The following is a 922,746-nucleotide window of genomic DNA, read 5'->3' as shown; positions in this document are numbered from 1 at the left end:
TTTAATAGCTTAGTTAGCTTAGTGTTTGGCTGTTTTAACAGAAGTGGAGGTTTTTTGCCAGTTCTGTAACGAACCTTTAATAATTCTAACTCAATTGTCACAAAAATTGTTATTTTGACAGGAAATAGCAAGAGTGTTTATTGCGGTTTAGGGGTGGTTATTGGGATTATCAACAACTAAACCTTCGTTGACTGCGGCATTATTCAATTCTTGATCAGCAGATATAAAAGTTAATGGATGCAAATTATTAGCTATGCAAAGATCGTTAACAGCTTTAGCCGCAGCTAACTGAACCGCGTCATAACCCCGCAAACCGTGTTTTTCTGCCAAGGTCATAGCTGAATTAATAATAGTATCTGTAATTTCAATTACTTGATATTCCGATTGAATATCATTTTTCAATTGGGAATATACTGTGTTAGCATCTGTGAGAGCGATATTGCCGCCCTTTGCACGTCTACTAATTGCCGCAGTAATTTCCACAGCAGTAATAGCAGCAATAAATACAGTATTTTTCAGATTAGGATTGCACAAACTCACAACCCAACTTGAACCTATTTCCGCAACATAGCGTTTAACTAAAGCACTACTATCAAAGAAATAAACTGTCATTTAGCCGCGTTCCTCAATGATAGTTTGAGAAACAGGTTTACCCTGTACTTGAATGAGAGTTCTTTCCTGTGGTTGGGGAGTGGGTTGTTTAATTTCTTTCACCAAACCAGAATTTAAAAGTGCTTGATAAAATTTTGTGGTTTGATCAGCTTGTGCTTTGTCAGTCAGGTATATTTGAATAATCCGATTAAGCTGTTGTAGTTCATCCTGTTCTAAACTATTTAGCTGGTTAATAATTTCATTCAGAAGCGTTTGTGGCATAGGTTCTTAGTTTGTCAGGTAACGGATCATGCTAGACAACGGTACAACTCAGAATTTTTCTTGAGTACATAATTTGCAGCTTCCTCAAAATCGTTTTTGGGATAATTGAGCCAATGTCCTATTGTAGCACGTAATAATTCTTCAGGCGAGATATTATTTGCTTGTGCCATTGCTTGCAGTTGTTGTAATTGTTCCTCTGGAATATTGATAGTAATTGCAGCCATAGTCATTGTTGATAAAAGCTAGTGTTTTTTATATTTTAAGCATATTTTAATATATGGTTCAAGTCATAATATACTAAATAAAGTATAATTCTGTACATAATTAAAAGAATCTTGAGGTATAAAACCGATGTCTAATAAAGAACCTTGGCTGGCAGTTAATTTATCAAAAATCTTTCCCGGAATAGGACAAATATATACCGGATATCAGATAAAAGGATATTTATTCATATTAGTAACTATTAGCTTATTTATATTGAGTCTTTGGTTAGTTCTCAGTCCCACAGTAAATATATTATTTGCAGTTGCTTGTTTATTATTAAATGTGATTTTTGGATTTTGGAATTTATTTGATGCTTACGCTAGTGCTAAAAGTAAGAATAGCCAGGAATTTGAAGAACTGAGAAAACAAAATAAAGATCCTTGGTTAGCAATGTTTCTCTCACAGCTATTTTGGGGATTAGGTCAATTTTATCTTGGTCAATGGTTATTAGGAATTGTAGCAATTATCATTATCTTGATAGTTTCCAGTTTTCTCCCTGTGCTTTTACCAGTAATTTATGCTGGTATTTCTTATTTAGCATATAGCTTATCACCAGTGCAGCGAGAAACATCAAAAAAAACAGCGTTTTTAGTTTCTTTAGGACCAATAATTTCAATTATATTGTCTTTCGCTTTGGCATTTTCTGTGAGAACATACATAGCAGAAGCAAGATGGATACCTACAGCAGCGATGGAACCTACATTACATGGCAAACTAAATCGTTGGGAAGCTGATAGCATTTTAGTTGATAAATTGATATATCATTTTGAACCTCCTCAACGTGGTGATATCATAGTGTTTTCTCCAACAGAATCACTCATCAAAGAAGGATATACAGAGGCTTTTATTAAAAGAATAATAGCCCTACCTAATGAAAAAGTGGAACTCAAAAATGGGAAAGTTTTGATTAACAATCAACCATTAGCAGAAGATAAATATTTAGCCTCAAACCAGCGTACAGAAATTGATGTTTGTATATCAACTCCCTATTTATCTAAACCTGTCACCATACCATCGGATTCATATTTAGTATTAGGGGATAATCGCATGAACAGTTTTGATGGAAGATGCTGGGGAGTTGTACCCCGGAATTTGATTATTGGTAAAGCATCTAAAATATTTTTTCCACCGGATCGGATAGGAAAGATTAATTGATAGTTGTTTATTTTTTTATTCTTCTCTTCTTCTTCCTCTTCCTTCGTGTTCTTCGTGGTTCAATCCTTCTAAACTTAGAAAATAAACCCAAAATACCCATTTAAAAAATGCTAACAGAAAAATTCACCCAAGCATTAACCTACGCACACCAACTCCACACAACCCAGATCAGAAAAGGTTCAGGAGTACCCTATATTAGCCATTTATTAGGAGTAGCCAGCATAGCCTTAGAATATGGAGCAAACGAAGATGAGGCGATCGCTGCATTATTACATGATGCCATAGAAGACCAAGGAGGAGCAGCCACCAGAGAAGAAATTCGTCGTCTTTTTGGGGATAACATCACCGCAATAGTTGACGGATGCACCGACGCAGACACCATCCCTAAACCCCCTTGGAAACAACGCAAAGAAAAATATCTCGCTCATATTTCCACCGCTTCCCCTTCCGTGTTGCTGGTTTCTTGTGCTGATAAACTTTATAATGTTAGATCAATTCTCAAAGACTATCGTTTAATAGGTGATGCAGTGTGGGAAAGATTCAAAGCTGGTAAAGAAGGAACTTTGTGGTATTATCGCGCCTTAGTGGATGCTTTTAATAAAACTAATAAAAATACTAAAATTACACAATTAACAGAAGAATTAGAACGAGTAGTAACAGAATTAGAAACTTTAGTAAAGGTTTAGCAGTGCTATAGATTTATGGGTGTTTTTAGTCATCTTTAGATGACTTCTGCTATTAGACTGGGAATTCATTCCCAGTCGGGTGATCGGTTTTACGTTAAGTTGACACCAATGAGCAGTGCTAAACCCCTACTGACTCCAGATAAAAATCATCCCCAAGGATGATTTAATCAGCAATCTAACGGAATAAGCTGCTTAATGAACTATCTTCGTGAATCCGCCAAATCGCCTCACCAAGTAAATTAGCAACTGACAGCGTGACTAACTGAGGAAAACGATTACTTTCAGGAATAGGAATAGTGTTAGTAACTATCACTTCCTCAAATAAGCCACTTGATAAGCGTTCAATCGCTGGCGGTGAAAATACTGCATGGGTAGCACAAGCATATACTTGACTAGCGCCTTCATGACGGAGTAATTTCGCCCCTTCGGTAATTGTTCCACCTGTATCAATCATGTCATCTACTAAAATTGCCGTTTTGCCTCTGACATCGCCGATGACGTTCAAAACCTCAGCGACGTTGTGAGCTTGACGGCGTTTATCAATGATTGCCAGAGGTGCATCATTCAATTTTTTGGCAAATGCTCTGGCTCTGGCAACACCGCCCACATCAGGGGAAACAACTACAACATCATGTAGTTGTTTACTCTGTATATAATCCAGTATTACGGGTGAACCGTAAACATGATCAAAAGGTATATCAAAATACCCCTGTATTTGTGCTGCGTGTAAATCCATTGCAAGAATACGACTAGCACCAGCTTGAGTAATCAGGTTAGCAACCAGTTTAGCGGTGATAGATTCTCGTCCTGCGGTTTTGCGGTCAGCGCGGGCATAACCATAATAGGGAATTACTGCGGTAATTTGCCGTGCTGATGCGCGACGACAAGCATCAATCATGATCAGTAATTCCATTAAATGGTCGTTAACTGGCTGGCAAGTTGGCTGGATTAAATAGACATCACAACCGCGAATAGATTCTTGGATTTGAACATACAGTTCTCCATCCGCAAATCTTTTACGAATCATTGGACCCAAGTCCATCCCCAGGTAACGAGCGACTTCTTGGGATAATTGTAAATTGGCAGAGCCAGAAAACAGCCGCAGACGGTGATTTTCAGTCAGTCCTGTGGTGACTGGGTGCATTGTCAAAGTTGCAGAACTCAGCACAGCAGATCCTCGATGTGCATTCATGGCGATATTATCATCAGAGATTTAGCAGATTTCACGGTCATAGATAGACTAAACAAAACATTTGTAAGTTTTGTTGAAACTTCTATACAAACTTGCAATATTTCTCCATATACTTACATTAACTAATTTTCTAGTTCTTCTGAGAAAAAACCAATGAGGAATATACTGACATCTATTTTGATCAATAGTTTCAGAGTTCCATTTTTGGAAATTGGAATGAACCACCCAAATATTTGATAATTTGCTATGGTAGATTACTTATTATACCGTTTCTTTTATCACTGAGATCAATTTATTTGCACATAAATTCAAAATTTTTTCCAATTTTGGCCAGTATTAATCGGTCCCACAGAAAATGATCAATGCTAGTTGATAATTTAAGCAGGGGACAATAGAAATTTTCTGACTGCGGAATGTTGAAAACCAACAATTTAGCTTTCAAGATGCTGGTACTTATTTTATGATACTAGCATCAAATTGAGAAACTCAGTTATTCGATCTTCTATATTGGTGACTGGGGACTGGGGAAGAAGCAGGGGAGCAGGGAGCAGGGGGAAGTCATTGGTGTTTTTCCCAATTACCAATTACCAATTACCAATTACCACGTTTATGCTTTAGTTAATTTCTAGCTCAGTTGCTATTACACTTAATCTATTGATTATGCAACCACCCATTAAAGTTGGTACTGTTCTACAAAATCGTTATCACATCATTAACATTCTTGGACAAGGGGGTTTTGGTAGAACTTATCTCGCAGAAGACGAAAGACGCTTTAACGAACTTTGTGCAATTAAAGAATTAATGCTCACGGAGACGGGTGTTTATGGTGGGAAAAAAGCCCAGGAACTGTTTGAGCGCGAAGCAGCCACTTTATATCAAATCGAGCATCCGCAAATACCTAAGTTTCGAGAAAAGTTTTCCCAAGATCAACGCTTGTTTTTGGTGCAAGATTACATTAGCGGGAAGACCTATCACACCCTCTTAAATGAACGTCGCCCTGACAGTCAAGCTTTCACTGAAGTTGAGGTATTACATCTGCTACGCTCTTTGTTGCCCGTTTTGGAGCATATTCACAACAAGAGAATTATTCACCGGGATATTTCGCCGGATAATTTGATTTTACGGGATATTGATCAAAAACCTGTATTAATTGATTTTGGGGTGGTGAAAGAACTAGCTACACGGTTATCTACCCCGGAAAAAAAGCCGGTGACAACGGTGGGGAAACCGGGCTATTCTCCTAGTGAACAAATGCAGTCTGGTAAAGCTTATCCTAATAGTGATTTGTATGCACTAGCGGTAACAGCTATAGTTTTGTTGACGGGAAAAGAACCAGCAGAGTTATTTAATGAAACCCAACTGACTTGGAACTGGCAGCAGTGGGTAGAAGTGAATCACCGATTTGCTGAAGTTTTAAATCGGATGTTAAGTTATGTACCGGGCGATCGCTATCAAAGTGCTAAGGATGTATTATCAGCTTTAGAATCTTTGGATCAACCCCATATCCCGCAGCCAGAGGTATCATATCTACCAACCGTTGCTGTTAGTCATCGTCCCGATCCTTTACCACCAACACCCAACACACCTGCTCCAGTAATTCCACCGCATCAAAGTAGCTCTATCTTAGATAATCCGTTAGCTATTGGTGCTATTGGCAGTGCTGTGGTAATTTTAGCAGGATTTGGTTCTTGGACAGTGGTTAATTCTCTTCGCAGTCAACAATCACAAACACCACCAGAACAAGCAACCACGCCCCAAAGTTTTCCTTCTCCTGTTATTCCCGGTGTGACATCTACTCCGACACCAGATTTAACATTAACACCAACACCAACACCAACACCAACACCAACACCGACTAATACTGAAGTTGTCTATACAAAACGTTTAACATTCGGAACATCTAACACAATTAAGGTAGATGGTACTATCAAGGTTGGTGAAATAATTAAATACAGTTTTACGGGTGATGTTGGGCAAAAGTTAAATGTAGCTGTTGACAAGGAAAGTGGAGTTGTGTTAACTGTGCTAACTGCTGATGGACAACCGATTGGTTATGATTCAGAGCGAGTTACTTCTTATCAAGGGTTATTAACAAATAATGGTGAATACAGTATTCAATTAACTTTGTCCACAGAAGTGGCTGAAAGTGATTATAGTTTGAATGTCGCTTTAGAAAACCCAGTTGAACCTACACCCACCGAAACCCCCACCCCCACCGAAACCCCAACCCTAACCCTACCGAAACCCCACCCCTACCGAAACCCTCACCCCCACCGAAACTCCCACCCCCACACTCACGGAAACACCTAGTACAGACTCACCAGAAAATAATCCCATCCCCGAAATTACTACCACACCAGAAATTACGCCTAGTAATTAGCGCGATTAACGCTAAATTAAAGATAGTCCAGCTATTTTCCGGCTGGGCAAAATTTTCTATTTTTACAGTAATTACTCGTAAGTAAATTGTCAAACACATTACTAATTACAGGGACTGATACTGGGGCTGGTAAAACTTTTGTGACTACAGCCCTAGCAGCCTATTGGCAAAAATATCGCCCTCAAAGCCGCTTGGGGATTATGAAACCCATTCAATCTGGGGAGGGTGACAAGGAGTTATATCAGTCACTTTTTACACTACGTCAGACTCCAGAAGAACTCACGCCTTTGTATTTTCAAGCACCTTTAGCTCCACCCATTGCTGCTGCTAAGGAAAATCGGACTATAGATTTAGGTTTGGTTTGGCAAACTTTGTTAAAGTTGCAACAGCGAAGTGATTTTTTGTTGGTGGAATCTTTGGGAGGGTTAGGTTCACCAGTTACGGATGAATTGACGGTAGCTGATTTAGCGGGTGAATGGCGTTTACCTACGGTTTTAGTTGTACCTGTGCGATTAGGTGCGATCGCTCAAGCCGTGGCTAATGTAGCATTAGCAAGACAAGCTAAGATTAATTTGCGGGGAATTGTCCTTAATTGTACACAACCCCGATTTGATGAGGAAATAGCTGACTTAACACCACCGGAGTTAATTGAATCATTTACTCACATACCCGTTTTAGGTTGTTTACCTTATTTAGAAGCACCCACTAATTTAGAACTACTGGCGGAAGTTGGATCTAATTTAGATTGGGAAAGATTATTGTAGGAGGCAGGAGGCAGGAGTCAGGAGGTAGGGGAAGTAAATAACCCAATTACCAATTACCCATTACCAATTACCCATTACCCATTACCAATTACCAATTATGATTTCTACTATCCCAAATTCTGGTACTGAAAATCTCGCTCATGTGCGGTTACAAATTCGTTCTTTACAACCACAGTTGATAGAATGGAGACGACGCATACATCAAAAACCAGAGTTAGGTTTTCAAGAAAAACTGACTGCTGAGTATATTTCCCAAAAGTTGCAAAGTTGGGGAATAGAACATCAAACAGGTATTGCGGAAACTGGCATTGTTGCTATTATCAAAGGTGAAAAATCTGGACATGGTAAAGTTTTGGGTATCCGTGCTGATATGGATGCCCTGCCAGTTAAAGAGGAAAATGAAGTACCTTATTGCTCCCAGCATAAGGGAGTGATGCACGCTTGCGGACATGATGGACATACTGCGATCGCAATGGGTACAGCATACTACCTACAACAACATCGTCAAGACTTCAGCGGTACTGTAAAAATCATCTTCCAACCCGCAGAAGAAGGTCCAGGTGGTGCAAAACCGATGATTGAAGTTGGAGTCTTGAAAAACCCAGATGTTGATGCCATGATCGGTTTACATTTGTGGAATGATTTACCTGTGGGGACTGTCGGAGTTCGTCCTGGCTCTTTTATGGCAGCTATATCCTATTTTAACTGTACAATTTTAGGCAAAGGTGGACACGGCGCACTTCCCCATCAAACCGTTGATTCAGTTATCGTTGCAGCCCAAATTGTCAACGCCTTGCAAACAATTGTAGCGCGGAACGTCAACCCCTTAGAATCAGCAGTAGTGACAATAGGTGAACTTCATGCAGGAACGAGAATGAATGTAATTGCTGATACAGCAAGGATAAGTGGATCTATCAGATATTTTAACACTGATTTAGCAGGATTTTTTGAAAAACGGATTGAACAAATTATTGCTGGAGTTTGTCAAACTCATGGCGCTAATTATGACTTAGAATATGTCAATCTTTATCCTCCAGTCATTAATGATCCAGAAATAGCAGAGTTAGTGAGAAGTGTAGCAGAAACAGTAGTAGAAACACCTGTGAATATTATCCCAGAATGTCAAATTATGGGTAGTGAAGATATGTCATTTTTCCTGCAAGAAGTTCCTGGTTGTTATTTCTTTTTAGGTTCTGCCAATGCCGAGAAAAAATTAAATTATCCCCATCATCATCCGCGCTTTGATTTTGATGAAACAGCGTTAGCTATGGGTGTAGAAATGTTTGTTAGATGTGTAGAGAAATTTTTGAACTAATCTAATCTAATGTGATAATTGTGGGATAGGCATCTTGCCTGTTCCTAATTTTAATAATTTTATAAAATTTGTATAATTTATTCATTTATGGAATATAATAATGTATTAGTCACCATTGGCACGGTAAATTTTGATCAATTGGTAAATTTCTATATTCAGTTACTAGAACAAGAACCAAAAAAGATGATACCTAATGTTTATGCTGAGTTTAACATCCTGAGTTTAACTTTAGGTATATTTAAAGCAAAGAAAAATGATGAATCAGAATTTGTAAGCAATAGCAAAAGTCCGCTAAGTTTGTGTATAGAAGTGAGTAATTTAGAAAATGCGATCGCACACCTCACATCTTTAGGTTATCCCCCACCAGGAAAGATTTCTATAGCATCCCACGGCAGAGAAATTTACGCTTATGACCCCGATGGCAATCGTTTAATATTACATCAAGGTTATTAGTTATTAGTTATTAGTTATTTTTACCCAATCACCAGTCACCAATCACCAATGTCCATCACACAAAATTACAAATTAAATTTAATTCAATGGTATCCTGGCCACATTGCCAAAGCTGAAAAAAATCTCAAAGAACAGTTAAAAAGGGTAGATGTGATATTAGAAGTGCGGGATGCACGTATTCCCTTAGCTACAAACCATCCGCAAATGAATGAATGGGTGGGGAGTAAGTCGCGGGTGTTAGTAATTAACCGTTTAGATATGATTTACCCCCAAGTGCGATCGCTGTGGGTAGACTGGTTTAAAAGCCAAGAACAGACCCCTTATTTTACTAATGCTCAACATGGTCAAGGTATCACAGCCATAGCTAAAGCAGCGCAAGCAGCAGGGGTAGAATTGAATGAACGCCGAAAACAAAGAGGAATGTTACCCCGTCCTGTCCGTGCAGTCGTCATTGGTTTTCCTAATGTGGGAAAATCAGCATTAATTAACCGTTTGTTAGGAAAGCGAGTTGTTGAAAGTGCAGCGCGTCCGGGAGTGACTCGTCAACTACGATGGGTGCGAATTTCTGAACAATTAGAATTATTAGATGCACCTGGTGTTATTCCTGCTAGATTAGATGATCAAGCAGCCGCAGTCAAATTAGCAATTTGTGATGATATTGGCGAAGCATCCTATGATAATCAATTAGTAGCTGCTGCTTTTGTAGATATTTTAAACGAACTGCAAGAAAGCCATCCTCATTTATTACCACCACACCCATTACTTTCACGCTACGAAGTTGATTCTATTATTCACACAGGAGAAGAATATTTGCACGTTCTCGCAGAACATCGTTATAAAGGAGATATCGAACGCGCTGCTAGAACTTTAGTTAGCGATTTTCGCAAAGGATTGTTAGGGAATATACCTTTAGAAATTCCACTGCAATAATTAGCTTCTAACTTTTAAATATTCTGCTCTCTTGATATCCTGACTCCTTGATCTCCTGCCTTTAATAAGAAACACCCAATTTTGATGGTAGCTGCTATTGTGAATGTGTGTAACACTAGGAAACTACCTGAAGTTAGTTTTTAACAGGAGATCAGGGAATGGCTATTGCTACCATTAATCCCGCTACGGGGGAAACTCTGAAAGTCTTTCAACCGCTGGAGGATGGGGAAATTGCGGCTAAAGTGGAATTAGCCCAGCAAAGTTTTCAGGAGTATCGTCAAACAAGTTTTGAGGACCGATCGCAATGGTTACTTCAAGCAGCGAATATTTTAGAACAGGAAAAGGCTGATTTTGCCAAAATAATGACTTTAGAAATGGGTAAAACCTTAAAATCTGCGATCGCAGAAGTGGAAAAATGCGCCCTTGTTTGTCGTTATTATGCCGAAAATGCCGCCAGTTTTTTAGCTGATGTCACCATTAGTACCGATGCTAGTCATAGCTTCATAAAATATCAACCATTGGGGATTATTCTCGCCGTTATGCCCTGGAATTTTCCTTTTTGGCAAGTTTTCCGGTTTGCAGCACCAGCATTAATGGCGGGCAATGTAGGTTTACTCAAACACGCATCTAATGTCCCCCAATGTGCCTTAGCGATAGAAGATATTATCAACCGTGCAGGTTTTCCCAAAGGAGTTTTTCAAACATTATTAATAGGTGCTACAAAAGTAGCTGATTTAATGGCAGATGATCGGATCAAAGCTGCTACATTAACTGGAAGTGAACCCGCAGGTGCTTCTTTAGCGGTTGCATCTGGTAAACAAATTAAAAAAACTGTCTTAGAATTAGGGGGAAGTGACCCTTTTATAGTCTTAGAAAGTGCTGATTTAGAATTAGCAGTAGCCACCGCAGTCACAGCACGGATGATCAATAATGGTCAATCTTGTATCGGAGCTAAACGGTTTATTGTTGCTGATCAAATTGCCGATGAGTTTGAAAAAATGCTATTAGCAAAATTTCAAACTTTGAAAATCGGTGATCCTTTTGCAGAAGATACAGATATTGGACCATTAGCAACACCCGATATTCGCCAAGATTTAGAAAATCAGGTGAAAATTGCGGTAGAAAATGGTGCTAAAGTCCTCACAGGTGGTAATGCTTTAAAAGATAAACCTGGCAATTTTTACCCACCTACTATTATCATAGATATCCCGGTAGAACATCCTATTGCTAAAGAAGAATTTTTTGGTCCAGTGGCTTTATTATTCCGAGTTGGGGATATTAATGAAGCGATCAAATTAGCTAATGATATACCCTTTGGTTTAGGTGCAAGCGCATGGACAAATAATGAACAAGAAAAAAATCGCCTCATTCAAGAAATTGAAGCCGGGGCAGTATTTATTAATGGCATGGTGAAATCAGATCCGCGTTTACCCTTTGGGGGAATTAAACGTTCTGGATATGGGCGAGAGTTGAGTATTCAAGGTATTCATGAATTTGTGAATATCAAAACGGTTTGGGTTAGGTGACAGGTGATACAATTTTGGATTTTGGATTTTGGATTTTGGATTGTTTTTGCCATCTCCAATCTAAAATCTCCAATCTAAAATCTAAAATTCCCCTGACTCCTGACTCCTGACTCCTTTAATTATTACTTTTGAGGAAATAATCATGAATACTGCTGAATTATTGGTACAGTGTTTAGAAAATGAAGGTGTACAGTACGTTTTTGGTTTACCTGGTGAAGAAAATCTCCACGTTTTAGAAGCTTTAAAAAAATCCTCCATTCAATTTATTACCACTCGTCATGAACAGGGTGCTGCATTTATGGCCGATGTTTATGGGAGGTTAACTGGTAAGGCGGGGGTTTGTCTTTCTACTCTTGGTCCTGGGGCGACAAATTTAATGACTGGTGTAGCTGATGCTAACCTGGATGGTGCGCCATTGGTAGCTATTACCGGACAGGTGGGAACAGATAGAATGCACATTGAGTCCCATCAATATTTAGATTTGGTGGCTATGTTTGCCCCAGTTACTAAGTGGAATAAACAGATAGTTAGACCGAGTATTACACCAGAAGTAGTAAGAAAAGCCTTCAAGCGATCGCAAACAGAAAAACCCGGTGCTGTTCACATTGACTTACCAGAAAATATTGCAGCCATGCCCGTAGAAGGTAAACCTTTACAAAGAGATCACACTGAAAAAACCTATGCAGCTTTTGCTAGTATTCGCGCTGCTGCTGCCATTATTTCCCAAGCAGTAAACCCGATAATTTTAGTAGGAAATGGAGCAATTCGCGCCCATGCTAGTGACGCTGTAACCCAATTTGCCACCCAATTAAATATTCCTGTTGTTAATACCTTCATGGGTAAAGGTGTCATTCCCTATACCCATCCTTTAGCCTTATGGTCTGTAGGATTACAACAAAGAGATTTTATCACCTGTGGTTTTGATCATGCTGATTTAGTCATCGCAATTGGTTATGATTTAATTGAATTTTCGCCTAAAAAATGGAATCCTGAAGGTAATATTCCCATTGTCCATATTGCAGCTACTTCCTCAGAAATTGACAGTAGTTATATTCCCAAAGTGGAAGTAGTAGGGGATATTTCTGATGCACTGAATGAAATTTTAAAAGTCGCTGATAGACAAGGTAAACCTAATCCTTATGCTATTAGTTTACGTCCAAATATTCGTGCAGATTATGAAAGATATGCCAATGATGATGGATTTCCCATTAAACCACAAAAATTAATTTATGATTTGCGGCAAGTAATGGGACCAGATGATATTGTAATTTCTGATGTCGGCGCACATAAAATGTGGATGGCCAGACATTATCATTGTCATAGTCCGAATACTTGCATTATTTCTAATGGTTTTGCAGCAATGGGAATTGCTATTCCTGGCGCTTTAGCTGCTAAATTAGTATATCCAAATCGTAAAGTTGTAGCTGTAACTGGTGACGGTGGTTTTATGATGAACTGTCAAGAATTAGAAACAGCTTTGCGGGTAGGTACTGCTTTTGTCACCTTAATTTTTAATGATGGTGGCTATGGTTTAATTGAGTGGAAACAGGAAAATCAATTTGGTAAAGGTAACGCTGCTTTTGTGCATTTTGGTAATCCTGATTTTGTTAAATTAGCCGAAAGTATGGGTTTAAAAGGTTATCGCGTTGACTCTGCAACTGATTTAATTCCTGTACTTAAAGAAGCTTTAATTCAAGATGTCCCTGCGGTGATAGATTGTAGGGTAGACTATCGAGAAAATCGCAAGTTTACGCAAAAAGCTGATGAGTTAAGTTGTGATATTTAGGTGATTGGTGATGGGTGATGGGGAAAGATATAATTATCTAATTACCCATTACCCATTTTGTCAGAATCAGGATAACCAGGATTTAAGGATTTACAGGATGTTATTTTATATTCTCAAAAATCACTCACATCTGATATAATAAGGATTCACCAAAATATCAGACATCTAAACATTACTAACTTTAATTCTTCCTCTGCGTCTCTGCGGTTCGTTAAAAAAATAATCTAACAATAATATCAAATAGGAAAACATCAAAAATAAAACGCAGATAAATGCAGATGAACACAGATAAACAATATCCTGTAAATCCTTAAATCCTGGTTATCCTGATTCTGACAAAATTCACATCCTATTAAATCAATTTATGGTATGATTGCTATAAAGTTAGGGAACAGGGAACAGGAAATAATTATTTACCAATTACCCATTACCCGTTACCAACATCTTTTAAATTGTATCAGGATCTACTCCTAATTCTCTCAATTTCTGCGCTAATAATTGAGCGCGGTTTTCAGATTCTTGAGCGCGATTTTCGGCTTCTTGGGCGCGTCTTTGTGCTTCTTCTTTTTCTAATTTCTCCCTTGCAGCACGTTCATCACCTGTAGGTATTACCATTCCTTGTTGATCACACCAACGTAACCAAATATCATGTCTTCCTTCAAATTCTCCTTCCCAAAATGTCACACCTAAATTAATATCTGATAACCATGTTTCTGAGGTTTTTGCATAATGTCTACCGACTAATTGATAAATGTGTAATTGTTCTTCTCCTAGTTCTTGATTCGGATCGTAAACTAGATAATAGTTGACTTTCATTCTTTCATAGATTTTCAGTTTTTTGGTAAGTTCTTCACCTTCTTGGTTAGAAACTATTTCCATGACTAATTCTGGTGATTTACCAAATTTCCACACCATGTAACAACGATTTTGTTTTTTCCACCATTCTTCGGGAGTTTGCACATCAAAACTGATAAAGACATCGGGTACTATTGCAGGTTCTCCATCGGTATGATAAATTCCTACATTGGCTTCTATTAAACAAGGTTGTAATTCTGAATAACTGTACAGTGAACTAACTAAAAGTCGTTGCTGTTTTGCAGATGGAAAGTTATCCACAGGTGTATCGTCTTCTGTAATCAGTAAATTAGCATCTGGAATATAGTGATCATCAACTTTGTCTAAAAGTTGTTCAGTCATGATTTTTATTCACTTATTCAATAGCGTTATTTTAATTATACCTAGCATTAAAGTTTCGCGCAAAGTAAGAAGATAATTGATAAAATTCTGATCAGAAAAATTACTTTTGTAGATTCCTGTGACAAATAAATATTCTGACTCCTCACTCCTGACTCCTCACTTCTGATAAAAAATGTAAAATTTTCCTCAGTCTGCGATAATCTTTCCAAGTATTGATGTCAATAACCACGCAAGTTGAGGATATCGCTGTGACTAAGTTTTTATTTGTAACCGATCTAGATAATACTCTTGTAGGTGATGATCAAGCTTTGCTAGAATTGAGCGATCGCCTCCAAGATCATCGTCAACAACATGGTACAAAAATAGTCTACTCCACAGGACGCTCTCCGATTCTCTACCGCGAACTGCAACAGGAAAAAAACCTCATCCAACCTGATGCACTGGTTTTATCCGTCGGTACGGAAATTTATCTCGATGGTAGCGATACTCCCGATCCCGAATGGTCAAAAATTCTTGCTCCCGGATGGCAAAGGGACACTATACTGGAGATTACCCAAAAATTCCCCGAATTGGAATTACAACCAAAATCCGAACAACGTCTTTTTAAGGTCAGTTTTTTCTTAGAAGAAAAATTTGCAAGTATTATACCACAACTTGAGGCAGAATTGCAAAAACTTCAACTTAATATAAAATTAATTTATAGTAGCGGTATAGACCTTGACATTTTGCCCCTTACCAGCGATAAAGGTCAAGCAATGCAGTTTCTACGACAAAAGTGGCAATTTGCAGCCGAGCAGACTGTTGTTTGTGGTGATTCAGGTAATGATATTGCTTTATTCGCAGTCGGTGAGGAACGGGGTATCATTGTCGGTAATGCTAGACCAGAATTACTACAATGGCACAATCAGTATCCTACTGAATATCGTTACTTAGCACAAAAGCATTGTGCGGCGGGGATTATGGAAGGATTAAAATACTTTAAGTTCCTAAAATGATAAGCTATCTCAAAGGTATTGTGGCTGGTGTGCAAACGGTTAGCGCGAATCGCACGATTCTCACGTTAGAGGTAAATGGCATTGGGTATGATTTACAAATCCCCCAACGTCTAGCTAACCAATTAAGTAATACTGGTAATGTGGTACAAATTTTTACCCATTACCAGATTCGGGAAGAAGTTCCTGTACTCTATGGGTTTTCTTCCCCTGCGGAAAGAGATTTATTTCGTCATCTGCTTTCTGTGAGTGGCATTGGTTCAGCTTTAGCGATCGCTCTTTTGGATACTTTGGAATTACCAGAGTTAGTGCAAGCGATTATTGCGGCTAATATTAATATGCTCATTCAAACACCGGGTGTAGGCAAGAAAACTGCTGAACGCTTATGTTTAGAACTCAAAAACAAACTGATTGAGTGGCGTAAGTCAGCAGGGTTTTTTGTCGCTACCGGTGGTCCAGCACCGGGTATTTTGGAAGAAGTGCAAATGACTCTTTTTGCTTTGGGTTACACTCCCCATGAAGTCAGTCATGCTTTGCACGTTGTTAGCGAAGATATCGGTTTAACTAAAGATGCCTATGTGGAGGATTGGATTAAACAAGCGATCGCTCATCTTAGCAGTAGTGAAGTAGTTCAGATGGCAGGTGACAGGTGACAGGTGACAGGTGACAGCAAATAGAAAATACCTGTAAAGTATCTGTTTATTTGTGTTAAAAAGTAGTTTGTTTTGTTTCTGAGTAATGAATAAAAATCCCTATGCTTGGATAGAAGCATCATTAACAACTATTCATCGGGCTGACTGGTATCGTTCTGTACAAACTATTAACAGTCTTCCCGGTGCTGTTGTGCTGTTATCTGGGCAAGAGGTGATTAATTTTGCTAGTAACGATTATTTAGGATTAGCAGCAGATGAAAGTTTAAAAACATCGGCAATTCAAGCTATTCAAAAATTCGGTACTGGCAGCACTGGTTCTAGATTACTCACTGGACATCGGGAATTACACAGTGAATTAGAACAGGCGATCGCATCTACCAAACAAACGGAAGACGCTGTAGTATTTAGTTCTGGTTATTTAGCGAATCTCGGTACAATTACTGCTTTAGTGGGAAAGCGAGATTTAATTTTATCAGATCAATACAACCATTCCAGTTTAAAAAATGGGGCAATTCTTAGCGGTGCAACCATCATAGAATATCCCCATTGTGATATTCTGGCGTTGACAGCTAAGTTAAAACAAGAACGTCAAAAATACCGACGTTGTTTAATTATCACCGACAGCGTTTTTAGTATGGATGGTGATTTGTGTCCTCTTCCAGAATTGTTGAATCTAGCAGAAGAGTTTAGTTGTATGCTGCTAATAGATGAAGCACACGCTACCGGAGTTATGGGAAAAACGGGGGCGGGTTGTGTGGATCATTTTGGTTGTACAGGCAGAGAGTTAATCCAAATTGGCACATTAAGCAAAGCTTTGGGAAGTTTAGGCGGTTATGTAGCCGGAAGTCATCAATTAATTGACTTTCTCCGAAACCGCGCACCGAGTTGGATATACACTACTGCCCTTTCACCAGCAGACACAGCAGCAGCTTTAGCAGCAATCAAAATAGTACAACAACAACCAGAACGCCGACAACGATTATGGGAAAATGTTGATTATTTAAAACATTTGGTTACAGAAAATTTACTTAACTTAACACTTAACTTAACACCTAACTTAAAAATCTTACCCTCCCAATCTCCGATCTTCTGTTTTCAATTACCTGATGCAGCTACAGCATTAACAGCAGGTAAAAAACTAAAGGAAGCGGGTATTTTTGCTCCTGCTATCCGTCCTCCCACAGTACCAACAAGTCGCATTAGGGTTACAATTATGGCGACCCATGAAAAAGAGCATATTAATAAGTTGGTAAATAGTCTAAAAGAATTGATAATTGATAATTGACAATTGTTTAATTCAAGGTTGCAAATATCCCCTTTACCGGCGAAAAGAAGAACAAATTTCTGATTTTTCCATCTTCTCACGAATGAGCCAGAGGTATTTGTTAATTCTCAAAAAAAGAAATCTGCTCAAATTTTTACAAGCTCTATACACCCCTTGGGATTTTACATATATCATACCAGAAAAAAAGTATCTGTCAATATCAATGGCTGAAAAAACCAAAACTCGTTAAATAGTTGAGAATTTATAGCAATAATCTTGAGAATGGCTAGGGTTTATTGCGAAAATCAGGGTGAAAAACTTTTTTGGCACATTTCGATTTTAAAAATCTTATCAAAGGTTTCCATCCCCTTGCGGGGAAAAGGTTATGAAAAACCAGAAGCTACTATTGGCAAGAAAGTGATGAAGATATTACGTTTCCATCCCCTTGCGGGGAAAAGGTTATGAAAAACCCTATACTCACGGAAACCTTGTTACATTTAGCTTTCAAAGGGCATTTGCGCCAAGCTACGGAAACAAAGATGTAACAAGCAAAGTCAGTATTCAATTTTCTTGGTACAGATTGCTGTTTCCAGCCAATAAAAATAATTTAACCGAAAAACTCCCAGATGTCAACCCAAAAAACTAACATTTTCTCAAAATCACTAAACATTACTAAATGTAAATCTTTATAGCTTCTTGCGCCAAACTTATCAAAGTTCTTAACATTCCGTTACAATCCCGCAAACGACGAAATAGTAAGGATATTAGTAGTTAAAATGCTGTATTTTCCCCAGTTCTCAAATTTACAAAACTTAACCAAGTGGGTGTGAAAAATTGTCGTTATGACAAAGCAGGAAGCAGAAGGGAAAAGCAAAGTCGAACCACTGACTCCTGACTCCTGACTCCTTGAACATCAATTAACCTTGACTAAAAATTGCTAACAACCACCGACTAATAGCACCATCATCTTCAGTTTGCGACTTTTGCAAAGCTTGTTCAACTATCTCAATTTTTAAACCTGGTAAAACTAATGATTCACGAATCACAACACTTTCAGTAGGTGATAAACAAGATGCAATCACTTGACTTTTATTCACATCAATAACCCAATATTCCTGAACACCTAAACGCTGATAAAGTGTTAATTTTCTAGTAGTATCATCCTCCAAAGAAGAAGCAGCAATTTCTACAACAAAAGTAGGTGGATCTATTTCATTTAAGTTAATGGGTGTATTATTATGTGGAGGAAATTTGAGGTTTTTCCCAATGTAAAAAGCCAGATCAGGTTGAGATTCCCGCATCCTAATTTTCCTAAAACTCGTATTTGTTAAGCCTTTAATGGGAATATTCTTAATGGTGGCATACAAAATAACTAAGGTGGAAAGTATTGTGTGATCTTGTCCATGTGCAGAACCGATAGGTAGCATTTCAATCCTCATGTAACCTTGATCATAATAAAACCGTCCATTTGCTAAAGTTGGATCATCTGCAAAAGTGAGAAAATCTTCCCAAGTTGCTTCTATCCAAGTATCAGTGGGGACAGTTGTTAAAACTAAAGGAGAGTTAACCATAATTAATCACTGTATGCTGTTCTTATTTAGTCTAACTCCAAAGATTGATAAATGTGGTGATAGTTAAAAGTGAATCTTTCCCAATCACCAATCACCAATCACCAATCACCAATCACCAATCACCAATCACCAACTTACTCTTGATACTCCTTTTCAACTTGCAAATACTCAGGAACACCCATCAAATTTTGAAAATCTTGAAAACGCATCAAACCAGATAAATTAGCTGTACTTCCCTGTTGTTTAAGATGTTGAAAACAATTACCCATCACCTCAGTAACAACCATCAGCGCAGTCAAGGGGAAAAAGACAATTTTAAAACCCAAACTTTGTAATTCTGCGGTGGTAATTTCCGGTGTTTTTCCACCTTCCACAATATTAGCAACTAAAGGAACATCAGGAAAAGAATCAGCAATGATTTTTAATTCTGCCACAGATTGGGGAGCTTCGATAAATAACACATCTGCACCCGCATTAATATAAGATTTTCCTCGTTCAATAGCTGCTTCTAAACCCAAAGGTGCGCGAGCATCAGTTCGGGCTATAATTACCAAACCACTATCACCACGAGCATCTACAGCAGCACGAATTTTTCCCGCGTGTTCCTGCATAGAAATAACTCGCTTCCCTTCAAAATGACCACATTTTTTAGGCCATTCTTGATCCTCCAAAATTATCCCCGCTAAACCAATTTGTACCGCATCTTTTACCGTCCGCATTACATTTAAAGCATTACCATAACCAGTATCACAATCAGCAATTAATGGTATATTAATTGATTGAGTGATTCTTCCCACACTGTAAAACATTTCCGTAGCAGTGAGAAAACCATAATCAGGTAAACCCAAGGTAGAAGCAGCAATACCAAAACCGCTAGTAGCAGCAACTGGAAAACCCGTTTTTTCTACCAACTTCGCACTCAGACAGTCATAGACACCGGGGATAACAATAATTTCCGAACCTGCGAGTAATTCCCGCAATTTTTGAGAAGTAGACATCACCAAAATCATACAGTTAACATCTTTAATAATACCTTAATTTCACACATCTTTACCTTTGCGCTCTTTGCGAACTTTGCGGTTCGTTTCTGTTAATATTATTGTTTGTTGAAGTTGAGCAGCTTGGGAAAATGTAATGTTAGAAAAACTCAGATTAGCAAGATGAGCTTTTATTCCCAAACTTCGCAACTCCAAGTAAATTGGTAAACCACAGAAAATATCAAAACCTCCTCCCATCCCCGCAATGAGTAAGTTTTTGCAGTTAGCGATTTGGTTAAGGATAGGTAAATTTAAGTTCATATTTGTTTATGAAACAATAGTTGTCAATATCTACTATAAAATCTAATATTATGATAACCTAAAAACATAATACCCAGATCCCAGACTTCTTGGAATAAGTCGGAGATATATCCACTTTCTAACCTACTGACCAATTACTCATTACCAAGATATGATAAATAACAATAATTTCTATTAAATAATTTACTTTCCCGTCAACGCTTTGAACGTTACGCCCAAAGTTACACCAATTCACATTTTTACCCTCCTAACACCATGCTGGATGGTAATATAGATCAAAAACATTTCATTCAAACCCAACAAACAACTATTCAACGCCTCACCAATTTAGGCATAATTTGAAGAATAAATAATTCCCTGTTCCCTGTTCCCTGTTCCTGCCAATGACAAAACCCATAGAAGTCCGCAACCCCCGCACAGGTAAATTTGATTATGTCATCATTCCCCCACCCCCGAAATTGCTTTCTCAGCAATGTCATCGACTCCGTAGGGGACAAAATACTTGGCAAGAAATCGGTATAGAAGGTAGAATTGAAGCATTAAAACAATGGAAACAAGCGATATTAACAGAACGTAAATTATTAACAGATGCCTTAGTCAATGATACAGGTAGATTAGCAACATCAATATTAGAAATAGACTCTTTTTTAAATAGCATTGATAGATGGTGTAATTTAGCTCCCCAGCTATTACAAGAAACCGCAAAAAACACATCTATTCCCTTTATTGCTTTACATCAAACTGCTGTTCCTTACCCCCTAGTTGGTGTAATTAGCCCTTGGAACTTTCCCCTTTTATTATCTACAATTGATACAATTCCCGCCTTATTAGCTGGTTGTGCGGTGATAGTAAAACCGAGTGAAATTACACCCCGGTTTGTTGCACCTTTAACGACAACATTAAACACAATTCCCCATTTAAGAGATGCCTTAAATTTTGTCGAAGGTGCAGGACAAACAGGAGCAGCTTTAATAGAAGAAGTAGATTTAATTTGTTTTACAGGTAGCGTAGAAACAGGAAGATTAGTAGCAGAAATAGCCGCCAAAAACTTCATTCCCGCCTACTTAGAATTAGGAGGAAAAGACCCGGCAATTGTCTTAGAATCAGCAGATTTAGATTTAGCAACTTCCGCAATTTTATGGAGTTCTGTTGTCAACACAGGACAGTCATGCTTATCAATCGAAAGAATTTATGTAGCTGAATCTATATATGAAGAATTTTATCATTTATTAGTCACAAAAGCCCATCGTTTGCAACTAGCTTATCCCACAGTTGAAAGTGGAGAAATAGGACCAATCATTTCTGAAAAACAAGCAGCAATTATTAACGAACATTTAAAAGATGCCGTTGACAAAGGAGCAATAATTCATTGTGGTGGTAAAGTAGAAGAAATAGGTGGTGGTTGGTGGTGTCGTCCCACAGTAATCACCAACGTTCACCATTTTATGAAAATCATGAACGAAGAAACCTTTGGTCCAATTATGCCAATAATGCCTTTTTCTAGTATTGAAGAAGCCATAGATTTAGCCAATGATTCTATTTATGGATTAAGTGCTGCTATATTTGCAGAATCAGCAGAATTAGCATTAGAAATTGGAATGCAATTAGATGTAGGAGCTATTAGTATTAATGATGCCGGTTTAACAGCTATAATGCACGAAGGAGAAAAAAACGCCTTTAAATTTTCTGGTTTAGGAGGTTCGCGCATGGGTCCTGCTGGTTTAAAACGCTTCCTTAGAAAAAAAGCCTTTTTGATTAAAATGAACACCAGTAAAGACCCTTGGTGGTTTAATGATTCAGAATAGGGGAAGGTGACAGGTTACAGGTTACAGAAAGAAATCTACCAATTACCAATTACCAATTACCAATTACCAATTACCAATTACCAACGGCTGAATACTTACAATTCTCACACCTATCAATTGTATATGAAACTGCACAGAATCACCGACTTCATTAATTCAGCCGTCCTTATCCGCGTTCATCTGCGTTCATCTGCGTTGAATAATTCTGAAAATCTCATCCTTTGCAGTTTCATCTTACAGCAGTTTTCATGTATTTAGACCACACCCTAAATTACTTTACTTCTTCCTTTGCGCCTTTGCTCCTTTGTGCCTTTGCGCGAAACCTAAATCAAGATGTGGTTCATTTACATGAAAATAGCTGTAATTTAGTATCATAACTACTTATTCACTAACAAGGTAAAAGTATGGCAAAAAGCGACAAAATCAACTTTTCCACTCCTAGCGGTTTTCCCGAATTTCTTCCCAGCGAAAAGCGTCTCGAAGTATATTTATTAGATATAATTCGTAAAGTTTTTGAAAGTTATGGTTTTACACCTATTGAAACCCCAGCAGTAGAAAGGTTAGAAGTGCTGCAAGCAAAGGGAAATCAAGGTGATAATATAATATATGGTATTGATCCAATTTTACCACCAAATCGCCAAGCAGAAAAAGATAAATCTGGGGAAACAGGTTCAGAAGCAAGAGCTTTAAAATTTGATCAAACTGTTCCTTTTGCTGCTTATATTGCCCGGCATTTAAATGAATTAACTTTTCCCTTTGCGCGTTATCAAATGGATGTAGTTTTTCGGGGAGAAAGGGCAAAAGATGGACGTTTTCGGCAGTTTCGCCAATGTGATATTGATGTTGTGGCTCGTGGTAAACTCAGCTTATTATATGATGCCCAAATGCCAGCAATTATCACCGAAATATTTGAAGCTATTAATATAGGCGATTTTGTTATTCGCATTAATAACCGGAAAATTCTCACCGGGTTCTTTCAATCTGTAGGAGTAGCTGAAAATCAAATTAAAGCTTGTATCAGCATCATTGATAACTTAGAAAAAATTGGCGAAACCAAAGTTAAACAAGAATTAGAAAAAGAAGGAATCTCTTCAGAACAAACCGAGAAAATAATTGAGTTTATCAAAATAGATGGTAGCGTTGATGATGTTTTAGATAAACTCAAATATCTAGGTTTAAACTTACCATCAGCCGAAGAATTTAATTTAGGAGTGAGTGAACTAGAAACCGTAATTAATGGAGTCAAAGATTTAGGAGTTGCTGATAAACGTTTCTGTATTGATTTATCAATTGCTCGTGGTTTAAACTATTATACAGGAACTGTTTACGAAACAACTTTAATTGGACATGAAGCTTTAGGTAGTATCTGTTCTGGTGGCAGATATGAAGAATTAGTAGGAATGTTTTTAGGGGAAAAAATGCCAGGAGTAGGCATTTCTATCGGCTTAACGCGGTTAATTAGTCGCTTGTTAAAAGCAGGGATTTTAAATACATTAGCACCCACACCAGCGCAGGTAATGGTAGTGAATATGCAGGAAGATTTAATGCCTGTTTATTTAAAGGTATCACAACAATTAAGACAAGCAGGAATTAACGTTGTTACCAATTTTGATAAAAAACAATTGGGTAAACAATTTCAAGCCGCAGATAAACAGAGAATTAGATTTTGTGTGATCATTGGTGCTGATGAAGCAGCAGCGGAAAAATCATCACTCAAAGATTTACAAACAGGTGAACAAATAGAAGTTGCTTTGGCAAATTTAGCTGAAGAAATTCAACAAAGGTTAGGTATAATTACATCACTGTAATCAGTACCTAAACCTTCGTTTATGAGCTTTTTACGTCCCACATCTCCTGAGTGGTGAAAATTGCGGTAAGGTGGTTGTTAAATTATCAACGTGGGGTGAAACACCTGATGGGTATAACACTACACCCAATATTCACAAGATCAGAAATATAATAATTGATGAATTGATTCCTTTGGCTAGGTGTCAATTAATTAGGGCGATCGCACAACCATAGTACAGTACAGCTATCACAGTACAACTATAACGGAACTGCGATCGCTTCTTTTATCAATTGATAATTGATAATTGATCACAACATAAATGAAGAATACTTCAGAAAACACTTTAAAAGTAGCTCAACAAGCATTTGAGCATTTTACACAAGGACTAGAAACTGGTGAATGGCAAGCCTTGTTAGATATGCTTACCGATGATTTTACCTTTTGGTTTCCAATGGGTAAATTTCAAGGTTTAAATACAGGTAAAGAACGAGCAAAAGAATTTTTTGAATATGTTTCTGAAGCCTTTAAACCTGGACTGAAGCTAACTTCTTTAGACAGCATTACCAGCAACCAAAAAACAGTTATTTTTGAATTTCGGGATGAAGGCAACTTATTAGGACAACCTTATAAAAATCGGGTTGCAGTTGCCTTTGATGTGCGCGGTGATAAAATTTGCAGCTACAGAGAATACTTTGGTAGTGATGGTAAATCGTATTAAAGTCATTAGTTATTAGTCATTAGTTATTAGTCATTAGTTATTATTCAAAAACTTTTCCTCCCCTACCTCCTCTCCTGACTCCTGACTCCTATTTAATATTAATTTTTCTCCGCATCTAAACCATTAATTTCTCGACATTTAACCTCAGCAGCTTGATAAGCATCCAAATATTTTTGATCACCTAACATTACATCCCCATAATATTCATAAGGTGCATCACCATAAATTGGTAAAGGATCATCTTCAGGATAATCTTCCTCTGATTCTTCAATAATTGCTTTTAGCTTTTTCACAGTCAAACTTTGGGCAGGAAAATACCAAATGTTCTCTGCTTTTCTTTTTAAATGAGGAAAAGTCGGATCAATAATCACATTTTCTAACTCAATCCAAGCGTGTTCAACAGGTTTATATGGATTACCACTAAAAACTATAAAACCTTGAACATACTTTGCACCCTCAGTTATCAAAACCGCTTTATAAGCATTATCAAAAGGCTTTTTCGCTTTACTTTTGATACTTTCGGCAACTTGTAAAGACAGTGATTCATCTAATAATTTATTCATGGTGAAAATTATCATCCTTTAATACAGTCAATTCTATTATCTCTTAATTTCTGCACTTTTGCGGAACAAGAAGCAACAGAATTGAATCAAAACTTACACCAGAATATTACACTATTTCCTCTTTTCTATGAAGATGATAGTAAAACCCCAATTTTGGCAAATTCTCACAGTAGCAACATTAACAGCATCAACTTTGATCAATACTGTTACTTTATATCCTTCTATAGCTGAAACTAAAGTCAATACTACCCAAGTTAGTCAAGCTATTCTTACTCTTTCTGGACATACCGCACCTCTTAGAATCATAGTTATTAGTCCTGATGGACAGACTTTAGCTAGTGGTAGTGATGATAAAACTATTAAACTTTGGAATCTCAAAACGGGAAAATTACTCCGCACTCTTACAGGACATAAAGAAAGAGTAACATCTTTGGTTTTTAGTCCCGATGGTAAAACTTTAGTTAGTAGCAGTCTTGACAATACTATTAAACTTTGGAATGTACAAACTGGAAAATTAAATCGTAATTTAACCGGACATTCTTCATCTGTAATTTCTATAGCTATTAGTCCCGATGGTAAAACTTTAGCTAGTAGCAGTTATGATAAAACTTTAAGATTATGGAATTTAAGTAATGGTCAATTGGTACATACTTTTAAGGTGTTCGCCACTGCTGTAGTTATGAGTCCTGATGGGAGAACTTTAATTAGTGGCAATGAAGATGGAACTATTAAACGTTGGAATCTGAGAACCAGAAAATTAATTGCTAATTTAGTACCACCAAAACCGCAAAATCCCATGTTTGAATCTCAACGTGCGTCTGCGGTGATATCTCTGGCTATAAGCGCCGATGGGCAAACATTAATTAATGGTGGTTATAACGATTTTCATCAATCAATTCAACAAACAGATGGTAAAAATGTCAAAGTTTGGAATCTGAGAACTGGGAAAATTGTTCACAATTTTACTGCTGAACTTGGCAGCATTGATGCTGTTGCTATTACTCCCGATGGAAAAAGTTTTATTACTGGTGGTTTAGGTCGGAAAATTAGTATTTTTGATTTAAAAACTGGGAAGTTAACCCGCACCATTGAAGGTCATGCAGGGAGTATTTATGCTTTAGCTGTCAGTAAAGATGGTAAAACTTTAATCAGTGGTAGTGGTGATAAATCAATTAAGCTTTGGCGATTATCATAGGTGACAGCAAACCATTGGTGTCAACTTAAACTATAAATGGCTTATTTGTTAGTTTCCACACCCAACTGGGAATGATAGCGTAGCGTGGCCTAAGGCATATTTTATGGCTAATAGTCAAAGTTTACTCAAGTAAACTATAGATTTTTGCAGATTTTTAGTCATCTTTAGATGACTTTTGCTATGAGACTGGGAATGAATTCCCAGTCGGGTGATCGGTTTTACGTTAAGTTGACACTTACTAGCAATGCTAAATACCTACCGCAAGCGATACCTACGGTAAGCTACCACTAACGTACTCCATCTATATCTATTTAGTTTAGTTGAAATTGCAATGCACTAGGAAAGCAGCTTTTCTCAGATTAATTTTCAGCAAAAATGCAAAAATAATACCTTATCTTGTTTACAAAACTTATACCTGTAATGTATAAAATACAAAATGTCATGTATAATCTGTAGATTTATAGTCTTCATTTTTTAGATTATATATGTTTGGAGCAAATAAAGCGGTAGATATAAAGTGGCGTTTTGGTCGGGCTGTAAGGAAACGAAGAAGAGAACTTGACTTATCTCAAGAAGAACTGGCTGAAAAAGCAGAACTTCATCGAACTTACATCTCAAGTATTGAATTAGGAAAATGTAATGTTTCCTTGGAGAATATAGAAAAATTAGCAAAAGCCTTAAATATATCCATACCTGACCTATTTGCAAGTTGTAGTATCAATTCAGAAAATTGAAGTATGGATGCTTATATTAAACAAAAACTCAAGGAAAATCTAAAAAATTCAATTAGAAATTTCTTTAAAGGTAAAGAAGTAAAAAATTACCAAGTATTAGATGATATTTTTCCTAATGAAAGAAGAATACGCTCTCTTATTGGTGGATTAGAAACAAGTTTAGGAACAACTTTTTGGGAGCCTATAGCTAAAACATTAGCAGAATTAAATGGATTTCAAATTGTAACTACAAAAATATTACGTCCAGAACCATTTCCCCAAATATTACAGCATGAATTAGATAAATTAGTGGATGAACGTCAAAATAAGCCTAATAACATCAGAGTTTCCACAGACGAATGTATTCAACGTCTAAAAAATGCAGCTTTCAAAACAAATCCTCAAGACATTATTCAATTTACATCCCCTGCATCTGGTACGGGAGTAGATATTCATTTTGCTAAAAATGGAATTGAATATATTTTTGATATCAAAACCACACAGCCAAATCAAGGTGATTTTAAAGGATTTAATAGACAAATTCTAGAATGGTACGCTTATAAGTTTGCTCAAGATCCTAATACTAAATTAGAAGCTCGTATTGCCATTCCTTTTAATCCTTTTAACAAATCTTGGTATGAAAAGCAAAAAAGTAAGTTATCTAGTTCTCCCTTAGATTTTGACAGAGATATATGGGTAGAAAATGAATTTTGGAATTTTTGTTCTGGGGAAGAAGATACATTTGAGCAGCTAAAAAATCTGTTTATTGAACTAGGACAAGAAAACTTTGCCTCAGAATTTCATGATATTTTCTACCCCGATTCATGATTATATATTAATAATGCTGAGTAATTCTTTAGCTACATATTCAACTACTGGTATAGGAACAGCATTACCAAAATGTTTTTTAGCTACTTCATCTTTTTGATGATATGCAAAATTAGCAGGAAATCCTTGTAATTTACAAGCGTGTTTTGCTGTAATAGGTATATATTTTTTAGGTTGATAAATTTTTTCTAGGAATAAGTTTTTATACTCTTCTGGATGACTAGCATGAATAGAGACAGTTGCTATATAGTCTTTACCACCTGTCGCAGTTAAAGTTGGTACAATATCCGCAGTAGGTAAGATAATTCTATAGATATTGTTAATACCTGTCATATTCTTGGAGTTAACAAATTCATACTTTCTTTCATCAGTCCAACGAAATATTCCCTTATCAACTAGCGTATTTAATTCGCTGATATTTATATCAGGTATTAGTTCTCGAAAATTATCAAAAGATAAAGGATTACCATCTTTATGTCCATACTTTTTACTTCTTCTATTTTTCAAAAGAGTTAAACAAATCATTTTCTCCCTATCACTTGTTTTGATAATATCCCAAGAATGAATTGTTGTATGTCCATTTCTTAAATCAGAAAAAATAAAAAAATCATTTAATTCATCATCTTTTTGAAATCTAGTTCTTGATGGGGGAATTAAACCTTTAAATAGTGTATCTGGATCTAACTTAATTTTTTCAAAAACTTGAATATTTTTAAGCTCGTCCAAAATATCTAAAACTTTTGGATGAACATTTAAACGATGTGGAAATTTATATGTTTGACATTTGTCTAGATCATTTCTAATTCCCACAATAAAAACTCTATCTCTATTTTGAGGTAAACCAAAATCATAAGCATTCAATACCTTCCACTTTACACAATAACCTATATGCTCAAATTTTTGGAGAATTAATTCCAAATTATCTTTATTTTTCGGACTGGCTAAACCACTAACGTTTTCAAAAATAAAAGCTTTTGGCTTGCTGTTACTAACTAAGCGAATCACATCAAACCATAATTTTCCTCTTGGGTCTTCAAAACCCTTTAAACAACCTGCAACTGACCAAGGTTGACAAGGAACACCACCTACCACTACATCAACACCAGAAGGAAGTTCTCTAATATTGGTAACATCTCCTAATTCAATTTCATCTTTGTTTGAGTAACTAATAAAATTTTGTTGATAAACTTTAATAGCTTGTTTATCTATTTCAGAATAGCCTAAGCATTTACCACCGAGTTTTTCTAAAGCGATCCTAAAACCGCCAATACCAGCAAATATATCAATAAATGTGAATTTTTGAGGAGAACTAACTAATGGTAAAGGTGATTCTATTTGTTGAAGTATTTCAAAATTTACAGATTTCATTTTTACGATTATAGACCCCTTATATTTTACCTACTAAATTTAGGAATGGTAGCTTCTAATTATAACATTAAAAATGTTGGATATGAACAATTAGCAAATAAAAACTCAGCCTAAATTACTAAGCTGAGGAAAATAGTTATATTTTGTAAACTCAAATAAATAGTATAATTTAACTCACCAAGTCAGGAAAAACCTCTTGTACAGCGGGATGTACTAAACAATGATTTTTCACATTCAAACCTTTACCTAAAGCGGGGTTAACTTCCAAAGCTTTCACACCCAAATTAGCCAACTGCACCACATAAGGCAAGGTACTATTATTTAAAGCTTGAGTAGAAGTCCAAGGTACAGCACCGGGCATATTAGGAACGCCATAATGTACCACACCTTCATCAATATATACTGGATTGGTGTGAGATGTGGCGTGTAATGTTTCTACACATCCACCTTGATCAACAGCCACATCCACAATTACCGAACCAGGACGCATTTGTTTCACCAATTCACGAGATACTAAAATAGGTGCTTTTTTACCTGGAATTAACACAGCACCAATGACTAAATCAGCTTCTTTAACTGCGGTTTCAATGTGGGCAGAATTGCTATACAGTAATTCTACTCTAGAACCAAACAAAGTTTCTAAATAAGATAGGCGTTCTACATTGACATCTAAAATTTGTACCCCTGCGCCCATACCCACAGCAATTTTAGCGGCTTCTGTTCCCACAACACCACCACCTAAAATCACCACTTTACCGGGTTTAACTCCAGGTACACCGCCTAAAAGTACACCTCTACCACCTTGTTGACGTTCTAGAAATCTTGCCCCAAATTGTACAGCTAACCGACCAGCAATAATGCTCATGGGGGTGAGCAAAGGTAGTCTATTTACTCCTGATTGTTCTACAGTTTCATAGGCGATCGCACAAGTTCCAGCATCAATCAAATTTTCTGTTAATTGCCGATCAGCCGCTAAATGTAAATAAGTAAATAATAACAGGTCTTCTCGCAAAAACTTATACTCTGTTTTTAAAGGTTCTTTGACCTTAACAACCATCTCCCGATGCCATGCAGCAGCAGCTTCATCGACAATTTTTGCTCCCGCACTACGGTAATCATCATCTGTAAATCCAGCACCATCACCAGCGAGAGTTTCCACAAACACAGTATGACTGCTTTCCGTGAGAACCCGCACACTAGAAGGACTCAAACCCACCCGAAATTCTTGATCTTTAGTTTCTTTAGGAACACCGATTTCCATTTATTTATAACCTCTAATTAACCTCTAATAAATTTGGTTTCACAATGATTCACTCTAGAGTGCAGTATTTGTTCCACTCCGTCCGTATTCAATTATTCAAAATTGCAAATTTAGCGATCGCTGCTCCCTTGACGAATCTCCCACAGTTCTTACAATAGATAAAGAAACATTAAAAATTGTAAAGAACAAGTTGACATTGTTCTTTCCCAGAGAGTTGCAAACTCTATCTTCATCAACATTTCAGAAAAAACCGTTAATTTCTGTTTGCCGACCACCATTATTAAGAGAGGAACTTTTGATCATGACACAACCACAACCAACCGTCACCCCCAAATTAGAAGAACCTAAATTTGGCTTCAACGAATATGCTGAACGTTTAAACGGTCGTGCAGCTATGATTGGCTTTATCTTAATGGTGGTGATTGAATATGTCACTAATCAAGGTGTACTTGCTTGGTTGGGTTTGAAATAGTTCCCACCCCAAACCAACGATTTCAACTGTAAGCTAGAAATTAGAACAGTAAAAACCAGTTGGATGATCCAACTGGTTTTAACTTTATGGAAAAGGTAGCGCAATATCTGTATATAGTATGGTGAATTACCACACATCTATTTTGAACCCAGAAAACTATAATGTGAGATGACTTGATAGCTAGAAATAATAATTGAATAGCAATTGCGCTATTGTGGAACAATTTACAAGAAAAGTTAGCGGAAAGTAAGCTGTGATGAACGCTATATTACCTCGTTTTTTGAAGTCAGCCTACCGGAAAGAACCTATCATTAGTGTATTAGTTACAATGGGTATAGTAGATGCACTGATTGGTGGTTTAGATGATAGCTGGTCATTATTCACCTTTGGTTTAGGAACAACAGGAGTAGCTTTAGCCTTGAAATTATGGCGGATGCAGCAGCAACCCCCCATGCCAGAGGAAACTGTAGTGCAACATTATTTACCACCTCAACCTTCTACTCCACCATTACCAATCATTACAGTTTCCAAAAAAAAACCACGTCAAAATAATTGAAAATTGATAATTGATAATTGATAATTATGGATTAATGCAGAAGAGAGAGATAATTGTGAGCAATGAAGCAAGCAGGGGAGGTAAGAGATTTATTTCCTCTGGACTGACCTTAGCATTTTTGGCAACTGTCGCTTTTTCACTTTCCACGTCAAAATAATTGAAAATTGATAATTGATAATTGATAATTATGGATTAATGCAGAAGAGAGAGATAATTGTGAGCAATGAAGCAAGCAGGGGAGGTAAGAGATTTATTTCCTTGTCAATTTTCCATTGTCAATTTTCCATTGTCAATTATCAATTGATAAAAAAACCCCCTGGATGGGGGACTGGAAGTCAAGTGGAGTGAATAACCACAAAATAAATACCTACAATAAATAGAGTAATCCGAACAAAATGATCCAGATTACGTCCACAAAGTGCCAGTATAATTCAGCGGCTTCTATCCCGAAATGATGTTCATTGCTATAGTGTCCGGGAGTACGCGATCGCCACAAAACCGCCAAAATCGCTAAAACTCCGATGGTAACGTGCAAACCGTGAAAACCGGTGAGAACATAAAACGCACTAGCAAAAAGATTGGTAGTTAAACCAAATTCCAGATGGGTATATTCATAAACCTGGCCTACCAAGAAAATTGTACCCATTAGCGCAGTAATAGCTAACCAAGTACGCATTCCCTTAGCATCATTTTTTTTGATGGCAGTATCAGCATTGTGCATGACAAAACTACTGGCAATCAAAATTATAGTATTCACACCAGGTAACAACAGTTCTAACTCTGGTGTACCTTCCGGTGGCCAGACAGGTAAGGTAGAACGGAAAGCTAAATAAGCTCCGAACATACCCATAAAAATCATACCTTCAGCAATCAGAAACACGACCAAACCAAACAAACGATGATCTGGATGTGCTTCATGATGGGCATCTACAGCCTCATGACGATTTTGTTCAATGATCGTAGTGTTAGCTATTTGACTTTGCATGAATTTTTTATTTGGTAATTGGTAATTGGTAATTGGTAATGGGTAATTGGGAATGGGGAATTGGGAATTGGGAATGGGTAAACATCAAATTTATTAAACAATCACCAATCACCAATCACCCATTACCGAATTTACACGCCAGACTCAATGGTGGGATAGGGTTCGTCTGGTTTAGCACTTAATACTTTACTGACATCAACATTTTTGTGTTTCACGCCGTAGTCGTAAGGACCTGTAGTTAAAACCGGCAGTTTCTCAAAATTCTCAATTGCCGGTGGTGAAGTCGTCATCCACTCTAGGGTAAGTCCGCGCCAAGGGTTATTAGGTGCTTTTTCACCATAGAACCAACTCCATACCGCATTGATAATAAAGGGTAATGTGGAAATGGCGAGAATATAAGCTCCATAGGTGCAGATTTCATTCAAAGTGGTAAATTTCGGGTCATATTGGGCAACACGGCGATTCATACCCATCATTCCTAGTTTGTGCATGGGTAAGAAAGACATATTTAAACCCACAATGGTTAAGGCAAAATGAACCTTACCCCAAAATTCGTTCATCATCCGCCCTGTCATTTTCGGAAACCAGTGATAGATAGCGGAGAAAATGCCTAACACACTACCACCGAACAGGACATAATGCAGATGGGCAACGACAAAATAGGTATCGTGAACGTGAATATCAAAGGGGACTGATGCCAACATCACACCACTGACACCACCCATGACGAAAGTACCGACAAAACCCATTGCAAATAACATGGGGGTATTGAGTTCAATTTTGCCTCCCCACATTGTTGCCAACCAGCTAAAGATTTTGATCCCTGTGGGTACAGCGATGATCATGGTAGTGATCATAAAGAACATCCGTAACCAGCCAGGAATACCACTGGTAAACATATGGTGCGCCCAGACGATTAAACCTAAAAAGCTGATAGCCAAAGAAGAATAGGCGATCGCCTTATAACCAAATATCGGTTTCCGGGAATGTACAGGGATAATCTCAGAAATTGCCCCAAAGAAAGGCAAAATCATGATATACACCGCCGGGTGAGAGTAAAACCAGAACATATGCTGGTAAACTACCGGATCACCGCCCCCAGTGGGATTAAAAAATGTAGTCCCTGCTAATAAGTCAAAAGACAGAAGAATTAAAGCCCCGGCGAGAACTGGTGTAGATAGCAATACTAAAGCCGAAGTTGCCAACATTGCCCAACAAAACAAGGGCATTTGATGGACTCCCATACTGGGAACACGCATTTTTAAGAGGGTGACAATAAAATTAATTGCCCCCAAAATTGACGATGTACCCAATAACAGGACGCTAATGATCCAGATCGCTTCACCTACTTGGCCTGTTACCAAACTCAGGGGAGGGTAAGAAGTCCAACCGGCATCTGGGGCATCACCCACAACCAAACTAGCGATCAGTAATAGACCGGCTGGGGGGATCATCCAAAAAGCCACCGCATTTAAACGGGGAAAAGCCATATCCCTAGCCCCGATCATCAGCGGGATGAGATAGTTAGCAAAACCCGCCCCTGCTGGCACGATCCATAAAAAGATCATGATCGTGGCGTGGAGTGTAAACAAGCTGTTATAAACTTCCGGGGTGACAAAATCCACCTCTGGGGTGCGTAATTCTGTCCGCACCAAATCAGCCATTACTCCGCCAATGCAGTAAAAAATAAAGGATGTAACCAGATATTGAATGCCGATTACTTTATGGTCGGTATTAAAGGTGAAAAATTCCCACCACTTTCTTACCCCTGGTTCTTCCTGGAGGTGAGAAATATTGGTAGTTTCTTGTAATTGTGCTTGGGTCATTCGATTTTGGATTTTAGATTTTAGATTTTAGATTTTGGATTTACAGAACTTACAGAAAAAACTTCTCAAAACCTCTTACCTTCGTGTCCTTAGTGGTTCATTCTTCCGTAACTTCTGCGTAAGTCTTGTTAGTGAACTTGATGTAGCATTTCCGAGTGAATACCCATTTCCTGGATATAGGGGGCGAGAAATTCATCTACTGACATATCTGCTGGGTTCATGGCCACAGCTTGATTTAAGTTGTCTTTACTGGCTACTAGCTGTTCTTGCATCCAACTATCAAAAGCTGCTTGGGACTCTACTATTACTTGAGTTTGCATTGCGCCGTGGTATGGTCCACAGAGTTCCGCACACACTACAGTATAAGTACCTTCTTTTCTGGGTGTAAAACGAACTTCTGTTTGTCTACCGGGGATCACATCTTGTTTGAGGCGAAATTCTGGCACCCAAAAAGCATGAATGACATCGTTGGCGCTCATGTTCAGTTCTACTTCTTGGCCAATGGGAACATGAAGTTCTCCCACTGTCACCTCTGTATCTGGGTAGGTGAACAACCAAGCATATTGTAAGGCAGAGACGTTAACAACTAACTGCGGCGCTTGTCCTTCTTTTTCCCGACTTGCGCCCAAGGTGGGAGCGACACTACCCACACCAGGAGCATTTTGCATTTGGGGAATTTCTGTATTACGAACTGCTGCGGTGGCTGGATCTTCCATAGCAGCGTCAAATTTTTCTTGATTCAGATTTGGTTTTGTGCTGCCAGGTGTATCGCTTAAAGTGGCTGCAATAGCAGTTCCCGCCATGGACATTGATTCTTCCATGATTGGTGCTTCATGGACTGAATGGGGATTTAATCCACCAATTTGGTTGTACACATCAAAGCTGTAAACGGAAATACCAATAACGATAATTGCTGGGATCGCTGTCCAGAGTATTTCTAAAGGTACATTACCTTCAATTGGTGGACCATCTTCGTTGTCACCTGGACGGCGACGGTATTTTAAGACAGAGTAGAGTAAAACGCCTTCAACTATGAGAAATATTCCTATAGAGACGGTCAACATCGCACTAAATAGACCATCTATCAATACGGCTTCATCTGCTGCGGCTGCGGGTAACAGCCCGTGATTTTGACCGTACCAAAGACTGACCAGGGTTAGCACGATGCCTATGATTAGTGTCCAGATCGAACTTGGAATTTTCACGGCTTAACTTAATGGAATTAACTACGTTGATTTCACAGTAACTCACTTACTAAGGTAGTGCAGGGTTGGGTATCTTGACTCTCAATGTCTGAAATTTTTATTAAATTTTTTAACTATGTCGCTAATCTTGAGTAAAGGTATCCATAGTCATGTTGTCAAGAATAAATGATAATTAAAAGCCAAATTTAAGGAAAATTTTAGAAAATTTCCAGTGAAATTTAAATAAATGTCAACAATTAATTATTGCTATCTTAAAAAATGCCTAAATCTTACAGCGAAAAGTTGTGTTGGTGATTCAAAGTATAAGGTAACGTCAATTTTTCAACCCTAGTTCATAAGTTAGGGTGGAGATAGGTGACTGGTGACTGGGGACTGGGGACTGGGGACTGAGGACTGGTGACTGGTGACTGGTGACAGAAAGTAAAAAGCAAAAAGCAAAAGTTAATATTCTCCCCCCTGCACCCTGCACCCTGCCCCCTGCTTCTTCTTCCCCTGCCTCCCCATCTCTCCACATCTCCATTTCCCAACGGTTCAACTCACGCAATTTAGGTCAACAGACTATTTTAAATAGCTTCTACCTCAAGCGGTGATAAGGTATCTTTGATGAACGAATTTGTCCTAGAACAACAAAATGAAGCGGCCGCACCACAAAACAGCCCCAAGGAAGTGATTCGTCGCTTGGTGTGGAAAATTTGCATAGCTACTTTAATTTTGATGGCTATAGGCAGTGCCACCCGCGTGATGAATGCTGGTCTTGCTTGTCCAGACTGGCCTTTGTGTTATGGGGAATTAGTGCCGGCTAAACAAATGAATCTCCAGGTTTTCTTGGAGTGGTTTCACAGATTAGATGCAGCTTTGATTGGTTTTAGCGCGATCGCCTTAGCTGGTTTATCCTGGTGGCATCGTCGGGTTTTACCTCACTGGTTGCCTTGGGCTGCAACTTTTGCTTTGTTTTTAATTGTCTTCCAAGGAATTTTAGGAGGACTTACCGTTACCGAATTGTTGCGGTTTGATATTGTGACTGCCCATTTGGGAACGGCGTTATTATTTTTCACTACCCTTTTAGTCATTGGTACGGCACTTAGCCCTTATCAAGGTACGGGAACTGTAGGAAAACTGCCTTGGGTGGGTTTGGTTGCTGCGGTTTTGGTTTATCTGCAAAGTTTACTTGGCGCTTTGGTAGGTTCTCGCTGGGCTTTGCATCAATGTTTTGTCGGGGATCAACTTTGTGGTGTGATGTATAGCCACATTTTTGGTTTAGTACCACCAACGTTAGCAATTTTAGCTGTTGTCTTAATTTCCTGGCGTACACCTGCTTTACATCCTGCTTTACGAAAATTGGCAAATATGGCAGGTGGGTTATTGATTTTACAACTGCTGTTAGGTGTTGCCACCTTCCGGTTACATCTACAAGTCGAACCTCTCACCGTAACTCACCAAGCTGTCGGTGCTACTTTGTTGGGTACTTTGGTGGTATTTACGGTTTTAGCTTTGCGTGACAGCACGGTTAGTCATGCTAATGGGTAATGGGTAATGGGGCATGGGGCATTGGGCATTGGGTTATTAATCTCCCTACCCTGCTTCCCCTACCTCTTTACTGTTACCTGTCACCTATTCCCTCAGTTATTAACAAATTTAAGCAAAGAGAGAGAGCTAACATGATTGAGACTAATGTCTCTCGTCGCCACCATGATTCATTTTTTCAGGTGATTCAAAGTTATTATCAGCTAACTAAGCCCCGGATTATTCCGTTGCTTTTGATTACAACGGCTGGTAGTATGTGGATTGCTGCTAAAGGGCAAGTTGATCCTTGGCTATTGTTAGTAACGCTGCTTGGTGGTACTTTGGCTGCTGCCAGCGCCCAAACAATTAATTGTATCTATGACCGCGATATAGATTATGACATGGAAAGGACGCGCCATCGTCCTATGCCTTCTGGTAGGGTGCAGCCTCGTGATGCGTTGATTTTTGCGATCGCTATGGCTGTGGGTTCTTTTACTCTCTTGGCTGTTTTCGCCAATCTCTTGGCTGCACTTTTAGCATTTTCTGGTATCGTTTTTTATGTCTTGGTCTATACCCATTGGCTAAAACGTCACAGTACCCAAAATATTGTGATTGGTGGTGCTGCGGGTGCGATTCCGGCTTTGGTCGGTTGGGCTGCGGTTACTGATACTTTAAGTTGGGCTGCTTGGTTAATTTTTGCTATTGTCTTTTTATGGACTCCCCCTCATTTCTGGGCTTTGGCGTTGATGATTCGGGATGATTATGCAAAGGTGGGGATTCCGATGTTACCAGTAGTTGCTGGTGATAAAGCCACGGTGCGACAAATTTGGTTTTACACGGTAATTACTGTAACTGCTACAGTATTACTGTTTTATCCTTTACACGCTAGTGGTATTGTATATGTGGTAATTGCTTTGACTTTGGGTGGGGTATTTGTCCATAAGTCTTGGCGGTTGTTACAAAACCCAGAGGATAAAACTGTTGCTAGGGAGTTGTTTTTGTATTCCATTTCTTACATGATGTTGCTGTGTTTAGGGATGGTGGTGGATAGTTTACCAATTACTCATCATCTTGTGAGTACAATTCTTAGTCAGTTGCATTTGCTTGGTTAAGAAATTTACAACAATAATGCAACGAAAAAGCGATCGCATTCCTGGGTTTTGGGGGTGCGATCGCTTTTTTTAGGTGACTGGGGACTGGGAAGATGGATAACCTAATTACCAATTACTCATTCCTAGTCTCTGACTAGAACACCGATTCATTAATCGTAAGGGCGAAGCATTCGGACAGAATATCAATGGTTTCAGCGATAGGTTATCACCCGAATGCTTCGCCCCTACAAGACGTTCTAGGAATGCTATCATAGAGTCTCTGACTCTAATTTTACTCCAGGCAGAGCCTTTAATAATTCATTCCCATACAGAGTATGGGAACGAGAAATAACGAGAAATATTTATTGTACCCAGTCACCAGTCACCAGTCACCAATCACCAATCACCAATTTTTACAAATCGTACATTAAACACTCTAGAGCATCTGGATACATTTCACAGTAACTTTCTAGGGATGTTTGACGATGTTTTGCTTGTTGTTGATGGGCTTTTTCTGCTTGCAATTCTTCGACTATATCCCAAGCTACTGCACAGTTAGGGGAATTAATACCATTTTGATCACAAACTTCTCTGGCTTCGGCAATAGCGTCTAGTATTGCTTGTTCAATGGTTTTTTGTTGATTTTTTTCGGAGTTGTTTGCAGCGTTAACTCCGTTGAAGGTTGTCATAATACTTTCACCTTTTTTGAGTGAGATAAAGATTGATATGGGGGTAATAAGGGATATCAATTAATTCTGATCCTGATGGTGATATCCTCTGAAAACTTCATCAAGCAGTATTGGCTCAACTCTGATTAATGTTAACAATTTAAATAGAATTTTTTAGTTAATTACTATACTGTTTTTGTGGTTGAGATTTAATCCCCTTGCGGGGAAGTGGTGAGAACTGAAACAACTGTTCAATCACCATACTAGAGGCGTGTTTCAATCCCCTTGCGGGGGAAAACTTAAACTCTCTAGTGTTAGATAATAATAGCCTGACTTTATATAAAAGTCAAGCCATCAGTTAGACTAATTATTGTTAATTAATTCATTACTCAAATTGAGCGAGAGTAATTTCTTCATTGGGAAAATGAGCCACTATTTTGAGATTACCACCAAGAGCTTTGATATAACGAGAAAGAGTTGAGATTTGAATATCCTCTTGGTTCTCTAATTCAGCAATAGTAGCTTCAAAATTGTTGAACTCTGCTTCTATTTCCTCTGGTTTCAGTCCTAGAGATTCTTGTAGTTCTAAGAGGGTAAGATGGAGTGACATCAGTTTGGCGCGAGTTTTATTTTTTGCTCGGCGTTCAGGTGTCATTTGTTTGCGTAATTCGCTGAAAGGTTTTGTCTTCATATTAATCCTTCATCTTCAAGCTCTTGTATGTATTCGTCATAGAGCTTGTCAGCTTTTCGTATATTCTCTACATACCAACGGTCGTTACCTGTTTTGTTACCACCTAGAAGTAGTATTGCAGTTCTACGAGGATCAAAAGCATACAAAATTCGGTATGGTTGTCCTTTATGCTGTATACGAAGTTCTCGCATATGTTGATGACGAGAACCGTTAATAGCAGAACTGTATGGAGCGCCAAGATTTGGTCCTCTTTCTTCAAGTAACTCTACTACTGCATCTATGGAGTCTTGAGTACCTTCATCCAGTTCTTCATACCATTCCCCAAACTCATTTATATACTCTACTGGGTATGTCATGTTTTTCTGTATCCTATTCTCTAAAAACGTCGTGCTGTCTGCTGGTTGAAAAGTTGATTCAGTCGCTATGCTGTGTGTTGTTTGAAAAGTTTGTTCAGTTGCTTTAGCGAATGTTGGAGGCGTTGAGCCTAGTAATATAAATTGGTTAAACTTGTACATACATTTTTACTGGATTAGTAGAATACATACACCAAAAAGCGAAATTTTGGGTATAGATTCTATGTTACAACCTTTACCCAAAATAGTGTAAAAAAAAGGATTCTCGTTTAGTAAATATCCTTTATTATCTAAATCTTTATTCTATAACTCTTTTTACTTTTCTGATACATGATCCTTGACATTTTTCAATTTTTACTGTTACTACATCACCTATAGACAGATTAACTTCTTGTTTATTCACTTCCTCATCTGGTTGACAATCAGAACCTTCAATTTGATAAGTTATTATGGTTCTTAATTTAGTCTTTTTACCAGATTGAACGTTCTGTTTATCAATTTTTATTACTGTCGCTTCTACAATTTCACCAGTTTTGAATTTATCTTCAACTATTGATTTTGCAATTTGCACAGCAGGTACTTTAATATCCCCCACGGGAATACCTGCATCTTTGTAATATCGCATTAAGCGAGATACCCAACCTAAAATTTGCAGAATAGTTTGAGCATCACTGTTATTTTTGAAATATTGACTACAGGTAATTTCTATATTGCGGTAATATCTGGGAGTTTCTTTACTATGGCTAATTTGTTTACCGTCTTTAACTAAGGTTTTGAGGTAGGTTAAAAATCGGGATGTAGCATCAGATTTATCAATTATTGTCCGCAGATATGCAAGGATTTTACCTACTTCGTTGACATCTGTATCTTCTTGGACTAAAGTTTGTGCGATCGCATGAGCAATTTCCCATTGTCCATCTGTTAAACTCATAATTAATACATTCCTTCTGGTGGTAATCTATCACTGGGATAACGTAAAATAGCTGCTAGTTCTTCTAGTTGCTGTTTTTGAATCAAGCGTGAATGTGCAATTTGAATATATTTCTGGATAAATTGCACTAATTTAGCTCCATTTAATTCGTCATCTTCACTTATTTCATAAGTTGAATAACGCTGTTTTAGATTTTGCGGTTGATTGATTTTATCTACATTTACTGTCATTGTTCCCATTCCAATAGGTTTACCACCTCCTACTTTTAAAGCAATGGGATATTTCTTGTCTTGTCCTAAAACAATTAATAATGTTCCTAATTCTTCAGGAAGTAAATTTTTAAATTGTATTTCTGTTTTAAATGTATATTCTCTTCCTGCTTGTTGTACAGAAATTCCTTCTTTTTGTCCTTTATCAATCGCTTTAGAAGTATTAAAATAAAACTTCCTTCCAGCAACTTTACCATTAATAAAGTATGCCTTACTTTGGTCTGGACGAGGACGATATAAAGAAGGCATAAATCCTGTGGAGAAATTGACTGTTTCACAGTTAGCATCATTAAATTCTATCAAACCCTGCCAATCTAATGCACCAAATACCCGACTAGCAGGACAAAGTTTTTCTTTATTTTTACAAGGTAAACGTTCTGGAGGAATTTTATCTTTATATCTAGATGTAATTACGGCTAAGGTGCTATTAGTAATTGCTTCATATACAGAACGAATGCAACCTTTTAAAGAACTACCTTGAATTGATAATTTATTATCAACTCCTTGCACCATTGTTTTAATTAGGGAAATTTTTGTCCCAATATCGCTACCCAAAACTACAGCACCAGTGGAAACATGAAGGGGTGTTTGCACTTTTAAAGTCAGGTAAAGTGTACCGTGTAACCTATTTGAATCATATTTATGATGTCCATAGGGACGCTGTAAATTAGGTCTTTCTTTGGGAAAAGATACAAAATCATAAGGTTTGGGATTTTCTGAATCAGATGCACGTTTAGAAATTGGTTTTTTCGGTGGTTGGTAAGTCATGTTTATGATTATAATGTGAGTGCTACAAAATGTACAGTTGCGGTTGTTTTATCCTGAAAATAACGTTGTTTTATTTCTAGATGTTTGGGATAATTAAAACCTTTGGGAAAGCGGGTTTCTGTAGATGGATAAAAATACGAATTTCTTTCTTCTATTTGCCATTTTTTTTCTAATGGTTTAAATTCTGAATTTGCCCCATTAATACTTAAAAGTAAAACTTCATAAGTATTATCTTTTTTGTATTTCCATCTTAGTTCAAATTGATCATTAAATATTTGTCCTTCTAACATAGGAAATTGAAATTGATCACTAATTGAGTTTTTCTCCAATTTATTAATTCCACTGACTCTATGAGTCCAACGTAGAAAATAATAGGTATGATCTGTGAGTGATTTATTGATTAATTCTAATAAATCTGAAACTGATAAAGGATGTTCTTTATATCCTACAAAAGCTGTCATTTTGCACCTACCAGATACTTGTCAAGTCATTCATTATAAAAAACCTCTCTCCAAACCTCTCTCCTGCAAGGAGAGAGGCTTTATAATCCCCATTCCCTTGTAGGGAAGGGGGGTAGGGGGGTTAGGTTTTTAAGGCTTATTTGTCTCATATAGTCTTCTGAAAATACCCGTCTAAACTAATACTTGACTCCAAGACTTAACACTGCGGGAAAATAAATCATGAACATTTCCCTCTTGCCAAGTTAATTTTACACCAAAATCTAAATCCATCAATTGTGCTGCTACTGGTGTATCTTGACTATCTTCTAATGGAAAATTATAAGATTTTGCATCATTTTCGGTTAAAAATTCACCTACACCTAATAAAAAAGTGTTTCGCCATTTTTTGTTAGTACCGAAAGCGCAGATTTCTTGTTTATCTTCTGATAAAACACAACCAGGATATTCAACAACGGCTTTATTTAGTTTGATTTTTACAGTTCCTAAACCGCGAGATTTAGCAAAACCTAAACCAAACCAACCATCGTTTAAATCACGCAATACTAAACCTATTAAACCTAATTGTGCTAAGGTGAAGTTTTTTAAATGTAATTTGGTTTTAAATTCTCCCGCAGTACAAACTTGATAATTGAATGGTCCGACAGCGACAGAACCAAATACTCTATCTATTGCTACACCGTTTCTTTCTTCTGTTTTTAATGGTTTTGATTTTTCTGGATAACCATCTTCTATTCTGATTCTACTGGCAATAGAAGTATTACCAAACATTTGATCTGTAAATGATGATTGTTTATATATTTCATGACTTGATAAGTTTTTAGGTAAATAATCACCTTTCATTGGATCACTTGCCCAAAGTTTTTGGGTATTATTATCACCTCCTACTGTTCTGACAATACGTTCAGCATGAGCGCGAATAGCACCTTTTAAACTGCTTCCCGGTAAATATATTGTACGTCCTCCAGCGTGATAGGTTTCCACAAATTCCATGTCTGGTTTTGTGGGATCTGCTCCTTCTTTACCCGATTTTATCAAAATTGGACCATTGGGAATGATGGTTAAATCTATGGTGCAGTGATTGACGAGTTTTTTGTGCATATCTTTTAAATTGATGGTAAATAGAAATTAAGCAGCAACTAAATTATTTAACTGTATTTCACATTGTTTAAAAATGAAATTTACAGCCCTAAATAATTTATCTAAATCTTGAATGGTGTAGTAAGTGCTATTTCTGGTAAATTGTTCACCTTCTAATTTTCCAAATTGCCATGTTACACCATTAGAAACAATACCAAAAATAATGATTTTATATTCACCATTTAATCTTTGAGCAGCAATCATTTCTGCTAAACATTGCGCCCAACCTGTTTCAAAGTTATCTTGTTTTGCTTCAACCAAAATAAAATAGGGTTGGTCAAAGACAACTTTACCTAAAGGTGAACGTTTAGCTAAAATATATTCAGGGAAACCTGATAATTTTTCATCATAATTTAACGATTGATGACTCCATAAAATAAAATGTTGACGGTAGATTTTCCAAACTTCTTTGATAACGGGATAAATGAGATTTTCACAGATAGCAAATTCTGAATTATCAACAACAGCATCCCGCATCATCAGTTCTAAGTCTTCACGGAAGTAGTTAGAAATATTAAAAGCAATTTCGCTGATAAAATGTGCTTCGGTATAGGTAACTTGAAAAGTTTTGAGGACTTCACCGATGGTTTTATAATTACTGAAAGCCATGTTTACCTCTTCAATAATTGGTGTGTTTTCTATCCCGCCTGAGAATGAATTCTCAGGCTAATAGCGGAAGTCGTCTAAAGACGACTATTGTTTATAGATTCAGTCTGTTTTAACGGAATTTTACTATTAACTTGTAACTTCTGTTTTGGGTGGGTAATTGGGTATATTTTCCCTTAAATGTTTGATGAGTGCTTTAGTCCAAGCATCTTTAAAATCTTTAGCGTCTTGATAACTAGGTAATTTATCTCCTATTTTACTATTAACTAATTCTGTTAAATAAGTTAATAATTTTTCGGGATTGTTGTTAACATCTAGCCACCACATTGTATCTATATTTAGTTTAACAACTCCCAAACCGCGAGAACGTCCACCACCAAGGGGAATTTGTTGGGTTTCAAATTGGTGTAACCCAATCATTAATAATCCTAATTCCCATTCTTCGGCGTTTTCAATTATAGCATGAAATTGAAATTCTGTACTTGCTGGTACTACTTGAAAATCATAGAGTTTACCATCTGCTGCGGTTTCTGTGTCTCTATCAATTGCTACTCCATCTCTTTCTTGATATTGTCCAAACCAGGTGTCAGGTACTACGTTTAAATCTCTTATTTGAAATTTACTTGCTATCCAAGGTGAACCAAAGAGACGAGAGATTAAATCTGTCTTTTCTAACAAATTTTTTGTTAATTGTAAGTCATTATCTTTGTATTTTTCTTTTAAATTTTTAACCTCATTGTTTCTATTTGTAGTTGTGAAATCTGCGGGATCTTCTGCAAAACTGGGATCTATTCCTCTGAGGAAACTTTCTAAGCGCGATCGCATTGCACCTTTGAAGCTAGAACCGGGTATTAATGGTTGTCCTAATGCGTCTTTGATGACGGGTAAATCTGTGCCGATGGGTTCGGTGGAACGTCCTGCACTTATGCGTAATGCGGTGATTGTTGTGAGTTTTCCGGTGATTTCTAGGCGGTTTTTGAATGTGTCGAACATAAATGATTATACCACTTATAATTAATTAATTGAGACGGAGACAACTAAATATATCATCAACAGATATTTGCCAATCTGCTAAGGAATTTAAAACAGGTAAAATATCTCTATTTTGTTTAATTTCTGGTAGTTGATGGGGTAAGAAAGTCATAATTAACCGTTCTTGTGGATCAATCAGCCAGCCTAATTCAGTACCATGTTTTAAGCAAAATAAAATATTGTTAATTACACGGGTTGAACTTTGTTCTGGTGATAAAATTTCAATTGTCCAATTAGGAGGAATTGTAAATTCATTTTGAATTTCTCCATTCTCATCAAGGGGAATTAATTCCCAATTAAAAATACTGATATCTGGAACAAGAGAACGACCTGCAAAGGTGCAACGCAATTCTGTAAATGCACGAGCTATTTTTTTGGGTGTGCTAATTTGATTAATAGCAGGTGCTAAATATGTTTGTATGGCGCTGTGTTTACCTTTAGGCATGGGTTTTTGGTAGATGTTACCATCAATATATTCACTCGCTGGTTTTGTTTCTGGTAGTTGCAGAAACTCTGTTAAGGAGATTAAGGTGGAGATGGGAGTGGAGGTCATAGTTTTACGGAATGTTGAATATAGTAAAGATGGTTTAATTATTTTCCGCAAATTGTTTTTGTAGATGTAAAGCTATAGTGTTTGTTTCTGCTTTATTTCTTCCTGTTGTTTCAATACATATACCTAAACCTGCATCTGTCCAAGTTAATACAAACTCTACAATTCCATTATCTGTTGTCCGTCGAATAGGGTTAGTCAGTTTGGGATTAAAAGGTAGAGAATTGATAATTTTCTTGACATAAGGAGAGTGACAAACTTTTTCGGAAAATGCTTGAAGAATATCCTTTCCATGATCATCTCTTAAATTAATAATTTTACGACTAGGATCAGTGTCATCTCGTGGAATTAGAGATAAAACGGTGGTTTCTTGTTTAGAAAATTGTAATCGAGAACGTTCATTAAATAAAACACCCATTGCTGAAAGACTAACTAAATTAGTATTTCCTTCAGGTTCTTTATCAATGAGTGAATACAGGTATTCACTATCTAGATTACCTTCTAGTTTTGATTCTTCTATAATTTGTTCATCTTCAAGTTGTGCAAACAAAAGATAATTATTCAACCAAAATGCTAAATCTAAAGCTATCGGTTGTGGTGGTAACTCAATCACTTCAGAAAATTTTTCAAACAAGTAATAAACAGGAATTTCTAATGCTTGTCCAATCATTCCTGCAAATGATATCTGTGCTTTGTAACCACCAGTTGCATTAATAGCAATAACTTCGGGAGAAAAATTTCTAACCTCTGTGCTAATTTCTTTAACTAGGTTTTTTAACCCTTGTTGTTTAAAAGCTTTGACATCATCATCACGTAATCCTTTAAGTACGCGAAAATCAACATCTTCAAATTTTAAGGGATTTCTTTGGTTATTATAATATAGTTTCAATACTTGACCTGTATTCTTACCATCTTCTGTATCTGACACTAGAAAAATTAAGCGTATTCTAGATGTAAGTAATTTACTATTGCAAATACTGGTAATAGAGTTGATTTCTGCACCACAAACACGGGCTGTATTTTCCTGTTCAAGCAATAATAATGCTAATTGATTCCAATTTTTGGTTTCAAATGCTTTCTTAATTGATTCTTCTGCATTTCTAATATTGCCAAATAGACTTGTGCCAACAGTGCAAATTAGTGTGTTTCTCATTTTTGTGTTTACCTTAAATTTACAAAAATTATTTTTTAATTAAGCTGCATTACCATCACGTTTAAACTTCAAATGACGTGCGCCATATCCCAAATAACGGCGAATTAATTCTAACCAAATAGGTTTAAAATCAGCGTCGCAACATTCACCAATTATTTGAGCCGCTTTTCTGATATTATTATCAATATCTTCAATGATTTTCTCGGCTAAAGAACCTTTTCCTCTTCCCCATTTTTTATCACGTCCAACTTGATAACAGATAAAGTTCTTAATTACTTCTGCGCTATCTGTAGTGTCAGCAACACGGAGTAAGTTACGAAATTGAGATTCTTCTAAGTCTCCATAGCTTGTTTTATCCAAGGCGTTTTTAATCCATATTACTAGATCATCTTCAGCTTGCAGAATACCTTTTTGAATTTTTAATTGCTGTTGGGTTGATAATTCTGTCATACTGCCTCTTCTCTTAATACATTATGAAACTCATTGCAAATTTGCACTTGTCCGAAACCTTCAGAAGTTCTTTCTCCAACTCCTTTCAGTTCCAATTCTGTCAATTTCTCAATCCATATTTTTTCCTTTTCTTTATCTACACTGAATAAATACACACCCCCTCTATTTGTTACTAATTCGATATCTTTCATTAAACCCCAAGCAGCATTCCAACCTGAACGATAATCATAGGTAGTATATGCTACTTCTAATTTTGCTAAACCATCCTTTTCTGTGACATTGGCAAATTCACACAACATTTTGGATGATATCACTGTCGTATGTTGCCAATTGTCTGTAAAAATAGCATCAGATTGAAGGTCTATTGTAAAATATGTTCGATTATTTAATAAATCATTTTCTGGTTTACCAAAAATAGACCACAATCGCCATCGTTCTTCTAGTTTGTCATTGAAATTATTGATTCTATCTTCAACATCTGTTAATGCTTCGCTTAGTTCAGCTTTAATTTCAACTTTTCCTAAACCTCTTGATGTAGCACTACCTAAACGAAATATACCAGAATTTTGATTAATAAAATCAGTCAGAGATTTACCTAAATCCTCATTATAAACTAAAATTGAACCTTGATAAACAACAGGATGCCAATTTTGTTTTTGGGAAGTTTCAGAAAATGACTCATTTAAAACCTCAATACTGTAAAGTATATCATCTTGAGATGTCGCTCTTTGACGATTAATTCCCACTCTTGTTAAAAATCGAGTGCTAACTGAATGACTGTGATATTTATCATCTTTTGATTTACTATAAAAACCTCCAAATGGTTCTACTCTTCCAAAATCTTGAGGACAAGTAGGATCATAAGGATAATTATAGGCTTCTGCACAAAAACGATCAATTAGAGTATCAAAAACTCCATTATTTTTATCGTTAGTTTTAAACCCTGGTTTTGTTTTTGAACTAACAGCAGTTGCAGGTAAAACCATTATTTCGTCAGTTACAACCTGAGAAAGTGATTCTGATTTTTTGGCTACTGCTGGATAAGCATTTTGAAAAATTGCAGGTTCATCACTTAAAAATATTGTAGCAAAATCTCCACCATTTTCTGTTAAATTTTGTGATGCTATATTTGGTGTTTGTTGCTTGGATATTTCTAGAATTTGAGATGCGATCGCACCACGAATTACAGAACCAGGAATATGATCTTCTACTTCACTGACAGAACCTGGTTTTTTACCTGCAATAGCTAATGGTGATAAAGCTGTGATTGTTATTTTAATTCGTTTCATATTGTTTTATTCGGTATTAATAATTTCCAACTTTCATCATCTACTTTTAAAGTGTCTAGTTCTTTCCAAGTTAACCAACCTAACCCCGCTGACTTACTCCCACCTAAAGCATGAATATGGCGTAAAGCAGATAATATTAAAGGTTTAGCATATTTTGGACAATCTGGTAATAACTGAATTTCTCCTGTAAATTCTAATTTACTATTGGGTGGAGAAGTTTCCAAAAAATACAATTTTTTCTCTTCAGAAGTTCGACGACGACGGTTAATAGTTACTCCGGGACGGATAACTTCTGGTAAATCTTCTTTGGACATCTCACAAATTAAATCATTAACAATTATCCGAGATGGAAGAATAGGATTTCCAAATATTTTGGATATAAAACAATGATATCCTTTGTGATTTTCTATTTGATATTCTTGGTGAAATTCCTCATTTACTTGTGCTTGGTTAGGACAAAGTATTTCTGCTTTTGGTGCTGGAAAAATTTGCCATCCTAATGCTGTTGCTATTTTCTCACATTCATGGCGTAATCTTCCTTTTAATTGGGAAGCAGGAATTAATAATTTTCCTTCTGCATTACGAACTATTGGTTTATCTGCTAGTGAACCATCAGAACCACCAGCACCTACACATAATGCAGTGTCAATAATTGCTGTTAGTGAAATTTTTGTAATTTGATTTTGGGGTAAATTCTGCAAAGATATCATAATTTATTATACCTGCTGTTTGGATTTTTGAACATCAGATTTTTTTGCCTTTTTCTCAAAAAAAGGATACAAATCTACTAATTCTCTCCAGATGGTTTCATAAGTAACTTTATCATCTTTTTTTTCTTGTTTATCTGATGATTTTCTATTTTTATCTTCACATTCTTCTGTGTCTTTTAAAGACATCCAAGGTGCAAGATTACCATTGTTATTTTTATCCTTGGGTAAACACCATTTATTCTCAAATTCATCTTCCAATGATTTTTGAGCTTCTTTATTATTTAACCTCACGCGAAAATAACGATAATTTAAAATTGCTGTCTGTTTACCCCGTTCTAATAAACTGCGAATTTGGTAAAGTTGCGATTTAGGAAATTCTGCATCTATTAAAGTTTGTGCGGTTTTCAATAATCCACCTAATTCATGTAATGTATAAGGTGCAGCATATAATTTTAGTTTTTGCTTTCCTTGTCCTGTTTTTGTTAAGCCATTAGTACGAAATTCACTAATGTTAGAAGAAATCATAGTGACAGATTTCATAACTAAAAAGTCAACTGTTCCTCCACAATAACCATATTTTTTCAATTCTTTTGCTTGTTTTTTGGCTGATTTAAGTAACTGGTTGGTCAATTTTTCAGCATAGTAAATAGGTGTATCTTCAGCAGTTATTAATACTCCTGTGGACATACTCAATTTACATTGTTTATTTGTTGAAATTTGTTGCTGACTGTGATAACGATGTACTACTTCAAATTTATAAGTTTGATCGGATTTATAGGTTTCTCCTTTATTTAATAAAATTCTCTCAAATTCTTCACCAATAGTTTGAGCAATAGCTAATGCTTTATCTGCGGGAACAATTAACATTACATCATCCCCACCAATGGTTAAAATTTCAAAGGGATGAATCCAACGACCATTACGTTTTTGTTTCTCTTCTTCTGTGATGTCTTTCAGTTGATGGGGGTGTAAATGTTTTGCTAATGCGTGATAAACAGATTGTTCTGTAGCTTCAAAAATATCATGACTGAATTGCTGATATTGTTGTGGAGTTTTTATTTTTTGGATGTATCCACCCATGTTATTACCATCAGCATAAATATAAGCTACAAAACCACGAGGTTTACTAGCATTAGCAACTTCTATCAAAGAACGTGCTTCTTCTGGATTTTTGCATCCATTATAGTATTTTTCTGCTAATAATTTATTTTCATCTTTATCTAAAAAATCCTCAAATTTTTGCACCCAACTGGGAATATAAATTGGATTAGGTTCCCAATTAAAACCAGCTTGATAGTACCAACCTGTAGAGATATCATCTCGTTTAGATATCTGTCCAACAATACGTTTACGTGCTAAAGTTTCTGAAAAATAAGGTTCGTTAGGAAGACCTTCTGCTTTCATCACCGCAGAACGGCGATCGCCTTCATCTCTTATTAAATAGGGATGTGTTTCAAATATAGGTGGATAACAACGACTAGCGCGATATTCACAATTGTTACCATTACGTCTTTTGTTAAATAAAGAAGCTAATCTTCCAACTAATTCATTAAAACTCTTACGTTCTTGAAAAGCTTGTATTGGATCATCTACATCAGGTTGATTGAAATACGCCTTGATTAGTTCATGTTTAAGATGACTGTTATACTGTTCTAACCAAAATGTTTTTTCAATAGAGTTATTTAGTAAGCCAAATTTAATTTCTAAAGGCTTGAATTTTGCCCCAACAGCACAGGAATTAGCTGTTAAAGTTTCATGAGTATAACGCTTTTCAATTGCATTAGCCAAATCATCTACAAATGCAGATGGACAGAAAGCTAGGATATTACCACCTGTAGAGTAAATTATTAATTCGGGAATTAATGCAGCTTCTAAACCAGGAAAGTTTTTCCCTAACCATTGAGAGATGGAAAGAGATTTATTGAATGATTTACGTATTTTTTGGGGAACATTTTGATAATCACCGAAAAATGCAGGTAAATCAATCAAATTAATTCTATCTAACAAAGCTGAAGCACCTCGCACTTCTTGAATTTTAGCTGATTCAAATACATATTGTTTAACCTTAGTCACACCACCATAAACTAAACCGATATTAGTTGTTTGATTCCATAAATCAGGATAATCATTTTTTAGCTGTTCCAAAGTATCAGGAAAATAATCTTCCTCAATTTTTTGCAAATCTTCCACTTGTTGAACAATAGTTCTTACCTGTGCTGGAACTTCTCCCCCAGTTCTCAAAGCTTCGCACATTTCCCGCAAAACAGAAATATCAAATTGCGGTTTTCTTCCATTACCCCAAGCTAAACACCAATTAATTCCTATTGTTACCGAACTTTTACCTTTCATCACCCTTTTTTCCCTTGCTTGACTACTATTTTATTCATTCTTTGCACTTCTTAAACACTGGATAATTGACAATTACCTGTTTCTCATTCCTGAAAAGCAGAAGATTTAAACCTTGACTGAAACCATTATCAATTATCAATTATCAATTAATCATATCTTGTACCCGTTCTAGTAAAATATCAGGAACAGGACGCGCTTTACCTCTAACCCAAGCACCACAAGTCATTTCTACATAAGGTTCTAATTGATGAACTATCTCCGTTTCTGAGAGAGTGCTGAAAATGACACCGACTGGTATTAAATTAGCACGAATACCACAAAAATTATGCCACCCTTCTACCGCTTCTAGTCGAGAACTAATTATTAAATAATGTGTACAAACTTCCAAAAGTGGTAACTTTTCTGGTTGCACCATCCCACCCACATCTACTATTACTAAAGATTTTTGTTTTCTTAACTGAAGAATAGCTTGCGCTTGGTAGGGAAAAAACCTCTCTGTTAAAGATCCGCGATTACGTGCTTTAAAAGCTTCGATTTCTTCATCGGTAGCTTCTGCACCCATTTCTAACACATAATTTCCCTCTCCGTCCCAATGTGCGCGTTGTAAATAAATATCAGGATTTTCTTTTAGCAATGCTTGAAATAACGCATGGGAAAAAACACTTTTACCACTGTCGGGGGGACCAACAACCATCAACGCTGGACACAATTTTTCTGGTTTTGTCAAGGGAGAATTTGCGCTATTATTTGATCTCAATTCTCCCAGTTGACGAAAATAATTAGACCATTGTTGTTCTGGTGTGGTTTCCCCGTCTTGGGTTCTACCGTTGGGGGGAATAATTTTGATCACTTGTCCAATCTGTACTAAGCGAGTGTGAGTAGCTACGATTATTGCACCGATGCGGGGATCATAACAAGCAACCCAAGCGGTAGGATGTAATTCATGGATCAGATAACCATATAACCAAATGGGTGCGCGTCCCGAAATTACCACACCACCGGTTGTATCAATTCCTGCTGGAAGTTCTAAACCGGTTAAGTCTTGGGGTTCGATAATGCGATCGCTCCTAGTTAATTCAATCAATAAAACCTGATAATGTAAAGCCTCTACCATCAGGGTTTCACTTAATAGCAAGCGTAAAGCAGGTTCAGTCATCAGCTTTTCTCCGTTCTTGGGTTGGTAAATTCAAGTTTTCTCCATCTGTAAAATTGATACTTTGGGAAACTCGATCAGCGGACATTACCTCTCTATCGTTTTCACGCAGCAATTTAAATAAAGCTTTGTCGCAAATTACCCCCACTATTAAACTACCCAAAAACACCGATAAAGTGCAAATAATTACCGCAAATAATCCCAAAGGCGCAATAATTAGCACTATCCAGGTAATTCCCCCATTGACAACCGCAACTAACCAGCTACGGTATCGTACCAATTTTTTCGCTACAGATGGAGACATGACCATAAAACTGTCTTTTCCAGTTCGATGAGTGTATTATTTCACCCTGATAGAAAAGGGGTCTTCTAACCTCAAGGCAAAATGATTACTGGTACAGGAGGAAACATTAATACTTCGTTTATACCTCCTGAATGTTGTAAGGGTTTAGCACTGCTGAACCCCTACTTTCTTAATTTGCTGTTTCCTATGACTACACTTTATTTAACCGAACCAGGAACAATCCTGCGCTATCGCAATGAATCTCTGATGATCATTAAACAAGATCAAACTCAAACCTGTCGTTTAGCAGAAGTTACCTTGGTAGTGGTTTTACCTGGTATCCAATTAACAGATGTGGTAATTGCCCAATTATTAGATCGAGGAATTGAAACCATATTCCTCAGACAAGATGGGCAATTTCGCGGCAGACTGCAAGGGTATTTTATCAGTAATACTACTATGAGAATAGCTCAATATCGCACAGTTGAAACCACCTTTGGTATGGCCTTAGCTCAAAAATTGGTTTTGGGTAAAGTCCGTAATCAAAGAGTATTATTACAAAAGCGTAACCGGGCAACTGCAAGTACAATTACGGAATTAGCAGAGGCAATAGATTTAATCAATTCCTATTCTTCCCGTCTCGTTCATGTTGCTACTCCCTTTAACCGCGATGAGTTGATGGGAATTGAAGGAATTTGCGCTCGCACCTATTACCAAGCATTACGTCATTATTTTCCCCCAGAGTGGAAGTTTAATGGCCGCAACCGCCGACCACCTCTTGATCCGATTAATGCGCTTTTGAGTTGGGGGTATGGAGTTTTATTAGCTCGTGTATTTTCTGCTACCGTTCAAGCGGGACTTGATCCTTATTTGGGTTTTTTCCATGCGACAGAACCCTATCGACCGAATTTAGTTTTAGATTTAATGGAGGAATTTCGGCCTGTGGTGGTGGACCAAGCGGTAATTTCCATTGTTGAATCTAACATTTTGGGAACTGAGGATTTTCAAGATTCTCCTGATGGGGTGGGAATATGGTTAGGACCTTTGGCGAAAAAGTTATTTTTGGGAGAGTTAGAACGACGACTGCGTACTCCTCTTTTATATCCTCCTCAAAATCGTCGTTTGACTTTAAATCAAATTCTTTTGGAACAAGCGCGGTGGTTGGGACGGTGTTTGATGCGTTCTGAGTTGGATTATGAGGCGTTTGTAATTAAGTAATGGACTGGGTAAGGCATCATTATATATTTCAAATGTGTCAAAATCAAAGTAGAGAGTTGATTGATTCCAATTATGACTATTTTGGAAACTATTATAGAGGAATTGTCCTCACAGAAGACGCGGGTTTACGGAAGTGAACCTCCTTATGAACCTCCTGATTATTTAATTTTGTAAAGTTTGATATTCCTGGTTATGGTGGTATGGAGATGGTTGAAATATCCCTCAGTTCTGGTTTTGGGCATTTGTAACGAAATGTAAAGGAATGTTTGGGTTTTGGCGCAGGAAGCTAGAAAGATTCACATTTAGTAATCTTTGGTAATTTTCAAAAAATGTTGGTTTTTTGGGTTGACATCTTGGAGTTTTTCGGTTAAATTATTTTTATTGGCTGGAAACGGCAATCTGTACCTTGAAAATTAAATACTGACTTTGCTTGTTACATTGTTGTTTCCGTAGCTTGGCGCAAACGCTCCTTGAAAGCTATTTGTAACAAGGTCTCCATGAGTGTAGGGTTTTTCATAACCAATTCCCCGCAAGGGGATGGAAATATTATCCTCTAAGCTATCTATGTCTGCACCATTCAAAAAACGTTTTTCATAACCAATTCCCCGCAAGGGGATGGAAATACTTCTGACGTTTTTAAAAGACTAGCCATGTAGTCGTAATTGTTTTTCATAACCAATTCCCCGCAAGGGGATGGAAATAAGCTTAAATATCGCCCCAGCTTCGATTTGCATCTGCTGTTTTTCTTTAATAATGTTGTAGTTTTTCATAACCAATTCCCCGCAAGGGGATGGAAATAATATGCTTGCAAACCAGCCGCATAGTTCTATTTTTTTAGACAAAGGTTTTTCATAACCAATTCCCCGCAAGGGGATGGAAATTAGATAATTAATTTTTCTGCGATCGCGTAAGTTATGGTTTTTCATAACCAATTCCCCGCAAGGGGATGGAAATTTGTCGCTAATAGTTGCCTGTCATCAAAAGCTGTTATATCACTGAGTTTTTCATAACCAATTCCCCGCAAGGGGATGGAAATTTCCATATAATTCCCCAGGCAGTATTGTTGGTTTAATTTCGTTTTTCATAACCAATTCCCCGCAAGGGGATGGAAACGCCGTAGCTCTTACCACATACATCTACTAAAATGTCAATTTGTTTTTCATAACCAATTCCCCGCAAGGGGATGGAAACTGACTACAGTAAGTGCTGGAAGACTAAGGATGGCACATTGGTTTTTCATAACCAATTCCCCGCAAGGGGATGGAAACATTTGAAAGCTTTGAAAGTGCAAACTACTGGGTAGCTGGCTTGGTTTTTCATAACCAATTCCCCGCAAGGGGATGGAAACGCCGTAGCTCTTACCACATACATCTACTAAAATGTCAATTTGTTTTTCATAACCAATTCCCCGCAAGGGGATGGAAACAAAACTTGGGGAGAAAAAAGATAGAATTACTAAAAAATGCGATCGCTTAGTTTTGATGAATATTCAATAAACTTTGATTTTCAAACACCCTCTTAAACAATTGTCAATTATCAATTATCAATTATCAATTTGAACAGCTTTTGCAGTACCAATACAAAAAAATTGAACTTTCCAAAATAGACAATAAACAATGTACAATTGAAAATTATATTGACTGCAATTAGTTCTTTTTTTTCCCCTAAAAAGAAAAAGTTTGAAACCTTAAATTAAACAATTGTCAATTATCAAATATCAATTATCAAATTGAACAGCTTCCCCTATCCACCCACACCGCAAATATTACATTGGTTAGCAGCAGGACAACTAGCCAACCGTTTGCAGCGTTCAATTAGACTATGGGTAATATTAAACAAACTGTATGGGGAAGAAAACTGGACAACGGACTTAGCAAAAAAATTTACCTACGCACAACTACGCGATCGCCTATTTTCCTACTATCACCCCAAAAGCGAAAAACTCAACGCCGAACAAATAACCACCAAATGTCAGGACCCCACCTGCATCTGTCATCAAAGCGGATGGCAAATTATCCAAACTGCAAATAGCCACATTTGCCAAACCCAATGGCAACAAGAAATACAACAACTCACTGGTATCAGTTCCCAACAACTGCACCAACAACTACAACAACCCCCCTTTGCAACCGTTCATCGTTCCCTCAGAGATGATCTCAAACAGCTAACTCATTTAGGATGGCTGCAAACAGTAGTCAAAGGAGAATATCAAACCCTAGCCAAAACCGAACTTCCAGCACCAACAATTTTTGCAACAGCACAAACCACCTTTACCCAACTCTCCCTACCCCAAACCTGGGAACTACTGCACGTCTTAGAGTCTATATCCTTTGTCCAGCCAAACCTAGATATCATCATTCAAAATTTGTGGGAACAAATAGTAGATCATACCCATACATCCCCCACCACCCAAGAACCACAACAACGGATATTTCTGCATTTAGACTATATACTCTCTCAAGAAATGCAGGATCAGGTAGACAACTATCAAGAACAGCTAGAACAACTGTGGCGTATACCTGCTGCTGGAGTAGTGCAGTTTGAATATTGGATCGCAGCTACAGCAAGCAAAGTACAAATAACCGTTTATCCCGTGTGTTTGCATTATCTCCGACGTGCCAAATATCTCAGCGCCTATGGCATAGATCCCCAAGGAAATATCAAATGGCACAACTACCGACTGGACCGCATCGCCTCAGAAAAATTGCAAATTCTTCCTTGGGGAGATCCTGGTATACCCAAAGAATTAAAAGAAATGTGGCACAGTGGCAACTTACCCACCCCAGAATATGTACAAACAGAATTAGAAAAAGCTTGGGGTTTCAACTTTTACCTGCAACGGGAATTATTGATCATTCGTTTTCCGCCAGCATTTGCCCAATGGTATGTAGATAAAACATTTCGCCATCATTCCTTCCAGCGTATTGCCTATGAACAACTAGCAAATTTAATTACAGCAGACATTCCCGAAACCCAACAGCGGCAAATATTAGATATTATCAAACACAGAAATAAACAAGATATTTATTATCAAGCTTGGATACGTACTGGGGATATTAATGTTTTGATGCGGTTACGAGACTGGCGACCAAATGGAGAGGTGATAGCACCTTTGTCTATTCGTCAACGACTCAAAGAAGAAGCGATCAAAGAATTAGCTAATTATTAATTGCCAATCATCCAATCTAAATGTTGTGGTAATAATATTCCTAAATCATAATTATTAACTATTGTCTTGCGTGCAGCGTTACGAATAGAAATCATATCTGGAGAATTATCTAAAGCTGTATTCACCTTTTCCGCAATTTGTTGGGGAGAAAAGAAATCTACCAACAGTCCATTTTTACCATCTTTAATTACTTCCTTAACTGGTGCAGTATCAGAAGCTATTAACAAACATCCTGCGGACATTGCTTCTAACATTGACCAGGATAAAACAAAAGGAAAAGTTAAATAAATATGGGCTGAGGATGCTTGTAAAACTTGCAAATATTCAGAGTAAGGTAGTAAACCTGTAAAGTGTAATCTGGTTAAATCTAAATCTAATTTTTCTAACATTAATTGTTTATAAGTTTTACCATCAGGAAGATTTTTTCCATAGGCTACTCTATCTTCTCCCACAACTACAATATGACAGTTTGGGCGTTGTTGTTGAATTAATGCTACTGCTTCCATAAACTGAGGAAAACCGCGATAAGGTTCCATTCCTCTGGCCACATAGGTAATTAATTCTGAAACATGAGAAAGATCAAGATTAATCCGGGGTAAAATTAATTTAGCATCTGGCTGAGGATTAAAATAATTAGTATCAATTCCATCGTGACAAACAGTGATTTTTTGATAATATTCTGGGGGAAATTGTTGACGTTGCCAATTAGTAGGAGAAAGTCCGCGATCGCAATGGTATAAATCTAGTAAAATTGGTGAATTTTTGACTTTAATACGACACAAATCATCTGCATTTAACGGATCACTGGGATCAAAATCTGCATCAGAACCGCAAGCATGATAAAACCATTCAAAGAAACATAATAATTCGGCTTTCGGGAAAATTTCTTTCATAAATAATGTTAGACCCCAGCCAGAATGTCCATAAATTATATCGGGAATAAAACCCTGTCTTTTAAGTTTTTCTGCCATGCGATATACAGCTTGTCCGGTGAGAATTGCATTTTCTAAATTGCGGATATAATGATGAGTTTGGGGTGCTGCTGTGCGGGAAGGTTCATAAATAGCTTTCAATACTCCTGGTATTGATCCTTCTTGACGATTTGTACCAAATACTACTTGATATTTATCATCTTTGCCTAAAGCTGTGGCCAGGTGACGAAATTGGGCGGGAAAGTTGGGATGTAAAAATAAAATACGTTTGGGATGTTGAGAAGTATTTTTCATGATAGTCAACTGTGTACAAAACCGTCAATGGAAAAATAGGGAATGGTAAAAAATTCTACCTATTCCCTCATTACTTACCCCTGATTTGATGGCTGATTGATTTGGTATAAATAGTAAGTTGCCATAGGAATGACAGTAGCTGCAATTAACAATCCTACTACCCAAGCAGTAGCATTACCTTTGTTTTTGTCGGTTTCTTCCGCATTGCTAAAAGTGCTTTCTACCTGTACAGTTTGTTTTTCTGCTGGTGGACCAGGATCAGGTTTACCAGAAAGGACTGCTACTAGGCGATCGCGCACGTCCAAAAATCCTTGATTATATTTGTTACCATCCCGCAATGCTGCCCCTAGTGTTTCTTCTGTGACACTATTAGCGATCTCATCAGTCAAGAGAGTTTTCACTTGATCCCCGCTGACAATAGTTGCACCATTAGTTAGAGTATCAACGATCAAAATCGCTTGGTTAGCTTGTGCTTCTGGTGTAGGAAACCATTTTGTAAATAGTCCTTTGGCAAAACTTTCCGGTGTTTCCCCATAGTCGAAACGGTGAATGGTAACAATTCTTACTTCATTACCAGTTTCCTGGGCTAAGTCTTTAAAAGCACCGCTGATTTGACCTTCATTAAAACGGCTAAGAACATCACCTTCATCTATAATCCAGGTATCTGCTGTGAGGTTGGGTATTTGATATACTCCAGTAGCAAAAGCAGGTGTGACAAAAACAGAAATAGCCATCATCATCACCAATACAGGTACAATGAGACGGGTAAGGTATGAATGACCACTAAATAATTGCTTGAGTAGCTGTTTCATGAAATGAATCCTACTAAAATACTCTTGCAATCAAAATACTACATAATCTAGGTCAAAAGCATCTGATTTGAGGATAATTCCTGGATGGTAAAATTACCAGGATTTATTTCAGGATTTATTTGTCAAATCAATCTAAAATCTAAAATCTCATGACAATCATCTTAACTAACGACGACGGTATCGACGCACCAGGTATTCAAGCTTTACTGAAAGCGGTAAACGACAAAAATGTAATTATTGCAGCGCCCGCTTCCCATCAGTCTGGTTGTGGACATCAAGTGACGACAACTGAAGCGATTAAACTAGAACGTCGTTCTGATTTTGAATATGCTATTGCTGGTACTCCTGCTGATTGTGTGAGAATTGCCATAACACAAATTAGTCAAGATGTCAAGTTTGTACTGTCAGGAATTAATGCTGGTGGTAATTTGGGGGTGGATGCGTACATTTCTGGGACTGTTGCTGCTGTGAGAGAAGCTGCGATGCACGGTATTCCCGGTGTGGCGATTTCTCATTATCGCAAAGCTAAACTCAATTATAATTGGGATTTAGCGGCTAAATGGACATCAGTAATATTAGCAGATTTACTGAAAAAACCTTTAGAACCTGGTAGCTTTTGGAATGTGAATTTACCCCATCTACTACCGGGAGATGCTGACCCAGAAATGGTTTTTTGTCCACCCTGTACCAAACCTTTACCTGTAAATTATCGCATAGAAGGTGATAATTTTTATTATGTTGGTGAATATGGTAAACGCGATCGCACTCCTGGTAGTGATGTAGATATATGTTTTTCTGGCAATATTGCAATTACTCAGTTAAAGGTTTGATCATGCCAATTTTGGATTTTGGATTTTGGATTTTGGATTTGAGATTTGAGATTTTGGATTGAAAAAATTGGTTTCATAAGCTACCCAAAAAGTTATCTTGCTACGGTTGTAATTTTTATCCCTATCTGCAAACATGGGTGTTTTTGAATTGTTCATGTTTCTTCATCGACACTTTGCAGCAAAAACACAATTTTATCTACAGATTTTGTGAGTTGATTGATTTCTTGTAGTGAATCTTTTTGTGTTTCAGCGAGACTTTGTACAGCATCACACAAGGCAAAAATTTGATATCCTTGCTGCTGTACTTGCTTTCCTTGTGCTTCTACTTGTACGCTCAAAGCATCTACTCTTTGAGCTAAACGTTCAATAGTATCGGTAGTAGAAAGCACAGCTTCACCAATTTGCTCAACAATAGATTCTAAGCGGTTTATTTTAGCTTCTATTCCTGCGGATATCATTTCTGGAGCGCCCCAATTTTGAGAAATCATCATAGTAATATTGTTAATATTCATCAAATAATTTCCTAATCAGCACTAAACTGTACTAAGTGAAGTTTGAGAATCAAACAAAAATGCCATCTGTAGCAATGCTATCTGATTAAGGATTGGTAAATCCTGTAATTAGCAGATGTTTAGTAGCAATATTAACCTGATTTTCGGAAGTATTTGGGATATTTAAAAAATAATACAAAATTGGGTAATTGTGCAGAATTGTGTGATTTTTTTTAACGATAATTATCACTAGATTGATAATTAAAAGTTATACAACTACCCTCAAAGTATTTGCTTGCTATTAGATTACTGCATTGGCGAAAAATACGACACCAATTGCACAAAAAGTTAACCCAACCCAACGAATTGTTTTGTGAAATATCTGCTTACTTGCTTGTTTTGTGAACATAATACCAATTTTTCTAGCAGACAAGACAATTGCTGTTTGAGTTAAGCTAACACCTATCAAATATGTGGCCATGGTTGATATTTGAGCGCCTATAATTGCTTGACTATCAGCATAACCATGAAATAACCCAGCGATAACACCGAGTATGGTACAAGCTAACCAACTGATTTGGGTAGGTAGGATGAAAATTATACCAAAGATGATAGAGAAGAAGGCGATCGCTATTTCTATACCTGGGGCTATACTTGGTAGATTTAATGAAGATAAATGTATTATTTGTCCAAATAAAGCAGCAAATACAAAAGCTAAACCGATCCAAGCACCACGTATAAATCTAGCAGAGAGTAAACCAACAGCGACAATACCAGCTAATCGATCCAAACCAATCACTGGATCAGCGATACCCCAAATAAACCCTTCCCAACAGTTATAAATGGTGTGTTCAATGGGCGATCCCCCTGATGAAGTGATCAGACTGATGAGAATTAAAGCAGCGATCGCACCCATGAGACGATACTGTTGAGAAGTAGGTACTGGATTAGTACCATCAGATACAGATAATTTAGTTTTGAACATAGTGATGATAGATCAGATTATTCTTATTGGTGGTTTATATTACCCCAATATTGAAAAAAAATGTCAGAATTTAGGAGTAGGGGCGAAGCATTCGGAAAATAGCCTTGGAGAAAAATTGATCATTAGTCGCCCGAATGGTTCGCCCGTACAGGAGTCAGGAGTCAGGAGTCAGGAGTCAGGAGTCAGGAGTCAGGAGTCAGGAGTCAGAATATTTTACTTACAGAATGCTGTACGAGAATCTTCTAATATTAGTCAGTAATTAGTGATCAGTAATTGGTTAAAATAGCGGTAGGAAATAAATTGGAGTTCCGTCCGTCTACTTGAGATTATTTCTGGATTGAATTAAGAATTAAATTGTATGTCTTCCTCTAAATCAAAATCTGACAAACGCATAATTTACCAAGAATTTGGTAATGATAATTCACCTGCTTTAGAACGTCCAGTACAAGAACTACCCCCAAACCAACAAAATGTGAGGGTACAAGCTACCCGTGCAGGAAGGAAGGGAAAAACAGTTACGGTTATTACCGGGTTTCAAACCAAAGCAGAGACTTTAAATGGGTTACTTAAACAATTAAAAACCCAATGTGGTACTGGAGGAACATTAAAAGAGAATGAAATTGAAATTCAGGGAGATCATAAACAGAAGATTTTAGAGATTTTGGTCAAGTTAGGTTACAAAGCTAAAATCAGTGGTGGTTAATGTAGGGGTTTAGCATTGCTAAACCCTGAGCTAAACCCTGACTGTAAGTTCGGTTTACCGTATATTTTCAGGAATCCTATTTACAGAAAGTGATGTTAACTGTAGAGAAGTGGAACATTAACAGGAGGCTGAAATGGATTTAGTAAGAATATTATGCGCGATTTTTCTGCCACCTCTAGGAGTATTTTTGCAAGTAGGTTTTGGTTTGGACTTTTGGATTAATATTGTGTTAACTTTATTCGGTTATATTCCTGGTATTATTCATGCAGTTTGGGTGATTGCCAAGAAATAATATCAGCATTCAGCCATCAGCTATCAGCAGTCAGCAAGACACTAAAACCATCAATAATAGGCTGTAAATTGCTCTCATTAATACTGGTGTAATTTTACAGAACCGGAACAAGATCCCTGTTATTAATTCAGTGTCTTTCTAGAGAATAGCTGATTACTGATAGCTGAATAATTACGTAAAAAATTATCACAAAAAGCCAAAATATGAAAGTAAAGTATCCTATTAATTTACACAAAGGTCTAACTTTTTTTATAGTGTTAGGACTAATGTTTTTATACCATAATTTTACCACTGGAGCTTGGGTTTATCTTGTCCTTCATGGTACTTATGGTTTTCTTTGGTTACTAAAAGATCGTATTTTTCCAGATAAACAATGGGAAGAAGAAATGCCGAATTTGATGGGAATTATTACCTTTATCATCTTAGGTTTATATTGGGTAGCACCATTTATTCTCATTAGCAGTGGTACTGTTCCACCTTTACCGTTAGTAACTGCGGCTATTTCTTTAAATATTGTGGGGGTGTTTTTGCACTTTGCTAGTGATGCTCAAAAATATTATACACTTAAATACAAAACTGGACTAATTACAGAAGGTTTCTTTGCTAGATGTCGTAATACTAATTACTTGGGAGAAGTCTTGATTTATCTAGCATTTGCTATGTTAGCACAGCATTGGTTACCTTTTCTAATTCTGAGTTTATTTATAGCCATGATATTTGTTCCCAATATGCGGAAAAAAGATCAATCTTTGTCTCGATATCCTGAGTTTGAGGAATATAAAGAAAGTTCTGGGTTGCTGTTTCCTAAACTATTTATTTCCAGGAATCTCAATAAAGAAGAAACAACAGCTTAAAGCGAAATTGATTTGCTATAGAGTGAATCCATAAATATAGACTTTTTACCTGTTTACCAGAAGGAAAGTTTTATGAATTACAAAGCAATGACATTGGCGGCAATTTTGGGGATTTCTACACCTGCAATTATAGATGTAGCAATGACTCAACCTGCGCTGGCACAAAAGTTTAATTATCCCAAGGGACATTTTGGTGATCAAGATTGGGAAGTAAGTTTATATTTTCAAAATAATGTCTATTCCTATTATGGAGAAAATCGCCGTAATCGTAATTCCAACATTAATCTATCTGGTGCTGTAACTTCAGGAACTAATGATCGGCAAGTTTATACTTGGAATAATAATGGTATGAAATATCGAGTAACTTGGCGGCCTAGTGATCCTAATTTTATTCGTGTTCAGGTGATTAATTCAAAAGGGAAGGTGATTTTAAATCGGCTACTTCAGGCTATTAACTATGATGATGTGATCTCTCCATAGATTAAGTTTAGGTTTGATGATATTGGGTAATTGGTGATAACTGATTACCTAGTTTTTTTGTAGTAAAAATTACATTTAGTAATTAAATTTTGATAGACATAAATAAATAATTGATTACTGGGTATATAATTTTTGTGATTATACGTTACAATTACTGATGCAAGTTATACTTAAATCAGTTAATAATCTAACAATATGATAGGTTTTGTGTTATGTTTATAACCAAAACAATTTCATCATTTAAAAATATTACCGTTTTGAATCTCAAGGTATTTAGGTATGAAAAAGATCAATAATTCATCTGACTTGTTTCGTCTCAACCGTCGGATGTTTTTAAATCTACTGGTTTCTAGTGTTGGAGTTTATCTGACTAAAGATGTAATTTTTCCAGAAGTTGCGAGTGCGAATAATGATAATTTTCAGGAAAAATATCATGTTTTTGTTCCCTATGATATCGCTAGAAGGGGTGGTATTCAAACAGTTACTTTGAGGTCTGGAGATACTTGTAAGGTAACAATTCCTGCGAGGATCATTGAAAATAATACAATTTCTATTCCTAAAATTGGGTTACAAGGTAATGATGTTACTTTCATTTTGCATAGTTTATATGATCCAGATGTGAGAATCGCTGATAAAATTTATCAAGAAATAGATAAAGCTGATTTTATTCGTAAAGATGCTACTAAATCCCAAGTAAAACAAATTTATGAATTAGTTGAAGATAGTGAATATATAGAAGATACGATTTCTCTGGATTTATTGCAATATTTGGTAGCTTCATCTAACTTAGATGAACAAATCCGCCAAAGGTATGAAATAGCTCATCAAAATTGTCTGTTAAATATCATTGAAAAAGCGATTGAAACAGCACTAGCTAAATCTAAAATTTCTGAAGATAAAAAGAAAAGAATTAGAGGGACATATCAATATGTGAGAGCTTCAGAACCAGTGCCTGATTTTAGTTATCTAGAAGATTTAGAAGCTATTATTGCTGGTTCAGATATTCCTATGTCCATTAAAAATATCTATTCAATTGCAAGTGCTAAATCGAGAGCTTTTACTGTAGATGTAATTATTGTTAAATTAATTCAAGATAATCAATACTTAAGTTTGCAAAATAAAGAAACCTATTTACGAACTTACAAAGAAATTCGGGCTGGTGAAAAAATATCTGATCAAAATACTTTGCAACTTCTAAATTTATTTATTTTAGGTTCTAATATTTCATATAGTAGCAAAGTAGTTTATTTAATGGCACAGAATATATTTGTGGAAAAGGATGCCGAATCTGCCAAAGAAAACTTTGGTGGAGTTAAAAATGTAGCTAATTTCGTTACTAAAGCAGGTAGCAATATTGTACCCATAGGTCAGGGTGTTCTCAATGTTTTAGGAGCAGAAACAGCGACAGGTGTAGCTATTAGTAGTTTGAGTGGAGCAGCATCTACCACAGCAACTTTAGTATACTTAGGAGGTGGTTCTGTAGCTGCTGGTGGCTTGGGAATGCTTGGAGGTTTAGCCGTAGTTACTGGGGGAGCAGCTTTAATAGGGGCGGCTGGACTATTATCTGTTGCTCTTGTGTCTCAAATGGATGGAGAAGATTATAAGAATTTAGGAATTGCTACAGCAACAGGAACTTTAACTGGTGCAGGTGCGGTTCTCATTGCTTGGACTGCTGCTTCTATGTTGGAGATAGCAGGTACATTATCAGGAGCAGCTGCTATTACTACAATTATTTCAGCTTTAGGAGGACTAAGTGTTATTACAGGAGGTGCATCTTTAATAGCATTTGGTGCAGGTTTTGTAGTGTGGTCATTTCTCAAAGGGCAAAAACATAGAGATGGAAATATACTACATCAACTGGAATCAAGATTGTACACTTTAACGGAAATTCCAGCTGATCCTGAGCTAAAAGATTTTATAGAGTTTCTTGACAAGGAATTAAATCAATATTCTCATATAGAAGGATTTTTAATTGCTCCTAATATTCCTATAGATAAGCTATCCAATGCTATATCTAGCTATGCAGATTCACTACTTGAAGCTGATGAAAAAATATTAGCAATGAAAAATACTGGTTTTTGGAATGATGGGAAGGAAGGTATTATTTTAACTAACAAAAAACTAATTTGGAAAAATGGATGGTCAGAACCTGAATTTATTGCTTTTTATGCAATATCTGAATATCGAAAATTACCACAACTTGCTACAGATGAAGAAAATACATATTTTTATCACCTCGCACAAAAAATAGGGCAAAATTACAGTGATCTTTAAAATCTAGGTTGTAAATATAAGTTTTGGCAAATTAGCAAATAAATAATTTAATGTGGGCATTTTGCCCACTTTTTAATAGATGTTGATTAGTTGTTGGTAATGATTCAACTTGCTAAGTAAACTTCCAAACTAGCATCATTTATGTTCCTGTGAGAAAATTCATCAAATAATTGAAAGAATTTATAAAAAGCTTCTTTTTCATCAATGGAATTTAAGAGAATAATACTATCCCATCCTTGACTTTCACTAATATTATATTTATTCTGTATCCATTCTTGAAATTGATCAAATTCTTGTTCTTGTGCGGTACGTGTTAATCCTAATTCCATTCTCCCTTGACTATAACCAACTAATAACATATTTAGTCTAGTAATGGAACAATGACCTCAATACATTCCTGGTCTTTGTTTAATTCTTTCTAATAAATTATAGAGGTATTCATTTTGCACATCTAGCATTTTTTTAATCTCCTAAAATTCTAATTCTGTAATTGGAAATTGCTGCCCAAAATGTAATAATCCTTGAAACCAAAGATGCCTATATGTTATAATATGTTTAACATCTAGATTAACAAAAAAATAACAATGAGTTTAGTAATTTCTGAAGATATTGTTCAAGCCAGTGGATTATCAGAAAAAGAATTAGTTTTAGAACTGATTATCCTCTTATTTCAAAGAAAAAAAATTAGTATTGGTAAAGCATCTCAACTAGCGCAAATGCCCTTACTAGAATTTCAATCTGAATTAGCAATTAGAAATATCCCTGTTCATTATGATGAAAGTGATTTGGAAGTTGATTTAAAAAACCTGGGAATTATCTAAACAAATATTTATGATCGTTGTTAGTAACACTTCACCTATTACGAATTTATCTGCTGTAGGCAAAATTCACTTATTACAGCAACTTTATGGCGAGATTATTATACCAGCAGAAGTTTTTCAAGAATTAACCCAGTGGGGAGACTCAATACCAGGAGCAAAGGAAGTAAAAACTTATGACTGGATTATTGTTAAACCTGTTAAGAATTTAAATTTAGTACAATCTTTGAGAAATAAATTAGATGCTGGAGAAGCTTCAGCAATAGCTTTAGCATTAGAATTAAATGCAGATTGGCTAATTATAGATGAACAATTAGGTAGACAAACAGCAATAGAACATAACTTGAAAATAACAGGTATTTTAGGAATTTTAATTGAGGCAAAACGTCAGCAATTAATTCCATTAGTTAAACCCATTCTCGATGATTTAATTAATATAGCTAAATTTTGGGTTAATCCCTCTCTATATAATCGTGTTTTATCCATTGTTGGAGAATGATAATAGGTAACAGGTAAAAACCCATTACCAATTACCAATTACCTATTAGCCAAATATTGATACATCTCCCAACGTGCATCAACTTCCGCTTGCGCTTGCGCTAACAATTGTTTAGCAATTTCCGGTTTACTCTTAATCAACATCTTAAACCGGTTCTCCTGATACATGGATTTTTCTACCGACTCAGAAGGTGCTTTCATATCTAATTGTAGAGGATTTTTACCCTGTTCTTGCAATGCAGGATTATAACGATATAACAACCATCTACCGGAGTCAACTAAGGCTTTTTGTTGTTGTAAACCAGTGGTCATATCAATCCCATGAGCAATACAATGACTGTAGGCAATAATTAAGGATGGACCATCAAAAGCTTCCGCTTCTAAGAATACTTTTAATGTGTGTTCATCCTTCGCACCTAAAGCGACACTGGCCACATAAACATTACCGTAAGTCATGGCCATTAAACCTAAATCTTTCTTCGCTGCGGGTTTACCACTAGCTGCAAATTTAGCCACAGCAGCAGTAGGAGTTGCTTTAGAAGATTGACCACCTGTGTTAGAATAAACTTCTGTATCCATAACCAAGATATTGACATTTTTACCACTGGCTAAAACATGATCAATTCCATGAAAGTCAATGTCATAAGCCCAACCATCACCACCTACTATCCACACACTTTTCTTGACTAAATAATCAGCGAGGGATTTTAGATTTTCAACCGCAGATAAACGCTGATTAACGCGGATATTTTTTTCTTCTATCTGCGTACATCTGTGTGCATCTGCGTTCGTAATTTCATCAAGTTTTTGTTTGAGAACTGCAACATTTTCCCGTTGTTCCCAAATATCTGCTTCAGTTTTTTGGGCATTTTTGAGGATATCATTAACTAATTTATCCCCAACTTCACTACTTAATTGTTGCAATAATTCGGCTGCAAATTCTGCTTGTTTATCAATAGATAAACGATAACCAAAACCAAATTCGGCGTTATCTTCAAATAAACTATTAGACCATGCTGGACCCCTTCCTTCTGCGTTTTGAGTCCAGGGAGTTGTGGGGAGGTTTCCACCATAAATAGAAGAACAACCTGTAGCATTAGCAATGAGTGAGCGATCGCCAAATAATTGTGTTAATAATTTAAGATATGGTGTTTCTCCACATCCTGCACAAGCACCGGAAAATTCAAACAATGGTTCTTGCAGTTGTTGTTGACGAATTTGATTTAATTTCAACTTTCTGCGATCGGGATTTGGTAAACTTAAAAAGAAATCCCAGTTTTCTCTTTCCTGTTCTCTCAGGGGTAACTGCGGACTCATGTTGATAGCTTTTTTGGTGGGTTCTGCTTTATTTTTCGCAGGACAAACATCCACACAAATACTGCAACCTGTACAGTCTTCCGGTGCAACTTGGATAGTAAATTTTTGACCTGCAAAACTTTTATCTTTTGCATTTGCTGACTTAAAACTTGCAGGTGCATTTGCTAATTTATCCGCTTCATAAACCTTAGCGCGGATAGTTGCATGAGGACAAACCATCACACATTTACCACATTGAACGCAGACATCCTCATCCCAAACCGGAATTTCTTCCGCAACGTTGCGTTTTTCCCATTTTGCGGTTGCAGTGGGGAAAGTTCCATCTGGGGGTAAAGCACTTACAGGTAAGTCGTCACCTTCCCAAACCATAATTTTACCCAAAACTTTATCTACAAATTCTGGTTTGGTAATTGGTAATTGGTAATTGGTAATTGGTGATTGCTGATTTTTCTTACTACTTGTTGTAGCAGGAATTTTGATTGCGTGGAGATTTTCTAAGGTGTTATCAACAGCTTTTAAATTCATGTTGACAACATCTGCACCTTTTTTACCATAGGTTTTTTCAATCGCTTGTTTAATTTTAGCGATCGCCTCTTTTTCTGGCAATACCCCCGCTAATTTGAAGAAACACACTTGCATAATAGTGTTAATTCTTCTTCCCATCCCGCTATTTTTCGCCACCTGACTAGCATTAATAGCATAAACTTTCAGGTCTTTATCAATAATTTGCTGTTGCACCTTTACAGGTAAATTTTTCCAAACTTCCTTCGCAGGATAGGGACTATTTAATAAAAATGTCGCTCCAGTGGCAGCATTTTTTAAGATATCAATTGTCTCCAGAAAACCCCAATGATGACAACCGATAAAATTAGCTTGGTTGATCAGATAAGTTGAGCGAATTTTCTCAGCACCAAACCGTAAATGAGAAACCGTCATTGAACCAGACTTTTTAGAATCATACACAAAATAACCTTGAGCATTATTTTCTGTACCTTCTCCAATAATTTTAATAGAGTTCTTATTTGCACCTACCGTACCATCAGAACCCAAACCATAAAACATTGCACGCACAACGCTATCTGGTTCTGTGGAAAACTCAGGATCAAAATTCAAAGAAGTAAAAGTGACATCATCATTAATCCCAATAGTAAAATGATTCTTGGGTTTTGATTTCCCAAGATTATCAAAAACCGCTTTTACCATTGTAGGGGTAAACTCTTTAGAAGATAACCCATATCTACCCCCCACAATTTTCGGGAATGTGGTTTTTTTCCATCCTTCATGGATAGCGGTGACTACTTCTAAATATAAAGGTTCACCTGCGCTTCCTGGTTCTTTAGTTCTATCCAAAACCGCAATAGACTTGACACTATTAGGTAAAGATTCAATAAATCTACCCACATCAAAAGGTTGAAAAAGTCGAACTTTAATAACTCCCACTTTTTCACCTTTATTATTCAGATAATCTACAGTTTCATGGACAGTTTCACAACCAGAACCCATGAGAATAATTACCCGATCCGCTTTGGGATGTCCATGATATTCAAATAATTTATAATATCGTCCTGTTTGTTCTCCAAACTTATCCATAATACGTTGCACAATATCAGGACAAGCATTATAAAAAGGGTTTGCACCTTCACGGGATTGAAAATAAACATCCGGGTTTTGTGCAGTTCCTCTTAACACTGGTTTATCGGGAGTTAAACAGCGTTGACGATGTGCAGAAACTAATTCTAAAGGTATTAATTCCCGTAAAACATCATCAGATAATAACTCAATTTTTTGCACTTCATGGGAAGTTCTAAACCCATCAAAAAAGTGCATAAAAGGTACTCTAGTTTCTAAAGTTGCAGCTTGAGAAATGAGCGCAAAATCATGACTTTCCTGTACAGAAGCAGAACATAAAAATGCAAAACCTGTGCTTCTAGCTGCCATCACATCACTATGATCACCGAAAATAGATAAAGCGTGGGTAGCTAAAGAACGTGCGGAAACATGAAGGACAAAACTAGTTAATTCTCCCGCAATTTTAAACAAATTGGGAATCATTAATAACAAACCTTGGGAAGCGGTGAAAGTTGTACTTAAAGCACCTGTTTGTAATGCACCATGCACCGCAGCAGCAGCACCACCTTCACTTTGCATCTGGGTGACATTAGGAATTGTACCCCATAAATTAGGTTTATTTTCTGCCATCCAAGCATCCGCCCATTCACCCATATTTGATGATGGTGTGATGGGATAAATTGCAATTACTTCATTTAATTTGTAAGCTACACGCGCAACTGCTTCATTACCATCAATTGCGGCAAATTGTTTAGCTAATTTAGCCATGATTTTTTCTTCCTGTGTCTGTTGTGGTTATTTTCAATTTACGCAGATCGTCCTAAAATATAAGATTGAAAACTTGCTAAACTCAGGAAGTAATTTTGTAATTTTTTCTACTTTTTTAAAGCTCACGCAGAGGCGCAGAGGCGCAGAGAGAGTCAGGAGAGTTTTTAATAATATAAGTTTGACTGTAATTACGAATTACGAATTATTAATTATTGTAGCAGGTGGTTAATATAATATCTATTTTTATATTAATGCTGTACTCAAGATGGGAAAGGTTTGATTTGTTAAAGTTTTCTGATTTTCAAGGGGTGGGGGTGCAGGATATTTTAAAAAAAGATATTAACAAAGAAATGATGATGACTATTAACTGGGAAGATATTTGATAAACAGGAAAATGCCTCACTTGTTCCCAGTCTCCAGACTGGGAATGTAAACCTAGAGGTTCTACCTCTGTGTTCTCTGTGACTCTGTGGTTCGTTTTCCATCCTTCCCAGTTGTCAAACGAATAATTTCAACCTAGATATTTATTGGGTATCTGGGTATGTATATATTTTTATTTTATATGCTAAAATAGTATCTATCCTAAAAAAAGAGGTGAAAACATGAACAACACATCTATTAAAGAACAAACAACCTATCAACGAATTTCTGCAATTGTGAAAAATCTGATTGCTAATAATAGTGTGTATCAAGAAAGATTAGAACGAGAACAGATGATTGAAAAAATGTTGGAAATTTTTACTAAACCAAATTCAGGAGATGACGTAGAAACCATAGCTGATGATGACTTATCACAAAGAATTAATAAAATTTTAGCACTACACGCAATGGCAGGTTTATTAGATGATCTAACACCTGAAGAAATGGCAATATTTGATGAAGCGGTGAAACGGAAATAATTCAATGGCATATCTACTAGATACCAACATTGTTACAGCAATTATCAAGCGTAATCCAAAAATAACTACCAAGCTAGAAATTGCTACTCGTCACCAGCAAAAACTTTTTATTAGTGGGATGACTTATTATGAAATTCAAAGAGGTCTTTTAGCTATAAACGCTACGAGAAAGTTAATTGATTTCGAGAAGTTATCCCATGAATACACGATATTGCTATTAGATGATATGGCAATTTTCAAAAAAGCATCAGAAATTTATGCTGACTTAAAACAAAGAGGTTTACCAATTCAAGATGCAGATATATTTATAGCCGCTACCGCAATAATTCACGATTTAACCTTAGTTTCCCATGATTCCGATTTATCAAGAATCACAGGTTTAAAATTAGAAAATTGGTTATAGAAATCAGTAATGACTCGTTCCCAGTCTCCAGACTGGGAATGCAAACCCAGAGGTTCTACCTCTGCAACTCTGTGGTTAGTTTTTTCTATTACTCCTTCCCAGTCTCCAGACTGGTAACGTAAACTCAGAGATACTACGTCAAACATAACTTATAAAAACCCCTTGGATCATACATGAAATTATTATAAACACAAAACAACAAAATAATCAATCCCCAAACCTTGAAAATTCGTGAGTTATTGACACCATTCTCAATAGTATTCTCAATAAGCCCCTGATTATTGCGAAAAAGTGCCAGTCGCAACTTTTTTCCCAAAAAATAGATTTAAAAAAATTATCATTCAGCAAAAAAACTAAATTACAGCTATTTTTTACCACATTCAAAATCAGGGAGAAACAAAAAACCGAATAAGCTAAAATACAAACAGAGTCACTCTTTCTATTGAAAATATACCCATGCTGGAGAATCTGCAAACCCAAATTTATCAAATCGAACAATTTGCCAACACCCTGGTTACTAACCAACTCACTCACCTTAGCGTTATCAGTATCGCTATTATTTTCGCTGCTGGTTTACTGACAAGTTTAACACCGTGTATGCTATCAATGCTGCCAATTACTATTGGTTATATTGGCGGTTATGAAGCAAAAAGTAGATTACAAGCTGCTGCACAATCAACCTGGTTTGCATTAGGATTAGCTACTACATTAGCAGGTTTAGGAATTATAGCAGGTTTGGTAGGAAAAGTCTACGGTCAAGTAGGAATTGGTCTACCAATTATTGTTAGCATTCTCGCTATTATTATGGGGTTGAATTTATTAGAAGCCTTACCTTTACAATTTCCATCTTTAGGTGAAACAAATTGGATATCTAATGATTTACCTCCTGGTATTCGTTCCTACTCTATTGGTTTAACATTCGGGTTAGTTGCTTCCCCGTGTAGCACACCAGTTTTAGCCAGTTTATTAGGTTGGGTTGCTAATACTCAAGATTTGCTTTTAGGTGCAGTTTTACTACTTGCTTATACTGCGGGATATGTGACACCTTTAATTTTAGCAGGTACGTTTACTGCAACAATTAAAAAACTGCTAGAATTGCGTCGTTGGTCTGGTTGGATCAACCCGGTTAGCGGTGCTTTGTTAGTGGGTTTCGGGGTGTTTTCTTTACTTTCTCGTCTTCCCCTTGGTAGTTTATAAAGTGATAAACCGCAAAGTATGCAAAGTACACAAAGAAGAGAGAAAGAATTCAGAAATCAAAAAAATTGCCTCATCTTCACCAGGAATTTATTACGTTTGTAAACCATGACTGTAGATAATTCGACATCCAAAGAATTTAATTTGTTTTCTGTTCCGGTTCGCTTTTTGAAACGGGAAATTTTACCTGTTATTACTGATTTAAGGTTAGCAATTATTTTGTTATTAATTATTGCCCTTTTTAGTATCAGTGGTACGGTAATTGAACAAGGACAAACACCCGCTTTTTACCAAGCAAATTACCCTGAACATCCCGCTTTATTTGGTTTTTTGACTTGGAAAGTTATTCAAGTTGTGGGTTTGGATCATGTTTATCGTACTTGGTGGTTTTTGGCTTTATTAGTGTTATTTGGTACGAGTTTAACTGCTTGTACTTTTACCCGTCAGTTACCAGCTTTAAAAGCTGCCCAAAAATGGCAATATTATGATGATCCGAAGAAGTTTAAAAAGTTAGCTTTGAGTGCAGAATTAAATGATGTTGCTTTAAATTCCATCACTCCAATTTTAACAAAAAACCGTTATAAAATCTTTCAATCATCAGAAAAAAATGATATTCTCTATGCTCGCAAAGGTATCATCGGACGCATTGGACCGATTATTGTACATATCGGTATTGTGATGATTTTACTGGGGGGTATTTGGGGAGCAATGACGGGTTTTATGGCTCAAGAAATGATTGCTTCTGGTGATACTTTCCAGGTAAAAAATATCATTGATGCGGGTGCTTGGTCTTCTCAAGATGTATTAAAAGATTGGTCAGTAAAAGTTAATAGATTTTGGATTGATTATACTGCAAAAGGAGGTATTGATCAATTTTATTCTGATTTATCTGTTGTGGATAATGAAGGTAAAGAAATAGATCATGAAAAGATTTATGTGAATAAACCTTTGCGTTATCATGGTGTGGTTTTTTATCAAACTGATTGGGGTATTTCCAGCGTGAGAGTTAAACTCAATAATAGTCCCATTTTCCAATTACCAATGGCGTTGTTAGATACTAAAGGTAAAGGTAGACTTTGGGGTACTTGGATACCTACAAAACCAGATTTAAGTGAAGGGGTTTCCCTGTTAGCTAAAGATTTACAAGGCATGGTTTTAATATATGATGGTCAAGGAAAACTAATTAATACCGTGCGTTCAGGAATGTCTATTCCTGTAAATGGGGTAAATTTGAAAGTTGTTGATGTGGTAGGTAGTACGGGTTTACAAATTAAATATGATCCGGGTATTCCTATTGTTTATAGTGGTTTTGCTTTGTTGATGTTGGGTGTGGTGATGAGTTATTTTTCCCATTCCCAAATTTGGGCTTTGCAAAAAGGTGATGTTTTGTATATTGGTGGTAAAACTAACCGCGCTCAAGTTACCTTTGAAAGAGAGGTTCTGGGAATTTTAGAACAACTGACTCAACCAGCTACAAAATAATTTTTTAAATTTGGGCAACAATAGCAATTAAGTGGTGTATTTTATAGGTATGATACCGCTAATTAAGGTGCGTATATCCTATGGATAAATCAAAAATACAGTCACTAATTGCTATTATCCACCAAGAACTCATTCCCAATTTCGTGATTGAAAGTGTCCATCCCCACAACCCGATAGAAGTACGCGCTATCCCCTCTCCCTGGGAGTTGTTGGGTACAGGAAACTATGCAGCGGTGGTTGTTCATCCTGAATATCCTGATGTGGTGGTGAAAATGTACGCACCTGGTCGGCCTGGGTTTGAGGAAGAATTGGAGGTCTACCAGCGTCTTGGTTCTCATCCTGCTTTTTCTGAGTGTTTTTATGCTCATGATGGTTTGTTGGTTTTGAAAAGATTATTTGGTGTTACTCTTTATGACTGTTTACATCGAGGTTTGCGTATTCCTCCCAAGGTAATTAAAGATATTGATTATGCTTTGGACTATGCTCGCACTCGCGGACTTTACCCCCATGATGTACATGGTAAAAATGTGATGATGTTTGAGGGTAGGGGTTTGGTGGTGGATATTTCTGATTTTCTGCAACAGGAAAAATGCTCAAAATGGGATGATCTCAAAAGAGCTTATTATTTGATATATTTGCCTATTTTTTACACTTTGCGGTTACGAGTTCCTTATCCTTTGTTAAATAAAGTCCGTAAAACTTACCGTTTTATTAGGTCTATTTCTGGTCATATTTTGGCATTTATTAATAGGTTAATGGGTAAGAAGTCTCTCAAAAATTAATCAGGTTAATTATGCCTAAGAAAATTAGGGAATTAAAGAAAATGCTCAAAAAAGCAGGTTTCACAGAACGTCCAGGTAAAGGAAGTCACACTAACTGGACTCATCCATTATATCCTGGAAGAATTACAATATCAGGTAAGGATAGTAAAGATGCTAAACCATATCAAGAAAGTGAAATTCTAGAAGCAATAGAAATTATTAACGCCAAAGAAAATGAACAAAATTAATGGGACAATGGATAAATTAAGATATCAAATGATCATTCAATGGTCAGAGGAAGATGATTGTTTTTTAGTTAGTTTACCTGATTTTCCTGGACAAAAATGGCGCACTCATGGAGAAACTTATGAAGAAGCTGTTGCTAATGGTAAAGAAGCTCTAGAATCTTTAATAATTTCTTATGAAGCTGATGGTGAATCTTTACCTGAACCTAATATTTATAAAATGGCTGGTTAGTGATAAAAAAATCTCCAAAACATTATGTAATGAGGACTGAAGTCCTCACTACATAACTTATTAGATAACTGGTTATTTGCGTTTTTTATGCTTTACTTCTACTACTGTATGCACATTTCCACGGGGAGTAAAATCAGCTTTTACTGTCATTTTCAAAGGATCGCAAGCTGCAACTACATCATCTAAAATTTGATTTGCTGTTTCTTCGTGGGAAATATAGCGATCGCGGTAACTGTTAATATACAGTTTTAAAGCTTTCAATTCTACTACCTTTTCATCCGGTACGTAGGAAATGTAAATAGTCGCAAAGTCAGGATAACCGGAAAAGGGACATTTACAGGTAAATTCGGGTAAAGTAATATCAATATTATATTCTCTACCTGGACGCGGATTGGGAAATGTAATTAGTTTTCCTTCTTCAATCTCACGTTCACCATATTTCATTTCTGGTTTTGCGGTGGTTACTGTTTCAGACAAGGAATTACTCATAAACTGATTTGGGAAAAAATTCTAGAAAAATGCAGAGATTCATGAATACTAATAATAATTTAACATTTACAACACCTAATTTCACGCTTAAAATTCACTGTTGCTCTTTTCCCAGTCTGGGCAATTTTCGTCATCCCAACCGTGGGGGTGCATTGCACAAACTAACAAATTACCACCATAAGCTTGACCATGATAATTGTTGCAACCTATACAAGCGGGATTTTGTTCAGCAGTTGCTTCTACCTGATATGGAAAACCTGGATCTACATCTGTCACCACGTCTTCCAGTTCCCAGTATGCTTCCATCAGCGGTTCTGCTAATTCCTGTAAATACTGGTCAATTTCCGCAGCAATGTTATTCTGTACCTCGAAGGTAATTTCTTCCGTTAGCTCAAAAAAAGCATCTACCATGTCATTAATTCCTTGGAAGAAGTTTTCGACTTCATCAGCCACAGTTTCGATGATATCAACTAAGTCTTTTTGCCACGGTTCCATAAGCTTAACTGTCTTACTGGCTACAAACAGGACGCTTCCGGTTTCTCGGTTGTCAGTGTGATCATAACTGGAATATAGTCATAAATGCACATCCAACCAGTTTTAGTTTTAGCGTCATTCCCCAAATTAACCCAAATTAAACATTTCAATCACAACTCCTGCTGAGGTTCAGGGTAGAAATTAGTTTTTACTGAGTTCTTACTGATCGCGTTTAAGCTGTTCTAACTGTTTTTTCAGGTCTAGCACTTGTTGACGCAGGTGATCCACGTTTTCTTTGGGAGTTTGTTTAACAGTCGGTTCTTCATCTTCCCCTATTATTTCGATGCGACGGGGTTCAGAAGCTTCTGTTTTTTCTGTGGTTTCACCAGATGTTTGGTGCTGTTGGGCTTGTCTCATCATATCTTCTACGAAACGACGAGCTTCTTCTGTGTTCATTTCGCCCTTGGCCACCATTTCGTCAGCCAGTTTTTGGACTTGCGATCGCAGTTCCGCTAATTTCCCCCCTGCTTTTTCGCCTGCGTAAGAAGCCAAGCCTACACCCAGGTAAAAAGCTTTTTGTACAATATCTCCAAAACCAGGCATTGCTGCAAAGCACTCCTAAAAATAGGGCGACCCGGAGACTACGCCTATCGCAAGCATCCCGTATTGCTGCTACCTTCCGGTCCTGACAAAGTTTGGGCGTTGAGATCGCATAGATCCAGGTCTGAAATCATCATAACATCAAATTTCTAAAAATGTGCATCATTCCACAACAATTTTCCATTCGTAAAGTTGATAACTCACACAACCGTTGACTACTAAGGGATCAGCAGCCACGATGGACTGCGCTTCATCCATTGAAGTTGCCTCAAACAACATCATCCCCCCTCCTTTTTGCGCCCAATATCCCGTTTTAGCTTTATGTCCTTTATCTATCAATGCTTTGACGTAAGCTGTATGGGCTGGTACATATTGATCAAAGGTGGGCTTATCCACTAAACCTGCTTCAATTTTGACAAACCAAGGCATAATAATTAGGTAGTTTAGATTTTTCTTAAATTATCATATTGGTAATTGGTAATTGGTAATTGATAATTGATAATTGATAATTGATAATTGATAATTGATAATTGATAATTGATAATTGATAATTGATAATTGATAATTGATAATTGATAATTGATAATTGATAATTGATAATTGATAATTGATAATTGATAATTGATAATTGATAATTGATAATTGATAATTGATAATTGATAATTGATAATTGGGTTATTAACTTCCTCCTGACTGCTGACTGCTGACTCCTGACTCCTAAAATTATGAATCGTTTTTTTATTGCTATTCTTCCACCCCAACATATTCAAGATTACGCTAACGAAATTAAACAACATTTTGTTAATAATTATGGTAGTCGGGGCGCTCAAAATTCCCCTCCACATATCACTCTACAGCCTCCTTTTATGTGGGAAAAAAAGGAAATATCAATTTTAGAAACCTTTATGGAAACTTTCGCCAAAAAGCAGAATTACTTACCCATTACACTTGATGGTTTTGCGGCTTTTCCTCCTCGTGTTATATACATAAATGTAGTAAAAAGTCAAGCAATTTTAAAATTACAATCAGATTTAATGAATGATATAGAAAGTAGTTTGGGAATCATCGGTAAAGATGGGAAAAATCACTCTTTTACCCCTCATCTTACCGTAGCCAGGAGAGATTTAAAAAAACATCATTTTCCTGCTGCATGGAATGACTTTAAAGAACGTCAGGTATATTTTGAATTTACAGCCTCTCATCTTACCTTGCTACTCCATGACGGCAGACAGTGGAACGTTAAATCAGAGTTTTCTTTTCAGTAATGAATCTTTAAAAATATTTAACTTTTTGTAACCATAAATATCTACCCTTTGGGGGATAATGAGGGAATAGTAAGTTGATTTTCCAACTATCTCCCAGTATAACTTTATGACAACCGAATTAATTCTCAATTCTAATGAAATTCTGAAACTAGGATCTGAAGGGGCAAAAGTTGAGCAGTTGCAACAAATATTAAAGATTCTCAACTTTAATCCTGGTACTATAGATGGTGATTTTGGGAATAAGACTTTATTAGCAATAAAACAGTTTCAAGAACAACAGGGAATTGAGGCTGATGGTATTGTGGGAACAAGTACACAAAATGCTTTAAACAATGCTTTAAATAAGACTCTGGCAAAGTTAAATTCTGGTCTTTATGGTGGTGCTTCTGGGAAACTTCCACTTCCAGGAGTAGCACTGATCAAAGATTTTGAAGGTTTATATTTAAATGCTTATCCTGATCCGTTAACTGGTGGTAAACCTATTACTATTGGTTGGGGAACGACTCGCAAAAAAGATGGTAGTGAGTGGAAATTAGGTGAAACAATTACGAAAGCAGAAGCGGAAGAATTGTTAATGATGCAATTGGAGGAAAAATATTTACCATCTTTGCAAAAAATTCCTGTATGGAATGAGTTGAATGTTAACCAACAAGGTGCTTTATTGAGTTTTGGTTATAACTTAGGTGCTAGTTTTTATGGAGGAAAGAATTTTCAAAGTATTACTAGAGTTCTGCAAAATAAACAATGGGATGAAATTGAAGAGACGTTTGTTAAATACAGAAACCCTGGTAGTCCGGTGGAAGCAGGGTTAAGAAGGAGGAGAGAAGCGGAGGCTAAATTGTTTTTAACTCCTGTACTTTAAAAAAATTAAATCATGTAGGTTGGGTTGAGGAACGAAACCCAACATTTACAAACCCAAAACTTACGGAATTTTGTTGGGTTACGCTGTCGCTTAACCCAACCTACAAAAATCCTGATAGCTGAATGCTTGCATTTATAACTTATCCAATAATGCTAAAATTCTTTGTAATTCTCCACAAGCAGCTTTGAGAGAAGAAACTGTTACTACCTTACTACAAGAAGAATACCAATTAAATGAACCATGAAGACACGAAGAACACGAAGTAAGAAGAGAAGAATATAGGTAATTTTAAACCGGGAAGAGAGTATTTTATATGAGTAGGTTAAGATAGTTAAAGAAGGGAGTCAAGAATCGTGGATAAACAAAATAATCAACAGGAAAATAGTGAAAACTTAATAGATGCTTTAGATAAAATAGATTTCAGTAATATAGATGTACTTGTAAAGTTTTATCAGAAAAAGTTATCTACTAAATCTAAACCTTTTTTACAGAACTTTGCTTTTGTAGGCTTAGTATCAATTTCCGTTCAATCCGATCCTAGCCCTCGAGAAAACCCAAAATTTAGCACTAGCTACCATCAAGAAATTAAGGAATTTAATCGCAATAGCTTTGGAGAAAAATTTTTATGGATTTTAAAAATTGACGGATTTAATATTTCCAGATCCGCTATACATACAGAAAATGAAACATTTGAATTTGGCACAGGAGGTGGAGGAATCAACATTAACTTTAATCGACCTTCTTAGTACATTTGTGGAAATATCTCTAGCTTATATTTGCATCCTTAATAGAATAAAAGCGTAGTAAGTAGTAAATTACTATATCATATAGGGTTTAATTAAAAAATAAGTATAGTTAAAATTTAGAAACAGGGTGTATTTGTACACTTTAGAGCATTGATTTTTAAGAAGTTTCAATTGGTATATAAATTCTGATATACCTAAGAATTACTATTAATGAGATCGAGTGTAGACTTTGAGAGTCAAAAAATTTTGTCAAATCTGTTGTCCATCGCATCTGGAAGCCTGATCACAGGGTAAACTGATGGAATTGACTGATCAACATTAGTGAACTTATGACTGCGTTTTTATTAGAAGTTGGTACAGAAGAACTACCCGCAAGCTTTCTGAGTGGTGCGATCGCACAATGGCGATCGCGTATTCCTCAAACTCTGGAAACTAACAGTCTCAAAGCGGAAACGGTGGAGGTTTTTGGAACTCCCCGACGGTTAGCAGTTCTCATTACCGGTTTACCATCTCAACAACCAGACAAAGAAGAAGAAATTAAAGGACCACCTGCACAAGCAGCATTTAAAGATGGTCAACCTACCAAAGCAGCAGAAGGTTTCGCTAAAAAACAAGGTGTGGAACTGTCAGGTTTAGAAGTGCGTTCTACGGATAAAGGTGATTTTGTCTTTGTGAATAAAAAGACACCAGGACGACCAGTAGCGGAGATTTTAACCGAACTTGTACCCCAGTGGGTTTGGAACTTGGAAGGAAAGCGGTTGATGCGGTGGGGAAGTGGTGACGGTAGGTTTTCCCGTCCTATTCGCTGGTTAGTTGCTTTATTAGATGGGGATGTTTTACCCTTAGAATTGCAGAACGGTGAGAAGATAGTTAAAAGCGATCGCATTTCTCCAACCCATCGCGTTTTACATCCCGAACCTGTCACCATTTCCCACGCTACAGAATATGTAAATACCTTGCGTTCTGGTTATGTGATCGTTTCCCCAGAAGAACGGGAAAAAATCATTGTTGAACAAGTAAAGAAAGCAGCAAAAGATGCTGGTGGCTCTACAGTATTTTACCCTGACTTATTAGAAGAAGTCATCAATCTTGTTGAATATCCATCCGCAGTTGTGGGCAAGTTTGAACAAGAGTTTTTGGAGTTACCTACAGAAGTAATTACAGAAGTTATGGTAACTCATCAGCGATATTTTCCTGTGTTTAAAGATGGTTATCAGCAAGAATTATTACCAAATTTCATCACTATTTCTAACGGAAACCCCGAAAAATCAGATATCATTGCTGTTGGTAATGAAAGAGTAGTTCGTGCTAGGTTAGCAGATGGTAGATTTTTCTATGAATCTGATAGAGATAAACCCTTAGAAAGCTTTTTACCCCAACTAGAAACAGTCACATTTCAAGAGGATTTAGGTTCTGTCCGCGCCAAGGTAGATCGCATTGTTAAAATTGCAGAAAAAATCAGTAATCAATTGCATTTAGAGGAAGAACAGCACCAAAAAATCCAAAGAGCAGCTTTATTGTGCAAAGCAGATTTAGTAACTCAAATGGTGTTTGAGTTCCCAGAATTACAAGGAATTATGGGTCAAAAATACGCCTTAGCTAGTGGTGAAGATGCAGAAGTTGCAAGGGCAATTATGGAACATTATTTACCAGCAGCAGCAGGTGATATTTTACCTTCTACTCTTTCAGGTCAAGTTGTAGCTTTGGCTGACAGATTAGATACATTAATTTGCATATTTGGATTAGGTTTAATACCTACAGGTTCTTCTGATCCTTTTGCATTACGTCGGGCTGCTAATGGATTAATTAACATTATCTGGGCAAGTAATTTAATTATAAATGGACAAGTTTTAAAGGGAGGATTAAAACTTAACTTATCCCAGCTATTAGAGCAAATAGCCACAGAATTTGCAACCACATTTAATAAAGATGCAAAATCTTTAATCGCCACATTACGGGAATTTTTCCTGCAACGTATCCGCACCTTATTACAAGAAGAAAAACAGATAGATTATGACTTGGTAAATGCGGTATTGGGAGAAAACGATCCAGAGTACACAGAACGCGCATTACAGGATTTATTGGATGTACGCGATCGCGCAATTTATTTACAACAAATCCGCAAAGATGGTACATTAGAAAAAATCTATGAAACCATTAACCGTTCTACTAGACTGGCTGCACAAGGTGATTTAGATTTCCAACAATTAGAACCAAAAACATTAATAAATCCTGAATTATTCCAAAAATCATCGGAATCAGCATTTTATAACGCCCTAGTAGAATTAGTACCCCAAACCCAAACCGCACAGCAAACACGCAACTATCAACTGTTAATAGCAGCACTAGAAAAAATTGCTCCCACCGTGAGTAAATTTTTTGATGGAGAAGATAGCGTTTTAGTCATGGACCCAGACCCCAATATTAAGCGAAATCGGTTAAATTTGCTGGGATTATTGCGAAATCATAGCCGTGTATTAGCTGACTTTGGCGCAATTGTGAAAAATTTGTAAAAAATTTGTAGCAAAAGTAATCAAAAACAGGTGTAATTTTTGCCAATTAACGCTAGTATAGGGTAGCTTAACCAGGGATGCTACACAGTCTATGCCAGAAGCTCTTGTGATAGGATTGGGAAAGTCCGGTGTTGCTGCGGCAAGATTGTTGAAACAGGAAGGATGGGAGGTGGAACTTTGCGATCGCAATACCTCCCCAAACCTCCTGGAACAACAACAAGAACTTGCTAAAGAACAAATTACCGTCAAATTAGGACACACCCCAGATTTTGAAAGTTTAAATTTAGCTAACAAATTACCTAAATTAATAGTAGTTAGTCCTGGTGTACCTTGGGACATTCCTATCTTGTTAAAAGCGCGAGATTTAGGAATAGAAACCATTGGGGAAATGGAACTCGCATGGAGACATTTACAAAATATTCCCTGGGTAGCAATTACTGGTACAAATGGGAAAACCACAACCACCGCTTTAACTGCGGCCATTTTTCAAGCTGCCGGTTTTAATGCTCCTGCCTGTGGTAATATTGGTTTGGCTGCTTGTGAGGTGGCTTTAAATCAAAAGCAAATTGAAGAAAACGAACCACGAAGAACACGAAGGACACGAAGGGGAAAGGGTTTAAGAGAGATTGTAAATGAGTCTTATTTGGTTGAAGAAAGAAGTAAGGAAGATACACAAGAAGCAATCCAAAATCCAAAATCTAAAATCCAAAGTTCTGTAGATTGGGTAATAGGTGAATTAAGTAGTTATCAAATAGAATCTTCCGTAACTCTTGCACCGAAAATTGGTATTTGGACAACTTTTACTCCAGATCATTTAGCCCGTCATCAAACATTAGAAAATTACTACAATATTAAAGCCAAACTGTTAAAAAATTCCCAGTTGCAAATATTTAACGGTGATGATGTTTATTTAAACAAAATTGGTTTAAATCAATGGGATAATGCTTATTGGACAAGTGTAAAAGGGGCAGATTTCTTAATAGGTGAAAAAGGCTTTTATATAGAAAATGGCTGGGTAATAGAAAAATTATCTGCAAGTTCTCAACCTCAGAAAATTGTCGAAGTTTCTGCTTTGCGAATGGTAGGAGAACATAACCAACAAAATTTATTAATGTCAGTTGGTGCAGCGAGATTAGCAGGAATAGAAATAGCAGCAATTTGTCGCGCTGTGAGTGAATTTCCTGGTGTTCCCCATCGCTTAGAACATATTTGTACATGGGAAAATATTGACTTTATTAATGATAGCAAAGCCACAAATTATGATGCGGCTGAAGTTGGTTTAGCATCGGTAAAAAGTCCTGTAATTTTAATAGCTGGTGGAGAAGCAAAAGCAGGGGATGATACAGCTTGGTTAAAGAAAATTCAAGATAAAGCTGCTGCTGTTCTACTCATTGGTAGTGCTGCAAATGCGTTTTCTCAAAGATTAAAAGAAGTGGGATATAATAACTTTGAAATTGTGGAAACAATGGATCAAGCTATTCCCAGATCCGCAGAATTAGCGAAAAAATATCAAGCGTCAGTAGTGTTATTGTCTCCTGCGTGTGCGAGTTTTGATCAATATCCTAATTTTGAAATTAGGGGTGAACATTTCCGGGAGTTGTGTTTAAATTGGGTGGATAAGATGGAGGGATAATTTAACGCAGATACACGCAGATAGACGCAGATGAAAGAAAAAATTAATTAAAATATCTGCGTTTATCCCAAAAACCCCAATTTAAAAAACATCACCGGAACAAAACGAAAAACTCTCTAAAAAAGTCTTACCTTTGCGTACTTTGCGTCCTTTGCGGTTAAAATAAAAATAAATGTACACATTTAGGATCATCCCCATTCATCTATGGATAAAAAATATAAATTAACTCTGAAGATAGATAAATTATCAAGTTCATAAATGGTTAAATTCAATAGAGTCTTTCACTTCTGTAAAACAAGGTTTGGTAAAAAAACCAAGCCTTTTTTATCAATTGATAATTGATAATTGACAATTGACAATTGTTTCATTAAAATTTTAAGTAGTCGTGCAAAATCTGAAAACTATTCGTTTACGCACTTTTATTTCTTTAATCATTATTCTCATTACAGGACTTTTATACAGTAAATACCGTTATTCTGTTTCTTGGTTAAATCAAGAGGTAGGAGGTGTTTTTTATGTGATATTTTGGTGTTTATTGGCCTTTCTATTTATTCCCACCCGTCGCGCAGTTTGGCAAATTCCATTATGGGTATTAGCAATTACTTGTTTCATAAAATTCTTGTAATTATGGCATCCCCCATTTTTAGATTATTTACCTTCATTTTGGTGGGGAAAAATGGTATTAGGAAACGTATTTAATTGGGCAGACTTTACCTATTATTTTATTGGTAGTGGTTTAGGATTGCTAGGATTAAAATTGTTAATTCAGGTAAATAAAAAGTAAAAAATGGCGGGCAAGATGCCCACCCCACAAGAATTTTCTTATTACTTCTTTCCCTTCCTTTCTTCCTTTGCGTCTTTGCGTCTTTGCGTGAGATATAAAATAAACTAACCCAAAAACAACTTATAAGCAGGATTTTGACTTTCATCCCAATAACAATAACCCAAAGAATCAAGAAACTCCTGCCATTCATTCATCTCATTAGGAGGAACTTGCATTCCTACCACAATTCGCCCATAATCTGCCCCATTATTGCGATAATGAAATAAGCTAATATTCCAATCAGGAGACATAGAACCCACAAATTTCATCAACGCCCCAGGACGTTCAGGAAATTCAAACCGATATAATAATTCATGATCAGCAAGTTGAGAATGTCCCCCTACCATGTGCCGTAAATGTAATTTTGTTAATTCATCATCTGTTAAATCAATAGTTTTTAAACCGTTATTTTCAAACTTTTCGACAATTTTCGCTGCATCGGCGCGGTTTTCAATTTGCACACCGACAAAAATATGAGCTTCTTTGGTATCGGCAATACGATAATTAAATTCTGTTAAATTGCGATCGCCTAAACATTCACAAAACTTACGCAGACTTCCTGGTTTTTCAGGAATATTCACCGCAAAAATCGCTTCTCGACGTTCTCCAAATTCTGCCCTTTCTGCCACAAACCGCAAGCGATCAAAATTCATGTTAGCACCGCAAGCTACAGCAACCAGATTTTGCCCTTGTATTTGTTCTCGTTCTGCATAAACTTTAGCCGCAGCTACAGCCAACGCTCCCGCAGGTTCTAAAATAGAACGGGTATCTTCAAATACATCTTTTATCGCTGCACAGGTAGCATCGGTATCCACCAAAATAATTTCATCCACATATTGCTGACACAAGCGGAAGGTTTCCTCTCCCACTTCCCGCACTGCTACCCCATCAGCAAACAAACCCACCTGAGATAAGCGTACACGATGACCGGCTTTAAGAGATTGAGACATTGCATCAGCGTCTACGGGTTCAACACCGATAATTTTGATTTCGGGACGCAAGCGTTTCACGTAAGCAGCGATACCAGCAATTAAACCACCGCCACCAATAGCGACGAAAATGGCGTGAATAGGTTGTTGATATTGGCGTAAAATTTCCATCCCGATAGTCCCCTGGCCAGCGATGACATCAGGATCATCAAAGGGATGTATAAAGGTTAACCCTTTTTCCGCTTCTAATTTCCGGGCGTAGGCATAAGCGTCATCATAGGTATTTCCATATAAAACCACCTCTCCCCCCCGTGCTTTGACGGCGTTAATTTTTACTTGGGGAGTGGTGACGGGCATAACAATAATAGCTTTTGTACCTAAGCGACTGGCAGATAAAGCCACACCTTGGGCGTGGTTTCCCGCAGATGCAGCAATTACACCTTGTTTGAGTAAGTCTGGGGGGAGGTTGGCCATTTTGTTATATGCACCCCGCAGTTTAAAGGAGAAGACAGACTGCATATCTTCTCGTTTGAGTAGCAGTTTGTTGTTGATGCGTTTGGAGAGGTTGGGGGCATATTCCAGTGGTGTTTCTTGGGCTACATCGTAAACGCGGGCTGTAAGGATTTGTACTAGGTAGTCGCAGAACATATCAAGGAGGGAATTGGGGTTGGATTGTTAATTTTACCGCTTGTTGGGTAGTTGGGGAGATGGGTTTGGAAAATGCACCTCTAATAGTACGTTAATATGTTATAGTCACAATCAGGTTTTCTAGAGACTACGATTAATTTACTGTCTATTTTAAGTTAAATAAAATACAATGTATTACGAAGTATATGAAATTACATTCATTAGAAATAAAAAACTTTCGTGCCATTGATGATATTTCTTTGGATTTTACAGATTTACTTGGTCGTCCTCGACCTATTAATTTAATTGTCGGTCCTAATGGTTCTGGTAAAACTTCAATTTTAGATGCTATTCATGTTGTAGTTAAAGTATTTGAAAATCCACAAAACCCATCTTTAAGAGAAGGATTAGAATACAATATACAACAATTAGTTAGAGGTAGAGGTACTATAGCTCAAATCACATTTGAGTATTCTATTGAACAAGATGAAGCAGAAGCTATTAATGATGTTTATTCATCACTTGAATTGCCACAAAACTTTAATTTATCCAAGCCAGTTCCACCTTTAGGAAATCCAGCAAAAGTTATTTGGTCTTTTCCCAATAAACCAAAAGCAAAGAGTTTATATCATTATAGTTGTACACCTAAAGATGCTATTAAAGTTCTAGGTGCAAGAGGCAGAGTTTCTGAATCAGTCGATAGAAATCTGTATACATCACAAATATTTAATAGAATTGGTGGTGTTTGTTATTTGGATCAAAGACGTACTGTAAGATTATTGAAGAGTTTTGATAAACAAAATATAGAAGATAAAAATGCACATAGTGATGTTTTATCTTGGTTAATTGAATATTACCGTAAACATTTAACATGGAATGAAGAAAAATATGGTGAATCCTATTGGAAGCGAGTACAAAGATTATTTAATAAAATTTGTTTTCCTTCAGAATTAATCGGTTTAGAGTCTGGACCGGATTCTGATACTTTGATTCTCAAAAGAAAAGGAATAGAATATGATTTATTACAAATGAGTTCAGGGGAACATCAAATTTTAAGAATCTTAATTGGGTTAGCAGCAGACACTGCTAAAAATTCTATTGTTCTTATTGACGAAGTGGAACTACATTTACATCCAGCTTGGCAAAAAAGATTAATCCAAGTTTTGCGGGGGGATGACTTCAATAATCAATATATTTTTACAACCCATTCTCCAACTGTAGCAGAAATGTTTTATGATTCGGAAATTATTAAATTGGGTGATTTGGGAGAAAAATAATGGAAATACTAGATAACTTTTTATATATTTTGATAGAAGGTGAACCAAACAGTCCCGAACGAGGATTTATTAATAGAGTTTTTGAGAAACTCAAGTATCAAGGACTGTTATCAAATATTAATTATAAAGTACAGGAAATAGGTGGTAGTGGAAATTTTAATTCTATAGCTAAATTAATCTATCAAAAAAGTAATTTACATCAAAGTATACCCGTGATTGGGATTTCTGATAGAGATTTTAGAACCCAAAATATGATTGAGAGAGAGCTTTCTAGACAGGATAATCAATTTATTATAAGCAAATCTGCTAGAATAATTTATTGGGGAAGACATGAATGGGAAAATTTTTTACTAGAAGAAACAGAAACTATAGCTAATTTATTAAATCAGATACCTACTCAAAAATTAGGTGAAAATAAACCATATAGAAAGAATACTGGACATAATTTAACTAAACCACAACTAGATGAATGGCTAATACAATATTTTCAAGACTCGATTATAAAAGAATTATTAGAATGTTTAAAGTTTCAGTTCCGAGAAAATGCTAATTTTAGAATAACTTTAGATAGGCTAGATTTCAACTTCACGACTCTGGAAGAGATTAAAAATTGGTTTACAAGTCAGATAGGTACTAAATCTGAAGAATCTAAAAACAAAATATTGACTTTAGAAAATATGTTAGAGAATATATTGTTAGGTGAGGATTTTCAGTGGCAAATTTATATTGATAATCAGGAGGAACTTGACTTTCAACAAGCTAAAATATTTCTGAGAGGTAAGGAAGCAATCAAGTATTTATGTGGAAAAGCTATTCAAGAGTTGAAAATTCAAGATTTAGATTATGAGATTTTTTGCAAAGAATTACTCTTACCAGAATTAGGAAAAAATACAAATTCTCTGATTGTTCAAGAGTTGGGTTTAATGTTACAACCTTACTTTGAACAAGCTGCTAATCTCACAGAAATAGAATAAAAGTGAGATATATTAATTGCTAGTTTATTAAATAAAAACCATCCTGTAAATCCTTAAATCCTGGACATCCTGATTCTGACAAAAAAATTAATCCTGTAAATCCTAAAATCCTGGATATCCTGATTCAGACAAAAAAATCAATCCTGTAAATCCTCATTTACCCACCTTTATACGACAAATCCAACAAATTCGCCAACTTATAAACTATCCGCGCACCTACATTACCATCCCATTCTGCATCACCAACTTCATTCACATCAAACCCAATAATTTTTCTCCCACTCTTCACAACTTCCCTAAATAAACAATAAACCTGCTCTAATTCTAACCCACCCGGAACAGGAGTTCCCGTATTGGGACAGAGTTTAGGATCTAAACCATCAACATCAAAACTAATATGCACATTCTCAGGTAAGTTCCCTACTATTTCCTGACATAAATCCATCCAAGTTTTACCAGCATATTGTTGTTGTTTGATCGCTGAATCATAATAAGCAACAACCCGATTATTTGAACCGTTAATTATTTCCACTTCGTCAATACAAATATCCCGCAAACCCACCTGCACTAACTTAGAAATTTGCGGAATTTTCAAAGCATTAAACATAATTGAAGCATGGGAAAATTCAAAACCTTCGTAAGCGTCTCTTAAATCGGCGTGTGCATCAATATGTAAAATTCCAAAATCAGGATATTGATTTCCTAAAGCTTGGAAATAACCCAAAGGTGAACTATGATCACCACCGATGACAGCAACTTTTTTACCTAAATTCATTGCTTGCTGACATTGGTTAAACAACCATTGATTTACCTGTTCACCCGCTTGATTAATTTCTGTGAGGATAGGTGTTAAATCTGGTGCGTCTGTTAATGCTTTACCTTCAGCTTGTCTGGCAATTATTTTAGCAGCTTGTTGACGATAATAATTATTTTTATCTAAAATATCTTGAGAAATTTCAACTAAATAAATTCCCTGTTTCCAACCATCAGGATGATCAAAATCAAACAAATCTATTTGATAGGAAGCATCTAAAATTCGCTGTGGTGCATTCGCTGTTCCCGCACCATAAGAAACCGTGACTTCCCAAGGAACGGCAAAGATAATTAAATTAGCAGTGTTATAATCATAAGGTAAACCTAAGAAATTACCATTAATTTCTGCTATGCTACTAGGATTGTAGTCTGGGATGTGATTACTCATAGTTTATTTTTTGGATATATAGCAACAGATAAAACACTGTTGAGAGGACATTGTTATTGTACCAGAATAGACCATGAAAATCACATAAAAATAAAATTACAACATTAAAAAAAGGTTTGGCTGTGAACCAAACCTCAAAAATTGCTGTGCTTAACAACGTACTAAATTAATTTAGTTCTTGTCTGCTTACAGATCATCTTCCTAGAGGATGTGTCCAAATATTCCAAAAACTGATAGAGCATTACTTGGTGAAAATCTTAAATATGGTTCTATTTAGCAGTATTAAATTATTTAAGTATCTATCTAAAGAATGAAAAAGGCTTGGACTCAAGCCAAGCCTTTGTATATACCAGGTGTTTACCATATATAGTTAATTTAAACTCTGTTTTCTTCTAATTCATCTCTCTATCAGATGAGTACAAAATTCATAAAACCTGCTAATAAGTACCACTGAAAATCAAACATCAATCTGCATAAAAAAATACCCTAGACTATTATCCAGGGTAAATACACGTTTTTCAGGCATTAATAGGCGAAATAATACTCTCTTTAAATCGCTATTTCTACTACCTAAAGGGTAATTAAAATAGATTTTTATATTGTGTGTGAGTAATAATTTACTTGTGGGAATAGTTGTGGGAAAATCCAAGCGTTGCTATTTATCTACCACAAAAAAGGCTTGGTTTTTCGCCAAGCCCAGATATATACCAAGTGTTTACCATATCTAGTTAATTTAAGCTTACTTAGATTTTATATCATCTACCTAGAGGATGTATACAAATATGAGTTTACCTGTTACTAGCTGAATTCAATATACCTGTCAAAAAATTATTCTTTCTTCCTAGAGTTGACATTATTCAACCTACAATAATTGAGAATAATCGAAAGTGTCAATGTCAAGAATGATGACTAAAAAAGAAAGGCTTGATCACAGAACAAGTCTTGAGTAGAAGTAGATTATATTTCTATAGATACTTTATGGGGTAAATTAATCAGTCTCTAGGAAAGATGATTTTTGAGAAAATTAATATTCTTTGCTAATTTGTCTCATCATAAAAAAAAGGTTTAGCTCGGCTAAACCTCCATAGAAAGCAGTTATTCGACACACCAAGATTAATTTAATTCTACTCCTATTTATAGTCATCTTCCTGTAGGATGTGTCCAAATAATTAGATATATGATACGGAATTACAATGTTTAAAAAAGTTAATTAATCTACTATCACAAGATAGATAAAAATCAAAATCGTTAGCTTTTTAAACAATTTCATCACTGATTAAGTTCTCAAAACATTTTAAGTATTTAGCCCTATCATTTCTTGATACCCAGATCCCCGACTTCTACGATCAATTCACAAAATCCGACTATCTTCACGCCCATGCCATGAAAAATACTCCTGATGGAACAGTGAAATTTCATACCAAATTTCCCCAGTCAGGAACTTATAAAATGTGGATGCAATTTGACCGCAATGGTAAAATCAAAACCGCAGACTTTTGGGTAAATGTAGAATAGAAAATAATTTGTAATTTAGGTTGCGTTCAGCGATAGCGCAACAAAACTAAGGTTTGTCAATGTTGGTTTACCCTACCTTAAACTGCTTTGTGTCTAAATTCCATCGCTTTGTAGCACTAACGCGAATCCCAACCTACGAATAGCAATCAACAAAAATAAAGCTGTTTAAAATGACACTTGTTGTCTATGATTATTTTTGTATATTTTCCCTAGTCATATCTTAGCCATACATGATAGATAACAATCACATCTTATTACGTAATCTTTGGTACTACGCATTACCTAGTCATCTTCTCAAACCAGGTAAAATGGTATCCCGGATTTTTTTAGGAGAACCCGTACTGCTGATGAGAAATAAAGAAGGTCAAGTTTTTGCAGTGCGTGATATTTGTCCTCATCGTGCAGTACCTTTAAGTTGTGGTAGATTCAATGGTCAAGAAGTAGAATGTTGTTATCATGGTTGGCGCTTTAATCCAGCGGGAAAATGTGTAGAAATTCCATCATTATTACCAGAACAAAACATAGATTTGAGTCGTTTTGATGTGCAATCATATCCTATTTATGAGACTCAAGGCAACATTTGGATCTACATAGCCGACAGCGAAAAATCTCAAGTCAACGCTGATCAAAAAGATGTTCCCATAGTTCCTGGTTTTCCTGAACAACAACCTCATTTAGTAGAAGTAATGCGGTTTCCTTGCTTTGTAGATCATGCGGTGACAGGTTTAATGGACCCTGCACATTCTCCCTATGTACATCGAGTTTGGTGGTGGAGAAGCGGAGAACTACATGAAGAAGTCAAACAATTTGATCCTTCACATTATGGGTTTACAGTCAGACGACATCAATTATCTGATAACATGGAAAATATGAGCCGATTATATTGGTTAGTTGGTGGAGGAATACCCGAAGTAGAAATTTCTTTTCGTTTACCAGGAGTGAGAATAGAAGAAATTACATTTGGCAAACATCGAGTTTGTAATTTAACTGCAGTCACACCAATTTCTGAAATCGAAACAGAAGTAAATTTTGTGCTTTATGGTATACCAAAATGGTTAAGAATATTCACACCTTTGATTCATATTTTAGCCAGAAAATTTTTAGATCAAGACCGCACAGTAGTAGAAAAACAGCAAATTGGACTTAAATATAATCCAGTTTTACGACTTATCAAAGATTCAGATATGCAAGCACAATGGTATTATCAATTAAAACGAGAATTTGCCCGTGCAACATCTGAAAAACGAGACTTTATCAATCCTGTAAAAAGTGTATTATTGCGATGGCGTGCTTAATATTTTAGTTCTGATTACACATTAAAAGATTACAAATTCCAACATTTTCCTTTTTGTGGGGTGGGCATCCTGCCCGCCCGAAAATCTTAAATCTGCTGTATTTAATAACTTCTGAATATGACAATTATCGTTTTTGGCAGCATAAATATAGACCTAGTAGCAACCACATCCCACTTACCTATTCCTGGGGAAACATTGCTAGGGGAAAGCTTTTTTACCACCCCTGGAGGTAAAGGTGCAAACCAAGCAGTTGCATTAGCAAAATTAGGAATACCCACGCAAATGATCGGGCGTGTAGGTGCTGATAATTTTGGTGCAGAACTCATTAAAAATTTGCAAAATTGTGGTGTTAAAACTGAAAATATCTTAATTGATGAAACCGTCAGTTCTGGGGTTGCAGTTATTACTGTAGATCAGCAAGGGGAAAATAATATCATAGTTATTCCCGGTGCAAATGGTAAAGTTAATCAAGATGATATCAATAGATTATCTAATTTATTGATAGATGCAAAATTCCTACTTTTACAACTAGAAATTCCTTTAAAAATAGTAATTTTAGCAGCCCAAAAAGCCAAAGAAGCAAATATAAAAGTTATTCTCGATCCTGCACCAGCACCACATAATTTACCAGATGAAATTTACCCATTAATTGATATTATTACACCCAATGAAATTGAAGCCAGTCAATTACTAGGTTTTACTGTAAACGAACCAGAAACAGCAGCAAAAGCCGCTAATATTTTATTGCAAAAAGGTGTAAAATGTGCAATCATTAAATTAGGTGCAAAAGGTGTTTTCTGTGCAACTAAAGAAGAGAGTTTTTATATTCCAGCATTTTCAGTTAATGCAGTAGATACCGTTGCGGCTGGTGATGCTTTTAATGGTGGTTTAGCAGCAGCATTATTTGAGGGAAAAACATTAAGAGAAGCTGTAGTTTGGGGTGCAGCAGCAGGAGCTTTAGCAACCACAAAATTAGGGGCGCAAAGTTCTTTTCCTGATAGAATTACTTTGGATAAATTCGTAATTTGTAATTCGTAATTTACTCGTTTTACTCGTTCCCATACTCTGTATGGGAATGAATTATTAAAGGCTTTGCCTTTAGTCAAATTAGAGTCAGAGACTGGGAACGAGGGAAATCCAAAATTTTGACTCCTGACTCCTGACTCCTTTAAACTCCTATATCTTCATTCCATAATTCAGGGTTTTCTGCTATAAATTGACTCATCATTTGTTCACATTCATCCAGGTTGAAATCTATAACTTCCACACCATGAGAAACCATAAATTCTTTTGCACCAGGAAAAGTTCTCGACTCTCCTGCAATTACTTTTTTAATCCCAAATTGTACTACAGCACCGGCACACAAATAACATGGCATTAATGTAGAATATAAAGTTGTACCTTTATAATTACCAATTCTCCCTGCATTTCTTAAACAATCAATTTCCGCATGGGTGACAGGATCACCATCTTGAACCCGTTTATTATGACCTCTACCAAGGATTTTCCCATCTTTGACCAAAACAGACCCAATGGGGATTCCGCCCTCATTTCTGCCTTGTTTTGCTTCGCTAATTGCAGCTTGCATAAACTCATCCATTTAACTAACTCCTGATATGAAAAAACAACTGGTATTAATGGATCATGATGGTGGTGTGGATGATTATTTAGCCACCATGTTACTGTTGACGATGGAACATATCGAACTTCTTGGTATTGTCGTCACTCCCGCAGACTGTTATATTCAATCTGCTGTCAGTGCAACTCGCAAAATAATGGACTTAATGGGATTTTCTCATATTCCGGTTGCTGAAAGTACAGTGAGAGGAATTAATCCTTTTCCCCGTCTTTATCGTCGTGATTCATTAATTATTGATCATTTACCTATTCTCAATCAACAAGAAAAAATTAACACTCCTTTACTAGAAGAAACAGGTCAAGATTTCATGGTAAAGGTGTTAAGGGAAGCACCAGAACCAGTTACTTTGATGGTAACAGGACCTTTAACAACTGTAGCGGTAGCATTAGAAAAAGCACCAGAAATTGAAAAGAAAATTGAAAAAATAGTTTGGATGGGGGGAGCGTTAAATGTTCCTGGAAATGTCGAAAAAGGAATAGAACCAATACAAGATGGTTCAGCAGAATGGAATGTTTATTGGGATGCGGTTTCTGCGGCAAAGGTTTGGAAAACGCAAATTGAAATTATTATGTGTCCTTTAGACTTAACAAATAATGTACCCGTTACATCAGATTTAGTACAGAAAATGGGTAAACAATATAATTATCCGATTTCTAATTTAGCTGGTCAATGTTACGCCTTAGTTATTCCCCAAGATTATTATTTTTGGGATGTTTTGGCAACAGCTTTTTTAGGAAAACCTGAATTTTATGAATTGCGAGAATGGGAAACAGAAGTTATTACTCAGGGTGTGAGTCAAGGTAGGACTAAGGTAGTTGCTGGAGGGAAAAAAATAAAGGCTATGGATAAAGTGGATAAGGAAGCTTTTTATAGTTATATTTTACAACAATGGAAACGGTGAATGGAGTAGGTGTTTTATAGCTGAGTTGAGATAATTTTTTTGTGTAATTAATTGAAAATACAGCAGTTCCCAGTGTTATGAGGTACAGATATTAATTGTAAAACTCTTGTATTGCAGGCATAATTCGACAAGCTCAGTACAAGTCTTGGCTGCTAAATGGGTACTCGATATCTTCGGAAACTGGTGTAAAAGTGGGGGATATCATTGCAGAAATATCCCCGATTTCTGATATCAATTTTATCATGAAAGGGATAATTAAAAATAGAAGTCGGGGATCTGGTTGTTGATTACTCTGTTAATTTACCTTTTAATCTACGAATTTCTTTCAGTTGTTCAAAGTCTTTGTTTTTTGTGCCACCATCATATTTCCAAGCATATCCTTCGGCAACCATCAGATCATTAAGACATACATCGTCAACGTATAACATGCCCAGTATTCTCCCATATTTTTCTGTGCTGTTTGGAAGTTTTGTTTTAACAAGAATTTGATGTTTATTGTCTAGTTGTTTTTTTAGCCATTCTTTAGCTTCAAGACCAAGTTTTTTTTCATCAGTATTCGTTGTTCTGCTTTCTGGGGTATCAATACCATCAAGACGAATGCGCTTAGTCAGGGAGATATCAAAACCAAGGTCAATATCAGCATCAATAGTGTCGCCATCTACGATTTTTTGAACTGATTTGATTCTATAAATGTATGGATCTCTGTCTGTCATTGCTAAGGTAATCCTAAGTTGGTTGAGGTTTCGATTAATTACAGCAGGAGTCAGCAGTCAGGAGTAGAGACATTTCCTGCAATGTCTCTACTTGCTGTATGGGTTTGAATTTAGATTCTGTATCTTATTGATCTGGAATCTACTCTATTTTTATTCCCTATGGAGGAAGCGATCGCTCTATTTTAGTCTCTTTTCCCCTCTGGTGTCTAGAGTTATTTTGTGAAGGTTAATGACAAAACTTAGGAAACTGACACAAGAGATATCTGGTGAAAATTATCTAGTGACAATTAATGAATTGTCCTGACAATAGTTTCATACAATAGTTTCAGGTTAGACAGTTAATTACCACCAGATATCTATTTACCTTACAGTATTTATATTGTTTGACCTAACTGACAATTATTATTATTTAAATTTCTTTATAAATCAAATATAGATAATATTCAGATACCGGATTTCTTCAAACAATCCGGGATCTAATTAATTAGAATCTTGTTTATTTAGTGTATTATGGTTGATAAGTATAAGTTGCTAAAATGAAAACACAAATCAAACTATTCACAGTCAACAAAAGATTCCCCTTAACAATAAGTAGAGGAACAACAGCACAAACGACAAATATCAGCGTCAAAATCATCGAAAACGACATCGAAGGATGGGGAGAAGCATCACCATTTGGTGTGGGTAATCACCGTCAAACTACCGAAATGATCACAGATGCCTTGCAAAAAATCGCCCCTGTGTTAGAATCATACAACCCTTGGCAACGTCAGGAAATTGAAGCAGTTTTAACACAGGATCAAATTCCTTCCGCAGCCAGAGCAGCAATAGATATGGCGTTGTATGATTGGATGGGGAAAAGTGTAAATTTACCATTGTGGAAAATGTGGGGACTAAATATCAAGAATATAGTACCCACATCCGTAACCATAGGTATTAACTCCCCAGAAGGTGCAGCAACCAGAACCAAAGACTGGTTAGAATATATGGATGTACAATTATTAAAAGTGAAATTAGGAGCAAAAGAGGGAATAGAAGCAGACAGAAAAATGCTCTTAGCAGTGAAAGAAACAGCACCAGAAATAGATTTATTTGTAGATGCTAACGGAGGTTGGAGTTTAGCAGATGCAATTTCTATGTCTCTGTGGTTAGCAGATTTAGGGATAAAATATATAGAACAGCCATTACCACGAGGTGAAGAAAATAAATTAGCCACCCTGAAAGAACATTCACCTTTACCCATCTTTGTGGATGAAAGTTGCTTTACCAGTGTGGATATTCCCCCATTAGCAGATTATGTAGATGGAATTAATATTAAACTCATGAAATCTGGGGGTTTAAGTGAAGCTTGGAGAATGGTAAATACAGCCAAAGCACATAATTTACAAGTGATGTTTGGCTGTTATTCTGATAGTTCATTAGCGAATACAGCAGCTTCCCAACTTGCACCATTAGCTGATTATTTAGACTTAGATAGTCATTTAAATTTAATAGATGATCCTTTTGTGGGTGCATCAGTTGAAAAAGGACGAATTTTACCTAATAATTTACCAGGTTTAGGAGTACAATACAGTGCGTCTGCCACTTAATAAAAAGATAGCAATTTTATTGCATGAAGGACTGAGTGGAACTCAGGGAAAAACCGGTTTATCAATTTTACGCTATAGTGAAGCTCCTATAGTTGCAGTGATAGATCGGGAATGTGTGGGTAAATCTTTAGCAGAGTTAACAGGGATAAAACGTGATGTTCCTGTTGTGGGTTCAGTGAGTGCAGCTTTACAGTATCAACCGGAAGTTTTAGTTATTGGTATTGCTCCCAAAGGTGGGATAATTCCTGATCATTACTGGCCGGATATCAAAGATGCGCTCAAAGGCGGTATGTCTTTGGTGAATGGGTTACACACTCCCCTGGGAAATATACCGGATTTAAACGCACTTTTAAAACCAGGTCAGTTAATTTGGGATGTGCGGAAAGAACCTGCTAACTTAGAAATAGCTTCCGGGTTAGCGCGGACTCTTCCCTGTCGTCGAGTCTTGACGGTGGGTACGGATATGGCTATCGGTAAAATGTCCACCAGTTTAGAATTACATCATTCAGCAAAATTACGGAGTTGGCGTTCTAAATTTTTAGCTACTGGTCAAACTGGGTTAATGTTGGAAGGGGATGGAGTAGCTTTAGATGCGGTGCGGGTGGACTTTGCTGCGGGTGCAGTGGAACAGTTAGTGATGCGGTTTGGTAAACATTATGATATTTTGCAGATTGAAGGACAGGGTTCTTTATTACATCCTGGTTCGACTGCAACTTTACCTTTAATTAGAGGTTCTCAACCGACACATTTAATTTTAGTGCATCGAGCCGGACAAACTCACAATCATAATAATCCTCATGTTCCGATTCCTCCTTTACCGGAGGTAATTAAAATGTATGAAATTGTTGCTAGTGGTGCGGGTGCTTTTGCTAAAGTTCCGGTAGCGGGGATAGCTTTAAATACTAGAGATTTAGATGAAGTTGCTGCTAAAAATGCGATCGCTCAAATTACAGATCAAACAGGTTTACCTTGTACAGATCCGGTGCGTTTTGGTGGTGATTTGTTGTTAGATGCAGTGATGGGAAGTTAGTTGAGAGATAATTATGAGGTGATTTAGATCCCCGACTTTTATGATCATTGATCCCTGAATAGGAAGGTATTTAAAAGAAGTCGGGGATCTGAATATTTTATTTGTCTGAATCAGGATATCCAGGATTTCAGGATTTACAGGATGAAACTTTCTCTTTCAAATTTGAACTGTTTTGGTGTACAATCTGTTGTTACTTGGGTCATACTTTATAACTGTTGAAATGCTTTCTACATATACATTTTCTCAGTTTTTGACCCTTTTTTTCTTTTTCTTTGTGAGAAATCCGGGTTAAAGAGGTGCAACTTCCTGGAAGGAAAGTTAGATGTAATAGAAAATGGTTTTTCAGTATTTGACGACTGTTCAATTATTGGATATTCACTATATATTTTTCCATTTTTAGTATTATAAACTACTATTTTTTGTGCGTTAGCTATAATGTACTTTGTTCTTGTTGTGTATGTTATATCTTCAATATTAGTATACGCTCTGTAGATGTCGGACGTAAAACGATTAACGAAATTGTCTCCAGTAAACAAGCTATGAAAGTCGCTTTTTTCGTCTACAAATGGTGGAATAAATTTACAAACTATAGCCACGCCTAAAATATTATTAGAGATAAGTTTTCTTGCTTCATTTCTACCTAATGAAAATGATAATATTTCCTCGCGCCTACTATTTATATTTCCTATTAATAACTTGTATTCTTCAGTTTAAATATTTTTAAGAATACCTCTTCCAGCTTGAAAATATTGAGTAGTAGAAGTGCTTTCAACTTCTAATGCTAAAAAATCTTGGTATTTATTACTCAGGGAAATTCCAGGTTCAATTCTTATGGTTACTATTTCTTTATCTGCATCATAGCTCACTTTGTAGCCACCGTTGCCTGTGGATTTTTTGTTAATCTTAATATTGTAAGCGTTATTTATATTAATACCTTTAGATTTTAACTGACCATAAAAACAAGTATAAGCTTGCTGTAATCTTTTATTATACTCATCGGTAGTTTCAAATTCGTCTTTTTTAACCTTTGCAACAATAGGTAAGGTCTGTGAAAACGAATTAAAAATATATTTATGATTACTCACTGAGTAATTTTGTGTTTGAACTAATTTATTGTTCAATTGAATTTCGATAGGATTTTTGGCTTGTGATATTTCCTTATTTACCAAAAAGTGTAATGCTATAAGCATAATTCCACTGGCTACGCTAATTATGTTTAGACTTGGGAACATGGTTGATTGTATTTAATAATGCAGTTATTGGTATAATACACCCAAACCCGGATTTCTCACAAAGAAAAAGAAAAAAAGGGTCAAAAACTGAGAAAATGTATCGCAATAAGCTCCCATTTTATCAGCAAGGTCTGAGGGCTATGATGCTTATCCAACAACAACCTCTTTAGCTTCTTTGTCGCCCCCTCAACTTTACAGCACATTCCATCTACATGAGGTACGCTATAAGCAGGCAAGATGCCTGCGCTACAAGGGCTTTATTATTAATATCTGTACCTCATAATAACGGAAACTGCTGTATATTTTTTATATCACTCGTTCCCAGCCTCCAGACTGGGAATGCAAACCTAGAGGTTCTACCTCTCTAAAACCTAAATTCTCAAACCATAGGAATTAAGAGAAGTTTTCTTACCGAATATCCAATCTAATTGTTTTGGTAATAATGCTGCTAAATTATAATTATTGACTATTGTTTTTCTTGCTGCTGCACGAATAACTTTCATATCTTGGGAATTATCCAAAGCTAAATTTACCTTTTCGGCAATTTGTGCAGGAGAAAAGAAATCTGCTAAAAGTCCATTTTTACCATCTTCAATGATCTCTACAACTGGGGGAGTATTGGAAGCTATGAGTAAACATCCTACAGACATTGCTTCTAACATTGACCAGGATAAAACAAAAGGACGGGTTAAGTAAATATGGGCTGAGGAAGCTTGTAAAAGTTGTAGATATTCATGGGTAGGCAGTCTACCTGTAAAATGTAATCTGGATAAATCTAAATCTAGACTTTCTAACATTAACTGTTTATAGGTTTTCCCATCAGCAAGATGTTTACTATAAAATACTTTATCTTCGCCATCAACTACAATATGACAATTTGGGCGCTGTTGTTGAATTAATGCTACTGCTTCCATAAACTGAGGAAAACCCCGATAAGGTTCTAAACCTCTTGCTGAATAGGTAACTAATTCTGTGACGTGGGAAAGATCCAAATTGATGCTAGGTAAAAATAATTTAGTATCTGGTTGAGGAATAAAGTAATTAGTATCAATACCATCGTGACAAACAGTGATTTTATGATGATATTCTTGGGGAAATTGTTGACGCTGCCAGTTAGTAGGAGAAAGTCCGCGATCGCAACTGTATAAATCGAGTAAAATTGGTGAATTTTTGACCCTAATACGACATATATCATCTGCACTTAATGGATCACAAGGATCAAAACCTGCATCTGAACCGCGACTATGATAAAACCATTCAAAGAAACATAATAATTCTGCTTGGGGAAAAACTTCTTTTATAAATAAAGTTAGTCCCCAACCAGAATGACCATAAATGATATCTGGAATAAAACCTTGATTTTTTAATCGTTCTGCTATCCGATATACTGCTTGTCCGGTGAGAACTGCGTTTTCTAAATTGCGAATATAATGATGTGTTTGACTTGCTACTGTGCGGGAAGGTTGATAAATTACTTTCTGTACACCTGGTATATTTCCTTGTTGATTATTTGTGGCAAATACCACTTGATAATTCTGATCTTGTCCTAAAGTTTTAACTAAGTGGCGAAATTGTCCGGGGAAGTTGGGATGTAAAAATAAAATACTTTTCAGATTTCCGGTAGCATTTTTCATACAATTTGAATATGCTTGTTTTAGCCATACAATTATGATTTCCAAAAATATTTTATTTTAGATTTTTTAATATGGAGTTTCTGAGGCGTTTTTTGAGGATATTTAAATCATATTTTCATAATTCGATTACAAGTTCTTTATTAACAGACAGGAAGCAGGGGAAGCATGGGTGGTAGGGGTAGCATGGGAGTCACCCATCACCCATCACCCATCACCATTTATCTAACTTCTTTCAAACTCTCAACCTGCTTAGTAAACATCTCGGTAAATAAACTCAACACACTGCGTTCCTCACGCACCTTAATATTAGCAGTAATAGACATCCCAGACTGTAAAGGAATGTTTCTACCTTGAGAATTTATCGTCTGACTATCTAAACTAACTCTCGCTGGAAATCTATAGTATTGATAAGTCTGATCAGGAGGTAAAGCATCCGATCCGATATTAATGACTTTACCTTTAATATCGCCAAACTCACTAAACGGAAAAGAATCAACTCTCACATCTACATTCATTCCTTCCCGCACAAAACCAATATCTTGATTGGTGATAAATACCTCTGCTACATATTTATCATTAGGTACAATCTGTAATAATTTCTGCGTCGGATTAGCGACAAAACCAGGATTTTTCGCTTGCAGATCAAATACTATCCCACTTACAGGAGCGCGAAGTTCTTGATATTTGACATTTAATTGTGTCTGGGAAATTCTACTATTAACATCTGCTAATCTCTGCTCATTTTCCAGAACTATCCTCATAAATTGGCTGTCAATTTCCGCAATCCGCTTTTTGTTATCAGCTATCTGATCTAAGACATTTTTATCTGTAACCGCTACAGTATTTGTTACTTCCTCCTGTCCTCTTTGAATATCAAACTCTAGGCGTTTTTCTTCTTCCCTTAATTGCTCTATTTCTGCCCTGAGAGTCTGTACTTGTTGTTGCTGATTCAGATATTGTAATTGAGAAATTCCGCCTTCTTCTGCCAGGGTTTTGACTTTATCTAAAATTTGTTGTTGAATTGCTAAACCATTTTGAGTATCTTTGAGTTTGACTTTGGTTTGCGATAGTTGCTTTCTGATTTTTTCAACTTCTAATTGTGCTGCATTAGACCGAGATTCTAATTCTTTTCTGGCAGCTAGGAGGCGTTGTTGTTCATCAATTCCACCACTTATTCCTGGTGTAGAATTTCTTAATTGAGAACGCAATAAATCATTGTCAGCGACTAATGAGGCTCGACTTTTAAGGAGAAAAGCTGTTTCTGGTGGCAAGTTACTGCTTAAAAAATTCAATTCTGATGTGATACCGTTACTTACACTCATCAAGCGACGATAAATATTGTTTTCTTTGATTAAAGCAGCGCGAATCTTGTTTAAGGAATTTAACTCAGCTAAGGTGGCCACAGATTCAAATGTTAAGAGCAAGTCTCCTGCTTTTACTTCTTGTCCATCTTTTACATAAACAGATTTGACAACACCACTAATAGGAGCTTGTACTTCTTTTACTGTTCCCTCTGGTTTTAATTGACCGGTCGCGGGAACTACTTGTTCAATTTTGGCATAATAAGCCCAACCCACTCCAAAACAAGCTACAACCATCAGAGTGATCATGATTGTACGTGACCAAACTGGTGATTGACGTAAAATTATAGATTGATCAAAACTATCTTGATAAGCTACACGAGTCAAAGAGTCTGTTCTAGCTTTCTTGGCAGGTGTCAGCAACTGTACACTACTTTGTTTTTTGCCGTTGCCGTTACCGTTACCGTTACCGTTGATATGATTGCCATTATGTTGAGTCATAACAATTTTGGATTTTGGATTTTAGATTTTAGAGTCAGGAGTTATTAATTTTGGATTTTGGATTTTGGATTTTGGATTGTTTTTCTTAACTCCAATCTAAAATCTAAAATCTAAAATTTTCTTCCCCTATTGCCACTGATAACTGACAACTGATAACTGATTACAAATTAACTTCTTGTTGTTGATATAGGTAGAAATAATGACCTTTAGCAGTCATTAATTCTTGATGATTACCTTGTTCTATCACTCTACCGCCATCCATAACAACGATGGTATCTGCATTACTAACAGTATTGAGACGGTGAGTAATAAAGAAGACTGTTTTACCTTGAAAAGCTCTAGCTAAATTCAGACATATTTGTCTTTCTGTGGGATAATCTAAGGCGCTGGTAGCTTCGTCCAAAACTAATAATTTCGGTTTTTGTAAAATGGAACGAGCGATCGCTATCCTCTGTCTTTGTCCTCCTGAAAGATTAGAACCTTTTTCCCCTACTCTGGTGTTATACCCATTGGGTAAATTCATGATAAATTCATGGGCAACTGCTATCCTGGCCGCTTCGATAATTTCTTCTGTGGTGGCTTCAGGATTAGTCAATGCAATATTTTCTTCCACAGTACCATCAAACAAAAGCGGATCTTGAGGCACAACCCCAATTTGTCGCCTTACTGAATAAAGTTCTACTTTGCTGATGTCGTAACCATCAATCAAAATTCTGCCAGACTCGACGTTATAAAGTCTCAGCAGTAATTTCATCATTGTGCTTTTACCTGAACCACTTTGTCCGACAATACCGACAAATGTACCAGAAGGAAAATCAAGACTCACATTGTTGAGTTGTAGTGGTCCACTGGGAGCAAAGCGGAAGGAAACATTTTCATATTTGACAGCACCCATGATCCCAGGTAAGGGAATATTATCTTTGTCCGTTTCTGCTTCTTGGGGTGTATCCACAATATCACTTAATCGCTCTAAAGATAAACCCGTTTCTTGGAAGTTTTGCCAAAGTTGTGCTAACCGCAAAATAGGACTAGTCACATAACTGGAGATAATTCTAAAGGCGATTAATTCCCCTAATGTTAATTCTCCTTTTAATACTAAATAAGCTCCTACCCACAAAACTAATAAGCTGCTGATTTTGTTGAGAAACTGACTGGTAGAATTAGCTAAAGTGGAGGTGATGACTGTTTTAAAACCTGCGGATACAAACCGAGCATAACGTTCTTGCCAGGAAAAACGCGATCGCAATTCTATATTTTGCGCCTTTACTGTTTGAATACCTGACATTACCTCCACTAAATAAGATTGAGTTGCTGCATTACGTTCTGCTTTGGTACGTAATTGTCGGCTCACCGTGGGAGCAGCAATTAATGTAATCACCACAAATAGGGGAATTGTTCCTAAACCCACTAAAGTTAATTGCCAACTATAAAACAGCATCACGATGATATAAACCACCGAGAATACTGCATCTAATACTACTGTTAAAGCTGTCCCTGTGAGAAACTGACGGATATTTTCTAATTCATTGATGCGAGTTGCTAGTTCACCCACAGGTCTACGTTCAAAATAACGTAAAGGTAATCTGAGTAAGTGGTCAATAATTTGTGACCCCAAACTCATATCAATGCGGTTGGTTGTATCCACAAATAAATATGTCCGCAATGTAGTTAACACTGCTTCAAATACACCCACTGCTAATAATAACACCCCTAAAATATTCAGGGTATTAATACTATTTTGAACGATGACTTTATCAATGATTAATTGAATCACCAAAGGATTAGCTAAAGCAGCCAGTTGGACAAAAAAGGAAGCGATAAAGACTTCTATTAATACCCGACGGTGACGTGATAGATAAGGTAAAAACCAACTTAACCCAAAGCGTTGTTGGGGTGTTTCTTGGGTAGCACCGATAAGTAATACCCGCATTTGTGGTTGCAATTTGGTTTCATCATTTGCTATTTCTTCCAGTAGTTTGCTTGGTTTGCAATTAATTATTCCTTTTGATGGCACAGCTAAAACTACTGTATTTTCATCTACTGCATAGATGACAGCATAGCTATCTTGATATTGAATTAGTGCTGGTGTAGGAATGCGTGTAATTGCAGTGGCGGGAATATCTACTAATTGGGATCTCAGTCCAATTAATTCTCCCACATAAGCACAAAGTTGAAGGGATATATTACCATGACGTTTAATGTTGTCATTTAAAATCCGACGTACTACTTCTTTACGCAAGGGAACTTGTAAATACTTGGCCAGCATTTGCAAACAAGCCAAGGTAGAATTTATTTCCCCCTGTCCACGAAAAAATGGGTATTGTTGGTGGTGTTTTTTCTCTGCTGGTGTTTGGCGTTGGGAAGGAATAACTTCTTCTACTGTGGCGTAGGGAATTTCTATTTCATCTATGCTTTGTTGTTGATTATATGTTAGTTCTGCCTCTACTGGTTCTGGATTGAGGAATGATAAATCTGCGGGATTAATACCTAATAAACGTGCTGGACTGCTCCCTGTTACTTCGATCATTCCTCTAGTATGACGACTAGATTCTAACGGAGAATTAGGGGGACAATTAGCTACTTTACCGCCACTAACAAACCAAATTTTATCACTTTCTAGTTGTGTAAAAGAGGATTTTCCTGGTGGTAGGTAATGAATTTTTGCCTCTGATAAAATTTCTTGACTGATGTCTTTGAGATTTAAATTGGCATTAGCTTGTGGTGCTAACAGTGGGCTGAGAATATCAAATACTTCTGAGATGTCACTACAGTTTTGACGATCATTAGCAAAGCCCTGATTTTGGCGTAGTAGACTGAAATAATCTGCTGTACTCAACGTTAAACAAATCACTTCTGTGGATGCGATCGCTGTTTCACAAGCAATCTGCCGCATCAAACTAATTTCCCCAATTATTGCTCCTGGTTCTAGGATTTTCAGGGTAATTGGTAATTGGGTTTGGGGGTGATATCCCAACAGTCTCACTTTTCCCTCGTACAGAATTGCTATTCTATCTGGTAGTTTTTCTTTACCAATGATTTTTTGTCCTATGCGATAGCGTAGAGCTTGTTGTTGTGATAGTAAATTGCGTCTTTCCTGGGCTGATAGTTGATCAAATCCCGCAATACTCTGGAGAAATTGATCAAAGGATTCGTTATTATAAGTCATATTTATTCGATTTAATAATCTGCTGTTTGTTATTTATCCGGGATTCATGGATTAGAAAAATCTCCACAAACTCTTTCTAGAATTTTTACACCTTGGATATTGTTTGTGCTAGGAGCATTCCCAAATGTGTAAGTTGGCTTTTTACTCATCCCTGACTTATATGATTAGGTATCTTTATCATGCAAATGATAGAATCAAGGACGTTTTCATCTTTCACCTATTACCTGTTGTCATTGCATATCTTCTGATAGTTTAATTTGCCAGTTTTGTGGAGCTACTTGCCCTTGCAGCCAAGTCTGAAAACGCTCATTCAGCAATCTTTGACGAATTTGCCGATCCAACTGAGCCGGTAGTAGTTTTTCTAGCCTGACAATTACTATCCATTCTCCTATTTGATTGGGTGGTGAAAGTTGCTGTGGTTGGCTTACAGACAAGACTCTCGCCAACATCGGATGAAGAGATTGTAATTCCACAGGACCGACTAAACCATCTGTTTGGGCTTCTGGACCTTGGGCATATTCTCTTGCTGCTTGAGCAAAAGATTGTTCTCCTTCTTGGATGCGGAAGTAGATTTCTTGGGCTATTCCAATATCAGAAGTAGTGATCAGGGAATATATGACTCGATCCAACTGGGGTTTGCGCTGGTAAAAGTAGGAGTCTAAATCTTGTCCCCAAGTTGCTTCTTTAAACTTTTCCAGTTTCAGTTGGCGAATAGCTATACTATTCAAATATTCGGTACTGATTCCCTGTTCTTGTTTTCCTTGATATTGTTGCGCTAACTGTTCACAGGCTTGTTTTTCTTCCTGTGGTGTACATTCAATTTCTGCGATCGCTTGATCAATGACTACCTCTTTCAGTAATGGTGGTACTAATTGGTGTTTCCCCAGTAGTTGTAGAACTTCTGGGGCTGTTAGTATGCGATCGCCAAATTGCAGAACTGGATTCATATCACTTGCCAGTAAATTTACCACCTGTCTCAATTGTTCTTACAACTACATTAAAACTAGATTATATTCCGTTGATCTCTGGTTGAAAACAATGTTCTTTTTATCACTGTTTTTTTTACTTTAGTCCTTTTTCTATAGGTTCATAGCACATATAGCCAATAAATATCCCCACAGTAAACTAATACACTTTTGTATAGCTCACTGATAGAGGTATTAGTATTTAAGGATATCGTACCAAGCTATCACAATTTTTGGAAATTGCAACCTCAAACTGGCATTTAAGTCAAAAAACTTATAAATTTTACCTGATTATGGAAAAAACAAATTGTCAATCCCAGTTTCAGGAACAGATGTAGTAATTAGGGCTGGCTGAGTAGATTTGTCTCAGCCAACCCTAATTAAACCTATAAATAATCCAATAAATAATCCAAAAACCAAAAACAGAACTTTTCACCTTCATCGTCAAAATATACCCTGATAAGTATCAAGTCCGGGTAATTACTTAGAAAATAACTGATTAGTTAATAATTGTTTTAATTGTTTTTCCAACTACCAATAACCAATTACCAACCTCAACAGATATTAAGTCAGGACTTACGTAAAAGGGAACGAAAGTAGGGGTAATTCATGAATTACCCCTACACAAGAATAAAGTTTTAAGTCACATCTTGCGTAAGTCCTATAAGTATTGAACCGGACATGATATAACTAAATATTTTACTAAATCACAAAGATATCAGTGTGACTCAAACTAGCAGAATTACTCAGAGTTGCGATCTTCACACTAGCTCCAGCACCATCACCATCGGCATCAAAGAATAAATCACCATTGGTAGTATTGAAAATAAATCTATGGGTGCTGCTAGTAGCTGAAGTCACACCTACGCCAAAAGTAAAAGCTTCTGCGCTTAATTGACCGATTGCTAAACCAGTAAAACCACTGCTATCTATTTGGATTTTATCTGTTCCAGATTCAAAATCCGTAATTGTATCAATTCCTCCATCTAAACTAGTGAAACGGAAAGCGTCCATACCAACGCCACCTACGAGAGTGTCATTACCTCCTTGTCCATAGAGAGTATCATTACCAATGCCACCATCTAAGACATTATTATCATCATTACCCAACAGCACATTATTCAGGTCGTTACCTGTAACGTTGATATTCACAAAGATATCAGAGTGACTCAAACTAGCAGAATTACTCAGAGTTGCGATCTTCACACTAGCTCCAGCACCATCACCATCGGCATCAAAGAATAAATCACCATTGGTAGTGTTGAAAATAAATCTATGGGTGCTGCTAGTAGCTGAAGTCACACCTGCGCCAAAAGTAAAAGCTTCTGCGCTTAATTGACCAATTGCTAAACCAGTAAAACCATTGCTATCTATTTGAATTTGATCTGTTCCAGATTCAAAATCGGTAATTGTATCAATTCCTCCATCTAAACTAGTGAAACGGAAAGCGTCCATACCAACGCCACCTGTGAGAGTGTCATTACCCTCACCACCTATGAGAGTGTCATTACCTCCCTGTCCAGACAGATTATCGTTACCACTGCCACCATCTAGGAAATTATTACCATCATTACCCAACATGGCATTATTCAGGTCGTTAGCTGCACCGTTGATATTGTTCTCACCTATCAAAGACAGACGTTCTAAATGATCTCCCAGGTGATAACTGATAAATGATACGACTGTATCTATGCCTTCATTAGCATTTTCAATGACTACGTCCCCTAATTCATCAACAACATAGATATCGTTACCAACTCCACCGATCAGACTATCAGCACCTGTACCACCTATGAGAGTGTCATTACCCTCACCACCTATGAGAGTGTCATTACCTGCTTGTCCATAGATAGTATCGTCACCAAGTCCACCATCTAAGACATTATTAACATCATTCCCAAAGAGTGTATTATTTAGGTTGTTACCTGTTCCGTTGAGATTGTTCTGACCTGTTAAAATGAGGGTTTCTAAATTATCTCCCAGGGTATAACTGATAGATGATATGACTGCATCTATGCCTTCATTAGCATTTTCAATGACTACGTCCCCTAAGCCATCAACAACATAAGTATCGTTACCATTTCCACCGATGAGACTATCAACACCTGTACCACCATCCAGGTAGTCATTACCCTCACCACCTATGAGAGTGTCATTACCTCCCTGTCCGTACAGACTATCGTTACCAAGTCCACCATCTAGGACATTATTAGCATCATTACCCAAGAATCCATTATTCAGTTCGTTACCTGTAGCGTTGATATTTTCGTTACCTATTAAAGCAAGGTTTTCTAAATTATTTCCGAGGGTATAACTGATAAATGATACGACTGTATCTGTGCCTTCATTAGCATTTTCAATGACTTGATCCCCTGAGTTATCAACAACATAGGTATCGTTACCATTTCCACCGATGAGACTATCAGCACCTGTACCACCTATGAGAGTGTCATTACCTTCTTGTCCGTACAGAGTATCATTGCCTCCTTGTCCGTAGATAGTATCGTTACCAGCACCACCATATAGGACATTATTGGCATCATCCCCAAAGAGTGTATTTGACATTGTCTATACCTTAATAAAATGGTAAACTGAAATTGAAACAAATTCAAATTGCAGTATTTGTCCAGCCCATTGTCATTGTGGTTAAATCTTTTGACTGTGAGCTTTTGACAAATATTGCTTTCCTGTTTCTAGTTCCTTCATTTAATCTAAAAACTTTTTATGGACAACAACTAAAATGAAACTTTTACAAGAATTTCATATTTTTCTTATCCATTTTTTATATAGTTTTTTTGAATTTTAAGCTAGTCCAAATAATAGATGCCACTAATGTAAACAAGGATTTATTGATGTTGATTAAAAATACTTTTAAACTGTTATATTAGTTGCAAATTCTCAATTTATATAGCAATTACCATAGTGGTAAGCTGCAAAATTATAGATTTTCAGGAACTATTAACAGCAAATAGGGAAAATAAAATAAAGAATCAAGGTATACTGATTTATTCTGCAAAATCAAATATTATTGTTATATATAGCAATCCTATATGATCATTGAGAGTTAATAAAGCCTCAAATCCTTATAAAACAAGGATTTTTACTACATATTTTCTCAAAAATGGGGTAGGATTACCATAGCAGAATTGAGGAATAAAACTCTATTTTACTAAGACTTTTATTATAAATTGATGTGATCATCCTGCCTACGACTATATATAATAAATTGAGATATTTTGTTTATATAACTAAATTATATTCACATTTATTTTACAAAGGTCGGAAGCTAAAATCCATTTTATTAAACGTTATTGTATACACGCTCTCAAAAAAAATGCAGTAACATTTAAGATCGTAATCGCCATTTTTATGCTCAAAAAGTGCAAACTTTTAGAGTATAGTAATTTAAGTTTCTCTGTGTCTAAATATGCAAAATTTTATGATTTTTGCATATTTAAGTGTCACTCAATAAACCTCTGGAGAAAATGAATTTAGGGACAATTCATGAATTGTCCCTAGAACGGGTTTCAAATCATGCACATTGAATTACCAACAGATGTATATAGCGTTTCCCAGTCTCATGAGGTACACCCTAATTTATTTACTTTTCCCAATTCCCAATTCCCAATTACCTAAGATAAAAAACTCTGTACCTCACTAGCTTGGTAAATGCTATAGTGATGTTGATCAACGGAATAAACGAGGATTTAAGATGGTCTGTTTTTGTGGTTGAGATGGACTACCAATTGATACTCCATTTCGTAATTGTGTAGCTGTACCACCATCTTCAGGAGCTAAAAAAGGTTTTAAATTAATGCCATTGTTTGAAGAATTAACAGTATTTTTATCTCCTAAAAGTCTACGTCCTAAATTGTACAGTTCGTTGACTCTTCCTGGATGACGATTAGTGTAGGTGTTAACGGCTACAGTTTGCTGTCCGTTGTCTGCGGTAGTTAAGTTGCTGAAGATACTACTGCGGATAGCGTAGGGGTCTTTATCTCTTGGTACTGTCAGAACAATGCGACAACCGGGTTTAGCTTCGGTGGTGACACAAATAATATTTTCGTTATTTTCTCTGGCTATTTGCAGTTCTTGTAGTCCATCTGGGCGGTATAATTCTAAGCGTTGGGCGATCGCCTGACAACGATTTTGCGGACTCCAACCACCTCCTAATGCTTGAGGTGCTGCCCAAGCAAAAAATTGACCGGGTTGGCTTTGGGGTTGATACATGACTGTATATCTACCATTGTAATATTGACAGCTAAATCTGGTGCTAGTATTAACGGGGGTAGAAGTGGGTATATTGGTGGATGAACCTGATGGTATTGTTGTGGATGAACCTGATGGTACTGTGGGAACAACAACACTATCAGTTTGAGCAAAGGCCACGGAGTTACAGATAAATAAGGATAAACTCAAACCACTTAAAAATAAATACCGCAGCGGTTGTGATGACATAACTTTACCTCTACAAATACTGATATTTTCCTTGACGAAGAATTTGATTTTTAGTTCATAATGATGGCTTAATTTTTTGATCAGTGATCAGTTATCCTGATCACTGATAACTAATAACTATTCTTAATCTTGCACGTATTCCTGACCTGTCACTAAAGCAATTTCAGCGCGAACAAATTCCCTTCCCAAATAAGCAGCATGGTCTAAAAAAGTCACAGGACAGGGTTGAGTTTCTTCAAAAATCTTCACACATAATTCTTTAGCAGTGCGGCCGCTAAATACGGTTGTGTGAGTTCTTTCCACCTTACCCCGTGCCGGAATCACCTTACCAGTTTCTGGATCTACAGCCAAACCACGTTCATCAATTATATTTGTAAAATGTTTGGCATAAATTAACCGTTCATTGCGGTCAATGTAAATAATGAAATAGCCATTGGGATCAAGATCAATATGACGTTGGGAAAGTTTATCATCAATGGCGGTTAAATCATCAAGTATTAAATCCATAGTCATGCTAAAAAAAGAAATTATTGCCAGAGTTTTTTTACATTACATTTCCAGTGTAATTCTTTAACCTGATTTTTTAACGATTATTTTGACTAAAAGGTAACTCTGCATTAATCGCCTTCATTTCCTCCTCTTCCATTTGATTCACTTCTAGAATGTAAGGACGCAGGATTTGTCCTAAACGATTATTGTAAAATCGGTGTAGACTGTGATTAGGTTTAGCTGGAAAACCGCGCCGTTTCTTATGTCTTCCCCCCGCACCGGGATCAAAAGTTTGGATACCGTGAGCGATCGCCCACTCAATCGGTGCATAATAACAAGCATCAAAATGTAAGCAATCTATTTCTTGAAAACTTCCCCAATAGCGTCCATATAGTTTATCATCCTTAAATAGACAAAAAGACATCCCCACAGGTTGACGCTGGTCTGCATCATTATAAGCAGCGAAAAATACCACCCGATGACGATAATTATGATATAAACTTTCAAAAAATCGCTTGGTCAGATACTTACTACCCCACCAACCAAACTTATCACAGGTATCTGCATAAAATTCATACATTAACGGAAACAGCGACTTAGGAATTTCTTCACCAGTGACAGCTTGCAGTCGTAAACCAGCCTTTTCTACTGCCTTACGTTCTCTTTTAATATTCCGCCTTTGATTAGCATTGAATACTTTTAAATAATCATCAAAACCGTGAAAATCAGCATTTTCCCAAATATAGCTATGGTGTAACCAAGCCGTGAAACCTTGTTTTTCCAACACAGGCCGCCATTGGGGATCAACATACAGAAAATGACAGCCAGAAATATTATTTTGGATGCAAAAAGCATCAATTTCATGTACCATCATTGCCGTAATTTCTGCTTCATCTTCACCAGGAGCAATTAAAAAGCGATAGCCTTCAGCCGGGGTAAATGGCGACATTCCCAACATTTTGGGGTAATATTCTACACCAATACGATAAGCTAAATCAGCCCATTGATGATCAAAAACAAATTCCCCCTGACTATGCCCTTTAAGATAAAGTGGAGCAGCAGCAATTAATGTTCTATCTCGCCATAAAGTCAGGTGATTTGGCAACCAACCAGCGTTAGCTGTAGCACTATGGGAGGTTTCCATATTATTCAACCAATCCCATTCTAAAAACGGAGTTTTTAGTGGCATAGCCAAAGCATCCCAGGCTGTTTGAGGAACTTCGGCAATTTTATGAGTCCAAACTACAGAATAGTTAGATTTGAGTGGTTTTACCATCGTGTGGTTGTGAATATCTATTTTGATTACAGCAGAAGGCAGGAGAATTTTAGATTTTAGATTTTAGATTTTAGATTGGATTCATGAAATACAATCCAAAATCCAAAATCCAAAATCCAAAATTGTATCACCAGTCACCAGTCACCAGTTCCCTCTCCTAACTATAAAATTTATTTTGTATAACTTACTTAATCATCCTTATGATCCTTGCTAAAAATTCGCCCCTGCTGTAGTTGTCAGTAACCAGGGTTGAACTGGTTGTGGAAAGAATTTAATATCCGGATTCAGGTTTCCAGAACTTGAAAGCACTATATGAATCGGCTGGAGAGATTTATTTTCTGTTTTTCTCTGTTGCAGCAGTGTTGGATGCGAGACAGTAAGTGTTGTACCGTAGGCACAAAGAGTACCCGCACCAAATAAAACGGCATCAGAGATGGCAATTTGTTTTTCCAGGTGTGCCTGATCAACCCTTGAGCTAAACCGAGCAGACGAGCGCACAAACTCAGCTATCTTGCTTGCCATCTGCACTCATGGACAAAACTACTGAGGAGGATGTTGCACCATGTTTGATCAATTTTACCTTGATAACAATATGCCACACCCATCTTTACTACATATACCATTTCCAAAATTTGGTATATCTAGTTTGTTTTTCCAAAATTACAATTTGATATTTTTAACAAGTTATAATCAGATTTTTATCACATTATTGAAACAATTGGGTTTAACCCCTCGCCTTTTCATGCGAAAAGTTGTTGCAGCGGGGTATAAATTCCCATGACAAAAATAGCCTTCTGTCTTCTGCCTTCTGCCTTCTGTTCCATGCCTCCTATATTCGTTCAAAAATGTCTCATTTATCCCATCTAATGACATATTTTTATTCTTGTGGTTTGCAGATACGGAGTGAGACAAGCGATGGCTAAGTACCGTCAATCTTCCTTTAGACGAATTTTAGTAACCAGGATATTGCTGGTATTTGTCCCAGTTTTATTAATTGGGGAAATGGCAGCACTCAATAAGGCACGTTCCAGCCTTTTGAACACTGCACGGCAAAACTTAACAGACAGTGCTATTAATAAAGGTGAAAAAATAACTGATGCGATCGCCACATTAAAGACAAATTTACTCAGTGCTAGTCAGACAAAAGTAATTCAGTCAGGTTCAGCTACTCAAGCTGAAAAATTCATCACCAAATTAGCCCAGCAATTACCGAATAAGATTGATTGTATTCAACTCAAACATCTGCAAAAAAACACTCGCAAAAATCAGATTATTGCTAGTAGCTGTGGTGATCAGACCATTATTGAACAGCCATTGTCATTTACAAATGATGAAATCCAAATTACATTAATTTCCCCACCGAAACCAGGAACAACTGGCAAACGTGAGCCAGAAAATCAATTACAATTGCTTTTATCAGCCCCAGTTTATAACCAACGAGGAAATTTAGCTTACGCCTTAATTATCAAAACTACATTGCACCGACAAATTGAAAATCAGCAAGGTTCTTTAATCGGTTCTTTGGTAGTTATCACTGAAGATGGGAATATTTTGGCACATCCATCACCGGAAACAATAGGAACTAATATTAAAAAATACTCAGACTCTCAACAACTACAAACTGTAATTAAAAATGCCATTAAGGGAAATAATGATTCCCTAAATTTTAATTTTAGCGACGGTAATGAATCAGTTGCAGGGTATACAGCAATTCCTAATCCTATTACACAACAGCAACAACAAAAATGGATTATTTTAGCTGTCGTTAGTGTTCAAGATGCACTGCTAGGTTTAGATGAAATCAAACTTATTCTTATTGTCTTAACAGTTGGTTTAATAGGTGCGAGTTTGTTAGCATCTTTCTATTTAGCACCCTATTTAGCAGGTCCTGTGGAAGAACTCAGAGATTACGCTTTAAATATTCATAGTCACCATGCCGTACAACCCATACCCCGTAACTTTAAAATTAAGGAATTTAATCAACTTGCTCAAGCATTAGATCAAATGGTAGAACGACTCAAAGCATGGGCGGAAGAATTAGAAATAGCTTGGAAAGAAGCCAAATCAGCTAATGTTGTTAAAAGTCAGTTTTTAGCCACAACTTCCCATGAATTGCGGAATCCATTGAATATTATTATTAACTGTGTGCGTTTAGTGAGAGATGGTTTATGTGATGATCGAGAAGAAGAATTAGAATTTCTCAAGCGAGCCGATGATACAGCTATTCATTTATTAGGTATTATTAATGATTTACTCGATATTTCTAAAATTGAAGCAGGCAAACTATCGGTAGTAATTACTCCTTTAGAATTGCGTCAATTATTATTAGAAGTAATTAATTTACAATCAGTGAATATCCAACAAAAGGGACTGCAATTAAAATGTGATATAGGTAATGAAATCATTCCAGTTAAGGCAGATGAGGTTAAACTCAAACAAGTGCTAATTAATATTATTGGTAATGCGACAAAATTCACCGATAAAGGTAGCATTATCATCAGTACCAAGATTCAGCAGCAAAGTGGTAAATCTCATGTTATTGTTGCGGTGCAAGATACAGGTATAGGTATTGATCCAGACCAACAACATAAATTATTTCATCCCTTTGTCATGGTGGATGGAACAACTACACGCAAGTTTGAAGGTACTGGACTAGGATTAGCAATTTCCCGTAACTTAATCGAACTCATGGGGGGAAAAATTACCCTTGAGAGTTTGGGTTTACACCAAGGTACAACTGTGAAAATTATCTTACCTTTGATTGACACCTCTTTATTATCTGCCTCAGAGAAAACAGAGGAGAAAAAAGAAACTGCGAAAATGGACAAATTTCTACAAACAAAATAAATTTAGAAAAGCATATATAGCTATTCCCATGCTAGTGAGGTACAAAGTTTTTGTGTTTTAGGGAACAGGGAACAGGGAATAAATTGGTGTGTACTTCATTAGACTGGGAAACGCTATATCAGCAAGTTAACGAAGGCAAGAGGCTGGAGTAAAACCCTGCTGCGCTAACAATAAATGTCCTAACTACTCTGTATACGGCTATAGTAGGGGTTTAGCAGTGCTAAACCCCTTTCCATGAAAGCCTGAGTTATTTTGGGTTTAAGCTGTGATGGGCAATATTTCCCAAAATCAACAATAGTCACACAGTAGTATTTAGTTTAATAGAATTTTTTAGGTAACTGAAGTTACTGGGGATAAAGATAATAAGGATGTATAATTAGCCCGTCTCCTCAAAAACCGTTTTTTGATAACTGGACTGCTTGATTATTTATTTTACCTTGATAAAGTGTGTATGTGGAAACAAGAGAAAAACGATAGTATAATCCTTAATCTGGCCTTATCACTGGCCTTAGCTACCACCCCACTGGCAGCAAATGTCTTGGTATCAGTGCCTGTACTAGCAGAATCAACAACTGATGTTTCTACTTTCCCATTACCGCAAACAGTAGAAAATGGCACTAAAGTGCGGATTGATGGCTCAATGAGTTTGGTAATGATCAACCAAAGTCTAAAAGATAGCTTTGAGAAACAGTTTTCTGGTACAGAGGTAGAAATTAGAGTTAATGGTACTGATGCGGCACTCAAAGCGTTGCTAGATGGTGAAATTGATATAGCAGCGATCGCTCGTGGGCTAACCCCAGAAGAAAAATCCCAAGGTTTAGAACAAATTCGCTTACACAGAGAAAAAATTGCTATTATTGTTGGTGCAAACAATCCTTTCCAGGGTGGTTTGACTATTGAAGAATTTGCCAAGATTTTTCGGGGTGAAATTACTGATTGGTCAGAACTAGGAGGCGCACCTGGTAAAATTCGGTTTATTGATCGCCCCCTAAATGGCGATATTCGTAATTCTTTTCGCAATTATCCCGTCTTTAAATCTGCTGAATTTGGGACTGGTGCTAACGCTACACAAATAGCTGAAGATAAAACTGCCCTTATTGTCAAAGAATTAGGCACTGATGGTATTAGTTATGCGAGAGCTAATCAGGTATCAAAATTACCAAATGTGCGAACTCTCAAAATCCAGGGATTTACAGCGGATGAATCTCAATATCCCTTTTCCCAGCCTTTGGTTTATGTTTACAAGCAAAATCCTAGCCCGGCAGTAGCTAGTTTTTTGGGTTTTACTACCGCATCTGTAGGAAAGAAAGCGATCGCAACAGCTAGAGATGCAGAAGCATCTGCGATCGCTGCCAGTGCATTACAAAGTTTTACTTTAGAAACTGCAACCAATTCCACACCAGCGGCTCAATCTGTAGATACTGTAGATACTACTGTATCCTCTGAAAATCCTAATGTAGTCAATTCTTTCCAAACAGAATCTTTACCTACTACAAATAATTCCGGGAATCAGCAGTTTGTCAATCCTTTGGCAAATAGAAATGCAGGATTTTTGATTGTTTTTTCTTTATTACCAATTGTTGGTTTAGGAGGCTTTTTTGCCTGGTGGTTAAAGAGAAAACAACAATCAGCAAAGAAACAAATATCTTCATTAGAAACATCAAATGGTAGTGCATCAACTACCGAAACCATACTCACAATACCTGACGAATACAGCACTACTACCCCGGTTAATCACACCACACTCACTAACGGTACATCACAATCTCATCAAAACACAAACTCAATCATCTCCCAGCCAGAAAACAATTCCACTGTCACTGAATCAGAAACCTTAACTGGTAGTTTAAACATAGTAACGGCAAAATCCACAAACACAACAACAAAGGTAACAAAACCTGTTACAGATAAAAAATTTGCTTTAGATTGTGGCGAAGTGGTATGGGATACAGAAGCACCAGTAGCTGTTGTGAATACTCCCTATCCCGCAGTTACAAATCTTCCAGAAACGGCATTTAATAATTTACAATTACCAACAGATGAGTTAACCAGTTCTCTATTGGAATTACTAGAAGAACCAGCCGAATCATCTGCTCAAGAATCCAATATTCCCCTATCAGCAGCACTGGGTGTTACCGCAAGTTCACCTGTGGAAAATTCCACCATTTCCCTATCAGAATTATTAGATGATATCACAGAATCATCTGCAAAAGAAGCCAGCATTTCTCTGTCAGAAGCACTTGGTATTACCGCAAATTCACCTGTGGAAAATTCCACCATTTCCCTATCAGAATTATTAGATGATATCACAGAATTGTCTGCTCAAGAATCCAATATTTCCCTATCAGAAGCACTGGGTGTTACCGCAAATTCAGAGGATGCTGATTCTAACACTTCCCTATTGGAATTGTCGCCTGTTTCGACAACAAATTCTGATCCAGAATCTATAACTTCTCTAACTTCTCTATCAGAATTATTAGACTTAAAACCAGAAGCAGAAGGTTCAGATTTAGTTCCAATAACAGATGAAATCAAAAAATCACTATCTGATTTATCAAATGAGTTAGAGGAAGCATTTAATACCTTAGCAAATCAGGCTGAAATCAAGGCTGATTTGGCAGAAGAAACTATTAATCATCCAGCCTTGGAGATAGATGCAGATACAGCAAACATAGCTAGTGATGAGAATATTGTAGAAGATTCCTCATCAGATTCAAAAGCGCAAACTTACACCACAGAAATTGTTAGTTTGTCAGATATAAGTGGAGAAAGTAGCATTGTCTTCACACCTCGCACTCCCCAGTGGGCTTATGTTTCTTGGTATGTTTCGGAAACTCAAAAAGAAGCAGCACGAAAAATAGGCGGTACTATTTTGGCAGTGCGACTTTATGATGCGACGGATATTGATCTCAGTTATCAATTTCCTCAACTGGTCCAGCAGTATGAATGTGAGGAAGTAATTTGTGATTGTTATGTAGCCATTCCCACAAGCAATCGTGACTATATGACTGAAATTGGTTATGTTACCAATAATAATGATTGGTTGTGCCTAGCTCGTTCTAGTAAAATTCGTATTTTCAGTCGTCCTGGTACAGACTTTTGGTTTGTAGCAGATACAGAATTAGTTATTCATGGTTCAACAGAACCAGGTGCAACTGTGACTATTGATGGTCATAAAATTCAACTCCACTCTGATGGTACTTTCCATTTGCGTGTTCCATTTTCAGATAGATTATTTAATTATCTGATGACAGCTACTACTGATGATGGAGAACACAGTATTACTATCCTCAAGAAATTTTTCCAAGAAAGTTCAGAGTCATCCTAAACGCAGGATAGCGGAGTGGAGTGAAGCATTTCAGTATGTCTTGCTGACTGCTGAATGCTGACAATTTTCCAATTCAATTTTCCAGAAGTTTTTGATAATTTTGTGGTGTATCAATATCAATTGCACCTAAAGGAAAGCGAATACTAAAAACATCATTTTTATAGATTTTAATTAGTTTTTTTGCACCCATATCCTGAGTTAAATTAGCTAATTCTGAAAAGTATTTTCTACTAAATAAAACAGGTACTCCTAATGTATCTGCATATTCACAAGCAATAATTTGTTGATTGGTAGAATGATATGATTCCACTAAATTATTAATGATTTCCGCATTTAAAAAAGGTTGATCACAAACAGTAATTACTACCGCTTCTATTGTAGGATAATTATCTAGAAGTGCAGTCATTCCCCAACAAATAGAAGAACTCATTCCTAACTGCCAATCTGGATTTTCAACTATTATAAGATTAGGTTGTTGAATTTGATCAAGTTGAGAAAGTATACTTGGTGAATTTGCTCCCAATACTAATATTACAGGATGACAAACTGAGGCGATCGCCTGTTTTATAGTTTTGTTAACTAAACTTTCTCCTTGATAGGATAACAATTGTTTTGGTGAACCCATACGAGTTGATGAGTGAGAATAATTTCATCAGCCATGCTAAAACGTTCTTTAGTTATTTCTAAAGCACGACAATCAAAAATTGTCACTTTCCAACCTAAAGATTTAGCAAACTCCGCTAATGGAATTGCATCACGGCCAGCACCAAAAATAATTAAATTTGGTGGTGGTTGAATCAACTCAATAAAAACACTCACTTCACCTGAAGAAAGTTGATATTTATGAAAAATAGAACATTGATTTTTTAATACTAATTCTGCATCTTTAACTAAAGCATTATTGATCACAGATTCAGCAATATTACTATTTACCAAACCATCAGAATTAATTGTGAAATGCGCTCCCAAAGAAACATTAATATTACCAGAAACACTAAAAACAGTAGCAATAATTCCTGTTTTTTGATTAAATAAACATTGATGAATAAAACCCAAAGGATTCAAAGGATCATCGTGATAAATACGCTCAATTAAAATATCTACCACACCATTACAACCTAAACCAAAACCCCAAATAATATCTTCTTCAGCATTGGTATCATAAGTAACGATCTTTGCTTTTTCATCTGTCATTAAGCGAGTATGTTCAATGACATCATTTTCTAAACAACCACCGCTAATAGTTCCCACTATTTTACCTGATGTTGTCATCAACATTCGCGCACCCGGTTGACGATAGGTAGAACCTTGAACATTGACAACAGTTGCGAGAAATAATTCTTCGTTATTATGTTTATTTTCTACAAATGATGTAATAATAGAATTTATCTCTTTCATATTAGTTGAGAATCCTTTGATTAAAAAAATATCATGAATAGAAGATTGATAGAAAAAGTTGCCATTATTGGTGCTGGTTTGGGATTTTCTGAAGTTGGGATATTTTGAAGATGTTGTTTGATGATATGATGATATTATTTATATGATTAGTTTACAGCATCTTGCCAATTAATTATCAATTACCCATCCTGAAAATCCTTTAATCCTGGAAATCCTGATTCAGACAAATAAAATCCGCGTTTATCTGCGTTTACTATGTCAAACATCAGGAAAATAATCACTATTTAAAATTTCTTCAGGAGTAAAGGGACATTGTTCAGGAAAAGTTGCACTGGGTAAACCTGTTTTTTGAATCGCTTGTTTTCTCGCTTTGAGATAAACGGAATCTAAACAACCCAAAAAATAATTATATAGGGTTTTAGAACGACAAGAAAATTCTAACTCATCTCGAAAATTAGCAATTTCATTTTTCCACCCCCGTTGACAAAATTCTCTTTCACTTTCCCAATAACAATACAGCAGAAGATGAATTAATAATTAACAATACAGCAGAAGATGAATTAATAATTGCTTCAGGTAACTTTCTACTTTTCGTCTTTGTTCAATTCCCAATGCTTCAATCTCTTCTGCTAAATGTTGCCAATCTAAATTTTCAATATCTTGATTTTGTATTTGTTTGAGAGTAGTTTCTATCCACAAATAATAATCTTCTTCATACAGGTTAAGTTGAATAGTTAATAATGTCTTGTTTGTCATACCTGAACCTTAAATACAATATACAGTAATTTTAACATTTTTTGTCTGAATCAGGATATCCAGGATTTGAGGATTTATAGGATGTAATTGAAAGATTGATTTTTGGGAAGTTGGAATTTTTTTGTCAGAATCAAGATGTCCAGGATTTAAGGATGTACAGGATGTTATTTAATGATGGTTTTTGAGAAGTTGAGATTTTTTTGTCTGAATCAGGATATCCAGGATTAAAGGATGTACAGGATGTTATTTAATGATGGTTTTTGAGAAGTTGGGGTTTTCAGAAGTTGGGATATTTTGAATATGTTGTTTGATGATCTGATGATATTATTTATATGATGAGTTTACAGGATCTTGCAAATTAATTATCAATTACCCATCCTCTACATCCTAAAATCCTGGATATCCTGATTCAGACAAACACAACTTTCATCACCCACAAACAACTCATCAACCACATCCTCTACATCCTAAAATCCTGGATATCCTGATTCAGACAAACACAACTTTCATCACCCACAAACAACTCATCAACCACATCCTCTACATCCTAAAATCCTGGATATCCTGATTCAGACAAACACAACTTTCATCACCCACAAACAACTCATCAACCACATCCTCTACATCCTAAAATCCTGGATATCCTGATTCAGACAAACACAACTTTCATCACCCACAAACAACTCATCAACCACATCCTCTACATCCTAAAATCCTGGATATCCTGATTCAGACAAACACAACTTTCATCACCCAAAAACAATTCATCAACCACATCCTGTACATCCTCAAATCCTGGACATCCTGATTCAGACAAAATAATCTTAATAATTAAAAACCCATTATATATGGGCGCACTCTTTTCCACCCATAACATAATCCTACAACACCATTAAAATCTTGTCAAGTCTCAACAGCAATTTTATAAAAACCTCCTCCTTCTTCCTTTGCGCCTTTGCTCCTTTGCGTGAGAAAAAAATATTTCCCACACAAACACAACTAAACCAACTTATCAGGCGTAATAGGTAACTCCCGCAACCGCTTACCCGTAGCATGATAAACAGCATTACAAATAGCCGCAGAAACACCAGTAATACCAATTTCTCCCACACCGCGCACCCCAGCCCGGTTAAAATTTAAATCCGGTTCACCCACAAAAGTCACATCAATTCTGGGAATATCTGCGTGGGTAGGATAATGATAAGTAGCCAGATCATAAACCACCGGATAACCGATATTCGGATCAAACAGACACTCCTCCATCAAAGCATGACCAATACCCATAATTACACCCCCACGGATCTGAGAAGCGGCAGTTTTAGCATTCATCACCTTTCCAATATTCATCACCGACACCCAGCGCGTCACCTGTAAGCGCCCGATCGCCTCATCCACACTCACCTCACAGAAATGAGCGCCCCAAGACTGAAAAGCCCATTTCTTAGCTTCAGAACTACCAGTAGAAGCACCAGTAGCTTCAAAAGCAACCCGTTGAGACTGACGCAGACTTGCAAACGCTTCCTGAGCATTTTTCGCCTGAGCAGTTTTCAGCACTTCCTCACAAGCAGTCATCACCGCAGGTATCAAATTTGCTGTCATCTGTGAACCACCAGCAATACCACCATTAGGAAACAACGAGTCACCTAATTCTACCTTCACCTTTTCCACCGGTAGCCCCAAAAACTCAGCCGCAGTAGCAGCCACAATAGTATATGCACCAGTACCCATATCATTACCACTGGTGAGAACATGGGCAGTACCATCAGCTAAAAGCCGCACCTTCACCGTTGCTGTACTTTGTAAACCGGGAAAAGTTGATGCAGCCATACCCCAGCCTATCAGTTTACCATCACGGTTGAGCGATCGCACCTTTTTCGGTCTATTTTGCCAACCAAACTTCTCTGCACCCACCCGCAGACATTCCGCAAAATGTTTAGCAGAGAAAGGTAAACCCCGACTTTGATGTTCCTTAGTTTCATTCCTTAACCGTAATTCTACCGGATCTATCTCCAACTCCCAAGCTAACTCATCCATTGCCGACTCTAAAGCATACATACCGGGGGTTTCTCCAGGCGCACGCATAAAAGTCGGTGTACCCACATTCAACACTCCCAGTTGTTGCTGAGTTCGCAAATTTGGAGTAGCATACATCACTGGGGTGATATTTGTACAAGGTTCAGCAAAAACATCAACCTCAGATGTAAAAGATTTTGCTGTATGTTCAATTCCCTGTAAACTCCCATCCGCATTAGCAGCTAAACTCACTGTTTGCTCAGTTTGCGAACGGTGTCCAGAATTTGCCGTCATTTGTCTTCGACTAAGAACCACTTTTAGCGGACGTTGTAATTTACGTGCTGCTGCTACACAAAGAATACCATGCGGCCAAGGAAAAGCTTTAGAACCAAAACCACCACCCAAAAAAGGCGTAATAATTCTTACCTGTTCCGGTGCTAGTCCGAAAAGTTCTGAATAGGTGCGTTGACTACCCCCTACCCACTGACTAGGTTCATAAATAGTTAGCGAGTTAGAATTTTGCCACTGTGCAATAATGGCATGAGGTTCCATTGGGGAGTGCAGTTCCGTGGAAGTTTTGTAAGTTGCTGTAACTTTAGCTGCTGCACCTGTCATCGCATCTGTAGAATTACCAGTAGCAAAGCTCCCTTTTTCAAATTTTACGTCTTCCCCAAACATGGAAGGAGCATTTTTCAAAGAGACTTTTTCCGGGTCTAAACTCGGTGTATCTTTGATATATTCAACTTTGACTAAATGGGCTGCGTCTCTAGCTCGTTCAAAGGTATCCGCTACTACCAGACCTATTATTTGCCCTGCGTAATGAATTTGCTCATCTGCTAGGGGTAGACGAGCTTCGTAAATTTTGGAATTGATAAAATTGTTACTAGGTTTAGAAATTTGCGGGGCGTTTTTATGGGTGAAAACCGCTATCACACCTTTTGCTTTTGCTGCTGCTTGGGTATCAATATTTTTGATCCGTCCTTTGGCAATACTGGCAGTGACTAAATAACCATGTACTAAATTAGGTATTTGGTGTTCTGCTGCGTAGGTTGCCACACCTGTTACCTTTGCTAGTCCATCTTTGCGGTTAATGCCAGTGCCTATAACCTTATTCATACTATACCTCCACCTTGAGCAGAAACCATGAGGGCGCGACGAATTGCCCGTTTTGTCATTTCTATTTTGTACCCGTTGTGAGCTAAAGGTTTTGCTCCTTGTAGGGCGATATTTGCAGCTTGGGTAAATGTGTTAACATCCGCAGGTTTACCAATTAAAAACTTTTCTGCTTCGTTAGCACGCCAAGGTTTATGTGCCACTCCACCCATTGCCAAGCGTACATCTTTTATTTTGTCACCGGCAACTTCTAAAGCTGCTGCCACAGATATTAAAGCAAAAGAATAAGAAGTGCGATCGCGCAGTTTTAAATAAACTCCTGATTTCGCCAAGGATAAAGGCGGTAAAATAATCGCGGTGATTAATTCCCCCGCTTCTAAATTACTATCTCTTTGGGGTGTGTTTTCTGGTAAACGGTGAAAATTAACAAAAGGTATTTGTCGTTTACCTTTGGGTCCTTCCACTTCTACCACCGCATCTAAAGCCGCCAAAGCTACACACATATCTGAAGGATGCACAGCTACACACTGTTCACTTGCACCGAGAATAGCGTGCATCCGGTTGATACCCGTTGCTGCTGGACATCCGCTTCTCGGTTCACGTTTATTACACGCAAAGGCAGTATCGTAATAATAAGGGCAGCGAGTTCTTTGTAAAAGATTACCACCCACAGTAGCCACGTTGCGAATTTGTTGCGATGCACCAGAAAGAATTGCTCTAGATAAGAAAGGATAATTGCGACGAATTTCGGGATGATCAGCTAATGCTGTATTTGTTACCAAAGCTCCTACCCGCCAACCATTAGCTATCTTTTCTATACTTTGCATCTGCAAGCGAGAAATATCTATCAGTTGGGATGGTTCATCTAGAAAGGCTTTGAGTCGATCAACCACATTTGTTCCCCCACCAATAAACAGGGAATTTTTATCACTCGTTGCTCGTTGAACGGCATCTTTTACAGAGGTAGCGCGAGTATAGGTAAAGTTATTCATGATGCTTGCACCTCCTGATATTCACTGACCATAATATGGGCGTTGGGAGAAGGGGGTTTTTGTCCTGTTACCTGTTGGACAGCGGCGACAATGCCATTATAAGCACTACACCGGCAAAGATTACCACTTAATCTTTCTTTTATTTCCGCTTCTGAAAGTTCTGCTAACTTGGGTGGATTATTTAAATCAGCAGTGACAGCACTCACACAACCGCGTTTTACTTCTTCCACAAGAGCCACAGAGGCGCAAATTTGACCAGGGGTACAGTAACCACATTGAAACCCATCATTTTCTATAAAAGCTGTTTGCATGGGATGGAGAGTATCACCCTTTGCTAGTCCTTCTATGGTGACTATTTCCTTTCCTTCCTGCATCACTGCCAAAGACAGACAAGAATAAACTCGTTGACCATCTATAAGGACTGTACAAGCTCCACATTGTCCATGATCACATCCTTTTTTGCTACCTACCAATCCCATATTTTCCCGTAGAGCATCCAGGAGGGTGACACGGGGTTCAATGGTTAAAGATTGGGGTTTACCATTGATTTTGAGTGTGATATTCATGTCACCCGTGTTGGACTGGGTAGTATTTTTGGCTACATTAGTTTGAGGTATTAAGGCTGGTGCTGCTATGACTGTACCAGCTGTAGTTAATGCCTTTCCCAAAAAACCACGTCGAGAGGTTTTTCCACGTTCATGCTGAGGTTTTTCCATAGTAATAGCGGTATACAAATTGATATACTAAAACATTTTTAACTCTGTTCCCTGGGGAGCATCCCAAATGTTTAAGTTTATTTTCAACTGGGGAAATAAAATGATCCAAGGGACTGATATGATTGAACCGCAAAGGACGCAAAGGACACAAAGGTAAGAGGTTTTAAGAGATTTTTTAGTGTTGCTGCGGTTATTTTTTCAAAATTGGGCTGTTCCCGTTCCCTATTTCCTATTCCGGTAAAGTCAGTATTTCTACTCCATCTTCTGTTACAGCAATGGTATGCTCAAATTGGGCGGAAAGTTTGCGATCGCGTGTTACAGCAGTCCAACCATCAGCCAACATTTCCGTTTCATGAGTACCTTCATTGATCATCGGTTCAATGGTAAACACCATTCCCGGTCTTAACCGTTTACCTTTACCCCTTGTGCCAAAATGGGGAATATCCGGTGCAGTGTGGAAAATATTACTAATACCATGTCCCACAAACTCCCGCACTACAGAAAAACCCTCAGCTTCAGCATACTCTTGAATAGCCGCACCAATATCACCTATTTTCGCCCCTGGTTTTACTTCCGCAATACCTAAATATAAACATTTTTCTGTTACTTCTACCAATTTCTGCGCTTTCGGTCTAGTATTACCAACGATAAATGTCTTGGATGTATCGCCATGATAACCATCAACGATAGGTGTCACATCAATATTAATAATGTCCCCTTCTTTGAGAATTTGTCTAGCATGGGGAATACCATGACAAATAACTTCATTTACACTGGTACAAATTGACTTAGGAAAACCTTTATAACCTAGAGGTGCGCTTTTAGCCCCCTGTGCTTGGGTCCATCGTTCCGCTTCATCATTGAGTTGCTGTGTACTCACCCCTGGTTTAACGAAGGGTTCTAGATGCTGTAACAGTTTTGCTGCTAAACGTCCAGCCCGACGCATTTTTTCTATTTCTCTTTGGGATAAAATAACAATTTGTTCAGTTCTCATTTATCTACGAGTCTTTTGTTAAAAATATAGTTAAACCTGTTTGGGCTGCTCTACGTGCTGCATCTGCCACTTTTAAAGTATACAAACTTTGTTCCGGAGTGACATACAAAGGCGTACCATAAAAAAGATGGTCTAATACCATTGTCGTATCTTTAGCAAATAAACCCCGACGAGTACCCATATCAATCAATGTTGTTTTTTCTGGCTGTACGAAAATTCCTGTGTTACCATCGAGGATTAAACCTCCGTTTTCACCATGAATTTCAAACTTTCGTTCTGACTGCCAGATGGTTTCACCTTTACCATAAATCACTTGTGCTAACAAACCATTACTAAAGCACAACTGCGCTACACAGATACAGCTTTGATAATAGTTTGTTTCTGTTTCCCAATATCGCTGATGACAGTTAACAGATAACACCTCACCAAACAAGTCAGTTAGACGATGTAAGCGAGATAACGCCCCCATTAAAGGAAACCCAAATTGTTCATGGTTGTAAGTCCACTTGCGGGGTGCAGGGTTTTCAGGTTTAACGGTACTTTGACGAACATAAAACAAAGAACCCAGTTGCTCTAAATGTTGTTTTAAAGCTTGATGCCAACCGCCTAAAAGTTCAATGTGTTCAACGTGCAGCAGTTTATTTTCTGCTTTTGCTAAGGCGATCAGTGCTTCTGCTTCCTTGACATCCAGAGACAGAGGATACTCAACAATGACGTGCTTATTGTGGGTTAGGGCAGCATGGGTTATTTTACCATGATCCTGATTAATCGTGGAAATGACCACTAAATCTAAATCTTCCCTGTTTACTAACTCTTGCCAACTCATCACCTCCATTTGATAGGCTTGAGCTAAAGCTGCTGTTTTTTCAGGAGTATGGCCAGCGATCGCTACCAACTGTGTCCGTGGATCTTGCTGTAATGCCTCAGCCCTCAATTTTGCTGCATACCCAGTCCCAACTAAACCCACCCGCATAATTTTATTTAAAGGTGGCTCAAAATTATACATCATTTTCATAAGTTGAATTGTCAGTTATTAATTAACATTGGTAATTGGTAATTGGTAATTGGTAATTGGTAATTGGTAATTGGTAATTGGGAAAAATAAAATTTATTACCCAGTCACCAGTCCCCAGTCACCAGTCCCCAGTCCAATGCAACCCCAAAAAATCATACCCTCAAAGATGCTGTCGCCATCTGTCTCAATGAGGATTTTACATAACTAAAACTTATTGGTAATAAGTAACTAAATTTCATTACTAATCGTGGTCAAATTTCCGTTACAAGGTTTAAATTTTCCCGTAGTATCAGAATTGAAGCAAATAAAAATCTACGGCTCATCCTTTCAGGTCAGCCGCAAATTTTGCTGAAGTATGGCTTATACTGCCGTTGTTACAAGAGAGGAATACTAAATGGCTACTTACAAAGTCACTTTAATCAACGAAGCTGAAGATACAACTATCACACTTGACGTTGACAGCGATACTTATATTCTAGATGCTGCTGAAGAAGCAGGTCTTGATCTTCCTTACTCCTGCCGTGCTGGTGCTTGCTCTACCTGTGCAGGTAAACTCGTTTCTGGTAAAATTGACCAATCTGATCAATCATTTTTAGATGATGATCAAATCGAAGCTGGATATGTTTTGACTTGTGTTGCATACCCAGCTTCTGACTGTACAATCCAAACACACAAAGAAGAAGAACTTTACTAAAAGTCGGACTTTACTTTTTTGACAGCCTCCCACCGCCCTACTGTGCCAGCAGTACTGCGGTGGATGTTTTGTATCAATTTCTTCTCTTGTGATTTCTAGCTTACCGCAATTATCTACCTGTTTTGCTATCTGAAGATGTTAAGAAAGGTTGAATTTCGTTACCAAGTATTTTAAGTTCTGTACCCGGATAATAAAACTGAAGAATTTTAGCACTTGGCCAGCCGAGTTTGGCTAAATTTTGAGCGCCTGTTTGACTTAACCCTACTCCATGTCCTAAACCTCCACCGATAAAAGCGTATCCCCAGATCCCTGGTGTACCTTTGTTAAGAGGTTGTAAATAAAATAGTGTACTGCGTGGAGCGGCAAAGGCGCTGCGAACTTCATCTTTATGCAGGGTGAAAACGCCAATATCTGTTTTTACAGCTAGTTCTAAAATTCTACCGCTGTTGCTGCGCTTGGTGACAGCCATAGCTTCAATGGTTTTGAATTTGCTATATGGACTCTTTTTTGCCCGCAAAAATTTTTGTAAGTCTTTGGTAATATCTTCTAAGCTGGTTTGTTTGCTCCAGCGGAATACATCCCATTTACTTTCATTAAATCCTTGTTGTAGGTTAATAAACTGCCGCAAATTATTTTCGTCTGCTAAATTCTTTTTTGACAAGTCCCAAATATTTGTAGCTGCATCCACAACTGGGCGTAAATAAGGACGATCTTCTCCATTCCACACATCGCTAAAGTAAGCTGTAACACCACCTGTAGTTGAAGAATAGAGGGCATCGACTAATTCGTTATTATAGGTTAATACCATGCCCCTGGTGGCAGCGATCGCTTGATCTGTGGTTTTTGCCACGCCATTTAGTCCATCATAAACCTGGCAGTGTGTATCCGCACATAATTGATAGTTATCAACTTCAAATCTGCGTACATTCCGCAGGGCATAGGTGCGGGCAATTATAGCTTGGGCTTCTAGGGATGCTTGGGGCGCTCTTGTGCCAATTTCATAAGGCAAAACTCCACGTAAGTATGTTTCTAAAGCTACTTGATTTACTAGGGAGTAGCTACCATAAGCATTGGGCTGTAAGTTCAACCGCCCTGGGAAAAGACGAGCATTTTCAGGCTTTGTGCCTGTATTCAACCGAATTAAATTTTTATCTGTGGTAATTTCTAAATAATTATTGCTGTATCGCTTCCCATTAATTTCCCAACTGACTCGCGGTACTTGTTGCAGAATTTGTGTATCTAAATATGGCAGTGTCTGTCCTGATGCTTGTATGTTCTGTAACAACAAACGCCGTAATAAAGGGCTGCTGTAAACTTCTCGTTTTGCCCATACTTGCCAGCGTTCAGGTTGAGCTATTTCCACCTCTATTCCCTGAGAACGCCAATTTCTGGCGCTGTCTTCTGCTGTTTCAAAGGTGCGATAGTTGCCTAAAACTAATACCTCCTGCACTTTGGGTTGAGGTAAGGTTTCCATGACTGTTTCCAGTTGGATGGGGTTGGCAGTTACTAAGCTTTGCTGCTGATTACCTTGTTGCCATTTTAGCTTTAGGCGATCGCCTTTGGTCGGTGTCAGTTTTAATTTAGCCGTAGGTGTAGATCCAAATCGCTGGACAATACCAATTTTCAGTTCCACATCTGGGTTATTGTTGACAGGAGTTGATGCAGCAGTCAGTCCCAGTAAACAGAATGTGGTGAGTATTTTGTAGGAAGAACGCCAGAAAAAGATTTTCATGAAAACCTGATTTTGCTACCACAGTGAGGCTTGAAGGCAAATTTTAAGGAATTTTGTAGCGATTTTGCTTTGTTGTTGATGCCATTCAATCATATCATTACCTTTTTTTTCTCAAATAGTTACAAATCGAAGTCATAATGATTATGATTTAGTTAGGATAGAAAACTCATCAGCAAAACTTCTATGGTAAAAATTCAAGAAATTCCTTTAAATCAAATTCAACGCCCATGACCGCGTGAGAACGACCCCCAGAAAGTCAAAGACTTAATGGACTCAATAGCAGAAATTGGTCAACAAGAACCGATAGACGTTCTAGAGGTGGATGGACGCTATTATGGCTTTTCTGGTTGCCATCGTTATGAAGCTTGTCAGCGTCTAGGCAAAGAAACGATTTTAGCTAGAGTCAGAAAAGCTACTCCGAGTGTGCTGAAGATGCACCTAGCATAAATAGGGGTGTAGGCTTCGAGTAGGATAGCGAAAGAACGAATCACAACCAGCACTTTAATCTAGTTATTGGGAGCAAAAAATTATGTCATCGACAACAAATGTCAAAAATCTAAATATTGGTATTGATGAGGAGAGTAGAGGCAAAATTGCTGAGGGCTTGTCTCGCTTATTAGCTGACACTTACTCACTGTATCTAAAAACTCATAATTTTCATTGGAACGTCACAGGTCCAATGTTCCAAACATTGCATTTGATGTTTGAGACCCAGTATACAGAATTAGCCTTAGCAGTTGATTTAATAGCTGAAAGAATTAGGGCGCTTGGCTATCCCGCACCAGGAACTTATAGCGAATACGCCAAACTCAGTTCCATTCCAGAAACTCCAGGAGTGCCGAAAGCCAAAGAAATGATCCAGTTATTAGTAGAAGGACAAGAAGCTGTGGTCAGAACTGCAAGATCAATCTTTCCTTTGGTAGATGAAGTTAATGACGAACCTAGTGCAGATTTGTTAACTCAAAGAATGCAAGTGCATGAAAAAACAGCTTGGATGTTAAGAAGTTTATTAGATGAATAAAGATTGAGGAAAGGGGGTATAATAAACAACAAAAATCTATACCCCTTGCCTTATGCCTGATGAAGATTTCACCCCAAAGTTGCGAAATTTAAAGAGAATCTTTTGTTCTTAAAGTTTGAGCAGCCAGATAGACTTTAGTCCATTCACCCATAACCTGATGGGTTTTGAGTTGTAAATTTTGGGCTATTGCTTCTATAGAGTGACCGGCTCTGCGTAACTGGAGAATCTGTCTGCCCAGATTGGTGACTTTTTCTTCCAACTGCTGCCATTGGTTTGGTGTTAAACCGAAATTGTGTTCTTGTAAGGAAATTGAGAGCCAGCTTTCTACCAGTTCTGATTGACCTTTGATGGCAAAAACGCGGACAGCATGGTAGCTAATTTTTTCACGCAGTCGATATACTTCCTTAATTGGCTTATTGAGTTTTTTGGCAATCTCTTCTTGAGTTTTGCCTTGGAGGTATAATTGCAGCCAATCTACTGCGGTTTGTCCCAGATTTTCCAGTAAGTATTGGGCAAATTCTTGATATACAGCTTGACGTAGTGATTGTTGCTCTTCTAATTTTTGTGCTTCTTGATATTGGGCGATCGCCTGATTATCTACCAAGTTCAGGGGGTTATCTGTATCTTCTGTCAGCACTTCATCAGAAACCAATCGAATCAAGTCGTTGGCTGGAACTTGCGTTAGCCCACCACGCTGAACCCGTCGTAGGTAGTTAACAAAACGATAAGCTAAGAGGGGTTGGTTGCGTACCGGACGCAAACAATATTCTTCGAGGCTGGCAAATAGTAAAGTATCCTGTAATCTTCTATCCGTAGTGATATCGGCAATTGCAGACATTTGTTGCTGCATATATGAATCACTTTGCAGCAGTTCTTGGAGGACTTCTTGTAATACATCGACCACACTGCGCTGGCGATCGCGACTTAAAGACACCCAAGTCTGAATTTTATTTCTCAGTGTCATCACGCTTCCCAAGCGATTGATTAGGTTGCGATAAGCACGTTCTCGTCCCATTCCCAAATATCGCTGCTGTAAAATCCGACAGCGATATTCCATTGCTTGTTTAGCTATTTCCAGTTCTTTTGGGGTGAGTAAATCAAATCTTTTGACATCTGATCCCAAAAGCCAAAGCAAAATACTGTGTCTAGCGCCCTCACTTTGTTCTGGACATTCAGCAGCGAGTCGCTTTTGCCAATATTGCGCTAAGTTGGCCGCTTCCGTTTCCATAGTGAGATTGCGCTCCTCGAAACTCCGCTTTAAAGTTTGCATCACAACCCCTATACCCACTTAAATTACTAACCAATAGCTGCCCTTGTTCTCAAAATACGCAAACTACTTCTCAAAAAATCTTGCTGATTGATTTTTGATCAGAAAGCTGAATTTTTAGTTTAGGTATTTCACTTTGTTAGTCCAAAGGTAAGTATTCAGCTATCAGTAATCAGTAATCAGCTTTCAGATGTAAATAGACTGGTTGTTAATAAAATCATAATTTTACTAGATTACCAGGCTTTGAGCAGAGAAATTCACAGGCTGATATTTGTGTTCTTTGTTACTTTTGCTGACGACTGACGGCTAACGGCTGAATGCTTACTTCCAAAGGTAAAAAAGATTAATTATGAGTCTCTGACGAAAATTAACCTGTCTAAGTTTCAGCTTTCTTTAGTTATTTTTGCGTTCACTTCTTTACAAGTCTTGATATTTATTAGACAATAAGAAAAGTCAAGTCAGAAAAGTAAAGTAGTTTTGCTGTTTACACATCTTTCATAAAAACAAAGATTATTTGGATATGCTCACAATTACAATTATTTCTCCCCAGGCAAACTATTGAGTAAAATTAATCAAAGCTTTAGATTTTTGTATCCAAATATCATTTCTTTACAAAAGTCAGGAGCTACTTTGGTAAAAGGGCAGAACAGGGCAGAACTCCTACTCAATTCAGTATTCAGAATATTACTATAAATAGCCTATAAGGGTATTGTGACTGAGATCACCGAGTTTAAGTAATTCTTTCTGGCTATGGCAGTAAGAGAACTAAAAATTTATTGCTTTTGAATACATAGCTATTAGTCCGTAGTCAATTATCGGGTGTGGGGTGTAGGGTGTAGGATTGGGGGAGAATCTTTTTCTTCCTGTCACCTGTCACCTGTCACCTGTCACCTTTTCCCTGTATTTATCTACCGCTGGATGATCTGACAATGGGATTTTCTACAGAGTCTCGATACTGCTGAACTTCATCTGTGTAAGCGATGGGTAGAACAGCTTCCACGTTTTCATGGGGACGGGGAATGATCACCCAAGATTCTAAAGTACCACCATAGACGTTTTCTGCTGCTTCCACACCAGCGGCCATAGCGGTTTTAACTTCAGAAACATCACCGCGAATATTCACTGTAAACCGGGCGCTACCTACTCGGATATAACCTACTAAGGTAACTCGTCCAGCTTTTACCATCGCGTCTGCTGCTGCTAGGACTGCGGGAAAACCCTTTGTTTCTAATGATCCAACGGCCTGTAGTGACATTATTAATCTCCTTTATGAATAAAATTATCTGCTACAAGTTATTTTGATAGCAAACTTGCCTAGAAGATGCGAAAAGGTTCAGATTTGGAAGTGAAGTGGATGGGTAAAATCGTTTCCACATTTTCCGGGGGATTGGGAACTATATAATGTGTGATCACTTGTCCACCAAAAACTTCTTCTCCAGAAGCTATTCCCGCTGCAACTGCTGTTTTAACTTCGGCCACCTGTCCCCTAACGGCGACTAACAAGCGTCCGCTTTCTGCGATACCATAATATACGATTGTGACAGCGGCAGATTTAACCATTGCGTCTGCTGCTGCTAATACGGCGGGAAAACCTAAAGTTTCGATTACGCCAACTGCCATTGGCATGGCTTAACTCTCCAGAAATCCAGAATAAGTGATATTTATTGTACGAGGCTTTTGTCCCCATTTTTTCATTTGGGGAAATTTTATTTTTGTCAGTAGTCGGTGGTGAAGATGATGTAAACTGATGTTTATGTTTCCAAGTTTTTTACCCGCTGCTGTTGACAAGCTGACAGAATCAGCTTCTATTGCCTTGGCTCAAAGCATCCAAAGTCAAGACATTGCTACCCCTTTAAGTCCTGAAGCTATTACCACTACTTACGTACATCAAGGTAGTGGCGGTACTCCGATTTTATTGGTTCATGGTTTTGATAGTTCGATTTTAGAGTATCGCCGACTTTTACCCCTGCTGGCTGAAGAAAATGAAACTTGGGCAGTAGATTTACTGGGTTTTGGTTTTACAGACAGACAACCGGATATTGCTTATAGTCCCTTAGCTATTAAAACTCATCTCTATTATTTCTGGAAAACCCTGATTAACCAACCTGTGATTTTGGTTGGTGCTTCTATGGGTGGTGCTGCGGCGATAGATTTTACCCTCACTTACCCAGAAGTGGTGCAAAAACTGATATTAATTGATAGTGCTGGGTTAAAAGGTGGTTCAGCATTAAGTAAATTAATGATTCCCCAGTTATATAATTTAGCGGCGGAGTTTTTACGGAATCCTAAAGTGCGCGATCGCATTTGTCGCAGTGCTTATAAAAACCCAGATTTAATCAATGCTGATGCTTTATGTTGTGGGGATTTACACTTAAAAATGCCTAATTGGAGTCAAGCTTTAATTGCCTTTACTAAAAGCGGTGGTTACAGTGCTTTTAAATTTCCGCAATTGGCAAAAATTCAACAGTCAACCCTAATTTTATGGGGTGACAATGATAGAATTTTAGGAACTAAGGATGCTCCCAAATTTAAAAAAGCTATTCCCCAAAGTCAGTTAATCTGGATTAAAGATTGTGGTCATATTCCCCACTTGGAAAAAGCAGAAATTACAGCACAACATATTTTAGAATTTAGGTAAGGAGTCAGGAGTCAGGAGTCAGGAGTCAGGAGAAAGAATTAGAAGCAGCTAAAAATATTTTCTTTGGGGTAAAGTATTCTGAATCCTTGCTAACGGCGGTAGGATGTGGAGCTTAAATTCTAATCATACAACCAAGTATTATTAGCAAAATCATCTTTCTTTGTATCTGGTTTAGATTTTTCTACAACAATTTCCGGTGGTTTGTAGGATTTTCTGGGATTAACAGCTAAAGATTTACCATTTTCTTTTCTAGGTTGTTTGACGATTTCTTTTACAGGTTCTTTTACTGTTTCTTTTACAGGTTCTTTCACAGGTTCTTTCACCGCTTGTTTTTTGAGTTCATTATTTTCTTCTATGAGTTGAGAATTAGATTCAGCTAATTTTAATGCTGTTTTTTTAGTTTCATAAAGTTCTTTACCTAATTTTTCTGATAAAGATTTATGTTCAGATAATGCGGTTTTTAATTCAGTGATTTCTTGTTTTAGCGTAGTTTCTTGATTTTGGTATTTTTCCAAAGATTCCTGTAAGTTCTTGATGGTAATTTCTAATTCTGCTTTAGTAGGATTTGCGCGTTTAGTGGTAGTTTCCAAGGGTGTTTTAACCGTGGTGACTTCAGATATAGCAATTTCGGTTTCTTGGGTTTCTGCTGTTTCTTCTGTTTCTAATACTTTTTCTGCTGTAACTTCAATCGCAGTTTCATCGGGAGATGGGGTAAATTTTTGAGCTTCTTCTTGTAATAATTCAGTCAGACGTTTTCTAGGCATTATTTTCTCCTATTTGATTATTGTATTATTTATTCAGGAGTCAGGAGTCAGGAGTCAGGAGTCAGCAAGTAGCTGAAGAATATCAAATTTAGGCTGTAATTTGCTTTTATTGAAACTTGTGTAAGTTAAGAAAACGCTGAATACTTACGTTATCTTAAATTACTAACTGTTCACACATCTTTTGTTCCAATACGTCTAATAAACTATCCACATCTTTACCAACTTGTTCAAAACACTTTTGTGGAGTTGGTTCGGGAGCAAATTGAATTAATTTAATTTCTCCTTTACCGATCCCAATCATCAAAACTTCTGTTTCCGGTTTATTATTATCAATAATTCCTAGAAGTTCCTGTAGTCGGTTTTCCACTCGCTCATTTAATTTTTCTACCGCTTCTTTAGGACAATAAACAAAATGCGGCTGGGGTTTTAGATCAATACCAATAGTTCCTTGAATATCGCCATTTTCTAACCACAATCCCCAAAATAAAGCAGCTAATTCTTGCTGATTTTCTTTGACAAATTTATCTAATTGTCTCCGCCATTTAGTATCCCCTGTTTCTGGTTTTGCACTGCTAAACATAATTGATTGGTAATGGGTAATTGGTAATTGGTGATTGGTAATTCATAATTCATAATGGGTAATTGGTAAATTAACCTCCCCCTGCTCCCTGCTCCCTGCTCCCCTGCTTATTCACTGTCACCTGTCACCTGTCAACTGTCACCTATCTTAACCCGGATTGTACACGCCAGAGATTGGTGTAAACGCCATCTTTCTCTAACAGTTGTTGATGAGTTCCTGATTCTACTAATTGTCCATGTTCCATGACATAAATACAATCAGCGTTGCGGATGGTAGAGAGACGGTGAGCGATCGCAATTGTTGTCCGATTTACTGTTATCCTTTCTAAAGAACGCTGAATAGCCGCTTCTGTTTCATTATCCACTGCTGATGTTGCTTCATCCAAGATCAAAATGGGTGGATTTTTCAAAACTGCACGAGCTATAGCTATTCGTTGTTTCTGTCCACCAGATAACTTTTGCCCCCTTTCTCCCACAATTGTCTCATAACCTTGGGGCAAACGCATAATAAAATCATCGGCTTCTGCTACTTTCGCCGCCATGATAATATCATCCTGGGAAGCGTCAAATGTGCCATAAGCAATATTTTCCGCTACAGTACCATGAAACAGAAACACATCCTGACTAACCAAACCAATACAACGGCGTAAATCTCGTAAATTTAAACTTTGTAAATTCACACCATCAAGAGTAATTTTACCATGTTGGGCTTCATAAAATCTCAGCAAAAGTTTAACTAATGTGCTTTTTCCTGAACCTGTTGAACCCACAACAGCAATGGTATTTCCTGCTGGAATTTCTAAAGATAAATTTTTAATGACTGGTGGTCTATCTTTATAAGCAAAAGTCACATTTTTAAATTCTACTGCACCCCGCACCAATTCCACAGGTAAATTAATATTTCCTGTATGAATTTCAATGGTAGTATCTAACAAATCCATGACTCGATTAGTAGAAGCCATTGCCCTTTGATATAAATCAAAAGTATCTCCTAACCTGGTTAAAGGCCACAATAACAATTGCACTAAAAACACTAAAGAACTATAAGCACCAACGGCTAGATTACCTGCTATGACTTGCATTCCCCCGAAAATTAATAATATTGTGAATGCTGCTAAAATAAACATTCTAATAATGGGAATATAAGCCGCAGAAAAAGCAATTGCTTGGGCATTACTAACCCGATAAGCATTACTTTCCGATTCTATCCGTGCTGCTTCATAATCTTCGGATGTAAAACTTTTGATAGTAGTAATCCCACTCAGATTATTAGATAATCTGCCATTAAGTAAACCTACCTTTTCCCGTACATTAGCATAGCGGGGAGCAAGTAATTTCTGAAAAGCTATCGAACCCGCTAGAATAAAGGGCATAGGTAAAATTGCCATCCATGCCACACCAGGCGCTAAAATAAAAAATGTGCTGCTAATAATTACAATAGTTGTAATCACTTGGATAATATCATTTGCGCCCACATCCAAAAAACGTTCTAGTTGGTTAACATCATCATTGAGGATAGACATTAAACCACCCGTACTGCGTTCTTCAAAATAAGCTAATTCTAATTCTTGTAGGTGTTTATAAGCATCTAGACGTAAATTATGCTGAATATTCTGCCCCAAGTTGCGCCAAAGTAACTTATAGCGATACTCAAAAAATGACTCTAAGATCCAAGTAACGACCGTGAGAAAAGATAAAATAGCAAACTGGCCAGAAATATTTTTAATACCTAACCCAGCAATGATAGAATCTTGTTGTTTGACAACCACATCCACCGCAATACCAATTAAAGCCGGTGGTGCTAAGTCAAAAACTTTATTGAGGACAGAAGCACCAGTAGCTAACCAAATTTGTCGTTGATATTTATGTCCATAGTCAAACAGACGTTGCAGAGGATGTACAGAATGCCTACGCCTTCTTGATGCTTTGTAAGATTTGATTCCTGTAGCCACAGCCTTTTAAAATCGCGTGCAGCCAATATTACCATAAATCAGGTAATAAATCCTGCTTCCTGAGCAAGAGTAGAATTATATTACTAGCAGTGTATTTTCAGAAACCTAATTAAAAATAGTTATTGGTCGGTTATTTTCAGGCAGATTGACATTAAAAATCTAAATAGTGGGCAAATATTAGTTTTAATTAACTTAATTTGTGTTATTTTACTCAAAAATCAGATATAAAAGGAGATATAACCTTGAAAAATCAACAACTTGGAAATTTACAAACTTCAATTATAGGAATAATAGCAGCAATATTAGTAATTTTGGGGTTAAATTCCTTTGTAATTATTAATCCTGGACAAGCGGGAGTGATCAGCATCTTGGGAAAAGCTAGAGACGGAGCTTTAACAGAAGGTATTCACCTTAAACCACCATTTATCTCAGTGATAGATGTGTATGATTTAACGGTGCAGAAATTTGAAGTTCCCGCAGAAAGTTCTACCAAAGATTTGCAAAATTTAACTGCGAGATTTGCCATTAATTTTCGTCTTGATCCGATGCAAGTAGTGGAAGTAAGAAGAAAACAAGGTACACTAGAAAATATAGTTTCTAAAATTATTGCGCCCCAAACCCAGGAAGCATTTAAAATAGCAGCAGCAAAACGTACAGTAGAAGAAGCAATTACCAAAAGAAGTGAATTAAAAGAAGATTTTGATACAGCATTAGGCGATCGCTTAGATAAATATGGGATAATCGTATTAGATACGAGCGTAGTTGACTTAACCTTTTCTCCAGAATTTGCGCGAGCAGTTGAGGAAAAACAAATTGCGGAACAGCGAGCGCAAAGAGCCGTCTATATAGCAAGAGAAGCCGAACAAGAAGCCCAAGCCGAAATTAACCGCGCTAAAGGTAAAGCCGAAGCTCAAAGACTGTTAGCAGAAACTCTCAAAGCTCAAGGAGGGCAATTGGTTTTACAAAAAGAAGCAATTGAAGCTTGGAAAACAGGAGGCGCACAAATGCCAAATGTGCTTGTTATGGGTGAAAATTCCCAAGGTAGTATTCCCTTTATTTTTAACTTGGGTAAAATCTCAAATCAATCTTGATTTGTATCAAAAATACAAGGAATCAGTCGTAGGGGCAACCCCCTGTGGTTGCCCTCTTGAGTCAGGAGTCAGGAGTGAGTAAAAAAGAAGAAAAGCATTAATAAGAGGCTGTAAATTGATATCATTAACACTGGTGTAATTTAACAAAACTGGAGCATCATTTTTATTAACTCAGCCTCACTAGAAACAAAAGCTGATTACTGATTACTGACTGCTGAATGCTTACTTACATCTATAAAATATAGAGGATGAAGATTTGATTTTTCAATTCACGAAATATACCTTAATCTTCTATAATTCTATTACCTTTTACCTTTTTCCTGTCTAGCCAAGTAAATTCACACATCCAATTGCTATATGTCAACTTCTAATCGCACCAACCTCACCATTTCTGAAGCTAAAAAAATCCTCAACAAATTTAACTGCTTAGATATAGCACCCGTCCTCAAACCATTAGAAAAAGCCTTAACCCGTGAAGCAATAATTTTGCTTATTAAGCAGTCTGACTATCAAATTTTAGGCATTTGTGCCGATACAGCGGAAGAGGGAATTTTAGCCATGAAAACCTATTCTCACGCTTTCGGTTATCAAGCACCAGATAATTTACCTCATCCAGAAGGTCCAGTTTATATCAAATTAAACGGTAAAAATGGACTGTGTTATTTAGATTCCTACGCCGGACATCATCGCGGTGTATTAGTTTCTTGTCAATCCTATTATGAAGGTGGAATAAATGAAATGTATGGACATTTACCCCTTGATTTATTTGTTGGATAGGTGACAGGTGACAGGTGACAGGTGACAGGGAAGAGGGGTAATAGTAACCAATTACCCATTACCAATTACCAATTACCAATCACTAATTACCAATTACCAATTACCAATTACCAAATTTTATGACCCTTATTACATTACAATCAGTTAAAAAAGATTTTGGTATCAAAGAAATATTAAAAGATGCCACATTTAGCATTGATGCTACTGATAAAGTTGGTTTAATTGGTACTAACGGTTCTGGCAAATCAACTTTATTAAAAATGATAGCCGGACTAGAATCAATTGATGGCGGACAAATTTTAACTAACTCTGGTGCTAAAATTATTTACTTACCTCAACAACCAGACTTAGATGAAAATCACACAGTTTTAGAACAGATATTTGCTGATAGTGGTGAGCATACAAATTTAGTCCGGGAATATGAAGAACTAACGGATAAATTAGCTCATTATCCAGAAGATTCTGGATTAATGTCTCGCTTATCTCATGTTATGCACCAAATGGACATTACTGGTGCATGGGAATTAGAAACAAATGCTAAAATCATTCTCACAAAATTAGGAATTGCTGACTTTGATGTGAAAGTTGGCACATTATCAGGAGGTTATAGAAAGCGGATAGCACTAGCAACAGCTTTGTTAGCTGAACCAGATGTATTATTGATGGATGAACCTACAAACCATCTGGATGCTTTATCTGTGGAATGGTTACAAAGTTATTTAAATCGCTTTCGTGGTGCATTATTTCTCATTACTCACGACCGCTATTTTTTGGATAAAGTTACTAATAGAATTATCGAAATTGATAGAGGTGATATTTACACCTATTCCGGTAATTATTCCTATTATTTAGAAAAGAAAGCTTTAACAGAAGAATCTGCTGTCAGTAGTCAACGTAAACATCAAGGTGTATTACGACGAGAATTAGAATGGTTAAAGAGAGGACCAAAAGCCAGAAGTACCAAACAAAAAGCCCGGATTCAACGTATTCAAGCAATGCGCGAAACTGAGTTTAAACAAGCTCAGGGTAAGGTTGATATTTCTACAGTTAGCAGACGTATTGGTAAAAAAGTTATTGAACTCAATAACATTACTAAAGCTTACAATGATAGAACCTTAATTAATGATTTTACTTATGAATTTAGTCCCGAAGATAGAATCGGGATTATTGGTGGTAACGGTGCTGGTAAATCAACTTTAATGAATATTATCACCGGACGCATTCCCCCAGATAGCGGTACTGTAGAAATTGGTAGTACAATACATATTGCTTATTTTGATCAACATTCTGAAGAATTACTATCAGCAGTAAATGAAGATCAGCGCGTAATTGATTACGTTAAGGAAGAAGGAGAATTTATCAAAATTGCTGACGGCACAAAAATTACTGCTTCCCAAATGTTAGAGAGGTTTTTATTTCCTGGAAATCAGCAATATGCACCCATTTACAAACTTTCTGGGGGAGAAAAACGGCGTTTATTTCTGTTACGATTGCTGATTAGCGCGCCCAATGTTTTAATTTTAGATGAACCGACTAATGATTTGGATGTGCAAACGTTAGCAGTTTTGGAAGAATATTTAGAAGATTTTGCTGGCTGTGTAATTGTAGTTTCCCATGATCGGTATTTTTTAGATCGCACTGTAGATACTATTTTTGCACTAGAAGAAGGTGGGAATTTACGACAGTATCCAGGGAATTATTCAGTTTATTTAGATTACAAAAAAGCCGAAGAAACTGCACAACAGGAAGCAGTTAATAGTAAAGAAAAGGCGAAAAATACCACCGAGGAAAAAACACCAACTCCAGAAACAGAAACTAAAAAACGTCGGCGTTTGTCTAACTGGGAAAAACGAGAATTTGAGCAGTTAGAAGGTAAAATTGCCCAATTAGAAACAGAAAAAGCAGAGACAGAAAAAGCGTTAGCAAATGTGCCGCCGGGAAATTATAGCCAAGTACAAAAGTTATATGAACAGGTAGAAACACTCAAGCAAGCTATAGATGTGGCCACAGAACGCTGGTTAGAGTTAGCGGAAATGGATGTTTAGAGGAGTCAGGAGTCAGCAGAATTTTAGATTTTAGATTTTAGATTTTAGATTTTAGATTGGATTCATGAAATACAATCCAAAATCCAAAATCCAAAATCCAAAATTGTATACCCAGTCCCCAGTCACCTATTTAAGAATTATTGAGATCCTCTCCAGGCCAAGGTTGATCTACACTTATTACCCAAGGAATACCATTATTGACTGGTGAACTAATACTAATTTTGGCTTTATTAGCAAAACGCTTTAACTTATCTGCTAAATAGGGAACATTAATCATGATATTTTGGTAGCTTTCGATATCATGACAAACCATAATTAACATTAAAATACCACCATTAACTTTAAAATACCAATGACAACTAGATAAGACAATGCGTACAGTATTTTCACACGCTAGGAAAAAGCGTTTTTTAGTAACTTCTTCCAGTTGACTCATTAATAATTCGCTGATTTGCGTAGTTTTATAGGTAGGCAAATCATCTGGGGAAAGATGTGATTTAGTCATATAATTTCGTCCTTTTTGAAAAGAACAAGATACTGACGTAATCTCTATTATTCTTAATAATCAGAATCTTAAATTACGTCAAATTTTGAGATATTCCTATCTGACAACCGTTCACTCCCTTATGAATGTTTATATAGTTGATATTTGCTCTCATCTAATTTTCCACATATTTTCTTTATAAATTGAACTACAAAACTTTATGAAGTTTTGTTAATATTGGCAAATCTAGATGCAGAAAAGGTTTGAGAACCCGTTGAGTTTTTAAGTTTTTTCAGAAAATTTACATAAATACAGCAGTTTCGAGGTAAATGAGGTACAAGGTTAACAGGCAGGATGCCTGTTCCACAAGGGTTTTATCATTAACATCTGCACCTCAGAATACCGAAAACTGCTGTATATACAAATATACAATAAATCTCTCAATAAAATTTAGCAGAAAAATTTGTACTTAGCAAGCAAATTCGCATGATGTGATCATTGCCACTGACTAAAATAGTAAATTTTTAGTCTTGATTAATTTCTAAAAAATCAATTATTCAAAAATTTTGGGTGTGTACTTTACTTACCCAAAATTAATTGACAATTTACCATTAAAGTTGGTAAAAGTCAACAGGAACTTTTAATACAACTGATCATTGCATCTGTGTTCACAACTGTGTGAGCGATACAAAAAAAGAGAGATAGAAAACTCTACCTCTCCCCAGGGTATGTATAAATTATTGAAACATTAAACCGAATCAGATTTTAGTATCTGCTGGGTTTGTGAACAATGAAGCTTAAAACTTGGCACTGTTTGATGTTGTCAAAACCTACAACACGGATGTAACAGTTGCTATATAGACCGCGACAAGCTTGAACTTCGCTCAATACTTCACGGGTGGTTTTAGCACCAAACAAAGGTAACTTCCACATTGTCCAGAAAAGTTCGGTAGGTTCAGAAGTTTCGTTAAACTCAACTGCTGGGATATAACCTTGACTTAAAATGTACTGAACTTGCTTTTCAATTTGCGCGTCAGACAGAGGAGGAAGATAGGAAAGGGTTTCGTAACGACGCTCTTTTGGTAAAGTTTGCATAGCTGTTGTTAGTTAAGTGGCTATTTTTTACTATTTGGTTTTTGGCACTTACGCCTATCCTAATCAGATAAATTATCTAAATCAGGATCTGAGATTTTCTGCTGTTCTGTTTTTGGGGTGGGACTTGATAAATCTAGTTGCGTGATGCGTTCGAGATGCTGGCGACGCTGTTTCATATTGGCTTCCTGAATGCCAGTACGCACCATTTCCGGTAAGAAATCGGTTACTTCCTCCGCTATGTGTTCCCGGACAGTCATTATCCGCAAAGCCAAATCTGACTTTACTAAAAACAGTTCCTCTATGTACGCTTCTCCGTCTTGAATTTTCCTGGCAGAAAAGTTTTGCAACCAATGTGCTAGAGGAGGATTAGTTTCGCCTAGCTGCGCCAAAACAGTCATAAGTGCCTGATAAGTCAGATAACTTTGGAGAGTTTTGGCTGTGTCTTTTGCAATTTGCTTGAGATTCATGCTTGACCCAGCCCCATAGATTTTAGATTTTGGATTTTGGATTTTAAATTGCTCTAATAGTCCAAAATCGCAAATCCTAAATCATCAGACGGTATCCATTGCTTCAAACTCGAACTTGATTTCTTTCCACAGTTCGCAAGCAACGGCCAACTCAGGAGACCACTTAGCAGCTTCGCGGATAATGTCGTTACCTTCACGAGCCAAGTTGCGTCCTTCGTTACGAGCTTGGATACAAGCTTCTAGTGCTACGCGGTTAGCGGTTGCACCAGGAGCGTTACCCCAGGGGTGTCCTAATGTACCACCACCAAATTGTAGTACGGAGTCATCACCAAAGATTTCTACCAATGCGGGCATATGCCATACGTGGATACCACCGGAAGCAACTGCCATTACACCAGGCATGGAAGCCCAATCTTGGGTAAAGTAGATACCGCGAGACTTGTCTTGCTCAACATAGTTTTCACGTAGCAAGTCAACGAAGCCCATTGTGATACCGCGTTCACCTTCCAATTTACCCACAACAGTACCAGTGTGGATGTGGTCACCACCGGACATACGTAAGGTTTTAGCCAATACACGGAAGTGGATACCGTGGTTCTTTTGACGGTCAATTACAGCGTGCATCGCGCGGTGGATGTGCAACAACAGACCGTTATCACGACACCAACGAGCCAAGGTTGTGTTAGCGGTGAAACCTGCGGTCAGGTAGTCGTGCATGATGATGGGCATTTCGAGCTCTTTAGCGAACTCAGCACGCTTCAACATTTCTTCGCAGGTAGGCGCGGTTACGTTTAAGTAGTGACCTTTGATTTCGCCGGTTTCTGCTTGTGCTTTTTTGATAGCTTCTGCTACAAACAAGAAGCGATCGCGCCATCTTTGGAAAGGAGCAGAGTTGATGTTTTCGTCGTCTTTGGTGAAGTCCAAACCACCACGCAAACATTCGTATACTGCACGTCCGTAGTTCTTAGCAGATAGACCTAATTTGGGCTTAATTGTACAACCCAACAAAGGACGACCATACTTGTTCAATTTGTCGCGCTCAACTTGAATACCGTGTGGAGGTCCTTGGAATGTCTTCAGGTAAGCTACGGGAATGCGTAAGTCTTCCAAACGCAATGCACGTAAAGCTTTGAAACCAAATACGTTACCTACAATAGAGGTCAACATATTGGTTACAGAACCTTCTTCAAATAAGTCTAAAGGATAAGCTACGTAAGCAATATATTGGTTATCTTCACCAGGAACTGGTTCGATATCATAACAACGACCTTTGTAACGATCTAGGTCGGTTAACAAGTCTGTCCATACTGTTGTCCAAGTACCAGTGGAGGACTCAGCCGCTACAGCCGCACCAGCTTCTTCAGGAGGAACTCCGGGTTGGGGGGTCATCCGAAATGCTGCTAAAAGGTCTGTATCTTTAGGTGTGTAATCAGGTGTGTAATAAGTAAGTCTGTAATCTTTAACCCCAGCTTGATACCCAGATTTGCTCTGAGTCGAAGTTTGCGCGTAAGACATATTTTCCTTCCAAGAAGTCACTCTTTATTACTATCAAATCACGTTATGTGCAACTTCTTATCGCCCTTTTTCTTTCTTGTTTTCTCATGAGAGTTATAAGAAAAACTTATATAAAAAAGACGGACGTGGGCGGTTATAGCGTTATTAGTGCTACAAAAAGCTGGCGGCGGTGGTAATTTACCGGACATCCTCTTTTATATGTAGGCGTACTGTGACACGCTTTTAATTTTCTTTTACCCGCACACAAAGTATTTTCTATCTCTTATGCTAACCCTACTAAACCTGATTAGTTTTAGGGAAACTTCGGAACTTTACAGGCATTCTTGGAAGTTATCCCCTCAAAATCGGAACAATGCGGGTTTTTAGGCTATGTAGCTTTTATTCCCGTTTTTCCTTTCCTGATATCTTGCCCTGACATGAGAAAAAGATATGGAGGAAACTTTGTTAACTGTGGTTTAGCTCAAGGGTGAGCGCAGGATAAAAAATTGCACACGACGCAATTTGTAACTTGTCTCACAATATATCAAGATTTGGATAAGTTATTCTTTGAAAGTTTTTAACTTTTATATTTGAATTTCTTATATAAGGAAAATTTTAACTTTTTGTTAAGATTGCTTTACAACTGTGTACATATCAGTGTATTACAAGTCATCTAAACTGCACTGCTGACAAACAGATACAATGTATTTATTGAGTATAATATTCAACTTTTATATTGAAAGCATTTAACTGTACTCAGTTATTTGATGATCTTGGGGTTCATATTTGTGATGTTTTAACAAACAATTAAGATATACAATAAATTACAGTTTATTATTTACTATCTTAATTGCGTCCCTAATAATATCATCTATTTTTTTGCCTGAACGTTTAAATCCTAATTCAGACCGTGTTTCTTTCAGAATTTCCTCATCTGTGGGCAAGTTTCCATCAGACAATATCCATTCAACGATTTTTATAATATCTTGAATATTATAGCTTTTTTCAGGAATATTTGGTTTAGGAAAACGTATTTTCGCTTTGAGATCAACAATGGAAAAAGCACGGCCTCATTTTGGTTTTGGGCGGAGTGTGAAGTAGGGAGTGGTGATTGGTGATTGGTGATTGGGAACTGGTGACTGGTGACTGGGGACTGGGGACTGGGTTAACCCTCACAAGGGTAGGTATTTTACATTGTCGTGAGGGCAAGACTTGGAGGACAAGGCAGACAAGGTGACAAGGGAGGAAATACGTAACAAGAATGTACAATTGGTAACAAAAACTGAGGCTAAACAGACCATTTTTTGTATAAAATCTTCCTTGTCTACTTTCCCTCCTTGTCTTCCAGGTCCTGCCTCAACAGATAATATTAAAAACCTACCCCTGTGAGCTACCTCCTGCCCCCTGCCTCCTGCCTCCTGAATGAACTCCTTGAACTCCTGAACTTCTGATTATGCCAATTACTACCCAGCAATTAATACAATGGAAACAGCAAGGACGGGCAATTGTCGCTTTGACTGCTTGGGATTATGCGATCGCCCAAATGTTAGATGCAACTGGTGTAGATTTAATCTTGGTGGGTGATTCTCTGGCAGTTATGCTGGGATATGAAACCACTCTGCCAGTTACGTTAGAAGAAATGATCCACCATGCTAAAGCTGTGCGTCGTGCTGTAAAACGGGCTTTGGTGGTGGTAGATTTACCATTCTTAACTTATCAAGAAAGTGTTTCCCAAGCGATGCACTCTGCTGGCAGAATACTGAAAGAAACTGGCGCACAGGCGGTAAAATTAGAAGGTGGCTATCCGGCAATGGTTGAAACTGTAGCCCGGTTGGTACAAGCTGGTATTCCTGTCATGGGTCATGTGGGTTTAACACCGCAATCAGTACATCAACTCGGTTTGCGACAACAGGGTAAAACTCAGACCGCAGGAGAGCGCATTTTAAATGAGGCGATCGCTCTTGAACAAGCTGGTGTATTCTCGATAGTATTAGAACATATCCCCGCAAATTTAGCATTAGAAATTACTCAAAAAGTACGTATTCCTACCATCGGCATCGGTGCGGGTGTTGATTGTGATGGGCAGGTGTTGGTGACTTCTGACATTCTTGGACTTTCAGAAAAACAGCCACCATTTGCTAAAGTTTATACAAACTTACGAGAACAAATTACCAACGCTGTACAAAGTTATGCCCTAGAAGTGCGCGGTGGTCAATTTCCTAATTAGTTATTGGGCATTGGGCATTGGGAATTGGGCATTGAGTTATTAACCTCCCCGGCTCCCCCTACTTCCCCTACTTGCCCCACTTCCCCTGCTTTCTTCACTGTCACCAGTCACCAGTCACCAGTCACCAATCACCTACTCAACATCTACACCCAAGGAGTGTAATTTTGCTGCTAGTTGTTGCGATCGCTCTTCTGCCAATTGAGCGCGTTTTTGTGCTTCCTTAATCTGTTCCTCTGGGGTAAGATACCGCTTGCCGTCTTGATCATACCAATAAAGCCATTCCCGGATTACCCCACCGTAATTTCCGCGTTCACAACCAATACCTAACTCAATTTTTGGTAGCCAAACGGGGTTTCCTTCCAGTAATTCATACCTACCTTTCACTAGCTTGTGAACTTCTAAACGAGGTTTGCGACGACGACGGGAAGAATAAATCACATAGTAAAGCACACCCAAGGCGGCATATTCATCCAGTTTAATGGTATACTCTTTACGGTAATTTGGGGAAACTACTTCCAGCACCAAAATCGGGACAACGTTTTCATCCCACAATACATAACTAGGGCGTAGTTCTTCATCATAACAACGTTCTACACCCAAACTCAAAAAGCCATCTGGCACTATGGGTAGTTCATCTGGGTGATAATAAATCCCCATATCTACCCCAAAAAACCAGTCCATGCGTTCTGCCCAAAGTATGAGCAGTGTCGATTTCAGCAATCCCGGTATTAATTCTTGCAGTTCGTTATCCACAGGCGTTTCATCCGAGTCGGGTAGTTCTTCAGCAGAGGGTAAGTACCTGGGCAGGTTTAAATTTAACATCACTACTTTCCCCAACACTCACAACTATTATATGAAATTTGTCATTTAAGTACATCTGAGTAATTCCATTACTATAGAGTACGTAAGGCTGCTAGTTTTTTATAAAAACCCATAATTTTTGCTGAATTGTTGCGGATAAGGACTAAACTTAAAAATCTTGTACAGCAAATTCGTAAGCAGTCAGGAGTCAGTGGTTCGACTTCGCTCACCAACCGGAGTCAGAATGTTTTATCAAACAGTAGATTATCAAATATATGATTTTGGACGTAACTGTTAAAAACTTGACTGCTGACCGCTAATAGCTAAATGCTTGCGGAAAACCTATAATTGTAAATGAAGTAATCATGTCTAAGGTTCTTGTTTCTGATCCCATTGACCAAGCTGGTATTGACATTCTTTCCCAAGTTGCTACGGTTGATGTCAAAACAAATTTAAAACCAGCAGAACTGATAGAAATTATTGGTGAGTATGACGCGCTGATGATTCGTTCAGGTACTCGCGTCACTCAAGAAATTATTGAAGCCAGTACTCAATTAAAAATTATTGGCCGTGCTGGTGTGGGTGTGGATAATGTGGATGTTCCTGCTGCTACTCGCAAAGGTATTGTAGTTGTTAATTCCCCAGAAGGAAATACCATTGCCGCAGCAGAACACGCATTAGCAATGATGTTATCTTTATCTCGTCATATCCCCGATGCTAATGCTTCTGTAAAAAGGGGAGAATGGGACAGAAAAACTTTTGTTGGTGCGGAAGTCTATAAGAAAACCCTGGGTATTGTGGGGTTAGGGAAAATTGGTTCTCATGTTGCTCATGTAGCTAAAGCAATGGGGATGAAGTTATTAGCTTATGATCCCTTTATTTCTACAGAACGGGCAGAACAAATTGGTTGTCAGTTGGTAGATTTAGATTTATTATTCCAACAAGCAGACTATATCACTTTACACATTCCCAAAACTCCAGAAACTGCCAATTTAATCAATGCTAAAACTTTGGCGAAGATGAAACCCACCACCAGAATTATTAACTGTGCTAGGGGGGGAATTATTGATGAGGCAGCATTGGCAGCGGCGATTAAAGAAGGTAAAATTGCAGGTGCAGCTTTAGATGTATTCGACTCTGAACCTTTGGGAGAATCTGAGTTGCGATCGCTGGGTAAAGATATAATTCTCACACCCCATTTAGGTGCATCTACCGCCGAAGCCCAAGTAAACGTAGCCATAGACGTGGCAGAACAAATCCGCGATGTGTTGTTAGGACTACCAGCCCGTTCTGCGGTAAATATTCCTGGACTCGGACCCGATATCCTGGAAGAACTCAAACCTTATATGCAGTTGGCGGAAACCTTGGGTAACTTGGTTGGACAACTGGCAGGTGGCAGGGTGGAAACACTGAATGTTAAACTACAAGGGGATCTGGCTACTAATAAGAGTCAGCCTTTAGTAGTAGCGGCGCTCAAAGGTCTACTTTACCAGGCATTGCGGGAACGAGTAAATTATGTCAATGCCAGCATAGAAGCTAAAGAAAGAGGTATTCGGGTAATTGAAACCAGGGATGCTTCAGCAAGAGACTATGCAGGTTCGCTACATTTGGAAGCTACTGGTACTTTGGGTACTCATTCTGTTACAGGTGCTTTGTTAGGTGATAAGGAAATTCACTTAACTGATGTGGATGGTTTCCCCATTAATGTGCCACCTAGCAAATATATGCTGTTCACCTTACACCGGGATATGCCAGGAATTATCGGTAAACTCGGTTCTTTACTGGGAAGTTTTAACGTTAACATTGCCAGTATGCAGGTAGGACGGAAAATTGTCCGTGGTGATGCGGTAATGGCTTTGAGTATTGATGATCCATTACCAGATGGCATCTTGGAGGAAATTAAACAAGTATCTGGGATTCGGGATGCTTATACAGTAACACTTTAATCAAGGAGTCAGGAGTCGTAGGGGCGAAGTAGGGGCGAAGCATTCGGAAAATAACCTTTTCATAAAATTGATAATTTATCGCCCGAATGCTTCGCCCTTACAGGAAAATAACCTTTTCATAAAATTGATAATTGGTCGCCCGAATGCTTCGCCCGTACAGGAGTCAGGAGTCAGAAGAAATTTGCCTCTAGCCTCTAGCCTCTAGCCTCTTGATTCCCTGTGAATAGTTCCCATGATTAATCTAAAATCTAAAATCTAAAATCTAAAATTTTATGGCAAACACTTGGTGGGAACTGAAAATTTTATGTGAACCAGACCTGGAAGATTCTATCTTTTGGCGACTGGAAACTTTTGGCTGTCGTGGTACTGCCGTTGAAAGTAAAGGAAATTCATCGCTGTTAAAAGCTTATTTGCCTAGCTTTCAAGCACAATTATTAGATTTATCGGCGTTATCTTTATGGTTGCGTCAAGATGCTTTATGTATCGGTTTGCCTTCTCCGCTGTTACACTGGAATTTGATTGATGAGGAAGACTGGTCCAGCAGTTGGAAGCAGTATTGGCAACCTCAAGATATTGGCGATCGCTTCTTGATCAACCCCGCATGGCTACCATTACCTGCATCAGCAGAACGATTGGTGATTCGTCTTGATCCTGGTGTAGCTTTTGGTACGGGTAATCACGCCACAACTCAACTTTGTCTAGAATCTCTAGAAATGCGCCTCAGTGAAGTTCCTGATTCTTTCATGGCTACAGAGCATAAAAAAGATTCCCTAGTAATTGCTGATATTGGCTGCGGTTCGGGTATCCTTTCTGTAGGTGCTATACTCCTGGGAGCAAAAAAAGTTTATGCAGTTGATAATGATCCCTTGGCGGTAAAATCAACTTTGAGCAATCGCACCCTTAATGATATTAATTCAGAACGCTTGATTCCAGCCTGGGGTAGTGTAGACGTTTTGACAAAAATAATTGATCAACCAGTTGATGGTATTGTTTGTAATATTTTGGCTGATGTAATTATTGAGTTAATTCCCGAAATGGCTGCTATTACTAAACCTAGTACCTGGGGTATTTTTAGTGGTATTTTATTAGAACAATCTAAAGCTGTTGCTGATGTTTTAGAACAAAATGGTTGGGTTGTGGCTACCCTGTGGAAACGCAAAGAATGGTGTTGCTTAAATGCAAGACGTTCTTAAAAACTGGTGACTGGTGACTGGGTATTGGTGACTGGTGACTGGGAAGAATAAACTCTTGCCTTTTGCCTTCTGTTCCCTGTTCCCTTCTTCCCCAATTACCAATTACCAATTACCAATCACCAAATTAAACCAGTGTTTGCAGATGTTGAATTAATTGGGGTGCTTGCAGTACACCTTCAATTCTATCTACTGGTTGACCATTCTTAAATAATACCAAGGTTGGTAAAGCAGCAATTTGATATTGACTAGCTAATTGAGTGTATTTTTCGGTGTCAATTTTAACGATTCGTAAACGGTCTTTCAATTGCACATTAACTTGTTCTAAAATTGGACCCATCATCTGACAGGGACCACACCATTCAGCGTAAAAGTCTACTAACACTGGTACATCTGAACCAGAGAGCATTTCTTCAAAGCTGTTAAACTGCTTTTTAGTTGTCATGATGGCACACACCTATTTTTATTCTTTGTTTTTTAATGGTAGTTCTTAGAAATTAGAATCGGTGGAATTTTATTTTTTCTTGAGAAATTTTGCGGTTTCTTGATATTGGTTGATGTTAGAGAGAAAATTATTAAGTATTGTTTCTAAAATCCAACATTTTTATTTTTTTGTGGTAATAAAATCAATTCTTAAATAACCAGGACTTACGCAGAAGTTACGGAAGAATGGACCACGAAGGAAAACTATGTTATCAAATCTCCCACTGCTAGGATAAATAAATCAGGGTTTAAACGGCGTAATTGAATGGTATAAATTGGATTAACATTTTCATCAATGAGATAATTAAGCACCATGATTTTGCAACAACATTTTTTCAGCTTTTAACTTACGTAATTTTTCCACAACAGGGTTAGGATTGCGACGTTGTTCTTCTCTCATTTTATCACCCCATTCTAACCAATCTTTTATATATTCATCTACTGATTGTTGATTATGCAAATAGTAAAGAATTGTCGCATAAACCTGTTCTAATGTTAGTGATGTATAGGTTTTAGCAATCTCTTCTGGACTTTTTGCATGGAAAAGATAGTCAAATAAAATGGTTTCAATTCCCACTCTTGTACCCTTGAGTCTAATATCATCGGGAGCTAGAAAATTAAAGTAGTCTTCAAGCTGCATAGTTAGTTACATCTCAATTGTTGTTACTGTATCTTAATTTTATTTTAGAATATTTTGGGTGATGTTGAGTTATAATTAGGGTTTGCTGAGAAAGTTTTTCCGTTGAGGCAGGGAATAGGGAATAGGGAATAGTTTTAGCTATCTGTCATCCCCAAATTTTTGAATTTCTTAGTCAGGTGGGAACACCCCACCCAAAACCTAAACCTCAAACCCCAAAACCCTCACCAAAAACCCCCACTTATCCGCCGCTTCCTCAATAATTTTCGCCGTCGGTTTACCCGCACCATGTCCCGCTTTCGTCTCAATTCTAATCAATACCGGCACATCCCCAACATGACATTCCTGCAAAGTTGCCGCAAACTTAAAACTATGGGCAGGAACAACCCGATCATCATGATCTGCGGTAGTAATTAAAGTAGCAGGATAAGCAGTACCAGGCTTTAAATTATGCAACGGAGAATAAGCATATAAAGTTTGAAACTCCTCCGCATTTTCCGAAGAACCATATTCAGCAACCCAAGCCCAACCAATGGTAAATTGATGGAAACGCAACATATCCATCACACCAACTGCGGGTAAAGCAGCAGCAAATAATTCTGGGCGTTGCGTCATACAAGCACCCACCAACAAACCGCCATTACTACCACCACCAATAGCTAATTTTTGGGGTTGGGTGTAATTATTACTAATTAACCATTCCGCAGCAGCAATAAAATCATCAAAAACATTTTGTTTTTTCTCTTTCATTCCTGCTTGATGCCATTCTTCTCCATATTCACCACCACCGCGCAAATTAGGTACTGCATAAACTCCCCCCATTTCCATCCATACCAACAAACTAACAGAAAAATTAGGTGTTAGTGAAACATTAAAACCACCATATCCATAGAGATAAGTGGGGTTATTTCCATCTAATTCTATACCCTTTTTATGGGTAATAAACATCGGTATTTGTGTACCGTCTTTACTTTGATAAAATACCTGTTTAATCTCATACTCATCAGGATTACAATCTACCTTTGGCTGGCGGAAAATTTCACTTTTACCTGTTTTCATATCATAGCGGTAGATAGTTCCTGGTGTGGTAAAGCTGGTAAAACTATAAAAAGTTTCCGCATCTTTCCGTTTACCACTAAAACCACCAACAGAACCAATTCCCCGTAATTCTACTTCTCTGATAAAATTACCTTGTAAGTCAAAGATTTTAATTTTGCTATAGGCATCTTGCAGATAATCAGCCACAAATTGATTATTTAAAATGCCCACATCATCTAATTTTTCTGTGGATTGGGTAATAATTTCTTTCCAATTTTCTGAAGCTGGATTTTTCGTATCAATGGCAATAACTCGACCTCTAGGGGCGTTTAAATCAGTGCGAAAATAAAATACAGCATCATCATGATCAATAAAGCTGTAATTTGCCTCAAATTGATTGATTAATTCAACTACTTCAGAATTTGGTTTAGTCAAATCTTTGTAAAAAACCAACTTTCTGGAATCAGTTCCCAACCAAACAGAAATTATCAAATATTTGCCATCTTCTGTTACATCACCACTAAAACCCCATTCTTTTTGATCAAGACGATGATAAATTAAAATGTCTTCTGATTGAGATGTACCAAGTTTATGGTAATAAAGTTTTTGATAATAATTAACATCTTCTAATTTAGTTTTTTCATTAGGTTGATCATAACGACTATAGAAAAAACCTTGATGATCATGTGTCCAAGATGCACTGGAAAATTTAATCCATTGTAGATGATCTGGTAAATCTTCACCTGTAGCAATATCTCTAACTTTCCATTCTTGCCAATCTGAACCAGAGCTAGATAAACCGTAAGCTAAAAGTTTACCATTTTCACTAATAGCAATTCCAGAAAGGGCAACTGTTCCATCTTCAGAAAGTTTATTAGGGTCTAGTAATACTCTCGGTTCTGCATCTAAACTAGGGAGAGTATAGAGAACACTTTGATTTTGTAGTCCATCATTTTTGAAATAAAAGTAGTTTTCACCTTCTTTGAAGGGAATACCATATTTTTCATAATCCCACAATTTTGTGAGACGTTGTTTAATTGTTTCTCTTGCTGGAATTTCGTTTAAATAGCTAAAAGTAACTTTGTTTTGTGCTGTCACCCAAGCTGTTGTGATTTCTGCATCTGGGTCTTCTAAGGAACGGTAAGGATCGGCAACTATAGTACCGTGATAATTATCTGTTTGGCTGCTTTTACTGATGGTGGGATAGGTAAGAGGTGATTGAGATTTTGACATAATTAAGAGTTGATTTTGAAAGTTTTTTTGTTGAGGAAAGAAACAGGGAATTGGGAATTGGGAATTGGTGATACAATTTTGGATTTTGGATTTTGGATTGTATTTCATCTCCAATCTAAAATCTAAAATCTTGTCCCAGTCACCAGTCACCAATCACCAGTCACCAATCACCAATCACCAATCACCAGTCACCACCTAAGCCGTTACTAACTTCTCACCTTTGAGCATCCGAGAAGCGGCTTCTAATAGTGCTTCTTCTAGATATGGTTTAGTAAAGTAACCACTAGCACCGAGTTGAACAGCCATTTGTTTGTGTTTGTCTGCACCTCTGGAAGTGAGCATAGCTATAGGTAGGTGATTAAGGCTACCGTCTTTTTGAATACGGGAGAGCAGTTCCAGACCGTCACAGCGGGGCATTTCAATGTCACAGAAGACGATATCGCAAGGTAAACCAGAACGCAGCTTATCCCATGCTTCTTGACCATCACGGGCTTGTTCAACACGATAACCAGCTTTGGTAAAAGTGAGAGACAGTAATTCCCGGACAGTAATAGAGTCATCGACAATTAACACTGTCGGATCAATCTTCACCTCTGGAGCGTTATCTACAGGAGAAGCCGTTTTCCGTTGCCAAGAGCCACCACCAATTTGTTTAGACATCTTACCTTGGAAGATGTCAATAATTTCTAAAACGTCGGCAATAGGCATAATGCGACCATCACCGATAACTGTAGCACCAGCAACACCACTGGGTTTAGGTGTAGGTCCTTCAAATTGCTTAATTACAATTTCCTGTTCGCTTAACACTTGGTCAATCTGGAGAGCGACCATTGTATTACCTGAGCGCAGGACGACGACAGAAATCGTGTCATCATCTCGCGTGTTGCTATAGACATTACCGCGAGCAATATGACGATTGAAAACCAAAATTTCCTGTAAAGTTCGGAAGGGTAGGACTGTTTCCCGCCACCAAATAAATGATTGTCCGTCAGCATCTTTCTGAACATCTGTAACGGGTATATCTATTGTGTCTTCCACACCATCCATTGGGAAGGCAATTCTTGACTTGTTGGAAATACAGCAGAGAGCTTTACAAATACTCAGGGTGAGTGGTAAGCGAATAGTAAAGGTAGTTCCTTTGCCTAGTACCGAATCAGTGGTGACAGTTCCCCGAATTTCGTGAATATCGTTTTGAACTACGTTCATACCCACGCCCCGGCCTTTAATATCATCAATTTCATCGGCGGTGCTGAAACTGGGCAGAAACAAAAGTTTATAAGCTTCTTGGCGAGACATGATTTTTGCTTCTTCTGGTGTAATCACACCTTTTTGCAGTGCCTTCTGTTTTACCTTTTCGTGATCAATACCGGCACCGTCATCACTGACAGCAATTACAGTTTGATTACCTTGGTGGAAAGCGCGGATCTTGATTGTTCCCACAGGTGATTTACCCGCAGCTGTGCGAACTTCTGGAGTTTCAATACCGTGAGAGATCGCATTATTGAGCATATGGGTGAGGGGGTCTGTCAGATGATCCAAAATCATCTTGTCAACTAATGTATCTGCCCCTTCTGTCATCAGTTCTACTTGTTTGCCATACTTGATGCCGTTATCCCGCACTCCTCGACGCAAGCGTTCAACAGCTTGAGCAAAAGGCACCATTCGCGCCTTGGTGATTCCTTCTTGTAGTTGGCTGGTGACTTGACGGAACTGTCGCGCTACTCGCTCGGTTTCTTCGGTAACAAAGTCAATGTCGCTGGCTGACTCCCGAACTCTCACAATGTATTCTATGGTTTCTTGAGCAAGTAAGTGAAATTCGGTAAACTCGTCCATTTCTTCCGAGGCAAAACCCCGATCATTGGAACTGTTGTCACCTTTTTCTCTGGCTCTGCGACTCTTCAATAGTGAAGCTTCCAAGAGCGATCGCTCGTATAACTCTTGCATCCTTGCGCCCACATCGGAAAGATGTTGAATTTGAATCAATAAGTTATCTAATGATTGTCGCAGACGCTCATGATCCTGTTCTAAGGTATTGCGATTAACCACCAACTCCCCAACTAAGTTACTCATTTCATCCAGTTGCTTGACTGGAATCTTCATACTTTCTTCTCGAACACGACGAGTAGCCGGACGTGGCACTTTGCTGGTGTTGGATTTTACATTTCTTCCGGTAGCGTTGATTGTTTGATCTACTTCTTTAAGTAATTCCTCCAAGTCTTTAAATTCATCAGGTATGTCTGAAGACGCAGCTATATTTTCAGCTTTTGTAGCCACAGGTTGACTCAGTTTTGGTGGCGTTTGTGGTATCTCTGCTACTGGAGCAATATCTGTACCCAGTAATGCTTCTAAAGCCGCAAAATCCGCGTCTGGAATGGAGTCTGGATTGGGTGTTTCTAATTTTTCCTCATCGAGTAATGCTTCTAACTCTGCAAATTCATCTACTGCATTTTCCGAAGTATTTGTGGCTGTGGTTTCTAATTCTGCCAGTTCATCTACTGCATTTTGTGAAGTATTGAATACTTCTAATTCTGCCAGTTCATCTACTGCATTTTCCGCTGTATTTGTGGCTGTACTTTCTAACTCTAATAGTTGAGAATTTGCTGCTTCTAGTGTTAGAGGTAGCGTTAGAGGGGGTTGATCAAAGACATCTGTTGTGATTTCTTCTTGTTCTAAACCCAATTCTGGTAAATCAATATCTAAGCAAAGATCAATGTCTATCCCCAGATTTTCACTTACATCCTGCTCTAATAGCTCTGGCTGTTTTTCCTCAATAAGATGGAAATCATTGATAGTTGTCTTTGTGGTTTCCTGGTGATCTTCAATTGACTGAATTACTGTGATCTTCTCCCAGGAAAGTGATACATCATCATTGCTATTGTCATCAAAACCAGCAAATATATCCAATTCTATATCCAATTCCAAATCAGCATTTGTCTGAGCAGATGGAACGGTAAATTCTGCTATCAAATTCATTGCTGCTGGTTGTTGAGAGAAGCTATCAATTTCCGGCAATAACACCTGATCATTATCTGCTGTGGGAGAAGTGGAATGAGAATTTGCTAAATCAGCAAATAAATCATCTCCACCTGATGTCAACCAGGAATCTCCTATCTCTTGTTGTTGGTTTTCAGTAAAATCAAAGTCTTCTAAATAAAAGTTGAGGTTAGATGAATGCTGACTATCAGCTACAGTTTGCCCAAAACCGGCAAATAAACTTTCTTCTAATTCCTTAGCCACATCCTGTTCTAATTCAGCAGCATTTAACTGTGCTGGTTCTGAATCCATTTCTGTCCAGAAGCTATTAAGATCATATTCAGGTGCAGATGGAGAACTAACCGTCAAGTCTTCAGTAATGTCAGGTAGGAATAATTCTAAATTGAAATCAATATCAGTAGTTGGCAGTTCGCTAGTTGGTGGAGTTTTAGCAGTGATGGTTTGATTTTGCAGTTCTGAATTTTCTTCTAAAAAGGTTTCGTCGAATAGTATAAAGTCTTCTGCAAGATTATTGACAGGACTTTGTATTTCTTCACTGCTGATATTATTATCCAATGACAGTAACTCAGCTAAATCGTGATCACTATCTTCAACCTGAGTATCACCAGTTCCTAATTGATTGATGGTAGTGTCTGGTATTTGTTCTTGTTCCCATGTTTCAAAATCAGGAGACTCGCCTTGAAATAAATCTTCTAGGGTATTTAACTCAGCAATGCCTACTTCTAGTCCATTTAAGTTAGTAATATCACCACTGAAGTTGAGTATTTCTTCGTCGTTTTCCGTGAACAAGGAATTGAGACTAAAAGCATTTACATCTGTGTCATCCCTAGCGATTTCTGGCAAGCTATCAAAGTCTTGAATGCTTGTATCTACCGCTATGTCAAATTCTTCTATTGGTGCAACAATTGTGCTGTTATCGAGTACATTATCTGTATGTACTTCTTGTATTTCTAGTGTATCGTTAGCATCTGTGATTGGCTGTGGTTGTTCCTCTGCCCAATTTAGTTCTAACAATTCCAGTTCTGGAATTAGCTCCAGTGCTTCTAATTCTTGACTAATGGTTATTTCTGCTTCTTTACCTTGAATAACTAATTCTTGAGCTTGTTTGATTTCGGTAATAATAATTTTGGCTAAAGTGAGATAACTATTATCAGGATTGGCGATCGCATTATTGGCAGATTGACACAATTTAGACCAATTCGGCAAATTAAATTTTTCACCAAGTTTCAATAATTGCTGACAGCATGACTGTAAATTTTCCCTAGATGAAGGTGTGCTACTTTGTTTAAAAAGTTGCAGCATTTCCCGCAGGGATTGTAGGACGTGACTTTGAAAATCTGACCAATTATTTTGGCTGGCTACTGGCGGTTTTTGGGTACTTACTGGAGGTACAACATCCTGTTTTGGTGGTGGTGTCGGTACAGATCCAACTCCTGATTGTAAAAGTTTTTCTAGATGCTGATTTAGTTCTGCAAACAGCGGTTCAGTTGCGGTCATCAAAGTATTTGCAGTTTCCTCTGACAAACCAAAGGGACTACCCAAATTATCCAACAAAGCTTTTAAAGTATCAGACACACTCAGAAACAAAGACTCTAGTTTTTGGTCAACGTCAACTCGTTGCTCTTTAAGAACTTTAAAACTATCTTCCAGCCTGTGAGACGTATGCTGAATACTACTCAATCCCAGCATAGCCGCCCCTCCTTTAATGGAGTGAGCAGCGCGGAAGACTTCGTTGATCATTTCTGGATCATTAAGGGTTTCTTGTAGGTTCAGTAACCCCTGTTCAATCGTGTTTAGGTGGTCTCTGGCTTCTTCGATGAAGTAACCCAATATCCGTTGTTGTTGTTCGGGCTGCATAAACAAGGATGAAGAATAAAGGATGAACGATTAATGAGAAGGAGTCAGAAGTCGTAGGGGCGAAGCATTCCGAAAATAGCCTTGGACGAAAATTGATCATTGATCGCCCGAATGCTTCGCCCGTACAGGAGTCAGAAGTCAGGAGTCTTATTTATTCTGTAGTTTGGATTCTGAATTCTGAGGATGAATACAGGATGAAGGCTGAATTTCAGATTTTAGATTTGGGATTTGGGATTTGGGATTTGGGATCTTGGATGAAAAAATCTCAAATCCAAAATTAAACTCTTCCTTTACCTAGATTCAATAGTTTCCACTCGGAAGCGTTCCACAGAAGCGATCAAGTCGCGGGATACTCCCACCAAGTGTTGTAATGCTCCTGAAACTCGTTGTGCTTCTTGGGAAGTTTCCTGGGCTGTGAGTTCCACTGATTGCATCACCTGAGCCACAGCCAGAGAAGTTTCCGTCTGTTCTACGGTATCAGCTGTAATTGAGCGCACCAGACTGTCGATATGACCAGCTACTTCGATAATGTCTTCTAGCGATCGCTTGGCTTCTTCTGCCAGTTTTGTCCCTTTAATTACCTGTTGTGTCCCTTCTTCCATCGCTGTCATTACAGAGCCTGTATCGCTCTGGATTTGCATGACGATTTGTTCAATTTCTTTCAACGACTTGGCGGATTTGTCTGCTAACTGCCGCACTTCATCGGCAACAATCGCAAACCCCCGTCCTGCTTCTCCGGCTCTGGCAGCCTCAATACTGGCGTTAAGTGCTAATAAATTGGTTCTAGAAGCAATCTGGGAAACCAAGGCAACGATAGAGTTAATTTCTTGTGAAGATTCCGCTAATCGTTTCACTTTTCGCGTAGTTTCTGCCACTGTTTCCCGAATTTCCAAAATCCCCGCTACGGTATTTTCTACCGCCTCTCCCCCCTTCAAGGCGATCACACTGGCATCACGGGCTACAACTTCTGCTGTTTTGGCGGACTCTGCTACCCGTTTAATAGATTCGGTCATGACCTGTACGGAATTAAGGGTGACAGCCAACTCTTCTGCTTGCCGCAAAGCATCCCCTGATAAAGCTCTAGCAAAGGTTTCTGAGTTGGTTGAGCCTTTGGTTACTTCCCTCGCAGCCAATTTCACTTGTTGCACAATATCCCGCAGGTTTTGAATTGTCAGGTTAAAGGCATCAGCTACTGCTCCCAAGACATCTGCTGTCACCTCGGCTTGAACTGTCAAATCTCCTCTTGCTGCTCCTTCCACATCGTCTAAGAGGCGAATCACTTGACGTTGCAGGTTTTCTTTGGCTTCTTCTTGTTCTACCGCTTTCCGTTGGGCTTCTTTGGTGGTCATGAAAATTACCCGTGCCATATCATTAAAGCTGGTAGCTAGATACCCTAGTTCATCTTCTGAGTAGACGGTAGCCTGAACATTGAGATTCCCTTCTCGTACAGCATCAAACTGAGCTTGCAAATCTTTGGTTGTGCGTCGAATTTGCTTGAGTGTAAGATTTCCCATGAAACCTGCGGTCATGCCCCCTGCCAGTCCTGCGGCTAAAGGCATTGCCCAGCCTGTATTTCGCACTGACTCCCGTTGGTCCGGTGGAGAAAATGTGGTAGCTCCAAAACTGACCAAAGCTGCTACTACTGCGGATGTCAAACCCACTGTACCAGCGATATACCATTGCTTTTTATCTAAAGAGGCATTTTCAAAAAATCCGAATAGACCCTGTTCAACACTGACATTGGGTTCTAGTTTAGAAACTTCTGCTTGGATAAAGACAGGAACTGCTTCTTGCACTCCTGTAATTGTGAATAGTTCTTCATCTCGGTCAACAACATCATCATCAACTGAATTAATGGAGAACTCTTTATAAAAGCTACTGTTAGTATTACTAGACCTCTCTCTTATTTCTGAAGACGCACTCATTTCTCGGTACTCAGGTTCTTCTGTGAGGTCAAAGCTGGGAATACTGCCTAAATCATCAAATTCGTCAAAATCCCCTAAAAATTCAATATTGTTTGGGGAATTTCCTCCCCGCACAACCGGATTATAGTCTTCATCAGTAGTAAAGCTTTCTGAACCAAAGGCAGACTCAAATGCCTCTAAATCGAACTGATCATCATCAAGTTCATCTGCATGATATTTTCTATCCAAATTTACACCTTGCTCATCATCGGCAAAATTGTTGTTCAAAGATGATGAAATTTGGGTATTTGTGTCAGGTTCAGGTTCAAATTCTTCTGATTTTTTTTCTATCAAATGATCTGGGCGTTTCCAAAATGTATTTGCACTACTGTCTTGCAAATCATTTTTAGTTAAATAATTATTGATTTCATGTTCGGCAATGACTACATTATTAATATCTTCCTGACTATTGTTGGCAACTTTCAAATTCTCCATTTTCATATCTTCAAAGTCTGGTGAATCTTGTTCCCTCATTAATGGCGCATTTTCCCAATTATTGTCAGTTGATAAATTAATTTCTCCCAAAAATGGTGAATTAATCTGATCTTCAATGGTTAGTGAAGTTTCCTGTTCCAAATTAGCATCCCAGTCAGTTAAATAATTATTTTCTGCTGATGCTCCAATATTGTCTTCAGATGAAATACCTTCTTGCCAAAAAGGAGGTAACTCTAAATCTTTTGATGCTTCAGCATCATTGCTGGTTGCTCCTAACTCTGAAAATGGTTGATCTAAAGTTAGTGGCAACTCCCAATTTTCTAATACTTCCGCATCATTGCTGGTTGCTTCTAACTCTGAAAATGGTTGATCCAATGCAAAAGGATCATTACTGAAATTTATTGAGTTATCCGGTAGCTCGTCAAAATTAATACTATCTAAATCACTTGTAAAAGGATTACTCAAAGATATATCTTCAAGATAGTCTTGAGATGCTTCATAGTCACCAAACGATTTCAAATCAAAGTTGGCGTTATCCAAGTCTCTCATAACTCCTAAATCTAGTAAATCTGCTTCATCCATTACCAGACCATTAGAATCTACAGAATTTCTCTGTTGATTAGACTCGACGGTGGATTCATCTTCACCAAAGGCTTCAAAGTATTGTTTAATACTTTCTAGGTAGTTAGTTGCAGAACCTAAAATTTCTTGATCATCTGTCAAATGGAACACCTGCTCATATTCTGCTTGGGCAATGTCGAACTGCTGCAAAACATAGTAAATGTGACCCCGCAACAGATGAGAATTGGGTTCATCTGGTGAACTATGCACCGCTTGGTCTATTAAAGTAGCGGCTAATTCATAATTTCCTTCTGTATAGGCTGTTAGTGCCTGCTGATATTTTGAATTACGATCATCTATATTTGCTGCCATATCCTCCCTCCCGACTTCAACCTGCCCACCTAGCACTCCGCAAAATTGCTGTTTGATCAATTAACCTTAGATACTTATTGTTTTCAGTATCTATCCATTCTCCCCGGAGAAAAGGAGCCATCGTATCTGGTACATTATTGGCTGGCATGAGATACTGTACATCAAGCCAACCCATACCACATATTTGTTCCACTCCTAAGCCTACTATTGTGTCTTGATCTTCAATAGCAATTACTGATATCTCAGACCTATCCGTGTTTAATGGAGTTGCATCTCCCAGAAATTGACCTAAATCTGCTACCCAAATTAATCGACCTCGTAAATTTAGAGTACCCAAAAGCAGTGGAGAAGCATTAGGAATCGGGGTGATCCGATCAGGACTGAGTTCGATGACTTCCCTGATCCCAGTTGCCGGTAATGCAAACTCCTGTTGTGAAGGAATATAAAATCTTAAATGTAACTCGCCTTTTGGGTCTATGGCTTGTGCCACGCCAAGGCTATCAGGACTTTCTAGTTGTAATTCTGGGCTAAATTGGTCTTGACCGCTGCCACTTAAAAAGTCTGGTTTGCTGACCATGTTGTTATCATCCTTATCCTCGCAGCAATTGTTTGACTGTTCCTACCAACTCGGTTGGTTGAAACGGTTTGGCTATATAAGCGTCTGCTCCTTGTCTCATTCCCCAGTAGCGATCAAATTCTTCTCCTTTGGAAGAACACATGACTACGGGGACATTTTGGGTTTTGGGATCGGATTTTAACCGCCGACAAAGTTCGTAACCGTTCATGCCGGGCATGACAATATCCAAAACTACTAAATCGGGAGGTGTGCTTTGAATGGCTTCTAAAGCTTCTACTCCGTCTCCCGCATGGGTGACAGTTAAGCCACTAGCTTTGAGGATATCTGTGATCATCTCCCTTTGGGCGATGCTGTCTTCGACAATCAGAACTGTACTCATAAATACCTATCTACCTCCTATGTCAGACTTTCGGTTCTGGAATGTTCTCCAATTCTCTTACCAGCTAATAATTGTATAAATTAAGTCTAATATTTAACTAATTTACAAAGTCATTTTACTGGAGTTAGCTGATTCTGTGATCACATTTTTTACCCTATCTTTGAGCCAATCCACAAGTCTTGTCTTAGGTTTATATTCCCACACTGGGATCTAAGTTGATATATTTTTCTACAAGCATAAGTAATTCCGTATCTGCAAATGGTTTTGTCAAATAATCTGTAGCTCCAACCATTCTCGCTCTGACACGATCAATAAATCCTTCTTTGCCAGTGAGCATGATAATTGGTACAAATCGAAATGCTGTGGAATGTCTGAGCATGGCGCAAATTTCGTATCCATCCAGTTCCGGCATAGCTATCTATGTCGCATAAAATTAAATTGGGTTTGAGTTGAAAAACCAGGCTGAGGGCTTCTAAAGGTTTAGTGATGGAAATTGCTTCATATCCTTGTGGTTTTAAGATTGACTCTACAGTTTCACAAATGGCGATCGCATCTGCAATACATACTATCCGTCCTTTTCCTTTATGGTTGTCTATTTTCTCCCAATTTGGTATTTGATCACCCGGCACTGAAGAAACTGAATATACTAATTGTAGCCTCCCCTGTTGTACGTAGGGATATATTGCCTTGGCAAGAGTTAAAATATCACGATTCAGATAACGAGCCAATTGGCGTATAGATGTTTTACCATCTGCCCAATGTTGTAACTTATTCACTGTAGATACTGGTAGTACCGCTTCGCGGAAGTCAAAAGTCAAAAGTCAAAAGTCAAAAATAATATGGAGTAAGCTTTTTAGCGATTTAGAATGGTTGGTTTATTTACGCCGTGTTGTAGTAGTGATTCTGTCAATTTAGCTAGATCAGCCAGCATTGGTAACTGTTCCGGCGATTGAATATTATGTGGATATAACTGTTTCCATTCTTGCATGCCATAAATAGTTTTATCTGTCTTGTGCTGCTAAACTGAGGTTAAACAAGACAAACTAACAGAATAATCTCAGGTATATACCAAAACACAGACGTAAAGTACATCAAAAGGACTAGAGGTGTGCTGTATTTAGCAGAAGTACAAAAACAAAGAGCTAGTTTACTGAGTGGCGGTGCTAAAACTGAACTCAAACTACTAGCTTGTCAACGTAGTGACCAGAATTGGAGTAATCTCTCAGAGGAAACAATTGTGGCTGAGGAAGCCAGCAAATTGAATGATGGCGCACTTGTATTGGTCGAACTGAGTCCGAATCGTCAAGTACAGCGGATTCAGCAAGCCAGTCGTCCGCTAGTAAACATTTTGCAAAGTTTTTCCCGTCAAGTGGAAAAATTTAAGCTGAAGGAAGATGAAATTGACCAGTGGAAGCAGTCACTCATGTTTCAAGTCCAAGAGCTAAATCGCCGAGAAATGGACATGGAAGCGCGGTGGGAACAACTGCAAAATCTAGAACAAGAGGTACAACGCTTAGAAAAAAACAAGCAGGAAGTTGAAAAATCCCGCGAGCAAATTGACAGGTTGCGGGCAGAAGTTGAACGCAATCGTCAGGAACTCGAAGGTGCTTGGGAGCATTTACGGGGAGAACAACGTCGTCTTGATGAAATTAAAACAGATTCTCACCAGGGGACTGTTTTCAATGAGGATCAAAGCCGACAAATTGCTGATTTATTCAATCGCTTATCTCATGGTGTTGGTTCTACGGGAATATTGCGGGAAAATCTGAATTTGGCTTTGGAACTTGTAGAAAAGCAACAAGCAACTCTCAACCCACATTGGCAACAACTAGAGTCGCAACGCCATTTGGCTCAACAACAACAAGGGGAAGTTGAACAACTCTGCCAAACTTTGAGCGATCGCCAATCTGAACTCCAACAAAGTCAAAATTATTTGCAGGAACAAATAACTCAGTTACAACTGACTAAAACACAACTGAACAGTAAACAAGATTTTCTGGCCATACTCAAAGAACAATTGTCAAATCAAGAATATTTATACCAACAAACCCAGGCTTTTTTAACAATGACTGGGAATATGGTTTTGGAAAGTCAAGTTGATGTAGAAGCTTTGCGGCATCTCCCTCTGGAAGAACTGCAAAAAATTGTACACGATTTACAAAACAAACTAGCAATAGATTCTAGTTTCGTTCAAGACCAGGAACAAGAATTAAATTACAAGGAACAAGCTATACAAGAAATAGAGAAAAAGATCCGCCACGCATCTGGAGATGAACTCAGAAATTTAGCATCAGAACTCGCTGAAGAACAAGACCTCTATCAGATGCTAAATAAAAGTTTAAAACCACAACGCCATAATTTACGAAAACAGGAGCAAATTTTTAAACAACATCAAGCTATTTTACTGCAACGACAAGGACAGTCTGTTCCCCATTCCACTGGTGATAATGCAATTAATTTAGAGTCAATTCTTGCCCAAATTGACACCCAACGACAACAACAATCCCAAGCACTGCAAAAGCTAGAAAGTGAGATTCAGCAACTGAGTGCTGATATTGAAAGCAAACAAGGGGAAATAGAACATCAAACCCATGAGTTAGAGTCTCAGCGTCAAGAAATTAAATCACTGGAAGCACAATTACTGAATTTGCAAACTACAACTGCTGAATGTTGGGGTAAGGTCAATCTTTATAAAGAAGCTTTACAACCTATTCAAGATTGTTTGGATGGTTTGCGGTATCAGTTGCAAGCTGTTTCTGAATCTTTAAATCATGTTCAAGAAAGTGGTGATTCTCAACTTCAGATTATTACTCAAATGCGTCAGACTATTACAAGTTTGATTCCTCAATTGGATTTGTTAGCGTCTTAGAAAGGATGATGATGAAAATCTCACTCATCCTTACTTCTTGATGATACATATCCACTCACCTTGTACTTGAGCGATCGCTCCACCGGGAAAAGGATCAGTTTGAGAACGGTTGGGTGCTGTAATTAAAACTGTGATTTTTTCAATGTGTTCAAAGTTGGGCGCATCAGGTAATATTTCCTGTAAGACCTGACGCATCACCCGACGTTGCAAAGCTAGGGGTTGTTTTTTTAAAAGATGACGATTAAGTTGTAAATCGCCTTTCTCACCCTTTGCTGAGGCTTCTAAGCGCAATTGACGGGCTGTTTGTTCTAGATATTCTACCTCCGCTTGTAGTAGTTCTGCTGTTTGTGCTAGGTGAGATTCTACTTGGGGGTTGAAATTTTGCTTGAGATATGGTAAGAGTTCGTTACGTATGCGATTACGGGCATATTGTAAATTTTGATTTGTGGAATCTTCCCAAATGGGCAAATTAAAATCCTGACAAAACTGCTCAGTTTGGTGGCGAGTAACTTCTAAAAGTGGACGTACTAAGGTAATGTTGTCAGTAAGTGGACGTTGCCAAGTTAAAGCTTGTAAACCGTCAGCACCAGTACCGCGCATGAGGTTGTAGAGTAAAGTTTCCGCGCGATCGCTGGCTGTATGTCCAGTAATGATATATTGATAATTATAAGTTTGGGCAATATTCGTTAAAACCTGATAACGCCAATTTCTAGCTGTAGCTTCACTATTAACAAGATTTATAGCTGTTTCTAAATAAAAAGGTAGATTCCAAGTTTGTGCTAAATTTTGTACATGATCAGCATTAGCTTGAGAGTCAGCACGCCAACGATGATCACAATGGGCTATAGCTAGATTCCATCCCCATTTAGGTTGTAAATCTAATAATAATTTAATTAAGCATAAAGAATCTTGACCACCGGAAACTGCGACTAATAGATTTTGGTGACGCTCAAATAAATGACGAGCGCGGATAGTACGATGTATTTGGGCGTGGAGAGGAGTCCATAAGCTCATTTTTCTGTTGCTGCTAGTGCTTTATTTTACTTGACAGGGATAGATTTAAAGTTTTTGTTAGACACTGTAACAAGAACTACAGTACCCAGGCGATCGCCTGAATCGTAATCAAACTTAATTTCACCATTTTCACCTTGAGCAGTAAACTCCCTACTCCCCAATACTTGCTGTAAACCCTGACGAGTTTGTTTTTGCTGCAAACCAGCAATAATAGCTTGTGTTGCATCATAAGCCATCCCTGTCCGCCAGTTAACCGGACCACCCCAAAAAGATTGCATATTTTGGGCAAAAGACGGATTTAAATCAGGATGCCAGGGAGCGACTAGCACTAAACCTTCAACCTGTCCTTGTAATATTTCTTTAGTATATAGAGTTGGTTCGCCAAATAAAACTAATCTACCATTATTGACATTCGCTAAATTAATTGCTGTGTTTAATTGATTAATTTCGGGGTCGATAAACAACCCATTTGCACCCAGATTAATCGCTTGACTTACTGCTGTCACAGCATTGAAATTAGAACTGGATAAATTGCAGTCTATTTCAATTGTTTTCCCACCTTCATTGTTGACAGATTTCCTAAAATCTACTGTAAAAGATTTACTACTAGGATCATCATGAGCATAACAAACAGCTATTGGATTTTTGTTAATAGTTTTAACTGCATATTTGGCTAAAGTTTTTGTCATCTCTCGATTAGTAAATACAGACCGAAAAATGAATTTATTATAATTAGAGAGATTATCACTTGTGCTAGTAGGTGAAACCATCACTAATTGGTCGTTATAAAAGGGTGCTGCTGCCAGTGAAGCTTTACTTGTATTATGTCCTATAACAGCAAGTATTGTAGCATCTTTAACTAATTCTTCAGCTACTTTTTTCACCACCCCTGAATCATTGTCATCATTGATAATTTCTACCAGTAATTTTCGGTTATTAATCCCGGTTTCGTTAATTTTATATTGAGCATAAGCGACTCCCCGGAGGATTTCTTGAGCAATAGGCGGTTGGTTGCCGATGGGTACACTAACGGCTATTTTGAGAGGATTTGATCCGACTTGAACATTATGCAAATAAATAATATTTTCTGGATCATTAGGAAATATATTTTTGGCTTCTGCAAATAGCTTTTTTGCTTCCTCACAATTTCCCTGGGCAAAAGCTTGAGTCCCGGCTTGCTTTTTTTTCACAGATAGTTGAATTTTTTTATTTCTATTCATATCTGTATGATCAGGAATGAGAAATTGTTCTCCAATAAGAGTTTTATTTCCTAAACTAATTCTGTTGTTCAGATCAGTATTTTTGATAATTAGTTGAGGACATGAACTAAGATTCTGTCCACGAGAATTAGTTATAACATTCTCTTGCAGCGTAATATGAGACTCCATTTCAGAAGGATTAAAAATTAAGTATATAGAAGTAGGAACAATAATTAATAATCCTAAAGCAACAACCAAAGATGTTAGTTTTTTACCAAAACTTCTGTTAATTTTTCTGATCAATCTTTTTAAGCTCATAAGTTTAATTATAATAAATATTTAATCAAAGGTAAAAAGAGAAACCCACCAATCACACAGACGACAACCAAGAAAAACACTTTCCAGCCTAGCGTTAATACATTTACCATAGCTAGTAAAGTCAAGAAAACTAGATTGAGAGCAAAACTTAAAAAAACAATTGGTACAGGAAATAAAGTTGGCTTATTATCTGCTTCAATTTCTTTGATTTCCTGCAAAATTTCTTGCGTATTTCTTGGTCTGTCTCGTGGTTGATGCTCTATTAAATCATCAATTAAATCTTTAAATTCTTCAGAAATTTCTGGAGCTTCATCTCGCCATAATAACTTTGAAGTTCTTGGATCTAGTTGCAAGTTTCCATTTCCAGGATAAATTCCAGTTAGTAAATGAACAAAAGTACGACCCAAAGAAAAAAAATCAGATTGATAAGTTACCCCTATGCCATTTTCTTGTTCTGGTGAACAATAACCAGGAGTGCCAATTTGTGGTAAATCAAGGAAAATCTGAAATTTTTGATGGTAATTTAGCATTAAATTCAACCACAAAATTCACGAAAAAACAACCCCTAAAAATTGCCATAAATGATTATTATTATGGACATCAACGAGATTTTGAAATTTGGATGCCTGGAGCGGTAATAAAAAATACTCACAATAGTTTAATGACGATAAATACAACCACCAGAACAGTCTATATGATCTTTCACAAAGACATACCTGTCGATATTTATTCTTGGAGTTCAAAAGACATTCGAGAAGTCCTACAAACTGCTCTGCGACAAAATCTTGATATCAGGGGTAAGGTTGTAAAAAGCACAAATATGGTAATTAAAGGATATCCAGGAATTGATTTATTGATCCAACATTCTGATGGTACTCAAGGACAATATCAAGGATATGTAGTCAGACGAAGACTTTATTTATTGGGAGCTAGAACTGCGTATGAATTAACTACAGAAACAACTAATTTTTTTGATTCTTTTAGAGTTTATCCTAGTCGGATTGTTCATTCTAGGTAGGGTGGTTAATACAGTTGTTTAAGTTTTGTAACCGTTTGTATAAAATCTTCCTTTCTTCCTTTGCGCCTTTGCGTCTTTGCGTGAGATTAAAAAATGTGGTTCATTTACCTGAAAATTGCTGTAAAATTTGTAGATTATTTGTCTAAATTGCCAAGTCTCTTAATTTTTCTTTGTATCTTTGCGCCTCTGCGTCTTTGCGTGAGATAAAAAAAGATTCCCCCTCTCAACAGAAAGGAGGAATTAATGATCAAAACATCAAAAGCTGAAAGCTGACTGCTGACTGCTGACAGCTAAAACTAGAAAAACCAACCGTAAGAATGTAAACCTTTACCCAAAAGATTCACACCCAAATAACAAATCCAAACTACAACAAAACCACCTGCGGCTAAAATTGCCGGTTTTCTACCTTGCCAACCGCGAGTAATTCTCGCATGAAGATAAGCAGCAAAAACTAACCAAGTAATTAAAGCCCAAGTTTCTTTTGGGTCCCAACTCCAATAAGAACCCCAAGCTTCATTAGCCCAAACTCCACCAGCAATAATACCAATTGTGAGTAGGGGAAAACCCAAACCAATCACGCGATAACTAATATTATCTAGGGTTTCTGCTAGGGTAAGACGTTGAGGAGAAAGAATTTCCGCAGTTGAAATAGGCGCAGTTTTCACCACATCTAAAACAGCAGTACCATTACCGTTGTTATTACTTTCCAACCGGGAAAAACGATTATTTTCCGATGCAGGAGTTAGGGTTTCTGTGACTAATTCTTCAGCCTTGATGAGTTTGTAACCATTGGTGCGATAACCACCATTGCCAAAAGAACTTCCTTGTAATTGAATGTTTTGGCCGCGAGTGACAATTAAAAAAGCGATCGCCAACAAAGAACCTACCATCAAAGCCGAATAACTCAACATCATCACACTGACGTGCATCATCAACCAATTCGACTTTAAAGCCGGTACTAAAGGTTCAGAAACCTGCATTTCTGAAGGTAAGGTTAAAGTAGCAAAAGCTGTAATTCCCATCGCTACAGGAGCAGTTACAACCCCCACTAACCTGCTACGACTTGTATTTTCAGCAATGAGATGGACAGCAGTAATTCCCCAAGTGAGGAAAAATAGAGACTCATAAAGATTGCTGAGAGGAAAATAACCAGCTTCAATCCATCTTGCCCCTAAAAGAGTAGCAATACACAAATTAGCGATCGCCATTCCAGCCGTCCCCAAAGCCGCAGTCACCGATAAACTCGGAAAAGCCGCCCCCACCCAATACACCAGCATAGTGCAGAACAAAACAGCAAAGGAGGCATTATCCAGCCAGTTCTGGAGTACAACCAGATTCATAAACACTTCTCTCCAGTAAATCAGTGATCAGTTCCAGTTAGAAAATCAATTTAACTCAAATACTGATACTTTTTGCTTACAGCATTCCGACTATCCTGATCCTATCTAGTTTTGGTGATAGTTGACAGTTGATAGTTGACAGTTGATTGGGAAAAATAAAATTGATTACCCAGTCCCCAGTCCCTACTTACCCTTTTTCAACTCCAGAAAAATGTCATATTGCTGACTACGATTATCTTTGACAGCAGTTGTCATCCCAACAGTGCGTATTGCTGCTAGTAATGCTTGTTGGTTGGGAGATACAGTATTGAAAGTAAAACTTTTAACCGCCCGTTCCATATCTAAGAAAAATTGTCCTTTGGGTGGATTAAGTTCAGAGGGAACTGTTTGTTGAAAAGGCAGAGTGCTGGCTAGTGTGTTGTTGGGTTTAGGAACAATTGTATCGCTGACAGGAGCGCCCAAAACGAAGAAAAGCACATCCTGATCTAACCAACCATGAGTAGCAGTCAAAGTCCCAAAAGGTGAAATCCAGTTCACAACAGGTTTACCCGCCACAGTACCAGGCTCGACTTGAAACTGATATTGATTTTTCACCACTTCATCGAGATTTTGTAAAGCAGTTTCCGCAGATTGGCGTAAATTTCCCTGAGCATCACTAGCCTTAATCATAAACACTAAACCAGCCCGAAAATTATCAGGTGCTGCATCTTTTGGCGTATTAGGAATTACAGCAACTGAAAATTCCCCTTTCATCCAACTGAGTAAATCTTTTTCTAAATCCAAATTTGTCAAAGATTTTACACTCTGTCGCAGTTTTTCCGGCTTGATAGGTGACAAAGGATTTCCTTTAGAAGTAGAAACATAGTCTGTCCACAAACGCTGTAAGTTACTGCCAGACAACATCATTAAAGTTTCGCTGGGAAGGCGATTTTGCATACTGCCGGCTTTATTTTCTACCGCCAGCACGCGCTTACTATTGGGGTTTAACCAAGAAACACCCTTTAACCTAACTCCTTGTGCTTCTAAGGTAATAGTTCCCGCCACACCTTGGTTATTTTGAAGTTGCGTCAGTACCTGAGCAGGTAAACGTCGATTAGGAGCCGCTGCTGCTATTTTGGCAGCTATTGGTACATTGATATAAAATTGAGCAAAAGGTTTATAATTGCTTGTTTTTGAGAAGTTTCTGGCAAAGCCTTCTAATGTTGCTAAAGAAGCTTGATTTTTATAGGCATCAATTGTTCTTTCTGTGGTTTTAGCATTATCTGTAATCACGACAAATTGCTGATCTATTAATGCAGCCGAAAGCTTTTGTCCAGCTTGTCCTTGGGTTTGTTTAATCGTGATGCCTTGATAAGTGCGCTCAATCCATTTGCCTTGTTTCAATGATTTAGGTTGTGCCAAAATACTTTTGGCAGTTTCGGGATTTTTGATTGGTAAAACCATCACCATTGACTGTTCATAAATCTCAGCATCCGTCGCTACTTGTTTAGATGTTTTATTCTCTAATGAAGGAGCTAAAACAGCGATAGTTACTTCATCCCCTACCCAGGGTTGAATATCTTTCTCGAAGTTATAACCATTATTAGTTAACAAGCGTTGTTGCAACTTGATTAAATTTTTATCCAGTGCTTTTTGAGTTTCTGGTGTCCCAAACTCCCTTAATTTTTTCCATTGTTGAGTATCCGTTGTTAAGGAAACTGCAAACAAAGCATCTTGAGGAATAATATTTGCACCTACTGGCAAATTTCTAGATAATGGTTGTCCTTGGGTGAAAAACCAATATACAGCACTTCCAGCACCAATTAATAACCCAGCAGTTGATAGGGTTAGGACTAAAGACGGTTTCTTTTTTTTCTTGATCACACTAGACACAATAGGTAGTCCCATTGCAATTTATACCTATAAATAATTGAGAGCAAATTACTGATTTGACGTTTTCAATCAAACAAAGTTCATTTAATCTCGCTCAGATTCCCCACTGCTTGAAGAATTAGGGAATCTTGTTGTTAACGAGAAGAAAAACAGTAAGTTATTGTTGATAGATATTTTATTTAACTTGTTTTGTCAAATTCCCAATGGAATCTTGTTGAAATTAATTTGCATCTTGAGTGAGATGTCATTCCAATACGGTGGGATAGTTATATCCTGACTACAAATCATTGGTTCTCAGTTAGTTGTTTTATCCTAATTTAATCTTCACTACCACTCAACTGTGTCTGACCTAAATATTTAGTTAAATAAGGCGAAAAAACTTCATAAATTAAGGTGAGTGGTTGTCCATGATGCCAAAACAAATAATGGCGACCCCAAAATGGTCCAGCTTGCTCAAATCCTAACTCTAAGGCTTCTGAGTAACCACAATAAATTCCGCGAATATCTCTATACAATTCTGTACGGATACGGGCTAAACTTGCCCAAATTGGTAAAGAACGATTTTGCAAAAATTCATCTACATGACTCGCTTCCCACCAAGAAGTCGCATAACCCAATCTTTTACCGGAAGCAGTCCGCAGCCATACCTGACGGCGCAATCTCGGACCTGGTACGGCTTCAATTAAGCTAGGCGCATTATCTGAGTTGATGCCAATTAAAGACATATCAATCACATCTACTTCTGTGGGTTCACAAGTCAGTAATTGTAAATGTCTGGTTGGAGAACCATCACCTAAAAGTAGTAATTGCCAAGCAGGTGCTAACTGAGTATGAGGTAAACCTTTTTGAATTTCCTCTCCTTCACCTTGCCAAATAGGTTTTAAACGATGCCAAGCGGTTGGCAGTGTAGTGGTTGTGGGCGTAACTATAGTAGTCAATTTTATTTACAAAACTTCACCTATCTCTATAAAAGCACAATCAGAGAATTATGTCAGTTGCGTAAATCCCGCTTCCAGCAGATACAATATGGAAAAAAGACTTAATTCAGTACGATATTTTATGATTAACCTAGAAAATATTCACCCACTCACAGACTTCAAACGCAACGTCAAACAGTTTATCGAACACATCAAAGCTACAAAATCTCCTCTCGTTCTCACTGTTAACGGTAAAGCAGAAATTGTCATTCAAGATGTGGCTAGTTTTCAACAAACTCAAGAACGTTTACAGCTTGCAGAGTCGGAATTGCAAAAGCTAAATTTTGAAGCATTGCAACGCGATGTATCTTTAGGTGCGGAACAGTTAAAAAATGGAGAATACAGCGAATATAACGATGAGTCTTTACCCACTTTGCTGGAAAAGATTAAAGCAAGGGGACAGGATCAGCTAGGTAAATAAAGAGTTACATGAATAGCTACAGACTTTCCCAACTAGCTGAACAAGATTTAGAAGATATATGGGTTTATATTGCCCAAAATAATCAAATCGCAGCAGATACAGAAATCGCTAAAATTCTCAATTGCTTCCCAAAGTTAGCTAAATTTCCTGGCATGGGTAGAAGCAGGGATGATTTGTTGCCAGAACTCAGAAGCTTTCCTGTTAAACCGTACATCGTATTTTACACAAAAATTGATGATGGGATTGACCCCGCAAGCTATATAATAATGATTATCATTTTAAAAAAGCAGTAATTTTAAGGTTGTATGCTGTCTGCAAATTCAAATACTGATCAGTCATTAAATTTGGTTCAACGTCCTCGTCGTTTGCGACGGACCGAAACCCTACGGAAGATGGTCAGGGAAACCATACTCACAGTAGATGACCTGATCTATCCCATGTTTGTGATGACTGGGGAAGGACAAAAAGTAGAAATTCCTTCCATGCCGGAATGTTATCGTTATTCTGTGGATCTGCTGTTAAAAGAAGTTGCCGAAGTGTCACAATTGGGAATTAAGGCGATCGCCCTGTTCCCAGTTATCCCAGAAAACCAAAAAGACGACACAGGTACAGAAAGCTGCAACCCAGCAGGTTTAGTACAAAAAACCGTCAAAGCTATCAAAAACGCCGTTCCCGACATCATCGTTATTACCGATGTCGCCCTTGATCCCTTCACCACACACGGTCATGATGGTTTAGTAGATGAAAACGGGGTTATTTTAAACGACCCCACCGTGGAAGTATTGGTAAAAATGGCACTTTCCCAAGCTCAAGCCGGTGCTGATTTTGTTGCTCCTTCTGACATGATGGATGGTAGAGTTGGGGCAATTCGTCAAGCTTTAGACGCTGAAGGTTATATCAATGTCGGTATTTTGGCATACTCGGCAAAATACGCATCAGCCTATTATGGACCATTCCGAGATGCTTTAGATTCCGCGCCGAAATTTGGCGATAAAAAAACCTATCAAATGGATGCGGGGAATAGCAAAGAAGCTTTAAAAGAAGTGGAATTAGATATTGCTGAAGGTGCAGATATCGTCATGGTTAAACCTGCCCTAGCTTATCTCGATATCATCCATCAAGTCAAAATCAATACTAATTTACCAGTTGCAGCATACAACGTTAGCGGCGAGTACGCAATGATCAAAGCCGCAGCCGCTAATGGTTGGATAGATGAGAAAAAGGTGATTTTAGAAACCTTAACCAGCATGAAACGGGCTGGTGCAGATTTAATTTTAACTTACTTCGCTAAAGAAGTGGCTTTGATGTTGATGTAACTCAGGTGACAGTTAATTATTTAGGACTTACGCAAAAACCTCTCAAACTCTTCTTTCTCTGTGTTCTCTGTGTTCTCTGTGCCTCTGTGGTTCGTTATTCCGTAACTTCTGCGTAAGTCCTAGACTAATAACCAATATCTAATAACTAATGATGAAAATAGACTTAGCAATAATCGGTGCTGGACCTCATGCACTAACTTTAGTTGCCCATCTCTTGCAAAAACGCCAATCTATTAAAAGTAAATTCGCTGTATTTGATCCTAGTGGTACATGGTTGAGTCGCTGGAAACAGCAATTTGCAGCTTTGGAAATTCCCCATTTGCGATCGCCCGCAGTGCATCATCCCCACCCTAACCCCTTCGCTTTAAGGAAATTTGCTGAATCTCGTTCTCTGGAACTTTTTCCCCCCTACGACTTACCCGGCACTCAACTATTTGCGGATTTTTGCCAGGATGTCATCACTGAACGAAAGTTACAGGATCAGGTCATTCCTGTAGCTGTAACCAGCATTAAACCCCTTTCAGATCATTTGCGTCCTCAATTTCAATTAGGGCTGTCAGATGGAAAAACCCTAACTGCACGCAGGGTAGTGTTAGCAACTGGTAGTGGTAAAATCAACATCCCTGATTGGGTCAATCAAATTAAAACAGTGTATCCTCAAGATAGACTCAGCCATTCTCACACTGTAGATTTACGGAAATATCACAGTTTAGCAGGTCAAAGAGTCTTAATTGTCGGTGGTGGTTTAACCAGTGGACATTTAGCCGTAGGTGCAATTTCTCGTGGTGCAAAAGTTCACTTAATGATGCGCCGACAATTATCAGAAAAGCTATTTGACGCTGCACCCGGTTGGTTAGGACCAAAATATCTCAAAGGATTTTTTGAGCAAAATTGGCAACAACGCTGGAAACTCATTCAAGAAGCTAGAAATGGTGGTTCTATCACACCAGCGATCGCTACCCAACTTCGTAAAGAAAAGCATCGTGGTAATATTATCATTGATGAAAACTGTCAAATAGTCAAAGCAGAATGGTTAAGTAATAACTGGCAAGTAGAATGTGATAACGGTAATATTTACAACTTTGATTATATTTGGTTAGCCACAGGTACTAAATTTGATGTCACCACAGAACCCTTACTACAGGACATTTTAGCCACCTATCCCACCCAAATAGTTAACGGTTTACCGGTTTTAGATACTTATCTGCGTTGGCCTGGTTGTGAATTATTTATCATGGGTGGTTTAGCAGCATTGCAAGTAGGACCCACAGCTAGAAACCTATCCGGTGCAAGAATGGCCTGTGAAAAAATCGTTCCGGCCATAGTTAAACCCAGTGTAGCTTTTTCAGCTAGTATTACGGAAATTAAAGCCAGCTAATATAATTTTGGATTTTAGATTTTGGATTTTGGATTGGAAGAAACTCAATATAATCCAAAATTCTGCCTCCTTACTGTATTGTCCCAAAAAATAAACGTAACATTCAGACCTTTTTGCGCTAGACTGATAACGATTCTCATTTTTTTGCTATGGTCAGTTCATTAACCCAGTCCCAAGACAGCTTAAACGAGCAAGATAGCGACAAACTTACACGCATTCGCCATACAAGCGCCCATATCATGGCAATGGCGGTACAAAAGTTATTTCCAGGAACTAAAGTAGCAATTGGACCTGTCACAGAAACAGGATTTTACTACGATTTTGATTGTCCAGTCAGCATCACTACCGATGACTTGGCAAAAATTGAAGTAGAGATGAGACGGATAATAAAAGCTAATTTACCTATTATCCGCGAAGAAGTAGAAAGAGCAGAAATTCGCGCCGAAATTACCGAATTAAACGAACCTTACAAATTAGAAATCTTAGAACGCATTCCCGCGTCAGAAATTATCACCCGTTACTTTATTGGTACTCCTGAAATTGCCAACTCAGAACCTTCATTGTTTGTCACAGATATTAAACCTGCCAATAATTATTGGTGGGACTTGTGTGCAGGACCCCACATTAACTTTACCAGTGAAATTGATGCTAATGCCTTTAAATTATTAAATGTTGCCGGTGCTTATTGGCAAGGAGATGAAACCAAACAGCAACTACAAAGAATTTATGGTACAGCTTGGACAACAAAAGTTGAACTAGAAACTTACCTACAACAAAGAGAAGAAGCACTGCGTCGAGATCATCGAAAATTAGGTCAAGAACTTAATCTATTTAGTATTCAAGAAGAAGCTGGAGGGGGCTTAGTATTTTGGCATCCTAAAGGTGCAATTATTCGCTACATCATTGAAGATTATTGGCGCAAAGCTCATCTAGAATCTGGTTATCAACTATTATATACACCTCATGTAGCCAATCTCGATTTATGGAAAACATCGGGTCATTTTGACTTCTATCAAGAGAATATGTTTGACTCGATGGATGTAGAAAATCAGGCTTATCAAATTAAGCCCATGAATTGCCCTTTTCATGTTCTGACTTACAAACATCAACTTCATTCCTATCGAGAATTACCATTAAGATGGGCAGAATTAGGAACAGTATACCGCTATGAACGCTCTGGAGCATTACATGGTTTAATGCGAGTCAGAGGCTTTACTCAAGATGATGCTCATATTTTTTGTTTACCCGAACAAATTGCCGAGGAAATTTTAGGAGTTTTAAACCTCACTGAGAAGATTTTATCAGACTTTGGCTTTAAACAATATGAAGTCAATCTTTCCACCCGTCCAGATAAATCAGTCGGCAATGATGATGTTTGGGACTTAGCAACCACAGCACTAGAACAAGCTTTAAATGCTAAAGGTTGGAATTATAGTATAGACGAAGGAGGCGGAGCTTTTTATGGACCAAAGATAGACATTAAAATTAAAGATGCGATCGGTCGTTTATGGCAATGTTCCACAATTCAGGTAGATTTTAATTTACCCCAAAGATTCGAGATGGAATATATAGCATCCGATGGTAGTCGTCAACAACCCATCATGATTCATCGGGCTATTTTTGGTTCTTTAGAACGCTTTTTTGGCATTTTAATCGAGAATTACGCAGGTGATTTTCCCCTATGGTTAGCACCTGTACAACTGCGGCTTTTACCTGTAAGTGATGATTGTCGAGAATATGCAACATCCGTAGTAAATGATTTACAAAAAAGCGGATTTAGAGTAGAAGTAGATAGCAGTGGGGAGCGTTTAGGTAAACAGATTCGCACAGCAGAACTAGAAAAAATTCCTGTTGTTGCTGTAGTTGGTAAGAAGGAAGTAGAAAACAAAACTTTGAGTGTCAGAAGTAGAAAATCGGGAGATTTAGGGGTTTTGAATTTAGCTGAACTTGTCAAGTATTTACAAAACAGCTTAAATTTGACAGGCGGTTAATTTTTTTGATTAATTTCAAACATCAACATTTTCAATTCACAAGGTTTAAATATGAATACTGTAACAGAATCAACTGTAAATACAATTCCAGCTATTCCCAAAACAGGAATGCCTGTCACTATCATTACAGGATTTTTAGGTAGTGGGAAAACTACTCTTTTAAATCAAATTCTCCAGAATAAACAAGATTTAAAAGTGGCAGTTCTCGTTAATGAATTTGGTGATATTAATATTGATAGCCAACTGCTAGTTTCTGTAGACCAAGATATGGTAGAACTCAGCAATGGTTGTATATGCTGCACCATTAATGATGGTTTAGTTGATGCAGTGTATAGAGTTTTAGAACGAGAAGAACGCATTGATTATTTGGTAATTGAAACTACTGGAGTAGCAGATCCATTACCAATTATCTTAACTTTTTTGGGAACAGAACTCAGAGATTTAACTAATCTAGATTCAATTATTACCGTCGTAGATGCAGAGACATTTGATCAACGACATTTTGAAAGTGAAGCAGCATTACAACAAATTACCTATGGTGATATTGTTCTGCTGAATAAAACAGATTTGGTGGACTTGCACAAACTGCGAGAAATAGAAGATTTTATCCATGATGTGAAACAGGGAGCGAGAATTTTACATACTCAATTTGGTAAAGTTCCTCTACCATTAATTTTAGGTGTAGGCTTAACACCAAAAGATGAGTATATTACCGATGATGTAGAAGATACTCACGAACATGAACACCATCATCATGATCATGAACATCACCACCATGATCATGAACACCATGAACATCATCATTCACACCATTTAGAAAATGATGGTTTTGTATCTATATCTTTTCAAGCAGATAGACCATTTGACGTAAATAAATTTGAGAACTTCCTAGTTGAAGAAATGCCACAGGATGTATTTAGAGCTAAAGGCATTTTATGGTTTAGTGATAGTGAGTTGCGCCATATTTTTCAACTCAGTGGACCTCGTTACAGTTTAAATGCTGATGACTGGAAAACAGCACCTAAAAATCAGGTAGTTTTTATTGGCAGAAAATTGGATAAAACCGAAATTTATACAAAACTTAACAATTGTCTGCTATGATAAATAAGTGTTAAAAAATTGCCCAAAACAGTTAATAGTGATTTCTAAGGATGATACCCAGATCCCCCACTTTTGCGATCAATTCACAATTTATTAACACGACAATAAAAGAAGTCGGGGATATTATCACTCTATTAACCAACAAATAATTTATCAAATCCAAAGCAAACAATGACTTTATCAATTAGTCCCGTTCTCAATTCTGCTGATCAAGTTGTGTCATCTTTATCCACTCAGCAACAACCCAAAGTTACAGAAGCAGAAATGATGCAAGCTGTCAGAACATTGCTGATTGGACTAGGAGAAAATCCTGACCGGGAAGGGTTGAAAGATACTCCTAAAAGAGTCGTCAAAGCTTTACAATTTCTCACCAAAGGATATCATGAATCCTTGGACGAACTGTTAAATGGAGCCGTGTTTACAGAAAGTGCGAATGAAATGGTATTAGTGCGAGATATTGACATTTTCAGTTCTTGCGAACATCACATTTTACCAGTCATTGGTCGCGCTCATGTCGCTTACATTCCTAATGGTAAAGTCATTGGTTTATCAAAAATTGCCCGTATTTGTGAAATGTATGCAAGACGTTTACAAGTTCAAGAACGTCTGACTTTACAAATAGCTGACGCACTGCAAGGTTTACTCAAACCCAAAGGAGTTGCAGTAGTGATAGAAGCAACTCATATGTGTATGGTGATGCGTGGTGTACAAAAACCCGGTTCTTGGACTGTAACCAGTGCAATGCGTGGTATATTTTCAGAAGATGCTCGCACCCGTGAAGAATTTATGAGTTTGATTCGACACAATGCTAATTTTCACTAAAGTTAGGTGACAGGTGACAGGTGCTACGCCACGGTGACAGTAGTGAAATAATCGTAGGTTGGGTTAAGCGATAGCGCAACCCAACAAAAGCATTGATAATGTTGGGTTTCCTTGCGTCAACCCAACCTACTTTTCTCTTAACTACTTAATCAATTTATTGATGATTTATTTAGATATGATTCTCCCATCTGAAATGATTAGAAACTTAAAATTTAACTCCCAAGGTTTAATTCCTGCGATCGCTCAAGATTACCGTGATGGTACTATATTAATGATGGCTTGGATGAACGCCGAATCAATTCAAAAAACCTTAGCCACAGGTGAAGCTCATTATTGGAGTCGTTCCCGTTCTGAATTATGGCATAAAGGGGCAACATCTGGACATATTCAAAAGGTAAAAGAGCTTTTTTATGACTGTGATGGTGATACAATTATCATCAAAATTGAGCAAATTGGCGATATTGCCTGTCATACTGGTGCAAGAAGTTGTTTCTTTAATGCTGTAGAAATTCTGTTTCCTCAATCATAATTTTAATTATCATTCTAATTATAATTCTAATTGCTCATGAATATACCAAGTATTACCGTTGTCGCTGGATTATCTGGAACTGGGAAAACCACCTGGATTCGTCAACAAATCAGAGAAATAAAATCTCCAGAAAAATTTGAGAAATTAATATATTTCAGTCCAGGAACAGGAAATGTATTAATTGATCATAGTTGTATAGCTGCTGAATTTTCAGGAATTAAAGTTTTTGGTGATAATCAAGAAATTGAATTTATTCATCAAATTCCAGAAGCAAATCATGTTTATATTGAATTAGGTTCTTACCTAGAATTATCAACAATATCCCAAATATTAGATAATCTCAACTATCGTGCAGTCGCTATTTTACCACCCAATTATCAAAACTCAGAATATCATACATGGACTGAAGAAATTTTCTATGGCGCACCTGTAGAAACAATCAAAATAGAAAATATTTGGCGCGTGTGTACAACTGGTCAAGTTATTGATGAAAATAGTTTAGAAGATTTTTGGTATGAAATAACTCATGGTGCTTATGGTGAAGTTGTCCGCGCTAAAGGTATTTTTGATGTCAATGATGGACGTTCTATATATTGTGATTTTGTCGCTGGTGTTCCCCAAATAGGATTTTTAGAATTAGATTTACCCAGATATTTAGAAGGTAGACCACAGCGTTTTAGTGGATTAGAAATATCAGGTAAAAATTTAGATGAACCAGCATTAAAAGCAACATTATCAGATTGTTGTTTATCTGATTATTTAATTTCCCAATATCAACAACAAGTCAAACACATTTTATTAGAGGGTCAAGCAGTATGAAAATAGCAATAATGTCATGTATTCATGGTAATAATGAAGCCTTAGATGCTGTATTATTAGATATTGAACAACAAAAAGCAGGAAAAATATTCTGTGTAGGTGATTTAGTAGGATATGGACCCTATCCCAATGAAGTTGTTAACAAAATTCGCTCTTTAGATATTCCTACCTGTGTGGGTTGTTGGGATGAAGATATAGTAGAAGGATTGAATGCTTGTGATTGTAGTTATCCTTCATTATTAGCAGAAAAAAGAGGAATCCAAGCTCATGAATGGACGAATAAAGAAATTACCCCAGAAAACCGCGAATTTTTAGCCAATTTACCCTACAGTATGCAATGGGGAAATTTAGCTTTTGTTCATGGTAGTCCTCATAGTAATCATGAATATTTATTACCGGAACTCGATGCTTTTGTCGCTTTAGAAAGGGTAATTTCTACAGGTGCGGATGTGTTATTTTGTGGACATACTCACGTCCCTTATGTGAGAACTTTGGATGCGGGTAATTTACAGGTATGGGTTGATAGAGATAGTCAGGAAAAACCACAGAAAATTAGTTTTACATCTCCTGTAAAGAGAATTATCAATGTCGGTTCAGTAGGAGAACCGCGACATGGTAGACCGAATGCAACTTATATAATTTATGATCAAGAAACTCAAGCAGTGACATTAAGGGAAGTTGCTTATGATTATCAAAAAACCTGTGCAGCAATTATTGAAAAAGGATTACCCAAAATATTTGCTTGGCGTTTAGCAAATGGTTTAGAATTTGCTGAAAGAGCAGATGATCCTACTCATGTTTGTACAAGGTGAATCAATTTTGGATTTTGGATTTTGGATTGTTTTTGTCATCTCCAATCTAAAATCTAAAATTTCCCTGACTCCTGACTCCTAAAATCTAAAATCAAATTATGTGGGTTATTTTGAGTGGAATTGAAGGTAATTTAGCAGCTTATGAAGCTGTGATTGCTGATATAAAGCGTCAACGTTATGTAGATGCTTTGTATATTTTGGGTGATTTAGTTGGACCAACTAAAGAATGTGAAAAACTTGTAGAAAGGGTAAAATCTCCCCGTCGTGGTGAGTTACAACCAATGATTTGCAAAGGTTGGTGGGAAGAACAATGTTTAAATTTACATGGTTTAGGACCTTCTGGGGATACTCCTGAGTTATTAGCAAAATATGGGGGTGATACAGTCAAAATGTTATGGGAATGTGTTTCTCGTTCAACTTTACAATGGTTGAGAAGTTTGGATTTTGGTTTTTTTGAATTAGATTGTTTATTAATTCATGGTTCATCTCTTGGTGTGAGTGATGAACTGACTCCAGAAACTCCCCCGATTCAAATGTTAGATAGACTCTCAAGAATGCAAGCAAATAATTTGTTTTGTGGTCGTTCTGGTTTAACTTTTCAATATCAGTTACAAGGGGGTTCTGTTACAAGTGAAATTACCACTCTTGACAGTCAAATTTCTCCGCAAACCGTAACAGTTTCACCCCGTCAAGTGATTGGTGTGGGAAATGTGGGACGTATTCCTGGTCAAGCAACTTATACTCTTTATCATCCTAGTTCTAATAAAGTGGAATTTCAAACTGTTTATTATGGAAATAGTAAGGGATTTCAAGGGCATGAGAGAAAATAATTTAAACTCCTATCACTCTAGTCGGTTGGGTTGATGCAACGAAGATAAATTTCAAGCTATACTGAAAACATTCCATAGTTTTTACAAAAGCATGATCCAAGAACTCGAAGGCATATTTGATGGTACAGCCCTGCAACTAGAATCACCTTTAAATCTAGCAGTAGGTACAAGGGTGCGGATTATTGTTGAAACTGTTTTACCCAACGAACAGAAACAACCTAAAACCTTTCTTCAAACTGCTAAGTCTTTACAGTTGCAAGGTGAACCAGATTGGTCAGAAAAAATTGACCAGTATTTGTATGAAGAAACGGTTTCTGTTCATGATTGAGGTTTTTTTAGATACTTCTTTTGCTATTGCTTTATCTTCTCTTACAGATCAAAATCATCTCATGGCTGTGCAAATTGCTAATCAGCTTGAGGCTAACAAAACTCGTTTAGTAACCACTCAACCAATATTACTAGAAATTGGTAATGCACTTTCTAAACAAAAATACAGAATAGCCGCGATTCAACTTTTGGAATCTCTCGAAGCTGATCCTAATATTGAAGTAGTGTTATTAACGAAGGAGTTATATACAGAGGCATTTAATTTGTTCAAACAACGAGAAGATAAAGAATGGGGTTTGGTTGATTGCATATCGTTTATTGTGATGCAGAATCGAGGAATTACTGATGCACTAACTGCTGATATCCATTTTCATCAGGCAGGGTTTCGAGCATTATTAAGAAACTAACAATTTACAATATCTTTATATCCATCAGCCTAACAAATCAATTGAAAAAATTGAAAAATCTGATCTGCACAGAAAACCTAAATGTTCACTTAAACCAACATCCCCGCAATACCAGCAGTGATAAAACCTGCAAGTAATCCCCCAATCATAGATTTAACACCCATCCGCGCTAAATCATGTTGACGGTTAGCAGCCATACCAGTCATACCACCAATAGTAATCCCAATTGAGCCGATATTGGCAAAATTACATAAAGCGTAAGTAGCAATAATTATAGAACGTTGGGAAATTTGCTGCTGCTTAATCAGTTCACTTAAATCTAAATATGCCAAAAATTCATTGAAAATCGTCTTTTTTCCCAATAAAGCCCCAATTTTACCACAATCAACCCAAGGTATACCCATTAACCAAGCAACGGGAGACATAATAAAAGATAACATCCATTCTAAGGATAATTGCGGTAAACCCACCAGCGAACCCAACCATCCTAACAACGCATTTACCACTGCCAGTAAACCCAAAAAGGCAATAATCATTACACCCACATTCACCGCTAACTTCACGCCATCAAGCGCCCCGGTGGTTGCTGCGTCAATGACATTAACAGAATTACTCTTTGTTTCCACACTGACTTTAGCAGCAGTTTCCGATACTTCTGTTTCTGGATAAATTAATTTTGATACCACCAAAGAAGTAGGAGCAGTCATAAAAAAAGCAGCTACTAAGTGTTCTGCGGGAATACCGAATGAAAGGTAAGCACCTAATACACCACCGGCAATAGTCGCAAAACCACCAGTCATGACTGCAAATAGTTCTGATTGAGTCATATTGGCTACATAAGGTTTAACCATTAACGCGGCTTCCGTCGGACCCAAAAAGATATTTCCAGCGCAGGATAAAGACTCAGAACCTGATGTTTTCATGGTTTTCATCATTACCCAAGCCAAGGTACTGACTACCCTTTGTAAAATACCATAGTGATATAAAACACCAATAAATGAAGAGAAAAAGATGATAGTTGGGAGAACTTGAAAAGCAAAAAAATGATCTTTGAAATTTTCACCAAAGACAAATTTAGCACCGATATCAGAAAAAGCTAAGAAATTACCGATAATATCCCCCAAAGATTTAAAGATTTTCAAACCCCAGGAAGTTTTAAGAATTACCAATGCTAAAATAAATTCTAAACCCAAACCCCAAGCAATTGTTCGCCAACGCACAGCATGACGGTTAACAGAAATTGCATAGGATATACCAATAAATACTAAAATACCAAGTGCCGAAATAACCCTTTCCATTTTGATTCCTAAATAAGATTCATCAAAATAGTAATCTTTTTAACGCACAGAAAAACCAATTTTAAAACATCTTGTTTCATACAGCGATAATAAGCATTCATGGGAATTAGTACAAAATAAGCACTAACAGGGATCTTATCAGGTGCTTTAGCGAAGGAGATTCTAGTTTAGTAATTACACCATTTGCCAAGACAATTCATGAATTGTCCCTACGCCTTTTCGGGAAATATTTATATATCTGAATATCTGAGCGTAACCTTAAACACCTCTCAAATTACGCTTTAACTTTTATTATCAACTTATTTAACTGTTAAAAATATTAATGCGGATGGCGAGACTCGAACTCGCAAGGCAAAGCCACACGCACCTCAAGCGTGCGCGTATACCAATTCCGCCACATCCGCACGGTTGCCTAGAATAATAATATAGCATAAAAAATCAATAAGGGAAGATATTATCCAAATTTTTTTCCAAATGTTTTAATCAGGGAATGGGTAATGGGTAATGGGTAATTAGGTGATTCATCTTCCCAGTCACCAATCCCCAATCCCCAATCCCCAGTCACCAATCCCCAGTCACCAATCCCCAGTCACCTAACAAATTTGCAAGAATTTACAGTAATGCGACAGCTTTATTTGAATGAGATGGGAGAAAATGTCAATCTACTGGTACTAATATCACAGCTAGAAAATGAAGTTTGACAAAATTTTAATTGCTAATCGGGGAGAAATAGCTCTTCGCATTCTCCGCGCTTGTGAAGAAATGGGAATTTCTACAGTTGCTATTCACTCTACCGTTGACCGGAATGCTCTGCACGTACAACTGGCTGATGAAGCGGTTTGTATTGGCGAACCAGCAAGCGGTAAAAGTTATCTGAATATTCCCAATATTATTGCGGCTGCGTTAACACGCGGTGCTACAGCGATTCATCCTGGTTATGGTTTTTTAGCAGAAAATGCCAGATTTGCGGAAATTTGTGCAGATCATCAAATTGCATTTATTGGACCAACTCCCGAAGCAATTCGCTTAATGGGGGATAAATCCACTGCTAAAGAAACCATGCAAAAAGCCGGAGTACCCACAGTACCCGGTAGTGATGGGTTAGTAGAAACAGAAGCCGAAGGATTAGCGATCGCCAAAGAAATCGGCTACCCTGTAATGATCAAAGCCACTGCCGGCGGTGGAGGGCGAGGAATGCGCCTAGTCCGTTCCCAAGATGAATTTGTTAAACTGTTCCATGCAGCCCAAGGAGAAGCCGGAGCAGCTTTTGGTAATGCCGGCGTTTATATAGAAAAATTTATCGAGCGTCCGCGCCACATAGAATTTCAAATATTAGCGGATAACTACGGTAACGTAATTCATTTAGGTGAAAGAGACTGTTCCATTCAACGCCGCAACCAGAAACTACTAGAAGAAGCACCAAGTCCCGCCCTAGATGAAGAACTCCGGGAAAAAATGGGTAAAGCTGCCATCAGAGCCGCCCAATTCATCAACTACACTGGTGCAGGAACTATAGAATTTCTCCTAGATAAATCTGGTCATTTCTACTTCATGGAAATGAACACACGTATCCAAGTTGAGCATCCAGTCACAGAAATGGTAACGGGTGTAGACCTGCTAGTAGAACAAATTCGCATTGCCCAAGGTGAAAGACTCAAATTAACCCAAGACCAAGTAATTTTACGGGGTCATGCCATAGAATGCCGCATCAACGCCGAAGATCCAGATCATGATTTTCGTCCAGCACCCGGTAAAATTAGCGGTTATCTCCCACCAGGCGGACCAGGGGTCAGAATTGATTCTCACGTTTACACAGATTACCAAATTCCCCCTTATTACGACTCCCTCATCGGTAAATTAATAGTTTGGGGTCCTGACCGAGCTACAGCCGTCAACCGCATGAAACGAGCATTAAGAGAGTGTGCAATTACCGGACTACCCACGACTATCCCCTTTCATCAAAAAATCATGGAAAACCCGCAATTTTTACAAGGTCAAGTTTATACAAGCTTTATCCAGGATATGAAATTACAGTGATTGGTGATTGGTGATTAGGGATTGGTGATTGGGAAAAAAGTGATAGTTGATGGTTAATATATTGATAGTTGATTGGGAAACATAAAACTGATTACCTAGTCACCAGTCACCAATCACCAGTCACCAGTCACCAGTCACCAGTCCCCAACACCTAACTAACACGCGCCATCATGGTTAGTAATCCTTGCTGACCCAATAAAATTTCCCTAACTAAGCTGAAAATACCCACCCAAATAATCGGAGTGATATCAACCCCACCAATAGGAGGTACTACCTTTCTTAACAGCATTAAAAATGGTTCAGTTGGCCAAGCAATCAGATTAAAAGGTAAACGGTTAAGATTTGCTTGAGGATACCAAGTGAGAATAATGCGGAAAATAAACAAAAAAATCATCACACCCAACAAGAGTCCAAGAATCCAAGTAGTTAAGTTAACACCTGTCATAGCTTTAAGTTACCGTCTTTCCAAAAATCAACAAGTGGTAGTGTAATCTAGAAAATTTTAAGCTTTGTAAAGCCTTCTCACTCTCATCTTAACTAAATGCCGGCATTTTCTGGCCTCAGAAAATAATAGCTGAAAAGTTTTCTTGGCTTCTCAAGGAACTGATACACCATTAAAATTAAAATGAATTATGTAAAAAAAAAGGTTGAGAACTATGACACCCTCTTTAGCAAATTTTCTTTGGAGTCTCCTTTGGGGTACTGTAATTGTGGTTATCCCTGCTACTGTTGGTTTAATTTTTATCAGCCAAAAAGATAAAATCCAACGCAATTAAGCAATTGGTGACTGGGAAATGGGGACTCTTGACTGGTGACTCTTGACTGGTGATTAGGGACTGGTGACTCGGGACTGGTGACTGGGTAATCAATTTGATATTTCCCAATCAACTATCAACTATCAACTATCACCTATCACCTTTTCCCCAATCACCAATCACCAATCACCAAAAATTGTAAACAGCTTTAAAGCTCATTTGCTAGATGACTAGAAGCTTAAATACATTGTCAATAGTTAAAATAGTAATTTTAATTGTTAGCAATAATTGATGGTAAAAACCCCCGGATTCATCCGTGTGGTAAATCCAAAATCCAAAATCTAAAATCCAAAATTGAATGACTCGCTAACATAGATGTGATATTGGGAAAAGAGCAATGATAAATTTTGGGCTGAACTCAGCCAGTATTTTGGCTCAGGTAAATTTTGGGGCTAACTCAGCCAGTGTTCTAGGAATTTTCCTGGCTGTGGCTGGGGCAGCACTATATTTTCTCCGCACCGTGCGCCCAGAACTGTCACGAGATCAAGATATCTTTTTTGCGGCAGTCGGCTTACTGTGTGGTTTTATTCTCATCTTCCAAGGATGGCGGCTTGACCCAATTTTACAATTTGGTCAGTTGCTATTAGTCGGTTCTACTGTATTTTTTGCTGTTGAAAGTATTCGTCTGCGAAGTATTGCTACTCAACAAGCGAAACGCAATACTCCCATTGTGGATGATGAGCGAGAAGTCAGCAGAAAATATTCTTACTCTGATCGCCGTAATTATCAAGCTGAGATGGATGCTGATTTAGAACCTTTACCTTATTACGAAGAGGAAGAAGAAGAAGAACGTCCGCCACGTCCCAGAATTCGTGGTAGCCGAGATGATCGTTCTACTCGTGATAATTACTATGAGGAACAACCGCCTCGTCGTTCAGAACGTCGTAACACCAGGGAAAAACCAGAAACAGCCGAAAGGAAACGTCGTCCGAGTTCTGGACGTTCCGTAAGTCTCAAGAGTGATAGTTTTGAACAAGAAAATTGGGGTTCTGTTTCTAGGGAAGTTGATGATTGGGAAACTCCCAAAGAGGAAATAAGAAAACCATCTCGTCGTCGTAATGACAGACCCACACGCCCAGAAAGCAGTGAGGATGATGTTACACCTAGACCTAGAAAGCGTCGTCCACCTGCTGACTCATCCACCCGCAGAGAAAGGAATGATGATGAGGCCATCCCCACTGATTATGTCCCATATAACCCCATTGAAACACCAAAGGACGGATCTGATAATGCCAACGATTTTGATGATATTACAGGTGACAGGTGACAGGTGACAGGTGACAGAGTGAAAAAGCTGTGTAGATTTTAGTTTTGTTATCTTTTGTTATCTATTTATTTCCTCAGCATCCTGGCGCTTGATATATCTAAAATATTTGGAGTGAATCAACGGTGATGGTAATTTTCAAGGCGACGGAAAGCGGTTGATGTGAAAACATTTACGTCTATATTTTGGCTCCAAAAACGTATTCATTGGAGCCTAATTTTTAGTTTGAGTGGTTTACTTGTGTCTTGTGGTGCTGGTGATATTCCGGTTGGGGTTTATTCCTTGAACAGTCGTTATACTGAGGAGCAACCTGCTTTAAGTGGAAATGGACGCTTTTTAGCCTTTGTCTCTAATCGTAATGGTAATCAGCAATTGTTGATGTACGACTTGGAAACTCAAAGTTTTATTCCCACTCCTGGTTTAAACCGACGAGAAACTGTTGCTGAAAGCCCCAGTCTCAGCTACACAGGTCGTTATATTTGTTACCTCACGAGTGATCAAGGTAGACCAGTGATAGCACTTTACGATCGCGCTATGAAACAATCACAAATCATCACTCCTACCTATCGCGGTTGGATCAGAAATCCTCATATCAGTCCTGATGGACGTTATATAGTTTTTGAATCTGCCAGTCGTGGACAATGGGATGTGGAAGTTTTAGACCGAGGACCTACTGTAGAATTAGATATCCCTAATGGTGCAACGGTGGGAAATTAAAAATTAAAAATTAAAAATTAAAAATTAAAAATTAAAAATTAAAAATATTCCCTGTTCCCTATTCCCTATTCCCTGACTAATGACTAATTACAAATTACTGTTAATTTTATTTTTAAGTTCAACTTTTTTAACTGGGTGTTTTGGTTATCCGCGTATATTAAGTTATCCATTTGACCCTGGTGGTCGCGGTTTAAACAGTTTAGCTTCGGAGTTAAATCCGCAAATTTCGGGCAGATATATTGTTTTTACTACTAATCGTCGCGGTAGCCAGGATATTTATATGTTTGATACTGTGACACGAAATTTAGTAGATTTACCAGGTTTAAATTCTTTTGATACTATTGCTGATCATGCTTCTGTGACTCAAGATGGTCGTTTTGTGGTTTTTGCTGGGAGTCGTCAGGGGCGCTCCTCTATTTTTCTCTACGACAGGGAAACACGACAATCCAGAAATTTAACTGCTAATCTGCAAGCAGAAGTCCGCAATCCTACAATTAGTGCTGATGGTAGTAGGATTGCGTTTGAGTTTAGCAATAATGGGCAATGGGATATTTTACTTTATGACAGATTTGGACAAAAATTGAATATACCCCAAGACCCAAGATAATTGATAATTGATAATTGATAATTGATAATTGATAATTTGTAGTTATAAATTACTAGCCAATCACCAATCACCAATCACCAATCACCAATCACCAATCACCAGTCACCAGTTACCGATCACTTGATTGAACTGATTCAATGAGCGATCGCACTTGTTGAGTACCTTCTGATGGTTCAAAGGAGAGGGGAAATTTACCCCTGACTAACATCCTTAAACCCAGAGGTGCAAGACTGAGTAATCCTTTTAAATCGCGGAAATAATTACCAACTACCTGGATACCAAATTGACGTTCATCAATCCAACCACCTGCTTTAACTAACTCAACCAATACTTTACGGTGACGAATGGAACGGCTATCACTGGCTTTTTTGCGGTCAAGAATTTCTTGTTTAATTTTGGTAATTTGTTCTAATGGTGCAACTTCCATTGGACAAACTGAGTCGCAATAAAAACAACGAGTACAACCCCAAACACCTTGAGTTCCTTTGTTGTAATTTTCCAAGCGATTTTCTGTGTCACTATCGCGGGAATCTGCCACCATGCGATATGCTTTAGCGAGAGCGTGGGGACCCACAAAATCGGAATTAACTTCACGGGCGTTGCATTCTGAATAACAAGCACCACACATAATACAATTACCTGTTTGATCGAGAAGCGATCGCTCTTGTGGTGTTTGCAAAAATTCTTTTTCTGGTACTTGTCGCGCTGCTGTACTGACATAAGGTGCAACTGCTTCTAAATTATCCCAAAAACTGCTCATATCCACCACCAAATCCTTAATCACAGGCATATTGCCCAAAGGAGCGATCGTGATTTCATTAATGGTATGATTATGGGTTGTCGATAATGAAGATGATGAAATTTTTTGCAATCTAGCTAGTTCGCTGCCAACATTTTCTTTACAGGCTAAAGCTGAACGTCCATTAATTCGCATAGCACAGCTACCACAAATAGTATTGCGGCAATTTTTGCGAAATGCTAAAGTTCCATCTTGTTCCCATTTGATCCGATTCAGGCAATCAAGGATTGTATTACCTGGTTCTACCTGTAAAGGATAAGTTTGGACAACAGGGTGAGAGTTTTGCTGCTGGCGAATAATCTTAAAAATAACTTCCATATATTACCAACCAAATTCTAAAAATTGCCTTACCTGCTGCCAAAATAATGAGTACAAGCAGGTTTTTGTGAAAAATTAGCCCGTTATTTAACTTCAGTGGCTAATAAGCTGACGCTGAAGGCGCTCATGATTCCAGTTCAAGGATAACCATTAAAATTTTAGTTGTAGAAGTGCAGTCTGTGAGATTTATCGAAACAATCGAGTCTCAAACCTCGCCTTTGATGGCGAAAAGTTGTGGGAGCAGGTGATAAATCCCCGTGACAAAAACCGCCTCCAGCAAAGCAACCTCCTGGTTTTGTGAACTGAGCAGTATTAGCAGGTGTTTAACATAGCGATGTGTTTACCTGAGCAAATGCAGCTTAGGCAATGATTACATTTTGATGTTTATTAAACTCGACTCAAGGCTGAAAGCTGAACCCAGGCATTTTCCACCCCGACACAGATGGAAGTTCAATTTGGAAAATATTTTTTTGCTTTTCTCTGACAAGCACTACTTCATCCTCTACACTTGAGACTTCTTTAGTTTAGTCCTGTTTGTAAAAAGTCTTCCAGTAATAGCGAAATAAAAATTTTTTAAATATATAGAAGAGTTAAAGCGGCGGACAATTATTTGGTTATGGCTATCAAGCAAGGGATAGATGTGGTAAATTGATTATTCCCCTAGACAGACGTGGAGAATAATCGGCGATATTTTGACTGCTCCTAATAAACAGGGTGAAAAATACCAGGGGCTTTTTGTCTGATCTCCATCAAGAAAACCTGGATTTAAGTCACTCACTCAAAACGGCTCGCCTAATTATATAAACTTTTATAAAAGTCTTGACTCCATACTCATGAGACCATCAGTCCAGAGTAAAATCCTTACTGCTTTTTCTCTCCCCAACTCCAGTGATTTGAAAAAAAAATAATTTGCAAATTGTTTTTTAAATTCAACAAATATTTTGCTATTATTGGTTCATGATAGTATTTAATATGAAATTACGAAGTCACAAAACCAGTACCAAAGTCCGTACAAGTGCGGCTGCTACTGCTTTGTTGATTAGTAATGTAGAGACAAGAAAATTTGTGTCTCTATCGGCAGGACAAAAGGGTGTATGTCTCTAAGACCATCAGCAAATACTATGCTGTCCTAAGCTTGAGATGACGAGTGGGTACAAACCTACAACTCAAGAGCAATAAAGGCAAGCACTGAAAGTGAAAAACCTGCAATTTATTGTATCTACAACTTTTTAGGAGTAGAACTAACCTGATTTGTAAAGGTGGCTTAAAATTACACCACTACACTAGCGCCAAAAGATTAAAATATTTTTCTTTCTCATGGCGAATGATGGTTAAAAATGCCGTACAATCAACGGAATAAAATTCTGTGACAACCATGATCTCTAATTGAATATGGAAAACCATATATAGAGATACTTGGGCTGATCATATCAGCAGGAATTCACACTTCACCCTCAAGTCTTCAGTAGCTCTGGACATTGGCTAAAAAGCCAAATGTAAAAATCAGGCTACATTGATGAACTGTTTTAAGAGATTAAGGAAATTTTGAACATAATGACTGAAACTGCAACCGCCCCATTAACTGGAAAAGCACTGCTGGCTAAAGTAAAAGAGCTTTCTAATTTACCACGCCGAGAAAGAGCGAAGCAGTGCGGCTATTACACCGTGACCAAAAATAATCAGGTGCGTGTAAATCTCACCGATTTTTATGATGCTCTGTTGTCAGCTAGAGGTATTCCTCTAAGTCCAGAATCTCCTAAAGATGGACGTGGCCGCGAACCGACATACCGGGTGAGTGTTCATCAAAATCGTCAAATTGTTATTGGTGCTACCTATACCAAAGCAATGGGTTTAAAACCTGGTGATGAGTTTGAAATTCGGTTAGGTTACAAGCATATTCACTTGATTCAACTTGGTGAAAGTGATAAAAAATTGACATCATCCGATGTGGATGCTGATGAAGCTGATTTAGAAAATGAAGAGGAGGAATAAATTTCTCTGAGAGTAGGGGTAAGTCGTAAATAAATCTTTGCTTTCTTATCCCTACAGCTACAAATAAATAGCATTTGTAGTTTAAAGCTTTGTTCACACAACAAAATAAGATTTGACGTAAGCATTCAGCCGTCAGCTATCAGCCATCAGCTATGTACCTGAAAGGTGGAAATACAAAGAATCAAAAGAAACAGATGCAGATAAAATTCCTAAAATTCAAACGTCTGAATCCTTGCTGTTGGCTGATTACTGATTAGTAATAGCTGAATACTTACTATTTGACATTTTGTAAGCATCACGAATTCTAGTAGAGTTTTGAAGGATAAGCAAGAACTCTCTTGGAGCTAGAAATATATCGTGATTTTTTCGTCTGTTTTCTTTTCACTGATAGAGCCATCAGTCAATAATACATTACTGGCGTTGCTGAAAAATGCGCCAGTAGTGTTTTTTGTCATGGCTTTTTTTCTTGTTTGGGTAGTATGTTGGTTGCCATTAGCAGCGATATCCGCCTTCATACTTAATTTGCAGCTTAATAAACCTTTACAACCAGAGCAAAAAATTCCTTTATTGGTATCTCTCTATTTATTAGTACCTTTAATTCTCTGGGGAATTAATTGGTTAGGATTTGGATCTTTTGCGGATTATGGGTTAGTAGGAAACCTGAATATTTTCGGTTCTTTGTGGCTGGGTTTGGGTTTAGGTGTGTTGGGACTGGTGATAGTGTTTACCTGTCAATTTTGGCTAGGTTGGTGCTATTTAGAAAAATCAAATATTAAATTAATTCCGGGAATTTTGCTACCAATTTCTTTGGTGGCTTTGTTTGTAGGTGGGATAGAAGAGTTGTTATTTCGGGGTTTTTTATTGACAACCCTGGAGAAAGATTATCCGATCTGGTTAGCAGCGATTATTTCTAGTTTGATTTTTGCGCTGCTACATTTAGTTTGGGAACAGCGAGAAACGATACCGCAAATACCTGGTTTATGGCTGATGGGAATGGTTTTGGTATTGGCCAGGTTAGCTGATGGTGGTAGTTTGGGGATAGCTTGGGGACTTCATGCGGGTTGGGTATGGGCGATCGCTACAATAGATACAGCAGGATTAATAACTTATACAGGAAAAGTCTCAGAATGGGTTACAGGTAAAAACAAAAAACCCCTAGCTGGTTTAGCTGGGGTTCTCTGTGTTTTGGTTACAGGAGTAATTCTTTGGTGGTTTGTTGAGCTTGTCCTAAGTTGACAATTTTATAGACAAAACTATACTTATGTTAACAAACATTGACATAAGTTAGCCAAGAAAAATCCCAACTTGATGTATAATACTAGGATATCAAGTATTGAATAAGACTATTACCGACGCGAAAACCAAGCATTAATAGTGGTAGTCTGTTTCCAAATCTTAATTTGAGAAAGTCGCGTCTGGCTAAGGCGTGTAAGTCTACTGAGGGATAACCGCTCCCATGCTCCCGTTGAAGTAGAAAGTAAAGTCTAGCTTTGTCTAGGTTTTATATAGCAGATTTAGGCATTGGATAGGAAAAAACCAATCACCAATTACCAATTACCAATTACCTAACCCCCAAAACCAGGAATTAAACGCTTGATGGCGCGACCAGCTACATCACCATATCGCAATTCACCACAAAGGATTTTACCCATAGTTTGAGCGCCAGAGGGGCGTTTAACACCAACTTTGTAGCCAATAGCAGGGAAGCGATAAAATGCACCAGCTAATTTTTGCGCCCAAGCCATTTCTGAACCCCATTGTTCATTCATAGCCTCAGTGTAGTTTTCCAAGGCGTTGATATCACCACTAAGCGCCTCATTAATGAATTGTGCAGCTAGGACACCGCTAAAGATGGAGGGACGAATACCTTCGGCGGTAAAGGGGTCAACGACACAAGCAGCTTCACCAGCTAATACAGCATTTTGAGTATGTAGTTTTTGATTGCCGTCCCAGATGCACAGGGGATGACCGTACTGCTGGCTAGTTTTGATATCTACATTAAAATATTTGGCATATTCATCCAAAATTTTTTTAAAGTCCTGGGGTTCACCACCAATAAATGTTCCGACTCCGAGAGAGTAACCGTCAGCTTTGGGAAAATTCCAGATATAACCGTTTTTGACTAAACCAAACTCAAAGTGAATTGTAGATTTATTTTCTACATTTGCCGGAATTTCTGCTTCTAATGCTCCTGCTAATCGGCGTTTACGGTTTTTAAAACCTAGCCATTTTGCCATTGGACCTTTAACACCATCCGCAGCAATTAAGTAGCGACCTGTGACTTGTCCGTTAGCTGTGTTCACTTGCCAATGATCATTTTTAAATTCAATACCTGTGACTTCTGTATTGTCTCGTAGTTCAGCCCCTTGCTTTTGGGCTTGTTGAACTAAAAAATGGTCGAATACATCTCGTCGCACCATCCAGACTGGTTCTTTAATGGCGATTTTGGCTTCTACCGGATCTTCTAGTTTCCAGGTGAAGCGCAGGGAGTCTACTTTAACGGAAATTGCGGGGCTAAAGTCAAAATCAAACCATTGAGCGATCGCTGGTGACACACCACCACCACAAGGTTTATATCTGGGCAGAGATGCTTTTTCTAAAATTAATACTGAGCGTCCCTGTTTGGCTAAATGATAAGCTGCTGATCCACCCGCAGGACCAGCACCAACAATGATGCAGTCGTACATAAATAAGGGAGGGAATGGGTAATGGGTAATGGGTAATGGGTAATAGGTAATGGGTAATAGGTAATGGGTAATGGGTAATCACTTTTATTTTTCCCAATCACCAATCACCAATCACCAATCACCAATCACCAGTCCCCAACTTATACGGTTGTAATGTCTTTTTCTTTCTCTGCCAGTAATTCGTCAATCCTGGTTGTGTATTTGTTGGTTAGTTTTTGCAGTTTGTCTTGCTGATCTCGTGATTCATCTTCGGAAATTTCCGCAGCTTTTTCTTGTTTGCGAATTGAGTCAAGAGCATCACGGCGGATATTGCGAATACCAACTCGACCTTCTTCGGCATACTTAGCAGCGAGTTTGACAAATTCTTTACGACGGTCAGATGTCAAAGGTGGGATGTTCAAACGAATTACAGAACCATCATTGCTGGGGGTTAAACCCACATCTGACAAGGAGATCGCCTTTTCTACTATATTCAAGCTGCCCTTATCATAAGGCTGAATTAATATTGTCGAGGCATCTGGTGTACTGATGTTTGCCAGTGATTTCAGGGGGGTAGGAGTCCCGTAATATTCTACTTGTACTTTATCTAGTAAGCTCGCATTGGCGCGGCCAGTGCGAATGGTGTTAAAAGCTCGTTGAGTAGCCTCAACGGTTTTTTGCATCGTACTTTCAGCTTCAGCTAATTTCACAAGAACCTCCCACAAGAGTGCCAATAGATTCTCCCATTACTGCACGGTGGATATTTCCTCGCGTTGTTAGGTCAAATACCAGAATGGGAATATTATTTTCTTTACATAAGGCAATTGCGGTACTATCCATGACTCGCAAATCTTCAGCCAAAACGTGGGCGTAAGTGAGGGTTGTGTAACGTTTGGCTTGAGGATAAATGGTGGGGTCAGCATCGTAGATTCCGTCTACTTTGGTGGCTTTAAAAATCACTTCTGCTTCTATTTCTGCTGCTCTTAATGCCGCAGTGGTATCTGTGGTAAAGAAGGGATTTCCCGAACCAGCACCAAAAATTACCACCCGTCCTTTTTCTAAATGACGGATGGCGCGACGACGAATATATGGCTCTGCTAATTCTTGCATAGCGATCGCTGTTTGTACCCGCGTCTGTATTCCTATCCTTTCTAGCGAGTCTTGTAGCGTCATGGCGTTCATTACCGTGGCAATCATTCCTATGTAGTCAGCGGTTGCTCTGTCCATTCCCGCTGATGCTGCTTTAACGCCTCTGAAAATGTTGCCGCCGCCAACTACGATAGCGACTTGAACGCCAGTGGCTACCACCTCTGCCAACTCTTCGGCTATTCCCTTGACTACTTCTGGATCAATGCCATAGCCCATGTTGCCCATCAAGGCTTCACCGCTCAGTTTAAGTAAAACCCGTCGGTAATTCGTTCCCATGAAGTTACGTTTTATCAAATAAGTTGCAATTGCCTCAAATTTAAGATAACAGTACAGTGGCAATCTGTGTCTAGTTCCAGTTTATTTTCGCCATACTAATGGCGTTCCCATCTGTGGGGTTTGTGCTGGCTGGATTTCTTGACCTTGAAATAAAGAGGCGATCGCATTTCTTAAATAATCTTCCCCAGTCACTGATGGATCTTGATGGAATTTATGCTATTTTGAACATCCACAATGTTGGTTTTTGGGTAATTTTTCTATAATAACCCTGTAAAGTATCACATATTTCTCTAATTCTCGTGTAATATGCCAAGCTCAAAATTCCAGCTTTGTCCTATGCTATATATCTAGATATGGGCAAAAATATATTTAACATTATATTTAACATTTAATTTTGAGTTGTTTAGTGATGTAGGTGAAACAGTGTTTTTTAGTGTTGTTATACCAACTTATAATCGGTTGCCAATTTTGCAGAAGTGCCTCCGCGCTTTAGAATTGCAAAACTTAAATGATACAACCCTTGTAAAAGGGTATGAGATTATTTTAGTGGATGATGGTTCTACAGACAATACTTTAGACTGGTTAGCAGAACATCAAGATCAGTTTCCTCATTTGCGGTGTTTTCAACAAGATCATGCTGGTCCTGCGGCGGCGCGAAATTTAGGGGTAGAAAAAGCTGCGGGTGATACGATTATTTTTATTGATAGTGATTTGGTAGTTTTATCTAATTTCTTGCAAGCTCATGCAGATGCTTTGCTGCAAGGAAAGGAAAAATTAGGAAACGACGCTTTTTTTACCTATGGTGCGGTAATTAATACTTGTAATTTTGAAAATCCCACTTCTGAACCTTATAAAATCACAGATTTTTCTGCGGCTTTTTTTGCTACGGGTAATGTGGCTATTCCTAAACATTGGTTAGAAAAAGCTGGTTTATTTGATACTGGTTTTCAACTTTATGGATGGGAAGATTTAGAATTAGGTGTGAGGTTAAAAAATTTGGGTTTGCAATTAATTAAATGTCCTCAAGCTGTGGGTTATCATTGGCATCCACCTTTTAGTTTACAACAAATTGATAATTTAATTGATAAGGAAATTCAACGGGGAAGGATGGGAGTTTTGTTTTATCAAAAACATCCCACTTGGGAAGTGAAAATGATGATTCAAATGACTTTGTTTCATCGTTTATTGTGGGGGATACTTTCTTTAAATGGGTTGTTTAATGAAAGAACTAGCGCCCCTTTATTGCAATGGTTGATTAATTTGGGTAAGCCGCAGTTAGCTTTGGAAATTGCGCGGATTTTTTTGAATTGGTATAATGTAAAAGGGGTTTATCAGGCTTATTCTGAGATGATGAATAAATGATTTTCTCACGCAGAGACGCAGAGATACAGAGAGGAGAAGAAGGGATATAATAGGAGAATTGTGATATTTTTCTATTCAGGGTAAAAATCCTCATCTAAAATCTGCTCTACTGAGAAGGGAGAAGTTAGAGGATATTCATTTTCTGATGGTATAGTAATTCCAAATTTAGCTAGTTTACTTTCTTTTATGGCAAGTTTACGAGCATCGGGGTAAGATTTTTCTAATGCTTCTGTTAAGTAGTTTTTGAGAGATGGGGTATCTGTGAGATTATCAATAACTCGTTGACGATGTTCAACAACGGAACTATACCAACTTGCTTTCATTGTCTCTGGTACATTATGTTGAACTTTTAATTTAAGGAGGTGAGTTAAGAGAATTTTCAGATTACTTTTGAGAGCATTTTTTTCTGATTTTCCCAATTCTATTAACTCCTCTATCAAATGCTCAATATCCAGGGATGCAAATTCATGATTTTGTAATTGTTCAATTGTTGCATCTATCCATAATTGTAAGTCTTGATCGTACAGGGTGTTAGACATCTTTCCGACCTATTTTTTTAAGATTTGTAATATTTAATATTTTAGCATACATTTTTTAAATATTCTCTCAATACGCGGGTGAGATGAAATAATTTTTCGTCGTTTTCTGATTTTTTTAATAAAAATCGTCGTGTTAATGATTGGATACTGTTGATTATTTCTAGGGATGAGAGTGATAATAGTTTTTTGATTTCTTCTCTGGATAGAGGTTGATCATTTTGACTGATTTTTAATAGTGTTTGTTTTTCAATATCGGTTAATCTCTCCCAGGTTAAGTCAAGGTTTGATTTTATATCTTCTGTTAATATTAAACTTTGTTCTTGGAGAAATTCTGCAATTTCACCTTGAAATACATCTTTAATTAAGTTGCTGATATGTTGTACATATCGAGGATGTGTTTCATATAGGTTTATGAGGTTTAACCAATGTTCCTGATTTTGTAATTTTTGATTTTTTAATATTTCTGCTGCTGCATTACCTAAACCTGATAATTCTAAGGAATGAATGGGGTAAAGTTCATCGTCTAATGATATCATTTCTTGGCTTTTTTCTTGACTAATCAAAATTATACAGCTTTGATGTTCTATTGCTGTGAGCATTTGCAGGAATGTTTGATAATTTTGATGTTCTGGTTGATATTTTCCTGCATATTGTTGAGGTGTAAATATTTCTTCTAGGTTGTCGAGAATAATTAAACAACGTTTTTGGTTGAATATTTCTAAGGATTGTTTTAATAAGTTGTTGGTATTTATATTTTGAATATTAATGTTTAGTTCGGTGATAATTTCTGTAAGGATAGAGTTTAAGGAGTTAGATAGTTTTAGATTTTTCCAGATTATTGCATCAAAGGGTAGGAGGTGAGTGTCAATAAAGTGTTTAATGAGGGTGGTTTTACCAATACCGGAAATTCCTAAGATGGAAATTAAGCGAGTGTTGGGGTTTTCTATCCATGCAGATAGGGTTGATAGTTCTTTATTTCTTCCGTAGAAATGGGTAATTTTTGGGGATTGTTTAAGATTGATATTGATATAGGTGGTTTTTTGTTGATTTTTATCTTCTTGATTAACTTCTATTTTTTGAGTATCTGGATTATGTGGACATAAACTTACATTATTTTTTATTCCTATTCCATTAAATCCATTAAATGAATTAGATAATCTTTCTATAGACCAACGAAAATTAGTTCTAGTAACTTTTTCACCTAATTCTTGAGATAATATTTTATATAAATCACGGCTGATATTGCCAATATAATTTTCACCATAATCAAATTCATCAGCAATTTCACTATAAAGTTTACCATCCCAAATGCCTTTAATCGCACTTCTTTGTAGGATGATTCACAAGAAATAGCTAGAATTAGAGCTAAACTAATCGCAGAAATAAATGCTATGGACGCTTCTGAACTAAAAATTAAAGCTAAATCACAAAAAAGTCTAAAGAAATGGATTTCTGATTTAATAATTTCTGCTGCTAAAGGTTTTGGCTATATGTTAACAAAAGCTGCTGCCGACAAGTTAATTGAAGTTATCTTCAACTGGGTAATGGGAGGTCTTTTTTAGCCAGTAGGTTGGGTTGAGGTAACGAAACCCAACTAACCAAACTTAAATCTAAATCCGAACTTCCTAATTTGTCCATTGCTAATAATTTTTATCAACCACGAAAACGCTTTATTTATAAACATCCCCACGCGCACCAATAGCCGTGATCACATATAATTGATTAACCGTATCCTCAACAAAAAAAATCCTATATTTACCCACTCTTAAACGACTTTCTTCTCTACCCTTTAATGGTTTAATATCAAGATTTTATGTTCCTGTAATTAACCCATTCAACGCACGAATAATTCTTACTTTATCTTCAACTCTTAATCGTTCAAGATATTTTTGGGCAGGTTTTAAAATAATATAATCAAGCAAAATTATCTCCTAGTAATTGACGCTTTAACTCATGAGATGAAATTCCTTTATCCTTTCCTGTAAGATAATCTTGTAATGCAGATGCACTCATATCTAACAATTCATCATCTACATCTTCATCATTATCATTAGTTTGTTGATCAGCAACATTCATTTTCTGAATAAACTCTAATACATAACTTAATTGTTCATCAGGAATGAGACTGATTTGTTTTAATATTTCTTGGCGGATGGTGCTAGAATTAGTCATTAAGTACAAATCCTATTTTTAGTAAATCATCTTATATTTTATCACATTAAATTATTTATTAATAATAATTGCCTTTGATCAATGGTGTCAACTTCACCTAAAACCGATAACCCGACTGGGAATGAATTCCCAGTCTCATAGCAAAAGTCATCTAAAGATGACTAAAAATACCAAGAAATTGATAGTAAGTAGGTTGGGTTGAGGTAACTAAACCCAACATTTTTAATACTTGAATATAATAATTATTCCATAACCTGTTCTATAATTTCTCGAACTCTAACAACACCAATATCCTCTTGATCAGACTTAGAATAAACTGTTAACAAAATAATACTGTCAGCAGTTTGTAAATAATAAATTAGCCGATATCCAGCACTTTTCCCTTTTTGAATATTGCTATTTTTAACACTTACCTTATAAACTTGATATTCTTCCCCTAACCCTACAAGGCGATCGCCAATAATTTCCCCTTGCTGCAACTGTAAAATAACGGGTTCAATATCATCACGAATTTTTCGATAACGTTTTGATAGTTTATACAGTTGTTTTTCAAACTCAGGAGAAAATTGCACTGAGATATTATTTATATCATTCACTTTCAATTCTCTCCCATAACTCAGAAATAGGTCTAGTTTCTCCTGCTTTAACTTCTTGAAAAGCTCTTGTTAAATTTTCTTCTATTTCCGCAATAGGAGTATCATCAGGATCATGATCACTTGCTTCTGGTAAGAGAATAATTACCTTTACTTCTTGAAAATCATCAATTCCTAAAGGATAATCTAAGGTTAATTTTCCTTGTTGAATTTTACCTGTAACTTCTAAGGCTTTCATATTTTTTACCTAATTGTATTCATAACTTATGATTTTCATAAATTGGTAAATTATCTTATATTCTATCACATTAAATTATTTATTCAAACTAATTTACTATCAAGTTTATTTCGTGGTGTAAGGGTTTAGCATTGATCAATGGTGTCAACTTAACCTAAAACCGATAACCCGACTGGGAATGAATTCCCAGTCTAATAGTACAAGTCATCTAAAGATGACTAAAAATACCAAGAAATTGATAGTTTACTTGAGTAAACTTTAGCTATTAGCCATGATAGCGTAGCTCGGCGTAAGCCATAATTCATTTCATGGCGGGTGTGGAAGCTAACAGATAAGGCATTTTTCGGTTAAGTTGACACCAATAAGCAATGCTAAACCCCTAAATTACCGTTTTTTGAAAAAATCTACTCCTTCACCCAAACTACAATCTGATTAACTGAACTACAAAAATTCAATATTATTGAACATATATTCAGGTTCTAAACATTCCCAAACTAAAACTAAATCACTGATCACTTTTCCAATAGACTGGCGTTTTTGGCGAGCATAAATAATACCACAATATTCAATCCCTGTAGCAGCTAAACTCAGAAAATCATCATCAAAGGTAAAAATAACTCGTTTTTGAGAAACAGCAAAAGCTAATTGTTGTTCATCAGATGCACCAATTAACCCTTCTTCTGGTGAAGTTGTCACATCAACTCCTCTCATTCTCAAACCGTTTGCTATAGCATTACCAACATTTTCATCAAGGTGAAACTTAATCTTGTTTGACATTTTCACCTTTTAATATTTTCTCAACTAAAGATGGTTTATCTCCTTGTAATTGTTTAGCAAAATTCTCGCCTTCTTCAATTTGCTGTCTAATTTCTTCTCTGTGATCATGGTAATAGGTTAAAGCTGCATAAACATCTGCTAAAGTAATACTAGGATGTTGATAAACTATCTCATCAGGTGACATTCCCATCCTTTCATGCCAAATAACAATATCTTGAACCTTGATCCGATGTCCAGCAATACGGGGTTTTCCTCCACATACTCCCGGAGTAATAACTATATGTTCTTTGCTAACAGATAGCGTAGTCATAACCTGTGATTTTCATAAATCGGTAAATCATATTATATTCTATCACATTAAATTATTTATTCAAACTAATTTATGATCAATTTTCGTGGTGTCAGGGTTTAGAAATGCTAAACCCCTACATTCTACATTCTGACATTTATTATTGTGCATTTAACCATCCCTGTAAATTAGATACTTTACTAAAATAATTAATTCCCACATTAGCTAATACCTGTTGAATATTAGTATTCCCAAAATCCTTGGTATTTTCACTAAAAAATACCTTTGACACTGATAAATTATTCTCAGCATGACCTAAAATCACCTGTAAAATAAAATCATCTCGCTTTTGATTTTTACCGGGTATTAAAGGAGAATTTAAGGTATTTACCAACATTTCAATTCTGGGTTCAATCAATTCACCATGATTTTTCAGATATTCAAGAATCTTCAAAAAACGTTTTCTAAAATCACGTAGTAATTTTCCATAGTCAATCAAACAAAGTTCTAAATAATTGACGAAAGAATCAGAATTTGCTAATTCTTTATTTCTTCCTTTGGCAATTGCCATGATGGAATTAGTTTCTAAATAAATAATTATCATAATAATTGTAGCTCCTCTGTAGTTATATCATCCAAAAGAGCAAATAAACCAATTTCTTTCATTTCTTCAATGTAAGGAGGATTTTCACTTTTCCAATGATAATCTAAATCTCTTAACCAAGATTGAAGTAAACTTATTAAAGTAGATTGATAGATAATTCCTTCGATACTATCTGCATCATAAAATCCTAAAACTTTTTTGGTATCTAATCTGGCTAATTCTGCAAAATTCGGACTTTTAAAGATTCTGATGACATCGGAGTTTACAAACATTAAAAAAGGAATATTTTGGTATTGTTCCATTTTTAATATCTCCAGTTCTGGGGAAGCATACATGGCGGAAAATCTCACATCTATCATCAAAATAGGTTGTTCATCTTTATCTTTAGCTACAATGGCAGGATCAAAATCAATTGCTGTGGGTGGTTTAATTATGCTCATGTATTTTCACCTTTTGATTGAAGATGAGTGATGTTTTTATTATAACTCAAATTCACTATATTCAAATATAAAAATATTTATTTTGTAAGAAGATTTTTGAATTTTATTGTTTGAATTTTATTCAACTAATTTTATTTACTGATTTTCGTTGTTATGAGTCAGCTTTTTCAGACTTGTGCCAAAAACAGCTATTTGATAATTAACCAATTTCTTAAAAATTCTGACTCCTGTAACTCCTGACTCCTGTACTGGCGAAGCATTCGGTTGATAAATTTTCGATTTTTACCCAATATTTTTGTCCGAATGCTTCGCCCCTACTGACTCCTGACTCCTGATATTTCAAAACATTTCTGCAAAATTGCCACAATTGTGCTACCCTAGTATAGTTGTCTAAATTCCGCACATCCGGGGATTCGGGTGTTTCCGCTGTGGAAATACGCCTGGATGGAGGTTTAACCCGAATAGGAGCTATAAAATATGCCAGTCGTTTCTTTGGCTCAGATGATGGAGTCAGGTGTTCACTTTGGGCATCAAACCCGACGTTGGAACCCTAAGATGTCTCCTTACATCTACACTGCTCGCAATGGTGTACACATCATCGACTTGGTGCAAACCGCGCAGTTGATGGATGATGCTTACAACTATATGCGGACACAAGCAGAACAAGGTAAAAAATTCTTGTTTGTGGGTACAAAGCGCCAAGCAGCGGGAATTATTGCACAAGAAGCTACCCGTTGTGGTTCTCACTACATTAACCAGCGTTGGTTGGGTGGAATGCTCACCAACTGGGCTACCATTAAAACAAGAGCAGAACGTCTAAAAGATTTAGAACGTCGGGAAGAAAACGGCGCATTAGACTTATTGCCCAAAAAAGAAGCGTCAATGCTACGTCGGGAAATGACGAAGCTACAAAAATACTTGGGCGGCATTAAAAATATGCGGAAAGTGCCTGACATTGTGGTAATTGTTGACCAACGTCGGGAATATAACGCTGTTCAAGAATGCCAAAAACTGGGTATTCCCATTGTGTCTATGTTAGATACAAACTGTGACCCAGATGTGGTAGATATTCCCATCCCAGCCAATGATGACGCAATCAGATCGATTAAACTGATTGTTGGTAAATTAGCAGATGCTATTTATGAAGGCCGTCATGGTCAGCTGGAAGTAGAAGAAGATTACGAAGATTACGAAGGCGCTGAGGAAGAGTACGACTACGATGAAAGTGAGTACACTGACTCAATGATGAGCGATGACGACGAAGAATAAGTAGGGGCGAAGCATTCGGAAAATAGCCTTGGACAAAAATTTATAATTGGTCGCCCGAATGCTTCGCCCGTACAGGAGTCAGGAGTTAGAATACAGAGTATTTGAATGTATTCTGAATTTTGTTTTCTGACTCTGGAAGACGAGGATATACAACTTCATCGCTTTTCTTTACCAGCCCTGAGTAAGATAGAAATACTCAACACCCGTTAGCGATTATAACTCTAGGTCAAGTTAGGATAGGAATTGAGGCAACATGGCGGAAATATCTGCAAAACTCGTCCAAGAGCTACGCCAAAAAACTGGTGCCGGCATGATGGACTGCAAAAAGGCGCTGAAGGAAAATGATGGCAATATCGACGCAGCTATAGACTGGCTACGTAAAAAAGGCATCGCTTCAGCGGGTAAAAAGAGCGATCGCGTGGCAGCGGAAGGTTTAGTAGACACCTACATTCAACCTGATGGTAAGGTGGGTGTACTGATAGAAGTAAACTGTCAAACTGATTTTGTTGCCCGTAACGACGCTTTTAAATCTTTAGTTAAGAATCTGGCACAACAAGCTGCTACTGCTGATAGCATTGAGTCTTTGCTGGCTCAACCCTACATTGAAAAGGCAGAAGTAACTGTAGATGAATTTATCAAAGAAAGTATTGCTACCTTGGGTGAAAATATCCAGGTGCGACGCTTTGTTAACTTCTCTCTTGGTGATACACCAGGAGTAGTAGACAGCTACATCCACACTGGTGGTAGAGTGGGTGTGTTGCTGCAAGTAAGCGCCAAAACAGACGCTGCTGCTGATAACGAAGAGTTTAAAAACTTGGCTAAAAATGCAGCAATGCAAGTTGCCGCTTGCCCCAATGTTGAGTATGTTAGTGTAGACCAAATTCCTGCCGAAACTGTCCAAAAAGAAAAGGACATTGAAATGGGTAAGGAAGACTTGGCGAATAAACCAGAGAACATCAGAGAAAAGATTGTTCAAGGACGGATTGAAAAACGCCTAAAAGAATTGACTTTGTTGGATCAACCTTATATCCGCGATCAAAGCATTTCTGTAGCAGACTTAGTGAAGCAAGTTCAGTCTAAAGTCGGTGCAGACATCACAGTACAAGGCTTTGTGCGCTATGTACTAGGTGAAGGCATTGAAAAACAAGAAAGTAACTTTGCTGAAGAAGTAGCTGCTCAAATGGGCGCTAAGTAATGGCGCTAAGTAATTTAGTTATGAGTCAGTAGTCAGTAGTTAGTTCTTAATAGTAGGTTATTAACTAAAGCTGCTGGACTAAAGATTTTTGACTAATTATTAAATCAGTACACAGTAGACAGGTCAGATAGTTTATGGTAAAATAAATGTTGATGACACTGATAACTGATAACTGATAATTGTAAAATCACAGGTCTGGCAAATTTTGCTGACCTGTATTTTATTGGCAGCCGTAGTTACGAAAAATATAGTCAAATATAGCAGGAGTCAGGAGTCAGGAGTCAGGAGTCAGGAGTCAGGATTAAAACCCTTTTGTAGTAAGAGTTTCATGATTAATTGATGTCCTAACTACTCTGTCTACGGCTATATTTCTAAATATATCAAGTTTACGCCTTAATGGGCTAACTACGAGCCGCACTATAGTCCAAACTCCAGATGTTCTGGATGATTATTTTCACTGCAAATTGTAAATTTGTATCAAAATAAAATTCAGGTGGAGAAAAAAAGGAAAATATGGCCAGATCAATTGAGCGCATAGAACAAGATATTACAGCCATAAAACAGGCGATTAGAGCGATCGCCACAGAACTCCACAGCAATTATGTCAATTATTTAACTATCCTGGGTGAAGCTTTACAAAAACAGTTAATTTTGGCAGTTTATCACCTTTGTACTCAAGGATATCCTGATAAATTTCTCAAATTGTCACTGAATCAGCGACAACAATTGCAACAAGGTATTCGTAAATTAGGACAAAAAGGCGCACAACAATTGCTTGTTTATCTTCAAGGTGGAGATACGGAAGAAACTGAAGAAACTGAGGAATTTGAAGACGCTGAAGAAACTGAAGAAATTGACGAAACTGAAGAAAGTGAAAACGATCCTCAATCGAAAATTCAAGAGCAAAAATATTTAGATCCTTCCAACCCCATAGAAGTGGCACAATGGCATCAAGATTTAGAGGAAGGAATTCAGAATACTCTGAGAAAAGTTTCCCAGGATGCTAATTCTTTAATTCAAAAAGCGGGAATTTTACCGAAAAAATTACCAGAACCGATTTTAGCAGCAGCAGCGGCCGCAGTTTCAGAAGCTTCAGGGGAAGTGATACCGGGTCCACCTAATCTATTAAACTTAGTAATTGAAATCAGTAGTGAGGAGGAATCAGAAGATTCTAGCTTGACACAACTGATGACCCTGAACTTGCGACTAGGAGACATTGAATTTGCTGATAACACACTCTTGTCAGCACGCAAACAAATTCGTAATATTTTACTGCAACTGAATAAATTAGGAAAAGAATATCAAAAGAAACACAAAGAATTGAAAATTGCGGAAGCGGAAGCTGCTTGGCGTGCAAGTTGGTTTGAGGATTAGTTTAAGGTGACAGGTGACAGGTGACAGGTGACAGGTGACAGTGAAGAGGTCTTTACTAATAACTAATAACTAATAACTAATGACTAATGACCAATGACTAACGAAATTCCCGATTGGATAAGATTACATAAAGCCTTGACTGTAGAGGCTGAATCTGGTTTTGTGGATTTAATGGGTAGACAATATCGCTTTAGTGAATTTCTCAGTTTAACCTTTGGGAAATTTCCTCAAAGTTTACCAGCAAAAGAGCGATCGCGCTGGCATCACATCGCCTTTCAATTTGCTGAATATCCAGATTTAGCAGTAGAAATTAGACAGCAGTTAGTTGCTGAAGTTAAAACCTATCTTTATCAATTACAACAACAATTAGAATCGGGTGAACAGCAACATCAAGACATAAAAAAACAAGAAATAAAAAAACAGGAAATTAAAACTCAGGAAATTAAAACTCAGGAAATTAAAACCCAGGAAAAAAATTATTCAACAAAAACAGTTAAAACCACTCCTATTGTGACTGAAACCAGTCGGAGACTAGCGCCAAAAATTGAGCAAAAACTCAGCGATTTACCAGAAATTGGCATCAAGAGAGCAGAAAATTTATCTCGTTTAGATTTATCAACAGTGAGAGATTTACTGTTTTATTATCCTCGTGATTATATTGATTATGCTCGTCAAGTTAACATTCAAGAATTACAGGGAGGTGAAACAGTAACCATCATCGCCGAAGTCAAGCGTTGTAATTGTTTTACCAGTCCTAAAAATCAAAAGTTATCAATTTTAGAACTCTTATTAAAAGATAAAACTGGACAAATAAAAGTTAGTAGATTTTATGCAGGATCGAGATTTAGTAGTCGTGGTTGGCAAGAAAGTTTAAAACGGCGCTATGCTGTGGGTAGTGTGATAGCAGCTTGTGGTTTAGTTAAGGCTAGTAAATATGGGGTGACATTAGATAATCCCGAAATAGAAGTATTAGCAAATCCTGGTGATGCAATAGAATCTTTTACTATTGGGCGGGTTGTACCGATTTATGGTTTAACTGAAGGAGTTGTTGCAAATACCGTGAGACAAGCGGTAATGGCGGTTTTACCTGCGGCAGCAAATTTAAAAGATCCTTTACCAGTTGGTTTAAGAAAAAAATATGAATTAATGGAATTAAAAGACGCAATTCCTAATATTCATTTTCCTAAAGATAGTGATACTTTAAAATATGCTCGTCGGCGTTTAGTATTTGATGAATTTTTCTATTTACAACTTGGTTTATTACAACGTCAGAAACAAGCTAAAGCAATTCAAACAAGTGCGGTTTTAGCACCAAAAGGCAAATTATTAGAACAATTTAACGAAATTTTACCTTTTAAATTTACTAACGCTCAACAAAGAGTTATTAACGATATTCTCAATGATTTACAAAAACCTACACCCATGAATCGTTTAGTGCAGGGTGATGTAGGTTCGGGTAAAACTGTGGTAGCTGTAGTTGCGATTTTAGCAGCAATTCAATCGGGTTATCAAGCAGCTTTGATGGCACCTACGGAAGTATTAGCAGAACAACATTATAGGAAGTTAGTTAGCTGGTTTAACCTCTTACATTTGCCCGTTGAATTATTAACAGGTTCGACAAAAACAGCCAAAAGGCGAGAAATTCATTCTCAGTTAGAAACAGGTGAATTACCTCTTTTAGTGGGAACTCATGCGTTAATTCAAGATAAGGTAAATTTTCAACGTTTGGGTTTAGTTGTCATTGATGAACAGCATCGTTTTGGGGTAGAACAACGAGCGAAATTACAACAAAAAGGTGAACAACCTCACGTTTTAACTATGACTGCAACTCCCATTCCTAGAACATTAGCGTTAACAGTTCATGGTGATTTAGATGTGAGTCAAATTGATGAATTACCACCAGGAAGACAAGCAATTAAAACTTCTTTGTTAACAGGTCATCAAAGACCCCAAGCTTATGATTTAATGAGAAGAGAAATAGCCCAAGGTAGACAAGTTTATGTGGTTTTACCTTTAGTGGAAGAGTCAGAAAAATTAGATTTGCGTTCAGCAATAGACGAACATCAAAAATTACAAGAAAGCGTTTTTCCTGAGTTTCAAGTGGGGTTATTGCATGGAAGAATGACTTCCGCAGAAAAGGATGAAGCTATTACTAAATTCCGGGATAATGAAACTCAGATTTTAGTTTCTACGACGGTGGTAGAGGTGGGTGTGGATGTTCCTAACGCCACAGTGATGTTAATTGAACACGCGGAAAGATTCGGGTTATCTCAGTTACACCAATTACGCGGGCGTGTGGGACGGGGTGCAGCGCAGTCCTATTGTTTATTGATGAGTAGTTCCAGAAGTCCTGATGCACAACAACGGTTAATGGTGCTGGTACAGTCTCAGGATGGGTTTTTTATTTCGGAAATGGATATGAGGTTTCGTGGTCCTGGGGAAGTGATGGGGACTAGACAATCGGGGGTAGCGGATTTTACTTTGGCTAGTTTGGTGGAAGATGAGGATGTGTTGCTGTTAGCGCGACAAGCTGCGGAGAAGGTGATTGATATGGATGCAAGTTTAGCGCGTTGGCCGTTGATGAAGGATGAGTTGCAGTATAGGTATGCGCGGTTAATGGGGGGAGCGATTTTGACATGATTTTTATATATGGACATATAGTTAATCATCTCAATTATGAATTTGGAGTTTTGATCTCAATATATGGCGGGCGGTAAACAGTCAATTAGTAAATCTCCAGTGATAGAGCGTAGTTCTTGCACGCATTCTTCAAGAATTGCTAAAGCTTTTTCTTTTTTTGTCAGCTTACCATCTGCAAAAGCTTCGGCAATATTTTGATTAAGTAAATCGGATGAAATAATTCTGCGCCGTATTTTATCAAAATCATCATTATTAATCAAGTTGATTAACAATTGCTCCAAACAAATAATTCTTTTGCAAAGTCTTGATTTAATATTAGCTAAACTAGAATTTGATATAGCTTTTAAAAATCTTTTGTCACTAGTCAATATGTAAAAATCTGGTTCATTTTTTGTGGCAGCAACAAGCAAAGCTTCCCCAGAGTCAATTCCTTCTAAACATAAGGATGGTAGTTCTGAAATATCAATTGCTTTCTGATCAATTGTTTGGCATTTATCTGCTATATCTTTAGCCCTTTGAATACTTTGCTGTTTATATTTCCTTTTTAACCTAGAAGATCCAGCAAAAAAACTTGAGGCTGTAGGTAGGACTCTAATGTTTTGCTGGGATGTATTTAAACTGGGAAGCATACCCCAAAAAAGATCGTATGATGCCAGTTCTAAAATGACATCATTATCAACTAAATAGACTAACAAGAAGAAACTCCTCACTTAGACAAAATCACACCCTGTTACAAGTCTAAGATATTCTTCGCTGTCTGTGTCTAATTCTTCCCAATCTAAATTTTTACTAAGAAACAGATTAATTTTTGCAGAGGCTTGGGCGTTAGGTTCAATAATTTTTAAAGCACCAGTTCCAATACGCCAATCAGATTTTTGCCAAGCATAGTTTAAAGCTACTACGCCAGGATCTACTCTATCTTGATTACCGAGTTCGTTTGCTGTGCGTGCTAGGTCTATTGCACTCGAAATTTGTTCCCATCTGTATCTAGTTTCTCCAAAAAGCAGCTTTTCTGCAAATTCATTAGCTTCTTTTTCTTCTTCGTCTTGAATTTCTTTGTTTATATCTTGATCAACTAATACTCCATCCTGAACATGACCACAAGCAATATGTCCAAGTTCATGAGCAATTACAAAAACTAAACGAGCAGAAAATTTCCATCCAGAACTAATTACAATTATTGGGCGACCATTTAGATGTGCTGCCATCCCATCCATTTTAGGAGTGTTTCGAGGGAAGTCAGAAAAGTGTATAACTGGAATACCGCAAGACCAGCAAAAGTTAATAAGACTATCAAGGTCTACACAAAAATTATTTTCAAGAATTATTCGCCTGATTTCTGAAGGATATCCTGAAACCCCTTGGTAAGAGGATTTACAAGCATATCCAGTCATTTCAGCAATGCGTGTCGCTAAACCTTGAGCGATTAATAGCTGCTGTTCATCAGTATTTTGTCTCTTTTTAAACTTAGGGCTATTAACTTTTTTAAATTCAATAGGAACGTTGAGATTAAAAACTGATCCTATATCCAAACCTAGACGCTTGGAAATGTAACCTGCTGCCTCCATTACAGCAACAGGATTTTTTTCTAGCTCACTGTTCCACCATTCAGGTAAAGCTTTATCTTGAATAAAGTTTTGAGGAAAACCCATTTTTGATAAACGATCATACAGCGTTGGCATTTCCAGTGTTTGATTCATAGCATTCCTCCGCTGACTATCAAATGACTCCAGCCCGTAATTTGATACAACTTTTATATAATTACATTATTGCTGCATTTATGGCAGCATTTTTAGCTAGAAATGAATTTTTTTGGTACATATATACTATATTATAGCATAATCTGTTTGCAATGCAAGAATTTTTTGGACGAGTGATCAAATCTCAGAGGTTGTTTCAAAAGTTTTTTATTGTCATCACAATACCTTCGCCAAAATCAAAAATATCTTGATTTGTAGGTTGGGTTGAGGAACGAAACCCAACAAATACGTTGAGTTTACGTTGGGTTTCACTTCGTTCAACCCAACCTACGGGAAAATGGCAAAGGTCTTGCATCAATGACACTGATTGATCCCCCCAACCCCCCTTAAAAAGGGGGGCTAAATTCTTTAAAGTCCTCCTTGAAAAGGGTGATTTAGGGGGATCTGAAAGTATTTGATACATCATGAGAGACTTTTAAAACATCCTCTTAGATTGTGTTGATAAACTCCAATCCAAAATCTAAAATCTAAAATCTTATTAACCTGTCACCTACTAACTAAACTCCATTGTCTCGATAAACTCTAAAATATTTTGTTTAATATCCTCAGCTTCATCCAAAATAGAACCCGGAATGTCACCATTGAAAAATGTCCGCTGACTGCTAACTATATACAAAAAGTCACCATTGATAAATGCTAACAAACCCCGATAGGCATCTAATCTGATGGCATTGCCGTTAGTTTCTTGTTTGGAAATTGTTGAACCTTTGGGCATATCAACTAATACATAATAATAACCTTTTAAGGTATCTTGCAAATATTCTGTATATTTGATTTCTGCACCTGGGACATTAACAAAAATGGCTTGTGGTAGATATTTCTCGACCAGAATTGAGTGAAGATATGTTTCTGATCCTTGAGATTCCATTGTTGCTAAATGTTCGGTTGGGAGAGGATAATAATCTATTCTCAGTAAAGTACCGACATCATCAGAAAAGCCAACTATTCCTTCTTGACTTTGAATTTTTCCTCCCTGTTCTGGGGTAACTGGTATGGGAACAATAAAATTACCCAAAGGTGATTGATATATTTCTTGTCCAAATTCATCTAATAATATTGTTTCCTGTTCTATGTCTACATATTCTTCTTGATATTCTGCTTCTTCTATTGCAGCTATGATTTCTTTGATCATTTCTTCTGCTTCTATATCTTCTAGTTCTAAAGCTTGTTGTAGTTGTTTGATGTACGGCTGTTTTGGTGTGGGAATAGTTAGGGTTTCGTCGTCTAAAAGCAATACTACCCCAGCAGCAAAGGCATCTAATACTATTTCATCTACAAGGCTGGCGTTGGCGGTGTTGAATAATGCCCCTAGTCCTTCATTTTCAGCGATCGCTACTAGTCTATCAACTATTTCTAGCATTTCCTCGGCTGAGTATTCATCAAAAACCTCAAATTCCCAGAGAATACTGGCTAAACTTTCTGCATCTAAGTCTTCAATGGAAGAATCAATTATTCCGGTAATTACACCTATAGCGGCTACCGCTTCTTCTGGACTTAGTGATTCTTCTGAGATTTCTTTTGACTGAAATATTTTATCATACTTGGTCATAATAGTTAGCTCCATCAATGGTCTTTTAGTAATAACCGATGTCTCAGGGTAACAATTGTTAGTTTAGCAAGGATACAAACCTTGTCTAGATTTTATTTAGTGATTTTGGTAATCTATGTAACCAGTAAAGGATACCACAAACTAGTGGCCACTTTTCCTGATTACTGTTTTTTCCCTATAGATAAGGTTTCTAAATCTGATTTTTGAGTTTCATTCATACACAAACCTATGTAACCTTATTTACTAGATTGAGTAATACGTTCCTCTATATCTTCCAAGGTGCGTAACAATAGACGTTTTGCTTGTAACTGCCAACCCCATTTTTGGATTCTAAAAGCTGCTAAAGTTCCCAGTATGGCTGCTAATAAACCGATAGGTTGATTCAGAGAAATTCCCAATAATAAACCCAAACCGCCAATACCCCAAAATGGCAAGGCTGCTGCTTGTCTTTGTTCCTCTACTATTTCAGCAATTTTACCAGATTGCATTGTAGCTAATAATTCTGATTTCATTTGCCGTTGTTGTACTAATGATAAGGATAAACTTATCTTCCTGCGTAGTTTTTCTATCTTTCTGGCATCAGTGCTGTACTCGGTTAGTTCATCTTCTGCCATTTTCAAGAATTTTTCTAATTGTGACATGGTGCATCTATCCGCTGTTTTATGTACAGTTATTATCTCTAATAATTGTTCATTTTTCTTGACTAGAGTATTATAATCACCCCGATCACCTAATGGTATTGCTGATCTTGCCTTTTCCCAAGGATCTGCGAGGTGCGATCGCCACTGCATACCAAATTCTTTGTCAAGAATACAATAGACTTCTGGTGAAAAAATTTCATGTTGATTTTCCTCATAAAATCATTGGTAACGTCTTCTAATATATTTTTGAATTAAAGGATTAAGAACCCAAAGAATTATCTCTTCTAGTATATCATCCTTGTCAATAATGCCAACTTTCCATAAATTATTTATCGCATCACTAATTTCTCCTTGAGAGGAATCAGGAAAATATTGATAAATTTGAAAAATGGTTTGCGGTTCTGTTGCTGCTGCTAATGTCTTGATAATATTTTGTTGTAAATTAGGCAAAGAATAAATCTGGTTGTCCAATAAATCCATGAATACATTATGCAGAAACAATGTACTATCCAGAACTTTCTCAATTTTACCATTATGTACACTTTTAATATTTTCACCAACTAAGATCAAAGCTAATGGATGTCCTTTATAGTTTCTAATTAATGTATCCATACCCGGATCTTGAAGTCCTAAATTGTGTAATAATATCCTCGCATCTTTATTATCTAAACCAGATAATGACAATTGCTTAAGATGATTTTGATTTCTGATTGAATCTAGGATCGCAGGTTTTTGTAAACTAGTTAACAACACACAACTTTGATGTCGCAAATTACCAATCTGGCTAAGTAATTTGTTATAATTTTCCGATGACGTTGTATTCCCCATAACTCCTTCCCATTGATCAAATACTAACAAACAACGATGGTTTTTTAAATAATCAATCAGATTTAAAATTCTGGGAAATGAACTTATTTCTGAACTACGATATCCAAAGCAACTTTCCAAATGAGTTATAAATTGTTCCCAATCAGGCGAAAATTCTAGATTTTTCCAAATAACATAATCAAAATTATCTTTAATGTTTTCTACTAACTCTCTGACTAAGGCAGTTTTACCAATTCCAGTTAGCCCAAAAATACATACTAAACGATACTCTTGCTTAATTATCCATTCATCCAACTTAGCTAGTTCTATTGTGCGTCCATAGAAATCATTAAAATCTTGTGCTTCTCGTAAATTTATATGTGATATATTTTGTCTTATTTTTTCAAATACTTGTGGTTGTTCAGATTTTAAAATTTTTTTGATGGTTGCTCTGCAATTTTTCTTGTTGATATCTAATCCTGTAAGTTGTCTCAACTTTCTCCATAATTTGGGAGCTTTTACATTACTGATATAAGATAAGTCATAATTGGGAATTTTCTCACTCATTCTACTATAAGATATACCTTCTAAAGAATATTTGAAAATTTCTTCTTCCAGAACATCTAAGTTCAAATCTATTCCTCTTTTTTGATGCAACCAATCCCGGAATTGTCTGATTATTTCTTGTTCATTCATAGTCGCACTTAATCTTGTATTTTTGGACGTATCTTAGAGGGTGTTTGAAAAGTTTTTAGTAGTCAAAATTTAGGCGAGTCGTCTAACCATAATACGGATCATGGCGAGGTAGATAAGAGGATGTTTTAAAAATCAGAGAAGGCTAAAAATTATGCCAGCCGTCGAACCATGAGACGAAGCATAGCAACATAGATGAATGTTTCGGAAGTTTCAGGTAATCGTTCATAATCCTTGTTTAAACCGTTATCTACACAGTTAAGCATATAATTTATGAGATTTGTTACAGCAGCTTCCCACTTTTAAAACATCCTCTTAAAATTGTATTATAAAATTGTGTTTATTTTATTAACTTTATTAGGTTAATACTTAAAAAAATTAGTGATGACAATCACATTAAGTTCTGCAATAAATGGGTTGTATAAACACTTTTGAAACAGAATCAAGGTGAAATATATGACTACCATACATGGCACAAATGGAAATGACTTTTTAGTGGGAACACCTGCAAATGACTTCATCTACGGCTACAATGGCAATGATACCCTCTTTGGTCTTGAAGGCAATGATTATCTAGATGGTGGTAATGACAATGATTCACTCAATGGTGGCTTAGGTAATGATACCCTGATTGGTGGCTTAGGCAATGACATTCTTGATGGTGGCTTAGGCAATGACATTCTTGATGGTGGCTTAGGCAATGATACCCTGATTGGTGGCTTAGGCAATGACATTCTTGATGGTGGCTTAGGTGCTGATCTCCTGATTGGTGGTGATGGTAGTGACACATACTATGTAGATAATGCAGGTGATGTAGTTACGGAATACTTTAACGATGCTTTGGGTGGTGTAGATACAGTATTCTCCTCTGTGAACTTCACCCTGGGATTTGGACTAGAAAACCTGACATTAACTGGTTTTGGTAATATTAATGGTACAGGGAATGGCAATAACAATGTGATCACTGGTAACAGTGCCAATAACATTCTCATTGGTGGCTTAGGTGCCGATACCCTGATTGGTGGTGATGGCAGTGACACATACTATGTAGATAATGCAGGTGATGTAGTTACGGAATACTTTAACGATGCTTTGGGTGGTGTAGATACAGTATTCTCCTCTGTGAACTTCACTTTGGGATTTGGACTAGAAAACCTGACATTAACTGGTTTTGGTAATATTAATGGTACAGGGAATGGCAATAACAATGTGATCACTGGTAACAGTGCCAATAACATTCTTAATGGTGGCTTAGGTGCTGATACCCTGATTGGTGGTGATGGTAGTGACACATACTATGTAGATAATGCAGGTGATGTAGTTACGGAATACTTTAACGATGCTTTGGGTGGTGTAGATACAGTATTCTCCTCTGTGAACTTCACTTTGGGATTTGGACTAGAAAACCTGACATTAACTGGTTTTGGTAATATTAATGGTACAGGGAATGGCAATAACAATGTGATCACTGGTAACAGTGCCAATAACATTCTCATTGGTGGCTTAGGTGCCGATACCCTGATTGGTGGTGATGGCAGTGACACATACTATGTAGATAATGCAGGTGATGTAGTTACGGAATACTTTAACGATGCTTTGGGTGGTGTAGATACAGTATTCTCCTCTGTGAACTTCACTTTGGGATTTGGACTAGAAAACCTGACATTAACTGGTTTTGGTAATATTAATGGTACAGGGAATGGCAATAACAATGTGATCACTGGTAACAGTGCCAATAACATTCTTAATGGTGGCTTAGGTGCTGATACCCTGATTGGTGGTTTAGGTGCTGATACCCTGATTGGTGGTTTAGGTGCTGATAAATTTGTATTCAACAACCAATTTCAAGGTGTTGATATCATCAAGGACTTCCAGTGGACACAGGGTGATCAAATCGTGGTCAGCCAAATTGGATTTGGTGCTACCTCCTTGAATCAGTTCAGCTATAACTCCTTAAATGGTAATTTGTCCTTCCTGGGGAATACATTTGCCGTAATTGAGAACAAACCATCAGGTTTTGTGGTTGCCTTAGATGTTGTATTGGTCTAGATTACTAAGAGATTGTTTGAAAAGTTTTTTACGGTAATGTTAGACACTTAAAGATTCCCCCTAATCCCTTAATAACAGGGATTTAGGGGGATATCAAAGTTCGGTTAAGGATTTTTGTAGGTTGGGTTTACCGTGTGGAAACCCAACAAACCCTTGTAACCCACATTCCGCACCCCCTGGTATCACAATCGGTAATTTCGTATTTTTGAATTCCTTTAAAAATCATATTTATAATCGTGGTAACAATCGTCAAAATATTTTCTTGGAGCGCAAAAATTATATTTATTTTCTCCGATTGCTCAAAGAACATCTTACAAACAATGCAGTAGATATTATTGCTTACTGTTTAATGCCTAATCATTATCATTTGTTGGTATATCTGAGAGATGAGATCCTATCTGATGCTATGAAATCTCTCTCACTTGCTTACACAAAAGCAATTAATAAAAGGTTTAATCGTTCCGGGGTATTATTTCAGGGACGATTTCAAAGTATTCATGTTTCACAAACTGAATATCTTTTCCATCTTTGCCGCTATATTCACCTCAATCCAGTCAAAGCAGGAATAGTAGATCAACCAGGAGAATGGTAATTTTCTAGTTATTTGGAATATGCAGAATTGGGACTAGGAAAAATACCCAAAATAGACTACATCAAAATGCACATTGAGGAAGAATCAGCTTACCAACAATTTTTACTAGATTATAATTTACCTAATGGTATTGGCTTTAAAAGACTGCTACTTGATGATTAGTTTGGCACTCGGCACAGATCCCTGACTTCTATGATTAATTATCTGTTTAATAGCGAAATCTTTTAAAGAAGTCGGGGATCTTAATCTTCGTTTATACATCAAAATACAATTTAAATATATATAATTTAAATATAATTGAATCATAGCCATACTTGAATTACCATAGTTTAAGGTTATGGTAAACTAACCATACCAGAAATTTACATATCTAATAGCCAATGACTAAAAAATGGTTTAGAATCTGCACAACAGCAATATTTATCCTATCATTGATCTTACGATTTTGGGGATTAGGAAGATTTAATACCCTCGTATTTGATGAGGTTTATTTTGCCCAATTTGGTAATAATTATCTTACCAACACTCCCTTTTTTAATGCCCATCCTCCCCTGAGTCAATATATCATTGGTTTAGGAATTTGGATTGGTAATCATATTCCCTTTTGGCAAAATCCTGTCAACGGTGCAACAGGTTCTTTATTATCTCCTTGGAGTTATCGGTGGGCAAATGCTTTTACAGGTTCATTAATTCCCTTAATAGTTATTTTCCTCACTTATCAATTAAGCTATCGTCGTGGTTTCGCTCTATTGGCAGGTTTATTTACAGCTTTGGATGGTTTATTTTTGGTAGAATCTCGCTATGCTTTAAGTAATATCTATATAGTGATTTTTGGATTAATCGGACACTGGTTTTTATTATTAGCTTTGGAGAAACAAAATCAACAACGTTGGTTTGCTTTATTCATAGCTGGGATTAGTTTTGGTGCTTCCATTGGTACAAAATGGAACGGTTTATGGTTTCTTACTGGTGCTTATGGAATGTGGATAGCAGCTTGGATAATTCGTTGGTTGCAATCTTTTTCACCTTCACCACGATCACCTTTATTTTCTTATTTACGCAACTCCTTTTCAGCCAATAATAATCAAATTAAAAATCAAGAAAATACCCCACAAATACCACTGCAAAAAATTACGCAAATCAATATTTTACAAATGGTATTTTTTCTCGGAATTATCCCTATATTAATGTACAGTTTAATTTGGATTCCTCATCTCCAACTAGACACAAGTTATGGATTTATAGAAGTTCACCAACAAATTTTACAGTTTCATCTTCAGTTAGGTGGTAATGATTCTAGTGTACATCCTTATTGTGCTGCATGGTATAAATGGCCATTAATGACTCGCCCAATGGCTTATTATTATCAAATTACTCAAAGTTTTCAAGATCCCCTTCCTGTATTTGGACCACCCTTACCTCCTGGTGCGGGGAAAGTGGTTTATGATGTTCATGCAATGGGTAATCCTTTTTTATGGTGGTTTGGTTTGGCAGTGATTATATTTTTAGTAGTCATGTTATTTGTAAAAATCATTTTACCTGGAATACAACAACAACGATTATTTATTCCCAAAAATCTCGGCGTTGATACTTGGATTGGTTTATATATTGTTATCAATTATGCTGCTAATTTATTACCTTGGGTGAAAGTAAATCGCTGTGTCTTTATCTACCATTATATGAGTGCAGTGGTATTTACATTTATTGCACTTGCTTGGTTTGTTGATCAATGTCTTCGCAGTTATTATAGAGGAATGCGGATATTTGGACTGACAATCACTTTTACTATTATAGTTGCTTTTGTTTTTTGGCTACCTATTTATTTAGGTTTACCTCTTTCTATGGAAGATTATCACCTACGGATGTGGTTTAGAAGTTGGATTTGATGTAAAAGTGGCAATAAATATCCCCGACTTCTTATTTTGATAATTTCCATTAAATCTGATTGATGTTCAGAAGTCAGGGATCTGGAATTTAAGATCCAAGATTTGATTTTTTCTTAATATATCTACATAAAAAGCGTTTAATTACTCACTTGTGTTTTACATTTATTATCGGTATTCAGAATAACTACCTGTTACACTGTAAGCAGTTAGGGTAAATCTACCCAATTACAAAAAAGCAAGGCAATGATATAGAGAATACCAAAAATTAACCAAGTAATCACAAAATCTAGAAAAAGCAAATTAGTAGAATTTAACATCTCATTCAGTTTTTTAGCTACATAATCATCTGCAAGTTAGTTGAACATAACATTGAAAAGTGCTAAGAGAGTTACATCTGGGTAGGTTAATAAACCTGACAAGTGAAAACATCTATCGCTAACTCTGCTCTTGATGCACCTAGATAATAGAGGGGAATCGTGATGGATATCAGCTTACAACTACAAAGCTTACAACTACAAAATGTTTCAGATATTAATATAACCAGCTTGAAAGAAGCACCAATTCATCTTTCTAGCCAAATTCAACCTTATGGTATTCTGTTAATATTAGAAGAACCAGAATTAAATGTATTACAGGTTAGTAATAATACCTTAAATGTTTTCGGCATTTCTCCCGAAAATATGGTGCAGAAAAAATTAGAAGATTTAATCGATCCATTCCAGTTTGAGAGAATTAAATCTGGGTTATTAGATCAGAATCTAGATTTTATCAATCCTACCAAACTTTGGATTAAGAGAAAAGGTGATGAATACACAGTATTTGATGCTGTATTTCACCGTAATTCTGAAGGTTTTTTAATTCTAGAATTAGAACCTGCAATTTCCCAAGAAAATATTCCCTTTTTAAGCTTTTACCACTTAGCCAGAACATCCATTAATCGGTTAGAAAACACCAAAAATCTGAGAGAATTTTGTCAAATCATTGTTCAGGAAGTGCGGAAAGTCACCGGATTTGATCGAGTCATGCTATATAAATTCGATGATGATGGACATGGTTCAGTTATTGCTGAAGAAAAAATAGGCGAGTTAGAATCTTACTTGGGTTTACATTATCCAGAATCAGATATTCCCAAACCTGCAAGAAAATTATTTATTGATAATTCTATCAGGTTAATTCCCGATGCTAATGTAGAACCTGTAATAATTTTTCCTGTTGATAATCCTGTTACAAATCGTCCAGTTGATTTAACTAACTCTATTCTCAGAAGTCCCGCACCTTGCCATATAGAATATTTACATAATATGGGGGTTGGTGCTTCTTTGACAATCTCTTTGATTAAAGATAAAAAACTTTGGGGATTGATTGCTTGTCATCATAAAACACCTAAATATGTTTCCTATGAATTGCGAAAAGCTTGCGAATTTTTAGGGAGAGTGATATTTTCTGAAATTTCCGCTAGAGAAGAAACCGAAGATTACGATTATCGCATGAATTTGACCTATATTCAATCACTTTTAGTTGAATATATGTCCCAAGAAGATAACTTTATTGATGGTTTGGTGAAAAACCAACCAAATCTTTTAGATTTAACCAGTGCCACAGGAGCAGCAGTTTGTTTTGGAGGAAATTATACTTTAATTGGGGAAACTCCCAAAGAAGAAGAACTGAATTTTTTAGTAGAATGGTTAAAGAATAATATAGAGGATGAAGTCTTTTATACGGATTCTTTGGCTAATATTTACCCAGATGCGATTAGTTTTAAAAATGTCGCTAGTGGTTTATTAGCTATTCCTATTTCCCAAAGGAATTATGTATTATGGTTTAGACCGGAGGTGATTCAAACTGTTAATTGGGGTGGAAATCCTAATCAAGCTTATGAAGTTAATCAAACTCAGGGAAATTTACATTTATGTCCCCGCAAATCATTTGAACTGTGGAAAGAAACAGTTAGATTAACATCCTTACCTTGGCAATATGTAGAAATCAAAGCAGCTTTAGAATTGCGGAAAGCAATTGTGAATATTGTATTACGTCAAGCGGATGAATTAGCACAATTAGCCCATGATTTAGAAAGATCAAATGCGGAATTGAAAAAATTTGCCTATGTTGCTTCCCATGATTTACAAGAACCATTAAATCAAGTAGCAAATTATGTGCAATTATTAGAAATGCGTTATGAAGCTGCCCTTGATGAAGATGCGAAAGAATTTATTAATTTTGCAGTCGAGGGAGTCAGCTTAATGCAAACCTTGATTGATGATGTATTAGCATATTCCAAAGTTGATACTCAAGCGATCGCATTTCAAGTTACAGAAGTAGAAACAGCCTTAGAAAAAGCATTAAGTAACCTCCGCAAACGCATTTCCGAAACCGACACAACCATTACCCATGATCCATTACCCACTGTCATGGCTGATGGTACACAAATAATGCAATTATTTTTAAACTTGATCGGTAATGCGATCAAATTTCGCTCTCACGAACCACCAAAAATTCATATAGGTGCAGAAAGATTAGAAGATGAATGGTTGTTCTCAGTACGCGATAATGGAATAGGCATAGATCCGCATTTTAGCGATCGCATTTTTGTCATCTTTCAACGTCTCCACACCAGGGATGAATACCCCGGTACTGGTATGGGTTTAGCAATTTGTAAAAAAATCATTGAATGTCATCGGGGGCGAATTTGGGTAGAGTCACAACTCGGACAAGGTGCAACCTTCTACTTTACCATTCCAGCAGGAGGACGTGATCGTGAGCGTAGAAACGGAAGAAACACACAAAATAATCTTTTTAGTTGAGGATAATAAAGCCGACATTCGCCTCATCCAAGAAGCATTAAAAACCAGTTCACTACCTCATCAGGTAGTGACAGTTAGGGATGGAATAGACGCAATGGCCTATCTGCGTCAAGAAGGTGAATATGCAAATGCAATACGCCCCGATCTGATCCTTCTCGATTTAAATTTACCCAGAAAAGATGGACGAGAAGTATTAGCAGAAATTAAATCTGATCCCAAACTCAAACGCATTCCTGTGGTAGTGTTAACAACTTCCAAAAACGAAGATGACATTTACCACAGCTACGACTTGCACGTAAACTGTTACATCACCAAATCCCGCAACCTCGCCCAATTATTTCAAATAGTCAAAGGTATTGAGGAATTTTGGTTTGCTACCGCCACTTTACCCACAGAATAATACTGGTGATTGGTGATTGGTAATTGGTGATTGGTGATTGGTGACTGGTGACTGGGTAAAAATAAATTGATAATTCATAATTCGTAATTAAAAAACTGCCCCCTGCCTCCTGAACTCCTGAACTCCTGAACTCCTGGAAAATAATGACTGCAACTTGCTTGGTAAAAATCTTGTTAATAGAAGACAACTTGGCGGAAGCTAGGTTGTTACAAGAGTTTTTGAAGCAATCCCCATCAAAAGAGTTTAGTTTAGTTCATGTCCAAAGATTACGAGATGCTTTTTATGAATTAAGTCAACAAAACTATGACGTAATTTTGTTAGATTTAACCTTACCTGATAGTCAAGGATTATCATCCCTACCCTTACTAATGAGTCAAGCACCCAGCACACCTATTGTTGTTCTTACTAATATCAATGATGAAGAATTAGCAATAGAAGCTGTGAGACAGGGAGCGCAAGATTATTTAGTCAAAAGACAAGTAAATCCAGATGTCTTAGTGCGTTCAGTTCAGTATGCGATCGCCAGAAAACAAGTTTTAGAACAATTACGCACAGTCAATCAAACATTAGAAATCACAGTTGAAGAAAGAACTGCTGAACTGGAAAAAGCCCAGGAACTATATCAGTTTAAAACTGAATTTGTTTCTATGCTTTCCCATGACATTCGTAATCCTTTAAATACGATACTCTTAGCTGCGGGATTGCTACAAAATAATGATGATAAATTAACCCAAGAAAAGAAATTAAATCATTTAAAAATGATTCGCTCCGCAATTAAAAACATGGCGCAATTATTAGATGAAGTTTCATTTATTGGTAAAGCCGATTCTGGCAAATTACAATGTCAACTTTATCCTTTAAATTTAGAAGCTTTTTGTCATCAAATATTAGAAGATACTCATTTAACTGCTTTAGAGAAACGAGTGACTATAGAATTTACCAGTTCTGGTGACTTTAGCTCAACTCTTTGGGATGAAAATTTATTACGGCATATTTTAGGAAATATCCTCAGTAATGCTATTAAATATTCCTACCCTGATAGCAAAGTCAAATTTGAATTAACCAGACAAGAAAAAACAGCAACCTTCAAAATTCAAGATTGGGGAATTGGTATTTCTACAAAAGATCAAAATCAACTCTTTATTCCCTTTCATCGTGGTGAAAATGTCAGCGGTATCTCCGGTACAGGTATGGGTTTAGCAATTGTGAAAAAATGTGTGGAAGCGCATGGTGGTGAAATTAAATTTGAGAGTCAAATTGATGTGGGAACAACTTTCACAGTTACTTTACCTGTAATTAAAATTGAAATTTAATGCTTTACAAACATTGCTCGATAAACAGGTTCACCTTTATTTTGCGTTGCTATTTCCCTTTCTGTAGGTACAGGAAGCGGATTTTCTGCTAACCATTTTTCCGTTCCCATTTTTGCAAATGCTGGATTTTCTTGGAAGCGATCGCACATTTCCACTCAAAATCTCTCTTCCCAGAGTTCAGCAAGAGCAGTATTCAGTAGATAAAATGTTATTTTTTCAATACCTTCGCCAAAATCAAAAATATCTTGATTTGTAGGTTGGGTTGAGGAACGAAACCCAACAAATACGTTGGGTTTTACTTCGTTCAACCCAACCTACGGGAAAATGGCTAAGGTATTGTTTTTATAATAAATTAATAATGGTTTAAACTATACGCATATCTGTATTTTGTTGCACAGCTAGTCTGCCACTATTTAGTAATGGCTACATCTACATCAGGTATCAGTTTCTTTACGTCTAAAATGATATACAAACTTGCAGAAGTGTTGAATGTTACAGCAGTTTCGAGGTAAATGAGGTACAAGGTTAACAGGCAGGATGCCTGTTCCACAAGGGTTTTATCATTAAAATCTGTACCTCAGAATACCGAAAACTGCTGTAAGATTTTGATGGTGATACTAAATTTGAGCAATTAATGACTCTATTCTCAATAGACAATGGATTTTACCTGGGTAAAGCGCAAAGATTGTAAAGTTTTATTGCAGGATTGAACACTTATGACAAACTTGTATTGGGTCAAAATTAGAATAAATACGGATGTTTAGCTCGTAACACTGTCAATCAGTTTTGAATGGGTGCATTATGTACAACATCAAAGTTAAACAAGCTGGCATGGGTAATTTTTTAACACCGTTCCAGCGCCAACTGCTGCAAAAAAAAATACAAGAAAATTGCTCTGAGTCCTACCGACAACGGATTGAAATCATGTTGTTGGCAGATCAAGGGAGAACTCAAACAGAAATTTGTCAAATTTTGGGATGTTCTGCTGCCACAGCAAGACATTGGATACACATAGCCCGTAGTGGGATGGCGCATCAATGGCAAGATTGTCCAATTGGCCGTCCTAAAACAGTCAACGAAGAATATTTAAAACGTTTAAAAGAATTAGTGATCAGTAATCCTCGTGATCATGGTTATCCTTTTCAGCAATGGACAACCAACTGGTTGCAGAAACATCTAGCAAAGGAATTTGGGGTTGAGGTGAGCGATCGCCATCTGAAGCGACTCCTCAAGCAGATGGGATTATCAACTCGATGCAAAACCAATAATTACCAAGCAACTATCAAAGGAAATGCTGGAAGTTCCAAAATCGTGATTTACGACCTTAAATCCGACAACATACCAGAAAATGATGGATTTCAGCCCATTCAACTTCCCAAATTAGATACAAAGTCAAAAACTTATGGTGCAAAATCTACCCGATTCATTGGTTTCTCTAGAACAGTTGAACCAAGCGTTAGGTCATTCTTTGTCCGCAGCAGAATTTCAAACTTACTACCAACAATTTAAATTCAAAAGCCCAAAAGTAGGCAAAGTTTGGCAAGGACAAGATGTAGAGCCAGGATTATACATTGCGATCGCAGGTAAAGTCAGATTAGTACATGATAACGAAGAGGTAATTACTAATGTAAAACCTGGAGAATCTTTTGCGGAATTTACCTTATTCCCAGAAGCTAACTTTCAGCCTTACGGAGCCAGAGCAAGTGTCAATGTACAACTATGCTTTATTCCGGCTACAGTTTTGTCAGCCTTGATGATTAAATATCCCCAAATCCGAAACCATTTATTTGCCAAGGCTAATGCAATTAATTCCAACCTAGTAAATTCAGAGGAATTACTGACATCTCCTCAACAGTCAATTCTTCCAACACCTGTCACAGAACCCAGAGAACCACAGCCATCAAAAAAGATTAGCAAAGCTTACCTCCCCAGTCCTACACAGCGCGTTGGACATTTACTACAACGAACCATTCGCCGTTACCCCTTTTTTGCCCAACAAAGTGCTTCTGACTGCGGTGCGGCTTGTTTAGTGATGGTATCTCGGTATTGGGGAAAACGGTTTAGTGTCAATCGTTTACGGGATATCGCTAATGTTGACCGCAATGGTGCATCCTTGCGCGGTTTATCCACAGCCGCAGAAAGTATTGGCTTTAGTACCAGACCAGTCAAAGCCACTCTCAACAAGTTAGCCGAGCAAAAATTACCAGCAATTGTTCACTGGGAAGGCAAGCATTACATTGTTGTTTATGAAATTACCCCTAAATCCGTCATTGTCGCCGACCCAGCCATTGGTCAATTAACCCTTAGCCATGCTGAATTTACAGCCAATTGGACTGGCTATACACTGCTGTTGCAACCCACAGCATTTTTAAAAGATACCCAAGAGACCATCACCCCCTTTTGGCAATTCTTTGAATTAATCAAGCCCCACAGCTTGGTTATGTTGGAAGTATTTGCTGCATCTGTGTTTATTCAGATATTTGGACTGATTACCCCATTATTTACTCAGTTAATCTTAGATAGGGTAGTAGTTCAACGTTCAGAACTCACCTTATTTGCTGTTGGTTTAGGATTACTAATTTTCAGTTTATTCCGTGTGGCGATGATGGGGTTACGGCAATATTTATTAGACCACACAGCCCATAAGTTAGATGTCGCTTTAATCGTGGCTTTTATTCGCCACACCCTGCGTTTACCCCTGAGTTTCTTTGAATCCCGTTATGTCGGTGATATCATCTCTCGTGTCCAAGAAAATACCAAGATTCAACGCTTTCTTTCCGGTGAAGCTTTATCTATTTTACTAGATGTAATCACTGTATTTATCTATGTGGGATTGATGTTTTGGTATAGTTGGAAAATGGCACTTTTAGCATTAGTAATTGTGCCACCTTTTTTCCTGTTAGCATTGATTGCTACGCCCTTTTTACGGAGAATATCTAGAGAAATTTTTAACGCCTATGCCACTGAAAGTAGTTACCTAATTGAATCTCTTTCTGGGGTGAGAACAGTTAAATCTACAGCAGTGGAGCAAACGGTACGTTGGCATTGGGAAGAATTATTAAATAAGAGAGTTAAAACCAGCTTTTCTGGGCAAGTTATCGGTAATCGCCTGCAAATTTTTAGTAATTTGATTGAGGGGGTTGTTACTACTGGGTTACTATGGTATGGGGCATATCTAGTAATTCAAAATCAGTTAACTATTGGGCAATTAGTAGCATTTAATATGCTGCTAGGAAATGTGATTACCCCATTTCAAAGATTAACTGTTTTGTGGAATGAGTTACAAGAAGTTATCATTGCCATCGAGCGGATTAATGATGTATTAGATACAGAACCAGAAGAAGATTTACAGCATCAAATCAAGCAATCTTTACCACTAATTCAGGGTCATATTCGCTTTGATAATGTCACATTTCGTTATCACCCAGAAGGTGATATTAACGTTCTAGAAAACCTCAGCTTTACCGTAAAACCAGGACAAATGGTGGCTTTAGTCGGTCGTAGTGGTTCAGGAAAGACGACTATTTCTAAGTTAGTTTTAGGCTTGTATCCACCTACGGATGGTAAAGTATTAATTGATGGACATGATATTACCAGCCTTTCCTTACGTTCTTTACGGGAACAAGTAGGGGTAGTTGACCAAGATACATTTCTATTTGGCAGCACAATTCGAGAAAATATTAGCTTAGGACAACCAGGGGCAAATTTATCAGCAATTATAGAAGCAGCACGATTAGCCGGTGCTGATGAATTTATCAGAAAGTTACCGATGGGCTACGAAACCCAAATTGGTGAAGGTGGGGGAATGTTATCTGGTGGACAACGTCAACGAATTGCTATTGCCAGGGCATTATTAGGTAATCCCTCACTGTTGATTTTAGATGAAGCAACTTCTCATTTAGATGCTGAATCAGAGCGGATTATTCAAAATAACTTAAATACCATCCTCAAAGGCAGAACCACATTAGTAATTGCTCATCGTTTATCCACTGTCCGCAATGCAGATTTAATCTTAGTCCTGGATAAAGGTGTGCTAATTGAAAGTGGTAATCACGAAGAGTTAATGGCTAAACGGGGGCATTATTTTTATCTCAATCAACAACAGTTAGATAATGCAGCTTAATCACATTCCACTTTTGACTTAATAGTTCACATTTAATACTTCATTTAATTATTGAGGGTAATCATGCCACAAACTTTAAATCACAACTTCAAAAACCAATCTTATTCAGATGAACTTGATCAAGAAGTTCTCACCGTCCAAACTCCAGCTATTACCACCGATGATTGGTCTCATACTACCAAAGACCTACTTGATAGCTTACCTCAAGTTTGGACAAGAGGATTACTATACTTCCTGATTGTGTTTGTATCTATAATTTTGCCCTGGGCGATGTTGTCGCGGGTAGATGAAACAGGTGTAGCTAGAGGAAGATTAGAACCCCAAGGTAAAACAGTCAGACTAGATGCACCTGTTGCTGGAACCGTGGCGGAAATTCAAGTCAAAGTAGGTGATGTAGTAAAAGCTGGACAGACTTTGTTGGTACTAGAATCAGAATTAGTTAAAGCTGAGTTACAACAAGGAAAAAACCGATTGGAAGGCCAATTAAATAGGTTAGCACAGTTAAAGTTATTGCAGAATCAGTTAACCCTAACTTTGGCAACTCAGCGACAACAAAATCAATCTCAAGAGTTAGAGAAACTGTCTCAAATCAACCAAGCAAAAGTAAATTTGAATGCAATTAAAAGTGCATCTAATTTACAGAAAGAGGAAAAATTATCCCAAGTCAATCAAGCAAAGCAAAGTGTTGAATACAGTAAAACGGCTTACACATTAATCGCAAGTCGTTTAGCAAGTAGCCAACGGGAAGTTAATCGGTATCATCAGTTGTGGAAACAAGGAGTTATCCCAGAAACTACCGTTGTAGAAAAGCAAGATATAGCTCAAGAACAAAAAAGATTGTATAAACAAAGTAAGTCAGAAATTCAACAAGCTAAGTTAAGGTTAGCAGAACAACAAAGTAGTTATCAACGCACTATTCGCCAATTTAATGCAGATATTCAACAGGCTCAATTACGGCTCAATGAACAAGAAAATGGTTACAAAACATTGACACATTCTGGTAAATTGGCGGTACTAAAAACCGAGGAACAACTAAAAAACATAGACACTGAAATTACTACCCTCAATGCAGAAATTGCTCAAACAAAGAACCAAATTCAGTCTTTAGAATTTCAAATTAATCAACGAGTTTTAAAAGCCAACATTAGTGGTACTTTATTTCAGTTGCCAATTGAAAAAGCAGGTTCTGTAGTCCAGCCCGGTACAATGGTTGCAGAAATCGCTCCTATAGGTTCTCCTTTAATAGTTAGAGCGCAAATGGCCACAACTGAGAGTGGTTCTTTACGCAAGGGATTACCAGTAAAACTCAAATTTGATGCCTATCCTTTCCAAGACTATGGAGTTATTTCTGGTGAATTAATAGAGATTTCTCCTACTACCACAGAAATGGATACACCTAATGGCAAAGTAGCAGCTTACAATTTAGAAATTGCCATTAATCAAGATTGTATTCCTTCTCAGAAGAAATGTATACCTTTGAATCCTGGGGATACAGCAACGGCTGAGGTAATTGTGCGTCAGCGTCGGATTATTGATTTTATACTTGATCCCTTTAAGCAGTTACAGCAGGGGGGTGTCAAGTTGTAGACATTTCATTTTTTGTTGTATTTTTCACGTTCTCAGAGGATGTTTTAAAAGTCCTCATCTGTCAAAAATCTTGAGATCCCCCCTAGCCCCCCTTAATAAGGGGGGAACTGTAATCAAAGTCCTTATTAATAAGGGAATAACTGTAATTAAACGTGAGTTCGACAAAATTGATAAAACCCCTCTCCAAACCTCTCCCCTAAAAGGAGAGAGGCTTAAAAACATAATCTTATATTGCCAATTAAGTGTTAAACTGCCCCTCTCCGCGTCGGAGAGGGGTTGGGGAGAGGTTAATTGAACTGACGTTAATTAAAGTCCTTTTTAATAAGGGGATAACTCTAATCAAAGTCCCCCTTAAAAAGGGGGATTTAGGGGTATCTCAATACGAGTTTATCTTTTACCAACATTCTCTGAAATTTCATCTAATTTAAGGAGCGCATCATGTCACAACCTATCACAATCACTAAAGAAGATATTTTTCAACAAGTCAAGCTTTCCCTGCAAATTCCTGAGCTAGTAGAGCAGATTGTCAGCCGTAAGATTATCTTAGCAGCGGCTGAGGAAGCGGGAATCAAAGTAGAAGTTGAAGAATTACAAAAAGCAGCGGATTTTTTGCGCTTAACAAATAAACTCACCAGTGCTGAGGATACTTATAAATGGTTAGAGAAGCATGGTTTATCTGTAGATGATTTTGAAGAGATTATATATACAAACTTAATTAGTGGTAAGTTAACTCAACATTTATTTGCCGATAAAATCGAGCCGTATTTCTTTGAGAACCAGCTAAATTATGCTGGTGTGGTGATGTATGAAGTGGTGTTAGAAGATGAAGATTTAGCGATAGAACTTTTTTACGCCATTAAAGAAGGGGAGATGAGTTTTTATGATGTGGCGCACCAATATATTCAGGATGTAGAATTGCGGCGGAAAGGGGGATATTTGGGTGTATTGCGTCGCCAGGATTTAAAGCCAGAAATATCTGCTGCTGTATTTGCAGCCAATCCCCCCCAGGTGATTAAACCTATTATTACAGCTAAGGGTGTGCGTTTGATTTTTGTGGAGGAGATTATAAAGCCGGAATTGAATGATGAGTTACATCTTCAAATTGGTACTGAGTTACTTGGTGAGTGGATACACAAACAGGCTGAAGTAGTAAAAATAATCCATAAATGACAATGGAAATGTCTTGATTTCTTGCTGCCATTAGTTATCGTGGCGTTGATGAAAGTTACAGCCAAGGTTGCTAGAGCTTTATTCATACTACAAACAAACATGCAACACTATTCTCGTTAATTCTCATTCCCATATTGAGTATGAATATGGGAATTAATTATCGGATCATCTAACAACTTGCCCAGCCATTTTTAACCCAGAAGCAGCTTCTGGAATATAAGTAGTTTGGGACTTTTGTACTTGATCATATAGTTTCTCGGCTTTTTTTAACTCCAGTAAACGCATCTCACTCCATTTAACCAACGCCGAATTTCTCAAATAATGGGCTAATTTATGGAGTCGCTCGACTGCTGATATAGCAAGTTCATCCATCTCTACCGAGGCTAAGTAGCAATCACAGGCAATATCTATATCACCGAGTTTCTCATGGCACTGACCAGCCATAAACCAAGCAATTGCTGTTCCTGGAGGTCCAAGTCGAGCAGCAGAACGATATATCTTGGCGGCTTCCTCAAATTTACTTTGGTTAATTAAAATTTCTCCCAATTGAAGGTGGTACTTAGAATACAATGGTTCCATTTGAACCATTTTCTGTGATCTTTCTTCAGCAAGTTCAAAATTTCCTAGCCATGATGCTTCCTTAACACGACTTTCAAATACGGTAGTCAAATTTTCATGAGCAAGCATTCGTTCTTGATCATTTGTACTTTCTTCAGTCAATTCTTCCGCAAGAGACTGACATAAATTCATCTGTTGAACAACTTCTTGTTTATCTCCTTGCAACAGGTGAACAAAAACGGCCGCACGAATATAGACACTTTGTAAGCGTTTCTGCTCAAAATTATTAAGTAAAGGTTTCAAATGATCTAGCGTCTTACTAGTTTCATTTACCCAATACTCAGTAGCTTTCAAATTTCTAAAGGTTTTAGCATATAATGCTACTAGACTATTTGCACTGCCAAATCGCTCATGACTATCTAAAGGAGCTTGCTTAGCAATTGTCTCAAATTCTTTAATATTATCTAAGTTACCAGCATCAGGCTGTATCATTAGATTTGATATAGCTCGTTGCAAAGCTAAATTAGCCAAAATATTACTGCTGGCAATATCTGACTCACATAGTTGTGGCACATATTGTAAAACCGCTTTATGAAGGCATAAACTAGATAAAAGACTAATAACTCGGCTTTGAATAATAGGAGCCAATTCTTGGTAATTAGTTAAATAATCACATAAAGTATTCCACCGTTCAGTTCTTAATTCATCAGCAAGATCAAGTGGGTTAGTAACTTGATATTTAAATAGGCGATATTCTCTAATTAATGATTCTCTAAATGAGATAGGGTGAATAAGAGTAACAGGAGCACCTATAATAGTATTTCCAACCATTTGAGAATAGGCGTAACTTATTCCATATACGTGCCAAGGAGCAGTATTAACATCTCCCATGTCTAAATATGGGCGATTTATCCAAGTAATGAAAGAATCATTGAGTGAAGGTATAAACATAGTTTTGTAATCCTTAATTCAAGCACATTAGATATAATTTTCCTTGAGAATACTCTGCTGATTTAACTTTTTTAATCTAGCGGTGATTAATTAAAGAGGAAAAACATCAAAACGAATGATAAAGAGATGCAGTTGCTAAAAAAACCATGAATTTTTGGAGACGTTCTAGATAACGTCTCCAGGGTTTAATCTTAGCGATTAATGTAGGAAGTATTCAATTAAAGTGAAATCAAAGTTCCACCAGAACATTTCCACCAACAACAACAAGCAAGACCACCACGCAGAGACTTAAAAGCAACAATGGCTTCGGGATTACCCTTTTCAGCTTCGGCTTTGAGGTATATAATTTCGGAATCAGTTTTTAGGTTAGTAATCTTAACATCAGCCATTAGAGTTGTTCCTCCATTTATTTCTTGAACAATCAAACCCAAGGTTTAAAACCTCGATTGATAGCAGTGTATGAAACTAAAACACTTATGTCTAGATATTTTCCCAAAATAAAATTGACAAAATAGTTACAGCTTTGTCACTACAATTTACGCAATTGTAACGATATATTACATAAAACAGCCGCAATTAAGGCTTGAAGTCACACAATATACAAATAAACGGACAAAATACGGAATTATAGCCCAGAAAAAAGTGACAAAATTGTTATAGTTATGTCCCGAATTTGCAATTGATAAAACCTGAACAACCTACAAAAAACCAGGATAAGGCAAAATCTTTCCCTGAGTCAATTTAAATTCCACCACCTGCCAATTAATTTTAATTTACAAATTTTGCGATCTTATTTAACGCTTTACAAACATTGCTCGATAAACTGGTTCACCTTTATTTTGTGTGGCAATTTCCCTTTCTGTAGGCACAGGAAGCGGATTTTCTGCTAACCATTTTTCCGTTCCCATTTTTGCAAATGCTGGATTTTCTTGGAAGCGATCGCACATTTCCACAGCAATAAATTCCTGATCAGATTGCAAAAATACCACCCCACCCACAGCCATATATTTAGCTAAATCTTCAACTAATTCTGGTTGTACCACCCTACGTTTAGCATGACGACTTTTAAACCAAGGATCAGGAAATTGAATTGTCACCCGTTGTAAAATCCCTGGTTGTAAAGTAGATAAAATTGGACTCAAAGAATTATTCACATTACAAAATAAATAATGTAAATTAGTTAAACCCAACTCAGAAACTATCCTATTTGCTTCTATAACTAAAGGTTCTCTAATTTCCAAACCCAAAAAATTCCAGTTTGTTTCTACCTGTGCCATCTGTAATAAAAACCTACCCCTCGCACATCCAATATCTAAATGTAAGGGTTGCTGATATTGTGCATAGATTTTTTCCCATGCTGGGGGATCAACAGGGGTTTGAAATTTTCTTGCTAATGGGTTAACGTGCTGACGAACTCGAATCACAGCCATAATAAATACTCCTGTAACCAAAATTCAAGTAAAAAATCTCAACATAAATGTATACAAATATTAAGTCTAACTGTTATCACGCAGTCAGACAAAGCAAAAGGTATACTTTAAAAAAAGAGATCATCATTCAGGTATTAATTAATGATCAAACATAAGCCACGCCATAGGTCAACAATATATATTTGATAATTCTGATTTATCAAACGTTCTCACTCCTGACTCCTGCTTTTAACATTTTTTTAAATCAATGGATATCAACTTTCGTTTTGCTATAGTTAGTGACTTACACATTGCACAACCCCATACAATTTGGGATCATCCTAACCGATTTCATTTAGTGGAAGTAAGTATTTCCGCCTTTGAAAGTGTACTAGAACATTTAACACAACTTGATTTAGACTTTCTGCTGATTCCCGGAGACTTAACCCAACACGGTGAACCAGAAAATCATGCGTGGTTAGCAAACAGACTTTCTCAACTACCTTTTCCGGTGTATGTTATTCCTGGTAATCATGATGTTCCCGTATTATCAGCAAACGAGCAATCCATAGGTTTTGCAGATTTTCCCCATTATTACCGCAAGTTTGGTTATGAAAACCCACACCAACCTTACTACAATTGTCAAATCTTGCCCAGAGTGCGGCTAATAGGTTTAAATTCTAACACCTTTGATGAGCATGGTAAACAAATCGGGCGTTTAGATCAGCAGCAGTTTCAGTGGTTAGAAACAGAACTAGCAAAAATTAACAATGAGTTAGTTTTGGTGATGGTGCATCACAACGTTGTCGAACATTTGCCAGATCAATCAAATCATCCAATGGCAAACCGTTATATGCTAGAAAATGCCCCAGAACTTTTAAAGTTACTGCGTAAACATGGAGTGAGATTAGTCTTTACCGGACATTTGCACGTTCAAGATGTAGCTTGTGGTGATGGAGTCTATGATATTACCACTGGTTCATTAGTTAGTTATCCCCATCCTTACCGTGTTTTAGAATTTGAACGAGATCATCTAGGTAAGGAATGGTTACAAATAGTTTCTCATCGTGTGGAATCAGTACCAGATTTCCCCAACTTGCAAGAATCATCAAAACAATGGATGGGCGATCGCTCTTTCCCCTTCCTGATCAAATTACTCACCCTACCCCCCCTAAATCTACCATTGGCACATGCACAACAACTAGCCCCAGATTTGCGAGATTTTTGGGCAACTATCGCCGATGGGGATGGAGTAATAGACTATCCCAACTTTCCTTTAGAAGTCCGTCGTTACATTCAAAAATACGGTGCTATTACTCACAGTGGACATCCCAGCCCAATTGATAATAACAGTAAGCTTTTGCTTGGTAATTGGTAATTGGTAATTGGTAATTGGTAATTGGTAATTGGTAATTGGTAATATTTAAAAATCTTCCCCAGTCACCAGTCACCAGTATGTAGGTTGGGTTGACGCAAGGAAACCCAACATTTACAAAATGATGAAGGTTTTTGTTGGGTTGCGCTGTCGCTTAACCTAACCTATAATTTTTATTGATTAGATTGATTTTGTCCCAACCAATTTTCCAAATCTGTAACTACAGAAAAATCTAACAAATCTTCAGCTAATGTTTCTATTTGTTCTCTAGTTAACCCTTCAATTTTTGGTAATAACTCTTGAGGAACTGCACCAAAACGACGGTTTAATAGTCGCATAACAAGGTTTCTTTCTGCATCTTCTTTCCATTCTCTAATTGCTCTAGGTTCTTCGGTTGGCATTAACATAGCTTCTATTTCCTCTCTAGTCAATTTAGTTAACTTGTAAACAATTATCTTCGTCACTAAATCTAGTATGGCTTGTTGTTCTAGATTCGCAACCTCTGTATTTTTGGCTTTGTCTATTAAAAATTTAGCCGCTTCTACCGCTTTACTTTCAGGAGTTGTAGTTAATAACATTAACCCTATTCCTAAAGGTTGGTTTTCTAAATCTCCTAACTCATCCAAATAGATTCTTTTAACTTTGTAACTGTCTACCAATACATCATGAATCTGGTAATTAGATGGTTCTAAACTCCGGGATGGAAAAATTATCACACCATACCAGTTATCATACCTCACTTTACTACGATAGAGAAATATCATTAGTTCCGTAAAGAACCGATGATACAAATCTTGATCATCTTGAAACTGCACTTCGGCGAAAAATACTATTTTCGGATTATCATGATCTGGAGGTAAAAATACTCCATCAATTCTAAATGCTGTTTCTTTGACTTCAATAGAATCAAATTGATATTCTGCTGCTGTGGGTGGTTTCTCGTCTACCAGTTCAAAAATTAAACTGGGAAATTGTTTGAATAATTGATAAAAAATTGTATCCCGTCTCATGGTAGATGCTATTTCTCCTTATTTATTAAACACTTTGAAAATATCAAACGACTTTTTCCGGTTCTTTACATCCTGTTAATATAAGATTGATAATAAACAAACTGATAAATAGGGGTTGCTGAGAAAGTCTTTCCGTGAAGACAGGGAACTCTTAACAGGGAACAGGGAACAGTTTCAGCTATCTGTCATCCCCAAATTTTTGGGTTTGCGATCCCCAAAATGCACGGTTTTTCAGGTATACCCTTCAAAACCCTTGCACTTTTTTCCTCTTTATCAACAGTTCGACAAGCTCACTGACCACCTGTAACCCTTGATATATCTGGGTTTTACATTTATTCAGCAAGCCCTAAATAACAACCACCGATAACTTTTCATAATGGCAATTTTGGGAATATTTAATCATCACTTGTAGTATACTATACTTTAGTGTAATTATTGTATAATTTTTTTGTAAATAATCGTTCCCAGTCTCTGACTGGGAACGAGACATAATCACCTGTCACCTTCTGCGGCAAATTGCAAAAACTGAAGTATAACCGTGGAGGAAAGTTCTGCCACTCACAGGACCGATTTCACCACTACAGAAACAACCACCCATAGGGATGTCATGAAAATAACTACTAAATAACTGGGAATCAAAATTGGGTTTTCCGTAAAGTCCAGTACCACGTCCCACACAACTAAACATTAACGCCCCTAAAGCAGAGGATGAATTGCTATTTTGAGCTTGATATTCTTGCAAGAGAAATTCTAATTCTTCAGCAGAAGCTTGAGCATCCCGCAGGTGAAATTGTAACCTTTGACCAGGACGAATGCGATCGCCAATAGCGATCGCTCCAGCGACTGGATCTACTCCTAGTAAGTTGCGAATGAGAAAATCACCTTGCTTTAAAGAAAGCTTAAACTCATCCATTGCCAACCCCACAAACAAAGAATGCTGCGCCAGCATTTTTTCCTCATCACTGAGGCTATCAATTAAATTCCGCAACACCGTCAAAGGAACTTGTTCATCCAACTCCAAAATAATATTGCGTTCAGCCTTAGTCACCTGTAATGGTTCACCAATAGGACGGCATCCTTGAGCGACAACACTTTCCAGCACAATATCACCACTCAAAGCCACACCCACAGTACCTTGACGATAGAGACGACCATTACAAAATAAGCCGATGCGATCGCTGCCAAAACCTCCGCCGACCTGTCCCCCCACAACCACCGAACCAGGGTAAGCAAAATCCAAGCCCTGCAACAAATCATTAGTTCCTGAAGAAAAAGCACTAGACAACAAAATAAACTGGGGTACAGATGATGGTGGCACACCCACTAAATCAATCCAAGCATTTGGTGAGCTATCCAAATCAGGCAACTGATCACCCAAAATATGAAAAGCGCGAACATCAACACCAGGAAGATGCGCCAACGTCAAACTAATCGCCGCTTCCCCTTCTATTTCCTGAATTTGGTTTTTTGATTTCGTCCCCACCACACCCGCAGCACCACAACCAATCAGCACTGGTACAGACAGCTTTTCTGCCAGCAATGGTAAAAGTCGGGAATACTCACTCGCAAAAGCAGACGAAATGAATACCAGCCCCAGATCCGCAGGTGCTGTTAAAGATGAAACAGCTTGTTCTACCACATCTGAAATAGCTGCTTCCAAAGAATGACGGGTTGATAGGGCATTTGCCCACTGCATTTGATCTGCCATGATTGCTGGACTTGTTTTTGTGTTGAAGCTAGTAGTTTGTGTTATCCAGGGAGATATTGCATCTTATCAGAATTGACAAGCTGAATGGGGCGTTTACTGGACGGAACTCCTATATTCATTTAAATATTAAATATATTGTATGCTTCTTTTTCGGTAGTTATACGCTGCCAAATCTTAAAACATTAAGAGAAATCCGGGTATAGTTGTGGTAATTTGCTGTATTAGTAAGCGATGATCAGGATCGCAGTTTAACTGAGCTAGTCAGTGGTTAGAATAGTAAGCGAACATTAAAGCAAAAACCGCAATTTTTGATTCTCTCTACTTAGTATAAACAAAACCCAGCGAGATTAACGCAATGACAAACACTCAAGAAACAACCAACACCATTGAAGAAAAAATTCAAGCTGAAGTTGAACAAGCTCGCGCTGTCTGTGATATTTCCGGCAGCAACTCCGCAGAATGCGCTGCTGCTTGGGATGCAGTCGAAGAATTGCAAGCGGAAGCTTCCCACCAGCGTCAAAATAAACCCAAAACCTCTTTAGAAAAATATTGTGATGCTAACCCAGAAGCAGATGAGTGTCGGCTTTACGAGGACTAGAGATTTAGCTAATCACTCTTAACTAAGGCAGGAGGTAGGAGGCCTTTATTGTCATGGGGTTTATACCCCCCTCCAAAAACTTTTCTCCTTAAATAGCGTTAGCGTAGCCGCACGAAGTCCGGTTTTAGACCCGATTGTTTTGATCATCTCTCAAATCACTGGTTATAAACCTGATCAGGGGACAAATCAAGTCAAAAGTCAAAAGTCAAAATTACAAAACTTCTGTCTTTTGCCTTTTGCTTGTTGCCTCCTTTAGCGAAGGTAGGAGGCAGGAAACTGATAGCTGACGGCTGAATACTTACAAAATCAACCTTAATTCTACGGTATTAACTAATAAAAACTATGCCACAAATTTGGTTTCGCCCCTATGTCTGGATGGATTATAGATTAGCATTATTATTTAGCTTAATTATTCCCCTGATTCTTCTAATTTGGGCATTTGTACAAAAAGCAGATAGTATACAACGCTTACTAATGATTTACTGGCGAGTAGCAAGTTTATTAGCCATCACAGTTTACTTAATGATTGGTGGGTTGGCAGTCAGTTTTATCTCTGGTTTAATGGCTCGTATTCTCATTCCTATTTCTCTTTGGTTTTGGGTTGATATCAACGATGAAATTGAGTATCAACCGAAAAGTCCTTTAAAGCTGACTTTCACATCTTGGCGCTGGGCAATGACGATTTATTCCCTTTTAGGTGTAATTGGTTTTGCACCTTTCTTAAGTTGTGCCTTTTCAGAAAATGCCCTCAAATCTAACTACTGTAGAGTTTGGTTAGAAGCACCATTAATGTTTAAAGACTATTTCCATTATAATAGCAAACCAGCCTTTCTTGGGTTTTTGGGCATAATTGGCTTAGTAATTTATGTAGTTTATCTCAGCTATTTTGTATTAGTGAAACTAGGTAAAAATGGCAGAAACGCCACACAGTAGTAACATATTAAATAAGGCAGAGGCAGGAAGCTTAGTTGAGGGGGATTTATACCCCGATACCAAAACTTTTCCCCTGAAAAGGCTAGGTTTTCAACCCGATTGTTTCGTATAAAGAAATAAATTCTGCCGTTTAATTGTTTATTTAATGTTAGTAATGCAAATATTCAATTAACTTGTAAAATGTTCTTTTGATGAATAATTCCATTGGTAAAAGACTAGAACAATACACCGTCAAACGACCTCAAGAAGTTCTATTAGTAACCATCAATATTGCTGATGAACAAGATAAAATTGCTGTTTTCAAGGGATTTTCTAGTTCTTTGATGCGTCCCACAGCTTTTGATCCAGATGTACCGATATTACCAGATGATGCCATAATTGTAGCTATTGACCGCATAGCCAGTCCTTATAATCCTGAATCTCCCCGTTATATTCAACAAGGTATTTCTTGGGAAGCTATGGAAGCTTTGTTATTGGAGGTAGGAGTGTAGGAGGTAGGGGAAGCAGGGGAAGCAGGGGAAGCAGGGGAGGAAAAGGAAGTTAATAACCCAATCACCAATTACCAATTATCAATTATCAATTATCAATTATCAATTATCATGTCTCGTTCTGGTTACACTCTCCCTGTTTTTGCCTGTGCTGCTGCTGTTGCGGCTTTACATTGGTTGCGTCATCATCAACCATTGAATGTAGTTAATATTGACTTAATTACACCTGCTGAAATTGTAGAAATACTGATTGAGCAAGTAGCGGGAATATCGGAAAATACAGCTTTAGCTATTACTCGCAGTGATCCGGGTGATAATCTAGACTTAACAAAAAATACACCAATTTGGGCAACAGTAGAATGGTATACGGGAGATGGTGAAAGTGTTATTATTAAAGGCGGAGAAGGAATTGGTAAACAATTAAATAATGAAAATCAAGCAGCGATTTATACTTATGCCCAAAATTTAATCAAAGAAAACCTACAGCGACTTTTAGCACCAGGGGAAAAAATCATCGTCACAATTATTTTACCAGAAGGGCGATCGCTGGCTGTGAGAACTTCTAACGCTGCTTTTGGTGTAGTTGAAGGACTTTCTTTATTAGGAACAAGCGGTATTTCCCAACCTTTAAGCACACCAGATCAACTAACAGCTTTTCGCAGTGATTTACAAAATAAAGCTAGTGAGTTTCAAAGTTTAGTTTTTTGTATTGGCGAAAATGGTTTAGACTTAGCACAAAAATGGGGAATAAACCCGCAACAACTAGTAAAAACCGCCAACTGGTTAGGACCTTTATTAGTCGAAGCAAATCTTTTAGGAGTCAAAGAAATCTTATTATTTGGTTATCACGGTAAACTAATGAAATTAGCAGGGGGAATTTTTCACACCCATCACCACCTAGCAGATGGCCGACGGGAAATTTTAGCTGCCCATTGTGCGATCGCCAGTTTACCAGCTTTAGAGATAAATAGAGTATTTCACAGTCCCACCGCAGAAGCAGCTTTAAAACATCTCCGAGACTTAGATAGCAAAACTGCTAGTAACTGGACTGCTCAAATTTATAGCAGCATTGCCGAAACCATTGATATTCGCTCTCAAGAATATATTAAAAGTCATAGTGACCGAGATATTAACACCACAGTATGCGGTTCTGTGCTTTTTGATCGCAACCGAGAAATTATCATCAAGAGTAAAACTGGTTGTGTCCTAATGGAAAAATTATGTTAACTTAATATGAATAATCTTAAATAAAGCAAATAAATAATTTTTGTATACCTACTGTAGATTGATTTTTCGCTGTTAATAATAAGCCAAATTTATCGGCTACACAGACGCGACACCTGTTGCGTCTATGTATTTAGGTACTTGAAACAGGTTTTTAACCATCAGTGACCTAAAAAAGCCAGAAATGGTAACACATCTTTTCATTGTTATTCTCAAAGACACACTTTCACCATCATGAATACAGCGGTTACTCTACCAACCGAAGCAGCACCCCAAAACCAGGAAAATATGGGGCAGTTAAATCGCCAAATGATTGTTATTCTAGACTTTGGTTCTCAATATTCAGAACTAATCGCTAGACGTATCCGCGAGACTCAAGTATATTCTGAAGTGCTATCCTATCGCACCACAGCAGAACATTTACAGAAACTCAACCCCAAAGGGATAATTTTATCTGGTGGTCCAAATTCAGTTTATAGCGAAAACGCGCCCCATTGTGATCCAGAAATTTGGAAATTAGGCATCCCCATCTTAGGCGTATGCTATGGGATGCAGTTGATGGTAAACCAACTGGGAGGAGAAGTCACCAAAGCGGATCGGGGTGAATATGGTAAAGCATCATTATATATAGATGATCCCACGGACTTGTTAACCAACGTCGAAGATGGTACAACCATGTGGATGAGTCATGGTGACTCAGTGACAAAAATGCCACCAGGGTTTGAATTATTAGCACATACAGAAAATACTCCCTGTGCGGCTATTGCTAATCATGATACAAAACTTTATGGTGTACAGTTTCATCCTGAAGTAGTACATTCCCTGGGTGGTTTAGCATTAATTCGTAACTTTGTTTACCACATCTGCGACTGTGAACCCACCTGGACGACTGCGGCTTTTGTAGAGGAAGCAATTCGAGAAATTCGCGCTAGAGTGGGAGATAAACGGGTATTATTGGCACTTTCTGGCGGTGTAGATTCTTCAACTTTAGCATTTTTGCTACATAAAGCTATAGGTGATCAATTAACCTGTGTGTTTATTGATCAAGGCTTTATGCGGAAATTAGAACCAGAAAGATTGATAAAATTGTTTGAAGAACAGTTTCATATTCACGTAGAGTATGTCAACGCCCGCGATCGCTTTATTTCTGCTATTGCAGGTATTACCGATCCTGAAGAAAAACGCCGTATTATCGGCCATGAATTTATTCGCGTTTTTGAGGAAACATCCAAACGCCTTGGTCACTTTGACTATTTAGCACAGGGTACACTTTACCCAGACGTGATTGAATCTGCTGACACTAACGTTGACCCGAAAACCGGTGAACGAGTAGCAGTGAAAATTAAGAGTCATCACAACGTTGGTGGTTTACCCAAAGACTTAAGATTTAAACTTGTTGAACCTTTGCGGAAACTGTTTAAAGATGAAGTTCGTAAAGTAGGCCGTTCCATAGGTTTACCAGAAGAAATTGTTCAAAGACAACCCTTCCCCGGACCTGGTTTAGCGATTCGGATTTTAGGCGAAGTGACAGCAGAACGGTTAAATATATTACGTGATGCTGATTTAATTGTCCGCCAAGAAATCAATCAGCGCGGCTTGTATCATGACTATTGGCAAGCCTTTGCCGTATTATTACCTATTCGTAGTGTGGGTGTAATGGGTGATAAACGTACTTATGCTTATCCCATAGTTTTACGGATAGTCACTAGTGAAGATGGGATGACAGCAGACTGGGCGCGTGTACCTTATGATGTTCTAGAAGCGATCGCTACCAGAATTGTAAATGAGGTAAAAGGTGTGAACCGTGTGGTTTATGACATTACCTCCAAACCACCTGGAACTATAGAATGGGAATAGGTGACAGGTGACAGGTGACAGGTGACAGTAGTATGGGTTTAGCAGTGCTAAACCCCTACTCTCTCCTGACTGCTAACTTCGGGAAAAAATTTATTTCTCTGTGTTCTCTTTGTCTGGAGTGGTTTGTTTTTTAAGTAGCTGGTTGCAATTAAATATAAAATGTGGGATGGGCATCTTGCCCGTCAACAGGCTAGAAGCCTGTTCCACTATCTAACAATTAATTAAGCCTACTTACTTAAATTCTGAGATAAATTATGATTCAATCTTATGAAAAACAGGGAAATATCATATTTCATGGTGATACAATCAACATATTAAAGAATCATATTTCCTCAGAAACAGTAGATTTAATAATTATTGATCCGCCTTATAATATAGGTAAAAAATTTGGTGATTTTTATGATAAATGGGAATCAGAAGCAGAATATTTAAACTGGTCATATCAATGGTTAGATGAGTGTGTTCGTATTCTCAAACCAGATGGTACAATTTATGTAATGTCTAGTACCCAAGCAATGCCTTATTTTGATATTTACTTGAGAAAAAATTAACTATTCTCAGTCGGATAATATGGCATTATGATAGTTCTGGTGTGCAAGCTAAAAAATACTTTGGTTCAATGTATGAACCCATTTTACATTGTGTGAAAGATAAAAATAACTATACTTTTAATTCAGATCAGATAAAAATTGAAGCAAAAACTGGTTCACAACGTAAATTGATTGATTACAGAAAATCTGTTCCTACTCCTTATAATACAGAAAAAGTTCCTGGGAATGTTTGGTATTTTCCCCGTGTGAGATATAGAATGGAAGAGTATGAAAATCATCCTTCACAAAAACCAGAATCATTAATAGAAAGAATGATGTTAGCAAGTAGTAACAAAGGAGATTTAATACTTGATCCCTTTGCGGGGACTTTTACAACTGCTGCTGTAGCTAAACGTTTAGGAAGAAAATATATTAGTATAGAACTGCAAGAAGAATATTTAAAAATTGGTTTAAGACGGGTTTTAGAATGGACAGAATATCAAGGAGAAAAACTTTTATCACCACATAAAAACCATCATATCAAAAATAAAAATGGTAAAAAACTAGATTGTGACTTTATTCAAGGGAGTATTTTTGATGCAAATAGTCTGGCATGAATTTACACAAACAATAATTGATATCCTGGATGAATATTTTCCGGGATATGGAGAGATTGTTTTTAAATTTTCTCACCTCTTTCTTTGTGTTCTTTGAGTCCTTTGCGGTTCGTTATATAATTTGGCGCATCTTCATACAGAATTGGTATGAATATTGATGAAACACTTTCTTTGTAAATACACAAATATAATATATATAATATACAGGAGTAGAATGACTAATAATCAATGGTTAATAGGTAAAGAATTTCGCTTTGAGGCAGCACATAAGTTACCTTACCATGACGGGAAATGCGCTCGGTTGCATGGACATAGTTGGCGTGGAGTTGTTTATATATCTGCTAATACCTTAGTGGAAGAAGGTGCTAAACAAGGGATGGTGATGGATTATTCAGATATTAAAAAATATCTCCAACCCTTACTAGATAATTATTTAGATCATTATTATTTAAATGAATCTACGGGTTTGGAATCACCAACCAGTGAAGCAATTGCAGCTTGGATATATGATAAATTAGAAGAAGCGGGATTACCAGGATTAACAGCAGTGAGAATTGATGAAACTTGTACATCTATCTGTTTGTATTCTAAAAATCGCAGATCAGGTTGGTTAAATTCTGGTGAAAGTTGGAATTTACTGTTTTCTCGTGAAAGTGATGATGATGGTGGGGTGTAAGTAGGGCTTGCTGAATAAAGGCAAAACCCAGATAAATCAAAGGTTTGGGGCTGAACAATAGGAAACAAAGTGCAAGATTTTTGAAGGTTAGACCTGAAAAACTGTGCATTTTGGGGCTAAGAAATCCAAAAATTTGGGGATGACAGATAGCTGAAACTGTTCCCTGTTCCCTGTTAAGAGTTCCCTGCCTCAACGGAAAGACTTTTTCAGCAACCCCTACTTACATGAAAATATCCTGAAAATGAAAATATCCTGAAAATGAAAATATTTTAAGTTGCTCCATTTTCAAAGGTAATACTTTCAGATTTATATGCTGGTGGCTCAACATGAATTAAAATTCTCACTGGACTAAAGCGTTGTTGTAGTTGACTTTCTACTTCTTCGGTAATACGGTGAGCAGTTTCTACATCTGGTGCATCTACTATTAAGTGCATTTCTATAAAAACTTGACGACCCAAAACACCACGAGAAGCGATATCATGGCAATTAATCACACCAGGAACAGAAATTGCGATCGCATGAATAGCTTCAGGAGCGATCGCCATCTGATCCACCAACCAAGGTAAATTCTCTTTTAAAACTGACCATCCACTCCAAAATACTAACAAAGCTACAGGAAAAGCTAACACCACATCTAACCATTGAAAATTTAACCACCAAATTCCTATTAACCCCCCCAAAACAGAAATAGTCACCCACACATCACTCATTGTATGTGTAGCATCAGCAATTAAAATTGAACTACCTACCCGCCTACCAACATTACGTTCATAAAATGCGACAAAAATATTTACTCCTAATACAATTAGCAATAACCACAACTCAGAACCCGATATTTTTACAGGTGAACCACCTTTAATAATTCTCTCAATAGCTCCTTGGAGAATTTCAAAACAAGCTATTCCTAAAAACGCCGCTATTCCTAAAGCACCCACAGCTTCAAATTTATGATGTCCGTAGGGATGCTCTCGATCTGGGCGGGGGGAAGAAAATTTACTAGCAACTAATCCTAAAACATTATTGGCGCTATCTGTAACACTATGTAATGCGTCAGCCAACAAGCTCAGAGAACCTGTTGAGTACCCCACAAATGCTTTGAGTCCCATTACGAATAAATTGAGGAGAAGGGTAATAATTAAAACCTTTTGCACTTCCGCACGGTTATCGTAAGTCATAGCAAATTGATCACATCACGATCTATAATTTCTACTTTAAGACCTAAAGCAAAAATCAACACAAATAAAATGTCTCAAAGTCTTACACTGTAACGAATATTCTTCTCTATAAACTCTCAATTTTTCACCAAATTATTGAGATTTATTTTTAAATAAAATCAGCTAAAATCCCATGCCATAATACCCATGAAAAAATTTTCAATTGTCAATTGTCAATTTTCAATTTTCAATTGATAATATATCTAATTACTAAGAAGTTTTAATCAAAAAGCCTTATGTCTTCTACCCCTTTAACATTAAATCTAGCAGATGGTTCTATATCTTTCAGCTTCTCACCCGCAGCAGCAAGAGAATTAAAAGCAGCAATAGATCAATTAATGCTCAGTCTCAAAGCTGTTGCAGCTAAACCCACAGCAGGTAGTAAAGTTACTCCCCAACCTCCTTTAGAATATCGCTACACAGGAGAGATATTTTTAGAAGTTTTTTGTAATCCCAATATCTGGCCTACCCCCTTTGCTGCAAAAGTGCTGTTAACAGTTCGTAATGTTGGTATTCGCTTAACCACAGAAACTGAACTCACTCGCATGATTGAGGATATTAACCAGTATTTAGAACAGGTGGGATAGGTGATTGGGGACTGGTGATTGGGGACTGGTGATTGGGGACTGGTGATTGGTGACTGGGGACTGGTGACTGGGGACTGGTGATTGGTGACTGGGGACTGGTGACTGGGGACTGGGGAGAAATATTTACCTTGTGACTCCTGACTCCTGACTCCTGACTCCTTGAACTCCTGACAAAAAATATACTTGTCCAAAGCCATGAACTCTGGACAAGTATAAATAAAATAATGACTACTGATTCTAAATCACGATGGGCTGGCTGAGGCCATCGCCAAAATCGCTGACTGGAAAAGTAGTATAAATTCAGACTTTAATTGTTCTGTGTTCATAGTTGAGAATAGATGATGGACAGGTAAATATTTCCTGTTAGATCCACACATCAAAAATCAACACCCGATTTAAAACCAACCTTGGATTCTAATTAGTCGTTTTCCCATTCTTCACGACCAATTAAATCCCCAATGCGATCGCGCAATAAAAAGTCACACTTCTCCAATTCATATTCAACACAAACCCACTCTCTAGCAGGAATGTATTGGCAGAGTGTATATATTGGCTGTTGACGGCTCACCATTCCCTTCTGCACCAGTTGGCGTGCTTCGTCCTGGATTACGTCGAGAGAGTAGTAATTGATAGAAGGCACCGTATTCACACTCATTGTTTTTACTCACAAATTTACATTTAGATAGTATTCCCGATTTTCATCAGGAAAGAAAATGGCAATAATTTAGACCTGTGGCTAGGTTTTGTAGTTTGCTATACGGAACTATTATCATTTTGACGCTATACACCTGTAAATTATCTAAAGAAATGTTAAGTTTGTCAAGGAAACACAACATTAAGATTAACTCCATTTACAATTGTGCATCTTAACATCCAGAATTTGGCTGATTGATAATGCCTTGCAGCTACTATTAACAGGTTCACACTTTGATATCTATATACCTATGGTTACAATTTAATCTCGTATTTTCTCATGTTATGTATCAACAAATCATGATTGAGATTCCCAATAATTACTTTTAGCCTTTGTCAAGCCTTTTCTAGCCAGACTATCATGGATTTTTACCAAAAAAATATACCTGGTATTTTGTGCCGGAAATCGTTATATTTAGTTGCTTTTTATACTTAATATTATATAAGTGCGACACATAGATTTGCAAAATTTAGATACATCAGGCTATTGCCAATCTAATATCTAAAAATTTGAAATCTTACCACAATGGCTAAGTTACACCACTAAATTTTATAGCCAGCATTTGTTAACAATTTTTTAAACATTTTTTAAAAATTTTTAAACTGTGCTGGTTTCTATTTGTGAATCTTCGTAATCAGTGATACAAAATTTAATTAACAAAAAATTCATCTTATAATTCCATTAAGTATTTTTAATTTTTTGATTTTTAATTTTTTGATTTTTAATTACATCAACATAATTAAACGTAAAATAGATGATAGATCCCCGATTTTTTCAAGAAGTCGGGGATCTGGATATTAAGTTAACTATTGGGAAAAATCTTCCTCATCTTCTGCAATACTTTCTGTTTGACGCTCCTGCTGAAGTTGGTTTAATAAACTCAGCACTTTAGTACCACGTTCAAGAGAGCGATCCTCCACAAAGATCACTTCTGGAGTACGACGCAGCCTTACTCTAGCACCTAGTTCACTACGGACATAACCAGTTGCTGATTTTAAACCCTCCATTGTTTCAGCCTTAGCTTCCTGAGTCCCATAAATACTGACGAAGATTTTAGCGTGTTGCAAGTCACCGGAAACATCTACATCGGTGACACTCACCATTCCTGTACCCACACGGTCATCTTTAATACCGTTGAGCAACATTTGGCTAACTTCCCGTTTAATTAATTCAGCAACGCGGGAAACGCGGCGATTTGTAGCCATATAAATTCCGCCTTCTCACAGAGGTTGTACGATATGATATAGATGCAAATTCAGGATAATAGCTGTAAAACTTACAGCAATTGCCCTGATGTTTAAACCCTATTCAGGTTTTAGTTTAGATTGTACTCAAACCCAGCATCGCCCGGAGAGTCAAAGTTACGAAAAAGAACCCTCCTACTAATAAACCAAGGACTGCTATTAGAGTAACTGGGCGTTTTAAAAAAGGCATCAATGGCTGAAAGGTATTCAGCAAAAGACCTAAGACGATAGTAACCAAGTACCGGGGGTAGCGAAATACGTTATCCCAAAATCCATCAAACATTTGAATATAGACTGCCTTGTTATAAACTATAGTTTGTTTTCAGGTGCTTATTTAATTTAATTGTAGTCTATAGGGTTGAAAATTGCTCAATTCATATAAAATAAATAATTGGTAATGGGTAATTGATAATTGGTAATTGGTAATTAGTAATTTTAATAGAAATATAGAAATATAAATATATATGATTAGTAAAGTTTCTCAAACAACTTACCCGCGTCCTTTTTTAAAGTGGGCGGGAGGTAAAAGCAGATTGATTTCTCAATATCAAAAATATTTTCCCACAAATTACCAGAATTATTATGAACCCTTTTTAGGTGGAGGGGCGGTTTTTTTTCATTTGCAACCACAAAACATATTTGCCCAAGCTTTTTTAACTGACATTAATACTGATTTAATTACTACTTATCGCTGTGTTAGAGATCATGTTGATGAGTTAATTGAACTTCTACAAAAACACAAGGAAAAACATACTAAATATCATGGAGATTATTATTATAAAATACGTTCTAATTCGCAAGGAACAGATTTAGAAAAAGCAGCTAGGTTTATTTATTTAAATAAAACCTGTTTTAATGGTTTATATCGAGTCAATTCTCAAGGTAAATTTAACGTACCTTTGGGTAGATATCAAAATCCTGGTATTTGTCAGGAAGATGTTTTAAGACTTGCATCAAAAGCACTTGCTACAGCAGACATTGAAAACGCAGATTTTACCACAGTTTTGAATTATGCTACTAGCAGTGATGATTTTGTGTTTTTTGATCCTCCTTATCATCCTGTGAGTGAAACCAGTAATTTTACAGCTTATAGTAAATATTTATTTGGGGAAGAACAGCAACAACAATTAAGAGATGTATTTGCAAAATTGGCTCATAAAGGTGTTAAGGTAATGTTAGCAAATTCAGATTGTGATTTTATTCGTGATCTTTATCGTGGGTTTAATATTCATACAATTTCCGCTGCCAGATTAATTAATTCTAATGCTAATAAGCGGGGTAATATTAGTGAGGTTTTAGTGACTTCTTATTAGAGGATGTCTGAATCAGGATATCCAGGATTTAAGGATTTTCAGGATGTTTTTGGATGATTATTGATTAATAGTCTAAATTTTGATTGTCTGAGAGGATGTTTTAAAAGTCGCTGATGGTGTATCAAATATTTATAGATCCCCCTAAATCCCCCTTGAAAAGGGGGACTTTGACTCTAGTTCCCCCCTTTTTAAGGGGGGTTAGGGGGGAATGGCTACGCCACGCTTCGCTATCATGAAGTGCCTAAAATCACGATCCAAAACTTTTCAAACACCCTCTGAATCAGGATATCCAGGATTTAAGAATTTTCAGGATGAAATTTTTTTAGTATTTTTAATATATTTTTGGGAAAATTATTTAAAGATTCATTTATAATGAAAATAATGATTGAGATGTTTTTGGAGTTGATAAAACTTACTTATTAACTCTTGCTAAAATAGCAAAAAATAAATTTCTTATCATTCAATATTCACAAATAATGTATCAATTACCATCCTGAAAATCCTTAAATCCTGGACATCCTGATTCAGACAAAAAAGATTTGAAAAATCAAAATATCCCCAAATTCTTGTTTGATTGATATTTTATTGACATGAATTATTTAAAAAGTTGGGGTTATACTTGTTTAGATAAATTTATTATGATTCAATATTTACAGATAATTGATCAATTAAAATCCTCTAAATCCTTAAATCCTGGACATCCTGACTCAGACAAAAAAGATTTGAAGTAAGTAGGGCTTGCTGAATAAATGTAAAACCCAGATAGAACAAAGGTTACAGGCTGATAAAGAGGAAAAAAGTGCAAGGGTTTTCAAGGGTATACCTGAAAAAGTGTGCATTTTTTTGGATTTCTAGAGATAGTAAAGAAATTTTCAAACCTCCTCCTGACTCCTGACTCCTGACTCCTAACGAAAAGACTTTTTCAGCAAACCCTAAGTATTCAGCTATAGCAATTTTTGATATCCAGATCCCAGACTTTTACGATCAATTCACAATTTATTGACAGGATAATAAAAGAATTCGGGGATCTTAATTTTTAATTTTTAATTCTTAATTTTTAATTGTGATAACTACTTCTCTAATTCTCCCGTGATGGGGGAGAAATAGAGGAGAAGGTTATTTTGTAGAAACAGGTGTATAAGTTGGCTAGGTATGCAGATAAATGTAACAATTTCACCAGAGAATGATCAGGCCTTAACTTCAACATTACCGTTGCGGATAGCCCAAGCTAATTCTAACATTTGAGTCCAGCGTTTTTGTAGCTGTTTGGGAGTGCATTGTACAGCCTTAGCGATCGCTTGATCATTTTCCTTCGCAGTTTTCAATTCAAAGATTTTCTGTTGCTGTTCAGTCAATTGATTCCAGAACACTTCCCATTGTTGAGAAGACAAACCCAACTTATGTTCTAAACCAGCACCCAACCATTGATGTACTAATTGCCAATGATGCTGTTTAGCGAACTTTTCAACATGATATTTAAATCTTTGTTGCAAATAATCACGTTGACGACTAGTTAAACCTAAAATTTGGTCAATTTCCGGTGCTGACAAATCTTGAAGTTTCAAAGACAAATAATTCATACAGTCAGCTTGGCCTTGAGACTCCAGATACTTCATCAACTCTGTAATTACGCGATCGCGTTCCGACTCCTCAGAAGGATCAAAACTAGGTTTAGCAACCATCTGGGATCTAATCTGCTGCACCGCTAAATTACGTTGATAAGACTCCGCTTCTTCAGTTTTAGCAGAATCAACCGCCATTTCAATATCAACAGTAGTTTCCTGGGGTTGACGACGAGCAAAACCTTGAGCGCGTAAAACAATTAACTGTTGATTAGCACCACCAGGTAAATTAATCCGACGTTTAGCATACTGTTCCGTAAACGCCATATACTCAGCTAATTGTAACTGAGTCCGGGGAGTATAATCTTCAGCTAATTCATTTTCCCGACGAAAAGCTTTAATCGCTTCGATATAAAAAGCTTGGAGAAAATCCTCAATCAGATTATAACGAGCTTCAAAGCCCAATTCAGAGCCAGCAAGAGTAACGTGACGATAAACAATAGCACCTAAACTACTATGTAACTCTACCCTTCCTTGCCGAGAACCCAACTGATAGTAACGCAAACACTTTTGTAAACGATGTCTTGCTAAAGTAATCTGCCAAGACCTAACTTGCCCAGAAGTTTGAATGCGGGAACTTTTATCACATATCCGTTCTACTTCTTTGGTAATGCGCTCTGATACAGATTGCACGCATCGAGATGAAGCCTTGACTTGAGACTGCATTTCCTGACAAAGAAGCTGCACTAAAGTCTCAGAATTAGTAGCTGATAAATCTTCACTTGAATCATCACTATCAAAAGCAGTTGTAGAATTTGGCAGATTGACGAAGTTAGCTTTCATGACTTTTCCTGGAGTTGGTATTGCACCTTAACTAAAACGCAGACACAGTTCTTACGTCCAGTCATCATCAGAGAATCTTGCTGACATACATCTATCAAGACTCGCCGCAGATACTGTTGACATATAAGACTGTAGGAAATTTCAGAAGTTAAGGGGCCTGTCAAGTATGTCGCTTTTTTGATCAGCAACCAGATTAAAGGTGAGATATCGGTATGGAGAAGACGCTAAAAATGATTCAAACCCTAGCAATGCTGATATTTGCCGCCATCTCATTTTCCGTGATCCCAGAGTTTTTTGGTATGACAATTTCAAAATTGGAGTCAAAATTGGAGTATATTTATCACAATTTGCGAAACAGAGGGTTGAATCTGTAAAGCTCAATTATTATACCCAAGCTGCTGCTGCTTCCCAACCTAAACCCCTCCGTGTAATTATTGGTTCTTCATCCGTCAAGTCTAAAATGGTAGACACTTGATTCGTAGGTTCTTCACCTGTATCAATAATGATGTCCACCAAGTGATCTAAACGGTCAAATAGCTCTACTCTTGACAGAATAGATTCAGAATCTACTCCTAATATTTCATCATCTGTGTCATTGTGTGGTAAATGTGCCGAAGTGGAAATAATCGGATTTCCTAACGCTTCCAGCAATGCCAAGCATACCCTATGATCTGGCACGCGGATTCCTGTTGTTTTTCGCTTAGGACTTTGCACCAGTCGCGGTACTAATTTGGTAGCAGGTAGCAAAAAAGTGTAGGGACCTGGTATCAAACGCTTCATAATCCGATAGGCTGTATCACTTACGAAGGCATAAGTAGACACATTAGAAAGTGAAGGACATAAAAAAGTCAGTGGTTTATCATTGGCTAACTGCTTAATTTGTCTCACTCTTTCCACCGCCAACTTAGCATTCAAATCACAACCAATGGCATAGACTGTATCAGTAGGGTAGAGCATGATAGCGCCACTAGAAAGCGCCAACTTTATATCCTCTATACGGCGGTTTTGAGGGTTATCAGGATGAATTTCAAAAATCTTGGCCATAGCAGGTGACAGGTGACAGGTGACAGGTGACAGGTGACAGGTGACAGGTTATAGGTTATAGGTAACAGGTTATAGGTTATGGGTTATAGGTGAATAGTATTTGCAATCACCAATCACCAATCACCCATTACCAATCACCAATTACCAATTACCCATTACCCATTACCCAAATAATTTATGAATAAAATTGCTTATTTTCAATGTCCCACGGGAATTTCCGGTGATATGTGTCTGGGTGCTTTGGTAAGTCTGGGTGTTCCCGTAGAGTATCTGATAGAAAAACTCAATGGTTTAGGAATTGAGCAGGAATACCAGTTACGGTCAGAACTTGTCCATCGGCAAACACAACAAGCAACTAAGGTTCATGTAGACCTAGTACATCACCATCACCACCATCATGATCACGAACACTCTCATCATCATGGCCGTCACCTGCCAGAAATAGAAGAGATGATTGTTAACGCCAATCTACCATCACAGGCAACAGCTTGGAGTTTAGCCGTTTTCCGCCAGTTAGCAGTGGCAGAAGGGGCAGTTCATGGCATTGAACCGGAAAAAGTTCATTTTCATGAAGTCGGTGCTGTAGACGCGATTGTAGATATTGTGGGGACTTGCTTGGGTTTAGATTGGCTGGGTATCAATACAAATAAAGAAGGATTACCTTTAATATACTGTTCACCGTTTCCCACTGGTGGGGGAACTGTTCGCGCGGCACATGGACAAATGCCAGTACCAGTACCCGCAGTGTTGAAGTTGTGGGAAATGCGGAGTTGTCCCGTTTATAGCAACGGTATTGACAAGGAACTGGTGACACCCACAGGGGCAGCGATCGCCACTACTTTAGCTAGAAGTTTTGGTTCACCACCACCAATGACCCTCAAACAAGTAGGATTGGGTGCAGGTTCTCTTGATTTACCCATACCTAATATACTACGGCTGTGGATTGGTGAAAGTTCAAATCTTCCAACCACTGTTACAGATGTTGCTCATACTCATCACCATTCAGAGCATCATTCAGAGCATCATTCAAAACACCATTCACAACACCATTCAGAATCACATTTAGAACCTATTTCAGTTTTAGAAACTCAAGTTGATGATTTAAATCCCCAAGCGATCGGTTATATATTTGATGCTTTATTTGCGGCTGGGGCGGTGGATGTCTTTACTCAAAGTATAGGGATGAAAAAATCACGTCCAGGAATTTTATTAACTGTGATTTGTCATCCAGAAAATTTAGCTATTTGTGAAGAAATTTTATTTCGTGAAACTACAACTTTAGGGATTCGTCGCACAACTCAACAACGTCGTATTTTACAACGAGAAATACAACAAGTAGAAACCCCATATGGTAAAGTCGGTGTCAAAATTGCTTGGAAAGGAGAAGCAACAGCAAAAGTCATTACCAATGTGCAGCCAGAATATGAAGATTGTGCAGACTTAGCACGAAAACATAATATTCCCTGGCGGGAAATTCAACGTTTGGCTTTACATAATTGGTATAGTCAAAATTAACTTTCAAGTAATCATTTTTTAGTTCAATAGGTCTGATAAAAGTCTGATAAAAAAATGGTGGGCATTGCCCACCCTACCAATACTTTTTTTGCATATTTTACCCAATTACCAATTACCAATTACCAGCCCAAACAGATATGATAAGTTGACCACTGGCAATGATATCAATCCGCTTCTCTTAAAGTCCTATTTATTGCTTCTCCTGTATCCTCTGCTCGACGTTGAATATTTCTCCCAACATCTTCCGTTCCACGTTGTACATTTTTAGTTAAATCTTTAAATCCTCTTTCCACATTTTCCTGTAGATTTTCCATTCCTCTTTGAGTACCCTTGGTTACTCCTTCTCTCAACTCTTCCGCTGAACTTCCCACATCTTCACCTAAGTTTTTCACCCGTTCACCAAAAGGTGTTCCTTCTCGATAATTACGAATATATTGATCAGTGCTATCAACTCCCTTGCGTTCAATATTTCTCCGAGCATTTTCTATGAGTTGATCTGCTCTATATCTGGCTGCTTTTTCAGCTTCTCTCGCTCTGGGATCTACATCACTAAAGTTATTCATTCCTCCTTGATATTTGGAAATAGGATAATCTTTTGTCGGATCATATCTTTTCGCATTTGGTGGTTGTGCCGCTGGTTGTGGTGGTTGTCCCGCTATATTAGGACGATTACAAGCTTGTGCTAAACATAGGAATGTTAACGCCAAAAATATGCTTAAAATTTTCAATGGTCGCAGATTTTGTAACCAATTAGTTAGCCTTTTCATCTTATCCTCCTTGTATTTTTTTGACTGCATACAAGCATAAAATCTGAATCACAAAAGTCTATTTACTTACTGCGTGATTTTTCTGTAATTCAGGTCTATTACTTGCTTTATATGCTTTTTATTTTAAAAATCCTGAAGCTTTTTCTACTGACTATTAGAGGATGTTTGAAAAGTTTTTAATGTATAAATAAACCCCTCTCCAAACCTCTCCCCGACGCGGGGAGAGGCTTTGAAACCCTCATTCCCTTGTAGGGAAGGGGGGTTAGGTTTCTAGAGATTATCGGTTTCATCTAATACTTTTCAAACAACCTCTTAGGTGACATTTTAGTGGTGATTAATTTTTGATTTTATCTAACTATAGAGAGATATTATTTAATATAATGATCTTGCTCCATTTAATGCTTAAATTCTACAAATAATGAAAAAAGTTGTGAAAAACGCTTTACGCTGGTTCATTTTCGGGGGAACGCTATTTTTTTTAGGGAAAGCTTTAAAGGATAATTGGCTAGAAGTGAGTTCTATCCGTATAGATGCGGCAGGATGGGCAACTTTAACAATTGCTACTGGTGTAACTTTACTGGCACATACTTGGGCTGGTTGGATCTGGACTTGGATATTAAAAGAGTTTAATCAATCTGTTTCAACTTTTGAATTTATTCAAGTTTATTTAAAAACGAATATTGCTAAGTATTTACCTGGCAATGTTTGGCATTATTACGGGCGTATCTTAGCGGCTAAAAATGCTAATATTTCTACTGTTACTGCAACTTTAAGCGTTTTATTAGAACCTTTACTCATGGCTGCTGCGGCTTTAATTACTGTTGTTTTGTTTGGTAGTCAATTGGCAGTTAATAACACTAATATTTGGGTACAAATTCTGCAATTTCTCAGTTTAATTGTGCTGCTGGGTGCGGTTCATCCTTGGGTATTAAACTCGATCATTCGTTTTTTATATCGGTTAAAAAATCAAAACAAAAATCAAAATTCTACATCAGAAAATCAGTCTATTAATGGTTTAAGTCTTGACCGCTATCCTCTGCTTCCTTTGTTGGGTGAATTGATTTTTTTAGGATTGCGGGGAACTGGTTTTATTTTAACTATGTATGCTTTATTTTCTGTAAAATTAAGCCAAATTCCTTTATTATTCGGTGCTTTTAGTTTTGCTTGGGTTTTGGGTTTGGTTGTTCCCGGTGCGCCTGGTGGTTTGGGGGTTTTTGAAGCAACTGCGATCGCTCTTTTACAACATCGTTTCCCCGCTGCTTTGGTAATTAGTGCGATCGCTCTCTATCGTCTCATCAGTATTTTGGCTGAAACCGCTGGTGCTGCTTTAGCTTCCCTGGATGAACGTTTTTATAGCTAAGTTACAGGTACTCAACAGGAAACGCAGATACACGCAGATAAACGCAGATGGAAAAATCAAGGGTTGCACATATCATGATTTGTCTTATTTGTCAATACCAGGAGCTAGAACCCTCAAATAACAGCATCGAATTTCTGGGAAAATTAGTTTTTCTGAACCTTGGTTAATTGGTTAAGTTTTGTATATTTGATTTTTTAACTTTTCGCAAAGTCTTATATAGCAATGATTTCTAGCTGATGCTGCAAAATTAATCTTGAAAATACTTACTATTTAGGCAATTTACAAATTCTTCTAAATCATACCAGAAGGCTGAAAATATTGCAATACCGTGAATAAATAAAAATAATTCTCAATTAATTGTTAAGAAATAATAAATCAAAAATTTTGAATCATATAAATTTTAAAATTGATAATGTTTTATAATCAGTTTTACCTATCTGTAATAATGAAAGGCGAGTAATTGATAGGAGTAATTAATAAAATTAAAAGAGTCAGTGTAACTGAAAATATCACACTGACTATAATTAGCTTTATTTATCAAAAGTGGGAGTGGGGGGACTTGAACCCCCACGACCGTTTAAGGTCAACGGATTTTCATTCTCTCGCAGCTTTCGCTACTGCCTTACAGGTTTTGAGAATTGGACTCTCCCTTTACCCTCGGCTTTACGTTAGGGTAGCTCCCGTCGAGTCTCTGCACCTTCCCGGAATTTTAATTTTGAAATTTTGATTTTTGGATTTAACTCCAAATTCAATTTTCAACTCTAAAGCTTCTGGGCTTGGCTCAGGATTGCCATATCTGTTCACTTAGATGACAGATTTAGGTTTCCCTGAATTTGAGAGCTTCCACTTGAAAGATTTCTCTATCAAGGCTCAGTTTTCTAAGTCCGTAGCGTCTACCATTCCGCCACACTCCCAAAGGATTTTTACTTAGGGTTTTTTGCTTTTGTATCTCAAAACACCTTTGGTAATCTTACCATTAACTGCGTTTTTTGTGCAAGTAGTTTGAAAAAATTTTTTTAACTTTTTTTTAAGTTGGATTTTTCACAAGCTACGGTGTTTGATGCACTCGCATTTAACAGGCGATCTTCATTATAACACAATCTTACCTGGTTTTGATGATTTTGCCAAGTATTTGGCAATTTTTTTTTCTTGGCTGGCTACAACTCTTGAAAATAGGCAGGTTCAGGGGAGATAGGGATATCTCACAGGGGTAGGTAGGGAGAAATTATTTGTCTTTTCTCAATCACCAATCACCAATCACCAATACTTCCCTTAGTTGACAGGTTGGGCATATCATGGGTAGTAGATGCACCAAATGGTATTCTCAAATCTAAACAAAGAATTATGGTTGTAGCACTACTGTATTTAGCTTTAGCGGGAGCTTATCTTCTGGTAGTACCAATGATTGTGATGTTTTATCTCAAGCTGCGTTGGTATTCTGCCAGTTCTGTAGAACGTGGATTCATGTACTTTTTGGTGTTTTTCTTCTTTCCGGGTCTGTTGCTGCTCTCCCCAATTGCCAATGTTCGACCCCGGCGCAGACAAATTGTTTAATTTGTTCACTTAGTATATTGGTAGGTCATAACTCTCATGCGACGTATTGATGCAATCGGTATTACTTTGGGCGTTTTTTTGGCTGGTGGACTGGCTTATGTAGGATTACAGTTAGTCGGTTTAGATGGCCAAGACGCTGGAATTTGGAGCCAAGCTTTACTGGTTGTTGGTTTAATAGGTTGGTTAGCCACATATCTTTTCCGTGCAGGGAGTAAAAAAATGACCTACCATCAACAACGGGAAGAGTATGAAAAAGCGTTCTTAGAAAAGCGACTAGATGAACTCTCTCCCGAAGAATTGGCGAAATTACAAGCTGAAATTGAATCAGGTGATTAGTGACTGGTGATTGGTGACTGGTGACTGGTGACTGGGTAAGATGAATAACCCAATTACCAATTACCAATTACCAATTACCAATTACCAATTACCAATTACCCATTCCCTGTTCCCTATTCCCTATTCCCTGACTGATGACTGCAATTTCTCGTTGTTTTGAAACTTTAAGACGGAATCACGAGTGCGCTCTGATTCCGTTTATTACTGCTGGTGATCCTGATTTAGAAACTACTGCAAAGGCTTTAAAAGTTTTAGATCGTTCTGGTGCGGATATTATTGAACTTGGTGTTCCCTATTCTGATCCCCTGGCAGATGGTCCGGTGATTCAAGCTGCTGCTACCCGCGCTTTACAAAAGGGTACTACCTTGGATCAAGTGCTGGAAATGTTACAATCTACTACTCCCAGTTTGCAAGCGCCAATTATTTTATTTACTTATTACAATCCAATTTTACACCGAGGAATTGATAAGTTTCTGGGGCAAATTAAGGCTGCTGGTGTGGCAGGTTTGGTAGTTCCTGATTTGCCCTTGGAAGAGGCAGCAGGGCTACTGAAACCAGCGAGTGAGATGGATCTTGATTTAACTTTGTTGGTAGCTCCTACCAGTTCTGCTGAGAGAATTGAAGCGATCGCCAAAGCATCCCAAGGTTTTATCTATTTGGTAAGTGTGACTGGGGTAACGGGAATGCGATCGCAAATGGAAAGTCGTGTTTCTGACTTACTCACACAAATTCGCAGTTTTACAGATAAACCCATTGGTGTTGGTTTTGGAATTTCCGATCCTGAACAAGCGCGGCAAGTGCGAGAATGGGGAGCGGATGCAGCAATTGTTGGTAGTGCGGTGGTAAAGCGTTTAGCAGAAGGAACACCAGAACAAGGACTCTCGGCGATCGCTCAATTTTGCCAAACTCTCAAGCAAACAATCACAACTCCCTCTTGATGATTTGGGAAAAGTAGATTAAAAAAGATATCAGCGTAGTTTTTTTATCATTCCCTGGTGGACAATTTGACTGATATAGTCTTGAATATTAAGAATACATACCAGGCTAAAAAAAAACTACCTGATATATTTGCTTATAGGTTGAGTCCTATGTGAATTAAAACTAGGCAATAAATTTATGATTGTGAGAGAGCTTGTCCTAAGTTGACAATTTCATAGACAAAACTATACTTATATTGACAAAAATCAATATATTTTCAGGAAAAAATCAACTACTTGATATATAATACGGTGATATCAAGTATTGAATTGAGACTATTGCCGACGCGAAAACCAAGCAATGATGGTGGTAGTCTTTTTCAGAAACTTAATTGGAACACAATCGCGTTGGGCTACAGCGTGAAAGTCTACAGAGGGATAACTGCTCCCATGCTCCCGTTGAAGTAGAAAGTAAAGTCTAGTTTTGTCTAGGTTTTATATAGCAGTATAATATTGTGTCAGTCACAAATAAATTATGGTTTGGTATTAGTTGAGGGGTAAATTTTATGAGTGAAAGTATGGCATTTATCGGCGGAGTGGCTGTAGCTGGTTTAGCGGCTCTCCTATTGCTCAAAGGAACCAATACCCCCATACAACAACCTAACTTTGCTGTGGCTCCACAAATGCCATCTGCGGTTGTAGCGCCCCAAGTGATGCAGCCTTCAATGCAATATCCCCCTAACTATGGGCAACCAGTATATCCTAATCCCCAACCCGTTGCGCCCAATTCTGACCAACGTCTGGAAATGGAAAAGCTGAATATGCAGATGGAGAAGTTGAAAACCGACAATGAACAACTAAGATTACAAAATCAGCAACTTCAAGGTCAGGTTCAAAGTTTCACTCAACATCAGTGGCAGTTAGCTCAACAGCAAAATCAGCAAAAAGTCGCTGCTGCACTACCACCTGAACAAAATCCCTGGTGGTCTTCACCTATAATTTGGGCTGTAGGTGGGGCAACTCTGACTATTGGTGGTGGTGTGGTTGTGGCTGGAGTTCTATCTTTGTTCTCTCCTAAGCAACGTCCTGCCCGTACCGTCCAAGTAATTCACCCCTATCACGGACATACACCTCCTTTAGCTACAATTAGACGGGCTGAATTTTTACCATCTTCCCGCCCAGAAACCAGAAGAGTAGAAACGGCAGAATACGACGAATTACATTAATTGGTGATTGGTGATTGGTGATTGGTGATTGGGTATTGGTAATAATAAACTATTGCCTTTTGCCTCTTGCCTCTTGCCTTCAAAACCATTACCTAATTATCACTATTTTCCTGTTCCTTGGCGGTGGGTGTTTCGGAAGTCGTTGGTTGATTTTGATTGGGTTTTTGGTTTTGGTTAGGGATAACCTGTTTAGCAGCGTTTTCTGCGGCTTGTTTAAACAATGGTTCTAGTTTATTTTGCCAATATTTAATATTAGGTAATTTTTCGGGTTGGTCTCGATAAGCTAAAACTTTATCCCATTGACCGTTATCAATAGCTTTATTAATCTCATTAGCTATTGCTTCTGCTTTCGCCCAGTCTTCCTGCCATTGGTTGATGATCTCTACTGTTTCTTTAAGACCGGATGTAGCATTTTTAGGAATTGTTTTTAGTTGAGCGATCGCCCCTTGCACATCTCCAGATTCAAATTTCTGTCTAGCTGTTTCCACAATTTTTTTCTGCTCCTCACCCGCTGGAGATTTTTCAGATTTTACTGGGTTGGAAGTAACCACAGCAGTTGGTGTTGGTTGTGGTTTAGGAACAGGTCGAGATGCAATTAAAGGCAGATCATCTACAGTTTGAATAGAAACACCTTGATCCCGCAAACAAGCAATCCATTCATTATTATTAATAATAACATCAGAGTGCGCCCAAGCCAAACGACCAGATTTAAGTTTTAATTCTATCCAACCGCGTTTTGTTCTTTTACCAGTGACATCAAACTCACTAGCATCACCAAGAGTCTTTAAAATATTATCAGAATTAATCGCACTTGGTTCAGAACGGACATTAGAATTAGGCTTGACTATAGCCAAGCAATTTGTAGCTGAAGTGCTGCTTTTCCCTGTCCAATTAGCAGCGATATTTTTCACATTTGGATATAAATTTGTTACCAAAGCTGCTGCACCACCAGCTAATAATAAACCAATGATCAAGGGTAATGGATCAGGTTTGTTATCATCTTGTTGAGGAACAGGTTTAGGAGCTATAGGATTATGGTTAGCCGGTGCAACAGCAACAGTTTGCTGTGAAAAGATTTGAGATAGTTTACTGGTAGAAGCGGGTTTGGGGGGATGGTAGCTAACTTGTTTGGGAGCTTCGGAATAAACGGAATAAACGGAAGAAGTAGAGGTCATATTCAAAAATTCTCTACAAGCTTGTAGTGCTTCCGTGGCGGTTTGATAACGGTCTTTGAAGTGATAACGCACCATTTTACTCAGAATTTCTGCCAAGCGGTAATTAACTGGGATAAAATGCTGCCAGAGAATTTCACCAGTATGAGGATCTTCTGGAAATTGGTTTGCGGGAACTCCAGTTAAAGCTTGAATAGCAATGATACCCAAGGAATAAATATCACTATTAGGACGAGGTTTACCTTGTCCTTGTTCTGTAGGCATATAGCCAGGAGTGCCTATAGCAACTGTAGCTGTTAGCTGTGCGCCAACAGACACTAAAGGCGACCTTAATTGTTTAACTGCCCCAAAGTCTACTAAAACTAATTTATAATCAGCAGCACGACGGATGATATTATCTGGTTTGATGTCACGATGAATAACACCTTGTTGATGGACAAATTCTAAAATTTCCAGCACTTCCAACAACAACTGCATCACCTGGTTTTGATTCCAAGGCTGTCCAGGTATCAGTTCTTCTGTGAGAGTATGTCCATCAATGTATTCTTGAACTAGGAAAAATTCTTGATTTTCGTCAAAATAAGCTAATAGTCTGGGTATTTGATCATGATTACCCAATTTTTCTAAAGTTTCTGCTTCGCTGTTAAATAGACGTTTAGCAGTTTCAAAGATTTTTTGGTCTGTGCTGGCAGGTTTAAGGTGTTTGACAACGCAGATGGGATTACCAGGCCGCCTGGTATCTTCAGCAATATAGGTTTGACCAAATCCTCCCGTTGCCAAAATGCGTATGACTTGGTATCTATGGTCTAGTAGTTTGCCAATCATTATTCCCTCCCCAGTTTTAACACCTAATTTTGCAAACGGTAATAAATATCTCCAAATTTTCTGTCCTGAGATCCGCTATCTTGAGAAAAGATTTAGACTAAAATTGCAGTTTTTTAATAAAAACAACAAATTGTTACTGTTTGTTTAGTATTTTTCTTAACTAACAATGCCACCTAAGATAACAAACTCTACCACATGGCAGCAAGCTGAAATTCTTATGCAACCGGCTTTTATTCGCGTTGTTGATAATATTCGTAAGCATCTGGATACATCCTCTTGGAAAGGAATTTACCATGATGTACTGATTTGGCCACCTGGTACAACTGATGAAACCAAGGCTATGGTGACACAGTTGTTGCAAGATATGGAAACTGCCACACCGGAACAGGTGGAAGATATTAAGGCCAATCTTGCTTTGTTGCCTATGCCCTATCCAGGATACCATTTGCGCTTGCAACGTCAAGAGCAGGAGGTAAATGTGGATTTGTGGGATTTGTGTTATCAAGTGTGTTTTGTCAATTACAGTCCAGAAAATACAGATGTTGATATTGATACTAATTTATTAGATGAGTCGGGGGAAGTGGATTGGCAACATTTGGAAAATAAAACCAAGCAGTTAGTTAAACGGGTATTTGACAGTTTACCAGAGGGTTAATTCCTGCGGGGTGGGGGGTTTGGGGTGTTGTGTGGGATTATACAGAATATCAGGTGACAGGTGACAGGTGACAGGTGACAGTTTTTGAGGTTCTTAATTTTCTGAAGATGGGGATGATAAAACTTGATAAGGTTGGTTATTTTGTTCCCATCCTTGAATCAATTTATATAACTGTGTATCACGGAAATAAGATTCTTCGTATGCCAATCTTAAACTTATTTCTAATACTTCTGGTTTAACATCATTACTGTTCCATGTTCCCCAGATTTTACACAATCCTATGGACAAAATACAAATTAAATCATGACCACAACAAACTTGATGCGGATCATGATCATGATCTTGTAGATTTTCTAATTTTTCTTGAATATCTTTTTCTATCAGTGCTGGTTTTTGGGAATGGTCTTTAACTGCTTTAATCAATTTGGTAATATCTACTTTTAATGTTTTCTGATCTAAGAATTTACTATAGGTGAGATTTTCAAATTTAAGTGATAGATTGAATTTTAAAGATACCCATCTTAAATAACCGATTAATTTACCATTGTCCAATAGTGTTATAATGATTGGTTGATAAAGTTTATAAAAATTATTGATTTTTTCCTCACTGCCAAATTCACGCATTAATTTATCAAGTGCAGGAGATTGAATTAACATAATTTCTAAATCATGATAATCAGTAAATAATAGATTTTGACTAGCTGGTAAAGTTCCTTCTAGTCTGGAAAAATCTGCATCAACAATAGCTAAGACACCTGCAAAATTATCTCTTTCAAGAATAGATAATGCAGCTATAGCTTGATCTTTATTGTGAGCAATTGAAAACTCACATTTTTTATTATCTAAACAGCGTTCATATACCCGCGCATCGGTAGAACCTTCAACAATTATAAAAGTCCCTGAGTAAGCACTGCGTCTCATCCGAATTTGATTAGCAATAAACTCAGGTGTGATAAATTCTCTCATCTCTGAGGACTTTTTAATTCAACAGTTAAGTCCCATCTATCATGAATTATACCAGGTGAGTGAGTTGCTAGTAAAATATCAATGTTAGCTATTTTTGTAATTTCTTGTAAATCTTTAAGAAAATTCACTTGCCATTCTACGTGCAGTGACAGTTCTGGTTCATCAATTAAAATTAATGAATTTGGTTTAACTTTAAATAATAATTCATAGAGTATTACTAATTCATGCTGTTCTCCAGAAGATAATTGTGTGGGTGACAAAGAATTGCCATTACAAGTAAATGTAAAACCTTTTTCTTTACTAATATTAATTTCTTTATAAGAAAACCGCTGGTTAATAATTCTCTTAATTAGTTCTATTTTTTGTGCTAATTCCTCAAAAATCTTGAGTTTCTTCTCTACATCTTCAACATAGACAGATAAAACTTTTTTTGTGCTTTTATCTATTGTGTCTTGTACTTGAAAATTTTGATTTTCATCATTATCCAAAAGTCCAGTATTGATTAAATGAGAACGTTTTTCTTCAAGTTCATTAAGCTTATGACGTATTTGTGTGTCTGTGATATCAGTTGAGTTGTTTTGTTGAACCACTCTGACGGGAAAAGTTCTATCAAGTGATTGAGATAAAGTCCCATATTCTGCTAGTTTAGCTTGAATATTTGCTGCTAATTCATTTGCATAACTAGCAACAGAAGGTATCATTAAAGTTCGTGACCTTTCCATGCGGAATTTAGTATTCTCTGCTAAATTTAATAATCGCTGTGATTGGATAAAATTTATTTCTATAGATTTTTTAAGCTGTTCCATCCATGTAGGTATGTTTTTTAATCTAATTTTTTCAGGCAAGAAATCACTAAACCTTTCTAAAGCTTCTTTTAAAGATAGTATTTCATTTGTAGGTACATATAACCAACGGTTAGAAGATATCCTTTCCAGTCCAGGAACGACATCATCTAGTATATCTAGTATACTGGAAATAGGAACTTCTGATATTTCTTTAACTTCTAGTCTATTGGGAGTAAATTTAAGCTCTTTGCTGCTACTATCTTGTTTAAAATAAAAGGTCAGTTGATTTTCTTCACTAGCAAGTTGGCTTTTATTTACTCTCAGATAACTTCCATTATCAATATCGACTTGAAAATCTTTGAAGGGAATACTACGAAACTCTGAAAATTGTAAATTAAAAATCCCATTTATCATTTTCAATATTGCAGTTTTACCAATACCATTTAAACCGTAAATTATAGTTATTCTATCTTCTGTATTCAAGGGAATAACATGATTGAAAATACCAAAAAGTTCTGTGACTGAAATTTGCTTAATTCTCATTTTTTCCTCATTAAAAAGTAATTGAACTGGTTGTTATCGCTGATGATGTTACAGGAACTTAATCTTATAGGTTTTCTTGCTTTTATCTTCATATTACCCGATTTTTACAACTAAACCCAGATCCCCGACTTCTTCAAGAAGTCGAGGATCTATCTCTATCTACTATCTACTGAAAAATATCTTCATTGTGTAAAGATTTCCAGTAAAGTGGCTGATAGACTTGACACCGATTAATATAGTAGTAAAATCTCTACATCTATAAAAAATCAAGGCATCTAAAATATACCCCGGTGTATAATGCTACATTAAGAAAGCATTATTGCCAGGTTGTTATCAAATCGGCCAATTCCGGGTTAGGATGATAACTTAATGATGACTTGATTAAATATCAATATTGAGTTCTTGAAATTTTATGGACAAAAGTCCACCAGATGGCAGTAGTATCCTCCCCTAAGCTGGCGAGAAAGTCTCCCAGCGAGGGGGAGACATTAGGAGGAATTTGTTATGCTGACACAAGATGTTCGCAATTCTTTGGATGTTGCTGACTTAAATCAATTGAAATGTGATTTAAATAATCTGCAACCTGTGGATGTGGGAGAATATATTTCAGAATTACCGGAAAAACACAGGGCGATCGCTTTTCGTTTACTGAACAAAAATCAAGCTATTGATGTATTTGAATATTTACCTACAGAAGTACAAGAAGAACTGATAAACTCTCTACATGATGTGCAAGTAGTACATCTGGTAGAAGAAATGAGTCCTGATGAAAGAGCATACTTGTTTGATGAACTACCAGCAGGAGTAGTTAAACGTTTATTACAACAACTTAGCCCCGAACAAAGACAAGCTACCGCAACGATTTTGGGTTATCCTGAAGGAACTGCCGGCAGGGTAATGACAACAGAATATGTACGGTTGCGACAAGGTTTGACTGTCGGTGAAGCGTTAAGTAAAATTCGTTTACAAGACGAAGATAAAGAAACAATTTACTATGCTTACGTCACCGACGATAATCGTAAATTAGTTAGTGTTGTTTCTTTGCGTCAGTTATTATTTACTTTTCCCGAAGTCTTAATTAAAGATATTGCTAGTTCTCATGTTGTGAAAGTGAAAACTGAAACCCTACAGGAAGAAGCAGCCCGCATTATGCAACGTTATGATTTAATTGCTATGCCTGTAGTAGATCGGGAAGATAGGTTAGTGGGAATTATTACCATTGATGATGTCATTGATATTTTAGAAGAAGAAGCTACCGAGGATATTCAAAAATTAGCTGCTGTGAGTGGTGATGAAGAAGCTTTATCTCCTCCTCATGTAACTATTAAAAAACGGTTGCCTTGGTTATTAGGTATCATGGCATTGTATATTGGTGCGGCTAGTGCGATCGCTCCTTTTCAACAAGTTATTGCGGCTGTACCGGTTCTAGCTGTAATTATGCCCATATTTTCTAATACCGGGGGAACTGTCGGTATTCAAGCCTTAACCGTGACTATTCGCGGTTTAGGTGTAGGAGAAGTAACCGCAGAAGATACTGGTAAAATTCTCCGCAAAGAACTTTTAGCGGGGTTAGGTACAGCTATTGCGTTAGGTGCAACAATGATCGCTCTTTCCTTAATTTGGGCAAAACCGAATGAAAGATGGGTAGCTTTAGTTGCGGGAACTGTCATGGCAACGAATACAATGGTTGCTGTTAGCTTGGGAACTTTGTTACCAATGGGATTACAAAAGCTAAAATTAGATCCAGCTTTAATGAGTGGTCCATTAGTCACCACCATGTTGGATACTATTGGTTTTGTCACCTTCCTGAGCATAGTTTCTATTGCTTTGAAAGTCTTTCATTTACCAACTTAAAATTTGGTAATAGGTAATTGGTAATGGGTAATTGGTAATTGTTCATGACTACTACTAATTACCTCAAAAATCCAAAATCTAAAATCTAAAATCTAAAATCCAAAATCTAAAATCTAAAATCTAAAATCTAAAATCTCAATGCCTACAACTACTTGGAATCGTCATCACATTCTTTCTTTATCTGACTTCACCACAGATGAATATAACGCGGTTTTACAAACTGCGGCTTCATTTAGAGAAGTTCTATCACGCAGAACAAAAAAAGTACCCACTTTGCAAGGACAGGTAGTGGCAAATTTATTTTTTGAACCTTCTACCCGCACCCGGAGTAGTTTTGAAATAGCTGCTAAAAGGTTAAGTGCAGATACTCTGAATTTTGCTGCGGCTACTTCTTCCATGACTAAAGGAGAGACAATTTTAGATACTGCTAAAACCTATTTAGCAATGGGTACAGATATTATGGTAATTCGCCATAAAGAAGCAGGAGTACCCCAGGCGATCGCCCAAGAAATGGATCGTTTAGGTGAAAAAGTCAGTGTTTTAAATGCTGGTGATGGACAACATGAGCATCCATCTCAAGCATTATTAGATTTATCTACAATTTGTAGTTTAATTAATCCAGAAAAACCCAGAATTGAATTATTAGAAGGTAAAAAAATTGCCATTGTTGGGGATATTTTACATTCTCGTGTTGCCCGTTCTAATATTTGGAGTTTAACCGCCAGTGGTGCAGAAGTGCATTTAGCAGCACCTCCCACTTTATTACCTAAATTCTTTGCTGAATATTTACAAGGTACAGCAAATGCAGAACGGTTATTGATCCATTGGCAACTAGAACCAGCTTTAGAAAATGCTGATTTTGTGATGACATTGCGTTTGCAAAAAGAACGAATGACAGCCCATTTATTACCCAGTTTAAGGGAATATCATCAATTATTTGGCATTACTAGAAATCGGTTAAAAATGTGTAAACCTCATGTCAAAGTTTTGCATCCTGGTCCAGTTAATAGAGGTGTAGAAATTAGTTCAGATTTAATGGATGATCCTGAATTTAGTTTAATTCAAGATCAGGTAACTAGCGGTGTAGCTGTGAGAATGGCTTTGTTATATTTTATTGGTGGTGGTAGGGGTTAGCAAAAGAGAGTTAAGGCGGTTAGTTAGGTGTTTTTATGGGATCTAACTTTCACCTTAATTTTTACCCACATTCCGCACTTCATCAAGTTTTCTGGTGCTTCAGATATCAATAATATGTGTATTTACATAATTTATACGTTTTGATGTATCCTATTAATGTGCTAGTTGCATCAGTCCTGCATTAATAACTATGGACTTTTTTTTGATTTAAAGTTAAAATACACTAATTTGATAGGAATAGTGTATTTATGAAAAATTTATCCGTAACCAGTCAAAACTTTGATCCCACTTTAGAAGAGAAACAAGAAACCACCTCCCACCAACCAAGTAGCAATATTTGGAAGAAATTAAGAGGAGGGTTTTTTGTTGTTTTCGGATATTTGCTTTCTCCATTATGCTGGTGGAATGATTTATTATTCAATCTACCGATAGCGTACTTTTTTGGTTATGTGTGCAGTTTTTTGTCAGAAAATTTACTTTTACCTTGCACAATTATTGGTTATTGGTTATCAAATATTATCGGTATTCTCATGATGCAATTTGGAGCAGGTGATATTTTTCAAAAACAACCCCAGGAGCGTAATCTTAAAAAAGAGATATTCAATACTTTGATTTCTTCAACTGCATATACCTTATTGATTGTGTTTTTACTTCAGTTGAAAATTATTGATATTCCTCTAGAAATTTTCAACAATTCATAAACAATAAAATCCCCAATTTTAAACAAGAGGGGATTTAAAATCAGGATTCATGATTAAAAAAATAACTGTAAGCATTCAGCTATCAGCTAAGAGAAATCAGCTTTTTAAGGGTTAGAATAAAAATCACATATTGATAATCTACTGATTTATACAATATTCTGACTCCTGACTCCTGACTCCTGAATTCTTACAAATAACTTAATTTTCACTTGCTGTAATTAACTGTTGAATATCGCCAATTTTAAAATCTTCTTTACCCACAATTAACGGTAATTTACCATTCCACTTTTCTAGTGCTTGTCTTTGTAATAATTCTGGTGTCAAAATATTTTTTAATAAACTCAAAGATTCAGCTTCACCCTTGGCTAAATTTACCTTAGCTTCCGCTTCCTTAGCTGCTTTAATCGCTAAAAATTCCGCCCGTTTTGCTTCCTGTGCAGCAACTTGTTTTGCTTCTACAGCTTCTATAAACTGATGAGAAAAGCTGATATTAACTAAAGATACATCGTCAACTACAATATCATAATTATCTAATCTTTGTTTTAGAAAATTATCTAATTTATTTTTCACATCTTCACGTTTAGTAATGGTTTCTTCTGCTGTATATTGAGCGACTATAGCTTTTACAACTTCTGCAATTGCTGGATCAATAATCATATCTATAATGTTTTTTTCATCGCCAATTTGTTGAAATACTAGATTTGTTTTTATGGGTTGAATATGCCAATTTAGCACTACTTGAGTAAAAATATTTTGTAAATCTTTAGATATAGACTCAGTAGATATAGATTGTTTTTGGATTCTAATACTTAATTTTTTCACTGTATTCACTACAGGAATAATTAGGTGTATTCCTTCAGCTAATACTGGATCTTGCACCTCTCCAAACTTCATTAATACACCACGTTCACCAGCATTAACTATGACAAAAGGAGTAACTAAAATGGTAATTAAACATATCAAAGCTGTGAGTTTAGCTGCTTTTTTGAAAGTGTGATATTGTCTCATCTCGGTCGCATTCTTTGATCATGTTGATACAATATTCTGTAATTATGTCTATCGTGCAAGATTATATCATGACTTTAGTAATGATAGACTAAATATACAAAAATACTGTAGTTAATAGTATATAGATTCCCGACTTCTTAAAGAAGTGGGGTATTCGGGTATTACAGCAAATTTCAATTTGAGTTACTGATCATTATAGTCAATTTGTATTTACCAGTGTTTACAACTATGAGAATACTGAAAAATGTATTCACTAATACTGCGTTTAAAGAGTGTTTATGAAATACTGATATAAAATTTTCTTAAATACCACTTGCATAATTTCTGATTGTTTTAATTCTAACTACCTGCTATATTCTATATGAACCAAGACCCTTATTTTCTCTCAGAAATATCTGACTTTCTTTATCCACGTAGTCCATATTATGGACAGTTTGAACCAGAATATTTATTATTTAATGCTCATCTTCAAGATTTTTCTCAAAGGGTTAACCATATTTGTAGTTTACAAACTGGTGGTAAACTTTCCCCAGAGGATGCTTATAAACAAATTCAGATCCTTTGGAAAAACTTAAAAATGACTAAGAAAAAATTGTTAATTTCCTAGTAATATCACTTCTGTAGAAGAATGTGCCAGATTTCTGAATCTCTTGCTTCCCTCTTTGTGTACTTTGTGTTCTTTGCGGTTATTTGATTCTTGAATTTGGTACACATGATTGGTATAAATATTTGATTATATCCCCGAATGACCAAAAAATTCGGGGATTTATCTACTGATTTTTTACCTATTACATATTAGATGATATATTAATAGGCACTGAGCAAACTGTAAATAAGACTTGTTAACACTAAAGAAGTAATGACTACATAAATAAATTGTCGCAGGAATAGAAAAGTTAAACAAGAAATAAAGACTCGTAAAACTGGCACAGCAATTAATATTAAAAGTCCCAATTGAATAATTGCCCGCCGACTACCTGATAAAATTGCGGTGAATACGCCAATGGGTGAGCAAAATTCAGGAGATGTACCACGAAATATATGATATGGAGCAGGTTCTGAACCGTGATTGATTAAATATAATATTCCTCCTATAAATACTATAGAACTGGCAATCAAAACACCATATCTGAGTAAATTACTGAGCAAATTTTCTAATAATTGCTCACCCGGCAATTTTTCTATTTTATGATTATTTGCAATTACACCCTGATAATTGAGATGATTGACATGATTAAAATGTTGTTTTTCTAGTTGTTGAATATCTGAATCTGGTTGTTCAGATATTAAAGCTAGAGTCATTACTTCAGTTTCTTGTTGTGTTGATGAAGTCCAACGAAAACCCGAATTTAATCTATACATAATTATAACTCCCCTATAAGACTGTTGTACACCATTTTGATAGCCATTACCACTAAAACAAGGCTAAAAATTATTCTCAATGTTTGGGTTTTAGCACCCATTAAAATTCTTGCTCCTAAAAAAGCACCTGGTAAAACTCCCAACATTACTGGCATGGATAAACCAGGATCTATATATCCACGACTTAAATAAACACCAGCAGAAGTTGCGGCTGTCACACCGATCATAAAATTGCTGGTGGTGGTGGAAACTTTAAAAGGTAGACGCATAGCTTGATCCATTGCTAATACCTTAAATGCTCCCGAACCAATTCCTAATAAACCAGAAAGCACGCCGGCAATTAACATAATGCTAAACCCAGCAGGTAAGGCATTTATTTGATAAGGTATCACACCGTTAGGAGTGGGATAAGTACCATTGAGTTGGAGATATTCCGCAATGGGATCTGGTTCGGCAATTTCTTGATTTTCTGCTCTTGTGCGTTGGGATAAATATGCTGAATAAATTAAAACAACTGCCAAAATGATTGTTAAGAATTTCACGGAAACAAAGGCAGCTAATAAAGCTCCAATCATTGCACCAATGGTAGTGGCAACTTCCAAAAACATTCCTAAGCGCAGGTTAGCAAATCCTTGTTTAATGTATGTGGAAGCTGAACCTAATGATGTGGCAATTACTGAGACTAAAGATGCACCAACAGCATAACGAATATCAACACCAAAAACTGAAGTTAATAAAGGAACTATAACGACTCCGCCTCCTAAACCTGTTAATGATCCTACTAACCCAGCACTAAATGATCCCAGCCAAACTAATAAAGAAAATGTGAGTATAGTCAAAATTTTTTCCTCTTGGTGTATTAGTTATTATTGATGATTAATCATTCATTTGTCATTAGTTGTTAGTATTTTTTAGTAATTGTTGAGCTACCAATATTTAACAGTCAGTAATAGGGAAAAAATAAAGATAAATTTCAGTTTGTAAATGTTTATTGTGGAGTTATACAAACTTTAAATTTGATGCTTAACCTAATTACTGATAACTAAATTCTGATAACTAAATGCTGATTTTGTTTTTTACTCTGTTATCTGTTAAGTACATTCAGTAGACTTAAACTATTACTGTCAATGAAGACAAAAGTACCTAATCCAATCAAAACATAGGGCATGAAACGATTACCGTATTGGGTGAAAAGATGGGCGATCGCCTGGTTATGAGTTAATTTATATGCCACATAACACAATAATCCCACCGACAAAAAAAACACAACCAAAATTAATAAAAGACTCTGCCAATTACTACTAGCAAATATCGGTACATAAATACTGATGTTGTCTGTACCATTAGCGAAAGTAATAGCAGCTACACTGTAAGTCTGCACATTAAAAAATTTAGCTAATAGTGATTCATGAAATGATTGATGAGATGTTTCTGTATTTGGATCTACATCTTCTGATGCTTCATTTTCTGAATCTAGTAAAGTTTTGATGCCGATGATGATTGGTATTAAACCAAATAAACCAATCCAAGGACGAGGTAAAATTAAACCGCCAAAAAAACCGGGTAAACTCGCCAAAACTAAAGCTGTAAAACCGACATATTGACCTAAAATTATATGCCATTTACGGAATTTCACATTTACTTGTGAAAAAAACAAAGTTAAGATGACTAAATCATCAATATTGGTGGCACTAAAAGCTGCTGCACCTGTACTAATTGCTGTGATTACACCACTCATAGGAATTTTAGATTTTAGATTTTAGATTTTGGATTTTGGATTTGAGATTTGAGATTTTGGATTTGGGAAATTACCACTTTTTAATAGTTATTTCTTTCCGCAAAACTCGCATGAATTTCATCAACTCGTTGCTGCATTCCTGCTACTAAATGGGGGGAGCGTTGTTTTTTAATTAAAAACCAACCACAACTAGCAACAAGATAGATTAAAAACAAGTAAGGAAAAAGATTATAAGGAGTTTCTGGAACAGGAAAAAGATTACTACCAGGAATACCCACACTTCCCACAATGGGAATCATCATAAAACCCACCGCCAAAATAGAAAATACTATATCTATGAGACGGAGTTTATTAATTTTGTGTAGATAAACTGGAGCAGCAACAGAAATCAAAATATAAACAGTTAAAAAACCATAACTACAAATAGCGCCCAAATATCCCATACACTCAAAGAGTTTGATGTGAAAAAAAGACATGATCGCCGGAACTAAAAATGTCAAAAATGAACACATTGTCACAGCAACATGAGGAGTTCTATTTTCTGCGTGGGCATTACCTAAAGACGCATGAAATAAACCATGACGTGCCATTAAAAAAGCTACTCTAGCAGCAGGATTAATACTTCCTAAAATGCAAGCAAAGAAACTAAATAATGCTCCTAAACCTACTAATTCTCCTAAAAAACCAACTCCTACTTGTTGAGAAAGAAAACCTAAAGGTTCTTCTGTTTGAGTAATAGATACCCCAGTACCACTAAAACCCAAAACTTCTATGTAAGTAGTAGAAACAAAAAATAAACCTGCAAGGATAACACTACCCATCACTGCTTTAGGTATTGTACGTAATGGTTTTTTGGCTTCATCTCCTAAGCTAGTGGCACTTTCAAAACCAGAGAAACCAAACATGACTAAAACTAATCCAGTTGCTAAATTACCTGGAGTCACACCAGATAAAGTTAATTGAGACATATCTACAGCAAAACCTTTGTGCGCCCAAATAATCAGGCACAAAATGATAATTAAAACTAAGGAAACTACTTCTAACCACAGCATAGCTACTGCTGAAAGTTGAATATCTTTATAAGCTGCATACCAAGAAATTCCCGCCCCAATAGCTAATAGTGTAATACTCGAAGGATGAATACCTAAATGGCTAATAAAAATCCCAGAAAAGTTAGCAAAACCACAGAGAACGGACATTCCTGTAAATAAATAAGCCAGTACCAAACTCCAACCACAAATTACACCTGCGGTTGCTCCTAAACCTTTGGTAATGTATGAGTATAAAGAACCAGGAGAAGCGGAACGACTGGCGAATTGGTTGATATTAATGCTAACTAATAATAATCCCATCAAACCTATCACAAAACTTAGCCAAGTTCCATTTCCTGAAAGTGCCACAATCAAACCTATGTTAGATGCAGGTACAGTTGTTGGTGCAATAACCGCAAAAGATTGAGCTAAAACTTCTGAGAAAAAAAGGCAATTTGGCTTTAAGCCGTGAATACTTTGAGGTGATTTGATTTCTGTATTCATTTTCAGGATTCTCTATTGTGAAATGATGTGTGAAATGACGCATACATAGATGGACAATAGGGAGATTTTGATGTTTGTCTGAGTAATACCTAATGACAAGTAATAAAAATTTCCAAAAGTTGCAATTTTTCCCTTTTACTACGAATATTTACAAGCCAATCCCACAGAAATAAATCCCTAATCTGTATTGGATTATGGCTAATTTTTAGTTATACCTTCTAGGTTATTCAGACCTGTGATTTATGTGTACAAAATTCCCTTGAATAATCTGTAGCTGCTGCTGATAGATTAACCCCATATCTATTCCTAGCAACTACTATTAGGATTTGTGTTTTCTTTGACAAATCAAATATTACATGATGCTTTGATATTATGCAAGTGGTTTATCTATTTTTTTCTGATATTTTTTGTAAAATTATTTTCTTTTGATAAATACTCAAAAGAGCATCGGATTTGGTGGGAATTAAATTTGTATAAAAAATTCTTTTCAAAGATTTAATAAAAGTATGTAAAAATACACTACTTAATCATGAGTCATTTAGGGAATTATAGAGGTAAAATCCTTGAAAATCATAGATATTGCAGGTTTTTAAATATGCGATTTAGAGATAATACTGGGTATTCTAATTAGCTAAATGATATTCTTGCCAATTTGAATTAATGATGATAATTTAAACTAGCGAATAGTTTAGTAAGTAGAAACATGATGATTTTGCCATTTCTACTTTTGCCCAAATGGATAATCTCAATATTCTCAAATCAGGAATTACTACCATGAAAAGTCTCAAGTATATATTAATGATTGCGTTATGCTGTATCAGTTTATTATTTTCTGAATCTGCGTTAGCAGATCCGCCCAGATATACGAAAAATCCTGATTACATAGCCCTGACTCAACAATTGAACCAGTTAGCAAACGCAAAAGCTACACAAACTTTACCCCCAGGCTATACACCAGAACAATTAGAGCAGAAAATCAGTGATTTAAAATTACAAAAATTAGCCTTTGAATCAGGGATTGATTGGGGGCAATGTATTAATAAAACAGGTAAAACAATAGCTATTTATGGACCAGAACCAAATTTAGAAGAAGATGATTATTCCCCAGGAGCAGCTTTATATTTTTTAGGTGATAATCAGACAACCAAAAATAAATGGAATTGTCAAGGAGTTTATATACCTTCAGATGTTAAAGCTGTAGCTGTTGGTTTAGATGGAGAAAACCAAGAATTAACAGGTGATTCAATTGTTAAAGTTACTAATGGCACTAAGTTAGTTTTGACAACTAACCCAGATACAGGTGTGATTGAGTTTAGCCAAGCAGGAACACAAATTCTCAAACCTGGTGAAATTAACTGGTTTATTCCTAATGTTTCTCAGGCTATTGTAGATGCAAGAGTGATTAACGCACCTGCTCAAAAATCTTAATTTGTGATTGGTTATTGGTTAAGCGTTCAGCTTTCAGCTATCAGTCATCAGCTATTATTTATAGTTTTCGGCTCTTGCTGAAGGCTGAATACTGAAGGCTGAATACTGACAGCTAAATAATTATGGTTTAATAATTAAATTCATAGCAATAGCCCAAGCTAAAGCAACCATCCAACCGGCAAGTATATCACTAGGAAAATGAACTCCTAAATATAGTCTTGTCCAAGCAATAATTAAGAGGTAAAAACTACCAATAATTAAAACTAACCACCGCCAAGGACGATCCCAAGTTAAAATTACTAAAATTGCTACTAATGTCATAGTTGTCATGGCATGACCACTAGGAAAAGCATAATCCAATTCTGGTGCTTTTGATATCCATAAATTAGGGCGTGTTCGCTGTATAATTTCTTTAGCTGTGTGATTAATAATTAAATTTCCTATAGCAGTAGTGATGAGATAATTAAAAGTTCTCCATCTGCGGTTACGTAATAAAATTATGGCGATCGCACTCAACACAGGAAATGCAGTCCAAAATGATCCCCACTTAGTTAACACTAATGCGATCGCATCTAGTTGAGGATTAGCTGTAGTATGAATAGCCATCAAAATCGGCACATCCCAAGAAAACCCGCCTTGATTATGCCAGATTTTCACCGTCATAATTTCCACAATCTGCAAAGGTAAATACACACCTATCAACATCAATAACAAAGAACGCCAATTAGAAACCAGCAGGTTTTTGATCACCATAAACTGTGATTTGTGTTCCTCTTTCATCATTTTTATTTTATTCATAGATTAAGTAATTAGCTATTATCATCTGAGTTTTAAGCTGATTGCTGATCCTTAAATAATTATCTCAAAATTAATATTATTAAACCACAAAGAGCGCAAAGTACACAAAGGTAAGAAATTTCTAGATATTTCTATACATTTTTTCCTGTGACTACGATGATTTTTTATTTGATTCAGATATTCAATATTTCTATGTAAGTAGCTTTATGTTAGCGTTTAATTGTTAGTATTTAATTGTTAGTGTTTAATTAATATTCATTAGTATTTAACTAGCAATACAATCTCCCATAACTGTTGTTTCTATTACACTCAATTATTGATCATTTATTAATTATTTTTCTCTATTCCTGAGCCAATAATGATTACAAAATCAGTGAAAAACAATTTCATTATCAGACCTTGACAATATACTTTTCTCAAGTGTATTATTAAAGTACGGTAAAACAATCGAGATTAAGGTGATTCACCAAAGTCAAGGATATCAGGTTAAGTCAAGTTAAAAATATTCAAATAAAAATATTCATGTAAAAACACATCCTTGATTTACAGGTAAAAACTAAAACCCACTACAAAACAGGAATATGGACTACTTACTACTACCCGTTTTCAGCTTTTTCATCGGTATTATTGTCGGTTTAACAGGAATAGGAGGCGCATCTTTAATCACTCCAATGTTGATTTTTATTTTTCAAGTACCGCCTTCTATTGCTATCAGTTCTGATGTTGTAGCAGCCACATTAATGAAAGTAGTAGGTGGAGTCAAACACTGGCAACAAAAAACCCTAGATATAGAAATAGTTAAATGGTTGGCAATGGGTAGCGTTTCTGGTTCATTATTGGGTGTAGCGGTTTTACATCAACTCAGAAACAGTAACCTCAACATAGATCATCTTTTGCTGCGGTTATTGGGAGTAATGATTTTAATTGTCACATTCACAGCATTAATTCAAATGTTGTTAGTGAAATTTTTCCCCAAAGTCAATTTACCCGAATTACCAAAATTAAATGTTAAAACTAATCAAGGGCGGTTTTTAACATTGTTAATTGGCGCACTTTTAGGTTTTTCTGTGGGTATGACTAGCGTTTCTTCCGGTTCTATGTTTGCCTTGGTTTTGATGGTTTTCTTTCGTCTTGATGCCCGTAAATTAGTAGGTACAGATATTACTCAAGCCGCAATTTTATTAATATTCACATCTTTAGGACATCTCACATTAGGAACAGTTAATTGGGGTTTAGTGATACCAATTTGGATCGGTTCAGTTCCCGGTGTAATTATTGGTGCTAAACTTTGTGAAATTACACCTCAACGCCCTTTGAGATTGATTATATACAGCATTTTAATGATGGTAAGTTGGAAGTTAGTTTTACCAGCATAACTAGGAATTAACAATTAAAGATTAAAAATTAAAAAATGAAAATTGAAAAATGAAGATTGAAATTTAAGAATAGACATCTCTAAGAAAAATGTAAGGATAATTCATGAATTGCCTATACTTTTTAATGGGTTAACCAAAATCAAATTTCTCCATTTTAATAGAGATTTAGGGGGATAAAAAATATCTGTCAACCTGAAAATGCTTTTCCAATATTTTCTTTTCAAATATCTTATAACAATGATTTGATCATTTCTAAAGTACCACGTTCATACATAATAAATAATCCCAAACCAATTAACACAAATGGAACTAAAGCCTTACCATAACGAGTTAGAATATAACCAATAGCAGCTTGACGACTTAATAAATAGGCAATACCACACCACACCCCTACCATAGATAAGAAAACAATCAGAATAATTCCTAAACTACCAAAACTCTGACCAGCAAATAGGGGAATGTAAATACTAATATTATCACCACCATTAGCCAGCGTTACAGCCGCAACTTTATAAGTATTAGGGTGAAGAATACTTAATAAAAAAGCAAATATGGGATTGGGATGTGATGACTCTAATAAATCACTATTTACTGTTTGTACTTCTGTATTTTCTTCTTCTCGATTCAATAAATATTTAATGCCAATTACTATTGGTAATAATCCTAATAATCCAATAAATTCTCGCTGAATCACTAAGCCACCAAAAAAACCTGGTAAACTAAGAATAATAATAGCTAAAAAACCAAGGTATTGACCGATAAAAATATGTCTACAGCGAAAATTACTATCTATTTGTGAAAATAAAAGTAGTAAAATAATAATATCGTCTATATTAGTGGCTGCAAAAGCGATAATACCTTGAGTAAAAGCAGTAATTAAACTATTCATGATGTTTGAAGATTAATGATGTAGAATGAATGATTTATTGATATCTATAATCACAGGAGTTGTAACTTTTATTGCTACTAATATTGATGATCTTGTGATTTTGCTGGTGTTTTTTGCCCAAGTTGATGATAATTTACAACCTTGGCAAATTGTTTTAGGTCAATATTTGGGTTTTACCATTCTTGTCATTCTCAGTTTACCTGGTTTATTGAGTGGTTTAATTATACCTACAAACTGGATTAGTTTATTAGGTTTGATTCCTTTATCTATAGGTATTAGTAGTTTAGTTAATCAAGAAAAAGATACCAATTTATCGGCTGAAATTAATACCGAAATTACACCATTTGCATCATCAAGTCAAAGTAATTTGTTAAGTTCTCAAATTTATACCATTACTCTAATTACTATTGCTAATGGCAGTGATAATATTACTGTTTATATACCTTTATTTTCTACCAATAAACTAGATAGCTTTTTAGTGATTATAGTTGTCTTTTTCCTCCTATTGTCAGTTTGGTGTTACACAGCTTATAAGTTAACCCACCAGAAGCAAATAGCAAATTTTTTAACTAATTATGGTAGTTATTTTGTACCTTTTGTACTGATGGGTTTGGGTGTTGTAATCATCTATCAAAATCAGGCATTAAGTCCGATCAAACTCCTTGGTATTTGTCTGTGTTTGTTAGTTTTGATGAAAAAGAATTAATTGATTAATTGATTAATTGATTAATTCATTAATTGCTTTTCCCATATTTATTAGCTGATGACTCACACTAAATGTAATACATGGGATCATTTTGAGTGCGAGTTTCTTTTTCTTGACATAAGTCTTGGAGTGTGTGACTACGCAACACTTCACTAGAAGCGGTGTTAGCTTTTTCCCAAATTTCACGCACTAGAGTCCTTTCTATAGTTGGATTTTCAGAATTTTCTTTCTCTTTCCGTTCTCCTTCTACCAAGGTGACTATTTCTAGTAAGGTTATTTGCCAAGGTTCACGCACTAAAAGAAAACCACCTTTTGAACCGCGCTGACTCTGCACCACACCCGCACGTCGCAGTTGAGTGAGAATTTGTTCTAAGTAACGCTCTGGGATGGGTTGCTTGGCTGCAATTTCACTTATGGTTAGAGTAACTTTTTGATCATGGTGGCTGGCTAGTTCTAGCAGTGCTAAGAGTGCGTATTCCACCTTGGCGGAAAGTTCCAGGAGACGGTAGCTTTGACTATTCAAGTCCGTATTTAAAATACTACTGTACATTGATAGATTTAAGGGTGTTTTTACGAAAGCAGTCTACTTTAAAGTGCTAAATGTGATAGCTTATCACTTGTTTTACTAAAATATCATAAATCTATCGGATTACCGTAGTTATTTAAGATAATTCCCAGAATTGCTATAGATTGACCAGAAATCAACACATTTGTAGGGTGCATCAGATGTCAAAATTACTTTATTTACTTGATTTATGCAGTCTGACTCACTCTAAAAGATATTTTTGGCGTGACTTTCTGATCCGAAATCATATATACTACGGTTAGTACATCGGAAAATAGTAATATAATATATTTATGCCTTTACATACAATTATTTCCGGGTTATCTACTGATAGCGATCGCCAAAAGTTTCATTTTTCCAGGCGATCTCTTATACCCAGTAAAAAAAATGCCCTCTGGCAAATAGAAAGCGGCTTTGTCATGACTTATACCTACTTAGAAGACGGTACAACAGTAGCTTTAGGTTTATGGGGACCTGGGGATATAGTGGGTGAAATGCTGTCAAAAATCAAACCCTATTGCATAGAATGTTTAACTAATGTAGAAGCGAATATTTTAGCAGCAGATAACTTGCAGCAATTTACAGATGCTTTACTTCAGCACATCCATCAAGCAGAAGAATTAATGTTAATACGTAGCCATAAAAAAGTAGAATCTATGCTAATTCAACTTCTAGCATGGTTATCTAACAAATTTGGCTCACAGGTAGAAACAGGGAGATTAATTAATATGCGACTGACACATGAAGACTTAGCCGCCCTTGTTTGTTCTACCCGTGTTACTATTACTAGATTATTAGGACAATTAGAAGATGAAGGAGTAATTGATCGAATGTCTTTAAATCGGATTATTGTCAAAAAAGAAAATATTTGGTATTACGAGATTTAAGTATAAGCATTCAGCCGTCAGCCAGAAATAAGAAGCTCATCAATAATAGGTTTTAAATTGGTTTCATTAAGACTGGTGTTATTTGAAAAAACGGGACTTAATATTAACCCAGTCTTTCTCTAAAGAATAACTGGATAATTAATATTGTCTGAATATTGTCTGAATCAAGATATCCAGGATTTGAGGATTTACACGATAAGTAACTAGAAAGCTGGTAAAAGATATTAAATTTTTGATCCTGATTTGATATAATATCTATGATTGGTAGTAAAATGATATAGCTATTAATTAGCTAACTATAGTTCCTAACTCTAGTTGCTCATGATCTAGTTAATCCTAATCATGGTTAATTACTGACAAATATCTGTTTTCATCCTGTAAATCCTCTAATCCTGGAAATCCTGATTCTGACAATATTGAAAAATACCTGTTTTATCCTATCACCCCATATTGACAATGACAGCCATAACCATTAACCTAAACCCTATCGTCAGATTTACCGATGATCAATTTTATCAACTATGTCGGGAAAATCCTGACGTGAAATTTGAACGCAACGCAAAAGGAGAACTATTAGTTATGTCACCCACTGGAGGAGAAACAGGAAGAAGTAATTTTGAAATGGGAATTGATTTTGGTGTTTGGAATCGTCAAAATAAACTAGGAGTTTGTTTTGATTCTTCCACCTGTTTTAAACTTCCTAATGGTGCAAATCGTTCTCCAGATGTTGCATGGATTAAAAAAGAAAGATGGGATAGTTTAACCACAGAAGAAAAAACTAAATTTCCTCCCATTGCTCCAGATTTTGTTTTAGAATTAATGTCACCTACAGATAGCTTGCAAGAAACACAAAAGAAAATGCAAGAATATATGGAAAACGGTGTAAAATTAGGTTGGTTAATAAATCCTAAGACGCAGCAAGTAGAAATTTATCGTTTAGGTAAACCAGTGGAAATATTAGCCGAACCTTTAGAATTATCAGGGGAAGATATTTTACCCGGATTTATTTTGAATATGGCAATAGTTTGGTAAATGAAACTTTAGAGAAACATACAATATGATAACAAATTTAGAAATAGACGAAAACTTAATCAAAGAAGTCTTAGAACTGAGTGGTTATAGTGATCAAAGTGCTGTAATTGCAAAAGCTTTAAAACAGCAAGAAATTATAGAACTATTTCGTATAATTGAATATGAAGATGATTATGACTAGAAACAACAGCGCAAAAGTTGTAATTATTATAATTCTCCCGCTAAAATTAAAGCTTTTTGAATTAAAGCAGGTGCTATCCGAAAATTAACAGATTCTAGTGACATAATCACTGGTTTAACTTCCGAAATCACACCTTTTTCTTTAGCACGTAGTAACATTCCTAGTGTACCTATAACTTTTAAACCCATTTGTTGAGCAATACGACGAGCATTACGTTCATCTATAATTAAAAAAACATCTCCTAATTCTATTGCTAGTGCTATAGCTTCCGCTTCTCCTGGATCAAGTTGGGTTTTTAAAGCAGCAATTAAAGCTAAATTAGCTACTGATTGAACTATTGGCCAATCTGCATTAATACCTACTTCTTGCTGTACAGCTAATGGTATGAATATAGAAGAGAAAACCTGTGGTAATATTTCTAAACGTCCTATTCTTTCTAAACCAATCAAACAGGTGCTATTAGTAACAGCAACTTCACTCACAGATTCATCTCCTGTTCTAGTTCTTCAGGTGGATAATTAATTACAGGAACTCCCATTTTTCCCAGTAACTCTATATATGTACTCTTAGAATAACCTGCTAGTTTAGCAGCTTGTCCTAAAGATAATTTACCAGATTCAAATAATTTAACTGTCAACAATAGTTGTGCTTCATCAAGAGAAATATTTGCAGGTAATTCCAGCCTAAGCTCATTCATAATTCTTCGCTGATAATAATTTGGTTAACCATATCTTGAACTTTAGCATACACAGCCAAATATCCTAAAAATTATCATAAAATTAATTATAAAATTAAAGCAAAACACAAATCCAAACACAACGACAACTAAATGCGTATCTCTTTCAATTGGTTACGGGAACTCGTAGAAATTAACCAAACTCCAGAAGAACTAGCCCACACCTTGACAATGGCAGGGTTTGAGGTTGAAGATATAGAAGATCGGCGCACTTGGGCGGATGGCGTTGTGATCGGTAAAGTGCTGCAACGGGAACAGCACCCCAACGCGGATAAACTGAGTGTCTGTACAGTAGATGTAGGTGCAGAGGAAACATTAAACATTGTTTGTGGTGCGTCTAATGTCCGCGCAGATATTTATGTACCAGTTGCAACTAAAGGTACTTACTTACCCAACATCGACTTAAAAATTAAACCCACGAAACTCAGAGGTGTACCATCTAACGGAATGATCTGTTCTTTAAAAGAACTGGGTTTACCGACTGATGTAGACGGGATTCATATTTTTACTGAAGAAAATCTCACCTTGGGTAGTGATGTGCGTCCTTTTTTGGGTTTAGATGATGTCATTTTAGATGTCACTGCAACCGCTAACCGTGCAGATGCTTTATCTATGGTAGGTATTGCGCGAGAAGTTGCAGCTTTAACCGGTGGAAAATTATCTATTCCTCAACCTCCAGCAGTTACAATTAATAATAATGCCGGAAATTTAAGCTTGAAGATTTCCGAAAATAAAGCTTGTCCTGCATACATTGGAACTGTTGTTGAACAGATCAAAATTGCCCCTTCTCCTGAGTGGTTAAAACAAAAATTACTTGCTGCGGGAGTCCGTCCCATTAATAATGTGGTAGATATCACAAATTATGTGTTATTAGAATGGGGACAACCGTTACACGCTTTTGATCAAGAAAGATTAAAATCTGTAGCTGGTGGTGAAAATTTAGAAAATTTAACCATCGGTGTGCGCTTTGCTGAAAGTGGGGAAACTCTGAAAACTTTAGATGGACAAACCCGCAATTTATCTACCCAAAATTTATTAATTACTGCTAATAACAAAGCTGTTGCTTTAGCAGGAGTTATGGGTGGTGAAGAAACTGAAGTTTACGAAGGTACAACCAGTTTAGTTTTAGAAGCAGCATTATTTGATTCGGTTGCCATTCGTCGTTCTTCTCGCGGTGTGGGTTTAAGAAGTGAAGCGTCGGGAAGATATGAAAGAGGTGTAAATCGAGCAGAATTAGAAACTGCTTGTAACCGCGCTTTATCTCTAATTCAAGAATTAGCAAATGGGGTGATTGTGCAACAGGAAATAGTTGATCATCGTCCTGATGCTGCTACCTGGACACATTCTATTGTTTTGCGGTTAAATAGAATTAATGAAGTGCTAGGTCCAATTGATTTAGGATTAGAAACCGGAGAATTAGAAGCAGCAGATGTAGAAAGAATTTTGACTGCTTTAGGATGTGAATTAACTGATAACAATGACCGCACTTGGACGGTAAAAGTACCACCCTATCGTTACCGTGATTTAGAACGGGAAATTGATTTAATTGAAGAAATTGCCCGTCTTTATGGTTATGATAATTTCGTTGATACTTTACCAGAAAAAACCGAACCAGGTTATTTACCTTTAGATCAAGAATTACTGCTAAAAATTCGCTCTTATTTACGGGGTGAAGGTTTAACAGAATTAATGCACTATTCTTTAGTTAAACCAGGGGAAGATAAACAAATTGTTTTGAGTAACCCCTTATTTGCAGAGTATTCAGCTTTGCGGACTGATTTGATTTCTGGATTGATTGATGCTTTTCAATACAATTTAGAACAAGGAAATGGGGCGTTAAATGGTTTTGAAATCGGGCGCATTTTCTGGCAAGAAGAAGAAGGGTTAGATGAAGCTGAAGCGTTAGCTGGGATTATGGGTGGTGATACTAGCATTGGTAAATGGTCCCGTGGTGGAAGAGAACAACCAATGACCTGGTTTGAAGCGAAAGGTATTTTAGAAAATGTCTTTCAACAATTTGGTTTACAGGTAGAATTTCAACCAGAAAATAGAGATTCTCGGTTACATCCAGGAAGGACTGCTTCTTTATGGTTGGGAGGTAATAGACTGGGAACTTTTGGACAAGTTCACCCCCAACTAAGACGGGATAAAGGTTTACCAGATGCGGTTTATGTGTTCCAGTTAAGTTTGGATACTTTGTTAAATGCACTGGATAATGATGATTTACTAATTCCCAAGTTTCAATCCTATTCTACCTATCCCCCAAGTGATAGAGATTTGGCATTTTTCGCACCTGTGAAAGTCACAGTTTCCGAACTGGAAAAAGTGATTAACAAAGCTGGGAAAGGGTTGTTAGAATCGGTGGAAGTCTTTGATGAATACAGGGGTGAAAATGTTCCTGCTGGTCAAAGAAGTTTAGCTTTTCGTTTAGTTTATCGTGCTGGCGATCGCACTCTCACTGATAATGAAGTTGAACCTGTACATAATAAAGTGCGAGAAGCTTTAGTAGAAAAATTCGGTGTGAGTTTGAGAAGTTAATTTATCACAGGCCGCTGATAACTATACCTTGGGCATACATAGGGCATTGGGCATGGATAAGAAAACCAATGCCCTATTTCATTGTGATCATGGGCGCTCTCATCTCCTGTGCTGTCTTCCGGGGGGAATAGGTTGAAAACCCTATTTAAGCTGTTAGGCAGCTAAATTTTATCATCCTAATCTAGTTAAGTCTTGTGGTGCGGGCATCTTGCCCGCCAGACTTATACAAATTAAATGCACAACAGCTTAATAGAAAATTGCATTTCTCAAAAACTATCAGTTTGCTAGACAAAACTCATGAAATTCTGTCTGGAAAATGGCTCTCAAAATCTTGAATTTATCAGATATAAGTTCACAATATAAGCAAGGGAATTTAAAATTTTAATTCAGTTCTATTCAAACCAGTATTTCAGGAGGTGATCCAAAAATGGGCATAAAAATTTATGAACTCCACCCTAATCATGATGCACAGTTTATTCAGGAAGCAACTCCTGGGGAAATGATAAATATCAAAGGTGGTTTTGGTAGAAGAAGAAGGAGAAATCCAAGCACAACATTAGAAAGTAGTGATATTTCCGCGCTAATGGAAGACATAAATACTAATCTCGATAGATGGAGAATGGACATTGACACCACACTTGAGGACTTGAGACAGTCAATCAATTTTTAACAGATTGGCTGGATAATTTAACCATAGTTTCCATATTCGTGTGTTTTCTGTTTAGAAATAGATAACGCACGATTTTTTATGCAATTTTCAAAATCATCACACAAGATAGGATAATTTATTTTTGTTTATCTATCCTGGACTTACTCAATCAAGATTGGACTAAAAACCTAATTCTTGGTAGGGGTAATTCATGAATTACCCTTACTATATCTGTGAAATCTTATGGTTTACTTACAGCAGTTCCAATCTGAATGTTGAATTGAAAAGTCATGTAACGCAAAAATTAATCAGCTATAAAAAAGACATAAATTCATGATTAATGTCTGATAAACCCAGTTCAAACCCTTGATTTTACAAATTTTCTTCAATAAAAATAGGAGTATCGGTTGAGCAAAGAAAAACTTAACCGCTCCCACAAATTCTCATCATTGTTCTAATCACTGAGAACAAGTCTTTTAGGAGGAAATTATGGCTAGTATCAAACTCTCTGAATTGCAAGCAACTGGTTCTGAATTATTCCAAGATTCCGAAAGCTTTCTTAACGAAATGAGCGATGTTAATTCCATTGCTGTTTATGGTGGATATAGCACCGTTAGTGATATGTCCACACTCACAAAATTAGCTGAAGCTTTTGTGAATACCTATGGTATTGGACATATTGCTTACTTAGCTAAGTCCTACAGCGACAAGGGCTACTGGTAATTTTGTAGTTCCCCATCGTGCAATTTTTAATCACTGAAAACAAGTCTTTGAGGAGGAAATTATGGCTAGTATCAAACTCTCTGAATTGCGAGTAACTGGTTCTGAATTATTCCAAGATTCCGAAAGTTTTCTCAACGAAATGAGCGATGCTAATTCTGTTTATGGTGGATATGACAGCAAAGTGAGCGATATGTCAACACTGACAAAATTAGCTGAAGCTTTTGTGAATACCTATGGCATTGGTCATATCGGTTATTTAGCTAAGTCCTACAGCGACAAGGGCTACTGGTAATTTTGTAGTTCCCCATCGTGCAATTTTTAATCACTGAAAACAAGTCTTTGAGGAGGAAATTATGGCTAGTATCAAACTCTCTGAATTGCAAGCAACTGGTTCTGAATTATTCCAAGATTCCGAAAGCTTTCTTAACGAAATGAGTGATGCTAATTCCATTTCTGTTTATGGTGGATACTCTGATAGCGATGTTAGTGATATATCCACACTCACAAAATTAGCTGAAGCCTTTGTGAATACCTATGGTATTGGACATATTGGTTACTTAGCTAAGTCCTACAGCGACAAGGGCTACTGGTAATTTTGTAGTTCCCCATAGTGCAATTTTTAATCACTGAAAACAAGTCTTTGAGGAGGAAATTATGGCTAGTATCAAACTCTCTGAATTGCAAGCAACTGGTTCTGAATTATTCCAAGATTCCGAAAGCTTTCTTAACGAAATGAGTGATGCTAATTCCATTTCTGTTTATGGTGGATACTCTGATAGCGATGTTAGTGATATATCCACACTCACAAAATTAGCTGAAGCTTTTGTGAATACCTATGGTATTGGACATATTGGTTACTTAGCTAAGTCCTACAGCGATGGCTACGGCTACGGCTACTAATAGTCTTTCTTGTAGTGAACGACTGAGTTAAATGGCTCTCCTGGGATTAACGGTAAAAGTAATTTATGTAATTAACATATATGTAATTAACATAAGTTGACTATTTTACCAATAAACCAGGAGAGCCAATAAAAAAATCAACAAAATCTAATTTTTACAGCATTAAATAAATGGCACGAATTATTATTGCTGACCTGCATCCTATGGATTCAGAAGGATTTATCAATGAAGTCAATAATCAGGATTCTCAAGCAGTATTTGGTGGTGTAGATGGTTCTAGTTCTCAAATTCTAAATTTTGGTGTTAAGACTCTTGAATTTATGCTTGTAATTGCGGCTATTGATGCTATTTCATTTTTAACGAGTTCATTCATAAACACAGATTATGAATTTAGTAGTAGAGACTTGTCATTAGAAAGTATGTACAATATTCAAGAATAAAAATAATTGTTAAATGCGAAAGCAAAAATAAGGAGATTTCTGGAAATTTATCAAATTTTATTGATTAAAAGTTTTTCATTTTCATTAAAGCTATGCCATTTCTTTTAAGTTCTCAAAACGTTTTTTCTTATCTCATTTCCCACGGACTTTGTACTCAAGCAGAACAGTCATTGAGTAAAATTGAGTTAAAATCTGCCAAAAATTTTAATTTATTAGTTAGCTTGCCCGATGGTAGTCAATTGTTAGTAAAACAAGAACGTCTTAACCGAGAAGGTAGAACTCGTGGTGAGTTTTTAGATGAATGGCAAGTTCATAATTTTTTCCAAACCTTCCCAGAAGTTATTCATCTACGCTCATCTTTATCAGAAGTAATTCATTTTGATGCTGAAAATTCCATCATTGTTTTTAATTATCTCAATAACTATCGGGATGTAGCAGAATTTTATGCTAAGGAGAATTTATTCCCGACTGAAATTGCTCGCTCAATAGGAGAAAATTTAGCTTCAATTCATCGTTTAACTTTAGACCGTCAAGAGTATCAGCAATTTTTACAAAATTCTGAAGTGATCACACAAACAAGTTCTCAGATGAATGGGGGAGTAAATAGAATTACACCAGAAGTATTTGGTCACGTTACATCTGATGGGTTGAAATTCTTTGCACTTTATCAACGTTACGATAATTTAGGAAAAGCGATCGCCAATTTGAAAGAAGCTTTTCATCCTTGTTGTTTAACTCACAACGACCTCAAACTTAACAATATTCTGCTTTCTTTAGATTGGGAAACAGCAGCAGAAAGAGAAATATCTTCAGAATTTTTCTTGCCTGATCAACATGATAAAATTATTCGTTTAATTGACTGGGAACGTGGTTCTTGGGGAGATCCAGCCAACGATTTAGGATCAATAATTGCTAGTTATCTACAAATTTGGCTATATAGTATGGTAGCTAGTAGAACCATACCCATTGAAGAATCTTTACGTTTAGCGGCAATTCCTTTACATCTAATACAGCCTTCCATAGCAGAATTAATGGCTACTTATTTAGCTAACTTTCCCGAAATTTTAGAGCGTAGTCCTGAGTTTTTACAACGAGTTGTGCAATTTACCGGTTTTTCTTTAATTACATCTATTCAAGCTAAATTGCAACATGAAAGAACCTTTGGTAATTCGGGTATCTGCATTCTTCAAGTCGCCAAAAGCTTATTGTGTCGTCCTCAAGCATCTATGACCACAATTTTTGGCATGGAAGCCTCAGAATTGATACCTACCAGTTTATCAATGACTGTCGCTTGATACGATTTTAGATTTTGGATTTTGGATTTTGGATTTTGTTCCCTGTTCTCTACACCCCTCACTAGAAACTATGCAACTATTAGATTCGGTACAATCTCAACTTGCAGAACTGCCCCAGCAATTGCAGACATCACTAGAAGATATTGTCAATAACATTAAAATTGAATCTCACCACTGTATCAAGCATCCAAAGTACAAATCTTTAGAATTGCCAGAGTCAGTAATCCCTCGCTTTGAAAAGTTACCATTGGAGATGCAGCAACAGCACTTAAAGTTACAATTGCGTAATTTTATATACAGTGCTTATTATAACGTTGCCACAAAACCTGATCAAAATCCTGATGACGAGGAAAGCAATAGTAAAGTAAACCAAAATCTTGAAAATAATAGTTTATTCGGAGTGGATTTAGAATTCTATGATCTTTTGCATACCAGGAACAAAAGTCAAGGCTACTGGAGTCATAGCTGGCAGATAGTCAGGGAAGAAACGGATGGCACTTTGGCAGTGCATAAAAATGGGTTAACACTGCACGTTGATCCTAATTTGCATCTGTTACCAACAAAGCAAAAATTAACTGTTGGTAAGTTTGTATCTATTAAAATGCCGAAGAATTTGGTGCAGAAGGGATTTTATATGGCCGTAGCAAATGCAGGTTCTCAAAATAATCATGAGATTACGCGAATTTACTTTAACTTAACACCTGAAGGGGCAGCAGCCGTAATGGAAAGTTTAACAGAAGCACTAAATAATATCGACATTTCATTTTCGTTTAAAGCACTATATAATCCTGCCGATTATCGACGTTATGACTCAGCCGTGCTTTACTTTAACAAAGGCAAATATGAGCTAGTTCACCCAATATTACCAAGAATATATGAGGAAAATAAATCCTATTTTCAAGAGCAAGTACCTTTGTTTACTAAGTTATTAGCACCGGGGTTAGCTTGCGCTGAAGAACCAGAGCAAAAATTTGGTGAGCAGGAAAGTTTTGGTACTCATCGCTGTCAAATTATTGCTAATGGTTTAATAGCAGCTTGGCAGCAAGGTGATCATAGCCCAGAAGGTCGTATGACATCTATTTTTAAGCAATTTTCTGCGATGAAAATTGACTTACAAAGTCCTTATCTTAATCCCCGTTCTCAGGATATTTACACTCCTTTGTTTTAGTTGCACTTAAGCTTTTAGCATTTAGCCCAGATGCTAAATGCTGAGGATTTTAGCATTAGTACCGTTGATAAATTTGTTTGGCTTCTCATTTTAGAGGTAATGGTATGATTCAAGAAAATTTTGAGCAGAATCAAGAATTAGATAAGATATTTAAAGACGCACAGTTTCAACAAATTATCAAAGCTATTATCCTTGGTAAATATGCCTGGGCTTGCATTTTATTTCTCCACTTTGCTGGATGCGACCCTCTAGACTATATACCCCATGAAATTTATAGTCAATTAATCCAAGATAACTATATTTTTAATGGAGATAAGCAGCATTTACAGCAGGATAGAAAATTAAAATTTTCTGGTTTAAAGGTAAATTGGGGTAAATTTACGAGCAGTAAACATAGCTCAAATTAAATTTTAGTTCCTCATAAATATATCCCCGACTTCTTTGAGAGGTTGGGGATATTAAAATGAACATTAAAGTTCAGTTAAGCCTATTTCTCGCAATTAATAAAAAGCCAGATACAAATCATAGGTTTTCAATTCTTTACTCATGGGTTGTTTTGTTATTTATAATTGCCTTAGCTGGCTTCGCTGAATATTTGTGGAGAAGATTTTTGTGGAGAAGATTGATAATTTTTATCTTCTTCTAAATTGGCTTTTATTTCTAATGTTTTCACTTGTTGTTTTAACCAATTTGTAAATAAATCGCCCATGATTTTCACCCGCATCTGTTCATTTAACTGGGGTTTAATAATTTCCTCTACCATAATGATATGCGCTCCTTGAGATGTAATGATTGGTTTGAGAATTTGGGGGGGGTTGGCTGCAAAAATAGCGGCGGCTATTTCTGGTCTAAAATCACTGCGTTGGCGCATACCTTGATATCCTCCAGCACGACGAATTTCGGGAGTTTGAATATATTGACGAGCAATTTGGTGGAAACTGATTTCACCTTCTTGCAAAGCATAAAATATTTCTAAAGCTAAATCTTCATCATCTAATATCACTTCATAAGTTACTGCGGCGGTGTAGTCGAGTTGGTGAGCATAAAAAAATGGTTCAACTTTATCTGCAAATAAATGCTCGGCTAATTTTGCAGATACTAAGTTAGTATGGGCGATTTCTTCAAAGTTATCCAAGGAAAGATAATGTTTATTTAACCATGCCCAAGTGTCTTCTGCTTTAATCAGTTTGTTGGCTAATCGTAGGCTATCGGCTGCTTGTTGTAGTTCTTCTGTTGTGATGGTAATATCTTCTTTGATAGCGGTATCTGCAATTATTTTTCTAGTGGCGATCGCTTCTAGTACATTAGGAATTTGGCAAGATATTTTAACATGGTAAAGAATATCCTCAGAAGAAACGCTTATAACGTTTGACATTATCTAATTCTCCATTATTAATAATTTAGGAGTCAGGAGTAGTTTCAATACTTTTCGGTTAAGCTCAAAATCATAAAATTTGTAGGTTGGGTTGAGGAACGAAACCCAACGTTTACAAGGTTTTGTTGGGTTTCACTTTGTTCAACCCAACCTACGAAAATCCTTAACCGAACAGTATTGGGAGTAGTTTTACTCTTGACTCCTGACTCCTGACTCCTACTATATTAAAGGTCTAAACCATTCTTTTGCAGCTTTTTGAAAGGATCTAAAATAAAGTCAATAACGCGACGTTGACGCACAATAACTTCTGCGGTTGCGGTTTGACCTGGTGTTAAAGGAATACGTTTGTTACCAGCTTGAATATAAGGTTGTTCCAAGGCAATTTCTAACTCATAAGTTTCTAAGCGAGTGGGGCTATTTTCTGGAATTTTAGCATCAGGTGAAATCCAGGTAACACGCCCTTGCGTCACACCATATTCCTGGAAAGGATAAGCATCAAACTTGATTTTTACTGGCATTCCTACCTTCACAAAACCACTTTGTTGACTGGGCATTTGTGCTTTCAAAATTAAAGTAGCACCTTTGGGGGCAATTTGCGCCAGCATCTGTCCTGTTTGCACAACAGAACCGGGTTTTTTCACAGGTAATTCAAAGATTGTGCCATCAATAGGCGATCGCACAACTCGTTGTTGTAATTGCAATTCCAATGATTTAATTTGACTCTTGGTTTGAGTAATTTCTGATGTCACTGAAGTAATTTGGGTTTGTAAATCTTTCAGTTGTTCCTGATTTTTCAACAATGTTAATTTACCTGCTTGTACAACACTTTGATAGCTACTTTCCTGTTCTTGTAAACGCAGTTTTGCTTGTTCAATATCTGACTTTGCTTGAGTTATAATTGAGTTATATCGGCTGACTTCTTCCTGAAGACGCAACTGAGATTGTTTAATATTAGCTTTAGTTTCTTCTCCCAACCTTTGACTTTCTTCTGCTGTTTTTTCTATTTCCACAAATCTAATTTGAGGAATTACACCTTGCTTTAAAAGTTGACGATATCGAGCGACTTCTAATAAATCTCGACTTAAACGACTTTTAGCTAAACTATGGGCAATTTGGGTAGAATTGATGCTCTGTTTTGCTTGTTCAATTTGAGCGAGTCTTTCCCATTGTTGCAGATTATATGCACTTTGTTTAGCATCCAAGTTTTCTCTTGCTTGATTAACTTGAGCGAGTTTTTCTAATTGTTGGGATTGGTTTTGTTGTTCTTGGATATTTATCGCCAGTAATACTTGATTTTTGAGTAATTCTAATTGAGCTTGGCGATTAACTAAACCTTCTAATTTGGCGTGGGTTTGTTGCAGTTCTGTTCGCAAAACTTCAGAATCTATTTCTACTAAAACCTGTCCAGCTTGAACTGTTGCACCTTCTTGAACATTGACAGCAATAACACTACCAGTAACTGCACTATCTAATGTTTGGGTTGCTCCTTTGGGTTCTATTCTACCACTAGCATTTCCAGTTTCATCAACTTGAGAAAACATTGTCCAAGGTAAGGCTACTGCTGTAAAACTAACTAGTAAATAGAGCATTGAGCGTGTCCAGGCTTTAGGTAAAGCATCTAATAATTCTTCCGTACCATAAAACCAATCTTTCTCTGTAGTTTCTGTCTGTTTTTCCTGTTGAATATCAGCAGAATGAGTTTGTCCTGAGACAAGAACGGCTGAGGATGAATTGTAAGTTGATTGTGGCATATTTTAATTATTTTTCAGCTTGTAAGGTAGAAAATGATTTTTTCAAGTAAGAAGTCAGGAGTCAGAAGTAGGGGCAATCCCCCCGTGGTTGCCCAACTTGAATCCTTACTTTTTTAAAGCCAAGTTATATGAAAAAGCCCTTTGATTTTTAAATAAATTTAGTTGAAAATGCAACATACATATTAGAGACGTTGTATGCAACGTCTCTTGATTTATATTGAAGATTAAGGTGATTGGTGATTGGTGACTGGTGACTGGTGACTGGGAAGAAAATCAATAATTACCTGTTCTCTGTTCCCTGTTCCCTGTTCCCTATTCCCTATTCCCTATTTACTGATTTAACCTGTAGCTGCTAGTTGTTGTTGATTGAGATAGTAATAATGTCCTCTTTTAGTAATCAATTCTTCGTGAGTACCGCTTTCAACTAAAACACCGCGATCTAAAACTAAAATCAGGTCAGCATTACGCACGGTAGAAAGACGATGGGCAATAATTAAACTTGTGCGTCCTTTGAGGATTTTTTTGAGATTGTTCTGAATAATTCTTTCAGATTCAGCATCAAGATGACTGGTAGCTTCATCTAATATTAAAAGGCGCGGATTTCCTAATAATGCACGTGCTATGGCTAGGCGTTGGCGTTGTCCTCCTGATAACATTCCTCCACCTTCTCCAATTTGGGTTTCATAACCCATTGGCATCCGTTTAATAAACTCATCTGCACCTGCTAATTGTGCTGCTTCAATAATTTCTTCTAGACTGGCTTCGGGGTGAGCAATGCTGATATTTTCCCGAATTGTACCACCAAATAAAAATGTTTCTTGGTCAACAACTCCTATTTGCGATCGCAAGGATTTTAAGGCAATACTAGTCACATCTTGATTGTCAATTAATACTCTACCATCTGTCGGCAGATATAACCCTAAAATCAATTTAGAAAGTGTGGTTTTTCCTGAGCCACTACGCCCAACTACCGCTACAGTTTGTTCAGGTTTAATTTCAAAACTTAAATTTTCTAGAATGTTAACCTCGCTGTCTGAATGATAGCGAAATGTCACATTATCAAAACAAATTCTTCCATGTAATCTTGGTAAATTTTGCCGGGGTTGTATTGCTAAATCTTCTTCTACTTCGGCTTCTAATACATCATTAATCCGCTCGGTAGAAACAATCACTTCTTGTAATTGATTCCATAACACAATTAACCTTTGAAAAGGCTGAATAATATTGCCTAATAACATATTAAAAGCCACTAATTGACCAATGGTTAATTGATTTTGAATCACTAACCATGCTCCAAACCACAATAAACCAGTAGTAGCTAGAGATTGAATTGTAGAACTAATAATTTGCAGTTGATTACCAATTATTTGAACTTGAAAATTTTTCTTGGTCAAGTTATTTAGCAATTCTTCCCAATGCCAACGCACTGTTTGTTCAATAGCCATTGAACGAATGGAAGAAATGCCAGATAAACTTTGAATTAAGTAACTATTTTCTTTAGTTACCGCACCAAAGACTTCACGGCTCATACGTCTTAAAAAAGGCGTAGCAAAAAGAGCTAAACAGACAAAAGGTGGGACAATTGCTAAAACTAATAAAGCCAAAGGTGGACTATACCAAAACATCAAACCCACATAGATAAACACGGTCAGCAAATCTAAAATAATAGATAATGCTTCGCCAGTAAGAAAGCGTTGAATTTTTTGATTTTCTTGGACGCGAGAAACAATATCACCGACGTAACGCGACTCAAAAAATGACAAAGGTAAACGAAATGTATGTTTAATAAATCCCACCAACAAAGCTACACTAATTTTATTGGCTGTGTGGTCTAATAAATATTGTCTGAGTCCATTGATGACAACACGAAATAAGCCAAAAATTAGTAAACCAAACCCCACGGTATTTAAAGTAATGGTGCTACCTTGAACAATGACTCTATCTAATAATAGTTGAGTAAATAAAGGTGTCACCAGTCCAAAAACTTGAATTAATACCGAAGCTACAAATACTTCTAGTAATACCTGAAAGTGAGGTTTAACTAACTCAAATAATTGCCAAAATGGTGTATTCGTTTCTGGGGTTTCTTTGAGTGATTTTGTCGGTTGTAATAACAACGCATAACCAGTCCAACCGGCTTTAAATTCCCCGATAGTGAGGGTGCGTTGACCAATAGCAGGATCAGCAACAATTACCTGTTTTTTGGTGATTTCATAGACAACAATGTAATGTTTTCCTTCCCAGTGGGCGATCGCTGGTAATGGTTGTTGTGCTAATTTATCTAAACTGGCTTTTACTGGACGAGTAGCAAAACCAATACTTTCAGCCGCAGTAGTTAAACTCCGCATAGATGCACCAGCACGGTTAACATTAGCAAGTTCCCGCAAGCGATTTATACTGAAATTTTTACCCCAATAACGGCTAATCATCACTAAGCAAGCTGCACCACAATCAGAAGCACTTTGTTGTTCAAAATATGGGTAGCGTTTGCTAATTTTGCGCCACCAATTACCGGCGGTGACAGTAGGACTAGGAAAGTATTTTTGGCGTTGTTTGGGGCGTTGTTTCGGTTGTGGTAGAGGTTGGTTTCTCGGTTGGGGAAATTGAATGACATTGGGATTTTTGGGTTTAACTTCGCGCTTGATCGGTTCGGTAATTGGTAGATTTTCTGCTGCAATTAATGTACTAAGTTGCGGCCAATGTTGTAGTGCTTGTTGCCAATCAGCTTGACGTAAAATGTAGACTATTGTTGGTTGCGTTGCTTGCCAATTTCCCTTTTGGGAATTTACAAAAATATTACCAGGTGTTAATTTTGTACCTTGAGGATTTTGTAATTCTCCCTGCCTTACTAACAACAGTTTAGCATCTTTAATGATTTGGGAATTGACATTACCAATATCTAAATTTTGTTTGGTAAATAAGGACAATGCTGTTAACATTTCCTCCACTGATTCATGGCGGGGTATAGCAGAGTTTTGGCTCAATAATAGCAGTGTATCCCAAAGTTCTGCCCTCAGGAATAGGCGCTCCCATACTGTCGCAATCTTATTAATTACCTCCTGGGGAAGATAACCTATTTTTAAATTCATAGAAGCTCTAGCTACATAATCGCTAAACTTCTGTTCGGGAAAAAGTGTCAACTCTCCAAAGAATGAACCAGATGTTAAAGTCGTAATTAAATTATTTTCACCATCTAATAGTCTGACTTTACCAGCCAAAACTAAATAAATTCCTGGTGCTGCAGTGGCTGATTGCCAAAATTGCTTGGCTATTGGTGGTTCAATAATTTCTAAGGCTTGAATACAATTTTCTAAGTCTTTTTTAGACAGAGAATCACCCAAAATTTGGGTAATTTGTGCGGCTAATTGTTCCTGAGAAAAAGTTGATGTCATTTTCTTACCTCCAAATTTTAGTTATTGGTCTGAATTAAATTAAATGACCAATTGAAACTAGGTTCGGAGTTAGATTGCAAATCGCAAATGGTGATATTAGCATCCTGATTTGGCAGATTTTTTTGTTGTTGGGAACTTTTGGATTTGGTAGAAAGTCCCATTTGTTTAAGCAAGCGATTAATGTGGCGATCGCTAATTTCAATTCCTAATTCATTGGCTAAATGTTTACTTAACCATTGGGCAGTCCAACATCCAAAAGCATACCCATATTCACGAGGACTATGAGTTACCAATTCTTTCAATCTTTCAATATATTGATTATTAACTGTTTTCGGTCTACCTATCCTTCTTTCATTCCATTTATGAGCCATTCCTGCTTCAGCAATACCGATCCAATATCGTGCCATCTCCTGAGAACAACCAATAATTTCACAGATATGAGATTGAGATTTACCCATATCTGCTAACAAGATAATTTCAATCCGTCTGCGATATTCTGGTTGTAAATCAGTTTGCAAGTTTTTTAACAACGTCTTCCGTTGAAAAGGTGTTAAAAACCTGCTTTCGTGTGCATCGTAAAGATCCAAAACTTGATTTTGATGAGAAGAGAATGACATAATTCTTACCAGTTGCCGAATACTGTAAAATTTGGGCAAATTTACCTCTTACATCTGTTGCTAAAATCCAGATGTAAAATTCATAAATCACTTCTAACTAACTAAATATTTATGATATTTATGACGTGCAGCTAAAGCTGGCTGAAAAAACTATATAGTAAAACACCTTTAAATCTTTATAATTGATTAATTCATAATTAGTTTTGACTAGAGATTTAGATCCCAAGCAAAACCTGGCTGCTTAGAGAATTGTTAAATTATCAGCAGTCTTTTAATTATGAATTATGAATTAGTAATTACTAATTGTTTTTCATCCTGCAATGCAGGTTCATCCAGCACCTTGCAAAGATTTAAGTTAGTTAGGTTATGATTACCCAATCAGATCAAATGTGTTCCACAAATTGCAGCCTACAAATCATTTTGTTCGGGACAGGAAGCTATTTATTTTTTAACACTAGCTTAATACTAGAATTTTCTCATCAGCAGATTTTCATAAATCTGGAATTGTTTCTCAGCCAAGTTATCAGCCAAGTTAAAAGACAATGCCAAATTTCTTCATACTTTGTCTTGAAATACTATTAGTCATGGCATAATTTCCCTACCACGAAAGTTTTATGAAAGTTTATACAACGGCAGATAGTCTTTCTTGAATCTTTCTACTAATCTTACATCAAATTTATATTTTTTGATGCAATACTTTAGTTTGATGAAATTGCCAAAAATCAAATTATCAAGCACCTTGATCTAAAATATTTAAATTCTTCATTTAAATTCTTCAATTTTGCAAAAATATAAAAAATCAATATGTTTGCCTAAAAAATAGATAAACCTCTACCTATTGAAGTAAACATATATTCTATTACCATCGGAAATATACCAAATTTTTATCTATCTGTAGTATGAGAATTTTCAATTAGATTTGTAACCTGTTAGTCATAAGTCAACTGATTTAATAAATCTAACCTGCGATAAATAATCAAACAAAAAATATAGTGTAGTAAGTAGAAAGTACACACCAATTTATTCCCTGATCCTTCCTGTTCCCTAAAACAAAAAAAACTTTGTAAGTAGGCTTAATTAATTGTTAGATAGTGGAACAGGCTTCTAGCCTGTTGACGGGCAAGACTTGTACTGAGCGGTTAGTGAGCGCAGTCGAACTATGTCGAAGTATGCCCATCCCACATTTTATATGTAATTGCAACCAGCTACTTACCTCACTAGCATGGGAATAGCTATAAAAAAAGAAGCTGTGTAATTTACCAGCTTCGATGATCGGTTAATAAATTGCCAATTGATGCAGTAGAGATAATCCTGTTTGGGAGAAATAGGATTACTATAAATGAAACAGAAGTGTGATAAATCAAGGTGCTACACTCAAGGTACTATCAGCCATAAGGAAGATTTCACCGTAACTTTTCAATTTCCCATTTTACTGTCATTGCTAAAGATGATCGTAAAAAACTAACATCTAAAATAGCCGGAGAATTTTGCTAACAATCTCAAATTTCGGGTTAGCCATTACCCAAATTTGTAATTGTTTAAACTGTCGGGAAAAAAGAACCACCAATAGTTACGCTTCATCTGTCTTGGTGTAAAAGGTAAACATTTGGTTGTGAGGAAAAAGCCTAAAGGTAGGCTATTTCCACAGCTATTTGTGTTGTTATTTATAATTTATAGGATTTTACGGATGTATATTTGCCATTCTGGCAGAATCTTACACTGGCTTTGATAATTGATAATTGATAATTGATAATTGATAATAGATCCCCGAATTGTTGAAGAAGTCGGGGATCTGGGTATGACGTTTTTTAAGGTTGAGTTACTGAGAAAATCCTGTACATCCTGATTCAGAAATCAAACTTCTGCGTAATGTTCCTGTTCTCGTTCTACAAAACTCTGGACACGGTTGCGATAGCTTCTCAAACTATCATCTACCCAATCACGATCGCTGCTGTTAACAAATAAATGCACCAACGGTTCACTAGCATCGGGTAAAACCAACACCCAACTATCATCATAAGGTTGACAAATTTTCACCCCATCAATTAATTCCAAATTTTGCGCGGGGTGAGTTTCCACCAAATAACGCATCAACGCTCCCTTAGCAGTCCAAGGACAACGAACGGTAGAAGTTCTGTGAATCACGCGGGGTAATTCAGCACGCACAGCAGCAAGCGATCGCTCTTGAATTGTCAGCATTTCAATCAACTTCGCAATGCAAAACATCGAATCAAAACCCGGATGCAAATGCGGGAAAATAAAACCAGTTTCCCCACTTCCCCCTAAAACCACATTGGGATTTTTTTGACAAGCTTCCATCAACGCTGTAGGATTCGCCTTAGTTCTAATTACCCTCCCATCATGACGACGTGCTACCTGTTCCACCGCACTAGAAGCATGAACCGGCACAACTACCGAACCTCTGGGATTAGATGTTAACATCATTTCCACCATCAACGCTGTCAACATTTCTCCCCGCACGGGATAACCAGACTCATCCACTAAAATCAACTGTTCCCCATTTGCTGACACCTGCACCCCAAAATTTGCCTTGAGTGCTTCCACCACATGACCTAACTGAGTTAACAAACCTTCCCTCGTAGTAGTCGTCATCGCAGTTTTATTCACACTGGCATTCAAAACCACCGCATCAGCACCAAACTTATCTAACATCTGCGGTAACACCGCCCCAGAAACCGCATAAACATAATCTATAACCACCTTTGCCCGACTATTACGCAAAGTTTCCACATTCAAAAGCTTTTCAAAAGCAGTGCAATAACGATCAATCACCTGACTAGGATATACCACATCACCTATTTCGTGACTTTGCGCCCTCCGCATATCTTCCTTAAAATAAGCCCCCTCAATTTTCTTCTCTTGGGCTTTAGTGATATTAATCCCCTTTCCATCCATGAACTCAATCAGGATATAATCAGGACGATCTGGGTGTACCCGCACATGAATACCACCCGCTACCCCAATTTTGGGAATCACTGTTCTGGTGATAGGAATAGCAGTCGAATCCAGATTTTGCACATCCACACCTACCGACATCAACCCAGCAATGAGAGAACGAGTTACCATTCGTGACACATTCCGCTGATCACGGGAAACACTCACCTGAGAACCGGGTTTTAAAGTCGAACCATAGGCAGCACCCAATTTGACAGCAAATTCCGGGCTAATATCAATATTAGCTAAACCTTGTACCCCACGTTGACCAAATAAATTCCTTTGGGCAGTGTTACCCCAAATCAAATTAATGTTTAAAACAGCACCTGATTCAATTTTCTTACTTGGCCAAACTCTCACCCCAGGGCTGATTTGTGCTTCTTCTCCCACCGTAGAAAGCGAACCAACCACAGCAGCTTCTAATACATGAGCGCGGCGATCAACACGAGTCCCACGGGAAATTACACAAGCTGATAATTGGGCTTCATCCCCTATAATTGCCCCATTCCAAACTATAGGACGTTTTAAATTGGCATCTGCGCCAATAGTTACATTATCACCAATAATCGTCCCATCCTCAATTTGCACTCTCGCCCCAATGCGGCAATTATCACCAATTATGGCAGGACTTTCAATTCTGGCACTGGGATCAATATAAGTATTTTGACCTACCCACACCCCAGAAGAAACTTCTGGATATGCAAACTCTAGTTTTACCTTCCTCGCTAAAGCATCATATTGCGCTTCCCGATAAGCATCTAAATGACCGACATCACACCAGTAACCTTGGGCAATATAACCATAAATCGGTTCATTTTTCGCCAATAGTAAAGGAAATAAATCTTTAGAAAAATCAGATTCAGTATGTTCTGGTAAATATTCCAAAACTTCTGGTTCTAAAATATATGTTCCTGTATTCACAGTATCAGAAAAAATTTCACTAGTGGAAGGTTTTTCTAAGAATCGGTTGATACGTCCTTCTTCATCTGTAATTACTACCCCAAATTCAATCGGGTTAGGAACACGGGTTAAAATTAAAGTTGCTTTAGATTGTTTTTGTTTGTGAAATTCAATAGCTGCCGTCAGGTCAAAATCTGTGATACTATCACCGCTAATGACTAAAAAAGTTTCATCCAAAAGTTCAGCAATATTTTTCACACAGCCAGCCGTTCCTAAAGGTTGATCTTCTTCAATAGAGTATGTCATTTGTACGCCAAAATCGCTACCATCTTGGAAGTAATCGCGGAGGACATCGGGTAAATAGTGTAATGTGGCAATTATTTCCGTAATGTTATGCCGTTTGAGAAGATTGATAATATGTTCTGCAATGGGTCGGTTTAATATTGGAACCATTGGTTTGGGTAGATCGCAAGTTAAAGGACGTAATCTTGTCCCTGAACCACCTGCCATTAGCACTGCACGCATAAATCCTCCTGTTAGCAGTTTTGACTGCATCGAGATTCGTTATAAAACATGATTCTTCTTTCTTTAGTCTCCTATGAATATTGAACTTTAAGGAACTTCCATAAGAGACATCTGAGTAAAATTAAGTATATTTGCTCATAAAAATATTCTGCTGGTATTGAGGAAATCAAGTATTATGATTACCGATGGTACAATTATCATATCTATATTTGCGCCACCTCTCACCGCAAAGTGCTGGTAATTAGTAAAAAGGAATTAGCAACCAAACTGAACTGATCCTCAGTAATTAGCAGGACTTGTTCTAAAACAGAAAAACAAGATCAATTTAAGATACTTCTATATTTTTGTGAACACAGCACTATTTCTGATGACTAGCAGCAGTGTGTAATACTAATCTAAACTAAAATTAAGAGACGTATTACCAACTGACTTAATGACTTAAAATATTTTGGATTTAGGCAATAAAGTCTCTGTAATGTGTGTAATTTTTAACTAAAATTCTCTGATTTTACCAAGGGAGTTAACAACCATGAAACTAATTATTATTGGTTTGCTAGTGGGTTATGTAGTGGGTGCTTGGAAGTTTTGGACTGGGTTCAATAAGACTCATTTTACACAAACTTTGCCTAATCGCATTGGTTTTAGTTTATTATGGCCAGTTTTGTTTATTGCTAACCCGTCCTATCGTCGCAATTTTAAAAGAGCATTGAGAGGGTAATTCGTAAACGAGGGAACAGGTGACAGGTGATACAATTTTGGATTTTGGATTTTGGATTTTGGATTGTTTTTGTCAACTCCAATCTAAAATCTAAAATCTAAAATCTAAAATCATTCTGACTCCTGACTCCTCGTGCAATTATGAATTATGAATTAAAAAGCTTGAATCCACTCTTTAATAGAATACTCTGTCCAGATACCGTTTTTCCAATAAGGATCAGCTTCCACTAACTGACGGACAGTTTCTTCGTTTTCCGCTTCATAAATACCAAAAACTTTGGTGACATCTTTTGTAGGACCCAGGGTAATTAAAATTCCTGCTTCTTTTTGTTTTGCTAGTCCTTCTAAATGTGCTGGTCGGTAGGGTTCACGTTTGGTTAGTACGTCTTCGCAGTAGCTTCCCCACATTACGTATTTTGGCATGGTGTTGTGATTTTTATAATTGGTGAAATATTTATTTTAGATGTATTGGGAATTGTAGTCAATTCTGATGAGGAGATATGAAGAAAATGATCTTGATTTTGATGAAAAAGTACAAGCAGCTATTCGTGAAAAAATAGAAAGAGATCGTCAAAATATACACTAGTAATATTCTACTATTTACCAAAAATTAGATTATAATATTAACATTGCCTCAGTATTTCAGGAGAAAACCATCATGTCTTTAACCGTGAAAGAACTAGAAGAAATACAGATAACATATCCAGATTATCGCATAGAATTAGTAGATGGGAGTATTATTATTATGAGTCCGTCGGGTTATGAACCAGAAGAAGTAGGTACTGAGTTTGCGCGAATTTTGGGAAACTGGGTTAGACCTCGTAAACTAGGCCGTGTAGTGGGTTCGAGTGCGGGTTTTAAATTACCAAATTCTGATTTACGTGCGCCCGATGTTTCTTTTGTTCGTGCTGAGAGATTGAAAATATCAACAGAAGATTATGCAGAATTAGTTCCTGATTTGGTAGTGGAAGTAAAATCTAAAACTGATTCTATAGATAAACTGAGAGAAAAGATTCAAGAATTTATTAAATTAGGTTCACAGGTGGGAATTTTAATTAATCCTAAAACTAGAACATTAGAAGTTTCTCGAAATGGTGAAACAGTGATTTTCAAAGATGGTGATATTTTAACACTTCCTGATTTATTACCTGGTTTTGAAGTGGTAATTTCAGAAATTTGGCCTCCTGTTTTTGAGTAGTTTCGATAATTAGGGGTTGCTAAATAGAATTAGTAATATCATCTTTAACTTAAAATTGAACACATCAGATATAATCAAATATAACAATACACAAAAATCAGCAGAGTATTTCCGTAGTATTTCAGGAGAAAATTATCATGTCTTTAACCGTGAAAGAACTAGAAGAAATACAGATAGCATATCCAGATTATCGCATAGAATTAGTAGATGGGAGTATCATTATTATGAGTCCGTCGGGTTATGAACCAGAAGAAGTAGGTACTGAGTTTGCATCTTTGTTAAGAAACTGGGTTAGACCTCGTAAACTAGGCCGTGTAGTGGGTTCTAGTGCGGGTTTTAAATTACCAAATTCTGATTTACGTGCGCCCGATGTTTCTTTTGTTCGTGCTGAGAGATTGAAAATATCAACAGAAGATTATGCGGAATTAGTTCCTGATTTGGTAGTGGAAGTAAAATCTAAAACTGATTCTATAGATAAACTGAGAGAAAAGATTCAAGAATTTATTAAATTAGGTTCACAGGTGGGAATTTTAATTAATCCTAAAACTAGAACATTAGAAGTTTCTCGTGATGGTGAAACAGTGATTTTAAAAGATGGTGATATTTTAACACTTCCTGATTTATTACCTGGTTTTGAAGTGGTAATTTCAGAAATTTGGCCTCCTGTTTTTGAGTAGTTTTGATAATGGAAATTGGCAATTAGTAAATAGACAACAATTACCAATTACCAATTACCAATTACCAATTACCAATTACCAAGTTTTAACTTCTCAAACTCACACCAAACAGTATTGAACTGCAAATAGGTTGATTTTTGTGTTGATTTTTGTGTTAATTTTGGTGTTTATTTCTGTGCTTGGGTTTGAGAACCGGGAATAGTAACATCTATTGGTGTCACTGTAGCTGCTAACTGAGTTAATGGTGGTTTAATAGCAGTTTCATTTCCCACTACTAGGGTGACTAAATTTTCTGGTTTGAGGTATTTTCTGGCTACTCTTTGTACATCTGCTGTTGTGGTTGCGGTGACAGCTTTTTGATAACGAAACAGAAAATCAGCGGGATAACCATAATATTCGTAGCGCATTAATCGAGATAAAGTTTGACTGGGATCTTGAAAATTGAATACAAAAGAATTGAGGGTAGATTCTTTGGCATAATTTAATTCTTTTGCTGTCACCCTTTGATTTTGCATCCGATTAATTTCTGTTTTCAATGCTTTCACAAACTGTACTGTAGCATCAGAACGAGTTTGTCCCCCAGCAATAAACATTCCTGGATAATCGAAACGGGGACTCCAGACACCATATACAGAATAAGCTAAACCTTGACGCGATCGCACTTCATTAAATAATCTTCCCCCAAATCCATTTAATACCCCATTCATGACACTTAATGCAGCATAATCAGGATTATCGAAAGTTCCGCCTAAATGTCCAATGAGAATATTACTTTGTGTGAGTTGGGGTTGATTAACAAAAAATACACCACCTAAATTAGCTGATGATACTTGCGGTAGTTGCGTTTTAGAAATATTAGGGTTAGGTTTCCAGTCACCAAACTTAGCTTGAATGAGCGATCGCATTTGTTTGGGGTTAAAATCTCCCACAATTCCCAAAATCATATTATTGGGATAATAATATTGTTGGTAGAATTTAACCACATCTTCACGGTTAATTTGATCCAGAGTTGCATATTCTACCGTGCGAGAGTATGGGCTTTCTTGACCATAGATTAATTTTCTAAACTCCCGACTAGCAATATCATCTGGATCATCATTGCGACGAGCAATACTACCCTTAACTTGAGTTTTAATCAAATCTAACTTTTCTTGAGCAAAAGCTGGTTCTCGCAACACCTCAGCAAACAGCCCAAAAACTGTTTCTAAATCTTCAGTCAAACTATCAAAACTAGCACTACCAGCAGCTTCGCTAATATCAGTTTCTACAGAAGCTGCTCGTTGTTCCAAAATCTCATTTAATTGATCTGGAGAATGTTTGAGAGTGCCACCAGTTCGCATCAGTGAACCAACAACATCCGCTAACCCAACTTTATCACCTGATTCCCAACGGCTACCAGTTTTAACCAGAGTTGTGCCACTGACTAAAGGTAACTCATGATCCTCCATTAAATAGACAACCAAACCGTTATCCAAAACAAACCGTTCATATTTCGGTAATTTAATTTCCGACAAAGGAGTAAACTGTAAATCTGAGTAATGCTTTGCTGCTGCTGTCGCTACCCAAGAAAAATTAAAAGTCAGCAGAAAAGCAATCACCAAAGCGGAAATAAACCGCCAACTCTTAGAAAACTTCAATGAAAATTTCAATTTCTTACCCTTCACATTTAACCTCTCTTCTTCCTTTGTGTACTTTGCGTACTTTGCGGTTCATAACTCTTATTTTGCAGGGAATAGGGAACAGGGAGCAGGGAGCAAGGGGGAAAATACCTCTCCCCTGTTTCTTCTGTCACCTGTCACCTGTCACCTGTCACCTGTCACCTATCTCTATCCTTATCCTTGCTTTGACAACAACTTACCCACAGTGCGATTTTCTGGGGTAAAAGTTGCCTGTGCTACCCGTTGAATATCCGCAGGTGTAACTTTAGCAATATCATCCAATTGTTTAAACAAATTCCGCCAAGAACCGGTTTTGACTTCATATTCCAATAATTGCTGCGCCATGCCCATATTAGAATCTAAACTGCGTAATAAACCCGCTCTAGCTTGAGTTTTCACCCGCTGTAATTCTGTTGCTGATACAGGTTCTGTTTTCAATTTTTCAATTTCTTTACCCAGGGCGATCGCCAATTCATCAACTGTATGTCCTGGTGCTGTCAGGGCATAAAATAACATTAAATTCCCATATTTATCACCAGGAAAACCACTCAAACCTTGAGCAGCTAAAGCTAACCGTTGTTTTTCTATCAAAGACTTATAAAGTCTGGAAGTGCGTCCATCACTTAATAAACTGGCCATGATGTCATAAACTGCATTATCAGGATCAGTAATAGCGGGACGGTGATAACCTTCAAAATACCAAGGTTGAGAAGATAGCTCTACGGTAATTTCTCTCGGTTCGGTTTGTTTTGGTTCGGGGAGAATTTTTGCTTGTGCTTTGGGTTTAGACTGATAACGTCCAAAATAAATTTTGGCTAATCTTTTCACCTCATCCGGGTTAACATCACCGACAACAGCAATGGTTAAATTACTAGGAACATAATAATTTTCAAAAAATTGTTTGACATTTGCTGGTGAGAGGTTGCGGATATCTTCGTCATAGCCTATCACTGGTCTTCTGTAGGGATGGACCTTAAAAGCGGTATCCATAAATTTTTCTACCATGAAACCGACGGGAGAATTTTCTACACGCATCCGTCGTTCTTCTAAAATTACATCTCTTTCTTTATAAAACTCCCGAAAAACAGGTTCTAAAAATCGCTCTGACTCCAAAGACATCCACAGTTCTAACTTATTAGCGGGAAAACTGTAAAAATAACGAGTAGCTTCACTAGAAGTAGTAGCATTTAAACCTACACCTCCTGCTTGCTCAACAATTTTACCCATTTCGTTTTGCTTAACCAACTTCTGAGCCTGATTTTCTAATGATTTAAACTCAGTTTGTAGCTTTGCTAAGTCTTCTGTTTTATTTTGAGCTTTGGCGGTTTTAATTTGCTGATCTAATTGTTCTAACTGGTTTAATAATGGTTTTTCGGCTAGATAGTCTGTTGTACCAATGCGTTTTGTACCTTTAAAAGCCAAATGCTCTAAAAAATGTGCTACCCCTGTTTGGCCATCAGGTTCATCTATACCACCAACATCAGCATAGGTGACAAAGGAAACTACGGGGGCTTGATGTCGTTCTAAAACTATGAATTTCAGCCCATTATCGAGGGTAAATTCTGTTAACTCCTTCACCACCCGATCTAAATAAGGTTGAATGGAAGTTTGCTGGGGTTGCAGTGCTAAAGCTGCTTGGGGAGTTAAACCGCAACCAAATATTAACAGCGCCAAAGCCACTGCTAACAGACGGCTAAGATTATTCTGAACAGGTGATTTATTAGTTTTATCCCTTAACCAATCTAAAATCCAAAATCTAAAATCCAAAATCAAATGTTTCATAGCAAAAATTAAAGTAAATTTACACTTCTTGAGAATTAGGTTAATTAGCAAGCAGAGAGTTAATCTTATATTAAGCTTTCTGCGCTTTTTGGATTTGATGTTAGACAATATTGCTACAAGTCTTGTTCCTGAGATATAGCAATAACTACTATGCGAGTTTTTAATTCTCCCCCTCCCTCAGAAGCTCAAACCCGTGATCGCATTCTTCAGGCGGCACAGCGGTTATTTGCATCTCAGGGATTTGATGGTACTACAACCCGTGATTTAGCACAGGCCGCAGGGGTAGCTGAGGGTACGCTCTTTCGTCATTTTGCCAATAAAAAAGCAATTTTGGTAGAGGTGGCGACAAATGGCTGGGTGGAAATTCTCACAGATTTGTTGACAGAATTGAGTGAAATGGCTAGTTATAAAGCTGTAGCCCAGGTAATGCGCCGCAGAATGTGGAATATGCGGAAAAATGTGGACATGATGCGAGTTTGTTTCATGGAAGTGCAGTTTCATCAAGATTTGCGCGATCGCATTCAAACCGAAGTCATTGATAAAATGACAGATGTGGCAGAAGCATTTTTTCAAACGGCAATGGATAAAGGCATCTATCGGCAGATGGATGCTAAATTAGTGGCTAAGGTGTTTTTGGGAATGTTTGCGATCGCAGGTTTTTCTGATAATACTCTCATCGAACCCAACGCATCACCCCAAGAAATGCAACAGATGGCTGAAGGTTTGGCTGATATTTTCTTAAATGGTGTGTTAATTAAAGAGTAGGTGACAGGTGACAGGTGACAGTTAAGAGGAAATAGGGAATAGGGAATAATTATTTACCAATTACCAATTACCAATTACCAATTACCAATTACCAATTACCAATTACCAATTACCAATTACCTTTGCTTGTTGACTCCATTGTTGCACCAATTCCACAGCCGGACATAAATCACGTCGTTGTAATGTTGCTACTTGCAAACGCATAATTTGTTGATGTAATTTATGGCTAGGAATTTCTGCCAATTGCATAACAGAAATGACACCCGCATGAAGCAATAAACCACAATATTGAGTACCCACACTGGGAAGACGTGCCAGATCCGCTAAAGCCACCCATTTATGAACATATTGAAGATTGATTTGTAATTTACTTGCTAATGCAAGTTTAGCTGCTGGTGTTTTCCCTTGTTTAACTAAATCCAGTGTAGTTTTAATATCACAACTTTGCAATTTTAAAAGTTCATCTGGACTTAATCCTGGTAAATTTTCAATCGGCCAGTCACAAGGTTTCAAGACACTTTTATTACTTTTAATCTTTATCTGTTTAGTAGTCATTGGGTAATTGGTAATGGGTAATGGGTAATTGGTAATGGGTAATTGGTAATTGGTAATGGGTAATTGGTAATTGGTAATTGGGGAAAAGGTGATAATTGATAATTGATAATTAATATTTGATAGTTAATAGGGAAACATCAAATTTATTACCCAGTCCCCAGTCCCCAGTCCCCAGTCACCTAATAACTCACCACGCATTACAGTTATAGCTTGTCCTGCTAAAAAAACGCGATTTTCACCAGGATAATAAACTTTTACTACTCCACCACGACGAGAAGCTTGATAAGCTAAAAACTCATCTTTTTTTAACCTTTCACGCCAAAATGGTGCTAAACAACAATGTGCAGCACCAGTTACCGGATCTTCATCAATACCTAACCCTGGAGCAAAAAACCGCGATACAAAATCATATCCTGACTCACCTATACTGGTAACAATTACATTAGCAATAGGCAACTTTTTCATCTGTTGAAAATTCGGCTGCATTTCTCGCACTAATTCCGCAGATTCAACTTCTACTAAATAACCTAGAGAATTAAGGTAAACTGATTTATAATCTATTCCTAAAACCTCACTAAGTTCTGATGGTGGTTCTATGGTTTGGGAATAATTTACAGGAAAATCTAATTCAATCCAATCATCTTTTTTCTTAGCGATTAATAAACCACTTTTTGTATAGAAATGGGCTTCTTGTTCTGGTGATAGATGACCTTCTGACCATAATACATGGGCGCTGGCTAAAGTGGCATGACCACAAAGGGGAACTTCTACCGATGGAGTAAACCAACGCAGATTAAAACCGTCATTTTGTTTGATTAAAAAAGCCGTTTCTGATAAATTCATTTCTTGGGCGACTTGTTGCATCCAGTCGTCGGGTTGGGGAGTTGCTAATACACAAACTGCGGCGGGGTTGCCTGTAAATGGTGTATGGGTGAAAGCATCAACTTGGGTTATTTTTTGGGGCATTTTTTGGGGCATTTTTTGGGGCATTTTTTGGGTGATCATGAGATTATTTGTATAATATCATTAATTGATAGTACCGCATGAGAATTAATTATTAGGCTAATAGCAAAAGTACCGCCTGAGAATTAATTATTAGGCTAATATTTGTAGCTTGGATTAATCATGGCACAACCCAACACAGTAAGTTAATAAAGAAGTTGTTTTTAGATAACCTATTGACAAAAAATAATATTTACGTAAAATAGTACGTATAACCATTTCATCTATAAATTTTAAGTCAGCGTTTCTGGAAAACGCCAGTATCATGTCAATGGCAATTTTTAGCAATGCCTTCTCAGATGAGTTAGTGACGGCCACTGAGTTAAATCGTCAACCAGGCAAGATTTTAGATAAGGCTTATGAACGCCCAATTACTATTACTAGAAATGATCAATCTTTTGCGCTGTTGCGTCGTGAAGATGTGGGTTATTTAGTGAAAGGAATAAATCAAAGCAAGGCGGTTTTTGAGGTTTTATCTTTAGCGTTTCGGTTGTTGTTAGGACAAAAAATTGGTTATGAGCATCCTTACGGATGGTTGAGCGTATTTGATGCGGATGAGTTGCAAGATTTTATTAAAGAGGTGAGTGAAGCTTTTCGCTTAACTGATACTTCTAATGAGGCTTGGGATATGATTGATGCTATTATTTATGAGTGGAAAGAAAGTTCAATAGCTATTAGTAGTCCTGAGTTAGCAGCAGCTTTTAAGGATGAGAGTGATGAAATACCTTTAACACCACCTATTAATAAAAATGGTGTGTGATTTTTTATGTCAGATCATCCTGCTGAAAATGAGTTAATGGATAATGTAGAACCACCAGAAGTAAAATTATCTGCACCTACATTATATCAAACACTTGGAACTTGGTTAGTAGTTGCTAAAAATAAAAGGGTGAATCGAGAGTGGGAAGCTCTGATGCAACGTTATCCTGAAAATTGTAGTCGTTGTTATGAAGATTTATGTAATGCACCGACAACTAGACAACCTAAGCGGGTTTTTCCTTTAAAGGGGAAAGTTTATAAAGGTGCTTGGGAGTATGAAGTTACTAGTGGTGATAGGGTATTTTATATTCCTGATGAGGATCAATTAAAGGTTGTTGTTTATTATGCTGGGAAACATCCGAAAAATGCACCTATACCATAATTTTTATCTCACGCAAAGACGCAAAGACGCAAAGGAAGAAGGCAAAGTTTTAACTTTGTGCAAAATCAGTAAATTGTCTAATATGAGGCGCTCTAAATCCTAACACTATATCCGTTTTTGGTACTCCTAATTCTAATAATTCATTAGCTATCCCTTCCTCTGTAAAGTCGCACTGAATACAGATTTTTCCATCTTTAATATCTACATGAATCATTGAACCATAAGTCCGTTTTTCACCTTCCCATCCTAGATGAATTACTAAATAATGATTTCTTTGATTATCAAATATTAATTGTAGTTCTGTTCCTTTGGGTAAATGACTTTCTGTATGTCTTGCTAATACGGTTTGGACTAATTCAGGATAATTCATTGTTTCCATAAAACAATCTCCTGTAATAAAAAATCTAAACCGATGCAAAACCTGTAAACTGTCTAATATAAGGTGATCTAAAACCTAAAACAATATCAGTTTTCGGTACACCTAATTCTACCAACTGTTGAGCAATTCCTTCTTCTGTAAAGTCTCTTTCAATCCAGATTTTATCATCTTTAATTTTAATATGAATGGGAAACCAATAAATTCTTTTTTCATCTTCCCAACCTGTAACCAATAATAAGTAAACATCTCTTTGTGTATCAAAAACTATTTCAATATTTTCTGAATCTTCTCCACATTCTTCTGCATAGTTTTGGATAAAATTTTTAACTATTTCTCGATAATTTAAGGTTTCCATAGTAATATTTCCTCCTTTTTTACATCAAACACTAATAAATTAATGTCATAAGTCTGTAAAACAGTTTGAATAAAAGTATCTAGAAAAAATCCTGTATATATGTCTTCAGATATGGCAAGATATAATTTTCTTTGAGGATCTTTGTGTGTTAATACTACCTTATAATTTAAAAACTGACCAATGGCTGTATGAAATTCAGAAATTGCTGAAAGTCCTATAAAACTTTTACCTATACCGCTATTTTTTGATTATTTTTCTCCGCAGTAATTAACTTTTCTGCACCTAAGTCTATTCTTACCTTGACGTTTTCAGTTAGTTTAAACGATAAAGGATCATCAGTAATTAACCACCCATCCTTTTCTAAGGCTATTTTAACTGTATTATGAAAAATATCTTTCGCTGACATAAAAATTTAAAGTGATATTTTATCTTAAATTATACCTGATTTTTTAAGTAATGCCTTTATGTTATGTTCGTAGGTTGGGTTAAGCAAAGCGCAACCCAACGCAATAAAATTATGAAGATGTTGGGTTACGTACCTCAACCCAACCTACATACTACATACTTGTATAAGAACAATTTAATATAATAAGCATTTGTTCTGATAGTAAATTTTTTAGTTTCGTTATAATATTAACTGAGTTGTTATATATCTTTACCAATACAACTTTACCTAATTAGTTATTGAAAGGGGTATTTCTATGATTACTATTACTATTTTGATAGGTATTATCTTAATTTTGAGTTATCTACTATTTAGAGAAAATAATCAACCGCAATTAAATATTACTACACAAGATGTTCAGAATGTGGCTAAATATAATTTAATCACTAAAGTTTTTTTAGATGTATTTTCTCAATCTCAGCAGTTGAATAAAAAAGTTGAGATATTGACTGGTGACAATGAATCTTTAAAACAAGAAATTCAAAAGCTAGAACAACAAATTAATACTTTACTTCAGGAATATCAAACAACTTTAGAGTTGAATAATAAGTTACAGATACAAAATACTATTTTTAAACAAAGAAATCAAGACTTGGAAACAAATCAAAAATCCTTTATTCAAAAGTTGGGAGGTATTGTTTATAAGGAAAACTTGGAAGATAAAACATGGGATTTGGTTTTAGACAAAGTTCAGGTGTTAATGAATGAACGTAATGAAGCTGTGATCAAAATTCAAGCTATTAATCAAGATATTGAAGTTATTAAACAGAAAAATGAACTTCTTGTTAAAGAAAAGAATACATTTGATCAATCATTGCAAGTTCTCAAGTCTATAATTGCTACAAAAGAAAATGAGATTAATTCATTAACTCCAAAGTTGAGTGGTTTAGAATTTAGATGTGAAGAGTTAGTTAAAGATTTACAATCTAGAACTGATAATAGTATTGAGTTAGAGCAAATTAAAAACGAATTAAAAAACCTGCAAGATGTTATAATTTATAAAGATGGTTTGATTCAAAGTTTGGAAATACAAAAAGGGGAGAATTTACAAAATATATCGTTATTAGAAGCAAGTGTTACTAATGAAAAATCTAATTGTGAATCACTGACACAAGAGAATATGAGTTTGCATAGTCGTGTGCAACAATTAGAAGGTGAAATTGAAGTTTTAAATAATAAACCTGTAGATAGTGATATAGAAAAGTTAGAATCTCAGATTGCTCAAAAAAATAATGAGATTAAGAATTTAGAAGATGAGAAAAATCAAAATCTTCAAAAAATCAAGGAGTTGGAAATAAAACTTACTGAAAAAGAATTAGAGTTACAAACAGCTATAGAGGATAGTAATAATCGTATTCAGGAATTAGAAGAAGACAGAGATTCTTTAAGTGCTGATTTAAGAGATGTTGAAAGAAAATTAAGAGATGTTGAATGGAAATTAAGTGCATTGACGGTTAGTGATAGTAGTGGTTTGACTGAGGAATTACAAAAACAGATTGCTCAAAAAGATGCTGTGATTAAAAAATTGGAAGCTGAAAAATCTGAAATTCTTGAAAATTTCAATATATGATCGGAAAATTTTGATGAATTAACAGAAGATTTTAATGAATTAACAGATAATTTCCATGAATTAACAAGGAATTTTAATCAGAAAGAATACCAACTAGAAGTAGTTACAAGAGAGAAAGATTATCTGGATAACCGTGTTAAAGAGTTGGAAGAAGATAACAGTTTTTTAAAGCATAGATTAGATGTAAAATCAAAAAATATTAATTCCAGTGTTTTACATGAAAATAATATTTATCGAAATAAAATACAGCAGTTGCAAAAGCAAATTGTTCAAAAAAGCGCCTATATTAGCAAGCTAGAACAGGATTTAGATAAGTATATAGAATGTTTGAATGATGTAAAAAATAGATACTATTATGATGATCAAATCATAGAACATATATATGTATGTTCTATAGATTGTGAAGAAGAAAAAGAAAAGTTACAACAGTACATAGAATATTTACAACATTATCTATAATTTAATCTTTCCATAAGACTATCAAGCTATGAAGCTATTTGATAAATTACAGGTTTATATCTTGGTTCTGGAATGGGTTTACCTGCTATTTCCGCAGCTTCTAACCAAGCAGCTTTAGCTTTGAGAACTTCTTGCAGTGCTTCTTCTTCAGTTAAACCAAAACCTGAACAATATTTTAAATCAGGAATATCAGCAATATAACCTTCATCTTCTTGACTGTAGAAAATATTAATGTGATAGTGTTTCATTGCTCATCCTCCAAAGTTAAGGAATATTTTTCAATTAATGTTAGAAATTGCTGAACCTGATAAGGAATAGCTTTACCATTGCGATTTTGTAAGTTAATAAGTTCAGGGATATTTGGATGAGTAAAAATGTGATGACTACCGTTGATACGTGATAAAGAAAAACCAAAGGCTTCAACTAAAGTCACTAAATCATCAAATTGGAGATTTCTAGATCCCGAAAGGACTTTCTCCAGTAATTTACGCTTTTTTGACATTACTTTATTTTATCATTGTTTCACATAAAATTCTATCCTACTCTCATTATTCTTTTCATTATTCTTTACCTAGACTATTCGATTATTCATGAAATTTTATCCTACTCTCATTATTCTTTACCTAGACTAAACTTCTATCTCAAGGTGGATGGAACAGGATAAAATGATGCACCCCCTTTGCGTCTTTGCTCCTTAGCGTCTTTGCGCGAAACAAAAAAAAAGGAACAAGCAAAACGCCCATCCCCAAAAAACCAACTATTAATCGTTGTGCTTCCAAACTCGCCCAGAAATGATAGCGAAGCGTGGCGTTAGCCATATTTCCGGGCTAATAGCCAAAGTAAACTAAAGTTTACTAAAAGACCTTTATTTTACCCAGTCATCTTTAGATTACTTCAGCTATGAGACAGGGAATTAATTCCCTGTCGGGATATGGGTTTTAAATGATTAAGTTCCCAACTGCCAAGAATTTATATTTTAGGGTAAATTTAATCAAGATTTAAAAAATCTCTAGGTGTAATAATCTGGTTCTGATATTCAGCTAAAATATTCAGTGATAATAAGTCTTCATCGCCAGTTATTAAAAATTCGGCGTTAGCATCTTTCACCAGTTCTAAAAATTTGTTGTCGTCTGGATCTCGACAGATGATTAATTGAGTTTGAATTATTATAAATTGACTATATTTTTCAACTACTGCTAAAAAATCTTCCCGTTCTTCATTTGAAATATATTTATCAAACTTAGGTTTATAAATTCTGGTTTTTAACTCTTCATAAGTTGCTGTACTTTGAGCGATTTTAAATTTTTTATAGGCTTTTTCTAGAGCTTTCCTTGCTGTTCCAGTTGGACTCAGTGCAGCACTAATTAAAACATTGGTGTCAATGACAATTAATTTATGATTCATCAGCTAATAGTTCTTCTAATATTTCTTCTGTAAGTCCTTTAGCTTGAGCATTTTTACCAATTCTATCAAAAACAGTTAGTAAGTCTTCCTCTCTGTTTTCAGGTGAATTTTTCTTTATTTGTTGAATTATTTCTTCTTGTTCTTGTGCAGGAAGTTGTAAAACAAGATTCAGAATTTGCTCAAAGGTTAGAGGAAGTGGGTATGTTTTTTGTGTCATGGTATTATATGTTTTGAATCAGAATCACAAAAAATGAATTAAGAATCTAAACCGATGCAAAACCAGTAAACTGTCTGACATAAGGTGATCTAAAAGCTAAAACAATATCCGTTTTCGGTACTCCTAACTCTACCAACTGATTAGCAATTCCTTCCTCTGTAAAATCTTTTTGAATCCAAATTTTCCCATCTTTGATACTAATATGAATGGGACAACCATAAATTCTATTTTCATCACGCCATCCTGCATACAACAGTAAATAAATATCCCGTTCTGTATCAAAAACAATTTCAGTATTTTCTAAATCTTCTACTGGTTGTTCATTGGCATATTTATAAATGAGATTTTTTACTATCTCCCGATAATCTAATGTTTCCATAACACTATTTCCTCCTTCTGAATATCAAAAACTAATAATTTGATATTGTATCTTTCTAAAACAGTTTGAATAAAGGTATCGGTAAAAAATTCTTGATATATATCTTTGGATATTGCTAAATATAATACTCTTTCAGAGTCTTCCTGTTCTAATGCTATCCTATAATTCAAAAATTGACCAATAGCTGTATGAAATTCAGAAATTGCTGAAAGTCCTATAAAACTTTTTACTTCCACCGCTATCTTTTGATGATCTTTTTCAGCACCAATTAGCTTTTCTGCACCTAAATCTATTCTAATTTTAACTAATGCTGTCAGTCGAAAATATAAAGGATCATCGGTAATTAACCAACCATCTTTTTCTAAAGCTAACCTAACTGCATTATGAAAAACATCTTTCGCCGACATAAAAACATAAAGCCTTATTTTCTATCTTATATTATACCTAACTTCTTAACTAATACCTTCTTCTCTTCTTCCCTTCTTCCTTCGTTTCCTTCGCTCCTTCGTGGTTCGTTAAAAAAAAGGGATAAGCAAAACCGCCTATCCCCAAAAAATCAACTAATTAAATGATTAAGTTCCAGACTGCCAAGAATTGATATACTCAACCTGATCAGCAGTCAAACTATCAATTGCAATACCCAAAGCTTGCAACTTCAAACGAGCAATTTCTTGATCAACCTCAGTAGGGATAGAATACAAACCAGGTGCTAACTTACCCTTATTCTTAACCAGGTATTCACAAGCTAACGCTTGGTTAGCAAAACTCATATCCATTACCGCGCTAGGATGTCCTTCCGCAGCAGCTAGGTTAACTAAACGACCTTCACCCAGTACAATCACAGATTTACCACTGTTGAGGATATACTGTTCTGTGAAAGGTCTTACTGTTTTGATTTCCTTAGCTTGACTTGCTAAATATTTCAAATCTAACTCAATATCAAAGTGACCAGAGTTACAAACGATCGCACCATCTTTCATTGCGTCGAAGTGTTCACCCCGGACTACGTGCTTGTTACCAGTCACGGTAATAAACAAGTCACCTTCAGAAGCAGCTTCAGACATGGGTAATACCCGGAAACCATCCATTACCGCTTCAATCGCTTTAATGGGGTCAATTTCGGTAACGATAACGTTAGCACCCAAACCACGCGCACGTAAAGCAGTACCTTTACCGCACCAGCCATAACCAGCTACTACAATGGTTTTACCAGCCAGCAATATATTTGTAGCGCGGATAATGCCGTCTAAGGTAGATTGACCAGTACCGTAGCGGTTATCAAAGAAGTGCTTGGTGTCTGCGTCGTTAACGTTCATCGCGGGGAAAGTTAACACGCCATCAGCCAACATAGCGCGTAAACGCACAATACCGGTGGTGGTTTCTTCGGTTGTACCAATTAAATCTTTAATTTGATCTTGACGGTGTTGAACCAATTCGGCTACTACATCACTACCGTCATCAATAATAATGTTAGGACGATGATCTAAAGCGATTTGCACGTGGCGGCTATAGGTTGCTGCATCTTCGCCTTTCATCGCAAATACAGGAATTTCGTAATCGGTGACTAAGCAAGCAGCTACGTCATCTTGTGTAGATAAAGGGTTACTGGCAATTAAAACAGCATCAGCACCACCGGCTTTTAAGGCGATCGCCAAATGGGCGGTTTCGGTGGTAACGTGGGCGCAAGCAACTAAGCGCAAACCAGCAAAAGGCTTTTCTTTCTCAAAGCGATCGCGAATTTGCTTTAATACTGGCATTTCCCGTCCAGCCCAGTCAATACGTTGTCTTCCCAAGGGAGCGAGGGCGAGGTCTTTAACCTCGTGCTTTAATCTGGGAGCGGTTGCGGTCATGAACAATTATCCTCTAAAAAATGAAACAGGTTGATAAACCTTTACGTACTTTAACAATATTTTCTGACAAGTAGCCATATTTTCCGGTAAATACTCATTCCCTATTGATCAGCAAAGGTAATTTTTCATTGCTAGATAGTGGAACAGGCTTCTAGTCTGTTGACGGGCAAGATGCCCATCCCACATTTTATATTGAATTATGACCAGCTACTTAGCAGTGAGTAGATTTGATTAAATCAATGAAGCCAAAGTTTGCATCAATAGCTGAGATTCCTTACCCATGTCACCTTGTAATAAAAATTGATACCATTGATATAACTGTTGCCGAGCTAAAGTATAAAGTGGATCATCAATATCTGAGTTAAAAAGTTCCATTATCGCCTGTCTTTGAGTTTTTCCACGTCCTAAAATCCTCAGCCAAAGAGTGGAAATATCTATAGGTAGTTGATTTGTGACCACAATAGTAGTAGAGAAAATTGCAGGTAAATTATAAACCCCTGGAATATTTATAGCAGATGGTTTAATTCCAAATCCTTGCCAATGGTCAGGGAAAATAGAGGGAACGATGATCAATTGGCTTTTATTATCTTCTTCTTTTGATTCTTCCTGTTCTCTATCTTTTAAAGTTTCATTGACAGGAATAATCTTACCATCCGCTTCACTTGTCCATGTTAAAAAATGACTGAGACAAGTTCGTAATTCCCAGATATTTGGTGTCCAGCGTAGAGGTGAAATAATACAGGGATTTGAAGTAAATTCTCCCAATAATCCCAAGGATGTCCTAGATTTATTGATGTCAGGTTCAAACAATACATCTACCATTTTTGCTTCTGCCACCACTTCAGGACTAACCAATATACGCGGGTTATCGTTAAAAAGTGTTTTTATGTATGTACTTTCCCAGCCTAATCGAGAAGGATGTTTATAGACTCTCAATTTAGGGTTACGGGGAATAAGTTCATTGAGGAAAACATTACCATAATTACTAAGTAGTGCAAAAAGGTAATTTTGGGCAAAAATCACAAAAGATGGTCGAGACATGGGAAATTTTTCCAAAATATTGTTTCTAATCTGTTCTACATTTAATTAGCCATATTTTATCATAAATACCTATTAGCTATTACATACTACCTATATCTTCAATATAAGTAAGATTAAGACCCGATCTAACTTTTGGTTTTTTCATCTTTCTCTGGTAATACTATAATTGCTAAATCCTTACATAGATGATGACACATCTGGTAAAAATTATCGTAGGGACAATTCATGAATTGTCCCTACAGGGGTTTCGTGGTTATACACATTTCATGACCACAAAATGTCTATTACCCAAGGAGGTATTTAAGTGCTAGGTAAATTTTTAGCGATTACGGGTTCAATGATCATATCCATTGCACCCATACCTAAAGCTACAGCCCAGACACCGAATAATCTACCAGAAATACCAGAAAGTTTACATAAAACTACATTTACTAAAACAACATTAACTCAACCACAGCAAGAAAAAGAAAATCAATTTTTAGAACAATTGGCGATCGCCTCTGGTACTACCATCGCTATGGTAATCATGAGTTGGGGAGTTCGTCGTTTCCAAAAACGTTTAAGTAATAATTTCCTCAAAGTCTCTGACTCTGATTCCTCAGAAGATCAACCCATCACTACATTACTAAATAAACAGCAAGAGCGACATCTTCAAGAAGTTAAAACCCGACTATTTCAACTTGCACAAGCTGGAATTTGGGTCAGTGGTAGTTTAATTATTTTAGGACTATTTCCTGCTACCCAAGCCCTACAAATTGGGATTCTCACCATTGCCAAAATTCCCATTAAATTAATAGTTGTTGGTGTGGGAACATATCTAACAGTAAGGTTTACCTATGCCATTATAGATCATTTTACCTCTACTATCATCAGTGGTGGAGCATTACTAACTCCAGAAACTTCCGAACGTTTGCAATTGAGAATATCCACATTTTCTGGGGTTACTAAAAGTATCACTATCATTATTTGGGTAGGTGCAGGAATCCTAATGTCCTTAATTGCTTTGGGAATAAATATTGTTCCTCTTTTAGCTGGTGCTGGTTTAATTGGTGTGGCTGTATCTTTGGCTTCTCAGAACTTAATTAAAGATGCCATTAATGGCTTTTTGATTATTCTTGAAGATCAATATGCTTTGGGTGATGTGATTACTGTGGGAAATGTGGGTGGTTTAGTGGAAAATCTCAATTTGCGAATGACTCAAATACGGGATTCAGAAGGAAGATTAATTACAATTCCTAACAGCGAAATTAAAGTTGTAGCTAATCTTTCTAGTCGCTGGTCCCGTGCTGATTTAACTATTCCAGTTTCTTACCAAACTGATATTGATGAGGCTTTGAAATTAATTGAAAATGTCGCTATCCAGATGAATCAAGAACCTCAATGGAAACGACAAATTATTGAAACCCCCAGTATTTTGGGAATTGATAATTTTGGCGATCGCGGGATGATGATTCGTGTTTGGATCAAAACCCAACCCCTCAAACAATGGGATGTAGCGCGAGAATATCGTCGTCGTCTAAAAATTGCTTTTGATGAAGTTGGAATTCATATTCCCGTACCTCAACAGTCAATCTGGGTTAATGATTCTCAGTATTTAACTTCTGCAAATAATGGTTCATCCTTTTTAGGAATCAATCATCAAGATCAAAACCAATAATTCTGGGTTAGCATTCTCTAATTTTGCCTAAATCCGTTTTTAATCAGTAAAACAAACTTCAATCCCTCCTTTTTTGTAGGGAAACCATTCGCTGGCGGGGGTTATCCCCGTTATGCGAACTGGTTTGGGTTGTATCGGAGCTTGAACTCTTGACAGAATAGTATAATTGTACTATAATAAATTCATCGTGTCCGACCTGTAAACAACATCTGGAAGATGGATTCAAAGATATTACAAGGATATTACTATGATGAAACACTATATTCTCAATCTTAATCCAACTGCCAAGCATGAATGGGATCGTTGTATTTTACGTGATCCTCTGACTGCAAAACGTCCAGACATAGCAAAATTAATTGCTGAAGCTGTAGGTGCAGATACAGGTAGTTATTTAGTCAGTGTTAATATTGAAGTCAAGGTATTAGAAGAAGCAGCAGCACCCCCAGGAGAACAACTTTCTCTTCCTTTTCCTGAAGTTAATATAACCTCACCAATGCGGGAAGCAGCGTAGTTAGATGTAGGTTGGGTTGACGTAAGGAAACCCAACATTGATGATTAGCAGTCTTTGATTATATTATATTGAGAGCGGATTTTTTGGAACAAACCGCAGAGACGCAGAGAACGCAGAGAAAAGCCAAAAATTCTGATTTTGGTTGTGATTATGTTGTTAATAGTTCTTGAATTTTTTGATGAATTTTTTGATGAATTTGCTGATTAATAATATTCACATCAAAACGTTGACTAGCACTAATTCTAGCATCATTAGCGATATTTTGCATCAAGTCTTTTTCCTGAACACAATTATTAATTACCTGTGCTAATTCCTGGGGGTTATTTGGTGTAACTAAAAAACCATTGATCCCATCTTCAACTAATTCTATTGCACCCCCAGCTTTAGCAGCAACCACAGGTTTACCGCACAGCATTGCTTCAACAATAACTCTCCCAAAAGGTTCAGGTGCAATTGATGTATGTGCCACTAAATCACAAGCTGACATTAATTGCGGAATATCATCACGAAAACCTAAAAATTTAACTCGGTTTTCTAAATTTAAAGCTTGTACTTTTTGGTGTAATTCTTGTACATATTCATCCTCACCAAATAAAGCATCACCGACTAAAATAACATGAACATTTTCTGGACATTCTGCCAAAGCATCAATTAAAATATGCTGTCCTTTCCAGGGAGAAATACGGCTAAAATGTCCCACGACAAATTTATCCTCTAATCCCAAATTTAGCCTTAATTGTTGAGGTTCATTTTCAGAAACTTGATAATTTTTAATAGTAAAACCATTATAGACAACTTCTACAAAATCAGCTTTTCCCCCAGCTTGGATAAATGCAGTTTTACTAGCTTGAGAATTAGCAATTACTAAAGATGCAAAACGATTAATTAAAGTAATAGCAACCCAGAGATTAGTGTTACTAAAATGTTCTAAAGATAGAATATCATGTAAATGATAAACCAAAGGACGACGTGCTAAAAAACTCGCTATTGCACCGACAACTAAAGCTTTTTGAGTATTAGCGTAAATTAAATCATATTCCCTAGCGCGTTGAACTACTTTATTAATTAAAGGTGTGAGTTGTCCTAAACTAGCTAATGCTGTAAATAAACTACTTTGCTTTTTAACATTAATAGCTTGAGTTGCTAAAACTTCCACAGGAATATGATTAATTTCCAGTAACTTTCTAAAATCACCATCTGCAAATAAACCAACTAAACAAGTATCAGCAAAGGGTTTAGCAATATCTAACAAACATAACTCAGCACCACCAGGTTTACCACTTTGATCTAAAAATAAAACCTTCATTATCATTTCCCCTCATCTGCGTTTATCTGCGTTTAATTTATCAATTTTTATCAGCTAAAATAACTTGTCTTACTTGTTGAGAAATATGATTCCAATCATAATTTTGTACTGCATAATTACGACAGTCTTCTCTAGAAGGTGAAATGATTTTTCTTAACATTGCTTGTTCTAATTTATCAGCAATACTATCAACAGTGATTGAATCAGTAATTAAAGCTGGTGCAAAACCCTGTAAAATTTCTGGCATTCCCCCTACCGGTGTACATAAAACCGGAGTACCACAGGCTAAAGATTCCACAATTGCTAAACCAAAACCTTCAAAAGATTGACTAGGCATTACTGTTAAATTAGCAGCTTGGTAAGCAATTGGTAACTGTTCATCTGGCAAAAAACCTAAGAATTTAACATTGTTTTCTAGTCCTAGTTCTATCACCTGTTGTTGTAGTAAATTTTGAATATGTCCACGTCCAGCAATAGCTAACCAAATATCAGGAATTGTGGGTTTAATTATGGCTATTGCTTGTAATAACTTATCAATTCCCATGCGATAAACTAGACGACGAGAGGTAAATAATATTGGTCGATCCGTTGGCCACCCTAGTTGTTTTCTAGCTGCGAGACGAGATAGATTATATTGGAAGTGATTGATGTCTACTCCACCGGGGATAATATGAATTTTATCCCAGGGAACTTGATATTGTTGATGTAAAATATTACCAAAAGCTTGGCTGAGAACAATAAAGCGATCGCACCGATTATAAGTATTTTTTTCTATCAACTGCTTCTTCATCCAAATACTGAGGTTTTTATTTACTTCTTCTTCCTTACTTTCTGAAGCCCAAGGACCATGAAAATTAAAAGTAATTGGTACTTCTTTCGGTAAAAGATCCAAAATCGGAAAGCTATATAATGCGAAATGTAAATTAATTGCATCAGGTTGATATAACCTAGTTTTTTGGAAGTTAGTCCGAATAGACCATAATCTTTTCCAAATTTGACTATCTGGAGATGCTAAATTATTTAACTTAATATTTGACTTAATGAGTGTATTTTTGTCATCTGGTAAACCTACTCCACATAATTCTATGCGGTCTTTATTTATAGCTAATTTTTGAGTTAGTTCATAAATATACCTTTCTAATCCTCCTGGTGTTTTGGGAAACCAACCTGTTCCCAAGGTGAGGATAGACGCAGAAGCTAATTCCTGAGTTGTTGTCATACCTTCCACCTAATTATCTCCTTAACTTCCTCACAAAATGAAACCTATTTAATAGGTAAGTCTGAAACGATACAATTAATGCTCACAATCATCAATTAACAAACCTTTAGTTTAATCCGGTTAAAAATTTGTAAATCAGGTAGTTTTTGAATAAATTATTTTTATATATCGAGTTTCCTGAATACAGGAAGTCTTGGGATTTTGTACTTAGTAAAATTATTACTGTGATTATTAATATCATTAATATATATTAAATCCGCACCTTTGATAATTAAATATTTTTTCAAGCTTTGTATCTATCTACAGAATTAGGTTTTGATGAATCCTGTATTATAATTAACAAGTTCCGAAAGGAAGATAAATTATTTTTCAGAAAAATCAGAATATTGGCAGATGAGAAAATATCAAAAATATATTTTTTTGATAAAGTTCTGATGAAATTACCTAAAATGCAACATTTATTTGTTAGTTTATTGATATTTAGTACCAATGATGTTTCTGTGTCTTTTCTCCGCTACGGTTTTTAGAAAAGGAACAAGATATCAAAAAGCAAAAGCATAATTTAGCAACTCATTTTTGCCAATATGCAGCCATAGCAATTTTATGAAAAACAGATTCACTTCACAAATTCAAAAAATTCAACAACAGCTAATTCAAGTTATTAATAATGTAGTTAGGAGTAGGTACTGGCGACAAAATATAGCTGTCAAAATTTTACTGTGTTTCACTTGTAGCTTAATTGTCATCTTTGCGGGAATGACAATGGAAAAAGCCACAACTCAAACAGCCACAGCACCAGTATTTACTTATCAAACATCTTGGCTTGGTAATACTATTGGTAAGGGAGAACTAAGGGTACAAAACTATATAGAGGCGATGTATGTTACAGGAAATGGACTGGTTTACACTAACAGTATTTGGGATGAAGCTGGCATGGAAGCAGCTATTTATAAAGATGGTAAAGTCATAGGTTTCCTGGAAGATTTGCATGGTTGGTATCGTCTTGGTGGGAAAGCGGTTACAGCCAATAACAAATATATTTATGTTGCTATGAGACAGGGAGGAATGAGTAGTAAAAAAGAAGGTTATCCTTCTGAGGGTAAAACTTGGTACTGTGTGAGACGCTATGATTTAACGGGAAAACCTGCACCTTTTCCTGGGGGAAATGGTTGGGATAAAAGTATGTTAATTATCAGTGACAAAAGCGAAGTTACTGGTTTAGCAATGGTAGATAATAAGTTATTTGTGAGTAATGCTGATGCCAACATTGTGCATATTTTAAATACAGAAACAATGCAAGAAATGGGTAAATTTAGCGTTACCAATCCGGGAGGAATAGCCGTTGATCCACGAGGAAATTTATGGATTATTCAAAATAAAAAAGGTAACACAGCAGCTAAAATAGTTAATTATGATCAAAGTGGTAAAAAATTACCCCAACAAATTGTAGATGTGGTTGATCCTAGAGCGATCGCCATTTCTAAACCAATAAACAAACAAGAGAGATTATTAGTAGCAGAAAATGGCATCCGGCAACAGGTACTCATTTACAACATCAAAAACCAACCTGTCCAGGTAGGAACTTTCGGAACTAAAAATGGAATTTATAGTGGTGTTCCTGGAGAAGTTCAAGACTTAAAACTTTATGGTATTACAGGCGTAGGTGCAGACAGCGCCGGCAATTTCTATATCAACAATAATGGCTTTAATAATTCAGGAACAGATTTAAGAAAATTCTCCCCATCGGGAAAACTGCAATGGCAATTACTTGGTTTGATCTTTGTTGATAATGCCGATACTGATCCTAAAAGTGATGGTGTTAATCTTTTCACCAAACAAGAAGAATATTGGATGGATTACAGTAAACCAGCAGGTAAACAGTGGACATATAAAGCTTATACTTTAAATCCTTTCAAATATCCTCAAGATCCGCGTCTACATACATCTCCAGATGCTCCTATTTTCCGTCGTATTCAAGGAAAGCCTTTTTTATTCCTGACAGATATGTATAGCAGTTTTCTACAAATTTATCGGTTTCAACCAAATACAGATGGTGAAATTGCAATTCCTGCCGCAATGTTTGTTAAAACTAATGTGGATAGTCCAGGAATAAAAGGAATAAAAGCTAATTGGCCACCATATCAACCAGCCAAAGGAGAATGGATTTGGCGAGATAAAAATGGTAATGGTGCATTTGATCAAAATGAATATGATAGGAGTGAAGATTATCCCTATTTAGGAGGTTGGTGGGTAGATACAAAAGGCGATGTTTGGAAAGCTTTGCGAACGGAAGATGGTATTCGCCATTATCCTTTACAGGGATTAGATAGTAAAGGAAATCCGATTTATAACTATCGTTCCATGCAAAAGGAAAAGACTCCTAGCTTCTTTAAAGATTTGCGAAGAATTGAATATTTTCCCGAAACAGATACGATGTATTTGTCAGGTTTTACTGCTGAACATCCTTCCATTGGTGATGAAGCTAAAGTTGTCGGCTCAGAAATTGCCAGATTTGATAATTGGAGTAAAGGAAATCGCACTCCTAAATGGCGAACTGTCATTCCTTATGACACCACTGGTAAACGAGAAATTGCTACCGCCGCTATGAGTGTAGCAGGAGATTATGTATTTACAGTGACATCTAAAACTGCGGAGGTTAATATCTATAATGCCACTACAGGCAAACTTGTCAAAAAATTTAGTCCAGGTCCAGAAGTTGGTGGAGAAAGTGGTTGGGTGGATATTCCCCACGGTATCCGCGCTTTTCGTCGTCGTAATGGTGAATATTTAGTGTTTGTGGAAGAAAATTGGAAAGGAAAAGTGATTATTTATCGTTTACCAATTTCCTAAAAATTAGGTTATCCAACTTATTGGATTAAGTGTAAAAATCTAGCATTTAGGATTAAGTATGGGTTTAGCAATGCTAAACCCGTACATGAGTCAGAATATTTGATTATTGACAATCAAATAATGATTGTTAATGTGAACAAATAAAATTTTTTGGTGTGCTGATTCATGGACATTTTAATCTTCATAATTAGAGAACAAATTTACAAAATCAATAAATCTAGCTGATTTTATTTAAATATGATGATAATTAAGGTTTTGTCCTTTGACATGATTTTCAATGCTTGAGACTCTGTTAAGAGAATAAACGAAAATAAAAGTAGAGGAAGTAAAAAAATATGGTAAAAACAACCTTGATGGAATTACAAAAATTAATTCCCAGCAATTTATTAAATACAGTCCAATATATTCATGCTAGTTTACTTGCAAAATTTATTTTAGGTTGGGGAAGTGAACAGTTTCAATTTAGTGAAGCTTCTGCAATGGTTTTTTCTCCCCATCAAGATGATGAAACTTTAGGTTGTGGTGGGATGATCGCTCGCAAACGGGAACAAGGAATAAAAGTAGCCGTCACTTTTTTAACCGATGGACGGGGTTCACATGGTGCAGATACAAATATTCAAAATCAAATCATTCAAATTCGTAAACAAGAGTCTTTAGAAGCATTAGATATTTTGGGTGTTTCTCCTTCAGAAATTCACTTTTTGGATAAAAAAGATGGCAGTTTACCAGATTTAAATACTGAAGAAAAACAACAAACCATTGCACAGATTTCCGAACTGTTAAAAAGTTATCAACCAGGAGAAGTTTATGTTCCACACCGTAAAGATTGTCATAGAGATCATGAAGCTACATATTACTTAGTTAAAGAGGCGATCGCCCAAAGTGGAATTAAAGTCCAACTCCTACAGTATCCTATTTGGGCATTTTGGAGAGCGCCCTTATTTATCCTCTTAAAATTCAATGATATTAAGTCAGCATATCGCTTATCAATTACCTCAGTCCAAGAAAAGAAAAAAAGAGCGATCGCAGCCTATCCTTCCCAAATGCAAACCCTACCACCCGGCTTTATAAAACGATTTTTATCTTCAGAGGAAATTTTCTTTCATAGTTAATTTTCATGTATTGAATCAAAAGCTAAAAGCTAAAATTTCAACATTTTTTGCATGATGAAATTTTTATTAAAAAATTGCCGTGGAGAAAAATAAATGCGAATACTACACATTACGAACCATATCCAAAAAATCGGTAACGGAATTGTCAATGTCGCAGTAGACTTAGCTTGTTTACAATCAAAACAAGGTTTTAAAGTTGCTGTCGCCTCAGCAGGTGGAGAATACGAAAAATTATTAGCAAATCATGGAATTGAGCATTTTCAACTCAATCAATCACGTACACCATTAAACATCATTAAAGCCGCCTGGCGTTATCGAGAAATTATCAAAGAATTTCAACCAGATATTGTTCATGCCCACATGATGACAGGAGTTGTACTGGCAGGAATTTTGAGAAATAATCATGAATATAGTTTAGTTTCCACTGTACATAATGAATTTCAACGTAGTGCAGTATTAATGGGATTAGCAGATCGGGTAATTGCAGTTAGTCATGCAGTAGCTGATTCTATGATTCGTCGTGGTATTCCCGCCGAAAAATTAAGAGTAGTTGCTAACGGTACTTTAGGCAGTCCTCGACATAGAAAAATCCAAGATTATCAACCTAAAAAATTACATCATCCAGCGATTACTACAGTCGCAGGAATGTATACTAGAAAAGGTATTGGTGAGTTAATTGCAGCCTTCCAACTTATTGCTCAAGATTTTCCTCAAGCCCATCTTTATTTAGTAGGAGAAGGTCCTGATCGTGCGATATTTGAGAGCATGGTTAAAAACTGCGGTAAACTACGCAAACAAATTCATTTTGAAGGTTTCCAACCAGAACCCCAACGATATATGTTATCCACAGATATCTTTGTTCTCGCCTCACATTGTGAATCATTTGGTTTAGTTTTAACAGAAGCACGAGAAGCCGGTTGTGCCATTGTCGCTAGTGATGTAGATGGCATTCCTGAAACGTTAGATCATCGTCAAGCTGGTATTCTTATTCCACCCAAAGATAGCCAAACATTGGCTAATACCTTAGCACAATTACTCAAAGATCCTCAACAATTACAAAGCTGGAAATTACGCGCCCAGCAAAATCTAGAAAGATTTAGTGCCATGCGAGTAAGTGAGGAAACATTGGCTGTATACCGTGAGTTAACTAGACAATATGCCGTCATCAACCCAATACAAATTAAAGAATTAGTAGTAGGTAAATAGGTAAGCATTCAGCCATCGGTTTCCGTCAGCTATGTACCTGGAATATCCATTCATCTACCTTACCTATTCCCTATTTATTGCTATATATTAATAACTTCCTTTTGACTAAAATACATAGCAATTCCTTTCTCATAATAAGCAGCTTCATTGATAAAGAGAGGATACACAATAGACTCTCCCTCATAGAAAATTGCTTCACCTTCAAAAGTGAGGAAAATTGGATCACCGGGATGAAGAGGTTGATAATCTCTAAATTGAAGTTGGGGGTGAATCATAGCTTTAATTTCCCCATCTTCATTTCTAGGATAATCAACCGCACAAATAGATTGATAAATTGTCAGGGTGTGACTATTTTGTGGAATTTTACCTTGGTTACATTGTTCAAAATAGTCCAACACAGCATAAATTAGTTGCTCTGTTTGTTGAAACAATTCCGCATTTAAAATACCTTGAGCTACAGCACCAACTTCTATAGCTAAACCTAATTCACTTAAAGAACGGAGAAAACCACTGTTTTTAGGTTGCTGATGAATATAGACTTTTACTAAAGGATTAATTGCACTCAGATGAGCCGCCAAATGCAATAACAGGGGGTGCATATTACCTAAAATAATACATAATCCCATGTTGGCTGTAGTCGTATGTAAATCAATAATTGCATTCACACAATCTTGGTTTTGTGGTTGCAAAATTGCTTGAATTTCCTTAGCCCTTAATTCTTCATAAATAGAAATTTTGTCATCAGGTAAATTGTCTCCAGTAAAGCAACGATTTAAATCTTTATCAATGTATCTGCTCCCACTGGCAATAGCTTTAGGATTACCGAATAATGACAAAGTTTCAAAACTTGATCTCTGAATTAAACCTGGATATTTATGGAACTTTTTGATTAAATAAACTCCAATTAATTCATTACCGTGACTGCCTCCAACAATTGCCACACGATTGATTTGATTCATAATTACCTCATACATACAAAAGATGAAATTACCAAAAAGCAGCTAGATTATAATTAATTCAGCAAAAAATAAATTAGTTAAAAATCAGCATTTTTTAATAAAACATAAAAATGATTATATAGCATGACGCGATTAAATTCCCGACTTCTCTAAGAAATCGGGAATTTTGCTTGCTATTTACACGAGAAACTTTGTGTTGTCTCCTTTGCTTACTGTTCAAGTTCTCAATCCTAATCAAATTAACTACATCCTCATTCCTTGCTGCTGATAGTATTTATGTGCTGCCATAGCCATAGCCAAAAAACCCCACATAATCATACCTCCTATACTTAACATCCCACTATAGATAATTAACTGAGCGCAGGAACTGATACTAATAGCACGAGCAGCACTAACAAAACTATCAAACTTTCCTTCAGTATAGTTACTAACACTAAAAAGCATTAATAACAACCCACCAAGATAAGGTATAGCACCGAACCAACCCAAAGTAAAAAACATATCTAAAATGCCGCTGTCAATCACAATAACTTCAATTTGTCCAGTTTTTTCATTAACTTTCCAGATATTTCCTAAACCATTACCAAGAGCAGTAGAAAGGGCTAAATTGAGATTTCGATCATAAGATTTTGATCTATCCTGAAAACTAGTATCTTTTTCCAGATTAGAAAAACTTTCCAAGCGAGTAGTAACAACTTCAGAGATAGGTTCAATAGTCAGCAATGGTACAACACACATAGCCATTACTAAAATGATCATAATTAAACGCATTTGAATCCGGGCTTTTACCGAACCCAAAATTATAATTATCCCTAACAACCAGCCACCCCAATTAGTACGTACTTGAGAAAGTAAAAATGACAAATACCCAACTGCTGAGGCAGGAAAAATTAACGGACCCGAACTGGTAAATAATAACAACAAACCAGCTTGCATAACTGAGCCAAATGGACCAGTTGAGTGCAGCGTACTCCAAACCCGCATTCCGAAAGGTTCAGGATTACCAGAACTGGTAAACATTTTTGATTCTATGAGCCACAATTTATCCCACTCAGGAGCAACTACAAATTGATATATTCCATAAGCTCCTGTGATTAAAACACACCATAAAAATACCCGCTGAATGTGTTGACGATAACTGGGATAATCTCGCCAATTTATAAATAAATGAAATGCAAAAATAATGGGACTTAACCAGTCTAAAAGTCCGCGGATAACTGGAACTGGTTGATTAAAAATTAATCCCACTAAAAAACCGTAGATAACCCCGATAAAACCTAAAACAAAAGGTAAACCTCCTTGACGAACAGCACCAGGTAAATATTTGATAAAAGTGACAATAGTAACAAGTACCACTAAATAAGGTGCAAGCATCATTTGCCGGGTGGGGTCCCAACCAATTCGATAGTCAACTAACCGAGTTAGGAAGGGTGTGAGAAACCAAATCCACCAAGTAAAACCAATGTAAAGAATGGGATGACGCAAGTATAAAAATACAGCAACTACGAAGGAAGATGCGGGAAAAACTAAGCGTAATAAATTAGCAGCACCTCCAAAATAGCAAGTTGCTGTGAGCAAGATAAAGCCAGCAATGACTATCCAAGCTTGTGCTGATCTTTTTTCTGGGGAATAATTAGTTTGTAAAAAACTATTGAAAAGGATCTGTTTGGAAATCACTTTTTTGGTAATGGGTAATTGGTGATTGGGAAAAATTACGAGTTATCAATTAATTATCAATTATCAATTATCAATTATCAATTATCAATTATCAATTTATTACTTTGCCATGCTTGCCAACGTCCCCGCAAAGAGGCTTGTAATTTTTTAGTGGCAATTATGCCTTGACTGGGTAAAAATCTCAGCCATTGCACTATTCCTAAACTATCCCTAGTGCCGATGAAGATTGCCCAAAATAAAAAGACAATTCGGCGTAAAGGTGATAAATGTTCTAATAAAACAAGGGTTTCATTATGAACTAAGTTAGTAAAGGCAATTTCATTAAAGTTTTCCCGCTGATCTTCATCAAAACGTTGGGCAGGATAGTGATCTACGGCAACGCTAGGATCATAAATAATTTTCCAACCTGCACGTTTGAGAGCTAGGGTAAATGCCATTTCAAAATGTACCTGTGCGCCAGTTCCTCGCATCCGTTGATCAAATCTTAATTTCCCCATTGCTTGGGTGCGAAAACTCATATTCACACCTTTAAGGACATCAACTTCACGGGGTTTTCCTACTCCTAAATGATGGTTGCCAATTACTCGCCCAAACCACTGTACACGCCCTACTTTTGCACAAGAACCGGTTTCTATTTTCTGGCCTTGGTGTATCCAGTCACGTCCACCTACTGCACCGATGCAACCATCGCTTTCAAAGTGGGCAGTGATTTTTTCTAGCCAGTCAGGATGGGGAGCAGCATCATCATCAGTAATGGAAACTATGTCTCCGTTTACTGCTGTAAGTCCGGTGTTGAGAGCAGCTACTACTCCTGGTTTTGTGACTGTGACAATTTGCAATGGTAGGTTGTGGGGCGGAAATTCGCCCAGGAATTGCCAAGTTTCTGTATCTGTATCCCGGACTACCACAATTACCTGATCCACTGGCTTAGTTTGGGCTTGCAGTGCGGTAAGGCAGCGTGATAAGTCCTGGGGACGGCGATAGGTGGGGATGAGAACTGTATTCCTCATTTTGCATTAACTCTGTAAATAAGTCTAAATAGGTTTGTGCCATTATTGACCAGCTATGTTGTTCGGCAATGTTGCGAGCCGCTTTACCCATTTGTTGACGCAGTATATTATCTGTTAATAACAATAAGGCGGCAGATAAAGCATTTATATCATCTGTATCCGGTAAAATAATTCCTGCCTCTGGTGTGACTAATTCTGCACCTCCTGTAGCTGTGGCAGTGATCACAGGTAAACCGGAAGCCATTGCTTCTAATAAAACCAGACTGCAAGCTTCATATCGGGAAGGAAAAACAAAGAAATCTACAGCCCGCATAATTTCGGCTACATCCCTTCGATATCCTAAAAAATGCACTCGTTCACTGATGCCTAAACTATTTGCTAATTCTGGAAAGGGACTACCTTCTGTTTTTCCTACAACTGCTAAATGTAAATTGGGGACTTTTACTAAGGCTTGCAGAATTGAATCTAAGTTTTTTCTAGTTGTGCGAATGTCTCCAGCAAATAAGGCTAAATTGACATTTTCTGGTAAACCCAATTTTTGCCTATGAGAAATACCGGGAGCAAATTCTTGTAAGTCTACACCATTAACAATCACCCGAATTTTCTCACGGGGTACACCAATGTTTACTAATTCATCAGCCACTTTTCCAGATACAGCAATTACAACTTTACTTTCTCGAAATGCCTGTTTTTCAGCATAGGCATTAATGGCAGTGTAAAACCATTGATATAAACCATATAAATCTTGACGATGACGAGAAATATGTACAGGCGATCGCCACCAAGAACTATGGACAAAATGTACGGCATTTACATCACTCGCACTTTTAGTAATTGCACCATTGACTTTAATTAAATCTACTTCATGGCGATGTTTACGTAACCAAGCACCACTTTTTTGAGCAAAGATAAAATTGCGAATAAATTCACTAGGATATCCGTTGACAGGAATTTTTATCCAATTTACTCGGCTATTTTCTGCTAGTTCTGGTGAGATTTCACTGGCTAATAATGTCAGGTGATAGCCACGATTTATGGCTTCTTTAGCCACCTCATAGTTAACTCTTCCTTGACCATCACCTTTTTGAATTTTATGGGTAACAATGCAAAGTTTCACTAATAACCTCTCTAGTTAATTAAATGTTTATTAAACACCCAGTAATTTATGTGTGAATTTGGGAGGTGTAAAACTGAGAGTCAGGGCTATTAAAGTTCGCAAATTAAATTTTTGTCTCTGTAATGCTTGCCAAAAATAAGAACGTGCTGCTGTGGTTTGTTGATCTAGCATCAAGCCAATTCCTAAAGTTGTATGTGCTTCTAACCATAGGTTTCTAAAATGTGAATGAAACTGTTGTAAACGCTTATCTTCCATAAAGGTTTGGTAACAGAAAATTTCACTTTTAGCTTTGCGGATTTTTGCCTGGATATTCCGTCTACCACTCAGCATGGTATCAGTTTGTTCATGTTCTCGATAATATGTTAATTTTTCGGGATAATAGTAAACCCCATATCCTGAAATACAACATAAGTAAGTTATATATAAATCCCACATTCCCCCAACTTCTGAAGGAATACTATCCCAATCAATTAAAGCATTACGAATTACACAAGCTGCTGCTGTAGGTATACTTTTATCAACTAAACCAATTTGTTGGAAATTTTCATGAATTCCATAAGCAATTTTATCACGCTTATAACTGCGGGAATTTTCTTCAGTTGCTGCCGGAATAATTTGACCTTGACCATCAATAATATATTGGTCACAGAAAGCTAAAATCAAATTAGGATTAGTTTCTAGATGTGGTACAAGTTTAGCTAAAAAATCCTGATGCCACATATCATCATCATGGAGACTAGCGACATATTTACCTTGTGCAATTTTAAAGGCATTCATTTGATTATTGAGCATTCCCACATTTTCTGGATGTCGCCAAAATCTGATCCGTGGGTCACAAAAAGATGCAACTAAATTTTCAGGATTTTCAGGACTACAATTATCAGAAACAATAATTTCAATGTTTTGATAAGTTTGGTTAACTGCGCTAGTGATTGCTTGTTTGAGGTATTCTGGTCGGTTATAAGTAGGGATAATCACGCTAATCAGAGGTTCGGATATTTGAATATTTATAGTCATAATTCAGGTTAGTTATTTTTTCATTTATGCTAGTTTTTAAGCTAAAATCAGCGATAGTTTTGGCGTAAATTGTTTCTAATCTCTGAATGTGAATATCCAGAGTAAATTCTTGTTGAAACCAAGCTTGTCCTTGTTCGCCCATGGCTCGACTTTGATGGTAATTTGTAGCTAGTTGGTTGATGGCATCTGCTAATTTTTGTATATGATTAGCTGGTACGAGGATTCCGGTTTTACCATCTTGCACATATTCAGGAATTCCACCAACACCACTAGCAATGATCGGACGATAATGGGCATAAGCTTCTAAAGTGACTAAGCCGGCAGGTTCAGGCCACAGACTAGGAAAAACCACAGCTAAACACTGCTCATAAAGTGTTTTTAGTTTTTCTTTATTACACCAACCATGCCAAGTAATACGATTAGTTAAACCCATTTTTTGGGCTAATTTTTCCATCTTACTTTTTATCCAACCTTCACCTGCAATATCAAGATGAATTTGCGAATTAGTTTTGGCTAAAGCTTTCAGTAACCATTCAATTCCCTTGTCGGGGACAATGCGACCCACAAACAAAATGCGCTGATTTTGATGAATTTCTGGAGTTAAAGATGCTGTGGGATATATAGGTTGTTGGACACCGCAGTGAAGTGTAATTACTTGGTCGGGTGATAAACCATTATTAATAATTTGCTCTCGTACATAATTACTATTAGCAATTACAGGAATGTTGACTTTTTTGGCAGTGCTGAGAAAATTATAGGTATTCCGCAAATTGTCAAACATTTTTTGTGGTCTGCGACTACCACAACCATCTACCAAATGTCCCCAAGCACAACCTAATGGGTGCATATTGCGATCGCATTGTTTTTGGCGATCGGCTAAATATTTTGTACCACTGGGACAGTAGGTACAATGATTATGCAGTGTAAATACTGCTGGACATTCCCCAGTTAATTCTAATAAAAATTCTGGATCATGAAGGTGGAGTAACTTACATTGACTTTGGTCTAAATCCTTAACAGAATTACTATGGTTCTTGATCACTCCATGCATGGGAAAATTGATCAAGGAAGATATGTAAGTTTCCATCCCTCCGTTTCCTCGGATATCAACACCAGAACAGTGATATATTTTTTCCTGATCAGTTATGTTTTCATGTATGGTTAACATGAGTTGTTCTTTTTTCATTGAAATTTTTAGTTGAAAATTGGTGTAATTAAATCTTTTTCTAAAAATATTTCCTTTAATTGATGTTGATAAAGTGCCTGATTATATTGTTGTGAATGTATTCTCGCAACTTTTCCCATTTCTCTTCTGATGGATTCATTTTCTGCTAAAAATCTCAATTGATTAGCCATAGTTTGTACATCTCTAGGAGGAGAAATAAAGCCATTTATGCCATGATTTACCACATCCGCTGCACCACAATTAGAAGTTACAATTGCAGGTAATCCACAAGCCATTGCTTCTAGTGCAACCAAACCAAAACCATCTTCTACAGAAGGTAAAACCAGAACCGAAGATTTACCAAAAACTTCAGTAGGATCATCTTGACTAAAATTCCAAAATTCTTGTTTAATATTGCTATGTTTGTTTAATACTTCTGTCATAAATTGTCTTAATCCACGAGTAGAAGCACCACCAACAATCAATAATTCTGAGTTGGGGATATCAGCTTGTAAAAAAGCCTGAACTAAATAAGGCAATCCTTTTCTGGGTTCAATAGTTCCTACATAAAGCACTCGAAAAACTTGATCATTTTTCACAGTTTGATGAAATCTTTGAGTGTCAACAAAAGGAGTGAGAACCTTAATTTTTTCTGGTGCGAATCCGGCTTGAATAAATGTTTGTTTAGCAACTTCAGATAAAACGATAATTAAATCTGCTTGCTGACATTCTTCAGCAAATCTCTTGAGCATTTGAGGATTCATGGTTGCTACAGTAGGATCAGATAAAAAATCTAATTCTTGCTGAATTTGCTGCTGCATAAAAGGCAGATAATTATTTAAACAATATAACCAAGCTTTTGCACCTTGAGCTTTAGCTGCTTTAAATGCTAAGTTAGTTTGTCCAGCTACTCCCATAATTAAATCACAGGGGTATGATTTTAATTTTTTACTTACCTGTTGATCAAAATATAAGTCACTTAGCAATACAGCCCAATCATTACGACGACGCAAAATGGGGGTACTTAATAATCTTTTACTCCAAGGAGAATTACCTACAGGATATACAGTGAAATCGGTTTTTGGCACTGTTAAGCCACTACAAAATATAGTTAAATCTCCTAGTTTATTTAAACCTAATGCAGCATTCTCTAAACAAACACCTTGTCCACCAGTGCCTAAACTTGTATTACAAGTAAGTGTGATTTTCATAATGGATAATTAAAAGTTGAGGTTGAGCAAACAGCATTGAAAATTTTTAAGTAGTCTTGCACTAGGTTTTGATAACTTAATTCTTTGTGTCAATGAATGAATAGAAAAAAAGATCAAATTTGCTAAATTTTCTCACTAGCAGCCATTTGATACTGCATTTGGTGATATTGCCAAAGCTTACCTTTTTGTTCTAAAAGTTCCTGATATTGACCTTGTTCAACAATTCTTCCCTGTTCTAAAACTACAACTTTATCGGCTTTAGCAATAGTAGAAAGACGGTGAGCGATCGCAATTACAGTTCTACCCACAGAAAGCTTTTCTAATGAATCCTGAATTAATCTTTCAGATACAGAATCTAAAGCACTTGTAGCTTCATCCAAAATCAAAATTTCTGGATTACGTAACAATGCACGAGCAATAGCAAGTCGCTGTCTTTGTCCACCAGATAACCGTACACCTCTATCTCCCAATTCTGTATCAAACCCTTCTGGCATTTCTAAAATAAATTCTTCTGCATTTGCCAGTCGCGCAGCTTCTCGAATTTTTGTCTCTGTTGCTTCTGGTGTACCGTAAGCAATATTATTCCACACAGAAGTATTGAAAATAAAAGTATCCTGGCTAACAACAGCTATCTTGCGACGTAGAGAGTTAATTTCAAATTGCCGCACATCAATTTCATCAACGTAAATATAGCCATCGGTAGGATCATAAAAGCGAGGAATTAAATCGGCAACTGTGGTTTTACCAGCACCAGAAGCACCCACTAACGCTGTCATTTTACCTTTTTCAATTGTTAAGGTAATATCATGCAGCACTTGTTGATTTTGACTATAGCCAAAATTTACAGATACTAAATCAATTGATCTTTTCAAACCTGTAAATTGAATTGTCCCGTTTTCAAAGTAGGTTTTATCCTCTCGTTTCAACAAGTTTTTAATATTGTCGGCCGAACCTTGGAGAGTGCTAAGAAAAGCTCTTGTGCCATTAATATCTTGAATGAACGGTACAAGACGAAACAGTACAAAGAAAAATGTCAACAAAGAACTAACTTGTAAAGTTCCATTCACCACAAAGCTACTAAAAGCCAAAATAATCATACCTATCAGCACAGTGGTAGCTGCACTTTCGGCAATGGGTTTTACTAATGTCCAAATCAGAATAACTTTAGTTGAACTGCTGACTATTTGATTACTAGCTTTGTAGTAACGCTGACGCTCTAATTCCTGAGTACCAGAAGCATGAACCGTGCGAATACCATTAATAAATTCTATGGCTATTGATGTAAAATTACCATTCGCAACTGAAGTACCAAAACTGGATTCTCGCACTCTAGCATTGAGATTTGATAACCCAACAGCTAACAGAGTAAATAATAATATGGCAATTAGGGTTAGCTGCCATGAAAGTAAAAGCATTGTAATGAAGTAGACAACAACTGTCAAACCTCTAGTAAATAAAAATGCTCCACCACTAAAACCCTGTTTAATCTTCTCAATTTCTGTGGTAATGGTGTTCACTATTTCCCCAGAACGAGTGGTACTAAAGTAACTCAGAGACAAAGATTGCAACTGTTCAAAAATTTGTTTTCTTAACCTGTCTCCAAGATATAATTGACAAAATTCAGTGTATATTTGAGAGAAATAGTTAAAAGCAGCACGCATCCACGTACTCAACAAAATCAGACAAGATACACGATATAATCTGCTAATTGCTGAGGTATTAACTCCTAAGATCCACTGGTCAAACCAATCTATTCCTATTTGAATGGGTGCAGCATTAGGATTAGTTAAATTTTGCAAAAATGAGAGTAAGAAGCCAATACTTATACCTTCAAAAGTTGCTGCTAAAAATGTAAAGACTAAGGCAAGTATAGTCACCTTACGAAAGTGTTTAAACTCTCGTAAAATTAAATGATTTTCCTGCCAGAATTTAGTAGTTTTCAGAAAATACCGAAGCGGATTAAAAAAATGAGATTTCATTGATATTATCTAGCAGTATTGCTCTTAATTTACCTGTCTCCGATAAGTACGATGCAACCAATTTTGACTCTAGCTTCAGTGCGGTAATTTCAATCAAAATCTACCGCACTCACAGCTAATAATTATGTCCCTGAAACTGCAAATCCTATAGGCAAATCACAGTGTTTCCACATCCAAATTCACAGGAATATAGTCTTGATTATGTACTCAGCATCTATTAGTAATGACTGATAGCTGATTTAGTTGTTCTGCATTTTCTAAACTCAGGTGGACTGCATCTGTTAAAGCCCAGCAACGAGAGCCAATCAAACTCATATCCCCACGCAGTACATTGAATAACTTAGGTAAATTATCCAGACCATATTTACGCATTAAAACCCCTAAAAACGAGATGTTCTGTTTTCCCCTTGTACAAAACTTGAGCGATTGAAATAGTTTACCCCGCTCACCAATCTGCCACTCATAAGAAAAAATAAATTCTGGGGATTGTAACCACAACAGTATAGTTAATCCCAGCATTAAAGGACTAACCAATAGCAACAAAATTAACGCCAAAAGCCAATCAGTTATTCTTTGGATTACCCTGAATAATTGATAACTTTGTTTTGTGAATTGGTTCATAGATGATGGGCTTATATATATTGGTTTTTGAGCTTTTTTACAAGCATTTGCCCAAAATTTTAATGCAGCATTACCTAGTTGTGGATCTATGGTTACTAAATTAACAGGAGAATGTTTTAAACACTCTACTAATAATTGTTCGTTATCTAGAGCAGGTAAATATGGTTGTTGTAAATTCACAGAAGACTTCACCAATAGCTGACCCATACGCCACTGAAGTGTGCAGTATTGTAATTGATAATTTTTTGGGGACGACTGTGATATGGTGCTGTGTTCTTGTAAACTAGGAACAATTGAAGTTATCATAGGTATTTGCGTTTGTACAGTAGCCAATTACTGACCTGAAAATATGAGTTAACCTTTGTGCAATTCTGTAGATATGAAGATGTACAAAAAGGTAATAATTCAGAAGTTCAGGAGTTCAGGAGTTCAGAAGTTCAGAAGTTCAGGAGTTCAGAATGAAGGATGAAGGACATTTTTCTTTTATCTTCCCTGTTCCTTGTTCCCTGAATCCTTACACAGAAAGCAATAAAAACAGTTAAGCAACAGCAATTAAGATAAATGGAGATTTAGGAAACTTGGGATTTCCTCTAGGTATATGTAGAGTGGAATTACCTTGAATAACGCTCGCTAAATTAATTTAGTTGAAGCTACTTAATAATGTTGTAGCTATCACAGGAATCCTCTAATTTTAGCCTTGTGAATTGTTGTCCTCAATTTCTAGAATATAATAAAAAAAAGAATCAACTAATGATTAAATCAATTCTTTATTGACTCTTTAAATAGATAGGTTTTTTCGCACATAATGTTAAGCTATGATGAATCAAAAATTTTTCGTGTTAAACATCATACATAAATTTTGTAATTTTAAATCTTCCTAATTGGATTAGAAATATAATTACAAGTAGCTCAAACGAAAATAAACTCAGATTCAGATCCCCGACTTCTTAAAGAAGTCGGGGATCTATACACTTTTTATTTGACGATAATTACAAAATTATTTTTGGTATTTTGGGAAAAACCCTCAACTCTCAATTCTTGTCTTTTCATGATAAAAAAAAGGAAAGGGTAAAAGGATTAATTTCCTTACCCATAACCTTTTTCATATTTACCAAGCCAAATTTTGAGTCGAATATTCACAAAGGTAAGCATTCAGCCGTCAGCTATCAGCTATCAGCAAAACTCACAAAAACACAAATTTCAGCCTGTGAATTTATCTACTCAAAGCCTGGTAATCTAGTAAAATTATGATTTTATTAACAACCACTCTACTTACATCTGAAAGCTGTTAGCGTAGCGTGGCATAGCCATTTACTGATTACTGATAGCTGAATACTTACTCACAAAGAAAGTATTGTTGCCACAAAATGGAACCGTGGAAATCATTGAGCTATTTTTCCACAAATTCTTTTAGCACTAATTGTTGTTGTTTGACATAAGGAACATAAGTGCTATCAGAATTAGATACTCCATTAGCCACAACCCCAATCAGATTTAACTTGCTCAACATTGCTGTAGCTTGGGCTAAATGGTTGCGTGTCACTCTACCAATGCTGGCTACCATAACCACACTCCGACAAGATGAGGCTGTGATAATCGCATCTACCATACCGATAACTGAAGGAGCATCTATGAGTACCAAATCATAGTTTTCTTCAAATGCAGCCATCAGTTCCATCATGCGTGGAGAACTTAAAAGATGAGCCGGATCTACAGGTATAGGACCAGCAGTTAAAATGTCGATATAAGATGAACCTGAGTATGAAATTCCGATGTTATGGGGAAGGGGAACATCACTGGCTAATAAAGTTGACAACCCTTGTTCATTAGGAAGATTCAACTGTTTGTGCAAGCTAGGATCTCGTAAGTTAGCATCAATTAAAAGCACCTTTTTGTGTAACCTAGCCGCACTCATAGCTAAACCTAAAGTGAAAGCTGACTTACCTTCATCTGGCAATGCTGATGTCACCATCAAAGATTTTAATTCAGAGACATTGTGGAGAAGTTCGATATTTTTATAAATCAAGTCTAGTGATTCCCAACGTGGTGGAGATTGTAAGACTTGAATTGTCCAAGGGGCAAGAACTTCAGGTTTACCAAAAGGCAATTTGATAATAGATTCTTTCGGTTTAGCTGGTGGCAATTTGGGAGTTGTTCCCAATAAAGGTAGAGCAACTTGTTTTTCTAATTCAGCAGTAGTGTGTACAGAATCATCCGATGCTTCTCGAATAAAGGCTGCAACACCCCCTAAAATAAATCCCACTACTGCGCCCAACAAAAGATTTTGTTTGAGATTTGGTCCTAATTGTATGCCTCTTTGTGGTTCTTCCACCACTTCCCAATTAAAGCCACCTTTGGCAAGTTCTTGGCGCAATTGTTGTTCTGCCCTCAACAATTGTTCCATTCTTTCCCGACTAAATTCTAATTGGGGAAGTATGCGATTGTAATAAGCTAAGAGAGAAGGAAACCTTTTTAGTTGCGCTCTTAGTTCTTTCTCTTTTTCTGCCAAAGTTTGATCACGGGCGCTTAAAGAAACTATATTGGTTTGAGTTTCTACTAATTCACCTGTGAGGTTAAGGTCAATTTCTCCCAGTTGGCCTTGTTCTAGCAGATTGTCTCCAAAACTGAATGCACTGCTAGACTGTCTACCTAAAGTTCTACTAACTTCTTTTTGCAAAAGTTCTTTTTGACTGTTCAATTGTTCTTGGAGCTTCTGCACACCGGGAGTATCATCGGTAAAACGTAAGCGTTCCTGTGCTAAAGCTAGTTCTGTTTTTTGGATTTCGTTGAGTAAGCCTTGATAACGTGTAGACTGACTGAGACGGGAGGAAACCAAGGCATTCTGAGGAGAACGATTCAACTGTTCCTGCAAAGACCTCTGCTTGGCCACAGCTTCTTCATATTGAGAACGAGTTATTTGTCGCTCTTTCTGAATATTATTTAAGGATTCTTCAATTGCTTTGGCCTGCAATTCTGGATTAATTAAATTCTGGTTTCTCCGAAATCGTTGCAAATTGGCTTCCGATGCGTTCACCTCATCATTAGCTTTTCGCAACTGCTCTCTAATAACTTGCAGACCTCTTTTTAAACGTATATCCTGCTGTTGTTTGTTATATTCAACATAAACTTGCCGAATGGCAGTTAGCACTTTTTGCGTTTTTTCTGGATCACCATCACTATAGTCAACTTGAAAAATTTTAGTAGCGATATTATCTTCTGGAGTTTTGATTTGAGTTAAGACTAAGGATTTTTTAACTTCCTCTACTGTGATATTTGGATATTCAGACTTGAGTTTATCAACTGCTTTTTGGATTAGTCCAGAACTCCGCATCAAATTCAATTGTGTCGCAGTATCAACCACAACGTTAGTATCTGTAAACTGACGTTCTACTGGGTCTACTCCTTCTTTTTTGCCTTGATAGTTAGGTTCTACTAACAGTTGCATTGTGCTTTGGAAGGTGGGCTTGGTCTTTAAAGTTATGATTCCTGCCAGTGCCGTAGAACTCAGAAATACTAACACAACCCAGGGCATTCTCCTGAGCAAAACAGCAAACATTTGTCCATAACCTGGTTCTTGATCTGCTACTGGAGTGATCTGGGGATTTAGACTAGTTTGAACCACTTTTATTATCCTTCTGTGGGAGACGCTATGCTTAGTTTGCTACCCTTTATCAATTGATAATTGATAATTGACAATTGACAGTTTTTTCATTTGCTCCAGAGGTAATTGTCAATTGTCTATTGTTAATTTTCCATTGTTTAAGGGTGAAGCTAACCAGTTAAATAAATGAGTGATGCACACCAGCAAATTGAACAAGAATATCCTCAACTTTAGAGAAGAATGCTTGTTCTGAAAAATTGTTTACGGCATGATTACGAATATTTTCGTAATTCCAAGATATGCCTCTAGCTTCTAATAATGCGGCTTGTAGAGAATCAGGTGTTTGTCTCTTAAAAAAAACTCCAGTTTTACCAGGTATCTGAGTATCTAATACCCCACCGGCTCCATAGGCAATCACTGGAGTTCCACTAGCATTTGCTTCTACTGGAACTAATCCATAGTCTTCTAAAGCTGCAACAATAATCGACTTAGCACTAGAAAATAAGTCTTTACGTTTGCTATCAGTAACGTGACCTAAAAATTCAATATTGCCTAATGCTTTCGATTTTAACCTTTCTAGTTCGGGTCCGTCACCTGATATTAATAAATTCCACCCTAACCAATTAAAAGCCTCGACTATTATATCAAGACGTTTATAACTTATCATCCGCGCCGATGCCAAGTAGTATTCATCCTTAGTATTAGAAAAAACAAACTGATTTGTATCAATTGGATAGTTAATCACAATTGCTTGTTTGCCGTAAATTTTCTGAATGCGACGGGCAACAACGCTGGAATTAGCAATGTAGAGGTCTGGTTCTTGAGAATATTTCAAGTCTACATTTCTCATCATTGCAAATATTTTTTCAATTAAGGGGGCAAAATAGCGATAGTCTCCATACTCCCTTAAATAAGTTTCTGTATCCCATAGGAAACGAGTGACATTATGACAGAAACAAATGTGCTTTGCCTGTGGTTTTTTACGCACTGCTTTGGCAAAACTTGTACTACTACTGATAATTAAATCGTAGTCTTCTAAATTTAAGGCTCGAAAGGCAGGAAAGTAAAGAGGAGCCATCACACGAAAATACTTGGCAGCACCGGGAATATTTTGTAAGAAAGTTGTTTTAACTAAACGTTCACCCAGATCAATTGTTTTTTGAGGATCATACAAGGATGTGAAAATGTCGGCTTCGGGGTAGCGTTTACAAAGCAATTCAAACACTCGCTCTGCCCCACCGCGCTGGGTTAAGTAATCATGGACTAGAGCTATTTTCATGGATGATGCCTTATACGAAAGTGTTGACTATTTGACTAAATTATTGGATGTTGCATCAGGGTGTACAGATGTTAATAATCTCTATGTTTATAGCAGTATTATGTCTGTACTAAACCCGTCCTTAGGTAGTTACAAGCTGCAACGTCAGTGTAGCAAGTGTCTGATAGCTTTGGTTAGTCTAGCTATCGCACTGCTAATTTGATGAATGGCAAAACCCACAAGGTTTGTACATTCAATTACATTACTTAATCAGGCATTTATAGTGTTAGTAATTAGTACAACCAAAGGGATTTGACAATACCATTGGCAAACCACGAAAAATCTACTCTATAGATATGTTGATATTTCGCCTTTGGTGTTTTTTAACTAGGTAGATACTTGTTAATAAAAATTTTAATTTTTCCGATCAAACTGGAAGTTGTAACAGAATACCAGGTCAAGTCTCGTTGATTTGCTCGTTTTGAACAAAAAGATCAATTTGTTCAAATCTCAGTGATAAAAAATTTTCAGCCCCCAACACAAGGGGGCTAAATTTCAGTTTTGATCTAAGTATTCAGCTATCAGTAATCAGTTGTTATTGATGATTTTCTTCTTTCTCACTGACTGCTGAATGCTTACGTTTTGTGGTTAATTTTTTACTTTATTTGACACCTGCTAAAGTTTTCGCAGGACCAAAATAAGCTGTTTGTTCAGCACGTAATCTGTCACAAAGTCTACCTTCTGGAAGTTCTACATCATCATAAGTGAGGACTTGATCTTTCTCAATATCACGCTTTAAGCGACATCCTTCTGCTATCCCCATTGGTAGTAAATTTTCTCGCTGCACAATTTCTGAATTTTCACATTGTCCATAGGTCATATAATAACCAATGCCATCTAATGTTTCTCCAGCTTTTAAATCAATTTTGGCAGTAGCAACAACATCTACTACTGGACCTGCTATGGGAGCTAATACAGCATCATGAAATAATACTGCACGGGCGACAGAAAGGGGTACTTCAAAATGGCAAAGGTGATAGGGAGTATAGAAACTATAAAGGGGTCCTTCACCTAATTTATAAAGATTGAGATAATGTCTTTGTTTGGGGTCTTCATGGGTAGCAAAAACAAATACTCCAGGACTGGGTTTTGTTCCTACTACATAGTCAACAATACCGCCTAATTCTTTGAGTTTATCTATGTCATACATTTTGGTCATTTCATCAACATGACCTGTGTATTCATAGCCTAACATTCCCCGTTTTGCGACTTTCATTCCTGTGCCGTTAGCAACAATTGCTTGTTCAAAGGAAATTTTTGTACCGTCTGCAAAACTTGTCACCATTGCGGGATTTTGTCCCCAACGTTGAGCAAAACCGGCTTGAGTTGTAGGGTTACGATAGGGGTCTTGTAAACCTTTAATATTGCCACACAATAAGGGTGTTAAACCGATGCTTTTCACAAAGCGGTAGAGGTTCATTTCTACCCCTGGTTGATCACCATCACAAGCTGTTAAAATCACTCCAGCGCGGTCAGCATGAACTTTGAGAATTAGTCCAATTGTTCCATCTAATTCTGCATTCATTAAAATGATATGCTTTTGATGGGCGATCGCTCTCATGACTAAATGAGCAGCATATTCAATTGTTCCTGTAACTTCAATAATTGCATCTATTCCTTCTGCTGCACACAGTAACATTGCATCTTCTGTTACTGCATATCCACCTTGAGCGATCGCCTCTTCTAAATCTACTACACTAGAAACAGTTTGAAAATTCTCAATTCCTGCTTCTAAATAAGCTCTTTTTGCTGTCTCAATGTGTCGGTTTGCAATCGCAACTAATTCCATTCCGGGAACGGAATTAATAATTTGATTGGCAATTCCCCGACCCATAAAACCAGCACCAATCATTGCTACTTTTACAGGGTTTCCTAATTCAGCACGAGCTTGTAAAGCTTTATCAACAATAATCATTTTAAACTCCTATTAAAATAGATTCTAGTAAAGACCAATTGCGATCTTTTTCAGATATTTCAGTGACAGCCAAAGGCCAAGAAATTCCTAAAAGTGGATCATCAAAAAGCAAACCACGCTCATAACCAGGGGTGTAAAATTCACCCACTTGATAAACAACTTCAGCCCCATCTGTTAAAGCTTGATAGCCATGAGCAAACATTTCTGGTACATATAAAGCGCGGCGATTTTCTGCACTCAGTTCCACACCAATATGCGACAGATATGTTGGAGATTCAGGACGCATATCCACAATTACATCATAAATTGCCCCCTGAGTACAACGAATTAATTTTGTTTCAGTTGCGGGTGCAATTTGATAGTGCATTCCTCGCAATGTGCCTTTTTTATGATTAAAAGAAAGATTACATTGGGCAACAGTTGGCTTTAAACCATGTTCAGCAAATTCTTGAGCGCAGAAAGTCCGAGCAAAAAAACCACGATGATCTGGTTTTTCTTCTAAGTCAATAATGAATGCTCCAGGAAGATTTGTTTCTGTAAAAATCATAGTTTTTCAAAAAGGTAATGGGTAATTGGTAATGGGTAATTGGTAATGGGTAATTGGTAATGGGTAATTGGAAAACATAAAATTGATTACCCAATCACCAATCACCAATATAATTTACTAACCTTTTTCCACAGCTTCAGGGATAAATTGCTTATTGGGTTTGATGAAAGTATCATCATGGTATTGATTACAAAGTTCTGGATGTTTTGGTGGGTTAGCAGTGTATACAAAAAACACCGTTGAACGTTCCTCGCTTCTGACAGTACCATGATGTAAAACATTTCTGGGATCTACAAAAATCACAGTTCCCGCTTTCCCTGTACAATATTTCCATTCTTTTTTAGGAATAATATTCATCATTTGTTGATCATTAATTCCTAAAAAATTAGACTTCCAAAGGTCGTAATCAACACGATAATAATTGAAAAATTCTCTAGGATTTTTGGGCATGGGTATATATTCAAAAGCACCATGTTTTTCAGTCACATCATGTAAATAGATAATGACTTTCATCATCCGGCGATCTTCTGAATCTTTATGCCACAGTAATGTTTGTGATTGCTCTTCATTGGGAAAATCTTTTCTGACATGAACACCATGAAAAGCTATAGGTAAACCTATATAGTTTTCGATGATATTTTGCAACCGTTTTTCAATGCCCCAGGTAAAAAATTCTGGTAAGTCTGTAACTGTATAAATTTGGGGTAAACTATACCCTGATTGTACACTTCTAGGACTTTTTATGGTTGCTGCATAATAGTTAGCACTCTCTAACATTTGTGCAGTTGATGGTAATCCTAAATCCTCCAAAGACGTAATATAAACACCTTCTCTTTTTAGGGTTTGGGCAATTAATTGATCCCCAGAAGATAACACAGATAAATTGTGCTTATGTTTAGCTAATGCTACTCGATAATTTAACTCAGAGGTGAGCGTATTTATTTTGTTTTTAAGAGTTTCTAGTATCTTCATTTTCCTGATTTATTCTTTATTGCGGCGCACAATTTGACTTGATGTTTGATGATGACATTCAGCAATTTTTGCTTCAGGAGCAGCCATAACTTCTACAGCAGAAATACTGACTACAGCTAAAAAAGGAACAACTGTTTGAATAGCAGAAATTGGCCATCTTCTCAAAGCACCCAAGAAGACTTTTAAATTAACTTGTTGAAAGTTCTGTACCATCATTTGGGCATAGAATCGTTTAGAATATCCATTTTCGTGTAGCTTGAAAACCACTTCGGGAATATGTTTATACTGCATTAACAGCGCAGATTTTGGTTCTTTTTGCCAATAACTGACACCAACAATACATTCTAAATAAGTCTCTTTACTAACTATTACTTTGCCATTAGCAGCACAATAACCAGCTAAATATGCTAAAGATATCCAATTATTAATAGCATTTGGCCAAATTTGCAGAGCGCGTTTTACTAAGTCAGTTCTGTAAATTGAGGATGACAAAAAAATAACTGCTCCTACACTTTTAGTAAAACAATATTCAAATATCGTTTTACCATCTCCTGTACCATCTTCATTATCAACATCAAACCAACGATTACCAACTATTGTCGGTGGATGTACTGCTTCACCAGTAATTTTATTTCTGCCAGAAAAATTGAGAAATAATAATGATAATTCTTGATGTTTTTTGAGTTTATCTAGCACATAACCAATTGCTCTATCTTGAATTGGATCATCATCGCCAATTGTCCAAACATATTTAGTTGTTGCAGAACTGAGGCAATACATGATATTTTTCATTACGCCCAAATTCTCAATATGTCTATTAGATTTAAAATTAACATTTTTGATATTTTCTTGCCATTTTTGGATAATTTCCTGAGTGTGATCACTAGAACAATTATCAGAAACAAATATCTCACACTCAGATTCATAACCTTTAATAGCTTGAGATAACCACTCTAGTTGCTTATCTAGTAAATCTGCACGATTATAAGTGGGAATAGCAATAGTCAGTAATTTGTTCATGGTGGAATATTTATCCTAAAATCCCAGTTTATTATTGATAGCACAGATGGTAAATGCTTATAAAATTCCGAACCAAAAATATTGATTCGGAAATTTAAGTTGATTCTTAATAAATGCCTAGTTTATTTAGTAGTCCAGAAAAAATCATGATCAATTTGTTGAGTACGAATTAAATACTCTAATTGCTTTAATCTGGTAAACCCTCTAAACAAAAAAGTATCTTCAGTCATGTCTATTTGCCGGAATAAATCAAATAACTGTTGAGCGCCTTTTTGAGCATTCCAATCACATTTAAATCCTGGTAAAATTGTGTTTATCTTTTCAAAAGATACGCGATAACTACGGTTATCTGAACCATTTTGACCAAAGGTTAATTTACAACCAGGGAAAGTTTCGGCAATAATTTCGGCAATTTCTTTCACCCGATAATTATTTTGTGTATCTCCCACATTAAAAACTTGATTGTGAACAATATCTCTGGGTGCTTCTAAGGCACAAACAATGGCTTTACAAATATCTAAAGCATGAACTAATGGCCGCCAAGGTGTACCATCGCTGGTCATTTTAATTTCTTTTGTTGTCCAAGCTAAACCAGACAAATTATTTAAAACAATATCAAATCGCATTCTGGGAGAAGCACCAAAAGCGGTAGCATTTCGCATGAAGGTAGGAGAGAAATCATCATCGGCTAATGGTTTAATATCTCTTTCTACTAATGTTTTACATTCAGCGTAAGCTGTTTGAGGATTTACAGGTGATTCTTCGGTTACATCTCCTTCACTAGCTACACCGTAAACGCTGCAAGAAGACATATAAACAAAGCGACGCACTCCCATTGTTTTCGCTAAGTTAGCTAATCTTACAGAACCTAAATGATTAATTTCATAAGTAATATGAGGTGCTAATTGTCCGGTGGGATCGTTAGAAAGTTCCGCCATATGAACAATTGCTTCTACACCTTCTAAATCTTCAGGTGCAATATTACGAATATCTTTGTTGAGGGTTTTAGCTGTGATTTCAGTTCCGTTATATAGCCAACCTACTTTATAAAAACCTGTGTCTACTCCGATAACTTCATGACCTTTTGCTGTTAATAAGGGAGGTAATAAAGAACCTAAATATCCTTCTGTTCCTGTGACTAATATTTTCATGGCTTTTAAATTTTTCCAGGTGTGAAATTATGTTTTTTCTGCTGAATTTAGAGCATGAATAATTAACCGCAATTTAATCTAGAAGCTAATCTAGAAGTTAATCTAGAAGTTAATCTAAAATGCGGGTTAATTGAGATGATTTTTCCAAAAATCCTGATCTGGATTTTAAGCAACTAAGCTTTTTAAATGAGCTTGTTCTGGAATTTGGTTAACTACTGCTTTACCAATTTCTAAAGAAGATGTAGCTGCGGGTGAGGGAGCGTTGCAAACATGAACAGAGTTTTCACCTTGAATGATTAAAAAATCATCAACTAAAGAACCATTGTTCATTAATGCTTGAGCGCGAACTCCTGCATGGGTAGGGACTAAATCTTCTGCTTGCACTTCGGGAATGAGTTTTTGTAAACTTCTCACAAAAGCAGCTTTACTAAAGGAGCGAATTATTTCTTTAATTCCTTCATCTGCGTGTTTTGCTGCTAGTTTCCAAAAACCAGGATAGGTGATTACTTCTGCAAAGTCTTTTAAGTCAAAATCGGTTTTTTTGTAACCTTCTCTTTTTAAACTTAAAACTGCATTGGGACCAGCATGAACACTGTTATCAATCATGCGGGTAAAATGCACACCTAAAAAGGGAAATTCTGGGTTAGGAACTGGATAAATGAGAGTTTTGACCAAATAGCGTTTTTCGGGGGTGAGTTCGTAATATTCGCCCCGGAAGGGAACGATTTTAGCTTCAGGGTTAGCTTTACCTAATTTTGCAATGCGATCGCTATGTAATCCGGCACAATTAATCACAAATTTTGTTTCAAAACTCCCCTGATTAGTTTCTAATATATGATTTGTACCACTCCGGGAGATTTCCATAACTTTGGTATTGAGGCGTAAATCTCCCCCTTGATTGTTTATCAGTTCAGCGTATTTTAAACAAACTTGTTTGTAATTAACAATTCCTGTAGAAAATACTCTAATTGCACCTACACAACTGACATGAGGTTCAATTTCTCTGACTTCTTCAGGACTAATCCTTTTGACTTCTATACCGTTTTCTAAACCTCTTTGGTAAAGTTTTTCCAGACCCGGTAATTCTGTATCATCAGTGGCAACAATTACCTTACCACAAATGTCATGATCAATATTATGTTTTTGACAAAATTCTACCATTGAGCGACTACCGTCACGGCAAAATTTCGCTTTAAAACTACCTGGTTTGTAGTAAACTCCTGAATGGATTACACCGCTATTATTACCGGTTTGGTGAAATGCCCATTGGCTTTCTTTTTCTAATACTAAAATCCGGGCATCAGGATAGCGTGAACCTAAAGCCATCGCTGTAGATAGTCCCACTATTCCACCGCCAATAATGGCAAAATCATACATAATGAATTGTTCCTCAATCTAAAATCCAAAATCCAAAATCCAAAATCTAAAATCCCAACTTACTATTCCCAAACTTTCCAAGGAGCTTTACCACTTTTCCATAGCTCCTCTAAATATTGTTTATCTCTTAAAGTATCCATTGGTTGCCAAAAGCCATCATGTTTGAAAGCTGATAATTGTTCCATTTCTGCTAACTTTTCTAATGGTTCTTTCTCCCAAACTGTGGAGTCATCAGCAATAAAATTAATTACTTCTGGTTCAAGAACAAAATAACCACCGTTTATCCAAGCGCCATCACCTTCTGGTTTTTCTTTAAAACTGGTAATTTTAGTTTGTTCTTGTCCTAAAGAAATTGCTCCAAAACGTCCTGCTGGTTGGACTGCACTCAGTGTAGCTAAACTTTTTTGTTCTTTATGAAATTTGATTAATTCGGTGATATTTATATCACTGACACCATCACCATAGGTAAAGCAAAAAGTGTCATTACCAATGTGTTCTCTCACTTTTCTTAAACGTCCACCAGTCATGGTATTATCACCTGTATTGACCAAGGTAACACGCCAAGGTTCAGCATATCCAGAATGAATACTCATCTGGTTAAATCTCATGTCAAAAGTTACATCGGACATATGTAAGAAATAGTTAGCAAAATATTCCTTGATGATGTAACCTTTGTATCCGCAACAAATGATAAAGTCATTAATACCATGAGCCGAATATATCTTCATGATATGCCAAAGAATCGGCTTACCTCCAATCTCAACCATTGGCTTAGGTCTGATACTGGTTTCTTCACTGAGGCGTGTACCAAGACCCCCAGCCAAAATTACTGCTTTCATGCAATTTACCTCAAAAATTTGCCAATAGGTGATGATTTGATTTCGGGATGAAGAGGATGCACAGGAAATAGAGAAACAATGAACTTCTGTAAGAATTCAAGATTCATGATTTTGAGCGTATTAGCCGCAACACATCTACAATTCTGGTTCTGGAATTTGAATCCTTACGAATTTTTATATTTTTTCCCTAGAAAGAATCTAGAATTAATTTAACTGTAAAATGCTGAATAATTATGAAGAAAAAGTAAATTTAAAACAATTTATATGTAAAAAAATCATGAATTACAGTAAGAAAATTTTAGTTTTATACAATCACAAAAATCAACTAATATAAAATAACTAGCATCAAACATTGCCTACCTCCAGAAGTATGATTTCTTCTGAAGAAACAAAAAAATGCTAGTATCACAAAAGTCAGGAGTCTGTAGGGGTTTAGCAGTGCTAAGTAGGTAGGAGGGAAGAAGATTTGAAGCTTATTAATCTTTGTTTACATAATTTGGTGTTTTTCTGATTAGCTACTTAAACCCCTACAGGAGTTAGGAGTCAGGAGTAAAAATCTCTTATTTTGGAAGAAAATTTTAGCGATCAATTGGGTCAAAAATAATTGAGCTTTGGAATAAAGCATCACATTTTTTAGCTACCATTACGCAAATGTTACTCAGGGCTTGCTGATAGTTATCCATGTCCTCTTGTTCCAGGTAAATTTGAGCAGATTTTTCTAAATCTTCAATGGCTTGTGCATGATTTTCTTCAACTTGACTTTCCCCGTATTGAGCTAATTCATAATAAACCATTCCCCGTTTGAGGTAAACTTTAGCCATCTGGGGATTAATATTTAATGCTTGATTAAAATCTGCGATCGCCTGATTGTATTCTTGATCATAATTACTGCTATATTGGGCAAATTGATAACGAGCCAGACCTCTCTGAAAATAAGCTTCTGCTTGGGAAGCATTCAGTTGAATTGCCTCTGTAAAATCAGCAATTGATTTTTGATATTCTTGTTGAAAATCATTGCTATATTTAGCTATTTGAGAACGAACAATACCCCGTCTAATATAAGCTTCCGTGTCACGTTCATTAATATTGATAGCTTGATTAAAGTTTTGGATAGCTTTCTGATACTCTTGGTCAGGATCATTACTATACTCGGCCAGCATATAGTAGACATTGCCACGATTTACAAATGCTTTGACTTCCTGGGGATTAATTTTTATAGCTTGGTTATAGTCTGCCAATGCTCCTTCATAATCATTCAGATTGTAGCGAGAATTACCCCTATTGATATATAATTTAGAAAAATTAGGATTTTTTTTGATAGCTTGAGTAAAATTTTCAATTGCTTGCTCATAGTTTTGTTTTTGATAAGCAGCATTACCACGTTCATAGTAATCTAAATAAGAAAGATTTTCCTCTTGAGGACGATGATTATCTTGGCGAGAAATCAAGCTTTGTTGAGTGTAAGGATTTTGGGAAACAAAAGGACGAGTAAATTTAATCATTAAGTCCAAATACCCCAATAAACCCAAACCTAACAGGCTAAACATAATGGTATAAAACCTTGACTTTTGAGTAGTCTTGAGAAGTTGATAACTAGAAAAGTTTTGGCTAAATAATGGTTGCCAAGGATGTAGCGGTGATGCGGAAATAACTGGTCTGCGTACACGATTATTTTGTGTATGGCGCTTTCTAGATTGGCGGCGGGGTTGAAGATGTTCTTTAGAAGCGATCGCCTCCAGTGATGGAAAAGGATCACGTCCACCTAAACGCGCCGCACGTTCACACCAAGGACACTTGTCAAGATGATTATGGTAGCGATGCTGAAGGTTAGCAGTACAAGTGACAAGACTCTCTTCCGCGGAGGTTAAAACTGACAACCAGGTTTGAGCAGTAGGACGCAAGTGAGGGTTGTGATGCCCATCCTCAAAACAACGCACAAACAAATCCCGTAAACCGGGAGCGAGCATTTCCCAAGCAGGTGCTATGGGGGTAGGCAAATAGGGAACTTGTTGGTTTTGACTATAAGTAAAATGACCAGCAACGATTCGGACTTCGTAAGTTGGTGGATCAAACTGACCTTGAAAAATCCCTGAAAATGGGTGAGTACCTTCCATTAATAATTGAAATATCAGCACCCCTAACCCAAATAAATCATGGTAAATTTCCCGATCATAGTCAGCAAAAGTTTTATTCTGTAGCTCTGGGGGGGTATACTCTGGTTTACCGACTGCACAACGATAAACAATATTTTGCGCTGGATCACGAACTTGAAATGAGTCTGTATCTACCAAAGTCACTAAGGCAGTATCACTAACTAAAATATTTGACTCATTAACATCACCAATGCAATACTGACTCGCGTGTAAAGCTGCAAAAGCTGCGGCCAAATTACGAGCAGTCCTAAGTAAATACTGATAATTAAATAAAGGACAATTTAGGCGACGGGTTCCCGGATGATAAAAGTCCATGATCGGACGCATCCCCCGAATCCGGGGCATTAAAAAGCCGACGATACTACCACTACCATCCTCAGCTTCTAACAACTCCTGTGGCCAAGCAATAGAAATATGCCCCAAATTAGCTGTTGGATTTTCTGGGGGGTTGGCAATCATGGCCTGAAGTTTGTGAGCATGGGTCAGAATGGGCTTGTGATAAATTTTGGCCACTAAATTTTCATCTGATGGCACGGCGTAGACACAAGCTTCACCCCCACGTCCCAAATTGACCGTGAGATTGAGAATTTCTTGCTGCCCAAGAGAACGAAGTACCTGCATAGTGAAATGACTGTTAACAGTGGTTATGGAAAGCGACTGGGGATTGAAGTACAGACGACCTAATCGGTCGTCAATACGGAATGAGGAATTTAAAAAACGCTGAACCTGAAACTGACAGTCTGGACTATCAACCCTACCCAATAAACATTGTTTATGAATTGCTTAGTGCTGCGATGATCAGAGTCAAATCATCATCTGTGCGATTAGTAATTCTTTCAGAACATAAAAATTTAACTAGTTGCTCTTTGGCAACAACCTTATCTTCAGCATTGGCTACAAAGTCAAACAAAGGAAAAAAGAATGGTTTGTGGGGTTCACCAACAAGCATATTCAAAGCCAGCATTTGTAGTCCATCAGTGAGAACGCCGATATTAACTATGTGCTGACGCAAAATTTTTATCTGGGTTGTAGTTAAGGCATCAGGTGAAGTCAAAAATGTGGTTTCGTTAATGTATTCACCCCTGTTAGGGATTGTCAGCGCCTGTAAGTTACCTGTACTATCCTTGGCTACAGCTAAACCATCACCGATTTGGGCTACTGCTGCAACTTTTGGTGTGGCGATCGCAATAATTAAGGTAGTTGCTAAATCTGATGACTGATGTTTGCAGGCCACTGCCTCATCTTCTACTGCTTTTTTAGCAGCTAACATGGCATCAGTTAACAAATTACGCAAAAGAGTATCCTCAGTAAAGGTGCTGTGAGTAATTTCGCAATTTGAGATATGTTCTATTGCTGTTTCTACAGCAATCATCGCTCCCACTTTTCCCAAAATTGCTGAACCAGCCCCATCTGCTGCTGCTGTCACTAAGACATTATTTGGCAATATCTGCCAATGGTGAGCATCCTGACATAACTGCTGGTTTTTAATGTGGCTAGTCCCACATACCGAAGCGGCTACTATCCGCCATTGAGGAATCTGTTTTGGTGTGTTCATAAATTTTTTCTCACAGCTATAGCAGGTGACAGGTGATAGGTGACAGGTGACAGGTGACAGGTGACAGAGTGGAAAGTCTGCTTGTATATTAGTTTTGTCAATGGCTTACGCCATGCTGCGCTATCAGTTCGTGAACTACCACCTGAGTTGTTGCTATAACTGCTAACTGATAACTGATAACTATTAAACAGACCCCCAACCGATTGGTGGTAGTGCTACTTGCTCGTCTACTTTGGAATGGGAAACCGCTGACATACTTGCTGACAGCCAAACAAACATTTCAATAAAGTTTAAGCCTTTAAGCTTCAAGGGAGTACGCACAGCTATTTGACTCAAACGGTTCATGTTAGCATTTTCTACTCCTACAGTAAAAAAGGCAACTCGTTTATTCGCTTCATCTCCTTGCAGCCTCTGTACTGCTTGTTCTATAACATCATCTAGCTCACCTTGTGGCTCACCATCTGTAATCATAAATACCCAAGGACGGTAGTAAGCAATGCCATTGGCACGATACTGAGATTTGCGTTCTTGAATTATTTCTAACGATTTATTAATTCCCGCCCCCATTGTCGTTAGTCCTTGGGCTGTTAGAATAGGTGGGTTGAATTGATCTGCGGTTACAAAGTCCTGCACGATATTAACATGACTATCAAAAGTAACAATTGCTACTTCTACCCTTCTAGCTGCTAATGAATTTTTTACTAGCTCATCCTTAAAACTCAGTAGACCTTGATTTAAAGCCTCAATCCTTTCTCCTTGCATAGATCCAGATGTGTCTAGCAATAGCACGCACGGACAACGTGGTTCTGGGTTTTCTGCAAATTCTACAATTTCATCTAGTTTTAATGTATCCAGCATAACCTTTTGTGTTATGTTATAGTCCAAAGCGTTACTTTCCTTTCCTCAAAGTATATAGTCTCCCAGACTAGTACGACTACAAGTATGGTATTTGGCGGTAGATCCATGAAATTCATCTATGCAAATTATTCTGATAAAATTCTTTATTTCAGGAAATTTGAATCACCATATACTTTAGTTAAAGCCAATTAATCAGGGTGACAAACGTTATTTTTGGGTAGATATCCTATCTATCATTTATATCCAAATCATTAAGAATATAATATTCACTATATACATTTCTAAGAAATAAAAATTTAAAGATTTTATGTAGAAAATTTGCTAATTATCAACTCATCAGAAAACATAGTTACTACCGCAATGGAAAAATGTGTACCCTGTAATAATGAGAACAAAAAGTTTTACTCTTCTGGACAATAGGAAAATATTTGACAGTCTAGTATTATTATGTAACTCACGGAGGAGTAATTGATATAGCTGGAGGTAGATTTATGATGTTTCATCATCAATTAGTTGGTTGATAGAGAAATATGAAAAAAATTTCCGGGAGAAAACCCTTTAGCTTTGACCCAAATCAACTTACTAATTCCCATTCCTTAACCGAGCAGTATTGAGACATATTTCACTTAATCCAGAAATTCATTATTGCTCCAGACTCAATCAATAGTAAAGCAATTTTTCTTTAAAAACTGTAAAAATATGAATAATACTGGCACATTTACGAAACTATCTCCTGAACGTTTATTAAGACAGTTAAGCAATTCTTCTGACACTACTTGTTTACAAGTTTTAAACAATTCAGTGTTATGGTCAATCTACTTAGATCAGGGCAAAATTATCTATGCCACTAATTCAGTAGAACCCTTTGATAGACTGGAACGGCATATACGTCGTCTAAGTCAGCAAAATCCTCTACTGACTAATGATATTCGTGTGCAATTACGCATGACGTTTGAACCTGATTGGCAAACTCAGTTCCATGAAATTGGTAATAATTATCACCACCAACCGCCAGAATATCAAGCTATTTATTGGTTGGTGAATGAAAAACATTTGCTCTCTCACCAAGCTGTATTACTGATTCAAGAGTTAGTAAAAGAGGTAATCGAATCATTTTTGCTGATTAGAGAAGGCACGTTTGAATTAACAGCAACAGTTAATAGCCTACCGAAAATTTGCAAACTTGATGTTGATAGTATTATGGAACGCTGCAAAAATCGGTTGCAAAATTTGCAGTCTTTCGCTCCTCAAATCTCTTCTCCCTATCAGCGTCCATACCTGTTGATTAACAGTAAATTTTATGACAAACAATTACCAGAATTACAGCAAAATATCACTACCTGGATGAAGGGTTTTAGCCTACGTCATTTGGCAGTAATTATGAATCTCGATGAAGTGGAACTGGCTCGAACTTTATACCCGCATATCCTTCAGGGTTCGATTATTTTACATGAACCAGACCCTCCATTTGATAAATTGCCTAAAATCTTGGAAGATTTTTCATTCGCTCCTAAATACAGCACACTCAGAATTAATGGAAAATCATTTCAGGTAGAAGCATCACCATATATTATTCCTGATACTATTTCACCTGATACTATTTCAGGAGCAGGATCTTTAGTTCAAGTTTCTGCTCTACCAAAAGAAAAACTTGGACTATCAACCATATCCAATAACATACCAACTGATGGGGAAAATGTAACCGCTGCTACCATAACCGCTAAAAAGCCTTACAAAATTATTTCTGTAGATGATAGTCCCACCATTCTCAAAGAAATCAGCCGTTGTTTGCAAGACGAAAATGTTGCTGTAGTGACAATTAACGATCCCATTAAAGCAGTGATGTCTATTATTAGACATAAACCTGATTTGATTTTATTGGATCTGAATATGGCGGGAATTGACGGTTATGAGTTATGCCGAATTATTCGCAATAATTCCATGTTTAAGGAAATTCCCATTATTTTTGTGACCGGTAGTAAGGGAATTGTTGATAAGGTGAAAGCAAGAATGGTAGGAGCTTCTGGTTATTTAACTAAACCTTTTACTCGTGCTGAGTTGTTAAAAATGATTTTTATGCACTTGGCGTAAAGGTGATTGGGGACTGGGGACTGGTGACGAAAATTTTAGATTTTAGATTTTAGATTGGAATTGACAAAAACAATCCAAAATCCAAAATCCAAAATCCAAAATCCAAAATTGTATTACCAATTACCAATTACCAATTACCCATTACCAATTACCCATTACCAATTACCTGAGAACTGTGGCACAAGTTGTATTAGAAAACGTTTATAAAAGTTTCCCTCCCCGGAAGGGGGAAAGTGTGACGACACAACAGTCATCACCAGAAAAAGAAGGTGCAGATAATAGTATTAATGTCCTGCGACGCATTAATTTAACCATCGCTGATGGTGAGTTTATGGTGCTGGTGGGACCTTCTGGTTGTGGTAAAAGTACCTTGCTGCGGTTAATAGCAGGGTTAGAGGTGATGACTGGGGGTAATATTTGGGTGGCCGATCGCTTAGTTAATGATTTACCCCCGAAAGCGCGAGACATTGCAATGGTGTTTCAAAATTACGCCCTCTATCCCCACATGAGTGTTTATGACAACATCGCTTTTGGGTTACGTCGTCGTTTGGGAAATGGTGAAACAATTTCTACCCCTGATTTTCGTACATGGGGAGAAAATTTATTGGTGGGAGTGACTAAAAAACTACCTAAAGGACTGCGTTATCTTTCTCCAAAAGAAAGAAATATAGAACAACAAGTTTTAAATGTTGCCCAATTATTACAAATTGAAAATTTATTAAATCGCCTACCTAAACAGTTATCTGGAGGACAAAGACAAAGGGTAGCATTAGGAAGAGCGATCGCTCGGAATCCTCAAGTATTTTTAATGGATGAACCATTATCTAACTTAGATGCTAAATTACGGGCAGAAACTCGCGCCCAAATTGTTAAATTACAGCGTCAGTTGGGAACAACAACGATTTATGTAACCCATGATCAAACTGAAGCTATGACAATGGGCGATCGCATTGCCATCATGTCTGGTGGACAAATTCAACAAGTTGCCCCTCCTTTAGAACTATATAATTATCCTGCTAACCGCTTTGTAGCTGAATTTATTGGTTCACCACCAATGAATTTTATTCCGGTAGAATTTCATGCACCTTTATTAATTACCCATGCTAATTTTCGCTTTACCCTCCCAGATGTATGGGGAAAAGCATTACAAAAATACGATGGACAAACTGTAATTTTAGGTATTCGTCCAGAACACTTAATGTTAAGTGTACCAGCTACCAAAAATTTACCAGTTAAAGTAGATTTAGTAGAGAATTTAGGAAACGATAGTTTTCTTGCTGTAAGAATATATGACCCTGATTTACCAAATACAGATGGTCAAACTTTACAAGTACGAGTTCCTCCAGATAGATTTATCAGTTTTGGTGAGCAACTTTGGTTATCATTAGTTTCTGAAAAACTCCACTTTTTTGATCCAGAAACCGATTTAGCCATATTTCCCAACAACAGGTAATAGGGGACTGGGGAGAAAAATTTTAGATTTTAGATTTTAGATTTTAGATTTTAGATTGGAGTTGACAAAAACAATCCAAAATCCAAAATCCAAAATCCAAAATAAATAGCTCCTGACTCCTTGAACTTTGGTTATGAAGTTATCAACTATCATGATTGTTGGTTATGCCGGTTTCTTCTCCCTGTGGCTATTACGGACTTCTGCTTTTTGCTTACCCCCAACTTCTAAATAAGCTAAATCTTTAATTTTTTTGCTCAAGCTGCTAGGTGTTAAATGACTCTCTGACCTTTTCTCTGTTGGTGATGGAGCAATTTTCAAATTTTCATTCTGTTGAGGGTTTGAGCGACTATTGCGAGAGTTTTCTTTGAGTAGTCGGTTATAAGTACGGTAAGGAATGTAATGCAAAGGATTGTAACCAACAAACCGCAACATTAACACACAAGCCCAAGAATACTTACCAGCGAGAATTGCTTCTATTACTTGGTCAAACTGTTCGGGATTGATTTTTTTGTCAGGGAGTCCACTATTTCCAGAAATGTCTTGATTCATAGTACGTTTGAGTTTTATTTCAATGAGGTAAATTGTCGAGTTTCTTCGTGTTTTATTGTCAAGTGCTATTTACAACTGCAATACACAAACTGCAATACACAAACTGCAATATCAGTTCACCACACCAACATTTACCAGTTGATCGCAGGAAGTGATATTCTTCCCTATGCGTACCTTCACCCAGTAATTTTGGTTTGGTTGATGACTATTTGTGAAACAGTTGTTGAATTAATTACAGGAATATATTGGTAATAGACCAGTAGCAAATGTTGAAAAATATAGATTCACCTTTTCCACAGGCACATCCAGAAATTTTACAACTTCTCAGCAGTTCCCGTAATTAAGAGCAAAAAAGCTATTCCTAAAACTGCTCTGTTGTGTTCGCTGCATCCAGATACTGTGAAGCAAAGTTTTAGTTTTGGCAATTTTTACTGCTAACTGGTTGGTTGTCTGTAGGTTTGGGAGCAACTTCCATAAACTAACTTTCAAAACTAAGCTGCTTGGGGTTGCTTGTTCTGATCTAGCTTTCATCTTCCCCAATGTCTTAGTTATTAAAGTTGTGATTTGCGTTGTGATTTGCTTTCCTGGGATGTTACTGACTTGTGCTATCTTGCCTATACACTCCCACACCACAACTCTGGGTAAAAAATCTAATTTCTTCTCCCAAACTACATCAACAAAGGCTGAAAGTGCTTTATTCTCCCAAGATGTTGACTTGTTGCTTTTATTTTTAATTAATACGTCACTACTTTGGGGTAGGACTGATAAATTTACCGTTGGTGAAAGTACGAGACTTTCCCCGGATGCCTGACGAAAATGTAAATCAGAGCGTTGTATCCCTAAATTACGTCGTGGGCTTAGTGTTTCGACTGCATTTGACCTGATGATTTGTTTCATGACCTGACCTGTGATTGAAAACCTGACTGTTTTTAATCAAGTCTGTTTGCTGCTTTGCTGTATTGACCCTGTTGTACAGTTTTGTAACCTCGTCGCTTTGGTTGCTGGTGAAAGCAACTGCTATTGGTTACTTGTGTTCTGTGATTTTTGCTGACTCGTGAAAGAAAGAATAAAATTTACCATCTTTCTGTAATTCAGCGGGTTTAGTAGATGCAGTTGTGTCTTCTAAAAATTCCACAAGCTGTAATTCAATAGATGTTCCCTGAATATTATTGTATAACTAGCCGCCGAAAATTATTAAGTCTTTTCAGTAAAGTTTCATAATTTTCTAGTCAGCCAAGAAGATCATTCATATTGCCTTCTTAAAAGCTACATTCGTATTTATACTATTTTTTTTCGCTAATGTCATCTGCCACTTTGGCAGTCTTATAAGTTAAATTTACTGAATATCTCAGAATGTTCATTTAGGCAATGTGCAACTTTCACTTTTGTCCCATTTTTGTCCAAAAAATGGGGGGTAACACCCCTCATTTTATGAGGTTATCAAAGTTGATTATCTTGAATTTTCTGCCAATTATTACTATTAACTAAATTCAAAAACCTTTATGAATAAAGCATTCTAGAGAATTTTCTCAAAAACAAATACCTGATTTTTCATAAATTTCACTCTAGAAGTTTAGTGATTATATATTGTTATATGTTTTTCTTTTAGGTCTGATGGGAGAATCATTAGGGCTACACTTATTCTTAATTGCGGCTGGTAAATACATAGTAATAATTGTATATCAATAAGTCCGATCTTCTAAAAATTAAGTTGTTATTGATACTATTTTATGATATACTATATTTAATGTCTTTATCACACAAAGTTACACATAAAAAAACACCCATAAGCGGGTGTGTTAAGAGAAAAAGTAATAGATTAAACCTGCATTTAATCATATAATTAAACCGCTCAATATAAATTAAGCGTCACAAGAGAATTGTGAATTTATTGCCAGAAAATTTTGAGTTTTTGTGAAGTCAAGTAACTAAGTTGCTAGGGAGAAAAATTATCATGTCAATTTTATTATGTGTAAATGTAAATCGTTAATTATGATGAGTTTGTGTTTTAGAGATTCTGAAAAATTGATACTTATGTAATTCAGTAGGTGAATTTGGTGATATACAAATTTTGAGATTTGGGCAGTAATTCACATTGGTTTTTACTTGCCAATCAGAAACTAAAGAGCTATAATATAAATCCCTAGCACTGGAACTCTTTTCTATGAGTAACGGTGCTGTTGGTTGTGAACCTGAAACAATCAAAATCGTTGCTGCTGCTTTTGCTGACCCTACATAGACCTAGATTTTGTTTTGTACTAAATTTTGTACTATCTGGCTGGTTTTCAGTCAACGTTAAACAACACAATTAACCGCAAAACCTCATTGCATCTGACATTGGAGTAACTTTTATATTCTGGATGTCAACTAATTCTATCAGGGTGAGGTAGGTTTTACGGTTTTTATATTGAATGTTCATTTTTTCCATGTTCCTGGAGATAAGTTTTAAGTGGTTTTTGGATGCTTCAAAGTTAATTTTGAAGTATTCGTATTTATATATTCTTTTGTACAAAAATGCCCGCATTCTGATAACAAATTGTATCATTTATAGGCTTTCTTTGATGAAACAGGTGTTCAGGGCGTATTTTCAAACATGGGTATAGGGGTTGAGAACTTTCAACTATTACTATTACTGTTTTTTTCTCAGCATTCCGGAAATAACCAGAAAATAAAATCACATTTCTGCTGATACATTTTTTAACTATAAAAGATGTTTATTTACGACAAATCTTAAAAAAATCTAAAATTTTTACGTAAAGTTCTGAATAAGTGCTTGAGCGAAATGTTACCAAAGGATATGGGGAGGTGGGGTGATGGGGAGGGAAATAAATTCTTCCTTCTTCTTTCTCAATTCCTATGATCTTCTTACTGTCACCTGTCACCTATTCCCAATTCCCTCTTATACATTATTTAAAACAAAGATACACTGCCCAGATAGCCATTGGACGCAGATATGTACTAGCGCGAAAAGTACCTGCTGCGGTAATAGCTTCCGGGGTGCGGAACTGTAAACCGTTTTCATAAACTTGTTTAACCACCGCTTCAGTTATACGCAAACCTTCATTTTTCATTCCCATCTGTAGCAAAAATGCAGCTAAACCAAAATTAATACCTGTCCAAACTTCTAGGGGATGGGTAGCGTTGGGGTTTTCCGGTGAACCATCGGGAAGAACACCGTTTGCAGCGCCAAATTTTCCATTTTGGAACTTTAAAAAACAAGCATTATATATAGTTGTGAGAGAAGAAAGGGCGTTATCAGTGGGTACAATATCTGGTAAATTGAGTAAACGAGCGTAGAATTGCCCACATAACTGATCAGCCATCACCACATTAGAACCACTTTCACTATCCAAACGGTAATATTTACCATTCCAAAGCTTTTCTTGATAAATTGGTTTTGATTGATTTAACCAAGTTTGATAGATTGATTTTTGCGAAATTGTGTTTTTATGATCTTTGAGAATATCACAAATGGCGATCGCACTTTCCAAAGCTGCTAACCACAAACCACCACAATAAGCACTAACACCATTTAACCGCCAATCATCAAAAGTTTGATCAGGAGCGCCAGAATTTTCTGGTATACCATCTCCATCTAAATCAAATTTTTTCACATAATCGAGAGTTTGCACAATTGCATCCCAACATTCTGCTAAAAACTCAATATCATCCCCACCTGTAAACAAAAAATCGCGGTATACTTGCAATACAAAATCACAACCCAAATCTTTCCACAAATTGCAATCTTGATAAGCAGTATAATTAGTTTTTTCCCATACCCACTCATTGGGTGCGCCTAAGTCGTGAGGTGTAGCACCTGCTACCTTACGTATAGCTTGGGGACTTTCAGCGTTGATAGTGAGATAATAACCGATAATTCTAGTTCTATCATCACTTTGGGGAATTGCTCTAGCAAAGGCACGTATTACGGCTTTTTCTAGTTCGGGGAATAACATTAATAACCCGAAAGAACCGTATAACCGCACGTCTAAACTTTCATACCAACGGTAATCTAAACATTCTAACACCGCAAATTGGCCGATGGGGTCTTTTTCCGTTGCTGCACTCCAGAGAGTACCCCCACTGGTTAAGTCGTAGAGTTCGTTAAATAGGGACATTTTCAACCAGTCGGGTAAGTCTTCTCGGTCTAAAATTGGTTGTTGCCAGGTTTGGATTTGCGATCGCCAGTCATGATATTCTTTCAGTGCATGGGTGGCAATTTGCCAAGCGTTATCACCACTACAACCAAAGAAGTCTGTATATCTGCGATAATAGTTTACACCTTCTGCAAACTCTGTAACTGGAAAATCCCAACTTAACACAAAAGGAACTTCTAAAGTTTCCCCTGGTTGCAAAGTGAAACGCACCGCAACAGCAGCACCTAAACGAGTGTTTTCATCTGCGGGAGTTTCATCTAAATAATTAGTTAAAGAACCATCTTTACTAAAAGTCTGCCAAACTTCCTCACCATTACCGACAGTGTTAAAACGGGAATGATAAAATAATTCAACTTTGGAGTTTTTTACGGTAGCAATACACCAAGTTCCATCACCTTCTTGGGGAGTTTCGTTATTAGTAACTCGACCTAAAACACAACCTAAATATTTATCATCTTCTGCTAACCAATTATAGTTGTTTTTACTTTCTCCCCATTTTGGTTGATATTCATAAACGGGACTACCATCGTCTCTAATTTTCACTTCGGGAGATTTTGCAGCATTGGTAAACCAACCGGTCATATTTTCCCAAGTTAGCATAATGCTAACAGTAATTGGTTGGTTAGTTGGGTTGTGTGCTTTCCATAAAAAAACCGCTACTGGATAACTGGTTTCTTGATAATTATTAGCCCAAATTGGTGAAAATTGTTCACAGGTTAATTGTACTGGAAAAACGTTTTCATATACAAACCAACTGCGGGGATAAAGTGCATGATAAGTTCCTGTTGTTTGGGTTGTGGTTGATGTTGGGTAAAATTGCCAAGTTTGTAATGTGTTATCTTCTGGGGGTTGGGTGGATAATGCGTAGGTTTGGCCTGATGTAAAGATGCTAAATTGACAAGCGGGGACATTTTTAAATGTATGTTCTCCACCGTCAATGTGCCATAAATTGAAATCTCCGCGAGAGGAACGGCCGATACAACCTGCACCAAAACCACCTAATGGCATTCCGTGAAATGGTCCATCGTCGAGGTTGCTAGGATAGCGGACGGTGTAGGGTTTTTCCCATCCTAAACCGACGGGGCGTTTCCAGGTGTAGGGGGGTATTTTTGGGGTGTTCATGGTTTTGGGGATGATATTTTTGATGCTAATGCAGGGTAGCTGTTTATGTGGTTTTTTTCAAGTAGTTATGAGGTAGTTTTTTTCTCACGCAGAGGCGCAGAGGCGCAGAGAGGAAGAGAGGTTTTTAAGTGTATTATTTATTTTATTTCGCGCAAAGGCGCTAAGGGGCAAAGGCGCAAAGGTTGATTTATAATTTTTATGTTAGGTTATGGATGGTAATTTTATTTATTACATATTTAATATGTGATAATATGAATGTTATTACAAGAGATCAAATAAGTCTATGATTACTCAAGTGATGATTCAACCCTCATCCTGGGTAGAGTCGGGAATTGAAATCAAAAAAGTTAGAGATTTGAATTTGTTTAAGTTTAGCTCAGAATTGCAATCTCGACTGGAAGAACTTTCTGAGAGAAAGAAGGCGGAAATGCTAACTGCAAGTGAAGAGGCTGAGTTAGCAGAAATATTAGAACTGGATAGGATTTTTACTTTCTTGAATGCGAAAATAATTGCTGAATCATGACAGTTAACGATAGAATAAAAATAGTGATACAATGATCAATAAACTGAGTTTGTGAGGTTAATACAAAGATGACACAGGAATTAATAGACCTCAGAAGTTGTATCTTAGAACAACGTTATACCGATGCTTTAGCTATTGTGGATGAGTTGGAGGGGATGAGTAAAAAAGCAATTATACAACAAATAAAGTCTTTTTTAAATATTTTACTAATACATCTAATTAAAAATCAAATTGAACAACGGCTAACTAATTCTTGGGCAGCTTCTATTAGAAATGCAGTGGTAGGAATTCAAGATATCAACTTGAAGGAAAATAAAAAATCATATTATATTAATGTTGATGAGTGGGAAGATTTAATTTTAGAGGAAGTTATAGAAAAAGCTATTGCTGATGCTAGTGATGAGGTTTTAAATGGTGCATATAATCAATTTCAATTAGAGGAAATGATTGATAAAACGGAGTTGATAGCAAAATGTTGTCAATTTTTAAGTTTGACTTATGAATATTCTGCAAAAAGTTTACCGAAAGTTATAGCGGAAGTTTTAATAGAGTTACCAGGTGGGGAGAGTTGGTTTTATCGTAAGTAGTAAAACCGATAACCCGACTGGGAATTAATTCCCAGTCTAATAGCAAAAGTCATCTAAAGATGACTAAAAAATTGATAGTTTACTTTAGTAAACTTTAGCTATTAGCCATGATAGCGTAGCGTGGCGTAAGCCATAATTCATTTCATGGCGGGTGTGGAAGCTAACAGATAAGGCATTTTTTGTTTAAGTTGATACCAATGAGTAATGCTAAACCCCTACGAATTATAATTTTTTACTTGGTGAATAATCTTAATTTATCAAAGAAGTTTATGTATTGTGTTTTTGGAGTTTGATTATATTGTATCATAAAGAAAATAAGGAATGTAAGGGTTTAGCGATTTGCAAATATTGGGTAAAATTGATAGCTTAACCAGCCTAAAAATAATCCTAATGAAGATATAGCCGCCAAAATTATAAAATGATGCAATTTGCGGAAAGATGTCTTTAGCTTTTTAGATGCAAAACCATAAACTACGAATAACATAACAGTAAAAATAATAAACCCAATAGTAGAAGTAGTAACACCAAGAAATACAGCAAAAGCAAAAGACCCAGCCCCAGCAAAAGTCCAAACCCAAGCCACAACTAAACCCCAAACCCCAGTCCTAGCCCAAGCCCAAACCCAAACCGCACCCAAAGCCCAACCCCAAGCCCAACCCAAAGCCCAACCCAAAGCCGAAGATGCTGTAAAAAAGCCTATGACTGAATAATAGAAAGCAATATATCCTAGTTCCAGCCAAGGAAATTTACTCATCCTCTCTAATTCATTTTGAACTGGCTTTTGATATCTTTTGGGAATAGGATGAGTACGATAATTTTTCTCTGGTTTAGTTTCTTGTTCAATTTTTATTGTAGAAACATGATTATTAATAACTACTCTGGCATTATTTGGAGATTTATTACTAAAATCAGGAAGTAAATTTAACCATTCTCTCATAGACTGCGGACGATATTCCGGCTCTAAATTCATACCTTTAAGTATTGCCAAATTCAACTCATCACTAATACTAACAACAAATTTATTAGGAGAAATTAACGGTTTATTATATAATTTTCTATCTAGCGAACTTTCAGGACGTTTACCTGTAACGGCATAATATAAAGAAGCAGCAAGAGTATAAACATCTATGGTTACTTGTCTATTACCTCCCATTTGTTCATAAGGTGCAAAAGCAATATTAGCAGGATGATGAGAAGTAAAATATCCATCTTGGGGCATTATTTCCCCAGCAATTCCAAAGTCAATTAATACAGCTTTGCCATTTTTTTGTACCATAATATTACCAGGGTGTGCATCCCGATGTACTAAACCCTGTTGATGAACAAAAATTAAAGACTCTCCAATTTGTTTGATATATTCTACTGCTTTTATTTCTGGTAATGCTCCCTGTTTTTGGACTAAATTAAATAAACTTTCACCGGGTACAAAGTCCATGACTAAACAATATGTTTTACCTTCTTCAAATAATTCAGTTACACGGACAATATTCGGGTGTGGTTGTTGAGAAAGTCTTGCTAATTTCCGTCCTTCTTGAATAAATCTTTTCACATAATTGGGGTATTCAGAATCATTTTTTAGGCTTTCATTGGGGGTTTTAATTACTACCCACTGTTTTAAAAGTGTATGTTGTGCTTGATATGTAATCCCGAAACCACCTTCTCCCAGGACTTTTTCTATCACGTATCTTCCACCCTGTAATTTATACCCCTTTTGCCAAACCATCGGTTACAAATGCCCAACAACAGTTATGTACATTTTCGCACAGTCGGGTATGATTTAGGTAGATATGCTAATTTTTCAATTTTCCCACAATATCTAGAATTAACAATTCCTGGTAAAGTAATTATTGCGTATATGATGATTAAAGTTAAATTTTGTGGAAAAAATACCAGATGAAGCCTTAGTAGTACGAGGAGGCCGCAACCGTCCAGAAGATATCCAAATGGGAATAGGTACTCATCCCAGTGGAATAACTGGAATTTCCGTACAATGTGAGGTAGGATTATCAATAGAGGAATTAGTAAAATTTATCCCTCATGGGCAAATAGGTGTTACAACAGTAGGAGATGTTCGCAACGCAGGTGGTGATGTAATCAGAACTTCTGGAAGAGGTTATCACGCAACATTAACTGGTTTAACTCCAGAACAAATTAGTAATCTGCTCACACCTACAATTCCTAAACCAAAGCCATAATATTTATAGAGATTACCAATGAACATACCAGCTAATTCTTTCAACTCTCAAGACAATAATAACCAACAAATTCTGAATAAACAATTGAGAGTTTTTGCAGACTTTAATAATGCTGACGAAGAAGGTCATCTGCGGTTAAATTGTATTGGCACAATTGAGGATTTAGCACGGCAAAAAATTGAATTAAAAGATGGTCAAATACTAACTTTTTATAGCGAAGATTTAGAAGTTGAAGGAAGAGTTAAACATTCTCCAGAAGAGAATATTTGGGTTGCGGTGATTGATTGGGATAATATTAGAGAAATAGAAGATTTACCTAAATTGATAGATGTACCTAAATTGATGGAAAAATTGCGTGCAGATAATCTCAGTAGAAGACCCAAAAGAAGAAGAACAGTAATAGTTAAAAAAACTAAAAAAATACAAAATTCTACTGTGGAAGCAGCTAAGGGATTAAAAGCATTAAAAGAAATATTTGAAGAGGGAATTATTACAGAAGAAGAATATCAAAGCAAACGTCAATCTTTAGTTAATAAACTTTAGAGAAATTGTGTTAATTATTTTTGTTAATAAATATCCCCGACTTCTGAATTTTATCTTTTATAAATGAAGTCAGGGATCTGAGTTTTAATCTATCTCAGGTTCAACACCTAAAGCACGCAGTTGGGCAATTAATTTTTCTTTTTTCTGCTTTTCCTGTTCCGCACGTTGTTTTTCATGATCTGCACGCTGTCTTTCCTGATCTGCACGTTGTTTTTCCTGTTCCGCTTTTTCTCTTTCCTGTTCTGCGGGAGTTAACACCCAATTACCATTTTGATCATACCATCGTAACCAAGGCATTTGCACATTTTTATAGCTACCTTCCCAAATTCCTAAACCTAATTCTAACCCAGGAATCCAAAAACGAGAATTAGCGTCTGAAGGTGTAGATCGCAAAGTTTCAATATAGCGATCGCCCCTTAATTCAAACATCCTAAATTCTGATTGATAACGATCAAAAATTGCATAATAAGGTATTCTTAAAATCTTTTCGTAAACTTCCCATTTACCAGGTGGTTTTTCCACATCTCGCAACATTTGACCTAAATCTTCTTTTTCTGTTCCCGGTGATAATAACTCGATCACAATATAAGGATTAACAGATTCTTGCCAAACTACATAACTTAACCGCAAATCTCTTTTTTCATACAAATAGGGAACACCCACAACTGCAAACCAATCGGGGCGTTTATACCACAATGTATGACGAGAATCAAAATACAGATTTATGTCACTTCCTGTAAATATTTCCTCTTGTTTATAATTAGGAGGAAGAAATGTATCTGCTAATAATTGTGGTTGCAATAAATGAAATTGATCCGGCAAACCTTTCTCCTCTGGATCTTCGCTAGGCAGATCATACATTGTCGGTAATGTTTCTTTTGCCGCTAAAGGCGGATCTGTTTGATACATTTTTGAATATCCTGAATATCAAACTTTTATATTTTAATTATACTCTGTATTTGATGTTTTTACTATTTGGTGTAGTCTGATTTTATAAAATCTAAATATTCATAGACAATTTATCAATAACCATCCTGTAAATCCTCAAATCCTAGACATCCTGATTCTGATAAACTAATTACGAATTAAGAATTATCCTGTAAATCCTCAAATCCTGGATCTCCTGATTCTGACATTTATTTAATATTTTCTACTTGTGTTTTTATCCAACTTCTAAAATTCCTAATCATTGTCACTTCACCCACTTCTAAACTAGCAGCTAAAAATTTAGGAATTTCTGTATTTAAAGGTAAATTAGCAAAAGTAGGTGAACCATTACAAGGAATATATTTACCATCAGATAAACTATAAATTTGCATTACAGGTTCATCATAACGCCACACTTCAGGAACACCTAAAGCTAAATAAATCGGTAATTTATCAATAGAAGAACTAGCATAATCAACTTCTATCACTAAATCTGGTGGGGGATCTTGAGTTAAATCTAAAGTTTTTTTATTTCTCATAATTGGTTCGTTTTGAATATAGAAACTAGAATCAGGTTCTACACCTCTAGCTAAATCTTCCCGTTTACAAGTTAATGAACCAGTGCTTTTAACGTTGAGATTTAATTCTTCAACTAAAGTATCAATGATCTTTTCTAGTAAGCGTTTATTATGTTCATGGGGCATTAATGGAGTCATAATTTCTAAGATTCCCTGATTATAAGTAAACCTGTTATTGCGAGTATCACCTGTTTCTAATAAAATCCTTTCAAAAGTATTCCAAGAAATATTATTGAGGATGATGCTATTGGTGTGAGTGTCGCTGTGAGTAGGTGCTAGAGTTACCATAGAAATTCACCTCGCAGTTTTAATTATCCTATTATATCACTTCAGATAATAGGAAATAGCAGATAATAGGAAATAGGAAATAAGGAATCAAAGCAAATTCTAGCTATCTATCAATACCAAATTCTTTTAATTGTTCCTCCAGTGATTGAGTTGTATCCAATATTTTAATGTAGGGTTGTTCTTTGTCTGTGAATGATTCAGCTTGGTTGAGTTGAGATACCAATAAATCAGCGGTAGCATCAGCAATATCACCAGTACGGTTAACCAGTCGTTCTTGTAATATTTCTAGTGGTGCAGTACAATGGATAATCTGTAAAGGTAATTGATGTTGAGTAGCTTGATTAATCGCTTGTTGGCGTAAGTGTTGACGGTCATACTTGGCATCTAAAATCACACGCCAACCTTGATTAGCCAGTGTAATTCCTAATGTTAACAATCTGTCATAAGTCTTTTGAGTCATTTCGGGTGTGTATATTTCATTTCCACCACGTTCTAATAAAGGAATACCTGCTAAATGTTTCCGCACTGCATCAGAACGCAAATGAACTGCTCCTAGTTTACGAGCTAAATACCTAGCAGTGGTACTTTTACCAGAACCTGATAACCCGGACATTAAAATTAATTGTCCTTGTTTGGGTTTAGTATACTCCCAAGCTTGACGATAATATGCAGATGCTGTTTTTGCGGCTTCTTCTTTCACATCTGCGGGTACACTAGGATCATCTAATAAAAATGATGTCACCTTTGCCCGCACATAAGCTTGACGACTTAAATATAAAGGTAATACCTGTAACCCTGCCCAGTCTCCAGTTTGTTCAACATAAGCATTTAAAAAAGCATTTGCTAAATCTTTCCGCCCTTTTGCTTCAATATCCATTACCGTAAATGCCACATCATACATGACATCTACAAAGCGAAACGGCTCATTAAATTCTATACAATCGAATAACATGATTTTATCATGCCAAAGAGCAATATTTCGCAGGTGTAAATCCCCGTGACATTCACGGATGTAGTTATTGGTAATTCTGCTAGTAAATAATTCTGGATTTTGGTTAAAAAAGTTATCTGTATATGCTTTTGTTTCTGTAAATTGTTGCTGATTTTGAGGTCTGCCAATATACTTTAAAGTTTGGTTATAATTATCATCAACAGCCAAACGCACTTGTGAGACTTGCCCAAAACTGCGAATGTAATCATTTGTCTGGGATTTTGCATGGTATTCAGCTACTACCCGTCCTAATTCCTGCAAGTGCATTTCATTTAACTTACCCTGGGTAAAAAGTTCACTAAATAAAGCATCTTGGGGAAATTGGCGCATTTTTAGCGCATATTCTACAACCTCTCCTGTTTCCTCTAAATTTCCCGCTAAATGGTATTGTTCTCCTGTGCAGGTAATAGGTAATACTTGCAAATACAATTCACCCGCGCCCCGCTGATTTAAACGTAACTCTTCCTGGCAACAATGTAACCGCTTTTCTAATGTGGAATAATCTAAAAAGCCAAAATTTATAGGTTTTTTCAGTTTATAGACATATTCTCCAGTTAGTAGCACATAAGAAGCATGAGTTTGAATCAGTTGAATTGGTTCTGTCACCCCATGAGGATAAAATCCTGGTTGTAACATTTGTTCAATTAAAGCTGGAAGATTAGCTTGTGTCATAATATTTATACCAGTGTTGGATGTTGGAAGTTGGATTTTTGGATGTGGGATTTTTGGATGTGGGATTTTTAGCCGCAGATAAACACAGGTCAACCCATACAAGTAAGAAGTGGATAGATCCCCGACTTCTTTAAGGAGTCGGGGATATGGGTATTACGTTTTTAAGGTTGAGTTACTTATCAGCGGAAATAATTGTAGCTCAGATATAGCAGTTGCCACAGTAATTAGAACAGTCCTAAATTCTGTAACCCCCATCAGACAAGAGTTTTGTTTAAAAGCTGACTGCTGATAGCTGACTGCTATATTAACCTTGATAGCTTAACAAAAAAAACCAGGGTTCAACCCTGGTTCATTCAGCAATTATGACAAAATTTAAGTGCTATTGAAGATAAAATTCACACCATCTTTTAGGCTTTAGCAGCAAAAAAACTGAGATGGTAAGGTGTACCTTTAGCTGGGTGAATCTGAACTTCACGGATCACGGTTTTACCGGTCCACTCAAGTTCAGGAATATTGAGTTCAATTTCGGTTTTGTTGGGAGCAGCTTGTTTGAGCAAGCGTTCAACGGTTTTGGCCTCAACTACCAAAGAAATTGATTCCGCACCGTTGTGTCCGTACAAATTAGCGGGGATTAAACCAGAACGGCGTAAAGCTTTAGGTTTGCTACCTTCTGGACGTTGTTTAGATTCTACTGCGATCGCCATACTACTCTTAATGTTTTAGTGGGTGGTTGTTAGTTGTCAATTGTCAATTGTCAATTGTCAATTATTAAACTGGTGTACCATCTGCGTGCAACAGTGCGCGTTTGGGTCCGTGAATTGGATCTTCCACAATGATAGTTTGATCACGACTTGCTCCCAAGGAGACGATCGCAATCGGGACTTCCATCAATTCTGCTAAGAATTTCAGATAGTCCAATGCTTGCTTTGGCAAGTCTTCCAAGCGACGGCATTCAGTGGTTGGTACTTGCCATCCTGGTAAGGTTTTATAAATCGGACGACAACGGGCAAACTGACGGGCGCTGGTGGGGAAGTGATCACAGCGTTGGCCATCTATTTCATAAGCCACGCAAACTTTGATTTCCTCTAACTCATCTAGCACATCTAACTTAGTTAGTGCCATACAATCCATACCATTAATACGGACTGCATAACGCCCAATCACGGCATCAAACCAACCACAACGGCGTTTTCTGCCTGTGGTTGTGCCAAATTCTGCACCGCGATCGCCCAATAAATCACCAATTTCCCCATCTAATTCTGTGGGGAATGGTCCTTCACCTACTCTAGTGGTATATGCTTTGGATACCCCTATTACCCGATCTATCATTGTCGGTCCTAGACCAGTACCCACGCAAGCACCCCCAGCTACAGGATTAGAAGAGGTGACATAAGGATAAGTCCCATGATCTAAATCCAGTAGAGTTCCTTGTGCGCCTTCAAACAAAATGTTACGTCGTTTTTGCACCGCATCATATATTTTTATTGATGTGTCCACCACAAAAGGACGTAATCTTTCCGCATAACCTAAATACTCCTCAATTACTTCTTGGGGGTCTAGAGGAGGAATATCATACAATTTTTCTAAAATTGTGTTTTTATAATTTATTGTCCATTCTAACTGCTCACGTAATCCAGCCGGGTCCATCAAGTCTAACATCCTGATGCCTGTCCGTTCTGATTTATCCGCGTAGGTCGGACCGATACCTCTACCAGTCGTGCCGATTTTATGAGTTCCCCGATGTTCTTCTGATGCCTTATCAATTAACCTATGGTAAGGCATAGTGACGTGAGCCGTCTCCGATATCCGCAGATTAGCAGTAGAAATATTTAATTCTTCAAGTTGTTCGAGTTCTTTTATCAAAACCTGTGGATCAATAACTGTCCCACAGCCGATAATACACTCGGTATCTGGATACAATATACCAGAGGGAATTAAGTGCAGTTTAAATGTCTGACCTTGGACTACTATTGTGTGTCCAGCGTTAACTCCTCCCTGGTAACGTACCACCACATCTGCGGAGCGGCTGAGTAAGTCAGTTATTTTGCCTTTTCCTTCATCGCCCCATTGAGCGCCTATGACAATGACGTTAGCCAAGAGATTATATTAAAGGGTAAAGTTTCCACAAATATTCATTATTAGCAGATTTTCTAAACTTTGTCAATAAATTCCCTCATGGCTAAAATTCTTAGCCTTTCCCTAGAAAGATTTTGTCATCCCATCCTCTCTTGATCCTCTAAATTTTCCAATCCTGGACATCCTCTTGTTAAAGTTTGTTAAAATTAGTTAAATTTTTATCTAAAAGTTACCATTATGGCCTTATACGCTGAGTTACATAGACACCTGGGGGGTTCTGTTGTCCCCCGTGTGTTGTGGCGGTATTTTCAGCGCCATGCTACAGATTTAATTTCTCGGTTTGCTGAATATTCTGAATTTGAGGATTTTTACACCCGTCCCCGCAATACTTTAGATGAGTATTTAGAGTTGCATACTTTGGTGGAAAGTGTGCAAACTGTGGAAACTTTGCCTTACTTTATCTATCGCTTGTTGCGTGGTGCTTATATCTTTGAAAATTTGGCTTATTTAGAATTGCGTTATACTCCCTATTTACGCACTCCTGAACATCTAAATCAAAACGCCAGAATTGATAAGATGGGGGAAATTGTGGAAATTGTGGGTAAAGCTAGTCGTTCTTTAGAATATCCCATTGTTAATAGTCAAATTCTCTGTATGCACTCTCGTTTACCGTTTGAGGTAAATAAGGCTATTGTGGATTTAGCAGCGCAAAATCGAGAATATGTTTGTGCGGTGGATGTGGCAGGGGGCGATCGCATTTATGGGGAAAGAATGCCAGAATGGATTAGTTTATATAACTATGCCCGTTCTTTGGGTTTAAATACCACCGGACATCTTTACGAAACCAAAGATGGTTGTTATCCCGAACTTTTACCTTATTTAATGCGAATTGGTCACGGTATCCAAATTCCTTTACTTTTCCCGGAATTACTACCAGAATTAGCCAGAAGAGGACAATGTTTAGAAGTTTGTCCTACGACTTACTTAAAAACAGGAACTTTGCAGGATATTCGGCAGTTAAAATTGGTTTTTGATCGATGTTTTGAAGCAGGTGTTGATATTGCCATCTGTACCGATAACGCAGGTTTACATAATGTCCGTTTACCTTTTGAATATGAAAATCTGCTGACTTACGACATTATTAATTTCCAACAACTTCAAGCCTGTCAAGATGCTGCATTTCGCCATGCTTTCGCTTGGCCTCATGCTCAACATCCTGCATCTTTGTTAAGTGGTTTATTGAAACCTGAACCAGCTAAGATTTTGATGTAGACAGGAATTACGCAAAACAGAACAAAAGTAGGGGTAATTCATGAATTACCCCTACGCAATAATGAGGTTTTGAGTCCAATCTTGCGTCACTTCTCATAGACAATATTGAGGCAATACTGTTCGGTTAAGGATTTTTGTAGGTTGGGTTTACCGTGTGGAAACCCAACAAACCCTTGTAAATGTTGGGTTTCGTTCCTCAACCCAACCTACGTTATTTCGTTGTTATTAGTTTGACGAAAAGTATTGAATATTGAGGAAGAAGCAAAGGCAGAGAACACAAGATAAAATTGATAAAATTGATAAAAGTTGATAAAAATTAATCAACTTTTGCCTGTTGCCTTTTGCCTGTTGCCTTCATTAACTGTTAAACGCCTTCTGTAGCACCTCCTACTGTTTTCCAAGCGTCTAAGCCACCTTGAATAACACAGACATCTCTAAAACCGGCAGCGCCTAAAATACTAACTGCCAGATTAGCATGGGTATCATGGTCGCCATAAACGTAGATTTGGCGTTGTTTATGCAAGCTGGTTTTTGCACGGTCGGCTAAGTCGTTGAGGGGAATGGAAATAGCACCTGTGATATGGCCGTGGTTGTAGGTAAGGCGATCGCGTACATCAATAATTGTAAAGGCGGGTTGACCCCATTCTAGACGCGATATCAATTCATTAACATCAGCAACTAAATTACTCATGGGATTTTTTAGTTTAAGACTTTACCAGCAATCTACCAAAAATACTTTGAAAATTCGGTTTTTTTTACAATTTATCTAAGATTCTTTAGAGATGTTAACTAAAATTATAATTACAATTTATGCGGCTAAATTAAGTCTAAATATTGTAAACTAATTATCTGCACATTCCGGCAATTTTTAATTTTTAATTTCTAATTTTTAATTCTTGATCATGGCATCTACAATACAAGCTTTACCTACAGAAGTCGTATATCTGATTACAGCAGGAGAAGTAATAGATAGTTTTGCTTCTGTGGTTCGGGAATTAGTAGAAAATTCCTTAGATGCTGGTGCAACGCGCATTGTAATTTCTTTATGGCCGCAGCAATGGCGAGTGCGTGTAGCTGATAATGGTTGTGGCATGAATTTAGATGATTTACAACAAGCGGCAACAGCACATACTACCAGTAAAATTCATTCTTCAGATGATTTGTGGAAAATTAAAAGTTTGGGTTTTCGTGGAGAAGCGTTACATAGTTTAGCAACTTTAGCAGATTTAGAAATTTTTAGCCGTCCTGTGGGGGGAAATGAAGGATGGCGGGTTGTTTATGGAAATGATGGGGAAGTTATTAAAACGGAAGTGGCGGCGATCGCAACTGGTACTGTAGTTACTGTTGATAATTTATTTGCTAATTATCCTGCACGTCGTCAAGGTTTACCGAACGCCACACAGCAAATGAAAGCTGTACAAACAATCATTCAACAAATTGCTTTATGTCATCCTCATATTACTTATCAAGTTTGGCAAAATGATCGGGAATGGTTCACCATTTGTCAGACTGCGAGTGCAGGTAAATTAATTCCGCAAATTCTCACCCAAATTAAACCAGGTGATTTAAAAGAATTAAAGATAGAAATACCCAATCCGCAATCTACAATTAACTTAGTAATTGGTTTACCAGATAGATGTCACCGTCATAAACCTGACTGGGTAAAAGTAGCCATTAATGGCAGAATGATTAAATCACCAGAATTAGAACAAACAATTTTTGCAGCATTTCATAAAACCTTACCACGCGATCGCTATCCGGTTTGTTTTTTACATCTTACCATTTCCCCTGACCAAATTAACTGGAATCGCCACCCTGCCAAAACAGAAATTTATTTAAATGAAATTAATGCTTGGCAAGAAAAAATTAGCGAAACAATTAATCAAGCATTCTATATTTCTGAAGCTAATTTAAAAGATTCAGTTCACACAACTAGAGTAAGTAACTTACTTAAAGTTGCAGAAAAAAAAGGTAGTTATAACTTTAGTTCTAAAAATGCAGATACAAAAACACAGAATTACTTAAAAGCCGTTGCCCAAGTGAGCAATATGTATATTGTTGCCGAACATCCAGGAGGAATGTGGTTAGTAGAACAACACATTGCCCATGAAAGAGTTTTATATGAAAAAATCTGTGATGAATGGGAAATAGTACCTGTAGAAACACCAATTATTCTTTATCAATTATTACCTTCTCAGGTTGCCCAATTACAAAGAATTAACTTAGATATTGAAACTTTTGGAGAAAAACTTTGGGCTGTACGTACAGTTCCCGCAATGTTAAAAACACGGGAAGATTGCGCCGAAGCATTATTAGAATTAAGTTTAGGAGGAGACTTACAAACCGCCCAGGTTGCGGTTGCTTGTCGCAGTGCTATCCGCAATGGTACACCAATGACTTTACCAGAAATGCAGCAATTATTAGATGATTGGCAACGTACCCGCAACCCCCAGACCTGTCCACATGGTAGACCAATTTATTTATCTTTGGAAGAGTCTGCACTTTCTCGGTTTTTCCGTCGTCATTGGGTAGTTGGTAAAAGTCATGGTATTTAATTAAAAATTAAAAATTAAAAATTAAAAATTATCTCGTTCCCAGTTTCTAACTGGGAATGCCATCACAGAGGCTCTGACTCTGATATTCTCAAGACAGAGCCTTGAAAATTCATTCCCATACTCTGTATGGGAACGAGGAAAAACGAGGAAAAAAATAACTACTTAAAATCAGAATTTTACTAGATTACACGGACTTTGAGCAGATAAATTCACAGGCTGATATTTGTGCTTTTTGTGAGTTTTCCTGATAGCTAATAGCTGACGGCTGAATGCTTACTTAATTACGAAATAATTATGAATTTTCCATGATGATTTTGTATAACTGTCTTGTCTACACAAAAAAGTATGGAAAAATTGAAGCAAGGCTATTTTACAAAAGGCCTCTGAGAAATAAATAAACAGCTAATACTTAGAGGATGTTTTAAAAGTCTCTCATGATGTATCAAACATTTTCAGATCCCCCTATATCCCCCTTAAAAAGGGGGACTTTGACTCTAGTTCCCCCCTTATTAAGCTCACAAGGGTAGGTATTTTACATTGTCGTGAGGGCAAGACTTGGAGGACAAGGAAGGACAGTGGACAAGGGCAGAAATCCGTACAAATAATGTACAATTGGTAACAAAAAGCGCCGCTCAACAGACCATTTTTGGTATAAAATCTTCCTTGTCTACGTTCCCTCCTTGTCTTCCTTGTCCTGCCTTAACAGATAATATTAAAAACCTACCCCTGTGAGCCCTTATTAAGGGGGGTTAGGGGGGATCTGCAAGTGTCTAAAGTCACCATCTAAAACTTTTCAAACAACCTCTTAGACCTCCAACTTAATTTGAGAGTTTGGGGTTTTGTGTCTTAGTGTTTTTTTTATCTCAAAAACTTGGGTCAATTATAATCAAATTCCTGAACTTAGATGACTGTAATTACCGATCTTGCCAATCAGTATTATCTCTATATCCGCAAAGATCAAAAACCTGTTGCTTGGGATATATACGATCCTAAACCACCCATTGACTTTGCTTTAACTACTTATTTCGGTAAAGTATTTCAAGCAATAGAAAAAAGTTCTCTTATCAGTGGTTTAGTCTTTTATGTCACTTGGAATGAAATTGATGAACTACCATCTTATGGGGAAAATGTGGTAGTTTTTGTATTGGGTGATGAATGGTATCGTATACCCAAATATGCTCACAAAGTAAGGGCGGTATTTAAGTGTGTAGGCACAAATTCCATTCTCGGATGTAACCCTATTGTACAACCTTCATTGTTAAACTTACTGACATTAATTCAGTTTTTAAGAATTTTATTAGTTGGTGTACCAGGCCGGGTTAATTATTATTGGCATAAATTCAAAAGTTTGGTATTAGGTAAAGGTCAAATTCCTCCTATTTATGATATTCCTTTGGGATACTATAACTCTCAGGATTTACCAATCAAAAATATCGCAGATCGGCTTTATGATACTTATTTTTCTGGAAGTGTCATCCACAGACAATATCCTATCTGGTCTTTTAAATCTTGGTTAGGAACTCCTAAAGCATTATCTAGAAAATTGATGTTATCAACTTTAAAAAGTTTCCAAGAAAAACATCCTGAATTTAACATTGAATTATCAATTACTGGTGGTTATCACAATAGAACTCAAGCAGATGAACGCAGCTATAGTGAAATCATGATGGATACAAAAATATGTTTAGTTCCCAGGGGTACATCGTTTGAAACCACTCGGTTATTTGAGGGGATGAAATATGGTTGTGTTTTAGTCACAGAAGCTTTACCTTCTCGATGGTATTTAGAAGGTGCGCCAGTGATTAAAATTAAGAATTGGCAAGAATTACCAGAGGTGTTAAAAAACTTGCTGGAAAATAAAGAACTGATGGAAGAAATGCACTATAAATCATTAATTTTTTGGCGTAATAAATGTTCAGAAGCTGTTGTTGCAGAGTACGTAATTGAAAAATTGAACAAAGAATTTACGGGAAATTCGGGGGTTAATTTAGATCCACCCTAGTTTGATTTTAAATCCCCCCAACCCACAAGAACAGGGGGGATAATAAGAATAAATTTATAGCAAATTACAGATCAGCGAGATACAGCATTTAAGTTTAAAGCCAGTCACTAAGCCAGTTTTCCTCCTGCTGTAATTAACCCAGAATATTATATAATATGATCTAAAGAATTTGTTGGAGAAGCAAATGTTATTAAATTATAATCCTCGACATTGCTTACCTTCTGCGGAAGATTTACCAGACTCAGACGACACACCAGTGGATAATCAATTACAACATTTAATACCAGGACTTTTAGAAGCTATTCTCGCATTAATTTGGTCAGAAAAAATGGATTGGTTTTTTGGGGTAGATATGGGAATTTATTATGATCCCTATCAACCTGCAATTGTTCCTGATGGTTTTCTGAGTATCGGAGTTCCGAGAATTATTGACTCAGATTTGCGGTTATCTTATGTTTTATGGGAAGAACAAAAATTACCAATTATGGTATTAGAAATAGTTTCCCAAACTAGGAGAGGAGAATATACACAAAAGAAACAAGAATATGCTGAATTAGGAATTTTGTATTATATAATATATAATCCTTTAAGGAAAAGAAAACCCCGGTTAGAAGTTTATAAACTGGAAAATGGAGAATATCAGTTATTAAAAGGTGAACCAGTTTGGTTATCAGAACTGAATTTAGGAATAGGGAGAGAAGAGGGAAAATATCAAGGAATTACCAGAGAGTGGTTATATTGGTTTGATGAAACAGGGAAGAGATATTTAACCCCAGAGGAGAGAATTTTAGCAACACAAAAAGAGTTTGAAGAACAATTAGAACAGGAACGTCAACGCAACCGACGTTTAGAACAATTATTGAGAGATGCGGGAATAGATCCAAATCAGCATTTTTAGTATTATATCCTCGATTTCTTGAAGACTTGAAGAAGTCGGGGATCTGAATAGTAAAATTCTATAAATTATTCAGGTAACAAGTCTTGATTTAAACATTCATCGGTATTAAAAGGTGATTCTAAAGGAAAAATATCTAAGTCTAAACCAGTTTCTATAGATGCTTGTTGACGTGCATCTTGATAACATTCTGCAAATGTTTCCAAAAAATATTTTTTGAGACTAGGACTATCTTGGAATTGTTTATTTAATCTCCGACGATGTTCAAAGATAGTCGAAATCCAACTTCTAGAACGTTTTTCTGGCTGATATTTATATTTTAACAGGTGCATTAAAAGAACTACTAAATTACTTTCTAATGCTCTTTTTTCACTTCTTCCCATGCTTTCGATTTCTTCAATCAGATTTTCTAAATCAATTTCTGCAAAATTCCCTGCTTTCAATTGTTTGGCTGTTATTTCTATCCACAAGTAAAAATCTTGTTCGTAAAGATTAGAGTTTGTGGTTAGTGCTAGTTGAGGTGCTGTCATATATTTTTAACCTCCTCTGGTTGCTTACCAATATTATATCTTTAAAGATTCCATGTTAACTTGTTTATCATGCAACTTCAAAAGATTGACCAACGGGAATTAAATCTTGAGTTTCTTGTCTTTCTAATTTCAGTTTAATATTTTCAAATCTTCTGATTGTATCTGCATGATAAAAACGTTCTCCACAATTTTGACAAACTAAAGCATTAACTTGTAAGGTTGCGGTATTACCACCACCTTTGATAATTTCTGTTACTTTAGTTTCTAATAAGTTGCCATTACAAATCACACATTTATCAATGGGAAGCATAATTATTAACTCCTAATATCTTGTAACTGTTAGTAGATAAGACTTATACAGTCCTATCTAGGGTGCTAATTTAGTTTAATTTAGATTCTCAGTCTGTTTTTTTAATACGCCAATTAATCCATTCATTGGGATCTGGACTATAGACAGTAATTAGCACTGCATACCCTGTATCTTGATTATATGCCCACACACTATGAATAGGATCACCTTTCTCATTATTTCCATAAATCAAACAACTAGGATAGGGTTTATCATTGGGATAATCTTTTATTATTTCTCCTTTAAGGACAGAAAAACAAATCTCGTCTATGAATAAGTTACGCTCCTCAGCCCTTTCTCTTGCATGACGACTAACAACTACTTGATTCAAGTTAATTGCAGTAATAATATTATTAATCATAAATTAGGGTTAGTTAATATAAAATAATGGATAATATAGTTTGAATTATAACACGCTTTCTCAGATTTGTGGATAAATAAAGGATGTGTTATTTTTTCAATTAGATGGGGAGTGATCGCTATTGACACCCTACAGTTAAAAAGCGATCACTCTCATAACCAAATAAACAAAAAGCGATTAATCTTAAAAATCTTCGACAAGTCTCGGATCAGGAATACCCCAAACTGCTTCTGCATAATCTGAGAGATTCTCAAACTGATATCGATCTACTGATATAGTCTTGCAGGGATTTCATATTACAATTATCTTTTACTACAAGTGTAACATATTATGGTTACTTATGGTTGAAGCTCTCATTTAATTATTCAATACAACCATTCAAAACTTCATCTAAAGTAAAAGGTGATTGTTAATGATAAGATCCCCGACTTCTTGTTTTATTTTATCAATAAATTCTGAATTGATGTCAGAAGTCGGGGATCTAGGTGTGGCAATATTCAGACATCAAATAGGATCAAAGAAGTAATTTATTGCTGTTGCAACCACCCTTCCAAATCTGCCACAGTAGTAAAATCTAAAAGTACATCACATAAATCCTCAATCTGTGCTAAAGATAAACCCTGAACCTGCAATAAGAAATCATCAGGAATATTACCCAAACGACGATTTAATAAACGTAGAGCAATGGATAAAGCTTCTTGTTTTCGTCCCTGTTCTAAACCTTCTTCTTGCGCTTCCCGTATAGCTTTTGGTTCTTCTAAATCTAATCCCAACATGGTGATAATCTCCTTGCGACTTAGTTTAGTAAACTTGTAAACAATAATCGTCGTGATTAAATCTATTATCTCTGTTTCCGACTGTTTCCGCGCCTCAGCTAACAAAAACTTTGCTGTTTCTATTGCTTCGGTGTCTTCCTTAATAGTCAGCAACATCAAACCTAACCCCAACGGTTGCTGCTGTACATCCCCCAATTCATCTAAATATACTCGACGAATTTGATCACCTGCTAATAAAGACCGATGAATCTTTAAATTTGATGGTTCTAAACTACGCGAACCAAAAATGATCACCCCATACCAATCATCATAACGAATAGAATGGCGATGGAGAAACAGCGATAATTCCGAAAAGAAGCGAAAATATAAATTTTCATCTTTCTGAAATTGCACCTCAGCAAAAAACACCACTTGAGAAACTGCATTAGCTGGAGGTAAAAACACCCCATCCATTCGGAAAGCTGTTTCTTTGACTTCCACCGATTCAAATACATAACTATCTGCTTCTGGGGGTGGTTCGTCTACTAATTCAAACAATAAACTAGGAAATTGTTTGAACAATTTATAAAAAATTGTATCCCGTCGCATTATTAATGAAAATTACCCTGTTTTTAATCATCACCTCTACATAATAAATGATTAATGGTTGTTTTTTCTCGGATGTTTAATAAACTACATATCACACAAAACTCTCATCAAATATTCCGTCAAAGTAAAAGCATCAACCCCTAATTCTGTCCTTTCTTTTACTGCTAAAATACCCCCTTGAGAATGCCACCAAGACGCAGCAGCTACCACATCTTCAATATTCACTTGTTTATTAACAACCCGCGCCAAAATTCCCCCCATTAAACCAGTCAAAACATCACCACTACCACCACGGGCTAAAGCTGGCGTACTTTCAGAATTGATCCAAACGACACCTTGAGGGTTAGAAATAGCCGTTCTTGCCCCTTTTAACAGCACTACAGCCCCCGTTTGTGATGCTGCTGTTTGTACTGCTTTCACCCGATCTTTAACCTCAATATCAGGAAATAAACGATGAAATTCCCCTGTATGGGGTGTGAGAATTGTTGGTTTTTTGCGTTTTCTTAAAGTAGGAACAGTCCCTAATTGTGCTAAAATATTTAAACCATCCGCATCCAAAATTAAAGGAATTTCACTATTAATTACCTGTTCCACAATTGGAGTAGCATCAGTTGTTAAACCTGGTCCGCAAGCAATAGCATTAAATGAACTTAAATCAGTTTTCGGAGGTAATTGTAAATGAGAAATTGCCCCGGTTTCGGTTTCAGGACATCCAATAATTAAAGCTTCTGGTAAATGGGAAACTAAAAGCGGTTTAATACTTTCAGGTACAGCAATTGATAACATTCCTACCCCGGAAGCACGCGCACCTAAACCTGTTAAAATTGCTCCCCCTGCATAACGTTTTGAACCACAAATTAATAGCAAATGTCCAGATTTATATTTATGGGTTGTGGGGGGAAGAGGTAAAGATAAGGTATCAAATACTGTGGTTTTAGTAATGCGTTTGATTTTGGGAAATTCACCTAAAATTGCATGAATATCAGCTAAGGGAATATCAAAATCAATTAATTCCGCTTTACCAATATATTCTAATGCTTGTTCTTGCAATAAACCCTGTTTCCATAAACCTAAACAAAAGGTATAATTTGCTTTGATTGCAGTTCCTAAAACTTCACCTGTATCTGTGTGTAAACCGGAAGGAATATCAATACTAAAAATCGGTTTATTCCAATCATTAAAATGATTAATTGCTTCGGCAATATTTCCGGTAATTTCTCTTTCTAAACCAAAGCCAAATAACCCATCAATTAAAAAATCACAACTGGGTAATTCTGCTAGTTCTTGAAAACAAGGAATACCCAAACTTTGGGCATATTGTAAATGTTGAGAAGTTAATTCTTTGAGTTTAGTAAAAGGTTGATAAATCCAAACTTGATAACCTTGAAAATGTAACTCTCTCGCTACAACTAAAGCATCACCTCCATTGTGTCCTGGACCCACTAAAATTCCTACATTAGATCCCCCCAACCCCCCTTGAAAAGGGGGGCGAAGAGGTATGATAGATTGCAAGCAAACGCTAATTAATCTCCCTACTTTTTCCATCAAAGCAGCAACCGGCATTCCCGCAGCAAATATCCGTCCTTCAATGTCACGCATTTGAGCAGCAGTGACTACAAATTGTGTGGTTTTTAAATGCAGCATATTTGTAAACAGGATTTTTCAACATTTTCTACTAGCCATTATTTTAATCAGGATAATAGGGAATTACCGAGATGGGTCAAACCCTACACAACTTATGCTAGGATATAAAAGTATTTGCCTTGTGCGGAAATCAAAAACCTCTATTAAAAATAATCAGTCGCAAACACTGTTAAAAGTGTAAATTATGAAAAAAGTTGTCGTTGGTCTTTCCGGTGGTGTTGACAGTTCTGTAGCTGCCGCTATTTTACACAATCAGGGCTATGATGTAATAGGTTTGACCCTTTGGTTAATGAAAGGTAAGGGTCAATGTTGCTCTGAAGGAATGATTGACGCTGCTAGTATTTGTGAACAATTAGGCGTTACTCACGAAATTGTTGATATTCGGGATGTCTTTCAAGCAAATATTGTTGATTATTTAGTCTCTGGTTACAGTGTGGGAATTACTCCCCTGCCATGTTCTCAATGTAACAAAACAGTGAAGTTTGGACCAATGGTGGAATATGCACGGGAAAAATTAGGAAGTAATCATATAGCTACCGGTCATTATGCGCGAATTACTTACGATGAAACCACTGGACGTTATCAATTATTACGCGCTGTAGACCGCAACAAGGATCAATCATATTTCTTGTATGATTTGTCTCAAGATTTACTTGGGGCTTCTATCTTTCCTTTGGGAGAATTGAATAAAAGCGATACCCGCAAAATAGCCGCCGAATATGGTTTAAAAACCGCCGATAAACCAGAAAGTCAGGATTTATGCTTGGTGGAAAGTAATGGTTCAATGCGGGCATTTTTAGATAAATATTTAGCACAAAAACCCGGTGATATTGTGGATACTACTGGTAAGGTTTTGGGTCAACATGATGGTGTCCATCATTACACCATAGGTCAGCGAAAAGGCTTAGGAATTGCTGCGGCTGAACCTTTGTATGTGATTGAATTAGATGCTGTTAATAATCGTGTGGTTGTAGGCGATCGCACCAAAGGAACACAAGGAGAATGTACAGTCAACCGGGTAAACTGGGTATCCATTGCTGCACCCGCAACGCCCATCCGTGCAGAAGTGCAAATTCGTTATCGTTCCCAACCTGTACCCGTGACAGTGATACCTTTAGAAAATGACCGAGTGCGCTTAGTATTTGATGAACCTCAGTTCAGCATCACCCCAGGACAAGCTGCGGTTTGGTATGAAGGGGAGAAGGTATTAGGTGGGGGAATAATTGAACAGTTTAGTTAATTATTAACTCAAGTTGCTAGTTATTTAGTTCAGGCTAGTAATTGGTAATAGGTAATTGCTAATGAAAATACTCTTATTATCCTGTTAATCCTTAAATCCTGGATATCCTGATTCTGACATTTTCCTTAACTAGCAACTTACGTTATTAACATTTACCTAATATGGGGAAAAATAATTATGGTACAATCACCCCCAAAACTGATCACAGTTAATGAATTTATCACTCAGTACGGTGATAATAATAATTACGAACTCATTGATGGGGAATTAATCGAAATGGAACCAACAGGACCCCATGAACAGGTATCATCATTTATTGGGCGAAAACTGAATGTAGAAATTGATCGTAAAGATTTACCATATTTTATTCCCCATCGCTGTTTAATTAAACTATTTGGAACAGAAACAGCTTTTCGTCCTGATGTCATTGTCTTAGATCAAACCCAACTAATTAATGAACCATTATGGCAACATGAACCTGTAATTACATCAGGAAAATCAATTAAACTAATTGCAGAAGTCGTAAGTACAAATTGGCAAAACGACTACGCCCGCAAAGTGGAAGATTACGCTTTATTGGGTATACCTGAATATTGGATTGTAGATTATTTAGGTATTGGTGGAAGAGAATATATTGGTAAACCCAAACAACCAACTATTACCATTTGTACGTTAGTAGGAGATGAGTATGAAAAGCAGTTGTTTCAAAATCATGATCAACTTGTTTCTTCTATTTTTCCTGATTTAAAATTAACAGCTAAACAAGTATTTGTAGTATAATTATTAGATTAAAAATTGACTATCTGCAAACAGTAATTAACCATGATCGTAAAGAGTAAAATTTCTATCTAACCAAATAACATAAAATATAGCGCCATCTCTATAGCCTACCATTGCTTTTATACCAGAAAAGCGAAAAGCAATAAAATTTACATCTTCTGTAATGAACTTGGGAATCGGTGCTTTAATAGCATTCCTAGAAATTTTCTCATAACCAAGTTGGTGTCTACCTTGTGAGTGTATTTCATTCCAAGTTAATTTACTCAGTCTATGCAATTTTAAAGCAAATGCAACCTGATCATCTTTCTCACACTTAGTTAAACAATATTCACCCTCTAGGTAACGGAGAGAAAATACAGGTGGAGCTTTTTCTGGAAAAATTTCTTGTTGATCATTTGGAGTTGTTAGTTTATTACCCCTATCTTTTTGGGGTTGTTTAATTTTTTTCTTACTCATCTTCATCTAAAAGCTGAGTTTTAAAATATTTTTTCAGAGATTCATGACTAATAACACCACTTACATCTGTGTCTTTCCAGGGTTCTTCATTATGAGTCATATTCCGCAATTTCCAAGCTGAAAATTGACCATATACGCTATAAACTTCATCTAGTAAATCTACAGTTTCTTTATCGTATATCGAAAAATCAATATCTTCAGGAATGGGAATTGCACTAGAACCAAAGTTTTTATACTCATGATAAACTTCCGGTACAACTGGTCCATGAATCCAAGCCTCAACAGACTCAGGAAACAAAGGTTCGTTATACAGTGCTAAATGAAAACCTTGTGCGTAGTAAAGTAATTTTTGTAGTTTCAGATTAGAAATTAAATCCCCAGCATCTTCATCTGCTTGAGATAGAAAATACTTTGCAACATCATGACAACTGAGCATACTTGTTTCCTTCCATTTTGATAATTCCAGCAACTATTCTTAGTAATAAAAATTATCTTAAATCTCTTCCTTCGAGCAAGCAATATTTATATCTTTGGAATGCTATTGTACTACATAAGATTGATTAAAGCAACCGTTCAGGCAAGTAAACTAAAACACATCAAATCTGAATATAGTAACTACATGAAAATTGGGAAGCTAATATACTCCTTCCCATTATACAAGTTTAAATATTAAAGGAAAGATTTTTCCCAGTCCCCAGTCCCTCACAAGGGTAGGTATTTTACATTGTCGTGAGGGCAAGACTTGGGGGACAAGGAAGAACAGTGGACAAGGGAGGAAACCCGTGCAAATAATGTACAATTGGTCACAAAAACCGACGCTCAACAGACCATTTTTTGTATAAAATCTTCCTTGTCTACAATACCTCCTTGTCTTCCAGGTCCTGCCTTAACAGATAATATTAAAAACCTACCCCTGTGAGGTCCCCAGTTACCAATCAACAATCACACCCTTTCCGACCGGCAATATAAAATTTTTTTGTGAAGTTGTAACACAAAGTACCCACAATTTGATAACTTAGTACATAGATTGCAACAATAACAATATTTATAAATTACGGAAGGAATCACGTTGAGTTACCAACCAGATGCGATCGCCCCCCACGGCGGAGAGTTAATTAACAGAATTGCTTCATCAGAACAAAAAGAATTATTTCTCTCTAAAGCTGAATTTTTACCACGAGTAACCCTTGATGAGCGAGCCATTTCCGATCTAGAAATGATTGCGATCGGTGGTTTTAGTCCGCTGACTGGTTTCATGAACCAAGCTGACTATAATCGCGTAGTAGCAGAGATGCGATTGGCTAACGGTGTGGTGTGGTCCATACCCATTACATTATCTGTCACAGAAGAAGTTGCCGCCCCTCTCCAAGTAGGTGGTTTGGTACGTTTGGATAACCCCAATGGCGAGTACATTGGGGTTTTAGAACTAAGCGAAAAATACACTTACGACAAAAAACGCGAAGCTGTAAATGTATATCGCACAGATGAAGCCAAACACCCTGGAGTGCAGGTAGTATATAACCAAGGTTCTGTGAATCTGGCTGGGGATATCTGGTTATTGCAACGTGATCCTCATCCCCAGTTTCCCGCCTACCAAATAGATCCCGCTGCTTCCCGGCAAATGTTTAGAGAAAAAGGCTGGAAAACTATCGTTGGTTTCCAAACTCGTAACCCCATCCACCGCGCCCATGAGTACATTCAAAAATGTGCCTTGGAAACAGTAGATGGTCTATTTTTACACCCATTAGTCGGCGCAACCAAAGAAGATGACATCGCTGCTGATGTAAGGATGCGTTGTTATGAAATATTAATGGATCATTATTACCCCTTAGATAGAGTAATTCTAGCAATTAACCCAGCGGCAATGCGTTATGCAGGACCAAGGGAAGCGATTTTCCATGCTCTAGTGCGTAAAAATTACGGCTGTACACATTTTATAGTTGGGCGAGATCATGCGGGAGTAGGTGACTACTACGGCACTTATGACGCTCAATATATATTTGATGAATTTGCGCCTGAAGAATTGGGCATTGTGCCAATGAAGTTTGAACACGCTTTCTACTGCACCCGCACCAAACAAATGGCCACAACTAAAACCAGTCCCAGTAAACCAGAAGAACGGGTTCACCTATCAGGAACAAAAGTTAGAGAAATGTTGCGTCGTGGTGAGTTACCCCCACCAGAATTTTCTCGTCCTGAAGTAGCAGCCGAGTTAGCACGGGCCATGTCTATCCAACAACCAGCTTTGGTTTAAAGAGACTGAAAAAGTAGCAAAAAGTCTAATTTCAAACTTTACTCTTTAGCCCTCAGCCCTTTAAGCTGTACTTTATCGACTGAGGGTTAACAGCTAATTTATGAAACGGCGTGCGTTTTTAGAAAGAATTGGCTCGATACTGGCACTATTGGGTTTAACTGAAGTTGAGTGGTTGACTTTGGGAAATCGCTATTATCAAGCTTTAGCAGCACCCAATAGCCGCAAGTTGGCATTGCTAATAGGTATAAATCAATATCCACAAAGTCCCGCCCTTGCTGGTTGTCTGACGGATGTGGAATTACAAACAGAACTTTTGATTCATCGTTTTGGCTTTGCAACTTCAGATATTCTCACCTTAACTGAAGAACAAGCCAGTAGAGAATTTATTGAGGCAGCTATTTTAGATCACTTGGGCAAGCAAGCAAAAGCCGATGATCTGGTGATTTTCCACTTTAGCGGCTATGGTAGTCGTGTCAAAGTGGGTACTTTCCCAGAAACTGTGCAGAATGCCCTGATCCCAGTTGACGAAGATACACAAAATATTAATTTTGTCAACTATTTATTAGAAGAAAATCTTTTAGGATTATTGCGATCGCTCCCCACCAACCGAGTAACAGCAGTATTAGATACTAGCTACTATGCTAAAAGTACATCACAGCCCTCTGGTTTGCGATTTCGCGCCCGTCCAGAACCATCAACAGCAAAGTTAGCACTTAAAGAACTGGATCTGTTCAACCACCTGCAAACACAGAACGCTGTCCCTAACAATGTCATGGTGTTAAAAGCCACTTCACAACCAGAGCAGCCAGCAGGAGAATCTTTTTTTTCTGGGTTCAGTGCGGGTTTATTTACCTACGCTTTAACCCAATATCTATGGGAAGCAACTCCAGCTACAAGAATACAAATTCTTCTCTCTCATGCTAGTAGTTCCATGTACAAACTGGGCAGTGAACAGCAACCAGGGTTACTCAGTGAGAAGAAAAATCCTCAAAGTGTTTTAATTGCTGAAAATTTTCCCATAGAAAGCACTACAGCCGAAGGAGTAGTGAAAGCTAAAGATGAGGATGGTAAAACAGTACAATTATGGTTAGGAGGAATACCCCCGCACGTTTGGCAATACTATGGTGTTAATTCGAGATTGACTTTGCCGACTGGAGAACAGTTAATATTCAAGTCGCGCACTGGGTTAACTGCAAAAGCACAGATATCTAGTCAAGAAAATAGCAAATCTCTACAAGTTGGGCAACTGGTACAAGAAGCGGTGCGCGTCTTACCCCGCAATATTAATTTAACAGTGGCCTTAGATTCGGGACTAGAAAGAATTGAGCGTGTAGACGCTACCAGTGCCTTTGCAGCCATTACCCGCATGATAAATATTGCCTCAGCAGATCAGGGCGCTGATTACGTATTTGGTAAAGTGCAAAATGTTCCTAGTCGTTATGGCCTTTTTTCTCTCAGTGGTGAGTTAATAAATAATACTTCTGGAGAAATTGGAGAAGCAGTTAAAGTTGCAGTACAAAGATTAACACCCAAATTTTCCACCTTGTTAGCTGCCAAGTTATGGCGACTGACAGAAAATGAAGGTTCTTCTCGTTTACCGGTGAAAGCGAGTTTGGAGATGATGAACAAAATCTCGCCTCGTGTAGTTATGCAGCGACAAACATGGCGCAATCTGAGTGGGGAAACTACAACTAACAAAGCATTTACCACCCCAGGAACAGTTGTTCCTACAGTTCCTGTGGGTAGTAGGATGCAGTACCGGGTAGAAAATTTGAGCGATCGCCCCATTTATGTAATGCTGGTGGGGTTAAATAATACTAGAAGTGCCATAGCTTTTTATCCTTGGCAGATGTCCCCAGAAGCAAGTGTTTCTGACACCAAACCCGAACTGCAAGAAATAGTCATTCCCCCAGGACAAACCCTGAAATTCCCCCAAAATGATCCTAACTTTGGCTGGTTGCTACCTACACGAGCCTTGTTTTGTGAACATCAACTAATTTTTAGTACATCTCCTTTTACGAAAACTTTAGCGGCCTTGGCAACCGCTAGGTATCCCACCGCTGATCAACAGCCCATTAGTCAGTTGCTTAATGCTTTAGAAGTTGCCCAAGCTTTACTGCAAGATTTACATAATGCTAGTAAAGCTAAAGCTGACATGAATGGAACTACTACTGATTCTTATGTATTAGATGTGAATAATTGGGCAAGTCTGAATTTTAGTTTTCAGGTAGTGTGAGGTGACTGGGGACTGGTGACTGGGGACTGGGGACTGGGGATACAATGAAAGAAAGGATTTTGGATTTTGGATTGTTTCTGTCAACTCCAATCTAAAATCTAAAATCTAAAATCTAAAATTATTCTGACTCCTGACTCCTGACTCCTGGCTTTTGCCTTTTGCCTTCTGTTCCCTGTTCCCTATTCCCTTATTACTGTCACCTGTCACCTGTCACCTGTCACCTGTTGTACTTCTCCAACAACAAACTTAACTTCTCCTTAGTTGCGGCTGGTGCATTTGCTAAATTTGTCAAAATCGCATATTTCAAAGCATAATGGGCATCACTAGCAGGAGGGTTTTCACTGAGCCGCTTTACAGTTTCTTGAATTACTTTTTGGGCATTTACCCCATTGCGTTGTAAATTACCAATCACCATCTCTACTGTGACATTATCATGATCTGGATGCCAACAATCATAATCTGTAACTAAAGCCAAAGTTGCATAAGCAATTTCCGCTTCTCTGGCTAACTTTGCTTCTGGTAAATTTGTCATCCCAATAATTGTTGCACCCCAACTGCGATAAAGATTAGATTCAGCTTTGGTGGAAAATGCAGGACCTTCCATACAGACATAAGTACCTTCACGGTGAAGAGTGACATCAGGTAAATTTAGAGAAGCGATCGCATCAGCTAAAACAGCCGCCAAATTTTTACAAATTGGATCACCAAATGCAATATGCGCTACAATTCCTTCACCAAAAAACGTCGAAATACGGTTTTTAGTTCTGTCAATAAACTGATCTGGAACTACCATATCTAATGGTTTTACCTCTGCTTTCAACGAACCAACTGCACTAGCAGAAATTAAGTATTTTACTCCTAATTGCTTCATAGCATAGATATTTGCACGGAAGGGCAATTCAGAAGGTAATAACGTATGATTACGACCATGACGAGCCAAAAAGGCAACTTTAGTTCCATCCAGAGTCCCTAGAATTATTGCGTCTGATGGTGAGCCAAAAGGTGTATTTACCTCTAATTCTTCCACATCTTTCAGGGCTTCCATTTTGTATAAACCACTGCCACCAATAATTCCAATTTCTGCTACTGCCATATTTTTTAAGCTGGGTTAAACCTGTGAACTTTGCAAACTCTCAGTTATTCTACCGAAAAAATGAATAACCTAAAGCTACAAATTTGCAATTAGATTAAATTTTGTGCGTTTCCGTAGGGCTACGAATGTAAACTTGATCAAAAGTTGATATTTTAGAATAAATTAGCATCGAAAATCAATAAAAGGTGGAAATATGCAATTTATAGATAATTCAGATCCCAGCAATTTAGAATCAATCTTGCAACGCATATTTACCAATCGCCGAATTACACGCCAAGATCAACATATCATGATGTCTAATCTTCTTGCCCAAGAAGGATTGAGTGACGCACATATTATGCAAATCAATCAAGTATTTGATGGTTTAAAAAAAGGCTTAATTAGAGTCGTAGATTAAGAAATTTGAAATTTTAGATTTTAGATTTTGGATTAACTCTATAAATCTCAGGTATTTTATTATCAACGTCACTGGTCAGCAGGTATCCCTATTTGTTAATATTTGTGATGCAAAAACCTGAAAATAGGGCAAGTCTTGATTACTATGCCAAAATCTGTAGTTGACAGTAAAGATGCAACAGTTATTCATGCAGCACAGGAAAGGGTAGCTGTGTGCGATCGCTCTCATTGGGGGCGCATCCGTGTTTCTGATGATGACCGTCTGCGGTTTTTACACAACCAAAGCACCAATGATTTTCAACGCCTCAAACCAGGTGAAGGTTGTGATACTGTAATGGTGACATCTACAGCTAGAACTATAGATTTAGTAACTGGTTATGTTCTCGATGATGCAGTGTTACTTTTAGTTTCACCCCATCGGCGAGAATTTTTGATGTCATGGTTAGATCGTTACATATTTTTTGCAGACAAGGTAACATTAACCGATATCACTGATGAAACTGCAACTTTTAGCCTCATCGGACCCCAAAGCGATGCTATTGTAGAAAAATTGGGTGCTGGTTCACTGATTGGTAAACCCAACAATAGTCACATTGTGGTTGATAATATAATTTTTGCCGTGGGTAGTGGGTTAGCTATCCCTGGATATACTCTCATTTTCCCTGTAGCGGAAAAACAAAAACTGTGGGAGAAAATATTAGAATATGATGCAGTAGAATTGAGTGATCGCCATTGGGAAACTTTGCGAATATTACAAGGTCGTCCTGTACCCGATGCAGAACTCACTGATGATTATAATCCCTTGGAGGTCGGTTTATGGCAAACTGTATCTTTCAATAAAGGTTGTTACATCGGTCAAGAAACCATTGCTAGATTAAACACCTATAAAGGTGTAAAACAATATTTATGGGGAATTAGTCTCAATAGTCCCGCAGAACCAGGAAGCATAATTACTATAGGAGATGAAAAAGTCGGTACACTCACCAGTTACACAGAAACCCCCGATGGTCATTTTGGACTAGGTTACATTCGTGCTAAAGCTGGTGGTGTAGGGTTAAAAGTGCAAGTAGGAAACAGTGAAGGTGAAGTTGTTTCCGTTCCCTTTATTTCTCACGAATATCCATAACTGGGGACTGGGGACTGGGGACTGGGGACTGGGAAGAATAAACTCTTGCCTTTTGCCTCTTGCCTTTTTACTGTCACCTGTCACCTGTCACCTGTCACCTGTCACCTATTCACCCCTGGACAAAATTCATCCATCCAAGCGGGTAAACTGCGGGCGTTAGTTGTTGAGGAAATGTAGGAAATTTCCTTAACGGGAAGACCTGTAAATTGATATTTAATAGGAATTGGTTCGGTGATATTTGGTAATCGCCCAATTCCCAATTTATCAGTTTTCTGAGATATTTCTTCCCTAGCTACGGTAGAATGATGATTTACAGGTTTACTTATTGTCACCACAGAAATAGATTGCTGTTTTTGTTCAACACTGGGAACAATTCTTAACAATACCTGTTTTTTTTTCTGTTCAACCCTAGAATGAGAATCTTGTTTTATCTGTGGATCTACATGAGAACAAGTCAAAGAATTTTTGTCAACAATTTGGTTTTGATCTAGAGATTTTTCTAATTCTAATAAACGTAACTCCTCATCAGGATTAAAATTCAAACCTAAAGAAGCGACTATTTGATCAGGATTATTATTTAACTCCAGAATAAAAGGAAGTATGTGCTGTAAACGCGGTTCTAAAACCGAGAGAGTAGCCAAAATATGACCAGATAAAGGTCTTCTCACCCCATCGTAAGACCGCCAAATTTGCATTTTTACTAACCAAGAACGGTTTTCTTGATAGTAAGTTAACCACTTTAATTTTAAAACTTGGCGTAGCTGCTTAATGTCCATCAGTTTTCTCGCTTCCGTGAACAAGATGCTGTTTTCGGATATTTTTTCATCAGCATTATCTCTGAGGATGAAAACGATGATATAGCATTCTGTGGACTCTTTGACCACCTATTAAATGTTTTTCTACCAGTGTTTGTACTTCCAGAGGTAAAACGCGAGAATACCACACCATCTCAGGTAACACTAGCACCATAGGACCACTACCGCACTGACCCAAGCAACCACTAGCTGTAACTGTCACATTGGGAACGGGTAAAGCTTGAAAAGCTGCTAATACTTCTTTTGCACCTTGTTTGATACAGCTACGATGTTGACACACCTGCACACATTTAGTAGATTCTACTTGATCTTCTGTTGGTAGATTTAACATTACTAATAACCTAAATTTTGAATTATCTTGATAAAACAATTATCAATTGTCAATTTTCAATTATCAATTGATAGAAATGATAGAGGTTGACTCATGTTAGCAGCAAAACCTAAAATTCCTGGATCTCGATGTTCATAAAGTAATTCACCTTGATTATTAAATAAAAATGTTCCACCACGCTGAGTTAAATAAGCAGATGATGGTACATAAGTTGACCAATTTGTTAATACTTCTACCATATTTTTCAGTCGCAAAGTAGCTAATTCAAAAGGTCTTTGAAAACCACTACCTCCAGCTAATTTAAAAAACGCACCTTTAAAAGCTGGTAAAGGAGTACCTTGAATCATCTCATCATCTGCTATAAGTTGGGGTGCTTGTTTATCTCCTTTATATCCTCTAAAAACTTCTTTTAATGTTCCAGGACTACCAATACCTGCACACATTAACATTAAATTTAACCAAGATTTCTGACCTAGAGAAAGTCCAGGAACAGAAACTTTTAAACCTGGATAAAGATTCAGTTTTTGATGTAATTCGGCATTTTCATCAACAAATAAATTTTCTTGGGGAAATCCTGTATATTCACAGAATTTTCTTCCAGAAGTGAGATTACCAATACCTACTGCACGAATAGCAATTTTTTGATTTGCTAAATTTTGCGCTTCTCGCTGTAACCACCAGGCATATTCTAGACTATCAAAATCTCCCAGTTGTGGCAATACTAAAACCAGGATTTTTGCAGCACTTTCGCAATTTTCTAACAATGGTTTGATAGTGCCATCACTCACACATTGAAGTTGGGTTTGAGAAAAAACAGAGTAGGGATTCATAGGACTTTAGATTTTAGATTTTAGATTTTGGATTTTTGGTAAGCATTCAGCTATCAGTAATCAGCTTATAACGGAAAAAACAAAGATTTAGCAGCATTAATTGAGGAAGTTTACACTCTGTGCATTTGTGATCATTGTTTGTATTTTAGGGAGCATCCCAATTTTGAGAAAATAACCGCAGCAACACCAAAAACTCTCTTAAACTCTCTTCCCTTTGTGTCCTTTGCGTTCTTTGCGGTTCATTCATATTAGGACTTTGTAGCAATTCAAAGATTACCAAAAAATCAAATTACACATTTGGGATGCTCCCGTATTTTAGCCTCGAAATCTGATAGCTGAGGGCTGAATACTTACCTAACAGACAACCCTTTACTAGCTAACCATTCTTTGTTAAATATCCGTGATTGATAGCGAGATCCGCTGTCACAAAGAATAGTCACAATAGTATGTCCGGGTCCCAATTGTTTCGCTAAAGCCACCGCAGCACCAACATTAATTCCTGTTGAACCACCCATTAATAAACCATCTTTTCTTAATAGTTGATAAACCACTCGTAAAGCTTCTTGATCATCAATTTGAATGGCATCATCAATGGGTGCGCCTTCCATATTCGCGGTAATTCTACTATTACCAATACCTTCAGTAATAGAACTACCTTCGATTTTGATTTCGCCGGTTTTCACATAGCTATATAAACCGCTACCCATCGGATCTGCAACCACACATTTAACATTTGGGTTTTTTTCTTTTAAACACATTGCTACCCCGGCAAAAGTGCCACCTGTACCGGTTGCAGCTACCCAACCATCTATTTTACCCTCTGTTTGTCGCCAAATTTCCTCACCGGTGGTTTCGTAATGGGCTTGACGGTTTGCTAAATTATCAAATTGATTAGCCCAAATGGCGTTTTCCATCTCTGCGGCAATTCTACCAGATAACTTAACGTAATTATTAGGGTCTTTGTAGGGTACAGCCGGAACAGGACGAACTTCCGCTCCCAAGGTAGTCAGCGCATCTATTTTTTCTTGAGATTGGGTATTGGGAATAATAATCAGACATTTATAACCTTTAGCATTACAGATATGCGCTAATCCGATTCCCGTATTACCCGCAGTTCCTTCCACTACTGTACCACCGGGTTTGAGTAAACCTTTTTTTTCTGCATCTTCGATAATATAAAGCGCAGCACGATCTTTCACAGAACCTCCAGGATTGAGAAATTCTGCTTTGGCTAAAATTTCGCAACCTGTTTCTTCACTAAAACTGTTTAAGCGAATTAGTGGCGTGTTGCCAATAGTACCTACAAATCCTTGTTTTATATCCATATTCAAATCTATCTGAGTTCTACCCTTTCAAATTTTGCCTTTATTTGCATCTATTCACAATCTTTTACACTTCCCCAGGTGAAAAATTTGTGCATCATTTCCTGGAAGTAGCTCAAAAAGCGTAGGTTATAATACAGGGTAATTGACTACAGAGATAAAAGCAATATGACATCGCCAAATGAATACAATAGAGAAATGTAACGCCGAGTAGATAAGCGACTGAGGGAAATAGATAATCTCATAAATTCTCATGAAGCACCTTTTGATTAAACACAAAAACATCAGCCAGAAAATTCTCAAAAACCAGAAAAGAGAACAGTAATTTTTGCGGCTAAACTTTTGGGAGTTGCGGTTGCTGCTGTGGTTGTTGTGCAGATATCTTTATTTATAGCGAGAATTGTTGTGATTGCTGCTTTGGCTTTTTTTGTTTATAAACTATTTCTAGAATCAAAATTCCAGAAGATGAAATAGAGGTTGATTAATATTGCACTTAATAGTAACAACTACCAAATTTTAGCCATATTTAAAACAAACCCTGGTAAAATAGGATCACAATTTACGGTTTCAGGATTTTCTAAACATTCCTCTGTTTGTCCAGGAAGATAAATATAAACTCGGCGATGTTTACGATCAATTAATAATCCTAATTGTATTCCTGGTTCTTCCATATATTCAATCATTTTCTCTTTCAATGGTTGTAAATTATCGGAAGGAGAACGCAATTCAATCACAAAATCAGGACAAATAGGAGCAAACTTTTTCTGTTGTTCTGGTGTTAAACTATTCCATCTTTCTAGTTTTATCCAGGAAGCATCGGGAGAACGATCCGCACCTGTGGAAAGTTTAAAACCTGTACTGGAAGAAAAACCAATTCCTGTACCATCTTTTTCAGCCCAAACTCCTAGCTGTACAGCAATATTAAATTCTCTGTTTCCGGTTTCTGATCCTGCTGGTGGCATAATTGATATTTCTCCAAATTTATTCCTTTCAATGCGTAAGTCACGATTTACTTGACAGAAATCAAAAAATTGTTCATCTGTCATTTTAACTGATGATGGTAGCTGAAAAACTATAGGTGATGACAGCATTATCTTTAATCCTAATTTGCTGATCTAACTTCTTTTATTATATATAAAAAACGGTGGGTTAACGACTGTGTAACCCACCCTACGCATAGAAATATTGATGTTACTGAAAATTATTTGTTAGGTTGGGGAGTCATGCGTAAATAAGGTTTGATTTCTTGATAACCTTTGGGGAATTTCTCTTTGAGAACTTCGGGATCTTTCAAGGATGGAACAATTACACAGTCTTCACCATCTTTCCAGTCTGCTGGTGTAGCAACACTGTAGTTATCTGTTAATTGTAAAGAGTCAATTACCCGCAATAATTCATCAAAATTGCGTCCAGTGCTGGGGGGATAGGTGAAAGAAAGACGTAATTTTTTGTTAGGGTCAATAATGAATACAGAACGCACTGTGATGTTTGCAGCTGCGTTAGGGTGAATCATATCATAAAGGTCAGAAACCTTTTTGTCTGCATCTGCCAAAATTGGGTAGTTGAGGGTGGTATTTTGGGTTTCTTCGATATCACCTACCCAACCGTTATGAGATTCTACATCATCAACGCTGAGAGCGATCGCTTTAACGTTGCGTTTGTCAAATTCGGGTTTTAATTTCGCAACAGTACCTAATTCTGTGGTGCAAACAGGTGTATAGTCAGCAGGGTGAGAAAATAATACTACCCAGCTATCACCCGCCCATTCATAAAAGTTGATGTCGCCATGTGTAGACGCTTGTGTAAAGTTAGGTACTGTATCACCAAGACGGAGAGCCATGCTAGATTCCCTGTAATTAGAAAAGATAATTATTTCACTGTGACAGTATGACATAAATCAATTATTATCCTATGGACATTTCGCAGATTGCAACAAAATTTTAAGTTTCTTAACTCTGAGGATATCAATCCCATTAATTCTTGATTCTGACTCCTGACTCCTGACTCCTGCTATTATTTCTTGATATGCTTGAATTACTTGTTGTGCGATCGCATCCCAGCTAAAATTATTTAACGCATATTCTTTAGCATTTAACCCCCGTCGTTGACATTCTTGGGGATTGGATAAAGCTGTTTTTAATAACTCAAAAATTGATTCAACTTGGTTTTTTTCTTGGTTTTGAACATACAGCAGATTTCATTATTATGAGGTACAAATCATAATTATGAAACTCTTGTGGGGTGGGCATCTTGCCCGCCAATCGTGTACCTCATTACAAAGGAAAGTGCTGTAACTGTTTAGGTGACAGTTGACAGGTGACAATTGAAAGGGAACAGGGTGTAGGGTATGGGGGAAGAAAAATTAGTTCTTTATTCTTCTTTCTCCTGATAGCATCTATCTGGTGTGCTATGAGCATCAGCTATACTGTCACCTGTCACCTGTCACCTGTCACCTATTTACGCTATATGTTCCTGTACTTGTGAAACTAATTCCTTTGTCCAATAATTTACCAATTCCGTATCCGCAGCTTCTACCATAACTCTAATCACTGGTTCTGTGCCAGATGCACGGACTAATATGCGTCCATTATCGCCCATTGCGGCTTCGGCTTTGGCGATCGCTCTCTGTACTGGTTCGCATTTTTCCCAACCTAAGCGTTTTTCTCTGTCTTCTACTCTCACGTTTTGTAATAGTTGCGGATAGGTTTGAAAACTTTGATCTACCATTTCTGCTAAGGAAACTCCTGCTGCTTTCACCACTGCGGCTAAATGTAATCCTGTTAATAAACCATCTCCAGTCATGCCATAATGACGACAGAGGATATGTCCTGATTGTTCTCCCCCTAACATTCCCCCAGTTTTTAACATTTCTGCTTGTACATACTGATCCCCGACTGCGGTCCGAATTAATTTACCACCCTGTTTTTCCCAAGCTTTCTCAAATCCCAGGTTAGCCATGACGGTGGAAATAATCAAGTTATCTGGTAATTTTTGTTGCTCTTGCAAATGACGACCCCAAAGGTAAAGAATGTAATCACCGTTAACTTGTCTACCAGTGTTATCCACAGCTAATACTCGATCTGCATCGCCATCAAAGGCAAACCCCATATCGGCTTTATACTCTTTCACCGCGTCCGCTAAAATATCTAAATGGGTAGAACCGCAGTTAACGTTAATGCGATCGCCATCCGCTTGGTTATGTAAACAAATTACATCCGCGCCCATCTGGGTAAATACGGTCGGTGCTAACCCCACAGCCGCACCCCAAGCCACATCTAAGACAATTTTCATCCCTTGCAGATTTACTTGTGGATGTAATGGTTGTTGCAGTGCCTGTCCGTAATCTCCTATTAATTCTGTCCGTGAATAATGCCTTCCACAGTTATTGACACTGGTATTTGTGGCAATTTTACCCCGCAAACCTGCCTCAATTTCCCCTTGTAATTCTTTTGACAGCTTTGTACCATTTGCCCCAAAGATTTTAATTCCATTATCCTCTGGTGGGTTATGGCTGGCAGATATCATCACACCCCCAATAGCTTCTGTGATGCTGGTAAGATAAGCAACGCAAGGAGTAGGACATAAACCCAAATACCAAACTTCTAACCCTGCTGCTGTTAAACCTGCACTTAACGCCATCGCCAGCATATCACTAGAATTTCTAGAGTCTTGACCTAAAATTATTGGTCCATTTTTTGCTAAACCATTATTTGCAGCATGATCACGTAAAACAATACCCGCCCAAAAACCCACCTGTAAAGCCAAAGGAGCATTCAACAATTCTCCCACTTTTCCCCGAATGCCATCTGTACCGAATAACGGCGTTTTTGGCAAGGATAGCAAACTAGGAACAAAATTACTTTCAAGACTAGCCACATAACCATCAGATATACTGCTTTGAGTCCGAGTTATAGAAGAAACCATATTTTTCAACACTCCACACCATTAAACATTTTGGAGAATAACACTTTAACCCCTGTTCAACAATTCTGAGGAATTATTAACAAACAGTACACCTGTAATCTTTTTCTGAATGACTATGAACTTTAACGATTTTATGTTAAGTAACATTACAGGTGCTTATTAATTGTTGACTCTAAAAAACCTTCATTGTTAGTAGAATCTAGCAACTAGCCTTATATTTAGTAGCTAAATTCTAATCTAAAGTATCAAACAATACCTGATTTGTGTAACTTAATGAATTTTAATATAAATTCTCATCAAATAGTTCTAATGTAACGTTTTAGTGGCATTTTTTCGCCATTTGTGAAAAATCCCAAAAGTTGACTTTTTAAAGTAGAGAAATTTAGCATGAGCAGTAATTTAGCCTCCAAGTTACGAGTAGGTACAAAAAAAGCGCATACAATGGCAGAAAACGTTGGTTTTGTCAAGTGCTTTTTAAAAGGAGTGGTAGAAAAAAATTCATACCGGAAACTGGTTGCTAACTTTTATTTCATCTACTCAGCAATGGAAGAGGAGATGGAAAAGCACAAAAATCACCCCGTTGTGGGTAAAATTTATTTTCCTGAACTAAACCGCAAGCATTCTTTAGAGCAAGATTTAGCTTACTACTATGGTTATAACTGGCGGGAGCAGATCAAATTATCCTCTGCTGGTGAGACTTATGTAAACCGCATTCGGGAAATTTCCGCTACAGCACCCGAATTGTTGGTTGCACATTCGTATACTCGTTATTTGGGTGACTTGTCTGGAGGACAAATTCTCAAAAACATTGCTGTAACTGCGATGAACCTGGGAGAAGGTGAAGGTACAGCTTTTTATGAATTTGCAGATATTAGCGATGAGAAGGGATTTAAAGCTAAATATCGGCAAAATTTGGATGAAATGCCCATTGATGATGCTACAGGCGATCGCATTGTCGAAGAAGCTAACGATGCTTTTGGTGTGAACATGAAGATGTTCCAAGAGTTAGAAGGTAATTTGATCAAGGCGATCGGGATCATGGTTTATAATACCTTGACACGGAAGCGGACAAAAGGTAGCACAGAATTGGCTACTGCTGAGTAATGAGGTGACAGGTGACAGGTGACAGGTGACAGTATAAGAAACTTTTTATTGTCACAGCTATATTAACGACTGTCGAATTAGGGGTAATTTCCCTGTGATTGTTTTCTGTGAATGAAAGCAACCGGAGGGAGATTACCCCTAAATTTTCAAATCATCTAAATTAGGAATTACGCACTAGAGAGATTTTCTGTGAGTCCTGTAAAATAAAGTCAGTTCAATTAACCTCACTTTTACTCCTGACTCCTGACTACTGCTGTAATGAGGTAACTATGGAAAAAACAATTACTATTACTTTCACACCAGAAGGAAATTTAGAACTTCCTCCAGAAATTAGAGAACAATTTGTTAATGGTGAAAAATATGCAGTTAGCATCACAGAAGATGGTATTTTCTTTAAAAAAGCTCCTAAAATAGATTGGCAGGAATTAAGGAAGAGAAGAGAAGCAGTAAATGATCCTCATCCTTTGACAACAGAAGAAATTTGTGAAGTTGTGCGAGAAGTTCGCAGGGGAAATAATCAATAATGAAGGTAGTTTTAGATACGAATATTTGGGTATCTGCGATTATTTGGGGTGGTCTTCCTGATCAGATTTTACTTCTCCGTGAACAAAACAAACTAACAATTGCTATGTCTCCAGAATTGTTAGATGAATTAGAATGTACATTTAATAAAAGAAAAATTGCATCAAAATTACAGGCATTAAATTTAACAGTTGCTACAATTATTAATCTGATTCGAGAGTCAGTGATTGTTTATTCTATTGAGGAATTAAATGTTCCTGAACTTAGAGATGTAGATGATAATATTATTTTAGCTACTGCTATTGCTGCTGAAGCTGATATGATTATTACAGGTGATCAAGATTTGCTTGTTTTGGTAGAATATCAAGGAATTGAAATTAGGACAGCAAAAGATTTTTTGGACGAATATCAAATTTAGTAAATTAATCTCATAATTCTTGATAAGTCTTAATAGCGTATTGAATACCTGTATTTATATCTTTGGCCAGAAAAACTGTGGCTGTCCCGCCTCCACCAATTTTTTTGATAATTTGGTATTTAGTGCCTATTTTGTCATTATTTGGCATTATTTGAACCTGTATAGTTTTTCGCATGGGAATAATACTGATTATAAATATAAAAAATTATATTTCAACCAAATATTAACGATTTTTGTATAAAAAAAACTTATCACTGTAGGTTGCTACAAAAAATTTATTAGTTGGGATATATTAAATTTAACCCAACCTATGATTAATTTATATTCAAATAGACGCAATATCACTGAGATTTACAAAATTTCCGCTGTCCATCAAGTTCTGGATGTTGCCAAGAATAGGCAAAATGACTAACTGCATTTATTTGTGGTGCAAATCTCCTTAAAGCTGCTATTTGTTGTTCTAAAGGTGGACGGCCAGTTATTGGTTCTCCCCATTTACCAGCTAAAGCGGGAATGACTTTTGTACCTGGTTGCGCCATACTTAAAACTCGTTGCACTTGATCCATGATACAATTAGCATTTCCACAAGTGGCATAAGACATAGGATGCCATTCTAAAGTATTAGGAAATTTATCCCAAGGTTGCAAACGGGAATCATATCCTTTACCTACAGTTTGATTACCTTCTGGGAAAAATACCACCCCAGCAGGAATATTATTTTGTGTAGCTGGATAACTAGCTAAGGCAACAAAATCTAATATACCTTGCATGGCGTGAGCAACTGCCAAAAGCCATAAATCTGATTGCAAAATTGGTTGTTTATCGTTTGCTGTGAGTAATGATTTGTCTGCAACTGGAGGAATACGACCTTCCCACATTGGTTCATCTTCTTGGGGATAAAGTTGATCAACTTCTCCTATATCTCCTGCTGTGATGTATCCTTTACTTAAAAACCTGCGAATTAATTCTAGTCCTTTATTATTTTTGGCACGACGCAATAAAGCTTCTTGAGTTGCGGGAGTAAATAACCATAAATCAGATACTTTTGTAGCTATGGAATCACTTCCTGCTTGTCGGGGATAGCGTACATAGTCTAATAATAAGCCATCAGGACGACGACGCATTATTTCTTGTACCATGCGATAATAATCGGTTTTTGCTTGGGTGTTGTAGGGGTCTACAAATACTTGGGAACGGTTATCTACAACTTCTATACTATTTTGACCTTTTCCATTACGGGCGATCGCATCTTTTCTATTCTCAATTTGACCATAAGTATAGCCAAAATTAATTGTAAACATCCAAGCATAAACTTTTAAACCTCTTGCTTGTCCTTTTTTAATTCCTTCTGCTAATAAATCAACTTTTTCTTTTCCCGGAGTACGAACTACAGCAGGCCAAACTGTGGGATTAGTTGCTGCTGGTAACAATACCTGACCATCATAAAATGCTTCTAAATAAACTTGGTTATAGCCACTATTGACTATATGATCCATTATCTGATCAATTGCTCCTGGCTGAGAGTCACAGGGATACAAACGTAACCAGATAGCTTGAGTTTGTGGCCAATTTTGACGGCGACAATTTTGTAATTCTTCTGCGTGTTCTTTGAGGATTTTTTGATAACGACTTTGTGCGTCTCTATTGCCTTTAAGGGCTGATAAACGTAGTTCTTCTTTCTCTTTCACTGCTTTTGGTGATAGTTGACAAAACTCCATTACCTGCGCTGCTGCTGGCTGAGTGCTAAAGTTAGGAATTAACATACTACTGCTAAACAAAACAGCAAACAGACTGCGACGCAATAATCTTGGTGTGGAAAAGTTGAAAGGAAGTTTGTACATATTGCTTAATTAACCTTAATTGATCTATCTTTTGCTAAATTTCTTAATTAATATATGACAACAGGAAAAATTTATTTAAGGAGTCAGGAGTCAGGAGAAATATTCATGAATCTAGAGAAATCTTTGATTCAATAATTGACAATTGACAATTACCTCTCCCTTGAAGGGAGAGGATTGAAAAAAGCGGATTTTTTATTTTTCCCCTTGAAAGGGAGGTTTTAAACCGTTCGGCACTTCGACACTTCGGCAAGCTAAGTGACCGCAATCTCAGTGACCACTGACGCTCACGGCGGAAGCCTTTAATGAAACAATTGTCAATTTTCAATTTTCAATTTTCAATTGATAAAAAGCAGGCCAAGCCTGCTATTAAGAATCTTTGAAAATTATCAACTTTTCCCTAATAATTAACCACCACGGTTAACCACTGCTTCAACACGAGCAAATTCTTTTTCTAGGCGATTTTTCAACTTTTCAGGTATGGGACGGTTAGGGTAAGAACTGTAATGTCCAGCTAAAGCGTTCAGGGCGGTTCGCATGGTTGTAAAGGAACTCAAGCCAGAAACGGCATTGGATCTTTGATAACGTGCAGAAAAGTCATTGATTTTTTGACGTGCTTCTGCTTGTATTGCTGCTTTATTAGGATCATCCGGTGATACTTCTACGGCTTGTTTTAAGACTTTGACTACGGACAAAGTGTCTTGACGATAATCTCCGGTTAAGCCGTCTGGACTGCCAGAACAACCCATTAAACCGATGGTGACTACTAAAAGTAGTGCCAGCAGACGCGACCAATAATGCTTCATATCCATTAATTAAATACGTAAATCACAGTCCATCGTATCAGGGAACAGGGAATAGGGAATAGGGAATAGGGAATAGGGAATAGGGAATAGTGGAGGTTAATAACTCTATAACTCTATTACCCATTACCCATTACCCATTACCCATTACCTATTACCCATCACCTCATACAAAGTATTTCTTTGCTGGTAAGGTCTGTTGAGGGAGGCGATCGCATTTTGCAGGGTTTCTACTTCCATGCACGTACCACCGATAGCCCCGGCCATTGTGGTAATGTGTTCTTCCATCAAAGTACCGCCAATATCATTACAACCCCAAGTTAAGGCTTCTGTTGCACCAGCTAACCCTAATTTTACCCAACTCGGTTGATGGTTAGGTATGCAGTTTCCTAAGAATATCCGCGCTACCGCAGTTAGTAACAGCGCATCTGCTAATACTGGTTGATCTCTTCCTACTCGACGACGTAAGGATTTAGGTGCTTCTTGACCCACAAAGGGTAAGATAATAAATTCTGTAATTTTGGCTGGGTATCCTTTTTCTAAGGCTGTTTGTTGCAGCGATCGCAATTTTTCTAAATGTCCTATTTGCTGTTCCGGTGTTTCAATATGCCCCGATAACATGGTACTCGTAGTTGGTACACCTAATTTGTGTGCTGTACTGACAATTTCTAACCAAGTCTCAGTATCAATCTTTTCAGGACATAATACTTTTCTCACTTCATTATCTAACACCTCGGCTGCTGTTCCTGGCATCGAACCCAAACCCGCATCCCGCAAAGCTTCAATTACCTCAGTGTAGGAAATTTCGTCAACTCTAGCAATAAACTGTATTTCCTGGGGCGAAAAGGCGTGTAAATGTAGCTGGGGAAACTCTTGTTTAATGGTTTCTACCAATTTAATGTAATAAGGTAAGGATTTACCGTTAATTTGCGCTTGTGGGTTTAATCCCCCTTGCATACAGATTTCTGTCGCTCCTCTACTTACAGCATCTGTAGATTTTTCCAAAATCTGCGCCCAATCTAACCAGTAAGCATCCGTATCACCATCATCTCGGCGGAATGCACAAAAACTACAATGTTGTTCACAAATGTTAGTAAAATTAATATTACGGTTGATTACGTAAGTTACAGTCTCACCAGCTTGTTTTTGTCGCAGTTTGTCTGCTGTTTCCCGAATAATATTTACAGTTTCCGGGTCAGTTTGTTTTAATAAAACTACTGCTTCAGATGGTGATATATTAAACCCAAGTAAGGAACGCTCAAGAATCGTATCTAATGTTATATTAGTCACAGCTAGTAAAAATTTTATTAATGTATGAATGAATTAAAAGCCAACTTACTATTTTAATGCTTTGGCTATATGTTAAATATATGTTAAATTCGTTTTTAAGAGGTTTTCTAAAAAGTTGATGGCTAACGCCACGCTACGCTCTAGGCGAATATAAATCGCTACCACACAAACAAAATTCACCAGTGGACTAAGGAAAGTGGACTAAGGAAAAATTGGGGTTTCAAACCTGTATAGGCAACTTTGGCAGTGTAGATGTAATTTCTCATCACCCAAGTTAGACTTTTTAAACATCCTCCAAACCTCTATTTTATTGTGCATGAGTACCTTTTGTCTACCTAAATAAATAATTTCAGATATCAACCCGGATTCCTATAGTTTTTGCCAATAAAATAAATAACATAATTAATTTTTTAGAATAAAATATTTGAAATTTTAATTTATGGACTTCGATGCCTCTAATGCCCTATTAAACGTTCCCACTGGTCCATTACAGATTGCAGAATCTCCACCTAGTGATGTTGTAGCTAGAAACAATGATATTCTCCTATCTCTGGTAATTCCTACTTACAAAGAGCGTGATAATATCGAGAATATTGTTAATATCCTCACTGGTTTACTAGATGCAGCGATACCTAATAATTATGAATTAATTGTAGTTGATGATGATAGCCAGGATTTGACTTGGCAAGTAGCGCAATCTTTGATACCTGATTATCCGCAATTACGGGTGATGCGAAGACAAGAAGAACGAGGACTTTCTTCGGCGGTGATTCGAGGTTGGCAAGCTGCTACAGGTCGCGTTTTGGGTGTGATTGATGGTGATTTACAACACCCCCCAGAAGTATTATTACAATTGTTGGAGAAGATAGAAGCAGGTGCAGATTTAGCTTTAGCTAGTCGTCATGTAGACGGTGGTGGTGTCAGTAGTTGGAGTGTGGTGCGGCGGTTTTTATCTCGTGGGGCGCAGGTTTTAGGGTTGATTATTTTACCAGGTGTTTTAGGCAGAGTTACTGATCCGATGAGTGGTTATTTTATGGTGCGTCGGAGTGCGATCGCTGGTGCTACTATGAATCCTGTGGGGTATAAAATTCTTTTAGAGGTGATTGGTAGAGGTAACGTTAGAGAAATTGCTGAAGTTGGTTATGTCTTCCGCGAACGCACAGAAGGAGAAAGCAAGGTAACGTGGAAGCAGTATATAGAGTATATTCAACATTTAATTCGTTTACGGGTATCTACTGGCAGGTTAGGTAAAATTAGTCGCAGAATAGATTTCCCCATTGGCAAATTTATCCGCTTTGGTTTAGTGGGTTTGAGTGGGGTGTTTGTAGATATGGCAGTGCTTTATTTACTCAGTGATGCTTCTACTTTGGCTTTACCTTTAACTCGCAGTAAAATTATTGCCGGCGAAGTTGCCATTTTCAATAATTTTTTGTGGAATGATGCTTGGACATTTGCAGATGTTTCCATGCAGCAAAAAGGATGGAAACAACGCATTAAGAGGTTTTTCAAATTTAATGTGGTTTGTTTAGCAGGATTGGTAATTAATGTTTTGGTTTTGAATATTGTTTATAATTTCTTGATTCGTAATCAGTATATTGCTAACTTGATTGCGATCGCAGTAGCAACAATTTGGAATTTCTGGGTTAACCTCAAATTAAGTTGGCGGGTGACAGATGTAAAATAATTAATTTGATTGGTGATTGTTGATTGGTGATTGGGAAGAAATTATTTAACTATTCCCTATTTCCTATAAATGGTTTTAACCAAGTTAGAGAAATAGCAAGATCGAGAAAAGTAACTGCTAAGGCAAACCAGAAAATACTCTCTGCGGCTAAAATTAAAAAAGGCAAAATTGCATTATTAAAACTCCAACCAAATTCTATTTGAGTTAATCCGCGTACTAAACCAAAAGCAAATACCGCACCAGATTTGAGGTGACTATTTTTATCTACTCTGATGATATAGCGATAGGTGACACCAAATAGAAAACCGGAAAAACCTGCAATTACAGCACTAAGTATAAATTGTAAATTAATTTGTGAATTAATTATTTGTGATATTTGTGAAATTTGTAAATTAATTATTTGTAAATCAATTGACGAACCTTGATTAATATTCAGTATAGGAAAATACTGCTTTAGCAACAACCCATTAACAACTGTCGTGACTAAGAAAGCAGAACCAACGGATAAACTACCAATGACACCTGCTTTGACAGATTCTAACCTTTCTTGCATGAGTTCCATAAACCTGGCCAGCCTTCTGTAAACACCAATGAACAATCTACCGCCTTTTCCCGGTATGATAAACATTAGAAACCTTTTGCAATTATTTGAAAAGTAGAACTATGATTTTGACACTAGGTTGGGTATCACTTTTGGTTGTGTTCACTTGGTCGATTTCTATGGTAGTCTGGGGACGCAACGGACTCTAGAGGCATCGTGGAAAGTCCATTACTGAGTATTTTGGCTATAGTTGCCCTAGTGCTGCTAGTAGGAGTTACAGGTGGTGTAGTTTATTTAACCTTGGCAGATTGGCGCGATCGCCGTCGTCGAGAAGACGAAACCCGTGAACTTAAACGCAGCACTGCCAAACGGCGCTGATTTTACAGCCCATACAAACACATACAAAGCTTTATGTGGGGACATGATTAAATTCGTGTCTCCACATATTTTATGACAACAGGAGACTGGACTTTTTTATTTTGGATTTTGGATTTTGGATTTTGGATTGTTTTTGTCAATTCCAATCTAAAATCTTCTTCCCTATTCCCTTCTTGCTGTCACCTGTCACCTGTCACCTGTCACCTGCTATATCTACTTCCCCTGGTAGATCCAAAGCGATTAATAAAGCCTGTGCTAGATGTGCCATTACTGCGTCAGAAAGTACACCTCGTAATCGCAAAAAGCGCGTTTTAGATAATACCCGCACCTGATCTGCCATTGCGATCGAGTCTTTTCTGAGTCCGCCATCTGGTGCTAAAATTAAAACTTGAGTGGGGTAAACCCGCTTGCCGGTTTGATAAGTCGTGCAAGGTACTGCCAAAACAACTGGGCTAGATAAATTAATTACGTCACGACTGACAATAATTACGGGGCGAGTTCCTCCTTGTTCTGAACCTTCAGTCATTTCTAGACGCGCATCGTACACTTCACCCCTTCTCATCGTGGAGATTCCCCTAGCTGCAACGCCTCCCATTGAGCCGTAGCAAATTCCGCCTCCATTCTTAAAACTTCCGCTTGATAATCTGGATCTCTCGTCATTTCCGCTAAAGCGGCATCTATTTCGGCTCGTCTTTGTGCTGCTAGTTCCCGCTTCAAAGCTTGCACCACAAACTCATTCCTACTTTTGGCTTTCCCCTCTAACACAGCTTTATCAGTCGCTTCTAACAATTCTTTCGGGATCGTTAACGTCGTGCGAATAGTTTCTACTTTCATGGCGCGTTCAGTCTGTGATGTCTGAAGTGATGCCTTATATGATATCGTTTTCAGCATCCATTAGGAACTGTAAATTTGTCATTGGTAATTGGTGATTGGTGATTGGTAATTGGTAATTGGTAATTGGTAATTGGTAATTGGTAATTGGTGGGTTATTATTCTCCCCTACACCCCCAAACAAATTTAAACCCCCCAAACGGAAAATGTCAGGGGGGTTAGCACTTGGAAAAAACAGACTCTATATCCATAAATTAATTAATTCACTTGGGAAAAATAACCTTGGGGCAATATACGATCATCGGTACTGGAATACTCTTGTTTGATTTTAACTCAAGACTTACCGCGTTTAAGCGAACCATCAGCATATAGTTCTAAGGGTACTAATTCAGTTTTGCCATTAACTTTTACTTGGGAGTAAACTACTTTGAGCAAAGGAGCGTGGTTTTCATTGTAACGTAAACACATAACATATCCTCTCTTGTCTGTTACAAATTTTTCTGGTCTTCAAGGCAGTTGATGTATATAATAGAAAGATGTTTTTGAAGTTGGTTGTGGTTTCGATTGCCTTGAGTGAGTGTTTTTTCTCTTTTCTTTATAATAACAAAGAAAAGCTTAAATTTCAGAAAAATAGCTGGAAATATCATGAAGATTTGAACAATGTGGCAAATAATTTTGTCATTGGAAATTATTAGATATACTTACTGAAAGCACAATTTAGTTACCCATACAATAATATATAAATCATATATAAATCATATATAAATAACAACTGGTTATGATCTGTAATTTCCTCATGATTTCCCAGTTAATTTATTGCTTGAAAAGATAAGTTTACGTCACAGTTACAGAGTATAATTGATTTATAACTTTACTGACAAACTATGAAAACACCCACAGAATTGCCAACTCGCTTAGATTACTACTACCAACAAATCAAAACCATTATTCTCGCTCGTCAAAATCCTATCACGGGTTTGTTACCTGCGAGTACCGCAATTACCGCTCATGGTGATTATACTGATGCGTGGGTGCGAGACAATGTTTATAGCATTTTGGCAGTTTGGGGTTTAGCCCTAGCATACCGAAAAATAGATAATGATCAAGGACGTACTTACGAACTTGAATATAGTGTTGTTAAATTAATGCGTGGTTTGCTCTTCGCTATGATGCGACAGGCGCATAAAGTTGAAAAATTTAAACATACCCAATCTTTGTTAGATGGACTGCACGCCAAATACAACACTGCTACTGGTGATATTGTTGTTGGTGATGATGAATGGGGACATTTACAACTAGATGCCACATCTATATATTTGCTGATGTTAGCAGAAATGACAGCAGCAGGTTTATCAATTATTTTTACCTTGGATGAAGTTAACTTTGTCCAAAATTTAGTTTATTACATTGGTAGAGCTTACCGCACACCAGATTATGGGATTTGGGAGCGAGGTAATAAAATTAATCATGGTAAGGCAGAATTAAACGCTAGTTCTCTAGGAATGGCAAAAGCTGCACTAGAAGCTATCAATGGACTGAATTTATTTGGTGTGCATGGTAGTCAAGCATCAGTAATTCATGTTTTACCAGATGAAATTTCTAGAGCGAGAATTACTTTAGAATCTTTATTACCAAGAGAGTCTGCATCTAAAGAAGTTGATGCTGCATTATTGAGTATTATTAGTTATCCTGCTTTTGCTGTTGAAGATGCACAATTGAGGGAACGCACATATAAGGAAATTATTAATAAATTAGCTGGTAAATATGGCTGTAAACGCTTTCTCAGAGATGGACATCAAACAGTTTTAGAAGATACTCATCGGTTACATTATGAACCTTGGGAACTGAAACAATTTGAGGATATTGAATGTGAATGGCCGCTATTTTTCACTTATTTAGTGCTTGATGGTATTTTTCGTCAAGACCAGGAACAAGTGCAAAAATATCAAGAATTGTTAGCAGCATTACTGGTAGAAAGAGATGGTTTTCAGTTATTACCAGAATTGTATTATGTACCAGAGGAAAATATAGAAGCCGAAAAATTAAATCCCCATTCACAAACAAGATTACCTAATGAAAATATCCCCTTGGTTTGGGCGCAAAGTTTATATTTTCTGGGGCAAATGTTGAGTGAAGGTTTAATCGCAGTAGGTGATATTGACCCCTTGGGTAGACATTTGTGCGTGGGTAAAAAACGGGAAGCAATGATACAAATTGCTTTATTGGCAGAAAATGAAGAAGTACAAGCACAATTAGAAGTATATGGCATTGAAAGTCAAACACCCAACCAAGTAGAACCTATTCAAGTGAGACAAGCTGGGGAATTATCAGAAATTTATACGCAAATTGGGCGCAATGATCAATTAGGTTTAACAGGTCGTCCGGTGCGAAGGTTGCGGAGTTTGACAACTTCCAGAATATTTAAAATTCAAAATCAAACTGTTGTATTTTTACCTGCTTTCTTAGATGCACAGCAGTTTTATTTAACGCTAGATTATCATTTTCTGCTGGATCAAATTCGGGGAGAATTGGCTTATATCCAAAAATATTGGAGTGATTTAGGTCGTCCTATTTTGACATTGATGATTACTCGCACGATGCTAGAAACAGGTTCAGATGCATTATTAGCATTAATCCAAGAACTGAAAAATGGTGTTTGCGGTGGTGTGACAGTAAAGTTAGGAAAATTAAATCAATTAATGTTGACTGCGGCAATTCAAAGAATTGATTTTATTACAGATATAGAATTATTCTGTCCTCCAGTTAAAAATGCGAGATTACGTTGTTATTACTTGGTTTCTCAGCCTGAGAAAAATTGGCGCTTGGGACATACTCAAGAATTTCAAATGGAATGCGAAACTAACTTAGATTTGTTACTAAGTTATTTACGTTCCTCAGAAAATATCTATGAACAAATTGAATTACTGCAAACTTTAAATCGGTTAAAGGGTTTGGATTTTGATACTGGTTATGGTGAAGATGGTTATAGTGTGACAGTGGGTGATTTATTGGATGAAGTTTACACTAAAGCAGGTTATTTAGGTTTGTGGGCGGTGGTGCGTCGTGCTGCTGGTTTACGGCAAATGGTGGATATTGGTTTATCGGATGCGGTGACAAGTATTTTGGTAAGAGGTAAACAAATTGCTGTAGGTAGGGCTTATAGTGAAGCTTCGTTAATAATTGTACCAAAATCACATCATGAAATTGCCGAGAAAATTAATAATTTCTGTCGGGAAGATATCAGAGACAGGGTTTTAACTCAAGAAATTCTCATTTATTTAGGGGTGTTAATTAAATCAGATCCTGATTTATTTAAAGGACTTTTAACACTGAGGGTTGGTTATTTAATTCTGTTAATTACTAGCGAATTAGCGCAAGAATTAGGTGTTACCCAAGACGAAGCTTATGATCACCTGATGCAGCTTTCACCTTATGAAGTGAAACTGCGTTTGGAAAAAGTTTTAACAAGTTATAGTGGGGTGAGTGGTTTATTACGTCAACAAGAATCACTGCATATCAAGCAAAAAGAAAGTGATATTGCTTGGGTAGTGCAACCTGTAATTAGTGAAGAAGAAATTGCCGTGACTCCAGAAAATTGGCGGAGATTTCGTCAAGCGGAAGGGGCAATAAATCGAGTTCCCAAGGACTTTTTTAAACAAGTTTGGTTGTTAATGCACCATTGTAAAGGTTTGGTGATTGGCGATAAATTAGAAAGACGGAATCGTTTAGAAAGTGAGGTGATGATTTCGGAAATGACTGCGGGTGAAAGAAATTTTGCCTTGAGAATTGAACATTTACTCAATAAAATTGAAGCGCCAGAATATCGCCAAGTGAATGTGGAAGCGTTGATGGAGTTAGGAGCTATAGCTGCAAATAACCCTAATTTACAAATTCAAGATTATATCGTGTTAGATGTGTTAATTGGTCACGCAGTACGGTTAGCGTGGTTAGAAAAAAATCCTGAACGGGGCGATCGCTATGATGAAGATAAAGGTTTAGCATGGCCTCAATTTTACAACACTTCACCCAGAGATTGCGCGAGTTATATTTTGAAAGCCTTGAAGTTCTTGACAGAATTTGCGAGGGATTTTTAAACTCGAAATAGAAGAATTCAGGAGTCAGGAGGCAGAAGGCAGGAGAAATGAAAATGTAATTTTTGCCTCTTCCTGTTCCCTGTTCCCTGTTCCCTGTTCCCTATTATTACAAGGAGTGTAAAAAATCCGTGCATATTCATACCCTTGAACAATGGCAGCATTCTCACGATTTTTCTGTAGATCAAAATCAGGCAGAAAAAAATACTAAAATTGTGATGCTATTCACTGCATTAACAATGGTTGCGGAAATTGCCGCAGGAACGTTTTTTGGTTCGATGGCTTTGCTTGCTGATGGTTGGCACATGGCCACCCATGTTGCAGCTTTTGGAATTACAATTTTTGCTTATCAATATGCACGAAATAATGCCAATAATCCCAAGTATACTTTTGGTACAGGAAAAGTTAGTGTTTTGGGTGGTTTCGCTAGTGCTGTAGCACTTGCAGTTATCGCTTTTGTGATGGGAATGGAATCACTGGGGCGCTTGTTTGAACCGCAAAATATTCACTTTAATGAAGCAATTGGTGTGGCTATTATTGGTTTGGTTGTGAATATAGCTAGTGCTTTTTTATTGCAAGATCATCATCACCATGATCATGCAGATGATCATCATCATGAACATCATGATCACCATCATCATGAACATCATGAACATCATGAACATCAAGATCATAACTTGCGTGCAGCTTATATTCATGTTTTGGCAGATGCACTAACTTCTGTGTTTGCGATTATTGCTTTATTTGCTGGTAAATTTTTGGGTTGGGTGTGGATGGATGCAGCAATGGGATTTGTTGGTGCTGCGGTAATTGCTAAATGGTCCTATGGTTTGATAAGTGACACGGGTTTAATTTTATTAGATGGATCAGGTGATAAACAAATCAAGTTAGCTATTGTTAATGCTATAGAAGAAAATGCTGATAATAGGGTTACAGATTTGCATATTTGGTATGTGGGTCAGCATCATTTAGCTGCTACAATTTCTTTAGTTACCCATTATCCGCAAACACCGGAATATTATAAAAATCTCCTCAAAGATATTCCGTCTCTTGGTCATGTTTCTGTGGAAGTTAATCATTGTCAAGGAGAACCTTGTGTAGATATACACAGGGACTAAAATGCTGATTATTGCTGTAAGTTATAATGGTTTCAGTTCTAATTATTCAGGAGGTGAGATGATGGTTATTGCTAATACCAACCCGCCGATTATTACCCCAGAGATCACAAAAACTCACTTTACTCCAGATGAGTATAGAGAGATGGAGGAAACCGCCGAAGAACGCCACGAATACAGCGATGGGGAGATTATTGTTATGCCTGGAGGTTCAGAAATTCATAGTGCGATCGCTAGTAATATTTTAATTTATTTGGGATTTTTACTAAGGGATACTGATTTCCGTTTTTATGGTGGTGATTTGCGGGTTTGGATTCCTAATTTTAATCATGGAACTTATGCAGATGTGCTGGTGATTAATGGTGAACCAGAGTTTAATAATAATCGCACGGATGAAATTCTCAATCCTCTCCTAATTATTGAAGTTCTTTCACCTTCAACAGAAGGTTATGATAGAGGGAATAAATTCAGAAAATATCGTTCTCTTCCTAGTTTTTGTGAATATATGCTAGTTAGTCAAGCTGAAGCTTATATTGAGCAGTATTATAAACAGGAAGAAGAAAATAACCATCTTTGGCAATTGAAAGCTTATGATCATATTGATCAGTCAGTTTTTCTGCACAGTTTAAATATAGAACTTCCCATGAAAGAAATTTATCGGCGGATTAAATTTTAAATTAAATTTAAGAGCGATATTTCCACACACAACATCTGATAATATCACTCATATAGTAGAGTGCGTTAAGAACATTTAACGCACCATGTATTTCATGTTTATAAATTGCTCACAGCTTCGGCAATTTTTCCTGAAACAAAAGGTAAAATTTCCCGACTTTTAGCTTGTGCTTTCCCTTCTGTAAATACTACTAACAAATAAGGACGCTGATCTGGTAATTCAATATAAGCCGCATCATGGCGGACAGAACTTGTCCAACCGGCTTTTGACCAGATTTGACTATTTTGGGGTAAACCACCGCCTAAAAAGCCTGTAACTTGGTCTTCTTCCACATCTTGGGGTAAGTCATCAGGGTTAAGACTGCGTTTGAGTAAAGACATCATTTGTTGCGATCGCCCACTGGAAACCGCCACACCTCCCACAATACTATGTAATAACCTGGCAGTGGCATTAGTTGTTAACATATTTCTATTTTCAAACATTTCCCCATAAAACGCCCTTTCCCTCCCAAAAGGACCATCACCCCAAGTTTTTTGACAAACATTAATATTTGTCATTTCTTCCCAACCCAAGGATTGATAATAACGGTTAATAATTTGGCGTTGATATTTCCAAGTTTCAAAAGGTCCTATAGGTAATTCTGGTCCAGAAGTCGTACCGCTGAGAATATCAACTATTAAACTCGTAGCATCATTGCTGGATTCAATAATCATATCACTTAACGCCCGTTCTAATTCCTTAGAAGTGTTAGTCATGCCTTTTTCTAACCATTCATGAACCGCAACTAAATAAAATAATTTGACAACACTTGCAGGATAAATACGTTCTCCACCACGATAATTAAAACCTCTCACACCATGACCCCAAAAAGCGTCAGGAGTCAAAGCACCACCAGTATTTACAGGGATAGGAGGATCATAAACAACCCAAGTTAAAGCAATTTGATCCCGGTTTAAATTAGGAAAATTAGAAAAAGTAGCTTCTAAGATTTCATTACCGAGATTTTCTAGTTGTTCGTTTTGATTGAAGAAAACCATTTGCGAATAATTCCTTGAAAATATCAAAATGTTAATTTCTCTATTTATTATAACATTAATTGTATAATAATATTATGTGCAACAAATTATAATTCATGCGGCGTGATTCCATTTTTTATAAACTCTTTCAACAATATCCATCGCTGTTATTTCAGCTTTTGGAAAATCCACCTGCAAATGCAGATGATTATAGATTTGATTCTGTAGCAGTCAAAGAACCGAAATTTGAGATTGATGGTGTATTTTTACCACCGGAAAACGAAGATCCAGGAGTTGTTTATTTCTGTGAAGTGCAGTTTCAAAAAGATGAAAAACTCTATGAAAGAGTATTTGCCGAATCTGCATTATATTTCTATCGTAACCGTGATAGATTTAGTGATTGGCAAGCAGTAATAATTTACCCATCTCGTAACACAGAACAAAGCGATATTTACCCTCATCGTACACTATTGAATGGTGAACAAGTTCATCGTATATATTTAGATGAATTGGGAGATATTCAGCAATTACCTGTATGGGTAGGATTGATGGTACTGACAACCCTAAAAGAAGGTGAAGCACCAGCAGCAGCAAGGTATTTGTTAACAAGAACTCAACAAGAAATACCAACACCATCAAATCAAGTCATAATAGAAATGATCACCACGATCATCTCGTACAAATTTGAAAACTTAACCCGCAGCGAGGCTGAAGCTATGTTAGGAATAACCCTCAAAGAAACAAGACTGTATCGAGACATAAAAGAAGAAGGAAGAGAAGAAGGTGTAGAAGAAGCAACAGTTAATTTAGTGATCCGACTTTTGACTAAGCGTTTTGGAGAATTATCAGCAGAAAGACGCGCAGAAATTTCTGATTTACCGTTATCTGTACTTGAAGATTTGAGCGAAGCATTGTTAGATTTTACCAGTTTAGCTGATTTAGAAAGTTGGTTAACAGAGGTGAAAAACTAAAGTCTAAATTCTGGGTAAAGGTTACAAGCTTACCTTTGCCCTTTTTTTCGCTAAAAACCATCAATTATCTATCTATAAAAATCAAAGCCATGAATTTTATAATTGAAGTTGAAAATTATTTACAATCCCTACAAAAAAACTTACACCGTGGTAGTGAACGCACCCATTACCCTGCTTTAAAATACTTACTTGATCAACCATCAGCACAAATTGAAGCCACCATAGAAGAAAAAGGTAATAAAGCAGGTATTCCTGATTTTACGATTAGAAAACGAGATTTATTAATAGGTTATGTAGAAGCAAAAGATGTAGGTGTAGATTTAGAAAAAATTGAAAAAACAGAACAATTAGAACGATATCGAGAATCCCATATTGGGGCAAATTTAATCTTAACAAATTACCTGGAATTTCGCTGGTATGTTGACGGTAAAATGCGGTTAAAAACTATTTTAGCAGCACAGTTACATCAGAAAATTCAACTACTAGATATTGAAAAAACTGAGCAATTGATTCAAGGGTTTCTCAACTATCAAGGGGAAATTATTAATCACCCAGAAGACTTAGCTAAACAAATGGCAAGGTTAACTAAAGCCATCCGTTATGCAGTCACAGAAACATTAAAAATGGAAACAAAAAATCAAGAATTGCATCAACTAAAAAAGGGATTTCAAGAAATATTATTACCTGATTTAGATGAATCTACCTTTGCTGATATGTATGCCCAAACCGTCGCTTATGGTTTATTTACAGCTAGGGTAAGTCATGCCCAAAATCCCCAAACATACCCTTTTGAACGACGTACCGCAGGTTTATATATTCCCGATACTAACCCATTTTTAAAACGGTTATTTAATACTGTAGTTGATACCGATGCTATTTCTCAAATAAATTGGGCAGTTGATGATTTAGTACAACTTTTAGCCCAAGTAAATATGATCAATATTTTAGATAATTTTGGTAAAAATACCAGACAACAAGATCCTGTAGTTCATTTTTATGAAACATTTCTTGCTGCTTATGATGCAGCTATGCGAAAAAGTCGCGGTGTTTATTACACACCTGAACCTGTGGTGAATTTTATGGTGCGTTCAGTAGATTTAATTCTCAAAACTCGTTTTAATTTACCATTAGGTTTAGCTGATTATAGCGAAGATGAAAGTACCAAACAACCGAGAGTACAAATTCTTGATCCGGCAACTGGTACGGGAACTTTTTTGTATGCAGTTATCAATCAAATTTACCAAAATTTAGCATCAATGGGTTTAGCAAGTGTATGGAATGATTATGTTAAAGAACATTTATTTAATCGGTTATATGGGTTTGAATTGTTAATAGCTCCCTATGCGATCGCTCATTTAAAAATTGGCTTACAATTACAAAATTATGGCTATCAATTTACCAGTAAACAACGATTAGGAATTTATTTAACCAATACCCTAGATGAAGCGGTGAAAAAATCAGAAATTTTATTTGGGCAATATGTCGCCCAAGAAGCCAATGAAGCCGCAGCTATCAAACGAGATTTTCCCGTGATGATAGTATTAGGAAATCCTCCCTATTCTGGACATTCTGCTAATAAAAGTGAATGGATATCAGGATTAGTCAAAGACTATTATTATGTAGATGGATTACCATTAAAAGAACGCAACCCCAAATGGTTACAAGATGATTATGTGAAATTTATCAGATTTGGACAATGGCGCATAGAAAAAACAGGTTCAGGAATTTTAGCATTTATTACCAATCATGGTTATTTAGATAATCCCACATTTCGAGGAATGCGACAAAGTTTAGCAAAAACCTTTGATGAAATATATATAATGGATTTACATGGTAATAGTAAGAAAAAAGAAGTCACTCCCGATGGTTTACCAGATAAAAATGTATTTGATATTCAGCAGGGAGTCGCTATTTGTTTTATGATTAAATATCCCCAGGAGGAAAAAATATGAAATGGCGTGTTATTTTAGAACCCGATCCTGAAACCGGAGATTGGGCGGTTTGGTGTCCAGAATTACCAGGTTGTGTTTCCGCAGGTGAAACAGAAGCAGAAGCTTTAGAAAATATTCGTGAAGCGATCGCACTTTATCTAGAACCTGACACAATTACATTACAACCAGGATCAGTCATGCGAGAGGTTTTAGTAACATGACTCGTATCCGCAGAATGAATGCAGATGAAGTTGAAACTATCTTAAAAAATTACGGGTTTGAATTAGTTTCACAGAAAGGTAGTCATCGCAAGTGGCGAAATTTAGAGCGCCAACTGCAAACTATTGTACCCTATCATAAGGGGTGTAATTTACCTGTTGGTACATTACGCAATATTATGATCAACGCTGACATTCCAGAAACAGAATGGAAAACTGAGTAAAATCCTCTAATCTCAAACAAATTATGACCAAGTTTTATCATATTGATCTTTGGGGTTCAAGGGAAGATAAATATAGTTTTCTTGATGAAAATGATTTTACTACCATTGAGTGGCAAGAATTTTTTTCTAACTCACCATTTTATCTTTTCACCCCTCAAAATCAAGATTTATTAACCGAATATAACCAAGGTTGGAAAATTACAGATATAATGCCTGTAAATTCTGTAGGAATAGTCACAGCGCGAGATTCACTAACTATCAAATGGTCTAAACAAGAAGTAAAAGAAACAGTCAAAGACTTTGTTTCACTTCCTGTAGAAGCAGCAAGGGAAAAATATGATTTAGGAAAAGATGCGCGAGATTGGCAAGTTGCACTAGCTCAAAATGATTTAAAGAAAAATGGTATTGAAGATAATAATATTGTTCCTATTTTATATCGTCCGTTTGACACAAGATACACTTATTATACAGGACAAACACGAGGTTTTATTTGTATGCCTCGGTTGGAAGTCATGCGGAATATGTTATCAGATAATCTGGCAATTATTTCTGCTAGAAGCAATAAATCTCAAGACTGCGATCACTTTTATTGTTCTCGGTTTATGACTGAAACAAAATGTGGAGAGTCTACAACTCAATCTTGTATTTTCCCCCTTTACCTTTACCCAGACACGGAAAACGCCCAAGGAACATTATTTATAGAACGCACACCCAACCTATCACAAAAATTCCTCAACGCTATCCAAGAAAAATTAGGATATATCCCCGCACCAGAAACCATATTTTATTATATATACGCCATTTTTCATAGTCCTACCTATCGTCAAAGATATGCAGGATTTTTGAAAATAGACTTTCCCCATTTACCCCTCACATCCAATGAAAAACTATGGAAAAATCTAGCCATCAAAGGTGAAGAATTAGTCCAATTACATTTAATGGAATCAGCAAAACTCAATCATTTAATTACCCAATATCAAGGAGAAGGAGAAAACAGCGTTACAGAAGTCACCTATAAACCACAACAGCAAAGAGTTTACATCAATAAAACCCGATATTTTCAAGGAATAACCCCAGAAATATGGCAATTCAAAATTGGCGGATATCAAGTTTTAGATAAATGGTTAAAAGACCGCAAAAAAGCAAATAGAAGTTTATCCTTTGATGATATTCTGCATTATCAAAAAATAGTAGTTGCTTTAACAGAAACATTAAAGATTATGACAGAAATTGATCAGATTATTCCTGAATGGCCAATTACATAAATTGGGAGCATACCCAATGTGTAAGTTGATTGTTACTAAAAATATAAAATTATCCCAAGCTTAATTTTACTGAACCGCAAAGGACGCAAAGTACACAAAGGAAAGAGAGTTTCAGAGGGTTTTTGATGTGACTGCGTTTATTTCTTCAAAATTGGGATGCTTACGATAAATTCGCTGAAATTATCGTAATTTTGGGTTGATTGAATTACTCTAATCTACAAATAGGAGACTCTTTTTTTACCAACCATGATATAATCTTGCAAATCCTTAAATCCTGGACATCCTGATTCTGACAAAAATTAACTATATCATCCTGTAAATCCTTAAATCCTGTAAATCCTGATTCTGACAAAAATATGTCTTTAAATTTAAATTTACTAATTCCCCATTCCCCAACCAACGAATATCAATGTCTAGCTGACCTCAATTTATATGATGCTCCTGAATGCGTCAGTTTAGCAACTCAAGCTGCTGCTGGACGCAATTTACGCATCACATCAAATCATCAAGATACAGCAATTCAAGTTTGTTTATGTGAAGATGATTATCCAGGGTGGGTTGCTGTTAATGATTTGTCCTTATTACAACCTGCTACCACACCCTACGAACCTGCATTTTTTACTGAATCGGAAATCAAAAAACTACTACCAGAGGTAATTGAATTTACCCAACAAGCAATGCAGCAAACTAATTATTATTTGTGGGGTGGAACAGTAGGACCAAATTATGATTGTTCTGGTTTAATGCAAGCTGCTTTTGTATCTGTGGGTGTGTGTTTGCCAAGAGATGCTTATCAACAAGAAGCTTTTACCCAACCAATTAATATTCATGATATCGAACCAGGGGATTTAATCTTTTTTGGAACTCCGCAAAAAGCAACTCATGTAGGTTTATATTTAGGTGATGGTTATTATATTCACAGTTCAGGAAAAGAACAAGGACGCAACGGTATAGGTATTGATCAACTTTCGGAACAAGGTGATAAAGTTAGTCAGTCGTACTATAAACAATTACGGGGTGCTGGTAGAGTTGTGAAAAGCTATGTTGGTCAATTGATAATTGATAATTGATAATTGATAATTATTTTATTAAAGGTTTAAATTCTCTCATTTGCAGGAGAAAAAAACAGAAAAAATTTCCTATTTCCAATCCTCTCACTTCCAGGTACAGGTAATTGTTTTCTAGATCCCCGACTTCTTAAAGAATTAGGGGATCTATACCACGAACAACATCAAGCCAAATTTTTGGTAAAATCAACCATCAGCGATCGCCTATCAGCAATGACCAATTACCAATTACCAGATGTATCCGTAGTTGTACCGATTAAAGATGAAGTAGAAAGTCTACCTTTATTACTAGAAGCCATTTCTACCACTCTGACAGCCAGTGAGTTAAGTTATGAAATTATCTGTGTAGATGATGGTTCTACTGATGGTTCACCGGAATTTCTTAAAGAACAAGCGCAACTCCGCAATGATTTAAAAGCGGTGATTTTACGCCGCAACTACGGACAAACTGCGGCCATGTCTGCGGGTTTTAATTATGCCACAGGCAAAGCAATTGTTACCTTAGATGCTGATTTACAAAATGATCCGGCTGATATCCCCATGTTATTGGCAAAATTAGATGAAGGTTACGATTTGGTCAGTGGTTGGCGCAAAAATCGCCAAGATGGGGCAATAAATCGGTTACTTCCTTCAAAAATTGCTAATTGGTTAATTCGTCGTACCACTAGCGTCTATATTCACGACTATGGTTGTTCTCTCAAAGCCTATCGTGCAGAATTAGTTGCAGATATGAACCTTTACGGAGAACTACACCGCTTCTTGCCAGCTTTAGCTTATATCGAAGGGGCAAGAATCACCGAAATGCCTGTGCGTCATCATGCACGACGCTTCGGTAAAAGTAAATATGGCATTTCTCGGACTTTTCGGGTATTGATGGATTTATTAACAATTCTATTTATGAAAAAGTTCCTCACCCGTCCCATGCACGTCTTTGGGTTGTTTGGCTTGTTGTCAATGGTTACAGGTGGCGGACTAGGAATTTATTTAACTTTCCTGAAACTGGCTTTTGGTGCAGATATTGGTAATCGTCCTTTATTAATTTTAGCTGTGTTATTGCTGCTAACTGGTATTCAGTTATTTTGCTTTGGTTTGTTAGCAGAATTATTAATGCGTACTTACCACGAATCTCAAGGAAGGCCAATATATCGAGTGCGGGAAGTAGTGGCGAAAAATGTTAAGTAACGTAACAATAGGAATACAAAATTACTGTAAATTAAAATAACATCTGCCGTGAAAAATTTTGATACTATTGACGCTAATTTGCGGCGCAACCTACTAATATTATTTGCAGCAGGTTTATTATTCTGGTCGGCTTTAGCTTCTTTGTTGCCAACATTACCTTTATATATAGAATCTCTAGGGGCAACAAAACAACAAATTGGCATTGTTATGGGTAGCTTTGCCATCGGGATGTTAGTATTTCGTCCCCAAGTGGGGATTTTAGCAGACAGTCAGGGTAGAAAAATTGTGTTACTGATTGGGTTGGCAGTAGCAGCGATCGCACCATTGGGTTATTTAGCAGTAAAATCACTACCACTACTAATGGTAATTCGTGCCTTTCATGGTATCAGTATTGCCGCCTTTGGTACTGGTTTCATTGCCTTGGTGGGAGACTTAGCACCAGAACACCGTCGGGGTGAAATCATAGGTTATATGAGTTTAGTTAATCCCATCGGTGTAGCACTCGGTCCAGCTTTAGGGGGATATTTACAAGCCACAGTAGGCTACACACCTTTATTTATCGCATCTACAACTTTAGGTTTTTTGGGCTTACTTTGTCTTTTACCCGTTGTTAACCCACCGATTATTGAAAAACCCAAAGACGTTACTGATGATAAATTTTGGCAACTCATCACCAGTCCCCGTGTCCGTGTACCCGCTATTGTGTTGTTACTAATTGGCTTATCGTTAGGGACAGTACATACCTTTATTGCCTTGTACATTAAATCAACAGGAGTAGATTTAAATGCGGGGTTGTTTTTTACCGCCGCCGCTATTGCTAGTTTCAGTATTAGATTAGTTGCTGGTAAGGCTTCTGATAAATACGGTAGAGGTTTATTTGTCACCTTCAGCCTGACTGCTTACACCTTGGCAATGGTATTAATTTGGCAAGCAAACAGCCCCTTAACATTTTTAATAGGTGCAGTTGTTGAAGGTGCGGCTTCTGGAACTGCTATTCCCATGATTTCTGCAATGATGACAGATAGAGCCTTACCCTATGAAAGAGGGCGAATTTTTGGCGTGTCTTTAATGGGATTTGATGTAGGACTAGCTATAGCCGGTCCAGTTGTCGGTTCTATTGCCCAACAAATGGGATATCGCAGTATGTTTGGTTTTGCTACGGGCTTAACTTTACTGGCTGTGCTGATTTTTATTACACAGTCGAGTAAAAATATCTCCCAGTCGTTCCGCTTTGCCCTTGGCCGTGGTGAAGATGCCTATGCTTTAAAAAGCAAGGTGTAGTTATCAATTGACAATTGACAATTGATAATTGTTTCATTCAAGGTTTAAAACCTCCTCTTTCATGGGGAAAAAGCCCAAAATTCCGCTTGTGAAATCCTCTTCCTGGAACGGAGAAGTAATTGTCAATTGTTCATTGTTAATTGTCCATTATTGAAACCTATTCCCCAGTCACCAATCACTAGTCACCTAAAAAAATTGCACAAACCCAATTACCGAGTTTGTGCGATTATTGTTATTTAACGGGCGAGGAGGGATTCGAACCCCCGACACCGTGGTCCGTAGCCACGTGCTCTAGTCCACTGAGCTACACGCCCTTAACCAACGAATCTTATAGTAACACACACTTCCCAAATGACGCAAGAGGTTTTTTCAAATTCTTCCCATATTTCTCAAAATATTTCTCAACTTTCTCATCTCACCCCCCAGGGAGAGGCGCAAATGGTTGATGTGTCTGGGAAAGTTGCCACTGTGCGGGAAGCTGTGGCTACTGCTAAAGTGCGAATGCTCCCAGAAACGTTAGCAGCTATTGAAGCGGGGAATGCTCCTAAAGGGGATGTTTTGGCAACTGCTAGGTTAGCGGGTATTATGGCCGCTAAACAAACAGCTAATTTAATTCCCCTTTGTCATCCCTTACCTTTGCAAAAGATTACTGTTGATATCAAACCAGATGCACAACTACCCGGTTATCAAATTTATGCCACAGTCAAAACCAAGGCGGAAACAGGTGTAGAAATGGAAGCTTTAACAGCGGTTTCTGTTGCTGCTCTTACCTTATATGATATGGCTAAAGCTCTGGAAAAGTCGATTCAAATTGAAGCCATTAGTTTGGTTAGTAAGACAGGTGGAAAATCTGGAGATTATCAGCAATTTTAGATTTTGGATTTTAGATTTTAGATTGGGTAATTGGTAATTGGTAATTGGTAATTGGGAAAAATAAAATTGATTACCCAGTCACCAGTCACCAGTACCCAATCACCAATCACCAGTCACCAGTCACCAATAATAACGAGAATGTGTTAACATCTGTAACAAATTCACAAATTCACAAATATTAATTATTTATGCCTCCTCGCTGGCCACGCAAACCAGATCGTAAAGATCCAGAGTTCCGTAAGTTAGATGATCGGATGAATTTTGCTTTTCATGTAGCTGTTGCTGCTACTGTTAATTCTGGGTTGTGGTTTTTCCACATCTTGAAATCTACATCCTGGGAATGGTTGACACCATTAACTCTAGGTTGGGTAGGGGTAATATTGCTGCATTTCATTTATATTAGTGCGATCGCTAATTACTCAGAAACTCCACCCTCATCAACCTGAAGACTGACTGCTAATGCTGGGGCGTTGTCACCGTTGGTAGTAGATACAGTCTAGCTAATTGCGCCATAATATGAAATAAGCTGAAATAAACTAAAAATCCGCGCCCTTGTTTTGTAATGAGGTTATTTTATGGCTACAACTCCTACCACAGAAATACTAGAAGCCCTAGCAGCAGAAATAGGCGAAAATGTCTATATAGACATTGCTAAATGGCATCTTTACCTATCTGATGCCAAACTTCATACCGTCGTTGCTGAAAAATTATATCCTTTAATTGTTGATAAAAATGTCAATGAAGACAGAGTTTTAGAATTATTAGCATCCATCCCTGTAAAAATTGGTGGTGGGAGAAAAGAACTACCTTTGATTGATTTATTGCCTCTACAATGTCAAGTAAGCTTGGTTGACATACTAGAAAAATATCAACGGGAAATTTAAGTTATTCAGGAGTTAGGAGTTAGGAGTCAGGAGTCAGGAATAAAATTGACTTGATTTACCTGTTAATCGACGTTATTCTCAGTTGAAAATTCACACATCCTTGAGTATTGAATCACATAATTAAAGGAGGATTTTTGATATGTTTTTACAAATCAAAAATAGTCGGGATTTAGTCAAAATTGTTGATTTTCAAGAATTAATTGATCCTAATAGTGAAATTGTACACGCTAAAGATCAAGAAGGACAAGAAGAACAGGAAACAGACACCTATCAAAAGGAAGATTTGGTTTTTCCATCAGGGGAAAAATTACCACGTTGTTGGTTAGATGCTAATTACCAAACAGCGCACGCTGCATAATTGTAAGCATTCAGCTATCAGTAATCAGTAATCAGTAATCAGTAATCAGTAATCAGCTTTTTTCTAGAGAGAGACTGAGATTAACTACACCAGTTTTAATGAATAGTTTTCTTCTTTTTTGCTGACTACTGACTACTGAATGCTGACAATTTAATTAACAGCAGCTTTTTCTTCTACTGTCACACCTTCACCTTCAGAAGTTTTGGAAAATGCTTTAAAAATCCAAGCTGTGAAAATATGAGAAAGTACACCCATTGGACCTGCAAATAAACACAAAGCTAAAGAATGAATTGTCCAAACTCCGGTTTTTTGACCTTCCCAATATATCCATCTTCCCACAAATAAATCCATCACTAGAAAATGAATCCAACCTGTAGCAGCGGCCGTTTCATCACCAAAAAATTTAGCTATATCTGCTAACTGAGGATTTGATAAAGCAGCAGCATTTTCTGGGGTAATACTGCTGACAAATAAATACACATAAGCAGCAGCTAAAACCACAAAAGGAAGATATAATTCCATTACCTTGCGGGTGACTTTCCAGTTAGGTAACAAAATCATTAAAGCCCAAAAGGGTAAAACAAACAAATTGGCAATGTTGAATAAATCGGTGATATTCATATTAGGTGACAGGTGACAGGTGACAGGTGACAGGTGACAGTAGGGGTTTAGCAATGCTAAACCCTTACCGATTCATAATATATTACAATGCTACTAATTCAGATTCTATTTCTGAAGATTCTAAATCACGACCGATAAAAACTAAACGGGTTTGTTTTGCTTCTTCTGGTTTCCAAGGTCGGTCATAAAATTTTTCAAATCTTGTCCCTACACCTTGCATAACTAACCGCATGGGTTTATTCGCAACTGCAACAAATCCTTTGATTCGGTAAATTTCTTTTTGTTCTGCAAGTTTCTTTAACGTTTCTTGCAGTTTTTCTGGGTCAAAGGTACGATCTAAAATGACGTGAGTTGAATTTATTTCATCATCGTGATCGTGATCTTCTTCTGTGTCGTGATGACTAGGACGATCATCTAAATTATCTTCAACTGCTGCTTGATATCCTAATAATATAGAAGGGTCAAGTTTACCATAATCACTAGAGACTATTTTCACTTCTCTGGGTAATTCGTTTTTGACTATTTCTACAACTTCTGATTTTTGCTGATCATCAACTAAATCAGTTTTATTCAAAATCACTAAATCTGCACAAGCAAGCTGATCTTCAAACAATTCTTGTAACGGTGTTTCATGTTCTAGACTATCATCTTCTTGTCTTTGGGCGGCGATCGCTTCTAAATCACTTGCAAATGTTCCCGCAGCAACCGCAGCGCAATCTACAACAGTAATTACTGCATCTACTGTAGCAGCATTGCGGATTTCTTGCCAACGAAAGGCTTTAACTAAGGGTTTTGGTAATGCTAAACCAGAGGTTTCAATTACAATACAATCAATGCTATCACGGCGTTTAATTAATTCCTGCATTGTGGGGTAAAATTCCTCTTGCACAGTGCAGCATAAACAGCCGTTTGTTAGTTCAAATATATTAGTATTTTCTGGATTTTCTTGTATTTCATCTTCGGGGCAAATTTGGCAGGATTTTAATAATTCTCCATCTATTCCAAGTTCGCCAAATTCGTTAACTAATACTGCTATGCGTCGTCCTTGGTTGTTTTGCAGTAGGTGACGGATGAGGCTGGTTTTACCGCTTCCTAAAAAGCCGGTGATGACTGTGACGGGGATTTTTGTGGCCATGTTTTGTGTGTAGTTTTGAGATCAATTTTACCATATATTGTCACCCTAGATACCCAAATTATTCAAGAAGTAAAGGATCTAGTGAGAGATAAACTGTACCCAGTTTAAAGATAATTTAATTTTAAAACTATTATATAAACTTCAATGAATTGATTAATTCCTCACATCTTTCTTCTCTCATTTCTGAGATAATATTAGTAATTGTATCTTGTAAAGATTGATTGTTGAGTCTTTGGTTAAGTATTTCTCCTCTGTGAATGATGCTTTTTTGGATAATACTCCAATCAGGTTTAATTTGTAATTCTGTTTCTAATAGTTGTTTCTCTTCTGGTGATAAACAATGAATGATTTCGACTAATTTTTTGACTAATTCCCTGTTCATGGTTGTGGTTATTGGTAAGGAATAATTGTTGATATTTATTTGATTATAACGTAATTTGCTGTATTTAACCTAATACTTATCAGTTAATATCAATTTACATTGAAGTTGCATATAATAGAGATATGAGGGTTAAGTGAGACAAGACAAAAATGGCACGTCAGCTAAAAATAGAAAGGGAGCAATGCGATTTTGTGGGATGACCCCACCGGGAGAGCGATCGCTAATGAAGCAATGGTCGTACTGAGTCTTGTAATTAACAAAAAGAGAAAAATCAGCAACTACAATTTATCTTCTTGAGATATCCCAAAAAGACTACACAGCAATGATTTGAGATTGATAGAAATAAAAAGTCTACGTCAAGATAATGACGAAAAGTATTGATTATGACAATACAAACCTCAAACTAGAAAAAAATGTATAAAAATTACCCAACAGTTTGAGGACGAATAAAAGATGTGAAGATAGAATCGCAAAAATTATCCCAACTATGAGCCATCCATTGACATCGAAGATGTAACATAATTTCTGCATTATTTTTCAACCAAAATTTACTGTTACCTTTGATTCTTAAATTAACGACTTGTCGAATTAAACAATCAAAAAGCCCCACTACCAATTGGCAATTTTTGGGCGGAAACCTGAGCATATTTTAACCGCCCTTCACTATATCCACGCAACAAATAGTTTCTTTGTGTAACCATAGTTTTGCAACGTTCTCCGGTGGCTTTGACAATAAATTCATCCATCTGTCTGATGACAGTAAGAGCATGAGATTTTTTTAAAGTTTTACGTGCTTGTTTAAACCATTTTTTTCGTTCGCTTTCATCACTAAATGCCACATCAGCGAACTTTTGTAACCGTTCAGTAACATGATAAAAATCCAATAATTGATAAGTTTCTTTGGGAGAATTCAACTTTTCCAATAGTGGGGGAATATGTTTCCAAATCCATTCCGCCGCGTCAGCAATTAAAAGAACTTGTTTGGCTTGACTAATTCCCAATCTAACTAGGTGCATTTCTAAGATTGGTAAAAATCCCTTATAATCTTCATACGTACCATCGTTGGTAATAGGAATATCCTGAGTTTTTACTTTTTTTCCCTGTTCATCAACTACATAAATTGTTAATAATTTTGGCTCTACCCATTCACCAATAAAGCCATGTCGGTTGGTTTTTGGATTCTTTCTCCCTTTTTTATTCAGCCGAATCTTACTCCTACCACCGTCTACAGCAATTACAACTCTTTGATTCTGAAGAATATTACTATTAGGTAAATTCCCCTGTTGTAGGTTATTTATTTGAGATTGACGTAAGTCAATACCAATTTTACCGAATTTATATGTGAGTCGTTCAATTCGTTTGAGACTCATATCAATTCCCCAATCTGATAAGATTGTTTGTGCCGCTTCAAATGAACTAGCTATTGCGCCATATTTGGCAATATTTGACCACACTAATGGGGTTAAACCTTCTGACATTCCTAACCATTTCAACCAGGGACAGAATCCTTGGTTTTTCAACTTATTTTTCTCAGGATTTTTTTCTTTTCTGTTGACGACATAAGGTAATTTGAGCGTTACTAAAACATTACCTATTGTTAATATTTCTCTCTTTCTACAACCGTGTCTTTTTGTTTTGGGATGCCAATAACCTTTGGTTTGATTTATTGCTGTTTGATGAGCCAATTCTGATTGAGAAAGCTTATGCAATAATATTGCAATACATTGACCTGCTAACACTAAGGCCGCTTCTCTAATTTTTTCTTCTCTTTCTTTTACTGTTCGTCCATCCCATTCTTCGATTTTTGTCAAATCTAAAAGTTTCTTCACCTCATCTTGAAATTCTGATATGGAATCTGTTAAACTTAGATTTGCATATATATTTTTTTCTATCAAGGTAGATTCTTCCTTTTTCAATATTATTCCTAAAAGGAAATTCTACCTTTTTTTGCTCACCACAATCGACTACCAGCTTATTTCTTGTCGGAGTCTTTCTCAGTAATTTCTCTATATACTTTGTACTAAATGCTAACTTCTTACTGAAGTGTTAATTAGCGATCGCTCTCCCGGTGGGGTCATCCCACAAAATCGCATTGCTCCCGATCACTACTTTGTTTCCATCCAATTATCACCCGCACGCACATCAACAACCAAAGGAACACTTAAACTCACCGCATTTTCCATCACTGACTTAATTTCTATTTGCAATTCTTCCCATTCTTGGGGAGGAACTTCAAACACTAATTCATCATGAACTTGCAATAACAACCGCGCTTTATATCTCCTTAAAACCTCATGTATTCTAACCATTGCAATTTTAATAATATCCGCACTCGAACCTTGAATTGGTGCATTTGCAGCAGAACGCAATAACCCCGCATCATAAGCACCCAAATTTTTTAACTTGCTCAAATCAATATCTTCTAAATTTCTACCCCTTAACTCTTTCAAGCTTTTAGTAGTAAAATCAAAATAACGTCTTCTACCCAAAATTGTTTCTACATAACCTTGAGCAATAGCTTGTTTTTTCACACTTTCCAAATATTTAAACACTTGGGGATATCGTTCATTAAATCGCTTGATAAATTCATTTGCAGTATTCTTATCCACACCTGTAGAACGAGAAAACTTTAACGAACCCATCCCATAAATCACACCAAAATTAATTGTTTTCGCAAAACGTCTTTCTTCTGATGTCACCTCATCTTTTTCAAACACCAATTTAGCTGTTACTGTATGAATATCCTCATTATTTTGATAAGCTTGAATTAATACAGGTTCTTGACTCAAATGTGCCAAAATTCTTAACTCAATTTGTGAATAATCAGCAGCAACCATTAACCAACCAGATTGGGGTAAAAACGCTTTTCTAATTTGTCTACTAAAAGCGGTACGAATGGGAATATTTTGTAAATTAGGATTAGAAGAAGATAACCTACCTGTTGCAGTTACAGTTTGATTAAAATCAGTATGTAACCGTTGACTTTTCGGATGTACCAACGTTGGTAAAGCATCTACATAGGTAGATTTTAATTTTGATAAAGTTCGATATTCAATAATCGCATCAACAAAACCAGTATCATCAATTTCTTGGAGTTTTTCTAAAGTTGCAGCATCGGTAGAATAACCAGTTTGAATTTTGCGGGAATATTTGGTACTTAAAGCAAGTTTATCAAACAAAATATAACTCAATTGTTTAGGAGAACCTAAATTAAATGTTTCTCCCGCAATTTCTGTTGCTTTTGTTTCTAAAACTGCTAAATCTGATTCTAACAACTGAGACAATTCTTGTAAATAACCAGAATTAATTTTTACCCCTGTATATTCCATTTCCGCTAAAACGGTTTCCAGGGGTTGTTCCACTTCTACCAATAATTTCTCTAATGCTGGTATTTGATGTAATTCATTTCGCAATTTTTCAACTAATTGAAATGTGGCATAAACTTGAGTTCCACAATAATATGCTACTGTATTTATGCCAATGTCAGCAATAGTTTTTTGTGGTTCTTTTTTCCCAGTTTTGGGTACAATATCATTATATTCTGTGAGTTGTAATCCCAAATATCTTAAAGATAAATCACTTAAATTGTGGGTATTATCTGGATTGAGCAAATAACTTGCTAACATGGGATCAAATACCACCCCTGTTAAATTAATTCCCTGACACTTGAAAATTAATCTATCAAATTTGGCATTTTGAAATGTTTTTGGATAATCTGCATTTTCTAAAATTGGACGTAGTTTTGATAATACTACATCTAATTTTAAATTATTGCCAATATTACCTATTTTATGACCAACGGGAATATAAGCAACTTCATTTTCTCCTGTTCCCCAACAACAACCAATTCCTACTAAATTTGCATCTCTTGGTTCTAAATCAGTTGTTTCTGTATCCCAAGCAACGGGTTTTTCTGGGTTAGTGCATTTCTCTAAAATGCTCACTAACTCCTCTAATTTTTCTGTTGTATCAATAATGCGAATTTGAATTTTTCCATGATTTGATTTTTCAGCATTCGCTGTATCTTCCGCAGTAAAAAACCATAGTTCATCATCTTCTTCAGATGCAATATTAATCTGGTTATTTTTGATAGTTTTGGTTTGGGTTTCTGGAACTTCTCCCCCGAATTTTGCTTGTAGTTCGTTGATTTGTTCTAAAAATTTCTTAAATTCTAACTTCTCTAAAATGGGAATTAAATTAGCAGTATCAAAACCCGTTAATTGACAATCTTCTAAATTAACTTCTAAAGGTACATCTACAACTATTTTGGCTAAATATTGAGAATGTAAAGCATTTTCCTTACCTGCAATTAATTTTTTTTGATTTGCACCTGTAATTTTATCTATGTTGGCGTAAATTTCCTCTAAAGAATTATAAGTATTTAATAATTTTACTGCTGTTTTTTCCCCAATTCCTTTAACTCCAGGAATATTATCAGATGTATCTCCACAAAGGGCTTTAAAATCTACAATTTGGGTAGGTAAAACGCCTAATTTTTCTTTAACTTGTTCTGCTTGAAATTCTGTGATACTATTGGCAGAACGTTTTAACGCTTCAGGACTAAAATTTAAAACTGTAATCCCTTTTTTTTCATCAATTAGTTGAAATAAATCCCTATCTCCTGATAAAATCTTCACTCGATAACCAGCCGCAGATGCTTTTTGTGATAAAGTTCCTAAAACATCATCCGCTTCATAACCTGGTTGTGTAATAATCGGTATATTTAAAGCTGTTAATAAATCATTCAGGTTTTCTACATCGGGAATAAAATCTTCTGGTGTTTCTGCCCTATTCGCTTTATAGTTATCATCAGCTTCATGCCGAAATGTAGGTGCTGCTAAATCAAATGCTACTGCTATTGCTTGTGGTTGTTCGCTTTTTAATACTTCTAATAAACATTTAATAAATCCAAAACAAACACTTGTAGGAATACCTGCTTTTGTACGTAGTCCGCCATCTCTACCTTTAGCAAAAGCGAAATAGGAACGAAAAGCTAGAGAATGTCCATCTACAAGGATAATAGTAGGATTGGTTGTAGTTGCAGAATCTGAAATCACTGAATTAGTCGAGTTTGGGAACATAGCCTATTTTAACTATTGCTGATCGCCTGTTAATCTCTTACTGGGACGATTATTAAATAATGTATCTGCTCATCTTATGACATCTATCAACAATCAGGCTGAAAATAAAAAAGATATTAAGCTACTGGTACTAGATATAGATGGTACGATCGCTGGCCATGACAACCAAGTCAGTGAAACTGTACAGCAAGCTATTAAAGCAGTCCAAGCTAAAGGTATTCAAGTAGCTATAGCTACAGGTAGAATGTATTGTTCAGCTTTGCGCTTTCATCAAGATGTAAGGTCTAATTTACCATTAGTAGCTTATCAGGGTGCTTGGATTCAAGACCCTAATACTGGTAAACTTCACCGTCATTTAACTGTAACTAAGGAAATTGCCCATCAATTACTAGATTACTTTGAACAGCCACATTTGCGATCGCTCCTTTCAGTCCATTTTTATATTAATGATCAACTTTACGTGCGAGAAATCACTACAGATACCGCAGACTATTCTCAACGTTGTGGTGTTACTCCTCTTCCTGTGGGTGATTTGCGTCAAGCATTAACCGATAATATCCCCACTAAGGTTTTAGCCTTGTGTAATGAAGTAGACTTGATTAGAAAAATGATGGGTGATTTACGTTTACAATACACACCCGCAGAATTATACATGACAACTTCTGTCGCCACCTTCCTAGAAGTAGCAAATCCTTTTGTTAACAAAGGTACTGCTGTCCGTTACCTTGCAGAAGAAATTTTAGGAATAGAAAGCAGTCAAGTAATGACTATTGGGGATAACTTTAATGATGTAGAAATGTTGGAATATGCAGGAATAGGTGTAGCAATGGGAAGCGCACCAGAACCAGTAAAAGCGATAGCAACGTGGGTGACACCCAGTGTAGAAAATGATGGAGTAGCGATCGCCCTAGAAAAATTCTTACTTTAACAGGTGACTGGGGGTTCTATTTTGGATTTTGGATTTTGGATTTTGGATTATTTTTCTTAATTTCAATCTAAAATCTAAAATCTAAAATCTAAAATCTAAAATTTCCCTGACTCCTGACTTCTACCCAAACATCAGAAAGAACACCGACGACTGGCCGTGTTTCGTCTCGGTGTCCTTGCTGGTTCGCTCCTCACACACCAGCTAATATATCCCAGGAGTCAGATCACGTCAATAGCTACAGTCAAATTTTTTCAATTGCAGTCTCAGGAGGCAGGAAGGAGTCAGGAGTCAGGAGATCAAGGAGTAATATCTTATTCTCCCCAGTCACCAGTCACCAATCACCAATCACCAGTCACCAGTCACCAATCACAACTCCACAGGCGCAAAAACTGCCAATTTACTTTCTAATACAGACCTTAAAACCAAATGGGTAACAATCAGCAATCCTAACCTAGCCTGAGCTAACTCCAATGAATTAATTTTCACTTCCCCCCAGATGCGACAATTACACCAGAAACTTTCAAAAGCTTCGCTCAATTTCAGTGCAGTTGTCATCCAGTTAACTGAAGTGTTAGAATCAGGGAATACCAAATCATCCACCATTTTTACCAACAGGTGCATCAGACGCACCTCATCCCCTTGATAAAGACGCAATTTTTGATCACAGTCTAGCCAAGGTATCGGTTGGGTAGACAGCAAACCTAGCACTTCTGTACTATTATCTATCAGTTGAATCAATCCCTCCCGATCAGCTAATCTCAATAATGAACAGCAGCGTGCATGGGCATATTGAATTTTAAACAATTTATTGTTGTAATTCTCACCATCTGGCCATCTTCCCGTCTCCCCATCTCCCCCACCTCCAATTCCTTCTAAGCTAGTTTCACCGACTGTTAGATTATGTAACCAAACTGCCAAAGTAGAATCAATCAGTTCTATATGAATCAAAGCAGGAGGAACAATTTTCACGTCAAAAATCTCGCCATAAGTTGCTAAATAAGCAGCGATTGACTTGACAATATGTTTCGCTTTTGAATTATCAGATGGAGAAAGTTGCAAAGCTACACTAGAAATATATAAAATTTTTTTACCATCTGTACCTTGATATAGAGGCAGTTTTCCCTTTTTGATCCATAGAATTTTCTCATCCTTAGTATAAACACTGAGGAAATTTATTAAATGGATATGGACTATTTGTTTAATTGAGGTATACTTCTTAAAGAGTAGCCAATGTTGCACGTAGTTATTTAGCAAACTTTTACGGTTATCACGATTTTATCCTGTTCCATCCACCTTGAGATAGAAGTTTAGTCTAAGTAAAGAAAAATGAGAGTAGGATAAAATTTCATGAATAATCGATGAATGATTAGTAAACTTTACTACTCTCATTGTACAGTAAGAAGTATAACAAAAGAGTAGAGGGCAAAATTCGCTTTCTACACTTTGGATGGCTGACGCTGTTGGGTGTTCAGCCTACCCTGTTAACACAAAGACACTCCTTGCACCTTTTTATTTAGTCTTTGTTTTTAGCCGAACGCTCTTTGTTAACTATGCAATCTCAATCCTCTTTTTCCGAGGCATCACGGCCTTTCTTAACTTGGCAACGAATTCTTGACTGGGCGCAAGAACACTACCGCTGTCGCACCTTCAGCAAAGATGAGCGCATTCCCGCCAGACCCGGATTGCTGTATTTAGTGCAGAGAGGTGCAATCCGCATGGTAGGAACAGCCCAAGTAAGTGCTACTGCCAGCCAGCTAACATCTCGACGCATTAACAGAACCCCTGAAGAAGCCTTTTTGGGTTTTGTGGGCGCAGGACAACCATTTGAAATCGTGGCTCAGTCCCCCTTTACACTCCAAGCTTACGCCCACGTTGACCAAACTGCGGTGCTGTGGATGTACTGGCATGATTTGGATAACTGGCCTCACTTCCGTCGTGAAGTCATGGATGCCTTTAGATATCAACATCAGCGCAAGCTATTGTGGCTAAGTGCTTTAGGACAACGACGTACAATTGACCGACTGCTAGGTTTCCTCACCTTATTGATTGAGGAATATGGAGAACCGGCAATGAGCGAAACCGATCCCGATGTCATTCGCGGCTATTGCCTACCTTTCCCTCTCACCCATGCCCAAATTGGTAGCGCCATTGGTTCTACCCGCGTCACAGTTACTCGCTTGATGGGTAAATTGCGTCAACGTGGACTCATCCTCACCCAAGGGGATAATCTGATTTGCTTGCCAGCAGAGTCAATTAACAGAGCCAACTAAAACACATTCACAAAGCCAAGTGAAGTGTCTAAGCTGGTTCTGGGAATTTTAGAAGCTATGACTAGCAGGTGTCAGCGGATTTTAACAAACCCAGTTTGGGTAATTAGTTCCTGTCCCTGCTCTGTTAGCAGTAAGTTAGCATAAGCAACGCCGACTTGCTCCTCAGTTTGACCATTCTGTTTAACCACCACAAACAGATTCCGGGTAATCGGGTATTTTCCTGATTGAAAAGCCTGAATGTTCAATTGATTCCGTTTTTCAGGACATTGATTAGGGAGAATCAATGGTTCTTGATAGGGAGCAATGTATTCCCCAGCCGTGCGTCCCAAAGGTAAGGGTTTAATCAAACATTGAGGAACAACCTCTGGAGCAGAAGCGTAATAGATGCCACCAGGACTATCAGCCACCTTTTTTAAGGCTTGGGTGGTCGTAGAAACAAACTCTACTTGGGAACTGAATGCTTGACCACCCAAAATGTCTTGGACAAAAAGTTCAACTGTGCCACCATCACTAATTCGGCGTGTAAATGCCTTAATAGGTAGATTGGGTCCACCCACTTGATTCCAATTATTAATCTTGCCTGTGTATATGGATTTTAGTGGGTTAAAGATATACCAAGAACCAATGGTTCATTTTTTTGAGACATAGTAAATTACCATTTTTGGTGGATATAGAAATATTTAGGGTTGATAAGTATTAATTTTTTTTGCAAACATTCTCATAAAAGGAGGCAGGAGGTAGCAACACCGAAAACTCTCTTGAAACCTCTTAACTTTGTGTTCTTTGCGTTTTTTGCGGTTCATTCATATCAAGCTTTGTATCAATTGCAAAATTCCAAAAAAATAAACTTACACATTTGGGATGCTCCCAAATATTCTGACTCCTGACTCCTAACTCCTGAACTTCTTGCTTAATTTTCAATTTTCAATTGCTTGGTGATATTGGCTCAAAATCATACCCAGCACGAGAACGATTACCAGGAACAATTTTTACAAGTTGGACTGAGGCGTTTCTATCTCCTGATGGTAAAAAGCGAATTTCACCAGCAGCGCCTGTAGCAGAAAATCCAGGAGATACAAGAGTTTTTTGAATACCAGAACGGGTGGGATCTTTTCCTAAGGCAGCAATCAAGGCTTTTGTGGCATCATAGGCTAGGGCAGTACGCCAACTCACATCAGCACCCCATAATTTTCGGGATGTTTTGGGAAATTCCGATTTGGGATTACCTTGAATATGCCAGGGAACTGCTAATACCATTCCTACTGCTTGTTCTCTGCCAATTTCTAAGGTTTTTAGTGTATATACATCATCTCCTCCTAGTAATGTCAGACGCTTTTGATTTACTTGAACTACTTGCAATGCTTTATCTAAAGTTCCCGTGTCAGCAGCTAACATTAATACTTGCGCCCCTTGTTCAGTTGCTTGTTTCACACTGGAAGCAGCACTAAAATCGGCTTTGGATAAATCAAATTCTTGAGATACTTCTCCACCTTCCAATAACATAGAGGAAACAAACTCTGATTTCAGAGACTGACTATAGCCACTTTGAGAATTAAAGAAAACTGCTGCTTTTTTCTGATTGAGATTTTTCACCATGTAATTTGCTAAGGTTCTAGCAGCTATAAAATCACTGGGAACTGTTCTAAAAATGTAGGGGCTAAAGTTGGTAATTTTGACAGAAGTGCTAGTAGGAGAAATAGCAACAAGTTTTCCAGAATTATAAAGTGTACCTGCTGTTAATGTGGCATCGCTGGTATTACAGCAGACGACACCTAATACTTCTGGATTTTTGACGAGGTTAGCAGCGATTTGTTTGGATATTTCTGGCTTATCATCATCGTTAGCTATACCTACCTTTAAATAAGCTCCGTTAATTTTTCCATTGGTATTAATTTCATTTTGGGCTTGAGCGATACCTCGTAAAATTTCTAATCCAGCATTGGGGTCTGTTCCTAGTGGGGCTGATGCCACAATTGTATAGTTTTTTGTAGAGTTTTTGCTAGATCCAATCCTGGCGTTATTCAGATATATTAGTGCTTCGGGATCGTTGGGTTTGAGTTTTAGAGATGCTGTAAATTTGGCGATCGCTTGTAGATAATCTTTATTACCTATTGCTTTAGCACCATCTTCTTTAAGTTGAGAAGCTTCACCAGGGCTAAATATTTTTTCCCCAAAACTAATCCTTTCTGTAACTGATGTTTCTGATTGATTATTGTTATTTGTTTTCTGATTAGTTAGCGGTAAAAATAACCATATACCAATTCCCAGTACAGCACTTGTCAGCAATAAGGATAATAGTAATACTTTAACTTCTTTTTGCAACATAATTGAGTCCTTAAATTTACTTTTTAAATGACTTTTGAAAAAAAACAAAATATCTAAATTATTGAATATATTAATTTATAAATCAAACGAAATATTGATGTTACAGCAATAGCTATTAAAGCTGAAGCCAATGCTAAAATAACCACGTTCTGAATAACAATACCACGGTGTAAGAAGGGGAGAAAAAATATAATTGCCAAAGTAATGGCAGGGATAATTAATAAGTCAAATTTTTCCAACCAGCGTTTAGTTTGAGCAAAGATTAAACCACTCAAAATTACCACTGAAATAGCCAAGGTGATGATGGGGTTGTTGAGTAAGCTGAAAAGGGCGATCGCTATTAATGCTCCTTCAAACCCGCTAAAAGCTGCCCCAGCTAATAATTCCCAAGTAGCAAATTTTGGTTGTAGTGGGATTGGTTTTAGTGGTGGTGGTATTGGTGTTGGAGGTTGGGTTGATGGATGTGGTTGTATTTTTTGTCCCTGTGGTACTGATGGAGGTGTTTGTATTTGTGGAGGTGAAGCTGTAGGAATTACACTAGGAGCAGGTGGAGAAAGAGCTTGTAAAACTTCTGCTGCTGACTCAAAGCGTTGATTAGCAGCAGGGAGCAGCATTTTGTCTAAAATATCAGCTAGTCTGTCATTAACAGTAACTTGTGTCCGCCATTTCCACTCATTAGTATAGGAATCAAAAAGTTTACTAGCTTCCTGTCCTGTTAATAAAGTAATCACAGTCACAGCTAAAGCGTATAAATCCGTAGAGGGAAATACTTGATTTCCTGACATTTGTTCTGGTGGTGCAAAACCCATAGAATAGATGCCCGTAGAAGCAGTAGAAGCACCAGGAACATTAGCAACTTGTTTTACAGCACCAAAATCTAACAGAAATAATTTACCATCCCGACGACGCATAATGTTAGAGGGTTTAATATCTCTGTGAATAATGCCTTTTTCGTGGATAAAAGTGAGAACTGGGAGAATTTCCGTGAGTATTTGTGTAACTCCGATTTCTGAAAATTTACCTTCTTGGAGTAATTCTTCTTCTAGATTTTGTCCATCAATATATTCTTGAACGAGGTAAAAAAACTGCTCTTGTTTTCCTGGTGGTAAACTGGAGACAGAGACAGGGAAGAAAGCAAATAAGTCAGGAATTTGCTCATGTTCATTGCCTATTTGCGCTAAAACTTCTGCTTCTCGTTCAAAGAGTTGTTGTGCTAGTTGTAGTTGAGTAGGTGTTAAATTCCCAGCAGGTTGGAATTGCTTAACCACACAGGAGCGCATTCCCGGAATACGGCGATCGCGTGCTAAAAAAGCAGCACCAAAACCTCCCTTACCCAGTAACTGAGTAGGTACATAACGACCATCTAAAAGTAGTGGCATACCACAACTGATGCAGTATTTTTGCTGAGTAGTTTTTAAAGTTGTAACATCATCTAAATCCGCGAAATGGTTGATTGGCCTGGGGCAGTTGGTACGAGTGCAGTAAACTTCCATGTTAGTTGTGAGTCATGAGTCACCAGTCATGAGTCATTAGTCATTAGCTATCTACACCTTTGACTACTGACTACTGACTAATGACAAAAAATTTACTCTGGATCAGATGAAATAGACGTTGATGTATCTATTTCTAATGTACTTAACATCAGATTTTTTTGTGATAATTTTAACGCATCTCCATCCCATCCAGGGGTAGCAAACTGGGGTAAAATTTCCTGACTAAAGGCTTCTGCGGCTTTAGAGCGATAGCGATTAGGATTAACAATCAGCCAAAGAGTGCGTTTGACAACCACACCTTCAATGGGGGTACAGTGTAGCACACCCATTTGTAATTCTTTAGCGATCGCCGAAGTAGAAACAAAAGCCGCCCCCAAACCTGATTGCACAGCATTTTTAATTGCTTCAATGGAATTTAGTTCCATTTCAAATTTAAAACGTCTGGTATCAATATCACAGCGTGCCAGTACCTGATCAATGACTTTGCGGATCGTAGATTGGGAGTCAAGAGCAATGAATTGTAATTTATATAGGTCTTCTTTTTGAATGGTATCGAGTTTAGCAAAGGGATGGAATGTAGGTAAAATCAGCGCCAGTTCATCTTCAGCGTAGGGAACAATTTCCAAAGATTCAGCCAGTTCACCGGGAATCTCGCCACCGATGATAGCTAAATCAACTTGTCCATTAGCCACACTCCAAGCTGTACGACGGGTAGAGTGGACGTGAAGTTGTACAGCCACATCAGGATATTTTTGACGAAACATCCCAATCATCCGCGGTAACAAGTAAGTACCAGTAGTTTGAGAAGCACCGACAATTAAAGTACCACCTTGAAGATTTTGTAAATCCTCAATAGCGCGACAAGTTTCTTGACACAGACTGAGAATTTTTTCACCGTAACTGAGGAGTAGATGTCCAGCTTCGGTTAACTGAGCGCGTCTTCCACCCCGATCAAATAAGGGGACATCCAGTTGGCGTTCCAGATTTTGCACCTGTAAACTCACTGCTGGTTGAGAGACGTAAAGACTATCAGCGGCGCGTTTGAAGCTCCCTTCTTGTGCGATCGCTTTGAGAATGCGTAACTGATCTAAAGTGAAAGGAAGGTCAGACATAAGGCTTAACCCACAAACTTGGGAAGGAGCAGCTTTAAAAATAAATCAAGGTCTATAGCTTTTGGGCTAGGCATGATTTATGGCATTGTAATAGCTGTCAGCAGTCAGTAGTCAGTAGTCAGCTTTGGAAAACTCTTGTTTGACAAAGATTCCAAAATATACACTGCTCCTAATGATCTTGAAAACTGCTATGACATTTAAATATGACATTTAAAAACGTGATCTGAAAAAGAAATTAACACAACATCTTGCAAAAAATCCTCTTGTGTATAAACTGTTAAGGGTGCAATCAACTGTCTTGGCTTTTACCATCTAGTGATTATTAGTCAAGATAATTACCAATATTAGCTGCTTTTATTTTCAATTTTGAATTTTTCATCGGAAATTGAGTTGTGTCTATGATGTCTAGTCCTTGGTTCACCACCAGTCATTTTGTGATACTGGGGTTACAGTTAGTTTTTGCGATCGCCCACAGCGGAGGTGCTGCTTTGCGTCCTTGGGCTGAAAAATACATCGGACCAAGGTTGTATCGCATTTTGTTTGCATTAGTTAGTTTACCCTTAGCAGTGATCTTAATTACTTACTTTTTTAATCACCGTTATGATGGTTGGCAACTGTGGCAAGTGCAGGATATACCAGGTGTGAAACCAGTAGTTTGGGTACTATCAGCAATTTCCTTTTTATTTTTATATCCTGCTACCTTCAATCTACTAGAAATTGCGGCTATTCAAAAGCCCCAAGTCCATCTTTATGAAACAGGTATCATTCGTATTACCCGTCATCCGCAAATGGTGGGTCAAATTATTTGGTGTGTTGCCCATACGCTATGGTTGGGTACAACCTTCACTGTTGTTACATCTTTGGGTTTAGTGCTACATCACTTGTTTGGAGTTTGGCATGGCGATCGCCGTTTGAGCAACCGCTATGGAGAAGCTTTTGAAGTAGTCAAACAACGCACTTCAATTATTCCCTTTCAAGCAGTTTTTGATGGTCGTCAATCTCTGAAATGGCAAGAATTTATTCGTCCTGCTTATTTGGGAGTTGCCATTTTTGTGGGTTTGTTCTGGTGGTTACACCCCCTATTGATCGTAGCCACCAGTAGGATATCATGGTAGTTTTTAGTGATCCCCAAGATAAACATAAAATACTAATTTCATCAAAATTCCCGCTTATCAAATACCACTAAATCAATGTAAGATGAATTAAACCAACTGTCAGTGTGGGTTTCCTCAGTCGGTTTGAGATTGAATATTGGGATTTGCTGGTCGCTTGACTTTCCTGGGGAGGAAACGGCAATCAGACGTTGAACATCAAAAAAGCTACCGTGAATTTGATCGCGCTGGCTTTTTTGTCAGCAACTCCTAATGATACTGACTTGCCAACTCACATCAGTGGTAGTTACTTTGATATAAAAACCTTATAAATCAAGAGGCGTCATGGTGTTGTCGGTCAGTGAGCGGACATTTACTCAAGAAGTTTTAGAATCTCCAATTCCTGTGTTAGTTAATTTCGAGGCTCCTTGGTGTGGCTTGTGTCGCATCATTCACCCATTGTTGCTGCAATTTCAAGCTCAGTGCGATAACGGAATTAAACTTGTAGCGGTTAACGCTGATCAAAATTTCAAGCTATCTACCACCTATCGTCTCAAATCACTACCAACTTTACTACTAATTGAAAAAGGTGTGATCAGACAACGCCTTGAGGGTTTCCGCAGTAGAGATGATTTACGTCTAGCACTGGAAGAAATTCAACTCAGTTGCATGACCAACCATAACACCTTGAGTATAACAACCATGCCTGATTTAGAGTGCCGCTCTGTTTAATTGGTGATTGGTGATTGGTGATTGGTGATTGGTGATTGGTAAAAATCTTTTCTTCCCCTGCTCCCCGCTCCCCGCTCCCCTGCTTCTTCTTCCACTGTCTTCTAATTTGTCACAACGACAATTTTTAACCCCAACCTAACGCCAACCTACCTATATCAACATTCCTCTTCACCCAATTTTTTCCATGATTCAAATATAAAATCAACCTTAAAAAACTTATTACCCTTCTCAGAAATGCTCAGAAGGGTTTTTATATTTTTGGGAACAATAGCAAAAATCAATATATTGGTTTGTGGTAATCAAATTTCAAGTATTGGCGTTATCTTACAATTATTAGGAGTTCTGACCTGGACAAGTTAGCCTAAGAAGAATATTCTTACAGCATTGTCCTTAATTTGTCAATAATTTTCAAAGTAGGCGTGAGTGATGGAAGTAATCTATCAATATGCCTGGATTATTCCAGTATTACCCCTATTAGGAGCAATGCTGGTAGGTCTAGGATTAATCTCGTTAAATCAGGTAACAAACCGCCTGCGACAGCTAAACGCTGTGGTTATTATCTCCCTGATGGGCGCGGCTATGGGGCTGTCTATGGCTCTGCTGTGGAGTCAATACCAAGGCCATGAACCTTATCTGCGTACCTTTGAATGGGCAGCAGCAGGTAATTTTCACTTGACGATGGGCTACACAATAGACAATCTCACAGCTATGATGCTGGTAGTTGTGACAACTGTAGCCTTCTTGGTGATGATTTACACCGATGGCTACATGGCGCATGACCCTGGTTATGTCCGGTTTTACGCCTATCTCAGTTTATTCGGCTCTTCCATGTTAGGGTTGGTGGTTAGTCCCAACTTAGTACAAATTTATATTTTCTGGGAATTGGTGGGGATGTGTTCCTACCTCCTAGTCGGTTTTTGGTACGATCGCAAAGCCGCCGCAGATGCTTGTCAAAAGGCTTTTGTAACCAACCGTGTCGGTGACTTTGGTTTATTACTGGGTATTCTGGGGCTATTTTGGTCTACAGGTAGCTTTGATTTTACAATCATGGGCGATCGCCTGGGTGAATTGGTAGAAACCGGTTCTATTAGCAATTTCCTGGCTATCCTCTTCGCCATTTTGGTCTTCCTCGGTCCAGTGGCCAAGTCTGCCCAGTTCCCCCTCCATGTCTGGCTACCAGACGCAATGGAAGGTCCCACACCTATTTCCGCCCTCATCCACGCAGCAACAATGGTGGCGGCTGGTGTATTCCTCATTGCCCGGATGTACCCAGTATTTGAACACGTCCCCGCAGCAATGAACGTGATCGCTTTCACTGGGGCATTTACAGCATTTTTGGGCGCGACGATCGCTATTACCCAAAACGACATCAAAAAAGGACTCGCTTACTCCACCATCTCCCAACTTGGTTACATGGTGATGGCAATGGGTGTAGGCGCTTACAGTGCGGGTATATTCCACCTGATGACCCATGCTTACTTTAAAGCGATGCTGTTCTTGGGTTCAGGTTCAGTTATTCACGGTATGGAAGCAGTGGTTGGCCATGACCCTGTTTTAGCTCAGGATATGCGCTTAATGGGTGGACTGCGGAAATATATGCCCGCTACTGGTTTCACCTTTTTAATTGGTTGTTTAGCAATTTCCGGTATTCCTCCCTTTGCTGGTTTCTGGTCAAAAGATGAAATTCTCGGCGCGGCTTTTGCAGCTAACCCCCTGTTATGGTTTATTGGTTGGGTGACTGCCGGTATTACCGCTTTTTATATGTTTAGAATGTATTTCTCGACATTTGAAGGCAAATTCCGGGGTAATGATGAGAAAATCAAAACCATGCTCAAAGATGCTGCTGCTGCTAAGTTAGGTTTGGAATTACAGCCTAATTTTGGACCAGGGGCAATGAAAAAAGGTGAGTTAGATCATTCCCATGACTCTCACGGACACCACAGCAGTTCACCTCATGAGTCTCCTTGGACAATGACTCTACCTCTGTTGGTGTTGGCTATTCCTTCCATGTTGATCGGTTTGGTGGGTACTCCCTACGCTAATTATTTTGAGCAGTTTATCTACTCTCCTAATGAAACTTTAGCTGAAGTAATGGAAAAAGCTGCGGAATTTGACCCCCATGAGTTTTATGTGATGGCGGGTAGTTCTGTGGCTATTTCTGTGGTGGGTATTACTTTAGCAGTGCTGATGTATTTAGCTCGGAAAATTGACCCCAGTGCGATCGCTTCTAAGATCAAATCTCTGTATGAGTTATCGTTGAATAAGTGGTATTTTGACGATATTTATCATCAGGTATTTGTCCTTGGTTTGCGTCGTGTTGCTCGACAAGTGATGGAAGTTGATTTCCGCGTTGTTGATGGTGCGGTTAATTTGACTGGGTTCTTTACTCTTGTTAGTGGTGAAGGTTTGAAATACCTGGAAAATGGTCGGGTTCAGTTCTATGCCTTAATTGTTTTTGGGGCTGTTCTGGGCTTGGTGATCGTTTTTGGTGTGACTTAATTTTTATGGGGGTGGGTTTTTCTGCCCCCTAGTTTTTTTTGCACGCAGAGGCGCAGAGGACGCAGAGAAAGGTTTTGTTTCGCGCAAAGGCGCAAAGTTATTGAACCACGAAGACGCGAAGGACGCGAAGGAAGAAGGGGAAGGAAGAGGGGAAGATAGAGTATATTAAGTTATAATCAAAACAAAATTACTATAAAAATATATGACTACTCAAATTAATGCTCCTCCTACTGTTGATTATGCACCTCTGGAATTACAAGGGGAATTAATCGCTATGCAAGAATTAACGATTGAGGAATTATTAAATATTGCCCAAAGTCAAATTCCAGAAAGTCAGCAAGAATTACATTTTCAACTGTTAGAAAAAAATCAAAATAATCAATTAAGTGAATCTGATAAGTTATTGTTGAAATCGCTGCGCGTGAGTTCTGATTATTTAATGTTAAAAAAAACTTATGCCTATGCACTTTTAAAGTGGAAAGGTTTTGCTATTCCAGATTTTGAGCAATTAGTATAAAAAGGTAAAATTATGAATATCCAAATTAAACCGGAATTAGAGCAAATTATTCAAGCGCAAATTGCCACAGGTAGATATACAAATCCTGAAGATGTAATTAGTAAGGCGTTAAAATTGCTTTTGGAGTGGGATAAGGGTTATCAGAATTGGGTGGAAGAAACACGGGAAAAGGTGGATGTTGCTATTGAACAATTAGATAGAGGTGAAGGTATTAATGGGGAAGTTGTGATTTCACAATTGCGGGATAAGTTGCGTCAAGCAAGAGAGATATAAGGATGAAAATACATATTATTTCTCCAGAAGCTAGTCGTGATTTATCAGAAATTATTGATTATTTTGTTACTAGAAATATTGATGCTGGAGATCGTTTTGTTGATGAGTTTGAAAAGAAGTGTCAGTATTTAGCTAATTTCCCTAATATGGGGCGTAGCTATGAAAATATTAGGGTTGATTTGCGGGGTGTTCCTTTGGATGGTTATATAATTCTTTATCGAGTTATTAATAATGGGGTTGAAATTGTGCGTGTAGTTAGTGGTTATCGAGATTTGGAATCTTTGTTTCAATGAATAATTGAGAAGCCCTAGCGATTAGAAATCGCGGAACCATACAAACGAAGTCCGCCTTCGTGGACTAATAACAAGATTTTTAAACCCACGAAGGCGGGTTTTGTCTGTGTAGACGCGAATTATATTCGCTGGGTACTTTAGCTCACTCTAATTTGATTTTTATAAGGTTCGCTAACTTCGTCTAGGACTTCAATAGGGTAACTATTAACTTTCCCATGACGCTCATCTGGAACTTTTCCAATAGGATAACCTTTCAGGCGACAAATTTTTGCAGCTTGACGGCCTAAGCTGTTTGCATCTCGTTCAGAAACTTTAATCCGATTCAGATTACAGTAACCACGAACAGTGCTGTAATCAGATGCTCCACTTAAAGCATCAAATTTTATTTCTAATACCTCTGTACGTTGTTTCTGTTCACTCACATCAGACATTACAGAATGTAGTTGCATTCCATATTGCTGATGAATAGCCGTTAATTGCATGAGATTGTTAGTCAGTAGGTTGATGACTTGTGAAGTCATCATTTTGTCCTGTGAGTTCATAATTTTCTTTTGAATTTTTATTTAGGTCTGAATTTCACAAGAAAACTAGCCACTCACCCAAGCTCATGATAGAATGGAGTTAATACATTAAAAAAGTGGCTCGATAGCCTTAGCAGCAAAGCTGCTTGGGTTGTCGGGCTAGTTTCTTTTGTGTTTCTTTTATGAACAAAAAGCGTCTGAATGACCCTCTTTCTCAGATTATAGATCACTAACCCTAGATTTGGCTACTAGGGGCTAAGAATTTTTTTAAGGAAATAAGCTTTGAAATCATAATTTATTAAAGTTAACCCTTGTCAGGCGAAAATCAAAAGCTTGACAAGGGTTAATTTTCGGCAATTACATCAGATGTATGGCATTGCTGTTAAAATTTTTGAATTGGTGCAAGTAATAACTTTAAGTTAATTAACATTAAGATATATCTTTAAATAATAACAAGACTGTGGCATGAAGTGCGTGGGTCATTGTATGATGGGAATATCTAGGCGTAGTATTTTATGATATGACAACTAAAAACGAGACTATTGAACAACCAAAATCTTCTGCAATATCAAACTCTTTTCCATCTTCAGTGGCATTTATCCACAACGTATTGGATGAATATGGATTAGATCCTTATGAATTTCGCTTGTATGCTCATATAGTGCGTAGAACAGGAGGTAAGACTCAAGGAGTATGTTTTGCAAGTCTTCGCAAAACAGCAGAGATTTGCAAAATGAGTATGCGTAAGGCTCAACAAGCGATAAAAGTTCTTATCCAGGCTAATTTGGTAACACAGACGAAACGGACAGGACGCACAGATGAATATAGAGTTACTCCTGTTAGTGATTGGGTTTCCAACGACCAGCTAGATAAAATCCGCAAGACTATTAAAACTACTAAGGATTCATCCACTGATTCAGACATTGATACTGAGATAGCAGTAGAAAACGAGTAGTTTATATTCCATCAACAAAAAAAGGGATAAGCAAAAGCCTATCCCAAAAAAATCAAGTTATTGTCAAAATCTAAACTTCTCCCGTCATGCTATCTAACAAATTTTTTACCGTCGCATTAATGAAAAAGTATCATAAAATATATATAGGATAAATAGCAGAATAAATCATGAATGCTTACAAAACTTATATCACCATTGAAGACCCCAAGCAGGTAGTTTTATCTGACTTACCTTTTCAGGTTGGACAGCGTGTGGAGATTATTGTTTTAGCTGAAGATAACCCCCAGGATACAATTAGTAATAAATTGCGGAATTTATTTGATAAAACTCAGGCTATTCCCGGTGTGGAAGATATCACAGATGAGGAAATAGCAGCAGAAATTGAAGCTTATCGGCGTGGGGAATGAAGGTTATTATTGATACTAATGTTTTAGTTTCTGCTGTTCTCAAGGGGAGAGAACCAAGAGATGTTATTCAATTTGTTGTGGATAGTCCTCATTGTGATTGGATTGTTTCTGAAGATATTTTAGCAGAGTATCAGGATGTATTAAGTCGGAAGAAGTTTAAATTGACTGATGAAGTCAGAAAAGAATGGTTAGAAATTATAAATTTGGTGACTACATTAGTTGATGTTCAAGTAACAGTAGATTTTGCTAGAGATAGAAAGGATGAAAAGTTTTTAGCTTGTGCTGTTGCAGCAGAGGCTGATTTTTTAATTACTGGAGATTCTGATTTTAACCAAGCACAGAATTTAGTTAATACTACTATTGTTTCTGTGTCTACGTTTAAGCAGTTGATTGGTGATTTTAGGGGATAATCAGGCTATTTACTAACATTATCTACTGTCAGAATCAAAACCTTGAAAATGTTACCTATTGACATCTAAAAAAGGATTACGTAAAATAATACGTAATATCATTATTTAGATTAAATCAGCGTTTCTGGAAAACGCGAGTATCATGTCAATTCCAATTTTTACCAATGCTTTCTCAGATGAGTTAATTACAGCTACAGAGTTAAATCGTCAACCGGGAAAAGTATTAGATAAAGCATATCAACACCCAATTACTATTACTAGAAACGACCAATCTTTTGCACTATTGCGTCGGGAAGATGTGGCTTATTTAGTAAAAGGAGTAACACAAAGTAAAGCTGTTTTTGAAGTTTTATCTGTAGCATTTCGGTTATTATTAGGACAACAAATAGGTTATGAACATCCCTATGGATGGTTGAGCGTATTTGATGCTGATGAATTGCAAGATTTTATTAAAGAAGTAAGTGATGCTTTTCGCTTAACTGATATTTCTCCTGATGCTTGGGATATGCTTGATGCAATTATTTATGAATGGAAAGAAAGTTCAATAGCTATTAATAGTCCTGAGTTAGCAGCAGCTTTTAATGATGAAACTGATGAAATACCTTTAACACCACCTATTACTAAAAGTGGTGGTTGAATTAATTTATGTCAGATCATCCTACTGAAAATGAGTTAATAGATAATGTAGAACCACCAGAAGTAAAATTATCTCACCCTGCATTATCTCAAACAATTGGAATTTGGTTAGTAGTTGCTAAAAATAAAAGAGTTAATCGAGATTGGGAAGCATTAATACAACGTTATCCAGAAAATTGTATTCGTTGTTATGAAGATTTATGTAATGCACCAACAACTAGACAACCAAAGCGGGTTTTTCCTTTAAAGGGTAAAGTTTATCAAGGTGCTTGGGAGTATGAAGTTACAAGTGGTGATAGGGTATTTTATATTCCTGATGAGGAGCAATTAAAGGTTGTTGTCTATTATGCAGGGAAACATCCTAAAAAAGCTCCTGTACCATAATTTATATCTCAGAAAAAGGCGCAAAACCCATTAATTTATCCTCTATCATCTGCGTCTATCTGCGTTTATCTGCGTTCAATAATTATTGATATATCAACCATCCTGTAAATCCTGTAATCCTGGATATCCTGATTCAGACTATGAAAAGAAATTTTCATAATCGTCATGACTACCAATCCAAAACCATGTGATTGTATCACCATCCAAAACCCCAATCGCTCGATAATTACGAGTTATCCTCACAGACCAAATATTTTCTTGGTTATTGATACATTTGAAACGCAAAGACGGATGAAAAGGATTTTCTTTCCATAAGCGGTAAGCTTTCCTTGCATTTTGTCTAACTTGCTTGTCAAGAGACTGATATTCATTCCAAAAAGAAGGAAGGGTTGCAGACTTCATAACTTATCATAGTCCATTGGTGTTGCCAGTCCTTCCGCAATTTCTTTTTTAGCACGTTGAGCAGATGCAATCAATTTATTTTGACTTTTCTTAAATGAATTATCCCATTTCATTTCATCTTGCAAATCCGCTAAATATTCTTTCAAATGTTCTGCAACTTGTTCTTGAACATCTTCTGACAAAGATTCCATCATTTTAATTACAGTGGTAATGGCTGGAGATGACATAATATAATTTTCCTCTTACACCTGACGGGGCGACAAACAAGGCTGAAAACAAGACGGTATAAAGAACGTAACGATTTATGGTAAAAAAAGATAGGTCAGCTATTGTCAATAAGACCAATAAGAATGAAAATGTTACCCTTATTCTATCAAAAGCACTTAAAAAGTCAATTGAGTTTAGCAGAATATCTGTTCCTCAAAATTTTGGTGAACATCTTACAGTCAATTAAAAATGTGAATTTAGAAAGGTTAGCGAATGGCGTACCGTTACCAATTAAATTTGAAAGTAGAAGAAAAAGAATACAAAGATTTTTATCATTACCAAATCTAACAATTGAAAAAATTTGGTTTCCCATTATTCAGGAATGGTTATCAATATACTTTACCAAGGAAAAAATAATTTATGTAGCAATTGATAGAACCAATTGGAATCGAATAAATTTATTTATGGTGAGTGTAATTTGGGATAAAAGAGCATTTCCCATATATTTTAAATTATTGCCAAAATTAGGGAACAGTAACATATCTGAGCAACAACAGTTATTAGCGAAAGTAATGCCACTTTTTCAAAACTATAAGGTATGTGTATTAGGTGATAGAGAATTTTGTTCAGTAAAACTCGCTAAGTACCTTCAGAGCTTGGGTGTATACTTTTGCCTGCGATTAAAAAAGAACGAATTTGTAGAATTTGAAAAAGATATTTTTTATGAGCTAAATAGTCTTGGTTTAGCACCGGGCGTATCGTTTTTTATTAAAGGCGTGAAGGTAACAAAGACTCGTGGTTTCATCAGTTTTAATGTGGCGTGTAAATGGAAGCGTAAAATCAACGGAGTATCACCCAAAGAAGGGTGGTTTATCTTAACCAATTTTGATAGTCTGGAATTAGCTATTGCTGCATACAAAAGGAGATTTGATATAGAAGAAATGTTTAGAGATTTCAAAAAAGGAGGCTACAATTTAGAAGAGACTAATGTAACTGGTGAACGCTTTATTTCTCTGGTTTTATTAATAGCAATTGCTTACTCTTCCGCAACAATTCAAGGTCAACAAATCAAACGTAAAGGAATACAGAAATATGTTTCCCGCATCAAAGAATATGGTCGAACAGAACGGAGACATAGTAGTTTTTATATTGGATTATATGGTCAAACTTGGGTTAATTTCAAGGAAATTTGTATGGATATGGTCATGGAATTAATGAGATTAAATCGCAATAAACGTAAGAATTATCAACAAGGTCTAAGAGCTATGAGGCTTATAGAGTCTGTCTTGTAGCTTATTTCGTCTCCCCTTCAGACATAAACCATAAGGTCTGAGTTTTGAAGATGTTGGGGAAACAGGTTTTATTTCTGCTATTGGTTTACCAGATTGGATGATAATTATGCTTTCTCCTGCTGCTACTTGGTGAAGATAGCTGGTGAGGTTTTTTTGAATATCATCAATGTTTACTGTTAGCATGATTTAGCATGATATGATTTTACAAGAATGTTGATATTATAGCAATTTTTAAGATTTTTTTATTTCAAGCAATTTTTAAGATTTTTTTATTTTAATATAATTCTCCTCTGAAAATTGATAAACTTATTTTACTAAAAAACTTCATTAACAGATCATCCTGTAAATCCTTTAATCCTGGATATCCTGATTCAGACAAAAAACCTCCAAGCATTAACACAGATAAACTTAAAAAAATAAAAATTGCAATAAAAATAAAAATAAAATTTTGTAAATTCTCTCATCTTGTCAATACCCATTGATAAATTTGAGAATTGTAAAGAATTTGGACTTTTTGAGAAAATTGCCATTTAATGTAAAACAGATGCCATCATAGCTCAATCAAAGCCAATTGGCGGGCAATTTACCTACCAGATACAACCCAGTTGGTAAATATCCTCTACCGGGGCATCTGGAAACATGGAAAATTGCCAATTTAATTAAATCAACCTAACAATAACAGGAAATTTGGTAAAAAGCTGTTAGTTAATAACTAGGACTTTTGCCAAAGATGATTTTAATCCTAGACAAATTGTGATGAATATAACTAATTTCCCGTGGTTGACGACGATTATTCTTTTACCAATAGCCGCGTCACTACTTATCCCTATCATCCCTGACAAAGACGGTAAAACCATCCGTTGGTATGCCTTAATTGTGGGTTTGATTGATTTTGCCCTCATTGTTGCCGCTTTCTACTTGGGTTATGATTTCTCTAACCCTGACTTACAATTGGTAGAAAGTTATTCTTGGATACCACAAATAGATTTGAAGTGGTCTGTGGGGGCTGATGGTTTATCCATGCCTCTAATTATTTTGACGGGTTTTATTACCACTTTGGCGGCTTTGGCAGCATGGCCTGTTACCTTTAAACCCAGACTATTTTACTTTTTACTTTTAGCCATGTATGGTGGCCAAATTGCCGTGTTTGCAGTCCAGGATATGCTGTTATTCTTCCTGGTGTGGGAATTGGAGTTAATTCCGGTTTACCTACTGCTGGCTATTTGGGGTGGTAAAAAACGCCATTACGCAGCGACAAAGTTTATTCTCTACACTGCCGGCGGTTCGCTGTTTATTCTGCTTGGCTCTTTGACGATGGCTTTCTATGGTGATAATGTCACCTTTGATATGCAGTCACTCGCCCTCAAAGATTACGCCCTTAATCTGCAACTGTTACTATACGCTGGTTTCTTAATTGCCTATGCTGTTAAGTTACCTATTATCCCTCTGCATACTTGGCTACCAGATGCCCACGGTGAAGCTACCGCACCTGTGCATATGTTACTAGCAGGTATTCTGCTGAAAATGGGCGGTTATGCCTTAATTCGCATGAATGCCCAAATGTTGCCCGATGCTCACGCTTATTTTGCCCCGGTTTTGGTAATTTTGGGGGTAGTTAATATCATCTATGCGGCTTTAACGTCTTTTGCCCAACGCAACCTCAAACGCAAAATTGCCTACTCTTCAATATCCCACATGGGCTTTGTTACCATTGGTATTGCCTCTTTTACCGATTTAGGTTTAAGCGGTGCAGTTTTACAAATGGTATCTCACGGGTTAATTGGTGCTAGTTTGTTCTTCTTGGTTGGTGCAACTTATGACCGCACACACACCCTGATGTTAGATGAAATGGGTGGTGTTGGTAAACGGATGAAGAAGATTTTTGCGATGTTTACTACTTGTTCAATGGCTTCTTTAGCATTGCCAGGAATGAGTGGTTTTGTAGCAGAATTAATGGTGTTTGTGGGTTTTGCAACTAGCGATGCTTATAACCCCACATTTAAAGTCATCGTTATTTTCTTGATGGCAATTGGTGTGATTTTAACGCCGATTTATTTGCTGTCAATGTTGCGAGAAATATTCTACGGACAGGAAAACGAAGAGTTAGTTTCTCACCAAGCTTTAATTGATGCTGAACCCCGTGAGGTGTTTATCATTGCTTGTTTGTTAATTCCCATTATTGGGATTGGTTTTTATCCCAAGTTATTAACTCAAATGTACGATTCTACTACTGTACAATTGACGGAAAGATTACGGGATTCTGTTCCTACTTTGGCTGCTAAAAAAGCGGTGGAACAGGTTTCTTTAAGTGCGCCTGTAATTGGTGAATAGTTGTTAGTTATAATTGCTAATTAGGGTGGGTTTGATACCTGCCCTTTTTTTTAACTTTCTATTCTGGTAGCCAGTCTTCATCTAGAACTAACTCTAATTCATAAAGACATTCTTCGGGAAATGTGGAAATTATCAATCCTGTTTGTTTGGCTGCTTGACGACGTGCTTGTTCATAGCTTTCTGTTAATTGTTCTTGAGGATAATTTTTAAGACTGGGACTATCTTTTATAGTTAATTCAATTTGAGTGCGTGCATCTGTGATAGAATCTAACCAACTATCGGAACGTCGTTGGGGTTGATATTGCCATTTAAGTAGGTGTAAAAGTAGGCGAATTAATTGACTAGAAATGGATCTTTTTTCACTTTTACCCAAGTCGGAAATCTCCTCAATTAAATGTTCTTTGTCTATTTCTTGCCAGCGATTTTCTAGTAATAGTTTTGCGGTTTCTTCTAGCCACATATTGAAATCTGTCTGATAAGTTACAGTCATTTTTAGTTTACCTCATTAAAGGTTTTCTGGATCTAATTCTAAAGTTTTACCTGCTTGATCTTCTGCTAAATGATTTTATCTGAATTGCAATATAATTTAATACAATGAGATGCTACGTTACATCGAAGCCGCATATTGTAAAGAAAAAGATGTAATATCAATTTTATCTTCTTCTGTCCAAGTCTCACTTTCATCAATAGCAGATAACCCTTTCTCAACTAAATTAGTTTCTAAAGCATTAAGAAGAAATCTAGCAATCATATCTTGTTCATTTTCAGGAAGTTGTCTTATTTGTTCAATTGCTTGTTCAAGTAACTTAGTCATCATTTTTCACCATGAATTATCATTTATTATACTATAGATGAGCCAGGGAATAAGTTCCCTGGCTAAAAACAAAAGTCGGTTTAAACCGACTATTCTTGTTTTTTATTATCACTCTATTTCATCAGGATTCACACCTAAAGCCTTTAATTTTTCAGCTAAAAGTTGCGTTTTTCTCCTTTCTGCGGCTAAAGCGGTTTCTGCTTGTTCAGCACGTTGTTTTTCCTGTTCCAGAAGTTGAGAAATTTCCAGATATGAAGAAAACTTATTCCCATCGGGACGATAAATTTGTAATTCTTCCCCTGATAAATCAAACTTAATTCCTAACCTGGGACTAACCCAATTTTCCATTTCCGAAATGACATCTAAACCATCTTCCGTTCTTAACCATCCTCTCAAATGATTATTTTGAGGATTGTAAATATAATATTCTTCTACTCCATATCTTTCATAAAATATCAATTTCCTCTCCATTTCGGTTTGCGAATTACTAGGAGAAAGAATTTCAAAAACTACCTGGGGTGCAATATTATTTTCTTGCCATTGTAAATAAGAACCGCGTTTACCCTTTGGTCGTCCAAATACAACCATAACATCTGGTGCATTGACTATATAATTTTTCCCTTCAATGGGATACCAAAATAAATCACCAGCCACAAAAACATCAGGGTTATCTGCAAATAACCAATCTAAATTTTGTTGAATAACTAATATCCAACGAAACTGTTCTGTATTATTAGCCATTGGTTGTCCATCACTGTCTGGGTAGATGACCTCTGATATATTTACAGGTAGAGGTTGAGTAACCATAACTTTAAATTAGTTAGTTGTTTACTTTAGCAATATTTTATCACTAAACAATAGATACCCTAATTCTTAATAATATCCAGGGAATAAATTCCCTGTCTAAAAGCAAAAGTCGGTGAAAACCGACTAACAAAAAATCTCTCTTCCTCCTCTCTGCGCCTCTGCGCCTCTGCGTGAGAAAACCCCTAAAAATCCTCATCATCAATAAAAAATTCCGCCTCATCATCAACCCTAGATTTCGACTCACCCAAACCCCAAAGAGACTGCAAAACCACCCCACCAACCAAACCCACAGCCACCCAAAAAGCCAACATCAAACCAAAAGGAACTTGTATAGATTGAAAAACCAAAAACCTTAAAGATACAGGAGTAGCATTCTGCACAGAAATGAGAGCGATCGCCAACACCCAACCAGCTATAACTATAGATATAAATAAATTCACAAACATTTTCATAATTTTATATATAAAAAAAGGGTAGGGGCAACCCCCTGTGGTTGCCCTCTTGAGTCAGGAGTCAGAAGTTCAATAATATATTTCCAGTCGGTTAAAACCGACTTTTGCTTTTAGACAGGGAATTTATTCCCTGGCTATCTATTATTCTGTCACCTGTCACCTATCGCTTATCCTAACTTAGCAATTTCCGCTTCCATTGTTGCTGCAATTTGACCCAGTTTATCCGGTGAGTTAGTTTCCATGTACACTCTCACCAAAGGTTCTGTACCCGAAGGCCGCAATAACACCCAGCTACCTTCTTCTAAATACAGTTTGATCCCATCCTTTCTGCCCACTTCCTTGACTTTAATTCCCGCTACTTCAGAAGGGGGATTTTTGGTATAGGCATCAATCACAGCGTTTTTGTGAGATTCGGTCAGGTGTAAATCCAAGCGGTTGTTATACAAAGGACCATCAGCTTCAGCAATAGCTTCCTGAACTAACACACTTAAAGGTTTACCCTCATAGGCGATCGCCTCAGCCACCAGCATATCAGCCAAAACCCCATCCTTTTCAGGAATATGGCCAATAATACTCAAACCACCTGATTCTTCCCCACCAATCAAAACAGCGGTTTCCCGCATTTTCTCACCAATGTATTTAAAACCAACCGCAGTTTCATAAATTTGCAGTCCATTTTTAGCCGCAAAATTATCTAACAAATGAGTAGTCGCAACCGTTCTCACAATTGCGCCTGTTTTACCCTTATTTTTGATTAAATGTCTTGCTAAAACCAACAGCACCGTGTTGGGAGTCAGAACATTTCCCAGTTCATCCACGATCCCAAAGCGATCGCTATCTCCATCCGTTGCTAAACCCAAGTCAGCTTTATCAGCTTTTACAGCTTCCACCAACTCAACCAACTGTTCACCCTTGGGTTCTGGCATCCCACCGCCAAAAAGTACATCTCTCCAAGTGTGGAAACTTTCCAACTGAGTACCGCAATGTTGCAGCACCTCATCTAAATAGCCACGAGATGTAGAATAGAGAGCATCGTACTTAACTTTTAAATTTGCACCCTTAATTTTTTCCACATCCAGCAATGTGTAGATAAAATGCAAATAATCAGGTTTCGGATCAAAAGTAGAAATCGTCCCCGATGGGTTACTTCCTGGTAACTCATCCGATGCCGTTTCTATATTGGCCACAATAGTATCAGTAATTTCTGGAGTGGCAGGACCAGCATAGTCTGGTATATATTTAATCCCACAATAAGGTGCAGGATTATGACTAGCAGTAAACATCAAAGCCCCTGCGGAATTAAGGTGTTTCGCATTGTAGGCAATCACAGGTGTCGGGCAATCCCGATCCGTAATTTTCACATTCCACCCTAAATCTGCCAAAACCGCAGCAGATGTCCGTGCAAACTCATCAGCCAAAAATCTTGTATCGTAGGCAATTAAAACTGGTCTGTCTTTACTATAGGCAGTTTCCAGATAACTAGCGATCGCCCTAGTTACTTTCCGTACATTAGGAAAAGTAAAATCATCGGCAATAATGCCACGCCAGCCATCAGTACCGAATTTTATTTTACCAGAATTGTTAGGGTTACTCATTTTGCTACTCTCTCCCGTGCATCATCACTACTATGAGGAAGCATCCCGCAAAGCTTGTGGAACAACCACCATCCTGCAAGTATCCCCAAGGTAATTTCTCTCACTGTACCTGAGCAATGTCAATCCCTGCTAGACCCTTTGTAAGTTACCACCTTTGGTCCCTAGTTTCCCCCAAAAGAGGCCAAGAACATTGGCATTGTCAAATGAGAAGGGGATTCATTAAAGCACGACAACATGAACCAGAGGTAAAAGCTTTATTATCCCAAGCTACACCACCACAGCGGATTGGTATCCTTGCCCAAAAGGGTATCTATGAATTTCATCATCATCTCCATTGGTTAACTCAATCGGATGGTGTGGAAAAAGTAGCCCAGTTGTTAAAATTAAGCAATTTTACTTTTCAAGTCAAGCAACGGGTACTGCACATTTTACAAAAATATCAAAAATCGCCTTTGCTGTTAAATAAACGCATTCTGCAATTAACTCCTGGTGATGAAGGTTTTCCTAAACCAATTTTCATTGAAAAAGCCAATTATTGTTTTCGATTATATGCTGCTATGGACTGTGTTTTTATTGAGTCTGATAGCACTTTACATATTTTAGATTTTAAAACTGGTAAGTCAGATTTTGATCAAAGACAAGCTTTAGTTTATTTATTAGCAGCACGTTATCTTTATCCTGGTAAAACTGCCGTAGCATCATTTTATAATTTGGAAATTGGTAAAGAATCTGATGTGATTACTATTAATAATCATGAGTTAGCATCTTTGGAATTTGAGTTGGCTAATGTAGCGAATAAACACCAACTTGATTTACAAAACTATGCAGCTAGAAGCAATAACTTTAGTAAAATCTTTCCACCTAACCCTGGTTATCATTGTAGATTTTGTCCGTTTAACTCAATCTGTGAATTTTCTCAATTTAACCCGGAAAAATCACATTCAACGCCAATAATTCGTAATTCGTAATTTCGTAATTTAAAACATCCTGCCTTTTTACTGTCACCTGTCACCGTGGCATAGCACCTGTCACCTACTAACAAAATCTCTTAAAAAACGATAAATCAATATTACCAAAATGAATACTCATGGCAATATTTAATTGCTCTAAAGTTGCTACTAACCAATCAATAACATCTGTAGTTGCATTTTCATAATGATTAAATAAAATTGCAAATCTTTTTTCTAAATATGGTTTCACTTTACTACAAATTAACACCACTTTTAGCAACAACCCAATGGTTGCTAAAGAACCTTGATTACTAATTAAATCTAAAAAAGTTGAGTGTTGTGGTGATGCTTGGCTATTAACAACTAAAAAGTTTAATAACTGACTACAAGTTCTCACCACCAAAAAATCATTGATCTTTTGATCATCAGCATCCGGTAATATATTTTGTAAATGATTTGACAAACGTTGATTAAATTGGCGTTGACTATATTTACTATCAATGGAAGATATTAGATACTCATGTAAATCTTTCTTAAAATTATGGAAATTATTGCCCCTGTGATTCATATATTGTAAGAACTGCTGCGCTCTCTCGTGATAAGTATAGTTACTATCTGTTTTACCAATAAATTGTTTTACCGTACTGTAGAGATCCCTATCACTCAATAATGTAGGATTATCAACAGGGCGTAATATCCGATTAGCTTCCGCTGGGGAAACGTTTCTTAAAACCTGAATCCGACGCACTTTATAAGTTATATATTGTGATAAATCTACTTCAAATTTTTTTTGTACCTCTGCTTGAAAATGTCTCACTGTTTCTTGTTGTTCAAAAGTAGAATTTTCACTAATTAAACAATGTTCATATAAATAGGGATAGCGCCGAATTAAATTACTTAAAGGCTGGTGTTCTTCAAGACTATTTACTCTAGGAGTTTGATTCACTAATTGCAAAAATCGCCGTAAGATTACATACTGCTCACTATTAATAAAAATCTGTATCAGTTCCCGCAAACGCCTAATTTCTCGTATCCGTAAAGAATTAATTCCCAACCTATTAGATGGTGAATCAAACAAATTGATTAAATCCACAATTGCATAATGCAAATTTGGTTGTATGTACCAACGATTAATTAAAATATGACAACAGCGATTAATAAAAAGTTTAAACTCATCTTGTGCTTGCTTGGATGCGGTAATTTTGTCTAAAATTGTAATGATTTCTGGTTCTGGATAATTTGCACGTTCAACAAAAAGAGCGCGAAAACGTCCAATCATTTGGTCTGGAGATTCCATTTGTACCAAATGCAGCAAATGTTGATATATCAACTGTTCTTCTTGATAACAGTCGTGGTACTTGTGCAGGTATTCTTGTTTACCACCATGCACTTTTCCTGATGGTGTTTGTTCCACAGTTTTTTCAGATTCAGAACTTGTCCAATTTTTCACCTTTTATTACCGTTTACAAATTGCTTGATCCGTTATTTTCATACTTCAATAGGTGCGTGTGAACTTGACTTATACAGTTTTCACAAACAATGGTTGAATAAAGTTTATTTTCCATCTTTCCTGATGAGCAGTTTATATCACCATTTTACAGCTTAAACCGAAAAATTACTGATATTTTCATTAAAGGCTAAATAAAAATTTTTTACCTAAACCTTAAACTTTTGATTAACTTAGGCAGATCAGCCGTATCCAGGGGCGTTAGGAGCTAATTCTGCTCCTACCTGATACCCCATTACTAAATACAATTTGTCAATTTTGAAGTCCCAAATTAAATCGGTGGTAATTCTTTAAGAATTGTAAACCGAATATGGTTAATCGCCAAATTGCCAATGGATATTTCTTCTTTGGTTAGCCTTTCACCATTACTGGTAAGAGTTTCAAAGGAAACACCTTTACCAATTTCGATATGATACCAGCATAATCCCATAAAAAAGCGTGTAGGATATGGACCATAATCACCTATATCATCGGGATTAGATTCCATTGGTAGCCAACCAAAACCAGGGATGTAAAACTCTAGCCAAACATGATTAAAGTCAGGTTGCAGAGGGACTCCCTGTAGTTCAGGATATGGAGGACATTTATACCTGCCGACAGTGCGACAAGGAATACCATTTAAACGACACAAAGCCAGCAATACGCCTACATATTCCCCACAAGAACCAACGCCCCGTTCTAAAACTATGTCTGGTGTATCTATGTGGGGTTTAATACCATAGGATAACTCATCATAGACATAGTTGCGGATATTGTACATTTTTCGTAACATATTGGTTTCCGAACCAACAGCATCACGAGCAGCACGGCGGACAATGGTTGTATCCATTGCTAAATCATCATCATCCACCAAATAGCGAGTTTGTAATTCTGGTGTGAGTTCAGGGAGGTCTTCTACATCTTTGGGTGTAATGCGATACTTAATACCGCGAACTTCTAAAAGTGCCTTCCAGCCAAATATATGACGTTCACCGGGAACGAGAGTATCAAAATTAAATACAGCTACCCGTTGTCCTTCAATAATTTCTTCTGTGAAGGGTAAACCGATAGGTTCAACTTGTTTCACCTTTTGGCGTTCTGTTTCTGATGGTAGAGCAATACGCCATTCAACATTGGGTAAATAAACTTCTTCTAAAGGTGAAATTTCTTCCACATAAGACATTTCCACCAAATAACCATTAGATAAGGCGTAGCGTTTATCTAGGTTGTAGTGATAATACAAGGGATGAATAAAAGTGATATCCCGATAAGTTAGCTCATGATTAGGATCAGCATTGGGATTATCACGAATATAAGGCTCTTCTGTAGAGTAAGCAACATAGAGCAGATCCTTACCTGTGGTTTGCTCCTGACTGTTGATAGCAATACCTGTAGGAGAAGCAAAAGGAGTGAGGACACTAAAACGAACTTCTCCAGTTGCCCGGTCCATAGAGTAAACTGTTTGTTCTGTGCGATCGCAAACCCAGAGAGTTTCTTCGCTGACTGCCAAATTTTCTCTCCCCACCCCAGGGGCATAAAATCTAGTAATTTCTTTGCGTGTATCTTTGTCAAAAATCAGAATATAACCTAGTCTTTGGCAGCTAACATAGACAGTAGATTCCCAAACCGCAACACCATCAGCCGCATAAGGTAAAGTAACAAAATGCTCCAAACCCCAAGAACCCAACTTACACAAATAAACGCTATTACCACGGCTGACCCAGAGTGTATTTTCCCACACAGCTAAACCAGTAACATCTGTAAATTCCTTAACTTGGTGGGGATTAAGAATTTTACTGTTATCAGAGATAGGGTCAATCTCTAGCAGATGTCCCTTGATAGAGTCAATAGCAATGAGTTTATCTTTAATGAAAGCAATACCATAGAGGGTAGCAGCAGTAAACGGTCGAATAGTTTTTTGCCCAAACATCTGGCTAACATTCAAACTAGGGAGTGTCAAACTCATATTATTAGTCATTAGTCATTAGTTATTAGTCATGGTAGGGAATAGGGAACAGGGAACAGAAGGCAAAAGGCAAAAGGCAAAAGGCAAAAGGCAAGAGGCAAAAGTTAATATTCTTCCCCAATCACCAATCACCAATCACCAATCACCAATCACCAATCACCAGTCCCCAGTCCCCAGTCCCCGATTCCTAATACATGATTGATGGAAATCCTGCCATCACTAAATTATGATCGAATTTTGTAACCATTTCCTGTAACCTACACGATGTCTGCTCATTCTTTACCTGAAAGTGCCGCAGTTTGGCATGGTTTGGAGGTTGATAAAGCTTTAGAACTGCTTGATAGCAATGCAGACAGCGGCTTAACACCCCAAGAAGTTGAACAACGTTTGCAAAAATACGGTCCCAACGAACTAGAAGAACAGGGTGGCCGTAGCCCTTGGGAGATTCTCCTAGATCAGTTCACTAACATCATGTTATTGATGCTGATCTTTGTGGCTTTCGTTTCTGGTGGTTTAGATTTTTTGGCGTTGCAACAAGGTACTTTAAAAGCTGGTGAAGTGCCATTTAAAGACACAATTGCGATTATGGCAATTGTAATCCTGAATGGTATTCTCGGTTATGTCCAGGAAAGCCGTGCAGAAAAAGCTCTGGCGGCCTTGAAAAAACTCTCTTCGCCCTCAGTGCGCGTGATCCGTAATGGTAAACTGACGGATGTAGCGGGGAAGGATCTTGTACCTGGGGATGTGATGCTACTGGAAGCGGGGGTACAGGTTTCTGCTGATGGACGCTTAATCGAACAGTCTAATTTGCAAGTGCGAGAGTCAGCATTAACTGGTGAAGCTGAAGCTGTCAATAAGCAAGCCATACTTACATTACCAGAAGATACGTCACTCGGCGATCGCATTAATTTAGTTTTTCAAGGTACGGAAGTTGTCCAAGGCCGTGCTAAGGTGCTTGTCACCAATACTGGCATGACAACGGAACTAGGCAAAATTGCCACCATGTTACAGTCGGTGGACAGTGAACCTACTCCCCTGCAACAACGCATGACTCAACTCGGTAATGTGTTGGTATCTGGTTCTTTGGTGCTGGTTGCTCTGGTTGTCGGTGGTGGTCTAATCCATGATTTAGTTAAGGGAATAGGCTGGAAAAATTTACAAGAGTTGGTAGAAGTTTCTCTCAGTATGGCGGTGGCGGTAGTTCCTGAAGGTTTACCTGCGGTGATTACTGTAACTCTGGCTTTGGGAACTCAGCGCATGGTGCGCCATAATGCTTTAATTCGTAAACTTCCAGCCGTAGAAACTCTCGGTTCTGTAACTACTATCTGTTCTGATAAAACCGGGACTTTAACTCAAAATAAAATGGTGGTGCAGTCAGTCTACACCAATCAAAAAACTTTTAGGGTGACAGGGGAAGGTTATGCTCCTGTTGGTGATTTTCAGTTAGATGGGCAAAAAGCTGATTTAGAAGAACATCCAGAAATATCTGCTTTATTAGTTGCTTGTGCTGTGTGTAATGACTCGGTACTGCAAAAAGAAGCGGGAGAATGGGCAATTTTAGGCGATCCCACTGAAGGCGCTTTGATGACTTTGGCGGGTAAAGCTGGTATTGAAAAAGATCAATGGAATAGTAAGTTACCCCGTGTGTCTGAGTTTCCCTTTTCTTCTGAAAGAAAACGCATGAGTGTTATTTCTCAGGTGGAAGCAGTGGCCACAGGTGATCCAGGGATGACTGGGGTTGATCCGGTAATAGCGGGTTTTGTGGACTCGGAACAGTATTTAATGTTTACTAAGGGTTCACCAGAATTAACTTTAGCTCGTTGTACTCATATTTATTTAGGCGATCGCTCTGTTCCCATAGACGAAGAACAACACGCTCAAATTCTCGCAGCTAATGACCAAATGGCTTCCCAAGGTTTGCGGGTGTTGGGTTTTGCTTATAAACCTTTAACGGAAATACCCCCCGAAGCTTCAGAAGATACTTCTGAAAATGATTTGGTGTGGTTGGGTTTGGTGGGAATGTTGGATGCTCCACGCCCTGAAGTGCGGGCGGCTGTGGCAGAATGTCGTCAAGCGGGTATTCGCCCGATTATGATTACTGGTGATCATCAGTTGACTGCTAGGGCGATCGCTCTTGACTTGGGTATCGCTGATGCAGATGCTAGAGTTCTCACTGGTCAAGAATTACAGCGCATGAGTGATCCTGAACTAGAACAACAAGTTGATTTAGTCAGTATTTATGCTAGGGTTTCTCCAGAACACAAACTGCGAATTGTTCAAGCTTTACAGCGTCGTGGTAGATTTGTGGCCATGACTGGGGATGGTGTTAATGATGCACCCGCCCTGAAACAAGCTGATATTGGTATCGCTATGGGTATTACCGGTACAGATGTCAGTAAAGAAGCCAGCGATATGGTGCTGTTAGATGATAACTTTGCTACCATTGTCGCGGCTACTAAGGAAGGTAGGGTTGTTTATACCAATATTCGACGGTTTATCAAATACATCTTGGGTAGTAATATCGGCGAAGTTCTCACCATTGCTTCAGCACCCCTTTTAGGTTTGGGTGGTGTTCCCCTCTCACCTTTGCAAATTCTCTGGATGAACTTGGTGACAGATGGTTTACCTGCTTTAGCTTTAGCTGTCGAACCCCCAGAACCAGATGTCATGCAACGTCCACCTTTTAGTCCCCGTGAAAGTATTTTTGCTAGGGGTTTGGGTGCTTACATGGTACGAATTGGGATTGTATTTGCGATTATTACAATTATTCTCATGCAATGGGCTTATTCTCACGTCCAAATAGCCACCGGAGAAAATCTAAATCCCGAACGCTGGAAGACAATGGTATTTACTACTTTATGTCTTGCCCAAATGGGTCATGCGATCGCTATTCGTTCTAACAATCAGCTAACAATTGAAATGAATCCTCTTTCTAATAAATTCGTATTGGGCGCTGTTGTTGCCACTACGATTTTACAGTTGATGTTAATATATGTTCCACCTCTGCGAGCCTTTTTTGGTACTCATTATCTGCCTTTTAATGAGTTACTAATTTGTATTGGTTTCAGTGCCTTGATGTTCGTTTGGATTGAAGGAGAAAAGATTTTCTTCCGCGTCATGGGCAAGAAGAATGTTTGATAGGTAATTGGTAATAGGTAATAGGTAATTGGTAATAATCAATCAATATTACCTATTACTAAGTTGAAATGAATAAAATAGTTTGATGAACAAATTTTTTAGGAATTTGTAAATAAGAGAATATAGTAAATAGTCAAAATTTGATTATTTTTCTCCTGACTCCTGACTCCTGAATGCTTAAATATGTATCTTAAAAATCTACACCTCAGAAATTTTCGTAATTATCAAGAGCAGAAAATTAATTTTACTGCCCCTAAAACAATTTTAGTTGGTAATAATGCCCAAGGAAAATCTAATTTATTGGAGTCTGTAGAGTTGTTAGCTACATTGCGATCGCACCGCATGGGTAAAGATCGTGATTTTATTAAAGATGGGGAAGATATCGCGCAAATTAATGCTACCCTAGAAAGAAGCGCAGGAATAAGTGATTTAACATTAACTTTACGCCGACATGGCCGCCGCAGTGTAGCTATAAATAGTGAAATAGTCCGCCGTCAAATGGATTTTCTCGGTGTTTTAAATGCTGTAGAATTTTCTAGTTTAGATTTAGAATTGGTGCGTGGTAGTCCTGAAGTTCGTCGTAATTGGTTAGATACTCTTTTGATTCAACTCGAACCAGTTTATGCTCACATTTTACATCAATATAACCAAGTATTACGCCAACGTAATGCTTTTTTGAAAAGGAGTCAGCAGTCAGGAGATAATATTCAAAATTCGGAATTAGCTATTTGGGATGCACAGTTAGTTAACGCCGGCACAAAGGTAATTAGAAGACGCAACAGAGCTATTCAAAGATTAACACCTATTGCTGCCAAATGGCACGCTAGTATTAGTGGTAGTACAGAAATTTTGGAAATTAATTATGCTCCTAATGTGCCTATAGGAAAAGATGATAATGAAGATATTACACAATCTTTTTTCGGGAAAATTCAACAACGTTCTGTTATTGAATTACACCGAGGTACTACTCTTGTTGGACCCCACAGGGATGAGGTAGAATTAATTATTAATCAAACACCTGCTCGTCAATATGGTTCTCAAGGTCAACAACGTACTTTAGTTTTAGCTTTAAAATTAGCAGAATTACAATTAATTGAAGAAGTTGTTCATGAAGCTCCGTTACTTTTATTAGATGATGTTTTAGCAGAATTAGACCTCTCCCGTCAAAATCAATTACTTAATGCGATTCAAGACCGTTTTCAGACTTTAATTACTACTACTCATTTAGGTGCTTTTGACTCTCAATGGTTAAAATCTTCTCAGATTCTCTTTGTAAAAGCAGGAGAAATATTAACGTAGAAATATTAACGTGATTGGTGACTGGTGACTGGGAAAAATAAATCATTTTCCTATTCCCTATTCCCTATTCCCTATTCCCTTAAAAAATATGAAATTACAACAAAATAACATGATATTAGATAAAAATGAAATTGCATCATTAGGTGCATCATTGAGGGCTATTGAGCCAAGAATACTGAAACCATGTGATCATGCAGATACAGTGAGAATTTGGTTACAAGGAGGAGAACCTTATTTTGATATTTTTTTGGAATTAAAAAAGGAGGAAATTATCTGGTTTCAATTTACTTTACGCGGAAAATCTCTTTCTTGGTGCAGTAATAATACTGAATTTCAAACCGGCATTACTAATGAATTAATGATTGATGATGTAAGTTTTTATGCTGCTAGTAAAATTATAAATAATGATGATATATATGATTGGGAATTTATTAATCTAGTAAAATCTATTTTAGAAACAAGGGCAGATGAGGAAATTTTTGCGAAAGTCTTAAAATTGTTTAATTTTCCCGAATTATAGCAGGAGTCAGGAGTCAGGAGTCAGGAGTCAGGAGTCAGGAGGAAGTTAATAACCCAATTACCAATTACCAATTACCAATTACCAATTACCAATTACCAATTATAGTTGTTTAACTTAAAAATGAGACAAAAAGTGATAGGTTCTGTAGATAATGATTTTAGGATAACCAAGGTAGTCCAATTGTTTGGAAGATTAAATTTCCGTGGTTATTGTTTAGCTTAATGTCTCAATCTAAAGTTAAATGACTATACCAATTACCAATTACCAATTACCAATTACCAATTACCAATTACCAATTACCAATTACCAATTACCAATTACCAATTATCAAACTAATGCAATTTTTCTAATTTTTTAAATAAATAAAGAACTATAACTGTCAACAGAGCAGCAATTAATCCTAGTTGCCACAAACCACATCCAGCAGCTGCTCCTAAAGCAGCGGCCACCCAAATAGCTGCGGCCGAAGTTAGTCCATGAACTTCTGCTGATTTTGATTTTTGAGAAGATTCGCGCAAAATTTCGCCACCACCGAGAAAACCAACTCCAGCAGCAATTCCTTGAATCACGCGAGATAAAGCATCGGCACTAATTTCTTGTCCACCAATTTGTATTGCTGTGATAGTAAACACGGCTGAACCCAAACTGACTAACATATGAGTTCTTAAACCAGCCGGTTTATGCTTGATTTGCCGTTCTAAGCCGATTATAGAACCAATTAGCAATGCTAGACAGAGGCGAAAGCAGATATTCAGCCAATCATTGCTGGCAATGTAGTAAGGATTTGTCAATAAATGTGTATTAACGAAAAAGTTATTATATTTTACCTTAATTAGTAATGCAATGGCAAAAAGTCAATGTTCAATAATATTTATTTATATTTCTAGTGTTCTGATTTGATTTGTAAATTTTCCGTGGAGACAGGGAATAGGGAATAGGGAATAGGGAATAGGGTTTTAGATAATTTGGGTGTACGGAGTTGTTTCAAAAATCAAATAGGAGTCCTATAGAAGATTTATATTGTGGATTGAGGACATAATCAAAAAATGTAACAATTATATTTTACCATAAGAATAGTAGGTCGATAACTGACAAATGATACGTAAAACTTGCACAAATGACACCTAAAGAATTGAGTGGACAAACTCTACTGGCTAGACAACATTAAACCACAAGACCGCGCCCAAGTTGGGGATAAGGCGTTTTACTTGAGTAAAATTATGCAAAGGGGCTATCCAGTAGTACCTGGTTTTGTAGTCTCTGCAAATGTGTGGCGAGAATTTCTAGAAACTCTCAATAGTTCAGAGTCATTAGTTGCGGACTTACCCTATTCTTCTCTACATTTAGATGTGGGTAATTGGCAACAACTTCAACAGGTAGCTGGCCGTTTGCGTCAGGAAATTATTGCTGGTAGTTTACCACAGTATTGGGTGAGTGAGATTTTCCAAGTTGCTAAAACCTGGGAAGGGAAATGTTTAATTTTGCGTCCGAGTTTAAGTATATCATCTGGTAATCAGTTGATGGGAAATATTTCTGGGTTGCTGGAATCGGTGTTTTGTGTTTGTAATGAGGAAGCTATCGCTGAAGGTTTAAAACAAACTTGGAGTCAGTTATTTCGTGCTAAAAGTTTACTATATTGGCAAAGTGTCGGCATTAATTTACAACACATTAATTTTGCGGTGTTAGTGCAACCGGTAGAAAATGCGATCGCCTCTGGTTCATTCCAATCTGATACATCAGGAGCAGAAATAGAAGCAACTTATGGATTAGGAATAGCTATTAAGAAGGGTGAAGTATTACCAGATGTTTATTACATTGAAGAAAACACTGGAGTTATTCAAGAACAACAATTAGGAAATAAAATTATCGCCTATTCTGTTCATAATCCTATATCTGTGACTGCTGAAGAATACCCATCTAAATTAATCACAGATCAAAATTGTTTATTTTCCTATCTCATCAGTGAGGAAAAACAAAAACAGTATGCAATTCCAGAAGAATTTCTCCAACAAATCATTATTTTAGGCAATCAATTATTTAGTGAAATAGGGACAAAATTAACAATAAAATGGACAATTACAATCAATATTCCTACCCCAAAACTTTACATTACTCAAGTTAATGTTCCACCGTCTTTAATTCCTAATTTACTCCTCAAAGGAATAGGGGCGGCTAGAGGGCGGATAACTGCTACTGCGTATGTCATTCTTGCTTCACAACCCAAACCTTCACAAATACCCAAGGGAGTAATTTTAATCGCTCCGTCCATTACTCCTGATTGGTTGCCTTTACTACATCAAGTCAGTGGTATTATTACAGAAGGAGGAGGATTAACCAGTCATGCTGCCATTTTATCTAGGGAATTGGGTATTCCTGCTATAGTCAGTGCGAAAAATGCGACTAATTTAATTCAAACTGGTGAAAGACTATTGCTTGATGGTGATAGGGGAGAAGTTTATCGTGGTTCAAAAGAGGGTAATATCTTGAAAGATGGAGAGAAAATTTCATTAACCGAGAATAAAAAAGAACAATTTGATCATCATGCAAATCAGTCTCATTATGGGTTGAGTAATGCTAAAATATTACCGATGATTGCCACCCAATTATTAGTTAATCTTAGTCAAGTAAATTTGATTGAAACAGTACAAAGTTTACCTGTGGATGGGGTGGGTTTGTTACGTTCAGAATTGATGATTTTGAATATTTTGCAGGGACAAAATCCTCATGCTTGGTTGTTGGATGGTAGACAAACTGAATTATTAGAAACTTTATCTGAGGAAATTAAAAAATTTGCCATTGGTTTTGCACCTCGACCTATTTTATATCGTTCTTTAGATTGGCGAATACAGGATTTTCCGTCTTTTAATTATGGTGGAGAATCTGCAACAAGTTCAATTTTAGGTGAACATGGTACTTGGAGTTATGTGAAAAATGCGGCTGTTTTTGAATTAGAATTGAAGGCTTTAGCAAGGTTGCAAAAAAATGGTTATAGTAATATTCATTTGATGTTGCCTTTTGTGCGGACTGTGGAGGAGTTTGTATTTTGTCGTCGTCAAGTTGAAGAAGTTGGTTTAACGGAAAATCCCCATTTTCAATTATGGATCATGGCAGAAGTTCCGAGTATATTATTTTTATTACCAGAATATATTAAAGCTGGGGCAGCAGGGATTTCTATTGGTACTAATGATTTGACACAATTAATTTTAGGGGTGGATCGAGAACAAGGAGAATTAGCAAGTATATTTGATGAACGTCATCCAGCGGTGATGGGTGCAATTTTTCAATTAATTAAAATGGCTAAAGATGGGGGTATTTTTTGTTCTATTTGTGGTCAAGCACCTGCTTTATATCCAGAAATTATTGATAAATTGGTGGAATGGGGTATTAGTTCTATTTCTGTAGAACCGGAAGCGGTGGAAAGGACTTATCAAGCGATCGCTCGTGCTGAACAACGTTTGATTTTAGCAGCAGCTAGGAAACTTTTGGGGAATTGAAAATTGAAAATTGAAAATTGAAAATTACAGTAATTTTTAGGTGATGGGACTAAATTTTTATATCTCACGCAAAGGCGCAAAGGAAGAAAGGAATTTCAATAATGGACAATTAACAATGAACAATTGACAATTACCTCTCCCTTAAAGTCTGAGGATTGAAAAGTGTGAATTTTTGGCTTTTTTCCCCTGGTAAGGGGAGGTTTTAAAGCTTAAATTAAACAATTGTCAATTGTCAATTATCAATTGATAAATATGCTGTCATAGCAGGTGGATAAGATTGTTAAAAATTGTATGGCAAAATGAGAAATTTTGGGATAAGTTATATAATTAAAATATCATTGCAGATGAAGATAAAATTATCTGAATATGGATCAATATCAATCTTCTTCTTTGTATCATCAAGATTTCTATTGTTGGACACAACAACAAGCTAAAGCTTTAGAAGAAAGGCTGGTTTTAGAATTAGACTGGCAACATTTACAAGAGGAAATTCAAGCTTTGGGAAGGCAGGAATATCGAGAATTAGCAAGTCGTTTGGGTGTATTATTAGGTCATCTCTTAAAGTGGGAATATCAACCGGAAAACCGTTCTCGCAGTTGGTTTTTAACAATTAGAGAACAACGTCGCGCTATTCTGCGACATCTACGACACAACCCTAGTTTAAAATCTCGCATAGAAGAAGCTATGTTAGATGGTTTTGAAGCAGGAGTTGATTTAGCTTTACGGGAAACTAATTTACCATTAAGAACTTTTCCCGAAAATTGTCCTTATTTATTTGATGATATTATTGCTGATGATTTTTTGTGTGATACCAGTCTTGACTGGGAAGGATAATTATTGAAGATGCAGAGTTATAAGTCACATCAGTAAGAGTATTTATCAAGCGATCGCTCTTGTTTAACAAGGTTTGATTTTAGTAGCAGCTAGGAGAAATAATCTTGCAATTCCATTGTTTAACTATCTATTAAATTGTTATTGCTTTGAATATGTTGTTGAGCATTTGTCCACATTTCATAAAATACACTCCATTCAAAAAAATCTATTTCATCTCCTAATTTACCTGCTTGAAATTCTTGATAAAATTTACTAGAAGACATTTGATATTTTGTTTCAAAAATTTTTAATTTTTGTGCTAAATCTGAAATATCTTGTTGTGTTGAATCGGCTAACGATAAACATGAGTTGACATGATTAATTTTGCTTTCTAAAAGCTGCCTTTCTTCTGGAGATAAAGAGAGGATGATTTGAGCGATAGATTCAACTAATTGTGTATTCATAATCTGATTTTTAGTATTCAGTAGTTTCTCTCCTTATTATATCTAATTTTGCACTAATTATTGCATTGCAGTAAATTTAGTCCTGCAAAACCTCTATCCATTTACGCAGTAAATTTATAAACGGGAATTTGCTGCAAAATAATTTGCTGTAACTGTTCAACAGTGTCAGGAGAAAAGAATTGCTCACCCGTTTCTAAATTGACTCTAGCTGGTACATTTTCGACTATCAAAAATTGACCATCTTTTTCTAATGAGTAAGTAACTCTTTGCTCTACAAAGTTTTCATTAAAGTTAAAATTGTTATTATTCATCAAAGTCCTTCCCTCAAACCCATTGCAATTTTACTGTGTTTTTCAATTTGTCCCATCACCTGTTTTGCTCGTTGAATAACCACCGCAGGTAAACCAGCTAACCTTCCCGCTTCTATTCCATAAGACTTATCAGCACCACCGGGTTGAACTTGATGTAAAAAGATAATTTGATCAGGTAATTCTTTCACAGTAACTTGATAATTTGCCACATTATTAATAATACTCGCTAACTCATTTAACTCATGATAATGAGTTGCAAAAATAGTCCGAGCTTTAATTTCCACTGCTAAATATTCTGCCACAGCCCAAGCAATAGATAAACCATCAAAAGTTGCAGTACCCCTACCAATTTCATCTAACAAAACCAAAGATTTCGCTGTTGCATGATTTAAAATATTAGCAGTTTCATTCATTTCTACCATAAAAGTAGATTGACCAGTTGCCAGATCATCAACCGCACCCACACGGGTAAAAATGCGATCGCAAATTCCCAACCTAGCAGACTTAGCGGGTACAAAACTTCCAATTTGCGCCATTAACTGAATTAAACCCACCTGCCGTAAATAACAACTTTTACCACTAGCATTAGGACCCGTCAAAATCACCAAATCAGGATAAGATGTATCATTCTTTCTTCTCTTCTCTTCTTCCTTCGTGTCCTTCGTGTCTACCCTTCGGGAACTGCTTCGCAGAACGTGGTTCGTTTCTCCGTAATTCTTCTCACCCAACCAAGTAGAATTAGGAACAAAAAACCCAGAAGGTAAAGACTGTTCAACCACAGGATGACGGCCATCAATAACCTCAACCTCCCGGCCTTCCACCATTTCCGGCCGACAATAACCTTGATGTACCGCCAACTCAGCTAACCCACATAATACATCAGCAGCAGCCACCGCACGGGAAATATTACGAATAGTATCCGCGTGTTCAGCCACTTCATCCCGTAAAGCGGCAAAAATCTCATATTCTAGCTGATTTAAGTCATCTCGCGCCGTCAATATCCGTGCTTCTCGTTCTTTCAACTCAGGAGTAATATAACGTTCCTCATTCGTCAATGTTTGTTTACGGATATAATTCTCAGGAACTTGATCGGATTTAGAACGTGAAATACTAATATAATACCCAAAAGTCTTATTAAAGCCGACTTTTAAATTAGCAATACCTGTTCTCGCCCTTTCATCAACTTCTAAAGTTGCAATCCATTGTTGATCTGCTTCTACTGTAGCTTTTCTTTCATCTAACTGCGGGTTTATACTAGGACGAATTAAACCGCCTTCTTTTAAATGATTGGGTGGTGATTCTACTATGTGTAATTGTATTTTTTTTGCTAATTCTTCAAGTACAGGGGGGACTTTTTGCAAGGCTTTTAAAAAAGGCGATCGCGCTTCCGAAGCTAGGTAAGCTAATTCCGGTAAAAGAGAGATAGAATCAGCTAGAGCGACTAAATCCCGTGCATTTGCTCTACCTGAACCTGCACGACCTGCTAACCGTTCTAAATCGTAGATTTTCCTTAATAATGCTCGTAAATCCTGCCGTAAAGGGGTATTATCTACCAGTTCTTGAATACTATCTTGTCTAGCTTTAATCCCTTTAATATCCAGTAGCGGTTGTAACAACCATCTTCTTAAAGCCCGACTACCCATAGCGGTGCTGGTTCTGTTTAAAGCCCATAATAAAGAACCGTGAAAAGTACCATCCCGCACGGTTTGGGTAATTTCTAGGTTGCGACGGGTTTGATGGTCTACGATCAGATAATCGGTTAAGGTATAGGTGCGTAATAATTGCAGAGATACGGGGTTTTGTTTTTGGGTATCTTCCAGATATTCCAACAGTCCACCAGCAGCGCGGACAGCAAGGGGGAGATGTTCACAACCGATACCTTCAAGCGATCGCAATTTGAATTTCTGTAATATTTTACTCCTGGCTTCGGCTTGAGAAAAGGGAAGTTGCGATCGCAAACTATAACAAAATGTGGGTGGTAAACACTGGGGAAGGGAAGGGGAAGTTTCCCCCGGTCGTAGTAAAGCACCTAAATCCGGGGCATTGGTGGGAAAAAGCACTTCAGAAGGTTGTAACCTCATTAACTCTTGAGTGAGGTGTTCTAAATCACTACCTTGAGTTGTGAGAAATTCCCCAGTTGATATATCAGCATAGGCTAAACCCCAATGATTCACCGCAATTACCACAGCCGCTAAGTAATTATTGCGACTAGCTTTGAGCATTCCTTCTTCTAATAATGTTCCCGGTGTGAGAATGCGGGTAACTTCCCGTTTAACTAAACCTACTGCTTCTGATGCGTCTTCTACTTGGTCACAAATAACTACAGCATAACCTTTTTCTACTAACATGGTTGTGTAGCGTTCCCATGCGTGATGAGGTACACCAGTCATAGCCACACGACCCACATCACCCCCGTGTTTACTGGTGAGGACTAATTCTAATTCTCTGGAGATGGTTACAGCGTCTTGAAAGAAGGTTTCAAAGAAGTCACCAACACGATACAGCAGCAACGCATGGGGGTATTTATCTTTCATTTCTACGTAGTGCTGATACATTTTACTCAGCTTGCTGCGGTCTTCTACCAGTTTTGTATCGCTGAGGGGTGTGTTTGGTTGCTGGGGTTCTGGTGTGGTCATGTGTAGATGCTGAAATGTTTGGCACTATTTTGGCACTATTTTTGATGATAGCGTGGGGTTGGGGGGATGGGGGTGGTTGTTTAAGGTTTTTTAATTTTTAGCGAGCTTCCAAAAATTCCTCAACTGTTAAATTGATATCACTAGCAATTTTGCGTAACAAAGTCGGTGCAATATCACGTCCTTTGTGAAAGGGAACGGTTGTTCCTCTACCATCTGCATGACGGAACTGTTTGTGAGAACCAGTTTGACGCACTTCTACAAATCCAAGATTTTCTAAAATACGCACTACTTCTTGAGGTTTAAGAACAGGAATATTGCTCATGCTGACTGAAGTGTAATTTGTTGTATACCAATAAATTCCGTCTCAAATTCTGGTTCTTTGTCTTCGAGTAGCATTTCAATTACTTCACGTAAATTTTGCTGTAATTCGTCTAATGTTTCTCCTTGAGAATGCGCTCCTGGAAAACCTGGAACATAACCTACATAAAGTTTTGTTTGTGCGTCTCTTTCAATAATTGCGGTAAAAGTTTTCATAGATTTTTAGTTTAGATTATTTGGTTAAATTTTACATGATTTGATAGTAACTGGACGTTGAGTAAAGAGGGCGATCGCTTCTTACCTAAAGAGAAAGCAAAGGTTAATTTTAGCTCTGTAATTTATGTTACTGGATTTCTCCTTCTTGTTTTGCTCTGGCTACATCTTGTTTAATTAGTTGTTCAATATAGTTACTCAAGGATCTACCCTGGCGATCGGCTACTTTTTCGGCTTCTTCTTTCAGGGTTTGTTGTATATAGGTTGATACTCTGATTTTGTCGGTTGCCACGGTGATTGCTGATGCTACTTTATTATTTTACTGTTCTACTTTCGTGAAATATACATCTACTATAGGTCTTTTTTGGGGTGATGTGGGTTTATGGTAGTGATACTATGGGTTTGGTTGGGGCGATCGCTTTAAGTTGTTTAATTTTTTTCTCACGCAGAGGCGCAGAGAGAGACACAAAGAGAGATTATCAGTTATTATAGATGGTTAAAAAAGTATGAAGAAGCGATCGTATCTTATGATAAAGCGATTGCCATTAAACCTGACTACCATGAAGCTTGGTATAATCGAGGAGTTGCTTTAGATAAGTTAAAAAAGTATGAAGAAGCGATCGTATCTTATGATAAAGCGATTGCCATTAAACCTGACTACCATGAAGCTTGGTATAACCGAGGAATTATCCTAGACGATTTACAAAGATACTGATAAGAAATAAAATGTTATGAGAAAGCAATTAGTATCAAGGTTCAGATAAATAAATGATATGGGTAATAACAAAGTCTGTTTAGCTTTACGATAATCTAATTAAAAAAAGATGGAATTTGAGTTTGACCCTAATAAAAGTGCAAGCAATAAAACTAAACATAAAATTGATTTTATTGAAGCACAAAAACTGTGGACAGATACAAACCGTATAGAAATACCCGCACGCACAACCGATGAACCCAGATTTTTAATAATTGGTAAAATACGTCATAAACATTGGTCAGCAGTCATTACCTATCGAAGTGATAAAATAAGGATTATTTCTGTTCGTCGTTCTCGTACTGAAGAGGTAAATATTTATGAAAGCGGAAGAATTTGATACTAAATTTGACAATGATGAAGATATCACTGAGTTTTTAGACTTATCTCAAGCACGTCGTCCCGGTTATGAACAAAAAAGAGTGAATATTGATTTTCCTGTGTGGATGATAGAAGCATTGGAAAAAGAAGGAAGACGTTTAGGTATCACTCGTGATTCTATTATAAAGTTATGGCTGAGTGAACATCTTAAGAAGAAACTAAGCAAGAGTGACAGAATATATAGACGCAAAAGACGTAGAAAAGACAAAGAAAGAAGAATTACAACCTAAACAAGTTGAAAAAATCCTCAAAGGAGGAAATCATACTGTTATTATCCAAATAGAAGCAGAAGTTTGTTTAAACTGTGGAGAAAGATTATATAAACCCGAAATCGTTAGAAAATTTGCCCAAATTCGGACTAAACTAAAAAATCAACAAACCGAAGATTTTCAAGTTATTGGTCAATCTTTTCGTATTCCTGTTTAATTGCTTGAGCAAATATCACAAGTAAATTATGATCAAATGTTAGAAGAATATGATTTCAGTAAAGGAGTCAGAGGTAAATATTATCAACAATATCAAAATAATAACTTACCTCAATTACCAGGTATTCAATTTTTAACAGACCAACAAAATAAAAGAACAGGAGTATTTATAGACTTACAACCCCATCAAACACTTTGGGAAACAGTCATTAACCAATATCCTGAACTGGAAAATATTCAGTTTTTAACTGATAGTCAAGGTCAAAAAATCGCTGTCATTCTCAATTTTAAACAACATTTAACCCTGTGGCAAGATATTTACGATCGCCTAATTGCTGATTTAATGGATGAGTAATAATATGCACATTATCAGCAAAAAAAGAATAAAAGAATTTTCTCAACAGCATCCCAAAGCTGAATCAAATTTAGAAACATGGTATAAAATTGTTAGTAAAGCTAAATGGGAAAATTTTGTTCAATTACGTCAAGTATTTCCATCTGCTGATTTAGTTGGTAATTTGACTGTTTTTAATATTAGTGGTAATAATTACCGACTAATTGCATTAGTAGACTATCAATATCAAGAAGTGTATATTCGCCATATCCTTACCCATGCAGAATATGATAAACAAAACTGGAAACAAGACCCTTGGTACACCTAAAACATACTTAGAATTAATTACTTCTTTTCCACCCAGAAAAATCACATCTGAGGAAGAATTAACCAGAACTCAAAATATCATTGATGAATTATTAGATCAAGGAAATTTAACTCCTGATGAACGAGATTATCTACATTTATTAGGATTAGTGGTATCTGAATATGAGGATCAAAATTATCCCATTCGTGATATTTATGGGGTAGAATTATTTAAAGTATTAATAGAAGAATTGAATTTACAATTTACAGATTTAATATCAATTTTTGAAGATGAAACTATATTGTCTGATGTTATAGCGGGAAAACAAACCCTCACCATTGAACACATCGAGAAACTTAGTGATTTCTTTCATATTGATCCATCTGTATTTTTAAGAAATGTTTAAAATTTATGTATTAAGTAAACTTCAATTTTTCTCTATTCTGCTTCTGTATTAAGTCTTATCATATTCTGCGACTACTGCGACGGGTGGGTGTGGTTGGTGGTGGAGGTTCTTGAGATTTTAAACCACTATCATCTGTGAGAAATTCTACATGAAAACCTTTATGATGATAATACCAACCCAAGACTACTATACTAGCATCACCCATTGAAGTGTTTTGTACAGCTTGGTTGGGAAATGTAGCAGCTAAATTTTTCAATCCTTCTGCTTCCCATAATACAATTTGTTCACGAAAAGCAGCCCAAGGACTTGTTTCATCAGCAGCAAAAATCATAATTTTTGTAAATTGTTCAGCAGATGTCCATTTATCGCCGGTTTTCGCTTGTGCAATATGATTTCCTGTTTCGATAACTGTAGCTAAAGGAAGTACCAAGGTTGTTCCTTTTTCTATTTCTAATTTGATTTTATCATTAACACTTTCAAAATCCCATTTATTATTACCCGCAGTTTCTTTACCTGGAACTTTTAACCAGACACACAATAAAGATGTATCTATCAATAAAACTTTTCTCATTTTTTTAAATTACTCCCCCAATTATACGCCATGAGAAAGACTGCGTTCAATTGCTCCTTTTGTTGTCATTTGTCCCAAGGAATAGGAAGCAAATAATTTAGGGAAGTTTTCAATATCTTCTAATAAGGTAAGTTTACTTTCTCCAGTTTCTAAATCTCGATGTGCAACAACTACAAAGGGAACTATTTCTGAACCAAAAGCATCAAGTAAAGCGGGGTTATGGGTGGTTAATAAAATATCAATATTGCGTTTACTACCAATTTCTTTTAATATTTTTACTAATAATGCTGCACGGGAAGGATGTAAACCGTTATCTATTTCTTCTATAACAATTTGACTACCTTCGGGACGGGTTAATAATGCTGTGAGAATTGCTAGAAATCGCAATGTTCCATCTGACATAATTCTAGCATCAATTTCTGTTATTTCTCCTGGTTTCCATTCTTCTTGACAGTACAGCATTGCATCTGTTTTCAGTCTTCCTACTGGTTCAGCCAATACTTTTTTAATATCACCTTCTGGTAAATATTTGATATATTCAGATAGGGTATTTTCAACTTCTGCTTTTTTGTCATCTGGTAATGCTGCTAAAACTCCAGCAATATTTGAACCGTCGCTTTCTAGGTTTTCAGATAGTCGGGAATAATCACGCATTGTAGATGGAATTGGATTAAGAGTTAACATATTTTCTAAATTAGATACTACAAACTCTTGAACTTTCTTTTTTGCGGGTAAGAATATATCTTTAACCTCTTTACTAAAAACCATGTTACCACCTTCAGTAGTGTTATATAGAATGTTGTTTTCAAATAAATCGCTCAAACTAAAACTATTACCTGTATTGTTGAGATTACTTCTATTGTTGTGTCCTGTTTTTAAAGTAAACTTTTTTAAGTAAATCCCTTGTTCGTGATAATATAAATCACTTTTAATATCTTCTTGTAGTATTTGACAATCAGGCAATGTTTGTATTTTCACATTATATAAATAATCATCATCGTCACTTCCAATTAACACCTTTAAACTAAACTCTTTTTCACCATGTCTTGCAGCACATTGAACACCACCACGAATAGAAGAAAGTGTTTTATCACCTGCTAAAGCTGTTTCAATATTTTCACCATTAGCTATTCTTTGTAAAAATTCCAAAGCTTCAACAACATTAGACTTACCACTTGCATTAGTTCCAATAAGTACAGTTAAAGGATCAAGGGGAAGTTCAGCATAACGGAAACTTTTCCAATTTTCGAGAATCAGTTTTTTCAGCATAATTAACACCAAATATATTTTAGTGATTTAATAATTGTAATATAAATCTAGTTGCTGTTATTCTATGTCAGTTTTACTGGTGTCTAGTGTTATGTTTAACATTTAAGTATATATTTACTTGATAGGACTTTTATTTATTATAGCAAATATTTACATAACAAAACTCATTTAAAAACATAGTTTATGATTTTATGGGGTAATGGGGGCGATCGCTTTAAGTTGTTTAATTTTTTTCTCACGCAGAGGCGCAGAGAGAGACACAAAGGGGGATTATCAGTTATTATAGACAAAAACAGGGTTATAAAGATAACATCTTATGATTGGTAAGATTCTCCGTCAACGTTACCAGATTATCCAAGAACTAGAACTAGAAAAAGGTGGTTTTGGGGAAACTTACCTTGCAGAAGATTTAGATATCCCTATTACTCCTAAACCTATTCATGTAGTTAAACGGTTAAAACCTACAGAAATTGACCGAGATACTATCCGTTTATTTAAACAAGAAGCACAGATTTTACATAAATTAGGACAAAATCACGATCAAATTCCTAAATTGTATGCCTATTTTCAGGAAGATGAAAACTTTTATTTAATTCAAGAATTTATTGAAGGTAAAGATTTAACTAATGAAATCAGTCCTGGTAAAAAGTTAAGTGAAGCTGAAGTAATTCAACTTTTACGAGATGTTTTAGAAATATTGGTTTATGTCCATGACAATAGAGTTATTCATAGGGATCTTAAACCTGCCAATATTATGCGACGTAAAGATGGGAAGTTAGTATTAATTGATTTTGGTGCAATCAAACAAATTAATACTACTATTGCCATGAAATCAGGTTCTACTACCCGAACTATTCGTATTGGTACGCCCGGATATACGCCTTTAGAACAGGCTATGGGTAAACCTAAATTTAGTAGTGATATTTATGCTTTAGGTATGACAGCAATTCAGGCATTAATTGATTTGTCTCCTCGGTTATTACCAGAAGATGATAATGGCGAAATTATTTGGATTGATCAAGTAGAAGTAAGTTATAAACTAAGAACATTTATCACTAAAATGGTGCGATATGATTGGCGACAACGTTATAGAAATGCTAAGGAAGCGTTGGATGTATTAAATCAGGTTTTTTCCATTGTTGAATCACAGAATACAAAGCCAGTAACACAGTCAGTTGTTAAACAACAGAATACACAACCATTAACAGAGCAAATATCAAATAAATCAAATCAAGGCGGGGTTGAACAAGGTAATCAACTATTTAATTTACAAAGATACCAAGAAGCGATCGCATCTTACGATAAATCTATTGCTATTAAACCTAACTATCATGAAGGTTGGTATAAACGGGGTGTTTCCCTAAGAAAATTACAAAAATACCAAGCAGCGATCGCATCTTATGATCAAGCTATTGCTATTAAACCTGACTATCATCAAGCTTGGTGTGGACGGGGTGTTTCCTTATGGTATTTACAAAGGTATGAAGAAGCATTAAAATGTTATGAAAAAGCAATTAGTATTAAACCAGATGAACAACTTTATATCAACAATCGCAATGATTTATTAAAACAATTAGGCCGTTCCAGTTAGTAAATTACAGTAAGAAAATTATGTTAAATTATACCATCAGTTCCGGCAACATCTTTCAAGACTTAGCATTTAATAATGCAGAAGAAAAACTAGCTAAGAACATGATAGTTTTAAACAAGCTATAGTTATGGAATTTGAATTTGATCCTAACAAAAGTGCAACAAATAAAACTAAACATAAAATCAATTTTATTGAAGCACAAAAACTGTGGAATGATACAAACCGTATAGAAATACCTGCACGCACAACCGATGAACCCAGATTTCTAGTTATTGGTAAAATAGGTGATAAACATTGGTCAGCAGTCATTACCTATCGTAGTGATAAAATAAGGATTATTTCTGTTCGTCGTTCTCGTACTGAAGAGGTAAATATTTATGAAAGCTGAAGAATTTGATACTAAATTTGATAATGATGAAGATATCACTGAGTTTTTAGACTTATCTCAAGCACGTCGTCCCGGTTATGAACAAAAAAGAGTGAATATTGATTTTCCTGTGTGGATGATAGAAGCATTAGAAAAAGAAGCAAAACGGTTAGGTGTAACTTCTGATTCTATAATTAAATTATGGCTTGCTGAACGTCTTGAGAAAAAGGTAATTACTGGTTAGTTAAATTAATTATGAAACCTAAAAAATGCCCCACTTGTCAAGGTGAATTACAAACTAAACAAGTAGAAAAAATCCTCAAAGGCGGAAATCATACTGCTATTATCCAAGTAGAAGCAGAAGTTTGTTTAAACTGTGGAGAACGATTATATCCGTAAATTACAATATATGTTAACATTAATTATATTTTCCAATTTCCTTTAAAAATAGTAGGTTTTAACCTACTTGAGCTATTAGCAAGGAAATTTATTTCCTTGCGGGTGTAGCGCATCACCTCACTTCTAAACCTTCCTTAATTTCCCCAACACTACCATCAACCTCATCCAATTTCCTCAACTCACCCGCCCTCCAACTATCCGCAATATCCTTAATAAAACTAGCGATAGGAATCGCTACCAACAAACCCAAAACACCACCCAATTTAGCACCAATTAATAAAGAAATTACCACCCAAACCGGATTTAAACCAGTTAAATTTCCTAACAATCTCGGTGCAACAATATTAGAATTAATTTGATCAATTGTCACCGCAATAGCAGCAACTTCCACCCCTTCCCAAAAGTTCTCTAAAGCTACCAACAAACTGACAATACCAATACCAATTCCCGTACCAAAAGGGAAAAGAGAGAAAAACCCAATCGCAATACCAAATAATAACGCTAAAGGAATCCTTAAAGCCACAAATGCTAAAGTAACTGTTACTGCTAAAATTGCTCCTAAAGTTGCTTGGCCAATAAAATAATTTTGAAAATCCTCTTTAAGTAATGCTCTCACCTTTATACTAATATAACTGGGAAACCATTGATAAAGTCCATCCCACAATTTTTCACCATTTAAAATTAGGTAAATTGTTAAAACAATGGCTAACAATAAATTAACTAAGAATCCAATAGTATCAAAAGCAAAACCCAAAATTTTACCAGTAAAAGATTGAAATTGACTAGAGATTTTTTCTAACAACTGCGTAGCTAAACCACTAATATTAACAGGTAAATCTTGTTGTGTTGCTGCCCAATTCAAAAAAGCTTGTAATTGTTGAGTTCCCGAATCTATCCAAACAGGAAGAATATTCACTAATTCGTTCAGTTGTTGAAAAATCAAAGGTACTAAAATTACACCAACTGCTCCTAAAATTAATATGGCTAAAAGCAGCACTCCTGCAATAGCTAAATTACGTGGTACTCCCTTTTGATTGAAAAATTTGATGGGATAGTCTAAAACAAAAGATAATAAAACAGCTACAGAAACAACGCTTACCAAAGGTTGAAAATATTGCACAACCTGAATTAATAACCAACCATTGAGAATGATTAGAGGAAAAGCTAAACCGAAAGTTAACCAGCGTGGAAATTTATTTTTTATTTGCATAGATTTGATCAATTAAATTAGTTGCCGATGGTTAAAGAATTGTATTGTGATGATTAAACTATTTAGAAAATAGTCAAACTATAAACCCACAAAAATACTCGCAATTCTGTCACCTGTCACCTGTCACCTGTCACCTGTCACCTGTTATAAAATCAAGCATAATTTTTTGATGGGTACTTCCTAAAGGTCTAAATTCTCCAGCAATAAGAGAATAACAACTACCCCTTTCAATATCTTCCCTTGTTAATAATCCCATATCCCAGCCTTCATTTAAAACCAGTTGCTCTAATCCTACTAATAATGGTGCTTGAAAAACATAACGAATAACTCTCTCATCGGAATAGATCCCAAATTTAACAAAAGAAGGTAACTCATAACTGATTTCTTCTTTTACTTCCCGCACCAGTGCTATTTCTGGGGTTTCATCAGCTTCTAAATGTCCACCAAATAAACCCCAACAACCAGCAGCAGCTATAGTGGGGATATTGTCCCGTAGCTGCATGAGGTATTTCTGCTTTTGGTGTAGAATGACTATTGCAACTTGGGGTATTTGATGATTCATATATTATTCCTCCTCTAAGTAAACTTCCCCAAACTCTTGCCCAGCCAAGGGAATACTTTTGTATCTTACCTTACCCTTTAATACTACCTCTTGTCCCACATTTAAATTACTTTGATTAGTCACAACCCAAATTTTACCGCTGGCATCAGCAATTTGATATGCTTGCTGCTTGAGCAAAGGAGCGTGTTTTTCTATCTTTCCTTGGATGTAAACAGTAGCTTGATTATCCTGTGCTGGTTTAATTTCCCGAATCGGTGTAACATTTGCGCCAATCCTCAAATTTTGTAAATTTATTTCACCAGGTTTACCGTTAGCACAACTACACAGTCCCACTACCAAAAAAAAGGCTAATCCTTGATGAAAAGATTTCCAAGAAGTACGTTGTATTTGTTGTTGAACAGTACGCAATTGAGAGAATTTTTGCATTAATCCTTACCTTGTTACCAGTTTACTCAAGTTTTTATTCATACTATCTGTCCTTTATCCTTTAATTGACGCAGTTAATCTGAGAAAATAACGGAGTAGGTGACAGGTGACAGGTGACAGTAAAAAGGCAAAAGGCAAAAGGCAAAAGGCAAGAGAAGAAATTTTATCCCACTCCCCAGTCCCCAGTCCCCAGTCCCTCACAGGGGTAGGTTTTTAATATTATCTGTTAAGGCAGGACCTGGAAGACAAGGAGGGAACGTAGACAAGGAAGATTTTATACAAAAAATGGTCTGTTGAGCGTTGCTTGTTGTTACCAATTGTACATTATTTGTACGTATTTCCTTCCTTGTCCTCCAAGTCTTGCCCTCACGACAATGTAAAATACCTACCCTTGTGAGGTCCCCAGTCCCCAGTCCCTAATAACTAATGACTAATGACAATGGAAACAAAAACAGCGAAAATCCTTGATGGTAAAGCATTAGCCGCTAAAATTCAGAAAGAATTAGGTGCTACCATCGCAGAAGTACAACCGAAAATTGGCCGACCTCCTGGTTTAGCAGTGTTGATGGTTGGAGATAACCCCGCCTCAGCAGCTTATGTCAGCAACAAAGAAAAAGCCTGTGCTAAAGTGGGGATTGCTTCCTTTGGTAAACACTTTCCCACCCAAACCAGCCAAACTGAACTAGAAGAAGTCATTGCAGAACTTAACGAAGATGAACGGGTAGATGGAATTTTAGTACAGTTACCCCTACCCAATCATTTGGATGCTATAAGTCTTTTACATAAAATTGCCCCAGATAAAGACGCTGATGGACTCCACCCAGTAAACTTAGGGCGTTTGGTGCGAACTGAGGCAGGTTTACGCAGTTGCACCCCTGCCGGAGTAATGCGACTACTAGAAGAATATAAAATTCCCCTGGTGGGAAAACAAGCAGTAGTAGTAGGACGTAGTATCTTAGTGGGTAAGCCAATGGCGTTAATGCTGTTAGATGCTGATGCTACAGTTACCATTGCCCACTCCCGCACCCAAAACCTAAAAACCATCACCCAAAACGCTGATATTCTTGTTGCAGCAGCAGGTATTCCCGGATTCATCACTGCTGACATGGTAAAACTAGGCGCTGTTGTGGTAGATGTGGGAATAAATCGCGTCACCGATAGCAGTGGTAAAAGTCGTTTAGTGGGCGATATTGATTTTGCGGCAACTGCTAATGTGGCAGAATATATTACCCCCGTTCCTGGTGGTATTGGTCCGATGACAGTTGCCATGTTACTGCAAAATACAGTCTCTAGCTATTTACGGACAAACAGTAACTAAGCAAATTTCAGATTTATGGAATCAATCTAAAATCCAAAATCCAAAATCCAAAATCGAGAAGTGAGTGTTTCTGCTCCTCTACACCGTAAAATTGTCACACATATCACCATAAACCGAAAATTTTAGGAATTGAAGCATGGTAGTAACAGATAACTTGCAAAAGACATCAGAACCAGCCGGGTTTAACCTCGCTGCCTATCTCAAAGAACGACAAAGGCTTTGTGATACTGCTTTGGATCAATCAATTCCTGTCGTTTATCCAGAGAAGATTTACGATGCTATGCGCTACTCCCTCTTAGCAGGAGGTAAGCGTGTACGCCCCATTCTTTGCCTTGCTACCTGTGAAATGATTGGTGGCACTATTGAAATGGCCATGCCAACAGCTTGTGCTGTGGAAATGATCCACACCATGTCTCTAATTCATGATGACTTACCCGCAATGGATAATGATGATTACCGTCGTGGTAAGTTGACAAATCATAAAGTCTACGGCGAAGATATCGCCATTTTAGCCGGGGATGGCTTGTTAGCATTGGCTTTTGAGTTCGTAGCCTCCCAAACCCCCGAAAATGTCCCTACACAAAGAACTTTACAAGTAATTGCCCGTCTCGGTAAGGCTTTAGGTGCTGCCGGTTTAGTTGGTGGTCAGGTGGTAGATTTAGAATCAGAAGGAAAATCAGATATTTCCCTAGAAACTTTGAATTTTATTCATAACCACAAAACAGCCGCCCTCTTAGAAGCTTGTGTAGTATGTGGGGGAATAATCGCCGGCGCATCCCCAGAAGATATACAAAAATTAACTCGTTATTCTCAAAATATTGGTCTAGCCTTCCAAATCATTGATGATATTCTGGATATCACCGCTACTCAAGAACAACTAGGTAAAACCGCAGGTAAAGACATCACAGCACAAAAAGTCACCTATCCCAGCTTGTGGGGAATTGAAGAATCTCGCGCTAAAGCACAACAGCTAGTTGAAGAAGCTTGTGCAGAACTAGAAAGTTTTGGTGAAAAAGCAGTACCCCTACAAGCGATCGCTCACTTTATTATCAATCGCAATCACTAGGGATAATTTTGGATTTTGGATTTTGGATTTTGGATTTTGGATTTTGGATTGCACAATCTCAAATTTAAAATCACAACCACAAAATTGCCAAATTTTAGTTACAAAATCATCCACCACAATCATGTTATAGCGACAGTCAAGGTTGTACTTCATGAACAGATGATAAAACTTAAACACATACAGACTTTAAACTCTGTCACCTGTCACCTGTCACCTGTCACCTGTTATACTGCTGAAGGCTGAAAGCTGAAGACTGAAAGCTGACGGCTAACTGCTAAAAAACTGTTCCTCAACACACAACTGCTGCTCTTAATTCAATCACCTAACCAAAAAACCATGCAGGACATAGGCGACATTTTCAACAACCGGGTGCTACTGGTTGCACTTGTGGCTTGTTTTGTTGCTCAAGGATTAAAACTGATCGTTGAAGTCATAAAACATCAAAAAGTGGATCTGCGTGTCTTAGTGACTACCGGAGGTATGCCTAGCGCCCATTCAGCTTTAGTCACAGCTTTAGCTGCTGGAGTTGGGCAAACCATAGGTTGGTCATCTCCAGATTTTGCTGTAGCTGCGGTATTTGCCATCATTGTTATGTACGACGCAGCCGGAGTGCGCCAAGCAGCAGGTAAGCAAGCTCGCATACTCAATCAGATGATTGATGAATTATTTCATGAAAAACCAGACTTTTTCCAAGACCGTCTCAAAGAACTACTTGGACATACACCAGTTCAAGTCATAGCTGGTTCAATTTTAGGTGTCACCATTTCTTGGTTAGCTAGAGCCGCTTATTAGTAAGGTGACAGTTGACAGGTGACAGGTGACAGGTGACAGGTGACAGTAAGAAGGGAAGAGAGAATAGGTAATTCATAATTCATAATTCATAATAGGTAATAGGTAATGGGTAATGGGTAATAGGTAATTAATTATATTTGTCCCAATCACCAATCACCAATCACCAATCACCAATCACCAATCACCTCACTGTAACAACTGAACGCAATAACATTACTTTTCTACCATCTGCTAACAGGGCAAAAAAGCCATTCTCCGTCAGTTTTTGCAATGTCCTGTATGCCTCTGTTTGGTTGGTAGTATAAACAGCAAGTAGATAGGGGCGTTGTCCATAGGAAACTAAACCAACATTACCTCCTACCGTTCTTTGTACATTGTTGGCTAGTTCCGGGCGGTTGAAATAATCTACCAACACAGCAAAACCTTCTCCCAAGACTCTGGGATTATAACTAACTGTCTGATTTGGTACATTTGCTGATGGGATTATTGCTGGTGTTACCGTTGCTGCTGTTGGTGCTGTTGCTGCTGTTGGTCGAGTCGTAATAATAGCAGACAAGCCAACAACGTTGTTAACATATCTTGCCCAGCGGTTTGCATCATCAATTTTGTTGAAACCACCAACCCGCGTTACTGTTTCATTCAGATATTTACAAGTAACAGTTTTCAATTCAGACGGTAAGGCACTACGTAACTGCTGTTGATTATTAGCTGTGGGACTGACAACTAACAACAGATACTCCCCTACACTCGGAGGTTGACAGGCAGGAATTGTTGTTTGAGATAAAACAGGACTAATACCTGCAATTATAGGAGCTACTGCTAATAATAAAGCACTTGGTAAATAATGAACTTTTGGTAAAAACATTTGGTGTATACCTAATCTCGTATAATTTATAACTTAGTTTCAGGGAATAGGGAATAGGGAATAGGGATCAGGGATCAGGGAACAAGGGGGAAAATACCTCTCCCCTGCAACCCTCCCCCCGCCCCCCTGCTTCTTCTGCCTCCTGCCTCCTGCCTCCTGCCCCCTGCCTTCATTAAGACACAGTTGTTAAAGATGCCAAAGGATTAGGAATTGTTGCCGAAGGAGCTTGAAATTCTCCAGTGATGACATACTCTAAGCGTAATTTTAACCAAGTAATAAATTGAGAATTGGTAGAAATAATTGCTACCGGAGGTTTAGGACACTTAGCTTTATTTGCTGCCATTTCCGGTGCTTCCAGGAAAGCTGGGTTTTTCACTAACCAAAAATCTATCTCTTTTTCTTGTTCGTGGTAGTTACGGGTACGTTCTTTGAGAACTTCCTCTAGAGGTTCTTCTTCTAGTAAAAAGTGTTGACTAGCTAAAACGTAATAGTATGTTGTCATTTTCATCCTTGAGTCACTATCTAATATTTATAGGGTACAGCAGCAGCACTGTACCCTAATAAATTAACTTTTCTTCAATCCCTTAAACCAAGAACCAAAGGGACAACCACTAGCCTTATTTTCAGTGTTTCCAGCATTTTCCATTTTGCCACCTGCTGTCAGTTTCTCTAAAAACAGGTTGTTGTCAAAATAGTGTTCCAAAGAGATAATCTTCAAATCATCGGTAACACGAGCTACACTCATACCGACAATTTCTACTGTTTCCCCTGTGGGTGCAAAGTCTTTATATTGACCGCGAAAATGTCCCCAGTGTCTCCACTTAAATGTAACCACTGGTGGACCTGAGTAAACTTCTAGCAGTTCCCAAGGAAAACCTTGCGGAAAGGTACTATGAAAAAGTTTCGCTGATGATTCAAAAGTTTCTTCTGAAGCTTTGTAATGTTCAGAATCAGCCATAAATGTGTTATAAGTACCCTGGGTGTATACATCTGTGGCTGTAAACTCTTGTCCCCCATTTGTACTGACGCGAAACTTATCCTGCACAACAGCTAACCACTGTTTAGGGTTACTCTTAAAAGATACCTCCATTTCAAAGGTTCTCACTAAATTCTGTACAATAGCTTCTAGTGAACCTTCTGCGTGATTACAGGTACTTTCTTTGGCTAGATTTTCTTTAGAACGGGTATAATCTGGGGGTGTCTGATAGCGCCATTCGGCTTGTTTACTGTACTCAATTACAGTATCTCTATTTTGTACCCAAAGAGGTAGGTTGTTAGGCTGTGTGGAAGTCATAAAAGTTTTACGTTACCAATGTGACTCTAATTTTTCAGAATTACGCAGCTACAACCCCTCTGAGGAGGCAGGAGGCAGGAGGCAGGAGGCAGGAGGCAGGAGGCAGGAGGCAGGAGGCAGGAGGCAAAAATTTTACTTACCCATTACCCATTACCCATTACCCATTACCCATTACCCATTACCCATCATTGCTTGTTTCATCTCTCGGACTGCTCTTTCCATTCCTACCAAGGCAGCCCGACTGATGATAGTATGGCCAATATTCAGTTCTTCCATACCTGGAAGCGCCGCTACTGGGTAAACGTTCCAATATGTAAGTCCATGACCGGCATTGACTCGTAAACCCGCTTTAATAGCTTGTTCACATCCCTGTGCTAATAAAGCTAATTCATGCTGGCGAGTTGTTTCATCTTTAGCTTCAGCATATTTTCCGGTATGCAGTTCAATAAACTTCGCTTGCACCTTGACAGAAGCTTCGATTTGTGCTGGTTCGGCATCAATAAACAAACTCACGGGAATGCCAGCATTTTGCAATTTATCAACTATATCCCCTATTCTAGCAATTTGTCCGACAATATCTAAACCCCCTTCTGTGGTGATTTCTTCCCTTTTTTCGGGAACTAATGTTACATAATCAGGTTTGATATCTAGGGCGATCGCTAACATTTCATCAGTGGCAGCCATTTCTAAGTTTAAATGGGTTCTTACTGTTTGCCGCAACAACCGCACATCTCTATCTTGAATATGTCTTCTATCTTCCCGCAAATGGGCGGTAATGCCGTCTGCACCAGCTAATTCTGCTAATACTGCTGCGGCGATGGGATCGGGTTCTACTGTCCTTCTGGCTTGACGAATAGTGGCTATATGGTCAATATTTACACCGAGTGTAGGCACGCCTGGGTTTCTCCTGGTTCACTGTGTTTTAGATTTTGATTTTAACTAATTTAGGAGATGTGAGCAGGTTGGTGTTAAAAATTTTGGTTATGATTAGGTAAGGAGCAAGAGGATAAAATAAATAATTACCAATTACCAATTACCAATTACCAATTACCAATTACCAATTACCAATCACCAATTATCAATTATCAATTATCAATTATCAACTATCAATTATTAAAGAGGTAATATGTTGTTAGAATTGCAACAAATTATTGTTCATCCAGGCCAACAAATGTTACTCAAAGATATTAGTTGGCAGCAACTAGAAAATATTTTAGAAGAAATGGGGGAAAAGCGTGCTGCGCGTATTTCCTATAGTAATGGATGGTTAGAAATTATGGTGCCTTTACCTGAACATGAAAAAGATAAAGAAATTGTTGGTGATTTGGTGAAAATCTTGTTAGAAATACTGAATGTTGATTTTGAACCCTTTGGTTCTACAACTCTGAAAAATGAGAGAATGCGGCAAGCCGTAGAACCAGATACCAGTTTTTATATTCAAAATCAAGAGGCTGTAATTGGTAAAAATCGAATTGATTTAAATATAGATCCACCACCAGATTTAGCTATTGAAATTGATATTACTTCTCGGAGTCAATTTGAAAATTATCAAATTTTAGGAGTTCCTGAACTTTGGCGATATAAAAAACAAGGTTTAGAAATTTTCTTGTTACAGGATGGGAAATATGTAAAATCTCCATCTAGTCCTAATTTTCCTAATATTCCCATTGTGGAAATAGTTAATGAGTATGTGCAGCAGTGTTTAACTATTGGCAGAAGTCAGGCAATACGGAATTTTAGGAGTTGGGTACAGAAGAATTTACAGTAAAAGGTTGCGTAAATATAGCAACCCCTGAACAGTTACTTTGATTTTGCCCCAATGAGCGATCGCCAGCATTGCCTACATAATTTTTTTAAAAAATAGTATGAATCAATACAAAATATTGCCAGAATTTTTAATCAAGATCGGAGAATACCGTGATGACTATTAACATAAATTAGGAGATAATCTTCTGCACAAGGTAAGAATTCAAAAGTCAAAAGTCAGAATTTTTGATTAATTGCTTGATGAGCAAATAAGTATTTTTGGCGTAATTGTTAAAAAGCTGACTGCTGATGTTTGAATACTTACTGCACAAGTAACTGGCAATATCAACTTACCTATCTCAACTGCATGGATTCTTTATCTATCAATTCTTTACTGGAAGACTTGAAAAATCCTGATGCTTTAGTTCGTGAGCAAGCAACTCGCAAAATTTGGCGCTTCTGGTTTCAGCAAAAGGGTATATATGGGCTAGAAAAGATTGATTATAGTCAAAAACTAATGGATGCTGGGGAAACAGCCAAAGCTGAAGCAGTTTTAACAGAACTTATTAAAACACAACCAGATTTTGCTGAAGCTTGGAATAGACGCGCTTTTTTATATTACAGCATAGGCAATTATCAAAAATCTCTAGCTGACTGTCAAATGGTTGTGCAGCTAAATCCAGTACACTTTGGCGCACTTCATGGTATGGGTTTGTGTTACGCAGCAATAGGAAAGTATGGTGAAGCTATTGAAGCTTTTCAAAAAGCGTTGAAAATTCAACCTTATTCCTTGGTTAACCAGAAATTGATTCTTGAATGTACTCTTAAACTCAGTTGAACATGAAATTTCCAGGAGTCAGGAGTCAGGAGTAAAACCATCTTGTAGTGGTAGTTTTATTATCCATTGATTTACTAAGCAGCCTGTCACAATTTATAACAACATATAAAAACATAAAATAACACTTTTCCCTATTTACTGTTCCCTGTTCCCTGTTCTCTGTTCTCTGTTCCCTTATTCAAAGACCTTCTAAATAACTTAAAAGGTCTGCCATTTCTTGGGCGCTGGGCTGGAATTTGGGCATGGGAGGAGTTTCACCGCTAATAACTTGATGAATCAATCCATATTGAGATTTGCGTTTGGAGACAGCTTGCAAGCTCGGTCCAACGAGTCCATGAGCTTCCCAACCATGACACCCAGCGCAGTTGGTTTGAAAGATAGCCTTTCCCTGTACTGGGTTGCCTGTCAGTGATAAAACATTTTTGACGTAAGGATCAGAGGTTTGAACTATCTGAACACCAAAAATAGTTACGGGTATGGCTATGAGTATGGCCAAAACCGACAAAGTGATCCACTGACTCCAAGTTTCAGTTTTGATAAGCTGGTTATTCAAGAGTTTGCTTTTACAGTCTAGGTGTACGAAAAACTGTAAGCATTCAGCTATCAGTGTTCAGCAGTCAGCTTTTTAACGGTTAAACTAATAATCACTATTTGAGTAACCGCTAGATGAGCAAATCTTCTGACTCCTGAATCCTGACTTCTGAATTCTTACAAAAAAATATTTCATCTTCTACACATAGCTTAAAATTTCTTGATTCTACCTGCAACCACAGATGAAAATTTTTAGATAGTATTTATAATCCAAAAACGGCTTAGGGCGCTGGATTGATGCGGGATTTGGTAAGATTAAAAACGGGAAACGAAACTTGAAAATTTGTAAAGAGGAGATTTACAGTGGTTGAACCCCTACTCTCAGGTATTGTTCTGGGTCTGATTTTCGTCACTCTTAGCGGACTATTTTACGCTGCCTATAAGCAATACAAGCGTCCTACCGAGTTGGGCGGCTAAGGGTTAACAGCTAGTTCTCGTAGGGGTTTAGCAATGCTAAACCCCTAGTCACATATAGGCGTGTGTGTTTGTATATTAATTTTAATATGTCCGCCCAATCACTTACGATATAGCTGTTTAATTAGTAATTGTCCCCAATTACCAATTACCAATTACCAATGACAAGTCTCAACATATATGATAAGTATTCAACCGTAGATGATATCACTCGCTTTCCGATACTTCCATTGTTCTGTAAAAAGTTAGTGCTGTGTTGCCATAAACTTTTTGGCGGCTGATTTCCCAAGTTGGGATGATTGGTGGTGTAAAATTAGGACTATGTTCTACTGCTATTTCCCCTTGAGGATCTAAAAGTTGATAGTGAGCGATCGCTTCTAAAACAGGCTCATATAAACCACTGGCATAAGGTGGATCAAAATATATTTTGTCAAATTTTTGACCTGATAATTTTTTTAATTGTTGCAGGACATTTCCCCGCAATAATTGAAATTTTTGTTCATTATTCGCTATCTGCTGCCAATTTTGTTGAATAATGGCACAGGCTCGACTTGACTGTTCAATTCCTACTACTAAACAGGCTCCCCTACATAAAGCCTCTGCACCCATTGAACCACTACCGGCACATAAATCTAACCAGCGACAATGATCAATTTCTCCCTGCCAAATATTAAAAACGGCCTCCCGTACTCGCGCACTGGTGGGTCTAGTCTCTTGCCCTGGTAAAGTTTTTAACAGACGATTCCCGTAAATTCTTAAACTCATTAATTAGTCATTGATCATTAGTTATTAGTCATTAGTCATTAGTCATTAGACAACTGACGACTAACAAAGAAAGCAAATTTTTATTAAGCAGGGATTTTTTCACGGACTTGAGCCACAAAATTAGATAAAACTTGCAATCCAATATTAGAGGATTTTTCGGGGTGGAATTGAACCGCCATGAGATTTTCATGAGCGATCGCTGCTGTCACAGTTTGACTACCATGAGTCACTGTTGCTGCTCTAATTTGCGGTTCAGTTGGTTCAACATAGTAGGAATGGACAAAATAAACCCAAGGTTGATGGGGTAAATGTTCCCACAAAATGCTTCTTGGTTGAGTCAGTTGCAGTTGATTCCAACCCATGTGGGGAATAGCTATTCCTGGTTCTGGACGAAATCGGCGTACTTTTCCCCGCACTATTCCTAGTCCTGGTTGAGTTCCTTCGGCGCTAGATTCAAATAAAATTTGCAGTCCTAGACAAATACCTAAGAACGGTTTACCAGATGCGATCACATCTTTTATTGGTTGTTCCAAACCACGGGAACGTAAATGTTGCATGGCAGGATCAAAAGCTCCCACCCCTGGCAAAACTATCGCATCTGCTTGTTCTAACTCCTTGGCAGAATAAGTTACTTTAGGAATTGCACCAGCTTTTTCTAAACCTTTACAGACTGAGTGCAAATTTCCCATATCATAATCTACGACCGCAATGACTGGCATTTACTTGCTCCTTGTAAATTTATTAGGGAAGCATTTATATTCTAATTCTAAATAATATTCTAAATAATATTTATTATGCACAAAAAAATATTATTAACTTCTTTTGACACTTGGCTGAGTGAACAACAGTCAAATTCTTCTGATGACTTGTTACTCGAACTAGCCAAAATGGCTGATATCTCTCATGACTTAACTTTTTTGCGACTACTTCCTGTAGATGTTGTCCTTGCCAGTTCTCGCGTCATTGCCAAAATCAATGAACTCAAACCAAATTATGTTATCTGTTGTGGTATGGCTGCTAGTCGGCAAAATTTAAGTGTGGAAGTTGTTGCTAGTAGCGAGTCTATACAGACTACTGATATTTCATTTAGAGATGGTGGGGAAAATTTTGGGATAACAACTTTGCAAACAATTGTTAATGTTGAACAATTAATAGCTGAGACAGCGGCAGTTGAGATTAGTTACGACTGTGGTAAATTTGTGTGCGAAGGTCTTTATTATTCAGTGTTGGACTACTTGAATCAATCTCAACTACCCATTCCTTGTATTTTTGTCCATGTTCCGATTTTGCATCAAGAAAATTTGCTAGACATTCTTGCTGATTTTGTTTTAATCATGAATAATTTGGTTATTTTTGAATCAAGGGAATAGGGAATAGGGAATAGGGAATAGGGAATAGGGAATGGGGAACAGTAAATCATAAACTCCACTCACTAATAACTGTTAACAGTTAACTGTTAACAGTTAACTGTTAACTGTTAACTGTCACCTGTCACCTGTCACCTGTCACCTGTCCCCAGTCACTTATAAATTTTGAATTTTAAATTTCCTATGTTGTCAGCATTACTCGGTTTGACTCTCGCTCAAGCAACTCCAACCGCACCACCACCGGAAGAAGTGGTAATACCTCAAGAGGTGCGAGCTTTACCTGGAAGGTTGGATACTGTTCCAGTATTTAATAGTAATAGTCCAGAATTGGTATTAAAGGAAGGTATTTTACTTTCTACTTTTCCTTCAGAGGATAAAAAAGTACCCACTGCACATTTAAACTTTCCTTTTCAGGGGCGGTTTGATGTTTTTTCCCATCATATTGCTAGAGCAGAACCACCAGAAGATTTACGTTCTCTTTACCACGGGATAATTTTGCATAACCCTGGTAATACACCGGTAACTGTGAATATTTTGCAAGGTGCAAGTTATTTAAGTCAACCAGATGCACCTTTTTTACCATTAGATTCTTTTATTCCTAATGATGCGGGAAATGTGTTTTCTGGACCAGGTAGTAGGGTGATGTCTGATATTTTGAGAGGGAGAAGACAAAATATTTTCCCAGCGCAAATAGTCCTTCCTCCTGGGGAAAGTCAGATGTTATTAAATTTACCTATTCCCGTGCGAGAATTGACACCACCTTTAAATGGTCGTTCTACTTATATGCGTTTGCGGAGTAATGGGACGGTGTATGCTGCTAGTTTAGCGATGTTTGCAAAAACTAATGCTGATGGTAGTGAACGAGCGCCAACTTTAGCAGAATGGGAAGATTTATTAAATAATGGTGATTTATCAACACCGAGAGATAAAACCCCGACTCCCATAGAGGGAACTGGTAAACCTGCTATTTATGGAAGGGTTGCAGGTGTGTCCCGTGGGTCACAATGGCGATCGCTTTTAACAGATAATTCTAACAGCAGGTATTTAACTATTCCTGAACCCGGTCAAGCTTTTTCCTATCCTTTAAGTACACTGCACGGAGGAACTTTTGGCACAGGTCAAATTCAAACAGCACCGATGTTAGTGCGTTATCCTGATACAGCTTATTTTGCACATGGTAATTATGGTGTTCAATATAGTTTAAAATTGCCTTTATTGAATAATTCTCAAAGTGCAAAAAATGTCACTGTATCTCTGCAAACTCCCATCAAAGAGGAGCAGTTAACAAAGTCTGGTTTAAGGTTTTTTACCACACCTGCGCGTCAGGTTTTCTTTAGGGGTACTGTGCGGGTACGTTATCGGGATGAACAAGGTAAACCGGCGACTAGGTTTGTACATTTGGTGCAAAAAAGAGGTGAACCTGGTCAACCTTTAGTTTCTTTAAAGATGAAACCGGGGGATAATTCTTGGGTAGAAGTTGATTTTCTTTATCCTCCTGATGCTTCTCCTCCGCAGGTTTTGACTGTTGCGACGCAGGAGTAAGTTAGGTGACAGGTGACAGGTGACAGGTGACAGTAAATTCATTACCTATTACCTATCACCTAATTTGTCTGAATCAGGATTTACAGGATTTCAGGATTTACAGGATGAAAGGATTTTTGGTTTTTTGATTTAGAAGATTCTGGTAATATTCTGATTGAGACAAACATCAATCAATAATACTCAAAAATCACAGCTAACGATTGTCTTATATGCCTAGAGGTAATGATAATTGAACTCCAGCCGCAAGTCGTCGTCTTTCAGCTTCCGCTTTTAGTCTTTTGTCTGCCTTTTTTATATTTTCAATGACTGGTATTGGCTCAGGTTTATGATTTGGCATATATAAATCTAAGGCTTTATGTACTGCCTTTACTGGATGAATATTATGATAGCGAATTTGATTTGCTGCTAGTTTAATCAAGGCTGAATAGTTCATTAATGGACGAGTATCATAATAATCTCTAATAGCAGCACTTTTAGAGAGGTTATTTTGTTCCTTTATTTCTCTTGCGTTTATTCCTTGTAAACATTTATTGAGAGCCTCATTGGTATCTGAATAAATTTTTCTAGATAAACGTAAACTATTTTTGTTAAGCCAATATTTTACAGCGGACATTAGTTCTGGGTGATCTTCCAGTTTTACTATCTGTCTGACAGCATATCTTCCTTTATGTATCTCAAATTCCTTCTCAAAGTCATCATGTATAGGATAGTCATACTGAGGTTTCCAACCTGTTTTCTGATGAATAAAAACTCGCATTCCTAAATGTTCAATTAATTGGAGAGCTTGTTGTGCTTTAACATTACCTCCTGGTTTTCTAGGGTTAGAGTATTGGGCGTAATATTTAACTATGGCTGCACAAAATCCATCTTCAATTATATCTCTACCTTGATTATCAACATATCCGGGAAGTGTTAAACTACATCCAGCAAAAACTTTCAAACAAGGAGGTAAATCATTATTCTGAGGATCAGATTTTCTAACATTATTAATCCATGTACTCACACTTGCTTGACTTTTACCTACAAATCTAGCTAAACCTCTGTGAGACATTCCTGATTGTCCCGTCTTTTTCACTGTAAAATATTCTGCTCCGTCGTTATCAAATCCGCGTAGTAAGTCTTTAGAAAAGTCTTGTTCATTACCTGACTTCTTTAAAAGTTGTGCCATAAAATAATACTCCAAGCTAGAAAAGTTTAAGAATTAACTAAAGAATTTGTTCCGTTAAATTGGAACTTTGAGTGATTGAGGATATCAATTGATTTTTGAGATAACTCTGTATTATTTGTTTCCGAGAACTGTGGAGGTAGCAAGAAATAGTCTGAGTCACCCATTTTTGTGAGTCTTCCTTCCTTAACACCTCTATTTAATTCTGCCAACAAAGAATTTCTTGCTCTTGCCAATTCATCTGGTGAGGAAGTCTCAAAAATCATGTCTGTCAATTGATCAATATGTAATCCTCCTGGATAATTAGATAAAATTTGTGTAGTTATTTTAACGTATCCTTTGGTTCTTTTGTACTGAATACGTTTCATATCTTTGGGAAGGCGAAAATTTTTGATTGTCTGCTCTTGGTTTGAATATGTATCACCAAGAGAAGATTCTGTACCAGACAAACCTTGAATAGTTTCCTGATAATCTTGGTGACTCATTTCCTTTCCATGAGTAGCAATTAAGCTGTCAATAGTAGACTGTATTTTCTGGGCTAAAGCCTCCATAATAGATGCTTCTATTTGAGCCTTAGCAGCAACTTCCCTTAGTCTAGAGGCTTCTTGCTCTGTTTCAGCAAGTTTATTTTGTAACAATGAGAGCAGTAGATTGTTATCCATAACAACCATTATACACGATCTTGAAAATCTTGCAAGATTTTTTAAAATTAGCATTTTACCTGGATTAGCAGGTTTTTCTTGGTTATCTTGGAGGTAAATGTGATTATTGTTCAATTCTTGCAAGGTATTTGCAGTTTTGGGAAGGTCTTGTAAAAGAATTATCAGACTTACCAAAATAGCGATCGCCTAAATTATCCTACATTTATGCTATAATTAGCTTAAACCAATGTTGACAAATTAACATCCTGTAAATCCTTAAATCCTGGACATCCTGATTCTGACAAAATATAACATCCTGTAAATCCTAAAATCCTGGATATCCTGATTCAGACAAAATGCAAATATGTTACAATATCAATAAATCTCATCAGCAAAATAACTATGAACAACTTAACATTAGAAAATTTCTTCAAACAAGTAGATACTTTAACCAGAGAAGAAAAAATAGAATTAATCAATTATTTAACTAGACAAATAGAAAATCAGCCAAACAAAGCTAAATCTAAAAACCTAATAGAAGTATTACAAAATTCTCCTTTAGTGGGAGTAGATTTAGACTTAGAACGTGACCAAGATTTTGATAACTGCACAATAGAGTTATGAAATATATTTTAGATACTTCCAACTTGACGATTTAAAAAATTTATTCAATAATTTTATGAAAGGTAGTGAATTTATTAGGAAAGTTAAAAAATTAGCTAAGGAGCGTAATATTATAGCTTATGTTGATCAAAAACGTGGTAAAGGAAGTCATGTAACATTATACTTTGGTGATAAATTTACCATAGTTCGTAACCCCAAAGATGAGCTAAAAACAGGAACTTTCAAAGCAATGTTAAATCAACTAGGAATAGAAGAAAATGAAATTTAATAGGGGTATAATTATGAACAAATTTGTATATCCAGCATCATTAACTGAAGACGAAGATGGCGGTTTTGTCGTTACATTCCCAGATTTACCAGAAGCAATTACTCAAGGAGATACAATAGAACAAGCATTAAATGAAGCTGCTGATTGTTTAGAAGAAGCGATCGCTTTACGCATTGATGATCAATTAGATATTCCCCAACCATCATTATCTAACACTGGAGAGTATTTAGTACCTGTTCCTATTCAAACAGCATTGAAAGCAGCATTATATTTAGCAATGCGCGAACATAAAATGACTCAATTACAACTTGCTTCTATTCTGAATATTGGTGAACAAGAAGTAAAAGATATGCTTGATCCTCACTATGATACCAAACTATCTATTATCGAAAAAACTTTAACAGCATTAGGAAAAAGAATAGAGTTACAAATTACAGCATCATAGATTATTTGTGATTCTTTTGATAATTCCTAAAATTTGATGAGTGGGAAAACAGCGATCGCCTAAATTATCCTACAATTAGCTTAACCCCATCCTCACAAATCAACATCCTGTAAATCCTTAAATCCTGGACATCCTGATTCAGACAAAATATAACATCCTGTAAATCCTTAAATCCTGAAAATCCTGATTCTGACAAACAAATTTACCAAATAACTGACTCGTAAAATCCGATGATTATTTTATCTCCCGTCACTAAACCTGCATGATATTTTTTAGCTAAAGCAACAATAACCCTATCTGCTGGATCTTTATGACTCCATTCTAAAGCAACACTTTCCAACCATAAATTTTCATCAATAGGAATTATGGTAATTACATCAGATTTTTGTAAGGTTTCCAAATATCCAAATAAGTGGTTAAGGGTACTCCTAAATCTAACTTTTGGTTTTTAATTTTAATAGCAATTTCCCACAGCGAAATAGAAGCGACTAAACCATTTTTTTCTACTTCCATTTTTTCACAAGCTAATTTAGCTGGTAAAGAAAGTTGATCTGGATCAAGACTCCACCAGATTAAAGCGCAAGTATCTAAAACAATAGTCACATTTCACCCCATTCTTCCGTTGTGGGTGTGGTGATATCTTCAAAATATTTGATTTTACCTCGTAAGGGAGCAAATAATTCTTCTGTGGAACTTTTGATGGTTATATTTTCTGAAGTTGGAGTTTCTATAAAAGTTATTAAAACTGGACTTTCTATTATATCGGCTGGAATTTCAGTTAACTCGATTTTACCATTCCGGTAGATTCCTTGAACAGTTTTTAGCATATTTCATTATCTCCAATATTAATCCTTAAATCGTGGAAATCCTGATTCAGACAAACATCATCATTTGGCTTTTTATGGGTCGCCCGGGATTCGAACCCGGAACTAATCGGTTAAAAGCCGAGTACTCTACCGTTGAGTTAGCGACCCTTTTGTGTTTCGCAACTTTTTTAATATAGCAAACTCTCTCTAGGTTGTCAACTGTTTTTTAGAAAAAATCCGCAGTTAATTTCACAGAGGAAGTTTTGCTTGCTCCTGGCTCTAACACAGTTAGATTTTCACCAGTATTGAGCGAGTTGCGTCCAGCCGTCCAAGGTTCAAGACAATAAAAATCCTTGCCCTTCAACGTCCAGAAAACCAGCATAGCATAGATATCATCATAGTCAAGAGTCAACTTCAACTTGCGGCTATGATCTGTCACCGCAGCAGACTGACTCCGCAAATGACCAAAAGCAAAATCTATCTCATCCCGTGCAAAATCGAAATTACCGTTAAACGGGTGCATTTCCTTAGTTTTCTGGTCTAGATACTGTCCAGAGGGAATTTCAAACTCTAACTGCGACTTATCACCACACAGAAAATAGGGATGAAACCCAGCCGAAAACGGCATCTGCACACTAGACAGATTTTGATAAACCTGCTCAATGATCAAAGAGTTACTCTGTAGCGTATAGGTAAAAGTTAGCTGAAAATCAAAAGGATAAACAGCGCGTGTTACCTCATTACTATTGAGAACTACGCTTAAACTCACCTTGCCTTCAGTAACTTGGTTTGTCACTTCCCAAGGTAAATCTCGCCCAAAGCCATGCTGTTTAAGAGTATATTGTTTACCGTTGTAGGTGTAAGTATTATCAGGCAAATTCCCACAGATAGGAAACAAAATAGGTACACCACCGCGAATACTTAACTCTGGGTTAGCGAACCTTTCCGTATCTAAATAGAGAATTTCCTGACCTTTCAACCGCCAACGGGTAATAATACCCCCTCTTTCTGGTACTACTTCCAAATTAGAACCAGCAGTAGTATCCGCGAGGATGTAGGTTTTGTATTGTTGTTGTTGTTCAGTAATAGTCAACATAAGTGGTGATTTGTAATTAATAATTGTAGGCAGGAGGCAGGAGGCAGAAGTTCAGCAGAAAAATTTTTACACCAGTTTTGACGTATTTAGACCACACCCCCAATTAACTTTCTTCCTTTGCGCCTTTGCTCCTTTGTGCCTTTGCGCGAAACCTTAATCAAGATGTGGTTTATTTACCTGAAAATAGCTGTAACTTTTGTCACTATTACCTATTCTCTGCTTACTGTCACCTGTCACCTGTCACCTGTCACCTGTCACCTGTCACCTGTCACCTGTCACCTGTTACACATCTTCTGCAAAGATAAAGCGATATAATTCGCTGGCATCTGGTTCGGGACTGCCTTCAGCGAATTTCACCGCATCGTCAATCACACCCTGAATTTTCTTTTCAATGTCTTTGAGTTCTGCTTCTGTGGCTAGGTTGTGTTCTAACAAATAAGCACCTAGCTTTTTAATCGGATCACGAGAGAACCAAAAATCTTTTTCTTCTTTGCTGCGGAGTTCGTCGGGATCTGCTAAAGAGTGACCACGGAAGCGATAGGTGAGGGCTTCAATGAGGGTTGGTCCTTCCCCTGCACGGGCGCGGGCTACTGCTTCTTGGGCGACTTGGCGCACTGCTAAAATATCCATCCCGTCTACTTCTACGCCTACCATGTTAAACACACTAGCTTTTTTGTAGATTTCTGGGTCAGATGTCGCCCGTTCGTGAGCCATGCCGATCGCCCACTTATTATTTTCTACCACAAAAATAATTGGCAGTTTCCAAAGTGCTGCCATATTTAATGTCTCGAAAAATTGACCATTGTTAGCAGCACCGTCACCAAAGAAACAAGCTGTTACTTGGTCTGCTGTTTTGTCTCCCAAGACTTCCCGACGGTATTTACTTTGAAAAGCTGCCCCAGATGCAACAGGAATACCTTCAGCTACGAAAGCATAACCACCTAATAAACGATGTTCAGCAGAAAACATATGCATGGAACCACCGCGCCCTTTGCTGCATCCTGTGGCCTTACCAAATAATTCTGCCATTACCTCTCTAGCTGGTACTCCCGCACTCAAAGCGTGAACGTGGTCACGGTAGGTACTGGAAACGAAGTCTTCACCAGGTCGCATTGCTCCCCGAATAATACCACTGGAAACGGCTTCTTGTCCGTTGTACAGGTGGACAAAACCAAACATTTTTCCCCGGTAGTACATTTCGGCGCATTTGTCTTCAAAAAAGCGCCCTAAAGTCATGTCTTCGTATAATTCCAGCCCTTCTGCTTTGGTAATCTGGACTGTAGAAGTATCAAATTTGGGTAACGTGCGTTCTTGAACCATTATTGTGAAGTATCCCTGTCGTAAAAGTTAAAGCTACGGTTTTAAAGTTATAGCAGGAGTCAGGAGTCGTAGGGGCGAAGTAGGGGCGAAGTAGGGGCGAAGCATTCGGAAAATAACCTGTGACAAAAATTGATCATTTATCGCCTGAATGCTTCGCCCTTACAGGAGTCAAGAGTAAAACGGCCTTAGTGTCTGACCTTGAACTTAGATTCTCCATCGGCTGACGCTCACGGCGAAGCCTCATTTCTCTGTAATCTGCTGTAAGCAAGTCTTAATAATGTTAGCTGGAAATAGGACAGCGTTGGTAAAAGTCAACCATCCAACTATAAAATCTTCATTTGTGACTTAAAATTGGTATGGAATATTTAAGGTGTAATTTTGCCATTTTTTAATGTTTATTGCCTATTTTTGGTCTTTGGTGTCGTAACTGTGGCTTTTTATGTTCGTTCTTTAAGTTAGCAATCAGAATAGTCGTTTTTCTGCATAGCCATTAACAATTTTCTGATCTTAATATCAGGTCTGCCTCAAAAATGTTCTTCCCTACTCTTTCTTGGTGTTGCCATAGTCATTGGAATTTTTTGTGTAAAAATTTACCTTTTATTAAGTAATGGTCATTAAAAATTTATCGTGCTATATTGTGTTTTCCAGTTATAGCGTTTCCCAGTCTAATGAAGTACACACCAATTTATTTTATTCCCTGTTCCCTGTTCCCTAAAACACAAAAACATTGCATCAGGTAATCTACTCAATGTAATACGGATTCTGGGCTAAATTTAAAACCTGCAATTAGTTTTTAGGATATATTTAGGATATATAGGATATAACTTAAGTGTTAACAAGAAACAAACAAAAATGTTATAATATACACTTAAATTGTATATTATACACGGTATTATTAAAGCTATAATTATGGCACGGTTTTACAAGCCTGGAATGCTCTAGGTTAATTATGTCCGTCTCTGGGAGATGCTACGTAAACACAGTGCAGGGGAAGTAGGCTGTGCAAATTCCGCTTGATTATTACCGAATTTTAGGATTACCGTTGGCGGCAAGTGAGGAACAATTGCGGCAAGCTTATAGCGATCGCATTGTTCAATTGCCAAGACGGGAATATTCCATTGCAGCTATATCCTCTCGTAAACAACTCATAGAAGAAGCTTACGTGGTTTTATCAAATCCCAAAGAACGCAGTAATTATGATCAGCTTTATCTCGCCCACGCCTACAACCAAGATCGGCTTGGGGAGACATACCTATTAGAAAACAGCACCGAAACCATTAACCGTATCCACGATGTTCAAAGTCTCAGCATCGAAATTGCCCCAGACGAATTGGTTGGTGCTTTATTGCTGCTTCAAGAGTTGGGAGAATACGAACTGGTGCTGAAGCTAGGCCGTCCACACCTGGTAAATAGAAATAAATCCGTAGGGGTGAAAGTAGGATCTCATCTTAACAGTGAGGAATTTTTTGCCAGTCCTGAACTGCCAGATATTATTCTCACCGTGGCGTTAGCTTGTCTGGAACTGGGACGGGAACAATGGCAGCAAGGTAACCATGAAAATGCTGCTATATCTTTGGAAACAGGGGAAGAATTGCTAGTGCGTGAAGGTCTGTTTCCTAATGTGCAAGCGGAAATTGCCGCAGACCTGTGCAAGTTACGCCCCTATAGAATTCTGGAGTTGTTAGCACTACCTCTAGAGAAGACCAAAGAACGCCGTCAAGGTTTAGAATTATTACACAGTATTTTAGAAGAGCGGGGTGGAATTGATGGTAGTGGTAATGATCAAACAGGCTTAAATATAGATGATTTTCTGCGATTTATTCAACAGTTACGCAACCATTTGACAGTTGCAGAACAGCATAAATTATTTGAAGCTGAAAGTAAGCGTACCTCTGCTGTGTCTACATATTTAGCGGTTTATGCCCTGATAGCCAGGGGTTTTGCCCAACGTCAACCAGCTTTAATTCGTCAGGCAAAGCAAATGTTAATTCGTCTTGGTAAACGCCAAGATGTGCATTTAGAACAGTCTCTCTGTGCTTTGTTACTTGGGCAAACGGAAGAAGCAACTCGTGTTTTGGAACTAAGTCAGGAATATGAAGCTTTAGCTATTATTCGGGAAAAATCTCAAGATTCCCCAGATTTGTTACCAGGATTGTGTTTGTACTGTGAACAGTGGTTACAACAAGAGGTATTTCCGCATTTTCGAGATTTAGTCAAAAAACAAGCTTCTTTAAAAGAATACTTTGCTGATAAACAGGTACAAGCTTATTTAGAAGCTTTACCAACAGATACACAAACAACTGATGAATGGACTACAATTAATAAACAGTCTTTTCCCTCACCACAAATCAATAGTCCCCGTTATCGCAGCTATCATAATGTTAGTAATGGGATTAATCATGGGGTTAGTAATGGGACAGTAAATCACAGCTATGCACATGATCCTGAGTTTTACACCTCAGCACCCAGCGAAGTAACCGAATCTGCTAACTATTCTCCACCAGAATGGCATTCTAGGAGATACAGCAACAGTCACACCCCAGAAATGCCAAAACAGTCGGCGACAGCAGAAGAGGCAGGAACTGAATATGACCATCAGATGAATGTTGGTAATCATATAGATGCAACGAGTCACACTAAGCAGCGTAGACGACGCAAGCAAACTTTAGTGAACAGTCGAGAGCGGGTTTGGGAACCAGGAAATTCTCATTCTCGCAGAAGACGCACTTTTGTTAACTCCTTAGACACAAAAACTCGCTTAGTTTGGCTCATGTTTTTGTCTATGGGAGGGTTGCTAGTTTTTTGGTTGTTAGTTTCCACAGTCTGGGGATGGTTGAACAATCTGTTTTTCCCTCAACCAACTGTGCAGGGAACTCCCTTGGCTATAGAATTGAATCAACCACCAGTCACCATTCCTGAACCCAATAGCAGCAAACCAGAAGTACCTGAAGGTCAACTGACACCAGTGATCGCCCAGGAAGTGATTGAAAAGTGGTTATCTATCAAAGCATCTGCTTTAGGACCAGATCATGAAATTGAACGTCTAGATGAAATTTTAACTGGTTCAGTAATTTCAAAATGGCGGTCAATTGCCAAGCAAGATATGGCAGAAAAACGCTATCGTAAATATGAACATGATGTCAAAGTAGAATTTGTTAATCAAAAAGATCCTACTGCTGATAATGCTGTTGTAGAAGCTACAGTTAAGGAAGTTACCCATTTCTATGAACAGGGTCAAAGTAAAAGACCTTCTCAAGATAACTTACGTGTTCGTTATGATTTAGTTCGTAAGCAAGGTTCTTGGAGGATTCAAGGAATGACAGTTGTTAAAACACTGAACAGTTAAAATAATTCGTAATTCGTAATTCGTAATTCGTAATTAACTGTTGTCAGGTTAAAATAATCAAGCATTTGGCAATATAACAATTTCTAGCAGCCGATCGCACCTTTAATACAGATCAGAACAAATAAGATTTGAACATGAAAGCCACACAAGAACAACTAAAAATTAAACTACAACAAGCTTTAGCGGCTGCATTTGGGGCAGATTATACTCAAGTAGATCCCATTTTAGTACCTGCAAGTAATCCTAAATTTGGTGATTTTCAAGCCAATGTTGCTTTATCCCTGAGTAAAAAATTAGGAATGCAGCCAAGAGCGATCGCCACTGCTATAGTAGAAAAATTAGACGTATCTGATATTTGTGAACCACCAGAAATTGCAGGACCTGGTTTTATTAATTTAAAATTACAAACATCCTATCTCGAAGCACAACTCAACGCTATTAAAACAGATCCCCGTTTAGGAGTTCCCAAAGTACAAAATCCCCAAAAGGAAATTGTTGATTTTTCCAGTCCTAACATTGCCAAAGAAATGCACGTAGGACATTTACGTTCTACAATTATCGGTGATTGTATTGCTAGGATTTTAGAATTTAGAGGACATGAAGTATTAAGATTAAATCATGTCGGTGATTGGGGTACACAATTTGGGATGTTAATTGCTTATTTGCGGGAAGTTTACCCCGAAGCACTTACCACCGCTAACGCTTTAGATATAGGAGATTTGGTTAGTTTTTATCGCCAAGCAAAACAAAGATTTGATGCAGATGAAACTTTCCAAGAAACAGCACGTCAAGAAGTAGTAAGATTACAAGCAGGAGCAGAAGATACACTTCATGCTTGGAAATTATTATGTGAACAATCACGGCGAGAATTTCAAGTAATTTATGATTTACTCGATATCAAATTAATTGAAAGAGGAGAATCATTTTATAATCCATTATTAACCAAAGTAGTAGAAGACTTAGAAACAGTAGGATTAGTAGAAGAAAACCAAGGAGCAAAATGTGTTTTCTTAGAAGGTTTTACTAACAGAGAAGGAGATCCTTTACCATTAATTGTCCAAAAATCAGATGGCGGTTATAACTATGCAACCACAGACTTAGCAGCATTACGTTATAGAATTGAAAAAGATCAAGCAAAACGGATAATTTACGTTACCGATGCAGGACAAGCAAACCACTTTGCTCAATTTTTCCAAGTTGCAAACAAAGCAGGATGGATACCTGAAAACGTTGAATTAGTTCACGTTCCCTTTGGATTAGTATTAGGTGAAGATGGCAAAAAATTCAAAACTCGTTCTGGTGATACAGTCCGGTTAAAAGACTTATTAGATGAAGCAATATCTCGCTCTCGAACAGATTTAGAAGCAAGATTAAAAGAAGAAAGTCGAGAAGAAACAGAACAGTTTATTAAAAATGTTGCTGACGTAGTTGGTATTAGTGCTGTGAAATATGCAGACCTTAGCCAAAATCGCACTAGCAATTATGTTTTTAGTTATGATAAAATGCTTTCTTTAAAAGGCAACACAGCGCCTTATATGCTATATGCTTATGTAAGGACTCAAGGCATTAGTCGAGAAGGCAATATTGACTTCGCAAATTTAGGAAGAGATGCCAAAATAATCCTCAAAGAAGATACAGAATTAACCCTAGCCAAACACATATTACAACTAGATGAAATAATTGCCGAAGTAGAACAGGATTTATTACCAAATCGCCTCTGTGATTATTTATATAATCTCAGCGAAAAATTTAATAAATTCTATGATAAATGTCCGGTTTTAAAATCAGAAGAACCCATCAAAACATCAAGGTTGATGTTATGTTACTTAACAGCAAGAACACTAAAACTAGGATTTGATTTGCTGGGAATTAAAGTTTTAGAAAGGATGTAGTAAGTAAAAGCTATTGATAGCGAAAAGACGCAGAGAGAAATTATCTTTTTTTGCGTCTTGTTCAATTTCAGGAACTTATATGATTTAACTACGTCTCGGAAGGTGTGAGAGATTTACAGCATTTTTCATATATTTGTATTGTACAATCCCTTGTTTTTCTCGTCCTTCCTTTCTTTGCATCTTTGCGTGAGATATAAAAATGAAACCAATATTTACGATCAAAACACTCATCACATCCCTGGGTTTATTAGTATTATTAAACCCCAGTCAAGCATCAGCACAAATAGTCCCTCAACCTTGGGTTTCTGTCGGTGAAAAAGATGGAGATGTTACTTATGCTGTCGGTGCAAAAGCTTTAGGTTTAGGTGTAGAAGTGGGAACAGGTGAAGACGGTGCTACAGGTGCAGATGTCTTAAAATTCATCAATTTATATCATGTCCGGGTAATGACTTACGATTAAGCGCCAGTTTGCAACCACCAATGAAAACCCGTCAAACCACGAATTAAATCAGGCTGTTGGAGTAAAGATTGACACCGATGAAATAAGACATCCTCTAAATCATCGAGTGTCTCAAAAGATTGATTAGCAATTGGTTCGTCCACCAAAGTCCAAAGCCTTTCTGCGGGTTGTAATTCAGGTGAGTGAGATGGTAATAATGTTAAATGCAGCCCTTCGGGAATCTGTAAACTCTTACTGGTATGCCATCCGGCTTGATCAACGGCTAAAAGAATACGTTTATTAGCACCTAAGCCAAATTCTTGAGCAAAATCGGCTAAAACCTGATTGAATAGCTCTGTGTTCACATAAGGAAGAATCCACCAATAGGTTTCTCCAGTTTTAGGATGTACAAAAGCATACAACCATAGCCATTTAAACCGCCAATTCACATCAGCAATTGGTTGTTCTCCTTCTGGTACATAAACTCGTCGTAAAACTGGTTTAAGTCCCAAGCGATGTTCATCTTCGCACCACAACTGAATTTCCATAAATGTGCCTGCTGGATATCATCTACTAGCGGCTGTGTACCTTGGTTTAACTGTCTACGATCGCCTAATCCTTCGATCCCTAACTCGTTGTATCTTTTTACCAATGCGTACATCCATGTTCTGCTGTAGCCAGTGATTTCCTCGATTTCTTCCGTTTTTTTGCCTTGCGCTACTAACCAAATAATCTGGTACTGACGGCTTTCTATCCCGTCTTTAGCTTGACGGTAACGTTTTTCTAACTCTTCAATACTCAGATGTGTGGCTACACTAATTCGTTTCGGCATTGGTCATCTTTGCACTCACCTCTTTTATCGTAAGCGATTAGCCGGACATGATATGACTACTTGTCACATCACAGTAAAAAAGTACAAATTATCATATTGTAATTAGATGGTTACAAAAAACAAACACCCTCATTATACAAATGAAGGTGTTTGTAAAATATTAGCCCTGGGCATCGAGCTATTGTGACAGAGGGCAACCCCTCAACTATCGTCGCCGCAACAGCGTTTCACCTCTGAGTTCGGGAAGGGATCAGTGTGGTTCCACCGCGCCATAGACACCAGGAAAGATTTTTGGGTGTACAAAACCCTGAAGACTGCAAGTAACGCGAATTATGCCAATGATGTTTGAGGTCAAGCCCTCGGTCTATTAGTACCCCTCTGCTACATACATTACTGTACTTCCACATAGAGCCTATAAACGGGTGTTCTGCCCGTGACCTTACCTACTTAAAGTAGTGAGAACACTCATCTTGAGGTGGGCTTCCCACTTAGATGCTTTCAGCGGTTATCCGCTCCGAACGTGGCTACCCAGCGTCTACTGTTGGTACAATAACTGGTACACCAGCGGTTCGTTCCTCCCGGTCCTCTCGTACTAAGGAGGACTCCTCTCAATGTTCTTACGCCTGCACCGGATATGGACCGAACTGTCTCACGACGTTCTGAACCCAGCTCACGTACCGCTTTAATGGGCGAACAGCCCAACCCTTGGGACGTACTTCCGCCCCAGGTTGCGATGAGCCGACATCGAGGTGCCAAACCTCCCCGTCGATGTGGACTCTTGGGGGAGATCAGCCTGTTATCCCTAGAGTAACTTTTATCCGTTGAGCGACGGCCATTCCATGCTGCGCCGTCGGATCACTAAGGCCTACTTTCGTACCTGCTCGACTTGTCGGTCTTGCAGTCAAGCTCTCTTAATGCCTTTACACTCGCCGCACGGTTTCCAAGCGTGCTGAGAGAACCTTTGCGCGCCTCCGTTACCTTTTAGGAGGCGACCGCCCCAGTCAAACTGCCCACCTGAAACTGTCCTCTCTCCGGCTCACGGAGATGAGTTAGAATTCTAGCTTCGCCAGAGTGGTATCTCACCGTTAGCTCCCTTCCCCCCACAAGGAGAAGTTCATCGCTTCCCACCTATCCTGCGCAAGCGAAGCCCGAACACAATTCCAGGCTACAGTAAAGCTTCATAGGGTCTTTCTGTCCAGGTGCAGGCAGTCCGTATCTTCACAGACATTCCTATTTCGCCGGGTCTCTCTCTGAGACACCATCCAGATCGTTACGCCTTTCGTGCGGGTCGGAACTTACCCGACAAGGAATTTCGCTACCTTAGGACCGTTATAGTTACGGCCGCCGTTCACCGGGGCTTCGGTCGTCAGCTTCATGTTACCACTGACCAACTTCCTTAACCTTCCGGCACTGGGCAGGCGTCAGCCCCCATACGTCCTCTTTCGAGTTAGCGGAGACCTGTGTTTTTGGTAAACAGTCGCCTGGATCTCTTCACTGCGACCCACTCTCGTGGGCACCCCTTCTTCCGAAGTTACGGGGCCATTTTGCCGAGTTCCTTAGAGAGAGTTATCTCGCGCCCCTTGGTATTCTCAACCTCCCTACCTGTGTCGGTTTCGGGTACGGGTAACATATGTTCATCACATTACTAGCTTTTCTTGGCACTAACATTCACCACGCAACGGTCGTAACCGTCTCCCAAACCAATCAGGGTGTGGCTATCTTTCATGCGTCCCTAGCAATGCTCCCATATCTTAGTCAGGGATTGTTGACCCTGTGTCCATCGACTACGCCTTTCGACCTCGCCTTAGGTCCCGACTAACCCAGAGTGGACGAACCTGGCTCTGGCACCCTTAGGGTTTCGGGGCATTGGATTCTCACCAATGTTTGCGCTACTCAAGCCGACATTCTCACTTCCGTTTCGTCCACAGCTGCTCGCCGCTACTGCTTCTACCTACGACGGAACGCTCCCCTACCGATTAATGTTTAGTTAATCCCACAGCTTCGGTACATCACTTAGCCCCGTTCATTTTCGGCGCAGGATCGCTTGACTAGTGAGCTATTACGCACTCTTTCAAGGGTGGCTGCTTCTAGGCAAACCTCCTAGTTGTCTCTGCAATCCCACCTCCTTTATCACTTAGTGATGATTTGGGGACCTTAGCTGGTGGTCTGGGCTGTTTCCCTCTTGACGATGAAGCTTATCCCCCACCGTCTCACTGGCAATGTGTTCATCGGGTATTCTGAGTTTGTCTCGATTTGGTACCGGTCTCCCAGCCCGCACCGAAACAGTGCTTTACCCCCCGACTTTAATCATTACCGCTGCGCCTCAACACATTTCGGGGAGAACCAGCTAGCTCCTGGTTCGATTGGCATTTCACCCCTAACCACACCTCATCCGCCGATTTTTCAACATCGGTCGGTTCGGACCTCCACTTGGTGTTACCCAAGCTTCATCCTGGACATGGTTAGATCACCAGGGTTCGGGTCTATAAATACTGATTATCGCCCTCTTCAGACTCGGTTTCCCTTTGGCTCCAGCATTCTCGCTTTAACCTACCAGTACCTATAAGTCGCCGGCTCATTCTTCAACAGGCACGCGGTCATCCGTTTAATCGGACTCCCACTGCTTGTAAGCTAATGGTTTCATGTTCTATTTCACTCCCCTTCCGGGGTTCTTTTCACCTTTCCCTCGCGGTACTTGTTCGCTATCGGTCACACAGTAGTATTTAGCCTTACGAGATGGTCCTCGCTGATTCATACGGAATTTCACGTGCTCCGTACTACTCGGGATGCAGCTACTATCCTTTAACTTTTGACTACAGGACTTTCACCTCCTCTGGTGCAGTATTTAGCTGCTTCGTCTAGTCTCTGGATTCGATATCGCTGTCCCACGACCCCAAAAGGTAAACCTCTTGGTTTAGGCTTTTCCCCTTTCGCTCACCACTACTAGGGGAATCTCTAGTTGATTTCTTTTCCTCTGGCTACTAAGATGTTTCAATTCGCCAGGTTGGCTCTTTCCTGTCTATATATTCAACAGGTAGTACATAGGGTTGCCCCATTCGGATATTTCCGGCTCACCGTTTGCTTCCAACTCCCCGGAACATTTCGTCGGTAACCACGTCCTTCTTCGCCTCTGTGTGCCTAGGTATCCACCATTAGCCCTTATTAGCTTGACCACAACATTACATTGGTTTTTTTGCTTTCAGTTTATCTGTTGCTTTCGCACTAGATTACTGAACTGCCTCGCGTTACTATGCAGTTTTCAAGGTTCTGACTGGACTTTCATCCAGCATTCTGCACTATTCTCATAGTTTCAGGTGCTGAATTTTTCCAATGTGGAGGTTAGCGGACTCGAACCGCTGACATCCTGCTTGCAAAGCAGGCGCTCTACCAACTGAGCTAAACCCCCATCCACAATTTTGGATTTTGGATTTCGGATTTTGGATTGTTTTTTTAATCTAAAATCTAAAATCTAAAATTCTTTCAGGTGGGCCATCCTGGACTCGAACCAGGGACCTCACCCTTATCAGGGGTGCGCTCTAACCACCTGAGCTAATAGCCCTTAAATGAACCCAATCATAGTTTGAAAGACGACACTCTTCAAGTCTGCGACCGACCTAGAGTAGACCAGTTTAGTATCTAATTACTGATTGTGTTCGATATCTAAATGGGTAGGTCTCCCTAAAAAGGAGGTGATCCAGCCACACCTTCCGGTACGGCTACCTTGTTACGACTTCACCCCAGTCACCAGTCCTACCTTAGGCATCCCCCTCCAAACGGTTGGGGTAATGACTTCGGGCGTGACCAACTTCCATGGTGTGACGGGCGGTGTGTACAAGGCCCGGGAACGAATTCACTGCAGTATGCTGACCTGCAATTACTAGCGATTCCTCCTTCACGAAGGCGAGTTGCAGCCTTCGATCTGAACTGAGCTACGGTTTTTTGGATTTGCATCACATCGCTGTGTAGCTGCCCTTTGTCCGTAGCATTGTAGTACGTGTGTAGCCCAAGACGTAAGGGGCATGCTGACTTGACGTCATCCTCACCTTCCTCCGGTTTGTCACCGGCAGTCTCTCTAGAGTGCCCATCTTAATGCTGGCAACTAAAAACGAGGGTTGCGCTCGTTGCGGGACTTAACCCAACATCTCACGACACGAGCTGACGACAGCCATGCACCACCTGTGTCTCGCGCTCCCGAAGGCACTCCGAGCTTTCACCGGGATTCGCGAGGATGTCAAGTCCTGGTAAGGTTCTTCGCGTTGCATCGAATTAAACCACATACTCCACCGCTTGTGCGGGCCCCCGTCAATTCCTTTGAGTTTCACGCTTGCGCGCGTACTCCCCAGGCGGGATACTTAACGCGTTAGCTCCGGCACGGCTCGGGTCGATACAAGCCACGCCTAGTATCCATCGTTTACGGCTAGGACTACTGGGGTATCTAATCCCATTCGCTCCCCTAGCTTTCGTCCCTCAGTGTCAGTCTGCGGCCTAGCAGAGCGCTTTCGCCACCGGTGTTCTTCCCGATCTCTACGCATTTCACCGCTACACCGGGAATTCCCTCTGCCCCTACCGCACTCTAGCTCTGTCAGTTTCCACGGCCTTTTACGAGGTTGAGCCTCGACTCTTTGACCGCAGACTTGCAGTGCCACCTGCGGACGCTTTACGCCCAATCATTCCGGATAACGCTTGCATCCTCCGTATTACCGCGGCTGCTGGCACGGAGTTAGCCGATGCTGATTCCTGAAGTACCGTCATTGTATTCTTCCTTGAGAAAAGAGGTTTACGACCCAAGAGCCTTCCTCCCTCACGCGGTATTGCTCCGTCAGGCTTTCGCCCATTGCGGAAAATTCCCCACTGCTGCCTCCCGTAGGAGTCTGGGCCGTGTCTCAGTCCCAGTGTGGCTGATCGTCCTCTCAGACCAGCTACCGATCGTCGCCTTGGTAGTCGCTCTTACCACCACCAACTAGCTAATCGGACGCGAGCTCATCTCCAGGCGATAAATCTTTCACCTTGCGGCACATCCGGTATTAGCAGTCGTTTCCAACTGTTGTCCCCGACCTGAGAGCCAGATTCTCACGCGTTACTCACCCGTCCGCCACTCAATCCGAAGATTTCGTTCGACTTGCATGTGTTAAGCATACCGCCAGCGTTCATCCTGAGCCAGGATCAAACTCTCCGTTTTGTTAAGTTTGTTTAGCTCTTTTTTGACTGTCTTTTAATACCTCAGTCCGGTACCATTTTCTTTACTTGACGCAGGACTTGTTGTATACTGTCTTTCAAACTATAATATTTTCAAGGTTCGGTGTCCCTCCGAGTCCCGCTCTCTCGCGGCTCTCTCTCAGGCACTTATTCAATATAGCGAACCTCTTTTGGAATGTCAACTACTTTTTCAAAAAAAATTGAAAAAAATTTTTTAATGGCTGGAAGCTGCTCAGAATACTGGGTTTAGGCAACAATGGTGTAGGCGTTGTTGACTCATAGGAAGAGTAGATAGTGAATTTTCAATCAGTAATAGCGGTTTTACATCAGTTTTGGGGTGAGCGTGGTTGCTTGATTGCTCAACCTTATGACATGGAAAAGGGAGCAGGAACTAAGAATCCCCATACTTTTTTAAGGGCTTTGGGTCCAGAACCTTGGGCGGTGGCTTATGTTGAACCTTGTCGTCGTCCCACAGATGGGCGCTACGGCGAAAACCCGAATCGGTTTCAACATTATTATCAGTATCAAGTTCTGATTAAACCTTCACCAGATAATATCCAGGAAATTTATCTTGATTCTTTGAGGGCTTTGGGTATTCGTCCAGAGGATCATGATGTGCGGTTTGTGGAGGATAACTGGGAAGATGCAACTGTGGGGGCTTGGGGTACTGGTTGGGAAGTATGGTTAGATGGGATGGAAATTACCCAGTTTACTTATTTCCAACAGTGCGGGGGTATTGATTGCCGTCCGGTGTCCATTGAGATTACTTATGGTTTAGAAAGATTGGCTATGTATCTCCAGGAAGTGGAGGCTATTACTAAGATTCAATGGACGGACAATATTACCTATGGTGATGTTCATCTTCAGGGTGAGATTGAGCAGTGTACCTATAACTTTGAAGCTTCTAATCCTGAGATGTTGTTAAATCTGTTCAATATATATGAGCAGGAAGCATCCCAACTCACAGAAAGGGGACTGGTGCTACCTAGCATGGATTATGTAATTAAGTGTTCCCATACATTTAATTTGCTGGATGCACGGGGTGTAATTTCGGTGACGGAACGAACTCGCTATATTGCTAGGATTCGACATTTGGCGAGGAAAGTAGCTCATTTATATGTTGAGCAAAGGGAAAAGTTGGGTTTCCCGTTGTTGAAAAATTCACAAACTGCTGCTTAATCTCTGTTTCAGAAGATGCAGAGCATCTAGATATTCGTTACCAGGCAGAGCCTAGTAACGAGATCACAGGACTTACGGACAATCTCTCTCAAACCCTCTTTTCTTCGTGTCCTTCGTGTCTTCGTGGTTCATTTTTCTTTTGCTGCTGCTTAATCTCTGTTTCAGAAGATGCAGAGCATCTAGATATTCGTTACCAGAGAGAGCCTAATAACGAGATAGAATAAGCAAAGTGTAAATTTTTGTAACTCCTCCGTTTTTGGGGGAGTTGCTGTTCGTGGCAATAATAATGGTGTGTGTCAGATGATGAATATTAGTGAAGCGTTAGAACCTATTGCAGCTTGGTTTCGTTCTTTGGGTATTCCTGAACCTGTTACACATTGGGGACATCCCGTGATGATGGGGATTGTGATTTTTGTGGTGGGTAGTTTTGTAGGTGTGTCTGGTTGGCGGGGTAAACTGCTGCAAGATACCGATAAGGATGCTGCTGTTAAAAGTCGAAGCGCCCATCGTCAGTTAGCACCTTGGTTATTTATCTTTTTGGCAGGTGGTTATACAGGTGGTGTGTTGTCTTTGGTGATGCAGCATCAACCACTGTTTGAAAGTCCTCATTTCTGGACTGGTTCTCTTGTACTGTTGCTGTTGTTGGTTAATGGTGCAATTTCTCTGAGTGGGTTTTTTGGTGATAAAGCAGGTTTGCGTGCTGTTCATGCTTATTTAGGAAGTACAGCACTGTTAATTTTGTTTGTTCATGCTTTCTTGGGGTTGAATTTGGGTCTATCTCTCTAAAATAGGTCTTTTCTCAGTTCTCTATTTTGTTGGGTTGTGCTGTCGCTTAACCCAACCTACAATAATTATTTTTAACTCAGTTGATTTATTTATATAATTGCCTTTTTATATTAATTTTACTCACTAAGTGCTTTTGGCAATTAAATTTTTATGATCCAGAGTAATGGCGTTATTATTTGTCTTGCCTATATTTTAGGGTTGCTGTTTACAGCAGTTCCTTGGGGTGGTATATGGATTTTAGCAATGGGGATATTGGCGGCAGTTTTTTTTCGGGCAATTTTTATTAATTTACGGAAAATTAACTATAAACAGGAAAATTATCTCACTAAAGCTAAGACAGGGGTTAATACTCCGCTGACTACTCCTCATCCTAGAGTATGGTTAATTGCTGGTTTGGTGGGTTTGTTGGCAACTTTTTATTTTCAAGTGCGGACACCCCAACCAGGAGCAAAAGATATTAGTCAGTTTGTTTCTAATGAAAATAATAGTAATCAAGAACAGTTAGTAATTGTCCGTGGGGATGTGATAGGTACTCCCCGTTTAACTCGCAGTCAAAAGGGACAATTTTGGCTGAATGCGACGCAACTTGATGAGGTGAAAAATGACCAGGGTCCGGCAAGTGTGCCAAAAGGGGTAACGGGTAAATTATATGTGACTGTGCCTATTCTTCAAGCTACTGGTTTATATCCTGGTCAACAAATTGCTGTAACTGGGATGTTGTATAAACCTAAAGCGGCTCAAAATCCTGGTGCTTTTGATTTTCAGAAGTATCTCAAACAAGAAGGTGCTTTTGCAGGTTTAGTTGGTAAACAGATTAATATTATTGATGAAGATCGTAAATGGGGATGGTGGAAAATTCGGGAACAAATTGTGCGATCGCAAGTTCGTTGGTTAGGTGTTCCTGAAGGTCCTTTAGTTAGTGCGATGGTTTTAGGTAGTAAGGCGGTAGATTTACCTTATGATATTCGTGATTTATTTGTGAATGTGGGTTTAGCTCATGCTTTGGCTGCTTCTGGTTTTCAAACTTCTTTAATTTTGGGAATAATTTTACAATTAACTAGAAAAGCTAACAAGGGTATTCAGTTTTTATGCGGTAGTTTGGGACTACTTGCTTTCTTATGTTTAGCTGGCGTTCAAGCATCAATTCTGAGAGCAGTAATTATGGGTTTTGCTGCATTAATTGGTTTGGTTTTAGAAAGGAAAGTTCAACAATTAGGATCTTTATTATTAGCTGCTACTTTATTACTTTTATTTAATCCTCTTTGGATTTGGGATTTAGGTTTTCAACTCAGTTTTTTGGCGACTTTGGGGTTAATTGTCACAGCTACACCAATCACGAAACGTTTTGATTGGCTGCCTTCTGCTATCGCTTCGTTAATTTCTGTTCCTATCGCTGCTACAATTTGGACTCTACCTTTACTTTTACATATTTTTAGTGTAGTTGCTGTTTACAGTGTGCTATTGAATATTATCACTACTCCATTGATTTCTGTGATTAGTCTTGGAGGTATGATTAGTGGTTTGGTAAGTTTAATTGTACCAGATTTAGGTAGCACGTTAGCCAGTTTTTTATATTATCCAACTCATTGGTTAATTCAAGTAGCTGAATTTTTTGCTAATCTGCCTGGAAGCTCGGTTGCTGTAGGTAGTATATCCACTTGGCAAATGTTTGTAGTTTATGGATTAATTATATCTACTTGTTTAATCCGTTGGTGGCAAAAAAGATGGTGGTTTGCTGGTTTAATGGCTGTGGTTTTAGTGATTGTTCCTGCTTGGCATTCTACAAGTAATTTATTGAGAATTACCTTATTAGCAACTGACAATGAGCCAGTTTTGGTAGTTCAAGATCAAGGAAAAGTCACTTTGGTTAATAGCGGTGATGAAGGTACAGGACGTTTCACTATTTTACCATTTTTACAACAACAAGGAATCAATAAAATTGATTGGGCGATTTCTAGTAAATTTTTGGCAAATGAAAATGATGCTTGGTTAGAAATTATGGATAGTTTGCCTATTAAAAATTTTTATGCTTATTCTTCTCAACAAGAAAATAATCTGGAAACTCAAGCTATTCAAAAACAATTACAACAGCAGCAAGGTATTTATCAGCCTTTAGGATTAGGTCAAACTATCAATACAGGTGCTATTATTGCCCAATTCACTAATGAAAAATTACCAATTTTAAAATTGCAGATTTTTGGACAAAATTGGTTATTGGTAGGTAGTATCAAGTCTCAACAAATAACACAGTTAATTAAAACCGGTGATTTGTCTTCTCCCCAGGTGCTTTGGTGTCCATCAGAATCTTTACAGGATTTGATCACAGCACTGCAACCACAGGTGGCGATCGCATCTACTAATAACCTTAGCAGTAAAACCTTAGATGCTATCAAAGGTAAAACCAAACTCTTCTTCACAGGTATAGATGGTGCGATTAAATGGACTCCTGATGGTGACTTTGAAGCTTTTATCCAAGTCTCAGAAAACAAATCTTCAAATTTGTAACAGGTTGGTGAAAACTATGGTATAATGGGGGATGATATAAATTAGTATCACCCCTATTCACGGAATTAAGTGAATAAAGATTTGGAGAGGTGGCAGAGTGGTTGAATGCGGCACACTCGAAATGTGTTTTGGGGCAACTCAACGGGGGTTCGAATCCCCCCCTCTCCGTTGCTAGAGATTTTGTCAGTCTGGAAGTTACGTTTCAAATTTTTATGTTTCACGCAAAGGCGCAAAGAAGCAAAGATACAAAGATGTAAGCAATAGAAAAGCTGGAATGTGATACAAATAGATGAAAACTGTTGTTAGGTTTCTGCAAAGCTGCAAAAGCAGGACAAATTTACAGTTTTTGGGTAATTATAAATGTTGATAGAGTTACCGATAATTTAGTGTCAGGTACTTTATGAATAATTAATTTGCAAAGGAAAAAACGATGCGACTATCACAAATGTTATTTGTTACACTGAGAGATGATCCAGCAGATGCGGAAATTCCCAGTCATAAACTCTTACTTCGCGCTGGTTATATCCGTCGCATCGGTAGCGGTATCTATGCTTATCTGCCTTTGATGTGGCGAGTTTTACAAAAAGTTTCCCAAATTGTGCGGGAAGAAATGAACGCCACCGGCGCACAAGAATGTTTGTTACCTCAATTACAACCTTCTGAGTTATGGAAGGAGTCGGGAAGATGGGATACTTATACTAAAGCTGAAGGTATCATGTTTTCTCTCATTGATAGAAGGGAACAACAATTAGGTTTAGGTCCCACTCATGAGGAAGTAATTACCACAGTTGCCCGTGATATGATTCGCTCATATCGGCAATTACCGCTACATTTATATCAAATTCAAACGAAATTTCGTGATGAAATTCGCCCTCGTTTTGGTTTAATGCGGGGTAGGGAATTTATCATGAAAGATGGTTATTCTTTTCATGTGGATGAGGAAAGTTTGAAGAAAACCTACCAGGATATGTACCAAGCATACAGTAATATGTTGCGCCGTTCTGGTTTAGCTTTTCGTGCTGTGGAAGCTGACTCTGGTGCTATTGGTGGTTCTGGTTCGACAGAATTTATGGTGTTAGCTGATGCAGGTGAAGATGAAGTTCTCTATACTGAAGATGGGAAATATGCAGCGAATGTAGAGAAAGCGGTTTCTTTACCTGCGGATGCGGAAACTTCGGCTTTTACTACTTTTGAAAAACGGGAAACTCCAGGAACTGACACAATAGAAAAAGTTTGTGATTTCTTAAAATGTTCTCCTACCCAAGTTGTCAAAAATGTTTTATATCAAACTGTTTATGATAATGGTTTGACTGTTTTGGTGTTGGTGAATATTCGCGGTGATCAAGAAGTTAATGAAGTCAAATTACAAAATGAATTGACTAAATTAGCTGAGAAATTTGGTGCTAAAACTGTTCTTTCTTTGAGTGTACCAACTAATGAAATAATTGCAACTTGGGCTGCAAAATCTTTACCTTTGGGTTATATTGCTCCCGATTTAGGTGATGATTATATTGCGGGAAGTAAGCAGGTAAATTCTAAATTTGTGCGGTTAGTTGATAAAACCGCTGTGGAGTTAAAGAATTTTGTCACTGGTGCAAATGAAAGCAATTTTCATGTTGTGGGTGCAAATTGGGGTGAGCAGTTTAAGTTACCTGATTTAGTAGTAGATATTCGGAAAGCTAGACCTGGCGATCGCTCACTACACGACTCCAACCAAACCCTACAAACAGCTAGAGGAATTGAAGTTGGTCACATTTTCCAACTCGGTACAAAATATTCCCAAGCTATGAATGCAACTTATACCAGTGAACAAGGGGAAGAAAAACCTTTAGTCATGGGTTGTTATGGTGTAGGAGTTTCCCGGTTAGCACAGTCAGCAGTTGAGCAATCCTATGATAAAGATGGGATAATTTGGCCAGTAGCGATCGCACCTTATCACGCTATTATTTCCATTCCCAATGTTAACGACACCCAACAAGTAGAAATTGCCGAAAAACTCTACACAGAACTAAATAAAGCAGGTGTCGAAACCTTACTTGATGATCGTAATGAGCGAGCAGGTGTAAAATTCAAAGATGCTGATTTAATCGGTATTCCTTTTAGAATTGTTACAGGTCGTGCCATTGCTAATGGTAAAGTTGAAGTAGTAAAACGGGCAAACCGTGAATCTCAAGAAATAGCCATTGAGGAAGTTGTAAATATATTACAACAATGGATTAAAGAAGCAATAGCAGCGTAAAATTAGAGTAACATTAAACTCTTGTGGTGCGGGCATCTTGCCCGCATTTGATGGATAAGATGATAAAATGATAAAATGGCTAAAGATAAATTTCATGATGCTGTCAAAAATGCCTTAATTAAAGAAGGTTGGATAATTACGAATGATCCCTTATTTTTGCAATTTGGAGGAGTAGATTTATATGTTAACTTGGGTGCAGAAAAAATGCTGGCTGCCCAAAAAGATAATCAAAAAATAGCTGTAGAAATTAAAAGTTTTCTTGGTGATTCTACAATTACTGAATTTCATCAAGCTCTTGGACAATTATTGAATTATCGTTTAATTTTAAAAAGACAAGAACCAGATAGAATTTTATATTTAGCAGTTCCCCTGGATATTTATGAAAGTTTTTTCAAATTGGAATTTACTCAATTAGCTATTGCAGATTATCAGTTAAAAATTATAGTTTACGATATTGCTCAAGAGGTAATATATCAATGGATAAATTAGAAAAATACAGAAACTATATTGAAAGTATACTTAATGAATATAGTCAATACAAACCCTCTTATGGAGATGTAGAAATACAGTTGCTAATTGACAGAGAACGAGATCATTATCAAATAATGACTGTGGGATGGAATGGAGAAAAACGCATTCACGGAATCATGCTACATATTGATATTAAAGATGGTAAAATTTGGATACAACATAATGGTACTGAAAGGGGAATTACTCAAGATTTTTTACAATTAGGAGTACCGAAACAAGATATAGTTTTAGCATTTCATTCACCCACCAGAAGAAAATATACAGAATTTGCAGTTAGCTGAAAACGAAAAATAGGACAGATAAAGATATGAATACAAATCAAGTATTATCAACCACAAATCCTGAGTATCAAAAACTAGAGACATTATTAAAATCAGGTAACTGGAAAGAAGCAGACTATGAAACAGCAAGACTAATACTGAAAATTGCCAATAGAGAAAAAGAAGGAGTTTTAAAATTAGCAAACATTCAAAACTTCCCCATTGAACAATTACATATTATAGATAAAATGTGGGTAAAATACAGTAATAGTCATTTTGGTTTTTCCATCCAAAAACAAATTTATCAAAATTTAATTACAGAAAAAGACCCACAAAAAAACTATCAACAAAATTGGTCAGATTTCTGTGAGAAAATAGGATGGAAACAAGCCAAAAAATGGTTAAATTACAAAGATAGTGATTGTAACTTAACAGCACCAACAGCCCATCTTCCTTGTCGTGGGTGGGGATGTCTAGTAGCATGGTGGTGGGTAGTAGACTGGAAAGAAGCGATATTAGCAAGAATTTATCTTCTCTCGCATCCTGATTTATAAATTTATCAAAAATATATAATATAGCGATGGAAGACTGGGAAATTTAAATATTTTCACGAAAATTGAAGTTGTGTAAATATGTACCCACAAATTTCAGAAAACTGCCATTGAGAAATTGATTAATCTTAGGACTTACGCATTGACAGGATCAACCAAATATGAGGTATGGATTTCGGGCATTTTCACGTGATTGTTTGATAATTTTTGAGCGATCGCTATTGATCGGAAGTTAATCACCAAAAGCCTGAAACAACCAAATATCGTTCATACACATGATGGGTAATTTGTACAGTGCGTAAGTCCTAAATATATTAAAGATATTAAATAACAGATTCAAGGAGCAAGCAAAAATACAGACAAGTAAGTAGTCGGTTACAATTAAATATAAAATGTGGGATGGGGATCTTGCCCGTCAACAGGCTAGAAGCCTGTTCCACTATCTAAGAATTAATTAAACCTACTTACTTATAGTTACTGTACACTGACTTATGGAAATATAATTTTACCTATCTATCCTGTAAGCGTGCGTATTTCAAGAATTGTTGAGATTGACATTAAAGTTGATGTGACGGTCTAGAAATGTGAACCTAAAATTAAAGATGAGATAAAGTTGGGTGCAGGATGATAAATTGCGGAAACGGGAAAAATACAAAGTCAGCAGAATTTTCAAATAATTAAGGCATCTCTAAATTTTTAAGAAACCCCCCAGCATCCGTATCGTCTTTAACCAGGCTGCTCCTCTCGTCGATAACACTATTTCAGCCCTTTGTCAAGTAGGTTTTATATATGAATGAACAACAAAGAACTAATCGTAATATTTCTTCCGGTGTCATAGCGGCCGTCTCAGCGGCGGTGGTAGCGGTAAGTGGTGGGGTAGCTTGGTTGACTTCCCAAACTCCTCAAACTCCCATACCAGGAAACCCCTCTCAAAGCATTAAACAACCACAACAGCCATTAACTACCCAGCCGGGGAAAGAAGAAACTGCTAATATATATTGGCTCAAACCAACGGAAACAAGCTTTGAATTAGTTCCTCAGCCGATAAAAATTGCTGCTGCACAACCTAACCAAGCTTTAGAAGCTGCTTTTGAAACTTTGTTAGCAGGTCCAACAGAAGGAACAGACTCAACAACCATTCCTCAAGGTACTAAACTGCTAGGTTTGACAACTGACAATAATGAAGTCCACGTTAATTTATCAGAAGATTTTACCAGTGGTGGGGGTAGTGCTTCAATGGTTGGCCGTGTAGGGCAGGTTGTCTATACTGCTACTTCTTTAAATCCTAACGCCAAAGTTTACATTGAAGTTGATGGTAAGCCCTTGGAAGTTTTAGGTGGTGAAGGTGTGGAAATAGAACAACCACTCACCCGTAAAAGCTTTAATGAAAATTATCCTCTTTAGTCAGTAGTCAGTAGTCAGTAGTCAGTAGTTAATGATTTTTCCAGAACAAAAACAACTGACAAAGGACAACTGACTAATTTTGATCAACTTGTTTTCCAGTTGTAGCGCAGCGATCGCAAATAGTCGTTAACATAACAATGAACAGGATGATGAGGACATCAATTGATAATCAAACTCCGACTACAACAGGTTTTTCCTGCTGACTCCTGGAACTGCTGACTGCTGACTGCTGACTGCTGCTATAATTAATCTGGATTAATTCGCATTAAAGGTTGACCATATTCAACAGGTTCGCCATTTTGAACGAGAATTTCCATCACTTGTCCAGAGACTTCAGCTTCAATTTCGTTCATCAGTTTCATAGCTTCAATGATGCAAACTGATTGACCTACTTTAACGCGATCGCCCACTTCCACAAATGGCGCTTCACCTGGTGCGGGTGCGCGATAAAAGGTCCCCACCATCGGAGACTGGACTTCGACAAATCGAGAGGCTGCGGTATTAACAGCTAAAGGTGATTGTGCTGTAGCCGAATTATCACGACTTGGAGCTATTTCTGGTAGTTGTATGGGTGCTGTTTGAGTTGCGGGTGCAGGTGTCAATCCTGGAGCAACCATAGCACCTAACTGAGCTTGACTTACCGACAGTACAGAATTATTTCCACCTTTACGCACTGTTAGCTCAAAGTCATCGCTTTTCAGTGATACTTCGGTAATATCAGTTTGTGCAATAGTAGCTAATAGTTGGCGGATTTCATTAAAATCTAATGGCACAGTATTTTTTACCTCGACCTAACCGTAAATCAGAATCTTATTCTCCCATTCAGGAGGTAATACCAAGAAATTTGGTGTGATTTCCGGGTATTACGGGAGATTGTTCATTTCTCCTACCTCGCTGGATGATAAGGGCTAGAAATTGAGCGAGCAATCTGGGAGATCCACAAAAAAGCGGCTTATTCCCTGCCTAAATATTTATCTTCTCTGGTATCTATCTTGATCCGTTCACCTTGAGAAATAAACAGGGGAACCATTACCTGTGCGCCAGTTTCTACTATTGCTGGTTTAGTACCACCTGTAGCAGTATCACCTTTAACACCAGGATCAGTTTGCACAACTTCTAGAACTACAGAATTAGGTAGTTCAACTTCTAGCACTTGTTCGCCCCAGCGAATAACGTTAACTTCCATACCTTCTTTGAGGTACTTAACGCGATCGCCAATTTGTGCAGCACTTAATCTACCTTCTTCATAAGTTTCCATATCCATAAAGATGAATTCTTCACCTTCTTTATAGGTATGTTGCATCGTGCTTTTTTCTAAGGTGGCTTGGGGTACAGTTTCCCCAGCCCGGAAGGTTTTTTCTACCACGTTGCCATTTTGGACGTTTTTTAATTTAGTTCTTACGAAAGCAGAACCTTTACCGGGTTTAACGTGGAGGAATTCTACTACTCGCCATACAGACCCGTCTAGGACGATAGAAACACCGGGTCGAAAGTCATTACTAGAGATCATGAAACTTGCAAATTTTGGAAGATAGTCGGCATTTATTGTACCTGTAATTAGGGAACAGGCAACAGGGAACAGGTAACAGGGAATAGGGAATAGGGAATAGGGAATAGGGAAGGTAAATAACCCAATTACCCATTACCAATTACCCATTACCCATTACCAATCCGCAATATGGGAAGATGAATGATGGGTTACTTCCCAGTTCATACAGTTAACAATTTGATGCTGCATTTGAGAAATTCCATGTTTAACTTCATAAAATCCTGGCTGAAATACAGCCTCAAGACCATGCTGCTGGTAACAATACTTGTAGGCATCAGCACTGCTGGGTGGACTTCCTTTAGTTATGCAGCCCTGCCATCTGGTAACGCTATCACTGACGGTAAAGCTTTGTTACGGTATGCACTGCCCATTGATAATCAACCAGTACGCAAACTGCAAGCTAGTTTAGAAGATATTTCTAATCAACTACGTGCCAATAAGCGATGGGCTGCGGTTTCCAGAGACCTCAGCCAAGCTTCGCGGATTCTCGATAAACCTTCCCAAATCTTAACAAGCGTTCCCGCAGAACGCCAACCCCAAGCCGAAGCTTGGATTGCTGAGTTAAAATCTGGCATTGGAGAATTGCAAGAAGTAGTTAACAACAAACAAAAGGACCCTATTCTTGAAGGCAGAGCGAAATTACTCAATCTTGTGACTTTGCTGGAAGAGTCAATGGTGACAGAATTTCCTTTTGAAGTTCCTGCTAAGTTTAGTAATTTACCTCAACTTAAAGGCCGCGCTACTATTGCCATAAAAACCAATAAAGGGGATCTGACTGTAGTTGTAGATGGTTATAGCGCCCCGGTGACTGCTGGTAATTTTGTCGACTTGGTGCAACGGGGTTTTTATAACGGTTTAGAATTTACCCGTTCTGAAGAATCTTATGTATTACAAACAGGAGATCCTGAAGGTAAAGAAGTCGGTTTTATTGATCCTGCAACTGGTAAATATCGGGCTATTCCTTTAGAAATTTTGGTAGAAGGCGACAAAGAACCAACTTATGGTATTACTTTGGAAGATGCTGGACGTTATCTTGATATGCCAGTATTACCTTTTTCTTCTTTTGGTGCTTTAGCAATGGCACGTCCTGAAGGTAATGTAGATGGTGGTTCTTCTCAAGTTTTCTTCTTTTTATTTGAACCAGAATTAACTCCTGCTGGACGTAATCTTTTAGATGGTCGCTATTCTGTTTTTGGTTATCTGACTGAAGGTAAGGAGATTTTAGATAAGCTTAAAGCAGGTGACAAAATTGAATCTGCTACTGTTGTTCAAGGAATTGAAAATTTAGTTCAGCCACAAGCAGCTTAATTAATTTTGGATTTTAGATTTTGGATTTTGGATTAATTTCTGAAATCTAAAATCTATCTGGTTTGTTGTTGTTTGTTGTTTATTATAGCAATTACCATTCAAGTGAGGTACAAGATTTAATAATTAAACGCAGATGGACGCAGATAAACGCAGATGATTTTTGAGAGAAAACCGATACCTAATAAATATAATGATATAGTTAGGAAAAATCACAAAAATTTATATCCTGCTGTTGTTAGTTTATCCTTGATTTTGGGAAACCTGTAAATACAGGTAAAAGACAGTGAGGCTAAGATTTATGACTAATTCAAATTCAGAACTAAGTTTAGCAGCTTTAGCAGAGCGAATTTCTCAGGTTGAACGGGAACAGGAACTAAGACGAAAAAATATTGCTTGGTTAAAACAGTATTTTGATGAATTGAAACAGGAATTTAATAATAGACCTGAATTATTACAAGTTCAAAATTTGCAACAAGAGATAGTTAATTTAACTGCTCAAGTTGCTGATTTACAACAGCGTCTAAATGAGTCATCTAATGGAAGTGAAAATTTACAGGATGGTGAAAATTCAACTGAGGTGAAAATTTTAGATGATGCAGAAATAGTAAAACAGTTTTTTGAAAGGGTAGATAAACAACAAAATCAAGGTGAGTTGATAGAAAAAGCAGGTGAAGTTGAATATATTGATGTTGGTGAGAGTGAGGAAGAAAAGGAAGTTGATATAGTTGTTGAGGAAACGGAAGATAGCAGAAATTTCAATGATTTAGAATTTAAGATTGAAAGGGTGATGTGGTTAGTTAATAGGATCTATGCAGATGAGGAAGATTATCAGGATATTCCTGTTAATGCAGAGGAGTTTTGGCAAAGGTATCAAGCTGGAGAACGGGATTTTACAGGAATTAATTTAGCTGGTGTAGATTTGAGTGAAGAAACTCTAGCAAATGAAGTTAACCTCAGTCAAGCTAATTTTACAAATGCAATTTTAAACAATGTCAACTGGATCAATGTAAATTTGAGTGGTGCAAATCTGAGAGGAGCAAATTTAACTAATGCTGATTTATCTAGCGTAAATTTAAGTCAAGCTAATTTAAGTGGTGCTAATTTAAGTAAAGCTGACTTGCGTTATGCAAATTTAACTCATGCAAATCTTAGAGAAGCTGATATCAGAGAAGCTCACTTATATAATGCAAAATTGACAGAAGCTAACCTAGAGAATGCCTATCTTTACAAAGCAAATCTCAGTTCAGTAAAACTAGATAAAGCAAATCTGAAAAAAGCTAATTTACGTGAAACTGATTTGACTGGAGCATCTTTACGCGAGGGTAATTTGAGTGAAGCTAATCTCAGTAAAGCCATTTTAGATTATGACGTAAATCTCAGTTTAGCTAATCTGAGTGGAGCAAATTTAAGTGGTGTAAATTTGCGGAGAGCAAAGTTGATAAGAGCAAATTTAAGTAATGCAATTTTGAGTCATACTAATCTTTTGGAAGCAAATCTTGAGGGTGCAAATCTTCAGGAAACAAATTTGCAATACAGCTATTATGATAGATCAACCATCTTTCCCACAGGTTTTAATCCGACTACATCAGGAGCTTATGTTATTGCTCCAGGTGTATCGCTACAAAATGCTAATCTTGCGGGTGCAAACTTGAATAATGTCAATTTATCATCTGCAAAATTAAATGGAGCTAATTTAAGTCAAGCAACCCTTGAAGACGCAAATCTCACTGCGGCGAATTTGATAGGAGCAAACTTAAATCAGGTAAATTTATCAGACACTAATTTAAGTGCTGCTCAATTAAGTCAAGCAAATTTAACTGAAGCAACTTTACAAAATACAAATCTTGCAGGTGCTGATTTAAATCGTGTCAATTTCATAGGTGCAACTATTGAATATGTGACATTTAATGGTGCAAATTTGAGTCAAGCAAATCTTTGTGGTGCTGCTTTAGCTAACGAAGATTTAAGTGGGGTAAATCTAAGTTCTGCTGACTTGCGTGGTGCAGATTTGAGTGATGCTAATCTAGAGAATGCTAACTTAAAAGATGCCAATATTAGCGGTGCAAATTTAGAAGATGCAAATCTTACTGGTGCAATAATGCCAGATGGAACAACCCATGATTAGAAAATAAAGAGATTGATAAAAAGAGCGATCGCTAATCATCAAATTTAATCATCAAAATAAGTGCGATCGCCTACTAAAAAAATACCAAACAAAAATCTCACATTTTTATTTTAACTCGCTGGTGATGAATCTTCATCATTATTTGTCTCTTCTATTTCCTCAGTTTCATTAATATCAGAAGATTCAGCAATCATGACTAATTGATTTTCTACATGATGATTATGATGATTATGTTTCCACTCATCCAAGACATCTTTAACTAAGACTTCTTGTACCCAAATTTTAGCAACAACGGTTAAAGGTAATGCCAAAAATAATCCTAAAAAGCCAAAAAAGGTCACAAAAAACAACTGAGAAATTAAAGTTACTGCTGGTAGTAAAGACACCTGATGCGCCATAACTATAGGTGTGATAAAATTACTCTCAGCTTGTTGAATAAAAAAGTAAAGAATTAAGACAAAAACAGGTTTCCAAGGATTATCTAAAAGAGCGATCGCCATTGCTGGAACTACACTCATTGTTGGACCCAAATTGGGAATTAAATTCATAAAACCCGCCAAAACTCCCAAAGCTAAAGCAGCTTTAACACCCAACATTGACAAGCCGATCAAGCTCATCAATCCTACTACACAAACAGCAATAAAAGCGCCCGATACCCATCTTTCTAAGGAAATCTCACATTGATTTAAAATTCCCTCTACCCGTCGTCGATAAAATGAAGGAAATAGCCTCACAAATACTTTCCGATAAGCACTAGGATTAGCTAAAAACATCCCCGTTAAAACTAGAACTAATAAAATATTAAGGACAATTACCAAAGAACCAGAAACAAAAGCAAAAGAATTTCCTAATACTCGATTAATTAAAGGTTGTGCTTCAGCAACTAAACTGTTTATATCAGGAATAAAAACTTCTAATTGTTCAGGAATGTGAGTTCTCTGTTCATCAATCCAAGTATTAAGACGTTCAAAACCTTGGGGAACTCGCAATGTTAATTCTTGAAATTGTTGAGCAAAAGGTGGCACAATTAACCAGAAAAAACCTATTACACCCGCTAAAAAAAACATCACTGACAAAAAAACCGCAAACCCGCGTTTTATTCCTAAATTTTGGAAAGTTCGTGCTAACCGATTTAAGGTAGTTGCTAACACAACAGCAGCAAATATCAGTAATAGCACTTCCCGCAGTTGCCACAATATATATAAGGATAAAATTAAGGCGATTAAACCTATCCATTGACCCAGTTTCACAGATTAACTCCCAAACCTTGGTGAGATGAAATTTTAGTAGTAATTTAAAAGTCAGTAGGGGTTTAACACTGCTAAACCCGTACAGGAGTCAGAATATTTGATGAATTGGTAGATGATCAAATATTACGTTTGCAGTTGTGCTTTCAAAAGCTATACGGGCGAAGCATTCGGATGAGCAATTATAGATTTTTGTTCAAGGCTATTTTCCGAATGCTTCGCCCCTACTTTGTTTTTGTGCTGGCATTCGCCAAAGCAAGAGAGCTATCATAATTACTGTAGGCAACAAAACTAAAATGAGCGCGTTTAATGATGTGGCTGGTACTAACAACATTGGTCCTGCATACTTAATCAAAAACGAGATGACAGTTGACAAAAGAAGTAGTTTCAGCAAAAAGAATAGTTGATTTTTCATAAAAGTGCGGGAATACACATTTTTTTGGTAGGGTATACACGAATTTAGACTGGAAAATTGATTCTCTACATTCTCTACAATAGAAATCAGATACAAAACTTTACTTGTTCATCTTCCTACCGTAGTAGCTCTGAATGTAGTTGGTAGATTAATACCTATAGCTTTAGCATTATACCAATTTTCTCTGGGAAATGCTCTAGTAATTCTGCTAGTTACGGCTATTTTTAGATTGGTAAGTTAGTTTGCAGCAAGATTAGGATCAAAATTGATAATTGACAATTGATAATTGTTTCATTCAAGGGTTAAAACCTCCCCTTTCAAGGGTAAAAAGCCAAAGATTCCGCTTTTTCAAGACTCTGACTTTAAAGGATCGGTAATTGTTAATTGTCCATTATTGAAGCATTACCAATGAGCAAATTTTATAGAGGTAAATTATCATGCCTGTAGAAACAAATAATAATAATCAGAACAAAATGAAAACGCCAAAAATTCGGCAGTTTGGTGGGAGCTTCTTAATTTTACTAACTTTGTTATTGCTGCTGAATTTGATAGTTCCCAGTATTTTTGGACCACGATTACCCCAAGTTCCTTATAGTGATTTTATTGCTCAGGTAAAAGCAGGGAAAGTCGATAAAGCAATAGTGGGGAGCGATCGCATTGAATACGCAATCAAAACCGAAAATCCTGAAGGTAAAACAGTAGAACAAGTATATAGAACCACACCTGTTGCTATTGATTTAGATTTACCCAAAATTCTGCGAGAAAATAATGTAGAATTTGCCGCACCACCACCAAATGAAAATGCTTGGATTGGTACTATATTAAGTTGGGTTGCTCCCCCCTTAGTTTTCTTTGGAATTTGGGCATTTTTAATGAGTCGTCAAGGTGGAGGACCTGCTGCATTAACAGTTGGTAAAAGCAAAGCGCGGATTTATTCTGAAGGTAGCACTGGGGTAAAATTCCCAGATGTTGCAGGTGTGGATGAAGCAAAAGCAGAATTAGAAGAAATAGTTGATTTCTTAAAAAATGCCAGCAAATACACAAATTTAGGAGCAAAAATTCCCAAAGGTGTCTTATTAGTTGGACCCCCAGGAACTGGTAAAACATTATTAGCAAAAGCTATTGCTGGTGAAGCAGGTGTTCCTTTCTTTAGTATTTCCGGTTCTGAATTTATTGAATTATTTGTAGGAGTTGGTGCTGCAAGAGTTAGAGATTTATTTGAACAAGCAAAACAACAAGCACCTTGTATTGTTTTCATTGATGAGTTAGATGCTTTAGGTAAATCTCGCGGTGGTGCTGGTGGTTTTGTTGGTGGTAATGATGAAAGAGAACAAACATTAAACCAATTATTAACAGAAATGGATGGTTTTGATGCTAACACCGGTGTCATTATCATCGCTGCTACTAACCGTCCTGAAGTTCTTGATCCTGCGTTGCGTCGTCCTGGTCGTTTTGACCGGCAAATTGTGGTAGATAGACCTGATAAAATTGGTAGGGAAGCTATTCTTAAAGTCCACGCGAGAAATGTCAAATTAGCAGAAGATGTTGATTTAGGAATTATCGCCACTCGTACCCCTGGTTTTGCTGGTGCTGATTTAGCAAATTTAGTTAATGAAGCTGCATTATTAGCAGCAAGAAATAACCGTCAAGCTGTCTTAATGGCAGATTTTAATGAAGCTATTGAAAGATTAATCGCCGGTTTAGAAAAACGTTCTCGTGTGTTAAATGAAATCGAGAAAAAGACTGTTGCTTATCATGAAGTTGGTCATGCTATAGTTGGTGCATTAATGCCGGGAGCAGGTAAAGTAGAAAAAATTTCTGTTGTTCCTCGCGGTGTTGGTGCTTTGGGTTATACAATTCAAATGCCAGAAGAAGACAGATTTTTAATGGTGGAAGATGAAATAAGAGGACGTATTGCTACTTTATTAGGTGGACGTTCTTCGGAAGAAATTGTCTTTGGGAAAGTTTCTACTGGTGCATCTGATGATATCCAAAAAGCCACAGATTTAGCGGAAAGATATGTGACTTTGTACGGTATGAGCGATAAACTTGGACCTGTAGCTTTTGAGAAAATTCAACAACAATTTTTAGAAGGTTATGGAAATCCTCGACGTTCTATTAGTCCTCAAGTTGCAGAGGAAATTGACAGGGAAGTGAAGGAAATTGTGGATAATTCTCATCACATTGCTTTGAGTATTCTGCAAAATAACCGCGATTTGTTAGAGGAAATTGCTCAGGAATTATTAGAGAAGGAAATTCTCGAAGGTGGTTATTTACGAGAAAAGCTTTCTCAAGCTCAAGCACCTGATGAAATGGATGAATGGTTGAGAAATGGTAAGTTAAATGCGGATAAACCTTTGTTGCAAACTCTGTTGGTTTAGTGTATGATAAATGTAGGGGTTTAGCAATGCTAAATCCTTATTTTTTGGGTTTTAATTAATGGGAATTGTCAGAATCAGGATGAAATTCATAACTGGTGATATTTTCAGCCTTTGTAATACCAAAAAAATCACCCTAATTCCCACATTAAACAGTTTCAAGATCCCAGTTTATAACTTACATAACGATTCAAACTGACATTTTCTTCTGCTGCTTCTATCGCTAGTTTACGATGAAGTTCTGGAGTAATACGAACTTGAAATTTACCACTGTAGGTTTTTTCTGCAATAGGTTCGGGAATTTCTTCACCATTAGCTTCCATATCTAATACTATATCTTTGACCAAATTCGTAATCCCTTCTAAAGCCAAATTACGATTTTCATGAAGATAAGATAAGCTAGGAAATTCAGCACATAATCCTACAAATTCTTGATCTTCACTTGACCAGGTAATTTTATATGTGTAGTGGTCGTAGTTAACCATTTTCCATTCCCTCAATTTTTTCAATGGCTGCTAAAACCTGTTTGACTTGATAAAATTTTGCTTTTCCATTCTTTTCTTGAATGTTAACTCTTGGATCTCCAAACCAAGGTGTTTGATAGACACAATGACTTGTTCCTTGCTGTCTAGGTTCTCCGAAATAATGATTACAAAGTTTTACTAAATCAGTAAATTTGACATCTTTAGGATTATTTTTAATTTCGGCTAAAAGTTTTTCAATTTGTGCCATAGAAAAAGTATAGTACCACTATTGATACTATGTCAAGGAATATCCTAGAAATCCTAATTCCTTAATATTTATTGATAATTAACTAAAACTCAACCAACTAAAAACTTCTTTTACCGTCAATTCTAAATTAATACCTTCAATTATTTGTAACTTATCATCACCGTCATATAAATCAATTTTTTGCCCAGGAAACACAGCTAAAACACTTTCTTCTTCTGGGTTCATTAACCATCCTAATTCTGTACCATTGCGGGAACAATGTAATAATTTAGTTAATACCTTTTTTTGTTGTTGTTCAGGAGAAAGTATTTCTATTACCCAGTCAGGATGAATTTCAAAACGGTTGCTAATTTTCCCTGATGCGGTTTTGGGTATTCTATCCCAACGAAATACAGCTACATCCGGTACAATAGTATCACCACCAAAAGTACAGCGCAGTTCTGGGAAAGCATAGGCAATTTTTTGAGTTCCAGCTTTGGCATTAATAACTTCAATTAATTTAGCCTGAAGTAAGCTATGTTCACCCTGTGGCATTGGTTTTTGTATAATTTCCCCGTTAATAAATTCTGATGCTGGTTTAGTTTCTGGTAATTTCAGAAACTCATCTAGAGTAATTTGGCGTTCTCTGGCTATAGTCATAGTTATTAATGAAAGATAATCTTCATTATATCATTGATAACATAAACGTCATCACCAATTACCAATTACCAATTACCAATTACCAATTAATTTTCACTCCGTTGCCAAATTTTAATAGTTTTATCTAAACTTCCACTAACCAACATTTCACCAGAAGCAGTAAAAGTTAAAGCTGTAACTGTGTTACCATGACCGGAAAAAGTTCCTAATAATTCTCCAGTTTCTAAATGCCATAATTTAATCGTTTTATCAGCACTACCACTAGCAATAATTTGTTCATTAGGACTCAAAGTAACTGTATAAACTCCTTCCCGATGACTTTTCAAGGTATGAATTAATTCCCCAGTAACTAAATTCCAAACTCTCAGAGTTTTATCTTGACTACCACTAATTAAATATTTACCATTAGCACTCATAGCCAAAGAATTAACAATGTGAGAATGACCCATTAAGGTATGTACAGGTTTAATTTCTTGCTGATTTCTATTATTAAATGAAGATGTTAAACGCCAAACTTTGATTTTGCGATAACTACCTGTAACCAATATTTTACCATCTTCACTTAATACCATTGAATGGGCAGCAGTATCATCTAAACATAAAGTATTTTCAACTTGGCGATCGCGCAAATTCCAAAACAAGATTTTTCTATCATCTCCACCAGTTGCTAAACTTTTTCCATCAGGAGTAAAAGCAACACAACGCACATTACCTTGATGTTTATGGAGAATATCAATTAAATCTAATGCTCCAGTATGCCAAATTTTAATAGTAGAATCAGCACCTACACTAACTAAAGTTTGTCCATCGGTACTAAAAGCTAAAGAATTAACTTCATCTACTACACCAGAAATAGACCAAGGATGTTCTGCTAAAGTCTCTATTAATTCTCCTTTAGATAAATCCCATAATTTGGTTTCACCACGACTACCACTAGCTAAAATCGGGATAGTTTTCACATTATGACCACCCAAATCTTTCACTGTCAAAGCTTTGATAGAATAAGCTAAACAGTTAATTCCTCTGGTGTGTCCTTTTAATGTTTGCCAACATTCCCAATCACCAATGATGTGCTTTTGCGGATGTTCTGATGGCAAGGTTTGAATGACTTCAACCATCATTGGATAATCATTTATATGTGAATCATATTTTTTACTATCTAGGGACTGTAAATACCAATTTAAACCACCCGCATACAATAAGCTACTTGGATGAATATACAATTTTGGTTCAGAAAATTGAAGTTGATTTGTGGGTAAAAAACCAGTGATCACTGTTTGTTTTTGATATCCTAACTTTGTATGTCCTGGATAAAACAAACACAAAAAAATTAATACTTGATGGTTTCTCACATCTTCCTGTGTTACCGTCCAGCGAATTTTATCTTTTTTAATACCGTTAAAACTTTCTCCATCTGCAACGTGAACTTGTAAACTAATCTGGTGATTATTACACAAAACATAAGTAAACTTACTTTCACCGCGCAAATTTCCCTCATCATCCAAAAGCATATTTTCTAAAGTGTCCTGTGACACTTTTTTCACCAATTTACCCAAGCGTTCTTTGATTACTCGATCTACAATTTGTTCACGCACAAGATAATCTTCTGCTTGACTCTGAAAATATTTAGGAAAGGGAATTGTCCAATCCGGTGGTTCAGGATATTCTGGAGGCATGGGTGGTGGATTTTTGGCGAGAATTTCCGCTTGTTTACGGGAACATTCCAGAATTTTTGCCAAAGAATCGCCCCAAAATACCATAATTTCACTGTGACAACCTTTGACTTGACCTTCTAGGAGATAAAGATCAATTGTCTTGGGTTTTTTCACCCTTTGTAGGAAGTCCGTTTGTTGCGCTTTGAGTAAACTAATCCAATCCATCTGCATGATAGTGACACACTATTGCATACCTAATGTAACTTATACCAAGAAATTTAACCGATTTTATAACCTTTAGTTAAATAAAGATTAAGCAAATTTAACAATCTGAAAAATAGGAACTGATATTTACAGCAGATTTTCAGGAAATGAGGTACAAACAAATTTAAATGATTTCCATAAATTCTAACTAACTCTGAAAACATCTTACTGTTTCTAGAGCAACATTTATAGTCACTAATAAGGTTTATGTCAGTAAATCAAAATCTTGGCTGATACAATCTTATAGCAGGAATTTCCCAAATTGAGCAAACCAGGATATATTAATTATTTGTGTAACCAAAACATCTATCTGAGAAAATAACTATGTCAACTACATCTTACATTTTTGTCGCTGGAGCTAGTCGTGGTGTTGGTCAAGAAATCGCTAAATATTTGACAGGACACAACATAAAGGTAAAAGCACTCTTGAGAACAGAAGTAGCCGCTAAGGAATTAGAAGCTATTGGTGTTCATCCAGTATTAGGAGATGCTTTAAAAGTGGATGATGTAGAAAAAGCAATTTTGGGAAATGAACCTATCCAAGCTGTAATTAGTACCCTTGGTGGTTTACCTACAGATGGTGTCAAACCAGATTTTATTGGTAATAAAAATTTAATTGATGCCGCAGTCAAAGCTAAAGTACAAAAGTTTATTTTAGTCACATCTATTGGTTGTGGTGATAGTGTAGGTGCGCTTCCTCCTCAAGCTTTAGAAGCACTCAAACCAGTATTAATTGAAAAGGAAAAAGCAGAACAACACCTGATAAACAGCGGACTCAACTATACAATTATTCGCCCCGGTGGTTTAAAATCAGAACCAGCTACAGGCAATGGTATTTTAACCGCAGATCCCCGAATTGTTGGTAGTATTCACCGTGCCGATGTTGCCGAGTTAGTTTGTCGTTGTTTAAATTCTACTAATGCTAATAATCAAATTTTATCTGCATTAGATAAAAATATGATTTATCCAGGTTTACCAGAATTTGTAGAGTTTGATTTAGGTAATGGATAATTGGTAATTGGTAATTGGTAATTGGGAAAAATAAAATTGATTACCCAGTCACCAGTCACCAGTCACCAGTCACCAGTCACCAGTCACCTATTCCCCATAAATTTGTAAAAATACTGTTCTTTTTCGCGCCCCATCTAATTCAAAAAATAACACAGATTGCCATATTCCTAATCCTAATTTACCATCAACAATAGGAATTACTTCACTGGTGGTTAACATCATTGACATTAAGTGAGAATGGGCGTTTATGGGTTCATCTTTGGGAACATCTCTTAAATGTAAGTCGTTATGTAAATATTTATCAGTTTCTGGGGCTAATTTTTGTAAAAAAACCTTGACATCTTCTAAAAGTCTCACTTCATTTTCGTTGATAGCTAAGGCGGTTGTGGTGTGCCGAGAAAATACTAATACTTGACCATTTTTGATGTTTGTTGAATCAATAAATTCTTGAATTTGTGGGGTTATATTATGAATATTTATTCCTGGTTGGGTGGTAATTTCTAGTGTTTTGTTAATAATTGGCATGGCTTGAGTTTGTAACTTGAGTTTGTAACTTGAGTTTGTAACTTGAGTTTGTAAGTTTATATGTGAAAACGCAGATGAACACAGATGATCTGGATGTGCATCTTCATCCATCTGTGGTTATGATAAAATAATTTGTAATCCTTTTACTAATCTTTCTATTCCTGCTTTTGCTGTTTCTTGTTTTAATGCACCATAAGCAACGCGCAAATAACAACCGTCTTCTATCCCGAAGGTTGTACCCGGTATGACTGCTACTTTATGTTCTTGAATTAATCTTTTTACTAATTCTAAGGCATCTATTTGAGTATGTACTTTTAAGAAAAAGTAGAAAGCCCCATTTGCAGGTGTGATGGTACATAAACCTTGTAATTCATTAAGTGCATTAATTACTATTTCCCGTGTTTGGGCAATTGTTTGAATATGATCTTTTAAATAATCTTCTTTTGCTTGTAATGCCCCTAATGCTGCATACTGGGAAACGACGGGAGGACAAATTAAAATTGTATCTTGGACTTTTTTGACTGCATTTAATAGATGTTGGGGAATTACCATATAGCCAATACGCCAACTTGCAAAACCATAAGCTTTGGAAAGGCTATAAAGGGAAATTGTATATTCATTACTTCCCGCAAATGCACCAGGGGAAATATGTTTTATTCCCTCATAGGTAAAATATTCATAGGCTTCATCACTAATATGATAAATACCCCGTTCCCGACAAATTTGATTAACTTGTTTTAATGCTGCTTCTGAATATACTACACCTGTGGGATTATTAGGGGAAATTGTGACAATGGCGCGGGTTTTGGGTGTAATTGCTTTGGCTATATTTTCAGGAATTAATTGATAATTTTCGTCTGTTGCCACTAAAATTGGATGACAACCCGCCATTGTAATTGCCATTTCATGATTGAAATAATAAGGTGTATTTAAGATAATTTCGTCACCTGGGGAAGTAATGGCTAAAATGGCGTTCATAAAGCCCATATTACTACCGGCTGTGACAACAATACAATTTTGATTGTTAATTTCAATGCCGTTAAATGTTGATAATTTGGTTGTTAATGCTGTAATTAATTCGGGTATTCCTGTAACGGCTTTGTAGAGATGATTTGTGGCATCGTTGAGGAATTTTGGTAAGAGTTCTATTGCTTCTGGTGGTGGACTATAGTAAACTACACCCTGTCCTAAAGAAATTGTACCGGGAGAATTTTTGATTAATTCACCAACTACGGGAATAATTGGTGATTGTACCGCATTCATGCGAGAGAATTGATCATTCATAATTAATAATCTGAGTTGCTAGTTAGAAATAGGAGTCAGGAGGCATAAGTCAGGAGGCATAAGGCATAAGGTAAATATTTCTCCCCATTTCCTCATCTCCCCCTGTTCCTTATTCCGTGTTCCCTAAAAACTAAGGAAACTTAACATTAGTATTGACTAAATTAGCTATTAGTTTTACACTAAATTCTTGTTCAAAAACTCCTTTTTTGTAATCTAAATTCCACAATTCTAAAGCACAATTATCACCTAAGTCAGAGGGAAATATTAACATTTTCAGTTGATTTGCATGAGGCAAATATTCACACTGTACATGAGATACTGCGCCGATTTGTCTTCTATCTAAAGCCACTGCTAATCTTAAAATTGCACTCAGTTGACATATCATTTGTTTATGTTCTTTATGCAATAAATTCCGGTAATTTTCGTGCTTTTTCTTGGGTGGTGATTTGCGGTGATAACGGGCTAAATTAGCAATGATTTCGATATCGGTTTCGTTATAACCAAGTAATTCACCATTTCTAATTAGGTAGTATGAATGTTTGTGGTGTGCAGAATGGCTGATGTAGTGACCACAATTGTGTAAAATTGCAGCAGCCCAAAGTAATTGTCTTTCGTCTTTACCCCAAGGATGTAGTTTTCCCTGAGTTTGATCAAATAAACTTAATGCAAATTTAGCAACGCGATCGCTATGTTCTAGGTTAACTTGGTATTTTTTGGCAATTTTCAGAACATTGCGTTCTCGAACTGAACCTTGATAGCGCAGTTTATCTGCTATTAAACCATGTGTCAGCATCCAATCTACTATCACACCTTCCCGCAGGGAACGTTCACACAGTGTCACTGAGTCTACACCCAACAGCGTCATGGCTTCCTGTAATATTACTGCCCCAGAAAGTATTACTTCTGACCGTCTTTCTGGCATTCCTGAAATGGCTGCCCGTTCTACGCTATTCATGCGTCGCAAGCGCGTTACCCAAGTCCGCAAGTCCTCAAAGCTAAATTGATAACCGTTGAGGGTAGAAGGTATTACACCCATCTTTTCCCTAGCATTAATCATGGCTATAGTTTCAATTGTGCCGGATGTTCCTACTAACTTGGGAATTTCACCAGGTTGGAGTTTAGAAAGTACGTCTTCTACAGAACGTTCTAACATTCCCCGTGCGTATGCTTGCAAATATTGAAACTCAGTATCATTGATGGGATCAGTGGTGATAAACTCCCCAGTGAGTCGCACTGCACCAACTTTTGTACTGGTGAGACTGTGGGGTTCTTCCGAGTCGCCTAAAATGATTTCTGTAGAACCACCACCAATATCAATAATTATATGTGGTTGGTGATTAAATTCCATGCCAGAAAGCACACCTAAATAAATGCGTCGCGCTTCTTCCTGACCAGAAATTAAGTCTACACTTAAACCTAATTCGGTTTCTACTTGGTGTAGAAATTCTCTACCATTAGGTGCTTCACGGACGGCGCTAGTAGCAACGGCAATAATGCTTTCTGCTTCGAGACTTTTGGCTAGTGCTTGGAAACGTCCTAAACAAGCGATCGCTTTTTTGATCACTTCTGGTTTTAATTCTCCCGTTTCTAAATTGCGATCGCCTAATCTCACTGTTTCTTTTTCTTTGGCAATCATTGTAAAAGCTGGTAGTGTCGGTTCAATCCTGACTATTACCATGTGCAAAGAATTAGTGCCGATATCAATGGCCGCAATCATCCGGTTTTGCTTCACTGGTGGAGTTGCCATATTCTCCCAGTTCGCAGAAACTACATTCACCATTTAAGTTTCTCTGATTCATTTACGCTGAACATTTCTGAGCATTGATTGACAAAGCTCGAACTGTAACGATAGCAATACCATCATTACTGACAGTAAAGGAGGAATCCCTCAAAGCACGCAACATAATATTACGTGCGCCGTTAGCATCTCTTGGTGTTTGCGCTCCACAATTCGGGCATTGATGCACCTTAGAGCCGCCTAATTTAGAGTGCTGATGTCCACATACACCACAAGTTTTAGATGTATGGGCTTCACTAACATCAAGTATTACGCAACCACGCTTTAATGCTTGATGTTTAATAATTAACTTGAATCTATAGTGCGCCCAGGTCAACATACTTCTCACTGTTTTAGATTTAATTTTTCTCCTAGTTTTGGCTACCATTTGGGATGTCTCAAATCTAGGTAAAAAGATTAATCTGTAATTACTGGTGAGATAGTTAGCTGATTTTTTCTGGACTTCATCAATCAAGTTTTGGATTCGTTCTCGCATCCGATTTGCCGCTTTTCTCATCCCACGGCGACGTTGAGCATTTACCTGAGTACAATGACTTATCAAATTATCTAAGTGATGACATAAACGAGTAATTCTCCCCATGTCACCACCACCAATCTCCTGTGTATGATGGAATATCATATCTTGGCTGTCCTGATGGTGTCCTAATTGCTTGTATTTGTTTACTCTTTTCCCATCGTCTTCAAGTATGGAGACTGACACCAAAATGTTCTGCCGTTTCTTTTGGTGATGTGTATTTAGGCATCCGTTTTACTTAATTGATTCCTAAGTATTATATCATTCATTATTCAGATATGTTCTATGTTGCTTAAGTATTTTTCTTTCAGGATGTAACTCTTAACAATGGAGGTTCAAAGCTGGTGTGCCGATTTAATCTGCACTAAATACTTGTTACTGACAACACGGCAGGAGTCAGGAGTCAGAAGTAAAACTCTGTTTCTGTCTAGGTTTCAAATTAGATTCTGTACCTGATTGATCTGCTATCTACTGTATTGTAAATATATAGAGTTTTCAGGTTAATTGTTTGGTGAAATTACACACAATTAAAGTAATGAATTTGTATCCCAAGCTGTAACCTTAGTAAATGTGTCAGGATCATCAAAAAATAAATCGCACAGACGCAAAGTAAAGAGAATAAAGTCAAGAGAATTAAATCATGTTTTGACATCAATGCTGTGTTTTTCCCAAATTTGGATGCTCCCTGTCTTTATAGTTATCAAATAACGATATTCTATAGATGTGAAAATATGTAAATTGAAAGAATATGCTAACAACACCAGAAAGCAACCAAGAACCATTATGGCTAGTCATTATTCGGCTGTTACGGTGGCATAAACCAGAAGGTAGGTTAATTTTGATGATTCCTGCATTATGGGCTGTGTTTTTGGCAGCTGCTGGTAAACCACCTTTACCCCTGGTAGGAGTAATTATATTAGGTACTTTGGCCACCAGCGCCGCAGGTTGTGTAGTCAATGATTTATGGGATCGAGACATAGATCCGCAAGTCGAGAGAACACGCGATCGCCCTTTGGCTTCCCGCGCCCTATCCATCAAAGTGGGTATAGCTGTAGGGATAGTTGCCCTGGCTTGTGCCGCAGTTCTCGCTTTCTATCTTAACCCTTTAAGCTTCTGGTTGTCTGTAGCAACAGTACCCGTAATTTTACTTTATCCTGGTGCAAAACGAGTATTTCCTGTACCTCAGTTAGTGCTTTCTATCGCTTGGGGTTTTGCAGTTTTGATTAGTTGGAGTGCAGTTACACAAAACATTTCTGCACCTACTTGGTTACTTTGGGGTGCAACTGTGCTTTGGACATTGGGATTTGATACCATTTATGCCATGAGCGATCGCCAAGATGATCAGCGCATTGGTGTTAATTCCAGCGCCCTCTTTTTTGGTAAATATGCTCCTACTGCTATTGGTATTTTCTTCGCTGGTACGATCATTCTCTTAGCTGGAGAGGGTTTCTTGGTTAACCTGAATGGATTTTTCTGGATCAGCTTAATCATTGCATCTGGTGGTTGGGTTTGGCAATTTATCCGTTTAAGAAACCCCGAACTACCTAACCCTGCTTATGGAGAAATGTTCCGTCAAAATGTCTGGATTGGATTTTTGATTTTAGTAGGAATAATGGTTGGTTCATTTTAAAAAGGGATAGGGAATAGGAAGAATTTAGTTTTTACCTATTACCCAGTCCCCAGTCCCCATTACCCATTTTAAATAGGAGTCCTAAATGACTAATAACTCCTGACTTCTGACTGCTGACAATTAATATTTCTGGTGATAGATTAAAAATTATCATGACGGTTGTTTGATGAGTTGGGATATTAATCTACCAGCTAAATTCACTCAACTAAATGCAGCAATCTTTATTAGTCAAAATCGCTACAATAGGTTTATTATCTGTGGGTAGTTATAGTGTAATTGCGGGAAGTTTTCTCTTCACAAAAACTGTCAACAATACGGCAACAGCACAGATAATTACTGATGTATCACGCTATTCAGAAATTCGCAATCACAAATGGTCTGATATTAACCAAATCAAACATTTCCCCATAGAGATTGCTCCTAGTGATCAGTTCATATCCCTAGCTTACTCTCCAGGCTGGAAGCAAGGAAGTAATTTTTTTCAAATCCGTTTAAAACGACCTCCTGAACAAATTCAAAAATCACTTTCCCACTACAGTAAAATTGCAGGGCATAAATATTGGGGGGGTGATACAAACGACCATATCAGACAATATCAAGGTGTACCCACAACATTTTTTTATACTGGTAAATCTGATAATTTAGCCTTTCCCAGTACATATCAAATCTTGGTATTCAAGGCACAAGACCAAGGTAAACCAGGGTTTAAATGGAATCATGGTCATAGTTATGGAGTCGCTATTGATAGTTCAGCCTCAGAAATTATCTATTGGGTAGAGAAATGGTAATAGGTGATACAATTTTGGATTTTGGATTTTGGATTGTATTTCATGAACTCTAATCTAAAATCTAAAATCTAAAATCTTGTCCCAGTCCCCAGTCCCCAATACCTAACTATTACAGTTCGTTGCAAATCAATAAGCTAAGTAAAACAAATATGATATTTTGATCATGTGATCAAGTCATACAACCGCACAACATTGATAAAGGAGAACACAGTGGCAATGGAATCAAATGTATTAACGGGCGCAGTTGTAGAAAACCAAGATATCAGTGAATATGTGGCACATCTACAGTTGCACATGACACTCCAAGCTCGCAACTTGGTTCCATCACTAAAACACACACAAGAAGATAGTCGCCAGCAGCTACTTCATCAAACTCAAGCTTACTTTGAAAAGCTGGCCTCTAGACAAGGTTTATAAAACCTGAGCATTATAGAGAATTTTCAGAAAAACTTATACAATAGAAGCAGATATGATTGTGTCTACGCCAACGGTGTAATCACAATTTCTGCTTTTTATTCTTTTTTCGGTATTTAGTTAATAAAATCACTCTTTTGGAACAATAACTTCAGAGTGAAAAGCCGTTAAGATTATTATTGCAGCAGTACCTGACCCATCGCAATTAGTAAAGGCTAAATGGCGGCTTGAATCAAAATGAATTCACTACTTCCTCGAAATCTCAGCCTCGTAATTCGTCCTGTTCAATATCGGGATCTAGACGGTATTGAACGTCTAACACAAGATTCCTTTACAGACCTTTCTCCCAAGGGCAGCTTTTTCACTATGCAATGGCTGCGTCACTGGTTTGGGTTACTCAAGTTTTTGAGTTGGTTTCCAAACCCGTTACAGTATCGCTTCTGCGGATTTGTAGCAGAGCAAGGACGGATGCTGCTGGGGATGATTCAAGTGTCACCATTTAACCGTACCCGCAGCACTTGGCGAATTGACAGGGTAATGTTAGACCGTACTGCTGACAAGCTGGGTGTAGGTTCACAACTGCTACGGCATTGCTTTGAGTCAATTTTAGAAGCTCGTACCTGGCTACTAGAAATTAATGTCAATGACGTTGATGCTCTAGCACTATATCGACAAAATGGATTTCAGCGGTTGGCAGAAATGACTTACTGGGAAATTAGCCCAGAGTTACTGCGAGAATTAGCACAAACAGAACCTGACTTACCCAACCTCTTACCCGTGAGTAATGCTGATGCACCATTGCTATATCAATTAGATACAGCATCTATGCCGCCTTTGGTACGTCAGGTTTTTGATCGCCATACCCATGATTTTAAAACCAGTTTATTTGGTGTTCTCTCAGATGCAGTGAAGCAATGGGTGACAAAAACAGAAGTTGTCAGCGGTTATGTGTTTGAACCCCAACGCAAAGCAGCCATTGGCTATTTTCAGGTACAACTTGACCGGAAAGGCGAAAATCCTCATGTAGCGAGTTTGACGGTTCACCCGGCTTATACTTGGTTGTATCCAGAATTATTGTCTCAATTAGCTCGCATTGCTCAAGATTTTCCCCAACAAGGTTTACAACTAGCTTCATCTGATTATCAGCCAGAACGAGAAGAATATTTAGAAAGAATTGGTGCTAAACGCATTGAACATACTTTGATTATGTCGCGTTCAGTTTGGCATAAAATCCGCGAATCCAAATTCGTTTCTTTGGAAGGGATTCAGTGGACAGAAGTGCTGCAAGGACTACAACCAGCACGTAAACCCATACCCGGCGGTATGTCATGGGTTCCTAAACCACAACCTGCCTCAGAGCGAACAGCAGCAAATAAGTCAGAAACTGTTGCTTTTGGTAGTCAACAATTTCATAATATGGATACATCTCGCCAATCTGAATCATCAGAGGCACACCAGGAGAACAATTAGAGTGATATTTGAGCAGCAATCAAAATCTTTTATATCCGCCTTGGGGCTGGATGTCGGTAGCAAACGCATCGGTTTAGCAGGATGCGATGGTACTGGTTTGATTGCCACAGGTATCACTACGATTGAGCGCCGATCCTTTCAAGATGATGTGGAGCAAATACAACAGATATTGAATGATCGCCAAGTACAAGTTCTGGTAGTTGGTTTACCTTATTCAATGGATGGCTCTTTGGGGTTTCAAGCTCGACAAGTCCAGAAATTTGCTAAGAGGTTGGCTAAAGCTGTGCAACTACCTGTGGAATATGTGGATGAGCGATTAACTTCTTTTCAAGCGGAACAAATGCTGATTGCAGAAAATCGCTCACCATCACGTCATAAGGGTTTGATTGACCGGAAAGCCGCAGCTTTAATTTTACAACAGTGGCTGGATGCTAGACGCAGTAACTCCAACAGATCGGCAGCATTTGTTGATGATTAATACCTTTGAACATGATATTCTGAAAAATATTACTCAACTGTATATTCAGCTTTTTGGTTGACATTGACTGTCATAAAACAGTTAAATGAATTTCATAGTTTTGAGTATTGATAAATTTAGATAATGTGAGTATGTATTCATCTGAATTTTCTGAAGAAAATGATCGTGCTGATGCTGCTGCTATCACTTTGACAGACGAAAACGGGCGATCGCTCGAATGTTATGTTGAGCATTCCCTGTCAGTAGATGGACAAGAATATGTTTTACTTCTACCTGTTGACTCACCCATAGAAATTTTTGCTTGGCAAGGTGATGGTGAAGAAGAAGAAGCAATTTTAGTAGAAGATGACGATTTAATTGATGAGATTTTTAGTACCGCTCAAGCAGTTCTCTCTGAGCAAAATCTGACTATTAAAAATACTGCTTATGCTTTGACTGTAGTGGGTGAATTACCACCAGTAGAAGAATCAGAAATCTTCACCTTAGAAATCGAAGATGAAGGAACAGATTTAGAACCGGAACAACTACAGCTACTGGCTAGTTTCTATCATCAAGATCAGGAGTATGCTGTTTATACGCCCCTTGATCCCCTGCTATTTTTTGCCCGCATCACCAAGTCAGGTAAGCCAGAATTACTATCTCCTGAAGAATTTCGTAAAGTTCAACCGCTTTTAGAAGAACATCTATTTGATCAGGTTGAATAATTGACAACTGAAATTTAATGTTTCCATTGCTAGTCTAATTTTGATTGGCAATGGAATTTTATTACAGGAGTCAGGAGTTCAGGAGGCAGAAGAAGCAGGGGACAGGGTGCAGGGGAGAAGAATTTCCCCCTTGCTCCCTGTTCCCTTATTACTGTCACCTGTCACCTGTTCCCTTATTACTGTCACCTGTCACCTGTTCCCTTATTACTGTCACCTGTCACCTCATGTATGAATTACGAATTATGAAGACTTGGAACAATATTTTACAACCAGATTTGATTTTAGAAGGTTCAGTTTTGCAACTCACGCCAGATATCATCCAACAATATGGACTCAAAGGGCTGGTTTTGGATGTTGATGATACTCTAGTACCCATTACTGCCAGCGCCGCTTCCCCGGAACTAGAACAATGGGTAGCAGAAATGCGTGATTATGTGGCTCTTTGGTTAGTGAGCAATAATCTCAGTGAATCCCGAATTGGTAGTATTGCCCGTTCTCTGAATATACCCTATTACCTGGGTGCGGCTAAACCCTCACGTCGTAAAATTAGAGCCGCATTACAAGGAATGAATTTACCTGTACATCAAGTAGGTATGGTAGGCGATCGCCTATTTACTGATGTCATAGCAGGTAATCGCTTAGGAATGTTTACGATTTTAGTTGAACCTATTGTTCACGCTGATACTGTTCTCCGTTCCCATCCCATTCGCAACTTTGAAGTTTGGGTATCAGAAATACTTGGCGCTTCTATTTCTCCCAAATACACAAAAATTAACAAAGATTGATAAATCAATAAAAAAGTAAATCTAAAGAAATACTAAAGAAATCCTTAATTTTCCAAAAAATCGGAGATTATAGGTATTAATAACATGGGGTCAAGCAAATAAAGACCCTAGCCGATTACAAATAACTTTAAATTCTTACAGCGTCAGCCTTCACGATAGAGGGATTGGCGCTGTACAATTTTTTATGTGTTGATAGTTGATAGTTGATAGTTGATAGTGGAAAAATAAATGACTAATGCCCCATGCCTAAAACAATTGTTGTTAAAATCGGTACTTCTAGCCTGACACAACCAGAAACAGGACAGTTAGCACTTTCCACCATTGCCACCTTAACGGAAACCCTGTGTAATTTAAGACAGCAGGGGCATAATGTGATTTTAGTGTCCTCTGGTGCGGTAGGTGTTGGTTGTGCGCGTCTGGGTTTAACAGAACGTCCCAAGGCGATCGCCCTCAAACAAGCAGTAGCAGCAGTTGGGCAAGGTCGCTTAATGCGTATTTATGACGATTTGTTTACTACATTACAACAACCAATAGCCCAAGTATTATTAACGAGAGCAGACTTAGTACAACGTAGCCGCTATCTTAACGTTTATAATACTTTTCAGGAATTGCTAGGACTGGGAGTAATTCCCATAGTCAATGAAAATGATACCGTAGCCATAGAAGAATTAAAATTTGGTGATAATGACACCCTTTCGGCCTTAGTAGCCAGCTTAGTTGAGGCAGATTGGTTATTTTTACTGACAGACGTTGATAGATTATATTCAGCAGATCCCCGGACAGTCCCCGAGGCTAAACCCATTTCTTTAATTAGTAATATGAAGGAATTGGCAGAATTACAGATAAAAACTGGGGGACAGGGTTCACAGTGGGGAACTGGGGGAATGGTAACAAAAATATCAGCAGCGAGAATTGCGATCGCTGCGGGAGTGCGAACCGTCATCACTCAAGGACGTTTTCCCCACAACATTGAAAAAATCATCAACGGGGAACTCATCGGAACACACTTTGCACCCCAACCAGAACCCACATCAGCGAGAAAACGCTGGATAGCTTACGGTTTAGTACCCGCAGGTAAATTATATTTAGATGATGGTGCAATTACAGCTATTTTGCAAGCAGGAAAATCTTTATTAGCAGCAGGAATTAAAACCGTAGAAGGAGAATTTGATCATCAAGAAGCAGTGCAGATATGTGATATTAACGGTAATGAAATTGCTAGGGGTTTAGTGAATTATAACAGCGAAGAATTACAAAAAATTCGTGGTTGTCATTCACGGGATATTGAAGGAATTTTAGGTTATGCAGGTGCAGAAACCGTCATTCATCGAGATAATTTGGTTTTAACTTAATAACAATATTAGCCCCCCTTTCCTCGTTCCCAGGTTCTACCTGGGAATGCAATTAAGAAGTCTCTGACTTCTGCTAATATTAAAAGAGAGTAGGAGAATCAAAAAACGTATTTCCTGTCAGAGACAGGGAACAAGAAAAGGCTGTCACTTGCCATAGCGTAAATGCTATAGCTTAAATATTCTCAACATTTTCTACTTGAGATTTAGCCAACCTAATTAATAATCTTAACGCCTCATTGACTGCTTCTGCTGTGGGGAAAGCTTGAGCAACATCAGGTGCTAATAAAACTAAATTAGTTCCTTGTTTATAACGTTCCACATATTTACCTCTGACACCTCCCTCTAGTTGAGTAAAGTCATATTCTGGACGCAGTTCATCATTTTCTGGTTTATTCTCCTGATTCATAAAACCTCCTTTCTCTGCGTGTTGCTTCTCTTGCACTAATAATTCTAATACTGTTTCCTTTATCTGTATGAGAAATTATCAGCAATTTTCCGCTACTGGATAAACCAATTGTAATATAACGACTTTCATTAATTGAGTGATCTGGATCAAGAAATGTTGTGGATAAAGGATCGCCAAAAACTGTAGTTGCTTCAGCAAAAGATACTCCATGTTTTTTTATATTAGCAGATGCTTTATTTGTATCCCATTCAAAATCCATACTCTTAACAAATATCAAATCTTAAATTTCTCGTTTCTCGTTCCCAGTTCCCAACTGGGAATGCAATCAAGAACGCTCTGCCTTCTGCTAGTATTAATATGAGTCAGAGACTCATTAAATGTATTCCCTGTCAGAGACAGGGAACAAGTAGTTAACAAGTAGTTAAACTTCAGCTTTTGACTGATTCAAATTCACAACTTCTTGCAACCTAGAAATTACAAAAGACTTCTCTAAATAAGAGAACAAACCACCAGCTTTTGGACCACGTTCTTTATTTAAAAACGCCAAATATAAAGCTTTAAAAGCATTCGCTGGGGGAATTTGTAATTCCTTAGTAGTTGTAAAAATCACAGTTTGCAATGCTTCCGCTTCCCAGTTAGCAGCATTTTCTAAATTCTCCGCTAACTTCTGTACATAACTAACCTGTTCTTCAGTTAAAGTATTAGCTTTTTCGGGAACTTGTTCCAAATACAAAACTAACTTTTCTTCCTCATCCGCGTAGTCTTGCAACCACTTTTGAGCAGAATTAATTCTTTGATTGACAATAAATTGATCATATTCAGTTAAAGGATTTGCAGTTCTTTGTACAACCTCATCCTGAATATTTAAACGGGGAACTTGCAGCAGGGAAATTAAGGTACTGTAATCAAAAGGTTGGAAAGGTTTAATTTCCTCACCCAACTGGGCATAAAATAAAGACATTAATTCTTCAGTCAATTCAGAATTATCTTGATACTTACTAATTAAAGTATCATAATCCCTAAATAACCGAGTAACTGTTTCATAGTTGGGAGAGAAATTAATTACAGTTTTTGGCTGAGTTCTTAACATTAAAAACCGTAATAACTCAGGTGGTAATAAATCAGCAATTTCCCGCGCACTTGAACCCACACCTTTAGATGAACTCATTTTTGTACCATTCACAAGAATAAATTCATAAGGTGAATGAAAAGGCGGTTGTTTATCTAAAACTTTGCGAGAAATTGCATTCGCTACATCCCTAGAACCACCTTTTTGCGAGTGGTCTTTTCCTGCCATTTCAATGGTTACACCTAAAACATCCCATTTTGCAACCCATTCTACTTTCCAAGGTAATTTCCCATTACCATTAAAAGGAGAAACCCAACCAGAATGACCACAACCTTTTACATAATTAGTTGCATCTTCTTTACAAGTGTAAAAAACTTCTGAACCGTTATAATCTGTAGTTACAGTTGTGGCGATTTTCCCGCAATTTTCACAAATAACTTGAAAAGGATACCAGTTATTTGGGCGATCGCCTTTACTCACTTCTTTATATGCTTCTCTTACCAAGTGAGCATTTTTTAAGAAAGTGTCAATGTGGGAATTAAGTTTACCAGAACGATATAAATCACGTAAAAAATAAGTTTCTGGTTTAATTCCTAAATACTCGAAAATTTCAAAAAATTCGCCAATGAAATATTTAGCATAATCACTCGCACCCTCACCAGGAGAAGGTACATTACACAGAGGAAAACCCAAATAAGGCTTAAATTTTGCCTTGTCTAAATATTTGGGAACGGTATCTAGTGCATCGTAGTCATCCACACCGTACATGAATTTTACGGGCTTACCTGCGTGTTTCAAGGCACGGTAAATAACATCATGGATAACCACACCCCGCAATGATCCGACGTGGACCCGTCCTGAAGGAGTTTTAGAATCATTAACTACCTGGAAACCTTGTGCATCAGCAGCGATTTTATCAGCCCAAAACATTTGATTTTCTATATTTTGACAATTTCCCTATTTTAACTCTATGGGTTGGTTATGGATGATTTTTTGGTGATGTTGTTGGTATTTTTGCGCTGAAGCGCAATTACGAGCATGATTAAGGATTTGGTAAGAAGTCATTGTCTAAGACTTCTTCAGAAGTAAAAGGACATTTCTCTGGGAAAATATCCGGTGATAATCCTGTTTCTTCTATTGCCCAATCTACCGCAGGATAGTAACTTTCTCCAAAAATATTATCATAGTAATTTTTTAAACTGGGATGTTTTTGTATAGATTTATTAACTCTGCGGCGATGTTCTTTGATACTTCCTCGCCAACTTCCAGAACGTTTTTCCGGTTGATATTTCCATTTTAAAAGATGGGCTAAAATCACAATGAGATTATTTTCTAAAGCATCTTTTAAACTGCCACCCATTTCTTCAATTTCTTCTATTAATAAATCAATATCTAAGTTATCAAAATCACGATGTTTTAAATTTTCAATGGTTGCATCTAACCACAATTGATAATTACTGTTCATTTTTTGTCAACTCCTGTACAGCATTTTTAGTAATTTCTTGAATAGTTATTAACTCCAGTGCTGATGTTTCACTTTCCATTCCTAACCATAACAAATATTCAATATTTCCCGCAGGTCCAGTAATGGGAGAAAAAGTCAAACCCTGATATTGCCATCCTAATTCTAACGCTGTTTTTAAAACTTGGAATATTGCATCTGCATGATCTTTAGAATCACGGACTACTCCTTTTTTACCCACACGATTTTTACCAACTTCAAACTGTGGTTTAACTAATAAAACTGCTTCCCTTGGTGCTTGGGTTAAACGCCAAATTGCTGGTAAAACTTTGGTTAAAGAAATAAAGGAAACATCTACAACTGCTAAATCTGGAAATGGGGCATTATCTATATATAATTGTTCTGGTTGTAATTCCCGTAAATTGGTACGTTCTTTTAAAATTACTCGTTCATCATTTCTAATTTTCCAGTCAACTTGTCCATATCCTACATCAATTCCATAAACCTTTTCTGCACCATTTTGTAATAAACAATCTGTAAAACCACCAGTGGAAATTCCCCCATCTAAACAGATTCTTTGATTTGCAGAAATACCAAATATTTTTAATGCTTTTGCAAGTTTTTCACCACCGCGAGAAACAAAAGGTGGACGTTCTTTAACTTGAATTTCTGCGGTTGTATCTACTTCTGTTCCTGGTTTATCAATTACTGTTTGATTTACCATAACTTCGCCGGCTTGAATTAGTCTTTGTGCTTGTTGACGGGAAGGAGATAAACCCAAATCTACTAATAGTGTATCTAGTCTTTGTTTCATTATCAATTACTAAAAATTTAGGAATTTTATTTGTCAGAATCAGGATAACCAGGATTTAAGGATTTACAGGATGATATTCAGATCCCTGATTTGTAAGATAATGTTGGTAGTAAATGAAAAGGGTAATAAAAGTAGTTGGGGATATTTAATGAGTTTTCACCTTTGTGTACTGTCATCCTACTCTACCGCGCCCAATGCTTTCAAAGTTAATATTTCCGCCCGGCTTAACCCCTTCACCCCCTTGATTTTCAACCCTGCATATAACCTATGGTCAAAGGTAGCGATACATTTCCCAGACTGGACATCCCACAGTTTCACCGTATTATCAACACTACCACTAGCCAAGGTCAGACCATCTCCACTCCAGGCTACTGACCACACCCAACTGCTATGACCTTGTAAAGTCAGCATACAGTTCCCAGACTGCACATCCCACAGTTTCACGGTATTATCAGCACTACTGGTAGCTAAGGTTTGACCATTTGGACTCCAGACCACTGACCTTACCCAACTGCTATGACCCTGTAAGGTCTGCACACATTCCCCAGACTGTACATCCCACAGTTTCACCATTTGATCATCACTACCACTAGCCAAGGTTTTTCCATCTGGACTCCAAGCTACTGACCAAACCCAACTGTTATGACCCTGTAAAGTCCGCACACATTCCCCAGACTGCACATCCCACAGTTTTACCGTTTGATCCTGACTAGCACTAGCCAAGGTTTTTCCATCTGGACTCCAAGCTACTGACCTCACCCAACTGCTATGACCCTGTAAAGTCCGCACACAGTCCCCAGACTGCACATCCCACAGTTTTACCGTTTGATCTTCACTACCACTGGCTAAAGTTTGACCATCTGCACTCCAGACTACTGAACTAACAGAATAGCTATGACCTTGTAAAGTCCGCATACAGTCTCCAGACTGCACATCCCACAGTTTCAGCGTTTGATCATGACTAGCACTAGCCAAGGTTTTTCCATCTGGACTCCAAGCTACTGACCTCACCCAACTGCTATGACCCTGTAAAGTCCGCACACAGTCTCCAGACTGCACATCCCACAGTTTCAGCGTTTGATCATGACTAGCACTAGCCAAGGTTTTTCCATCTGGACTCCAAGCTACTGACCTCACCCAACTGCTATGACCCTGTAAAGTCCGCACACAGTCCCCAGACTGCACATCCCACAGTTTTACCGTTTGATCTTCACTACCACTGGCTAAAGTTTGACCATCTGCACTCCAGACTACTGACCAAACCCAACTGCTATGACCCTGTAAAGTCCGCACACAGTCTCCTGTCTGCACATCCCACAGTTTTACCGTTTTATCAGCACTACCACTAGCCAAGGTTTTTCCATCTCTACTCCAGACCACTGAACTAACAGAATAGCTATGACCCTGTAAAGTCCGCACACAGTCCCCAGACTGCACATCCCATAGTTTCACCGTTTGATCATGACTACCACTAGCCAAGGTTTTTCCATCTGGACTCCAAGCTACTGACCTCACCCAACTGCTGTGACCCTGTAAAGTCCGCACACAGTCCCCAGACTGCACATCCCACAATTTCACCGTTTGATCTTCACTACCACTAACCAAGGTTTTTCCATCTGCACTCCAGACAACTGTTCTAATAATATTGCTATGACCCTGTAAAATCCGTACACAGTCTCCAGACTGCACATCCCACAGTTTCAGCGTTTGATCATGACTAGCACTAGCCAAGGTTTTTCCATCTGCACTCCAAGCTACTGACCAAACCCAACTATTATGACCCTGTAAAGTCCGCACACAGTTCCCAGACTGCACATCCCACAGTTTTACCGTTTGATCATCACTACCACTAGCCAAGGTTTTTCCATCTGCACTCCAGACAACTGTTCTAATAATATTGCTATGACCAAAAAGTAATAATAGTTCCTGTCCTGTTAAAGGATTCCAAATTTGGACTCTACCATCAACATCTCCAGTAACAAGGTATTTTCCATCTGAACTGAAAGCAACAGAATAAACTGATCCTAATGCCTTTGCAAAACAAGCATCTCTTAAATTTGTACCAGTTATATCAACCTTATACAAACTAGCTAAACTAAAATTCACACCATGTATAACTGTTTCACTCAAATCTTGTTTTGCTAATGCAAACCTATCACCTTTAATTAGTAATTGCACTCCATTACTGCCCAAATAACCAACTTCTTCCTCGGTTTTACCTTTCGTAGATTTAACCACTTCTAATAAACGTTGATTAGCAGAATCCGATAACATAGGAGACATCAAATCTAACACGGCTTTAGATAAGAGAGTTTTACCAAAAGTTTGTGTTAAATCAGTTGTTCCCTGATCATAAGGCAGAAATTCTACCAATCCCTGAAAATCATCTGCTAAAATTCCTAATTCTCGTCCCAATTTATAAGCAACAAAAAACTCTAATAATGACCGATGGGCAGGATAATAGTCACCATCAGCATTTCTAATTAACATGGTTTGCCCCATCATGTCATAATGCCAATGATCTAAATCTTTTTGTTCTTGGACTTTTTCGCCAAAATAATTCCGAATTAAATCGGGAAATTCTTTATAATTCAGAGTCATTTTATCATTTGACAGCATTTCCCAAGATAATTCACACAGGAAATATAATTTATCTGCCATTGAGGTAAAAGTGCGGTCAGCTTTAATATCCCGTGCCATTTTCTGACGCACCGCATAAAGATAAACACGGGAAATATCCACAGGTTTACCAGCTTCAATATCCGGTAATGCTTCCATAATTAAATCAATCATCACCGGACGACGTGCCAAGTCTAATAATTTTTCATTATTAATTACAGCTTCAACGGTTTCTGGTTGAGCTTTAAAACTAAGAACTTGTTGAATTTGTTCATCATCAAATTTTTCTAATTCTAAAACTTCAAATTGGGGTGTTTCTCCAGTTAATTTTTTAGTAGATGCTTGTAATTCCGCGCTTAAAAGTCTCCTTCCTTCCAATGCTTCTGGGAAATATTCAGTACGACAAGTTAAAATTGCTTTTGTCCCTTCTGTTCCTACAACTTGTGCTAATTCCCAGAAATTATTAATCATTGCTTGACGATCTACCCTTGCGGCCATTTCATCAAAACCATCAAATATTAATAATAATTTCCCCATCCGGTTTAGCTGTTCAAATGCAGAATATCCCGCTAAACCAATTTCATGTTTACGGAAAAAGAACTCAGAAAAAAGAGATTCAATACTTACTGCTTTAGCATAATCTCTTAAAGGAATTAATAAAGGAATCCGGGGAATAGTTGCACCTTCTTGTTTTGCTTGGCGATATTTTTGTAATGCTACCCAAGCATAATGGAAAGCAAACCAAGTTTTACCTGTGCCAAATTCCCCTAAAATTGATAAATGTTGTTTAGCAGGATCAGATAACCATTCATTAATATAACGTTCAATCCATCCATCTTCTTTACCATAGTGACTCACACCTATTCGCTGTTTATTTCTAGGGTTAATTTCTTCTTTTCTACAAGCTAAGGGAACATAATATTTATCAATTCCTCTGCTTTTCACTTCATTCTCTAACCAATCGAAATAACCACTAAAATCCGCATCAGCTTCGATTAATTCATCAAAGGTATAACAGAAAATTTGTTGATTTTCTTTAACTTCATTTCTGGCTAATTTACTAACTCTGCGCGGTGCAACAACCCAACCTTCATCTGTTTTGTGAGTTTCTACAGCTTCTTTAATTGCATTGACATCATGAATACTTGCTTCTGCTTCCACTCCGCGAATAAAAATTCTGTCATATCCTCGCCGTTTGGGAATATTAATAATCAATTCAAAATGTTCTGGTTCTAAAACTTCGTGTTTTTCAAATTTGTACCCCAGTGTTTCAAACCAGGTTTTTAATTGTTTACATAATTCTGTTTCTCTTATTGTTTCTGCTGGTGGTAAAAGTTGTTGATAACTTTGTGTAAGTTTTTGAATTTGATCTTGAATTGCTGGTAAACTGAGTTGGTTTACTTGTTCCCGAATTTGATTTAAACTACGTTGTAAATTATCGAATTTATGATCTTGTAAAATTTCTGTCGCTGTTCTGGCACGTTTGGCAATTTCAATAAATAATCTAGCGAATTCTGCTATTTCTCGCTGATAATCAATATTTTTTTGTTTAATTTGATCACCAATAGCAAAACTATCAATATAATCATCTAATTTTTGGAAATTAAAACTTTTATTTTGACTAAATGCTGTTTGAAATTCTTGTTTAATTTCTGCTTCTTTCAATAACTGTAAAATAACCTTTGGTTTACCTACTCCATATTCAATCAAGGTGTAAACATAAACACCATCAAAGTCATTGGGGGGGACATCCTGTTTTAAGCCAAATTTATTTAAGAGTTTTAATCTGGTTTCACTGTGATCTAATTTCTCTAATGCTTTTCCTACTGCTTCTTCAACTAACGCCCCAATAACATCATCAATGATAAACATAGATAATTTTGTGTAAAATGTATAAAACTATTTGTGTGTTATTACTTTTATACCACCAAGTATATTGGTTTGTCAATTTACTATCTGTTACATAGGAAAGTTCAAAATCCTGTAAATCCTCAAATCCTGGACATCCTGATTCAGACAGAAGTTAAAAAACGCACCTGGACAAAATTGCCAAAGTGCGATCGCCATCACCATAAACATCAAAATCCTGAAAATCCTGAAAATCCTGATTCAGACAAATTCCATCAATTAACTATCACCTATCACCTTGACATTTTCTCGATAATGTTCTTCACTTCCTCAATACTTAAATTCAAAACTTGAGCAATTTGTTCTTGACTCAAACCTAATCCTACCAACCCAGGAACAGCTTCTAATTTAGCTTTGAGTTCTCCTTCTTCTTTAGCTTCTTGATAAAATCTAGTTTGTTTTAAATCACTTAGTCCAAACATTGATTCTATTTCCTCCCTCTTCATTCTTGGAAATTTGTAAATTAAAATTGTCTCGATGATTTCTAATATTTGTTGTTGTTTGGGTTGAGACTTAACCTCTTGTTTGGTACGATTAATTAATTCCCTAGCTTGAGTGACGGCTTGTGTTTCATTGGTAATGATTAATTTAATTGTAGCAATCCCAATGGGTAATGATGTTGTTTCTTCAATTTCATCTAAATAAATCACCCTCACTCGTTGACTCAGGAAAAATTCTTCATAGTCCTGAATATTACCTTCATCTACAGCACGACTAGGATATATTACTACTCCTTTCCATCCACATTTGGGTTTATTTTGGCGTAAATATAAGAATATTTCCGAAAATAGTCTGCTATAAAGGTCTTCATCTGGCTGAAATTGCACTTCTAGGAAATAGATGGGATTTTCTGTAGTTTCTTGAGGTAAGAAGACTCCATCTATTCTAAAAGCTGTTTGTTTGACTTCAATGGAGGAAAACTCATAATTTTCGGCTAGTTCGGGAGATTCACCTATGAGTTCAAAAAAAATACTTGGTATTTCTTGAAATAAGCGGTAAAATATGGTATCTGTTTTCATTAATTTGATATTAATATTTTTGGGCGGTATTTTACCGCCCTTTTCTCATTTTATCATGACTAACTATACTGAATAAACATCCTGTAAATCCTCAAATCCTGGACATCCTGATTCAGACAATAAAAAACGCACCTGGACAAAATTGCCAAAGTGCGATCGCCATCACCAGAAAAATCAACATCCTGTAAATCCTCAAATCCTGGACATCCTGATTCAGACAGAAGTTAAAAAACGCACCTGGACAAAATTGCCAAAGTGCGATCGCCATAATCATCTGCCTTCCTCAGATTAAGTTACAGTAATTACCACACCCACACTTTCATTACCCAACCTATCCACCGCACACACCGCATAAGTTCCCGGTGGTACAGTAGCAAAAGTAGTACCAGCAGACAAAATGCGCTGAATTATCCAATTATCTCCACTTTGACGGTAAAGAGTCCAAGAACGCACGGGTTTATCATCACCTCTTTGCCAATTTAATCTACCATTTTCAAATTTAATTTCTTTGGGAGGAGAAGGAGGATTTTGACTTTGCCATGACATAGTAGGAATTATGGACGGACGAGAATAATAAACCTGTTTAAATTGATCAGCAATACCTTGGAGATTTTCTTTGATAGCATTCATACTAAAAAATATATTTCCCAAGGACAAATTTTTAGCTAAGTTCCGAGAAATGAGAATTTGTTTTTCAATTTCTGAATTTTTCCAAGCTTTACCATCTAGTTTGGAAATGTTGTTTCCGGCGTAAATATGTCGCTGTTTGGTATTAGCTTCAGTCCACCATTTCAACAAGACTTCATAACTTTGTTGTGTTTGATCAGTCCGCCAATAAAGTTGCGGTGCTAAATAATCTATCCAACCTTCTTGCAACCATTTTCTAGAGTCAGCATAAAGAGCATTATAGGGATCTAAACCCACAATTCCTGCTGGTTGTCCAGGGCGATAAATCCCAAAAGGACTAATCCCAAATTTAACATGAGATTTAGTTTTTTTAATTCCTTCTGATAAACGCAATACCATTTGATTAACGTTTTCCCGTCGCCAATCTTCTAAGCTCAGTTTACCCCCATTTGCTTGATAAGCTGCATAAGTTTTATTATCAGGGAAAGATTGACCAGATATAGGATAGGGGTAAAAATAATCATCAAGATGAATCCCATCTACATCGTAACGGTTGAGAACATCAATAATGACATTGTAAGCTCGATCTTGAACAATTTTTGAGCCGGGGTCCATCCATAATTGATTACCCCATTGATAGACAACTTCAGGATTAGTTATAGCTATATGGGGACGGACATTAGCACCACTTTTAGTAGTGGTTTTGGCACGGTAAGGATTGAACCAAGCATGAACTTCAATATTGCGTTTATGACATTCAGCGATCGCAAATTCTAAAGGATCATAAAATGGTTCTGGTGCTTTTCCCTGAGTTCCCGTAATCCAAGCACTCCAAGGTTCTAAACTAGAAGCATATAAAGCATCACCTTCTGGACGCACCTGTAAAATTAAGGCGTTAAAATTTAAAGATTGTAATTGTTGAATAATTTGCAGTAATTCCGTTTTCTGCTGTTCAACACTCAACCCTGGTTTAGAAGGCCAATCACTATTCCACACAGTTGTGATCCAAGCACCCCGAAACTCCCGGTTATGACTTACCCTCACAGTCCTGGGTTGGTTTCCAGACAATGGTACTACTACTATATATTCAGAAGCAATTTTTTCTGCCCTTCCCAGATATACCAAAGCCTGATATACCATCACAGCCACATCAGCACGAGTCGCAGCCATCCTGGGATTGAGTAATTTGATATTTGGATAACTCACTACCCAACCAACACTAGAGGCGATCGCCACCTGATTGATAGCATAGTTAGGAATTGTTGCCGCATCTTGATAGATTTGTCCTAATTTACTCACCAAATCAGGTTGGACTTGACTAGCAATTCCCAAACCATTCACCATCGCAACTAAAACATCACCCCTGGAAATACTATCATTAGGGCGAAAAGTCTGATCAGGGTAGCCAACCAAAAATCCAGTTTCGTAAACTTTTCTAATTGCACTATTAGCCCAAAGTGTAACAGGTACATCTCCAAAAGGTACATAATCCCGTTTTTTGGTTGTTGTCAGTACAGAAGCTATAATCGCCGCAAACTCAGCACGAGTAACAGGGCTATTAGGGCGAAAACTACCATCACGATAGCCATTTAAAATTCGCCGTTGGGCTAAAGCCTGAATAAATAACCGCGCCCAATGATTTTGAATATCGGGAAATGATGCAGTATTAGATATCATTGTTGATTTTTTGTAGATAACATCCACTGTTAATTTAGCAACAGAAGGCAGGAGTCAGGGGGCAGGAGTTCAGGAGTTCAGGAGTTCAGGAGTATGGCTTCGCCACGCTTCGCTATCAGGAGTTCAGGAGTCAGGGGGTTAACACTATTCCCTATTCCCTATTCAATACTTGTCGGTTAAGCTGAAAAAATAAAATCAGGTAGGTTGGGTTGAGGAACGAAACCCAACGTTTATAAGCTTTTGTTGGGTTGCGCTATCGCTTAACCCAACCTACAAAAACTATTCCCTATTCCCTATTCCCTATTCCCTATTCCCTGTTCTCACACTCAAACAAATGTAACCCCAAGCGTTGAGACAGTTCCTCACACACCTTCACCCCCCGCACGCTGTTAGCACGCCCATCTAGGAGAGGTGAAAACACTCCAATTCCCATCTGCCCAGGAACAACGGCGAGAATTCCCCCAGAAACGCCGCTTTTCGCCGGGATTCCTACTTTATACGCCCATTCACCTGCAAAGTTATACATCCCACAGGTATACATCACACTCAATATATCTTTGATGTAACAACTATCTACTGCTTTTTCTTTAGTAATCGGGTTAATTCCTTTATTAGCGAGAGTAGCAGCCATCACAGCTAAATCCCGACAATTTACCATCACAGAACATTGTTGAAAATATAAATCTAGTGCTTCTTCAATATTTTGGTCAATCATGCCAAAATTTAGCATAAGATGGGCAGTAGCGCGGTTGCGGTGTCCTGTACTGCGTTCGGAAGTAAATACCGAAATATCTACAAATACATCTCGTCCAATATAACGCCTATACATTTCTAATAAGCGATTAAGGCGTTCTGTCGCTCCATTACCTTTAATTAAACTGGTAGTGGCTATAGCTCCTGCGTTTACCATCGGGTTGTAGGGTCGCTTTGATTGTTCATCAAGAATAATCGCGTTAAATGCGTCTCCAGTCGGTTCTACTCCCACCCTAGTTAACACATAATCCCGTCCATGATCTTCTAAAGCTTGTCCATAAACAAATACTTTGGAAATCGACTGGATAGTAAATAGCTGTTGATAATCACCAACTTCATAAATCTGGCCATCTACAGTAGCAATACAGATACTAAATAAGTTGGGGTTTACTTTTGCTAGTTCGGGAATGTAGTTTGCGACTGTACCCTCTTGTAGAGATTGGTACAGGTAATGCAAATCTTTGAGAACTTCTAAAAATAGTGATGAACCAGTTTCTCGATCTTGTGAGTTTGCCATAAGGCTGATAACTTGCAAATAAATATGATAGTTGATGGATTAGTTGTGGTTATCAGCAAAAAGTAATTTTTAATACCTAAAAAACTCTACTTTACAACCTGACAACTTTTTCTCTATTTTCCCATCATTACTTTTTTTTGATGAAACCAATGCTTAAATCATAAAAAAGAATATTTGTCAACTGTAAAATTATTGAACAATAAATTTTAAATAAATAAAAATAAATAATATTTTGGTGAAGGTGTTTGCAGTAGCTTTTGTAGCATATTATATTAACTTCTGAAAATTACAAAAGTTATATTGTAACTCTTTTTATCAAACTTTTTAGCAAAAAAAACATTAATTATTGATGATTTTTCTGTTAATGCTTCAAAACGAACAAATACAATTTTTCGGTAAAAACATTTATAAGTAAGGCTAGTAAGTTATAATAAAGACTAAAATTATTGAATTTTTTGAGTTATATATATTACTATGATTAAATAGCTGGGATCAAATAATCACGGTATTAACATCTTCAGCTAAAATCAGCTTCATATTTCATGTTCATAAAAAATTATTCAGATCCCGAAAAAAAATGTTACAAATCCAAAAACCTGATTTGCAAAAGGTTTTGACCGATAAAACCCAAGAAAAATTGGGAGAACCAGAGCAAAACTTACGCTAAAACCCTGATCCCCAAGCCCAAAAGTTCATGTTACTCTGTTGCAGTTATAAACAAAAAGTGAAAGCGGAACGAGTTCGAGTTGCAGGTTAGTTCACCAACACAGGTGAAAAACCCACGAATTAAAAAACTTAAGTTCTAGAGTCGCTTTAAATCGGAAGCATGAATCAAAGACATTTGTGGACTACTGTCGCTGTGTTTCTGTCTGTTTTGGGTGTACCCGCAGTGGGTCGTACTCAAACCAGCAAGGGAAACGCTCCAACTACCCAAGCATCTGCTGTAGATGCAGTGAAAGTGGGAGAGTATCAATCCCCGAAACAGGAACCCTCCTTAGATGCTGTGAACACACAGATTCATCCTCACAGCATTGAAGGCCGTCAAGCGGCAACCCTTTACATCCGAAACATTCCCGTTCTGACCTTTGTGAGTTCTGCGCCAGTCGCCAGTACAGAAACAAAAGTGGGAACAATAGGAAAAGCAGAAGGCGTTAGCACTGATGCCCAGACCGGTGGTAAATCAGCTAAGGTAGCCAGTGTAGGAAGTGTGATGGATGTGAGTAAATCTCCTAACACGATTATTGCCGATGACCCAGTACAGAGAGCCAGCTTAGTAGCCGCTCAAATCAACCAGTTGATGCGGGAGAATGCAGACGCAAGCAAAATTACCGTTAGCTGGAAAACAGGGGAAAAATCTCCAGTCAATAATAACAAAGCCCAAGACAAAGGCTCGTCTGTTCAACAGCAACCTGATCGCTACACCATCAAAATCAACGGTAAAGAATTGGTGGAAATCAATGAAGCCACCCAACTAGCAGATACTACAAATAATCTAGCACAAGATGCCTTACAAGCAACCAATCGCCTGCGGAGACTCATAGGTAATGCTTCTCCTATCAGCCAAATTGCCAACTTACCAAAAAATCAAATATCACTGCCAAACCTACCGCAACAAGTAGCAGGTCGCATCAAACTCAACTTCAAGGGTATAGCTTCTTGGTACGGTTATGATTGGGCTGGTAGAAAAACCGCCAATGGTGAAAGATTTAATCCCGAAGCCATGACAGCAGCCCATCGTAGCTTACCTATGGGTACAAAAGTTCGTGTAACTAACACCCGGAATGGTAAATCTGTGGTTGTGCGAATTAATGATCGTGGTCCATATATCGGAGGTCGAATTATTGACCTTTCCCTGGGAGCAGCCCGGATGATAGGAATGATGAGCAGTGGTGTTGCTCCAGTCCGTATTGAGGTTTTGGGAAGATAACCTCCTTCCTCGCACAAACTCCTTTTCGCTCTTCACTATTGTTTAATTCCCCTGGTTCACTCATCCCTAACCCCGATTTTAGATATAAACTAACGGGGGAGAGGATAGAGAAGAACTAGGGGTATTTTGTGCGCTTGCTGACAACAGTTGCAGCTTTACGCTGTTATTTAAATCAACGTCGCTGGGAAACCAATCTCCAGCTTTCAGACGAGCTATTATTTGATGATCAGACTACTTGGTATCCTACAAAAATTGGTTTAGTCCCCACTATGGGCGGACTGCATCCAGGTCATTTAAGCCTAATGCAACGAGCTAGGCAAGAAAATTCTACTGTGATTGTTAGTATTTTTGTCAATCCCCTACAATTTGGACCAAATGAGGATTATCAACGCTATCCTCGGACTTTAGAGCAAGATCGAAAATTGTGTGAACAAGCGGGAGTTGATGCGATTTTTGTCCCTACTCCGGAAGAAATGGGAATTGCTCAGAAGAATATACAAGAAAATCAAGTGACACAAGTAATCCCTCCATCTGGTATGATAAGTAGCTTGTGTGGTAGATATCGGCCGGGTCATTTTCAAGGTGTGGCGACAATTGTCACCAAGCTTTTCAATTTGGTACAGCCTGACCGAGCTTACTTTGGTCAAAAAGATGGCCAGCAACTAGCAGTTATTAAACGTCTGGTGGCTGATTTAAATTTGCCAGTAGAGATTGTTGCTTGTCCAACAGTGCGGGAAGCGTCTGGCTTGGCTTTGAGTTCTCGTAATCAATATTTGACTGCAACAGAAAAAGAGCAAGCAACAGTGTTATTTAAAGGCTTGCAGCAAGCTGAAGCGGCGTTTCGTGCTGGCGTTCGCAACAGCAGCCGGCTGATAGCATTGGTGTGGGAAGAAGTGGCAAAAGTCAGCACTATCTATGTGGAATATATTGAATTGGTTGAACCGACTACATTGATGTTTTTAGGAAAAATTGAGGAGGAAGGAATGCTGGCGATCGCAACCCGTCTAGGTTCTACTCGTTTGATTGATAATACCATCTTGCGCGATGTTTACAACGGGCTACGCCAACCGATTATCGCCATTGATGGTCCTGCTGGTGCGGGTAAGTCTACCGTGGCTCGCCAAGTGGCAACACAGTTAGGGTTAGTCTATTTAGATACTGGTGCAATGTACCGTGCTATCACTTGGCTAGTGCTGCAAGAAGGCATTGCTATTGATGATGAATGTGCGATCGCTGAATTAGCGAACCAGTGTAAAATTGAACTTACTCCTAGTCAAAATCTACAATTTCCCGTACAAGTATGGATTAATGGTATTGATGTCACTCAAGAAATTCGGAGTATTGAGGTGACATCACAAGTATCGGCGATCGCCGCGCAAAATGCAGTCCGCAAAGCCCTGGTTCAACAACAGCAAAACTGGGGTCAAAGGGGTGGTTTAGTAGCTGAAGGCCGAGACATTGGTACTCATGTTTTCCCAGATGCAGAAGTGAAAATCTTCTTAACGGCTTCAGTGGGTGAACGCGCCCGTCGTCGTCAGCAAGACTTTACAAAACAAGGTCAACCAGAAGTTAGTGTAGAACAACTGGAACGGGATATTGCTGAACGAGATTATAAAGATAGCACTCGCAAAATTTCCCCATTGCGAAAAGCCGCCGATGCAGTGGAAGTGCAAACCGATGGACTTACCCCTAGTGAGGTAGCAGCGCAGATTGTTAATTATTACCAAGATCGTTTGTCTCAAAGGTAATTATAGCAGGTAATCTGGGTTATGACTAAAGTGCAGTGGTTTAAGGTTCACTTTGGTAGTAGAATAGCCATGTTAAGTTTTGTGTCCCAATATCAAGGATATAAAACTAAATCAATACAAAACCTGTAATTTTCTGGTTTTTGGCAATAGCTTTAACCGGAAAACAATAAAGAGAGGACTTGAAAACATGGCATTTACACAGCTTTCCCTACCCTACGACTTTAATGCTCTAGAGCAATATGGCATGAAAGGTGAAACCTTTGAGTATCACTATGGTAAGCATCACAAAGCTTATGTAGACAACCTCAACAAGCTCACCGATGGTACAGAACTTGCTGATAAGTCCCTCGAAGAAGTAATCCAAATTTCCTTCAAAGATCCTGCTAAAGCTGGCATTTTTAACAACGCGGCTCAAGTTTGGAACCACACCTTCTTTTGGAACTCACTCAAACCCGCAGGTGGTGGCGCTCCCACAGGTGAACTAGCTGAGAGAATTAATAAAGATTTTGGTAGCTTCGACAAATTCAAAGAAGAATTTTCTACTGCGGCTGCAACCCAGTTTGGTAGCGGTTGGGCTTGGTTAGTTGATGACGGTGGTACACTCAAAGTCATGAAAACACCCAACGCAGAAAACCCCCTCGCACATGGTAAAAAGGCACTGCTCACCCTGGACGTTTGGGAACACGCCTATTACATCGACTTCAGAAATGCGCGTCCAGCATTCATCAAGAATTTCTTGGATAACTTGGTTAACTGGGAATTTGCAGCAGCAAATTTATCTGCTTAATCAAGCGTTGATATAAAGATTTGAGGTACAATCCCCATGCTTAAACAGCAGGGGATTTTTAATTTAATTTGTTTATAGCTGCTCCTCGTGTTCCTGATCTCTAACTATTGGTGCAAGCAGAACCAAGACAACTACCAGAACGAGAAAGGCTACGGGGACAAGGAGGAACGAACATAAGAGGGTAAAAAAATTCCTCTTTTGCTGCTGCTGTAGCTGTTTTATCATTTCCAATTCCTATTCCTAATCCTTTCAAATGATTCTCTGGATGTTGCTAGAAAACTGGAAGCCGTGTTGAGAAACTGTCCACATTTGGGCATTGGGCATTGGGCATTGGGTTATTAACTTCCCCCTGTTCCCTGTTCCCTTTCACCTGCCATAACTACAACTTTAGGAATGTTAAACTTATTGAACATCAGCTTTGTGATATAGATGATCGCTGCTATATAAAACCTAGACAAAGCTAGACTTTACTTTCTACTTCAACAGGAGCATGGGAGCAGTTATCCCTCGGTAGACTTTCACGCTTTAGCCAAACGCGATAAATTAATTGCAGCATTCAGATCCCTATCCATCTCAAAACTACAGTTCTCGCAGTGATAAATTCTTTCAGATAAAGAAAGACTATCTTTTCTATGTCCACAGTGAGAACAGGTTTTACTTGATGGATAAAATCTATCAGCAATTATAATTTCACAACCAAACTTTTTAGCTTTATATTCTAGCTGACGCTTAAACTCATGAAACCCACAATCAGCTATTGCTTGGGCTAATTTATGGTTTGATAACATCCCTGAAACATTCAAATCTTCTACTACTATCTTGGCGTGGTTTTTGCATAAGTAAGTAGTAAGTTTATGAAGAGTATCTTTTCTCAGGTTTGCTATTCTTGCATGATGTCTAGCCAGTTTAATTTTAGCTTTATGCTTATTGTTTGAACCTTTAGCTTTTCTACAATAGACTTTGGATAATCTTTGTAGTTTAGCTAGATTCTGTTTATCCCACATTCCGCACTTCAAAATGTAGTACATATACAAGTATCATAAGCAGCATAGAGTGTTAAATATAAATACGCAATCAAGAAAGTAAAAATATAGACTTTAATTCCCATTTGACTACTAAAGAGAAACTCATAAGGCATTGAGAATAAATTCAGGAAAAAATGAGAGAATGAGACTGAAGTACCTAAAAATGCCTTCATAATATGAATTACCAAACAGAAGAAATTGAGAGTAAAAACATAGATCACTTAGGAATAATCGCAGGAATAATAGATGAAATAGGAATAGTAGAAAAAATCAACGAGATATTTTCAATAGATATCAGAGAGAAAGTAAACACAGGAGAAGTAGTCAAAGCAATCATTCTCAATGGACTAGGCTTTGTATCAAGACCACTATATTTGTTCCCAGATTTCTTTAAAGACAAAGCCGTAGAACATCTAATAGGAACAGGAATAAAAGCAGAAGATTTAAACGACGATAAAATAGGTAGAGTCATGGATAAACTCTATAAATATGGATTAACTAAACTATTCTTAATCATTGCCTTAGAAGTAGTAAAGAAATATGGAATAGACACAAAATATTCCCATTTAGACTCAAGCTCATTACATTTACACGGGGAATATAAGAATTGCGTAAATAATCTAGAGAAAGAACTAGGAATAAATCGAGAACATCCAATAATGATTACACAAGGATATTCTCGTGACCATCGCCCAGACCTAAAACAATGTATATTAGATTTAATAGTAAGTAGTGATGGGGATATACCATTATTTTTTAGAGGGGCATCAGGAAACGAATCAGATAAAGCAGTATTTGCTCATATCTTAGTAGAATATTCTAAACAAATAGATTTTGAAAGTATCATGGTGGCTGACAGTGCATTATATAGCGAAAGTAATTTAAAATTAATGTCAAACATGAAATGGATAAGTCGAGTACCATTATCCATTAAAAAAGCAAAAAATTTAGTGAAAGCCTCCATAAATAATGAAATGAAAGCCTGTAAAATCAAAGGTTATAGCTATATCGAAGAGAAAGTATCTTATGGAGGAATAGAGCAAAGATGGTTATTAGTAGAAAGCGTAGAGAGAAAAAAAGCAGACTTAAATAAACTAGACAAAAAAATCCAAGAAGAGTTATTAAAAGCTAACAAACAAGTAGATAAATTAGAACAGGAAGAATTTGCTGATAAATCTTTAGCCGAGTTGAAAATCAAAGAAATAACAGCTAAATTAAAATATCATCAAATATCAGACTATCGAATTACCGAGACATTAAATCAAGGGAAAACAGCAGTTTATAGAGTGAAATGTAAATTAAGAGAAAATCAGGAGTTAATTACACAACAGCAAAACTCTTGTGGCAGATTTATTTTAGCCACCAATATTTTGGATGCTCAGGAGTTAGAGTCAGAAGAAATCCTCAAAATATATAAAGAACAACAATCTACAGAAAGAGGATTTAGATTTATCAAAGACCCGTTATTTTTCGCGGATAGTCTGTTTGTGAAAAATCCCCAAAGAGTAGAGACAATGATGATGTTAATGGCATTATGTCTTTTGGTTTATAATTTAGGACAAAGACAATTAAGAATGTCATTGAAGGCACAAAAAGCCACAGTTAAAAACCAACTGAATAAACCTACAGAATCTCCCACATTAAGATGGATATTTCAGTGCTTTCAAGGTATTCATCTTTTGATGGCACAAGGATTTCAACGAATTCTTAATTTAACGGAGTCGCATTGTCATATCTTGCAATTCCTACCTACTACTTGTCAAAAATATTATTTATTATCTTAGTTTTCTCTCTATTTTTACTATTTCATCGGTTATCTTTTTGATAACTGATTCCACACCTTGAATTAAATATTGTTATTGCAATAGCTTTTAAACACCTTCTAAAGCTCAACTTTGTGTGTCCATAATTTTGTTTTACATTGATACGTAATTGTTCAAACCATAAGTTTTAATTTACCGTCAATGTAGTTTGTTTATGCTACTTTTTGAAGTGCGGAATGTGGGGTTTATAGTGTTTAGGATTAGGAAATATAACACCAGTGCTTAGTGTAGCTAGTTCCTTGACTCCTAAATCAACACCAACAACAGCATGGTTTTTGATAGTTGGTTGACATTCTTGTTCATAAGAAAAGGCTATATACCAACTATCAGCAGTCCTGGAAATAATAATACTTTTACAGGTGCTGTGAGGTAATCCTTCATAAGTTTTTACCCATCCAATTGTCGGTAGTTTTATTGATGTACCACCTACAGGAATTGGTTTACCACCTGCATCAATTGTAAAACTATCATTTTTTCCTTTCTTTTTGAAGTTAGGATATTGAGACTGTCCTTTAAAGAATCTTTGAAAAGCTTCACCTAAACTATCAAAAGCGTATTGAGTGATTTTCTGGCAAATACCCTTTTCTTTAATCCATGCCAATTCAGGTTTTACATGATTATTAAAGAATTTCTTGAGGATGTATTTGTTTGGCTTTAATCCATCTTTATACAAATCCTGCCAAGTAGCTAAACCCCAATTATAGGTAAACCTTGCTATACCAGCGTGTTTAGCCATTAATATTTCCTGGGTTTTATTTAACTTGAGTTTTGTTTTGATGGATAAAAGCATTTGCTGATAGCTTGCGTGGCGATAGCCATTTTCAACACTATACTTTATTATTTAATTCTGACACATTTTGCTTAATTTTTTAGTCAACTTATTCCATGTATACTTCAAATACTTGTAGTTTTGTATGTACTTGTATAGGTTTGTCTAGTAAATTGTCAACTTAGGACAAGCTCATATTCCCAGATCCAAAACACTGGGAATATAGCGATTTGCAAAACTGACCTAAAAGGTGGGCGGTTAATGTAGCATTACTAAATGATTGTGTCAGCCACGCGATGATTGAATTTCCAAGATGGTACAGACTCAATACTTTTCGGTTAAGCTCAAAAAAATCAATGATGTAGGTTGGGTTGACGCTAGGAAACCCAAAATTGATAAGAGTTTGTTGGGTTTACCGTGTAGAAACCCAACAAACCCTTGTAAATGTTGGGTTTCGTTCCTCAACCCAACCTACGTTAAGCTGTTGTGCATTTACAGCAGTTTTCATGTATTTGTACCACATCCTTCTTGTTATCTTCCTTTCTTCCTTTGCGCCTTTGCGTCTTTGCGTGAGATTAAAAAATGTGGTTAATTTACCTGAAAATCGCTGTAATTTGTATAAATGAAACAGGCAAGATGCCTGTGCCACAAGAGTTCAAGAATTTATGATTATACAATTTAGCTGCATAACAGCTTATTTCGTTGTTTTGGGCTTAACCGAAAAGTATTGATCCTAGAGTGGTGAAGAAGGCAAATAGCTAGTTAATCATTTGCTAACTTTTGCTAACTAATGCTATGCTTTCCTCATGGCATGGTAATGATTGAGAGAAAATTGAGAGAATATGACACTAACTAGGTTGAGTGAATATCACGAAAGTTAGACAGGGTAAGGATTGTAGAATGTGTATAGTATTATTTCTGAATTAGTAGAGATTTTTCAAGGTAAATATATCGTCCGAGTAAGTCTACAAATTGAAGGTGTCACCCGTGCTACTGCTATGGCAGGAGCAGACACTGTGGAAGCTGCTGAAGACCAAGCTAGAAATCGGGCGCTGATGGTTTTGGGAATCACAAATACAACCAGGGAAAATGTTGCTGTTTCTGTTTCCCGAGAACCTGTTTCCCCTGTAACCGTGAATCCTCCCCCAAAAACTACCACAGTTTTCAATGAGTCTGTCCCTAGCACTGGTGATGTTGCCAGGAGTCAATGGTCACTGGACAACAACACTAAACATGATACCTATAGCCAAACTTTAGATCCAAGTTTTTCTGGAACTACTTCCACAGAAGAAAAAGTTGATACCTCAGCGCCCAACCTGAATCTAGTATCTAATCCAGAACCTGAACTTCAACTTTTACCAGAAATTCCTCCTAGTAATGTCACCCCATTTACTCCACGTAGTTATTCTTCTGTTGAAGATACTGGTTTGCTCTCAGGGATAGGCAAAACCAGGAGAAAAAGCGAACCAGTTAATTTATCTGATGTCATTGCTCAAACTGATGTCCAAATAGAACGTTTGGGCTGGACAAAAGAACAGGGAAGAGAACATCTCAAGAAAACTTACGGTAAACTGGGGCGTTCTTTACTGAGTGAGGAAGAATTACTCGATTTTCTCAACTACCTCAAAGCTCAACCTGATCCCATAGCTGGATTTTAAGATAAGGGAACAGGGAACAGGGAACAGGGAACAGGGAACAGAAGGCAAAAGGCAAGAGGCAAGAGGTAACAGTTAATATTCTCTCCTTGCCTCCCCTGCTTCCCTTGCTTACTGTCACCTGTCACCTGTCACCTGTCACCTGTCACCTGTCACCTGTCACCTGTCACCTACACTACAACCATTGGACGACTACCTGCTGAGTGACGGTCAATCACTTGGTCGATTAAACCGTATTCTTTGGCTTCTTCTGGAGACATGAAAAAGTCGCGTTCTGTATCTTCGGCAATACGCTCAAAAGGCTGACCAGTGTGTTCGGCTAAATACTCATTCAGCTTGCGCTTGTGGTATAAAATTTCCCGTGCCTGAATTTCAATATCGGTAGCTTGTCCTTGAGCGCCGCCTAAAGGTTGGTGAATCATAATCCGTGAATGAGGTAAACTCATCCTTTTACCTTTAGTACCTGCACTTAATAGGAAAGCGCCCATACTCGCCGCTAGTCCGGTACAGATGGTACAAACATCGGGGCGAATATTTTTCATGGTGTCAAAAATGCCCATCCCCGCCGTCACTGAACCACCAGGAGAGTTGATATACATATAAATGTCTTTCTCCGGGTCTTCAGAATCTAAAAACAACAATTGGGCAACTATCAGGTTAGCTAGACTGCTGTCCACCTGTTGTCCTAAAAAAATGATCCGCTCACGTAACAGTCGTGAGTAGATATCAAAGGCGCGTTCGCCTCGACCCGATTGTTCAATAACGATAGGAATCATTGAGGGTATTTGTATCTATTTGTTATTTATTCTATCTATGAGAAAGGCTGATTGTGTTGATTGTCAAATTTGGATATTTCGACAATAACAGATAAATTTCTGATCTCCTCATCATCTGCTCTGAGCAAACAGATTTTTCAACAGCAATAGTCTAGAATCAAATATCTCATAGCAAAAAATTTTTTTTAACAGGCACTTTTAGCGGCTGATAGCAGTCTAAGTAATTGTGGCGATGTCAAAAGCGGGAGAATTTAAAAGTTCATCATCAACAGATGATTAACTTACATTCTGCCCTTGGCTGTCTGTGTGTCTATTTATTGACCTATAACTTTAGCTTGCCTTGTGTTGGCGAATCTATATTATTTGGTCGAAATTCTTTTTCAGGTATTAGTAACTTTTTTCACAATTTTTAACCTGAACCTGGTTAATTTTCCGGACATATTTTGCAAATCCGGTAAATCGGGACTATGTGGTGTATTTAGATTAACCAATCTAAATTTAAATGCTATTTTTCAAGAGAGGAGTGCTATGCTGGAAAGACTTATGCAAGCTGCTTTAATTACCTTTTTACTGCACCTGATCGCAGCACTAAACCCTAGTACCCAAATTCCCCGCAAGTCTGTATCACCTGTATCGGAAATAACAGCACCAGTTCTAGGTTCAACTATTCGCGTTTCTAAATAAATGGTGATTGGTGATTGGGGAAGAGGTGATTGGTGATTGGTGACTGGTGATTGGTGACTTGGTAAAAATAAATAATGACTAATGACTAATAACTAATAACTAATGACTAATGACTAATGACTAATGACTAATGACTAATGACTAATGACTAATGACTAATGACTAATGACTAATAACTAATGACTAATAACTAATGACTAATAACTAATAACTTTAAAAACGCTAGACTGGTCAGAAAATGGTGGAAAACTTTTATTATGACGAATCGCCTAGCTGACACAAAAAGCCTTTATCTCCGCAAACACGCTGAAAACCCGATTGACTGGTGGCCTTGGTGTGATGAAGCATTGGAAACTGCAAGGGCGCAAAATAAACCGATTTTTCTTTCTATTGGTTACTCTAGTTGTCACTGGTGTACGGTGATGGAAGGTGAGGCGTTTTCTGATTTGGCGATCGCCCAATATATGAACGCCAATTTTCTCCCCATCAAGGTAGACCGAGAAGAAAGACCTGACCTTGATAGCATCTATATGCAAAGTCTACAAATGATGACTGGTCAAGGGGGTTGGCCTCTTAATGCTTTTCTCTCTCCTGATGATTTAGTCCCTTTTTATGCGGGTACTTATTTTCCTGTTGATCCCCGTTATGGTCGTCCGGGTTTTTTGCAGGTTTTACAAGCTTTACGCAATTACTACGATACTGAAAAAGAGGAGTTACGTCAAAGAAAAGCTGTAATTCTCGAAGCTTTGCTGACATCAGCGGTGTTACAAAATGATGGCAGTCAGGAAGTAGCTGATCAAGAATTATTACAAAAAGGTTGGGAAGTTTGCACGGGGATCATGACTCCTAAGCAGGTTGGTAATAGTTTTCCGATGATCCCCTATGGTGAGTTGGTTTTGCGGGGTTCTCGGTTTAATTATCAATCTCGGTATGATGGATTACAAGTTTCTGCTCAACGCGGTTTAGATTTAGCTTTGGGTGGTATTTATGATCATGTTGCTGGTGGTTTTCATCGCTACACTGTTGATCCGACTTGGACTGTCCCCCATTTTGAAAAGATGCTTTACGATAATGGTCAGATTGTAGAATATCTGGCTAATTTGTGGAGTTCGGGAATACAAGAACCAGCTTTTAAACGGGCAGTGGCTGGAACTGTAAAATGGTTACAACGGGAAATGACAGCACCTAATGGTTATTTTTATGCTGCTCAAGATGCGGATAGCTTTACTAATCCCGCAGATCCAGAACCGGAGGAGGGTGCTTTTTATGTCTGGGGTTATCAGGAATTACAACAACTTTTAACACCTGAAGAATTAACAGAATTACAACAACAGTTTACTGTTACTACTGATGGGAATTTTGAAGGGAAAAATGTTTTACAAAGATTGCATCCTGGTGAACTAAGTGAAACTTTAGAAACTGCTTTGAGTAAGTTGTTTACTTTGCGTTATGGTGCAACTCCTGATGCACTAGCGACTTTTCCCCCAGCACGGGATAATCAGGAAGCGAAAATCACTAACTGGCCTGGTCGCATTCCGGCGGTGACTGATACTAAGATGATTGTAGCTTGGAATAGTTTGATGATCTCCGGTTTAGCTAGAGCTTCTGAAGTTTTCCAAGAACCTAGTTATTTGGAGTTAGCAACTCAAGCGGCTAAGTTTATTTTAGATCATCAATTTGTGGATGGACGTTTTCACCGACTTAATTATGAAGGTGAGGCGACGGTTTTAGCTCAATCGGAAGATTATGCTTTTTTTATTAAAGCATTGTTGGATTTACACCAAGCTGATTTAGAAAATAATGATTGGTTGGAAAAAGCGATCGCTCTCCAAGATGAGTTTAATGATTTTCTTTGGAGTTTTGAATTAGGAGGATATTTTAACACATCTAGCGATAATAGTCAAGATTTAATTATCAGGGAGCGGAGTTTTGCGGATAATGCTACACCTGCGGCTAATGGGGTGGCGATCGCCAATTTAGTCAGGTTATCTTTACTTACTGATAACTTACATTATCTTGATTTGGCTGAATCAGGATTACACGCCTTTAAAGGTGTAATGAATGAATCTCCTCAAGGTTGTCCTAGTTTATTTACTGCTTTAGATTGGTATCGGAATTCTACTTTGATTCGTAGTACCACTGAGCCGATTAAGTCATTAATGCCTAAATATCTACCAACTACGGTTTTTGAAGCGGTATCAGATTTACCAGAGGGAAGCGTGGGTTTAGTTTGTCAAGGGTTGAAATGTCTTCCCGCACCAGGGAGTTTAGAGGAGTTGTTGTCACAGGTGCAGAGGAGTCAGAATAGAGGGTGACAGGTGACAGGTGACAGGTGACAGTAAGAAGGGAATAGGGAATAGGGATAAATATTTACCTCCTGAACTCCTGACTCCTGACTCCTGCTATATTTACCTTTTTCCTATTTTCCAATCTTCACCACCGGGTAACTGAGTTAAAGTTTCTGCGACAATAGCAGGTAATTCTTTAGGTGAATAGGAATAAGTTAAATTGAGGAATTTTAAAGCAGTTGTAATTAACTGTTTTCTATCTATAATTTCGCCTAGTTGAAATTGGTTATAAATACCATTCATGACTTCTAGACTAGCATCAGCGATCGCATCTTCAATCACTTCTTCCTCAATCAAATTTTCCCATTCATCTTGATTGATGTAATAGGATTTCTTATTATCTTTAAGATTCGCTTCTTTAATTTCGCGGATAGCATTACGAATAGACGAAATCCAAGAATTTGTTAATCTCTGTTCTACTTGATTTTTGATAATATGAATCAATAAAATCCTTAAAAAAGATTTAATTTGTCTAATGATTGCTTGTTTACTCATTCCTTCTAATTCGTCCACAATTGCCAAAGCATCTGCGTAACGTCCTTGTAAAATACTATTTCTGAGGTCTATTAATTCTTGAGTCATAGTTGTTAAACTCTACTCTGAGCTAGATAATATAATTATACTCTAAAAGAGATAAAAAAGTAAGTGCTGTATCAGCAATATGTTTAAAAACAACTAAATATAAATCGCAGTCTGCAAATGTCTCTTGTGGAATTAGGCAAACTTTTTATTTGTTGATAAAAATATCTGATTTTTATAGATTATAATAGATAGATTAAAGCTGAATACTGAATACTGAATACTGAATGCTTATATAAAAAATAATATCCCTGACTCACTTGATAAATCAGGGATAATAAATATACGAAAATATACGAAATATGGATATTAACGCAACTGTGATAATAAAGCTTTCATCGCAGGAGTAGATAGAAATTTCTGAGCATCAGTAATCATACTTTGACCCCAAAAATGCTTTTTCATCCAGTGAAAATCAGCAAATTTTATATCTAACTTTAATGCTGTTTCTGCTAACTGATAAGCCTGATGTTGTTCTTCTTTAGTATATAAAGCTACAGCTAAAGCTAAAATAGGTTCAGCAGATTGATTGTTAATTTTAATCGCTTCTCGCCATTTTTGAATCGCTGTTTCTTTGTCTCCTTGTTCATATTTAATGAACCCAATATTATTGATAGCTGCTAAGTGGTTAATATCTGTAGCAACTGTGAGATTATTAAGCATAATGATGATATTGTTGTTTGGTTGATGATAAATAATACATTGCCTGATGTAATAATCCGCAAAATATTGCAATTTTTTGATACTTAATAAGATAAACATTGGGGTTTTACGGTTCTGCAACAATTTTTACACGATTTAAAAAACAAATTTTTTGTCATATTGTGTGATAATGTATATTTAATTAAAAACAAAAAAATTGAAACTTTTTTAAATTGCATGACTACATTAAGCGTCATAGTTCTTGCAGGTGGTAAAAGTTCCAGGATGGGAAAGGATAAAGCTTTGATTCCTATTCAGGGAATACCCTTATTACAAAAAGTTGGCAATGTCGCTAAAAGTTGTACGGATACTATATATATAGTTACACCTTGTCCAGAAAAATATCAACACTTACAGTTACCAGGATGTGAATTTATACAAGAAAACCCCCATAACACACAAGGACCTTTAGTGGGTTTTGTACAAGGTTTAGAGAAAGTAAACACAGAATGGGTATTATTATTAGCTTGCGATTTACCAAATTTGCAAGTTGAAGTGTTGCAAGAGTGGGTGAAAAGATTAGATAATATAAAAGGAGAAAATATTGCTTGTTTGGTAAAAAATACCCAAGGTTGGGAACCACTTTGTGGTTTTTATCGTAGTTCTTGTTTACCCCTAATTTTAGATTTTATCAATCAAGGGGGGCGATCTTTTCAACAGTTTCTCAAATTACATCCTGTAGAAATTTTACCTTTTTCAAAATCGGATATGTTGTTTAACTGCAATACTCCTGAAGATTTAGATGAGGTTACAGGTAATAGGTGACAGAGGTAAAAACCTTGTTTGTTGCTAGAAGTTGCTATAATTGGAAAAAATAAAATTGCCGATTCCCAAAAAATCAGAAATGATAAATAAAAACAACATTATGCGTCATAAATCATTTTTAGTATCAATTTTTTTAAGTTTGTTTTTGTTGTCTTGTGCTACAGAAACAAGCCAAATACAAGCAGTAAAACCAGAAATTACACCAGATATTACTATTGCACAAACATCACCTAACACATCTGTGAAAAGAGTGGTTGCGCTTTCTTCGCTCTCTGCTGATATTATTGCTGAACTAGATAAAACAAAATTGGTGGGTGTTGTTGGTAGTAAGTTATTACAAGATGATCCTCGATTTAAAGATATTCCTCAAGTTAGTCAAGGACAAAATGCACCAAATCTAGAAAAGATTGTAGCATTAAAACCAGATTTAGTAATTGGTGTAGCAGGTTTTTCTGATGTACCATTACAAAAACTGCAACAACTAGGAATAAAAACTTTATCCACAAAAGTCTATAGTTGGGAATCTTTGGAAGACTTAACTAAAAATCTTGCTGAAAAAATAGGTGCAGATCCCCAACTTTTATTAAATAGATATGAAACTTTTTTACCTGAAAAGAAAAATCAAAAAAATCAGAATCTTTCGACGTTGGTTTTAGTAAGTCGTCAACCAATTTTAGCACCAAATAAAAACAGTTGGGCGGGTGATATAGTTTCTCGGTTTGGAGCGAAAAATGTCGCCGCAGAATTACAAGGTAATGGACCCATTGGTGGTTATGTCACCCTTTCAGCAGAAAAGGTTTTAGAAGCAAATCCTGATGTTTTAATAGTAGTTAATGCTGAAACGACTTTGTTAGATTCTTTGAAAAAAGAGCCGTTTTGGCAGAAATTAAAAGCTACTCAAAATAATCAAGTTTATGTTTTTGATTATTACGGAATGGTTAATCCTGGTAGTATAGCTGCAATTGAAAAATCTGCTCAGGAATTAAAGAAAATCTTTTGAGTTGTATTTAAGAAGTCAGGATTCAGAATAAGCTGTTGTGTATTTAACTTGTATAAGGTTAACAGGCAGGATGCCTGTTCCACAAGAGCTAAGAATATTGAGATTATACAGTTTAGCTGCGTAACATCTTATTTGTTTATGAAATAGATACCCGACTTCTTAAAGAAGTCGCGGATCTAGGTTTATATAAAATGCTATTTTTCAGCGACAGGAATATTTTTTTGTTTTTGATTATTTCCACCCATGATACTGCGAAAATACAAGCCACCAATACTAATTAAAAACACTAAATATCCTATTGCTTGCATTATATAAAGTTTATCTCTGTAGCCAAATAAGGATTTGAGAATAATACCAGGAAACTTGCTATCAGGTAAAATGTGAGCAGTATTCCAAACCATTGGACCTAAAATACAAGAGTGAATTTTAGTAAAGTGTTCATAGTAAAAACAAAGATTTTCTGAGGCGCGGTTGCTGAGTGCTAAACTAGCGATCGCATCATCAAAATGTTTTAAAGCCGAAATTACTAAACCAGCGACAATTAAAACTAATAAAACGCCCATAACTTGAAAAAATTGGCGAATATTAATTTTCACACCCCATTTAAATAATAAAACCCCAATTCCTGCTGCTGTTGCTAAACCACCAAGTGCGCCTAAAGTCGGTAATAAACCTTGTTGAAAATTGGCAGCTACAAAGAGAACTGTTTCAAAACCTTCCCGCACTACAGCTACTAAAATTAAACTAAAAACTCCCCATCCAGCATTGTTATTTTGTGTTAATGCTTCGTTAACTGCACCTTCAACTTGAGATTTCATAAATCTGGCTTGTTTTGTCATCCAGATCAGCATCCAACTAAGCATGATTATTGCTAAAATGCTAAATACACCTTCTAAAGTTGGTTCAACTACTGAGGTGTATTGAGGATTAATAGAACCTAAAAATTTAATTACACCAGTGAATAAAACACCGATTAAAGCACTAACAATAATACCAACTCCAACACCTGCATATACCCAAGAGTTGAGATGAGATTGTTTGGCTTTTTTCAATAAAGCGAGGACAATTCCTACAACTAGGGCAGCTTCTACACCTTCTCGGAGAGTAATAACAAAAGTAGGTAATGCAATACTAAAATTCATTGTTATTAGTGGTTATGAACGCTTGATCACTATTTTTGATTGTGTAAAAAATTGAGAACTATCAAATTTCTTTTTTCTTTGCTCGTCTCTACACATAAGTATAGAAACGAACGAAAGAAAAGAAACTAAAAAGCTGACTCCTGACTCCTGACTACTCGAAATATTAGCTGAAATCGCGTAACATTTTCTTGAGTTCTAAATTATGTAACTCTTCTTGTCCGATCATGCCACGGGCAAATTCTTCCAGATAAATACTAGCATCTTCAACAGTTTCTAGCAGAGTTTTGTACATATCCAATGCTTTCTTTTCATGGGATAAACTTTCTTCCAAAATGTCTTTGACTGTATGTTTGAAAGTTTCTTCCATTTGGGCAATTCTCAAGGTAGGATGTCCATCTAAACCGGTGAGAATTTCTCCTACTTGTTGGGCATGAAGTAATGATTCACTAGCTTGGGCTTTGAAAAAAGCGACAATAGGTAAGCGGTTTGGTCCTGTTACCATCAAGGAATAATGGGTGTAGCGAACTACCCCAGCTAGTTCAAATTCCATAATGGCGTTGAGGATGTCAATGGTTTTTTGGTTGTCTAGTTCTCGCATCAGTTGTTAAGATGAGCAAAATTAAATTTGGTGAGGATTTTAGTGAGAAATTATACACTTTTTATCTTTGTTCAATGTAGATAATTTTTTAGTGTTTCACTGTTCACTGTTTCCTCTATTTTCACTTATTTTAAGCTGTTTTTTGTTTAGATCCAATGGTGTGCAAATACTAACTTTGTGCTTTGTTGTTAGTTTGAGATAGCACTTTTTGGGTGTTTTCCTCTATGGTTTTTACCATTTTGGTAACATCTTCAGGGGTTTTGACTGCTTGTGCGGGTGGAATAACAGCAGGCCAAACTTTTAATAGTTCTGTTAAAGCTGTATCTATGGCTTTGTGTGCTTCTGGGTTTGCTTGAGCCATTTGTCCAGAAATTCCTTGATATAGTTCATGGGAATAGACAACAAAACCACGAGAGTCTTGATATTCTATTGGTGCGGTAATTTTACCTTTTGCGACTGCTGCGCCATATTCGGCGTTAGCTGCGTCTAATAAGCCATTAATTACTTTTAATACAAATTCTGGTTTTGAGCGTTCTTCACTTGGTAAGGCGGCGATCGCACTATCCACAGATGCCATAGAATTGGTAAAATTATCTTTGATTTTAGCATCTTGAGGATTAGATTTTACCAAGTTAGTCAAACTGACTAAATTAGTTTTAAATTCTTTAACTTTGCGTTCATTAAGTTGTTCTTCTACATCAACATAAATTTCCTCAACTGGATGTCCTATATGGGGTTCGGCTTGTTTGGGTTGATTTTGTGCTAACAATTCTTGTGCTACTAAAAGATGTCCTTTCATTAATGCCAATTTTGTCATGTAGTCCACATCTTTTGCTTCTCCTGTGAGTACAACTTCTTCAACTGTCACCATGTTTTTAATTTGCTCAAACTGTTCTTGAGTAATTACTTTTTTGGTGACTAAATCTTCTGGAGAACTGTAAGGACGACTGGCTTGTATTTTATTAGATAAAGCGGGTACACCGAGTTGAGCTTCAAATTTGTCTAACTCGGACAAAATAGCATCATTAATATTAATTTTGGCTTTCCCACTATGACTACTGTGGGCGCTTGCTTGTGTAACTGCTGGGGTTGAAGAAGTTTCTGCGGTGGGGGTATTCCCTGCACAAGAACCAAGGGTAACGATCACACAAGCCGCTATTGATAATAATATGTAATGTGATTTAATCATTTTTACTCCGGGATAGGTAATTGGCTAAAAGTTTTTTGGCTGTACAGTCAAAAATTTATAAACTTGACAAGTATTTTTATTAGAAAATTATATCTGTTTAGCATAACTGCAAGTATTTATCAACTATTTTGGTTAGTATTGGGTATAATTTAATCTTTTTTTAAACTAAATTGCGTAAATCCCAAACATGAAAACTTATAATGCAATGAGGTACTCATTCCCAGGTAAGCATCTGGAAATGAGAAACCAAAAACAAGAAAACAAGAAAAACTAATTAGACTCCATTGCAGCTATTCATATCAAAGCGGCATGGGGTCTTTACTTTACAGACTCTGAGTAAGATTTCCCTTCAATCGGTAAAGATTTAACATGAAAACCTTTGAACTTTTCCATCTGACTGACGCGCATCATTGCAGTCGGATAAGTAGCAGCAATCAGAGTAAATATTCCCAGCAAAACAAAGACATATTTGTGCAAAGCTTGACTGGAAATTCTTTCTTGACCGACAGTGGTTTTGATTTGTGTCTGCATAACTTAACTCCTGATTTGATTTAATAACTGATTAGGCCAAAGGTAAATAGGGGAATAAAGGATGCCAACTCATAGCCGTAGCAGCAACAATTAAAGCAAACATCCAAAAAAATATGGTGCTGGATTTAATCTTTTTGTTCTTCCACAGAACCGAAAGAATAGCCCAACTCACCAACCAGCCTATGAGTAACATTGTTTCTTTGCCTGTATAACTGCCAATGTTACCCCAAAGTTTGCTAGGGCTATGGCTTCCTGGTATCCAACTACCAAGCCCCCAAACCATTTTTTCTATGTTTTTATGGGTATCGGATATATGATGAGTAACCATCATTGTGAAACAGCCAATTCCGGTACTAACTAAAGCAGCAGCTGCTGGACCTGAAACAGTTGGGGGATTTTTTGAACCTTGAGATAAGAATTGAGGAAATACTTTTAACTTTTTCCAAAATCGACCATATAAAGGTTCAGATTCATGAGTAAATTCAGAAAAATTAGGTTGTCTATTCATGCAATTATCCTCAAATATTTAATTACAAATTAATTACAAAGCATGGATTTTAGCCACACCAAGTCCAGTAACTAATCCGCCCATTGCAAAGAACATCATTGCTATCAAAGCCACACAAGTAGCTGTGAGAACTGGACGATTTTCCTTTTCTAGAATTGAGTCACCGTATTTCCATAAAATCCAGGTACAAGCTACGGCTAATGGCAAGGTAAACAATACTGTAAATTCGTGATATTCCATTAGCACATATTGGACTAAAGGTGAGTTTTCTTTTAACCAAGCTCTTGCACCACCAAATTCTATGCCTGCTCGGTAACGCATATAAGCTAAATTGCCTGTAGCGATACCCAGAAAACAAAGCAGACTTGACCAAAATGATAGGGTACGCATCTGCGGCAGAATTTTACTAGAACCGCGCAGTAATGGAAAAGCTAAATGCCCTGTGTACACTGCCACAACTGTTGCTAATACAGATCCAAAACCATGAATTGTTCCCATCCAACGCTGCCAAGGACTAGGATGTAAAAGGTTAACAAATGGCAAAAATAGGAACATCCCTGCTGATAAAATGCTAAGTCCATAAATAGCTATTTCAGCAATATCTAGCTGTTTAGGAAACTTTTTATCACTTGAATTCATCCTTGTATTTAACACTCTTCATACTCCTTTTTTACTGACTAATCAGCATGAAAAATTTGCTGATTGCTGCTAATTCTCAAATCAGTCTAATCTCGATTTATATTGATGTCCAGCAAAAATTACCTAGGATCTATTTTAAATTGCTGCGTTTTATTGAATTTAGCAACTGTTAGACTAGGAAAAATAAAGGTAATTTATGAATATTTTTTGATGCTGAACATCGTTTAAGTTGCCGGATAATCTTGCCTGGGAATACAGATAAATTTTGAAACTATAATCATTGTTTTACCTGTTAAATACAGAGAATATATTTTTTTGAATAAAAAGTAAATACAAAGTAAAGATAAAGTTTTTATCTGAAAAGATAATGGTGATAATATTTTTTTATATTTAATCAATCAAAAGTTTTTGTTGTTTTATAAATCGAATTAATCATATCTAACATTTTAGATATGATTAGCAATATACCTTAACAATCCTCTAGTGATATTCAAGACGAGTCACACACAGTTGTTGTTTGCACTCTCGTCTATGTGTAAAATTATTAATGATATTTCTAACTTGATCAATGCCAAGATTTTCTTGTTTACTCACTTGCTCAACGCTAGAAGTATTAACTTGGTAGTAAACACTTTGTTCATATCTTTTTGTGTACTTCCTGCGCCAATTGATAAATTCCAATTGCTCTGTGATATAACGTTGACAATATCGACAATAAAATTGACGACGGGGCAAATTTAAATAGACTTGTTTACCAAAAGCTGGTAAATCTCTAACTATAATTGGTCGAACCTGATGTAATTCTTCTGTGTATTGCCAACAATGTTGACAGTTAATACCTATAGCAAAAATATTCAGATTAAAATAAACTGAATTTTCAACACAATGACAGCTTTGTACTGCTACTCCTGGTAAATTGAGTAAATTGCTTAAATTGCTTAAATGTTCTTCCATCTTTACGTTTTCCCTGTAGATTAACACCCGAAATAAGTTTGTATAAATAAATACGTTTTTATTTTTCTAACAAATGCAAGATATTATCAAAAACTAAAAAATAATATCGGTAGTAACGTAACTCAAAACTCAGGTTAGCTATGGTTTACAGGAGTTTTAGCGTCTTGCTCCGCTATAACTTCAAACTGTCCCATACATCCATTTTCAGCGATCGCATCTTGATGAGGATGAAACATATACTTACCCGGATAACGAAACGCAAATTCTAAAATGTGTCTTTCTGCTACACCCATTGTTAAAACATCCGTCTTTTCACTGGGAGTCATCGTCATCCCTGAACGATAAACATCAAAAAAGTTAGCGTGTAAATGGAAGGTGACAGCAGGATCAAACTCAATAATATTCAAAACATAAGCTCTAATTAATTGATTTTGATAAATTTGAATAGGATGGTGCATATAATGATGAGGCAAACCATTAAATGCGTAATACTCATTTTTGTTATCATCATTTATGTCATATCCAGACATAATTAAAACTATCTCGTCCGCAGCATGACGGAGTTGAGGCGGATCAATAATAAACATTCCATATAAACCCTTAGCAATGTGACGGGTTACAGGTGCAATATGACAGTGATATAAATGCACTCCATAGGGTTCTGCATCAAATTCATAGATAGTTGCTTTACCATTACTTACAGGTTTTACACCATCCATTTCTGCGGGATGCACTCCATGAAAATGCAGAGAATGGGAATGTCCAGCCTTATTGAGAAATAATACTCTTATCCGTTCACCCGCTTTTGCTCTTAACGTCGGTCCAGGAATACGCCCATTTAAATCCCAAATATTGTAAGATACCGCATTATTTAGCTGAATTGTGGAATTACCTGCTATTAACTCAAATTCTCGAATATTTCGTCCATTTTCCTGCTTCAGAGTTCCATAATCAAAATTTCTCAGCACCTGCATGGGTTGAGTAGCACTGTTAGCAGCATTATTGGATGCTTCCATTTCCATTGGTGGAACTTTAACACTGGCATTATTTTTTACATTTATAGTCTGTAAAATTGCAGTTGCACCAATCACACCACCGCCAAATAGACTCATTTTCAGCAGTTGACGGCGATTAAAGAGTATATTTTTACTCCAACTAAAGTTGTCAGACATGAGGTGATGAGGAGGGAACAGGGAGGGAATAGAAACAGGAAGTTGCAAATAATTTGCAATTACTATTAGGTATAGTATAGGAATCAGGAATTATTGTCAATAATTATGTAAACTATCGAGAAATACAAGGGAGAGATGACAGTAAACAGGAATGTACCTGTTTTGAGATGTCTGAACTTTGAAAATTCCCCTATATGAAGTTTGTAATTTATTATTATACCTCTCCGAAAAAGATGTAGAGACAATTCCTGAATTGTCCCTACCAAGGGTTTCAGGTTAAGCATATTTAATTTTCGTAGATATCTATTGTGAAGAAAAATATCGTCTAAGGATTTATATGCAACAACTTGTTCTTCTACAGTATTCCTGAGCTTTCTTTGAGCAATTATTTGATGATCAAGATGATCAATATGTTTATGATAACATAATTACCGTGAAAAATGGCAATATTTCACCAGCCAAAATTCACACAATTTGTCAACCTTATTATCAAGCTTCTCTGATTGATCTTTTGGTTCATCAGTTAGTTTCTAGATAGTTAACCACAAACACTGCAAATTCCTGACTGATTAAATCAATCAGGAATTAATATTTACAAAAATAAACAATAAATATACAAATATTCATAATTTAATAAATAAATACAAATTTGGATGTATTTTTTATTATAAAAATTCTCTAAATACCTGCCAAAAAATCCTCCAATGGGGCATTGTAAATATAGGGGAAATTTAGTTTCCTATAAATTTAGAATTGTCATGCTATCTTTTGCAGTTGTAATTCTATTGCTGAAATTAGTGTAAAGAAAAGCGAAAAACAAGGATTTTCATGCATATACCAGATGGATTTATTTCTGTTCCAGTAGCAGCAGCTACGAGTTTAGCCAGTGGAGCAGCTTTATTTGTGTCCTTTGGGCGATCGCAAACAGCTTTTGGTGTGCGTCGCGCTCCCGTATTAGGATTAACCACCGCCTTTATTTTTGCCGCCCAAATGATTAATTTTCCGGTAGCAGGAGGTACTAGCGGACACCTGTGCGGCGGTGCTTTAGCGGCGATTATTTTGGGTAGTCCTTGGGCGGGAATGTTATGTATAGCAACAGTTTTAATCATTCAAGCAGTGCTATTTGCTGATGGTGGTATTACTGCCTTGGGTGCAAATATTTTCAACTTGGGAGTAATAAGTGTTTGGGTAGCCTGGTTCTTAACCCAGACCTTACAGCGACTACTGGGTGGTTCTAAAGGGCGTTTACCCCTAGCCGCAGGTATAGCAGCAGGTGTTAGTGTCGTTGCAGCAGCCATAGCTTGTGCTATTCAGTTAGCCCTTTCTGGGACAGCACCAGCGAATATAGTTTTACCTGCAATGACAGGTGTACATATTTTGATTGGCGTGGGAGAAGGTTTAATTACTGGGGGTGTGATAGCCTATTTAGCCGCAGCACGTCCAGATTTGTTACCAGGTGAAGAAGAGAAATTTGGAGGCTGGTTGATACCCGTGGTGAGTATTTTCCTCGTTGCAGGTGTTTTATCTCTCTTTGCTTCCGGTTGGCCAGATGGGTTGGAAAGAGTAGCAGAAAACTTGGATTTTATCAATTTAGCCGAAGAAGTCAGAGTTGTAGTACCAACACCCTTAGCTGATTATGAAATTCAAAGTTTAGGACAAATCGGTACAAGTATTACTGGTTTGGTAGGTGCGACAGCTTGCTTTGCTGTGGCTTTTGGTATTGCTAAAGTAATGAAACCTAAAAATGCTTAAATAATCCTTAAATAATGCTGGAGATTTCTTTATCATTACGCTTGCAATTATCCCTGATCATTGTCATTGGGGCAGCTTTTTTAAAGCCTCATAGTTGGTCAAATTTGCTGGTGTATGGAGCGATCGCACTTTTGTGGGTATTTATATTCCGGGTTGACCTACGCAGATTAGGGGGTTTACTCGGTGCTGAATTGATTTTTCTGTCATTGGTAGCGTTACCTTTGGGGTGGGAAAAAGCGAGTTTTTTACTGGTGCGATCGCTCATTTGTTTAATAGTCATGAATAGCTTTTTACTCACCTTACCCCCCCACAGTTTTGGCATCGCCCTCAAAGGTTTACCCCTACCCGCACCATTAAAGGAAAATTTGCTCCTAGCTGGGCAATATCTAGAAATTTTACTCTCAGAATTAGCCAGAATGCAGCGTAGCGCCCAATTACGAGGTTTAAATGGTGCTGGAGGATGGTTACGTTATGCCAGTGCAGCTATGATCGGCTCTTTGTATCTGCGTACTTTAGACCGAGCAGAGCGAGTTTATGGCGCAATGATCACTCGTGGTTACAATGGTCAACTACCTATAGACTCTACCCTTAACCCAAAAGAACGTTTTACACTAATAACAATCGGCATAACTGCTACTTGTATCACCTTGAGTTCATATTTTTAATACACCAGGAAACAGGCAACAGGTTTGAATTTTACCAATTACCAATTACCAATTACCAATTACCAATTACCTATATTTGAGTTGTGAATCTTGACATCCTTAACTTCTCATCCCCAAACTTCTATCTTTCATCCTCATACCTCTGTCGTTGAGGTGAAAAATCTGGTGTATACCTACTCACACCAGCAACCCGTATTAAAAGATATTTCCTTTACCTTAAATGCAGGCGATCGCGTCGCTTTGATGGGTGCAACAGGTTCAGGAAAAAGCACTCTTTTAGAAAATCTCATTGGTTTAAAACACCCCCAAAGTGGCACTATTTCTATTAACGGCATTCCCGTAGAACCAAATACCTTACCCCAAATACGTCGGCAAATTGGCTTTACTTTTCAAGATGCCAATGATCAATTATTTATGCCGACAATTTTGGAAGATGTCACCTTTGGACCGCGCAACTATGGTGTTTCACCAGCAGTAGCAACTGACAAAGCACGACAACTATTAGCTGATTTTGGTTTAGAAGAATATGCTCACCGTTCCGCACACGAACTTTCTGGAGGACAAAGACGTTTAGCCGCCCTAGCATCAATATTAGCTCTAGACCCAGCAATTCTGATTTTAGATGAACCAACCAACGGACTTGATCCCGCATGGCGACGACATTTAGCCCAAGTATTATTAAAGTTGCCTGTGCAGGTAATGTTAATTGCTTCCCATGACTTACAGTGGTTAGGGAAAGTGACCCAACGTGCTTTAGTCCTTTCAGGTGGTCAAATTCATATAGACAGCCAGATCCATCCGCTATTACAAGATGGCAAAACCTTAGATCAGTTGGGTTTACCAGTAGACTGGTGATGAAGATAAATTTCTGGATACAAGTGGCAATAAATGTTATTGTCTTTTAGTGAAAGTAGTCCCGACAGCTTTGAGTCTAGGGATAGTGGGCGTTGTAGTTTGCCCCGTTGGGGTTATTCCCGCCAAACAAATAGCATGAGATATTTGTCTATGCTTTTTGGAACTATGAAATTAACATAAGTTTACTTTTTACTAAGAATTGTCGTATATTTTTAATATTTGACAGAAAAGGAGTTACTAATGCTTACGTCGGAGGCACAAAAGCCGCTGACAATCCCGCCCAAAGAACTTTTAGCACCTCCTGGGGATTTTAATCCCACAATGCTGCTATTTTTTGCAGTAGTGACAATGTTGGTATTTTCCAACTTTGGTTACTGGGTATGGGAATGGCCGCATTGGCTATGTTTTAGCATTAACACTCTGGCTTTACACTGTTCTGGGACGATTATTCATGATGCTTGTCATCAGTCCGCCCATCGTAACCGGGTGATTAATGCGATGTTAGGGCATGGTAGCGCCCTGATTTTGGCTTTTGCTTTTCCAGTATTTACACGAGTACATCTTCAGCATCATGGTAACGTCAATCACCCCAAAGACGACCCAGATCATTATGTTTCTACAGGTGGTCCATTGTGGTTGATAGCAGTGCGGTTTTTGTACCATGAAGTATTTTTCTTTCAACGGCGATTGTGGCGCAAATATGAGCTACTAGAATGGTTTATTAGCCGTTTGATTGTAGTTTCTATTGTTTATATTTCCGTCCAATATAACTTTTTGGGCTATATTCTCAATTTTTGGTTTATTCCAGCGTTTATAGTGGGAATAGCACTAGGGTTATTTTTTGATTATTTACCCCATCGTCCCTTTGTTGAGCGCGATCGCTGGAAAAATGCCCGCGTATATCCTGGTAAAATTCTCAACATCCTGATTTTAGGACAGAATTACCACCTCATTCATCATTTGTGGCCTTCAATTCCTTGGTATAATTACCAACCCACTTACTATTTGATGAAACCGCTGTTAGATGAAAAAGGTAGTCCTCAGACTTCAGGGTTATTGCAGAAAAAGGACTTCTTTGAGTTTGTCTATGATATTTTCATAGGTATTCGCTTTCATCACCACAAAGAATAGGTAAATATTTACGGTGGGTTAACGACTGTTTAACCCACTATTAAAAATGAATTTTATTAATAGTTAATTTCTAAGTCAAAATCTGAGGTTCAAAATGTCACAGTATATAAGAAAAATAGAACAATCAGAACAATATTGTAATGATACACTGGCTACGGCTTTTAACTATCTACGTTCTAAGGGACAAAATGAGCTTTGTATAATACTTGTACTTTCAGAATTACAAATTTGGGAACATTGGGATGTCTATAAAGAATACGATGATCAGGAAATTCCCGATTTTGAAACTCCATCTTTAGATTATATTCATGACAAGCAAAAATATATGTGGAGATGTAGTGTTATTTTATATATTGAATCTTCACTACTACATAAGATTGATAAGGATGTAACAATTTTATTAAAAGAAGCAATTGAACTTTCTATGCAACCAAGTAAAGATGGTGCCATACCTTATATATATACATTTGATTTAATGGCTCAACGGATTACAGCAACGGAAACCTGGAGACAGGATTTTTTAAATATTTTAAAGTCTGGAGAATCACTAAATCAGGGTAAATTTATTCGTGAAGAAAAATTAGTTTCTTGGAATAATATGCGTTTTGCTTCAATGGAAGAGATGCTGTTAGCTCAAGCTTTAGAAAAAGTAAAAAAAACCAGGGATAATCTAAAATTGGTTTATTTCCCAAATTGTCTTGCCCGTGTTTTAGTTGATGGTACAAATGTTAATATGTATCCCGATTTTCTCATTTGTATTAATGGTAAATGGGGAATTTTAGAAGTAAATGGAAAACAACATAATTTACCAGAACAAGCAGAATTAGATAATAATAAGCGTAACCGTCTGGCTAAAGCCAAAATTCAAATGTATTTTTATTCTGCTGAATCAATCAGACAAGATGCTGAACGAATTGTTTGTGAATTCATAGAGCAAATTAATGGTGAGCGTAATTAGCTGTTAAACCGCTTGTGATAACGCAATTGTATCTTTCATGCTACAAGCTTTTCTGGCTTTATTCTTAATCCCCATATTCTCATCAAAATAAAAATATTCTAGTCGGCTGAAGCCGACTTTCGCTATTAGACTGGGAATTCATTCCCAGCTATGCAGTTTGTTTAGATTCAGTTTCTACCTTCTGGCCAATTTTGGGTTCTGTACCTGCAAGCAACCTTTCAATATTACTGCGATGACGAATAATTACATATAAACCCCCAGCAATACTAAACAAAACATAAGCTAAAGGTTGCTGGAAAACCACCATCAAAATAGAAACAGCAACCGCACCAGAAATAGAACTTAAAGAAACGATCTTAGATATAGCAATAACTATACCAAAAACACCCAAAGTAGCCAAACCAACTTGCCAATTCATGGCTAATAAAATACCCAAACTGGTAGCGACAGACTTACCACCAGTAAAACCTAAAAAGATTGATTTACTATGTCCTAAAATTGCCCCTAAACCAACCAAAGTTACTAACCAAGGTTGCCATAATTGCACATCTAAATTTGCAGGTATGACATTATAACCAAGAGCAAAATTGAATAAAGCATAAACCAGATTTATTGCCAAAACTCCCTTCAAACAATCAACCAATAACACAAAAGCCCCCGGACCTTTACCCAAAGTTCTCAGGACATTTGTTGCACCAGTTGAACCAGAACCAACTTCCCGAATATCAATACCTTTTAATAACTTACCTGCAAGATATCCAGTGGGAAAAGAACCCAATAGGTAAGCTAAGAAAACCACTAACCCACACAAAGTCAACCAAATAGTCATAATTTTATTAGAAGTTCAGAAGTTCAGAAGTTCAGAAGTTCAGAAGTTCAGAAGTTCAGAAGTATGGCTAACGCCACGCTTCGCTATCAGGAGTCAGGAGTCAGGAGTCAGGAGTTATTTATTTTGGATTTTGGATTTTGGATTTTGGATTTTGGATTGTTTTTGTTAACTTCAATCTAAAATCTAAAATCTAAAATCTAAAATTTTTTTCCCCAGTCACCAGTCACCAGTCCCTATTCCCTATTCCCTATAATTAAAAATCATCATCAAAATCTCGATCGCGCATCATTTTCGGATCTGGTGCAAAAGCTAACCACAAAGGAAATTGTAATAAGCCTAAACTAATTTGCTCCTCAGAATCATCAATGATAATTAACGGCATTTGATTAGATTTAACTAATCTGTCCGCTTTTTGGGCTAAAGCGTTAGGTGATTCAAATAATACCACACCTCTGTCTGGTCCAAAATCAGGACGACCGATACCTAAACAATCTTGTAAACCCCGTCGCCATTCGCCCAAACGCTCTGGACTATTAGCTAAAATCAGAGTACGTAGGCGATCGCCATATAATTTATGTAAAATCGAAATTGCCGCCGAAGCAATTAAAATATTCTGTAACCTGCTACCCATCGTCCGCAGCGCACCCCGTCCCCCCAAAGTAAAAAACCAGTTAGAGACTCTTTCCGCGTGAACAGGTTCAAAAGTGCGCCTTAGCTGCCATGCAGGACCATAATAATCAGGCTGGTTGCGATATTGGTCAATTAAACGGCGAATTTGTTTTGTTGTATCTTGAAATTGTTGTTGGGCAAATTGCAAAGTCTGAGACTGTTCTTCAACAGGTTTGGCTTCTTTTTTCGCTTCTTTTACGGCTGGTTTTTCTGTTTCTTTTTCCCTCACAGCCGACACAAGTTGCAATTGTTCTGCTGCGGCTGCCAAATCTTGTAAACTACCTGTGAGATAATCTTTAAAACCCTGTACCCGAATAGCCAAATCTTGAGACGTACCTGCAAAAGTCGTTCGCATTTCATTTCTAATGCGTTCTTGTCTTCGCTCCAGTTGTTCTACAGAAATTTGCAATGCCTGTTTACGTTGTTCTAACAAAGAAAGGGACTCTTGCACCATTTTCGAGAGTGCTGTTTGAGTTTCGCTCACTTGTCCCTGAAGGGTTTTGTAAGTAATTTGCAGTTGAGATATTTCTGCTTTCAGTGCTGCTTCAGTTTCCTGTAACTCGGCTACTCGTTGCGCGGCTACTGCATATAGTGAGTTAATTTCTGATTCTGATTCCAGGAATTTATTATCTATTTCTTCTGTTTGTGTTTCTATGTTCATCATTGTAGACTCTACATCAACTTCCGCTGCTGATGGTTGTGCTGGAGTTGATGTTTCTGTCTCTAATGGTGAATCATCCGATAAATTTGCTGATATTTCCCCCTGTTTTTCATCTGTGGAAATTTCATTCGGCGTTTCTTCCCACCAGTCATCTATCGGTTTTGGAGTTTGGGATTCCTCTGGGTTCATAAACAATATTGTAATTATTAACGCGACTAAATTATAGCCATAGACAGAGTAGTTAGGGCTAGGAGTCAGGAGTCAGGAGTCAGGAGTCAGGAGGAGAGTTAAAAATATTTTTTCATCTCTGGCTGCCCAAAAAAGTGCCTGGCTTCGCCGTGAGCGTCAGTGGTCACTGAGCTTGTCGAAGTGCCGAACGGTTTTTCAGACTCAAGACGCTATAGCCTTGCACCTGCCCTCTTGTTGATGAGCCTCAAACCTTTGATTTATTAGGTTTTTGGGTTTATTCAGCAAGCCCCAATTAATCATGAAACTCTTACTACAAAAGGGTTTTACTCCTGACTCCTTGACGGGTAAAGCACAAGCTAAACCCCTACTGACTACTGACTACTGACTCCTGACTCTTGACTCCTGACTCCTGCTATAGTTTTCAGTTATCAGTTATCAGTCTACCAACCTTTGACTGTTGACTGTTCATATTCTGGGACAACGTTCTTCTAAGCAAGATTTTAAGGTCTTGGGGTCAAATAAAATCGGTAAAAAGTGAATGCTGTTGATTTCTTTAAAGTAAAACAAAATGGGAACTCTGTCCCAGAAAATCCGCCAGTTTTGCCATTCTCGGTAAGGAAAACGCCGAATTAACTTTTCACCCCGGTAAAGATCAAAATCAGTAGCAGTAAATTGAAACCGCAAGGTTACAGCTTGCAACATTAAAAATAATCCTAGCAGAGCGATCGCTCCTCCAATCCAAGGTTGCAACAGCAGTAGGGGAATAGAACCAAGCACTAACACAATAGGGATGTTGTAACTTGGCTTGAGTTCAACTGTAGATAGGGCGTTGGGTATGGATGAAGTAGTCATAATTTTAGGGAATAGGGAATAGGGGAGAAAATTTTAGATTTTAGATTTTAGATTTTAGATTTTAGATTGGATCTGAAAAAACAATCGGGAGCAATGGGATTTTGTGGGATGACCCTACCGGGAGAGCGATGCCTACGGCGGGCTACGCCTACGCTAATTAAAACTTCAGTACAAATATAGTATTTAATACAAGCTAAATAGATATATTACTGAAAAAGACTCCGACAAGAAATAAGCTGGTGGTCGATTGTGGTCAGGGCTTGTACCAAATGTTTTTAATCTAAAATCTAAAATCTAAAATTCCCGGTCAAATATTGCCAAATATGGCGCAATAGCTAGTTCATTTGAAACTGCACAAACAATATTATCAGATTGGGGAATTGATATGAGTAAAATTATTAACAATATATGTAGTTGATGAACAGGGGAAAAAAGTCCCACAAAATCCCATTGCTCCCGTAAATAAGGAGGCAGGAGGCAGGAGGCAGGGGTAAAAAGATTTATACCAGTCCCTCACAGGGGTAGGTTTTTAATATTATATGTTAAGGCAGGACAAGGAAGATTTTATACAAAAAATGGTCTGTTGAGCGGCGCTTGTTGTTACCAATTGTACATTATTTGTACGGATTTCCGCCCTTGTCCACTGTCCTTCCTTGTCCTCCAAGTCTTGCCCTCACGACAATGTAAAATACCTACCCTTGTGAGGTCCCCAGTCCCCAGTCCCCAGTCACCTGCTGTAAAATAAAGCTGTTCAACGCTACCAACATTATGACTACTGCTATCAAAACCACTCCTGATCTACCTTCCCGCTTAGTCAATGGCATCCTTTCAGTTAAGCCTTTATTTAACCTGGCTAAACACCAAGCCAGACAAATGATGATTAAACGGGCTGAGAAAATAGGTGTAAATTGGTTTCAAGAAGTTGAAAAATTACAAGCACGAGATTGGGCAAATGATTTAACTCAAGTCCAAAATCCTCAACTCACCTACCCAGACTATTACGTTACTTCATTCCACGCTTACGAAACCGGAAATCTAAGTTGGCAAGCTGCTTTTGAAGTTGAATCTGCTGCTTATGCGGTACACGCTAAAATTTGGCAAGATTTCCAAGCTCAAGGTGATGCTAAACTACGGGAAAGTTATCACAACATCCTCAAAAGTTCTATTTCCCAACCACCAAAAGATATTTTAGATTTAGGTTGTAGTGTGGGTATGAGTACCTTTGCTTTACAAGAAATTTACCCCCAAGCCAAAATCACAGGTTTAGATTTATCTCCCTATTTTTTAGCAGTCGCTAACTATCGTTCTCAACAACGTCAAACAAACATTAACTGGGTTCATGCTCAAGCTGAATCTACAGGATTAGTAGATAATTCTTTTGATTTAGTTTCTATTTTTTTAATGTGTCATGAATTGCCCCAGTCAGCAACTAAAAAGATTTTTGCAGAAGCGAGACGGGTTTTGCGTCCAGGTGGACATTTAACAATTATGGACATGAACCCAAAATCAGAAATTTACAAAAAAATGCCTACTTATGTTTTCACATTGCTCAAAAGTACAGAACCTTATTTAGATGAATATTTCACTTTAGATATTGAGAAAGCATTAATTGAGGCTGGGTTTAAAACTCCCAGTATCACTAGCAATAGTCCTCGTCATCGCACTGTAATTGCTCAGGTAAGTGAGTAATTTATTTTTATTAATGTGGGCAGTAATTCCGCCATTACTATTTTTATGGTTTTACTATCGGCGAATTTCTGCCCCTCCTTTTCCCCTACAACTATTATGTTTTTTTGTAGTTGGTGCAATATCTGGTTTTGTTGCACTGGGAATAGAATGGGGAATAGAAATTGCTGCTAATTCTGTTATCAACTGGGCAAAAATACAACGTTCTTTTGTAGGTTTTTCCCTGCGGCAGTTGGTGGTTATTGGTCCAGTTGAAGAAGGTTGTAAGTTTGCTGCTGTAATTTTTCCTATTTTTTATTTACAGCGCAGTTATAGGTTACGCGCTAGTACGGTTTTTCTGTTTACGATAGCTGCTGCTTTGGGGTTTACTGCTGAGGAAAATTGGGTTTATTGGTTTCATGGTACTGCACCAATTTTAGAACGAATTATTAGCACTCCTGTACATTCTATGTTTGTTGCTCCTTGGGGGTATGCGTTAGGAAGATATATTTTTTCTGAAAGGCGTTTAAATAAAGATAGAAGTTTGATTTTTACTGCTTGGTTAAATTCAGTTTTATTTCATGCTTTGGTAAATATTTTATCTAGAAGTTGGGTTTATCCCCGTCCTATTAGTTTGCTTGGTTATTGTTTATTTCCTTTTTTGTTATGGTTGTTTTGGCGGTTAGAACAATTTCTGCGAAAAGTGCAAGGTAAACGTCCTTTGATTTTAATTTCTGGTAATACTTCTAAGCAGCGTTTTTGGCAAAGATGTTTAATTTTGTTGATATTAATTTTCGGTGGTAATGCTATTTTGGGCGTTTTTATTTTGGTGAGAAAAGTTAGTCCTTTACCAATAATACGAATTTTTGATACTGAGATTTTATTGTTGATATTTAGGGAAATTTTTATTAATTTTTGTTTAGGTTTTGTGGCCTGGTTAATTTATCGTTATTTACGAAATTTAGCCCATCGTCGATATTTTTTTAAATGATGAAAAGTGAGAAGTCAAGAAAAGGATGCAGTATAAATATTCTGACTCCTTTACGGGCGAAGCATTCGAGTGACTAATTATCAATTTTTGTCCAAGGCTATTTTGCGAATGCTTCGCCCCTACTTAACTTAAACTGCTGCTAATTCTAGTTGTTTTATTCCTACATCTACAGAAGTTTGATCTAAGTCAGCAGCATAAATTTCACAGGAGTTATTGGGACTTTCAATGAGTTTAATTTTGTGCAGTGTTGCCCCTAGTTTTTGAATGGGCGATCGCAAAATATCACTAATATAAAATGCGATGTTTTCTGCTGTGGGTACAACTTCACCAAAAAAGGAAACGTCTTTATTTAAGAAACCATGATCCATTGGTTCAATTACAGAATTTTTAATGATTTGATTTAAACCACCTAAATCAACTCCCATTCCTGTGATTGGATCAATTTCCCCTTTGACGGTGACTTCTAAATGATAATTATGTCCATGTCCATTAATGCGAGCGCATTTACCGTAAATTTGTTTATTTTTCTCTAAACTCAAATCAGGATGAGCTAATCTGTGCGCTGCACTAAAATCAGTAGCTACATTGAAAAATGTTTCTGATCCATTACCTTTGTATTCTACCCACAGTTGATCACTTTCAAATAATTTCACCTGGGATAATTTTACTCCTAATTCTTGAATTGGAGATTGCAGTAAATCACTAATGTAACGAGAGATATTTTCTGTGGTGGGAACTATTTGTGATTCAGCAAAATAAGGGATATCTTCATTAATGCAGGAGTGATCAAATAATTCCAAAATATGATATTCAATCACTTTATTTAAAGCGCGAACATCTACGATCATTCCTGTACGTGAGTCCATTTCCCCTTCTACAGTCACTTCTAAATGATAGTTGTGTCCGTGGGTGCGGGTACATTTACCATATTTTTCTACACTCAGGTTAGGTGCTAAACGATGGGCGGCGCTAAAGTGACTTCTGACAGTTAAAGAAGCTGTTTTTCCTTCTCCTTGATATTCTGCCCACATCTGCGGATGTTCTAACAACTGCACCTTAACGATGGGTAAATGAGGTGCTAACCGTTCCCAGATGACTTTAGCAATATTTTCTGTGGTGGGGAGAGTTTCTTTAAATTCTGGCCACACATCATTCAGGTAAGAAAAATCTAGTTGACCGGTAGCTTCATTTTTGATGGTGTGTTTCACATCAGAGAGGTTTAACACCATTCCATACTCATCCAGTTCACCAGACATGGATATAAATAATACATAGTTATGACCTTGACCGGGGAATTTCGAGAAAGGACCAAACTTTTCTAGGTTCTCGGTTTCACTCAATTCTGGCAACCAATACCGATGAGTAGCTGAAAACTGAGCGCGGCGATTTATGATACATTCCATGACTGCACTGGTAAAAATTTAATATTTCTTAATCTTTCACTGTTTCCAGTGTAAACCAATTTGTGCTTCTGTGGTCAGTTGTCAGTGGTCAGTGGTCAGTTGTTTTTTTAACTGGTAACTATTTAATAGGTACTGGGATATGCGATCCAATACTTGTCGGTTAAGCTGAAAAAATAGAATTAAGTAGGTTGGGTTGAGGAACGAAACCCAACATTTATAAGCTTTTGTTGGGTTGCGCTATTGCTTAACCCAACCTACAAAAACTCTTAACCTAACAGTATTGATATGCGATCGCTACCTACGGATCAGACGTTGTATAATACAGTATATTTCATCTTAGTGAGATACAAACTCACATCATCAAGCCCTTGTGGAACAGGCATCTTGCCTGTTAACCTTGTACTTCATAACTTAGGAAACTGCTGTATCATTATTAATTTTGTTACCCAATGAAAAATAACAGAAAACTAAATTAACAACTAAATTAATGTTTATGTTCATATAATATTTTTTGTAAATTTTTTGTAACATCATTATATACTTATTGATTTCAGTGTTATATTTATGATGTTGAAATAATATTGAAATTTGTGCTGAAAGGATGTTAAAAAATGATCGGATGGTTGTTTGGGGGTGTAGTTAAAAAATTTGAACGTGCAGCAAAAGACGTGATTAAAGAAAGTAGTCAAGAAATATCCAACTTATTTGATCATAAACTCAAACCTCTAGCTGATCAATTTGACTATGTATCACAACAACGTCTTCAAGAAATAGAAGATTTAGAAACTCAAACAAAAGTAGATATTGAAAACTTGCTGAATCATGCTAACGATAAAGTCAAGGCTAATTTAGAAGAAATTAATCAATTAAGAGAACAAGTAATCAAAGACTCACAACAAACAATTAGTCAAACCAACTTTTATTTAGAAAATCGTATTAATCAACTTTCATTAGCAGTGATGGAAGCTATTGCAGGTGTAGATAGTAGTTTGCAAAGAGTCGAAAATTTAGAAAATCAATTATTCGCAGATGCAAGTCAACTGATAGATAAAATAGATGAAGCAATAGATGGTAAATTAGAATTTATCCGTAATGAATTAAAAAGACATTTACACCATGCTTTACCCAACCCCTTAGATAAATGTAGACAACAATTAGGAATTGGCTGGAAATTTGGTGGTAGTATTTCCGATATGCAGCTTTATAAATTAAATCAATGTTATGAATTGAGTAAATTAAATGAAAACACACCTATTGATCAAGTGTTAGAAACCTATGGACAATTACAACATAATGCAGCAATGATGGCCGCTTTAGTCAGAAAATCTCCAGAATTAAGACGGAGAGCAATTGAAGACTGGATGAAATATGGTTTATTATGTGAATTTTGGCGTAGTACAATAGCTGATTATGGTCAACAAGAGCAATTGAAATTACAGGGTAGTTATTCACAAAAAATATTAAAAGGTAATTAAAAGGTAATTAATCAATATCAGGTAAAAAGAGGGTGAATTTTATGATGACATCTGATAACAACTGGAAAACACCTTTAGGAGTTTACGAAAAAGCAATAGAAGAATTGAGAAACGCGAGAACCGAACTAAAAGAAACTCAAAATAGTTTACTGGTTACTGTTCAAACTTTACAAACAGAAATACAAACATTAAAATCTCAACTTCGTGAAACACAAGAGAACCTAGAAACCAGTGAACAAATAACCACAGAAACCAAGAATAATTTAAGTCAAGCTACAGAAGAAATAGAGAAGTTAAAAGCAATGTTAAATGAACCACAAGCAAATACCCAAATTATCCAAGAATTAGCAGAGATAAAAGCACAAATATCACAATTACAAACTCACATTCAACAACCAGAACAACCAACTATTTTACAAGCTTTATCACATTTACAATTACAATTATCCCAATTAACAGATGAATTAACTTTAGTATCTCATGCTTCGGGAATGGATTATAGAAAATTACAGCAATTATTATCTGCACAAAAGTGGAAAGATGCTGATAAAGAAACCTATTCTCTAATGTTGAAAATATCTGAACGTGAAGATAAAGGTTGGTTAGATGATGGAGAAATTGAAAAATTTCCTCGCTATGATTTACATATAATTAATCAACTTTGGGTTAAATATAGTGATGGTAGGTTTGGGTTTAGTATTCAAAAACAAATTTTTCAATATCATCAACAGTTTATAATTGGATGCGGTTGGATAGAAAATATTGCTAAGAATGAATGGGTAAAATACGAAGATTATAATTTTACTTTAGAGGCAAATATAGGACATCTTCCCTCAACACCGCGAATAGTCGGGTTAGGTTTAAAAAATAGTAAGGAAATTACCCACCGATTAAATATTTTTTACTCAAGATATTAATTTGTGGAGAAAACCCCTCACACGGAAAATAAAAAATGTTTAAGAAAATGGTTTTCTCAGTCTATGTCCTTCTGGTTCTATAACAACAAATGCTCCTACTAATTCTGCTTCAGAGTATGATTGTAAAACTCTAGTAAATTCACTGTGAACAGCATTGACATTGCTAGGTAAAATACGCAGGTAGATAACTCCAGTTCCAAGTGATCTGACAAAAACAAGATTTCCATAGTCTCTGTCTCTTGTCACAACAATTCTGTTTTGTTCCTGTGCTGTTTTCAGTATTTCTTCATCTCTTGCTTGGGAAAGACCAATTTCAGCTACAAGCACAACATCATGTCCACCATCAGCAAGGAATCTAGCGGTAACTGCATATACATCTTGATCCAGTAAAAATTTCATGGTTAAGCTGATATTAGATGAATGTCCTCAGCAGCTACCAAAGCGATCGCATATCGCAAACAAGCACGAATATCTTCAACTTCCAAGTCTGGATAATACTCTTGAATAATTGTCTCAAAGGAAAGTCCTTCTTTCACAAGTTCAAGAATACTTTGGACTGTAATTCTTGTACCTGATATACATGGTTTACCAAAGTGAATTTGTGGGTTAACAGAAATTCTTTCCATAATATTCCAACCTATATAAATTTTATTATAACATAAATCTCAATGCGTTAAATATTTGATGTATAAAAATTTCTGACTCCTTACCATTTTTCACCCCACTGATTCTTGCGCTTCACAATGTAACCGCGTCGCTATTCTAAACATTTCTTGACCAGTATGTAAATAACGATCATCATAATTTAAAGGAAAATAGCCCAACTCTTCCAAACCATCACCCACCTGATTTAAACTATAATAAAGATGCGCCGCCGCCCTAGCTAAACTAGGAGGATTTGGTAAAGAACGAAAAGTATTTTGAGCCTTTTTAAAATCCTCCCGACAAGTATCTAAATATTCTTGAAATTTATCTATTAACTCATCATCAAAAGGATCAGCAGCTAATTCTTCAATCTGTAATTCTAAAGAATTAAGAATCCGACAAAGCAAACGGTTAACCGGTTGATACACTAGACGCAACCACTCTTCTACCTTTTCATCTGCATCTTTTCCAGATTGTTTTTTAGCCTTATGTCGTTTTTGAGCAGATGCGGTTCTTTCTTGACGGTGAACATTTGATGTTTGGGCATCTTTTCTGATTTGTTCATCATATTGCAGACGACTTTGAACATCACTCAAAACTTCATAAGCAGCATTAATTCTAATAATTTCCTCATGATTAGCTGTTTCCTGATTACTGTCAGGATGAAACATTTTTACCAAGCGGCGATATGCTTGTTTAATCTCCGCTTGGCTGGCATTATTTTTAACTTTTAGTGTTTCGTAATGGTTAGAATCTTCCATGATTCAATTATCAGTTATCAGTCATCAGTAATTAGTTATCAATAAATTTTATTATTAATCTGTTCACTGTTCACTGACTCCTGACTCCTATGTGGGTTTAGCATTGCTAAACCCCTACTGACTGTCACCTGTCACCTGTCACCTGTCACCTGTCACCTGTCACCTGTCACCTGTCACCTAAACGCTTAGTTGACCGTCTTAGCTTCTAAATCTTGAAACAAAGGTGTACTCAAATATCTTTCGCCAAAACTAGGTTGAATCATGACTATTAAACGTCCTGCATTTTCTGAACGTTGGGCGACACGCACAGCAGCACATAAAGCAGCACCACTAGAAATCCCCGATAATAGTCCTTCTTCTCTTGCTAATCTACGACTGAAAGCGATCGCCTCTTCATCAGTGACACCAATCACTTCATCAATCAATTTTACATTCAAAACTTGGGGAACAAAACCCGCCCCAATACCCTGAATTTTATGGGGTCCTGGTTTACCACCAGATAACACAGGACTATTAGCAGGTTCAACAGCGATCGCCTGAAAACTAGGTTTCTTCGCCTTCAAAACTTCCGCCACACCAGTAATAGTACCACCAGTACCCACACCCGCCACAATCATGTCAACCTGGCCATCCGTATCTTCCCAAATTTCCAAGGCTGTAGTTTCTCGATGTATTTTAGGATTAGCAGGATTACGGAACTGTTGCAACATATACGAGTGTGGTGTAGTCTCCACAATTTCCTGCGCTCTGCGAATCGCCCCACTCATCCCCTCAATACCCGGTGTTAATTCCAACTCTGCCCCATAGGCACGCAGCATCGCCCGACGTTCAGCACTCATGGTTTCCGGCATAGTCAAAATTAATTTATACCCCTTAGCCGCCGCTGTCATTGCCAAAGCAATACCCGTATTTCCCGATGTTGGTTCTACCAACACCGTCTTACTAGGAGTGATTAAACCTTCCCGTTCAGCATCATTAATCATACTCACACCGATGCGGTCTTTTACCGATGCCGATGGGTTCATGCTTTCCAGTTTCAGCAAAATCCGTGCTACACAACCTTCCTCTTGGGGAATACGGTTTAACTGCACTAAGGGAGTCCGTCCAACCAATTCTGTAATATTCCGAGCAACCCGCATAATAACTTTTGATTCCTTTAGATGTAGTACATGATATCTAACTGCCTCCGTGAATCTCGCTGTTCACAAAGATCCTGAAGCGAATATTTTTGTAAGACCGCATTTGCAGCTTGACGCGCTTCTTGCCAAATTTCTTCTACAATGGCACTATCTAAACTTTTGGGGTTAGTATCGTCTTCACCAGTCTTAATATCAAACCCTTCTAAACATTCCAAAATATCAAAAACGCTAATTTTCCAAGGTTCTCGCGCTAACAGATAGCCACCTTTTGAACCGCGTTGACTTTTCACTATACCCCCACGCCTCAAAGTAGCAAGTAGCTGTTCTAAATAGCGATCTGGTATATCTTGTTGGGCGGCGATTTGTCGAATTTGCATCGGTTCGCCGCTTTCGTAATGAGTTGCCATTTCTAATAACGCCAGAATTGCGTATTCAGATTTACAGGATAGTTCCACAAGCAGCAGTTAAGGATAAAGGATCATTAATTATTCATAATTCATAACTTTTTCTAGTATACTCCGGTTTTCCACTGGGGTTTGTACTTTTTTTGAGTATTCAGCTATCAGCCATCATCAATCAGCTATAGCAGGTGACAGTGCTAAAAGCCTTTAACATGATTCTGCGAAAGTCCCTACCCTCAGCGTAGCGGGCAGGGAACAGGGAACAGGGAACAGGAAACAGGGAACAGATAAGGTTTACAGAGATTTTTGTTTGTTCCAAAAATGTTCAATTAATTTTGCCCAGGTACTGACTCCTGACTCAAGAGGGCAACCACAGGGGGTTGCCCCTACGACTGACTCCTGACCGTTCTAAGTTTTTTCTGCCCAAAACAAAAAACCCGCCTCATGGCGGGCAAAAAAGATTAAAAGATTGTTAGCAGACTACCAACGTTCTTCATCTAGAAAGTAAACGTTGTTCTGAGAGTTCCAATAAAGGCATCCTGGCTATTGCTGTTCTGTCCAACAGCAGGTAACCAAATCACACCAGGGGTGACAGAGATGTTATCAGAAACGCGATACTTGTAGAAACCTTCAACTTGGTAAGGTATATCACCAGTGTTAGGACCACCAGTATTATTAAAGGTATAGGGTTGAACGCCACCGAAAATACCTAATACGTTCCCTCTCTTACCAAAGTCAGGTAACGCTACCCCAACTCCATAACTCCAAGCTTCATAATCATCATTTGCAGCAAAGCCTGTAATATCGTGGTAAGAAACGAAACCACTGATAGATAGTCTTTGGCTGGGTTTGAACGCTGCGGAAACACCGTAGGAGTTACTGGAAGAGCCGCTTGGTGAACTCAGATTATTAGCTAGTGTTGTACCGACAACAGCACCTCCATCACGTCCTGCATCAAACAAGGTACTACCAGCACCATGATAACCATGAACATAGGTAGCAGCTAAAGCAAGGCGATTACCAACATTGAAGTTTAACTGACCTAAAGCCGCATAGTTACCATCAAACAAACCTGCACCATTAGCAGGGTTTTCAGCCCCAGAAGTTGTGTTTCCAGAAGCCAAGTAACCTAAAGTTAATGAACTTGGTTTGAGAATACCGCCGCCTTGTCCAAAGGGTACATTAACAGCAATACCTGAACCACCACCTATTCTATAGATGGGATTTTCCGAACTAAAGGTACTTAAAGCACCATTACCGCCATCTGTTTTATCGAAGAAGTAAGGGTTGTTAACTGCTGCATAATGGCTATGCTGACCACCAGTAGCTGCTATGTAGACCTGTGCCGGACCAATAGGAGCTTCATAAGTCAGTTTGTCAATCTCAACATTGTTATTACCAGTGCTACCAACTTCAAAGGTTTGGTTAGTTTCATCTGTGGTTCCAAAACCTTGGGCATTACCCGCAGTCAAACGAGTATTCAACATATCTCTACCTGTGAAGCTGCTTTGCAGGTTCAAACGAACTCTATTTTGCAAAACAGTTTGTCCAGGAGGAGTAGCGCCCAAAGAATCAGTGACAGCAAAAATTGCTTCACCTTGTAATTTGGTGGTAGTAGAGAATTGATTCGCTTCTAACTCGGCAGTACGGGCTTCCAAAGTATCTACACGACCCCGTAAAGTTGCCAGTTCCGCAGAAAATTCTTCTTGCAGACGCTGTAAAGTCGCTAAATCCTGTTTTGTCACCAAATCAGCTGTAGCTGTGGCGATCAATTCGTTAACACGATCTAAACAAGCATTTAAACCAGCAGCAAATTCATAACGGGTTAATGCCCGGTTGCCGCGATATGTACCATTGGGATAACCCGCAATACAGCCATATCTTTCTACCAAAGATTGCAATGCTTGGAACGCCCAATCGGTAGGCTGAACATCAGAAAACTGAGATACTGATGTAACTTGCGACTGTAAATTTTGACCTTCGTGGCTGTAGCTTTGAACCTGTGCTAAAACCTGCGTTTCTGAAGCGACTGGAGCTAAAACTTCAGGCTGTTGGGAAACTTCTGTAGCGGCTTGAGTTTCCAGTGTTGATACTTCAGTGGTGGCATTTGCAGCGGCAACAGCTGTTCCTGAAACTAATAACGCTGCTCCTAAAACCGCTGGGCTAACCACCAGAGACTTCCACAAGAGATTAGACATCTTTCTTTTACTCCTCACACCGTTTATAGATGACTGTTTTTGTAGTACCTACTTATCCGAAATGCGACATCTTTCTGCGACCTGTGGATGAGGCATAGCTGCCAACACTACGATTTTAGTTTTTACAAAGTTAAAAAATGATTAACGAAACGTTAAAAAATCATGCAATTAACTTATGTAAAAGCATCTAAATCATAGTTTTATATTATAAAATATCTCAGCCTAATGATCAAGATAAAATTTATCAATTAAATACCGCGCAAATAAGCTGGTATCATATTCTCAATCACAACCAAGCAATTAACTATTTTCCACTCACACCACACATATACAGGACAAAAACATAAAAGCAGCTTTTGCCAAAAGTGTTATAAATATTCATAGTTTTTATCATCAAAGATGGTAAAATATACATAAATCTCCAAGAGCTAATGACTATCAAATCGAGGGGTGAAAGTCCAGCTACTACAAGCTTCCTGCGTATATCGCTAAAAAAGGAGTCAAGCCTAGGTGCAAGAGCAAGAAAACGCGGTTGATACGAGGCAATCAAAACAATTAGGAGAAGTGCAAAAGTAGTCCCAGCGGCTTTTAGCTGAGGGATATGGGGTATTGCAGTTTGCCCATTCCGGATAACACCGGTCAAAGTAGTTTGAAGACATTTGTCCATAAAATTACTAACTGTTGGTAAATGATTTAAAAAATCACATCTGTTAGATTAAATTTCTTTGCTGTTGCAATTGGACAATTTCCTCTATTAGCAAAAACCTCTCTCTATTTTGAGGATGTCCTGCTAAGTCTGAATGTTCCATGAAGCGCAGCTAAATTCTTTTAAATAAGCCATAGCCAGTTGTTTGACTTGGGAACAATATAATAGATATGTTAGTGAAGAGCTTGTCCTAAGTTGACCATTTTATAGACAAAAATATACTTATGTTGACAAAAATTGACATAAGTTAGCTCAGAAAAATGCCAACTTGATATATAATCCTCAGATATCAAGTATTGAATCAGACTATTACCGACGCGAAAACCAAGCATTGATAGTGATAGTCTGTTTCCAAATCTTAACCTGAGAAAGTCGCGTTGGGCTACAGCGTGCAAGTCTACTGAGGGATAACCGCTCCCATGCTCCCGTTGAAGTAGAAAGTAAAGTCTAGCTTTGTCTAGGTTTTATATAGCAGATTTCAAAAACAAATAGAATAATTGCAGCATTAAAAAATAATACACCCATAAAAGACTATCCGCCCTAAATTAAATCTGATGATCTAACTTAGGGCGGTCTAGCGGGTCTTCAGGTTGCAACCAGACTGCCGGAAGGAACTCCGACTTTTAGCCTAGCTACTTGAGCTAACTTAGTATCTCAGGATAACTAAGGCTAACTTTTAGAGAACAGCCCCGGCGCACAGCCGGCTAACTGCAACCTGATGACCCATGCTTTTACTACTTTCTATCATGGGCATCACCTCCTTGTTGCCTAATCGGTCTTAGTTTCAAAAAGGCAGAGCGCAAAACTCTGGGTTTTTAACCTGAAATTATCATAACACAAAAAATTATTTTGGCAATAGTCAGGAGGTGATTGGTGATTGGTGATTGGTGATTGGTGATTGGGTAAAAATCAATAATGACGGCTAATGACTAATGACTATTAAAAAACCCCAGACTATAAGCCTGGGGGTAAATTAAAAAGGATGAATACTAAAGGATTTGATTAATTCATCATCAAATTAGAGAGCGTTACCACGTGGTAATACTTCTTCAGGGAATACAAATTGTTCGTGGGGTTGGTCTTGAGGAGCCATCCAAGCGCGGATACCCTCGTTCAACAAAATGTTTTTGGTATAGAAGGTTTCAAATTCTGGGTCTTCTGCTGCCCGTAATTCTTGGGAAACGAAGTCATAAGCCCGCAGGTTTAATGCTAAACCAACGATACCTACTGAACTCATCCACAACCCGGTTACGGGTACAAACAACATGAAGAAGTGTAACCAGCGTTTGTTGGAGAAAGCGATACCGAAAATCTGTGACCAGAAACGGTTTGCTGTCACCATTGAATAGGTTTCTTCTGCTTGGGTAGGATTGAATGCGGGGAATGTGTTTGAACCTTCGCCGTCTTCAAATAAGGTGTTTTCTACGGTTGCACCGTGGATCGCACACAGTAATGCACCACCGAGAATACCTGCTACTCCCATCATGTGGAAGGGGTTGAGTGTCCAGTTGTGGAAACCTTGCAGGAATAATAAGAAACGGAAGATTGCTGCTACTCCAAAGCTGGGTGCAAAGAACCAGCTAGATTGTCCCAAGGGGTACATCAAGAATACGCTGACGAATACGGCAATGGGACCGGAAAATGCGAGAGCGTTGTAAGGACGAATGCCTACAAGTCTGGCAATTTCAAATTGGCGTAACATGAAGCCAATCAAACCGAATGCTCCGTGCAGTGCTACGAATGGCCATAAACCACCGAGTTGACACCAACGGGTGAAATCACCTTGTGCTTCTGGTCCCCACAGGAACAACAGGGAATGTCCCATGCTGTCTGCGGGTGTGGATACTGCTACTGTCAGGAAGTTTGCACCTTCTAAGTAGGAGGATGCTAATCCGTGGGTGTACCAGGAGGTAACGAAGGTTGTACCGGTTAACCAACCGCCTAATGCGAGGAAGGCACAGGGGAATAATAAAACACCTGACCAACCTACGAATACGAAGCGATCGCGCTTTAACCAGTCGTCTAGTACGTCAAACCACCCTCTTGACGGGGCGCGTCCAACTGCAATGGTCATGAGAAAAATCTCCGAATATTATAAGTACGGATTTTACCTGCTTATATTTGGTTATCATACAACCGCCTGTAAGCAGATATTTAACCAGATTGTTAATCTAGTTTACAATTTTTTACTGTCTCTAATCATAATAAGTGCTTTTCTCTAATTTTTCCAGTGTTCTTGGAGATAAATTTTAATCTTGGTAATGGGTAATGGGTAATGGGTAATTGGTAATTGGTAATTGGTAATGGGTTAACCAATGCCCAATGCCCAATGCCCAATGCCCAATAACTAATAACTAATAACTAATGACTAATAACGCTAGAATTATTCCTACAGTCAGTGAAATGTGATTACTTGTAAATGTTTACCATCGACTTAAGCATCAGAAATACTGCTTTCCCAATCTCAGTACAACGTAAGTCTGCTGAAGATGCTGAAGCTGTTTATCAGCTTATTTTAGCAGCAATGCGTACTGGCAACCCCGATATTGTTGAACTCAAGTGCGAAGGCAAAACTGAGAAAAAAATTGCTGTCCGTGCTAGTGAAATTTCGGGAGTCCAAATTTCGCAGAAAGATGGTGCAGCTAGTAGCAGTGGTAAACCTCCGGGCTTTGCTGCTTTCACTATGGCTGAATAAACCAAGGTATAAAAATGACAGCGGTAGGCATTGAAGTTAATAATTTGAACTTCTTTTGGCCTAGTGGGGAGCAAGTAATTAAATCTTGCTCTCTCAAAGTCCCTAAAGGTGAATTTTGGATGCTTTTGGGTACTAATGGCAGTGGGAAGTCAACTCTTTTAAGATTAATCGCCGGTTTATTAGCTCCGCAGTCTGGGGAAATTGGTATTTCTCCTCCTGTGGGTTTTGTGTTCCAAAATCCTGATCATCAATTAGTTATGCCCACTGTTGGCGCTGATGTGGCTTTTGGGTTGGTGGAGGAAAAGTTGCCACCTGCTATGGTCAAAGCTAGGGTAGAGGAGGCTTTAGGCGCAGTCAATTTACTATCTTTACAACGCAGGCCTATTTATGCACTTTCTGGTGGACAAAAACAGCGTGTGGCAATTGCTGGGGCGATCGCTCGTCACTGTGAAGTTTTATTATTAGATGAACCCACGGCTTTATTAGATCCAGATAGTCAATTAGATTTAGTAGCTAGTGTGCGTCGTTTGGTAAAAAATCGCGGTATTACGGCTTTGTGGGTAACACACCGTTTGGATGAATTAAATTATTGTGATGGCGCGTTTTTATTAGAAAGAGGTGTTTTAGTTGATGCGGGTGAAGCTGAACGTCTCAAACAGCGACTAATGACAATAGATGGGGAATCTTTGTGAAATAGGTGACAGGTGACAGGTGACAGGTGACAGGTGACAGGTGACAGTTGATAGACAAGAGATATGAAGAAATTTCTTGTCTTTTGCCTTCTGTTCCCTGTTCCCTGTTCCCTTAAATATAAGAATTATTTATTTTTAGATAAAAAACTTTTATAACTCGGATTTTTAGTTGCTTTTCCCAAGTATTGCCCTCTGTCAGAGAGTGTATTTTCATTATGGGAGGCATTTTTTATTTTCTGTAGCATGATGTTACAAGCTATACTTCAATTACTATAAGTCTTATGAATGATTTTTGTTAACTCTAGATAATTGTGATTAAAAACCATGCCCCGTTCTATCATCCCATCCATTTTGTTAGTGGATGGCTACAACATTATAGGCGCTTGGCCTTGCTTGAAAAAAACTCGTGATGATGCTGGACTAGAGGCAGCACGAGGTGAATTAGTGGAAGCTATAACTAATTATAGCGCGTTTCAAGGATATGAAACTCAAATTATCTTTGATGCCCAATATCAAAACGCTGCTGGTAGTCGAGAAATGATTACAGAATTTCTCACAGTGCATTACACAGACTTTGGACAGACCGCAGATACTTACATTGAAAAAGCTTGTGCGGGTTTACGTCACCAAATCGCCCAGTGTTTAATTTCTCGCGTCATTGTTGCCACATCAGACCGAGCGCAGCAGTTGATGGTTCAGGGGTATGGGGCCCAATGGTTATCAGCACATCAATTATGCGGTGAAGTGGAAGCTACGGTTTGTCGGATGCGTCATAGATATCAACCCAAGAAACAACCCAAAAGCAGATTTTTAGCTAATGCTATTGATGATCAGGCTAGACAGAAGTTAGCACAATTAAGAATGGGACTTTAATTTACGATTCGCAAAAATATCTGAACTCCTTACCGGGAGTGGCTTTAGCCTGGAATCAATTATATTATATAGCAGGAGTCAGGAGTGAAACCCTTTTGTAATCAGAGTTTCACTATTTATTGATGTCCTAAATACTCTGTGTACGGCTATATGTACCAGCAGTATAAAAACAATATCGAAAATTAAATCAAAAAATAAATAAAAAAATTTTTGCCAAAGTAGTTGACATCATCTGTTTTTCAGTCTAATATAGTAATCATTGCGAGCGTTCCTCAGTAGCTCAGCGGTAGAGCGATCGACTGTTAATCGATTGGTCGCTGGTTCGAATCCGGCCTGGGGAGTTCAATAAATAAAAGGATAAAGCATGAAGAAAGAAACAGAAAATTTCAAACTTCATGCTTTTGATTTTGAGAAGTTCTGGTCACTTGATCCAGAGGTGATATTTCTCAATCATGGGTCTTTTGGTGCTTGTCCAAAAGCGGTTTTGGAGGTTCAGCAAAGATTACGTCAACAGCTAGAAGCTGAACCTGTGAGGTTTTTTGGCCGAGATTGGGAAATATTGATAGATAATGCTAGAAGCAAATTAGCAAAGTTTATTGGTAGTGATTTTGAAGATTTGGTATTTGTGCCGAATGCGACGACAGGGGTGAATGCTGTACTGCGATCGCTGAATTTTTCACCAGCAGACGAAATTCTCACAACTAACCATGAATATAACGCTTGCAGAAATGCCTTAGATTTTATTGCGAGTCGCACAGGTGCGCGGGTGGTGGTGGCTAAAATTCCTTTTCCTATTGCTTCACCGCAGGAAGTAGTGACAGCAGTGATGGAACAGGTTTCACCAAAAACAAAGTTAGCACTGTTAGATCATGTTACTAGCCAAACGGCGTTAATTTTCCCTATTCAAGAGTTAGTTAAGCAGTTGCAAGCACAGGGAGTAGATACCCTGGTTGATGGTTCTCATGCACCGGGGATGATTCCTTTAAATTTAGTGGAAATTGGCGCGAATTATTATGTAGGTAATTGTCATAAATGGTTATGTGCGCCCAAGGGTGCAGGTTTTTTATATGTGCAAAGGGATCAACAAACAAAAATCCGCCCTTTAACAATTAGTCATGGTGCAAATTCTCCCCGAACTGATAAAAGTCGCTTTCAATTAGAATTTGACTGGATGGGTACGGATGATCCGACTGCTTATATGTGCGTACCAAAAGCAATTGATTTTATGGATTCCCTGTTACCTGGTGGGTGGATAGAATTAATGCAGCGTAATCACCAGATGGTTTTAGCAGCGAGAAACTTACTTTGTGAAGTGTTGGAAGTTGCGCCGGTTTGTCCAGAAGAAATGATTGGTTCAATGGCAGTTTTACCAATTTATAGAAAGTTAGCAGATTGGGATTTTATGTTTTTCCATGATCAGTTATTGGATAGATTTGGAATTGAAGTGCCTGTGATACCTTGGGAGGGAAATCCGCGTTTGTTGATCCGGATTTCGGCACAGATTTATAATCAACTTGAGCATTATGAGTATTTGGGTAAAGTCTTAACCCAAGTTGCTAGTGAGGAATAAACTGAAAAACCTTTAATTTGCACAGTTAAGGCGGGCAAGATGCCCAACCCACAAGAGTTTTAATGTTGATCAGGTATGGAAAATCACCGTTACCAAAGGCAGAAATGCTAATAGAAAAATATGCCAAGATTGGAATGGCATTTCTGAAGTTGGTTCTGTTGGTGTTAATAAAGCGTCTATTCTTTGTTCCAACCGATCAACAGCAGAAGAACCTAAAGCTGCACAACAAACTTCTGATGTTAGGGTTTGGTTACTCACCACTAACAATAAAGATTCCGCTAAAATTAGGGGATCTACTTGGGAAGCTGCATAACTATCAGCCCTTAATTCTCGCAACATTAATAATTCTTGCCAAAGTGCTTCTGTATTTGGCAACCAGGAGGTACAAGAACGCACCCAGCCGAGCCAAAAAAACCAGAATGTATCCCTATATTGGTAATGTCCTTGTTCGTGTGCGAGAACGCTTTCTAGGTGTTCTGGGGAGAGATTTTCTACCAATCCTTGACTGACTACTAATTCTGGTTGCCAAAATCCCATTTGACCGGCAAATAAAGCCTTGGTTTCTAGGAGTCTGACTGATTTACCTGCTAGATTGATTTGTGGACATTCACGGGCAGATTTTACAGATTTCCAACCTTGAAAAGCCTGTTTAATGCCTAAAATGTTGAAAATAGCGAGAAAAATTAAGGACAGGAGATAGCTAAAAGAACCTGTAGACATTCCTCCCATTTTCCCCTGTGTACCCATGCAAAACACAGCGGTGACAGTCATGAAGATGAGTAAGGGAGGAAAGAGGAATAAAAATAGAGTTTTTCGCCATCTTAAATGCCAATTTCCTGCGGGGATGTGGGCATAATGTCGTAAACTGTAGGCGATCGCCCCAGCAATAAAAATCATGAGTAGGTGCATAATGTGATTTGTCTCCTATTTTTCTCCCCTGGCTTGACGTGCAGCTTGAATGCGTTTGGCGATCGCTTCTATTTGTTCACTAGCTGTTTCATCTAAACTATCAGCAAAGGCGGCAACTACATCAGGATTACCTACTGCTAAAAATCGCTGTAGTTGTTCGTGGGCTTTTATCATCTCTGCTTGTTGTTTGGTGAGCAATGGCCGCCAATAAAAGGCTTTTCCCTGTTTATCGCAAGCTAACCAACCTTTTTCTGTGAGACGACGTAAAACAGTGGTGACAGATGTATAAGCTAGTTCGCGGTTAGGATCGGAAAGAATGCGATCGTGTACATCTTTGACTGTAGCTGAACCAAGTTCCCAGACAATGCTGAGAATTTCTGCTTCTAAAGGACCAACGGATAATTGTTTAGGACGGTAATCTGGTAATGGAGCCATGTTGATGGTTTGAGCGATGAGGTTGTTTATATTTCCAGGTTACAGTTTGATTGTCGGTTTGCCACTCTTAAAAATATCAACTTAAACATTCTCAACTGGCTTTAACTTAAACTTGAGTTAGGTCACGTCAGGTAAATAAAGCAATGACACAGACACAAGTTGCAGTATCTTTATATGAGGAAGACTATTTACTGTGGATTGAAGATACAGTCAATAAGTTACGGAGTAGGGATATTGAGGAGTTAGATTTTGATAATCTGATTGAGGAGATAGAGAGTTTGGGGCGATCAGATAAACGAGAACTGGAAAGTAGACTCAGGGAGCTTTTGGAACATATCCTCAAGCGAAAATACGTAAATATGCCAGATTGTTATCGCGGGTGGGTAGAATCAATCATTAAACAAAGAATTGGCATTAGAGATTTATTAAAAGATTCACCTAGCCTCAAACCATATTTTGCAAAAGTGTTTGATGAAGCTTATGCAGATGCTCTCAAAGTTGTTTACAAGAGTTATCCGCAGTGTGAGTTTCCTGATACATGGCTTTTTAGCCGTGATATTGAGGCGATGTTGAATGTGGATTTTTGGGAATAGTTAAATAGTTAAAAATATTTATTTACACTTGAATGAGGATATCAAGCAATGACACAGACACAAGTTGCAGTATCTTTATATGAGCAAGATTATTTACTGTGGATTGAAGATACAGTCAATAAGTTACGGAGTAGGGATATTGAGGGGTTAGATTTTGATAATCTGATTGAGGAGATAGAGAGTTTGGGGCGATCGGACAAACGAGAACTAGAAAATCGGCTAGAAGAGCTTTTGGAGCATATCCTCAAGCGAAAATACGTAAATATGCCTGATTGTTATCGTGGGTGGGTAGAATCAATCATTAAACAAAGGAATGGACTCAGAAAGTTACTCAAAAATTCACCCAGTCTCAAGCCTTATTTTAGCCAAGTGTTTGATGAAGCTTACGCAGAAGCTCTGAAAATTGTCCGCAATGGTTATCCGCAGTGTGAGTTTCCTGATAAATGGCTTTTTAGCCGTGATATTGAGGCGATGCTGAATGTGGATTTTTGGGAATAGTTAAATAGTTAAAAATATTTATTTACACTTGAATGAGGATATCAAGCAATGACACAGACACAAGTTGCAGTATCTTTATATGAGCAAGATTATTTACTGTGGATTGAAGATACAGTCAATAAGTTACGGAGTAGGGATATTGAGGAGTTAGATTTTGATAATCTGATTGAGGAGATAGAGAGTTTGGGGCGATCGCAAAAACACGAACTTGAAAACCGGCTAGGAGAACTTCTTGAACATCTTCTCAAGCGGACTTATGTAAATATGCCTGATTGTTATCGTGGGTGGGTAGAATCCATTGACAAGCAAAGGGTATCTCTGAAGCGATTACTCAAACAAGCACCGAGTTTAAAGCCCTATTTTAACGAAGTTTTTGATGAAGTTTACGAAGATACTCTCAAAATTGTGCGTCGGGGTTATCCGCAGTGCGAGTTTCCTGATACATGGCCATTTAGTCGTGATCTTGAAGCGATGCTGAATGTTGATTTTTGGGAAGATTAAAAATGGGAAATCCTGCTATATAAAACCTAGACAAAACTAGACTTTACTTTCTACTTCAACGGGAGCATGGGAGCAGTTATCCCTCGGTAGACTTTCACGCTTTAGCCAAACGCGATAAATTAATTGCAGCATTCAGATCCCTATCCATCTCAAAACTACAGTTCTCGCAGTGATAAATTCTTTCAGATAAAGAAAGACTATCTTTTCTATGTCCACAGTGAGAACAGGTTTTACTTGATGGATAAAATCTATCAGCAATTATAATTTCACAACCAAACTTTTTAGCTTTATATTCTAGCTGACGCTTAAACTCATGAAACCCACAATCAGCTATTGCTTGGGCTAATTTATGGTTTGATAACATCCCTGAAACATTCAAATCTTCTACTACTATCTTGGCGTGGTTTTTGCATAAGTAAGTAGTAAGTTTATGAAGAGTATCTTTTCTCAGGTTTGCTATTCTTGCATGATGTCTAGCCAGTTTAATTTTAGCTTTATGCTTATTGTTTGAACCTTTAGCTTTTCTACAATAGACTTTGGATAATCTTTGTAGTTTAGCTAGATTCTGTTTATAGTGTTTAGGATTAGGAAATATAACACCAGTGCTTAGTGTAGCTAGTTCCTTGACTCCTAAATCAACACCAACAACAGCATGGTTTTTGATAGTTGGTTGACATTCTTGTTCATAAGAAAAGGCTATATACCAACTATCAGCAGTCCTGGAAATAATAATACTTTTACAGGTGGTGTGAGGTAATCCTTCATAAGTTTTTACCCATCCAATTGTCGGTAGTTTTATTGATGTACCACCTACAGGAATTGGTTTACCACCTGCATCAATTGTAAAACTATCATTTTTTCCTTTCTTTTTGAAGTTAGGATATTGAGACTGTCCTTTAAAGAATCTTTGAAAAGCTTCACCTAAACTATCAAAGGCGTATTGAGTGATTTTCTGGCAAATACCTTTTTCTTTAATCCATGCCAATTCAGGTTTTACATGATTATTAAAGAATTTCTTGAGGATGTATTTGTTTGGCTTTAATCCATCTTTGTACAAATCCTGCCAAGTAGCTAAACCCCAATTATAGGTAAACCTTGCTATACCAGCGTGTTTAGCCATGAATATTTCCTGGGTTTTGTTTAACTTGAGTTTTGTTTTGATAGATAAAAGCATTGCTCGACCTCAACACTGTATTTCTTTGCTGTCTAAATCTGACATATCTTGTACAGGGTTGTCAATAGCATTTTTGAGATGATCCTTGATTTCTTTGGAGTAATTCCTCAATCCGTACAATCGACAAGAAAAGCAGTGGATAATTGCCATTAGGTCTTCCACTAATTCTTGTTGAGGTGATAAAGATTCCTGATTTGCAACTATGATCTGACACCTCACGGAACTTGCTAATTCCATAATAAAGTCAAAAGCAAACCGACACATTCTGTCTTTGTGCGCCACAACAATTGTCGATATTTCGCCTTTAAGCATTGATAACATAATTGATAAAAACTTTTTTCTTTTAAAGTTTAATCCGCTTCCAATCTCTGAAACCCAATCATCAACAGCTAACCCACGACTCAAACAAAATGTTTCCATCGCGGATACTTGGTTTCTGAGTTCGGGTTTTTGGCTACTCGAAGAAACTCTACAATAAACAACTACTTTTCGTTTTGAGTCTACAGGTTTTAATCCCTGGGTAATCAGTAAATCATCTTCAGTATAAAAACGATGCCCCGACAATGTTCTTTTGGCTGGAAGTCTTCCTTCAACATCCCATCTTTGCAAGGTCTTGACTGAAACTCCGATTTTTTTAGCAAATTCATGAGGTTTAAACATAAAGTCACTCATAGGTTTGTCTATGAGTGTACAGGTTTGTCTATTAAATTGTCAACTTAGGACAAGCTCATGTATACAATCTGCTATATAAAACCTAGACAAAGCTAGACTTTACTTTCTACTTCAACGGGAGCATGGGAGCGGTTATCCCTCAGTAGACTTGCACGCTGTAGCCCAACGCGACTTTCTCAGGTTAAGATTTGGAAACAGACTATCACTATCAATGCTTGGTTTTCGCGTCGGTAATAGTCTGATTCAATACTTGATATCTGAGGATTATATATCAAGTTGGCATTTTTCTGAGCTAACTTATGTCCATTTTTGTCAACATAAGTATATTTTTGTCTATAAAATGGTCAACTTAGGACAAGCTCTAGTTTTTTCTATCTTTGACATTAGAAGATGTAATACCCAGCCTTCAAGCTGAAAACCTTGATAAATGGGCTTGATAGACCTTCCTAGTAGTTATGTATTAATAAAGATCGAAATTTGAAAATAGCCAGTGAGTGACATGAAGTGGGTAGAATATAACCGCAGTAGTATAGAGCAGGTATATCTAGCCCGTGAAGATATTTGTATATCATACTCCAGAATTAACCCCAACTGAGGAAACGCCAGAATGCGCGATCGCTGTTGATGTCTTGCGAGCCACTAGCACAATGGCGACAGTGTTAGCGGCTGGAGGCGAGGCAGTACAAGTTTTTAGTGATTTAGATCAACTCATGGCAGTGAGTGAACAATGGCCTGCCGAAAAACGATTACGGGCTGGAGAAAGAGGCGGCGCAAAAGTGGCTGGCTTTGAGTTGGGTAACTCTCCCCTAGATTGCACCGCAGAATTAGTACAAGGGCGACGCTTGTTTATCAGTACCACTAATGGTACTCGTGCCTTACAACGCATTCAACAAGCTCCTATTGTTCTGGCAGCAGCTTTAATTAATCGGTCTGCGGTGGTGAAATTTCTCCTGGAAAAACAACCAGAAACCATTTGGATCGTTGGTTCAGGTTGGGAAGGTAGTTTTTCTTTAGAGGATACTGTTTGTGCAGGTGCGATCGCTCATAGTATTTGGCAACAAACCGATTCTTCCCTGGAGGAAATAGCTGGGAATGATGAAGTTACCAGTGCGATCGCTCTTTATTCACAATGGCAAAATGACTTACTGGGATTATTCCATCAAGCTAGTCACGGTAAGCGATTATTACGCCTGGAATGTTTAGAAGATTTAAAATATTGCTCCCAAACCGATATTTTAGATGTTTTACCAATGCAACACGAAGCAGGTGTTTTAAAAAGTCAGAATAAATAAGGAGTCAGGAGTTATGTATTTTGGATTTTGGATTTTGGATTTTGGATTGTTTTTGTAGTCTCCAATCTAAAATCTAAAATCTAAAATCTAAAATCTAAAATTTATCTCCCTATCTCCCTTACTTAATAGTTGATAATGGCACACCCAACCAACCTAAAAAGTTCTCTTGCTGAGTAGTATCAGGATTGTCCACTGGACGTAATTGATATTTATGAGGATGTTGTGGTGCTAAGGTGATGGAATAGTTACGCAGTTCGTCTTGGTGGAAAACAGTGATGTTGATAGTATCGTTGGGTTGGTAATCTTTTAACCGTTCACTTAACTGATTTGTTCCTACCTTAATACCATCAATTGCTAATAATTCATCACCTGCATTAATTCCTGCTGTGTATGCAGGAGAACCCATCTCCACAAATTTAATTATCTCTCGACAATGTTCAGTTTTGATTCTCACACCTAAATATGGTTCTGTCTCTAATTCTTCTACCAATTTTAAACCAAAAGGTTCTAAATATTGATTGAATGGTAACTCATCCAATCCATGAATATAGCGATCAAAGAAATCCGTTAAATCTGTGCCGGCGACAGTTTCAATTACCTCCTTTAATTGTTCTGGAGTATAACCGATTTCTTCTTTACCAAATTGCTGCCACATTTTCCGCATCACATCATCAAAAGACAATTGATTATGATGAAGAGAGCGAATTAACAAATCCAGCAATAGTGATACCATTTCCCCTTTTAAATAATAGGAAATTTGCGAATTACCACTATTAGCATCTTGCCGATATAGCTTAATCCAAGCATCAAAACTAGATTCAGCAAGTGGTTGTACTTTCCTTCCTGGCGTTTTCAGATATTTGGTAATTTCTTCATTGACATGATGAAAGTATGATTTAATATCATAAATTCCTGCCCGGAAAGGAATTACTAAATCATAGTAACTTGTAGTACCTTCACAAAACCAAAGAGAGGGGGTATAGTTTTCTTGATCGTAATCAAATACTTCTAATCCTTTGGGGCGAATGCGCTTCACATTCCACAGGTGAAAAAATTCGTGGGCTACTAATTGGATAAACCGTTCATATTTATCTTGAATATGAAATCCAAAGCGATGATAAATTAATGAGCAAGAGTTTTTATGCTCTAAACCTCCATAAGCTTGGTTAAACAAATGCAGTATAAACACATATTTTTGATATGGCAAATCCCCCAATATTTTTGCTTCCAATTCAACGACTTTATGGAAATCTTTTAGCAGTTTTTGCGGTTTGTAGTTTCCTTTTCCCCAAATTGCTAACTCATGAGGTTTTCCTAATACATGAAAGTGAAACAAATCATGATTACCAATTTCAAATGGAGTATCAACAAGAGTATCAAAATCTGCTGCTAGGAAGGTATTGGCTTCTTCTGTAACTGCTGGTAAACCTGTGGTTACTTGCCATTGGGGTTTTGCTGGTACAATGGTTATATGAATTGGTTGCTGTTCCCAACCGGGGATTCTCAAAAACAGCGCCGCACCGTTAAAATAAGCATGACTAGCATCTAAATGATTTGTGCGTACTGATAGTTCATTTGCAAAAACGCTATAACGCAGGATGACTTCAGCCGCATCACCTTTTTCTATCTGCCAGTGATTTTTACTGATTTTTCGCCAGGATAAGGGTTCTGAGCCGGCAAAGGCAGCAAAATATTGTAAATTCTTAGCGTATTCTCGCACTAAGTATGAACCTGGTGTCCATACTGGCATTTTCAAATCAAGAATTGGCAATGGGTAGTTTACAAGGTGTAATGTCACCTCAAACAGATGATTTTCTGGTTGGGGCATTGCTACCCAATAGTGAATTAATACATTAGTATGGGTTAATTGATTGTTACCAAGAATTTCTTTTGAATTATTCATTTGCTACCCTGACAAAGTTTGTAACTGCTTAAATACAAAAAAAAAAGCCCTGATTAATCTACTTTTAAGCTTGATTTAACCATCTTAAAGTAGCAAATCCTGTTAAGAAAACTGTCTTGCAAATAGATTATAAATGATCTAATTCTTTTCTTAGGACAGTTCAGGAACTGTCACTAACTATTCTTTACAATTTATCTGATCTATATACTAATATAACTAGGACTTGCTAAATAAACATGAAAAGATTACAGGTAAAGGGTCTTAGCCTGCTGGAAGTTAAAAAAGTGCAAGCTTTTACGGGGTGGAAACTTAAAAACCTTGCACTTAATTCCTACTTAAAGAAAAAATCGTTCCTATCCAACTCTTGAAACTGTCACCGTGGCGTAGCACCGTGGCGTAGCACCTGTCACTGGTCCTTCACAGATAACTTTTTCAGCAAACCCTATCTATATTTTTTTTACACTTACCATTAATTCAGTAATAATTAAAACTTATTAGCTAAAATCTCTAGCTGTTTGAGGTTAATAAAATAAATGGAGTTTTTAGCAGCGTCAATTTTGATCCATCCTTTTTCATGGAGTTTTTCCAGAATTTTGGTAGTTTCTTCAATGGTGATTTCTGTCACTTCCGCCAAATCTTTTAAGGGAATGTAAAAAATTTCCTTACCTTGGGCTGAATTCTGACCATAGTTATCACATAAACTGACTAAAGTATGAGCCAGTTTGACTGCTGGTGGTGAAGTTCTCATTTGTAAACGCATATTAATTTGACGAACTCGGCGCACCATCAGTTGCAGCATTCGGTGATGTAACTGTGGATCTTTAAACAGGATTTGGATAAAGCGTTCTTGAGAGACAGACAACAATTTAACAGGTGAAAGGGCAATCACATCGGTTGAGCGTGGAGATTCATCTAAAACCGCCATTTCTCCAAAGAAGTCACCCCGCCCTAAAATTGCTATTGCTACAGAATCATCGCCATTGGTGCGTCGGACTTTCACCCAACCAGAAACCAATAGATAGACTGCATTACCCCAAGCATCTTCCATCAAAACTGCTCGGCCAGCGGGGTATTCGTGTTCAACGGCAATGTTGAGTAACCATTCCAAAGTTTGGGGATTGGCTGTACTCAACAAGGGGAAAAGATCGCTAAAAGCCTCGATTTGCATGAAATATTCACAAGGAATTAATTCAATAGTGGAAAACTTTGTTTTTGATATTTTCACCACTGTCAAAGTGCGGTGATTACTAAAGCTAAGGATTTAGGTTATTGTTGATAATCGTTTTTAATATACCTAAAAATCTGTAATGGTAGGCTTTTTCTATAGGAATGACTGCAACTACACTTACAGTCTACTATATATTCTTTCGTAAAGTCATCCTGGTATGACGGGATGTGAGAGCCAATTTTTTAATAAATCCAAGAATGCGGGTGCATGAAAAAACACCTTGGATGTTGAGAAGTTTACTGGTGGAATCAAGATTAAGGAAATGGAGTATAATATGAAACTAAAACCTATATCCTATGCCTTATGCCGGATCAAGATTTCACCTCAAAGTTGCGAAATTTAATGCAGCGTGTAGGTATCTCTAGTTTTAAATCTTTGAGTGACGCTGCTGGTGTTTCCGAGTGGCAAATCTTGTGTTTAAGAAGGGGAAGGTTGGAGCAAATGCGGGTAGAGGTTCTGCTGAAGCTATCAACAATCCTACAGATATCACTCGGTGAAATAGTAGCAGCGTTTTCAACTGCAAGTTCTGATTTCCAAGTTGTAGGTTTTGCAGTCACAACTCACAAGTTAAGTACGGATAAACAATTGTTACAAGAAAATTCTGATCTCAAAAGAGAGTATGAACGAATCGTGCTGATGCTAGAACAACAACGAGAGGTGTTACAGCAGGAGTTTCAGCAGTCGAGTTTACAAATTTTGGAATCTTTATTGTTGTTTTGGCCTACAGCAGCACAGAAAGCTAAGGATAATCCCCAGCTAGAAGCGGTTAAAATACTACCTGTGGTGCAAAAGCCTCTGGAAAAATTATTGCAAGCTTGGGGTGTGGAAGCGATCGCCTCTGTGGGAGCCGAAATACCTTATGATCCCCAATGGCATGAATTATTGCAGGGAACAGCCCAACTAGGCGAAAAAGTCAAAGTGTGTTATGTTGGATACCGTCAAGGTGATAAGCTGCTTTATCGAGCTAAGGTAAATCCTGTGTAATGATTGATTCTTTTACTCAAAAGTAATTGAGTCAGTGTCATTCATTAATCAAATGGCAAAATATGTTATGTTAACTATTGATTTTTCGGGAATAAATTTCTAGCTAAAATCCAATGTCTATCAGTTCAAATTTGAACATTTTATATTAATTTTTAAGTAGAAAATTATATTTTTTTTATGAAGAATTTGATATTTAATAAGCTATTTAAAGTAGGTAAATATTTCTGGTGTTCTGATGATTATTTGAGGAAAATTGACTATATTGGTATATACTAGCTACAAGAGAACACCATTGATATCAATCAGAGTAACCTAATTATGAGTCAGCAGGTGAAAGTTCTTACACTTAAAAAAAATTTAAATGCTGAAACTGCATCAGAATTTCAGCAAGATATTGCCCAAATTCTAGCAAGTGGTGTAAAGGGTGTAAAGATTGTTTTAGTTGATTGTCAAAATATTACATTTCTGGATAGTTCTGGTTTAGGCTCTCTAGTATTAGCATTTAAAACCCTACGAGATGCTGGCATTAAAATGGTTCTCTGTTCGGTAAATGATCAAGTGAGGATGATATTTGAATTAACCAGTATCAATAAAGTCTTGGAAATTTTTCCTAGCCAAGATGCTTTTAATCAGATATTACTAGCTACAAGTTAATCAAATTTAATTTGCAGAATAGATAAATCATCATCAAAGGATTCTTTGGAGTTTAAATTGATTAAATATTTCAGTATATAATCAAGTTGGTAATCAACAGAATGTTGTAAGCTAACTAGCAACTGAACAAATCCATCCAGACTCCAAAGATTACCATCTGATTTAGTAATTTCATAAGCGCCATCGCTAAAAATGTAAAGACTACTGCATTTTTCAATTTGGTAAGTTTCATCCACATATTTTGCTTCAGGAAACATCCCAACTGGCATTCCTGGTGTTTTTAGGAGTTTTATTTCTGTGGTACTGGGAGATTTTCCAGATACTAATACTGCGGGTGGATGTCCAGCACTTGCATAAATTAGCTGACGATTTATGCGGTTGTATACACCATACCAAATAGTAAAATATTTATCATTTTGATAATTGATTTGGAAAGTATCATTTAAAGCTTTTAACACCTGACTAGGCTGATAATAATTAAGTTCTTTGAGCGCCCGTGAGCGCAGTAGATTAAGTACAGAAACAGAGGGAAGAGTTGCTCTGAGTCCATGTCCAGCAGTATCTAATAAATAAATTGCCAAATGATCGGCATCTAACCAATAATAATCAAAGCAATCTCCTCCTAGTTGTCGTGAGGGAATGAATCGAGAACTAATAGTCAGAGGTGTAGACATGGGTAAGGGTAAAAGGGATTTGACATATTCTGCTGCTTCTGCTAGTTCTGTTTCTAATAATAGCTTTTGAGTTTGTAAATCCCGATTTAACTGATGTAGACGTAATCCTGCTCTGACTCTGGCTTGCAGTTCATTTTGTTCGATAGGTTTGGAAATAAAATCATCAGCACCAGCATCTAGTCCTTTGACGCGATCTGCAACTGAATCTAAAGATGTTAATAAAATAAAAAATGTGGAGGATAATTTAGGGTCTTTCTTGATGCGATCGCAGACTTCCAAACCAGATAAACCTGGCATGATCCAATCACAAATAATCATCGCTGGAGGACAAGCCAGAGCCTGTAAAATTCCTTCCTCGCCATTACTAGAGGTGATGACTTGATAACCTTGTTTTTCCAACATCCTTTTGAGCAGGATGTGTATGGAATAATCATCATCAATTACTAAAATTTGAAACATAATAAATCGTTTATACAATCAATATTATACCCAGGAATACAAATTAAAATACAAGATGAAAGTTATGAACAAATGGTTAGTAGTATGATGTCTCAAAACTACTAACTTTGGTTTTAAAAAATCATTTTTAATGATCCATTTACTTACTAAGATTTTGATATCATCACATACAGCATATTTCAGTTAATAGCAGTACAGAATTGAAATCAAAGTAAGTATTAATCAGTGTGTATTCCTGACTCCTGGGGTATTATGAAGATGCAAGAGGATTAAGCCATAAAAGCATGACTTTTTTAAGCTGGTGTAAATCACGATATACCTCTTGCTTAAACCATTGTCCTAAAGCATCAAGAGGAGTAAAAGAATTTCCAGCTTGCCAATTAATATCTTGACCTAATGGTGTGGTATGATTACCAGGTAAGGTTTGTACTGTCACCATTTCTGGAAAACGTTTTTGTAATATTTTTGTTAAAATTGCTGATTGATCAAGATTATCATTGCTAAATTTGATTAAAAAATTACGACGAATTTGATAACGTTCTTCTACAAGTTGGTTAGTTTCTAAGGGTGTGGGAGTAAACTCAATCGCCAAAGTAGAATTTAATTGTTCTACGAGGGGAATGGCATCTTTAGCAGTATAATTGTTAAAGGAGATAAGAATATTACCCGCCCGTTCTACGGGAAACACGCTACCAATCAGTAAATGCAATTTGCAACCCATACTGTGTCCAATACCATAAATTGGTAGGTACAGCTTGCGTAATTCACCGGAATAGTGTAGGCGTTCTAGAGTGCGTTCAAAGTTCAGCAATACAGATTCAGCGATCGCCTGATGATCTAAGGTGTTGACAAAAGGTGTAGCAATAACCACATAACCTTTAGCCGCCAACTGTTCTAATAACCAGCGGTAAGTTAGGTGGGGTGCGGTAGCGACAAATGCACCCCCCAAAAAATGGATGATCCCGATGGGATGACGGGGAATAATTACCCAGTTGCCTCTAATTTCTTTCCAGTCCATATCAATGTGCAATACCTACGCTAAATCCACGCTACCGCGTGCCTTATATTATTTAATGTTACTCCTTTCCTGCCAGAGAAGATTAACAAAATTTTTGCAAGGGAGTAATCTGCTGGAAATTTCAATAATGGACAATTAACAATTCAAAATTGACAATGACCTCTCCCTTAAAGGGAGAGGATTGAAAAAGCGGATTTTTTTGGGTTTTTTCCCCTTGAAAGGGGAGGTTTTAAACCGTATGGCTAACGCCACGCTACGCTATCGGCTGACGCTCACGGCGGAAGCCTTGAATGAAACAATTATCAATTGTCAATTGTCAATTATCAATTGATAAATAAGTACCCAGGCAAAATTAATTTAACATATTGATTGAAAACAAAAATCTCTGTATTCCTGATCTGTTCCCTCTTCTAACTATAAAATTTATTTTGCCCAACTACTTATTTTTTGATTTGGAAGTTTTTTAACCATGTTCCTGTAACCTTCGCATTTCATATTGCACATCTAAAGCAATCTGCAATGCTTCATTTAATAATCGTCCATGTTCCGTTGCTTGTTCAGTCACTTGGATAGCAGTTAAAGCAGCTAAATTACTAGCAAATAAATCAGCATTACTCAGGATGAAATTCTTATTTTCTCGCAAAATTCTTTCTGTCTTCAAAGCACGTACTAAATCTAATTTAGTTAAGTTCAAAGCTTGAATAACTCGTTCTCTGTGCGTGATACCTACCTCTGGATTACCTGCTTCTTCTATTTGATCATTAATATATATAGCTTTAATCACTGCATTATATCTTTCCACATCATTGAGTAAATTTTGTAAAGAATTAGTCATATTTTTTTTCAGTAATTTGCTTTTACTCCTCCAAAGAAAATATAAGATAGTTTGGATTAAACCCCCACTCCAGACACTAACTAAAATTAGTAATATCCAAGAGGGAATAGTAATCCAACTGGCAAATATTTTAATAATAACATCAAATACCAGATATGAAAAAACAAAAGTTGAACAACCGATAAAAATTACCGTAGCTCCTTCAGAACCTTTGATTTTTGCGATTAATCTTTTTCGCAAATGATTGAGATAATTAGTAATGATAAACAACTCATTATGAACAGGTAAATTAGTCAATTGTTCCAACTCTTGATGACTAATTTCCAAACCTCTTAAATCATCACGCACAGTTTCCCAAACCTCACAAAAATAGTAGTTCACTCTAATATAGCAATGAAATTTCCGAAATGGTAAGTGACATGATATGGCAGGAAACAGGATAAGCATTCAGCCGTCAGCTATCAGCTATCAGCAAAACTCACAAAAAATACAAAGGGAGCATCCCAAATGTGTAAGTTTATTTTTTGTGCGAGGTAAAGACGTGAAATGAACGAACCACGAAGGAAAGAAGGAAGAAGAGAGTTTTTGGTGTTGCTGCGGTTATTTTTTCAAAATTGGGATGCTCCCAAAAATACAAATAGCGGCCTGTGAATTTTGCCGAATCATGATTTCTGAATAAGAGTGAATAAATAAAAACCAGATAAAATAAAAATAAATATAATAGTAGCAGCATAAACTATGACATCTTTGAGAATAAATAATATCCAATCTTTCCTCAGTTCTTGTTTAAATTTCAGTTCCCTTAACTTGCGTTCAAGTTCCACATCTTCTTTAGTAGATAAATTCATCAAACTACTGGTATCTACATCATTAAGTATTTGTGCTGAAAAGCTTGTTTCTGTTGGAGTCGCAAAAGTTTCCAAAAAATTGTCTAATTGCTGATTTACCTCAGTTGTCACAATTGGTAAACTATGCTGATTGAGCTTCCTGAGTTCTTTTTTGAGCAGCTTTTTCACAATTTTAACTATTAATGCTTCTAAAGCTTCTAAATTTTTATCTGCCATCTGATTTCAAATCAAATATGTTCTAGTATCACCTTTAAAGTGTAGTTTAACTGAATGTCAAACAACTGAAGTTAGGGCTACAGTGAGAGCAAAAAGGTAAAAGTAATAGTATTTGAGCGTGCCAAAGGTAAAAATAGTGATTATGGTTATTATAGTTGTCCTGATTAATATCATGATCTCAATAATGCTGCTTTACATAGCTGGGCTGGTATGGCAACTTAAACACAAGTTGAGAATCATAGCAGACAGGTTAAACAGCTATGAACACGCTCTCCATACCGTATTATATACAGCACCAGAAAATATTTATACAGGACAACAGCAAATTTATGAATTACGGCAAAAACACCAAAACCTGAAATTGCAAATTCAACAGGTGCAACAAATTCTTAACCTCGTATTACTAGGGAAAAACATTTGGCAGAAGTATAAAAAGTATAAATTATAAACTTCACCGTGAGTTTCGACAGCTTCAACTACCGCTTGCTCCATGACTCCCTATTGCCAGAACATCAAACCAGCATAAAATGAGTGTAATGAATATAAAAGATTAACCATAAAAATGTCTAATAATCGTTCGGGAATATTTATAGGCGGTATGATGCTAGGAGCTACCATTGGTGCTGTAGCCGGCTTACTCGCTGCACCCCGCCCAGGGAGAGAAACGCGGAAACTTTTGAAAAAATCAGCAGATGCCTTACCAGAGTTAGCAGAAGATATATCAACCAGCGTACAGATTCAAGCTGATCGACTTTCTGCCACCGCATTGCAAAACTGGGATGATACCCTAGAGAGACTGCGGGAAGCGATCGCAGCCGGAGTAGAAGCCACCCAACGCGAAAGCCAAGCCCTAAACAGGCCAAACCCTGCTGAACCTAAAAACACTGATTCTCTCAACCAGAATCTATAACGCTCACAAATAGCATAACCGTGATTGACCCTCTCTTTTGGCTGGGACTGTCTATACTCTTAGTCGCTGCTAGTCTCACCGCTGTTTTAGTAGCGGCCATACCCGCTGTGCAGGAATTAGCACGCGCCGCCCGTAGTGCCGAAAAATTTTTTGATACCCTCTCAAGAGAGTTACCCCCCACCCTCAAAGCCATTCGTAATACCAGTTTAGAAATCACAGACTTAACCGATGATGTGAGTGAAGGTGTCAAAAGTGCCGGTCAAGTCGTTAAACAAGTAGATCAAAGTTTGAATAGTGCCAAAAAACAAGCTCAAAATATTCAAGTCAGCACACGCAGCCTAGTAGTTGGTGTTAAAGCAGCCTGGAAAACCTTCACACGCCAACAACCTGCCAGACGCAACCCCGAACGCTTATCCATGAATAACAAACCAGATTTAACCTTGCCAGATCGAGAATTGCTAAGTTCGGAAAATAGAAGAATAGTTGATAGGTGACTGATGACTGGTGACTGGGGAGAAAAATTTTAGATTTTAGATTTTAGATTTTAGATTGGAGTTGACAAAAACATTCCAAAATCCAAAATCCAAAATCCAAAATAAAAAAATCCTGCCTCCTGCCTCCTGCCTCCTGCCTCCTGCCTCCTGACAACTGACCTTAAATTAGAGTAAAGTAAACAAGTGTAAAGAAGTATCACTTTTCTCGTAATCTTTAAAAAGCACTTGTTTACCTTTGCCCTTAATATTTGTATAAAAAATTCCATGCAGCGTTGTTTTTGGCGAAAAATCTTAGTATCCATTGCAGTATTTTGCTTTGCTGGGTCAATTTGGGCGATTCATTCACCATCAGCCTTAGCTTATGAAAATCCTGACTTACTACCGGACACATTTACCCCAGTTGTCGATTTAGCAAAGACTCTCCCAGACCCCCAGGAAGAAAAACTTGTCAAAGACTTAGAACAATTTGAAACGGATACTGGCTGGAAATTGCGAGTATTAACCCAGTATGACCGCACCCCAGGCAGGGCAGTGATCAAATATTGGGGTTTGGATGACAAAAGCATTCTTTTAGTTGCAGATGCTCGCGGTGGTAATATTCTCAGTTTTAGTGTGGGTGATGCGGTTTATGAACTTTTACCCCGCACATTTTGGATTGAACTACAAACCCGGTTTGGTAACTTGTACTTTGTCAGGGAAAACGGCGAAGATCAAGCAATTCTACAGGCTTTAGATTCAGTAAAAGGTTGTTTACTCAAAGGTGGTTGTAACGTCGTTCCTGGACTACCAAGAGAACAATGGATACTCACCCTGATTACATCAGCTATTGGTGGTGTGATTTGTGGCTTTGCGGCACAACCCCGCGATGAAAAACAAGTCTTTGCTTGGCAGTGGGCGTTAATTTTCTCACCTTTGTGGGGAATTTTGTTTATTGCCTTCGGTATTGCCCCAGTTATTACCCGTACCAGCGATTGGATTCCTCTAGTTCGTAATATTTCCGCTTTTTTAATAGGTCTGTTAGTCGCCTATCTCTCTCCTGTTTTCAGTCGTCCTTCTTCCAGTGCTGAATCTTGAGTGACTGGTGACTGGTGACTGGTGACTGGTGACTGGTGACTGGGTAATCAATTTTATTTTTACCAATTACCAATTACCAATTACCAATTACCAATTACTAATTCCCTCCCTTGTGATGATAAGCTGAAAGCTGATCTGTGAGAAGCTTAACGGCGATGGAATGGCACGTAACTGATGCTCAAAGCTTGGCAATTATTGATAGTGAAATTGGCGATCATGTCTTTTCACCAGCAGAGTATGAAATAGTCCGGCGAGTAATATACGCCACCTCTGATTTTGAGTACAAGTCTTTGATTCGTTTTTCGGAACACGCTTTACAATCAGGAGCAACCGCACTGGCAGCACGTACTACTATTGTGGTAGATGTGCCAATGGTACAGGTGGGTATTGCCTACGATATTCAAAACACCTTTGCTAATCCTGTGTATTGTAGTATGGAGGCTTTAACCCGTCCCCAAAAAGAAAGAACTCGTTCTGCTTGGGGGATTGAAACTCTGGCCAGACGCTATCCAGAGGGAATTTTTGTAGTTGGTCAAGCTCAAACTGCCCTCACTACATTGGTAGATTTAATTGAAGCGGAAGAAATTCGACCGGCTTTGATTATTGCTACTCCAGCTGGTTTTATTAATGTAACTGCTGATAAAGAACGTTTACAGGATTCTTTAGTACCTTATATTACTATTGACAGTCGTAAGGGTAATGCGGTGGTAGCATCTGCTATTGTTGATGGTTTGGTTGATTTAGCTTGGCAAGCTTATGGTCAAGATAGAAGTGGGGTAAGTTAAATCATTTATCAATTGATAATTGACAATTGACAATTGACAATTGTTTCATTCACGGTTTGATACCTCCCCTTTGAAGGTGAAAAAATCAAAAAATTCTGATCTTTCAATCCTCTCCTTTCAAGGTATAGGTAATGGTCAATTGTTCATTGTTAATTGTCCATTATTGAAATTTTTAATAGTCATCCTCTCCATATCTTTGTGGTTCTGGACGACGACGGCGACGGGGTTTTTCTTGTTGGTTTTCTCGTAGGCGAACACTAACTTCATTAAAAAAATCTTCTCGCACGTAGGGATAGTCACTCACCCATAAATTACGACTGGGAATGTAGATATTACTAAATTCCTCGATTATGCTTAAATCTGGGCTATTTGACATGACTACCATTTCTGCGATTTGACCACGAGCGATCGCTTTGTGTGCAGGACGTAATGGGGCATCAAATTCGATACTAAATCCTGTATCATCGCCCACTTCTAAGTTTATTCTTTTTTCGCGGTTTTCAATAATTACTAACTCACCTTTATTATTGACTGTTTCTTGTTTGCCAATTAATTTTTCTGTAATCCACCAATCTATTACCCGCCCTCGGAAAAAGCCGCTATACTTGTAACGTCGGCATTTTGCATTGCGAATACTGGCTTGAAATACGGGATACCATAACCAAAAAAATGCCCCAAATACTCCAAAGACAAAAATCAAACCAAAATCTAGTTTCAAAAAGATCCTCACCAGGAAAATCACAACTACTGTAACTACAGAAATTAATAGCCGTTGTAAAAAGTTGTTGAATTTTCCCCAGTAGTATTTGTACTGTGAACCACTGGCAATAAGAGGAATAATTTGTTCAAATTTTTGGCGAGTCAGTGGAACAAGCATATTAATTAATTGATAATTGACAATTGACAATTGATAATTGTTTGATTCCAGTTCTAAAACATCCCCTTTTAGATTTTGGATTTTAGATTTTAGATTTTAGATTTTGGCTTTTCACAAAAATAGGACTACACAGGGTGATCAGGATATCAATATATTTCTGGAAATGAGACTAAACAGTAATTTCACTCCTGACTCCTGACTCCTGACTCCTGACTCCTTTTTTACAGAATCTTTTCTAATCCATATACTAATGATTTTAACTGGTTAATTTTGCGAATTGCTAATAAAACTCCAGGCATATAACAGGAGCGATCGCTTGTATCATGGCGGAGGGTGTAAATTTGCCCTGCTGCACCGAAAATTACTTCTTGATGGGCAATGAGTCCAGGTAGGCGTACACTATGAATTCTAATCCCTTCATCAACTAAAGATCCTCTTGCTCCTGGTATTTTTTCTGTTTCCTCTACTTGAGGAGGGTTAAAAGCTTTACCCATTTCTGCTAATAACTGGGCTGTTTGAATGGCTGTACCGCTTGGTGCGTCGGCTTTTTGGTTGTGATGCAGTTCGATAATTTCTACATGATCAAAGTATTGGGATGCGGTAACTGCGGCTTGTTGCAACAGTACCATACCGATGGAAAAGTTAGGAATAATTAAACAACCTGTACTGGCTTTTTCGGCAAAGTCGGCTAAGTCTTTCAGTTGTTCGGGACTTAAACCAGTTGTACCGACTACAGGACGAATACCATAGGCGATCGCACTGCGAACGTTATCATAAACTGCATCTGGATGGGTAAAGTCTACCATCACCCCTGGTTGTAGCTGTCTTTCTCCTGCTACATAGCCTAACATTGGCTCTAATTGATTGGTTATTGGCACTTCTAAGGGTTCGCTTAAACCTGCCAACTCTCCTGCGTCTTTTCCCTGATGTTCCGGTGAGGTATCCAAAGCACCCATTAATATCATATCCGGTGCTTGGGCTACTGCTTTGATTACTTCACGTCCCATTTTGCCAGCAGCACCGTTGACAATGACTGGGATAGTAGATTGATTGGTCATGTTTCTAGAAATACGTTTTTAGTTATTTTACCTATAGAGCAGGGAACAGGGAACAGGAAACAGAAGGCAAAAGGCAGAGGGCAAGAGGCAAAAGTTAATATTCTACCCCTGCTTCCCTGCTTTCTTCACTGTCACCTGTCACCTGTCACCTGACTCCTGCCTCCTGCCACTACGACACTTTCAATAAATAGGTCATACAGTGTCCCATTAAGAAATAAACTACTAACATCGCTGCCGCTGCTACAGCAACCAATGTACCCGCCAACATGAGGGAAAATTCTTTGTTTTCGTAGGCTTTCTCCATCAGGTGCAGTGACCAAGCAACCAGCGCCACATCAAAAAGTAAAATAGGAATCAACATATTTCTTAATATTTCTTAATACTAGTAAACTAATATTAACATTGTTTTCGGTAACTGTGTCTAGCCGGAGAGAGATGGAATTGGTTGCTGGGGCTGGGATCAACAAGGCAAGCGGACTGGAACAGATCGTTCCTGCAAATAATTTTTAATTTGGGCTACGCTTAATTGCCCATAATGTAAAAGAGATGCTAATAAAGCGGCTTCTGCTTGACCTGCTGTTAAAGCGTCATGGATATGTTGACAATTTCCTGCACCACCAGAGGCAATAACGGGAATTTGCACAGATTCGGCGATCGCTCGCGTTAACTCTAAGTCATATCCGGCTTGAGTGCCATCTGCATCCATACTTGTCACCAACAATTCACCAGCCCCCCTTTTTTCCACTTCCTGCGCCCACAGTAAGGCATCTATTCCAGTATTTTCCCTACCACCACGCACGTAAACATCCCAACCAGGGTTATTGGGGGCTACTCTTTTGCGAGCATCAATAGCCACAACTATGCACTGATTACCAAAGCGATCGCTCGCCTCATTGATCAAATTTGGGTTGCGGACGGCCGCAGAATTAATACTAACCTTATCAGCCCCGGCTCGTAACAAACCTTTAACATTTTCTAAGGTTTGAATTCCTCCCCCCACAGTCAGCGGAATAAAGACCTGTTCAGCAGTCCGGTAAACGACATCAATAATCGTATCCCGGTCTTCATGAGTGGCTGTAATATCCAGAAACACTAACTCATCTGCACCGGCTTCGTTATAAACTTTGGCTAGTTCTACTGGATCACCCGCGTCCTTGAGGTCTACAAAGTTAACTCCTTTAACAACTCGTCCCGCCTTGACATCTAAACAAGGTAAAATTCTTTTAGATAACATAGTGATTTCTCTATCTTTGGTAATTGTTCGGAATTTAAATTGTAAAGGTAATTGGGGAATTAGGTGACAGTGAAGAGGTGACAGGTGACAGAAGGCAAAAGGCAAGAGGCAAGAGGCAAAAGTTAATATCTGTCCCTCCTACGCATCCGACGCTGCTTCCCCTGCTTCCCCTGCTTCCCCTGCTTTCCCTGCTTCCCCTGCTTCCCCAGTCCCCAATCCCCAATCCCCAATCCCTAAGTTAAGATAGCTGAATTATGGCCATAATCTCCTCAAAAAAACAGCCTCCAGAACCCAACGGACAGCCACAACAGCGCCGAGAGTCGCCTAAAGCTTCTACCCAAAAAGCGCCTCCCCAGGAAAATATACTGCAACCGGAAGCGACGATTGAAGAAGAAGGTAAACAGGAAGAGAGTATTCGCCCCCAACGTTTTGCAGATTACATCGGGCAGAAAGATTTAAAGGATGTATTAGATATTGCCATTAAAGCAGCTAAATCTAGGGGTGAAGTGATGGATCACCTGTTGCTGTATGGTCCACCCGGTTTGGGTAAAACCACAATGGCGATGATTTTAGCTGCGGAAATGGGGGTAAATTATAAAATTACTAGCGCCCCTGCTTTGGAAAGACCAAGGGATATAGTCGGTATATTGGTAAATCTCAAACCGGGTGATGTGCTGTTTATTGATGAAATCCATCGGCTTTCCCGGATGACGGAAGAAATTTTGTATCCAGCAATGGAAGATTATCGTTTAGATATTACTGTGGGTAAAGGTTCGAGTGCCAGAATCAGAAGTATACCCTTATCTAAATTTACCTTGGTGGGAGCGACAACCCGCGTCGGTGCGTTAACTTCACCGTTGCGCGATCGCTTTGGTTTAATCCAAAAATTGCGATTTTACGAAGTTGACGAACTCAGTAAAATTGTCCTTCGCAGTGCAGAATTATTACAAACTCCTGTTAACGCTGAAGGCGCTACAGAAATCGCTAAACGTTCACGGGGAACACCAAGAATTGCCAATAGATTACTAAAACGAGTCCGTGATTACGCGGAAGTAAAATCATTTACAGAAATTGACCAACCGATTGCCGCAGAAGCATTACAACTATTCCAAGTTGATCCTTGTGGGTTAGATTGGACAGATAGAAAAATGTTAAGTGTGATCATTGAAAACTTTAATGGTGGTCCAGTGGGGATAGAGACTTTAGCCGCAGCGACAGGAGAAGACACCCAAACCATAGAAGAAGTGTATGAACCCTATTTAATGCAAATTGGTTATTTAAGCCGGACTCCTCGCGGTAGAGTAGCCACAAAAGCTGCATATCAACACATGGGCTTTAAACCACCTAATAATGAGCAGTTATCTTTGCTTTGAAATCGGTTAATGATTGACCATATTCTGATTTGGTGGAAAAAAGATCCGCGAAATCCCCCTTACCTCTATAGGCGGAGATTGATAGCGAACTTAGTTGTAAAGTCTAAGTTGCGGCACTCCCCTGGGAGAACATCGATCAGGTATACTGGCTGAACTAGTCAGTAAATTTCACCCCAAGGCTTGAAAATCGGACATGGATATCAAAAATCTGTTTATAGCAGGTGGTGTGGTGATGTGGCCACTACTACTTTCTTCAGTTGTAGCTGTAGGGCTAATTATTGAAAGAGTCAGGTTTTGGATCAAAATTAGCAACCGTCAGCACCGAGTAGTCAGAGAAGTATTGAGTCTGTATCGTCAAAACAATGTGGTTAGTACCATTGATACATTGAGGAAGAATGTAGATTTACCGATTTCCCGGATCTTTTTGACAGCTTTGGAACTAGAAGAAGCAAACCCAGAAGAGTTTCGTTTGGCTTTGGAAAGTGAAGCTCAGGCAGAAATACCTTTACTGAAAAGATTTAACACGGTTTTTGATACTATTATTGCCCTTGCACCCCTGTTAGGATTACTGGGAACTGTACTGGGTTTAATTACTTCTTTTGCATCTTTGAATATCGGCAATGTGGGAGGATCACAAACTACAAACGTGACTGGTGGTATTAGTGAGGCATTGGTTTCTACTGCTACAGGTTTAATTGTGGCAATTTTTACACTTTTGTTTTCTAACACATTCCGGGGACTTTATCAACGGCAAATAGCTTTGATTCAAGAATATGGTGGAGAGTTAGAACTGTTATATCGTCGTCGCTACGAAAGAGGAGAAAAAACCTATGCGCCTACAAGATGATCCAGATATCCCTGCACAGATTAATATTGTGCCAATGATTGATGTGATATTTGCGATTTTGACATTTTTTATCATGTCAACTTTGTATCTTACTCGCTCCGAAGGTTTACCAGTAAATTTACCACAAGCAACAACAGCAAAGAATGATCGCCCTGCTCAGGTGACAGTGACAATCAATAAAACTGGAGAGATTTTTTTGAATAAAGAAGCTGTTAGTTTAGAGCAGTTAGCAAACCAAGTGAGAGCAAAAGCAGAACCATCACAACCTTTGATGGTAATACTTAATGCAGATGAAGCTGTGAATCACGGACAAGTTGTAGCGGTAATGGATAAAGTGCGACAGGTAGAAGGTGTGAAATTAGGTATTGCGACACGCAAATAATCAATTTTAGATTTTGGATTTTAGATTTTGGATTTTGGATTGCTTTAAGCCAAAAAGTGAAAATTTAGTTGATTAAAAACTAAAACAATCTTAAAACACCAGTCTAAAACCTCAAATTTCTGTGGTAAAGGTGAATCAATTAATATTTTCATCAACCCTAACAAATGTTGATTGAGGAATAAATCATCTAGCCACATTATCCACAGAAGAAATATTGAATCGAGTAAAAAGTTATCAAAAGTATGAATCTAAATTAGCAAGAATGTAATATTTGAACAGTCATAAACAAAGAGGTTCAAATATCTACGGAAAAGCACAAATCTCAATAGCGAGATTACACCAATGCGCCCTTTGCGGTTCAAGCATATCAAGCCCTTCCTTAACAGGATTTTTGTGAATTGATATTAGTTGTTATCTGCTATATCATTAATTTTGTTGCACACAACAGAGAGTTAAATGATTAAATTAATCTGCATTTTTCTGAGTTTATTACTGACCTTTGGTTTTTGTACACCAGCGATCGCACAAACCCAAACTATTACCGCAGAAGAGCTACAATTAGGGGATGAGTTAGCAAATAAAGCCTTTGCAGCTACAAATCAAGGTGATTTTGCGACAGCGGAAAAATATTGGACAGAAATTCTGGAAAAATTCCCTACTAATCCTGCAATATGGAGTAATCGCGGTAATTCGCGGGTAAGTCAGAATAAATTACAGGCTGCATTAGAAGATTATAACAAAGCCATTGAATTAGCACCTAATGTCACAGATCCTTATTTAAATCGCGGTGCAGCATTAGAAGGTTTGCGTAGATGGGAAGAAGCGATCGCCGACTATAATCACGTTTTAGAATTAGATCCAAACGATGCAATGGCCTATAATAACCGTGGTAATGCCACAGCAGGTTTAGGGAAATGGGAAGAGGCGATCGCTGACTATCAAAAAGCCACAGAAATAGCTCCCAATTTTGCTTTTGCTCGTGCTAATTATGCCCTAGCTTTGTATGAAACAGGTGAAATAAATACAGCTATCCGAGAAATGCGGAATATAGTCCGTAAATATCCTAAATTTGCAGATATGCGTGCTGCTTTAACCGCTGCTTATTGGGTAGGTGGTAACAAAGGAGAAGCAGAAAGCAACTGGGTAGCAGCTTATGGACTAGATACACGGTATAAAGATATTAATTGGGTAACAAATATTCGCCGTTGGCCTCCTAGTTTAATAGCAGCGTTAGATAAGTTTTTGCACTTACAGTAATCATCATGGCGATAGCTGAAGATGAAAGCGATCGCCCCAAAAATTACCTAAAATTAACATCTTTCAATTTCCACAAATTTAAACCTAAAACCATTTTCCTGTAATTTTTCTTCTTTGGTTAATTTGCCAAAGTGGCTAAATTCAGGAAAATATATATCACCCTCAAAACTACCTTCCACAATTGTCAAATATAGCTTATTAGCAAATTCCATAGCCTGAGTATAAATTTGTTCTCCACCAGCAATAAATATCTCTTCTGTTTCACTCATCTTACTCCATTGAATTGCCTGATACAGAGAATGGAAAACCAAACATCCAGGAGCTTGATAATCAATATTTCTAGTCACAATAATATTAGTACGATTTGGCAATGGGTGATTAAAAGTCGCATAGGTTTTACGACCCATAATTACAGGATGTCGCCAAGTAATTTCTTTAAAATAACGTATATCACTAGGAATATCCCAAGGAATACCCCCGCGAATGTGTTCTTTTTTGGAATCAGCTAAAATACGATCTTCGGAAATAGCAGCTATGAGACTAATAAGAGCCATAATTCATAAATATCCTTATTCTTGAACAGGCAATAATTATTTTTAATATAGTGATGTTTTTGCTCATTAAACATAAGTTTTATAAAGTTTTCAAATTAGTAACAGGATTTTTTATAGAAAATAGCTATATTTTTGACTTGTGGTGCTGTTTTCTGGTATAAAACATTGTAATTTACCAAAAGGCTATAACATGACTCATTACGGCTTAATTTGCCCGGCATCCACTGGTCATTGGAACACCATGTTACCATTAGGCAAAGAATTACAACAACGTGGCCACCGTGTTACCCTGATAGGTGTTCCTGATGCACAACCCAAAGCACAAGCAGCAGGTTTAGAATTTCAAGTCATGGGTGAAACAGAATGTCCCCCAGGTTCAACAGCAGAAGATTTGGCTAAATTAGGTGAATTAAGTGGACAGGAAGCCTTAAAATACACAATCAAACTCTTTACAGAACAAATCAACATCAAACTCAGAGACATCCCCAAAATTGTCAAAGATGCAGGTATAGAAGCACTATTAATAGATCAGACTTTTGCAGAAGGTGGTACTATCGCTGAAATTTGTGGGATGCCTTTTATTACTATTTGTAGTGCAGTAGTTTTAAATCGAGAACCCGGTGTTCCACCATTTATGACAAATTGGAATTATAACCCAGCTTGGTGGGGAATACTTCGTAATAAATTAGGTTATAAATTATTAAATAAAGCAACTCAACCGATTACAGAATTAATAGATAGCTATCGTCAAGAAAACAATTTACCTGCATATTCTCAAGTTAATAATCGTTATTCTCCATTAGCGCAAATTAGTCAACAACCTGCTGAATTAGAATTTCCCAGAAAAGAGTTACCTCAGTGGTTTCATTTTACAGGACCATATCATAATTCTACAGGTCGGGAAGTTGTTGATTTTCCCTTTGATAAATTAACCGGACAACCATTAATTTATGCCTCATTGGGAACTTTGCAAAATCGTTTATTACCAGTTTTTCAAACTATTGCCGAAGCTTGCAAGGATTTAGATGCACAATTAGTTATTTCTTTAGGTGGTTCAGCCGATCCTCAAGTTCTCCAAGGACTACCAGGAAATCCTTTAGTAGTGCGTTATGCACCCCAGTTACAACTATTAGAAAAAGCCAATCTCACCATTACCCATGCAGGACTAAATACTACATTGGAATGTTTAACAAATGGTGTGCCAATGGTAGCAATTCCCATTGCTAATGATCAACCAGGAGTAGCTTCCCGGATAGTTTGGTCAGGATGTGGGGAAGCTATTCCTGTGAAGAAAGTGAATGTGAATAATTTGCGGAAAGCAATTACAAAAGTCCTCACGGAAGAATCATATAAAAAGAATGCTTTGAGGTTGCAAGCTGCAATTCAAAAAGCGGGAGGAGTAAAGCGAGCGGTTGATATTATAGAACAGGCTATTTCTACAGGGAAGCCTGTTTTGAAATAGAAAATTTAATTTATCATAGTGCTTGTTGAACAACAAAAAAATCAAGTCAAATAATTTATGAAATCAATCTCTAGAAAACTGGGTTTAGTTGAAAAGTGGATGGAACTAGGCCACGAGTTAGGGAGTGGACTAATTGTAAATATTGCGGAAATAGAAGGAGATGTAAAGCCTGAGATTGTTCAACAAGCACTTAAATTAGTTCAAAAACGTCATCCCATGCTGCAAGTTTATATTGTGGAAACTGAAGATGGGATGTATTTTCAATCTGAGGGAATAACAGAAATTCCCCTACAAGTGATTTATCAAAAACATGAAAACGAAGGATGGAAAATAGCAGAGAAAGAACTACATACAAAATTTCCTCCAGGTAAAATTCCTCTTTGTCGTCTAACTCTGTTGTATTCCCCAGAAAATCAAACTACCTGTCAAATGATTATCACATTCCATCATGGTATTGTTGATGGGATATCCTGTATGCAGTTTATTAATGACTTACTGCTTTATTGTCAAAAAATTGTAGCTGGTGAAAATATACCACAGGTAGAATCACTGGAATTAATGCCAGCTATAGAAAACCTAGTTAATTATGACCTTATCCCAGAAGCAGAAATTACAAAAACTTCAGTTAATGAACAAATTAACCTCGAACCACAATTAATTATTGAAGGTAAAGCATCTGCAAATGAACGGTTTAGTAAAATCTTGCCACGAAACCTGAGTCAAGATATGACTAAGATGCTAATTACCAAATGTAAACAAGAGGAAACCACTGTTCATGGTGCTATTTGTGCAGCAATGTTATTTGCTTTTAGAAAATTACTCAATGCAAAAGAACAGATCAATTTATCTTACGGGTTGCCTGTAAATTTAAGAAAATCTTGTCAACCTGAGATTAATACCCAAAATTTAGGTTGTTTTATCTCTGTGCTTGGCTTTAATCAGCTAGTTGGTAAAAATACATCTTTTTGGGATTTAGCCAGAAAATGTAAATCAAAAATACATAATTCTTTGATTAGTGGTATACCATTAAATTTGCTAAAACAGAACAGATTTCGCAGTCCTGATAGAGAGTTGATGGCTAAATCTGTAATTAGCAAAGAGGACAAAATGGGAAGAAACAATGCTTTTGCAATTTCCAATAGAGGTAAATTCCAATTTGAATATAAACAAGAGCAAATAAAAATCAAAGACTTATATTTTGCTACAGGTCAACATCTTGGTGGTGATTGTTTTTGGTTGGGAGTTGTTACATTAAATGATCAGATATTTTTCAGCTTTGTTTATGTAGATCCTGTCATAAGTGATCAAACAGCAAATAAATTTGCTGATTATGTTATTCATATCTTACATAATTCATGCACCAAATAATTTTTAACTTTTGAAAATTCAAATAAGTAATTTTAATTAATTAAATGTACGAGAATCTAAATCAGATTTTAGGTTTTAATATACAATCATATTAATGTCATTTGAGCAACAGATAAACAATATGGATTGGGACAATAACTCAATAGTAATTTATTCCAATTTTCCCTTTCATCTAGAAGATTGGTCTCCTATTTCAATTAATCAAGGTATAGGAGGAAGTGAAGAAGCGATAATTTATTTAAGTCAAGAATTAACAAAGTTAGGCTATCAAGTCACAGTATTTAACAGATGCGGTGACATGGAAGGAGAATATAACGGAGTAGTTTATAATTCTGTTGATAAATTCAACCCAGAAGATAATTTTAATGTCTTCATTTGTCATCGTGCATGGACTCAACCGATGCAAATGAAAATCAAGGCTAAAAAAACTGCAATTTGGATGCACGATAACCCGAAATTATTTCCAGAGATTGCAGAATCCCAACGTGCAGAATTTCTCAGAAGTTTTGATAAGCTGTTTATGCTATCCAACTTCCATAAAGCGATGTTACCAGATTGGATACCAGAAGATAAGATATTTTTAACAACCAATGGTATTAATTTAGATGATTTTAACTTAACAGGAATTAAGAGAAATCCTAAAAGATTAATTTATATCAGTGATTATACAAGGGGTATTGAACATTTACTCAATCAATGGGATCTAGTATTAACAGAAGTTCTTGATGCTGAACTTCATCTTTTCTATGGTTGGCAAGTTGTTGATGCTTTAATTAATTCACTATTAATTCATAAGCTTCCAAATTTACCTGCACAAAAGCAAAAATTATTGTCACTTTTCCAGAAAAAAAATGTTTATGAACATGGCAGAATTGGACATAAACAACTAATCAAGGAATTATTTCAATCGGGTATTTGGGTTTATCCTTGTCATACACCGGAAACCTTTTGTATAAGTGCTTGGAAAGCGCAAGCTGCCGGTTGTGTTCCTGTAGTGACAACTTTTGCTGGTTTAAATGAAACTGTGAAATCAGGAATTAGAATACCTGGACCTGCGGGAGATGAGGAAACTAATAATACTTTTGTGGCAGCAGTCATAGACTTATTAAAAAATCCCGAAAAACAGGAAACTCTCAGACAAGAAGCGTTATCTTTGAGAGATTCCTTTGGTTGGGATAAAGTCGCTAAACAATGGCATGAAGATTTTATCTTAGCTTAAAAAATTTAGCCTAAAAAAAGTGTGTGCATAAGCTATGCTAACGCACCTAAAAACCCTATTTCACAACTACTTTGCAAATATTTCCCACCCCAAAATTTCCTCCGGTGTCAATTCCTGCACATTACTAAATACTACCTTTGCACCTGCATTAATCAAAGTCTCAGTATAAGCATCCCGACGTTCACCAGTAGTTTGAACATGAGGTGGTAAAACTCCCACACCCACCCAAGTACGATAATTATCTAAACTTCTAGCTTTTTCTACCGTGTGCATATCTGCAACCGTATCACCCACATAAATCACAGTTTGTTTTTTCTCACCACCATTTTCTAATAAATCAATAGTTGCAAATAATCCTGTCGGATCTGGTTTACCTGGTGCATCTTCCATCGCAATTAAAACCGGAGATTTTAAACCCAAACGTCGTTCTAAAATATAACTTGCAGAACCGCGAGTAGCACCACTAAAAAATCCCCAACCAATACCCACTTGTGTTAGTGTTTCTAAATAACTAGCTTGTAATAATAAAGGTTCATTACAAATATAACCATTCCAATTTACCGGATCTGTTCCGCGATAACGAGATTGAAAATAGACAACTATATCTTCATAATTTAATGCTAATTCTTCTCTATTTTTTCCCTGACTAACAAAGTAACGGTAAATTAATTCTTGAGAACCTTCCCAATCATTATTCCAAATTCCCTCAGATTTGAGATGATCAATATCTACATCTGTGGGACGATAAGCTTGATGAGTAAAATGCTCTACAGTATCTGCTAAAGCGCGACGATAAGAACCGCTAACATCACGAATTACACCATCAATATCGAAAACGATCATTATATTGGTTTGTTTAGTCATAGTCACAGGTAATAGGTGTTTTTTAGAGTTTAGACCCAATTCACCATAGATTTTAATAGATTCAGAGGTATGAGACAAAAAAAATTTTGCCTTTGAAGTCTGCAACTGGAGAAGATATCAGTGGGGAGCATTGCTGTCTGTATCAGGACTTTCACCCACAAATTTCAGATTAGCTATAGGATGGTATGAGTGGGGATCACCAAGGTTTATCCTCCTGTAGCTAGAGAAAAGGTTAAAACTTTATGCCGTAAATTCCAGCAGTCTAAGTACAACAAAATCTGTATTCTTGTCAGAACTAGACATAGGGGGTACAAGCCCTGGTATCATAGTTAAACAGGAATAAAAATTACACAATTACGGAGGTGCATCTCTATGCTTAGAGGTAACACGAAAAAACAATTAACCTATTCTCCTCAAAGTCAATTAGCCTATTTTCATAGGAAAAAATTTAGCTATTACCCGGAAAAAAAATACACCTATTACCCTCAAAAAAAAGTCAGCTATTACCCGGAAAAAAAATACACCTATTACCATTTAATTGCTGTATTTATAACCGGTTTGATAGGAGGATGGACAATCAATAATCTTGATCACAATTATCATTACCAAAGTTTACTTGATTCACCAGCTTTAGAGTCTGCAAAACTAAAAACACCAGCCGTTGTCAAAGTTCCTGCTTTCATGATCAAAATAGACAAACAAACAGCCTTCAATTCTGTCTGGAATCTGCCACAAGTACAACGCAAAGCCAAAGAGATTGAAAGTCTTTCTCAAGGCAGTATTCGTGTGTCCGCACTTGTTGAAAGTTCTCCTACTACCGATAGACCTTTTTATATAGTGAGAGTGTTTGAAAATCATCCAGATAAAACTACCAGTCCGGTTTATTGGTTTAAAGTTTCCAGTTTTAGCGGTGTTATTGAACCTTTGGATTTAGTGGAGAACGAATACATAGCTTTGGAAAAATGGAATCCTGATGGACGGTAATAGTTTAAGCTTGGTCATGTCTTAAATAACGAATCGGTAATCTTTTTGATTTTTCTCTAGTCTCTACTCCTGGCATTTTGTTTTTTTTAACTATTTTAATCAAACAAACTTTGACCAGAAAAATATCTTAAATAGGACTTTGAACTTGTTGCTGATTTAAGTCAATGGAGAAAGGTGAAGGGCAAAATTGTCTTAACGAAGGCAGAAGGCAAGAAGCAGTATCTTATTCTCCCCAATCACCAATCACCTTTTCCCCAATCACCAATCCTATTTTTTCACAACTTTGAGACGCTGAGTAATCATTGTCATGCCATCATTACGCAGAATGACCGCAGAAATCCATTGTTGTCCAGGGGTAGATGGTGCAGTTCCGGTTTTAAATAGTCCTCCAGCAGAGAGTAACTCTAAATTTACTGGTGTGGGGTTGAGATATTTGCTGGGTTGGATGGTTTCTTCCATAGCACTTCCCAATAGGAAATCATTACCTAATGGTTCTTGGACAATAGCATCAAAGCTATATTTCTGACCAACTTTTACCTGTTGTGGTAATTTAATTTCTACTTGGGGTGGTTTGTTGCCGGAGGTAAGCTGGGTGCGTTCGGATAAAATCTCTTGGTGCAGAATTTTTGTACCTGCAATGCGCTGACGGGATGTAATGGTAGCATTGAGAGCTAGATTATTACTGTTAGAAGATGGTAAACCTGTGATTGTGGTGACTGTTTCTGCAATGATGGTGTTACCTTCTTTTTTCCAAGATTGTAGCCTTGTACTGTATCGTAGTTGAGGATATCGCTGCCAGAAAGATTTTAAAGCTTGTTCCATTGTTTGGCGGTTTAATCCATCGCCATGAGTGAATTTGGGGCTGTAAAATTGCATTACGCCTTTAATATCACCCCGACTAGAGGCTGTGTCAATTTGTGTGAGGAGGTTTTTTAGTGCTGGGGGTACATTTTCCGGTTGAGCAGCTTGAGCAATTTGCCCATTACTGGTTAAATTCAGTGTCAGTAGGCAGGACAACAGGGAAATACTGCCAGTTAATGTTTTGTTGTGGTTCATTAATAAAGCAATAATATTAGTCATTGATTATAGTTTACTGATTTACTCACAGAAGGTCAGGAATTTACAGCAGGAGTCAGGAGTCGTAGGGGCGAAGTAGGGGCGAAGTAGGGGCGAAGCATTCGGAAAATAGCCTGGTCAGAAAATTGATAATTTGTTGCCCGAATGCTTCGCCCTTACAGGAAGATAACCTTTTCCTAAAATTGATAATTTGTTGCCCGAATGCTGATGCTTCCAGCACGCTTCGCGAACGCCCTTACAGGAGTCAGGAGTCAGGAGTCAGGAGTAAAACTCTATTTATGTCTAGGTTGCAAATGAGATTCTGTACTTCATTGATATGTAATCTGCTGTATTTATCAACAACCGCATGAAGTAGAATGTTTGGCGCTACCTTGATTGTAATGGATATGTTAAAAGTAAGGCGGTTTCATTGTTAAATGGTTGTCAGTAGTGGTGACAGCTATCACTATGCTAATCAAGGTTTTTGCAGTTTTGTTAATTCGGATGACTCCGGGTAAATTAATTGCATAACTATGATATATTTCGATGGTTTTAGGAAATATAGGTTTCAATGCCAAACGCACGGTTAAAATTACTCATAGCTGCTAGTGGGACTGGTGGACATTTGTTTCCGGCGATCGCATTAGCTGATAAATTACAAGAATATGAAATTGAATGGCTTGGTGTCCCCAATAGACTGGAAACTCAGCTTGTACCTAGCCAATATCCTTTGCATACCATCGCTGTGGAAGGGTTTCAACGGGGTTTAAGTCTTGCCTCTGTGGGTATCTTGTTTAAACTCATTGGTGGAATTTTACAGGTGAGACGCATTCTTAAACAAGGGAATTTCCACGGATTATTTACTACTGGCGGTTATATTGCTGGTCCTGCGGTGATTGCGGCTCGTTCTTTGGGTTTACCTGTGATTTTTCATGAATCTAATGCTTTACCTGGTAAGGTGACACGATTTTTTGGACCTTGGTGCAGTGCTGTGGCTGTGGGTTTTGATGTGGCTGCTAAGTATTTACCTGGTGCTAAAACTGTCTGTGTGGGTACTCCTGTGCGATCGCAATTTTTGGCTGAGGAAATTGCAGAAAGTTTAGATTTACCTATCCCTGATGGTGCGCCTTTAATTGTGGTTTTTGGCGGTAGTCAAGGTGCGGTAGCGGTGAATCAATTAGTGCGCCAGTCTGCTCCGGCTTGGTTTGAAGCTGGTGCTTATATTGTACATTTAACAGGCGATCGAGATCCAGCGGCGGATAGTCTGCAACATTCCCAGTATATATCATTACCATTTTACGATAATATGGCGGCTTTGTTACGACGGGCTAATTTAGCTATTAGTCGTTCTGGTGCGGGGAGTTTAACCGAGTTGGCGGTGTGTGGTACTCCAGCAATTTTAATTCCTTATCCTTTTGCAGCGGAAAATCATCAATCTTTTAATGCAGCGGTGTTTACTGAGGTTGGTGCGGCGTTGAGTTTTCAGCAGTCTGAGTTGACAGCGGAAATTTTGCAAAAGCAGGTTTTAGATTTGTTGCAATCTCCAGCAGATTTAACAAAGATGGGAGAGAAAGCAAAAGCGATCGCAACTCCTGATAGTGCTGATAAGTTGGCTGCTTTGGTGCGGGAAATGTTGTTTAATAATTGACAATTGACAATTGAGAATTGTCAATTATCAATTGATAAAAAGTTGATTAAATTTAACGGGAGCATCCCAAATGTGTAAGTTTATTTTTTTGATTGAACCGCAAAGGACACAAAGTACACAAAGGTAAGAGGGTTTGAGAGAGTTTTTGGTGTAGCGGCGGTTATTTTTTCTTGCATTGGGATGCTGCCAATTTAACCAGCTATGACATTGACATCCAGGAAATTTTCAATCAAAGCATAAACATCACTACGGCTGAGTTTTTCTTTACCATTGGCTAACGCCTCCAGTGTACCGTGAGCTAAGGCCAAAGGAATTTGACAGAATTGCAAAGCAGGTCCTGTCGGTAGAGAGTTAGTATAAATATCAGCCAAAGCCAGATTACGACGTGCGTATTTTTGCAAATGCTCATGATGCCAACCCTGGGGAAAAAAGTCTACACCACGGGTTAAATCTTCAGCGTTATTACGTAAAATATTTACAGCTTGTAAACCTCTACCAAAAGCGATCGCCTGAGTGCGGTTAGTTTCTGTGCCATCGTACCATGACCATAAATCTGAGAGTAACAAGCCCACCGCACCTGCCACCCCAAATGTGTAACGATCTAAATCAGATTCGGTTTCTATTTTCCAATTTCTTTCTGCCCAATATGCCATCCTATCAGCCATTGCTGCTGTTGCATCCCAAATGCGAGGGGCAATACTCTCAGGTGCTAGTATTGACCATTCTCTCACCCGTAGACTCACTTCTGCTAAAGAATTTTCGTAACCTTTCAATCCTACAGCAAAAGCATCCACCGCAAAACCATCAACCCCAGCTTGCAATGTTTGACTAATGTTGCGTAACAGATGCGCTTTTGTAGCATTATCTAATTCTGGATGATCTTCAATTTCATCAATGGCACGCATACACAGATAGGCTGATGCTACAGCTTCTTGCAACCCTGACGGTAAAATACTGATGGGTATATAAAAAGTTCGACTGGTTTCTTTGAGGATTTGCAAGGCATCTTGGCGTAAATCCATTATTTCACTCCTCTGTTGATTTTCACACCATACCGGAATTTTGGATTTTTTGATGATACTGGATTTAGTTTCTACTCCCAAATCTGAAAAACTATCTCGTATTTATCTAAAAATTAGTAATTTATGGTATCGCAATTAACAAAAATCTCAAATCTAGCAAATTCTAGTTTAGTATATCGGGTTTTGGGAATAAACACCTGATGTTTTCCTGGGTAATTTATGTTTATTTCAGTAATAAAAATTACTAAATTTCATAATTAATATTTAAGTCAGCAATCAAAAACCATACAAATTGTATTTAAACATACATTTTTCCTCACTGGAGATATGTCAAGATTTACCAACTTAGATGGTAAAAATTTGGTAACATTGCCAATACTCCACGGAGTGTCAATTATTATGAAAGAAAATTTCTCAAAAACACTTTTTTCCGTGAAAAGAAGACAATTAATGATATTAATTACTACAGCATTAACCACAATGCTGATAGCAATTGGTATACCAACCCTGACTTCCGCCCCTGTAGTAGCACAGTCTAATACCAACTTACTGGTATCTGCGGCTGCAAGCATGAAAGATGTATTGGCAGAAATTAAACCTCTATACCAACAAAGTCAGCCAAACGTTAGCATTACTTATAACTTTGGTGCTTCTGGTGCGTTGCAACGACAAATAGAACAAGGTGCGCCAGTGGATGTTTTTATATCTGCGGCCAAAAAACAAGTAGATGCTTTAGAACAGAAAAATCTTTTAGTTTCTGGTAGTCGTACCGTCATTGCTAAAAATCGTTTGGTTTTGGTTGTACCAGGTAATGTTTCTGGTATTAGTAGTTTTTACAATCTCAAAGATGCAAGAGTCAAAAAGATTGCTATTGGTGAACCGAGAAGTGTACCCGCAGGGCAATATGCACAACAAGTATTACAACAATTAAAAATTTGGGATCAGATAAAATCAAAACTGGTTTTTGCTAATAACGTGCGTCAAGTTTTAGCATCTGTAGAAAGTGGAAATGCGGAAGCGGGTTTAGTGTATTCTACCGATGCCAAAATATCTAATAAAGTCAAAGTTGTAGTTGCGGCTGACGAAAAATATCATTCTCCAATTATTTATCCCTTAGCCATACTCAAACGCAGTAAAAACATTGATGCAGCTAAAAATTTCTCTCAGTTTTTAGCTAGTGATAAAGCTAAAGCTGTATTCAAAAAATATGGGTTTATTCTGCCTTAACTATCTTTGTAAGCATTCAGCTAAAACTCCTTTTCAGGCTAATTTTTCAGGATTCTGAGGGGAGACTGATACCAAAAATCAATTTATAGTTCATCGCTGAAAATGCTTATAAATCCCAGATAATAGCTGATTACTGACGGATGAATACTTACCTATCGCTGAAATTAAATTCCTGTATTTCTCAATCAAATCCTGTGGGGTGGGCATCTTGCCCGCCCTAATTATTTGAAGTACATAAAATCTTTAATCTTCACTCATTTTTTCACTAATTTTGACGTTTCCCAATAACTTATTTATCCAAGGACTAGCAATGAAAATTCCCGCTAGTACCAACAAAAATACAGAAATTCCAAAAATTTGGTCACGGGGAATTTCTAAAACACCACGTAAAATTATTTCCCTTAATGCAGAAACAATAGTAATTTCTACCGCAGCACCTACAGAAATACTATGTTCTTGCAAATAATCAACCAAAAGCCTAAATAATTCCACAAGTATCAAGATAAACAAAATATCAGATGTTACTTCCCGCAAATCTAATGGATGCAAAAAGGAGATGAACATATCTCCTAATCGAATTAGCATCACACAAAATAAACCTACGCAAAGAGAAATAACAATAACGTCTTGGAAAAGTTCTAAATTACGGACAATTCTATCACGTTTAAACCAACTATTTACTTCTACAAGTATGCGTTTTGGCATAGTCGCTACAGTATATTTATTTTTATGGGTGGTAAAAAGTAATCTTAAATTAAAATCCAAATTTACAATGTTTATCGAGAGCATTAATAAACTTTTATGAATTATTTCCGCCCAACTCAATCAGCAGACAATAACAGAAAATAGCTACGAAAGAGATTATAGCTTAGAAGCTTTTTACAGAACTAGCAAAATTGATAAATACTGGAGCGAATCATGAAAATTACTTATGACTCAGAAATTGACGTTTTAAGAATTATCTTTAAGTAATCTCATATCTTGCACCTCTCCGTACAAACCTATATGACTTAAAAAGATACGCCATAAGACTACCTTATTTTTATTGGTTTTAAACGGTAAATCAAGGTTTTTGGAATTATACGGTGTAATAAAATTACATCAAATTTTGTTGGTGCAAGATGTCAGTAATGCAGAAATTGAAGAAAGTGATGAAGAAAAACCAGGAATCATTTTAGACTATGACAAAGTTGGAAATATTATAGGAATTGAAATCATAGTTTACACATCAGATAGGATTGCTATATGCTTATAATTGGTAAGTATCAAAAACCTATCCTGTAGCAGTGCATGAGTTACTGTATCAATCCTAACTGTCCCAAACCGCAAAACCCCAAACAACCCTTATTTTGTCACGCTTGTGGTTCTGAGTTACTTTTAGAGGGGTGTTATCGAGTCATTCGTCCTTTGGGTGGTGGTGGTTTCGGTAAAACCTATGAAGTGGAAGACTCTGGTACAAAGAAAGTTCTCAAGGTTCTGTTTAATACAGTTCCTAAAGCAGTGGAACTATTTCAGCAAGAAGCAGAAGTTTTAAAACGACTCAACCATCCCGGTATTCCGAAAGTTGAATCAGATGGTTACTTTATTTATTCTCCTAGAGATAGTAAAGAACCCCTGCATTGTTTGGTGATGGAAAAAATTGAGGGAATGAACTTAGAAGAATACATGATTCAACGTAACCATCAACCCATCGGTGAACGTGCTGCTGTAAGATGGTTGAAACAGATAGTTGAAATTTTACAACAAGTCCATCAACAAAATTATTTTCATCGAGATATTAAGCCACCTAATATTATGTTACGCCCAGATGGGCAGTTAGTATTAATTGATTTTGGGACAGCGCGGGAAGTTACACAAACTTTCATGCAAAAAGTAGCAGGACAGCAAGTTACAGGAATTATTTCTGCGGGTTATACACCATCGGAACAAGTAAATGGTAAAGCTGTTCCGCAATCAGATTTTTTTGCTTTGGGGCGAACTTTTGTTTATTTGTTAACAGGTAAGTCTCTTGATAAATTTAATGAAGATGCACGAAATGGAAAGTTAAATTGGCGAGATGATGTTACAGGTATTTCCCAAAAGTTGTTAGATTTAATTGATGATTTAATATCTCCATTTCCGGGAAATCGCCCTAAAGATACACAGGAGATTTTGCATAAATTATCGGAGTTTGAAACTTCTTCACCGACATTTCAAACCTCTAATTCTTCTAGTCAATCTTCTAATTCTGTTGCTAATGCTCAAACAGTAGCATCTACATCTGGAGCAGTTAATCAAGTAGCAACTTCTTATACATATCCATTTTGGAGGCGCATTATATCTTCTGTCATTGATTTAGTAATTTCTATTTTGATTGGTTTTATTCTATACCAATTAGCATATATTATAGGTCACACCTGTGGATACTATGATATTTGTTTAAAACTTGCAGCAACTATATTTTTGGGTGGTTCTATCATCTTTAATTGGCTTTATTTTGTATTATTTGAAAGCTCTGGTAAACAATCAACTTTTGGAAAAAGAATATTTCAAATAGTTGTTACTAATACAAAGGGTAGTCAGATTTCTTTTTGGCGTGCTACTTGGAGATTTATAGTTAAACTCTTGTTGACTTTATTTACTTTTGGTTTACTAGATTTAATTTTTGTCCTCTTTAATAAAAATAATCGTTCTTTACATGATATCTTAGCTGGTACTATGGTGATTAAAAAACCATCTCCATAATTGCAAAATATTTATTTTTAGTGCGTTACCCTATCCCTAATAAACCCTACTAAAGTCTTTATTGTTGTAAAATATAAGAGGAGGTAATGATTATGCCAAATCTGACATTAAGCGATCAACAACTAATTGAATTAGTCAAGCAACTACCATCAGAAAAGCAAGCGGAGTTGTGTGAATATTTGTTGTTAAATAAGTGGGGTGGGTTAGATAAGTTTACCAAGGATGGTGAACATCATCTTCGTCTTGCAGCATGGAAAAGGGGTAAAAATTGGGATGGAATGGATGAAGAAGAACGCAGCGATTTTATAGACGACATTGTACATGAAGATAGACTATGCTGCCAATAGTTGTTTTTGATACTAACATCCTCATCTCTACTGTTTTGTCGCGTCGAGGTACTCCTTCTCGTTGTCTTCAACTTGCGAAAGAAGCTAAGATCATTTCCGTGACTTGTCAAGAAATACTTGATGAGTTAGAAGAAAAACTTCAGAACAAATTTGCTTATTCTTTAGCAGGTTCTCAAGATGAAATTCAAGAAGTGTTAAAATATTCGCAACTGGTAAGAATCAGCAATACTTTAAATGTCATCACTAATGATCCTGACGATAATATGGTTTTAGAATGTGCTGTTTTGGGGAATGCAACTCATATTGTTACAGGTGATAAAAAACATTTGTTACCTTTAGGTAATTATCAAGGTATTGCTATTGTTACAGCAGCAGATTTTCTCAATTTGATATCTACCTAAATTCTTGGTTATTTCCTATCTTTTAAATTTCATAACTCATAATATAATCATCCATCACAAACCCACCGCCAAAATCTATTACCTTACTCTCCATAATCTTAAACCCAAATCGAGTATAAGCTTTAATTCCTTTTTCATTCCTTTTATTAACATTGAGTATAATTTGCTGCAAATTCATTTCTTTAGCTTTTTGACAAACATGAGATAACATTATTTGTCCATAACCAAACCCATGCAGTGCAGGTAATAAATAACATTTATGTAATTTAAAATAATTAATATTATTAATATTATCCTTGACTTCCGCACAATAAGATAAATAACCAACTATTTGATTATCTTTAACGACTTTATCGTAAAATATTCCTAACTGATAAACTTCTTTTTCAATTATTTCAAGAGCATACATTTTATCTAACATATACTCTATTTGTTCAATACTGATAACACCGGGATAGTGACTACACCAAATTTCTCGACTAACTTTGATCAGTTCTTCAAAATCAGTATCTAATAATTTCTCAATTTTGATTGTTAAATTATTCATATATGGAAAGTTACAGGAAACAGGTGACAGGTGAGAGAATTTTGGATTTTGGATTTTGGATTTTGGATTGTTTTGTCATCTCCAATCGTCAGGATTCAGGATACAGAATACAGGATTGAGAACGAATTAGGGTTTTTGAGTCATTGGTTGTTGATGAAAAAACTTCCTTCTGTGGATTCCTGCTACACACAATTATTCTGACTCCTGAAGTCTTACCTCCAATCTAAAATCTAAAATCTAAAATCTAAAATTCTTCTGACTCCTGACTCCTAAATTCTGCTATATTTTAAACTTTAGTTTCTACCGATTGCTGAGAAGTTTGTAAAGTTTGCGGTAAACCCCAGTCAGGGCGCAACTTAGCCGCTTGACGCAAATAAATATGGTGGACAGGTGCGGAAGTTGGCAAATAGGCATGAATTAAAAAGCGAATACAACGCTGTAAACTGCCTTCGACGTGCATTTGTTGGACATCCAACATAGCTACACTATCCCATAAAGGACGACGGCGGGCGATCGCTGCTGGAAAAATAGCATCTAAGTCACGGGTGACAGAAAAAGTAACACTCAAAATCTCTGTTGGTTCTAGTTTATTCCGTCGTTCCAGTTCATTAATTAATTCTGTCACCGCTTCTGTAATTGCTTCTACGCTATTTTCGGCAACGGTTGTTGCACCACGAATTGCCCGCATTTGCCATTCCACTTCCAAAGTCCTCCTGAATTAGTCATGAGTTATTAGTCACTAGTCATTAGTCATCAGTACACAGACTGGTAACTAGTGACTATTGACAATTAATCTACGGTCTATATAACCACAAGGGTAAACCACTTGTAGACATTTCAAATTCCAGCCAATCAATTCCAGCCGCAATTTGTGATTTCGACTGACTACTACCTGGTAGAACTCGACTCAATAATGGTTTACGTTCTTCTAGCGTATAACAAGGAGTTTTTTCTGGATCAAGTCCGACTAATTCCGCTGTCCACCGTCGTGCATCTTCTTCTGTTCCCAAACGGTCTACAACCCCTAATTCTAAGGCTTGTTCTCCGGTGAAAATGCGCCCATCAGCGAAATTTTTAACTGTTTCTACCTCCAAGGAACGAGCTTCAGCTACTGTTTTGACAAACTGGTGATAGCTGACATCTATCAATTCTTGCAGGATGTTTTCTTCTGGTTCTGTCAGTTCCCTGTCAAAAGATAAAATATCTTTATAAGGTCCAGACTTGATCACCTTAAAGGAAACACCTACTTTTTCTAACAGACGTTCTAAGTTATTTCCCCGCAAAATCACGCCAATACTACCTGTAATTGTGCCTGGGTTAGCCATAATGTGTTCCGCTCCCATGCCAATATAAACGCCTCCAGAAGCCGATATATTGCCAAAACTAGCCACAATTTTGGTTTTTTTGCTCAATTGCTTCAGGGCGCTGTATATTTCTTGGGAATCTCCTACAGTACCGCCAGGACTGTCAATACGTAACAGTAAAGCGGGAAATTTCTTCTCTTCTACTGTTTTTAGGGCTTCTAATACCCGTTTGCGGGTAGCACTGGCGATCGCACCAGTTATTTCAATCCGAGCAATTTGTTTACGAAACTTGGGTTTAAACGGCCAGATCATGAGTAATCTAATCAGTTATTAATAAATTTAATATATAGCAGTCGTTAGGGTAATTAGGACAATCTTAAATTCTGGGATCTTTGCAAGACAAGAGTTTTCAAAAGCTGACTGCTAACTACCTCCTACTAACTCCTATGTCAAGAACTTCCATCTAGCAAGTATGAAGCTATTTAAATTTTAAGGAAATTTTTAGATTTGGTTTATAGTGTTGTTTGCTATATTTCTTAATAAAGGAATATTTCTTTAAATGTCCAATTCTCAACCACATTCTGTACTGGTTTGTTGAGTGATTGTCAAAAATCACCATTTCCAAAACAAAATCCAAGTGGGTAAAGGTACACCAATTATACAGTCGCTAATATACACATATTTTTTTACAGCACAATTTAACAGCACAAACCAGAGTCATTAATCAACTGTTAGCTAATGACCAGCACAGACTTACTTACAAAAAATCACAGCAATAATTGAGCTATGCCAAAAAATAGTTAAAGTCAGGGATAGCAGCAGATTTCTTGAGAAGAAAGTTAATTTAGTCGTAAATTGTCATTACATGAAAGAGAGGCGTTATCAATGTTTATGACTTAATTATGAATCAATACGCAGCATTTGATACCGATAATAAGCATAGATATCAAAAAGCCCACCTACAAAACCGAAAGTAAGACTGATAACAAATAAGCCATTGATAGGACTACCAGTACCAAAAGTAGCCAGAAAATGCAAAATCTGAGTGGGGATGTTTTCAGTTAGCCCTTGTAAACCAGGAACAAATCCAAAAATTCCTAAGCAGATTAATATACCACCAACTAGGAACATAGGAGCGATGAAACTGAAAACAGTAGTAAGCAAGAAAGATCGGAGAAAGTTGGTAAAAAGACTCATAATTAGGCAATCTCCAAGAGTAAGGTGAATGATAGCCAAGAAGCAGTACGTTAATTTCTACAATACGTGCGATCGCTCCTGAAAAGTTAATTTGTCAAAAATCTTAAGTTTTCATTAAAAGAAAAGTTAATATAACCCTCAAGTGATGAGGCTATTTTGATGGCTTCCAAAGGGTAAAATACCTGATATATCAAGATTTTTGGCGTTTAATAACGTCGTAACATATTTAATCAAGCAAAATAAGCAGCTTAATTTTCTGAGAGAATCTTTAAACTAAGTTAATGTTTGGTGACTGGGGATTGGGGATTGGGAAAAATAACTAATGACTAATGACTAATGACTAATAACTAATGACTAATGACTAATGACCAATGACCAATGACAAAAAACCAATAACTTTCGCTATTCTTAAAGCATTCACTGAGTTAGATAGAAAACATTGAGCCAGACTATATCCAAATCCGGTTTAGGTGCATGGACCCAGCGATTACTAGCAGCGATTTTTTTAGGTGGACAAGTAATAGTTCACCTGATGAAAGGCAAAATCCATCGCCGTAACACCTTAGAACAACTAGCCGCCGTCGGTCCTGATTCCTTGTTTATCGCCTTATTGACAGCCGTTTTTGTGGGTGCAGTATTTACAATCCAGGTAGCACGGGAGTTTATCAACTTTGGTGCAGGAAACTTAGTTGGAGGAGTATTAGCAGTAGCCTTAACCAGAGAACTGACACCAGTGCTAACAGCAGTGATTTTAGCAGGGCGCGTTGGTTCTGCGTTTGCCGCTGAAATTGGCACAATGCGGGTTACAGAACAAATAGATGCCCTGTTAATGTTAAAAACAGACCCCATTGATTATTTAGTTATTCCCCGCATCCTGGCTTGTTTATTAATGCTGCCTATCTTGACCTTGTTATCCTTAGTTACCGGAATGGGTGGAGGACTAATAGTTGCTATCAATATTTACAACCTCTCAGATACAGTATTTTTAGACTCAGCCCGTAACTTCTTGGATATTTGGGACATCGTTAGCGCCATGATTAAAGCAGGCTGCTTTGGCGTTTTAATCGCTATCATTGGTTGCAGTTGGGGTTTAACCACCACAGGAGGAGCAAAAGGTGTGGGACAATCAACTACAACAGCTGTTGTTACCGCCCTGCTGATTATCTTTATTAGCAACTTTTTTCTATCATGGTTAATGTTTCAAGGAACAGGTGGAGGATTCAATCCTGGACTGTGATTCAATTTTGGATTTTGGATTTTGGATTTTGGATTTTGGATTTTGGATTGTTTTGTGATGCTAGAAACTCTTCGATGATGCAAAAGTGCAGAATCTCAGATGAACTCAAGACATGGAAACTTGGGAGAAAAACTTGGGAGAAAAATGAGAAAATTGATTTCATTCATTACATCCCAGAGAAAATCCTGATCAAATTACTGTTTTGATTAGGGAAAGGCATCTACAGATTGCTATTTTTATACAAGTTTCAGGATTACAAGGTCAGTAATAAGCAATGTCGAATTTTTATTTTGATACAGAGAAAGCAAGACACACATCTTTTGAGTTACCAGGAGCGAAACCACATTACAATCCTGATAAACCAGGACAGGTGGAGCATATTTTTCTGAATCTCAGTTTGGATATTCCTCACCAAAGTTACAATGGTAATTGTAGCATTCGCCTATTGCCAATCCGTAATCATATTGATAGGTTGACCTTGGACGCTGTAAATTTAAATATCCAATCTGTACAGGTTGACGAGGTTGAACAAAAGTTTGACTATGACGGAGAAAAACTGTGTATTCAATTATCTCAACCTACGCAAATTGGTAAGAGGTTGTTGATAGCGATCGCCTATTCTGTGGAAAAACCCCAAAGAGGTCTTTATTTTATCCAACCAGATAAGCACTACCCCCACAAACCAACCCAAGTCTGGACTCAAGGAGAAGACGAAGATTCCCGTTATTGGTTTCCCTGTTTTGACTATCCAGGACAGTTATCAACTTCAGAAATTCGGGTGCGAGTTCCTAAACCACTGATAGCAATTTCTAATGGTGAACTAATTGATACAGTGGAAGAAGGAGATCATAAAATTTACCATTGGTCACAACAACAAATTCATCCTACCTATTTAATGACTTTAGCAGTAGGTGATTTTGCAGAAATAAAGGATGAATGGCAAGGTAAACCTGTTACATATTACGTAGAAAAATCCAGAGAAGCAGACGCTAACCGCAGCATGGGTAAAACTCCCCGCATGATCGCATTTTTGAGTGAAAAGTATGGTTATTTATACCCTTTTCCCAAATATGCTCAAGTTTGCGTGGATGACTTCATTTTTGGGGGGATGGAAAATACCTCTACCACGCTGTTAACTGATCGATGTTTATTAGATGAACGAGCATTATTAGACAACCGCAACACAGAAAGTTTAGTAGTGCATGAATTAGCACATCAGTGGTTTGGTGATTTGTTAGTAATTAAACATTGGTCCCATGCTTGGATTAAGGAAGGAATGGCTTCCTATTCTGAGGTAATGTGGACTGAACATGAGTATGGTGCGGATGATGCTGCTTATTATCGCTTGTCGGAAGCTCGCAGTTATTTAAGTGAAGATAGCAGTCGCTACCGTCGGCCAATGGTAACTCATGTTTACCGTGAAGCGATTGAACTTTACGATCGCCATATTTATGAAAAAGGTTCTTGTGTTTATCACATGATCCGGGCAGAATTGGGAGAGGAATTATTCTGGAAAGCTGTCCAAACCTTTGTTAATGATTATGCTCATCAAACTGTAGAAACCATAGATTTATTAAGATCAATTGAAAAAGCAACAGGTAGAAATTTAGCTTTCTTATTTGATCAATATGTTTATCGTGGTGGCCATCCTGATTTTAAAGTTGCTTATTCTTGGGATGGTGATGCTAACTTAGCTAAGGTGACAGTTACCCAAACCCAAGCTAGTGATGATCAGGATTTATTTGATCTGAAAATTCCCATTGGTTTTGGATATAAACAGCAAAATACTGATTTAAAGATTTTTACTGTCCGCATTAATGAACGGGAACAAAGTTTTTATTTCCCATTAACAGAAAAGCCCGATTTTGTTAGTTTTGATGTGGGTAATAATTATCTAAAAACTGTAGTTTTAGAATATCCCATACCAGAATTAAAAGCGCAGTTAGAATTTGATCCAAATCCTATTTCTCGTATTTATGCAGCAGAAGCATTAGCGAAAAAAGGCGGTTTGGAAGTTGTAAAAGCTTTATCCGCAGCTTTGAAAAATGATCCGTTTTGGGGTGTGCGGGTAGAAGTTGCTAAACAATTAACAGAGATTAAATTAGATCAAGTATTTGATGGTTTAGTTTCTGGGTTACATGATGATAATCCTTTTGTCCGTCGTTCTGTAGTAGAGTCTTTATCTCAAATCAAAACTCATGCGAGTTATAAAAATGTCAAAGAATTGGTACAGCATGGGGACAAAAGCTATTATGTAGAAGCTGCTGCTTGTCAGAGTTTGGGAAGAATTGCTGCTGCTAATTTAGATGATAAACCCCACGAAGAAAAAGTGATCAAACTACTCAAATCTGTTTTAGAAGAAAGAGCAGGTTGGAATGAGGTAGTTAGAAGTGGTGCTGTTTCTGGGTTAGCAGAATTTAAAACTTCGGAAAATGCTTTAAATGTCTTGTTGGAATACACTAAATTAGGTGTTTCTCAAGCATTACGTTTATCTGCGATTCGCGCTTTAGGTAAAATTTCTGTAGGTCAAACTCCTGCTAATATAGAAAGAATTTTAGACAGATTAGCAGAAATAGCGAAAGAGACATTCTTTTTAACTCAAGTAGCGGTGGTGACAGCTTTAGGACAAATGGAAACTCCCAAAGCGATTGGGATTTTACAAAGTTTAGCCGATCAAACTCCTGATGGTAGGGTGCGACGTTACGCTGAGGAAGAAATTCCCAGAGTACAAAGAAATATTGGGACTGAAAAAAGTTTGAAACAAATGCGGGAAGAATTAGATCAACTCAAAAAACAAAATCAAGAGTTAAAAAGTCGGTTAGAAAATTTGGAGGCTAAGTCAAAGTAGGTGACAGGTGACAGGTGACAGGTGACAGGTGACAGGTGACAGGTGACAGATGACAGTGCTAAAAGCCTTTTAGTATTTAGGTTTTAGTTTTGGTTTTGGGCGATCGCTTATTTGATGATAAATGGCGATCGCTTTTCTTGCACTAATTATAATTAATTGATTATTGTCACAGGGTACTGCGAAAAAATAGAATCAGCAGAAATGAGAGGAATATTTTCAGCGTTAACGAACCAAATAATTATTTGGGTATCCAATAATAAATTAATTCCATATGAATTAAAGGAAGTGGGATAAGGCGAAATCAAAAGTGGCGAAAAAGCTAGAATTATCCCTACTTTCCTCCTGTTTTGCCTAAGTCCTGTATTCCTAAAACTTCCTCAATCTAAGTAAGTATTAAACCAAGATAAAAATGTATTTTTTTTTGCATAAAATTAGTATAATTACTGTTTGTACTTATACTGAAATTGATGCAATATATATAATCAAGGCTAAATAAAAAACCAAAGAAAGATAAATCACTATTGAATGCTAAGACATATTCTGAGTCATATTTGCCAAGTTAGACACTGAACTTTTAATTTATCTAGATTTAGATAATTTTATACTGCGGTAAAAGTTTTGATAAATCAACCTTTACCGAAAATAGGTTACAGCAGCTTTTTGATCACAAAAAATAGAGGTTTGATACATGATAGAAGTACCAGCAAGTTTATTTTATGTGGCGATCGCCATAGTTTTTATACTAGGATTCATTTGGGAAATAATTACAGTAATAAAATATTGTCAAGAATCTAATTTTATTAAGAAGATAATCAAAGAATTAGAAAGAGATACTTATGTTGAAAGAAAATGGATTAACGAGCATTTAGAAACAGAAAATAATTATCATAGAAATCCGCTAAAAACCAATGATAAATACATCCTCAAACAATATCCAGATATATTTCATCAATCAACACGCAGTAATTTAAGATTTATTAGTACAATTTGTACATCCATTGGAGTCTTAGGAACATTTTATGGTATTCAATCAGGAATAGCAGATATTCCATTAGATAGCTTAAACCAAACAGATGCTTTAATGAAAGGAGTAGGAACATTATTAGCAGGAATGCAAACAGCATTTTCTACTTCATTAGTGGGGTTAGGACTAGGAAGTGTATTTACTATTATTATATTTTTCACAGACTTCATTAGACAATCACGACATGACAACCTAAGACAAAAATTACATAAAATTACCGTTCCTAAAAAAGATAATCGAGAAGATGCAATCAACAGTTTAAAAGAAATCGCTGCAAATTTTAGAAACTTTGATTTTAACGCCAGTTTCAGAGCAATCCAAGCATTACAACAAGTAGCTGAAAAACTGGATGCAGAAACTATTGGTATAGAAGTAGGAAAAGCTGTTAGTATTCAATTAGATCAAACCATAGAAACCAGATTAACGCCCGCATTTAATCATATTGCCGATTCCCAAAAAACCCTAACCCAAATTACCACAACTCAAAAAAATGTACTCGAAAACTTAATTAGTGAAATGAAAAATCAACTAATTATTCCAGTGGTAGAAAGACTAGAACAAAGTGCAACATTAACTCAAAAAGCATCAGCAGCAGTCACGAAATTAAATAATGAATTAGGGGGCATATCAGAAAAATTAGCTAGTTCAATTGTCACAATTCAAGAGTTTCAACAACAAACATTAGGAGAATTAAATAGTTTTGCCAATAGCTTAAAATCTACCTTACATGATTTCCAAACAGACACAACCAACGTCTTACAAGAAACAGGAATTGCTATTACTAGAGCAGTAGAAACAAGTATCACAGGAATGGAATCTCAACGGGAAGCATTTCAACAAAGTGCAACACAAGCAGCGGAGACATTTAGCGGAATTACATCAGAATTAGAACAATCTTTAACAATTCAATCTGAACAACAAAATCAAATGTTAAGAATGGTTTATTCTGAATTTTCCAAAATTATAACTGAAACCAATGAAAGTTTTAAAACTCAAACTATAACATTAGAAACCGTAGGTAGAGAAGCATCACAATTAATGAATAGTGCAAAGGAGAATTTAGAACAAACATTATCAAATATTGATGAAACCTTGCAAAATACCCGTGTTACAGTACAAGAGGAATTACAAACCTTTAGAATTGAATATCAAAATAGTTTAAATCAATTCTTTAATGATCAAAATCAACTCTTAGAAAGTACATTAGGAACACAAAGAAACGCTTTACAGGAAGTAGTGAATGATTTACGGAATGCTTTCCAAGAAGAAACCCAACGCAGAACATCATTAATGAATGATTTAACTCATACAATAAATGAAGTTACCAGAGGTATGAATGATATTACCACCGCAACTAATAATATGCACAACAGAGTACAAGTCATACAAGAACTAACAGAAGCAATGGGTTTCAACTCAGGAGAAAGAATAGCTCAACTGCAAGAATTATCTCGTAATATTGGTACAGTAACTAAAGATTTTAATGATCTTCTAAATAATTGGCAAAATCATCTTAATCAATACATTGATAAATCAACACAATGGCAAACTAAATTTTTTGATGAAGCTGATGATTCTATGAAAAAATTATGTGCCAATATCTTAGAAAATGCAAATAACGCATTAGTGATAATCGAAAAAGAACGTCGCTTAAATTAATGTAGGTTGGGTTAAACGAAGTGAAACCCAACAAGTAAACCAAATATTGAGTTTCCTTATAAACGAAATGTTGAGTTTCCTGATAAATAAAATGTTGGGTTTCCTTACGTCAACCCAACCTACAGTAAAAATAACAATCAACAGGTAAATTATCTCATGTTTAATAATTTAAACTTTCTCAAAAATCAAGATGATCAAGAAGAAGATCCCGCAATTTATCTTTCTATTGGTGATTTAATGTCAGGTTTATTAATGTTTTTTGCACTGCTTTTTATCTCCGCATTAATTCAGCTTAATCAAGCACAAAAAGACATTACCAGAATCTTAATAGGTGAGTTAGAAGGACAATTAAAAGCTAATAATATTGAAGCAAAAGTTGATCCAAATACCGGAGATATCAGCTTGAGAGATAGCATCTTATTTGAAACCAACAGTGCAAAATTAAATCCTCAAGGTGAAAAAACCCTACAAAAATTAATCCCCATTTATAGCAAAGTAATTTTTGAAACTCCCAGAGTTAAAGATCAAATTGAAAGAGTAGTTATTGAAGGCCATACCAGCAGTGAAGGTAAAGCTGATTTTAACATGGAATTAAGTTTAAACAGAGCTTGGCAGGTTGCCAAATATACATTATATCAAATGCCATTTCCTAACAAAACTCATAAATCACAATTAGAGAAAAAAATCATGGTAGTAGGGAGAGGTGAAAATGATGCAAAACCAGGAGATTTACCAACAGATAGAAAAGTAGTATTTCGGATTCAGTTTAAAGGACAAGATTTGAGTAGTTTAAATAAAATAGATAAGTAAAAATAGATAAGTAGAAAATTATGTTTAACCAAAACTTCAACCTCCAAGAATTTAGTGTACCAGATCATCAACCCCATAGATTAATTGAACTCGCTGCAAAACAAAAATCAAGTAATATTAATCTCTCAATATCAGCATTGAAGGAAAAAATTGATCAGAATATAATTCAAGATATTAGTTTAATAGAATGGATATGGTGTATTGATAATGAGCGAATTTGGGAAGAAATACCAGAAGGAGAAAGAAAGCAATTATCTTTAAAAATTTGGCATATATCCCAATCAAATCAATGGTTATATTTTACCTTAATTCGTCGTTTAGCTTGGTTTTATCATGGTCAAAAAAATGTAATTACATCACACTTAGTTAATGGTTTTCTTTTGTGGAGTAATTCAATTTACGTCAAGGATAATCTAGTTATTAAAATTTTGGTTGCTTTGGGAGCAAATGAGCCGAAAAAAGCAATGGTAAAAATTATTTGTGAGCAGAATTTAACTCATAATGAAATATTACCAAAAATCAATCATATTCTCCCGAATCTTACCATATTTAAAGATTATGTTTTGGAAATAGCACCTTATTTTACAAAGCAGCTACATCCAGTTACTTTAGATAAAGTCAATTGGTTATTACGTTGTTTTGAACAAATGGAGGAAACCGAGCGAACTACATCTGTATGCTTTAGCTTGGCAATGGTCTTGTGAACAATTATTAAGAACAGATTATCAAATTTTACCAAATACAGGTACTAAATATTTTACTGGATTAAAACCACAACATGGTAAATATGATGTTACATTGGGTTTACCACAACCAGATTATAATAAATTAATGGAACGTCAAAATCAAGTACAACAATGGAAACGGATAATCAATAAACTAGAATTAGAAGCAAAACAATCACCATATTAACCAGGATTTACAAAAACAAAAAATTCCTAAAATCCTATTTCTCTGTGAACTCTGCGTCTCTGCGGTTCGATGAAAAAACCTAACTCAATAAATCACCATGAAAGATATATTTCAACAACCATCAATAGAAACATTAGTAAAAGAAATTGTCGCATTAAATCATGCTTGGAAAGCAGCAGGAGAAATATTTGGAGAAGAAAGCGAACTAGCTAAAAGTGCAAGAGATTTAAAAGGATGTTTACAAACAAGATTATTACGTACCTATCCAAATCAAGTTTATTTGAAAATAGATCAAAAAAGTTCACAAGAAGCAGGAGAAGAAGTATATAGTTTGCGTTTAGTAAATCCAATTAATAACCGTGATAATGCAGAACATTTACCTGTTAGAGTTGTCAAAAAATTACTTTCCGAGGAAGAAATTAATCAATTGGAAAAATTTAATAATTAGGGAATCGGATAATATTTATATATTAATCTATTTCTGATAGTTTCAACTGCAATATTTTAATAAATATCAAAATTCTCTAAACAGCAATATATCTCATCTTTATATACCTAAAAACCCTGTCTGAGATTTTCACCACCATCCTACAAAACCTGAAGATTGACAAATAACCATCAACTAACCTGTATAGGATCGGATTTTCAAGATATTTAATGTCATTTTTAATACTAAGGTAAACTGCGTTAAACATTAAGAAATAATAAAATACTCTCGCCATGAGACAAAAGTTTGTACTTTTATAAAGTATAATTAAGAAAAAGATAAACTAATCTCAACAGTCAAGATAGATTGAGTTTATCTATAATTTCCATCAAAAACTACCAACAAACCTGACAACTATCTTGTTAGATAGGTAGTAAACATACAAAATTCCCAAATTCCCAGTTGTAGAGGCAAAAAAAGACGTGGGTGAGTATCAACCTGCTGAACTAAAGCAGTATAATCCAGAAGCGATCGCTCGTTACTATCGTTACCGTCCCTGGTTAGCTTGGGGCAGACTACTGAGAATCATACTCTCCTTTGCAGGCTTTCTATTCAGCCTCAAGTGGGATGAATGGCAAAACCAAGTTGAGCAGAATAAGGGTAAACGAGCTACCCAATTACGACAACTGCTCACAAACCTCGGTCCGACATTTATTAAAGTGGGTCAAGCCCTTTCGACTCGGCCAGACTTGATCCGTAAAGACTTTTTAGAAGAACTGGTAAAACTACAAGACCAGTTACCACCCTTTGACCATGACCTAGCGCAACACATTATTGAAACTGAACTTAACCGTTCCATTGACGAGATATTTAGCGAATTTTCCCCGAAACCAGTGGCTGCGGCTAGTTTAGGTCAAGTATATCGGGGTCGTCTCATCACTGGTGAGGAAGTAGCAGTCAAGGTACAACGTCCGCACCTGCGTCCAGTAATTACAAAAGACTTATATCTAATGCGTTGGGCAGCTACTTGGCTGAGTCCTTGGTTGCCCCTCAATCTTGGCCATGACCTCACATTAATCGTAGACGAGTTTGGCACGAAGTTATTTGAAGAAATAGACTACATGAACGAAGGTCGGAACGCGGAAAAATTTGCCACCAACTTCCGCGATGACCTCCAAGTAAAAGTACCAACTATTTACTGGCGTTATAGTAGTACCCATGTTTTAACCCTGGAATGGATCAACGGCTTTAAACTCACAGATATCCAAAGCATCAAACAAGCAGGGTTAGATCCAGAAACCATCATTCAAATCGGTGTTACTTCTGGTTTGCAACAATTATTAGAACATGGTTTTTTCCATGCTGACCCCCATCCTGGTAATTTATTTGCTGTTCCCGATGGTCGCATGGCTTACATTGACTTTGGCATGATGGATCAGTTGGAAGAAACCACAAAGGAAACCTTAGTAGATGCCTTAGTACATCTGGTCAACAAAGATTACACCGACTTAGCCGAAGACTTTGTAAAACTGGGCTTTCTTGCTCCAGAAACAAATATTGCTCCCATTGTTCCAGCATTAGAAGCAGTTCTGGGAAATGCCATTGGTAAAAATGTAGGCGATTTTAACTTTAAAACCATTACCGATGAATTTTCGGAATTGATGTATGAATATCCTTTCCGAGTTCCCGCTAAGTTTGCTTTAATTATTCGTTCTTTGGTGACACAGGAAGGTATTGCTTTAAGCCTCAACCCTAACTTTAAAATTGTCGAAGTAGGTTATCCCTACATAGCGCGACGGTTATTAACTGGTGAATCTCCCGCATTAAGACGACGGTTATTGAATGTACTATTTAAAGATGGTAAATTCCAATGGCAGCGTTTAGAAAATTTGATTTCCATTGCGCGGACTGATCAGCAATTTGATGTTGTGCCAACAGCCAGAATGGGTTTACAGTATTTACTATCGGAAGAAGGTAAATTTTTACGTCGTCAGTTAGTTTTAGCATTAACTGAAGATGATCGTTTACACACTGATGAAGTACAAAGATTGTGGGATTTAGTCAAAGATGACTTACCACCAAATCGGTTATTAAATGTAGCTGTCGGCATTTTAACCGAGTTATCGAGAGAAAGTGTAGCAGCTATTTTGCCAAAAGCAACATCTCTGATTTCGTTTACTGAAAAACAGTAAAAACGTTTAAATTATTTGCATAAAAATCAGGAGTCTTCATGTATTATTATCCTCTTCAACCTCCTTATATCTTGCTTTTGGTTGGTTTCCTCATGGCTTTAACTTCTGGTTTTGCCTTATCGGGAACATTAAAAGTAATTGTCCAAAAATGGCCAAATAACAATCAAGAACCTATTAAATCTAGTGCTTCTTTAAAGCAATTGTTAGTACCATTTATTGGTATTACGGGAGGCGTTTGTTTATTTATGTCTTCTGGTTTAGAAATATTTGGTTTTCCCTCTCCCCTAGCTTTAGGTATTGGTTTACCTTTAAGTTTGGGAACTTGTGTGTTTGTTTGGTTTCAGTTAGGTAGTTTGCTGGAATTTGTCAGCAGTCGAGGAATGCAATCTTTAGATTTGGATTCTTGGTCTTAATAACAATAATTCAGGAGTCAGGAGTTATTTATTTTGGATTTTGGATTTTGGATTGTTTTGTAAAATCTAATCTAAAATCTAAAATTTTCTTCCCCATCTCCCTATTTCCTTTACTAACGAAAAACTTTTTGCTGCCACCTTTATTTACAGCGATTTTCAGGTAAATGAACCACATTTTTTAATCTCACGCAAAGACGCAAAGGCGCAAAGGAAGAAAGGAAGATAACAAGAAGGATGTGGTACAAATATATGAAAACTGCTGTAAACTGGTTATTAGTATCAAGATTGGGGTTGCAATTGACGTAATTGATTTTTTACATGATCAAGTCCAATTACTTGTGCATTTGCCTGATCTTGAAAATCTGCTTTTTCACGAATTTTAATTAGGTTTTTAATCCGTTCATAAGCTGTCGTGAATTTAATTTATATAAGGTTAACAGGCAAGACTTGTACTGAGCGCAGTCGAAGTATGCCTGTTCCACAAGACCTAAGAATATTAAGATTATACAGTTTAACTGCATAACAGCTTATTCTGCTATATAAAACCTAGACAAAGCTAGACTTTACTTTCTACTTCAACGGGAGCATGGGAGCGGTTATCCCTCTGTAGACCTTCACGCTGTAGCCCAACGCGATTGTGTTCCAATTAAGTTTCTGAAAAAGACTACCACCATCATTGCTTGGTTTTCGCGTCGGCAATAGTCTCAATTCAATACTTGATATCACCGTATTATATATCAAGTAGTTGATTTTTTCCGGAAAATATATTGATTTTTGTCAATATAAGTATAGTTTTGTCTATGAAATTGTCAACTTAGGACAAGCTCTTGTCTCATTAGTAATTGACTTGACTAACCTGATTCAATTCAAAACTTCTAAAATGATCAATATCAAGCATCCATGTGTGTGGGAGGTAAAGAAAGCAATGCAGGTAATCCGACTATCAGCACTTTCTGACAACTATATATTTATGCTATACGATTTACAGCACAATATTGCGGCTGTTGTTGATCCAGCGGAGTCTAAACCAGTTTTACAGGAACTTGCACAACTCAAATGCAATTTAGTAGCAATTTTTAACACACACCATCATCATGATCATGTGGGTGCTAATCTGGAGTTAATCGAAAAATTCCCCCAATTGACAGTATATGCTGGAATTGAGGATCGGGGAAGGATTCCTGGACAACAGGTATTTTTACAAGAAGGCGATCGCGTACAATTTGCCGATCGCACAGCAGAAGTATTTTTTGTACCCGGCCATACCCGCGCTCATATCGCTTACTATTTTCCACCAGTAACACCAGATGAGACAGGGGAATTATTCTGTGGTGATACTTTATTTGCAGGTGGTTGTGGTCGTTTGTTTGAAGGTACACCAGCACAAATGGTAAACTCATTAAGCAAACTGCGGTCTTTACCTGATAATACCCGTGTTTGGTGCGCCCATGAATACACTTTGAGTAATTTGCGCTTTGCATTAACTGTGGATAGTGAAAACACAGAGTTGCAAAAGCGATTTGCAGAAGTAACACATATGCGTCAGCGTCAAGAAGCTACAGTACCTTCTCTGCTGGGGATTGAAAAGCAGACAAATCCGTTTTTACGTTGGGATCAATCTTCATTACAATTAGCTGTAAACAGTAAAGATCCTGTACAAACTTTTGCTAAAATTCGCGGAATGAAAGATAAATTTTAAGTAAGTATTCAGCAGTCAGCTATCAGCAGTCAGCTTTGAAGACTGAAATAGGGGGGAGCATCCCAATTTTCAAAAGTAACCGCAGCAACACTAAAAAATCTCTTAAAATCTCTTTCCTTTGTGTCCTTTGCGTCCTTTGCGGTTCAATCATATAAGGCATTGGAGCGTTTACTTCGTAAGATAAACATAAATTTACACATTTGGGATGCTCCGAACTAGGGTTTGCTGAATAAACCCAAAACCCAGAAAAATCAAAGGTTTGAAGTTGATAAACAGCAAAGAAAGTGAATGCTTAAAAAGCATTACTAAACCTTCTTAAATATTCCTTTCTCCATTGAGCATCTCTTTTTCTATTCGTCCTAATTTCCAAAACCCGTATTCTCTGACTTGGTAACAGTTTTAACCTTTCTTTTAACTGTTTCCAAGAATTTATTAACTCATATTCTACATTGTATGTAGCACATAACTGAGCAAAATTAATATCCTGGGGAGTGGCAAAAAATTCTTCAAAAGGTGGATCAAAATTAGCAATAGGTAACATTTCAAAAATTCCTCCACCATTATTATTTATTAATACAATCGTTAAGTGTCCAATGAACTTATTTTTTATTAAAAAACCATTGGTATCATGTAATAGTGCTAAATCTCCTGTCAACATCACACTACTTTGTTGATGATGTGCTATTCCTAAAGCAGTGGAAAGAGTACCATCAATACCATTTGCACCACGATTAAAATATGATTTGATCCCTAAATTATTCGGTTTGGAGAAAAATTCTACATCCCGCACCGGCATACTATTAGCAATAAAAAATGGTGTTTGTGGAGGCAGAATTTGTGAAATTAACCAAGCAGCTTTACTTTCAATTAAATCCTCCATATTTTCAAAAGTCTCATCAATAGTTTTTCTGATTTGCACTTCAATTTCACACCACTTTTGTAAATAAAACCCCCATTTTTCATTCTCCATTCCCCATTCCCCAACCTCTATATTTTCTACAGATATCCTTAAATGTGTTGTTTTTCCATGTAAAGGATCTAAATTTTCAGCACTATTATCAATTAACCAACATTGAGGATTAACATTAATTAACCAATTACGTAATTCTTTACTGGTCGGTATTTCCCCGATTTGAATTACCATTTCTGGTGTTAATTGTTGGGCAATTTTTTGATTACGTAAAATGATGTCGTAGGTAGAAACTAAATAGGGGATCAAGTCTGCATAATTTCTAACAGGAGAAAGTCCTTCAGCTAAAACAGGCCATTGCAGAGTTTGGGAAAGACGAGCGATCGCTTTACAATACTCTTCAGGTTCTTTGGGTTGTGCTACCCCAGCAATGATAATACCCCGTTGACATTGTTGCCATTCTTTAGGTAATTGGTAATGGGTAATTGGTAATTGAGTTGGAACTATCCCAGCAAAGAACTCTTCACAATCTAATGTAAAATTAGTACCATCAGAAATTGGTGCAAGAGGATCACGAAAAGGTATATTTAAATGTACAATTCCCCCGCTAGGAAATTGGCAACGTTCCCAAGCATGAATTACCGTTTGTCGCAAATAACGTAACATTCCTATATCTGCAACAGGTGTAGCTAACTCCGTTTGCCAGTTAGGATAATTACCGTATAATTTTACTTGGTCTATAGTTTGTCCAGAATGACAATCTCGTAATTCAGCAGGTCTATCTGTAGTTAATATTAATAAAGGTACACGACTTTCTTTGGCTTCAATTACCGCAGGGTAAAAATTCGCTCCTGCTGTCCCTGAAGTACAAACCAAAACCACAGGTTTTCCTGTTGCTTTTGCTCTTCCTAACGCAAAAAAAGCCGCAGAACGTTCATCTAAAATGGGAATAGCTTCAATATCAGGTGCTTGTTTGCTAAAAGCGACCGTTAAGGGAGTAGAACGAGAACCAGGACATAAAACAGCACAACTTAAACCCAAGCGTTTGAGGGTTTCTGTTAAAACATAAGACCAAAGTTGATTAAGATTATTAAAATTTAGCTGCATTTAATTAATATGGGAGATAAGACAATTTTTTAATTTTAAGTTGTTTATCGGGCTTTTTAATTTAATTTTTAATTTAATTTTTAATTTAATTTTTAATTTAATTTTCGTGTAAGATTTAAAATGGGGACGATGTAAAACTACTACTATAATGTTTCTTACTATGGACTGTATTCATTTAACAGGAATTAGCTGCTATGGCTATATTGGGTATTTACCAGAAGAGAAGGTTTTAGGACAATGGTTTGAGGTAGATTTGAAATTATGGCTGGATCTTTCTCAAGCTGCTGAGAGTGACGCTATTGAAGATACTGTAGACTATCGCAATGTTATTAATTTAGTGCAGAATTTAGTGAAAACATCTAAATTTGATTTGTTGGAAAGATTAGCAGGTGCGATCGCAGATGCTATTCTTCAGCAGAATGATATGGTTTCTCAAATACAAGTTATGGTTATCAAACCTGCTGCACCCATCCCCGACTTCAAAGGCAAAATTAGCATTGAAATTACCAGATATAAGTAGGAGTGTGTGTCAATTTCATGGAACAATACGGACCCAATCCTAAAAATCCCTATCCCATAGCAGAACATCATCGGGTCTGCTTTATTAAAAACTGCATCAAATCACTCAATATTATTATTGGTGACTACACTTATTATGATGATCCAGAAAATCCAGAAAACTTTGAAAAAAACGTTCTTTATAACTATGGTGGTGATTCATTAATTATAGGTAAATTTTGTGCGATCGCTACCCATGTAAAATTCATAATGAACGGTGCAAATCACAAACTTGATGGAATTTCTATTTCTACATACCCATTTCCCATTTTTGGTCATGGTTGGGAAGCAGCAATGAATGATTTAATGAATTTACCCAGTAAAGGGGATATCGTCATCGGTAATGATGTTTGGATAGGTTATGATTCTTTAATTATGCCAGGAGTGAAAATAGGTGATGGTGCGATAATTGCAGCACGTTCTGTAGTAGTTAAAGATATTCCACCCTACACCATAGCAGGTGGTAATCCCGCAGTTCCTATTAAGCAGCGTTTTAGTAATGAAGAGATAGAAATATTGCTTTCTATTCGTTGGTGGGATTGGGAAATTGAGAAAATCACCCGTAACATTGATGTAATTATGAATGGTGATGTTGAAAGGTTGAAAAGTTTAGTGTAAACCTATGAGGATGTTTTAAAAGTTTTGGATGCTGTTTATTCACAAATTATTTGAATATTCTTGCTATATTATTACAGAATGATTAAAAGATTTAAAAAACTCCAGATAGCGTGATTGATCTAAATCAAGAATAAAAAGATTACGACGACATCTAGTAATTGCTGTATATATTAGTTCATCTGTAGTAAAGGTATTGTCATCAAATTCTTTTTCAATTATTAAAAATAAAGAATCAACTTCCCATCCTTTAAAACTATGTATTGTAGAAAATTTGATGTTTCCACTATTCATCCAAAAATTCCATTTTTTATTTTTTCTAATCTTTTCAAGTTCGCTTCTCAATCTATTCATAATTGCCTGATTGCGAGATACCTGTTTTAAAATAGGCATTATTTGAGAAACCCATCTATCATATTCAGTTCTTGTAATATTTTTCGTTCTTAGATATTCTGTCAATTTTTGCTCTATAACTGGATGGTTAATATGGAAGCTATAGCATAATGCTTTAACTATTGCCTGATTTATATTGTCATTATTAGTATTATTAATAAAAATATTTTTGAGTTCTTTAATCTTCCACTTATATTGTTTAATTTCATTAGCAATGTTATTGTGTTCTTCTGAATCTTGATTTTCGATGTTAAAGTTTTCTATTATTTGTAATAAAATTAAGTAATAAGTTTCTAAATTTTCAAAAGTTGTTGTTGTTTTAATTTGCTGTGACTGCATTGCATAGAAATTAATATTTCTCAATATCTCTATTGTAGAAGATTGAATACAGATATCATTCGGATGAATCATATATTTAATTGCCCGTTCATTACACATATTGTAAATATCTTCAGGTGAGGAATTCGTGACTGGAATATACTCAATAATTTGCTCTTGTGAATTAAAATTTAATTTCAATAAATTTTCAGTATTAATTTTTTCAATTTCATATTTTTGCTCAAAAAAGTTAGTTTGAAAAGCTGTTGCTAAACTAGATAGATGAGTAGATAAACGAAGAGTATCTTCTAATTTCTTCCATGCTCCTCTAATACCAGTATATGGTTTTTTATCCTGATCCATACTGCGTTGATATACATTTTGTTTTTCATCCCCAAAAACAATAAATTCACCTCCATTCTCTAAAAAACATTCACGAATAATTTTTACCCATTCTTTTTGATAATCTTGTATTTCATCTATAAAAATAGCTTTATAAGTATAAATATGCTCCTTCTGATTACGAAATAGCGATATATTACTATAATATTCATCTTCAAAATACTGACTCTTCTGTTCACTATTCCAATCATCAAAATCTTGAGGAATTTCTATTTCTATTCCTAAATTATTTAATTCTTGATTGATGAAATCATGATAATTTTTTATATAAAAACAACTCCGAGAAAAATCTTCACGCACTTGACTAATTTTGTCATGTATATAATTTTTAAGTGTTATATTATATGTTAATATCAAAATATCAGGATGATTCTCTGAACTTGATGAAACAGAACTAGATATTCTTTTTAAAGCATTTACAGCCCTTTTTGCTAAAATGCAAGTTTTTCCTGAACCTGCTACACCTTTTATTTTTCGTTGTTTTAGTGGACTATTAATTAGTTCTTCTTGTTTAGAGGTATATACTATAGGTTTTCCTTCCTCTCTTGAATGATATGGAGGTTGTAAATGACGTTTAAAGCTTTTGTAAAGAGTATCGTTAAAAAATCTTGACTGTCTATGTAGATAATGTTTACGTAAAAATTGATTTAATGAATTTCTATTGAGTGAATCTTTACCTAAAATAACTAAATGACTAAGAAATTTTCGATATTTTTCGCTTTGATTGTCTTGAAATTTACCAGTTAAGAAATTGTCAACATCATGATAATTTTCACAATGAAAATAGATAGCACAACTTACCACTCCCCAAGTTTTAGGATTTTTTATTTTTGTTTCCAATAAATTTTCAATATGCAAATCATAAAGATTTTGCTTATAGCTGAGAACTTGATCAATAGGAGATTTTATTCTTGACCATTTTTTGCCATCTTGAGTAACAATCCAATGTTTTTTCTCATTGATGTCATAATTGCCTAAATTCCAGTCTTTTACTTCAAAAATCATTACTCCTGCATCGGGACGCATAAGAATGATATCTGGACGATCTCCATTCAGAAAAGGTTGAAAATATATTTCATAATTATTATCCAAATTTTCCGATAAAAATTTGAGTAGATGCAACTCACCCTCAGTAGGTTTCGGGCGTAATTGATGAATTTGTTCTAATGAAGGAAAAACTTGTGCTATAAAATTAGTAGGTTTTCTTTCCTCTCTTGAATGATATGGAGGTTGTAAATGACGTTTAAAGCTTTTGTAAAGATTATCGTTAAAAAATTTTGACTGTTTATATAGATAATGTTTACGTAAAAATTGATTTAATGAATTTATATTGAGTGAATCTTTACCTAAAATAACTAAATGACTAAGAAATTTTCGATATTTTTCGTTTTGATTGTCTTGAAATTTACCAGTTAAGAAATTGTAAACATCATCATAATTTTCACAATGAAAATAGATAGCACAACTTACCACTCCCCAAGTTTTAGGATTTTTTATTTTTGTTTCCAATAAATTTTCAGTATGCAAATCATAAAGATTTTGCTTATAGCTGAGAACTTGATCAATAGGAGATTTTATTTTTGACCATTTTTCGCCATCTTGAGTAACAAGCCAATCTTTTTGTTCATTGATGTCATAATTGCCCAAATTCCATTCTTTTACTTCAAAAATCATTACTCCCGCATCGGGACGCATAAGAATGATATCTGGACGATCTCCATTCAGAAAAGGTTGAAAATATATTTCATAATTATTATCCAAATTTTCCGATAAAAATTTGAGTAGATGCAACTCACCCTCAGTAGGTTTCGGGCGTAATTGATGAATTTGTTCTAATGAAGGAAAAACTTGTGCCATAAAAAACTATAGTGATAGTTGTAGCAACTATATCATATCATATCTAGATAAAAACAAACCCCCTCATCAGTAATCTAATGAAGGGGAATGTAAAATATTAAACCTGGCATCGAGCTATTGTGACAGAGGGCAACCCCTCAACTATCGTCGCCGCAACAGCGTTTCACCTCTGAGTTCGGGAAGGGATCAGTGTGGTTCCACCGCGCCATAGACACCAGGAAAGATTTTTGGGTGTACAAAACCCTGAAGACTGCAAGTAACGCGAATTATGCCAATGATGTTTGAGGTCAAGCCCTCGGTCTATTAGTACCCCTCTGCTACATACATTACTGTACTTCCACATAGAGCCTATAAACGGGTGTTCTGCCCGTGACCTTACCTACTTAAAGTAGTGAGAACACTCATCTTGAGGTGGGCTTCCCACTTAGATGCTTTCAGCGGTTATCCGCTCCGAACGTGGCTACCCAGCGTCTACTGTTGGTACAATAACTGGTACACCAGCGGTTCGTTCCTCCCGGTCCTCTCGTACTAAGGAGGACTCCTCTCAATGTTCTTACGCCTGCACCGGATATGGACCGAACTGTCTCACGACGTTCTGAACCCAGCTCACGTACCGCTTTAATGGGCGAACAGCCCAACCCTTGGGACGTACTTCCGCCCCAGGTTGCGATGAGCCGACATCGAGGTGCCAAACCTCCCCGTCGATGTGGACTCTTGGGGGAGATCAGCCTGTTATCCCTAGAGTAACTTTTATCCGTTGAGCGACGGCCATTCCATGCTGCGCCGTCGGATCACTAAGGCCTACTTTCGTACCTGCTCGACTTGTCGGTCTTGCAGTCAAGCTCTCTTAATGCCTTTACACTCGCCGCACGGTTTCCAAGCGTGCTGAGAGAACCTTTGCGCGCCTCCGTTACCTTTTAGGAGGCGACCGCCCCAGTCAAACTGCCCACCTGAAACTGTCCTCTCTCCGGCTCACGGAGATGAGTTAGAATTCTAGCTTCGCCAGAGTGGTATCTCACCGTTAGCTCCCTTCCCCCCACAAGGAGAAGTTCATCGCTTCCCACCTATCCTGCGCAAGCGAAGCCCGAACACAATTCCAGGCTACAGTAAAGCTTCATAGGGTCTTTCTGTCCAGGTGCAGGCAGTCCGTATCTTCACAGACATTCCTATTTCGCCGAGTCTCTCTCTGAGACACCATCCAGATCGTTACGCCTTTCGTGCGGGTCGGAACTTACCCGACAAGGAATTTCGCTACCTTAGGACCGTTATAGTTACGGCCGCCGTTCACCGGGGCTTCGGTCGTCAGCTTCATGTTACCACTGACCAACTTCCTTAACCTTCCGGCACTGGGCAGGCGTCAGCCCCCATACGTCCTCTTTCGAGTTAGCGGAGACCTGTGTTTTTGGTAAACAGTCGCCTGGATCTCTTCACTGCGACCCACTCTCGTGGGCACCCCTTCTTCCGAAGTTACGGGGCCATTTTGCCGAGTTCCTTAGAGAGAGTTATCTCGCGCCCCTTGGTATTCTCAACCTCCCTACCTGTGTCGGTTTCGGGTACGGGTAACATATGTTCATCACATTACTAGCTTTTCTTGGCACTAACATTCACCACGCAACGGTCGTAACCGTCTCCCAAACCAATCAGGGTGTGGCTATCTTTCATGCGTCCCTAGCAATGCTCCCATATCTTAGTCAGGGATTGTTGACCCTGTGTCCATCGACTACGCCTTTCGACCTCGCCTTAGGTCCCGACTAACCCAGAGTGGACGAACCTGGCTCTGGAACCCTTAGGGTTTCGGGGCATTGGATTCTCACCAATGTTTGCGCTACTCAAGCCGACATTCTCACTTCCGTTTCGTCCACAGCTGCTCGCCGCTACTGCTTCTACCTACGACGGAACGCTCCCCTACCGATTAATGTTTAGTTAATCCCACAGCTTCGGTACATCACTTAGCCCCGTTCATTTTCGGCGCAGGATCGCTTGACTAGTGAGCTATTACGCACTCTTTCAAGGGTGGCTGCTTCTAGGCAAACCTCCTAGTTGTCTCTGCAATCCCACCTCCTTTATCACTTAGTGATGATTTGGGGACCTTAGCTGGTGGTCTGGGCTGTTTCCCTCTTGACGATGAAGCTTATCCCCCACCGTCTCACTGGCAATGTGTTCATCGGGTATTCTGAGTTTGTCTCGATTTGGTACCGGTCTCCCAGCCCGCACCGAAACAGTGCTTTACCCCCCGACTTTAATCATTACCGCTGCGCCTCAACACATTTCGGGGAGAACCAGCTAGCTCCTGGTTCGATTGGCATTTCACCCCTAACCACACCTCATCCGCCGATTTTTCAACATCGGTCGGTTCGGACCTCCACTTGGTGTTACCCAAGCTTCATCCTGGACATGGTTAGATCACCAGGGTTCGGGTCTATAAATACTGATTATCGCCCTCTTCAGACTCGGTTTCCCTTTGGCTCCAGCATTCTCGCTTTAACCTACCAGTACCTATAAGTCGCCGGCTCATTCTTCAACAGGCACGCGGTCATCCGTTTAATCGGACTCCCACTGCTTGTAAGCTAATGGTTTCATGTTCTATTTCACTCCCCTTCCGGGGTTCTTTTCACCTTTCCCTCGCGGTACTTGTTCGCTATCGGTCACACAGTAGTATTTAGCCTTACGAGATGGTCCTCGCTGATTCATACGGAATTTCACGTGCTCCGTACTACTCGGGATGCAGCTACTATCCTTTAACTTTTGACTACAGGACTTTCACCTCCTCTGGTGCAGTATTTAGCTGCTTCGTCTAGTCTCTAGATTCGATATTGCTGTCCCACTACCCCAAAAGGTAAACCTCTTGGTTTAGGCTTTTCCCCTTTCGCTCACCACTACTAGGGGAATCTCTAGTTGATTTCTTTTCCTCTGGCTACTAAGATGTTTCAATTCGCCAGGTTGGCTCTTTCCTGTCTATATATTCAACAGGTAGTACATAGGGTTGCCCCATTCGGATATTTCCGGCTCACCGTTTGCTTCCAACTCCCCGGAACATTTCGTCGGTAACCACGTCCTTCTTCGCCTCTGTGTGCCTAGGTATCCACCATTAGCCCTTATTAGCTTGACCACAACATTACATTGGTTTTTTTGCTTTCAGTTTATCTGTTGCTTTCGCACTAGATTACTGAACTGCCTCGCGTTACTATGCAGTTTTCAAGGTTCTGACTGGACTTTCATCCAGCAGTCTGGGTTTTTCCCAGGTGCTGAATTTGACCAGAGCTTTAATAATACTTTGAAAGAGACTTCCGATTCTCGACCGACCTAGAGTAGACCAGTTTAGTATCTAATTACTGATTGTGTTCGATATCTAAATGGGTAGGTCTCCCTAAAAAGGAGGTGATCCAGCCACACCTTCCGGTACGGCTACCTTGTTACGACTTCACCCCAGTCACCAGTCCTACCTTAGGCATCCCCCTCCAAACGGTTGGGGTAATGACTTCGGGCGTGACCAACTTCCATGGTGTGACGGGCGGTGTGTACAAGGCCCGGGAACGAATTCACTGCAGTATGCTGACCTGCAATTACTAGCGATTCCTCCTTCACGAAGGCGAGTTGCAGCCTTCGATCTGAACTGAGCTACGGTTTTTTGGATTTGCATCACATCGCTGTGTAGCTGCCCTTTGTCCGTAGCATTGTAGTACGTGTGTAGCCCAAGACGTAAGGGGCATGCTGACTTGACGTCATCCTCACCTTCCTCCGGTTTGTCACCGGCAGTCTCTCTAGAGTGCCCATCTTAATGCTGGCAACTAAAAACGAGGGTTGCGCTCGTTGCGGGACTTAACCCAACATCTCACGACACGAGCTGACGACAGCCATGCACCACCTGTCTCTGCGCTCCCTAAGGCACTCCCAGCTTTCACCGGGATTCGCAGGATGTCAAGTCTTGGTAAGGTTCTTCGCGTTGCATCGAATTAAACCACATACTCCACCGCTTGTGCGGGCCCCCGTCAATTCCTTTGAGTTTCACACTTGCGTGCGTACTCCCCAGGCGGGATACTTAACGCGTTAGCTCCGGCACGGCTCGGGTCGATACAAGCCACGCCTAGTATCCATCGTTTACGGCTAGGACTACTGGGGTATCTAATCCCATTCGCTCCCCTAGCTTTCGTCCCTCAGTGTCAGTTGCGGTCTAGCAAAACGCTTTCGCCACCGGTGTTCTTCCTGATATCTACGCATTTCACCGCTACACCAGGAATTCCTTTTGCCCCTACCGCACTCTAGTTCTGTAGTTTCCACTGCTTTTACAAGGTTGAGCCTTGCTCTTTAACAGCAGACTTTCAGTACCACCTACAGACCCTTTACGCCCAATCATTCCGGATAACGCTTGCATCCTCCGTATTACCGCGGCTGCTGGCACGGAGTTAGCCGATGCTTATTCCTCAAGTACCGTCATTTTTTTCTTCCTTGAGAAAAGAGGTTTACGACCCAAGAGCCTTCCTCCCTCACGCGGTATTGCTCCGTCAGGCTTTCGCCCATTGCGGAAAATTCCCCACTGCTGCCTCCCGTAGGAGTCTGGGCCGTGTCTCAGTCCCAGTGTGGCTGATCATCCTCTCAGACCAGCTACTGATCGTCGCCTTGGTAGTCCCTTACACCACCAACTAGCTAATCAGACGCGAGCTTATCTTCAGGCGATAAATCTTTCACCTTCCGGCACATCCGGTATTAGCAGTCGTTTCCAACTGTTGTCCCCGACCTGAAGCCAAATTCTCACGCGTTACTCACCCGTCCGCCACTCAATCCGAAGATTTCGTTCGACTTGCATGTGTTAAGCATACCGCCAGCGTTCATCCTGAGCCAGGATCAAACTCTCCGTTTTGTTAAGTTTGTTTAGCTCTGTTATTTTTGTTTTACTTCCGAATTCCTTTTCTATCGCCAGAACTCGTTAGTTGAATTTCTTTGACGAGGAATGGTCGTCTTTTTTCTTTCAAAGTATTATCTTGTCTCGGTTCAGTGTGTGGGCTTCGTTTGCCTCACCTCATTTAATATAGCCGACCTCTCTGGGAATGTCAACTACTTTTTCCAAAAAATTTTGATGTTTTTGGGAGAATGGTTTGAAACCCTTGCAGGAAAAGGATTTGGTGATGTTGGGACTACCATTATTTGTGCAGAGGGGAGGAGAAAGGTTTGGGATTTTGTGATCTATTTGGGTTTTGGAGGTGGTGAGGTTAATTTGCTGATGTGGTCAAATTTGCCAAAATATATCTGTAAGCTAGGATCAGTGGGCATTCAGGATGGTCTTTTGGGGTTCAGGATGGAAGGTCTGCTGGTTATATATCAAATAAATAGGAAGGATGTATGGATAGCAATAACTGGTTGGAACAGTTAATGATGTTAGGTTTAGGTACTACATCTTTGGTTGCTGATAAGCTTAAACAGGTTAGTGATGAACTGGTGAAGGATGGGAAGTTGAATCCTGAGCAAGCTAAGGTGGTGATGGATGATATTGTGCAGCAGTTAAAGTCGGAGCAGGGTAATTGGGAAGTGCAGATGCAACGACAGATGCGGAATATGATGCAAGATTTAGGGGTTGCTCGTCAGTCTGAGGTGGATGAACTGCGGGGAAGAATTGATCGTTTGGAACGTCAGGTGCGGGATTTGGAAAATAAGCTGTGGCGTTAGAGTGCGGATTGTGTTTTAAACTGGTTTCTGTCCTGTTGGTAATCTGTTTACCAAGCTACCTAATATAGGGAGGGCTGATTTTGAAAGGAATTTTTTTGAGCGTGGTATTCATGCTGGTGTGTGTTGTGGCTTTGGTATTAGCGCAAATGGGTGGTAATCAGGATACTGCTGTTGCTGCTAAGTTAAGTCAAAATCCACCAGCGTCCACTGCTGTAATTGAAGAAAAAACTACTCTAGTAGCGAGCAATATTATGTCTGATGCGAATGTCGTCACTACTGCCTCTGGACTACAGTATATTGAATTAGCAAAGGGGGATGGTGAAGCTACTCCTCAAAGGGGACAAACAGTTGTAGTTCACTATACTGGTACTTTGGAAAATGGGAAGAAGTTTGATAGTTCACGCGATCGCGGTCAACCTTTCAGTTTTAAAATTGGTATTGGACAAGTAATTAAAGGTTGGGATGAAGGACTGAGTACCATGAAGGTGGGCGATCGCCGTAAGTTAATTATCCCTCCTGAGTTGGGTTATGGTGCGCGTGGTGCTGGTGGTGTGATTCCACCGAATGCTACTTTGATTTTTGATGTGGAATTGTTGGATATTAAGTAAAACTTAGTAAAACTTGGTAATGGGTAATGGGTAATGGGTAAAGCAATTACCAATTATCAATTACCTGTTATTTTTAATAGTTGTTTGGTCTGGCTAGGTTTTTGAATTTGGTAAATTGAGGATCAAATAATAGTTTGACTGTTCCTGTTGGTCCGTTACGGTGTTTGGCTATGATGACTTCTGCTATTCCGCGATCTGGTGTATCGGGTGAATAATATTCGTCGCGGTAAAGCATGATGACTAAATCTGCGTCTTGTTCGATTGAGTTATGAACAATGATATTATTGGCTACAAAGTTATGTAAATTGGGAACTGTTAAGTCAAATACTTCTTCTTTTCCATCTGGTATGATTGCGACAATTTTATCCCAATCAGTCATGGTTTGTTTACCCGAAATAGATAGATGTCTTGGTAAACATATATGTTGTTGAGGACTTAACTCATCTAGTCTTTTCCAACCATGAATTGTGAGGAATTTGTGATTAGCAGTTGCTCTAATTTTTCTTCCTAGTAGAGTTTTTAAGGTAAATACAGGTTTGATACCTGTAGAAAACGCATTACTAACAATAGCTTTTTCTAGCTTCATTGTTTTTTCATTTAATGCCCAAACGGCAAAACCAGATTTACCTACTAATTCTTTAATTGGTACTTGTAATCCAGTATTTGCTAATGTGATGAGGCTATCACCTGTTAAACAACCAGATTCTCTTAAATCTGATAACATGGGACGTTTATTAGTTCTTGCTTCTACTCCCCGACTTAACTGAGATAAGGCAATTACTGGTACTGATAATTCTCTGGCTAACCCTTTTAAAGAACGAGTAATTTTTGATAATTCTTGTACGCGATTATCTCCTGCTCCTTCCATTAATTGCAGGTAATCTATTACTATTAATCCTAGTTCTGTGTTTTGTTGTGCTTGGAGTTTTCGCGCTTGACTCCGCATTTGTGTAACTGTAATATTGGGAGTGTCGTCAATAAAAATGGGCATTTCTGAAAGCATACCAATTGCACGACCTAAAGAGTCCCATTGGGTTTGACTAATACGTCCACTGCGTAAATAACCGCTTTCAATTTGGGCTTCACTGGCTAATAGTCGTTGTACTAGCTGTTCTTTTGACATTTCCAAGCTGAAAACGGCGACTGGTAATTTATAACCTGCGGCGATGTTGTGAGCTAAGTTTAAGCAAAATGCGGTATTGTGAACACAAATATCATTAGCAATAAAGTTGTGTGTTTCGGGAATTGTCAAATCATAAACTTGTTGGTTACCAACTGATTCAATAGAAATTATTTCATCCCAATAAACATCACTATTTGCTAAATTCTGAAGTGGTAAATTATCTAAAGCAGTAGCTAAAATCCACAATCTTTCTCTTTTTAAAGCTCTTTTACCAACGTGGATATTTGTATAATTTTTAATACCTGCACGTTGAGCTAAACTACTCCAGGATTCATTTCCTTTAGCTGCGGCTATTTGTTCCCAAATTTCTACAGGTATCAAGTCACGATTGGTTTGATATCTTTTTTCAGATATTGCTGCTGTAACCTTTGCTAATGCTGCTTCTTTGCCAAATATACCAATTTCTGAAATGAAATTCTTGATAGATAAGGCATCAGTAATATCTAATTGCCATGCTGGTCTACGAGTATTTTGATATTTAACAGAGCGTTTTTTCAAGGTAGCAATGATGCCAAATCTTAATAATAGATGTTGAATTTGTCTGGCTAGTTTTTCGCTAACTGTGGCATAACCTAATTGTGATTGACCACTATTAAGTAATGTAGCCCAACCATCTGTAGCAAATAGCCGATTCAGAAATAATGATATTTGCGATCGCTCTAATTTAAAAATGATTGATGGTACGGTTTTTGCATGAGCATCTTTACCCCATAAACCTAATTCTTCTAACCAATTTGTTAGTGAATTTTTACTGGATTTATTTGTACTCGATCTAACTGTTAGACCTCCAAATTCAGCAACAGCTTGAGAAAAATCAGCTTGTAATAATGAGTTACTGTTTGTAAATCTGGGGGTACTGTTGGTTAAATTTCCATCACCGATTAAATAAGCTAATAGTTTAACTTCACATTCGCGGATAGTTTCTTTACCAAATACATCTATTTTGCGAGGAACAGCAATTTTATCACCGATTTTGAGATTTTCTAGCCTTTGCCAACCATTAATAGTTAAATAGGGATGAGTAATGGTGGTTTCAATGGATCGCCCTAAACGAGTTGTAACCCGGAAAACTGGTTTTATTCCGTCGTTGACAAATGCAGACGGTTGGGTAAAAGTAAATTTCCAATTGCTGTTTAAAGTTAATAAATTACATTGACGTTGGTTATACAATTCTTCAATGGTGGCAATTTGCCCATCTGCTAGGACAATTTCTGAATCGTAACTTAAACATTTTCCCATTGATGGTCTGCCAGCGACGATGATTAAATCAGAACGCTGAAAACCGCTAGTCATGGCATCTAAATCATAAAAACCGCAGGGAATACCAGGTAAAGCGATACCTTCATGTCTTTTTTCAACGTCTTGGAAGGCGTTAATTAATGTATCTGCTATGTGAACTAAACCTGATTCGGGTTTTTCTTGAGTAATACTAAATACTTTCTGTTCTGCTTGATCGAGAACTATGGGTAATTCTGTTTGTGTCTCGAAACCTAGTTGTACTATTTCGTTACCTGCTTTGATGAGTTGCCGTCGCAGGTATTTTTCCATGACTAATTCTGCTAGGGCATCTATGTTAACTGCTGAAACTGTACGATCTACTAAGGTGGCTAGTTTATTTCTACCACCAATGCGGGTTAGTTTATCGTTGTCTGTTAACCAACTGGTGAGGGAAAGTAAGTCTGTGGGTTTACTTTGGGCGTGAAGAGTGAGGGCGGCTTGATAGATGTCTCTGTGGGCATTAATATAAAAGGCTTCGGGAACAAGGCGATCGCGTACTCGTCCTATGGCTTCTGGATCTAGAAGAATACCCCCCAAAATCGCTTCTTCTGCTTCGATGTTTTGGGGTGGTAAGCGATCGCTGCCATCACCTTGAAAACTCAGTTCTTCAGCCATAAGCGATTTGGGATTTATCAGCAGGATTTAAATATTAGCTTAAATATTAGCTCAAATATTAGCTCAAATATTAGCTTGGTAGTTTGCAGGTAAAAGGCAAAAGGCAAAAGGCAATACTTAATTTTCTTCATTACCCTATAACCTTCTTACCTGTCACCTGTCACCTGTCACCTATCTTAGCTGGCAACAACTTCGATATCAATTTGGGCTGTTACTTCAGAGTGCAGCTTGATTTCGGCTTTGTATGTACCCAGGTGGTTAATATCAGGAATGGTGATACCACGTTTGTCAATTTCTTGACTGGTTGCTGCTTGAATTGCGTCTGCAACATCTTGGGTGGTGACAGTACCGAAGATGGCTTCGTTTTCGCCGACTTGCTTGGCAATTGTTAATTTAGCAACTTTTTCTAGGGCTGCTTTTTGTTCTTGTGCTTGTTGTTTGAGTTCTAGTTGACGTTGACGTTCTTGTTCACGACGGCGCTCTACTTGTCTCAAGATACCGGGGGTAACGTGAGTAGCTAGACTTTGGGGAATGAGATAATTACGAGCATAACCGGGAGCTACATCCACTAAGTCGCCGGATTTTCCCAGCTTGCTCACATCTTTTGTTAATACTAACTGCACTCGTTTGGCCATTGTTGTTTCTTTTTTCCTGTAAAATCTCGTTAAATTGGGTGTCAGCAGGATAGGTTACAAAAGTGTAGCTTGACGAGAAGCGACTTTGTTTATATCCCAAAGACTAGATATTTTAGCGAATTATGGGGGGCGATCGCAACACTCAATCCCCAAAAACTTTGCCCAATATTGGCTCAATATATTTTAGGATTTACGCAAGATTGGACTAAAAATCTGATTATTTCTGGGGGGTAATTCATGACTTACTCCTACTTTGCTTCTGTTTTGCATCAGTCCTGATATTTATAAGTCAAGTAAATTCTCTGTTGCTTTTTGTGTAGAAATTTTGCGCTATTTATCGGCAATATTGAGAAAATAAACAATTTTTGGGTTGTGGTGACATAAAAATTACAATCATTATTATAATAGTTGCAGTTATTTAACACACATCACCATGAGTTCAAAGACTAAGGATTTACAGGTAAGTTACGCTAAAACTCGCTTGCTGCTTGCGTTGTGGGATTTGGGAGGAAGTCAGCATAAGGTTGCTAAGGGTAAATTGACGAAGCGGATAGATTCCAAAGGTAAAAATAAGGCGGACTATCAGTGTATTTTAGAGGATTTGGAAGCACAGGGAGCGATCGCTGTCTCTAAAAAAGGTTCTGCTATTAGTTATACTCTCACGTCACCAACGGGTTTAGAAGTGTTGGGTGCGGGTTTGCGTAGTGATGAGTTTGAGTTTAGTACAAATATTGGCGCTTGGGTTGCTAATTCGTTATTGCGGTGGTTGCGTCAGGATAATGTGGTTGTACCTACGGCCGTTGTGTCAGATAATGGGGTTAAGGGTGGGGTTATTGGTTCTTATGAGGAGTTTAAAACTGAAATTCTTAACTTATTTGAAAAACTAGATAAAACTCATAACCATGCTGGTTTAGTTCCTATTTGGCAAATAAGAAAAGAGTTAGGAAATCGTGTAGAACGTGATCAATTTAATGATTGGATGATGAATACACAAGCTGAACAACTATTATACCTCCAAAGTGGAGAAGCGCGTGGTGCTACAGAAGATCAAAAAAGAGATTCTATCAATAGTGAAGTTAGAGGTCTTTTATTTTTTGCTAGTAAACCTGAATAAAGTTAAAGTGGAGAGAAATCATGTCAAATATAGATAAATATTCCTTGTTTGAAGAAGCACGTCAAAATTCTGTAAATCCTTTTAGTTTAATTCCAGTAGTAAGTGCTACTGAGGTATGGGGTGAAGTTATAACTAATTTACCTGGACTCAATCAACATATTGATGAGAGAATTTTTGACGCAATTACCGAAGTTCGTAAAAAGTATTCTCCCAAAATTGGAATTGCGATTAAAGGTGATAGAGGTACTGGTAAAAGTCATATTATCCATAGAGTTTGGAAAAAAATAACGCAAGACGGAGGTTCTGTTTTTGCCTATATTGGTCCATGTACTAATCCCAAACGAATTAATTCTCATGTACGGTTTTACTTAGCTGATAGTTTTACTCATCAAGATAGTCAAGGCATTACCCAATGGCAAAAACTAGCAGCAGCAGCAATTAATAAGTTAAAAGGAACAGAGTTTGAGGATAAATATCGTCCATATATTGAAAAATGTCATTCACCTAATGAACTAAAAAAATACATTTTAGAAAATCAAAATAAGAGTAAACTGTTGGATTTTTTTGATGAATTAGTTGAAGCAATATTAGAAAATCAAATTGGAATTGATTTTAACTTTTTGAAAGCAATCTTATTTTTACTTTTGAAAAGTGCAAAAAATGCTCAAATTTCATTAGATTGGATTAAGGGAGTGGATAATTCAGAGATTAAAACAATAGGATTACCAGAGTTTTTATTTGAAGAACAAGAAGGCAAATCTATTTGGATGATCAAGCAGATTTGTAAATTAGCTGAAATATCATCATTACCAGTGATAGTTTGTTTTGATCAACTTGATAGTGCTGCTAGTGATAATGATTCTGGAGATAGTCCTGCTCAAATACTAGCAAAATGTATAGATCAAATTTACTTTCAATGCAGTAATATAATTATTATTTGCTGTGTCATTAGTGACACATGGAAAGAAATTGAACAAATGGGAAGTGGTATTCCAGATCGAGTTGGACAAAGATCAGTCAAAGCAAAACCACCTAATACTGAACAGACAATAGAATTAGTTAAGCTTAGACTGGATTGGTTCTACAAAGAAAATAATCTTAATCCTCAAGATTATCCTTATTTATATCCTTTTGATGAAAGTAAAATCAAACAGATTGCTAGTGAATCTGCTAGTGTGCGTTCTCTGATGACATGGTGTGTTGAGGAGTTTAAAAAAGTCGTAATTCCACCACCACAACCAGGAAAAAGTATAGATCCACTACTACTACCAGATCCATTAGACCAACAAAAGAAAAAATTTGTAGATGAATACGAAGATTTATGTCAAAAAATTTCTATACCTATCAAAGATGATGATAGATTAGCAGCAATAATTAACTGTACAATAAACATGATTCCTGGTGGTGGCACTGCAAACGTAGTAATTAAAGAAGTCAAAAAAATTGCTGATGCAAACCATGATTTACATTTTATTGTCTCTGCTGATGACTGTTTACAAAACTATGAAGTAAAAATTGGTGTTAGAATATGTGAAACAACAAATGGTAACACATTCAATGCCGTAATTAAGAGGTTATTAAATTACGATAAATACGGAATTACTCGCGGTTGTTTAGTACGTTCTTCAGATGTTCCACGAAGTTGGAGAACAGGATATCAATTGAAAGAAAAATTAGAGAACGACAAAGGTGGTAAGGTAGTAGTTTTGAAAAAAAATGAAATAAAACCTTTAGCAGCAATTCATACTATTTATGAACAAGCAGAAGATTATGGATTTACTAAAGAAGAGGTAACAGAATTAGTTAAAGAGTTAAGACTAGCTGCTGATAACTTATTAATTTGTGAAATTTTGAGTGCGCCAGTATGAATAATATGAGTATTCAGATAATTAATGGCATCCAATTACCAGCTTTTGATGTAGAAATGCTTGGTTTAGGGAAACTATTTTTAGTGCCTTTTAAGCAGTTTTTACACCAAGGTAAATCTTTTTGGCTATATCCATCTGTAACAATTCCCAATAATTTGACTTTACAGGAGTATTACCAACCTCAATATGTTGAAAAAGCTAAGACTTCTGTAAGTAAATATTCAACTTATCCTGTAAATATAAAATTTTGGGGACGTTGTGAATATTATTGGCGTATTAATCCTGATCAACAGGATATTTTACCAAAAATCGCACAATCTACTATTTGGAATCTGAGTGCTTTAGAAAAGATATTTGAGCAGCATCGAGTTCTGAAATTGGCAATATTAAGAGTTTATCATCTTTCAAAACCTTGTATAATTAATATACCAGTAGATTCTGGTTCGTTTTATTGGACAAAAACTGAAGATTTGATTAATAATGCAAGTGAAAATGATATTTGTGTAATTTCTGATGATAGTTTCACCAAACGTAAAAATATCATTCTGTCTGGTGAATCTTATCTATATACAAATATAGAAAATTTACAATGGCAATGTGAGAATTTATTAGAGAATAACCCAAACTTTGACACATTAAATCATGAGATTAAGCAATTTTTAGGATGGAATAACCAACCTGTAAAAAATACACTAGATCCTGATTTATATTGGATTAAAAATATTGCTAATGTAGGTAATTCTAGTGATGGTAATGAATTTGAAAAATTGGTGAGAAAAAGTTTAATTAAACTAGGTTTTTCAAGTTCTAATACGAATACTAAAGCTAATTTAGATTCTGATAAATTAGGTGGTGCTGGAGGTCTAGATTTTTACTGTGAGTATCCTTATCCAGTTATAGGAGAATGTAAGGCAACTAAAACAGAAAAAGTTGTTGATAGTACAGTAGCACAACTTGTAAAACTAGGATTAAAACATTTACAAGAAGAATATAATAGTTGTATCAAAATTATTATGGCTGCTGGTAAATTAGCAACAGATACTGAAAAAACTGCACAAGGAAATAAAATGAACGTTATTCGTCCAGAAACTTTACAAAAATTAGTCACTTTAAAAGCAAAACACCCTGGTTCAATAGATTTATTAAATTTGAAGCAAGACCTAGAAAAAAAACCATTTGGAGAAGAAGCTGATGATAAAATTAACAAATATATAGAAAAAGTAGAACAAGAAATAAAATTGCGATCGCACATTATCCAACTCGTTAAAAACTATCTACAAAATGCAGGAATAGAATCTACAGGAGTTGATACTTTACATGGTGCATATTTCGGATCACATCCACCACAACCATTAAAACCTGAAGAAATGCACGAAATATTAATAGAACTTTCATCACCCCTAACAGGTTACTTAGGAAGAGAAAAAGGAAACGACTGGAAAAACGATAAATTCTACTATTTACGCGACTTAGCAATATAAAAATAACTCTTCTTTTTTCTTCTCTTATCTTCGCACTCTTGGTGTCTTAGTGGTTTGTTTCCTCAACCTATCCCAAAGTTAAAATACCTGCTGGAAAATTCACCATCAAAGGTAAAAACTCCAACCACTCTGAACCCAACAAAATCTCCGTCAACTCATCACCAGCATAAACAGGAATTTCATACTCTTGGTTATCTAAAATTACCTTACCTAAATAAATATCAAATCTAGACTCTCCTTGTGCAGTGCGTAGCTTTTCCTTAGATATAAATGACCAATTTAGACCTTGTAAATCTTGTTTATTAATCGCCATAAAGCCTGTGAAACCTGTATCAAACAAAGCATCCACAGGCAAATTTAAACCATCATTTGTAATTAATTCAATCTCAAAAAATAACCGCCCCTTATCCCCAAAATAACCCTGTATCATATTCTCCCAGTTACTCCAGTTTCATTGATGCCAAATACAAAGTGTATCACATTAGGGTGTTTATCCCTGGCTTTTTTACTAGCAGCTTCCTTATTTTCATCAATAAAATAATCACCGCTATCTGGTTCGATAGCAACATACCAACCATCATGTTTTTTCATCAAATCAGGAAGTAATTGTTCAAAAATTGCCCAGCAACGTTGATAAAATAATTCATCTTCAGCTTTACGTTTTGCTAACTCTTCAGAGGATAAAGTCAATTCTGGAAAAATTCTGCCTCTTCTTCTTGGTGGCTTGGGTGTTAGTTGTGTCATGGTTTTAAACTCCTTTTTTAACTATATTAATTGTAGCAAAAAATCACCCTAAAGTTAAAACACCTGCTGGAAAATTCACCACCAAAGGTAAAAACTCCAACCACTCTGAACCTAATAAAATCTCCGTCAACTCATCCCCTGCATAAACAGGAATTTCATACTCTTGATTATCAAAAATCACCTTACCTAAATAAAGATCAAAAGCTTTTTGTCCTTGCGCTGTTATCAATTCTTGTTCACGTAAAAATTGCCAATCTAAAGCTGATAAATCTTGTTTATTAATAGCAAGAAAGCCTGTAAAACCAGTATCGAACATAGCATCTACAGGCAGATTTAAACCATCAGTAGTGATTAATTCAATTTCAAAAAATAATTGACCTCCATCACCAAAATAACCCTGGATCATATTCTGCCAACTGCCCCAATTTCATTTAACCTAAACATACAATGTACCGCATGAGGGTGTTTATCCCTTGCTTGTTGACTAGCAACTTCTATATCTTGATCGATGAAGTAATCACCGCTATCTGGTTCTACGGCAATATACCAGTTATAATGTTCTTTCATTAAATCAGGACAGACACGCTCAAAAATTGCCCGACAACGTTTATGAAATGCTTCTTTTTCTGCTTTACGTTTTGCTAATTCTTCAGGGGATAAAGTCAATTCTGGGAAAATTCTTCCTCTTCTTCTTGGTGGTTTGGGTGTTAGTTGTGTCATAGTTTTAAACTCCTTTTTTAACTATAATTGATTATATCAAATATATCAAAAAATCACCCTAAAGTTAAAACACTCTCTGGAAAATTCACCACCAAAGGTAAAAACTCCAACCACTCTGAACCTAATAAAATCTCAGTGAATTGATCTCCAGCATAAATAGGAATTTCATACTCTTGATTATCCAAAATCACCTTACCGGAATAAATATCAAATACTTTGATTCCTTGTGCAGTTCGCATTCTTTGTTCACTAATAAATTGCCAATTCAAAGCATCTAAATCTTGTTTATTAATAGCCATAAAGCCTGTAAAACCCGTATCTAATAAAGCATCAACAGGCAGGTTTAAGCCATCATTTGTAATTAATTTAATCTCAAAAAATAACTGCCCCTCATCACCAAAATAACCCTGTATCATATTCTACCTGTTACCCCAGTTTCATGAATGCGAAATAGAAAATGTATCACGTTAGGATGTTGCTCCCGCGCTTTTTTACTAGCAATTTCCATATCCTGATCAATGAAATAATCACCGCTATCTGGTTCTACAGCAATATACCAGTTATAATGTTCTTTCATTAATTCTGGACGGACACGCTCAAAAATTGCCCAACAACGCTGATGAAAGGCTTCTCTTTCTGCTTCACGTTTTGCTAATTCTTCAGGGGATAAAGTCAGTTCTGGGAAAATTCTTCCTCTTCTTCTTGGTGGTTGGGGTGTTAGTTGTGTCATGGTTGAAAACTCAAATTTTAAATTATAGTAATTATATTTTAGTATATAAAAATTGATACTTTCCGTCAATATTATTGAGTATAGATTTAACGAACTACAGAGACACAAAGTACACAGAGAAAAAGCTGTAATTTTCAGTTAATCAATAAATCAGATCCCCGACTTCTTGAAGAAATCGAGGATTGTCAAAACAGAATATTTTAACAGGAGAATTTATGGTATTTAATCCAAAGAAACTGTTAAATTTCCTGGTTTACTTAAATCACCTGTTAACACCACACCGCGATTATTAGCATGAAGATGACGCAGAATTTTATAAATTGCTTCAACTTGTTCAGCAGCGCCAGCTTTATCTGCAATTTCAGAAATAGAAAGTGCTTTCTTTTCTGTTTGCAATACTTTGATTACTTTTTGTTGTAAATCAAGAATTGCAGCGGCAGCTTTTTTACCAGCTTCTACACCAGGTTGGTGATAAGCATTAATATTAACTAAGCTGGCATAAAATCCTACAGCCCGTTCATATAATGCAATTAACGCTCCCACTGTGCGAGCATTAACTTGAGGAATTGTCACTGTAATAGAATCGCGGTTATTCTCATACAATGCTTGACGAGTTCCTAATAAGAAACCTGATAAATAATCACCGGATGTGACACCAGGATCAATTTCAGGAGATGCACCTTGACGATCTTCTAAAACTTCAATTAAAGTTGCAAAGAAATTGGGTACACCTTCCCGTAATTGTTGTACATAGGCGTGTTGGTCTGTAGAACCTTTGTTACCATAAACGGCAATACCTTGATATACAGTTTTACCGTCTAAATCTTGTTCTTTACCCAAAGATTCCATTACCAATTGTTGTAAATAACGGCTAAATAATAACAAGCTGTCTTTGTAAGGTAAGACAACCATATCTTTTTCGCCTTTGCCGTTACCGGAGAAGTACCAAGATAATGCTAATAATGCTGCGGGGTTATTTTTGATGTTAGCAACACGGGTGGCATCATCCATTTCTTTTGCACCATCTAACATGGCACGGATATCAATACCCTGTAATGCTGCGGGTAATAATCCTACGGAAGACATTTCTGAAGTACGCCCACCTACCCAGTCATACATGGGGACAGTTGTTAACCAACCTTCAGATTGAGCCACTTTATCTAAGTTACTATCTGTGCTGGTGATGGCAACTGCATATTTAGCAAAGTCTAAATTTTTGGCAGCGTAGGCTTTTTTCACCTCGATCATGCCGTTACGGGGTTCGGGTGTACCACCAGATTTAGAAATGACTAATACTAGGGTAGTAGCCAGTTTATCACCGATAGAGGAGAGAACCCGATCAATACCAGCAGGATCCGTATTGTCGATAAAGTGAATGTTGAGGGGAGGAAAATCGGGTGCAAGTGCTTCAGCAACAAACTGAGGACCTAAAGCAGAACCACCAATACCGATGGAAATAATGTCAGTAAAGCGGCTTTCTTTGGGGGGATGAACTGCCCCTGTGTGTACTTGATCTGCAAAAGCTTCGATTTGTTCTAAGGTTTGAACAATTTCTTGTTTTAGTTCTGGAGAGGGTGCTAAGTCTGGGTTACGCAACCAGTAGTGTCCTACCATGCGGTTTTCATCAGGATTGGCGATCGCTCCCTTTTCCAAAGCGTCCATATCCGCAAATGCTTTATCAAATTTCGACTGCAACGACTCCACGAAAGCGTTATCAAACCGCATCCGGCTGATATCTAGATACAGTCCTAATCCCTCGTGGTAATATAACCATTCTTGGTATCGTTGCCAAAGTGCCTTAGCATCCATAATGAGGGAATTCTCACATATACTTGATCAAACTCCAGTTTAATCTATGGTTTTGGCGATCCCTGCTCTGTCTTATACAGTTTGTAATCATTAGGAGTCAGGAGGCAGGAGGTAGGGGAAGCAAGGGTAGCAGGGGAAGTTGATAACCTGGTGACTGATGACTGGTGACTGGGAGGATGAATAACCTAATTAATTACCCATTACCCATTACCTATTACCTATTACCCATTACCCATTACCCATTACTCATTACCCATTATCAAATTATGATTGAATATCTCATTTTTCTGGCTATTTCTACCGCTACTTTTGCTTTGTTCGCACTGGGACTGAATTTACAGTGGGGTTTTACAGGTTTGATTAATTTTGGTCATATTGCTTTTATGACCTTGGGTGCATATACTACAGTTCTATTAAGTTTAAAAGGTGTACCTATATTATTTTCAGCTATTGCTGGGGCAATTGTCGCTGCTTTGTTGGGTTTGGTGATTGGTTTTGCAACTTTACGCCTCCGGGAAGATTATCTAGGTATCGTTACCATTGGTACAGGAGAATTAATTCGTTTGGTGGTGAATAACCAAGATTTACCAGTAGGTGATGCTTGGGTATCTGGGGCGTTTGGTGTCCAAAGTTATGCGATTCCTCTATCAACTACACCCAATTTATTTTTACGATTTTTGATGATTGGTGTACTTACCTTGCTTGCAATTGTTACTTTATTTTCTTTGTGGCGTTGGGTGAAAACTGCTCAAAAATCTGCCGATGTTTCTACTAAAAAAGAATTTTCTTCCCGTTTAGTCGTAGGTATTATTTTAGGTTTATTGTCAGTAGCAATTTATGTTGCTGGTGTGGTAGGATTGTATAACTATAACCCCAAAGCGGGCTTAATGTTATTGGCTTTGTTAGTATTAGCTTTTGTTTTTTGGCGCTTAGAATTTTTAGTCAAATCTCCTTGGGGTCGAGTTCTCAAAGCTATCCGTGAAGATGAAGAAGTACCCAAAGCATTAGGTAAAAATGTCTTTTCTTATAAGTTACAATCTTTGATGTTAGGTGGTGCGATCGCTGGTATTGCTGGTGCTTTCTTCGCTTGGCAACTGAGCGCCATTTATCCTGATAATTTTCAACCACAACTCACTTTTGACGCTTGGATTATGGTAATTTTAGGCGGTTCTGGTAATAATATTGGTACAATTTTAGGGGCAGTAATTTATTTCGCTTACGATGCTCTCACACGGGAATTTTTACCAAAAATTGTTCCTTTAGATGTAGAACGTATCGGTGCTTTTAGAATTATGTTTATTGGTCTAATTCTTATGGTACTGATGATTTGGCGACCTCAAGGTATTCTAGGTAAAAAAGAGGAACTTACTCTTGGGAAATAGGTGATTGGTGATTGGTGATTGGTAATTGGTGATTGGTGACTGGGTTCCCTGTTACCTGTGATAGCAATTTTCAGGAGGTGATAGTCATGGCTTATAGTGATTTTAAACTACAGGAAGTTGTGAAGAAATTCAATTTAAAAATTAATGAGAAGGTAGATTTATTTGCTGATACACTGGAAAAAGAATGCAGTAATATTTTAAATACAATCCTCAAAACTAATGTTCCTTTAGCATTAGCAATCAACACAGAAAAAGCGAGATCAGAAATGATTATAGCCCCTGTGTTAATTGAAATTAAAAATCAATTGACCGAAGAAATTAGTTTATTTTCCGGTGTAGATTTTAATGTAGAACCAGAACAAGGGTTAAATGGAGTTTGTGACTTTATAATTAGCAAATCACCAGAACAACTCTTTATTACTTCTCCAGTTGTCACTATCGTAGAAGCGAAAAATGAAAACATTAAACTAGGTTTAGGACAATGTGTAGCAGAAATGATCGCTGCACAATTATTTAATCACAAGGAAGGTAATGATATAGATACAATTTACGGAGTTGTTACCACAGGTAATATGTGGAAATTTCTGAAATTACAAAATCAAGAAATTTACATTGATATCAGTGAATATTATATTAAAGATATCAAAACAATTTTAGGTATTTTGACCCAAATAATTCATAGCAGTCACTAACAAAAAATAACCAACAAATCATCATGGTAAATAATATTGAAACTCCCCAACTCCCCCTATTAGCTGCTACCGGACTTTGTAAAAATTTTGGTGGTATTCAAGCGGTTAAAGATGCTAACATCGAAGTTAATCAAGGTAGTATCACTGGTTTAATTGGTCCTAATGGTGCGGGTAAAACGACTTTATTTAATTTACTGTCCAATTTCATCCACCCAGATAAAGGAAGAGTGATTTTTGATGGTGAACAAATTCATAATTTACAACCATTTGAAATTGCTCAACAAGGTTTAATTCGTACCTTTCAAGTTCCCAAAACTTTATCACGTTTATCTGTGTTAGAAAATATGCTGTTAGCAGCACAAAAACAAACTGGTGAGAATTTTTGGCAAGTGCAATTTCAATCTCATATTGTTGCTAGAGAAGAAAAACAAAATAAAGAAAGGGCAATGTTTTTGTTAGAATCTGTAGGATTAGAAAAAAAAGCAACTGACTATGCTGGTGGTTTGTCAGGTGGACAGCGTAAACTATTAGAAATGGGACGCGCTTTGATGACAAATCCTAAGTTAATATTATTAGATGAACCTGCTGCGGGGGTGAATCCTAGATTAATAGATGATATTTGCGATCGCATCCTCAAATGGAACAGAGAAGACGGTTTAACTTTTTTAATTATTGAACATAATATGGATGTAATTATGTCTTTGTGTGACAGAGTTTGGGTTTTAGCAGAAGGACAAAATTTAGCTGTCGGTACTCCTACGGAAATTCAAAGAAATGCCAAAGTTTTAGAAGCGTATTTGGGACAATAAAATCATCAGCATTCAGCTATCAGTAATCAGCTTAAAGCTTTCAATAATTGACAATGAACAATGAACAATTGACAATTAAATCTCCCTTGAAGGGAGAGGATTGAAAAAGCGGATTTTTTATTTTTCCCCTTGAAAGGGGAGGTTTTAAACCTTGAATGAAACAATTGTCAATTTTCAATTGTCAATTATCAAATGCTGACATCTATTTTTCCCAAAAGCGAAAATTGAAACTTCCAGAAGCGCGACGATAACGACGAGTAGATATTCTTTTTCTGCTTCTGGTACTTTTCTCATTGGGTTCTGGGATTTCTGCTTCTGCTAAAATGTCATCTGATAATTGAGTTTGAGTTGCTTCCTTACTTCTCCACCAAGCAATAATCCAACCACCACCTAAAGCTGCTATTCCTCCAAATAAAATACTTATTGGTGCAGAATATCCGAGAAACACAAAGCTGAACATGAAAAATAACCAGTATTTCAGTGCTGCATCAATGCCATCATTAGAAGCTACATCTGGTATTTGGGGGTTATTTTCGTTGACGTTTGTAAACCACCCTAAAGCAACACCACCCATAATCCCCACAAATAAACTGAGAATTAATGAAGCTCCTGCAAAATTGGAAATAATAGCTAACAGAAACCCAAATACAAGTTGAGAAAAAAAGTTGGGTGAAGAAGATAATATTTCACTGAGGATATTTTTATTAGATGCCATATTTTCAGAAATTCAAAATTAGGTAATTGGTAATTGGTAATTGGTAATTGGTAATTGGTAATTGGTAATAAAGAATAATCTTAGTTATCCTTGTAAATATAATAACCGTAAATTTAGAAACTTAACATGAAAAAATGAGGATATGCCTCAACATATCCCCATTTTCTTGGAATTTGGATATTAAGAAATGTCTTGTAACTCAGCAGTACGCACAGAAAGCACCTGAATTTGATTTCCTCTTTGTACTTTCACCTGCAACGCTTCACCTAAACGACTATCTTCTACAACTCTTTGCAATTGATCAGCAGTGGTAATTGGTTGAATGTCAATTTGTAAAATCACATCACCGCGTCTAATACCCGCAGCAGCAGCAGGAGAGTTAGGTACAACTCGGATCACTAACACACCATTCACTTCTGGTATTTGAATTGCAGAGTTAGGATCAGAATTGTTTTGTCTCGCTAACCGGGGTGTTAATGTCACCATCTGTACCCCTAAATAGGGGTGAGCAACTTTACCGTTTTTTTGCAATTGTGCAGCGATCGCCTTAGCTTTATCAATCGGAATGGCAAACCCTATCCCCATCGCATCTGCACGAATAGCGGTATTAATGCCAATTACTTCACCTTCTGCATTTAACAACGGACCACCAGAGTTACCAGGATTAATTGCAGCATCAGTTTGAATGAAATCTAAACGTTTATCACTAATTCCCACCTGGGCGCTAGAACGTTTTAAAGTGCTGACAATACCCAAAGTTACAGTATTATCAAATCCTAACGGATTACCCACAGCGATCGCCCAATCTCCCACCTGTACACTGCTAGAAGATCCCAAAGGTGCGATCGGTAAATCACTACCAGCATTAATCTTGACTACTGCCAAATCCGTAACTTCATCAATGCCTTTTACCTTACCTTCATAAGTACGGCCATCTTTCAAGCGTACAGTTACTTTATCAGCTTGATCCACAACATGAGCATTAGTCAAAATTATGCCACTTTTATCCAAAATAAAACCAGAACCTAAACCCCTTAACTGTTCAGTCGGTGACATTTGGGGGAAAGCATCACCAAAAAACCGCCGTAAAAAAGGATCTTCCAAAATGGGATCAACAGGACGAGTAATAGTTTTCTCAGTATCAATCCTTACCACAGCAGAACCCACACGATTTACCGCCGCAGTGACAAAGCTACTTTTACCAATAGCACCAACAGCAACAGATGGTTTTTGGGCAACCACTTGATCCGGTGCTTTTTCTGCGTGGGAAGGTAAAACTGACACACAAGAAACCGTTAACACCACTCCTAGAAAAATCGCTAAAACATGGGTACTGAGTTTGCGTATAAACTGAGGTAGTTGAAAAATTTGCATAATCACAACCTAATCTAGAAGCCTAGTTTTTGCTATCTATTTACAAATCTAGCTACAATTATTTTTATAGCTGGTTTATAAATCTGTGTTCATTGAAGTTTTTACCCAACTTGTGATCTAACAACTTCTGTCATCAAGTTAATAGAACATACACCAACCAAGCTATTATGGAAATTTGCCCCTTACCCAGTACGGTTTTTCCGCCAATTTCAAATCTTTCTAGGCTAGGATCTGATTAATACCAAACCCCACAGGACTCATGACAGCATCAAACGGATTAGCTGAAGCATCCTTGCCTTCATCACAGCCAGCAGAACACACACACCATCATCATCACGAGCATACAAATCATACTTCAGAAACAGTCAACTCGGCTCATCCTCATGTTCACAGTGAAGAATCTTTACGGCGAATTGTTAACCGACTATCACGAATAGAAGGACACATTCGCGGTATTAAAACAATGGTGCAGCAAAACAGCCCTTGTCCTGATGTATTATTACAAATTGCGGCTGTTAGAGGTGCATTAGACAAAGTAGCACGGATTGTTTTAGATGAGCATTTAACCGAGTGCATTGCTAGAGCTTCAGAAAATGGTAATATTGATGTAGAAATTGAACAACTCAAAGCAGCTTTAGATCGGTTTTTGCCATAGAGTTGATTATCTATGGTTTGGTAATTGATAATTGATAATTAATAATAGGACTTACGCACTGTACAAATTTACCATGATGTGCATGAACGAAAATCCGTCGTTTCAGGCTTTTGGCGATTAACTTCCGATCAATAGCGAACTGATTGCAGCAGCGCTTCGCTATCGCTCAAAAATCATCAAAAAATCACGTTAAAATGCCTGAAACCCATACCTCATATTTGGTTGATCCTAGCGTAAGTCCTAGATAATTGCTTTTTTTCCCTCATTTTCCTGATCTCCCACGGAGTATATTAGGGTAATTTTTTAAAGCTTCTTAGTTACAGATGCTTCTAAAACTGGTTGTTGTTGATTAGTGTTTTCATTGATGGTAGCTTTTTGATTTTGTCTACCTAAATTGTCTCTTTGGTTGATTAAATAAATACTGATTAAAGTCAGCATCACTCCTAGCCATTGAATGGGGGTGAGAACTTCTGCAAGAAAAAGATGACCAAATACTAAAGCAAAAACTGGGGTGAGAAAAGTAAGAGAACTTAAACTGGTGAGATTTCCACTGGAAGCAAAATAAAAGAATAAACCATAGGCGATCGCACTACCAAAGATAGTTGCATAACCCAAATTGAGCCAATCGGATAATACCAGATTTTGCCACTGTTGGTTTTCTACAACCGCAGATATTCCCCACAAAGGCAACCCCCCCAAAATTATATGCCATCCTGTAGCTATTACCGGATCAGCATATCTACAGACAAAGCGAATTAATACCGTACCTACAGCCATTGATAAAGCCGCTAGTAACATCAACCATTCACCACTGTTAAATAATTGCTGCCAATTATCGGTAGTAATTTTTACCCCTGAGTCGAGAAGGTGAAAAATCCATTCTTCTGGTAGGCCAATTAAACTAATACCAGTAACTCCCAATCCTAACCCTAACCATCCCCAAAGGCCAATATGTTCTTGAAATAACCACAGAGACAATAAAGCTACTGCTAAAGGTTGGGAGTCAATCATGACAGAACCTAAACCCGCACTAGTTCTGACTAACCCTTCTGCTAAAAAACCTTGAAACAGGGTAGCGTCAACGAAAGCAAAGATGATGATCCATAACCATGCTAACCATCCTTTGGGTTGGGGTCTACCCATGAAAGCAGCAGCGATGAGAATTAATACCCCCGCAGGTAGTAAACGTACTCCTGCCATAAATAATGGTGTGGTATGAGGTATTACCCCTTTCATTGCTACCATTGCTGTACCCCAGAGGAAAAAGGGAGCAATTAATAATAGGGAAGCTAAGGTAGATTTTACTCCTCTCAGTTGCAGTTGCATCAGTGATCTTGGATTTTTGCTAAATTAAGTGTAAATATTACTTTACCTAATTTTACGGCAGTGTCTGGGAATGGTGTTTGGATGATTATGTTGATAACTATAATAATGCCCCTACAGATGGTAGTGCTGTGACAATTTAAAGTAGTGAAAATATCTTGCGTGGCGGTTCTTAGTCTAAACTTGCCGCTTACTGTCGTTATGCGCTTCGCCTTAGTTATTCGCGTGGCAACCGGATCGACGGCTGTGGTTTTCAGGTCGTGTTCTGATCCAGGACTCATTAACCTAAGGCAATCAAATTTTTTTGTCAGAATCAGGATATCCAGGATTTAAGGATGTACAGGATAGTATTTTTTGTTTGGTGTTACAGAATGAAGAGATGATTGTGATTTTAAGATATCACAGACGTAGTAGAGATATCAAGAGATGACAGAATCAGGATTTTCAGGCTTAGAACGCAGATAGACGCAGATAGACGCAGATGGTGAGAATCTGGACAACTAACATTTATGGATGTAAAGGATGCAAATAGAAAATCTCTCTGAAACCTCTTACCTTCGTGTCCTTCGTGCCTTCGTGGTTCATTCCTTCATATCTTGTAAATAACCAACCATCATCAAATAACATCCTGTAAATCCTATAATCCTGGTTATCCTGATTCAGACAAAAAAGCCTTCAAGAATAACCAACCATCATTAAATAATATACTGTAAATCCTTAACTCCTCTAAATCGTGATTCAGATAATCTGCGTTTATCCGCGTTTATCTGCGTTCTTATCCTGAAAATCCTCAAATCTTGGATATCTTGATTCAGATAATAGCAATCCCTTGGATTATTCTAAAACCTATCATAACACAACCCTGTCAGAAGTCAAGACCCTTGAAAATACGTTGAGTCATTCGCAAGTATTCTCAATAATTTTGGGAGTTAAAAAGGGTGTGAAAACTTTTTTGGGATTTTTGGGGGAAAATTACAATAAGATTTGTAAAGAGTAAGGTTAGAGGTAGAACCTCTAGGATGACATTCCCAGACTGGAGACTGGGAACGAGGTAAAATAGGGTTTTACTCCTGAATCCTGACTCCTGAATCCTGAATCCTGACTTCTGACTCCTGCTATAAAAGTGTTTTCCGTACTCTGTTAACTAGGGATTGAAGTTATTTATAAATAAATATAGATAATTTCGTTAGGAAAATGACTTATGAAGGTTAACTTGCAACCTCATCTCAATGATGCTTGTGTAGACGCGAATCAAACCAGTAGTCAACGTCAGTTAGCGGTTTCGATTTCGGCGATTGGGGAAACTTTAGATCGCAGTGTGCCATTAAATCTATGTTTAATTTTAGATCATAGTGGTTCGATGCGGGGGCGATCGCTGGATAATGTGAAAAAGGCGGCTTGTTTGTTGGTTGACCGTCTTAGTTCCCAGGATAGACTGAGTATCGTGGTTTTTGACCATCGTGCCAAGGTTTTAGTGCCTAATCAGGTGATTGAGGAGCGAGATTACATCAAACAGCAAATTAATCGTCTTTCCGCTGATGGGGGTACTGCTATTGATGAAGGGTTACGTTTGGGAATAGAAGAGTTAGCCAAGGGTAAAAAAGATACTATTTCCCAAGCGTTTTTACTGACAGATGGGGAAAATGAACATGGTGATAATAATCGCTGTTTGAAATTTGCTCAATTAGCGTCTGACTATAATTTAACCTTAAATACGTTAGGGTTTGGAGACAATTGGAATCAGGATATTTTAGAGAAAATTGCGGATGCAGCGTTAGGAAGTTTATCACATATTGAACGCCCTGAACAAGCGGTGGATAAGTTTAATAGTTTGTTTACTCGGATGCAAACAGTAGGTTTAACAAATGCTTACCTGTTATTTTCCCTGATGCCAAATGTGAGATTAGCAGAATTAAAACCCATAGCCCAAGTTGCCCCAGAGACAATTGAATTACCTGTACAAACAGAACCAGATGGACGGTTTACAGTGAGATTAGGGGATTTAATGAAAGATGTGGAACGGGTGATTTTGGCTAATATTTATTTGGGACAGTTGCCAGAAGGTAGACAGGCGATCGCTAATGTGCAAGTACGCTACGATGATCCCGCACTGGATCAAGCTGGTTTATTTTCCCTCAATATGCCAGTTTATGTGAATGTAGATCCCATTTACCAACCGAGTACCAATCCCCAGGTGCAGCAGTCAATCTTAGCTTTAGCCAAGTATCGCCAAACCCAGTTAGCGGAAGCAAAATTACAGCAGGGCGATCGCGCTGGGGCGGCCACCATGCTCCAAACCGCCGCCAAAACAGCTTTACAAATGGGTGACGCTAGTGCAGCGACGGTGCTGCAAACTTCAGCTACTCGTTTACAAGCAGGTGAAGATTTATCAGAGAGCGATCGCAAGAAAACCAGAATTGTCTCAAAAACTGTGTTGCAGGATGCTCCTCCTACATGAAAGTTAAATTATTATCGGCACTAAATGATACTAACGTTGACGCAACCCAAACTACTAACCAGCGTCAACTAGAAATTTCCATTTCGGCTATTGCCGATGAGCTTGATTCTAGTATACCCTTGAATTTATGCCTGATTCTCGATAAAAGCGGTTCTATGCACGGCGAAGCTATGAACACAGTGATTCAGGCAGTGGAACAATTATTAGATCAACTCAAACCCGGAGACCGGATCTCAATTGTGGCTTTTGCGGGTACTGCTGAGGTCATTATCCCTAACCAAATCGTTCAAGACCCCAAAACCATCAAAACCCAGTTACACAAAAGTCTGAAAGCTGGAGGCGGTACTATTATTGGTGAAGGTTTATCTTTGGGAATTACAGAATTGCTCAAAGGAACAAAAGGTGCTGTTTCCCAAGCTTTTCTACTCACAGATGGTCATGGTGATAACGGGTTAAAAATCTGGAAATGGCAAATAGGACCCCATGACAACAAGCGTTGTTTGCAACTAGCACAAAAAGCCACCAGATTAAATATCACCATTAACACTTTTGGTTTTGGTGATAACTGGAATCAGGACTTACTAGAAAAAATCGCCGATGCTGGTGGTGGTACTCTCACTTATATTGAGACTCCTAACCAAGCTGTGGAACAGTTTAACCGCTTGTTTAAACGCATTCAATCTGTGGGCTTAACCAATGCCCATTTATTGCTGTCTCTCGTTCCTGGTGTGCGGTTAGCAGAACTCAAACCAATCGCCCAAGTGTCCCCAGAAACCATTGAGTTACCAGTGGAAACCGAAGCTAATGGTAGCTTTGTGATTCGTTTGGGTGATTTAATGAAAGATGTAGAAAGGGTAGTTTTGGCGAATCTTTATTTGGGACAATTGCCAGAAGGTGAACAAGTCATTGGACATATTCAGATTCGCTACGATGATCCAGCACAGAAAAAAGAGAGTTTACTTTCTCCCCTGATGCCGATATATGCTAATATTACTCAGACTTACCAACCAGCATTAAATACCCAGGTGTTACAGTCAATTTTGGTATTAGCTAAATATCGCCAAACTCAGATTGCAGAGGCAAAATTAGAACAAGGCGATCGCACTGGTGCTGTAACTATGTTGCAAACAGCAGCGAAAACAGCTTTACAAATTGGCGATACTAATGCTGCAACTGTACTGCAAACTTCTGCTACTCGTCTGCAAGCCGGTAAAGAACTTTCGGAAGCAGACCGCAAGAAAACCAGGATTGTCTCAAAGACTATTTTAAGCGAATAAATAGTTAGGGTGTGGGGTGATGGGGAGAAGAACTTTCTACCTGTCACCTGTCACCTGTCACCTGTCACCTGTCACCTGTCACCTAACATAATATGAAAATTTCCGGTGTTCATCATATCGCTATCATCTGTTCAGATTACCAAAAATCAAAATATTTTTATGTTGACATTCTTGGTTTTCCGATTATTCATGAAACCTTCCGCCAAGAGAGAAATTCCTATAAATTAGATTTAAAAGTAGGAAATACCCAAATTGAATTATTCTCCTTTCCCAACCCTCCCCAAAGAGTGAGTAACCCAGAAGCTTGTGGTTTAAGACATCTTGCTTTTGCAGTTGAGGATATTCAGGAAAGTGTGAATTATTTAAAATCTCATAATATAGATGTGGAAAATATCAGAGTTGATGAAATTACAGGCAAGAAATTTACCTTTTTTAAAGACCCGGATAATTTACCATTAGAGATTTATGAACTGTAAATATATTGAATATGATAATTTATGATCATTAACGTAATACCATTTTTATATTATCATATAAAGAAGCAATATGAGTAATCATAGTGGACACATAAACCACAGTTGGGTACAACCTCAAAATCCTGCAAAGGTAGAGACAGAACCGACATTTTATTATTTTGCCTATGGTTCTTGTATGTGTCCAGTGGATTTAAAGCGATCGCTGGGTGAAAATACATACCCTTATGTCATCGGACCTGCTATATTAAAAGAATATAAACTCAGATTTTATGGTTATTCCCCTCTTCGTAAATGTGGGGTTTTAGATGTGGTAAATGATTCTACATCCTTAGTCACAGGTGTACTTTATCAGCTACCTTGGAGACTAAGCGAACATCTCGATCAACGTGAAGGTGTTTCCCAACAATTCTATCGTCATGAAATAGTAGACATTCACCACAAAGATCAAATATACAATAATGTTCGTACTTATGTAGTAGTGAACAAATTAAATGAAGAAGTTGCACCTAATGATTGGTATTTTAACGTTGTACTAAGGGGTGCAATCACCTGTGGACTACCTGAAGAATATTGTTGGCATTTATTTAATAAAATGCACCAATTACAACAGCAACATAAGCATTCAGCTATCAGTAATCAGTAATCAGCTATGACTAGGATAGAGCAATTTACATTCTACCATTGATGCTTTTTGGATTCTAGTGGATAGAAACCAACATCTAATCTAATTCCCTTCTTCCTTCCAAAGCCCTAGCCAGTGTAATTTCATCAGCATACTCTAAATCACCACCCACAGGTAAACCAAAAGCAATGCGCGTTACTTTGGTAAATGGTTTGAGTAGCTGTCCTATATATAATGTAGTAGTTTCCCCTTCCACACTAGGACTAATAGCCATAATTACTTCCTGGGGTTTTTGTTGACTGACTCTCCTTACCAAAGCTTGAACCGTCAACTGTTCTGGTCCAATACCATCCATCGGTGAAATTACCCCACCCAAAACATGATACTTCCCTTTATACTCGCGGGTTTTTTCCAAAGCTATCACATCACGGGAATCTGCAACCACACAAATAGTTTGATTATCCCGGTTCGGGTTGCGACAGATATCACATACAGGTTCAGCAGAAAGGTGAAAACAAACCTGACACAAACCTACCTGTTTTTTAGCATCAATCAATGCCTGTGCTAAAGCTTCCACTTCAGATTCTGGACGCTTCAAAATATGCAACGCTAGACGCTGGGCAGATTTTGGACCCACACCAGGAAGGCGTTGCAGTTGTTCAATTAACCGGGCTAAAGGACGTGCGTAAACCGTAGTTTTATCTCCAGTATTTTCTCAACTTTACTATGATGACATTTTTGGTGAGTTTTGGAGAAACTGTCTGAATCAGGATGTCTGGTTACTGAGCGACTTGTACTGAGCTTGTCGAAGTAAGTCGAAGTACAGAATTAAAGGATAAACAGGATGAAAAAAGCGATTTTAGGGACTTAGGACTTACGCACTGTACAAATTAACCATGATATGTATTAACCATAATAGTGTGTTCCAGGCTTTAATCAATGATGATATTGCTCGTAAAAAGAACAATATTGTAGGGGTTTAGCAATGCTCATAAGTGTCAACTTAACGTAAAACCCATAACCCGACTGGGAATGAATTCCCAGTCTAATAGCAAAAGTCATCTAAAGATGACTAAAAATACCCATAAATCTATAGTTTACTTTAGTAAACTTTGGCTATTAGCCATGAAATTCATTTCATGGCGGGTGTGGAAGCTAACAGATAAGGCATTTTTTGGTTAAGTTGACACCATTAAGCAATGCTAAACCCCTACGATAAATATGGGTTTTAGGACTATACACATTTAAAGTTTATTGTCAATGCGTAACTACTAGGACTTCCAAGAAATAAATGATCCAATATTGTGGGATGGGCTTCTAGCCCGTCCGGGTTTAAGGGCAGGCAAGACTTGTACTGAGCGTGTCGAAGTATGCCTACCCCACAAGAACTGATTGTATATTTTTTTATCTGGAAGTCCCTGATCAGCAATTAGAGTATAGCAAAATATGTTCTTTCCATCCCCTTGCGGGGAAGTGAGTTTGGAAAGTCGATTTGAGGAAGCGGCTCCGTATCTGGATCGAGCCTAGTTTCCATCCCCTTGCGGGGAAATGAGTTTGGAAAGATAGGGGAATCCCTTGCCAGCGCGATCAGAACGGTAATTGTTTCCATCCCCTTGCGGGGAAGTGAGTTTGGAAAGGACATTAACAGCTTGTACGAAGGCATTTTGCAGATGGTTTCCATCCCCTTGCGGGGAAATGAGTTTGGAAAGCAATTGCTGGTGGGGCGGCGTGGTTTATGCCTCCGCTGTTTCCATCCCCTTGCGGGGAAATGAGTTTGGAAAGGCTTCCTTGTTCTGTGAACATAGAAAGTTGTTTTAGTTTCCATCCCCTTGCGGGGAAATGAGTTTGTAAAGAGTTCACTTCTGGAAACCTTACAGAGCAAGGGTTTCAGATACCCTAATCTACACACCTCTTGAAAATGGAAAAAAAAGCTCAAGAAATTGTCAAAATTGCAGCCTGAAATCCTTATGGTGCAAGCCATCCACACACCTGAACGAAGTTATGCGGTTTTCAAGGTTCGGGCGAGGTGTGTCGATAAATGTGAACACATTACATCAATATAGATGATTTCACTGAAATTGTCAAGCCGTTCAATAATAGACAATTAACAATTGACAATTCATTTGGAATGCTCCCAGAAATATGCACAAAAATACCCCCCATTATTGGAGGGTATTTTCTTATTTAACTAAGCTTATTAAACCCAGTTTCAGATTAACCGTTGATTGCAGGAGCAGTCAAAGCAACAGGAGCAACTTCACCAGCAGCTAAGTCTAAGGGGAAGTTGTGAGCGTTACGCTCGTGCATTACTTCCATACCTAAGTTAGCGCGGTTGATTACATCTGCCCAAGTACCGATTACACGACCTTGAGAGTCAATGATGGATTGGTTGAAGTTGAAACCGTTCAAGTTGAACGCCATTGTGCTTACACCCAACGCTGTGAACCAGATACCAACTACTGGCCAAGCAGCCAAGAAGAAGTGTAAGGAACGGCTGTTGTTGAATGAAGCGTATTGGAAAATCAAGCGACCGAAGTAACCGTGTGCTGCAACGATGTTGTAGGTTTCTTCTTCTTGACCGAATTTGTAACCGTAGTTTTGAGATTCGGTTTCGGTTGTTTCACGAACCAAGGAAGATGTTACCAAAGAACCGTGCATTGCTGAAAACAGTGAGCCACCGAATACACCAGCCACACCTAACATATGAAAGGGGTGCATCAAGATGTTGTGTTCTGCTTGGAACACGATCATGAAGTTGAATGTACCGGAGATACCCAAAGGCATACCATCGGAGAATGAACCTTGACCGATGGGGTAGATCAAGAATACTGCGGTTGCTGCTGCCAAAGGTGCAGAGAAAGCTACACAGATCCAAGGACGCATACCCAAGCGGTAAGAAAGTTCCCATTCACGACCTAAGTAGCAAGCTACACCGATCAAGAAGTGGAAAATTACCAACTGGTAAGGACCACCGTTATACAACCACTCATCTAAGGAAGCTGCTTCCCAAATGGGGTAGAAGTGTAAACCGATCGCGTTAGAGGAAGGAACAACTGCACCAGAGATGATGTTGTTTCCGTAGATTAAAGAACCTGCAACGGGTTCACGGATACCGTCGATGTCAACGGGAGGAGCAGCGATAAATGCGATGATGAAGCAAGTGGTTGCTGCTAACAGGGTGGGGATCATTAATACACCGAACCAGCCGATGTAAAGGCGGTTGTTGGTGCTGGTGATAAATTCACAAAAACGATCCCATACGTTGGCGCTTTGGCGCTGTTGAATGGTTGTGGTCATTGCTTTTATGATTGCTTTGTTTATAATATCGGCGAGTTGTTTTTTTCACCTATGCCCAAATCATAAACTGTGTATTTAGTTTTGTAAAGAGAATTAAAATTAGTGTTGTTTATAACTTATATAGATTTTTATAATGTAGTGGCGTTGACAGAAATGATCATGGGACGGGCAAGATGCCCATCCCACAAGATTTGTAGATGATTGATAGGTAAAGATCAACCAGGAGGCCATGCCATAGGACGACCGCCTAAGATGTGTATGTGTAGGTGATATACGGTTTGACCGCCATCGTTACCAGTATTCATGACTACGCGATAACCGTTTTCTAGTCCTGCTTTTGCTGCAACTGTTTGGACTGTTAATAATAAATGTCCTAATAATGCTTGATCTTCTGGTTGGGCGGTAGCTATGTTAACTATGGGTTTTTTGGGAATGACAAGGATGTGAACTGGTGCTTGAGGGTTAACATCTGTAAAGGCTAAAGCCAAATCATCCTCATAAACGATGTTTGCGGGGATTTCCCGACGGATGATTTTACCGAAAATGGTATCTTTGGTTTCACTCATCTGGTTTTACCTAGTATATCTGTTAGAGATTTTAGGGGATTTTGTCCTTGTCCCAGGGTAATTTCCCCAGTAGTATTACTCGGTAACGTAATAGCGATTGGTATTGTTGCCGTTGTCGGAGTAGACGGATTAGTTACGTTCTCAACTGGTATTGGCACAGGAGCAGCAGGTGGGGTAATCGTGATACTAACCCAAGTTGCTAGTTAGGAATAGGAGTCAGGAGTCAGGAGTCAGAAGTCAGGAAAAAGAATGAATTATGATGATGTTCCCTGCTTTTTTGCTATCTACTTATCCTTGTTATTTCGATTTGAGAGCCTTTCTTGCATAACTAGCAACTTACGTTACTAGGAACTACTGAAGCAGAAACATTCAAGTTAGCATTTGCGCTACCTGCTATTGCGGGAGTAGGGGAACTGGCTACAAGTAGTAAAAAAGTCAACAGAGAAGGGCATAATTTCATGGTTTTATGTCTGTAAATAACGGGTCGTTGTTGCTGCTGGTTTCTGTTTGCAGTGTTGTAGTCTGTTCTGAGGTTGCTGCACAAGAACAAAATGCCATTTTGGAACTTACAGTTAACCAGGATATTCTTGTTAGTCTTCCTGATTTAGAAAAAGCCGGGTTAGAAAGTTTCGCTGGTAGTCGAGAAACTATTAATAATGAAACTTACAGCACTTTCCGTTGTAATGAGGTACACTTTGGGCGGGCAAGATGCCCACCCCACAAGAGTTTCATGATGATAATTTGTACCTCATAATAACGAAATCTGCTGTATGTTTCTCTGGTTTCCTTAGCTCCCCAAGTCAGCTATATTTTTGATGCAATTCAAACAACCTCTTAGAGGGTGTTTTAAAGGTTTTTAATAACATTTGTATTCAGTGATTTCACTCGTTGTTAATTTACCTGAAAATCTGCTTTGATATAATTAGAGTTTATTCATATATGAACAATGCTGGCTAGAGTCTGGAGTGCATCTATTGTTGGTATTGACGCGGTGAAGGTGGGTGTGGAAGTTGATGTTTCTGGTGGTTTACCAGGAATTATAATTTTAGGTTTACCAGATTCCGCGATTCAAGAATCTAAAGAACGGGTAAAAGCAACATTGAAAAATGCGGGTTTTGCGTTTCCCCTGCGAAAGATTGTAATTAACCTGACTCCCGCAGATTTAAGGAAAGAAGGACCTGCTTTTGATTTACCAATTAGTGTGGGAATTTTAGCAGCTTCTGAACAAGTAAAACCTGATTTATTAGGGGATTTTTTATTTTTAGGTGAAGTTTCTTTAGATGGTAGTTTGCGTCCGGTTTCTGGTGTTTTACCTATTGCTGCAACTGCTGAAAAAATGGGAATTTCTGGTTTAGTTGTTCCTATGGAAAATACTCAAGAAGCTGCGGTAGTGGAAGGTTTAAATGTTTATGGATGTAGTAATATTTCTGATGTAGTGAATTTACTAAATAATCCGGGGAAATTCAAACCTGTTAAATTAAATGAAAACCCAGAAACTTTAATTGCCACATCTTCAATTTTAGCAGATTTACAAGATGTCAAAGGACAAGCTCATGCACGTCGAGCTTTAGAAATTGCTGCTGCTGGAGGACATAATTTAATATTTGTTGGACCTCCGGGAAGTGGGAAAACAATGTTAGCAAGACGTTTACCAGGAATTCTACCACCTTTGGAATTTTCGGAATCTTTAGAAGTTACTCGGATTCATTCTGTAGCTGGTTTATTAAAAAATCGTGGTTCATTAGTACGAGAAAGACCTTTTCGTAGTCCTCATCATTCTGCATCGGGTCCGTCCTTAGTTGGTGGTGGTAGTTTTCCCCGTCCTGGTGAAATTTCTTTATCTCATCGGGGGATACTTTTTTTAGATGAATTAACAGAATTTAAAAGAGATGTTTTAGAATTTTTAAGACAACCTTTAGAAGATGGTTATGTGACTATTTCTCGGACTCGTCAATCTGTCGTTTTTCCGGCACAATTTACATTAGTTGCTAGTACAAATCCCTGTCCTTGTGGTTTTTATGGTGATACAATTCAACCTTGTACTTGTTCACCTAGACAAAGAGAACAATATTGGGCAAAATTATCAGGACCATTGATGGATAGAATTGATTTACAAGTAGCAGTAAATCGGTTAAAACCAGAAGAAATTACCCAAGGATCGACGGGAGAATCATCAAAATCTGTGCGGGAAAGAGTGCAAAAAGCACGGGATATTGCGACAAATCGTTTTCAATCAGAAACTAACGTTAAATGTAATGCACAAATGCAAAGTCGTCATTTACAAACTTGGTGTAAATTAGATGATGCTAGTCGAAATTTATTAGAAGCAGCAATTAGAAAATTAGGGTTATCTGCAAGAGCGAGCGATCGCATCCTCAAAGTAGCACGCACCATTGCAGATTTAGCAGGAGATGAAAATTTAAAACCTCACCATGTAGCAGAAGCAATTCAATATCGGACAATTGATAGAATGCAATGATTGGTGATTGGGTAATCAATTTTATGTTTCCCAATTATTACCTATTCCCCATTCCCACAAAAAGATTTTCTCAGCAAATCCTAAGTAATTATAGGACTAATATTTGATTTTTGAAAAAGCTCCGTACATCTGAAGGGTGGGAAAATCAAAGGTAGTGTGTTGGATAAACCATTCAAACATCCATTTCAAATGAGAGAATGTTGGTATCAAAGCACAAAAACGGCGCACCCATGTTTTAGCTTGCAACCAAATATCTTTAATGGGATTTTGTATTGGACAATTGGGAGCAAAACAAACGCATTGTATTTTCCATTGGTCACTTGAAAGTCCTTGATTAATTTCGTCTAAAAAATCTCTAATTTCTTGAGAACGATGGTAACTAGCACCATCCCAAAGAATTAGTAATCGTTGCGCAGGAGACTGTTTGAGTAAATAAAGTAAATAATCAATTGTATTTGTTGAATTACCTTTATCGTAACTTTTAAGTATTAATTCTCCTTCGAGATAGTCAATTGCTCCATAATATGTCTGTTTTTTTCGCTCATTGACCACTGGAACTGCTATTTCTTGGTCTGTTTTGCCCCATACATAGCCACTTAAGTCTCCCCACATTAAATGACACTCATCAATTAGTAAAGCTCTCAATTTACCTGTTTCAAGTTCCCTACGGTTGTTTTCCAACAGTGTTTCAATCTCTTTTTTTTTACCGCTACAGCATCTGGGTCAGTTTTAGGGTTTGACTTAGTAGTTTTTTTCCAACTTATTCCTGCTGCTTTAAACAAATCGTAATAACTTTTTTTGGTCTCGTAAACTACATCATATTCAAATGCTAGTTTATACTCTAACTCTCCTATTTCCCCATAATCCTTTGTCTGAAGCCAACGTAATACCTCCTGTTTCTGTTCGGTATTCAAATAGCTTTTTCTTCCTTTGTATTTTAGTTTTAACCCATCAATTCCATTTTCCTCATAGACTTGTTTCCAACCTGTTATTGAACCTAGTGACACCCCTAGAATTGTTTGAATTTCCTCATATAAGTAACCTTGATAAACCAGTTTGATTGCTAATCCTTTACTCACCTCGCGGGCATTTGCATTTTGAGCTATAAACTCCTGTAGTTCGGCGATGACTTCACCCACCACTGGCATCCCCTTTTCTAAATACTGCTTTATCATTGTTTTCCTTTAGACTTGCACACCCTCTCCGTATTATCTCTTAGTTTCTTTCAAAAATCAAATACTATTCCTATATCATCTGAATTTCATCTATTATTATTTTCGTAGTCAGGACTTCAGTCCTCCAAGGAGGAATAAATTCATCACTACAATCAGTAGTGAGGACTTCAGTCCTTAAATGAGGAATAAATTCCTCACTACAGTCAGTTATTCAGCTAAAAACTCTCCTAAATTTGGCACATCTACCCACATTCTAGAATCATGTGATTGATGAGATAAATCCATCAATAATTGAGAATAAACCCCTTCTTTTAAAGATGGTATAATCTCCTTTTGAGTTTCAATTCCTGTCACCCATTGATCTACAACTCTTAAAAATGCACAAGTTCTACCATCAGCATAATGTTGAGGAAATAATAATTGTTTAGGAATTTCCATTTCTGTTAAACTTCCCCCAACTTGAGAAACCCAAACTTTAAACCCGTGAATATAATCTTTTTGTTCTTCACTTCCTAAAACTAATGTTCCTTTATCTCCATAAACTTCTATCCAATGGGGTCGGGGTGCATGAACCACTGCACTAATAGCAATTTGACATGGTGTACCATTTGCTAATTCCAAAGATATCAAACAATTATCATCTGTATTTACTGCTTTTAATTCCCCATTTTCATAATCAATTCTTTGGGAAATAGCTGTATTGAAATAAGCATTTAATTTGTTAACTGGTCCAAATAACCAGTTAATATAATCAAAAGCATGAGAACCTAAAGAACCCAATACCCCACCACCTTGATCTTTGCGAGAATACCAATTATAAGGACGGGATGTATCAGCACGAGAAGAACCTAACCAATCAATTTTAATTAACCGAATATTCCCCACATAATTTGTATTTAACAACTGCTGAAAATATTGCCATGCAGGAACAAAGCGAAATTCAAAATCTACAGTTGCAATTACATTTTTAGCTTTTGCTAATTGATATAATTCTTTAGCTTCGTTTGCATTTAAAGTTACAGGTTTTTCTAATAACAGATGTTTACCAACTTCTAATACCTGTTTCCCCATTTCATAATGTAAAAATGGCGGTGTGGAAATACTCACAGCGTCTACTTCTGGTAAATTGATAATTTCAGTGAAGTTATCACTAAAATGAGGAATATTATTATTTTGTGCAATGATTTTTGCTTTGTTGATATCTCGATGATAAACCGCAGTTATTTGGGTTTTGTGATGTGCTTGAAATGCGGGAATATGTACTTTTTGACCGAAACCAGTACCTACAATTGCAACCCCAATCATATTGTATCTTTGATTTATTTGCTAAATTTACCTTTTAGTATTATACTAAATATTGATACTATTAATTGTTTTCAATAAAATCCAATTTCTTATCTATGGATTTACTAGGATGAATGAAAAACAAATTATCAATCCTTGGAATTATAAACCTTGGTGGTGTCAACCTTGGTCAATTATCTTCACAGGTATCACATTAATTAGCGGTAGTTGGTTAATATTCAAACTTATATGGTTGACAATTCTCGTTGCTATCTCTGTATTAACTTGGATGGGTTTCTTTTTATTAATCTGGCCAAAGTTAATGGTTGAAAGCGGCATTTTAGACCAAAAAAGTAATGAGTAATAAGTAATTATCAATTACCAATTACCCATTATCAATTACCTATTACCCAGTCCCCTGTCACCCTCCATGACTGCGGGGATCATCTTGACTATTTGTTGATACTGGGGCGGAAAATTTGGAAGTTTTACCACTCATTTGCGCGTAGGGAAGAGGAGAACCTGCCACCAAAGCTTCTAAGTTGCTGGCCATGATGGAACGTGGTATGTCACCAATAGCTTCGGCTATACCTTCTCCTTGTTTACCCAAAAATACAAAGTGAGGAATACCATCAACTCGATATTTGAGCATTTCTGGCAACCATTTGTTATTATCTACATTCAGCATGACAAAGTTTAATTTGTCAGCATATTGTTGTTTGAGTTCGGCTATATCGGGTGCCATTTTTTGGCAGACTGTACACCAATCAGCATAAAATTCTACTAAACTGGGTTTATTATTGCTAACTGCCACTTCTAAGGGTGTGGATGCTGCATCTAGTTCGGTGAGGGAAACTGAGGTTGTCTGGGTTCGCAGTCCCAGAAATAGCGCAGCACTCAGGGCGATCGCTACAATAACAATGAGGAAGTTTCTCATACGTCCCCCAAGGCTAGATCCAGTTGTGGTGGGAGTATTAACAGCAGTCTTGATGGGTGCATCTGTACTCATAATTTATTTATTAAGACTTATTAAGCAGTTTCATCATCTAGTTTAGCAAAACCCAGTTTTTTACCCATGAAAAAACGAGTCACCTTGACTTTTCCTAAACGTGCTATTCAAATGCCTGTAACTTACCGACTGGCAAAAGATTTTAACGTTGCTGCTAATATTATCCGCGCTCAGGTAGCCCCGAATCAAATTGGTAAACTGGTAGTGGAATTATTGGGGGATATTGATCAAGTAGATGCAGCTATTGAATGGATGCGATCGCAACACATCAGTGTTTCCCATAATTTAGGTGAAATTGTCATTGATGATGATCTATGCGTTGACTGTGGTTTGTGTACTGGAGTTTGTCCAACGGAAGCTCTTTCTCTCAACCCAGATACATATCAACTGACATTTACGCGATCGCGTTGTATTGTCTGTGAACAATGTATTCCCACTTGTCCGGTACAGGCTATTTCTACCAATCTTTAAAATCTTTAAAAATGAGATTATCTGAATCATTACATATCAAATAACTAGCAGCCAATGTTGTTAAAAAGTCTATAAAATAATAGATTTCAATTTTTCGCTACTGCTATCATGCAAAAATATGATGAGATAGTGAATTGATATAACCTATGAACTTAGCCACAACACCCACAGTCAAAAGTCTAGGAGATTGTGCATATCAAGCAATCGAAAAACACTTTCACAAAACCATAAAATGGGAAAAATCAGTTAAAAAAGACGAAGATACAGAAGCACTACACCAAATGCGTGTGGGAATGCGTCGTTTACGTACAGCAGTTAGTCGTTTTGAGCTATGTTTAAATTTACCCAAATCAGCCAGCGATCAAAATATTGGTAAAATTGCCAGGATACTAGGAAATCTCCGAGATTTGGATGTCTTAAAAGAGATACTGGAAAATCATTATAAACCACATTTACTTCCCAAGGAACAAGCATCTTTAGAGATAGCTTTTTCCACTTTAGCCAAACAACGGGAAGTGGCATTTTCCCAGGTGCAAAAAATATTGAAAGATGAAACTTATAAATCTTTGAAAAATCATCTTCATCAATGGTTAGAAAAACCTAGTTATCACCCATTAGCATCTTTACCTATTCACCAAGTCCTACCAGATTTACTGTTACCCGAAGTCAGTAAATTATTATTGCATCCAGGGTGGATGATTGGTACTCAAGTTGTAAACTCAGAAGTAGTTGTACAAAGCAACTGGACACCGGAAGAGTTAGAAAAAAATCTGAAAAATCAAGGGAAAATTCTTCATGATTTGCGAAAACAAGCTAAAAGAGTTCGCTATCAAATGGAATTATTTACTGACCTGTACGGTGAAGCTTTTTCCACACATATTTCACAGGTAAAAAGTATTCAAGAAATTTTGGGAATGCTGCAAGATAGCATAGTTTTAAATGAGTGGCTGGAAAATATCTTTAAGTCAGAAATTAACGAGCAAATAAGTGGTCTAATAACTTTATTAGCAGCCAATCGTTACCAATTATGGCAGCAGTGGCAACCACTACAAGAGCAATATTTAAAAGTAGAAACGAGACAGAATTTATATTTAACAATATTGCCATCTTTATCAATTGATAATTGATAATTCATAATTGTCAATTATCAATTATCAATTATCAATTGTTCATTAACCTATTAATTTCTGCCAAGTTGCAGAACCAACAATGCCATCAGCAGTTAAACCATTTTGCTGTTGAAATCTCTTAATTGCCGCTTCTGTATTGCGACCATAAATACCATCTGCAACAGTACCTACACGATGTTGTATATATCTCATTACTGCTCCTGTGGTTTGATTTCCTTGCACTAATCGTTTTGATAATATCTGATTAATGGCATTCCATGTAGTGCTAGTTGCCATTCCACTGGGAATAATTCCCACAATTCTTTGAAACTTCTCTACAGCAGAAGTTGTGGATGGTCCGATGATATTATCCTCGACTAAACGCCTATTATTTCTATCAGTTATTTGTAGTCGATTTAAAGCTTGTTGCAATCTGAGAACAGAAGTATCTGTATTTTGTTCCTCATCTCGCACTATGTTTACAGGTTCTCGAACTGTGTTAACAGGGTTTGATACTGGGTTTGATACTGGGTTTGATGCTGGTGATACTACTTTACCAGTTAACCCTGTAACAATAGCATTGGCCATTGCTTCCCCATCATAGAGTTGCATATCTTTGGCTGAATCTATGAAGCAACATTCTATGAGAATTCCCGGCATATTTGTATTTCTAAGCACATACAAATGAGAGCCGTTCTTGACACCGCGATTAAAAAATCCTAACTTGATAATTTCATCTAATACTGGTTTGGCAATTTTTCTCCCAGCATCACTCATGGCAAATACTTCTGATCCATTCGCTTGCCCATTAAAGGCATTAAAATGAATAGAAACAAAAACATCAACTTTGTTTCTATTAGCTATATCACAACGTCTACCCAGAGATTGACTGACTGAACTAGCACTATTTGGTGTACAAGATATTGCTTCATGTCCTAAGCTTTTTAACTTAGCTATAACTTTATTTCCCACCTCCATAGTTAAGTTATCTTCAATTTTAATTCCTCTAGCTCCCGTATCTGGAGGACAATTATGCCCCATATCAATTCCAAATTTCATGGTGTATCCTCAACGTACTTTCAAAAAAAAGATTTAATTAAGAAAATGGGCTTGTTTGGGATTTTTTCTAGTCAAAAACCATAATCATGATATCACATATAATAATTGCTTAAAATTGGCAGCAACTAGATATTGATGTAATCACAATGTAACTGGTAAATTTCCAAATACAGGGAAGAAAGGAAATATATCTCACCTTCAGCCTCAATGGGCAAATGAGATATTGTACTCTTTAGGTAGATATTCCCCCATTAGCTGGCAACAATGTTTAAGATCAAAGTAGATAAAGATTTCCTAATTTTGTAATTGAGTAGCATGAAACGCATCGTCTTGATAGCTGGTTTTGAATCGTTTAACGCCGAACTGTACAGAAAAGCGGCTTTTTTGGCTAGTTCTGGGTGTCCTGAGTTAGATATTAGCGTTTTTAGCGATCGCAATATTACCACCAACCCGGACGAGGTACAAGCTGCACTTCAAGGGGCTGATGTTTTTTTTGGTAGTTTAATATTTGACTATGACCAAGTTTTATGGTTGCGAGAACATATTGCTAATATCCCCATCCGGCTTGTTTTTGAATCAGCACTAGAATTAATGAGTTTAACGAAAATAGGCGCGTTTTCTATCAGTGATAAACCTAAAGGAATGCCAAAACCTGTTAAATTCATCCTGGATAAATTCAGCAATGGTAAAGAAGAAGACAAACTCGCAGGTTATATTAGTTTCTTAAAAATTGGACCCAAACTATTAAAATTCGTACCAGTACAAAAAGTCCAAGACCTCCGCAACTGGCTCATTATCTACGGTTACTGGAACGCAGGAGGAACAGAAAATGTAGCATCTTTATTTTGGACACTTGCGGAAAAATACTTAGATTTAAGAGTCGGTGACATTCCTGCACCCATCGAAACCCCCAACATGGGTTTATTACATCCCGACTATCCAGGGTATTTTACATCACCAAAAGCATATTTGGAGTGGTATGAAAAAAGGAGTCAGGAGTCAGGAGTCAGGAGTCAGGAGGTGGGGGAAGTAGGGGAGATAACCCCCAGTCACCAGTCACCAGTCACCAGTCACCAGTCCCCAGTTATCGGAATTTTACTTTATAGAAAGCACGTCATTACAAAACAGAATTATATCCCCCAATTAATCAAAAAATTTGAAGATTCGGGTTTAATACCTTTACCAATTTTTATTAACGGAGTTGAAGGTCATGTTGCTGTTAGAGATTGGATGACAACAGACTATGAAACCCAAAAAAGACAACAGGGAAATATAGAAACACCCTCACTTTCAACAGAAGCAGTTAAAGTTGATGCGATTATTTCTACAATTGGTTTTCCTTTAGTTGGTGGTCCTGCGGGTTCAATGGAAGCAGGAAGACAAATAGAAGTCGCAAAACGCATTTTAACCGCTAAAAATATTCCCTATATTGTTGCAGCACCTTTGTTAATTCAAGATATCCATTCTTGGACTCGTCAAGGAATTGGCGGTTTACAAAGTGTGGTTTTATATGCACTTCCTGAATTAGATGGGGCAATTGATACAATTCCTTTAGGTGGTTTAGTTGGGGAAGATATTTATTTAGTTCCAGAAAGAGTGCAAAGGTTAATTGATAGAGTTAAAAATTGGGTTTCCTTACGTCAAAAATCAGCATCAGAACGAAAAATTGCCATTATTTTATATGGTTTTCCTCCTGGTTATGGTGCTGTAGGAACTGCGGCATTATTAAACGTTCCTCGCAGTTTAATTAAATTACTTCATGCACTTAAAGAACAAGGTTATAATGTTGGTGACATTCCTGAAGATGGAGAGGAATTAATTAAACAAGTAAAAGCAAAAGATGAAGAATTAGAAACCTGGGAAAAAGATAAACCCTTCCCCACAGATGCTAATACTGTTAATGCTAGAAAATTAGAAAAATGGTTAGGATATCTCCGCACTTCTAAAATTGAAAAACAATGGAAATCTTTAACAGGTGCAGGAATTAAAACCTATGGTGATGAATTACATATTGGTGGTGTGCAGTTAGGAAATGTTTGGATCGGAGTTCAGCCACCTTTAGGAATACAAGGTGATCCGATGCGGTTAATGTTTGAGCGAGATTTAACTCCCCATCCTCAATATGCTGCTTTTTATAAATGGTTACAAAATGAATTTCAAGCTGATGCGGTTGTTCATTTTGGAATGCACGGTACTGTGGAATGGTTGCCAGGTTCACCTTTAGGAAATACTGGTTATTCTTGGTCGGATATTTTGTTAGGAAATCTGCCTAATTTATATATCTATGCTGCTAATAATCCTTCTGAATCAATTTTAGCTAAACGTCGTGGTTATGGGGTTTTAATTTCTCATAATGTACCACCTTATGGTCGTGCGGGTTTATATAAGGAGTTGGTAAATTTACGGGATTTAATCGCAGAATATCGGGAAGATCCACAGAAAAATTATGTGCTAAAAGAAGGTATTTGTAAGAAGATTGTTGATACTGGTTTGGATGTTGATTGTCCTTTTGATGATGCGAAAAAATTGGGTATTTCTTTTAGTCCTGAAAATGTCAGGTTGTTTAGTGGTCACGCTTTTGATGATTATTTAATTAAGTTGTATGAGTATTTGCAGGTGTTGGAAAGTCGGTTGTTTTCTTCTGGTTTACATACTTTAGGTGAAGCACCAAATGAGGAGGAGTTAAAGGGTTATTTGGATGCTTTTTTTGGAAACGAACCACGAAGACACGAAGAACACGAAGGAAGAGAGGAAGAAGAGAGAAGAGAGGAAGAAAGAAGGAAGGAAGAAAGAGTAATTATTGGTTTGTTGAATCAATCTACTGATGAGTTAACGAATCTTTTGCGGGGTTTAAATGGTGAGTTTATTCCTCCTGCACCTGGGGGAGATTTGTTGAGGGATGGTGCGGGTGTGTTACCTACTGGAAGAAATATTCATGCTTTAGATCCCTATAGAATGCCTTCTCCTGCTGCTTATGAAAGAGGTAGGGAAATAGCTAAGAAAATTATTGATCAGCATTTAGCAGAACATCAGAAATATCCTGAAACTGTGGCGGTTTTATTGTGGGGTTTGGATGCGATTAAAACTAAGGGTGAATCTCTTGGTATTCTGTTAGAATTGGTGGGTGCTGAACCTGTTAAGGAGGGTACGGGAAGAATTGTTAGATATGATTTAAAACCTCTTTCTGATGTGGGACATCCGCGCATTGATGTGTTAGGAAATCTATCTGGTATTTTCCGTGATAGTTTTGTGAATATTATTGAATTATTGGATGATTTGTTTCTTCGTGCTGTGGAAGTTGATGAACCAGAGGAACAGAATTTTATTAGAAAACACGCTTTGGAATTAAAAGCCCAAGGTGTGGAAAATGCGTCTGCAAGGTTGTTTTCTAACCCCTCTGGTGATTTTGGTTCTTTGGTTAATGATAGAGTTGTAGATGGTAACTGGGATAGTGGTGATGAGTTGGGTAAAACTTGGGAAAGTCGCAATGTTTTTAGTTATGGAAGAAAGGATAAAGGACAAGCTAGACCGGAAGTTTTGCAAACTTTATTAAAAACGAGCGATCGCATTGTTCAAGAAATAGATTCTGTTGAATATGGTTTAACTGATATTCAAGAATATTACGCCAATACTGGAGGTTTGAAAAAAGCGGCTGAACAGCAAAGCGGTAAGAAAGTAACAGCTAGTTTTGTGGAAAGTTTTTCTAAAGATACCACTCCTAGAAATTTAGACGATTTATTAAGAATGGAGTACAGAACTAAATTATTAAATCCTAAATGGGCGGAAGCAATGGCTAACCAAGGTTCTGGTGGTGCTTTTGAAATTTCCCAACGCATGACAGCTTTAATAGGATGGGGTGGAACTGCTGATTTTCGTGATCATTGGGTTTATGAACAAGCTGCGGATACCTATGCTTTAGATGCAGAAATGGCGGAAAAATTACGCAAAGCAAACCCGGAAGCTTTTAGAAATATTGTTAGTAGAATGTTGGAAGCACACGGGCGCGGTTTGTGGAATGCTGATGGTAATAGGTTGGAAAAATTGCGTCAGTTGTATGAATTGAGTGATGAACAATTGGAAGGTGTGACAGTTTAGAAATTTACAGATGTAGGTTGGGTTAAGCAACGCGCAACCCAACCAAATGTTTTATCTAATAATCAGGTTGCTTTAATGTGGATTTCAAATTTGTAATTCAAACCCTGGTAAAACATCTTCCCCAGAAACTACAGCAGGAAGTTGGACAATTTCTACAGGTTTTCCAATTCTATAAATTTCTACTTCTTTATCTTGGGGGTTAATTAACCAACCCAAACACAAACCATTATCTATATATTCCTGCATCTTTTCTTGCAGGGTTTTAAGTCTATCGGTTTCTGATCTCAGTTCAATGATAAAGTCTGGTGTAAGTGGGGGAAATTTCTTTCGTTCTTCTTCTGTTAATGCTTCCCAGCGTTCTAATTTTATCCAAGCAACATCAGGTGAACGTTTTGCACCATTGGGAAGTCGGAATATTGTTGAAGAACTAAATACTATTCCTAGTTTTGTTTGGTAATTCCACAGACTGACTTTAAAATTTAAGTCGGCTTCACTACGGCCGCTTTCTCCTCCTACTGGTGGCACAATAATTAACTCTCCCTCTGCATTTAGTTCTAAGCTTACATCTTTATTGGCCATACAGAGTTGGTAAAATTGTTCATCTGTAAGGCGAATAATTGGATCTAGGTTTAAGGTGACTGTGTTCATTTAACTACTCTTAGCCTTTAAGTAATATGTTTTTTTTTGATGTAAAAACCTCAAGTAGATTTTTTCCGTTCTAATTTTCAAAGGTTATGGGTATTACAATCTTATCAAGAATCATCTTTTAAAATAATTCTATAATACAATCTCTCAATATTTCTATCAAATCTTCCTTACTCACTTTATTATCAGCAACCTGCATTGTTAATTGATATGCTTCCTCTGGTATTAGATTCAATTCATAATCATTCAAATTCAAAAACGTCACCATCACATCAAAAGCAGTACGTTTATTACCATCTATAAAAGCATGATTTTTACAAATGTGAAATAAATAAGCTGCTGCTTGTTCATAAATTGTCTGATGTAAAAATTCACCTCCAAAACTTGCTTGAGGTTGGTAAATCGCAGAATCTAATAAACCTTCATCGCGGATACCTTCTGATCCACCATATAGGTTAATCTGCTTTTTATGTATACTTAATACATCTTCTTTATTAATGAATTTAGGATTATGCCAGTTTTCTATACACATAATCCCATTTTTTAGTAGATGCTAAAGAAATTAACATAGCTTCTGATTCTTGGGGTGTGATATCTCCTAAGTTAAAAGCATTAATTTCTTGTTCCGTGAATACATTTGTCCTTAAACAAGCCTTGATAAGTGATTGTAATAAGTGCTTTAAAGATTCAATCCAAATGTATATTTCAGATTCATACAGTTTTAAAAAAACCTTATCTAGAGTTTCTTTTTGACATTTATATTGATTATAAATTTCTACAAAACCTATAGTCATTTTTTTTAAAATTTCCCCATTTATGATTAGGGATGAATCAGAATCTATAATTTCTTTGTACATAAAATCCTGTCTTACATATAATAGTAAGTAATTAAAAAAGTGTTCACCATTGCTTGATTTTTCAAGAATTACCTGAGATAGTTTTCTTACTCTAATGAATTTTTCAATTAATTTTAACAATTTCTCCTGTAGTTGAATAACAGCTATTTCCTGAATATTAACCAACTCAAGTATTTCTGCCATTTTTTCATCTTGCGGGTTAGGATCATTTAAGCATCTTTCCAGAATTTCTATCCTTTCCTGGATGCTATCAATAATCTCTTGGGGAAATGTAAAGCTGTATACCATACTTTATGTACCTATCTGGTGACATTATGCGCTTTCCTAAAACTATTTTAACTGAAAAACACATAATCTTGAGTCCTAAAATCAGTATTTTTACAAAATTGGCAATAAATCTACTATAATAAAAGATAAAATTATGTAATAAACACATCAAATATATGATCGCAAATCACGATGTTTACATCACTCCTGAACAATATTTAGCACTGGAAGAAAAAAGCCCAGTCAAACATGAATACATCAACGGTTACATCTACGCAATGGCTGGTGCTTCAGATCCTCATGTTACTGTAACATTAAATAGTGCTTTTCTCATTCGTAATCACATTCGTGGTAGTGGATGTCGAGTTTTTGCAACTGACATGAAAACCAGAATAGAAACAATAAATCGTTTTTACTATCCTGATGTGATGGTTACTTGTGATGAAAGGGATAAAGCATTATCAAATTATAAAAAATTCCCCTGTTTAATAATTGAAATATTATCAGATTCCACAGAAGCATTTGATCGGGGTGATAAATTTAAAGACTATCAAAATATCGAAACTTTACAAGAATATGTGTTAATAGATGTCAAAAAACCTCAAGTAGATTGTTTCCGAAGGAATGATCAAGATTTATGGGTATTACAATCTTATACACAATCATCTTTTGAATTGCAAAGTCTTAATTTTCAGGGAAATATGGATGATTTATATGAATATGTAAGTTTTTTATAGTAGATACCTACCTAGCGATATTTTCCACTACCTTAAATCTACCTTAACCCAAAAACACAAGCGTATAACTTAAATCGTTGCTAAACTAAATTTACAAATTTTCACAATCATAGATAAAAACCAATCATTAATATATGAATTCTATCAATACACCCTCTAAACCTAGACAAAATTCGGCATTTAAACACCTAATGTCTATCCATTGGTGGATGTCAATTGGTTATTTAATCCTATTTTTAACTGGCACAATTATGGCCAGGTTGCCAAGAGAGATTTTTATTCGCCCTTCTCTTTACGATTTTCATAAATCAATAGGTGCTTTAACAATGGCCATTCTCACATGGCGAATTTTAGTATTGTTGCGAGTTTGGTGGCGCAAATATACAAAAAAATTTCCTAAATTTACTCCCGAATGGTTGCAAACCGTCGCCCTTCATACCAGTTTATATATCTTTATGTGGGTTGTTCCCGTTACGGGTTTTTTACTTTCTAATTCTTTTAAAAGTAATAATGTTAAAGTTTTTGGTATTCTTTTACCTGATATGTTTCCCCAAAATTCAGCAATGGTGGAAATCGGTAGAAGTTTACATTTTTGGTTAGCTTACACATTTTTGGTTTTTATTATTTTACACTCAATTCAACAAAAAAAAGTAGTGCGATCGCTCTGGAAAAAATTTACCAAAACTATCACACCACCCAATAATTTATCCAGTAACTAATAACCCAGTATCAGTTATCAGTTATCACTGTTTCTTGTTCACTGACTCCTGACTCCTGACTCCTGACTCCTGACTCCTGACTCCTGACTCCTTACATCATTAGCATTTATTTTTCATGTTCCTGTTGATTATTATGTATCGTGTTATCTGCTTCCAATAACCTAGACATAAATACATCTGGTTTTCTACTCATCACAGATATCACTTTATCAATAGCAATGACTTCACTGATTTTCACCACCATTTCCCACAAAGTATCTTCTTCTGTCTCTTTGTTGTGAGTTCTGTGTTTAAACCACAATAAGTCATCTACAACCCCGATAATTGTTGCCAAATACCATTTATCTCTGATTAACAACCATATCTCTTTCTCTGTGTAGGTTTGCAGAATAGATTTCATGATGGTTTAGATAACAAAAACTTATTGCGCTACATAGTATGCTGATGGGAAAGAAAACGCAATAGTATATTTACTTATCTTTTTGTAGTAAAAATAACGCTTATTTGTTAACAAAACTTTGTATATTGTGAAACACCCACTTATCAGATTAAGGCCAGAAGTTGACAAAAATCCCATATTTATTCTTTGTTAAGAATTATCAACTGTCAACTATCAACTATCCAACTTACTTAGTAATTGCCGAATCACATTAGCATCTTCACCTTCGGGAACTTTAGTTAAATAAATTTGCAGATCCTCTACTGCTTGGGTAAAGTAACCAAGTTGATAATAAAGCAAACCTCTGTCTCTTAATTCTAAACTCACACCAGGAAACAACAACAAAATTCTTTCTACCACAGATAGGGTTTTTTCTAAATCTTGGCGATTTAAATAAATATACTTCAAATTTGTCAGCATCCTCGCTAAAAATTGCCGCTTACTAACCACAGCTAAAAATTCTGGTTGTAATGTAACCGATTGCTGATAAATTTGTGATAATCTTTCTTGGCAGTCTTGGGGAAACATCACCTCACCACCATTAAAAGCATCCACAAAAATCTCGATATCTGCAATATCTGGACGGATCAAAAAATGTCCTGGCATTCCTATGCCCACCATTGGGAAATCAATACGCTTTCCTACCTCCATGTAAACTAACGCTAAAGTAATAGGAATCCCGGTTCTGCGTTCTATGACATCATTAAAAAAACTATTACGCGGATCATAATAATCAATTTTATTACCTGTAAAACCCAACTTTTCGTATAAATACTGATTAATACTTTGAATCATCCGCAGCGGATAGCGGGAAGATGGTAAACGCTCCTCTAACTCTGTTGCCATTGTATCCAGCGCATTTAAGTATTCTTCTGGATCAAGATCGGGATATTCTTCCTGGGCGATATATAAAGCAGCCCTGGCCAGGTTGATAGACTCGCCAGGTTGCTGGATTTCTTGGTAAAAATATTGACGTGCTGACGAGAAGTTCATAAGCAATAGGCATGAGGCGACATACTCTTATTTTAAGGCAATTGAGGCAGTTGGGAGCCATCGGATCTCAAAATCGTATTTTTACCAGTTGTTTCATTACTTGATCATGTATGATCAACATATACCAAAATAAGATTTTTGTCTAGTTCTCCACATCTGTCAACTTATGAAATTACCTGACTTAGACCCTGAAACTATAGATCGTATTATCGAAATGGCCTGGGAAGATAGAACCCCATTTGAAGCAATAGAAACACAATTTGGACTTTTAGAAAAGCAGGTAATAGCCTTGATGAGAAGAGAAATGAAATCTTCTAGTTTCCAGATGTGGAGAGAAAGAGTTACTCAACGCAAAACCAAACATCTGCAAAAGCGAGATTTTATTGCAGGTAGGTTTAAATCCCAAAATCAGAAAACGTAAGTGAGTAATCAGTAATCAGCTATTATCTATAGGACTCCTATTTGATTTTTGAACAGAACTCAGTACATACTGAAAGCTTTCTTTCCTGTTCCCTGTTCCCTGTTCCCTGTTCCCTGCCTCCACGAACAATTCATGAATCAAATCGGATCACTATATAAAGAGACTGAGTGAAGTAACTCTAACTGAGTTTGTAAATCAGACCACATTTGATAAAAAGCACTCCATTCCACAAAATCAACTTCATCTCCTAATTTACCAGCTTTAAATTGTTGATAAAACTCCACAGATGATCATTGATAACGCTGCGCAAATACTTGCAAATCGCTTTCTAATTCTCTGATTTGCTGTTGAATATGTTCTCTTTCTTGATGAATAATCTTTCTGAGTGATGAAGCTAAAATATCACTATATCCTCCTTGTTGAGAAAGTGCTTCTAGGACTTTTAATTGATTGATTATTTCTGCTTGAGTTGTCATGATTACTTTTAATTCCTGATTACTGATTAATAAAACTTTACTAATTCTATAATACAGCACTTTGCACGTCTATCTAGTACAGTTCATATCCTATTTTCTAGCTTGATGTAATAATTCTGTCTTATGTTTTTGTACCTAAACGTTACGCAAAGTGCTGTAATATAATAATATATCAATTTAGCATTGTTTGTACCCGTACCTACATCGCAGACTTCTCTAATAAGCATGGAATATAATTTAGTATATTTTATCGTATGTTAGCATTTATTAGCATCTATCAGCATTTAGTTTTAATAATGAATTTAAGGAAAAGATGGGATCATTCAGTGCTAACCTAAAAGATGATATTGCTTGATCTTATGGTCTTTGAAGACCAACTCTGAAAAATAGCTTCATTCATTAGGCGCAGCATGGTCACCACCGCAGAAAAAACAAACATAGGTTACATTACCCAAGTAATTGGTCCGGTTGTAGACGTTAAGTTCCCCGGCGGTAAATTACCCCAAATCTACAACGCTTTGACCATCAAAGGCACTAACGAAGCTGGACAAGAAATCAGCCTCACCGTTGAAGTACAGCAGCTTTTAGGCGATAACCAAGTTAGAGCCGTTGCGATGAGCAGCACCGACGGTTTAACCCGTGGTTTAGAAGTTGTTGACACCGGCGCACCCATCAGCGTACCCGTAGGTAAAGCCACATTAGGACGTATTTTCAACGTTTTAGGCGAACCTGTAGACAACCAAGGTCCTGTAAACAACACCGAAACATTACCTATTCACCGCGAAGCTCCCAAACTCACAGACTTGGAAACCAAGCCTTCTGTGTTTGAAACCGGGATCAAGGTTGTGGACTTGTTAACTCCCTACCGTCGTGGTGGTAAAATCGGTCTGTTCGGCGGTGCTGGTGTTGGTAAAACCGTGATCATGATGGAATTGATCAACAACATCGCTACTCAACACGGTGGTGTGTCTGTATTCGCTGGTGTAGGTGAAAGAACCCGCGAAGGTAATGACCTCTACAACGAAATGATCGAATCTGGGGTTATTAACAAAGACAACCTCAACGAATCTAAAATTGCTCTCGTTTATGGTCAAATGAACGAACCACCCGGAGCGAGAATGCGGGTTGGTTTGTCTGGTTTGACAATGGCTGAATACTTCCGGGATGTGAACAAGCAAGACGTACTGTTGTTTGTTGACAACATTTTCCGCTTTGTACAAGCTGGTTCTGAAGTATCTGCGCTGTTGGGACGGATGCCTTCTGCGGTAGGATATCAGCCCACTCTCGGTACTGACGTAGGTGCGCTACAAGAGCGTATTACCTCTACAACCGAAGGTTCTATTACTTCTATTCAAGCTGTATATGTACCTGCGGACGACTTAACCGACCCCGCACCCGCTACAACCTTCGCTCACTTGGACGGTACAACAGTATTGTCTCGTGGTTTGGCAGCTAAGGGTATTTACCCTGCGGTAGATCCTCTGGGTTCTACTTCCACAATGTTGCAGCCCGGTATCGTAGGTAAAGAACACTATGATACCGCTCGTGCTGTTCAGTCTACCTTACAACGTTACAAAGAATTACAAGACATCATCGCTATCTTAGGTTTAGATGAATTGTCTGAAGAAGACCGTCTCACCGTAGCACGCGCTCGGAAGATTGAGCGTTTCTTGTCTCAGCCCTTCTTCGTAGCAGAAGTATTTACTGGTTCTCCTGGTAAGTATGTGAAATTGGAAGACACCATCAAAGGTTTCCAAAGAATTTTATCTGGTGAATTGGATGATCTGCCAGAGCAAGCTTTCTACTTGGTAGGTGATATCAACGAAGCGATCGCTAAAGCTCAAAAGCTCAAAGGTTAATAAAGGGAACAGGGAACAGGGAACAGGGAACAGAAGGCAAAAGGCAAGAGGCAAGAGGCAAAAGGCAAACGTGAATATTTTACCCATGCACTCTACCCCTTGCACCTCTGCTTTCTTCACTGTCACCTGTCACCTGTCAACTGTCACCTCATTACTAAGTAGAAACTAAAGAATATGACTCTGACCGTTCGTGTAATTTCCCCAGATAAAACTGTCTGGGATGCTCCTGCTGATGAAGTAATTTTACCTAGCACTACTGGTCAGTTGGGTGTTTTAAGTGGACACGCTCCCATGTTGACAGCATTGGATACAGGTGTAATGCGTGTTCGTGCTAGTAAAACTGCTAACTGGCAAGCGATCGCCCTTTTGGGTGGTTTTGCTGAAGTTGATGAAGATGAAGTTACCGTTCTTGTGAATGGTGCTGAACGTGGGGACGCTATTAATTTAGAAGAAGCCCGCACAGCTTTCAACCAAGCACAAACCAAATTAAACCAAGTTCCCGCAGGGGATAGACAAGCTCAAATTCAAGCTACACAAGCCTTTAAACGCGCTCGCGCTCGTTTTCAAGCTGCTGGCGGTGCGTTGTAAAGTTTGAATTATTCAATAATTTGATTTTGCATGGTGGTTTTTTCCATCATGCAAATTTTATATATTAGGGAACAGGGAACAGGGAATAGAAAAATTTGTTGTAGGGGTAGCGCCCCCGTGCCTACCCCTAAGCACATTTGGGGGCAACCACGGGGGGTTTGCCCCTACGTAATTGACATATTCTGTGACTTTTTATATAATTAATTAAATATAGTTGTCAAAATTATTTATTCAAAAATTTCTTCATTCAAAAATATGGGTTTATTCAAAAATATTCAGAAAACTGTAGGTAATGCAGGAAAAATACTCGAAAATATTTTACAATCATATATAGAATTTAATACCCCAGCCAAACAATTAATCTTAAAACCAAAAACTGTTACTTTTTTATGTCGTCAAGTTGAATCAAAAATAGAGCAAATTATTAGTTTAACACCTGGTGATACTCAAGGATTAATAGCGATAATTAAACAGGATAAAATAGAAGTAAAGTTGCATTTTAATCCCAAGTTAATCACTCTTAAAGAAGATTGTATTGAAGGAGAATTACAATTATTAAAACAACCAGATATTCAAAGTGATTCTTTAATTTATAAAACTTTAATTGGTGGCTGGAAAATTTTTCTGGGTGGACATATTCCTCAAAATATGTTACCTGAAAAGATTAAAGTTATGGGAGATAAAATTTATTATACATTACCACGTAATGAGGTTAAACTGTTAGAAGTTCTATTTAAAACTGTTACTCCTGGTTCAACATTATTCACTGATATGAAAGCAGGAGAATTGATTATTGAAAGTGCGATCGCTATCAATGGGAATGATGTTAATTTATCAGAATTGATCTCAATTTTAAAACTCAAATCTGAATGAATACTTACCTCAAAAGTTACTAATCATCGGCATACTAATAATCAATCAGTCGGGGATCTCAACGCCAACAAACAACGAAAAAATATCAATCATGTAAATCCTGAAATCCTGTAAATCCTGATTCAGACAATTAAAAAAATAAAAAAAACAAAAAAAACAGATCCCCGATTTCTTCAAGAAACCGGGGATCTAAATCACCTAAATCATCTAATAATTATCCCTTAACCAGCAGCTACCATTTCTTTTTCCAGACGTTCCAATCTTTCAGCCAATAATTGCTCTAAAGTAATTAAAGCCTTAGTGAAACCATCAATACCTTCAGAGAGTTTATCAGATGCCATGCGATCGCCAGCGTGCATCTTATCAAAAGTCGCTTTATCAACAGAGATTTTTTCAATAGATAAACCTGCAACCTTAGCAGGATCAAGTTTGCGGGGTAACTCACCCACAGTATTTTGCAACTCAGACAACAAACCAGGAGAAATAGTCAACAAATCACAACCAGCTAACTCTGTAATTTCCCCGATGTTACGGAAACTAGCACCCATAACTTCAGTCTTATAACCAAACTTTTTGTAGTAGTTATAAATCTTAGTTACAGACAATACACCAGGGTCTTCTGCTGAGGGGTAACTATCCCGTCCGGTATCTTTTTTGTACCAGTCAAGAATACGACCCACAAAAGGAGAAATCAGAGTGACACCAGCTTCAGCACAGGCGATCGCTTGATGTACACCAAACAACAAAGTTAAGTTACAGTGAATACCCTCTTTCTCCAAAATTTCCGCAGCCTTGATACCTTCCCAAGTAGCGGCAATTTTAATCAAAACCCGTTCCTTAGAAATACCCGCAGCTTTATATTGGGCAATCAAATCTCTGGCTTTAGCCACAGTGGCATCAGTATCATAGGATAAACGAGCATCTACTTCAGTAGACACCCGACCGGGGATAATTTGCAAAATCTTTAATCCAAAGGATACCGCCAAACGGTCAAAAGCCAAAGAAACTACCTCTCCTTGGGTAGCCTTAGCACCAGCATCTTTTTTTGCTTTAATTAAAGTTTGATCAACAATATCCTGATATTCCGGCATTTGTGCCGCCGCAGTAATCAAAGAAGGATTGGTAGTAGCGTCCTGGGGTTTAAACTTTTCAATTGCTTGGATGTCTCCAGTATCCGCCACAACAACGGTTACTTCCCGCAACTGTTCCAGTAAATTTTTAGCCATAACATACTCCGTAAATTTTTTTGGTGTAGGATTTACCAATCCCCAATTATTTAAACTCTTTGATCTTGCATAGGATTCTGATTTTGGCAACTTTTCTTAATAATTGCCTAACCTTACTTTACTAAATCATTCCTCTCAGGTGTGCAGTTGCCAACTTTTTTTGATTTATTAACCGCAAAGTACGCAAAGTACACAAAGGAAGAGAAGGAATGAAGTTGAGAATTTTTGAGCAGGAAGAGAAAAGTTCCAGCCTCAGCCCTATTTTAAACGTCTCAAGCTGTGATAGGCTGTCCAATAGAATGCACTTTGATTAAACTGGTTGTTCCTGACATACCAATTGGTACTCCAGAGGTAATTACAACTTTGTCACCTTTTTTCACGAAACCTTTTTCTACCACCGTGTTAACCACATTGGTAAACATCTCTTCTGCATGGTGAACAGGTTTGATTAATAAAGGTTCTACACCCCAAGATAAAGCCAACTGACGGTAAGCAATGGGTTCAGAGGTAAGGGTGATAATTGGAGTCAGGGGACGATATTTGGAAATTAATCTCGCCGTACTGCCAGAAGTGGTATTACAAAGAATCGCTTTAGCTCCCGTTTCATAGGCCATGCGACAAACCGCCTGGGCGACAGATTCCGTCACACTCAAACGCCCTGCTTCATGATTCCAACTATGTTTAGCTCCCTCTTGTAGAGCTTTTTCCGTTTGTAAGGCGATATTGTGCATTGTTTGTACCGCCGCAATGGGATATTCACCCACGGCAGTTTCTCCCGACAACATCACCGCATCCGTACCATCCAAAATGGAATTAGCCACATCCGTTGCTTCGGCGCGAGTGGGGTCAGGGGCGCTAATCATCGATTCTAACATCTGCGTAGCTGTAATTACTGGCTTACCCATCAAATTACAGAGACGAGTGATATCTTTTTGAATTAATGGCACTTGGTGAATAGGCATTTCTACTCCCAAATCACCACGGGCAATCATAATGGCATCAGCAACTTCTAGGATGTCATTTAACTGGGCGACAGCTTCCGGGCGTTCAATTTTGGCAATGAGGCGAATTTTAGAACCAGCAGCTTCAATCATGCGTTTTGCAGGTTCTAAGTCTGCGGGCGATCGCACAAAAGAAACCGCTACCCAGTCTACACCCAACTGAATGCCAAACCGTAAATCCTGCAAATCCTTTTCTGTAATCGAACTCACAGGTAAAGGAGTCGCAGGTAAATTTACACCCTTATGAGAAGAAATCAAACCCCCAATATCCACATGAGCGCGAATTTTATCAGCATCACGACTGGTTACAGTTAACTTCACCCGACCATCATTAATCAAAACCGGTTCACCAGGGCGGATCATTGCGAATAAAGTAGGTAGAGGCAGGGGAAGTTCATCAATATTTTCCCCCTTTTCCTGTAACAGAAAAGTCACCTCACTACCAGCTTCCAGCATCAAACCTTCCGGTGGTAACTTCCCCAAACGAATTTTCGGACCACACAAATCCTGCATAATCGCAACGGGTCTTTTTAACTCATCACTAATGCGTCGTAAATGATGAAAAGTTTGGGCGTGAGCTTCATAAGCACCATGAGAGAAATTCAACCTAGCCATATTCATTCCCGCTTCCACCAAAGCTTGCAGCTTTTCCGGTGCAGCAGTAGCAGGACCAACAGTACAGATAATCTTGGTTCGACGCATCATAAAAAGTAGGGGGTAACGGTCCAGGTAGTGCAACCTTGTTAAGCCCATACTGGGGATAATGGACAATTGACAATGGAAAATGGACAATTATCAATTGTCAATTGTCAATTGTCAATTATCAATTTTTACTTCTGTGTCATTGACAACATCAAATCAACAACACGGTTAGAGTAACCCCATTCGTTGTCATACCAGGAAACAACTTTAAAGAAGTTAGAATTTAATTCAATTCCTGCACCAGCATCAAAAATGCTAGAGTGGGCATCACCTTGAAAATCTGTAGAAACTACCTCTTCATCGGTATAACCCAAAATACCTGCTAACTCACCCTCAGCAGCTTGTTTCATTGCTGCACAAATTTCTTTGTAACTTGTAGATTTGACAGTTTTGAAAGTTAAATCAACTACCGAAACATCAGGGGTAGGAACTCTAAAAGCCATCCCTGTTAACTTGCCTTTCAACTCTGGTAAAACCAAAGCCACAGCTTTAGCTGCACCGGTGGAAGAAGGAATAATATTTTGAGCAGCACCTCTACCACCGCGCCAGTCTTTTTTACTTGGTCCATCTACTGTAGGTTGAGTAGCAGTCATCGCATGAACTGTAGTCATCAAACCTTCAGCCAAACCAAAGTTATCATTAATAACTTTAGCAATTGGCGCTAAACAATTTGTAGTACAACTAGCATTGGAAACAATTAAATCCTTTGCTGGATCATAAGATTGATGGTTTACACCCATCACCATTGTTTTCACTTTCTCTGGATCTTTTGTAGGTGCAGAAATCACAACTCTTTTTGCACCAGCTTTTAAGTGATTTTCCGCCCCAGCATAATCAGTAAAAAGTCCAGTAGATTCTACAACATAATCTACACCCAATTTACCCCAAGGCAATTCTGCGGGATTTCTAACAGAAACACAAGGAATAAAATGGCCATCAATTACCATGCCATCTTCCCTAGCTTCCACCTTACTTTTTAACTTACCGTGTGTAGAGTCGTACTTTAAAAGATAAGCCAAATTATCCGGTGGTACTAAATCATTAATCCCCACAAATTCAATGTTAGGATTATTAATACCCGCACGGAGTACCAGACGACCGATCCGCCCAAAACCGTTAATAGCGACTTTCAACTTAGCCAAAATTTAACCTCCTGTTTGTAGAGATTTAACCAGAGAAAATTGGCCAGATTAATTCTACTCTGACTCAACTGATTCTTACAGTTAAAAAAGTCATAAAGCTGATTTATTTGGTATATTTTAATGTTTGGTAATGGGTAATTGGTAATTGGTAATTGGACAAAACACTTTTCTGTCACCTGTCACCTGTCACCTAATTACTTGACAGCACTCGTTAAAATACCCATAATTTTAGCAACATCATTTAAAAAATACTCGGCTAAATCAATCTGTACCCGTTCATCTGATAACTTTAAAAACTTCCAAATTTCCCCAGTAGTTACCACACCATAAATTTCTGTAATTTCATTTTCTTCTCTTTCATTAAATAACCTAGCAGCATACATTTCTGCAATACATTGACCTAAACCACCTTTAATATTTTCTTTCTTGGCTTCAACAACTAAAATTACCGGGGCATTAATTAATAAAAATTCAGGAGAACGACTAATAATAAAATCACAATTACCGCTTAAACCCTGACTATAATCAACATTAAATTCTACACCAGAGAACAAACTAATTTCTTGATTTTTCTGTTTTTTCTGTTTAGTTAACTCTAATAAAATAGGTGTAATAATCATCTCAGAACGAGATTTTTCCGTATTACTAGCCAAAGCAAAAGGAACATTATAAGCTAAAGTTTCCTGTAAATAATCACTTATTGGCGATGGTGTAACTCCAGCAAAAATATTATCTCTCGTAGAAATTTTGAGATTCAGGTTTTTCTTAACCGCTTCTAAAGTAAAATCACTGTAAGACATAAAATCATCCTATTGGATTTTTCCAACTTCAGAATACAATAATAATCAAATAATATCATGTCTGTTTAGTAATTAGTTATTAGTTATTAGTTATTAATCTCCCCATCTCCCCATCTCCTCACCTCACCTGTTCCCTGTTCCCTATTCCCTTCTTACTGTCACCTGTCACCTGTCACCTCTTCCCTGATAAAATTTTCAAGCACCATAGTTAAGTTATCTCTATGTCAACAGACTGGAAAACTGTTAAAACCTACGAAGATATTCTGTATCAAAAAACCGATGGTATTGCGAAAATAACCATCAACCGTCCCCACAAACGCAATGCTTTCCGCCCGAAAACTGTCTTTGAACTTTATGAGGCTTTTTGTGATGCTCGTGAAGATACTAATATTGGTGTAGTTCTATTTACGGGTGCAGGTCCCCACACAGATGGAAAATATGCTTTCTGTTCCGGTGGTGATCAAAGTGTACGCGGACAAGCTGGTTATGTTGATGATGAAGGGATTCCGCGCTTAAATGTGCTAGATTTGCAACGTTTGATCCGTTCCATGCCTAAAGTAGTGATTGCTTTAGTCGCCGGTTATGCTATTGGTGGTGGTCATGTTTTACATTTAATTTGTGACTTAACCATAGCAGCCGATAATGCTATTTTTGGACAAACTGGACCAAAAGTAGGAAGTTTTGATGGTGGTTTTGGTGCGAGTTATTTAGCGCGAATAGTTGGACAGAAAAAAGCGCGAGAAATTTGGTTTCTTTGTCGTCAATATAATGCCGAACAAGCTTTAGAAATGGGTTTAGTTAATACAGTAGTTCCTGTCGCAGAACTCGAAGCCGAAGGGATAAAATGGGCGCAGGAAATATTAGAAAAAAGTCCCATTGCTATACGTTGTTTAAAGGCAGCATTTAACGCTGACTGTGACGGACAGGCAGGGTTACAAGAACTGGCTGGTAACGCCACTTTACTTTACTACATGACAGCAGAAGGATCAGAAGGCAAACAAGCTTTTCTCGAAAAACGTCCCCCCAATTTTCGTGACTTTCCCTGGTTGCCTTAACCATCCTCTCAAGCGCACCTGATCACAAGGTGCGATGCTAATAAGGCTTTATCAAAAACAAAATTGCAGCACCAAAAAATTTGCCATCCTAAATTAAATGCCAATGTTATATTTAGCCGTCTGATTGGGAAAAATATAATTAGAGTAGTCACCAAAAGTAGTAACCAAGTCTTAAACAGCTAAAACTTTGGTTTTTACCTCTGGTAACGAGGAAACAGATGTTTCCGCAACGGTTGTAAATTCTAAATTTTCTAAATCGGAATTGATATTAGCAGTAACGGGTAAGATAGGTACAATAGGTTTAGATAATGGTAAACTCCAACCATCTTCTAAAGATTCCCATGTAGGAGCAAAAGCCGGGATCGCTAAAGAACAAGCTTTCCAGCCCGCTTGAACAGGTGCATTTAATTGCTGACACATACCACCACGACGGCCTTCTGGTTGGTAATGACGACAATACCTACAGGCTGATGTTAAAGGGTTAATTGGTTTCATAATCTTGAGTTTTGACTGGGAACGAAGGGTAATTATCACACTTAATATTTTCGTTCCCTGACAAAATAGGTATAAAAGCCAAGAAGTGATTATCTCATCAGGGTTCTAGGGATTTTTTTCAAAAAAAACTTTTATTATGTTTTTATAATTCTGTCATATTTGTATATGATTAGTGAAGTGACCACATACTTGTTTTTGCCTAGAAAGCATTGGGGATCAAAGATAAAGAGTGAGATTTGGATGACACGAGCCTTTTAGATGTTGCATTTTGGCTATTCTTTGTTTCCCGGTTTATCAATGACAAATTTAGCGGCACAAGGAGAACAAACACCCCAGCGTTGGACTTCACCTGGTGGGGATGGACATTGACATTGGGGGCAAAGAGGTAAGTTTAAGTTATGCGATCGCTCTTGTCTATTTCTAGCCCATTGTTCAAACGCTGTCTGAGCATTTTTAGCAGTAGCTTTAAGTTCAGACTTAGATATAGTTTCACCCAAATAACTAGGGTGTGCTTGGGGTGATAAAGTTTGTTGCGGGTTGTCTGGTAATGGTGTTTGTTTCCATTGGGCAGTAGAAAACCGAATATCTATCAAAGGTCTAGATATCTCGTGATTTAACTTTTGATTTAACTTTAACAGCAGATTTTTGCGTTGGAAAGTCAAATTTTGCGCCCAAGCTGCACTAGAAGTTGCTACCCACAAAACATCACGCTGAATCGACAAAGGGCGCGTTTGTGCAGCAACCTTAACCCCAACAACTTCTTCCCAACACTTGAGCAAGCGTGAAAAAGGTTGTTCCTGCCATTGGGCTTCCAGTTGGAGAATGCCTAAAATATCATTAACAGATTTCAACGACATCTAGATTTTAGATTTTAGGAAGGAGTCAGGAGATCCAGGAGTCAGAAGATCCAGGAGTCACTTGAATTTTTTACTGATAAAATTCATACAGCAGTATCGCATTTAAGGTATCCTGGCAATGAGTCAAAATCTTACCATTGATTCTGATAAACCATCCTCTAAAACCTCTGGGTTAAAGCCAGCACTAGCCACAGCACTAGGAAGTTTAGAAGTACAGCTAGATCAAGAGTTAACTAGATACCGACGCGCACGCAATGGAGTGAGGCAACCGAAAACAGTTAGTGTAGAAAATTATATTCCTCAGCCATCCCAAGAGTTAAATACAATAACTGAGACATTCGTAACAACTCAGCCATCAACGGCAGAATTTAAGAATAACTCAATTTTTCTAGAAAATCCTGTCTCAGATGTGGAAAAACAGGAAGAAATCAATCATTTACCACTGTCTTCTGCCGAACAGTCTACAAAAATACAAACCCCACCTCAGCCACCAGAGTCAAAGCCTATCAGTAATATAGTACCGACAAAGCCCAAGGCTGCTGAAAGTGAAACTCCTGTGCCGGCAAATCATACTCCCAAACACCCAGATGATTATTTAGAATCAAGTGAAGCACTGCTGCGAAGTCTCCAAGAAGAACAACCACCAACCAACAAATCAAGTAATTCTAACGACAGTTTACTGTCACCTTTGGGTATTGGTTCTATGCTGCTGCTGCTGTTAGCTAGTTTAACTTTAGGCTATGTAGTATTTAATCCCCAAACTGTGCCACAGTTGTATTTAAGCAAATTTTTTAACCGTGTTTACTCACAAATAAGTGAAAATACTGATGCAACTGCCAATAATATCTCACCTATAGACCAACCACAAATCACGCCTATTCCCAAATATCCTAACTTAGCTGCTCGTGAGTTTCCACAGGTTAGAGATACTAATGATATAATAGGTTTAACACCGAAAGTTAAACCAACCCCGACAGCTACTCCCCAACCCATAGTCATCGAAACACCCATAAGTCCAGTAGTTCCACCAACTTCAGTCCCCAATGTTTCAGCTATACCCAAGCCCAAGGAAACTTTACCAGGACTGAATACAGAAATAAAACCATCAGCGGATAGGTACTATTATATTGTGGCTGATAATCAAGGCAATAATGCTTTAGCAAATGCGCGGCAAGTTGTTCCTGATGCTTATTTATCAGATGGACAAAAGTATATTTATCTTGGTGCGTTGAAGACTGAAGAGCAAGCAAAACAACGTTTAAAGCAACTACAGACAAAAGGCATTAAAGCCCGTGTACTAAAACCATGATAGGTAATTGATAGTTGATAATTGATAGTTGATAATTGATAATTAAGGACTGATAATTCAGAAGTGATCATGGAAAGAAGCCTAAATTTGCTGGTTGCTAAAACCTGAAGGGGGCATATTTGAGTATGGAAGTGATGAAGCGCATTTTGCGGGTGATTGGTGCTAATGTCAACAGTTTGGTAAACGGTGCTGAAGATCCAGAAAAAGTTTTGGAGCAAACCTTTCTGGAAATGCAGTCAAATTTGGTACAATTGAGACAGGGAGTTGCTGGTGCGATCGCTACCCAAAAACGCACTGAACGTCAAGCACTTGCAGCAGAATCTCAATCTCAAGAATGGTATCGTCGCGCTCAACTAGCTCTCCAACAAGGTAATGAAGTTTTAGCCAGGGAAGCTCTCACCAAACGCCAAACTTACCAACAAACGGCTACGGCTTTGTTTGAGCAAATAGAACAGCAAAAACAAGTTGTAGAGAAGTTAAAACAGGATATGCGTAGTTTGGAGTTGAAAACCGCAGAGGTAAAAACCAAAAAAGATATGTACATTGCTCGCGCTCGTTCTGCGGCGGCATCCTATAAACTTCAGGAAATGCTGAGTGAATTTTCTACTACATCTAGTCTGGGTGCATTAGAACGGATGGAAGATAAAGTTATACAGATGGAAGCACAATCAGCAGCTATTAGTCAATTGGGTGGTGACAATCTGGAAACAGGATTTGCTAAGTTGAATTCTATGAATAATGATGTTGAGACCGAACTAGCAGCAATGAAAACCCAAATGTTAAAGGAGGTAAATAACCAGCAGACACAGATATAGCTTGAGCTATAGCTTTGCAGTACAGCAAGTAATGAAAACTACTAAATGTTGAATCTGATGAGTTAATGTAGCTGAATTATATTGTCATGATCCAGAATGGAGAGAGTATTGTAAAAATACCATTCCCGACTAAAAAGATTAAATTGAAATAAGTAGCTATTAAACAGTAAAAAAGTTCACTGTCTAACCAAGCGCGTAAACCTCAAGCATAAAAACAAGGAAAAACAAAGTTATGGGATTATTTGATCGGCTTAAAAGAGTAGTTAGTGCGAATGTTAACGATTTAATCAATAAAGCAGAAGATCCAGAAAAAATGCTGGAACAAGCCCTGTTGGAAATGCAGGAAGACTTGGTACAGTTACGTCAAGGTATTGCACAAGCGATCGCCGCCCAAAAACGCACAGAGAAACAATACAATGATGCTGTAAATGAAGTTAATAAGTGGCAACGTAACGCCCAACTAGCTCTGCAAAAAGGTGATGAAAACCTAGCTCGTCAAGCATTAGAGCGCAAGAAAACTTTTAATGATACTGCTACAGCATTAAAAGCTAGTTTGGAGCAGCAGACTGTACAGGTGGAAACTCTGAAAAAGAATTTAATCCAGCTAGAGAGCAAAATTTCTGAAGCTAAAACCAAGAAAGAAATGCTCAAAGCGCGGATTACTGCTGCTAAAGCTCAAGAACAACTGGGTTCAATGGTTAGTGGGATGAGTACCAGCAGTGCTATGGCTGCTTTTGAGCGCATGGAAGAAAAGGTATTGATGCAAGAAGCTCGCGCTCAGTCTACAGCAGAATTAGTAGGTGGAACTTTAGAAAACCAATTTGCCCAGTTGGAAGGTAGTAGCGATGTTGATGATGAATTGGCAGCCTTGAAAGCAAGTATGCTATCACCAGCACCACCTCAACCGCAACTACCCCCACAACAACAAACCAGCAATACACAACAACCAACTACCACAGATGGACCTCGTGAACCAGTGGATGCTGAGTTGGAAGCTTTAAAGAGACAATTAGATCAGTTGTAAGTTTTGCAGAAAACACATTTGAGAGTATCCCACACTCAAGGTTGTGGGATTTTGTTTCGTTGGGGACTAGGGATACAATGAAAGGATTTTGGATTTTGGATTTTGGATTGTTTCTGTCAACTCCAATCTAAAATCTAAAATCTAAAATCTAAAATTATTCTGACTCCTGACTCCTGACTCCTGACTCTTTTTACGATACAGTAATGTGTGTGTCAACTTTTAACGATGCCACCTAATGGAGACTTTAATGAGTAAGGGTGTAATAACTATCACTGATGCTGAGTTTGAAACTGAGGTTTTAAAAGCCGAGCAGCCTGTATTAGTTTACTTTTGGGCTTCCTGGTGTGGTCCTTGTCAATTGATGTCGCCAATGATTAATCTAGCTGCTACTAAGTACAGCGATCGCCTAAAAATTGTCAAGATGGAAATTGACCCTAACCCCCTAACTGTAAAACAGTATCAGGTGGAAGGTGTCCCTGCACTCAGGTTAATTAAAGAAAACCAACTGCTAGAATCGACTGAGGGAGTTATCAGCAAAGATCAATTACTCAGTCTTTTAGATCATCATTTAAATAGTAATTAGTCAATGGTCAGGTACTGGGAACTGGGGGCAGCAGGGGAGGCAGGAGTTTTTTATTTTGGATTTTGGATTTTGGATTTTGGATTATTTTTGTCAACCACAATCTAAAATCTAAAATCTAAAATTTTCCGCCCCATGCCCAATGACTAATTACTAATGACCCATGACTAATGACTAAAATGCAATTTGCAAATCGTTTACAACCCTTACAAGCTAATGTATTTGCGGATATGGACAGGGCTAAATCGCTGGCTGTGTCTGCTGGAAAGGAATTAATTGATTTGTCTCTGGGGTCTTCTGATTTACCAGTAGATAATCATATTATTGATGCGATCGCCAAATCTCTTGATGACCCTAGCACTCACGGTTATTTGCTGTTTCGCGGTACTCAAGAATTTCGCCAGGCTGCGGCGCAATGGTATGAGCAAAAATTCAGTATTAAAGTTGACCCAGAAACAGAAGTTTTACCTTTGATTGGTTCTCAGGAAGGAACTGCACATTTACCTTTAGCAATTCTCAATCCTGGTGATTTTGCGTTATTGTTAGATCCTGGTTATCCTTCCCATGCGGGAGGAGTTTATTTAGCAAGTGGGCAAATTTACCCAATGCCATTAAAGGCAGAAAACAATTTTTTACCAGTGTTGACTGATATTCCCGCTTCGGTTTTGGCTCAGTCACGGATGATGGTGTTAAGCTATCCCCATAATCCTACCAGTGCGATCGCTCCTTTATCTTTCTTTCAAGAAGCTGTAGCTTTTTGTCAAAAGCATAACATTGTTTTAGTCCATGATTTCCCCTACGTAGATTTAGTATTTACCCAGAACGAAACTTTCAATCCAAAATCCAAAATCCAAAATCTAAAATCCTCAGTTCCTTCAATTTTACAAGCTGACCCTGAAAAAAGCGTTTCTATTGAATTTTTCACCCTGTCTAAATCTTATAATATGGGTGGTTTCCGCATAGGTTATGCTATCGGTAATTCCCGATTAATTCAAGCTTTAAAACAAGTCAAAGCTACCGTCGATTTTAATCAGTATTTGGGAATTTTGAATGGGGCGATCGCAGCACTCACAGGCAATCAAGATGGTGTAAAAAATGCAGTCTCTATTTTCCGCCAACGTCGGGATGCTTTCATCAATGCCTTACACAGCATAGGTTGGAACGTTCCCACACCAGAAGCAACTATGTATATTTGGGCAAAATTACCAGAACCTTGGAGTAATAATTCTATCAAATTTTGTACAGAGTTAGTTAAACAAACTGGTGTAGCTGCTTCCCCAGGTGCGGGTTTTGGTCCAGCAGGGGAAGGATATGTGCGTTTTGCTTTAGTGCAAGAACCAGAAGTGTTAGAAACGGCAGTAAGTAGAATTGCTGAATTTATTAATTCTAGCGTTTAATAAACCATAATCTTGGCACAATAGTCAGTTTTAACCGACTTTAGCTATAAGACAGGGAATTTATTCCCTGGTTTTCTGGTTTTCTTTGTGTGCTTTGCGTCCTTTGCGGTTCATTATATAATTAATTCATCGCATCTTCATCAAAAATTAGATGACATTAAAAATATTTCTTACAATAAAGAAAGGTATTTATTTGTAAAATTACCTAATATTAGCCGTGACAGTATCATCCCCAACTCTACCCTTAGTTAAAAACCCAGAGAAACTAGAAACCCGTTTAGCAGAAATTCCCCCAGTACCAGGGGTTTATTTAATGCGAGATGAAAGCGATCGCATTATTTATATAGGTAAATCTCGAAAATTGCGATCGCGTGTTCGTTCCTATTTCCGTGACTACACTAACAAAACCCAACGCATCAACACGATGGTTAAATTAGTGACAGAAATTGAATTTATCGTCACGGATACCGAAGCAGAAGCTTTAGCATTAGAAGCAAATTTAATCAAACAACATCAACCATATTTTAATGTTTTACTAAAAGACGATAAAAAATATCCTTATCTCTGCATTACCTGGTCCGAGGAATATCCGCGCATTTTTATTACTCGCAAACGTCAACTGGGAAAACCCAAAGATAAAAAAGATAAATACTACGGACCTTACACAGACTCAGGTTTATTACGGGAAATTATGCACTTATGTAAACGCATATTTCCCCAAAAACAAAGACCCCAACCTTTATTTAAAGATCGTCCTTGTTTAAATTATGATATTGGTCGTTGTCCTGGAGTTTGTCAAAAGTTAATTTCTGTAGAAGAATACCATAAAATCATCCAAAAAATAGCAATGGTATTTCAAGGAAGAACTCAAGAATTAATAGATATTTTAACAGCACAAATGGAAGCAGCAGCGGAAGAATTGAATTTTGAAACTGCGGCAAAAATTCGTGATCAAATTATTGGTTTAAAATCCTTAACCGCACAGCAAAAAGTATCCTTACCCGATGATACAGTATCCAGAGATGCCATTGCTTTAGCCGCTGATAATCAACACGCATACATTCAATTATTTCAAATTCGTGCAGGTCAGTTAGTCGGAAGATTAGCGTTTGTTGCTAACTCTCACGCTGAACCAGGAGCAATTTTACAAAGAGTATTAGAAGAACATTATCAAACAGCAGATAGTGTAGAAATTCCCACAGAAATTTTAGTACAACATGAATTACCCGATGGGGAAATTTTAGCAGAAATTTTAACACAAAGAAAAGGCAGAAAAGTAAATATTATTGCCCCTTTGCGACAAACAAAAGCAGAATTAATAGAAATGGTAGAAAAAAACGCCCAATTTGAATTACAAAGAATGCAAAAATTGGGTGATAGTAATCAAAAATCCTTAGAAGATTTAACAGCAATTCTTGATTTACCAGACTTACCCCACCGCATTGAAGGTTATGATATTTCTCACATTCAAGGAAGTAATGCAGTAGCTTCTCAAGTGGTATTTATTGATGGTTTAGCAGCAAAACAATATTACCGTCATTATAAAATTAAAAATCCCCATGTGACTATTGGACATTCTGATGATTTTGCCAGTTTAGCAGAAGTGATTCACAGAAGATTTAGGAAATATATTGAAGATCCAAAATTACCAAGATTAGGAAATTCTGACTGGCCAGATTTAATTATGATTGATGGTGGAAAAGGTCAATTATCTGCGGTAGTATCTATTTTAGAAGAAATGAATTTGTTAGCAGACTTGCGAGTTGTGAGTTTAGCAAAAAAACGGGAAGAAATCTTTTTACCCGGTGAGTCTTTACCTTTAGAAACAGATGCAGAACAACCAGGAGTACAGTTATTGCGAAGGTTGCGGGATGAAGCACATCGGTTTGCTGTGAGTTTTCATCGACAACAAAGAAGTGATAAATTGAAAAGATCCCGCTTAGATGAAATTCCCGGTTTAGGACACCATCGACAAAAGTTACTACTAGCTCATTTTCGCTCCGTTGATTATATCCGTCAAGCTACTCCACAGCAATTAACAGAAGTTGCGGGAATAGGACCGAGATTAGCACAAGAAATTTATACCTATTTTCATCCAAATTGAGGAATATCCCACTTTCACGGACAAAAATACCAAAACACCAAAAAATCTTAAACTCCTCCCGTTACTCATCCACAAAATGCTAAAATTCTATAAATGCTAGGGGTGCTTGTGAAAGCCAAGCTGAGATCAAACCCTTAACACCTGAGACTGGATAATACCAGCGTAGGGAAGCTGTATATTGAGGATTATTATATGCGAACTGAATGGATAGCCAAGCGACGTGGGCAGGGTAATGTTACACAAATGCACTACGCTCGCCAAGGTGTAATTACTGAGGAAATGTACCACATCGCTAAGGTGGAAAACCTACCTCCTGAACTGATACGCGAAGAAGTAGCACGGGGAAGAATGGTTATCCCGGCGAATATTAATCACACTAACCTAGAACCGATGGCTATAGGTATCGCTTCTAGATGTAAAGTCAATGCTAATATTGGTGCATCTCCTAATTCTTCCGATGTTCAAGAAGAACTAGAAAAACTCAAATTATCTATTAAATACGGTGCTGATACCGTGATGGACCTTTCCACAGGTGGCGGTAATTTAGATGAAATTCGTACCGCTATTATCAAGGCTTCACCCGTTCCTATCGGTACTGTTCCAGTTTACCAGGCTTTAGAAAGTGTCCACGGCAGAATGGAAAACTTCACTGCTGACGACTTTCTTCACATCATTGAAAAACACGCTCAACAAGGGGTAGACTATCAAACTATCCACGCGGGTTTGTTAATAGAACATTTACCTTTAGTGAAAACCCGTCTCACAGGTATTGTTTCCCGTGGTGGTGGTATTTTGGCTAAGTGGATGTTGCTGCACCGCAAACAAAACCCCCTGTATACCCATTTCAACGACATCATTGAGATTTTCAAGAAATATGATGTTACTTTCAGTTTAGGCGACTCCCTGCGTCCTGGATGTACCCATGATGCGACAGATGCAGCGCAGTTAGCGGAACTGAAAACTTTAGGTCAACTCACCCGCAGAGCATGGGAACATGATGTCCAGGTAATGGTAGAAGGTCCTGGTCATGTGCCTATGGATCAAATTGAGTTTAATGTCCGCAAGCAAATGGAGGAATGTTCAGAAGCTCCTTTCTATGTTCTTGGTCCTTTGGTGACTGATATTGCTCCTGGTTATGATCATATTACCTCTGCTATTGGTGCTGCTATGGCGGGTTGGTATGGTACGGCGATGCTGTGTTATGTGACACCTAAAGAACATTTAGGTTTACCTAACGCGGAAGACGTGCGGAATGGGTTAATTGCTTATAAAATAGCTGCTCATGCTGCTGATATTGCTAGACATCGCCCTGGTGCGAGAGATCGGGATGATGAACTGTCTAGAGCGCGGTATAATTTTGATTGGAATCGTCAATTTGAGTTATCTTTAGATCCTGAGCGAGCTAGGGAATATCATGATGAAACTTTGCCTGATGATGTTTATAAAAAGGCTGAGTTTTGTTCTATGTGTGGTCCTAAGTTCTGCCCCATGCAGACTAAGATTGAAGATGAGGCTTTAACTGAGTTAGAGGAATTTTTGGCTAAAGAACCTGTAGCACAACAATGCTAAAATAGTTCTTGTTAAATATCGTTACTGGGTTCAACCTGGTAACGATATTATAGTGATTTTCGTGAACCAGATTTTTATATCTCACGCAAAGACGCAATCTCCGTAAGGAGATCCCGCAGGGTAGACGCAAAGGAAGAAAGAAGCGAAAAAGAAGATTTAAGAAATACATGAAAAATGCTCTATTTTTGTAACTGTGTATAAATCGAAATCTGTCACATCATTCACAACCTAAAAATCTATGAGTGAACAAATTAAATGGACTGCGGAAGCGGAAGCAAAAATCAAAGAAATTCCTTTTTTTGTGCGTCCTTTTGCACGGAAGAAGATTGAAAATTATGCTCAGGAGAATGGGATAGTTGTGATTGATATTCAGGTTTATGAACAGGCTAAACAGTTGTTTAATACGAATTTTAATAAGTAGTTACATTACCGTCAACTGTATATCGTTCAGCAATGGTAAACATCGGATTTTAGAGATTTTTCAACCTGGAGCGATTGCCATTTTTACAAGATGCAGAAATTCTCTGGCAGACACAACACAATTTTAAATGTCTAATTTTAAATTTCCAATGTATGTCTGAGTGCTGCATCTACTAAAGACATTTCTGAGTAAAAACCAATCACTTTATCAATTTCTGTATCTAAAACAGTTGCTAGATTATCTGTCATAATCACAGAATCGCTAACTAATCCTGTTTGTTTTCCTGGTGGTGTTGCTATATTCACAAAAACTCTGCTAGGGTGTCCAGCACGGGAAACATTGCTAGTAATCATAGCTATAATAGTTTGCGATAAACCAGTACCAATATTATTAGATTGAACCACTAAAGCAGGACGACGTTTAGCAGTTTTTAAGTTTGAGTCTGGGAACAAAACCAGCACTACTTGACCACGATTATAAGGCATCGTAAGCTTCCATTTCTGGTTGTTCCCAATCTTCTGCAAAACATTGTAATCTAGCTCTTAAATTTGCAGCTTGTTCTTCATTAATCCCACGAGATGACAAATCTACAGAAGCATTTGCATCAATAAAAGTTACAATTACTCGCGCTGTTTTGATGCCTGTTGGCATTTCGGTTAGCTCAATTTTTCCGTCTTGATAAATGCCTTCGATTGATTGTAACATTTGTTTGATTGCTTGGGGTTAACTACTATTAAAAGTATAATTTTATAGTAACATTATTATTATACAATATTTTTCATGTTTAGGATGATTTTTGTAAAAATGTGATTTTTAATATCATCAAATGACTCGACAAACTCACGATCAATTTGCTAAAGAATACCTAGAGGAATTATTAACACCTGTAGGAACAATCAAAAAAAGCGAAAAGGTGAAAAGCGAAGTTCAAGAAATTGATGTTTGGTTTGAACCCTTTCCTACACCCACTCAGGAAAATTTACCTTTGGGTTTATTAGGTAAAATCGCCAAAACTCAATGTTTAATTGAGGTTTTTCGTAACCCACCATCAGAAATAGAAATTCGCAGTTGTTTACTCAAATTATATGCTGTTCATGGCGATCTTGTCAGGAAAGCAAAACGAGAAAACAAAAATATTGCTGAATCAGAATTCCCGATGTTATGGATTTTAACACCAACTTTCTCACCTCGCATGATTAAAGGATTAGGTGCAAATGAGATAGGAGAAGATTGGGTTAAGGGTATTTATTTTCTGCATGATATTTTGAAAACAGCAATAGTTGTGATTCATCAATTACCAGAAAATGAGGATACTTTATGGTTAAGGGTTTTAGGGAAAGGAGGAACACAAAAAAGAGCAGTAGAGGAGTTAACGACTTTACCAGAAAACAACCCTTTTAGGGAGAATTTGTTAGAGATTTTAGCGGACTGGCGTAAGAATTTAGAATTGAGAGATAATTTAAGTAGAGAAGAGGAGGAAGAGATTATGAACTTATCACCAGCTTATTTACAACAACGGGAAGAATGGAGACAAGAAGCAAAGCAAGAAGGAAGACAGGAAGGAAGACAGGAAGGAAGACAGGAAGGACAACTTTTGTTAATAACTTCTCTGTTGGAAGGGCGGTTTGGTAGTTTAGATGCTGAGTTATCTGGTGCGGTGGAAAAGATTGCTAAGTTTCCTATTGCTGAACGCACTCAGTTACTTTTGTCTTTGGGTAGTTTATCCCGTGAGGAGTTGTTAGAAAGATTGCAGAATCGGGAAGAATAGGATATAGTTGTTAAGGGTTTTTTGATATAACGCTAAACATCGTTACCGAATTTAAACCAGTAACGATGTTTTTTGAATCGAAATGAATGTAGAATATTGATAAAAATAGATAAAAAATCATGAAAATTTATCAATTGATATCCCAAGGATGTGCGCTGGTTTTGCTGACTGCTTTACCTTCTTTTGCAGAAACAAAGAATAAAGTTATTTTAGTTCCGGGTGAGAATCTTTTCCCTCTTAAATGCGAGACTATTCAGGGTAGTATTGATGCAAATGATAAGGTTGCTCCGCAGGGAACTCTTCATAATTCTGCGTCAAGATATGATTCCTATAGCGTCAAGACTGATCCTGGAAATATTGTCTTTTTTGAACTTACTACTCCCAACTCGGACTATTCTAATTTTATGCCACAACTTACTACACAAATGGTTGATAAGAAAACTGGTGCTATTCTTCTATCAGCAAGCGCTGTTCTACCAAAATCAATTCTTGAAGCCTGGTATTTTAGTCGAAAAGCTACTGAAACTACAAATCGGAATTTATATATTTCTTCTGCTACTTCTGGTGGTAATTATCAATTAAGAATTGCATACGCTAGACCAAGTAGTAATCTTTCCGAATCACAAATAGAAGCGGCTATTGGTATAAATTATCTCGGCTCATCATTCCAGGCTTATATTACGGGTTCTTCTTCGTCTTCACCCCATCCCGTTGATATGAACGCCTTATGTAAAAATTAATATTTATCCCATTTTTCCTTTGCGTCTTTGCTCCTTTGCGTCTTTGCGCGAAACACAATTCATACTTTAATGATGCAATACCATATTGATGATGAGAATGCGCGGTGGGTAAGGGTTTAGCAATGCTAAACCCCTACAATAAATCTGGCTCATTATTTTGTAAATTGGTATGAAAGATGTTGGTAAGGGGCGGTGATTCTGAGATAAAATAGAATCAGCTAAGTATTTTGTCTTCCTATCAAAACGAGGTACAGATGACAGATTTAGAACTACATCAAAAGATTGAAAAACAGATATCCCAACTACCACCAGAACAGCTTTCCTTAGTTAGTGATTTTCTCGATTCTATTCAGGAAAGAAGCACCTTAAATCAACGCCCATTACGTCGTATTTCCCCTATCAAACGAGGTAAAAAAGCAGGTGATTTACTACATTATGCTGGAACTTGGCAAGGTGATGATCTGGAAGATTGTCTGCGTTTAGTTAAAGAAACCCGTTCCCAAACGCAGTTTTAATTTTTGTCACCATGTCTTATTTGCTAATTTCGGGGGTAACTGTGCATCAATCCAAATCTTCATGCTGTTAACCGCACAAAATCAGTACTTCTTGCAGCAAACACCAAACAAGCTTGGATATCTTCTGGTTCTAAATCAGGAAAATCTTCTAAAATTTCGCTAACGCTGACATTTTCCGCTAACATTTCTAAAATGTCACTAACTCTAATTCTCATACCTCGAATGCAAGGACGACCTCCACATTGCCCAGGTATTTGCGTAATCCGATTTAATAATTCATTCATCGAATTAATTAAGTAATTTGATTAGCAATCAATATTTTATCATAATTGCTAACATCGCTAAAAATACTAATAATATTAGATACAAATCTCTTGTTGACTAAATTACATAATCTTCCAACTTTGCGAACTTTGCGAACTTTGCGGTTCGTAACAAATCACCATCTATCCTACCTTGTGGCAAAATTGATCAGAGTCCTCAAAAACTGAAAATTCCCAGCATGACCGCAACTATACCAAATCTCCCCAGTGTTTACGAATCATTCTCCACAGAAGCGAAATGGCAGAAATTCTGGGAAGAAAACCAAGTCTACAAAGCAGATCCCGATCATCCCGGTGAACCCTACTGTATTGTTATTCCGCCCCCAAACGTCACCGGCAGTTTACACATGGGTCATGCCTTTGAAAGTGCGTTAATTGATGCCATCATTCGCTATCAAAGAATGAAAGGTAAAAACGCCCTTTGGCTACCCGGTACTGATCACGCAAGTATAGCAGTACAAACCATTCTGGAAAAACAACTCAAAGCAGAAGGTAAAACTCGCTACGATTTAGGTAGGGAAAAATTCTTAGAACGTGCTTGGCAATGGAAAAACGAATCAGGCGGTACAATTGTCAATCAATTACGCCGTTTGGGTGTTTCCGTAGACTGGTCGCGGGAACGCTTTACCCTAGATGAAGGTTTATCAAAAGCTGTTTTAGAAGCATTTATTCGTCTTTATGAAGAAGGTCTAATCTACCGGAGTAATTATTTAGTTAACTGGTGTCCTGCGTCACAATCTGCCGTCTCTGATTTGGAAGTCGAACCCAAGGAAGTAAATGGTAATCTTTGGCACTTTCGTTATCCTCTCACCGATGGTTCTGGATTTGTGGAAGTCGCCACAACAAGACCCGAAACCATGTTAGGTGATACAGCAGTAGCGGTAAACCCGGAAGATGAACGGTATAAAGATTTAATTGGTAAAACCCTCACTTTACCGATCATGAATCGGGAAATACAGATCATTGGTGATGAATTAGTTGATCCTGCTTTCGGTACTGGATGCGTAAAAGTGACACCTGCCCATGACCCTAACGACTTTGAAATGGGTAAGCGTCATGATTTGCCGTTTATCAATATCATGAACAAAGACGGCACGCTTAACGAAAATGCGGGTGAGTTCCAAGGACAAGACCGTTTTGTTGCTAGAAAAAATGTAATTGCTCGTTTAGAAGCTGACGGTGTACTGGTAAAAATAGAAGAATATAAACATACAGTACCCTATAGCGATCGCGGCAAAGTCCCCGTTGAACCCCTATTAAGTACCCAGTGGTTTGTTAAAATTCGCCCCATCGCTGACAAAACCCTCGACTTCCTCGATAACCAAAACTCCCCCGAATTTGTCCCCGAACGCTGGAGAAAAGTCTATAGAGACTGGTTAGTAAATCTGCGTGACTGGTGTATTTCCCGTCAATTATGGTGGGGTCATCAAATACCTGCTTGGTATGCAGTCAGCGAAACCAACGGAGAAATTACCGACACTACACCCTTCTTTGTTGCTAAAACCGCAGATGAAGCATTAGAAAAAGCCAAAGCCCAATTTGGTGAAGAAGTCAAATTAGAACAAGATCCCGACGTATTAGATACTTGGTTTTCTTCCGGTTTATGGCCTTTCTCAACTTTAGGATGGCCGGAACAAACCAAAGACTTAGAAACCTACTATCCCAACGCTACCTTAGTTACAGGATTTGATATTATCTTTTTCTGGGTAGCGAGAATGACCTTAATGGCAGGACATTTTACCGGAAAAATGCCCTTTAAAACCGTTTATATTCACGGTTTAGTGAGGGATGAAAATAATAAGAAAATGTCCAAATCAGCAAACAATGGAATTGACCCATTATTGTTGATTGATAAATATGGAACTGATGCCCTGCGTTATACATTAGTGAAAGAAGTAGTCGGTGCAGGTCAAGATATTCGTTTAGAATATGACCGCAAAAAAGATGAATCTATTTCTGTAGAAGCATCCCGAAATTTTGCTAATAAAATCTGGAATGCCGCCCGATTTGTAATGATGAATTTGGACGGACAAACACCAGCCCAATTAGGCAAACCAGAACCCACAGAACTCAGTGATAAATGGATTCTTTCCCGTTATCATCAAGTAGTTAAACAGACAAATAACTACATTGATAATTACGGTTTAGGGGAAGCAGCAAAAGGACTTTATGAGTTTATTTGGGGGGATTTTTGTGACTGGTATATTGAATTAGTAAAATCCAGATTACAAAAAGACGCAGATCCCGCTTCTCGTAAAGTTGCCCAACAAATATTAGCGGAAATATTGGAAGGAATTTTAAAATTATTACATCCTTTCATGCCCCATATTACCGAAGAAATTTGGCAAACTCTCACCCAACAACCAGCCGAAAATCCCCAAGTTTTAGCTTTACAAAGCTATCCAGAAGCGGATACAAATCTAATTGATGCTGACTTAGAAACACAATTTGATTTGTTAATTGGTGCTATCCGCACAATTCGTAATTTACGGGCGGAAGCTGATGTTAAACCAGGGGCAAAAATTACCGCTAATTTGCAAAGTGAAAGCGAAAAAGAAAGGTCAATTCTCATTACTGGTGAAGCTTATATCAAAGATTTAGCCAAGGTAGAAACCTTAACTATTAACGATCCCACTTCCATAGAAATCACTCCAGACAATACTGGAGAAACACCAACAGAATTACCAAAAAATAACGAAATTTTCAGCAGTTCCTATTGGCGGACTTTGAAAACTATTGGTTTAATTCTGGCAGTCTTAGTTACTCTCAGAGTTGCTATTTTTGTGGGAAATACATCTTTACGGATACCGCTTTTTGGTAGTTTCTTTGAAACAGTTGGTTTATTTTATTCTGGTTGGTTTGTAGTCCGTTATTTACTCAATGGGAAAGCGAGACAAGAATTATTTGCTAAATACTTCCCAGCGAAGGAAACACCAACAGACACAGAAATAGAACCTGCTATCATAGAAGCAAAAGAAGCTGAAAAAGAAGCTGAAAAAGAACCTGAACAGAAAAAAGAAAATTCTATTTCAGGAGTTGTGGGTACTGTGCAAATTGTTATTCCTCTCACTGGAGTTGTTGATGTTGAAGTATTGCGAGCAAAATTAGAGAAAAGCTTGAATAAAGTGGAAGCGGAAGTTAAAGCTTTAACTGGAAGATTGAGTAATTCCAACTTTGTAGATAAAGCCCCCGCAGATGTGGTACAAACTACCAGAGATGCTTTAGCAGAAGCACAAAAACAAGCGGAAATTTTGCGCGATAGGCTTAGTTCTTTATAATAGGTGACAGGTGACAGGTGACAGGTGACAGTAATTATTTTTTCCTGTTCCCTGTTCCTCAATTTTGAATTACTAATAGGTAATGGGTAATGGGTAACGGGTAATGGGTAATTAATTATATGATTCCCAATCACCAATCACCAATCACCAATCACCAATCACCAATCACCCAATTGCTTCATCTGCTAATAATTGTCGAATTAACCTAGCGACAGCTTTTTGGGTAAAACGATTAGCAATTTGTTGTCCTAAATAATGTACTCTTGGATTAACCAAAACCTGCGCTACTTGGGGAGCAAGTTTAGCAGGATCAAAACCTCTCGTTTCTCGGAGAATCCCTAAAATTCGTTTAATATGTTCTAAAGTTTGTTGTTGTTCAACTGTCGCACCAGGTATTTCATTAACTGCTGTTAAACCTACCCTTTCTCGAAGTAAAAAAGTAAAATTATGTAAAACGTTTTTACTTAATGCGTCTATTCCATTGACAAACTCATCTACTAACCTATCACGAATAAATGCACCGCGTTCAGAAGAGAGAAATTCTACACTCTGATTCATGACTAAGTTAAAGTCATAATCTTGATTGTTACGGGCATTTTTTAACAAGTTTTCCAAACGATTCCACCGGAATTTACCATCTTTAAATAGTAAATCTTTCAATGAAGTTCTTAATTCATCAGATGGATCTGTTAACAATCTTTTAGAAACATAAGGATAAGCTTCACTGAGAACTTTGAAATTCGGATCTATATAAATTGCAATCCCTTCCAATGTCACCAAAGAACGAATAATTAAAGCGTAATAGGGAGGTACACGGAAAGGATACTCATACATTAATGCTGATAAATCATCAGTAATGCTTTTAATGTTTAGTTCTGCGACACTCGCACCTTGGGCATTAGCAAAAACTTTAGCAAAAGCTGGAACAATCGGTGTTAAATCTGTTTCTGGGGAAAGAAATTCTAATTTTACGTAATCTTGTGCTAATAAATCAAAATCACGGTTAACAACGTGAACAATAGCTTCAATTAAACCATAACGTTGGGGCGGTTTAATTTCGCTCATCATGCCAAAGTCGAGATAAGCTAATTTACCATCAAAGGTAGCTAACAAATTACCAGGATGGGGATCAGCGTGGAAAAATCCATGTTCTAATAATTGACGCAGGGAACACTGCACACCTACTTCAATTAAATAACGTGCATCTATTCCTAGTTCTTTAATTTCCTTCGTTTGAGTTAATTTAATACCATTAATCCATTCCATCGTTAAAACGCGACGGTTGGTGTATTCCCAGTAAATTTTTGGTACATAAATATCTGGGATATGTCCATATAATTCAAAAAAGCGTTCAGCATTTTCACCTTCATGGATATAGTCCATTTCTTCAAAAATGCGATCGCCCAATTCATCCAAAATCCCAACTAAATCACTTCTAACCCGTTTTACATTTTTTTGCACCCATCCAGCTAACTTGCGTAAAATATACAAATCAATGGTAATTCTTTCTCGCAAATCTGGCCGCTGGACTTTAATTGCTACCTCTTCCCCAGTTTTGAGTTTACCTTTATAAACTTGTCCCAAAGACGCAGCAGCAATTGGTTCTGCTGAAAGTTCCGAGTAAATCTCCTCTGGAATATTTCCTAATTCTTCCTCAATAAACTGGTAAGCTATTTCATTAGGAAACGGTGGTAATTGATCTTGTAATTTAGTTAATTCTTCCAAATATATAGGAGGAACTAAATCCGGTCTGGTAGACAAAGCCTGTCCAATTTTAATATAAGCAGGACCTAATTTTGTTAATAATTCTCGCAGTTGAACTGCCCGACGACGATCATTTTTAACCACAATTCCCCGTTGCTTATCCCACCAAATCCCGAAAAGATATGACAACGTAGGTCGTAAAACTGTTAAAATTCGCCGCAGAACCTGTAAAGGTTGGTTTTGGTAATGTGCTTGAATCTCTTCAGGATCATAACGCAGTGTCTCAGGTTCAGCTTCAGCTAATACTGTCTGCTTATGCTTTGCTGAGAATTTTGGTGAATTAATCACCAAGACTTCTGTACTATTTTCTGGTATTACTTCAATTAAGGACAATTCGCTTCCGCGACTGTCCTCCACGGTAGAACGAGAACTAGGGGGAAGACTCTTAACCATCATCAAAAAGCCACCAGTAAGATGAACGCTGTTAAATATTGTAACAATATGTTGCGAATGCCGCTAGATAAGTCAACAAACAAGGAAAGTTGTAATCATATCCTCGTAATGTTTTATCCAAGCTGGATTCTAGTCAACATAGCCATAATCGCCAGGGAAATTCCTACTCAATTGTTCGGTTCTACTACTATCACTAATGCAGAAAAGACTATAACCTCATAAGTATATAGTCCAGTATCTACTTTAGCTGCTGTGAAATGCTCATCAATTAGATACTCGTTAATCGAGAGGTGAAAACCTGTGTACGAATGGATTTTGCCAAGTTTGAGAGAAGTTTTAGCCGAAAGCCGATCAAATACGGCTGAGTGTTCATCTGCTAAAGCAGAGCAACAATGGCGCATCAGTTTAGCAGCTACAGAACATCTCCTCCTCAATACCTTGGCAACCACGACATCTGACATCACTCAAGGTTTAACCCAAGGTTTAACTCAAGGTTTAGTTTTAACAGCACCAGCACCCTTATTTAGTCAGCCAAAATTAACTAAAAGTTTAAAAACGGTTACTTTTACTGCCCAACCCTTTAACCCTTTGGCTTTGATGCCGTTTCACGTTTCCGGTGCGATCGCCCAAAATCGAGAAAATGAGGCCATGTCTCCTTGGGAAGATCCGCAGCAAATTACAGACTATGCTTACAAATATAATCATATCTGTCCAGAAGAATCAATTTTACCTTTATTACCTGCCGATCCTCTAGGAACAGAGCAGTTTTGCTTGGTGTTCACCGAAAATTTTAGATTGGTTTTGGTATTATCAGCAAACAGCAGCGGGAACAAAGAATTTTTATTTTCTTTTGCACCAGAAATAGTACAGCAAGCTTGGCAAGTTTTAGGAGCGAGGGTAGTTTTAACTAATCCCGAATTATTTGCCGAGTTGGATGCTTTGGTCCAAAAATATCCTGCAACTGCACCAAACTATCAAACTATAATTCAATTTAGCCAGTTTTTGCTTCAGGAATTAGCAGAACCAGAAACGGATAAACCAACACATACTATTCCCATCTCTCCACCTACCCAAAATCATGTTTCCCCATCAGCAAAACCATCTTCCCGTTCTGATGTGGAATTACTACAGGCTTTTGCTCATGAAGTTCGCACTCCGCTGGCAACTATTCGTACTATGACTCGGTTGCTACTCAAGCGGCAAGATTTACCAACTACTGTAATTAATCGTTTGCAAGTTATTGATCACGAATGTACTGAGCAAATTGATCGGATGGAGTTGTTATTTAAAGCCGCAGAGTTAGAAACTTGTACAACAGCCAAATCTGGCAATACCCAATTAACGCCAATGTCTTTGGATCAAGTTTTACAGCAAAGTATCCCCCGTTGGCAACAAGCAGCAACTCGACGGAATTTAACTTTAGATGTGGCTTTACCTCAGCAATTACCAACTGTGGTTAGTAATCCTGCTATGCTAGATCGGGTACTCACAGGTTTAATGGAAAATTTCACCCGCAGTTTACCCCCCGGTAGTTCTATTCAAGTTCAAGTTATTCCCGCAGGTGATCAACTCAAATTACAATTATCACCTCAATTAGATTGTCAAGATACAACCAGAACAATAACACTACCAATTCGTAAATCTTTAGGTCAATTATTAGTATTCCAACCGGAAACAGGAACTATTAGTTTAAATATTGCTGCAACTAAACATCTATTTCAAGCTATTGGTGGTAAGTTGATTGTACGTCAAAATCCCCAATATGGGGAAGTTTTAACCATTTTCCTGCCTTTAGAAGTTAGTTGTCAACAAAAAGTGAAAATGTAAGCAGTCAGGAGTCAGCAGTTATTTATTTTGGATTTTGGATTTTGGATTTTGGATTGTTTTTGTTATCCCCAATCTAAAATCTAAAATCTAAAATCTAAAATTTTTATCCCAGTCACCAGTCACCAATCACCAATTACCCAATATCATCAATTTCTATCAATTTTTGCCGAGATGTTAAACCAGATTTAATTCTGATATGAGACTTGGGTAAATTAAATTTTTCTGCTAATAAGTTAATTAACTCTTCGTTAGCTTTACCATCAATTGGTGGTGATTTTAAATTTACAATTAAACTACCATCTTCCTGTTCTGTAATTTTCTGTTGTTTAGAATTTGGTTTAACTTTTACTTTTTTTTGCATATAACAGGTGACAGGCGACAGAAGAAGCAGGGGAGGTAGGGGAAACAGGATAAAAATACTATAGTCATTTAACTTTAGATTGAGACATTAAGCTAAACAATAACCACGGGGATTTAATCTTCCAAACAATTGGACTGTCTTGGTTATCCTAAAATCATTATCTACAGAACTTATCACTTTTTGTCTCATTTTTAAGTTAAACAACTATAACTTTTGCCTTTTGTTCCCTGTTCCCTATTCCCCGTTTTACGAATTACAAATTATTCTTGATCCCTGCATCGCCAAAAGCGCAGTTCCATAAGCAGCTTCGGTTTTATTAGATGCAACTACAGGTACTTCTAAATATCTTGATCTAATAGTCGTCCAAGTAGAATTAGCCGCCCCACCACCAGCCGTATAAACATAGCTTAATTTATCTGCTCCCAGTTGTTGCAATAATTCATATCCTTGTGCTTCTATTCGCGCCATACTTTCTAACAAACCATGTAAAAATTCTTTGGGATCATCTGGTCTGGGTTCTAGTCTTGGGGGTAGATGGGGATCATTAATGGGAAAGCGATCGCCTTCTTTCAACAAGGGATAATAATCTAACTCACTCACTTTTGATACATCAATTTCTTGACTCAAGCTAACTAACTCCGCATCCGTGAAAAATTTTTTTAATACAGCGCCTCCAGTATTAGAAGCTCCTCCTGTTAACCATAAATCACCTAAGCGGTGGCTGTAAATTCCATATCGTGCATCTTCTACACGGGTACGACTCAAAAGTTTCAACACCAAGGTTGAACCCAAAGAAGTTACTGCTTCCCCTGGTAATTTTGCTCCACTTGCTAAAAAAGCCGCAATACTATCTGTTGTTCCTGCACACACCAAGCAATCACGGCTAAAACCAAATTTAGCAGCAATTTCAGGACTTATTTCACTAATGGGAGTACCAGGTGCTAAAACTTGGGGTAAAAACACAGGAATTTCCAGTTTTTCTAACCATTCTGGATATTGCAACTTTTCCACGTCATAACCCAATTTTAAAGCGTTGTGATAATCGCTAATACCTAATTTTCCATGCAAGAGAAATGCCAACCAATCAGCTTGATGTAGTAAATATCTAGCTTGACCAAAAGTAGGTAATTGTTGCATCCACAGCAATTTTGCCAGGCTAGAAGTAGCACTCAATACCGTGTGGTTAGGTGGAGCAATACTACTCAAATCCTTGAGCATCATTGATCCCCGTGGATCGTTGTACAATAAGGGAGCATCTACAGGCTGGCCAGCAGCATCAGTCAGCAAGATTGTAGAAGAAGTACCGTTAATAGCGATCGCCCCAACTTCCCGCCGCCATTCCTGGGAAATTCCCTCTATAAGACCCCATAAAGCGTCTTTCCAGCAATTTACCCAATTTGTCACATTTGCCCAAGGATAACGCATCTGAGAGACAATCCTAGCTTCTTCATCAATCACTATCGCTCGTGCGCCAGATGTACCAAAATCAATACCCAAGTAGAAAGTCATAACGGGGAATAGGGAATAGGGAATAGGGACTGGTGACTGGTGACTGGGGAAGAAGCAGGGGAGCTTTCTAGCAGGGAGCAGGGGGAAGTTATTTGTATTTTTCCCAATCACCAATCACCAATCACCAATCACCAATCACCAATCAATCATGTTTTTGTTGCATCTTGTAACAAGATATTCCCCAATTTTGGCAAAACAGGGAAAAGTAGTAAAAGAAATGTTAATCATCTCATTGAACTTTTAGGAGAGTTTCCACCATGACTATCTCAGATACTCAAGTGTACATCGCTCTAGCTGTGGCTTTAATTCCAGGCATTCTCGCTTGGCGTTTGGCGACTGAACTTTACAAGTAACTCCCAGATGTGACACGCACAGAAGACTAAATCAACCTGGCCATACAAGGTAAAATCTTCAGGATCTTGGTACTTTTAGCCAAAAGTATCTTGAAAAAATGTACCTGCGTATGCCAGGTATTTTTTTTTATGACCTAATACTTGTAGAAAATTGCCAGAAATGAAGTAATATGGCAGCTAAATTAAGTCGCAACTAGCGCCATTTTACTTTTAACGGCGCTTCCCTTCAATCAGCCTGACTCTTTTTATTGTTATGAACGCCTTTCAACCATCCAGACCACCGCTACAACCACCCGTTAACCCCGCCAAAACTGCTCCTAGACCAAAAAAACATCTTCGCCAACGTTCTTATCAAATCATGGCACTAGAAACTTCTGCTAAGATCACCGTTAACTTGGTCATGATCACAGCAGCGGTATCTGCTCTATCTCAGCTTGTGCCTTATCACTGGTTACAGCAAGATAAGTTGCGAGAGATCAGTACAGAAGTCAAGTTGATGCAAGGACGTGTTGATGATTTGAGGACGGAATTTAGCCGCAATTTTGATCCCAGCCAAGCTAATAGTATCAGGCAAGAACAATCATATAGATTTGATCCCAATAAACGTCCCATAGTGCTAATTAATCCAGATACTAAAGGTGCTGAACAATCTAATTCCACACCCTGAGACAAATTCAGATGATTTGTAATTTTATCGGTGTATAAACAGGAAATTAATTTGTATTAATAACAGAAGCTAATAGTCAATAGCTAATTCGTGAAAACTTTTATAGTTACAGCACTTCCCGGTGTAATGAGGTACACTTGATTTTAAGACAGAAGGTAAAATTCAAAAAACAAGAAGATTAGACTGTACCTCATAACAAAGGAATCTGCTGTATCATCTATTAGCAAATCAAAGATGCAGGGGCGCTACCACCAATTCACTACCACCAATTCAAATTTGAAAAATCAATTTTTTGAGTTTTGAGTTTTGATTTTTGAGTTTTGAATTTATAGCATTCGCTAGGGTAATTAAGAAAATCTTAAATTTTGTAATTTTTGTCAGACAAGAGTTGTAAAAAGCTGATTGCTGACTGCTATACTCTGAAAATATTACCAATCATTTTTTTGGGGAAATAGCAATTCATCTAACCAATTTTCTAGTTGTAACCGCAACCGATAATCACAAACATTTTCATTGGTGTCTAAAGAGTTGATATATGTAAGGGCGCGGTAATAATCAGCGATCGCACAATTCCAGTCACCCCAGAGATGATAAGTTCTACCACTTTCAGCCCAAATATTACCTTGTAGCTGACCAAACAACAATGCAATCTCAAAATTATCAATTGCTTCCTGATATTCTCCTAAATCACGCAAAGTAATACCACGGTTAATCCAAGCACGAACATAACGCGGATTTAAATCTAAAGCCTGATCATAGTCAGCTAATGCCGCAACTAACTCACCACAAGCAGCATAGCAATTAGCTCTATTATTATAAACACTTGCTAACTTAGGATTTAGCTGCATTGCTGTATTGTAGTCACTTAGAGCTTTTTGGCATTCACCACTTTGAAAATAAATTAGCCCTCGATTGTTATAATCAATTGCATTGTCAGGATGACTATCAATCAATTGGTTTAACAAAGCGATCGCCTCTGTGTAATCCCCTTGGTGAGCTAACTTTAAAGCATAAGACCTTAAGTAGCTGTCCTCTGGTAAAGATTTACTGCTAGTTTTCACGCCAGTTTTTTGTGTATACGCAGTATTTTGATAATTGCCTTTGTATAGTGGATTGTTTTGTGTATTAGAAGTTAAAAAGGAGTAATGATCCATATATTCCTGCCTGAGCTACTTGCTCTGTGAAATCAAATGATAGGATTTTGTCTGCTAGTGGTTTACTCACTGTTTCACTGTTTCAGGAGTCTTGGCTTAATTGAAGAAGAACAAATTTAAACTACTTAAACAATTAAGCCATAAGCCTAAAAATATATACATCACTCTAAAGGCCAATTCCAGAAAGAATTTTGATCAATGTAATAATTCAGAAGTCAGGAGTCAGGAGTCAGGAGTCAGGAGTCAGGAGTCAGAAGTCAGGGGAATAATGATTTAATCACCAATTACCAATTACCAATTACCAATCACCAATCACTAATTATGCAAGTAATACCAGCAATTGATTTATTAGAAGGTCGTTGTGTACGACTATATAAAGGAGACTACGCACAATCGCAAGTATACAGTGAAAACCCCGCCGAAACTGCCAAAATGTGGGTAGACCAAGGTGCTACGAGATTACACTTAGTTGATTTAGATGGGGCAAAAGCTGGTAAAATTGTTAACCTAGCAGCCATTGAAGCCATCTGTAATGTAGTCTCAGTACCCATTGAAGTTGGTGGAGGTTTACGCGATCGCTCTAGTGTTGTACAATTATTTAATCTCGGTGTGCAATGGGGTATCCTGGGAACTGTGGCAGTCGAACAACCCCAGCTAGTCCAAGAACTTTGTCAAGAATTTCCCCAACAGATTATAGTTGGTATAGATGCCCGTAATGGTTTAGTTGCTACACGCGGTTGGTTAGAAACCTCGGAAGTTTTAGCTACCCAACTCGCTACCCAAATGCAAGAATTAGGTGCAGCAGCTATCATCTACACCGACATCAACCGTGATGGTACATTACAAGGACCGAATTTAGACGCATTACGAGAACTCGCAGCAGCAATTTCTATACCCGTCATCGCTTCTGGTGGTGTTAGTTCTGTTACCGATTTGTTAAGTTTATTATCTTTAGAACCCCAAGGAGTCACAGGTGTAATTGTGGGTAAAGCTTTGTATACTGGGGATATCTTGTTAAATGAAGCTTTAAAAGCCATTGGTCCTGGACGTATTCAAGATATTCCACCCAATTTGGATTTTTCTAGCTTTGCTTAAATAGGTGACATCAGTAATATTTCTGATAGATTTCGGGAATAATAGATATTGCTGATGTAGATAAAATCGGCACTAAATATTACAGATAAATCTCATGTCTAACCAAAACAGTAATTCCAAACAAAATAACCCAAAAGGGCAACCAAATAATACCCCCAAAAGCAAAAGACCACAACCACCAAAAGGAATAGGAAAACCAAAGACAGAATAGATTAATTGATAATTGATAATTGACAATTGACAATTGATAATTATCAATTATTTATTATTTATGGTCACAATTTGAGCTTTTGCTTAAAGGGAATATATGGATATGAAAACGCAAGTTATGACCTTCTCAAGTATATTAATTTTTTAGGTGTTTTTCATGGGATCTAGCTTTGTACCTTTATTTTTAAACGATAATTTAACGGAAAAATCAGACATCTAGATATCCCATAAGCTTCCACCAGCCACCATAAATAGGTTCCATAATTTTTTTCTGGAGATGTCTAAAGTCGTCGAAAATACTTGTTCATTGCTAGGAAATGTGATTTATGATATATTTGAGTTGTGATATTCAATACAATCAGCCCCAAATAGCTACTCTGCAATCAATGTAGATGATGAGTAGTTAAGCAATTATCAAGACGAGTACAGTCTCAAAACCTTGTGCTATCAATGTATACCACTGAATTAACTAAATATTCTGCTAAAGCGGAACTTGGACAAACTAGCCGCATTCTAGTAGTAGAAGATGAAGAACTCATCCGAGAAATGCTAGTTATGGCTTTGGAAGAAGAAGGTTATGAAGTCATCACTGCTAATGATGGCCGATCTGCTGTAGAGTATCTCAGAAATTGCGGATCCAATTCAGAGGAATCTGCTTTTGATTTGGTAATTTTAGACTTGATGCTACCGCAAATTAATGGATTAGATATTTGCAGGTTACTGCGTCATCAAGGTAACTCAGTACCTATTTTTATTCTCAGTGCTAAGGGTAGTGAAACTGACCGAGTTCTGGGTTTAGAAGTAGGAGCAGATGACTATTTAACCAAGCCATTTAGTATGCGGGAACTGGTGGCTAGATGTCGCGCCCTACTCCGTCGGCAACGTTTAAGTAATTTACCATCAATACCCGTACTCAAGTATAAAGATATTAGTTTAAATCCTCAAGAATGCCGGGTGTTGGTGCGGGGAAAAGAGGTAAATTTATCACCAAAAGAATTCCGCTTGCTGGAACTATTTATGAGTTATGCTCGTCGAGTATGGTCACGGGAGCAATTGTTAGATCAGGTGTGGGGACCTGATTTTCTAGGTGATAGCAAAACAGTAGATGTTCATATCCGCTGGTTACGGGAAAAATTAGAGCAAGATCCCAGTCATCCAGAGTATATTGTGACTGTGAGAGGTTTTGGCTATCGTTTTGGCTAACTGGTGCATATAGTTGTTAGTTTTGAGTAATTACATAGCAACTAACGACTCAAATGTTCTTATTGGGATTTCTTCTGGGTTTGGCAGTCGGCCTTGGTTTTTGGCTTTGGCAACAGGTTCAACTCAATAGTTATTTGGAGCGAGTGATCCAGCCTTTAAACTCCCATTCTTATAAAATAGTATTGCCTCTGCTGCCCCGCTTGCGGCAGGAAATGTCAATGGTGAAGCAACAGCAACAAGATTTGCAGTTGTCATTGCAAACCTACAAAGAACTGCTTGATTCTGCACCTTTAGGATATTTGCAAGTAGATGAGGAAAATCAACTATTATGGTGTAATCAGCAAGCACGGGAAATATTGCATCTGCAAAGGTGGCAACCTGGACAGGTGCGCTTATTGTTAGAGTTGGTAAGGTCTTATGAACTTGATCAATTAATTGAGCAAACCCGTGATTGGCAAAAACCGCAGGTGCGAGAATGGATTTTTCACCCTTCCCGTGATCATGCTAAAGCTATGTTAGAGTTAAAGCCTTTGGCTTTGGAGGCTACCAGTTTACCTTTACCAGCAGGACAGGTGGGTGTATTCTTGGAAAATCGCCAACCATTGCTAGATATGAATCAGCAGCGCGATCGCTCTTTTTCTGATCTCGCTCATGAACTGAGAACACCCCTCACTTCTATTCGGCTGGTAGCAGAAACCCTGCAAAGCCGTTTAGATCCCCCCTTGGATCGTTGGGTTAGGCGTTTGATGCAGGAAGTTGACAGGCTGATTAATTTGGTGCAAAGTTGGTTAGAATTGACGCAAATGGAAACTAACTCCACCATGTTGTTACATCTGGAAACGGTGGAAGTGCGATCGCTGATTTTCTCAGTGTGGGAAAATTTAGAGCCATTAGCGCAATATCACAATCTTAATCTTTGTTATTCCGGTTTAGAAAGCATCAGCATCCAAGCTGATAAATCCCGCATCCACCAAGTATTTGTCAATTTATTAGATAACTGTATTAAATACACCCTCCCTCACACTAATATTCACATTGAAGTTAACGTGATTTCTGTGAGTGAATTTATAATCAACGATCATCAATCTCAACTATTGGAAATTAATATCATTGATTCTGGTCTTGGTTTTGCGCCTATAGATTTACCCCACGTCTTTGATCGATTTTACCGAGGAGACAAAGCCAGACACCATGAGCCTGAAAGTAGTGAAACCGCAATTACTGGTAGTGGTTTAGGTTTGTCCATCGTCCGCCAGATTATCATAGCCCACGGTGGCACAATCAAGGCCATGAACCATCCCGAAACAGGTGGTGCTTGGATACAAATTCACCTGCCTCAAGTCATGGCAAACCCACTAAGTGAAGACTATAGTTAAGAATATATAAAATTTTGAGATTAAAGATGTGAAAGCTGTTTTTTATAATCCCAACTTTGAACGACCTGAACCTGAACGCAGCATTAGGCGTTTAGAGCGCGATATATTGCGTATGGGAGCTTTGGTAGAACAATCATTTCGCCTGAGCCATCAAGCTTTATTTAATCGCGATTTAACCGCAGCAGAGGAACTTCCCCGATTAGATAAAAAAATTGACCACTTTTATAGACAAATAGAATCAGATTGTACATCCATGATGACAATGCAAGCACCTACATCTCAAGAATTACGTTGTTTTAGTGCATTTATGCAATTAGTACGAGACTTAGAACGTATTGGAGATTATGCCAAGGATTTAGCGGAAATAGCCATTAAAATATTTCCTTATCCACCTCATCCTTATTTAACAGAGATTGCGCTGATGTCTGACCACGCCCAAGCAATGTTAGCAACTAGTTTAGTAGCTTTAGCAGATTTAGATGAAGTCAATGGTCGGCGTATCAAATTTTTAGATGATGCTGTAGATAATGCTTATGAAAATTTATATCAGATGTTAGCATCCCAGCGAGATGTTCCAGGGATTATTGAGCCAATTCTACTATTAACACTAGCAATTCGCTGTTTAGAGCGAATGGCAGATCACGCTACTAATATTGGACAACGAGTTGCATATATTGTCACAGGACAACGGTAGGCAGGAGGCAGGAGGCAGGAGACAGGGGAGATGGGGAAGAAAATTTTAGATTTTAGAAATGCACAGTTTTTCCAATCTATTCTTCAAAACCCTTGCACTAATTTCTTTCTTTATTAGCCTGTAGCCCTTGATATATCTTGCTTTTGTCCTTATTCATCAAACCCTAAATAACATACATTTCACTAAAAGCTTACCTATTCTTAAACTTTGAATATTACAGTCAATGCAAGATAGCGTAAAAATATCTTCCATCTAAAATCTATTACGATTACTATTTGATTTCTGATTGATTTCTGATAGCTTGCGTGGCGTAAGCCATACAGAACTACGTACACCAAATCCTCTAAAACCCTATTCCCTATTCCCTAACTCCACGAAAAGACTTTTTCAGCAAAACCGAATTATCAAAATACTGTATTTCATGTATTTAACCCAAGTTGCTAGTTAGGAATAGGAGTCAGGAGTCAGGAGAAAGAATGAATTATAATGGTGTTCCCTGCTTTTTTGCTGTCTACTTATCCTTCTTACTTCGATTTGAGAGCCTTTCTTGCAGAACTAGCAACTTACGTTATTTAAATTTATACCCATCTAACTAAAAATGACGTTTTCCACAACTGAAACCCTCATCTACCCTAAAAACAAATATTTAAACCAACAAATATTTACTCGTCGGTCAATAATTCCAGTCAGCAATGATGTATTGTGGCGTATTGATCGAGGGATAGTTCGTACCTTGACTTGGAATGAAGATGGAACATATATCACCTTGGGTTATTGGAGTTTAGGCGATATAGTTGGCTATCCATTGTCAAAAGTCAACCCCTATCAAATTGAGTGTTTGACAAGTGTAGAAGCAACTTTGATACCGCCCCATCTCTGGCATGAAGAGATAAAGGCATTGTTACACCATATTCAGCAAACAGAGGAACTTTTGAGCATATTACATCGTAAGCCAACTTCTCTAAAGTTGTGGAAATTTTTGGTGTGGTTGAGTGAAAAATTTGGTCGGGATATAGAACAGGGTAAGTTGATTGATTTAAATCTTACACATCAAGAGATATCAGAGGTGTTGAACACAACGAGAGTAACAGTTACACGACTATTGCAGAAATTTGAGGAAGAAGGAAAAATATCACGTCATAGACGCAGTATTGTGCTGAATTTACAGAGCCAATTAACCAGTATTTCTTCCAAAAATTAACTTAAAATATTAATTTGGGACTTGTGCAGGATACAATAAATAAGGTATAGTGAATACAAAGAATTTTATGTGTAAATGCCCTGAAAACTTCGGGTATTTTATCATAATCATCAAAATTCCTTAGGTGTGAGTGAGAGTAAAAACATGACAAAACTATTTTGGAATGTTCTAAAAGTTAGTCCAGTTATTGCAGCTACCTTGCTGTCTGCTAACAGTGCCTTAGCAAACGAAGTCAATCAACAAGCAACCAGTGTTGCACAGTTATCTCAAGAAGCTAATAGCATCGGTCAAGTAACATCTGTTTCTCAATTTTCCGACGTGCAACCCACTGACTGGGCGTTTCAATCTTTGCAGTCATTAGTTGAGCGTTACGGTTGTGTTGCAGGTTATCCTAATGGTACTTTCCGCGGTAATCGTGCTTTGAGTCGGTATGAATTTGCAGCAGGTTTGAATGCTTGCTTAGACCGAGTTAACGAACTGATTGCTACTGCTACCGCTGATATGGTAAGCAAGGAAGATTTAGCTACCTTGCAACGATTACAAGAAGAATTTTCTGCTGAACTAGCAACTCTGCGTGGTCGCGTTGATGCTTTAGAAGCTCGTACTGCTGAGTTAGAAGCTAATCAGTTTTCTACTACTACCAAGCTGAGAGGGGAAGCGATTTTCGGTGTGTCCCAGGCTTTTGGGGATAAACAAGCTGATCCAGACAACAACCCCAATAACAATCCTAATTTAGACAGCAACATAACTTTCTCCAACCGGGTGCGGTTAAGCTTGCAAAGCAGCTTTACCGGTAAGGATATGTTGCAAACCCGGTTGAATGCAGGTAACTTTACATCATTAAATACAAGTGTCACAGGTACGAACATGACCCAACTGGGTTATGAAAGTACCGGTACCAACAATGTTACTATTGACAAACTCAACTACGCTTTCAACCTGAGCGAAAAAATCCGTGTCAGGATTGACGCTACAGGTGGTGAGTTGAACGAAAACGTTAACGTTTTCAACCCTGACTTTGCAAGCAGTGGTTCAGGTGCGCTCTCTCGTTATGGACGTTTCAGCCCCATCTATCGCCAAGCAGGTGATGGTACAGGTATCACTGTTAACGTTAATCCTCAAGGAGCATTGAATTTAAGTGCAGCTTATTTTGCTACAGGTAGAAGTAATGCTGCCAATCCAGCTGATGGTAGAGGCTTGTTTGATGGTAGCAACACTATTTTCGGTCAGTTAGCATTTAAGCCCAGTAAATCTTTCAACGTTGGTTTAGCCTATGCTCGCACTTACCAACGAGGTGGTACTGGGCCTGACGCTGTCAATCTCTTCGGCAGTACAGGCAGTACCTCTGCTAATCGTCCTTTTGGTGTTGATACTAGAACTGAAGCGGACAACTACGGGTTACAACTGAGCTTTAACCCCAGTGCTAAGGTAACACTGGGTGGTTGGGTTGGTTACACCACAGCTAATGCTCTTACTGGCAACACCAACAGAGATGCAGATATGTTTTACTGGGGTACTACCCTGGGCTGGAAAGACTTTGGTAGAGAAGGTAACACTCTTGGTTTAGTCTTTGGTCAACCACCTAAAGTTACTGGTGGTAGTGGTGGTATTACTAAAGAAGCCAGCACTTCTTACCATTTAGAAGGTTTGTATAAGATGAAGGTTTCCGATAACATTCTGATTACTCCTGGTTTGTTGGTGATTTTCAATCCTGAACACAACGATAATAATGACACAATTTATGTAGGTACTTTGCGTACAACCTTCAGCTTCTAAGTTGAGTTAGTTGTGATGTAGGCGTTTGATTAAACCTACGAATTTTAACCCGCCCTTGGGCGGGTTTTTGTTTGGGAATATGTAGCTGTATATTTGCTATCTAAACTTGTTGTAGTTCTTGTGCAAATTCAAGTCTAGGTAATGGTTCTAAGGGAGTAACCACAGGAGAGTAGTGACAATAACAGATCACTACTGATTCAAAACCACCTGTAGGTAAATTGGGTACATATTCTTCAACTCTTGTCACTTCCCAATCTCCTACCCTGCTATGGGTACTCGCACCTGGAAATTGAGGATCAATAAATTTTTCAACTGTGTGAAAATCTCTTAGTCTGTATCCTGGTTGGGGAATTGGTTTTTTAGAGCCGTCGTAATGTTCTGCAAGGATGTCGGTACAAGCTCCTGTGTGAGCCAATAGCATTTGTTCCCACTGTTGAGAGCTTGCATCCTCAGCTTTAAAAATAATGTACTTACTCATCTTTTTTGTCCTCTTGGTAACTGGGAAACTGAGTAGCACCCTGAAAAACACAGTCGAATTTAAGGATTTTAGATTTTGTAGGTTCTACCCGCAGTAGTTCCCATCATACTTATCAGCTATTTCACGACACTTTTTAGGGTCAGTTACTGCGTGTTTTGAAATGTTTTCTTCGTTTTCTTCATTACTCATGCTGATTTTTGTTGGCTGTTTTGTTTTTTCTGGGCGATCGCCCTTTTGACAATGACTCTAGTTAACTGAGGCACGGTTAAAAATTCCTGAGATGCCCAATCTTCTAAGTATTTATAAGAAAATCGAGTGAGCCAAAACCACGCCCGATAAAGTATCTCCACCAAGTTCCGATACTTTATCGTACTTTAGGCGGTGGATGTAGGCGAACGGATTGCCCCTTCAGGGGCAGTCATGATCCTGACTGATCTGTTTAGGGGTTGCCAGTTTCCCTAAATAATGCTATTTTTGCAGCAGGTCGAAACGGTAATTAACAATGATTGTTTTTGAGTTCAAAGCCAAAGGCACAAAACAGCAATATCAAAGAATTGATGAGGCTATACGAATAACTCAGTTTATTCGTAACAAATGCCTGCGGTTTTGGATGGAAAATCAAAATGTTAAACCTTACGACCTAAATAAATACACTGCTGTATTAGCGTCGGAATTTGATTTTGCTGATAAATTAAATTCAATGGCTAGACAAGCAGCAGCAGAAAGAACAGCTTTTGCAATTAAACGATTTTTTGATAACTGCAAAGCCAAAGTTCCAGGTAAAAAGGGATATCCCAGGTTTCAAAAGAATAACCGTTCAGTCGAATATAAATCAACTGGATGGAAACTTTTAGATGACCGTAAGCACATTAATTTTATAGATAAATGTGGTATAGGTCAACTAAAGTTAATTGGAACTTGGGATTTACACTTTTACCAAATTAAGCAAATAAAGAGAGTCAGAATAGTTAAACGTTCTGACGGTTATTATGTGCAGTTTTGCGTAGATGCAGAACGAAAAATTGACACCGCTCCAACAGGTAAAACGGTTGGATTAGATGTTGGTTTAAATAGCTTCTATACGGATTCTCAAGGAAATAAGGTTGATAATCCCAGATATTTGCGGAAGTCAGAGAAATCTTTGAAACGACTACAGAAAAGAGTTAGTCGCAAAAATAAAGGTTCTAACAATCGCAAAAAAGCTATTAACCGTCTTGGTAGAAAACATTTGCAAGTATCACGTCAACGTAAAGACTTTGCTGTAAAACAAGCATTGTGCGTGGTTAAATCTAACGATTTAGTGGCGTTTGAAAAACTGCAAGTGAGAAATATGCTTAAAAATAGCAAACTAGCCAAGTCAATTAGTGATGCTAGTTGGTCGCTGTTTACTCAATGGTTAGAATATTTTGGGAAGATTTACGGGCGTGTGGTTGTACCAGTTGCCCCACAATATACTTCTCAAAATTGTGCTAATTGTGGAGAAATTGTCAAAAAATCACTGTCAGTTAGAACTCATGTTTGTAACTGTGGGTGCGTTCTTGATCGTGACCATAATGCCGCAATCAATATTTTGGCGAAAGCACTAAAACAGACTGGCTATGATTTAAGTACCGTCGGGCGGACGGAAACTTTTAACGCTTGTGGAGAGATGACCCTCTACCCAGATTTGGTAACAAGTTTGGGCAAGGTTACTCATTGAAACAAGAATCTCCGTCCTTTTAAGGCGGGGAGCGTCAAGTTACTTATTGCCATTATCGCTTTAAGTCAGTGAATGACTAATTAATAGCCTTAACTTGACAAGTGTGTCACCTGGCATCTAATATAGCACCATATCTACTATGCAAGTCAACTGCTAACTGAGAACTGATAATAGAAGAAACTATCCGGGTCAACCCACGTCATCACATCTATCCACATCATTGGAAATATCATATATGAGTAGTCTTATGGGTTGGCAGTCTGGAACTGTTGCACTGATGACAATAGCCATTACTACAGGTGCTGTCACCCCTTTATTTACCTTTGCTCCTGCTCAAGCACAATTCAATATTAACCAACCCCGAACCATTACCATTCCGGCAAATGTCACCTTACCTGTGACTTATGAAAAAGAGAAAGTAATTGTGAATCCTGGAGAAAGATTACCTCTAACGCTGAGAATAGCTAATGATATTATCGACAGTAACAGAAATGTGTTGATTCCGGCTAATACTGAGGTTGTAGGGGAGTTACAATCGGTGAACCTGCCTAACAATAACAATAAAAAAGGTGTACGCTTTGTAGCTAGAGAATTAGTATTTGCCACTGGAAGACGGTTACAGATTAATGCTAATTCTCGCACTATCACCGAAACTGAAAAAATCTCCAAAGGAACTGATACTGGACAGGTTTTAACTGATGCTGCTATTGGTGCTGGTGCAGCTACTGTGATTTCACTACTGACAGGTAACAAGAAAATTGAAACTTTAGAACCTATTGGTGGTGCTGCTGCGGGTGCTTTAGCAAGTGTGCTGTTGCGGAAGAAACAGGCTGATGTTTTCGTTTTGCGACCTGAGAATGATTTAGATATCACGCTTTCATCCAATTTGGTACTATCTCGTAACTAGACTTAACATAATTGAAGTCGTGAGTTTTATGATGGTGAAAAAGCGATCGCCATTGCCAAGATTGTGTGCGATCGCTTGATTTTATGTCAAAATCAATATTTAATGGATTGCAATACCTTCGCCAAAATCAAAAATATCTTGATTTGTAGGTTGGGTTGAGGAACGAAACCCAACAAATACGTTGAGTTTACGTTGGGTTTCCACACGGTAAACCCAACCTACGGGAAAATGGCAAAGGTATTGGGATTGATAAAGTTATATTCTCTGTTGTTCTTAAACTCGTATTTATATCCAGGAAAATAAACCTAAAAGTAAAACTATTTACAAATTCAAGAAACCACTGGGAACAGTTTAAGGTGAAAATTGTCTAAGTAGTTAACAGAGTAGATAACAAAAAAACAAATAAAGCAGTTACTAGGTAGGTTAGGACAAACAGTGATTATCAAAGTCAGATAGTAAAAGACTTTTCATGTTGTTCCTATCCTCTGTTAAAAGTTACCTGTTCCTTTTTCCTTCTTATAATTTTTACAGGAGTAAAATCAATGTTTACTTTAAATCGCTTGCAATCAAAAACAGCCTTAGTCATGGCTTTGAGTGTCACAGTTGGTAGTGTAACACCTTTAATAACATCTGCACCAACCTTAGCACAAACTGGTTTTTCTGATGTTTCATCTAATTATTGGGCATCACAATTTATTCAACAATTATCACAACGAGGTGTAATTGCGGGATTTCCTGATGGTACATTTCGTCCCGAAGAACCAGTGACACGGGCGCAGTTTGCCGCCATGATTAATAAAGCTTTTAGCAAGTCTGCACAACGGCAACCTATCAATTTTAATGATGTGCCTAGTAATTCTTGGGCATATAACGCCATTAGACAAGCTTACTCTATTGGTTTTTTATCAGGATATCCTGGCAATGTTTTTAGACCTAATCAAGCTATTCCCCGTGAACAAGTTTTAGTTTCTTTGGCTAACGGTTTAGAATATGCTGCTAGTGGTAATGTTGAAAACACTCTACAATTATTCAATGATTCTGGCAGTATTTCTGGCTATGCCCGCTTTCCTATTGCTGCGGCCACTGAGAGAAGAATTGTAGTTAACTATCCTAATGTGAGATTTCTCAATCCTGGTGTGACTGCAACCAGAGCGCAGGTAGCGGCTTTTATTTACCAAGCTTTAGTTAGTGCTAATCAAGCCGCTGCAATTAATTCACCTTATATTGTAGCTCTGCAAACCACACCACCACCAGTTACAACTGTTACCATTCCTCAAGGAACTGTGATTCCTGTCAAGTATGAACGGGCTGAAAAGATTCTGGTGACTAAAGATGAAACTGCACCTTTAACTTTAACCACATCACAAAGTGTAATTACCCAAGATGGTAGAGTAGTGATTCCTGCGGGGAGTCAGGTGATAGGTGAACTTAGACCGGCTCAAGGTGGTTCTCAATTTGTAGCACAAAAATTAGTTTTAACCACAGGGCAAGAATATAATGTGAGTGCTAGTTCTGATGTGATTACCAAAGTGGAAACTGTGAGGAAAGGCACTAGCACCAGTTCAATTATCAGAAATACTATATTGGGAGCAGGAGCAGCAGCAGCGGTATCTGCGGTGACAGGCGATCGCGCTGTGGCTACAGAAGAAGTTCTTGGAGGTGCTGGTATTGGGGCTTTGATTGGTCTTTTCTTTGGTAGAAATAGTGTGGATTTAATTGCTATTGAACCTAACACCGACTTAGAAATGACAATTAATCAAAATCTGTTAGTTTCTGTGCAATAGTGGTGATTGGTAATTGGTAATTGGTAATTGGTGATTGGTAATTGGTAAAAATAAAATTGATTACCCAGTTCCCAGTTCCCAGTTCCCAGTTCCCAGTTCCCAGTTCCCAGTCCCCAGTCCCCAGTCCCCAGTCACCTATCACCTACTTCCGGCAACCAAATAATAAAAGTAGTTCCTCGATGTTTTAGGGAAGTAATATTTGAATTTAATGCAGGGCTGAAAACTGCGATTTCTCCTTGCATTTGTGCAATTAGTTGTTTAGCGATCGCAATGCCTAAACCAGTGCCAGGAATTTCTGTTTGTGCTTGTACACCCCGATAATGTCTTTCTCCTAAATGCTTTAAATCTTCTGGAGGAATACCCGGACCTGTATCACTAATGGCTATACCTTGAAAATTATCTTTTTGTAGTCCGGTTTGTATGCAAATTTTCCCACCAGCCGGGGTATATTTCAAGGCATTATCAATAATATTACTCAATACTTCTCTGAATGCTTTGATATTAGCTTTTACTAATGGTAAAGTTTCAGGAATATCTGCTATTAATTCCAGATTTCGTTCTTGGGCAATAGCTTGAGCCGATATTAATAATGGTACTAATAAATCTTGTAAGTGACAATCAATAATATTTTCTCCTGTTCCTGGTAATAATAGGGGTGGGTTAGCTGGTTTCTGTACAGAAGCTTCCATAACAATTTTAGATTCTGGCAGAGGAATGGGGGTTAAATCTGCATCTGTTAAGTCTATAACTTGATCAAATTGTTGTAATAATTCTTGGAGGCGATCGCTTTCCCGGACTATACTGGTGGCTACATCTCGGTTAGGATCTGCTGGCCGCAATCTTTTAAATAGCAGTTTTCCAAAGGTGCGAATAGCTGTTAAGGGGTTGCGAAACTGGTGTAAAAGATTATCTAGTAAATCCCGTTGTTGTTCTTGCAGAACTTGTTGTTGATGTAATTGTTGTTGTAACCAAACTTGACGCTGATCTAAAATACAGGCGATCGCTAGGGTTTTAGCTATACGCTGAATTTCCCTTTCTTCCGATTCATTCCAAGGTCGATCTTCCCTTCCTGTCACCAATAACCCCATCATCACACCTTCATAAATCAGAGGTAAAACAATTTGATTACCACTGAATATATATTCATCTTCTAAATTTGGTTGGGGTGTATTTGTATGTTCTGAATTCTGGGATGGAGGTTTTGAAGTTGAACCTGCTGTCAATAACTTTCCCTGTTGATCTGGTAAGTCCAAAATATTACTAATATTACCAATATTACTAATATTACTAAATTGAATTTGTTGGTTGGCTGTCCCCTGAACCAAATCATCTCCGTAGTTTAATCTTGCTGTCTCTGGGTACACCACCACTGGAATTAATTGCGCCTCACCTGTGGGAGTATCTGCCAATTCTTGGGTTAAGTAGACAACACTCAAAGACGCTCCCAGTCCTTGGGTTAATAGAGATATTTGCTCTCGACACAAAGCAATAAAATCAGAACTAGCAGATATTAACATTTTTTAGTTCTTGCTAAGGATTATGGACTAGTACAACACGGCGTAAATAAACCAACCATTCTAAATCGCTAAAAAGCTTACTCCATATTATTTTTGACTTTTGACTTTTGACTTTTGACTTCCGCTAAGCGGTACTAGCAGCTTATAGCAGGTGACATCATGGAAATTTATTCAGTCTTTAGATTAGATCATCAACTGATACTAGCGGCCTCGTCTATTGCTATAAATAAATATTTTAAGTCCTATTCAGTAAATAGCTCATTGTTGCTGGATGTCGGAGAACAATATTTTTACTGACAAAAAATACAAATTCAGCCACAGAAGCCAGAAATGCTGATCAAATCTACCAATTTTGCTAATAATTTTATGAGTATTTCCGAAAGTCTAGTTATTTATACTGTACTATACTTACTACTAGACTACTGATAATTTCTCTAAAGTTTGAACAAATTACTTTGGTTGTATCAAAAGGTTAAAAACCATTGATTTTTTCAACCATAACTTATATAATTACTACGGGTTTTGTAGCTATGACTACAAACTTATAGCTTGAAAGAGGAGGACAATAGGTTGGCAAGGAGACGTAAAAGAAAAAGTCGTCGTCGTCAGGAAGGACGACGGATTCTAGAACACGTGCCTCAGTACAGCATCGAAAGTGGCGAAGATAAACCTGTGACAGCAGCTAGAAAATTCATTCAAGCTGAAGGTATCTTGCCTCCTGCCTTGCTACTTGTAAAACGCAACGAACATACAACAGATCGTTATTTTTGGGCGGAAAAAGGTCTGTTTGGCGCTCAATACGTAGAAGAGAATCATTTTCTATTTCCTAGTCTGAGAGTGTTGGAAACTCCAGTTAGTCAGCAAGAATTAGTGACTGTGGCAAGTCGCTAACTTCTAAAATTATCTCCTACGCATTGAATCCTAATTCTTACTTCTGACTCTGACATTAATTAACTGGCAAAATTGATCAGTTTATGCAAAAATTCAATTTTTTTTAAGTTTGTAGCTGAACTGTCAGTAGAGCTAATTAACTTTAGATGGTCAAATCCTGTGCAGTTTTATATTGCATGGTTTGATATAAAGGATAATGATACAGCAAGGAGTAGCAACAAAATCCAGCACACAAGAATATGTTTTGCTTAGATATAATGAGCTTTAATTGCTAAAGGTATCTAAAAGCAAAACTACCCATATAAGATTTGGTGTGTTTCCTCCCTACTGTTCTCTTTCCTCAAAAGTCTGTCAGAAGTTAGCACTTCATCATCAGGATACGATTGTCAAGCCTGGACTAACAAATAAAGTTTAGTCAACCATTTTTAACTGTAACGCCTTTTGTAACTCAGCAAGTTCATCACGATGGGCGATGACAGTAATTATACTTGAGGAGTGTTGTTCATTTGGAGTTGACTCCATTTTGAGTGACACCTTCTCAAGTCTTCCTGCCTTGCGCCAATAAAATATACCACTTAATGGTGACAGCAGGACTAAAACCAGGGAAAATGGACTGTGACTAGAAAAAAGCTGAGATAAAACCAAAGAGAGGCAAGCAAAACCAACTGCGGCTAAAATAGTTAAGAATATAGCTAAGAACCAGCTAGGTCTAACAAATCCTTCAAAATTCACCTGATTACTGTCTTTATCTATAGATGTTACACGGTAGGAACGGGAGCGAAAATACTCCTTGAGTTGGTTCATCAAGGTAGCGTCATCTTGTTCAGAAGTTAACTTTGCTTGTTCGGTGCGGTCTTTTGTGGAAGCACGAATAAAGAAAAATAGTCCTACTGATAATAACAAAGTGAGTAGGAAAGTAGATTGCACAATAGTATTATTCATAGCTAAATTTGAGTTTTTTACTAAACCAGACTTACTTATTATCAATTATTCTTGATAGGGATTGTCAGGATTTTTTGGACAGACAATAATTGTGTTTTAGCAATTCCTAATCCCCAGTCCCCAGTCACCAATCCCCAGTTTCTTATGACACAAAATTTTGAAACTCCATCCGCTAATATTAGAGCGATCGCCCAAATGTTTCGCTTGGGAGGTTGGATTAGTTTTTGGATACAATTAGTTTTAGGTGTAATTTCTGGTATAATAGTGATATTATTTGCCTTTTTTAGTCAAAGACCGGGCAGCCCCAGTAACAACCCAGGAACAGGCTTTGGGGTATTTTTAGCGGTTTGTGGACTAATTGTTTTAGGTGCGGGTATTTACTTAGCCTATCGGTATACAACAATTGGTAAACAACTAGATTCCCCTAATCCCAGTAACCGCCCAAGGAAACTTGAAAGTGTACAAATCATACGATTAGGTGTATGGGTAAATTTAGGAGGAATATTAGTTACGCTGCTAGGAGCGCAAGCGATTGTAGGTACATTGGTGGCTAGGTCAATTTCCCCACAAGCAGTAACAACGCAATTATTTGACCCTACTCGGATTATTAGCGGTTTAGATATGCTTGTAGTACAGGCAAACATAAATACTGTATCAGCGCATTTTTCAGGACTTATAGCTTCACTATTTTTATTAAATCGGATTACAAAATAGTTTGGTAATGGGTAATTGGTAATTGGTAATTGGTAATTGGTAATTGGTAATTGGTAATTGGTAATTGGTAATTGGTAATTGGTAATTGGTAATTGGTAATTGGTAATTGGTATTATTAATCATGGAAGAGAGATAAATCTAAAATAAATCCTGGTAAAACATCTTCTCCTGATAAAGTTGTCGGTAATGAGATAATTTCTACTGGTTGATTTTGACGATAAATTTCTACTGGTTGATTTTGCGGATCAATTAACCAACCTAAACGTAAACCACTATTAAGATATTCCTGCATTTTATCTTGTAGTTGAGTTAAAGAATCGGTACGAGAACGTAATTCTATAACAAAATCAGGACAAATTCTAGGAAATTTTTCTTGTTCTTCAATGCTTAAAGCATCCCAACGTTCATTAGCTATCCAAGCGACATCAGGGGAACGTTTACCACCATTAGGTAAAGTGAAAATAGTGGAAGAACTAAAGACTTTTCCTAGCTTAGTTTGCAAATTCCATAACCAAACATATCCATTAAAATTTGATTCTCTATTACCACTAATTGCACCCACTGGAGGCATAATAATTAATTCTCCTTTAGCTGTTTCTTCTAGTTTCCAATCTTCGTTAGTTTGACAGAGGTGATAAAATTGTTCATCACTTAAACCAACATTTTTGATATTTAAAATTACTGGTTCAGATGTCATCATTGCTGAAAACCTCCTGATTTTAGTTTTAGTTTATCATATTTTGTAGGTTGGGTTAAGCGATAGCGCAACCCAACAAAATCTTATGAATATCTTATAATTGTTGGGTTTCGTTCCTCTAAATGTTGGGTTTCGTTATTCTAAATGTTGGGTTTCGTTCCTCAACCCAACCTACATTCTATATTGAGAGTAGAACGCAGATGAACGCAGATGAACGCGGATGAAAAAGGGATTTTGATTAATTTGATGATTTTGTATGGTTATTGTATAAAACTGGTGTTAATAATAGATATGATTGATGATGCAAGTAAGGGTAAAGCAAGAGCTTCATTGGTGTCAACTTAACCTAAAACCGATAACCCGACTGGGAATGAATTCCCAGTCTAATAGCAAAAGTCATCTAAAGATGACTAAAAATACCAGAAAATTGAGAGTTTACTTTAGTAAACTTTAGCTATTAGCCATGATAGCGTAGCGTGGCGTAAGCCATAATTCATTTCATGGGGGGTGTGGAAGCTAACAGATAAACCATGTTTAGCTTCAGTTGACACTACTGAGCATTGCTAAACCCCTACGAATAATCACCTCCATCAAGTACAATTGACAAAAACTCACAAAATTCACCAATGCTGGATATTAAACAAATTAGAGAAAACCCCCAATTAGTACAAGAAAAGTTGAACAGTCGTAGTGGTAAATATGACATTCAACCTATATTAGATTTAAGTCAAAAACAACGGGAACTGGAAGGAAAACGCAACGATTTACAAGCGCGGAGTAATGAAATTGGTAAACTGGTAGGACAAAAGATAAAATCGGGTGTTAGTCCGCAAAGTGAGGAAATTCTCGCTTTAAAGGAAGAGGGGAATAATATTAAAATCACATTAAGCGAATTAGAACCCCAGGAAAAAGAGTTAAAAGCACAAATTCAAGATTTACTTTTAGCACTTCCTAACCTTCCTAGTGATTCTACTCCCATCGGTGCAAGTGAAGATGATAACCCAGAAGTGAGAAGATGGGGAGATGAATATAAACCGGAAAACCCGAATATTTTACCTCATTGGGAAATTGGGGAAAAGTTGGGTATTTTGAATTTTGAAAGGGCGGTAAAAATTGCCCAAAGTCGGTTTGTGAGTTTGATAGGTGCGGGTGCTGCTTTAGAAAGGGCGTTAATTCAATTTATGCTTTCTAAGCATATTGAAAATGGGTATATTGAAGTTAGTCCACCGTTGTTAGTTAATACTGATTCTTTAACGGGAACTGGACAATTACCCAAGTTTGCAGAGGAAAGTTTTAAATGTGCAGATGATGAATTGTGGTTAATTCCTACTGCGGAAGTTCCGGTTACAAATTTTTATCGGGGGGAAATTATCAACGCGGAAGATTTACCGATTTATCACTGTGCTTATACTCCTTGTTTTCGGCGAGAAGCGGGAAGTTATGGACGGGATATGCGGGGTTTAATTCGGTTGCATCAATTCAATAAAGTTGAGTTGGTGAAGTTAGTAAAACCGGAAGATTCTTTTGAGGAATTAGAGAAGTTAGTTGCTAGTGCAGAGTCAATTTTACAGGGTTTAAAGTTGCCTTATCGAGTGATTAATTTATGTACTGGTGATTTAGGTTTTGGGGCAACAAAGACCTATGATTTAGAGGTTTGGTTGCCATCTTCTGGGAAGTATCGAGAGATTTCTAGTTGTTCTAATTGTGTTGATTTTCAAGCAAGAAGGGCGGATATTCGGTTTAAGGAAGCAGGGAAGAAAGGGACGCAATTTGTACATACTTTAAATGGTTCTGGTTTAGCTGTGGGAAGGACGATGGCGGCTATTTTGGAGAATTATCAGCAAGCTGATGGGACGATTAAAGTACCGGAGGTTTTGCAGGTTTATTTGGGTAGGGAGGTTTTGTGATTAGCAGAAGGCAGGACTGAGAAAACCTCAACATAATATCAAGGGATATACGTAAATATTCTGTATTGAATAAGTACGGTTATCCCTATACTAATCTTAGTATTGCTACCACTACATAAAAATTAGCCGAGCTTTAGAATCAGGGAAATTGTGCTATACGGAGTTAAATAATGACTCAAATATGTCCTTGGCCTTTGGGTAATGGTAAATACCTAGAATTTGAGGTTGTTGCAAATATAAATAACTACAGTTCGACCTGGAATAACGTTCCTGGATTATATATTTTTGCTTTTTTACTTCAAGGAAATACATGGTATCCGTTATACGTTGGACAAACAGATGATTTTAGTTCTCGACTTCCAAGCCATGAGAGACTTCTTGAAGCTATCCAAAGAGGTGCAACTCATATTCATGCAGTTCATATACCTCAAAAGATTAATCGTAATAGATTAGAGCAGATGTTAATACAAAGACTTCAACCTCCATTAAACACTCATCATAGGTAAAGTGCGATCTCTCATTAGGGTGCGTTAATTATTTTTAGAATTGTTTATGACTCAGAAACAAAAAAAACAAGGCAATAACAATTTAGATCCGGGGTGTCAAGGGTGTATAATCCTCCTAGTGATTCCTTTAAGTATTTGGATTTCTTCCCAAGTCTATTTTTTCCAAAACACTGGAAAGTTAAATATAAATTTTCCCAAAATTCAGTTTGGTAGAGCAAAAACAGTAGATTTGTGTAATGAGTCGTTAAAGAATACAACTTATGCTCGGAATGTAAACATCAATCAAGATGGAGTTGTAGAGTTTGATGTGGATTATAATTTCACACTAGAAAATGGTCCATCAACCTACAATATCGAATGGGGAAAACAGGGAGATGTGATGTGGAGTTGGGTTAATTCTTATGTATCAAGTGATGTAATGGCTAGGTGTAAAGGTCCAGTCAATATTAAATATACTTATATATATGTAAAAAAGTATATAGGAATAGTTTAGTTATACCAGAACCTCAGAAGTAGTATTTATGTAATGCGATCGCTCATCTCGTAGGGTGCGTTAATGAAATGTAATGCACCGTTTTTTATTAAAATTTAACTGTCTGAATCAGGATAACCAGGATTAAAGGATTAACAGGATTATATTTGATTTTGATATTCTGGGATATTTGAATTAGCGCAACTTCTGAAAATATAGATGAATATTAAAAACCCATCCTGTACATCCTCAAATCCTGGACATCCTGATTCAGACAAAATGCAACTTCTGAAAATATAGATGAATATGAAAAACCCATCCTGTAAATCCTCAAATCCTGGACATCCTGATTCTGACAAAATGCAATTTCAGAAAATATAGATGAATATTAAAAACCCATCCTGTACATCCTCAAATCCTGGACATCCTGATTCAGACAAAATGCAACTTCTGAAAATATAGATGAATATGAAAAAACCATCCTGTAAATCCTCAAATCCTGGACATCCTGATTCTGACAAAATGCAATTTCTGAAAATATAGATGAATATGAAAAAACCATCCTGTAAATCCTCAAATCCTGGACATCCTGATTCTGACAAAATGCAATTTCAGAAAATATAGATGAATATTAAAAAACCATCCTGCACATCCTCAAATCCTGGACATCCTGATTCTGACAAAATGCAATTTCTGAAAATATAGATGAATATGAAAAAACCATCCTGTAAATCCTCAAATCTTGGACATCCTGATTCAGAGAAAATGCAATTTCTGAAAATATAGATGAATATGAAAAAACCATCCTGTATATCCTCAAATCCTGGACATCCTGATTCAGACAAAATGCAACTTCTGAAAATATAGATGAATATTAAAAAAACATCCTGTACATCCTCAAATCTTGGACATCCTGATTCTGACAAATTCTCATCACCATTAATAAAATGATATAATATCAACTACTAACTATAGCAATCATCAAACCATGCTAGAATTAATGCCATTATTAAATAAATTAAGTCGGGCTGAAAAATTACAAATTATCCAATATTTAGCCTCTCAATTAGTACAAGAAGAATCAGAATTAATAAAACCAGGAATGTCTTATCCTATCTCATCCCCCTATGATGCTTTTGAAGCTGCAAATACAATGTTGAAAGTGCTGGAAGCAGAAAAGAGCAATCATGAATAATACACATAAATACCCATTTACTACTTATGATCCTTCCTTGGGAGAAGCAGGTTTTAGACCATATCTACCAATTATCTTAACTTATCGTGGACAAGAATTACAGGCTACAGGTTTACTTGATACCGGAGCAACTGTTAATGTTTTCTCAACTTTCATTTGAAGTATCTCCCAACAATTACACCAAAATTTAATTTATGCTGAATGATGAAGTTTTAGCAGAAATTCGGAAAATCAGAGATCAAGAAGCTAAGTCATTTAATTATGATTTAACAGCTATTTGTGGTGATTTAAGAAGACAACAAGCAACAAGTGGCAGAAAAATTATTTCTCTTCCATTGAAGACAGTGGTAAAATTACGCTAATTTTTTAGGGTGCGTTAATCAACTTTATTTAATGCACCATTTTTTATTATTTTTATAATATATTTAACTATCAGAATCAGGATAACCAGGATTAAAGGATTAACAAGATTATATTTTATTTTGATATTCTGGAATATTGAAATTAGCGCAATTTCAGAAAATATAGATGAATATTAAAAAACCATCCTGTACATCCTCAAATCCTGGATATCCTGATTCAGACAAAATGCAATTTCTGAAAATATAGATGAATATGAAAAAAACATCCTGTACATCCTCAAATCCTGGACATCCTGATTCAGACAAAATTTACATTTTCTGATATAATTAGCAAACTAATTAACTAATGGAGTTCATTATGATTACATTAGGTGTAACAGTAACCATAACCAGTGATGGAAAATTGTTAGTTAATTCTCCCGTAGACATTCCCAAAGGAGAATATAAAGCAGTGATTGTACTAGAAGATAAACCAATAAATGATGATTTACATAATTCTGTCAAAAATGCCCAAGCTATTTTTAGAAAATATATTCCAGCTAACAGAAAACTATCAGAAGAATTAATTCAGGAACGGAGAGAGGAAAGTTTAAATGAGTGAAGTTGTTTTAGATGCTTCTGCAATTTTAGCTTTACTCAATCAAGAACCTGGAAGCGAAGAAGTGTTAAAATTTATTGGGAAAGCTGCAATTAGTACAGTTAATTTATCTGAAGTAATAGCCAAATTAGCAGATGCAGGAATACCAGACAACGATATTATTCTAATCATAAATAATCTGAATCTGGAAGTGATTAATTTCAATGAAGAACAAGCATTAAAAGCGGGAATTTTACGACCAATTACTAAATCAATTGGACTTTCATTTGGTGATAGAGCTTGTTTAGCATTAGGTATTTTTCTCAATCAACCTGTTTTAACTGCTGACCGTTTATGGAGTAATCTTAGCGTGGGAATTGAAGTGAGAATATTACGTTAGATGAACTGTCTGAATCAGGATAACCAGATATCCTGATTCACACAAAAAATAACAATCCAATTATATGTTAATTCTATGCTATTATTTATGATAATGTAATCTCAACAAAAAGATTATGATTTCAATTAATCAAGCACAACAACAACTACAGGATTTAATTGATTCAGTCAATCAATCCCATCAACCTATTATAATTGCAGGAGAAAATAGCAACGCAGTTTTATTATCTGAAAGTGACTGGAAATCTATCCAAGAAACTCTTTATTTGCTTTCTATTCCAGGGATGAGAGAATCAATTAAAGAAGGATTAGCAACATCAATAGAAGACTGTGATGAGGAATTAGAGTGGTAACCTGGAAATTAGTTTATACTAAACAAGCTCAGAAAGATGCTAAAAAATTAGCAGCAAGTAATTTGAAAGATAAAGCGCAAACTTTACTTGATATTATTGCTATTAACCCTTTTCAAAATCCTCCACCTTATGAAAAGTTAGTAGGAAATTTAGAAGGTGCGTATTCACGAAGAATTAATATTCAACATCGTTTAGTATATGAAGTGATTGAAGATGAAAATACTATCAAAGTTTTACGAATGTGGACGCATTATGAGTAGTATTTTTTTGTCTGAATCAGGATAACCAGGATTAAAGGATTAACAGGATTATATTTGATTTTGATATTCTGGAAAATTGAAATTAGCGCAACTTCTGAAAATGTAGATGAATCTTAACAAACATCCTGTACATCCTGATTCTGACAATTATTAGCTATAATCAAAGAATAAACAACTAACCTAAAGGCCATATATCATGAATACAGCTAGACTTAGCAGTGATGGTACTCATCAAACAGTGATATTACCACCAGATTTTCAAATGACAGGAACAGAAGTTTATATCAAAAAAATTGGTAATGCAATTATTCTGATTAGTAAAGATAACCCTTGGCAAACTTTAATTGATAGTTTAGATCAATTTTCCGATGATTTCATGAACAATAGAGATCAACTTCCTATCTCTCAAAGAGAGGAATTTTAAATGCAATATATTCTGGATACTAACATCTGTATTTATCTGATTAAGCAAAAGACAGAAAAAGTAATATCAAAATTTAAAACTTTGTCAATTTCTGATATTGGCATTTCTTCAATTACCGTTGCTGAATTAGAATAGGGTGTTTATAAAAGTCAGCAAAAAGAAAAAATAAAAATGCTTTAATTCAGTTTTTACTACCTTTGGAAATTGTAGAATTTAGTCAAGATGCAGCCGTAATTTATGGAGTTATCAGAAGTGATTTAGAAAGTAAAGGTCTTGTTATTGGACAAATGGATATGTTAATTGCTGCCCATGCAATAAGTTTAGGTGTCACCCTAGTTACTAACAATATCCGCGAATTTTCTCGCATCCCTGATTTATTATTAGAAAATTGGGTTGAGTAATTTAATGAAATGTAATTGATAAAATAGAGGAATTTTAATTATGACATTAACATGGGATGAACTGGTATTTCAATCACCATACTTAGCAGTGAAAAAAGCAAAGGAATTGCTAAAGGAGGGAAAAATGGCAGAAGTTGATCAGATTTTAGAGAGTTTAGCAGAGTCAATGGGAAGATCAGAAAAAAGAGCAGTTATTAGTCAATTAACTCGATTGATGTTACATATAATTAAATGGAAATGTCAACCTGAAAAACGTAGTGCTAGTTGGGTAATTTCCATTCGTTCAGCAAGAAGAGAAATTGCTGATAGTCAAGAAGAAATGCCTAGTCTTAATCGAGAGTTTTTAGAATCTATTTGGGATAAATGTTTTACATCTGCTAAACAAGATGCTAGGGATGAAATGGGTAAAAAACCAGAAATTACTGCTTTAACTTGGGAGGATGTATTTGCAGAAAATTATACAATTTGGGAGGATGAAAAATAAATGAATTATCCTGTAAATTCTTAAATCCTAGACATCCTGATTCTGAAAAATTTGGGTTTAAAATTTGGAAATTGGCAAAATTGCCATAATTTGCACTTTTATTAGCAATTGACAAGAAATAACACTAGACTTTGTTTCTGAGTCCATTCCCAAACTACAATAAAGATATATATCTCAATATTTTCACTAAATTTGCTCTATGTCAGTTTTAGCAGCGATCGCCGTCTTGGCAATTTTGATCTTAGTACACGAGTTAGGACATTTTATAGCCGCACGTTCTCAAGGTATCTACGCTAACCGCTTTTCTTTGGGTTTTGGTCCCACCCTCTTAAAATACCAAGGATCACAAACAGAATACACCATCCGCGCTTTCCCCTTGGGTGGTTTTGTTGGTTTTCCCGACGATGATCCAGATAGCGAAATTCCCCCCAATGATCCCAACTTATTGCGGAATCGTCCTATTTTAGATCGGGCGATCGTCATTAGCGCCGGTGTGATAGCAAACTTAATATTTGCTTATTTTGTTCTCGCTTTGCAAATAGGTATTGTTGGTATTCCCCAAGAATTTCAATATCAACCTGGTGTACTTGTTAAACCTGTTAATGAACAATCAATAGCTTACCAAGCTGGTATTCGCGCAGGTGATATTGTTCTTAGCGTCAATGGTCAGGAACTAACTGCTAGTAAAGATTCTACCTTATTGCTGACCAAAGAAATTCAAACCCATCCAAATCAGCAACTTAACCTCAAAATTCAGCGTCAAAATCAAGAAATACCTTTGAAATTAACCCCTACAGAAAGTGCTGATGGTAAAGGTTTAGTGGGAATTGAATTAGGACCAAATGGACAAGCTGTTTATCGTCGTCCCCAAAATCCTATAGAAATTTTTACCGTTGCTGCTGATAGATTTCAACAGTTATTTATTGGTACAATCAAAGGATTTGGACAGCTAATAACTAATTTTCAACAAACAGCTAGTCAGGTTTCAGGACCTGTGAATATTGTGAAAATTGGTGCTAAATTAGCAGCAGATAATAGTGCAAATTTGCTATCTTTTGCGGCAATAATTAGTATTAATTTAGCCATCATCAATATTTTACCTCTCCCTGCTTTAGATGGTGGACAATTAGCTTTTCTTTTGATTGAAGGTTTACTTGGTAAACCCTTACCAGCCAAAATTCAAGAAGGTGTCATGCAAACAGGTTTAGTCCTACTTTTAGGATTAGGTATTTTCTTGATTTTCAAAGAAACTCTGCAACTAGAATTTGTGCAACAAATATTCCAGAACTTGTAAGCAAATGATCTCGTTCCCAGTCTCAGACTGGGAATGTGATCTAGAGGTTTTACCTCTATTTGACAAAAAAGGCAGAGTCTTATACAATTCATTCCCATACAGAGTATGGGAACGAGAAATAAGTTAATTTTCAAATAAAATAAATTCAAATATTATTGATGTGACTACTAAAAATTTATCCAAATTATCCAAAAAGCAACGCGCTTTAGAAATTCTCTCCCGTCTCCATCGTCTTTATCCTGATGCGACTTGTTCTTTAAATTATGAAACTCCGGTACAATTATTAGTAGCAACAATTCTTTCTGCACAATGCACAGATGAACGAGTGAATAAAGTTACTCCAGCTTTATTTAGTCGGTTTCCTGATGCAGAAAGTTTAGCAAATGCGGATATTTTAGAATTAGAAGAATTAGTTCGTTCCACGGGTTTTTATCGCAATAAAGCGAAAAATATTAAAGCTGCTTGTCGGATGATAGTTGAAGATTTTAACTCAGTTGTTCCCAATAAAATGGAAGAATTATTAAAACTTCCCGGAGTTGCGAGAAAAACTGCAAATGTGGTTTTAGCGCACGCTTATGGTATTAATGCAGGCGTGACAGTAGATACTCATGTGAAGCGGTTAAGTCAAAGATTGGGGTTAACAAAAAATACTGAACCTATTAATATTGAAAAAGATTTAATGAAATTATTACCTCAACCAGATTGGGAAAATTGGTCTATTAGATTAATATATCATGGTCGTACAGTTTGTAAAGCACGTTCTCCTGGTTGTGATGTTTGCGAGTTGGTTGATGTGTGTGCGAAGAATTTAGGAAATGGAAATGATTAAATTATAGCTTTAAATATAGGTTGGTTAAAAATAGCGATCGCACAAATTATAATCAATCTTTAATCAATCTAAAATCTAAAATCCAAAATCCAAAATCCAAAATCCTAATAGGATCCCCGATTTCTTGGAGAAGTCGGGGATCTAACCACTAATTTTAATTTTGAGAAAGAATTAAATTAATAACATTTAATTCCTGAGAATTTAACAAATATTTTTCTGTAAACAATTTATTTCTCATTTCCTCCAAACTATAACTTCTAAATACCACAAAAGGAAATTCTTTATAATTATGTCCTATCGGTAAAATATTACCCACCGGATACAAAGAACGAATATATATAGATAGGATATCTTTAAAACGTTGATCTTCCGGTTCTTCTAGTTTACTTGAAAAATATTCTTTCATCACTTCACCACTAATAAATGCAAATAGTGGTAAAGCATAATATTGATCTGTATGTTGACTTTTTTGAATATAATTCTGAGTTTTTTCCGGTGCATTGATTAACTTTTCTACTAATTCTATTGCATCTTTTACCGCAAAAGTGAGACTTTCGGGATAGATTTGATTTTTACTAATGCTTTTTAAATTATTCCATAATTCTCTATTTGCATAGTTTTGAACATCTAAAAAACGCATTTGGTAAGATTCTTGGATATTTTGACAGGGTACAATTAATAATCCTCCACTAATATAACCTAGTTCTAAAGGTGTAAAATCTAATAACCGATCAAAAGTTTTCGCAACTTCTAAAAATGTATTATTAAAATTTTCCCTAATCTTTAAATAACTCTCTTCCGTATTTTTAGCAACGATAAAATCACCGTCACCCATTAATAATTCCAGTTTTGTGTATGCGTCTTTTAAGGAAGTATGACTTTTATTACGGTTATATTCTTTTTTCAGTTGGGTAATGAGATTTTCAATTTTACTAGAAAAGGTATCTCCCGCAGCAAAAACTGATTTTCCACCGATGGGGATAAGTAAATAATTCTTCCTTCCGATATTACCATAACCTTGAATCCTAGTCATGATAGATGCTTTGAGAATTAAGAGGAGATTTAATAAATTTAGAGAGTTTTCTTTAATAGATATTTCTGGATCATCTTGATAATAAACTGAACGTTCAGCTAAATAAAATGTCAGGTATTTATCTTGATTATCTATGATATCATTTCCCCGTCCTCGGTAAATAACCTGAATTATTTCCATCAGGTTTTTTTCAATTTCAAATTTAGGAATTTCGACTAATATATGTTTCGCTTTGGGGAAGGATAAACCGCGACTACCAGAAGCAGTCATAAATACAACTTTGACGTTTTCTTGATGTTTTTTAATTTCTTGTTTTTCCGCTTCTGAAATATTCGCGTGTATTTCTAGGAAGTGGGTATTTTTGACAAATTTATCTCTTCCTAACTCTGATTGAATTTTATCTATAAGTTCTGATAATTTGGGTTTATTTTGGATGTAAACTATAAATTGTTCTACATCGGGTTTTTCAAAGAGATTTTTGATATCTTTAAAAATTTCTTCCTGGGATATTTTTTCTAAATCCGATTTATCTTTTAATTTAACTCTATTAGTAAAACGACAAGATTCTATGATGATTTGATAATTTATAGTTAAATTTTTTGCAGGATAGGTGTTAGTATTAATAATGATAGCGGGTGAACCTTTAAAAGTGAAACTTTCTACAGATAAAGGTTGAATATTTGCAGATGCGGTTCTAAAATACACCTTATTCGGTTCGGGAGAAGTGTCTTCTAAATGTTGACAAATGACATTTTTATCCACAATAGAAGCATCCGCGACAATAATTTTAGTATTAAAACCATTTTCCGGTTTGGTTAACTGATAGGTTTTCACCATTTTTTTAATACCTTCTAAAAATTCCACTCCTCCCTCATCTCCGGTAATTTCATCTATCATAATAAATAGATGTTTAATTCTGCGGGATATATTTCGCATCTTTTCAGGAAAGACTTTATTTTCTCTGGTACTGTATGCGTCTTGAAAGATTTTTTCTAAATGTTTTAAAGTATCACCATAATCAGTTTTTTTCAAAGACTGGGTAGAAGCGGTTGCAATAATTTGATTAGATTTTTGATATTTGATGAGGTAATATAAACCTTCACAAATACTCTGTAAAACTCCTTTATTTTTTGTTCCTGTATCTTGAAAAGTATCATCTGTAATTTGTTGCAGTCTATCTTGACGTTGTGATTTTCTCTCAATATTTTCACTGTTGAGAAAATGCACATTTCCTAAAGTAAAATCTTCTTGATATTGGTTTGATGTATAAGCAACCGAGAGTTTACCACCATTATCTTGAATCAAATTACTGTGAGTATTGATAGCAAAAATTTGCTCATTTACTAATCTTCCAGTTTTGCGATCTTTGAATTTTTCAATGATATCAAGATTGACTTGTTTCCGGGGACTGACGTATAATAAAAGGAAACCATCATTTTGATATTGAGTCAGAAAATCAACAATAGCAGTAGTTTTTCCGATTCCGGGATTTCCTGTTAGGAAGATGTAGGTATTTTCTGAAAGCAGATATCTTTTAATTAGTTGGTTGTGCGCTTGTCTAAAATTGGGATTTCCGGTTAAACTTAAACTAGAAATTAACTCAGATGGTACGGGAGAAACAGAGTTATAAAAGTCGGTAATCGTTTCTGTATGACGTGGTAAAATATTGATGGTATTGGGGGTAATGTTGAGGAGAGAGTCAACCAGATTTCTACCTTGTTGAAAACTGCGATGTGCGTTAACTTGAATATTTTGTAAAACGCGATAACGTGCGTCGGTTATTTCTTCCTTTTTATCATGTTTTTGATAAATTTGATAACAGGTGTGAAAAAGTTCTAGATTATTTCCCGGAATAGAAATAGTATTAAAAGAGCGATCGCTATATCCCACTGCATTACAAACCAACTTAGAAATATGAGGAAGAAGAGAATTTTCTTGTAAAAACTGACAGAAACTATAAATATAACTACCCGCTTGAATTAATTTAGCACTTTCCTTATCCTTAGATTTAAAAGCGGTGAAATATTCCTTTAAACCGGGAGAAAAATCTAAACCCAGAGATTCCGTATCAATACGCAACTTAGAAAACACACTTTTAGAACGTAAATAATTGATATCTCGTAATAATAAACCTCTAATAATTTCCACATAATCAATATTTTGTAAATCATCATCAGTGTGAATAGAAAACACCGATAAATCAAGACATAAAACCCGGTAATTATTCCTATATTTCAACAACATCAAACTATCAGCGTTGAGAAAATCACCGCGTTGTTTATAATTTTGAATATTCCCATAATTTACATTGAGATTTTCAAACTGCGACAGAACATTTTTAAACCATTGTGTTTCATCAACTTCATGAGTACCAATACTATTTTCACCATTAAAGCGACATTGAAAATAGATCACCTCCAAATATTGCAAGTTTGTTTTCTCACGACATCCCAGAGATTTAAGATACTCCCGAAAGAAATTTAAACCACACAAAAAACCCTTTTGTACAAAAAACTGACACCAAGTTTCCGCTATTTCTCGTTCTAATTTACCAATAACTTTCTTAACAATAGTCTTCTTAATTTCCGCAAACCTGAGATTTTGCAAATCCTGACTATATAAATTACCAAAATGATTTTTGATATTATTTTTATGGATATAAGATAAAATCCCAATATTAAAACCAACCTCAAACAACCTTCCCAAATCATCCGCTATTTTTGCAGTCATATTTCACACCTTATAAAAACCCTAAAAAACCTCTTCTCTCTGCGATTTATGCGTCTCTGCGGTTCGTTTTTATAATAAAACTTTCGCGCATCCCGCAGGGTAGACGCAAAGAAAGAGAAATTTTAATTTTCATTCCTTACCTAATAAAATTGATTTAACATACGTTAAAAACGCGAGAGAATTAAACTCTCCCTTACCTCTAATATGTGAAAACATTGCAGATTTACTAACTGACTCATCCCCGATTAAATTCTGATAGGGATCTAACTTTAATTGTAATTTACCTGATTTTTCATAACGGGAAAAATGGAACAAAGTTAAACATTGCAAGATTTCATTTTTTAACTGACTATCATCATAAATTAAACCTTCCTTGATATCCTTATCATCTAAAATTCCCTCATAAATATTTAACAAAGTCGCATAAGACATGACTCCATGATAGTTAACATCATCTGCAACTTTTAAACCATTAAATAAATTGAAGAAAATCACAGATTGTTTATTGCTATCCTCCACTAAATTGGTAAGTTCTAAGGTATCCTGAATATATAAAGATGTAGCTTGGGGAGTTTCCAATTTTACCGCATAGTATTTTTCAAAAAACATCGGATAAATTTTGATGTCATGTCTTTCTTTTTTTAATGATTTAATCACATTCTCTGACATGAAAAACAATTCTTCTTTTTTATCTACTTGGGTAATATGTAATGTACTACTGTAAGGAACTTTTGCGATATAAATAAAGTGTCTGTAACCTCTTTGGTAAAGTTTATCTACATTATCAACTACAACCGTAGGATATTCAAACATTTTTTGATGATCGTCGTAGTTTTCTGAGAAGGTTTTAAATAGTTGCACTCTTGCGGTTTTGTTTTCTGTTTCTAAGGTGATAATTTCACCCATTAAGTTAGCTTTTTTATCTTTGATATTCCACCGACTGTCACTTTCTCGACTGGAAACAACGATGATCGCAAGTTTTTTAAGTTCCTGAAATGTAAATTTATCAGTTGGTGCAAAGGTAAATTTTTTGGGAAATACAGAATATAATGAACTGAGAGAATTAGGAATTGTAAATTTTAAATTGCTAGTTTTAGTAATGACTATTCCCTGTTCATTACTACGGTATCCGTCGTTAAATAAATGAGATAATACCTTAGTTAAAGCAAGAATAAATTTCTCTATTGGTGCATTATCGGTTTTATCGTTGAGGTGTATTCTAAATAAAGGAAGAAAAGTTTTACTCTGTTTTTCTAAGATGACATGAAGACAAAGATACGCAAGTAAACTATAGGTGATTTTGTAAATAAATTCTTGATGTTCTTCTAGTTTATCATTTTCTGAACGATGGGGAAATACTAATAAGTTACGATGTTGTAAGTGTTTATGATAAAAATTACCCCCTTCTTTCATTGCTAAAAATATGACAGGTAAAACTCCTACTCCTGGAGTCAGATCATATTTCATATCAAAGGTTTCTTTTTCTTCTGTCTCTAAAAACTGAATTTCACTAATACTGATATTTCCAGGAAGGGTGATCAGTAAGTTGTCTTGTGTGGTTGCGTTTCCTAAGTTAATGTATTTTAAACAGTCTTTAAAATTTCTCCGCAACGCTTCTTTAAATATGGTTTGTCTTTCGTTGATGGTGTCGATGTCGGTTTCTAAAATGCTGTTTTTCACAGAAATATGTACAGGATAATTTCTCACCGGAAATGGTGTTTTATGTTTGATTAAACTGGTGAGACTGTTTTTTAAGGTTTTGATTTTTTCTGCAACGTTTAATTTTTTAAATCCTTCAATCCAACTTTTAAAGAGTTTCCGTTTTGCTTCTTCGTCATTACCTCTCAATATGGGTAAGACGTTTTTTTCTAATGTCTCTATGGGATTATATTCTAAATCACTTGCAAGATTTGGCCGTGATGCAAAGATGAAATAATATAAAAATCCGATTTTCAAGATTTTATTGACAAATGTGAATTTTGTTGATTCGTTTGCAAGTTCTTTTTTATGATAATCACTATCTGGATCTAACAGGTTGAGGTGATAGTCAAAAGCTGTTTTTCCTCCATCAGTTTGCACTTTACCATTTAATTTTAACTTTAACCCAAAGGTAAATTCTATATCTTCTCTATGAGGATTTTCTGCTTCTCCTAGATAACCTTCAATAATGGGAATTATTGGTAGTATATCATAAGCTTCACTGCGGGAAAACATGGTTTGATAATTAACCGATATTCCCCCATAGTTAACTTGATATTCTCCATCTGCTTTGTTACTATCGTTAATGTAATCTTCTAATAGTTTCAGTCTTCTGATTAAATCTTCTAAGTAGATTTTACCTTGATTTTTGTCGTCAATTTGTTCTAATAAATATTCTAAATATCTAATTTTAGCTAGTTTTTTCAGTTTTCCTAATGTTTCTTGGTTGACGAGGTTTTGTAAACTGTAAATGTCTGAGTTGGTGTTTTTCTCCAAGTTCTCAATTATATATTCTAAGTCTTCTCGATCTTCTGTGTTAGCATCTGCAAATGTGATATCAAGATAATTGTTTATCCCTGTTAATAAGGTAGCGTTAAAATCACGTGGTTTATCTATGTGAATTTTGACTTTATGCGCTTTTAGTAGTTGTTTGTTTTTGTTTCTTTCGTCTTTTTTAATTGTTAATCTCTGTTTTTGTAAATCTTTCGCTTCTTTAAATGGATAGGTGAAGTCTAAAAGAATTTCTTGGGTTTTTTCATGTTTTTTATATTCTCCTTTAAATGTCTGTAAATCTGAGATTAAGGTTTTAATAAATGTAACTCTATCTATTTGATGATCACCAGTTTTTGTGGTAATTTCTCTTTGTAGATGAGATTGAATATAAACTACAATCTGTTTAATTTTCTCTCTGAATAAATCTTCAGTACCAGGAATAAAATTCAAAGTTGCTGAACGTAATATCCTTTCGTTTCCTAATGGGTTATGAGGAGTTAACTTAATAACTTCATTAACTACTTCATTCATATCTACCTTGACTCTTTTATTATCAGCAGAAATTGTAAATATTTGCTTATTTTGTAAAACTTGAATAATTTTATCTAATAAATCAGTGTAATCTACATTTGCTAAGTCTGGATTTATTGCTATTTTATTCATTTGCACCTTTACTTGTGGTTGTTAATATTACAACACCCTTTATATTAAATCTTTAAAACTTAACAAGTCAATACGTAAAAATAATGAAATAGGAAAAAATCTGCAAACATCAGATCCCGGACTTCTTTAAGAAGTCCGGGATCTATTATATGACTATACTAACGCTGCAACTTTACCTAACAAACCCGTAAATAATTGCAAACCATCAGTATTACCTAATACTGCATCTGCTGCGCGTTCAGGATGTGGCATCATTCCTAACACATTACCTTGCAAATTGCAAATCCCTGCAATGTTATTTAATGATCCGTTGGGGTTTTCTCCGTGATAACGAAATACCACTTGTCCGTTATCTTCAATTGCTGCTAAAGTGTCTTTATCTGCGTAAAATCGCCCTTCTCCGTGGGCGATAGGTAAATTAATTACTTCATCTTGAGTATAATTCTGAGTCCAAGGTAAATTATTACGCTCAACTTTCAACGGAGAGCGATCGCAAATAAAATGCAAGTTCTCATTTCTCGTCAATGCACCAGGTAACAAACCAGCCTCTGTTAATACCTGAAAACCATTACAAATACCGATGACAAATTTACCTTGTTGTGCATGATTAACCACTTCCCGCATCACAGGAGAAAAACGAGCGATCGCCCCACAACGCAAATAATCACCGTAACTAAAGCCCCCAGGGACTATAATTACATCTATATCACTAATATCAGTCTCTTGATGCCAAACCATCCGCGTTGGTTGTCCGACTAAGTCTCTAGTCACATACGCGGAATCACGGTCACAATTAGAACCAGGAAAAACTAAAACACCGAATTTCATAAATAAGGGAATAGGGAATAGGGAATAGGTGACAGGTGACAGGTGACAGGTGACAGGTGACAGGTGACAGGTGACAGGTGACAGGTGACAGGTGACAGGTGACAGTAAAGAAGTTTTTACCAATTACCAATTACCCATTACCAATTACCCATTACCTAAAAAACACCAGTTTGAGATTCTACTTCAATCAAATCAAAACGATAATTTTCTATCACAATATTTGCTAACAGTTCCTCACACATATTTTTCACATCTTGATTTGCTGTAGCTTCATCTGGTGCAATAGTGGTTAATTCAATATATTTACCAATTCTGACTTGTTCAACGGTTTCATGTCCCATTTGTTTTAAGCTAGTTTGTACGGCTACACCAGCAGGATCTAAAACAGAAGGCCGAAGAGTCACGAAAATTTTAGCTAAATACTTCCTTTGCATGAGGGGGGTAACTTTTGCTGAATGGTGCGATCGCTATCCTATAACTTTTATGTTCCAACTGAGTGAAAATATAGTAGGTGACAGGGAACAGGTGACAGGTGACAGAGCTAAAATTCTTTTATGGTCTGAGTTTTTTACCATCAGCTGATGTCCTCGTCGCTGTCCGTTGTCACAATATCACAGACTGGTTAAAGTTCATTTATCAGTTAGCCAATCAAAAAACCTCATATCAGATATGGTAACTTAAAATAGTCACATAAGATACAAAATTTTTATTATTCTCAACCCTAAATCTAAAATCCCAAATTACTATGAAAGCTATACGTACCCGCAGTCAAGAGCGAATTTTAAACCTATTAAAAAACATCAAACAAGGAATTTCCGCACAAGACATATACATAGAACTACGTAACCGTAGTCAAAGCATGGGTTTAGCCACAGTTTACCGTTCTCTAGAAGCTTTGAAACTCGAAGGTAAAGTACAGGTGAGAACTTTATCTAATGGTGAGGCTTTGTATAGTTTAACTCAACAAGATAAACATCACCTCACCTGTTTACAATGTGGTATTTCCATACCTATCCATCAATGTCCAGTCCATGAACTAGAAAACGAGTTACAAACCAGCCATAAATTTAAAGTATTTTACCACACCCTAGAGTTTTTCGGATTGTGTAATAATTGTCAGGAAGTATGTGACAGGTGACAGGTGCTACGCCACGGTGACAGGTGACAGGTAAGAGTTTTTATTAAGGGACTGACAAATAAAAAAATATACAAGTGTTTCTTGTGGTGCGGGCATCTTGCCCGCTAATTATACAGGGCAGGCAGGATGCCTACCCCACAAGATGAGATAATAACCTAGTCTCTATTCTCCAACAAAGAATGAGAACCATTGGGAATATCAGAGACAATAGAACGAATACCTTCTAAAGTAGCAGGTATGGTGCGGGGGTCCATAAACACCACCTTGCTACTATCACTTTTACCAATAGTTGTACCCATATCTAAATAACCTAGTGCAAAGAGAACTTCTAAAGCTTTGTGTGCATCTGGGTTAGTTTGCATCCTTTGAGCTATAATTTCTGCTGACTCCGCGATCGCCTGTGCTTTCAAAACCTGCTGCTGTCTTTCCGCTTGCGCTTTTAAAACCAGCGCCTTTTGTTCCGCTTCCGCTTGTAAAATTATCGCCTTTTGTCGCGCTTCCGCATCCAAAATTTGAGCATCCGCTTTACCTCTAGCACTATTCACCGCCGCTTCTCTATCACCTTCAGATGTTAAAATTGCTGCCCGTTTCCGTCTTTCTGCGGACATTTGCAATTCCATAGACTCTTGCACAGCCTTAGATGGAATAATATCTCTCAATTCCACCCGTGTAACTTTTACACCCCAAGGATCAGTAGCAATATCTAAATCTCTCAGCAGAATTTCATTAATTTGAGTTCTAGCGGTAAAAGTCTGATCTAACTCTAATTGTCCCATTTCCGAGCGAATTTGAGTTAAAACCAAATTAACCATCGCTGACTGGAGATTTTCTACTTTATAGTAAGCTTTCTCCATATCCACGATCCGCCAATACACCACCGCATCAACAGTAATGGAAACATTGTCACGGGTGATACATTGCTGAGGAGGAATATCTAAAACCTTTTCCCGAATCGTTTGCTTATAAACAATGTTATCAAAAAAAGGATTAATCATATTTAAGCCCGGACCAAGCTTTTTCTTATAACTACCCAAAGTTTCCACCAAAGCTTCATCACCTTGATTAATCACTCTAATTGATTTGAGGACAACAGTACCGCCCCCAAAAGCCAAAGCAAGTAACAATAAAAACTGACCCATTTTTATAAATCTCCGAAAATACGATGCTTTGAAAACTCTTATCTGTCACCTGTCACCGTGGCGTAGCACCTGTCACCTGTCATAAAATATTTTCTGGCATCACAATTAAAGTCGTACCTTCTCTACTTACGACATAAACTTTTTGCCCTGGTGCTAAACTGAGGTTGTGATCATCGCATCTAGCCCGCCAGGAATTACCTTCATATAGCACCCGTCCCGCCTGACCTGGTAAAATTTCTGTTAAAGTTTCGCCAATCACCGCATCAGAGATTTTTGATTTGCGTGTTGGTGGTTGTAAAAACCTGCGGGAAAACACAACTAAAACGGTGGAAAGTAACAGCCAAAGAACAACTTGCAGCCATAAACTGCTCAAACCCAAATAAGAAAGTAGCGCCACCGCAAAGGCACTAACTCCCATCATAAATTGCACAAAGGCTGTTGGTAAAAAAAGTTCCATCAAACACAGAACTATACCTGCTAACAGCCAGATTAAGGTAAAAGTTGGCATAACGCCATCCCAGACAATAAAAACAAAAAATTTAACCCCAATATTATTTTGTGATTAACTACATTTAGACCATCACTATTTACGGAAAGAAATTTTTGATTTAAAGTCAATACCTTCGCCAAAATCAAAAATATCTTGATTTGTAGGTTGGGTTGAGGAACGAAACCCAACAAATACGTTGAGTTTACGTTGGGTTTCCACACGGTAAACCCAACCTACGGGAAAATGACAAAGATATTGTTAAAGTACAAACCTATCAACAGGAGCATACAAACATAGTTGATTGCTATTCTAGTAATTAACATCCCAAGTTCATCTAAATTCACCTGAATTTCTTTATAATTTATACACTCACAACTCAAGCTCAAAAATAGAATATGTAGCATAAATCAAACTTTGAGTATTATGCTTAATCTTTTTGTTAAGTTCTTAAATATTTATAATTTCTGATCTAACTATTCTCCCGACTCAGTGTAGGGTGCAGAGTTCAAAATACAAAAATTAGTTCTTCTTCCTCCTGACTCCTGACTCCTGACTCCTGACTCCTGACTCCTGACTCCTTACTTTATACATTTATGAATTCTACTAACCGGACTATTCATTGTATCAATCCCGACTGTGAACAACCGATTAATAATCTAGGCGATCGCATTTGTAAAACTTGTCAAACACCATTAGTTTACCGCTATCTGTGGGCGATCGGCACAAATGCCGCCAGCATACCCCCAGAAACAAAAATTGCCGACAGATATGAGGTAATTACACAGCAAATTTGGCTAGATACCCAACCAGGAAAACCACCAGAGATACCATCAGAACGGACCCCGGCAGTTATCCCCTACCTGAAATTATATCCAGAACGGTTACACATCCCCCAACCCTACGGATTTACAACTTCTACAACCGAAGACACAGAAGACACAAATGATATTCTCTTGTTAGAAAATGCACCTATAGATACAAAAGGAAATCTCTATCCCATCATTACCAAAGTGTGGGAAGAAGCAAAAGCAGTTAGGCAATTATACTGGCTATGGCAAATTCTCCAACTGTGGAAACCCTTATCAGAAGTGGGAGTAGCTGCAAGTTTACTATCACCAAATAACATACTCGTTCAAGGTTGGTGTATCAAATTACTAGAACTATACCAAACAACAGAAACACTTACCTTGCAGCACTTGGGGCAATCTTGGCACTCATGGGTACTGGTAGCAAAAGCCGAAATAGCTCCTGGTTTAAGTAATATCATCCAGCAGATGTGCCAAGGTGAAGTAGATTTTACTACTATTAGCCATCAACTTAATCAATTATTACTAGCATCAGCAGCAGAATTACCATTGATGGTGAAAGTCGCTGGGTTTACAGATGCAGGTCCGGTGATGAAACACAATGAGGATAGTTGCTACCCCTGTAACCCAGGTGATTTAGATAACTATTTAAGCCAACATTTAGCAATAATTTGTGATGGCATTGGAGGCCATGAAGGCGGCGAAGTTGCTAGTCAACTAGCAGTTCAGTCCTTAAAATTACAAATCCGTGCTTGGTTACAAGATGTAGCCGAAAAAACAGAAATTGTTCCCCCAGACTTGTTGCACCAACAACTAGCGGCTAGTTTGCGGGTGGTAAATAATATGATATGGTCACGCAATGACGAACAAAACCGCCAAGGTAGAGAACGCATGGCCACCACTTTAGTCATGGCCATACAATTACCGCAACGTATAGTCACCAATACAGGACGGGAATCAGAAAATACTCATGAACTTTATATAGCTAATGTTGGTGATAGTCGTGCTTATTGGATCACTCCCAGCTATTGCCAACTACTAACCATAGATGATGATATGGCAACCAGAAAAGTGTGTTTTGGTCAAAGTTTGTATCGTCAAGCAATCACAACAGCTAACGCCCATGCACTCACCCAAGCATTAGGAACAAAAGAAGCCGAATCTCTACAATTTGCCATCAAACGCTTTATTTTGGAAGAAGACGGGATTTTATTATTATGTTCCGATGGTTTAAGTGATCATGATTGGGTAGAAAAATCTTGGCAGAATTATGTAATTCCCCTGTTAACAGGTAAACTGACAGTGGAAGATGCAGCACGTAACTGGGTAAAATTGGCAAATGAAAAAAACGGTCAAGATAATACATCTATTGTTCTTACGGTTGTCCGTACTTCCCAAGCCCATTTAGTACCTGTTACACCTGTACCAATAGTATTAGAAACATCAGAAACAGAGGAATTAGGAATCACAAGCACAGAAACAGAAACTTTTGAAGCGCAAGCACCAGCAGTAGATTATTTAGCAGAGAGTTCCCTAGCTTTAATGGATTTGAATCTCAGTGAAGAATCAGTTTCTACTCCTGTTAAAGCAGTAAATCGGGGTAAACTGGTCTTAGTTTTAGGCGGATTTTTAGCTTTGTTGCTTGGAGGTACAAGTTTAGGTTTATTTGCTTGGTGGCAACTTCAACCCCAGTCTTTTGGGCGGTTGTGTCAGCAACTTCCCCCAGAATTACAACAATTCTGCCCCCAGCGCCAATAAGCTATATTTCTTGAATGTCAAGATATGGTAAAATCAACCAAGTCAATCAATTCAATAATCAAGAAAAATCAGGTATAAATAATACTATGAATATTGGCGATCGCGTTCGTGTAAAAGAGTCGGTAGTAGTTTATCATCATCCTGAGCATCGGGGTCAGAGTTTTGACCTCAAAGGATCAGAAGGCGAAATTTCTGCTATTGTTACTCAATGGCAAGGCAGACCTGTCAGTGCTAACCTGCCAATTTTAGTTCAGTTTAGCAAAAAATTTAAAGCTCATTTACGAGAGAATGAGTTAGAGGTAATTTAAATAGGAGTCAGGAGTCAGGAGTCAGGAGTGAGAATAATTGTTAAATCACCAAGCAAAACGACTATTTTTGATAAAAAGCATGAAATTTGACTCAAAATTCCTGATTTTTCTGACTTCTGTATTCTCGACTCTGAACGCTGAGAAGCAATATATCTTTCATTCCTCTTTTAGCGGCGAAAAAACCACCCCATAATATTGAGTTCGCCGCGCATTTTTTCTAAATCTCTACGGTTTTCGGCTGCGGTTGTGTAATACCATTCACAATAACGTTTAAACTCCGAACGAGTCTGAACTTCGTGGTAAAACTCTACAGTTGTTTGGTGAACTGCAAACACTTCCTCAACTTCCGGCTGAGGTGATGGGACAATATATAGCAATCCTAAATGATTATAGAACGATTAGATCATAGTTACTATTGACGTAAATCGAACTAGATTAAGACTTTAAGTATCCTAACCTTACCAAATCACTTGTACTATTTGTTCATAACTCAAATCGGATTGCTATATGGTAGTTCTTTAACGGGTAGGCATCAATTCAGATAGGGTGTAGACTAGCTCCTGGGCGTGGGCAAGCATTGACGAGTGCTTTTTTATGATATATTTCACGCCTTTTCTCTCATGTTTTTAGTCCCAAATGCAAATATAGGCATTGATTTTATCCTCTTCGATTGCTTGCAACCCACATTCCGCACCCCAAACTGTCCCAGAGGGAAATTACGGAGATGAAAAATCAAAGTTAGCATAAAAACAGACATATAAAGTGAAAAAAGGCATTTGAGAAACAGTAAATCACCAAAAATAGCATCAAAACCTATTCTCAATAAGAAGCAATAAGAATGAACACCACCTGGAGAGGTTAACAGATAAAGAAAAGAAGATATTCAAGATAAAAATCATAAACAAGACTAATATTTCCAGGATAAAAACGAAATTATAGACATAGTAAAATGGAGCTATACATCAAAGATATTAGCTCATTTTCACTCATAGAAATTCAATTGGTATAGATAATAATTAGGTGACTAATTGATAGTAACGTAAGCAATCATCTGGTAAAAGGCGCAAGATAAAATCTCTGTCCTGATTCCAATTAGAAATATGTTCTTCCTGATTGAGTATAACCAAATGAATACATTGAAAGCATTGAAAAATCCAGCGTAAAGTAGGGCGGTCAGTTGCTTTACCTAATTGATTTTTAATTGTTGATTTAGACTCTTTCAGAGCATTTCTAATTTGACGTTGAGCCAAAGTATAAACCAGTAGACATAAACCTTCAGGGGGCGACAAGCAAAGTGAAACCAAGACAGGCAAAGGGTTACAGATGATAGACTCTCTGAAAAAAGTTGGTGCTTATTGACAATAATGTGAGGTTATTAAGCAGTTATCTAGAGGGTGCAGTTTGATGGTAGAAAAGAATGGTCTCGTCAACCTCCAGGAACAACAAAAAGTATTACGTCCGGTAATTAGGTTATTGAAAAATTATCAATTAGTCATTATTGGCGATAGGGAATTTCATGGTGCTGAATTAAGAAAATGGTTACAAGGTCAGGGTTTGAAGTATATCTTCAGACAGAAAAAAGATACCACATTTCAAGAAAAAAGACAAAAATTCCAACCATTGAGTACAATTCCAATTTATCCGGGAGGTCGGAGATTTTATGAAAATGTTAATCTCACACAGGAGAAAGGTTTTGGTCGTTGTAATTTAGCCGTTTATTGGAAACGAAAGTATCGCGGTAAGCAAGAATTAGAACCTTGGTATTTATCAACTAATCTCACAGATATATCAACAACTATCAAAATATATAGCCAACGTTTTGGGATTGAGGCTATGTTTAAAGATTGTAAAACTGGGGGTTATAATTTAGAAGGTTCTCAGGCTTCTCCTGATAGACTTGTGCGGATAATTTTATTGATTGCTTTAGCAATGACTTCTGCATGGTTACAAGGTAAAAAAACTCAATCTCAAAGACAACAATCTTATGTTTGTCGGATGAGTGAACATCAAAGAACTAGAAGAAGACATAGTGATTTTTGGATAGGTTTGTATGGTTCTAGTTGGATAGTTTCTATGAATGAGTGTCAAGAATTGGTCTTGGAGATGATGGCGTTAGTTCGCAATAAGATGCCATTTTATCAGCAGGGTATGAGGGCTGTGATCCTTATCCAGCAACCTCTTTAACTCCTTTGTCGCCCCCTCAATTCTATTTCTTGAGGTTTTAATTTCACAACAGTTTCCTCTACTATTTCTGTTGTCATCAATTATTTCTTATTTGGTTATCAATTCATTTTTTTCTTTTGTTTTTGTTACCAAGCTTCACTTTCTCAGACCATGTCCCTTTTAATGCTATTAATTCTCATTAACCCTCTTAATCTTTGAATCGGTTTTAGTTATTATGTACTACTTTAATGGCTTTTTTGATCTGTGACAGTTGAGGGTGCGGAATGTGGGATGTAGTTTACTTATGCTACTTTTTGAAGTGCGGAATGTGGGTTTAGAATTGGCGATCGCCTACCAATATTCATTATCTTTGGTACAAAATACAACATTTGGTGGTAATGAAATTACGAAAAAACCGATTGTGACACCGGGGGGTGCGGAAGGTAGGATACAATCCAAAATCTAAAATTTTTTTGATTCACTGTTAACTGTGAGAACACTATAACTGCCGAAAATTTTTAAAACTTCTGTACAACTATTTAACTCGGCTAAAGCTGATACCATCAGAGGTGAAGTGACTGCGGCTTCTATATCCAGGAAAAATAGATATTCTCCCAAAGAACGTTTAGTAGGACGAGACTCAATTCTACTCAGATTAATACCTAGATGAGCAAATACTTCTAAAGCTTTGACTAATGCACCAGGAACATTTGCAGGTACACTAAAAGCTAAGGATGTGTGAGTAGGGTTAAAACCATTATTTTCCGTACTTTCTTTAGCCACTAGCCAAAAGCGTGTACAGTTTTCGGGATAGTCGTTAATTGCACTAGCGAGAATAGGTAAATTATAAAGTTGGGCGGCTCTCTGAGAAGAAATTGCTGCTGTTTCCGGTGCTTGTGGCAGTCCCTCCAGTGCCTCGGTGGTAGAATTTCTAGCAATTAAATTGGCATTAGGCAGAAATTTGGCCAACCATCCTTGACATTGTGCTAATGCCTGGGGATGAGAATAAACAGTCTCAATGTTGTCTAAACTATCAGCACAGGAAATTAAAGCATGATTAATGGGCAAAACCAAAGCCAGTTTTATTCGCAAGCTCTCTAACTGCCACAGGCTATCCATTGTCATGCTGACACTGCCTTCTATGGAATTTTCTACAGGTACAACAGCTATATCAGCTTGTTCTGTAGCTATCGCTTGTAATGATTTGGCAATGGTAGGATAAGGTGATAAGGTAGCTTCTATCTCTTGATTGCTTTTTAGCCAGTTGAGATAAAAAGAAGCAGCTTGTTCTGAGTAAGTTCCAGGAGGTCCTAAATATGCGATCGCCAGAGGTTCACATTTATTCATGACAATTTTAGATTTTAGATTTGAGATCCCAGATTTTAGATTTGTACTTAGATGACAAGAAGCCAGGAAAGATACTTATTCCGTGCCTCTTGATTCTTGTACGGGTAAAAAAGAGCTAAATCCGTACATTCTGCCTTCTTTTGAATGATTATGAATAAATTTTTTGATTTTATGCAAATCAATCTAGTTTATTAAAAAATATTACAATAAAACATATTGCTTTAATCTACTCATGGCTACGAAGTTTACTGCCTCTCAATCGGTTGAAATTGCTGTTCCCAAACAGCCCATTCCCATTCAGCATTACTTACGTCAGCCTCAACGCCTGGTGAAAACTTTAGCTGATAACAGTAGGATTCAACAGTTATCAGAGGAAGTATTTCGTTTAAAAATGCGTCCTTTGGCTTTTATGTCCTTGAGTATTCAACCAACTGTAGATATGAGAGTTTGGGCAGATGCCCACGGAACAATTTATTTACGTTCTGTAGGTTGTGAAATCAGGGGTTTTGAATATATCAACCAACGTTTTGCTCTCAATTTAAAAGGGTATTTATCACCTTACCACAATGGTAATGACACAAGGCTACAAGGAAAAGCCGATCTAGAAGTGTTGGTAGATATTCCTCATCCATTTTCCCTCACTCCCAAGTCGATTTTGGAAACCACAGGGAATAGTTTACTTAAAAGCGTGTTGTTGACCATTAAACAAAGATTATTGCATCACCTCCTCGCTGATTATCGCCATTGGGTAATATCACAAACACAAACAAAAGAAATTGCTAGTGATAATACAGAAATGGGATTGTTAAATTTTGAATGATTGGTAATGGGTAATTGGTAATGGGTAATTGGTAATGGGTAATTGGTAAAAACTTCTTCACTGTCACCTGTTCCCTGTTACCTGTTCCCTATTCCCTGATAATTGACATGGACGAAAAGAGAGACGATGTAAGGGTGATGGACCGTATTTTTGCAAAGCCAGCAAATGTCGCGGGCTGCCATAACCCTTATTACATTCTATGTCATACATAGGATACTTAGATGCTAAACGCAGCACCAGATCATCACGCCAAACTTTAGCCATAATACTAGCAGCTGCAATGTTGAGCGATCGCCCATCTCCATTGACAATAGTTTGTTGCGGTATATTCAAATCCTTTACCATCTGATTGCCATCAACCAGGCAAAGCTCAGGCTGTACCTTTAGCTTCAGTACAGCCCGCTTCATTGCTAACAGTGTTGCTTGCAAAATATTGATCTTGTCAATTTCCGCAGTAGCAGCATAACCAATTTTCCAGTCCAAAGCCAGCCCAGCAATTTGCTGTGCTAACTGATTTCTGCGAGAACTAGACAACTTTTTACTGTCGTTAATTTTCAAAGCCATCAGTTGTGGCAAAGCTACTGGCGGTAATATCACTGCGGCCGCAACTACAGGACCAAATAACGCCCCACGCCCCACTTCATCCACACCAGCAACCAACCCATGAATATCTAAACCGATGGAAAACTCCCACCAACTTGATTCGCCCAAAGGTGTAGTTGACGAAACAGATGCAGGTGTTGGCTGTGTCTCTACCATAAAAGCGGTTAACTGTCCTCCAGTGCAGAAGAACGACGGCGACGACGGCGATTAGAAATAGAAGTGCTATTGATTATTTCCTCATCATCTGTCAAAGAGTCAAATCCCGTGGATCTAGAATCTTCCAAAGGCGGCTCAATTCTGGATTTGGGCAAGGATGGTTCTTCTACCTCAACTTTTGGTGTTGGCATTTTGACTCTGGTAAATTCAGAGGTAGTTGTTTCGGGAAATGTGGATTCTGAGGTAGATTCCGTTGTGCTATTTGGTGTTTGTCCAGGTTGAACAATGTTAAAAATCACAGATTTGGGATTTTTCACCTCTGACTCTAACTTCACAGCCGGGGAAATGCCCATTTCAGCATACATCTTTTGTTCCTGGTCTGTCATTTCCACGGAAACAATCTGGGGCGGTTCTACAACTGGTTTAACCGGCTCTATCTTAACTTTGGTGCGCTCTGGTCTTTCCCAACCACCTTTACCAAGAGAAGGGGTTCGCATAGCTTCTCTTTCCCGGAGAGGATCTGAGAGAAGAGAGGGAATTTCTGATGTGGGGGTTAGCTCATTGTCACTATCCAAGTCTAAATCTAAATCATTGCCAAATCCCAATGAATTACCAGACCTGACTTCATCTTTGCCATTAGTGCCATTGATACCGATGCGACTGCGACGGGTGCGGGTACGACGTTTGTTGTCACCCAATTCTTGATAACTGGGATGGTTGATCAAATGGCCAACCTCAGAATCACTTTCAAAACCCTCGCTAAAGCCATCATAAATGTCCCTAGTTTCCCTGGTTTCTGGGATGCGTGCAGATGGTGTTCTCACTTCCCTTTGGGGTATCGGTGTCAACCGCTCTGGGATATCTGCTGCGGGGATAGGCATCCGGTTTTCTATTTCCCCTGGTAAGCGTACAGTATGTCCTAAACCGCCACAGGTGGGGCAAGTTTCGCCAAACAATTCATAAATATTTTGACCTTGGCGTTTGCGGGTAAGTTCTACTAAACCTAACTCGGTTAGTTGGGCAATTTGCGGACGAGCTTTGTCTGCTTTAAGGGTTTTATTAAAGTGTTCTAAAACTTGCAGTTGGTCGCGTCGTGATTCCATATCAATGAAATCAACTACAATTACACCAGCAATATTCCTGAGTCTGAGTTGACGGGCAATTTCTGTCGCCGCTTCGCAGTTAGTCCATAGTACGGTTTCTCTAGCTGTGGCGGAACGGGTGAAAGAACCAGAGTTAACGTCAATTACTGTTAATGCTTCTGTGGGTTCAATAATAATGTAACCACCAGAAGGTAAATCTACTCTTGGGCGCAAAGCTTCCCGAATCGCTGCATTGATGCGGAAATATTCTAAAATTGGTGATCTATCACGATGATGGTCAATTAAAACACCTTGTGGTGTTTGCCCTCCACTCCAGTTTTGTAAATATTGCTTGACTCTTCGTAACCCAGTGCTGGAATCCACTACAATGCGATTCACATCCGCACCGTACATATCCCTTAACACCCGTTGGATAAAGTCATCATCCCGATTGAGTAAAGCAGGGGCGCGGGTAGACTGGGCTTCTTGCTGAATAACTTCCCATTGCCTTTGTAGCAATTCTAAGTCTTCTATAATTGCTTCTTCTGGTTTGCCTTCAGCTTCTGTTCGTACCAGTACACCCATCCCAGCAGGTTTAATTAAAATTGCTAGGGCGCGGAGGCGGTTCCGTTCACTTTCACTTTTAATCCGCCGGGATAGGTTTACACCTCTACCATAGGGCATCAATACTACATAACGTCCTGGTAGGGTGATGTTACCTGTGAGCCTTGGTCCTTTTGTTCCTGTTGGCTCTTTCATTACTTGCACCAATACTTTCTGCTGTGGTGTCAGCAGTTCAGTAATGGCTGCGGAACTACGTTTGATCTTTAATGGACCCAAATCAGTGACATGAATAAAACCGTTACGTTCTGGATCACCGATGTTGACAAAAGCTGCGTCTATCCCAGGTAATACATTTTCTACCACGCCTAAGTATATATCACCAATTTGATGATGACCAGTGGCAACAACGAGTTCTTGTATTTGATCTTCGGAAAATACGGCAGCTATTTGATGCTGTTCTGCGATAATAATTTGTTTTGGCATTCAATTCAAGTTCCTCAAAAATTGGCAGCACCAGTAGAGATGAAAAGGAGCTTATGTTATACCTATCGCCCCCACTGGTAGCCCTACAAGGCGCTACTGGTAATAAAAATTTTTTTCTCTGACATTGCTTCTCTAAATTGGAAGCCGATAACAAGACTGTAATTGCGTTTACACGCCTGATTGTTCCAGTTTCATTTCAACCCAAAATCACTGTTGATAGCGATTTTCACGTTAAGAACTGATTCACTAAGTATGTATAGCGAGTGTATTTTAACCTGCCTTAGTTGTTTCGGATACAATCCTAAAAACTACACTCTCATTATTTTTGCTTGCACTCCGATCCTGAGAGTCTCTAATAATCACAGTTAATCTTTTGATTATCTGTCTCATTCTTCCTTCCCAGAATCCCCACAGATGCTAAATTAATTGAGGCTTTTAAGTCACCATCAAGTAGCATCTGAGACTTTTTACAAAGATTACAAGACTCTGTTAAAAACCCTGATGTTCAGGGTAGTGAATCAGATCATTTAACGCAGCGCCAGAAAATTTCTCTTCACTTTATTCTAGCGCAACCTTGCTAAAAATCAATTCCTTATGAATATAGTCGTTCAGAGGAACTACTAGCCAGTTCCTCTTGAGGCATTATATTCCTAAAACTAGCCGATTGCGGTGGATATGCAAGAGATGAAATTCTGCACCAGCCACTATTTCTAGTATAGACAATATTTGCTCAGGACGCAAGTTCACACCGTCATGACGACAGCTACCCAAATAATGCAAGATAGCTTGAGACTCGGTGGGGGAAGTGTTTACCTGCTCTAACTCCAGTGCAAACAGGCGATCGCGTAGATTTATGCTCTGCTGTTTACCTGATTTAGTTGTATGTTCTGACAAAATCTCATCTTTATCTAGTATAGCCGCAATCCAATCTTGCCATTTGTCAACTTCCACATTTCCGGGTGTAGAAATAGTGAGCAAATATTCCGCTGCTTCCATAGCCTGGTTTGCTGCGGGTGCTTTCAAATCTATCTCTTCTACTCTGTAGATGGGAATATCTGACGGTAGTTGACTTACCAGTTGCGTGCGGAAAGTTGCCACATCCATTGGTTGAGTTAATTCAAAATCAACTATTTCCCCACTGCTGGTACTTCCCAAGGATAAAGCACTAGCTAAAGCAATGCGGGGATGGGGATGAAAACCACCAGTAAAGGCGACTGGTAAACCTGCCCTTCGCATCACTCTATCAAACAGGCGCATTAAATCCAAGTGACTGACCAAGGCCATATCACCTTGTTTTCCAAACCACACCCTTAACCGTTGTGCTTTGGTGGTATTGGGGACAAAATCACCGACAAACTGAGGAATTGCAGGTGGTTCTATGACTATATTATGCCCGAAATCAGTGCCACAGACACCACAATGGGAACAACCTTCAAAAGAGCAGTCAGGAACAACAGCAGCTTCTAGAGCGCGTTTTAAGTCCTCTTGCAGCCACTTTTTATCAATCCCTGTATCAATATGATCCCAAGGTAAGGGAAGATCGAGAGGTGAAGAAGGTGACAGGTGACAGGTGACAGGTGACAGTTTTTCTTGTTCTTCGTTACCTGAAGAAAACAGATTCCATTCCCCATTCTCCACCTTACGGTATTTCCAATCTAGACCAGCTTCGGAAATTGCTTCTCCCCAAGCCTTGAAAGCCGTTTCTACACTGTCATACCAAGAGTCCATTCCTGCACCGAGTTGCCAAGCACGAAGGAGGACTTTTCCTAAAGAGCGATCGCCCCTGCCTATAAAGTCTTCCATTGCAGAAAGGCGAATATCCGTAAAATTCACCTTTACATTACGAATCCGGCGAAATTCTTGTCTTAGTAAATCTTGTTTGCGGGCAAACTCAGCCGTAGAAACGGAATGCCATTGAAACGGTGTGTGGGGTTTGGGCGTAAAATTGGAAATTGTCAAGTTAAAATTGATCGGTCTTCTCCCTTGACCCCGACATTCTCGCTGTAACCATCTGACTATTTCCGCTATTCCCAAAACGTCCGCGTCTGTTTCTCCAGGCAAACCAATCATAAAATACAGCTTGATTTTATCCCAACCTTGTTCCCAAGCTGTTTTTACTCCTCGTAATAATTCCTCGTTGGTTAAACCTTTATTAACAATATCCCGCATCCGTTGAGTACCGGCTTCAGGCGCAAAAGTCAAACTGCCTTGTCTTGTACCTCCTAAAATATTAGCGATATTCTCATCAAATCTATCGACTCGTTGAGAAGGTAAGGACAGGGTAATATTTTCATTCTTTAAACGGTTTTTGATTTCCATCCCCACTGCGGGTAAGGATAGATAATCAGAACAACTCAAAGATAGCAGGGAAAATTCATTGTAACCAGTTTCCCGCATTCCCTTTTCTATGGCTTCTACCACTTTTTCCGGTTCTACATCTCTTGCAGGACGGGTTAACATTCCTGGTTGGCAAAACCGACAACCACGGGTACAACCCCTTCTAATTTCTATGGTTAGGCGATCGTGTACTGTTTCTACATAAGGTACTAAACCAATAGAATAAGCGGGAATAGGTGTAGCAACTCGTCTGAGGATACGTTCTGGAACATCTGGACGCAAAGGTTTAACCGCGCCATTTTCGCCCATTTCATAAAATTGTGGCACGTAAACACCGGGAATCTGTGCCAAGTCTAATAATAATTGCTCCCGACTTAAACCGGCGGCTTTTCCTTCAGCGATCACTAAACCAATTTCTGGCAATAGTTCCTCACCATCACCCAAAGCAATAAAATCAAAGAAATCCGCGTAAGGTTCAGGGTTAGATGTGGCAGTTTGTCCCCCTGCAAAAATTAATGGATATTGGTGACTGGTGACTGGTGACTGGGAAGAAGAACCTTCTGAACTCCTGACTTCTGACTCCTGACTCCTGACTCCTGACTCCTGACTCCTGACTCCTGAACTCCTTTCTTTCCAAGTCAGGGGTATTCCTGCTAAATCTAACATTTCCAGGATGTTGGTTGCCCCTAGTTCATAACTGAGGCTAAAACCCAGAATATCAAACTCTGTCAATGCCCGTTTTGACTCTACTGCAAACAAGGGTGTTTGGGTGCTGCGAAGTTTCGCGCCTAAGTCTGGTGCTGGCAGATAAGCGCGATCGCACAACTGATTGGGTTGGGCATTCAAAATGTTATACAAAATGATATGCCCCAAATTAGAAGCACCGACTTCATAAACTTCTGGGTAGGTTAACACCCAACGTACAGTTGCCGCATCCCAAGGTTTATGTACTGCTAAACGCTCATTACCCAGGTAACGGGCAGGTTTTAAAATATCCGATGTTATTAATTGCTCTACTAAAACAGCCACTTTGCTATCTTTTAGCTAACTTAAATTACAACTTATCTCTTTCAACTTAGCATTTATTCCGTCTTTCAGGTCAATAGTTCACAGTAAATTAGAACTGTGTTCAGTAGATCAACATAATTAAACGTAAAATAGTTTAGGCTGGACATGAGGCAAAGGGTATGGGCAGGAAAAAATCACCCATGCGTCATGTCCTATTACCGATATGAATTAATCATTTATCTGTATAATTCTTACTCCTGACTCCTGACTCCTGACTCCTTTATTAAATCTTTATTGCTTTGTGACTTTTGTTTAAAGATTGTTATAACTACAAGGTAAAATGTATATATAAATACATTTTTTTCCTTTAGGTTAAAAAACAATCTACATAGACAGCCAAAATGCAGATTAATCTTCTGTCGTCATGATACTAAACCTGGGAATCGCTATAACTCCGTGGATTTAAGCCAAAATTACCGTTTGCTCGTGATCTAGATCACTAATTTATAGATAGCTAGATCACTTTTTATACCGATACCAATCTTGGATAATGGGTAACAATTAAAGGTGAGTGATTTTTTATGAACACACAATATGCCATTCGTCAACTGGTAGAGAAAGCGTTGCACATCAAAAAATTAACGCCAGAAATCGAAAATGAAATTAACTCAGAACTGACTCAATTAGGTTATATATCTGACGTGGACTACGAAGCTCTAGAATTGTTAATGGCAGAGATGGACGCTGGACGAGTGCAGTTAGTTCCACGCTGGGGCTAGTAACTGTTAGTTTTTCTGAATAAATTCACAATTCTTGAGCATCTTGGCACGCTTGCCAAAGCTGGTGGATAAACTGATTTAGTTGCTGTTGGGCAACCGTATCTGTGTCAGCTTTTGGTTCTTTGGTTAAAAGTTGACTCAGTAGACTAATCACTTCTGTATCTAAAGCAGTCCGAAATAAATTGACAGGCCATAACAAGTCAGACGCATCTCGCAGATCAGTTATCAGGGGTAGTTCGTGGGTGAAGTTAGCTAGTAGTAAAGGACGTACCCAGCACAAATTACGTTCAGTCACAACTTGAATGACTTCAGCATAAAGATTTCTGTTACCATAATCTAAAGACACTATTTGTCCTGGTTGAAAGTTGAAGCTAATATCCATAGCAGCAGCAGAAGCAAGGATTTAGTAGTATTGTTCTTAATTTTAAAAGTAACACTGGTGTAGTATTATGATTATGCTCAGAAATTTCTAGTTTTAACCATTAGTAATGACTATCCAGTCGGGTGTTTCTGGGTGGCATCAACACGAAAATGTTATAAAATAGTTATAAGATGTAAATAAAAAACTGTTAAGCTAATGTTTAACAGAAATAATATTGTAGTAAATTAACGATCAAAGAGCAAAGAGCAGTGTCAGTAGAAACTATTCAAAAGCCTTCCACAACTCGCAAGCTCGCGCCTCGGTATCGCGTTCTACTCCATAACGATGACTTCAACTCTATGGAGTATGTAGTTCAAGTGCTAATGACCACAGTACCGAGTATTACCCAGCCCCAAGCTGTTAGTATCATGATGGAAGCTCACAACAACGGATTAGCTTTAGTCATTACCTGCGCCTTAGAACACGCTGAGTTTTATTGTGAAACTTTAAAAAATCATGGTTTGAGCAGTACCATTGAACCAGATGAATAGTTATTGGTCATTAGTCATTGGTCATTAGTTAATTAGTAGTATAGTGTTGACTGATGATATTTGACTAATTCATGATAAAAATTAATCTATCTCGAATTTCCCAAAGTCCCGCCCCTGTTAGGGTGGGTTGTTTTATCTTGTGTTTATTGGTTGTATGGTTGCCTTTTGCAGTACCTATATATTTACTGGTTGAAGATACTAATTTAGAAAGTATCTTGACAATGGTACTACTTTATGCAGAGTTTATTTTTCTACTCAAGTTATGGGGTAAGAAAGTTTATCAACAACCTCAGATATTAAAACATTATGGGTTAGAATTTTCCCGCCTAAATGGGATAGATTTTGTGCAGGGTTTAAGTATAGGATTAATTAGTATTTTAATAGTATTTAGTTTACAGGGTTTGTTGGGTTGGTTATTGTGGCAACAACCAAAAGTGTTTTTAGTCAAAATAATTTTAGAAGGTTTACTGGTTGGTTTCGGTGTTGGTTTTGCGGAAGAATTATTATTTCGGGGTTGGTTATGGGATGAGTTAGAAAGGGATTACAATTTAAATTTAGCAGCTTGGATAAATGCCATTTTATTTGCTGTGGCACATTTTATTAAACCATTAGAAGCAATCATTCACACATTACCACAATTTCCGGCTTTAGTATTATTAGGGTTAACGCAAGTATGGGGAAAGCTTGGTAAAAGAGGGCGTTTAGGTTTACCGATTGGTTTACATGGTGGTTTGGTTTGGGGTTATTATATTATTAACGTGGGAGAATTAACGAAATATTCGGGAGTTGTTCCTGACTGGGTGACTGGTGTAAATAATAATCCTTTACAGGGAATAATGGGGGTATTATTTATGGGTGGACTAGCTTTGTGGATGAGGAAGAATTGATAATTGATAATTGATAATTGATAATTGATAATTGATAATTGATAATTGATAATTGATAATTGATAATTGATAATTGATAATTGATAATTGATAATTGATAATTGATAATTGATAATTGATAATTGATAATTGATAGTTGATAGTTGATAATTTAATAATGATTAAATATTTTGTGATGCTGCTGGTTTTCATTTTTGCTTGTTCTTTTTCTTTTACATCTCCCGCTTTAGCAACAGTATGTAGGAATTATCAAGGGCAAGAAATTTGTATTTTAAGTATTAAACGCAGTGCTAAAAAATATTGGGAATATCGAGCATCTGTAAGTATTAATGGTAAAAAAACACCGATGGAAGTTTATAACTGTCGGGGTAAATTTAAGGTAAATAAAGATGGGAATGTAACTCAATTTAAGGGAAATAGTCCTGGGGAAATGATTTGTAGTTTTTTTAATAAATGATAGCGTATTTTCTTAATAAATGTGGGGGCAGATGCCTACCCCACAATAGTTGTAGCTTAGTTTTTAGTGTATTTATCAATAACTTGAGCTAAACCAGGTACAGCTTCTTCCACGTGCTTTTTAACTGAACTGCGAAGTTTATTATAGACACCTTTGATAGTAGAGTTACTGCTTTTTTGAATCCGAATATCAGTAATACTCAGTAATAAATCTGCTGTACGAGAACGATTTTGACTAAGATATCCGACAGCATCACCTGTATTTAAACCTTCTTCCCAGATAGGTTCTAGTGCAGCGAAAGATTCTGGTAAAAGACGCTCAATTGCACCAGCACAATATTTGGGACTAATTCCTTTAATAGCTGCATATCCAGCTTTGATGGCCATCCCAGAAACACCACCTATGGAAGAAACTTGAGTATCTAATAAATTTGTCAAATCAGCTACTAGTGTCTGTCTTTTATTATCATCAGCAAGACCATCAATCAGAGCCATTGTTATGTTCCTTAGTATCAATGTGTTGAGTTTATATTTCAGGTAGTTTATCTCGTAATTAGGAAACTAGGGACTGATTTATTATTTATTTTGTGCCGTAAAAATTCGCCAAATAATAAATAAAGTAAATCCTAAATAGGCAAATACTGTGAGCCATTCTTGAAGGCGACTAAATGAATCATTCATAATATATAAGAAAATATCTTTTTTGGCTAGTCATTGGTGAGTTAGAGTTGAAGTTTACTTGAAATTAAATTCCTTGGCAAATAAAATTATTCAGGAAGAATTTCTAGGATTGTACCCACTAAACAAGTCTGATCTAAATTTACACCGATTAAATTTGCAGCTTCTAATTCTGCACAAAGTAAATTTGCCCCGGTTAAATTTGCCCCTGCTAAGTTAGCTCCCCGTAAATCGGCTTCTTCCAGATTGGCTTGACTTAATGTTGCCCCTTGCAAATCAGCACGACTCAAATCTGCACCTTTGAGATTTGCACCTGTGAGGTTTGCACCACGTAAGTCAGCACTGCGTAAGTCAACACCTTGTAAGTTTACACTCATCAAATTAGCACCACTTAAAAAAGCACCGACTAAGGAAGCATCATTAAGTGTAGCACCCATTAAGTTAGCACCACGCAAGTTGCTGCCTCGCAAATCGGCGCTGGTTAAGTCTGCTTGCATTAAGTTAGCTCCCATTAAGTTAGCCCGCAAATCAGTTTCTAGCAAGCTTGCACCCATTAAATTTGCACCTTCAAAATGTGCGCCTTCGAGTTGAGAACCTGTAAAGTTAGTACCAACGAGGGTGGAACCGGCTAAGTTAATGCGGCTTAAATCGAGTTGGGACAGATCCTCGTCTTCTAAGTCTGCTCCGGGAAGGTGTTTAATTTTTCCTAATCTAATGCTTTCTATGTTCATGGGTGAATTTTTAATTTTTAATTTTTAATTTTTAATTTTTAATTCTTGACTGTTCCAGCGAGAATCAAGTAACCACATACTGCTGCTGAATTTGGGTGTCATAATGGGTAAGTCCAGTCCCTGTTGTAAACCCATAACTAACAAAGTGAGGGTATCTATTAGTTTAGGGTCAAAACGGGTAGATTGTTGTTGTCGGCATTGCTCCAATGCCTGAGTAAAGATATTTTTGTCACTTTGGGCTGAGTATTTTTGCTGACTAACTCGCCATTGAAAGTCTGCTGCTATGGCTAATATTCTTGATTCTAAAGAAATTTCTTCACCTGTTAAACCTGCTGGTTCTCCTGTGCCATTCCACCATTCGGTTTGATGGGTAATAATTTGGGCGATCGCTCTGAGTTGGGGCATGGTGCGTAATACTTGCGCTCCTGGAACTAAGGGACAAATTGGTCCGGCTACTTGTTCTGTGGGCTTTTTGGGGGATGTGAGGATGCTTTCGGTTTGTTGCAGTGGATCGATTCGGTGTAGTAACCCAGCTAGACGTAATCTTTTAATTTGCCATGCGGGTAGGTCTAGTAATTGTCCCATGATTTCGGCGATCGCAGCTACTTCGGCGGCTGCCATGGGATTTTGAATATCTGCTATGTCTATTAATTGTGCCATCCGCAAAAATGCCTGGACTTCGTTAGAAACCAGGTTGGAACTCAAAGTGTTTTGGCGTGTGGCTGTGGGATAGGATAAAGTATTTTCACCACTTTTTAGGTAGTCAATGACCAGGGAAACGACTTTACCAATCTCCTCTGGTGAAGCTATTTCTGCCTTGATTGCTTGTTTATGCTGGGTCAGTTTTTGGGCTAATTCTGGGTTGTATTTTTCGATGTGAGCGATCGCTATCTCGGCGGCTTTCAGAACTACATCCGGCTCAAATGTCCACATTCCATAGAATTTGCGCTCTAAATCTGACCCCGGTAGTCCTGTAACTCCATAATCTTCATCTGATAATTCTTGACAAATTACCATTGATGTGTATTGTGGAGACAGAATCATCAAGTGCCATTCTTGGGATACTGGATCAGATGTTTGTAGTGGTACTAAATCTACATTTGCTAGTTGACTGGTGGGATGTTCGGCAAAACCAGCATCACTGGTAGCCATAATTGCAATTTCCCGGCTGCACTTGGCAATATCTGCATATCTTTGGGCTTCTTGCAGATACCATTTGCCTCTTTGAAAGCAGGTAATTACTATTGGTTGATCTTCTTTACTTAAAATATGGTCTTCTAAAGCATGACATAAAGCCACTAAGGTATTTTTATAATACACGCCAAAGCGAATAGGTCTAGTGCTATGACGATAGGCTGTTTCTAATTGTTGGAGAATTGAACCTTGTAACATGGAATTTTGGTGATTGGGGATTGGTGATTGGTGACTGGGGATTGGTGACTGGGGATTGGTGACTGGTAGTTGGTAAGAATAAACTCTTGCCTTTTGCCTCTTGCCTTTTGCCTTCTTGCTGTCACCTGTCACCTGTCACCTCTCACCTCTCACCTGTCACCTTATACACACTCAGTTTACACTAGCCAATTGTTTCTCGGTTTTTTCCACAATTGGGGCTGTAAGTGCTGTTTCCAACTCAGCGCAACCTAATCTTGCTTCTAAGATTTTCATTACTTCCCTACCGAAGTCGTTGGGGTTTTGTTGCCAAGCTTGTAAACAGACTTCTCCGAAAAATGATCCTAATGGTTCTGGATTCCAAAGTAGTTTTTTGGCAGTCCAGGGCATTAGACTCATAGGATTATACCCTGGTTTGAGGATACCTTCTTTAAAAGCATATTCTTCCAGGTGGGTATGGGGTTGCAGTCCAATGAAGAAGATAGCAGGTTCAACTTTATCCGCGCCAAAAATCCGTTCTAGTTCTCGATGATACGCAATGGTTTGGCGGATGGTTTCGGGACGCTCATCAATGACGTTAAATGAGTAATTGACGGAAACCATATCATTAAAACCTGCTGCTTTCAAGTCACGGCAGTTTTGCAGTACAGTCCGCAGGTTGTAACCCATCCGCATTTTCCGTACCAGTTCTTGAGAACCGCTAGTAATGCCGATTTCAAAATAATTCATCCCGGTTTTGGCCATCAACTCACACAGTTCTGGTGTTAAGTTGTCTGCTCTAATATAGGCCGCCCAGTTAATATCTGTCATGCCAGAATCAACAATTTTTTGCAATAGTTCTATGGCATCATCAATATATCTGCGGGCGGGGATAAATTGAGCATCGGTAAACCAGAAGTTACGGACACCGCGATTATATAATTGGCGGATCTCGGCTACGACTTCATCGGCGGGATTAATGCGTACCTGCTTACCTTCAACTACGGTGTACACACAATAACAGCAGTTATGGGGACAACCGCGCTTGGTTTGTACGCCGATATAGAAATCTTTATCTTGCAGGTAGTAGTTAATTTCTGGCCAGATGGTTTCTATGTAGTCGTAGTTACAAGCTGTTTTTTCTAGGGGTGTGGGTTGTTCATGGATCAGGCGTTGACGGGGTTGGTTTTCACCCACTACATAACAACGTTCATCCCGAAATTCTTGGCCACTGAGGTATTTTGTGAGTAGGGTTTCCCCTTCACCTACGGAAATTATTGTTCCTGAAGGTAGGCTTTTTCCTAACTGTTCATAAAATACGCTGACTGCACCACCACCAACCACTGCACGGGCTTGGTTATGATATCTTTGGGCGCGTTTTAGCCCGCGTTTGATTAAGCCCAAGTTGCGCCATAGTTCGACATAGTAAGCGATGAAGATCCGTAAACCGCCTAATGCACCCCTGAGTTTAATCAAGGGGTTTTTAGCATAGTAAAATTCAAAGGCGTTTTGTAGGGGGTTGCCTCCACGGCCTCCTACTGGTGCATAGATTTGAATATCTCGCCAAGAAAAGACTAGAAGTGTGGGTTTAAATTCGTCAATACACCGATCTAGGGCGCTGCTGTAGTCAAGGGGTGGAACTGTACCTAAATCAAAAATTCGCTGTTCGATGTTGGGAAACTGCTTGTGGACGTGATCACTCAGGTAAACAACCCCAATGGGAAAGATGGGGTTACAAGGAAGGCGAACGTAAAGGATTCGATTTTCCATCATAGTTGTTTCGACTGCCATCTTGCCAATTTGTAGGGGAAAACTAGGGAAATATCTGGTCTGAACCTGTGGGTTTGTGGTGTTAATCTTAATTTACCAATATTTTGCTTGACATTTGAGCCAGTTTTTGATATTGGCAAATTTACTTTCAGGAAGAGTGAGAAAAGGTAAAATTGCTGGGCATCAAAATTATTGATGGTGAGCAATAGATAAAGTTTATGAAGAAAATTTCATATATCTTTACCATAACATTGAGTTTATTAATTCAGCGATGATTTTCGCTTGTAAATTAGCAGATGTAAATCAGCAGATCGATAAAATTGAAAAACCAACTTCTCAACAAGCCAGGGGGATTGTAGCCTTGTCTGACAAGCTTTGAGGGTTGTTAAGTTCACAGATGGGGAACAGCAAAACTGAAGAAATTGAGTTGAAAATGTATAATAATGCAAAAATTAAGATCTATTCATAGGTTTTTTCTAAGAAACATGACTTTGGATAGAAATAATGCAGAAAATTTCAGTTGGTAGTCGCAGTTACAGCAAATGGGGATCATCCGATGTTAGTTTTGGTTGTGTAATGTAAAATTGTGGCGTAAAAGCTCCTCAGCAGTTATGGCTCAAATATTAGATTCTCTACCACCGGAGCAATCGGGGAAAATTCTCTGCTGCTACGTCAATGCTACAAGTAAAATACAGGTGGCGCGTATTTCCAATGTTGCTAACTGGTACTTTGAAAGGGTGGTGTTTCCTGGACAAAGGCTAGTTTTTGAAGCGCCGAAAAAAGCGCAAATGGAGATTCATACAGGAATGATGGCGAGTGCGATTTTGTCGGATACAATACCGTGCGATCGCTTGGCACTCAGTGAACCTAGTAGTGATGAGAGTGATCAAGACTCAGCTCCAGGAATAGAAGCTACCAACACCAATGTGATGGTGTCCGAAATGAATACAAAAATTGAAGATACCACAAAACCTTTACAAAATATCACAGTCTCCATGAAAACCTACCAGTCACAACATGAGTTTTTACTGAATCTGGGAGTGTGACATCTGAGAAGGTTAGTTAATGTCAAAAGTTTTAAAAATCCCTGGATTAATATCCTTTGATTAAAAAAAAGCACGTTTATTAAATTTGAGGGTTGCTGAACTCAGCAGCCTTTTTTATTTTATTGGAGAATTGGGAATAAGTTAAGAATTTTACCGTCAGCTTTCAGCTTTCAAGGCTAAAATACAAACAATGATCACAAATGCACAGAGTTTACACTTCCTCATCAATCTGTGGTATTTTATATTTAGGAGGCCGGATTTATTTATTTTGGATTTTGGATTTTGGATTGTTTGTGTCAACTCCAATCTAATGAAAATTTATTACCCATCTCCATATCTTCCTGTTCCCTGTTTCTTGTTTTTTGACTTTTAATTTTTTACTATGAACTTACCTTCTTTTTTATGGTTGTGGAAAATAGCAGCTTGGTCTATGGGTTTAGCGATTCTAGCTTATGTTATTTTAGCAATGTCTGGTTTTTGGCTATGGCAAGTTAGAAATACTGGACGTTCTCCCATTGGTGTGGTTTTACCAAGGGTGAATAATATAGTCAAAAACTTTCATTTTGTTATTGGCTTCACTATGGTAAGTTTGGTATTATTATTGTTATTTATTGGTATTGTGGGGACTTTAGGACATTTTGGTTCTTTGGGTCATTCTTCACATTTATTCGCTGGTTTATCTGTGGTAATTTTGGTTTTAATTTCTGCTTTTAGTGCAACTCAAATTAGTACAGGTCAATTTTGGGCTAGACCTTTACATATTACTTTAAATATGATACTGTTTTTTGGTTTTGCTTGGGTTTCTTTGACTGGTTGGAGTGTTGTACAAAAGTATTTACCATGACAATAAAAAATTATGCTAGGCTTGATATGATTGAACCGCAAAGGACGCAAAGGACGCAAAGGCAAGAGTTTTACAGAGAGTTTTTCGGGAGGCTATGTTTATTTTATATTCTTTTGGTTTTCAGGATTTTTAATTTTTAGCTTTTAATTTATATGCGATTAATATTAGTTGAAGATGAAAAAGATTTAGGTAGTAGTATTCATCATGCTCTGACTCAGCGTGATTATATTGTAGATTGGGTAGAAGATGGTGTTACTGCTTGGGAATATTTGAATACTGTACCCCAAAGATATGAAATTGCTATTTTAGATTGGATGTTACCTAAGTTATCAGGTTTGGAAATTTGCCAAAAGTTGAGACGACAAAAAAATCCTTTACCTGTGATGATTTTAACTGCTAGAGATAGTATGATTGATCGGGTTACTGGTTTGGATGCGGGTGCTGATGATTATTTGGTTAAACCTTTTGGGATGGAGGAGTTATTAGCAAGGGTAAGAGCTTTACAAAGAAGGATTCCTAATTTTCAACCTCCACAGTTACAAATGGGTGATTTAGTGTTAGATTATGGGAATTTTTCGGTGGTGAATTTATCTGCTAAAGGTTGTTTATCTGTTGTTCTCACTGCTAAGGAATTTCAACTTTTAGAATATTTGATGCAGCATCATCAACAAGTTTTAACTCATGATCAAATCCGCGCTCGACTTTGGGATTTTGCAAGTGATAATGTTAGTAATGTTGTTGCTGCTCAAGTAAGGTTGTTAAGACGTAAGTTGTCTGAATGTGGTTTTCCTGATGTTATTGAAACTATCCGGGGTTTTGGTTATCGGTTTTCTGTGTTGGGAAGTGGAAAATAATTATTTTCTAAGGAGTCAGGAGTCAGGAATCAGAATATTTTTTTATCCACAAGTAATGATTTTAAAATTATCATTTATTTCTTTTTTTTAATGAACCACGTTATGCGAAGCATTTCCCGAAGGGTAGATACGAAGAACACGAAGAGAGGAAAGAAAGAAGAGAGGAAGAGGGGTAAGATCCCAAGTGGGATTTTTCATAATTCTCTTTTTCATTATTCTCGTTTTAAGTTAGCTATTACTTATGCGGGGGTAATGGGTGCGACTTTATTAATATGTGGTTATTTTGCTCATGTGGTTATGGTTAAAGCTTTTACTCGCACTATTGATCGTGAGTTGGAGGTTTTTGGAAGAATTTTTGAAGATAAGTTAAAACCACGTTTAAAAACTCCTGGTGTTTTACCTGTTAATATTAGAAATTCTTTACCGGAAATTTGTTTTCAAAAACAATCTTGTCCTATTTTTAAATCTGAATCTGAGGTGATGAGTCTTTTGTTGGATGGTCATTATGTGAGATTTTTAAATTTAAAGGGTGAATCTATTGCTGCTTTTTATAATTCTCCTGATCAGTTTCCTGATAATCTTGCTCTCAATTATTCCTATGATATCAGAAATCTTCAGGGTGAGTTATATCATTTACATTTAATGCCTTTATTTATTAATGATCATCAATTATGGGGTTATTTACAAGTGGGAAGATCGGTTCAACGTTTAAATCATTATATGAATGGTTTACATTTGTTGTTAATTTTTGGTGTTCCTTTTTCTATGTTTATTATTGGGGGTGCGAGTTGGTGGTTAGCTGGTTTCGCTATGCAACCTATTGAAAAATCATATCAACAATTACAACAATTTACGGGTGATGCTGCTCATGAGTTACTTACTCCTATTGCTTCTCTACAAACTATTCTAGATACTAATTCTATCACTCAGGAAACTAAACAAGCTCTACAACGACAGGTGAAAAGATTAAGTTCTTTAACTCAAGATTTGTTATTATTATCTAGGTTGGGAAATGGTTTACAAGCAGGAAAATTAAGCTTAAATTTACAGCACATTTGTTTAAATGATGTGGTTGCAGATGTAGAGGAGGAGTTGTTACCTTTAGCGATGAAAGCAGATGTTTTATTATCTAGTCATATTCCTAAAAATTCTGATTTTTATATTCAAGGTAATGAAGGTCAAATTTATCGTTTATTATTAAATTTGGTTAGTAATGGAATTAAATATACTCCTGTTGGTGGGGAGGTAAAAATTAATCTTTTAGCTAATAATAATTATACTATTATTAATGTGATAGATACAGGAATTGGTATTCCTGCTGCGGATATTCCTCATATTTTTGATCGCTTTTATCGTGTTAATGCTGATCGTTCTCGAAATACTGGGGGTTCGGGTTTGGGTTTAGCTATTGCTTTGGCCATTACCCAAACTCATAAAGGTAAATTAGAAGTAGAAAGTCGGGTTGATCATGGTTCTACTTTTACGCTGTCTTTACCACTCGTTTCCACAGTAAACAAGTAATTTCTACTATCATTGATGTGATCATAGCTATAGCTGCGGCTATTGCTCCATTCATTCCTTTATTAATAGCTAAACTGGCTATTATTAATAAAGTTCCTGTTGCTAACCATGTGGATAGATTAACATGACCTGTGCGATTTTCACTGACTAAAAAGCCTTGTGTAGCATTTTGCAAAGCTACAAATAATGGCACAATGGCACATATTAAAAGTACAGGTTTAATGCTATTTGCAAGGGTAAGATCATTACCGATAAAAGTTTGAACTATGCGATCGCCTATGGGTGTTACACTCATTAATAATAATAATGTGGAACAAACTGCACCCACACTGACAGCAAATATTAAAAGTTGGCGATCGCTTACTTGATGGCGATATTTAATCACCATTTGTTGTACCATGCGAGTAGAATTAGCAATTACTAATACCAAACCCCACGCAGCAGACCAAGCAGCAATAGCAATTGTAGCATCTTGAGCGCGAGCAAGAATACTAATTAATATCGCTCTCCCTCCCCAAACTACCATCATTGTATTTGCGAGGGGGAAGTAAAATTTCCATACCTGTGCTAAGTTCTGGGGTAAACCAGGTTTGGTTTCTATTTCCGGGGGTATGGTTGCTCCACTGCGATAAGCAAAAAATGTTACAGCCATCGCTTCCACTATCACCCCACTGATCAGAGCTATTCCCGCTAAAATACCCCCAGCTACTTGTATTAAAAACCCACTTACCAGAACTAAAGCCAATGTTAAAAGCCTGAAAATACTAGCTATAGCTAACGCACGGGGTTTACCGTGGTAAATTAATAAACCTTGAAAATAACGCCGCCATGCGATCGCAAACGGCCAACCACAAGCTATTAATAATACTTGACTGACTGTAGCCAACATTGCCAAAGGAATACCCAACAAACTCACACCAACAGAATTAAATATGACAGGTATTCCCAACAAACCTAATAAAAAAGTTAATCCTACACCTGCAAACAAAGTAAAACGCCATAATGCTGCCCTAGATTTTTGTGATCCAGATAAAGCATTAGCAGCGTGTAGGATCATAATAATAGGACTTTCAAAAAATATTGCCAAAGACTTAGCTGCACCTACAGCCGCTATATTTACCTGAGCATCAGGAAGATAAGCTAAAGTAGTAGTCATCATCGGATCACCACAGGCCATAGTCACATCACTCAGGGATAAAGGCAAAAATTCCCGCCATAAAGTCCCTAAACTTATATTTTTAGATGTATATTCTTCTAACTTCATCTTTTACTCTTTGCGTCTTTGCGTCTTTGCGTGAGAAAAAATATTTAACTTTTAAAACTAACCTGCGATTTAACAAGATCCAAAGGTACAGAATAAAGCTGAGAAATAGCTGTTACCAGATCGTCACTTTGTAAAATGTGAATATTTTGTGCAGTTAACCAATCAGTATTGTAAACTGTTTCTAGATAGCGATCGCCCCGATCAGGATTTAGCAACAACATAGTTTGCGGTTGAGAAAATCTTTGTGTATCAGCTAAAGCTGCGGCCACAATTGCCCCCGTAGAAGCCCCTAAAAGCATACCCTCATATTTAGCCAAAGCGTGACATACAGAAAAAGCCAAAGCATCATTGACGCTATAAGCAGCATCTAACACCTGGGGGTCAAAATTGGGGGGAACGAAGGATAAACCCAGTCCTGTCATCTTATAGGGGTGTCTGGGAGTACCAAAAATAGCTGATCCAGCCACATCAACACCAATAATTCTGGTTTGGGGATAATATTTTTTAAAGTAGCGACTAATACCCCCTAACTGTCCGGCTGTACTCACACCTATAACTATAGCATCAGGCGCACCTCCAAAAGCGTCAACAATTTCCCGTGCTGTCCAAAGTTCATGGGCATCAGTATTAACAGGATTTTTATGTTGACAGGGATACCAAGCACCAAGTATATTTGCAGCTAATTCCTGTGCTTTGGTCATTCTCGCTACCTGCATTGAACCTTGAGCATCGGCAGCATTTAAAGGTACTTCAACGAGTTCTGCACCATAAGCAGTAAGCATTCGCCGCATAGTTACAGGTGTTTTTGCATCAATAACAATCATCACGCGATAACCTTTAGTTGCACCGACAATAGCTAAACCAATACCAAAGTTACCAGAACTAGATTCAACAATTGTACCACCAGGACGCAGTAAACCTTGTTTTTCTGCTTCTTGAACCAGGTAAGCGGCGTTTTTTTCTTTAATACTTCCACCAGGATTACAAGATTCTAGTTTTAAATATAGATGATGATGTTGACAATGGGGATGGATTTTATTTAACCGCACAATGGGAACTTTACCCAATGCTTCGGTCACGTTTGCAAACAGCAAGGATGATGGTAAACTGTTTTTTAGGGTTGGGTTTTGAGAGTATGTAAGCATTTCAGGAGCTAAATACTGTTCATCTCTCAATATGTCAACCTTAGATGAAATGAAGATGAAATTTATAATTGATAATTGACAATTGATAATTGATAATGGGTAAGGGGTGATTTAATAAAAAACTGATGAAATTCGGAACTTCCCAAAAATCGCAACTTCCGAAAAACCGAACTTCTGAAAATCTGAACTTCCGAAAAACCGAACTTCTGAAAATCTGAACTTCTGAAAATCGAACTTTCCGAACTCTACACCTTCAAAAAATCGAATTTCTGAAAATCTGAACTTCTGAAAAATTGCGACTTATGAAAAATCGCAACTTCTGAAAATCTGAACTTCTGACTCCTGACTTCTGACTCCTGACTACTAAATGCTGTATAATAAAAAAGAAACACTATGAAAATCGAACAATGACAAGCAACCTACCCAACAACACAACCACTACCTTTCGTCTTTCTCCCCTGATTAGAATTACATTGTTAACATTATATATAGCGTTAACAGTTCCCCTACCATTTTTAGCAGAAGTGACAAAAGCACCCACACCACCGACATTATTATGGGTAGGAATTGTGATAGGTTTTGTGGGATTATATGCAGTATTAACCGAAAGAGTAACTGTAAATGATCAGGAAATAAAAGTTAGTTACCCTGTATGGGTTTCTTCCTTCTTTCGTAAAGGTTGGTCCCTATCTTGGTCCGATATTAAAAGTTTAAAACCCCGCAGCACCGGTCAAGGAGGTTTAGTTTATTATTTCCTCAGTCACGATGGAAAAGCATATTTATTACCTATGCGTGTTGCTGGTTTTAACCGTTTGGTGAATTTTGTCCAAGCAAAAACAGGTATTGATACTACCGATGTTCGTCCTTTATCCCAACCTTGGATGTATATGATTTTATTTTTTTGTACTATCTTATTATTATTAGTAGATGCTTGGACTATTAATACAGCATTAGTCATTGGTCATTAGTCATTAGTCATTAGTTAATTTTTCCCAATTACCCATTATCAATTATCAATTGTCAATTATCAATTATGAATCACCTATGCTCAAATTAGAGCAAGTTAATCTATTTACAAAACTCAAAAGTCAAGCTAGGAATAATTTACCAGGATATCCAATTTTACAGGATATTTCCTTTGAAGTTTTTAGTGGCGATCGCATCACAATTATCGGTCATTCCGGTGCTGGTAAAACTTCCCTCCTGCGACTCCTCAACCGCTTAACCGAACCCACCAGTGGTAAAATTTATCTGGAAAATCAGGAATATCACCAAATTCCCATCATCCAACTACGTCAACAAGTAACATTAGTACACCAAGAAACTAAACTTTTGGGGATGACAGTTGGGGAAGCTATAGCTTATCCTTTAATTTTGCGAAAGTGGCCAAAGCAGCAAATTCAGGAAAAAGTCAGTTATTGGAGAGAACAACTACAAATTCCTGAAAATTGGTTAGGACGTACCGAAGTACAGCTTTCAGCAGGTCAAAAACAATTAATTGCGATCGCCCGTGCTTTAGTCATCCAACCCCAAATTTTACTGCTAGATGAGCCTTTTTCCGCCCTAGACCCCGCACAAACTTCTCTTTTGTCAAACCTCCTCAACCAACCAGTTCAAGACCCTTACCAACCCTTTAAAACCGCGATATTGATGGTAAACAATCAACTTGACCTAGCTCAAGAATTTAGTAACCGTGTATTGCATCTCCAGCAAGGTCAAATTTTAGCGAACCTACCAACATCACAAGTCAACTGGGAAGAAGTAAAAACCAACTTGATAGAAGCACAAAATCAAGATGATTGGTAATGGGTAATGGGTAATGGGTAATGGGTAAGAATAAACTGTCACCTGTCACCTGTCACCTCATCCTAAGTGCTTTGAGTTGCAAGGGTAGAACGCGGATTGGTAAATCTCTCTTTCGTTAACTTAGGTTGTGCAAGTGGAACAGTAGCGTTTAAAATTTCCATGTTAAATCTGTAGCCAACATTACGAATGGTTTGGATTAAACTGGGTTGACGCGGATCAAGTTCCACCTTTTTCCGCAATGATAAAACGTGAGTATCAATAGTCCGGGGATTATCAATAGCATCTGGCCAAGCACGACGCAGTAACTCCGATCTACTCAAAGGTACTCCACCCGCCTGGGCTAAAACATAAAGTAAACTAAATTCCTGGGGTGTTAAATCAATAAATTCCCCTTGAAAACGGACTCGGCGCTGTACTAAATCAATTTGTAAACTGCCATAATCCAAGTAAGCTGGTGCGGTAGGTGTACGTTTACGGCGAATTAGTGCTTCTACACGCGCCAAAAATTCCTGCATTCCAAAAGGTTTGCTTAAATAATCATCTGCTCCCGCTTTTAAACCAGCGACAATATCCGCTTCATTATTGCGAGCAGATAACATGAGAATTAAAGGCTGATCCTGACGATTTAACCAACGGCAAAATTCGATACCGTCACCATCTGATAAATCCGCATCGAGAATAACCAAGGTTGGCTGATGGCTTAAAAACACTTCCCTTGCTTGATAAATACTGGCGGCTTGATGTACTCTGTATTCCAGTTGTTGCAAGTGCCAACCCAGCAACGACCTCAGATGGGGATTCCCCTCAACAATTTCAATACAAACCGATCCCACAGTTGCAAGACCCCTTAGCGTCGATGATTTTCAAATTAACAATCTCAGGCTCAAGGTTTTGTAGTTTTTGTTACTTCAGTTGATATTATCTTTACATTTGCTCAAAGAAAACCTTGCAAGAAATTTAGAAATTTAGATAAATTTAATTTTGGACGTGGTTATAAAGCTCCTGTTTATGCTTATGTCTAAGAATTAACCAAAATTTTGTTGGCTTGAGCATCCAACTGGAAATTTATAGTAAACTGGAAAAACAAACCTTAAAAATCTACCTATCGAGTGAGAGGATAAATTACCTAAATTACAAAGACAGTTTAGACAAAAATCCTACTATCAAATTTTGCCCAAATTTTGCCAATAGGATTTGTTCATGCTTCTAGCTACTGGGGGGTCTGACCCAACGTCTAAATATTAACTTTGGGTTAATACTAAAGAAGGAAGTCATACTTCTCTTTCAAGCGTGAATCATATACAATTCTCATTTTTTAGAGATTAACACGGCAGTTATGCTCCAAGACACACAAACCATTCGCTATTACCAAAAACTGACTGACGCCTTCGTCGAGTTATGGAATCGCGGTTATCGTATGGATGATATGCGGATGTATTTGGATGGATTTTTAGCCGCACTGCGACAAAGTAACGCCATCGAACCCTATCTGATTCACCGTTTAGAAGAAGAAGCAAATCGCTACTTGTACGATGGATCAAACTTTGCGATGGTACAACCAGAACCAGAGCGACAGCACGGGTATTACTAAACTAGCCTAAAGGGTTTTTAGTTACTTATCTGCATTATCGTCGATGATCATAGCATAATTTTTGCCTTGGTCAACTGTATCCGATGGTATGATATTTGTTGTCAATAGTTTACTTATTTTATTGAAAAAATTTATCCCCTTGGCATGATGAGGCTAAGGGGATTTTTGGCAGGAGATGGGAAGAAGGGGAGATGGGGAAGAAAAGATTTTTCCCAGTCACCAATCACCAATCACCAAATTTTTCTAAATTAATAGTATCTAAATCAATAGTAAACATGATTGAAATTCTAGACTCAACTCTCAGAGAAGGAGAACAAACGCCGGGGGTTTATTTTTCTCCTGCTAAAAAGTTAGCGATCGCTCAATTTTTAGACGAGATAGGAATTGATATTATTGAAGTTGGTAATCCAGCAGTAGATAGTGAAATTGCTTTAGCTATTCAACAAATTGTTAAGGCGGGATTAAAAGCTAAAATTGGCGCACATTCACTTTGTACAATAGATAATGTACAGAAAGCTTTAGATTGTGGAGTTGATTTTTTAGGAGTCTTTTTTAGTGTTTCTCAAAAAAGATTAGATCAAGATTATCAGATTTGTTTAACAGCAGCAATTGAAAAAATTACAGAAGTCATCACCTATGCCAAATCACAAAAACCGGATTTATTAATTAGATATACACCAGAGGATACAGTGCGATCGCCCATAGAAAATGTCATTGCCGCAGCTACCGCAGCAGTCAAGGCCGGAGCGAATATAATTAGTATCGCTGATACAACCGGTTATACTACACCCTTTCATCCCTATCGCAGTATTTATTTTTATGTAAAAACCCTCAAAGAAGAACTAGCAAATTTGGGTTTATCTCCCAAAATAGAAGTGCATTGTCATAATGATAAAGGGTTAGCTTTAGCTAATGCTTTAGATGCTTATAGAGCAGGGGCAGATATTATTGATGTAGCAGTAATGGGATTAGGAGAAAGAGCAGGAATAGTAGATTTAGCAGCATTACTAATTAATTTAATAGATATGGGAGAAGAAGAAAAGCATTGGCGACTTAAATATATCAAAGATTTATATGATTTTGTTAGTGAAAATTCTCATATTTTGATTCCTCCGCATCAACCGATAACGGGAAAAAATGCCTTCACTCATTATGCAGGTGTTCATGTTAAAGCAGTAGCCAAAGATGAGAGTTTATATCAAAGTTTGAACCCAGAAATATTAGGGATCAAAAGTAATGTGGCTTTAGGTATGCAGTCAGGATGTGCTGCTGTAGAAATGGCATTGAAACAAATAGGTAGAGAAGATTTGGTTAAAAATAAAGATTTTGTATTGAAGATTCTCCAAGAAATTAAAGAAATTGCTAAAAGAGGTACACCAATTGATATAGAAAAAGAATTGCCATTAATTATAGATCGCTGCTATGCTAACATTCTTCCTATTACGAATGATATGAGTATTTTTGCTGTTTAATTGATTAAATTTTCATCCTGAGCGCAATGTTACACTTTTTGCCAATGATATTGAATGAATTGAAATCTGTAAATTTAAAAAAATATCTGCCTGATATTCCTGCATCTAACTTCAACTTTTTATCCTTATTTATTGCCTTAATTGCACTTTCATTTGCAGCAATTTTTATCAAATTGAGTGAACAAGAAATAGGACCAATTGCAACTATTTTCAATCGTCTGTGGATAGCGGCAATTGTTCTGGGTGCTTGGAACTGGATGAATAGATATGTTATGCAATCTTCTTCTCAGGATCATGAAAATAGACTACCAGAAAAAATGGAGGTGGTATTACTAATACTCGTAGGAATTTGCGGAACTGCTTCTGTGGTTTTTTGGGCATTATCTTTAACTCAAACCAGTGTGGCAAATTCCACATTAATGCGAAATTTATCTCCTATTTTTACCTGTTTACAAGGATGGTTATTTTTCCAGCAAAAGTTTAATATTCAGTTTCTAGTTGGTATGATATTTGCATTGATGGGAGCTTCCTTAATTGGAATTGGTGATTTTCAAATTGGTATAGAAAATTTAATTGGTGATGGCTTGGGTTTAATGGCTGCAATTTTTTATGCACTCAATTTGTTGATTTTAGAACATTTGCGATCTAAATTTTCAGCAGCAACGCTGCTGTGTTGGCGATGTGCTATTGGTGCATTGATTCTTATTCCCTGTGTTTGGTTGACAGAAGATAGATTTTTCCCCCAGTCTTTACATGGTTGGTTGATCATTGTAGCCTTGGCTATTATTTGTCAATGTTTTGGACAGTGTGTTTTAGTTCATCAACTCAAGCAGTTTTCTTCTAGTTTCATTGCTGTTTTCTTATTACTTGAGCCAACTTTCACAGCGATTTTTGCTAATTTTATTTTCTCAGAAACTTTAAGCACTTTAAACTTACTAGCATTTGCCATAGTTTTGATGGGAATATTTCTTGCCAAAACTTCCCCCAAATTTGAAAAACCTATATTACAAAAAGCAGAATAACAATCATGCAGTTAAATCAAGAAGAACCGATTTCTGTAGAACTAATTCCTGGAATTGGAATTGGTTTTTCCCCATCTCAGGGTTGGCGATCATTAGTTGATTATCCCTTGTTAATTTTAGTGGGATTAACTGGTGTGGGTAAAAGTACAGTTAGTACCAATTTATTTGATTTAGGACTAGACTTGACTTTGCTTCCTAATCGTCGTGTTTTAACTGATCAGTTTATCATTCCTACGATTATGAAAATGGAAGAAGTAAATGAACTGAAATCATCCTGTCGTGTAGCACGCTTTTATTATACTCATCGTTATAAACAAATATTTCCCGCAGGAATGGTTCATGTTTTGAGTCAATTACAAATTCATCCTTCGCAGGTGCGCTTGCCGATGATATTTGATGGGTTGCGAGGAAAAGATGAGGTAAACTACGCGCTAAAAATTCTGCCCAAGGCTAAATTTGTGTTATTAGAAGCACCTGAATATGTGCGATTACAAAGACTTTTAATTCGCAATGATTCATTTGATAAAGTTGCTAAATCTATTCAGATTAGTCATGATTATGGAGTCAACAATAACAGTAATTTTGCCGATTTAGGAATACCAGAAGCCGCAGATTTATTTTCACCGGCAGAAACAGCAGCAATTTTGGCTCAAGTACAACAGGGACTATATTCGTTTTCTACTTTACGCGATCGCCTAATAATTATGATTGAAGAACGAAGAAACTATGATCCTTTAACCACAAAAGCCGCCTTGGAAAAATTAGCTCCTGAAAGAAATTTGGTGATAGATACAACTGACTTTTCCCCTGAGCAGATAGCTAAAAAAATCATACATTTTTTGAGTTGTATGGGCGTAGATATAGCAAATAATTCATTATTGACTAATTCTAAAATCTGTTTATAAAAAGCTCTTGAAAATGGTATTTTTTTCATCTTCAAGAGCAATCTAAACAGAATTAATCTTATGTTTAAGAAGCGAGTGCTACTTCCACAGTTTCCTGCAATTCACCTTTTTGATACAATTCATACAAAATATCAGAACCGCCGATAAATTCACCATTAATGTAAATTTGGGGAATTGTAGGCCAGTTAGAATATTCTTTAATACCTTGACGCACTTCAAAATCAGAAAGCACATCAAAAGTCTCAAAGGGAACACCCAAGGTGTTGAGAATCTGTACAGCATTGTTAGAGAAACCACATTGGGGCATTAATTTAGTTCCCTTCATGAAAACCATAATTTTGTTTTGTTTAATCAAATTCTCAATTTTTTCTTTGAGTTCTGGTGTCATTGTTTTTCACTTCCTTTTTGCTGAGATTCAAAATTCAAGGGTTGATTCAATTTTAGATTTAGATTCAGATGTAGAGGTGTAGGAGGAAAATTAATTCTGACTCCTGACTCCTGACTCCTGACTCCTGACTCCTGACTTCTCAGAAAATTAATTTGTTGCTTGTGAAGTTCAGGGAGTAGATGTTTTTAAAGCTAAGGCATGAATCGCTTCAGTTGACATAGCTTGTTTCAGCGCACCATAAACCATCTGGTGTTGTTGTACCAGTCCTTTACCTGCAAACTGCGGTGAAACTACAGTCACCTGATAGTGATCACCACCACCTGTTAAGTCTTGCACCTGAACTTGTGCATCTGGCAGTTCTGCCTTAATCATTTCCTCAACCTGCTGTGGAGTAATCATCCCAATTCCTGAAAAAACTTACTTCTATATTATTATCAGGGAATAGGTGACAGGTGACAGGTGACAGGTGACAGTTAAGAGGCAGGGGAGCAGGGGAAGTTAATAACACAATCAACTATCAACTATCAACTATCAACTATTTTCTGGGATAAGCGGTATCAACAAAACCTAATTCAAACAGTTGTTGATAGGCTTTTTTACCTAATTCCCGTGTGGGGTTTTGACTCTTAATAATTTGAATCAATAATGGTACTGCTAATTCAGGTTGATTTAAAGCTCGATGGACTAGTGCTAATTGATAGGTTGCTTCGTCCCGTTTTTGGGCAGTTTCCAGGGCTTTTTTGCGTTGAGAATCAGATACTCTGATGTCAATACCAGAAAAACTGGCATTTAAATCTTGGTATAAATTAGATAACTGGTTATAAACTTGGCGTGCTTCTTGGAGTTTTTTAGCGGCTAGGGTGTAGTTTTGACCGGAAACAGCTTGTTCTGCTTCTTTCATCAGGCGATCGCCACCTGCCATACTCAATAAGCTATTATTTTGGCTGGTAGGACTCAGGGTGTTAGGTTGATTACCATCTATAGGTTGGGCTTGGTTATTAGATGCAGGTAACTGTATTATCTGAGCCTGCACAGGTGATAGCAGACCAAGGACTGCTAGAAGTGATAAAGAAGTAGCAGCAAAGTTCATGGGGTCAAATACTGTAACAAGTCTATAAAAAAATTATGGAAACTTCGGGTATCTTAACTCGGTTTGTGCTTGAGATACAGCAAAATTAGATCACAACTTTCTCTGATGTAGACTGGACATCAGTTGAATAGAGTTCCTGTAACCTGCATATTCAGTCAAGTATTCCATGATGAGCGATCGCCTTAATTCCTCTAATTCTCAAACTACAGGTGTACCCACAAGCAGCCAAGGAGTTGTTTTACAACGTGGTGGAGAAGAATTGATTTTAGAAAAAGTTTGGGAACGCTTTACCATCCGTCCGACAGCCAAACTTTCTCCTGAACAATTATCTCAGGTTTCTTGGGGCATTTGGCGGCGCACTATCCCCAGAGCAAAATTAGAAGTATTCACCGTCGAACCTACCCAGTTAGACGCGGCCATGTCCCAAGCACGGGCTGATGAAAAGGTGGCTTTTGCTAGTCATGTTTACAAGTTTAAAGATAATCCAGGTACTTATGTTTATTTAAGTGACCAAATCACAATTCAATTTGCTACTTGGGTAGATTCTGCCAAGATTAATACTATAGCAGCCACATTTAGCTTAATTGAAAATCAATCAGTTCCAGGGCTACCTAATACATTTGTCTTTCTTGTTAGCAAACAAGCCACAGAAAATCCCATCAAAATCACCAACCAATTGCAAGCACTTCCAGAAGTTTTAGCTGCCGAACCAAATATTTTTATTCAACAAGAACCACATTATAAACCTAGTGATTCTCTTTATCCTCAGCAATGGTATCTTAACCACAATAGCGGTAATCAATTAGGAATTGGTTCTCATATTTCTGTAGAACAAGCTTGGGATATTACTCGCGGTGTGCGTTCTGTGGTGGTTGCAGTTGTGGATGATTCTTTTGATTTAAATCATCCAGATTTTCAAGGTGTGGGTAAAGTTGTTGCTCCTAGAGATTTGAAAGAAAATGATTTTTTACCTTTACCTGGAGAAAAAGAAACCAGTCACGGTACTGCTTGTGCAGGAATAGCTGTAGCCGAAGAAAATGGTCAAGGAATTGTTGGTGTTGCTCCTGGTTGTGCTTTAATGCCAATTCGCACCACGGGATATTTAGATGATGAATCTATTGAAGATATATTTAATTGGGCAATTAATCACGGTGCTAGTGTAATTTCTTGTAGTTGGGGAGCTTCTGCTGTTTATTTTCCTTTATCTTTGCGTCAAAAGGCAGCTATTACCCGCGCTGCTACTCAAGGAAGAAATGGTAAAGGATGTATAATTATTTTTGCTGCTGGTAATGCTAATCGTCCCATTGATGGCACTATCAATGAGCAAAATTGGCCAAAGAATATTTTACAAGGTAAAACAGCTTGGTTAAGTGGTTTTGCAGTTCATCCAGATGTAATTGCGGTTTCTGCGTCTACGAGTTTAAATAAAAAAGCAGCTTATAGTAATTGGGGTGAAAATATTTCTGTTTGCGCTCCTAGTAATAATGCTCCTCCAGGAATGTGGTTTCAAGAAACCGGTTTTGTTTACACACAACCAACCATCAATACTTCTCTTCTTGGTTTGGGAATGTTTACTACAGATCAACTCGGAGCAGCAGGTTATAACCCAGGAAATTTTACTAATAATTTTGGTGGTACTTCTAGCGCAACTCCTGTAGTTGCTGGAATAGCAGCTTTAATTTTATCAGTTAATCCTGATCTAACGGCTCAACAAGTTAACCGGATTTTACAAGAAACCACTGATAAAATTGTTGATCCAGAACCTGATCCACAATTAGGTTTGCGGGGTGGAACTTATGATAGTAATGGTCATTGTATTTGGTTTGGTTATGGTAAAGTGAATGCTGCTAAAGCTGTACGTGCAGCGCAACAGTTGAGTAAAGTGACATCAAGTGTTAACAAACAACTAAAAGGTGAGAATAAAAATATAGTGGCAATTCCTGATCATGATCAAAGGGGAATCAGGAGTATAATTACTATGAATGAAAATGTCACTGTTGCAGATATTCAATTAACGGTGAATATTACTCATGAATTTTTAGGAGATTTAGAAATTTATTTAATTTCTCCTAATAATCAACAATTTTTATTACAAAGTCGGACATTGGCAAGACAAACTCAGTTAGAAAGGACTTATAGTGTGCGATCGCATCCTGTCCTTAAACAATTACTTTCCATCTCTGCTAGGGGAAATTGGCAATTACAAGTTATTGATAATTCCCCTCAAGATGTGGGTAAATTGAATAGTTGGGAATTAATCATAGGATATGCGTCATAAATTGACAATTGACAATTGTAGCAACCAAGGTTTATAACCTGCCATTTCAAGGAGAAAAAGCAAAAAATTCCGCTTTTTCAATCCTCTGCCTTCGGACTACTGACTTCTGCCTCTAAGAATTGGGCATTTCTGCAAAAGCATGAGACGTTATTTCTGATTCTTGATGGCTTAACTGTTGTAATCTATTTGTTAAATCTGCTGTCAAATATTTAGCATTTTGTTTTAAACAACCTTGAATATAATCTTTGACTTGTATGGGTTGACCAATTTGAATATTTACATCTGTTCCCCAATTGGGATAGGGTTGACTATAGTTAATCCCTACAGGAATAATTTTTATTTCTAACCCTGGATGAAGATGTTCTGCATTTAAAGCTAAACGTGCCACACCTGATTTTAAGGGGTAAACTTTACCATCTCTAAAAATGTCACCTTCGGGATAAATAACTAACATTTCCCCTTGTACTATTAAATCTACTGTATGACGCAAGGTGGCGATCGCTGGTTTTTGAGTATCTACCGGAAAACCCCCCATCCGCAGCACTAACCAGCCTTGTATTCCTTGACACTCGTTCATTGTCACCATAAATCGCATATCTCGACCGCTAACATAACGACCTGTAGCATAAGGTAACAGCAAGGAATCCCAACGGGAACGGTGGGTAGGTGCAAGAATTACAGGTCCAGTTGTGGGAATGTTTTCTTGCCCGGAAATATCAATATTACCAAAAAACATCGGTATAACTACGTTATGTCCCAAACAATAGGCCAGGGAAGTTAACCAAGGGGAAAACCTTGATCTACTAAAAATCACCTTAGAAGTTTCAGAGATATTTGTTAGTTGAGAGGGGGACTTGGTAGACGCAGAGTAAAATTCCTTCATAACGGTGGCTGAAATTTAGCTGGTAAAATGTGGCGCAAACTTGATTATGTCCACCGTAAATTTTCTTGAGTAATTTTTGTTTTCCTATCTGGACAGTTTAACCTCTGTCTGTTATTTATGCTTATGTCTTTTTGCTGCAAACCAGGACTGTAATTGTTGACGACAAGCTGATTCTAGAATACCTCCTACTACTTGTAAACGGTGATTGGATGCGGGGCTTGAGGGTATGTTAATAACAGTACGTACCGAACCAGTTTTGGTATCGTCCACACCATAGACAATTGTCGCCAAACGTGCATGGACTATAGCACCTGCACACATTGGACATGGTTCTAATGTGACATACAGGGTGCATTGATCTAAACGCCAACTTTGTAAAGTTTGTGCGGCTGACCGAATAGCGATAATTTCTGCATGGGCGGTAGGGTCTTTGTCTCGTTCTTTTCTATTTTCCCCCGTGGCAATTAAATTACCTGCTGCATCAACAATCACCGCACCTACAGGAACTTCCCCCGCTTCACCAGCTGTCTGTGCTAGTTCTAAAGCGTGATTCATCCATTTTTGGTGATTGGACATTGGGCATTGGGTTATTAATCTCCCCCTAGTTCCCCTACTTCCCCTACTTTCTTCACTGTCACCTGTCACCTGTCACCTGTCACCTCAAATAACAACGGATCGAGTTGACCTTTTGTATCTAGTGCATACAGATCATCACAACCGCCAATATGCTGATTATTAATAAATATTTGCGGTACGCTACGGCGACCGTTGGCGCGTTCTGCCATTTTTGATCTCGCTTCTTCGTTACCGTCTATTTTGTATTCGGTAAATTTCACACCTTTCCAAGATAACAGCATTTTGGCACGGATACAATAGGGGCAGGTCTGCCATGTATATATTTCTACGTTGGCTTTAATGCGTTCTGGATGTCGATCTAAAAGGGAGTTAATAAAGTCCAGCATAGTTTTAATAGTTTTATCTGTGGAGAATTTTGCGATTAATATTTAGCTGAGATCATTAGACCTCTTGTGGTATTGGATGTAAAGACGTTGTATACAACGTCTCTACAGGGGTTTCAAACCACGCACAGTTAATTACCACCTGATATCTACTTATCCAATTATACCTTTGTCTGTATTCTTTGCAGATTTTGTGATCAGGCAATTTTTAACTCTTACCTGATGAATACAAAATTACTGTTATTTTCTAGCATTTTGACCACTGGGGATAATTAATAGCAGTAAAACTTAACTTTGTTCTATATGTATCCTTACTTTGGTAGACTTAAAGACTGAAATGGCTAGATAAAAACGACGCTAAGATCAGCAATCAAGAGGGGAGTCCTGTGGAAAATACAATTGGTTTAGAGATTATTGAGGTTGTCGAGCAAGCAGCGATCGCCTCTGCAAAGTGGATGGGTAAGGGTGAAAAGAATACTGCTGACCAGGTAGCAGTGGAAGCTATGCGCGAACGCATGAATAAAATCTATATGCGCGGTCGCATTGTGATCGGTGAAGGTGAACGTGATGACGCTCCCATGCTTTACATCGGTGAAGAAGTAGGTATTTGTGCTAATCCCGAAGCTAAAGCACAATGCAACCCTGATGAATTAATTGAAATTGATATCGCTGTTGACCCCTGCGAAGGTACTAACTTGGTAGCTTACGGACAACCCGGTTCAATGGCCGTTTTGGCAATTTCTGAAAAAGGTGGTCTGTTTGCTGCTCCTGATTTTTACATGAAGAAGTTGGCAGCACCCCCAGCAGCTAAGGGTAAAGTTGATATCAACAAGTCAGCTACCGAAAACTTGAAGATTCTTTCTGAGTGTTTAGGTCGCTCTATCGAAGAACTTGTAGTAGTTGTGATGAAGCGCGAACGCCACAACGATTTAATCAAAGAAATCCGCGAAGCTGGCGCAAGAGTACAATTAATTTCTGATGGTGACGTAGGTGCAGCTTTATCTTGTGGTTTTGCTGGTACTAATATTCACGCGCTGATGGGTATTGGTGCTGCTCCTGAAGGTGTAATTTCTGCTGCGGCTATGCGTGCTTTAGGCGGTCACTTCCAAGGTCAGTTAATCTATGATCCTGAAGTCGTGAAAACCGGTTTGATCGGTGAAAGCAAACAATCTAATTTAGATCGTCTAGCTTCTATGGGTATCACTGACCCAGATAAGGTTTATGATGCTCATGAATTGGCATCTGGTGAAACTGTTCTCTTCGCTGCTTGTGGTATCACTTCTGGTAATTTGATGCAAGGTGTACGTTTCTTCCACGGTGGTGCTAGAACTCAAAGTTTGGTTATTTCTAGCCAGTCTAAGACTGCTCGCTTTGTAGATACCATTCATATGTTTGAACAACCCAAAGTTGTCCAACTCCACTAATTTTTGGTGATTGGGGACTGGTGATTGGGGACTGGTGACTGGTGACTGGTGACTGGGTATAAGTATTTGCCTTTTGCCTTTTGCCTTCTTTTCCCTGTTCCCTGTTCCCTATTCCCTATTCCCTATTCCCTCTCTCCATTACAAAATTATCCATTTAAGAATTTAAGAAATAAAAGATGAATATTGCAGTGGTGGGGTTAAGCCATAAAACAGCCCCAGTAGAAGTAAGAGAAAAACTAAGTATTCCTGAACCGCAAACCGAAGGTGCGATCGCTCATCTCCTCAGCTATCCTCATATTGATGAAGTCGCTATTCTTAGCACCTGTAACCGTCTGGAAATTTACATTGTTAGCAGTGAAATTACTTACGGTATTCAAGAAGTTACTCAGTTTCTGGCAGAACACAGCAAATTACCTATCATATCTTTGCGTCAACATTTATTTACTTTGATGCACTCTGACGCTGTGACTCATGTGATGCGAGTTGCTGCGGGTTTGGATAGTTTGGTTCTTGGTGAAGGTCAAATTCTGGCTCAGGTGAAAAATACTCACAAACTGGGACAACAATTTAATGGTATAAAAACAATTTTAAATCGCTTATTTAAACAAGCTATCACCGCAGGTAAACGAGTCCGTACAGAAACCAGTATTGGTACTGGTGCAGTTTCTATTAGTTCCGCTGCTGTGGAATTAGCGCAAATTAAGGTAGAAAATTTAGCTCCCTATCGGATCGCTATTCTCGGTGCGGGGAAAATGTCTCGGTTACTTGTACAACACCTAATTTCTAAAGGTGCAACTCGAATTGCTATTGTGAACCGTTCCCGTGAACGTGCGGAAGAATTAGCAAAGCAGTTCCCAGAAGTACCTATTAAAATACATCTGTTACCAGAAATGATATCAGTGGTTTCACATAGTGAAATTGTATTTACTAGCACTTCTTCAACGGAGCCAATTTTGGATCGTGCTAAGTTAGAAATGGTTTTAGATCCTAACCACTCGTTGATGTTATTTGATATTTCTGTACCCCGTAACGTTGATGCAGATCTAAACGATTTGCCAAATGTTCAGGCGTTTAATGTGGATGATTTAAAGGCGGTTGTAGCGCAAAATTACGAAAGTCGTCGGAAAATGGCGCAGGAAGCCGAAAAAATCCTAGATGAAGAGGTGGCAGATTTTGATGTGTGGTGGCGGAGTTTAGAAACTGTCTCTACTATCAGTTCTTTGCGGAATAAAGTTGAAAACATCCGCGAGCAAGAATTACAAAAAGCATTATCTCGCTTAGGGTCAGAATTTGGTGAAAAACACCAAGAAGTGATTGAAGCTCTCACACGAGGAATAGTAAATAAAATTTTACATGATCCAATGGTACAACTACGGGCGCAACAAGATGTTGAAACCAGACGTAATTGTATGCGAACTCTGCAAATGTTATTTAATTTAGATGCAGAAGAGCAGTTTAGTTAAGGAAGGAGTCAGGAGTTATTTATTTTGGATTTTGGATTTTGGATTTTGGATTTTGGATTGTTTTTGTGAACTCCAATCTAAAATCTAAAATCTAAAATCTAAAATTTTCTTCCCCAGTCACCAGTCACCAATCACCAATCACCTGTCACATTTAAAGTCTGTTCATACCGCCACCCACTAAAGTTTATATCCTGATCTTAATGGCTGTAGCTATAAATTGGGGATAAGAAAAAATCCAAAATCCAAAATCCAAAATCCAAAATCCAAAATAAATAACTTCTGCCTCCTGCCTCCTCAACCCATATTATTAAATGTGTCTTTAAGAACAGAACGTGCTGCCAGATGATTGCGAGTAGAAGTCAAAATTTCTGCTTCTCTTTGTAAACGAGCGGATGTGTCTTGTAGTTCCAACAATGCTTGTTGTTCAGGAGCGACACCATAAAGATTACTAGCTACCCAGTAAGATAACTCAGTAGGTAAATCAGGTAAATCTTCTGGTAATTCGATATCTTTTTCGGTTAACTTAGCGGAAAGCCTGACAACATCCGTGAGTAGTTGTTCTACTTCAGTGGCTAAAGGGCGAAGATCCTGAGATGGTGGTTGGTCTTCAATCCATTCTACCAAACCTACACGGTAAGGCTTTTCCCGTACATACTCTAAAACCCGAAATCTTTGCTGTCCCAAAGTTAACATTTCCATGCGATCATCTGGTAATCGCTGACAATGGATAATTTCAGCACAGCAACCGACGTTAGCGATAGTCCCTTTGATCGGATCGACCATTAAAACCCCAAACCTGCGATCGCCTGCCAAAATCGTGTTCATCATGATTCGGTAGCGAAATTCAAATATATGTAAAGGTAATGGTCTAGTGGGAAACAGCACCACCTCAGGTAACGGGAACAGAGGTAGTTCACGGACGGCAATTTTTGAAGAAGATGTCATTGTTAGGTGGGTATCAAGTTTATTCTTATTTATTCTGAAAATATATTTTTTTACTGTCGCCGTACTTTGTTTATATTTTATCATTTGTTTTATAGCTATTGAAAAACCCTAAGAAAATTTCTCTTAGGGCTAGGTTAATATTCATACCTAAAAATATTCCATGTAAATTTTCAGTTATCAGAGGGAAAAGGCAACAGGCAAAAGGAAAAAAAAGATTAATATTGATCTCTCTTCCCTATTCCCTATTCCCTATTTCCTGTTCTAATTAAAGTTTAACTTCGATATCTACACCAGATGGTAAATCCAACTTCATCAGCGCATCAATAGTTTTAGAAGAAGGCTGGTAAATATCAATAATCCGACGATGGGTGCGGGTTTCAAAATGCTCGCGGGAATCTTTATCTACGTGAGGTGAGCGCAGCACGCAATATATCTTCCGTTTTGTGGGTAAAGGAATCGGTCCGATAGCTGTAGCGTTAGTACGGTTAGCTGTATCTACAATCTTCTCGCAAGATGTATCCAATAAACGTCGGTCAAAAGCCTGTAAGCGAATTCTAATCTTTTGCTGCTGTAAAGTTGCCATCTTTAGTTTTCCAGGTTCTGTGAATTTTAGATTTTAGGTTTTAGATTTGTAAGTATTCAGCTATCAGTAATCAGTAATCAGTAATCAGCTATTCTCTAGAGAGAGACTGAATTAATAAGGATGCTCCTGTTTTGTCAAATGACACCAGTGTTAATAAGAGCAACTTAAAGCCTATTATTGATGGGTTTTTTCTTTCTTGCTGACTGCTGACTGCTGACTGCTGACTGCTTACTTAGATTTTAGATTTTAGATTTTAGACACAAATTAAGAATCAAAAATTTAAAATCTAAAAATTGGTAAAGGGAAGATAAAAGAGCAGAGACATACTTTCCCAATCTCTGCTCCTTGGTTACAAAGACAAAAAGGTACTATTTGAGGATTTTAGAAACGACACCAGCACCAATAGTGCGGCCACCTTCACGAATAGCGAAGCGCATACCTTGTTCAATCGCAACGGGGTTGATCAGTTCAACTGTCATTTTGATGCGATCGCCTGGCATAACCATTTCTACTGCGCCGCCATCATCAGCTGTGTAGCTTTTGATAGTGCCAGTTACATCTGTTGTCCGTACATAGAACTGAGGACGATAACCAGCGAAGAAGGGAGTTTTGCGACCACCTTCTTTTTCGGTCAATACGTAAACTTCACCTTCAAATTCAGTATGAGGGGTGATAGAACCGGGTTTGGCGATTACCATACCACGTTCTATATCTTCTTTTTTCAAACCACGCAGCAATACACCGGCGTTGTCCCCTGCCATACCTTCATCAAGACTCTTCTTGAACATCTCAATACCGGTGACAGTGGTGCTACGAGTATCTCTCAAACCAATTAATTCAACTGTGTCGTTAACCTTGACTTTACCACGTTCAATCCGACCAGTAGCAACAGTACCACGACCTGTAATGGTGAATACGTCTTCAACTGCCATCAAGAAAGGCTTGTCAATATCGCGCTCTGGATCAGGAATATAAGAATCTACAGCATCCATTAGAGCATAGATTTTATCTACCCAAGGATTTTCTCCCTTTGCAGTTTTGGGGGACTTAACCATTGCTTCCAGAGCTTGCAGACCAGAACCTCTAACGATGGGGATATTATCACCATCAAAACCGTATTCGGTCAATAGTTCGCGCAGTTCTAGTTCTACCAATTCCAGAAGTTCTTCGTCTTCCATCATGTCTTCTTTGTTGAGGAAGACTACCAGTTTAGGAACACCTACCTGACGTGCTAACAGGATGTGTTCACGAGTTTGGGGCATAGGACCATCAGTAGCCGCTACCACAAGAATAGCGCCATCCATTTGTGCCGCACCTGTGATCATGTTTTTCACATAGTCAGCGTGTCCAGGACAGTCTACGTGAGCATAGTGGCGACTTTCCGTTTCATACTCAACGTGAGCAGTGTTGATTGTAATACCCCGTGCTTTTTCTTCGGGTGCGTTATCAATTTGATCGTAAGCTTTAGCTTCTGCGTTACCCAAAGCAGCCAAGGTCATGGTGATAGCTGCTGTTAAAGTAGTTTTACCGTGGTCAACGTGGCCAATAGTACCGATGTTAACGTGGGTCTTAGTCCGTTCAAACTTTGCGCGTGCCATGTATACTCGTTTCCTTTTTTAATTATGCGTTCCCTTTGCTTTTTGCAATGATGGCCTCAGCCACGTTGCGAGGCACTTCATCGTAGTTGCTAAACTCCATTGAAAAGATACCACGACCTTGAGTTTTTGACCGGATATCAGTAGCGTAGCCAAACATTTCTGCCAATGGTACTTTAGCTGTTACTTTAGCTAAACCATCTTCAGATCCCATACCTTCGATTTGCCCGCGACGAGAGTTGAGATCACCCATAACATCACCAAGGAAGTTTTCTGGGACTTCAACTTCTACTTTCATCATCGGCTCTAACAATACGGGTGAAGCCTTTGTTACAGCTTCTTTCATCGCCATTGAACCAGCGATTTTAAATGCCATTTCTGAAGAGTCTACGTCGTGGTAAGAACCATCTACTAAAGTGGCTTTAACGTCAATGAGTGGATATCCGGCTAATACACCAGATTCACAACATTCTTTCATTCCTTGTTCAGCAGGTCCTACGTACTCTTTAGGTACTGAACCACCGACAATTTTAGAAACGAATTCAAAACCTGAACCTGGTTTACCTGGTTCTAAGTCAATCACAACGTGACCGTATTGCCCCTTACCACCGCTTTGGCGGATAAACTTACCTTCAATTTTGTTGACAGCTTTGCGAATGGTTTCCCGGTAAGCTACCTGGGGCGCACCCACGTTGGCTTCTACCTTGAATTCCCGTAACATCCGGTCTACAAGAATTTCCAGGTGTAGTTCTCCCATCCCGGCAATCACTGTTTGGTTGGTTTCTGGATCAACACTGACGCGGAAAGTTGGGTCTTCTTCGGACAGAGCTTGTAGTGCTTTGGATAGCTTATCCATGTCATTCTTGGTTTTGGGTTCAACCGCTACCGAGATGACAGGTTCAGGAATAAACAAGGATTCTAGAATTACTGCTGAGCCTTCATCACATAGAGTGTCACCAGTCAAGGTGTCTTTCAATCCTACTGCTGCGCCTAAGTCACCAGCCCGTAGTTCTTCAACGTCTTGACGTTCGTCTGCTTTCAAAACGACCAGGCGAGAGATACGTTCTTTCTTGCCTTTGGTAGCGTTGAGGACGTAGCTACCTTTTTTCAGCACACCAGAATAAACGCGAATAAAGGTCAGACGACCGTAGGGGTCTGCCATAATCTTGAAGGCTAAAGCTGACAAGGGTTCATTATCATCAGCCTTGCGTTCTACAGTGTCCCCACTGGGCAATGTACCTTGAATTGCTGGTACGTCAATTGGTGCTGGCAGGTAATCTACGACTGCATCCAGCATCAACTGCACGCCTTTGTTTTTGAATGCTGAACCACAAAGCACAGGTACAATTGTTCCAGCAATTGTTCCTTTACGCAGTGCAGTACGGATTTCCGCTTCTGTAAGTTCTTCTCCCTCGAAGTACTTATTCATCAGTTCGTCATCAGTTTCCGATACTGCTTCTATCAACGCAGTGCGATATTCTGCTGCTTTGTCTTGCAATTCGGCAGGAATTTCTGTTTCCTGAATATCCGTTCCTTGGTCGTTTGTGTACATATACGCACACATCCGTACCAAATCAACAATACCCTTAAAATCACTTTCGCTACCGATGGGCAGTTGAATGGCAATGGCATTTGCTCTCAGGCGATCGCGCATTTGCTCATGAACTCTATAAAAGTTCGCTCCTGTGCGATCCATCTTGTTGATGAAGGCAATGCGAGGTACTTTGTAGCGGTCAGCTTGCCGCCATACTGTCTCAGACTGAGGTTGAACACCACCAACGGAACAAAAGACAGCTATTACACCATCTAACACCCGCATGGAACGTTCAACTTCAATTGTGAAGTCCACGTGACCGGGAGTGTCAATAATGTTAATTTGATGATCTTTCCAACTGGTACTGATCGCAGCAGCAGTGATGGTAATTCCCCGCTCCCGCTCCTGTTCCATCCAGTCTGTTACTGCTGTTCCTTCGTGAACTTCACCAATTTTATGAATTATCCCAGAGTAAAATAATATTCTCTCTGTTGTTGTCGTTTTTCCCGCATCTATATGCGCCGCAATACCGATATTGCGTACTTTCTCTAGCGGGTTTGTGCGTGCCACAGTTACCTCCTATAATTTAGGACTCATGATATCTTGTATATTACTCTTTGTTAAGATTCTATACTTTTACGGAAAACCGTCTTGGGCAGAAAGTTGACGATATACCGCTAATTTTTTGGCGATATATCGTTGCTCCATTTAGTAACGGTAGTGTGCAAATGCTTTGTTTGCTTCCGCCATACGGTGCGTTTCTTCGCGCTTACGAATGGAACTCCCTGTTTCATTCGCAGCGTCCATTAATTCATTTGCTAGTCTACTAGCCATTGTGCGTCCTGGTCTAGACCGGGAAAATTGTACTAACCAGCGCAATGCTAGGGTAGTACCACGATCTGAACGGACTTCCATTGGTACTTGATAAGTCGCACCACCTACTCTTCGAGCTTTTACTTCTACCAGAGGTGTAGCGTTACGGACTGCTCTTTCAAATGTTTCTAGAGCATTGCCACCAGTCCGTTCTTCAATGGTTTTTAAAGCATCATAAACAATCCTGGCAGCAAGGGATTTTTTTCCATGACGCATTACCCGCCGCATCATCATGCTAACTAGGCGACTATTATAAACTGAGTCAGGCGGAACAGGCCGCCTTTGACTTACTCCACGACGAGACATACTTAATCCTTGAATTGGGAATTTGGCAACGAAATTATATGCTATCAGAACTTATGAACCTATCAGGAGTGTGAATAGCTGGTTAGATTTCCTTAAATTTTTGGTTCTAACTGCCATTTAAGAATCAATCAGTTAAACCGCTAACACTCTACCAGACACACAAGACGACAACATTACTAACTTCAATATTTACATCAAAGCGCCGGCATGGCTTATATTAGTCTGATTGTAAACCTTGACAATCGCGCCTGAGTGCAGGTTACAAATTTATTCTTTAATCCAGATTAATCCAGAAGAGACCGCTAGATTCTTTTGCTGATGAGGCTTGAGGATAGACGATTAATCGTTTGCTTGATTAGGATGCGATTAATCGCCTATGTCCTATTTTTTAGCTTCTTTTGGGCGCTTTGTTCCATACTTGGAACGTCCTTGTTTCCGGTCTTTAACTCCGGCTGTGTCTAGTGTACCGCGAATGATGTGATATCTCACACCAGGTAAGTCTTTTACCCGACCACCACGGATCATGACCACAGAGTGTTCTTGCAAGTTATGGCCAATGCCTGGAATGTAAGCTGTAACCTCAAATCCAGATGTTAGCCTTACCCGCGCTACTTTGCGAAGGGCTGAGTTGGGTTTTTTTGGTGTAGTTGTATATACTCTGGTACAAACTCCTCGGCGTTGAGGACATTGTTTCAGAGCCGGAGATTTGGTCTTTTGACGCGCTAGTTCGCGTTCACTACGTATTAATTGCTGAATTGTTGGCATGAGTGACAGCGCGTGAAGCTGCTTATGTTCTATTTTAACAAATCCTGATTATAGCGTTTTTTGTGTTTTTACGTCAATTATTTTTTGAGGAGGCAGGAGGCAGGAGGCAGAAGGCAGGGAGCAGGAGGCAGGAGTTATGTATTTTGGATTTTGGATGCAAGGATTTTGGATTGTTTTTGTCAACTCCAATCTAAAATCTAAAATCTAAAATTTTCTTCCCCAGTCACCAGTCACCAGCCACGAGTCGCCAGTCACCAGTCGCCAGTCCCCTGTCCTATGACATAGAAAAAGAATTACCACAGCTACAGGTAGAAATGGCTATGGGGTTGTAGAAGCGAAAACCTCCACCCATAAGATCCTCTGAATAGTCCAGGGTCAAACCGTTAATATATTTGATGCTTTCTTTGTCTATGACTAATTGAATATTATTCACGTCAAAAACCTGATCTTCAACTTTAACCGCTTCATCAAAGTAAATATCGTATAACCAACCCGAACAGCCACCTGGTTTCACCTGCAAGCGAAACAAGATATTTGGCTGTTGTTTGGATTTTAATCGCTCCATCTCATTGGTAGCTGCTGGACTTAATTGAATCATGGAATTTTTGTAGCAATCAGAAAACCCATATTCAATATTACAGGAGTTCAGGAGGCAGGAGGCAGGAGTTATGTATTTTGGATTTTGGATGCAAGGATTTTGGATTGTTTTTGTCAACTCCAATCTAAAATCTAAAATCTAAAATCTAAAATTTTCTTCCCCAGTCACCAGTCACCAGTCATTTATCACTACGAGCGTAGTCATCTTGGTAGCGAATAATATCATCTTCTCCTAAATATTCGCCGTTTTGAACTTCTATCAAAACCAAGGGAATAACACCCGGATTTTCTAAACGATGAACTGTACATTGTGGTACGTAGGTTGATTGATTGTTACTGAGTAAAATTTCACTCTCACCACACACGACTTTAGCAGTACCGGAAACAACTATCCAGTGTTCACTGCGGTGATGGTGCATTTGCAAACTGAGGCGATGTCCTGGTTTAACTTCAATACGTTTAATTTTATAACCTTTACCTTCTTCTAAAACTGTAAACGAACCCCAAGGACGCATTTCACTGGCTGCTATGCCTTTTGTGCTAATGCTTGCACTTAAAGACAGTGTATTATTTGTGACTTTTTCATTAAGTTGAGCCATAATGACCTCGTTGTACAATGTACAAAATTTTAAGATTCTTAATATTTAGTGAAAAAATTTAATGAACTCTTTTAAAAATAAAATTAATCCATTAATTTCACTGTTATTACCATAGCAAAGATAACTCTGATCAAGTACCCTTTGATTATTCAAAATCAGCTTTCTACATTAACTCTTCATGAATAAAATATTAACTTGTTCTCAACTTTAAATATGAACAAATCTATTACCCAGGGGCAAAATGTGAATGCAAAACTAAATAATATCTTTTAAGAAATATTTAAGCAATATTTAAGAAATATTATTGAAAATTTTGCATTTTTTATCTGGGATTGAGTGTTACCTATTGTTAATAAAGATACCTATACCGTTATGAACGCGGGCAGCTGTATTGGGTGAACGATCCAGTAATTGCCCTCCCAAGTATAAACTGGTGGAACTGCCTCCGTCGAGGTTGAGGGCGTTTACACAACCCATAGTTTGCATTAATTGGGCGTGTTCTGCTAGGGTGGGTCCGGGTCCTCCGGCGCGGTTGTGGACGGCTGCTATGATTAAATTACCTGTGCTGGTGGTACAAATAGCACTGCGGGCGGCTCTTTCGATGATGAAGGCGTTACTAAATTTTTCACTTTGAGCATCAAGAACTATTTGACGATTTTGGATTAAAAGCGGACCTGCGCCGATAATGTGGGGGTAACGGTTAAAGTTAGCAGAGTTGGTGGAACTGGTAATGTTAACTTTTGTGCCAATAGGTAGTTTTGCGGCGTTGCTGGTAGCTGTACCCCGTAAGGTGAGGAGGTAGCCATTTTGGGGGATGGTAACAGATGTGACACCTGCTTTTCCTCCTGGTGTTTGGTTGGTGATTTGGTTATTTTGAACTGTGATAATAATTTCGTTATCTAGTAAGGGTGTGTAAGTTTGTCCCCAGGTGGGTGTATATCTTGCTATGCCATTTTGTACGTAGGCACTGTTAAGAAAGAGTATGGGTAGGGTTTGGTTATTGCTGGTGTTTAAAGTTTCGTTTAAGGTGAGACGACCAAAATAAAATTCTCCGTTGTTATTCCAGGCGATCGCACCTCTATTAAGTATGGGTCCTGATAACCATTGATTATCCCGACGGACTGCACCTAAAGGTAATTTATTATTGCGGTTAAAATAGCCACCATTAATTCCTGCTATCGCTAAATCCCTTTGTGCTGTTTGTATTAAGGGTGCTATACCTGTTTGACTTTCCAGATTGGAAGTTATTGGTTTTAATGTTAACCCAGCTTGACGGGGGTTAATTTCTAACCAAACGACGGGAAACCTATCCTGACCAACATTTATAAATCTTTGTTGCCAGCGTAATCCCTTAGTCCAGGTAATATCCTTTGTTACTAAAGCATCTGGGATAATATCAACGACTAAACGATTAGGGTTAGCTAGGGTGGTAATTTGGGGAGATGAACCAAAGGGAACACTGAGAGTAATCCTAGTTTGATTATTAGTTTGATTATTTACTGTTTCTACTTTTTGAATCAGTGCGTTTGGGTTGAGTGTGGTGGTTGGGGGTTGGGGTGGATAACGTTGAATTAAGCTACTATCGGCCGTACTATCTAGGGTGATGATCCATTCTCGGTTGGGTGATCCTGGGGGTACAGCACTGGGATTTTGCGGATCTGGTGATTTTCTGATAGTTTGACCTGGTGTAGCTCTCCAAGGTGTGGGACGATCTAAGTCTATAACTAGGCGATCACCTGTAGGCCGTTTTCCTAAACGAAGATTATTAATTTTTGCAGCAGGGGTAGAAATCATTAGCTGATTTCCGTTAACTTGGATCTGCCAGCCGTTGATTTGGGCAAAATTAGAAATATCTAAATAACGATATCCAGGAGAAAATATAGCTTTGAGGGTGGGAGATGATTGAGAAAACCAGTCTATTGGTTGTAATTCAGGATTGGTGGTATTTAATAAATCTATTCCTATTAATTGTCGAAGTGCGCCATCACTGACATAAGTTACAGTTCCAGATGTTCCTGGTTGTTGTCTCCAAGCACCTGTTAAGGTTCTACCATTGAGAACTATTTGATTACCTGATGATGGTGTTGGTACTTGAGAAACCACCAGGGGGCGAGGTTGAAAACGGATGGGAGATAGTTGAGCGTTAGTAGTATCAGCAACAGTAAAACTAAGTGCTGTTACTAGGATTGAAGACACAGAGTAAAGGAAAAACCGCAGTTTGTTCATTTCGAGTATGAGCATTTTTACTATTTTAGGGGAATAGGGAATAGGAGTTCAGGAGTTCAGGAGTTCAGAAGGTAAATATTTATTCCCAGTCATCAGTCACCAGTCACCAATCACCAGTCACCAATCACCAATTATCAGGGAATCTTAAAAAATTGTAATTTTCTTGGTCAATAAAGGTGATAATATTTATGTTCCCTATCTATACTATTGAAAAACCCATTCACCAATCATCCTGCTAATCATCCCCCTAAAATTACCAACACCCACAGTTCTCAATAATACATACAAATTAGATATTGCTAGAACTTCTCAGAAAAACACAAAATAAAAGAAGCTCAAAGTAGATTTGAGCAGGTTTCACATCACGGCATATAGTGCTATATTTTGTAATACACTGTGCCTGTTGCTGCAAAAGGATAGTCTCTGCTTGAAAAAAAGCAGTACATCCCGTTGATATTAAATCTCAGGTAAGTCCCAAATGATGATCCTGAAAAAAGACTAGATCAGGCTAAACGGGGATAAAAAGCAATTAGCTTCACTATCTAAAAATAAACGTAATGTCAGGTAAAGCAGATTATTTAGATCAAGGTACTTTTTCTAAGAGTGCGGTGCATAAACACTTAAAAAAATAACGCGGCTATTTTAACATGGGTGAGCAGAAATGTAAACCTCAAGTTAAAATTTTTTTTCCCTAATTTTCCCTTAACTTTTCGTGATTATGTATTTTGCGATCGCTAAATCTTAGATTTTTTTTCTTTGCAGTAGCAACAGTTGTCACATTCATAACTCAGAAATTTCACGATTATTTCAGGAATAAAATATGAGTCATCAATCATTAAATCAGGATCAAAACATCACAATGAAAAATACGGAAAATACTGAAACTTATTTAGGACAAAGATGGTTGGTTGAAGAACGGGATGCTTGTGGTGTAGGCTTTATTGCCCATCGCTGCAATATTGCCAACCATGAAATTTTGGCGAAAGCTTTAGATGCTCTGACTTGTTTAGAACATCGGGGTGGATGTAGTGCGGATCAAGACTCTGGAGATGGGGCGGGTATTTTGACGGCTATTCCTTGGGAATTGTTGCAACAAGAAGGATTTAATGTTGCTAACACTGGTAATATGGCTGTAGGAATGATCTTCTTACCCCAAGATCAGGAATCCGCCAAAAAAGTTAAAGAAATATTTGAACAAGTAGCAAAAGAAGAAAATTTAACTGTACTAGGTTGGCGTAAAGTTCCTGTACGTCCAGAGGTTTTAGGGATACAAGCAAGAGAAAACCAACCTTACATAGAACAGGTTTTCCTGAGTTCTGCTGATAAAAGTGGTGATGAACTAGAACGGGAAATGTATCTTACCCGTCGTCGTGTGGTGAAAGCGGCGAAAAATATTTCTGATGAGTTTTATGTCTGCTCCCTTTCTAGCCGTACCATTGTTTATAAAGGTATGGTGCGATCGGCGGTATTGGGAGACTTTTATCAAGATTTAAAGAATCCAGCTTTTAAATGTTCCTTTGCTGTTTATCATCGTCGTTTTAGTACCAACACCATGCCCAAGTGGCCTTTAGCTCAACCCATGCGGTTACTAGGCCACAATGGAGAAATTAACACTCTGTTGGGTAACATTAATTGGATGATGGCGCGGGAAGCTACTTTAGATCATCGGATTTGGAAAGGACGCGCTGAAGAATTCAAACCTTTGGTAAATACTGAAAGTAGCGATTCTGCGACTCTTGATAACGTTTTAGAATTGTTGGTGCGTTCAGGCCGCAGTCCTTTGGAAGCTTTAATGATGATGGTTCCAGAGGCTTACAAAAATCAACCTTCTTTAAAAGATCATCCTGAAATCGTTGATTTCTATGAATATTACAGTGGTTTACAGGAAGCTTGGGATGGTCCGGCGCTGTTAGTATTCAGTGATGGTAAAAGAGTTGGTGCGACTTTAGATAGAAATGGTTTAAGACCAGCGCGTTATGTCATTACCAGTGATGACTATATCGTAGTTGCTTCGGAAGCGGGTGTAGTTGATTTCCCAGAAACCAGTATTATCGAAAAAGGTAGACTCGGACCAGGACAAATGATTGCTGTAGATTTAAACAGCAATGAAATTTTGAAGAACTGGGAAATTAAACAACGTATTGCTAAGTTACATCCTTACGGCGATTGGTTGCAAAAATACCGTCAAGAGTTGCAAGATTTGGTAAAACCATCAGCTAATGGAAATGGTAACGGTAATGGTCATTATGTAACTGAAAGTTTTGAAATCCCCGATAAACAAACTTTACTGCAACAACAGATCGCTTTTGGTTACACTAGCGAAGATGCAGAAATGATTATTCAGCCGATGGCGAATACTGGTGCTGAACCGACTTTCTCTATGGGTGATGATATTCCTTTGGCGGTTTTATCAGAAAAACCCCATCTGCTGTACAACTACTTTAAACAACGTTTTGCCCAGGTAACAAACCCACCTATTGATCCGTTACGGGAAAAATTGGTAATGTCTTTGACGGTGGAACTGGGTGAAAGAGGTAATTTATTAGATCCGCAACCAGAACACGCGAGAAGATTAAAGTTAGATTCGCCTGTTTTGACTGATGCTGAGTTAGAAGCGATTAAATTATCTGGTTTTGGCACTGCTGAGTTATCAACTCTGTTTTCTATCAATGCTGGTCCTGATGGGTTAAAAGCGGCGGTAGAATCTTTACAAAAACAAGCTGCTGAGTCGGTGCGGGCTGGTGCGAAAATTTTAATCTTGAGTGATAAGATTGCCCCCAATGGTGAAAAAGGCATCAGTGCTGATTTTACTTATATTCCGCCTTTGTTGGCTGTGGGTGCAGTTCATCACTATTTGATCCGCGAAGGTGTGCGGATGAAGACTTCTTTAGTTGTGCATACCGCCCAATGTTGGAGTACACACCATTTTGCGTGTTTGTTGGGCTATGGTGCGGGTGCGGTTTGCCCTTATATGGCTTTGGATACGGTACGTGACTGGTGGGCTGATCCGAAAACCCAACAGTTCAGGGAACGGGGTAAGCTGAATAATATTACTCTGGATCAGGCGATCGCTAATTATCGTCAGGCTGTAGAATCAGGTTTGTTGAAAATTCTCTCAAAAATGGGAATTTCGCTGCTTTCTAGCTATCAAGCGGCGCAAATCTTTGAGGCGATCGGTATTGGTGGCGATTTGTTAAATTTAGCTTTCCGGGGGACTACTTCCCGCATTGGTGGTTTAAGTTGTGCTGAACTGGCTCAAGAAGTGCTTTCTTTCCACAGTAAAGCTTTCCCAGATTTGTCTGCTAAGAAGTTGGAAAATCTGGGCTTTGTCCAGTATCGTCCCGGTGGTGAATATCACAGTAATAGCCCGGAACTGGTGAAGGCGCTGCATAAAGCTGTGGATGGTAAGCAGTATGACCATTATGAAGTTTATAAACAGCATCTAAAAAGCAGACCTGCAACCGCTTTAAGAGATTTATTGGATTTTGTCAGCGATCGCCCTTCTATTCCTCTTGAAGAAGTAGAGTCTGTCAGCGAAATCGCTCAACGCTTCTGTACTGGTGGTATGTCTTTAGGTGCTTTATCACGGGAAGCACATGAAACTTTAGCGATCGCCATGAACCGCATCGGTGGTAAATCTAACTCTGGTGAAGGTGGAGAAGATCCAGTTCGTTACAATGTGTTAAATGATGTTGACGAAAACGGACATTCACCCACTCTGCCCCATTTAAACGGTTTGAGAAATGGTGATACTGCTTCCAGTGCCATCAAACAAGTCGCTTCCGGTCGTTTTGGTGTGACTCCTGGATATTTAGCCAGTGCTAAACAGATCGAAATCAAAATTGCTCAAGGTGCAAAACCCGGTGAAGGTGGACAGTTACCAGGTCCAAAGGTTAGCCCTTATATTGCCATGTTGCGCCGTTCTAAACCCGGTGTAACTTTAATTTCACCCCCTCCCCATCATGATATTTACTCAATTGAAGATTTGGCGCAGTTAATTTTTGACCTGCATCAAATTAACCCGAAAGCCCAAGTTTCCGTGAAGTTGGTGGCGGAAATCGGTATTGGTACTATTGCTGCTGGTGTAGCAAAAGCTAACGCTGATATTATCCAAATTTCCGGTCATGATGGCGGTACTGGTGCATCTCCTCTGAGTTCTATTAAACACGCTGGTAGTCCGTGGGAATTTGGATTATCAGAAGTGCATCGGGTGTTAATGGATAATGGATTGCGCGATCGCGTGATTCTTAGAGTTGATGGCGGTTTAAAGAGTGGTTGGGATGTCCTAATCGCTGCTTTAATGGGTGCGGAAGAGTTCGGTTTTGGTTCTATTGCCATGATCGCCGAAGGTTGTATTATGGCGCGGGTGTGTCATTTAAACACCTGTCCCAAAGGTGTAGCAACTCAGAAAGAAGAACTGCGTCTACGCTTTACAGGTATTCCTGATCATGTTGTTAACTTCTTCTACTTCATCGCGGAAGAAGTGCGGAGTCTGTTAGCGAAACTGGGTTATCGTTCTTTAACCGAGTTAACAGGTAGGGCGGATCTTTTAACCGTGCGTTCTGATTTGCAGTTGACAAAAACCCAATCTGTGAATTTAGATTGTTTAACTAAGTTGCCAGATGCTAAATCCAATCGTAGCTGGTTGAACCATGAAGAAGTTCACAGCAATGGACCGGTTTTAGATGATCAGTTCTTAGCGGATGCAGAAATTCAAGCAACCATCAAAAATCAAGCTACTGTCACCAAGACTTACAAAGTTGTGAATACTGATAGAACCGTAGGATCAAGGTTAGCGGGTGCTATTGCTTCTCAATACGGTGATAGTGGTTTTGAAGGACAAATTAACTTGAACTTCCAAGGTAGCGTCGGACAAAGCTTTGGGGCGTTTATCTTACCTGGTTTAACCTTAACCTTACATGGGGAAGCTAACGACTATGTAGGTAAGGGGATGCACGGTGGGGAGATTATTATTAAACCACCCGCAGATGCGACTTATAACTCAGCCGAAAATGTGATTGTTGGGAATACCTGTCTTTATGGTGCAACTGGTGGGGTGTTGTTCGCTAGAGGTTTAGCGGGTGAACGCTTTGCAGTGCGTAATTCTAAAGGTACGGCAGTTATTGAAGGGGCTGGTGATCACTGCTGCGAATATATGACCGGTGGTGTGGTTGTGGTGCTGGGTAAAGTCGGCCGCAACGTGGGTGCTGGGATGACTGGAGGGTTAGGTTACTTCTTAGATGAAGATGGTTCTTTCCCTGAGTTGGTGAATAAGACCATTGTGAAAATCCAGCGTGTAGCAACGGAAGCTGGTGAGAAACAACTCTATGACTTGATTAAAGCTCATGGAGATCGCACTGGTTCACCAAAAGCGCAGTTAATTTTACAGAACTGGTCAGAGTATTTACCGAAGTTCTGGCAAGTTGTACCACCTTCAGAAGCAGATAGTCCAGAAGCTAATGTGGAAGCTGAAAAGGCTGGTAAACAGTTGAGTTCTGTGTAGTAGGTGACTGGGGACAGGTGACAGGTGACAGTAAGAAGGGAATAGGGAACAGATTTTTTTCTTCTGCCTCCTGACTCCTGACTCCTGCCTCAAGAGGGCAACCACGGGGGGTTTGCCCCTACTACTTCTTATTAGCCGCTAACTGTTGCTGCTGATCTTGCATTTCCAAGAGTTCGGGAACAGTAACAAATTTATAGCCTTGTTTGCGGAATCTACTGATAATTTCTGGTAAGGCTTGGACGGTGTGAGTGCGATCGCCTCCACCGTCGTGCATTAACACAATACCCCCTGGTTTTGCGGTTTTGAATATATTGTTAATCAGTCTAGGTACAGCAGGACGGGAATAGTCTATAGAGTCAGATGACCACATAATAATTGCATACTTATTATTTCTGGCGTAGGATACGACACCATTAGTCATAATTCCACCAGGTGGACGAAATAAACCGGATTTCACCCCTGTAGTTTTAAAAATAATATCTGTGGTATTGGCAACTTCATAAGCTGCGGTTTGCGGGTTCATGTGATGATACCAGTGATGCCAGGTATGATTAGCAATAGAATGGCCTTCAGCAACTATACGTCTAGTTAAATCAGGATAATTTTTTACATTTTGCCCAACGACAAAAAATGTACCTTGAATATTATTTTTTTTGAGAATATCTAGAACCTGGGCAGTGCTTTTTGGCCAGGGACCATCATCAAAAGTTAGTGCAATTACTTTTTGATCTGGGGGAAGTGTAGCAGCTTTTATTGTTACCCCTTGAAAGCGTGATGGTACATCAGTGATAATACCTTTTGCCTGTGCTTCCTTTTGCCAGGTAGTGAGCATTGCAGCCTTAAATTTTTCAATCCGTTGCTGAGTGACTGTATTAGCAGCAATTTCATTGAAATTGATACGCTGGTTATTTTGAGCTTCAGAGGTATTTGCCCTCACAAGCATCATTAACCCAATACCCAAAGTACCAGTTAAACACAGCAATACAATCAATATTCCCTGCGGCCAAAAAAATGACTTGTTGTTTTCCACTGCATAGCTCCTTCAAGGGTTGAACCGTCGCTCACGTTGATGACGGTAGTTTATAACATATTTTTTTTCTAGATGTTAGATACTTAGTTATCTACTAGAAATCATCAAAACTGCAATGGTAACTTATAGAAGTTCCGAAATTACGGTGAAATTTACCATTCAGTTATTTCCTTAAGTATGGAATCTGTGACTTTTTTACTTTTGTCCACATCGAAGGGTAATAAATTAATGATTATTCCACATAACCAGCCTTGAGGAATATAGTATCTAAACCAAATTAACGGCACAAACTAACAGTAACATTACTGGAGATGTATATTTTAATGTTTAAGTTCCTTCGTTCTTGTAAAAGAAAAAATTAATTTTTTCACTGGATTTTGTTGTTTTTAGAAATATATCGAATAGATAGACAAAAAAACAACATATCATATTTTGCCATGATCGTGGTTGAGTTATTTGTTAATATGGATACTGCTATAGCCCTAGTATTGGAGTTGTGATAGTTTGGGGTGTAGCTATATTTACTCGTTGACAGAAGGAATAGGCAATAGGGAGTAGGGAATAGGGGAGAAATAACTAGATATGTGTACTAATTTTTTTGAAAAATCAAAGAGGAATTATAAATATAAATAATTTTTGCTTTGAGTTTATTTTTTCCAAACTACTAATATTACTCCTGTAACAATAAAACCTAATCCCACAAGGCGGATCATAGGAATAGGTTCTTTTAAAATAAAGAAACCCAACAATACGGAAAATATATAACCAACGGATACCGCAGGTGCAGCCACGCTGAGGTTAACTCTTGTAAGTAGAAGAATGTAGGCTACAGCACCAATCCCATAACAGGTGAGTCCTAATAATAGTTCGGGTATGGTGATCATGTTGAGGATGAGATTAATAATGTTACCTGCATGAACTTTTCCTAATTTTATTGCTCCCATTTTTAAGAGAAATTGTCCAGCAACACTGATGAAGACTGAGAAGAGGAGTAAAGTAATTTCTTGGGGTGACATTGGTATTTCCTTTGTATATTAATGGTGATTTTTTAGTTACCAAAAAGATAGAAAAATTATGAAATTAAATAAGTAGGTTATTTAAGGCAATTAAGTTTTTTTCAAACCTCCAGTTTCCTTGACTATATAAAGAGGACGACCTTTGACTTCTTCATAAATTCGACCAATGTATTCACCTAAAATACCAATACAAATTAACTGGACTGAACCTAAGAAAAACATAGCGATAGTAATTAATGTGTAACCAATGAGGTGAGAGACTGGTGCAAATATTCGCCAATAAAGAACTAATAGGATCATAATTAAGGCAATAGTAGCTGATATGATACCTAAATAGGTTGCGAGTCTTAAAGGAACTGTGGAAAATGAGATAATACCATCAATTGCTAAGGATAAAGATTTACCGAAAGTATATTTTACATCTCCAGCATAACGGGGACTTCTTTCAAAAAGTACGGATGTTTGTCGAAAACCTACCCAAGCACGTAAACCACGAATATAACGGTTACGTTCTGGCATGGTATTGAGGATATCTACTACCTGTCTATCCATTAAACAAAAGTCTCCTGTATCCACAGGGATGTCAACTTTAGCCAAACGTTTGAGAATGCGATAAAAAAGATATGCTGTTAAGCGTTTGAACCAATTTTCTTTTTGACGGGACTTGCGCTGGGCGTAAACTACTTGATATCCTTCATGCCATTTGTCAATCATGGTTAAAATTAATTCTGGTGGGTCCTGTAAGTCAGCATCCATAACGATGATGCTTTTACCTTGGACAAAATTTAGACCTGCTGTGACTGCGACTTGATGACCAAAATTGCGAGCTAGACTTAGGTAACGGACTCGACTATCATGATGGTGTAATTCGCGGATCATGCTTAAAGAGCGATCGCGGCTACCGTCATCAATTAAAATTAGTTCAGTTTCACCGTCTAATTGTTCGATGACATGAGTGAGACGGCGATACATCTCAGTGATGTTTTCTTCTTCGTTGTAGATGGGGATGAATAGTGAGTAGATGGGCTGATTCACGGTGATAATTGATTTGATGGATAATTTATAATTACGGTTGGTTAAGTTGAGAAGTTAAGAGTACAAAGATAGTTTGCAGAAAACTAAGAAAATAAGTTTAAAGTATAGTAAAATTGGAGTATAAGCTAAAGAATTAACATTAATTTTACCACTAATTAACTTAACAATGTATAATGCAGAACTCCCAGATAACTTAGGTGATTTTGGAGAATTACTCCGTAGAGTTTTTTCAGGAGAAGAAGTTATTCTTTCTCAAGGTGGTACTCCTGTGGCTCGTATTTTACCTTTTTCCCAGCAGCCATTACCGCGAATACCGGGTTTAGATCGTGGTAAGGTGGTGATTGCTTCTGACTTTAATTCACCTTTACCAGAAGATATTTTAAAAGATTTTCTTAATCCCCTAGACATTGAGAATGAAAGTATTACTTGATACCCATGCTTTTATTTGGTGGGTTACAGACGACTTGCAACTTTCATCTACTGCTTATAAAATTATTACTGATCCTAGTAATGAGTTATTTTTAAGTTCTGCAAGTGCGTGGGAAATTGTGATTAAAGTACGTTTAGGAAAACTAAGTTTACCTGAACCTCCAGAAATATATATTCCTAGTCGGTTAAAAATAAATCGTTTCCAGAGTTTACCAATTCAAATGGTTCATGCTTTACAAGTAGTAAATTTACCTGATTTACATCGTGATCCATTTGATAGGATTATTATTGCCCAAAGTCAGGTGGAAAAAATGCCAATTTTAACTGTAGATAGTCAGATTATGCAATACCCTGTTGATGTAATTTGGTAGTTATTGCATATTTTAACCCATCCACTTATCTTGACCATTTATAGTTGCTAATGCCATGACATGAGTAGGACTGCGGATACATTTCTTTGATATTTTCTTCTTCGTTGTAAATGGGGATAACTAGGGAGTCGATGGGCTGATTCACGGTGATAATTGATTTGATGGATTGAGGATGAGATTAATAATGTTACCTACATGAACTTTTCCTAATTTTATTGCTCCCATTTTTAAGAGAAATTGTCCAGCAACACTGATGAGGACTGAGAAGAGAAGTAAACTAAGTTCTTGGGGTGACACTGGTATTACCTTTGTATATTGAAATTATATTTTGTATGAAAAATGACAAATATATTATAAAATAATTTAGTATAAATTTCAGCTTATTGTTTAAATTGAATCAGAAAATATGAAAATCTCCGTAGTAATTCCTTTTTACAATGAAGAAGTTAATATTGATCAATTATTTACAAGACTGGAACAAGTAATTGAAAATCTTAATATAGAATATGAAATTATATGTGTAAATGATGGCAGTAAAGATAATACCCTTGAATATTTAATACAACATTATAATCGTAATCCAGCAATTAAGGTAGTTAACTTATCCCGTAACTTTGGTAAAGAAATAGCTTTAACTGCTGGTATTGATTATACTACAGGGGATGCAGTTATCCCCATTGATGCGGATCTTCAAGATCCACCGGAATTAATTGAACAGTTAATTGAAAAATGGCAAGAGGGGTATGATGTAGTATATGCAACTCGTCGTTATCGTTGGGGAGAAAGTTGGTTAAAAAGGTTTACTGCTGATAATTTTTACCTAATTATGGCAAGATACAGCAGTATTCCCATACCCCGTAATACTGGAGATTTTAGGTTAATGGATCGTCGCGTGGTAGAAGCGATTAAAAAATTACCTGAAAGAACACGCTTTATGAAAGGTTTGTTTTCTTGGGTAGGTTATAAACAAACCGCCATTATTTATGATCGTTCTCCACGTTATCAAGGACTGACAAAATGGAATTATTGGAGTCTTTGGAATTTTGCTCTTGATGGTATTACTTCCTTTAGTTCAATGCCTTTAAGAATATGGACTTATATCGGCTGTTTCATATCCTTAGTTGCGTTTTTATATGCTGCTTATTTAATTATTCGCACCTTAATTTTTGGCATAGATGTTCCTGGATATGCTTCTTTAATGGTGACAATATTGTTTGTGGGGGGCATTCAATTGATTAATTTAGGTATTATTGGTGAATACATTGGGCGTATTTATGAAGAAGTTAAAGGACGACCTTTGTATTTAGTTAGAGATGCTTATGGTTTTGAGAGCGAAGGCACAGGTGATGATGTTCAAATAGATAAATATTGTGAGTAAGTTCATGAATTAACCTAACCATTTATCTTGACCATATTTAATCCATTGTTCTACTAACATGAAAGCAGAAATCAAACTCACGAATAACAAAGTTTGATATTTCACTTTACCAGGAATACAGCGATATAGATATCCCAAAGCAAGGAAAAAGAATGGAGTAGCAAAGATATATCTACCTAAGCTTAGTAAACGATCATAAGTAAGAAATTGAATTAATGAATGAGCAGTTGTAAAATACACGCAAAACCAAAATATATAGTTAACTGATAAATTATTAGCATAATCTTGAACCTTGATTTGAGAGGGATTGATTTTATTCTTCATTAGTTTGAGAAAATTAAATCCATATATTAAAATTAAAAGAGGTGGATATAAATAAAGAACACTCCACCAAATCCTATATCTTGGCACTAATATAATATTCTGTTTTTGTGTATATTTAGAATATGTAAAAATAAGAGACAATAACAAAATCATCAAAGGCAGGTAAAAACCTATAATATCAACTAAAGGTGATTTTGGAAATAGTAGAAGTTCTAAATGAATACCTAATTTCTTACCCCAAAGACTTTGATCATCAAAAGGGGCAAAAAAATTACCTCTAGTTTGGAGACAATAGCTACCATAAACAGCATAACCCAATAAAGAGGCCACCCAAATAGTAACAGTTGTTTTAATTTCCAGATGATATTTTTGCAGATTAATTAATAAATTATTCCAAGAATATCTCTTGATTCTCAGCATTTCTAAACCAATAATAGTTATTAAAGTTAATGTGGTGGCAAAAAATCCTTGAATTAATATAGGTCTAGTTAAACTCATCAAAAATGTGATGATGAATAAAAAACCAAGTTTGAGGTTTTGATTAATTTTATTTTTGGGTAAACACAGCCAGATAAATAACGTACCAAACAAGGAAAATATACTTTCTGTGTAGCCGATTACCCTAAATATTGCCATTGGGTTAACAGTATAGGCTAACATTATGATGAAGGCTAAAGTTGTGCGATTTAACGCAGTTTTTATCACCCAAAATAGTAAAAAATTAGTAATTAAAAATATACCACTACCAACAATCAAAAAATAATGTGCTGCTTGTTCTATAGTTTGGGGATGAAAGAGATTACGAATAAGAAATGGCCACAGGGGATAAAATGCTTTGCAACTGGGTTTAATAGCCATTTCCGCATAATGTAAAACATCCCAATAATAACTTTTATGAGGTAATTGAGGAGGAATTTCTCTAGTTATTTGGGTTACTGAGAAGAATTTATGAAAAGCATCTATATCTATCAGCATTCCCACAGCAGCGCAAAAAATAAATGCACCACAAATAATAAAGGGTAATATCCAGTTAATGTTTTTTTGTGTTCGGAGCATTTTACTTAGGTGAAAACATTTGATTGATTTTTAACAAATAAGAAAATATCATCTTCCTGCTACGGACTAGGTTTAATTAATCTGTTTTTCATATCACCTAAATTGAACTTTAAATACTGAACTTTGACAATTGGATAGCAACAGCAGCGAACAGTGGTATAATTTGCCTTGTTTCTTAAATAGCGTATTAAAATCTACAATATCATAAGTTACAGGGCTATGCGGCAATGGTGCAACCAAAGTTATCCAGTGTTGTTAATAAATATCCAGAAATAAGTTTACTACTATTAAGTGCATTATTGTTACTTGCGAGTAATGGTAATAATAGTTTATTGGCACATGATGAAGGTTACTATGCGATGCAAGCGCGATGGATGTTAGAAACACAAGACTGGTTAACACCCCAATGGTGGGGTACACCTAATTATGATCGCACGGTTGGTATCCAATGGTTAATAGCTTTAACTTATCAGATATTTGGCATCAACGAATTTAGCGCCCGTTTACCTAGCATTATTAGCTGTATTATTAGCGTTATTCTGACATATCAAATTGGTAAAATTCTCTTAAATCGCCAAGTTGCTTTTTTAGCAGCAATAATTCTATGTTTAATGCCAATATGGATATTTGAAGGACGTTCTGCAACTCAAAATACTCCATTAGTTTGTGTGGAACTACTGGGAATTTGGGCTTTATTACGTGCTGAAGAATTAGGAACTCAGCAGAAACAGCAAAAAATCCTCTGGGGAATTTTAGCAGGTTCTACTTTTGGTTTAGGATTTATGATTAAAAGTTTCATGATTATTTTACCAGGAGTAGCAATTGTCCCTTATTTAATCTTCAGGAATAAACAACATCAGCATTTAAAAAATATCGGTATTTATTTAGGTTTAATTATTGGGTTTATCCCTGTAATCATTTGGTTAATATTGAGTTGTCTGAAATATAATAGTTTATTTCCTGTCACAGATTTATTTGGGAAATTGCTTTATTTATCTGCTGATGACACATACAACCCAGGCAGATTTTATTATTTTTGGAATATACCTTTAAATACCTTTCCTTGGGCATTATTTAGCGTCATTGGTTTTTTGTATATTTGGTTTTCTCGCAATGACGATAATTATCGTATTTCTTTGTTGCTGGGTTATCCACTTATCTTATTTATTTTATTATGTAGTTTTAGAACTCGTACACCTTATTATCCTTTGCAAATATTACCATTTATGGCTTTGTTTGCATCTGTAGCACTAACAAGAATTGAAGATATTTATCAACTTCGCAAACAACGAGTAAATCAAATCATATCTTATTTATTGTCTGCCTTTACAACCTTGGGTATTTTATTATTAATCTTAGGTTTATTAATAACTTTAAATATTCAATTACCTGGAATCTCTCTCACTCCAGAAATCCAGCAATATGGTATATTAGGTATTATTTTAGGTGCAGGTTGGGCAGCAATTAATACTGTTTGGAAAAATCGTAAATTATTGCCTAATAAATATTGGCTTGCTATTTGGGTGATATCTCCTTATTTAACAATAGCCACCTTGGGTTTTACAGGTGTTTTAGGTGATAGAAATCCAGTTTTAAGAATGGAACTACAACAACCGAAAATTAATCAAATTCTTGCTGTTGAACCTATTAACTTTGTTGTAGATAACCCGGTCAATAATAAATCGGATGCTGAAGTTGTGAATTATTCAGAAGTAGACATTTCTAAAACTTTTATGTTGCTAAGTTTTTATACGCCACAATTAGGTAAAATAACACCAATACAGGATTTACCTAATAATAGCTATGCTTGGATAACTCCTAAGATACCCACAAACACTTTAAATAAATATGAGATTATGGGTACAGTCAAAGGTTGGAAACTCATTTACAAAAATTAATCTTGATCATCATGAAAAATAACGCATTCAAAGCAGAAATAAAACAATATTTTGATAAAATTGCCTTTGACTTAGATTGGTGGAATCGTCGCAATAAATATTATTATCAAGATATCCAAAAATTACATAATTTTATTATCCCATCAGGTAGTAATGTTTTAGAAATAGGATGTGGTACTGGAGATTTATTAGCAGCGACTAAACCAAAATTAGGTGTAGGTATTGATTTTTCGGAAACAGTAATTGCTATTGCCAAGGATAAATATCCTGATTTAGATTTTTATTGTCTTGATGCTGAGAATATTCATCCAGATTTTTTTAGTAATACTCCTATCTCATCTTGTAAATTTGACTTTATTATTTTAGCTGGGGTGCTTGGTTATCTCACAGATATTCAAGTAGTTATGGAACGACTAAAAATGTTTTGTCATCCTAGAACGAGAATTATTTTTGTATTTCATAATTTTCTCTGGGAACCTGTGCTGCGGTTTGCGGAAAAAATTAATCAACGTCGTCCCCAACCTCCACAAAACTGGTTATCAATGAATGATATGATCAATTTTTTATCTATTACAGGTTATCAACCAGTAAAAATAGGTAGACGGTTTTTAATACCTAAACAAATACCAATTATTGCTAATTTTATTAATCATTATATCAGTCAATTACCAATCATTAATCATCTGTGTTTAACTAATTATGTAGTAGCACGTCCCGCTTGGTATGAGAATATTAATGTTGTCAAAAAATATAATGTTAGTGTAATTATTCCTGCTAGAAATGAAGCGGGAAATATTGCTGCTGCGGTACAACGTTTACCAGAGTTAGGTAAAAGTACAGAGGTAATATTTATTGAAGGACATTCCCAGGATGACACTTGGGATAAAATTCAAGAATTGGTTAATAACTATCAAGGAAATTTTACGCTTAAAGCATTTCAACAAACAGGTAAAGGTAAAGCAGACGCGGTAAGATTAGGTTTTGCAGAAGCAACAGGAGATATTTTAATTATTCTTGATGCTGACTTAACTGTACAACCAGAAGATTTACCCAAATTTGTAGAAGTTATAGCTACAAATCACGGTGAATTTATTAATGGTTCGCGTTTAGTGTATCCTTATTCTTATCAAGCAATGCCTTGGTTAAATTCTGTTGCTAATAAATTTTTTGCTTTGTTGATATCTTTTTTGTTGGATTGTAATATTAAAGATACACTTTGTGGAACTAAGGTGTTATGGCGAGAAGATTATGAGAAAATCGCCAATAATCGCAGTTATTTTGGTGATTTTGATCCCTTTGGAGATTTCGATTTATTGTTTGGTGCAGCAAAGTTAAATTTACACATTGTGGAAGTACCTGTTAGGTATCAAGCAAGAACTTATGGTAAATCTAATATTTCTCATTTTCGAGAAGGTTTGATTTTATTGGGTATGTGTTTATATGCTGCTAAGAAAATTAAGTTTATATTGTAGTTTCATTGTCTTGGTTTATGTATTCTCGTTTTAATAGATGTCTGCCAAACTTCTGATTATTTAAACATACAGACAATAACAAAGTAATAACAAATGCTAACATGGCATTGGTATTAGTAAATGGTGGCATAAATATAGGTGTCAACATTACCAACTTACCCCATTTATTGACTTGAGGATATAAACTAAAAAATGTGGGAAAATACCAGACTAATCCCATAATCCAAGGTTTTGGATTAAATAAGTTAATGGTGTTTAAAATCGAATAAAATTGATATTCTTTGCTATTTTTGCGATTAAGTATCAATAATGATATCATGGATGCTAATCCAATCAGAAATGCACCAAGAGTATTATTTTTTAACAATGGATTCATATATCCATTAGAAATATTACGACTAGCGATCAAACCTGTATTTTCTAACCCTGTATTTCCTACAGAAATTACCAAATTATTAACTACATTTTGTCCATGAGTATTGATGGTTTCTGATGTGGTGATTCCTCCAAATATATTTGGTAATATGACTTGAAAGAAATGTTGATATACTGAAAAATCAAAATATAACAAGGGTAAGAAAAATACTAAGATTGTAAATAATATAGCAGAAATTAAGTATTTAAATTTTTTGTTAAATAGATAATAAAGTAACGTAACTATAGGAAAAATTTTGATACAACTACTTATAGCTAACAAGAAAGATGCAGGTAAAAATGATTGGGGTTTTCTATTTTGAAATAAATCAAATGATAAAACAGTTAAATACATCACTAAAGTATCTATTTGCCCCCTTTCAAATGTAGCAAATATAGGAAAACTACACATTATAAATAAAATTGCTTCTCCTGGTAGTTTAAATTGATTTTTTCTCAAAAAATGAAAGCTAAAAATAATTAAGATAGAAAGAATCATTAGACTAAAAATAATTTTAGCTACTGCATAAGAAAAAAAAACCTAAAGGTGCAAAAAGTAAAGCTGCAAAAGGCGGGTAAAGAAAGCCAGATGTAGGTGCGTCATGGGCGTTAACTGGTACATATAGTTCAGGAAATTGGGAAACGTGATTTAAATAAGGATCCAGATTGTAGAGTACGGATTTACCAGCCACGTAAAAGACTCTAAAATCTATTTGATATGTTTCTAAAATCAAATAAACTAATAAAAATACAGGAGCAAAATAAATTAAGTATTCTTTGCCGGTTTTGTTAGATAAATTGATCATTTTTTTTGAAAAAGTATTAATAAGCGGAAATTAAATTGATTACCTTAAATTATTTTAAATGATCAATAAAAGAATTTTTATCATTAAAATCTAAATACTCACAGGAAACAGCCGGAAAAAAGCTAGATTGTTTTGTTTACCTTCATTAAGAAATACCATACTTTGGTTACATCTCTAACGCAACAGACGGGAAATATTAGAAAATTAATATGCAATATCGTTAAACAATAATTATTGCTAATATGCTAAACTAATATACATAGCTTTCTAATCAAAAATATGCAAATAACAGAAAAGCAATATTACACCCCAGAGGAATATCTAGAATGTGAAATAGAAAATAATAGTTGAAACTTCCTCAACCAACCCAAATTTCCTGAGAAAAACCTATTGCTAACTTACCCAGTAAGATCATAAATAGACCCAGAATGAAATAAGCTTGACGGGGAAAACGAGATAACCAGACACCGATAGCAATATTTAAAGGTACAATTCCGTAAGCAAGACGACTTAAAGATATTGTCCCCCCAGATGCTAATAGTAAACCCACTCCACAAAAACCATAGATTACCATAACTGGTGTGAGTTGTTGACGAAATTTCCATAAAAGATAACTACTACCCAACACCATCAAAACATTGAGTAGATTATTAATAACAGTTTGATCAGCAATTATTAATAATGTAATCACATAAAAATAAGCAGCATAAATAGTTAAGGGATGGCAAGATTTACGAAATATCCATAATAAAACAGAACTAACTAAAATTATACTAAATAATAATGGATGCCAAAAATCTTTAATTCCCCCATTTTCATTAACTACCCAACCAAAAGACCAATTATTCCCAAAGGGAATTTTCATCAGCATATTTAACCAACCTTGCCAGTCAAAACCTAGTGAGGGTCGCCATCCTTTTTGGGCGGCAATAAAGGCTAAAGGATCATGAAAAGTAATGGCACAATATAAACTAAATAATAATAGTCCAGTGGCAGTTGCTAAACCTGCAATATAGGCAATTTTGGGTTTATTTTGTTGCCATGCAGCTATTAAAAATGCGGGAATTAATGCCATTCCTGTGGGGCGGGTAGCTGTGGCTAATGCACCCCAGAGGGCAGTCCAACCGTATTGTTTATCATCAAATGCACGCAAAGCGGCTGTACTCAAAAATAAATATAATCCTTCTGTGTAAATAACTCCTGTAAACATGGACATAGGACACCAAGAAATCACAGCAGTAGCCCATTTTGCTGTTGTTATTCCACAGTGTTTTTTTAGCCAAAAGTATAAACAGAAAAGTGTCAAAAAAAATGCTAAATTATTAATTAATATACCTGCCAATTCAAAAGAAAAACCTAATTTCATGAATATCCAAATACTGACAGGAAACAAGGGAAAAAAAGCGAGGTTGTGCTGTTTGCCATCATTAACAAATGAATAACCAGAAGTAGCGATCGCACGATAATGTACACTATCCCAAGCATCAAAAATACCCCAACCAAAATGGGTGATTTCTTGATTATTTGCTGCTAAATTCGGTGCAATTAATAACATTGCCCCCCAAATCATAATTCGACTCACCAGCCAGATAGTGACCGGAAAATATAAATCTTCTTTACCAAAAATTTTTGTGATATTTGTGATTTTAATTATCTGTGTTTTTGCCTTATGGTTAATCATTGCTCTAAAATTCATTTTTGATTAATTTTGATTAATTATTTTTCTAAAATTGAACATCAAATCAGTTGAAAACTTTAAATTTCCAACCACAAGTTTTCCAAAACTGCGCCTTTGGGCTAAAAAATCCCTAATTTTAGACCATGTTGGGTGTTAAGAGTGAGTCCGTAGCAATTTATAGTTAAGAATATCGTAAATTGTTAAATCATTGTGAAAGCTATTACCCTTCTTGGTTCTACTGGTTCTATTGGTACTCAGACTCTAGACATCGTTTCTGAGCATCCAGACAAGTTTCGCATAGTTGGCCTTGCTGCTGGGCGCAATGTGGAGTTATTCGCGGCGCAAATTCGCCAGTTTCGCCCCCAAATAGCTGCTATTTCTGCTGCTGATAAGTTACCAGAACTGCGGGAGGCAATTCAAGACCTTGATCCCCAACCTATTTTACTCGCTGGGGAAGAGGGTGTGATTGAGGTTGCCCGTTATGGTGATTCCCAAAGCGTTGTTACTGGTATTGTTGGTTGTGCAGGTTTACTTCCTACTATAGCAGCGATTGAAGCGGGTAAAGATATTGCTTTAGCAAATAAAGAAACTCTCATCGCTGGTGGTCCTGTGGTTTTACCTTTGGTGGAAAAACACGGAGTGAAACTATTACCCGCAGATTCGGAACATTCGGCAATTTTTCAATGTTTGCAAGGTGTTCCTAAAGATGGGTTAAAAAAGATATTGCTCACTGCTTCTGGTGGTGCTTTTCGAGATTGGCCTGTGGAAAAGTTACCCACAGTTAAAGTTGCGGATGCTCTTAAACATCCTAACTGGTCAATGGGTAAAAAAATTACTGTTGACTCAGCAACTTTGATGAACAAGGGTTTAGAAGTCATTGAGGCTCATTATTTGTTTGGGATGGATTATGATGACATTGAAATTGTCATTCATCCCCAAAGTATTATTCACTCTTTAATTGAGTTACAAGATACTTCGGTTTTAGCTCAACTGGGTTGGCCAGATATGCGTTTACCTTTGCTTTATGCAATGTCTTGGCCAGAAAGAATTTACACAAATTGGGAAAGATTGAATTTAGTAAAATGCGGTAATTTAACATTCCGTGAACCGGATCATCAAAAATATCCTTGCATGAATTTAGCTTATGCTGCGGGTAGAGCCGGCGGTTCAATGACTGCGGTTTTAAATGCAGCAAATGAACAAGCGGTGGCACTATTTTTAGAAGAGAAAATTGGCTATTTGGACATTGCGCGTTGTATTGAATGGGTGTGCGATCGCCATCAAAATGATAACAAACAAAATCCTTCCTTAGATGACATTTTAGCAGCAGATCAATGGGCTAGGCAAGAAGTTTTTACTGCTACTGAAAAGTTAGCAAGTCAACCTCAGTTTATTTCCGTGGGTTAAGTTCCAGATTCCTGACTTCTTGAAGAAGTCGGGGATCTAAATTTTTCTTAATTTTTATTTTTTATTTTCTGATAAAGCAACTGCAATTAAATGTTCTGCACTGTGAATTTCTCCATGATCGCTACTCTTTCATGATATAATTAGAGCTAATAAAAATAATATTGCCGCAATTGAAGCTATGGAGATAAATGCCATGATTACCCTAAATATAGATGAGATTCAAAACAATTTATCAGAATTTATCAAATTGATTCAAGAAGGTAATAGCTTGATCATTACTCAAGCCCAAAACAGGGTTATGTTCAGGATATTCATTTAAAATATTAATTAATTCATCAGTTAAAAAATCCACAGCTTCCACTAAAAAATGTCCGCTTCCCATAGCAGGATCACAAATTTTAATATCTAACAGTGTATTTTGTGCAGTTTTTTCTAAACGTTGTAAATCTTTTTGTAAACCGTTACGACTTTGTACACCTAACCTACCATCTTTGAGATTTTCTTGTATTTGATTAATTTGCGTCATTAAATCTGCAAATTTTTGTTTTCTCTCCTCTAAAATTGGTTTGAGGGTATGACTAACAATGTATTTAACAATATAATCTGGTGTGTAATAAGAACCTGTAGCTTTCCGTTCACCTTTATCATTTTCTAAATGAACTTTTCCTGTATTTCCATCTTCAACAACTACCCGATATTCTAATAAACCTTCATAAATTTATCCTAATTGTCGCACACCTAAAAAGCTGTAGTCAATGGGTAATTTTTCAAATCTTGCTAATTTATCTAAAGCAGGAGCTAAAACCGCATCTGATAATTGATGTTCATACAAAAAATGATTATCTGGATAATCTTTAATATCTTGGTTTTGATGAAATTCAAAATGAAATAAACCGCCATTATAACGAGGTACTTCTAACGCTGCATCACCTCTATCTACTATTTCAAATAAACTCAAGATACCTTTATAAATTTTGGTAGAAGTTTGACTTAATGTTCTTTGTTTATCAACACTTTCCGCTATTTCTTGGGTAATTTTAATTAAACTATAATCACGGTAAGCTGTGGTAATGGGTAACAAATTTCTAGCTTCGGCATATAATAGAAATAACAATTTATATAAAAATGATAAAGTTGCCGCATAAACTTGTTTTTCCTGGATAGTTTTTCCCCGTCGTGCTGCATCTGCAACAAAACCACCTGCTAAGTCAGGAAATATCTGTTCAAATACTAATGTTTTTAACTCATTTCCTACTTGAGTCGCGTAGGTTGTACTTCCTTCTCTAACTCGTTCTAAAAAGTTTTTATTATAGCTATCTTTTTCAAAAGCTGCACGTCTAAAAAATAACCAAAAATATTTGAATTTTGCCAGTTTATCTACATCTTCACTTTCTAATAATTCTACCAAATCAATGGGATAAAATTCTGTTGCGGTAGAAGATGCTAAACGATAATATAACCGCCATTCTCTCCCGTTGGTTAAAATTCCCCAGTCAACATTTGTACCTGTTAAATAACTGGAAATCTGAAAAGATGGGTTTTCATTTTTGAAAATATCCCGCTTATCATTAGCAGAAACTTTACTTAATTGTCTTTCCCAATATTTAGCTTCTGCTATAGCTAATACTTGACTATAAAATGCGGTTTCATTAGTTTGTAATGTGTAGGCCATATCTCTTGTTTCTGTGTTATTAAATAAGGCATAATCAGGACGTTGGGATCTACCTTTTCCACGAGTGACAACTTGAGTAATATATTTAAAACCTAATATTTCTAATACAGGTTTAATAAATTCTTCTTCTGTTTGGGATTCATTTAATGTGGGTAAAATTGCTTTTTTGGCAACATAGAGTTTATTTAATTGCTCAAATTCTGAGGTAATATCTAATTGCCATTCTGGTAATTCTTGAATCCGAAATCTTAAATAATGTTGAGAAAATAAGGGTTTATTGGGTTTTTGTGTATCTGTCATGATTCCCACTCCTAAATAATGGTCATTTTAATGTATCTGCCACTGATTTTAATCATAAAACTGTTACAACTAGAGATGAAACAGCTATTCTTAAAACTGCATCAGGTTTGTTAAAAATCCTTTATCCCCATCTGCAATTAACTTTACAAGATTATCAACGAGACTGTCTAGAACCTGCTAGAGAAATCCGTCAACAAATTCGCAATATTTTATACAACCTCGACGATGAATTTAAGCCATACGGAAAAGAAATTTATGTTGATGTTAAATAATTTTCATTGTCCGATTATTAAAAAATATTCACAAAATAAATTATCTGGTCATTTTCAGATATAATATATACCTTATTTAACCACAATGGCTTTTAAATCCCTAACATTATGATCATTACCTTAATAGTCGCTTGGATAATATTTATCATCCTGTGGAAATTAGTCAAAACCACCATCAAAACTGCTGTTACTTTTGCAGCGATAGTGGTTTTATTATACTTTGGTTTTGGGATTACACCTCAAGATATTTTACAGAAAATCTCTGAAATTACTCAAAACATCTCCCAAATACCTGTGCGTAATTAAACTTAACTTTGCGGAAAATAAATTTTTAATTGCTGATACTGTTAACTAACATTTGAAAAGATTCCCCATCCAAAATCTAAAATCCAAAATCTAAAATCCAAAATTGTATTACTTGTATGAAGCAGTAATTTTCGCCAGTGCATCCTTCATTGCAGGAGGTAACTGACGCATTATTTTACCTCTTTCTCTGTCTAATGCCACTAGCGTCACCTGAGCAGAAACATATAATTCTTGCTCATCAGTGGAAACAATTTTATAATCCCAGTTCATCCGCACACCGGTTACTTCCAACATCCGGGTTTTTACAAGTGCCATCATTCCTAATTGCAGTGAGCGATGATAGCGTACTGATAATTCTACCACTGGTAAGTCGCAACCTAAAGCTACCAAATCAGCAAAATCAATACCTATAGAGCGCAAACATTCTACCCGCGCTTCTTCCATCCAAGTTAAATATGTACCATGCCAAGTAATGCCAGCATAATCTGTATGATGAGGCTGCACTCTGATCGGATATTCAAACCAAGTATCAAATTCAGTTTTTGTTAACTTGTCGATCGCACTCGTGGGTGGTAATTTTGGTTGACTTGGTGTTTCTTTAGTCATCTTCAATCTTCTGAATAATTGGTTTTCTTACCCATCAGATTTTAACAGACCCTGCAAAACTCTTGACAAAACCGCAAAAACAAGGTTTATTGTCGGTAATGGTGAAAAGGTGGTAGGCGTTGAACAAACAAAGCCGCTATCACCAATTACCAATTACCAAAAAACAATTTCCTCTTTACCACAGCATATTGCAGGTAAATGAGGTACAAACAAGATCATATACAAGATCGTAAAACAGTTTTGCACCAGTTTTACACCAAGGCATTTTTACTGCTGAACACTTTTCTATCTTATTAGGCAATTTATCACTTATTAACAAGAGTTTTATGACTTGTAGAAGTTTGTATAGATTGCTTGACAAGATTAGCTAGTTCCTGCAATTGGCTAATTGCTTCTGCTCCTTCTAACTTCATCAATTCGCGGTCATCCCGCATTTCAGTCCAAGTAATTCCGTAATCTGATACTAAAAAGCGAATAAGATGATTATCTCCTAAGCTTACCATGAACGAAGCACTGTTCATTTGGTCGCCACAGGTGTAGCAAGAAGCTGGATAGCCATTACGCTCTAACACTATTGCCAAGGCTTGCAAGTTCATTACCAAGTCTTGGACAAATTCCTTATGTTGATGTGCCAGTCTCAGAAACACTTTTTTCCTCCAGACACCACAGTCATTTGAGTATCTTTTATATTTTCTTTAGATTTTCCCATCCTTTGGTATTGTAAACTATACAATTCCTAATAGATAGTTAAGTCTGTAATTAGTTACCTGCTACTAACTCTGCTTAGGGTAGTGGATAACTATTCTGTATGTCGTATCAAACAATTCAGTTTGCAATATATAAATCTCAGATAAAACTAGCAAAGTTAACATTGTCTTTATATGTTTAGCACTAGTCTCCTAAGTTTAGTGAGCAATCAGCTTTTAGCCTAACTTAAATCTCCTGCTAGTCAACCCGGTAACAGTTGCATATTACACTTTTATAAGTAGTGTTTAACCGAATTAGCAGTATTTATTAACTCTAGCGTAAGTTTTCGCCTTTTTCTTGCCATCTCTATTTTGGTGAATTTATTCTTGATGTGCTACAGATAGCCATGCAAGAAAAAGTAGACTTTGCCAGAGAAATAGGAAATTTGGGCATTTCCGACTGAGGATTGATGCCAGAATTTAAGTAAATATTGCTAAATATTATACTTACTTTTTAACACAGAAAACCCCAAATCTACACATTCCTCTGAAGATAACTGAATTAAGGATCAGGTAGTAGCCATTTAGGCAATAGTTTTAGAAGTGACTGGTGACTGGTGACTGGGGACTGGTGACTGGTGACTGGGGACTGGTGACTGGTGACTGGGTAATCAATTTTATCTTTACTAATTACCAATTACCAATTACCAATTACCAATTACCAATTACCTGCTTTAAGCCACTACTTGCCACCAACCAAAAGCAGGACCGATAAAACGGATTGTTACCCATACTACTACCATAGCACCAATACCAATCCAAGCTCCGCGAGTAGTGATTTTCACAAACAATTCCGCTTGAGATTTGGTGATGGGAACCCAGGGTAAGATGCGAGTTTCCTGGCCGTATTGTTCCCCCAGTGTGCTTTTACGACGTTTTGCTTCACCCATAATCAATAATTTAAAATTCGGTTTAGGTTCTTAATCTATCTTAATGGAGCAAGATGCTCTCTTCCCTGTTCCCTGTTCCCTGTTGCCTGTTGCCTGTTGCCTGTTGCCTGTTCCCTGTTCCCTGTTCCCTGTTCCCTGTTCCCTATTCCATATTTGAATTGTCTTCATTATTGGGAGAAAATAGACTGGGATCGAGATAATTCAAGCGTGCTAGAGGACTAAGAGCAGCGAGAATTTGAGCGCCATAACTTCTATTAACAACACGACTATCAAGTAAAGCCACGATACCTTGATTTTCCCGAACGGGTGCGATCGCTCGTTGTAGTTCATTCAACGCAGTAGGTAATAAATATAACCGAAACCAATCTTGGTGCGATCGCTTGTAATAGGCTACCCTACCAGCAACTAAAGGATTTTCCAAAGATGGTAAAGGCAAAGTGGCAATAATTAACAACCGGGGAGCAGGTAAAACACCTTGATGCGATCGCCAAAATTCCCAACCACTCACCAAAATTCCATTTTCATCCAAACAAGTTTTTTCCACCTGTACCCGTGAACCAAACTCCGAAGCCAAAATTGCCCCCACCCTTGCTTTCAACGGTACATCCCCCACCAAAACCACAGTTAGTCCTGGTGCAGTAGCACTGAGACAAACTAGGGTACGGACCTGGTGAATAAACGCCCCTTGAAATTCCGGTGTATTCGGTAAAGGTAACTTATAGGGTGCATAAAGCTGAATCGCTTCCCCTTGACTATCAGTAGCAAACTTTAAACAAGTCACATCCCCTAACCCCAAACGCTGACGGAATAGAGGAACTTCCGTTTCAGGTTCTAAAGCACTGCCAATCAATACTACAGGTTGACGCTGCCAAATTGGTGTGAGTGTTTTGGCCAGTTCAATTGGGGCATAATGTAAAGAAAACAACCCTTGACGACGAGCAATAGTAGCCCAGAAGAGAACAGGAAATGGGGAGATGGGCGAAAAAGAGATTTCATTGTAATTTTGGAATTTTTGCCTGAAGTCTCGCCAAACATCCGGGAGGTGATCAGGATCTAAAGCCAAAAACAGACCTTGTAAAATCTCAATTTCCCTTTGAGAGATCAGATAACAGTTGTAAGGATTTTCTGGATGCTGAAATAATTCATGCGTCAATTGTACCCTAGCTTCACGAATCACCTCCGCTTCCTGGGGACAAGCCAACATCAGTTGATCCCAATCATGAGATTGAACATCTTGGGTTAGCTGATCACGAACCCAATCTTCCAAATCATCAACACCATCAATAATAGTAGGAATATTAGAGGGAAAACTACCATTATCAGCCAACTGCCCTTTTAACCAGGCTTGGGGGGAAGTTAACAGCAACCCTTGAAAATCAGAACCAGGCCAAACTTCACCAGTTCTGATGGGTTTATTACCTGATAACCACTGCTGGAGACGGGGAATTTCTATATTTAGTAACCTTTGCTGGACAGTTTCTGATGCCACAATAATTACAGGACCATGCCACATCAAAGCAGAGGCAATAAAACTGGTGCGATATCGCCCTTGGTAGCCACAAACAGCCCCGACTTGAATTAAAGCACTACGTCCCAAACGTAAAGCCCGTGCTACCAACCGTGCCATCGTCAAGTGATGAGGCCAAGTTGGAAAACCCTCCTGCGATCGCAGGAAGTTATGTAGTGATAAATGAACTTCAGCCTCAATCACACGCTTTTCATCCCATAACAAGTGACTTTTTTCCGAACTGCCACACTTTTATTATGTTGTCAGGGAACAGGGAATAGGGAACAGGGAATAGAAGGCAAAAGGCAAGAGGCAAGAGGCAAGAGGCAAAAGTTACAATTTTCATTTCTCCTGTCACCTGTCACCTGTCACCTGTCACCTGTTCCCAGTCCCCAATCCCCAGTCCCCAATCACTAACATCTTTACATTATGCCAACTTACAAAGGAATTTCCAGCGAAGCCTTCAGACATCCACTAGATCGCCAAGCCGAACAAGCTTTACGCAGTTTACCGGGCTTTGATTTAATCGCTCGTAAATTTGTGGAATTTGTCTATGAACGCCCGCAATTAATTTATTTAATGGGCAATAATATCCAAGTTGGACCACGACAATATTCCACTATTTACCAGATGTTTCGGGAATGTGTACGGGATCTGGATATTTACCCAGAACCAGCACTATTTATCTCACAAAACCCCCAAGCTAACAGCTACGCACTAGGGCAAGAAAATCCTTACATAGTAGTTAATACGGGCATACTCGACTTACTCAATGAAGCCGAAATTAGGACAGTATTAGCTCATGAACTGGGGCATATTAAATGTGGTCATACTATTTTAATTCAAATGGCGATGTGGGCAATGAGCGCCGCTTCCACCATTGGCGAATTAACCTTTGGTTTGGGAAATTTAGTCACTCAAGCTTTAATTTTTGCCTTTTTTGAATGGCGACGTAAAGCCGAATTATCCGCAGATCGCGCCGCATTATTAGTCATGGATGACCTCAATACAGTCATATCAACCATGATGAAAATATCAGGAGGCAGTAACAAATATGCCCACGAATGTAGTTTACAAGAATTTATTCAGCAGTCAGAAAAATATCAAGCACTAGATGATAATGGACTCAATCAAGTATATAAATTTCTCATGTATAATGGCGCTCAAGGAATGATGCTGAGTCATCCTTTCCCTGTAGATAGAGTCCATTATTTACGCACTTGGGCAGTATCAGAAGAATATCAGCAAATCAACCAAGGTAACTATCAAAAAACCCCATCAGAAGGTGCAGTAAATGTTAAAGTTGAAACACCAGAAGATGAAGCAGAAAAATTAAGAAAACAAATTGAAGAATTACAAAAAGAAATTGACAAAATGAAAAAGGCAGAATAGGGAATAGGTGACAGGTGACAGGTGACAGTAAGAAGGGAATAGAGAATAGGGAATAATTTATTTTTTACCCAGTCCCCAGTCCCCAGTCGCCAATCACTAACTTTCCGTTTCACAGTCGGGAACACCTTCTCTAAATACCCGACTAGCGAGAATATCAGCCGCTTCAATAGTAATTAAATCTTGTTTATTTAATTTTTTGCCACTACTTAATAAACGATTAGCTTGACGCAAACGCGCCCTATCTATAGCATTTCTCACACTACGAGCATTAGCAAAATGGGGCATATTCTTCCGTCTAATTAAATATTCACGGAACGCTGTTTCTGCATCTTCACTAAAACAATAGTTCTGATTTTTGACTATAGATTGAGCGATAATCATCAAACTATCAACACTGTAATCATTAAACTCAATGTGTAACCCAATCCGAGAATTCATTCCTGGATTACTATGGAAAAAATGCTCCATTTGAGTTTTATAACCAGCAAGAATGACAACTAAATCATCTCGCTGATTTTCCATTACCTGCATCAAAATTTCAATTGCTTCTAAACCAAAATCACCAGGATGATCTGGACGATATAAAGTATAAGCTTCATCAATGAGTAACACACCACCCATTGCATTATTTAAAACTTCCCTGGTTTTCGGTCCAGTTTGTCCAATACCTTGGCCAACTAAATCATCTCTCGTGACTAAAATTACGCTTTCTTTGCGGATGTATTCTAAACGATAGAGAATTTCCGCCATCCGCATAGCTACAGTAGTTTTACCCATGCCTGGATTGCCTAAAAATGTCATGTGTAAACTAGGCGCACCTGCATCTAAACCCAGACTTTTACGAATACGGTCAACCAACAACAAAGCCGCCATTTCTTTAATTTTGTTTTTGACGGATTTCAACCCGACTAATTCCTGATCTAATTTATCAAGAATGTCTTGTACATGAGAATCTCGGAAAGCAGTCTCTAAATCAATTTCTCTTTCTTCAGTAAGGTTATTGTTGATTGCGGTTTTTTCTAATACCTGTTCACTCATGACTATCACCTCTGATCATGACTTTTGATAATGACTTTGATGATAGCGTCAAGTTGGAAAATATAAAATAATGTAATTCTAATACCTCTTATATATATTTCTTTATTATCAATTTCTGAATTTAGTCATAGAGAAAAAATATAGGTAATTGGTAAAATTTCACCGGGTTTTCAATCTCTGTCCCTAAACGTAGGAAAATTGTGAGGGTTAATTAACATTAAGCCAAAAGCTAACAATTACTAACAATTGCTTACTTATGCTCCGAGTTAAAGTCATCGGCTCTTGTTATGTGTGCGGATTTGGCTGTAAAATACAATTATGCTACTAGGATTCAAGACAGAATTGAAGGTAAGCAAGCAACAAAGACTACTACTGGCACAACACGCAGGAGTAGCTAGACACGCTTGGAATCAAGGTTTAGCATTATGTCAACAGGTTCTCATACATAACAAACTTAATCCTGAAGACAAAATTAAATTTCCCACGTCTCAACATGAATATTCAATTGACAAAACGGTTATTAGCGTTAGTGCTTGTTGTTTTTTTAGCTTTGTTATTACCAGAAATTACCATAGCTTCCGCTGATAGTTCATCTAGTTCATCTAGTTCATCTCAAGTCATTTTCACTGCATTTAGCGAAAATACTCAACATACTATTAATATTTCCGAAAATGATTTAACTCCCCAGGAACGGCAAAAAATGCAAGCTGTCCGTCAACGTCGCAACAAGGAAATTCTGGTAGTTTTAGATGTTGAACAACAGAAAAAACTTGCCTATCATTTACATCATGGTAGTAACCTTAACGAAGCAATAGAAGCGGTTAATTTAAGCTCAGAGCAAAGGGATTTAATTAATGCAATTATAGATTTTACTAATTTGAAATTGCAGGGAATTTTTTCCCGTCATGCTTTACTTGATCGTCGTCAATAAGGTTATAGCAATTCCTTGGAATTTAGTAAAGTAAAATATTTAGATACCCCTTATTCAGCAGTTCCCCGACTTCTTTTATTTCAGGACTTACGCAAAAAATAACGAAAGTAGGGGTAATTCATGAATTACCGCAAAAATCAGGTTTTTAGTCCAATCTTGCGTAAGTCCTATATTTATTGAATCAGCAAACCCTAACTAACCAGTAACTTCAGCCATTTCAATCACACGGCCTTCATAGTCCTTCACCAAAAAATTCAAAGGTTTTTGATTGCGAATTTTAAACTTCAAACCCCGCACTTCCACCCGCATTAAAATCAACTCCAAACAATCACGGTCAAAACAAACATGACGCTGTTGATTTTTAGTTCCTAAACTCGCACCAGTAATAATGTGCAGTTGAGTATTTTTCTTTAATTGATACCATAGTCCATCACTGCCATTAGTCATGGTTTTATTAGACCAACTGGGACTAGAAGACATATAAAGCGGATCAATCCCCGTTGCACCAATAGTTTGTTCGTAGTTGTAGTAATAGTGCAAAGGTACTTCTGCTGCGGGCAAATCTAGCAAACCTTCATACAGTTGTCGGGCAATTTCCAAATCTGACACCATCACAGTATAAACTTTTGGGGCGCTGGTAAGAAACATCCACATTGCACCAGCATAGGCCGCCAACAGCATAATCATAATGCCTTGGGTAGAGAAAAGGCTATCCAAAGGCAGGGAAGGTAAGAAAGAAGCTAAAGTCAAGGAACTATGCAAGATAGGTATCAAATTAGCTGCTATAACCATGAATAAATGAAGATTGTATAAAGGAGCGGCTTTTAGTATCGTCAATAAAGACTAGCATATAGCCATTTTTTTAGTTTATCTCAGGAACAGGGAACAGGGAACAGGGAACAGGTGACAGTTAAGAGTTCTTACCAATTACCAATTACCCATTACCAATTACTGTTTACTAAACTTTACTATGTATCTTTTAACAACCATTTACTAAAACGCTTGTGCAAATACCATCCTTTCCTGAAGCTAACCATCCGCTGGTGAAGTCGCTGTTTGATCACAGTGATCAAGAACTACTGACTTTGTTGAGGCGCTATCCTGATCATGGCAAATACTTTACTGCTATTTTTTGCCGTTATAGCCCTATAGTCTATACTTTGATTCAACATTCGGCGCGATCGCCTGTTCAGGCAGATTATCTATTTGCGCTCACTTGGCGACATATATATTATGAACTCGGTGGACTATATTTAACTAACCCAGAAACAGGGGAAGAAGTATTAACTTTGCAAAACTGGTTAATCAATATGACAGCTTTTTGCATTAATGAAATGAAACTACCGCCAACAGAGGCTATTCATTATTCACTTAAAGACACTTCGCCACCTTTATGGTGTTATATAGAACAGGCATTAGATCAAGTACCGCCATTATTGCGCTTGATTGTCTTAATGGCGCAAACTTTCCATTGGAGTGAAACTCGCATTTCTGCTTACTTACAAGCTGAAGGTGAAAAAATTTCTCCTCAACAAGTAGCCAATTTGCTTCAAGAAGGTTATCGTATGCTAGAAGACAAATTACCAGCTGATATTCGCACTATTTACTTAGAGGATGTTTTATTATAATCGCCAAGGGATATATGAATTTAGACTTTTCAAACAACCTCTAATACCCAGATCCCCGACTTCTTCAAGAAGTCGGGGATCTATCCACCTCCTATTTTACGTTTAATTATGTTGACCTACTTATTGGATATCTCCGGTAATTAAATATGCGTGTTTGAAACCCTTGTAGAGACTTTGCATGCAACGTCTCTACATCCATTACCACCAGATGTCTATTGGATAAACTAGACATCAATATTGCATCTAACTCCTGACTCCTGTACGGGCGAAGCATTCGGACAATAGCCTTTTCATAAAATTGATAATTTGTCGCACGAATGCTTCGCCCCTACGACTCCTGACTCCTAAATTCTTAAATTTAATACTCCAGAGAGATTGGTAAAGTGACAATAAAAGTAGTACCTTTACCAACAACACTTTCAACTTGAATTTGTCCTTGATGATGTTCCACAATAGCTTGAGCGATCGCTAAACCCAAACCTGAACCCGTCGTACTTTCCCGACTTTGATGAGAACGCGCTGGATCTACACGATAAAATCTATCAAATAATCTTGGTAAAGACTCACTAGGAATACCAATTCCCGTATCACAGATTTTAATTTGTAAACCAGTAAAACCATAACGCATTCCCGCAACTCTTCCTAACTCCACCTGTACCTTTCCTGGAGTTGGGGTATATTGCAAAGCATTACCGATTAAATTGGTAAATAACCTGACCAGTTCATCCCAGTTACCCATCACAGTAAACCAATTTTCCTGTAATTCTGGATCAATTTCCCCTGGCGGATCAACTAAATTTAAAGTTAGAGAAATTTCCTTTTCTGTAGCTAAAAGTTGTTGTTCTTCCACCACTTCCATCAACAAAGCATCCACAGGACAAGGTGAAAATACAACCGCACTAATACCACTATCCTGTCGTGCAAGAAACAATAAATCATTCACCAACCTACCCAAACGCTGGGTTAATCTTTCTACTAATTTTAATTGTTGGCGATAATGAGAAATACTACTAGATTCTAAGTCTAAATCAGCCAACGCCACTTGTACATTAGTTTGAATTAAAGCGATCGGACTTCTGAGTTCATGGGAAGCATCAGCGGTAAACTGCTTGAGACGTTGGTAAGACTCCCCCACTGGTTCCATCGCTTTACCAGATAAAAACCAACCACTAGCAGCTACCGAAAGCACCATCAACCCAGTACCCAAACCCAAATCAAAAATTAACTGACGACTGGGTTTAGTCACTTCAAACCAAGGATGACTCACACGCAGATAACCTAAAACCTGTCTTCCCACCTCTACCCGATGGGTAACTTGTCTCAATAACAGTTCTGAGTCTCCCCATCCCCCCATCCCCACCACTCGCACAGTTTCACCGGTATTGCTATGAATAGGAATATTTAAAGGTTCGGAAAAAGTTGACCACCGTAATTCACCAGTGGGACTAAACCATTCTAGGTCAATATGATCATCTTCCGCTGTATCAGCATTATTACGAAAACTCGCTTCTACATTGACGCGGAGTTTATCAAGTGGGAAGTTAACAGGTTCAATGACTAAAGAACGCTCTACCACTTCCACCACATGATTTAGGGTATCATCAATTCTTTCAATTAGAGTGCTGCGGACATATAAATACACCCCAGTGGCAAACAAGAGTAGTAAGATAGCAGTAACAGCAGTGTACCAAAGAGCAAGACGGCGACGAGTGGCTTGAAACATTACACTAGGGAAAGGGGAATAGGAAATAGGGAATAGGGAAAATAAAAGTTAAAAGTTTTTTCATCCAACTTACAACTTTTATCTTTCCTCATTTTTAAATATCTCTTAACCAAAAATTAATATATTAATTAGATTAATTAACTACCAACTATTAACTATTAACTATTACCTCTTGCCTCCTGCCTCCTGCCGCCTGCATAGCTGCTTCTTACCTCTTGCCTCTTACCTCCTGCCTCCTGCGTGACATCCACCAGCCCATAATTAATTATGCCAAAATCTAAAAAGACTGCCCCTAGCATTAATCTGAATGATCCAAAATACTATATTAACCGCGAGTTAAGCTGGTTACAATTTAATAGTAGAGTATTACATGAAGCTTGTGATGATCGTACTCCACTACTGGAACGGTTGAAATTTTTGGCTATTTTTAGTTCTAACTTAGATGAATTTTTTATGGTGCGAGTTGCAGCTTTAAAGCAACAGGTAGACGCTAAAGTAAACTCCTTAACTCCTGATGGACGCACACCCCAACAACAACTAGATGAAATTAGATTGCACCTGAATCCGTTGGTAAAAAAACAAAACGAACAATTTGAGCAAGTTTTACAACCGCTGTTGGCAAATCATGGTATTCATATTTTGAAATATATAGAAATGAATGACACACAGCGGACTTATTTAGATAATTACTTTAAAGAACAAATCTTTCCCGTACTGACTCCTTTAGCAGTTGATCCTAGTCATCCTTTTCCCTACATTTCTAATCTCAGCTTAAATTTAGCTGTGGTGGTGAAAAACCCAGAAACAGAAGAAGAATTTTTTGCCAGAGTTAAAGTTCCTAATGTTTTACCGAGATTTATACCTTTACCATCAGAATTAGGAATTGAAAACAACGGAAAACAGGTTCATTGGATCGGTGTACCTTTGGAACAGGCGATCGCCCACAATCTAGAATACCTATTTCCAGGGATGAATATTCAGGAATATCACCCCTTCCGCATTACACGCGATGCTGATCTAGAACTCGAAGAAGACGAAGCCGATGATTTATTATTAGCTATTGAACAAGAACTGCGTAAACGTCGCATGGGTGGAACTCCAGTTCGCCTAGAAATTCAATCCCAAACACCAGAAATTTTGCGTTCTCGCCTGTTGCAAGATTTGGAATTAAGCGAAAACGATGTTTATGAAGTAGATGGTTTATTGGGACTGCGAGATTTGATGTATTTTATGGCTTTACCATTGCCAGAACTCAAAGAACCACCACGACAGTCAGTAGTCCCTTCCCGCTTACAACGCCTCAGAGAACCCAGTATAGACCCAGATGTATTAGACGTAGAAGAAGGAAAAGATTTTTTTGCTGTAATTCGGGAAAAAGACTTACTGGTACATCATCCCTATCAATCATTTTCCGGCACAGTGGAGCGTTTTATTACCCATGCTGCCTGGGACCCTCAAGTATTAGCTATCAAAATGACTCTTTACCGGACTTCCGGAGATTCACCCATAGTTAATGCTTTAATTGCCGCCGCAGAAAATGGTAAACAAGTTTCTGTATTAGTAGAATTAAAAGCCCGGTTTGATGAGGAAAATAATATTTACTGGGCTAGACGTTTAGAAAGAGTTGGTGTTCATGTTGTTTATGGTTTAGTCGGTCTGAAAACCCATAGCAAAATTGTTATGGTAGTGCGGCGAGAAAAAGACCGGATGCGTCGTTATGTACATATTGGCACGGGAAACTATAACCCAAAAACAGCACGACTATATACAGATTTGGGGTTATTAAGTTGCCGAGAAGAATTGGGTGCTGATTTAACAGATGTGTTTAACTTTTTAACAGGATATTCTCGCCAAAAAACCTATCGAGAAATATTAGTTGCACCTGTAAATATGCGCGATCGCTTTCTCGAACTAATTAACCGAGAAATGGAAAATGTCCAAAATGGATTTTCCGGGCGCATTGTTGCTAAAATGAATTCCCTCGTCGATCCGGAAATTATTACTGCCCTATACAATGCTTCCCGTGCTGGCGTAAAAATTGATCTGATAGTCCGGGGTATATGCTGTTTGCGTCCTGGACTCAAAGACATCAGTGAAAATATTCGCATTATCAGCATTATTGGCCGCTTCTTAGAACACTCCCGCATTTTTTACTTCTACAACAATAATCAAGAAGAAATATATATAGGCAGTGCTGATTGGATGCGTCGTAATTTAGATCGTCGAGTCGAAGTGATCACACCTATTAGAGATCCAGAAATTGCTAAAGACTTGCAAGAAATTCTGGGAATTATGTTAGCAGATAATCGTCAAGCTTGGGATTTACAAGCTGATGGTACTTATATCCAAAGGCGACCCTGTGAAGATTGTCCTGAAGCTAATTCTCAAAAAATTCTCATGTCTATGGCTTTGCGTTCTACACACACCACATAAACAGGGAACAGGGAACAGGGAACAGGGAACAGGGAAGAAAAATTTTAGATTTTAGATTTTAGACTTTAGCTTGGAGTTGACAAAAACAATCCAAAATCCAAAATCCAAAATCCAAAATCCAAAATCCAAAATAAAAAAACTCCTGCCTCCTGCCTCCTGCCTCCTGCCTCCTGCCTCAAAACTTCATCATTTCTTTATACACAAACACCCGTTATTCATCCGTAGGATAGAGTCAAGACAGGCACTTACTCCCATAAACTAAAGAAACTCTTGTATATAATTTTCAGTTTCCGGGAATGGTAATGTTGTCCTGTGAGTCTTCTTCCTTGCGCGTTCTATTGGTTGATGATCACGAACTAACTCGTTTAACCTTACAGTTCGCTTTTTCTGCTCAAGAGAATATGCAAGTTGTAGGTTTAGCTAGTAATGGTCAAGAAGCTATAGAAATGGTCAAAAGTTTCCAGCCTGACGTAATTGTGCTAGATTTACATACGCCAGTTATGGATGGTTGGCGTGCTTCCGGTTATATTAAATCTATATCTCCAAATACTCAAATCCTGGCTTATTCATCAATAGATGATGCACACTTGCAACAAACAAAGGCAATGCCCAGTTTTGATGAGGTTTGCAAAAAAGATGTACCCACAACAGAACTCATCGCTTTGGTTAGACAACTAGGCCAACGTGCTATCAACAATTCAGTGATGGGTTAGGAAAGATTTTTTTAGGAAAATCAAGATCGTCGGCTGTACCGGAAAATTACGGTTGCCGACGTATATTTTGATTTTGCTTATTTTAGATTAATTAGTTTCTGATTCGGGAATATTGCGTCTAAATTCATCAATTAAATCATCTAATTCTTCTAAAGCTTGATTTACATCAACTCTTAAAGTACCTAAATTTGGTTGTTCCAGAAGACTCAGCAGGTATTCACGTTTACTTTGAACTTTGGCAATTCGTTCTTTAAGTGTTTGTAGATCCATTGTTTTATTCCTATTTTACCTATTCTTCATTAAACTTAACGCAAAATCGGCTCAAGCTAATCATGAACTTTCAGTAGGAAAATTCGCTGACTCCTGTACGGGCGAAGCATTCGGAAAATAGCCTGTTCATAAAATTGATATTTGTTGCCCGAATGCTTCGCCCCTACGACTACTGACTCCCGACTACTGCTGTAAGATGTTAAGAAATAATAAACATTTCCAACATTTCAAATCATGCTGGGCAAAATTTCTTTGGGAACACTCGGTTTAACCTTGGGTAGCATATTAACCATTGTCGGTTTTGTAGCTTATGCTGCTGATAACGCGACTCTCAACTTGGTGGGCTTTTTTTATGGTTTTCCTCTATTGCTGGGAGGTTTAGCACTCAAAGCTAATGAACTCAAGCCCATACCCTTTAGCCAACCTACCACAGAATCAGTATTAGCACTCAGAAAACAACAAGCTACTGTAACTCAAAATAAAATCCGCACTGACATCACTAGATTTTGCTACGGACAAGAAGCTCATTTAGATCGGGCGTTGACATACTTAGGTTTGAGTCCTAACGATGAAGAACGTCCAGTAGTGACTGGTTTAAGAGAAATAGAAGTTAACGGTGCTTATTCCTTGATTTTAGAATTTGATTCGCCTTTTATTCCTCTTGATATTTGGCTACAAAAACATGAGAAAATGACCAAATATTTTGCGCCTAATGTTGATGTAAAAATTACACAACCTGATGAAGATAGAATTGAACTAGAGTTAATTACTACTCAAAATTAATGGGTAATTGGTAATTGGTAATTGGTAATTGGTAATTGGTAATTGGGAAAAATAAAATGATTACCCAGTCACCAGTCACCAGTCACCAGTCACCAATCACCAATCACTTTTCTAATCTCACAGCATACCACTGTAAATATTTTCCTAGTCCGACATCTAATTCACAACTGGTATCAATTAAATATTGTGCTTGTTCTGTGACAGACTGAAATTTCTGGACATCAGGAGTTAAGTCATCAAAAGCCAGTTCTTTTAAAGTATTTTCCAGCTTTTCTAATAATTCTGATTTCGTCAAAAATTGTTCTTCTTGGTTAGTTTCGAGAACAACAAAATTGTCCTCTTCATACATTAATGGATGTGGCATTTTTTTGGGTAATGGGTAATGGGTAATTGGTAATTGGTAATTGGTAATTGGTGATTGGTAATTGGTGATTGGTAATTGGTGATTGGTGATTGGTGATTGGTAATTGGTAATTGGTAATTGGTAATTGGGAAATAAAAATTCTAACTTCTAGAAATCCTGACTCCTGACTCCTGACTCCTGACTCCTGACTAAATTAAGATGGATAAACTGGTAAAGTAAAATGAAACCATGCACCACCATGAGGATTTGCATCTACCCAAATTTGACCATAGTGCGCTCTAATAATACGTTGACATAAAGCCAAACCAATTCCATAACCATCAGTTCCTTCATCTCGTTGGAGACGGAAATGATTTTCAAAGATGCGATCGCGGTTTTCTGGGGGAATACCAGGACCTGTATCACCAATACTAAACTGTACTTTTTGGGTTGTGCGGTGGAGTCCTGCTAAACTAATCATGCCTCCTTCGGGTGTATATTTAATAGCATTATCCAATAAATTTACTAAAACTTGACGGATGCGCTCTGGATCTGCGTATACATAAGGTAAATCTTTGGGGATATCTGTTTCTATTTTTTGAGATTTGCTAATATAGCGATCGCGTAATTCTGCCAATATTTCATAACTTATTTTTCCTAATTCCAGCTTTTGTGGTATAATCGGAAACTCCCTATCATTTCCACGCCCGACTTGTAACAAATCAGCAATCATCCGATCAATGATTCTTGTTTGATTACGGGCTTGTTTTAATAAATTTTCCGCCATTGCTGGTTTTAAACGGTGAAACGCTCCATTTTCAGGATTGTAGTTATTTTGCAGCGTTTCTATAGCTATAGCAGCAGCAGTTAAAGGATTACGGAGGTCATGGGCTAACATTGCCATTACCCGGTCTTTAAATTGTAACTGTTCTTGCAGTTTCTCTTTTTCCTGCTTCAAGTTAAAAATTTCATCTGAAAGCTTGATCAACTCCGCAGAAACAGCAACAGAATGTATGGTAGATGTGGGTAATGTTGCCCGCACATTCTCATCTTTGAGTTCTTGTAAGTCTTCCTGTAACTTTAAGAAAGCGTCTACAGCAACTTGCCAGCGAGGCCACCAGTTTTTTAATTGGGCTATAATATTACTTCCCGCCAGAGTCTGTTGAGGTTCTGGATGGATTTTGATTAACGCCGGCGTTGCTACTAATTTAAAATGTTCCGCTAGATACGGTTGTTGCCCGACATCAATAATTTGTAGTTCAAAACTATACTCGGTTTCTAATTCTCTTAAATAAGAGCGTATTCGCTGTACCTGTTGTCGGGACTGTGGCCGTCCATCGACAAAAAGCAACAGTTGGAGTGGAGCCTCAGAATAGATAGGCTGATCCTGGGAAACTTGCATGTAATCTTGTTTCAGCACTGGTAACAACCTGGCGACGCTTTACAGAAAGTAAAATAAACTGACGGTTGTCGATGGTCGTTGTTTTCTTCCAATTTAATATCTATTTTAGATTTTTCATACACCCATCAGATTGGCATTTTTGACATGAGAAAAATCTTTGTGGGACTTTCACTGTCTTTGACGCTGGGTTTTACTCCCAGTTTTGCCTTAGCTCTGGAATATAAGTCTCAGTTAGACCTGAGTCAGAGTGTTGATTCAGTAGAAGGAGAAAATATATTTTATACCAAAGCTATGCAGCTAGTACAACAGCAGATTTATTTAATTGCTCGACTTGAGCAAGCACTGAGCAGTTCAGACCCCAACAGAATGAGATCCGTGAGGGGGCAATTAACTGTTTATACCCTTGATTCCCAAGAAAAACAAATCTACGCTCAGTTTTTGCAACTGCCTAACACGGGTATTTTTCGAGTTTTACCTGATTCAGCCTATCGTCGTCGGCCGAATACCCTCCAGAATAGATTACAACCAAGTGTTATTGAGCGTTATCCTTTTCCCTCTGTGGGTGAGGGTAAGGGAGATTTTACCCCTAGTGTAGCATTGAAAATGATTGACGATAACTTCCAGTTATTCCCTCAAGGCATAGATTATGGTTTTATCGTTAATATAGGTGATGTACCTTTAGAAAAATTGGATGGTAGACTACAAACTCTTGATCCATCAACGCGGGACTTTTTTCTCAACTACCAACCACCGAGAGAGTTAAAAGCCTTATAAGTAGATAGAAGGCGGTTTATTACAGGTAAAAATCAAAATTGGCAACAGTCGCAAATTTATTTGAGTGGTGCTAAAGCGGAAGTAAATAAAACTTATTTAGTGCGATCGCTGCAATTTCAACTCCCAGAAATCATCTCAGAACGTCAACCCGTACGCCGCGAAAATAGCCGTATCAGGCAACAATTAACAGAAGTGCCTAGTAGTGATACTATCATAGCCTTTCGTGCCGTGCGTCGCCGTCCTGATGGCAGCTATAGTATTCTTTGGCGAGTTCTCAACCAGTTACCCGCACCAAAAATAGATGATTTAGAGAAATATGTGATTGGCGATCGGTGACTGATGACTGGTGAATGGTGATTGGGTTCTTAATCTCCATTCTTCCCTGTTCCCTGTTCCCTGTTCCCTGTTCCCTGTTCCCTAAAATGTTAGTGTAGAAACTGATAATAAATATATATTTGTGATTTCCTGTGGTGCTTTTTAAACGTCCTGCTATCTTTTTCAGTATGGCTGTTTTACTTTCTACCTTAACAGCCTGTGCTAACGGTCCTAGTGCTAAAAATTTAGAACAGTCTCTAGCAGCAGATCCCAGACTGCAAACAAATACTGCGGTTTTTGGTGAAAACAAGAATCCAGAAATATCAACAGCGCCTAAAATTGAATTACCTGCTGATTTTCCTCAAGAAATTCCTATTTATCCCAATGCTAAATTAGCAGAAATTCAACCTGCAAATAATAATTCAGATAATTCAGATAATTCAAAAACTTTAGAAAATCAACCTGGAAATAAACCTGAAAATACAATTGTCACTCGTTGGCAAAGTGCAGATCCTAGTAATATGATTGCCAGCTTTTACAGCAGTGAGTTTAAAAATCAGAATTGGCAAATTTTACAACAACCACAAGATGATACAGAAGGAACTTTTGAAGTTAAGCGTAATGATTTATTATTGAAAGTAGCAATTAAACCCAAAAGTGTCACAAATCCAGCACCAAATCAAGCACAAACAGCTACAGAATTAACAATTGAATATACATCTAATAAGAGTAATAGTTTAGCTGCAAATTCTGGGACCAATTCTCAACCAGGAGATTCACAATTTATTGGACCAGTTTCACCAGGGGTTGATGCTACTAAACAACCAACAAATACAGAAAATACAGAAGTTGAAAATTCACAACCTCAAGAATTTACTGATTTAAATAAAGTACCACCTGAATGGAGAAAACAAATTGAAGATTTAGGTAAATTGGGTGTTTTGTCAATTGCTGCAAATCCAAGTAATAGCAATTTAAACACTACAAATAATCAACAATTTGAACCTGATAAAATCATCACTCGCAGAGAATTTGCACGCTGGTTAGTAACTGCAAATAATGTCATTTATGCTAATAATACTGCCAAAAAAATTCGTTTAGCATCCACAAATACACAACCAGCTTTTAGAGATGTTTTACCTAAAGATCCTGATTTTCCAGCTATTCAAGGATTAGCAGAAGCGGGATTAATACCTAGTAGTTTATCAGGAGATGCAACCGCAGTTTTATTTCTTCCTGATGCACCTTTAACTAGGGAAAATTTATTATTGTGGAAAGTTCCTTTAGATACTCGTCAAGCTTTACCGAATGCTAATTTGGAAGCTGTTAAACAAACTTGGGGTTTTCAAGATACAGAAAAAATTGATCCTAAAGCATTAAGAGCAATTTTAGCTGACTTTCAAAATGCAGAACAATCAAATATTAGGAGAGTTTTTGGATATACTACTCTTTTTCAACCGAAAAAAGCTGTAACTCGTGGAGAAGCTGCTGCGGCCATATCTTATTTTGGTTTGCAAAGTGAAGGGATGTCAACTACTGAAGCCTTGAAGTTGAAAGGGGAGTAAGTTGTGAGAGTGATGATTTTGAGGGTTTTCAGGATGTAGTTTAATTAAATTAATATTTTTATTTGTCAGAATCAGGATGTCCAGGATTTAAGGATTTTCAGGATGTTATTTGAATACTATGATTTTTTGACTAGATGATATTAATTAGATCATCTTTTAATCAATTGTATTTTATTTATTTTCAGTCGAATAAGCATAATATAAAATTATTGTTCAAATTATTGTTCAAAAAGGTTTCTTTTTTTCAGACAAATAATTGAACTCCAAAAATCATCATCAATCAAAGAAAATCAAACATCCTGAAAATCCTCAAATCCTGGATATCCTGATTCTGACAAATAAATAAATAATTAAACCCCAAAAATCATCAAAGAGAGAAAATAAAACATCCTGAAAATCCTTAAATCCTGGATATCCTGATTCTGACAAATAAATAAATAATTAAACCCCAAAAATCATCAAAGAGAGAAAATAAAACATCCTGAAAATCCTTAAATCCTGGATATCCTGATTCTGACAAAATAATTAAACCCCAAAAATCATCAAAGAGAAAAAATTAAACATCCTGTAAATCCTTAAATCCTGGATATCCTGATTCAGACAAAATAATTAAACCCCAAAAATCATCAAAGAGAGAAAATAAAACATCCTGAAAATCCTTAAATCCTGGATATCCTGATTCAGACAAATAATTCAATCCTGAAAATTCTAATTCAAACAAACAATTAAACTTCCATAAACTGCGGAGATTTGATTTCTGTATCCTTTCCAAAATGCTTATCTACCAAAATAGCAACTTGTGAAGGTTGAACTTTAGTATACCGGGTTTTATCTGGCATGACTAAATTAGGTCCACCCTTACAATTTTTCATGCAACCAGTACCTTTAATATTAACTGTATCCTGTAAACCGCGATCGCTCAACTCAGACTCCAACACCTGACACAACGCTTTACCACCACGTTTCATACAATCCGATTTTTGACACATTAATATAGTTTGTTTTTTCTCTGGTTTGGGTTTACTCGCTTGCGGTGCTGAAGAAACCCTGTCTAAATTTATATTAGTCGCAATTATTTCTATTTCAGAACGCCCAGCCATTACCCGTTCAGCTTTTAGCATGACTTCCTCTTTTTTAGCGTCATACTTTTTAGTACCTACCACCTGTAACCAAGTACCACGAGGTAAACGCAAATCAAAAGCTACCCGTAAATGCTTGGCTAATTTTACATAACATTCACCCTCAGAAGTCGCTAATAATAAACCTTTTAACTTATAACCATCTTTAATCACAAAATCTAAAAATCTACCTTCTAGGCAAAATTCTGATACGTTGATACCAGTAAAGATACTCATTTTTCGTTCACCCAAGATTAACTAATTACAAAGGAAATAAAGGAAAACAGGTAACTATGCAAAATCACAATGCTTGATAACGTAACCGCAAACAATCTTTTAAATGACAAATTAAATCTTGACGAGAAGCTTTAACTTGTCTCACCACACTCCAAACTTGGATAGCTATTTGCGGGTTAGTAATTTCTACCTGCAATGGTTGGTTACTCTGATAATGACAAGGAATATCTAATTCATTTAAGCGTTGATAAACTTGCCACCTATCCGCCCGACTCACATCAATAACGTGCTTTATTCCTAATTGTGAATTATGTGAATTAGAGAATTTCAAGTGAATTACCCTCAAAGTGCAAGAAAATAGCAGCAAGCATGACAATTTAACACCCTGTAAATGGGAGTTTGGTTGACTTGAGCCTCATCAACCAGAATAGCGTAAGTGCAAATTATTGTCATTAAATTTGCAAAAAATTTTCAGGAAATTTCCATCACTACAAATTCAGGACAATATACACAATATGTGAATAAAGTCAAGGATATTAGCAAACAAAAAGAGATGAAATTAATAGTTCATACCAGACATAGAAGGAAAACGAATAATTTGAGTCAGAAAAAATCAGAAATTCTGTCACATTTAACAGACTGGCATGGAAATTTTTTAATGTTAAGATAGAACAAAAAAGAGCAGTTGAAAAAAACCAACTGCTACAAAGCGAGGAGAACCATGTCTGATACTCAAACTTTGATTCAAAATTTTGGTCAAGTATATGACAACCCTGTATTACTAGATCGCAGTGTTACCGAACCAGTAATTGAAGGATTCAATATTGCATTAGCTAGTTTTCAAGCACTTTACCTACAGTATCAGAAACATCATTTTGTAGTGGAAGGTGCGGAATTTTATTCACTGCATGAATTTTTTAACGACAGCTACAAAGAAGTACAAGATCACATCCATGAAATTGGTGAACGTTTAAATGGTTTGGGTGGTGTTCCCGTAGCTTCTTTTAGCAAATTAGCTGAAATGTGCTGCTTTGAACCAGAAACAGATGGTACATTTTCTTCCCGGAAGATGATAGAAAATGACCTCGTGGCAGAACAAGCTATGATTAGCTTAATTCGTCGTTTAGCCTCTCAGGCTGAGAGTTTGGGAGATCGGGGTACAAGATATCTCTACGAACAAATTCTGCTAAAGACAGAAGAAAGAGCTTATCATTTAGCACATTTCTTAGCTAATGATAGTTTAACATTAGGTTTTGTTCAACGAGCCACAAACTAAATTTAACCTCATCTTAAATTTCTGCATTTATATAGATGCAAAATTTAGTAGAGTAGATTAAGAATAGAAGATTAAAAAATGACAGATGGGTAAAAACGGACTTGAGTTACCTATCTGTCATTTTTTTTATTTATCAGTGCAATTATTATTAATTATATAAAATGCGAATATTTATCATTTACACATTAAAATCAATTACCATGATAGCAAAAAATCAATATAGTGAATATATCTAAATCAAGATATGATTAAAAATCATATTTCACAGTTATTGAAAATTTATCAACTTAAAAGCTAGAAATTATCAAAAACAATCGCAAAAATAGGATCATCATAAAATCAACATTCACCCCAAAAGCATATATTCAGGAAAAAATCTCAAAATAGCTGCAAATTATTCAGAACCCAGAAAGCAAGTCATCCTCTTACATCTGCGTTTATCTGCGTGCATCTGCGTTAAATTACTCAAGATAACCGAAAAATTAGGCTACACTGTTAAAAAATCTACTTCGTCATCAGAACTAGGAAAACTTAATAATAAATATAAGGACTAGGGGTAAAGACCCTTAAAATAGTCAAGATTTGTATTTTCGTGATCTAAAGTAACAACTATGCCTCGTCGTCAAGATATCCGCAAAATTCTTTTGTTAGGTTCTGGTCCTATTGTCATTGGCCAAGCTTGTGAGTTTGACTATTCTGGTACTCAAGCTTGTAAAGCTTTACGGGAAGAAGGTTTTGAGGTGGTGCTGATAAATTCTAACCCGGCTACTATTATGACTGATCCAGAAACGGCCGATCGCACTTATATCGAACCTCTGACACCGGAAATGGTAGAAAAGGTTATTGCTAAGGAACGTCCTGATGCTCTTTTACCGACTATGGGCGGACAAACTGCTTTAAATCTTGCTGTTGCTTTAGCAAAAAATGGGGCTTTAGAAAAGTATAACGTCGAATTGATCGGTGCGAAGTTACCAGCGATTGAAAAAGCTGAAGATCGCAAGTTGTTTAACGAAGCGATGGATAAGATCGGGGTGAAGGTTTGCCCCAGTGGTACTGCTTCTAGTTTAGATGAAGCTAAGGCGATCGCAGATCGGATCGGTTCTTATCCTCTCATCATTCGTCCTGCTTTTACAATGGGTGGTACTGGGGGCGGTATCGCTTATAATAAGGAAGAGTTTGAGGTGATGGCACAGGTGGGTATTGATGCTAGTCCTGTTTCTCAAATTCTCATAGATCAGTCTTTACTCGGTTGGAAGGAATATGAATTAGAAGTGATGCGGGATCTTGCGGATAACGTTGTCATTATCTGTTCTATTGAAAATTTCGATCCGATGGGGATTCATACAGGTGATTCTATCACGGTTGCACCTGCTCAAACTCTCACAGATAAAGAATATCAACGTCTGCGGGATATGGCGATCAAAATTATCCGGGAAATAGGGGTGGAAACCGGTGGTTCTAATATTCAGTTTGCGGTGAACCCGGTCAATGGAGATGTGGTAGTAATTGAAATGAACCCCCGTGTTTCCCGGAGTTCTGCGTTAGCTTCTAAAGCAACCGGTTTTCCTATTGCAAAGATGGCCGCAAAGTTAGCTGTGGGTTACACTTTGGATGAAATTAGTAATGATATTACTAAGAAAACCCCCGCTTCTTTTGAACCGACTATTGACTATGTAGTGACGAAAATTCCCCGGTTTGCGTTTGAAAAGTTCCCTGGTTCTGATCCGGTGTTAACTACGCAAATGAAGTCTGTGGGGGAAGCAATGGCCATAGGAAGAACTTTTAATGAGTCTTTCCAAAAAGCTATGCGGTCCTTGGAAACTGGCCGCGCTGGATGGGGTGCTGATAAACCGGAGAAGTTACCCAGTGGGGAACAAATTCGCGCTCAGTTACGTACTCCTAACCCAGAGAGAGTTTTTGCTTTGCGTCATGCGATGCAGTTAGGTATGAGTAATGAGGAAATTTACGAACTAACAGCGATAGATCCCTGGTTTTTGGATAAATTACAGCAAATTCTGGAATTTGAGAAGTTCTTAAAACGCACTCCTTTACAGCAGTTGACAAAAGAGCAAATGTATGATGTCAAGCGTAATGGTTTTAGCGATCGCCAAATTGCTTTCTGTACCAAAACCAAGGAAGATGAAGTTAGAGCATATCGTAAACAGTTAGGTGTTATCCCCGTTTACAAAACTGTGGATACCTGCGCTGCGGAGTTTGAAGCGTTCACACCTTATTATTATTCTACCTACGAGGAAGAAACGGAAGTTTTACCCACCGATAAACCCAAGGTAATGATTTTGGGAGGTGGTCCAAACCGTATTGGTCAGGGGATAGAATTTGATTATTGTTGCTGTCATGCGGCATACTCTTTGAAAGCTGCGGGTTATGAAACCATGATGGTGAACTCTAACCCGGAGACTGTTTCTACTGATTACGATACTAGCGATCGCCTATATTTTGAACCTCTTACCAAAGAAGACGTACTCAACATCATCGAAGCGGAAAACCCTGTAGGTATTATTGTCCAGTTCGGTGGACAAACTCCCCTAAAATTAGCAGTTCCATTGCAAAACTATCTTCAAAGTATAGCCAGCAATGAGGAAATCCAAAATCCAAAATCCAAAATCCAAAATCCAGAAATTTGGGGTACTTCTCCTGATTCTATCGACATGGCAGAAAATCGGGAACGGTTTGAAAAGATTCTTCAAGAGTTGAATATTGCCCAACCGCCTAATGGTATCGCTAGAAGTTATGAAGATGCGTTAATTGTCGCTAAACGGATCGGCTATCCCGTTGTGGTTCGCCCTAGTTACGTTTTGGGTGGACGAGCGATGGAAATAGTCTACTCTGATGCAGAGTTAGAAAGATATATGACTTTTGCAGTGCAGGTAGAACCAGATCATCCAATTTTAATTGATAAGTTCCTAGAAAATGCCATTGAAGTGGATGTAGATGCGATCGCCGATCATACGGGTAGAGTGGTTATTGGTGGCATTATGGAACACATTGAACAAGCGGGTATTCACTCAGGAGATTCGGCTTGTTCTCTCCCTTCAATTTCCCTCTCTCCCGCAGTCCTTAACCAAATTAGAACTTGGACAGTCCAACTAGCAAAAGCTTTATCTGTAGTGGGTTTGATGAATATTCAATTTGCCGTTGTTGGTGCAAATAGCTATTCTCCCCAAGTCTACATTTTAGAAGCTAACCCCCGTGCATCTCGCACTGTTCCCTTTGTGTCTAAAGCAACAGGCGTACCTTTGGCTAAGTTGGCATCTTTAATTATGTCTGGTAAGACTTTAGAGGAATTAAACTTTACTCAAGAAGTCATTCCCGATCATATAGCTGTTAAGGAAGCGGTTTTACCCTTTAATAAATTCCCTGGTACTGATACCATCTTAGGTCCTGAAATGCGTTCCACTGGGGAAGTTATGGGTATTGATGCTGACTTTGGGCGAGCATTTGCTAAAGCGGAAATGGGTGCAGGAGAGAAATTACCCCTCCAAGGTACTGTATTTGTGTCTATGAGCGATCGGGATAAAGCTTTAGTAGTGGATGTCGTGAAAGAGTTTATCAACCTGGGTTTTCATATTATCGCTACCCAAGGTACACGCCAATATTTGAAGGAGCAAGGTTTAAAAGTTGAGCAAGTGCTGAAACTTCATGAAGGTCGTCCTAATGTGATTGATGTGATCAAAAATCAACAAATTCAGTTAATTATTAACACACCTTCAGGGGAAGAAGCCCGTACCGATGGACAACTTATCCGCCGTACAGCTTTAGCCTACAAAATTCCCATTATTACCACAATAGCAGGTGCGCGGGCAACAGTAGCCGCTATCCGTTCCCTGCAAAACACCACCCTTGATGTGAAAGTCATTCAAGAATATTGTCCCATAGGGTAATGGGTAATGGGTAATTGGTAATTGGTAATTGGTAACTGGTAATTGGTAATTAGATTATTAATCTTCCCAGTCACCAGTCACCAGTCACCCGAAACATTAAGCAATTATTATAGGCAAATCATTATAGTTAATATTGAGATATTTTAACAAATATGAGGAAACTATCTGCTTCTCATTTTTCGTCCTGACTCCTGACTCCTGCTTCAAGAGGGCAACCACAGGGGGTTGCCCCTACGACTGAACTCCTGCCTCATGCCTCAAGAGGGCAACCACAGGGGGTTGCCCCTACGGCTGAACTCCTATTCCTATAATATTTCAGTACAATTACGACATAGCCTCACCTAATGTAACCAGGAATTTTCTAGTTACTCGGTAGTCAAGCTTTTTTCATAAATGTTACAATTGTTAACAATCACATTAAACTAAAAATGTTAGACAGATCATAGTATCTCTAACTACAGGTACTTGTAATTACAAGTAAATCACTGTACCGTCTAGCAGTTAATAAGCCTAAATTGACGACATACCGGAAACAGAGTGGATCGGGTATGTAAATTGCAAACCAGAGCATGGTTTTCTAGTTAACCTGGGTATTATCTTCTCAAGGCATCAGCTAATGACACTACCAACCAACCCAACATCAACCAAGAGTAGCGCCATGAAGACGGCTCAGACACCTACAGACCTCGTACGGACCTACCTAAGAGAGATTGGACGCGTGCCACTTTTAACCCATGAGGAAGAAATTCACTTTGGGAAACAGGTACAAAGATGTACCGCGTTGTATGAGGTGAGAGATAATCTTGCTACTCAGTTAGAGCGTCAACCTACAGTAGAAGAGTGGGCAAATGCGGCTGAGTTAGAAGTAAAAGAATTAAATAGAGCGATCGCTGAAGGTGAAATTGCTAAACGGAAAATGGTAGAAGCTAATTTGCGTTTAGTAGTGTCTGTAGCGAAAAAGTATATTAAACGTAATGTTGATTTACTTGACTTAATCCAAGAAGGTAGTATAGGAATGCAACGGGGTGTAGAAAAATTTGACCCTACAAAAGGGTATAGATTTTCTACTTATGCGTACTGGTGGATACGTCAGGCGATCACCCGCGCCATAGCGGAAAAAGCCCGCACTATTAGGCTACCTATTCATATTACGGAAAAATTAAACAAAATTAAGAAAGCCCAAAGGCAATTATCCCAAAAATTGGGACGTGCGCCTAGTATTTCTGAACTAGCTGAAGAATTACAATTAACACCTAAACAGGTGCGGGAGTGTCTAGAAAAAGCCCGTTTACCCTTGTCTCTTGATTTACGTTTAGGTGATAATTATGATACCGAACTAGGGGAAATGTTAGAAGATACAGGTGCATCACCTGAAGATTTTGTGATGCAATCTTCTCTATCTTACGACATAGAACGGATAATGTCAGAACTAACACCCCAACAAAAAGAAGTCATTAGACTACGGTTTGGGTTATCAGATGGACAATCTATGACATTAGCCCGAATTGGTGAAATACTTAATATTAGTCGGGAACGAGTGCGACAAATTGAACGAGAAGCCTTAACAAAACTTCGTAAATCTAAACATAGCATGAATGAGTATCTTGCTAGTTAGTCAGGAGTCAGGAGTCAGGAGTCAGGAGTTATTGATTTTGGATTTTGGATTTTGGATTGTTTTTGTCAACTTCAATCTAAAATCTAAAATCTAAAATCTAAAATTTTCTTCCCTATTCCCTATTCCCTTCTTTTGCCTTTTGCCTCTTGCCTTCTTACTGTCACCTGTCACCTGTCAACTGTCACCTAGACTCATTCGCAATAATACGCTGCTTTTGGTACGGTTAAACCGACTCCCCCGACTGAAATAACCTGTTACATTGAATGAAATAGACACAAAGTTAAATTTTCGTCGTCATTAAATAGAAAACAGGTTATTTATCATTGTAGTCACAATTACCATAGATAGTAGTTGTAGCAAAGGAGATCAAAAGTGAGTAACCAACCTAATCGAGTATCAGAATTTTTCAACGGTGAAACAGAAAATAGCAACTTATTGTGGCAGTATGTCAAATCTTTAAGTCCAGAAACCGTAACACAGTTATCTAAACCTACTTCTGCGGAAGTATTTCAAGTGATGGAACGAAATATTGTGGGACTGTTGGGAAATCTGCCTTCTGAACATTTTGGTGTTACCATTACAACTAGCAGAGAAAATTTAGGTAGATTATTAGCTTCTGCAATGATTAGTGGTTATTTTATTCGTAATGCAGAACAAAGAATGAACTTTGATATGGCTATACAAGGAACAGAAGTAAGCAATAGTGATGTTGCTGAGTAATTTAACCAATTAACACCAGTTAAATAAATTTTCTGATCAATCCAAAATGAAGATACGAGAATTTTAATAATTGGTGTTTTTTTATCAAGTAAATGTTAAAATTAGGTAGTTTTCAGATCCCTGACTTCTTTAAGAAGTTGGGGATCTATAATATAATGATTAAATTTTACTACAATTATGATCACAGAAATATCAAATATTCCCCATAAAATTATCGGTGTTGCTGTTATTTGGAACGACGAAAAACAGATATTAATTGATCGTCGTCTTCCCACAGGAACAATGGCTAATTTATGGGAATTTCCTGGAGGTAAAATTGAACCAGGAGAAACCATAGAAGAATGTATAGAACGGGAAATTTTAGAAGAGTTAGGAATTAAAATTGCAGTAAGAGAACATTTGATTACAATTGATCACACTTATCCTCATTTACGAGTAACTTTGACAGTGCATCATTGTTATTATTTAGAAGGTATTCCCCAAGCTATTGAATGTGCCGAAGTGCGTTGGGTGAGTTTGGATGATTTAGATAATTTTGATTTTCCTGAAGCGAATGGAGAAATTATTGCTGCTTTGAGAAAATATCAAAACAATAATTAATGTTTAATAAACAGAATTTGATGTAGAATATTATGCAATAATCTATGATAGTAATAAAGTAAAAATTTTTATCATACAAGAGATTATTCAGCAAATTCAGCATTTTTTTCAATCATCAAAAGTAACAATCCATTAAAACTATTTATTTATCATCCCCCAATTACCTAAAATAAAAACAGAAAAAGACTTTTATAAAAGGTGTAAGTAAAAAAAATGCTTAAAACCGTCGCAGAAGTGATGACCCATAATCCAATTATGGTTAATCCTCAAACTCCTTTAAAAGAAGCTATCCAAATCTTAGCAGAAAAACGTATTAGCGGTTTACCTGTGATTAATGATGCAGGTAAATTAGTGGGCATCATATCCGAAACAGACCTGATGTGGCAAGAAACCGGTGTCACTCCACCTGCATACATCATGTTTTTGGATAGTGTAATTTATTTACAAAATCCTGCTACTTATGATCGGGATTTACATAAAGCTTTAGGACAAACTGTAGGGGAAGTGATGAGTAAAAACCCTCTCACTATTACCCCTGATAAGTCCCTGAAAGAAGCTGCAAAAATGATCCAAGAACATAAAGTACATCGTTTACCTGTGCTGGATAGTATGGGTAAAGTTATTGGTATTCTGACTCGTGGTGATATTATCCGCGCTATGGCCGCTGAGTAGGTGACTGGGGACTGGGGACTGGGGACTGGGAAAGATTAAGAACCCAATGCCCAATGACTAATAAAATAGGATCATTAAAAATAGGATCATTAAATGAGTATATCTGTTGAATCTGTAAAAGAATTACTGAGTTCTGATAACTTGGGCGATCGCCTACGTGCAGTCAATCAAATTCGAGAACTCGAACCTAAAACCGGTTTAGAATTAGTACAAGTTGCTATCCGTGATAAAAATTCCCGTGTTCGTTATTCTGCCGTTAGTCAAATGGACACCTTGGGAGGACAGGATTTAGACTTATCCTTGCAGATATTACGGGAACTACTCACCGATCCTGAAGCAGATGTACAAGCAGCAGCAGCAGACTGTTTAGGGGCGCTGAAATTACAGGCAGCTTTTGAAGATTTACAAGAACTCTATCATCAAACCCCAGAATGGCTCGTACAATTCAGTATTGTTGCTACCTTGGGAGCATTGGGAGATCCACGGGGTTTTGAACTCCTCAAACAAGCACTCGCTTCAGATAATGGTTTAGTGCAAACTGCGGCTATTAGTTCCCTGGGAGAGTTGGGAAACCCAGATGCAGTTCCCCTTTTAGCAACCTATTCTACTAATTCAGATTGGCAGGTGCGTTATAGAGTTGTTCAGGCTTTGGGTAATTTAGGTGGTGCGGAAGCTAAAGCTATTTTAGAGACTTTGGTTAATGATGAAGTAGAAGCGGTTGCAAAGGAAGCGAAAAGAGCAAACTATAGTTAAAATACTACCCACCAAAAACCTGTGTCCATGTAGTCCAAATAAAAACTACCACCGCACCCACAGCAAGAACACCCTGAAGTAAATTCCCTACTACTGTTCCTACAGTAATTCCTATACCTGCTTTCACTGCTTTAGCCAAATCTTTTTGATACAGCAACTCACCAATAATTGCCCCTAAAAGTGGACCAATTAACATTCCCAACAATGGTCCACCGAAGGGTAAAGCTGGCAATAATCCGAAAAATCCCAGAAATAAACCAACAAACGCCCCTATTTGTCCCCATTTACTTGCACCGGCTTGTTTTGCTCCTATGTAACCGGCTAAAAAATCTACTCCCATACTCAGAAGTAGAACAATACCTGTAACAATGAGGGGTATTTTAATAACTGCTACAGAACCATTAACAATTCCCCAGATGATGATAGCGGCTAATATTAAACTACTACCGGGAATTGCAGGAACTACAGAACCAATCACACCCACAAGCATTAAAGCTATTAATAAACAGTAAATAATTTGCATAGTTTTCAAGAAGGTGACAGGTGACAGGTGACAGGTGACAGTAAATAGGCAAAAGGCAAGATGCAAAAGTTTATAATATCCTTATCTTTAGCAATGCTCAACAGCCATGATTCAAACCTTATCTAAAGTTATCACCTTTGAGGAATTTGTCGCTTGGCTACCTGAAAATTCCGGGGTACGTTATGAATTACATCATGGCAATATTATTGAAATGGCACAACCTACAGGAGATCACGAAGAAGTTAAAAGTTTTCTAGGGGTAGAAATTCCCTTTGAAATCAAACGTCTAGGATTACCTTATGGTATTCCTAACCAAGTGATAGTTAGACCAGATGGTAAAGATTCTGGTTATTTCCCAGATTTGTTGGTGCTAAACCGTGAAAATTTAGTTAATGAAAAATTATGGAAAAAAGAATCTATTGTTAGTCAAGGTGCTTCTATACCTTTGGTGATTGAAATTGTATCAACTAACTGGCGTGATGATTACTACTTAAAATATGCTGATTATGAGGAAATGGGGATTTCTGAATATTGGATTATAGATTATGCAGCTTTGGGTGGACGTAATTTTATTGGTAATCCTAAACAACCGACTATCTCTGTTTGTAATTTGGTTGATGGAGAATATCAAATCAGTAAGTTTCAAAATAATGATATAATCATTTCTCAAACTTTTCCTGAATTTAATCTTACCGCAAATCAGATTTTTCAGGCTGGTGTAGTTTAGCATCCAATTCCAGCATCATTCCCAATCAGCAATCACCCATTACCAAGAGTAACAGCTAATTTATCAGCTATTCCCGCAATCCAATTTTCATCTTGTTTTGTATAACTGCGAGGTGCGTTTGCTCCTAAAATTAATACACCTTCTTTACCAATAGGTTGACAAATTACACCTTGGGTATTTTCAGGTAAATAATCAAATTCAATTTTACCGGGATAGACTTTTAAAGCTACTAAATAAACTGGTTTTTGGGTTTCTAATACTCTTTTTAATATTGCACCTGGTGTAACTTCTGATTTAGCACCCAGAATACCGCGACGTAACAAAACCTTACCTTGGTAATAAACTACAAGCGATCGCGTTACTGTATTAGTTAACAGTAACCTTGATGCCCAAGCTAATTCTGTTTTCACGGTTTCTGGTAAATCAGGATCTAACACAAAACCCTCTTCTCCAATCAGTTCTACAGTATCAGGGGTTTTGGGTTGGACTTGTTGCCAAATTAAACCCGTTAAAATTAACACTGCACTTAAAATCACTCCCAACACATCCCCCCGCGCTTGAGAGTCTGTCAGTTCTGGTGTTAACAACCGATTGACAAACAACAAAACAGCACCTAAACCCCCAACTACCAAGGGTAAACGCCGTAAAACTCGATTAGGATCAGATTTGGTCATTGGTAATAGGTAATTGGTAATTGGTAATAGGTAATTGGTAATTGGTAATTGGTGATTGGTAATTGGTAATTGGTAATGGGTAATGGGTAATTGGTAATTGGTAAACTACTGTCACCTGTCACCTCATAACTGTCACCTGTCACCTGTCACCTAATTACTCTTCCCCTGCTTCCAGAATACGTTGAAATAAATAACCAGTACCTCTAGCAGTCAGTATCAGTTCTGGGTTGCTGGGATCATCTTCTAATTTTGCCCGTAACCGGGAAATATGTACATCTACTACACGGGTATCTACATGGCGTTCTGGTGTGTAACCCCAAACTTCTTGTAAAATTTCGGAACGGGAAAAAGCTTCTCCTGAACGACTTACTAATAGTTCTAATAAGCTAAATTCCATACCCGTTAAGCGGATACGCTCATCACCTTTGTAAACTTGGCGTTTATTGGTATCAATTCTGATATTCCCAACATGAATCACTCCCGAACTGGGAATACCAGTTGCTCCGGTTTTGTCTACTCTGCGTAAAACTGAGCGAATACGAGCTTCTAGCTCTTTGGGAGAGAATGGCTTAACTACGTAGTCATCAGCGCCTAATTCTAGTCCGGTGATCCGATCAGCTACATCACCCAAGGCTGTTAACATGATGATAGGAACATCGGATTCTTTACGTAATTCTTGACAAACACCGTAGCCATCTAGCTTTGGCATCATCACATCCAAAACTACCAGGTCTGGTTCTGATTTGTGAAAAGTTTCTAAAGCTTCTTCTCCATCACCTGCTGTTACTACATCGTAGCCAATCATGGAAAGGCGTGTTTCCAAAATCCGCCTAATGCTTGCTTCGTCGTCTACTACCAGGATTTTTTCTTTATTACTTTCCAAGTTTCCCTACACTCCCTAACTAAAATTTTACATTATGAATTTTCATACCATCATATTAAGATATGATCGCATCAGTTAATCAGAAAAAGCTGTAACTACTACTATTATTTAACTTGAGTTTTTTCTAAAACTTAAACAAAAATTAAGATTCTTAAATAAAAATTACTCATGGCAAAGCCCAAAACTATTTTTATATGTAGCAAATGCGGAGCAGAATTTTCCCAATGGTTCGGAAAATGTCCTAATTGCGACACTTACGATTCTTTGGTAGAAGAGAATGCTACGCCTTTCGGGGTGGATATACCTAGTCGGGGTGGAGTAGGTAACTGGCACGTTGCACCAGGTGGAATTAAACCCAGCAGCAGTAAACCCGCTAAACCAAGGGCTTCTCTAACTTTTGACCAAATTAGCGATCGCCAAATTGCTCGATGGGAATCCGGTTATGGCGAGTTAGATCGGGTACTTGGTGGGGGAGTTGTCCCCGGTTCAATGGTCTTAATCGGTGGTGATCCCGGTATTGGTAAATCTACTCTCTTACTCCAAGTTTCTAACGAATTATCCCAAAGATACCGCATTCTCTATGTTACAGGTGAAGAATCAGGACAACAGGTAAAATTACGGGCTTCTCGTTTGGGAATGTCTAAACCGATCAATGTTGTTTCGGAAGAAAGCGAAAATCAAGAAGAAGAAACTAAAACTACTAATAAACTACCGGAAAATACTGAAAATGTTATAGAACATCATAGCATCGGTTCTGATTTGTATGTCTTGCCAGAAACGGATTTAGAGGAAATACTCCGGGAAATTGACTCTCTCAAACCGAATCTGGCCGTGATTGATAGTATACAAACTGTATTCTTCCCAGCTTTGACATCTGCACCTGGTTCAGTAGCGCAGGTGCGGGAATGTACCGCCGCTTTAATGAAGGTGGCAAAACATGAAGATATTACAATGTTAATTGTTGGTCATGTCACGAAAGAAGGAACTATAGCTGGACCGAGGGTTTTAGAACATTTAGTAGATACGGTTTTGTATTTTGAAGGCGATCGCTTTGCTTCCCACAGATTATTAAGAACTGTTAAAAATCGTTTCGGAGCTACCCATGAAATTGGTATATTTGAAATGGTTTCTAATGGATTAAGAGAAGTACCCAATCCTTCAGAATTATTTCTAGGAAACCGTGACGACCCCGCACCGGGTACAGCTATTGTAGTGGCTTGTGAAGGAACAAGACCGATAGTTGTAGAATTGCAAGCTTTGGTAAGTCCTACCAGTTACCCTTCACCCCGTCGAGCAGGTACAGGGATAGATTATAACCGCTTAGTGCAAATTTTAGCAGTATTAGAAAAACGGGTAGGGATACCCATGTCAAAATTAGACTCCTATGTTGCATCTGCGGGGGGTTTGAATGTAGAAGAACCTGCGGTAGACTTGGGAATTGCGATCGCCATTGTCGCCAGTTTTCGAGATAGGATAGTAGATCCCGAAACCGTGTTAATAGGGGAAGTGGGTTTAGGGGGACAAGTGCGATCGGTGTCCCAAATGGAACTAAGATTAAAAGAAGCAGCAAAATTAGGGTTTAAACGAGCGATAATACCCAAAGGTCAGAAGTTTCCTGATTTAAACATAGAAATTTTACAAGTTTCTAAAGTCATAGATGCGATTATTGCCGCTATTCCTCATCAATCTTTGGAAGATATTGATTTAGAAACAGATGAAGATGAGGATGAATAAAAAAACATAATCACTCCCCATCTGCGTTTATCCGCGTTCATCTGCGTTTAATTTCTGATATTTGATGAAAAAGATCCCCGACTTCTTCAACAATGCGGGGATCTGATTTTTTAACTATCAAGAACTAACTTGAGAACTTGATCCCATTCTGGCATTTTTAAACCAAATGTATCAGACAATTTTTGATTATCTAACAAAGAAAAAGCCGGTCTACTCGCAGGGGTAGGATATTCTGGGGTAGTAATAGGAATTAATCTTTTTAATTTTCTTTCATTGTTAGGAAAATCATCTTTTAAAATTGCCTTCGCAAAACCATACCAGCTAGTTGTACCACTAGGAGATAAATTATATATTCCTCGATTTTTAGCAAAAAAATCAATTAAATTATTTTGACCTTGAGTAATAACTTGCGCTGTAATTTCTGCAATCATTCCACTCCAAGTCGGTGCGCCAATTTGATCATCAACAACCCGAATTTCTTCCCTTTCCTTAGCTAATCTTTGCATCGTTAACAAAAAGTTTTTACCCCGCAAACCATAAACCCAGCTAGTACGAAAAATCAGATAATTAACACCAACAGAAGAAATAGCTTCTTCACCAGCTAACTTTGTTTTTCCATAGATATTTTGCGGATTTGTTTGATCATTTTCCTGATAGGGAGTATTTTTATTCCCATCAAAAACATAATCAGTAGAATAATGAATTATTGCTGCATTTAAACTTTTAGCTTCTTCAGCAATTATACCAGGTGCAACACCATTAATAGCCATAGCTAAATCAATTTCTGATTCCGCTTTATCCACCGCAGTATAAGCAGCAGGATTGACAATTAAATCAGGTTTAATATCCCTAATTGTACCACGAATACTATCAGGATTTGCTAAATCCAATTGACCACGATTTAAAGAAATTACCTCACCCACAGTCATTAAAGTGCGTTGTAATTCCCAACCTACCTGTCCAGAAATACCGGTTAATAGAATTTTCATTGATAAACCTCCGCTTCTGAAAATAACTTACCAATTTTATCCTTACCAGAAACAATTGGTTCATCTTTAATCGGCCAAGAAATCGCTAAATCTGGATCATTCCATAAAAGAGTACGATCATATTCAGGTGCATAATAATCCGTGGTTTTATACAGAAAATCTGCATATTCAGATAATACTAAAAAACCATGAGCAAAACCCGGTGGTATCCACAATTGATGTTTATTTTCTGCTGATAAATTTACACCCACCCATTGTCCAAAAGTAGTAGAACTTTTTCGCAAATCAACAGCTACATCAAAAACTTCACCTACTACAACCCTGACTAATTTTCCTTGTGGTTGCTGAATTTGATAATGCAAACCTCGCAACACATTTTTACTAGATCGAGAGTGATTATCTTGGACAAAATGAGGTAAAATTCCGGTTTTTTCTAAAAAAACTCTCTCATTAAAACTTTCATAAAAAAATCCCCTTTCATCTCCAAAAACTTGAGGTTCAATTAATAAGACATCAGGAATTTCTGTGTTTATAATCTTCATCAAATCATCCTCTTGTGTAGTTCAAACCTTATATCCTGGTTATTTGTTATTAACTAACTCTAGATTATAGCTGATTACTGATTACTGATAGCTGAATACTTAGGTTTTCTCAATTAAAAGCAATTTCATCTTCTAAAATCCGTCTTAAATAAAGACCATAACTACTTTTACCCATAGACTCAACCAAGTCACTAAGTTGTTGACTATCAATATATCCTTGATAATAAGCAATTTCTTCAATACAAGCTATTTTTACTCCCTGTCTTTGTTCTAAAGTTTGGATAAAATTACTAGCCTGATGTAAAGATTCATGTGTACCCGTATCTAACCAAGCATAACCCCTTCCTAAAATTTCTACCTTTAATTGATCTTGCTTTAAATAAGCTAAATTCACATCAGTAATTTCTAGCTCACCCCGTGCAGAAGGTTTCAAACTAGCAGCAATTTCTGTTACTTGGGAATCATAAAAATAAATTCCTGGTACAGCATATTTTGATTTAGGAACTTTTGGTTTTTCTTCTATACTAATCGCTTTTCTTTCGGCGTTAAATTCAATCACACCATAACTTTCTGGGTTAGTGACTTTATAACCAAAAACTAAACCTCCATTTTGCAATTGAGCAGCACGGGTTAAAACTTCTGTGAAACCATGACCATAAAAAATATTATCTCCCAA

Annotated in this window: 870 protein-coding genes, 7 tRNA genes, 6 rRNA genes, 1 other RNA gene, 24 pseudogenes, 1 CRISPR repeat array and 1 riboswitch (1 of these 910 cut by a window edge); of the genes and pseudogenes, 448 read left to right on the top strand and 460 right to left on the bottom strand. The window is 37.4% G+C overall.

Annotated features, from left to right (window positions below; genetic code table 11):
* Positions 1–147 precede the first annotated feature (147 nt).
* The 3 genes from K2F26_RS12430 to K2F26_RS12420 are packed head-to-tail and all read right to left on the bottom strand — an operon-like array spanning position 148 to position 1,097.
* Entirely contained in the window at positions 148–612 is a 465-nt protein-coding gene (locus tag K2F26_RS12430) for a type II toxin-antitoxin system VapC family toxin (protein WP_194053473.1), read from the bottom strand.
* A complete protein-coding gene (locus K2F26_RS12425; protein WP_220608073.1) occupies positions 613–873 on the bottom strand; it encodes a hypothetical protein in 261 nt (86 codons plus the stop codon). It lies immediately after the preceding gene.
* A 26-nt stretch (positions 874–899) separates the two neighbouring features.
* A complete protein-coding gene (locus tag K2F26_RS12420) occupies positions 900–1,097 on the bottom strand; it encodes a DNA-binding protein (RefSeq protein WP_220608072.1) in 198 nt (65 codons plus the stop codon).
* A gap of 127 nt (positions 1,098–1,224) precedes the next feature.
* On the opposite strand from K2F26_RS12420, the gene lepB reads away from it, so the two are divergent.
* Together lepB and K2F26_RS12410 are read left to right on the top strand one after the other, a co-directional pair.
* The gene (lepB, locus tag K2F26_RS25315) at positions 1,225–2,292 is read left to right on the top strand and encodes a signal peptidase I (protein WP_220608071.1); all 1,068 of its coding nucleotides are present in this window, start codon (positions 1,225–1,227) and stop codon (positions 2,290–2,292) included.
* Between the two features lie 107 nt (positions 2,293–2,399).
* Positions 2,400–2,978, top strand: coding sequence for an HD domain-containing protein (locus K2F26_RS12410; RefSeq protein WP_220608070.1), 579 nt, complete (start codon positions 2,400–2,402; stop codon positions 2,976–2,978).
* 175 nt (positions 2,979–3,153) lie between these two features.
* On the opposite strand, the gene K2F26_RS12405 is transcribed toward K2F26_RS12410, so the two are convergent.
* Positions 3,154–4,170, bottom strand: coding sequence for a ribose-phosphate pyrophosphokinase (locus tag K2F26_RS12405; protein WP_220608069.1), 1,017 nt, complete (start codon positions 4,168–4,170; stop codon positions 3,154–3,156).
* Between the two features lie 660 nt (positions 4,171–4,830).
* Between K2F26_RS12405 and K2F26_RS12400 the strand changes: the two are divergent.
* The 7 genes and pseudogenes from K2F26_RS12400 (at position 4,831) to K2F26_RS12370 (ending at position 13,324) form a co-directional block, all read left to right on the top strand.
* A pseudogene (locus tag K2F26_RS12400) lies at positions 4,831–6,550 on the top strand (protein kinase domain-containing protein).
* A gap of 86 nt (positions 6,551–6,636) precedes the next feature.
* A complete protein-coding gene (bioD, locus tag K2F26_RS12395; RefSeq protein WP_220608068.1) occupies positions 6,637–7,314 on the top strand; it encodes a dethiobiotin synthase in 678 nt (225 codons plus the stop codon).
* A gap of 97 nt (positions 7,315–7,411) precedes the next feature.
* Complete coding sequence (locus K2F26_RS12390) at positions 7,412–8,629, top strand: M20 family metallopeptidase (RefSeq protein ID WP_220608067.1); 1,218 nt, start codon at positions 7,412–7,414, stop codon at positions 8,627–8,629.
* A gap of 87 nt (positions 8,630–8,716) precedes the next feature.
* Positions 8,717–9,082: a VOC family protein gene (locus K2F26_RS12385; RefSeq protein ID WP_220608066.1), complete on the top strand. Its 366-nt coding sequence runs from the start codon at positions 8,717–8,719 to the stop codon at positions 9,080–9,082.
* Positions 9,083–9,130: 48 nt separating this feature from the next.
* A complete protein-coding gene (gene ylqF, locus K2F26_RS12380) occupies positions 9,131–10,012 on the top strand; it encodes a ribosome biogenesis GTPase YlqF (RefSeq protein ID WP_220608065.1) in 882 nt (293 codons plus the stop codon).
* Positions 10,013–10,170: 158 nt separating this feature from the next.
* Positions 10,171–11,538 (top strand): NAD-dependent succinate-semialdehyde dehydrogenase, encoded by a 1,368-nt coding sequence (locus K2F26_RS12375; RefSeq protein WP_220608064.1) that lies wholly within the window; start codon positions 10,171–10,173, stop codon positions 11,536–11,538.
* 142 nt (positions 11,539–11,680) lie between these two features.
* On the top strand, positions 11,681–13,324 hold the full coding sequence (locus K2F26_RS12370; protein WP_220608063.1) for an acetolactate synthase large subunit: 1,644 nt from the start codon (positions 11,681–11,683) through the stop codon (positions 13,322–13,324).
* Between the two features lie 447 nt (positions 13,325–13,771).
* Here the strand turns inward: K2F26_RS12370 and K2F26_RS12365 are convergent, their stop codons facing one another.
* Positions 13,772–14,521: a Uma2 family endonuclease gene (locus K2F26_RS12365; protein WP_220608062.1), complete on the bottom strand. Its 750-nt coding sequence runs from the start codon at positions 14,519–14,521 to the stop codon at positions 13,772–13,774.
* Positions 14,522–14,769: 248 nt separating this feature from the next.
* Here K2F26_RS12365 and K2F26_RS12360 point away from each other — a divergent pair, with 248 nt between their 5' ends.
* The 4 genes from K2F26_RS12360 (at position 14,770) to K2F26_RS12345 (ending at position 17,895) form a co-directional block, all read left to right on the top strand.
* The gene (locus K2F26_RS12360) at positions 14,770–15,516 is read left to right on the top strand and encodes a sucrose-phosphate phosphatase (protein WP_220611865.1); all 747 of its coding nucleotides are present in this window, start codon (positions 14,770–14,772) and stop codon (positions 15,514–15,516) included.
* Positions 15,513–16,166, top strand: coding sequence for a Holliday junction branch migration protein RuvA (ruvA, locus tag K2F26_RS12355; protein WP_220608061.1), 654 nt, complete (start codon positions 15,513–15,515; stop codon positions 16,164–16,166). The genes K2F26_RS12360 and ruvA overlap by 4 nt, the downstream gene beginning before the upstream one ends.
* 85 nt (positions 16,167–16,251) lie before the next feature.
* Positions 16,252–17,451 carry an 8-amino-7-oxononanoate synthase gene (bioF, locus tag K2F26_RS12350; RefSeq protein ID WP_220608060.1) on the top strand — a complete coding sequence of 400 codons (1,200 nt, stop codon included), beginning with the start codon at positions 16,252–16,254 and terminating at the stop codon, positions 17,449–17,451.
* Positions 17,452–17,712: 261 nt separating this feature from the next.
* A complete protein-coding gene (locus K2F26_RS12345; protein WP_220608059.1) occupies positions 17,713–17,895 on the top strand; it encodes a hypothetical protein in 183 nt (60 codons plus the stop codon).
* 452 nt (positions 17,896–18,347) lie between these two features.
* Here the strand turns inward: K2F26_RS12345 and K2F26_RS12340 are convergent, their stop codons facing one another.
* The 3 genes from K2F26_RS12340 to K2F26_RS12330 form a co-directional block, all read right to left on the bottom strand.
* Complete coding sequence (locus K2F26_RS12340; protein WP_220608058.1) at positions 18,348–19,001, bottom strand: Uma2 family endonuclease; 654 nt, start codon at positions 18,999–19,001, stop codon at positions 18,348–18,350.
* A 134-nt stretch (positions 19,002–19,135) separates the two neighbouring features.
* On the bottom strand, positions 19,136–19,999 hold the full coding sequence (locus K2F26_RS12335) for an isocitrate lyase/PEP mutase family protein (RefSeq protein WP_220608057.1): 864 nt from the start codon (positions 19,997–19,999) through the stop codon (positions 19,136–19,138).
* Between the two features lie 42 nt (positions 20,000–20,041).
* A complete protein-coding gene (locus K2F26_RS12330; protein WP_194053529.1) occupies positions 20,042–20,299 on the bottom strand; it encodes a hypothetical protein in 258 nt (85 codons plus the stop codon).
* Positions 20,300–20,473: 174 nt separating this feature from the next.
* Between K2F26_RS12330 and K2F26_RS24760 the strand changes: the two are divergent.
* The 4 genes and pseudogenes from K2F26_RS24760 to K2F26_RS12315 all read left to right on the top strand — a co-directional run.
* Positions 20,474–20,641: pseudogene (locus tag K2F26_RS24760) on the top strand (nitrilase-related carbon-nitrogen hydrolase); the annotation flags it as partial.
* Positions 20,642–20,682: 41 nt separating this feature from the next.
* Positions 20,683–22,104 carry an aldehyde dehydrogenase family protein gene (locus K2F26_RS12325; RefSeq protein WP_220608056.1) on the top strand — a complete coding sequence of 474 codons (1,422 nt, stop codon included), beginning with the start codon at positions 20,683–20,685 and terminating at the stop codon, positions 22,102–22,104.
* 404 nt (positions 22,105–22,508) lie between these two features.
* Entirely contained in the window at positions 22,509–23,912 is a 1,404-nt protein-coding gene (gene hisS, locus K2F26_RS12320) for a histidine--tRNA ligase (protein WP_220608055.1), read from the top strand.
* A gap of 300 nt (positions 23,913–24,212) precedes the next feature.
* Complete coding sequence (locus tag K2F26_RS12315) at positions 24,213–24,611, top strand: nuclear transport factor 2 family protein (RefSeq protein WP_220608054.1); 399 nt, start codon at positions 24,213–24,215, stop codon at positions 24,609–24,611.
* A 98-nt stretch (positions 24,612–24,709) separates the two neighbouring features.
* Here K2F26_RS12315 and K2F26_RS12310 read toward each other — a convergent pair whose 3' ends face one another.
* Positions 24,710–25,174, bottom strand: coding sequence for a hypothetical protein (locus K2F26_RS12310; protein WP_220608053.1), 465 nt, complete (start codon positions 25,172–25,174; stop codon positions 24,710–24,712).
* Positions 25,175–25,301: 127 nt separating this feature from the next.
* Between K2F26_RS12310 and K2F26_RS12305 the strand changes: the two genes are divergently transcribed.
* From K2F26_RS12305 to K2F26_RS12295, 3 genes are all read left to right on the top strand, one after another.
* Positions 25,302–26,369 carry a WD40 repeat domain-containing protein gene (locus K2F26_RS12305; RefSeq protein WP_220611711.1) on the top strand — a complete coding sequence of 356 codons (1,068 nt, stop codon included), beginning with the start codon at positions 25,302–25,304 and terminating at the stop codon, positions 26,367–26,369.
* Between the two features lie 485 nt (positions 26,370–26,854).
* A complete protein-coding gene (locus K2F26_RS12300; protein ID WP_220611710.1) occupies positions 26,855–27,103 on the top strand; it encodes a helix-turn-helix domain-containing protein in 249 nt (82 codons plus the stop codon).
* A gap of 3 nt (positions 27,104–27,106) precedes the next feature.
* Positions 27,107–27,910: a TdeIII family type II restriction endonuclease gene (locus tag K2F26_RS12295; protein ID WP_220611709.1), complete on the top strand. Its 804-nt coding sequence runs from the start codon at positions 27,107–27,109 to the stop codon at positions 27,908–27,910.
* Here K2F26_RS12295 and K2F26_RS12290 read toward each other — a convergent pair whose 3' ends face one another.
* On the bottom strand, positions 27,911–29,278 hold the full coding sequence (locus K2F26_RS12290) for a DNA cytosine methyltransferase (protein ID WP_220611708.1): 1,368 nt from the start codon (positions 29,276–29,278) through the stop codon (positions 27,911–27,913). It abuts the gene before it with no gap.
* A gap of 169 nt (positions 29,279–29,447) precedes the next feature.
* The gene (gene ald, locus K2F26_RS12285) at positions 29,448–30,539 is read right to left on the bottom strand and encodes an alanine dehydrogenase (RefSeq protein WP_220611707.1); all 1,092 of its coding nucleotides are present in this window, start codon (positions 30,537–30,539) and stop codon (positions 29,448–29,450) included.
* A gap of 301 nt (positions 30,540–30,840) precedes the next feature.
* Between ald and K2F26_RS12280 the strand changes: the two genes are divergently transcribed.
* Together K2F26_RS12280 and K2F26_RS12275 are read left to right on the top strand one after the other, a co-directional pair.
* Positions 30,841–31,011 (top strand): CAB/ELIP/HLIP family chlorophyll-binding protein, encoded by a 171-nt coding sequence (locus K2F26_RS12280; protein WP_096569692.1) that lies wholly within the window; start codon positions 30,841–30,843, stop codon positions 31,009–31,011.
* A gap of 256 nt (positions 31,012–31,267) precedes the next feature.
* Positions 31,268–31,567, top strand: a complete 300-nt coding sequence (locus K2F26_RS12275; RefSeq protein ID WP_220611706.1) for a hypothetical protein — start codon at positions 31,268–31,270, stop codon at positions 31,565–31,567.
* Positions 31,568–31,934: 367 nt separating this feature from the next.
* On the opposite strand, the gene K2F26_RS12270 is transcribed toward K2F26_RS12275, so the two are convergent.
* The 4 genes from K2F26_RS12270 to K2F26_RS12255 form a co-directional block, all read right to left on the bottom strand.
* Positions 31,935–32,552 carry a cytochrome c oxidase subunit 3 gene (locus K2F26_RS12270; protein ID WP_220611705.1) on the bottom strand — a complete coding sequence of 206 codons (618 nt, stop codon included), beginning with the start codon at positions 32,550–32,552 and terminating at the stop codon, positions 31,935–31,937.
* Between the two features lie 131 nt (positions 32,553–32,683).
* Positions 32,684–34,378 carry a cytochrome c oxidase subunit I gene (ctaD, locus tag K2F26_RS12265; RefSeq protein ID WP_194053542.1) on the bottom strand — a complete coding sequence of 565 codons (1,695 nt, stop codon included), beginning with the start codon at positions 34,376–34,378 and terminating at the stop codon, positions 32,684–32,686.
* A gap of 128 nt (positions 34,379–34,506) precedes the next feature.
* Positions 34,507–35,583: a cytochrome c oxidase subunit II gene (locus K2F26_RS12260; protein WP_220611704.1), complete on the bottom strand. Its 1,077-nt coding sequence runs from the start codon at positions 35,581–35,583 to the stop codon at positions 34,507–34,509.
* Between the two features lie 313 nt (positions 35,584–35,896).
* Positions 35,897–36,103 (bottom strand): hypothetical protein, encoded by a 207-nt coding sequence (locus K2F26_RS12255; RefSeq protein ID WP_220611703.1) that lies wholly within the window; start codon positions 36,101–36,103, stop codon positions 35,897–35,899.
* Between the two features lie 83 nt (positions 36,104–36,186).
* Here K2F26_RS12255 and K2F26_RS12250 point away from each other — a divergent pair, with 83 nt between their 5' ends.
* Complete coding sequence (locus tag K2F26_RS12250; protein WP_194053546.1) at positions 36,187–37,110, top strand: COX15/CtaA family protein; 924 nt, start codon at positions 36,187–36,189, stop codon at positions 37,108–37,110.
* Positions 37,111–37,241: 131 nt separating this feature from the next.
* A complete protein-coding gene (locus tag K2F26_RS12245; protein ID WP_220611702.1) occupies positions 37,242–38,198 on the top strand; it encodes a heme o synthase in 957 nt (318 codons plus the stop codon).
* Between the two features lie 392 nt (positions 38,199–38,590).
* Here K2F26_RS12245 and K2F26_RS12240 read toward each other — a convergent pair whose 3' ends face one another.
* From K2F26_RS12240 to csx18, 17 genes are all read right to left on the bottom strand, one after another.
* Positions 38,591–38,866: a Calvin cycle protein CP12 gene (locus tag K2F26_RS12240; protein WP_220611701.1), complete on the bottom strand. Its 276-nt coding sequence runs from the start codon at positions 38,864–38,866 to the stop codon at positions 38,591–38,593.
* A 364-nt stretch (positions 38,867–39,230) separates the two neighbouring features.
* Positions 39,231–39,536: an XRE family transcriptional regulator gene (locus K2F26_RS12235; protein WP_220611700.1), complete on the bottom strand. Its 306-nt coding sequence runs from the start codon at positions 39,534–39,536 to the stop codon at positions 39,231–39,233.
* Positions 39,533–40,051, bottom strand: coding sequence for a type II toxin-antitoxin system RelE/ParE family toxin (locus K2F26_RS12230; RefSeq protein WP_367890330.1), 519 nt, complete (start codon positions 40,049–40,051; stop codon positions 39,533–39,535). Before K2F26_RS12230 ends, K2F26_RS12235 begins: the two co-directional genes overlap by 4 nt.
* Positions 40,052–40,187: 136 nt before the next feature.
* Positions 40,188–40,820 carry a hypothetical protein gene (locus tag K2F26_RS12225; protein ID WP_220611699.1) on the bottom strand — a complete coding sequence of 211 codons (633 nt, stop codon included), beginning with the start codon at positions 40,818–40,820 and terminating at the stop codon, positions 40,188–40,190.
* Positions 40,821–40,822: 2 nt separating this feature from the next.
* On the bottom strand, positions 40,823–41,857 hold the full coding sequence (locus K2F26_RS12220; RefSeq protein WP_220611698.1) for an RAMP superfamily CRISPR-associated protein: 1,035 nt from the start codon (positions 41,855–41,857) through the stop codon (positions 40,823–40,825).
* 8 nt (positions 41,858–41,865) lie between these two features.
* A complete protein-coding gene (locus K2F26_RS12215; RefSeq protein ID WP_220611697.1) occupies positions 41,866–42,318 on the bottom strand; it encodes a hypothetical protein in 453 nt (150 codons plus the stop codon).
* 171 nt (positions 42,319–42,489) lie between these two features.
* A complete protein-coding gene (locus tag K2F26_RS12210) occupies positions 42,490–43,416 on the bottom strand; it encodes an RAMP superfamily CRISPR-associated protein (RefSeq protein ID WP_220611696.1) in 927 nt (308 codons plus the stop codon).
* Positions 43,417–43,443: 27 nt separating this feature from the next.
* A complete protein-coding gene (locus K2F26_RS12205) occupies positions 43,444–44,064 on the bottom strand; it encodes a hypothetical protein (RefSeq protein WP_220611695.1) in 621 nt (206 codons plus the stop codon).
* 126 nt (positions 44,065–44,190) lie between these two features.
* Positions 44,191–45,054, bottom strand: a complete 864-nt coding sequence (csx7, locus tag K2F26_RS12200) for a type III CRISPR-associated RAMP protein Csx7 (protein WP_220611694.1) — start codon at positions 45,052–45,054, stop codon at positions 44,191–44,193.
* Positions 45,055–45,079: 25 nt separating this feature from the next.
* On the bottom strand, positions 45,080–45,646 hold the full coding sequence (locus K2F26_RS12195) for a Uma2 family endonuclease (RefSeq protein ID WP_220611693.1): 567 nt from the start codon (positions 45,644–45,646) through the stop codon (positions 45,080–45,082).
* Positions 45,647–45,680: 34 nt separating this feature from the next.
* Entirely contained in the window at positions 45,681–46,796 is a 1,116-nt protein-coding gene (locus K2F26_RS12190) for a putative CRISPR-associated protein (protein ID WP_220611692.1), read from the bottom strand.
* 39 nt (positions 46,797–46,835) lie between these two features.
* Entirely contained in the window at positions 46,836–47,246 is a 411-nt protein-coding gene (locus tag K2F26_RS12185) for a hypothetical protein (protein ID WP_220611691.1), read from the bottom strand.
* On the bottom strand, positions 47,243–48,535 hold the full coding sequence (gene csx10, locus K2F26_RS12180; protein ID WP_220611690.1) for a type III-D CRISPR-associated RAMP protein Csx10: 1,293 nt from the start codon (positions 48,533–48,535) through the stop codon (positions 47,243–47,245). The genes K2F26_RS12185 and csx10 overlap by 4 nt, the downstream gene beginning before the upstream one ends.
* Positions 48,532–49,245 (bottom strand): RAMP superfamily CRISPR-associated protein, encoded by a 714-nt coding sequence (locus K2F26_RS12175; protein WP_220611689.1) that lies wholly within the window; start codon positions 49,243–49,245, stop codon positions 48,532–48,534. The genes csx10 and K2F26_RS12175 overlap by 4 nt, the downstream gene beginning before the upstream one ends.
* 6 nt (positions 49,246–49,251) lie before the next feature.
* Positions 49,252–51,594 (bottom strand): type III-B CRISPR-associated protein Cas10/Cmr2, encoded by a 2,343-nt coding sequence (cas10, locus tag K2F26_RS12170; protein ID WP_220611688.1) that lies wholly within the window; start codon positions 51,592–51,594, stop codon positions 49,252–49,254.
* 142 nt (positions 51,595–51,736) lie between these two features.
* Positions 51,737–52,750 carry a CRISPR-associated ring nuclease Crn3/Csx3 gene (crn3, locus tag K2F26_RS12165; protein WP_220611687.1) on the bottom strand — a complete coding sequence of 338 codons (1,014 nt, stop codon included), beginning with the start codon at positions 52,748–52,750 and terminating at the stop codon, positions 51,737–51,739.
* Positions 52,743–53,051 (bottom strand): CRISPR-associated protein Csx18, encoded by a 309-nt coding sequence (csx18, locus tag K2F26_RS12160; protein ID WP_220611686.1) that lies wholly within the window; start codon positions 53,049–53,051, stop codon positions 52,743–52,745. Before csx18 ends, crn3 begins: the two co-directional genes overlap by 8 nt.
* A 186-nt stretch (positions 53,052–53,237) precedes the next feature.
* Between csx18 and cas1 the strand changes: the two genes are divergently transcribed.
* Together cas1 and K2F26_RS12150 are read left to right on the top strand one after the other, a co-directional pair.
* Positions 53,238–54,248 carry a CRISPR-associated endonuclease Cas1 gene (cas1, locus tag K2F26_RS12155; RefSeq protein WP_220611685.1) on the top strand — a complete coding sequence of 337 codons (1,011 nt, stop codon included), beginning with the start codon at positions 53,238–53,240 and terminating at the stop codon, positions 54,246–54,248.
* A gap of 508 nt (positions 54,249–54,756) precedes the next feature.
* Positions 54,757–55,674: a CRISPR direct-repeat array (repeat unit 37 nt; unit sequence GTTTTTCATAACCAATTCCCCGCAAGGGGATGGAAAC).
* A 303-nt stretch (positions 55,675–55,977) separates the two neighbouring features.
* Positions 55,978–57,417 (top strand): TIGR03985 family CRISPR-associated protein, encoded by a 1,440-nt coding sequence (locus K2F26_RS12150; protein WP_220611684.1) that lies wholly within the window; start codon positions 55,978–55,980, stop codon positions 57,415–57,417.
* Here K2F26_RS12150 and K2F26_RS12145 read toward each other — a convergent pair.
* Positions 57,414–58,643: a glycosyltransferase family 4 protein gene (locus K2F26_RS12145; RefSeq protein ID WP_220611683.1), complete on the bottom strand. Its 1,230-nt coding sequence runs from the start codon at positions 58,641–58,643 to the stop codon at positions 57,414–57,416. The genes K2F26_RS12150 and K2F26_RS12145 overlap by 4 nt on opposite strands.
* A 74-nt stretch (positions 58,644–58,717) precedes the next feature.
* Positions 58,718–59,455, bottom strand: a complete 738-nt coding sequence (psb32, locus tag K2F26_RS12140) for a photosystem II repair protein Psb32 (RefSeq protein ID WP_220611682.1) — start codon at positions 59,453–59,455, stop codon at positions 58,718–58,720.
* Positions 59,456–59,604: 149 nt separating this feature from the next.
* Between psb32 and surE the strand changes: the two genes are divergently transcribed.
* Positions 59,605–60,285, top strand: a complete 681-nt coding sequence (gene surE, locus K2F26_RS12135) for a 5'/3'-nucleotidase SurE (RefSeq protein ID WP_194053598.1) — start codon at positions 59,605–59,607, stop codon at positions 60,283–60,285.
* A gap of 152 nt (positions 60,286–60,437) precedes the next feature.
* On the opposite strand, the gene K2F26_RS12130 is transcribed toward surE, so the two are convergent.
* Positions 60,438–60,797, bottom strand: a complete 360-nt coding sequence (locus K2F26_RS12130; protein ID WP_194053600.1) for a hypothetical protein — start codon at positions 60,795–60,797, stop codon at positions 60,438–60,440.
* A gap of 280 nt (positions 60,798–61,077) precedes the next feature.
* Complete coding sequence (locus K2F26_RS12125; RefSeq protein ID WP_220611681.1) at positions 61,078–61,761, bottom strand: HupE/UreJ family protein; 684 nt, start codon at positions 61,759–61,761, stop codon at positions 61,078–61,080.
* 4 nt (positions 61,762–61,765) lie between these two features.
* Here K2F26_RS12125 and K2F26_RS12120 point away from each other — a divergent pair, with 4 nt between their 5' ends.
* The 6 genes from K2F26_RS12120 to K2F26_RS12095 all read left to right on the top strand — a co-directional run bounded on the left by K2F26_RS12120 (position 61,766) and on the right by K2F26_RS12095 (position 66,364).
* Positions 61,766–62,020: a hypothetical protein gene (locus tag K2F26_RS12120; protein ID WP_220611680.1), complete on the top strand. Its 255-nt coding sequence runs from the start codon at positions 61,766–61,768 to the stop codon at positions 62,018–62,020.
* Between the two features lie 99 nt (positions 62,021–62,119).
* Entirely contained in the window at positions 62,120–62,464 is a 345-nt protein-coding gene (locus K2F26_RS12115; protein WP_220611679.1) for a translation initiation factor, read from the top strand.
* A gap of 133 nt (positions 62,465–62,597) precedes the next feature.
* Positions 62,598–62,756 carry a YqaE/Pmp3 family membrane protein gene (locus K2F26_RS12110; protein ID WP_096559101.1) on the top strand — a complete coding sequence of 53 codons (159 nt, stop codon included), beginning with the start codon at positions 62,598–62,600 and terminating at the stop codon, positions 62,754–62,756.
* 203 nt (positions 62,757–62,959) lie between these two features.
* Positions 62,960–63,610: a methyltransferase family protein gene (locus K2F26_RS12105; protein WP_220611678.1), complete on the top strand. Its 651-nt coding sequence runs from the start codon at positions 62,960–62,962 to the stop codon at positions 63,608–63,610.
* A gap of 72 nt (positions 63,611–63,682) precedes the next feature.
* A complete protein-coding gene (locus tag K2F26_RS12100) occupies positions 63,683–64,090 on the top strand; it encodes a hypothetical protein (protein WP_220611677.1) in 408 nt (135 codons plus the stop codon).
* Between the two features lie 279 nt (positions 64,091–64,369).
* Positions 64,370–66,364 carry a hypothetical protein gene (locus tag K2F26_RS12095; RefSeq protein ID WP_220611676.1) on the top strand — a complete coding sequence of 665 codons (1,995 nt, stop codon included), beginning with the start codon at positions 64,370–64,372 and terminating at the stop codon, positions 66,362–66,364.
* A gap of 104 nt (positions 66,365–66,468) precedes the next feature.
* Here the strand turns inward: K2F26_RS12095 and K2F26_RS12090 are convergent, their stop codons facing one another.
* Positions 66,469–66,723 (bottom strand): hypothetical protein, encoded by a 255-nt coding sequence (locus K2F26_RS12090; protein WP_246605585.1) that lies wholly within the window; start codon positions 66,721–66,723, stop codon positions 66,469–66,471.
* A 225-nt stretch (positions 66,724–66,948) separates the two neighbouring features.
* Here K2F26_RS12090 and K2F26_RS12085 point away from each other — a divergent pair, with 225 nt between their 5' ends.
* Together K2F26_RS12085 and K2F26_RS12080 are read left to right on the top strand one after the other, a co-directional pair.
* Positions 66,949–67,185: a UPF0175 family protein gene (locus K2F26_RS12085; protein ID WP_220611675.1), complete on the top strand. Its 237-nt coding sequence runs from the start codon at positions 66,949–66,951 to the stop codon at positions 67,183–67,185.
* A 10-nt stretch (positions 67,186–67,195) separates the two neighbouring features.
* Positions 67,196–67,681, top strand: coding sequence for a PIN domain-containing protein (locus tag K2F26_RS12080; RefSeq protein ID WP_220611674.1), 486 nt, complete (start codon positions 67,196–67,198; stop codon positions 67,679–67,681).
* A gap of 38 nt (positions 67,682–67,719) precedes the next feature.
* On the opposite strand, the gene nifJ is transcribed toward K2F26_RS12080, so the two are convergent.
* Positions 67,720–71,334, bottom strand: coding sequence for a pyruvate:ferredoxin (flavodoxin) oxidoreductase (nifJ, locus tag K2F26_RS12075; protein WP_220611673.1), 3,615 nt, complete (start codon positions 71,332–71,334; stop codon positions 67,720–67,722).
* 251 nt (positions 71,335–71,585) lie between these two features.
* Between nifJ and K2F26_RS25190 the strand changes: the two genes are divergently transcribed.
* The 8 genes from K2F26_RS25190 (at position 71,586) to K2F26_RS12040 (ending at position 76,550) form a co-directional block, all read left to right on the top strand.
* Positions 71,586–71,717: a hypothetical protein gene (locus K2F26_RS25190; RefSeq protein WP_302850057.1), complete on the top strand. Its 132-nt coding sequence runs from the start codon at positions 71,586–71,588 to the stop codon at positions 71,715–71,717.
* Positions 71,718–71,936: 219 nt separating this feature from the next.
* Positions 71,937–72,233, top strand: a complete 297-nt coding sequence (locus K2F26_RS12070; RefSeq protein WP_220611672.1) for a hypothetical protein — start codon at positions 71,937–71,939, stop codon at positions 72,231–72,233.
* Between the two features lie 4 nt (positions 72,234–72,237).
* On the top strand, positions 72,238–72,636 hold the full coding sequence (locus K2F26_RS12065; protein ID WP_194053622.1) for a type II toxin-antitoxin system VapC family toxin: 399 nt from the start codon (positions 72,238–72,240) through the stop codon (positions 72,634–72,636).
* Between the two features lie 456 nt (positions 72,637–73,092).
* Positions 73,093–73,833: a cytochrome c biogenesis protein CcdA gene (locus tag K2F26_RS12060; protein WP_220611671.1), complete on the top strand. Its 741-nt coding sequence runs from the start codon at positions 73,093–73,095 to the stop codon at positions 73,831–73,833.
* Positions 73,834–73,938: 105 nt separating this feature from the next.
* On the top strand, positions 73,939–75,312 hold the full coding sequence (locus K2F26_RS12055) for a cytochrome c biogenesis protein (RefSeq protein ID WP_220611670.1): 1,374 nt from the start codon (positions 73,939–73,941) through the stop codon (positions 75,310–75,312).
* Between the two features lie 80 nt (positions 75,313–75,392).
* Positions 75,393–76,094, top strand: a complete 702-nt coding sequence (locus K2F26_RS12050; RefSeq protein WP_220611669.1) for a serine/threonine-protein kinase — start codon at positions 75,393–75,395, stop codon at positions 76,092–76,094.
* A gap of 11 nt (positions 76,095–76,105) precedes the next feature.
* Positions 76,106–76,321 carry a type II toxin-antitoxin system HicA family toxin gene (locus K2F26_RS12045; RefSeq protein ID WP_220611668.1) on the top strand — a complete coding sequence of 72 codons (216 nt, stop codon included), beginning with the start codon at positions 76,106–76,108 and terminating at the stop codon, positions 76,319–76,321.
* Between the two features lie 7 nt (positions 76,322–76,328).
* Complete coding sequence (locus K2F26_RS12040; protein ID WP_096572740.1) at positions 76,329–76,550, top strand: type II toxin-antitoxin system HicB family antitoxin; 222 nt, start codon at positions 76,329–76,331, stop codon at positions 76,548–76,550.
* A 72-nt stretch (positions 76,551–76,622) separates the two neighbouring features.
* On the opposite strand, the gene queF is transcribed toward K2F26_RS12040, so the two are convergent.
* From queF to K2F26_RS12015, 5 genes are all read right to left on the bottom strand, one after another.
* Entirely contained in the window at positions 76,623–77,039 is a 417-nt protein-coding gene (queF, locus tag K2F26_RS12035; RefSeq protein ID WP_220611667.1) for a preQ(1) synthase, read from the bottom strand.
* Between the two features lie 87 nt (positions 77,040–77,126).
* On the bottom strand, positions 77,127–77,534 hold the full coding sequence (locus K2F26_RS12030) for a hypothetical protein (RefSeq protein ID WP_220611666.1): 408 nt from the start codon (positions 77,532–77,534) through the stop codon (positions 77,127–77,129).
* 198 nt (positions 77,535–77,732) lie between these two features.
* The gene (locus tag K2F26_RS12025) at positions 77,733–78,116 is read right to left on the bottom strand and encodes a phasin family protein (RefSeq protein WP_194053630.1); all 384 of its coding nucleotides are present in this window, start codon (positions 78,114–78,116) and stop codon (positions 77,733–77,735) included.
* A gap of 25 nt (positions 78,117–78,141) precedes the next feature.
* Positions 78,142–78,238: signal recognition particle sRNA small type (ffs, locus tag K2F26_RS12020), an RNA gene on the bottom strand.
* Between the two features lie 37 nt (positions 78,239–78,275).
* Positions 78,276–78,542 carry a YciI family protein gene (locus K2F26_RS12015; protein WP_220611665.1) on the bottom strand — a complete coding sequence of 89 codons (267 nt, stop codon included), beginning with the start codon at positions 78,540–78,542 and terminating at the stop codon, positions 78,276–78,278.
* 296 nt (positions 78,543–78,838) lie between these two features.
* Between K2F26_RS12015 and K2F26_RS12010 the strand changes: the two genes are divergently transcribed.
* From K2F26_RS12010 to K2F26_RS11985, 6 genes and pseudogenes are all read left to right on the top strand, one after another.
* Entirely contained in the window at positions 78,839–79,378 is a 540-nt protein-coding gene (locus K2F26_RS12010; protein ID WP_220611664.1) for a 2'-5' RNA ligase family protein, read from the top strand.
* A gap of 106 nt (positions 79,379–79,484) precedes the next feature.
* Positions 79,485–80,240: a glycoside hydrolase family protein gene (locus K2F26_RS12005; RefSeq protein ID WP_220611663.1), complete on the top strand. Its 756-nt coding sequence runs from the start codon at positions 79,485–79,487 to the stop codon at positions 80,238–80,240.
* Between the two features lie 353 nt (positions 80,241–80,593).
* Positions 80,594–80,986, top strand: a complete 393-nt coding sequence (locus K2F26_RS12000) for a hypothetical protein (protein ID WP_220611662.1) — start codon at positions 80,594–80,596, stop codon at positions 80,984–80,986.
* A 329-nt stretch (positions 80,987–81,315) separates the two neighbouring features.
* The gene (gene glyS / locus K2F26_RS11995) at positions 81,316–83,499 is read left to right on the top strand and encodes a glycine--tRNA ligase subunit beta (protein WP_220611661.1); all 2,184 of its coding nucleotides are present in this window, start codon (positions 81,316–81,318) and stop codon (positions 83,497–83,499) included.
* A gap of 91 nt (positions 83,500–83,590) precedes the next feature.
* Positions 83,591–85,132, top strand: coding sequence for a UDP-N-acetylmuramoyl-L-alanine--D-glutamate ligase (murD, locus tag K2F26_RS11990; protein WP_220611660.1), 1,542 nt, complete (start codon positions 83,591–83,593; stop codon positions 85,130–85,132).
* 385 nt (positions 85,133–85,517) lie between these two features.
* Positions 85,518–85,916: pseudogene (locus tag K2F26_RS11985) on the top strand (ribosomal maturation YjgA family protein).
* A 104-nt stretch (positions 85,917–86,020) separates the two neighbouring features.
* Here the strand turns inward: K2F26_RS11985 and ilvA are convergent.
* Positions 86,021–87,532, bottom strand: coding sequence for a threonine ammonia-lyase, biosynthetic (ilvA, locus tag K2F26_RS11980; RefSeq protein WP_220611659.1), 1,512 nt, complete (start codon positions 87,530–87,532; stop codon positions 86,021–86,023).
* Positions 87,533–87,717: 185 nt separating this feature from the next.
* On the opposite strand from ilvA, the gene K2F26_RS11975 reads away from it, so the two are divergent.
* Positions 87,718–88,788: an AAA family ATPase gene (locus K2F26_RS11975; protein WP_220611658.1), complete on the top strand. Its 1,071-nt coding sequence runs from the start codon at positions 87,718–87,720 to the stop codon at positions 88,786–88,788.
* Positions 88,788–89,762, top strand: a complete 975-nt coding sequence (locus K2F26_RS11970; protein ID WP_220611657.1) for a hypothetical protein — start codon at positions 88,788–88,790, stop codon at positions 89,760–89,762. Before K2F26_RS11975 ends, K2F26_RS11970 begins: the two co-directional genes overlap by 1 nt.
* Before the next feature lie 157 nt (positions 89,763–89,919).
* Here the strand turns inward: K2F26_RS11970 and K2F26_RS11965 are convergent, their stop codons facing one another.
* Positions 89,920–90,963: an agmatinase family protein gene (locus tag K2F26_RS11965; protein WP_220611656.1), complete on the bottom strand. Its 1,044-nt coding sequence runs from the start codon at positions 90,961–90,963 to the stop codon at positions 89,920–89,922.
* Positions 90,964–92,316: 1,353 nt separating this feature from the next.
* Between K2F26_RS11965 and K2F26_RS25185 the strand changes: the two are divergent.
* The 3 genes and pseudogenes from K2F26_RS25185 to rbsK form a co-directional block, all read left to right on the top strand.
* Positions 92,317–92,478, top strand: a pseudogene (locus K2F26_RS25185) (DUF8832 domain-containing protein); the annotation flags it as partial.
* Positions 92,479–92,708: 230 nt separating this feature from the next.
* Entirely contained in the window at positions 92,709–93,773 is a 1,065-nt protein-coding gene (locus K2F26_RS11960) for a Rieske 2Fe-2S domain-containing protein (RefSeq protein WP_220611655.1), read from the top strand.
* 117 nt (positions 93,774–93,890) lie between these two features.
* Positions 93,891–94,811 (top strand): ribokinase, encoded by a 921-nt coding sequence (gene rbsK, locus K2F26_RS11955; protein WP_220611654.1) that lies wholly within the window; start codon positions 93,891–93,893, stop codon positions 94,809–94,811.
* A 130-nt stretch (positions 94,812–94,941) separates the two neighbouring features.
* On the opposite strand, the gene K2F26_RS11950 is transcribed toward rbsK, so the two are convergent.
* Complete coding sequence (locus tag K2F26_RS11950) at positions 94,942–95,373, bottom strand: nucleoside deaminase (protein WP_220611653.1); 432 nt, start codon at positions 95,371–95,373, stop codon at positions 94,942–94,944.
* Between the two features lie 16 nt (positions 95,374–95,389).
* On the opposite strand from K2F26_RS11950, the gene K2F26_RS11945 reads away from it, so the two are divergent.
* Positions 95,390–96,313: a nucleoside hydrolase gene (locus K2F26_RS11945; RefSeq protein WP_220611652.1), complete on the top strand. Its 924-nt coding sequence runs from the start codon at positions 95,390–95,392 to the stop codon at positions 96,311–96,313.
* Positions 96,314–96,600: 287 nt separating this feature from the next.
* Here the strand turns inward: K2F26_RS11945 and K2F26_RS11940 are convergent, their stop codons facing one another.
* On the bottom strand, positions 96,601–97,026 hold the full coding sequence (locus tag K2F26_RS11940; RefSeq protein WP_220611651.1) for a thermonuclease family protein: 426 nt from the start codon (positions 97,024–97,026) through the stop codon (positions 96,601–96,603).
* A 536-nt stretch (positions 97,027–97,562) separates the two neighbouring features.
* Here K2F26_RS11940 and K2F26_RS11935 point away from each other — a divergent pair.
* Positions 97,563–98,615, top strand: a complete 1,053-nt coding sequence (locus K2F26_RS11935) for a dipeptide epimerase (RefSeq protein WP_220611650.1) — start codon at positions 97,563–97,565, stop codon at positions 98,613–98,615.
* A complete protein-coding gene (locus tag K2F26_RS11930) occupies positions 98,599–99,645 on the top strand; it encodes an N-acetyltransferase DgcN family protein (RefSeq protein ID WP_220611649.1) in 1,047 nt (348 codons plus the stop codon). Before K2F26_RS11935 ends, K2F26_RS11930 begins: the two co-directional genes overlap by 17 nt.
* 710 nt (positions 99,646–100,355) lie before the next feature.
* On the opposite strand, the gene K2F26_RS11925 is transcribed toward K2F26_RS11930, so the two are convergent.
* From K2F26_RS11925 to K2F26_RS11870, 10 genes and pseudogenes are all read right to left on the bottom strand, one after another.
* Positions 100,356–100,877, bottom strand: a complete 522-nt coding sequence (locus K2F26_RS11925) for a hypothetical protein (protein WP_220611648.1) — start codon at positions 100,875–100,877, stop codon at positions 100,356–100,358.
* Between the two features lie 371 nt (positions 100,878–101,248).
* Positions 101,249–102,511, bottom strand: coding sequence for a glycosyltransferase family 4 protein (locus tag K2F26_RS11920; protein WP_220611647.1), 1,263 nt, complete (start codon positions 102,509–102,511; stop codon positions 101,249–101,251).
* Between the two features lie 218 nt (positions 102,512–102,729).
* Positions 102,730–104,313 carry a beta-barrel domain-containing protein gene (locus tag K2F26_RS11915; protein WP_220611646.1) on the bottom strand — a complete coding sequence of 528 codons (1,584 nt, stop codon included), beginning with the start codon at positions 104,311–104,313 and terminating at the stop codon, positions 102,730–102,732.
* A gap of 160 nt (positions 104,314–104,473) precedes the next feature.
* Complete coding sequence (locus K2F26_RS11910; protein WP_220611645.1) at positions 104,474–107,479, bottom strand: peptidase domain-containing ABC transporter; 3,006 nt, start codon at positions 107,477–107,479, stop codon at positions 104,474–104,476.
* Positions 107,480–107,709: 230 nt separating this feature from the next.
* On the bottom strand, positions 107,710–108,426 hold the full coding sequence (locus tag K2F26_RS11905) for a peptidylprolyl isomerase (protein WP_220611644.1): 717 nt from the start codon (positions 108,424–108,426) through the stop codon (positions 107,710–107,712).
* Between the two features lie 720 nt (positions 108,427–109,146).
* Positions 109,147–111,009 carry a calcium-binding protein gene (locus K2F26_RS25180; RefSeq protein WP_302850055.1) on the bottom strand — a complete coding sequence of 621 codons (1,863 nt, stop codon included), beginning with the start codon at positions 111,007–111,009 and terminating at the stop codon, positions 109,147–109,149.
* A gap of 1,122 nt (positions 111,010–112,131) precedes the next feature.
* Positions 112,132–112,902 carry a COP23 domain-containing protein gene (locus K2F26_RS11885; RefSeq protein ID WP_220611643.1) on the bottom strand — a complete coding sequence of 257 codons (771 nt, stop codon included), beginning with the start codon at positions 112,900–112,902 and terminating at the stop codon, positions 112,132–112,134.
* Positions 112,903–113,025: 123 nt separating this feature from the next.
* Entirely contained in the window at positions 113,026–113,409 is a 384-nt protein-coding gene (locus K2F26_RS11880; protein ID WP_220611642.1) for a DUF4346 domain-containing protein, read from the bottom strand.
* Between the two features lie 76 nt (positions 113,410–113,485).
* Positions 113,486–114,667 carry a GNAT family N-acetyltransferase gene (locus K2F26_RS11875; protein WP_220611641.1) on the bottom strand — a complete coding sequence of 394 codons (1,182 nt, stop codon included), beginning with the start codon at positions 114,665–114,667 and terminating at the stop codon, positions 113,486–113,488.
* A gap of 213 nt (positions 114,668–114,880) precedes the next feature.
* Positions 114,881–115,199: pseudogene (locus tag K2F26_RS11870) on the bottom strand (RibD family protein); the annotation flags it as partial.
* A 383-nt stretch (positions 115,200–115,582) separates the two neighbouring features.
* Between K2F26_RS11870 and K2F26_RS11865 the strand changes: the two are divergent.
* On the top strand, positions 115,583–117,514 hold the full coding sequence (locus K2F26_RS11865; RefSeq protein ID WP_220611640.1) for a sensor histidine kinase: 1,932 nt from the start codon (positions 115,583–115,585) through the stop codon (positions 117,512–117,514).
* A gap of 451 nt (positions 117,515–117,965) precedes the next feature.
* Entirely contained in the window at positions 117,966–120,842 is a 2,877-nt protein-coding gene (locus tag K2F26_RS11860) for a substrate-binding domain-containing protein (protein ID WP_220611639.1), read from the top strand.
* Positions 120,843–120,915: 73 nt separating this feature from the next.
* Here the strand turns inward: K2F26_RS11860 and K2F26_RS11855 are convergent, their stop codons facing one another.
* The 8 genes and pseudogenes from K2F26_RS11855 to K2F26_RS11820 form a co-directional block, all read right to left on the bottom strand.
* A complete protein-coding gene (locus K2F26_RS11855) occupies positions 120,916–121,467 on the bottom strand; it encodes a nucleotidyltransferase family protein (RefSeq protein ID WP_220611638.1) in 552 nt (183 codons plus the stop codon).
* The gene (locus K2F26_RS11850; protein ID WP_220611637.1) at positions 121,422–122,240 is read right to left on the bottom strand and encodes an XdhC family protein; all 819 of its coding nucleotides are present in this window, start codon (positions 122,238–122,240) and stop codon (positions 121,422–121,424) included. Before K2F26_RS11850 ends, K2F26_RS11855 begins: the two co-directional genes overlap by 46 nt.
* Positions 122,241–122,498: 258 nt before the next feature.
* Positions 122,499–122,996: pseudogene (locus tag K2F26_RS11845) on the bottom strand (DUF29 domain-containing protein).
* 999 nt (positions 122,997–123,995) lie between these two features.
* Positions 123,996–126,125 carry a xanthine dehydrogenase family protein molybdopterin-binding subunit gene (locus tag K2F26_RS11840; RefSeq protein ID WP_220611636.1) on the bottom strand — a complete coding sequence of 710 codons (2,130 nt, stop codon included), beginning with the start codon at positions 126,123–126,125 and terminating at the stop codon, positions 123,996–123,998.
* The gene (locus K2F26_RS11835; RefSeq protein ID WP_220611635.1) at positions 126,122–127,114 is read right to left on the bottom strand and encodes an FAD binding domain-containing protein; all 993 of its coding nucleotides are present in this window, start codon (positions 127,112–127,114) and stop codon (positions 126,122–126,124) included. Before K2F26_RS11835 ends, K2F26_RS11840 begins: the two co-directional genes overlap by 4 nt.
* On the bottom strand, positions 127,111–127,830 hold the full coding sequence (locus K2F26_RS11830) for a 2Fe-2S iron-sulfur cluster-binding protein (protein ID WP_220611634.1): 720 nt from the start codon (positions 127,828–127,830) through the stop codon (positions 127,111–127,113). The genes K2F26_RS11835 and K2F26_RS11830 overlap by 4 nt, the downstream gene beginning before the upstream one ends.
* Positions 127,831–128,059: 229 nt before the next feature.
* Entirely contained in the window at positions 128,060–128,824 is a 765-nt protein-coding gene (gene map, locus K2F26_RS11825; RefSeq protein ID WP_220611633.1) for a type I methionyl aminopeptidase, read from the bottom strand.
* A 4-nt stretch (positions 128,825–128,828) separates the two neighbouring features.
* Positions 128,829–129,830, bottom strand: a complete 1,002-nt coding sequence (locus K2F26_RS11820) for a Gfo/Idh/MocA family protein (protein WP_220611862.1) — start codon at positions 129,828–129,830, stop codon at positions 128,829–128,831.
* Positions 129,831–130,233: 403 nt separating this feature from the next.
* Between K2F26_RS11820 and K2F26_RS11815 the strand changes: the two genes are divergently transcribed.
* A complete protein-coding gene (locus tag K2F26_RS11815) occupies positions 130,234–130,533 on the top strand; it encodes a ferredoxin (RefSeq protein WP_220611632.1) in 300 nt (99 codons plus the stop codon).
* Between the two features lie 109 nt (positions 130,534–130,642).
* Here K2F26_RS11815 and K2F26_RS11810 read toward each other — a convergent pair whose 3' ends face one another.
* On the bottom strand, positions 130,643–132,265 hold the full coding sequence (locus K2F26_RS11810; protein WP_220611631.1) for a SpoIID/LytB domain-containing protein: 1,623 nt from the start codon (positions 132,263–132,265) through the stop codon (positions 130,643–130,645).
* Positions 132,266–132,448: 183 nt separating this feature from the next.
* Here K2F26_RS11810 and K2F26_RS11805 point away from each other — a divergent pair.
* Together K2F26_RS11805 and K2F26_RS11800 are read left to right on the top strand one after the other, a co-directional pair.
* A pseudogene (locus K2F26_RS11805) lies at positions 132,449–132,712 on the top strand (ParB N-terminal domain-containing protein).
* An 82-nt stretch (positions 132,713–132,794) separates the two neighbouring features.
* On the top strand, positions 132,795–133,286 hold the full coding sequence (locus K2F26_RS11800) for a Dps family protein (RefSeq protein ID WP_187041034.1): 492 nt from the start codon (positions 132,795–132,797) through the stop codon (positions 133,284–133,286).
* An 88-nt stretch (positions 133,287–133,374) separates the two neighbouring features.
* Here the strand turns inward: K2F26_RS11800 and K2F26_RS11795 are convergent, their stop codons facing one another.
* From K2F26_RS11795 to K2F26_RS11785, 3 genes are all read right to left on the bottom strand, one after another.
* Positions 133,375–134,568 (bottom strand): HetZ-related protein 2, encoded by a 1,194-nt coding sequence (locus K2F26_RS11795; RefSeq protein ID WP_220611861.1) that lies wholly within the window; start codon positions 134,566–134,568, stop codon positions 133,375–133,377.
* A gap of 889 nt (positions 134,569–135,457) precedes the next feature.
* Entirely contained in the window at positions 135,458–135,808 is a 351-nt protein-coding gene (locus K2F26_RS11790; RefSeq protein WP_220611630.1) for a carbon dioxide-concentrating mechanism protein CcmK, read from the bottom strand.
* 59 nt (positions 135,809–135,867) lie between these two features.
* Positions 135,868–136,179 carry a carbon dioxide-concentrating mechanism protein CcmK gene (locus tag K2F26_RS11785; RefSeq protein WP_220611629.1) on the bottom strand — a complete coding sequence of 104 codons (312 nt, stop codon included), beginning with the start codon at positions 136,177–136,179 and terminating at the stop codon, positions 135,868–135,870.
* Positions 136,180–136,306: 127 nt separating this feature from the next.
* Between K2F26_RS11785 and K2F26_RS11780 the strand changes: the two genes are divergently transcribed.
* The gene (locus K2F26_RS11780; protein WP_220611628.1) at positions 136,307–137,191 is read left to right on the top strand and encodes an alpha/beta fold hydrolase; all 885 of its coding nucleotides are present in this window, start codon (positions 136,307–136,309) and stop codon (positions 137,189–137,191) included.
* Between the two features lie 119 nt (positions 137,192–137,310).
* Here the strand turns inward: K2F26_RS11780 and K2F26_RS11775 are convergent, their stop codons facing one another.
* The 3 genes from K2F26_RS11775 to K2F26_RS11765 all read right to left on the bottom strand — a co-directional run bounded on the left by K2F26_RS11775 (position 137,311) and on the right by K2F26_RS11765 (position 140,486).
* On the bottom strand, positions 137,311–137,955 hold the full coding sequence (locus K2F26_RS11775) for a hypothetical protein (protein WP_220611627.1): 645 nt from the start codon (positions 137,953–137,955) through the stop codon (positions 137,311–137,313).
* A gap of 154 nt (positions 137,956–138,109) precedes the next feature.
* Positions 138,110–138,535, bottom strand: coding sequence for a beta-carboxysome assembly chaperone CcmS (gene ccmS / locus K2F26_RS11770; protein WP_437441050.1), 426 nt, complete (start codon positions 138,533–138,535; stop codon positions 138,110–138,112).
* A gap of 142 nt (positions 138,536–138,677) precedes the next feature.
* Positions 138,678–140,486, bottom strand: coding sequence for an ABC transporter ATP-binding protein (locus K2F26_RS11765; RefSeq protein ID WP_220611626.1), 1,809 nt, complete (start codon positions 140,484–140,486; stop codon positions 138,678–138,680).
* A 242-nt stretch (positions 140,487–140,728) separates the two neighbouring features.
* On the opposite strand from K2F26_RS11765, the gene K2F26_RS11760 reads away from it, so the two are divergent.
* The 3 genes from K2F26_RS11760 to K2F26_RS11750 all read left to right on the top strand — a co-directional run bounded on the left by K2F26_RS11760 (position 140,729) and on the right by K2F26_RS11750 (position 144,399).
* On the top strand, positions 140,729–141,577 hold the full coding sequence (locus K2F26_RS11760; protein WP_220611625.1) for a prohibitin family protein: 849 nt from the start codon (positions 140,729–140,731) through the stop codon (positions 141,575–141,577).
* A gap of 357 nt (positions 141,578–141,934) precedes the next feature.
* The gene (locus K2F26_RS11755; protein ID WP_220611624.1) at positions 141,935–142,354 is read left to right on the top strand and encodes a DUF1824 family protein; all 420 of its coding nucleotides are present in this window, start codon (positions 141,935–141,937) and stop codon (positions 142,352–142,354) included.
* 119 nt (positions 142,355–142,473) lie between these two features.
* Positions 142,474–144,399 (top strand): ABC transporter ATP-binding protein, encoded by a 1,926-nt coding sequence (locus K2F26_RS11750; RefSeq protein ID WP_220611623.1) that lies wholly within the window; start codon positions 142,474–142,476, stop codon positions 144,397–144,399.
* Between the two features lie 130 nt (positions 144,400–144,529).
* Here K2F26_RS11750 and K2F26_RS11745 read toward each other — a convergent pair whose 3' ends face one another.
* The 4 genes from K2F26_RS11745 to K2F26_RS11730 all read right to left on the bottom strand — a co-directional run bounded on the left by K2F26_RS11745 (position 144,530) and on the right by K2F26_RS11730 (position 147,960).
* A complete protein-coding gene (locus K2F26_RS11745) occupies positions 144,530–144,904 on the bottom strand; it encodes a hypothetical protein (protein WP_194052466.1) in 375 nt (124 codons plus the stop codon).
* Between the two features lie 744 nt (positions 144,905–145,648).
* The gene (locus K2F26_RS11740; protein ID WP_220611622.1) at positions 145,649–145,978 is read right to left on the bottom strand and encodes a ribulose bisphosphate carboxylase small subunit; all 330 of its coding nucleotides are present in this window, start codon (positions 145,976–145,978) and stop codon (positions 145,649–145,651) included.
* 59 nt (positions 145,979–146,037) lie between these two features.
* On the bottom strand, positions 146,038–146,445 hold the full coding sequence (rcbX, locus tag K2F26_RS11735) for a RuBisCO chaperone RbcX (protein ID WP_220611621.1): 408 nt from the start codon (positions 146,443–146,445) through the stop codon (positions 146,038–146,040).
* Positions 146,446–146,529: 84 nt separating this feature from the next.
* Positions 146,530–147,960, bottom strand: coding sequence for a form I ribulose bisphosphate carboxylase large subunit (locus K2F26_RS11730; RefSeq protein WP_096569915.1), 1,431 nt, complete (start codon positions 147,958–147,960; stop codon positions 146,530–146,532).
* Between the two features lie 1,432 nt (positions 147,961–149,392).
* On the opposite strand from K2F26_RS11730, the gene panB reads away from it, so the two are divergent.
* On the top strand, positions 149,393–150,166 hold the full coding sequence (gene panB, locus K2F26_RS11725; RefSeq protein WP_220611620.1) for a 3-methyl-2-oxobutanoate hydroxymethyltransferase: 774 nt from the start codon (positions 149,393–149,395) through the stop codon (positions 150,164–150,166).
* 132 nt (positions 150,167–150,298) lie between these two features.
* Here the strand turns inward: panB and K2F26_RS11720 are convergent, their stop codons facing one another.
* The gene (locus K2F26_RS11720; protein WP_220611619.1) at positions 150,299–150,988 is read right to left on the bottom strand and encodes a Uma2 family endonuclease; all 690 of its coding nucleotides are present in this window, start codon (positions 150,986–150,988) and stop codon (positions 150,299–150,301) included.
* 344 nt (positions 150,989–151,332) lie between these two features.
* On the opposite strand from K2F26_RS11720, the gene serA reads away from it, so the two are divergent.
* Positions 151,333–152,913: a phosphoglycerate dehydrogenase gene (serA, locus tag K2F26_RS11715; RefSeq protein WP_220611618.1), complete on the top strand. Its 1,581-nt coding sequence runs from the start codon at positions 151,333–151,335 to the stop codon at positions 152,911–152,913.
* Between the two features lie 272 nt (positions 152,914–153,185).
* The gene (gene prmA / locus K2F26_RS11710; RefSeq protein WP_220611617.1) at positions 153,186–154,106 is read left to right on the top strand and encodes a 50S ribosomal protein L11 methyltransferase; all 921 of its coding nucleotides are present in this window, start codon (positions 153,186–153,188) and stop codon (positions 154,104–154,106) included.
* Between the two features lie 124 nt (positions 154,107–154,230).
* Here prmA and trxA read toward each other — a convergent pair whose 3' ends face one another.
* The 8 genes and pseudogenes from trxA to K2F26_RS11670 all read right to left on the bottom strand — a co-directional run.
* Positions 154,231–154,548, bottom strand: coding sequence for a thioredoxin (trxA, locus tag K2F26_RS11705; RefSeq protein ID WP_220611616.1), 318 nt, complete (start codon positions 154,546–154,548; stop codon positions 154,231–154,233).
* A 342-nt stretch (positions 154,549–154,890) separates the two neighbouring features.
* Entirely contained in the window at positions 154,891–155,226 is a 336-nt protein-coding gene (locus tag K2F26_RS11700) for a DUF433 domain-containing protein (RefSeq protein ID WP_220611615.1), read from the bottom strand.
* Between the two features lie 198 nt (positions 155,227–155,424).
* Positions 155,425–157,494: a prolyl oligopeptidase family serine peptidase gene (locus K2F26_RS11695; protein ID WP_220611614.1), complete on the bottom strand. Its 2,070-nt coding sequence runs from the start codon at positions 157,492–157,494 to the stop codon at positions 155,425–155,427.
* A 195-nt stretch (positions 157,495–157,689) separates the two neighbouring features.
* The gene (locus K2F26_RS11690) at positions 157,690–162,345 is read right to left on the bottom strand and encodes a hybrid sensor histidine kinase/response regulator (RefSeq protein ID WP_220611613.1); all 4,656 of its coding nucleotides are present in this window, start codon (positions 162,343–162,345) and stop codon (positions 157,690–157,692) included.
* Between the two features lie 290 nt (positions 162,346–162,635).
* On the bottom strand, positions 162,636–165,677 hold the full coding sequence (locus tag K2F26_RS11685; protein WP_220611612.1) for a methyl-accepting chemotaxis protein: 3,042 nt from the start codon (positions 165,675–165,677) through the stop codon (positions 162,636–162,638).
* 16 nt (positions 165,678–165,693) lie between these two features.
* Positions 165,694–166,254 carry a chemotaxis protein CheW gene (locus K2F26_RS11680; protein WP_220611611.1) on the bottom strand — a complete coding sequence of 187 codons (561 nt, stop codon included), beginning with the start codon at positions 166,252–166,254 and terminating at the stop codon, positions 165,694–165,696.
* Positions 166,255–166,267: 13 nt separating this feature from the next.
* Complete coding sequence (locus K2F26_RS11675; RefSeq protein ID WP_220611610.1) at positions 166,268–166,633, bottom strand: response regulator transcription factor; 366 nt, start codon at positions 166,631–166,633, stop codon at positions 166,268–166,270.
* Between the two features lie 190 nt (positions 166,634–166,823).
* A pseudogene (locus tag K2F26_RS11670) lies at positions 166,824–167,621 on the bottom strand (response regulator); the annotation flags it as partial.
* A 120-nt stretch (positions 167,622–167,741) separates the two neighbouring features.
* On the opposite strand from K2F26_RS11670, the gene hmpF reads away from it, so the two are divergent.
* A complete protein-coding gene (gene hmpF / locus K2F26_RS11665; protein ID WP_220611609.1) occupies positions 167,742–169,502 on the top strand; it encodes a pilus motility taxis protein HmpF in 1,761 nt (586 codons plus the stop codon).
* A gap of 30 nt (positions 169,503–169,532) precedes the next feature.
* Here the strand turns inward: hmpF and tilS are convergent, their stop codons facing one another.
* The 3 genes from tilS to K2F26_RS11650 are packed head-to-tail and all read right to left on the bottom strand — an operon-like array spanning position 169,533 to position 172,563.
* Entirely contained in the window at positions 169,533–170,516 is a 984-nt protein-coding gene (gene tilS / locus K2F26_RS11660) for a tRNA lysidine(34) synthetase TilS (RefSeq protein ID WP_220611608.1), read from the bottom strand.
* Positions 170,517–170,542: 26 nt separating this feature from the next.
* Entirely contained in the window at positions 170,543–172,033 is a 1,491-nt protein-coding gene (locus K2F26_RS11655) for an ABC transporter substrate-binding protein (RefSeq protein ID WP_220611607.1), read from the bottom strand.
* 8 nt (positions 172,034–172,041) lie between these two features.
* A complete protein-coding gene (locus K2F26_RS11650) occupies positions 172,042–172,563 on the bottom strand; it encodes a protein kinase domain-containing protein (RefSeq protein WP_220611606.1) in 522 nt (173 codons plus the stop codon).
* Positions 172,564–172,694: 131 nt separating this feature from the next.
* Between K2F26_RS11650 and K2F26_RS11645 the strand changes: the two genes are divergently transcribed.
* Positions 172,695–173,051 (top strand): hypothetical protein, encoded by a 357-nt coding sequence (locus tag K2F26_RS11645; RefSeq protein ID WP_220611605.1) that lies wholly within the window; start codon positions 172,695–172,697, stop codon positions 173,049–173,051.
* A gap of 296 nt (positions 173,052–173,347) precedes the next feature.
* Here K2F26_RS11645 and ccsB read toward each other — a convergent pair whose 3' ends face one another.
* The 3 genes from ccsB to K2F26_RS11630 all read right to left on the bottom strand — a co-directional run bounded on the left by ccsB (position 173,348) and on the right by K2F26_RS11630 (position 177,201).
* On the bottom strand, positions 173,348–174,391 hold the full coding sequence (gene ccsB / locus K2F26_RS11640) for a c-type cytochrome biogenesis protein CcsB (RefSeq protein WP_220611604.1): 1,044 nt from the start codon (positions 174,389–174,391) through the stop codon (positions 173,348–173,350).
* A gap of 183 nt (positions 174,392–174,574) precedes the next feature.
* Complete coding sequence (locus tag K2F26_RS11635; protein WP_220611603.1) at positions 174,575–176,278, bottom strand: DUF3352 domain-containing protein; 1,704 nt, start codon at positions 176,276–176,278, stop codon at positions 174,575–174,577.
* A 302-nt stretch (positions 176,279–176,580) separates the two neighbouring features.
* The gene (locus tag K2F26_RS11630) at positions 176,581–177,201 is read right to left on the bottom strand and encodes a chorismate lyase (protein ID WP_220611602.1); all 621 of its coding nucleotides are present in this window, start codon (positions 177,199–177,201) and stop codon (positions 176,581–176,583) included.
* Positions 177,202–177,322: 121 nt separating this feature from the next.
* Here K2F26_RS11630 and K2F26_RS11625 point away from each other — a divergent pair, with 121 nt between their 5' ends.
* The 13 genes from K2F26_RS11625 to K2F26_RS11565 all read left to right on the top strand — a co-directional run bounded on the left by K2F26_RS11625 (position 177,323) and on the right by K2F26_RS11565 (position 187,993).
* The gene (locus K2F26_RS11625; protein ID WP_220611601.1) at positions 177,323–177,661 is read left to right on the top strand and encodes a type II toxin-antitoxin system Phd/YefM family antitoxin; all 339 of its coding nucleotides are present in this window, start codon (positions 177,323–177,325) and stop codon (positions 177,659–177,661) included.
* A gap of 8 nt (positions 177,662–177,669) precedes the next feature.
* A complete protein-coding gene (locus K2F26_RS11620) occupies positions 177,670–177,954 on the top strand; it encodes a type II toxin-antitoxin system RelE/ParE family toxin (protein WP_220611600.1) in 285 nt (94 codons plus the stop codon).
* 12 nt (positions 177,955–177,966) lie between these two features.
* On the top strand, positions 177,967–178,977 hold the full coding sequence (gene hemB / locus K2F26_RS11615) for a porphobilinogen synthase (protein WP_220611599.1): 1,011 nt from the start codon (positions 177,967–177,969) through the stop codon (positions 178,975–178,977).
* A gap of 148 nt (positions 178,978–179,125) precedes the next feature.
* A complete protein-coding gene (locus tag K2F26_RS11610) occupies positions 179,126–180,355 on the top strand; it encodes an FAD/NAD(P)-binding protein (protein WP_220611598.1) in 1,230 nt (409 codons plus the stop codon).
* 149 nt (positions 180,356–180,504) lie between these two features.
* A complete protein-coding gene (thrS, locus tag K2F26_RS11605; RefSeq protein ID WP_220611597.1) occupies positions 180,505–182,346 on the top strand; it encodes a threonine--tRNA ligase in 1,842 nt (613 codons plus the stop codon).
* A gap of 51 nt (positions 182,347–182,397) precedes the next feature.
* Complete coding sequence (locus K2F26_RS11600) at positions 182,398–183,447, top strand: CobW family GTP-binding protein (protein ID WP_220611596.1); 1,050 nt, start codon at positions 182,398–182,400, stop codon at positions 183,445–183,447.
* 171 nt (positions 183,448–183,618) lie between these two features.
* Positions 183,619–184,269, top strand: a complete 651-nt coding sequence (gene folE / locus K2F26_RS11595; protein ID WP_220611595.1) for a GTP cyclohydrolase I FolE — start codon at positions 183,619–183,621, stop codon at positions 184,267–184,269.
* Between the two features lie 175 nt (positions 184,270–184,444).
* Positions 184,445–184,798, top strand: coding sequence for a phosphoribosyl-AMP cyclohydrolase (hisI, locus tag K2F26_RS11590; protein WP_220611859.1), 354 nt, complete (start codon positions 184,445–184,447; stop codon positions 184,796–184,798).
* Positions 184,799–184,834: 36 nt separating this feature from the next.
* On the top strand, positions 184,835–185,617 hold the full coding sequence (locus K2F26_RS11585; protein WP_220611594.1) for a CobW C-terminal domain-containing protein: 783 nt from the start codon (positions 184,835–184,837) through the stop codon (positions 185,615–185,617).
* Positions 185,614–186,429, top strand: coding sequence for a metallophosphoesterase family protein (locus tag K2F26_RS11580; RefSeq protein ID WP_220611593.1), 816 nt, complete (start codon positions 185,614–185,616; stop codon positions 186,427–186,429). The genes K2F26_RS11585 and K2F26_RS11580 overlap by 4 nt, the downstream gene beginning before the upstream one ends.
* A gap of 98 nt (positions 186,430–186,527) precedes the next feature.
* Positions 186,528–187,259: a metallophosphatase gene (locus K2F26_RS11575; RefSeq protein WP_220611592.1), complete on the top strand. Its 732-nt coding sequence runs from the start codon at positions 186,528–186,530 to the stop codon at positions 187,257–187,259.
* A 91-nt stretch (positions 187,260–187,350) separates the two neighbouring features.
* Positions 187,351–187,587, top strand: a complete 237-nt coding sequence (locus K2F26_RS11570; protein ID WP_194058741.1) for a hypothetical protein — start codon at positions 187,351–187,353, stop codon at positions 187,585–187,587.
* Positions 187,580–187,993, top strand: coding sequence for a type II toxin-antitoxin system VapC family toxin (locus tag K2F26_RS11565; RefSeq protein ID WP_220611591.1), 414 nt, complete (start codon positions 187,580–187,582; stop codon positions 187,991–187,993). The genes K2F26_RS11570 and K2F26_RS11565 overlap by 8 nt, the downstream gene beginning before the upstream one ends.
* A gap of 89 nt (positions 187,994–188,082) precedes the next feature.
* Here K2F26_RS11565 and K2F26_RS11560 read toward each other — a convergent pair whose 3' ends face one another.
* Together K2F26_RS11560 and K2F26_RS11555 are read right to left on the bottom strand one after the other, a co-directional pair.
* Positions 188,083–189,291 carry a NupC/NupG family nucleoside CNT transporter gene (locus tag K2F26_RS11560; protein ID WP_220611590.1) on the bottom strand — a complete coding sequence of 403 codons (1,209 nt, stop codon included), beginning with the start codon at positions 189,289–189,291 and terminating at the stop codon, positions 188,083–188,085.
* Positions 189,292–189,614: 323 nt separating this feature from the next.
* Positions 189,615–189,695 (bottom strand) — tRNA-Leu (locus K2F26_RS11555).
* Positions 189,696–189,981: 286 nt separating this feature from the next.
* Between K2F26_RS11555 and accC the strand changes: the two genes are divergently transcribed.
* Positions 189,982–191,328, top strand: coding sequence for an acetyl-CoA carboxylase biotin carboxylase subunit (gene accC / locus K2F26_RS11550; protein ID WP_220611589.1), 1,347 nt, complete (start codon positions 189,982–189,984; stop codon positions 191,326–191,328).
* A gap of 151 nt (positions 191,329–191,479) precedes the next feature.
* On the opposite strand, the gene K2F26_RS11545 is transcribed toward accC, so the two are convergent.
* A complete protein-coding gene (locus tag K2F26_RS11545; RefSeq protein ID WP_220611588.1) occupies positions 191,480–191,773 on the bottom strand; it encodes a YggT family protein in 294 nt (97 codons plus the stop codon).
* Between the two features lie 211 nt (positions 191,774–191,984).
* Here K2F26_RS11545 and psbX point away from each other — a divergent pair, with 211 nt between their 5' ends.
* From psbX to K2F26_RS11525, 4 genes are all read left to right on the top strand, one after another.
* Positions 191,985–192,104: a photosystem II reaction center X protein gene (psbX, locus tag K2F26_RS11540; RefSeq protein ID WP_220611587.1), complete on the top strand. Its 120-nt coding sequence runs from the start codon at positions 191,985–191,987 to the stop codon at positions 192,102–192,104.
* Between the two features lie 376 nt (positions 192,105–192,480).
* On the top strand, positions 192,481–193,410 hold the full coding sequence (locus K2F26_RS11535) for a Ycf66 family protein (protein WP_220611586.1): 930 nt from the start codon (positions 192,481–192,483) through the stop codon (positions 193,408–193,410).
* Between the two features lie 159 nt (positions 193,411–193,569).
* Positions 193,570–194,124: a TolB family protein gene (locus K2F26_RS11530; protein WP_220611585.1), complete on the top strand. Its 555-nt coding sequence runs from the start codon at positions 193,570–193,572 to the stop codon at positions 194,122–194,124.
* Between the two features lie 79 nt (positions 194,125–194,203).
* Complete coding sequence (locus tag K2F26_RS11525; RefSeq protein WP_220611584.1) at positions 194,204–194,731, top strand: TolB family protein; 528 nt, start codon at positions 194,204–194,206, stop codon at positions 194,729–194,731.
* A 109-nt stretch (positions 194,732–194,840) separates the two neighbouring features.
* Here K2F26_RS11525 and K2F26_RS11520 read toward each other — a convergent pair whose 3' ends face one another.
* Positions 194,841–195,848 (bottom strand): succinate dehydrogenase/fumarate reductase iron-sulfur subunit, encoded by a 1,008-nt coding sequence (locus K2F26_RS11520; protein WP_220611583.1) that lies wholly within the window; start codon positions 195,846–195,848, stop codon positions 194,841–194,843.
* 972 nt (positions 195,849–196,820) lie between these two features.
* Between K2F26_RS11520 and K2F26_RS25175 the strand changes: the two genes are divergently transcribed.
* Positions 196,821–196,952: a hypothetical protein gene (locus K2F26_RS25175; protein ID WP_302850053.1), complete on the top strand. Its 132-nt coding sequence runs from the start codon at positions 196,821–196,823 to the stop codon at positions 196,950–196,952.
* Positions 196,953–197,126: 174 nt separating this feature from the next.
* Here the strand turns inward: K2F26_RS25175 and K2F26_RS25170 are convergent, their stop codons facing one another.
* Entirely contained in the window at positions 197,127–197,252 is a 126-nt protein-coding gene (locus tag K2F26_RS25170; protein ID WP_302850052.1) for a hypothetical protein, read from the bottom strand.
* Positions 197,253–197,402: 150 nt separating this feature from the next.
* Here K2F26_RS25170 and K2F26_RS11515 point away from each other — a divergent pair, with 150 nt between their 5' ends.
* Together K2F26_RS11515 and K2F26_RS11510 are read left to right on the top strand one after the other, a co-directional pair.
* The gene (locus K2F26_RS11515) at positions 197,403–197,840 is read left to right on the top strand and encodes an AbrB family transcriptional regulator (RefSeq protein WP_194052219.1); all 438 of its coding nucleotides are present in this window, start codon (positions 197,403–197,405) and stop codon (positions 197,838–197,840) included.
* A 357-nt stretch (positions 197,841–198,197) separates the two neighbouring features.
* Positions 198,198–199,076 (top strand): CPBP family intramembrane glutamic endopeptidase, encoded by an 879-nt coding sequence (locus K2F26_RS11510; RefSeq protein ID WP_220611582.1) that lies wholly within the window; start codon positions 198,198–198,200, stop codon positions 199,074–199,076.
* A 329-nt stretch (positions 199,077–199,405) separates the two neighbouring features.
* On the opposite strand, the gene K2F26_RS11505 is transcribed toward K2F26_RS11510, so the two are convergent.
* From K2F26_RS11505 to pyrH, 3 genes are all read right to left on the bottom strand, one after another.
* Positions 199,406–200,527, bottom strand: a complete 1,122-nt coding sequence (locus tag K2F26_RS11505; protein WP_220611581.1) for a geranylgeranyl reductase family protein — start codon at positions 200,525–200,527, stop codon at positions 199,406–199,408.
* A 140-nt stretch (positions 200,528–200,667) separates the two neighbouring features.
* Entirely contained in the window at positions 200,668–201,216 is a 549-nt protein-coding gene (gene frr, locus K2F26_RS11500) for a ribosome recycling factor (RefSeq protein WP_220611580.1), read from the bottom strand.
* The gene (pyrH, locus tag K2F26_RS11495) at positions 201,203–201,931 is read right to left on the bottom strand and encodes a UMP kinase (RefSeq protein ID WP_220611579.1); all 729 of its coding nucleotides are present in this window, start codon (positions 201,929–201,931) and stop codon (positions 201,203–201,205) included. The genes frr and pyrH overlap by 14 nt, the downstream gene beginning before the upstream one ends.
* A gap of 423 nt (positions 201,932–202,354) precedes the next feature.
* Here pyrH and K2F26_RS11485 point away from each other — a divergent pair, with 423 nt between their 5' ends.
* Positions 202,355–203,293 (top strand): glycosyltransferase family 2 protein, encoded by a 939-nt coding sequence (locus K2F26_RS11485; protein WP_220611578.1) that lies wholly within the window; start codon positions 202,355–202,357, stop codon positions 203,291–203,293.
* A 71-nt stretch (positions 203,294–203,364) separates the two neighbouring features.
* Here K2F26_RS11485 and K2F26_RS11480 read toward each other — a convergent pair whose 3' ends face one another.
* Both K2F26_RS11480 and K2F26_RS25165 read right to left on the bottom strand, forming a co-directional pair.
* A complete protein-coding gene (locus tag K2F26_RS11480) occupies positions 203,365–203,832 on the bottom strand; it encodes a DUF29 domain-containing protein (protein ID WP_220611577.1) in 468 nt (155 codons plus the stop codon).
* 41 nt (positions 203,833–203,873) lie between these two features.
* Entirely contained in the window at positions 203,874–205,169 is a 1,296-nt protein-coding gene (locus K2F26_RS25165; protein ID WP_496560034.1) for a helix-turn-helix domain-containing protein, read from the bottom strand.
* Between the two features lie 54 nt (positions 205,170–205,223).
* Here K2F26_RS25165 and K2F26_RS11470 point away from each other — a divergent pair, with 54 nt between their 5' ends.
* Positions 205,224–205,394: a hypothetical protein gene (locus tag K2F26_RS11470; RefSeq protein ID WP_220611576.1), complete on the top strand. Its 171-nt coding sequence runs from the start codon at positions 205,224–205,226 to the stop codon at positions 205,392–205,394.
* Between the two features lie 352 nt (positions 205,395–205,746).
* Here K2F26_RS11470 and K2F26_RS11465 read toward each other — a convergent pair whose 3' ends face one another.
* The 7 genes from K2F26_RS11465 to K2F26_RS11435 all read right to left on the bottom strand — a co-directional run bounded on the left by K2F26_RS11465 (position 205,747) and on the right by K2F26_RS11435 (position 208,945).
* Positions 205,747–206,004, bottom strand: a complete 258-nt coding sequence (locus K2F26_RS11465; protein ID WP_220611575.1) for a hypothetical protein — start codon at positions 206,002–206,004, stop codon at positions 205,747–205,749.
* 242 nt (positions 206,005–206,246) lie between these two features.
* On the bottom strand, positions 206,247–206,600 hold the full coding sequence (locus K2F26_RS11460; protein ID WP_246605583.1) for a type II toxin-antitoxin system RelE family toxin: 354 nt from the start codon (positions 206,598–206,600) through the stop codon (positions 206,247–206,249).
* Positions 206,593–206,835, bottom strand: coding sequence for a type II toxin-antitoxin system RelN family antitoxin (locus tag K2F26_RS11455; RefSeq protein WP_220611573.1), 243 nt, complete (start codon positions 206,833–206,835; stop codon positions 206,593–206,595). The genes K2F26_RS11460 and K2F26_RS11455 overlap by 8 nt, the downstream gene beginning before the upstream one ends.
* Positions 206,836–207,276: 441 nt before the next feature.
* A complete protein-coding gene (locus K2F26_RS11450) occupies positions 207,277–207,612 on the bottom strand; it encodes a DUF5615 family PIN-like protein (protein WP_220611572.1) in 336 nt (111 codons plus the stop codon).
* Positions 207,596–207,922 carry a DUF433 domain-containing protein gene (locus tag K2F26_RS11445; RefSeq protein WP_220611571.1) on the bottom strand — a complete coding sequence of 109 codons (327 nt, stop codon included), beginning with the start codon at positions 207,920–207,922 and terminating at the stop codon, positions 207,596–207,598. Before K2F26_RS11445 ends, K2F26_RS11450 begins: the two co-directional genes overlap by 17 nt.
* Before the next feature lie 139 nt (positions 207,923–208,061).
* Positions 208,062–208,505, bottom strand: coding sequence for a PIN domain-containing protein (locus K2F26_RS11440; protein ID WP_220611570.1), 444 nt, complete (start codon positions 208,503–208,505; stop codon positions 208,062–208,064).
* Positions 208,502–208,945 carry a hypothetical protein gene (locus K2F26_RS11435; RefSeq protein ID WP_220611569.1) on the bottom strand — a complete coding sequence of 148 codons (444 nt, stop codon included), beginning with the start codon at positions 208,943–208,945 and terminating at the stop codon, positions 208,502–208,504. Before K2F26_RS11435 ends, K2F26_RS11440 begins: the two co-directional genes overlap by 4 nt.
* A 477-nt stretch (positions 208,946–209,422) precedes the next feature.
* On the opposite strand from K2F26_RS11435, the gene rpsB reads away from it, so the two are divergent.
* The 4 genes from rpsB to recG all read left to right on the top strand — a co-directional run bounded on the left by rpsB (position 209,423) and on the right by recG (position 215,423).
* Entirely contained in the window at positions 209,423–210,214 is a 792-nt protein-coding gene (rpsB, locus tag K2F26_RS11430; protein WP_220611568.1) for a 30S ribosomal protein S2, read from the top strand.
* A gap of 253 nt (positions 210,215–210,467) precedes the next feature.
* Positions 210,468–211,409, top strand: a complete 942-nt coding sequence (gene tsf / locus K2F26_RS11425) for a translation elongation factor Ts (RefSeq protein WP_220611567.1) — start codon at positions 210,468–210,470, stop codon at positions 211,407–211,409.
* A gap of 513 nt (positions 211,410–211,922) precedes the next feature.
* Entirely contained in the window at positions 211,923–212,783 is an 861-nt protein-coding gene (locus tag K2F26_RS11420) for a hypothetical protein (protein ID WP_220611566.1), read from the top strand.
* 93 nt (positions 212,784–212,876) lie between these two features.
* A complete protein-coding gene (gene recG, locus K2F26_RS11415; RefSeq protein WP_220611565.1) occupies positions 212,877–215,423 on the top strand; it encodes an ATP-dependent DNA helicase RecG in 2,547 nt (848 codons plus the stop codon).
* Between the two features lie 56 nt (positions 215,424–215,479).
* Here the strand turns inward: recG and K2F26_RS11410 are convergent, their stop codons facing one another.
* The 7 genes and pseudogenes from K2F26_RS11410 to K2F26_RS11380 form a co-directional block, all read right to left on the bottom strand.
* On the bottom strand, positions 215,480–216,118 hold the full coding sequence (locus K2F26_RS11410) for a hypothetical protein (protein ID WP_220611564.1): 639 nt from the start codon (positions 216,116–216,118) through the stop codon (positions 215,480–215,482).
* A 15-nt stretch (positions 216,119–216,133) separates the two neighbouring features.
* The gene (locus tag K2F26_RS11405; protein WP_220611563.1) at positions 216,134–217,075 is read right to left on the bottom strand and encodes an ImmA/IrrE family metallo-endopeptidase; all 942 of its coding nucleotides are present in this window, start codon (positions 217,073–217,075) and stop codon (positions 216,134–216,136) included.
* A gap of 244 nt (positions 217,076–217,319) precedes the next feature.
* Positions 217,320–217,487, bottom strand: a complete 168-nt coding sequence (locus K2F26_RS11400; RefSeq protein ID WP_220611562.1) for a hypothetical protein — start codon at positions 217,485–217,487, stop codon at positions 217,320–217,322.
* 189 nt (positions 217,488–217,676) lie between these two features.
* Entirely contained in the window at positions 217,677–218,732 is a 1,056-nt protein-coding gene (locus K2F26_RS11395) for a tellurite resistance TerB family protein (RefSeq protein WP_220611561.1), read from the bottom strand.
* Positions 218,733–218,968: 236 nt separating this feature from the next.
* Positions 218,969–219,373 carry a hypothetical protein gene (locus K2F26_RS11390; protein ID WP_220611857.1) on the bottom strand — a complete coding sequence of 135 codons (405 nt, stop codon included), beginning with the start codon at positions 219,371–219,373 and terminating at the stop codon, positions 218,969–218,971.
* Positions 219,374–219,592: 219 nt separating this feature from the next.
* Positions 219,593–220,876, bottom strand: coding sequence for a helix-turn-helix domain-containing protein (locus tag K2F26_RS11385; RefSeq protein ID WP_220611560.1), 1,284 nt, complete (start codon positions 220,874–220,876; stop codon positions 219,593–219,595).
* 149 nt (positions 220,877–221,025) lie between these two features.
* Positions 221,026–221,115, bottom strand: a pseudogene (locus K2F26_RS11380) (IS5/IS1182 family transposase); the annotation flags it as partial.
* A 214-nt stretch (positions 221,116–221,329) separates the two neighbouring features.
* Between K2F26_RS11380 and K2F26_RS11375 the strand changes: the two are divergent.
* The 6 genes and pseudogenes from K2F26_RS11375 to K2F26_RS11350 all read left to right on the top strand — a co-directional run bounded on the left by K2F26_RS11375 (position 221,330) and on the right by K2F26_RS11350 (position 229,914).
* Complete coding sequence (locus K2F26_RS11375) at positions 221,330–222,922, top strand: calcium-binding protein (protein ID WP_220611559.1); 1,593 nt, start codon at positions 221,330–221,332, stop codon at positions 222,920–222,922.
* A 181-nt stretch (positions 222,923–223,103) separates the two neighbouring features.
* A pseudogene (locus tag K2F26_RS11370) lies at positions 223,104–223,676 on the top strand (transposase).
* 218 nt (positions 223,677–223,894) lie between these two features.
* Entirely contained in the window at positions 223,895–225,400 is a 1,506-nt protein-coding gene (locus K2F26_RS11365; protein ID WP_220611558.1) for a dolichyl-phosphate-mannose--protein mannosyltransferase, read from the top strand.
* Between the two features lie 479 nt (positions 225,401–225,879).
* A complete protein-coding gene (locus K2F26_RS11360; RefSeq protein WP_220611856.1) occupies positions 225,880–228,201 on the top strand; it encodes a sensor histidine kinase in 2,322 nt (773 codons plus the stop codon).
* Positions 228,155–228,601 (top strand): response regulator, encoded by a 447-nt coding sequence (locus K2F26_RS11355; protein ID WP_194052127.1) that lies wholly within the window; start codon positions 228,155–228,157, stop codon positions 228,599–228,601. The genes K2F26_RS11360 and K2F26_RS11355 overlap by 47 nt, the downstream gene beginning before the upstream one ends.
* Before the next feature lie 143 nt (positions 228,602–228,744).
* Positions 228,745–229,914 carry a hybrid sensor histidine kinase/response regulator gene (locus K2F26_RS11350; RefSeq protein WP_220611557.1) on the top strand — a complete coding sequence of 390 codons (1,170 nt, stop codon included), beginning with the start codon at positions 228,745–228,747 and terminating at the stop codon, positions 229,912–229,914.
* Here K2F26_RS11350 and K2F26_RS11345 read toward each other — a convergent pair.
* Positions 229,911–230,069 (bottom strand): annotated as a pseudogene (locus tag K2F26_RS11345) (tRNA (guanosine(46)-N7)-methyltransferase TrmB); the annotation flags it as partial. The gene K2F26_RS11350 and the pseudogene K2F26_RS11345 sit on opposite strands and share 4 nt — an antisense overlap.
* A 646-nt stretch (positions 230,070–230,715) precedes the next feature.
* Here K2F26_RS11345 and K2F26_RS11340 point away from each other — a divergent pair.
* The 4 genes from K2F26_RS11340 to K2F26_RS11325 all read left to right on the top strand — a co-directional run bounded on the left by K2F26_RS11340 (position 230,716) and on the right by K2F26_RS11325 (position 236,794).
* Entirely contained in the window at positions 230,716–231,423 is a 708-nt protein-coding gene (locus K2F26_RS11340; RefSeq protein ID WP_220611556.1) for a helix-turn-helix domain-containing protein, read from the top strand.
* Positions 231,317–234,037, top strand: coding sequence for a peptidase domain-containing ABC transporter (locus K2F26_RS11335; RefSeq protein WP_220611555.1), 2,721 nt, complete (start codon positions 231,317–231,319; stop codon positions 234,035–234,037). The genes K2F26_RS11340 and K2F26_RS11335 overlap by 107 nt, the downstream gene beginning before the upstream one ends.
* A 63-nt stretch (positions 234,038–234,100) precedes the next feature.
* On the top strand, positions 234,101–235,624 hold the full coding sequence (locus K2F26_RS11330; RefSeq protein WP_220611554.1) for a beta-barrel domain-containing protein: 1,524 nt from the start codon (positions 234,101–234,103) through the stop codon (positions 235,622–235,624).
* Positions 235,625–236,062: 438 nt separating this feature from the next.
* Positions 236,063–236,794 (top strand): peptidylprolyl isomerase, encoded by a 732-nt coding sequence (locus tag K2F26_RS11325; RefSeq protein WP_220611553.1) that lies wholly within the window; start codon positions 236,063–236,065, stop codon positions 236,792–236,794.
* Positions 236,795–236,959: 165 nt separating this feature from the next.
* Here K2F26_RS11325 and K2F26_RS11320 read toward each other — a convergent pair whose 3' ends face one another.
* The 3 genes from K2F26_RS11320 to trmB all read right to left on the bottom strand — a co-directional run bounded on the left by K2F26_RS11320 (position 236,960) and on the right by trmB (position 239,733).
* The gene (locus K2F26_RS11320) at positions 236,960–238,303 is read right to left on the bottom strand and encodes a tetratricopeptide repeat protein (RefSeq protein WP_220611552.1); all 1,344 of its coding nucleotides are present in this window, start codon (positions 238,301–238,303) and stop codon (positions 236,960–236,962) included.
* A gap of 218 nt (positions 238,304–238,521) precedes the next feature.
* Positions 238,522–238,692: a hypothetical protein gene (locus K2F26_RS11315; RefSeq protein ID WP_220611551.1), complete on the bottom strand. Its 171-nt coding sequence runs from the start codon at positions 238,690–238,692 to the stop codon at positions 238,522–238,524.
* Between the two features lie 405 nt (positions 238,693–239,097).
* Entirely contained in the window at positions 239,098–239,733 is a 636-nt protein-coding gene (gene trmB, locus K2F26_RS11310; protein WP_220611550.1) for a tRNA (guanosine(46)-N7)-methyltransferase TrmB, read from the bottom strand.
* 247 nt (positions 239,734–239,980) lie between these two features.
* Between trmB and K2F26_RS11305 the strand changes: the two genes are divergently transcribed.
* Positions 239,981–241,090, top strand: a complete 1,110-nt coding sequence (locus tag K2F26_RS11305) for a metallophosphoesterase family protein (protein WP_220611549.1) — start codon at positions 239,981–239,983, stop codon at positions 241,088–241,090.
* Between the two features lie 170 nt (positions 241,091–241,260).
* On the opposite strand, the gene K2F26_RS11300 is transcribed toward K2F26_RS11305, so the two are convergent.
* On the bottom strand, positions 241,261–242,097 hold the full coding sequence (locus tag K2F26_RS11300) for a DUF2887 domain-containing protein (protein ID WP_220611548.1): 837 nt from the start codon (positions 242,095–242,097) through the stop codon (positions 241,261–241,263).
* A gap of 499 nt (positions 242,098–242,596) precedes the next feature.
* Positions 242,597–243,805: an FIST signal transduction protein gene (locus K2F26_RS11295; RefSeq protein WP_220611547.1), complete on the bottom strand. Its 1,209-nt coding sequence runs from the start codon at positions 243,803–243,805 to the stop codon at positions 242,597–242,599.
* A gap of 355 nt (positions 243,806–244,160) precedes the next feature.
* On the opposite strand from K2F26_RS11295, the gene K2F26_RS11290 reads away from it, so the two are divergent.
* The 8 genes from K2F26_RS11290 (at position 244,161) to queD (ending at position 250,728) form a co-directional block, all read left to right on the top strand.
* Positions 244,161–244,403: a Calvin cycle protein CP12 gene (locus tag K2F26_RS11290; protein WP_220611546.1), complete on the top strand. Its 243-nt coding sequence runs from the start codon at positions 244,161–244,163 to the stop codon at positions 244,401–244,403.
* A gap of 342 nt (positions 244,404–244,745) precedes the next feature.
* Positions 244,746–245,336 (top strand): DUF3177 family protein, encoded by a 591-nt coding sequence (locus K2F26_RS11285; protein ID WP_220611545.1) that lies wholly within the window; start codon positions 244,746–244,748, stop codon positions 245,334–245,336.
* A gap of 191 nt (positions 245,337–245,527) precedes the next feature.
* Positions 245,528–245,827 (top strand): DUF7734 family protein, encoded by a 300-nt coding sequence (locus tag K2F26_RS11280; protein WP_096568287.1) that lies wholly within the window; start codon positions 245,528–245,530, stop codon positions 245,825–245,827.
* Between the two features lie 108 nt (positions 245,828–245,935).
* Positions 245,936–247,051, top strand: coding sequence for a cobalt-precorrin-5B (C(1))-methyltransferase CbiD (gene cbiD, locus K2F26_RS11275; RefSeq protein ID WP_220611544.1), 1,116 nt, complete (start codon positions 245,936–245,938; stop codon positions 247,049–247,051).
* A gap of 231 nt (positions 247,052–247,282) precedes the next feature.
* Positions 247,283–248,905, top strand: a complete 1,623-nt coding sequence (guaA, locus tag K2F26_RS11270) for a glutamine-hydrolyzing GMP synthase (protein WP_220611543.1) — start codon at positions 247,283–247,285, stop codon at positions 248,903–248,905.
* Between the two features lie 254 nt (positions 248,906–249,159).
* Complete coding sequence (locus tag K2F26_RS25060; RefSeq protein WP_251073314.1) at positions 249,160–249,456, top strand: DNA methyltransferase; 297 nt, start codon at positions 249,160–249,162, stop codon at positions 249,454–249,456.
* A 41-nt stretch (positions 249,457–249,497) separates the two neighbouring features.
* On the top strand, positions 249,498–250,052 hold the full coding sequence (gene yhdJ, locus K2F26_RS25055; RefSeq protein WP_251073313.1) for an adenine-specific DNA-methyltransferase: 555 nt from the start codon (positions 249,498–249,500) through the stop codon (positions 250,050–250,052).
* 214 nt (positions 250,053–250,266) lie between these two features.
* Positions 250,267–250,728 (top strand): 6-carboxytetrahydropterin synthase QueD, encoded by a 462-nt coding sequence (gene queD / locus K2F26_RS11260; protein WP_220611542.1) that lies wholly within the window; start codon positions 250,267–250,269, stop codon positions 250,726–250,728.
* A gap of 269 nt (positions 250,729–250,997) precedes the next feature.
* On the opposite strand, the gene cdf31 is transcribed toward queD, so the two are convergent.
* Positions 250,998–251,903 (bottom strand): CDF family zinc efflux transporter Cdf31, encoded by a 906-nt coding sequence (gene cdf31 / locus K2F26_RS11255; protein ID WP_220611541.1) that lies wholly within the window; start codon positions 251,901–251,903, stop codon positions 250,998–251,000.
* Between the two features lie 275 nt (positions 251,904–252,178).
* Between cdf31 and K2F26_RS11250 the strand changes: the two genes are divergently transcribed.
* Positions 252,179–252,529, top strand: coding sequence for a hypothetical protein (locus tag K2F26_RS11250; protein ID WP_220611540.1), 351 nt, complete (start codon positions 252,179–252,181; stop codon positions 252,527–252,529).
* 418 nt (positions 252,530–252,947) lie between these two features.
* On the opposite strand, the gene K2F26_RS11245 is transcribed toward K2F26_RS11250, so the two are convergent.
* The 3 genes from K2F26_RS11245 to K2F26_RS11235 all read right to left on the bottom strand — a co-directional run bounded on the left by K2F26_RS11245 (position 252,948) and on the right by K2F26_RS11235 (position 254,750).
* Entirely contained in the window at positions 252,948–253,184 is a 237-nt protein-coding gene (locus K2F26_RS11245; protein WP_096568309.1) for a DUF4327 family protein, read from the bottom strand.
* Between the two features lie 845 nt (positions 253,185–254,029).
* Positions 254,030–254,428 (bottom strand): 30S ribosome-binding factor RbfA, encoded by a 399-nt coding sequence (rbfA, locus tag K2F26_RS11240; protein WP_096568313.1) that lies wholly within the window; start codon positions 254,426–254,428, stop codon positions 254,030–254,032.
* A 115-nt stretch (positions 254,429–254,543) separates the two neighbouring features.
* On the bottom strand, positions 254,544–254,750 hold the full coding sequence (locus tag K2F26_RS11235; protein WP_220611539.1) for a DUF751 family protein: 207 nt from the start codon (positions 254,748–254,750) through the stop codon (positions 254,544–254,546).
* 181 nt (positions 254,751–254,931) lie between these two features.
* Between K2F26_RS11235 and K2F26_RS11230 the strand changes: the two genes are divergently transcribed.
* Positions 254,932–255,780 (top strand): DNA adenine methylase, encoded by an 849-nt coding sequence (locus K2F26_RS11230; protein WP_220611538.1) that lies wholly within the window; start codon positions 254,932–254,934, stop codon positions 255,778–255,780.
* Positions 255,781–256,967: 1,187 nt separating this feature from the next.
* Here K2F26_RS11230 and K2F26_RS11225 read toward each other — a convergent pair.
* Both K2F26_RS11225 and K2F26_RS11220 read right to left on the bottom strand, forming a co-directional pair.
* On the bottom strand, positions 256,968–258,185 hold the full coding sequence (locus tag K2F26_RS11225; protein WP_220611537.1) for a HetZ-related protein: 1,218 nt from the start codon (positions 258,183–258,185) through the stop codon (positions 256,968–256,970).
* A gap of 384 nt (positions 258,186–258,569) precedes the next feature.
* Positions 258,570–259,229, bottom strand: coding sequence for an L-threonylcarbamoyladenylate synthase (locus K2F26_RS11220; RefSeq protein WP_220611536.1), 660 nt, complete (start codon positions 259,227–259,229; stop codon positions 258,570–258,572).
* Between the two features lie 177 nt (positions 259,230–259,406).
* Between K2F26_RS11220 and larC the strand changes: the two genes are divergently transcribed.
* Entirely contained in the window at positions 259,407–260,744 is a 1,338-nt protein-coding gene (gene larC, locus K2F26_RS11215) for a nickel pincer cofactor biosynthesis protein LarC (protein WP_220611535.1), read from the top strand.
* Positions 260,745–260,908: 164 nt separating this feature from the next.
* Here larC and K2F26_RS11210 read toward each other — a convergent pair whose 3' ends face one another.
* Positions 260,909–261,511, bottom strand: a complete 603-nt coding sequence (locus tag K2F26_RS11210; protein WP_194058155.1) for a ring-infected erythrocyte surface antigen domain-containing protein — start codon at positions 261,509–261,511, stop codon at positions 260,909–260,911.
* Positions 261,512–261,929: 418 nt separating this feature from the next.
* On the opposite strand from K2F26_RS11210, the gene K2F26_RS11205 reads away from it, so the two are divergent.
* From K2F26_RS11205 to K2F26_RS11185, 5 genes are all read left to right on the top strand, one after another.
* Positions 261,930–262,871, top strand: a complete 942-nt coding sequence (locus tag K2F26_RS11205; protein WP_220611534.1) for a lysylphosphatidylglycerol synthase transmembrane domain-containing protein — start codon at positions 261,930–261,932, stop codon at positions 262,869–262,871.
* A 1,341-nt stretch (positions 262,872–264,212) separates the two neighbouring features.
* On the top strand, positions 264,213–264,425 hold the full coding sequence (gene ndhL, locus K2F26_RS11200) for an NAD(P)H-quinone oxidoreductase subunit L (RefSeq protein WP_371851453.1): 213 nt from the start codon (positions 264,213–264,215) through the stop codon (positions 264,423–264,425).
* Positions 264,426–264,461: 36 nt separating this feature from the next.
* The gene (locus tag K2F26_RS11195; RefSeq protein WP_220611533.1) at positions 264,462–264,761 is read left to right on the top strand and encodes a DUF3007 family protein; all 300 of its coding nucleotides are present in this window, start codon (positions 264,462–264,464) and stop codon (positions 264,759–264,761) included.
* 134 nt (positions 264,762–264,895) lie between these two features.
* Entirely contained in the window at positions 264,896–265,699 is an 804-nt protein-coding gene (gene trpA / locus K2F26_RS11190) for a tryptophan synthase subunit alpha (protein ID WP_220611532.1), read from the top strand.
* A gap of 545 nt (positions 265,700–266,244) precedes the next feature.
* Positions 266,245–266,904 (top strand): heterocyst differentiation related protein, encoded by a 660-nt coding sequence (locus tag K2F26_RS11185; protein ID WP_220611531.1) that lies wholly within the window; start codon positions 266,245–266,247, stop codon positions 266,902–266,904.
* Positions 266,905–266,996: 92 nt separating this feature from the next.
* Here the strand turns inward: K2F26_RS11185 and K2F26_RS11180 are convergent, their stop codons facing one another.
* Positions 266,997–268,901, bottom strand: a complete 1,905-nt coding sequence (locus K2F26_RS11180) for a serine/threonine protein kinase (protein ID WP_220611530.1) — start codon at positions 268,899–268,901, stop codon at positions 266,997–266,999.
* 166 nt (positions 268,902–269,067) lie between these two features.
* Between K2F26_RS11180 and K2F26_RS11175 the strand changes: the two genes are divergently transcribed.
* Entirely contained in the window at positions 269,068–269,556 is a 489-nt protein-coding gene (locus K2F26_RS11175; protein WP_220611529.1) for a hypothetical protein, read from the top strand.
* A gap of 93 nt (positions 269,557–269,649) precedes the next feature.
* Here the strand turns inward: K2F26_RS11175 and K2F26_RS11170 are convergent, their stop codons facing one another.
* Both K2F26_RS11170 and K2F26_RS11165 read right to left on the bottom strand, forming a co-directional pair.
* Positions 269,650–270,522 (bottom strand): DUF4435 domain-containing protein, encoded by an 873-nt coding sequence (locus K2F26_RS11170; protein ID WP_220611528.1) that lies wholly within the window; start codon positions 270,520–270,522, stop codon positions 269,650–269,652.
* Positions 270,519–271,850 (bottom strand): AAA family ATPase, encoded by a 1,332-nt coding sequence (locus K2F26_RS11165; protein ID WP_220611527.1) that lies wholly within the window; start codon positions 271,848–271,850, stop codon positions 270,519–270,521. Before K2F26_RS11165 ends, K2F26_RS11170 begins: the two co-directional genes overlap by 4 nt.
* A 504-nt stretch (positions 271,851–272,354) precedes the next feature.
* Between K2F26_RS11165 and mgtE the strand changes: the two genes are divergently transcribed.
* From mgtE to K2F26_RS11150, 3 genes are all read left to right on the top strand, one after another.
* Positions 272,355–273,704 carry a magnesium transporter gene (gene mgtE / locus K2F26_RS11160; protein ID WP_220611526.1) on the top strand — a complete coding sequence of 450 codons (1,350 nt, stop codon included), beginning with the start codon at positions 272,355–272,357 and terminating at the stop codon, positions 273,702–273,704.
* 138 nt (positions 273,705–273,842) lie between these two features.
* Positions 273,843–274,838 (top strand): aspartate carbamoyltransferase catalytic subunit, encoded by a 996-nt coding sequence (locus K2F26_RS11155; RefSeq protein ID WP_220611525.1) that lies wholly within the window; start codon positions 273,843–273,845, stop codon positions 274,836–274,838.
* A 248-nt stretch (positions 274,839–275,086) separates the two neighbouring features.
* Positions 275,087–275,539, top strand: coding sequence for a DUF7980 family protein (locus tag K2F26_RS11150; protein WP_220611524.1), 453 nt, complete (start codon positions 275,087–275,089; stop codon positions 275,537–275,539).
* Positions 275,540–275,737: 198 nt separating this feature from the next.
* Here K2F26_RS11150 and K2F26_RS11145 read toward each other — a convergent pair whose 3' ends face one another.
* Entirely contained in the window at positions 275,738–276,547 is an 810-nt protein-coding gene (locus K2F26_RS11145; protein WP_220611523.1) for a prohibitin family protein, read from the bottom strand.
* A 361-nt stretch (positions 276,548–276,908) separates the two neighbouring features.
* Here K2F26_RS11145 and K2F26_RS11140 point away from each other — a divergent pair, with 361 nt between their 5' ends.
* The gene (locus tag K2F26_RS11140) at positions 276,909–277,154 is read left to right on the top strand and encodes a DUF7219 family protein (RefSeq protein ID WP_220611522.1); all 246 of its coding nucleotides are present in this window, start codon (positions 276,909–276,911) and stop codon (positions 277,152–277,154) included.
* A gap of 200 nt (positions 277,155–277,354) precedes the next feature.
* On the opposite strand, the gene K2F26_RS11135 is transcribed toward K2F26_RS11140, so the two are convergent.
* From K2F26_RS11135 to K2F26_RS11120, 4 genes are all read right to left on the bottom strand, one after another.
* Positions 277,355–277,909 (bottom strand): DUF1634 domain-containing protein, encoded by a 555-nt coding sequence (locus tag K2F26_RS11135; protein WP_220611521.1) that lies wholly within the window; start codon positions 277,907–277,909, stop codon positions 277,355–277,357.
* 2 nt (positions 277,910–277,911) lie between these two features.
* A complete protein-coding gene (locus tag K2F26_RS11130; protein WP_220611520.1) occupies positions 277,912–278,748 on the bottom strand; it encodes a sulfite exporter TauE/SafE family protein in 837 nt (278 codons plus the stop codon).
* Between the two features lie 245 nt (positions 278,749–278,993).
* Complete coding sequence (locus tag K2F26_RS11125; RefSeq protein WP_220611519.1) at positions 278,994–279,647, bottom strand: cadmium resistance transporter; 654 nt, start codon at positions 279,645–279,647, stop codon at positions 278,994–278,996.
* 80 nt (positions 279,648–279,727) lie between these two features.
* Positions 279,728–281,182 (bottom strand): APC family permease, encoded by a 1,455-nt coding sequence (locus K2F26_RS11120; protein ID WP_220611518.1) that lies wholly within the window; start codon positions 281,180–281,182, stop codon positions 279,728–279,730.
* Between the two features lie 774 nt (positions 281,183–281,956).
* On the opposite strand from K2F26_RS11120, the gene K2F26_RS11115 reads away from it, so the two are divergent.
* Positions 281,957–282,610, top strand: a complete 654-nt coding sequence (locus K2F26_RS11115; protein ID WP_220611517.1) for a hypothetical protein — start codon at positions 281,957–281,959, stop codon at positions 282,608–282,610.
* Between the two features lie 120 nt (positions 282,611–282,730).
* On the opposite strand, the gene K2F26_RS11110 is transcribed toward K2F26_RS11115, so the two are convergent.
* Positions 282,731–283,408, bottom strand: coding sequence for a phosphatase PAP2 family protein (locus K2F26_RS11110; RefSeq protein ID WP_220611516.1), 678 nt, complete (start codon positions 283,406–283,408; stop codon positions 282,731–282,733).
* 581 nt (positions 283,409–283,989) lie between these two features.
* On the opposite strand from K2F26_RS11110, the gene K2F26_RS11105 reads away from it, so the two are divergent.
* Positions 283,990–284,784 (top strand): sulfite exporter TauE/SafE family protein, encoded by a 795-nt coding sequence (locus K2F26_RS11105; RefSeq protein ID WP_220611515.1) that lies wholly within the window; start codon positions 283,990–283,992, stop codon positions 284,782–284,784.
* A 229-nt stretch (positions 284,785–285,013) separates the two neighbouring features.
* On the opposite strand, the gene K2F26_RS11100 is transcribed toward K2F26_RS11105, so the two are convergent.
* Complete coding sequence (locus K2F26_RS11100) at positions 285,014–285,673, bottom strand: cadmium resistance transporter (RefSeq protein ID WP_220611514.1); 660 nt, start codon at positions 285,671–285,673, stop codon at positions 285,014–285,016.
* Positions 285,674–285,698: 25 nt separating this feature from the next.
* Between K2F26_RS11100 and K2F26_RS11095 the strand changes: the two genes are divergently transcribed.
* Positions 285,699–286,379: a cadmium resistance transporter gene (locus K2F26_RS11095; protein ID WP_220611513.1), complete on the top strand. Its 681-nt coding sequence runs from the start codon at positions 285,699–285,701 to the stop codon at positions 286,377–286,379.
* Positions 286,380–286,446: 67 nt separating this feature from the next.
* On the opposite strand, the gene K2F26_RS11090 is transcribed toward K2F26_RS11095, so the two are convergent.
* Complete coding sequence (locus tag K2F26_RS11090; RefSeq protein WP_220611512.1) at positions 286,447–286,929, bottom strand: RrF2 family transcriptional regulator; 483 nt, start codon at positions 286,927–286,929, stop codon at positions 286,447–286,449.
* 308 nt (positions 286,930–287,237) lie between these two features.
* On the opposite strand from K2F26_RS11090, the gene K2F26_RS11085 reads away from it, so the two are divergent.
* The 3 genes from K2F26_RS11085 (at position 287,238) to K2F26_RS11075 (ending at position 289,044) form a co-directional block, all read left to right on the top strand.
* A complete protein-coding gene (locus tag K2F26_RS11085; protein ID WP_220611511.1) occupies positions 287,238–287,831 on the top strand; it encodes a Crp/Fnr family transcriptional regulator in 594 nt (197 codons plus the stop codon).
* Positions 287,832–288,287: 456 nt separating this feature from the next.
* Entirely contained in the window at positions 288,288–288,863 is a 576-nt protein-coding gene (locus K2F26_RS11080; protein ID WP_220611510.1) for a Uma2 family endonuclease, read from the top strand.
* Between the two features lie 25 nt (positions 288,864–288,888).
* Complete coding sequence (locus tag K2F26_RS11075; protein WP_220611509.1) at positions 288,889–289,044, top strand: type II toxin-antitoxin system VapB family antitoxin; 156 nt, start codon at positions 288,889–288,891, stop codon at positions 289,042–289,044.
* Positions 289,045–289,070: 26 nt separating this feature from the next.
* On the opposite strand, the gene K2F26_RS11070 is transcribed toward K2F26_RS11075, so the two are convergent.
* Positions 289,071–289,526, bottom strand: a complete 456-nt coding sequence (locus K2F26_RS11070; protein WP_194058180.1) for a PIN domain-containing protein — start codon at positions 289,524–289,526, stop codon at positions 289,071–289,073.
* The gene (locus K2F26_RS11065; RefSeq protein ID WP_194058182.1) at positions 289,523–289,741 is read right to left on the bottom strand and encodes a UPF0175 family protein; all 219 of its coding nucleotides are present in this window, start codon (positions 289,739–289,741) and stop codon (positions 289,523–289,525) included. Before K2F26_RS11065 ends, K2F26_RS11070 begins: the two co-directional genes overlap by 4 nt.
* Positions 289,742–289,873: 132 nt before the next feature.
* Between K2F26_RS11065 and pheT the strand changes: the two genes are divergently transcribed.
* The 10 genes from pheT to K2F26_RS11015 all read left to right on the top strand — a co-directional run bounded on the left by pheT (position 289,874) and on the right by K2F26_RS11015 (position 297,900).
* Positions 289,874–292,318, top strand: a complete 2,445-nt coding sequence (gene pheT, locus K2F26_RS11060; RefSeq protein WP_220611508.1) for a phenylalanine--tRNA ligase subunit beta — start codon at positions 289,874–289,876, stop codon at positions 292,316–292,318.
* Between the two features lie 427 nt (positions 292,319–292,745).
* Complete coding sequence (locus K2F26_RS11055; protein ID WP_220611507.1) at positions 292,746–292,988, top strand: hypothetical protein; 243 nt, start codon at positions 292,746–292,748, stop codon at positions 292,986–292,988.
* A 468-nt stretch (positions 292,989–293,456) separates the two neighbouring features.
* Positions 293,457–293,690: a hypothetical protein gene (locus K2F26_RS11050; RefSeq protein WP_220611506.1), complete on the top strand. Its 234-nt coding sequence runs from the start codon at positions 293,457–293,459 to the stop codon at positions 293,688–293,690.
* Positions 293,691–293,751: 61 nt separating this feature from the next.
* On the top strand, positions 293,752–293,982 hold the full coding sequence (locus K2F26_RS11045) for a hypothetical protein (protein ID WP_220611505.1): 231 nt from the start codon (positions 293,752–293,754) through the stop codon (positions 293,980–293,982).
* A gap of 61 nt (positions 293,983–294,043) precedes the next feature.
* Entirely contained in the window at positions 294,044–294,283 is a 240-nt protein-coding gene (locus tag K2F26_RS11040) for a hypothetical protein (protein WP_220611504.1), read from the top strand.
* A gap of 61 nt (positions 294,284–294,344) precedes the next feature.
* On the top strand, positions 294,345–294,590 hold the full coding sequence (locus tag K2F26_RS11035; RefSeq protein ID WP_220611503.1) for a hypothetical protein: 246 nt from the start codon (positions 294,345–294,347) through the stop codon (positions 294,588–294,590).
* 170 nt (positions 294,591–294,760) lie between these two features.
* Positions 294,761–295,030, top strand: a complete 270-nt coding sequence (locus K2F26_RS11030) for a hypothetical protein (RefSeq protein WP_220611502.1) — start codon at positions 294,761–294,763, stop codon at positions 295,028–295,030.
* A gap of 92 nt (positions 295,031–295,122) precedes the next feature.
* Complete coding sequence (locus K2F26_RS11025) at positions 295,123–296,325, top strand: protein kinase family protein (protein ID WP_220611501.1); 1,203 nt, start codon at positions 295,123–295,125, stop codon at positions 296,323–296,325.
* Between the two features lie 70 nt (positions 296,326–296,395).
* Complete coding sequence (locus tag K2F26_RS11020) at positions 296,396–297,493, top strand: T3SS effector HopA1 family protein (RefSeq protein WP_220611500.1); 1,098 nt, start codon at positions 296,396–296,398, stop codon at positions 297,491–297,493.
* A gap of 104 nt (positions 297,494–297,597) precedes the next feature.
* Positions 297,598–297,900 carry a HetP family heterocyst commitment protein gene (locus tag K2F26_RS11015; protein ID WP_220611499.1) on the top strand — a complete coding sequence of 101 codons (303 nt, stop codon included), beginning with the start codon at positions 297,598–297,600 and terminating at the stop codon, positions 297,898–297,900.
* A 167-nt stretch (positions 297,901–298,067) separates the two neighbouring features.
* Here the strand turns inward: K2F26_RS11015 and K2F26_RS11010 are convergent, their stop codons facing one another.
* From K2F26_RS11010 to K2F26_RS10990, 5 genes are all read right to left on the bottom strand, one after another.
* Complete coding sequence (locus K2F26_RS11010; RefSeq protein ID WP_220611498.1) at positions 298,068–298,868, bottom strand: peptidylprolyl isomerase; 801 nt, start codon at positions 298,866–298,868, stop codon at positions 298,068–298,070.
* A 224-nt stretch (positions 298,869–299,092) separates the two neighbouring features.
* Positions 299,093–300,619, bottom strand: coding sequence for a beta-barrel domain-containing protein (locus K2F26_RS11005; RefSeq protein WP_220611497.1), 1,527 nt, complete (start codon positions 300,617–300,619; stop codon positions 299,093–299,095).
* Positions 300,620–300,957: 338 nt separating this feature from the next.
* Positions 300,958–304,011, bottom strand: coding sequence for an ABC transporter transmembrane domain-containing protein (locus K2F26_RS11000; protein WP_220611496.1), 3,054 nt, complete (start codon positions 304,009–304,011; stop codon positions 300,958–300,960).
* A gap of 17 nt (positions 304,012–304,028) precedes the next feature.
* On the bottom strand, positions 304,029–304,628 hold the full coding sequence (locus K2F26_RS10995; RefSeq protein ID WP_194058210.1) for a helix-turn-helix domain-containing protein: 600 nt from the start codon (positions 304,626–304,628) through the stop codon (positions 304,029–304,031).
* A gap of 1,854 nt (positions 304,629–306,482) precedes the next feature.
* Complete coding sequence (locus tag K2F26_RS10990; RefSeq protein ID WP_220611495.1) at positions 306,483–309,008, bottom strand: mannose-1-phosphate guanyltransferase; 2,526 nt, start codon at positions 309,006–309,008, stop codon at positions 306,483–306,485.
* Between the two features lie 529 nt (positions 309,009–309,537).
* Here K2F26_RS10990 and K2F26_RS10985 point away from each other — a divergent pair.
* Positions 309,538–309,726, top strand: coding sequence for a hypothetical protein (locus tag K2F26_RS10985; RefSeq protein ID WP_220611494.1), 189 nt, complete (start codon positions 309,538–309,540; stop codon positions 309,724–309,726).
* 152 nt (positions 309,727–309,878) lie between these two features.
* On the opposite strand, the gene K2F26_RS10980 is transcribed toward K2F26_RS10985, so the two are convergent.
* Positions 309,879–310,148 (bottom strand): YciI family protein, encoded by a 270-nt coding sequence (locus K2F26_RS10980; protein WP_220611493.1) that lies wholly within the window; start codon positions 310,146–310,148, stop codon positions 309,879–309,881.
* Between the two features lie 235 nt (positions 310,149–310,383).
* On the opposite strand from K2F26_RS10980, the gene K2F26_RS10975 reads away from it, so the two are divergent.
* Positions 310,384–310,923 carry a Uma2 family endonuclease gene (locus tag K2F26_RS10975; RefSeq protein WP_220611492.1) on the top strand — a complete coding sequence of 180 codons (540 nt, stop codon included), beginning with the start codon at positions 310,384–310,386 and terminating at the stop codon, positions 310,921–310,923.
* 137 nt (positions 310,924–311,060) lie between these two features.
* A complete protein-coding gene (locus tag K2F26_RS10970) occupies positions 311,061–311,600 on the top strand; it encodes a Uma2 family endonuclease (RefSeq protein WP_220611491.1) in 540 nt (179 codons plus the stop codon).
* A 167-nt stretch (positions 311,601–311,767) separates the two neighbouring features.
* Here K2F26_RS10970 and K2F26_RS10965 read toward each other — a convergent pair whose 3' ends face one another.
* Both K2F26_RS10965 and K2F26_RS10960 read right to left on the bottom strand, forming a co-directional pair.
* Positions 311,768–313,264, bottom strand: coding sequence for a M16 family metallopeptidase (locus K2F26_RS10965; RefSeq protein WP_220611490.1), 1,497 nt, complete (start codon positions 313,262–313,264; stop codon positions 311,768–311,770).
* A 168-nt stretch (positions 313,265–313,432) separates the two neighbouring features.
* Positions 313,433–315,040, bottom strand: coding sequence for a M16 family metallopeptidase (locus tag K2F26_RS10960; RefSeq protein ID WP_220611489.1), 1,608 nt, complete (start codon positions 315,038–315,040; stop codon positions 313,433–313,435).
* Between the two features lie 150 nt (positions 315,041–315,190).
* On the opposite strand from K2F26_RS10960, the gene K2F26_RS10955 reads away from it, so the two are divergent.
* Positions 315,191–315,805 (top strand): TetR/AcrR family transcriptional regulator, encoded by a 615-nt coding sequence (locus tag K2F26_RS10955; protein WP_220611488.1) that lies wholly within the window; start codon positions 315,191–315,193, stop codon positions 315,803–315,805.
* Between the two features lie 102 nt (positions 315,806–315,907).
* On the opposite strand, the gene K2F26_RS10950 is transcribed toward K2F26_RS10955, so the two are convergent.
* Positions 315,908–316,360 (bottom strand): DUF4332 domain-containing protein, encoded by a 453-nt coding sequence (locus K2F26_RS10950; protein WP_220611855.1) that lies wholly within the window; start codon positions 316,358–316,360, stop codon positions 315,908–315,910.
* A gap of 123 nt (positions 316,361–316,483) precedes the next feature.
* Entirely contained in the window at positions 316,484–317,326 is an 843-nt protein-coding gene (locus K2F26_RS10945) for a PhzF family phenazine biosynthesis protein (protein ID WP_220611854.1), read from the bottom strand.
* 307 nt (positions 317,327–317,633) lie between these two features.
* Between K2F26_RS10945 and K2F26_RS10940 the strand changes: the two genes are divergently transcribed.
* Both K2F26_RS10940 and K2F26_RS10935 read left to right on the top strand, forming a co-directional pair.
* Entirely contained in the window at positions 317,634–318,122 is a 489-nt protein-coding gene (locus K2F26_RS10940) for a hypothetical protein (protein WP_220611487.1), read from the top strand.
* Between the two features lie 6 nt (positions 318,123–318,128).
* Entirely contained in the window at positions 318,129–318,503 is a 375-nt protein-coding gene (locus K2F26_RS10935) for a hypothetical protein (protein WP_220611486.1), read from the top strand.
* Positions 318,504–318,552: 49 nt separating this feature from the next.
* On the opposite strand, the gene K2F26_RS10930 is transcribed toward K2F26_RS10935, so the two are convergent.
* The 3 genes and pseudogenes from K2F26_RS10930 to K2F26_RS10920 form a co-directional block, all read right to left on the bottom strand.
* Positions 318,553–318,882 (bottom strand): XisI protein, encoded by a 330-nt coding sequence (locus K2F26_RS10930; protein ID WP_220611485.1) that lies wholly within the window; start codon positions 318,880–318,882, stop codon positions 318,553–318,555.
* Positions 318,883–318,907: 25 nt separating this feature from the next.
* Positions 318,908–319,237 (bottom strand): XisI protein, encoded by a 330-nt coding sequence (locus K2F26_RS10925; protein ID WP_220611484.1) that lies wholly within the window; start codon positions 319,235–319,237, stop codon positions 318,908–318,910.
* Positions 319,225–319,643, bottom strand: a pseudogene (locus K2F26_RS10920) (XisH family protein). The gene K2F26_RS10925 and the pseudogene K2F26_RS10920 overlap by 13 nt, the downstream one beginning before the upstream one ends.
* 295 nt (positions 319,644–319,938) lie before the next feature.
* On the opposite strand from K2F26_RS10920, the gene K2F26_RS10915 reads away from it, so the two are divergent.
* Both K2F26_RS10915 and K2F26_RS10910 read left to right on the top strand, forming a co-directional pair.
* Positions 319,939–321,252, top strand: coding sequence for a hypothetical protein (locus tag K2F26_RS10915; protein ID WP_220611483.1), 1,314 nt, complete (start codon positions 319,939–319,941; stop codon positions 321,250–321,252).
* A gap of 144 nt (positions 321,253–321,396) precedes the next feature.
* Positions 321,397–321,711, top strand: coding sequence for a hypothetical protein (locus tag K2F26_RS10910; protein ID WP_220611482.1), 315 nt, complete (start codon positions 321,397–321,399; stop codon positions 321,709–321,711).
* Between the two features lie 26 nt (positions 321,712–321,737).
* On the opposite strand, the gene K2F26_RS10905 is transcribed toward K2F26_RS10910, so the two are convergent.
* From K2F26_RS10905 to K2F26_RS10870, 8 genes are all read right to left on the bottom strand, one after another.
* Positions 321,738–321,959 (bottom strand): type II toxin-antitoxin system HicB family antitoxin, encoded by a 222-nt coding sequence (locus K2F26_RS10905; protein ID WP_220611481.1) that lies wholly within the window; start codon positions 321,957–321,959, stop codon positions 321,738–321,740.
* Positions 321,956–322,213, bottom strand: coding sequence for a type II toxin-antitoxin system HicA family toxin (locus K2F26_RS10900; RefSeq protein ID WP_220611480.1), 258 nt, complete (start codon positions 322,211–322,213; stop codon positions 321,956–321,958). The genes K2F26_RS10905 and K2F26_RS10900 overlap by 4 nt, the downstream gene beginning before the upstream one ends.
* Positions 322,214–322,698: 485 nt before the next feature.
* On the bottom strand, positions 322,699–323,115 hold the full coding sequence (locus K2F26_RS10895) for a putative toxin-antitoxin system toxin component, PIN family (protein WP_220611479.1): 417 nt from the start codon (positions 323,113–323,115) through the stop codon (positions 322,699–322,701).
* Positions 323,105–323,332 (bottom strand): hypothetical protein, encoded by a 228-nt coding sequence (locus K2F26_RS10890; protein WP_220611478.1) that lies wholly within the window; start codon positions 323,330–323,332, stop codon positions 323,105–323,107. The genes K2F26_RS10895 and K2F26_RS10890 overlap by 11 nt, the downstream gene beginning before the upstream one ends.
* A 46-nt stretch (positions 323,333–323,378) precedes the next feature.
* The gene (locus K2F26_RS10885) at positions 323,379–323,711 is read right to left on the bottom strand and encodes a XisI protein (RefSeq protein WP_220611477.1); all 333 of its coding nucleotides are present in this window, start codon (positions 323,709–323,711) and stop codon (positions 323,379–323,381) included.
* Positions 323,699–324,118 (bottom strand): XisH family protein, encoded by a 420-nt coding sequence (locus K2F26_RS10880; RefSeq protein ID WP_220611476.1) that lies wholly within the window; start codon positions 324,116–324,118, stop codon positions 323,699–323,701. Before K2F26_RS10880 ends, K2F26_RS10885 begins: the two co-directional genes overlap by 13 nt.
* Positions 324,119–324,283: 165 nt before the next feature.
* Entirely contained in the window at positions 324,284–325,561 is a 1,278-nt protein-coding gene (gene ahcY / locus K2F26_RS10875; RefSeq protein ID WP_220611475.1) for an adenosylhomocysteinase, read from the bottom strand.
* A gap of 231 nt (positions 325,562–325,792) precedes the next feature.
* On the bottom strand, positions 325,793–326,602 hold the full coding sequence (locus K2F26_RS10870) for a hypothetical protein (RefSeq protein ID WP_220611474.1): 810 nt from the start codon (positions 326,600–326,602) through the stop codon (positions 325,793–325,795).
* Between the two features lie 304 nt (positions 326,603–326,906).
* On the opposite strand from K2F26_RS10870, the gene K2F26_RS10865 reads away from it, so the two are divergent.
* Together K2F26_RS10865 and K2F26_RS10860 are read left to right on the top strand one after the other, a co-directional pair.
* A complete protein-coding gene (locus K2F26_RS10865; RefSeq protein WP_246605581.1) occupies positions 326,907–328,259 on the top strand; it encodes a mechanosensitive ion channel family protein in 1,353 nt (450 codons plus the stop codon).
* A 247-nt stretch (positions 328,260–328,506) separates the two neighbouring features.
* Positions 328,507–328,770, top strand: a complete 264-nt coding sequence (locus tag K2F26_RS10860) for a hypothetical protein (protein WP_194056770.1) — start codon at positions 328,507–328,509, stop codon at positions 328,768–328,770.
* A 148-nt stretch (positions 328,771–328,918) separates the two neighbouring features.
* On the opposite strand, the gene K2F26_RS10855 is transcribed toward K2F26_RS10860, so the two are convergent.
* Together K2F26_RS10855 and K2F26_RS10850 are read right to left on the bottom strand one after the other, a co-directional pair.
* Entirely contained in the window at positions 328,919–330,076 is a 1,158-nt protein-coding gene (locus K2F26_RS10855; protein ID WP_220611473.1) for a glycosyltransferase family 4 protein, read from the bottom strand.
* Positions 330,077–330,116: 40 nt separating this feature from the next.
* Positions 330,117–331,295 carry a glycosyltransferase family 4 protein gene (locus K2F26_RS10850; RefSeq protein ID WP_220611472.1) on the bottom strand — a complete coding sequence of 393 codons (1,179 nt, stop codon included), beginning with the start codon at positions 331,293–331,295 and terminating at the stop codon, positions 330,117–330,119.
* Positions 331,296–331,898: 603 nt separating this feature from the next.
* On the opposite strand from K2F26_RS10850, the gene K2F26_RS10845 reads away from it, so the two are divergent.
* From K2F26_RS10845 to K2F26_RS10835, 3 genes are all read left to right on the top strand, one after another.
* Complete coding sequence (locus tag K2F26_RS10845) at positions 331,899–334,145, top strand: NHL repeat-containing protein (protein ID WP_220611471.1); 2,247 nt, start codon at positions 331,899–331,901, stop codon at positions 334,143–334,145.
* Positions 334,146–334,480: 335 nt separating this feature from the next.
* Positions 334,481–335,257, top strand: coding sequence for a PIG-L deacetylase family protein (locus tag K2F26_RS10840; RefSeq protein ID WP_220611470.1), 777 nt, complete (start codon positions 334,481–334,483; stop codon positions 335,255–335,257).
* 93 nt (positions 335,258–335,350) lie between these two features.
* Positions 335,351–336,463, top strand: coding sequence for a glycosyltransferase family 4 protein (locus tag K2F26_RS10835; RefSeq protein ID WP_220611469.1), 1,113 nt, complete (start codon positions 335,351–335,353; stop codon positions 336,461–336,463).
* An 80-nt stretch (positions 336,464–336,543) separates the two neighbouring features.
* Here K2F26_RS10835 and K2F26_RS10830 read toward each other — a convergent pair whose 3' ends face one another.
* From K2F26_RS10830 to K2F26_RS10730, 21 genes are all read right to left on the bottom strand, one after another.
* On the bottom strand, positions 336,544–337,422 hold the full coding sequence (locus K2F26_RS10830; RefSeq protein WP_220611468.1) for an aspartoacylase: 879 nt from the start codon (positions 337,420–337,422) through the stop codon (positions 336,544–336,546).
* Between the two features lie 243 nt (positions 337,423–337,665).
* On the bottom strand, positions 337,666–339,099 hold the full coding sequence (locus tag K2F26_RS10825) for an O-antigen ligase domain-containing protein (RefSeq protein WP_220611467.1): 1,434 nt from the start codon (positions 339,097–339,099) through the stop codon (positions 337,666–337,668).
* 77 nt (positions 339,100–339,176) lie between these two features.
* Positions 339,177–340,109, bottom strand: a complete 933-nt coding sequence (locus K2F26_RS10820; RefSeq protein WP_220611466.1) for a glycosyltransferase family 2 protein — start codon at positions 340,107–340,109, stop codon at positions 339,177–339,179.
* The gene (locus K2F26_RS10815) at positions 340,027–341,226 is read right to left on the bottom strand and encodes a glycosyltransferase family 4 protein (protein ID WP_220611465.1); all 1,200 of its coding nucleotides are present in this window, start codon (positions 341,224–341,226) and stop codon (positions 340,027–340,029) included. The genes K2F26_RS10820 and K2F26_RS10815 overlap by 83 nt, the downstream gene beginning before the upstream one ends.
* 30 nt (positions 341,227–341,256) lie before the next feature.
* The gene (locus tag K2F26_RS10810) at positions 341,257–342,243 is read right to left on the bottom strand and encodes a glycosyltransferase family 2 protein (RefSeq protein WP_220611464.1); all 987 of its coding nucleotides are present in this window, start codon (positions 342,241–342,243) and stop codon (positions 341,257–341,259) included.
* Positions 342,206–343,429 carry a glycosyltransferase family 4 protein gene (locus K2F26_RS10805; RefSeq protein ID WP_246605580.1) on the bottom strand — a complete coding sequence of 408 codons (1,224 nt, stop codon included), beginning with the start codon at positions 343,427–343,429 and terminating at the stop codon, positions 342,206–342,208. The genes K2F26_RS10810 and K2F26_RS10805 overlap by 38 nt, the downstream gene beginning before the upstream one ends.
* Positions 343,430–343,437: 8 nt before the next feature.
* Positions 343,438–344,619 carry a glycosyltransferase family 4 protein gene (locus K2F26_RS10800; RefSeq protein ID WP_220611463.1) on the bottom strand — a complete coding sequence of 394 codons (1,182 nt, stop codon included), beginning with the start codon at positions 344,617–344,619 and terminating at the stop codon, positions 343,438–343,440.
* Between the two features lie 122 nt (positions 344,620–344,741).
* Entirely contained in the window at positions 344,742–346,598 is a 1,857-nt protein-coding gene (hepA, locus tag K2F26_RS10795) for a heterocyst formation ABC transporter subunit HepA (RefSeq protein ID WP_220611462.1), read from the bottom strand.
* 207 nt (positions 346,599–346,805) lie between these two features.
* Positions 346,806–347,525, bottom strand: a complete 720-nt coding sequence (gene hepC / locus K2F26_RS10790) for a heterocyst development glycosyltransferase HepC (protein WP_220611461.1) — start codon at positions 347,523–347,525, stop codon at positions 346,806–346,808.
* A 1,084-nt stretch (positions 347,526–348,609) separates the two neighbouring features.
* A complete protein-coding gene (locus K2F26_RS10785; RefSeq protein WP_220611460.1) occupies positions 348,610–350,841 on the bottom strand; it encodes a GumC family protein in 2,232 nt (743 codons plus the stop codon).
* Positions 350,842–350,998: 157 nt separating this feature from the next.
* Positions 350,999–352,099, bottom strand: a complete 1,101-nt coding sequence (locus K2F26_RS10780) for a glycosyltransferase (RefSeq protein WP_220611459.1) — start codon at positions 352,097–352,099, stop codon at positions 350,999–351,001.
* Between the two features lie 640 nt (positions 352,100–352,739).
* Positions 352,740–354,053: an NAD(P)H-dependent oxidoreductase gene (locus K2F26_RS10775; RefSeq protein WP_220611458.1), complete on the bottom strand. Its 1,314-nt coding sequence runs from the start codon at positions 354,051–354,053 to the stop codon at positions 352,740–352,742.
* A gap of 1 nt (position 354,054) precedes the next feature.
* Entirely contained in the window at positions 354,055–354,600 is a 546-nt protein-coding gene (gene rfbC / locus K2F26_RS10770; RefSeq protein ID WP_220611457.1) for a dTDP-4-dehydrorhamnose 3,5-epimerase, read from the bottom strand.
* 117 nt (positions 354,601–354,717) lie between these two features.
* Positions 354,718–355,572, bottom strand: coding sequence for a phytanoyl-CoA dioxygenase family protein (locus K2F26_RS10765; RefSeq protein WP_220611456.1), 855 nt, complete (start codon positions 355,570–355,572; stop codon positions 354,718–354,720).
* Positions 355,573–355,581: 9 nt separating this feature from the next.
* Positions 355,582–356,592 (bottom strand): glycosyltransferase family 2 protein, encoded by a 1,011-nt coding sequence (locus tag K2F26_RS10760; RefSeq protein WP_220611455.1) that lies wholly within the window; start codon positions 356,590–356,592, stop codon positions 355,582–355,584.
* A gap of 122 nt (positions 356,593–356,714) precedes the next feature.
* Entirely contained in the window at positions 356,715–357,743 is a 1,029-nt protein-coding gene (locus K2F26_RS10755) for an NAD-dependent epimerase/dehydratase family protein (protein WP_220611454.1), read from the bottom strand.
* A 165-nt stretch (positions 357,744–357,908) separates the two neighbouring features.
* Positions 357,909–359,120, bottom strand: coding sequence for an L-2-hydroxyglutarate oxidase (gene lhgO / locus K2F26_RS10750; protein ID WP_220611453.1), 1,212 nt, complete (start codon positions 359,118–359,120; stop codon positions 357,909–357,911).
* A 62-nt stretch (positions 359,121–359,182) separates the two neighbouring features.
* Positions 359,183–359,959 carry a glucose-1-phosphate cytidylyltransferase gene (gene rfbF / locus K2F26_RS10745; protein ID WP_220611452.1) on the bottom strand — a complete coding sequence of 259 codons (777 nt, stop codon included), beginning with the start codon at positions 359,957–359,959 and terminating at the stop codon, positions 359,183–359,185.
* 578 nt (positions 359,960–360,537) lie between these two features.
* Complete coding sequence (locus K2F26_RS10740; RefSeq protein WP_220611451.1) at positions 360,538–362,733, bottom strand: tetratricopeptide repeat protein; 2,196 nt, start codon at positions 362,731–362,733, stop codon at positions 360,538–360,540.
* A gap of 151 nt (positions 362,734–362,884) precedes the next feature.
* Positions 362,885–363,667: a PP2C family serine/threonine-protein phosphatase gene (locus tag K2F26_RS10735; RefSeq protein WP_220611450.1), complete on the bottom strand. Its 783-nt coding sequence runs from the start codon at positions 363,665–363,667 to the stop codon at positions 362,885–362,887.
* A 183-nt stretch (positions 363,668–363,850) separates the two neighbouring features.
* The gene (locus K2F26_RS10730; protein WP_220611449.1) at positions 363,851–364,525 is read right to left on the bottom strand and encodes a vWA domain-containing protein; all 675 of its coding nucleotides are present in this window, start codon (positions 364,523–364,525) and stop codon (positions 363,851–363,853) included.
* Between the two features lie 699 nt (positions 364,526–365,224).
* Here K2F26_RS10730 and K2F26_RS10725 point away from each other — a divergent pair.
* Together K2F26_RS10725 and K2F26_RS10720 are read left to right on the top strand one after the other, a co-directional pair.
* Positions 365,225–366,616 carry a response regulator gene (locus K2F26_RS10725; RefSeq protein ID WP_220611448.1) on the top strand — a complete coding sequence of 464 codons (1,392 nt, stop codon included), beginning with the start codon at positions 365,225–365,227 and terminating at the stop codon, positions 366,614–366,616.
* Positions 366,617–366,791: 175 nt separating this feature from the next.
* Positions 366,792–368,069: an ABC transporter ATP-binding protein gene (locus K2F26_RS10720; RefSeq protein ID WP_220611447.1), complete on the top strand. Its 1,278-nt coding sequence runs from the start codon at positions 366,792–366,794 to the stop codon at positions 368,067–368,069.
* Positions 368,070–368,231: 162 nt separating this feature from the next.
* Here the strand turns inward: K2F26_RS10720 and K2F26_RS10715 are convergent, their stop codons facing one another.
* The 3 genes from K2F26_RS10715 to K2F26_RS10705 all read right to left on the bottom strand — a co-directional run bounded on the left by K2F26_RS10715 (position 368,232) and on the right by K2F26_RS10705 (position 373,897).
* Positions 368,232–368,618, bottom strand: coding sequence for a HetP family heterocyst commitment protein (locus K2F26_RS10715; RefSeq protein ID WP_220611446.1), 387 nt, complete (start codon positions 368,616–368,618; stop codon positions 368,232–368,234).
* A gap of 324 nt (positions 368,619–368,942) precedes the next feature.
* Entirely contained in the window at positions 368,943–369,515 is a 573-nt protein-coding gene (locus K2F26_RS10710) for a hypothetical protein (RefSeq protein WP_220611445.1), read from the bottom strand.
* Between the two features lie 2,009 nt (positions 369,516–371,524).
* Complete coding sequence (locus K2F26_RS10705) at positions 371,525–373,897, bottom strand: GH116 family glycosyl hydrolase (protein ID WP_220611444.1); 2,373 nt, start codon at positions 373,895–373,897, stop codon at positions 371,525–371,527.
* A gap of 283 nt (positions 373,898–374,180) precedes the next feature.
* Between K2F26_RS10705 and K2F26_RS10700 the strand changes: the two genes are divergently transcribed.
* Together K2F26_RS10700 and K2F26_RS10695 are read left to right on the top strand one after the other, a co-directional pair.
* Complete coding sequence (locus K2F26_RS10700; RefSeq protein ID WP_220611443.1) at positions 374,181–374,420, top strand: hypothetical protein; 240 nt, start codon at positions 374,181–374,183, stop codon at positions 374,418–374,420.
* Positions 374,421–374,488: 68 nt separating this feature from the next.
* On the top strand, positions 374,489–375,007 hold the full coding sequence (locus K2F26_RS10695; RefSeq protein ID WP_220611442.1) for a DUF29 family protein: 519 nt from the start codon (positions 374,489–374,491) through the stop codon (positions 375,005–375,007).
* A gap of 331 nt (positions 375,008–375,338) precedes the next feature.
* On the opposite strand, the gene K2F26_RS25160 is transcribed toward K2F26_RS10695, so the two are convergent.
* Positions 375,339–376,730, bottom strand: a complete 1,392-nt coding sequence (locus K2F26_RS25160) for a serine/threonine protein kinase (protein WP_220611441.1) — start codon at positions 376,728–376,730, stop codon at positions 375,339–375,341.
* 9 nt (positions 376,731–376,739) lie between these two features.
* Between K2F26_RS25160 and K2F26_RS10685 the strand changes: the two genes are divergently transcribed.
* The 3 genes from K2F26_RS10685 to K2F26_RS24720 are packed head-to-tail and all read left to right on the top strand — an operon-like array spanning position 376,740 to position 377,745.
* The gene (locus tag K2F26_RS10685; protein ID WP_220611440.1) at positions 376,740–376,904 is read left to right on the top strand and encodes a hypothetical protein; all 165 of its coding nucleotides are present in this window, start codon (positions 376,740–376,742) and stop codon (positions 376,902–376,904) included.
* A complete protein-coding gene (locus tag K2F26_RS10680) occupies positions 376,885–377,202 on the top strand; it encodes a flavoredoxin (RefSeq protein WP_220611439.1) in 318 nt (105 codons plus the stop codon). The genes K2F26_RS10685 and K2F26_RS10680 overlap by 20 nt, the downstream gene beginning before the upstream one ends.
* Positions 377,203–377,220: 18 nt before the next feature.
* The gene (locus K2F26_RS24720; RefSeq protein ID WP_246605578.1) at positions 377,221–377,745 is read left to right on the top strand and encodes a hypothetical protein; all 525 of its coding nucleotides are present in this window, start codon (positions 377,221–377,223) and stop codon (positions 377,743–377,745) included.
* 84 nt (positions 377,746–377,829) lie between these two features.
* Here the strand turns inward: K2F26_RS24720 and K2F26_RS10670 are convergent, their stop codons facing one another.
* From K2F26_RS10670 to K2F26_RS10650, 5 genes are all read right to left on the bottom strand, one after another.
* Positions 377,830–378,654, bottom strand: a complete 825-nt coding sequence (locus tag K2F26_RS10670) for a Uma2 family endonuclease (protein WP_220611438.1) — start codon at positions 378,652–378,654, stop codon at positions 377,830–377,832.
* Positions 378,655–378,881: 227 nt separating this feature from the next.
* Positions 378,882–379,538: a Uma2 family endonuclease gene (locus tag K2F26_RS10665; RefSeq protein WP_220611437.1), complete on the bottom strand. Its 657-nt coding sequence runs from the start codon at positions 379,536–379,538 to the stop codon at positions 378,882–378,884.
* A gap of 103 nt (positions 379,539–379,641) precedes the next feature.
* A complete protein-coding gene (locus K2F26_RS10660) occupies positions 379,642–381,201 on the bottom strand; it encodes a bifunctional aminoglycoside phosphotransferase/ATP-binding protein (protein ID WP_220611436.1) in 1,560 nt (519 codons plus the stop codon).
* A gap of 407 nt (positions 381,202–381,608) precedes the next feature.
* Positions 381,609–381,905: a 50S ribosomal protein L25 gene (gene rplY / locus K2F26_RS10655; protein WP_220611435.1), complete on the bottom strand. Its 297-nt coding sequence runs from the start codon at positions 381,903–381,905 to the stop codon at positions 381,609–381,611.
* 64 nt (positions 381,906–381,969) lie between these two features.
* Positions 381,970–383,298 carry an adenylosuccinate synthase gene (locus K2F26_RS10650; RefSeq protein WP_220611434.1) on the bottom strand — a complete coding sequence of 443 codons (1,329 nt, stop codon included), beginning with the start codon at positions 383,296–383,298 and terminating at the stop codon, positions 381,970–381,972.
* Positions 383,299–383,514: 216 nt separating this feature from the next.
* On the opposite strand from K2F26_RS10650, the gene K2F26_RS10645 reads away from it, so the two are divergent.
* Positions 383,515–384,549 (top strand): adenosine deaminase, encoded by a 1,035-nt coding sequence (locus K2F26_RS10645; protein ID WP_220611433.1) that lies wholly within the window; start codon positions 383,515–383,517, stop codon positions 384,547–384,549.
* 364 nt (positions 384,550–384,913) lie between these two features.
* Here the strand turns inward: K2F26_RS10645 and K2F26_RS10640 are convergent, their stop codons facing one another.
* Positions 384,914–385,240 (bottom strand): rhodanese-like domain-containing protein, encoded by a 327-nt coding sequence (locus K2F26_RS10640; protein ID WP_096570707.1) that lies wholly within the window; start codon positions 385,238–385,240, stop codon positions 384,914–384,916.
* A gap of 211 nt (positions 385,241–385,451) precedes the next feature.
* On the opposite strand from K2F26_RS10640, the gene mutL reads away from it, so the two are divergent.
* The 3 genes from mutL (at position 385,452) to K2F26_RS10625 (ending at position 390,004) form a co-directional block, all read left to right on the top strand.
* Positions 385,452–387,104 (top strand): DNA mismatch repair endonuclease MutL, encoded by a 1,653-nt coding sequence (gene mutL / locus K2F26_RS10635; protein WP_220611432.1) that lies wholly within the window; start codon positions 385,452–385,454, stop codon positions 387,102–387,104.
* A gap of 904 nt (positions 387,105–388,008) precedes the next feature.
* Positions 388,009–389,106, top strand: coding sequence for a glycosyltransferase family 47 protein (locus tag K2F26_RS10630; RefSeq protein WP_220611431.1), 1,098 nt, complete (start codon positions 388,009–388,011; stop codon positions 389,104–389,106).
* Between the two features lie 184 nt (positions 389,107–389,290).
* The gene (locus K2F26_RS10625; protein ID WP_220611430.1) at positions 389,291–390,004 is read left to right on the top strand and encodes a Uma2 family endonuclease; all 714 of its coding nucleotides are present in this window, start codon (positions 389,291–389,293) and stop codon (positions 390,002–390,004) included.
* A 65-nt stretch (positions 390,005–390,069) separates the two neighbouring features.
* Here the strand turns inward: K2F26_RS10625 and K2F26_RS10620 are convergent, their stop codons facing one another.
* From K2F26_RS10620 to K2F26_RS10600, 5 genes are all read right to left on the bottom strand, one after another.
* Positions 390,070–390,531, bottom strand: a complete 462-nt coding sequence (locus K2F26_RS10620) for a DUF29 domain-containing protein (RefSeq protein WP_220611429.1) — start codon at positions 390,529–390,531, stop codon at positions 390,070–390,072.
* A gap of 67 nt (positions 390,532–390,598) precedes the next feature.
* The gene (locus tag K2F26_RS10615) at positions 390,599–390,841 is read right to left on the bottom strand and encodes a YgiT-type zinc finger protein (RefSeq protein WP_220611428.1); all 243 of its coding nucleotides are present in this window, start codon (positions 390,839–390,841) and stop codon (positions 390,599–390,601) included.
* Positions 390,842–390,929: 88 nt separating this feature from the next.
* Positions 390,930–391,241: a DUF4258 domain-containing protein gene (locus K2F26_RS10610; protein ID WP_220611427.1), complete on the bottom strand. Its 312-nt coding sequence runs from the start codon at positions 391,239–391,241 to the stop codon at positions 390,930–390,932.
* Positions 391,242–391,768: 527 nt separating this feature from the next.
* A complete protein-coding gene (locus K2F26_RS10605; protein ID WP_220611426.1) occupies positions 391,769–392,605 on the bottom strand; it encodes an Rpn family recombination-promoting nuclease/putative transposase in 837 nt (278 codons plus the stop codon).
* 84 nt (positions 392,606–392,689) lie between these two features.
* Positions 392,690–394,249, bottom strand: coding sequence for an NAD(P)H-hydrate dehydratase (locus K2F26_RS10600; protein WP_220611425.1), 1,560 nt, complete (start codon positions 394,247–394,249; stop codon positions 392,690–392,692).
* A 184-nt stretch (positions 394,250–394,433) separates the two neighbouring features.
* On the opposite strand from K2F26_RS10600, the gene mnmA reads away from it, so the two are divergent.
* Both mnmA and K2F26_RS10590 read left to right on the top strand, forming a co-directional pair.
* Positions 394,434–395,489, top strand: a complete 1,056-nt coding sequence (gene mnmA, locus K2F26_RS10595; protein WP_220611424.1) for a tRNA 2-thiouridine(34) synthase MnmA — start codon at positions 394,434–394,436, stop codon at positions 395,487–395,489.
* A gap of 177 nt (positions 395,490–395,666) precedes the next feature.
* The gene (locus tag K2F26_RS10590) at positions 395,667–396,269 is read left to right on the top strand and encodes a Uma2 family endonuclease (protein ID WP_220611423.1); all 603 of its coding nucleotides are present in this window, start codon (positions 395,667–395,669) and stop codon (positions 396,267–396,269) included.
* Positions 396,270–396,305: 36 nt separating this feature from the next.
* On the opposite strand, the gene K2F26_RS10585 is transcribed toward K2F26_RS10590, so the two are convergent.
* Together K2F26_RS10585 and K2F26_RS10580 are read right to left on the bottom strand one after the other, a co-directional pair.
* On the bottom strand, positions 396,306–396,725 hold the full coding sequence (locus K2F26_RS10585; protein WP_220611422.1) for a hypothetical protein: 420 nt from the start codon (positions 396,723–396,725) through the stop codon (positions 396,306–396,308).
* The gene (locus K2F26_RS10580; RefSeq protein ID WP_220611421.1) at positions 396,718–397,161 is read right to left on the bottom strand and encodes a Panacea domain-containing protein; all 444 of its coding nucleotides are present in this window, start codon (positions 397,159–397,161) and stop codon (positions 396,718–396,720) included. Before K2F26_RS10580 ends, K2F26_RS10585 begins: the two co-directional genes overlap by 8 nt.
* Before the next feature lie 633 nt (positions 397,162–397,794).
* On the opposite strand from K2F26_RS10580, the gene sat reads away from it, so the two are divergent.
* Both sat and K2F26_RS10570 read left to right on the top strand, forming a co-directional pair.
* Positions 397,795–398,979, top strand: a complete 1,185-nt coding sequence (gene sat, locus K2F26_RS10575; protein WP_220611420.1) for a sulfate adenylyltransferase — start codon at positions 397,795–397,797, stop codon at positions 398,977–398,979.
* 100 nt (positions 398,980–399,079) lie between these two features.
* Entirely contained in the window at positions 399,080–401,215 is a 2,136-nt protein-coding gene (locus K2F26_RS10570) for a caspase family protein (protein WP_220611419.1), read from the top strand.
* 217 nt (positions 401,216–401,432) lie between these two features.
* On the opposite strand, the gene K2F26_RS10565 is transcribed toward K2F26_RS10570, so the two are convergent.
* Positions 401,433–402,308 carry an S-methyl-5'-thioadenosine phosphorylase gene (locus K2F26_RS10565; RefSeq protein WP_220611418.1) on the bottom strand — a complete coding sequence of 292 codons (876 nt, stop codon included), beginning with the start codon at positions 402,306–402,308 and terminating at the stop codon, positions 401,433–401,435.
* A gap of 193 nt (positions 402,309–402,501) precedes the next feature.
* On the opposite strand from K2F26_RS10565, the gene K2F26_RS10560 reads away from it, so the two are divergent.
* Together K2F26_RS10560 and ygfZ are read left to right on the top strand one after the other, a co-directional pair.
* Positions 402,502–402,705, top strand: coding sequence for a hypothetical protein (locus K2F26_RS10560; RefSeq protein WP_220611417.1), 204 nt, complete (start codon positions 402,502–402,504; stop codon positions 402,703–402,705).
* 144 nt (positions 402,706–402,849) lie between these two features.
* Positions 402,850–403,830: a CAF17-like 4Fe-4S cluster assembly/insertion protein YgfZ gene (ygfZ, locus tag K2F26_RS10555; RefSeq protein ID WP_220611416.1), complete on the top strand. Its 981-nt coding sequence runs from the start codon at positions 402,850–402,852 to the stop codon at positions 403,828–403,830.
* Between the two features lie 101 nt (positions 403,831–403,931).
* Here the strand turns inward: ygfZ and K2F26_RS10550 are convergent, their stop codons facing one another.
* The 4 genes from K2F26_RS10550 to K2F26_RS10535 form a co-directional block, all read right to left on the bottom strand.
* Positions 403,932–404,606 (bottom strand): DUF5331 domain-containing protein, encoded by a 675-nt coding sequence (locus tag K2F26_RS10550; protein ID WP_220611415.1) that lies wholly within the window; start codon positions 404,604–404,606, stop codon positions 403,932–403,934.
* Positions 404,607–404,661: 55 nt separating this feature from the next.
* A complete protein-coding gene (locus K2F26_RS10545; protein ID WP_220611414.1) occupies positions 404,662–404,976 on the bottom strand; it encodes a (2Fe-2S) ferredoxin domain-containing protein in 315 nt (104 codons plus the stop codon).
* Between the two features lie 56 nt (positions 404,977–405,032).
* On the bottom strand, positions 405,033–405,806 hold the full coding sequence (locus K2F26_RS10540) for a peroxiredoxin-like family protein (RefSeq protein ID WP_220611413.1): 774 nt from the start codon (positions 405,804–405,806) through the stop codon (positions 405,033–405,035).
* A gap of 350 nt (positions 405,807–406,156) precedes the next feature.
* A complete protein-coding gene (locus K2F26_RS10535) occupies positions 406,157–407,131 on the bottom strand; it encodes a cysteine synthase A (RefSeq protein WP_194059943.1) in 975 nt (324 codons plus the stop codon).
* Between the two features lie 339 nt (positions 407,132–407,470).
* Here K2F26_RS10535 and K2F26_RS25155 point away from each other — a divergent pair, with 339 nt between their 5' ends.
* The gene (locus K2F26_RS25155; protein WP_302850051.1) at positions 407,471–407,602 is read left to right on the top strand and encodes a hypothetical protein; all 132 of its coding nucleotides are present in this window, start codon (positions 407,471–407,473) and stop codon (positions 407,600–407,602) included.
* 32 nt (positions 407,603–407,634) lie between these two features.
* On the opposite strand, the gene K2F26_RS10525 is transcribed toward K2F26_RS25155, so the two are convergent.
* The 4 genes and pseudogenes from K2F26_RS10525 to glmM form a co-directional block, all read right to left on the bottom strand.
* Entirely contained in the window at positions 407,635–408,219 is a 585-nt protein-coding gene (locus K2F26_RS10525; RefSeq protein WP_220611412.1) for a Uma2 family endonuclease, read from the bottom strand.
* 110 nt (positions 408,220–408,329) lie between these two features.
* A complete protein-coding gene (locus K2F26_RS10520; RefSeq protein ID WP_220611411.1) occupies positions 408,330–408,968 on the bottom strand; it encodes a peroxiredoxin in 639 nt (212 codons plus the stop codon).
* Between the two features lie 168 nt (positions 408,969–409,136).
* A pseudogene (locus K2F26_RS24715) lies at positions 409,137–409,289 on the bottom strand (glycosyltransferase); the annotation flags it as partial.
* Positions 409,290–409,585: 296 nt separating this feature from the next.
* A complete protein-coding gene (gene glmM, locus K2F26_RS10515; protein ID WP_220611410.1) occupies positions 409,586–411,052 on the bottom strand; it encodes a phosphoglucosamine mutase in 1,467 nt (488 codons plus the stop codon).
* A gap of 387 nt (positions 411,053–411,439) precedes the next feature.
* Here glmM and K2F26_RS10510 point away from each other — a divergent pair, with 387 nt between their 5' ends.
* The 3 genes from K2F26_RS10510 to K2F26_RS10500 all read left to right on the top strand — a co-directional run bounded on the left by K2F26_RS10510 (position 411,440) and on the right by K2F26_RS10500 (position 413,096).
* Positions 411,440–412,156, top strand: coding sequence for a biliverdin-producing heme oxygenase (locus K2F26_RS10510; RefSeq protein ID WP_220611409.1), 717 nt, complete (start codon positions 411,440–411,442; stop codon positions 412,154–412,156).
* Between the two features lie 269 nt (positions 412,157–412,425).
* Entirely contained in the window at positions 412,426–412,680 is a 255-nt protein-coding gene (locus tag K2F26_RS10505) for a hypothetical protein (RefSeq protein WP_220611408.1), read from the top strand.
* Complete coding sequence (locus K2F26_RS10500) at positions 412,680–413,096, top strand: putative toxin-antitoxin system toxin component, PIN family (RefSeq protein WP_220611407.1); 417 nt, start codon at positions 412,680–412,682, stop codon at positions 413,094–413,096. The genes K2F26_RS10505 and K2F26_RS10500 overlap by 1 nt, the downstream gene beginning before the upstream one ends.
* Positions 413,097–413,106: 10 nt before the next feature.
* Here the strand turns inward: K2F26_RS10500 and K2F26_RS10495 are convergent, their stop codons facing one another.
* The 4 genes from K2F26_RS10495 to cofH all read right to left on the bottom strand — a co-directional run bounded on the left by K2F26_RS10495 (position 413,107) and on the right by cofH (position 417,027).
* The gene (locus tag K2F26_RS10495; protein ID WP_220611406.1) at positions 413,107–413,244 is read right to left on the bottom strand and encodes a hypothetical protein; all 138 of its coding nucleotides are present in this window, start codon (positions 413,242–413,244) and stop codon (positions 413,107–413,109) included.
* A 193-nt stretch (positions 413,245–413,437) separates the two neighbouring features.
* On the bottom strand, positions 413,438–414,937 hold the full coding sequence (locus K2F26_RS10490; protein ID WP_220611405.1) for a family 10 glycosylhydrolase: 1,500 nt from the start codon (positions 414,935–414,937) through the stop codon (positions 413,438–413,440).
* 404 nt (positions 414,938–415,341) lie between these two features.
* Positions 415,342–415,740 carry a photosystem II protein Psb27 gene (psb27, locus tag K2F26_RS10485; protein WP_194058911.1) on the bottom strand — a complete coding sequence of 133 codons (399 nt, stop codon included), beginning with the start codon at positions 415,738–415,740 and terminating at the stop codon, positions 415,342–415,344.
* 144 nt (positions 415,741–415,884) lie between these two features.
* On the bottom strand, positions 415,885–417,027 hold the full coding sequence (gene cofH, locus K2F26_RS10480) for a 7,8-didemethyl-8-hydroxy-5-deazariboflavin synthase subunit CofH (RefSeq protein WP_220611404.1): 1,143 nt from the start codon (positions 417,025–417,027) through the stop codon (positions 415,885–415,887).
* A gap of 439 nt (positions 417,028–417,466) precedes the next feature.
* On the opposite strand from cofH, the gene K2F26_RS10475 reads away from it, so the two are divergent.
* Positions 417,467–418,711, top strand: a complete 1,245-nt coding sequence (locus K2F26_RS10475; protein WP_220611403.1) for a glycosyltransferase — start codon at positions 417,467–417,469, stop codon at positions 418,709–418,711.
* 49 nt (positions 418,712–418,760) lie between these two features.
* On the opposite strand, the gene K2F26_RS10470 is transcribed toward K2F26_RS10475, so the two are convergent.
* Positions 418,761–419,273: a hypothetical protein gene (locus tag K2F26_RS10470; protein ID WP_194058950.1), complete on the bottom strand. Its 513-nt coding sequence runs from the start codon at positions 419,271–419,273 to the stop codon at positions 418,761–418,763.
* Between the two features lie 101 nt (positions 419,274–419,374).
* Between K2F26_RS10470 and petN the strand changes: the two genes are divergently transcribed.
* Positions 419,375–419,461, top strand: a complete 87-nt coding sequence (gene petN / locus K2F26_RS10465; RefSeq protein WP_013189847.1) for a cytochrome b6-f complex subunit PetN — start codon at positions 419,375–419,377, stop codon at positions 419,459–419,461.
* A 7-nt stretch (positions 419,462–419,468) separates the two neighbouring features.
* A complete protein-coding gene (locus K2F26_RS10460) occupies positions 419,469–419,630 on the top strand; it encodes a hypothetical protein (RefSeq protein ID WP_096570625.1) in 162 nt (53 codons plus the stop codon).
* Between the two features lie 193 nt (positions 419,631–419,823).
* Here the strand turns inward: K2F26_RS10460 and K2F26_RS10455 are convergent, their stop codons facing one another.
* The 3 genes from K2F26_RS10455 to K2F26_RS25150 form a co-directional block, all read right to left on the bottom strand.
* Entirely contained in the window at positions 419,824–420,192 is a 369-nt protein-coding gene (locus K2F26_RS10455) for a type II toxin-antitoxin system PemK/MazF family toxin (protein ID WP_187039041.1), read from the bottom strand.
* Positions 420,189–420,464 (bottom strand): ribbon-helix-helix domain-containing protein, encoded by a 276-nt coding sequence (locus K2F26_RS10450; protein WP_096570629.1) that lies wholly within the window; start codon positions 420,462–420,464, stop codon positions 420,189–420,191. The genes K2F26_RS10455 and K2F26_RS10450 overlap by 4 nt, the downstream gene beginning before the upstream one ends.
* 330 nt (positions 420,465–420,794) lie before the next feature.
* Complete coding sequence (locus K2F26_RS25150) at positions 420,795–420,929, bottom strand: hypothetical protein (protein ID WP_302850050.1); 135 nt, start codon at positions 420,927–420,929, stop codon at positions 420,795–420,797.
* 416 nt (positions 420,930–421,345) lie between these two features.
* Here K2F26_RS25150 and K2F26_RS10445 point away from each other — a divergent pair, with 416 nt between their 5' ends.
* The 3 genes from K2F26_RS10445 (at position 421,346) to K2F26_RS10435 (ending at position 426,343) form a co-directional block, all read left to right on the top strand.
* Positions 421,346–424,555, top strand: a complete 3,210-nt coding sequence (locus tag K2F26_RS10445) for a glycoside hydrolase family 15 protein (RefSeq protein ID WP_220611402.1) — start codon at positions 421,346–421,348, stop codon at positions 424,553–424,555.
* A 128-nt stretch (positions 424,556–424,683) separates the two neighbouring features.
* On the top strand, positions 424,684–425,670 hold the full coding sequence (gene dmeF / locus K2F26_RS10440) for a CDF family Co(II)/Ni(II) efflux transporter DmeF (protein WP_220611401.1): 987 nt from the start codon (positions 424,684–424,686) through the stop codon (positions 425,668–425,670).
* 61 nt (positions 425,671–425,731) lie between these two features.
* Positions 425,732–426,343: a Uma2 family endonuclease gene (locus K2F26_RS10435; protein WP_220611851.1), complete on the top strand. Its 612-nt coding sequence runs from the start codon at positions 425,732–425,734 to the stop codon at positions 426,341–426,343.
* Between the two features lie 98 nt (positions 426,344–426,441).
* Here the strand turns inward: K2F26_RS10435 and K2F26_RS10430 are convergent, their stop codons facing one another.
* Positions 426,442–427,380: a serine hydrolase gene (locus K2F26_RS10430; RefSeq protein WP_220611400.1), complete on the bottom strand. Its 939-nt coding sequence runs from the start codon at positions 427,378–427,380 to the stop codon at positions 426,442–426,444.
* Between the two features lie 95 nt (positions 427,381–427,475).
* On the opposite strand from K2F26_RS10430, the gene K2F26_RS10425 reads away from it, so the two are divergent.
* The 8 genes from K2F26_RS10425 to K2F26_RS10390 all read left to right on the top strand — a co-directional run bounded on the left by K2F26_RS10425 (position 427,476) and on the right by K2F26_RS10390 (position 435,498).
* A complete protein-coding gene (locus K2F26_RS10425) occupies positions 427,476–428,330 on the top strand; it encodes an Rpn family recombination-promoting nuclease/putative transposase (RefSeq protein WP_220611399.1) in 855 nt (284 codons plus the stop codon).
* A gap of 89 nt (positions 428,331–428,419) precedes the next feature.
* Positions 428,420–430,282, top strand: a complete 1,863-nt coding sequence (locus K2F26_RS10420) for an N-6 DNA methylase (protein WP_220611398.1) — start codon at positions 428,420–428,422, stop codon at positions 430,280–430,282.
* On the top strand, positions 430,279–430,482 hold the full coding sequence (locus K2F26_RS10415; RefSeq protein ID WP_220611397.1) for a type II toxin-antitoxin system HicB family antitoxin: 204 nt from the start codon (positions 430,279–430,281) through the stop codon (positions 430,480–430,482). Before K2F26_RS10420 ends, K2F26_RS10415 begins: the two co-directional genes overlap by 4 nt.
* Positions 430,479–430,703, top strand: a complete 225-nt coding sequence (locus tag K2F26_RS10410; protein WP_220611396.1) for a type II toxin-antitoxin system HicA family toxin — start codon at positions 430,479–430,481, stop codon at positions 430,701–430,703. Before K2F26_RS10415 ends, K2F26_RS10410 begins: the two co-directional genes overlap by 4 nt.
* A gap of 23 nt (positions 430,704–430,726) precedes the next feature.
* Positions 430,727–431,968, top strand: coding sequence for a type ISP restriction/modification enzyme (locus K2F26_RS10405; RefSeq protein WP_220611395.1), 1,242 nt, complete (start codon positions 430,727–430,729; stop codon positions 431,966–431,968).
* Positions 431,969–432,324: 356 nt separating this feature from the next.
* Positions 432,325–433,038 carry a C40 family peptidase gene (locus K2F26_RS10400; RefSeq protein WP_220611394.1) on the top strand — a complete coding sequence of 238 codons (714 nt, stop codon included), beginning with the start codon at positions 432,325–432,327 and terminating at the stop codon, positions 433,036–433,038.
* 210 nt (positions 433,039–433,248) lie between these two features.
* Positions 433,249–434,217, top strand: coding sequence for a glycosyltransferase family 2 protein (locus K2F26_RS10395; RefSeq protein WP_220611850.1), 969 nt, complete (start codon positions 433,249–433,251; stop codon positions 434,215–434,217).
* A gap of 48 nt (positions 434,218–434,265) precedes the next feature.
* Entirely contained in the window at positions 434,266–435,498 is a 1,233-nt protein-coding gene (locus K2F26_RS10390) for an MFS transporter (RefSeq protein ID WP_220611393.1), read from the top strand.
* 240 nt (positions 435,499–435,738) lie between these two features.
* Here the strand turns inward: K2F26_RS10390 and K2F26_RS10385 are convergent.
* Positions 435,739–435,812, bottom strand: a tRNA-Arg gene (locus tag K2F26_RS10385).
* 37 nt (positions 435,813–435,849) lie between these two features.
* Between K2F26_RS10385 and moaC the strand changes: the two genes are divergently transcribed.
* The 4 genes from moaC to K2F26_RS10365 all read left to right on the top strand — a co-directional run bounded on the left by moaC (position 435,850) and on the right by K2F26_RS10365 (position 437,613).
* Positions 435,850–436,371 (top strand): cyclic pyranopterin monophosphate synthase MoaC, encoded by a 522-nt coding sequence (gene moaC / locus K2F26_RS10380; protein ID WP_220611392.1) that lies wholly within the window; start codon positions 435,850–435,852, stop codon positions 436,369–436,371.
* A 188-nt stretch (positions 436,372–436,559) separates the two neighbouring features.
* Positions 436,560–436,817 (top strand): hypothetical protein, encoded by a 258-nt coding sequence (locus K2F26_RS10375; protein ID WP_096570648.1) that lies wholly within the window; start codon positions 436,560–436,562, stop codon positions 436,815–436,817.
* Between the two features lie 129 nt (positions 436,818–436,946).
* A complete protein-coding gene (locus K2F26_RS10370; RefSeq protein ID WP_194058936.1) occupies positions 436,947–437,255 on the top strand; it encodes a DUF3181 family protein in 309 nt (102 codons plus the stop codon).
* Positions 437,256–437,394: 139 nt separating this feature from the next.
* The gene (locus K2F26_RS10365) at positions 437,395–437,613 is read left to right on the top strand and encodes an acetyltransferase (RefSeq protein WP_096570654.1); all 219 of its coding nucleotides are present in this window, start codon (positions 437,395–437,397) and stop codon (positions 437,611–437,613) included.
* Between the two features lie 150 nt (positions 437,614–437,763).
* Here the strand turns inward: K2F26_RS10365 and K2F26_RS10360 are convergent, their stop codons facing one another.
* The 5 genes and pseudogenes from K2F26_RS10360 to polA form a co-directional block, all read right to left on the bottom strand.
* Positions 437,764–438,234, bottom strand: a complete 471-nt coding sequence (locus tag K2F26_RS10360) for an ABA4-like family protein (RefSeq protein ID WP_220611391.1) — start codon at positions 438,232–438,234, stop codon at positions 437,764–437,766.
* 82 nt (positions 438,235–438,316) lie between these two features.
* Positions 438,317–439,369 carry a cobalamin biosynthesis protein CobW gene (gene cobW, locus K2F26_RS10355; protein ID WP_220611390.1) on the bottom strand — a complete coding sequence of 351 codons (1,053 nt, stop codon included), beginning with the start codon at positions 439,367–439,369 and terminating at the stop codon, positions 438,317–438,319.
* 130 nt (positions 439,370–439,499) lie between these two features.
* The gene (locus K2F26_RS10350; protein ID WP_220611389.1) at positions 439,500–439,751 is read right to left on the bottom strand and encodes a hypothetical protein; all 252 of its coding nucleotides are present in this window, start codon (positions 439,749–439,751) and stop codon (positions 439,500–439,502) included.
* 424 nt (positions 439,752–440,175) lie between these two features.
* A pseudogene (locus K2F26_RS10345) lies at positions 440,176–441,643 on the bottom strand (ISLre2-like element ISCst1 family transposase).
* A gap of 213 nt (positions 441,644–441,856) precedes the next feature.
* Entirely contained in the window at positions 441,857–444,832 is a 2,976-nt protein-coding gene (polA, locus tag K2F26_RS10340) for a DNA polymerase I (protein ID WP_220611388.1), read from the bottom strand.
* A 76-nt stretch (positions 444,833–444,908) separates the two neighbouring features.
* On the opposite strand from polA, the gene K2F26_RS10335 reads away from it, so the two are divergent.
* Entirely contained in the window at positions 444,909–445,760 is an 852-nt protein-coding gene (locus K2F26_RS10335; protein ID WP_220611387.1) for a Cof-type HAD-IIB family hydrolase, read from the top strand.
* 366 nt (positions 445,761–446,126) lie between these two features.
* On the opposite strand, the gene K2F26_RS10330 is transcribed toward K2F26_RS10335, so the two are convergent.
* Positions 446,127–447,014, bottom strand: coding sequence for a DALR anticodon-binding domain-containing protein (locus tag K2F26_RS10330; protein ID WP_246605577.1), 888 nt, complete (start codon positions 447,012–447,014; stop codon positions 446,127–446,129).
* Between the two features lie 296 nt (positions 447,015–447,310).
* Between K2F26_RS10330 and K2F26_RS10325 the strand changes: the two genes are divergently transcribed.
* Complete coding sequence (locus K2F26_RS10325) at positions 447,311–448,030, top strand: Crp/Fnr family transcriptional regulator (protein WP_220611386.1); 720 nt, start codon at positions 447,311–447,313, stop codon at positions 448,028–448,030.
* 71 nt (positions 448,031–448,101) lie between these two features.
* Here the strand turns inward: K2F26_RS10325 and K2F26_RS10320 are convergent.
* The 4 genes and pseudogenes from K2F26_RS10320 to K2F26_RS10305 form a co-directional block, all read right to left on the bottom strand.
* Positions 448,102–448,629 (bottom strand): annotated as a pseudogene (locus K2F26_RS10320) (substrate-binding domain-containing protein); the annotation flags it as partial.
* 325 nt (positions 448,630–448,954) lie between these two features.
* Entirely contained in the window at positions 448,955–450,355 is a 1,401-nt protein-coding gene (locus K2F26_RS10315; protein WP_220611385.1) for an ABC transporter substrate-binding protein, read from the bottom strand.
* Between the two features lie 53 nt (positions 450,356–450,408).
* Positions 450,409–451,848: a serine/threonine-protein kinase gene (locus tag K2F26_RS10310; protein WP_220611384.1), complete on the bottom strand. Its 1,440-nt coding sequence runs from the start codon at positions 451,846–451,848 to the stop codon at positions 450,409–450,411.
* A gap of 92 nt (positions 451,849–451,940) precedes the next feature.
* Positions 451,941–452,960 (bottom strand): LysR family transcriptional regulator, encoded by a 1,020-nt coding sequence (locus K2F26_RS10305; RefSeq protein ID WP_194058893.1) that lies wholly within the window; start codon positions 452,958–452,960, stop codon positions 451,941–451,943.
* A gap of 398 nt (positions 452,961–453,358) precedes the next feature.
* On the opposite strand from K2F26_RS10305, the gene K2F26_RS10300 reads away from it, so the two are divergent.
* From K2F26_RS10300 to K2F26_RS10275, 6 genes are all read left to right on the top strand, one after another.
* On the top strand, positions 453,359–454,075 hold the full coding sequence (locus K2F26_RS10300; protein WP_220611383.1) for an NnrU family protein: 717 nt from the start codon (positions 453,359–453,361) through the stop codon (positions 454,073–454,075).
* A gap of 321 nt (positions 454,076–454,396) precedes the next feature.
* Positions 454,397–454,783 (top strand): thioredoxin family protein, encoded by a 387-nt coding sequence (locus K2F26_RS10295; RefSeq protein WP_220611382.1) that lies wholly within the window; start codon positions 454,397–454,399, stop codon positions 454,781–454,783.
* A gap of 426 nt (positions 454,784–455,209) precedes the next feature.
* A complete protein-coding gene (locus K2F26_RS10290; RefSeq protein WP_220611381.1) occupies positions 455,210–457,282 on the top strand; it encodes an NAD(P)H-quinone oxidoreductase subunit 5 in 2,073 nt (690 codons plus the stop codon).
* Between the two features lie 202 nt (positions 457,283–457,484).
* A complete protein-coding gene (locus K2F26_RS10285; protein ID WP_220611380.1) occupies positions 457,485–457,799 on the top strand; it encodes a hypothetical protein in 315 nt (104 codons plus the stop codon).
* A 12-nt stretch (positions 457,800–457,811) separates the two neighbouring features.
* Positions 457,812–458,072 carry a ribbon-helix-helix domain-containing protein gene (locus K2F26_RS10280; protein ID WP_220611379.1) on the top strand — a complete coding sequence of 87 codons (261 nt, stop codon included), beginning with the start codon at positions 457,812–457,814 and terminating at the stop codon, positions 458,070–458,072.
* Between the two features lie 2 nt (positions 458,073–458,074).
* Positions 458,075–458,365: a type II toxin-antitoxin system RelE/ParE family toxin gene (locus K2F26_RS10275; protein WP_220611378.1), complete on the top strand. Its 291-nt coding sequence runs from the start codon at positions 458,075–458,077 to the stop codon at positions 458,363–458,365.
* A 137-nt stretch (positions 458,366–458,502) separates the two neighbouring features.
* On the opposite strand, the gene K2F26_RS10270 is transcribed toward K2F26_RS10275, so the two are convergent.
* Complete coding sequence (locus tag K2F26_RS10270; RefSeq protein WP_246605576.1) at positions 458,503–458,907, bottom strand: hypothetical protein; 405 nt, start codon at positions 458,905–458,907, stop codon at positions 458,503–458,505.
* A 499-nt stretch (positions 458,908–459,406) separates the two neighbouring features.
* Between K2F26_RS10270 and K2F26_RS10265 the strand changes: the two genes are divergently transcribed.
* From K2F26_RS10265 to K2F26_RS10245, 5 genes are all read left to right on the top strand, one after another.
* On the top strand, positions 459,407–459,841 hold the full coding sequence (locus K2F26_RS10265) for a helix-turn-helix domain-containing protein (protein WP_220611377.1): 435 nt from the start codon (positions 459,407–459,409) through the stop codon (positions 459,839–459,841).
* A 167-nt stretch (positions 459,842–460,008) separates the two neighbouring features.
* Positions 460,009–460,248: a hypothetical protein gene (locus K2F26_RS10260; RefSeq protein WP_220611376.1), complete on the top strand. Its 240-nt coding sequence runs from the start codon at positions 460,009–460,011 to the stop codon at positions 460,246–460,248.
* Positions 460,245–460,658 (top strand): putative toxin-antitoxin system toxin component, PIN family, encoded by a 414-nt coding sequence (locus K2F26_RS10255; protein ID WP_220611375.1) that lies wholly within the window; start codon positions 460,245–460,247, stop codon positions 460,656–460,658. Before K2F26_RS10260 ends, K2F26_RS10255 begins: the two co-directional genes overlap by 4 nt.
* A 142-nt stretch (positions 460,659–460,800) precedes the next feature.
* Positions 460,801–461,295, top strand: coding sequence for a hypothetical protein (locus tag K2F26_RS10250; protein ID WP_220611374.1), 495 nt, complete (start codon positions 460,801–460,803; stop codon positions 461,293–461,295).
* Between the two features lie 8 nt (positions 461,296–461,303).
* Positions 461,304–461,678, top strand: coding sequence for a hypothetical protein (locus K2F26_RS10245; RefSeq protein ID WP_220611373.1), 375 nt, complete (start codon positions 461,304–461,306; stop codon positions 461,676–461,678).
* Positions 461,679–461,816: 138 nt separating this feature from the next.
* On the opposite strand, the gene K2F26_RS10240 is transcribed toward K2F26_RS10245, so the two are convergent.
* The gene (locus K2F26_RS10240) at positions 461,817–462,080 is read right to left on the bottom strand and encodes a type II toxin-antitoxin system RelE family toxin (RefSeq protein WP_220611372.1); all 264 of its coding nucleotides are present in this window, start codon (positions 462,078–462,080) and stop codon (positions 461,817–461,819) included.
* Positions 462,077–462,307, bottom strand: a complete 231-nt coding sequence (locus tag K2F26_RS10235) for a hypothetical protein (RefSeq protein WP_220611371.1) — start codon at positions 462,305–462,307, stop codon at positions 462,077–462,079. The genes K2F26_RS10240 and K2F26_RS10235 overlap by 4 nt, the downstream gene beginning before the upstream one ends.
* Before the next feature lie 129 nt (positions 462,308–462,436).
* Between K2F26_RS10235 and K2F26_RS10230 the strand changes: the two genes are divergently transcribed.
* Positions 462,437–463,579 (top strand): IS4 family transposase, encoded by a 1,143-nt coding sequence (locus K2F26_RS10230; RefSeq protein WP_220611721.1) that lies wholly within the window; start codon positions 462,437–462,439, stop codon positions 463,577–463,579.
* On the opposite strand, the gene K2F26_RS10225 is transcribed toward K2F26_RS10230, so the two are convergent.
* The gene (locus K2F26_RS10225; RefSeq protein ID WP_220611370.1) at positions 463,544–463,762 is read right to left on the bottom strand and encodes a type II toxin-antitoxin system Phd/YefM family antitoxin; all 219 of its coding nucleotides are present in this window, start codon (positions 463,760–463,762) and stop codon (positions 463,544–463,546) included. The two genes, K2F26_RS10230 and K2F26_RS10225, sit on opposite strands and share 36 nt — an antisense overlap.
* Before the next feature lie 573 nt (positions 463,763–464,335).
* On the opposite strand from K2F26_RS10225, the gene ndhD1 reads away from it, so the two are divergent.
* Positions 464,336–465,910 (top strand): photosynthetic/respiratory NAD(P)H-quinone oxidoreductase subunit D1, encoded by a 1,575-nt coding sequence (gene ndhD1 / locus K2F26_RS10220; RefSeq protein WP_220611369.1) that lies wholly within the window; start codon positions 464,336–464,338, stop codon positions 465,908–465,910.
* A 58-nt stretch (positions 465,911–465,968) separates the two neighbouring features.
* On the opposite strand, the gene K2F26_RS10215 is transcribed toward ndhD1, so the two are convergent.
* From K2F26_RS10215 to K2F26_RS10195, 5 genes are all read right to left on the bottom strand, one after another.
* A complete protein-coding gene (locus K2F26_RS10215) occupies positions 465,969–466,400 on the bottom strand; it encodes a DUF29 domain-containing protein (protein WP_220611368.1) in 432 nt (143 codons plus the stop codon).
* Between the two features lie 117 nt (positions 466,401–466,517).
* Positions 466,518–466,727: a hypothetical protein gene (locus tag K2F26_RS10210; protein ID WP_246605575.1), complete on the bottom strand. Its 210-nt coding sequence runs from the start codon at positions 466,725–466,727 to the stop codon at positions 466,518–466,520.
* A 105-nt stretch (positions 466,728–466,832) separates the two neighbouring features.
* On the bottom strand, positions 466,833–467,531 hold the full coding sequence (locus tag K2F26_RS10205; protein ID WP_220611367.1) for a Uma2 family endonuclease: 699 nt from the start codon (positions 467,529–467,531) through the stop codon (positions 466,833–466,835).
* A gap of 182 nt (positions 467,532–467,713) precedes the next feature.
* Complete coding sequence (locus K2F26_RS10200) at positions 467,714–467,983, bottom strand: DUF1049 domain-containing protein (protein ID WP_220611366.1); 270 nt, start codon at positions 467,981–467,983, stop codon at positions 467,714–467,716.
* 167 nt (positions 467,984–468,150) lie between these two features.
* Positions 468,151–469,578 (bottom strand): phosphoglucomutase/phosphomannomutase family protein, encoded by a 1,428-nt coding sequence (locus tag K2F26_RS10195; protein WP_220611365.1) that lies wholly within the window; start codon positions 469,576–469,578, stop codon positions 468,151–468,153.
* Between the two features lie 116 nt (positions 469,579–469,694).
* Between K2F26_RS10195 and K2F26_RS10190 the strand changes: the two genes are divergently transcribed.
* Entirely contained in the window at positions 469,695–470,546 is an 852-nt protein-coding gene (locus tag K2F26_RS10190) for a PD-(D/E)XK nuclease family protein (protein WP_220611364.1), read from the top strand.
* 67 nt (positions 470,547–470,613) lie between these two features.
* On the opposite strand, the gene K2F26_RS10185 is transcribed toward K2F26_RS10190, so the two are convergent.
* Both K2F26_RS10185 and K2F26_RS10180 read right to left on the bottom strand, forming a co-directional pair.
* On the bottom strand, positions 470,614–471,978 hold the full coding sequence (locus K2F26_RS10185) for a Sll1247 family protein (RefSeq protein ID WP_220611363.1): 1,365 nt from the start codon (positions 471,976–471,978) through the stop codon (positions 470,614–470,616).
* Positions 471,979–472,306: 328 nt separating this feature from the next.
* The gene (locus tag K2F26_RS10180; RefSeq protein ID WP_220611846.1) at positions 472,307–473,980 is read right to left on the bottom strand and encodes a transglutaminase-like domain-containing protein; all 1,674 of its coding nucleotides are present in this window, start codon (positions 473,978–473,980) and stop codon (positions 472,307–472,309) included.
* 264 nt (positions 473,981–474,244) lie between these two features.
* On the opposite strand from K2F26_RS10180, the gene K2F26_RS10175 reads away from it, so the two are divergent.
* The 3 genes from K2F26_RS10175 to K2F26_RS10165 all read left to right on the top strand — a co-directional run bounded on the left by K2F26_RS10175 (position 474,245) and on the right by K2F26_RS10165 (position 478,937).
* A complete protein-coding gene (locus K2F26_RS10175; protein WP_220611362.1) occupies positions 474,245–477,118 on the top strand; it encodes a cation-translocating P-type ATPase in 2,874 nt (957 codons plus the stop codon).
* 183 nt (positions 477,119–477,301) lie between these two features.
* Entirely contained in the window at positions 477,302–478,417 is a 1,116-nt protein-coding gene (gene recF, locus K2F26_RS10170; RefSeq protein WP_220611361.1) for a DNA replication/repair protein RecF, read from the top strand.
* 88 nt (positions 478,418–478,505) lie between these two features.
* Positions 478,506–478,937, top strand: coding sequence for a hypothetical protein (locus K2F26_RS10165; RefSeq protein ID WP_220611360.1), 432 nt, complete (start codon positions 478,506–478,508; stop codon positions 478,935–478,937).
* Between the two features lie 332 nt (positions 478,938–479,269).
* On the opposite strand, the gene K2F26_RS10160 is transcribed toward K2F26_RS10165, so the two are convergent.
* Complete coding sequence (locus K2F26_RS10160) at positions 479,270–479,728, bottom strand: MgtC/SapB family protein (protein WP_220611359.1); 459 nt, start codon at positions 479,726–479,728, stop codon at positions 479,270–479,272.
* Positions 479,729–480,073: 345 nt separating this feature from the next.
* Here K2F26_RS10160 and K2F26_RS10155 point away from each other — a divergent pair, with 345 nt between their 5' ends.
* Positions 480,074–482,431, top strand: a complete 2,358-nt coding sequence (locus K2F26_RS10155; protein ID WP_220611358.1) for a putative PEP-binding protein — start codon at positions 480,074–480,076, stop codon at positions 482,429–482,431.
* Between the two features lie 366 nt (positions 482,432–482,797).
* Complete coding sequence (locus K2F26_RS10150) at positions 482,798–483,265, top strand: DUF29 domain-containing protein (RefSeq protein ID WP_220611357.1); 468 nt, start codon at positions 482,798–482,800, stop codon at positions 483,263–483,265.
* Positions 483,266–483,384: 119 nt separating this feature from the next.
* Here the strand turns inward: K2F26_RS10150 and K2F26_RS10145 are convergent, their stop codons facing one another.
* From K2F26_RS10145 to K2F26_RS10120, 6 genes are all read right to left on the bottom strand, one after another.
* Positions 483,385–483,708, bottom strand: coding sequence for a hypothetical protein (locus K2F26_RS10145; protein ID WP_220611356.1), 324 nt, complete (start codon positions 483,706–483,708; stop codon positions 483,385–483,387).
* Positions 483,709–483,809: 101 nt separating this feature from the next.
* Complete coding sequence (locus K2F26_RS10140; RefSeq protein ID WP_220611355.1) at positions 483,810–484,019, bottom strand: hypothetical protein; 210 nt, start codon at positions 484,017–484,019, stop codon at positions 483,810–483,812.
* Positions 484,019–486,655 carry a DNA mismatch repair protein MutS gene (gene mutS / locus K2F26_RS10135; RefSeq protein WP_220611354.1) on the bottom strand — a complete coding sequence of 879 codons (2,637 nt, stop codon included), beginning with the start codon at positions 486,653–486,655 and terminating at the stop codon, positions 484,019–484,021. The genes K2F26_RS10140 and mutS overlap by 1 nt, the downstream gene beginning before the upstream one ends.
* A 97-nt stretch (positions 486,656–486,752) precedes the next feature.
* A complete protein-coding gene (locus K2F26_RS10130; RefSeq protein ID WP_096571021.1) occupies positions 486,753–486,977 on the bottom strand; it encodes a type II toxin-antitoxin system HicA family toxin in 225 nt (74 codons plus the stop codon).
* Positions 486,974–487,189: a type II toxin-antitoxin system HicB family antitoxin gene (locus tag K2F26_RS10125; protein WP_220611353.1), complete on the bottom strand. Its 216-nt coding sequence runs from the start codon at positions 487,187–487,189 to the stop codon at positions 486,974–486,976. The genes K2F26_RS10130 and K2F26_RS10125 overlap by 4 nt, the downstream gene beginning before the upstream one ends.
* Before the next feature lie 127 nt (positions 487,190–487,316).
* Positions 487,317–487,478, bottom strand: a complete 162-nt coding sequence (locus K2F26_RS10120; protein WP_220611352.1) for a hypothetical protein — start codon at positions 487,476–487,478, stop codon at positions 487,317–487,319.
* Between the two features lie 77 nt (positions 487,479–487,555).
* Between K2F26_RS10120 and K2F26_RS25145 the strand changes: the two genes are divergently transcribed.
* The 8 genes from K2F26_RS25145 (at position 487,556) to K2F26_RS10085 (ending at position 489,793) form a co-directional block, all read left to right on the top strand.
* Complete coding sequence (locus K2F26_RS25145) at positions 487,556–487,678, top strand: hypothetical protein (RefSeq protein ID WP_302850049.1); 123 nt, start codon at positions 487,556–487,558, stop codon at positions 487,676–487,678.
* Positions 487,662–487,901 (top strand): tetratricopeptide repeat protein, encoded by a 240-nt coding sequence (locus K2F26_RS10115; RefSeq protein ID WP_220611845.1) that lies wholly within the window; start codon positions 487,662–487,664, stop codon positions 487,899–487,901. The genes K2F26_RS25145 and K2F26_RS10115 overlap by 17 nt, the downstream gene beginning before the upstream one ends.
* A 109-nt stretch (positions 487,902–488,010) precedes the next feature.
* Positions 488,011–488,280, top strand: a complete 270-nt coding sequence (locus tag K2F26_RS10110) for a BrnT family toxin (protein WP_220611351.1) — start codon at positions 488,011–488,013, stop codon at positions 488,278–488,280.
* On the top strand, positions 488,261–488,551 hold the full coding sequence (gene brnA, locus K2F26_RS10105) for a type II toxin-antitoxin system BrnA family antitoxin (protein WP_246605574.1): 291 nt from the start codon (positions 488,261–488,263) through the stop codon (positions 488,549–488,551). The genes K2F26_RS10110 and brnA (K2F26_RS10105) overlap by 20 nt, the downstream gene beginning before the upstream one ends.
* A complete protein-coding gene (locus K2F26_RS10100; protein WP_246605573.1) occupies positions 488,490–488,747 on the top strand; it encodes a YgiT-type zinc finger protein in 258 nt (85 codons plus the stop codon). Before brnA (K2F26_RS10105) ends, K2F26_RS10100 begins: the two co-directional genes overlap by 62 nt.
* Positions 488,748–488,783: 36 nt before the next feature.
* Complete coding sequence (locus K2F26_RS10095; protein ID WP_220611350.1) at positions 488,784–489,101, top strand: hypothetical protein; 318 nt, start codon at positions 488,784–488,786, stop codon at positions 489,099–489,101.
* Positions 489,102–489,105: 4 nt separating this feature from the next.
* The gene (locus tag K2F26_RS10090) at positions 489,106–489,408 is read left to right on the top strand and encodes a type II toxin-antitoxin system HigB family toxin (protein ID WP_220611349.1); all 303 of its coding nucleotides are present in this window, start codon (positions 489,106–489,108) and stop codon (positions 489,406–489,408) included.
* Positions 489,368–489,793, top strand: coding sequence for a helix-turn-helix domain-containing protein (locus K2F26_RS10085; protein ID WP_220611348.1), 426 nt, complete (start codon positions 489,368–489,370; stop codon positions 489,791–489,793). The genes K2F26_RS10090 and K2F26_RS10085 overlap by 41 nt, the downstream gene beginning before the upstream one ends.
* 58 nt (positions 489,794–489,851) lie before the next feature.
* Here K2F26_RS10085 and K2F26_RS10080 read toward each other — a convergent pair whose 3' ends face one another.
* Complete coding sequence (locus K2F26_RS10080) at positions 489,852–490,364, bottom strand: hypothetical protein (RefSeq protein WP_220611347.1); 513 nt, start codon at positions 490,362–490,364, stop codon at positions 489,852–489,854.
* Positions 490,365–490,385: 21 nt separating this feature from the next.
* A complete protein-coding gene (locus tag K2F26_RS10075) occupies positions 490,386–491,633 on the bottom strand; it encodes an AAA family ATPase (protein ID WP_220611346.1) in 1,248 nt (415 codons plus the stop codon).
* A 316-nt stretch (positions 491,634–491,949) separates the two neighbouring features.
* Between K2F26_RS10075 and K2F26_RS10070 the strand changes: the two genes are divergently transcribed.
* The 4 genes from K2F26_RS10070 (at position 491,950) to K2F26_RS10055 (ending at position 493,990) form a co-directional block, all read left to right on the top strand.
* Positions 491,950–493,224, top strand: a complete 1,275-nt coding sequence (locus K2F26_RS10070) for a protein kinase domain-containing protein (protein WP_220611345.1) — start codon at positions 491,950–491,952, stop codon at positions 493,222–493,224.
* A 127-nt stretch (positions 493,225–493,351) separates the two neighbouring features.
* Positions 493,352–493,612: a BrnT family toxin gene (locus K2F26_RS10065; RefSeq protein ID WP_220611344.1), complete on the top strand. Its 261-nt coding sequence runs from the start codon at positions 493,352–493,354 to the stop codon at positions 493,610–493,612.
* Complete coding sequence (brnA, locus tag K2F26_RS10060; protein WP_220611343.1) at positions 493,602–493,835, top strand: type II toxin-antitoxin system BrnA family antitoxin; 234 nt, start codon at positions 493,602–493,604, stop codon at positions 493,833–493,835. The genes K2F26_RS10065 and brnA (K2F26_RS10060) overlap by 11 nt, the downstream gene beginning before the upstream one ends.
* Positions 493,836–493,846: 11 nt before the next feature.
* Positions 493,847–493,990: a YgiT-type zinc finger protein gene (locus K2F26_RS10055; protein WP_220611342.1), complete on the top strand. Its 144-nt coding sequence runs from the start codon at positions 493,847–493,849 to the stop codon at positions 493,988–493,990.
* Between the two features lie 112 nt (positions 493,991–494,102).
* Here K2F26_RS10055 and K2F26_RS10050 read toward each other — a convergent pair whose 3' ends face one another.
* The 3 genes from K2F26_RS10050 to K2F26_RS10040 all read right to left on the bottom strand — a co-directional run bounded on the left by K2F26_RS10050 (position 494,103) and on the right by K2F26_RS10040 (position 496,188).
* The gene (locus K2F26_RS10050) at positions 494,103–495,200 is read right to left on the bottom strand and encodes an AI-2E family transporter (protein ID WP_220611341.1); all 1,098 of its coding nucleotides are present in this window, start codon (positions 495,198–495,200) and stop codon (positions 494,103–494,105) included.
* Positions 495,201–495,330: 130 nt separating this feature from the next.
* On the bottom strand, positions 495,331–495,762 hold the full coding sequence (locus K2F26_RS10045; protein ID WP_220611340.1) for an NUDIX hydrolase: 432 nt from the start codon (positions 495,760–495,762) through the stop codon (positions 495,331–495,333).
* Positions 495,763–495,765: 3 nt separating this feature from the next.
* A complete protein-coding gene (locus K2F26_RS10040) occupies positions 495,766–496,188 on the bottom strand; it encodes a hypothetical protein (protein ID WP_220611339.1) in 423 nt (140 codons plus the stop codon).
* A 439-nt stretch (positions 496,189–496,627) separates the two neighbouring features.
* Between K2F26_RS10040 and folD the strand changes: the two genes are divergently transcribed.
* From folD to K2F26_RS10025, 3 genes are all read left to right on the top strand, one after another.
* Positions 496,628–497,506 carry a bifunctional methylenetetrahydrofolate dehydrogenase/methenyltetrahydrofolate cyclohydrolase FolD gene (gene folD, locus K2F26_RS10035; protein WP_220611843.1) on the top strand — a complete coding sequence of 293 codons (879 nt, stop codon included), beginning with the start codon at positions 496,628–496,630 and terminating at the stop codon, positions 497,504–497,506.
* A 136-nt stretch (positions 497,507–497,642) separates the two neighbouring features.
* Positions 497,643–498,572 carry a geranylgeranyl diphosphate synthase CrtE gene (gene crtE, locus K2F26_RS10030; RefSeq protein WP_220611338.1) on the top strand — a complete coding sequence of 310 codons (930 nt, stop codon included), beginning with the start codon at positions 497,643–497,645 and terminating at the stop codon, positions 498,570–498,572.
* A 336-nt stretch (positions 498,573–498,908) separates the two neighbouring features.
* Complete coding sequence (locus K2F26_RS10025) at positions 498,909–499,364, top strand: divergent PAP2 family protein (RefSeq protein ID WP_220611337.1); 456 nt, start codon at positions 498,909–498,911, stop codon at positions 499,362–499,364.
* A gap of 181 nt (positions 499,365–499,545) precedes the next feature.
* On the opposite strand, the gene K2F26_RS10020 is transcribed toward K2F26_RS10025, so the two are convergent.
* From K2F26_RS10020 to K2F26_RS10005, 4 genes are all read right to left on the bottom strand, one after another.
* A complete protein-coding gene (locus tag K2F26_RS10020) occupies positions 499,546–500,229 on the bottom strand; it encodes a hypothetical protein (protein ID WP_220611336.1) in 684 nt (227 codons plus the stop codon).
* Positions 500,230–500,401: 172 nt separating this feature from the next.
* Positions 500,402–500,731, bottom strand: a complete 330-nt coding sequence (locus K2F26_RS10015; protein WP_220611335.1) for an MgPME-cyclase complex family protein — start codon at positions 500,729–500,731, stop codon at positions 500,402–500,404.
* Positions 500,732–500,794: 63 nt separating this feature from the next.
* Entirely contained in the window at positions 500,795–501,523 is a 729-nt protein-coding gene (locus K2F26_RS10010; RefSeq protein WP_220611334.1) for a SnoaL-like polyketide cyclase, read from the bottom strand.
* A gap of 171 nt (positions 501,524–501,694) precedes the next feature.
* Positions 501,695–502,417, bottom strand: coding sequence for a pyridoxine 5'-phosphate synthase (locus K2F26_RS10005; RefSeq protein ID WP_220611333.1), 723 nt, complete (start codon positions 502,415–502,417; stop codon positions 501,695–501,697).
* 232 nt (positions 502,418–502,649) lie between these two features.
* On the opposite strand from K2F26_RS10005, the gene K2F26_RS10000 reads away from it, so the two are divergent.
* Both K2F26_RS10000 and K2F26_RS09995 read left to right on the top strand, forming a co-directional pair.
* Complete coding sequence (locus K2F26_RS10000) at positions 502,650–503,291, top strand: Uma2 family endonuclease (RefSeq protein ID WP_220611332.1); 642 nt, start codon at positions 502,650–502,652, stop codon at positions 503,289–503,291.
* A gap of 345 nt (positions 503,292–503,636) precedes the next feature.
* Positions 503,637–504,107, top strand: a complete 471-nt coding sequence (locus tag K2F26_RS09995) for a tetratricopeptide repeat protein (RefSeq protein ID WP_096571058.1) — start codon at positions 503,637–503,639, stop codon at positions 504,105–504,107.
* 178 nt (positions 504,108–504,285) lie between these two features.
* Here K2F26_RS09995 and K2F26_RS09990 read toward each other — a convergent pair whose 3' ends face one another.
* Positions 504,286–504,660 carry a c-type cytochrome gene (locus K2F26_RS09990; RefSeq protein WP_096571060.1) on the bottom strand — a complete coding sequence of 125 codons (375 nt, stop codon included), beginning with the start codon at positions 504,658–504,660 and terminating at the stop codon, positions 504,286–504,288.
* Positions 504,661–505,001: 341 nt separating this feature from the next.
* Between K2F26_RS09990 and petG the strand changes: the two genes are divergently transcribed.
* A complete protein-coding gene (petG, locus tag K2F26_RS09985) occupies positions 505,002–505,115 on the top strand; it encodes a cytochrome b6-f complex subunit V (RefSeq protein WP_013191177.1) in 114 nt (37 codons plus the stop codon).
* A gap of 204 nt (positions 505,116–505,319) precedes the next feature.
* On the opposite strand, the gene rsmD is transcribed toward petG, so the two are convergent.
* The gene (rsmD, locus tag K2F26_RS09980) at positions 505,320–505,877 is read right to left on the bottom strand and encodes a 16S rRNA (guanine(966)-N(2))-methyltransferase RsmD (protein ID WP_096571062.1); all 558 of its coding nucleotides are present in this window, start codon (positions 505,875–505,877) and stop codon (positions 505,320–505,322) included.
* An 83-nt stretch (positions 505,878–505,960) separates the two neighbouring features.
* On the bottom strand, positions 505,961–506,596 hold the full coding sequence (gene hisH, locus K2F26_RS09975) for an imidazole glycerol phosphate synthase subunit HisH (protein ID WP_096571064.1): 636 nt from the start codon (positions 506,594–506,596) through the stop codon (positions 505,961–505,963).
* Positions 506,597–506,671: 75 nt separating this feature from the next.
* On the opposite strand from hisH, the gene K2F26_RS09970 reads away from it, so the two are divergent.
* Together K2F26_RS09970 and K2F26_RS09965 are read left to right on the top strand one after the other, a co-directional pair.
* Positions 506,672–507,247, top strand: coding sequence for a pyroglutamyl-peptidase I family protein (locus K2F26_RS09970; RefSeq protein ID WP_220611331.1), 576 nt, complete (start codon positions 506,672–506,674; stop codon positions 507,245–507,247).
* A 180-nt stretch (positions 507,248–507,427) separates the two neighbouring features.
* Positions 507,428–508,786 carry a DUF3370 domain-containing protein gene (locus K2F26_RS09965; RefSeq protein ID WP_220611330.1) on the top strand — a complete coding sequence of 453 codons (1,359 nt, stop codon included), beginning with the start codon at positions 507,428–507,430 and terminating at the stop codon, positions 508,784–508,786.
* Positions 508,787–508,991: 205 nt separating this feature from the next.
* Here K2F26_RS09965 and K2F26_RS09960 read toward each other — a convergent pair whose 3' ends face one another.
* A complete protein-coding gene (locus K2F26_RS09960; protein WP_220611329.1) occupies positions 508,992–509,954 on the bottom strand; it encodes a hypothetical protein in 963 nt (320 codons plus the stop codon).
* 26 nt (positions 509,955–509,980) lie between these two features.
* Positions 509,981–510,736: a hypothetical protein gene (locus tag K2F26_RS09955; protein WP_220611328.1), complete on the bottom strand. Its 756-nt coding sequence runs from the start codon at positions 510,734–510,736 to the stop codon at positions 509,981–509,983.
* A 258-nt stretch (positions 510,737–510,994) separates the two neighbouring features.
* On the opposite strand from K2F26_RS09955, the gene K2F26_RS09950 reads away from it, so the two are divergent.
* The 3 genes from K2F26_RS09950 to K2F26_RS09940 are packed head-to-tail and all read left to right on the top strand — an operon-like array spanning position 510,995 to position 511,929.
* Positions 510,995–511,216 (top strand): hypothetical protein, encoded by a 222-nt coding sequence (locus K2F26_RS09950; RefSeq protein WP_220611327.1) that lies wholly within the window; start codon positions 510,995–510,997, stop codon positions 511,214–511,216.
* Positions 511,217–511,271: 55 nt separating this feature from the next.
* The gene (locus K2F26_RS09945) at positions 511,272–511,484 is read left to right on the top strand and encodes a type II toxin-antitoxin system HicA family toxin (protein WP_220611326.1); all 213 of its coding nucleotides are present in this window, start codon (positions 511,272–511,274) and stop codon (positions 511,482–511,484) included.
* A gap of 13 nt (positions 511,485–511,497) precedes the next feature.
* Positions 511,498–511,929 (top strand): type II toxin-antitoxin system HicB family antitoxin, encoded by a 432-nt coding sequence (locus tag K2F26_RS09940; protein WP_220611325.1) that lies wholly within the window; start codon positions 511,498–511,500, stop codon positions 511,927–511,929.
* Positions 511,930–512,131: 202 nt separating this feature from the next.
* Here K2F26_RS09940 and K2F26_RS24710 read toward each other — a convergent pair whose 3' ends face one another.
* The 6 genes from K2F26_RS24710 to pdhA form a co-directional block, all read right to left on the bottom strand.
* Complete coding sequence (locus tag K2F26_RS24710) at positions 512,132–512,329, bottom strand: PIN domain-containing protein (RefSeq protein ID WP_246605572.1); 198 nt, start codon at positions 512,327–512,329, stop codon at positions 512,132–512,134.
* Positions 512,302–512,532: a type II toxin-antitoxin system VapC family toxin gene (locus K2F26_RS24705; RefSeq protein ID WP_246605571.1), complete on the bottom strand. Its 231-nt coding sequence runs from the start codon at positions 512,530–512,532 to the stop codon at positions 512,302–512,304. The genes K2F26_RS24710 and K2F26_RS24705 overlap by 28 nt, the downstream gene beginning before the upstream one ends.
* Positions 512,529–512,756 (bottom strand): hypothetical protein, encoded by a 228-nt coding sequence (locus tag K2F26_RS24700; RefSeq protein ID WP_246605570.1) that lies wholly within the window; start codon positions 512,754–512,756, stop codon positions 512,529–512,531. The genes K2F26_RS24705 and K2F26_RS24700 overlap by 4 nt, the downstream gene beginning before the upstream one ends.
* Positions 512,757–512,831: 75 nt before the next feature.
* Positions 512,832–512,903, bottom strand: a tRNA-Lys gene (locus K2F26_RS09925).
* Positions 512,904–512,961: 58 nt separating this feature from the next.
* Entirely contained in the window at positions 512,962–513,831 is an 870-nt protein-coding gene (locus K2F26_RS09920) for an aldose epimerase family protein (RefSeq protein ID WP_220611324.1), read from the bottom strand.
* 282 nt (positions 513,832–514,113) lie between these two features.
* Positions 514,114–515,151, bottom strand: a complete 1,038-nt coding sequence (gene pdhA, locus K2F26_RS09915) for a pyruvate dehydrogenase (acetyl-transferring) E1 component subunit alpha (RefSeq protein ID WP_220611323.1) — start codon at positions 515,149–515,151, stop codon at positions 514,114–514,116.
* A 1,000-nt stretch (positions 515,152–516,151) separates the two neighbouring features.
* Here pdhA and K2F26_RS09910 point away from each other — a divergent pair.
* The 3 genes and pseudogenes from K2F26_RS09910 to K2F26_RS09900 all read left to right on the top strand — a co-directional run.
* Positions 516,152–518,497, top strand: a complete 2,346-nt coding sequence (locus K2F26_RS09910; RefSeq protein ID WP_220611322.1) for an IMS domain-containing protein — start codon at positions 516,152–516,154, stop codon at positions 518,495–518,497.
* Positions 518,498–518,631: 134 nt separating this feature from the next.
* Positions 518,632–520,389: an arginine--tRNA ligase gene (gene argS, locus K2F26_RS09905; RefSeq protein ID WP_220611321.1), complete on the top strand. Its 1,758-nt coding sequence runs from the start codon at positions 518,632–518,634 to the stop codon at positions 520,387–520,389.
* Positions 520,390–520,588: 199 nt separating this feature from the next.
* Positions 520,589–520,819 (top strand): annotated as a pseudogene (locus K2F26_RS09900) (hypothetical protein); the annotation flags it as partial.
* A gap of 26 nt (positions 520,820–520,845) precedes the next feature.
* Here the strand turns inward: K2F26_RS09900 and K2F26_RS09895 are convergent.
* From K2F26_RS09895 to K2F26_RS09870, 6 genes and pseudogenes are all read right to left on the bottom strand, one after another.
* A pseudogene (locus K2F26_RS09895) lies at positions 520,846–521,660 on the bottom strand (IS630 family transposase).
* Positions 521,661–521,824: 164 nt separating this feature from the next.
* Positions 521,825–521,943 (bottom strand): 5S ribosomal RNA (gene rrf, locus K2F26_RS09890).
* A gap of 64 nt (positions 521,944–522,007) precedes the next feature.
* Positions 522,008–524,833: ribosomal RNA gene (locus K2F26_RS09885) — 23S ribosomal RNA — on the bottom strand.
* A gap of 160 nt (positions 524,834–524,993) precedes the next feature.
* A tRNA-Ala gene (locus tag K2F26_RS09880) sits at positions 524,994–525,066 on the bottom strand.
* Positions 525,067–525,145: 79 nt separating this feature from the next.
* Positions 525,146–525,219 (bottom strand) — tRNA-Ile (locus K2F26_RS09875).
* Positions 525,220–525,342: 123 nt separating this feature from the next.
* Positions 525,343–526,839 (bottom strand): 16S ribosomal RNA (locus tag K2F26_RS09870).
* The 16S, 23S and 5S rRNA genes sit together here with 2 tRNA genes alongside, the layout of an rRNA operon.
* A gap of 311 nt (positions 526,840–527,150) precedes the next feature.
* Here K2F26_RS09870 and glyQ point away from each other — a divergent pair.
* The 9 genes from glyQ (at position 527,151) to K2F26_RS09825 (ending at position 536,311) form a co-directional block, all read left to right on the top strand.
* Positions 527,151–528,035, top strand: coding sequence for a glycine--tRNA ligase subunit alpha (gene glyQ / locus K2F26_RS09865; protein WP_220611320.1), 885 nt, complete (start codon positions 527,151–527,153; stop codon positions 528,033–528,035).
* A 300-nt stretch (positions 528,036–528,335) separates the two neighbouring features.
* Complete coding sequence (locus tag K2F26_RS09860) at positions 528,336–528,821, top strand: DUF4079 domain-containing protein (RefSeq protein WP_220611319.1); 486 nt, start codon at positions 528,336–528,338, stop codon at positions 528,819–528,821.
* 150 nt (positions 528,822–528,971) lie between these two features.
* Positions 528,972–531,326 carry a ComEC/Rec2 family competence protein gene (locus K2F26_RS09855; protein ID WP_220611318.1) on the top strand — a complete coding sequence of 785 codons (2,355 nt, stop codon included), beginning with the start codon at positions 528,972–528,974 and terminating at the stop codon, positions 531,324–531,326.
* A gap of 83 nt (positions 531,327–531,409) precedes the next feature.
* Positions 531,410–531,494 (top strand) — tRNA-Ser (locus tag K2F26_RS09850).
* 262 nt (positions 531,495–531,756) lie between these two features.
* On the top strand, positions 531,757–533,565 hold the full coding sequence (gene proS / locus K2F26_RS09845; RefSeq protein ID WP_220611317.1) for a proline--tRNA ligase: 1,809 nt from the start codon (positions 531,757–531,759) through the stop codon (positions 533,563–533,565).
* 75 nt (positions 533,566–533,640) lie between these two features.
* Positions 533,641–534,054, top strand: a complete 414-nt coding sequence (locus K2F26_RS09840; protein ID WP_220611316.1) for an element excision factor XisH family protein — start codon at positions 533,641–533,643, stop codon at positions 534,052–534,054.
* Positions 534,042–534,377 carry a XisI protein gene (locus K2F26_RS09835; RefSeq protein WP_220611315.1) on the top strand — a complete coding sequence of 112 codons (336 nt, stop codon included), beginning with the start codon at positions 534,042–534,044 and terminating at the stop codon, positions 534,375–534,377. Before K2F26_RS09840 ends, K2F26_RS09835 begins: the two co-directional genes overlap by 13 nt.
* Positions 534,378–534,403: 26 nt before the next feature.
* Entirely contained in the window at positions 534,404–534,910 is a 507-nt protein-coding gene (locus tag K2F26_RS09830) for a GUN4 domain-containing protein (RefSeq protein ID WP_220611314.1), read from the top strand.
* A gap of 786 nt (positions 534,911–535,696) precedes the next feature.
* Positions 535,697–536,311 (top strand): GerMN domain-containing protein, encoded by a 615-nt coding sequence (locus tag K2F26_RS09825; protein WP_220611313.1) that lies wholly within the window; start codon positions 535,697–535,699, stop codon positions 536,309–536,311.
* Positions 536,312–536,556: 245 nt separating this feature from the next.
* Here the strand turns inward: K2F26_RS09825 and accB are convergent, their stop codons facing one another.
* Both accB and efp read right to left on the bottom strand, forming a co-directional pair.
* Complete coding sequence (gene accB, locus K2F26_RS09820; protein ID WP_220611312.1) at positions 536,557–537,084, bottom strand: acetyl-CoA carboxylase biotin carboxyl carrier protein; 528 nt, start codon at positions 537,082–537,084, stop codon at positions 536,557–536,559.
* A gap of 179 nt (positions 537,085–537,263) precedes the next feature.
* Positions 537,264–537,821 (bottom strand): elongation factor P, encoded by a 558-nt coding sequence (gene efp, locus K2F26_RS09815; RefSeq protein WP_220611311.1) that lies wholly within the window; start codon positions 537,819–537,821, stop codon positions 537,264–537,266.
* Positions 537,822–538,061: 240 nt separating this feature from the next.
* Between efp and K2F26_RS09810 the strand changes: the two genes are divergently transcribed.
* Both K2F26_RS09810 and K2F26_RS09805 read left to right on the top strand, forming a co-directional pair.
* Positions 538,062–539,168, top strand: coding sequence for a peptidylprolyl isomerase (locus K2F26_RS09810; protein WP_220611310.1), 1,107 nt, complete (start codon positions 538,062–538,064; stop codon positions 539,166–539,168).
* Positions 539,169–539,466: 298 nt separating this feature from the next.
* Entirely contained in the window at positions 539,467–541,293 is a 1,827-nt protein-coding gene (locus K2F26_RS09805; protein ID WP_220611309.1) for a pentapeptide repeat-containing protein, read from the top strand.
* Between the two features lie 110 nt (positions 541,294–541,403).
* Here K2F26_RS09805 and K2F26_RS09800 read toward each other — a convergent pair whose 3' ends face one another.
* Complete coding sequence (locus K2F26_RS09800) at positions 541,404–542,543, bottom strand: AI-2E family transporter (protein WP_220611308.1); 1,140 nt, start codon at positions 542,541–542,543, stop codon at positions 541,404–541,406.
* Positions 542,544–542,742: 199 nt separating this feature from the next.
* Entirely contained in the window at positions 542,743–542,874 is a 132-nt protein-coding gene (locus K2F26_RS25445; protein WP_437441049.1) for a hypothetical protein, read from the bottom strand.
* 518 nt (positions 542,875–543,392) lie between these two features.
* Here K2F26_RS25445 and ftsH point away from each other — a divergent pair.
* Positions 543,393–545,336, top strand: a complete 1,944-nt coding sequence (gene ftsH / locus K2F26_RS09790) for an ATP-dependent zinc metalloprotease FtsH (RefSeq protein ID WP_220611306.1) — start codon at positions 543,393–543,395, stop codon at positions 545,334–545,336.
* Between the two features lie 155 nt (positions 545,337–545,491).
* Here the strand turns inward: ftsH and K2F26_RS09785 are convergent, their stop codons facing one another.
* The 4 genes from K2F26_RS09785 to K2F26_RS09770 all read right to left on the bottom strand — a co-directional run bounded on the left by K2F26_RS09785 (position 545,492) and on the right by K2F26_RS09770 (position 548,590).
* Entirely contained in the window at positions 545,492–545,818 is a 327-nt protein-coding gene (locus K2F26_RS09785; RefSeq protein ID WP_137667849.1) for a type II toxin-antitoxin system HicB family antitoxin, read from the bottom strand.
* On the bottom strand, positions 545,811–546,065 hold the full coding sequence (locus tag K2F26_RS09780) for a toxin HicA (protein ID WP_220611305.1): 255 nt from the start codon (positions 546,063–546,065) through the stop codon (positions 545,811–545,813). The genes K2F26_RS09785 and K2F26_RS09780 overlap by 8 nt, the downstream gene beginning before the upstream one ends.
* Before the next feature lie 78 nt (positions 546,066–546,143).
* Complete coding sequence (locus tag K2F26_RS09775) at positions 546,144–546,704, bottom strand: Uma2 family endonuclease (protein WP_220611304.1); 561 nt, start codon at positions 546,702–546,704, stop codon at positions 546,144–546,146.
* An 86-nt stretch (positions 546,705–546,790) separates the two neighbouring features.
* On the bottom strand, positions 546,791–548,590 hold the full coding sequence (locus K2F26_RS09770) for a WD40 repeat domain-containing protein (RefSeq protein ID WP_302850048.1): 1,800 nt from the start codon (positions 548,588–548,590) through the stop codon (positions 546,791–546,793).
* 357 nt (positions 548,591–548,947) lie between these two features.
* On the opposite strand from K2F26_RS09770, the gene K2F26_RS09765 reads away from it, so the two are divergent.
* Positions 548,948–549,634, top strand: coding sequence for an SDR family oxidoreductase (locus tag K2F26_RS09765; protein WP_220611302.1), 687 nt, complete (start codon positions 548,948–548,950; stop codon positions 549,632–549,634).
* Positions 549,635–549,721: 87 nt separating this feature from the next.
* Here K2F26_RS09765 and K2F26_RS09760 read toward each other — a convergent pair whose 3' ends face one another.
* The 4 genes from K2F26_RS09760 to K2F26_RS09745 all read right to left on the bottom strand — a co-directional run bounded on the left by K2F26_RS09760 (position 549,722) and on the right by K2F26_RS09745 (position 553,860).
* Positions 549,722–550,159: a secondary thiamine-phosphate synthase enzyme YjbQ gene (locus K2F26_RS09760; RefSeq protein WP_220611842.1), complete on the bottom strand. Its 438-nt coding sequence runs from the start codon at positions 550,157–550,159 to the stop codon at positions 549,722–549,724.
* A 117-nt stretch (positions 550,160–550,276) separates the two neighbouring features.
* Positions 550,277–551,443, bottom strand: coding sequence for a pyridoxal phosphate-dependent aminotransferase (locus K2F26_RS09755; protein WP_220611301.1), 1,167 nt, complete (start codon positions 551,441–551,443; stop codon positions 550,277–550,279).
* 130 nt (positions 551,444–551,573) lie between these two features.
* Positions 551,574–553,223 (bottom strand): Ppx/GppA phosphatase family protein, encoded by a 1,650-nt coding sequence (locus tag K2F26_RS09750; protein WP_220611300.1) that lies wholly within the window; start codon positions 553,221–553,223, stop codon positions 551,574–551,576.
* A gap of 19 nt (positions 553,224–553,242) precedes the next feature.
* Entirely contained in the window at positions 553,243–553,860 is a 618-nt protein-coding gene (locus K2F26_RS09745) for a zinc ribbon domain-containing protein (protein WP_220611299.1), read from the bottom strand.
* 643 nt (positions 553,861–554,503) lie between these two features.
* Here K2F26_RS09745 and K2F26_RS09740 point away from each other — a divergent pair.
* The 8 genes from K2F26_RS09740 to proB all read left to right on the top strand — a co-directional run bounded on the left by K2F26_RS09740 (position 554,504) and on the right by proB (position 561,376).
* Positions 554,504–555,385, top strand: coding sequence for a 4-hydroxybenzoate solanesyltransferase (locus tag K2F26_RS09740; RefSeq protein WP_220611298.1), 882 nt, complete (start codon positions 554,504–554,506; stop codon positions 555,383–555,385).
* A 209-nt stretch (positions 555,386–555,594) separates the two neighbouring features.
* Entirely contained in the window at positions 555,595–556,173 is a 579-nt protein-coding gene (locus K2F26_RS09735) for a hypothetical protein (RefSeq protein WP_220611297.1), read from the top strand.
* A 216-nt stretch (positions 556,174–556,389) separates the two neighbouring features.
* Positions 556,390–556,590, top strand: coding sequence for a hypothetical protein (locus tag K2F26_RS09730; protein WP_194056541.1), 201 nt, complete (start codon positions 556,390–556,392; stop codon positions 556,588–556,590).
* 234 nt (positions 556,591–556,824) lie between these two features.
* Complete coding sequence (locus tag K2F26_RS09725) at positions 556,825–558,057, top strand: GNAT family N-acetyltransferase (protein ID WP_220611296.1); 1,233 nt, start codon at positions 556,825–556,827, stop codon at positions 558,055–558,057.
* A 1-nt stretch (position 558,058) separates the two neighbouring features.
* Positions 558,059–558,535, top strand: coding sequence for a Holliday junction resolvase RuvX (gene ruvX, locus K2F26_RS09720; RefSeq protein WP_220611295.1), 477 nt, complete (start codon positions 558,059–558,061; stop codon positions 558,533–558,535).
* Positions 558,536–558,666: 131 nt separating this feature from the next.
* Positions 558,667–559,239 carry a DUF3727 domain-containing protein gene (locus K2F26_RS09715; protein ID WP_220611294.1) on the top strand — a complete coding sequence of 191 codons (573 nt, stop codon included), beginning with the start codon at positions 558,667–558,669 and terminating at the stop codon, positions 559,237–559,239.
* Positions 559,240–559,481: 242 nt separating this feature from the next.
* The gene (locus K2F26_RS09710; protein ID WP_220611293.1) at positions 559,482–560,024 is read left to right on the top strand and encodes a YqeG family HAD IIIA-type phosphatase; all 543 of its coding nucleotides are present in this window, start codon (positions 559,482–559,484) and stop codon (positions 560,022–560,024) included.
* Between the two features lie 242 nt (positions 560,025–560,266).
* Positions 560,267–561,376, top strand: coding sequence for a glutamate 5-kinase (gene proB, locus K2F26_RS09705; RefSeq protein ID WP_220611292.1), 1,110 nt, complete (start codon positions 560,267–560,269; stop codon positions 561,374–561,376).
* 172 nt (positions 561,377–561,548) lie between these two features.
* Here the strand turns inward: proB and K2F26_RS09700 are convergent, their stop codons facing one another.
* From K2F26_RS09700 to glsA, 10 genes are all read right to left on the bottom strand, one after another.
* Positions 561,549–561,782, bottom strand: coding sequence for a hypothetical protein (locus K2F26_RS09700; RefSeq protein ID WP_137668561.1), 234 nt, complete (start codon positions 561,780–561,782; stop codon positions 561,549–561,551).
* Entirely contained in the window at positions 561,766–562,041 is a 276-nt protein-coding gene (locus tag K2F26_RS09695; protein WP_220611291.1) for a BrnT family toxin, read from the bottom strand. Before K2F26_RS09695 ends, K2F26_RS09700 begins: the two co-directional genes overlap by 17 nt.
* Positions 562,042–562,203: 162 nt before the next feature.
* A complete protein-coding gene (gene lysS / locus K2F26_RS09690) occupies positions 562,204–563,781 on the bottom strand; it encodes a lysine--tRNA ligase (RefSeq protein ID WP_220611290.1) in 1,578 nt (525 codons plus the stop codon).
* A gap of 112 nt (positions 563,782–563,893) precedes the next feature.
* The gene (locus tag K2F26_RS09685) at positions 563,894–564,316 is read right to left on the bottom strand and encodes a DUF29 domain-containing protein (protein WP_220611289.1); all 423 of its coding nucleotides are present in this window, start codon (positions 564,314–564,316) and stop codon (positions 563,894–563,896) included.
* Entirely contained in the window at positions 564,306–565,130 is an 825-nt protein-coding gene (locus tag K2F26_RS09680) for a TlyA family RNA methyltransferase (protein ID WP_220611841.1), read from the bottom strand. Before K2F26_RS09680 ends, K2F26_RS09685 begins: the two co-directional genes overlap by 11 nt.
* 174 nt (positions 565,131–565,304) lie before the next feature.
* A complete protein-coding gene (locus K2F26_RS09675) occupies positions 565,305–569,618 on the bottom strand; it encodes a WD40 domain-containing protein (RefSeq protein ID WP_220611288.1) in 4,314 nt (1,437 codons plus the stop codon).
* A gap of 269 nt (positions 569,619–569,887) precedes the next feature.
* Complete coding sequence (locus tag K2F26_RS09670) at positions 569,888–570,673, bottom strand: Rpn family recombination-promoting nuclease/putative transposase (RefSeq protein ID WP_220611287.1); 786 nt, start codon at positions 570,671–570,673, stop codon at positions 569,888–569,890.
* A gap of 112 nt (positions 570,674–570,785) precedes the next feature.
* Positions 570,786–570,941, bottom strand: coding sequence for a hypothetical protein (locus K2F26_RS09665; RefSeq protein WP_220611286.1), 156 nt, complete (start codon positions 570,939–570,941; stop codon positions 570,786–570,788).
* Positions 570,942–570,961: 20 nt separating this feature from the next.
* Positions 570,962–572,977, bottom strand: coding sequence for a glycoside hydrolase family 10-like protein (locus K2F26_RS09660; RefSeq protein ID WP_220611285.1), 2,016 nt, complete (start codon positions 572,975–572,977; stop codon positions 570,962–570,964).
* A gap of 307 nt (positions 572,978–573,284) precedes the next feature.
* Positions 573,285–574,256: a glutaminase A gene (glsA, locus tag K2F26_RS09655; protein ID WP_437441056.1), complete on the bottom strand. Its 972-nt coding sequence runs from the start codon at positions 574,254–574,256 to the stop codon at positions 573,285–573,287.
* Positions 574,257–575,073: 817 nt separating this feature from the next.
* Here glsA and K2F26_RS09650 point away from each other — a divergent pair.
* The 3 genes from K2F26_RS09650 to sodB all read left to right on the top strand — a co-directional run bounded on the left by K2F26_RS09650 (position 575,074) and on the right by sodB (position 578,709).
* The gene (locus tag K2F26_RS09650; protein WP_220611283.1) at positions 575,074–576,174 is read left to right on the top strand and encodes a septal ring lytic transglycosylase RlpA family protein; all 1,101 of its coding nucleotides are present in this window, start codon (positions 575,074–575,076) and stop codon (positions 576,172–576,174) included.
* A gap of 128 nt (positions 576,175–576,302) precedes the next feature.
* Complete coding sequence (locus tag K2F26_RS09645) at positions 576,303–577,922, top strand: bifunctional pantoate--beta-alanine ligase/(d)CMP kinase (RefSeq protein ID WP_220611282.1); 1,620 nt, start codon at positions 576,303–576,305, stop codon at positions 577,920–577,922.
* A 187-nt stretch (positions 577,923–578,109) separates the two neighbouring features.
* The gene (sodB, locus tag K2F26_RS09640) at positions 578,110–578,709 is read left to right on the top strand and encodes a superoxide dismutase [Fe] (RefSeq protein ID WP_194056507.1); all 600 of its coding nucleotides are present in this window, start codon (positions 578,110–578,112) and stop codon (positions 578,707–578,709) included.
* 518 nt (positions 578,710–579,227) lie between these two features.
* On the opposite strand, the pseudogene K2F26_RS09635 reads toward sodB, so the two are convergent.
* A pseudogene (locus K2F26_RS09635) lies at positions 579,228–579,704 on the bottom strand (RNA-guided endonuclease InsQ/TnpB family protein); the annotation flags it as partial.
* 206 nt (positions 579,705–579,910) lie between these two features.
* Between K2F26_RS09635 and K2F26_RS09630 the strand changes: the two are divergent.
* Positions 579,911–581,518: an IS1634 family transposase gene (locus K2F26_RS09630; RefSeq protein WP_220608157.1), complete on the top strand. Its 1,608-nt coding sequence runs from the start codon at positions 579,911–579,913 to the stop codon at positions 581,516–581,518.
* Between the two features lie 196 nt (positions 581,519–581,714).
* On the opposite strand, the gene K2F26_RS09625 is transcribed toward K2F26_RS09630, so the two are convergent.
* Positions 581,715–582,347: an RNA-guided endonuclease InsQ/TnpB family protein gene (locus K2F26_RS09625; RefSeq protein ID WP_246605569.1), complete on the bottom strand. Its 633-nt coding sequence runs from the start codon at positions 582,345–582,347 to the stop codon at positions 581,715–581,717.
* Positions 582,348–583,228: 881 nt separating this feature from the next.
* On the opposite strand from K2F26_RS09625, the gene K2F26_RS09620 reads away from it, so the two are divergent.
* Positions 583,229–583,984, top strand: a complete 756-nt coding sequence (locus tag K2F26_RS09620) for a slr1353 family protein (RefSeq protein WP_220611281.1) — start codon at positions 583,229–583,231, stop codon at positions 583,982–583,984.
* 167 nt (positions 583,985–584,151) lie between these two features.
* On the opposite strand, the gene clpP is transcribed toward K2F26_RS09620, so the two are convergent.
* Positions 584,152–584,757 (bottom strand): ATP-dependent Clp endopeptidase proteolytic subunit ClpP, encoded by a 606-nt coding sequence (clpP, locus tag K2F26_RS09615; RefSeq protein ID WP_096565355.1) that lies wholly within the window; start codon positions 584,755–584,757, stop codon positions 584,152–584,154.
* Between the two features lie 528 nt (positions 584,758–585,285).
* On the opposite strand from clpP, the gene K2F26_RS09610 reads away from it, so the two are divergent.
* Both K2F26_RS09610 and K2F26_RS09605 read left to right on the top strand, forming a co-directional pair.
* A complete protein-coding gene (locus K2F26_RS09610) occupies positions 585,286–585,441 on the top strand; it encodes a QAALIT motif small membrane protein (RefSeq protein ID WP_220611280.1) in 156 nt (51 codons plus the stop codon).
* A gap of 257 nt (positions 585,442–585,698) precedes the next feature.
* Positions 585,699–587,756, top strand: a complete 2,058-nt coding sequence (locus K2F26_RS09605) for a thioredoxin domain-containing protein (RefSeq protein ID WP_220611279.1) — start codon at positions 585,699–585,701, stop codon at positions 587,754–587,756.
* Between the two features lie 93 nt (positions 587,757–587,849).
* On the opposite strand, the gene K2F26_RS09600 is transcribed toward K2F26_RS09605, so the two are convergent.
* Together K2F26_RS09600 and K2F26_RS09595 are read right to left on the bottom strand one after the other, a co-directional pair.
* On the bottom strand, positions 587,850–588,371 hold the full coding sequence (locus K2F26_RS09600; RefSeq protein WP_220611278.1) for a DUF29 family protein: 522 nt from the start codon (positions 588,369–588,371) through the stop codon (positions 587,850–587,852).
* A gap of 306 nt (positions 588,372–588,677) precedes the next feature.
* Complete coding sequence (locus tag K2F26_RS09595) at positions 588,678–589,031, bottom strand: tetratricopeptide repeat protein (RefSeq protein ID WP_220611277.1); 354 nt, start codon at positions 589,029–589,031, stop codon at positions 588,678–588,680.
* A 216-nt stretch (positions 589,032–589,247) separates the two neighbouring features.
* On the opposite strand from K2F26_RS09595, the gene K2F26_RS09590 reads away from it, so the two are divergent.
* The gene (locus K2F26_RS09590) at positions 589,248–589,835 is read left to right on the top strand and encodes a molybdenum cofactor guanylyltransferase (RefSeq protein WP_194056654.1); all 588 of its coding nucleotides are present in this window, start codon (positions 589,248–589,250) and stop codon (positions 589,833–589,835) included.
* A gap of 79 nt (positions 589,836–589,914) precedes the next feature.
* Positions 589,915–590,835 (top strand): ABC transporter substrate-binding protein, encoded by a 921-nt coding sequence (locus K2F26_RS09585; RefSeq protein WP_246605568.1) that lies wholly within the window; start codon positions 589,915–589,917, stop codon positions 590,833–590,835.
* Positions 590,836–591,029: 194 nt separating this feature from the next.
* Here the strand turns inward: K2F26_RS09585 and K2F26_RS09580 are convergent, their stop codons facing one another.
* The 8 genes from K2F26_RS09580 to K2F26_RS09545 form a co-directional block, all read right to left on the bottom strand.
* Positions 591,030–591,977 carry an FTR1 family iron permease gene (locus K2F26_RS09580; RefSeq protein WP_220611276.1) on the bottom strand — a complete coding sequence of 316 codons (948 nt, stop codon included), beginning with the start codon at positions 591,975–591,977 and terminating at the stop codon, positions 591,030–591,032.
* A gap of 163 nt (positions 591,978–592,140) precedes the next feature.
* Complete coding sequence (locus K2F26_RS09575) at positions 592,141–592,575, bottom strand: ferritin-like domain-containing protein (RefSeq protein WP_220611275.1); 435 nt, start codon at positions 592,573–592,575, stop codon at positions 592,141–592,143.
* A gap of 169 nt (positions 592,576–592,744) precedes the next feature.
* A complete protein-coding gene (locus K2F26_RS09570; protein WP_220611274.1) occupies positions 592,745–593,764 on the bottom strand; it encodes a ComEA family DNA-binding protein in 1,020 nt (339 codons plus the stop codon).
* 318 nt (positions 593,765–594,082) lie between these two features.
* A complete protein-coding gene (locus K2F26_RS09565; RefSeq protein WP_220611273.1) occupies positions 594,083–594,295 on the bottom strand; it encodes a hypothetical protein in 213 nt (70 codons plus the stop codon).
* A 31-nt stretch (positions 594,296–594,326) separates the two neighbouring features.
* A complete protein-coding gene (locus tag K2F26_RS09560; protein WP_220611272.1) occupies positions 594,327–594,803 on the bottom strand; it encodes a hypothetical protein in 477 nt (158 codons plus the stop codon).
* A 33-nt stretch (positions 594,804–594,836) separates the two neighbouring features.
* Positions 594,837–595,442 (bottom strand): hypothetical protein, encoded by a 606-nt coding sequence (locus K2F26_RS09555; RefSeq protein WP_220611271.1) that lies wholly within the window; start codon positions 595,440–595,442, stop codon positions 594,837–594,839.
* Between the two features lie 480 nt (positions 595,443–595,922).
* Complete coding sequence (locus K2F26_RS09550) at positions 595,923–596,396, bottom strand: transposase family protein (protein ID WP_220611270.1); 474 nt, start codon at positions 596,394–596,396, stop codon at positions 595,923–595,925.
* A gap of 134 nt (positions 596,397–596,530) precedes the next feature.
* The gene (locus K2F26_RS09545) at positions 596,531–597,568 is read right to left on the bottom strand and encodes a multicopper oxidase domain-containing protein (protein ID WP_220611269.1); all 1,038 of its coding nucleotides are present in this window, start codon (positions 597,566–597,568) and stop codon (positions 596,531–596,533) included.
* Positions 597,569–598,396: 828 nt separating this feature from the next.
* Here K2F26_RS09545 and K2F26_RS09540 point away from each other — a divergent pair.
* The 5 genes from K2F26_RS09540 to K2F26_RS09520 all read left to right on the top strand — a co-directional run bounded on the left by K2F26_RS09540 (position 598,397) and on the right by K2F26_RS09520 (position 602,929).
* Positions 598,397–599,320, top strand: a complete 924-nt coding sequence (locus tag K2F26_RS09540) for an energy-coupling factor ABC transporter permease (RefSeq protein WP_220611268.1) — start codon at positions 598,397–598,399, stop codon at positions 599,318–599,320.
* A 14-nt stretch (positions 599,321–599,334) separates the two neighbouring features.
* A complete protein-coding gene (locus K2F26_RS09535) occupies positions 599,335–599,985 on the top strand; it encodes an energy-coupling factor transporter transmembrane component T family protein (protein ID WP_220611267.1) in 651 nt (216 codons plus the stop codon).
* Between the two features lie 90 nt (positions 599,986–600,075).
* Positions 600,076–600,840: an energy-coupling factor ABC transporter ATP-binding protein gene (locus tag K2F26_RS09530; RefSeq protein ID WP_220611266.1), complete on the top strand. Its 765-nt coding sequence runs from the start codon at positions 600,076–600,078 to the stop codon at positions 600,838–600,840.
* Between the two features lie 240 nt (positions 600,841–601,080).
* Complete coding sequence (gene crtR, locus K2F26_RS09525; RefSeq protein WP_220611265.1) at positions 601,081–601,971, top strand: beta-carotene hydroxylase; 891 nt, start codon at positions 601,081–601,083, stop codon at positions 601,969–601,971.
* Between the two features lie 94 nt (positions 601,972–602,065).
* Positions 602,066–602,929 (top strand): hypothetical protein, encoded by an 864-nt coding sequence (locus tag K2F26_RS09520; RefSeq protein WP_220611264.1) that lies wholly within the window; start codon positions 602,066–602,068, stop codon positions 602,927–602,929.
* Between the two features lie 148 nt (positions 602,930–603,077).
* Here K2F26_RS09520 and plsY read toward each other — a convergent pair whose 3' ends face one another.
* The 3 genes from plsY to K2F26_RS09505 form a co-directional block, all read right to left on the bottom strand.
* Positions 603,078–603,758, bottom strand: coding sequence for a glycerol-3-phosphate 1-O-acyltransferase PlsY (gene plsY, locus K2F26_RS09515; RefSeq protein WP_220611263.1), 681 nt, complete (start codon positions 603,756–603,758; stop codon positions 603,078–603,080).
* A 253-nt stretch (positions 603,759–604,011) separates the two neighbouring features.
* Positions 604,012–605,277 carry a DUF3086 domain-containing protein gene (locus K2F26_RS09510; RefSeq protein WP_220611262.1) on the bottom strand — a complete coding sequence of 422 codons (1,266 nt, stop codon included), beginning with the start codon at positions 605,275–605,277 and terminating at the stop codon, positions 604,012–604,014.
* Positions 605,278–605,742: 465 nt separating this feature from the next.
* Positions 605,743–606,129 carry a DUF3119 family protein gene (locus K2F26_RS09505; RefSeq protein WP_220611261.1) on the bottom strand — a complete coding sequence of 129 codons (387 nt, stop codon included), beginning with the start codon at positions 606,127–606,129 and terminating at the stop codon, positions 605,743–605,745.
* Positions 606,130–606,897: 768 nt separating this feature from the next.
* On the opposite strand from K2F26_RS09505, the gene K2F26_RS09500 reads away from it, so the two are divergent.
* Positions 606,898–607,818 (top strand): class I SAM-dependent methyltransferase, encoded by a 921-nt coding sequence (locus tag K2F26_RS09500; protein ID WP_220611260.1) that lies wholly within the window; start codon positions 606,898–606,900, stop codon positions 607,816–607,818.
* Positions 607,811–608,785 carry a PrsW family intramembrane metalloprotease gene (locus K2F26_RS09495; protein ID WP_220611259.1) on the top strand — a complete coding sequence of 325 codons (975 nt, stop codon included), beginning with the start codon at positions 607,811–607,813 and terminating at the stop codon, positions 608,783–608,785. The genes K2F26_RS09500 and K2F26_RS09495 overlap by 8 nt, the downstream gene beginning before the upstream one ends.
* Before the next feature lie 128 nt (positions 608,786–608,913).
* Here K2F26_RS09495 and K2F26_RS25440 read toward each other — a convergent pair.
* Both K2F26_RS25440 and K2F26_RS25435 read right to left on the bottom strand, forming a co-directional pair.
* Positions 608,914–609,357: pseudogene (locus K2F26_RS25440) on the bottom strand (6-carboxytetrahydropterin synthase); the annotation flags it as partial.
* Between the two features lie 27 nt (positions 609,358–609,384).
* Positions 609,385–610,188: pseudogene (locus K2F26_RS25435) on the bottom strand (6-pyruvoyl trahydropterin synthase family protein); the annotation flags it as partial.
* A gap of 611 nt (positions 610,189–610,799) precedes the next feature.
* Here K2F26_RS25435 and K2F26_RS09485 point away from each other — a divergent pair.
* Both K2F26_RS09485 and K2F26_RS09480 read left to right on the top strand, forming a co-directional pair.
* Positions 610,800–611,663: a hypothetical protein gene (locus K2F26_RS09485; protein WP_220611257.1), complete on the top strand. Its 864-nt coding sequence runs from the start codon at positions 610,800–610,802 to the stop codon at positions 611,661–611,663.
* Positions 611,664–611,704: 41 nt separating this feature from the next.
* The gene (locus K2F26_RS09480; protein WP_220611256.1) at positions 611,705–612,580 is read left to right on the top strand and encodes a GUN4 domain-containing protein; all 876 of its coding nucleotides are present in this window, start codon (positions 611,705–611,707) and stop codon (positions 612,578–612,580) included.
* A gap of 39 nt (positions 612,581–612,619) precedes the next feature.
* On the opposite strand, the gene K2F26_RS09475 is transcribed toward K2F26_RS09480, so the two are convergent.
* The 7 genes from K2F26_RS09475 to psbD form a co-directional block, all read right to left on the bottom strand.
* Positions 612,620–612,979 (bottom strand): DUF5615 family PIN-like protein, encoded by a 360-nt coding sequence (locus K2F26_RS09475; RefSeq protein WP_220611255.1) that lies wholly within the window; start codon positions 612,977–612,979, stop codon positions 612,620–612,622.
* Between the two features lie 2 nt (positions 612,980–612,981).
* On the bottom strand, positions 612,982–613,206 hold the full coding sequence (locus K2F26_RS09470) for a DUF433 domain-containing protein (protein WP_220611254.1): 225 nt from the start codon (positions 613,204–613,206) through the stop codon (positions 612,982–612,984).
* Positions 613,207–613,296: 90 nt separating this feature from the next.
* Positions 613,297–613,986 (bottom strand): J domain-containing protein, encoded by a 690-nt coding sequence (locus K2F26_RS09465; protein ID WP_220611253.1) that lies wholly within the window; start codon positions 613,984–613,986, stop codon positions 613,297–613,299.
* Positions 613,987–614,171: 185 nt separating this feature from the next.
* Positions 614,172–615,125, bottom strand: coding sequence for a cysteine synthase A (gene cysK / locus K2F26_RS09460; RefSeq protein WP_220611252.1), 954 nt, complete (start codon positions 615,123–615,125; stop codon positions 614,172–614,174).
* 17 nt (positions 615,126–615,142) lie between these two features.
* Positions 615,143–615,580, bottom strand: coding sequence for an RrF2 family transcriptional regulator (locus K2F26_RS09455; RefSeq protein WP_220611251.1), 438 nt, complete (start codon positions 615,578–615,580; stop codon positions 615,143–615,145).
* 443 nt (positions 615,581–616,023) lie between these two features.
* The gene (locus K2F26_RS09450; protein WP_220611250.1) at positions 616,024–617,724 is read right to left on the bottom strand and encodes an iron uptake porin; all 1,701 of its coding nucleotides are present in this window, start codon (positions 617,722–617,724) and stop codon (positions 616,024–616,026) included.
* A gap of 1,724 nt (positions 617,725–619,448) precedes the next feature.
* Positions 619,449–620,504 (bottom strand): photosystem II D2 protein (photosystem q(a) protein), encoded by a 1,056-nt coding sequence (gene psbD / locus K2F26_RS09445; RefSeq protein ID WP_096566291.1) that lies wholly within the window; start codon positions 620,502–620,504, stop codon positions 619,449–619,451.
* Between the two features lie 345 nt (positions 620,505–620,849).
* Between psbD and K2F26_RS09440 the strand changes: the two genes are divergently transcribed.
* From K2F26_RS09440 to K2F26_RS09420, 5 genes are all read left to right on the top strand, one after another.
* The gene (locus K2F26_RS09440; protein ID WP_220611249.1) at positions 620,850–621,125 is read left to right on the top strand and encodes a UPF0367 protein family; all 276 of its coding nucleotides are present in this window, start codon (positions 620,850–620,852) and stop codon (positions 621,123–621,125) included.
* A 14-nt stretch (positions 621,126–621,139) separates the two neighbouring features.
* Positions 621,140–621,817, top strand: coding sequence for an ABC transporter ATP-binding protein (locus tag K2F26_RS09435; protein ID WP_194054143.1), 678 nt, complete (start codon positions 621,140–621,142; stop codon positions 621,815–621,817).
* Positions 621,818–622,141: 324 nt separating this feature from the next.
* Positions 622,142–622,690, top strand: coding sequence for an NYN domain-containing protein (locus tag K2F26_RS09430; protein WP_220611248.1), 549 nt, complete (start codon positions 622,142–622,144; stop codon positions 622,688–622,690).
* A 269-nt stretch (positions 622,691–622,959) separates the two neighbouring features.
* A tRNA-Asn gene (locus K2F26_RS09425) sits at positions 622,960–623,031 on the top strand.
* A gap of 23 nt (positions 623,032–623,054) precedes the next feature.
* Entirely contained in the window at positions 623,055–624,260 is a 1,206-nt protein-coding gene (locus K2F26_RS09420) for an aminotransferase class V-fold PLP-dependent enzyme (protein ID WP_220611247.1), read from the top strand.
* A gap of 69 nt (positions 624,261–624,329) precedes the next feature.
* Here K2F26_RS09420 and K2F26_RS09415 read toward each other — a convergent pair whose 3' ends face one another.
* Both K2F26_RS09415 and K2F26_RS09410 read right to left on the bottom strand, forming a co-directional pair.
* Positions 624,330–625,169, bottom strand: coding sequence for a M56 family metallopeptidase (locus K2F26_RS09415; RefSeq protein WP_220611246.1), 840 nt, complete (start codon positions 625,167–625,169; stop codon positions 624,330–624,332).
* Positions 625,170–625,184: 15 nt separating this feature from the next.
* Entirely contained in the window at positions 625,185–625,604 is a 420-nt protein-coding gene (locus K2F26_RS09410) for a BlaI/MecI/CopY family transcriptional regulator (RefSeq protein ID WP_220611245.1), read from the bottom strand.
* 143 nt (positions 625,605–625,747) lie between these two features.
* Here K2F26_RS09410 and K2F26_RS09405 point away from each other — a divergent pair, with 143 nt between their 5' ends.
* The 3 genes from K2F26_RS09405 to K2F26_RS09395 are packed head-to-tail and all read left to right on the top strand — an operon-like array spanning position 625,748 to position 627,196.
* On the top strand, positions 625,748–626,197 hold the full coding sequence (locus K2F26_RS09405; protein ID WP_220611244.1) for a DUF29 domain-containing protein: 450 nt from the start codon (positions 625,748–625,750) through the stop codon (positions 626,195–626,197).
* Between the two features lie 48 nt (positions 626,198–626,245).
* Positions 626,246–626,695, top strand: a complete 450-nt coding sequence (locus K2F26_RS09400) for a DUF29 domain-containing protein (protein WP_220611243.1) — start codon at positions 626,246–626,248, stop codon at positions 626,693–626,695.
* Between the two features lie 48 nt (positions 626,696–626,743).
* On the top strand, positions 626,744–627,196 hold the full coding sequence (locus K2F26_RS09395; protein WP_220611242.1) for a DUF29 domain-containing protein: 453 nt from the start codon (positions 626,744–626,746) through the stop codon (positions 627,194–627,196).
* Between the two features lie 94 nt (positions 627,197–627,290).
* Here the strand turns inward: K2F26_RS09395 and K2F26_RS09390 are convergent, their stop codons facing one another.
* Entirely contained in the window at positions 627,291–628,370 is a 1,080-nt protein-coding gene (locus tag K2F26_RS09390; RefSeq protein WP_220608164.1) for an RNA-guided endonuclease InsQ/TnpB family protein, read from the bottom strand.
* Positions 628,371–628,379: 9 nt separating this feature from the next.
* On the bottom strand, positions 628,380–629,030 hold the full coding sequence (locus K2F26_RS09385; RefSeq protein ID WP_220611727.1) for an IS607 family transposase: 651 nt from the start codon (positions 629,028–629,030) through the stop codon (positions 628,380–628,382).
* A gap of 563 nt (positions 629,031–629,593) precedes the next feature.
* On the opposite strand from K2F26_RS09385, the gene K2F26_RS09380 reads away from it, so the two are divergent.
* Positions 629,594–630,334, top strand: a complete 741-nt coding sequence (locus K2F26_RS09380; protein ID WP_194054133.1) for a 2-phosphosulfolactate phosphatase family protein — start codon at positions 629,594–629,596, stop codon at positions 630,332–630,334.
* A 118-nt stretch (positions 630,335–630,452) separates the two neighbouring features.
* On the opposite strand, the gene K2F26_RS09375 is transcribed toward K2F26_RS09380, so the two are convergent.
* Together K2F26_RS09375 and K2F26_RS09370 are read right to left on the bottom strand one after the other, a co-directional pair.
* Positions 630,453–632,237, bottom strand: coding sequence for a M61 family metallopeptidase (locus K2F26_RS09375; protein ID WP_220611241.1), 1,785 nt, complete (start codon positions 632,235–632,237; stop codon positions 630,453–630,455).
* A 484-nt stretch (positions 632,238–632,721) separates the two neighbouring features.
* On the bottom strand, positions 632,722–633,405 hold the full coding sequence (locus tag K2F26_RS09370) for a Crp/Fnr family transcriptional regulator (RefSeq protein WP_220611839.1): 684 nt from the start codon (positions 633,403–633,405) through the stop codon (positions 632,722–632,724).
* A 363-nt stretch (positions 633,406–633,768) separates the two neighbouring features.
* Here K2F26_RS09370 and grpE point away from each other — a divergent pair, with 363 nt between their 5' ends.
* Positions 633,769–634,449 carry a nucleotide exchange factor GrpE gene (grpE, locus tag K2F26_RS09365; protein WP_220611240.1) on the top strand — a complete coding sequence of 227 codons (681 nt, stop codon included), beginning with the start codon at positions 633,769–633,771 and terminating at the stop codon, positions 634,447–634,449.
* A 318-nt stretch (positions 634,450–634,767) separates the two neighbouring features.
* Positions 634,768–635,103 carry an STAS domain-containing protein gene (locus K2F26_RS09360; RefSeq protein ID WP_220611239.1) on the top strand — a complete coding sequence of 112 codons (336 nt, stop codon included), beginning with the start codon at positions 634,768–634,770 and terminating at the stop codon, positions 635,101–635,103.
* Here the strand turns inward: K2F26_RS09360 and K2F26_RS09355 are convergent.
* From K2F26_RS09355 to K2F26_RS09340, 4 genes are all read right to left on the bottom strand, one after another.
* Positions 635,100–636,236 (bottom strand): PP2C family protein-serine/threonine phosphatase, encoded by a 1,137-nt coding sequence (locus tag K2F26_RS09355; RefSeq protein WP_220611238.1) that lies wholly within the window; start codon positions 636,234–636,236, stop codon positions 635,100–635,102. The genes K2F26_RS09360 and K2F26_RS09355 overlap by 4 nt on opposite strands.
* A gap of 250 nt (positions 636,237–636,486) precedes the next feature.
* Complete coding sequence (locus K2F26_RS09350) at positions 636,487–637,254, bottom strand: DUF1350 family protein (protein WP_220611237.1); 768 nt, start codon at positions 637,252–637,254, stop codon at positions 636,487–636,489.
* A gap of 463 nt (positions 637,255–637,717) precedes the next feature.
* Complete coding sequence (locus K2F26_RS09345) at positions 637,718–638,437, bottom strand: hypothetical protein (protein ID WP_220611838.1); 720 nt, start codon at positions 638,435–638,437, stop codon at positions 637,718–637,720.
* A gap of 314 nt (positions 638,438–638,751) precedes the next feature.
* Positions 638,752–639,153, bottom strand: coding sequence for a hypothetical protein (locus tag K2F26_RS09340; RefSeq protein ID WP_220611236.1), 402 nt, complete (start codon positions 639,151–639,153; stop codon positions 638,752–638,754).
* 184 nt (positions 639,154–639,337) lie between these two features.
* Here K2F26_RS09340 and K2F26_RS09335 point away from each other — a divergent pair, with 184 nt between their 5' ends.
* The 5 genes from K2F26_RS09335 to K2F26_RS09315 all read left to right on the top strand — a co-directional run bounded on the left by K2F26_RS09335 (position 639,338) and on the right by K2F26_RS09315 (position 642,416).
* Entirely contained in the window at positions 639,338–639,601 is a 264-nt protein-coding gene (locus K2F26_RS09335) for a hypothetical protein (RefSeq protein WP_309225736.1), read from the top strand.
* Positions 639,602–639,715: 114 nt separating this feature from the next.
* Complete coding sequence (locus K2F26_RS09330; RefSeq protein ID WP_220611235.1) at positions 639,716–640,063, top strand: YtxH domain-containing protein; 348 nt, start codon at positions 639,716–639,718, stop codon at positions 640,061–640,063.
* Between the two features lie 20 nt (positions 640,064–640,083).
* Entirely contained in the window at positions 640,084–640,557 is a 474-nt protein-coding gene (locus K2F26_RS09325; protein WP_220611234.1) for a hypothetical protein, read from the top strand.
* A 264-nt stretch (positions 640,558–640,821) separates the two neighbouring features.
* Entirely contained in the window at positions 640,822–641,631 is an 810-nt protein-coding gene (locus tag K2F26_RS09320) for a TPM domain-containing protein (RefSeq protein ID WP_220611233.1), read from the top strand.
* 155 nt (positions 641,632–641,786) lie between these two features.
* Complete coding sequence (locus tag K2F26_RS09315) at positions 641,787–642,416, top strand: precorrin-8X methylmutase (protein ID WP_220611837.1); 630 nt, start codon at positions 641,787–641,789, stop codon at positions 642,414–642,416.
* A gap of 172 nt (positions 642,417–642,588) precedes the next feature.
* Here K2F26_RS09315 and K2F26_RS09310 read toward each other — a convergent pair whose 3' ends face one another.
* From K2F26_RS09310 to hisF, 4 genes are all read right to left on the bottom strand, one after another.
* Positions 642,589–643,293 (bottom strand): DUF8619 family protein, encoded by a 705-nt coding sequence (locus K2F26_RS09310; protein WP_194054114.1) that lies wholly within the window; start codon positions 643,291–643,293, stop codon positions 642,589–642,591.
* 221 nt (positions 643,294–643,514) lie between these two features.
* Positions 643,515–644,351, bottom strand: a complete 837-nt coding sequence (gene dapB / locus K2F26_RS09305) for a 4-hydroxy-tetrahydrodipicolinate reductase (RefSeq protein ID WP_220611232.1) — start codon at positions 644,349–644,351, stop codon at positions 643,515–643,517.
* Positions 644,352–644,520: 169 nt separating this feature from the next.
* Positions 644,521–644,712, bottom strand: coding sequence for a hypothetical protein (locus K2F26_RS09300; protein ID WP_220611231.1), 192 nt, complete (start codon positions 644,710–644,712; stop codon positions 644,521–644,523).
* A gap of 99 nt (positions 644,713–644,811) precedes the next feature.
* The gene (gene hisF, locus K2F26_RS09295) at positions 644,812–645,585 is read right to left on the bottom strand and encodes an imidazole glycerol phosphate synthase subunit HisF (RefSeq protein ID WP_220611230.1); all 774 of its coding nucleotides are present in this window, start codon (positions 645,583–645,585) and stop codon (positions 644,812–644,814) included.
* Between the two features lie 254 nt (positions 645,586–645,839).
* Here hisF and ruvB point away from each other — a divergent pair, with 254 nt between their 5' ends.
* The 4 genes from ruvB to K2F26_RS09275 all read left to right on the top strand — a co-directional run bounded on the left by ruvB (position 645,840) and on the right by K2F26_RS09275 (position 649,444).
* Complete coding sequence (gene ruvB, locus K2F26_RS09290; RefSeq protein WP_194054106.1) at positions 645,840–646,958, top strand: Holliday junction branch migration DNA helicase RuvB; 1,119 nt, start codon at positions 645,840–645,842, stop codon at positions 646,956–646,958.
* A gap of 193 nt (positions 646,959–647,151) precedes the next feature.
* A complete protein-coding gene (locus tag K2F26_RS09285) occupies positions 647,152–647,805 on the top strand; it encodes a MotA/TolQ/ExbB proton channel family protein (protein WP_220611229.1) in 654 nt (217 codons plus the stop codon).
* Positions 647,789–648,187, top strand: coding sequence for an ExbD/TolR family protein (locus tag K2F26_RS09280; RefSeq protein ID WP_220611228.1), 399 nt, complete (start codon positions 647,789–647,791; stop codon positions 648,185–648,187). The genes K2F26_RS09285 and K2F26_RS09280 overlap by 17 nt, the downstream gene beginning before the upstream one ends.
* Positions 648,188–648,643: 456 nt before the next feature.
* The gene (locus tag K2F26_RS09275) at positions 648,644–649,444 is read left to right on the top strand and encodes a tetratricopeptide repeat protein (protein WP_220611227.1); all 801 of its coding nucleotides are present in this window, start codon (positions 648,644–648,646) and stop codon (positions 649,442–649,444) included.
* 53 nt (positions 649,445–649,497) lie between these two features.
* On the opposite strand, the gene K2F26_RS09270 is transcribed toward K2F26_RS09275, so the two are convergent.
* Entirely contained in the window at positions 649,498–649,998 is a 501-nt protein-coding gene (locus K2F26_RS09270) for a dihydrofolate reductase (RefSeq protein ID WP_220611226.1), read from the bottom strand.
* Between the two features lie 190 nt (positions 649,999–650,188).
* On the opposite strand from K2F26_RS09270, the gene K2F26_RS09265 reads away from it, so the two are divergent.
* The 3 genes from K2F26_RS09265 (at position 650,189) to K2F26_RS09255 (ending at position 654,047) form a co-directional block, all read left to right on the top strand.
* Complete coding sequence (locus tag K2F26_RS09265; RefSeq protein WP_220611225.1) at positions 650,189–651,460, top strand: glycosyltransferase; 1,272 nt, start codon at positions 650,189–650,191, stop codon at positions 651,458–651,460.
* Positions 651,461–651,517: 57 nt separating this feature from the next.
* Entirely contained in the window at positions 651,518–652,828 is a 1,311-nt protein-coding gene (locus K2F26_RS09260) for a condensation domain-containing protein (protein ID WP_220611224.1), read from the top strand.
* A 121-nt stretch (positions 652,829–652,949) separates the two neighbouring features.
* Positions 652,950–654,047 carry a glycosyltransferase family 4 protein gene (locus tag K2F26_RS09255; protein WP_220611223.1) on the top strand — a complete coding sequence of 366 codons (1,098 nt, stop codon included), beginning with the start codon at positions 652,950–652,952 and terminating at the stop codon, positions 654,045–654,047.
* A 66-nt stretch (positions 654,048–654,113) separates the two neighbouring features.
* Here the strand turns inward: K2F26_RS09255 and K2F26_RS09250 are convergent, their stop codons facing one another.
* Positions 654,114–654,911: a TIGR01548 family HAD-type hydrolase gene (locus tag K2F26_RS09250; RefSeq protein ID WP_220611222.1), complete on the bottom strand. Its 798-nt coding sequence runs from the start codon at positions 654,909–654,911 to the stop codon at positions 654,114–654,116.
* A gap of 372 nt (positions 654,912–655,283) precedes the next feature.
* Here K2F26_RS09250 and K2F26_RS09245 point away from each other — a divergent pair, with 372 nt between their 5' ends.
* On the top strand, positions 655,284–655,895 hold the full coding sequence (locus K2F26_RS09245) for a hypothetical protein (protein WP_246605567.1): 612 nt from the start codon (positions 655,284–655,286) through the stop codon (positions 655,893–655,895).
* A 267-nt stretch (positions 655,896–656,162) separates the two neighbouring features.
* On the opposite strand, the gene K2F26_RS09240 is transcribed toward K2F26_RS09245, so the two are convergent.
* Positions 656,163–656,975 carry a DUF8623 domain-containing protein gene (locus K2F26_RS09240; RefSeq protein ID WP_194054091.1) on the bottom strand — a complete coding sequence of 271 codons (813 nt, stop codon included), beginning with the start codon at positions 656,973–656,975 and terminating at the stop codon, positions 656,163–656,165.
* Positions 656,976–657,522: 547 nt separating this feature from the next.
* Between K2F26_RS09240 and murG the strand changes: the two genes are divergently transcribed.
* Positions 657,523–658,599 (top strand): undecaprenyldiphospho-muramoylpentapeptide beta-N-acetylglucosaminyltransferase, encoded by a 1,077-nt coding sequence (gene murG, locus K2F26_RS09235; RefSeq protein ID WP_220611221.1) that lies wholly within the window; start codon positions 657,523–657,525, stop codon positions 658,597–658,599.
* Between the two features lie 191 nt (positions 658,600–658,790).
* On the opposite strand, the gene K2F26_RS09230 is transcribed toward murG, so the two are convergent.
* The gene (locus tag K2F26_RS09230) at positions 658,791–659,621 is read right to left on the bottom strand and encodes a squalene/phytoene synthase family protein (RefSeq protein ID WP_220611220.1); all 831 of its coding nucleotides are present in this window, start codon (positions 659,619–659,621) and stop codon (positions 658,791–658,793) included.
* 480 nt (positions 659,622–660,101) lie between these two features.
* On the opposite strand from K2F26_RS09230, the gene modA reads away from it, so the two are divergent.
* Positions 660,102–660,848, top strand: coding sequence for a molybdate ABC transporter substrate-binding protein (gene modA, locus K2F26_RS09225; protein ID WP_437441055.1), 747 nt, complete (start codon positions 660,102–660,104; stop codon positions 660,846–660,848).
* Positions 660,849–661,091: 243 nt separating this feature from the next.
* Here the strand turns inward: modA and K2F26_RS09220 are convergent, their stop codons facing one another.
* Complete coding sequence (locus K2F26_RS09220) at positions 661,092–661,553, bottom strand: phosphate-starvation-inducible PsiE family protein (RefSeq protein WP_220611219.1); 462 nt, start codon at positions 661,551–661,553, stop codon at positions 661,092–661,094.
* Positions 661,554–661,920: 367 nt separating this feature from the next.
* On the opposite strand from K2F26_RS09220, the gene K2F26_RS09215 reads away from it, so the two are divergent.
* The 4 genes from K2F26_RS09215 (at position 661,921) to K2F26_RS09200 (ending at position 664,320) form a co-directional block, all read left to right on the top strand.
* Positions 661,921–662,103 carry a DUF2283 domain-containing protein gene (locus K2F26_RS09215; protein WP_246605566.1) on the top strand — a complete coding sequence of 61 codons (183 nt, stop codon included), beginning with the start codon at positions 661,921–661,923 and terminating at the stop codon, positions 662,101–662,103.
* Between the two features lie 35 nt (positions 662,104–662,138).
* Positions 662,139–663,572 (top strand): protein kinase domain-containing protein, encoded by a 1,434-nt coding sequence (locus K2F26_RS09210; protein ID WP_220611218.1) that lies wholly within the window; start codon positions 662,139–662,141, stop codon positions 663,570–663,572.
* A 92-nt stretch (positions 663,573–663,664) separates the two neighbouring features.
* Positions 663,665–663,919 carry a hypothetical protein gene (locus tag K2F26_RS09205; RefSeq protein WP_220611217.1) on the top strand — a complete coding sequence of 85 codons (255 nt, stop codon included), beginning with the start codon at positions 663,665–663,667 and terminating at the stop codon, positions 663,917–663,919.
* Complete coding sequence (locus K2F26_RS09200; protein ID WP_220611216.1) at positions 663,907–664,320, top strand: putative toxin-antitoxin system toxin component, PIN family; 414 nt, start codon at positions 663,907–663,909, stop codon at positions 664,318–664,320. Before K2F26_RS09205 ends, K2F26_RS09200 begins: the two co-directional genes overlap by 13 nt.
* Positions 664,321–664,342: 22 nt before the next feature.
* Here the strand turns inward: K2F26_RS09200 and K2F26_RS09195 are convergent, their stop codons facing one another.
* The 4 genes from K2F26_RS09195 to K2F26_RS09180 all read right to left on the bottom strand — a co-directional run bounded on the left by K2F26_RS09195 (position 664,343) and on the right by K2F26_RS09180 (position 667,368).
* Positions 664,343–664,867 (bottom strand): GNAT family N-acetyltransferase, encoded by a 525-nt coding sequence (locus tag K2F26_RS09195; RefSeq protein ID WP_220611215.1) that lies wholly within the window; start codon positions 664,865–664,867, stop codon positions 664,343–664,345.
* Between the two features lie 286 nt (positions 664,868–665,153).
* Positions 665,154–665,567 carry a chorismate mutase gene (gene aroH, locus K2F26_RS09190; protein ID WP_246605565.1) on the bottom strand — a complete coding sequence of 138 codons (414 nt, stop codon included), beginning with the start codon at positions 665,565–665,567 and terminating at the stop codon, positions 665,154–665,156.
* 94 nt (positions 665,568–665,661) lie between these two features.
* Positions 665,662–666,483 (bottom strand): signal peptide peptidase SppA, encoded by an 822-nt coding sequence (gene sppA, locus K2F26_RS09185; RefSeq protein ID WP_194054085.1) that lies wholly within the window; start codon positions 666,481–666,483, stop codon positions 665,662–665,664.
* A 588-nt stretch (positions 666,484–667,071) separates the two neighbouring features.
* Positions 667,072–667,368 carry a hypothetical protein gene (locus K2F26_RS09180; RefSeq protein ID WP_220611214.1) on the bottom strand — a complete coding sequence of 99 codons (297 nt, stop codon included), beginning with the start codon at positions 667,366–667,368 and terminating at the stop codon, positions 667,072–667,074.
* Between the two features lie 439 nt (positions 667,369–667,807).
* Here K2F26_RS09180 and K2F26_RS09175 point away from each other — a divergent pair, with 439 nt between their 5' ends.
* The 10 genes from K2F26_RS09175 (at position 667,808) to gloB (ending at position 680,589) form a co-directional block, all read left to right on the top strand.
* Positions 667,808–668,605: an MlaE family lipid ABC transporter permease subunit gene (locus K2F26_RS09175; protein ID WP_220611213.1), complete on the top strand. Its 798-nt coding sequence runs from the start codon at positions 667,808–667,810 to the stop codon at positions 668,603–668,605.
* 274 nt (positions 668,606–668,879) lie between these two features.
* Complete coding sequence (locus tag K2F26_RS09170) at positions 668,880–671,453, top strand: M1 family metallopeptidase (RefSeq protein WP_220611212.1); 2,574 nt, start codon at positions 668,880–668,882, stop codon at positions 671,451–671,453.
* Positions 671,454–672,141: 688 nt separating this feature from the next.
* A complete protein-coding gene (locus K2F26_RS09165) occupies positions 672,142–674,136 on the top strand; it encodes a hypothetical protein (RefSeq protein WP_220611211.1) in 1,995 nt (664 codons plus the stop codon).
* 156 nt (positions 674,137–674,292) lie between these two features.
* On the top strand, positions 674,293–674,946 hold the full coding sequence (locus K2F26_RS09160) for an OmpA/MotB family protein (protein WP_220611210.1): 654 nt from the start codon (positions 674,293–674,295) through the stop codon (positions 674,944–674,946).
* Between the two features lie 20 nt (positions 674,947–674,966).
* Positions 674,967–675,650, top strand: coding sequence for a hypothetical protein (locus K2F26_RS09155; protein ID WP_220611209.1), 684 nt, complete (start codon positions 674,967–674,969; stop codon positions 675,648–675,650).
* Positions 675,586–675,858: a hypothetical protein gene (locus K2F26_RS09150; RefSeq protein WP_220611208.1), complete on the top strand. Its 273-nt coding sequence runs from the start codon at positions 675,586–675,588 to the stop codon at positions 675,856–675,858. Before K2F26_RS09155 ends, K2F26_RS09150 begins: the two co-directional genes overlap by 65 nt.
* 97 nt (positions 675,859–675,955) lie before the next feature.
* A complete protein-coding gene (locus K2F26_RS09145) occupies positions 675,956–676,306 on the top strand; it encodes a hypothetical protein (RefSeq protein ID WP_220611207.1) in 351 nt (116 codons plus the stop codon).
* Between the two features lie 461 nt (positions 676,307–676,767).
* Positions 676,768–678,477 carry an ABC1 kinase family protein gene (locus K2F26_RS09140; protein ID WP_220611206.1) on the top strand — a complete coding sequence of 570 codons (1,710 nt, stop codon included), beginning with the start codon at positions 676,768–676,770 and terminating at the stop codon, positions 678,475–678,477.
* 38 nt (positions 678,478–678,515) lie between these two features.
* Entirely contained in the window at positions 678,516–678,890 is a 375-nt protein-coding gene (locus K2F26_RS09135; protein WP_137668178.1) for a hypothetical protein, read from the top strand.
* A 925-nt stretch (positions 678,891–679,815) separates the two neighbouring features.
* Positions 679,816–680,589, top strand: a complete 774-nt coding sequence (gloB, locus tag K2F26_RS09130) for a hydroxyacylglutathione hydrolase (RefSeq protein WP_220611205.1) — start codon at positions 679,816–679,818, stop codon at positions 680,587–680,589.
* Positions 680,590–680,881: 292 nt separating this feature from the next.
* On the opposite strand, the gene menD is transcribed toward gloB, so the two are convergent.
* Positions 680,882–682,606, bottom strand: coding sequence for a 2-succinyl-5-enolpyruvyl-6-hydroxy-3-cyclohexene-1-carboxylic-acid synthase (gene menD / locus K2F26_RS09125; RefSeq protein WP_220611204.1), 1,725 nt, complete (start codon positions 682,604–682,606; stop codon positions 680,882–680,884).
* A 160-nt stretch (positions 682,607–682,766) separates the two neighbouring features.
* Here menD and folB point away from each other — a divergent pair, with 160 nt between their 5' ends.
* Both folB and K2F26_RS09115 read left to right on the top strand, forming a co-directional pair.
* The gene (gene folB / locus K2F26_RS09120; protein ID WP_194060005.1) at positions 682,767–683,126 is read left to right on the top strand and encodes a dihydroneopterin aldolase; all 360 of its coding nucleotides are present in this window, start codon (positions 682,767–682,769) and stop codon (positions 683,124–683,126) included.
* Positions 683,127–683,143: 17 nt separating this feature from the next.
* A complete protein-coding gene (locus tag K2F26_RS09115) occupies positions 683,144–683,782 on the top strand; it encodes a Vat family streptogramin A O-acetyltransferase (RefSeq protein ID WP_220611203.1) in 639 nt (212 codons plus the stop codon).
* Positions 683,783–683,845: 63 nt separating this feature from the next.
* Here K2F26_RS09115 and K2F26_RS09110 read toward each other — a convergent pair whose 3' ends face one another.
* The 4 genes from K2F26_RS09110 to K2F26_RS09095 all read right to left on the bottom strand — a co-directional run bounded on the left by K2F26_RS09110 (position 683,846) and on the right by K2F26_RS09095 (position 691,607).
* Entirely contained in the window at positions 683,846–686,749 is a 2,904-nt protein-coding gene (locus K2F26_RS09110) for a nuclease-related domain-containing DEAD/DEAH box helicase (RefSeq protein WP_220611202.1), read from the bottom strand.
* Between the two features lie 101 nt (positions 686,750–686,850).
* Positions 686,851–686,968: ribosomal RNA gene (gene rrf, locus K2F26_RS09105) — 5S ribosomal RNA — on the bottom strand.
* A 64-nt stretch (positions 686,969–687,032) separates the two neighbouring features.
* A 23S ribosomal RNA gene (locus tag K2F26_RS09100) occupies positions 687,033–689,858 on the bottom strand.
* 262 nt (positions 689,859–690,120) lie between these two features.
* Positions 690,121–691,607 (bottom strand): 16S ribosomal RNA (locus K2F26_RS09095).
* Positions 691,608–691,823: 216 nt separating this feature from the next.
* On the opposite strand from K2F26_RS09095, the gene K2F26_RS09090 reads away from it, so the two are divergent.
* The 3 genes from K2F26_RS09090 to K2F26_RS09080 all read left to right on the top strand — a co-directional run bounded on the left by K2F26_RS09090 (position 691,824) and on the right by K2F26_RS09080 (position 693,018).
* Complete coding sequence (locus K2F26_RS09090; protein WP_220611201.1) at positions 691,824–692,117, top strand: hypothetical protein; 294 nt, start codon at positions 691,824–691,826, stop codon at positions 692,115–692,117.
* Positions 692,087–692,410 carry a phasin family protein gene (locus K2F26_RS09085; protein ID WP_194057919.1) on the top strand — a complete coding sequence of 108 codons (324 nt, stop codon included), beginning with the start codon at positions 692,087–692,089 and terminating at the stop codon, positions 692,408–692,410. The genes K2F26_RS09090 and K2F26_RS09085 overlap by 31 nt, the downstream gene beginning before the upstream one ends.
* An 80-nt stretch (positions 692,411–692,490) precedes the next feature.
* A complete protein-coding gene (locus tag K2F26_RS09080) occupies positions 692,491–693,018 on the top strand; it encodes an FKBP-type peptidyl-prolyl cis-trans isomerase (RefSeq protein ID WP_220611200.1) in 528 nt (175 codons plus the stop codon).
* Between the two features lie 73 nt (positions 693,019–693,091).
* Here K2F26_RS09080 and dnaB read toward each other — a convergent pair whose 3' ends face one another.
* Together dnaB and rplI are read right to left on the bottom strand one after the other, a co-directional pair.
* Positions 693,092–696,094: a replicative DNA helicase gene (gene dnaB, locus K2F26_RS09075; protein ID WP_220611199.1), complete on the bottom strand. Its 3,003-nt coding sequence runs from the start codon at positions 696,092–696,094 to the stop codon at positions 693,092–693,094.
* Between the two features lie 176 nt (positions 696,095–696,270).
* Complete coding sequence (rplI, locus tag K2F26_RS09070) at positions 696,271–696,729, bottom strand: 50S ribosomal protein L9 (protein ID WP_220611198.1); 459 nt, start codon at positions 696,727–696,729, stop codon at positions 696,271–696,273.
* A gap of 433 nt (positions 696,730–697,162) precedes the next feature.
* On the opposite strand from rplI, the gene K2F26_RS09065 reads away from it, so the two are divergent.
* The 3 genes from K2F26_RS09065 to K2F26_RS09055 are packed head-to-tail and all read left to right on the top strand — an operon-like array spanning position 697,163 to position 701,192.
* Entirely contained in the window at positions 697,163–697,843 is a 681-nt protein-coding gene (locus K2F26_RS09065; protein WP_220611197.1) for a hypothetical protein, read from the top strand.
* Between the two features lie 44 nt (positions 697,844–697,887).
* Positions 697,888–699,711, top strand: a complete 1,824-nt coding sequence (locus tag K2F26_RS09060; protein WP_246605564.1) for a hypothetical protein — start codon at positions 697,888–697,890, stop codon at positions 699,709–699,711.
* 5 nt (positions 699,712–699,716) lie between these two features.
* Positions 699,717–701,192, top strand: a complete 1,476-nt coding sequence (locus K2F26_RS09055) for a DUF1802 family protein (RefSeq protein ID WP_220611195.1) — start codon at positions 699,717–699,719, stop codon at positions 701,190–701,192.
* A gap of 67 nt (positions 701,193–701,259) precedes the next feature.
* On the opposite strand, the gene K2F26_RS09050 is transcribed toward K2F26_RS09055, so the two are convergent.
* The 7 genes from K2F26_RS09050 to K2F26_RS09020 all read right to left on the bottom strand — a co-directional run bounded on the left by K2F26_RS09050 (position 701,260) and on the right by K2F26_RS09020 (position 705,195).
* On the bottom strand, positions 701,260–701,622 hold the full coding sequence (locus K2F26_RS09050; protein WP_220611194.1) for an aspartyl protease: 363 nt from the start codon (positions 701,620–701,622) through the stop codon (positions 701,260–701,262).
* Complete coding sequence (locus K2F26_RS09045) at positions 701,619–701,936, bottom strand: hypothetical protein (RefSeq protein ID WP_220611193.1); 318 nt, start codon at positions 701,934–701,936, stop codon at positions 701,619–701,621. The genes K2F26_RS09050 and K2F26_RS09045 overlap by 4 nt, the downstream gene beginning before the upstream one ends.
* Before the next feature lie 43 nt (positions 701,937–701,979).
* Complete coding sequence (locus K2F26_RS09040; RefSeq protein ID WP_220611192.1) at positions 701,980–702,342, bottom strand: aspartyl protease; 363 nt, start codon at positions 702,340–702,342, stop codon at positions 701,980–701,982.
* Positions 702,339–702,656, bottom strand: coding sequence for a hypothetical protein (locus tag K2F26_RS09035; RefSeq protein ID WP_220611191.1), 318 nt, complete (start codon positions 702,654–702,656; stop codon positions 702,339–702,341). Before K2F26_RS09035 ends, K2F26_RS09040 begins: the two co-directional genes overlap by 4 nt.
* 53 nt (positions 702,657–702,709) lie before the next feature.
* Positions 702,710–703,072, bottom strand: a complete 363-nt coding sequence (locus K2F26_RS09030; protein ID WP_220611190.1) for an aspartyl protease — start codon at positions 703,070–703,072, stop codon at positions 702,710–702,712.
* Positions 703,069–703,386, bottom strand: coding sequence for a hypothetical protein (locus K2F26_RS09025; protein WP_194057897.1), 318 nt, complete (start codon positions 703,384–703,386; stop codon positions 703,069–703,071). The genes K2F26_RS09030 and K2F26_RS09025 overlap by 4 nt, the downstream gene beginning before the upstream one ends.
* Positions 703,387–703,608: 222 nt before the next feature.
* Positions 703,609–705,195 carry a glucose-6-phosphate isomerase gene (locus tag K2F26_RS09020; protein ID WP_194057895.1) on the bottom strand — a complete coding sequence of 529 codons (1,587 nt, stop codon included), beginning with the start codon at positions 705,193–705,195 and terminating at the stop codon, positions 703,609–703,611.
* A 266-nt stretch (positions 705,196–705,461) separates the two neighbouring features.
* Here K2F26_RS09020 and K2F26_RS09015 point away from each other — a divergent pair, with 266 nt between their 5' ends.
* From K2F26_RS09015 to K2F26_RS09005, 3 genes are all read left to right on the top strand, one after another.
* Positions 705,462–706,577, top strand: a complete 1,116-nt coding sequence (locus K2F26_RS09015) for a branched-chain amino acid ABC transporter permease (RefSeq protein ID WP_220611832.1) — start codon at positions 705,462–705,464, stop codon at positions 706,575–706,577.
* A gap of 86 nt (positions 706,578–706,663) precedes the next feature.
* Positions 706,664–707,269: a hypothetical protein gene (locus tag K2F26_RS09010; protein ID WP_194057891.1), complete on the top strand. Its 606-nt coding sequence runs from the start codon at positions 706,664–706,666 to the stop codon at positions 707,267–707,269.
* Between the two features lie 23 nt (positions 707,270–707,292).
* A complete protein-coding gene (locus K2F26_RS09005; RefSeq protein ID WP_220611189.1) occupies positions 707,293–708,078 on the top strand; it encodes an ABC transporter ATP-binding protein in 786 nt (261 codons plus the stop codon).
* Positions 708,079–708,280: 202 nt separating this feature from the next.
* Here the strand turns inward: K2F26_RS09005 and K2F26_RS09000 are convergent, their stop codons facing one another.
* Positions 708,281–708,793 (bottom strand): hypothetical protein, encoded by a 513-nt coding sequence (locus K2F26_RS09000; RefSeq protein WP_220611188.1) that lies wholly within the window; start codon positions 708,791–708,793, stop codon positions 708,281–708,283.
* A gap of 180 nt (positions 708,794–708,973) precedes the next feature.
* On the bottom strand, positions 708,974–710,167 hold the full coding sequence (locus K2F26_RS08995; RefSeq protein WP_220611187.1) for an HhoA/HhoB/HtrA family serine endopeptidase: 1,194 nt from the start codon (positions 710,165–710,167) through the stop codon (positions 708,974–708,976).
* A gap of 259 nt (positions 710,168–710,426) precedes the next feature.
* Between K2F26_RS08995 and K2F26_RS08990 the strand changes: the two genes are divergently transcribed.
* The gene (locus K2F26_RS08990; protein ID WP_220611186.1) at positions 710,427–710,822 is read left to right on the top strand and encodes a metal-sensing transcriptional repressor; all 396 of its coding nucleotides are present in this window, start codon (positions 710,427–710,429) and stop codon (positions 710,820–710,822) included.
* 303 nt (positions 710,823–711,125) lie between these two features.
* Here K2F26_RS08990 and K2F26_RS08985 read toward each other — a convergent pair whose 3' ends face one another.
* The gene (locus K2F26_RS08985; RefSeq protein ID WP_220611185.1) at positions 711,126–712,148 is read right to left on the bottom strand and encodes a DMT family transporter; all 1,023 of its coding nucleotides are present in this window, start codon (positions 712,146–712,148) and stop codon (positions 711,126–711,128) included.
* A 1,198-nt stretch (positions 712,149–713,346) separates the two neighbouring features.
* Here K2F26_RS08985 and K2F26_RS08980 point away from each other — a divergent pair.
* The 4 genes from K2F26_RS08980 to K2F26_RS08965 all read left to right on the top strand — a co-directional run bounded on the left by K2F26_RS08980 (position 713,347) and on the right by K2F26_RS08965 (position 716,999).
* Positions 713,347–714,603, top strand: a complete 1,257-nt coding sequence (locus tag K2F26_RS08980; protein WP_220611184.1) for a vWA domain-containing protein — start codon at positions 713,347–713,349, stop codon at positions 714,601–714,603.
* A complete protein-coding gene (locus tag K2F26_RS08975) occupies positions 714,600–715,880 on the top strand; it encodes a vWA domain-containing protein (RefSeq protein ID WP_220611183.1) in 1,281 nt (426 codons plus the stop codon). Before K2F26_RS08980 ends, K2F26_RS08975 begins: the two co-directional genes overlap by 4 nt.
* Positions 715,881–715,972: 92 nt before the next feature.
* Positions 715,973–716,356 (top strand): SMU1112c/YaeR family gloxylase I-like metalloprotein, encoded by a 384-nt coding sequence (gene gloA2, locus K2F26_RS08970; protein WP_220611182.1) that lies wholly within the window; start codon positions 715,973–715,975, stop codon positions 716,354–716,356.
* 70 nt (positions 716,357–716,426) lie between these two features.
* Positions 716,427–716,999, top strand: a complete 573-nt coding sequence (locus K2F26_RS08965) for a gamma-glutamylcyclotransferase family protein (RefSeq protein ID WP_220611181.1) — start codon at positions 716,427–716,429, stop codon at positions 716,997–716,999.
* A gap of 76 nt (positions 717,000–717,075) precedes the next feature.
* On the opposite strand, the gene recR is transcribed toward K2F26_RS08965, so the two are convergent.
* From recR to K2F26_RS25140, 4 genes are all read right to left on the bottom strand, one after another.
* Positions 717,076–717,633, bottom strand: coding sequence for a recombination mediator RecR (gene recR / locus K2F26_RS08960; protein ID WP_228020333.1), 558 nt, complete (start codon positions 717,631–717,633; stop codon positions 717,076–717,078).
* Positions 717,634–719,192: 1,559 nt separating this feature from the next.
* Positions 719,193–720,275, bottom strand: a complete 1,083-nt coding sequence (psbA, locus tag K2F26_RS08955) for a photosystem II q(b) protein (RefSeq protein WP_220610487.1) — start codon at positions 720,273–720,275, stop codon at positions 719,193–719,195.
* A gap of 215 nt (positions 720,276–720,490) precedes the next feature.
* The gene (locus K2F26_RS08950; RefSeq protein ID WP_220611180.1) at positions 720,491–720,841 is read right to left on the bottom strand and encodes a histidine triad nucleotide-binding protein; all 351 of its coding nucleotides are present in this window, start codon (positions 720,839–720,841) and stop codon (positions 720,491–720,493) included.
* Between the two features lie 328 nt (positions 720,842–721,169).
* A complete protein-coding gene (locus K2F26_RS25140) occupies positions 721,170–721,301 on the bottom strand; it encodes a hypothetical protein (protein ID WP_302850047.1) in 132 nt (43 codons plus the stop codon).
* Between the two features lie 6 nt (positions 721,302–721,307).
* Here K2F26_RS25140 and K2F26_RS08940 point away from each other — a divergent pair, with 6 nt between their 5' ends.
* A complete protein-coding gene (locus K2F26_RS08940; RefSeq protein WP_246605563.1) occupies positions 721,308–721,595 on the top strand; it encodes a hypothetical protein in 288 nt (95 codons plus the stop codon).
* A gap of 192 nt (positions 721,596–721,787) precedes the next feature.
* The gene (locus K2F26_RS08935) at positions 721,788–723,320 is read left to right on the top strand and encodes a YifB family Mg chelatase-like AAA ATPase (protein ID WP_220611179.1); all 1,533 of its coding nucleotides are present in this window, start codon (positions 721,788–721,790) and stop codon (positions 723,318–723,320) included.
* Between the two features lie 96 nt (positions 723,321–723,416).
* On the opposite strand, the pseudogene K2F26_RS08930 reads toward K2F26_RS08935, so the two are convergent.
* Positions 723,417–724,450 (bottom strand): annotated as a pseudogene (locus K2F26_RS08930) (IS630 family transposase); the annotation flags it as partial.
* 252 nt (positions 724,451–724,702) lie between these two features.
* The gene (locus tag K2F26_RS08925) at positions 724,703–725,800 is read right to left on the bottom strand and encodes a Gfo/Idh/MocA family protein (RefSeq protein ID WP_220611178.1); all 1,098 of its coding nucleotides are present in this window, start codon (positions 725,798–725,800) and stop codon (positions 724,703–724,705) included.
* Between the two features lie 109 nt (positions 725,801–725,909).
* On the opposite strand from K2F26_RS08925, the gene K2F26_RS08920 reads away from it, so the two are divergent.
* The gene (locus tag K2F26_RS08920) at positions 725,910–726,143 is read left to right on the top strand and encodes a DUF6737 family protein (RefSeq protein ID WP_220611177.1); all 234 of its coding nucleotides are present in this window, start codon (positions 725,910–725,912) and stop codon (positions 726,141–726,143) included.
* 57 nt (positions 726,144–726,200) lie between these two features.
* Here the strand turns inward: K2F26_RS08920 and K2F26_RS08915 are convergent, their stop codons facing one another.
* The gene (locus K2F26_RS08915; RefSeq protein WP_220611176.1) at positions 726,201–726,788 is read right to left on the bottom strand and encodes a thioredoxin family protein; all 588 of its coding nucleotides are present in this window, start codon (positions 726,786–726,788) and stop codon (positions 726,201–726,203) included.
* A gap of 66 nt (positions 726,789–726,854) precedes the next feature.
* On the opposite strand from K2F26_RS08915, the gene K2F26_RS08910 reads away from it, so the two are divergent.
* Positions 726,855–727,259: an NIL domain-containing protein gene (locus K2F26_RS08910; RefSeq protein WP_187040873.1), complete on the top strand. Its 405-nt coding sequence runs from the start codon at positions 726,855–726,857 to the stop codon at positions 727,257–727,259.
* Between the two features lie 146 nt (positions 727,260–727,405).
* Positions 727,406–728,386: a CHAD domain-containing protein gene (locus tag K2F26_RS08905; RefSeq protein ID WP_220611175.1), complete on the top strand. Its 981-nt coding sequence runs from the start codon at positions 727,406–727,408 to the stop codon at positions 728,384–728,386.
* Positions 728,387–728,431: 45 nt separating this feature from the next.
* Here the strand turns inward: K2F26_RS08905 and K2F26_RS08900 are convergent, their stop codons facing one another.
* Positions 728,432–729,427, bottom strand: coding sequence for an N-acetylmuramoyl-L-alanine amidase (locus K2F26_RS08900; RefSeq protein ID WP_220611174.1), 996 nt, complete (start codon positions 729,425–729,427; stop codon positions 728,432–728,434).
* Positions 729,428–729,742: 315 nt separating this feature from the next.
* Here K2F26_RS08900 and bchH point away from each other — a divergent pair, with 315 nt between their 5' ends.
* The gene (gene bchH, locus K2F26_RS08895) at positions 729,743–733,522 is read left to right on the top strand and encodes a magnesium chelatase subunit H (protein WP_220611173.1); all 3,780 of its coding nucleotides are present in this window, start codon (positions 729,743–729,745) and stop codon (positions 733,520–733,522) included.
* 84 nt (positions 733,523–733,606) lie between these two features.
* Here the strand turns inward: bchH and K2F26_RS08890 are convergent, their stop codons facing one another.
* The 3 genes from K2F26_RS08890 to K2F26_RS08880 form a co-directional block, all read right to left on the bottom strand.
* Entirely contained in the window at positions 733,607–734,170 is a 564-nt protein-coding gene (locus tag K2F26_RS08890) for a Uma2 family endonuclease (protein ID WP_220611172.1), read from the bottom strand.
* Positions 734,171–734,288: 118 nt separating this feature from the next.
* Positions 734,289–734,699, bottom strand: a complete 411-nt coding sequence (locus tag K2F26_RS08885; RefSeq protein WP_220611171.1) for a type II toxin-antitoxin system death-on-curing family toxin — start codon at positions 734,697–734,699, stop codon at positions 734,289–734,291.
* Positions 734,677–735,312 carry a hypothetical protein gene (locus K2F26_RS08880; RefSeq protein ID WP_220611170.1) on the bottom strand — a complete coding sequence of 212 codons (636 nt, stop codon included), beginning with the start codon at positions 735,310–735,312 and terminating at the stop codon, positions 734,677–734,679. Before K2F26_RS08880 ends, K2F26_RS08885 begins: the two co-directional genes overlap by 23 nt.
* A 155-nt stretch (positions 735,313–735,467) precedes the next feature.
* On the opposite strand from K2F26_RS08880, the gene K2F26_RS08875 reads away from it, so the two are divergent.
* Both K2F26_RS08875 and K2F26_RS08870 read left to right on the top strand, forming a co-directional pair.
* A complete protein-coding gene (locus tag K2F26_RS08875; RefSeq protein ID WP_220611169.1) occupies positions 735,468–736,028 on the top strand; it encodes a Uma2 family endonuclease in 561 nt (186 codons plus the stop codon).
* A 191-nt stretch (positions 736,029–736,219) separates the two neighbouring features.
* Entirely contained in the window at positions 736,220–736,747 is a 528-nt protein-coding gene (locus tag K2F26_RS08870) for a cytochrome b (protein WP_246605561.1), read from the top strand.
* Between the two features lie 106 nt (positions 736,748–736,853).
* Here the strand turns inward: K2F26_RS08870 and K2F26_RS08865 are convergent, their stop codons facing one another.
* Both K2F26_RS08865 and K2F26_RS08860 read right to left on the bottom strand, forming a co-directional pair.
* Positions 736,854–737,147 (bottom strand): hypothetical protein, encoded by a 294-nt coding sequence (locus K2F26_RS08865; protein ID WP_194052940.1) that lies wholly within the window; start codon positions 737,145–737,147, stop codon positions 736,854–736,856.
* Between the two features lie 213 nt (positions 737,148–737,360).
* Positions 737,361–738,179 (bottom strand): SirB1 family protein, encoded by an 819-nt coding sequence (locus tag K2F26_RS08860; protein ID WP_220611167.1) that lies wholly within the window; start codon positions 738,177–738,179, stop codon positions 737,361–737,363.
* 166 nt (positions 738,180–738,345) lie between these two features.
* Between K2F26_RS08860 and K2F26_RS08855 the strand changes: the two genes are divergently transcribed.
* Entirely contained in the window at positions 738,346–738,600 is a 255-nt protein-coding gene (locus K2F26_RS08855) for a TIGR03643 family protein (protein ID WP_220611166.1), read from the top strand.
* A gap of 137 nt (positions 738,601–738,737) precedes the next feature.
* Here the strand turns inward: K2F26_RS08855 and K2F26_RS24695 are convergent, their stop codons facing one another.
* The gene (locus tag K2F26_RS24695) at positions 738,738–738,884 is read right to left on the bottom strand and encodes a hypothetical protein (RefSeq protein WP_228019690.1); all 147 of its coding nucleotides are present in this window, start codon (positions 738,882–738,884) and stop codon (positions 738,738–738,740) included.
* Between the two features lie 6 nt (positions 738,885–738,890).
* Positions 738,891–739,076 carry a hypothetical protein gene (locus tag K2F26_RS24690; protein ID WP_246605560.1) on the bottom strand — a complete coding sequence of 62 codons (186 nt, stop codon included), beginning with the start codon at positions 739,074–739,076 and terminating at the stop codon, positions 738,891–738,893.
* Positions 739,077–739,486: 410 nt separating this feature from the next.
* On the opposite strand from K2F26_RS24690, the gene atpD reads away from it, so the two are divergent.
* The 3 genes from atpD to K2F26_RS08835 all read left to right on the top strand — a co-directional run bounded on the left by atpD (position 739,487) and on the right by K2F26_RS08835 (position 742,396).
* Positions 739,487–740,935 (top strand): F0F1 ATP synthase subunit beta, encoded by a 1,449-nt coding sequence (gene atpD / locus K2F26_RS08845; RefSeq protein ID WP_220611165.1) that lies wholly within the window; start codon positions 739,487–739,489, stop codon positions 740,933–740,935.
* A gap of 174 nt (positions 740,936–741,109) precedes the next feature.
* On the top strand, positions 741,110–741,523 hold the full coding sequence (gene atpC / locus K2F26_RS08840) for an ATP synthase F1 subunit epsilon (protein ID WP_220611164.1): 414 nt from the start codon (positions 741,110–741,112) through the stop codon (positions 741,521–741,523).
* Between the two features lie 255 nt (positions 741,524–741,778).
* A complete protein-coding gene (locus K2F26_RS08835) occupies positions 741,779–742,396 on the top strand; it encodes a hypothetical protein (RefSeq protein ID WP_220611163.1) in 618 nt (205 codons plus the stop codon).
* Between the two features lie 221 nt (positions 742,397–742,617).
* Here the strand turns inward: K2F26_RS08835 and K2F26_RS08830 are convergent, their stop codons facing one another.
* From K2F26_RS08830 to K2F26_RS08815, 4 genes are all read right to left on the bottom strand, one after another.
* Positions 742,618–743,622: a transaldolase gene (locus tag K2F26_RS08830; protein WP_220611162.1), complete on the bottom strand. Its 1,005-nt coding sequence runs from the start codon at positions 743,620–743,622 to the stop codon at positions 742,618–742,620.
* A 272-nt stretch (positions 743,623–743,894) separates the two neighbouring features.
* Positions 743,895–745,325, bottom strand: coding sequence for a pyruvate kinase (pyk, locus tag K2F26_RS08825; protein WP_220611830.1), 1,431 nt, complete (start codon positions 745,323–745,325; stop codon positions 743,895–743,897).
* Between the two features lie 128 nt (positions 745,326–745,453).
* A complete protein-coding gene (gene gap, locus K2F26_RS08820; protein ID WP_220611161.1) occupies positions 745,454–746,467 on the bottom strand; it encodes a type I glyceraldehyde-3-phosphate dehydrogenase in 1,014 nt (337 codons plus the stop codon).
* Positions 746,468–746,661: 194 nt separating this feature from the next.
* Positions 746,662–747,267: a hypothetical protein gene (locus K2F26_RS08815; protein ID WP_220611160.1), complete on the bottom strand. Its 606-nt coding sequence runs from the start codon at positions 747,265–747,267 to the stop codon at positions 746,662–746,664.
* Between the two features lie 221 nt (positions 747,268–747,488).
* On the opposite strand from K2F26_RS08815, the gene menB reads away from it, so the two are divergent.
* Complete coding sequence (gene menB, locus K2F26_RS08810; RefSeq protein WP_220611159.1) at positions 747,489–748,322, top strand: 1,4-dihydroxy-2-naphthoyl-CoA synthase; 834 nt, start codon at positions 747,489–747,491, stop codon at positions 748,320–748,322.
* A gap of 171 nt (positions 748,323–748,493) precedes the next feature.
* Here the strand turns inward: menB and K2F26_RS08805 are convergent, their stop codons facing one another.
* A complete protein-coding gene (locus tag K2F26_RS08805) occupies positions 748,494–748,817 on the bottom strand; it encodes a hypothetical protein (RefSeq protein WP_220611158.1) in 324 nt (107 codons plus the stop codon).
* A 272-nt stretch (positions 748,818–749,089) separates the two neighbouring features.
* A complete protein-coding gene (locus tag K2F26_RS08800; protein WP_220611157.1) occupies positions 749,090–749,674 on the bottom strand; it encodes a DciA family protein in 585 nt (194 codons plus the stop codon).
* 118 nt (positions 749,675–749,792) lie between these two features.
* Between K2F26_RS08800 and K2F26_RS08795 the strand changes: the two genes are divergently transcribed.
* From K2F26_RS08795 to K2F26_RS08760, 8 genes are all read left to right on the top strand, one after another.
* Entirely contained in the window at positions 749,793–750,983 is a 1,191-nt protein-coding gene (locus tag K2F26_RS08795) for an SPOR domain-containing protein (RefSeq protein WP_220611156.1), read from the top strand.
* A 125-nt stretch (positions 750,984–751,108) separates the two neighbouring features.
* Positions 751,109–751,798, top strand: a complete 690-nt coding sequence (locus K2F26_RS08790; RefSeq protein ID WP_220611155.1) for a PspA/IM30 family protein — start codon at positions 751,109–751,111, stop codon at positions 751,796–751,798.
* Between the two features lie 232 nt (positions 751,799–752,030).
* The gene (locus K2F26_RS08785; protein ID WP_220611154.1) at positions 752,031–752,822 is read left to right on the top strand and encodes a PspA/IM30 family protein; all 792 of its coding nucleotides are present in this window, start codon (positions 752,031–752,033) and stop codon (positions 752,820–752,822) included.
* A 247-nt stretch (positions 752,823–753,069) separates the two neighbouring features.
* Positions 753,070–753,405, top strand: coding sequence for a thioredoxin family protein (locus K2F26_RS08780; RefSeq protein ID WP_220611153.1), 336 nt, complete (start codon positions 753,070–753,072; stop codon positions 753,403–753,405).
* Between the two features lie 167 nt (positions 753,406–753,572).
* Complete coding sequence (locus K2F26_RS08775; RefSeq protein WP_220611152.1) at positions 753,573–754,799, top strand: LL-diaminopimelate aminotransferase; 1,227 nt, start codon at positions 753,573–753,575, stop codon at positions 754,797–754,799.
* Positions 754,800–755,016: 217 nt separating this feature from the next.
* Positions 755,017–756,903, top strand: coding sequence for an excinuclease ABC subunit UvrC (uvrC, locus tag K2F26_RS08770; RefSeq protein ID WP_220611151.1), 1,887 nt, complete (start codon positions 755,017–755,019; stop codon positions 756,901–756,903).
* 88 nt (positions 756,904–756,991) lie between these two features.
* Positions 756,992–757,089, top strand: a riboswitch (TPP riboswitch).
* A 6-nt stretch (positions 757,090–757,095) separates the two neighbouring features.
* The gene (thiC, locus tag K2F26_RS08765; RefSeq protein WP_220611150.1) at positions 757,096–758,472 is read left to right on the top strand and encodes a phosphomethylpyrimidine synthase; all 1,377 of its coding nucleotides are present in this window, start codon (positions 757,096–757,098) and stop codon (positions 758,470–758,472) included.
* Between the two features lie 238 nt (positions 758,473–758,710).
* Positions 758,711–758,893 (top strand): PCP reductase family protein, encoded by a 183-nt coding sequence (locus K2F26_RS08760; RefSeq protein WP_220611149.1) that lies wholly within the window; start codon positions 758,711–758,713, stop codon positions 758,891–758,893.
* 137 nt (positions 758,894–759,030) lie between these two features.
* Here K2F26_RS08760 and K2F26_RS08755 read toward each other — a convergent pair whose 3' ends face one another.
* A complete protein-coding gene (locus K2F26_RS08755) occupies positions 759,031–759,378 on the bottom strand; it encodes a type II toxin-antitoxin system PemK/MazF family toxin (protein ID WP_194052985.1) in 348 nt (115 codons plus the stop codon).
* Complete coding sequence (locus tag K2F26_RS08750; RefSeq protein WP_187040985.1) at positions 759,368–759,598, bottom strand: hypothetical protein; 231 nt, start codon at positions 759,596–759,598, stop codon at positions 759,368–759,370. The genes K2F26_RS08755 and K2F26_RS08750 overlap by 11 nt, the downstream gene beginning before the upstream one ends.
* A gap of 121 nt (positions 759,599–759,719) precedes the next feature.
* Between K2F26_RS08750 and K2F26_RS08745 the strand changes: the two genes are divergently transcribed.
* The 3 genes from K2F26_RS08745 to K2F26_RS08735 all read left to right on the top strand — a co-directional run bounded on the left by K2F26_RS08745 (position 759,720) and on the right by K2F26_RS08735 (position 761,916).
* Positions 759,720–760,661 carry an RpnC/YadD family protein gene (locus tag K2F26_RS08745; RefSeq protein WP_220611148.1) on the top strand — a complete coding sequence of 314 codons (942 nt, stop codon included), beginning with the start codon at positions 759,720–759,722 and terminating at the stop codon, positions 760,659–760,661.
* Between the two features lie 119 nt (positions 760,662–760,780).
* Positions 760,781–761,401, top strand: coding sequence for a hypothetical protein (locus K2F26_RS08740; RefSeq protein ID WP_220611147.1), 621 nt, complete (start codon positions 760,781–760,783; stop codon positions 761,399–761,401).
* Positions 761,402–761,655: 254 nt separating this feature from the next.
* Entirely contained in the window at positions 761,656–761,916 is a 261-nt protein-coding gene (locus K2F26_RS08735) for a hypothetical protein (protein ID WP_220611146.1), read from the top strand.
* Between the two features lie 59 nt (positions 761,917–761,975).
* Here the strand turns inward: K2F26_RS08735 and K2F26_RS08730 are convergent, their stop codons facing one another.
* The gene (locus tag K2F26_RS08730; RefSeq protein ID WP_220611145.1) at positions 761,976–762,200 is read right to left on the bottom strand and encodes a DUF433 domain-containing protein; all 225 of its coding nucleotides are present in this window, start codon (positions 762,198–762,200) and stop codon (positions 761,976–761,978) included.
* Positions 762,201–762,418: 218 nt separating this feature from the next.
* On the opposite strand from K2F26_RS08730, the gene K2F26_RS08725 reads away from it, so the two are divergent.
* A complete protein-coding gene (locus tag K2F26_RS08725; protein ID WP_220611144.1) occupies positions 762,419–765,517 on the top strand; it encodes a valine--tRNA ligase in 3,099 nt (1,032 codons plus the stop codon).
* 165 nt (positions 765,518–765,682) lie between these two features.
* Here K2F26_RS08725 and K2F26_RS08720 read toward each other — a convergent pair whose 3' ends face one another.
* Positions 765,683–767,677: an ABC1 kinase family protein gene (locus tag K2F26_RS08720; protein WP_220611143.1), complete on the bottom strand. Its 1,995-nt coding sequence runs from the start codon at positions 767,675–767,677 to the stop codon at positions 765,683–765,685.
* Between the two features lie 297 nt (positions 767,678–767,974).
* Here K2F26_RS08720 and K2F26_RS08715 point away from each other — a divergent pair, with 297 nt between their 5' ends.
* Positions 767,975–769,501, top strand: a complete 1,527-nt coding sequence (locus K2F26_RS08715) for a sensor histidine kinase (protein ID WP_220611142.1) — start codon at positions 767,975–767,977, stop codon at positions 769,499–769,501.
* A 133-nt stretch (positions 769,502–769,634) separates the two neighbouring features.
* On the opposite strand, the gene K2F26_RS08710 is transcribed toward K2F26_RS08715, so the two are convergent.
* Positions 769,635–769,862, bottom strand: a complete 228-nt coding sequence (locus K2F26_RS08710; RefSeq protein WP_220611141.1) for a DUF167 domain-containing protein — start codon at positions 769,860–769,862, stop codon at positions 769,635–769,637.
* Positions 769,863–770,108: 246 nt separating this feature from the next.
* A complete protein-coding gene (locus K2F26_RS08705) occupies positions 770,109–771,371 on the bottom strand; it encodes an FGGY-family carbohydrate kinase (protein ID WP_220611140.1) in 1,263 nt (420 codons plus the stop codon).
* 257 nt (positions 771,372–771,628) lie between these two features.
* Here K2F26_RS08705 and psaM point away from each other — a divergent pair, with 257 nt between their 5' ends.
* Positions 771,629–771,724, top strand: a complete 96-nt coding sequence (gene psaM, locus K2F26_RS08700) for a photosystem I reaction center subunit XII (protein ID WP_194053009.1) — start codon at positions 771,629–771,631, stop codon at positions 771,722–771,724.
* 253 nt (positions 771,725–771,977) lie between these two features.
* On the top strand, positions 771,978–772,391 hold the full coding sequence (locus K2F26_RS08695; RefSeq protein WP_220611139.1) for a slr1601 family putative cell division protein: 414 nt from the start codon (positions 771,978–771,980) through the stop codon (positions 772,389–772,391).
* A 428-nt stretch (positions 772,392–772,819) separates the two neighbouring features.
* Here the strand turns inward: K2F26_RS08695 and K2F26_RS08690 are convergent, their stop codons facing one another.
* Positions 772,820–773,545, bottom strand: a complete 726-nt coding sequence (locus K2F26_RS08690; protein ID WP_220611138.1) for a tetratricopeptide repeat protein — start codon at positions 773,543–773,545, stop codon at positions 772,820–772,822.
* Positions 773,546–773,866: 321 nt separating this feature from the next.
* On the opposite strand from K2F26_RS08690, the gene hisA reads away from it, so the two are divergent.
* The 6 genes from hisA (at position 773,867) to K2F26_RS08660 (ending at position 781,100) form a co-directional block, all read left to right on the top strand.
* Entirely contained in the window at positions 773,867–774,640 is a 774-nt protein-coding gene (hisA, locus tag K2F26_RS08685) for a 1-(5-phosphoribosyl)-5-[(5-phosphoribosylamino)methylideneamino]imidazole-4-carboxamide isomerase (RefSeq protein ID WP_187040865.1), read from the top strand.
* Positions 774,641–775,300: 660 nt separating this feature from the next.
* Positions 775,301–776,053 carry a winged helix-turn-helix domain-containing protein gene (locus K2F26_RS08680; protein WP_194052906.1) on the top strand — a complete coding sequence of 251 codons (753 nt, stop codon included), beginning with the start codon at positions 775,301–775,303 and terminating at the stop codon, positions 776,051–776,053.
* Positions 776,054–776,106: 53 nt separating this feature from the next.
* Positions 776,107–777,429 (top strand): PAS domain-containing sensor histidine kinase, encoded by a 1,323-nt coding sequence (locus K2F26_RS08675; RefSeq protein WP_220611137.1) that lies wholly within the window; start codon positions 776,107–776,109, stop codon positions 777,427–777,429.
* 28 nt (positions 777,430–777,457) lie between these two features.
* Positions 777,458–778,123 carry a phosphate signaling complex protein PhoU gene (gene phoU, locus K2F26_RS08670; RefSeq protein WP_220611136.1) on the top strand — a complete coding sequence of 222 codons (666 nt, stop codon included), beginning with the start codon at positions 777,458–777,460 and terminating at the stop codon, positions 778,121–778,123.
* Between the two features lie 598 nt (positions 778,124–778,721).
* Positions 778,722–779,324 carry a Crp/Fnr family transcriptional regulator gene (locus K2F26_RS08665; RefSeq protein ID WP_220611135.1) on the top strand — a complete coding sequence of 201 codons (603 nt, stop codon included), beginning with the start codon at positions 778,722–778,724 and terminating at the stop codon, positions 779,322–779,324.
* A 144-nt stretch (positions 779,325–779,468) separates the two neighbouring features.
* A complete protein-coding gene (locus tag K2F26_RS08660; RefSeq protein WP_220611134.1) occupies positions 779,469–781,100 on the top strand; it encodes an iron uptake porin in 1,632 nt (543 codons plus the stop codon).
* 100 nt (positions 781,101–781,200) lie between these two features.
* Here the strand turns inward: K2F26_RS08660 and K2F26_RS08655 are convergent, their stop codons facing one another.
* The gene (locus K2F26_RS08655; RefSeq protein ID WP_220611133.1) at positions 781,201–781,578 is read right to left on the bottom strand and encodes a hypothetical protein; all 378 of its coding nucleotides are present in this window, start codon (positions 781,576–781,578) and stop codon (positions 781,201–781,203) included.
* Positions 781,579–781,763: 185 nt separating this feature from the next.
* Positions 781,764–781,931, bottom strand: coding sequence for a hypothetical protein (locus tag K2F26_RS08650; protein ID WP_220611132.1), 168 nt, complete (start codon positions 781,929–781,931; stop codon positions 781,764–781,766).
* A 149-nt stretch (positions 781,932–782,080) separates the two neighbouring features.
* Between K2F26_RS08650 and K2F26_RS08645 the strand changes: the two genes are divergently transcribed.
* From K2F26_RS08645 to K2F26_RS08635, 3 genes are all read left to right on the top strand, one after another.
* The gene (locus K2F26_RS08645; protein ID WP_220611131.1) at positions 782,081–783,277 is read left to right on the top strand and encodes an RNA-guided endonuclease InsQ/TnpB family protein; all 1,197 of its coding nucleotides are present in this window, start codon (positions 782,081–782,083) and stop codon (positions 783,275–783,277) included.
* Positions 783,278–783,512: 235 nt separating this feature from the next.
* Positions 783,513–784,184, top strand: a complete 672-nt coding sequence (locus tag K2F26_RS08640) for a conjugal transfer protein TrbI (protein ID WP_220611130.1) — start codon at positions 783,513–783,515, stop codon at positions 784,182–784,184.
* Positions 784,185–784,726: 542 nt separating this feature from the next.
* On the top strand, positions 784,727–785,968 hold the full coding sequence (locus K2F26_RS08635) for an S-layer homology domain-containing protein (protein ID WP_220611129.1): 1,242 nt from the start codon (positions 784,727–784,729) through the stop codon (positions 785,966–785,968).
* A gap of 131 nt (positions 785,969–786,099) precedes the next feature.
* Here the strand turns inward: K2F26_RS08635 and K2F26_RS08630 are convergent, their stop codons facing one another.
* Positions 786,100–787,485: a GAF domain-containing sensor histidine kinase gene (locus K2F26_RS08630; protein WP_220611128.1), complete on the bottom strand. Its 1,386-nt coding sequence runs from the start codon at positions 787,483–787,485 to the stop codon at positions 786,100–786,102.
* Positions 787,486–788,055: 570 nt separating this feature from the next.
* On the opposite strand from K2F26_RS08630, the gene K2F26_RS08625 reads away from it, so the two are divergent.
* A complete protein-coding gene (locus tag K2F26_RS08625; RefSeq protein ID WP_220611127.1) occupies positions 788,056–788,376 on the top strand; it encodes a DUF3155 domain-containing protein in 321 nt (106 codons plus the stop codon).
* Between the two features lie 411 nt (positions 788,377–788,787).
* Here the strand turns inward: K2F26_RS08625 and K2F26_RS08620 are convergent, their stop codons facing one another.
* Entirely contained in the window at positions 788,788–789,318 is a 531-nt protein-coding gene (locus K2F26_RS08620; RefSeq protein WP_220611126.1) for a cofactor assembly of complex C subunit B, read from the bottom strand.
* Positions 789,319–789,462: 144 nt separating this feature from the next.
* Here K2F26_RS08620 and K2F26_RS08615 point away from each other — a divergent pair, with 144 nt between their 5' ends.
* A complete protein-coding gene (locus tag K2F26_RS08615; RefSeq protein ID WP_194052886.1) occupies positions 789,463–790,032 on the top strand; it encodes a DUF3611 family protein in 570 nt (189 codons plus the stop codon).
* Between the two features lie 115 nt (positions 790,033–790,147).
* On the opposite strand, the gene K2F26_RS08610 is transcribed toward K2F26_RS08615, so the two are convergent.
* A complete protein-coding gene (locus K2F26_RS08610; RefSeq protein ID WP_220611829.1) occupies positions 790,148–790,729 on the bottom strand; it encodes a Uma2 family endonuclease in 582 nt (193 codons plus the stop codon).
* Positions 790,730–790,939: 210 nt separating this feature from the next.
* On the opposite strand from K2F26_RS08610, the gene K2F26_RS25135 reads away from it, so the two are divergent.
* The 17 genes from K2F26_RS25135 to nth all read left to right on the top strand — a co-directional run bounded on the left by K2F26_RS25135 (position 790,940) and on the right by nth (position 800,192).
* Positions 790,940–791,074, top strand: coding sequence for a hypothetical protein (locus K2F26_RS25135; RefSeq protein WP_302850046.1), 135 nt, complete (start codon positions 790,940–790,942; stop codon positions 791,072–791,074).
* Positions 791,075–791,355: 281 nt separating this feature from the next.
* Entirely contained in the window at positions 791,356–792,636 is a 1,281-nt protein-coding gene (gene serS / locus K2F26_RS08605; protein WP_220611125.1) for a serine--tRNA ligase, read from the top strand.
* Between the two features lie 170 nt (positions 792,637–792,806).
* The gene (locus tag K2F26_RS08600) at positions 792,807–793,142 is read left to right on the top strand and encodes a GIY-YIG nuclease family protein (protein ID WP_220611124.1); all 336 of its coding nucleotides are present in this window, start codon (positions 792,807–792,809) and stop codon (positions 793,140–793,142) included.
* Positions 793,143–793,188: 46 nt separating this feature from the next.
* Positions 793,189–793,635, top strand: a complete 447-nt coding sequence (locus K2F26_RS08595) for a hypothetical protein (RefSeq protein WP_220611123.1) — start codon at positions 793,189–793,191, stop codon at positions 793,633–793,635.
* 967 nt (positions 793,636–794,602) lie between these two features.
* On the top strand, positions 794,603–794,809 hold the full coding sequence (locus K2F26_RS08590) for a hypothetical protein (protein ID WP_194052877.1): 207 nt from the start codon (positions 794,603–794,605) through the stop codon (positions 794,807–794,809).
* Entirely contained in the window at positions 794,802–794,969 is a 168-nt protein-coding gene (locus tag K2F26_RS08585; RefSeq protein ID WP_220611122.1) for a hypothetical protein, read from the top strand. Before K2F26_RS08590 ends, K2F26_RS08585 begins: the two co-directional genes overlap by 8 nt.
* Positions 794,970–795,003: 34 nt before the next feature.
* A complete protein-coding gene (locus tag K2F26_RS08580) occupies positions 795,004–795,171 on the top strand; it encodes a hypothetical protein (RefSeq protein WP_220611121.1) in 168 nt (55 codons plus the stop codon).
* Positions 795,172–795,517: 346 nt separating this feature from the next.
* Positions 795,518–795,772: a hypothetical protein gene (locus tag K2F26_RS08575; RefSeq protein ID WP_437441048.1), complete on the top strand. Its 255-nt coding sequence runs from the start codon at positions 795,518–795,520 to the stop codon at positions 795,770–795,772.
* On the top strand, positions 795,765–796,148 hold the full coding sequence (locus K2F26_RS08570) for a type II toxin-antitoxin system VapC family toxin (RefSeq protein WP_220611120.1): 384 nt from the start codon (positions 795,765–795,767) through the stop codon (positions 796,146–796,148). The genes K2F26_RS08575 and K2F26_RS08570 overlap by 8 nt, the downstream gene beginning before the upstream one ends.
* A 115-nt stretch (positions 796,149–796,263) precedes the next feature.
* The gene (locus K2F26_RS08565; RefSeq protein WP_220611119.1) at positions 796,264–796,500 is read left to right on the top strand and encodes a type II toxin-antitoxin system Phd/YefM family antitoxin; all 237 of its coding nucleotides are present in this window, start codon (positions 796,264–796,266) and stop codon (positions 796,498–796,500) included.
* Complete coding sequence (locus K2F26_RS08560) at positions 796,494–796,760, top strand: Txe/YoeB family addiction module toxin (protein ID WP_220611118.1); 267 nt, start codon at positions 796,494–796,496, stop codon at positions 796,758–796,760. Before K2F26_RS08565 ends, K2F26_RS08560 begins: the two co-directional genes overlap by 7 nt.
* A 196-nt stretch (positions 796,761–796,956) precedes the next feature.
* Positions 796,957–797,184, top strand: coding sequence for an antitoxin (locus K2F26_RS08555; RefSeq protein ID WP_220611117.1), 228 nt, complete (start codon positions 796,957–796,959; stop codon positions 797,182–797,184).
* Positions 797,185–797,319 carry a PIN domain-containing protein gene (locus tag K2F26_RS25430; RefSeq protein ID WP_246605558.1) on the top strand — a complete coding sequence of 45 codons (135 nt, stop codon included), beginning with the start codon at positions 797,185–797,187 and terminating at the stop codon, positions 797,317–797,319.
* 62 nt (positions 797,320–797,381) lie between these two features.
* On the top strand, positions 797,382–797,585 hold the full coding sequence (locus tag K2F26_RS25425) for a PIN domain-containing protein (RefSeq protein ID WP_246605557.1): 204 nt from the start codon (positions 797,382–797,384) through the stop codon (positions 797,583–797,585).
* A 40-nt stretch (positions 797,586–797,625) separates the two neighbouring features.
* Positions 797,626–798,069 carry a DUF29 domain-containing protein gene (locus K2F26_RS08545; protein WP_220611116.1) on the top strand — a complete coding sequence of 148 codons (444 nt, stop codon included), beginning with the start codon at positions 797,626–797,628 and terminating at the stop codon, positions 798,067–798,069.
* 199 nt (positions 798,070–798,268) lie between these two features.
* Positions 798,269–799,363, top strand: a complete 1,095-nt coding sequence (rseP, locus tag K2F26_RS08540; RefSeq protein ID WP_220611115.1) for an RIP metalloprotease RseP — start codon at positions 798,269–798,271, stop codon at positions 799,361–799,363.
* A gap of 160 nt (positions 799,364–799,523) precedes the next feature.
* Entirely contained in the window at positions 799,524–800,192 is a 669-nt protein-coding gene (nth, locus tag K2F26_RS08535; RefSeq protein WP_220611114.1) for an endonuclease III, read from the top strand.
* Between the two features lie 154 nt (positions 800,193–800,346).
* Here nth and K2F26_RS08530 read toward each other — a convergent pair whose 3' ends face one another.
* The 4 genes from K2F26_RS08530 to purS all read right to left on the bottom strand — a co-directional run bounded on the left by K2F26_RS08530 (position 800,347) and on the right by purS (position 808,352).
* Complete coding sequence (locus K2F26_RS08530) at positions 800,347–803,955, bottom strand: helicase-related protein (RefSeq protein WP_220611113.1); 3,609 nt, start codon at positions 803,953–803,955, stop codon at positions 800,347–800,349.
* A gap of 129 nt (positions 803,956–804,084) precedes the next feature.
* Positions 804,085–807,090: a hypothetical protein gene (locus tag K2F26_RS08525; protein ID WP_220611112.1), complete on the bottom strand. Its 3,006-nt coding sequence runs from the start codon at positions 807,088–807,090 to the stop codon at positions 804,085–804,087.
* Positions 807,091–807,243: 153 nt separating this feature from the next.
* The gene (gene purQ, locus K2F26_RS08520) at positions 807,244–807,918 is read right to left on the bottom strand and encodes a phosphoribosylformylglycinamidine synthase subunit PurQ (protein ID WP_220611111.1); all 675 of its coding nucleotides are present in this window, start codon (positions 807,916–807,918) and stop codon (positions 807,244–807,246) included.
* 155 nt (positions 807,919–808,073) lie between these two features.
* A complete protein-coding gene (gene purS / locus K2F26_RS08515; RefSeq protein ID WP_220611110.1) occupies positions 808,074–808,352 on the bottom strand; it encodes a phosphoribosylformylglycinamidine synthase subunit PurS in 279 nt (92 codons plus the stop codon).
* Between purS and K2F26_RS08510 the strand changes: the two genes are divergently transcribed.
* Positions 808,351–808,500: a hypothetical protein gene (locus tag K2F26_RS08510; RefSeq protein WP_220611109.1), complete on the top strand. Its 150-nt coding sequence runs from the start codon at positions 808,351–808,353 to the stop codon at positions 808,498–808,500. The genes purS and K2F26_RS08510 overlap by 2 nt on opposite strands.
* A gap of 163 nt (positions 808,501–808,663) precedes the next feature.
* Complete coding sequence (locus K2F26_RS08505) at positions 808,664–809,056, top strand: Fur family transcriptional regulator (protein ID WP_220611108.1); 393 nt, start codon at positions 808,664–808,666, stop codon at positions 809,054–809,056.
* Positions 809,057–809,211: 155 nt separating this feature from the next.
* Here K2F26_RS08505 and K2F26_RS08500 read toward each other — a convergent pair whose 3' ends face one another.
* The 3 genes from K2F26_RS08500 to K2F26_RS25130 form a co-directional block, all read right to left on the bottom strand.
* Positions 809,212–810,195 carry an SPFH domain-containing protein gene (locus K2F26_RS08500; protein WP_220611107.1) on the bottom strand — a complete coding sequence of 328 codons (984 nt, stop codon included), beginning with the start codon at positions 810,193–810,195 and terminating at the stop codon, positions 809,212–809,214.
* A 79-nt stretch (positions 810,196–810,274) separates the two neighbouring features.
* Positions 810,275–810,703, bottom strand: coding sequence for an NfeD family protein (locus K2F26_RS08495; RefSeq protein ID WP_220611106.1), 429 nt, complete (start codon positions 810,701–810,703; stop codon positions 810,275–810,277).
* A 75-nt stretch (positions 810,704–810,778) separates the two neighbouring features.
* On the bottom strand, positions 810,779–810,904 hold the full coding sequence (locus tag K2F26_RS25130; RefSeq protein ID WP_302850045.1) for a hypothetical protein: 126 nt from the start codon (positions 810,902–810,904) through the stop codon (positions 810,779–810,781).
* A 374-nt stretch (positions 810,905–811,278) separates the two neighbouring features.
* Between K2F26_RS25130 and K2F26_RS08490 the strand changes: the two genes are divergently transcribed.
* Both K2F26_RS08490 and K2F26_RS08485 read left to right on the top strand, forming a co-directional pair.
* Complete coding sequence (locus K2F26_RS08490; RefSeq protein ID WP_220611105.1) at positions 811,279–813,249, top strand: PP2C family protein-serine/threonine phosphatase; 1,971 nt, start codon at positions 811,279–811,281, stop codon at positions 813,247–813,249.
* Positions 813,250–813,335: 86 nt separating this feature from the next.
* A complete protein-coding gene (locus K2F26_RS08485) occupies positions 813,336–813,557 on the top strand; it encodes a ferredoxin-thioredoxin reductase variable chain (RefSeq protein WP_220611827.1) in 222 nt (73 codons plus the stop codon).
* A gap of 167 nt (positions 813,558–813,724) precedes the next feature.
* Here K2F26_RS08485 and K2F26_RS08480 read toward each other — a convergent pair whose 3' ends face one another.
* Complete coding sequence (locus tag K2F26_RS08480; RefSeq protein WP_220611104.1) at positions 813,725–813,934, bottom strand: hypothetical protein; 210 nt, start codon at positions 813,932–813,934, stop codon at positions 813,725–813,727.
* A 639-nt stretch (positions 813,935–814,573) separates the two neighbouring features.
* Positions 814,574–814,906: pseudogene (locus tag K2F26_RS08475) on the bottom strand (IS1634 family transposase); the annotation flags it as partial.
* Positions 814,907–814,961: 55 nt separating this feature from the next.
* Between K2F26_RS08475 and K2F26_RS08470 the strand changes: the two are divergent.
* Positions 814,962–815,741, top strand: a complete 780-nt coding sequence (locus K2F26_RS08470) for an IS4 family transposase (protein WP_220611103.1) — start codon at positions 814,962–814,964, stop codon at positions 815,739–815,741.
* 283 nt (positions 815,742–816,024) lie between these two features.
* Complete coding sequence (locus K2F26_RS08465; protein ID WP_220611102.1) at positions 816,025–816,186, top strand: hypothetical protein; 162 nt, start codon at positions 816,025–816,027, stop codon at positions 816,184–816,186.
* On the opposite strand, the gene pheA is transcribed toward K2F26_RS08465, so the two are convergent.
* On the bottom strand, positions 816,183–817,067 hold the full coding sequence (gene pheA, locus K2F26_RS08460) for a prephenate dehydratase (protein WP_220611101.1): 885 nt from the start codon (positions 817,065–817,067) through the stop codon (positions 816,183–816,185). The two genes, K2F26_RS08465 and pheA, sit on opposite strands and share 4 nt — an antisense overlap.
* A 232-nt stretch (positions 817,068–817,299) precedes the next feature.
* Between pheA and K2F26_RS08455 the strand changes: the two genes are divergently transcribed.
* Positions 817,300–817,887 carry a DUF1997 domain-containing protein gene (locus K2F26_RS08455; RefSeq protein WP_220611100.1) on the top strand — a complete coding sequence of 196 codons (588 nt, stop codon included), beginning with the start codon at positions 817,300–817,302 and terminating at the stop codon, positions 817,885–817,887.
* A 63-nt stretch (positions 817,888–817,950) separates the two neighbouring features.
* Here K2F26_RS08455 and K2F26_RS08450 read toward each other — a convergent pair whose 3' ends face one another.
* From K2F26_RS08450 to K2F26_RS08440, 3 genes are all read right to left on the bottom strand, one after another.
* A complete protein-coding gene (locus K2F26_RS08450) occupies positions 817,951–818,646 on the bottom strand; it encodes a ribonuclease HII (protein ID WP_220611099.1) in 696 nt (231 codons plus the stop codon).
* A gap of 8 nt (positions 818,647–818,654) precedes the next feature.
* Complete coding sequence (gene rne / locus K2F26_RS08445; RefSeq protein ID WP_220611098.1) at positions 818,655–820,775, bottom strand: ribonuclease E; 2,121 nt, start codon at positions 820,773–820,775, stop codon at positions 818,655–818,657.
* Positions 820,776–821,417: 642 nt separating this feature from the next.
* Positions 821,418–824,141, bottom strand: a complete 2,724-nt coding sequence (locus K2F26_RS08440) for a TIGR03936 family radical SAM-associated protein (protein WP_220611097.1) — start codon at positions 824,139–824,141, stop codon at positions 821,418–821,420.
* 560 nt (positions 824,142–824,701) lie between these two features.
* On the opposite strand from K2F26_RS08440, the gene K2F26_RS08435 reads away from it, so the two are divergent.
* Positions 824,702–824,899 (top strand): hypothetical protein, encoded by a 198-nt coding sequence (locus tag K2F26_RS08435; protein ID WP_096570148.1) that lies wholly within the window; start codon positions 824,702–824,704, stop codon positions 824,897–824,899.
* A gap of 25 nt (positions 824,900–824,924) precedes the next feature.
* On the opposite strand, the gene K2F26_RS08430 is transcribed toward K2F26_RS08435, so the two are convergent.
* A complete protein-coding gene (locus K2F26_RS08430) occupies positions 824,925–825,281 on the bottom strand; it encodes a hypothetical protein (RefSeq protein ID WP_220611096.1) in 357 nt (118 codons plus the stop codon).
* Between the two features lie 248 nt (positions 825,282–825,529).
* Here K2F26_RS08430 and clpS point away from each other — a divergent pair, with 248 nt between their 5' ends.
* The 3 genes from clpS to K2F26_RS08415 all read left to right on the top strand — a co-directional run bounded on the left by clpS (position 825,530) and on the right by K2F26_RS08415 (position 827,155).
* Complete coding sequence (gene clpS / locus K2F26_RS08425; RefSeq protein WP_096570144.1) at positions 825,530–825,811, top strand: ATP-dependent Clp protease adapter ClpS; 282 nt, start codon at positions 825,530–825,532, stop codon at positions 825,809–825,811.
* A gap of 71 nt (positions 825,812–825,882) precedes the next feature.
* Positions 825,883–826,698, top strand: a complete 816-nt coding sequence (locus K2F26_RS08420; RefSeq protein WP_220611095.1) for a CPBP family intramembrane glutamic endopeptidase — start codon at positions 825,883–825,885, stop codon at positions 826,696–826,698.
* A gap of 157 nt (positions 826,699–826,855) precedes the next feature.
* Entirely contained in the window at positions 826,856–827,155 is a 300-nt protein-coding gene (locus K2F26_RS08415; protein WP_194054847.1) for a hypothetical protein, read from the top strand.
* A 56-nt stretch (positions 827,156–827,211) separates the two neighbouring features.
* Here the strand turns inward: K2F26_RS08415 and K2F26_RS08410 are convergent, their stop codons facing one another.
* The 4 genes from K2F26_RS08410 to K2F26_RS08395 all read right to left on the bottom strand — a co-directional run bounded on the left by K2F26_RS08410 (position 827,212) and on the right by K2F26_RS08395 (position 831,722).
* Positions 827,212–827,649 carry a DUF6918 family protein gene (locus tag K2F26_RS08410; protein WP_220611094.1) on the bottom strand — a complete coding sequence of 146 codons (438 nt, stop codon included), beginning with the start codon at positions 827,647–827,649 and terminating at the stop codon, positions 827,212–827,214.
* Between the two features lie 272 nt (positions 827,650–827,921).
* Positions 827,922–828,563 (bottom strand): pentapeptide repeat-containing protein, encoded by a 642-nt coding sequence (locus K2F26_RS08405; protein ID WP_220611093.1) that lies wholly within the window; start codon positions 828,561–828,563, stop codon positions 827,922–827,924.
* A gap of 24 nt (positions 828,564–828,587) precedes the next feature.
* Positions 828,588–829,955: a DICT sensory domain-containing protein gene (locus K2F26_RS08400; RefSeq protein ID WP_194054949.1), complete on the bottom strand. Its 1,368-nt coding sequence runs from the start codon at positions 829,953–829,955 to the stop codon at positions 828,588–828,590.
* A 171-nt stretch (positions 829,956–830,126) separates the two neighbouring features.
* Positions 830,127–831,722: a photosystem II high light acclimation radical SAM protein gene (locus K2F26_RS08395; RefSeq protein WP_194054853.1), complete on the bottom strand. Its 1,596-nt coding sequence runs from the start codon at positions 831,720–831,722 to the stop codon at positions 830,127–830,129.
* Between the two features lie 590 nt (positions 831,723–832,312).
* On the opposite strand from K2F26_RS08395, the gene K2F26_RS08390 reads away from it, so the two are divergent.
* The 4 genes from K2F26_RS08390 to rppB all read left to right on the top strand — a co-directional run bounded on the left by K2F26_RS08390 (position 832,313) and on the right by rppB (position 835,966).
* Positions 832,313–832,747, top strand: a complete 435-nt coding sequence (locus K2F26_RS08390) for a DUF1830 domain-containing protein (protein WP_220611092.1) — start codon at positions 832,313–832,315, stop codon at positions 832,745–832,747.
* A 382-nt stretch (positions 832,748–833,129) separates the two neighbouring features.
* Positions 833,130–833,591: a DUF4079 domain-containing protein gene (locus K2F26_RS08385; RefSeq protein ID WP_220611091.1), complete on the top strand. Its 462-nt coding sequence runs from the start codon at positions 833,130–833,132 to the stop codon at positions 833,589–833,591.
* Positions 833,592–833,743: 152 nt separating this feature from the next.
* Positions 833,744–834,445, top strand: coding sequence for a two-component system response regulator RppA (gene rppA, locus K2F26_RS08380; protein WP_220611090.1), 702 nt, complete (start codon positions 833,744–833,746; stop codon positions 834,443–834,445).
* A 252-nt stretch (positions 834,446–834,697) separates the two neighbouring features.
* On the top strand, positions 834,698–835,966 hold the full coding sequence (rppB, locus tag K2F26_RS08375) for a two-component system sensor histidine kinase RppB (RefSeq protein WP_246605556.1): 1,269 nt from the start codon (positions 834,698–834,700) through the stop codon (positions 835,964–835,966).
* On the opposite strand, the gene K2F26_RS08370 is transcribed toward rppB, so the two are convergent.
* On the bottom strand, positions 835,926–837,230 hold the full coding sequence (locus tag K2F26_RS08370) for a hypothetical protein (RefSeq protein ID WP_220611089.1): 1,305 nt from the start codon (positions 837,228–837,230) through the stop codon (positions 835,926–835,928). The genes rppB and K2F26_RS08370 overlap by 41 nt on opposite strands.
* Positions 837,231–837,274: 44 nt before the next feature.
* Positions 837,275–838,375: a PLP-dependent cysteine synthase family protein gene (locus tag K2F26_RS08365; RefSeq protein ID WP_220611088.1), complete on the bottom strand. Its 1,101-nt coding sequence runs from the start codon at positions 838,373–838,375 to the stop codon at positions 837,275–837,277.
* A gap of 407 nt (positions 838,376–838,782) precedes the next feature.
* Between K2F26_RS08365 and K2F26_RS08360 the strand changes: the two genes are divergently transcribed.
* On the top strand, positions 838,783–839,343 hold the full coding sequence (locus K2F26_RS08360; RefSeq protein ID WP_220611087.1) for a hypothetical protein: 561 nt from the start codon (positions 838,783–838,785) through the stop codon (positions 839,341–839,343).
* A gap of 76 nt (positions 839,344–839,419) precedes the next feature.
* Positions 839,420–840,181 carry an energy-coupling factor ABC transporter ATP-binding protein gene (locus K2F26_RS08355; RefSeq protein WP_220611086.1) on the top strand — a complete coding sequence of 254 codons (762 nt, stop codon included), beginning with the start codon at positions 839,420–839,422 and terminating at the stop codon, positions 840,179–840,181.
* Between the two features lie 62 nt (positions 840,182–840,243).
* Here the strand turns inward: K2F26_RS08355 and K2F26_RS08350 are convergent, their stop codons facing one another.
* Entirely contained in the window at positions 840,244–841,014 is a 771-nt protein-coding gene (locus tag K2F26_RS08350) for a response regulator transcription factor (RefSeq protein ID WP_220611085.1), read from the bottom strand.
* 503 nt (positions 841,015–841,517) lie between these two features.
* On the opposite strand from K2F26_RS08350, the gene K2F26_RS08345 reads away from it, so the two are divergent.
* From K2F26_RS08345 to K2F26_RS08330, 4 genes are all read left to right on the top strand, one after another.
* Positions 841,518–841,772: a DUF6761 family protein gene (locus K2F26_RS08345; protein WP_096570112.1), complete on the top strand. Its 255-nt coding sequence runs from the start codon at positions 841,518–841,520 to the stop codon at positions 841,770–841,772.
* A gap of 275 nt (positions 841,773–842,047) precedes the next feature.
* Positions 842,048–843,244 (top strand): LeuA family protein, encoded by a 1,197-nt coding sequence (locus K2F26_RS08340; RefSeq protein ID WP_220611084.1) that lies wholly within the window; start codon positions 842,048–842,050, stop codon positions 843,242–843,244.
* Between the two features lie 44 nt (positions 843,245–843,288).
* Positions 843,289–844,266: a DMT family transporter gene (locus tag K2F26_RS08335; RefSeq protein WP_220611083.1), complete on the top strand. Its 978-nt coding sequence runs from the start codon at positions 843,289–843,291 to the stop codon at positions 844,264–844,266.
* 5 nt (positions 844,267–844,271) lie between these two features.
* Positions 844,272–845,171 (top strand): DEAD/DEAH box helicase family protein, encoded by a 900-nt coding sequence (locus tag K2F26_RS08330; RefSeq protein WP_220611082.1) that lies wholly within the window; start codon positions 844,272–844,274, stop codon positions 845,169–845,171.
* 64 nt (positions 845,172–845,235) lie between these two features.
* Here K2F26_RS08330 and grxD read toward each other — a convergent pair whose 3' ends face one another.
* From grxD to K2F26_RS08315, 3 genes are all read right to left on the bottom strand, one after another.
* Positions 845,236–845,559: a Grx4 family monothiol glutaredoxin gene (grxD, locus tag K2F26_RS08325; RefSeq protein WP_220611081.1), complete on the bottom strand. Its 324-nt coding sequence runs from the start codon at positions 845,557–845,559 to the stop codon at positions 845,236–845,238.
* Between the two features lie 168 nt (positions 845,560–845,727).
* Complete coding sequence (locus K2F26_RS08320; protein ID WP_220611080.1) at positions 845,728–845,958, bottom strand: BolA family protein; 231 nt, start codon at positions 845,956–845,958, stop codon at positions 845,728–845,730.
* 136 nt (positions 845,959–846,094) lie between these two features.
* Positions 846,095–846,649, bottom strand: a complete 555-nt coding sequence (locus K2F26_RS08315) for a hypothetical protein (protein WP_220611079.1) — start codon at positions 846,647–846,649, stop codon at positions 846,095–846,097.
* A gap of 169 nt (positions 846,650–846,818) precedes the next feature.
* Here K2F26_RS08315 and K2F26_RS08310 point away from each other — a divergent pair, with 169 nt between their 5' ends.
* The gene (locus K2F26_RS08310) at positions 846,819–848,927 is read left to right on the top strand and encodes a S8 family serine peptidase (RefSeq protein ID WP_220611825.1); all 2,109 of its coding nucleotides are present in this window, start codon (positions 846,819–846,821) and stop codon (positions 848,925–848,927) included.
* A 112-nt stretch (positions 848,928–849,039) separates the two neighbouring features.
* Here K2F26_RS08310 and K2F26_RS08305 read toward each other — a convergent pair whose 3' ends face one another.
* The 3 genes from K2F26_RS08305 to grxC form a co-directional block, all read right to left on the bottom strand.
* The gene (locus K2F26_RS08305) at positions 849,040–849,810 is read right to left on the bottom strand and encodes a lysophospholipid acyltransferase family protein (RefSeq protein WP_220611078.1); all 771 of its coding nucleotides are present in this window, start codon (positions 849,808–849,810) and stop codon (positions 849,040–849,042) included.
* 111 nt (positions 849,811–849,921) lie between these two features.
* On the bottom strand, positions 849,922–850,386 hold the full coding sequence (gene tadA, locus K2F26_RS08300; protein ID WP_220611077.1) for a tRNA adenosine(34) deaminase TadA: 465 nt from the start codon (positions 850,384–850,386) through the stop codon (positions 849,922–849,924).
* Between the two features lie 65 nt (positions 850,387–850,451).
* Positions 850,452–850,772, bottom strand: coding sequence for a glutaredoxin 3 (gene grxC / locus K2F26_RS08295; RefSeq protein ID WP_194055965.1), 321 nt, complete (start codon positions 850,770–850,772; stop codon positions 850,452–850,454).
* 383 nt (positions 850,773–851,155) lie between these two features.
* Here grxC and glpX point away from each other — a divergent pair, with 383 nt between their 5' ends.
* Positions 851,156–852,193 (top strand): class II fructose-bisphosphatase, encoded by a 1,038-nt coding sequence (gene glpX, locus K2F26_RS08290; protein ID WP_220611076.1) that lies wholly within the window; start codon positions 851,156–851,158, stop codon positions 852,191–852,193.
* 176 nt (positions 852,194–852,369) lie between these two features.
* Positions 852,370–853,656 carry a glutamyl-tRNA reductase gene (locus K2F26_RS08285; RefSeq protein WP_220611075.1) on the top strand — a complete coding sequence of 429 codons (1,287 nt, stop codon included), beginning with the start codon at positions 852,370–852,372 and terminating at the stop codon, positions 853,654–853,656.
* A 294-nt stretch (positions 853,657–853,950) separates the two neighbouring features.
* Here K2F26_RS08285 and K2F26_RS08280 read toward each other — a convergent pair whose 3' ends face one another.
* The 9 genes from K2F26_RS08280 to K2F26_RS08240 all read right to left on the bottom strand — a co-directional run bounded on the left by K2F26_RS08280 (position 853,951) and on the right by K2F26_RS08240 (position 863,694).
* On the bottom strand, positions 853,951–854,601 hold the full coding sequence (locus K2F26_RS08280; RefSeq protein WP_220611074.1) for an LON peptidase substrate-binding domain-containing protein: 651 nt from the start codon (positions 854,599–854,601) through the stop codon (positions 853,951–853,953).
* A 265-nt stretch (positions 854,602–854,866) separates the two neighbouring features.
* Positions 854,867–855,184, bottom strand: coding sequence for a 30S ribosomal protein S10 (gene rpsJ, locus K2F26_RS08275; protein WP_010998474.1), 318 nt, complete (start codon positions 855,182–855,184; stop codon positions 854,867–854,869).
* Positions 855,185–855,552: 368 nt separating this feature from the next.
* Positions 855,553–856,782 (bottom strand): elongation factor Tu, encoded by a 1,230-nt coding sequence (gene tuf / locus K2F26_RS08270; RefSeq protein WP_220611073.1) that lies wholly within the window; start codon positions 856,780–856,782, stop codon positions 855,553–855,555.
* 22 nt (positions 856,783–856,804) lie between these two features.
* Positions 856,805–858,883, bottom strand: coding sequence for an elongation factor G (gene fusA, locus K2F26_RS08265; RefSeq protein WP_220611072.1), 2,079 nt, complete (start codon positions 858,881–858,883; stop codon positions 856,805–856,807).
* Positions 858,884–859,021: 138 nt separating this feature from the next.
* Positions 859,022–859,492, bottom strand: a complete 471-nt coding sequence (rpsG, locus tag K2F26_RS08260; RefSeq protein ID WP_220611071.1) for a 30S ribosomal protein S7 — start codon at positions 859,490–859,492, stop codon at positions 859,022–859,024.
* 381 nt (positions 859,493–859,873) lie between these two features.
* Positions 859,874–860,257, bottom strand: a complete 384-nt coding sequence (gene rpsL, locus K2F26_RS08255) for a 30S ribosomal protein S12 (protein WP_096570169.1) — start codon at positions 860,255–860,257, stop codon at positions 859,874–859,876.
* Between the two features lie 274 nt (positions 860,258–860,531).
* Entirely contained in the window at positions 860,532–860,855 is a 324-nt protein-coding gene (locus K2F26_RS08250) for a HesB/IscA family protein (protein WP_220611070.1), read from the bottom strand.
* A gap of 178 nt (positions 860,856–861,033) precedes the next feature.
* Complete coding sequence (locus tag K2F26_RS08245; protein ID WP_194054805.1) at positions 861,034–861,453, bottom strand: cupin domain-containing protein; 420 nt, start codon at positions 861,451–861,453, stop codon at positions 861,034–861,036.
* Positions 861,454–861,792: 339 nt separating this feature from the next.
* Entirely contained in the window at positions 861,793–863,694 is a 1,902-nt protein-coding gene (locus tag K2F26_RS08240) for a phosphodiester glycosidase family protein (RefSeq protein WP_220611069.1), read from the bottom strand.
* Positions 863,695–864,499: 805 nt separating this feature from the next.
* Here K2F26_RS08240 and K2F26_RS08235 point away from each other — a divergent pair.
* Positions 864,500–869,182: a glutamate synthase-related protein gene (locus tag K2F26_RS08235; protein ID WP_220611068.1), complete on the top strand. Its 4,683-nt coding sequence runs from the start codon at positions 864,500–864,502 to the stop codon at positions 869,180–869,182.
* A gap of 121 nt (positions 869,183–869,303) precedes the next feature.
* Here K2F26_RS08235 and K2F26_RS08230 read toward each other — a convergent pair whose 3' ends face one another.
* The 3 genes from K2F26_RS08230 to K2F26_RS08220 all read right to left on the bottom strand — a co-directional run bounded on the left by K2F26_RS08230 (position 869,304) and on the right by K2F26_RS08220 (position 872,263).
* Entirely contained in the window at positions 869,304–870,212 is a 909-nt protein-coding gene (locus K2F26_RS08230) for a polysaccharide deacetylase family protein (protein WP_220611067.1), read from the bottom strand.
* A gap of 647 nt (positions 870,213–870,859) precedes the next feature.
* Positions 870,860–871,228: an EamA family transporter gene (locus K2F26_RS08225; protein ID WP_220611066.1), complete on the bottom strand. Its 369-nt coding sequence runs from the start codon at positions 871,226–871,228 to the stop codon at positions 870,860–870,862.
* A 90-nt stretch (positions 871,229–871,318) separates the two neighbouring features.
* Positions 871,319–872,263 carry a glycosyltransferase family 2 protein gene (locus K2F26_RS08220; RefSeq protein ID WP_220611065.1) on the bottom strand — a complete coding sequence of 315 codons (945 nt, stop codon included), beginning with the start codon at positions 872,261–872,263 and terminating at the stop codon, positions 871,319–871,321.
* Between the two features lie 166 nt (positions 872,264–872,429).
* Here K2F26_RS08220 and K2F26_RS08215 point away from each other — a divergent pair, with 166 nt between their 5' ends.
* On the top strand, positions 872,430–872,693 hold the full coding sequence (locus K2F26_RS08215; protein WP_096570190.1) for a type II toxin-antitoxin system Phd/YefM family antitoxin: 264 nt from the start codon (positions 872,430–872,432) through the stop codon (positions 872,691–872,693).
* A complete protein-coding gene (locus K2F26_RS08210) occupies positions 872,677–873,063 on the top strand; it encodes a type II toxin-antitoxin system VapC family toxin (protein ID WP_220611064.1) in 387 nt (128 codons plus the stop codon). Before K2F26_RS08215 ends, K2F26_RS08210 begins: the two co-directional genes overlap by 17 nt.
* A 165-nt stretch (positions 873,064–873,228) precedes the next feature.
* Here the strand turns inward: K2F26_RS08210 and K2F26_RS08205 are convergent.
* A pseudogene (locus K2F26_RS08205) lies at positions 873,229–873,360 on the bottom strand (EamA-like transporter family protein); the annotation flags it as partial.
* A 109-nt stretch (positions 873,361–873,469) separates the two neighbouring features.
* Between K2F26_RS08205 and K2F26_RS08200 the strand changes: the two are divergent.
* Positions 873,470–874,441: a glycosyltransferase family 2 protein gene (locus K2F26_RS08200; protein WP_220611063.1), complete on the top strand. Its 972-nt coding sequence runs from the start codon at positions 873,470–873,472 to the stop codon at positions 874,439–874,441.
* Between the two features lie 9 nt (positions 874,442–874,450).
* Here K2F26_RS08200 and K2F26_RS08195 read toward each other — a convergent pair whose 3' ends face one another.
* On the bottom strand, positions 874,451–875,821 hold the full coding sequence (locus K2F26_RS08195) for a mannosyltransferase (protein ID WP_220611062.1): 1,371 nt from the start codon (positions 875,819–875,821) through the stop codon (positions 874,451–874,453).
* A gap of 227 nt (positions 875,822–876,048) precedes the next feature.
* Here K2F26_RS08195 and K2F26_RS08190 point away from each other — a divergent pair, with 227 nt between their 5' ends.
* Positions 876,049–877,719: an ArnT family glycosyltransferase gene (locus tag K2F26_RS08190; protein WP_220611061.1), complete on the top strand. Its 1,671-nt coding sequence runs from the start codon at positions 876,049–876,051 to the stop codon at positions 877,717–877,719.
* 11 nt (positions 877,720–877,730) lie between these two features.
* Positions 877,731–879,191, top strand: coding sequence for a glycosyltransferase (locus K2F26_RS08185; RefSeq protein WP_220611060.1), 1,461 nt, complete (start codon positions 877,731–877,733; stop codon positions 879,189–879,191).
* On the opposite strand, the gene K2F26_RS08180 is transcribed toward K2F26_RS08185, so the two are convergent.
* From K2F26_RS08180 to K2F26_RS08170, 3 genes are all read right to left on the bottom strand, one after another.
* On the bottom strand, positions 879,181–880,104 hold the full coding sequence (locus tag K2F26_RS08180; RefSeq protein WP_220611059.1) for a glycosyltransferase family 87 protein: 924 nt from the start codon (positions 880,102–880,104) through the stop codon (positions 879,181–879,183). The genes K2F26_RS08185 and K2F26_RS08180 overlap by 11 nt on opposite strands.
* Positions 880,105–880,120: 16 nt before the next feature.
* The gene (locus K2F26_RS08175) at positions 880,121–880,411 is read right to left on the bottom strand and encodes a hypothetical protein (protein WP_220611058.1); all 291 of its coding nucleotides are present in this window, start codon (positions 880,409–880,411) and stop codon (positions 880,121–880,123) included.
* A gap of 358 nt (positions 880,412–880,769) precedes the next feature.
* Positions 880,770–882,092 (bottom strand): putative hexosyltransferase, encoded by a 1,323-nt coding sequence (locus K2F26_RS08170; RefSeq protein WP_220611057.1) that lies wholly within the window; start codon positions 882,090–882,092, stop codon positions 880,770–880,772.
* A gap of 207 nt (positions 882,093–882,299) precedes the next feature.
* Here K2F26_RS08170 and dxr point away from each other — a divergent pair, with 207 nt between their 5' ends.
* Complete coding sequence (gene dxr / locus K2F26_RS08165; protein ID WP_220611056.1) at positions 882,300–883,496, top strand: 1-deoxy-D-xylulose-5-phosphate reductoisomerase; 1,197 nt, start codon at positions 882,300–882,302, stop codon at positions 883,494–883,496.
* A 232-nt stretch (positions 883,497–883,728) separates the two neighbouring features.
* On the opposite strand, the gene K2F26_RS08160 is transcribed toward dxr, so the two are convergent.
* Together K2F26_RS08160 and K2F26_RS08155 are read right to left on the bottom strand one after the other, a co-directional pair.
* Positions 883,729–884,022, bottom strand: coding sequence for a hypothetical protein (locus K2F26_RS08160; protein ID WP_220611055.1), 294 nt, complete (start codon positions 884,020–884,022; stop codon positions 883,729–883,731).
* Positions 884,023–884,214: 192 nt separating this feature from the next.
* Positions 884,215–885,468, bottom strand: coding sequence for a type I restriction endonuclease (locus K2F26_RS08155; protein WP_220611054.1), 1,254 nt, complete (start codon positions 885,466–885,468; stop codon positions 884,215–884,217).
* A gap of 68 nt (positions 885,469–885,536) precedes the next feature.
* On the opposite strand from K2F26_RS08155, the pseudogene K2F26_RS08150 reads away from it, so the two are divergent.
* Positions 885,537–885,740 (top strand): annotated as a pseudogene (locus tag K2F26_RS08150) (BREX system Lon protease-like protein BrxL); the annotation flags it as partial.
* Between the two features lie 108 nt (positions 885,741–885,848).
* Entirely contained in the window at positions 885,849–886,046 is a 198-nt protein-coding gene (locus tag K2F26_RS08145) for a hypothetical protein (RefSeq protein ID WP_194054773.1), read from the top strand.
* Between the two features lie 108 nt (positions 886,047–886,154).
* On the opposite strand, the gene K2F26_RS08140 is transcribed toward K2F26_RS08145, so the two are convergent.
* The 4 genes from K2F26_RS08140 to K2F26_RS08125 all read right to left on the bottom strand — a co-directional run bounded on the left by K2F26_RS08140 (position 886,155) and on the right by K2F26_RS08125 (position 889,999).
* Positions 886,155–886,652 carry an acyl-CoA thioesterase gene (locus K2F26_RS08140; RefSeq protein WP_220611053.1) on the bottom strand — a complete coding sequence of 166 codons (498 nt, stop codon included), beginning with the start codon at positions 886,650–886,652 and terminating at the stop codon, positions 886,155–886,157.
* Between the two features lie 305 nt (positions 886,653–886,957).
* A complete protein-coding gene (locus K2F26_RS08135) occupies positions 886,958–887,299 on the bottom strand; it encodes a DUF1815 family protein (protein ID WP_220611052.1) in 342 nt (113 codons plus the stop codon).
* A gap of 773 nt (positions 887,300–888,072) precedes the next feature.
* On the bottom strand, positions 888,073–888,288 hold the full coding sequence (locus K2F26_RS08130; RefSeq protein WP_096570208.1) for a DUF2839 domain-containing protein: 216 nt from the start codon (positions 888,286–888,288) through the stop codon (positions 888,073–888,075).
* A gap of 142 nt (positions 888,289–888,430) precedes the next feature.
* Positions 888,431–889,999 (bottom strand): helicase C-terminal domain-containing protein, encoded by a 1,569-nt coding sequence (locus tag K2F26_RS08125; RefSeq protein ID WP_220611823.1) that lies wholly within the window; start codon positions 889,997–889,999, stop codon positions 888,431–888,433.
* Between the two features lie 225 nt (positions 890,000–890,224).
* On the opposite strand from K2F26_RS08125, the gene K2F26_RS08120 reads away from it, so the two are divergent.
* A complete protein-coding gene (locus K2F26_RS08120; RefSeq protein ID WP_220611051.1) occupies positions 890,225–891,187 on the top strand; it encodes a M48 family metallopeptidase in 963 nt (320 codons plus the stop codon).
* A gap of 96 nt (positions 891,188–891,283) precedes the next feature.
* Here the strand turns inward: K2F26_RS08120 and K2F26_RS08115 are convergent, their stop codons facing one another.
* The gene (locus K2F26_RS08115) at positions 891,284–892,225 is read right to left on the bottom strand and encodes an AAA family ATPase (protein ID WP_220611050.1); all 942 of its coding nucleotides are present in this window, start codon (positions 892,223–892,225) and stop codon (positions 891,284–891,286) included.
* A gap of 318 nt (positions 892,226–892,543) precedes the next feature.
* Between K2F26_RS08115 and K2F26_RS24675 the strand changes: the two genes are divergently transcribed.
* Complete coding sequence (locus K2F26_RS24675; RefSeq protein WP_246605554.1) at positions 892,544–892,810, top strand: helix-turn-helix domain-containing protein; 267 nt, start codon at positions 892,544–892,546, stop codon at positions 892,808–892,810.
* Positions 892,719–893,156: a hypothetical protein gene (locus tag K2F26_RS08105; protein ID WP_220611049.1), complete on the top strand. Its 438-nt coding sequence runs from the start codon at positions 892,719–892,721 to the stop codon at positions 893,154–893,156. The genes K2F26_RS24675 and K2F26_RS08105 overlap by 92 nt, the downstream gene beginning before the upstream one ends.
* A 195-nt stretch (positions 893,157–893,351) precedes the next feature.
* On the opposite strand, the gene K2F26_RS08100 is transcribed toward K2F26_RS08105, so the two are convergent.
* On the bottom strand, positions 893,352–893,948 hold the full coding sequence (locus tag K2F26_RS08100) for a glyoxalase-like domain protein (RefSeq protein WP_190346492.1): 597 nt from the start codon (positions 893,946–893,948) through the stop codon (positions 893,352–893,354).
* 212 nt (positions 893,949–894,160) lie between these two features.
* Between K2F26_RS08100 and K2F26_RS08095 the strand changes: the two genes are divergently transcribed.
* Complete coding sequence (locus K2F26_RS08095; RefSeq protein ID WP_220611048.1) at positions 894,161–894,784, top strand: sigma-70 family RNA polymerase sigma factor; 624 nt, start codon at positions 894,161–894,163, stop codon at positions 894,782–894,784.
* A 358-nt stretch (positions 894,785–895,142) separates the two neighbouring features.
* On the opposite strand, the gene K2F26_RS08090 is transcribed toward K2F26_RS08095, so the two are convergent.
* Positions 895,143–896,507, bottom strand: coding sequence for a sensor histidine kinase (locus K2F26_RS08090; protein WP_220611047.1), 1,365 nt, complete (start codon positions 896,505–896,507; stop codon positions 895,143–895,145).
* 267 nt (positions 896,508–896,774) lie between these two features.
* On the opposite strand from K2F26_RS08090, the gene ppk1 reads away from it, so the two are divergent.
* Both ppk1 and K2F26_RS08080 read left to right on the top strand, forming a co-directional pair.
* The gene (ppk1, locus tag K2F26_RS08085) at positions 896,775–898,940 is read left to right on the top strand and encodes a polyphosphate kinase 1 (protein WP_220611046.1); all 2,166 of its coding nucleotides are present in this window, start codon (positions 896,775–896,777) and stop codon (positions 898,938–898,940) included.
* A 296-nt stretch (positions 898,941–899,236) separates the two neighbouring features.
* Positions 899,237–899,653, top strand: a complete 417-nt coding sequence (locus K2F26_RS08080; protein ID WP_220611045.1) for a response regulator — start codon at positions 899,237–899,239, stop codon at positions 899,651–899,653.
* An 87-nt stretch (positions 899,654–899,740) separates the two neighbouring features.
* On the opposite strand, the gene K2F26_RS08075 is transcribed toward K2F26_RS08080, so the two are convergent.
* Positions 899,741–899,923, bottom strand: a complete 183-nt coding sequence (locus K2F26_RS08075; RefSeq protein ID WP_194051448.1) for a hypothetical protein — start codon at positions 899,921–899,923, stop codon at positions 899,741–899,743.
* Positions 899,924–900,157: 234 nt separating this feature from the next.
* Between K2F26_RS08075 and K2F26_RS08070 the strand changes: the two genes are divergently transcribed.
* Positions 900,158–900,706: a DUF2854 domain-containing protein gene (locus K2F26_RS08070; protein WP_220611044.1), complete on the top strand. Its 549-nt coding sequence runs from the start codon at positions 900,158–900,160 to the stop codon at positions 900,704–900,706.
* Between the two features lie 103 nt (positions 900,707–900,809).
* Here the strand turns inward: K2F26_RS08070 and K2F26_RS08065 are convergent, their stop codons facing one another.
* Together K2F26_RS08065 and K2F26_RS08060 are read right to left on the bottom strand one after the other, a co-directional pair.
* Positions 900,810–901,070, bottom strand: coding sequence for a CRR7 family NDH-1 assembly protein (locus K2F26_RS08065; RefSeq protein WP_220611043.1), 261 nt, complete (start codon positions 901,068–901,070; stop codon positions 900,810–900,812).
* A 193-nt stretch (positions 901,071–901,263) separates the two neighbouring features.
* Positions 901,264–902,469 carry a histidine kinase gene (locus K2F26_RS08060; protein ID WP_220611042.1) on the bottom strand — a complete coding sequence of 402 codons (1,206 nt, stop codon included), beginning with the start codon at positions 902,467–902,469 and terminating at the stop codon, positions 901,264–901,266.
* A 141-nt stretch (positions 902,470–902,610) separates the two neighbouring features.
* Here K2F26_RS08060 and K2F26_RS24670 point away from each other — a divergent pair, with 141 nt between their 5' ends.
* The 3 genes from K2F26_RS24670 to K2F26_RS08050 all read left to right on the top strand — a co-directional run bounded on the left by K2F26_RS24670 (position 902,611) and on the right by K2F26_RS08050 (position 905,105).
* A complete protein-coding gene (locus tag K2F26_RS24670) occupies positions 902,611–903,225 on the top strand; it encodes a hypothetical protein (RefSeq protein ID WP_246605553.1) in 615 nt (204 codons plus the stop codon).
* A 192-nt stretch (positions 903,226–903,417) separates the two neighbouring features.
* Entirely contained in the window at positions 903,418–903,561 is a 144-nt protein-coding gene (locus tag K2F26_RS24665) for a hypothetical protein (protein ID WP_246605552.1), read from the top strand.
* A gap of 131 nt (positions 903,562–903,692) precedes the next feature.
* A complete protein-coding gene (locus K2F26_RS08050; RefSeq protein ID WP_220611041.1) occupies positions 903,693–905,105 on the top strand; it encodes an S-layer homology domain-containing protein in 1,413 nt (470 codons plus the stop codon).
* A 725-nt stretch (positions 905,106–905,830) separates the two neighbouring features.
* On the opposite strand, the gene K2F26_RS08045 is transcribed toward K2F26_RS08050, so the two are convergent.
* Both K2F26_RS08045 and K2F26_RS08040 read right to left on the bottom strand, forming a co-directional pair.
* Positions 905,831–906,460, bottom strand: coding sequence for a (2Fe-2S) ferredoxin domain-containing protein (locus tag K2F26_RS08045; protein WP_220611040.1), 630 nt, complete (start codon positions 906,458–906,460; stop codon positions 905,831–905,833).
* A 64-nt stretch (positions 906,461–906,524) separates the two neighbouring features.
* On the bottom strand, positions 906,525–906,791 hold the full coding sequence (locus K2F26_RS08040) for an Asr1405/Asl0597 family protein (RefSeq protein ID WP_220611039.1): 267 nt from the start codon (positions 906,789–906,791) through the stop codon (positions 906,525–906,527).
* Positions 906,792–907,181: 390 nt separating this feature from the next.
* Between K2F26_RS08040 and dpsA the strand changes: the two genes are divergently transcribed.
* From dpsA to nblB, 7 genes are all read left to right on the top strand, one after another.
* Complete coding sequence (gene dpsA, locus K2F26_RS08035; protein WP_220611038.1) at positions 907,182–907,736, top strand: DNA starvation/stress protection protein DpsA; 555 nt, start codon at positions 907,182–907,184, stop codon at positions 907,734–907,736.
* 611 nt (positions 907,737–908,347) lie between these two features.
* On the top strand, positions 908,348–911,638 hold the full coding sequence (gene carB / locus K2F26_RS08030) for a carbamoyl-phosphate synthase large subunit (protein ID WP_220611037.1): 3,291 nt from the start codon (positions 908,348–908,350) through the stop codon (positions 911,636–911,638).
* Between the two features lie 658 nt (positions 911,639–912,296).
* Complete coding sequence (locus tag K2F26_RS08025) at positions 912,297–913,253, top strand: RNA polymerase sigma factor, RpoD/SigA family (RefSeq protein WP_220611822.1); 957 nt, start codon at positions 912,297–912,299, stop codon at positions 913,251–913,253.
* Between the two features lie 372 nt (positions 913,254–913,625).
* Positions 913,626–913,973: a DUF760 domain-containing protein gene (locus K2F26_RS08020; RefSeq protein WP_194051480.1), complete on the top strand. Its 348-nt coding sequence runs from the start codon at positions 913,626–913,628 to the stop codon at positions 913,971–913,973.
* 177 nt (positions 913,974–914,150) lie between these two features.
* Positions 914,151–914,573 (top strand): 8-oxo-dGTP diphosphatase MutT, encoded by a 423-nt coding sequence (gene mutT, locus K2F26_RS08015; protein ID WP_228019499.1) that lies wholly within the window; start codon positions 914,151–914,153, stop codon positions 914,571–914,573.
* A gap of 213 nt (positions 914,574–914,786) precedes the next feature.
* Entirely contained in the window at positions 914,787–915,245 is a 459-nt protein-coding gene (locus tag K2F26_RS08010) for a CBS domain-containing protein (protein WP_220611036.1), read from the top strand.
* A 93-nt stretch (positions 915,246–915,338) separates the two neighbouring features.
* The gene (gene nblB / locus K2F26_RS08005; protein ID WP_220611035.1) at positions 915,339–915,998 is read left to right on the top strand and encodes a phycobilisome degradation protein NblB; all 660 of its coding nucleotides are present in this window, start codon (positions 915,339–915,341) and stop codon (positions 915,996–915,998) included.
* A gap of 4 nt (positions 915,999–916,002) precedes the next feature.
* Here the strand turns inward: nblB and K2F26_RS08000 are convergent, their stop codons facing one another.
* Entirely contained in the window at positions 916,003–916,521 is a 519-nt protein-coding gene (locus K2F26_RS08000; RefSeq protein WP_220611034.1) for a DUF456 domain-containing protein, read from the bottom strand.
* A 106-nt stretch (positions 916,522–916,627) separates the two neighbouring features.
* Here K2F26_RS08000 and K2F26_RS07995 point away from each other — a divergent pair, with 106 nt between their 5' ends.
* Positions 916,628–917,248, top strand: a complete 621-nt coding sequence (locus K2F26_RS07995; RefSeq protein ID WP_220611033.1) for a Uma2 family endonuclease — start codon at positions 916,628–916,630, stop codon at positions 917,246–917,248.
* 32 nt (positions 917,249–917,280) lie between these two features.
* Here K2F26_RS07995 and K2F26_RS07990 read toward each other — a convergent pair whose 3' ends face one another.
* Genes K2F26_RS07990 through rpaB form a run of 3 tightly spaced genes read right to left on the bottom strand, consistent with a single transcriptional unit; the run spans position 917,281 to position 918,805 of the window.
* Entirely contained in the window at positions 917,281–917,922 is a 642-nt protein-coding gene (locus K2F26_RS07990) for a cofactor assembly of complex C subunit B (RefSeq protein WP_220611032.1), read from the bottom strand.
* A complete protein-coding gene (locus K2F26_RS07985) occupies positions 917,919–918,065 on the bottom strand; it encodes an alpha/beta hydrolase (protein WP_246605551.1) in 147 nt (48 codons plus the stop codon). Before K2F26_RS07985 ends, K2F26_RS07990 begins: the two co-directional genes overlap by 4 nt.
* A gap of 11 nt (positions 918,066–918,076) precedes the next feature.
* Positions 918,077–918,805 carry a response regulator transcription factor RpaB gene (gene rpaB / locus K2F26_RS07980; RefSeq protein ID WP_220611031.1) on the bottom strand — a complete coding sequence of 243 codons (729 nt, stop codon included), beginning with the start codon at positions 918,803–918,805 and terminating at the stop codon, positions 918,077–918,079.
* 168 nt (positions 918,806–918,973) lie between these two features.
* On the opposite strand from rpaB, the gene radA reads away from it, so the two are divergent.
* The gene (radA, locus tag K2F26_RS07975) at positions 918,974–920,539 is read left to right on the top strand and encodes a DNA repair protein RadA (RefSeq protein ID WP_220611030.1); all 1,566 of its coding nucleotides are present in this window, start codon (positions 918,974–918,976) and stop codon (positions 920,537–920,539) included.
* Positions 920,540–920,649: 110 nt separating this feature from the next.
* Here radA and rfbD read toward each other — a convergent pair whose 3' ends face one another.
* The 3 genes from rfbD to rfbA form a co-directional block, all read right to left on the bottom strand.
* On the bottom strand, positions 920,650–921,528 hold the full coding sequence (gene rfbD / locus K2F26_RS07970; RefSeq protein ID WP_220611029.1) for a dTDP-4-dehydrorhamnose reductase: 879 nt from the start codon (positions 921,526–921,528) through the stop codon (positions 920,650–920,652).
* Positions 921,525–922,070, bottom strand: coding sequence for a dTDP-4-dehydrorhamnose 3,5-epimerase (gene rfbC / locus K2F26_RS07965; RefSeq protein ID WP_220611028.1), 546 nt, complete (start codon positions 922,068–922,070; stop codon positions 921,525–921,527). Before rfbC (K2F26_RS07965) ends, rfbD begins: the two co-directional genes overlap by 4 nt.
* A gap of 109 nt (positions 922,071–922,179) precedes the next feature.
* Positions 922,180–922,746, bottom strand: the 3' portion of a protein-coding gene (gene rfbA, locus K2F26_RS07960; protein WP_220611027.1) for a glucose-1-phosphate thymidylyltransferase RfbA. It continues 315 nt past the right edge of the window; 567 of the gene's 882 nt are visible here — the last part of the coding sequence; its start codon lies beyond the right edge, outside the window; the stop codon is at positions 922,180–922,182.

The organism is Sphaerospermopsis torques-reginae ITEP-024 (genome assembly GCF_019598945.1).
Classification (GTDB): Bacteria; Cyanobacteriota; Cyanobacteriia; order Cyanobacteriales; family Nostocaceae; genus Sphaerospermopsis.
Note: the sequence above shows the minus strand (reverse complement) of the source record. Positions and strands in the feature narration are given on the sequence as shown.

What these genes read in the sequence shown, in the direction of transcription:
- K2F26_RS12430 (WP_194053473.1), bottom strand. Translation starts at nt 612, where the DNA reads ATGACAGTTTATTTCTTTGATAGTAGTGCTTTAGTTAAACGCTATGTT.
- K2F26_RS12425 (WP_220608073.1), bottom strand. Translation starts at nt 873, where the DNA reads ATGCCACAAACGCTTCTGAATGAAATTATTAACCAGCTAAATAGTTTA.
- K2F26_RS12420 (WP_220608072.1), bottom strand. Translation starts at nt 1,097, where the DNA reads ATGGCTGCAATTACTATCAATATTCCAGAGGAACAATTACAACAACTG.
- lepB (WP_220608071.1), top strand. Translation starts at nt 1,225, where the DNA reads ATGTCTAATAAAGAACCTTGGCTGGCAGTTAATTTATCAAAAATCTTT.
- K2F26_RS12410 (WP_220608070.1), top strand. Translation starts at nt 2,400, where the DNA reads ATGCTAACAGAAAAATTCACCCAAGCATTAACCTACGCACACCAACTC.
- K2F26_RS12405 (WP_220608069.1), bottom strand. Translation starts at nt 4,170, where the DNA reads ATGAATGCACATCGAGGATCTGCTGTGCTGAGTTCTGCAACTTTGACA.
- K2F26_RS12390 (WP_220608067.1), top strand. Translation starts at nt 7,412, where the DNA reads ATGATTTCTACTATCCCAAATTCTGGTACTGAAAATCTCGCTCATGTG.
- K2F26_RS12385 (WP_220608066.1), top strand. Translation starts at nt 8,717, where the DNA reads ATGGAATATAATAATGTATTAGTCACCATTGGCACGGTAAATTTTGAT.
- ylqF (WP_220608065.1), top strand. Translation starts at nt 9,131, where the DNA reads ATGTCCATCACACAAAATTACAAATTAAATTTAATTCAATGGTATCCT.
- K2F26_RS12375 (WP_220608064.1), top strand. Translation starts at nt 10,171, where the DNA reads ATGGCTATTGCTACCATTAATCCCGCTACGGGGGAAACTCTGAAAGTC.
- K2F26_RS12370 (WP_220608063.1), top strand. Translation starts at nt 11,681, where the DNA reads ATGAATACTGCTGAATTATTGGTACAGTGTTTAGAAAATGAAGGTGTA.
- K2F26_RS12365 (WP_220608062.1), bottom strand. Translation starts at nt 14,521, where the DNA reads ATGACTGAACAACTTTTAGACAAAGTTGATGATCACTATATTCCAGAT.
- ruvA (WP_220608061.1), top strand. Translation starts at nt 15,513, where the DNA reads ATGATAAGCTATCTCAAAGGTATTGTGGCTGGTGTGCAAACGGTTAGC.
- bioF (WP_220608060.1), top strand. Translation starts at nt 16,252, where the DNA reads ATGAATAAAAATCCCTATGCTTGGATAGAAGCATCATTAACAACTATT.
- K2F26_RS12345 (WP_220608059.1), top strand. Translation starts at nt 17,713, where the DNA reads ATGGCTAGGGTTTATTGCGAAAATCAGGGTGAAAAACTTTTTTGGCAC.
- K2F26_RS12340 (WP_220608058.1), bottom strand. Translation starts at nt 19,001, where the DNA reads ATGGTTAACTCTCCTTTAGTTTTAACAACTGTCCCCACTGATACTTGG.
- K2F26_RS12335 (WP_220608057.1), bottom strand. Translation starts at nt 19,999, where the DNA reads ATGTCTACTTCTCAAAAATTGCGGGAATTACTCGCAGGTTCGGAAATT.
- K2F26_RS12330 (WP_194053529.1), bottom strand. Translation starts at nt 20,299, where the DNA reads ATGAACTTAAATTTACCTATCCTTAACCAAATCGCTAACTGCAAAAAC.
- K2F26_RS12325 (WP_220608056.1), top strand. Translation starts at nt 20,683, where the DNA reads ATGACAAAACCCATAGAAGTCCGCAACCCCCGCACAGGTAAATTTGAT.
- hisS (WP_220608055.1), top strand. Translation starts at nt 22,509, where the DNA reads ATGGCAAAAAGCGACAAAATCAACTTTTCCACTCCTAGCGGTTTTCCC.
- K2F26_RS12315 (WP_220608054.1), top strand. Translation starts at nt 24,213, where the DNA reads ATGAAGAATACTTCAGAAAACACTTTAAAAGTAGCTCAACAAGCATTT.
- K2F26_RS12310 (WP_220608053.1), bottom strand. Translation starts at nt 25,174, where the DNA reads ATGAATAAATTATTAGATGAATCACTGTCTTTACAAGTTGCCGAAAGT.
- K2F26_RS12305 (WP_220611711.1), top strand. Translation starts at nt 25,302, where the DNA reads ATGAAGATGATAGTAAAACCCCAATTTTGGCAAATTCTCACAGTAGCA.
- K2F26_RS12300 (WP_220611710.1), top strand. Translation starts at nt 26,855, where the DNA reads ATGTTTGGAGCAAATAAAGCGGTAGATATAAAGTGGCGTTTTGGTCGG.
- K2F26_RS12295 (WP_220611709.1), top strand. Translation starts at nt 27,107, where the DNA reads ATGGATGCTTATATTAAACAAAAACTCAAGGAAAATCTAAAAAATTCA.
- K2F26_RS12290 (WP_220611708.1), bottom strand. Translation starts at nt 29,278, where the DNA reads ATGAAATCTGTAAATTTTGAAATACTTCAACAAATAGAATCACCTTTA.
- ald (WP_220611707.1), bottom strand. Translation starts at nt 30,539, where the DNA reads ATGGAAATCGGTGTTCCTAAAGAAACTAAAGATCAAGAATTTCGGGTG.
- K2F26_RS12280 (WP_096569692.1), top strand. Translation starts at nt 30,841, where the DNA reads ATGACACAACCACAACCAACCGTCACCCCCAAATTAGAAGAACCTAAA.
- K2F26_RS12275 (WP_220611706.1), top strand. Translation starts at nt 31,268, where the DNA reads ATGAACGCTATATTACCTCGTTTTTTGAAGTCAGCCTACCGGAAAGAA.
- K2F26_RS12270 (WP_220611705.1), bottom strand. Translation starts at nt 32,552, where the DNA reads ATGCAAAGTCAAATAGCTAACACTACGATCATTGAACAAAATCGTCAT.
- ctaD (WP_194053542.1), bottom strand. Translation starts at nt 34,378, where the DNA reads ATGACCCAAGCACAATTACAAGAAACTACCAATATTTCTCACCTCCAG.
- K2F26_RS12255 (WP_220611703.1), bottom strand. Translation starts at nt 36,103, where the DNA reads ATGGAGATGTGGAGAGATGGGGAGGCAGGGGAAGAAGAAGCAGGGGGC.
- K2F26_RS12250 (WP_194053546.1), top strand. Translation starts at nt 36,187, where the DNA reads ATGAACGAATTTGTCCTAGAACAACAAAATGAAGCGGCCGCACCACAA.
- K2F26_RS12245 (WP_220611702.1), top strand. Translation starts at nt 37,242, where the DNA reads ATGATTGAGACTAATGTCTCTCGTCGCCACCATGATTCATTTTTTCAG.
- K2F26_RS12240 (WP_220611701.1), bottom strand. Translation starts at nt 38,866, where the DNA reads ATGACAACCTTCAACGGAGTTAACGCTGCAAACAACTCCGAAAAAAAT.
- K2F26_RS12235 (WP_220611700.1), bottom strand. Translation starts at nt 39,536, where the DNA reads ATGAAGACAAAACCTTTCAGCGAATTACGCAAACAAATGACACCTGAA.
- K2F26_RS12230 (WP_367890330.1), bottom strand. Translation starts at nt 40,051, where the DNA reads ATGTACAAGTTTAACCAATTTATATTACTAGGCTCAACGCCTCCAACA.
- K2F26_RS12225 (WP_220611699.1), bottom strand. Translation starts at nt 40,820, where the DNA reads ATGAGTTTAACAGATGGACAATGGGAAATTGCTCATGCGATCGCACAA.
- K2F26_RS12220 (WP_220611698.1), bottom strand. Translation starts at nt 41,857, where the DNA reads ATGACTTACCAACCACCGAAAAAACCAATTTCTAAACGTGCATCTGAT.
- K2F26_RS12215 (WP_220611697.1), bottom strand. Translation starts at nt 42,318, where the DNA reads ATGACAGCTTTTGTAGGATATAAAGAACATCCTTTATCAGTTTCAGAT.
- K2F26_RS12210 (WP_220611696.1), bottom strand. Translation starts at nt 43,416, where the DNA reads ATGCACAAAAAACTCGTCAATCACTGCACCATAGATTTAACCATCATT.
- K2F26_RS12205 (WP_220611695.1), bottom strand. Translation starts at nt 44,064, where the DNA reads ATGGCTTTCAGTAATTATAAAACCATCGGTGAAGTCCTCAAAACTTTT.
- csx7 (WP_220611694.1), bottom strand. Translation starts at nt 45,054, where the DNA reads ATGTTCGACACATTCAAAAACCGCCTAGAAATCACCGGAAAACTCACA.
- K2F26_RS12195 (WP_220611693.1), bottom strand. Translation starts at nt 45,646, where the DNA reads ATGACCTCCACTCCCATCTCCACCTTAATCTCCTTAACAGAGTTTCTG.
- K2F26_RS12190 (WP_220611692.1), bottom strand. Translation starts at nt 46,796, where the DNA reads ATGAGAAACACACTAATTTGCACTGTTGGCACAAGTCTATTTGGCAAT.
- K2F26_RS12185 (WP_220611691.1), bottom strand. Translation starts at nt 47,246, where the DNA reads ATGACAGAATTATCAACCCAACAGCAATTAAAAATTCAAAAAGGTATT.
- csx10 (WP_220611690.1), bottom strand. Translation starts at nt 48,535, where the DNA reads ATGAAACGAATTAAAATAACAATCACAGCTTTATCACCATTAGCTATT.
- K2F26_RS12175 (WP_220611689.1), bottom strand. Translation starts at nt 49,245, where the DNA reads ATGATATCTTTGCAGAATTTACCCCAAAATCAAATTACAAAAATTTCA.
- cas10 (WP_220611688.1), bottom strand. Translation starts at nt 51,594, where the DNA reads ATGAAAGGTAAAAGTTCGGTAACAATAGGAATTAATTGGTGTTTAGCT.
- crn3 (WP_220611687.1), bottom strand. Translation starts at nt 52,750, where the DNA reads ATGACTGAACCTGCTTTACGCTTGCTATTAAGTGAAACCCTGATGGTA.
- csx18 (WP_220611686.1), bottom strand. Translation starts at nt 53,051, where the DNA reads ATGTCTCCATCTGTAGCGAAAAAATTGGTACGATACCGTAGCTGGTTA.
- cas1 (WP_220611685.1), top strand. Translation starts at nt 53,238, where the DNA reads ATGACTACACTTTATTTAACCGAACCAGGAACAATCCTGCGCTATCGC.
- K2F26_RS12145 (WP_220611683.1), bottom strand. Translation starts at nt 58,643, where the DNA reads ATGAAAAATACTTCTCAACATCCCAAACGTATTTTATTTTTACATCCC.
- psb32 (WP_220611682.1), bottom strand. Translation starts at nt 59,455, where the DNA reads ATGAAACAGCTACTCAAGCAATTATTTAGTGGTCATTCATACCTTACC.
- surE (WP_194053598.1), top strand. Translation starts at nt 59,605, where the DNA reads ATGACAATCATCTTAACTAACGACGACGGTATCGACGCACCAGGTATT.
- K2F26_RS12130 (WP_194053600.1), bottom strand. Translation starts at nt 60,797, where the DNA reads ATGAATATTAACAATATTACTATGATGATTTCTCAAAATTGGGGCGCT.
- K2F26_RS12125 (WP_220611681.1), bottom strand. Translation starts at nt 61,761, where the DNA reads ATGTTCAAAACTAAATTATCTGTATCTGATGGTACTAATCCAGTACCT.
- K2F26_RS12120 (WP_220611680.1), top strand. Translation starts at nt 61,766, where the DNA reads ATGATAGATCAGATTATTCTTATTGGTGGTTTATATTACCCCAATATT.
- K2F26_RS12115 (WP_220611679.1), top strand. Translation starts at nt 62,120, where the DNA reads ATGTCTTCCTCTAAATCAAAATCTGACAAACGCATAATTTACCAAGAA.
- K2F26_RS12110 (WP_096559101.1), top strand. Translation starts at nt 62,598, where the DNA reads ATGGATTTAGTAAGAATATTATGCGCGATTTTTCTGCCACCTCTAGGA.
- K2F26_RS12105 (WP_220611678.1), top strand. Translation starts at nt 62,960, where the DNA reads ATGAAAGTAAAGTATCCTATTAATTTACACAAAGGTCTAACTTTTTTT.
- K2F26_RS12100 (WP_220611677.1), top strand. Translation starts at nt 63,683, where the DNA reads ATGAATTACAAAGCAATGACATTGGCGGCAATTTTGGGGATTTCTACA.
- K2F26_RS12095 (WP_220611676.1), top strand. Translation starts at nt 64,370, where the DNA reads ATGAAAAAGATCAATAATTCATCTGACTTGTTTCGTCTCAACCGTCGG.
- K2F26_RS12090 (WP_246605585.1), bottom strand. Translation starts at nt 66,723, where the DNA reads ATGTTATTAGTTGGTTATAGTCAAGGGAGAATGGAATTAGGATTAACA.
- K2F26_RS12085 (WP_220611675.1), top strand. Translation starts at nt 66,949, where the DNA reads ATGAGTTTAGTAATTTCTGAAGATATTGTTCAAGCCAGTGGATTATCA.
- K2F26_RS12080 (WP_220611674.1), top strand. Translation starts at nt 67,196, where the DNA reads ATGATCGTTGTTAGTAACACTTCACCTATTACGAATTTATCTGCTGTA.
- nifJ (WP_220611673.1), bottom strand. Translation starts at nt 71,334, where the DNA reads ATGGCTAAATTAGCTAAACAATTTGCCGCAATTGATGGTAATGAAGCA.
- K2F26_RS25190 (WP_302850057.1), top strand. Translation starts at nt 71,586, where the DNA reads ATGCTGTACTCAAGATGGGAAAGGTTTGATTTGTTAAAGTTTTCTGAT.
- K2F26_RS12070 (WP_220611672.1), top strand. Translation starts at nt 71,937, where the DNA reads ATGAACAACACATCTATTAAAGAACAAACAACCTATCAACGAATTTCT.
- K2F26_RS12065 (WP_194053622.1), top strand. Translation starts at nt 72,238, where the DNA reads ATGGCATATCTACTAGATACCAACATTGTTACAGCAATTATCAAGCGT.
- K2F26_RS12060 (WP_220611671.1), top strand. Translation starts at nt 73,093, where the DNA reads ATGCTGGAGAATCTGCAAACCCAAATTTATCAAATCGAACAATTTGCC.
- K2F26_RS12055 (WP_220611670.1), top strand. Translation starts at nt 73,939, where the DNA reads ATGACTGTAGATAATTCGACATCCAAAGAATTTAATTTGTTTTCTGTT.
- K2F26_RS12050 (WP_220611669.1), top strand. Translation starts at nt 75,393, where the DNA reads ATGGATAAATCAAAAATACAGTCACTAATTGCTATTATCCACCAAGAA.
- K2F26_RS12045 (WP_220611668.1), top strand. Translation starts at nt 76,106, where the DNA reads ATGCCTAAGAAAATTAGGGAATTAAAGAAAATGCTCAAAAAAGCAGGT.
- K2F26_RS12040 (WP_096572740.1), top strand. Translation starts at nt 76,329, where the DNA reads ATGGATAAATTAAGATATCAAATGATCATTCAATGGTCAGAGGAAGAT.
- queF (WP_220611667.1), bottom strand. Translation starts at nt 77,039, where the DNA reads ATGAGTAATTCCTTGTCTGAAACAGTAACCACCGCAAAACCAGAAATG.
- K2F26_RS12030 (WP_220611666.1), bottom strand. Translation starts at nt 77,534, where the DNA reads ATGGAACCGTGGCAAAAAGACTTAGTTGATATCATCGAAACTGTGGCT.
- K2F26_RS12025 (WP_194053630.1), bottom strand. Translation starts at nt 78,116, where the DNA reads ATGCCTGGTTTTGGAGATATTGTACAAAAAGCTTTTTACCTGGGTGTA.
- K2F26_RS12015 (WP_220611665.1), bottom strand. Translation starts at nt 78,542, where the DNA reads ATGCCTTGGTTTGTCAAAATTGAAGCAGGTTTAGTGGATAAGCCCACC.
- K2F26_RS12010 (WP_220611664.1), top strand. Translation starts at nt 78,839, where the DNA reads ATGAATCGTTTTTTTATTGCTATTCTTCCACCCCAACATATTCAAGAT.
- K2F26_RS12005 (WP_220611663.1), top strand. Translation starts at nt 79,485, where the DNA reads ATGACAACCGAATTAATTCTCAATTCTAATGAAATTCTGAAACTAGGA.
- glyS (WP_220611661.1), top strand. Translation starts at nt 81,316, where the DNA reads ATGACTGCGTTTTTATTAGAAGTTGGTACAGAAGAACTACCCGCAAGC.
- murD (WP_220611660.1), top strand. Translation starts at nt 83,591, where the DNA reads ATGCCAGAAGCTCTTGTGATAGGATTGGGAAAGTCCGGTGTTGCTGCG.
- ilvA (WP_220611659.1), bottom strand. Translation starts at nt 87,532, where the DNA reads ATGTTCTGCGACTACCTAGTACAAATCCTTACAGCCCGCGTTTACGAT.
- K2F26_RS11975 (WP_220611658.1), top strand. Translation starts at nt 87,718, where the DNA reads ATGAAATTACATTCATTAGAAATAAAAAACTTTCGTGCCATTGATGAT.
- K2F26_RS11970 (WP_220611657.1), top strand. Translation starts at nt 88,788, where the DNA reads ATGGAAATACTAGATAACTTTTTATATATTTTGATAGAAGGTGAACCA.
- K2F26_RS11965 (WP_220611656.1), bottom strand. Translation starts at nt 90,963, where the DNA reads ATGAGTAATCACATCCCAGACTACAATCCTAGTAGCATAGCAGAAATT.
- K2F26_RS11960 (WP_220611655.1), top strand. Translation starts at nt 92,709, where the DNA reads ATGATAGATAACAATCACATCTTATTACGTAATCTTTGGTACTACGCA.
- rbsK (WP_220611654.1), top strand. Translation starts at nt 93,891, where the DNA reads ATGACAATTATCGTTTTTGGCAGCATAAATATAGACCTAGTAGCAACC.
- K2F26_RS11950 (WP_220611653.1), bottom strand. Translation starts at nt 95,373, where the DNA reads ATGGATGAGTTTATGCAAGCTGCAATTAGCGAAGCAAAACAAGGCAGA.
- K2F26_RS11945 (WP_220611652.1), top strand. Translation starts at nt 95,390, where the DNA reads ATGAAAAAACAACTGGTATTAATGGATCATGATGGTGGTGTGGATGAT.
- K2F26_RS11940 (WP_220611651.1), bottom strand. Translation starts at nt 97,026, where the DNA reads ATGACAGACAGAGATCCATACATTTATAGAATCAAATCAGTTCAAAAA.
- K2F26_RS11935 (WP_220611650.1), top strand. Translation starts at nt 97,563, where the DNA reads ATGAAAACACAAATCAAACTATTCACAGTCAACAAAAGATTCCCCTTA.
- K2F26_RS11925 (WP_220611648.1), bottom strand. Translation starts at nt 100,877, where the DNA reads ATGTTCCCAAGTCTAAACATAATTAGCGTAGCCAGTGGAATTATGCTT.
- K2F26_RS11920 (WP_220611647.1), bottom strand. Translation starts at nt 102,511, where the DNA reads ATGAAAAATGCTACCGGAAATCTGAAAAGTATTTTATTTTTACATCCC.
- K2F26_RS11915 (WP_220611646.1), bottom strand. Translation starts at nt 104,313, where the DNA reads ATGACTCAACATAATGGCAATCATATCAACGGTAACGGTAACGGTAAC.
- K2F26_RS11910 (WP_220611645.1), bottom strand. Translation starts at nt 107,479, where the DNA reads ATGACTTATAATAACGAATCCTTTGATCAATTTCTCCAGAGTATTGCG.
- K2F26_RS11905 (WP_220611644.1), bottom strand. Translation starts at nt 108,426, where the DNA reads ATGAATCCAGTTCTGCAATTTGGCGATCGCATACTAACAGCCCCAGAA.
- K2F26_RS25180 (WP_302850055.1), bottom strand. Translation starts at nt 111,009, where the DNA reads ATGTCAAATACACTCTTTGGGGATGATGCCAATAATGTCCTATATGGT.
- K2F26_RS11885 (WP_220611643.1), bottom strand. Translation starts at nt 112,902, where the DNA reads ATGTCATCACAACCGCTGCGGTATTTATTTTTAAGTGGTTTGAGTTTA.
- K2F26_RS11880 (WP_220611642.1), bottom strand. Translation starts at nt 113,409, where the DNA reads ATGGATTTAATACTTGATGATTTAACCGCCATTGATGATAAACTTTCC.
- K2F26_RS11875 (WP_220611641.1), bottom strand. Translation starts at nt 114,667, where the DNA reads ATGGTAAAACCACTCAAATCTAACTATTCTGTAGTTTGGACTCATAAA.
- K2F26_RS11865 (WP_220611640.1), top strand. Translation starts at nt 115,583, where the DNA reads ATGGCTAAGTACCGTCAATCTTCCTTTAGACGAATTTTAGTAACCAGG.
- K2F26_RS11860 (WP_220611639.1), top strand. Translation starts at nt 117,966, where the DNA reads ATGTGGAAACAAGAGAAAAACGATAGTATAATCCTTAATCTGGCCTTA.
- K2F26_RS11855 (WP_220611638.1), bottom strand. Translation starts at nt 121,467, where the DNA reads ATGGGTTCACCAAAACAATTGTTATCCTATCAAGGAGAAAGTTTAGTT.
- K2F26_RS11850 (WP_220611637.1), bottom strand. Translation starts at nt 122,240, where the DNA reads ATGAAAGAGATAAATTCTATTATTACATCATTTGTAGAAAATAAACAT.
- K2F26_RS11840 (WP_220611636.1), bottom strand. Translation starts at nt 126,125, where the DNA reads ATGAATAAGGTTATAGGCACTGGCATTAACCGCAAAGATGGACTAGCA.
- K2F26_RS11835 (WP_220611635.1), bottom strand. Translation starts at nt 127,114, where the DNA reads ATGAATAACTTTACCTATACTCGCGCTACCTCTGTAAAAGATGCCGTT.
- K2F26_RS11830 (WP_220611634.1), bottom strand. Translation starts at nt 127,830, where the DNA reads ATGGAAAAACCTCAGCATGAACGTGGAAAAACCTCTCGACGTGGTTTT.
- map (WP_220611633.1), bottom strand. Translation starts at nt 128,824, where the DNA reads ATGAGAACTGAACAAATTGTTATTTTATCCCAAAGAGAAATAGAAAAA.
- K2F26_RS11820 (WP_220611862.1), bottom strand. Translation starts at nt 129,830, where the DNA reads ATGTATAATTTTGAGCCACCTTTAAATAAAATTATGCGGGTGGGTTTA.
- K2F26_RS11815 (WP_220611632.1), top strand. Translation starts at nt 130,234, where the DNA reads ATGGCTACTTACAAAGTCACTTTAATCAACGAAGCTGAAGATACAACT.
- K2F26_RS11810 (WP_220611631.1), bottom strand. Translation starts at nt 132,265, where the DNA reads ATGAAAATCTTTTTCTGGCGTTCTTCCTACAAAATACTCACCACATTC.
- K2F26_RS11800 (WP_187041034.1), top strand. Translation starts at nt 132,795, where the DNA reads ATGTCATCGACAACAAATGTCAAAAATCTAAATATTGGTATTGATGAG.
- K2F26_RS11790 (WP_220611630.1), bottom strand. Translation starts at nt 135,808, where the DNA reads ATGTCACTACAGGCCGTTGGATCATTAGAAACAAAGGGTTTTCCCGCA.
- K2F26_RS11785 (WP_220611629.1), bottom strand. Translation starts at nt 136,179, where the DNA reads ATGCCAATGGCAGTTGGCGTAATCGAAACTTTAGGTTTTCCCGCCGTA.
- K2F26_RS11780 (WP_220611628.1), top strand. Translation starts at nt 136,307, where the DNA reads ATGTTTCCAAGTTTTTTACCCGCTGCTGTTGACAAGCTGACAGAATCA.
- K2F26_RS11775 (WP_220611627.1), bottom strand. Translation starts at nt 137,955, where the DNA reads ATGCCTAGAAAACGTCTGACTGAATTATTACAAGAAGAAGCTCAAAAA.
- ccmS (WP_437441050.1), bottom strand. Translation starts at nt 138,535, where the DNA reads ATGTTTAGCAGTGCAAAACCAGAAACAGGGGATACTAAATGGCGGAGA.
- K2F26_RS11755 (WP_220611624.1), top strand. Translation starts at nt 141,935, where the DNA reads ATGTCAACTTCTAATCGCACCAACCTCACCATTTCTGAAGCTAAAAAA.
- K2F26_RS11750 (WP_220611623.1), top strand. Translation starts at nt 142,474, where the DNA reads ATGACCCTTATTACATTACAATCAGTTAAAAAAGATTTTGGTATCAAA.
- K2F26_RS11745 (WP_194052466.1), bottom strand. Translation starts at nt 144,904, where the DNA reads ATGACTAAATCACATCTTTCCCCAGATGATTTGCCTACCTATAAAACT.
- K2F26_RS11740 (WP_220611622.1), bottom strand. Translation starts at nt 145,978, where the DNA reads ATGCAAACTTTACCAAAAGAGCGTCGTTACGAAACCCTTTCCTATCTT.
- rcbX (WP_220611621.1), bottom strand. Translation starts at nt 146,445, where the DNA reads ATGAATCTCAAGCAAATTGCAAAAGACACAGCCAAAACTCTCCAAAGT.
- K2F26_RS11730 (WP_096569915.1), bottom strand. Translation starts at nt 147,960, where the DNA reads ATGTCTTACGCGCAAACTTCGACTCAGAGCAAATCTGGGTATCAAGCT.
- panB (WP_220611620.1), top strand. Translation starts at nt 149,393, where the DNA reads ATGCCAATTACTACCCAGCAATTAATACAATGGAAACAGCAAGGACGG.
- K2F26_RS11720 (WP_220611619.1), bottom strand. Translation starts at nt 150,988, where the DNA reads ATGTTAAATTTAAACCTGCCCAGGTACTTACCCTCTGCTGAAGAACTA.
- serA (WP_220611618.1), top strand. Translation starts at nt 151,333, where the DNA reads ATGTCTAAGGTTCTTGTTTCTGATCCCATTGACCAAGCTGGTATTGAC.
- prmA (WP_220611617.1), top strand. Translation starts at nt 153,186, where the DNA reads ATGGCAAACACTTGGTGGGAACTGAAAATTTTATGTGAACCAGACCTG.
- trxA (WP_220611616.1), bottom strand. Translation starts at nt 154,548, where the DNA reads ATGACAACTAAAAAGCAGTTTAACAGCTTTGAAGAAATGCTCTCTGGT.
- K2F26_RS11700 (WP_220611615.1), bottom strand. Translation starts at nt 155,226, where the DNA reads ATGCAGCTTGAAGACTACTTTAATTTTCTAGCTCCCGATGATATTAGA.
- K2F26_RS11695 (WP_220611614.1), bottom strand. Translation starts at nt 157,494, where the DNA reads ATGTCAAAATCTCAATCACCTCTTACCTATCCCACCATCAGTAAAAGC.
- K2F26_RS11690 (WP_220611613.1), bottom strand. Translation starts at nt 162,345, where the DNA reads ATGCAGCCCGAACAACAACAACGGATATTGGGTTACTTCATCGAAGAA.
- K2F26_RS11685 (WP_220611612.1), bottom strand. Translation starts at nt 165,677, where the DNA reads ATGGCAGCAAATATAGATGATCGTAATTCAAAATATCAGCAGGCACTA.
- K2F26_RS11680 (WP_220611611.1), bottom strand. Translation starts at nt 166,254, where the DNA reads ATGGTCAGCAAACCAGACTTTTTAAGTGGCAGCGGTCAAGACCAATTT.
- K2F26_RS11675 (WP_220611610.1), bottom strand. Translation starts at nt 166,633, where the DNA reads ATGAGTACAGTTCTGATTGTCGAAGACAGCATCGCCCAAAGGGAGATG.
- tilS (WP_220611608.1), bottom strand. Translation starts at nt 170,516, where the DNA reads ATGAGCTTATGGACTCCTCTCCACGCCCAAATACATCGTACTATCCGC.
- K2F26_RS11655 (WP_220611607.1), bottom strand. Translation starts at nt 172,033, where the DNA reads ATGAGCTTAAAAAGATTGATCAGAAAAATTAACAGAAGTTTTGGTAAA.
- K2F26_RS11650 (WP_220611606.1), bottom strand. Translation starts at nt 172,563, where the DNA reads ATGCTAAATTACCATCAAAAATTTCAGATTTTCCTTGATTTACCACAA.
- K2F26_RS11645 (WP_220611605.1), top strand. Translation starts at nt 172,695, where the DNA reads ATGACGATAAATACAACCACCAGAACAGTCTATATGATCTTTCACAAA.
- ccsB (WP_220611604.1), bottom strand. Translation starts at nt 174,391, where the DNA reads ATGAATCTGGTTGTACTCCAGAACTGGCTGGATAATGCCTCCTTTGCT.
- K2F26_RS11635 (WP_220611603.1), bottom strand. Translation starts at nt 176,278, where the DNA reads ATGGGACTACCTATTGTGTCTAGTGTGATCAAGAAAAAAAAGAAACCG.
- K2F26_RS11625 (WP_220611601.1), top strand. Translation starts at nt 177,323, where the DNA reads ATGATTAACCTAGAAAATATTCACCCACTCACAGACTTCAAACGCAAC.
- K2F26_RS11620 (WP_220611600.1), top strand. Translation starts at nt 177,670, where the DNA reads ATGAATAGCTACAGACTTTCCCAACTAGCTGAACAAGATTTAGAAGAT.
- hemB (WP_220611599.1), top strand. Translation starts at nt 177,967, where the DNA reads ATGCTGTCTGCAAATTCAAATACTGATCAGTCATTAAATTTGGTTCAA.
- K2F26_RS11610 (WP_220611598.1), top strand. Translation starts at nt 179,126, where the DNA reads ATGATGAAAATAGACTTAGCAATAATCGGTGCTGGACCTCATGCACTA.
- thrS (WP_220611597.1), top strand. Translation starts at nt 180,505, where the DNA reads ATGGTCAGTTCATTAACCCAGTCCCAAGACAGCTTAAACGAGCAAGAT.
- K2F26_RS11600 (WP_220611596.1), top strand. Translation starts at nt 182,398, where the DNA reads ATGAATACTGTAACAGAATCAACTGTAAATACAATTCCAGCTATTCCC.
- folE (WP_220611595.1), top strand. Translation starts at nt 183,619, where the DNA reads ATGACTTTATCAATTAGTCCCGTTCTCAATTCTGCTGATCAAGTTGTG.
- hisI (WP_220611859.1), top strand. Translation starts at nt 184,445, where the DNA reads ATGATTCTCCCATCTGAAATGATTAGAAACTTAAAATTTAACTCCCAA.
- K2F26_RS11585 (WP_220611594.1), top strand. Translation starts at nt 184,835, where the DNA reads ATGAATATACCAAGTATTACCGTTGTCGCTGGATTATCTGGAACTGGG.
- K2F26_RS11580 (WP_220611593.1), top strand. Translation starts at nt 185,614, where the DNA reads ATGAAAATAGCAATAATGTCATGTATTCATGGTAATAATGAAGCCTTA.
- K2F26_RS11575 (WP_220611592.1), top strand. Translation starts at nt 186,528, where the DNA reads ATGTGGGTTATTTTGAGTGGAATTGAAGGTAATTTAGCAGCTTATGAA.
- K2F26_RS11570 (WP_194058741.1), top strand. Translation starts at nt 187,351, where the DNA reads ATGATCCAAGAACTCGAAGGCATATTTGATGGTACAGCCCTGCAACTA.
- K2F26_RS11565 (WP_220611591.1), top strand. Translation starts at nt 187,580, where the DNA reads ATGATTGAGGTTTTTTTAGATACTTCTTTTGCTATTGCTTTATCTTCT.
- K2F26_RS11560 (WP_220611590.1), bottom strand. Translation starts at nt 189,291, where the DNA reads ATGGAAAGGGTTATTTCGGCACTTGGTATTTTAGTATTTATTGGTATA.
- accC (WP_220611589.1), top strand. Translation starts at nt 189,982, where the DNA reads ATGAAGTTTGACAAAATTTTAATTGCTAATCGGGGAGAAATAGCTCTT.
- K2F26_RS11545 (WP_220611588.1), bottom strand. Translation starts at nt 191,773, where the DNA reads ATGACAGGTGTTAACTTAACTACTTGGATTCTTGGACTCTTGTTGGGT.
- psbX (WP_220611587.1), top strand. Translation starts at nt 191,985, where the DNA reads ATGACACCCTCTTTAGCAAATTTTCTTTGGAGTCTCCTTTGGGGTACT.
- K2F26_RS11535 (WP_220611586.1), top strand. Translation starts at nt 192,481, where the DNA reads ATGATAAATTTTGGGCTGAACTCAGCCAGTATTTTGGCTCAGGTAAAT.
- K2F26_RS11525 (WP_220611584.1), top strand. Translation starts at nt 194,204, where the DNA reads ATGACTAATTACAAATTACTGTTAATTTTATTTTTAAGTTCAACTTTT.
- K2F26_RS11520 (WP_220611583.1), bottom strand. Translation starts at nt 195,848, where the DNA reads ATGGAAGTTATTTTTAAGATTATTCGCCAGCAGCAAAACTCTCACCCT.
- K2F26_RS25175 (WP_302850053.1), top strand. Translation starts at nt 196,821, where the DNA reads ATGAAATTACGAAGTCACAAAACCAGTACCAAAGTCCGTACAAGTGCG.
- K2F26_RS25170 (WP_302850052.1), bottom strand. Translation starts at nt 197,252, where the DNA reads ATGGTTTTCCATATTCAATTAGAGATCATGGTTGTCACAGAATTTTAT.
- K2F26_RS11515 (WP_194052219.1), top strand. Translation starts at nt 197,403, where the DNA reads ATGACTGAAACTGCAACCGCCCCATTAACTGGAAAAGCACTGCTGGCT.
- K2F26_RS11505 (WP_220611581.1), bottom strand. Translation starts at nt 200,527, where the DNA reads ATGTACGACTGCATCATTGTTGGTGCTGGTCCTGCGGGTGGATCAGCA.
- pyrH (WP_220611579.1), bottom strand. Translation starts at nt 201,931, where the DNA reads ATGGGAACGAATTACCGACGGGTTTTACTTAAACTGAGCGGTGAAGCC.
- K2F26_RS11480 (WP_220611577.1), bottom strand. Translation starts at nt 203,832, where the DNA reads ATGTCTAACACCCTGTACGATCAAGACTTACAATTATGGATAGATGCA.
- K2F26_RS11470 (WP_220611576.1), top strand. Translation starts at nt 205,224, where the DNA reads ATGGACGCTTCTGAACTAAAAATTAAAGCTAAATCACAAAAAAGTCTA.
- K2F26_RS11465 (WP_220611575.1), bottom strand. Translation starts at nt 206,004, where the DNA reads ATGACTAATTCTAGCACCATCCGCCAAGAAATATTAAAACAAATCAGT.
- K2F26_RS11455 (WP_220611573.1), bottom strand. Translation starts at nt 206,835, where the DNA reads ATGAAAGCCTTAGAAGTTACAGGTAAAATTCAACAAGGAAAATTAACC.
- K2F26_RS11450 (WP_220611572.1), bottom strand. Translation starts at nt 207,612, where the DNA reads ATGTCAAACAAGATTAAGTTTCACCTTGATGAAAATGTTGGTAATGCT.
- K2F26_RS11445 (WP_220611571.1), bottom strand. Translation starts at nt 207,922, where the DNA reads ATGACTACGCTATCTGTTAGCAAAGAACATATAGTTATTACTCCGGGA.
- K2F26_RS11440 (WP_220611570.1), bottom strand. Translation starts at nt 208,505, where the DNA reads ATGATAATTATTTATTTAGAAACTAATTCCATCATGGCAATTGCCAAA.
- K2F26_RS11435 (WP_220611569.1), bottom strand. Translation starts at nt 208,945, where the DNA reads ATGAGCATAATTAAACCACCCACAGCAATTGATTTTGATCCTGCCATT.
- rpsB (WP_220611568.1), top strand. Translation starts at nt 209,423, where the DNA reads ATGCCAGTCGTTTCTTTGGCTCAGATGATGGAGTCAGGTGTTCACTTT.
- tsf (WP_220611567.1), top strand. Translation starts at nt 210,468, where the DNA reads ATGGCGGAAATATCTGCAAAACTCGTCCAAGAGCTACGCCAAAAAACT.
- K2F26_RS11420 (WP_220611566.1), top strand. Translation starts at nt 211,923, where the DNA reads ATGGCCAGATCAATTGAGCGCATAGAACAAGATATTACAGCCATAAAA.
- recG (WP_220611565.1), top strand. Translation starts at nt 212,877, where the DNA reads ATGACTAACGAAATTCCCGATTGGATAAGATTACATAAAGCCTTGACT.
- K2F26_RS11405 (WP_220611563.1), bottom strand. Translation starts at nt 217,075, where the DNA reads ATGGGTTTTCCTCAAAACTTTATTCAAGATAAAGCTTTACCTGAATGG.
- K2F26_RS11395 (WP_220611561.1), bottom strand. Translation starts at nt 218,732, where the DNA reads ATGACCAAGTATGATAAAATATTTCAGTCAAAAGAAATCTCAGAAGAA.
- K2F26_RS11390 (WP_220611857.1), bottom strand. Translation starts at nt 219,373, where the DNA reads ATGTCACAATTAGAAAAATTCTTGAAAATGGCAGAAGATGAACTAACC.
- K2F26_RS11385 (WP_220611560.1), bottom strand. Translation starts at nt 220,876, where the DNA reads ATGAATGAACAAGAAATAATCAGACAATTCCGGGATTGGTTGCATCAA.
- K2F26_RS11375 (WP_220611559.1), top strand. Translation starts at nt 221,330, where the DNA reads ATGACTACCATACATGGCACAAATGGAAATGACTTTTTAGTGGGAACA.
- K2F26_RS11365 (WP_220611558.1), top strand. Translation starts at nt 223,895, where the DNA reads ATGACTAAAAAATGGTTTAGAATCTGCACAACAGCAATATTTATCCTA.
- K2F26_RS11360 (WP_220611856.1), top strand. Translation starts at nt 225,880, where the DNA reads ATGGATATCAGCTTACAACTACAAAGCTTACAACTACAAAATGTTTCA.
- K2F26_RS11350 (WP_220611557.1), top strand. Translation starts at nt 228,745, where the DNA reads ATGACTGCAACTTGCTTGGTAAAAATCTTGTTAATAGAAGACAACTTG.
- K2F26_RS11340 (WP_220611556.1), top strand. Translation starts at nt 230,716, where the DNA reads ATGTACAACATCAAAGTTAAACAAGCTGGCATGGGTAATTTTTTAACA.
- K2F26_RS11335 (WP_220611555.1), top strand. Translation starts at nt 231,317, where the DNA reads ATGGTGCAAAATCTACCCGATTCATTGGTTTCTCTAGAACAGTTGAAC.
- K2F26_RS11330 (WP_220611554.1), top strand. Translation starts at nt 234,101, where the DNA reads ATGCCACAAACTTTAAATCACAACTTCAAAAACCAATCTTATTCAGAT.
- K2F26_RS11325 (WP_220611553.1), top strand. Translation starts at nt 236,063, where the DNA reads ATGTCACAACCTATCACAATCACTAAAGAAGATATTTTTCAACAAGTC.
- K2F26_RS11320 (WP_220611552.1), bottom strand. Translation starts at nt 238,303, where the DNA reads ATGTTTATACCTTCACTCAATGATTCTTTCATTACTTGGATAAATCGC.
- K2F26_RS11315 (WP_220611551.1), bottom strand. Translation starts at nt 238,692, where the DNA reads ATGGCTGATGTTAAGATTACTAACCTAAAAACTGATTCCGAAATTATA.
- trmB (WP_220611550.1), bottom strand. Translation starts at nt 239,733, where the DNA reads ATGGCTGTGATTCGAGTTCGTCAGCACGTTAACCCATTAGCAAGAAAA.
- K2F26_RS11305 (WP_220611549.1), top strand. Translation starts at nt 239,981, where the DNA reads ATGGATATCAACTTTCGTTTTGCTATAGTTAGTGACTTACACATTGCA.
- K2F26_RS11300 (WP_220611548.1), bottom strand. Translation starts at nt 242,097, where the DNA reads ATGAGACGGGATACAATTTTTTATCAATTATTCAAACAATTTCCCAGT.
- K2F26_RS11295 (WP_220611547.1), bottom strand. Translation starts at nt 243,805, where the DNA reads ATGGCAGATCAAATGCAGTGGGCAAATGCCCTATCAACCCGTCATTCT.
- K2F26_RS11290 (WP_220611546.1), top strand. Translation starts at nt 244,161, where the DNA reads ATGACAAACACTCAAGAAACAACCAACACCATTGAAGAAAAAATTCAA.
- K2F26_RS11285 (WP_220611545.1), top strand. Translation starts at nt 244,746, where the DNA reads ATGCCACAAATTTGGTTTCGCCCCTATGTCTGGATGGATTATAGATTA.
- K2F26_RS11280 (WP_096568287.1), top strand. Translation starts at nt 245,528, where the DNA reads ATGAATAATTCCATTGGTAAAAGACTAGAACAATACACCGTCAAACGA.
- cbiD (WP_220611544.1), top strand. Translation starts at nt 245,936, where the DNA reads ATGTCTCGTTCTGGTTACACTCTCCCTGTTTTTGCCTGTGCTGCTGCT.
- guaA (WP_220611543.1), top strand. Translation starts at nt 247,283, where the DNA reads ATGAATACAGCGGTTACTCTACCAACCGAAGCAGCACCCCAAAACCAG.
- K2F26_RS25060 (WP_251073314.1), top strand. Translation starts at nt 249,160, where the DNA reads ATGATTCAATCTTATGAAAAACAGGGAAATATCATATTTCATGGTGAT.
- queD (WP_220611542.1), top strand. Translation starts at nt 250,267, where the DNA reads ATGACTAATAATCAATGGTTAATAGGTAAAGAATTTCGCTTTGAGGCA.
- cdf31 (WP_220611541.1), bottom strand. Translation starts at nt 251,903, where the DNA reads ATGACTTACGATAACCGTGCGGAAGTGCAAAAGGTTTTAATTATTACC.
- K2F26_RS11250 (WP_220611540.1), top strand. Translation starts at nt 252,179, where the DNA reads ATGTCTTCTACCCCTTTAACATTAAATCTAGCAGATGGTTCTATATCT.
- K2F26_RS11245 (WP_096568309.1), bottom strand. Translation starts at nt 253,184, where the DNA reads ATGAGTGTGAATACGGTGCCTTCTATCAATTACTACTCTCTCGACGTA.
- rbfA (WP_096568313.1), bottom strand. Translation starts at nt 254,428, where the DNA reads ATGGCTACAAATCGCCGCGTTTCCCGCGTTGCTGAATTAATTAAACGG.
- K2F26_RS11235 (WP_220611539.1), bottom strand. Translation starts at nt 254,750, where the DNA reads ATGTTTGATGGATTTTGGGATAACGTATTTCGCTACCCCCGGTACTTG.
- K2F26_RS11230 (WP_220611538.1), top strand. Translation starts at nt 254,932, where the DNA reads ATGATTAGTAAAGTTTCTCAAACAACTTACCCGCGTCCTTTTTTAAAG.
- K2F26_RS11225 (WP_220611537.1), bottom strand. Translation starts at nt 258,185, where the DNA reads ATGAAAGCTAACTTCGTCAATCTGCCAAATTCTACAACTGCTTTTGAT.
- K2F26_RS11220 (WP_220611536.1), bottom strand. Translation starts at nt 259,229, where the DNA reads ATGGCCAAGATTTTTGAAATTCATCCTGATAACCCTCAAAACCGCCGT.
- larC (WP_220611535.1), top strand. Translation starts at nt 259,407, where the DNA reads ATGAATAAAATTGCTTATTTTCAATGTCCCACGGGAATTTCCGGTGAT.
- K2F26_RS11210 (WP_194058155.1), bottom strand. Translation starts at nt 261,511, where the DNA reads ATGAAAAGGCTAACTAATTGGTTACAAAATCTGCGACCATTGAAAATT.
- K2F26_RS11205 (WP_220611534.1), top strand. Translation starts at nt 261,930, where the DNA reads ATGAAAAAAGTTGTGAAAAACGCTTTACGCTGGTTCATTTTCGGGGGA.
- K2F26_RS11195 (WP_220611533.1), top strand. Translation starts at nt 264,462, where the DNA reads ATGCGACGTATTGATGCAATCGGTATTACTTTGGGCGTTTTTTTGGCT.
- trpA (WP_220611532.1), top strand. Translation starts at nt 264,896, where the DNA reads ATGACTGCAATTTCTCGTTGTTTTGAAACTTTAAGACGGAATCACGAG.
- K2F26_RS11185 (WP_220611531.1), top strand. Translation starts at nt 266,245, where the DNA reads ATGAGTGAAAGTATGGCATTTATCGGCGGAGTGGCTGTAGCTGGTTTA.
- K2F26_RS11180 (WP_220611530.1), bottom strand. Translation starts at nt 268,901, where the DNA reads ATGATTGGCAAACTACTAGACCATAGATACCAAGTCATACGCATTTTG.
- K2F26_RS11175 (WP_220611529.1), top strand. Translation starts at nt 269,068, where the DNA reads ATGCCACCTAAGATAACAAACTCTACCACATGGCAGCAAGCTGAAATT.
- K2F26_RS11170 (WP_220611528.1), bottom strand. Translation starts at nt 270,522, where the DNA reads ATGAGAGAATTTATCACACCTGAGTTTATTGCTAATCAAATTCGGATG.
- K2F26_RS11165 (WP_220611527.1), bottom strand. Translation starts at nt 271,850, where the DNA reads ATGAGAATTAAGCAAATTTCAGTCACAGAACTTTTTGGTATTTTCAAT.
- mgtE (WP_220611526.1), top strand. Translation starts at nt 272,355, where the DNA reads ATGCTGACACAAGATGTTCGCAATTCTTTGGATGTTGCTGACTTAAAT.
- K2F26_RS11155 (WP_220611525.1), top strand. Translation starts at nt 273,843, where the DNA reads ATGCCTACAACTACTTGGAATCGTCATCACATTCTTTCTTTATCTGAC.
- K2F26_RS11150 (WP_220611524.1), top strand. Translation starts at nt 275,087, where the DNA reads ATGAAAAATTTATCCGTAACCAGTCAAAACTTTGATCCCACTTTAGAA.
- K2F26_RS11145 (WP_220611523.1), bottom strand. Translation starts at nt 276,547, where the DNA reads ATGAGACAATATCACACTTTCAAAAAAGCAGCTAAACTCACAGCTTTG.
- K2F26_RS11140 (WP_220611522.1), top strand. Translation starts at nt 276,909, where the DNA reads ATGAACCAAGACCCTTATTTTCTCTCAGAAATATCTGACTTTCTTTAT.
- K2F26_RS11135 (WP_220611521.1), bottom strand. Translation starts at nt 277,909, where the DNA reads ATGTATAGATTAAATTCGGGTTTTCGTTGGACTTCATCAACACAACAA.
- K2F26_RS11125 (WP_220611519.1), bottom strand. Translation starts at nt 279,647, where the DNA reads ATGAGTGGTGTAATCACAGCAATTAGTACAGGTGCAGCAGCTTTTAGT.
- K2F26_RS11120 (WP_220611518.1), bottom strand. Translation starts at nt 281,182, where the DNA reads ATGAATACAGAAATCAAATCACCTCAAAGTATTCACGGCTTAAAGCCA.
- K2F26_RS11115 (WP_220611517.1), top strand. Translation starts at nt 281,957, where the DNA reads ATGAAAAGTCTCAAGTATATATTAATGATTGCGTTATGCTGTATCAGT.
- K2F26_RS11110 (WP_220611516.1), bottom strand. Translation starts at nt 283,408, where the DNA reads ATGAATAAAATAAAAATGATGAAAGAGGAACACAAATCACAGTTTATG.
- K2F26_RS11105 (WP_220611515.1), top strand. Translation starts at nt 283,990, where the DNA reads ATGGACTACTTACTACTACCCGTTTTCAGCTTTTTCATCGGTATTATT.
- K2F26_RS11100 (WP_220611514.1), bottom strand. Translation starts at nt 285,673, where the DNA reads ATGAATAGTTTAATTACTGCTTTTACTCAAGGTATTATCGCTTTTGCA.
- K2F26_RS11095 (WP_220611513.1), top strand. Translation starts at nt 285,699, where the DNA reads ATGAATGATTTATTGATATCTATAATCACAGGAGTTGTAACTTTTATT.
- K2F26_RS11090 (WP_220611512.1), bottom strand. Translation starts at nt 286,929, where the DNA reads ATGTACAGTAGTATTTTAAATACGGACTTGAATAGTCAAAGCTACCGT.
- K2F26_RS11085 (WP_220611511.1), top strand. Translation starts at nt 287,238, where the DNA reads ATGCCTTTACATACAATTATTTCCGGGTTATCTACTGATAGCGATCGC.
- K2F26_RS11080 (WP_220611510.1), top strand. Translation starts at nt 288,288, where the DNA reads ATGACAGCCATAACCATTAACCTAAACCCTATCGTCAGATTTACCGAT.
- K2F26_RS11075 (WP_220611509.1), top strand. Translation starts at nt 288,889, where the DNA reads ATGATAACAAATTTAGAAATAGACGAAAACTTAATCAAAGAAGTCTTA.
- K2F26_RS11065 (WP_194058182.1), bottom strand. Translation starts at nt 289,741, where the DNA reads ATGAATGAGCTTAGGCTGGAATTACCTGCAAATATTTCTCTTGATGAA.
- pheT (WP_220611508.1), top strand. Translation starts at nt 289,874, where the DNA reads ATGCGTATCTCTTTCAATTGGTTACGGGAACTCGTAGAAATTAACCAA.
- K2F26_RS11055 (WP_220611507.1), top strand. Translation starts at nt 292,746, where the DNA reads ATGGGCATAAAAATTTATGAACTCCACCCTAATCATGATGCACAGTTT.
- K2F26_RS11050 (WP_220611506.1), top strand. Translation starts at nt 293,457, where the DNA reads ATGGCTAGTATCAAACTCTCTGAATTGCAAGCAACTGGTTCTGAATTA.
- K2F26_RS11045 (WP_220611505.1), top strand. Translation starts at nt 293,752, where the DNA reads ATGGCTAGTATCAAACTCTCTGAATTGCGAGTAACTGGTTCTGAATTA.
- K2F26_RS11040 (WP_220611504.1), top strand. Translation starts at nt 294,044, where the DNA reads ATGGCTAGTATCAAACTCTCTGAATTGCAAGCAACTGGTTCTGAATTA.
- K2F26_RS11035 (WP_220611503.1), top strand. Translation starts at nt 294,345, where the DNA reads ATGGCTAGTATCAAACTCTCTGAATTGCAAGCAACTGGTTCTGAATTA.
- K2F26_RS11030 (WP_220611502.1), top strand. Translation starts at nt 294,761, where the DNA reads ATGGCACGAATTATTATTGCTGACCTGCATCCTATGGATTCAGAAGGA.
- K2F26_RS11025 (WP_220611501.1), top strand. Translation starts at nt 295,123, where the DNA reads ATGCCATTTCTTTTAAGTTCTCAAAACGTTTTTTCTTATCTCATTTCC.
- K2F26_RS11020 (WP_220611500.1), top strand. Translation starts at nt 296,396, where the DNA reads ATGCAACTATTAGATTCGGTACAATCTCAACTTGCAGAACTGCCCCAG.
- K2F26_RS11015 (WP_220611499.1), top strand. Translation starts at nt 297,598, where the DNA reads ATGATTCAAGAAAATTTTGAGCAGAATCAAGAATTAGATAAGATATTT.
- K2F26_RS11010 (WP_220611498.1), bottom strand. Translation starts at nt 298,868, where the DNA reads ATGTCAAACGTTATAAGCGTTTCTTCTGAGGATATTCTTTACCATGTT.
- K2F26_RS11005 (WP_220611497.1), bottom strand. Translation starts at nt 300,619, where the DNA reads ATGCCACAATCAACTTACAATTCATCCTCAGCCGTTCTTGTCTCAGGA.
- K2F26_RS11000 (WP_220611496.1), bottom strand. Translation starts at nt 304,011, where the DNA reads ATGACATCAACTTTTTCTCAGGAACAATTAGCCGCACAAATTACCCAA.
- K2F26_RS10995 (WP_194058210.1), bottom strand. Translation starts at nt 304,628, where the DNA reads ATGTCATTCTCTTCTCATCAAAATCAAGTTTTGGATCTTTACGATGCA.
- K2F26_RS10990 (WP_220611495.1), bottom strand. Translation starts at nt 309,008, where the DNA reads ATGCGTGCAGTGCTAATGGCAGGTGGTTCAGGGACAAGATTACGTCCT.
- K2F26_RS10985 (WP_220611494.1), top strand. Translation starts at nt 309,538, where the DNA reads ATGAAACTAATTATTATTGGTTTGCTAGTGGGTTATGTAGTGGGTGCT.
- K2F26_RS10980 (WP_220611493.1), bottom strand. Translation starts at nt 310,148, where the DNA reads ATGCCAAAATACGTAATGTGGGGAAGCTACTGCGAAGACGTACTAACC.
- K2F26_RS10975 (WP_220611492.1), top strand. Translation starts at nt 310,384, where the DNA reads ATGTCTTTAACCGTGAAAGAACTAGAAGAAATACAGATAACATATCCA.
- K2F26_RS10970 (WP_220611491.1), top strand. Translation starts at nt 311,061, where the DNA reads ATGTCTTTAACCGTGAAAGAACTAGAAGAAATACAGATAGCATATCCA.
- K2F26_RS10960 (WP_220611489.1), bottom strand. Translation starts at nt 315,040, where the DNA reads ATGAAACATTTGATTTTGGATTTTAGATTTTGGATTTTAGATTGGTTA.
- K2F26_RS10955 (WP_220611488.1), top strand. Translation starts at nt 315,191, where the DNA reads ATGCGAGTTTTTAATTCTCCCCCTCCCTCAGAAGCTCAAACCCGTGAT.
- K2F26_RS10950 (WP_220611855.1), bottom strand. Translation starts at nt 316,360, where the DNA reads ATGACTACTAAACAGATAAAGATTAAAAGTAATAAAAGTGTCTTGAAA.
- K2F26_RS10945 (WP_220611854.1), bottom strand. Translation starts at nt 317,326, where the DNA reads ATGCCCCAAAAAATAACCCAAGTTGATGCTTTCACCCATACACCATTT.
- K2F26_RS10940 (WP_220611487.1), top strand. Translation starts at nt 317,634, where the DNA reads ATGGCAATTTTTAGCAATGCCTTCTCAGATGAGTTAGTGACGGCCACT.
- K2F26_RS10935 (WP_220611486.1), top strand. Translation starts at nt 318,129, where the DNA reads ATGTCAGATCATCCTGCTGAAAATGAGTTAATGGATAATGTAGAACCA.
- K2F26_RS10930 (WP_220611485.1), bottom strand. Translation starts at nt 318,882, where the DNA reads ATGGAAACAATGAATTATCCTGAATTAGTCCAAACCGTATTAGCAAGA.
- K2F26_RS10925 (WP_220611484.1), bottom strand. Translation starts at nt 319,237, where the DNA reads ATGGAAACCTTAAATTATCGAGAAATAGTTAAAAATTTTATCCAAAAC.
- K2F26_RS10915 (WP_220611483.1), top strand. Translation starts at nt 319,939, where the DNA reads ATGATTACTATTACTATTTTGATAGGTATTATCTTAATTTTGAGTTAT.
- K2F26_RS10905 (WP_220611481.1), bottom strand. Translation starts at nt 321,959, where the DNA reads ATGAAACACTATCACATTAATATTTTCTACAGTCAAGAAGATGAAGGT.
- K2F26_RS10900 (WP_220611480.1), bottom strand. Translation starts at nt 322,213, where the DNA reads ATGTCAAAAAAGCGTAAATTACTGGAGAAAGTCCTTTCGGGATCTAGA.
- K2F26_RS10895 (WP_220611479.1), bottom strand. Translation starts at nt 323,115, where the DNA reads ATGAATCATAAATTAATTGTCATTGACACCAATGTTTTAATTAGTGCT.
- K2F26_RS10890 (WP_220611478.1), bottom strand. Translation starts at nt 323,332, where the DNA reads ATGACACAAAAAACATACCCACTTCCTCTAACCTTTGAGCAAATTCTG.
- K2F26_RS10885 (WP_220611477.1), bottom strand. Translation starts at nt 323,711, where the DNA reads ATGGAAACATTAGATTATCGGGAGATAGTAAAAAATCTCATTTATAAA.
- K2F26_RS10880 (WP_220611476.1), bottom strand. Translation starts at nt 324,118, where the DNA reads ATGTCGGCGAAAGATGTTTTTCATAATGCAGTTAGGTTAGCTTTAGAA.
- ahcY (WP_220611475.1), bottom strand. Translation starts at nt 325,561, where the DNA reads ATGACCGCAACCGCTCCCAGATTAAAGCACGAGGTTAAAGACCTCGCC.
- K2F26_RS10870 (WP_220611474.1), bottom strand. Translation starts at nt 326,602, where the DNA reads ATGTCTCGACCATCTTTTGTGATTTTTGCCCAAAATTACCTTTTTGCA.
- K2F26_RS10860 (WP_194056770.1), top strand. Translation starts at nt 328,507, where the DNA reads ATGATGAAACACTATATTCTCAATCTTAATCCAACTGCCAAGCATGAA.
- K2F26_RS10855 (WP_220611473.1), bottom strand. Translation starts at nt 330,076, where the DNA reads ATGAAGGTTTTATTTTTAGATCAAAGTGGTAAACCTGGTGGTGCTGAG.
- K2F26_RS10850 (WP_220611472.1), bottom strand. Translation starts at nt 331,295, where the DNA reads ATGACAACAACTCAGGAATTAGCTTCTGCGTCTATCCTCACCTTGGGA.
- K2F26_RS10845 (WP_220611471.1), top strand. Translation starts at nt 331,899, where the DNA reads ATGAAAAACAGATTCACTTCACAAATTCAAAAAATTCAACAACAGCTA.
- K2F26_RS10840 (WP_220611470.1), top strand. Translation starts at nt 334,481, where the DNA reads ATGGTAAAAACAACCTTGATGGAATTACAAAAATTAATTCCCAGCAAT.
- K2F26_RS10835 (WP_220611469.1), top strand. Translation starts at nt 335,351, where the DNA reads ATGCGAATACTACACATTACGAACCATATCCAAAAAATCGGTAACGGA.
- K2F26_RS10830 (WP_220611468.1), bottom strand. Translation starts at nt 337,422, where the DNA reads ATGAATCAAATCAATCGTGTGGCAATTGTTGGAGGCAGTCACGGTAAT.
- K2F26_RS10820 (WP_220611466.1), bottom strand. Translation starts at nt 340,109, where the DNA reads ATGAGGAATACAGTTCTCATCCCCACCTATCGCCGTCCCCAGGACTTA.
- K2F26_RS10810 (WP_220611464.1), bottom strand. Translation starts at nt 342,243, where the DNA reads ATGACTATAAATATTCAAATATCCGAACCTCTGATTAGCGTGATTATC.
- K2F26_RS10805 (WP_246605580.1), bottom strand. Translation starts at nt 343,429, where the DNA reads ATGAAAAAAGAACAACTCATGTTAACCATACATGAAAACATAACTGAT.
- K2F26_RS10800 (WP_220611463.1), bottom strand. Translation starts at nt 344,619, where the DNA reads ATGAAAATCACACTTACTTGTAATACAAGTTTAGGCACTGGTGGACAA.
- hepA (WP_220611462.1), bottom strand. Translation starts at nt 346,598, where the DNA reads ATGAAATCTCATTTTTTTAATCCGCTTCGGTATTTTCTGAAAACTACT.
- hepC (WP_220611461.1), bottom strand. Translation starts at nt 347,525, where the DNA reads ATGATAACTTCAATTGTTCCTAGTTTACAAGAACACAGCACCATATCA.
- K2F26_RS10780 (WP_220611459.1), bottom strand. Translation starts at nt 352,099, where the DNA reads ATGAAAATAGCTCTAGTCCATGATTACTTAACCCAGCGCGGTGGGGCA.
- K2F26_RS10775 (WP_220611458.1), bottom strand. Translation starts at nt 354,053, where the DNA reads ATGATTATTGTTGATAAAGCTTTACAAGCTCGTGCTGAATTAGGAAAC.
- rfbC (WP_220611457.1), bottom strand. Translation starts at nt 354,600, where the DNA reads ATGATTTTTACAGAAACAAATCTTCCTGGAGCATTCATTATTGACTTA.
- K2F26_RS10765 (WP_220611456.1), bottom strand. Translation starts at nt 355,572, where the DNA reads ATGAAGATACTAGAAACTCTTAAAAACAAAATAAATACGCTCACCTCT.
- K2F26_RS10760 (WP_220611455.1), bottom strand. Translation starts at nt 356,592, where the DNA reads ATGAACAAATTACTGACTATTGCTATTCCCACTTATAATCGTGCAGAT.
- K2F26_RS10755 (WP_220611454.1), bottom strand. Translation starts at nt 357,743, where the DNA reads ATGAAAATATTAGTCACAGGAACAGAAGGATATTTAGGTTCTTTATTA.
- lhgO (WP_220611453.1), bottom strand. Translation starts at nt 359,120, where the DNA reads ATGTATGATTTTGCCATTATTGGCGGTGGAATAGTGGGACTATCTACA.
- rfbF (WP_220611452.1), bottom strand. Translation starts at nt 359,959, where the DNA reads ATGAAAGCAGTAATTTTGGCTGGGGGTCTTGGTACACGCCTCAGTGAA.
- K2F26_RS10740 (WP_220611451.1), bottom strand. Translation starts at nt 362,733, where the DNA reads ATGCAGGTACTTCGTTCTCTTGGGCAGCAAGAAATTCTCAATCTCACG.
- K2F26_RS10735 (WP_220611450.1), bottom strand. Translation starts at nt 363,667, where the DNA reads ATGAACACACCAAAACAGATTCCTCAATGGCGGATAGTAGCCGCTTCG.
- K2F26_RS10730 (WP_220611449.1), bottom strand. Translation starts at nt 364,525, where the DNA reads ATGCTGGATACATTAAAACTAGATGAAATTGTAGAATTTGCAGAAAAC.
- K2F26_RS10725 (WP_220611448.1), top strand. Translation starts at nt 365,225, where the DNA reads ATGAATAATACTGGCACATTTACGAAACTATCTCCTGAACGTTTATTA.
- K2F26_RS10715 (WP_220611446.1), bottom strand. Translation starts at nt 368,618, where the DNA reads ATGAATCAAGACATTTCTGGAAATAGTGGACTCCCTGACAAAAAAATC.
- K2F26_RS10710 (WP_220611445.1), bottom strand. Translation starts at nt 369,515, where the DNA reads ATGAAACAAATCATCAGGTCAAATGCAGTCGAAACACTAAGCCCACGA.
- K2F26_RS10705 (WP_220611444.1), bottom strand. Translation starts at nt 373,897, where the DNA reads ATGAACACCCCAAAAATACCCCCCTACACCTGGAAACGCCCCGTCGGT.
- K2F26_RS10700 (WP_220611443.1), top strand. Translation starts at nt 374,181, where the DNA reads ATGATTACTCAAGTGATGATTCAACCCTCATCCTGGGTAGAGTCGGGA.
- K2F26_RS10695 (WP_220611442.1), top strand. Translation starts at nt 374,489, where the DNA reads ATGACACAGGAATTAATAGACCTCAGAAGTTGTATCTTAGAACAACGT.
- K2F26_RS25160 (WP_220611441.1), bottom strand. Translation starts at nt 376,730, where the DNA reads ATGGTTTGGCAAAAGGGGTATAAATTACAGGGTGGAAGATACGTGATA.
- K2F26_RS10685 (WP_220611440.1), top strand. Translation starts at nt 376,740, where the DNA reads ATGCCCAACAACAGTTATGTACATTTTCGCACAGTCGGGTATGATTTA.
- K2F26_RS24720 (WP_246605578.1), top strand. Translation starts at nt 377,221, where the DNA reads ATGAACATACCAGCTAATTCTTTCAACTCTCAAGACAATAATAACCAA.
- K2F26_RS10670 (WP_220611438.1), bottom strand. Translation starts at nt 378,654, where the DNA reads ATGTATCAAACAGATCCGCCTTTAGCGGCAAAAGAAACATTACCGACA.
- K2F26_RS10665 (WP_220611437.1), bottom strand. Translation starts at nt 379,538, where the DNA reads ATGGTAACTCTAGCACCTACTCACAGCGACACTCACACCAATAGCATC.
- K2F26_RS10660 (WP_220611436.1), bottom strand. Translation starts at nt 381,201, where the DNA reads ATGACACAAGCTAATCTTCCAGCTTTAATTGAACAAATGTTACAACCA.
- rplY (WP_220611435.1), bottom strand. Translation starts at nt 381,905, where the DNA reads ATGGCGATCGCAGTAGAATCTAAACAACGTCCAGAAGGTAGCAAACCT.
- K2F26_RS10645 (WP_220611433.1), top strand. Translation starts at nt 383,515, where the DNA reads ATGGCCTTATACGCTGAGTTACATAGACACCTGGGGGGTTCTGTTGTC.
- K2F26_RS10640 (WP_096570707.1), bottom strand. Translation starts at nt 385,240, where the DNA reads ATGAGTAATTTAGTTGCTGATGTTAATGAATTGATATCGCGTCTAGAA.
- mutL (WP_220611432.1), top strand. Translation starts at nt 385,452, where the DNA reads ATGGCATCTACAATACAAGCTTTACCTACAGAAGTCGTATATCTGATT.
- K2F26_RS10630 (WP_220611431.1), top strand. Translation starts at nt 388,009, where the DNA reads ATGACTGTAATTACCGATCTTGCCAATCAGTATTATCTCTATATCCGC.
- K2F26_RS10625 (WP_220611430.1), top strand. Translation starts at nt 389,291, where the DNA reads ATGTTATTAAATTATAATCCTCGACATTGCTTACCTTCTGCGGAAGAT.
- K2F26_RS10620 (WP_220611429.1), bottom strand. Translation starts at nt 390,531, where the DNA reads ATGACAGCACCTCAACTAGCACTAACCACAAACTCTAATCTTTACGAA.
- K2F26_RS10615 (WP_220611428.1), bottom strand. Translation starts at nt 390,841, where the DNA reads ATGCTTCCCATTGATAAATGTGTGATTTGTAATGGCAACTTATTAGAA.
- K2F26_RS10610 (WP_220611427.1), bottom strand. Translation starts at nt 391,241, where the DNA reads ATGATTAATAATATTATTACTGCAATTAACTTGAATCAAGTAGTTGTT.
- K2F26_RS10605 (WP_220611426.1), bottom strand. Translation starts at nt 392,605, where the DNA reads ATGCGACGGGATACAATTTTTTATAAATTGTTCAAACAATTTCCTAGT.
- K2F26_RS10600 (WP_220611425.1), bottom strand. Translation starts at nt 394,249, where the DNA reads ATGCTGCATTTAAAAACCACACAATTTGTAGTCACTGCTGCTCAAATG.
- mnmA (WP_220611424.1), top strand. Translation starts at nt 394,434, where the DNA reads ATGAAAAAAGTTGTCGTTGGTCTTTCCGGTGGTGTTGACAGTTCTGTA.
- K2F26_RS10590 (WP_220611423.1), top strand. Translation starts at nt 395,667, where the DNA reads ATGGTACAATCACCCCCAAAACTGATCACAGTTAATGAATTTATCACT.
- K2F26_RS10585 (WP_220611422.1), bottom strand. Translation starts at nt 396,725, where the DNA reads ATGAGTAAGAAAAAAATTAAACAACCCCAAAAAGATAGGGGTAATAAA.
- K2F26_RS10580 (WP_220611421.1), bottom strand. Translation starts at nt 397,161, where the DNA reads ATGCTCAGTTGTCATGATGTTGCAAAGTATTTTCTATCTCAAGCAGAT.
- K2F26_RS10570 (WP_220611419.1), top strand. Translation starts at nt 399,080, where the DNA reads ATGAAACGGCGTGCGTTTTTAGAAAGAATTGGCTCGATACTGGCACTA.
- K2F26_RS10565 (WP_220611418.1), bottom strand. Translation starts at nt 402,308, where the DNA reads ATGGCAGTAGCAGAAATTGGAATTATTGGTGGCAGTGGTTTATACAAA.
- K2F26_RS10560 (WP_220611417.1), top strand. Translation starts at nt 402,502, where the DNA reads ATGCAATTTATAGATAATTCAGATCCCAGCAATTTAGAATCAATCTTG.
- ygfZ (WP_220611416.1), top strand. Translation starts at nt 402,850, where the DNA reads ATGCCAAAATCTGTAGTTGACAGTAAAGATGCAACAGTTATTCATGCA.
- K2F26_RS10550 (WP_220611415.1), bottom strand. Translation starts at nt 404,606, where the DNA reads ATGGACATTAAGCAGCTACGCCAAGTTTTAAAATTAAAGTGGTTAACT.
- K2F26_RS10545 (WP_220611414.1), bottom strand. Translation starts at nt 404,976, where the DNA reads ATGTTAAATCTACCAACAGAAGATCAAGTAGAATCTACTAAATGTGTG.
- K2F26_RS10540 (WP_220611413.1), bottom strand. Translation starts at nt 405,806, where the DNA reads ATGAATCCCTACTCTGTTTTTTCTCAAACCCAACTTCAATGTGTGAGT.
- K2F26_RS10535 (WP_194059943.1), bottom strand. Translation starts at nt 407,131, where the DNA reads ATGGATATAAAACAAGGATTTGTAGGTACTATTGGCAACACGCCACTA.
- K2F26_RS10525 (WP_220611412.1), bottom strand. Translation starts at nt 408,219, where the DNA reads ATGCTGTCATCACCTATAGTTTTTCAGCTACCATCATCAGTTAAAATG.
- K2F26_RS10520 (WP_220611411.1), bottom strand. Translation starts at nt 408,968, where the DNA reads ATGGCTCTCCGTCTTGGTGATACAGTACCTAACTTTACACAAGCGTCT.
- glmM (WP_220611410.1), bottom strand. Translation starts at nt 411,052, where the DNA reads ATGGTTTCTTCTATAACTCGGACTCAAAGCAGTATATCTGATGGTTAT.
- K2F26_RS10510 (WP_220611409.1), top strand. Translation starts at nt 411,440, where the DNA reads ATGAGCAGTAATTTAGCCTCCAAGTTACGAGTAGGTACAAAAAAAGCG.
- K2F26_RS10505 (WP_220611408.1), top strand. Translation starts at nt 412,426, where the DNA reads ATGGAAAAAACAATTACTATTACTTTCACACCAGAAGGAAATTTAGAA.
- K2F26_RS10500 (WP_220611407.1), top strand. Translation starts at nt 412,680, where the DNA reads ATGAAGGTAGTTTTAGATACGAATATTTGGGTATCTGCGATTATTTGG.
- K2F26_RS10495 (WP_220611406.1), bottom strand. Translation starts at nt 413,244, where the DNA reads ATGCCAAATAATGACAAAATAGGCACTAAATACCAAATTATCAAAAAA.
- K2F26_RS10490 (WP_220611405.1), bottom strand. Translation starts at nt 414,937, where the DNA reads ATGTACAAACTTCCTTTCAACTTTTCCACACCAAGATTATTGCGTCGC.
- psb27 (WP_194058911.1), bottom strand. Translation starts at nt 415,740, where the DNA reads ATGAAGCATTATTGGTCGCGTCTGCTGGCACTACTTTTAGTAGTCACC.
- K2F26_RS10475 (WP_220611403.1), top strand. Translation starts at nt 417,467, where the DNA reads ATGGACTTCGATGCCTCTAATGCCCTATTAAACGTTCCCACTGGTCCA.
- K2F26_RS10470 (WP_194058950.1), bottom strand. Translation starts at nt 419,273, where the DNA reads ATGGAACTCATGCAAGAAAGGTTAGAATCTGTCAAAGCAGGTGTCATT.
- petN (WP_013189847.1), top strand. Translation starts at nt 419,375, where the DNA reads ATGATTTTGACACTAGGTTGGGTATCACTTTTGGTTGTGTTCACTTGG.
- K2F26_RS10455 (WP_187039041.1), bottom strand. Translation starts at nt 420,192, where the DNA reads ATGAGAAGGGGTGAAGTGTACGATGCGCGTCTAGAAATGACTGAAGGT.
- K2F26_RS10450 (WP_096570629.1), bottom strand. Translation starts at nt 420,464, where the DNA reads ATGAAAGTAGAAACTATTCGCACGACGTTAACGATCCCGAAAGAATTG.
- K2F26_RS25150 (WP_302850050.1), bottom strand. Translation starts at nt 420,929, where the DNA reads ATGTGTTTACGTTACAATGAAAACCACGCTCCTTTGCTCAAAGTAGTT.
- K2F26_RS10445 (WP_220611402.1), top strand. Translation starts at nt 421,346, where the DNA reads ATGAAAACACCCACAGAATTGCCAACTCGCTTAGATTACTACTACCAA.
- K2F26_RS10435 (WP_220611851.1), top strand. Translation starts at nt 425,732, where the DNA reads ATGGTTATTGCTAATACCAACCCGCCGATTATTACCCCAGAGATCACA.
- K2F26_RS10430 (WP_220611400.1), bottom strand. Translation starts at nt 427,380, where the DNA reads ATGGTTTTCTTCAATCAAAACGAACAACTAGAAAATCTCGGTAATGAA.
- K2F26_RS10425 (WP_220611399.1), top strand. Translation starts at nt 427,476, where the DNA reads ATGCGGCGTGATTCCATTTTTTATAAACTCTTTCAACAATATCCATCG.
- K2F26_RS10420 (WP_220611398.1), top strand. Translation starts at nt 428,420, where the DNA reads ATGAATTTTATAATTGAAGTTGAAAATTATTTACAATCCCTACAAAAA.
- K2F26_RS10415 (WP_220611397.1), top strand. Translation starts at nt 430,279, where the DNA reads ATGAAATGGCGTGTTATTTTAGAACCCGATCCTGAAACCGGAGATTGG.
- K2F26_RS10410 (WP_220611396.1), top strand. Translation starts at nt 430,479, where the DNA reads ATGACTCGTATCCGCAGAATGAATGCAGATGAAGTTGAAACTATCTTA.
- K2F26_RS10405 (WP_220611395.1), top strand. Translation starts at nt 430,727, where the DNA reads ATGACCAAGTTTTATCATATTGATCTTTGGGGTTCAAGGGAAGATAAA.
- K2F26_RS10400 (WP_220611394.1), top strand. Translation starts at nt 432,325, where the DNA reads ATGTCTTTAAATTTAAATTTACTAATTCCCCATTCCCCAACCAACGAA.
- K2F26_RS10395 (WP_220611850.1), top strand. Translation starts at nt 433,249, where the DNA reads ATGACCAATTACCAATTACCAGATGTATCCGTAGTTGTACCGATTAAA.
- moaC (WP_220611392.1), top strand. Translation starts at nt 435,850, where the DNA reads ATGACGCAAGAGGTTTTTTCAAATTCTTCCCATATTTCTCAAAATATT.
- K2F26_RS10375 (WP_096570648.1), top strand. Translation starts at nt 436,560, where the DNA reads ATGCCTCCTCGCTGGCCACGCAAACCAGATCGTAAAGATCCAGAGTTC.
- K2F26_RS10370 (WP_194058936.1), top strand. Translation starts at nt 436,947, where the DNA reads ATGGCTACAACTCCTACCACAGAAATACTAGAAGCCCTAGCAGCAGAA.
- K2F26_RS10365 (WP_096570654.1), top strand. Translation starts at nt 437,395, where the DNA reads ATGTTTTTACAAATCAAAAATAGTCGGGATTTAGTCAAAATTGTTGAT.
- K2F26_RS10360 (WP_220611391.1), bottom strand. Translation starts at nt 438,234, where the DNA reads ATGAATATCACCGATTTATTCAACATTGCCAATTTGTTTGTTTTACCC.
- cobW (WP_220611390.1), bottom strand. Translation starts at nt 439,369, where the DNA reads ATGGCCACAAAAATCCCCGTCACAGTCATCACCGGCTTTTTAGGAAGC.
- K2F26_RS10350 (WP_220611389.1), bottom strand. Translation starts at nt 439,751, where the DNA reads ATGAACAGGGAATTAGTCAAAAAATTAGTCGAAATCATTCATTGTTTA.
- polA (WP_220611388.1), bottom strand. Translation starts at nt 444,832, where the DNA reads ATGTTCCCAAACTCGACTAATTCAGTGATTTCAGATTCTGCAACTACA.
- K2F26_RS10335 (WP_220611387.1), top strand. Translation starts at nt 444,909, where the DNA reads ATGACATCTATCAACAATCAGGCTGAAAATAAAAAAGATATTAAGCTA.
- K2F26_RS10325 (WP_220611386.1), top strand. Translation starts at nt 447,311, where the DNA reads ATGCAATCTCAATCCTCTTTTTCCGAGGCATCACGGCCTTTCTTAACT.
- K2F26_RS10315 (WP_220611385.1), bottom strand. Translation starts at nt 450,355, where the DNA reads ATGTTGCAAAAAGAAGTTAAAGTATTACTATTATCCTTATTGCTGACA.
- K2F26_RS10310 (WP_220611384.1), bottom strand. Translation starts at nt 451,848, where the DNA reads ATGGAAGTTTACTGCACTCGTACCAACTGCCCCAGGCCAATCAACCAT.
- K2F26_RS10305 (WP_194058893.1), bottom strand. Translation starts at nt 452,960, where the DNA reads ATGTCTGACCTTCCTTTCACTTTAGATCAGTTACGCATTCTCAAAGCG.
- K2F26_RS10300 (WP_220611383.1), top strand. Translation starts at nt 453,359, where the DNA reads ATGATGTCTAGTCCTTGGTTCACCACCAGTCATTTTGTGATACTGGGG.
- K2F26_RS10295 (WP_220611382.1), top strand. Translation starts at nt 454,397, where the DNA reads ATGGTGTTGTCGGTCAGTGAGCGGACATTTACTCAAGAAGTTTTAGAA.
- K2F26_RS10290 (WP_220611381.1), top strand. Translation starts at nt 455,210, where the DNA reads ATGGAAGTAATCTATCAATATGCCTGGATTATTCCAGTATTACCCCTA.
- K2F26_RS10285 (WP_220611380.1), top strand. Translation starts at nt 457,485, where the DNA reads ATGACTACTCAAATTAATGCTCCTCCTACTGTTGATTATGCACCTCTG.
- K2F26_RS10280 (WP_220611379.1), top strand. Translation starts at nt 457,812, where the DNA reads ATGAATATCCAAATTAAACCGGAATTAGAGCAAATTATTCAAGCGCAA.
- K2F26_RS10275 (WP_220611378.1), top strand. Translation starts at nt 458,075, where the DNA reads ATGAAAATACATATTATTTCTCCAGAAGCTAGTCGTGATTTATCAGAA.
- K2F26_RS10270 (WP_246605576.1), bottom strand. Translation starts at nt 458,907, where the DNA reads ATGAACTCACAGGACAAAATGATGACTTCACAAGTCATCAACCTACTG.
- K2F26_RS10265 (WP_220611377.1), top strand. Translation starts at nt 459,407, where the DNA reads ATGACAACTAAAAACGAGACTATTGAACAACCAAAATCTTCTGCAATA.
- K2F26_RS10260 (WP_220611376.1), top strand. Translation starts at nt 460,009, where the DNA reads ATGAATGCTTACAAAACTTATATCACCATTGAAGACCCCAAGCAGGTA.
- K2F26_RS10255 (WP_220611375.1), top strand. Translation starts at nt 460,245, where the DNA reads ATGAAGGTTATTATTGATACTAATGTTTTAGTTTCTGCTGTTCTCAAG.
- K2F26_RS10250 (WP_220611374.1), top strand. Translation starts at nt 460,801, where the DNA reads ATGTCAATTCCAATTTTTACCAATGCTTTCTCAGATGAGTTAATTACA.
- K2F26_RS10245 (WP_220611373.1), top strand. Translation starts at nt 461,304, where the DNA reads ATGTCAGATCATCCTACTGAAAATGAGTTAATAGATAATGTAGAACCA.
- K2F26_RS10240 (WP_220611372.1), bottom strand. Translation starts at nt 462,080, where the DNA reads ATGAAGTCTGCAACCCTTCCTTCTTTTTGGAATGAATATCAGTCTCTT.
- K2F26_RS10235 (WP_220611371.1), bottom strand. Translation starts at nt 462,307, where the DNA reads ATGTCATCTCCAGCCATTACCACTGTAATTAAAATGATGGAATCTTTG.
- K2F26_RS10230 (WP_220611721.1), top strand. Translation starts at nt 462,437, where the DNA reads ATGTTACCCTTATTCTATCAAAAGCACTTAAAAAGTCAATTGAGTTTA.
- K2F26_RS10225 (WP_220611370.1), bottom strand. Translation starts at nt 463,762, where the DNA reads ATGCTAACAGTAAACATTGATGATATTCAAAAAAACCTCACCAGCTAT.
- ndhD1 (WP_220611369.1), top strand. Translation starts at nt 464,336, where the DNA reads ATGAATATAACTAATTTCCCGTGGTTGACGACGATTATTCTTTTACCA.
- K2F26_RS10215 (WP_220611368.1), bottom strand. Translation starts at nt 466,400, where the DNA reads ATGACTGTAACTTATCAGACAGATTTCAATATGTGGCTAGAAGAAACC.
- K2F26_RS10210 (WP_246605575.1), bottom strand. Translation starts at nt 466,727, where the DNA reads ATGATGACTAAGTTACTTGAACAAGCAATTGAACAAATAAGACAACTT.
- K2F26_RS10205 (WP_220611367.1), bottom strand. Translation starts at nt 467,531, where the DNA reads ATGGTTACTCAACCTCTACCTGTAAATATATCAGAGGTCATCTACCCA.
- K2F26_RS10200 (WP_220611366.1), bottom strand. Translation starts at nt 467,983, where the DNA reads ATGAAAATGTTTGTGAATTTATTTATATCTATAGTTATAGCTGGTTGG.
- K2F26_RS10195 (WP_220611365.1), bottom strand. Translation starts at nt 469,578, where the DNA reads ATGAGTAACCCTAACAATTCTGGTAAAATAAAATTCGGTACTGATGGC.
- K2F26_RS10190 (WP_220611364.1), top strand. Translation starts at nt 469,695, where the DNA reads ATGTCAATCCCTGCTAGACCCTTTGTAAGTTACCACCTTTGGTCCCTA.
- K2F26_RS10180 (WP_220611846.1), bottom strand. Translation starts at nt 473,980, where the DNA reads ATGAGTTTGACACTCCCTAGTTTGAATGTTAGCCAGATGTTTGGGCAA.
- K2F26_RS10175 (WP_220611362.1), top strand. Translation starts at nt 474,245, where the DNA reads ATGTCTGCTCATTCTTTACCTGAAAGTGCCGCAGTTTGGCATGGTTTG.
- recF (WP_220611361.1), top strand. Translation starts at nt 477,302, where the DNA reads ATGTATCTTAAAAATCTACACCTCAGAAATTTTCGTAATTATCAAGAG.
- K2F26_RS10165 (WP_220611360.1), top strand. Translation starts at nt 478,506, where the DNA reads ATGAAATTACAACAAAATAACATGATATTAGATAAAAATGAAATTGCA.
- K2F26_RS10150 (WP_220611357.1), top strand. Translation starts at nt 482,798, where the DNA reads ATGGATCAATATCAATCTTCTTCTTTGTATCATCAAGATTTCTATTGT.
- K2F26_RS10145 (WP_220611356.1), bottom strand. Translation starts at nt 483,708, where the DNA reads ATGAATACACAATTAGTTGAATCTATCGCTCAAATCATCCTCTCTTTA.
- K2F26_RS10140 (WP_220611355.1), bottom strand. Translation starts at nt 484,019, where the DNA reads ATGAATAATAACAATTTTAACTTTAATGAAAACTTTGTAGAGCAAAGA.
- mutS (WP_220611354.1), bottom strand. Translation starts at nt 486,655, where the DNA reads ATGACCACACCAGAACCCCAGCAACCAAACACACCCCTCAGCGATACA.
- K2F26_RS10130 (WP_096571021.1), bottom strand. Translation starts at nt 486,977, where the DNA reads ATGAGCAATATTCCTGTTCTTAAACCTCAAGAAGTAGTGCGTATTTTA.
- K2F26_RS10125 (WP_220611353.1), bottom strand. Translation starts at nt 487,189, where the DNA reads ATGAAAACTTTTACCGCAATTATTGAAAGAGACGCACAAACAAAACTT.
- K2F26_RS10110 (WP_220611351.1), top strand. Translation starts at nt 488,011, where the DNA reads ATGGAATTTGAGTTTGACCCTAATAAAAGTGCAAGCAATAAAACTAAA.
- brnA (WP_246605574.1), top strand. Translation starts at nt 488,261, where the DNA reads ATGAAAGCGGAAGAATTTGATACTAAATTTGACAATGATGAAGATATC.
- K2F26_RS10095 (WP_220611350.1), top strand. Translation starts at nt 488,784, where the DNA reads ATGTTAGAAGAATATGATTTCAGTAAAGGAGTCAGAGGTAAATATTAT.
- K2F26_RS10090 (WP_220611349.1), top strand. Translation starts at nt 489,106, where the DNA reads ATGCACATTATCAGCAAAAAAAGAATAAAAGAATTTTCTCAACAGCAT.
- K2F26_RS10085 (WP_220611348.1), top strand. Translation starts at nt 489,368, where the DNA reads ATGATAAACAAAACTGGAAACAAGACCCTTGGTACACCTAAAACATAC.
- K2F26_RS10080 (WP_220611347.1), bottom strand. Translation starts at nt 490,364, where the DNA reads ATGAGAAAAGTTTTATTGATAGATACATCTTTATTGTGTGTCTGGTTA.
- K2F26_RS10075 (WP_220611346.1), bottom strand. Translation starts at nt 491,633, where the DNA reads ATGCTGAAAAAACTGATTCTCGAAAATTGGAAAAGTTTCCGTTATGCT.
- K2F26_RS10070 (WP_220611345.1), top strand. Translation starts at nt 491,950, where the DNA reads ATGATTGGTAAGATTCTCCGTCAACGTTACCAGATTATCCAAGAACTA.
- K2F26_RS10065 (WP_220611344.1), top strand. Translation starts at nt 493,352, where the DNA reads ATGGAATTTGAATTTGATCCTAACAAAAGTGCAACAAATAAAACTAAA.
- brnA (WP_220611343.1), top strand. Translation starts at nt 493,602, where the DNA reads ATGAAAGCTGAAGAATTTGATACTAAATTTGATAATGATGAAGATATC.
- K2F26_RS10055 (WP_220611342.1), top strand. Translation starts at nt 493,847, where the DNA reads ATGAAACCTAAAAAATGCCCCACTTGTCAAGGTGAATTACAAACTAAA.
- K2F26_RS10050 (WP_220611341.1), bottom strand. Translation starts at nt 495,200, where the DNA reads ATGCAAATAAAAAATAAATTTCCACGCTGGTTAACTTTCGGTTTAGCT.
- K2F26_RS10045 (WP_220611340.1), bottom strand. Translation starts at nt 495,762, where the DNA reads ATGAATCATCAAATACCCCAAGTTGCAATAGTCATTCTACACCAAAAG.
- K2F26_RS10040 (WP_220611339.1), bottom strand. Translation starts at nt 496,188, where the DNA reads ATGCAAAAATTCTCTCAATTGCGTACTGTTCAACAACAAATACAACGT.
- folD (WP_220611843.1), top strand. Translation starts at nt 496,628, where the DNA reads ATGGAAACAAAAACAGCGAAAATCCTTGATGGTAAAGCATTAGCCGCT.
- crtE (WP_220611338.1), top strand. Translation starts at nt 497,643, where the DNA reads ATGGTAGTAACAGATAACTTGCAAAAGACATCAGAACCAGCCGGGTTT.
- K2F26_RS10025 (WP_220611337.1), top strand. Translation starts at nt 498,909, where the DNA reads ATGCAGGACATAGGCGACATTTTCAACAACCGGGTGCTACTGGTTGCA.
- K2F26_RS10020 (WP_220611336.1), bottom strand. Translation starts at nt 500,229, where the DNA reads ATGTTTTTACCAAAAGTTCATTATTTACCAAGTGCTTTATTATTAGCA.
- K2F26_RS10015 (WP_220611335.1), bottom strand. Translation starts at nt 500,731, where the DNA reads ATGACAACATACTATTACGTTTTAGCTAGTCAACACTTTTTACTAGAA.
- K2F26_RS10010 (WP_220611334.1), bottom strand. Translation starts at nt 501,523, where the DNA reads ATGACTTCCACACAGCCTAACAACCTACCTCTTTGGGTACAAAATAGA.
- K2F26_RS10000 (WP_220611332.1), top strand. Translation starts at nt 502,650, where the DNA reads ATGTTGTTAGAATTGCAACAAATTATTGTTCATCCAGGCCAACAAATG.
- K2F26_RS09995 (WP_096571058.1), top strand. Translation starts at nt 503,637, where the DNA reads ATGGATTCTTTATCTATCAATTCTTTACTGGAAGACTTGAAAAATCCT.
- rsmD (WP_096571062.1), bottom strand. Translation starts at nt 505,877, where the DNA reads ATGAGTTTAAGAATTTACGGGAATCGTCTGTTAAAAACTTTACCAGGG.
- hisH (WP_096571064.1), bottom strand. Translation starts at nt 506,596, where the DNA reads ATGCCAGTCATTGCGGTCGTAGATTATGATATGGGAAATTTGCACTCA.
- K2F26_RS09970 (WP_220611331.1), top strand. Translation starts at nt 506,672, where the DNA reads ATGCACAAAAAAATATTATTAACTTCTTTTGACACTTGGCTGAGTGAA.
- K2F26_RS09965 (WP_220611330.1), top strand. Translation starts at nt 507,428, where the DNA reads ATGTTGTCAGCATTACTCGGTTTGACTCTCGCTCAAGCAACTCCAACC.
- K2F26_RS09960 (WP_220611329.1), bottom strand. Translation starts at nt 509,954, where the DNA reads ATGGCACAACTTTTAAAGAAGTCAGGTAATGAACAAGACTTTTCTAAA.
- K2F26_RS09950 (WP_220611327.1), top strand. Translation starts at nt 510,995, where the DNA reads ATGAACAACTTAACATTAGAAAATTTCTTCAAACAAGTAGATACTTTA.
- K2F26_RS09945 (WP_220611326.1), top strand. Translation starts at nt 511,272, where the DNA reads ATGAAAGGTAGTGAATTTATTAGGAAAGTTAAAAAATTAGCTAAGGAG.
- K2F26_RS09940 (WP_220611325.1), top strand. Translation starts at nt 511,498, where the DNA reads ATGAACAAATTTGTATATCCAGCATCATTAACTGAAGACGAAGATGGC.
- K2F26_RS24700 (WP_246605570.1), bottom strand. Translation starts at nt 512,756, where the DNA reads ATGCTAAAAACTGTTCAAGGAATCTACCGGAATGGTAAAATCGAGTTA.
- K2F26_RS09920 (WP_220611324.1), bottom strand. Translation starts at nt 513,831, where the DNA reads ATGTTGACTATTACTGAACAACAACAACAATACAAAACCTACATCCTC.
- pdhA (WP_220611323.1), bottom strand. Translation starts at nt 515,151, where the DNA reads ATGGTTCAAGAACGCACGTTACCCAAATTTGATACTTCTACAGTCCAG.
- argS (WP_220611321.1), top strand. Translation starts at nt 518,632, where the DNA reads ATGAAAGCCACACAAGAACAACTAAAAATTAAACTACAACAAGCTTTA.
- K2F26_RS09860 (WP_220611319.1), top strand. Translation starts at nt 528,336, where the DNA reads ATGATGAATATTAGTGAAGCGTTAGAACCTATTGCAGCTTGGTTTCGT.
- K2F26_RS09855 (WP_220611318.1), top strand. Translation starts at nt 528,972, where the DNA reads ATGATCCAGAGTAATGGCGTTATTATTTGTCTTGCCTATATTTTAGGG.
- proS (WP_220611317.1), top strand. Translation starts at nt 531,757, where the DNA reads ATGCGACTATCACAAATGTTATTTGTTACACTGAGAGATGATCCAGCA.
- K2F26_RS09840 (WP_220611316.1), top strand. Translation starts at nt 533,641, where the DNA reads ATGGCTAAAGATAAATTTCATGATGCTGTCAAAAATGCCTTAATTAAA.
- K2F26_RS09835 (WP_220611315.1), top strand. Translation starts at nt 534,042, where the DNA reads ATGGATAAATTAGAAAAATACAGAAACTATATTGAAAGTATACTTAAT.
- K2F26_RS09830 (WP_220611314.1), top strand. Translation starts at nt 534,404, where the DNA reads ATGAATACAAATCAAGTATTATCAACCACAAATCCTGAGTATCAAAAA.
- K2F26_RS09825 (WP_220611313.1), top strand. Translation starts at nt 535,697, where the DNA reads ATGAATGAACAACAAAGAACTAATCGTAATATTTCTTCCGGTGTCATA.
- efp (WP_220611311.1), bottom strand. Translation starts at nt 537,821, where the DNA reads ATGATCTCTAGTAATGACTTTCGACCCGGTGTTTCTATCGTCCTAGAC.
- K2F26_RS09810 (WP_220611310.1), top strand. Translation starts at nt 538,062, where the DNA reads ATGTTTAACTTCATAAAATCCTGGCTGAAATACAGCCTCAAGACCATG.
- K2F26_RS09805 (WP_220611309.1), top strand. Translation starts at nt 539,467, where the DNA reads ATGACTAATTCAAATTCAGAACTAAGTTTAGCAGCTTTAGCAGAGCGA.
- K2F26_RS25445 (WP_437441049.1), bottom strand. Translation starts at nt 542,874, where the DNA reads ATGTTGTTAGTACCAGCCACATCATTAAACGCGCTCATTTTAGTTTTG.
- ftsH (WP_220611306.1), top strand. Translation starts at nt 543,393, where the DNA reads ATGCCTGTAGAAACAAATAATAATAATCAGAACAAAATGAAAACGCCA.
- K2F26_RS09785 (WP_137667849.1), bottom strand. Translation starts at nt 545,818, where the DNA reads ATGGTTAACTACGACCACTACACATATAAAATTACCTGGTCAAGTGAA.
- K2F26_RS09780 (WP_220611305.1), bottom strand. Translation starts at nt 546,065, where the DNA reads ATGGCACAAATTGAAAAACTTTTAGCCGAAATTAAAAATAATCCTAAA.
- K2F26_RS09775 (WP_220611304.1), bottom strand. Translation starts at nt 546,704, where the DNA reads ATGACTATAGCCAGAGAACGCCAAATTACTCTAGATGAGTTTCTGAAA.
- K2F26_RS09770 (WP_302850048.1), bottom strand. Translation starts at nt 548,590, where the DNA reads ATGCAGATGGATTGGATTAGTTTACTCAAAGCGCAACAAACGGACTTC.
- K2F26_RS09765 (WP_220611302.1), top strand. Translation starts at nt 548,948, where the DNA reads ATGTCAACTACATCTTACATTTTTGTCGCTGGAGCTAGTCGTGGTGTT.
- K2F26_RS09760 (WP_220611842.1), bottom strand. Translation starts at nt 550,159, where the DNA reads ATGCCAATTATTAACAAAACACTAGAAATTACCACCCAACCAGGAATA.
- K2F26_RS09755 (WP_220611301.1), bottom strand. Translation starts at nt 551,443, where the DNA reads ATGAATGATCAATTCTCTCGCATGAATGCGGTACAATCACCAATTATT.
- K2F26_RS09750 (WP_220611300.1), bottom strand. Translation starts at nt 553,223, where the DNA reads ATGGTGAATGTAGTTTCTGCGAACTGGGAGAATATGGCAACTCCACCA.
- K2F26_RS09745 (WP_220611299.1), bottom strand. Translation starts at nt 553,860, where the DNA reads ATGATATTCCATCATACACAGGAGATTGGTGGTGGTGACATGGGGAGA.
- K2F26_RS09740 (WP_220611298.1), top strand. Translation starts at nt 554,504, where the DNA reads ATGCTAACAACACCAGAAAGCAACCAAGAACCATTATGGCTAGTCATT.
- K2F26_RS09735 (WP_220611297.1), top strand. Translation starts at nt 555,595, where the DNA reads ATGCAGCAATCTTTATTAGTCAAAATCGCTACAATAGGTTTATTATCT.
- K2F26_RS09730 (WP_194056541.1), top strand. Translation starts at nt 556,390, where the DNA reads ATGGAATCAAATGTATTAACGGGCGCAGTTGTAGAAAACCAAGATATC.
- K2F26_RS09725 (WP_220611296.1), top strand. Translation starts at nt 556,825, where the DNA reads ATGAATTCACTACTTCCTCGAAATCTCAGCCTCGTAATTCGTCCTGTT.
- K2F26_RS09715 (WP_220611294.1), top strand. Translation starts at nt 558,667, where the DNA reads ATGTATTCATCTGAATTTTCTGAAGAAAATGATCGTGCTGATGCTGCT.
- K2F26_RS09710 (WP_220611293.1), top strand. Translation starts at nt 559,482, where the DNA reads ATGAAGACTTGGAACAATATTTTACAACCAGATTTGATTTTAGAAGGT.
- proB (WP_220611292.1), top strand. Translation starts at nt 560,267, where the DNA reads ATGCCTAAAACAATTGTTGTTAAAATCGGTACTTCTAGCCTGACACAA.
- K2F26_RS09700 (WP_137668561.1), bottom strand. Translation starts at nt 561,782, where the DNA reads ATGAATCAGGAGAATAAACCAGAAAATGATGAACTGCGTCCAGAATAT.
- K2F26_RS09695 (WP_220611291.1), bottom strand. Translation starts at nt 562,041, where the DNA reads ATGGATTTTGAATGGGATACAAATAAAGCATCTGCTAATATAAAAAAA.
- lysS (WP_220611290.1), bottom strand. Translation starts at nt 563,781, where the DNA reads ATGTTTTGGGCTGATAAAATCGCTGCTGATGCACAAGGTTTCCAGGTA.
- K2F26_RS09685 (WP_220611289.1), bottom strand. Translation starts at nt 564,316, where the DNA reads ATGAACAGTAATTATCAATTGTGGTTAGATGCAACCATTGAAAATTTA.
- K2F26_RS09675 (WP_220611288.1), bottom strand. Translation starts at nt 569,618, where the DNA reads ATGTTTATCATTGATGATGTTATTGGGGCGTTAGTTGAAGAAGCAGTA.
- K2F26_RS09670 (WP_220611287.1), bottom strand. Translation starts at nt 570,673, where the DNA reads ATGAAAACAGATACCATATTTTACCGCTTATTTCAAGAAATACCAAGT.
- K2F26_RS09665 (WP_220611286.1), bottom strand. Translation starts at nt 570,941, where the DNA reads ATGGCGATCGCACTTTGGCAATTTTGTCCAGGTGCGTTTTTTAACTTC.
- K2F26_RS09660 (WP_220611285.1), bottom strand. Translation starts at nt 572,977, where the DNA reads ATGATATCTAATACTGCATCATTTCCCGATATTCAAAATCATTGGGCG.
- K2F26_RS09650 (WP_220611283.1), top strand. Translation starts at nt 575,074, where the DNA reads ATGAATCAAAGACATTTGTGGACTACTGTCGCTGTGTTTCTGTCTGTT.
- sodB (WP_194056507.1), top strand. Translation starts at nt 578,110, where the DNA reads ATGGCATTTACACAGCTTTCCCTACCCTACGACTTTAATGCTCTAGAG.
- K2F26_RS09630 (WP_220608157.1), top strand. Translation starts at nt 579,911, where the DNA reads ATGAATTACCAAACAGAAGAAATTGAGAGTAAAAACATAGATCACTTA.
- K2F26_RS09625 (WP_246605569.1), bottom strand. Translation starts at nt 582,347, where the DNA reads ATGCTTTTATCCATCAAAACAAAACTCAAGTTAAATAAAACCCAGGAA.
- clpP (WP_096565355.1), bottom strand. Translation starts at nt 584,757, where the DNA reads ATGATTCCTATCGTTATTGAACAATCGGGTCGAGGCGAACGCGCCTTT.
- K2F26_RS09610 (WP_220611280.1), top strand. Translation starts at nt 585,286, where the DNA reads ATGCTGGAAAGACTTATGCAAGCTGCTTTAATTACCTTTTTACTGCAC.
- K2F26_RS09605 (WP_220611279.1), top strand. Translation starts at nt 585,699, where the DNA reads ATGACGAATCGCCTAGCTGACACAAAAAGCCTTTATCTCCGCAAACAC.
- K2F26_RS09600 (WP_220611278.1), bottom strand. Translation starts at nt 588,371, where the DNA reads ATGACTCAAGAATTAATAGACCTCAGAAATAGTATTTTACAAGGACGT.
- K2F26_RS09595 (WP_220611277.1), bottom strand. Translation starts at nt 589,031, where the DNA reads ATGCTTAATAATCTCACAGTTGCTACAGATATTAACCACTTAGCAGCT.
- K2F26_RS09590 (WP_194056654.1), top strand. Translation starts at nt 589,248, where the DNA reads ATGACTACATTAAGCGTCATAGTTCTTGCAGGTGGTAAAAGTTCCAGG.
- K2F26_RS09585 (WP_246605568.1), top strand. Translation starts at nt 589,915, where the DNA reads ATGATAAATAAAAACAACATTATGCGTCATAAATCATTTTTAGTATCA.
- K2F26_RS09580 (WP_220611276.1), bottom strand. Translation starts at nt 591,977, where the DNA reads ATGAATTTTAGTATTGCATTACCTACTTTTGTTATTACTCTCCGAGAA.
- K2F26_RS09575 (WP_220611275.1), bottom strand. Translation starts at nt 592,575, where the DNA reads ATGCGAGAACTAGACAACCAAAAAACCATTGACATCCTCAACGCCATT.
- K2F26_RS09570 (WP_220611274.1), bottom strand. Translation starts at nt 593,764, where the DNA reads ATGATTAAATCACATTACATATTATTATCAATAGCGGCTTGTGTGATC.
- K2F26_RS09565 (WP_220611273.1), bottom strand. Translation starts at nt 594,295, where the DNA reads ATGCAGACACAAATCAAAACCACTGTCGGTCAAGAAAGAATTTCCAGT.
- K2F26_RS09560 (WP_220611272.1), bottom strand. Translation starts at nt 594,803, where the DNA reads ATGAATAGACAACCTAATTTTTCTGAATTTACTCATGAATCTGAACCT.
- K2F26_RS09555 (WP_220611271.1), bottom strand. Translation starts at nt 595,442, where the DNA reads ATGAATTCAAGTGATAAAAAGTTTCCTAAACAGCTAGATATTGCTGAA.
- K2F26_RS09550 (WP_220611270.1), bottom strand. Translation starts at nt 596,396, where the DNA reads ATGGAAGAACATTTAAGCAATTTAAGCAATTTACTCAATTTACCAGGA.
- K2F26_RS09545 (WP_220611269.1), bottom strand. Translation starts at nt 597,568, where the DNA reads ATGTCTGACAACTTTAGTTGGAGTAAAAATATACTCTTTAATCGCCGT.
- K2F26_RS09540 (WP_220611268.1), top strand. Translation starts at nt 598,397, where the DNA reads ATGCATATACCAGATGGATTTATTTCTGTTCCAGTAGCAGCAGCTACG.
- K2F26_RS09535 (WP_220611267.1), top strand. Translation starts at nt 599,335, where the DNA reads ATGCTGGAGATTTCTTTATCATTACGCTTGCAATTATCCCTGATCATT.
- crtR (WP_220611265.1), top strand. Translation starts at nt 601,081, where the DNA reads ATGCTTACGTCGGAGGCACAAAAGCCGCTGACAATCCCGCCCAAAGAA.
- K2F26_RS09520 (WP_220611264.1), top strand. Translation starts at nt 602,066, where the DNA reads ATGTCACAGTATATAAGAAAAATAGAACAATCAGAACAATATTGTAAT.
- plsY (WP_220611263.1), bottom strand. Translation starts at nt 603,758, where the DNA reads ATGACTATTTGGTTGACTTTGTGTGGGTTAGTGGTTTTCTTAGCTTAC.
- K2F26_RS09510 (WP_220611262.1), bottom strand. Translation starts at nt 605,277, where the DNA reads ATGAACCCAGAGGAATCCCAAACTCCAAAACCGATAGATGACTGGTGG.
- K2F26_RS09505 (WP_220611261.1), bottom strand. Translation starts at nt 606,129, where the DNA reads ATGACTACTTCATCCATACCCAACGCCCTATCTACAGTTGAACTCAAG.
- K2F26_RS09500 (WP_220611260.1), top strand. Translation starts at nt 606,898, where the DNA reads ATGACTACTGCTATCAAAACCACTCCTGATCTACCTTCCCGCTTAGTC.
- K2F26_RS09485 (WP_220611257.1), top strand. Translation starts at nt 610,800, where the DNA reads ATGATCGGATGGTTGTTTGGGGGTGTAGTTAAAAAATTTGAACGTGCA.
- K2F26_RS09480 (WP_220611256.1), top strand. Translation starts at nt 611,705, where the DNA reads ATGATGACATCTGATAACAACTGGAAAACACCTTTAGGAGTTTACGAA.
- K2F26_RS09475 (WP_220611255.1), bottom strand. Translation starts at nt 612,979, where the DNA reads ATGAAATTTTTACTGGATCAAGATGTATATGCAGTTACCGCTAGATTC.
- K2F26_RS09470 (WP_220611254.1), bottom strand. Translation starts at nt 613,206, where the DNA reads ATGGAAAGAATTTCTGTTAACCCACAAATTCACTTTGGTAAACCATGT.
- K2F26_RS09465 (WP_220611253.1), bottom strand. Translation starts at nt 613,986, where the DNA reads ATGGAAGATTCTAACCATTACGAAACACTAAAAGTTAAAAATAATGCC.
- cysK (WP_220611252.1), bottom strand. Translation starts at nt 615,125, where the DNA reads ATGCGGGTTGCTCGGAATATTACAGAATTGGTTGGACGGACTCCCTTA.
- K2F26_RS09450 (WP_220611250.1), bottom strand. Translation starts at nt 617,724, where the DNA reads ATGTCTAATCTCTTGTGGAAGTCTCTGGTGGTTAGCCCAGCGGTTTTA.
- psbD (WP_096566291.1), bottom strand. Translation starts at nt 620,504, where the DNA reads ATGACCATTGCAGTTGGACGCGCCCCGTCAAGAGGGTGGTTTGACGTA.
- K2F26_RS09440 (WP_220611249.1), top strand. Translation starts at nt 620,850, where the DNA reads ATGTTTACCATCGACTTAAGCATCAGAAATACTGCTTTCCCAATCTCA.
- K2F26_RS09435 (WP_194054143.1), top strand. Translation starts at nt 621,140, where the DNA reads ATGACAGCGGTAGGCATTGAAGTTAATAATTTGAACTTCTTTTGGCCT.
- K2F26_RS09430 (WP_220611248.1), top strand. Translation starts at nt 622,142, where the DNA reads ATGCCCCGTTCTATCATCCCATCCATTTTGTTAGTGGATGGCTACAAC.
- K2F26_RS09420 (WP_220611247.1), top strand. Translation starts at nt 623,055, where the DNA reads ATGAAGAAAGAAACAGAAAATTTCAAACTTCATGCTTTTGATTTTGAG.
- K2F26_RS09415 (WP_220611246.1), bottom strand. Translation starts at nt 625,169, where the DNA reads ATGCACCTACTCATGATTTTTATTGCTGGGGCGATCGCCTACAGTTTA.
- K2F26_RS09410 (WP_220611245.1), bottom strand. Translation starts at nt 625,604, where the DNA reads ATGGCTCCATTACCAGATTACCGTCCTAAACAATTATCCGTTGGTCCT.
- K2F26_RS09405 (WP_220611244.1), top strand. Translation starts at nt 625,748, where the DNA reads ATGACACAGACACAAGTTGCAGTATCTTTATATGAGGAAGACTATTTA.
- K2F26_RS09400 (WP_220611243.1), top strand. Translation starts at nt 626,246, where the DNA reads ATGACACAGACACAAGTTGCAGTATCTTTATATGAGCAAGATTATTTA.
- K2F26_RS09395 (WP_220611242.1), top strand. Translation starts at nt 626,744, where the DNA reads ATGACACAGACACAAGTTGCAGTATCTTTATATGAGCAAGATTATTTA.
- K2F26_RS09390 (WP_220608164.1), bottom strand. Translation starts at nt 628,370, where the DNA reads ATGCTTTTATCTATCAAAACAAAACTCAAGTTAAACAAAACCCAGGAA.
- K2F26_RS09385 (WP_220611727.1), bottom strand. Translation starts at nt 629,030, where the DNA reads ATGTTTAAACCTCATGAATTTGCTAAAAAAATCGGAGTTTCAGTCAAG.
- K2F26_RS09375 (WP_220611241.1), bottom strand. Translation starts at nt 632,237, where the DNA reads ATGAATAATTCAAAAGAAATTCTTGGTAACAATCAATTAACCCATACT.
- K2F26_RS09370 (WP_220611839.1), bottom strand. Translation starts at nt 633,405, where the DNA reads ATGCAAATCGAGGCTTTTAGCGATCTTTTCCCCTTGTTGAGTACAGCC.
- grpE (WP_220611240.1), top strand. Translation starts at nt 633,769, where the DNA reads ATGCCGGATCAAGATTTCACCTCAAAGTTGCGAAATTTAATGCAGCGT.
- K2F26_RS09360 (WP_220611239.1), top strand. Translation starts at nt 634,768, where the DNA reads ATGAGTCAGCAGGTGAAAGTTCTTACACTTAAAAAAAATTTAAATGCT.
- K2F26_RS09355 (WP_220611238.1), bottom strand. Translation starts at nt 636,236, where the DNA reads ATGTTTCAAATTTTAGTAATTGATGATGATTATTCCATACACATCCTG.
- K2F26_RS09350 (WP_220611237.1), bottom strand. Translation starts at nt 637,254, where the DNA reads ATGGACTGGAAAGAAATTAGAGGCAACTGGGTAATTATTCCCCGTCAT.
- K2F26_RS09340 (WP_220611236.1), bottom strand. Translation starts at nt 639,153, where the DNA reads ATGGCAGATAAAAATTTAGAAGCTTTAGAAGCATTAATAGTTAAAATT.
- K2F26_RS09335 (WP_309225736.1), top strand. Translation starts at nt 639,338, where the DNA reads ATGCTGCTTTACATAGCTGGGCTGGTATGGCAACTTAAACACAAGTTG.
- K2F26_RS09330 (WP_220611235.1), top strand. Translation starts at nt 639,716, where the DNA reads ATGTCTAATAATCGTTCGGGAATATTTATAGGCGGTATGATGCTAGGA.
- K2F26_RS09320 (WP_220611233.1), top strand. Translation starts at nt 640,822, where the DNA reads ATGCAGCGTTGTTTTTGGCGAAAAATCTTAGTATCCATTGCAGTATTT.
- K2F26_RS09315 (WP_220611837.1), top strand. Translation starts at nt 641,787, where the DNA reads ATGGAATGGCACGTAACTGATGCTCAAAGCTTGGCAATTATTGATAGT.
- K2F26_RS09310 (WP_194054114.1), bottom strand. Translation starts at nt 643,293, where the DNA reads ATGCTTGTTCCACTGACTCGCCAAAAATTTGAACAAATTATTCCTCTT.
- dapB (WP_220611232.1), bottom strand. Translation starts at nt 644,351, where the DNA reads ATGACCAATCAATCTACTATCCCAGTCATTGTCAACGGTGCTGCTGGC.
- K2F26_RS09300 (WP_220611231.1), bottom strand. Translation starts at nt 644,712, where the DNA reads ATGTTGATTCCTATTTTACTTTTTGATGTGGCGCTGGTTGCTTGGTCA.
- hisF (WP_220611230.1), bottom strand. Translation starts at nt 645,585, where the DNA reads ATGTTATCTAAAAGAATTTTACCTTGTTTAGATGTCAAGGCGGGACGA.
- ruvB (WP_194054106.1), top strand. Translation starts at nt 645,840, where the DNA reads ATGGCCATAATCTCCTCAAAAAAACAGCCTCCAGAACCCAACGGACAG.
- K2F26_RS09285 (WP_220611229.1), top strand. Translation starts at nt 647,152, where the DNA reads ATGGATATCAAAAATCTGTTTATAGCAGGTGGTGTGGTGATGTGGCCA.
- K2F26_RS09280 (WP_220611228.1), top strand. Translation starts at nt 647,789, where the DNA reads ATGCGCCTACAAGATGATCCAGATATCCCTGCACAGATTAATATTGTG.
- K2F26_RS09275 (WP_220611227.1), top strand. Translation starts at nt 648,644, where the DNA reads ATGATTAAATTAATCTGCATTTTTCTGAGTTTATTACTGACCTTTGGT.
- K2F26_RS09270 (WP_220611226.1), bottom strand. Translation starts at nt 649,998, where the DNA reads ATGGCTCTTATTAGTCTCATAGCTGCTATTTCCGAAGATCGTATTTTA.
- K2F26_RS09265 (WP_220611225.1), top strand. Translation starts at nt 650,189, where the DNA reads ATGACTCATTACGGCTTAATTTGCCCGGCATCCACTGGTCATTGGAAC.
- K2F26_RS09260 (WP_220611224.1), top strand. Translation starts at nt 651,518, where the DNA reads ATGAAATCAATCTCTAGAAAACTGGGTTTAGTTGAAAAGTGGATGGAA.
- K2F26_RS09255 (WP_220611223.1), top strand. Translation starts at nt 652,950, where the DNA reads ATGGATTGGGACAATAACTCAATAGTAATTTATTCCAATTTTCCCTTT.
- K2F26_RS09250 (WP_220611222.1), bottom strand. Translation starts at nt 654,911, where the DNA reads ATGACTAAACAAACCAATATAATGATCGTTTTCGATATTGATGGTGTA.
- K2F26_RS09245 (WP_246605567.1), top strand. Translation starts at nt 655,284, where the DNA reads ATGCTTAGAGGTAACACGAAAAAACAATTAACCTATTCTCCTCAAAGT.
- K2F26_RS09240 (WP_194054091.1), bottom strand. Translation starts at nt 656,975, where the DNA reads ATGACTAATATTATTGCTTTATTAATGAACCACAACAAAACATTAACT.
- murG (WP_220611221.1), top strand. Translation starts at nt 657,523, where the DNA reads ATGCCAAACGCACGGTTAAAATTACTCATAGCTGCTAGTGGGACTGGT.
- K2F26_RS09230 (WP_220611220.1), bottom strand. Translation starts at nt 659,621, where the DNA reads ATGGATTTACGCCAAGATGCCTTGCAAATCCTCAAAGAAACCAGTCGA.
- modA (WP_437441055.1), top strand. Translation starts at nt 660,102, where the DNA reads ATGCTGATAGCAATTGGTATACCAACCCTGACTTCCGCCCCTGTAGTA.
- K2F26_RS09220 (WP_220611219.1), bottom strand. Translation starts at nt 661,553, where the DNA reads ATGCCAAAACGCATACTTGTAGAAGTAAATAGTTGGTTTAAACGTGAT.
- K2F26_RS09210 (WP_220611218.1), top strand. Translation starts at nt 662,139, where the DNA reads ATGAGTTACTGTATCAATCCTAACTGTCCCAAACCGCAAAACCCCAAA.
- K2F26_RS09205 (WP_220611217.1), top strand. Translation starts at nt 663,665, where the DNA reads ATGCCAAATCTGACATTAAGCGATCAACAACTAATTGAATTAGTCAAG.
- K2F26_RS09200 (WP_220611216.1), top strand. Translation starts at nt 663,907, where the DNA reads ATGCTGCCAATAGTTGTTTTTGATACTAACATCCTCATCTCTACTGTT.
- K2F26_RS09195 (WP_220611215.1), bottom strand. Translation starts at nt 664,867, where the DNA reads ATGAATAATTTAACAATCAAAATTGAGAAATTATTAGATACTGATTTT.
- sppA (WP_194054085.1), bottom strand. Translation starts at nt 666,483, where the DNA reads ATGATCTGGCCGTTTAAACCCAAGTTTCGTAAACAAATTGCTCGGATT.
- K2F26_RS09180 (WP_220611214.1), bottom strand. Translation starts at nt 667,368, where the DNA reads ATGAGTCTTTTTACCAACTTTCTCCGATCTTTCTTGCTTACTACTGTT.
- K2F26_RS09170 (WP_220611212.1), top strand. Translation starts at nt 668,880, where the DNA reads ATGTCGAATTTTTATTTTGATACAGAGAAAGCAAGACACACATCTTTT.
- K2F26_RS09165 (WP_220611211.1), top strand. Translation starts at nt 672,142, where the DNA reads ATGATAGAAGTACCAGCAAGTTTATTTTATGTGGCGATCGCCATAGTT.
- K2F26_RS09160 (WP_220611210.1), top strand. Translation starts at nt 674,293, where the DNA reads ATGTTTAATAATTTAAACTTTCTCAAAAATCAAGATGATCAAGAAGAA.
- K2F26_RS09155 (WP_220611209.1), top strand. Translation starts at nt 674,967, where the DNA reads ATGTTTAACCAAAACTTCAACCTCCAAGAATTTAGTGTACCAGATCAT.
- K2F26_RS09145 (WP_220611207.1), top strand. Translation starts at nt 675,956, where the DNA reads ATGAAAGATATATTTCAACAACCATCAATAGAAACATTAGTAAAAGAA.
- K2F26_RS09135 (WP_137668178.1), top strand. Translation starts at nt 678,516, where the DNA reads ATGTATTATTATCCTCTTCAACCTCCTTATATCTTGCTTTTGGTTGGT.
- gloB (WP_220611205.1), top strand. Translation starts at nt 679,816, where the DNA reads ATGCAGGTAATCCGACTATCAGCACTTTCTGACAACTATATATTTATG.
- menD (WP_220611204.1), bottom strand. Translation starts at nt 682,606, where the DNA reads ATGCAGCTAAATTTTAATAATCTTAATCAACTTTGGTCTTATGTTTTA.
- folB (WP_194060005.1), top strand. Translation starts at nt 682,767, where the DNA reads ATGGACTGTATTCATTTAACAGGAATTAGCTGCTATGGCTATATTGGG.
- K2F26_RS09115 (WP_220611203.1), top strand. Translation starts at nt 683,144, where the DNA reads ATGGAACAATACGGACCCAATCCTAAAAATCCCTATCCCATAGCAGAA.
- K2F26_RS09110 (WP_220611202.1), bottom strand. Translation starts at nt 686,749, where the DNA reads ATGGCACAAGTTTTTCCTTCATTAGAACAAATTCATCAATTACGCCCG.
- K2F26_RS09090 (WP_220611201.1), top strand. Translation starts at nt 691,824, where the DNA reads ATGTTTTTGGGAGAATGGTTTGAAACCCTTGCAGGAAAAGGATTTGGT.
- K2F26_RS09085 (WP_194057919.1), top strand. Translation starts at nt 692,087, where the DNA reads ATGGATAGCAATAACTGGTTGGAACAGTTAATGATGTTAGGTTTAGGT.
- dnaB (WP_220611199.1), bottom strand. Translation starts at nt 696,094, where the DNA reads ATGGCTGAAGAACTGAGTTTTCAAGGTGATGGCAGCGATCGCTTACCA.
- rplI (WP_220611198.1), bottom strand. Translation starts at nt 696,729, where the DNA reads ATGGCCAAACGAGTGCAGTTAGTATTAACAAAAGATGTGAGCAAGCTG.
- K2F26_RS09065 (WP_220611197.1), top strand. Translation starts at nt 697,163, where the DNA reads ATGAGTTCAAAGACTAAGGATTTACAGGTAAGTTACGCTAAAACTCGC.
- K2F26_RS09055 (WP_220611195.1), top strand. Translation starts at nt 699,717, where the DNA reads ATGAGTATTCAGATAATTAATGGCATCCAATTACCAGCTTTTGATGTA.
- K2F26_RS09050 (WP_220611194.1), bottom strand. Translation starts at nt 701,622, where the DNA reads ATGATACAGGGTTATTTTGGGGATAAGGGGCGGTTATTTTTTGAGATT.
- K2F26_RS09045 (WP_220611193.1), bottom strand. Translation starts at nt 701,936, where the DNA reads ATGACACAACTAACACCCAAGCCACCAAGAAGAAGAGGCAGAATTTTT.
- K2F26_RS09040 (WP_220611192.1), bottom strand. Translation starts at nt 702,342, where the DNA reads ATGATCCAGGGTTATTTTGGTGATGGAGGTCAATTATTTTTTGAAATT.
- K2F26_RS09035 (WP_220611191.1), bottom strand. Translation starts at nt 702,656, where the DNA reads ATGACACAACTAACACCCAAACCACCAAGAAGAAGAGGAAGAATTTTC.
- K2F26_RS09030 (WP_220611190.1), bottom strand. Translation starts at nt 703,072, where the DNA reads ATGATACAGGGTTATTTTGGTGATGAGGGGCAGTTATTTTTTGAGATT.
- K2F26_RS09025 (WP_194057897.1), bottom strand. Translation starts at nt 703,386, where the DNA reads ATGACACAACTAACACCCCAACCACCAAGAAGAAGAGGAAGAATTTTC.
- K2F26_RS09020 (WP_194057895.1), bottom strand. Translation starts at nt 705,195, where the DNA reads ATGGATGCTAAGGCACTTTGGCAACGATACCAAGAATGGTTATATTAC.
- K2F26_RS09015 (WP_220611832.1), top strand. Translation starts at nt 705,462, where the DNA reads ATGATTGAATATCTCATTTTTCTGGCTATTTCTACCGCTACTTTTGCT.
- K2F26_RS09010 (WP_194057891.1), top strand. Translation starts at nt 706,664, where the DNA reads ATGGCTTATAGTGATTTTAAACTACAGGAAGTTGTGAAGAAATTCAAT.
- K2F26_RS09005 (WP_220611189.1), top strand. Translation starts at nt 707,293, where the DNA reads ATGGTAAATAATATTGAAACTCCCCAACTCCCCCTATTAGCTGCTACC.
- K2F26_RS09000 (WP_220611188.1), bottom strand. Translation starts at nt 708,793, where the DNA reads ATGGCATCTAATAAAAATATCCTCAGTGAAATATTATCTTCTTCACCC.
- K2F26_RS08995 (WP_220611187.1), bottom strand. Translation starts at nt 710,167, where the DNA reads ATGCAAATTTTTCAACTACCTCAGTTTATACGCAAACTCAGTACCCAT.
- K2F26_RS08990 (WP_220611186.1), top strand. Translation starts at nt 710,427, where the DNA reads ATGACAGCATCAAACGGATTAGCTGAAGCATCCTTGCCTTCATCACAG.
- K2F26_RS08985 (WP_220611185.1), bottom strand. Translation starts at nt 712,148, where the DNA reads ATGCAACTGCAACTGAGAGGAGTAAAATCTACCTTAGCTTCCCTATTA.
- K2F26_RS08980 (WP_220611184.1), top strand. Translation starts at nt 713,347, where the DNA reads ATGAAGGTTAACTTGCAACCTCATCTCAATGATGCTTGTGTAGACGCG.
- K2F26_RS08975 (WP_220611183.1), top strand. Translation starts at nt 714,600, where the DNA reads ATGAAAGTTAAATTATTATCGGCACTAAATGATACTAACGTTGACGCA.
- gloA2 (WP_220611182.1), top strand. Translation starts at nt 715,973, where the DNA reads ATGAAAATTTCCGGTGTTCATCATATCGCTATCATCTGTTCAGATTAC.
- K2F26_RS08965 (WP_220611181.1), top strand. Translation starts at nt 716,427, where the DNA reads ATGAGTAATCATAGTGGACACATAAACCACAGTTGGGTACAACCTCAA.
- psbA (WP_220610487.1), bottom strand. Translation starts at nt 720,275, where the DNA reads ATGACCACAACCATTCAACAGCGCCAAAGCGCCAACGTATGGGATCGT.
- K2F26_RS08950 (WP_220611180.1), bottom strand. Translation starts at nt 720,841, where the DNA reads ATGAGTGAAACCAAAGATACCATTTTCGGTAAAATCATCCGTCGGGAA.
- K2F26_RS25140 (WP_302850047.1), bottom strand. Translation starts at nt 721,301, where the DNA reads ATGAAATTATGCCCTTCTCTGTTGACTTTTTTACTACTTGTAGCCAGT.
- K2F26_RS08940 (WP_246605563.1), top strand. Translation starts at nt 721,308, where the DNA reads ATGTCTGTAAATAACGGGTCGTTGTTGCTGCTGGTTTCTGTTTGCAGT.
- K2F26_RS08935 (WP_220611179.1), top strand. Translation starts at nt 721,788, where the DNA reads ATGCTGGCTAGAGTCTGGAGTGCATCTATTGTTGGTATTGACGCGGTG.
- K2F26_RS08925 (WP_220611178.1), bottom strand. Translation starts at nt 725,800, where the DNA reads ATGATTGGGGTTGCAATTGTAGGTACTGGTTTCGGTCAAAAAGTACAT.
- K2F26_RS08920 (WP_220611177.1), top strand. Translation starts at nt 725,910, where the DNA reads ATGAATGAAAAACAAATTATCAATCCTTGGAATTATAAACCTTGGTGG.
- K2F26_RS08915 (WP_220611176.1), bottom strand. Translation starts at nt 726,788, where the DNA reads ATGAGTACAGATGCACCCATCAAGACTGCTGTTAATACTCCCACCACA.
- K2F26_RS08910 (WP_187040873.1), top strand. Translation starts at nt 726,855, where the DNA reads ATGAAAAAACGAGTCACCTTGACTTTTCCTAAACGTGCTATTCAAATG.
- K2F26_RS08905 (WP_220611175.1), top strand. Translation starts at nt 727,406, where the DNA reads ATGAACTTAGCCACAACACCCACAGTCAAAAGTCTAGGAGATTGTGCA.
- K2F26_RS08900 (WP_220611174.1), bottom strand. Translation starts at nt 729,427, where the DNA reads ATGAAATTTGGAATTGATATGGGGCATAATTGTCCTCCAGATACGGGA.
- bchH (WP_220611173.1), top strand. Translation starts at nt 729,743, where the DNA reads ATGAAACGCATCGTCTTGATAGCTGGTTTTGAATCGTTTAACGCCGAA.
- K2F26_RS08890 (WP_220611172.1), bottom strand. Translation starts at nt 734,170, where the DNA reads ATGAACACAGTCACCTTAAACCTAGATCCAATTATTCGCCTTACAGAT.
- K2F26_RS08885 (WP_220611171.1), bottom strand. Translation starts at nt 734,699, where the DNA reads ATGTGTATAGAAAACTGGCATAATCCTAAATTCATTAATAAAGAAGAT.
- K2F26_RS08880 (WP_220611170.1), bottom strand. Translation starts at nt 735,312, where the DNA reads ATGGTATACAGCTTTACATTTCCCCAAGAGATTATTGATAGCATCCAG.
- K2F26_RS08875 (WP_220611169.1), top strand. Translation starts at nt 735,468, where the DNA reads ATGATCGCAAATCACGATGTTTACATCACTCCTGAACAATATTTAGCA.
- K2F26_RS08870 (WP_246605561.1), top strand. Translation starts at nt 736,220, where the DNA reads ATGTCTATCCATTGGTGGATGTCAATTGGTTATTTAATCCTATTTTTA.
- K2F26_RS08865 (WP_194052940.1), bottom strand. Translation starts at nt 737,147, where the DNA reads ATGAAATCTATTCTGCAAACCTACACAGAGAAAGAGATATGGTTGTTA.
- K2F26_RS08860 (WP_220611167.1), bottom strand. Translation starts at nt 738,179, where the DNA reads ATGAACTTCTCGTCAGCACGTCAATATTTTTACCAAGAAATCCAGCAA.
- K2F26_RS08855 (WP_220611166.1), top strand. Translation starts at nt 738,346, where the DNA reads ATGAAATTACCTGACTTAGACCCTGAAACTATAGATCGTATTATCGAA.
- K2F26_RS24690 (WP_246605560.1), bottom strand. Translation starts at nt 739,076, where the DNA reads ATGACAACTCAAGCAGAAATAATCAATCAATTAAAAGTCCTAGAAGCA.
- atpD (WP_220611165.1), top strand. Translation starts at nt 739,487, where the DNA reads ATGGTCACCACCGCAGAAAAAACAAACATAGGTTACATTACCCAAGTA.
- atpC (WP_220611164.1), top strand. Translation starts at nt 741,110, where the DNA reads ATGACTCTGACCGTTCGTGTAATTTCCCCAGATAAAACTGTCTGGGAT.
- K2F26_RS08835 (WP_220611163.1), top strand. Translation starts at nt 741,779, where the DNA reads ATGGGTTTATTCAAAAATATTCAGAAAACTGTAGGTAATGCAGGAAAA.
- K2F26_RS08830 (WP_220611162.1), bottom strand. Translation starts at nt 743,622, where the DNA reads ATGGCTAAAAATTTACTGGAACAGTTGCGGGAAGTAACCGTTGTTGTG.
- pyk (WP_220611830.1), bottom strand. Translation starts at nt 745,325, where the DNA reads ATGCGTCGAACCAAGATTATCTGTACTGTTGGTCCTGCTACTGCTGCA.
- K2F26_RS08815 (WP_220611160.1), bottom strand. Translation starts at nt 747,267, where the DNA reads ATGTCTTACAGTGATTTTACTTTAGAAGCGGTTAAGAAAAACCTGAAT.
- menB (WP_220611159.1), top strand. Translation starts at nt 747,489, where the DNA reads ATGTCAACAGACTGGAAAACTGTTAAAACCTACGAAGATATTCTGTAT.
- K2F26_RS08805 (WP_220611158.1), bottom strand. Translation starts at nt 748,817, where the DNA reads ATGAAACCAATTAACCCTTTAACATCAGCCTGTAGGTATTGTCGTCAT.
- K2F26_RS08800 (WP_220611157.1), bottom strand. Translation starts at nt 749,674, where the DNA reads ATGTCGTTGAAATCTGTTAATGATATTTTAGGCATTCTCCAACTGGAA.
- K2F26_RS08795 (WP_220611156.1), top strand. Translation starts at nt 749,793, where the DNA reads ATGAGTCAAAATCTTACCATTGATTCTGATAAACCATCCTCTAAAACC.
- K2F26_RS08790 (WP_220611155.1), top strand. Translation starts at nt 751,109, where the DNA reads ATGGAAGTGATGAAGCGCATTTTGCGGGTGATTGGTGCTAATGTCAAC.
- K2F26_RS08785 (WP_220611154.1), top strand. Translation starts at nt 752,031, where the DNA reads ATGGGATTATTTGATCGGCTTAAAAGAGTAGTTAGTGCGAATGTTAAC.
- K2F26_RS08780 (WP_220611153.1), top strand. Translation starts at nt 753,070, where the DNA reads ATGAGTAAGGGTGTAATAACTATCACTGATGCTGAGTTTGAAACTGAG.
- K2F26_RS08775 (WP_220611152.1), top strand. Translation starts at nt 753,573, where the DNA reads ATGACTAAAATGCAATTTGCAAATCGTTTACAACCCTTACAAGCTAAT.
- thiC (WP_220611150.1), top strand. Translation starts at nt 757,096, where the DNA reads ATGCGAACTGAATGGATAGCCAAGCGACGTGGGCAGGGTAATGTTACA.
- K2F26_RS08760 (WP_220611149.1), top strand. Translation starts at nt 758,711, where the DNA reads ATGAGTGAACAAATTAAATGGACTGCGGAAGCGGAAGCAAAAATCAAA.
- K2F26_RS08755 (WP_194052985.1), bottom strand. Translation starts at nt 759,378, where the DNA reads ATGCCTTATAATCGTGGTCAAGTAGTGCTGGTTTTGTTCCCAGACTCA.
- K2F26_RS08750 (WP_187040985.1), bottom strand. Translation starts at nt 759,598, where the DNA reads ATGTTACAATCAATCGAAGGCATTTATCAAGACGGAAAAATTGAGCTA.
- K2F26_RS08745 (WP_220611148.1), top strand. Translation starts at nt 759,720, where the DNA reads ATGACTCGACAAACTCACGATCAATTTGCTAAAGAATACCTAGAGGAA.
- K2F26_RS08740 (WP_220611147.1), top strand. Translation starts at nt 760,781, where the DNA reads ATGAAAATTTATCAATTGATATCCCAAGGATGTGCGCTGGTTTTGCTG.
- K2F26_RS08735 (WP_220611146.1), top strand. Translation starts at nt 761,656, where the DNA reads ATGACAGATTTAGAACTACATCAAAAGATTGAAAAACAGATATCCCAA.
- K2F26_RS08730 (WP_220611145.1), bottom strand. Translation starts at nt 762,200, where the DNA reads ATGAATGAATTATTAAATCGGATTACGCAAATACCTGGGCAATGTGGA.
- K2F26_RS08725 (WP_220611144.1), top strand. Translation starts at nt 762,419, where the DNA reads ATGACCGCAACTATACCAAATCTCCCCAGTGTTTACGAATCATTCTCC.
- K2F26_RS08720 (WP_220611143.1), bottom strand. Translation starts at nt 767,677, where the DNA reads ATGATGGTTAAGAGTCTTCCCCCTAGTTCTCGTTCTACCGTGGAGGAC.
- K2F26_RS08710 (WP_220611141.1), bottom strand. Translation starts at nt 769,862, where the DNA reads ATGCAAAAAAAAGTAAAAGTTAAACCAAATTCTAAACAACAGAAAATT.
- K2F26_RS08705 (WP_220611140.1), bottom strand. Translation starts at nt 771,371, where the DNA reads ATGACTTTCTACTTGGGTATTGATTTTGGTACATCTGGCGCACGAGCG.
- psaM (WP_194053009.1), top strand. Translation starts at nt 771,629, where the DNA reads ATGACTATCTCAGATACTCAAGTGTACATCGCTCTAGCTGTGGCTTTA.
- K2F26_RS08695 (WP_220611139.1), top strand. Translation starts at nt 771,978, where the DNA reads ATGAACGCCTTTCAACCATCCAGACCACCGCTACAACCACCCGTTAAC.
- K2F26_RS08690 (WP_220611138.1), bottom strand. Translation starts at nt 773,545, where the DNA reads ATGGATCATTACTCCTTTTTAACTTCTAATACACAAAACAATCCACTA.
- hisA (WP_187040865.1), top strand. Translation starts at nt 773,867, where the DNA reads ATGCAAGTAATACCAGCAATTGATTTATTAGAAGGTCGTTGTGTACGA.
- K2F26_RS08680 (WP_194052906.1), top strand. Translation starts at nt 775,301, where the DNA reads ATGTATACCACTGAATTAACTAAATATTCTGCTAAAGCGGAACTTGGA.
- K2F26_RS08675 (WP_220611137.1), top strand. Translation starts at nt 776,107, where the DNA reads ATGTTCTTATTGGGATTTCTTCTGGGTTTGGCAGTCGGCCTTGGTTTT.
- K2F26_RS08665 (WP_220611135.1), top strand. Translation starts at nt 778,722, where the DNA reads ATGACGTTTTCCACAACTGAAACCCTCATCTACCCTAAAAACAAATAT.
- K2F26_RS08660 (WP_220611134.1), top strand. Translation starts at nt 779,469, where the DNA reads ATGACAAAACTATTTTGGAATGTTCTAAAAGTTAGTCCAGTTATTGCA.
- K2F26_RS08655 (WP_220611133.1), bottom strand. Translation starts at nt 781,578, where the DNA reads ATGAGTAAGTACATTATTTTTAAAGCTGAGGATGCAAGCTCTCAACAG.
- K2F26_RS08645 (WP_220611131.1), top strand. Translation starts at nt 782,081, where the DNA reads ATGATTGTTTTTGAGTTCAAAGCCAAAGGCACAAAACAGCAATATCAA.
- K2F26_RS08640 (WP_220611130.1), top strand. Translation starts at nt 783,513, where the DNA reads ATGAGTAGTCTTATGGGTTGGCAGTCTGGAACTGTTGCACTGATGACA.
- K2F26_RS08635 (WP_220611129.1), top strand. Translation starts at nt 784,727, where the DNA reads ATGTTTACTTTAAATCGCTTGCAATCAAAAACAGCCTTAGTCATGGCT.
- K2F26_RS08630 (WP_220611128.1), bottom strand. Translation starts at nt 787,485, where the DNA reads ATGTTAATATCTGCTAGTTCTGATTTTATTGCTTTGTGTCGAGAGCAA.
- K2F26_RS08620 (WP_220611126.1), bottom strand. Translation starts at nt 789,318, where the DNA reads ATGAATAATACTATTGTGCAATCTACTTTCCTACTCACTTTGTTATTA.
- K2F26_RS08615 (WP_194052886.1), top strand. Translation starts at nt 789,463, where the DNA reads ATGACACAAAATTTTGAAACTCCATCCGCTAATATTAGAGCGATCGCC.
- K2F26_RS08610 (WP_220611829.1), bottom strand. Translation starts at nt 790,729, where the DNA reads ATGACATCTGAACCAGTAATTTTAAATATCAAAAATGTTGGTTTAAGT.
- K2F26_RS25135 (WP_302850046.1), top strand. Translation starts at nt 790,940, where the DNA reads ATGAACGCGGATGAAAAAGGGATTTTGATTAATTTGATGATTTTGTAT.
- serS (WP_220611125.1), top strand. Translation starts at nt 791,356, where the DNA reads ATGCTGGATATTAAACAAATTAGAGAAAACCCCCAATTAGTACAAGAA.
- K2F26_RS08600 (WP_220611124.1), top strand. Translation starts at nt 792,807, where the DNA reads ATGACTCAAATATGTCCTTGGCCTTTGGGTAATGGTAAATACCTAGAA.
- K2F26_RS08595 (WP_220611123.1), top strand. Translation starts at nt 793,189, where the DNA reads ATGACTCAGAAACAAAAAAAACAAGGCAATAACAATTTAGATCCGGGG.
- K2F26_RS08590 (WP_194052877.1), top strand. Translation starts at nt 794,603, where the DNA reads ATGCTAGAATTAATGCCATTATTAAATAAATTAAGTCGGGCTGAAAAA.
- K2F26_RS08585 (WP_220611122.1), top strand. Translation starts at nt 794,802, where the DNA reads ATGAATAATACACATAAATACCCATTTACTACTTATGATCCTTCCTTG.
- K2F26_RS08580 (WP_220611121.1), top strand. Translation starts at nt 795,004, where the DNA reads ATGCTGAATGATGAAGTTTTAGCAGAAATTCGGAAAATCAGAGATCAA.
- K2F26_RS08575 (WP_437441048.1), top strand. Translation starts at nt 795,518, where the DNA reads ATGGAGTTCATTATGATTACATTAGGTGTAACAGTAACCATAACCAGT.
- K2F26_RS08570 (WP_220611120.1), top strand. Translation starts at nt 795,765, where the DNA reads ATGAGTGAAGTTGTTTTAGATGCTTCTGCAATTTTAGCTTTACTCAAT.
- K2F26_RS08565 (WP_220611119.1), top strand. Translation starts at nt 796,264, where the DNA reads ATGATTTCAATTAATCAAGCACAACAACAACTACAGGATTTAATTGAT.
- K2F26_RS08555 (WP_220611117.1), top strand. Translation starts at nt 796,957, where the DNA reads ATGAATACAGCTAGACTTAGCAGTGATGGTACTCATCAAACAGTGATA.
- K2F26_RS25430 (WP_246605558.1), top strand. Translation starts at nt 797,185, where the DNA reads ATGCAATATATTCTGGATACTAACATCTGTATTTATCTGATTAAGCAA.
- K2F26_RS08545 (WP_220611116.1), top strand. Translation starts at nt 797,626, where the DNA reads ATGACATTAACATGGGATGAACTGGTATTTCAATCACCATACTTAGCA.
- rseP (WP_220611115.1), top strand. Translation starts at nt 798,269, where the DNA reads ATGTCAGTTTTAGCAGCGATCGCCGTCTTGGCAATTTTGATCTTAGTA.
- K2F26_RS08530 (WP_220611113.1), bottom strand. Translation starts at nt 803,955, where the DNA reads ATGACTGCAAAAATAGCGGATGATTTGGGAAGGTTGTTTGAGGTTGGT.
- K2F26_RS08525 (WP_220611112.1), bottom strand. Translation starts at nt 807,090, where the DNA reads ATGAATAAAATAGCAATAAATCCAGACTTAGCAAATGTAGATTACACT.
- purQ (WP_220611111.1), bottom strand. Translation starts at nt 807,918, where the DNA reads ATGAAATTCGGTGTTTTAGTTTTTCCTGGTTCTAATTGTGACCGTGAT.
- K2F26_RS08510 (WP_220611109.1), top strand. Translation starts at nt 808,351, where the DNA reads ATGAGGGGGGTAACTTTTGCTGAATGGTGCGATCGCTATCCTATAACT.
- purS (WP_220611110.1), bottom strand. Translation starts at nt 808,352, where the DNA reads ATGCAAAGGAAGTATTTAGCTAAAATTTTCGTGACTCTTCGGCCTTCT.
- K2F26_RS08505 (WP_220611108.1), top strand. Translation starts at nt 808,664, where the DNA reads ATGAAAGCTATACGTACCCGCAGTCAAGAGCGAATTTTAAACCTATTA.
- K2F26_RS08500 (WP_220611107.1), bottom strand. Translation starts at nt 810,195, where the DNA reads ATGGGTCAGTTTTTATTGTTACTTGCTTTGGCTTTTGGGGGCGGTACT.
- K2F26_RS08495 (WP_220611106.1), bottom strand. Translation starts at nt 810,703, where the DNA reads ATGCCAACTTTTACCTTAATCTGGCTGTTAGCAGGTATAGTTCTGTGT.
- K2F26_RS08490 (WP_220611105.1), top strand. Translation starts at nt 811,279, where the DNA reads ATGAATTCTACTAACCGGACTATTCATTGTATCAATCCCGACTGTGAA.
- K2F26_RS08485 (WP_220611827.1), top strand. Translation starts at nt 813,336, where the DNA reads ATGAATATTGGCGATCGCGTTCGTGTAAAAGAGTCGGTAGTAGTTTAT.
- K2F26_RS08470 (WP_220611103.1), top strand. Translation starts at nt 814,962, where the DNA reads ATGGTAGAAAAGAATGGTCTCGTCAACCTCCAGGAACAACAAAAAGTA.
- K2F26_RS08465 (WP_220611102.1), top strand. Translation starts at nt 816,025, where the DNA reads ATGCTACTTTTTGAAGTGCGGAATGTGGGTTTAGAATTGGCGATCGCC.
- pheA (WP_220611101.1), bottom strand. Translation starts at nt 817,067, where the DNA reads ATGAATAAATGTGAACCTCTGGCGATCGCATATTTAGGACCTCCTGGA.
- K2F26_RS08455 (WP_220611100.1), top strand. Translation starts at nt 817,300, where the DNA reads ATGGCTACGAAGTTTACTGCCTCTCAATCGGTTGAAATTGCTGTTCCC.
- K2F26_RS08450 (WP_220611099.1), bottom strand. Translation starts at nt 818,646, where the DNA reads ATGGTAGAGACACAGCCAACACCTGCATCTGTTTCGTCAACTACACCT.
- rne (WP_220611098.1), bottom strand. Translation starts at nt 820,775, where the DNA reads ATGCCAAAACAAATTATTATCGCAGAACAGCATCAAATAGCTGCCGTA.
- K2F26_RS08435 (WP_096570148.1), top strand. Translation starts at nt 824,702, where the DNA reads ATGAACACACAATATGCCATTCGTCAACTGGTAGAGAAAGCGTTGCAC.
- K2F26_RS08430 (WP_220611096.1), bottom strand. Translation starts at nt 825,281, where the DNA reads ATGGATATTAGCTTCAACTTTCAACCAGGACAAATAGTGTCTTTAGAT.
- K2F26_RS08420 (WP_220611095.1), top strand. Translation starts at nt 825,883, where the DNA reads ATGATAAAAATTAATCTATCTCGAATTTCCCAAAGTCCCGCCCCTGTT.
- K2F26_RS08415 (WP_194054847.1), top strand. Translation starts at nt 826,856, where the DNA reads ATGATTAAATATTTTGTGATGCTGCTGGTTTTCATTTTTGCTTGTTCT.
- K2F26_RS08410 (WP_220611094.1), bottom strand. Translation starts at nt 827,649, where the DNA reads ATGGCTCTGATTGATGGTCTTGCTGATGATAATAAAAGACAGACACTA.
- K2F26_RS08405 (WP_220611093.1), bottom strand. Translation starts at nt 828,563, where the DNA reads ATGAACATAGAAAGCATTAGATTAGGAAAAATTAAACACCTTCCCGGA.
- K2F26_RS08400 (WP_194054949.1), bottom strand. Translation starts at nt 829,955, where the DNA reads ATGTTACAAGGTTCAATTCTCCAACAATTAGAAACAGCCTATCGTCAT.
- K2F26_RS08395 (WP_194054853.1), bottom strand. Translation starts at nt 831,722, where the DNA reads ATGGCAGTCGAAACAACTATGATGGAAAATCGAATCCTTTACGTTCGC.
- K2F26_RS08390 (WP_220611092.1), top strand. Translation starts at nt 832,313, where the DNA reads ATGGCTCAAATATTAGATTCTCTACCACCGGAGCAATCGGGGAAAATT.
- K2F26_RS08385 (WP_220611091.1), top strand. Translation starts at nt 833,130, where the DNA reads ATGAACTTACCTTCTTTTTTATGGTTGTGGAAAATAGCAGCTTGGTCT.
- rppA (WP_220611090.1), top strand. Translation starts at nt 833,744, where the DNA reads ATGCGATTAATATTAGTTGAAGATGAAAAAGATTTAGGTAGTAGTATT.
- rppB (WP_246605556.1), top strand. Translation starts at nt 834,698, where the DNA reads ATGGGTGCGACTTTATTAATATGTGGTTATTTTGCTCATGTGGTTATG.
- K2F26_RS08370 (WP_220611089.1), bottom strand. Translation starts at nt 837,230, where the DNA reads ATGAAGTTAGAAGAATATACATCTAAAAATATAAGTTTAGGGACTTTA.
- K2F26_RS08365 (WP_220611088.1), bottom strand. Translation starts at nt 838,375, where the DNA reads ATGCTTACATACTCTCAAAACCCAACCCTAAAAAACAGTTTACCATCA.
- K2F26_RS08360 (WP_220611087.1), top strand. Translation starts at nt 838,783, where the DNA reads ATGACAAGCAACCTACCCAACAACACAACCACTACCTTTCGTCTTTCT.
- K2F26_RS08355 (WP_220611086.1), top strand. Translation starts at nt 839,420, where the DNA reads ATGCTCAAATTAGAGCAAGTTAATCTATTTACAAAACTCAAAAGTCAA.
- K2F26_RS08345 (WP_096570112.1), top strand. Translation starts at nt 841,518, where the DNA reads ATGCTCCAAGACACACAAACCATTCGCTATTACCAAAAACTGACTGAC.
- K2F26_RS08340 (WP_220611084.1), top strand. Translation starts at nt 842,048, where the DNA reads ATGATTGAAATTCTAGACTCAACTCTCAGAGAAGGAGAACAAACGCCG.
- K2F26_RS08335 (WP_220611083.1), top strand. Translation starts at nt 843,289, where the DNA reads ATGATATTGAATGAATTGAAATCTGTAAATTTAAAAAAATATCTGCCT.
- K2F26_RS08330 (WP_220611082.1), top strand. Translation starts at nt 844,272, where the DNA reads ATGCAGTTAAATCAAGAAGAACCGATTTCTGTAGAACTAATTCCTGGA.
- grxD (WP_220611081.1), bottom strand. Translation starts at nt 845,559, where the DNA reads ATGACACCAGAACTCAAAGAAAAAATTGAGAATTTGATTAAACAAAAC.
- K2F26_RS08320 (WP_220611080.1), bottom strand. Translation starts at nt 845,958, where the DNA reads ATGATTACTCCACAGCAGGTTGAGGAAATGATTAAGGCAGAACTGCCA.
- K2F26_RS08315 (WP_220611079.1), bottom strand. Translation starts at nt 846,649, where the DNA reads ATGAACTTTGCTGCTACTTCTTTATCACTTCTAGCAGTCCTTGGTCTG.
- K2F26_RS08310 (WP_220611825.1), top strand. Translation starts at nt 846,819, where the DNA reads ATGAGCGATCGCCTTAATTCCTCTAATTCTCAAACTACAGGTGTACCC.
- K2F26_RS08305 (WP_220611078.1), bottom strand. Translation starts at nt 849,810, where the DNA reads ATGAAGGAATTTTACTCTGCGTCTACCAAGTCCCCCTCTCAACTAACA.
- tadA (WP_220611077.1), bottom strand. Translation starts at nt 850,386, where the DNA reads ATGTCCAATCACCAAAAATGGATGAATCACGCTTTAGAACTAGCACAG.
- grxC (WP_194055965.1), bottom strand. Translation starts at nt 850,772, where the DNA reads ATGCTGGACTTTATTAACTCCCTTTTAGATCGACATCCAGAACGCATT.
- K2F26_RS08285 (WP_220611075.1), top strand. Translation starts at nt 852,370, where the DNA reads ATGAATATTGCAGTGGTGGGGTTAAGCCATAAAACAGCCCCAGTAGAA.
- K2F26_RS08280 (WP_220611074.1), bottom strand. Translation starts at nt 854,601, where the DNA reads ATGACATCTTCTTCAAAAATTGCCGTCCGTGAACTACCTCTGTTCCCG.
- rpsJ (WP_010998474.1), bottom strand. Translation starts at nt 855,184, where the DNA reads ATGGCAACTTTACAGCAGCAAAAGATTAGAATTCGCTTACAGGCTTTT.
- tuf (WP_220611073.1), bottom strand. Translation starts at nt 856,782, where the DNA reads ATGGCACGCGCAAAGTTTGAACGGACTAAGACCCACGTTAACATCGGT.
- rpsG (WP_220611071.1), bottom strand. Translation starts at nt 859,492, where the DNA reads ATGTCTCGTCGTGGAGTAAGTCAAAGGCGGCCTGTTCCGCCTGACTCA.
- rpsL (WP_096570169.1), bottom strand. Translation starts at nt 860,257, where the DNA reads ATGCCAACAATTCAGCAATTAATACGTAGTGAACGCGAACTAGCGCGT.
- K2F26_RS08250 (WP_220611070.1), bottom strand. Translation starts at nt 860,855, where the DNA reads ATGATTCAATTAAGTCCAGCAGCTACCAATGAGATGGAGCGATTAAAA.
- K2F26_RS08245 (WP_194054805.1), bottom strand. Translation starts at nt 861,453, where the DNA reads ATGGCTCAACTTAATGAAAAAGTCACAAATAATACACTGTCTTTAAGT.
- K2F26_RS08240 (WP_220611069.1), bottom strand. Translation starts at nt 863,694, where the DNA reads ATGCTCATACTCGAAATGAACAAACTGCGGTTTTTCCTTTACTCTGTG.
- K2F26_RS08235 (WP_220611068.1), top strand. Translation starts at nt 864,500, where the DNA reads ATGAGTCATCAATCATTAAATCAGGATCAAAACATCACAATGAAAAAT.
- K2F26_RS08225 (WP_220611066.1), bottom strand. Translation starts at nt 871,228, where the DNA reads ATGTCACCCCAAGAAATTACTTTACTCCTCTTCTCAGTCTTCATCAGT.
- K2F26_RS08215 (WP_096570190.1), top strand. Translation starts at nt 872,430, where the DNA reads ATGTATAATGCAGAACTCCCAGATAACTTAGGTGATTTTGGAGAATTA.
- K2F26_RS08210 (WP_220611064.1), top strand. Translation starts at nt 872,677, where the DNA reads ATGAAAGTATTACTTGATACCCATGCTTTTATTTGGTGGGTTACAGAC.
- K2F26_RS08200 (WP_220611063.1), top strand. Translation starts at nt 873,470, where the DNA reads ATGAAAATCTCCGTAGTAATTCCTTTTTACAATGAAGAAGTTAATATT.
- K2F26_RS08195 (WP_220611062.1), bottom strand. Translation starts at nt 875,821, where the DNA reads ATGCTCCGAACACAAAAAAACATTAACTGGATATTACCCTTTATTATT.
- K2F26_RS08190 (WP_220611061.1), top strand. Translation starts at nt 876,049, where the DNA reads ATGGTGCAACCAAAGTTATCCAGTGTTGTTAATAAATATCCAGAAATA.
- K2F26_RS08185 (WP_220611060.1), top strand. Translation starts at nt 877,731, where the DNA reads ATGAAAAATAACGCATTCAAAGCAGAAATAAAACAATATTTTGATAAA.
- K2F26_RS08180 (WP_220611059.1), bottom strand. Translation starts at nt 880,104, where the DNA reads ATGATTCTTTCTATCTTAATTATTTTTAGCTTTCATTTTTTGAGAAAA.
- K2F26_RS08175 (WP_220611058.1), bottom strand. Translation starts at nt 880,411, where the DNA reads ATGATCAATTTATCTAACAAAACCGGCAAAGAATACTTAATTTATTTT.
- K2F26_RS08170 (WP_220611057.1), bottom strand. Translation starts at nt 882,092, where the DNA reads ATGATTAACCATAAGGCAAAAACACAGATAATTAAAATCACAAATATC.
- K2F26_RS08160 (WP_220611055.1), bottom strand. Translation starts at nt 884,022, where the DNA reads ATGACGCAAATTAATCAAATACAAGAAAATCTCAAAGATGGTAGGTTA.
- K2F26_RS08155 (WP_220611054.1), bottom strand. Translation starts at nt 885,468, where the DNA reads ATGACAGATACACAAAAACCCAATAAACCCTTATTTTCTCAACATTAT.
- K2F26_RS08145 (WP_194054773.1), top strand. Translation starts at nt 885,849, where the DNA reads ATGATCATTACCTTAATAGTCGCTTGGATAATATTTATCATCCTGTGG.
- K2F26_RS08140 (WP_220611053.1), bottom strand. Translation starts at nt 886,652, where the DNA reads ATGACTAAAGAAACACCAAGTCAACCAAAATTACCACCCACGAGTGCG.
- K2F26_RS08130 (WP_096570208.1), bottom strand. Translation starts at nt 888,288, where the DNA reads ATGGGTGAAGCAAAACGTCGTAAAAGCACACTGGGGGAACAATACGGC.
- K2F26_RS08120 (WP_220611051.1), top strand. Translation starts at nt 890,225, where the DNA reads ATGCCAACTTACAAAGGAATTTCCAGCGAAGCCTTCAGACATCCACTA.
- K2F26_RS08115 (WP_220611050.1), bottom strand. Translation starts at nt 892,225, where the DNA reads ATGAGTGAACAGGTATTAGAAAAAACCGCAATCAACAATAACCTTACT.
- K2F26_RS24675 (WP_246605554.1), top strand. Translation starts at nt 892,544, where the DNA reads ATGCTACTAGGATTCAAGACAGAATTGAAGGTAAGCAAGCAACAAAGA.
- K2F26_RS08105 (WP_220611049.1), top strand. Translation starts at nt 892,719, where the DNA reads ATGAATATTCAATTGACAAAACGGTTATTAGCGTTAGTGCTTGTTGTT.
- K2F26_RS08100 (WP_190346492.1), bottom strand. Translation starts at nt 893,948, where the DNA reads ATGGTTATAGCAGCTAATTTGATACCTATCTTGCATAGTTCCTTGACT.
- K2F26_RS08090 (WP_220611047.1), bottom strand. Translation starts at nt 896,507, where the DNA reads ATGTTTCAAGCCACTCGTCGCCGTCTTGCTCTTTGGTACACTGCTGTT.
- ppk1 (WP_220611046.1), top strand. Translation starts at nt 896,775, where the DNA reads ATGCCAAAATCTAAAAAGACTGCCCCTAGCATTAATCTGAATGATCCA.
- K2F26_RS08080 (WP_220611045.1), top strand. Translation starts at nt 899,237, where the DNA reads ATGGTAATGTTGTCCTGTGAGTCTTCTTCCTTGCGCGTTCTATTGGTT.
- K2F26_RS08075 (WP_194051448.1), bottom strand. Translation starts at nt 899,923, where the DNA reads ATGGATCTACAAACACTTAAAGAACGAATTGCCAAAGTTCAAAGTAAA.
- K2F26_RS08070 (WP_220611044.1), top strand. Translation starts at nt 900,158, where the DNA reads ATGCTGGGCAAAATTTCTTTGGGAACACTCGGTTTAACCTTGGGTAGC.
- K2F26_RS08065 (WP_220611043.1), bottom strand. Translation starts at nt 901,070, where the DNA reads ATGCCACATCCATTAATGTATGAAGAGGACAATTTTGTTGTTCTCGAA.
- K2F26_RS08045 (WP_220611040.1), bottom strand. Translation starts at nt 906,460, where the DNA reads ATGAGTATCTTTACTGGTATCAACGTATCAGAATTTTGCCTAGAAGGT.
- dpsA (WP_220611038.1), top strand. Translation starts at nt 907,182, where the DNA reads ATGTCTGATACTCAAACTTTGATTCAAAATTTTGGTCAAGTATATGAC.
- carB (WP_220611037.1), top strand. Translation starts at nt 908,348, where the DNA reads ATGCCTCGTCGTCAAGATATCCGCAAAATTCTTTTGTTAGGTTCTGGT.
- K2F26_RS08025 (WP_220611822.1), top strand. Translation starts at nt 912,297, where the DNA reads ATGAAGACGGCTCAGACACCTACAGACCTCGTACGGACCTACCTAAGA.
- mutT (WP_228019499.1), top strand. Translation starts at nt 914,151, where the DNA reads ATGATCACAGAAATATCAAATATTCCCCATAAAATTATCGGTGTTGCT.
- K2F26_RS08010 (WP_220611036.1), top strand. Translation starts at nt 914,787, where the DNA reads ATGCTTAAAACCGTCGCAGAAGTGATGACCCATAATCCAATTATGGTT.
- nblB (WP_220611035.1), top strand. Translation starts at nt 915,339, where the DNA reads ATGAGTATATCTGTTGAATCTGTAAAAGAATTACTGAGTTCTGATAAC.
- K2F26_RS08000 (WP_220611034.1), bottom strand. Translation starts at nt 916,521, where the DNA reads ATGCAAATTATTTACTGTTTATTAATAGCTTTAATGCTTGTGGGTGTG.
- K2F26_RS07995 (WP_220611033.1), top strand. Translation starts at nt 916,628, where the DNA reads ATGATTCAAACCTTATCTAAAGTTATCACCTTTGAGGAATTTGTCGCT.
- K2F26_RS07990 (WP_220611032.1), bottom strand. Translation starts at nt 917,922, where the DNA reads ATGACCAAATCTGATCCTAATCGAGTTTTACGGCGTTTACCCTTGGTA.
- radA (WP_220611030.1), top strand. Translation starts at nt 918,974, where the DNA reads ATGGCAAAGCCCAAAACTATTTTTATATGTAGCAAATGCGGAGCAGAA.
- rfbD (WP_220611029.1), bottom strand. Translation starts at nt 921,528, where the DNA reads ATGAAAATTCTATTAACCGGTATTTCTGGACAGGTAGGTTGGGAATTA.
- rfbC (WP_220611028.1), bottom strand. Translation starts at nt 922,070, where the DNA reads ATGAAGATTATAAACACAGAAATTCCTGATGTCTTATTAATTGAACCT.